Below are 922,746 nucleotides of genomic sequence, written 5' to 3'. Positions count from 1 at the left end.
CCTGGCGCTGGTCGGCGAAAGCGGCTCCGGCAAATCGGTGACCGCGCACTCGATCCTGCGGCTGTTGCCCTACCCGCTCGCCCGGCATCCGTCGGGGACCATCGAGTATTCCGGGCAAGACCTGCTGAGTTTGAAAGAGAAAACCATCCGCCACATCCGCGGCAACCGGATCGCGATGATCTTCCAGGAGCCGATGACCTCGCTCAATCCGCTGCACTCGATCGAGAAGCAGATCAACGAGGTGCTGGGCATTCACAAGGGTCTGGTCGGCAAAGTCGCGACCAAGCGCACCCTGGAATTGCTGGAGATGGTCGGCATTCCTGAGCCGCACAAGCGCCTCAAGGCCCTGCCCCATGAATTGTCCGGTGGCCAGCGTCAGCGGGTGATGATTGCCATGGCTCTGGCCAACGAGCCCGAGCTGCTGATCGCCGACGAACCGACCACCGCGCTGGACGTGACCGTTCAGCTGAAAATCCTCGAATTGCTCAAGGAATTACAGGCCCGATTGGGCATGGCGCTGCTACTGATCAGTCACGATTTGAACCTTGTGCGAAGAATTGCGCATCGCGTATGTGTCATGCAGCGCGGTTGCATCGTCGAACAGGCATCGTGCGAAGAGTTGTTCCGAGCGCCGCAGCATCCGTACACTCGGGAACTGCTGGCAGCGGAGCCCAGCGGGACGCCTGCGACCAACGTGATTGGCCCGCCGCTGCTGCAGGTCGAGGACCTGAAAGTCTGGTTTCCGATCAAGAAAGGCTTTCTGAAAAAGACCGTCGACCACATCAAAGCGGTGGACGGCATCAATTTCAGCCTGCCCCAGGGTCAGACCCTGGGGATTGTGGGAGAAAGCGGTTCGGGCAAGTCGACGCTGGGCCTGGCGATTTTGCGGCTGATCGGCAGCAAAGGCGCCATCCGTTTTGAAGGCAAGCAGCTAGACTGCCTGACGCAGGCCGAGGTTCGACCGCTGCGCCGGGAGATGCAGGTGGTGTTCCAGGATCCGTTCGGCAGCCTGAGCCCGCGGATGTGCGTGAGCCAGATCGTCGGCGAAGGCCTGCGGATCCACAAGATGGGCACCGAGGCGGAACAGGAACAAGCGATTATCGCGGCATTGAAGGAGGTAGGGCTGGACCCGGAAACCCGGAACCGCTACCCCCACGAATTTTCCGGTGGGCAACGGCAGAGAATCGCCATTGCCCGGGCATTAGTGCTAAAACCGGCGTTGATTTTGCTGGACGAGCCGACTTCGGCCCTCGACCGCACCGTGCAACGCCAAGTGGTGGAGCTTTTACGTTCACTGCAAACCAAGTACAACCTGACGTATCTGTTTATCAGCCATGACCTGGCTGTCGTCAAGGCGCTGAGCCACCAGCTGATGGTGGTCAAGCAGGGCCAAGTGGTCGAACAGGGAGACGCGCAAAGTATCTTTGCCGCCCCCCAACATCCGTATACACAGCAGTTGCTGGAAGCCGCTTTCCTGGCTCCAGCCACTGCGCAATAACCTGAAAGAGAGGAGCAACACATGGGTTTTCTCGCCGGTAAGCGCGTACTGATCGTCGGTGTCGCCAGTAAGCTGTCCATCGCATCCGGCATCGCTGCCGCCATGCATCGCGAGGGCGCTGAGCTTGCCTTCACTTATCAGAACGACAAACTCAAGGGTCGTGTCGAAGAGTTCGCACAAAGCTGGGGTTCCAACCCTGACCTGTGCTTCCCGTGCGACGTGGCCAGCGATGAAGAAATCGCCAAGGTCTTCGTTGAGCTGGGCAAGAAGTGGGACGGCCTGGACTGCATCGTGCACTCCGTCGGCTTCGCCCCGGGCGACCAACTGGACGGCGACTTCACCGAAGCCACCACCCGTGAAGGTTTCCGCATCGCTCACGACATCAGCGCCTACAGCTTCGTGGCCCTGGCCAAGGCCGGCCGCGAAATGATGAAAGGCCGCAACGGCAGCCTGCTGACCCTGTCGTACCTGGGCGCCGAGCGCACCATGCCGAACTACAACGTCATGGGCATGGCCAAGGCTTCGCTGGAAGCCGGCGTGCGTTACCTGGCCGGCTCCCTGGGCCCGGACGGCACCCGCGTCAACTGCGTATCGGCTGGCCCGATTCGCACCCTCGCCGCTTCCGGCATCAAGAACTTCCGCAAGATGCTGGCCGCCAACGAAGCGCAAACCCCGCTGCGTCGCAACGTCACCATCGACGAAGTCGGCAACGCCGGCGCCTTTCTATGCTCGGACCTGGCGTCCGGCATCAGCGGCGAAATCATGTACGTAGACGGTGGCTTCAACACCACTGCGATGGGTAGCCTGGAAGAGTGATCTTTCGCTAACCCATAAAAAACCCGCCTCGACAGGCGGGTTTTTTGTGCCTGAGATTTCAGGCGTGATGCAAATCCCCTGTGGGAGCGGGCTTGCTCGCGAATGCAGAGTGCCAGTCGACATTGAAGGTGCCTGACACGCCGCATTCGCGAGCAAGCCCGCTCCCACAGGGGTTTTGTGGTTAGTCTTCGATTTGGGCCAGGCACCGCGCAAACAGCTGCTGAATCGGCTGCACCCGCTGGCTGTAGCGCTGCAACAGCACAATCTCGCGGTAGAACGTCAACTCGCCCAACGGGATAATCCTGACTTTCGCCCCATGCTCAAGCCATAACCCGGCCTCGGGCAGCAGTGAAACGCCGAGCCCGCATTCGACCATCTTCACGATGGCTTCCAGCTCATCCAGTTCCAGTGCCACCTGCACTTCAATCTGCTGTTCTCGCAAAAACCGCGTCACCAGGCGACCGCCAAATGAATTGCGGTCGTAGCGCACGTGCGGGTGGCTCGCGAGGACCTGCAACGGTTCATTGCCTTCAAGGTCCATTGGCACAATCAACACAAACGGTTCACGGCGGATAACCTGCGCCGACAGTTCCTTGGGCAGCTCGAACGGCGGCTTGATCAATATCGCCAAGTCGACCTCCCCGGTGTCTACCTGGCTCAACAGGTTCAATGACACACCCGGCACCAGTTTCGGCTCAAGCAACGGCGCCTGCTGCCTCAACCGCAACAACGCCTGAGGCAACAACCCGGTCTGGACCGTGGCCACCGCGCCAATTTTCAACTCGCCGCGATACTCGCGGACATCGTCACTAACGGCCATCCGGCTGAACGTCTCGAGGATCTCCCGCGCCATCGGCAACGCCCGTTGCCCTGCGGCATTGAGAATCGCCTGACGCCCGGTGCGATCGAACAGGCGGATGCCCAGCACCTGTTCCAGATTGCGTATCTGCGCGCTCACCGCCGACTGCGTCAGGCCGATGTGCATCCCGGCGGCCGCGAACGTGCCGTAGCGTGTCACGGCGATGAAGGTTTTCAGTTCACGCAACATAGGCGTTCTCGATTGATCTAAATAATTTGTGCTCGACGCAAAAACTATCGTCTTTCAATCAAAAAGCATAGCGCTAAACTCAGCCTCATCTCCTGATCATCCGAGGCGAACCTAATGCAACTGCCCCCTTTTCACCTGGCCATCCCGGTTTACGATTTAGCCGCTGCCCGGCGTTTCTATGGCGACGTGTTCGGCCTGGAAGAAGGCCGCTCCAGCGACCACTGGGTCGACTTCAACTTTTTCGGTCATCAACTGGTGATTCACCTGACCCCGAAAAACCCTTCTCAGGAAGCCGCGCACACGAATGCCGTGGACGGTCATAACGTGCCGGTGCCGCATTTCGGTGTGGTATTGGGGATGGAGGAATGGGAGACGCTGGCCGAGCGTTTGAAAGACCTGGGTACACGCTTCGTGATCGAGCCGGGCATCCGCTTTCAGGGATTGGTAGGCGAACAAGCCACGATGTTTCTCTTCGACCCGTGCGGCAACGCTTTGGAGTTCAAGGCGTTCAAAAACATCGATCAGTTGTTCGCCAAATGATCCGCCCTTCCCTTGACGCCACCACCCTCAGTGAAGCGGTGGTCAATGGCGATACGACCGCTGCCGCCATCGCCGAAGCTTTTCTTGAGCGCATCCAGGCGCAGGAGCCGGATATCCAGGCTTTCGTCTCGTTCGACGCCCAACAGGTACGCGCCGATGCTGCGCAGAACAACGGTCGTGGCCTGCTGGCCGGCGTTCCCGTAGGCGTCAAGGACATCTTCGACACTGCGGCCTACCCCACGCAATTCTTCTCGCCCATCTACACCGGCCATCAACCGTCACGGGATGCCCACGTGGTGACGCTGTTGCGCCAGGCCGGCGCGCTGATCATGGGCAAGACCCACACCACCGAGTTTGCCTACATGCACACCGGTCCGACGCGCAATCCCCACGACCTCGCTCGCACGCCAGGCAGCTCCAGCGCGGGTTCGGCGGCCGGGATGGCGGCGGGTTTCTTCGCCTTGGCGCTGGGTACCCAGACCGCTGGCTCATTGCTCAAGCCGGCATCCTACTGCGGCCTCTTCGCTTACAAACCGTCGCTGGGACTGGTGTCGCTGGAAGGTGTAAAACCGCTGGCGCCAAGCTTCGACACCGTGGGTTGGTACGGAAGATCAGTACGCGATCTGCACCTCGTGGCGCGCGTGCTGATTCCCGGTTTTGTGGTACCTGACGTCGAGCGGCGTCCACTGAGACTAGGCTTCTGCCGCACGTCACGCTGGGATCAGGTGGACCCCGAGGTGGCCCACGCTCTGGAGCAGGCAGCCGATCAGTTGAGCCACGCTGGCCATCACGTGAGCGAACTGCAACTGCCCGACGAGTTTGCCGGTGTCTTCGACGACCATCAGCTGATTAACGATTGCGAGGGTGCCCGCTCGCTGGCAAAGGAATTTCAACGACATCGAACCCAATTGAGCCCCTCGACACTGGCCATGTTCGAGCGTGCGGCGGCGACAACCTGGGAACAGGAATCCGCTGCCAAGGTGCGACTGGCCGCGCTTGCCCCTCGCTTGAATGAGCTGTGCCAACCCTTCGACGCTATGCTCGGCGCCTCGTGCGGGATGGTTGCGCCCATGGGTCTGGAAAGTACCGGACCGTCGGATTTCATCAAGCTCTGGGGGGCGTTTGGCTGGCCGCAGGTCAATATCCCGCTGATGCGCGCGGAAGGCAGTCTACCGATCGGATTACAGCTGATTGGCAAGTTCAGGGATGACGGCCGGTTGTTGCGTACTGCCGGGTACATTGCAGCGGTTTTGCACTGCGCCACTCAAGAATGACGAGTGTCGTGCATCGCCTTATCGGCCAGGGCCAACACTACTTCGGCAGTCTGGTTTAGCCGAGCATCAAACTCGATCTGGCCAATGCTGAAGTGAATGGCAAAACTGCGATTTGCCGTGGCATTGCGCTCGGCGAGTATTTCCTCGAGGCGTGCCATGATCGCAGACAGCTCTACAACGCTCGCCCCTGTCAGCAGAGCGACAAACTCGTCGTTACCCAGTCGGCCGATCACATCGCTTTCGCGAAAGGCGATTCGCAGCACGTCAGCAAAGGTTTTCAGGGCGTTATCGCCCTCTGCTCGACCGTACAGGTAATTGATTTGCTTGAAATTATCGAGATCGAAAAACAGTAGCGTGGCCGGTAATGCCAACTGCTGGCAGGCGTCCAGCCCTTGTTGGGCCAGCGCTGTAAACCCGTGACGGTTGGGCAGCAACGTCAACTCGTCCATACTCGCCATCTGCACGCCCATCAGCTCTTGCTCGGCCTTACGAGCCAGATCGCGCAGCAGTTCACGCTCCTTGAGTGGCGAACGCATCGGGTCTGTGCAAGCACCTCGCTTGACCGGTTTGCCTGGGATCAGCATTACTCACTCCATTGGCGGATATGCACTTTAGAGTCGTGCATATCCGGATTGACTCCCTGTTTACGGACCGCCGGTCAACTGCCCTCCACCGGACACGGCCCACCCGCGTCAGCCCACAGCTTGAATTGGCTGACGAAAATGTCGTGGGGCACCGGTACCGGCGCCCTTCCCTCGCCCGGATTCCAGCCCCAGAGCACTAGCTTGTCTTCGCTGACGTGCTTGATCAGCGCTGCAAAATCTCGGTCACCATTACTGGAGCGATCCTTGATCATCACGCATAACTTATCGGCTGGCAGACCGATCCAGGCCATCTTGTGCGCTGCGGGCGGCAAGCTCCAATGCGGCGCTCCCGGTGGTGTATGCGGCCCGTAACTGGCGGGCGGATTGGACTCGGCGTGGCAGGTCGCGCAGGGCAAACCGGCAGCGCCCTTACCGTCCATCCCGCGCACCACGCTCATCGCATGGGGAATCCCGGCGTCGAACTGCAACGGCGAATCGCCCGGGAGATGACAGTTCTGGCAACGCGGGCTCTGGAAAACCTTCTGTACCGTGCCGAATGCCTTTATGGCTTCCTTGTCGTCAGCAAACAGGTGCTCGGCATACCCGGTCAGGCCGATCAGCACCACCGCGCCAAGAATCAGATGTCGTTTCATGTCACACCCCCGACAGTTGCAACGGCAGTTCCCGCAGGCGTTGCCCGGTCAGGGTGAACACCGCATTGGCCACTGCCGGTGCCGTGGGTGGGACACCGGCTTCGCCGATACCGCCGGACCTTTGGGTGCTCGGCACGATATGCACTTCGACCACCGGCATTTCGTTCAACCGCAGCACCTGATAGTCGTGGTAATTGGATTGCACCACCTGGCCGTCCTTGAACGTCAGTTTGCTGTGCAGGGTAAAGCCGAGGCCGAAGGTGATGCAGGATTCCATTTGCGCAGCGATGCTCATCGGGTTGACCGCAATCCCGCAGTCCACCGCGCACACTACCCGGTGCACGCGGATTTTCAGGTTGTCCTGGGACACTTCTGCAACCTGGGCCACGTAACTGCCGAAGGACTCATGCACCGCCACCCCCAACGCGTGGCCGTCTGGCAATGGCGCCTTCCAGTTGGCTTTCTCGACGGCAAGGTTCAGCACACCCAAATGCCGTGGATGCGCCTTGAGCAAGGTTCGTCGGTATTCCACCGGATCCTTTCCGGCCGCTTCCGCCAGTTCGTCGATCAACGACTCCATGACAAACGCCGTGTGGCTGTGCCCCACCGAACGCAGCCACAACACGCTGATGCCCGTTGTCGGTGAGTGCAGTTCCACTTGGTGATTGGCCATGCCTTCAAGGTAAGGGCTGTTGGCAACGCCTTCGACCGACGTCTTGTCGACACCGTCCTTGACCATGGTCGCCTCGAGCATGGTGCCGGCCATGATCGACTGACCGACCATCACATGCTTCCAGGCCATGGGCATGCCGCCAGCGTCCAGGCCGATGCGTGCCTGATGCAGGAATGCCGAGCGGTAATAACCGCCGCGCACGTCGTCCTCCCGGGACCAGACGGTTTTCACCGGCGCGCCTGCTGCCTTGGCGACCTGCACGGCTTCTGCGACAAAATCCGAGGTCGGATTGGCCCGACGACCGAAGCCGCCGCCGAGGAACTCAGTGTGAATTTCAACCTGTTCGGGCTTGAGCCCGGTGATCTTGCCCGCGATCATTTGATCCAGGGTCTGGAACTGCGTGCCGGTCCAGATCTCGCACTTGTCCTTGGAGATCTTCACCGTGCAATTGAGCGGTTCCATCGGTGCGTGGGCCAGGTACGGCACGCTGTATTCGACGTCGATGGTCTTGGCGGCTTTGCCCAGTGCAGCACTGGTATCGCCCGCCTTACTGGCCGAGGTACCGGGGGTGCCCGCGAGTTTGCGGAAACTCTCCAGCAGTTTCTGACTGTCGAGGCCGGCGTTCGGCCCCAGATCCCACTCGACTTTCAGCGCATCGCGCCCAAGCTTCGCCGCCCAGTAATGGTCGGCAATCACCGCCACGCCAGTAGGCACCTGCACCACTTTGTGCACGCCCGGCACAGCCAGCGCCTCGGCGCCTTCGAAGGATTTGACGCTGCCGCCGAACACCGGCGAACGGGCAACCATGGCCGTCATCAAGCCATCGAATTGCACGTCCATGCCGAACTTGGCCCGGCCGGTGATTTTCTCCGGGGTGTCCAGGCGCTTGGTGGGTTTGCCGATGAGTTTCCAGTCCTCGGCCTCCTTGAACTTGATCGAAGCCGGATCCGGAATCGGCAGCTTGCCGGCGTCGTCCGCCAGTTCGCCGTAGGTCGCGCGTTTGTCGCCGGCAATGACCACGCCTGACTCGGTGTGAATCGCCGAGGGCGCGACGTTGAAACGCTTGGCCGCCGCATCGATCAGCATCAAGCGCGCTGCCGCGCCGGCCTGCCGATAGCGATCGAATTCCATCCAGGTCGAGGTCGAGCCGCCGGTGATCTGCATCCCGCCGAACCCTGCCATGCCGTAATCCGCCGCCGACGCGGGTGAATGTTCGACGCGGATTTTCGACCAATCGGCGTCCAGCTCTTCGGCAATCAACATGGTCAGGCCGGTCCAGATGCCCTGGCCCATTTCCGAGTGGCCGAGCAGTACGGTGACGACGTTGTCGTTGCCGATCCGTAAAAACGCATTCGGCGCGAAAATATTGCCTTCATTCTCCGCCCCCAAAGCAAAGCGATGAGCGCCGGGGATGACGAACGCCACCACCAGACCACCGCCCAACAGTGCGCTGCCCTTGAGAAAACCGCGACGTGACACAGGGTTGATGCTGTTCATGGTTCAGACTCCCGTCAACGAGGCATCAGCCGATCTCGGCGGCGCGTTTGACCGCTGCACGGATCCTTGGGTAGGTGCCGCAGCGGCAGATATTGCCGGAGAGCGCCTGATCGATGTCGCTGTCGGTCGGTTTGGGGATCTTCGCCAGTAACGCGGCGGCGGACATGATCTGCCCGGACTGGCAGTAACCGCACTGCACCACGTCGAGTTCGGCCCAGGCTTGCTGCACCGGGTGCGAGCCGTCGGTTGACAGGCCTTCGATGGTGAGGATTTTTTGCCCGTGGGCCACTGCGGTGACGGGCGTGATGCAGGAACGCAGCGGCGCACCGTCGACGTGCACGGTGCAGGCGCCGCACTGGGCCATGCCGCAACCGAATTTGGTGCCCGTCAGGTGCGCGACATCGCGCAGGACCCAGAGCAGCGGCATGTCCGCGGGGACATCCAGCTCCTGATCCTTGCCATTGATGTTCAGGGTCAGCATTGCGAATTCCTCAGACTCACGGTGTTCTGAAGGGGCGTCGCTGTGACAACGGAATGCCTACGCGCGCCTCGGGTGATCCCTTCAGCTAAGCGCAAATTGCCGGTTGAGACGGGTTCATCGACCACCGGTCACATGAAAACGACTGAAACGGCACGCTCTGTAGCAGCTGTCGTTGTGGCGAGGGGATTTATCCCCTCGCCACAACGGCAGATACGGACAGGGTTGAGGTTTAGAAATCGGTGGAGACCGACACTTCACGCCATGTCTGCAACTCATCGGCGACGAAGGCGTTCTTGGCTTCGATCGCCGCGACGCAGTCACTGCCCAGCGGTAAGCGCAGCGGTGCTTTTTTCGCTTCCACCAGGGTGATCATGGTCTGCGCGAGCTTGTCCGGGTCGCACGGCTGATTCAGGGTCACGGCCTTGGCAATTTTGCGTACTTCACCCGCGGTGCTGTCGTAGTCGGCAATCGTTGACGGGGGTTCCACCAGCGAATTGCCTTCGAGGAATTCGGTGCGGAAGTATCCAGGCTCGACAACCGTGACTTTGACCCCCACCGGCGCCAATTCGGCGTGCAGCGCCTCGCTCAGCCCTTCAACGGCAAACTTGGTCGAGCAATAGACGCCGAAGCCCGGCCCCGACGCGTAACCGCCCACCGATGACAGATTGATCACGTGCCCACTGCGAGCGGCGCGCATGTACGGCAGGACGGCGCGAGTGACGTTCAGCAAGCCGAAGACACTGGTTTCGTACACACGTCGCACCTCGTCGGCGCTGGCTTCTTCCACCGCGCCCAGCAAGCCGAAGCCCGCGTTGTTAACCAGCACGTCGATACGCCCGAAGTGATCGATGGCCGCCTTGGCGACGGCAACGCCTTGCGCTTCGTTGGTCACATCGAGGGACACGGCGAGCAACGCGGATTGAGTGCCGAAACGCTGGGTGACGCTGCTGGCATCACGAGCGGTAGCCACCACCGCATCGCCATTGGCCAGTGCAGCGGCGGCGATCTTTGCGCCGATACCGCGGGAAGCGCCAGTGATGAGCCAGACACGTTTGAAGGTGGGGGAAGTGGTCATGATCGAGTTCCTTGTTTGGGTTGGGGTGAGCACAAGGTACGCAGGAAGATTGGTCGGAAAAATACCCTCGTGTTACAAGCACTATGAAACTGTCTTTCATATTGACGCCGACATGAATCACGACCCGTTCGATGGCTTGACCGAGTTTCTGGCGGTGGCCGAGCATAAAAGCTTCACCCTTGCCGCCACCCGGTTGGCGGTGACGCCCACGGCGGTCAGCCACGCGATCAAACTGCTGTAGCGGCGCACCGGCGTATTGCTGTTCCAGCGCACGACTCGCCGAGTGGCGTTGACCGAGGCCGGTGCCAGCCTGTTCGCCCGTCTGCGCCCGGCGGCCAGATCAACCGATGGGCACGCTGCGCATCACCGCGCCGCGCTTGTCCGGCGCGTTGTTGATCGAGCCACTGATGCCGCTGTTCCGCCAGGCTTATCCGCAGGTCAGCCTCGATATCTCCCTGGACGACGCCACGGTCGATCTGATGGAGAGCGGATTCGATGCCGGGATCCGGCTGGGAGAGTCCATCGAGAAAGACATGATCGCCGTGCGCCTGACACCGGACCTGCAATGGTCGGTGGTGGGTTCGCCGGCTTACTTCGCCAAGGCCGGCAAACCGCTCAGCCCGGAAGCGCTGACCCGGCATGAGTGCATCGGCTTCCGCTTCGCCAACTCCGGCAGCGCGCATCGCTGGGAGTTTCGCCGTGACGGGCGAGACTTCACGGTGGGCGTCGAGAGTGGCGTGATTGTCAATGATCGCAAGCTCTGATCTCCGCAGCCCGAAACGGGCTCGGACTCGCTTACGCCTGCAATCTGGAGATCATCGACGAGCTGGCGAACGGTCAACTGGAGCGAGTGCTGCTGCCGTTTGCGCCGTTGAGTTCGGCGTTGTACCTGTATTTCCCGAGCCGCCCCCAGACTCAACCGAAACTGCGCGCCTTCATCGATATGGCCACGCAGTGGATCGCTGAACGCGGTGGTCTGGGGCGTTAAAGCCTCGGCTTGAGCAAGATGCCGGTGTAGTGCATGAGAAACAGGCCGAAAGCACTGCTCCAAAGCAGCGCTGAGAGGCCCAGCCCCAGCCCGAAAAACGGTACAACAAACACCCGGCTCACACCGGCGATCACCAGTAAGGCAAAACCCAGCACCACGGTGTTCGACGGCTGCAACAGTCGCCCGGTATGACCCAGGCTGACCCGCGCAATCATTGCCAGTATCAGCCCGCCGATACCACCGACGGCCAATGAGTGCGTGGCCAGACTTTGTTGCTGCATTAAGCCGGTGTGCCACAACGCCATCGCCAACGGGGCAACCACCAGCCAGGCATAAGCGAGGTACAGCGACCAGAGCAGCGGTACGCGCCAAAGGCCCCGATCATGCCAGCGCAACAAGCGCAGCAGATGCAACGCGCCCATCAGCAGAAACAACGCCCCCAGCCAGGGTCTGGGAGCATCGTTCAACCCACCGGCAAAGGACATGGCCGCGAGCAGGTTGCTCAGCAACAACACTTTGGTTGGCAACGGGTGAGCGGCGGGTGCGGCGGCACGGTTCAAGCCGCGCTGGATAAAGAAGGGAATGACCCGGCCACCAATCACCGTCATAAGCGCCGCCACTAGCCACAAGGCCGCCAACACGCCACGCCGTTGCAGGCCCGCGTCATCCATCGCGATCCCCCACAACGTCATGCCCTGACAACCAGCCATCAGCGCAATCACCAACAGAATCGGGTAGTTGTCGCGCTTGCCGGCGGCCACCAGATCCCGTCCAATCGCCCAGGCCAGAAGCGGTAGAAACGGCACTTGCAACACCAGCAGCACGCTATCGGAAACGGGTAGCAACCAGGCCAGTCGCGCCAGCAGCCATACCAGCACAAGCCCCATCAAGGGCCAGCCGTTGAGGCCAGGGCGTCCGGTCCAGTTGGGCACTGCGGTAAGCAGGAACCCGGCGATAATTGCCGTGGCAAAACCAAACGGCATTTCATGCCGGTGCCAGGCCAGCATCCCGCCAACAGGTTGCGCATCGGGCAGTCGCCCGTACAGCCAAAGCGCCCAGATCGCCACCGCGATCGCAGCAAACCCGGCACCTGCCAAAAAGAACGGTCGAAAGCCGAGACTGAAGACTGGCGCAGCGGCGAGTCGGCGCATCAGGCGACCGCCCCGACCAGGCCTTTACCCAAGCGATGCTGCGCCAGCAGGCGCATAACGTAGCCAATTTTGAGCAAGGTCGGCCCGATAATGGTCATGGCATGCATCGTCACCAGGGCGACAATCGGCAAATGACCGTCGTAGAGGTAAGCGCCGTAGATACCCATCAAAAGCAGCGCCAGGCCAGCGCCAAGTACGCGACTCGACAAGTGCAGAACGTTCTGAGGATTGATGAAGAAATCGAACATTTTTCCGTACTCCTGAAGCAGTTCAGTTGTACGTTTTACTTATCAAGTCTCGTGCCAGTTTTTTTATCCATTTAAATCAGTAACCTGAAGAAAATAGAGTCATATCGACCACTTGCCGAAGTAGTCTGTATGACTCACACAATTGTCATTTTGACTCAGACACATCTATACCTGCGGGCAAATGTCGATCTACGGTCCAGCCAATCGACTACAAGCTGGCTACGCTGATAATCCAGCATGTGTAACTCGTGGAGGAGCACCACCATGCAGCGCGTACAAAAACTGACTCCCTGCCTCTGGTTCGACAATCAGGCCGAAGAAGCGGCGAAGTTTTACTGTTCGATCTTCGATCATTCAAAAATAACCGCCCTCACTCACTACGGCAAGGCCGGCCAAGAGGTTCATGGCATGCCTGAAGGCTCGGTGCTGACGGTCAGTTTCGAACTCGACGGACAGCCGATGACAGGCCTGAATGGCGGTTCGGTTTTCACATTCAGCGAAGCGGTTTCATTTCAGGTCAATTGCCAGACCCAGGATGAAGTCGACCATTTCTGGGGCGCCCTTTCCGCCCATCCAGAGAACGAGCAGTGCGGGTGGGTCAAGGACAAATTCGGTTTGTCCTGGCAGATCGTGCCGGTCGCCATGATGGACATGCTGAAAGACCCCGACACGAAGAAATCACAACGCGCCATGCAAGCCATGATGCAGATGAAAAAACTCGACATCGCCGCACTGCAGCGAGCCTTTAACGGCGAGAGCTAATACACTCCGTTGCTGGCCTGCCGAGGACACTGACGATGAAGCACACCGTTGCCAAAGACGCTGACAAAGCACCCCGCTTCTGGCGCGACGATGCCCTGCCCTTCATCGAAGCTCGATCCATCGCCGACGGCCGGGAGGTTTGCTACACCCGGCATGCCCACGAGCACTTTTCCATCGGTGCGATCACCGCCGGGCGCAGTACCTACCTTCATGAGCAAGCGCAGTTCCAGGTCAGCGCCGGCACCGTGGTGTTGATGAACCCCGATGATGTCCATGCCTGCAATCCGATCGACGACCAGCCGTGGTCGTACCTGATGCTGTACGTCGAGACGACCTGGCTGACCAATTTGCAACATCAGCTCGGCTTCAGCCAGGAGTTGGCGTTTCGGCGGTTTTCCGTTACCCACACCCGCGATGTCAACCTGTTCGCAGGCCTGAACGATTTGAACGAAATACTGGTTGATCCGCTGCAGGACGTGTTGTGCAAACACAGTGCGGCGGTGGAGTTTTTTACCGATGTGCAACAGCGGCTCAACCCGATCGATCAACCGCTGCGCGAGCCCAATTTCAAGCTGGAACGGGCCGCCGACTACATCCGCGACCACTGCACATGCCAGCTCAAGCTCGAGGACATTTGCGAGGCGGCTCAACTGTCGCCGTCCTACCTGATTCGCGCCTTCAAACACCATTACGGCATGACGCCCCACGCCTTTCTGGTCAACCGGCGCATCCAGTTCGCCCGTGATCAATTGCGCAACGGCAAGTTGATTGCCGATGTAGCGCTGGAAGCGGGATTTGCGGATCAGGCGCATTTTCAGCGGGTATTCAAACAGCATCTGGCGGCCACACCGGGGCAATATCGAGCCTGATCAGGGTAACAACAGGTACGCCGCACACACCGCCAACAGAAACGCCATGATCCGGTTGAACAGGCGCATGCCCGCAGGATTGCTCAAGTAACCTTGCAAAAAGGTGCCAGCGTAAGCCCAGCAACCAACGGATACGTAGCAGATTACCAAGTACACCGCCGCGAACTGCCAGACCAACCGCGCCTCGCCATCCGCGACGAAGGCGCCCATCCCCGCTACACACGCCAGCCAGGCTTTCGGGTTGAGCCATTGCATCACCGCGCCGTACAACAGCGACGGTGCCCGGCGCGACTTTTTTGCATCGATTCGACCATCGTCCGCCGCCAGCTTCCAGGCCATGAACAACAGAAACGCCACACCCGCCAGTTGCACCACCCGCGTCAGCGCCGGCCACAGCTGCAACACCTCATGCAAACCCAGGCCCATCAACACCAGCAATAAAACGAACCCCAGCGTGGCCCCGGCCACATGCCGCTGACTGGCGCGAAAACCGAACTGCGCCCCCGAACTCAACGCAACAATGTTCACCGGCCCCGGCGTTATCGACGCCACCAGGGCAAATGTCGCCATGGAAATAATCAGACTCATCGCACACCTTCTTCAATTCAGGGAAATTAGCGCTCAAGGTACTGAGCGCCCTGCCCTGCGTATTGAAGAAAACTGCCCAATGCCCATGGGGATTTGTTGATGTCGCACGCTTCGTGTAATTGAGTGGACTCGCCCAAGCCGAGGCGTCTGTGCGCCACGGTGGCATTCTTATAGAAGCCAACGACAGCGAGGGCGAGTCCATTCAATTACAGGACTCGCGGCGTGCCTTTTGTGATCAATCATCCTCGTGCAACTTGATGCCCCGAGCATGCAGCAGATGAGGCACGATCAGCACCAGCAGCGTCAGCGCGAGGAACGACGCGGCGATGGGTTGCGTCAAAAATATCATCCAGTCCCCTTCGCTGATGGACAGCGCATTGCGCAGCTGCTTTTCAGCCATCGGCCCCAGCAGCATGCCCACGATCACTGGCGCGACAGGGAAATCGAAACGCCGCATCAGCACCCCTCCCCAACCGATTGCCAGCATCAGCAGCAGGTCAAACGAAGAGTGGCGCATGCCGTACACGCCGATGGTGGCAAACACCAGAATCCCGGCATTCAGATACGGTCGGGGAATCTGCAACAGCTTGACCCACAACCCCACCAACGGCAGGTTTAATACCAGCAGGATGACGTTGCCGATGTACAGCGAAGCGACAAGTGTCCAGACCAGATCACCCGATGTCTGGAACAGCATCGGCCCCGGCTGCAGGTTGTAGTTCTGGAACGCCGCCAACAGGATCGCCGCCGTGGCGGACGTCGGGATACCGAGCGTCAGCAGCGGCACCAGAGAACCGGTAGCGCTGGCATTGTTGGCCGCCTCGGGACCGGCCACCCCTTCGATGGCGCCCTCGCCCTTGCTGCCTGCGAACTCTTTCGGAAACTTGCTCAGTTTGCGTTCGGCGGAATAGGACAAGAAGGTCGGAATTTCAGCACCACCCGCCGGAATCGAACCGAACGGGAAACCGATCAGTGTTCCCCGCAACCAGGCGGGAATCGAGCGTTTCCAGTCAGCGCGTGTCATCCACAACGACGTCAACCGGTGCCGACCCGATGCTTCTTCTTTTTGATAAAGCAGGCTGTACAACGCCTCGCCCACCGCAAACAAGCCGACCGCCACGAGCACCACTTCGATGCCATCCACCAACTCCGGCACACCCAAGGTGTAGCGGGCAATGCCCGAGGTCGAGTCCAGGCCGATCAAGCCGATGGTCAGGCCAATCCCGAGCGAGGCGAACCCCCGCAGCATCGAAGCGCCGAGCACTGCCGACACAGTCGTGAAGGACAGCACCAGAATCGCAAAATACTCCGCAGGGCCAAAATTGAGCGCCAGCGTGGCAACGATGGGGGCAAACAGGGTGAGCAGAACCGTCGCGATGGTGCCGGCGACAAACGAACCGATAGCCGCCGTCGCCAAGGCCGGCCCTGCCCGTCCGTTCCGGGCCATGAGGTTGCCTTCCAGGGCCGTGACCATGGACGACGATTCCCCGGGCGTATTAAGCAGGATGGACGTGGTCGAACCGCCAAACTGTGCGCCGTAGTAGATGCCGGCGAACATGATCAGCGCCCCGGTAGGATCGACCTTGGCGGTGATCGGCAACAGCAGCGCAACGGTCAGTGCCGGTCCAATCCCCGGCAAGACACCGATGGCCGTGCCGAGCAAGCAGCCGATAAATCCCCACATCAGATTGATCGGGGTCAGCGCGGCGGCAAAACCGACGGCCAGGCTTGAGAGAATATCCACCGAGTTTATCTCCTTGGGCCGGGGTCAGAGCCAGGCGTTGATCAGGGGCGGCAGGGAAACCCCGAGCCCGGCGTTGAACAGCCAGTAAATCGGCAGCGTCAAGGCAATGCCGATGGCCAGGTCCCGCACCGGGCGGCGACTGCCAAAACCCCGGGCCGAACAGGCAAACAGCAACCCGGCCGACAGGACGAAGCCGATGAGGTTAATCAGCACGGCCACGGCCACGAGACCCGCGGTGACCCAGGCGGCCCCGAGCTTGCCGCCGGGCAGCGCTTTGGCAGACTCGTCATCGTGGTCCGCCAATTCGCGAAAACCACCGGTCACGGACTGATAACACAGCAACAGGCCGACGACGCCAAGGAACACCGCCAACGCGTAGGGGTAGACATGAGCGCCCAGAATGACGAACCCCATCTCCTCAGGAAAGCGGTAGGCGCCAAGCGCCAATACCGCACTGATGACGACCACACCCAAGCCGATCGCCAGTTGTACCGGAATGAATGTGCGAGGTGGGTTCATTTTATCAACCCGACCTCGACCAACATCCCATGCAGGCGCACGTGCTCTGCGTCGACGAATTTGCCGAACTCATCGCCGGTCAGGACGTTGGGTGCCCATTTATTGGTCTCGACATTGGCTTTCCAGCCATTGCTTTCGGCGGCGGCCAAGACGGCGTCGGTCACTTCCTTGCGCTGCTCGGGGGTGAGGCCCGCCGCACCGTAAACACCCCGCCAGTTGCCGATAATCACGTCGTAGCCGCTTTCTTTCAGCGTCGGCGCATCGATACCGGCAATACGCTCGGGCGCGCCGATGGCGAGCACACGGAACTGGCCGTTCCTGATGTATTGGCCCAGTTCGGCGTAACCGCCGGTGATCACCTTGATCTGACCGCCCAATACCTGAGCCACGACTTCACCCCCACCGGCGAACGCCACGTAGTTCACCTTGTTGACGGGGATACCCATTCTGCTGGCCAGATCGGCGATGCCGATGTGATCAATCGAGCCCTTGGAGCCACCGCCCCAAGTGATGCTGGAGGGTTTTTCCTTGAAGGCTTTGAGCAAGTCGTCCAGGGTTTTGAACTCGGACTCCTTGCGCACGGCAATCACGTTGTATTCGGTAAACAGCCGTGCGATCGGCGTCACGTCCTTCAAGGTGATTGGCGGTTTGTTCTGTTCAATACCCGCGACCATGATCGCGCCGACAACCAGCAGTGCATTCGGATCGCCCTTGGTGCTGTTGGCAAATTGCGCCAGCCCCAACGTGCCGCCGGCCCCGCCCTTGTTCTCGAAGGTGACGGATTTGGCCGCTTTGGCCTCGACCAGGGCTTTGCCCAGATCTCGTGCAGTCTGGTCATAGCCGCCACCAACCGAGCCCGGGGCCATGAACTTGACGGTGTCCAGCGCAAAGGCCGGTGTAGTGAGCGCCGCAGCGGTAATCGCAACTGCGATGGAGCGGCTGAATCGACGGAACAAGGCGAGCATATGGAGTCTCCCGATATTATTTTTGTGGGTGCCGATTGAATCTCGCTCAGGAGCAAACCCTGCTCACTGAACATGCGTCTGTGAACAAGCGTAGGTCATGGTTGTGTTTATGGCGTCTTGTTAAGACTCGGGTACTTCGACGGGGGCTGGTGGCGCGGCCTGCGGGCGTTTCGCCAGGCGGATCTTGCGGGCTATGTCCACAAACGGCGTGACGATCAGGCTGTAGACCGTCAGGTAGCGTTCGTGATCCGCTTCATCGGTACCGAAGCGGATGGCTTCCGGCTTCGATGTGGTGACGTAGAGCGTTCCGAACATCCAGTCCCAGAGTGACAGGTTGACTCCGAAGTTCTTGTTGATGTGTCGGGCCGCGTCACTGTGGTGAATCTGGTGCTGGGCCGGACTGTTCAACACATGCTCGAACACTGGCCCGAACGATAGCCAGACATGGGTATGACGCAGGTTTGCGGCAAGACCGTTGAAGATCAGTACCAGCCAGGTCACGCCAAACAAGGTGTAACGGCTGATCTCGCCACCGCAGGCGTACCAGAAGACGCCGGCAAAGGCCGCGATGCAGACGGTATTCGTCAGCTTTTCAACAATTTTTTCCACGAAGTGAACCCGGCTTGCAGTGGCGGGGACCAGAACGGGTGCCGAATGATGGACCTTGTGAAACTCCCACAACCATCGTGAATGAAAGGCCCGGTGTACCGAATAGTTGGCAAAATCCTTGACCAGAAACACCCCCAATCCGAACAGCAGCGAGAGTGAGAGGTGGTCCCCGACTTGCACCCGTGCGCCCCAAAGGTTGGTCATGAAGCGGACGTAGTCCCCGGAACGCAGGATGTACGGGTCCACCAGACCGACGATGGGCAACACCAGCGACACTTTCAGGATGGCGCGGACGAAGTAGTAGCGGTAATCCAGCAACGCCGAGCGGTGCAAATGAACCCGGGTCCCGCCGATGAATTGCCCGAAAGTACGCGCGTCGGTCAGCCCGCGGGATTTCCTGAAGCGAAACAGGCCGTAGGCAACGCCGTAGGAGGACAACAGAAACACCAGGCCGAAGCGGCCGTTCAAATCGAAGATGCCAAGAAACTGGTCGGTGACCGGCGTAATCACCCACAGAAACAGGTAGTCATAGAAAAGCGCAAGAACATCCACAAGCAGTTGGCCTCCGTCAACGAGAAGAAAGTGTATATCAGATCGCTAGAGTGGTGAATGGCCCGCCCCCTGCGCAAGACACAAGCGGGCTTGCGCGCGAAGAACGATAACGCGGTGTACCTGCCAGTCATCCGGCTTTGGTCAGCTATGGCTCCGCTACGTATAAGCCCCCACCACCCGCCTCACTTTCTCCAGCGCCACTGCAAGCGCGTCCATGTCCACCGAGCCCAGGGCCAGGCGAATCGCGTGCGGCACATGGACCGAAGTCGCAAACGGTTCGGCGGTTGATACCGCCACCTGCTCGCGCATCAACGCCATGGCGATCTGGTCCGCCCGTGCGTCTTCCGACAAGGGCAGCCAGATGAAGTAGGACGATGGATGGCGCACGAAATGCAGGCCGGCCAGGTGCTTGTCGGCCAGGGCCTGCCGGGCTTGTGCATCTGCGCGCTTTTGCGCCTCCAGCAGGCTGACAGTTCCGTCATCGATCCACGCGCAGGCAATCGCAGTCATCACCCCGGGCGTATTCCAGGTGGTCGCCCTGATCGTGCGCTCCAGTGCGGCCACCGTTTGCACGGGTGCGGCGACGAATCCGACACGTAACCCGGTGGCGACGCTTTTGGAAAATCCTGAAACGTACACCGTCCTTTCAGGTGCCATTTGCGCTATGGGTGGCAACGAATCTTCCGCCAGAAACGCGTACGCAGCGTCCTCGATGATGTGCAGGTCGTGCTTGCGTGCAATCGCCACGAGGTGCTCACGTTGATCCGCTGCCATCACCCATCCCAACGGATTGTGCAACGTCGGCATGGTGTAGAGGGCACGTACCGAGCGGCTCCGGCAGAGCTTTTCGAGTGCATCGAGATCAGGCCCGGTGTCAGTGCCAGGAATGGGCACGACTTCAAGATGCAGCGTTTCAGCCAGCACCTTGAACCCCGGATAGGTCAAGGCATCAGCCGCGATCACATCACCCGGTTGCAGCAGCGCCATCAGGGCCACCGTCAATCCGTGCTGAGCGCCACTGACAAGCAACACCTGCTCGGCCTGGACCGTCAGTCCGCGCGCCTCCAGATGGCGCGCGACCGATGCCCGCTCGTGCGGACGGCCCGCGTGCGGTTGGTAGCGCAGATGGGATTCCAGGTCGCCGGACAACGCGAGCTGACGCAAGGCTGTGCGCAGCAGATCGGCCTGCCCCGGCACGGACGGATAGTTGAAGTTGAGGTCGATCATCCCCGCCACAACGCTGGGCTGGTGGATGCCCAGACTCGGTGGCAGTGAAGTCTCGCGGACGAAAGTACCGCGCCCCGTTTCGCCACTGACCAGGCCCATGGCCTCCAGCTCCCCATAGACCCTGCTTGCAGTGACCAGGGCCAATCCGTGGGTAGCGGCAAGCAGACGGTGAGTCGGCAAGCGCGTGCCCGGCAACAACCGCCCTGAACGGATATCGGCTGCAAAGGCATCCACCAGCGACTTGTACCGGGAGCGAGGCATAGGGAAATGTATCCATGACAATTTTTTGATTGTATCGATAGTCGGTCATACGATGCGCCTCATGCAACCCGACACATGAGTGGACGCGAAATGGAACGGACATCGAAGCTGCACAACCAGACGTTGGAAAAGAATACGAGCGGGTTAATCAATGGGCTGATCGGCGTAGTGATCTTCAGCGGTTCGCTGCCCGCGACTCGGGTGGCAGTGCTGGAATTCGACCCGGTCTTTCTGACCGTGGCCCGAGCCACCATCGCTGGCGTGCTGGCGCTGTGCATTTTGTGGCTGTTCGAGGAAAAGCGGCCTGCGCGAAACCAATTGTTGCCCTTGGTTATCGTCGCGATGGGCGTGGTGGTCGGGTTTCCGCTGCTGACCGCGCTGGCGCTTCAGTACGTGACGTCCGCGCATTCCATTGTCTTCGTCGGTATGTTGCCGCTTGCGACCGCCGCGTTCGGTGTGTTGCGCGGTGGCGAGCGGCCCCGGCCGGCGTTCTGGTTCTTCTCTGTTTTGGGCAGCCTGCTGGTGGTCGGATTCGCCGTTTCCCAAGGACTGACCGCCTCGCCGACAGGCGACATCCTGATGCTGTTGGCCATCCTTGCCTGCGGCCTCGGCTATGCCGAAGGCGCGAAGCTGTCCAAAACACTGGGCGGCTGGCAGGTGATTTCATGGGCGCTGGTGTTGTCGCTGCCGATTGTCGCCCCGCTGACCTGGTGGCTGACGCCCCCTTCGTTCTCGGGGATCAGTGCGCCGGCGTGGTTGAGCCTGGCGTACGTGTCGCTGTTCAGCATGCTGATCGGTTTTGTATTCTGGTATCGCGGGCTGGCACAGGGAGGGATTGCGGCCGTTGGACAGCTTCAACTGCTTCAGCCTTTCTTTGGGTTGGCGCTGGCGGCCACGTTGCTTCACGAGCAGGTCAGCATCGGCATGCTGGGGGTCACCGTTGCGGTGATCATGTGTGTGGTGGGTGCGAGGAGATTTGCGAAATAACGCCCCGGCACCCGGCAAAGCCCGCAGGTCTTGTGGCTACCAAAAACCCCCAGTGATCGGCAAACCACAGCGGGTTTTCTTCGCGTTTAAAACACCGCGAGCCGCTGCCATGCCATTTCTGACCCTGATTGACGGCCAGATATCAGTTACCCATTACCACAGCAGACCGCACCTACTTGGGCAGATCAATTTTATCCAACACCCGGTTCGCGGTGATCTCCGCCACCATGATGCTGTTGGAAATGCCCAGCAGCGCATAACGCGATTCACCCTCCAGATGATCCACCAATTGATGGACCATCACATCGACCGAGGCCAGGGTCTCGACCAGATAAACCGCCAATGTTTCGGCCGTAGCCTCGGGGTCCACTGAAAACAGAGTACTGCGTGTGCGCGGGGTGGACTTGATGTTCGCATTCGAGGGGAAGCGGAAGTCGAGCGCCCGCTCGGCGGCATCGTTGAGCTTCTTGGAGTCGGTGGATTCGTACGGGGAAACGTCGTCCGTTTCCAGGGGATTGGGTGTGGCTTTGAACATGGTGATGCTCCTTGATTAGCGGAGCCGCCACCGTTCGCGGTCAAACGAACAGAGGTGGCAGCTGTACGCGGGTTGACCGACCGGAAATCAAGGAATCCGGCACACCCGAAGATGTCCCACGCACAGCCACCGCAAAAAAGCCGGAAGCTTTTCCTGGTCACTGGTACGCCTTGATTGAATCGGACGGTCAAGTCCGGACGCTAAATTGGCAGCGACCCGGAAACGATAGAGACCAGGCCCAAGGCGCACAAGCCGGCGGATTCTGGCGCAGCCGTAGGCAACGGCGCAAGGATTTGTAGCTTTCAGGAAGTAAACTTGATGGCGATTAAACGCGCCCCCTCAAATCATGTTGAATGGGCGGTCGCGCACTCATTACGAGCAACGAAATTGTACTGCGGTATGCGCGCGCCGCTTTACGGAAAAAGCCCTCTGCCGTCCATGATAAAAATATCGCTCTCGTTTCTAGAGACCTGTCATGGACCTCGCCACGCTCACGCTGTTTCTCCCCGCCTGGTCAGGGTCGGTCGGCTGCTGGTGTTTGCCGGGATGATCGCCCTCGCATCGACCGGGTTGGCGGTGGTGCTGCAAACGGCCCCCGGATCGGCGCGCCATAATTGCCACGCCAGGTAAAACAGATACGCCGCGGCCACAATTTTGATGGCGTAGAACAGCAACTCGGAATGTGCTGCCATCGATGGCGACCAGATGTTCTCAAGATCGCGGGGTGTTACAGGCCGGCCAGTATCGGCTGGAATGGCACCTTCAAAACCCATATTGACCAGGTCGAGTTCGTCGACAAAGACGTCGACTACGCGCACCGGATTAGTATCGCTGACGTAGTCGTCGAGGCTCTCGGGAAGTAAGGTGCCTTTGCCTCGATGTTCACCTTGGATAAAGCGCTTCATGGGCGATCCCTGCGATGAAATCCTCAGAAATCATACAAGTGTTCGCGAAGGCGTTTTACACACTCCGGGCCGATTGTTGCCTATCATGGAAGGGCTGCGATCGGCCTGCCGAGATGTCTAACTCAGGCGATAACACCGGACCTGAAGCCAGCATTACCGGCACAAAACAGACGCTTTTTACATTTTGATTTCAGATCTGAAAATGGTTCAAAACTGGCTTATGCAGCACTCAAACCAATCCAGCCGTGAACCCCCACGTATAATCCGACCCCGATGATCAACACGCTGGACAAATAAGGTGCGCGACGCGCAACTGCGCCAAGCCAAGGCCAGCGATTGGAAGCTTGCTTAGCGCCAATGGCCGCCGCCGCACCGACGGATACCAATGTAAGCGCCAAACCAAGGCTGAAACACAATACCAGCACGCCTCCCAAGGCGACTTCCTTGACCTGAAGGCAGAGCAGCAGAACGGTAATAGCCGCTGGACAGGGAATCAGCCCCCCGGTCAACCCGAACATAATGATCTGGCCAGTGGTGACCTCACGATTGGTGAAGCGCTTACGGATATCGTTGGCATGGGCACGCTCATGCGCATCCTGATAACCGTCAATCGACAGTTCCAGGCCTTCCAGTTCGGAATGCTCGTGACTGTGTCCGTGCTCCTGATAATCCAGATCGTAATCATGGGAATGGCCCGCATGCCCAAGACTCAAACGAGCACTAAAGTCATGAGGCTCAGGAATATCGGCGGTCGATTCGAGGAAACCTTCGCGCTCGACGAACGAGAACGCTTGAATGCTGCCATTTGAGCGGGTAGTCGTCAGTCGAACCTCTGCCGCTGACCAGGCATGCCCACTCAACGCCTTCATGCGCCAGCGTGGAGGCATTCCCTGTTCGAAAATCGCCAGTTCGATCCGCCCGTGGCCCGTATCAATACGCTGAGTCTCATCGTGATGAGCATGGGTATGTTCGCCGTGATGGTGATCATCACCTTGCTCGAACTTGAACATCTGTTCGCCGCGCCACGTACGCCACAGCATCCAGAGCGCAATTACTATGATCAGAGCGGAGGATGCTAGCTGGAAGTACGGCTCAGTAGTGTGAGCGTCCAGGCCTTTGCCCAGATACATGCCACCAATGGCAACCAACCACACCACTGCGGTGTGCGAGAGCGTTGCGGCCAAGCCCAGCAGTACAGCCTGTTTCACCGATCCACGAATGGCGACGATGAACGCTGCCATCATGGTCTTTGAATGGCCAGGCTCAAGCCCGTGCAACGCACCTAGCAGTATCGCGCTCGGGAAGTAGAGCCACGCGTGGGTGCCCCCCTGCTGAAGCAGTTCTGCAAAATTTGGCATGACAGGGTCTACTTCGAGTAACGACGGATGGCTTCAAGCAACTCTTCGACACCTTTAGCGCGCTCTTCATCGCTCAATTCAGGATTCGCAACGTGAGCGTGCGCATGTGCTTCTATAATTTCATCCATCAGACCGTTCATTGCCCCGCGTGTGGCCGCGACAAGATGCAGCGTTTTGGCACAGTCCGCGTCCGACTCCAGCGCTCGCTCTATAGCCTGAACCTGACCGGCGATACGTCGAACACGCTTCAACAGATCGTCTTTTTGCCCATGAACATGCGCCATACCATACCCACCTACCCTATAATGATGCGCATATTCACTCAAAAACCAGGCATTCGCAAGCCAGCATTCGAGTGGGTCACGGCCAAAGCTACGGGTGAAGCTGACAAAACGGTAATCTTCCGCTCAGCCTTCTGAAAGCTTGCACCCATTACCCTCTTCATCAGTATCTCCTGTTTGCTCTGTCATCCGACTGACTGGGAACAAAGCGCCATGCAACCTGAAACATCAAGACGAACCTTTGTGAAGGGACTCGCCGCCGCCGGGATTCTCGGCGGCCTCGGGCTATGGCGCACACCTGTCTGGGCAATCACCAGCCCCGGCGAGCCGAATGTCCTGGCCGGTACCGATTTCGACCTGTTCATCGGCGAAACCCCGGTCAACATCACTGGCAACCCGCGCACCGCGATGACCATCAATGGCGGCATACCCGGCCCACTGCTGCGCTGGCGCGAAGGCGACACGGTCACGTTGCGGGTGAGGAACAAACTCGACGCCTCCACCTCCATTCACTGGCACGGCATTCTGCTGCCGGCCAACATGGACGGTGTGCCGGGCCTGAGCTTTCATGGCATTGAACCGGGTGGGATGTATGTCTATCAATTCAAGCTCCGGCAGAACGGCACTTACTGGTATCACAGTCATTCTGGGTTTCAGGAGCAGTCCGGCGTTTACGGCCCGTTGGTGATCGATGCGAAGGAGCCGGAGCCGTTCCAGTACGACCGAGATTACGTGGTGATGCTGACCGACTGGACCGACGAAGACGCGGTCGGCCTGATGAAGACGTTGAAAAAACAGTCGGATTACTACAACTACAACAAGCGCACCGTGGGCGACTTCATCCACGACGCCAGTGAAAAAGGTTGGGGCTCCACGGTCGCAGATCGAAAGATGTGGGCTGAAATGAAGATGAATCCCACGGACCTGGCCGACGTCAGCGGCGCGACTTACACCCACTTGATGAACGGCCAGTCGCCTGACATGAACTGGACGGGGGTATTCCGGCCTGGCGAGAAACTGCGTCTGCGCTTTATCAACGGCTCCGCCATGACCTACTTCGACGTACGCATTCCCGGTCTGAAAATGACGGTAGTCGCCGCAGACGGTCTGCATGTCAAACCGGTGAGCGTCGACGAGTTTCGCATCGCAGTGGCCGAGACGTTCGATGTGATCGTCGAGCCGACCCAGGATGCCTACACCTTGTTCGCCCAGTCGATGGATCGTACTGGCTATGCCCGCGGCACGCTGGCGGTGAAGACGGGAGTGTCCGCGCCGGTACCACCACTGGACCCGAGGCCGCTGGTGACCATGGATGACATGGGTATGGGCGGTATGGATCACGGCGGTATGGGCGGCGACATGGCGGGCATGGATCACAGCCAGATGACGGGTATGGACCACAGCTCAATGCAAGGCATGGACAGCATGTCCGGCATGGATCACAGCGGTATGGCTGGCATGGGCGAAATGCAGTCCCACCCCGCGACGGAAAGCAACAATCCGCTGGTGGACATGCAAGCCATGACCACTTCACCCAAACTCGATGACCCTGGCCTCGGCCTGCGTGACAATGGTCGTCGGGTCCTGACCTATTCCGACTTGCGCAGCACCTTCGCAGACCCGGACGGCCGCGAGCCCAGCCGTACTATCGAACTTCACCTCACCGGCCACATGGAAAAATTTGCCTGGTCGTTCAACGGCGTGAAGTTCTCCGATGCCGAACCCCTGCGCCTCAAGTATGGCGAGCGGGTTCGGGTGGTGCTGGTCAACGACACGATGATGACCCATCCGATCCATCTGCACGGCATGTGGAGCGATCTCGAAGACGAGAACGGCCAGTTCATGGTACGCAAACACACCATCGACATGCCGCCAGGCTCACGGCGCAGTTATCGGGTGACCGCCGACGCGCTCGGCCGCTGGGCCTATCACTGCCACCTCCTGTACCACATGGAAATGGGCATGTTCCGTGAAGTTCGCGTGGAAGAATGAGGCGCTACCCATGATCAGGATCACTCCGATTTCTTTGGCGCTCGTGACCGCGAGCCTGACACTGTCTTCGGCAATGGCCGCCACCGACGACATGCAAAACATGGATCATAGCCAGATGCAGGGCATGGACCACAGCCAGATGCAAAGCATGGACGACGGTCAGATGCAGCCTGCCGCGCCTACCGAAAGCCGCACGCCGATCCCGGCGTTGACCGATGCCGACCGCGCCGCCGTGTTTGTCAGTCCGGGTGGGCATAACGTGCACGACTCCGCGCTCAACACGTACTTTCTCGCAGACAAACTAGAATGGCAGGACGCCGATGACGGCAGCACCCTGGCCTGGGATCTCTCAGGCTGGATCGGCGGCGATATCGACCGCCTGTGGCTGCGCTCCGAAGGCGAACGTACCAACGGCAAGACTGAAGATGCGGAAGTCCAGGCACTGTGGGGCCACGCCATCTCCCCGTGGTGGGACGTGGTAACCGGCGTTCGGCAGGATTTCAAACCCGGCGACCCGCAAACGTGGGCGGCGTTCGGCGTGCAAGGCATGGCGCTGTACAACTTCGAAGCCGAAGCCACGGCGTTTATCGGTGAAGGTGGCCAAACCGCCGCTCGACTGGAAGGCGACTACGACATCCTGCTGACCAACCGACTCATTTTGCAGCCAACCGCCGAACTCAATTTTTACAGCAAAAATGACCCGCAACGAGGCATCGGTTCTGGCTTGTCTAACACTGAAGCGGGCCTGCGCCTGCGTTATGAAATCCGCCGGGAGTTTGCGCCTTACATCGGCGTGACCTGGAACCGCACATACGGCAAAACAGCCGATTATGCCGAGGACGATGGCGAGGATCGCAGTGAAGCACGTCTCGTCCTTGGTGTTCGGCTGTGGTTCTAGAACGCGTCAACTTAACAATCAAAAAAATACCGCTTTAAGCGGTGAGAGGCCTTGTATGCGACTGATCAAAACCACCGCTGTTGCCATCGCACTTTCTGGTGGGCTGCTTATGAGCACATTCGCTCAAGCGCACCCGAAATTGCTCTCATCTACCCCGGAGGAAGGCGCGGTCGGTGCGGCCCCCGGCAAGATCGAACTGCACTTTTCCGAAAACCTCATGACCCAGTTCTCTGGCGCGAAACTGGTCATGACCGAAATGTCCGGTATGGCCCACTCCCCGATGCCCATGAAGGCCAAAGTCTCTGGCGGCAGCGACCCGAAAACCATGGTTATCACGCCGCTTTCTCCATTGCCCGCTGGCAGCTATAAAGTCGAATGGCGCGCGGTGTCATCGGACACTCATCCGATCACAGGCAACGTTTCGTTCAAAGTGAAGTAACTGATGAGCGATTGGGCCAGCATTGCCCTGCGCTTCGGCTTGTACCTGGATTTGATGCTGCTCTTTGGCGTGGCGCTTTTCGGGTTGTACAGCTTTAAAGGACGAGAGCGAGTGTCGGGTGCCGTGTTGCCGTTTCGGTCTATCGTGGCGGGTACGACGGCGCTCGGTGTGCTGGTGTCTATCGCCAGCATGGTGATGATGGCGAGCGCCATGAGCGGGGAGTCGGACTTCGCTGAGCTGCGTCCGCATATTGAAATGATGGTATTTGAGACGGACGTAGGGCTGGCCTGGGTCGTGCGAATCATCGCGTTAGTTGTTGGCGGTTTAGCGGTGATGCTCAACCAGCGTGCGCCTGGCTTTAGCTTGGTGGTCGCAGCTATTGCTGGCGGGATCGCCCTCGCCAGTCTGGCATGGAGCGGTCATGGGGCGATGGATGAAGGCAGTCGTCGTTATTGGCATTTTGCAATGGACATATTGCACCTGCTGGCGGCAGGCGCCTGGCTGGGTGCATTAGTCGCTTTTGCCAGGATGGCAATGCTCGACACACTGCAAACCGAAGAGAGCATCAGTTTGCTGACCCGGGCCGTCAACCGATTCGAATCGGTGGGCGCTTTGATCGTGGTCGTCATCACGGTCACAGGTGTCGTGAACTACCTGTTCATCGTGGGCCCAAAACTCGATGCCGTGCTTCTAAGCACCTACGGGACTTTGCTGATCATCAAAGTGGTGTTGTTTGCCGGGATGCTGGTGCTGGCCGCACTGAACCGATTTCACCTTGGCCCGCTTTTGGAGCGGTCGTTGCGGGAGGGGGAATATCGAGTGGCGGCGAATGCGTTAAGGCGCAGCGTGTTGGTCGAGTTATCGACAGCAGTTTTGATTGTGGGGCTAGTGGCTTGGTTGGGAACGTTAAGTCCTGATATGGAGATAACCTCCCAATAGTGTTTCCAATGAGCAGGAAAATGACCTCCTGCTCGATTAATGCCTGCCTCAACAGAGAATTTCGTGCTGTCAGATGTTTGTGTGCGGGCCGCTTTACGGCTTCGTTTGCCTCCACATCTCTACTTGTGTTCCCAGCTCGATCACTCTATTCAACGGTAACTTGAAGTATTTCAAGTTGCTGTTGGCATTTTTCAGCAGGAACGCGAACAGGCTTTCGCGTCAGCGCGCCATACCAATGCGCTTGGTGGGGATCACTGTCTCCCGGCTGAGGAAATAGGTCGTGCGCATCGGACTGAGATCCAGTTCCTTCAGCTGACAAAGACTTAGCGCCATGGGTACGTCGGGCTCCTCCATGAAACCAAAGTGCAGACGGACCCGAAAAAACCCTTCGCAATAAGCTTCAACCTCAAACCGGCGTTCAGCAGTCACCCGAGGGCTGTCTTCGGACACTACCGTCAGCAGCACCACCTGCTCGTGTAGGCGAACAGAAGAAGAAACCGATCATGTTGAACGTCAAAGACAAAGTCATCGCAATCACCGGCGCAAGCAGCGGTATCGGTGAGGCTACCGCGCGGCTGCTGGCAAGCCACGGCGCGAAAGTGGTGCTCGCTGCTCGTCGTACCGACCGACTTGAAATGATTGCTGGCGATATCAACGCCTCCTGCGGCAAGGCGTAATTACGTGCTCTAGACGTCACAGACCGAAAGGATGTCCAAGACTTCATCGACTTCGCCGTTACCCGGTTCGATCAGGTCGATGTGCTGGTGAACAACGCTGGAGTGTCCGGAATGGCGGCAACTGTAGTTCGGACCGCTATCGGACAGAAGTGGATGTTCAGAAACTCAACCGTGCACCAAGTAGGCCCCTGACGGAACCCGTTTTCGCAGTTTCTTGCATTTGCCGGGTGCGGGCTGATGCCCCGGCGGGCGATCAGGAAACCAGATTCGGCATTTACCTGGAGGCGGCAAATGGCCGCGGGGAATCTCAACCTCATCGTACGCAGGCCCTGGCTCGACGGAAGCCATTTGCGATTTTCCTTCGGGCCGAGACCTGCCAACTGTCGATGAATCCAATACCTGGTCTGCCGTTGCGCGAGCGAAGTTGCCAGCGTCGCGCCCAGTGTCCTGAGTGGATTGTTCAGCAACGCCCATTTCTGCTTCGCTGAGCCTTTGGGTCTCCACTTCCAGCCTCTTCTGAACTGCGACCTGGTCCGCTTTGGCGCTGGGCGGGATACCCGAAGACTGGGCCTGCTGCGCCGTCTGGATCAATTGGAAGTTGCGATTGCGTAACTCGACGTTGCGACCAACCCGCATATTCGAGCGCGTCGCCAAGGTTTCAGCCTGCTGATACTGCCCCTGCTGAAGACGCAACACACCGAGGTAATGCAGCGTCGCGGGATTGTTCGGCTGGATATGCAGGGCTCGCTCCAGCGTGGCAGCGGCTTGTTCCAACTGACCATTTCCATACTGCCGCGAGGCGGTTTCGATTAGGGTGGTTGATGCGCTGTTGCTTTGCGCTGCCGCTCTTCGCTCAGCAGCAACCGAACAAAGAGACGCGACGGCGCAGAACACCAGGATGAGACCCGGCAGAAAACTCTTGGTTGGCATCAGGGGGCGGACTCGACTGATCTCGGATGGCACTGCCGTAAAAAAGACCACAGCGCTAATCGGCATTTCCAATACAGGCACCAATTGACCTGGCCGGTACCCTGAAGTTCCCGCTGCAACGGCCACCTCAACCAGCATCTTTTTTTACCACCCCATCATCTAAGCGTGAAGTCAGAGTGGGGAACCCCTCGGTCAAGGGGACGATATGAATGTCTGCAAAGGGGCCAGGCTGTGTGAAAACGCGCTAAATACGTCGAAAACTGAGAGTCGCGAGGATTGCCTCTGGAATAAGCGGGCGGTTGCGGTCGCGATTATTGACGGCTTTGAATTTGCTGCCGTCGATGGCGATGATCGAATGAGAGAAGAGATTGAGGTAGCCGTAGATATAGATCTTCAGCAACACCGCTGGGTGTGCGTCCGAGCCTCACCCTGAGGGTGTAATTAGTTTTGTGTAAACGGTCATTTGGCAGGAGACTGCCTACCCCAAGGAAATCCAATGACCGAGTCAAAACCCAAGCGAGCCAAACGAGTCAAGCCTGATCCTGAGCTGGTTAAACTGGCCGACAGTCTGTTGGCCAATTACAAAAAGCCCGAAGATCTCATCGGCGAAAACGGCCTGCTCAAACAGCTCACCAAGATGCTGGTCGAGCGGGCCCTTGAAGCCGAGATGACCGAACACCTGGGGCACGACAAAAGCGCGACGATCACCAACACCGCCGCCAATGCGCGCAACGGTCACAGCGGTAAAACCCTGAAGGGCGACTTCGGCGAACTGCCGCTCGACATCCCTCGCGACCGGCAGGCGTCCTTCGAGCCGCAGTTGGTGGCCAAGCATCAAACCCGCTGGACGGGCTTCGATGACAAAGTCATCTCGCTGTACGCTCGCGGTTTGAGTGTCAGAGAAATTCAGGCGCACTTGCAGGAAATGTACGGCACCGAGGTCTCTCCCAGCCTGATCTCGGCGATTACCGACGCGGTGAGTGATGAGGTCAAACTCTGGCAGGCGCGGCCGCTGGACGCGCTGTACCCGATCCTCTATCTGGACTGCATTCACGTCAAAGTGCGCGATGCCGGCGCCGTGCGCAACAAGGCGGTTTATCTGGCCATCGGCGTCAACATGGCGGGTCACAAAGAGGTGCTGGGCTTGTGGATCGCTCAAACCGAAGGCGCAAAATTCTGGCTGCAAGTGGTGACCGAACTCAAGAATCGGGGCGTGCAGGACATCTTCATCGCCTGCGTGGACGGCCTCAAAGGCTTCCCTGAGGCGATTGAAACGGTTTACCCAAAAGCCGTCGTTCAGCTGTGCATCGTGCACATGGTGCGCAACAGTTTGAACTTCGTATCGTGGAAACGGCAGAAGGAAGTCGCGGCTGACCTCAAGCTGATTTACACCTCGGCCACCGCCGAGCTGGCTGAGCAACGGCTCTGCGAATTTGAAGCCAAATGGGACGCCGAGTACCAATCGATCAGCCTGTCATGGCGACGAAACTGGGCTCGGGTGATTCCGTTTTTTGACTATCCAGCCGAAATTCGCAAGGTGATCTACACCACCAATGCCATCGAATCGATCAACATGAGTCTGCGTAAAGTGATCAAAACGCGTGCGTCATTTCCGACCGACGAGGCGGTGATGAAGCTGTTTTATCTGGCGCTGAACAACATCAGCAAAAAGTGGACAATGCCGATCCGGGACTGGAAAGCGGCTTTGAATCGCTTCAGTATCCAGTTTGAAGATCGGCTGTTAACGGTTTAATAGAAATCCCGTTTACACAAAATCAGGGACACCCTCCTCACCCTCAATAAATCGCTTCATGATCGTCCCCGATACGATCCAGACAATCAGAAGGTTAGACAATCACTGGTGTTTTCACACAGCCTGGGCCGTTAGCTACCCTTCACCACGGGCAGCTGTTGGCCTGACACTCACATTGTCAAGCTATCAAGCAGTGACGCTACAACCCTTTCTGCTCGATATTTTTTAATCAGCTGCATCCAGTTTGTCCTCCAGCGGGTAGTACAGGCAGTAGCCATAGCTGCTGAACTGATCACCTTTCTGGAGAGATTTGCATGAACGCTAAAAGATTCCTGCGCATTGCCAGTACTACGCTTGCTGCCACCTGCTTGTTGGTCACAGTGCCAGCTGCGTATGCGCAAACAGATCTGCCCGACAGCATCAAGGTCCCGGACGGTCATAAGGTCGCGTTGGAGACCGTGGGCGTGGGCGAAATCACGTATGAGTGTCGCGACAAGGCTAACTCCGCCGGCCAGACTGAATGGACTTTCGTAGGACCCAAAGCGGTACTAAATGATCGCAGCGGCAAACAAGTCGGCACCTACTTCGGCCCCCCGGCTACCTGGCAAGCTAATGACGGTTCTAAAATCACTGGAACGCAACTGGCGGTTGCACCCTCAGGTACTGGTGACCTCCCTTATCAGTTGGTCAAAGCCAACCCTGCGGAAGGCAAAGGCGCGATGAGCAATGTCAGTTATATCCAGCGGGTGGCCGTTAAAGGCGGCGTGGCGCCAATGATCGAATGCTCCGCCGCAAACAAAGGCAAACGTGAGGTAGTGAAATATCAGGCTGACTATATTTTTTGGGCAGCCAATTAAGCCAACGATCCAGGACAGGTTGTTAACGCACAAAGTCGTCTACTCTGCTCCGATGGAACCCCAGCCTTAGGGCTGGGGTAATTACCACCTGCTGGCGGCTGAAAACCTTGTCCCTACCTGAGCCCTGTTTTGACTACGAAGCCTGTTTAGCTGCTTGTGCCCGAGGCGAGCAGCAGGCATTGCAAGACTTGTATGAGCAGGAAAGTGCTCGTCTTTTGGGTGTTGCCAAGCGAATCGCTCGCAGTAACGCCTTGGCCGAAGACATCGTGCACGATGTCTTTATCAAAATATGGACCCGTGCCGCCAGCTTCGATCCGGCACGAGGTTCTGCCCGTGGCTGGATCTTCAGCGTGACGCGGCATTTAGCACTCAACTTCATGCGAGATAACGCCCGGGAGATACAGGTCAGCGAGCAAAGCGAAATGGCATTGCTCGCTTTAGCATCCATGGAGGCATCGTCAGAGTGTGTGGACGCCTTCGATTTTCGAGCCCGTTCAGGACGTATTTATATGTGCCTTGAACAACTGGAGCCGGCGCGTCGCAACTGCATACTCCATGCGTATGTAGACGGCTATTCGCATTCAGAAATATCGCAGAAACTGGGCGCACCTCTGGGGACCGTCAAAGCCTGGATTAAACGCAGTCTGGTGGCATTGCGGGAGTGCATGGGATGACCATAAGCCCAGAGGATGACAGCGCCGACAACATTGACGAACTGGCGAGTGAGTATGTGTTAGGCACGTTGCCGGCCGAGCAACGCATCGAGATACAAAAGCGTCTTGCCCAGGAGACAGATTTGCGAGCTGCTGTTGATGCATGGGAACAGCGTTTGCTTGCGTTGACCGAACTGGCTGAACCGCAACCCCCTACTCCACTTCTCTGGCGGCGAATCGAGCGCAGCTTGAACAGCAATGACCGGCGAGCACCAAGAGTGACGGCCGCTGTGAAGCCAATCTCGTGGTGGAACCTTCTACCGCTATGGCGCGGGCTCGCGGGGACTGGTCTTGTCGCAACGCTGTTGCTTGGAACAGTTGTTCTGACACGAACAGCTCCGTTGAATCCGACCACCTACCTGGTAGTTCTGGTGGCTCCGCAGAACCAGGCACCCGGCTGGGTCATTCAGGCGAGCAACCGAAAGGAAATCCAACTGATTCCTTTAGGGGAAGCGCAAGTCCCAACCGACAAAGCACTTGAGTTCTGGACCAAAGCGGACGGCTGGCAAGGACCGGTGTCCCTTGGATTGGTCAAACCTGGGCAAACGCTTTCTGTCCCTTTGGATAAATTACCGCCGCTGGAATCCAACCAGCTCTTTGAATTGACTCTGGAGAACCCCCATGGATCGCCGACGGGCAAACCCACAGGACCGATTCAGTTCATTGGCCGGGCGGTTAAAGTGATCTGACCTCGGGTGTCTTAGAGGAAAAGGCCGCATAGGCGGCCTTGTTTGTCCGTCACATCTCTACCTGAGTTCCCAGCTCAATCACTCTATTCAGTGGCAGTTTGAAATACTTCAGGTTGCTGTTGGCGTTCTTCAACAAAAACGCGAAAAGACTTTCCCGCCAGCGCGCCATCCCAATGCGCTTGGTGGGGATCACCGTCTCCCTGCTGAGGAAATAGGTCGTGCGCATCGGACTGAAATCCAGTTCAGTCAAGTGACACAGACTTAGCGCCAAGGGTACGTCGGGCTCCTCCATAAAACCAAAGTGAAGACTGACCCGGAAAAACCCTTCGCCATAAGCTTCAACCTCAAACCGCCGTTCAGCACTAACGCGAGGGCTGTCTTCAGACACCACGGTGAGCAACACGATTTGCTCATGCAAGACTTGGTTATGCAGCAAGTTGTGCAGCAACGCATGTGGTACAGCGTCGGCTCTGGCCGTCAGAAACACTGCGGTGCCTTGTACGCGATGGGGTGGCAGTGAACGGATACTACTGATGAACAGCGGCAAAGGCAGCGCGGTTTCATCCAGTCGTTCAACAATGATTTTCCTGCCCCGCTTCCAGGTGGTCATCAAGATGAACAGGCCAATGCCGGCGATCACAGGGAACGCACCGCCTTGGAAAATCTTTGGTGCATTGGCGGCAAAATACAGGCCGTCGACCAGCAGAAAACCAAGCAGCATAGGGATGGCCAGCCAACGTGGCGTTTTCCAAAGGAGCAGGACGACAGCCGAAGACAAGATGGTGGTGATCAACATGGTGCCCGTGACCGCAACCCCATAGGCAGCAGCCAAGGCACTGGACGACTCGAAACCGATCACCAACAGCACGACACCGACCATCAATGCCCAGTTAACGGTACCGATGTAAATCTGCCCTTGTTCCTGGCTCGAGGTGTGCTGGATAAACATGCGCGGGACGTACCCTAGCTGTATTGCCTGGCGTGTCAGGGAGAAAGCACCAGAGATCACGGCTTGAGAAGCAATGATGGTGGCGAGAGTAGAGAGAGCAACCATCGGCAGCAGTGCCCAGCCAGGCGCGAGTAAATAGAATGGATTGCGCACCGCCTCCGGGTTCTCCAGGATCAAGGCACCCTGACCAAAATAATTGAGTACCAGTCCTGGCAACACCAGAATGAACCACGCACGAGAAATGGGTTTGCGGCCAAAGTGGCCCATGTCGGCATACAGTGCTTCAGCACCGGTCAACGCCAACACGACAGCCCCCAAAATCGCCACGCCCATGCCCGGATGAACCACGAAAAACTGCACTGCCCAAGCAGGGTTGAGCGCTTGCAGCACCTCGGGGCGCTGCAAAATCCCGTAGATCCCGAGCGCGCCTAACACCACAAACCACAGCACCATGACCGGGCCGAACAGAATCCCAATGCGAGCAGTGCCGTGTTTCTGTATCAGGAACAGCGCCACCAGCACGATCACGGACAGGGGCACCACCCAGTGCTCGATCCCGTCAAACGCCAGCTGTAACCCCTCCACCGCAGAGAGCACCGAAATCGCCGGGGTGATCATGCTGTCCCCGTAAAAAAGTGCGGCGCCGAACAAGCCGAGCAACACCAATACCTTGCTCATGTGCGGATACGGGGTGGAGGCGCGACGGGCCAAAGCCGTCAGCGCCATGATGCCGCCCTCACCCTGGTTATTGGCACGCAGGATGAACAGCACGTATTTGATCGAGACGACCCAGATCAGCGACCAAAAGATCAACGACAGAATACCCAGCACGCCGTCGTGATTCACCTGGACGCCGTAGTGGCCGGAAAATACTTCTTTCAGCGTGTACAGGGGGCTGGTGCCGATGTCCCCGTAAACCACCCCAACAGCAGCGACGAGCAAGCCCACGCCTGAGGTTTTGGATGGGGAGTCTTCGTTTGCAACGGTCGCTGTCTCACTCAAGGGGCGAATCTCTCAATTAGCGGGAAGTAACTGCACGCCATCCTTGGGCAATACATTTTTCCAGGGCCATCGGAAAAGCGAGGCGCATGGACGATCTAAAAAATCGCGGCCAGTATCGTTGCGGTCAAAAACACTGACCGTAAAGAAAGCGTAAAAATTTTACGGCGATTACGCCCCATTTTCGAATACTCGGGCTTCGAACCGGCTTCGGTTGTACTTCAATGTGCAGGAGCTTGACACCGTGCAGTAGCGAGCGAAAGGAGTCCTCGTTTACCGGAAACTTCAGAGTCGTCGAGAAAAGGTCTAATGCGCCACAAGGGTGTTTGTTCCTATAAAGAACAGCCAGCCGGTGGCGGAATAGACAATGAGGTGTTCATGTGGTGGAAGCAATCGATCTCAGCTTTTGCATCTCACGCTGAGGCAGCCACTGTCGGACGCCCGGGTTTGCGTAGGAGATCGAGTCGCGAGCCGCTGTAGCGGGATTCGCGGAACAAACGCCAGCGCCCGAAGAAGCCATAGACATGCATGACCCGACCCTGCTCGTGGTACCCCATGCGGATGTGCAATTTGAGCGCCGGGACGTTATGCGTCTCACAGACGTCCACTACCTTGTTACACCCTTGCGCTTGCATGGTCTGCCACAATCTGATTTGGGCATCGACTGAAAGGGCCGTACCGAAGTAAGGTCGCGTCATCTCGCCCCCGAACTCGAAGAACTCGCCGTCCTTGACCGGGAACCAGCAGCCGTAGTAGTGGCGATCATGGTAATTGCGTTTGCTGCCCCAAATGAAGGCCACGGCATCGTCGTTTTCGTCCAGGTACATGTGACCTGTATGCCCTTCGGCGGCCAGTTCGCGCATGGTTTCCACGCGGTCGCCAAAGTGCTTGGTGAACGCATCAGCGTTCTGTGTATCGATGTCGACCAGGCGTAACCCCGAATAGGGTCTGAGCGTGCAGGGTGGCACCGGCGTGACCAAGTCACGCTCCATCCACAGCAGCTCCCAGTGGAAAAACACATAGCGCTCCCACAGTGTACGGAAGGTGCGACGCAGGCCTTTTTGTTTGATTCGGTCTTGTAGCTTCTGCAATGCACTCATGATGCTCTCCCGGCGGAACTGGGGCGCCGTTATAAAAGTCAGTGACGATTGAAATCCACAATGGACAATCAGCAACGTTTCAGTTGAGTGGGTATATGAGCAGCTAATGGGCTGCAGTCGATGCGACTCTTGGGATGAAGTGCCAGCCACATCCATACACTTGAAGTGGGTATAGATCAGCGCGGCAGGCACATATCAAAAAGACACCAACAGTTTTGTAACAAACTATTCTGCTTTTCGCTGAATGAAGCTAAGTCTTCGCTGCACATGAATTTTTAGGCCACGCCGTTCTTCGCGACCGAGCGATGCCTGCTGGAACCAACCCTTCAGGGAATCAAAGAAACAGGAGCGAGTCAGCTCGGGGACACATGCCCAGTCAGTTTGTGCGGATGCGAGACGCAGGTCCTCAACACCTGCTGTTTTTCTCATGCCTCTTTAGGCAGTTTTTTTGCCTGACAGTTTTGGCAGCAGTTCTGCCAAGTCAGCTAATTGAGCTTCTGCTTTTGCGAGTGTGGTGGCTGCGCAGCTTTTCCAGACCTTTTCCAACGGGCGCAACTCAGGTTCCTTTGAAACAGCCGACGACGCGTTAACTCATTTATTGGAAGGCACGGCCAACGCCCGCTGGTAATTGTTGATCTGGGTTTGCCTGGACAAATACAGGCCGAGCCTGGGGGCAAGCGGATATTCAACCGCTGCTGTGCGGGGCTGTTGTCGGCGGTGGCTTCGGTGTTGTTGATGGCGCGCCGTGCCTGAAGGTGACGGAGCGGAAAAGGCAGTTGGCAACTCGGGTCGGCATCCGTATATTCGGATATCCATATATACGAGCCTTCAGCGATGAGCCCACTCCCCCACCATCCCATCAGGATTCTCTTCATGTGCACCGCCAACAGCTGCCGCAGCGTGTTGAGCGAAGCGCTGTTCAATCACCTGGCTCCCGCGGGTTTTGAGGCGGTGAGTTCCGGCAGTTTCCCCAGCGGCCGACTCAACCCTCAAGCCGTGCAAACCCTGCACAACCTCGGTATCTCGACCGAAGGCCTCTACAGTAAAGACTCTTCAGCGTTCGCCGATTCCCCACCCGATATCGTCATCACCGTTTGCGACAAAGCCGCCGGGGAAGCGTGCCCGGTGTATTTCGGCCCGGCGATCAAAAGCCATTGGGGGCTGGCCGATCCGTCGGAGGTGCATGGCACCGAGCAAGTGATTCAGGCTGCTTTCGACAGCACCGTCGAAACGATCAAGCAACGGTTTGCAGCCTTCTTCGCGCTGGACCTGAAAAACCTTTCAGACGCTGAACTGAAAGTCGAACTGGACCGCATCGGAGCCCTGTGATGAACGACGACCTGCCCAATCTCGATCTGGAACTGCTGACGTTTTCAACCGAAAGCACCCACAAACCACGCATCCTGCTGCTCTACGGCTCGACTCGCGAGCGCTCCTTCAGTCGGCTGCTGACCGAGGAAGCCGCACGAATTCTGCGTCTGCTGGGAGCCGAAACGGTGATCTTCGATCCCTCCGGCCTGCCCCTTCCCGACGATGCGCCCAGCGACCACCCGAAGGTCCAGCAACTGCGCGAGCTGGTGCTCTGGTCAGAAGGCCAGGTCTGGTGCTCCCCGGAACGCCACGGCTCGATGTCGGCGGTGTTCAAGGCGCAAATCGACTGGATCCCGCTGACGATGGGCGCGGTTCGTCCAACCCAGGGCAAAACCCTGGCGGTGATGCAGGTCTGTGGCGGCTCCCAGTCGTTCAACACGGTCAATCAACTGCGCGTGCTGGGCCGCTGGATGCGCATGTTGACCATCCCCAATCAATCCTCGGTGCCCAAAGCCTTTATGGAGTTTGACGAGGCTGGCCGGATGAAGCCTTCTGCGTACTACGACCGTGTGGTGGATGTGATGGAAGAACTGATGAAGTTCACCGTGCTGGTGCGTGGCCGCGAGGAGTTCCTGGTCGACCGCTATTCGGAGCGCAAAGAGAGCGCTGAAGAACTGTCGAAGCGGGTCAATCAACGCTCGATCTGAGGGAGCGGAATTCTCTGTCGATTTTCCGGTGGAGGCGCCGGCCAACGCGTCTTATGCTCAGCCCATGAACCTACAAAACGCTTTGCTTCCGCCCCACGCCGAGATGGTTCGCGCCATGCTCGAACGAGACACCGCCTACGAGGGGGTGTTCTTTACTGCCGTGAAGACCACCGGGATCTTCTGTCGCCCCAGTTGTACGGCGCGTAAACCGAAACCGGAGAACGTCGAGTTCTTCGCCCATGCCGATGAGTGCATGTCGGCGGGCTACCGCGCGTGTCTGCGCTGCAAGCCGCTGGACGCCGCCGCCATTGCGCCGGACTGGGTGCAGGCATTGCTCAAGTCGGTGGACAGCGATCCCGACCTGCGCTGGACCGATGCCCAGCTCGTGGCCGAGGGCATCGAGCCGCTGAAACTGCGGCGCTGGTTCAAGCAGCATTTCGGCATGACCTTCCACGCCTGGCTGCGCACCCGGCGCCTGGGCATGGCGTTGGGCGGTATCAAACAGGGTGATTCCATCGACAACGCGGCGTTCGACTCGGGTTACGAATCCCTGAGCGGTTTTCGCGATGCGTTTCAAAAATCCTTTCACATCACACCGGGCCGCGCGGCAAACAGTGAACCGCTGCTGTTCACTCGCCTGACCACGCCGCTGGGGCCGATGATCGCCATGGCCGAACGCCGTGGGCTGGTGCTGCTGGAGTTTCTTGATCGTCCGGCGCTGACCCGGGAAGTCGAAGAACTGCAGAACCGTTATGGCTATGCCGTGGCGCCTGGGCACAACGCCCATTTGCAGCAGATTGAAGCCGAATTGACGCAGTATTTCGCCGGAAAACTCACCCGGTTCAACGTTGCGCTGCACTTGCCCGGCAGCGAATTCGCGCGGCAGGTCTGGGCAGAACTGGCGAAGATCCCCTACGGCCAGACCAGCACCTACGGCACCATCGCCGCCACACTGGGCAAGCCCGGCGCCAGTCGTGCAGTGGGCCTGGCCAACGGGCACAACCGTCTTTCGATTGTGTTGCCCTGCCACCGGGTGATCGGTGCAGACGGCTCGTTGACGGGCTATGGTGGAGGACAACCGCGCAAGGCGTTTTTGCTCCGGCTGGAAAAAGCCGCCGTGCAGGTGACCGAACAACTCGCATTCTGACCCCTTGGTTTTCTCTAAAAAGTCATAAGGAAGGAGACTCGATGGACACGCAATTTCATCAACTGCACCACGACGGCTTGTTGATCCTCACCAACGTCGCCGATGCCACCGGGGCGCGCATCGTCGAGCAACTGGGCTGCAAAGCCGTGGCCACCAGCAGCGCGGCGGTGGCCTGGGCGCATGGGTATGCGGACGGCAATGCCCTGCCCCTCGAACGCCTGATATCGACCATCGAATCCATCGCCCGCGTGATTTCGGTGCCGTTGACCATCGACGTCGAGGCCGGTTATTCCGATGACCTGACGCGGGTAGCCGAAGTCATCGATGCGGTGATCGCGGCCGGTGCGGTCGGGATCAATATCGAGGACGGCGCGGCCTCGCCGGAGTTGCTGGTGCGCAAGATCGAAGTCGCCCGGCAGGTTGCCGATCGCCGCAACGTGAAGCTGTTCATCAATGCCCGCACCGACGTGTACCTGAGGGGCCTAGTGCCTGCCGAAGATCGCGTCGCGGAAACGCTCAAGCGCGCCGCGTTGTATCAGGCGGCGGGCGCCGATGGGCTGTTCGCGGCGGGTGTCACTGCAAAATATGAAATTGAGGCGCTGTGCCAGGGCACCTCGTTGCCGGTGAATGTGCTCGGGCTGCCGGGTTTGCCATCGCCTGAAGAGCTGCAAGCGCTCGGCGTGCGGCGTCTGAGTGCCGGCTCGGGCATCGCCGAGTTTCTGTATGGCGCCATGGCCTCCCTGGCCAAAGGCTTTCTGCAGACCGGCAAACTCGACAGCAGCCACCTCAAGGCCTTCACGTACGGGGAAGTCAACGCCCTGCTGAAAACGGCCGGAAACACTTGATTGCCATGCCCGATCCCTATCTGCCCGCAACCAGGTTCCTGTCATCGATCGATGACGACTGGCGACGCCATATCGCCGCCGTCGGCCCGTGCCTGCATCAGCCCCATGCGGCTCGCGATCCGTACGAGTCGCTGGTGCGGGCGATTGCCTATCAGCAACTGCACGCCAAGGCTGGGGATGCGATTGTCGGTCGGTTGCTGGCTTTGTTTCCGTCGACGACGTTTCCAAGGCCCGAGCAGATTCTGGCGACAGGGTTTGATCAACTGCGCAGTTGCGGATTTTCCGCGGGCAAGATCGCGACCATTCAAGGGATTGCGCAGGCGGCTTTGGACGGTGTGGTGCCGGACTATTTGACGGCACTGGCGATGGACGATGAGGCGCTGATCGAGCGCTTGATCACCTTGCGCGGGGTTGGGCGCTGGACGGTTGAGATGTTGCTGATTTACAGCCTGGAGCGCCCGGATATTTTGCCGGCGGATGACTTTGGAGTGCGTGAGGGGTATCGGCGGCTGAAGGGGCTGGAGGTTCAGCCTACGCGCAAGCAGATGGTTGAGATCGGATTGGCGTGGAGTCCGTATCGCACGGTGGCTTCCTGGTATTTGTGGCGGATGACTGGCAAATAGACCGCGTTATCGTTCTTCGCGAGCAAGCCCGCTCCCACATTGGAAATGCGTTCCCTAGTGGGAGCGGGCTTGCTCGCGAAGGCGATTTCACAGTCACCGCAGCACCCAAAACCAATCACAACCCGGATTTCAACCGGCTAAACGCCCGAGTCAATGCCCGGTTGAACGCCTTGCCATTGTCATTCTTGCTATACAACGAAGCCCTCACCTGCGCCGACGGATACGTCCCCGGATCATTGCGAATCGCCGGATCGATCAACCCGTCCGCCGCCGTAATCGCGTTGGCGTAGTGAATGGTGTCAGTGATCGGCGCAATCACTTCGGGCGTCATCAGGTAATCCATCAACGCCAGCCCGGCCTCGGGGTGCGGTGCATCCTTGGGAATGACCATGGCGTCGAACCAGATCAGCGTGCCCTCTTTCGGTATCCGGTAGCTGAGCTTGAACGGCTTGTTCGCCGCTTCGGCCTGCCCGGCCGCAATGGCCACGTTGCCGTTCCACGACATTGCCACGCAGGTGTTGCCGTTGGCCAGGTCGCTAATGTTCAGGTCATTGTCAAAATAGCGAATGTACGGCCGAATCTTCGCCAGCTGTTGCTCGGCCAGTTTCAGGTCATCGAGATTCTGCCTGTTGATGTCCAGGCCCATGTACTTCATGACCGCGGCGAAAACCTCGTTGGGATCATTGAGCAGGCTGACCCCGCAATCGGCAAATTTCGACACCACGGTCGGGTCGAACAGCATCGCCCAACTGTCCCGTGGCGCGTCCGGCAGGCGCTGCTTGATCGCCTCTTCCTGATAGCCGACGCCGGTAGTGCCCCAGGCGTAGATCCCGGCGTAACGATTGCCCGGATCGAACGCCGCCATGTGTTGGCGGAACTCCGCCCCTACGCCGGCGAAGTGCGGCAATTGCTGCGGGTTCAATGTCTGAATTGCCCCGCTCTGGATCGCCCGGGACAGGTGCTGCCCCGCCGTCAGCACCAGGTCATAACCGCTGCGGCCGGTCAGCAGTTTGGTCTCGACGGTTTCCAGGGAGTCGAAGTGATCGACCACCACATGGATGCCGGTTTTCTTCTCGAAATTGGTCAGGGTATCCGGGGCCAGGTACTCGCCCCAGATGTACAGGTTCACTACCGGTTTCGCGGAGTCGGCGGCCTGCACACACAAGGGTGCAAGCACCAGCAATAACGCTTGAGTCAGTTTGTGCAGGCCCATGTTTACACCCCCTTCCCGGCGTATTGCGGCATGGTGATGCAGGCGACATTGCCGCCACCGAGAAGGATTTCCCGAGAGTTTTCGATGCCGACGATTTTGTGTTGCGGGAACAGTTCGGCCAGGGTCGCCTGCGCCGCCTGATCATTGCGATCACCAAACAGCGGCACCACGATCGAGCTGTTACCGGCGTAGTAATTGATGTACGACGCGCAGATTTGGGTCCCGGCCTGACGGGTATGAGTGCTGTCCTGCTGGTCGAGGCCCTCGGCTTCTTCAGCGGTCCACTCCAGCACATCCGGTTGCGGCAGCTTGTGCACGATCAACTCGCGGCCACGGCTGTCGCGGGTGCTGCGCAGAATGTCGTAGGCCTCTTGATAGATCTCCCACTGCGGGTCATCGCGATTGTCGGTCCATTGCAGCACCACTTCGCCGGGGCGCACGAAGCAAGCGAGGTCGTCGACGTGGCCGTCGGTTTCGTCGAACTTGCAACCCCGTGGCAACCAGATGATTTGCTCGGCGCCGAGGTAGTCGGTCAGACGGCGTGTGACTTCTTCCTTGCCCAGATGCTGGTTGCGATTACGGTTGAGCAGGCATTGTTCGGTAGTGAGGATGCTGCCTTGGCCGTCACTCTGGATCCCGCCCAGTTCGGCAATCAACGGCGCGCGATAACGGTCGAAGCGTTCGATTTCTAGGATTTTGCTGGCGATCTGATCGTCCTTGTCCCACGGGTAGTACAAGCCGCCGTCGAGACCGCCATAGGCGTTGAACTCGAAGTCGACGCCGCGCACTTCACCGCTGGCGTCGTTGACCACAAAGCACGGGCCGCTGTCGCGGAACCAGGTGTCGTTGCAGGTCATTTCCACGACTCGCACCTGCGGCGGCAACTGGCGGCGAGCGGTGGCGAATTGCGCGGCCGAAGCACACACGGTCACAGGTTCGCTTTGGGCAATGGCGGCGACGATTTGCACCCAGACCTTCTGCGCAGGCTTGGCACCGTTGCGCCAGACGTCGGTGCGCTCCGGCCAGCCGAGCCAGCAACCGGCCTTGGTTTCGAATTCGCCGGGCAGGCGGAAGCCGTCGAGTTTCGGGGTGGAATCGAGCAAGCGTGCCATGGTCAGACCTCATCAACGGGAATTGGAATGACCACAGGCTAAGGTCGTCGGCACCCTCCTCGCCAACGATGATTATTTCGGAATACTTGAATTCAACTCATCAATCAATCAACTGATCGTTGAACCATTCCAGCATCTGCGCCACAGCCGGACGCTCCAGGCGCACCCGCTCACACACCAGTGCATATTGCCCGAGCGCGGTCATGCTGGCGGTGAAGGGCCGGACCAGACGACCGCTGAGCAAGTCTTCCTGGGCCGTCAAATTGTCGCCCATGGCCACGCCCTGACCTTGCACCGCGGCTTCCAGCGCCAGGCCCGCATGGGCAAAATACAGTTGCCGTTCGGGACGCTGATCGCCGGCATGACTGGTGAGCCATGCGGTCCAGGTCTTGCCGTCCTGATCGTCGTGCAGCAGGCAATGGCGCGCCAGGTCCTTGGGTGTTTTCAGGGTGCCCTGGTTGAACAAGCCGGGGCTGCACACCGGGAAGAATTGCAGCGCCGGCAAGGGTCGGACGAAGTACGCGCTACTGTCGACTGGACCCGTGCCGTAGGTGATCGCCAAGTCAATGTCTTCCCCCGGTGCCGTGGCGTCGATCGGTTGTTCGTAGAGGTGCAGCGTGATGTGCGGATAGCGCGCGTAGAAATCAGTTAGGCGACTCATCAGCCACTTCTGCGCCAACTCGGCGGTGACCGCCAGACGCAACACCGCCAATGATGACGGGTCACGCAATTCATCGCAGGCTTCGCCGATCAGTTCGAAGGCTTGCTGCAAGCTTTGCATCAACCGGCCCGCGGCCATGGTCGGGCGGATTTGCCGGCCTTCGCGGATAAACAGCGAGACGCCCAAGTGCTCTTCGAGCTGACGGATTTGATGGCTGACGGCGCTGTCGGTGACGCACAGCTCGGCGGCTGCCCGGCCGAAATGGGCGTGACGGGCGGCGCATTCGAAGATTCTGAGTGCTGCTAAAGAAGGCAGTCGTCGCATGAATTCAGCCCCATTGTTGATGGCGCCCATGCTGCCTTGGGTATTGGTGGGCGTCCAGTCAGACCGAGTTATCGTTCTTCGCGAGCAAGCCCGCTCCCACAGTTGAAATGCGTTCCCCTGTGGGAGCGGGCTTGCTCGCGAAGGGGCCGGTACATTCACCACAAATCCTGCTGCCCATCACCCACCCTTATCCACCATGACTTCCCCCCAAACCCGGCGCATGTTGGTGCCTCAACCGGAGGGATTCGCCATGCTCAATGCACTCAAACAGATCAACTCAACCTCAGCCTTCAACCGCTGGGCCGGTTTCGAAGTGACCGCTGCCGCGAGCGGCGAAGCCGAGCTGACCCTGGCTTTTCGCGAGGCCGACATGGCGCAATATGCCGGTTTTCTCCACGCCGGCCTGATCGGCGCGTTGCTCGACACGGCCTGCGGATTCGCAGCAGGAACGGTGGCCGGCAACGTGCTCGCTTCGCACTTTTCGGTGAACTGCCTGGCGCCCGCCGTTGGTGAAGTGTTCATCGCTCGGGGTCGGGTGGTGAAGGCCGGCAAGAAACAGGTGTTCGCCCGCGCCGAGCTGTTCGCGCAAACCGGCGACCAGTTGAAACTGGTGGCGACCGGCGATGCGATTCTGGTGCCGGTCGAGGGACGCTGACGGTCTAGGCTGTCTTGGGTAAACCCAACCCTCGTCGGAGGTTCCCATGCAACTCGAAGGTTCGTGCCATTGCGGCGCTGTGTCGTTCAGTTTGACCAGCGCCCACCCCTACCCGTATCAACGTTGCTACTGCTCGATCTGCCGCAAGACCCAAGGCGGTGGCGGTTACTCGATCAATATTGCCGGTGATGCCGCCAGCCTGAAAGTCCACGGTCGCAAGCACGTCGCGGTCTACCATGCGCAACTCAAGAACGAAGGCGACAAGCGCGCCCATCGCAGTAGCCTCGGCCGGCATTTCTGTTCGGTCTGCGGCTCGGGTTTGTGGGTGTATAGCCCCGAATGGCCGGAACTGATTCACCCGTTTGCGTCGGCCATCGACACCCCGCTGCCGATGCCGCCGGAACACACGCACTTGTTGCTCGACTCAAAGGCGCCGTGGGTGGAAGTCGACAGGCGCCCCGGGGACAAGCAGTTCGAGGTCTATCCCGAAGAGTCGATTGCCGACTGGCATGAACGCCTGGGTTTGAGCCGTTAAAGCCGCTTCACAGTCTTTGACAGTTTCCCGACAAAGCTCTCAAAGATTGCGGGCCGGCAGCCGCCTAGCATGGGCGTATCCAATCTCCCTTCGGGTACTCCCATGCTACGTTCGCTGCCTCTGTCGTTGACTTCGCTTGCCCTGCTCTTTCCCGCCGACTCATTGCGCGCTGAAGACTGGCAATACACTTTACGTGCCGGTGCCGCCAGCGTGCCGCGTTACAGCGGCAGTGACGAGCGCGTGGTCGCGCCGCTGCTGGGCGCCAAGGTTGTCAGCCCGTATGGAATCTTTCTGGACACTGAAAAGGGATTGGGCTGGGCGCTCGATGAAGACGACTTCGGCCTGAGCGTGTACATCGGCGCGAGCGATGTGCGCAAGGATCGCAAGACCGGCTTCAAAGGCTCGGATGAGCTGGATGGCATGGGTTCGATCAAGTCGCGACCTGTGTTGGGTCTGGATGGGACTTACCACATGGGCCCGATCATTCTCGGTGCCAGTTTTGAGCATGCGCTGGAAAAGGACGATGATGATCACGACACCGGCGCTGCCTGGAATCGTCTGAAGCTGAGCATCAGCGCGCCGTTTTATGAGGGTGATTACGGCAAGGTCGTGGGCAGCCTGAACAGTCAGTTTGGTGACAGCAATTACGTGCGCACCTGGTATGGCGTGAGTGCCGCCCAGGCTTCGCGCAGTCAGTTCAGGGCGCATGACACTCACGGTGGGCTGGTGAGTCGCGGAGCGGATTTGACCTGGTCGTTGCCGATCAATGAGCAATGGAGTGTTTCGACGGTGCTGGCCGTGCAGTATCTGGCGGGTGATGCGGCGGACAGTCCGATTGTTGAGCGGCGGATGCAGACTTCTGTGGGTGGGCAGGTGGTGTTCACCTTCTGACAATGCTTTGTTGCTGATGGCCTCTTCGCGGGCAAGCCTCGCTCCTACAGTGGTTTATGTCGCTCAAATAATATGTGTACGACTTCGGATCTGTAGGAGCGAGGCTTGCCCGCGAAGGGGCCGGTGAGATCGACACAATTAATCCAGATGCGCCCACGTCATGCGAAACGAAGCCCCGCCCCACGGCGAGTCCGCCACTTCCACTTGCCCGCCATGGGATTGCGACACCCGCCGGACCAACGCCAACCCCAAACCAAATCCGCCCGTGCGGCGGTCGCGGCTGGCGTCCAGGCGCGAGAACGGTTCGAAGATTTTCTCGCGCCCGTCCACCGGCACGCCCGGGCCATCATCGTTGACCAGCACTTCGTAGCGATCACCGGTACGGACCAGCGACACTTCCACCCGCCCATCGGCATAACGAATGGCATTGCGCAGCAGATTGATCACCGCGCGGGCCATGAAGCGCGGTTCAAGGCGCACCTGATCGACCTTACACTCGACAATCAACAACTGCACCCCGGCGGCCTCGGCCTCCAGCGCCACGCTGCCGACCACGCTGTCCAGCCAGCTGTTGGCCTGAATATTTTCCCGAGTGATGACCGTGGCGCCGCGCTCAAGGCTGGCGTAGGTCAACAGCTCGGAAACCATCTCCTCCAGCTCGCCAAGGTCGGCGTACATGTCGGCAATCAGCTCGCGGTTCTGGGCCGGATCGGGTTGTTGCTTGAGCTGATCGAGTTCGAAAGACAACCGGGCAATCGGCGTGCGCAGCTCATGGGACACCGCGTTGGTCAGCTCGCGCTGATTGGCGATCAAGCCTTCGATGCGCGCCGCCATCAGGTTGAAGTGTTCGGACAAATCACGAATGTTCGAGCGCTTGGACAGCTGGATCCGCGACGACAGGTCGTTATCGCCAAAACGCTCAGCCGCCAGGCGCAGCTTCTCCAGGTCTCGCCAATGCGGCCGAACCCAGAACATCAACACGAAACCGATCATCACCGCGATCATCAGATACGCCGCAGCGATGTAGAACGGCATCAGACTGGGCTCGGCCGGCAGCTTGATGCTGAGCAACTGAGAACCTTCGTCGATGCGCGAGATAAACTGCGTGTACTTGTCGCGAATCACCAACAGCCCCAGGGCCAATTCGGCTTTCTCCTGATCGGTCAGGGACAGTCGACCGCTCTCGACCAAGGTCAGGCCCAAGCCATAGTGGGGGCGCACCGCGTCCAGTTGTCGCTCCCGGGCCGAAGCGTCCAGATCGCGTAACTGCTCGACCAGCGACCAGGCCTGGCCTCGCACCGCCTCGCGGTTGTAGCTCTGCATCTGACCGTCGAGCAGCGCGTCGAACGTGCGCTCGACCGTTTGCAGCCCCAGTACCAGGCCAACCGTCATCACCAGAAACAGCCCGAGAAATAACCGCAGCATTTACAGCTCCCACGCAAACGGATTGAACAAGTAACCCTTGCCCCAGATGGTCTTGATGCACACCGGTTCGCGCGGGTTGTCCTTGAGCTTGCCGCGCAACTTGCTGATGTAGACGTCGACACTGCGGTTGAGGCCGTCGAAAGCGATGCCGCGCATGCGGTTAAGGATGTCGTCGCGGGATAGAATCTTGCCGGCGGCACTGGCCAGCAACCACAGCAGCTCGAATTCCATGGTGGTCATTTCAATGACATCGCCCGCCAGCCGCACTTCGCGACAGCTGCGATCGATGCTCAGGTTGCCGAATTCCAGGGCGCTGCACACGCTGCTGTCCGGGGTCTGACGCCGTTGCAACGCACGCAGACGGGCCAGCAGCACCGGCGGTTTGATCGGCTTGATCACGTAGTCGTCGGCGCCGGACTCCAGGCCGAGGATGTGATCGAGGTCATCTTCCTTGGCCGTGAGGATGACGATCGGCGTGTCGGACACGCTGCGGATCTCGCGGCACACGTGCAAGCCGCTCTGACCCGGCAGCATCAGGTCAAGCACGACAACTTTCGGTTTGAACTCGAGAAATGCGGCCAACGCGAGGTCACCGCGATGCACCTGCCGGACCTCAAAGCCATGTTGGGACAGGAAATGCGCGATCAGCCCGGCGAGCTTCTCGTCGTCTTCCACCAGCAATACTTTGCCAAAACCCAGGTTATCCATAGCTGCCGTCTGCTGCCCCTTGTGTGAAGTGGGCGGCATTATGGCGCCAATCGGTGACGGGACGGTGATTACGGGCAGCAAAAACCGGCCTCGGGGGCCGGTTTTGGGTGATGTTTCATGTTTTTAAGAGTTTTTAACAATGTTGAATCAAAGCATGACGTTTTTTGTAGGAGCGAGGCTTGCCCGCGAAGGCGATCTCAAGGACGCCTTCGCCGGCAAGCCGTGCTCCTACAGGGTTATGCGGCGGCTGGCACGCCACTGTGAAAGCGGAACTCCACGTCCGGCGACTCAATCAACTCCTGCTCGGCAGCGCGAACCCGGTCTATCACCTGGGCAATGTCCTTGGCATCACCGTACTGGTAAGCCAGTTTCAGGTAACCCTGAAAATGTCGCGCTTCGCTTTTCAACAAGCCGAAATAGAATTTGCCCAGTTCTTCGTCCAGATGCGGCACCAGCGCCTCGAAACGCTCGCAGCTGCGGGCCTCGATAAAAGCGCCAACCACCAGGGTGTCCACCAGTTTGACCGGCTCGTGGCTGCGCACCACTTTGCGCAGGCCCGAGGCGTAACGCCCGGCGGAAAGCTGACGCAACTCGATTTTGCGTTTTTTCATCAGGCGCATGACCTGCTCGTGGTGCACCAGCTCTTCCCGGGCCAGGCGCGACATCAGGTTGATCAGGTCGACGTGGGAGTGATACTTGGCGATCAGGCTCAACGCCGTGCTGGCCGCCTTGAACTCACAGTTCTTGTGGTCGATCAGCAGGGTTTCCTGATCGGCAAGCGCGGCCTGGACCCAGCCATCGGGGGTGCGGCAGCCGAGGAACTCGTGAATTTCGGGAAAGATCATGGGGCTCACGGAATAAAAAGGTATAAATCGAAGGGCGCCGATTATACCGGCCTGCCGCAAGACCACCAGTCGCGACCGTTGATATGCATCAAGTACCGGGTTGGCGGCGAACAACTATAGTTGTCCAACGCAGTATTCTTTACCTTCCTGGAGATCCCGATCATGCAAGCCATTCGCAGCATCCTGGTGGTCATCGAACCCGAACACTCGGAAAGCCTGGCGCTCAAACGGGCCAAACTGATTGCTGGCGTGACCCAGGCGCATCTGCATCTGCTGGTGTGCGATCGCAAGCATGACCACAGCGGCATGCTGGGCGTGCTCAAGGCGGCCCTGCTCGAGGACGGCTATAGCGTCACCACCGAGCAGGCCTGGAATGAGAGCCTGCACGAAACCATCGTCGATGTGCAGCAGGCTGAAGGCTGCGGGCTGGTGGTCAAACAGCACCACCCCGACAGCCCGTTGAAAAAAGCCCTGCTGACCCCGGCAGACTGGAAATTACTGCGTTATTGCCCGACACCCGTGCTGCTGGTGAAAACATCAAAACCGTGGACGGGCGGGGTCATTCTGGCGGCAATCGACGTCGGCAATACCGATGGCGAACACCGCACCTTGCACGCCTCCATCGTCGATCACGGTTACGACATCGCCAGCCTGGCCAAGGCTCGTTTGCACGTGGTCAGCGCCCATCCGTCACCGATGCTGTCGGCGGCCGACCCGACGTTGCAGCTCAGCGAAACCATCCAGGCGCGCTATCGCGAGCAGTGCAAATCGTTTCAGGCCGAGTTCGATATCGATGATGAACACCTGCACATCGAGGAAGGCCCCGCGGATGTGTTGATTCCGTTCATGGTGCACAAGCTTCAGGCGGCCGTGATCGTCATTGGTACTGTCGCGCGGTCCGGGCTGTCCGGGGCGTTGATCGGGAATACGGCGGAGGTGGTGCTGGATGCGGTGGAGAGCGATGTGCTGGTGCTGAAGCCGGATACGATCATGGATCATCTGGAGGAGATTGTGACTCAGCATTGATACAGGCGGCGCCAATAAGGACGCCTTCGCGGGCAAGCCTCGCTCCTACAGGTTATCGGTGTTGTCATGATCGACGCATGACCTGTAGGAGCGAGCGGTGCGGCGATCCGACTTGCCCGCGAAGCTTTTAAGATTTACCCACCGAAAGCGTCTTTGAGGAAACCGGGCGCTATGTAGCGCTGGTAATGCGCCTCAGACAGCAAAAAGAATTCCCGATCAATGGCATCGCGCAATTCCGGCAAGTTCCAGTCGCGAAACTCCGGCATCAGCACCATCCCGTAGGCTTCCAGATTGTTGATCACCCGCGCACCACGGGCGATCAGCTGATAAGCCCAGCAATATTCGGACTGATGCGGCACAAAGCGGATCTTGCGCTGCTCCAGCTGCAAGCGCAGGCGCTGGGCATCGAAAACCTCCAGCTTGCTGGCCATCACCTGGGACAACAGCTGCTCAAGACGCAGCCACACCGCGCGCTTTTCCTCCTCGTTGTAACCATTCCAGTTGATCACTTCATGGTGGAAACGCTTGCAGCCACGGCACACCAGATCACCGTAAACAGTGGAGCAGAGGCCGACGCAGGGGGTCTTGATGGTCTGATTGGGCATAGGTAGGCAAAACACGGGAAAGCAGAACAGGCCGGCATGTTAGCCCTTTGTCCGGCATTCATCACCCCTCAAAATGCAGGGGCTCAGGGTCTGTGGGACTTCGGTGACGCCCGTAAGGGATGCCCGCGCGTTGCTTCGCACACGTCGGCCCGGCAACGCGGCTCGCCACCAAAGTCCAATAGCCCCTGACTTACCTTTAATTTTTTTTTGCCGTAGAATCAGCCAGCCTTTTAAGGCGCCAATGTCCGTTAGAAGCTGTTTTCAAAGCGTCACGAGCACAGTCGTTCCTTCAGAGCGGTGTTGGCGATGGGTTTTTCCAGCGGGGAAAAGCCAATCGCCAACCCTCATCAGCTCCCGTTCTGCAGGCGTAAAACTTTGAAAGCAGCTTCTGTAAGGAATTGTCGGTAATTCTGGCTAAGTGGCCCACAACGCCACGCAGCGCATGAGTACGGCAATTTCGGGATGAGCGTCCCGGACACCCATTTGGGACCACTGATGAGGGTAATAACTGTGCTTGAAGCCTACCGCAAACATATCGAAGAGCGTGCAGCACTGGGTATCGTTCCCCAGCCGCTAAACGCCGAACAAACTGCAGGCCTGGTTGAGCTGCTGAAGAATCCCCCGGCTGGCGAAGAAGCTTTCCTCGTTGACCTGATCACCAATCGAATTCCGCCTGGTGTGGACGAAGCGGCCTATGTAAAGGCTGGTTTCCTCTCTGCCCTCGCCAAAGGCGAAGCAAAATCCCCTCTGATCGACAAGAAACGCGCTGTTGAACTGCTTGGCACCATGCAAGGCGGCTACAACATCGTGACGCTGGTTGACCTGCTCGACAGCGCCGAACTGGCCCCTGTCGCTGCCGCTCAACTCAAGCACACCCTGCTCATGTTCGATGCGTTCCACGATGTTGCGGAAAAAGCCCGCAACGGCAACGAACATGCCAAAGGCGTGATCCAGTCCTGGGCTGACGGCGAGTGGTTCCGCAACCGCCCAACCCTGGCCGACAAGATCAGCCTGCGCGTGTTCAAGGTCACCGGCGAAACCAACACCGATGACCTGTCCCCTGCTCCGGACGCCTGGTCCCGCCCGGACATCCCGCTGCACGCCCTCGCCATGCTGAAAATGGCTCGTGAAGGCATCGTGCCTGACGCCCAGGGCGTTACCGGCCCGATGAAGCAGATCGAAGAAATGCGCAATTCCGGTTTCCCAATCGCCTACGTCGGTGACGTGGTCGGTACCGGTTCGTCGCGTAAATCGGCCACCAACTCGGTGCTGTGGTTCTTCGGCGACGACGTTCCTAACGTTCCGAACAAACGTGCTGGCGGTTTCTGCTTCGGCAGCAAAATCGCTCCGATCTTCTACAACACCATGGAAGATGCCGGCGCACTGCCGATCGAATTCGACGTCTCCAACATGCACATGGGCGACGTGATCGACCTTTACCCGCATGCTGGCAAAGTCTGCAAACACGGCACCGACGAAGTCCTGACCACCTTCGAAATGAAGACCCCGGTGCTGTTGGACGAAGTTCGTGCTGGCGGCCGTATTCCGCTGATCATCGGCCGCGGTCTGACCGACAAGGCCCGTGCCGAATTGGGCCTGGGCCCTACCGATCTGTTCAAACTGCCTGAAGCACCTGTCGACACCGGCAAAGGCTTCACCCTGGCACAGAAAATGGTCGGCAAGGCTTGCGGTCTGCCAGAAGGCAAAGGCGTTCGTCCAGGTACTTACTGCGAACCGAAAATGACCACCGTCGGCTCTCAGGACACCACCGGTCCTATGACCCGTGACGAACTGAAAGACCTGGCGTGCCTGGGCTTCTCGACCGATCTGGTGATGCAGTCCTTCTGCCACACCGCGGCCTATCCAAAGCCGATCGACGTGACCACCCACCACACCCTGCCAGACTTCATCATGACCCGCGGCGGCGTTTCCCTGCGTCCGGGCGACGGCATCATCCACAGCTGGTTGAACCGCATGCTGCTGCCGGACACCGTCGGTACCGGTGGTGACTCGCACACCCGTTTCCCGATGGGCATTTCGTTCCCGGCCGGTTCCGGCCTGGTAGCGTTCGCCGCAGCCACTGGCGTGATGCCGCTGGACATGCCGGAATCGATCCTGGTGCGCTTCAAAGGCAAAATGCAACCGGGCGTCACCCTGCGCGACCTGGTTCACGCCATTCCTTACTTCGCGATTCAGGCTGGCCTGTTGACCGTTGAGAAGAAAGGCAAGAAGAACGCCTTCTCCGGCCGCATCCTGGAAATCGAAGGCCTGGACAACCTGAGCATCGAGCAAGCGTTCGAGCTGTCCGACGCCTCGGCTGAACGTTCGGCTGCCGGTTGCACCATCAAGCTGTCGAAAGAGTCGATCACCGAGTACCTGAACTCCAACATCACCCTGCTGCGCTGGATGATCGGCGAAGGCTACGGCGATGCTCGTACCCTGGAACGTCGTGCTCAAGCGATGGAAGCCTGGGTTGCCAACCCTGAGTTGATGGTTGCCGATGCTGACGCCGAATACGCTGAAATCATCGAAATCGACCTGGCCGACATCAAAGAGCCTGTGCTCTGCGCGCCAAACGATCCGGACGACGCCCGTCTGCTGTCCAGCGTTGCTGGCGAGAAGATCGACGAAGTGTTCATCGGTTCGTGCATGACCAACATCGGTCACTTCCGCGCTGCCGGTAAATTGCTGGATCAGGTCAAGGGTCAGCTTCCAACCCGTCTGTGGCTGTCGCCGCCGACCAAAATGGACGCTCACCAGCTGACCGAAGAAGGCTACTACGGCATCTACGGCAAGGCCGGCGCACGCATGGAAATGCCAGGCTGCTCGCTGTGCATGGGTAACCAGGCACGTGTAGAGCCGAACTCCACTGTGGTGTCGACGTCGACCCGTAACTTCCCGAACCGCCTGGGTGACGGCGCGAACGTTTACCTGGCTTCGGCTGAGCTGGCGTCTGTTGCTTCCATCCTGGGTCGCCTGCCGACCGTCGAGGAGTACATGGAATACGCTGGCAAGATCGACAGCATGGCAGCCGATGTCTACCGCTACCTGTCCTTCGACCAGATCGCCGAGTTCCGTGAAGCTGCTGCGAACGCCAACATTCCGGTCGTTCAAGCCTAACGCTGCAACGCAATAGAAAACGCCGCCCATCGTGAGATGAGCGGCGTTTTTTTATGCCTGAACAAGTATGGGGTTCACAGCTTGGCTTACTTGAGGATCGAGTCGCCCCAATCGCGAGCAGGCTCGCTCCCACAAGGACCGCGCAAAACCTGTGGGAGCGAGCCTGCTCCGGGCGGCGTTCCGACGATAGCGGACTCTCATCCCCCACAGAATCCATCAGGCAGTCAGCGAATAGATCAACGCCGAAATCGCCACCAAACCAACCGCCGTCACGAACACGTTGGACGCTTGGCCACGGAACCGTGCCATCGCCGGCACCTTACGGATCGCGTACATCGGCATCAGGAACAGGATCGCCGCGATGACCGGGCCGCCGAGGGTTTCGATCATGACGAGGATACTCGGGTTCAGCGTGGCGACAATCCAGCACACCACCAGCATGAACGCGGCAGTCATGCGGTCCAGGGTCTTGGGCGCCGGGCGTTTGCCGCTTTTCATGATCAGGCCTTTGAGGCCTTCACTGGCGCCGATGTAGTGGCCCAGGAACGACTTGGAAATCGCCACAAAAGCAATCAACGGCGCCGCAAACTCGATGGTCGGGTTGCTGAAGTGGTTGGCCAGGTACGACAGGACCGACAGGTTTTGCGCCTTGGCTTCCGCCAGTTGCACCGGCGACAGGGTCAGCACGCAGCTGAAGACGAAGAACAGCACCATCACCACCATCAAGGCGTGGGCCCGGGACAGGATCTGCGAGCTGCGCTCTTCAGCGTGTTCGCCGTAACGACGTTTCTGGTCCACCGCAAACGCCGAGATGATCGGCGAGTGGTTGAACGAGAACACCATCACCGGAATCGCCAGCCACAGCGTGTGCAGCAGCGCCGACGGTTCAGGCAGGGTCGACGCGGTGGCCAGGATGCCGCCGTTCCAGTGGGGAATCAGGAACACCGCCAGGAATAGCAGCGCCACAATGAACGGATAGACCATCAGGCTCATGGCCTTGACGATCATTTGCTCGCCGCAACGCACCACGGCCAACAGGCCGAGGATCAATACCAACGACAGCACGGCGCGTGGTGGCGGCATGATGTGCAGTTGATGCTCGAGGAAACTGCCCACGGTATTGGTCAGGGCCACGCTGTAGATCAGCAGGATCGGGAAGATCGCGAAGAAGTACAGCAAGGTGATCAGCGCACCAGCCTTGATGCCGAAGTGTTCTTCAACCACTTCGGTGATGTCCGCGCCTTCGCGTCCGGACAGCACAAAACGGGTCAGGCCACGGTGCGCATAAAAGGTCATGGGGAACGCCAGCACCGCCAGGATCAGCAACGGCCAGAATCCGCCAAGGCCCGCGTTGATCGGCAAAAACAGGGTACCGGCGCCGATTGCCGTGCCAAACAGGCCCAGCATCCAAGTGGTGTCATGGCGATTCCAGCGGGTGAGAGTCGCTGGTGTCGCCGCTACATAGCGCTCGTCGACGCTATTGGCCTGATCTTTCATCCGGTGGGATCTCCGCATTCCGGTCATTTGCTACCCGGTCAGGACGAGTCGGAAAAATCCGACGGGCAGCGCCCTGGCCGAAACAGGGGCGCGATTGTCCGGGATTAATGAACAGAAGCAAAGACTTAGCTGAGGAGTGGTTGTGCGGATCAGATTTCGGAGTACTTTATCAAATAGATGTTTAAAAAAATCTATTTGATAAAAAATCAGCGTCAGGTACTTTCAACCCTGCCTGCTGACCAGCAGCCTAAGTGCGGAGCCCTCCCATGCCACTCGTTCGCGTCGACATCAAAAAGCATCAAGACCCCAATTTCGCCAAACGTGTCGGGCAGTTGATTTACGCCGCCATGCACAGCTCGATTGGCGTGCCGGAAAACGATAATTTCCAGATTCTTGCCGAGCACGATGAACAGCATTTCATCTTTGATCCCGGCTACCTGGGCATCAGTCGAACCGACAGCCTGGTGGTGATTCAGATCACCCTGAGCGAAGGCCGCACCGTCGAGCAGAAGAAACTCCTCTATAAAACCATCGCCGAAAGCCTTAACGCGGAACTGGCGGTGCAGCTGGAAGACGTCTTCATCAATCTGGTGGAAGTGAAGAAAGAGAACTGGTCGTTTGGCAACGGCATCGCTCAATACGCCCTTTGAGCGGCCTGACACGCGACCCACTGCCCCCAAGATGCAGTCATCCACACACCCTCAACACCTGTGAGCCGCCATGCCTCGAGTCTCCCGTAAACAAGCCGAACTCAACCGCGAGATCATCGTCGAAGCCGCCACGCGGCTGTTTCGCGAGCGCGGCCTGCACGGGATCAGCGTCGTCGATGTGATGGGTGCGGCGGGTCTGACCCATGGCGGGTTCTATGGCCATTTCGAATCCAAGGAAGCGCTGGCGAAAGAAGCCTGCACTCGGGCGTTCACGCAGTCGATGGAGCGCTGGAAACAGAAAATCGATGCCAATGACGACAGCGTCTCGGCGCGCACGAGCATCATCGCGCCCTACCTGTCGTCGGCCAATCGCGACAATCCGGGCGAAAGCTGCCCGGTGACGGCGTTTGCCGGGGACATGTGCCATGAAACCGCCGAAAGCGGTTTGCACCAGACCTACACCCAAGGGCTGGAAGCCTTGTTGCAGATACTCATTCCCTTGATGGGCGCCGGTCAGCCCGAAGCCAATCGCCAACAAGCCTTGGTGGATTATTCCTTGATGGTCGGCGCTTTGACCCTGGCCCGCGCCACACGCGGGGACGGGTTGTCCGATGAAATCCTCGACGCCGCCCGGAATTTTCTGACCTCGCAAGGTTAATCAATCTGACCAACAGCATGTGCGATCCCTGGTAATTGCTAAACTCTTCTGGAATCAGCAATCTGAAGCAACATTCGAGATCCGACATTCAATATCCACAGGAGCCCCGCATGCCTGCAACTGTTCTGGTACTGGTTGAAACCATCAATGACTACTTGCCGATTCTCGAACATCAGGGCTTTCACCTGATTCTGGCCCCGACGCCCGCCGAACGCGTCGCCGCCATCACACGGCATGGCGCCCAGATCGATGCGGTATTGACCCGCGGCCCATTGGGCCTGTACGCCGATGAAATCGCCGCCCTGCCCAACCTCAAGATCATCTGCGTGATCGGCGCCGGTTACGAACACGTCGACCTGCAAGCCGCCGCCGACCGGGACATCACTGTCACCAATGGCGCCGGCGTCAATGCCTCTTCAGTCGCCGACCATGCCATGGCGATGTTGCTGGCGCTGGTGCGCGATATTCACCGATGCGACGCCGCCGTACGCCGCGGCGAGTGGCCGAAGATCATGCGCCCTTCCCTGGCCGGCAAGCGCCTTGGGATTCTCGGCCTCGGTGCAGTCGGCATGGCCATCGCGAAACGCGCCGCCGCAGGCTTCGACATGACCGTGAGCTACCACAACCGCCAACATCGCAGCGACGTCCCTTATACCTTCTGCTCGACGCCGACCGAACTGGCACGCGCCTCGGACTTTTTGATCATCGCCACGCCCGGCGGCCTTGGCACCAAACACTTGATCAACAAACAAGTACTCGACGCCCTGGGCCCCAACGGGTTCATCGTGAACATTGCCCGAGCCTCGGTAATTGCCACCGCAGACCTGGTCAGCGCGCTTGAACAACGACGCATTGCCGGTGCCGCACTGGATGTGTTCGATGCCGAACCTCACGTGCCGGATGCACTCAAGGCGCTGACCAATGTGATCCTGACGCCGCATGTCGCGGGATTGTCCCCGGAAGCGACTCAAGGCACCGTTGAGCTGGTGGGACAAAACCTGACGGCGTTCTTTGCCGGCCTGCCGGTATTGACGCCCATTGCCTTGCCCGCGCCGCTCACGACCGCACACGTTCGCTGAGACTAGAGGACGCCCAACAGCGTCCAGAGGCGCCGGGATTCGGCGTCGGCCGACATCAGTTCGCCCGGCGGCTCGCTCAGGGGCTTGTTGCCCCACTCCACCCCGCACTTGATCAAATACGGGACGGGGCTGTGGGGTTCGGTGCGCGCCAGGTACTCGGCAATCAACGACTTGCACGTAGCCCATTTCGAACCTCCTTCCTGGAAGCACTCTCTCCCGTTGAACCATCGTCCCCCGCGCCTGTTCTTGCGCATCAGGAACACTGATTATCCAGCAACACGCTAACCTATAAGACCGTGCCACGCTTGTGGCGCCCCCGGCGCACCATTAGATTAGCCAATGATGTCTGGCCTCCAAAATAAGCAGAAGGGATAAGCATGGCGCTTACTGACCAGTCCACCCGTATCCGCACCGGCGAAGAACTCGATGCCAGCCTGATCGATCCGTACCTCAAGGCCCACATTCCGGGCTTAAGTGGCGTGCCTGTGATCAGCCAGTTTCCCGGCGGTGCGTCGAACCTGACTTACCTGCTGGAATACCCGGAGCAGGAGTTTGTCCTGCGTCGACCGCCGTTTGGCCACAAGGCCAAGTCCGCACACGATATGGGCCGCGAGTTTCGCATCCTCAATCAGCTGCGCGACGGTTTCCCGTATTGCCCCAAAGCCTATGTGCACTGCACCGATGAAACGGTGATCGGCGCCGAGTTCTATGTGATGGAACGGGTCAACGGGATCATCCTGCGCTCCGAACTGCCGCCGGAACTGGGCCTGGACTCGGCGAAAACCGAAACCCTGTGCAAAAGCTTCATCGACAAGTTCGTTGAACTGCATCGGGTCGACTACAAGGCTTATGGCCTGGGCGACCTCGGCAAGCCCGAAGGCTATGTGGCGCGGCAGATCAAAGGCTGGAGCGATCGCTACGAAAAAGCCCTGACCCCGGACGCGCCGAAGTGGGAAGCGGTCAAGGCCTGGCTCAACGACAAGATGCCGGCCGATCACCCGACTTCCAGCATCGTCCACAACGACTACCGCTTCGACAACGTGATCCTCGACCCGAACAACCCGATGCAAATCATCGGTGTACTCGACTGGGAGCTCACCACCCTCGGCGACCCGCTGATGGACCTCGGCAACACCCTCGCCTACTGGATCGAAGCCGCAGACCCGGCGCCGGTGCAACTGATGCGACGTCAACCGAGCCACGCCCCGGGCATGCTGACCCGCCGCGAATTCGTCGATTACTACGCCGAGCGCTCCGGCATCCAGATCGACAACTTCGACTTCTACTACACCTATGGCCTGTTCCGTCTGGCCGGCATCGTGCAGCAGATCTACTACCGCTTCTTTCACGGTCAGACCCAGGACAAACGCTTCGCGCAGTTCATTCACATGAACAAACTGCTGGAGCAGATGAGCCTGCAAGTCATCTCGAAATCCAGCCTCTGATCGCGCGGCTCTGATTACATTCCCTGGCCTCTATAACAAGGAAAAACCATGTCCAAGACTCAGTTGTTCGACCTCGACGGCAAAATCGCATTCGTCTCCGGCGCCAGCCGCGGCATCGGTGAGGCCATCGCCAAATTGCTGGCCCAGCAAGGCGCCCACGTCATCGTCTCGAGCCGCAAGCTCGACGGCTGCCAACACGTAGCCGACGCGATCATCGCCGCCGGCGGCAAAGCCACCGCCGTCGCTTGCCACATCGGTGAAATGGAACAGATAAGCCAGGTCTTCGCCGGCATCAAGGAACAGTTCGGGCGCCTGGACATCCTGGTCAACAACGCCGCGACCAACCCGCAGTTCTGCAACGTACTGGACACCGACCTCAGCGCCTTCCAGAAAACCGTCGACGTCAACATCCGCGGCTACTTCTTCATGTCGGTCGAAGCCGGCAAACTGATGCGCGAAAACGGCGGCGGCAGCATCATCAACGTTGCGTCGATCAATGGCATCTCGCCGGGTATCTTCCAGGGCATCTACTCGGTGACCAAGGCAGCCGTGATCAACATGACCAAGGTGTTCGCCAAGGAATGCGCGCAGTTCGGCATCCGCTGCAATGCCTTGTTGCCTGGGCTGACTGACACCAAGTTTGCGTCAGCACTGGTAAAGAACGATGCGATCCTGAAGACCGCGTTGCAGCAAATTCCGCTCAAGCGCGTGGCCGATCCGAGTGAGATGGCCGGTGCCGTGCTTTATCTCGCCAGCGATGCGTCGAGCTACACCACCGGGGTTTCGTTGAACGTGGATGGCGGGTTCTTGTCCTGATTCATTTTTCTGGATGAACAAAAGGCCGTCTTGGGGCTAATGCCGATAAGTTAAAGCGTTGAACGCCGCAATCCTTGTGGGAGCGAGCTTGCTCGCGATAGCGGTTTAACATTCAGCAGGTGTGTTGCCTGCCAGTCCGCTATCGCGAGCAAGCTCGCTCCCACAGTTTTATGCTCTGATCGGTATTAGTCTTAGGGCTGCTTTTTTGTTCACGTTGATCGTTCCCACGCTTTGCGAAGGAACGATCAACAAAAGAATATTTATTCCGACGATTGCAATAAGCGAATAGTTATTCCATAAAGTGCCTTCTGAAAATAAATTTCAAAAGGCCTTCCATCATGCGCGAACTCGGAATCGGACTCATCGGCACAGGTTTCATGGGCCGCGCTCACGCCCTGGCCTTTCGCAATGTCAGCGCAGTGTTCGAACTCCCCCTCAAGCTCAAACTGGCCGCCCTCGCCGACGCCGATCCACACCGAGCACGGCACTGCGCCGACGCCTGGGGATTCGAAACCGCACACACCGACTGGCAACAGCTGATCGATGACCCCAAGGTCAATCTGATCGCCATCACCACCCCCAATCATCTTCACTACCCCATGGCCATGGCCGCCCTCGCCGCTGGCAAACCGGTGTATTGCGAGAAGCCTTTGGCGGTGAATCTGCAGCAGGCCAACGCCATGCGTCAGGCGGCGAAAGCAGCGGGCGTGGTGACGCGGGTGGGTTACAACTATCAGCACAATCCGATGATCGGGCTGGCCCGGGAGCTGATCGACAGCGGCAAGCTGGGGCAGATCATCAGTTTCCAGGGTGAGTTCAGCGAAGACTTCATGGCTGACCCCGCTTCGCCGTGGACCTGGCGTTGCGACGCCGAGCACGCGGGCGGCGCGCTGGCGGATCTGGGCAGTCATTTGCTGGCAATGGCGCGCTATCTGGTGGGCGATGTCGAATCCGTATGCGCCGACACACAAACCGTACACCGGCAGCGTCCAGCGACGACGGGCAGCCAGGAACAACGGCACATTGCGGTCGACGATCAGGTCCACGCGTTGCTGCGATTTGCCAACGGCGCGCGCGGTACGTTCAGCAGCAGTTGGCTCAAGCATGGCTACAAGAATCACCTGAGCTTCGAGGTCAGCGGCACCGAAGGCACGCTGGCGTTCGATCAGGAGCGTTTAAACGAGCTGCGGCTTTTTCGCGCCGGTCAGGACGGTTTCCAGCGGTTGCTAGCGGGGCCGAATCTGCCAGGTTACGCGGCGTTCTGTCCGGCGGCGGGGCATCAGTTGGGATACAACGAACTCAAGACGCTGGAAGTGCATGACCTGGTGATGGCGCTGGCCGGCCTTTCCAAGGGTGGCACTGACTTTGAGCAAGCGTGGGAAGTCGAACGCCTGGCGACGGCAATCCGCTTGGCGGCCAACGAGTCACGCTGGGTCAGCATCGAGGACGTCTGAAGCTCAGGCGCCCATGACTTTCGGCAACTGCCAGCCGTAACTCACCGACAGCAATCGCAACGCCAGGCACGCTGCCCCCGCCAGCAACGCGCAGGCCACGGGCGGTACACCGCAACGCCGTCCGATAATCAGCACGGCGGCGCCGACAAAGGCCGAACTCGCATACAGATCGGCCTGCAACACCACCGGCACCCGCGCCAGCACGATGTCGCGCAGCACCCCGCCACCCACGCCGGTAATGGTGCCCATGAGCATCGACACAAACGGCGAGATGCCAAAATTCAGCGCCTTCTGCGCCCCGGCCACGGCGAACAACGCGAGCCCGGCGGCGTCCAGCACGATCAACGTCGAACCGGACCAGCTCAGCACCTGTTCATGCAGGACAAATGCGACCCCACCCATCAAAAAGGCCAGCGCCGGATAACGCTAATCGGCGACGGCATTGGGTGGCGTGGCGCCGATTAACAAGTCCCGGGTGACCCCACCGCCCAGAGCGACGATGAAGGCATCACCATCACCCCAAGCAGGTCGAGGTTGCTGCGCATGGCGCTGATCGCGCCTTCAACGGCAAACACCGCGGTGCCAACCAGGTCGGCCACCAACACGATTTTTTCAACACGGGGCTTCAACGATGCAGTCGCCCTGGCTTACTGCGTGACGCAACGGGTCAGCGTCGTTTCCCGGGTCACTTCCTCGGTCACTCGCGCGTCACCCATCACATCGGTTTGCTCAGTAGTTTCGCAAGTGCGTTCCGGAATAGGCGGTGGTGCCGCAGGCGGCGGAGGTGGCGGACTGGCGCAACCGCTGAGAATCGCTACGCAGAAGGCGAGCGACAGAGGCGAAAAAGCACGTTTCCCAAGACTGTTCATAGGCTGTCCCGCGATAAGTAATCGACACTTTCCGCGACCCGACACACCTACCGCGAAGCCGCGGATTGGTCACAGAAAACAATACCCTCGCATTTCTTATAGCCTAGCCAGCCGCCAATGCCAGCAAACAAGGCACTTTACCCCTTTTCAACCCTGAAAAACGACAGATCCTACGAAGCAGCGTCCGACCGTTGGTGCAAGCTGTTGCTCTCGAGCTCATAACGCAGCTCATCAATCAACGTCGTGACCGCTTCCGGGGTTCTGAGGTGCTCGACACTCAACCCACTGACCACCAGATCCACCTGCCCCGACACCGGGTGATACAGTTTTACCGTCACCGAGTTGTCACCCGACACGCTGCAATCACAAGCCAGCGGGGAAAAGTGCTGTTCCAGTTGCGCACGCAATTGCGTCAGATAAATCATCGCGATTCACCCATGGGCCGGCTGACCCCGTCGACTGAAAACCTGTTGAATTGGCCGAGCATGTGACTGTTCCTTAAGCTGTTTCGTAGAGGACACAACACCGGCAAAAGACCCGTGTCGCACCCTTACAGACTAAGAATTGCCACCGTCCGCCAAAACATCCATTTGCACTGCCCGAGCTAGTGCATTTGCACCTTATCGCTGACCCTTTGGTCTCCACTCGCTGGAGAACAAACCGCGCTCCCGTGCCCACACAATCGCCTCGCTGCGACTGTGCACATCCAGCTTTGAATACACCGTCGACACATGGTTGCGCACCGTGTTGGGCGCCAGTTTCAAGCGTGCGGCGATTTCCTTGTCCGCAAGGCCTTCGCAGATCAGGCCCAGCACATCGCGCTCGCGGGCAGTCAGGTCGGTGAAGGACACGCTGGGCAACTGCGGCGAGTTGATGTTCTTCACGTTGGCGAGTTTTTCGATCAGCGTGCGGGTGAACCAGGAGGCGTCTTTCATCACCTCCTCGATCGCCGCCACCAGCTCCAGCTCGGTGCGTTTGCGTTCGGTGATGTTCATCAACACCAGCAGGTAGCAAGGGTTGTCCTGAATATTCACAGTGTCGGCCGACACCGTGCAGTCAATCAAGGTCGAATCTTTCCTGCGGATCCTGACATCGACCCGATCCAGGCTTCCGGCCTTCTCCAGCGCCGCAAAGAGCCGGGTGCGCGCGCCCTTGTCATCGATAAAGTCGATCTCTGCAACCGTTTTGCCGAGCACTTCTTCACTGGGGTACGCGAGGGTATCCAGGAAGGCTTCGTTGACGTCGATCACCACCTGATCCCGCGCATCGCAGACCATTGTCGGTACCGGCGTCAGGCGAAACGCCTTGGCAAACCGCTCCTCGCTCTGACGCAGGGCGACCTCGGCCTTGTGCCGCGGCTCCATGTCGACGAAGGAAAACAGCATGCAGTCTTCCTCGTTGAACTCCAGCGGCTGCCCGGCGACGATCACCTGCTTGATGCCGCCGTCAGCCATTTTCAGCTCTGCCTGCATCTGCGGAATCGTGGCGTGCTCGCGTAGGCGCTCGATCGCCAGGTCTTTCTTTTCGGCACCTTCAAGGATGTCCAACTCATAAGTCGACACCCCAATTACTTGATCACGGGTATAGCCGGTCATTTCCAGGAAGCCCGCATTGACCTTGATGTAACGCAAGTCACTGAGACGACAGATCACCGCCGGCGCCGGGTTGGCGTTGAAGGTCTTTTCGAACCGCTGCTCGGCGCTCGCCCACTCCGTGACATCGTCCATGATCAACACCAACAACTCCGGCTCGCCAGCGCTGTCGGCCAGCACCAGGCTGCGCACGCTGTGAACCCAAGTGCGCTCTTCGTCATCGGCCGGCGTCACCTCCACCAGCACATCGCTGAACATCTCGCCTTTGGCAACGCGGCTGATCGGGTAATTTTCTGGCGGCAACGGGTGATTATTGCGATAGCGCAAGGCAAAGCGCTTGGCGTATTCCTTGGCATTGACGCCCAACTCGCCGATCCGACTGACGCCGTGCATGGCCAGCGCGGCATCATTGGCCCACAGGATCGTCTGATCCAGCTCCAGCAGAATCACCCCGTCGGACAAACCGGCGATGATCTGCTGCAACTGACGGCGATTGGTTTCGGTGGTCAGGACGTCCTGGCTCATTGGCTCTCCACGGATGCGGCGGCGCAGTGACGCGCCGCCTGTGAAGATTACGACCGCGGGGGGGTGGGATAGTGCGAAGCAGGTGCAGCGACTGGGCACGTGTAGCAGCTGTCGAGCTTGCGAGGCTGCGTTCGGCGACGAAGTCGTCGCTGGATCCGGCACTGCGGTGTATCAGGACGATCCAGCATTCAGGATTTACGACGACTGCGTCGCCGAACGCAGCCTCGCAGGCTCGACAGCTGCTACGAACAGTGTGAAGGATGACGATTGAGGCATCGGGTTTGTGACGTGCGCTGATAGTTTCAGCGCACGTCACGGGTTTCAGGCCGCCAACTGGCCGCTGGCAATCGCTGCCGACGCCGCCAGCATCGCCCGCAACAACACCGCACACCCGCCTGCCAGATCATCCGGCGCGGCGTTTTCGATTTCGTTGTGGCTGATGCCGCCTTCGCAGGGCACGAAGATCATCCCGGCCGGGCCAAGTTCGGCGAGGAAGATCGCGTCGTGCCCTGCGCCGCTGACGATGTCCATGTGCGATAGCCCCAGACCTTGAGCGGCGCCGCGTACCGCTTCGACGCAACCCTTGTCGAAGTAAAGCGGCGGGAAGTCGGCGGTGGGCGTGAGTTCGAAGGTCAGGCCGTGTTCTTCGCAGGTGGTTTCGATGACTTCGCGGACTTCGGCAATCATCGAATCCAGCCGCGCCGGTTCCAGATGCCGAAAGTCGAGGGTCATGCGCACTTCGCCGGGGATGACGTTGCGTGAGCCGGGATAGGCTTGCAGGCAACCCACGGTGCCGCAGGCGTGAGGTTGATGGCCGAGGGCGGCGCGGTTGACGGCACCGACGATCACCGCGGCGCCGACCAGGGCGTCCTTGCGCAGGTGCATCGGCGTCGGGCCGGCGTGGGCTTCGACGCCGCGCAGTTTCAGGTCGAACCATTTCTGGCCGAGGGCGCCCATTACCACGCCGATGGTTTTGTGTTCGTCTTCGAGGATCGGGCCTTGCTCGATGTGCGCCTCGAAATAGGCACCGACGGCGTGGCCGCTGACCTTGCGTGGGCCGGCGTAGCCGATGGCATTGAGGGCTTCGCCAACGGTGACGCCCTCGGCATCGACCTTGGCCAGGGTTTCTTCGAGGGTGAATTTTTCCGCGAACACACCGGAGCCCATCATGCACGGGGCGAAGCGCGAGCCTTCTTCGTTGGTCCAGACCACCACTTCCAACGGTGCTTCGGTTTCCACGCCGAGGTCGTTGAGGGTACGCAGCACTTCGACGCCGGCCAGTACACCGAAGCAGCCGTCGAACTTGCCGCCGGTGGGTTGGGTGTCGATGTGGCTGCCGGTCATTACCGGTGGCAGGTTCGGGTTACGGCCGGGGCGGCGGGCGAAGATGTTGCCGACGGCGTCGATGCTGACGGTGCAACCGGCCTCTTCGCACCAGTTGACGAAGATGTCCCGGGCCTGACGGTCCAGGTCGGTCAGGGCCAGGCGGCAGACGCCTCCCTTGACCGTGGCGCCGAGTTTGGCCAGGTCCATGAGCGACTGCCACAAGCGGTCGCGGTTGATGTGCTGATGGGTGGACTGCAGAACGTCTACAGCAGCGTTCATGATGATCTCCTCAGGCAGTTTTGTTATAGGTTTCTTCAGGCTGATCGTTGTCGTTTTTGAGGCCGCCTTCGCGGGCAAGTCGGATCGCCGCACCGCTCGCTCCTACAGGTTCGCGTACTCCTTGTAGGAGCGAAGCTTGCTCGCGAAGAGGCCAGTGTTTACACCGCAGATTTCGCGATTGATGGATCAGGTCGCACCGAACACAACCCGTAATAAATCAGCCCTCCCAGCGCCGAGCCGGTAAACCAGCCATAGCTGTAAAACCAGCTAAACGCATCGCTGCCCAGCGACAGCACCGTCAGCATCACCGGCACTCCGAAGGCAATAAACCCGAACCAGTTCCACGCCGGGTACACGTCGTCGCGATACAACCCGGCCAGGTCCAGTTGCTGTTTCTTGATCAGGAAATAGTCCACTACCATGATCCCGGCGATCGGGCCCAACAGGCTCGAATAACCCAGTAGCCAGTTGGAATACACCGTCTCCAGGCTTAAATCCGAGACGATCAACCCGAGCTTCTTCAAGAGCTCATGGGCCATCAGCGCCAGACCGACCAGGCCGGTGAGCAACACCGCTGTGGTGCGGTTGATGAGCTTGGGCGCGACGTTCTGGAAGTCGTTGGTCGGCGAAACGATGTTGGCCGCGGTGTTGGTCGACAACGTGGCGATGATGATCAGCGCCATGGCCAATGCAACCCAGACCGGGCTCTGGATATGGCCGATCAGGGTGACCGGATCCGAGACGCTGACGCCCACCAGTTTGACCGATGCAGCCGTCATCACCACGCCCAGCGAGGCGAACAGGAACATGGTCAGGGGCAAGCCGATAATCTGCCCGACGATCTGATCTTTCTGGCTTTTCGCATAGCGGCTGAAGTCCGGAATGTTCAGGGACAACGTGGCCCAGAACCCGACCATGGCGGTCAGCCCGGCGGCGAAGTAACTGACCACGCTGGCCCCTTCCGGACGCTTGGGCGGGATCGCCATCAATTCGGTCATCGATACGTTCGGCATGGCCCACACCAGCAGCCCTACGCCCACCAGCACCAACAACGGCGCCGAGAGGGTTTCGAGCCATTTGATCGAGTCCGCACCGCGAATCACCACCCACAGGTTCAAGGCCCAGAACACCATGAAGCCGATCACTTCACCGGTCCCGCCGAGCGCTTTCCAACCGTCGAACACCGAGCCGAGAAACAGGTGAATGGCCAGTCCGCCGAACATCGTCTGTATGCCGAACCAGCCGCACGCCACCAGCGCTCGGATCAGGCACGGAATGTTGGAACCGAGAATGCCGAAGGACGAACGCAGCAACACCGGAAACGGAATGCCGTACTTGGTGCCGGGAAAGGCGTTCAGGGTCAGCGGGATCAGCACGATGATGTTGGCGAACAGAATCGCCAGCAACGCTTCGCCGACGCTCAGGCCGAAATAGGCGGTGAGCACACCACCGAGGGTGTAGGTCGGCACGCAGATTGCCATGCCAACCCACAAGGCGGTGATGTGCCATTTGTTCCAGGTACGTTCGCGCACCTTGGTCGGTGCCATGTCGTGGTTATAACGGGGACTGTCGAGGACGTCGGTCCCGGCTTCGAGCTCAAACAAGCCGTCGCGCTCGGTCACTTGCGATCTGATCTGTTGCATGGCCGCTCCACTGTTCTTTGAATTATTTTTTGCTCATCAGGGGCTGGCGGCATCAATAAACGTGCCGGGCACCCTGTTTGCGCATCGGGCAGTTCCACAAAAACTTCGCAACCAACTGATGTTTATCAGTTTTTATAAAGAGTCCGGATATGCCGTCGGTTATTTGCTTGTTCACTCAGGCCGAATGCCAGGCAAGTTGTCCGAACAGTCAGGGCTCAATCTGGTGCATGCCTGTTTTTTTCAAAGTTGCGCATCAACCATAGACCATCCTCAAGCAGCTGATTTCACATAAGAAATCTCGTTCATTTTTAGAACCTGTCAAGTGCGTCAAAATGGTTCGAGGCCACACCATTTTGGTGATTTTAAGTTTTAATCGTTATTTATCAACGTTTTAAAACAGTCATAAGCTTATAAAAAATATTCTTGCTCATTCCATAAACTCAGACTAGCTTCTATTCCTGACAGCGTTGACAGGAATACCCCTGTTTGCGTCGGCTTCATATAAAACATTTAGAACCGACATAAGTCGGTCATTGCCTGCGAGGAACTCGGAATGTCTCTGTTGATCCGTGGCGCCACCGTAATTACCCATGATGAAAGTTATCGCGCCGACGTCTATTGCGCCGACGGCGTGATTAAAGCCATCGGCGAAAATCTTGATGTTCCCGCAGGTGCCGAAGTGCTCGACGGCAGCGGCCAATACCTGATGCCCGGCGGCATCGACCCGCACACGCACATGCAATTGCCCTTCATGGGCACCGTGGCCAGTGAGGACTTTTTCAGCGGCACGGCAGCGGGTCTGGCCGGCGGTACGACTTCAATCATCGACTTTGTGATTCCTAATCCCCAGCAATCCTTGATGGAGGCTTTCCATCAATGGCGCGGCTGGGCCGAGAAATCGGCGTCGGATTACGGTTTCCACGTCGCCATCACCTGGTGGAGCGAACAAGTTCGCGAGGACATGGCGGAGCTGGTCAGCCAGCACGGGGTCAACAGCTTCAAGCATTTCATGGCGTACAAGAACGCGATCATGGCGGCCGATGACACCTTGGTGGCGAGTTTCGAGCGCTGCCTGGAACTCGGTGCGGTGCCAACGGTGCACGCGGAAAACGGCGAGCTGGTCTATCACCTGCAACGCAAGTTGATGGCCCAGGGCATGACCGGCCCGGAAGCACATCCGTTGTCCCGCCCTTCGCAGGTTGAAGGTGAAGCGGCCAGTCGGGCGATCCGCATCGCCGAAACGCTAGGCACGCCGTTGTACCTGGTGCATGTCTCGACCAAGGAAGCCCTCGACGAAATCACCTACGCCCGCAGCAAGGGTCAACAAGTCTACGGAGAAGTCCTGGCCGGGCATTTGCTGCTGGACGACAGCGTCTATCAACACCCGGACTGGCAGACCGCCGCCGGTTACGTGATGAGCCCGCCCTTCCGTCCTCGCGGCCATCAAGAGGCGCTTTGGCACGGCCTGCAATCGGGCAACCTGCACACCACCGCCACCGACCATTGCTGCTTCTGCGCCGAACAAAAAGCCGCCGGCCGTGACGATTTCAGCAAGATCCCCAACGGCACCGCCGGTATCGAAGACCGCATGGCCGTGCTCTGGGATGAAGGGGTGAATACCGGGCGTTTGTCGATGCAGCACTTCGTCGCGCTGACCTCAACCAACACCGCGAAGATCTTCAATCTCTACCCGCGTAAAGGGGCGATTCGCGTGGGTGCGGATGCGGACCTGGTGCTGTGGGATCCGGAGGGGACGCGCACGATTTCGGCGAAAACCCATCACCAGCAAGTCGACTTCAACATCTTCGAAGGCAAGACCGTACGCGGCGTGCCGAGCCATACCGTGAGCCAGGGCCGGGTGGTTTGGGCCGATGGTGATCTGCGGGCTGAGCGTGGAGCCGGGCGGTATGTCGAACGGCCGGCGTATCCGGCGGTGTTTGATTTGCTGAGCAAGCGGGCTGAGTTGAACAGGCCGACGGCTGTGAAACGCTAAGATCGAGGCCTTCGGCCTTCGCGGGCAAGCCTCGCTCCTACAGGGGAACGCATTCCAAAAGTAGGAGCGAGGCTTGCCCGCGAAGAGGCCCGCCCAGGCAGAACAAATACCAATGCCCGATAGAGGCATCACCTGAAATAACCGTGAGGCCAACACCGTGATCAAGAGCCTGAACCACCTCCCGCACCCCTACGAAAATGCAGCCGCCCTCGCCGGCCATTTCACCGACCTTGCGCCACCACTCAACGACCGTCAGGCGCATCTGGAAGCCTCGCGCTGCCTGTATTGCTATGACGCGCCGTGCGTTAATGCCTGTCCAAGCGAGATTGACATTCCGTCGTTCATTCGCAATATCCATCAGGAAAACGTCCAGGGCGCTGCGCAGAAAATCCTCTCGGCGAACATCCTCGGCGGCAGCTGCGCCCGGGTGTGCCCGACGGAAATCCTCTGCCAGCAAGCCTGCGTGCGCAACAACGATCACGAATGCGCACCGGTATTGATCGGCCTGTTGCAGCGTTATGCCGTCGACAACGCGCACTTCAGCGAACACCCCTTCCAGCGCGCCGCCGCCACCGGCAAACGCATCGCCGTGGTCGGTGCCGGCCCGGCCGGGTTGTCCTGCGCTCACCGCAGTGCGATGCATGGCCACGACGTGGTGATTTTCGAGGCCCGGGAAAAGGCTGGTGGCCTCAACGAATACGGGATTGCCAAGTACAAACTGGTGGACGACTACGCGCAGAAGGAACTGGACTTTCTTATGGCGATTGGCGGCATCGAAATCCGCCACGGCCAGAAACTCGGCGAAAACCTGACCCTTAGTGAACTGCATCAGCAATTCGACGCGGTGTTCCTCGGTCTCGGCCTGGCCGCCAGTAAACAACTCGGCTTGCCTCACGAGGATGCACCCGGCCTGCTGGCGGCAACCGATTACATCCGCGAACTGCGCCAGGCGGATGACCTGAGCCAACTGCCCCTGGCGGATCATTGCATCGTCCTCGGTGCCGGAAACACGGCCATCGACATGGCCGTGCAAATGGCTCGCCTCGGGGCTCGCGACGTGAACTTGGTGTACCGCCGCGGTGCCGAGGAAATGGGCGCCACCGGCCACGAACAGGACATCGCCAAGGCCAATCAAGTGCGTCTGCTGACCTGGGCACAGCCCGAAGAAGTGCTGCTCGACGACCAAGGTAACGTACGCGGCATGCGCTTCGCCCGCACGCATGTGGTCGAGGGTCGCCTGCAAACCACTGGCGAAACCTTCGAAATGGCCGCCGACGCGATTTTCAAAGCCATCGGCCAGGCCTTCGATGCAAGCGCCCTCGCCGATCCGCTGGCACGCGAACTCAAGCGTCAGGGCGATCGAATCGAGGTCGATGAACAGCTGCGCACCAGCATCCCCGACGTGTATGCCGGCGGCGACTGCACCAGCCTCGATCAGGACCTCACCGTGCAAGCCGTGCAGCATGGCAAACGGGCTGCCGAAGCCATCAACGCTCAACTGATGCTCAACGTGGAGGCTGCGTAAATGGCCGATCTTTCGATTGTCTTCGCTGGCATCAAATCCCCTAACCCGTTCTGGCTGGCCTCCGCGCCGCCGACCGACAAGGCCTACAACGTGGTTCGTGCCTTTGAGGCTGGCTGGGGTGGCGTGGTCTGGAAAACCCTGGGTGAAGACCCGGCGGCGGTCAACGTGTCTTCGCGTTACTCGGCGCTCTTCGGTGCCAACCGAGAAGTGGTGGGTTTCAACAATATCGAGCTGATCACCGACCGTTCGCTGGAGATCAACCTGCGGGAAATCACCCAGATCAAAAAGGACTGGCCGGATCGCGCGCTGATCGTGTCGCTGATGGTGCCCTGCGTCGAAGAGTCCTGGAAATTCATCCTGCCGCTGGTGGAAGCCACCGGCGCCGACGGCATCGAGCTGAACTTCGGCTGCCCGCACGGCATGCCGGAACGGGGCATGGGCGCGGCGGTCGGCCAGGTGCCGGAGTACGTCGAGCAAGTCACCCGCTGGTGCAAGACGTACTGCTCGCTGCCGGTGATCGTCAAGCTCACGCCGAACATTACCGACATCCGCGTCGCCGCCCGTGCGGCCCATCGAGGCGGGGCCGATGCGGTGTCGCTGATCAACACCATCAATTCGATCACCAGCGTCAATCTGGAGCGCATGGTCGCCAATCCCGCCGTCGGCAGCCAAAGCACCCACGGCGGTTATTGTGGTTCGGCGGTGAAGCCGATTGCGCTGAACATGGTCGCCGAAATCGCCCGCGATCCACAGACTCAAGGCCTGCCGATCTCCGGCATTGGCGGCATCGGCAGCTGGCGCGATGCGGCGGAATTCATCGCCCTGGGCAGCGGCTCGGTGCAGGTGTGCACGGCGGCGATGCTGCACGGCTTCCGGATTGTCGAGGAGATGAAGGACGGGTTGTCACGCTGGATGGACAGTCAGGGTTACGCCAGCATCTCGGAATTTTCCGGCCGGGCGGTGGGCAATACCACGGACTGGAAGTACCTGGACATCAACTATCAGGTGATCGCGAAGATTGACCAGCAAGCGTGCATTGGTTGCGGACGCTGCCATATCGCTTGCGAAGATACCTCGCACCAAGCAGTCGCCAGCCTGAAGCAGGCGGACGGGACGCATAAGTATGAAGTGATTGATGATGAGTGCGTGGGCTGCAATCTGTGCCAGATCACCTGCCCGGTGGAGGATTGCATTGAGATGGTGCCGATGGAGAATGGGAAGCCGTTTCTGGATTGGAATCATGATCCGAGGAATCCCTATCATGTTGTCGTTTGAGATCTGCGTCGTCTGAGCTGACGCCTTCGCGGGCAAGCCTCGCTCCTACAGGGGTTGTGTCGATCATTGAACGGTGGTTCGACACAAACCCTGTAGGAGCGAGGCTTGCTCGCGAAGGGGCCGGTAGCCATCCGCAAAATCTCATGGCTCCAACCCAATCCCCCGCAAAATCACACTCGTCACCGTCTGCACCGCCCGCTCGAACTGCATGTCCGACAGCGGCTGATGATCATTCAAAATGTTCACCTGATGATCAAAATCCGCGTAATGCTGGGTCGACGCCCAGATCATGTACAGCAAGCTTGAAGGCTCCACCGGGAGGATGCGTTTGTCGTCCACCCACTGACGAATTTTTGCTTCTTTCATCTTGGCCCAGTCATACAGGCTCGCGTCCAGCGCCACGCCCAGTGTGGGTGCGCCGTGGATGATTTCGTTGGCCCAGACTTTCGAACCATAAGGCCGGCTACGGGAGTGGTTCATCTTGGCGCGGATGTAGCTGCTGAGCACCACGCGCGGGTCGTCGAACATCTCGAAGCACAACGCGTCCTGCTTCCAGACTTCCAGCAGATCGAACAGCACCGCGCTGTACAGCTCGGTCTTGGTGCTGAAGTAGTAATGCAGATTGGAGCGCGGCAGTTGCACTTCAGCGGCAATGTCGGCCATGGCGGTGCCGCCGAAGCCTTTTTCGGCGAAGACCTTTTCGGCCCCCAGCAAAATCTTCTCGACGTTACTGCGACGAATCTCGATCTTGTGATTGCCCATGAAGCCTCCCTGACAACAGCGTTGGCCAAGACTAGCATCCGCTCTACCTCGCGGCGACATGGGAAAACGAAACATCGTTTACCCAGGTTCTCGCAGGTAAACTGGCGCCTCTTCGAACTTGCCTCTGAGGTCTTCACGATGCTGCTCAAGAAAGCCCTGACCACCGCCGCCCTCCTTGGCTCGCTGCTCGCCGCCTCGTCGGTGTTCGCCCATGCCCATCTGAAAAGCCAGACCCCGGCCGCCGACAGCACCGTGGCAGCGCCAACGGAACTGCGCTTGGTGTTTTCCGAAGGCGTTGAAGCGACGTTCACCAAGGTCACGATCAGCAAGGACGGTGCCGATGTGCCGGTGAAAAACCTGGCCACCGAAGGCAGTGACAAGAACACCCTGATCGTCACCCCAGCCGCACCACTGGCGGCCGGCGCATATAAAGTCGAATGGCGTGCGGTGTCGGTCGATACCCACAAAAGTGAAGGTGCGTACAGCTTCAAGGTTGGCCAGTAATTCATGACGAGCGCGATGGTGCTGTGCCGCTTTCTGCATTTCACCGTGGTGCTGATGCTGTTCGGGGCCTGGGTGTTCAGGCCTGTGCTTTCAGGCCGTGACACGGCGCTGGATCAGCCGCTGGCGCGAGTGACTCGCTTGCTTGCGGCGGTGACGCTGGTCAGTGGGGTGTGCTGGTTGCTGCTGATCACTGTCAGCATGGCCGGGGCCTGGGACGCGGCGCTCGATCCATCGACCCTGCGGCTGGTGGTGGGCAACACGTTTTTCGGTCAGGTCTGGCGCTGGCATCTGCTGTTCAATGTTCTGTTGGTGGCGTTGCTGCTGACCCCATTGCGCTCCAGCATGCCCCTGCGCATTGGCCTCGCGAGCCTGCTGTTGGCAACCCTTGCCCCGGTTGGTCACGGTGCCATGCTTGATGGCCTTCAAGGTCAATTGCTGATCCTCAATCAAATCATTCACCTGACCTGCGTCGGCGCCTGGCTCGGCGGGTTGATGCTGTTGGTGATGATCCTGCGGCAACCGACGGGCCATGCAGTCAGCGCAATACTGCTGCGTTTCAGTGGCGTCGGTTACGCCTTGGTCGCCGGTTTGCTGGTGACCGGGTTGATCAACGTACGCGTGCTCACCGGGCAGTTATGGCCGACGCCGTTGCTGTCCGGGTTTGCGTTGATTCTGCTGATCAAGGTGGTGTTGGTGGCCATGATGCTGGGGTTGGCGTTGTTTAATCGGTTGCGGATCAAGGCGTGCGAACAACGCCCGGCGACGCTGAAAACCAGCGTGATCGTGGAATGGTTGTTGGGGATTGGCGCGGTGGCGGCAGTTTCCCTGCTGGGCGCCCTGCCCCCGATGATCGTGAACTGAAACCGATATTTCGGCAAAGACAAACTCAGGCTCTAACCAGCATGTACACCGCGACGATCAGACAAACACTGGCGAACCCAACCTGCAGTGCCCGCGCCGGCACCCTGGCGCAAATCTGTCGGCCGATGATCATGCCAACGATGCTGGCGACAATGAACGCCCCACCCAATGCGTCAATCCTGACCCCGGCATGAAATGCGCCGATCACCCCGACGGCGGAAATCAGACTGATCACCATCAAGGAAGTGGCGACGATGCCGCGCATCTGCACATCGGTCAGTTGCTTGAACGCAGGCACGATCAGAAAGCCACCACCCACCCCGAGTAGCCCGGAAACAACACCGGTCACCGCGCCCAGTGCCGCCAGGGTCGCGGTGCATTTGGCGGTCCAGGAAAAACGCCCGGTCTGCTGATCGAGCATGCAGTTTTTCTGGCCCCAGTTGGCGTGGCCGTGGTCGCTCGGCCCTTCGTCCTGGCGCTCACGACGCAGCATCCGCCAGGCCACCATGACCATCAGCAGACTGAACAGGATCATCAGGATTTTTTCCGGCAACTGATGGGCGAAGTAGATCCCGACCGGTGAAAAAATCGCCCCCAGCAGTGCGATCAGCAACGCCGCGCGATAGCGCACCAGGCCATGGCGCAAACCATCAATGGCTCCGACCGCCGCCGCACTGCCCACCGCGAACAATGCCACCGGCGCGGCCTGGGTCATGGTCAAACCCAGCCCCAGCACCAGGGCCGGCACCGCAAGAATGCCGCCACCGGCCCCGGTCAATCCAAGGACCAGGCCCATCACCACACCAAAAAAACTCGCCAACAACATAAAACGCTCGTGATCCGCGAAAAAAAGCCGGGAACGCCCGGTATCGATGAGTGACAGGATAGAGCCCGTGCGGATTTTTTCCTTCATGAATTAACGCAGGGCTGGTCAGCGCAGGGAAAATGAAACTACCCTCTTGGCTTGTCCTGAAAGAAAACGGCCACCATGCCTGCCTTGATTGAAGCTTTTTTAGACCCTGCCTCGTCGACCTACAGCTACGTGATCTACGAAGGAAATGGCGGTCAATGCGCCATCGTCGACCCGGTCCTCGACTACGACCCCGCCGCCGGGCGCACCGCCACCACCCAAGCCGACAAGATCATCGCCTTCGTTCGCGACCATCAGCTGCACGTGCAATGGCTGCTGGAAACCCACGCCCATGCCGATCACCTGTCTGCCGCTCCGTATCTGCGTCGGGAGCTGGGTGGCAAAATCGCCATTGGCCAGTCGATCAGTAAGGTTCAGGACGTGTTCAAAACCCTGTTCAACCTTGAGCCGGAATTTCGCAGCGACGGTTCGCAATTCGACCATCTGTTCGCCCCGGACGAGTCGTTCATGATCGGCAACCTCAAGGCCACGGCCCTGCATGTGCCCGGCCATACGCCGGCGGACATGGCTTATTTGATCGACGGTGATGTGATCCTGGCGGGCGATACCTTGTTCATACCGGACGTGGGCACTGCCCGTTGCGACTTCCCTGGCGGCAACGCCAACCAGATGTTCGCCTCGATTCACAAACTGCTGGCCTTCCCCGCCAGCGTTCGGCTCTACGTCTGCCACGACTACCCGCCCGAAGGCCGCGAATCCCGGTGCATGACCACGGTGGGCGAGCAGCGAAAAAGCAACATCCATATCCATGACGGCGTGGATGAAGCGGCATTCGTCGCCATGCGCACCCAGCGGGATGCCGGGTTGGGCATGCCGATGCTGTTGCTGCCGGCGATTCAGGTGAATGTGCGGGCGGGGAATTTGCCGCCGGCGGAAGATAATGGCGTGACCTACCTGAAAATCCCGATCAACAAGTTGTAGCTCCGCGAGCTAAGACCGTTACCGGGACATCGCTTGTCATAAACATTCTTTGACGCCAGGAATAGTGAAACTGCCACTGCCTGACTCCGACATCTGCCAAAGTTGTAGTTTGGCGGTTTTACGCGGATCACCCGGTGGCACAACTACAGCGGAGTAACACGGCTTCAAATCCTCTGGATTCAATTGACGCAGAGCCTGAACAGTTGTGATGTGTTTAGCGTCTGCTATTGCCTGGAAGGCTCTGTCATCGACCAGACGCTGGAATGCGCCCGTGTTTACCACGGTGATGGTTTTGTCATTCTGCACAGCGACATCCCAATTCTTTTCCCAGCGATGGGTGTGCCCATAGACAAACAGCCTGAAGTCCCCTAGCTCTTGACGACGCTGGTTTAGGTGATTCTTGAAAATAGTTTTCTTCGGAACCAATAACCCAGCAACCAATGCACCCAATTCGCCGTGACAGAGGTTTGTTTTGCTTACAAGCATCGTATTCTTGCAAAGCATCTCCAGCTCTTCATCTGGCATCTTTTGTACCATTTCATCCAATTCTTTTCGCAGTGCCTGTCCCGAAGCATCGTTGACCTCAATTAACTGCCTGAACTCATCTTTCTCCGGAAGCCCGTTGGTAAACAACCGATACCCTGATTTTTTAGCGGCTTTAATGCTGAAGGGTTTTTCTGGTTTTTCATCTGTTCCCAAGGATGACATTTTTTGCGCTGGGGTCGTTTCGAAAATATTGAAGGCGATGAAACGCCCCACATCGGCCACACTTCCCCACAATCCCCGATCACCCATGCGATACCGGGCACCGGCGGTTTCCGGGTTGAGGTTGTCAATCACCGGGTATTGTCTTTCCTGCTCATTAAACAGTTTCTGAACGAAACGCTCTCCCCAGGGGCGGATCATCAGTTCTTTGCCATTGCCACCCACAGTGGTGACTTTGGGCCATTGGTCAAATGCGTTCACATCCTTGCCGATCTGTTGCCCGTGTTCCGCGACAATACGCTTGTCATCGGATCTCCAGATCCCTTCGGTTACCAAAATGACGCGACCGCTCGGAGCATCCAGACTTGTGGCCAGCGGCGCCCAGACTTCCGGCACCAAAAGGGCTGCGTCATGATTGCCGGGCACAACATGAATTTTATTGCTGCCTAGTTTCGAGAACGCCTTCAACGCTTCGAGGTCGGCGGAATGTGCCAATGTTATGCGTCGCGTCAGGTCAACCAGTTCGGGGACCGAACAACCGGCACCCGCACCACTGCCGTCACAGTGAATATCATCAGGCAACTGCCAAAGCTCCAGGAAGTCGCCGACGATAACCAAATCCACTTCGTCATTCCCTTCTCTGGATATAGCTTTCAGAAACCCCTCAAGTGCATGCGTCCACCTGAAATCCTCATAAGGGTGCCACTTCTGATCGGCATTCTTCCCCAACCCGAAATGTAAGTCGCTGATAAAAACACTATATCGCGCCTGAGCGTCGGTGACCGTCAACAGCAAAAAACTGGAAAAGGCCAGAATGGCAGCTCCGCGTAGATAGCTCATCATTGCACTCCTTGTTGCGAATAGGACGGGCCGGCGCACATGCGCAGTTCATGGTTGCCAATAATTTGAAACTCCAGCGCCATGTCGGCGTAGCCCGACTCCTCACCGTAAGCATCAATAGTTTTCTGTAGCGCGCGATTGAACACATCAACGAAGCGTGCCGGTTCACCAGTGGTTCTTAGGTCTTGAGCGACCGTGACAAAACTAACCGCAAGACGAACCCCAAAATCCGTATTAACCTGGAAGGGAGAAGCCACGATGGCGCTCATTCCGTTATCCACCAGTAGTTTCACAAACTGACGACTTGCCGTAGAGGCCCCTACGGTGGAACAAGCTGCTAAAACGGCCACGCTTCCTGGCATGAATCGACGGTTGACATCCGTATCCAGAACCCGGCTGGGAAGGCCTTTGGAAGAAAAGGTGATATCGCCCTCTCCGTGATGAGCAAGCAGCACCAGTGCGTTACTGGTCGTTTGCGCGGCGCCGCCAGGAGGGCTGATGTATTTCACCAGAGCGGTGTTGTCCTGATACCAGTTGAGATTTGATCCCTGAATGCGCCAATCCTCCTGGCTCAACAGCTTGAGCATTTCCGGGCTAGCACCATCGAGATCGGTTGGAATCGCGAAATCCCAACTGTTCACGCATGCATCAGGTGCTGCTTTTTGAGCATCCTGAAGTGGTTGAACGACAGTGACACGGTGACTGAACAACGCATTTGGGGCATTGGCTCCCAGCATCGCCAGCGGCAGGTATTGAATCCTCCCAACCTTATCAAAATAGCGAACCAGCACGATGGGTGATGACGCCTGGGCGGATAGCTGCTGCATCGCCTTTTTCGCCTTACCGGCCTCTTCTTTGTCCCGATCAGAGCGCCCGATAAACAGCGCATTGGTCATGCGCGTGACAACATCCGCATAAGGTTGAGGCTCACCTATCCTGTCACGTGCCTCGATGATTGAGCCCGGCAGCATGCTTTGCTGCCCCAGGAACAGCGAAAGATTGCCTTTAAGCTCCCATGCATAGACTGGCGGGTTACTTCCGTTTTTTTCAGCGGCCTCAAACTCCTTCCGATCTACATAAACAGCCACCGTCCTTGGGTTCCCGACACTCGAATCAGCCTCAAACAAATGAAGCGCCGAATCCGCTGGCGCGTTCCCCGCATGCGCATCTCCTAATTCAAGCAACCCAGACAACCCGGCGACTAGTTGTCCTCCGAAAACGCCTGCGCCACAGCTTTCCGAACTTGCCTCACCTTTCGCGGTAACAGGAACACTGACAACCAGATAGTCCAGCGGCTTGACACCGGCTACATCCCAGATCGAAACCACAACTCGAGCACACCCAGTGCTGCGTGCCATCAAGGACCATCGAAGAGGTTTACTCACTGAGAGTTTTTCCGCCATCGCACTGAGGGTGATCTGTTTATTCTGAACCTGCTGGCGGTAACCCGTATCGCCGGCATCGGGTACCAGGCGTTTGCGACTGATGATCATCCGGGCGGCGGTAAAATCTGAACCTTCCAACGGTTCGAGTAGCCCTCCCATCAAAACCGGTTTGATCAGCAACTGAATGTCACCTTTGCTGTCATCGATTTTTTCTTGAAGTTGCTTACTGATGGCGTCGGCTAGCGCAGAGGGGTAATCGCCCCGTCCCAAGTCCAGAACGAAATCGTATGGCGTTTCAAGCGCCAGCGTAGAGGCCACATCGCCATCTGATTCAAACCAGGCATTCCAGCTCAAAGAGGCACGTTTCAAGTCCTCAGATGATTGCGCTTTGGCTTTGGCTTCTCTGACAAGTTGCGGACCGATGCTAGAGATGGTCTTTTCCTGCCCCTTATTCAGTGCAATACGCCATTGCGCACGCATGGCCTCATCGATGTTCAACGAAGCGGTATCGCGAGAATACCGTATGACGTTTTTCGCTCTGGTTTCCCGTGCGGTGACATTGGCAGTGACATAACTTTCCGTGTCACTGATGGCCTGAGAAATATTTGTTTGCTCCTGCGGTGTCAACGCTGTGAACTTGTCATCCTTGTAAATCGCGACCAATCCGTCGAAGCGATGATTGCTTTGCGTTACAAAGGGCGGTTTAAGTTTCGATGCCTCGTCCCACGTGACCTCAGCCGCGTCGATTTGGCCTAGTTTCAACTTCGAATCAATCTCACCATCCGCCATCTTTACCGTTTTGGCGCCTACGTTCGAAAGATCTATCGACTTATAACTATTCGTTGAATAAGCGACGGTGCTCCCTTCAAAATCGTTAGGTGAGCGTCTAGGAAGTTGGCTGGCGATCACCCGTGTTCCGCCATACCAAACCCCCCCCAGCGCACTTAATCCTTTCGCGTTGAGTTGGCTGGACAGCTCTGGTTTAAGTTGCCAACCGGTAAAAAATGCGTTGGGTTTTTTATCGGTGAAAGAAAATGGTAAATCGTAAATACCAAATCCCGGGATGAAATCCGCCAAAACAGCGACCGGCACAATGGCCACATCGATTTCGCCCTTCTGAACTCGCTGAATAGCTTCGCTGGCAGAGGCGACATCCAGGGTGTTGATTTGAGCCGAACCTTGAAGTGCATCATTGAGGCGAGGTGTCGCCTGATCAAAAAACTCATCTTTGGGGATGGCGACATCTATCTGAACCCGGTGTTCGTCTGCAGCAAGCAGCGGCGGCCCACTAAAACCCAGAATGAGAAAACTCCCCAGAACACAACTCGTAACCCAGCGGGGCAAAAGCCGCCAGCATTGCGCTGACGCGGGGCGAACACTTCTATTGCTTACGCAGCCAGCCATATGCCCGCCCTCCGTGCCGGTGACCGACACTTGCCTGTGATTCGGCGTTTGCAGAGGAGGACGACTGACTCTCTTTTGCGTCTTATGAATAAAGCACTAAGCCAGCATTATGGCAAAGTGCAGTCAGATGAACGGACTAGCTGCCTAGTGTTAAGCCATTCGCGGGCAACGGCAGCGCCGTCTTGTAGCGCACTTGCTTAAGCGCAAAGCTTGAGCGGATATTTGCCACACCGGGGACCTTGGTAAGGAAGTCCATCATGAAGCGCTCCAGCGACTGAATGGTCGGCACCAGCACCCGGATCAGATAGTCCGGGTCGCCCGCCATCAAGTAGCACTCCATCACCTCCGGGCGATCCGAAATCGCTTCCTCGAAATGCTGCAACGCCTCTTCCACCTGTTTCTCCAGGCTCACGTGAATGAACACATTCACATGCAGCCCCAGCAGGTCGGCATCCAGCAGCGTCACTTGCTCGCGAATCAGCCCCAGTTCCTCCATCGCCTTGACCCGGTTGAAGCATGGCGTCGGCGACAGGTTGACCGAGCGTGCGAGGTCAGCGTTGGTGATGCGCGCGTTCTCCTGAAGGCTGTTCAAAATGCCGATATCGGTACGGTCCAGTTTGCGCATGAGAAAAAACCACCTGTTTTTTATGTTTATGCAGATTTTTTATCCTCAAATGATCTCCAGTGCAATGAAACAGAGATAAATATTCTTCTGCGCCGGGCCTATGATGTTTGTAGGACAAGATTTCCATAACACGTGGAATGACGGTCAGCTCACTACAAGAAATTCACAAGATCGAGCGTAGAAGCCATGAACCAAGCGTACGAACCGCTGCAACTGCACGTTCCCGAACCATCGGGCCGTCCTGGCTGCAAAACCGACTTTTCCTACCTGCGTCTGACCGACGCCGGCACGGTGCGCAAACCCCCAATCGACGTTGAACCGGCCGACACCGCCGACTTGGCCAAAGGCCTGATCCGCGTGCTCGACGACCAGGGCAACGCCCTCGGTCCATGGGCTGAAGGCGTACCGACCGAGATCCTGCGTCAAGGCATGCGCGCCATGCTCAAGACGCGGATCTACGACAACCGCATGGTGGTCGCCCAGCGTCAGAAAAAAATGTCGTTCTACATGCAGAGCCTTGGCGAAGAAGCCATCGGCAGCGGCCAGGCCCTGGCGCTGAACGTCGATGACATGTGCTTCCCGACTTACCGCCAGCAAAGCATTCTGATGGCGCGGGAAGTGCCGCTGGTGGACCTGATCTGCCAACTGCTGTCCAACGAGCGCGATCCGCTCAAGGGCCGTCAGCTGCCGATCATGTACTCGGTCAAAGACTTCGGCTTCTTCACTATTTCCGGCAACCTCGCCACCCAATTCGTACAGGGAGTGGGCTGGGGCATGGCGTCGGCGATCAAGGGCGACAGCAAAATCGCCTCGGCGTGGATCGGCGACGGCGCCACCGCTGAATCCGACTTCCATACCGCCCTCACCTTCGCTCACGTCTACCGTGCGCCAGTGATCCTCAACGTGGTCAACAACCAGTGGGCGATCTCGACGTTCCAGGCGATTGCCGGTGGTGAAGCCACTACGTTCGCCGGTCGTGGCGTCGGTTGCGGCATTGCCTCCCTTCGGGTCGACGGCAACGATTTCGTCGCGGTTTACGCCGCCTCTGCCTGGGCTGCTGAACGCGCCCGCCGCAACCTCGGCCCGACCATGATCGAATGGGTTACCTACCGCGCCGGCCCGCACTCCACTTCCGATGATCCGTCCAAATACCGTCCGGCCGACGACTGGAGCTACTTCCCGTTGGGCGACCCGATTGCGCGCCTGAAGCAGCACCTAATCAAAATCGGTCAGTGGTCCGAAGAAGAACACGTTGCCGTCAGCGCCGAACTGGAAGCCGAAGTGATTGCCGCGCAGAAAGAAGCCGAGCAGTACGGCACCCTCGCCGGTGGCCAGATTCCGAGCGCCGCGACCATGTTCGAAGACGTCTATAAAGAGATGCCGGAGCACTTGAAGCGCCAGCGTCAAGAGTTGGGGATCTGACATGAACGATCACAACAACAATATTCAGCCGGAAACCGCCATGACCACGACCACCATGACCATGATCCAGGCCCTGCGCTCGGCCATGGATGTGATGCTTGAGCGTGACAACAACGTCGTGGTGTTTGGCCAGGACGTCGGCTACTTCGGCGGCGTGTTTCGCTGCACCGAAGGCCTGCAGAACAAGTACGGCACCTCCCGGGTGTTCGATGCGCCGATCTCCGAAAGCGGCATCGTCGGCGTCGCCGTGGGCATGGGTGCCTATGGTCTGCGACCAGTGGCCGAGATTCAGTTCGCCGATTACGTGTACCCGGCGTCGGACCAGATCATTTCCGAAGCCGCGCGCCTGCGTTATCGCTCGGCCGGCGAGTTCACCGCACCGATGACCCTGCGCATGCCTTGCGGCGGCGGCATCTACGGCGGCCAGACCCACAGCCAAAGTATCGAAGCGATGTTCACCCAGGTCTGCGGCTTGCGCACGGTCATGCCGTCCAACCCTTACGACGCCAAAGGCCTGCTGATCGCCTCCATCGAAAACGATGACCCGGTGATCTTCCTTGAGCCAAAACGCCTGTACAACGGCCCGTTCGATGGCCACCACGACCGTCCGGTAACCCCGTGGTCGAAACACCCGGCTGCACAAGTCCCGGATGGCTACTACACCGTGCCGCTGGACGTTGCCGCCATCGCCCGTCCGGGCAAAGAAGTGACCATCCTGACCTACGGCACCACCGTTTACGTCTCGCTAGTTGCCGCGGAAGAAACCGGGATCGACGCTGAAGTCATCGACCTGCGCAGCCTGTGGCCGCTGGACCTGGACACCATCGTCAAGTCGGTGAAGAAAACCGGCCGCTGCGTGATCGTTCACGAAGCGACCCGTACTTGTGGCTTCGGCGCCGAACTGGTCGCCCTGGTGCAAGAGCATTGCTTCCATCACCTGGAAGCGCCGATCGAACGCGTCACCGGTTGGGACACTCCCTACCCGCACGCGCAAGAGTGGGCGTATTTCCCTGGTCCGTCCCGAGTGGGCGCGGCTTTGAAACGGGTCATGGAGGTCTGAATGGGCACGCACATCATTAAGATGCCGGACATTGGTGAAGGCATTGCAGAAGTTGAATTGTCGGTGTGGCACGTCAAGGTCGGCGACATGGTCGTCGAAGATCAAGTGCTGGCCGATGTGATGACCGACAAGGCGATGGTCGACATCCCTTCGCCAGTGCACGGCAAGGTGATTGCGCTGGGCGGTGTGCCGGGCGAGGTCATGGCAGTTGGCAGCATCCTGATCAGCATCGAAGTCGAAGGCGCGGGCAACGTTAAAGAGTCGGCCCAGCCTGCACCTGTTAAAGAAGCGCCGGTTGCAGCGCCGAAAGCTGAAGCCGTGGTGGCAAGCAAACCGGTCGCGGCCGCAGCGCCACGAGCCGCCGTTTGCCAAGGCCCGATGGTCGCTCGCGAAGCCGACGAACGCCCGCTGGCCTCCCCGGCCGTGCGCAAACATGCGCTGGACCTCGGCATCCAGTTGCGTCTGGTCCGTGGCACCGGCCCTGCGGGTCGCGTGCTGCACGAAGACCTCGACGCTTATCTGGCTCAGGGTCAGCAACCGCAATCGACCGTGGCCGCCGCTTACGCCCAGCGTAACGACGAAGAACAAATCCCGGTCATCGGCTTGCGCCGCAAGATCGCTCAGCGCATGCAGGACGCCACGCAGCGCGCCGCTCACTTCAGTTATGTCGAAGAAATCGACGTGACCGCCGTGGAAGAACTGCGCGCGCACCTGAACGAAAAACACGGTGCGACCCGTGGCAAGCTGACTTTGCTGCCATTTCTGGTCCGCGCCCTGGTCGTCGCCCTGCGCGACTTCCCGCAGATCAACGCCCGTTACGACGACGAAGCGCAGGTCATCACTCGCCTAGGTGCTGTCCACGTGGGCATCGCTACGCAAGCCGACGTCGGCTTGATGGTGCCGGTGGTGCGTCACGCCGAAGCCCGCAGCTTGTGGGACAACGCTCAGGAAATCTCCCGTTTGGCCACCGCCGCACGCAATGGCAAGGCCAGCCGCGATGAACTGTCCGGCTCGAGCATCACCCTGACCAGCCTCGGCGCGTTGGGCGGTATCGTCAGCACGCCGGTGCTGAACCTGCCGGAAGTGGCGATCGTCGGCGTCAACAAAATTGTCGAACGCCCGATGGTCGTCAAAGGCCAGATCGTGATTCGCAAGATGATGAACCTCTCCAGCTCCTTCGATCACCGCGTGGTCGATGGCATGGACGCGGCGCAATTCATCCAGGCCGTTCGTGGTCTGCTCGAACAACCCGCCACCCTGTTCGTGGACTGATTTTAGAGGAGCATGCATGCAAACCTTGAACACCACGCTGCTGATCATCGGTGGCGGCCCTGGCGGTTATGTGACGGCGATCCGTGCCGGCCAGCTGGGCATCTCGACCATTCTGGTGGAAGGCGAATCACTGGGCGGTACCTGCCTGAACATCGGCTGCATTCCGTCGAAGGCGTTGATTCACGTCGCTGAACAGTTCCACCAGACGCAGCATCACAGCCAGCATTCGGCGCTGGGCATCAGCGTTTCGGCACCGACCCTCGACATCAGCAAGAGCGTCGAATGGAAGGATGGCATCGTCGATCGCCTGACCACCGGCGTCGCGGCCCTGCTGAAAAAGAACAAAGTCCAGGTCATTCAAGGCTGGGCCAAAGTGATCGACGGCAAAACCGTTGACGTGGGCGACACGCGGATCCAGTGCGAGCACCTGGTGCTGGCGACCGGTTCGAAAAGCGTAAACCTGCCGATGCTGCCGATTGGCGGGCCGATCATCTCCTCCACCGAAGCCTTGGCGCCGACGTCCGTGCCAAAACGGCTGGTCGTGGTCGGTGGCGGTTACATCGGTCTGGAGCTAGGGATTGCCTATCGCAAACTGGGCGCTGACGTGAGCGTGGTCGAGGCGCAGGAGCGCATTCTGCCGGCCTACGATGCCGAACTGACCCAGCCGGTACACGACGAACTGAAAAAACTCGGCGTGAAGCTTTACTTGAAGCATAGCGTCCAAGGCTTTGATTCTGCTAGCAATACACTGCAAGTTCTTGAGCCGGGTGGCGATACCCTGAACCTGGAAACGGATAAGGTATTGGTGGCCGTCGGTCGCAAACCAAACACCCAGGGCTGGAATCTTGAAGCACTGAATCTGGACATGAACGGTTCGGCGATCAAGATCGACAACCGCTGCCAGACCAGCATGCGCAATGTGTACGCCATCGGCGACCTGAGCGGCGAACCGATGCTCGCGCACCGGGCCATGGCTCAGGGCGAGATGGTTGCCGAACTGATCAGCGGCAAGTCCCGCGAGTTCAACCCGACCGCCATTGCAGCCGTGTGCTTTACCGACCCGGAACTGGTGGTCGTCGGCCAGACCCCGGACGACGCCAAGGCTGCGGGCCTGGACTGCATCGTTTCCAGCTTCCCGTTCGCGGCCAATGGCCGGGCGATGACGCTGGAATCCAAAAGCGGCTTCGTGCGTGTCGTGGCACGGCGTGACAATCATGTGATTGTCGGCTGGCAAGCGGTGGGCGTGGGCGTTTCGGAGTTGTCGACGGCGTTTGGTCAAAGCCTGGAAATGGGTGCGCGGCTGGAAGACATCGCTGGCACCATCCATGCGCATCCAACGCTGGGCGAGGCGGTGCAGGAAGCGGCTTTGCGTGCGTTGGGGCATGCGCTGCACCTGTGATTCAGAACAATGGATGGCGGCATAGATGGCCCCATCGCTAGCAGGCTAGCTCCCACATTTGGGATGCGTTCTCCTGTGGGAGCTAGCCTGCTGGCGATTTCTTGAGGTCAACTCGATTTATCTGTCTGTCATCCGATAGTCCGGGCTGCGAATTGGGCCCGGAATGAAGTATTGTTGTCCCCATCCAGAAAAACGTCAGAAGCCTTGAACCGTTTCGGCGGTTGTTAAGTGATAGAGGGTGTCATGGGTAACGAAAGCATCAATTGGGACAAGCTGGGTTTTGATTACATCAAGACAGACAAGCGCTATCTCTCGTACTGGCGTAATGGCGAGTGGGACAAAGGCACCCTGACCGAAGACAACGTGCTGCACATCAGCGAAGGCTCCACTGCCCTTCACTATGGTCAGCAATGCTTCGAAGGCATGAAGGCCTATCGTTGCAAGGACGGTTCGATCAATCTGTTCCGCCCCGATCAGAACGCCCTGCGCATGCAACGCAGCTGCGCACGCCTCCTGATGCCGTTCGTGGAAACCGAGCAGTTCATCGAAGCCTGCAAAGAAGTGGTTCGTGCCAACGAGCGTTTCATCCCGCCTTACGGCACTGGCGGCGCGCTGTACCTGCGTCCGTTCGTGATCGGCGTGGGTGACAACATCGGCGTGCGTACTGCGCCCGAGTTTATCTTCTCGATTTTCTGCATTCCGGTCGGCGCCTACTTCAAGGGTGGCCTGACCCCGCATAACTTTCTGATCTCCAGCTACGACCGCGCCGCCCCACAAGGCACCGGTGCGGCCAAGGTCGGTGGCAACTACGCGGCCAGCCTGATGCCAGGTTCCCAGGCCAAGAAGGCGCATTACGCCGACTGCATCTACCTTGACCCGATGACCCACACCAAAATCGAAGAAGTCGGCTCGGCCAACTTCTTCGGGATCACCCACGACAACAAGTTCATCACGCCGAACTCGCCATCGGTACTGCCGGGCATCACCCGTCTGTCGTTGATTGAACTGGCCAAATCGCGTCTGGGCCTGGAAGTGGTTGAAGGTGATGTGTTCATCGACAAGCTGTCCGACTTCAAGGAAGCCGGCGCTTGCGGTACTGCTGCCGTGATCACTCCGATCGGCGGCATCAGCTACAACGACCACTTGCACGTGTTCCACAGCGAAACCGAAGTCGGCCCGGTCACCCAGAAGCTCTACAAAGAGCTGACCGGTGTACAGACTGGCGACATCGAAGCACCCGCGGGCTGGATCGTTAAGGTTTGATCTGACTCCTGCCACATCGAAGCCCTCCATCGCATTGGCGATGGGGGGCTTTTTTATGAGTGCTGCCCGGCGTCTCCCAGCGCAATGCGTTTACCGCCCCTGCCCTTGATTCCGCTCGCCTGACCATCCTGTTGCTTACCCGTGCGTGACTGGGTGATCAGCCCAGGAATCAGCGCAACTTCAGGCAGGTTTTTCCAGAACCGGGCCGGCAAATGCCCCCGCATGACTTTCGGGTTCAGGCGCGCCGGATTGAAAATGTGGCTGTAGTAGGTCAACCACATGTCGCTGTGCGGGTCGTCGACGTTTTGTGCCAGTTGCTGCCATTCAATCGGGCACTGTCGTTGGTGGATCAACTGCTCACCATCGTAGTAAACCCCGTCCCTGGGCGTCGCAATCAACCAGCGATGCCGGCCCATGCGCCCGACAAAATGCTCACTGGCACTGTGCAGAATGTCGTGGGCCGGTTCGTGCCAGGCGACGTACTGCGGCCCCTCACCTTCAGGCATCGCGACAAAGCGTACAAATGCATGTAAATGATGAGCTTCACGCTGTACCTGTTTGATTCTTCTATGAAATTCACTGCCGAGCTTGTCACCAGCCAGCATCGCCGTGTGGTCACCATGACTGACCCGCCACAGCACCTCGTACAACAGACTCCAGCGTTGATCTCCCCGATAACGGGCCGCGCGCTCAAGGGTGTCCAATAGCGTTCGTGGTATCCGAGCCTGAAACGGCCCTTGGGTTCGGGGTGGCGCATCATTACTGGCGAACAGATCGGGCACACCCTCACTGGCCCAGCTCACCCGGCTTGGGTCCACCTCGTGACTGAGCAGCCAGCGAGCCTGCTGGCGCCAGGTGTCGAACAGGTCATCGCAATCCAGACTGATCATCCCCATAACCCCATTTGTTGCGGCTGCGGCCGGTCGCGCAATTGCTGATACAGCAGATGGCTGGTGACCTCGGCCTGCTGCGGGTGGTAGTCGCTGGTGATGAAGAACGGCTTGGCCTTGGCCAGCACGCAGCGCATTCGGGCCAGGTCTTCGTAGCGAATGCGTCGCTGACGGCGCAGCTCCACCAGCCGTTCGGTGGTGCGCAGGCCGATACCGGGAATGCGCGCGATCAACGCTGCATCGGCGCGATTGAGGTCCAGCGGGAACACCTCGCGGTTCTCCAGCGCCCACGCCAGTTTCGGGTCGATGTCGAGCGCCAGATGCCCAGGGCCCTTGAACAGTTCGCCAGCGGTGAAGCCATAACTGCGCAACAGGAAGTCCGCCTGATACAAGCGGTGTTCGCGCATCAGCGGTGGCGCGGCCAGTGGCACGCTTTTCGGACTGTTGGGGATCGGGCTGAACGCCGAGTAATAGACCCGGCGCAAACTGAAGTTGCCATACAGCGCCTGGGCACTGTGGAGAATGGTGCTGTCATCGGTGTCATCGGCGCCGACGATCATTTGCGTGCTCTGCCCGGCCGGGGCAAATTTCGGCGCGCGCGGTTCGTTGAGTACGGTTTGCACGCCGGTGTAGATGGTTTTCATCGCTTGTTTGATCGAGCCCAGCTGTTTCTCCGGGGCCAGGGTTTGCAGGCTGGCGTCGGTGGGCAGTTCAATATTCACGCTCAAGCGATCGGCATAGCGCCCCGCCTCTTCAATCAGCGCAGGATCAGCTTCGGGAATGGTCTTGAGGTGGATGTAACCGCGGAACTCGTGGTCTTCGCGCAGCAACTTGGCCACGCGGATCAGCTGCTCCATGGTGTAGTCCGCCGAGCGAATGATCCCGGAACTGAGAAACAGACCGCTGACGCAGTTGCGTCGGTAGAAATCCATGGTCAACGTCACCACTTCTTCCGGCGTGAAGCGTGCGCGTGGCACATCGCTGGAGCGTCGGTTGACGCAATACTGGCAGTCGTAAAGACAGAAGTTGGTCAGCAGCACCTTCAGCAAAGAAACGCAGCGCCCGTCGGGCGTGTAGCTGTGACAAATACCCATGCCGTCGGTCGAGCCCAGGCCGCTCTTGCCCTCGGAACTACGCTTCGGCGCTCCACTGCTGGCGCAAGACGCGTCGTATTTGGCGGCGTCGGCGAGAATGCTGAGCTTGTCGATGAGTTCCATGGGGCACGCCTGATACTGTGTGCATATACAGTATAGGGTCGACTTCCAACGCACAAGCCATCAACGAACCCTTGGTCGGGTCAGATCACATCATGCACTGGCAGAGGTTGGCGCTGTGCCCGGACGGGCTGTACGCCTGGCAGCGTCAGGTCGAACCGTACGCGAAACTCCTTGCGCCCCAACCCCGTCAACGCCAGCGCCCGGCTGTCCAGATCCTGGGTCACCCATTTGCGCTTGATCGCCGCTTGCAACAACGCCGCCCCCAGCGAGCCACCCAAATGTGGCCGACGCATGCTCCAGTCCAGGCACGGGCAAGCAAAGCGGCGGCGCAAGGTGTTCAGGTCGTTGACTTCGATGCCCAATCCTTCCATCAACGCCTCACCGCTGTCACTCAGGCGATAAACCTGCTCGTCGGTTTCCAGCAACCAGCCTTTTTCCAGCATCCGGTCATGCAGCAACACCGCCAGCGTACCAGCCATGTGGTCGTAGCAGGTGCGGGCGAATTGCAGGCGATCCGGTGTTCGCGAATTGAAGGTCGGCGCGCTGTTCTGGCCGATCACCATCAGCGCTTCCAGCGCCTGGGCCACGCGCTTGTCCGCGAGGCTGTAATAGCGATGGCGGCCCTGCACATGCAAACGCAGCAGCGCCAGGTCCTTGAGCTTGGCGAGGTGCGCGCTGGTGGTGGAGGCGCTGACTTCGGCAATCGCCGCGAGCTCTGTGCTGGTGCGGGCGTGGCCGTCCATCAACGAACAGAGGATTTTCGTCCGGGCCGGTTCCGCGATGGCCGCGGCCACTTGAGAGACACCGATGTCGTGTTGTTCAACGTTCATATTTCGCTCCCGGACGAATCTAGGCCCTTTCGAACTGGAGATAGTAGCAACACTTTCCCCACCACGAACAAGGCTGCGACCCATGGACCCGATCATCGCTGCTACTCATGCCGATCCCTATCCCTATTACGCTCGGCTGCGCGCCGAAGGTGGGCTGGTGTTTCACCAAGGATTGAAACTGTGGGTGGCAAGTAGCGCCCGATCCGTTGCGGCAGTGCTGGCGCATCCGGATTGTCACGTCCGCCCCGCCGCTGAGCCGGTGCCCAAGGCGATTGCCGACGGCATGGCCGGCAAGGTATTTGGCCAATTGATGCGGATGAATGAGGGCGAACGTCAGCGTTGCCCGAGGTCGGCGATTCAGCCGGGTCTGGCGCTGATTGATGAGAACGAGATCAACGCGTTGGTAAGCGCGCGGCTGATCACGCCGGATGCCGATGGGTTGTACAACGCCATGTTTCGCGGGCCGGTCTGTGTGGTGGCGGCGTTGCTGGGGTTCTCGCCGGCTCAGGGTCGGGCGATCAGCGAGCTGATGGCGGATTTCATCGCGTGCCTGGCGCCGCTGAGTGATCAGGTACAACTGAAGGCTTCCCATGCCGCGGCGGAACAGTTGAGGGGTTATTTCGTTGAGCTACTGGATGATCCGGACAACAGAAGCGCACTGTTCGCCGGAATTCGGACGCGGTTCGCGGGTGAAGCTGAAACGCTGATTGCCAATCTGATTGGACTGTTCTCCCAGACGTATGAAGCCACCGCCGGGTTGATTGGCAACGCGATAGTGGCGTTGATTCAAAACCCGTCGTTACTGCGCGATTCGACGCGCGTTGACCACTTGATCGCTGAAATTCAGCGCTTTGACCCACCGGTGCAGAACACCCGCCGGTTTGTCGCGGCACTGTGCGAAATCGAGGGTGTGAAACTCAATTCAGGCGATGTGATTCTGGTGCTGCTGGCTTCGGCCAATCGGGACCCGCAACTCAATGACAGTCCCGACGCCTTTATTCTGGATCGCCCGCATCGGCGCAGTTTTACGTTTGGTGCGGGGCGGCATCAATGCCCGGGGCAAATGCTGGCGCTGGGGATTGCCAGCGCCACGTTGAAGGAGATTCTGGTGCATCAACCTGCGCTGGATCGATTGGCCTGGAAGTACCGGCCTTCATTGAACGGGCGTATTCCGGTCTTTAGCGATTCGCCGTAAGACCGCGTCATCGTTCATCGTCGGAACGCCGCCTGGAGCAAGCTCGCTCTCACAGGGAATATGCGTCGAATACAAAGGTAATGTACGACTCAGATCCCATGTGGGAGTGAGCCTGCTCGCGATGGCGGCATAACAAACGACGCACCGCTACCCTGTCACCCCCAGTCGATCCGCAATAAAGTCGACCATTTGCCTGAGTTTGCTCATCACCCTGCCTTGCATTCAATACATCAGGTTAAAAGAGTAATAACCGGCGATGCGTTTATCACCCGGGACTTTGTCCCTAGAGTCACTTTAATAAAATGCATAACGAGGCGCCATTGATGCAAACCCTACTGTACAAGTCACTGAGTTCTTTTGCACGGGCAGACCTGCTGCAAGGTCCCACGCCGATTCAGCGGGCCGAACGCCTGGAACAGCTGCTGGGTTTGAAGGCACAAGGCATCGGCCTGTTTCTCAAGCGTGATGATCACATGTTGATTGGCGGTGGCGGCAACAAACTGCGCAAACTCGAATTTCATCTCGGCGCGGCGCTCGCGGCTGGGGTCGACACGGTCATCACCATCGGCGGCCTCCAGTCCAACCATGCGCGCCTTACGGCCGCCGTGTGTGCCCGCCTGGGCATCGCCTGCGAACTGATTTTGACTCGGTCGGTACCAAAAGCCGAAGTGGACTACGAGCTGAACGGCAACGTCCTGCTCGACCAGTTGTTTGGCGCTGACATACGGGTGCTTGCGGGTGGCAGCGACTCACTCGCCGAAGCCGAGAAACGCGCCGCGCAACTTCGAGAAGCCGGACGCAAGGTTGTGGTGATACCGACGGGAGGCTCAACGCCGCTGGGCAGCCTCGGTTATGCGCGCTGTGCAGCGGAGATCGCGCAGCAGGAAACGGAGCTTGGCCTCATCTTCAAGCAAGTTGTCGTGCCCAATGGCAGCGCAGGCACTCACGCCGGGCTGGCTGCAGGCTTTCAATTGCTGGGGCGGGGGACGTCGATCGTCAAGTCGTATTCGGTCTTGTCTGATCGGGACACGTCAGCGAACCGAACCGTGCGATTGACTCAGGATGCGCTGACGTTGTTGGGCAGCAACGCGGTTGTTCAGGCTTCAGAGATTGCCATTGATGGCAGTCAGCTGGGCGACGGTTATGGTCTGCCGACCTCTGCCATGCTGGACGCGGTGCGCTTGATGGCTCGCGCTGAAGGCGTGCTGATTGATCCGGTGTATTCCGGAAAAGCGTTTGCCGGGTTGCTGGGTGATCTCAGGCAAGGACGCTTTCAGCGCGGGGACAATGTGCTGTTTGTGATGACGGGTGGAACGCCGGGATTGTATGCGTATAGGGAGACGTTTCAGGACTGACCGTCAGTCATTGCGGGGGGGGAGCGGTGGCTAAATCACTACATCATTTGTAACTGTCGCAGGAGGCTACATCACCTTGCGCCATTGCCTACAACTGCGCCAGAATCCGCCGGCTTGTGTGCCTTGGGGCTCGTCGGTAACTTGATCCCTGTCACTGCTCATCAGTGATCGGGTCTGCAAGCCCGACGGACCAATCGCATAGCATTGCCAAAAGGACACTTTTTTGTGTCCGCTTTGATGGCGGCTTTGCGCGGGAGACTTTCGGGTCTGCCGGGTTCCTGGTTCCCCGGTCTTGCAGACCCGCGCATAGCTGCCACCCCATCATCTGCAAGTGATGTTGGCAGCTCCTAACGGACCAAGGAGCATCATTATGATTAAAGAAACGCCAAATCCCCCGGGATCAGAAACCGATACAGACCCGGCCTCCCCCTACGAATCCCTCGATTCAAAAAAATTCCACGAAGCCGCCGAGCGCGCCCTCGATCTCTACCTCAATCCCGCCGCCCTCAAAGAAGCCAAAACCCCACGCAAACCCAGCACCATGTTCATGGTCGCCCCCGACATGGACAGCGAAAGCCTGCTGGCCAATGCCTGCGAATCCATGGCCTCCGCGAGCGTCATGCTCAGCGACTTCGCCGACCTGCTGGAAGGCCCGCATCGCAACAAGGCGCTGGGGATTGCGCAGGTCGTCATGCTGGGTGAACTCGCCGTAAACCGGGCGCTGGATAACATCGATCCGAAAGGCTAGCGGGGATCTGTGGTGAGGGGGTTTCTCCCTCACCACAAAAAAACCGGAAAGCCTTTGGCCCGCCCGTTTCAGCGCCACGGACGTAGCGAGCCGTACCTTTTTCAACAACAACTCAACATTCAGAAAATGCCTACATCCATTTAATGCCCGTTGAGATAGCGTCCGCATCGCTTTCAAAAGTTGAAACAAGGACGCTCATGGCTAGCAAAACAAACATACCTCCGATTCAAAACCCATCGTCAGGCGACGGGCACCTCGCCCACAACACTCCGCAGGACTATCCGGGCAAAAATCAGGAGGCCCATTATGTTTTTTGGATCAGTGGATTTTCAAAAGGTGATCAAGAGGGTGACGACTTAAAGTACGAACTGACCGTTCTGCCTGAGTTTGAAGACGCAATGATGCGTGTACTCGGCTGGAAAAATCTTGAAGAAAGCGCCTACGGGGACTGTTTACTGACCGCCACGCAAATCCGACAAATCGCCATGGCGATCGATGTGCAGCTACCGACGGACCTGGATCTCTTCATAGGGGTGCGGGAGTAGTGGGGAAAACTGTTTAATTGCGGCGAGGGGCTTGCTCCCTCGCCGCATGTGCCATTTCAACCCACGCGCCAATCAATCATCCCGCGTCAGCACTTCCAGCAATTCAATCTCAAAAATCAGGTTCGAACACAATTTTCAGAAACGTCCTACATCTATCAAATGCCCACTGATATAGCGTCCGCTTCGCTTTCAAAAGGATGAACAAGGACGCTCATGGCGCGCAAAACAGACATACCTCGGGTTCAAAACCCTCCGTCCGGTGACGGACATCACGTCACAAGCCGCTACCTGACCGCCACCGAATTGGCGGAGCGGGAGGCCAGGCAAAAAACATATGACGACATGTTGGCCCGACAACAGGCGTATGAAGACCGTTTCATCGGGCAAGCTCAACAACCGGATCATCCCGGCTACATGGGTTGTGTGTTCGCCAAAAGTTGCAACCTCCCCGACGGCGTAATCAACCATGACAACCCATCCGGGTTTGTCCCGGTCGAGAAATTGGCCGACTACGGACAATTCTCTTTACTGGGCGGCCGTGAAAGGAATGCAGCGGGAAACATCCCTCTAAAAAAAATCAGTGGTAGCGCGTTCCCCGCTGGAATGGGCAAGCTTCTTTTGGGACAGGTTGGCACTGCTGGCAACGCGACAAGTGCTGCCGGTGGTGTCGGTGCAGTAACGGGTGGTGTTGCTGCCGGCGCATTGGTGGGGATGGTTGCCCTACTCTGGCCGTCCAGTCTGGGGGACAGTTCCCTGTACACAGAAGAACAGCTCAAGTCGCTCAAAGAAGTCCGTACACGTGTCCGACTGCATGTCGAACAGCAGGCCGACGGCACCATAAAAGGATACGGATACAACACCCAGAAGCGCAGCGATTGGGAGTTGATTCCTGTTGTGCATTTCGTTGCGCAAGGCACTCAGCAAGTGGCGGATTTTGGTGATGGTGCAACTCTGATATGGACACCAGCCGTTGAACCGTCCACCACTTCGGGAATCCCGCCGCTAGAAGGTGCCCCACAAGCCCCGCATATCTGGATTTATCCGCCTACTGAACAAGCAGATAGCATCATCGTCAACCCGATTTACCCACCTGAATACAAAGACTTCATTCTGGTTTTCCCGGCTGACTCCGGTGTGCAGCCCCTGTATGTTGTGGTTTCAAGACCAGCTATTGGTGGTGATATCAAGTACCACAGGCCGCCGCTGGCATTACCTGCGTTTCCAGATACCGTTCCTGTTAAATCGAAAAGCAGTGTTCAAGGTGGCGGGGGTAAGCGCAGTCGATGGAAGGACCGCAAGGGACGAATATATGAATGGGACAGTAAGACAGGTGCGATAGAGATTTATGACAAACAAGGTAAGCATCTTGGCGAGTTCAACCACGAAACCGGTGAACAGATAGATCCCGCAAAACCAGGCAGAACCACCCAAAAATAGATTATGAGGCAGATTATGTTTTTATGGATTAGCGGATTTTTCAAAGGTGATAACGAGGATGACTCTTTAAAATACGAGCTTACAGTTCGACCTGAGTTTGAAGCCGCGGTAATGGATGTTCTAGACTGGAAAAGCCTTGATGAAAGCGCTGATGGGGAATGGCTACTAAACGGTGAGCAAGTCCAACAAATCGCTGTAGCTCTCAATGAGCAACTACCGACTGACCTGGACCTTTTTATAGGCGTGCGGGAGTAGGTTTGCCTCAAGTATCTCGTTCGCAGGCTGGGGCTGCTTCGCAATCCCACGGCGGCAATCCAAGCGATTATTCCAGGAATCATGTAGTGAGCCTTCTCTATCAAGATCCATCCATGAGCCATGATGAAGCGACGAAGCTTCTTGCTAGCGGCATCGATACGAATATCACTGCAGCATTGGTTTCCATCGGGCTGAATGAAGCAGACAACATCTGGGCTCTGCACACTTGCCTTAAATACCTCGCAAGTGAGTCCGAATCAGTTGCAGCATCGGCCATCACGGCTCTTGGTCATCTCGCTCGCCGTCATGGCGAACTGGATAAGGAAACGGTTCTGTCGGAACTCGAAAATGTGAAGGAAAAATCCCCAAGCCTTGAAGGAATTGTTGCGGACACGCTTGACGATATTGAAGCGTTCACCTGATCCAGCGGGAGTTCGAACACGCGACTCTTGTGGCGAGGGGCTTACCCTCGCCACGAAGCCAACTTCAACTTACGAATCAATCATCCCGCGTCAGCACTTCCAGCAATTCAATCTCAAAAATCAGGTTCGAATTCGGCGTGATCGCACCCATCGTCCGCTCGCCATACGCCAAATGCGCCGGCACCAACAACTTGCGCTTGCCGCCAACCTGCATCCCCATAATCCCCTGATCCCAGCCCTTGATCACCCTCCCCGTGCCAATCACGCACTGGAAAGGTTTGCCACGACTGTAGGAAGAATCGAATTCGGTGCCGTCTTCCAGCCAGCCGCGATATTGGGTGGTGATCAGCGCGCCTTTGACGGCTGCTTTGCCGTCGCCGACTTCGAGATCGATTACCTGCAATTCATCATTCATCACGTTCACTCTATTGTTCACTCACCCAACAGGGCGTAATGGGCGCCGTTTTCCCAGAAATGTGCGCCATTGGCAACCCATTCGGAACGGTTTTCAGCATTAACCTCAACTAAGATAACCAACACCAAGGCTCACGGATCAAAACGACACGATGGCTATTTTTGAATGAATGACGTCTGGACCAACGCAGCCATCGGCTCAGTGATGCTTGCCCTGATCGTCGCGCTGATTTGCCGCGAGCGCTCGCTGCAAAAGCAGTTGGCCATGCATCGCGCATTGATCGCCAGCCTGTCCGAAGGCCTGCACATTCGCCAGGACGGCGATGCCGAGCGTTTCAAACGCAGCCAATACTTCGCCCGCATCGGCACTTGGGACTGGGATGTCGACACCGACAAGCTCTACTGGTCGGACGCGATCTATGGAATGTTCGGCTTCAAGATCGGCGAGGTGACGCCCTCCTACGCTCTATTTTGCGCCTGCGTGCACCCGGACGATCGGGTCAAAGTCCGGGCCGGAGAACTGCGCTGTCTGGAAACCGGTGAAAACCATGACGAGGAATACCGTGTTATCTGGCCCGACGGCAGCATTCGCTGGCTGCGGGAAACCGGCAACGTGGTCAAGAACGACCATGACGCCACCGTCAAGATGATGGGCGTCGTGCGTGACATCACCGAAGAAAAAGCCTCGGCCAGTTATCTACAACACCTGGCCCATTACGACCCGCTGACCGGTCTGCCCAATCGCTTGGTGCTTGAAGAACGCCTCTGCGAAGCGTTGGAACAGGCTCGCGTCAGCGCCACGCGGGTGGCGTTGGTGTTTGTCGACCTCAACGGGTTCAAGGCGATCAACGATCATTACGGTCATGCGGCCGGCGACCGCGTGCTGGTCACTACCGCTACGCGGTTGAAGAAAATCCTGCGTTCAACCGACACCGTCGCCCGGATCGGCGGCGACGAGTTCGTGGTCATTCTTCAGGGCCTGCCCCAAGGCGTCAGCCTGCAAGACGAGGCGCGTACGCTCTGCCAGAAAATCTTCGTCGAACTATCACCACCAATCACCATCGGCAACGACCAGCGCCACATCGGCACCAGCCTGGGCGTGGCGGTGTTCCCGGACCACGCGCCAAGCATGGACCGGTTGATTCACATTGCGGATCTGGCGATGTATGAGGCGAAACGCAGCGGGAATAATCAGTATCGGTTGGGAGAACAAACGATGAGTCCTAGCAAGGTCGAATGATCCGTTCAGTCCTTGCGTTGCCCGTAAGGAACGCCGTTGAAGCTATGGGTGCAGCAGTGGCAGAAAGTGGCCATGTTCTCGGCAGTCAACTCAGGCGCGACTATTGCGAGCACGCCTTGATCATCGACGAACAAGCCGCTGAAGTAGCTGGCCTCACCTGTCCTGACCAAATCCTGCTGATCACTTTCACACAGAGCAACCATCCAGAAAACCGGCTCAGGTCGATCAAGCCGAGCGACCGCCTCGCTGAAAACCCCATCCCAAAGCTCGCCAACCCTGGAGAGTAAAAACTTGTACAGCGGCGTGTAATCGAACCCATACCGACGGGTTCCATGCATCGAACCGCGCAGCGCATCGCAGTTGATCTCCGCTTTCGTATGGCGTTGATGGTGGTATTCACCCGTGTAATCGTTGTGCCGAACACCCCACGTGCGAGTATTGACCTTACGGTAGAGTGGTTTCTTTCCCAACGGATAACTCCTGACATCCAGTCAACAAAATCGCCGCCGATCTTTACCGGAGCAGCGGACGATTTCAATCAACCTTCCATGGCCAATTGTTACTGGCGGCCTAACGCTCTATCGGCGTGATATCCACAATCGTCCCGTTGGTCACCATCACCATCATGTACTTGTCATTGGTCTGCACCCACTGCGACTGTTCCTTCGGCGCTTTCAAGCCTTTCGCTTTCCAGTTGCCGATCGCTTTTTCGCTGCGCTGGTAAATGTCCGGGGCGCGGTCGCCGACCACCAGTTGGCGGGAGTTGTTAATCCCGGGCTGGACGGTTTTTGCGGGGGGATCATCCGCCTGAACGATGGGGCTGATACCGGCGAGGCCTGCGACGAGGGCAAGGCTGGCGATAAGGGTCTTGTTGTTCATCGATGAACCTCCAGTAAATTCGTGGCACCTGAACTCCGACTGCTCCCGTGTGGAATCATTCCTTACTGTTGCGATGATTCTGCCGCGGAATGTACGGGGAACGGCGCATTCGCCGGGCGTACGCTTGGCAAAAACCAGCAGGATTAGCCATGCACATCGCCATTCTGACCTTCGACGGCTTCAACGAACTCGACTCCCTGATCGCCTTCGGCATGCTCAGCCGTATCTCCTTGCGTGAGCATCGCCTCGCCGACGCCGCGCGTCACGTCGATGAACGGTTTGACCATCGACGCGCACATCGATCTGGCGCAAGCCTGTCAGGCTGACGCGGTGTTGGTGGGCAGTGGCAGGAAGACCCGTGAAGTGGCTGCCGACCCGGCGATCATGGATCAACTGCGCTTCGACTCAACCCGTCAGTTGCTGGCGGCGCAATGTTCCGGCACGGCTCACCGTTGACCAGCGAGCTGGACACAGCAAAACCGCGTTGACGGAAAGGCTCAGGGCGTGATGGCGGTGTATCAGTCAACATCAGTTCATGTTCATGGCTGACGCCTGAAGCCCCACCCTTTATCCTTGGCACTCCGCCGTACCGAGTTCTGGAGTAAGCCATGCCCCATGAAGGCAACCTGTTGCAAGCCGCTGTCGTTTTTCTGTTCGCGGCGGTGCTCACCGTGCCCTTGGCCAAACGTCTGCAGCTGGGGGCGGTGCTGGGTTACCTGTTTGCCGGGGTCATCATCGGTCCGTCTGTGCTGGGCTTGATCGGCAATCCGCAAAGCGTCAGCCATATTTCCGAACTCGGCGTGGTGTTGCTGCTGTTCATCATCGGCCTGGAACTGTCGCCACGACGTTTGTGGGTGATGCGCAAATCGGTCTTCGGCGTCGGTCTGGCGCAGGTGCTGCTGACCGGTTCGGTGATCGGCGTGCTGGCGTTGTTTGTCTTCGGCCAGTCGTTGAACAGCGCCATCGTGCTCGGCCTAGGCCTGGCGCTGTCATCCACCGCGTTTGGCCTGCAAAGCCTGGCCGAGCGCAAGGAGCTGACCAGCCCTCACGGACGCTTGGCGTTTGCGATTCTGCTGTTCCAGGACATCGCCGCGATCCCGTTGATTGCCATGGTGCCGCTGCTGGCGGGCGGCGATCACACCACCACGGCGGCCGAAGATTTGAATCACGGCTTGCGGGTGTTGGGCAGCATTGCGGTGGTGGTGATCGGCGGACGGTATCTGCTGCGCCCGGTGTTTCGCGTGGTCGCCAAGTCCGGTTTGCCCGAGGTGTCCACTGCCACCGCGTTGCTAGTGGTGATTGGCACGGCGTGGCTGATGGACCTGGTCGGTGTGTCGATGGCCCTCGGGGCGTTCCTTGCCGGACTGCTGCTGGCGGACTCTGAATACCGTCACGAACTGGAAGCGCAGATCGAGCCGTTCAAGGGCTTGCTGCTGGGGTTGTTCTTCATCAGCGTCGGCATGGGCGCCAACCTGAGCCTGCTGGTCAGCGCGCCGATCGCGGTGTTGGGGCTGACCCTGCTGCTGATCGCAATCAAACTGCCGCTGTTGTTTGTGGTCGGCCGATTGGCCGGCGGGTTGGGCAAAGTCAGCGCAATTCGCCTCGGCATCGTGCTGGCGGCCGGTGGTGAATTTGCGTTTGTGGTGTTCAAGATTGGTCGCGACCAGGGTTTGTTTGAGCCGCGTTTGTACGACTTGCTGGTGCTGACCATCACCTTGTCCATGGCGGTCACGCCGCTGTTGTTGCTGCTGTGCGCACGCCTGTATTCGCCGAGGGTGCAGCCCGTGGTGGTGCCGGAGAAATTCCGCGAAATCGACACCGACGCACCGCGCGTGGTGATCGCCGGCATGGGCCGGATGGGACAGATCGTGGCGCGGATTCTGCGGGCACAAAACATCAAGTTCGTGGCGCTGGACACCTCCGTGGAAACCATCGAGCTGTCCCGCAGCTTCGGCGGCGTGCCGGTGTTCTACGGCGACCCGATGCGTCCGGAAATCCTCAGCGCGGCCAAGGTCGAGCAGGCGGAATACTTTGTCATCGCCACCGATGACCCGGACACCAACATCAAGACTGCCGAGGTGGTGCACAAGCTTTATCCGCACATCAAAATCATCGCGCGGGCACGTAACCGTCAGCATGTGCACCGGTTGGTGGACCTCGGCGCCGAGGCGATTCGCGAGACCTATTATTCGAGCCTGGAAATGAGCCGTCGTACGCTGGTCGGGTTGGGGCTGACCCAGGCGCAGGCCGATGCGCGGATCAAACGCTTCAAGCATCACGATGAACAGGTGCTGGAGGCTCAGCATGCGGTTTATGACGATGCGGCGAAGGTCTTGCAGACCGCCCAGGAAACCCGGGGGGAACTGGCGCGGTTGTTTGAAGCGGATCAGATGGAGGAGCGCGAAGCCGGTAAGGTTTAAGTCATTTGGTGATAGTGATGCCGCCTTCGCGGGCAAGCCTCGCTCCTACAGGATTAGCGCAGAACCTGTAGATACTCTGTTCACGGTCAAGCTTTCGCGAGATGTTTTTCGCTAAAAAGCTTGGCCGTATTAAATTCTTCTCCAGAACGCATGCATGCCCATAACCCGGTCAGGTATTTACGCATCACTGCTCCGATGGCCTGCATTTTCTTCTTGCCGCGGGCTACCAGCGCCTCGTAAAAGGCTTTCACATTCTCATCACAGCGAATTGCCGTCATTGCCGGCATGAACATCGCTGCCCGTAAATACGCGTTGCCGCATTTGGACATTCGCCCTGGCCGGTTCACGCTGGTGCCTGACTGGGTCAGCCTTACATCGAGTCCTGCATAACGGCTTACCTGCGCCGATTTAAGCGTCACAGGAAGTGTCGTCAACTCAGCCAGTGCTGCGATGGCCGAGGCCTCTCCCACGCCGGGTGCAGCCATCATGCAGCGAAACTGCAAGCTCAGATCCGGGCATTTGGCGATGGCCTCGCGTGCGGCCTTCTTCAAACGATCAATCCGTGTGTCTAGCGCTGCAATCGCATCTTTTTCATCCTCGATCAGCAGCTCAACGCTCGTTTGCGTCGCTTGTAGTGCGTGCAACTCGTTCTTGGCTCGGGTCCGATGGCCAATCAGCCGGTTGATATGGCGCCCAATCGCACGCAGCATCAGTTGATCTGCGGTAGGTGGCACCCAAAGTCTTGGCGCCATACGTTCGCCATACTCGGCCAGCAACTGAGCATCAATCTGGTCAGTTTTGCTGTTTTGCAGCATCAGCTTGGCAAAGTTATGGAAGCTTTTGGGGTTGATCACCGAGACCGGTAAGCCGGCGGCATGCAACTCTATCGCCAGGTCCAGGTAGTAAATGCCGGTGGCCTCCATGACCACGCTCAGCGGTTTGAGGCCCAACATCTTGGTCACGGCAGCCTTACGCCCCTTGGGGGTGTGCTGAATGTCCCACTGGCCTGATGTTTTACCGTTCTGCCGCCATCCCATAGCAGACGTGCGGGCACCAATGTCTATGCCGACATGAGTATTCATGGTTTTCACTTCCCTGATTTTCGGTAAGATTGCTCCTGGTTCCCCCGACCTCGAACTTCATGCCACTGCAACCTTGTAATGCGAAGTCCGACTTGTCGGCTTCTCGATACTCTTCGTGGTGGGCAATGAGGCGGGGGGGCCTCTCTACAGACAAGGTCAGGAGCAAATCCTGCCTTCAGGAGCGATCGGCCTCCCCCAGAAACGCACTTGCTGTTGTATGAATCCTAAAGCGTAACCTCTCTCGTTGGAATCAGGGTCAACATACAAGGAGCGAGGCTTGCCCGCGAAGAACGATAACGCGGTGTAATGTCAGGCCAGCTTTCTCAATTCAACGTCCACCGCAAACCGATCCGCCAAAAACGGTGTGATATCCAGCGGCAACGCCTCTCCATTCACCAGCTTATCCAGCAACACCCCGGTAATCGCCGACGTCAAAATCCCCGTGCGGAAATGCCCACAGGCATTGAGATAACCCTCCACCCCGTTCATTGGCCCGAGAATCGGCAACTCATCCGGCGACCCCGGCCGCAGCCCGGCCCAGGTCCGTTTGAGGTTCACGTCCGCCAACTCAGGAAGACACCGCACCGCACCCTGCACCAACCCGGCAATTTCCGGGTAGGTGGTGGTCACGTCGAAGCCTTTGTCCTCCGTCGTGCTACCAATCAGGATCTCGCCATTGTCCTTCTGCGCCACATAACAATCGCTGGTGGTCAGGCAACCGTTGAGGATTTTCGGCAGGCGCTCGGTCAGCAGAATCTGCCCCTTGACCGGTTTCACCGGTATCCGGATCCCGGTGGCCTGCTCACTCAAATCGGCCGCCCAGGCACCCGCCGCGTTGATCAGCGTGTTGCAGTGAAACACCCCGGCCTCGGCCGTCTGCACGCCGCTGACGCGGGAACCATGGTGCAAAACCCCGGTGACATTGGTGTTGAAGTACATGTCTACGCCGTTCTGCCGCGCGCCCTCGGTGTAGGCATCGGCCAGTCGAAACGGGCTGACCTGATGGTCGCAGAGAAACTCCAGCGCCCCGCTCGCCTCATGGCTGACGCTTGGCTCGGCCTCGCGCAGCGCCGCTTGGTCGAGCCAGCGCACTTGATCCGCCAGGTGTGGAATGCAGGCGACGATATGCTCGGCGTAGAGGCGGTCTTCATCGTCGTAGATCACGAATTTCAGACCGGTCTGTTCGAACTTGAAATCCATCCCGTGGTTGTCTTTCAACTCCTGGTGCAGCGCCGGATACATGGCGTTGGACTGCAAGGCAAAATCGAAGAACGACTGCGGCAGGATGTGCGGCGTGCTGGAATCCACCACCACCGCCGAGCCCTGGGCCTCGCGCTTGCGGTTGACCGACATCATGCGAAAGAAAATCACCCCGCAGCCCAGCCCTACCGACTCGCCGATCGCCCACAGGCCACCGGCTGAAGCACGGGTTGCGTTGCCCGGGCGCTTGCAGTCGATCAACGCGACCTTGAGGTTTTTGCGCTTGGACAACTGATAGGCGCAGGACGCCCCGATCACACCGCCACCGGCGATGACCACGTCATAGAACTTACTCATGATTTGTGGCCTCCATGCCGACGGGGTGGAACGCAGAAAAGGGAATCGGATCGATCGGGAAGCGCGGCCGTAACCAGCCAACGTCTTGCCGCCCCGTGACTTCGCGCAAGCGGTCGGTGCAATAGCCGACGCACATGCGTCCCTGACAATCGCCCATGCTCACGCGGGTGCGCATTTTCAGGCTGGCCAAGTCTTGCACGCCCTGCTCCAGCGCCCGGTCGATATCGGCGCGAGTCGCGTGTTCACAGCGGCAGATCACCGTGTCGGCGGCCGGCAGCGCGGTTTGCCCGGCGCCGCGTTCGGTGTAGCGGTCGACCGCGGCGCGAAAGCGCACGATGGCCTTGAGTTTCGACAAATAGCGGTTGCGCCGTACCAAGGCTAGTTCTGCGTCCAGCACGCCCCGTTGCAACAGGATCGACACGGCCGCGATACGCCCCGCGAGCATCGCCGCTTCGCCACCGCGAATTCCGCCCATGTCGCCGGCCAGGTGAACGTGAGGCTCGCTGCTTAGCTGCCAGATATTGGCACTCGCCCGCAGGTAACCGTCGTTGCTGAAGCCGTGGTTCAGGCCCATTTGCTGACTGAGTTGGGTGCGCGGGATGAAACCGTAGCCGACCGCCAGGGTTTGCGCCGCGATCTGCTCGGCACGGCTCAGGTCCGGCACCCAGGTGCTGGAATACGGTGCCACGGTCACGGAACTCAGTTCACCGTCGCCCTGCGCCGCCACCACGCCCCAGCCGTAATGCATCGGGATGCCATGCAGTTTCAGGAACGCGAGCATGCTCAAGCCATCAAGGAACAGCTGCGGCTTGTTCAGCAGCGACAGGCTTTCCCGAGCGATTTTGCCGAATGCGCACGCCTCATAAACACCCGCGACGGTCACACCGGACGCGTGCAGCTGACAGGCCACCAGCGGCAATAAAGGTCCGGTGCCGGCTATCACCACGGGGCCCTGAGGCTTGACCACTCCGCTCTTGATTTGCAATTGCAGGCCGCCCAGCAGGATCACGCCGGGCAAGGTCCAGCCGGGAAACGGCACGCTGCGTTCATGGCAACCGGCCGCGAGCACCAGTTGCGGATACTCGATTTCCTGCAAATGTTCGTCGGCGTCCAGCACCACCAACGCGCGCGTGCCTTCGGCGCCGATCACGCGGTGGTTCAGGCGCACGTCAATCAGCGCCGAGTGTGCCTCAAACTCGCCATGCAACTTGGCCAACACTTCCGAATATCGAGGTCCCAGATAGTCGAGTTGCACGCCATCGCGCAACGGTCCCCGATAGACCACGCCACCCAGCCGCGAAGCCTCTTCAAGCAACGTGCAACGCACGCCGTGTCGGGCCAGTTCAATGGCCGCAGCCATCCCCGCCGGTCCACCGCCGACGATCACCGGAAGCAGGCTCATACCCCCTCCTGCTCAACGACGCGGTTGACCTGGGTTTCGACCTTCATGCCATCACGCACGACGGTCTGGCAGGCACGACGTTTGTGCCGGCCATTGATTTTCACCAGGCAGCATTGGCACACGCCCATGCCGCAATAGGCGCCGCTGATTTGGTCGTGATCGTTGCGGGCCACCTGGCGCAGGCCAAGGGATTGAATGACCGAGAGGACGGTTTCGCCGATGGCGGCGCTGACCGGCTGATTATTGATGTGCACAGTCATATCCGCCTGCGGCAGCGGCTGGATATCAAACGTTCTGTCTAAGCGTGGCATTACGATGTTCATCCATGATGAGTTCAGGTGAGGTTCCACAGCTCCTTGCTGCACTACACCTTGCGGGCCAACGGCTAAAAGCTCGCACCGGTACTTCGACAGCGCAACAAGTGCACGTCAAAGCAATGTAGTCGAAGCCGCAGAAGGGGCTTGGATCTTTTACGGTAGGAGATATTGCAGAAGATAATATTGATCCAGGCCAGTGAAAGGCACCGAACCCCACCCGTCGATCAGTTGGAGAACACGTACTCGCCCTTGACCTTTTTCGAGCCAACGAAGCCCAGGTTAGGGAACAACAGGTTTTTTACCCACGCGGCAAAAAACACCATGCCCAAGGTGATTGCGACGCCAACCCCGGTCATCACCGGGTCTTCTTCATAGCCCTGGAACATCCGCGAGATCTGACTGACGGTCAGAATCACGTAAATGGTGTAGGCCTGCGCCACGCTCTTGTAGAAACCCCAGGCAAACGCCAGCGGTACCAACGCCGCAAACAGGGTGAAGAACACCACGGCACCGGGGCCGATCATAGAGCCCAGGAAAAACCCTGTGACCGCGCCCAGCAGTGCCTGAACGCACGTCAACGCGATCAGAATGTTGACCTTGAGTGAGTGTTTTTCCAGCAGTGCCGGATCCGCAGTGGCACCGATCCAGTAAGCCAGCACCCGATCCTTCACCGCCCCACCGGAGAAAGCCTTGAACGTCTCGGTTTTGGAGCGCCCGGCGTCGAGCATGGCCACCAGTTGCCGTTTGATTTCCTTTTTGTCCAACGTACTTCTCCCCTTTTTAAGCCAAATGCAAAATAAGTGTGGGAGCGGACTTGTGTGGCGAGGGGATTTATCCCCGTTGGGCTGCGAAGCGGCCCCTGAATCTAAAACCGCAGTGTGTTAGATACACCGCGTGCAATGGATTCACGACTGCTTCGCAGCCGAACGGGGATAAATCCCCTCGCCACACAAGCTCGTTCCCACAAGGGTTCATCTTCGCTTTATTGGACGCCAGAAAGCAAAAAGCCGCTTCCACCAGAGGCGGAAGCGGCAGAGGCATGAGCCTCAGCTAATCAATTCATGAACAGGGCGATCAGGATGATGATCGGGATTGGCACGCCAAGAAAGAACAGCAGTAATGAGCGCATAGTAATTCTCCTGGGTTAGCGAACGGGTGGCAGCGTAGTGGTAGTGGCCACGTAATCGTCGGATTCCAGATACACCACGGCATCCCGGCGACGACCGCCGAAGGTAGCGGCGAGGCTGGCGAAAAACGCACCGATCAGCAGCGCAATGAACATCCAAAGCGCAGTCCAGGCAGCGACTTTGGCGGCGGTGTCAGCGGCTTGCTGCGCAGCCAGCTTGGCGTCGGCCGCGGCTTTTTGGGTGCGGGCGTAGACTTCATCGACACGGCGCTCCGCATCCGCCTGGGTCAGGTTGGTACGTTGAGCAACCATTTGCGCCAAGTAAGTCCGGTCCTCGGCAGCCAGTTGACCGTCGTTGCTCAGGGAGCGGATGAAGATGCGAGTCACGGTGCTACGGGCGGCGTCATCGCTGACGGCAGCCGGACGGTCATCGCGGAACAGAGTGTCGACGAAGTAGCCATATTGGTCGCTGTTGGCATTGCCCGCAGCGGTGCCAGCGGCTTGAGTCGCGGCACTCGCAGCCCCACCGACAACACTCGCCCCGGCTTGAACACCCCCGCTGACAATGCTGCTGACCGAGCCGACGACGAGCGTCGCGGTGACCAGCGTTGCCACGCACCAGGCCAGAAAACCATGGGCCGTGTCACGGAAATAGACTTCATCACCGTGCATGTTTGCCCACTTCACCCGCAGGCGACCGGCGATGTAGCCCCCGAGTCCGGACGCCAAGATTTGCGTAACGGCCAGCCAGACAATCGTTGAAATACCCAGGCCCTTGGCACTCACGCCCTCGTTGGCCCACGGTGAAACAGCCGAGAATCCCAGACCAAAACCCAGCAGCACCAGAATCAGCGACAAGGCCGCCGCCGCAGCGGCACCGGCGAAGATCGCTCCCCAGGACACACCCGAGAGCGTGGTTGATTCTTCTGCGGCAGGATAGAAACCATCAGAGGATCTATTCATTGTTGTATCGCTCCAGGCAGGAAAGATGGTGTCACAACTCTTCAAAGGAGTAAGTGCAGTCACCGTGCCAGTCGCCAACTTTAAATAAATCGTTTCATTTCAAATGATTATAAATTTTGAACTTCCAATTTCCATGCAATTTGCAAGGAACCGGCAATTGCAGCGGGTTTTATGCATTGCGTACGAACTACTTGCGCTTGTAGCTTTTGTTGCCGCTTGGGGTCAGGCAATACACGCCACCCCTAGGGCCGGTGCAGAACGAACCGGTGCCGCAGGTGCAGCCATCGTCACTCTGCAGCAACGTTTGCGGACGGGCCTGGCTTTGGCCGACATAGGTCCCAGAGCAACTTTTCTTCGAAGCGCTGATCGAGCCGTCATTACACAGGAACAGATCGCCGTCGCAGCGATCAATCCCGCCCTTTTTTCCAGAACACGGTGTATTGCCGGCCCAGGCGGATGCGCTGGCGATGCACAGCAACAACAGAACAATCGGCATCCCGCCGCGGCGAATCAAAGAGCGCACAGAGCTACTTCCTGTTTGAATTGTGGCCGGATGATATCAATGCTCCTGACAGGCTCATCAAGCAACATGAAAGTTAATTTATTTAGCCGCCAGAAATTCTTGGCAAAATGCCCCCGCACTCCGCCATGAATTGACTATCAGGCCAGCCCTATGACCCGCATCTTGACCATCGAAGACGACGCCGTGACCGCCCGGGAAATCGTCGCCGAACTCAGTAGCCACGGCCTCGACGTCGATTGGGTCAACAATGGCCGCGAAGGCCTGGAGCGTGCGGTCAGCGGTGGTTACGACCTGATCACCCTCGATCGCATGCTGCCGGAGCTCGATGGCCTGGCCATTGTCACCACGCTGCGGACTATGGGCGTGGCCACGCCGATCCTGATGATCAGCGCCCTCTCCGACGTCGATGAGCGGGTGCGGGGATTGCGGGCTGGTGGTGATGATTACCTGACCAAGCCGTTTGCCACCGATGAAATGGCCGCCCGGGTCGAGGTGCTGTTGCGTCGCCAGAACACCGTGACCGCCCAGGCGACCACGCTGCGGGTCGCCGATCTTGAACTGAACCTGATCAGCCACGAAGCCAGCCGCGACGATCAGTTGCTGACGCTGTTGCCGACCGAGTACAAGTTGCTGGAATTCCTGATGCGCAACACCGGGCAGATTCTGTCGCGGATGATGATTTTCGAAGAGGTCTGGGGTTATCACTTCGACCCCGGCACCAACCTGATCGATGTGCACATCGGCCGGCTGCGCAAAAAGATCGACCCGCCTGGCAAAGTCCCACTGATTCGGACCGTGCGAGGCTCGGGTTATGTCATTGCTGAACCCCTCTAACGGCTGGCGTTCTTCCAGCAGCCGCTTGCTCGCACTCTACAGTTCACTGTTCGTGATCTGGAGCGGGATCCTGATGGGGGTCATGTACTACGAGGTGTCCGCTTACCTGGACAACTTGGCCAAGCACTCGCTGATGCAGCGTCAGCATCTGTTTTCGCACTTTCAGGGCGAACAATTGGCCGATGCCCTCGCCGTCAGCATGACCTTCGACATTCGCGGCATCGACGCCTATGGCCTGTTCGATTCGCAGCACCGCTACCTTAGCGGTGCCCTGCGCCACATGCCCGAAGGCCTGCCACTGGATGGCAAGATTCACATGCTCGGTGACTGCGTCGAGTCTGACGACCCCAGCCTGCCCGCCGACAGCTGCGATGCGGTCGCGACCCAGACAAAGGACGGTCGCTGGCTGGTGCTGGTGCGCGATAACGGTTCGTTGTTTGCCGTGACCCGCATCATTCTGCACGCGTTGTTCTGGGGCGTGACGCTGACCATCCTGCCCGGCATCGCCGGTTGGCATCTGTTGCGGCGACGCCCGTTGAGGCGGATTCGTGCGATTCAGGCCAGCGCCGAGGCTATCGTCGCCGGTGACCTGACCCGGCGTTTGCCGCTGTCCAACCGCCGCGATGAGCTGGACATGCTCGCCGCCATCGTCAACGCCATGCTCGAACGCATCGAACGCCTGATGAACGAGGTCAAGGGTGTGTGCGACAACATCGCCCATGACCTGCGCACACCGCTGACCCGCTTGCGGGCGCAGTTGTACCGGATCCAGCAGCAGGCGGACGACGGTTCGACGTTGGCCGTGCAGCTGGATTCAGTGCTCGGTGAAGCGGATACCTTGATGGCGCGGTTTCGTGGGTTACTGCGGATTTCCGAGCTGGAGGATCGCCAGCGGCGGTCCGGTTTTGTGCAGCTGGATCCGGTGCCGTTGCTGCAGGAGCTGCATGACTTTTACCTGCCGCTGGCTGAGGAAGGTGAATTGGTGTTCAAGCTGCAATTACCGGCCTCGTTGCCGATGTTGAACGGTGATCGGGCGCTGTTGTTTGAAGCCCTGGCGAACCTGTTGAGCAACTCGATCAAATTTACACCGCCGGGTGGCGAGGTGATTTTGCGGGGGGTCAATGACGGTGGGCGCACGCGAATCGAAGTACTCGATTCAGGGCCCGGCATTCCAGAAAGCGAACGCGAAGCGGTGTTCCAACGCTTTTACCGTGCCGAGGGTGGGAATCAGAAAAGCGGGTTTGGGTTGGGGCTTTCGATCGTTGCGGCGATTGTCAGCCTGCATGGGTTTGCGCTTGACGTGGGCACCAGTGAACTGGGCGGTGCACGGTTGGTGCTCGATTGCGGCCAGGATTTGATTCCACAGACCTGACCCGATCGCCCGAACTGACACATCACCCCTGTAGGAGCGAGCCTGCTCGCGATGGCGTCTTCAGCTTCTACATAGATATTGACTGATAGATTGCTATCGCGAGCAGGCTCGCTCCTATAGGGGATCTACGGTGTCTGTCAGGTTGGGTAATTGGCCCGAAGGGCCTCAAGTCCACCCTGATAAATCCCGGAAAACAACTCCTCAACCTCTTTATCACTCACCCCGACCGGCAAAAACCGACCCGACCACGTCACACGAGCCCCGCGCCCCTTGGCCTCAACCTTGATCGTCGCCAGATACTCAGTCGCCGGAAACGGCGCCTGCAAAATCGAGTAACTGTAAGTCTTGCCGGCGTTATCAAACGTCTCCAACCGCTCAACCACCACCGCCCCGTCGGACGTTTGCAGGCTACGCACCCGCCCGCCTTCACTCAGTTCGCTTTTCGGGATAAACGGCAGCCAGTCCGGCAGCGCGTCGAAGCCGCCAATCAATTGCCAAACCTCATCGACCGAAGCCGGAATGTCGATAAACGCTGATGCACTCGCCATGTAATGTTCTCGCTTAATCAAAAAAATTCAGATCGCCATGCTGTCCACGACACCGCCGTCGACCCGCAAGGCCGCGCCCGTCGTGGCTGAGAACAGCGGCGAGGCGATGTAGGCCACCAGGTTGGCGACTTCCTCGACATCTGCCACGCGCTGGATGATCGAGGTCGGCCGCGCGTTGCGCACGAACGCATCGGCTTCTTCCCGGACACTGCGCCCCGATACGGCGGTGGCGTCCTGGAGCATCTGTTCCAGGCCATCGGTTAACGTCGGGCCCGGCAGGATCGCGTTGACCGTCACGCCAGTGCCCGCCAGCCGTTTGGCCAGACCGTGGGACACCGCGAGGTTGGCGCTTTTGGTCACGCCATAATTGAGCATGTCCGCCGGGATCGCGATGCCGGATTCCGAGGACAGGAAAATCACCCGGCCCCAGCGCTGCTTGACCATGTCCGGCACGTAATGCCGGGACAGGCGTACGCCGGAGATCACGTTGACCTCATAGAAGCGCGTCCACTCGCTGTCCGGTGTGTCGAAAAAATCCACCTCGTTGAAGATCCCGAGGTTGTTCACCAGGATGTCCGCTCGCGGTTCGGCGGCGAACAGCTGCTCGGCACCTTCGGCGGTGCCGAGGTCGGCGGTCAGACCACGCAGTTGTGCGCCCGGCACGCTCTGGCGAATGCTCGCCAGCGCCTGTTCGACCTTGGCTGTCTCACGTCCGATTACTACCACCGTGGCGCCGGATTCGGCCAGCGCCTTGCTGATGCCCAGGCCAATGCCGGCGGTGCTGCCGCTGACAATCGCCAGTTTTCCAGTCAGATCGATCTTCATGCTCAAACTCCTCAGATTGGCAGTGGAGCGCGTTCGCTCACCAGTTTCGCGTCACGCATCGCCTGCCAGAAAGCCGCGGGAATGACGGCCGACAGCGCGGCAACATCTTCAGCAATCCGGTCTGGACGGCTGGAGCCTGGAATCACCGCGGCCACCGCCGGATTGGCGAGAGAGAACTGCAACGCAGCGGCCTTGATGTCGACACCGTGGGCGGCAGCGACGCGTTTGATGCTGCGGGAAGTGCCGTGGATTGGCTACACCAGACCGCTGTGGGCGGCGTGGCACCGGATCAATCTGCGGCCGTTGGTGGAAACGTTCAGGAAGGTGCTGACGGAGCCGGGCCCGCATTGATCGTTCCCCGCGTGGGGAACGATCAAACCCTGTGGTGATGACACCTTAATGTGTGAAGTTCACAAAAACCCTGTGGCGAGGGAGCTTGCTCCCGTTCGGCTGCGTAGCAGACGCCAGACAATCCGACGCGGTCTGCCTGACAGTACGTGGTTGCAGGTGTTGGGGCCGCTGCGCGACCCAGCGGGAGCAAGCTCCCTCGCCACAGAGTCTGCTGATGCGGCCCTGATCCCACTCACCTGTTTAAGCGCGAAACAGCACTTGTTTAAACACCTTCAAAGATACTTCCTGAAAGCTACAAATCCTTGCGCCGTTGCCTACGGCTGCGCCAGAATCCGCCGGCTTGTGCGCCTAAGGGCCGCTCGGTAACTTGATTCCCGTCACTGCTCATCAGTGATCGGGTTTAGTCGCCCGCGTTAACTCAGTTGTGCGTGCATCTGTCATGCAGGTCTTTTCGTTCCTGTATTTGATGGTGGCTGTACGCAGGGCGCCCTCGGGCGCGCCGGATTGCTGAGTTTCCCGGTCGACTAACCTGCGTGCAGCTGCCTCCCCTTACGTTTAGTCGCAAGAGGGGTGGCACCCAATATGGAAACTCAGCATATGTTCAAAGTAACGCCAAACCCACCGGACACTGATCAGGTCTCCCCCTACGAACCCGATTCAAAAAAACTCAACGATGCCGCCGAGCGAGCACTCGACTACCACTTCCCATCGAACGCCGACATCAAAGCCACCCCGCGAACACGCAGCACCCTTTTTTCCGTAGACCCCGAGGCCACGGCCGAAACCCTGGCGGTTTATCTGGTCGAAATCCTGGCCTCGGTCGATGTGATGGTCCACCAGTTGGTGGATCATCTGGAGGGTGAATCGCGTTATGCGCTGCTGGGTATTTCCAACAGCATCATGATGGCGGAGATCACGGCCAATCGGGTGTTGGATAAAATCGATCTGCCGAAGTAGGTTTCTCTTGCTGTGGTGAACGGGTAATTGACGTTCGGATGTGCAGCGGTCCCTTTTTTGGGGCCGCTGCGCGGCGCAGCGGACAGATAAATAGATGCGTCCCCTTTCCTGTCCAGAGATTGGACAGGTAAATAAATACGTCCCCTTTTATTCTACGTCCCCTTTTATTCTATCGGAGAAGTGGCTGCGGTCGATTAACGTTTTCTCTTACTAATCCATGGTGCGGATCAAGGTCACTGTCGGGAAATGCAGAGGGAGGTTGCGTCTGAGGGATACAGGTTGACGACGGCGATCTGGAAGTTAGTGATGCCGGCGCCGGGACGATAATGCACGATTCCGAAATAGGCATCGGCGGATGCTTGCATATTGGTGGCGTATGATGTCCTAGTTTCCCTCGGTTCAAATTTGATATTGAGAAGGTCAAGGTGAGCATTGTAATGTTCGGGGGGTATGGGGGATCCGCCGACTTGTATGACCCAGTTAACATATTCGTTATAATTCACGCGCCTGGAACTGTAAAGGTAGGTAACCACATTGGAGGTGGTTACCTGGTACTCCTTGGTTTGATGTTGATCAGATACATAGATGGTGGCGGTACCATTCCCTTCGCTGCGCACCCGACCGTTGCTGTCGACTGAGACGACTAATGGATTCGATGATTGGTACGTATAAGGCGGTGTGCCGCCGGTAGGGACGCGAGTATCGGCGGTGCCGATTGGATCATTTCCGGTGAGAGCCCAATCTAGAACGGTGCCGGTGATCGAAATGTTGAAGCCGTTAAGAACCATCGGTGTCGGGTCCAGCTTCATTTCCGTCACGACCGTCAAAGTCCGCGCGACCGAGGTCTGACCACTGCCATACAACGCTTTGGCAGTGAAACTGTGCGGTTCCACCGACAGTCCGGTCACTGGATGCGTCCAGATGCCGTTGCTTCCCACATCTGCGATGCCTTTGGGAGTCGAGCCATCAAAGATCTCGACTTTCTGACCTGCGCTGGCGGTGCCGATCAGCGTGATGCTGGTTTCGGTCGTCGTATCGCCAATGGGGATTTCCTCCCCGCTAGGTAAACCTGTAACCGAAGTAATCTCGGGCTTCAGATCTACCAGTGCCTCGACGGTGTACACCTGGAACGGAAACCTGACCATCGTGGCCGGATCAGGCTCCTTGCCAAAGTTCACGCCAAACGTGAGGGTCACCTTCCAGCCGTCGCCGAGGGTTTGCAGCCACTCAATGGCCGCGGCCGTGATCAGCCCCGAAGCGGATGCATGTGGCATCCCTTCCCAGACCACCAGGCTAATCGGACTCCCCGTCTTGTCGAACCCGTCATAGCGCAGCCACACGTAGTGCCCGGACACCTGAAGCAACCACGCAGCCACTCTCAACTGTGCGGTGTCCTGCATCTCGGCGACATTCAGGACACCCTCCGCTGTCGCGCCGTCGATCGTCGGCATCGGCAACCGCGTATCGCCATCCGCAATTCGGTTCACATTCAACAACAGCGGCCCGGACTGGCCTACCACCATGCCGCCACGGATCAGCTCCCAGCACAACTGCGGCACCTTGCCATGCCACCTCCCAAGAAACGCAACATCAAGGGTATAAGTCGCTTGATGGTTCGAATCGAGCGTCAACTTCGCAAACGTCGGTGACCCTGGCAACGGGTTGAGCAGCACCAATTGCGCCTGATCCCCAGGCAGCGACCCCGCAAAGGCAACTTGAACCGTCACACCTTGTGGGTAAGCGAGCGGATCGACAGGGTTGGCGGCAGTGACTGGCGGGTCCAGGGTTATCGTCGCCTCCCCGACCACCCGCGCCGTCGCCACTCTAGAGCGGCCCACCAAGTTCGCGCCGTTGAACAGCTCATACGTCACCGTCACCGTGCGCCCGGCCTCGACCTTGTCGTTTGGCACCTCCAGCACACAGATTTTTTTCTGTCCGAACTCGTCCGCCTCGACCGTCCCCGACACCCTCACGATCACATCAGGCCGTCCGCTCAAGGCCGCGATGTAGAGGGCGTTGACGGTGTAACCCACCTGAAAGCGCGCATCGGTGGTCAGGATGATCAGCAGCAACGGATTCCCACGCAGTTTCTCCAGGTCAATAACGCTCAGGTCATCCCCCGGATCGTTCAGTTGCTCGCGTAGCAACGCGGCCGGCAACTGGGTGCCAGCCAGGTCTTCATCCACAGTTTGCGACGCCGACCACACCGCATCGGTGTCTGGCGTGTTGCCGAGCTGGTCGGTGACGGTGTAGGAAAAATCCAGCTTGCCACCCGGTCTGACCGCGCTTTCCAGGTAGGCCCGGGTGACGGTAAAACACACGGTGATCGGGTCCGCCGAACCCGGATTCGGCGGCTGCGGCGCCTCATCCGCGCCGACCTTGTAGGTCATGATTTCGCCGTTGCATTTCAACGTAATCGTGTCGTAGGCCCGGCAGTACGGGTAGGACACGCACACCTGCGCGCTGACAAAATCGGCGCCGACGCCGTTCTTGATCGCGTCGGGCAAGAGCAACGCCAGCTCGGAATGCCCCTCGATCTCGGGGCGGGTGTCTTTCAGGCCGGGGCGGATTTTGTTGTAGAGCAGGATCAGTGGCTCGGAAGTGCCGATGTTCTGACTGCCGCGTTTAATGATGTAAAAAAGCACGTTGAAGCGGTCGGGATGCAGGCGACCCTTTGGGATGCGCAAGGTCGTGATCGCGTTCACATCAATGATGATTTGGTTATCGAGTAACGTGGTCTCGCCCTCCAGCCACAACTCCATGACATCGCCGGGATCGACCGTGCCCGACAGCGCCGGATCCACCTGAACGGTCGCGCCTAAGCCATCGATGACCAGGTCATAAATCACCAGCGAGATGCCGATATCTGCGCCGATAACCGGTTGGGTGGCGCCCTGCACGCGGGGACGATCCAGCACAAGGACGGTGTTCTCGGGGGATTGGGCGGTGGTCATGGCTGAGGCTCCGGCACGTTGGGAGGTGGCTGGAGCTATGAGATAGCGGATTGAGAAAGGCGGCTACTGTCAGATCTGACAGTGGCGACGAGTGGTCATGCGTTTGGACAGTGTTTGAGGCGGATAGAGATTAAGGGTCACGATCGGTGAATAGAGGCGTCCCTTTTCGGCACGGCGAAACGCCCGATGCGATGCACCGGGCGTTGGGGGTGAAACAAATATAAGGATATTTCGGGACTGGACTGACGAACAAATAAATCTGTCCCCTTAACTGATATCTGGTCATTCAGAAGAGACTGGCCGGCTGAGTCTCATCGACTCCGCACCGAACTGCTGAACGGGACCTACCGGTTCACCCTGCTGAGCCGCATTACATCGGCCAATGGCAACGACATCGATCTATGGTCGGCGCGCGATGCCCTGGTGTTGAAGTGTTTGACACTGGTGTTGTCGCAGTATTTACCGCGCTCCCCGCGCTGCTTTCATCTGAAACACAAGGTCTGCAGAGAACCGGTGTCAAGGCCGCTCACGAGACTATCCAGGCCGCGCTCCCCGAGCACCGTTTTGTCTTCAGAACCGACGTTAAGTCTTACTACGCCTCGATGTCGCATCAGCGCCTGATGGCCGATTTGGCTGAGCCGGTGCGCGATCCACACTTGCTCCATTGACTGGCTCAGTTTCTGTCACGTACCACTGAGCGCGGGGGTTTTATGGGAGCATACCCGAGGTATTCCGCTGGCGTGCTCGCTCAGTCCTCTGCTGGGCGGCTTCTACTTGTACCGTTTGGATGTGGCCTTGACCCGGCCGGACGTGTTCTATTTGCGCTATATGGATGATGTACTGGTACTGACGCCGACGCGCCATAAGCTGCGTCAGGTTGTGCGCCTGGTCAATCAGCTGTTTGAGGCGCTTGAGTTGCACCAGCATCCCGACAAAACCTACATCGGGCCCATCGAACGGGGCTTTACCTTCCTGGGTCGGCATTACCCTTCCAATAATCTCGCGTGCTAGGCTCTAATCATCGAAAAAGCGCCTGCTTTAGGAGCAAGCCTCAGCCACTTCCCCTGACGGGAAAGTGGCTGCGGTGGATTAACGTTTTTTCGTACTAACCCATGGCGCGGACCAAGTAGTTAGCTACCTAGGTGATATGCATATACCTTTGTGTTGTGATGCATCTTCGTGCGTGTCGTGCAATTGAAATGGGGGTGGGGCGCCCGGAGCCGTGGATTCCTTGTATGAGGCCAATAAGGCGTTTTTGCGTGGTACTGTCGGGGGGTTGGTCGCGCGATAAAATTGTCTCTCATTAAGGACGGGGCGGAATTTCGATGTCAAAAAGGATACGTGCGCGTTGATATCGGCGAGTGGTATTGGGGATCCGCTGACGGTAGAGATCCAATAGAGGTATTGGGCGTGGTTCATCCTGTTGGGATTGTAAAGATAGGTAACCACATTGGAGGTGACGACCTTGTAGCTTTTGGTTTGATGTTGGTCGGATACGTGGATGATGGCTGTGCCATTCCCTTCACTGCGCACCCGACCATTGCTATCAACTGATGCGATGTTTGGGTGGGAGGACCGATAGGTGAAAGGCGAGGTGCCGCCGGTAGGGACGCGTCTGGCGGCGGTGCCGGCGGGGTCATTTCCGGTGAGTTGCCAATCGAGCCCGGTGCCTGCGATCGAAATGTTGTAGCCGTTGAGGATCATTGGGGTCGGGTCTAGGATCAGTTCCCTCGCAACCGTCAAAGTCCGTGGCGGGGTGGAGACCTGGCCACTGCCATACAACGCTTTGGCGGTGAAGCTATGGGACCCCACCGACAGTCCGGTCACTGGATGCGTCCAGATGCCGTTGCTTCCCACATTCGCGATGCCTTGGGTAGTCGGGCCATCAAAGATCTCGACTTTCTGATCTTTTGTGGCGGTCCCGCTGAGCGTCACGCGGGTGTGAAGGGTGATGTCACCATTGGGAATCTCAACACTTTGCGGGTCTTTAACTGAGGTGATCTCCGGTCTTACCTCCGTCGCAACCGTCAAAGTCCGTGGCGGGATGGAAACCTGGCCACTGCCATATAACGCTTTGGCGGTGAAGCTGTGGGACGCCACCGACAGTCCGGTCAGCGAATGCGTCCAGATGCCGTTGCTTCCCACATCTGCGATGCCTTTGGTAGTCGGGCCATCAAAGATCTCGACTTTCTGACCTTTGCTGGCGGTCCCGCTGAGCGTCACGCGGGTGTGAAAGGTGATGTCACCATTGGGAATCTCAACACTTTGCGGGTCTTTAACTGAGGTGATCTCCGGTCTTACCTCCGTCGCAACCGTCAAAGTCCGTGGCGGGGTGGAGATCTGACCACTGCCATACAACGCTTTGGCAGTGAAACTGTGCGGCGCCACCGACAGTCCGGTCACCGAATGCGTCCAGATGCCGTTGCTTCCCACATTCGCGATGCCTTTGGGAGTCGAGCCATCAAAGATCTCGACTTTCTGACCCGCGCTCGCGGTCCCGCTGAGCGTCACACTGGCGTGAATAGTGGTCTCGCCATTGGGAATCTCAACACTTTGCGGGTCTTTAACTGAGGTGATCTCCGGTCTTACCTCCGTCGCAACCGTCAAAGTCCGTGGCGGGGTGGAAACCAGGCCACTGCCATATAACGCTTTGGCGGTGAAGCTGTGGGACGCCACCGACAGTCCGGTCACCGAATGCGTCCAGATGCCGTTGCTTCCCACATCTGCGATGCCTTTGGTAGTCGGGCCATCAAAGATCTCGACTTTCTGATCTTTCGTGGCGGTCCCGCTGAGCGTCACACTGGTGTGAAGGGTGGTCTCGCCATTGGGAATCTCAACACTTTGCGGGTCTTTAACTGAGGTGATCTCCGGTCTTACCTCCGTCGCAACCGTCAAAGTCCGTGGCGGGGTGGAAACCAGGCCACTGCCATATAACGCTTTGGCGGTGAAGCTGTGGGACGCCACCGACAGTCCGGTCTGCAAATGCGTCCAGATGCCGTTGCTTCCCACATCTGCGATGCCTTTGGGAGTCGGGCCATCAAAGATCTCGACTTTCTGACCCGCGCTGGCGGTCCCACTGAGCGTCACACTGGTGTGAATAGTGGTCTCGCCATTGGGTATCTCAACACTTTGCGGGTCTTTAACCGAGGTGATTTCTGGCCTCACTTCGATCAGGGCCTTGACGGTGTAGGTTCTGATCGGGAATGCCAGCGCCTGCGCTTCGTCCTGACTGCGACCCAGCGCCGCCTTGAACTCGACTGTCAGCGTCGAACCGTCCTTGAGCTCCATCAACTCGGCATAAGGCGCCAGCGCTTCAAAAAAACCGTTATCAATCCACCCCTGATTGGTAAACGCAAAAGGCGCCGCCCAAATCACCTGATGATAAGAATCCCCATTGGCCTTGGTCCCGCTCAATGTCAGCCACACATACTGCCCCAACGCAATAAACGGCCAGTCGCTGAACCACATCAACCCTGCTGCGGTGAGGTCCTTGAGGTGCAACTCCGGACCTTCGCCGTTGTTTGCTGCTTGTTTGAGTTTGGGTCTGTAGGCATCCCCCAGCACCAGCGGCAACACGTTCAGCGTCAACGGTTTGGAAGGTTGCGCTGGCGCATTTCCCCGGGTGATGGTGAAGAACACCGTGATGGGTTTGCCCAGGCTGAACGCAATCAGCGACGTCGGCAAGGCGATAATCAAGCCGATTAGACTGATCGGTTGTGGCACGGTGGTGTGGCTGCCTTCGTCAGGGGTGCCCGGTGCGCCGGTCCAGGTCACGCTGAGCAGATCGGTGGGCAACAAACCCGCTGGGGGGATGATCGCGGTCAGGGCCTGCTGAGCCGCCAGGGGATCGAGGCTGGTGTTGTTCGGCGCCTGTTGAATCGTCGGCCGCTCCAGCTCAATCGTCGCCTCCCCGACCACCCGCGCCGTCGCTGTTCTAGAGCGGCCCACCAAGGTCGTGCCGTCGAACAGCTCATACGTCACCGTCACCGTGCGCCCGGCCTCGACCTTGTCGTTTGGCACCTCCAGCACACAGATTTTTTTCTGTCCGAACTCGTCGGCCTCGACTGTCCCTGACACCCTCACGGTCACATCCGGCCGTCCGCTCAAGGCCGCGATGTAGAGGGCGTTGACGGTGTAACCCACCTGAAAGCGCGCATCGGCGGTCAGGATGATCAGCAGCAACGGATTCCCACGCAGTTTCTCCAGGTCAATGACGCTCAAGTCATCACCGGGATCGTTCAGTTGCTCGCGTAGCAACGCCGCCGGCAACTGGGTGCCAGCCAGGTCTTCATCCACAGTTTCCGACGCCGACCACACCGCATCGGTGTCTGGCGTGTTGCCGAGCTGGTCGGTGACGGTGTAGGAAAAATCCAGCTTGCCGCCCGGTCTGACCGCGCTTTCCAGGTAGGCACGGGTGACGGTAAAACACACGGTGATCGGGTCCGCCGAACCCGGATTCGGCGGCTGCGGCGCCTCATCCGCGCCGACCTTGTAGGTCATGATTTCGCCGTTGCATTTCAACGTGATCGTGTCGTAGGCCCGGCAGTACGGGTAGGACACACACACCTGTGCGCTGACAAAATCGGCGCCGACGCCGTTCTTGATCGCGTCGGGCAGCAGCAACACCAGCTCGGAATGCCCGTCGATATCGGGGCGGGTGTCTTTCAGGCCGGGGCGGATCTTGTTGTAGAGCAGGATCAGTGGCTCGGAAGTGCCGATGTTCTGACTGCCGCGCTTGATGATGTAAAAAAGCACGTTGAAGCGGTCGGGATGCAGGCGGCCCTTGGGGATGCGCAAGGTCGTGATCGCGTTCACATCGGTGATGATTTGGTTATCGAGGAACGTGGTCTCGCCCTCCAGCCACAACTCCATGACATCGCCGGGATCGACCGTGCCCGACAGCGCCGGATCCACCTGAACGGTCGCGCCTAAGCCATCGATGACCAGGTCATAAATCACCAGCGAGATGCCGATATCTGCGCCGATAACCGGTTGGGTGGCGCCCTGCACGCGGGGGCGATCCAGCACAAGGACGGTGTTCTCGGGGGATTGGGCGGTGGTCATGGCTGAGGCTCCGGCACGTTGGGAGGTGGCTGGAGCTATGAGATAGTGGATTGAGAAAGGCGGCTACTGTCAGATCTGACAGTGGCGACGAGTGGTCATGCGTTTGGACAGTGTTTGAGGCGGATAGAGATTAAGGGTCACGATCGGTGAATAGAGGCGTCCCTTTTCGGCACGGCGAAACGCCCGATGCGATGCACCGGGCGTTGGGGGTGAAACAAATATAAGGTTATTTCGGGACTGGACTGACGAACAAATAAATCTGTCCCCTTAACTACGGAAGCAGCCCTGGCCTGACCGAATTCCTGTGGCAGTTGAGAGCATTCCCACGCTGGAGCATGGGAACGAACAAAAAGTGAAGAGTACACAAAACCCTGTGGCGAGGGGGTTCACCCCCGTTGGGTCGCGTAGCGGCCCCAAAACCTGCAACCGCGCACTTTCAGGATGATCGCGTCGGATGGTTTGGCGCCTGCTGCGCCCGGGCGCGGATCGGTCGGCGGGAGCAAGCTCCCTCGCCACAGAATGTTGTGTATGAACACATCCAGCTACCTATCGCGCACGCCTGTTTAACCGTGAAGCAGCGCATGTTTAAACACCCTCAAAGATACTTCCTGAAAGCTACAAAACCTTGCGCCGTTGCCTACGGCTGCGCCAGAATCCGCCGGCTTGTGCGCCTAAGGGTCGCTCGGTAACTTGATCCCCGTCACTGCCCATCAGTGATCGGGTTTAGTCGCCCGTGGTTGTTAGTATGCATAGCGCGTCATTCAGTCAGGCATTTCAGTCCTGTGCTTAATGGTGGTTGTGCGCAGGGCGCCCTCGGGCGCGCCGGTTTTGCTAACTCCCCCGGTCGACTAACCTGCGCACAGCCGCCACCATTCGTTTAGTCGCGATGTGGTTGCGGCTCCATTTCAGGAGTTTGCACCTATGTTCAAAGTTACGCCAAACCCGCCAGACACCGATCCGGCCTCGCCATACGAACCCGATTCAAAAAAACTCAACGAGGCCGCCGAGCGAGCGCTCGACTTCCACTTCCCATCGAACGCCGACATCAAAGCCACCCAACGAACACGCAGCACCCTGTTTTCCGTAGACCCCGAGGCCACGGCCGAAACCCTGGCGGTTTATCTGGTCGAAATCCTGGCCTCGGTCGATGTGATGGTCCACCAGTTGGTGGATCATCTGGACGGAGAATCCCGCTACGCGCTGCTGGGTATTTCCAACAGCATCATGATGGCGGAGATCACGGCCAATCGGGTGTTGGATAAAATCGATCTGCCTAAGTAGGTTTCTCTTGCTGTGGTGAACGGGTAATTGACGTTTGGCGTTCGATGATAAAGCGATCCGCTTTATCTAGGATTGACTGGATAGGATCAGCCTAAAGAACAGCGTGGCATCATCTTTTGCTTCTGACCTGAGCTCCGGATTCAGGACCGTCAACCACTCAGCAGCTGCTTCGACATAAAAAATGACAGCCCCATCTATTCATGACCTCGTGGCCCACGACGTACTGACCGCGGCTTTTGACTGGTTATGTCACAGCCGCCGTCACTACCCGGACGCGGCGGATATCTGGTCCTTCAGAAGAGACTGGCCGGCTGAGTCTCATCGACTCCGAACCGAACTGCTTACCGGGACCTACCGGTTCGCCCTGCTGAGCCGCATTACATCGGCCAATGGCAACGACATCGATCTATGGTCGGCGCGCGATGCCCTGGTGTTGAAGTGTCTGGCGCTGGTCTTGTCCCAACACTTACCTCGCTCCCCACGCTGCTTTCATCTGAAAACACAAGGCCTGCAGAGAACCGGCGTCAAGGCCGCTCACGAGACTATCCAGGCCGCGCTCCCCGAGCACCGTTTTGTCTTCAGAACCGACGTTAAGTCTTACTACGCCTCCATGTCGCATCAGCGCCTTATGGCCAATTTAGCTGAGCCGGTGCGCGATCCACACTTGCTCCATTTACTGGCTCAGTATCTGTCACGTATCACTGAGCGCGGCGGTTTATTTTGGGAGCATACCCGAGGTATTCCGCTGGCGTGCTCGCTCAGTCCTCTGCTGGGCGGCTTCTACTTGTACCGTTTGGATGTGGCCTTGACCCGGCCGGACGTGTTCTATTTGCGCTATATGGATGATGTACTGGTACTGACGCCGACGCGCCATAAGCTGCGTCAGGCTGTGCGCCTGGCCAATCAGTTGTTTGAGGCGCTAGAACTGCACCAGCATCCCGACAAAACCTACATCGGGCCCATCGAACGGGGCTTTACCTTCCTGGGTCGGCATTATCCCGCCCAATAGCCTCGTGTGCTAGGCTCTATGCATCGTCAAAACGCCTGCTTTAGGAGCAAGCCTCAGCCACTTCCCCTGACGGGGAAGTGGCTGAGGTGGATTAACGTTTTTTCGTACTAACCCATGGTACGGGTGTTTTCTGGCTTACCGTTCGAGGAATGCGATGCCCGGGAAGATTTCGTTGGGTCGGGCGTCGAACCGCTGCCACTCAGTGTTTCCCGATCCACGGCAGTATAAGATCCGACTGGATGTTGGTGGATGGTAACTGTTTGGGCGTGAGCATCTGATTGCCCCGTTGGTGTGGGGGCGGTATTTGGCCATGATCAAGTTGCTGTATGTGTTGTCTTTATATCGTGGGATGGTGGCGTTGTTGTCGGTTACCCATTGGGTGTATTGGGTGTGGTTGATGGGGGTGTCTATGTGTATGACGCGGCTTACGTTTGCCGTTGTGACGGGGAATGATTTCGTTTGGGTTTGGTCCGACACATAGATGGTGGCGGTGCCAGTCCCTTCACTGCGCACACGACCGGTGATGCGGTCAACCGAGGCGATTAATGGATTAGATGATTGGAATGAATAAGGCGGTGTGCCGCCGGTAGGGACGCGGGTGGCGGCGGTGTCGGCTGGGTCATTTCCGGTGAGGGTCCAATCGAGCCCGGTACCTGCGATAGAAATGTTGAAGCCGTTGAGAACCATTGGGGTCGGGTCCAGAATCATTTCCGTCGTAACCGTCAAAGTCCGTGGCGGGGTGGAAACCAGGCCACTGCCATATAACGCTTTGGCGGTGAAGCTGTGGGACGCCACCGACAGTCCGGTCACCGAATGCGTCCAGATGCCGTTGCTTCCCACATCTGCGATGCCTTTGGTAGTCGGGCCATCAAAGATCTCGACTTTCTGACCCGCGCTCGCGGTCCCGCTGAGCGTCACACTGGTGTGAATAGTGGTCTCGCCATTGGGTATCTCAACACTTTGCGGGTCTTTAACCGAGGTGATTTCTGGCCTCACTTCGATCAGGGCCTTGACGGTGTAGGTTCTGATCGGGAATGCCAGCGCCTGCGCTTCGTCCTGACTGCGACCCAGCGCCGCCTTGAACTCGACTGTCAGCGTCGAACCGTCCTTGAGCTCCATCAACTCGGCATAAGGCGCCAGCGCTTCAAAAAAACCGTTATCAATCCACCCCTGATTGGTAAACGCAAAAGGCGCCGCCCAAATCACCTGATGATAAGAATCCCCATTGGCCTTGGTCCCGCTCAATGTCAGCCACACATACTGCCCCAACGCAATAAACGGCCAGTCGCTGAACCACATCAACCCTGCTGCGGTGAGGTCCTTGAGGTGCAACTCCGGACCTTCGCCGTTGTTTGCCGCTTGTTTGAGTTTGGGTCTGTAGGCATCCCCCAGCACCAGCGGCAACACGTTCAGCGTCAACGGCTTGGAAGGTTGCGCTGGCGCATTTCCACGGGTGATGGTGAAGAACACCGTGATGGTTTTGCCCAGGCTGAACGCAATCAGCGACGTCGGCAAGGCGATAATCAAGCCGATTAGACTGATCGGTTGTGGCACGGTGGTGTGGCTGCCTTCGTCAGGGGTGCCCGGTGCGCCGGTCCAGGTCACGCTGAGCAGATCGGTGGGCAACAAACCCGCTGGGGGTATGATCGCGGTCAGGGCCTGCTGAGCCGCCAGGGGATCGAGGCTGGTGTTGTTCGGCGCCTGTTGAATCGTCGGCCGCTCCAGCTCAATCGTCGCCTCCCCGACCACCCGCGCCGTCGCTGTTCTAGAGCGGCCCACCAAGGTCGTGCCGTCGAACAGCTCATACGTCACCGTCACCGTGCGCCCGGCCTCGACCTTGTCGTTTGGCACCTCCAGCACACAGATTTTTTTCTGTCCGAACTCGTCGGCCTCGACTGTCCCTGACACCCTCACGGTCACATCCGGCCGTCCGCTCAAGGCCGCGATGTAGAGGGCGTTGACGGTGTAACCCACCTGAAAGCGCGCATCGGTGGTCAGGATGATCAGCAGCAACGGATTCCCACGCAGTTTCTCCAGGTCAATGACGCTCAAGTCATCACCGGGATCGTTCAGTTGCTCGCGTAGCAACGCCGCCGGCAACTGGGTGCCAGCCAGGTCTTCATCCACAGTTTCCGACGCCGACCACACCGCATCGGTGTCTGGCGTGTTGCCGAGCTGGTCGGTGACGGTGTAGGAAAAATCCAGCTTGCCGCCCGGTCTGACCGCGCTTTCCAGGTAGGCACGGGTCACGGTAAAACACACGGTGATCGGGTCCGCCGAACCCGGATTCGGCGGCTGCGGCGCCTCATCCGCGCCGACCTTGTAGGTCATGATTTCGCCGTTGCATTTCAACGTGATCGTGTCGTAGGCCCGGCAGTACGGGTAGGACACGCACACCTGCGCGCTGACAAAATCGGCGCCGACGCCGTTCTTGATCGCGTCGGGCAGCAGCAACACCAGCTCGGAATGCCCGTCGGTCTCGGGGCGGGTGTCTTTCAGGCCGGGGCGGATTTTGTTGTAGAGCGCAGTCAGCACATCGGAGGTGCCGATGTTCTGGCTGCCGCGCCTGATGGTGTAAAAAAGTTTGTTGATCCGGTCTGGATGCAGGCGACCTTTGGGGACGCGCAGCGTCGTGATGGCGTTGACATCGACAATGATTTCATAGTCCAGATACGTGACCTCGCCGTCCAGCCACAACTCCATGACATCGCCGGGATCGACCGTGCCCGACAGCGCCGGATCCACCTGAACGGTGGCGCCCTCGCCATCAATGACCAGGTCATAAATCACCAGCGAGACCCCGATATGTGCACCTTCGATCGACTGGGTCGCGCCCAGCACTCGGGGGGCGAAGAGCACAAGGACGGTGTTCTCGGGGGATTGGGCGGTGGTCATGGCTGGCGGCTCCGGCACAATGGAAGTGGACTGGAGCAATCAGATAGCAGAACGAAAAAGGCGGCTACTGTCAGATCTGACAGTAGCGACGAGTGGTCATCGGCAAAGGGTTGAATAAGAGTGTCCGCTCTCCTCTCCCTTCCTTTTCTCTGGTTCCCGGTAAACCGCGTGCACAGGATTCACGACTGCTGCGCAGCCGAACGTAAACCCCCTCGCCACAGGTGGGGTGGTGAGACCTTGATGTGTGGAACTCGCACCCACCATTCAATGCTGATACCCCCTCATCACCGGTGCCCTCTCACCACAAAGTTTGATGCTTTACTGAAAAGACCCCAAAACCCTGCGAGTATCCGCACATGAACCGCAACGACCTGCGCCGCGTGGACATGAACCTGCTGGTGAGTTTCGAAACGTTGATGTTCGAAAAGAACCTGACCCGGGCTGGGGAGAAGCTGTTCCTCGGTCAGCCCGCTGTCAGTGCCTCGCTGGCCAAATTGCGCGATCTGTTCGACGATCCGTTGCTGGTGCGCAACGGTCGGGTATTGGAGCCGACCCAGCGCGCGTTGGTGATTCTCAAGGAACTGCAGCCGGCGATGGACACCCTCTCTGGCGCGGTCAGCCGGGCCAAGGATTTCGACCCATCGACCAGCCGTGATGTGTTCCGTATCGGACTGTCTGACGATGCCGAGTTCGGCTTGTTTCCGCCGTTGCTCAAGCAGATTCGCGAAGAGGCGCAGAACGTCGTGGTGGTGGTGCGTCGGGTGAATTACTTGCTGATGTCGTCGATGCTCGGCTCCGGGGAGATTTCCGTCGGGATCAGCTACACCACGGAACTGCCGGCCAATGCCAAGCGCAAAAAGCTGCAGGACCTGAGCGTAAAAATCCTGCGTGGCGATGACCGTCCCGGCCCCCTGCCCCTGGATGAATACTGCGCTCGCCCTCACGCGCTGGTGTCGTTTTCCGGGGATTTGACCGTTGCTATCGACAACGATCTGGCGCGCATCGGCCGCTCGCGGCGAGTGGTGCTGGCGGTGCCGCAGTTCTCCGGGCTGCGCGCCTTGCTGGCCGGCACCGATATGCTGGCCACGGTGCCGGATTACGCGGCGTGTGCGCTGATCGAGGGCAGCAGCCAGTTGCGCGCCGACGACCCGCCGTTTGATATCGTGCTGTCCGAGCTGTCCATGGTCTGGAACGGGGTCAACGAAAACGATCCGGCAGAACGTTGGTTGCGCTCGCGAATTGCCCAACACATGTCGGCTGAACTGCCGGTGCTCTGAGCGATTTGAAATCCGGATCGGTCTCGCGCAGGAAGATCGGCATGTCGGTCATCGGTGGCATGGCTGGAATGTCGAAATACATCTGGATCACCCAGCCACGGTGATAACTGGCGTGATTGACCACGTGCATCAGCATCGCGCCGGCGCTCATGGTGCCGCTCTCGCCCGAGACAAACGTGAACTCGACGGGTTTATCCAGCGACGTCTCGCTTTGCCGGGCGCTCCACCGGCAATACCAGTGATCGATCTCTTTTTGCGCCATGCGCAAGTCGGCCAGGTCGGGATGCAGCAGATCGTGTGAGGTTTTGAAGCCGTGCCCTCGGCCCTCGAGGTGAGCCTGCCAGATGCAGTCCACGACGTAGATGTGGTTCAGGGTGCCGATCATGTTTTTGAACACCGACACCCGCTTTTTGTTGACCTCTCCCGGCGGCAACGCGGCCAGGCTGTCAAAGAGGCGCTGATCGGCCCATTGCTTGTAATCGGCAAGGATGCGGGCAGTGCGTACGTTGATCATCAGAGTTCTCCCATTACGATGGGCGCACTGGCAAGCATAGCCCGCACAGAGGGGGGCATCGCAAAGGCTGATAACCGGCACTTCGCCGCTACGCGGTTTTGGGTAGCAGCTGCTACAGGTAATGCGGAGTCAGATGGTTCACCACCCGATCCGCCAGTGCCAGGCAACTGGTGAGGCCCGGTGATTCGATGCCGAACAGGTTCACCAGCCCCGACCACCACGCATTCAATATCGACGCTCACTTGCTTGCGCTCCTTTCAAGCCCAAAAACTCAGAACGTTCCTGGGTAACTGCCCCCGTCCAGCAACAGGTTTTGCCCGGTGAGGAAACCGGCGTGGGCGCTGCAAATGAACGCGCAATACGCACCGAACTCATCAGGCTGCCCGAAGCGCTGGGCCGGTACGTTTCTGCGCCGCTGTTCGCCAATTCTTTCGACGCTGGCACCATTGGCCTCGGCGGCGGCGCTCAGTGTCTTGTAAAAACGCTCGGTCTCGAATGCCAAGGCGCGAGCACAGGCCAGACCCAGCCCTTTGCTGGCCGCGCCTGTTAAGTGAAGTAGTTGACGCAAGTTTCTACGTTACCACTGCGGATGTCAGTGAATCGCGACCGGGTTGATGTTGACCTGGGTCGAGCCCTTGTACAGCGGCTGTCCCAGGACAAACATGAACTCCCACGCCTTGTCTTTCACCAGCGCACGGCTGTCGATCAGTTCAAGGTTGTAGATGCCGTTCTTGGCCAGCATGAATTGGTTGACCGGGAATTCCTGGCCGTCTTTGGCCGGGTAGATTTCCGAAGCCCAAGTGTCGCCGCCGAATGCGACGATCTGCTTGTCCGCCAGCCACTTGGCCGCGGCCATACCGATGCCCGGTTCCACGGCGAGGAATTTCTCGTTGTCCTTGCCCAGCAGTTCCAGCCAACCGGTGTTGAACAACACCACGTCGCCCTTCTGAATGCTGATGCCTTGCAGGTCCAGTGCCTTCTGGATGTCGGCGACGCTGAACTCGTTTTTCTCCGGCACGATGGCGCTGCCGTACACGACGGTCATGTCCAGCACCACGCCACGGGTGACGATGGGCGGGACTTTTTCGATGCCGAGTTTCTTCACCCCTTCCACAGTCACAAAATCGGCTGCGCGGTTACCGTTGTAGTAGACGTTGTCGATGCCGATGTGGCCGATGCGGTTGAGCTGGGTGCCGACGCCGGTCCAGCCGACCACCAGTTCATCGTTGAGGGTGAATTTGTTCGGCCCCATCGTGGAGCCGCCCGCTTCGCCCGGCTGGATGTTGGTCAGGTGAAAGCTGCGATGACGGAAAGCCGGCAGGGTTTTGTCGATGGGCACGGCCAGCGGGTAGGTTTTGCCGGTCTTGATCCGTTTGGAAGTGTTGATCACCGACTCGGCGTTGAGCAGATTCAGCGCGCCGATTTCATCGTTGGCGCCGTATTCCGAGGGGTACCATTTTTCGCTATCCGCAACGTGGGCGGCATTGAGGGTGAACAACAGGGCAAACGGCAGTACCAATCGATTGAGCATGAACGGGTCCTTGTGACGTTGCAGTGGACCCAAGGTACGCAGCCCGTCTGAGGGGAAACAGACAGGTACGGGCAATACAATTGTTCTGGATTGTCACGAGTGACGCCTGTAGGAGTGAGCCTGTGTGGCGAGGGGATTCGTCCCCATTCGGCTGCGAAGCAGTCGTAAAAACCGGTGAATACGGTTTTTCTGAAACACCGTAATCACAGGTTCAGGGCCGCTTCGCAGCCCAACGGGGATGAATCCCCTCGCCACAAACGCTCGCTCCCACAGGGAATGTGGTTAGCTGGCGGCCACTTCGTCGTTTGGAGGTTGAACTCTGCCGGCCGCAATGACATAACCCCCGCAAATCCGGCCGCTTGTATCAGCGTCGCTGAAACACAAGACCATGAACGACATAACCCGAACACCTCATCCCGATCAGCCACGCTCTATCGTGTTCGTCGCGTTCCCGGAGATGGGCCTGCTGGATCTGACCGGGGCGCAAACCGTGTTCTGGGCGGCCTCCAAAGCCTTGGCCGAGCGCAGTTTGCCGGGCTACATCCGGCACACCGCCAGCCTCACCGGCGGGCTGATTCAGACAGCGGAAGGCCTGGCGGTAGACACATTGCGATTGAGCGACATCGACGAGCATTCGATCGATACCCTGATCGTCCCCGGCGCACCGGATGTTCGTCATGCGATGAACAATTCCCAGGCGTTGGTCGCCTGGCTGAAATCTGCATCGGTCAACGTCAAGCGCACAGCCTCCGTGTGCAGCGGTGCCTTCCTGCTGGCGCAAGCCGGTTTGCTCGACGGCCGCCGCGCTGCGACTCACTGGGCGATGTGCGACATGCTCAAGCGGGGCTTCCCGTCGATTGAAGTCGATAGCGATGCGATCTTCATCCAGCAAGGTTCGGTGTGGACGTCGGCGGGTGTCAGCGCCGGCATCGACTTGGCGCTGGCGATGGTGGAAGCCGACTGCGGCCGTGAAGTGGCGCTGGAGGTCGCCCGGGAACTGGTGGTGTTTCTCAAGCGCCCCGGCGGCCAGGCCCAGTACAGCCAATTGCTGCAATCGCGACCGAGGACGGTGCCGCCTTCGACGATTTGCACCTATGGATCGCGCAAAGCCTGAGCAGCGAAAAGCTCACCGTTGAAGCGCTGGCCGAAAAGATGCAGATGAGCCCGCGAAACTTTGCCCGGGTCTACAAACTCAAGACCGGCCGCACCCCGGCCAAATCGGTGGAAGTGCTGCGACTGGAAGCCGCCCGACGCCTGCTGGAAGAGTCCGAGCGCAACATTGATCAAATTGCCCGGCAATGCGGGTTTGGTGATGAAGAACGCATGCGTTTTACCTTTCAGCGCAACCTTGGAATCTCGACGAGGGATTATCGCAATCGATTCTCCCGTTAATCACCGAGGCGTGTCACTAACTGTCATTTAGCTGAACACGTTCTAACTTCAATATTCGAATCCAATGTTTTTTCCATTCAACTCGGCATTTAGCGGACATTGAAGGTTGACTTCACCCACCTCCCTGAGTAAATTGCCCGGGCCTTCGACGAAGGCCTTTTTTCAACTCACAAAAGAATCCAATGGACACAGTATCTAGTCGCTGTCGGGACACTGCGAATTCGCGGAACCTGGCACATAACCCAGTAAATGACGGGACTCGACTTTTCGGTCGGGTGAGCTGCGCTAGAGCTTGATGCTCCACCGTAACTTGCCTCACCGGCGTCCGTCCGGTCCAGAGGCATGTTATGAACTTTAAAACCACCGTAATGCCGGGCGTACGCGCCTTTGCATCGACCATGCGGGTCAAGCTGTGCCGTGAGCGTCTATTGACGACTCGGGTCAGCGCCCCGTTTTCCAGCCCTTCTTCCCCTGCCAAGGCACACCCTCGTGCCAACTGGCGCGTCTGCCCGATGACGGGTCGGCTTCAGCAACGCTGGAGCTTCGACGACAGCCAGGAACCACCGAGTCGGCGCATCGCGCGAATGTTCGGTCTGATCCTCCGGGCCCGCACCTTCAGTTGATCTGAAGGCACTCCAAAGTCTTTCCCTGAACGTTTTCCTTAATAGGGAATTCGGCAGCTTCTTATTGCCTTTTAGAACATAAAATTGTTGGAGTTAGTTATGGACGAAGCCAGTAGACGGTTCGCTGCGTATCAACTTTTCATTGATACGCAGCGAACGTTAAAACACAAGAAAACAACACTTTCGATGTTGATCGCCTGTTTGCGACTCGACATACATTCGCTCGCCTATGAATAGATGAGTGGGCTGTGTGTCGTGCCGCAAGACGGCGGCAGGAGCACACACAATGACGACTGTAAAAACTCCGGATATCCGCGCCAAAGGCGCCAGCAGCGACAACGCCAAACTGTCGATGCGTGCCGCCCGGGAAGCACAAAACGGCCTGGCCGTGACCCTCGCCAATCTCAACGCCACCCCTGAGGGTTTGACTGAACTTGAGGCCGAAGGCCGACTGGCGCACGCAGGCTTCAACGAAGTCGCCCACGACAAGCCGCCTCACGCCATCGTCCAACTGCTCAAAGCCCTGAACAATCCCTTCATCTATGTCCTGCTGACCCTGGCCGGCATCAGTTTCTTCACCGACTACTGGCTGCCAATCAGCCAGGGCGAAGGCGACGATGCGGACCTGACCAAGGTCATCATTATCATGACCATGGTCACCCTGAGCAGCCTGCTGCGGTTCTGGCAGGAATACCGCTCGGCCAAATCCGCTGAAGCCCTCAAAGCCATGGTGCGCACCACGGCGACCGTGCTGCGACGCGGACAAAATGGCAACGGCCCGGTGCTGCGCGAAGTGCCGATGCGCGAACTGGTGGCCGGCGACATCGTCCAGCTCAGCGCGGGCGACATGATCCCGGCGGACATCCGCCTGATCGAATCCCGCGACCTGTTCATCAGCCAGGCGGTGCTGACTGGTGAAGCCTTGCCCGTCGAGAAGTACGACACCCTGGGCGACGTCGCGCAGAAGTCGGCAACCCACGGCGCAGCCGATCAATCCAACCTGCTGGACCTGCCGAACATCTGCTTCATGGGCACTAACGTGGTCAGCGGCACCGCCAAAGCGGTGGTGGTCGCGACCGGCCCGCGCACCTACTTCGGCTCGCTCGCCAAAGCCATTGTCGGCTCGCGGGTGCAAACGGCGTTCGACCGCGGGGTGAACAGCGTCAGCTGGTTGTTGATCCGCTTCATGCTGGTCATGGTGCCGATCGTGTTCCTGCTCAACGGATTCTCGAAAGGCGACTGGAGCGACGCATTCCTGTTTGCCCTGGCGGTTGCGGTCGGACTGACCCCGGAAATGCTGCCGATGATTGTCAGCGCCAACCTGGCCAAAGGCGCGATGGCCATGGCCAAGCGCAAAGTAGTGGTCAAGCGCCTCAACGCGATCCAGAACTTCGGTTCGATGGACGTGCTGTGCACCGACAAGACCGGCACGCTGACGCAGGACAAGATCATTCTTGAGCACCACGTTGACAGCAACGGCCGGCGCGACGACACGATCCTCGAACTGGCGTGGCTCAACAGCCATCACCAGAGCGGTCTGAAAAACCTGATGGACCAGGCCGTGGTGCAGTTCGCCAATAGCAACCCGCTGCTTTTCCAAAAAGTCAGCCGGGTTCCATTTGCCTATAGCAAGGTCGATGAGTTGCCGTTCGATTTCGTCCGTCGGCGCCTGTCGATCATCGTCAAGGACAGCCGCGACGATCACCTGATGGTGTGCAAAGGCGCGGTCGAGGAAATGCTGACCATCGCCAGCCACATTCATGAAAACGGCACGGTCGTGGCACTCGATGAACAGCGCCGCAAAGACCTGCTGGCCTTGGCCAACGAGTACAACGAGGACGGTTTCCGGGTGCTGCTGGTCGCCACCCGCGACATTCCGAAAGCGCAGAGCAAAAACCAGTACAACACCGCAGATGAACGCGAGCTGGTGATTCGCGGCTTCCTGACCTTTCTCGATCCACCGAAGGAAACGGCGGGACCAGCGATTGCCGCGCTGCGAGACATGGGCGTGACGGTCAAGGTGCTGACCGGTGACAACGCCGTGGTGACCTGCAAGATCTGCCGCGAAGTCGGGCTGGAGCCCGGCACGCCGCTGCTCGGGCCAGACATCGAGAACATGGACGACACCACGCTCAAGCTACGGGTTGAAGAACGCACGGTGTTCGCCAAGCTGACGCCGCTGCAAAAGTCCCGGGTACTCAAGGCGCTGCAGGCCAACGGTCACACCGTGGGTTTCCTTGGCGATGGTATCAACGACGCCCCTGCCCTGCGCGATGCCGATGTCGGCATTTCGGTGGACAGCGGCACCGACATCGCCAAGGAATCGGCCGACATCATTCTGCTGGAAAAGAGCCTGATGGTGCTGGAAGAAGGCGTGCTCAAGGGCCGCGAAACCTTTGGCAATATCATGAAGTACCTGAACATGACTGCCAGTTCCAACTTCGGCAACGTGTTCTCGGTGCTGGTGGCCAGTGCGTTCATTCCATTCCTGCCGATGCTGTCGATTCACCTGTTGCTGCAAAACCTCATGTACGACATCTCTCAGCTGTCGCTGCCGTGGGACAAGATGGACAAGGAGTTCCTGCGCAAACCACGCAAGTGGGACGCCAAGAACATTGGCCGTTTCATGCTGTGGATCGGGCCGACCTCGTCCGTCTTCGACATCACCACCTTCGCCCTGATGTGGTACGTGTTTGCCGCCAACAGTGTGGAAATGCAGAGCCTGTTCCAGTCCGGCTGGTTCATCGAAGGGCTGCTGTCGCAGACGTTGGTGGTGCATATGTTGCGCACCCAGAAGATTCCGTTCTTCCAGAGCACGGCGGCGTTGCCGGTGATCCTGATGACTGGATTGGTGATGGCCTTGGGGATCTACATTCCGTTCTCGCCACTGGGCACTTTGGTCGGCCTGCAACCGCTGCCGTGGGCGTACTTCCCTTGGCTGGTGGGCACCCTGCTCAGCTACTGCGTGTTCGCGCAAGTCATGAAGACGATCTACATCCGCCGCTTCAAGCAGTGGTTCTGATGGCCTGAGCCCCCAAGTGAGGGGGCAACCCAAATCACCTGAACACCACAATTCCATTGTAGGAGTGAGCCTGCTCGCGAAAGCGGTGGATCAATCAACATTGATGTTGGCTGACAGTCCGCTTTCGCGAGCAAGCCCGCTCCCACAGGGAAATGTGTTTAACCCTACAGAAGAAGGGAGAGTCCTGATGTCGGGAACTACTCTACTGATCAACCTCGCAGGCTCCATAGCACTCTTGCTGTGGGGCACTCACATGATTTCTTCGGCGTTGTTGCGCGGCTTCGGCACGCCGCTTCGCCAGTGGCTGGGCCACAACTTGAACAACCGCTGGATGGCCTTGTTGTCGGGTATCGGCATCACCGGCATCCTGCAAAGCAGCACTGCCGTCAGCCTGATGGCGACGTCGTTTACAGCCGCCGGCACCTTGGGTCTGGCGCCCGCGCTGGCGGTGATGCTCGGCGCCAATATCGGTTCGACCTTGGTGGTGCAACTGCTCAGCGTCGACGTTTCAATCCTCACCCCTATCGTCTTGCTAGCGGGTTTGATGGTATTCCGTCTGCGCGATGACTCGCGCTACGAAAGCGTTGGCTGTGCGCTGATCGGTCTGGGGCTGATGCTCCTGGCCCTGCGCATGCTCGGTTCAACGCTGGCGGAAGTCGAAGGCGCGCCGCTCTTCCAATTGATCATGCAGAGCCTGGACGGCGATCTGTTGATTGCGTTGCTGGTGGCGCTGATTCTCACGTGGCTGTGCCATTCCAGCGTGGCCGTGGTGGTGCTGATCGTCTCACTGGCCGCCACCGGCCTGCTGTCGGCAACCACGCTCGTCGCGCTGGTACTGGGCGTGAACATTGGCGGTGCGCTGCCTTCGGTCATCAATGCCGGTTCGAGCGTCGGCCGACGTCTGCCGCTGGGCAATCTGCTGGTGCGTGCGGTCGGTGCCCTGGTGGTGTTGCCATTCGCCGGACTGCTTGCCGAGCTGAAGCTTGCGCCCTCGTTGCTGGTGGTGTCCCTGCACAGCGGCTTCAATCTGCTGCTGGCGCTGGTGTTCATCGGCCTGACCGATGTGCTCGCCAAATGGCTCACCCATCTACTGCCGGCGCCTGAGCGGGATGTTGATCCGGGCATGCCGCACTACCTCGACGAAGCGGGTCTGGAAGTGGCCAACATCGGCCTGTCCAACGCTGCCCGCGAAGCGTTGCGCATGGCCGACATGCTCTCGACGATGCTCGACCGACTGGTGCAGTTGTTCCACACCTCGGCGCCCGCCTGTGTCGATGAAGTGCGGCGCATCGATCAATCACTGGACCTGCTGGGCGCGGCCATTCGGGCTTATCTGGCGGACATCGGCAAGGAAGGCATCAGTGACAGCGATGCCGATCGTTCCCAGGAAATCCTGATGTTCGTGATCAACCTGGAACATGCCGCGGACATTCTTTCCAGCAGCCTGTCGCAGTTGGCCATGCGCCGGTTGCGCCGTGGCGAACAATTCTCGGCGTTCGAGCTGGGCAACATCGCCCCGCTGCACGACGCGCTGCTGGAAAGCCTGAGCCTGGCGATCACCGTGTTCCTGCGCGAAGACATTCCCACCGCGCACCATTTGATCCATCGCAAAGAGACCGTAAGAAGGCTCGAAGCGCACGCCAGCCGCGAGCACTTTCGCAAGTTGCAGGAAGACAAAAACACCTGGGCGGAGTCCGGCGACATCTTCCAGCGGGTCCTGCGCGATTACCGCCGCGTGCATCACCACATCGCAGCCCTGGGCTATCCGCTGCTGGAGCGTGCCGGTGAGCAAGCGGTCGAAAGCACCGATCTGGCCAAGGAAAACCCGTCATGCGCCTCTTGATCTGCGCGGGTCGCCATTACGCCGACAGCCGACTGTGCCGGCGAGTCCTCGACGCCTTCCACCGAATGCACCCGGTGCGCGTGCTGATCCATGGCGGCAATCAATACCTGGGCGGCGACATTGAAGAGTGGCCCCGGGAACAAGGCGCCGACATCGTGCACTACCCGCCCAACTGGCAACGCCACGGCAAATCAGCTGAACGCCTGCGCAACCACTTCATGTTGCTCGACAGCCGACCGGACATGGTGATCGCCCTGCCCGGCGGCGAAGACACCGAAGAACTGGTCGCCCAGGCCCGGGCGGCCGGATTGCAAACCTTATCGGTAGAGGGTCGGGGCTGAGCCCCACGTCACAACGCGGTCCTGTAGCAGTTGCCGAGCAGCGCGAGGCTGCGTTCGGCTGCGAAGCAGTCGTGAGTCCATTCGACGCGGTCTGGCTGATGAACCGCAATCTCTGGTTTTACGACTGCTGCGCAGCCGAACGCAGCCTCGCAGGCTCGGCAGCTGCTACATGACCGCATCAAGGCTGACTCGCTGCTCGCCATCAAAAAACTTCGAGGTAAATTACATGCAAAAACCAACTCGCCTGTTTACGTCCTTCGTGCGCAGTCTGCCGCCCTCCCAACGCCGGACTCTGCGGCGAAATCTGTTGTTCGTCAGCCTCACCCTGGGCCTGATCGCGCTGCTCAGCATCATCTCCAGCGCCAACGCTGCCGGCGGTGCGTATGCGGTGGATGACACCGGAATCAACGCACCCGGTGAATGCAACATCGACGCCTGGTACCAAAACGGCCGGCACCATTCATCCAGCACCAGCGTGATGTCACAGGACTGCACATTCAAAGGCCTGCCCAACGTGCAACTCGGCGCCGCCGTGCAGCACAGTCGCGATGAAGGGGATTCGGAAACTCAGCTAAGCCCACAATTCAAGTCGCAAATATTCTCACGGGAAGACCTTGGCCTTGAGATGGCGCTGGCAGGTTCGGCGCACTTTGCCTTCAATCGGACCCACCCCTTCGATGGCGCCGACCTGAACCTGCCATTCACCTACCAACCGCTCGAAACCCTGCGCCTGAACCTCAATGCCGGCTGGACCCACGCCTATGACGATGGCGAGCAAAACCATCGCTGGACCTGGGGAACCGGCGTCGAATACGACCTGGCCCGCTCCCTGACGCTGATCGCTGAACGCTACGGCCAACAAGGCGGCGAACAGGCGTGGCAAGCCGGGCCGAGGCTGCATATCGGTGAGCGCATCGATGTCGATCTGGTGGTGGGGCGCCACCTGACGGGGGAACGTGATCAGTGGCTGACCACTGGGGCAACGCTGCGGTTTTGAACGGTATCGGGGCGCGGGTAACGCGCCAACAGGGAACTTCTGACGTTCGCCGGGCATCCTAAATAATGAGGTACTTCCTTTTTTGCTTCACGCTTCAGAGGACATTGCTATGCGCCGTCTGATTATCATTTCCTCATTCATGTTGTGTTTACCCTTCGGCTCCGCGATGGCCAAAGTGGATGCAGGTGATGTCGCCACCTCTGCCGGGGTTTCCGCATCGCTGTACTCGACGTTCAAGGACAACAAACTGGCGATTCCGGCCCGTGATGACGCCTCCAGCTTCGTGGCCAGTGGCGGTACGATTCGCGGTGTGTACCTGGAGTCGGTATTGAATCAGATTCGCCAGGCAAATCCCGGACTCAAAGCAAGCGACGAAGAGCTGGCCAGAGCGATCCTGATTCACGAAAGCGTAGCTGCCGGCCAATGAAAGTTGAGGTGGGGTTCGCGATATTAGGATAGTTTGCAGCCCTGCCTTGCTTCACCCTGCGGATAAGCGCGCCCACCCGGCCACCAGCTGCGCGCTGATGCTGACTCCGCCACACACCACAATCACCACATCATGGGCCTCGGCAATCGCCGGATGGTCCAGGTACGCCACCGCCAGTGAAACACCACATGCCGGCTCGACAAGTTGACGCAGGTCGTTGGCGTAACGCACCACGCCCATGATCGCCTCGTCATCACTGAGCACCACACATTCATGAGGAAAATCGAGTATGTGCTGCACCGGCCACGCGGCCACTTTGGCAGCGCCCAGCGATGTCGCGACGGTGTCGATGCGCGCCAGCCTGACGGGATGCCCGGCCTCGATGGCGGCCGCGAAGGACGCCGCGCCCCGGGTTTCGCACGTGACGATTCGGCAATCCAGGCGATGGTGCCGCATCAATCCGGTCAGGATGCCCGCCAACAAACCACCACCGCCCACCGACGTCACCAGCACATCGACTTGAGGACATTCCTCGAGGACTTCATCAATCAGGCTGCTGTGCCCTTCCCATAACACGGGATGATCGAAGGCCGGCACATATTCGGTATCCGCACCCTGTGAAAGCTCTTTCGCCCGTAGATTGGCCTCGTCCCATACCTTGCCGTGAACGATCACCTCGGCACCGGTTTTCCTGATCCTGGCGCGGGTGGACTCCGGGGTGGTGTGCGGCACCACAATGCAGGCTTTCAACCCGAGGGCTGCGGCGGCCACGGCGGTGGCAAAACCGGCGTTACCGCCGGAAGGACAGACGACTTTGCGCTTGCCCTGTGCCTTTGCCTGACTGCACAAAAGGCCCATGCCGCGCAGTTTGAACGAGCCGCTGGGTTGCAGGTTTTCCAGCTTGAGCCAGATGCGCCGGGTCGGCGTTGACAAGCCTGGGTGCAGAATCAAAGGCGTCCTGATGTGTAGCATCGCGAGCTCCCTTTGGCAGCACCGGCGTGTCGAGGTATCGACGCGCCGGTGATGAACGATCCTTATCCAAGCTTAGTTCACCCTGCCCCACGGTCACCGTCTTACTGATATCGCGGCGCTGCCGATGAGTGGCCGAACGACCCCGACAATACCTGGCGCTGAGCTTCGTAGGTGTCCCATTTGTCGCCCTCGTGCAGGCCCGGGATGGTCACCACTTCCCCTTTCGCCAGCCCTGTCAGTGCAGCATCGACCATCTCCTCGGCGGACATCACGATCTCTTGCGGCAGGTTCTCAACCGGGTTGCCGGCCTCGCTCCAGAAGTCGGTGGCGGTGGCGCCGGGCAACACTGCCTGGACGCGAATGCCTTTATCGGCCAACTCGTGGTGCATCGATTGGCTCAGGCCCAGAACGAATGCCTTGGTCCCGCCGTAAACGCCGTTGAGGATTTGCGGAGCGATTGCGACGATGGAGGAAATGTTGATCACGGTGCCGGCGCCCCGTGCGACGAAGCCGGGCACCACGGCATAGGACAGTCGCATCAGCGCGGTGACGTTGAGGGTGATCATGTCTTCCATGTTGTCCACCGGGCTGCCGAGCAACGGCATCACACCGCCGACGCCGGCGTTGTTGACCAGCAAGGTGATGCTCGCGTCATTGCGCAGAATGCTTTCAACCCGCAGCAGGCCGGCCTTGTCTTTGAGGTCCGCGGCGACCACTTCCACGGCGCGGCCGGTTTCGTTGCTCAGGTGGTTGGCCAGCGCGTTAAGTTTGCCCTGGCTGCGGGCGACCAGAATCAGGTCGTAACCCTGCCGGGCGAGACGGTCGGCATACACCGCGCCAATGCCCGAAGAGGCACCAGTGATCAGTGCGGTGCCTTTGGATGAGAGAGCCATGTTCAATTTCCTTCACAGTGAGGCGATAAGGTCGCCGGGTGTGAACAGTTATAAATTGACTCACGCTCGTCTCAAATGACGTTTAAAGTACGTTTTCAGGACACGGCTTTTTGAGGACTTGATCATGACTACCGTGGCGTTCGTGGTTTTCGAGGGTTTCCAGTCCATGGCGCTGGCGGCCATGCCGGTGTTCGAGTACGCCAACTTCAGCGCCGGTGAAGCGCTTTATGAGGTCAGCGTGATCTCTGAGGATGGTCGCTCCCTGCGGGCTTCCGGTGGTTTGAGTGTCGGCACTCAGGCGTTCGGTGAGCAGGTGTTCGACACGGTAATCGTGGTCGGCGGCGATTCGATCCTCGAGCAGGCGCCCGAAGGTGTGCTTGCTTACCTGCGCGACAGCGTGAAGACCGCACGGCGCACGGCGTCGATTTGTTCTGGGGCGTTCGTGCTGGCCCAGGCCGGTCTGCTCGACGGGCGGCGGGCCACCACGCATTGGGCGTATGCGCGGGACCTGCAAGCACGGTTTCCATCGATCAAAGTGGAAGAAGACCGTATTTACGTGATCGACGGTTCCATCTGGACCTCCGCCGGCATGACCGCGGGCATCGACCTGGCGCTGGCCATGGTCGAAAAAGACCATGGCGCCGAACTGGCCCGTTCCGTCGCGCAGAAACTGGTGATGTACCAGCGCCGCGCAGGCGGCCAGTCGCAGCATTCGGCATTGCTGGAACTGGAGCCCAAATCCGACCGCATTCAGACCGTCCTCGGCTACGCCCGGGAACACCTGACATCCGCGTTGTCAGTGGAACAACTGGCGGAAGTGGCGCGCCTCAGCCCACGGCAATTCAGCCGGACCTTTCGCGCCGAGACCGGGCAGTCCCCGGCCAAGGCCATCGAAAACCTGCGCCTGGAAGCGGCGCGGCAGATGCTCGAACGCGGGCGCCTGACCCTCGATCAGATCGCTGCCGAGGCTGGCTTTACCGACCGCCGTCGCATGCGCGAAGCCTTCCTTAGGGCGTTCGGCCAGCCACCGCAGGTGATTCGGCGCAATGCCAGGACGCAGATGACGGAGTGAGCGTTAGCGCGCGGGAAGCGCTGCCTTCAGATCGATTGCTTTATACAGTGGCATCAGCCTCAGGGCCACGCCATCGGCCAGGGCCATAGGCATCAAACGTTGCATCGCGATATCGAACTTGTCCATCCACTTGGGCATGGGGTGTAACCCCTTGTCGAGGGGCTCGAAAAAATCATCCCAGTGGATCGGAATCACTAGCCGCGCGCCGGTGACTTGCACCACTTCGTGCCAGTAATCCCTGGCGAATTGCAGGTCTTGTTTGCCGAGGAAACCGATGCCCAGAAATACAACGTCTGCCTTCACGTTCTTGAACATGCCTTGTGTGAAATTGGCGCTGGGGTGGATGAGAATCCGTAATCCATTGGACTGTTCGATCAAGTAAGAGTAGTTGCCGCCTTCCTTGTACTCACTGGCTCTGGCGGGTTGTTTTAGCGGCACGTCGATGGTCCCTGGATATCTTGCGCCAAGAGAGTGTGGCGACGGGAAGACTTGCACCTTGAACTTGCCGAACTCGAAGGATTGTTTGTTTTCGACAGTCTCGATTCGCTCGGGTGGAAGTCCTTCACCTGATCCGATATTGGCGACCGAGGCGGACCCTACCAACACCGCCCCCGTGCGCAAGGCGACCACGGCGGAGTCCAGTGCATGATCGTAATGCGCGTGCGCCACCATCACCGCGGCCAATGTCGGGTTGCCTGCAGCGTGCAATGCCGTATCAATGCGGCTCCTGTCCGGCCCGATCCAGCCCAGCGCCACCCTCAAGAATCCCGGACGGGAAAAGAAGCCATCGGTCATGATCGATGTGTTGCCATCGCTGAGCATCAGGGTCGACACGCCCATGAAGCGCGCTGTCAGAGCGCCGGCGGCTGGCGCTGAAGACCGCAGTTCAAGCGCAGAGTAGGGCTCGATCGAGGGCGTCGAGCAAGCGACGACGCCGCCCCCGATGACGGCCAGGAGCATCACAATCGCCATCAACCGACGACCTCTTCCCAAGGCTTCTCCGCAGGCCAACATCGAATGGTCCATACGCCCCTCCTTTCACCCGACTGAACCGTTCAGTGAGGCTAGCGCAACCCGGCGGATCCGCATGACCGCCTACACTCAAAAAGTCGGTTCAAACCTGGAAAAAACGCTCATGAAAATCTCGGCCAGGCTGGCGTTTTTCGCCATCGTCTCCACCCTCGCCTACCTTGGCCTCGCGGTGTGGGGGGTGGGCGGGTTTGCGGCGTTTTTCGCGCAGGCACCGCTGGTGGTCGTTGCTGTCGCAACGTTGGTAATGGCCGTTGCCTCGCTTTTTACCGAGGTCAACCTGAGTTCCGGGGAACGTGAAGACCGGGCCAACCGTTGGGTGTTGCCGGCGTTCGGCGTCATCGGACTGTTGAGCGGGTATCTGCCAGCCTACACCGACCGCATCGACTACTGGACCTTCGGTGGCGAAGGAGTGCGCTGGCTGGGGGCTTTGCTGTTCATCGTCGGCGGCGCGCTACGGATGTGGCCAGTGTTTGTGCTGGGCAAGCGTTTTAGCGGATTGGTGGCGATTCAGCCGGGCCACAGTCTGGTCACCGACGGGATTTATCGCAGCTTGCGCAACCCCAGTTACCTGGGGATGTTGGTCATCGCCGTGGGCTGGGCACTGGCGTTTCGTTCTGGGGTCGGGCTGTTGCTGGCGGCGTTGACGGTGATTCCGCTGATCGCCAGGATTCACTCGGAAGAGGCGCTGTTGAGGGCGCAGTTCGGGGGTGAGTATGAGGCGTACTGCGCTCGTAGCTGGCGGTTGATTCCCGGTTTGTACTGAGATTATTCATGTGCGACCTGTAGGAGCGAGGCTTGCCCGCGAAGGGGCCATCGCGGTCGATCATGAGACAGTTATTGCTAGTGCCAACGTCTTCGCGGGCAAGTCGGATCGCCGCACCGCTCGCTCCTACAAATCAGGTTTCGATCAGGAGGAGACCGTCAACATCTGCACGACAGACAACCGAGTCGTAACTCGCCAGCGTGGCATGCGCCGTCTGAATCGGATGGTCATGCGTCGAAGTAATTATCACAAGGTCCGCCCCAGCCGCCTCTGCCGCAAGGATCCCTACAGTGGCATCTTCAAAGATCAGGCATTCAGTCACCGCAAAACCTAACAGCTGAGCCGCCAGCCGATAGCCCGCAGGATCAGGTTTGCCGGCACTGACAGCTTCGGCCGTGACCATGACACCCGGCTCGGGAATCCCCGCCGCCGCCATCCTGCGCAACGCCAGCGCCCTCGGCGCGGAGGTAACGATTGCCCATTGATTGGCTGGCAAAGACCTAAGGAAATTCGCCGCGCCGGACACCTCGACAATTCCCTCCACGTCCTCGATTTCCGCCTCGGTAACCCACTGCGCTTGTGCCTCGGCATCCACCCCGGGCAACGCCAGACGGTTGATGGTGTCGATGGCGCGCGCGCCGTGAATGGTCGGCAAAAAAGACTCGACATCTACCCCGTGGCGCAAGGCCCAGGTGGTCCAGATCCGCTCGGCGGCGGCGATGGAGTTGAGGACAGTACCGTCCATGTCGAACAGGAACGCGCGATACGGCGTCTTAAAAACGGAGTCATTGGCAGACAAGGACAGGCTTCCTTCGAGTGTCAGGCAGGTCCGTCAATGTACACGACCTACAGCGACCGTCGCGACTTGAACGCCCCATCGACACAGTCCAGCAGTTGCCCCAACGCCCAGGGTTTCTTGATAAAAGACACGGCATGCCGCACCCCGGAAGATGCGGGGGTTTCAAAACCGGACATGATCATGATCGGTTTGTCTGGCCAGCGATCGCCAAACTCATTGGCCAGGTCAGCGCCGTTACGCTTTCCGGGCATGGTGATGTCCGTGAGCAACAGACCCACTTCGTTCGCGTGCGATTCAAGATACTTCGATGCGGCGTCCGCACTGACATGCGGTTCAACCTTGAAACCTTCCTCCTGAAGAATTTCGCAGAGAAACTCCAGAATCAGCGGGTCATCTTCAACCACAAGAATCAACCCGCCAGGGAGCTGCTCACCCGCCATCGATATTGGACACATGACTTTGCCACTCCCTGATTGCCTAATGATTTCGCGGGCTCAAATCCGCCGCCTACAGGTATGAGCAGCGGACTCGACGGAAATTCATTTTTGATACAAGCGTCTTCAATATTGTGAGTACATGCCGACCATCGCGGCCGTCCACCAACCCACAATTGTGTTTAAAATGCCGCCCCCATCCAATTGCTGGCCCCTGCCCGATGAACGCTGATGCCCTCTCCATCCTTCACGACCATTTGCTGACAGCCCTGGCCGATGCACCCGCCGAAACCCGTCGGTTGTTCCATGGCCGGGGCCGTTGCTGGCCGGGGCTGGAGCAATTGACCGTCGACTGGCTGCAAGGCGTGGTGCTGGTGTCGCTGTTCAAGGAACCTGAAGCGGCGCAGCTGGATGCGTTAAAACAGCGGCTGATGGACATCACCCGGTCACCCGAGTGGACGCAATCTGGCGCACACACCCTGGCGCTGCAGCATCGTTATCTGCTGCAAAGCACTACCGAATGGCTGATCGGGGAAGTGATCGAGGACATGACCATCACCGAGGGCGGCCTGCGCTATCGCGTGGACCTGGGCCGCAAGCAGAACACCGGGTTGTTCCTCGACATGCGCTATGGCCGCGACTGGGTGCGGGCGAATGCCGATGGCAAGCGCGTGTTGAATCTGTTCGCCTACACCTGCGGCTTTTCGGTTGCCGCAATCGAGGGTGGCGCCGAGCACGTGGTCAATCTGGACATGTCCAGCCCGGCCCTGAACCGTGGTCGCGACAACCATCGGCTCAATGGCCATGACATGAGCAAGGTGAGTTTTCTTGGCCACGACCTGTTCAAGTCCTGGGGCAAGGTGATCGGCAAGGGGCCTTACGACTTGGTGATCATCGATCCGCCGTCCTTTCAGAAAGGCAGTTTTCTGCTGACCAAGGATTATCAGCGCGTGTTGCGTCGGCTGCCGGAGTTGCTCAGCCCCGAGGGGACGGTGCTGGCGTGCATGAACGATCCGGCGTTCGGGGCGGACTTCCTCATCGACGGTGTGATGCGTGAAGCGCCGGGTTTGCGGTTTGAGCAACGGCTGGAGAATCCGCCGGAGTTTCCGGATGCCGATGTTGAATGCGGGTTGAAGGCGTTGGTGTTCAAACTCGGAAATTGATCCCTGCTTTATGTGGGAGCGGGCTTGCTCGCGAAGGCGGAGTGTCAGAGCACAACTTTTTTGCCTGAGGCACCGCTTTCGCGAGCAGGCTCGCTCCTACAGGGGGATTGGGGTGAGCCGGTTATCGCGGCTGCAACACCAGCGCAAACAGCTCGCCGTGACCGTTCACGTTGAGCTTGTGATAGAGATTGCGCCGATGCACCTTCACCGTCTCCGGGGAGATGCCCATTTGCTGGGCAATGGCTTTGCTGGAAAAGCCCTGGAGAATCAGTCGCGCCGTTTCGACTTCCCGCACTGACAAGCGCACGTCGAAGCGATCCAAAAGAGTCGCCAAGTCGCCGGCCACAGGTTCCGCGGCCGGACCTTCCGGCGGCATCAATTGCAAGTGTCGGCGCATCGCCGACAGCACCCAATCCCGCACACACAGCAGACTGCCTTGCTCTTCGAGGGTGAACCGCGTCGAGCGCCCAAGCGACAAACCGAGTACGGCGCCGTCGATGTTGACCATGAACTGCAATTCGTCACCGCCCACCACCGAGCGAAAGTAGCTCAGGTAATACTCGCTCTGCTGAAACTGGTCGGGGGCCAGCGAATCGAGGTTGTGCAAGCCATCGGCAATGCCGGCGCAAGCCGCCTGGTAAAACGGATCGAGCAGGTACATGCCGGCGCTGTAGTCCGCCAGTTCTTCATGCTCGGTAGCGCCACCTTTTGAGTCGAAGTCGATCAGCAAGCGTGGCACCCGCCCCGCCCTCATCACCGCGACCAACGCATTGTCCAGCGGCACCAGCAGCCGCAGTGTGTCGACCAGCGCGCGCCAGAAACCGTCCTGACCCAACGCGCCAAATACCCGCGCCAGCCCCTGGTGCACCGGCAACTCTTTCAACAACGCGTCCACGCACTACCCCTTTCGAGTAACCCATGATGGGAATGGGTGAGCACCCCGCCTGCCGATACGCTGCAAGCACCTGTTCATCACCGGCCTGCAGCAGGCCAGGAGTGCCGCATCATGAGTCGTCCCCGTCAACAGATCAATCTTGGACTGAGCGCCTGTTTGTGCGTTTCACTGTCGGCGGTGGCTGCCGAGGGGCCCACGGTTCATGTTTACAACTGGTATGACTACATCGGCCCCACCACCCTGCACGACTTCAAGCGCGACACGGGTATCGAGCCGGTTTACGACACCTTCGACAGCGCCGAAGTGCTGGAAGGCAAACTGCTGACCAGCCGCAGTGGGTACGACGTGGTGGTGGCGAGCAACTTCAGCCTGCCGACGCTGATCAAGGCCGGTGCCTTGGCGCCACTGCCCCGCGCACAGATGCCGGATTTCAAGAACATGGACACCGATCTGCTGGCGAAACTGGCCAACAACGATCCAGGCAACCAGTACGCCGTGCCGTACCTGTGGGGCACCAACGGCATCGGCTACAACATCGACAAGGTGCGTGCCGCGTTGGGTGACAAGGCACCGGTGGATTCCTGGGACCTGGTGTTCAACGCAGAGAACCTGGCCAAGCTCGGCCAGTGCGGCGTGGCGATGCTTGACTCGCCGGCGGAAATGCTGCCGGTCGCCCTGCACTACCTGGGTTTGCCACCGAACAGCACCAATCCCGAGGACTACAAAAAGGCCGAAGCGCTGCTGCTCAAACTGCGCCCGCACATTGCCTACTTCAACTCGTCCAAGTTCATCAGCGACCTGGCCAACGGCAACATCTGCGTGGCAGTGGGTTGGTCCGGCGCGATGCTCGAAGCCAAGAAAAATGCCGAGCAGGCCAACAACGGCGTGAAGATCGCTTACAGCCTGCCGAAGGAAGGTGCGCCGGTCTGGTTCGATACGCTGGTGTTGCTCAAGGACGCACCGCATCCGGAGCAAGGCCTGGCCTTCATCGACTACCTGATGCGCCCCGAAGTTATCGCCCCGGTCAGTGATCATTTGTCCTACCCCAACGGCAACCGCAGCGCGACACCGCTGGTGGCCGAAGCCACCCGCAACAACCCGGCGGTTTATCCGTCGGCCGAAGCGTTGGCTACTTTGTTCACCCTTCAGCCCTTGCCGCCTGCCACTGAGCGGGTGCGCACGCGGATCTGGAGCAAGGTGAAGAACGGTCAATGAACTGAATGCAAAAACCCTGTGGGAGCGGGCTTGCTCGCGAAGGCTGAGTGTCAGTCGACACTACTTTGCCTGACACACAGCCTTCGCGAGCAAGCCCGCTCCCACAGGTATTGCACCTGCCGGAATAGCGCCCCCTTTTTTCTGCCACGAATTGAAGATGAGAGAAACGATGAAACCACGTGCACGCGATTTGAATATCCAGTTCGGCCAATTGCTACCCGGCCCCCTCAACGCCATCACCGATGTGCCCGGCGTGCGCGTCGGCCACAGCAATGTGCGCGGCCGCACCGCCAGTGGCCGCGACATCTTCACCGGCGTGACCCTGATCGAACCGCGTGCCGGGTCTACCAATCAGCAACCGTGTTTTGCCGGTGTCCATGTGCTCAACGGTAACGGCGACGCCACGGGGCTTGAGTGGATTCGTGAAGCCGGCTTGCTGACCAGCCCGATCGCCTTCACCAACACCCACAGCCTGGGCGTGGTGCGCGATGCACTGATTGCTTTGGATCGCGAGTCCCAGCCCGATGACGGGCGACTTTACTGGAACATGCCGGTGGTGCTGGAAACCTTCGACGGCCTGCTCAGCGACATCAACGGTTTTCATGTGAAGCCCGAACATGTGGCCGAGGCCCAGCGCAATGCCGCAGGCGGACCGGTGACGGAAGGCGCGGTGGGCGGCGGCAGCGGGATGATCTGTCACGAATTCAAGGGTGGCATCGGCACGTCCTCGCGCCAATTGAGCAAGGCTCAGGGCGGCTGGACCGTCGGCGCCATCGTCCAGGCCAATCATGGCATTCGCAATGAGCTGCGCGTTGATGGTTACCCGGTCGGGCGCTATATGGAACAGGCTGACTCACCGTTTCTCAGGGCATCGCTGCCTTATCCGGGGATGGGCTCGATCGTCGTTTGCCTGGCCACCGATGCGCCGCTGCTGCCGCATCAATGCACGCGCCTCGCACAGCGTGCCAGCCTCGGACTCGCCCGTACCGGTGGCGGCAACGAAGACCACAGCGGCGACATCTTCATCGCCTTCGCCACCGGCAACCAACACGTGCCACCGGCCGCTTATGAAGGCAAAGGTGCGCCGACCTGCGACAACTTGAGCATGGTCAACAACGACCACATCAGCGAGTTGTTTTTGGCCGCGACTGAAGCGGTGGAGGAAGCAATCATCAACGCTCTGCTGGCCGCTGAAACGACTGAAGGTAACGGCCACACGGTGCCGGGCCTGGACCCAAAAACACTGCTCAAGGCATTGCGCCAGGCCGGTTGGCCAGGGGAAACCGTCGGAATCTGAAGGCGCTGTTTAACGATGACGCCCGATGCACTGCATCGGGCGGCTATCGCTTATTTTTCCAGGATCAACAGCGGCGTGTCTTTTTTCACGAGGTAGGTCGCCAGCTCCGAGGCTTTGCCGTCACCGACGTTCTTCGCGACATGCGCAGTGCCCGCGGGGATGTACAACGAGTCGCCGGCTTTGAGCGTGACCGGCGCCCGCCCTTCGAGCTGATACTCAAATGTGCCCGAGATGACGTAAGCGACTTCTACGCCAGGATGCGAATGCTTGGGAGATACGACGCCCGGGTCGAAATCGACACGAACCTGAATCACCTCACCGTTGGAAATGTCGAGGTCCTGGCGTACCAGGTCGGTGCGGTGAAGGCCTGTCTGCCAGCTTTTTGCCGGAGTGGCTTGCGGGGGAGCTTTTGCTTCTTCAGCCGCGGATGCGTTGAGTGAAACGGCGGCAGCCAGGGCGACGCCGAGCAGGCCTGCGGTGTGACGGGATTTGATACGGGACATCGCAATTCTCCAATGAATGCCGCGGTTGCGGTGGCTTCATTAGGAGGTCGCTGTGTATCGCGCAGGTGTCGAGAAAAGCATGAATTTGTATGCGCAGGTAACTACCAGCATCGGAGATACGTTCGGATACAACCGCGGGCGTACGTCAGTGCGGTACACCCAGTTTGGTCACGATGTCTTCTGGTTTGAGACGTCGTCCGTCCGTTGAAACCAATTGCAGTTTCCGGATCGGCTGACGATCCTTTGCGTCGACCATGACGGCACGAGTGATGGCCGCAGAATTTGCCCCGCGTGGCATTCGCGTCAATCAGATTACTCCCGGGGCTGCACGCACACCGGTCTGGAACCCTCACGCCGCCAAGGTTGGAATGGATGCGCTGGAGGAAAAACTGAAGACCACCATCCCGCTCGGTCGCATCAGTGAAGCTCATGAAGTCGCCACCGTCGCCTTGTTCCTCGCCTCTAGCGACTCTTCAAACGTCGTGGGCGCAGAAATTGACGTCGATGGCGGTGCAACCCGTTCGCCTCTGGGTGCACCGGCTCATAGAGAAAACTGGCAGGCGTAACGGTTTTGTATCGGTGTGTATTTTCACTGGCAATCTTACACTGCGTTACACAACCACCGGATCAGGACACACAGGCACTACATAAAGGTGAAAAAGTGGGGACCTCACCCCTTCGTCCATAAAACCAGCGGCAGAACGGGTGAGGCCCCCAACCTTTAGCAGGAACCCCGTCATGATCAATGAAATCGACACCGTGCTTTATACCGGCAAGACCCATACCACCGGCGGCCGCGAAGGCGCGTCGAAGAGTTCGGACGGACGTCTGGACATCAAGCTTTCCCCGCCTGGCTCCTCAAGCACTGGCACCAATCCCGAACAGCTTCTGGCCGCAGGCTGGTCGGCCTGTTTTATCGGCGCGATCGGTAAAGCGGCCGCCGCGCTAAAGGTGAGTGTGCCCGCCAATGTCGCCGTAGATACCGAAGTGGATCTAGGCAAGACCGAAAACGCATTTTTCCTCCAGGCACGCCTCAATGTCAGCCTTCCGGGTCTGGATCCTGTTGTTGCCCGGGCATTGGTCGATGCCGCACACCAGACCTGCCCGTACTCCAAAGCGACCCGTGGCAACATCGACGTCACGATCAATCTGATCTGATCCGGTCACCTACTGCGGCCCAGGCTGTACCCGATAGCAGTTTTCCATCCTGCCACTTTTCCGGAAGGACGAAATCGGTCTAAAAAGCACGGCTTGCGCTGCGCAGCCTTTGCTATTCTAAATGCTGTAGGTGAAGACGCAGACTGATGCGCAAGCGGATAGCGAGGAAGCGTGGGGCGCGCTCCTAAGGGTACACGGTTAGAAAGATCTCCGAGGTGAGGTCCAGCCCTTATGCCGTGTGAAGCAGGACAGCACAAAACTGTTCTGTCAGAAGCCTGATAAACCTTGTAAGCCAGAGACCAGCGCTGGCCACCTACTCGATTCTGAAGCCCGCCCTGTGCGGGCTTTTTCGTTGCGCAGAATCGGGAGCCAAAGCCACCTCCCCCGTCATTCGACCATTCGTCGCCAAGTCCCCATTCCCCCTTGATGTGGATTGGCGACTGCGAGAATATTATTTACATCGCATGCGATACAAACGCATACAATACATAAACAAGCCCTAATGCACCTTTGAGGATTCACCCCATGAGCAAGATCGAAAAAGTCCCGGCCTCCGGCAAAACCACACCACCATGAGCAGCACTGGGACCACTTCGCGCGGCCATAACGGCAGCCTCGACATCGCCATCTCGTCGCCCGGCAATGCCCAGCCTGCGCACGTGTTCGCTGCCACCCAGCCGCACCCGGCCGCCGAGCAACTGTTTGCCGGGGCATGCGTTTGACCCTGCGCGTGCCCGGCCTGGCAGATGACATTGCGAAGACATAGGCGCGCACCGCCGACCAGATCTGCCCGTACTCGAAGGCAACGCGAAGCAACATCGACGTGGACTTGAACGTCCTCACGGCATGATGCACGGCGCGGTGGGTTCGACACCCAACGTCTAACCCGCCCTTGCCGTTTATCACGCACCGGCTTAGAGCACTTACGACACCATCGCACGCGAGGTATATTTCACGCAGGCGACAAAGCCGTCTTTGACGAACGAGGCGACACATGAAATCCACCGACAAAGCGGTACCCGAAGACCTGAAGCTCTCCGACTTCCTGTGTTTTGCGGTCTATTCAACCAACCTCGCGTTCGGCAAGGCGTACAAGCCGATCCTCGAACACCTGGGGCTGACCTACACGCAATACATCACCATCGTTGCGCTGTGGGAGCAGGATAATCAGACCGTCGGCAGCCTCGGTGAAAAGCTGTTTCTTGAATCGAACACGCTCACGCCGATCCTGAAGAAACTGGAAGCGATGGGCTTCCTGCAACGCCAGCGCGATCCTGAAGACGAGCGCCAGGTGCGCATCAACCTGACGAAACAGGGCAAGGCGTTGCGCGAAGACCAACCGGAAAACGGCCTCGCCGCCGCGACAGGCCTGACGCAAGACGAGTTCACGCTACTGCAGAAGACGATCGTGACCCTGCGCAACAACCTGATCAAATCAATGAACACTGAGGAGTAAGCGCTATGACCACGCAAACCGAAACCGCAATCCTGGCGGGTGGCTGCTTCTGGGGCATGCAGGATCTGATAAGAAAACAAAAAGGCGTGCTGTCGACGCGCGTCGGCTACTCCGGCGGCGATGTGCCCAATGCGACTTACCGCAACCATGGCACTCACGCCGAAGCGATCGAGGTCGTGTTTGATCCGGCCATCACCAGCTACCGTCAGATCCTTGAGTTTTTCTTCCAGATCCACGACCCGTCGACGACCAATCGTCAGGGTAATGACATCGGCCTCAGCTACCGTTCGGCGATTTTCTATCTGAACGAAGAGCAGCAAGCAGTAGCCGAAGACACCGCAGCCGATGTGGATGCCTCCAAACTCTGGCCCGGCCGGGTCGTGACTGAAATCGTACCCGCCGGCCCGTTCTGGGAGGCAGAGCCGGAGCATCAGGATTACCTCGAACGACTGCCGACCGGTTACACCTGTCACTTCATTCGGCCGAACTGGAAACTGCCGAAGCGAGCATGACGCGGTAAAGCCCGGGTTCCAGCCACGGAACCCGGATGCCGTTCCGTCAGGTGTTGGTTTTCAACTTGGTCCACAGACGTGTGCTAAGCCGGGCAATCGCGGCAGGCAGGTCCTCGACGGTGAACAACTTATCCATCACATTTTTCGGCGGGTAAATCGCCAGGTCCTGCTTCACCGCCGGATTGACCAGCGTGTCCGCCGCCAGGTTCGGGTTGGCGTAATGGATGCTGTTGCTGATGTTGGCGATGACGTCAGGCTTCAACAGGTAGTTCATGTAGGCGTAGCCGTCCTTCTCGTGGGGCGCGCTCTTGGGCATGACCACCATGTCGAGCCACAGGGTCGAGCCTTCGTCCGGAATCGAATAGGCAATCTCGATGCCGTTCTTGGCTTCCTTGGCACTGGCCGCCGCTTGCACCACATCACCGTTGAAGCCGATCACCGCGCAAATATTACCGTTGGCCAGGTCGCTGACGTACTTGGAGGCGTGGAAATACTGGATGTAAGGTCTGATCTTGAGCAACGCCTGCTCGGCTTTCTTGTAATCCGCCGGCTCGTGACTGTGGGGCGGCAGCCCCAGGTAATTGAGGGTGATCGGCAGGATTTGCGTCGGGTTGTCGATAATCGCCACGCCGCATTCACTCAACTTCTTGATGTTGTTCTCATCAAAAATCAGGCTCCAGGAGTGGGTGACGTCGGTGGTGCCGAAGATCGCTTTGATTTTCTCGACGTTGTAGCCAATACCGGCCGTGCCCCACATGTACGGATAGCCGTACTGATTGCCCGGGTCATTGACCTCGAGCTTTTTCATCAGCGCCGGATCAAGGTTTTTCCAGTTGGGCAGTTGGCTTTTGTCCAGCTTCTGAATCGCGCCAGCCTTGATCAGTCGCGACAGAAAATGGTTCGAAGGGCTGACCACGTCATAACCGGTGTTGCCGGTCATCAGTTTAGATTCCAGGACTTCGTTGCTGTCGTGGATGTCGTACGTCGCCTTGATTCCGGTTTCCTTGGTGAAGTTGCTCAAGGTGTCGTCGGCGATGTAGCCGTTCCAGTTGGAAATATTGACCTCTTCGGCCGCTTGAGTGGCCGCCGAAAACGCCGTGAGCGCAACCATCAGGGAAATCGTATTGACTTGCATGTTCAATCACCTTTTTGTTCTTTTGTGATAACCGGAATCTAGATTTCTGTCTTGGCCCGGACGGCTTCGACGCGCATCCGAAACATCGCGCCAATGTCGAGCAGGGGTCGCGGCGGGAGCCAGCCGGGTTGGGCTCTGTCCATCACCGAATCGAGCAGCGGCGAGCCAACACCCGATGCCAGTTCAGCGAGCAGTCGCCCCCAAAGAGTGCCGCGCGCCACGCCCGAGCCATTGCAGCCGGCCACGGCATACACGCCCTCTTCCGCCCTGGAAAAAAACGGCTGCCCGGAGCGCGAGGCGCTCAGGTGTCCGGTCCAGGTGTACTGGATATCCTGCTCGGTCAGCCACGGGAAACGCCGCTGCAAACCCACGACATGGTGCTGGCGACGGATCGCCAGTTCATGGCCGGACAAATCCCGCGAGCGGTACTCCGCCGTGTTGCGGATCATCACCCGACGATCGGGCGTCAGCCGCACCGTGGCGCCAAGCGGACGGGTGGACAGCACGCCCCAAGGCTCGACACTGCCGATGTTGCGAAATTCTTCGTCACTCAACGGCCGCGTAAGGCTGGCACTGAGTTCCATGGCAAAGGTGCCGCTGTCCTGAATGCCGGCGCGAGGCACGAAGGCGTTGAGGCAGATCAACACTTGCTTCGCCTCGATGCTGCCATCGATGCCGTTGGCCCGCAGACGCCCTTTACCCAAACGTTCGAGGCCGGTGATGTCGGTGTTTTCGTAGACGGTGACCGCCTCCGGCAGCGCCTCCAGCAAACCCTTCACGTACTTCGCCGGTTGCAGCAACGCGTTGCCCTTGCCGCACCAGATCGCGGCGCGGTAATGCCGGGTGCCAAGTTTTTGATTCAGTTGCTCACCTTCGAAAAACTCCGCGGACGCGCCGAGTGTCCGCAAGGTTTGCAGCTTCTCGTCAATGTGGGTCAACTTGCCGGGATCGCTGACGGCAAAGAAATAGCCCGAGTCCCGGAAGTCGCACTCGATGCCATGACGGGCAATTACCTTGCGCACTTCCGCACTGGCGGCACGTGAAATCGTCGTGTCCACCTCAAAGCCGGCAAACCCGGACTTGCCGATCAATTCATCGTTGGCGGGGTGTTCGTGGGCCACCACAAATCCGGAATTACGCGCCGAAGCGCCCTGCGCCGCGCGCTGCCTGTCGACCACCACGATGCGCGCCTGCGGGTGCATTTGCGCCAGCGCATGGGCGGCACTCAGGCCGGTAATGCCGGCACCGATGATCAGCCAATCGGCCTTTTGCGCGCCGATCAGACGATCACGCGCCGGAGCACTCCCGGCTTGCGCGATCCAGCCACATTCATTATTCATGCGTCACCTGCCTAGACTGTCGTTCTGCTAGCCGGCACATGCGGTAATTGCATAGGCAATGTGTGATGGCGGCTGCTAGCGCTAGAATCTATTAGGTCCTCGGTGTTACAACCAACGTTATAAATTCATTGAGCCATTCATAAAACGCATGGATAAGATTCGTCACGTCCCTTCGCTTCAAGCCATGCAGGCATTGGTGGAAGTTGCTGATTCCGGCAGTTTCACCCAAGCGGCGCATAAGCTCTGCCTGACACAAAGCGCCGTCAGCAGGCAAATACAGCAGCTGGAAGGTCATTTCGGCGTGCCGATGTTCGTCCGCAGCAGCCGCAGCATTCGCCTGACCTCGGAAGGCGAGCAGGTGCTGGCCAGCGCGCGCGATATCCTCGAACAACTGAAAGCCCTTGAGGATCGGCTGTCTCCGCAAAAACGCCCGTTCCGTATTCGCATGCACGTCTCGTTGGCGGTGCGCTGGTTGCTGCCGAAACTGAGCGATTTCTATCGCGCTCACCCGGACGTTTCCTTGTCTATCGAAACCGTGGCGACCGAGATCGTCGAGCCGGCCAGCGACAGCGACGCCTACATTCTCTACCTGCCCGAACCGTCCAGCGACCCCGCTTGCCTGACCCTGTTCGAGGAAGCGCTGGTGCCGGTGTGTGCGCCCGGCCTGGCCAGCGCCACCCAGCCGCTGGCGTCGATGGAGGATCTGGTGCGGTTCCCGCTGCTGCACCGTTCGGCCGACCAACAAGCCTGGATTGAGTGGCTGGCCGCCAATGACGGCAAGCCGCTGGGGGACTATCGGCACATTCCCTTCAACCTCGATGAATTGGCGCTTGATGCTGCGGCGCGCGGGCTTGGGGTGGCGGTGACCGACTTGACCCTGGCGCAAGAATCGATTGATCGCGGTGTGCTGGTCGTTCCGTTCGGGGATCCGTTGAAGACGCGGGGCGTCTATTCGCTGTACCTGCAACCGTCGGCAGCGTCTCATCCGGCGTGCGCGCAGGTTATGCAATGGTTTGCCGGGCAGGCTGAACAGAACACCGACTGACGTCGAAATGAAAACCACTGTGGGAGCGGGCTTGCTCGCGAATGCGGTGGATCATTCAGCATCGATGTCGACTGACACACCGCATTCGCGAGCAAGCCCGCTCCCACGTTCAATTTGTGATGTTCTTGGGATTCAGGCTTCTTGCTGCACCACGCCCCGCTCTTCCAGCAACCTCACAAACATAGTCAGGCTCTGCGACACCGTGCCTCTGCGCCACACCAACCAGGTGCGTAAATACCGGAAGGATTGCGACAACGGCCAGACGCTGACCGTGGTACAGCCCGGCATGCTTTCGAGCATGCTGCGCGGCATCAGCGCCAGGCCGGCACCGGCGCTGACGCAGGCCAGCATGCCGTGATAGGACTCCATTTCGAAGATCTTACCGGGCACCGCCGCGTCCTTGCTGAACCAGCTTTCGAAGTGGTGTCGGTACGAGCAATTGGAGCGGAAGGCATAGATGTTTTCGCCGTTGACGTCCCGCGCGCGGTGGATCGGTGCATGGTTGAGCGGCGCGATCAGCACCATTTCTTCCTCGAACGCCGGCACGCCCTCCAGTGCCGGGTGCAGCACCGGTCCGTCGACAAACGCAGCGGCTAGTCGGCCTGACAGCACGCCGTCGATCATGGTCCCGGAAGGTCCGGTGGACAGGTCGAGCTCGACCTTGGCGTGTTTCTGGTTATAGGCGGCCAACAGCTCGGGGATGCGCACCGCCGCCGTGCTCTCCAGCGACCCCAGCGCAAAAGCACCCTGGGGTTCTTCACCGGCCACCGTCGCCCGGGCTTCCTGCACCAGGTCGAGAATGCGTCGGGCGTAATCCAGAAAACTCCAACCGGCCGGCGACAGGCGCAGGCGGCTTTTCTCGCGGATAAACAGGTCCACGCCGAGGTCCTGTTCCAGCTGCTTGATTCGGGTTGTCAGGTTCGACGGCACCCGATGGATGTGCTGGGCAGCCACGCTGATGCTGCCGTGCTCGGCCACTGCTTTGAAAATTTCCAGCTGAACCAGATCCAAGTCATTCTCCAAACGTGAACGATATGCTCAGCATTATTCAGTTTCCAGAAAACAAACGCCACCGTAACCTGAGCGCATTCCCACCTTGCAGGACGATGCCATGACCAGCGTTTCCAGCATCACCCACGCCATTTCGATCAACCCCGCCACTGGCGAGCAGATCGGCCACTACCCTTTTGAATCCGATTCGGCGCTGCAAGCCGCACTGTCCCGCGTCGCTGCCGGGTTCCGCGTCTGGCGCAGCACAGCGGTTGCACAACGCTCGCAGCTCCTGATCACCCTGGCTCAGGCATTGCGCGACAACGCTACAGCGATGGCGAAGATGATTACCCTGGAGATGGGCAAGCCGATCACTCAAGCACGCGGTGAAATTGAAAAATGTGCGCAGCTCTGCGAGTGGTACGCCGAACACGGCCCCGCCATGCTGACCGCCGAGCCGACCCTGGTTGAAGGCGGTAAAGCGCGCATTGAATATCGCCCGCTCGGCCCGATTCTCGCGGTGATGCCGTGGAACTTCCCGATCTGGCAGGTGCTTCGTGGCGCCGTTCCTGCGCTGATTGCCGGCAACACCTACGTGCTCAAACATGCGCCGAACGTGATGGGCAGCGCTTACTTGCTGCTGGAAGCCTTCAAGCAAGCCGAGTTCCCTGAAGGCGTGTTCGAGGTCATCAACGTCACGCCGGAGGGTGTTTCCACAGCCATCGCTGATCCACGCATCGCCGCAGTGACCCTCACCGGCAGCGTGCGCGCCGGCATGGCCATCGGCGCGCAGGCCGGCGCAGCATTGAAGAAATGCGTATTGGAACTGGGTGGTTCAGACCCTTTCATCGTGCTCAACGACGCCGACCTCGACGAAGCGGTCAAAGCCGCCGTGATTGGCCGTTATCAAAACACCGGGCAAGTCTGCGCAGCCGCGAAACGCTTGATTGTCGAGCAAGGCATTGTCGAAGCATTCACCCGCAAGTTTGTCGAGGCCACACGCAAACTGGTGGTCGGCGATCCACTGGCGACCGAGACGTACATTGGCCCGATGGCTCGCTTTGATCTGCGTGATGAACTGGATCAACAGGTGCGCGACACCCTGGAAGAAGGTGCGACGTTGTTGCTGGGTGGCAAGAAGGCTGAAGGCCCGGGCAACTTCTACGAGCTGACTGTATTCGGTGATGTTACCGACCAGATGACCTCGTTCAAGCAGGAGCTGTTTGGCCCGGTGGCCTCGATCATCACCGCGCGCGATGCAGCCCATGCACTGGAACTGGCGAATGACAGCGAGTTCGGCCTCGCCGCGACCCTCTACACGGGCAACGTGGAACGTGCCCAACAGATGGCCGGCGAACTGGAAACCGGTGGCGTGTTCATCAATGGCTACTGCGCCAGCGACCCCCGTGTCACCTTTGGCGGCGTGAAGAAAAGCGGTTTCGGCCGCGAGCTGTCGCACTTCGGGGTGCGCGAGTTCTGCAATGCGCAGACGGTGTGGCTGGATCGTCGCTGATCGCCTCCAGTGGCCCGGGAGTCTTTTGACTCTCGGGCCACCGAGCTTTACTCGTTCAAAAAATACACCTTGTTAACAATCATCCAGCGTTCGTTGATTTTCAGTAACGACAGATAATCCGTGAACCGCATGCCGACGTAATCATCAATCACTTTTACAGCGGCAGCATCACCCGTTATGTCGACGCTAACGGTTTGCCAATACGGTTCGACCTCTTTGGCCGCAGGGCCTTCGGCCTTGATCGCGCTGATGAAGTCCTCCAGCGATAACCATTCCAGCGCTTGTTGATAGTGACCGATGATGCGACAAGCAGGATGAAAAGCCTGCCGCAGCAACGCTTCGTCCGCGAAAACCATGCCCTCCACGTAATTGCGTACCACAACACCGATGTGCTCTTTGTCCATCGTTTGAGCCGTCATGTCATACCTCCAACAGACTCATCCCACCTGAAAAGTCTAGCACTGCGCCCCGGACATTCTCGGGCGGCGGCTATGCTGTTGAAGGCAACTTTTCAGGAGGAGCTCAAAGATGTCGCTGACGCTTTACTACCATCCGCTGGCCTCGTACTCCTGGCGATTGTGCGGCGACCCCGGCGCTGTTCTATGCCAGCACTCTGCAACCGATCCCCGACGATTACCGCCACTTGAACGCGTATTTCGAGAGGTTGATGACCCGACCGTCTGTCCAGCGGGTCCTCGACGAAGCCAGGCCCTATTTCTCGATGTATCCGTTTGCCGAGGCCATTCCGGAACGGTTTCGCTAGGGCATTAACCGACGATATCGATCAACTGCTCACGCTGTGCGCCGGTCAGCATCGGCCCGAAACCGGCGCCGGCATTGTCCGCCATGTAGCGCGGGTTGCCGGTGCCGGGAATCACGCAGGTCACCGCTGAATGCGACAGCAGGAACTTCAGCGCCATTTGTGCCCAGCTGTTGACCCTCACGTCCGCCGCCCAGCGCGGTAAGGGTTTGTCCTTCAAGCGGGTGAGCAGGTTGCCGCCACCGAACGGCCGATTGCAGATCACCGCCACGCCACGCTCGCGACACAGCGGCAGGATGCGTTTCTCGACGCCGCGATCGTCCAGGGCATAGTTGATCTGCAAGAAATCCAGTGGCTCGGCCTTGAGCACCGCTTCCACTTCTTCATACGCCGAGGCGGTGTAATGGGTGATGCCGATGTAGCGGATACGCCCTTCTTCCTTCCATTTGCGCAAGGTCGGCAGATGAATTTGCCAGTCCAGCAGGTTGTGGATCTGAATCAGGTCGATACGGTCGGTTTGCAGCAGTTTGAAGGACTGCTCCATCTGCGCGATGCCTTCTTCGCGGCCACGGGTCCAGACCTTGGTGGCCAGGAAAGCAGGCGAGCGCGGCTCATGAATCGACAGTAATTCACCGGTCGTCTCTTCGGCCCGGCCGTACATGGGCGAGCTGTCGATCACCGTCCCGCCCTTCTCGAACAATGCCCGCAGAACCGCGGGCAGCTGTTTGTAGGCGGGACTCGAAGGCTCGACATCAAAACCGCGATAGGTACCCAACCCTACGATGGGCAATGGCTCGGAGCTGGAAGGAATGGCGCGGGTCTGCATGTTCTTGCCTCCTGTTTCCTTCGACGGCGTGGTGGCAGCAAAGGCTGGGCCGAAGGTGAAAACCGCCGAAGCACCGGCAGCCAGCGTGAGTATTTGGCGACGCGTGTACCGATCAGTGTGGATCATGAAATTTGCCCTTCCACATTTTTACGGTCAGCCCCTTGTTCCTGGCGCCTGGCCAGCCACAGGCATAACCAGCCCCACAGCCCGGCAAACGGCACGATCAGCAGCGCCACCAGACCAAAACCCGCGCCCAAGGCCGTCAAACCGACCGACAACCAGCCACTGGCGGCATCTCCGCCGCGGTACACCAGGGTTTCGATCACATTCTTGGCCTTGTACTTTTCCTCGCGGCTGACCACGGTCCACAACACCTCGCGCGCCGGGCGCACGATGGCGAACTCGACCGCACGACGCAGCCCCTGCGCCATTGCGACGGTGGCGGGCTCGGGCGCCAGGGCCATGGCGGTAAACGCCACGATGGTCGCCAGGGGTAACGCCGCCAGTGCCCCAACGACGCCGATCAAACGAATCAACGGTGCCGTCAGCAGCAGCTGAAAGATCAAGGTCAGTGCCGACACGATCAAATCGACGACGGCGAAGAACTGCGTCCGACTGGCCACATCAGCATAGCTACCCGCCACAATCCGTCCCTGCTCGAAATACAACAAGGTCGCGGCGCTGGTGTGCAGCAGCATGAACAGCACCAGACCCAGCAAATAGGGCGAGCGCACAATCAGCGTGATCCCGGCCAGCATGCTGCCGCCCATACGCCGATCATCCAGCAAGCGGCTGCCAGACTGTGATTGCGTCCGGGACAGCAGCGCCCGATAGCAGCGCACTGCGACTTCCAGCAGCAGCGCGGCCGCGACGGTCAACGCCACCGGCCCCAGGCGCGTGGCCATGGTCGCCGCCAGCAACGGCCCTATGAACGTGCCCAGGGTGCCACCTGCCGCGATGAAGCCGAACAGCCGCCGCCCCTGTTCACTGGAAAACCGGTCGACCAGCACGCTCCAGAAAATAGTGACGATGAACAGGTTGTAGATGCTGATCCAGACGAAAAACACCCGCCCGACGGCCACTGGCGCAATGCGATTGGCGATCAACACGCCGAACACCAGCATCGACACGGCGATCACGCGGTAGATCAGCGGCACGAAACGCGTGGCCGGCAGCCGCGACACCAGCGCACCGAATACCGGGACCATCAGCAGCATCACCACGAAGGTTGCCGTGAACAGCCACTGCAGTTTGTCGGCACCGCCCTCAAGGCCCAAGGCATCGCGCAGTGGTCGCACCAGGTAATAACTGGCTAACACGCAGAAATGGAACGCGAACCCCAGCATCAGCGCAGTTCTTTCGCCAGGCTGGACGTTGAGCCACTTTGCAGCGATGGGCATGGGCGCCCTCCCCTGTAGCCGGGTTCGGCGTGCCCGGCTACCGATGAACTAAACTCTGGCTCCGATCCAGTGGATTGGGTTCCTCAGCCCAGAGCCGTCAATGTCGCCCACTAAAGTTAGTCGAATGCCACGAACCCTGGTGTTAATCGTCGTCATCCTGGCAGCGTCGTACCTGGCGCTCTGTGCGGCGCTGTTCGTGTTTCAGCGCGCGCTCATCTACTTCCCGCAACCCAGCGCCATCGAGACGCCCGATACGCTGCTCAAGCTGACGGTAGAGGATGCACAGGTACTGGTGTCGGTCAGGCCCCACGACGGACCGAAGGCGTTGATCTATTTCGGCGGTAATGCCGAGGACGTCTCTCGCAACCTGCCCGGGTTCGCGCAGGCCTTCCCGGAGCATGCGATCTACTTGCTGCACTATCGAGGCTTCGGGGGAAGCTCCGGCTCGCCTTCCGAGGAGGCCATCCAGCGCGATGCCATGACCTTGTTCGACAAGGTCTACGACACCCATCCGCACATCGCCGTGGTCGGGCGCAGCCTTGGTTCGGGGGTCGCCGTGCGTCTCGCCAGCCAGCGTCCGGCCTCCCGCCTGATCCTGATCACGCCTTACAACAGCCTGGAAGATCTCGCCGTGCGCCAGTACCCGTGGTTTCCGGTGAAGTGGCTGCTACAGGAACGGTTTGAATCATGGAAATATGCAGCGCACATCACGATACCGACGCTGTTGATCGCGGCGGAGCACGACGAAGTCATACCGCGCTCCAGCACGGAGCAGCTCTACACGCACTTCGCCAAAGGCGTGGCCACGCTGCGAGTCATACCGGGTGTGGGCCACAATTCCATTTCCGAGAGCCCCGAGTATCTAAAATTGCTGGGCGATGCGCTGTGAAAAATACGCGCCACACCGCGACCTGTAGCAGCTGCCGAAGGCTGCGTCCGGCTGCGCAGCAGTCGTAAATCACAACTCGCGGTGTATCAGTCAGACCCAGCAAGCCGGGATTGCGACTGCTGCGCAGCCGAACGCAGCCTCGCAAGCTCGGCAGCTGCACAGTACGATAGCGGTGAGTCATAGAGACCATCGATCACTTGAATCTGTTGGGTTGAAACGTAAGGCTCATCGCTGATAAAAGTGGCGATACCACGTCACAAATTGCTTCACGCCTGCTTCAATTTCTATGTGGGGCGAGAAGCCGACCCAGTCCGCCAGCGCCGACACATCGGCCCACGTCTTGATGACGTCGCCCTTTTGCATCGGCAGATAGTTGCGCTGAGCTTTTATGCCCAGCGCCGTTTCCAGGCATTCGACAAATTCCAGCAACGCAACCGGTTTCCCACGGCCGATGTTGAAAATCCGGTTGACGCCATCAGCCTCCTGGTCCGGGACCGGCGGCTTTGTACGCAAGCGGGCGATGCTTTCGACAATGTCGTCGACATAGGTGAAGTCGCGCGCCATCTGGCCATGGTTGTAAATATCAATCGGCCGGCCATTGAGCATCGCTTCGGTAAACGTGAACAGAGCCATGTCAGGACGTCCCCAAGGCCCGTATACGGTAAAAAAACGCAGGCCGCTGGCGCGAAGACCGTAAAGATGGCAGTAGCTGTGGGCAAGCAATTCATTGGCTCGCTTGCTGGCGGCGTACAGCGAAACCGGTTGATCAACCGGGTCATCGACGCTGAACGGGAGCTTGCTGTTGGCGCCGTACACCGAACTGCTCGACGCATAGATCAGATGCGCAGGCCGATAGTGTCGGCAGGCTTCCAGCACGTTCAGAAATCCCACCAGATTCGATTGGGCATACACATCCGGGTTATCCAGCGAATAACGAACCCCCGCTTGCGCCGCCATATGCACGACCTCGGTGAACTCACCGTCTTTGAACAACGCCATCAAGGCCGGTTTATCGACAATATCCAGCGTCTGAAAACGGAAACCGTGCAACTCGTTCAGCTGTTTGAGCCGAGCGTATTTCAATTCCACGCTGTAATAACCGTTAAGGTTGTCGATACCGACAACTTCTCGCCCCTCCAGGCACAATCGTTTGACGGTGTGATACCCGATGAACCCCGCCGCGCCAGTCACAAGAATGGTCATAATGCAGTCCCGCTTGTCCAATCCCAGGCAATTAGTTATAGCGTTGCAATAGCAGAGGGTCCAGCGGTCATTACCGGACCCACTAGTGGGGAATTCATCTCCACACCCTTTCGCCAGAGCACGACTATGAGTACCAGAAAAAGTTTAAACCGTTCGACGGAAAACAAATTATTGGAAAAAACAACAACTTGCATACAGCTAAAAGCACTATTGGACAAAAGGTATATTTTTTGACAAGGAACGTTTGACAGGTTGTCGAGACTGGTTAATAACTACCCATGGTCTGGTGGTACAGAATACAAGTGCAGTTTTTTCGTTTTCGCTGCCTCGCCAGATAACTTTTGAAATCCTTGTTTTTTATGGCTCCCTGACAGGGACCCTGCGGTAGCTTTGTCTTCGGCAAACTACTCAGACTTTACACCCAAAACACTGTCATATATAACGCACCCTCACTTCTTAACTGTTTCAACAATGCAACATGTCGTGACTCATTATTGATACACCTTCTATAAGAACAGCAACTCTGTCTGACTAAAAACTTTCCGGGCCTTAATAGCCTCTGCCTGCTTAAACTTTCGATACTTACGAGGTTTACCAGCATGTCAGCCATCAGCGCCGAACGTTCAAACTGGTACCTGTTGCAATGCAAGCCTCACCAGGACGAACGCGCCCACATCAACCTGCTTCAACAAAACTATGTCGTGTTCCACCCGCAACTGGTGAGTGAACGCATCATTCGCGGCAAACAGCACCGCGTACGCGAGTCCCTCTTCCCCGGGTACCTGTTTATCCATCTTGGCGGTAACGATAACTGGGCGCCCATACGATCTACGCGTGGCGTCAGTCGTATTGTCGAGTTCAATCACGGACCTGCGACGGTGACCGATCACGTCATCGAGCATCTGCGTGCGCGCTGTTGCGAATCCGCAGAATCGCGCGATGACCCGCCCCTGACGCCCGGCGAACACCTGCAAATCATCCGCGGTCCGCTGTCGACACTTGGAGGTATTTTCATCGCTCCCCATGGGTCTGAGCGCGTCATGATCCTGATGCAGTTTCTTAATCGGGAACAGACTATTTGCTTGCCATTAGGTGACCTTGAACGTCAGCACGCCTCATTCCACACCACTCTCTGACTCTCTGACTTCAGTGTTTTTTTCCAGGAGCCATGACATGGCCTTGAATTCACGTTGCCCTTTTGCACTGATCATGGCCTCCCTCTACCCTGGCATGGCCTGGAGTATTGATCCGGCGCCTATTGATGTTTACGGATTCGGTTTCACACCCACCTTTCTGTTTTCAGAAAGCTATGACGATAACTTCCGGGAGGTGGAAAACAATAAACAATCGTCCATGATCACCAAATTGGCGCCCAACTTCGAACTCAAGGCCGAAGACCGCAACAGCGCCACCCGACTGATCTGGCAGCCCGCCCGCTACATTTATCATGACGAGTCTGATGCCTCGTACACCGCACAACGGGTGCGGGCGGACAGCATCATGGAATTCACCGACCGGCACCGTCTGAAACTCGAAGCCGAATACCGGAAATATGAGCGCACCGAATCGACGGCTGTCGAGGGCGTCAATGACAAGCTCAACAACAAACGGGTGGGTGGTCTCTACACCTATGGCGCCAAGAGCGCTGACAATCAGATCGATTTCGGCGCCAGCTACGCAGAGCTCCGCTACGACAATGCCGACGGCATCAATGACGACAAAGAGCGCAATACCGCCGGCCTGACCACCACGTGGTATCACCGCATCGGCAGCAATACCCGTGGCCTGCTCGAATACGACCACACCCAATTTGACTACCAGCAGCCCGACAGCCCGCGCAGCAGCAAATCCAACGCAGTGCTGGCCGGTGCCGTCTGGGATATCACTGCAAAGACCACCGGCAAAGTCCGCGTCGGGTATGAGAAAAAGGACTTCGACAGCAGCGAATCCAAGGACCTCGACAACCCCACCTGGCAAGTAGATCTGCAATGGAAGCCGCGAACTTATTCAACGTTCACCTTTGTGGCTCGTCAGGCCCTCGCCGAGGGCGACGATGGCGCCGACGCCGTCAAGTCGACCTTCACCCAGGTCGGTTGGCGCCATGGCTGGACCGAACGGATCACCACGGTGGCACAAGCCGGGTTCGGTCGTTATGTCTACGAGGGCCAAAGCCGCACGGACGACTTACAGGACTACCACCTGGCCGTGGTGTATGCGATGCGCCGGTGGCTGGATATCGAACTCGGCTATCGGTTCCGCGATAACGACTCCGATGCCGACAACGAAAGTTTTACCCGCAACGTGGTTCAGATCAGCTTCAACGTAAGCCTCTAAGAGGGTTTCGCCATGAACTCACACACACTGGGCTTGTTGTTCGCACTGGCGGTTCTACCCAATGCGTATGCAGCTGACCCCGGCACTCAGTACAAACTGGCCGCTGGCGATGTCTTGCGCATTATCGTATTTGGCGAACCGGAGTTGAGCCTGAAAAAGATCCGCCTAAGCGACGCCGGCACCTTTTCCTACCCCTTTCTGGGTGAGATTTCCGCGAAAGGACTGACCCCCGGCCAAGTCGAAAAAGTTATCGTCAGCGGGCTTAAACAAGGGTATCTGATCGACCCGAAAGTCAGCTTGAGCCAGATCGAATACCGTCCGTTCTACATCAACGGCGAAGTGAAAAAACCCGGCAATTATCCATTCATACCCGGGCTGACCCTGGAGAAAGCAATCGCCCTGGGCGGTGGCTTGACCGAGCGGGCCTCGATCAAACGCGTGACCATCGTGCGCGGTGATGGCGGCGCCACACTCACCGATGAAGTCACCCGAAGCACCACGATTGCCCCCGGCGATACCATTTCCATTGCACAAGGGTTTTTCTGACCATGGACAACAGCCCTAGCCCCTACGTCGAGCGTCCTCTTCAAACGCATGTGCATCAGCAGCCGTACAGCGAAAACCGGGACACCATTGACCTACTCAAAATCTGGAGAGTGATCTGGCGCGCCAAATGGAGCATCGGATGGCTGGTCCTGCTTTGCTGTGCGGTGGCGGCCATTGCGGTCTCGGCCATTACCCCGCAATACATCGGCAGCACCACCTTGCTGTTCAACGATAAAACACCGCCGCTGATGTCCTTCCAGCAGGTCAAGGATTCAGGCAGCAATGCCACCGAATACTTGCAGACACAACAAGCGCTCCTGCAATCGCGTGACCTTGCCGAACGCGCGGTGAAAAAACTCGGCCTGACGACCCACCCGGTCACCGACCCGCGCCAGCAACCGACGCCTTGGTTCACCCCGCGCAAATGGCTGGCGGACCTTGACCTTGATCTTGACCAATGGCTGCCAGGGCTGGGCACGCTGATGCCGGTGAAAGGCGCGCCCAGCGAGGAAGACGTCTTCAATCAGGTCACGCAGAACCTCATGCTGCACACCAGCGTCAAGTTCGTCGGCAAGAGCCAGCTGCTGGAAATCGAGGTCGAACTACCCGATCCGGTTCTGGCGGCAGCAGCGGCCAACGCGCTGGCCCAAGGTTTTACCGACAGCCAGCTCGACACCAGCGAGAAGGCCTCGCAGACCACCACGGCGTGGATGAACACACGACTGGTCAAGCTGCGTGACAACCTGCGCGCCGCCGAGAAAAAGCTTCAGGGATACCGGGAGGAGCAAGGCCTGGTCGACGTTGGCGGGGTCGCAACCATCAGCGCCAACGAACTGGAAATGACCGGCAATCGTATGGTCGACGCCCGTCGCAACCGCGCTGAAGCTGAGAGCGAATACCGCCAGGCGAAGGCCCTGAGCAGCGGTGACTTGAGCCGACTCTCCAGTGTGCCGGCGGTCTTGAGTAACCCGTTGGTCCAGCAATTCCAGGTGGATCGGGCCAAGGCTCAAGCCAAGGTCGATGAGCTGGCGGGGCGCTATGGGACAAAACACCCGAGCCTGATTTCCGCGAAATCCGAATTGCGCGCCGCGACCACCAGCCTGCAGTTGCAGGTTCAGCAAGTGGTCGCCGGGATCGAACGCCAATTCCAGCTGGCCTCGGCCAGTGAAGCCTCGCTACGCCAATCCTTCAACACTAACAAGGCGCAGATCCAGGACATCGCCCGCAAGGAATTCCAGTTGCGCGAGTTCCAGCGTGAAGTCGACAGCACCCGCGCACTGTATGAAACCTTCGTCACCCGCTTGAAGGAAACCGCCGCCACCGCCGACATGGACTCCACCAAAGTGCGCATCGTCGATCCGGCCATTGTTCCTGTCGACGCGAGCAAGCCCCGTAAAACATTGATTGTGGGGATCGTCGGGTTAATCGCGACAGTGATCGGCATGGCGCTGGCATTGCTCATGGACAAACTGAGCAACACCTTCAAGACTGACGAGTCGATCGAAAGCACGCTGAACATTCCGCTACTCAGCGTTATACCGCTGGTCATGAAGAAAAGCCGTCGGCAACTGGCGAGGTTGTTCGAAGACAATGAAAACCCGCGTTTTTCCGAAACCATTCGCAACCTGCGCACCTGGCTGATGTTGCAAAGCAGTGACATGCCGTCGCAGGTGGTGCTGGTCACGTCGACCGTCGCCGGTGAAGGCAAAAGCACGATTGCCAACAACCTGGCCAGCTCACTCACACCATTGGAGCGTGTGCTGCTGATCGATGCCGACATGCGTCAGCCAACCCTTTCGCTGAACTTCGACTTTCCGCCTGACAGTCCGGGACTGGCCAATGTGATTGCGGGGACTGCCCGGCTCGAAGACTGCATCGTTTCGGTGGGCAATCTGGACATGCTGCCGGCCGGGAGGATGGAGCCGGTATCGCAGGATCTGTTCGCCGCACTGCGCCTGCCGTCCCCTGCGGACACGCTCAGTTCGGCACGCCAGCCGCCGCCACAGGATCTGCTCAGCTCACCGCGCATGGCGCGCATGCTTGAGGTGCTCAAGTCGCGTTACCGCCACATCATCATCGACTCCCCCCCTGCGGAGATGATCAGCGACGCGCTGTTGCTGGCCCGGCATTCGGATGCCGTGATCTATGTGGTCAAGGCCGACAGCACGCCGATCAATCAGGTGCAGAGAGGCATTTCAATGTTGCAAACAAGCCACGTACCGGTATTTGGCGCCGTGCTCAATCAAGTCGATCTGCGCAAGGCGCGCAAGTACGGCTACAACCATTCCCGAACGTTCTACAACTACGACTTCGTGCCCAGATAACACCCTGTCACGTTTTTTCTGCGTCTCTATCTGCCCTCACACCCATTGCTTCACCTCTGCCGAGCTACGGAAAAGCCCTGCGGAAGCCACGTCGTGGCTGCCGTTCAGTGCCGACAGATCACTCATGCCTCGAGGTCAAGCCCATGACTCCGCAATACACCGCTCACATTGCACATCGCCGAGGCCTGACGTTCTGGGGCCAGTGGTTGTGTGCGATGACACTGGCCATCTCGCTGCTGACGCTACTGGTGTTTTGGCGTGTTGGCAGTCTGACCAGCGAGTACCGCATCCTGATGATTCTGACCGTGCTCGGTTCAGTGCCCATCTACAGCATGATGCAGGTTTACCATAAGCGACATGGCCTGGTGGTCGGGCTCGGCCGGTTACTGGCCGGCTGGTTGATCCTGCTGGCGGTACTGGCGACCATTGCTTTCACCACCCAGACCAGTGCGATTTACTCGCGCCAGGTCATCATGGTCTGGGCAGTGCTGGGCTTTTTCGTCCAGGCTGCGACTTTTCTGCCCTTGCATTACTTCGCCCGGCTGCATTCGCGAATGATCTGCAGGGAACGTCGCTCGGTGATCATCGGCACTTGCCCGACCGCCCATGAACTCGCGAAAAAACTCTCCCAGCCGAACCGCGCGCTGGTATTGGGTTTCATCGCCGCCGCCGATAACAGCGGCCCGGCACCGAGCATTCTGCCGCTGCTGGGTCACGTCGATGGGATCCGCGAGATCATCACCCGCCTGGACGTACGCCGCGTCTACATTGTCCTGACGATGGCGCATGCCGCCACCATCGAAGCGCTCTACATCGATCTGCTGGACATGAACGTCGACGTGGTGTGGATTCCGGATTTCGGCAGCATGGTGCTGCTCAACCACTCGATCTCTGAAATCGAGCGAATGCCGGCGATTTACCTCAACGAGAGCCTGATCAGCTCGCACCCCGCCAGCCTGTTTTGCAAGGACCTGTTCGAACGCAGCCTGGCCGCCGTGGCCATTATTGCCCTCAGTCCGTTGCTCTTGATGGTAGCGATCGCCGTCAAGCTGACCTCCGCCGGTCCCGTGCTGTTCAAGCAAAATCGCCACGGCTGCAACGGCGAAGTGATCAAGGTCTGGAAATTTCGTTCGATGCGCCTCCACGACGATCGCGAAGTGCAGCAGGCCACCCGTGACGATGATCGTGTCACACCGCTCGGACGCTTTCTGCGCCGCAGTTCCATCGACGAATTACCGCAGCTGTTCAACGTGTTGTTCGGGCAAATGGCCCTGGTCGGCCCCCGCCCGCATGCCGTCACCCACAACATTTACTACACCGGCAAAGTGCGCGCCTACATGGCCCGTCACCGCCTCAAACCGGGGATTACCGGGTTGGCCCAGATCACCGGGCATCGAGGCGAAACCGAAACGGTGGAAAAGATGCAGCTGCGCGTCGCCCAGGACCTCAACTACATCAACCAATGGTCGCTGTGGCTGGACATCAAGATCCTCATCAAGACGCCCTTCACCTTGTTCTCGAAAAACATCTATTGACCCCTGCCCATCGTTGATCGCTGTCACGACGACCCGAGGTTTGATCATGAATGTGAGCGTATTCGGTATTGGTTACGTGGGACTTGTCCAAGGCGCCGCGCTGGCGGAAGTGGGCCACAACGTCCTCTGTGTGGATGTCGACGTCGACAAGGTAAAGGCGTTGAAGGATGGCACGCTACCGCTCTACGAGCCGGGCCTGAAAAGCCTGGTCCACAACAATTACCAAAGTGGACGACTGCAGTTCGGCACTGACCTTGCCAGCGCTGTCCACCATGGCGATGTGCTGTTGATTGCCGTTGGCACACCGCCAGACGAAGACGGCTCGGCAGACCTCAAACATGTGTTGAGCGTTGCGCAAACCATCGCGCTGAACATGGACCGACATCACATCATCGTCGATAAATCCACCGTCCCCGTCGGGACCGGCGACCGGGTGCGAGCGCACATCGAGCAGGTGCTGGCCGACAACGGTCGCGGCGACCTGACCTTCGACGTGGTCTCCAATCCCGAGTTTCTCAAGGAAGGCTGCGCGGTCGAAGACTGCATGCGCCCGGACCGGATCATCATCGGCACCGACAGCCAGCACGCCGAAGAGGTCATGCGAGAACTGTACGAACCGTTCAGTCGCAACCGCGAAAAGATCATCGTCATGGACCTGCGCAGCGCCGAACTGACCAAGTACGCCGCCAACAGCATGTTGGCGACCAAGATCAGCTTCATGAACGAAATGGCCAGCCTCGCCGAAAAACTGGGTGCCGATATCGAAATGGTCAGGCATGGCATCGGCTCTGATCCGCGCATCGGATATCAATTTATCTATCCGGGTGTGGGCTACGGCGGTTCGTGTTTCCCCAAGGACGTCAAGGCGCTGATACACGCCGCCGCCAGTGTCGACATCGACGCTCGGGTACTCAAGGCCGTCCAGTCGCGCAACGACGAACAGAAAGCCAGCCTGTACACCAGGATTTTCAATCACTTCGACGGCGCACTCCGCGGCAAGACCTTTGCCCTGTGGGGCCTGAGTTTCAAACCCAACACCGACGACATGCGCGAAGCCCCCAGCCGGGTGTTGATGGAAGCCTTGTGGCGCGCCGGCGCCAGCGTCCAGGCGTTCGACCCCAAAGCCATGGAGGAGGCCCAGCGCATATATGGCTCGCGCGATGACTTGACGCTGGCGGGCACCAAGGAAGCGGCGCTTAAAAATGCCGACGCCTTGATCATCGTCACCGAGTGGCAATCGTTTCGCGCGCCTGACTTCGACCTGCTCAGCCGGCAGCTCAAGCAACCGCTGATTTTTGACGGACGCAACTTGTTCGATCCGCAGCGGTTGAGCAAACGCGGCTTTACCTACGTCTCCGTGGGTCGGCAGACCTACCCGGTCATCTGAAGGAAGTCGCGCCATGATCAGGCTGCAAATAGTCAGGCACTACTCACCGAAGTTACTCGACGCCAACCAGGCCTATTCCTTCATTAACTTTGCTTCTATCGGCTGCCTTTTCGAACAGGCCCCAGGCACCGTCGCCTACTTTTGCGACGGCATGCTGATGTCGACGTTCATGTCGCGCGTAACCGGCCGTACGATCGGCCGGGTCAGCTTTGATTTCACGTCGATTGCCGACGCTGTTCTCAGCAGCGCAGAGCAACAGGGCAAGCGCGTGTATTTCGTCGGCGCCCGCCAAGCTGAACTGGATCTGTTTGTCGGCAAGATCAAAATGCTCTATCCGCGGCTGAGCATCGTCGGTTATCACAACGGCTACTTCGATGCGTCCCAGGCCCGGTGCATTCAGGCCGACATCTGCCGCAGCGAAGCAGACATTCTGATCGTCGGCCTGGGTGCCGGGCTGCAGGAGCAGTTCGAACAGGATGCGCTGCGCGCAGGATTTCGGGGTGCTGCCTTCACCTGTGGCGGGTTCATACGCCAGGAAGCCATGGCCACGCGGCATTACTACCCGCCAGTGATCAATCACCTGCATATGCGCGCGTTTTATCGGATGTATCGCGAGCCGCATACGATCAAACGCTACCTCATCGATTACCCCAGCAACTTTTTGCACCTGTTGAGGATGATCGTTCAGCGCAAAGTTGCCATCAGCGTTGGGGAATGACCATGCACATCCTGTTCATTCTCAAGGACTTCAAATCGGGTGGCGGCGTCGAGCGCGTCCAGCAACGGTTGTCCGAGCAGTTTCTCAAGGATGGCCAGCGCGTGAGTTTTTTCGTCATGAACGGTGACACGCCGGACACCGAGGGTGTGCAAACGCTCGCCAGCGGCAGCGGTGCCGGCATCGTCGGCCTGCTCAAGTCCATTGTGCTGTTGCGCCGGCTCATTCACCGAGAGGGCGTTACCCACCTCATTTCCGCCAAGGAGCAGGCCAATCTCTGCACCTGGTTCGCCACCCTGGGCCGTCCTTGCAAAGTCATCTATAGCCGCCACGCAGCACTGGATTGCACTGAACAGAAAACCGGCCCTTCAAGCCTGCGCCTGCTCTATTCGTTGTACCTCTGCGGCAGCGGCAAGGTGGTCACGGTCTCCATAGCCTTGCGCCAGTCCCTCGTCGACTGGATGCCCTGGGGTCGGCAACGGATCCGCTATTGCCCCAACGCCGTCGTCACCGAACAACTGCTTCAAGCCGCCCAAGCGCCGCTGCCCGCGGATTTACCCCGCGACTATTGGTTGAGCGTGGGCCGACTGGTGGAACCTAAAGGGTTTCATCTGTTGCTGGATGCCTACGCCCTGGCGTTGCGCAGCGAAGCATTGCCGGACCTGGCGATCGTCGGTGACGGTCCCTTGCTCGACGCACTGACCACTCAGGCAAGCCGACTGGGCATCACGCACCGGGTGCATTTCACCGGTTTCATGAGCAACCCCTATCCGCTGCTGAAGCACGCACGGCTGTTCATTCTGAGCTCCGTGCAGGAAGGCATGCCGACCGTCCTGATCGAAGCGCTGGCACTGGGTACGCCTGTGCTGGCATGCGACTGCGAGACCGGGCCCAGGGAATTGCTGGACAACGGTCGACTGGGTCAACTGGTCGCCGTCAACGATGTACCGGCGTTGGCGCGGGGAATGCTTCAAAGCCTGGCGGCACAGAGCGGCGTTGCACCCAGCGCAAAAATGCTCAGTGACGCCATCCATCCGTACACCAGCCAGTACGCCGCGCAAGCGTATTACCAGGTATGGAACCAATGAAAAAGTTGCTGATTATCCTGCATGACCTCAGCGCAGGCGGGGCTGAAAAAATGATGACGCGCCTCGCCGGTGCCCTGGTCGACGCAGGCAATGACGTGACATTGCTGATGCTCACCGGCGGCGGCTTCCATGCGGCGAACCTCGACCCGCGCGTCAAGAAAGTCGAATTGCAAAGCCAGCGCACCGCCCGTGCGGTGCCGGCCCTCGCGCAATTTCTGCGCGCCAATCGCTTCGACGCACAACTGGCGGCCCTCACTCACGTCAACGTGGTGGCCATCATCGCCGCCTCACTGTCAGGGACACTGGCAAGGCTGCACGTCAGCGAACGCAACACGTTTTCCCATGACAAGCACGTCAACCAAGGCTTCATGGTGCGGCTGGCGTATCGGGTGGCACCGCTGTTGTATCGGCTCATCCCCAATCCGGTGATCTGCGTCTCGCGAGGCGTCGCCCAGGACCTGGTCGACACCACCCTTGCACGTCTGAAGGACGTGACCATTGCCGACAATCCGGTCCTCGACGACGACTTTCGCGACAAGCCGCCGGGGCGGCCTAGCCACCGCTGGTTGCTGCAAAAGTCCAGCCCGGTGATTGTCGCCGTGGGGCGCCTCGCCCCGCAAAAAGGCTTTGATACCTTGATCAACGCCTTCGCGAGGTTGCCCGACGCCAACGTTCGCCTGGTCATTTTTGGCGAAGGCGCGCTCAGGGCGCAGTTGCTTGAGCAGGCACGCACGCTGGGCGTGGCCGACCGGTTCGACGTGCCAGGCTACACCCGCGATCCAATGGCAGAAGTGGCCGCGGCCGACTGCTTTGTACTGTCGTCACGTTTCGAGGGCAGCCCCAATGCGCTGGTAGAGGCCTTGTCCACTGGCACCCCGGTGGTGTCGACCCGCTGCCCCCATGGCCCGCAAGACATTCTCATCGGTGGCCTCGTCGCGCCGCTGGTGGCCGTCGACGACCCAAGCGCATTGGCGCAGGCCATCGCCCTGCAACTCTCGACACCGCGAGACCTGCAACGCCAGTCCCGCATCGATGCCGCCGCGCGTTTCATGAATGCCAGCGCGGTAGAAACCTACCTCGCCGCGTTGCTCCGGAGGCCATCGCCATGAGCACGCTGGAAATCAGATATTCCACGCTACGCGACGCCTTCACGTTGTTCGGCGTGCTGTTCTACATCCAGGTGATTACGTTTGTCCTCAGTCTGGGTGGCGCCTCCAGCTTCGGCGACATCGATAAAGACCTCGAAGGCAACGTCGCCAACCAGATCTGCGGTCTCATCACACTGCTGGTGCCCTTGTTCTTCTTCATCCGCAACAAGGTGTTCCTCAGCAAAACCTTTTACCGCAGCAACTTCTTTCTGCTGATGTTCATGCTCTGTGTCATCGCATCGATCGGCTGGTCCCACGACCCGATGCTGAGTTTCAAGCGGATTATCGCGATGCTCAGCGTGGTGTTTTTTGCCGGCTTCATTGCCTACAACTACCCCCTTGAAAAAATCACCTTCATGCTCGGCTGTGCCATCGGCGTGGCTGCGTTGATCGGGTTGATGCTCGCCGTGGTCATGCCTGACGTCGCGTTCTTGTCCGGTGGCATTCGCGACGGCGCATTCAAGGGGGTTTTCGCCGAAAAGAACGCTGGGGCAAGGCTCAACGCAATCGCCATCCTGCTGTTGCTGCCGATGATCCGCCAACGCAACCGCTGGGCCCTGTTCTGCTCGTTTTTTTCGCTGATCGCGATCTTGCTCGCCCAGTCGGCGACCGGCGTGGCATTGATCATTTCCGGTACGGTGAGCTACTGGTATTTCCTCACCCTGATCCGCTTGCGTATCAACCGCTCGCAGTGGCTGTTCTTCGGTTGCACGCTGGTGTTTCTGCTGGCTTGCCTGTTGCTGTACAGCCACGTTGCGTGGCTGGTGGAGATCGCCGGTCGCGATCCGTCGCTCACTGACCGCACGTTGATCTGGGAGCTGCTCGCGCCGTTTGTCGATCAACAATGGTTCAAGGGTTACGGCTTCGGTGCCTTCTGGGCCAGCCCCGATGCCACTGCTTTCATCCATCGCTGGGGCTACATCGGCAACGCCCACAGCGGCTACGTGGAGACCCTGCTCAACGGCGGCGCTATCCAGTTGACTGCGCTGGCGTTGCTGCTGGGCGAAGCGCTGCTCAAACAATACCGCGCCGTGACGGCGAACCAGGCGGCACGGTTTCGCGCCAGCGCCCTGGTCATCATCGGCCTGTTCGTCGTCACCAATTATGTGGCGTACGTGATTCCCAACTATCGCTCCGCCGAGTTCCTGGTGTTCTGCACTTTGGCCCTGTCCTTTCGGCATCACCACGCGACATTCCCCGAGTTATCACCGACAGCCCTGCGTCAGCGTCCGTCTGGCGAGGGTTTAGCGCGCGATTCAGCCCAGGCGTGACAAAAGGAGAAACACCCGTGCCCAAACAAGCCTCCCCTTTAGCGCACTCAGTGTGCGTCGTGATCCCGATGTACAACGGAGCCGGCAGCATCGAGCAAACGCTGGCGTCCCTGGTCGGGCAGACCCGACTGCCCGATCACGTCATCGTCATCGACGATGGTTCCACCGATGACGGACCACAACGGGTCAGAGACTTCGTGGCGCCGTTCCGCTTGACGCTGTTGCAACAAGCCAACGAAGGCCAGGCCAGTGCCCGCAACCACGGATTGCGGCACAGTGAAGAGACGTTTGTGGCGCTTCTCGATGCCGATGATCAATTTCGTCCGCAAAAGCTCGAGCAGCAATTGGCGCTGTACGACGAACTCACTCGTCAGGGACGGCCGGTGGGGCTGATCGACTGCTACACGCAGGTCAATTACAGCGACGGCAGGCGGCAGCTGGACAACCACCTCAAGAACGGCAGGCATTTCGACGATTTCATCCACGCCAACGTCCTCAATGGCGTATCCACCGCGCTGGTCAAGCGCGAGGTGATCATGCAGTACGGCGGCTTCGATGCCAGCCTGCGTTACTCCGAAGACCGCTTCATGTGGACCCGGATCGCCGAACACTGGGAGGTCCACACGGTGCCGCAGGTGCTGCTGGAGCGCACAGTCAACGGCGGTAACATGACCGCGCAACCGAAAAAGTACTATGCGAACAAAATCAGGTTCATCGACGTGTACCTCGCCCGCTATGGCGCGCAGCTCAGCAAGCAGCAACGGATCGATTTCGTGCTGGGCAACCACACCGATTTTCTCAACGCCTTTTCCCGACGTGGCGAGCATGCCGAGGTGATCGGCGTGTACCGGCGAATGCTGGAGTATTCCTGGCAAACGCTGATCTTCGCCAACGGCAAACCGACCTTGCGCTACCTCTATGCCTGCGCCCGAACCCTGCGCAAGGCAACGGCATCAACCACCGCTCATTGAACCGGTATCCGCCATGGCCAATCACCGTCTGGTGACATTGATCTGGATCTTCACCGAGAAATTCGGCCTGATCTTCCTGTCGATGATTACCTTTGTCGCGTATGCCAGGCTGCTGTCGCCTGCAGAGTTGGGTGTGGGCACAGTCATCATCGCCATCGTCGAGTTGATCGGCCTGGTGTATTCGTCGGTTTTGGAAGACCCGCTGGTACGACTCGAACGCTTAGAGGACAAACACATCACCACGGCGTTCTGGGCAGCGGTGCTCGTCAGCCTGATGTCCATCGTCCTCATCTCGGGCGCAGCGATGCTGTACACGCCCGATCCGGTGCTGCAATGGATGACGGCGGTGGCCTCAGTGAAAATCCTGTTCACCATGATGGCGCGGGTCTATGTGGCGCAAATGCGCCGCAGCGGTAACTTCAGGATGCTGGCGTCACGCACGTTGCTGGGCAAGGTGTGTGGTGGTGTCGGCGGCATCGCTGTCGCGCTGTGGGGGTTGGGGGCCTGGGCGGTCGTTGCCCAGGCACTGATCATGGAGTTCGTCTCCATCATCGTATTGATGCGCTCAGATCCGCGACGCATTGCCTTTCATATCGACGGCCCGGTCTTGCGCGAACTGTTGAAGTCCGGAGCGCCGGTTGCCGTCAACGCGCTGAGTTCGCAAGCGCTGCAACGCGGGGTCAATGTGGTCCTGGGCATGACGGCCGGCACCAACGCGGTGGGCATGTTCAACATGGCGATGCGCATCATCGATCTGCCGCGTACGGCGATCTACCACGGTCTGATCAGTTATGCGCTGCCGGTGTTTGCCCGGCGTAGCGAAGATCCATCACGGTTGCGCGCGATCATCAGCGATTCGACCGCCGTCAGCGGCTTCCTGCTGACGCCTCTGTTCATCGGCATCGCACTCACGGCGCACGACGTGATCCTGTTGATCTTCGGCGCCAAATGGACCGAGGCCATTCCCCTGCTGCAAGTGCTGGCGTGCACCGCCGCCATCGGCAATACCGCCATGTATGCCACGACCGCGCTGATCGCCGTCAATCGCAGCCACCTGACCATCAAGGCCGAAGTGGCAACCACGGTACTGTCACTGGCGCTGGTTTACAGCTTCGGCAGTCTTTATGGCGGCATGGCGGCCGCCCTCGCTCTGCTGGCGAGGATGCTGATCATCACGCCGCTGCAAATCCGCGGACTCAACACGGCCATCGGTTATGGCTGGCACCGGTCCTTCGACGCCAATTACCGCAGCGTGATTGCCTCGCTCGTCATGGCAGCAACCGTCCTGATGGTCGCTCCCCGAATGGGTTTTCAAGGCTATCTGAACCTGATTTGCACCATCGGTATTGGCGCCCTGAGCTATGCCGTGGCGTACAGCGTATTGCACCCGCGCTGGCCGCAAGAATTCAAAACGGTTTTCACCACCCGCTGAATTCCCCCTGAGACAGGAACACCTCACCATGCCTAAAACCACGCTTATTACTGGCGGGGCCGGCTACATCGGTTCCCATACTGCCCTGGCGCTTATCAATGCCGGGCACTCTGTGCTGGTGCTCGACAACCTGTGCAACAGCTGTCGAGAGTGCATCGCGCGTCTTGAGCTGCTGACCCACACCCGGGTCGATTTCATCAATGGCGACATTGGCGACTCGATCTTGCTCGACAAGATTTTCAGCCGTTACGACGTCGATGCCGTGGTGCATTTTGCGAGCCTCAAATCCGTCGAAGAAAGCATTCGCAAGCCTTTGGACTATTACGCCAACAACGTCGCCGGGACACTCAATCTTTGCCGGGCGATGGTGCGTCATGAAGTGTTCAACCTGGTGTTCAGCTCCTCGGCGACGGTGTACGGCGACCCTGCGCAAATCCCGATCCTGGAAGACATCGGCACCGGCAAACCGGTCAATCCCTATGGCCGCACCAAACTCATGATCGAGGAATTGCTCACCGACCTGTGCCACGCGGATCCACGCTGGAGCATTGCCTTGTTGCGCTACTTCAATCCGATCGGCGCCCACGAAAGCGGAATGATCGGCGAAGACCCCAGCGGCCGCCCCGCCAATTTGCTGCCGTGCCTGACCCAGGTTGCGATCGGACGGATTCCCGAACTCACGGTGTACGGCTGCGACTATCCCACCGTGGACGGAACCTGCGTGCGCGATTACATCCATGTGGTCGACCTTGCCATCGGCCACCTCAAGGCGCTGGAGGTATTGCAGGGCAAAGGGGGCATCAACGCCTGGAACCTGGGCACCGGCATCGGCTACAGCGTGCTGCAGATTATCCAGAGTTTCGAGGACATTACCGGCATCACCATCCCCTACCGCTTCGCCCCGCGACGTGCCGGTGACATCGCCAAATGCTGGGCGGACCCGAGCAAGGCAGGACGTGAGCTGGGCTGGAGCGCGCAACGCGACCTGGAACAGATGATCGTCGATACCTGGCGGTGGCAGTCGCGCAATCCGCAGGGGTATCAGTCGTCCCTCGACATACCGGCCCTGATGACGGCGAAGTAATGCAGATGCTCAGCAATTATCTGCTGGTGCTGCTGTGGTCGGTTTCACTGGCTGGCACGGCGGCGCAAGCACCCTCCCGTCCGCCGGCCAGCGGCCTGGTGCTATGGCTCGACGCGGCCGACGCATCAACCATGACCGTCGATGCACAGGACCGTGTGCAGTACTGGCGCGACAAATCCGGCCAGTCCAACGACGCCACGGCAGACGATGCCGCCTTGGGACCGAAGCAGGTGGCGAACGCCCTGAACGGTCAATCGGTGGTGCGTTTCAGTGGCGTTTCGGGGTTTCTGGGCAAAAACATCCGCAGCGCAAAAGGCCCGGTCACGGTGTTGCTCGTATCCCTTCGGCCAGCAGAAGCCAACGTTGATCCCTGGCAGCGGCTGTTCAGTTCGCGACCGCAAATCGCCAAAAACGATAACGTGTTGCCGAATTTCGCCATCAGCCTGCGACAGACCACCGCGTATGCGCCGACCATTTCCGTGCTGGAGCTTTTCGATGTACCGATCGGTCCGTATGCCGTCGGGCGCAACGTGGTCGGCAAGGCCGAAAACTTCCGCGGCGACATCGCCGAAGTGCTGGTCTACGACCGTCCGTTTGCCTCCCTCGCCGAGCGGCAACAGGCGTTTGAGTACCTGGCGGACAAATGGTCCATTGTCGTTCCCGGACCGGCTCACACCTGGACCCGTGTCGGACCGCTGGGCGCGTTGCCGGTCCATACCAACCCCAACCTGCCGCTGTCCGATCAGGCCAATGCCGGCCAGTGGACACTCGACACCAACCTGTCCGACGACTTCAACGGCACCACCCTCGATCCTGTACGTTGGCACGTCAACAATGCCGAAGGGAACGAATCGCTCGGACGCAAACCGGCGCTGTTCAAGCCGGACAATGCCAGCGTCAAGAATGGCAACTTGAACATCGTCTTCCGCAAGGAAACCTTGCCGCAGAAGTACGTCAAGCTCGGCTTCAAGGACTACTCCTCGGCGATGGTTCGCACCCATTCGCGTGGGCTCTTCGGGTATTACGAGGCGCGCGCCAAACCCATGGACTCGGCAGGCTCCAGCGCATTCTGGCTCGCGTGGACGGGCATGGCTGACAATGCCACCGAAATCGACATCTTCGAGATTGGCGGCAAGACCAAAAACGCTGCCCTCGACCGTTTTTACAACATGAATGCCCACCTGTGGGCCACGCCGCAAAGCACCGAACATATCGCCGATGGCAGCACCTGGGTCAGTCCATGGCGCCTGGCGGACAGCTTCCATATCTACGGCTTCGACTGGCAGCCCGACACCCTGCGCTGGTACGTCGATGGCGTACTGGTCAGGGAATCGAAGAACAGCCATTTCTTCTTCCCGATGCAGATCGTCTTTGACAGTGAGGCCATGTGGCAGTGGTTCGGCGTGGTGGACGATGCTGACTTGCCCTCTACCTTCAGCGTCGACTACGTCAAGGTGTGGCAAGGCAGTCGATAGCCTCTACACCAAATCGACAACCGCCCGGGTCAAATCTCTATCGGCAGATGGTCAGTTTTTCAGTCAGCGCTAACACGTCTGGAGCGCATTAAAATGATCAAACGCCGGCTGAAAGAACTGGATTTGCTGCGCTTCCTGGCGGCTATCGCAGTCGTGTTTTTTCACTATGCCTTTCGCGGGTATGCAAAGGGCGACATGTCGACAATGCCTTACCCGCTATTGGCTGAGCCTGCCAAATACGGTTACTTGGGTGTCGAACTGTTTTTCATGATCAGCGGATTCGTCATTCTGATGACTGCTTCAAGCAATAATCTCAAAGTATTTTTCATCTCCCGCGTTGTTCGTATCTGCCCGGCTTTCTGGGTGTGCTGCACCCTCACTTTTCTAATCACACTTGCCATCGGACAACCACGGTATACAGCAAACCTTTATCAATACATCGCGAACATGACACTCCTTAGCGACGTGATGGGTGTCCCGCCGATAGACGGCGTTTACTGGTCTCTGTTTGCAGAAATAAAATTTTACCTGATGATATCCATTGTATTGGGCTTCAAGAAAATAGAAAAAATAGAGACCTATCTCGTGCTTTGGCTACTGGTATCTGCCATAACAGAAGCACTCATATTAGAAAAGATGCGCTCGATATTAGTTACCGATTACGCTGCCTATTTCATAGCGGGTGCAACGTTCTACATGATATGGGCCAAGGGCATCACGAAAACACGAATTCTCCTGTTGGCAGGTGCATTGGCATTGGCCTGCTACACATCAATCGTATGGGCCGAACTGCTCGAAACGAAATATGCAACTGAATTCAGCCCTCTGATCATATGCAGCAGTATTATTCTGTTTTTCATAACGTTTTTCTTGATCGCAACCAACAAAACGGCAGCCATAGGGGCATTGAACTGGACTGCACTAGGAGCGTTAACCTACCCACTTTACCTATTACATCAAATGATCGGCTTTATGATCTTTAACATTGCTTATCCCGCTGTGAACCCGCACCTGTTGCTTTGGGGCACTATCGCCTTAATGATAGGTGCGTCCTATTTGATCCACAAAAAAATAGAAACACCCATTGCCAGATTCATGAAAAAACTTCTTTCATTATCCTTCAAGCGTGTTGAGGCTGATTAGCCCACCTAGAATCGACTGCGGCAAGGTCCGGCAGGCGGCAGCAGAGCGGTGCCCACTGACGCCTCCCGACACCCTTAAATCATCGGCGAACTGCTCACCACGCGCAGTGCCAACCCTTCATAGGCATCCAGCGTAATGGTGAAGTCGCCCTCAGACGTGAGATCGCCTTCGACGCGCTCGTTGATGATGTCGACCACTGGCCCCGGTGCGATATTGGGCAGGTGCAAGGTCTCGGTGATCGGCGTCGAACCGAAGTTCAGTGCGGTGATTTGCGTGCCTTTGCCGGCCGGCAATTCGTGGACCATGACCAGCAGCCCGGAGTGCTGGACATCTGGGATCAGGATCTGACGACTGGCGGCGATATCGTAGGCGCGGCGCGCGGCGAGGATTTTTTTAAGTTGCGAGACGAACGAATCCGGATCATTCAATTGGCTGGGCAGGCTGCCGTACAAGGTCTTCGGACGCGGCATTTGCCCCGCCGACAGCGGCGCGTCCGGATTGAGATCCACCAGATCGTAGGCCCCGCGATGAATCCAGCGGGTGTCGCCGTCGCCCATCAAGTGCTCAACCTGCTCGGCCGGCAACGGCAGCGCGCCGACCAGGTCCCAGCCGGACAGCGCAAACACCCCCGGTTGCATGGCGTTGTACATCACCAACAGCAAATGGACCTGGCGAATCTGCTGGATATCCGCCGCTGTGATCGCGTCGAGATCACGAATCCCCAACGCCGCCGTGATGATGCTGGCGGTGGTGCAAGACACGCCGTTGGTGACGAATTTCAAGTTGTAAGGCGCGTGCTCGCCCGCCAGACGCTCGTACATCTGCTCGCGAATGTGTTCACGCAAGATGCTGCCCGGAAAGGTCTGCCCTTGATAGAGGTAGGTGTCATGGGCGTGCAGCGTCCAGAAATGCACCAGTTCCAGGGTCAGTTCGTCGTGGTTTTGCAAGGCATGGATCAGCGAACCGGGGTCGATGCCGAGGGTATGCATCTGTCGCAGCATCAAGCGCAGGAACTCGGTATCGCCCATCAGCAACGCGTGCTGATAGGCCGGTCGGGTGATGAAGTCATACGAGAGGTCGGCGCCGCCGTGGGACATGCTGGCGATGTCGTCGACGGTCAGGTTGAGCTCCTGAAAACTGAAACCGCCGGCCTTGCGGATCGCCCCGCCCAGCAACTGGTTACCGGTAATCGATAACGGGTGGCTTTCAGACCAGGCCGTGCCGTCGAGTTTGCGCTCCACGCCGAGGAATCCGTTGGCGTCCAGACGCAGGATTTTCGCACCCATGACGTCAATGGCGTGCAGGGCATCGCCGATGATCATCTGCTGCGCGGCGAAGGTCGGGTCCAGCCAGTTCAGTGACGGCTGCCCTTCCTTGAAGTAATGCAGATAGACCCAGCGCCGCGGCTTGCCATCGACGCCGATCACGATCGGTGTCGCGCTCCAGTCGGTTTCCTTGACCCCCGGCTCGAAGAAGATCACCCGCTGCAACTGGCCGACGATGTAGTGCTTGTCCCGGAGCACGTCGACCTGCAGCGGACTGAGATTTTGCGCATCACGGCCGTCGGCGATGTCCGGCAGCAACGGCCAGTCCTCTTCGCGGATTTCGACCATGTGGTAGAGACCCGGATAGTCTTCATAGGCCATCTCGGCCAAGCGGAAATCCGCGCCTTTGCCGGTATGCGAAGGGATCACGTCATCGATGATCACCGCGTTGTGCGCGGCGGCCATGCGCACCAGTGCCTGAAGATGCGCCTCGGTGCCCAGTTGCGGGTCGATCTCGAAACTGATGCGGTCAAAATTGCCGTCAATGGTCGGCGTACGTTGGGTGCCCGTCAGGCCGCCAGACATTTTCAGCGGGCCGTTATGAATGCCCTGGATGCCGATTCTCGACAGGGCATGCCACAAGGTTTCATCGCCCAACGCCTCGAGCACGCTGCCGTCTTCGCGGGTGACGATGGATGCCGGGTAGGCGGTGAACCACACCGACGCCAGGGCTGAAGCATCACGGGGCCGGGTATGGGCATAAGGCTGTTGCCACAGCCGACCTTGCCCCGAGTAGAGCTTGGCGCGCTGCCTGGCGGCATGCAGCATCGATTGTTCAACCAGCCAGGTCACATGATTTTTGTCAGCCGCAGTCATAAAAACAGTCACCTGTTGTCGTGGGTAAATTTGCGCTCGGCCATCCCATGCGTACCTGCACCGGTGGACCCGTCCTTTGCATATGAGGCCCTGAGGCGGCATTCGTTGCATTGAGGCTTGAGGATCCAGAACGCGCGCCCTGTGTTTTGCTTCGAATTACGCCACCGCGCGCTCACCTTTCAGGGCTGGCAACGCGATGACGAGCGCCAGGCCAATCAACCCTGCCGCTACCGCAAAGGTGATTGCCATGCCATGGGCGATCGCTTCTGGCGCTGCATTGGTGATGTCGGTCGCCGATGAAGCCAGCGCAAACACTGCGCCCATGACCGAGGCACCGGTGATGAGCCCGAGGTTGCGCGACAGGCTGAGCAGGCCGGCAATGACGCCTCGCTGATCCGGGCTGACGCCGGCCATGATCAACGTGTTGTTGGCCGCCTGAAACAGCGCATAACTGGCGGTGATCACAGCGATGGGCACGAGGTAGCCGAGGACACCGACACGCGTCGGAATAATTGACAGAACACAGGCGCCGAATGCCATTGCGACGAGCCCGAAAACGCTCATGCGTTGCGCGCCAAAACGGTCCACCCAGCGGCCGGCGGGTACGCCAGTCAACGCGGCAACCAGCGGGCCGGCTGACAACGTGAGCCCGACCAGCGCTGCATTCAACCCGAGCGCGCCCGAGAGATAGAACGGCCCGACCACCAGCGTCGACATCATCACCGTCGAGACCAGCGTGCTCATGGCCAGGCTCGCGCTCAACCCCCGATCACGCAACAGCGCCAGTTTTATCAGCGGCGATGCAACCGTCGCCTCGATGAACAGGAAAACCCCGGTTCCGGCAACCGCGATCACCAGCAACACGAGGTTGAACGAACCCCAGACACCTTCGCCCAACGTCATTGCCAGCGCATACGCGCCGAGTATCAGCGCCAGAACCAACGTGCCTGCAACGTCAAAACCACTGCGCTGAGCCTTCGGCGTTGGGCGATCGGCGGGCAAATAGAGGTACGCGAGCACACCGTTCAAAACACCCAGCGGCAGGTTAACCAGAAAAATCGCCTGCCAGCCGAAGCCGGAGATCAACACGCCACCGAGCGATGGCCCCAGCGTGGTGCCGATCGCCGACATCGTGCCAAGCAATCCCATGGCGCTGCCGGTCTGCGCTTTCGGCACCGTCTCACCGACAAACGCCACGGTGAGCGCCAACATGATCGCTGCCCCGAAGCCTTGCACCGCCCGAGCGGCGACCAGCCACCCCAGCGACGGCGCCAGGCCACACGCCAGCGAAGCCAAGGTGAAAATGGCGATGCCAAACAGCAGCAAGCGGCGTCGACCGACGATGTCGCCCAAACGTCCAACGCTGACGATCAACGTCGTTATCGCGAGCAGATACGCCAGGACGATCCACTGCACTTCCTGAAAGGACGCGTCGAGTGCCTGGGACAAGGTCGGCAAGCCTGCATTGGCGATGCTGGTGTCGAGGGAAGGCATCAACATCGACAGCGAAAGGCTGGCGAGTGCCCAGCGGACCGAGCCGGATTGCGTGTTGAGTTTCATGGTTTGGCCACTTAGGGAAAGTTGACCTTCAGCGTATGCTCGCGTCTGCCATGGCGGAAGACGCACCACTTGCACTTGATACCTGCACACGACGCCATGTCATCACCCAGCCGTGCTAACGTTGAAGCATGACGACTCCCGACCTGAATCTGCTGATCACCCTCGATGCGCTGCTCGCCGAAGGCAGTGTTGCGCGGGCTGCCCAACGATTGCGGCTGAGCCCGTCGGCGATGAGTCGGGCGCTGGCACGATTGCGTGAAACGACCGGCGATCCACTGCTGGTCCGCGCCGGACGCGGCCTGGTGCCGACACCCCGAGCCCTGGAGTTGCGCGAACACGTCAGCCAATTGGTGCAACAAGCCGAAGCGGTGCTGCGCCCCACCGAGCAACTCGACCTCAAGCAACTCGTGCGAACCTTCACGCTGCGCACCAGCGACGGCTTTGTCGAAAACTTCGGGCCGGCGCTGATTGCTCGCCTCGGCGAAGAAGCCCCCGGCGTGCGGCTGCACTTTTTGCAGAAACTGAACCAGGACAGCACGCTGCTGCGTGACGGGACGGTCGATCTGGAGACCGGCGTTGTCGCGGACACCACCAGCCCGGAAGTGCGCACCCGCGCGTTGTACCAGGACCGTTTCATCGGCGTCGTACGCCCGGGGCATCCGCTGAGCAAGGGCAAGATCACGCCCGCCCGGTATGCGTCCGGCCGGCATGTCCTGGTCTCGCGGCGTGGACGGGATCAAGGACCGATGGATGACGCCTTGAAACCACTTGGGCTGGCGCGGGAGATCGTCACCATCGTCGGCGGCTTCTCCGCCGCCTTGGCGCTGGCCCGGGCCTCGGACCTGATCGCCACGGTGCCCGAACGCCACACCCACAATCTGCGTGCCGGCCTGCACAGTTTCCCCCTTCCGGTCGCCACGCCAGTGATCACCATCTCAATGCTCTGGCACCCACGAATGGACGCCGATGCCGCGCACCAGTGGTTGCGCGGATGTATTCGGGAGGTGTGTGCGGGGCCTCTGAATTAGCGCTTATTGGATGCTTTTGCACTTTGTGGGAGCGGCCAGGTTGGCGAACCGGGACTAGACTCAATCCGTTGCTTCGGGCCACACCGGTCGGGCCAGCGATCTGGATATGAGGGAACGTCATGAGCGACAAAGCCGATTTGCGTAAGTACTCCTCTCAAGTGGTCGATGGCGTGGAGCGCGCGCCCGGCCGTTCCATGCTGCGTGCCGTGGGCTTCACGGATGAAGACTTCAAAAAGCCGCAGATCGGCATCGCCTCGACGTGGGCCATGGTCACGCCATGCAACATGCACATCGACAAGCTCGCCGTTGAAGCGGAAAAAGGCGCAAATGCCGCGGGCGCCAAGGGCGTTATTTTCAACACCATCACCATTTCCGACGGCATCGCCAACGGCACCGAAGGCATGAAGTATTCGCTGGTGTCGCGGGAGGTGATCGCCGATTCCATCGAGGTGGTGGCCGGTTGCGAAGGCTTTGACGGCCTGGTAACCGTGGGCGGTTGTGACAAGAACATGCCCGGCTGCCTGATCGGCATGGCCCGGCTGAATCGCCCGTCGATCTTCGTCTACGGCGGCACCATCCGCCCGGGCGCTGGTCACACCGACATCATTTCCGTGTTCGAGGCCGTGGGTCAGCACGCTCGCGGCGATATCAGCGAGATTCAGGTCAAGCAGATCGAGGAAGTGGCGATTCCCGGTCCCGGCTCCTGCGGCGGCATGTACACGGCCAACACCATGGCCTCGGCCATTGAGGCGTTGGGCATGAGCCTGCCCGGTTCCAGTTCCCAGGACGCCGTCGGCAGCGATAAGGCATCAGACAGCTTCCGCGCCGGTCAGCAGGTGATGGAACTGCTCAAACTGGACCTCAAACCGCGCGACATCATGACTCGCAAAGCCTTCGAGAACGCCATCCGCGTGGTGATCGCCCTCGCCGGCTCGACCAACGCCGTGCTGCACCTTTTAGCCATGGCGCATGCGGTGGATGTCGAGCTGACGCTGGATGATTTCGTCGAGCTGGGCAAAGTGTCCCCGGTGGTCGCCGACCTACGCCCCAGCGGCAAATACATGATGAGCGAGCTGGTCGCCATCGGCGGTATCCAGCCGCTGATGAAACGCATGCTCACCGCCGGCATGCTGCACGGCGATGTGCTGACGGTGACCGGCAAGACCCTGGCAGAAAACCTGGAAAACGTGCCCGACTACCCCGAAGGTCAGGACGTAATTCTGCCGTTCGATCAGCCGGTCAAAAAGGACTCCCATTTAGTGGTGCTGCGCGGCAACCTTTCACCGACGGGCGCGGTGGCCAAGATCACCGGCAAGGAGGGTTTGCGCTTTGAAGGCACGGCGCGCGTTTATCACGGTGAAGAAGGTGCGTTGGCAGGGATTCTCAATGGCGAAGTCAAAGCCGGCGACGTCATCGTCATTCGCTACGAAGGGCCCAAGGGTGGACCCGGCATGCGCGAAATGCTCTCGCCCACCTCGGCGGTCATGGGCAAAGGGCTGGGCAAGGAAGTCGCGCTGATCACCGACGGCCGTTTCTCCGGTGGCTCCCATGGTTTTGTGGTGGGGCATATCACGCCGGAGGCCTTTGAGGGCGGACCGATTGCGCTGATTGAAGATGGCGACAGGATCACCATCGACGCTGAAACCCGGCAGATTACGGTCGATGTCTCCGACGCCGAACTGGCCGAGCGCAAGACCCGCTGGGTGCGCCCGGAATCCAGGTACAAACGCGGGGTGCTGGCCAAGTATGCGAAGACCGTGTCTAGCGCCTCAGAGGGTGCGGTTACGGATAAATACCTTTAGGGGATGGGTGCAGGGCTTGGGATTCTGTGTTGTCTGACCTGACCCATTCGCGAGCAAGCCCGCTCCCACACTTGAACTTCGTCGAACACAAATTCTGTGCTCAATGAAGATCTAAATGTGGGAGCGGGCTTGCTCGCGAAGAGGCCTTCAAAATCACCGAAAATCAATTGATCAGTACGCAAGCCTCAAAGCCGAAACCGATCCACCGACTGCGACAGCTTGCCAGCCAAAGTCGACAGCTCATCAGTCGTCGAAGCCGTCTGGCCAATAACCTTACTGTTGCCTTCCGACATCCCCGCAATCATGTCCACCTGATGGGCGATTTCGTTACTAGCCAGACTCTGTTCACCGATCGTGCGGGTAATGTCATTCACCAGCTCAGTGGTATTGAGCGTGGCTTCGAGAATTTCGCGGATGGCGCGCTCGACGTCGGCGGTCACGGCCATGCCTTTGTCGACCTGCGCAACGCCTGCCTCCATGCTGGTCACCGCCTCGCGGGTGCTTTGCTGGATGCGCGAGACCATGCTGGCAATTTCCTGCGTGGAGGCACTGGTGCGTCCCGCCAGGCTGCGGACTTCGTCGGCCACCACGGCAAAACCACGGCCCTGTTCACCGGCGCGAGCGGCCTCGATGGCGGCGTTGAGTGCCAGCAGGTTGGTTTGATCGGCGATACCCTTGATCACCTGAATGATGCTGAAAATTCCCTCGGACTCCTTGTCCAGCGTGCGGATCACCTGGGCCGATTGCTGCGCCGAACGCGCAATACCGTCCATGTCGTTGACCACCTGATGAATCACGCGACCGCCATCCTTGGCCAGTGCCTCGGCCTGGTTGGCCATGTTCAATGCGCGCTCCGCGTGGCGGGTGATTTCCTCGATACTCGCAGTCATTTCACTCGCGGCGGCGGCCATGGTGCTGGCCGCGACGCTTTGCTGTTGGCTGCTGTCGGCGACCTGATGGCAGCCGCTGCTCAACTGCACGCTCATGCCACTCACGCCATGCGCATTGCTGCGCACCACCTCGATCATGCCGCGCAGGTCACGCTGCATGGTCGCCAGACTGCGGATCAATGCGCTGGCTTCGTCCTTGTGGGTCGGTTCGACGATAGGTTCGCTCAGGTTGCCATGAGCGATGCTTTGGGCAATGCGGCTGGCGGTCTGCAACGGCCCCATGATGCTCGAAATCACCCAGCGTCCCTGGATGAGCAGCAATAACAGGCTGGCGATAAGCACGACACCCAGCGTGAAATTCGCGCTGCTGATAGCCTGCTCGGTGCCTTGGCTGGTCTGCTGGGTGTTGGTTTCGATCAGTTCGCTGAGGGCCGCCATCTGGTCCTCCAGTTGGCTGAACGCGGTATTGAACGTGCCGAGTTCCTTTTGTGCCGAATCCGGATTTTCCAGCGCCAGCTCGACAATGCGCTCGGCCGCACTGATGTAGGTATCGAGGCTCGGCTTGACCTTGTTCAGGCCCGCCTTGATGGTGTCGTTGACCGGCAGCTTGAGGTTTTCACCCAGCACTTCACGAAAATGCGCCGCATGCTCCTCAATGGAACTGCGCACCTCGGCTTTGCTGCTGGTACTTTTGCCCAGCCCGACCACCATCGCGGACAGCACATCGGCGCGCAATGCGTCGTGCATCATGTCGGCTTCGAGGTGATTGCGCAGCGCGGTCATGCTGACCTCGTTGTCATTCACTGCTTCAGCCATCCGGGTGTTTCCCACGTAACTGACCAGGCTCACGATCAATGCAGTGAGCAAGCTCGTACCAATCAGCAGTAGCAAGCGTAATTTTATAGACATGGGGTAGCCCTCTCGGTACGTCACTTTTATGAACACGTTATCGGCTGCGTCGGCCGTTTTTTAAGCCTGGCGCCGGACTTTCGGTGTTTTGCGACATGCGGTAGGTTCTACCTGGGATCTTGATTCCGTGCGGTCTTTTTCTGGGCGCTGCAGTCATGGCCAAACCTTGCGCAAGACCGCTAAAGTAGCGCGACGAAAATCAGGAACTCCATGAACATGGACGAGCTTCACCAAGGCAGCTGCCTATGCGGCGCCGTTAAATATCGTGTATCCACCGAGCTGAAAGCCGTCACCCATTGCCATTGCAAACAATGCCAAAAGAGCCATGGAGCGGCCTTCGCGACGTATGCGAGCGCTCCCCGGTCGGCGGTTTCTGTCACTGCGAGAGCAGCAGCACTCAAGGGTTACGAATCGTCCAAAGGCGTCACGCGCCAGTTCTGTTCCAACTGCGGCTCTTCGCTTTTCTGGTCTGATTCGAAGGGGGCGTTTTCGGAGTGGGTTTCGATAGCGATCGGTACGTTGGATTCGCCTTTCCTGGCGTTGAAGCACAAACACTCTTTTATTGAATCGAAAGCCTGTTGGTACGAGTAGATGCAGTAAAGGATTAGCGCTTGCGTGCCAGACGCTGCTGCCAATTGCCACCATTGGCACGCTGGCATTGCTCTTCAGAATCGAACTGCACATGGGCCGAGACTTGGCTGACGAGCACCTCCGCTTCGCTTAACGCGATAGCCGTCAGCTCGACCATGCGCTCGCCCTGCCCGCTCGCCAACGCCTGATCCTTGCTGGCTTGGGTGTCGAAGACCCAGACAACCCTCAGGCTGGAAGGAAATTCGTCGTAATCGACTTCGTGGGTCAGCCATTCAAATCCGACGATTTGCGCTTTGGCCGTTTCGCACGCCTCGGTCAGGGTGGCAACCAGGCGACGCTCGATGCGTGCCTGATCGCGTTTGCTTAAACCCATGGGGAATCCTTGTGATTGTCTCAATTCTTTGACCGCTCTCAATCGTGCACGCCTTCGGGCACTCGATGTTCCCTGCAAATCAAGTTGATTTCGCCGGATTCCAGGTGTTCCTGAGTCAGTCCACAAAAGGCCCCGCCCGCCACTGTCTGATGGAAGCGGCAGCTTCGGCAAAGCCCGAAGCTCGGTACATTTTCCCCTTGCTGAATATTCCTCAACAGCTCCAGCAGCAGCCCTTCCAGATCCTCTGAACGAGCGCCCAGTCGCTTGGCGGCAGCGACCAGAAAATCCGGAGGCATCACTTCGCCCAGCAGGGCTCTGGCCGGCGCGGTCAGTTCCAGGTGCACGCTGCGTTTGTCCTTGGCGTCCGGGGTTTTGATCAGCAGTCCATTGGTTTCCAGCGCCTTGAGCGATTGCGACACGGTGCCCTTGGTCAGCCCCAAGTACTCGGTCACCGCCAACGGCGTGTTGGAGTAACGATTGCAGCGGCCCAGATACATCAGCGCGCTCAATTGAATTGGCTGCAGATCCGTCAGCTTAGGGTGTTCGCGAAACCAGACGCGCGTCAGGCTCGACAGTCTTTCCAGCAGATCGAACAACACGGGGGAATTTCCAGATAAGAGTGTTGATAATAGTATCGGATAAAAACCATATTGACAAAATCCAGTCTTGCCCTAGGCTTTTCGGTATCGATTCGAAACCAAATTGAAACACGCTCAGAATGGAGGTAATCATGAAATCAGTACTGGCACTGGCCATCAGTACGCTTCTGGTAACGCCGGCATGGGCCCACGATTCGGCAGGGATCAGCAGTGAGAAGAGCAAGACTGACGCCGCGTTCGATCTTGTCCATACCCGTGTCTTCAAGGAAGGCAACAACCTTGTGTTCGAACAATTGGTCGACGGCAAGGCCGGTAGTCGGGTGCCGGTGGCTAAAGGCGCTTTCGCAGGTGCGGACGTTTATAGCTACGTCTGGCCGACCAGTCTGGACAGCGCAGCCGTCGGGTTTGAGGCGAAGTCAGGCATTCTTGCCCTGGCACTGACCTTGCACCCGGACTTCGACGACACCCCGCAACTGGACGAAAACAAGGACGGCAAGAAGGACAACGATGGCGGCCTCTGGCACTCCCACTGGGTAGTTCTGACCAAAGATGAAAGCTGCGGGCCTGGTGGTCTGAAAGTTCGCGACATCCCCAAAGATGCCAAGCCCAAGCTGCCGGCGACCTGGCCTGGCGCGCCAATCTACATCGACTCCCCCGGCTACGACCTGAGCGTCGAGAAAAACGCCGCGAACATTCGCGTGCCGCTGGCAGCCGTGGGCTTCCCGGAAAGCTTCAACTACGACGGCGTCACCGCGGCCCTGAAGGTCAATGCCGATCTGCACAACCCACTGCTTTGCGTGAGCAGCGTCTATGACATTGCCTCGGGCGACCTGTCTCTGCCCGGCACCTGGAAACTGAAGGAGAGCAAATGATGAGCGTTAAAGTGTTTGATACCCATGTGCGTACCAAAGATGGCCGCTACCTGCATTTCGATGTATTGATCGACAGCAACGACCCTGATCTGGCGAAGTCGTACGCCCGCCGTTTCCTTGATGAACAGGGCATTCAGGACGAAGACATTTCCCAGAATGAATGCCGCTTCTGCCATGTTGAACCGACGAATCCGGTCGTCGCTGAGGCGATCAGCAAACAAGGTCACTTCATCCTCAAACTGCAAGGTTGCCAGGAGTAACGAGATGAACGCGTATCAGCCTTTGAACTGCGATCTGCACGACTATCTGGAGATCGCTTGCCTGCGCGGTTATCGACTGGATATCGAGTTGAACGACGGCGCACGCCTGATCGCCAAAGCGCTGACGACGCGAACCTCCAGCGACAAGGAAGAGTTTCTATGCCTTGAAACGGCTGACGGCCCTCAGGAAATCCGTTTGGATCAACTGCTGGCTGTCACGCCACTGGACGCCGGCGCGGAGTTTGGGCGGGTGTTGTTCCAGGGTGCGGTTTGCAGTTTTTGAGCTTCCATATGGGTGTTTCAATACAGCACGGACCCAGCATCGCGCATGAAAATTTCGATGGTCTTGGGCCCTACCCCTTCGAACTCCGCCAAGCGCTTTTCGAACGCTTGGCGGTTTTCACTGGCGCGCTGAATGTTTCCGATCTTCCCGGCGTATTCATCGTGCAGCTTGGCGCTCAGCTTTAGCAATCGCTGGGCCGTCGTCTCGTCATAGCGCACGTAATGGGCTTCGCCCAACATGCCGACCAGTTGACGATGGGTGCAGTGCCCAAGCTTGAGCGCACTGTCTCGAGTATGTTTTCCAACGATAACTCGATACGCCTGCGCGGCGATTTCCGCCTGAATCCGCTTGCCCATCAGAAAACTGGCGATGAACCATTTGAACAGGGCAACTTCATCGTCTTGCTGCAAATCGATGCCCAAGTCCGTGGCGCTGATGGTTTTGTTCATGCTGTTACCCGGTTCAATCAGCCGCTCCCCTTTTCCAGCGCTCGGTGGTAGTCCTCACCCGAAATGGCGCGCAGATACGCTTGATCCGCCTCAACCCTGAGGTCGCGCCACTCTTGCCAACTCACTATGCCCAAGCGATCCATCTCGTCTGACTGACGAATCAGTTCCTCGTGATAGGCGTCGGGACACTCCATGCGCAGCCTCAAGTCATCCAGCACGAGGTGCCAGGTGTTGAGCGCACGCAGTTTGTGCTCTTGCGCCGGAGTCAGCAGATTGGCAAACGAGTGCATGGCAACGCCCCCCGAAAGTTCTTTCAGAATGGATCAATCCATCGTGAATCCGGTTCAGGTACACCGACCAAAGGCAGGGTTTTCAATGCAGCACCGCCGCCGCAACCGATCATTGGAACTTTGTAGCAGCTGTAGAGCAGCGCGAGGCGCAAGGCTCCGCTCCGTAACTAAACGCCCTTGTACGAGGAGTTCTTACCCATTGGGCGGTACGTGATGGTGCCTTTTAGCCTGGAGTAGTTCAGGACGACGTACCGATGAGCATCTATGGCTCCTCGATGACCTTGTCGGGATCTGCGAAGAAAGGGCAACGTCGAGCAGTTGAACTAACAACTGACAACCAAGGCGGGATAATCAGCGACACTTCTCCCATAACAAGGAGTCCACCATGCACAAGTACACACTGCGTTACCTGTTCAAAGGCGAGCCCCGCACACACTTGTTCGAACTGAAGCAGCCGCAGCTATCCGTCCATGAGGCGGCGATGCACTTGCTGCAGCTGCATTTTGGGGATGGAGAGAACAGCCTGATCATGCCCACTGCGGACGCGACGCCGGAGGAAATCTTAAAGCAGGCGGAGCTGATAGGGTTGACGCAGATTGAGGTCGTTGATCAGTCCCGTTGAGCCGACCTCCCCGGCATGCCACGCTCCCAGCGTTTTGGGGGTCGATCACCCATTATGCGAGCGACGCCGATTACCTGTGGGAGCGTGGCCCCGGGCGGCGTTCCGACGAAGAGGCCCGAACAAACAACCCAAATCCCGATGACTCCCCTGTTACGAGCCCGACTTTTTCGACCAGCGGCCAACCCGCCCCACGGTCTTAAGGAATCTCTCTAATCAGGCAGTCTCAGACGCTCAACGCAACTTCGCCCGCCGACATTTGAGCACGCTCATAAATACCTGCTTACAATTTAGCCAATCATATTACCCGGTCGTGTACTACGGAGTGTTACGTTGAGCGCCTTTTCGGGCCATGAGATGCCAACGTAGTCATGCGCATCAAACTTCCCAGTATTCCTGCCTTCTGTGCCTACCTCGCACTGTCCTGCCTTTTTGTGACCGCGTGGGTCATCAATCCAGCCAATACGCACTCGTCCTTTGCCCTGATAAGCCCCGTGATGGCCGTGGCCGGTAAAGTAGCCAAGCCCATTTACACCAGCCGTTTCGCCTCCTCCGGGCTCGTCGATTTCGTGCATTCCTCGGCGGTCACCGCCTTGCCCGACGGCAGCCTGATGACGGTCTGGTTCGCCGGCTCGCGCGAAGGCGCAGCCGATGTGCAGGTGCGCTCCGCCCGGTTCGACTCCAAAACCGGCGAATGGGGTGCGGAACAGGTCTTGGCAACTCGGGATTCGACCCAACAGGGCACTCGAAAATACATTCGCAAGTTGGGCAATCCGGTGGTGGCCCTCGCGCCGGATAATCGCGTGTGGTTGTTCTATGTGTCGGTGTCCATGGGTGGCTGGGCCGGTAGCGCGGTCAATGTGATGGTATCCGACGACTTCGGTGAACATTGGTCCGCACCTCGTCAGTTGATCACGTCGCCCTTTCTGAACATCAGCACCCTGGTCCGCTCGGCACCGGTGTTTCATGCCGACGGCTCGATCGGCTTGCCGGTCTACCACGAGTTTCTGGGCAAGTTTGCCGAGTACCTCTACCTGAGCGCAGATGGCGATGTGATCGACAAATTCCGCATCAGCCACGGCATGAATTCTCTGCAACCCACGGTGGTTCCGCTGGACGGACAGCGCGGTATCGCCTTGCTGCGTTACGCCGGCAACACCCATCACCGTGTTCTGGCGACCCGCACTGAAGATGCCGGGCAAACCTGGAGTGAGCCTTATCCGCTCGATCCTTCGAATCCGAACTCTTCGTTGGCGGCCGTGGCAACACCCGAACACGGGTTGCTGGTGGCGCTCAACGATCTGCAGGAGGGGCGCTTCAAGCTAAGTCTGTATGGGACCGACGCCAAGATGGACGATTGGCGCTCGTTGCGGGACTTGGACAAATCACCCGATCCACTGGGCGCTCCGTTTTCTCCCGAAGCCTACAAGGAGATCATCGGCAAAGAGTTCCGCGGGTCCAGCGGCGCACGTCGCCAATCGCTGGAAGCGGAGTTTCTGGACAACCTCGACAACCGTGTCTGTAAAAGCCAAGGCTGTGAATTCGAATACGAGTACCCGTACTTCATCCGCAGTCCTGACGGCATGTATCACTTGGTTTATTCCTGGAACAACACCTTCATCAAGCACGTTACCTTTAACGATGCGTGGCTCAACGAGCGTCTCAAATGATCAGCCTGTGGCAAGCCCATGTCAGCTTCGCAATGATCCTCTTCCTGGTGCTGCCCTCGTTCGGCTTGCCCAGGCCCCGGCGGATCGCGCTGCTGGCCGCGTTGCTGGCAGCCAGCTTCATATCGCTGCAAGGGTTGACCCTGGCCGCGTACTTGCGCAGCTACATTGATGACCTTGCGATCACCACCCTGGTGTTGATGGCGTGGGGCTGTTTGCGTCGGCTGGACATGCTGCCATCGGCGCGGGGCAAAACCGGCGTATTGATCCTCTTCGCCGCGATGGCCGTGGTGCTGTACCCGGCCACCTTGGGCATGAGTGATCTGGACCCCTATCGGTTCGGCTACAGCCCGCGACCCATGCTGATTGTCGTGGCGGTGCTGACACTGGGCCTGTTTTACCTGCGCAATGACCTCGCCGTGTTGATGCTGGCCAGCGCGACCCTGGCCTTCATCGCCGGGATCAAACCTTCGCAAAACTATTGGGATTACCTGGTCGATCCGCTGCTGGGTCTGTATTGCTGCGGCGCACTGCTGATGCTTGCCGTACGCTGGACGTATCGCCGCTCAAGCAAGCGCCGTGATGCAGTGGGCGACGAATTCAAATCCGCTTGAGATTCAACGACTTTTTAACAGGGGAACAGGGATGGGTTGGCTGCACTCGAGACGTTTACATTACTGGCTAGGCGCTACAGCGATTGCGTTTGTGCTGTTTGCACTGCTGAGGGTGGTGTTCTTCTTCGGCTTTTCCGGGTTCGAACCCAAAGCCCTGATCGACACAAAGGGCGTCTGGGAAACCCTGAACATCGGCTTTCGTTTCGATCTGCGCCTGGCCATCCTGACGATGTTGCCGTTGGCATTGCTGGCCTGGATTCCTCGCTGGAACCTGCTCCGCAGCCGACTGCTTCGGCGGATCGCACGCGTGTATCTGGTCGCCGTCCTGAGCGTAATGCTGCTGATCTACATCATCGACTTTGGCCATTACGCCTACCTGGGCGTGAGGATCAACGCCACCGTGCTGCGCTTCATCGAGGATGCGCAAATTTCCCGCGACATGGTTTGGCAGACTTACCCGGTGATCTGGATTTCACTGGGTTGGCTGGCAACGGTCGCGCTCGTGACTCTGGTCCTGGTGCGTCTGGAACGCGTCACGCTGGATCGCCCCCGCAAAATCATTCACCCGATCTCCGCGACATGGGGTGGCGCGTTGATGGTCGTGTTGGTGCTGCTGGGCATTTTAGGTCGTGTCGAAAACATGAACCTTGAGAACCCGGTCCCTTTGCGCTGGAGCGATGCGTTCTTCTCGGGTAACAACCAGATGGCCGCGCTGGGCCTGAACCCGGTGTTGTTCCTCTACGATACGGTCAAAGTCGGCCAGTCGCGCTACGACGAGTCGCAGGTACGTGAGCATTACGCGGTAATGGCCAACTACCTGGGGGTCGAAAAACCTGATCCGCAGACCCTTGATTTTGTACGTCACCAGGCACCACAACCCTACAAAGTACCTGGCTCGCGTCCCCCTAACGTCATGTTCATCATGCTTGAATCGCTGGGGACCAGCGCCGTCGGCGCCTACGGCAACCCGATCAATCCGACACCCAATCTTGATCGCCTGGCCACGCAGAGCTGGTTCTTTGAGCACTTCTATGTGCCGGTGACCGGGACCGCGAAAACCGTCTGGGCCAGCATTAGCGGGGTGCCTGACGTCACCCGACAGGAAACCGCGACGCGTAACCCGCTGATCACCAAGCAAAACACGCTGATCAATGCCTTCACCGGTTACGAGAAGATCTACACCATCGGCGGCAACTCCGGCTGGGCCAATATGAATGCCCTGATTCGGCAAAGCATCGACGGCGTGCGCTTGTTCGAAGAGCGGGACTGGAAATCCCCGGTGGTGGATGTCTGGGGCATTTCCGATCTCGACCTGTTCAAGGAAACCGATCAGATCCTGCAAGCCCTGCCCAAGGACAAACCGTTCTTTGCCTATGTGCAGACGGCTGGCAATCACCGTCCGTTCACGATCCCAAAGAGCAATGACGGCTTCGAGGTCAAGCACCCTACCCTGGCCGAAGTCCAGGCCGCAGGATCGCGCAGCGTCGAGCAGTACAACGCTGTGCGCTTGCTGGACTTCAACCTCGGACGCTTGATGGAAATCGCCAAGGCCGGCGGCTGGTACGAGAACACCATCTTCGTGATGTTCGGCGACCACAACACCCGAATCGCGCAGATCCCGTTCCTGGCACCGGCCTACGAGCAACTGGGCCTGGAAAGCAACGCGGTGCCGATGATCATCCACGCGCCTGGCTTGATCGGGACGCGCAAGGTCGAGGAAGCGGTCGGCCTGGTGGACTTGCTGCCTACCGTGGCGGGGATGGCCGGCCTTGAGTTTCGCAACAGCGGCATGGGCCGTGATATCCAGCAGCCTGCACCCGAAGGTGAACGCGTGGTACCGCTGGTATTGCGTGAGGGAACGTTCCCGCTGATTGCTGGCGTGACTCAACACTACATGGTGCAGATGGAGCACGACGGCAGCTCGCCGACCCTTCACGACCTGGCTTCGATGACGCCGCTGGACAACGTCGCCGAGAAAAACCCTGAAGAGTTCAAGCGCCTGTCGGAGCTGACCCGCGCCATGCATGAAACCTCGAGGTTGATGCTGTACCAGAACGTGCAAAAGTAAGCTCACAGACCTGAAAACCCGCGTCTAAGCTTCAGATAGACGCGGGTCCTCCCCGCGACACCCGTAAAAGACTCTGCCTATCACCCCCCAATACTCCTCCTATTAGCTGACTTCCCAAGTGGGGTCTAACCTGTATCCAGCGCTGGCGGAACAAGCTGGCCGGTTTAGTGCTGATAGGGAGACAGGAATGAGTCCGAAGCTTGACTAGGCCACCCGTGGGCCACCGCACAGGCAACTCGATTGCCGCTGTTCAGAATTCCCGTGTGGTCCAGACAATCAGTTGATCAAACTGCTGGCCCTGCAGCCTATGTCATTGATTTGGCTCGTTGCTATCTAACGCCCACCCCGGGCTGATAGCCGGATGAACACGACCAAAGGTAGCTCGCACATGGCAAATGAATCGAAATGCCCGTTCAATCACGCCGCTGGCGGTGGCACGACGAACCGCGATTGGTGGCCGAACCAACTGAATCTGAAGATCCTGCACCAGCACTCGTCCCTGTCCGACCCCACGGACGAGGGCTTCAACTATGCCGAAGCATTCAAAACCCTGGACTTTGAGGCAGTCAAGCGTGACCTCACGGCGCTGATGACCGATTCCCAAGACTGGTGGCCGGCGGATTTCGGTCACTATGGGCCGCTCTTCATTCGCATGGCCTGGCACGCCGCAGGCACGTACCGCACGGGTGACGGTCGTGGCGGTGCCGGTTCGGGTCAGCAGCGCTTTGCACCGCTCAACAGTTGGCCGGATAACGTCAGCCTCGACAAGGCGCGCCGGCTGCTCTGGCCGATCAAGCAAAAGTACGGTCGTAAAATCTCCTGGGCGGACCTGATCGTCCTCACCGGCAACGTCGCGCTGGAGTCCATGGGCTTCAAGACCTTTGGGTTTTCGGGCGGTCGGCCCGACGTCTGGGAACCGGATGAAGACGTCTACTGGGGCTCGGAAAACAAATGGCTGGGCGGCGACACCCGCTACGGCAAGGACAACGAACCCATGCAAGAGCCCGGCGAAGGCCCACTCGTCGCTGAGCCGGGAGAAAACGAGGAGAGCCGTACCGAACAAGGACGCAACCTCGAAAACCCGCTCGCCGCCGTGCAAATGGGCTTGATCTATGTGAACCCCGAAGGTCCTGAAGGTAACCCGGACCCCGTCGCTTCGGCCAAAGACATCCGCGAGACGTTCGGGCGCATGGCGATGAATGACGAAGAAACCGTGGCGCTGATCGCCGGCGGCCATGCCTTCGGCAAAACCCACGGCGCCGGGCCTGCCGACAACGTAGGTGCCGAACCCGAAGCAGCGGGCCTCGAAGCCCAGGGCTTTGGCTGGAAGAACAGCTTCGGCACCGGCAAAGGCCCGGACACCATCACCAGCGGCCTGGAAGTGACCTGGACCACCACGCCCACCCGGTGGAGCAACAACTACCTGGAGAACCTGTTCGGCTTCGAGTGGGAACTGAGCAAAAGCCCCGCCGGAGCGAACCAGTGGGTCACCAAAAACGGCGCCGGTGCCGGCACCATTCCAGATGCACACGACCCGTCAAAACGGCGCAATCCCACCATGCTGACCTCGGACCTTGCCCTGCGATTCGACCCGATCTACGAGCCGATCTCGCGGCGCTTCCTGGCCAATCCGGATCAGTTGGCCGACGCGTTCGCCCGTGCCTGGTTCAAACTGCTCCACCGTGACATGGGCCCCCTCTCCCGCTACCTCGGCCCGGAAATGCCCAGCGAAGAATTGCTGTGGCAAGACCCGATCCCAGAGGTCGACCATGCCCTGATCAACGACAGTGACGTCGCCGCGCTCAAGAGCAAACTGCTTGCTTCGGGCCTGAGCGTCTCGCAGCTTGTATCGACGGCTTGGGCAGCGGCTTCTACCTTCCGCGGTTCCGATAAACGTGGCGGCGCCAACGGTGGTCGTCTGCGTCTGGCTCCGCAGAAATTCTGGCAAGCCAACCAGCCTGAGCAACTGGGGAACGTGCTGGCGAAACTCGAAAGCATCCAGAGCGAGTTCAACAACAGCGGCAAGAAAATCTCGCTGGCAGACCTGATCGTGCTGGCCGGTAACGCGGGTGTCGAACAGGCGGCGAAAAATGCCGGTCACAGCGTCACGGTGCCTTTCACACCGGGTCGGGCGGACGCCTCTCAAGAACAGACGGATGTCGAGTCTTTCGGCTTCCTCGAACCCATCGCCGATGGCTTCCGTAACTACCTGAAATCCCGCTACAGCGTGTCGGCCGAGCATCTGTTGATCGACAAGGCACAACAGCTGACGCTCACCGCGCCAGAAATGACCGCGCTCGTGGGTGGCCTGCGCGTGTTGAACACCAACGTAGGGCAGACCAGACATGGCGTGTTCACGAAGCAGCCAGAGGCGTTGACCAATGACTTCTTCAAGAACCTGCTGGACATGGGGGTGGAATGGAAACCGACCTCAGAGGCTAACGAGGAGTTTGAAGGACGCGATCGGAACTCTGGCGAAGTGAAGTGGACCGGGACGCGGGTTGATCTGGTCTTTGGCTCTCATGCGCAGTTGAGGGCGCTGGCTGAGGTTTACGCAAGCAGTGACGCGAAAGAGAAGTTTGTTAAGGACTTCGTGGCGGCGTGGACCAAGGTGATGAACCTGGATCGCTTCGATGTGAAGTGATGCATTCGTTGAAGCTGTAAGGGCATGAATGGGCTACCTCGACCCGGTCGATACGGGTCGGGGGAGTCCCTCTGAACTCACTTGCATTTATAGGGTATTGAGTCTTCGCGATCAGAGTGCGTTTCCAGTATCGCGATGGCCTGCGCAGTAAAGCAGTAGCTTTTATCTTCCCGAAAAACGATGACACCCTCTTCACAGAGGCGCTTGAGCACTTCCCGCACGCTGATAAACGGTAACTCGGTGGAAGAGGATTGCAGATAGGAATGCACTCCACGCACACCGATGGGCGTTCCTTCCCTCGCGGCGACCAGCAAGGCGTCGATCACCTTCAAGCGAATAAGGCTGGTGCGCAATCCGTAAAACCGGAGCAGCTCCCGGATTTGCTCATTGATGCTGCGATCGAATTCGAATCCCCGATGAGCAGTCGTCGATTGGAATTTCAAGGGTGCGAGGAACGTCGACGCTGAGTTGTTTAACATTCGAATACTCCTTTTCAGAAACTTTCAGGCATCAAAAAATGCATACGTGGCTATTCGCCAAGCGTTATCGCCAACGACCCGCCTCCATCAGAAATCGACCGTAGCCGACAGCTGCAGCGTCCGCGGATAACCCGGAGAGAACGCGCCATACGAGGCGACGCCTGACCAGTACTCTCGATCAAACACGTTCTGAACCGCCGCGCGGAACGTCGTAGGTCGACCTTCGATTTTGGTGGTGTAGCGAGCACCCGTATCGAAGCGCGTCCAGGCATCCAGCTCCTGGGTATTGGCCTGATTGACGTATTGGCTGCCGGTATAGATTGCACCGCCAGTGAGGGTAAAACCCTCCAGCCATGGCGTGTCCCATTCAGCCCAAAGGTTGGCTTGTACGTCGGGAACGCCCACCGGCTCGTTGCCCCGGTTAGCAGCCGTGGCCGAATCCGTCAGTTCGCCATCGAGGAAGGTCACTCCGCCCATCAAGCGAGTGCCCGGTGCGATTTCCCCGAACATGCTCAGCTCAACGCCGCGGTTGCGTTGTTCTGCCTGCACCGAGAACACGTTGCCTGCGCCAATTTCGCCGCTGGGCTTTTCAATCTGGAACAACGCCAGGGTGGTCATGAACGTGCCATGTTCATATTTGACGCCGACTTCGTGTTGCTTCGACTCATAAGGGGCGAACGTTTCGCCGGAGTTGGCCGCGGTGCCCGGTGCGATATCACCCTTACTCAAGCCCTCGACATAATTGTAGTAGAGCGAAACGTCCTCCCAGGGTTTGACGACTACGCCCACCAGCGGGGTCGTGGCGCTGTCGTCATATTTGGAGCAGATCGAACCTGTCGCGTTGTAGTTACGCGACTCGATGTCCTGTTTCCGCACGCCCAACGTCAACTGGATGCGGTCGTCCAGCACGGACAGCGTGTCGATCAACGCGACGCCGGACAACTCCGACTCGGAAATACGCAGCACCTTTGGCGCGTTGATGAACTGCTCGGGCACCTCCACCGGGTGGTAGATGTTCGAATTGATGGCCGTCCCGTTGTTGATCCCCCGGGACAGTTCGTCCTGATACCGGGTCGCCATCAGCGTGGTCGTGTGGGTGACAGGCCCGGTGGCGAACACGCCGCGCATCCCCACGTCGGCCGTCGAGCGATCGACGTTGAATTTGTAGTAACCGGGAATGTTGCTGGTATCGCCTGCGTCGTTGAGGATTCTCGGCACCTGGTCCGACTTGCGCTTGACGTCTGCCTTGCCGCCACCGGCATGGGCGAACACGGTGACCGCGTCAGTCAGATCATATTCGCCACCCAGCAACGCCGATTGCTCCTTGGTGTCCCCGCACCCATCTCGCGGTGCTGGACGGCGCTGTGAGGGTCGAATTGACGGAAAGCAATCAGGCCGCCCCGTTGATCATCAACGCCGGACAACGCACCGATTTTTCATCCCGCACGTTTGGCCAGGTGAACCCGACAGACCGCTATATCGGTGCCTGGACCCAAGGCATGCTCATGACCGACAAGATGCGCCTTGCGGATTTCGTCGCCGAGCTGGCGCGTTATCGCAAAGGCTTCGTGCGGTGTGATCCGGCCATTGCCGAGCTGCGCATCTCCGGCGCCTTTCCCATCAGCGAAACCCGGCGCACGCTGAATATGCTGGTGCAAACCTACCCGGTACTCGTCACCGGCCACTTGAGCGGCTACTGGGTGACGCTCTCTCCCGCCTGACCTCACGCAAAAAACAATGCTGCGCCGGTGATACTTTTTTTGATCTCAACTGGCAAAGAGAGGAACAACCTTTTCACCTCGTCCATAGGTCACCCATTCATGCTCGTTGCTCGGCCCTTACGGCCGGACCGTTCGCTCAAGCCAATGATTCGCAGTATGTTGCTCAGCCTTGCTCTGACCGCTGCTGCCTGTCCGCTTGCCTTGGCAGCCGTACCGGCGCAACGGGACTTTTCCGTTCTCCATGCTTACAACATTGCGTCCGGGCCGCTTGGTGCAACCCTGTCGAGCTTTGCCGTGGATGCCGACATTGCCTTGTCGTTCCAGCCATCGATCACCGAAGGCTTGATCAGTCCAGGGTTGTCCGGCACTTACTCCACGCAGGAAGCGATCACACGCTTGCTGGCCGGAAGCGGCCTGGAAATGGTTTTACGCGACGACGGCAGCTACACCTTGGTGGTACGCCAGTTGATCCTGGGGAAACCGCGATCAATGGCACCGACCGACGTACCGACAACTTGCCCCCCGTATATCCGGGGGGCCAGGTCGCCAGCGGCGGACGCCTCGGCATGCTGGGCAATACACTGGTGATGGACGCACCTTTCAGCATCAGCACCTACACCTCGACGTTGATCAAGGATCAGCAGGCGATCACCGTGGGCGATCTGCTGGAGCGTGACTCCTCGGTGCGCTCCACGGGCCAGACCGGCGGTATTGTCGATTCGTTTTTCATCCGTGGATTTCCCGTCGGCGAAGGCAATCTCGGTGAACTGGCGTTCGACGGTGTGTACGGTGTGGCGTCCAACTACCGGGTGTTCACCGAGTACGTCGAACGCATCGAAGTGGTGAAAGGCCCCGGCGCCCTGCTCTATGGAATGTCGCCCAACAGCGCCGTTGGCGGCGTGATCAATGTCGTACCCAAGCGCTCCCTCGGCGAGGACTTGACCTGGTTCACGGCCAGTTACGGCATGAATTCGCAGCTCGGTGGCCACTTCGACATAAGTCGGCGGTTGGGTGAGGAGCGCCGGTTCGGAGTGCGGATCAACGGCAGTATCCAGCAAGGCGATACGGCCATCGACAAGCAATCCCGGGACGTCGACATTGGCGCCATCTCCCTGGACTATGAGGGTGACCGCCTGCGTACCACCCTGGATCTGATCAGCCAGAAAGAACAGTTCGACGCAGCATCCCGACCGTTCCTCATCGCACCGGGCGTACCGATTCCCTCTGCGGCCAACGGCCGTACCAGCGTGAGCCAGGACTGGGGTTGGTCAGAAACCCGTGACAAGTCGGCGTTGCTGGGTGGCGAATACGACGTTGACGATGCCCTGACCGTATTTGCCCACGCTGGTGGCGGCAAATCGGATGTGTCGCGCATGTCCGATCAGACCCCGACCATCATCAACGCTGCGGGCGACACGTCTTCAATCCCCGGCTACTACAAATTCGAAGTCCAGCGTTACACGGTCGACGCTGGTGCCCGCCTGCGCTTCGACACCGGGCCGGTCAGTCACAGCACCGCCCTGCAAGTCACCCGTTATCGCGATGAGTTGTCCCGAGGCATCATTTCCGGCCCGGCGATACTGTCGAACATCTAGCACCCAGTCGACCGTCCGGAACCCTCCATCGCCAAACCGGACACGCCGAAAATCTCCGAGAGCGAACTGTCTGGCGTGGCCCTGGCCGATACCCTTTCGGTGCTCGACGAGCGCTTGCAAGTCACCGTCGGTTTGCGCAAACAGAACATCAAGTCCGACAACTACAATGCGGCCGGGACAGTCACAACCTCCTACGATAAAAGCGATACCACGCCGCTGTTCGGCGTCGTCGCCAAACCCTGGGACCACGTGTCGTTCTACTACAACTACATCGAAGGCCTGAGCAAGGGTGACATCGCGCCGTCCGCCGCCTCGAACGCAGGGGAGATTTTTTCACCTTACATCTCCCGGCAACAGGAGGTCGGCGTCAAGGTCGACTACGGCAGCTTCATGTGCACTCTGGCCCTGTTCCAGATCAAGAAACCCAGCGGCGAGCTGTCGTCCGGCAGGTTCTCGGTGCAGGGCGAGCAGCGCAATCGCGGCATCGAGTTGAGCCTGGTTGGCGAAGTTGCCCAGGGCACGCGCCTGCTCGGTGGCGTGACCCTCCTCGATGGGGAACTGACCAAGTCCGGCGTTGCCGCCAACCGTGGCAATAAACCGGTCGGCGTCCCGAACGTTCAAGCCAACCTCTGGGCCGAATGGGACACCCCGTGTATCGAGGGGCTGACGCTGACCAGTGGCGCGATCTACACCGCCAGCCAGTACGTGAACCAGGCCAACACCCAAGAACTTGATGCCTGGACCCGCTTCGATGTCGGAGCACGCTTTGCTACCCGAGTTGCGGAACACCCGACACATTGCGCGCCACCGTGCAGAACGTGTTCGACCGCGAGTATTGGTCGGGCGTCGCGTCCTACGGGGCGTTCTCCCAAGGATCACCACGCACCCTGCTGCTGTCGGCCACCGTCGATTTCTGAAACGTCCGCCCCGGCGCGGCGGCTTGAGCCGTTGTCCGGTCTGGCTTCTGCAAAGGAATACACCATGGTTACCCTCTTTCGACGATCCCAAACCTTCGCTGCGCTGCTGTTCGCAGGACTGTTGGGCCTATCGCTGTGCTCTCTGACGCCACGCCACGCGCTCGCCGCCGACCCGGATCCCGCGCTCGGCACAGTGACCGATTTGCTGGGGCGCAAGGTCAAGGTGCACCTCCCGGTCAGGCGAGTCATTCTCGGTGAGGGCCGCCAGTTGTACCTCGTCGCGGCACTGGATACGCAAAACCCCATTGAACGCATCGTCGGCTGGCGAAAGGACTTGATCCAGTCTGACCCGGACACCTACGGCGCATACCTGCGAAAGTTTCCCGCCATCGCGAAGATCCCGACATTTGGCGGGTTTGAAGACGGCACCTTCGACATCGAGCAAGCGATCTCCCAGCGACCCGACGTGATCATCCTCAACATCGAGGCGCAGCACGCCACCGAGTTCTACAACAGCCCCTACCAGTTCGCGGCCATCCAGCAACTGGCGAAATGGTTTCACCCGACGCTGTTTGCCGATCTGGATCCGGATGCGTCATTGCGCGAACTGCATGAGCGATTTCTGCCGGTGCCTTACGAGCCCGGTTATTTCGTCAGCCTGGACAAGCCTGAGGTGAAGCAATGAGCTCACTGAACGAAACAATGGTCGTTCAGCGCGACACCTACCGTCGATTGGTGCTACGCAAACGTCTGATCCTTGGCGGGCTCGCCGTGTTACTGATGTTCAGCGTGCTGCTTGATCTGGCCCTTGGGCCGGCAAGCTACAGCCTCACTGAGGTGCTCGGCGCGCTGTTTTCGCCGGACACCGCTTCAGCGCAAGTACGGGTGGTGATGTGGGAAATCCGTCTGCCCGTGGCGCTGATGGCCGTCGCGGTCGGGGCCGCGTTGTCGTTGGCGGGCGCACAGATGCAGACGATCCTCAACAACCCGCTGGCCAGTCCGTTCACGCTGGGCATTTCCGCCGCCGCCAGTTTCGGCGCAGCCATGGGACTGGCCTTTGGTGTGGCGCTGTTCCCGCTGGCGGCGCAGTACATGGTGCCCGTGAATGCATTCATAATGGCCATGCTGTCAGCGCTGCTGATCCACTTCCTGAGCATGCGCCGTGGGGTCACCGCCGAGACCATCGTGCTGCTCGGCATCGCCTTGGTGTTTACCTTTAATGCGCTGTTGGCCCTGGTGCAGTTTTTTGCCACCGAACAAGCCGTGGCAGCGGTCGTGTTCTGGACCATGGGCAGCCTGACCAAAGCCACCTGGCCGAAACTCGGGGTTATTTGCCTGGTCATCCTGATCACCCTGCCGATCTTTGCCAAACGCGCCTGGGCACTGACTGCCCTGCGGTTGGGTGATGACAAGGCCGCGAGTTTCGGGATCAACGTACGCCGTCTGCGTTTTCAGACGCTGATCATGGTCAGCCTGCTCGCCTCGTTCCCGGTGGCCTTTGTCGGCACCATCGGTTTTACCGGACTGGTTGGCCCGCACATCGCACGGATGCTGATTGGTGAGGATCAACGGTTCTTCCTGCCAGCCTCTTTACTGACGGGCTCGCTGATACTTTCCGCCAGTTCGGTCGTAAGCAAAACCCTGATCCCGGGCGCGATTTTCCCCATCGGCGTCGTCACGTCACTGATCGGCGTGCCGTTCTTCATATCACTGATTCTCAGCGGGAAGAAAAACTCATGGTGAAGATCCAGCTCGATAACCTCGGCGCTCGTTACGGGCAGCGCGAGATCATTTCAGGCGTCACCACAGCCTCTTTCACGGGTGGTCAGGTGGTTGCCGTGGTCGGGCCGAACGCAGCGGGTAAATCCACCTTGTTCAAACGCATGGCCGGGCTGATTGACGGGCCGGGCCACATCATTCTGCAGGACTCGAAAAAGGGCCACCAGGGCATTAGCTACATGCCTCAGGGCCTGAATGCCAGTGCCCGCCTGACGGTCTACGAATCAGTGCTGCTGGCGCGTAAACAACTGACACCGGGTTGGGTCGTTCATGACGATGAATTGAAACTGGTCGACGAGATCCTCGGCGCCCTCGGGATTACCGAATTGTCCTTTCGTAACCTCGGTGAACTCAGCGGCGGCCAGCAACAGCTGGTGTCCATCGCACAAACACTGGTGCGCAAACCGGAAATCCTGCTAATGGACGAGCCGACCAGCGCGCTGGACGTGCATCGGCAGGTGCAAGTGCTGAATTTCATGAGGGCACTTGCTCGTAAACGCGAGGTTATCGTCTTCATCGCGATCCACGATCTGAATCAGGCGTTGCGCTTTGCCGACCAGGTATTGGTGATCGCCAATGGGACAAGTCAAGGCAGCGGACCGAGCAACGAAGTGATTACCGAGGTGATGCTGCGCACTGTCTACAAGGTCGAGGCGCGGATAGAAACATGCAGTCGGGGGCAGCACCATATCCTGATTGACGATATCGTTTGATCGCGTGAGCCCTCTAACCGATGGGTAGCCGGAAAAGGGAATCCTCAAGTGAGCGTAAATTGAGTTGATCAACCTGCCTTCAATCGAACCCCTCCCGACTCGAAAGGTCTGCTCTATTATTACTTATGCGGAATTAGCTGCCATGTCTGCGCACAACAGCCTTGTTGTACTCGCTCGGGGAGGTTATGCCGCTCGAGGCGTTCTTTACCTGATCATTGGGATCTTCGCGCTGCTGGCGGCTCAAGACTCGACAAAACCGAAGGACGGTCACAGGAGCCTGGAGGCCTTGTTAAGCCAGCCTTTCGGTTATGTTTTAGTCGGGTTAGTGGTGGCGGGCCTGTTTGCCTTCGCCGGTTGGCGAGTGTTGCAAGCTATACGCGACGTTGATCATCACGGTAATAAAATGAAGGGGCTGGTCATTCGGGCAGGGTTGTTGGCGGGAGGTGTAGTCAACGGCGCGCTGGCGTTTTTTGCGTTGGGCTTACTCATTGGCGGCATCAGAAACTCGGGCAATCCCGGGGGTGGGCAAACCAGGGATTTACTGGCGCATCTGTTGTCCTGGGAACACTCGAATGTATTGGTGTACCTGCTCGCACTTGTCCCTCTCGGCGTAGGCATTGCCCATATCATCAAGGGGTGGAAGTCGTCGTTCGAGAAATATTTTGAAGCTGACGAAGACGTCATGCAGTACATCCGTCCGGTGTCACGGTTCGGTCTTATAGCACGTGGTGTCGTCTTTATTGAGATCGCTCTGCTGCTGATAATCAGTGGCTCCCGCTATAAAGCCATGGATCCGCCCGGCATGAAGGAGGCCCTCGATGCTCTGCAGGACCTGCCGGCCGGAGGCGTGATTTTGATGGTGATGGCCTTGGGGTTGATCGCTTTTTCGGTTTACAGCTTGTCCGAAGCCGTTTGGCGCAAGATAAACATGGATGTGCCTGGGGTGCCGAAAGCATAGAGGCATGCTCCATGACTGATCCACTACCCTTCAGTAAGCCCCTTCCCGCACCATCCGTCTGACCTCAGCCTGTATGGCATAAGCCGGCGCCTCCACCGCATCGAAATCTTGTGTGTACCGCTGGGCGAACCCTTCTACCCCCCATTCCTGGAACTGCTGCACATGCTTCAGTTCGTGCGCCCAGAGCGCGATATTCTGTTCTGCGGTTTGAGCGTCCCGGAAGAGGATGATGTCGATCAGCGTCACGGCACCGACATCGGGGTTTTGCAGCATGGCAGTGGCCGCGCTGAATTGACCGTTGTTGCTGACTTTATAGCGCGCGGTATCGAGGACGCTGGGATCGTACCAGTGCAGCAGTTGCTCCCGTATATGCGGTGGAATGGATTGGATGCCGGCGTTGGCTGCTTCAGCGCGGGCTTGGGTCAGCCACAGCGCCAGAGCAGGTGCTGCGATCTGGTAGAGGCCATCAAGCTGGGGGCCGAGCAGTTGCCCAACGTCTGGCAGGCAGGTGCAGCCGTCCAGGCACACTTGTTTCTCGCCCGCTGGGCAGGTGTTGGTCTGGGCTGGCACTTCCAGAGTCAGGCAAAGAACAAACAAAGCCACCAGGCGCGTGGTGATGCGCGGCATTGAACGCTCCAGAGACGGACGCAGCATGAAAAGAGGGTCACAATTGATCGACGACCCGCATAGCTTTAGCGTAGCCCCGAACCAAGCGCCCCCGGGAGGTACTCCGTACCAGTCTTCGGATGTTTTTTGGAGGACAAAACAAAACCCCTACCTGCATACGCAGATAGGGGTTTCGGAATTTAATCTTGACGATGACCTACTCTCACATGGGGAAACCCCACACTACCATCGGCGATGCATCGTTTCACTGCTGAGTTCGGGATGGGATCAGGTGGTTCCAATGCTCTATGGTCGTCAAGAAATTCGGTAGCCAGGTCGTGGGCCTTTTCAGGTTCACGCTCCAGCGAATGGGTATGCGATAGTTTGGTGTTTTGTGAGTATCTCGAACTTTCGGTTCGTTTCGTCTTCACACACCGCAATCTGGCTTTTACGCTCAAATTGCTTGGGTGTTATATGGTCAAGCCTCACGGGCAATTAGTATTGGTTAGCTCAACGCCTCACAGCGCTTACACACCCAACCTATCAACGTCGTAGTCTTCGACGGCCCTTCAGGGGACTCAAGGTCCCAGTGAGATCTCATCTTGAGGCTAGTTTCCCGCTTAGATGCTTTCAGCGGTTATCTATTCCGAACATAGCTACCCGGCAATGCCACTGGCGTGACAACCGGAACACCAGAGGTTCGTCCACTCCGGTCCTCTCGTACTAGGAGCAGCCCCTCTCAAATCTCAAACGTCCACGGCAGATAGGGACCGAACTGTCTCACGACGTTCTAAACCCAGCTCGCGTACCACTTTAAATGGCGAACAGCCATACCCTTGGGACCGGCTTCAGCCCCAGGATGTGATGAGCCGACATCGAGGTGCCAAACACCGCCGTCGATATGAACTCTTGGGCGGTATCAGCCTGTTATCCCCGGAGTACCTTTTATCCGTTGAGCGATGGCCCTTCCATACAGAACCACCGGATCACTAAGACCTACTTTCGTACCTGCTCGACGTGTCTGTCTCGCAGTCAAGCGCGCTTTTGCCTTTATACTCTACGACCGATTTCCGACCGGTCTGAGCGCACCTTCGTACTCCTCCGTTACTCTTTAGGAGGAGACCGCCCCAGTCAAACTACCCACCATACACTGTCCTCGATCCGGATAACGGACCTGAGTTAGAACCTCAAAGTTGCCAGGGTGGTATTTCAAGGTTGGCTCCACGCGAACTGGCGTCCACGCTTCAAAGCCTCCCACCTATCCTACACAAGCAAATTCAAAGTCCAGTGCAAAGCTATAGTAAAGGTTCACGGGGTCTTTCCGTCTAGCCGCGGATACACTGCATCTTCACAGCGATTTCAATTTCACTGAGTCTCGGGTGGAGACAGCGCCGCCATCGTTACGCCATTCGTGCAGGTCGGAACTTACCCGACAAGGAATTTCGCTACCTTAGGACCGTTATAGTTACGGCCGCCGTTTACCGGGGCTTCGATCAAGAGCTTCGCGTTAGCTAACCCCATCAATTAACCTTCCGGCACCGGGCAGGCGTCACACCCTATACGTCCACTTTCGTGTTTGCAGAGTGCTGTGTTTTTAATAAACAGTCGCAGCGGCCTGGTATCTTCGACCGGCATGGGCTTACGCAGTAAATGCTTCACCCTCACCGGCGCACCTTCTCCCGAAGTTACGGTGCCATTTTGCCTAGTTCCTTCACCCGAGTTCTCTCAAGCGCCTTGGTATTCTCTACCCAACCACCTGTGTCGGTTTGGGGTACGGTTCCTGGTTACCTGAAGCTTAGAAGCTTTTCTTGGAAGCATGGCATCAACCACTTCGTGTTCTAAAAGAACACTCGTCATCAGCTCTCGGCCTTAGAATCCCGGATTTACCTAAGATTCCAGCCTACCACCTTAAACTTGGACAACCAACGCCAAGCTGGCCTAGCCTTCTCCGTCCCTCCATCGCAATAACCAGAAGTACAGGAATATTAACCTGTTTTCCATCGACTACGCTTTTCAGCCTCGCCTTAGGGACCGACTAACCCTGCGTCGATTAACGTTGCGCAGGAAACCTTGGTCTTTCGGCGTGGGTGTTTTTCACACCCATTGTCGTTACTCATGTCAGCATTCGCACTTCTGATACCTCCAGCAAGCTTCTCAACTCACCTTCACAGGCTTACAGAACGCTCCTCTACCGCATCACCTAAGTGATACCCGTAGCTTCGGTGTATGGTTTGAGCCCCGTTACATCTTCCGCGCAGGCCGACTCGACTAGTGAGCTATTACGCTTTCTTTAAAGGGTGGCTGCTTCTAAGCCAACCTCCTAGCTGTCTAAGCCTTCCCACATCGTTTCCCACTTAACCATAACTTTGGGACCTTAGCTGACGGTCTGGGTTGTTTCCCTTTTCACGACGGACGTTAGCACCCGCCGTGTGTCTCCCATGCTCGGCACTTGTAGGTATTCGGAGTTTGCATCGGTTTGGTAAGTCGGGATGACCCCCTAGCCGAAACAGTGCTCTACCCCCTACAGTGATACATGAGGCGCTACCTAAATAGCTTTCGAGGAGAACCAGCTATCTCCGAGCTTGATTAGCCTTTCACTCCGATCCACAGGTCATCCGCTAACTTTTCAACGGTAGTCGGTTCGGTCCTCCAGTTAGTGTTACCCAACCTTCAACCTGCCCATGGATAGATCGCCCGGTTTCGGGTCTATTCCCAGCGACTAGACGCCCTATTAAGACTCGCTTTCGCTACGCCTCCCCTATTCGGTTAAGCTCGCCACTGAAAATAAGTCGCTGACCCATTATACAAAAGGTACGCAGTCACCCAACAAAGTGGGCTCCCACTGCTTGTACGCATACGGTTTCAGGATCTATTTCACTCCCCTCTCCGGGGTTCTTTTCGCCTTTCCCTCACGGTACTAGTTCACTATCGGTCAGTCAGTAGTATTTAGCCTTGGAGGATGGTCCCCCCATATTCAGACAAAGTTTCTCGTGCTCCGTCCTACTCGATTTCATGACTAAGAGATTTTCGCGTACAGGGCTATCACCCACTATGGCCGCACTTTCCAGAGCGTTCCGCTAATCTCAAAGCCACTTAAGGGCTAGTCCCCGTTCGCTCGCCACTACTAAGGGAATCTCGGTTGATTTCTTTTCCTCAGGGTACTTAGATGTTTCAGTTCCCCTGGTTCGCCTCTTAAGCCTATGTATTCAGCTTAAGATAACCATCTTATGATGGCTGGGTTCCCCCATTCAGACATCTCCGGATCAAAGTCTGTTTGCCAACTCCCCGAAGCTTTTCGCAGGCTACCACGTCTTTCATCGCCTCTGACTGCCAAGGCATCCACCGTATGCGCTTCTTCACTTGACCATATAACCCCAAGCAATCTGGTTATACTGTGAAGACGACATTCGCCGAAAATTCGATAATACTCAATTAAGAGCAACTCACAAATTTTACCTTAGCCTGATCCGTTACCAGTGAAAGTAACGTTCAGTCTATCTTTCTATCACATACCCAAATTTTTAAAGAACGATCTAATCAAAGACTAGAAATCAATATTCACTTCAGAATATTCATTTCTAAACTCTAACAGCAGAAGCAGTTAATGGTGGAGCCAAACGGGATCGAACCGTTGACCTCCTGCGTGCAAGGCAGGCGCTCTCCCAGCTGAGCTATGGCCCCATACAAAATTGGTGGGTCTGGGCAGATTCGAACTGCCGACCTCACCCTTATCAGGGGTGCGCTCTAACCAACTGAGCTACAGACCCAATTTCGAGCGCGTAACTGTTAGCTGTGAGCTATCAGCTTGGAGCTTAAAGCTGCTTCTATCGTCTTCTTCAATGAATCAAGCAATTCGTGTGGGAACTTATGGAGCAGCTGATGTCGTCGATTAAGGAGGTGATCCAGCCGCAGGTTCCCCTACGGCTACCTTGTTACGACTTCACCCCAGTCATGAATCACACCGTGGTAACCGTCCTCCCGAAGGTTAGACTAGCTACTTCTGGTGCAACCCACTCCCATGGTGTGACGGGCGGTGTGTACAAGGCCCGGGAACGTATTCACCGCGACATTCTGATTCGCGATTACTAGCGATTCCGACTTCACGCAGTCGAGTTGCAGACTGCGATCCGGACTACGATCGGTTTTCTGGGATTAGCTCCACCTCGCGGCTTGGCAACCCTCTGTACCGACCATTGTAGCACGTGTGTAGCCCAGGCCGTAAGGGCCATGATGACTTGACGTCATCCCCACCTTCCTCCGGTTTGTCACCGGCAGTCTCCTTAGAGTGCCCACCATTACGTGCTGGTAACTAAGGACAAGGGTTGCGCTCGTTACGGGACTTAACCCAACATCTCACGACACGAGCTGACGACAGCCATGCAGCACCTGTCTCAATGTTCCCGAAGGCACCAATCCATCTCTGGAAAGTTCATTGGATGTCAAGGCCTGGTAAGGTTCTTCGCGTTGCTTCGAATTAAACCACATGCTCCACCGCTTGTGCGGGCCCCCGTCAATTCATTTGAGTTTTAACCTTGCGGCCGTACTCCCCAGGCGGTCAACTTAATGCGTTAGCTGCGCCACTAAGAGCTCAAGGCTCCCAACGGCTAGTTGACATCGTTTACGGCGTGGACTACCAGGGTATCTAATCCTGTTTGCTCCCCACGCTTTCGCACCTCAGTGTCAGTATCAGTCCAGGTGGTCGCCTTCGCCACTGGTGTTCCTTCCTATATCTACGCATTTCACCGCTACACAGGAAATTCCACCACCCTCTACCATACTCTAGCTTGTCAGTTTTGAATGCAGTTCCCAGGTTGAGCCCGGGGATTTCACATCCAACTTAACAAACCACCTACGCGCGCTTTACGCCCAGTAATTCCGATTAACGCTTGCACCCTCTGTATTACCGCGGCTGCTGGCACAGAGTTAGCCGGTGCTTATTCTGTCGGTAACGTCAAAACACTAACGTATTAGGTTAATGCCCTTCCTCCCAACTTAAAGTGCTTTACAATCCGAAGACCTTCTTCACACACGCGGCATGGCTGGATCAGGCTTTCGCCCATTGTCCAATATTCCCCACTGCTGCCTCCCGTAGGAGTCTGGACCGTGTCTCAGTTCCAGTGTGACTGATCATCCTCTCAGACCAGTTACGGATCGTCGCCTTGGTGAGCCATTACCTCACCAACTAGCTAATCCGACCTAGGCTCATCTGATAGCGCAAGGCCCGAAGGTCCCCTGCTTTCTCCCGTAGGACGTATGCGGTATTAGCGTCCGTTTCCGAGCGTTATCCCCCACTACCAGGCAGATTCCTAGGCATTACTCACCCGTCCGCCGCTCGCCACCAGGTACAAGTACCCGTGCTGCCGCTCGACTTGCATGTGTTAGGCCTGCCGCCAGCGTTCAATCTGAGCCATGATCAAACTCTTCAGTTCAAACATCTTTGGGTTTTTAAGAAACCCTAAACTTGGCTCAGCAATCGTTGGTTACATCTTTGATTTCTCGCGGAGTAACTTGTGATGCTGATAATCTTGTTGACTATCAGTCTGACTCCACAAGCACCCACACGAATTGCTTGATTCAGTTGTTAAAGAGCGGTTGGTTAAGATCTTTCGTCTCAACCGAGGAGCGCACTCTACAGCACGCTCTCTCAAACTGCAACCCTTAAAAGCTCATGATTTCATTATCAAAATCAATCACTTAAGCTGAAGTCAGCATCAAGCTGCTCGTCAGCGGGAGGCGAATAATACACGATCAAAATACGTGGTCAACCCCCGTCTAAAAATTCTTTTTCTTACCAAAGAACCCAGGTTGCCACTATGAAAACATCCAAGGTCCGTACAAAGCATATAAGGCAGTAGAGAACCCAGACCACATCGTCACTGAAGCACCCCTTGATTCGTGGACGCTGTCTGCCAGTCGCCACCGTCAGCTCTGGCTAGAAAACAGCGTCCCACGAAGAATCGCTAGCCGCCCAGAAACAGACGCTGAAAGGAGTCACATCTATGGAAATCCCCTTTTCTCAAATCAGCGAGCGTTTGAACAACCGCCGATTTACGGTAGCGGACAACGCCCACGGGTTATCCGGCGCAGGCACGGTGTTTCATTACCATGTCGAGGAAGATAGTCGCGTCGTCCCAGTCGGGCCCGGAAACACAGCGGGATGAAACCAGCGTCATGATGCCCATGGTGGCAGCATCCAGTTCGATCAGCAGTGCATGTGAGTGGATTCGACTTCGTCAAAGCGATCAAGGCGACCGGTCGCAAACAGCTGATCATCGCCGGCGTCGTGACCGACGTTTGCGTAACCTTTCCGACGCTGTCGGCCCTGGCCGAGGGGTTTGAGGTGTTCGTGGTCACGGACTCTTCCGGCACTTTCAACACCACGTGCAACAGGTTGCGTGGACCCGCATGACGCAAGCGGGTGCGCAAATGATGAACTGGTTCTCGGTAGCCTGCGAGTTGCAGGGCGACTGGCGCAACGACATTGAAGGCTTGGGCAATCTGCTGTCCCAGCGCATTCCGAACTACCGGAACCTGATGATCAGCTACTCGGCATTTACTGCGCGCCAGGCTTAAAGCCTTACTCGCAAAAACCAAAGCCCGCTTTAGCGGGCTATTGGCATGGCGTAAAGGTGAGCCTCAATCGAATTTTGAATATTTTTAATTAGGCAAGAAACGCAATCGAGTCGGCCCGACTACTATCGAAAAAGTTTTCTTTCAGTGTGAAATAACCATGTCCATTACCGGATAGCGCCACCGCTCCTCAATCCTTGCATCATCGGCGCGATAACCAAGCGCAATAACGAGCGGAATAACAGATCCCCGCGGAAGTCTCAGGAGCCTGGCAACCTGAGAGGCAGAAAAACCTTCCATGGGACAGGAGTCGATGCCTTTCGCTGCCGCCGCAAGCATCAGTGTCTGCGCAGCGAAGATGGCATTGCGCGCGGCCCACTGCCGACCGCCGATATGACCGATGGGAATCAGGGACAAAGTGGGCCGAATCAGTGCCGCAAGGAGAACAAGCGGTGACCACAGTGCGGAAGAACCTACTCCAAGGATTTTTTGAAACATCCCAACTTGTTTTCGGTAATAAGCTTTTGAGTCTTGTTCCAGCGTAAGGGAGCTTTCAACATGCGCGAGTTGCGCTCGGGCTGTACGTAGTCCTAACGCGGGATTGGCCACAACGACAATAAAGTCTGCTGCTGATGCGGCTGCTTTCTGTCCGTTGCAGGCCGTTGCGATACTGGCTTTCAAGGCCGGGGCTCGAATCCAGTGCAGCTCATAAGGCTGCATATTCCCGCTTGAGGGTGCAAAAGCCGCTTCAGCGAGCAGCGCATGAACCTCATCCTCTGGGATGGGAACGGAGTTGAATTTGCGAATCGCTCTGCGAAAACGATTCGCAGCCTGGAAGGCGTCCCAAGGACGTACGAAGTCTTGTGTGTTCATCGTTCAAATATCTCAAGGACAGAAGGCGCGTTGTGTTTTCACCACCCCTCAAATCGTAAGTTAAAGCTTATATTTTAAAAACTCATGTTCTGGGGCCTTCCGTGAGCAAAAGCCGATCGACCGTCAACCCCAGGAAAATCCCCTCCCAAGCGCGTTCTCGTGCCACGGTCGATGCGATTATTCAAGCGGCGACTTACATTTTGACCAAGGTTGGCTGGGAGGGTCTGACAACAAACGCAATTGCCGAGCGTGCCGGCGTCAATATTGGTTCGCTGTACCAGTTCTTCCCGAACAAGGAGGCGGTGATTGCCGAGTTACAGCGGCGTCACGCCGTGGCAACGCGTGCAGATCTGTTAGAGGCGTTAGAGGTCTTGCCGCACCAGCCCTCTCTTCGAGGCGCGCTGACGCTTATTGTCGAGATGATCGTCAATGAACACCGCGTTGCGCCAGCGGTACACAAAGCCATTCACGAAGAGTTGCCGCGCACGGTACGACACCTGCCGGAGGACAATGATCAGCTTCGCAGACAGTTCTCGGATGTACTAAAACCGTTCATGAGTCACGTGCCTGATCCTGATCTGTCGATCTATCTGATGAGCATTGCAGCGCATGCAATCATCCACACCGTGACTGCTGACCAGCCAAAACTGCTTGGGCATCCAGGTTTTGTTACTGAGGTGGTGGTCCTGCTGGAAAACTATCTATGCCGGAGTCAGCTGCAAGATGAAACGCACACACCTGTGAGGTCGCAGACTGACGCCAGTGCACGCCCAACGCTTGCCTCCAGGCCTGAGACATAAACGTTATCGACAAAGCGGTTTCGACTAGAAGCGCGCTACTTTCGCCGGAGCCCACCATTGAATGGCAACGTGCCGATTTTGTCTCGCCCGTGCCTCGCGCATGCACTCTGCGTTACTTGCGAATAACGTTCCGGCTTGTTGAACGAGTTTGCGCCACTCGGTACTGGTAATCAGGCCCTCGCACTCCATGTCGTCAGCAGACCTCAATAGCCTGTCGTACCTGTCCTCGGCATCGATGCGGTTTTCGGACAGTGTAAAGAGCTCTTGCCAGGTTGTAAGGGCCAGCCTTCTTCGCGCCTCTTTCATCATGCTCCCCCCGGTTGCCGTAGGAAGTAGATATCAACAGCGCTCACGCGTTCAATTTAACTTGACTGCATCCAAAGAGCGCCGGCTATGTTCGCCAGCGAACAGACGAACAGCCCTCCAAGTCTCCACACTGAAGCTGAAAAGCTACGTCCACCAGGCGCTGCTCGGGGCTGGCGCACTGCGTTGGCGCACCTATCAAAACGCACGCAAATGCAATGCGTTTTCAGGCTCAAGACCTTATGAACAGCATATGGACACGCATACAGAAGGTATTTTCCCGCTCGTCCGGCTTTTGGCGAAGCCGACAGTTTCCCCGACCCCGATTCGAATACGAGCCCATATTGCGCTCGGAGCTATTCAGCGCCGACCAGATGGCCAGTCACGGCATCGCCCTGGCCGGGCAGCATCGCCTGACCACGCTGTCCGCACGGGATTCGATGCTGCACAGGCTCGATGATAACGAGGAGCTGCTCAAGCGCAGCTGCACGGCGCTGTCCAACGCGCAACTGTCCAGCCGACGCGTGACTCCGGCAGCGGAATGGCTGCTGGACAATTACTATCTGGTCGAGGACCACATCCGCACCGCCAGAACGCACCTGCCCAAAGGCTATAGCCGTGAGTTGCCACGCCTGATCAACGGCCCGTCCGCGGGGCTTCCTCGAGTCTATGACATCGCTCTGGAGACCATCTCCCATGGTGACGGTCGAGTCGATGAGGAAAGTCTGAGCCGCTTCATTCTTTCCTATCAGACAGTGATGCCCCTTGCGCTGGGCGAACTGTGGGCGATACCGATCATGCTGCGTCTGGCGCTGATCGAAAACCTGCGGCGAGTGGCCTCGCGGGTGATGGCCAACGCCGATGATCGCAATCTGGCTGATGACTGGGCCGAGCGCTTGATCGAAACCTCAGAACGAGACATCAAAAACGTGGTGCTGACCGTTGCCGACATGGCCCGCTCCGCACCGCCGATGACCCCCGCCTTTGTCGCCGAATTCACCCGCAGCCTGCAGGGCCAGAACGCAGCCCTGGCTCTGGCGCTGAACTGGATCGAGCAGATGCTGAGTGAGACAGGCTCCAGCATCGAACGTCAGGTGCAGCTCGATGCGCAACAACAGGCGGCGGATCAGGTGTCCATCGGCAACAGCATCGGCAGCTTGCGCCTCTTGTCCGCCACTGACTGGCGCGAGTTCGTCGAGTCGATGAGTCATGTCGAACAGATTCTCAATGAAGACCCGGCGGCGATTTACCGGGCGATGGATTTCAAAACCCGTGACAGCTACCGGCATGTCATTGAACGCCTTGCTCGAAGAAGCCCCCAGCACTCGGAAATCCAGGTCGCCCGCGCCGCGATCAATCTCGCTGCAGCCGGAACCGCCTCAGTCTCTTGCGAGTTGCTGGCCCGCCATGTCGGGTATTACTTGATTAGCGCAGGGTTGCCGACGCTGGAGCGACGGCTCAACGCCCGGGTACCGCTTCATGAGCGCTGGAAACGGTTATTGCAGCAGTCACCATTGATGTTTTATCTGGCGCCTGTGGCTTTTCTGACGCTCATCTTCGCCTGGCCTCTACTGGCCTCTGCGCAGCGCGACGGGCTGCCCGATTCAGCGCTTCTGATGATGGCGATTCCATGCCTGATCATGACCAGCCGACTGGCGATCAGCCTGATCAATTGGCTGGTGACTTTCAGTATGTTGCCGACAACTCTGCCGAAAATGGATTTCGCCAACGGTATTCCCGATGAGGCGCGAAGCCTTGTAGTGATCCCGACGCTTATCGCCAGCCCGACAGATGTGGACGAATTGGTGGAAGGTCTTGAAGTGCGGTTTCTCGCCAACCGCGACAGCAACCTGTATTTCGCGTTGCTCAGCGATTTTCTGGATGCGACTGAAGAGTCACAGCCGCAAGACGCCGAGTTGCTGACACGGGCCCGCCGTGCAATCACCCTGCTCAACCGAAAATACGCGGACGGACTCAGCGACCGATTCTTTCTGTTGCATCGGCCGCGTCGCTGGAACGCGAGCGAACGCGTATGGATGGGTCACGAGCGCAAACGCGGCAAGCTGATTGAACTCAACGCCCTGTTGCGCGGCAATGGACTGGATCGTTTCAACGCCATCGTCGGCGACATCACACCATTGCGCGGGGTGCGTTATGTGATCACGCTGGACACCGACACCCTGCTGCCGCGCGATGTCGCTCGCCAATGCGTGGAGGCCATGATGCACCCGTTGAATCGTCCGTTGTTCGACAGTGCGGGCGAGCAAATCATTTCCGGGTACGCGGTGTTGCAACCGCGAGTGGGCATCAGCCTGACCAGCGCCACGCGGTCGATCTACGCCCGCCTGTTTGGCAGTGATGCCGGCGTCGATCCCTACACTCGGTCGGTATCGGACGTTTACCAGGACCTGTTCCAGCAAGGCTCCTTCATCGGCAAGGGCATCTACGACGTGGACGCGTTCACCTGCGCTCTGGAAGGTTGCTTGCCGGATAACCAGATTCTCAGCCACGACCTGATCGAAGGTTGTTATGCACGATCTGGCCTGCTCAGCGACGTGCAGGTCTACGAGCAATACCCCTCGCGCTATGGTGCCGATGTCAAACGACGGCATCGCTGGGTCCGCGGTGACTGGCAACTGCTGCCGTGGACATTACCTTGGGCGCGCAACGCCGATGGCAAATGGGTGCGCAACAGACTGAGCGTCATGGCACGCTGGAAGATTCTGGACAATCTGCGACGCAGCCTGGAACCGCTAGCGCTGTTGCTGATGTTTGCATGGGGGTGGTTTGCCAGCAGTCAGCCATTGAACTGGACCCTGACAGTCATCGGTTTGATGGTGATTCAACCGTTGCTTCGCGCGGTGACCGATCTGATGCAGCCTCCCGCCGATGTGCCCTACGGACAATACCTCAGGGCGCAGCTGGGTGATCTGGCACAGGACCTGGCCCGGGCGTGTCTGACGCTCGCCTGGCTGCCTTTCGAGATGTTCTACAGCGCCGATGCAATCCTGCGCTCGCTCTGGCGAATCGGCTTCAGCAGGCGCCGGCTTTTGCAATGGCAGCCCTCGCGCGAGGTGGAGCGCACCACCGATAATCAGCTGCTTGGCCTCTATCGCCAGATGGGGATCGCGCCGGTGTCGGCCCTGATCTCACTGGCCCTGCTGGCGAAGGATCCGCAGACGCTGGCCATCGCCAGTCCGCTGCTGTTGTCGTGGCTAGCGGGCCCCTGGATCGCTTGGTGGCTCAGTTCGGCACCCAGGCAGTCGGAGTTCGCACCGTCGACGGCGGATTTGCGCTTCCTGCGAGTGCTGGCGCGCAAGACCTGGGCATTCTTCGATCAATACGTCGGGCCTCAGAATCACTGGCTGCCACCGGACAACGTGCAGGAAGAACCCAGGCCTGCCATTGCCCACCGCACCTCGCCGACCAATATGGGCATGTCCCTGCTCGCCCACCTGGCCGCTCACGATTTCGGCTACTTGAGTACCGAACGGCTGCTGTCCCGGCTTGCGGCGTCGTTGGACAGCATGGACGGACTGGAGCGTTATCGGCAGCACTTCTATAACTGGTACGACACGCAGACCCTCGAGCCGTTGCGTCCGCATTACGTCTCCACCGTCGACAGCGGGAACTTGGCGGGACTGCTGCTGACCTTGAGCACCGGCATTGCGCAACTTGCGGACGCCCCAATGTTCGGCCCTACCGTGATCAAGGGCCTGCGCGATACCCTGGATATCCTTGCAGACTCCCAGCGCGCCGCGGGCGCGGATGAAAACGCCCTGAACCAATTGAGTGAAGGCCTTGAACATGCCTCGCAAGCGGCGACCACCGAGGCGCTGGCAGACCTGCTACAAACGGCTCACATCACGATCACAAGCAAGCTAGCGGACACCGACAAGGAAAGCCTCTACTGGCGAGAAGCGTTTGCCCGTCAATGCATCGACTGGACAGAAGAACTGCAGCGCTATCAACTCCCTGCCCGCCTGGTCACGGCTGAGTCGCCATGCACCTTGCGCCAGTTGGCAGGTCTGAACCCCGCCGACTGGACCGTCGACCATCATCCTCAAATCGAGCGGGTGCGCAGTGACGCCGGGAAGCGTCTGGAGACCCTGGAGCGTCTGGCGCTATTAGCGACGTCGTTGGCGCAGATGGATTTCTCGTTGCTTTACGACAACCAGCGTGACCTGTTTGTCATCGGTTACAACGCCGAGGAGCGCAGGCTCGACACCGGTTACTACGACCTGCTGGCGTCCGAGGTGCGGCTGACCAATTACGTGGCCATCGCTCAAGGACAAATCCCCCAACGTGCCTGGTTCACCTTGGGAAGGCTGCTGAGTGAAAACGCTGGCGTACCAACGTTGCTGTCCTGGTCGGGCTCGATGTTCGAATACCTGATGCCAATGCTGGTGATGCGCAACTTTGAGGGCAGCCTGCTGGACCAGACTTGCCGCGCCGCCGTGTCGGTACAGATCGAACATGGCAACAGACTGGGCATTCCCTGGGGCGTTTCGGAATCGGGTTACTCCACCGTCGACGCGCACTTCAATTATCAATACCGCGCCTTCGGCGTTCAGGCCCTGGGGCTCCAGCGCGGGCTGAGCAATGACGTCGTGATAGCGCCCTACGCCAGCGCCCTGGCGTTGATGGTCGATGCCGATGCGGCCTGCAAAAACCTGCAACGCCTTGCCCAGGGCTCCTCTGGACGTTTCGGTTTGTATGAAGCAGTAGATTACACCGAGGCCCGCTTACCGCGCGGCCAACACTTCACCGTAGTTCGGTCGTTCATGGCTCACCACCAGGGCATGAGCTTGCTGGCCTTGACCAGCCGACTGCTCGATCAACCCATGCAACGGCGATTCGAGGCCGACCCGGCGTTGCGATCAGCCCTGCTGCTGCTACAGGAGCGCGTACCAAAAGCCGCCGCGCCGTACCTGCAAACCACACAGTCGCCCGTACTCGGCGATGTTGGCCAAAGCAAGGACACCGGGCTTCGGGTGTTCACTGATCCAGGACGCAAACGTCCGGCCGTGCAATTACTCTCCAACGGTCGCTACCACGTCATGCTGACCAGCGGCGGCGGTGGATATAGCCGGCACAATGAAATGGCCGTCACCCGTTGGCAGGAGGACACCTCACAAGACAATTGGGGGATGTTCTGCTACCTGCGCGATGTCCAGACCAACACGGTCTGGTCGGCGGCGCATCAACCGACGTTGCATAAACCTGAGAGCCATGAGGCAATCTTCTGCGATTCCCGTGCAGAGTTCCGTGCGCGCAACCTGGATTTCGACACGCATCTGGAGATTGTTGTCTCACCTGAAGACGACATCGAACTGCGCCGCCTGCATGTCACAAACCTAGCCTCATCGGCCAAAACACTGGAGATCACCACCTACGCCGAAGTCGTGCTGACATCCCCAGCCAGCGACGCGATGCACCCGGCATTCAGCAAGCTGTTTGTGCAGACCGAATTACTGCCTGCGCTTCAGGCCATTGTGTGCAGCCGCCGCCCCCGCGCCAGCGATGAACCAACGCCGTGGATGTGCCATTTGCTGGCGGCACACGGGGTGGACATTGATGCGATCTCGTACGAAACCGATCGCGCCCGGTTCATCGGCCGAGGACGCAGCCTTGTGTCACCTGCCGCCCTTGATGCCAATTGTCAGCGCTTATCAGGAAGTGCAGGCCCTGTGCTCGATCCGGTGGTCGCGATTCGCTGCAGGATTACCCTGCAACCCGGCCAGCAGGCCACTATCGACTTGGTCACCGGCGTAGCCGACAACCGTGACGGCTGCCTCTATCTCATCAACAAATACCGCGACCGCCACCTCGCTGACCGGGTGTTCGACCTGTCCTGGACCCATAGCCAGGTGCTTCTGCGTCAGCTCAATGCCTCGTTGTCCGACGCCCGTCTGTTCGAGCAGATGGCCTCGTCGTTGCTGTATGCGAACGCCTCGATGCGCACCGACAATGCGGTGCTGATTACCAATCGCCGCAATCAGCCGGGACTCTGGGGTCAGGCCATTTCCGGCGACCTGCCCATTGTTTTGCTGCAGGTCCAAAGCCTGGACAACATCGCCTTGGTGCAGCAGCTGATTCAGGCCCACGCCTACTGGCGACAAAAAGGCCTGGTGGTCGATTTGCTGATCTGGAACGAAGATCAGGCGGGTTATCGCCAGCAACTGCAAGACGCGATCATGGGCCTTATCACCTCAGGCAGTGAAGCCACTCTGCTGGATCGCCCGGGCGGGATCTTTGTGCGCCCCGCGCAGCAGATGTCGAATGAAGATCGCGTGCTGTTCCTCTCGGTTGCCAGGCTGGTGCTGAGCGAAGATCTGGGCAGCCTTGCCGAACAGATTCACCGCCGCAAAGTATTGCCGGTGCACGCGTCGTTTGTTGCGACCCGCAATTATCAGGCTCGGTCGGCATCGGTACCACCTAGCCCTCCCTCGCTGCTGCTGAGCAACGCATACGGCGGCTTCAGCGACGATGGCAGTGAGTACATCATCGACGGGCTGGCGACCCATCCGACACCCGCGCCCTGGGTTAACGTGATTGCCAATGCACACCTGGGCACGGTGGTCTCGGAAGCCGGCAGTGCCTATACCTGGGCCGAAAACGCCCACGAATTTCGCCTGACTCCCTGGCACAACGACCCGGTCACCGATCGCAGCGGCGAAGCCATTTACCTGCGTGATGAAGAGACCGGGCACTTCTGGTCTGCAGCGCCTCAACCCTGCCCCGGACAAGGCCCGTACCGGACCCGTCACGGTTTCGGTTACAGCGTGTTCGAACATGAAGAAGATGGCATTTACAGCGAGCTGTGGATCTATGTGGCGCTGGATGCGCCGATCAAGTTCTCGCGGCTGTTGCTGAGCAACCGCTCGGGACGCAGCCGATCATTGTCAGTCACTGGGTATGTGGAATGGGTACTGGGCGATCTGCGCAGCAAGTCGGCGATGCATGTGGTCACCCAATCGGATCCCGCCAGCGGAGCCTTCTTCGCCCGCAACGCTTACTCGGTGGAGTTCTCCGAGCGGGTGGCGTTCTTTGACACCGACACCGTCGATCACGGTGTCAGCGGTGACCGTACCGAATTCATTGGCCGCAGTGGCACCCTCGCCTCACCGGCGGCGATGCAGCATGCCGGGTTGTCCGGGCGCATGGGGGGCGGTGTGGACCCTTGTGCCGCCCTGCAAGTGTCGGTTGACCTCAACGATGGCGACAGCAAGGAAGTCATCTTGCGCCTGGGGGCTGCCTCTTCCAGCAACGCCGCTACCCAGCTGGTGCAACGCTATCGGGGCAGACTGGCGGCCGCAGCGGAGCTGCAGAAAGTACGGGAACACTGGCGCTCATTGCTCGGGGCTATTCGTATAGAAACGTGCGCGCCTGCGGTTGATGTCATGATCAACGGTTGGTTGATGTATCAGGTCATCGCCTGCCGTTTCCAGGCCCGAAGCGGCTACTACCAGTCAGGGGGCGCCATCGGTTTTCGCGATCAGTTGCAGGACAGCATGGCGATGATCCATGCCGATCCGGCAGCCATGCGGGCGCATCTGTTGCTGTGCGCCGGCCATCAATATGTGGAAGGCGACGTGCAACACTGGTGGCACCCGCCGATGAATCGAGGGGTTCGCACTGCCTGCTCCGATGACTTTTTATGGCTGGTGGCCGCCACCAACCGCTATGTTGAAATGACCGCAGACGTGGGTGTACTGGAAGAGACCGCCGGGTACCTGGAAGGACGTCAACTCGGGGCCGGCGAAGAGTCCTACTATGACCTCCCCGGGGTGTCGCACCTGCGAGAGTCCCTGTATCGACACTGCGTGCGTGCCATCGAACATAGCCTGCGTCGCGGCGATCACGGACTGCCGCTGATGGGCTCCGGTGACTGGAACGACGGCATGAATCGCGTCGGCCATCTGGGTGCAGGTGAAAGTGTCTGGCTGGGTTTCTTCAGCTACCAGGTGTTGGAGCAATTCGCGGTGACCGCCCGCCTGCACGGTGATCACGAATTTGCCAAGCGTTGCAGCGACGGTGCGGTGACACTGCAACGCAACCTCGAACAAAACGCCTGGGACGGCGCCTGGTATCGCCGTGCCTGGTTCGATGACGGGCAACTGCTCGGCTCGGCGAGCAATGAAGAATGTCGTATCGATTCCATTGCTCAAAGCTGGTCAGTGCTGTCAGGGGCCGGCTCTGCGGTGCGCCAGATCCAGGCCATGCAGTCTTTGGATGAGCATCTGATCAAACGTGACATCCGCGCCGTGTTGCTGCTTGATCCTCCGTTTGACAAGGGCGCCCTGGACCCGGGCTATATCAAGGGCTACGTGCCTGGCGTGCGCGAGAACGGAGGTCAGTACACCCATGCTGCCGTTTGGGCGGGCATGGCGTTTGCGCAGTTGGGTGAAACCGGCAAAGCGTGGGAACTGTTGAACCTGATCAACCCCGCCGACCCTGCCAACAATGCTCAAATCGACACCTATAAGGTCGAGCCCTATGTCATGGCCGCGGATGTCTACGGCGCCGCTCCCCATGCCGGGCGTGGTGGCTGGACCTGGTACACCGGTTCTGCCGGCTGGATGTACCGGCTGATAGTCGAGTCATTGCTGGGCGTACAACGCAGCGGCCGCACGCTTAGAATCGAACCGCTGATACCCGTCGATTGGCCGGGCTTTACCTTGCACTACCGCTTCGGCAAAACCCTCTACCATTTTGATGTGCGTCAGGGCAGTTCGACCTTCACCTCCATGACCCTCGACGGCCAGCCATTGCGTGACGCTACGCTGACACTGGATGACGACGGCCTGGAGCGTTGGGTTCGGGTGGATTGCCGCGCCCGATCACCCAGGCCTCAGGCGCTGGAATACGAGCGTGCCGCCGATGAGTAGACATTGATCACCAACCTTGGCGTGCATGGGAGTAACCTGAGCCGGCACACCCCTGCTCCGACACGGATGCTCTGCCATGCATGCCTCCCACGAACCAAGCGACAATCATCTGCTTGCTGCGCTACCGGCCGTAGACCTCCAGCGCCTTGTTCCGCATCTGGAGCAAGTCAGCCTGACGCTGGGCGATGTGCTGTATGAACCGGGCGACACCTTGCGGCACGTCTACTTTCCGACCGACGCCATCGTGTCCCTGCTTCATGTCACGGAAAACGGCTCGTCAGCCGAAATCGCCGTGGTCGGAAACGAGGGTTTGATCGGCATTGCGCTGTTCATGGGCGGGGAAAGCACCTCCAGTCGGGCGGTGGTGCAGAGTGCAGGTACTGCATTTTGCCTGCCTGGGCAAAAGCTCAAGAAAGAGTTCAACCGTCATGGTGATCTGCTCATGCTGATGCTGCGTTACACCCAGGCGCTGATCACCCAGATGTCACAGACCGCCCTTTGTAATCGCCACCACTCAATCGATCAGCAATTGTGTCGATGGCTGTTGTTGTCGCTGGATCGCCTGCATGGCAATCGCCTGAACATGACCCAGGAGTTGATCGCCAACATGCTGGGCGTGCGCCGCGAAGGCGTCACTGAAGCGGCCGGCAAACTGCAACGTCAAGGCGTCATCGAGTACAGCCGGGGCCAGATCACGGTCCTGGACAGAACGCGCCTTGAACAGCTCAGCTGCGAATGCTACCTGGTGGTCAAGACCGAAACCGATCGGCTGTTGCGTTACACCCGTCGTAAGGAGGAGTGATGCGTTCGAATTGATTGCCGGCGGCAATACCGGCTGTCCCTTAAACCTGTCAGCGAGCGGATATTGGTCCCGCTACATTGGTTCTCCTGCCCCGATTCATTTGAGTCTCGACCCAACACGATAGAGATCGCGTTTTAAAGCGCTGAGACGCGCGTACTTGACGCCTCACGCCGTTAAGTGGGAAAACGTGCGTGGCCCAAATGGAAGCGCTGGCTTACTTCACGCATCAAGGAAGACTCATGAAAACCCTATTGTGTTTGCTGATCGCCACCGGCGTTGGCGCCGCGCTGCAGTACGCCGGAATCCCCCACGGTCTGTTGCTGGGCTCGATACTCGCGAGCGCGTTGATCGCCAGCAACCTGCGATTTTCCCCCACTCTGCCCTTCGGTCTTGGCTACGTGCAAATCGTGTTGGGGATTGCGACCGGTCTGATGTTCACCTCCTGGAACAACCACACAGTGGCGGCCATGTTGCCCAGCCTCGGTTTCATGCTGCTGTGCCTGACGGTCCAGAGCAGCGTGGCCGGTTTCTGGTTGTTCAGAGTCTCGGGATGGAACCTCAAAGATTCCCTGTTATCCGTGTATCCCGGCGCACTCGCCGCCGTCTTCGACTTGATCGAGTCCGAACGCGCGTCCGGCAAGGTGATCGTCGTGCATCTGGTCCGACTGTTGTCGATCACCTTGCTGGTCAGTTTTTGCATTCCCGGGCATGTCGACGTAGCGCTTGTGCAGAGCAGCCCGCTGGACTTGAGCACGGCGCTGACCTTGCTGTCGCTGATCGCCTTGTGCCTGTTGCTCGGCCGCTTGCTGTTGAGCGTCGGCGTGCCGGCACCGTTCATGCTCACCGCGATCGTCCTCACCGGCGCCTATATAAAGCTGGGCTACCTCCAGGCGTTCCACCTGCCGCAGTGGAGTGTCGATTCCGCCTCCGTTGTCATCGGCGTGCTGATTGGCTCGAAATTCAAGGACATCACCTTTGCCGAACTTGCCCGCCATGGCCGCGCCGGGCTGATCGCCGTCGGCCTGATGCTGGTGATCGCAGCGGCGTTTGCCGGCGTGGCCGGGCGGGCGCTGGGCAGCGATCCCTTGTCGTTGTGGCTGGCGTACATGCCGGGCGCTATCGAAACCATCGCCATCGTCGCGTTCAGTGGCGGGCTGAACGTGGTGTTCATCCTGACGCATCACCTGGTGCGGATGGTCGTGCTGCACTTTGCACCGGCGCTGATCGTCCAGGCGCGGCGCTGGCGGGCAGAGTGATTGCTTAGAACGGTAGATCGGCACGGAACGAGTTTCTTGCGCGCAAACTCGCAACGCCTCCCGGTATGGAGGCGTTGTGCTTTTTGCTGACGGGAGGAAGGGACTAAACGGGAGAGATCGTGGCCAGGGCACCAATCAAAATGGTTAACACCAGAAATCCACCCAGGAAAATTGCCATCTTGCCCATAGGGCCTCCTACATAATGAGTTTACGGTGCAGTGACTGTGCGATTGCGGACCGTGCTGTCATTGTGAGCCGCTGACTGGGTGCATTACAGATGCAGATGGCGAAGGAAAATACGGATCAGAACGTTGATCGTGTAGCAGCTGTCGAGCAGCGCTATGTGGCGAGGGGGCTTGCCCCCGTTGGGTTGCGTAGCAGCCCCAAAATCTCGGCACCTAATGAAGATTTTTGGGAGTGCTCCGCACTCCAACGGGGGCAAGCCCCCTCGCCACAGGGTTGGTGATTTACGCTTTCGGCTCGACGTTATCCAACGCCTGATTCACCGCCAGTTCTCCCAGCATCACCACTTGGGTAATCCCCAGCAGGGTCTTGCGGTGTGAGTTGTCCAGCAATGCCGCAAAATTGTTGAGCATGGTGGTGGCCGAGCCCAGTGATTCGCTGGCGTTGGTCAGCAGGGATTCGGTGTCGTACTTGGGGTTGGCGAGGAACATGGGTTCGGGTTCGGGTTCGGGTTCGGGTTCGTGGGTGCTGGCCATGATGTGAGCGCCCGGGTTGAGGTAGTGGTCGAGGGCGCGTTCGGCGGCGTCGTGGAGTTTTTTGGAATCGAGGGATTCGTAGGGGGATGCCGGATCGGTATCCGGTGGATTCGGCGTTGGCTTGAACATAGATGAAACTCCTGGAAGAACTAATGAGGAGCCATCACCCTTCGCTACCAAACGAGGGGTGGCGGCCATACGCGGGTTGGTAGACCGGTCCAGGAACCCGGCGCCCCCGAGGGAGCCCTGCGCATGGCCACCATAAAAACAGAGATTAAAACAACCTCTGCAAAAGGTGGCGCTATGCGCCTGGAATACCGGGCTACCAAACCCGATCACTGTTTTTCAGTGACCCGGCAACGATAAAACCCGTGCCCCAGACGCACAAGCCGGCGGATTCTGTCTTACGTGTAGGGGGTGGCGCAAGGCGTTGTAGCCTTGATGCGGTAACAGCAAGCTTCATTTAAACGTGTCTGAGTTTTCTGTTTAAACAGGCTGTGGGCGATACCAATTGAGAGTGTCATTTCAACAACCACCGCGACATCAAGCGGGTCGTCAACGGCATCAACCAATACACCATATTGAACGACACCAACCCCGCGACCGTAACCTTGAACAACCAGGTCGACAATCGCAGATCAGCCAGTTCAAGCACCACCGCCAACCCCCAAGGCAAAAACACCGTCAACGGCAAAACGATCATCCACGACAGTACCCATTGCTTCCATCGCGCAACAGCTACCCGCCCCTGCACCGGCTCAAACCAGAATTTCGAATCATCTTCAGTTCGGTGGTAATCCTGTCGCAGCCAAGGCAAAGACTCCCGCAACAACGCATGACGTACATGGGATTCCAGCCAGGCCACAACATGCCCCTTGCTGACAAACCGCAAGATGATCGCGTAACGCAGGTGCGAGCCAACAGGCTTGACCACATCCGTCGCCAGGTAACCCGGAAACTGCCGGTGAGCGTCGATGGCCTTGTTCATCCATTGCTCATACGACGCCTGATGCTGTGGATTGACCTCATGCACAATCACGCTGACGCCAATCTCGGCGTCAGCGCTCATGGTTGCTGCCGCCTGAGCATCGCCCGCTGGTAGATACGTTCGCGCGCCAGAATCATCGGGTCGATACTGGGTGCAATGCCGTCGGGCAAGCGCCCAGGATTGAAATCCAGGCGTTGCTGGGCGAGTTGTTGTTCCTCGACCGGGACAAGCGCATCGAGGGTCAGTATCCCCAGCTCGACTTCATCGTGGCTGCGCGACCAAGGGATCGAACCGTCTTCGATGGCATCCTCTTGCGCCGCCAGTTGCACCACCAGACGCAACTTCACAGATCCCCTGCCCAATCGTTCACCGATTTCATCCTGCAAATAATCGGTAGGCATCGCGGCGGCTTGCTGCTCGCTCAATGCAGGCTCTGCCCGCAACGGTTCAATCCGATAGCGACCGATGTGCTCTTCTCCCTGACGGTTGGTGAACACCAGGGCATTGATGCCAAAGTACTCGCTACTGGCGTAACTGCTCGGCGCGGGTTTGGGTGTCTGGAGGAAATGCTCGGCTCTGGGATGGCTGGCCAGAAAGGTTTGCAGCGGCAGTGGATCCGGCGGCGTGGCGACATTGGCTGCGATGCCTTGCAGAAAACTCAGGAAGTCTTCGGGCGTGGCCACCGGAAAGCCGTCGAACGAGTGGGTCACAATATCCGTGGAGACGCCGTCCGGCAGGGTGAAACGAACGGCCATTCCACGAGGACTGGCCATCGGGTCGCCGTCCTCGGTGGCAGGCACGCCGCTGAAGTTGGAGAACCTCAGCAACACCGGCACCGGCTGACCCTGCAAATGGGCCGCCCGACTTAATACCGGGGCTGATGGCGAAGCCATAAAGGTTCCGCTCAGCAACACACCCTTGGCATGGGTCGCGCGAAAGCCCGGGTGATGGCCGAACGTCGCGGAAAGCGCGTCAAGTAACGCGTCGTAAAGTCTGTCCTGGGACATGGAGATACTTCTCACATTATTCTCGTGGGCGGCAAAGGCAGAGGACGCGGTGAGCGTCCCTGCCAACAGCGCGCCGATCACTAATCGGGTTGGCCGCATCGGATTCAGCCTTGGCGCAGGCCGGGATTGAGGGCGATGTGTTTGTACTCGACAAAGTCATCCATGGCCGCCACGCCGTTGAGGCGCCCCTGCCCCGACTGTTTGAAACCACCCTCCTCAAACTCGTCATACACCACGGCCCAGTCATTGACCCACACCGTGCCCGCCTCCAGTTCGCGAGCCACCCGCAACGCGCGGTCGACATCGCGGGTCCAGACACTGGCCGCCAGACCGAACTCGCTGTTGTTGGCCAGTTCGATGCCCTCGGCTTCGCTGTCGAAGACTTGCAGCGTCAGCACCGGGCCGAAGGTCTCGCGCTGGACGATGGCCATCTCGGGGTCGCTGACCCGCAGCAGTGTCGGGCGATAGAACGCGCCCTTGGCCAAAGGCCCCTCGGTCACCGGACCACCGCGAACGATGACTTGGGCTCCGGCGGTAATCGCCTCCTTCACGATTTGATTGACCCGTTGCACGTTAGGCTTATCGATCAACGGCCCCATCTCGCTGACCGGGTCCGCAGCGGGTCCGACGCGCACCGCTTCCAGCCGTGCGGCCAGGCGCTCGGTCAACGCAGTGGCGATATCCCGTTGCACCAGCAGCCGCGAACCGGTCATGCAGAACTGGCCGGCGAATACCGTCAGGGCTTTCACCAGGGTGGGCACAGCGGCCTCCAGATCGGCGTCGTTAAAGACCAGCATCGGCGTTTTCCCACCGAGCTCCAGGCCAAAACGCTTGAGGTGCTGGGCACCCGCCGCTGAAATCGCCCGACCGGTGCTGGTGCTGCCGGTAAAACTGATCACTGGAACCCGGGGCGATTCCACCAGATGGATGGAGCCCGCCGCGCCCTGCTCGCTGAACAGATTGATCACGCCGCGCGGCAACGACAGCGCCTCGCTCATGATCCGCGCCACCAGGCAGTTGGTCTGGGCTGTCTGCCCGGGCATTTTGATAACCGTGGTGCAACCCGCCGCCAGCGCCGGTGCCAGCGAACGAATCATCAGCACCACTGGCGAGTTCCACGGCACGATGATGCCCGCCACGCCTACCGCCTGACGAATCACCAGGGAAATCTTGCCGGGTTTGGGCTCGGCCGCACGCCCATATTCCGCACGCGCGAGGGCTGCGTAATAGCGCAACTTGGAGGGCACCATGCCGACCTCGAACGCGGCTTCGGGCCTGATCTTGCCGTTCTCCAGCGCCAGGGTATCGATCAGCTCTTCGGCGTTGCGTTCGAAGGCATCCGCCAGTTCCAGCAATACCTGTGCGCGCAAGTGGCGGTCATCTTTCCAGGGTGTTTCGGCAAACGCCCGTTGCGCGGCCTCAATGCCTTCTTGCGCTTCGTTCAAGCCGCCTTCGGCGTATCGACCAATCAGCTCGTAGGTCGCTGGGTCGATGGAGTCTTTGTAAACACCGGAGTCCAGCCATTGGCCGTCGATCCAGTTCAATACCGGGGTGCTGTTCATAGCGTCAGATTCCTGAGGGTCAAGCATAGAGACGGGCAATGTGCTCGGCTGTGGCAATCACGGTGATGTTGGTGGCGACCGAGGGCACGTCGGGGAAGATCGACGCGTCCACGACGCGCAGCCCCTGCACACCGATGACCCGCGCTTGCAGGTCGACCACCGCCCGCGCATCCCCCGGTTTGCCCATCGGCGCCGTCGAGGTCGGGTGGTGATAGGTATCGAGACTGGCTTTGACGCTGGCCAGCAAAGCCTCGTCCGAGTCGTTGCCTTGACCGGGGTTGAGCTCGGAATGGATCAACGTGTTCAACGGCCCCGTGGTGCCGATCTTGCGGGCCAGGCGGATGCCATCCAGCAGACGCTGGCGGTCCTTGGGCTCGGCAAGAAAATTCAGGTCGATGTTTGGTGCCACGAAAGGATCACGACTGGCCAGGGTCACCTTGCCCCGGGACAGTGGTCGGGTCAGGGCGACCGCGAGCACGAAGCCGACGCCGGTCGGGCTCTGATCATGAGGAAACAAGTGCGTGGCGGTGATGTGCAGATCCAGCTCGCCATTCTCGGCAGAACGGCTGTGCGTCCAGAGTTTGGCGCCGATGGCGGGCGACTGGCTGCCGATCGCGTCAGGCCTGGCGGCATAGGCGTTGTAGTAGAACGGGTGATCCACCAGGTGCTGCCCGACCGCCAGTTCGGCGACTTGTGGAATCTGCAAGGCATGCAGGTCCTCGCCAGGCCCAACGCCGGAGCGCAGCAGGATCGCGGCACTGCCATAGCTGCCAGCCGAAAGGATCACTTCGCCAGCCAACAACTTCTCACCGTTGGCCAACTGCACGCCGATCGCACGCGTCCCGTCGAACAGCACTTTGTCCACCAGGCTGTCGGTTTGGATATGCAGATTGTCGCGGGCACGCACCTCTTCGGTGAGATACGCCATGCCGGTGTTGACCCGCACGCCGTTGACGATGTTCATCGGGTACGGGCCCACGCCGTGGGCGTCAGCGCCGTCGAAGTCCTCGATTACGCGGTAGCCATTGGCGAAGGTCGCGTAGATGAACGCGCGCTGCATCGGGGTGACATCGGCCTTGCCGAGTTGATGCACCGGCAGCGGCCCTTCGTGGCCGTGCAGCGGGCTCGCACCGCCGCTGTGGGTTTCCAGTTTTTTGAACGACGGCAGCAGCTCTTCATAGCTCCAGCCCGGCAGATCCCACCGCTTGAAATCGGTGGCACGGGCGCGGATGGCCACCGCTCCGTTGATCGCCGAACTGCCTCCCAGCACCTTGCCGCGCAAGGCACCGATGGGGTGGTCGATGTAGCCCGGTCGGGTTTTGTAACCCCATTCGAACTCAGGATTGGCATTGGCACCGACAATGTCGCTGCTGGCAACGATCTCGGGGTAATTTTTCGGGCCGTAGCTATGGCCGGCCTCAAGCAATAACACCTGACGCGTGGTGTTCTCGCTCAATCGACGGGCCAGCACTGCGCCGGCCGAACCACCACCGACAATGATCACATCAGCCGGTGCGCTGTCAGCGGCGCGCTTGCCGGCCATACCGCTTGATTCCAACGCCTGCGCCAAACCACTGCCCGCCGCCAACGTCGCAGCGGCCACAACTCCGCCGGCCAGAACCGCACGGCGAGCAGGATTGTTAAGGGTACTCTTCATCCGTCTTCTTCCCTGTCAGACGCCAGGATGCGTCTGTTGGGGAAAAGCATATGGAAGGAAGCGCCGGCTCATAAGCCGCTGAAAAACGATTCCACGTTTCGTTTTTCTCGAACGAAATCAACTTGGTGCCGGCGTGTGAGCCGAAAGCATTTGCTCCCACACTGGCGGGCTGCCGATCTGCTCGATCAGGAAGCTGGTCAGCGCATGCAGCTTGGGCGACGCGCGCTGGGATCGCCGGTAGACCGCCGAGATATTGCCGCCGCGAGGGGCATAAGGTGCCAGCACTTCTTTGAGTTCACCGGCCACAATCGCCTGCGCCGCGAGGAAGGTCGGCAGTATCGCCAGGCCCATGCCAGCCTTGGCGGCTTCCATGAGTTGATGGCCATTGTTGGTGCGCATCCGGCAGCGCACACGGAACGATTCCAGGGTGTTGTTCACTGGCAGCGTCCACATGCCGTGGGGCTCGCGATTCACATAAAGCATGGCGAAATGCTGGGACAACTCTTGTGGGGTTTGCGGTGTGCCGTGAGCGGCCAAGTAATCTGGACTCGCGCAGATGATGTGACGGTTGGGCGTAATGGTCTTGGCGACCAACGAGGAGTCAGGCAACTCCCCGATGCGGATGGCCGCGTCATAGCGCTCTTCGTGCAGGTTGACGTGGCGGTCATCGAACTCGATGTCCAGCCGCAACTCCGGGTAACGCACCGCGAAGGACGACAGAATCGGCGTCAAGTAGCGAATGCTGAAAGCCATCGGCGCTGCCAGCCGCAAGACGCCGCGCAAGCTCGATTGAAACGCCAGCACCGCGTCTTCTGCATCTTCGACGTCGGCCAGAATTCGCACGCAGTAGCGGTAAAACACATCGCCCGACTCCGTCAGCCGGGCCTGACGACCGCGCTCCAGCAAGATGCTGCCCAGGCGTTTTTCCAGTTGCTGGATCCGCAGGCTGACCATTGATTTTGCGATACCCAAACGCCGAGCGGCTTCGGAAATACTGCCGGTGTCCACCACCATGACGAAAGAATGCATCTCGGACAGCTTGTTCAAGTTTTGGTAATCCAGAGAAAAATCGGGGGCGTGCCCTGATGCCAGTCCGCTAAGCCGTAACGCGATCTGTAGCAGCTGGCAAAGCCTGCGTTCGGCTGCGCAGCAGTCGTGAAATCAGACGATGCGGTGTTTCAGGAAGACCGCGAACTCAGGTTTCACGATTGCTGCGCAGCCGAACGCAGGCTTCGCCAGCTGCTACAGGTCGCGTAACGGCGGGCACCAGTGCATGCCCCCGCAAAGTTTTTGTTATGCGAATCAGCGGGATTTTTTTATGGCGTCGGCCAACTTTTCCGCCGTCATGATGACGGTCGGGTTCAAGTTGATCAGCGGGATCGAGGGGAAAATAGAGGCATCAATTACGCGCAGTCCTTCGATGCCGTAAACGCGCCCTTCCTCATCCACCACAGCGCACGGGTCGTCCGGCAATCCCATCGGAGCCGTCGAACAAGGATGCTGCAAGGTGCCCACGCCTTTTGCCAGCGTCGCACGGATTTGCTCATCGCTGTCGTCAGTCGATGAACCCGGATAGAGCTCTTCCACGATCAGGCTCTTGAGCGGTTCGGTGTTGGCCAGTTTCCTGGCCAGACGGAAGCACTCGATCATCCTGTTCATGTCATCGTCACTGGTCAGGTGATTGAGTTCGATGACAGGTGCTTCTTGGGGATCGCGACTGCTCAAACGCAGGCGACCGTGAGATGTGCAATGCATCAGTTCCAGGCCCAGGGAAAAAGCGACACCGGTTGGACTGGTGGCGGGATCGAGCAGGTGTGAGGGAGAAATGCCGATGTCCAGTTCTTTGTCCGAACTGGCGTAGGAGGAATGAGTCCACAACTGCGCCCCCACCACCGGATGATCTTGCCCCTTCAACGCTTCTACTCCACTGAAGTTCATCCAGAAGAACGCATGATCGAGCAGTCGAACACCGACCGGCGCGTCTTTTACCAAGGGGATATCCAACGCTTCAAGGTCTGCCCTTGGACCGATGCCTGAGCGTAATAGAATGGCAGCAGACCCATAGGCGCCAGCGCTCAGAATGACTTCTTTGCCGTGGACTTTTTCACCTCCTGCCAACAACACCGACTGAACCTTGCCACCTTCAAACATCACCTTGTCTACGAGGCTTTGATCGAGGATCGACAGGTTCTGGCGATCGCGCACTTCACGCGTGAGGTAGGCCATCCCGGTGTTAACGCGTACGCCGTTGATCACGTTCATTGGATTAGGGCCGGCGCCGTTGTTGGCCTCGGGGTCATTGAAGTCGTCGACTCTGTTTGCGCCGCACGCCCATGCCGCCTCGACCATTGCGCGCTGGACCGGGGTGATGTAATCCAGTGACATCTGGTGAATAGGCAGCGGACCGCTGCGGCCGTGCCATTTGTCTTCACCGTGGGCCGTGCGCTCCATTTTTTTGTAATACGGCAGCACCTCGTCAAAGCTCCAGCCTTTCAGGCCTTTGGCAGTGAAGCGCGCAAAGTCAAAAGGCAACGCACGGCAGGCGACGGCGCCATTGATGGCAGAGCTTCCGCCCAGTACTTTTCCACGCGGGGTGTAGACAGATTGCGGTTGCTCGACCGGCGTCGCGAAATAGCCCCACTCGTAACGCTGATCCGTGTTGGCGGCGATGATGTTGCTGTTGTAGATCTCTACCGGGTATTCATCAGGGTCGAAGGCTCGACCCGCCTCAACCAGCAGAACTCTCAGTTTGGGGTCTTCCGACAATCGCGCCGCCAATACGGCACCGGCAGAACCGCCACCCAGAATGACAAAGTCGAATACCTTGCTGTGCACAGTCATGTTCATTTCCCTATTTATCTGGCGACTTTCATTTACATTGCGGGTCAAGTTCAGCGCGTGGTGTTGAGCGCTTCGGTAATGACCCTGGCCACGTCTGCAGGTCGAGACTGATGCGGCACATGACTGGTCGGCAGCGTCGTCGTTGTTGCGTTGATTTTCCGGGCGAGTGCGCGCTGCAGATCAGGTGCAATCATGCGATCGCGCTCACTGACGATGTACCACGAGGGCTTTTGCTTCCAAGCGGCCACGCTAATGCGCTCGTCGAACGCTTTGGAGTTGATCGCGCCTTGCGTGGCAGCCATCACCCGGCCCTGCGCAGCGGGCACGTCCGGGGCAAAATCCTGCTCCATCCCTTGCTGCGAGAGCGACAGATACCCAGCCTTGTCGACCACGAACTCACGCATGCCCGGCGACGGCGGATAATCTTTGCCGACCTCGGCCGTGGTCTGCCCGACGTCAGGGGCGAACGCGGCCACATACACCAGCGCGGCTACCTTATCGTTTGCACCGGCCTCGGTGATTACACTGCCGCCCCATGAATGCCCGACCAACACGACGTTGCCCGGCGCCGCTTCAATAGCGCGGCGGGTTGTGGCCACATCATCGGTCAGCGAATTCAAACCGTTCTGCACGGCCCGTACCTTCACACCGTTGGCCTGTAGCAAAGTGATCACCTTCGCCCAGTCAGAACCATCGGCAAACGCACCGTGCACCAGCACCACGGAAGGATCGCTTGCAGCGTTGGCGCCCAGTGCGGCCAAACCCATAGACATGGCGAGAATCGTCCTGCGAAACATCTGAAGCTCCTTTAGTGAACCAACCGAACGGCGGCAATCTAGGCGCTTTGCTGTCGTGTGAACCAGTCCCGAAAAACGGGTTTGTCTTTCCCATCCATTGGACGATCGTTCTTGTATAGTTGGCCTCTTTTGGCCGAATGGATGCCGTCCGGTGCTCGACCTCAATGACCTTCAATACTTTGTGATGGTGGTGGACCACGGTGGCTTCGCGCCGACTGCACGGGCGCTAGGCATTCCAAAATCCAATCTCAGCCGACGGATTGCGTTGCTCGAAGAACGCTTGGGCGTGCGTCTGATCATCCGTAACACCCGCAGCTTCAAAGTGACGGAATTAGGGCAGACGTATTACGCCCATTGCCGTGCGATGCTCAAAGGGGCAGAAGCCGCTGAAGCGGCTGTGGCCATGACCCGCTCGGAGCCTGGCGGGTTGCTGCGCGTCACTTGCCCAACCGTCTTACTGGAAGAATGCGTCGGCGGCATCATCACGCGATTCATGGCCATGCACCCGCGTGTCGAGGTGCATCTGGAGGCCAGCGATCGGCAGGTCGATGTGGTGGCCGAGGGTGTTGACCTTGCACTCAGAGTACGCCCGCCTCCCCTTCAGGATTCGGACCTTGTGAACCGGGTCATGTCCCAGCGACCACAATGCCTGGTGGCCAGTCCTGCGCTATTGAACCGCCTGGGTGAACCCCGAGAGCCGGAAGATTTGTCACGCTTCCCCAGCGTCCATCACGGCAGTCCGCAACGTGATTACAGCTGGACGTTGTTCCATCAACATGGCGGGGAATTTACGATTCAGCATCGTCCGCAACTGATTACCAAGGGACTGCCCATGCTGCGATGCGCGGCGATAGACAGTGTGGGTATTGCGCAGATGCCGATGTCGTTGGTGCATGACTTTATTGAGCGTGGGCAGCTCGTTGTGGTTTTGCCTGATTGGGCGCCGCGGACTGAGATGATTTATGCGGTGTTTGCGAGCAGGCACGGGATGCTGCCGTCGATGCGGGTGTTGATTGATTTTATGGTGGAGCAGTTCAGGTTGCTGGATGATCCGATGCGGGGGATGCGGGGGAGTCCGCTGGTTTGATGGTTTGTTTGCCCGCGAACTCAAAGTAACCGAATGCCAGACACAAAAAAGCCCACTGACCGTTACCGGTTCAGTGGGCTTTTTACTGCGTGACGCGTTGAAACAACGCCCTCCCGAGCCGCGCAGATGGACGCGCAATGATCAAAAAATCCGTGACCACTACGCGACAAGCTCAACGTAACTCGACTCCCCTCCTCCAGTCGCGCCCGACAACCAACCCCATACGAATGACAGAGTTGTACGCCCTGCCTGATCAACGCCGACCGTGCCACGAGACCAGCCGGCAAGAATCTCACCCTCCGTAGTCAAGCAATGATAAAGAAGCTCAATGGTATCGAGACCGGTCACGCGTCCGACTTGATTACCCGTGCGGATCCGACCACCTTGGTAAGTGCCCGAAATGGCATCTTCCTCAACATAGTAATGAAATACCGTGCCTGCTCCGGATAGCCCATGGGCGTTGCCCGCTACCGTAAATCTGCGATTGTTCAAACGCTCGCTGATTTGAGAAAAAGGAGTTTCCATAAATGTCGCGTCCTTTAGTCGATATGTTCCATTTCATCTTTCGATGGTCCTAACCCTTACCCGTTTGACCAGCTGCCCGTGAGTGTTCCCGAAAAGGTTCTCTCTACCGGCCCAACGAGAAAAACCGGTCCCACGCCATCCCATTGAACGGTGACTGTTCCGCCATCACATTCAACCTCAACGGAGTTGTCTAACAAGCCACGACGAATTCCATTAACAACGGCGCCACAAGAGCAGGAACCTGAACCGAGCGGAATACCGCCCCAGCGCTCCCAAATGCGCAACCGGATGTGTTTTCGGTCAATGATCTGGACGAAATGTACGTTCGTCCTGAGAGGAAACAGAGGGTTGGTTTCAATTGCCGGCCCGATAGTCGCTAAATCAATCGCCCTTAGATCATCCACAAAATAGGTGCAGTGCGGATTTCCCATGCTGCATGCAGCTGGATCACCCGAAAGTGGCAACACTACAGTATCCAGTTCCTGAGCCAGGGGAACGTCCGACCAGCCGAAAAGCGGGTCCCCCATGTTGACTGAAATGGCGCCGGTTGAGGTTCGTTGACAGGTGAGCAGACCACGGTTAGTTCGTAGCGCTATCGAATTGGAATTTGCTTCGCGCATCAGCATATCCGCGACTCCCCGCGTTGCGCTGCCGCAAACATCCAGCGTGGAGCCATCTGCATTCCAAAACATCAAGCGCGCACCTGCATCATCGCAATCGAGCACCACTGCGAGTTGATTGAATCCGACGCCGCGGTTGCGATCACCCATTCGCCGGGCCATGGAGCCTGTCACTGGATTGGCCGAATTTCGCGAGTCCACAACAACGAAGTCATCGCCACTTGCGTGCATCTTATGAAAACTCAGTGGCATAAATAGATCCTGGCGAGGAGACATTGGTGATTTGATGGTTGAAGGCGATCTAGCCCCCAACAATATGACTTTTGCAAGATGCGTGAGGCAGGCCCCTCTACCACAAAACACTCGTCTCCTTTGAGCATTTCGAAACCTGCAAGACCAGACACAAAAAGCCCACTGACTTCACCAGACCTGTGGGCCTTGCGATTACGGCCTTGGGAGCCTTAGCCTTCCAGCAGCCAGACCCACCACATGACCATCGCGGGCAGCGGAGTCAGTTGTACCAATCAGGATGACGCGCTTGCTGTACAGAACATGGCAGGCCAAGTACGGAACCTACATTGGCGATTCACTAATGTAGGCGTGGCCAGGGGGTACCGAAACAACGTCACTGTTTATTCTGAGAATATTTCCACGTAACCGTTTCGATTAGTTCACGAGCGCGGCTTCACCAACTGGACAGAATACTGTTCATTGTCTAGCGTCAACAAATAGCAACCCGATATCGAAAAACCACCTGGAAACTATAGATTTTTAAGCGGTGATAGCGCGCTTCCAAGGAGGGATTCATGTGACAAAAATACAACCATTTACCCTATAAACCCAGTAGAAAAACACACTCATACATAGCCAGCTATCCTTTTACGAAAAACAAAGGGAGCACAGTTAATGCAAGCTTGCGCCGCTCAACTCTTAATCATTTTCACTATTTTTCTCGCGTCCTGTACTACCAATCATGACTTGACCGACTATAAACGCTATCCGGACGGTAAAGAGGATTGGCGAACAACAACTGAAATAGAACAAAATTTTTACAGAACGAGCCGAAGCATTCCTTCCGGAACACCAGACGTTGGCATCGCCCTTTCCGGAGGAGGTCAACGAGCGGCCTCCGTCAGCATTGGTTTTTTAAGCGCCCTTGACGAACAAGGTATTCTTCAGGATGTAGATATAATTTCTTCAGTTTCCGGTGGAAGTTACGCCGCCTACTGGTGGTACACAAAACGGTACTCGGCAAATCTTGAGCGTGAATCAACAGCAATCAAAACGTCCGAACATGCAGATAGCGCACCTCTCTACAACCGATATTATCCACCAGGCCTATGTGCGTACTTTAAGAAAAATTACACCGAAACACCACAACTAGACCGCTGCAAAAACCAAAGAGCATGGAAATATAAATTCCATCGCCACAACCTAAACAGCGGACATCTTCTCACTTACTCTCAGGAATACACACAAGCACCAGAATTATTTGGCAAAACACTATCATGGATAATAACCACACCCGTACACTGGGTTGCCAATGGACTATTCGACATGAAGTTAAATGCCAACCTTTTTCAAAACTACTACCAAAACGGGTTAGAAAGAGAGTACGGCCTCTATCCGGGCTGTAAATACGATGAAACGAATTGTAAATTAAAAGATTACACAAACTCTCGACTGGCGGGACTAAGAGCTATCAATCCAGCGCCAAACTTATTACTAACCAGCATGAAAGAAAAACATGAACCCTATTGGGTTATAAACACTACAGCCGCCTATAACACACGCTCAGCCCCCAAAATGTTTCGCTTCATTCCAGCGTTCGGTTATAGCAAATCTCTTTACGATAGTGTCTACGAATTTTCACCTACCGTTCAAGGCTCACCTCGATTTGGCTATTGCTTCCCTGGTAATAGTAATTGCGTTGAAAACAACATTGAATTATCAAGGCAGGTTGCTCTATCCGGAGCAGCATTTGACTCGCTTCCTGCTGGCGCAAATTCGGCAATTGATATTTTCAACCTCGCACTTGGCCAGTATATATCGAACCCTAAAGTCTCGGACGGAGATAGAACCATTCATAGAGTTATCCCTGCACCATTTGTATGGTTTCACGAAAATCGTCATGACGAAACCGCTCCATTTATTTATCTAAGCGACGGAGGCCACTCGGACAACCTTGGCTTGTACTCATTAGTCAGACGCGGAACAAAAAAAATAATAGTACTGGACGCAGAAAGCGAGAACGGTAAAAAGGGAAACAAATCAGTATTTGAAGCATTGAAGTCAGACCGTTGCAAACTGGGAACTGAGCGAAATATTTTGATAGACATTCCAGAGCTTACGAACTCTACAGATAAAAGCAAAACCCCATGCAGCGGAGAAGCCGGACCTAGCGACATAGATTACAAAGCAGCTAAAAACTCTGTATATCGTGGAAATATCTGCCAGATGAACAAAATTGACTTTAATGCAAAATGCGACCCGGCCAAAAGCATCCAGCTAATTTATGTAAAGTTATCCTATGACTACTCAAAAAATCAAAAATGCCTTAAAGGTACCAGTAACTGCCTAGATCCAAAAAACTATCTGACGCCATCGGATTGCGCCATCCCCAATGCACGTTATTCATGCGACACATTGTGGTTTGCGATAAACAATCAAAATGATAAATTCCCACATGCACCGACCACGGATGTGTTTTATAGCCTAGAGCAATATGCAGGATATACAGCATTAGGATTTGACCTTGGCAGGGAGGCTATAACAAAAATCCAGAATTCCAGCTCGTCTCCTGTCGAAACTAATTAAATTCCATCTGCAGACGCCAGTAAACCTGCAACCCGCGATGAGTACAGCCCTCCCACAACGAAAAGCCCGCTGACCGTTACCGGTTCAGCGGGCTTTTTCTACTGCGGATCAGCTCAGGCAAACGACCCACCGAAACAGCGGGACATCCAAATCACAAAGCCATATCACTAGCAGCATTAGCCTTCAGCGCCTTCGCCTTATCAGCAGCAGCCGGAGCAGCAGCCGGAGCCACCACCTGACCAATCGCCGGCGGCGGAGTCAGCTGCAATACCTTCGCGGTGTAAGCCCACTCCTGCGCAACCTTCTCAGGACTGCCATTCAGCTGAGTGCCATAGCTCGGCACGATCTGATGCAGCTTCTCCTGCCAGGCAGGACTCGCAACCTTGTCCTTGAACACTTTCTGCAGCACGGTCAGCATGATCGGTGCAGCAGTCGATGCGCCCGGCGAAGCGCCCAACAGACCGGCAATCGTGCCGTCAGCGGAAGCCACGATCTCGGTACCCAACTTCAGCACACCGCCAGCCGCTTCATCACGCTTGATGATTTGCACGCGTTGGCCGGCTTGCCACAGGCGCCAGTCTTCGGCTTTGGCGTTCGGGAAGTATTCTTTCAGGGCGTTGAGGCGGTCTTCGTCAGACAGCATCAGTTGGCCGGCAAGGTACTCGACCAGCGGGTATTCCTTGATGCCGACTTTGGTCATTGGCCACACGTTGTGCGTGGTGGTGGTGGTCAGCAGGTCCAGGTACGAGCCTTCTTTGAGGAACTTGGTACTGAAGGTCGCGAATGGGCCAAACAGGATGACGCGCTTGCCGTCCAGGACACGGGTGTCCAGGTGCGGAACCGACATTGGCGGTGCGCCAACGGAGGCTTTGCCGTAGGCCTTGGCCAGGTGTTGCTCGGCGATGGTCGGGTTCTCGGTTACGAGGAACGAGCCGCCCACCGGGAAGCCTGCGTATTCCTGGGCTTCAGGAATGCCGGACTTCTGCAGCAGGTGCAGTGCACCGCCGCCCGCGCCGATGAACACGAACTTGGCGTCGGTTTCGGATTTGCTGCCGTCTTTCAGGTTTTTGTAGCTGACGCGCCAGGTGCCGTCTTCGTTCTTGATGATGTCTTGCACTTCGCTAGACAGTTTCAAGTCGAACTTCGGCGTGGTTTGCAGGTGCGCAACGAACTGGCGGGTGATCTCGCCGAAGTTGACGTCGGTGCCGATCGGGCTCCAGGTGGCCGCGATTTTCTGGTTCGGGTCGCGCCCTTCCATCATCAGCGGAACCCACTTCTTGATCACAGCCGGGTCTTCGGAGTACTGCATGCCGGCGAACAACGGGCTCGCTTGCAGGGCTTCGTAGCGCTTCTTCAGGAACTTGATGTTGTCATCGCCCCACACAAAGCTCATGTGCGGTGTGGAGTTGATGAACGACCGCGGGTTTTTCAGCACGCCTTGCTGAACCTGCCAGGCCCAGAACTGACGGGAGATCTGAAAGGCTTCGTTGATTTCAACGGCTTTCGGGATCTGTACGTTGCCCTTGTCGTCTTCCGGGGTGTAGTTCAACTCGGCCAGGGCGGAGTGACCGGTACCGGCGTTGTTCCAGCCGTTGGAGCTTTCCAGGGCGACGCCGTCGAGGCGCTCGATCATTTCCATCGAAGTGCCAGGTTCCAGCTCGTTGAGCCAGACACCCAGAGTCGCGCTCATGATGCCGCCGCCGATCAGCAGTACATCAACTTTCTTTGCCTCTTCCGCGTGAACGGACGTGATCCCCATCGACAAAGCCAGCCCCAGCAGGGCCGTGTTCATTTTCTTAAACATCTGTAGCACCTATGATAAAACGCCATCCGCCCTTCCATCCTCATTCACGGAGCCCCGGGTTCACGACATTCAGGCAGGACGTCATGGGTGCTCGTACATAAGGATTGGAGGGTGGGCACACAAGGCCGACTGTCTGCATCGACCTCAGTTTATATGTCCCTACTGAACTGACTTTTTATCATTATTGGCTTCAGCTACTTGAGCGACATTGATCCTGTCGGCACGTCTCAAGGACGGGCAAACTGAATAGGTCAAACCAAGTTGGCGCGCAGAATATCACGGCTCGATGACCGCGCGCTTCCGAAAGGACTTATGAGTCTAGTCCAGACGAGGCTCGTTCGCCGCGTTCTGGCCCAAACGATTCAGCACAAACACCTTGGCGTTGTGGGTCATTTGGTCCAGATGCCGGTCGCGCTGCTTTTCAGCATCGACCATTGCGCGCTTTCCGTGTTTTTGCAGCAAGTAGGTATGTATCTGCCGGACCTCTAAAGAACTGTAGATAAATGTGACATCCAACAGTCCCATCAGGCCTTCACTGCTGTGGTCGCGGGTGTTCATCAGCACCTGCGTGCCGCGCACGCCCAGCACCTGAAAATCCATCGACTCGAACCACTGCACCTTGGCAACGGTGCAGGTCAGTTCGGCGTGCGGGTAGCGGCTGATCATGTCTTGTAACATGGCCCGTGCGACACCTCGACGACGATGACCCGCGTCGACGGCCATGTAGGCCACGCCACACGCTTCGGGATCATCCTTGACCGGCAGGTACAGCAGAAAGCCGATGACCTTTTCAGGGTCTTCATCGTCGGTGGCGACGATCAACTCGACCGCAATGCCCTTGGTCCCGCCGAGGGCCTCCAGGTACAGATGCACTTCGTAGCCGACCGCGTACTGATACACGTTGTACAGCGGGTTGCTCGGCGCGATGCCGACCATGCTGATGTCGGTCAGGTTGTCGACGACCATCTGCAGGATCTGGCTGTTGATGTGCTCCGGGCACGGGGTTTGAAAGTGGCTGAGCTGGGGCATTGCGTGACGGACTCCAAGGATCAAGGCGCACCCGTGACGTGAAATGTTGGCATCGGGCGCGCCTATGATAACTGCTGTGGCAGCCTTTCCCTCGACTGACTTACCGAACCTCTTCCACTTCACCCGGACGCCAGGCCTTGGTGAAGAAAGGTTCAAGCGGCCCGTATAACCGCAAAAGCATGAACCAGCCTTTGCCCGGCAGCGTCTGAATCCAGTTGCCACGCTTCACGCCTTCCGGCTGTTGAGGGCCGAAGTAGACGGTGGTCGAGCCATCCGTATCGGCCTCGGCGGCTGGTGACGGGTAGCTCTGACTGCCGGCGCGCGGGTAACGTTGCGGGGTATCCAGCATCGATCGGGTCTGGTTGTCGTACACGGTGAACGACCAGAAGTTGGCTTCAGGAATACCTTTTGGCAGCGTCACCTTGTAGGTCTTGACCCCGTCGAAATACTCCTTCTTCGAGTCCAGCATGGCGAACAAATATTGCGAACCGATGCCTGGCAAACGCATCGCCATTGCCGGCGTGATGCCGGTGACGCCGTAGAAAAACGCCGAGCGCGCATCCAGGGTGCGGTAGCCCGTCGCCGGGAACGGCTTGGCACCTTCGGAGGTAATCATCGGAATGGGAGTTTCAAATTCACTGCCACTGATGAACAGGAAGTTGGACCAGGCAGAACAGCTATACATCACCGGAATAATGGCCGTTCAGCGAAGAGCGGCCTTGTTGAACCGATGTTTATCAGCCAGGAACGGCTTCATCGCCACAGATTGATCGCCATGCCGCTTGCGCCAGCAATTCCCTGTAGTCCTTCGGGCTGCCAGCCACCCTCCCCGACAACCATGCCCGGCAGTAACTGTCGGCCTGACCAATGATCAGCGACGGCAGCAGTTCGGCAGGAAATGCTCGCAGCTCGTCGCGCCGGCCGGGTTCTGCCAGCCATTGTCCGAGCTTTTGATTACGGGTTTTGTTACGGGCGGCAAGTTCGTCCTTGAATGGGCCTTTGGTGACGGCGAACCGCGCGTGGTACTGGAAACGTGCCCACTCGGGTTGGTTGTCCACCCAATCGACGTAGCTGTGGACCAGCGCGTGCACGCCCTCTTCAGTTGTCTGTGCTTCGGCGAGATAGTTGTCGCGAAGCAGTGCCTGATCGTCCAGTGCGGTGAAAAACAGCGCGGCCACCAAGCCTTCCTTGTTGCCGAAATGATGGTAGATCGCGCCCACGCTGGTATCGCATTCGGCGCGGATCATTTCGATGGTCGTGGCTTCGAGCCCTTGTTCGTTGAACAGGGCCAGGGCCTTTCTGAAGATGTCGCGCTTGAGCTCGGCTCTTCTGCCGGGGTAACTGCGCTCGAGTAAATCTGACGTTTCCATGCTGGACACAGGCCAAAAAAATCCATGACAAGGCAAGCGGCTGCCAATGAGAAAGCTGCGCTAGGTTGACAGATTTCACCGCGACAGAATACTGCTCCGTTACAGAACATTATTCTGTTACGGAACATCATTCTGCAAAACAATTCCTCAGCGAGGCTTCAAAATGAGTCAGTTTCTCAGCATGTTTAACAGCGCCGGCCCGGAAGCGTTCAGCAAAATGGCCTGCCAGGTGGCGCCCTACTTCAGCACCATCAACCCGCTGATCTCGGCGTTGCGTCCGGGCCATGCCACGGTGCAGGTGCCCTTCAGCCGGGAGATCACCAACCACTTGGGCTCGGTCCACGCGATTGCGATGTGCAATGCCGCCGAACTGGCCGCCGGGACGATGACCGACGTGTCCATTCCCGCGGGTGCGCGCTGGATTCCAAAAGGGATGACGGTTGAGTATCTGGCCAAGGCCAAAACAGACGTGACGGCGGTGGCCGATGGTGAGGCAGTGGATTGGCTAACGGAAGGCGACAAGATCGTGCCGGTGGATATTCATGACGCCGAAGGCAAGAAGGTGTTCACGGCGCGGATCACCATGAACGTGAAGCTCGCTTAACTCCCCTTAACAAAAAGCCAGCCTGTTAAAAAAGGTACTGTGAACACAAATCCTGTGGCGAGGGGACTTGTCGGAATGCCGCATCACCCCGTTCGGCTGCGAAGCAGTCGTAAAACCTGGCGACACGGTTAGGCTGAAGAATGCAGGGGGCCGCTTCGCGACCCAACGGGGACAAGTCCCCTCGCCACAAGGTTTCACCAGGCTCGAGCTCTATGTGTTAGCAAAGGCCCTCGGTGCTGTACAGGCGCCGAGGGCTTTTATATGGGTTGAGAACGTTACCAGTCGTAAGACATTTCAACCGACGCAACCCGCTCCTGGCCGTAGTAGCAACCGAACGAATAATTGCAGTCCGAGACGCACTCGCGATCAAACACGTTTTGCACATTCAAGCGAGTTTGCAAACCACGCAGGCTTGGGTCGAGTTTGCCCATGTCATAACTGATCGTGGTGTCGTAGACCACATAAAACGGCACGTCGAAGGAGTTGGATGAATCCCCCGGTTTGCGCCCGGTGTATCGTGCGCCCGCACCGAACGTCAGGCCATTGAGCGCCGCTTGGGTGAAGTGATAATCCGCCCACAATGAGGCGGATACCGGCGACTGCGCTTCGTTGCGGTTGGGTTGCATCGGTGGCTGGATGCGGCCAAGGATTGGGCCAAGGACAATCGCCATTTGATCCGACTCGACTAAAGTTGTCCCCCCGCTCGCCGACTCCTTCTGGTGAATTCACCAACGAAGGACCGTGAAATGTATTACCCCCGCGAAGCTGAAAAAGACCACCTGTTCAACCGGGTGATCCTGCTCACCGTGGCCTGCTGCGTCGTGCTGATCCTCGCCGGTATGGCCCGGCACGAGGGCATTGCTTATGCCGCCATCCGCTTGAGCCCTGTCGAGACCACTGGCACGGTGACGCAGCTGGACAACATCCTGATGAACAGCGACGGCAAAGTCATCCATTACCGCTACACCGATCACAACGGCCAAGTGCACGACGATCAATACGTCGACGAGCGCTACGCACAGAAAACCGCCTATGAAACCGGCGGCAGCATTGAGCTGCTTTACTCGCGCTGGATACCGGGACAGAACAGCATTGCCCGCGAGCTGAACGGCAATCGTCCGGGGTTTTACATCATGTCGGGTGGCGTGTTACTGGCGATGTTATTCCTGGGGATATCGGCCCGGACGCTGGGACGGATTTATACGATGAAAGAAGAAGACCGGTTTTATTGAGACGTGCCTGAAGGTGGTTCAACCATGAATCTGCAACGCGCAATACAGCTGTTTAATGGCCAGCCCAACCGGGAAGCTAAAGACCCATTGAGCCATCAAGACTTCACCCTTTACTCCGAAACAGCCACCTGATTCCGTCCACGCGCCTTGGCTCGATACAGCGCTTTATCCGCGTTATTCAGCAAACTCTGCAAATCGTTGTCACTGACCTCCATTTCCGCAACACCCAGACTCGCCGATATGCGGTGAACAGGTCCGGTCATCAATCCACCGATAGACTGGATAAGTTGGTCGGCGATGTTAAGGGCGATTTCAATGGACGTATTGGGAAGCAGAATCGCGAACTCTTCCCCACCCAGCCTGCCGAAGACATCGGTATCGCGGAAGGACCGGTTAATGATCACGCCCATTTGCCGCAAGACCTGATCGCCGACCTGATGACCGTAGGTGTCATTGATGTGCTTGAAGTGATCCATGTCCAGCATCACCGCGCACAGGGGTAACCGGTTGTTTTTGCAGTCATGGAACAATTGCTGGGCGTGCTCGAAAAAAGCGCGGCGGTTTTTCAGGCCGGTGAGTTCGTCGGTTTGTGCGGCATAAGTAGAGATGCGATGAGCGCGTTCCATTTCACGGGTTAACTGGAAGGCGGTTTCCAATGCTTCGGACAGTTTGCGTGTCGCGCTGGCCACGAACGAGGCGAACACAATAACGGCCAACGCCATGCCGACTTGCATCGCTGACGTTTGAAACAGCAGCCAGACGGTACACGGCAACAAGACCAGGCCAATGGACGCCAACGTCATGTATCGATAGGACGAGTAACACGACACGGCGCTGACCGACATGCCGACGGCAAAGAGCATGACCAACGCCTGGGACAACAGGTCGTTTGCCGGCATCACCGCTACAGCGCCCGCCCCCCAGATACTGGCGGACAACACCAGCGTGAACCAGTATCTCTTCTCCCAGCGTTGCGGGGTGCGTTCACTTTCAGGGCAGCGAAACCAGGCAACGAACATCAGGATGCGCAGCATCGAAGATGCTGTCAGCAGCCCCATCCACCAGAAAATGACGGTGTGATCAAAGCGCTCCCAGCACAGACCGCACAGCATGAGCGCGGCTAGAAAACTGCCGAAAATCGCAGGGAATGACTGGTGGAATAGCTGATGCAATCGATCACTGCGCACCTGAGCGGCGATGAAAGTATCCTGGTCGTGCCGAAATCCTGGGCCACCCATTTAATCCGCCTGATCATGATGCTGCGACAAAAAAAACGATTGTGGCACCTTGCCACTCAGGCAAACAAACAATTAAGACTCATGGGCACGCGCTAATTAACGGTTATGCGTCCATGCTTCTACTTGAAAGCCCCAAAAAGTAATAGCACACAAGTGCGCTCTCCATGCCTTGTAGTGATCAAGTCAAATGACATCCCGCCGTCACATGCAACTCGTCCGTCCTGCTACGCTTTTTTAGGCCTCGAATGGATTCTGGCGATCATCACCCAAAACGGTTGTTCCCCTGATTGTTGAGGTTGTGCAATGTGAGAGCCCAATTATTTAGCGCCATCCTCACCCTGGCCGTGATCAGTGTGACGACGTATGGGTTTATTGAATGGAAAGCGGTTGAGAGCGCACGGCAGGATGCAGTGTGCAAGACAGCACATCAGCATATGGAAACCCTGCAAATTCGCGCACGAGCGATGGCTGCCGGGCTGTCCGTCGACGCTTATGCCGATGCCGAGAAAGCGGAAGTCGACAAATTAGTCTCCGCCCTGGATACCGCGAAGAATGATGCCGAGGTTGAAGCCGTCATAGACGCACACGCTGCCGAGTTGCAGGCACAGGACGCCGCGTCCGACGCAGAGTTGAAAAACCAGGGGAGTCAGATATTCCTAGAACAGAAACACAAGGAACAACGCATCACCACTGACATCAAGCAGGAAATTGAACGCGCCGAGAAGGCCGTGGCTGATGCCTGTCGTTAACGCTGCGGCGCAACCATGCGGAACCGGATATTGATGTCGTCAGAAACGAAGCCATTGGCCCACTCACCCTCGCCGACCCTGAAGTCGCTACGTTTGAGCGTTAGCTGGCCATCGAAAATACCGATAGCATTCTCTGCCTTCAGGACGATCGGAACGGCCACCTCTCGGGTGACGCCTCTGAGCGTGAGTTTGCCGGTGATCGTGTAGTGGTTGTCAGCCAGCGCTTTCACTCCTGTCGACTCAAACGTCGCCTCGGGATACTTCTGCGCGTCGAACCAGGCAGGCTTTTGCAGCTCGGTGTTCGCGTCTTCGCTGCCGGCGTTGATGCTGTCGAGCTGAATGGTGAGCGCAGCGTGGCCCGCTGAGGGGTTGGCCGTGTCGAAATCAAGCGTGGCCTTGAACTTGCCGAAAGTGCCATACACCCGCGAGCTGAACTGTTTGTAGGTAAAGGAGATGGTGCTGGCGGTTTCATTCACTTGCGTGTATTCGGCCGCGTCGGCACAGGGGAAAAAGCCGAAGGCAAGCGCAGCAGCCAGTACGGATAACGACGGGAATCGAAAATTCATGGGGGCGCTCCGGTCGTGGCACTCGCTGGCCAGCGATAGGTGGACTAAAGCAAAGAACCACCGTTTATTCCACCTCGCGCCGAGACTTCCGACCACCTGTCGGCAACGCGAACCAGCGCCCGATACCGCCACCCGCGCAGGTGTTTAATGACTGAAGCACTCACCGCATCGGGAGACTGGACATGAAGATCGTCGTCATCGGTGGCACCGGGCTGATCGGCAGCAAGCTCTGCCAGAACCTGCAGGACCTGGGGCATGAAGCCCTGGCGGCGTCGCCGAGCACCGGCGTCAACGTCATCAGCGGTGAAGGGCTGACGGAGGCGTTAAAAGGTGCGGACGTGGTGGTCGACGTGGCGAACTCGCCCTCTTTCGAGGACCACGCGGCGCTGCACTTCTTCGAAACCGCCGGGCATAACCTGATCGCGGCGGAGAAGATCGACGGCGTCAAACACCATATTGCCCTGTCGGTCGTCGGCACCGAGCGGATGCTCGACAGTGGTTACTTCCGGGCGAAAATGGCCCAGGAAAAACTCATCAAGAAGTCAGGTATTCCCTACACCATCCTGCGGGCCACGCCGTTCTTCGAGTTTATCCATGCCATTGCTCACTCCGGGCGCGAGGAAGGCGACACCATTCATTTGACGTCCGCCGCGCTGCAACCGGTGGCCTCGGCTGATGTGGCGGCGGTTCTGACGGACATTGCGTTGAAAGCGCCGATCAATCAAACCGTCGAGTTGGCCGGCCCTGAAAACCGCCCCCTCATCGAGTTCGCGAGCGATTACCTGAAGCACACCAAGGACCCGCGCCAGACCGTCGCGGACGACACGGTTCCTTACTTTGGTGCGCCGATCAATGACCAGTCGCTGACACCGGGCGTCAATCCCATCGTCGGCGCGACGCGGTTTCAGGACTGGCTTGAGACTCATTAGATGACAAAGCCAAGTCAAACTGTGAGGCGTGGCCGTTGCGCTAGACCACCGCCTCAACCAGCTGCATCGGCGTCATCTTCGTGACCATCATCATCACGATCACAAACATCCCCGCAAAACCCGCCACGCCCATCCAGAACCATTTCTTGTAGACCGACCGGTATTGCGCGTCGAGCCCCTCGCCGGTTTCCACCGCGCGCAACGCTATCACGTGCAGGCGCTTCTGCAGCACCAACACCGGAAGCCACAGCGAACCCACGCACAGGAAAATGATCAACGAAGTCAGAATCCACTCCGTGGACATGGGCAGCCCGGAGACTTTCATCAGCAGATAACCCGTGGCGATCTGAATAAAGCCTGCCGGGGTGGTAATCCAGGTGTCGAAGCGCACCACCATCCTGGCCACGTGCGCGATGACTTGCGGGTTGGCCGTGCGACTGGCCGCGATCAAATAGAGGTACGAGCCCATGCCGAACCCGAACAGGAAAATCGCGGCAACAACGTGCAGGTACTTCAGGCACAGATAGAGCATGCTCAGCCCTGCTCGTCAGAAAAGCGCACGGACAAGTGCAGATTGGCCGGGTCGTTGATCGCGGCCATGTACTCGTCGACGCTGATCTCGCCCACACAAGGACGGGCGCCGGGGGCCGGTGCGTAACCCGCGACCAGTTTTGCCGCCAACGCGACGGCCGCGCAGCTGGGGATTTCAGGGCCCTTGTCGTTGTGCGCCGTCAATTGCACGGTCATGGACAGCGGTTGCCCATCAACGCCCTGCCCTTCGACGTCGATGTACATCGCACTCAGGCCATCGCCGAATCGCTCGAACCACGTCCCCCAGCGATGCAGCCGTGCCGCCCAAGCCGCAGAATCACGCACCAGCCCGATTCTCAGCGCCTCGGCGAGCACGTAGTTGGCCACGCCACCGAGTTTCAGTCCCGAACCTGCCTTGAAACTCAAGGTATGCGCGCCGTAGCGGCCGGCGAAAATATCCATGTCCGGCACATCGACATTGGACAGAACTCGGGTCCCCAATTGAGGCATCTTGCGCAAGGTCAGGTCCTGCCAGCCCGACACTTCGTGCACCTGGCCATTCTTGAGCTGCTTGATCGGTTTACCCGCGTAGGCCAACACACCTTCGACCGTCGAAAGGCCCGGCATCTTGGCCGAGGAAGAAATGCCATGCTCGATCGAGTCGATGCGTTTGAAGCGATAGCAGTATTGGTCGATGAGCGCCGACGACAGCGTCGGCACTGAACTGCAACCACTGAGAATGGCCACGCCGGCCTGCTTTGCGTGGGCGTCGAGCACATCAATGCCATTGACGAAGGTGCGGCAGTCCGCCAAATCGCAGTAGCTCACGCCCGCGTCGATGCAGCTTTGCGCGACGGCATAGGATTGCCCCTGAAACGGGCCGCCGGTATGGACCACCCACTGAATGCCCATCGCGTTCAGTGTTGACCCGAATGCGGCGCCCATGGCATCGCCGCACCAGCTCTCACAGACGCCGCCCGACTGGGTTTTCAGCTCATCGACCTTGCGCTGCAATTTTTGTGAGTCGCGCCCCGAGATCACCAGCTCTACGCCCGGCATCGTGACTAAATGCCTGCAAACGATGCTGCCGAAGTTTCCGTAGCCACCGATCACCATCACCCTGAGTGCCATTCAACGCTTTCCTTGACCATTGGATCATGTGGCGAACCGCCCAAGACCGGGCGCGGCAAAGCTTTGCTTAATTCGGATGGGCAGGCAAGCAGCGAAGCACCGTAGACAATCAAATCGCCCTGCCCGCTTACCGTTTTGCGGAGCTGGACTCTCTCAGCCAGGCCCGCTGCAACAGCCTAATGACCTCCGCATCCGACGTCTGGGAAAAATCCATATACCAACGGCCAATCGACATCAGCCATTCGGGGTTCAGCGGGCAAATCAGCTCATCCACTTCACTGCGCAGCGCCTCTGCCGTCTCAATCGGCGCAACCGGCACAGCAACGACAATCCGAGCCGGCGCACGCACCCGCACCGCGTGTACCGCGGCCATCATCGAGGCGCCTGTCGCCAGGCCGTCGTCGATCAGAATCACCACCTGATCCTTGAGTTGCACCGGCGCGCGCGTTCCCCGGTAAGCCTGTTCACGTCGCAACAGCTCCCGGGTTTCCCGGGCAACCACAGCTTCGAACGTGGCCTGATCAATCGGGTGAACCCGCAGCGCGTGTTCATTGAGGATTTGTATGCCGCCACTGGCAATCGCGCCCATCGCGAATTCCTCATGGGACGGAACGCCCAACTTGCGCACTAGCATGAGATCGAGGCGAACCTCCAGCGCAGTGGCCACTTCATAGGCCACCGGCACCCCGCCACGGGGTAAAGCGAGGACGATGACGTCGGGGCGATGAGCGTATTTGAGCAACGGTTCCACCAGGCGCCGACCGGCAGCGGCCCGATCTTGCAGGATGGTGGGCGATGAGGGACTCATTGGAAAACCTCCTCAGGCAATCACGCCTGTCGGTTCACGTCATAGGGTCACTCATGATTGTCGGTCTGACAGCGGCTTGCATCAAGTTCAGCCACGATATATCCGCCCGCAGATCGCATCGCCGGCGTCGGCGCGAACTCATACAGGGCTTTTCACAGAAGTGTTTAATGTCTGAAAGCATCCGGCCTTATGACTCAAAATAAAGCGACCTCCCTGATGCAGGTTTTTATGATCACCTGCACAAAGAAGGTCGCACCTTTCAGACTCAGGACAAGCCCGCAAGTTTTACGCAGTGAACCGGCCTACCGTGCGTTCGCTACTGTCCGCGGAGAAATAACGATGGAGTCCTGTATTTTCAGACGCTGAGTCAATGCCAGCATCGTAACGAAACCCAGTGCAATAAGGAGCGGATACGCCATCAACAGTTCGGAGAGAGAGTATTTCCAGGCCAACGGGCGCCCGACCCCCAGCATGGCCGCATACATCCAGGACACGGCCGACAGCGAGCCGCAGAACAGCGCCATCATCCGTGCGCTGAACCCGAGATTGAGCAGGGAGCCCGCCTTTTGCAGTGCGGGCAATACCAGGCGATGCAACAAGATGCCGTTGTAACTCAGCAACACGACAATAATCACTTTGGCGTGAAGCTTTGGATTCATAAAGTAATTCATACCTTTTTCCAGGTAATCAATACCGATGACGGCGATGCCGGTCACCCACAACGCTATCAATGCAACGATGACAGACTTCTGAAGACTTTCCATGTGAGCATTATCATGTTCAGTCAATGTTTTTCGTTTTAACAGGTCTCTGACCATCGCCATATCACTGGTCAACACCAAGCCAATGGCCACACAACACGCCACTAAATGAACGTAAATAACGCCCAATCGCAACAACTCCATAAACTCTTTATTTTCGAGCAGGCTCATAATTGTATTTATCGCCACGGTACTTTCTCCACCTTATTCGATAGTACAGATCGATAGTTAACAGGGCATCCAACGTTTCAAAAGCCTGTGCGATCTTACTTTTATAAGATATGCCAAATTATAGACTTGGCACTGCTTAGCCCATTGATTTGCCTGGCGAATCAATGACCGGCTATTTATTGCCTCCTGAATTTCAGGTAAAAAAATCCCCATTAGCATTCAATGCCCATGAGGTTTATTTTCCACTTCTTTTCTGCGGCTGCAGGAGCAGGTCTTGGGTGACGTGCTGCAGGATCAGAGGCCAGGGATCCCGGAATGTTCATTTTTTGAGCAGCCCACCGACAAACGGCGGCTATTGTGAACGTCCCAAACGCCGGTACTAACGTATCAACTTCTCTGTCAGCCCCATGACAACTGAGCTGGTGAATTACAGGGACTTCCAATATTGTTTATTGGATCCATTAGTTGTTAGGTAACTTACGAAAAATTCAATAACGAGCGGCTCGCATTTAGGGCCTTCCCCTACTGAAACAGTCATACTTTTACCCTTCCACTCGCCGAGGAAGGTGAAGACCTGATTACTGGCAGAACTTGCGTCGCAGTGCCGGGCATCGATCAGGGACAGATCGCTGGGGCGCTTCCCTACACCAACCGCTCAATCCTCTGATGCTGCCAGACCAGTTTGTAATACGCCGTCTGCAACATCAGCATCCCCAGATACGCCACCGGAAACGCCATCCACACACCCTGCAAGCCGAACCGCGCGTCCAGCATATACGCCACCGGCAACTGCACCCCGACCACGCAAAAAATCGAAATCGCCATCGGCACCATCACAGAACCACTGGCGCGCATGATGCCGCCGACAATCGCCTGGAAGCCAAAGACCAACAGACTCCACAGCATGATGTGCAACAGATGCTCCGCCATCGCCCGGGTGGAATTCTCCGTGAGGAACAACCCCAGCAACCAGTGCGACAACAGATAACCCAACACCACCAGGCCACCGGTCAGGCACACATTGATCAACAGCCCCGTACGCAGAATCGGCGCCATACGCTCAAGCCGCCCTGCCCCAATCGCCTGAGCGCCAAGAATCGATGCGGTGATCGCAATCGACAACGCCGGAAACTGCACGTAATTGACGATCTGCGTCACCGCCCCATACGCCGCCGTCGCCTGCGAACCGTGCTGATTCACCAGCGCCAGAATCACCAATTCCGACACCGACAACACCACCATCTGCAACCCGGTCGGTAACCCGATGCGCAACACCTTGCCGAGAATCACCAGGTCCAGACGCATCGCCGCAAACATCTCCCGATCCGGCGCCAACGGATGTCCCTTGCGAATCAGCCTCCACGCCAACCACCCCATCGCCGACAAGTTACCCGCCAACCCGGCATACGCCGCACTCTGAATCCCCATCATCGGCAACCCGAACCACCCGCGAATCAACGCTGGTGTCAGCGCCAGGCCGATACACGTCGACACCACCAACGCGATCAGCGGCGACACCGTATCGCTCACCCCGCGCAGCAGTTGGGTGAAGAGCACGTAGACCAGCAGCGACGGCATGATCCACATCATGACGTGGGCGTACGAGGACGTCGGCCGGAGTGCCGAGGCCTTGCAGGGCGGGTCTTGCGAAGACGCTGCCCAATATCGCCGCTACCAGACCGATCATTGCGCCCAGCAGCAAGGTAGTGCCAGCGATGGATTTCACCAGATGCGGCTCGCGGGCGCCCCAGGCTTGGCCGATGAGCACACCCGCGCCCGCGCCGAGGCCGATGACCAGCGCAATGAAGAAGAAGACGATGGGGAACATGCCGGAGACGGCCGCCAGGGCTTGGGTGCCGAGCATTTGGCCGATGTAGATGCTGTTGATCGTGCCCGACATGGATTGGAGGAAATTGGAGAGGACCATGGGGGCCAGGAAAAGGAGGTAGGTTTTCCAGAGAGGGTGGTTGGTTGTGTGGGTTTGCATTGAGGGTCCGTCTCGGGGTGGGGCTGGCAATTTGCGAATTCTACGCTAGGGAGCGGACACCAACTCGCTCCGATTTCGAAGATTTGGAGAGTATGGACGATGTCAGCTTTCGGCCAGAAGCCTGTCTCTACGCATCAAAATAATCTGAACCGCTTTTAGACGCGCTCACCTAATGATCAGCGTGTGGATAATCCCACAGGCAATTTGCCAATACCGGCATACTCTGAGAGGTGTTCAACGTGGCTAAAGACGAGAAGAAAAGCAAAGGTGACGCTTCGAAAGCCAGCAAGGATTTGAAAGACAAAAAGTCATCACCGGCAAAGAAATCAGCTGCGGCCTCGGCTCTTTCGAAATCTTCCGAAAAGAAAGACAAGAAAAAAGACGCCGAACCAAAGAAATCTGCAAAAAAAGCTGATAGCAAGCCAGAAAAGGCTAAGAAATCAGAGAAGGCAGAAAAGCCGGCGAAAAAGAAAAAGTGATATCTGCTATCTGCTAGGGCTTTACGCCCTAGCTACTTCAGGCTGTGTTGCCTTCGATAGCTATCAATAGCCGTAAAATTTCAGGCTTGGTTAGTTACGTGTTGGTTGCAACCGCCAACCCGGCGGTGACCTGCGGCCGAAGTAAGTGGTTTTACGCTTCACGGTCACTCACCATCGATTGCACCCCACTGCCCGCTCACATCTCTCCTGCTGCGCTCCCCACACCCTCACACCTGATCCATAGCCTCGACCACTCCCTTATCCTCACCCAGGAACCCTCCGCTTTGATGGTGCCACAGCCGCGCATAGACACCGTTCTTCCCAAGCAATTCGGTGTGAGTGCCCTGTTCGATGATGCGACCGTCATCCATGACAATGAGCCGGTCCATGGCCGCGATCGTGGACAGCCGATGGGCTATCGCGATCACGGTCTTGCCCTGCATCATTTCATCAAGGCTTTCCTGAATGGCCACTTCGACTTCCGAATCCAGCGCGCTGGTGGCCTCGTCAAGAAGCAGGATCGGGGCGTTCTTGAGCATCACACGGGCAATCGCGACGCGTTGGCGCTGGCCGCCCGACAGCTTGATGCCGCGCTCACCCACAAGGGTGTCGTAGCCGGTATGGCCTTGCCGGTCGCTCAGTTGGCTGATGAACCCGTCGGCCTGGGCATTGGCCGCGGCGCTGCGAATTTGCGCGTCGGTCGCATCGGGACGACCGTAGGCGATGTTGTCGCGAATTGAACGGTGCAGCAGGGAAGTATCCTGCGTGACCATGCCGATGGAGCCGCGCAGGCTGTCCTGCGTCACGTGTGCAATGTTTTGGCCATCGATGCGAATCTCCCCGCTGTCGACGTCATAGAAGCGCAGCAGCAAGTTGATCAGCGTGGATTTGCCGGCGCCAGAGCGGCCAACCAAGCCGATTTTTTCGCCCGGACGGATGCTCAGGTTCAGGCCATCAAGCACCTGGCGTTCGCCATTGTAGTTGAAGCTCACCTTATCGAAGGTTACCGCGCCGCCGGAGGTCACCAGCACGCCCGCTCCCGGCGCGTCCTGCACCTTGGCGCCTTGGGTCAGCGTCTCCATGCCATCCTGAACGGTGCCGATGCACTCGAACAGTGAGGTCATTTGCCACATGATCCAGTGCGACATGCCATTGATACGCAACGCCATGGCGGTGATTGCCGCTACGGCACCCGCGCCGACCTCACCCTGGTGCCAAAGCCACAGGGCATAACCACCTGCTGCCATGATCAACGCCACCACCAATGCCTGGTTGACGATCTCGAACTGGCTGACCAGGCGCATCTGGCGAAAGCCGGTTTGCTTGAAATCCTCCATCGCTGCACGCGCGAAGTGCGCTTCACGATTGGAGTGGGAGAACAGTTTCACCGTCGTGATGTTGGTGTAGGCGTCTGAGATACGCCCGGTCATCATCGACCGCGCATTGGCCTGCTCCTGCCCGACTTTTCCCAGGCGGGGTACGAAGTACAGCATGGCCAGACCGAACAACACGATCCAGGCAACGAAAGGCAGCATCAGTTTCAGAGCGAAGCCGCCGGCCAGTGCGATGATCGCAATGAAATACACCCCGATCCCGGGTGCGATCTCGATAAGGGTGAATAGCACGTCGCGCACCGCTAGCGCAGTCTGCATCACCTTGGTAGTGACTCGGCCGGAAAACTCATCGGAAAAAAACGACAGGCTTTGCCGCAGCATCAGGCGATGGAAGTCCCAGCGCAGCCGCAACGGCAAGTTAATCGCCAATATCTGGTGCTGCACCATGGTGCGCAACGCCACCAGCCCGACACTGGCCACCATGACGATGCCCATGCCCCACAACACGCGGCTCTCCTGTTCTGCCGCTTCACCGCCTGCCTGCCAGGTCGAGAGCAGGTCCACGACCTGCCCGAGGAAGGAAAACAGCCAGGCTTCATAAATCGACACACCGGCACTGAGCAGCGCAAGCGCAAGGATGTAACCGCGGGCGCCCCGGGTACAGGCCCACAGGAAGCGAGCCAGGCCGTCGGGTGGCGGTGGTACCTCGTCAGGAGGAAAAGGGTCGAGTCTTCGTTCAAACGCACGAAGCATGGTGGTCTCCAAAACGATCAAGTGTAGGAGATTCTGTCATTGAACGGTTGCTTTGAGGGTTTTGCGAAGTTGAGGTATGGCGCTGAACAGCAGAAGGCCCCTTGACCGGTTACAACGCAACGCATCGGAACGGCTAAGCTTTTTCGAATGAACCTCGTCTTTCAAGGAAGACTCCATGAGCAGCGCCCCGCTGTCTGAACTTGATGCCGCTCTACCCGGTCTGGCGCGCAAGATCCGCGTACTGGACGCCCTGTCGTGGCCGGATGGCGTCGAGGAAGTCTTCTTGGCGAATTGGCGCGCCGGTAAAGCCGCATTGCCTGAAGTCGAGCAGCACCCACGTGAGCACAGCGCCGACATCGCCGCTCTGGAAGCTTTTATCAGGCGTTGCGATCAGGGGCATCCAGCCGGGAACTACCTCGCCATGACAGCGCGTAGCTATGCCACGGCTGGACGTATGCTCGGTGCGATTGGCACGCCCGCCTTCACTCAATATTCATCCGCGTTGTACCGGCGCCCGGATTTCTATTATCCGGGCCAGAAACTCAGCATGCTGGACGCGGCCCATTTCTTTCTCACGACCACCGACGCCCTGCTGGGGGGGGCCCGGATTCCACCGACTCAGGCTGATATCCCGGCCGAGGCCTTCGCTGCCTGGATGCAGCCGGAACTGGACCGTTTCTTTGGCGAGGGCCGGGTCGCGGTCGTGCTTGACCCGACCCTCGCTGCCAAGGCGATCGCCGGGGCAAGCCGCATTCGTCTGCGTAGCGGCGCACTGTTCTCTGAGCTGGATAAAAATCAGCTATTGCAGCATGAGGCCTTCGTGCATGTCGCTACCGCCCAAAATGGCGCGCTCCAGCCCAACCTAAAAAGCCTGGGTTTGGGAGCGCCCCGCACGACTCAAACTCAGGAAGGTATTGCCACCCTGGCAGAACTGTTCACCGGCAGTATGGACATCAGCCGCTTGCGCCGCCTGGCCCTGCGCGTGCTGGCGGTCCAGCAAGCGTTGGACGGCGCCGATTTCATACAGGTCTTCGAGGGTTTTCTTGCTGCCGGCCAGTCGCAAGAGGAGTCCTTCCGCTCAACCCAGCGGGTCTTCCGTGGCGCCGACCTGCGGGGTGGTTCGGCGTTTACCAAGGATGCCGCCTACCTGACGGGTTTGCTGGGTGTCCATACCCTATTGCGCATCGCGATCCGCGACAATCGGCCGGAACTGGTGGGTCATTTGTTTGCGGGACGCCTCAGCCTGGCGGATACCGTACGCCTGGCGCCTCTATTCGAGTCCGGCTGGCTGCAGGGACCCACCTATGTACCGGCCTGGGCCTGCGATCTACGTCTACTCGCCGCCAACCTGGCCTTCTCCGCTTTTATCGCCCAGATAAAACTGGATGTGCTCGATCTGGAAGTGCTCATGGCCTTTGCCGATGACCACGAAAACGATGCCAGCGCGATGTGATCACGGTACCGATACATTCGCACTGTTTCAGGAGGGAAAAATCATGCGAAGGATTATCGCAACGGCAGCGCTCTTGCTGGCTTTGGGCGGGTGCGCAACATCACCTATGCGGGTTTCTGAAGCTCGGTCAGTGCCGGCCGACAAGATGTACGCGTTCAAAAGCCAGGGTACGAAAGATCCGGGACGCCTGACCATCCTCCGTGATGAAGGGTTTGTCGGTGCGGGATGTGACGCCGTGTTCTACATTGATGGTCAGCGCGCAGCCAAGATAGGTCCCGGTCAGAAGGCATCTTTCGTTTTGCCGGCCGGTGAAGTGAATCTCGGTGCCGGGCTCGCCGAATCTGGATTATGTGCGGGTGCAGCGATCAAAACCGTTGCGGCCAAGATCAAGTCAGGGAAAGAAGTGGTTTATCGAATCAACTGGGATACGCAAGGTTTCGACTTGGGCCCCTACGTTGAATATGGACGTTGAGCCCGGACAGCTCCAGCCTGTTTCGCACGCCACCTTCAGTGAGTGATCGGCAACACCACACCACTTGTCTTATTTCAGTTCCGTTCTTATCTCGGTTCCGGGTACGAAAAGTTTACTGGGATCATCGACCTTCTTCAGGTCAACCAAGGCTCGGCAAATGCAATGTGAGAATTGTTTCTGCAACGTTTCGGGGTCTTTCCAAGCCATTTCCGATGCTTGCAAATGTTGCCCCTCGGGCGATTTATAGCAGACACAATTGTCCAGTCGGGTGACGCCATTATCATTTGTGCTCTGACAAGCAGTAGTAAGCAAAGAGATCGCGATGAGCATGACGAAACGTTTCATTGGCTCCCCTCCGAGGCTGTGGTGAAGGGCTGACTCTCAGCAGGATGTTGTAACGGCGTGGTGGCCGCTGAAGGCGGTTATACGCCATGGACGGAAAGCCCAATCTGCTCAATAAGCCCGACAGTAGGTGGAAGCTTAGCTCTCATTTTGCGTCGCTCCATTCACTGGCTAAATTTGGCCGAATACAGTCATTAAAGGATCGTGTTCAACACCCATTTTCTGTCCCTCCCCACTCGGCTGTTTTGCAGAGCGTGGCAGCTTTGGCATAGACAACGGCTCGGCTTGATCTAGCCTTGAATGAGATCACGCGGGAGAAAAATGCCATGCCCCTCGCTCTCAGAAATCTACCCACATTTGCTTTGGGTGCCTTCTTTTGTATAGCCGCGTGGGGTCAAGAGGTAGCAGACACCCATTCCCCACCGGCCATACTCCCATTGGAGTCTGAGACGGGACCAAAACTCATTGCCTATCCGCCGCTCCCCGCGCCGCTCGCCCGCGGAGTTGTCATCATCCAGTATCGAACCGAGCACGCCCGAATGATGGCGGTATTTGGCAAAACGGCCGTTGAAGTATCACCACGGCTCGGTCACCTTCACGTGACCGTCGACGACTGGAAAGGTACATGGGCGCACACCAGTGAAGACCCGATTATTTTGGTTGGGCTGACGCCTGGTTCTCATAAGGTGCTTCTTGAAGTGGCTGATCCGAGTCATAAGATTCTGACCAGTACGGAGGTGAGTTTTGTCGTTCCGGAGAAGAAGCCATGAATCGAAAGGGACCGACTTATTTCGGTCGGGTTAAAGTCACTCGCTTCGCTCGTGCAGGACCGCGTTCTGGGCCCATTAACCAAACGTTGCACATCTTTCCACTTGCATGGAAGCAATCAATATGAGACGCCTAATTAATTCGCTATTCATAGTTGTTGCTTTATCTGCGGGATCCCACGCTTCAGCGATCGAACGACAACGAGCTATGAATTGGTGTTGGGCAGCATCAATCCAAGACGTAATGGCGCAAGTTGGCAGATACCAAACTCAGCAACAAATCTCTGCCCGACTGGATGGCTGGCCACGTGATCGCCCGGCATACATCGGGGAACTTGTTGCACTACTCAATTCATATGGTTTTCGCGCGTGGCAGGCTGGTCGCCCTGGCTCCCCACAAGAGCTCCTCCACACGCTTTCTACTGGTTGGAAGATTATTGCCTTCGTCCGCCCATCGAATGGACCTGTGGGTCATTACATAGTTATTCAAGGAGTTGATCCGAACACAGGGAACGTGATTGTCTCTGATCCATGGACGGGAGCAACATATCTTAATTCACTTCCGCAGCTATACGCTGGCTGGAGGTGGTCTGACTCTGTAGTTGTGGGTGCTCCAATACAATAACAAATGACGTGCAACAAACCACTCCAGCGGACTGCGCTTAGCAATCGCTGAATAAACGTTGGACACTTGATTGTCTAGTCCTGAAATAGGTTTACACCGACTTCAGGGCTAGACAACGCCATCATCTAAATAAATCTAAGAATCATCTGGCCGGCCTCCCCACCTCCCGACTTGAAGGCTATATGGATTCGAGGTGGCACATATCGCGTGTTTAATGGCCATGCCAATCCCCGCCTCAATTCCTACCATAATCTCGGAATCGGCTCCTTGCCCGTCTAACACGATGAAGCTTATAGTCCGTCCCGTCGCCCAAAATGGCGATTCAGGTTTGGCGACCTGACCATAGAGAATGCGAAGGCTGTCCGCTTTATTGCAGGGGTCAACGCACCCGCAAAGCCGCTATTATGGCGGCTGTGCGCGGGAGACCTTCGGGTCTGCCGGTTTCTCTGTGCCGGTTCGCCAACCTGCGCACAGCTGTCACCCAATCGTTTGGCGACGACTGAGTGCCGGCCTTGAGCCAATCAAACAGAGATCTTCAAATGAATAGATATATGCCCCTCACCGGAATCGACCTGATCCCGGCCTCCCTGCTCATCGACACCGAAGCACCACTCGACGTCTTACAAGCCATGGCTGACTACCGCATTCGCACGGTCACCCAGGTGCTGGAAAACATCGCCTTCCGCGCCGAGCTCGGTTGCGACACGGTAGTGTTGACGGACTTTTCCAAACTGTTGGCCATTCCGTTACGCGATGGCTGTGACTTGATGGATGTGATCGGCCGGCGTTTGCGGGCGCAAGCGGCGGAGTAAATAAAAACGGGCGCCTTGTCAGGCGCCCGCTTTGTTTGTGGTTGGTCACTGCCCATTTTTGGTCGCTCCCATAATATTCCCCAAGCGCCAGACCATGCAGCCGATTACGCCAAGCAGCTAAGCTCTATCAGGAGGCCGTTTCGCGATTACTGAAAAATCAGGAGGCGCACCATGAGCAAACAACCCCAACCCCGCAGCCGCTCCAACCCTCAACCCCGATCCCGCCCGGTCGTGCCCAACCTGCCCAGCAAAACCGGCAATAAGTCCGGGGGCTTGCGCGGCAACTACCCGCCTAAGCAGTCGAGTTGAGCGTTGAGCGGTTCTTCCTCCGAGCCGCGCAGCAAGGCCGACCCTCAGGACTTCTCACCTCTTGAAGCGAGGCTTCATGACCACCGGTAACCCTGCCCGAGGACCGGCACACGCTTCGCTATTCTTGATAGAACGCGCTGCGAGCACTGTTGAGTTGAAGGCCGGCGGCACGGGCGTCAGGCGCATAGGCCTGGCTATAGGGTTGCAGGTTGAGCAGAGGATTGAATGATGAAGATGTTACTGATGGTCGAATGCCCTAATGAACCCTTCAACTCCCTTGTCAAAGCCGGGAGGGTGGGCGAAGTGATTGAGCGCATTCTGGCAAGCATCAAACCGGAGGCGGCGTATTTTACCGAGCAAGATGGCATGCGCGGCGGGATCTTTCTGGTCGACGTGAAAGCGCCATCCGACATCCCCGCTTTGGCCGAGCCCTTCTTTCTTAACTTCGATGCCAACTGCAAGTTCCGAATTGTGCTCAGCGCAGAGGATCTGCAAAAGGCCGATTTGGGAAGGCTCGGGCAAACCTGGGCGTAAGGCGCATCCATTGCCGCCATCGATAGTCACCATCGACTCAATGAAGTTCTTATAAAAACTCCGGGGCGTAACATCGGCTCCATACCAAACAACTACACCCCGGAGCACACCATCATGAAACGCCAAATCCTCCTCAGCAGCGCTTTCTCGGTTTTCGCAGTTAACGCTTTCGCCGCTTCTTCTGCTCACCCGGTTGCCGCTGAAGGCGGCTCGGATCGTCTGATTGAAAGTCGTGTGGCTGAGGGTGGTTCGGATCGTCTGATCGAAAACCGCGTTGCTGAAGGTGGTTCCGACCGTCTGATCGAAAACCGCGTTGCTGAAGGTGGTTCCGACCGTCTGATCGAAAACCGCGTCGCTGAAGGTGGCGACGACCGCCTGATCGAAAACCGCGTTGCTGAAGGTGGTTCCGACCGTCTGATCGAAAGCCGCGCCGTATAAATGAATGGCTTCACCGCGGTGCTCAACGAAAAACCCTGCCTGATCAGCCGGGTTTTTTAACGCTCTGATTTTCTGCCGCAAATCGATTCATTACATACCGAAAAACTTCAATAGCCACGGCCCGCCCATACGTAGCATGGGCAAAATCCGAGAATCATCTGGCCGGCCTCCCCTACCTCACGGTATTTACCGACGAACCCGCCCCGCCCCCAGAGGTCAAAGCAGTTGATGGCATCGCCAATGATCAAAGGCTTCTAGCCTATTTCATCCAAGGACGAAGCCAGTCGTTCACACACTGTAGGGTGCGCCGGATTATTTCAGCAGGCTCGGATTCTGCCGGGGGCAGGTGCAGACTGCTGCTCACATCCAATGCTCCCGTATCGGAGTACGAAAATGACTCAGTCAATGCGGTTCTTCCTATCCATAGTCCTCGCGACTGCCTCACTGGCATCGGCGAGTTTCATGAACCCTGCCGGTGCGGCAACCGCCGAGGATCTGAGTACCGACTCTCGGCAAGCGTTGCAAACGCTCTACAAGACTCATCCATTTGCCGAGACCATGTCGCACAACGCCAAAGCGATACTTGTTTTCCCGAAAATCATCAAGGCCGGCCTTGTGTTTGGTGGCAGCTATGGCGAAGGCGTTTTGTTCAAAGGCAAGACAGTTGAGGGTTATTACAACTCCGTCACCGGGTCATGGGGGCTGCAGGCAGGTGCCCAGTCGTATGGCTATGTGGTTTTCCTCATGACCGATAAAGCCGTGAGCTATGTTCGCGAGACCAAGGGGTGGGAAATCGGCGTAGGGCCCACCGTCGTTGTAGTGGATGAAGGGATCTCGAAGAACCTGTCCAGTTCGACGCTGAAGGACGATGCCTACGCGTTCATATTTGACCAGCAAGGGTTAATGGCCGGAGTCAGCATCGAGGGCACGAAGATTTCCCTGATCAAGCGCTGAAAGCCGTCTATCAAGGCGCCTTGCGTTGTCTGCAAGACGCCCCGACAGAGCGTTATCACCGTCCTCGCCAAGAGGTGGCCTGATGAATCTTCTAACCAGATGCAAGGGTGTATGTATTCTTCTGGTGCTGTGCGTGGCGGTGTTCCTGACACTGGTGATTTCCTGCAGTACATTGCCGAGAATAGTGCCCGACATGGCTCGCGCGCCCTCTGCGCCAGTGCAACTCGACGGGGTCCACGGACCTCTGTCAGCCGAGCGCAGCAAAGCCATTCTCGACCGACTCAAGTCCACAGGCGCAGAAACCAACATCTTTGATGTGCACCTCGCTATCGAAGAATCCGTTGTCGGTAGTCCGCTAACGGAAGGAAACAAGGTCGACTTGCTGCAGGACGGCCCCTCCACCTACCAGTCGATGATCAAAGCCGTGGAAGGTGCGCGCGACCACATCAACATGGAGACCTACATCTTCGACGATGATGAAGTCGGCCAGCGCTTCGCCGCCGCACTGATCGCTCAGCAACACAAAGGGGTGCAGGTCAATCTGATCCGTGACAGCGTCGGAACCCTTGGAACACCCTCAGCGTTTTTCGCTCGATTGACCGAAGCGGGCATCAAGGTGCTGGAGTACAACCCGGTCAATCCGGCGACGGCCAAAGCGGGCTGGGACGTGAACCAGCGCGACCACCGAAAGCTGCTGATAGTGGACGGCCGTATTGCCTTTCTTGGCGGGATCAACATCAGCAGCGTCTATTCGGGGGGCTCGTTCAGCTCTCACTCGAAGACTCGCCCCAATGGTGATTTGCCCTGGCGCGATACCGACTTGCGCGTCGAGGGGCCAGTGGTTGCGGATCTTCAAAAGCTGTTCATCGAAACATGGACGACCCAGAAAGGTGAACCGCTCGCCGCTCGCCAATACTTTCCGCCACAGGAGCGCAAAGGCACCGAGGTTGTTCGCGCCATCGGCAGCTCGCCAGATGAGCCGTTCAGCCTGATCTACGCGACCCTGATTTCGGCGCTGCATAGCGCGCAGACCGAGATATGGCTGACGAACGCCTACTTTGTGCCCGATCCGCAGTTGCTGGCGGCACTCAAGGAGGCGGCGGCACGTGGCGTCGACGTCAAACTGGTGCTGCCCAGCAGCACGGATTCGTCGCTGGTGTTTCATGCAGGACGCGCTTACTACAGCGAGCTTCTGAAGGCCAACGTCAAGCTTTACGAACGCCGTGACGCGCTGCTCCACGTCAAGACGGCAGTCATCGATGGCGTGTGGTCGAGTGTCGGCTCCACCAACTTCGACTGGCGCAGCTTTCTGCACAACGATGAAGTCAACGTGGTTGTGCTGGGCACCGGGTTTGGAAAAAAGATGCAGGCGGCATTCATGGCTGATCTGGCCAAGTCGAACGAAATCAAGCTGGAAAAGTGGCAGCGTCGCTCGCTCGCGGTGAAAGCCAAAGAGCAGATGGCGCTACTCTGGGAATACTGGCTCTGAGTCGAGTGGCGCATCGCCGGGATGCGCTCTCCTGCTCCCTGAATGGGTATTTCGTCAACTTACCGAGTCACTGCCGCACTCCGAGTACCCCCAAACGCACTCGTACCCAACCAGCGCCACAAACTTTCCGCATCCTTCACCGCGCCATCCACACGCAACTCTCGCGACTGAAGCACCTCCCGCGGTGTGCGGTCGCCCGTCCACACTTCGGTCAACGCGCGTACGCTGGAGTCCACGACCAGCGTCAGTTCGCGGCCCGGGTCGTCGCGACATAGATCCGCCACACCCTGCTCCACCACCAGCCACCACGCTTGCTCGCCGGGCCGCGCGTCGCGGAACGTGAACTGGATGACCACCGGTCGGGACGGGAACGTTTCGATGCGCACAAACCGGCGCACGTCCCACATCAGCAATCCGGCATCGAGTTCGTCATCGCGCAGGCGGCTGCCGATCCAGCGTGCGCCCCAGTGCCCTAGCGCCATGATGATGGGGCGCAATTCCTCGCCCGCCTCGGTCAGGCTGTACTCCCAGACTTTGCCGGTGGCCGTGCGGTGTATGACGCCGATTTCTTCCAAATGGCGCAGCCGCTGTGTCAGCAGGTTGGTGGACATCCGTGGTACGCCGCGGTGCAGTTCATTGAAGCGTTTACTGCCACACAGCAACTCGCGCACGACTAAAGGTGTCCAGCGCTCGCAAAGGGCTTCAGCACCGCGCGCGACCGTGCAGAACTGACCGTAGCTCTCTTCCATCGCCTGGACTCCGCAACTGTAACGCTTCAGTTTTTGAACTAGCCCCGCTACTTCGTCACGCGCACGCTCAAGCCTTCGAAAGCCAAACTCCAAAGGAGAACGCCATGACAACGGTAGCCATCATTCAGCGCCCGCCCGTGCTGCTCGATCGCAGCGCAACGATCGCCCGGGCCGTGCAATCAGTCGATGAGGCAGCGGCGGCGGGAGCCTCGCTAATCGTTTTGCCCGAACAGTTTATTCCAGGTTACCCGTCATGGATCTGGCGGCTGGCGGCGGGAAGGGACGGGGCTGTCATGGGCCAGTTGCATACGCGGCTGCTGGCCAACGCCGTCGATATCACCAACGGTGACCTGAGCCAATTGTGTGAGGCCGCCAGGATTCACGCCGTGACGATCGTGTGCGGCATCAATGAATGCGACCGGCGCAACGGAGGCGGCACGCTCTATAACAGCGTAGTCGTTATCGGCGCGAACGGCGCAGTGCTCAACCGCCACCGCAAGCTGATGCCAACCAATCCCGAGCGCATGGTGCATGGCTTCGGTGATGCAACCGGGTTGCGCACGGTCGATACACCGGTCGGCCGCGTTGGCACGCTCATCTGCTGGGAAAGCTACATGCCGCTGGCACGCTATTCACTGTATGCCCAAGGGGTGGAGATCTACGTCGCACCCACGTACGACAGTGGCGATGGCTGGATCTGCACGATGCGCCACATTGCACTCGAAGGCCGCTGTTGGGTGCTCGGCAGCGGCACCTTGCTGCGTGGCAGCGACATCCCCGACGACTTCCCGGCGCGTACGCAACTGTTTCCCGATCCGGACGAATGGATCAACGACGGCGACTCGGTGGTGGTCAGTCCTCAAGGCCGGATCGTGGCCGGTCCACTGCACCGGGAGGCCGGCATTTTGTATGCGGACATCGACGTCGCACTCGTGGCACCGGCACGGCGGGCGCTTGACGTCACCGGGCATTACGCGCGCCCGGACATTTTCGAGCTGCAGGTGCGGCGCACGCCGACGACAGCGGTGCGCTATATCGACGAGTGAAGACAGGCAACGGCGGTATCGCCTGGCCCGTGATTAAGGAGTCATGCCATGAGCAATGAACGGTCTTACAAGGGCAGTTGTTTTTGCGGCGCAGTCGAGTTCACCGTCAGCGGCGAGCCGGCTGGGATGGGTTATTGCCATTGCGAGTCGTGTCGGCATTGGTCAGCAGGGCCGGTCAACGCCTTCACGTTGTGGAAACCTGACGCGGTGCAGGTGACACGGGGCGCCGACAACATCGGCACCTACAACAAGACACCGCGCAGTTATCGAAAGTGGTGCAAGACGTGCGGCGGACACCTCTTCACTGAACACCCGGAGATGGGGCTCATCGATGTGTATGCCGCAGTCATTCCGGATCTTGAATACTCGCCGGGTGTTCACGTGCACTATCAGGAGACGGTGCTGCGGATCAAAGATGGATTGCCGAAGTTGAAGGATGTCCCCGGTGAATTAGGCGGATCGGGTATCAGCGTGGAGGAATAGCGCGGGCAAGCTAAGTGTCTGGAATCCCATACCGGTTGCTGTCTGTTCGACGCTCAAGCAGCGGAACAAATAAAAACGGGCACCCTGAAGGCGCCCGTTTTTCCATCATCGCCGCTGAGTTAAACCGATGCGATTTCACCGCCTGGCCAATTCACACACCGATGCTCAATCTCGCGATCAGTGCGATTTTTTTGATCCTGAGGTGGCAGCGTTGTGCAACCCTTTGGTGTTGTGATCGCCTGGGGTCGAGGTCGAAATGGCACCGGCCTTTGTGACGCCGCGGGTATCTCGGGATTGGGCGATGCCTGAAGTCGTAGAGCCATGACCGCGACTTTCTCCGCGATCATTGCCGTAGTGGTTTCCGCTTTCACCACGGCCTCGAACCGCCTTGCCGGCATGATCGCTGGCCAGTCCATTACCACGGCCATTACTGTCAGCGTTGCCGGAGTGACCTGAACCGCTGTGACCGCCACCCGTGCCACCGCCATGGCCGCCGCCATTGCCACCGCCGTTACCGCCTCCGTTGCCACCACCACCACCACCACCACCACCACCCTCTTTCGCATAGGCGGAGTTCATGACGGACAGGTCGGTAGGGAGTAATGGAGCAGCCGCAAGCATCATCGCGCAGGACATGACAGCAAAAAGACTCTTATTCTTTAAAAGCATGATGGCTTCCGTAAGTTGATATCGCGTGCCATAGGACGCAATAACCCCGTTTCAGTTCCAGGTCCTGCGACAGACGGAATGCAATGCATGCAGACTCTGATCAGCATTGTGCTGGAATTGAAAAAAGCGAGCCTTTTGTCAGTGGATTCCAATCGTGTTCGCCACTCAAACGCTAATCAAACGCGCCGTTCAACACTTCATAAATCAGCCCGGTGGCCAGCGCAACCAGGAGCAAATCGGTACCTGCTTGTTGCCATTCGTACCCATCGTAATGAGGCAGCCTGCCGATCAACCGGTCATCCAGTTTTTTGGCAATTCCGGGTGGAAGCGGCTTGCCACGAGCGAGGTTCTTTTGAATGCCGGGTGGCAAAGCAGGACCGGGACTCCAGTAGTCCCGGTAGCCGCCAACAATTTCCAGAACGCTGCCGCGATTGATACTCGGGCCATGCTCCCAATCGGCGCCCCCGGTGTTTTTGCCTTTGCCAGCCTGACCTCCCTGATTGCCATGGGCCTGACTGTTTTGCGTGTTTCCCTTGCCGTTTCCCTGGGATTTACCATTCCCGGGATCGGCCAATGCAGTAGCCGAGCCGCAGACCAGTGCAAGACTTGTCAGTACGGCAATCAACGAACGAGATTTGAACATTGAGTCGTTCCTTCAGTGTGGGGAATATCCCCTCTGAAATGTAGACGCTATTGACACTGTCAGTTCCATGTCCACGCGGCGTTGACGTGAAAACACCTTCCGGGTGCAATCGATTTATACCCTCAATGTTTTCCGTAAATAGCTCGCAGACGCAGGACATAAATGTTTGAACTGGGCTGTTTGGCAGATGGCGGCGGGCGCCTCCTGCCTGTCAAACAGGTCATATCCATTGGCCGCAAAAAATTCAGCAGCACCCTGGGTCAACAAATGCAGTCGGAGCGCCCCCTGGGAGGCTGCACACTGTTCCAATGCACGCAATACGGTTTTGCCCAGCCCCTCTCCCCGGCGTCCCTCGCGCACCACCATTGAACGAAGCAACATGTCGGGGGCCGCCCCCTCCAGCCCTCCAAAAGCCACCCATTGGCCCTGAACTTCGAAACGGTAGAACTGCCGCCCCGGCTCACTGACATCATTGTTGGGTAATGATGCCTGGTTGAGCGTATCCCGGAGCTGATCCAGACCGTTATCGTCTACTTTAATCATCTGCATTGTCACACGCCTTTGAAGGTTCCTACGCACTCAAGCTAGCAGGCCTCGTGGGTCAGACAAGCCCACAAAGTCCTGGGCCGGATCGGCAACGGTGGCCAGGGCCGTCGCGTGGGTTGGTAGCACTAGATGATTGACGACCAGTTGGACTGGTGGCAACACCCTGATGTCCACTGGTCGACACACTATTGATCTGTAGATACAATATATATATTTTTGAGTCTATAGATTAATGGTGAGATTAAACATGGCCGTCCCTCTCAAGGAACAAGCGTTCACCAAAGCCCAATGCGTCACAGGCCTTCGCGCCGCCGTTGGCATCCTCGAAAAATGGAGCGCCTCCAGCGATCAGGCCTGTCGCATCCTGCGCATTTCCCGCAGCACCTACACCCGCGCCCGCCAGCGCGATCCCTCGTGGTCCGTGGCGCTGGACTCAGACCAGATGCAGCGCATCAGTTTTGTCCTCAACATCCACGCCGCTCTGCGCTTGATCTTCGACAACCCGGAAAACGTCTACGGCTTCCCGTCGATGACCAACCACAACGAGTTTTTCAATGGGCGCAGTCCGCTGGAGATCATGGCTCAGGGCGACATGATTTCCTTGTATGAAACCTTCAAGCGCATTGACGTGCTGCGCGGTGCGCAATGGTGAGGGTGAGCGAACTGGCAGAACTTGCCGGCGAGCAGTTGCAGGCTTACCGACTGGTCAATTCGAAGTTTCCACCGATTGCGATGTTTGATGACGTTGCGGATGCAGACGAGTTTGAGGTGCTGTATCAGATTCAGGCGCTGACCAATCCCAGGCTGAAGAATGAAGTGGGTCATCTTGAGTTGATTGCGCGGGATCAGATCCCGTTCGGCATTCCCGGCTGCTCTTACGCGACGGCGCCTTTTACTCACGTCAACCCGGCGGGATCGCGGTTCAGCGATGGCAGTTTTGGGGTGTTGTATCTGGCGGACTCCATGGAAACGGCGTTGGCTGAGGTGCGGCATCACCAGAGTCTGTACTGGTCGAATGTCCCGAGTCTCAACTATGAGCGGTTTGTGTTCCGGGGGTTGTCCTGCTCTTTCGTGGATGCAGCGATGAGGGATGCTGCCGCTATTGCGATGACTGATCCTGTTTACGATCCTGACGATTACACGGAGTCGAGGCGTTTGGGGAGGTCCGTTAAGGAGGTGCGGTGTCCTGGGATTCGTTACCACTCCGTGCGGATGCAGGGCAGTTATTGCTGGGCGCTGATGACGCCGAGACCGGTTTTATCAATCGTTCAAGCAGCGCATTACGAGATGGTCTGGAATGGACAGTTGACGAGTGTCAGCAAGATCAGCGAAGCCTGAAGCTTCTATTCCGGGCCTTTCGCACTCATTACCGGCGTCGATAGTCACCATCGACTCAATGAAGTTCTCATAAAAACTCCGCGGCGTAAGATCGGCTCCATACCAAAACAACTACACCCCGGAGCACACAATCATGAAACGCCAAATCCTTCTCAGCATCGCTTTCTCGGTTTTTGCAGTTAACGCTTTCGCCGCTACCTCTGCTCACCCGGTTGTCGCTGAAGGCGGTTCGGATCGTCTGATCGAAAACCGTGTGGCTGAAGGTGGTTCGGATCGTCTGATCGAGAACCGCGTTGCCGAAGGTGGTTCCGACCGTCTGAACGAAAGCCGCGTTGCATAAATGAATGGCTTTACCGAAGTACTCAAGGATAAGCCCGGCCTGACCAGCCGGGCTTTTTTACGCCCTCCATTTGCGGCATCCACCCTGCCAAGCCACGATGATTTAAAAGTACCCTCCAGACTTTTTCGTCTAACGTGAATTGATGCGTTTGCAAGATCAACTTCCTCGAAAATGCTGGAGGTTGAGCATGAAAACTATCGCTTACTGGTTGACGGCTACGCTGTTGAGTCTGGCGCTGTGCTCCTGTGTTGCGGTCGACGCCGGGAGCGCAGGGGCGGGTGAGATGGAAACTCGCTCGGGGAAAATCGAGCAGATTACCCAGACGCAGATGCAGACCAACCAAGACAGTGGCGTGGGGGCCATATTAGGTGGCATCGGCGGTGTCGGCCTCGGAAGCCACCCATGGCTGGCCCGGTTCGATTCTGGAACAGACCAAAGCCATCGGCCCGTTGACCGACCCGACTGCCTATGGCGGTCGAGCCGAAGATGCCTTTGACGTGATCATTCCCTGGATGCCTGGCTACGGTTTCTCGCAGAGACCCACCGACGGCGGTTGGGGTCCCGACCGTATCGGCGTGGCGTGGCGTGGGATGTGTTGGTGAAGCGTCTGGGCTACAAGCGTTACGTGTTGCAAGGTGGCGACTGGGGCTCGGTGATCGCCGACGCCATGGGACGTCAGGCCCCGCCCGGCTTGCTGGGAATCCACGTGAACATGCCGGCCACCGTGCCTGCCGATGTCGCCAAGGCGATCAACGACGGCACCCCGCCTCGCGCCCGGCCTGTCGGATTCACCCGTCGGCCTGACCGCGTGGATGTTCGACTAGTTCAACCAGTGGACCTACAGCGGCGGCGATACGGAAAAATCCCTGACCAAGGGCGAAATACTCGACGGTATTTCGCTCTATTGGCTGACCAACAGCGCGATCTCGTCCGCTCGTCTGTATTGGGAAAACAACACCAACAACTTCAATGCCGTGGAACAGAAGACCCGGGACATCAAGATCCCTGTCGCCGTGACCGTGTTCCCTGGCGAAATCTACCAGGCGCCGAAAACCTGGACCGAGCGCGCCTATCCCAACCTGATCTACTTCAACGAAGTGGACAAGGGCGGCCATTTCGCTGCCTGGGAACAGCCTGAATTGTTCGCCAAGGAACTGCGCGCAGCCTTCCGTTCGTTGCGCTAAAAGATGATTTGCACGGGCCAGCCCATTGTCCTGATGGGCAGGCCGTACCACCGATTGCTGTCCGCAAGTATCATCCCAGCGTTAATCCACAATGAACAACTTGGCCCCCGTGGTGCTGAATGATCGATGCCCCTCGGCGTTGTTGCCCACCTGATAGCTCATCCCGGCAGTGAGCGTGAACTGGCGTCCATCCTCCAGTTCTGTGCGCAACTCGCCTTCCAGGCACAGCAGGATATGACCTCTCCAGCACCAGTGATCGGCCAGATAGCCGGGGCTGTACTCAACCATCCGCACACGCGTCGAACCAAACTGGCAGGGTCGCCACCAGGCGGTACCGGTCTGTCCAGCGTACTGGACAGGCTCGACAGTCGACCAATCGGTCGTACCAAAGGGAACAGCCATCAGATCCATGGTTGCCTCATCAATGAAAGAGTGCCTGTGGACCGTACCTATCCAGTGATACTTTCGATAGACACAGAGGCCGTTCATTTATGAGATACAGGCGCCCATGCCAGAGGCAGCTTTCCTGCCCATGGGTTGGCCTACAGCAGCACCCGTTTCACATCACTCCGGCCGGCCGTTTCATTTGGAGGAACAGACCGCTAGCTCGCAGCATTGCGCTTTCGTCGCGCCTCTTCATCCTCCGCCAGTGCCTGACGAACCAGCGCTCGAGCGGCCCAGGCGGTGGCGTCGAGTGATTCTTCGATGCTCGCGTGACTGATATCGCGCACGGCGATCAACGCCTCGGTGCCCATCACGATCGACAGAGCCTGCTTCAGTCGCTTGCGCGCCCGGGGTGAGAGGACGTCCTTCAGTGAGTCGACAATCGGCTCGATGTAGCTCATGCGTCGGCCCGGTCGCAGGGGCGTCTCGTGGGACTCGTTTTCGAGCCACACCGTCATGAACGAACGCTCCATCACGTGCAGGCCGATCTCGTCGTCGATCAAGAGTTTGTTCAATGCGTTCGCCGCCAGACCAATGCCCTTTACCGGGTCGTTACCCGGCTGCCAGATGCGCTCCAGCGGCGGCAGGTCACGGTCGGCCGCCGTCTCGCTGATCAACGCCTCCCACAGCGAACGGGGGCTACGCAGGGTTTTACGGCTACCCGGACAAGAAGGCGATCATTTTCGCCCTCCCCTACGAGCCGCCGGCCGAAGCGCCGGACGCCGATTACCCGTTCTGGCTAAGCACCGGCCGCGTTCTCGAACACTGGCATACCGGCACCATGACCCAACGGGTCGAGGAACTGTACAAAGCAGTGCCTGACGCACTTGTCTACATGCACCCCGAAGACGCCAAAGCATTGAAGGCACGCCGAGGCAGTGAAGTGAAGTTGATCAGTCGACGCGGTGAAATCCGTGCGCGCATCGAAACCCGCGGCCGCAACAAACCTCATCAAGGGCTGGTGTTCGTGCCGTTCTTTGATGCCAACAAGCTGATCAACAAGGTCACGCTCGATGCCACCGACCCGATCTCCAAGCAGACCGACTACAAAAAATGCGCGATCCGAATCGAGTTGGTCAGCGTGGCCTGAGGAGAACCGTCATGCCTTTTCGAATCCTGCCATTGCTCTTGCTCTTGCTCTTGCTCGCTGCGATGGGCGTGGTGATCGCCGCCGAGGTCAACTACCCGCTCGATGCACCCGGGCCGGACGGGCGCCGGCCCGGCGACACCCTGACCCAGAGCCTGCCGGCCCCGCCCATCGCCAACGAAGAAAACAGGACCTCAAGCGCGAACGCAACTACCCGGATCAGCCGCCCACCATCCCCCACAGCATTCGCGGTTATCAGATCGATATGAACGGCAACAAGTGTCTGTCCTGTCACAGCCGGGCCAACAGCGCGCGGACGCAGGCGACGATGATCAGCATCACTCACTACATGGACCGTGACGGCCAGCCACTGGCGGCGGTGTCACCGCGCCGATACTTCTGCAACCAATGCCACGTGCCGCAAACAGACGCTGTGCCTCTGGTGGGCACCAGCTTCGAGATCATCGACAAAATACTGCAAGACGACGCCAACGCCGCACAGAAACGCTGAGGAGGCAACATGAAAGCACTGTTCGCCTTGCTCAAGGATTACTGGGGCATTCTGCGTCGTCCGAGCCTCTACTACAGCTTGGGCTTTCTGACGCTGGGGGGCTTTATCGCTGGAATCATTTTCTGGGGCGGTTTCAATACCGCGCTCGAGCTGAGCAATACCGAGAAATTCTGCATTTCCTGCCATGAAATGCGTGACAACGTATTCGTCGAGCTCAAGGATACGATTCATTACACCAACCGTTCCGGCGTACGCGCCAGCTGCCCTGACTGCCACGTGCCCCACGAATGGACGCATAAGATCGCGCGCAAGATGCAGGCTTCAAAGGAGGTTTGGGGCAAGATTTTCGACACCATCGATACCCGCGACAAGTTCCTCACCCTGCGCCGCGAACTGGCCGAACATGAGTGGGCCAGGCTTAAGGCCAACGACTCTCGCGAATGTCGCAACTGCCATAACTTCGAGTTCATGGACTTCACGCGCCAGAGCAAGCGCGCTTCGGCCATGCATTCGACGTCCCTGGCCAACGGTGAGGCCACCTGCATCGACTGTCACAAAGGCATTGCTCACAAGCTGCCCGATATGAGCGGAGTGAAAGGCTGGTAAGAATGAGGCAAATCCGCTGTCGATTCACGACCCGCCGTCAACAAGCCTCACCCTGTGGCAGTCAGACGGTCCAAGCTTTTGACCGCTTGATGAGCGAACATCCATCGGCATCAGAGGCTGGCCGGATTCGTTGTCCAACAGCACAGAACGCGTCTCCTGCACCTCGAACAGAAAACGTTCGCCCCACTGCCTCATGCTGATCACCACCGGAAAGATCTCCCGTCCTTTGTCCGTAAGGACGTACTCCTTGTAGGCGCTTCCGTCTGACGCCGGTCGCACATCGAACACACCGACCTCAACCAGCGCTTTCAGTCGCGAGGCCAGAATATTCTTGGCCACGCCCAAGCTCTTTTGAAATTCGCTGAACCGACGAATGTCGTCAAACGCATCGCGGATGATCATGAGCGACCAACGATCCCCGATCGCATCCAGTGTTCTTGCTACGGGGCATTCGCTGCATTGCGGTGAAGTGCCTTCGACCATCGTATTTACCTTTTGGATAAGGATTGCCTAGTCTGCCGATCAATCTGGTTGCAATTTAAAACTTGATTCAGCAATAATCGAAACAAGTTGTTTATTGAAACCAGTTTAACGCCATGGAGGCGCGCATGACAGCAGACGCCCAACGTTTCTCCCGGCAGCCTTCGCAATTGCCACCTACGGATTCGGGAGAACGCAGCAGGATCGACCGATCTCCGGGGCTTTCTCCGTCGCTCACGTTATTGTTTTCCGTCACCTGCGCACTGGCCGTCGCCAATGTTTACTTCGCCCAACCCTTGCTCGCCTCAATGGCTGAAAGCCTGGGCGTCACCTCAGGATTGATCGGGGTGGTGGTGACGGCCACTCAGGCTGGATACGCGCTGGGATTGCTCTTCATCGTACCGCTGGGCGACAGGGTCAACCGTAAACGGCTGATTTTGACTCAAGTGATGCTGTCTGCAATCGCACTGGCAGCAGTCGGTGCCTCACAGCAATGGCTGGCCCTGCTGGGAGCCATGATCGTGATGGGCTTACTGGCCGTGGTCGTGCAGGTGCTTGTGGCCTATGCCGCCGTGCTGGCCACGCCATCACAACGTGGACAGGCCGTGGGAACCGTCACGAGCGGCGTTGTCCTGGGCATTCTTCTGGCGCGGTTTACCTCTGGGCTGATCGCAGACCTGGCGGGCTGGCGCGCTGTTTACTTCGTTTCCTCAGGATTGATGCTGGTCCTCGCAGCGGTGTTCTGGAAGGTGGTGCCTGCCGCCGTGTCGCCACGCAATCAAGACGCCTACCTGGCGCTCATTCGGTCGCTCTTCAAGCTGTTCCTGACCGAACCGGTTTTGCGGATCAGGGGCCTGCTGGCCTTGCTGATTTTTGCCGCTTTTTCCGTGTTGTGGACGTCCATGGTGCTGCCGTTGAGCGCTCCACCGCTGTCGCTTTCACACACGGCCATCGGCCTGTTTGGCCTGGCCGGCGTCGCCGGTGCCCTGGCTGCCAGAAGAGCCGGTCGCTGGGCCGATCAAGGTTGGGGACAACGAGTGACCGGCCTTTCGCTGGGGCTCCTGACGCTTTCCTGGCTGCCCATCAGTTTTGCCGAGACGTCCCTGATCGCGCTGGTCTTCGGAGTGGTCCTGCTCGACTTCGCGGTGCAAGCCGTACACGTCACCAACCAGAGCCTCATTTTTGCGGCACGACCCGACGCCCAAAGTCGCATGGTCGGCGCCTACATGTGTTTCTACTCGGTCGGCAGCGCGCTGGGGGCGGCAGCCGCGACCCAGGTCTATGCGCTCTGGGGGTGGATGGCAACCAGCCTGCTGGGCGCCTTGATCAGTGCTACCGCTTTGGCGCTGTGGGTTCTTACGAGCCGTGTCTCAACAACCCTTCAAGGAAGATCAACATGAAAGCCAGGCACCTGCTACTCGCCATCTCGATCACTGCCATTTGGGGCTTGAATTTCTCGGTGATCAAACTGGGTCTCACCACCGTTGACCCGCTGATTCTTGCTGGCATTCGCTTCACGCTTTGCGCCCTTCCAGCGATCTTTTTCATTCCGAAACCTGATGTGCAGTGGCGTTACATCATTGGTTACGGTCTGGTCTTCGGTATCGGACTGTGGGGCGTGGTGAACCTTGGCATCAAGTCTGGTCTTTCCGCCGGCATCGCTTCGCTGGTGCTTCAGTTCAGCGCGTTTTTCACCCTTCTGCTGGGCGCTTGGATATTCAAGGAGGCGATCTCCCGCTACCAACTGGCGGGTATCGGTATCGCCTGCTGTGGCTTGTTGAGCATCCTCTCGATTGTTGACGGAACCGTCACCACGGCCGGGCTGATCCTGGTGCTGCTGGGAGCGGTCGCCTGGAGTGCGGCCAACGTGATCAACAAAAAAGCCAGGACCACTCAGGTCTTCGCGTTCCTGGTGTGGTCCAGCGCGTTTTCGCCCCTCCCTCTTTTCGCGCTTGATTACGCAGTCAACGGCTCGACGGGTTACAGCGCCTTGGTGAATCAACTCGACTGTCGCGCCGTCCTGTCGATCCTGTTCCAGGTATACCCCAACACCCTGTTCGGCTATTGGGTGTGGAATTCACTGCTGAAACGATACCCCGTGTCTACCGTCGCGCCATTGTCGTTATTGGTACCGGTATTCGGACTGCTTGGTTCAATGATGATTTTCAATGAGAGCCTGTCACTCAACAAAATCGTCGCCGTCGTTCTCATCGTGTCGGGTCTTGGGGTTGGTTTGTACGGACAGCGTGTACTCGGTGCGGTGCTGAGGCGTTCTGACCGATGTTCATCGTGATGTAAAAGCACGAGTTGGAGACCTTCTGAAAAGAAATCGGCCAACAGCAATTCATGCCCCCTGCCGGTGATGAGTCTCCGGTAATAACTTCCGCACTTAATGGCGGCTGTGTATTATCAGCGCGGGCCGATGCTGCCCGCCGCTCGCTTCCGAAAGGAAAGGTGAAAGCATTTCTTCTCCCCCCAAATCCTGTCGCATCTCTTGAGAGTCGAGGTTTGGCAACGCGAGCACCAGAATGCCTCGGCTACAGGAGGAACGATGTTTTCAATCGAACAAGCCAAGCCGATGGCCAAGAGGCTGCGTGCCTCGCTTGAGGCGCGCAATCAAGAGGCGTCTCACTCAACCGCGCTTGAACTGGTAGCGCACCAACTGGGCTACAAGGACTGGAACACCGCGTCTGCGATGCTTCCCCAGGCACCTGCCCAACCCGCCATTACATTCGACAAAGCCATCCCGATATTGCGGATGTTTGATGAAACCAAGGCACGCGAGTTCTATCTTGATTTTCTAGGGTTCAGCGTCGAATTCGAGCACCGGTTCGAAGCAGACCTGCCGCTGTACCTGGGAATCAGCCGAAACGGTTTGCAGCTTCATCTTTCCGAACATCATGGCGATGCGAGCCCTGGATCGACGATATTTGTCCCGATGCAAAATATCGAACTGCTGCGCGACGAACTACACAGCAAACGCTATGGGTACGGACGGCCAGATATTGTTCAGCAAGGCTGGGGGCAAGTGCTGGAAGTCTATGACCCATTCGGCAATCGAATCCGGTTCTGCCAAAGCTGATCCTGCTTGGCGGACTGGGTGACCCAGTCCGCTTCACGACCTGAAGAAGTCAGTCAATCCTGATACTTGTCCTATCCTTCTAACCAACCCACAACGTTGGACTTTGCCATGCCCGCCCCCGAATCCACCCTCCTCGACAGCTGGCACCACAACGCCCACGCCTGGATCGAAGCCATCCGCAGCGGCGCCATCGAAAGCCGCCTCACGGTGACCGACCAGGCCATCCTGTTGGCGGTGCTCGGTCGCCAGCCGGAGCGCGTGCTCGACCTGGGTTGCGGCGAAGGCTGGCTGTTGCGTGCGCTGGCTAAACGGGGCATCACGGCAGTCGGCGTGGATGGCGATGCGACGCTGGTCGAGGCGGCGCGGGTGGCGGGTTCTTCGCGGGTGCATGTGGCGAGCTATGACGAATTGGTGGAGGCGAAGGTAGACATCGGCCGCGACTACAACCTGATCTGCGCCAACTTCGCGTTGCTGCACCAGGACATCATCCCGCTGCTCGCCGCCATGAACGCCCTGCTCGCCCCTGGCGGTGCGCTGGTGATCCAGACGCTGCATCCGTGGACTGCGGCGGCGGGCGACTACCAGGATGGCTGGAGGGAAGAGACCTTTGTCGGGTTCAAGGGCCAGTGGCAACCCATGCCGTGGTATTTCCGCACCTTGTCCAGTTGGCTGAATGCGCTGGACATGGCTGGTTTCCGGTTGGCCGGCCTGCAGGAACCGCAGCACCCGCAAAGCCAGATGCCGCAGTCGATGCTGTTGGTGGCCGAGCCGCGGCGGTGAGTGTGGGCTAAGCGCTGTTCAGACCGTCGATTGAACAACCGCGGCCCGCCGCCCCTTGAACGCCAGCGCAAAGCAGAAAATATCACCAGGGCGAACCCGGCAGGGAACGACCAGATGCTCTTCCAGTCATGGCTGCCCGTCAGCGCAAAGTGGTCGGTCACCTGCCCTGCGACCCAGAATCCGATCAGCATGCCCAGGCCGTAGGTTGCCAAAGTAATCAGGCCTTGGGCCGAGCTTCTGAAGCGTTCCGGTGCTTTGGCGTCGGTGTAGATCTGGCCGGACACGAAGAAGAAGTCGTAGCAGATGCCGTGCAAGGCGATGCCAGTAAACAGCATGAATGTCAGGTCGCCGTTGTTACCGTAGGCGAACAGCAGGTACCGCACGGTTCGCCGATGGATTGCGACTGGCCGGATTACCCGAGTGACCGCGACCCGATTGCAGCGTTAAAATCCGCCAGGTTTGGTTTACATGTTTGAGGAAGACCCCGTTTTGTCCAGTCTCGACACTTCTCTGCAAGACTCCGCTGCGCCTGAAGGCGTTTGTTATGGCTGCGGCAGCAACAATCCGCACGGGCTCCACATCAAGAGCTTCTGGCATGAGGACGGCGTGCATGTCATGGCCGAGCACGTGCCGGATGCCATGTACTGCGGCTGGCCGGATCTGGTGTACGGCGGGTTGATCGCGATGCTGGTGGACTGTCATTCAAACTGGACGGCGATGGCTTATCACTACCGTATGGAAAATCGCGAAGTCGCCAGCCTCCCCCGCATCAATTGCGTCACCGGCAACCTTGGCATCAAGTTCATCAAACCGACACCGATGGGCGTACCGCTGACCCTGCGTGCCAGAGTGGAAGGCGATGTCGGGCGCAAAACCCGTGTCATCTGCGAGGTCTACGCCGGGGACATGCTCACGGCTGTTGGAGACTCCGTTTTTGTTCGCGTGGATACCGAGCAACTGGCGGCGGTTGCGCATAATCGGTAGGCCCCGCGGCCCTGGCAGTGTCCCAGGCATCAAACCGATAGGCCCTCGAATTGACTGTCAGACCCTGCGCGTGGAGCAATACCCCACAATGAGCTGAGTGACCGCTGCCACCATCGCCTGATCCGCGTCAGGCGAGGTGAACAACCGACATTGCGCATCCGGCAACTCCGGCAACCCCTGTTCTACCCCAAGAACCGTCAGTCCCTGACCCAACTGACTGAACGGCATGGGCGCTACCGCGAAGCCTGCCAGTGCTGCCGCCCGCAACCCGGTCGTGCTGCTGCATAACATCGCCGTGCGTTGGGCGATCCCCGCCTGAGCCAGCCTCGTCAGCGCTGCCTCGCGATAAGGGCACGGCTCGGGGAACAGCGCCAGCGACAACGGCGTCGGTAGCCGGGTGACGGGTTGCACCGACCAGGCCCACACCAGCGGTTCTTGCCACAGCAACAGCCCCGCTTCGCTGGTTTCGCACAGAGAACCGATGACCAACTCCAGATGCCCTTGCTTCATCAGCGCCAGTAACGTACCGGGAATGCTCACCTGTACGTCAATCTCCATCCCTGGGTACTGCGCCGCGAAGTCCTGAAAGGTGCGCAGCAATCGAGGCTCGACAAAATCCTCGGACACCCCGATCCGCAGCCGCCCGTGAAACGGCGTACGCGTCAGTTCTGCCCAGGCATCACGGTTCAGCGCAAGGATTGTTCGCGCATAAGAACCCAGGCGTTCGCCATCGGGAGTCAGTTGCTGGGAACGAGTGGTACGGGTCAACAGGGGTTTACCGACCTGTTCCTCCAATCGCCGCACATGGCCACTGACCGCAGACTGAGTCAGGTGCAGTTTTTGGGCTGCACGGCTGAAGCCTTCTTCATCGACGACCGTGATAAATGTTTTGAGCAGCAGGGTATCGAACATAGTTTTATACGTGATTAATAGCGTAATAATTTACGATTTATATTTCAAATTCAACTATGTTGCAATGCCTCGCACTTGCCCTATCCCCACCGCTCGAGGCGCGCCATGACTACTCTTCTGCATATTGAATGCTCTCCACGCAAGCAACGTTCGGCCTCTCTTGAAGTCGCCCGCAGCTTCATTGCGCGTTATCAGGACAACACTCCAGACACCGAAATCATCACGCTCGACCTTTGGAACATGGCGTTGCCGGAGTTCGATGAGCTGGCCATGGAGGCCAAATACGCCGGGCTCAATGGAACGCCCCTGACCACCGCACAACAAGACGCTTGGGACACGCTGAAAGATCTGGCAAGTCACCTGCACCGCTCGGATGTACTGGTGATGTCGGTACCGCTGTGGAATTTCAGCATCCCGTACAAACTCAAGCACTTCATCGACCTGGTGTCGCAGAAGGACATCCTGTTCAGCTTCGACCCGGAGCGCGGCCTGGAAGGCATGCTGATCAACAAAACCGCTGTGGTGATGTACGCCCGTGGTCTGGATTTTTCGGCGCAGTCGAGCACGCCGGCAACGCGCTTCGACTTTCAGAAGCCCTATATTGAAGCCTGGCTGGCATTTGTCGGCGTGACGGATGTGCATTCGGTGATTGTGGAGAAAACCATCATGGGGGAAGACGTCGATCACAGCGCGCGTGAGACCGCGACGCAGCTGGCCAGGAGATTGGCAGACAGTCTTTGTCGCTGACGCGTCAGGGCGTACGCACCTTTCGTTTATACGCTGGCTCTACTACGGTGATTACAAGACCACTTTCCCACCGAGGAGCGCAGTGCATGTCCAGAATCCTCTTTCTGATGCTTGCCGGCCTGGTTCTGTGTACTACCCAGGCGATGGCGGACACCCTCAGGATCAGCGTGATAGGTGCCGGTAAGGTCGGCGGTACGCTTGGCACGCTATGGGTAAAGGCTGGGCACTCGGTGATGTTTTCGTCACGCCACCCCGAGGAACTGACGGACCTGGTCAAGACTGCCGGCCCCAACGCTCAGGCGGGATCGCTCAGTGATGCCGCGGCATGGGGCGAGGTGATCGTATTGAGTGTTCCCTACGGCGCAATGCCGGTGCTGTCCGAACAGCTGAAGGGCAAGCTAGACGGCAAAGTGGTGTTCAGCACCAGCAACCCCTTCAGTGGCCGTGACGCTGAAGTCGGGCGCAAGGCGCTGGATCTGGGCGTCGCCTTGGCGGACCAGCAATATCTGCCCGGAGTACACCTGGCGCGGGCGTTCAACGCCATTGGCTACGCGTCAATGAAAGACCTGTCTGGCAAAGGCAAGGCGATTCCCGTTTTCGCCGACGATGCCCAAGCCCGAGAGCTCGGTGCCCGGTTGGTGCGCGACGCCGGATTTGTATCGGTACTTTCCCCGCTGGCGCGAGCGAATGAAGGTTTGCCGGGCGGCCCGCTCAGCGGCGTCTGGAGTGAGGCCGAACTCCAGCAAGCTGGGCCCTTAGCGAGCAATCCCGGGTTATCGAGTGCTTCATCTGCGACACTCTTGCGGTTGCATCGACCGGTTGAATCCACAGCCGAAGCCCAACAACGTCTAATCTAATAGGACACGACCGCAATCACGCCTCCAGCCTCTTGATACAGGGGAAATGGGATGACCGTTAAAACAGCGCAACAATGCTCGTCATGGGTCATACCCTCCCTGCTCGCCATCAACCTCGCGCTGATCGCGGGATGTGCAGGCAAAACTGCCACTGCCCGCTATTCGACCTCAAGTGTGGGCTCAAGCTGCTACGCAAAAGCCCTACCCACGGCTGGCGAGGGTGGCCTGGCCTGGGGCTCCACCTTGAGCATGGCTCGCAAAAAATCCCTGGATAATTGCATCCGCTACGCTGGCCGATCCGGTGGCACGCCGAATACCTGCCAAGTGGTGTTGGCGGAGTGCAGGAATTGATAGATCGGCAGCGAGGCGGTTCGCTCGGTTCACGGTAGGCAGCAGGATGCGGACGAAGTCACGTCGTGTGGCGGAGGACGCCCGTTCCACCCGTTAAAGACCGGTAACAAGGCGGACGTCCACATCAGGAAAAAATCGAACAAAAGCGGGGAATAAAATCGGTCTTCGGACTTATGCAAATCCAAGGAACGACAGGATAACCACGACGACCACCACCACGCCGACGATATAGATGATGTTGTTCATGAAACCCACCTCTCAACCAGAATAGGACTGCGGCACGAGTGCTTACAACTACACGGTAGTGCACCTTTGCTTGCAATGCCATTCGGCGACACGCGGTCTCATTTTCTCATCAGCAATCTTCGGCCAGAGCGCCCCATCGAAGTCACAAAACTGCCATGCCCGAAAGTTCAAGAGAACAAAAAACGGCCCCTTCTGCCCGACCCCGTCGCCGATAACTTTAGGCTGAACGCACTTTAATCGATTTACACATGAAGACCCGGGCGAACCCGTTTTCCGTTGCTCGTGCGTTTCCTGGTAACCCAGCTTTTTGTAGATCTCTATGTTTTCAAGCATCAGTTGGTGAGTGTAAAGCTTGATGCCATCGCAACCGGTAACCTGCGCATATTCTTCACAGAAAGCCATCAGTGCTTTTCCGATTCCTTTTCCCTTGTGCCTGGGCAGTACGGCGATGTTGTTCAGAAGCAGTTCTGTGCGTTCCCGGCTCAATACCAGTACACCCTGTATCTCTTCATTCTGTTCCAGCACAAAAACGCAGAAATCAGCGACAACCTGCCTATAGTCATCGAGCATAGGGGCCGGCTTTTTACCGATTCGTGGGATGTAAGGTGAATAGGTCTCGTCAACCAGGGCCGCGATGCGCACCGCATCATCCTGTGTGGCCCTGCGAATGTTCGTCTGTTCTTCTTCGCCAATTTATGCATCAAGTGAAGATACACCACCGACAGCTTGCCACTGACCGGACGCTTTAGTTGCAAACCTGCATACGCCCGTACCTGTTTGAATCCGGTAGTCTGCTCTGCCCCAGGCAAGAGGCTCGGTTTCGGAGTCACAATTTCCAACATCGTCTCTGACCAGCCCTTGGCGATCCACTTGGCTTTTTGCTGCTGGGCGTCACGATAAATTGAAGTCGCTCGAATATCCGTTCCCTCTCGTACCGTAAGGACCTGCATAGGGCTAACCAGTACACACTCCTCCACCTTCTCCCGATAACCTCCACCAACATCCGAATGCACACCTGGAACGGATATTTCTGTATGTGCTGGAATGACCGTGCTTAACGCGAAGTTGGCTCGAATTTCATCCCGCGCGGTCAACTGAACCACATCGGTAAAGTACTTTCGATCAAGGTAAAGTTTGATCCCCGGCGCTACCGGGCTCTGGATGTTACCAATGTTTGTGACCCCCGCGACCGAAGGGACGGTATCGAAGAGACCGATAAACCCCATGATAATTTCACTGTTGTACTGACCACCAAAACTGGAGCTGAAGCCCTTAGGGTTGCTACGCAGCACTTCGCCCAAGGGCCCTTGCTTACAACGCACGATTTCATTGGCGAAGTGTCGGGCAGCGGCAGCACCTTGACTGAATCCAAAGGTGTCGAAGGTGAGCGATGTGATCTCACCGTCGGGGTTGCGATCTGTTGCCTCCTTGATCAGTGTTTTCATGGCTTTTGCACCTTCCCCGCGACACCGGCATCTCCCCGCCCCGTGGCCGCGGCCCCCATGCTGTCTTCAGCGCCTGCATCCGTACCGATCCCATCGACATACAAACTGCTAAGTACGAGTTTGGCTGAGCCATCGCTGCCGGCTACTTCCGATGTCGGATAAAGCTCATAGAGCTTGAAGACATTACTGACATCATTCCCATAACTACCTTCAGGATCTGCCATGTAAGGCTTACAACTCGCATCAACATCCGCTGGCTGGATTGGATGATGCGCGCCGCAAAGCAGCCCCGAAGCCGAGTTGCCGGCATTGTTCAGCGTCCCGTCAAAGAACACCCCAATGCGCAGCGCGACCCTGACTTTTCTTTCGCAGGCGCCGGTGCCTTGCCGTGTTTCTCGTATTCCGCCCAGCGTCGGGCATGGATATCGACGGGTTTGGCTTCGTCGTATCGGTAGTTTTTCGGGGGGTTGGGGACGTATCCACTCATTCCTTGATCACCTGGCTCCTTGGTACAGCGGGCGCTGAGGGTGCCACTGTGGATCCATCCAAGCAACGCGTAGCCAGAGGCCATCACCCAAAGGATTTGAACGTCGTCCATCCATTGCCGACGTCGATAGTCACCAGTCGCTGAAGGTGGTTCGGATCGCCTGATCGAAAACCGTGTGGCTGAAGGTGGTTCCGACCGCCTGCTCGAAAGCCGCGCTGCATAAATGAATGGTTTCACCGCAATACTCAAAGAAAAGCCCGGCCTCATCAGCCTAATGCTGTTCACTTAAGCGCGGGCACTCATTTGTGGCGAGGGGATTCAGCGAAACGTCGCACCGCCCCGTTCGGCTGCGAAGCAGTCGTAAATCCACACAACTCGGTCTGTCTGAACGGGCGCAGGGGGCCGCTTCGCAGCCGAACGGGGCGGTGCGACGTTTCGCTGAATCCCCTCGCCACAGGTTCTCGCTCGACTGATGATTGTCTTAAGTGAACAGCATTAGGCTGATGAGGCCGGGCTTTTTCGTGCATAACCGCAAACCCACTATCCATACACATGGATAGTCATGACAGCTTTAACGGCTATTGCTCCTCTATTCAGTCTATTAGCATCAACCAGAGGTAGAAGCCTCTACCGAGTACCGAACTGAACAGAGGAACACAATGAACAAGCCCGAGTTTTTTGTTACGCCCGGTTATGGCGAAACCCTGCTCAACGCTTTGCATTACTCGCAAGCTTTAAAAATTGGCGATCGAGTGGAGACTTCAGGCCAGGGCGGTTGGGATGACGATCTACAGATTCCCGAATCGATCGAGGACGAGATTGCTCAAGCATTTCAAAACCTGGAACGAACACTAGCGACGGCAGGTGCCAGTTGGGAGCATGTGGTCCACGTCAATTCTTACCATGTCGGAGGTTTCCCTCCGATAGTTAATGAGACGATGGCCAGGCTGTATCGCCATTACATGCCCAACCACGCTCCCATCTGGACGCAGTTCGGGGTCGCGGCGCTTGGTCTTCCGACGATGCGTATTGAAATCCGCGTTACCGCCATTGTTCCTTGAGTTTCAATGAGCGGGCGACTCTTCCCTGAATGTCTGAAACACCCAATCGATAAAAACCTTTAGCCGGGCGTTTTGATGGCGATTGGGTGGATAGAGGACATGAAACTGCATGGCGGGTCGAGACCAGTCTTCCAAAACGGCAACTAACTCGCCAGCGTCCAGATGGGGCTGAACAATGCGCCTGAAGTGCTGCCCGATGCCTAGGCCCGCAAGCATCATTTCTTTAAGGCCGTTACCGTCATTCGTCGAAAATGTGCAGCCACCGATTTCGTATCGATGAGTGCCGTGCTTGAAAACCAAGGGTTCCGGTTTACCCGTCGCGGCAAAGAAGTAGCCTGCCTGAACATGATTTGTCTGGAGATCAATGGGGGAAGCAGGCGTACCCATACGTTCGAGGTCCTTGGAACTGCCAGTTGGTCTGCAGCCCGACTGAAAGAGCCTGTGTCCACAACACGTACAAATGCACGCATTGCTAAAAGTTGGTTCACTGTGGTCTACCCGCCTCATGATGAACATGCAGCCGTACTGTCCATGAGTCTGCACAGTCATGACTGAAATCAGTATGTTTGTTCTGCATTTCAGTCTAACTCAGCGGTCGCTCCAAGCGTTGTATGCTTGGCGTCCATCTGTGATACACAACACCTGAATTTGTAAGTCCTGAGTCTGATGAGGTTTTGCTTATGCCCTGCTTCCCACGCATCCCGCAGCTGCTGACCTGCGCCCTGATCGGTTTACTAGCAGGCGGCGCACAGGCAAGCACGCCTGCCCCGGTGCCCGACAGTTTACAACCGCTGCTGGTAACGATGAACGAGCGCCTGAACATTGGTGATCTCGTGGCGCTGACCAAGTGGGACAGTGGTAAACCGATCCAGGACAGCACCCGTGAAGCGCAAGTCATCGCCAATGCCAGGAAGATGGCCGTTAAACGAAAGTTGGACCCGGAACAGGTCGCCGAGTTGATCGCCGCACAGATCGAAGCCAACAAGCTCGTGCAGTACGGGCTGCTCGCTGTTTGGCGGGCGGCCGGCAAGGCGCCTGACACACCGAGGCCGGACCTTGCCAAGCAGATCCGCCCACAGCTGGACGAGCTGCAAAGCCGTCTGCTTCAGCAATACGCCGACTTCGCGCCCTATCGCAAAGACCCGAACTGCCCGACATGGCTGGGTGAGGCGCGAGCCGGCCTGATCAAGGATCAACTGCACGGTCAGGCGTTGATACGCGCTACCGGGGAGTTGTGTGTCGCTGATCAGTGACAGGGCAACGCCGGTTCTGTGCAGCCTTTGACTGCGTCGATAGTCACCATTAACTCAATGAAGCTCTCTTAAAAACTCCGGGGCGTAACATCGCGTCCATACCAAACAACTACACCCTGGAGCACACCCTCATGAAACGCCAAATCCTTCTCAGCATCGCTTTCTCGGTTTTTGCAGTTAACGCTTTCGCCGCTACTTCTGCTCACCCGGTTGTTGCTGAAGGTGGCTCCGACCGTCTGATCGAAAACCGCGTTGCCTGAATGAATGGCTTTACAGCGGTACCCAAAAAGAAGCCCGGCCTAATCAGCCGGGCTTTTTCGTGAGCTACTTTTAGTTCATCCGTATAGCCGCCGTTCAATCTTGGCGGCACTATTGAAGACTTGCGCCAAGCCATCGGGCAACGCTGCATGCGCAACACTGAAGCATTTTACAGAACAACAAAAATACAGGAGTTGAAAATGTCTGAACTGAAACTGCACCCCAACGCCGCACAATCCTTGAACCAATGGCACGAGATGATCAAAAAGGGTGACTTGAGCGCCCTGCCCGGTTTGTTGGACCCACACGCAGTATTCCGCTCGCCGATGGCCCACACGCCCTACCCGGGAGCGGCCGTGGTATCGATGATTCTCAACACGGTCATCGAAGTGTTTGAGGATTTTGTTTACCACCGGGAATTGTCGACAGCGGACGGCTTGAGCGTCGTGCTGGAGTTCAGCGCCAAAGTCAGCGGTAAAGAGTTAAAGGGCATCGACATGATCCGGTTCAATGAACAAGGAAAAATCGTTGAGTTCGAGGTGATGGTCCGCCCATTCAGCGCCTTGCAAGCGTTGGGCGAGCAGATGGGACAACGCCTTGGCGCGTATCTGGCGGCCAGCAAAGCCTGATTGCGTTGTATCGTTTGGGCGAGGTACTCGGGCAACCCGAGCACCTCGTTCACAAGGCCACCGCTATGACCAGGGATGAGCAGGATGTCTCTAATCTGCTCAGACGCATAGCCCGCCGAATTCAGACCCCCATCAGCTTACCGCCATCACCGAACAACACCTGGCGAACTGATTGTCGGGTTACCCCCCCTTGGTTCCCGGATCCCGGACTATCCTTTCAGGCGGTCGCTGCACCTGCCTTGCTCGCGCTGCGACACCCAAACAGCCAAACAGCCAAACCCCCGTGTCTCTTGATCTGGAGGTATCCCATGAGCGACAGCACCGAAGTCACGTCCTTCATTGGCTGGGCCGCAACGGCGGCCGGCGCGCCACTGGAGCGGCTGCGAGGTCACGGCGTTTACCTCGTCGTTGAACAAGACGGACGAAGCCCGACGCCTGGGCGCGCACAACGTCGTTGCGCCGACCGACAGCGACGCACTGAACGCGATTGCCGGCACCCTGGATTTCCTGCTGGTGACCGCCAACGCCAACCTCGACTGGACGGCCATGCTTGCCACCCTGCGCGGCAAGGGTCGCCTGCATTTTGTCGGCATCGTGCCCGACGCCATTCCAGTGCATGTGTTCAACCTGATTCCCCAACAAAAGACCTTGTCGGCCTCGCCGGTCGGCTCGCCGAGTAATACCGCGACCATGCTGGAATTCTGCGCACGTCATCAGATCCTGCCGCAGGTCGAGCTCTTTCCCATGAGTCGGATCAACGAAGCGATCGAACACCTGCGCAGCGGCAAGGCGCGTTACCGCGTTGTGCTGGATGCGAGCCGAGCGGCAGTGGTTGTGCTTGAACGACCGACATTGCTGCACATGCGACAAGAAGGGTTGTCAGGCAAGCGGTTTTCATAATGTTCGGAACCATGAGAGGCACCTGAAAAAAAATATCCTCTCTAATGTAGTTGTAGCCTCCTGTTGTGATAATGCCGCTGATGCGCATTTCAGTTGATACGCTATGTAATCAATTCACTACGTTAGGCGTTCGTTTCAAACGTCACGGACTGAGGCAAAAAGAACTCGGATTCATTTACGCTTCGAGAAGTAGATACGGGTGGAGTCATGGCCGTGGTCGCAGTAATTTGAAATGCACCGCATTGCTCGACAGAATAGTCGCCCCGATCCGGTCCAAGGTGCGGGACATTCGTGGTGAAAAGGAACTGCAGTTGAACGAACAGACATTGTCCATGCGCCTGGAGCGCGTGGCGGCGCATGTGCCCGCAGGTGCGCGCCTGGCCGACATCGGCTCGGATCACGGCTACCTGCCCGTGGCGTTGATGCGCCGTGGCGCCATCGCGGCGGCGGTCGCCGGCGAAGTGGCATTGACGCCGTTCCGCTCGGCCGAACGCACCGTGCGCGAAAGCGGCCTGGAGCAGCAAGTCACTGTGCGCCTGGCCAATGGCCTGGCGGCGATCGAGCCGGCAGACGGGATCACGGCGATCAGCATCTGCGGCATGGGCGGCGAGACCATCCGCGACATCCTCGACAGCGGCAAAACGCGCCTGAGCGGCAAGGAGCGCCTGATCCTGCAGCCCAACGGCGGCGAGCAGCCACTGCGCCAATGGCTGATGGAAAATGACTACCGCATCCTCTGCGAGGAGCTGCTGCGGGAAAACTGCTTCGACTACGAAATCATCGTCGCCGAACGCGCCGGACCGGTGATGTACACCGCCGAGGAGCTGTACTTCGGCCCGTTGCAGATGCAGGCACGCAGCCCCGCGTTCCTGGTCAAGTGGCAGCGCATACTGCGCCACAAGCAGCAGACCCTGACCCACTTCGCCCGGGCGCGGCAGACCGTGCCCGAGGAGAAGATGCAGGACGTCGCCCGGCAGGCCCGGTGGATCACCGAGTTGCTGGCTTGAAACGGGTTTAGGATTAGTACGAACAGTCGCCGAGCGGCGATCAGGCAAGCATCATTCAAGAATTTTCAAGCTGAGCAAAAAACATGAATCGTCAAAAAAAGATCAAGCAGTTATTAAAGGCTCACGCCAAAAAGGCCAGTGCCAAATTGGCACCGGCAAGCAAGTCCAAATACATCAGTAAAGCGGACCGATTGAAACTCGCGGCTGAATCCAGTGACGACTCAATCATTCCCCTTGAGAGCTGATCTACCTGAACGGCCACTAATCGTAGAACGGCTCAACCGACACGCGACTGCCGACAAAAAAACTATCGGCAACCAGTCGCAGCGGCTGGAGGTCCAGGTCACTGGCCTTGTCGCGAATCAGCTGTTGGAAATGTCGATACACTGCCGCGTACTCGCCCTCCTCCGATACGGCCTGGCGCACGCCGTCGATACTCAGCAGTGCGCCACCGTTGTCCAGTCGCAGGATGCCTTCGGTGCACCGAATCTCAATACTCCAGAGTTCGTCATGACCGTGGTCGAAGTCGAACTCCGCGCGGACATCGAGGTGACGCGCGTCAGACATTTTGATGGAAGCGGCAATTGGCGACTGGCAGTTATTGGGGACTCGCAGTTCGGCAGACTCGACAAACAGCGGTAGCGCCAGCAGATGGGTTGCAATCGACAACGCATTGATACCGGGATCGAACACACCCAGGCCTCCGGGTTGCCAGATCCATGCCTGGCCGGGGTGCCATTTGCACACGTCCTCCTTCCAGTCGATCTGTACGCTTTGCAGGGTGCGGGTGGCCAGCCAGTCAAGGGCGGCTTCGATGCCGGGGGCGTAGCGTGAATGCCAGGCGAACAAACCGCTGACGCCTTGCTCCTCTGCCTGACTCACCAATGCCATCGCTTCACCCAATGTGGCGCACGGCGGCTTTTCTACCAGTACGTGTTTGCCAGCTGCCAACGCTTGTTGCACCAGCGCGAAACGTCCTTGCGGCGGTGTGCAGAACGCAATCGCATCAACGTACGGGCCGTTTTCGAGCAACTCGCTCAAGGACTGAAAGTTCTCTACCCCGGCGCAGGGTTGCCCTTGTGTTGCGACAGACACCAACTGGAACGCGGGGTTGGCGTTGATCGCGGGGACGTGTTGATCCTGGGCAATCTTGCCGTAGCCGAAGGTGACGACCGTCCTGACTCAACAACGCCCCGTACATGTCCGGGCGGCGGTCGCGGTAGATGCCCCAACTCAGGCGTTCTTCGCGAATGACGGCCAGGTCCAGGCTGTGCACCAGCACGCCGCTGCTGTCGCGATCGGCCTCGGCGAGCAACTTGCCCTTGTGGTTGCAGACAAACGACAAGCCGTAGAAGCTCATCTGCAAGTCCGGATCGGTGGTCGCCACTTCCTGGCCGACGCGCTTGGACGCCACCACCGGCAGGATGTTGGCGGCGGCATGGCCGCGCATGGTCATCTGCCAGTGGTCACGGGAGTCCAGCACTGCGCAACCCGGTTCAGAGCCGATGGCGGTGGGAAACAGCAAGACTTCCGCCCCCATCAATGCCAGCCAGCGGGTGGTTTCAGGGAACCACTGATCCCAGCAGATCCCCACACCGATGCGCCCGAACGCCGTGTCCCAGACACGAAAACCGGTGTCGCCGAGGCTGAAGTATTCCTTCTCCTGATAACCGATGGCGTTGGGGATGTGAGTCTTGCGATACACCCCCAGCAAGCGCCCGTCGGCATCGGCCACGCTCAGGGAATTGAAGTAGGCATTGCCGGCCTTTTCGTACCAGCTCAGTGGCAGCACCACGCCCAATTCCTTGGCCAACGCGGCAAAGCGTTTAAGTACGCCGCTGTATCGGTATTCTTCGGCCAACGCCAAATGCTTATGGCTTTGTTCGATGCAGAAATACGGCGTGGCGAACAGCTCTTGCAACAGGATGACCTGGGCGCCCTTCGCCGCCGCTTCACGGACTAATTGCTCGGCCTGATCGAGGTTGTGCGGCAAGTCCCAGGTGCAAGGCATCTGGGTGGTGGCAATCGTCAACAGGGTCATGGCATCACTCCTGCAATGGCCAGGCCGGCTGCTGCTGGGTGATGCAATGCACCCCGCCGCCGCCATGGGCAAGGTGATTGATCCGCACCGGCACCACCTCGCGGCCCGGGAACGCCTGAGCCAACACCTCGACGGCCGCGTTGTCGGCGTCGATGCCGTAGGCCGGCATGATGATCGCGTTGTTGGCGATGTAGAAATTGGTGTACGAGGCGCAGAACACTTCAGCTTCAGTGTCCACGGCATCGGTGGCTTCATAGAGCTCGATCAGCTCGAACTTGCGCCCTTGGGCATCGGTGGCCAGTTCCAGCGCGCGACGGTTTTCCCGTGCAACTTCGGCGTACACAGAGTGCTTGTCGTGGGTGGCGTCCACCAGCAACACGCCGGGACGTGCAAAGGCACAGACGCCATCAACGTGGCCGTCTGTCATGTCGCCCGTCACGTAATCCGGATCACCTGGCAGCCAGATGGTTTTTTTCACGCCCAACAAACGGGTGAAAATCTCCTCGATCTCGGCCTTGGTCATGCCCGGGTTGCGATTGGGGTTGAGCAACACCGACTCGGTGGTGATCAGCGTGCCCTCGCCGTCGACATGAATCGCGCCGCCTTCGTTACTCAGTGGGGTGCCGAAACACGGCACGCCGAGGCGATTGAGTGCGCGACGCGCCAGGCTTTCGTCCAGGTTGTGCAGCGACTTGCCACCCCAGGCATTGAAGCGCCAGCTCACCCCGGCCAGGCCGTGTTGCGGATGACAAACGAAGCTCGGGCCGGAGTCCCGACACCAACTGTCGTTGACCGCCAACGGGATCAGTTCGATGTTGGGTCCACACAGCGCTTTGGCACTCGCGACAGCCGACGGATCGACCACCATTTTCACCGGTTCGAACCGGGCAATGGCGTTGGCCACCCGAGCGAAATCTTCCTGCACCAACGGCAAGGTAACGCCCCAACCCGACTCCCAGAGCGCCTGATTGTGCGGCCAGACCATCCAGGTCGCCGCGTGCTTGACCCACTCTGCCGGCATCCACCAGCCACTGTTTTGAAGTTCGCTCTGCTGCATGATAAAAGCCCTTCAGTTAAGCCATTGTGTTCAATGAAAACTGCCTTGGCGGTCTTGGTATGCATGCTACGGCTGTAAAAAAGGCAAACAAACGATGGATTTTGTAGAAAAGTGATTAGAGGAACTTATCAATATGCTCAAGCACTGGCCTCCGCTCAGCACCCTTCGCGGCTTTGAAGCAGCCGCCCGCCTGGGCAGTTTTCACAAGGCCGCCGACGAGTTGCACCTGACCCAATCGGCCATCAGCCAGCAGATCCGCACGCTTGAGGCGTACCTTGAGCAGCCGTTGTTTTTTCGCAGTGGACGCAGCGTCAGCCTGACCGATGCCGGGCATGATTTGCTCAGCACAACCCAGGCGTTATTGCAGCAACTGGCGGTCGGCATTCGTCGCCTCGGGCAATACCAGAAACCCAACCAACTGGTGCTCAACACCACGCCGACGTTCGCCCGTCACTGGCTGCTGCCACGACTGGGAGATTTTCGCCGTCAGCATCCGGAGGTCGATCTATGGATTTTCAGTACCGATGAAGTCCCGGACATGGCCACTCAGACCATCGACCTCGCGGTACGCGATGACATCAGCTTCCAGGCCGAGTGCAGCTTCAAGGTGCTGCACGCCGACCGCCTCTATCCGGCCTGCCACCCGGACCTGTTGGCGGTGCCCGTCGAGCAGCGCACCACCCTGCACGGCGAGCGGGAAATGGACTGGAGTCATTGGGCTGTGGAGGCTGGCATCGATGTCGGCCAGAAGGATCAGGGGCTGAATTTCTCCGACCCTGGCCTGCTGTTGGACGCGGCGTGCGCGGGGCTCGGTATCGCGCTGGTCAGCCAGTTGCTGAGTCGGCCAGCGCGGGACAGAGGGCTGCTGCAACCCTTGGTGGAGCACACCATTCGCGGCCCGAACTGGGCCTTGCTGACCCATCGTGACAGTGAGAACAATCCACTGGCGCGAAGCTTTGTCGAATGGTTGCTGATTAACCTGGACGCAGCCAGCCAGACGACGTCTACGCTTGCGACATGAATCGGTGCGAGACAATTGGCCAGTATCAGCAGCCAAGTACGTGGGCGAAGTTTAATTTGCACAATAAAACACGCCACCTACTACTATTGCCCGACAGCGCTTTTGCAAGAAACTTTATTAGTTCAAAAAGAATAACCCGTACACTGCGACATTATTCAGGCGTCATTTAAGTGGCTGGCATTCCAGTCCACCACACCTTTAACGCCGCCGATCGCGACTGTTATAACCAATCAATAATTCACACACACTGACGAACGGATGCATAATAATAAAATCTATATAAAACAACTATTTAAGATGCGAATAACAACCAAGAAAAAACCTTTAAAAAATAAAAAACCAGAAAAAGACAGACTTCAATTATAAAAGTTTCAAACTTATTTATTAAATATAAAATCTCATATAACGCTTTAAAACATCTCTCTTCGATGCTAATAATCCGGCCGCTTCCGGGTTTACAGGCGATACACCCTCTCACACGAAGTGAACATCAGCGCCCGCGCTGATCCCCCGGCATTAATCAAATCCAAATAACACCTGCTTGCTCAAGTCTCAATAAAACTTGGGCCTGTAGTGTACTGCGCACTAAAACTGCGCAAGGAAGACATCATCGCTCGCCAGCATTCAACGATTAAGATCCTGTCGATCTTCGGTACCCGTCCAGAAGCCATCAAGATGGCGCCTCTGATCAAAGCCCTCGCTGCGGAACCTGGCATTCATTCGCAGGTATGCATTACCGGTCAACATCAAAGCATGCTTAAACAGGTGCTGGATCTGTTCGACCTCAAGGCCGATTACACCCTTGATGTGATGACGCCGCACCAAACGCTGAACTCGCTGACGGCGGCGCTTTACGGGGCGATTGACCCTGTGCTGGAAATGACCTGTCCGGACCGTGTGCTGGTGCATGGCGACACCACCTCGGCCATGGTCGCCGCGATGGCTGCGTTCCATCGGCGCATCCCGGTCGGCCATGTGGAAGCCGGGCTGCGAACCGGTGATATCTACAGCCCTTGGCCGGAAGAAATGAACCGTCGCTGCATCGACCTGGGTGCGGACATGCTGTTTGCGCCAACCCACGAGTCGCGCCAGAACCTGCTCGACGAACGCCTGCAAGGGCGCACCTTCGTGACCGGCAATACGGTGATTGATGCGTTGCAGATGACCGCGCGGCGCATTGAGCAGGACGCTGACCTGCGTGCAAGCCTGGACCGGCAGTTCTCGTTCCTGCAGGCCGGCCGCAAGGTCCTTTTGGTGACCGGGCATCGGCGGGAAAATTTCGGCGAAGGCTTCCTGGACATCTGCAAGGCCTTGAGCCAACTGGCTCGGCGCACGGATATCCAGATCGTCTACCCGGTGCACTTGAACCCCAATGTCGTGGGCCCGGTCACCGAGCAGTTGGGCGGTCTGCCCAACGTGCACCTGATCCAGCCGCTGAACTACCTGGCATTCGTGCGCCTGATGCAACGGGCCCATGTGATTCTCACCGATTCCGGTGGCGTACAGGAAGAAGCGCCGTCCCTGGGCAAGCCGGTGCTGGTGATGCGTGATGTGACCGAACGCCCGGAAGCTGTCGCGGCGGGCACTGTGCGTCTGGTCGGCACCTCGCCGGACTCGATCATCGCCGGCGTCAACGCGCTGTTCGATGACGACCTGCTATGGCGTCGTTGCTCCCAGGCGGCCAACCCTTACGGCGACGGCAAGGCCAGTGCGCGCATCGTCGATGCCCTGATGGGCCGACCGGTGGATGATTTCATCGTGGCCGGTCAGCCCTTGCCCAAGTTTCTGCACTACCCGTCAGCGCTGCCTGTGCCCGAGAACAATTACCCGGCTTTTACCTCTCGATAAACCAAACGTTCCTCCCCTTATCAGCTCGAGATCTACCTGAATGAAGTCTTCCGTTGCCATCCAAACGGGTGCGCTCAGCGCCCTTGCCTGTGGCGTGAGCCTGCTCGCGCTCATGCCGACCTTCGCCTTGGCCGCGGACAGCCCGCTCACCCAGGCGATCAACCGGCTCAACGCCGACACCCGACAAGAGCGTGAGGTCCGCTTGAGCGATCTGGGGATCGATGCACCGATCATCCTCGGCTCCACCGATGCCCGCCGCGAACTGTATTTGCCGGTGCCGGCGGGCGTGCCACTGACGGATGCCACATTGAATTTCGACGCCAGTTACCTCAATGGCGAAGGTGGCCGCAACACGCTGCTGCTGTCGCTGGACGGTTATCCGGTGCGCGCTCAAGGGCTCAGCGAAGCCCAAGGCGACGCCAGCGCCACGCTGGGCGTGGACAAGAAAGCGCGGGACAGCGGCTCGGTTCGCCTGGGCATTGCCTGGTCGTCGATCGTGTCCCGTGTGTTGTGCGAAGACGAACGCGCCATCGGCAACGTCTTGCGTATCGAACCGGACACCCGCCTCACTTACAGCTACGACGCCAGCCAGTTGCAAGACGTCGGTGCTGCGTGGACAGCATTGCCTGGCAAACCGAGGATCATGGTCGCACCGGGCACCTTATCTGCCGAAAGCTACGATTCGGCGTGGCGTCTGGGTGTGGCACTGGAGCGGATTGGCAAGCACAGCCAGATCCTGCCCTTCCCTGTCGTCCAAGACAGCGTCGACCTGAGTGGCCTGCGCATTCCGGCCGAACTGCAAGGTATTCCCGCGTTCGCCGGCCTCAACGGCAAAGGTCCGCACACCCTGGCGAACCCGGCGGAGATTGGCGCATTGCTGATGTTGGGCCAGACGCCGAATGTCCAGGCGGATCTGGCGGTTAACGATCCGCAACTGCTCAAGGCGGTCAATGAATCCCTCGACGCGCTGCAGAGCCAGATTCAAAGCCTCGACGCAACGGCTGCCAATGCCTTCACGCAATGGCGTGAACGGCATATCAATGAAGGCCTTGCCGCCGACGGCACAGACAATGTGCGCCTGGCCTTGGTGGGCACGCGTCCGGTGCTGATGATCGCGCCGCATGCCACCGGCAAGGCGCTGGCCTTGTTCAGTACCGCCTGGAACAAATTGGCACGCAGTCGCCAATTGACGGTCAGCGAAGCCCAGATGCCCTTGAGCACCGACGGCCGTGTGGCCTTGTCGCGCCTGGGTGGAAAACCCGGCGCCATCGACGTGCTGGCCAAGTCTGACTGGAGCACTTCATTCCCTCTGGGCAGCGTGGCTTACGACGGTCGCTTGCCGGTGACAGCCGTGATCGATGTGTCTGCCGCGCCTGGCGCTTCGGACACCGCGCCGGTGGCCTCGCTGTTTCTCAATGATTATCTGATTGGTGCGCAGCAACTTGTGGCCAACGGTGAAAAGCAACGCATCGAGGCACGCATCCCGCGTTATGCCGTGGGTGCAACGAACGTGCTGCGCGTGTCGTTCCAGCGTCAACCAGTGAGTGATCGTTGCCTGGAAACGCCACAAGCCTTCCCGGTTTCGGTGCTGCCGACCAGCCACATCGTGCTGGAAAAAACCGCGCTGGGCGATGACTTCTCCGGCATGGCCGCGCGCTTTGCCGTAGACACGCAACTCCTGGTGCCGCAGGCCTACCTCGAGCATCCGGCGAGCAGCTTGGCGCAAGTGATTTCGGTCGCTGACGCCGCTGGTGTCTCCCCGCTGCGGGCGCAACTGAAAGTCGTCACAGACCCGAATGCCTCGGTCACGCTGGACAAGGCCTTCCTCGCCTTCGAGCTGCCGATCAAGGACAGCAAGGAATCGGTGCAGGTCGATGAGCAGGGACGCCTGCGCATCAATCACAAGGATCAGGTGTTGCTCGACGTGCATCCCCTCAACCACCTGGCCTCGTTGCAAGTGGTCGATTCCGGCGGCCAGCACGGCCTGGTCTATCGCGCCCTGGGCAGTGATGCACCGCGCTTCGCCAAACAGATTCTGCTGAGCCGCGGCGACGTGGCCATCCTCGGTGACAACGGTGCACTGACCACCTTCGATACCCAGGACCCAAACGGCAGTCATTTGATCGACAACGAAGAACCCAGGGGCCTGGACGCCTGGCGTACGCCGTCGCTGTTGTGGCTGATTCCGGGTGGCATCCTGTTGGTTCTCATCCTGTTGCTGGCTGGCCGTAACGCCCGTCGCAATCGCCAGTAACGGAACCTTTCGATGACGTCGCTTTATTGGCCCTATTGGCTGGCCCACTACTACAGCTTCCTGGAAGTCTCGACCATCGTGGTCGCGGTGCTGATCCTGATCTCCAGCCTCGACGATCTGTTCATTGACCTGTGGTACTGGTCTCGCCGCCTGTTTCGCAAGTTCACCGCGGACCGGAAATACCGGCCGCTGACCGCCGAGCAGCTGATGGCCCGGGATGAACAGCCGCTGGCAATCATGGTCCCGGCCTGGCTGGAATATGACGTCATCGCGCCGATGATCGAAAACATGGTGTCGACCCTCGATTACCAGAACTATGTGGTCTTCGTCGGCACCTACATCAACGACCAGCGCACCATCGATGAAGTGGAGCGCATGCGTCGGCGCTACAAGCAGCTGCATCGCGTGGAAGTCCCGCATGCCGGGCCGACCTGCAAGGCCGACTGCCTGAACTGGGTGATCCAGGCGATTTTCCTGCACGAGAAAACCCACGGCATGACCTTCGCCGGCGTCGTTCTGCACGACAGCGAAGACGTGCTGCACCCGATGGAATTGCGTCTGTTCAACTACTTGCTGCCGCGCAAGGACATGATTCAGTTGCCCGTGGTTTCGCTGGAACGCAACTGGTACGAATGGGTGGCCGGCACCTACATGGATGAATTTGCCGAATGGCACGGCAAGGATCTGGTGGTGCGTGAAAGCATGACCGATACAGTGCCGTCCGCCGGCGTCGGCACCTGTTTTTCCCACCGTGCCCTACGGGTGCTGGCCGGGGAAACCCAGAACCAGCCGTTCAACACGGACAGCCTCACAGAGGACTACGACGTCGGTGCGCGTCTGGCCAAGGTCGGCATGAACGCGATCTTCGTGCGTTTCCCGGTGCAGTTTCGCGTGTTGCGTAAATCATGGTTTCGCAAGCCTTACGAATCGACCCTGCGGATGCCGTTGTGCGTGCGTGAGTTCTTTCCCGATACCTTCCGCACCGCGTTTCGCCAGAAAGCCCGCTGGACACTGGGCATTGGCCTGCAAGGCTGGGAGCAAATGGGCTGGAACGGTTCGCTGGCCAACCGTTATCTACTGTTTCGTGATCGCAAGGGCGTGGTGACGGCGTTCGTCAGCATCATCGCCTACGTGATTCTGGTGCAGCTGCTGGCTTTGATCATCCTGCGCCAGAGCGGCCTGTGGGATGTGAGTTTCCCGACGCCGTTCGAGACCAATGGCTTCATCAAATACCTGTTGCTGGCCAACGGTATCGCGCTGGCCTGGCGCATCGCGCACCGCTGCTATTTCACCACCGTGCTGTACGGCTGGCAGCATGGCTTGCTGTCCATCCCGCGCATGGTCGTGGGCAACTTCGTCAACTTCATGGCCGCGTCACGGGCGTGGCGCATGTTCCTGGTCGGCAAGGTGATGAACCGCAAACTGGTGTGGGACAAGACCATGCATGACTTCCCGTCCACCGACCTGGTCGCTGCCGCGCCACGCAAGCTGGGCAGCGTGTTGTTGTCCTGGCAGGCGATCAACGAAACCGACCTGCAAAGCGCCCTCGCCGAACAAAAAAACCGGCACATGCCCTTGGGGCGGATTTTGCTCAGTAACGGCTGGCTGGACGACGAGACGCTGGCGGAAGCCATCGCTTTCCAGAACGACCTGCCGCGGGTGTTCGATGTGGCCCACAAGGCGCAGGCGTCGACCCTCACCCTGGACGATGAATTCGCTCTGCGCTGGCGTGTGGTGCCGGTGGGCTTGAATGCCGACGGCCGAGTACAACTGGCCGTGGCCAGCCCGTTGCCGGCCGAAGGCCTGCAACAAGTCAGCGAGGTACTGGGCAGCGAACCGGTGCAACTGATTGCCCGGGAAAGCGAGATTGTCGCGCAGTTGCGTCTACTGAACGTGCGCGATGGCCAAGCCGTGCCGGACGCCCGCGCACCACTGCTGGGTGATCTGTTGATTGAAATGGGCCTGCTGGATCGCGACGTGTTCAACCGCACCATGTTGCAGTACCGCCCACAGCGTCACGGACGCATCGGCGACTATCTGGTCGACAGCGGCGTGCTGCCCCGCGCCACCATCGAAAAGGCCGTGGCACGTCAGCACAGCCACTACCCTGCGGAGCTTGCGACATGAATCGCCCCTTGCTGACCCTCCTGGCCACGGGGCTGAGCCTGATACCGGCGCTGGCTCATGCCGAGACGCTGCCATTGCCGTTGACCGGCCCGGCCTATGTCACCGCCAACGAGGCGTACAGCGCTTACGAGCGCAAAGACTACGACCTGGCCATCGCCAAGGCCCGCGAAGCGTTGCGTCAACGGGCCGATATCACCCGTTTGAACACGCTGATTGTGCTGGCTCAGCGCGACAAGGACCTGCGTGATCACCCCAAGCGCTACGCGCCGTCACGTCAGGCGCCGGGCTTCGGCGCCGCCGCCCAGGCCTTCAAGGCTTATGATCGCGATGACTTCAGCGCTGCAGCACAGGCATCACGCAAAGCCATCGCTCAGGCACCCAAGCGCATGGATTATCGACTGCTGCTGATCGAATCTTTACAGCGCCAACAGCATTTGCAGGAAGCAGATCAGGCTACCACCCAGGCATTGGCCGTGTTCCCGGACGACGATACGTTGCTAATGCGTCGCGAAGCGATTCGTCGCCAACTGGCTGCACCGTTGGCGGTCGAGGGTTATCGCGCCCTGGAGCAAGGCAACGTGCCTCAGGCCGTGGACCAAGCCAGGAAAGCGGTCGCCTGGGCACCGGAAATCGGCGCCAATCAGCAACTGCTGATCAGCGCCCTGCTCGCGGCCAAGGATTACCGAGGGGCCGAGCTGGCCGCGTCCGGCGCACTGGCTCAGGACGATGGGGAAATTGCACCATGGATTCTGCGCAGCTACGCCCTTGATCGTCAGGGCAAAACAGCAGCGGCCGAGGCGGACCTGAATCACGCCTTGGCCATCGATGGCCTGCTGGAAGCGGAAACCCGCGACATTCGTTTCTTCGCCGCCGACGCCGCACTGGTCCATGGCGAGCCTCAGCAGGCGCTCGATCATCTGCAACGACTGGCCGACGATGAAGGCGGCGAAGTAGCCCGCCGACTCACCGCAGCCAGAATGGCGCTGCGACAGAAAAACAACGGTCTGAACGCTGTTGCCCAGTTTCCGGCACCGGCGTTGAACTGTCAGGAAACGGCGTTCGGACTGGTCTGTGATATCTGGCCGGGCAACCAGCGCGACGGCGGAACCGACAAGGCCGGCCAAGCCTACGCGGCCCTGGCCGGCAAGGACCCCGCATCGGCGGTCGTCCTGGCAAACGCAGCGATTGCCCGTGCACCGCAAAATCCGGCATACCGGCGCCTGCTGGTCAGCGCACTGAGCGACCAGAAACAGGTGCCCGACGCCATCGCGGCGGCCAGCGAGGGCCTCAAGCTCAGCAGCGATGATGCCCGACTGTTGGCCCAACGCGGCCGTCTGCGCCAGCAAGCGGGTGACGATGCTGGGGCTCGCAAGGACTTTACCCAAGCCCTTGCACTTGGCAGCTTGCCCGCTTACGAAGAGGCCAGCCTGTATAGCGCCATTGGCCAACGCCGAACCGCTCGCGAACGACTGCAACAAGCGCGGGACACGGGCGAACTGGAATCGATGAGCGACCTGCAAATCGCTTACTTGTCGGTCCAGGCCGGCGACGATGACGGTGCCCACGCGTCGTTCCGCAAGGCCGATGCCGACACCCGACTCACGCCGACAGCCACTCAGGATGCGGCCTATAACGCGATGCGGGTCAATGATGACGAGCAAGCCGTCACCTACTTCACGCGCGTCATCGACGCGCAACATTCCGGTGAACTGGACATGCCTGCGCAGCAACTGTTCGACACCCGTCGAGCGGTGGCCGATGTGTCGCGCACCTGGGGTTTGACCAGCACCACCAGTTATCGCGGCAACAGTTCCAGCAGTGGTTTGAGCGCAGCCCCGAGCAGCGGCAGCAACAGCAATGACAGCCTGCAAAACAGCACCGAACTGTCTTGGCGCCCTTTGGGTTATCGCAACGCGCGTTTTGTGGAACTCTACGGGCGCGTCACCGACACCCTGTGGAGCAAGAACAGCGATTCGGATACCGGTTTCGATGCGCTGCAAGGCGCCGTGGGTGTACGGGTCAAACCCTTCACATCGCTGAACGTGATGGCCGCCGTCGAGCGCACATTCCCCTTGGGATCGTCGGACGTCGACGGTGACTGGCTGGTGCGTTTGGGCTACGGCTCAAGCGTAGGGACCGATTTGCGCGTCGATGCCTCCAGTTGGTGGACCTCGCAGTTGTTCGCTGAAGCCGGTCACTACGTCAACGACTCACGCGACTATTTCAACAGCGAATGGCAGGTCGGCCGCAGCTATGCCATCGGTGGCGCAGGCTCGCGCTGGGTGAGCTTCCCCCATGTGGTGGCGGCGTATGACTACGACTCGAAGATGAACAGCGGGACCGACTCCGACGGCAAGTCGGACTCATCGTCCGGCAAGGCCGGAGGTATCGGCGTGGGTAACAACGTCCGGTACTGGTTCCGCGAGGATGCGTACAACGCTCCCCGCTCCTATGTCGACTTCTCCCTGCAGTACCGCGTCAAGGTGCTGGGCGATGACCGCGCTCAAGGTGTCTTCGGTCGCCTGACTTATTCCTATTGAGGACTTGCATGAACATTCGATTCTGTTTGTGGCTGGGACTTGGCCTGATCCCGATGTGGGCAAACGCCGCCCCTGAAATTGCCCAGCTGTACGCGCCAAAACTGCCCGAGGGTTCGGCCTGGGTGCGGGTGGTCAACCCTTCCGACACCGCCATGCAGGTCCAGGTGGGCCAAGGCGCGAGCTTCGCCCTTTCTGCCCAGACCACAGTGGCCAGTCCTTTTCAGGTCGTGGACTCGCGACAGCCGCTTCAAGTGACCGTCAACGGTCGCGAGATCAAGGGCCTGAGCGCGCCGAAAAGTGCGTGGGCCACGCTGATTCTCGACAGCGACCCGGCGCGGGCGCCACGCCTGGTCATCGACCCTCCGCTGCGCGGCAAAGACCTGCGCGCCGAACTCAACGTCTACAACCTGGCCAACGGTTGCGAAAAGGCCGGAGTCAAACTGGCTAACAGCGCTCCTGTGTTCAATCAGGTGCCGTTCAACGGACAAGCCCAGCGAACGATCAACCCGGTGCAGGCGACGCTGGTTGCCAGTTGCGAGCAGAACACCAGCCTGCCGTTCAAGCTGGCGCCCTTCAAGGCCGGCGATCGTTACAGCCTGTTCCTGGTCGGTTCCCGGCAGGCTCCACGCCTGATTGGCCTTGTCGACCAGACCGCGCCATGAGTCTTCAATTGAAAACTCACTTGCCGGTTCCCGCCATGATCGTCGGTTTGCTAATGAGCCTGTCCGGCACCCACGTTCAAGCGGCCTCGGCGGTGATTACCGGCGAAGGTGGCTGGTTATTCCCGGCCTGGGAAAGCCTGAACAGGGTCGACAACACTGGGGTGACGCGCAACATTGCGCTGGTGAAACAACTCCAGCAGCACCTTGCACGGGAACACATCGGACTGGTCGTGTTGGTGGTGCCAATGAAGGCGCCGTTTTATGCCGCGCGCCTCCCCGCCGATCAGCCCTTGAGCCCGGCCGTGATGCAGCGTTACGACCGCTTGCAGAGCGAACTGACTCAAGCAGGCCTGACCACGCTGAACATAAAGCCTGTCCTGCAACGGACCGAACACGGCAAACAAACCGCGTTTTACCGCGCCGACTACCACTGGACAGCCTGGAGCGCAGAAAACACCGCAGACGCCACGGCGCAACTGATTACCGAACGTTACCGCCTGCAAGGCGAACCCGGCGGTGGCGCGGCGCTGGGCCAGTGGTTCGACCGACGCGCGTTCGGTGACCTTGCGAGCAATTTCCTGCCGGCGATCAAGCGCAAGGCGATTGGTCGCGACATCTACACGGTTCGCCATCAGGCAGAGAACGACTTGCTGATCGATGACGCACCGGCACCGGTTCAGGTGATCGGCAACAGTTTTGTCCAGCCTTACCTGGGTTTTACCCAGAAGCTTTCCAATGCCCTGGACCGTCCCGTCGCACTGACCTGGAACCCCGGCGACGTCGGCCCGTGGGCTACGCTGCTGCAATACTTGGAGTCGGCGGATTTTGCCCGACACAAACCGCAAGTGATCGTCTGGCAATTCAATGAGGGTCAATTCCACCTCGGTCCCGATGCGGCAGCCAACTGGAACGCCAAAGGCATCACCTCGCTGAGCCAATGGCATCAGCGCATCAACAAGGCACTTCCGTGAACATTCTTGGTTACACCGCCAGTCGCACGACCGTTGCGGGTCTGTTGTTTGCCGTCATCCTCGGCACAGGGACGGGCACACTTTACGTGACGAACAAAAAGGCCTTGGCTCCGGAAATCGTCGGCATCGTCTGGCAGCCGGACAACAAGACCGTCGGCATCAACGGCCACTGGGAAAAACTGGGGGCTCGTGAGTTGCTGGTGCAATGGACCGTCGTCGACGATCAGGCTTTCATTCCCGGTACCGGCCTGCCCAGCGTACCGGTCCTGCCCGATTGGGCACGCATCGCCAAGGCCCCCTGGGCGCAAGACGTCATCCTCGGACTGGCCGGTTACTTCAGTGAGAACCGCTCACGGGACAACATCGAGCAGCTGGCCGCTGTCTCGGAACGCATCGCCAAATTGCCGACACCCTTGCACGTCACCGGTTGGTATTTCCCCGCCGAAGTCGACCCCAGCTGGACCCGCGCCAAGGAACTGCCCGCCCTGCTGGCCAAGCTACCGCGACCGTTATGGATCAGCGTGTATGACGGCGCCAATATCGGCCCTGTCGCCACGGCTGAATGGCTCAAGCAGTGGCTGCCGAATGACATTGGCGTGTTCTTCCAGGACGGCGTCGGTGTCTACGCCCGCACCGCACCGGTCGCCAAAACCTACGCCGACGCCTTGCGCCAGCGTCTGGGCAAAGACCGTGTGCGCATCATCGTAGAGGCCTTCCGGCCCAACTTCGGTGGCGGATTCCGCTCCGCGACCGCCGCCGAGCTGAAAACGCAATTGGCGGCCTATGACGGTTATCCGCTCTACCTGTTCGACGGACCGCACTACGTAACGCCTGAACTGGTGGAGCAACTGGCGCGGTAACGTCGATCACTAAGCGTCAGACCTCGTTAACCCTTAACAGCCGCTTCGATCGCCGCGACGTCGATTTTCCCCATCTGCATCATGGCGTCGAACGCGCGCTTGGCCGCCGCTTGATCAGGATTGTTGATGGCGTCCGTCAAGACCCGTGGCGTGATCTGCCACGACAGTCCCCATTTGTCCTGGCACCAGCCGCAGACGTTTTCCACACCGCCGTTTCCGATAATCGCGTTCCACAAGCGGTCCGTTTCGGCTTGATCGTCAGTCGCCACCTGGAACGAGAAAGCCTGGTTGTGCTTGACCTCCGACCCCCCATTCAGGCCGAGGCAAGGAATGCCCATCACCGTGAACTCGACCGTCAACACATCGCCCTGTTTGCCCGCCGGATAATCGCCAGGCGCGCGAAGGATGGTTCCCACCGCGCTATCAGGAAACGTCTTGGCGTAGAACGTCGCGGCGTCCAGCGCAGCGCCGTCGTACCAGAGACAAATCGTGTTTTTGCTGACCATGCTGGTTCTCCAACATTGGGGAATGAATGATCATTCTAGCTTGCTGATTACTGGAAGCTTGGCTCGGCACACACCGCAGACGTGGCACGAAGTGTACGCAGCCCTAAAAGCACGATCACCACCATGACCAGCCCCGCGACAATGGCGACACCGAACCCTGCCTGCGCGCCATAGACATCGATGACCAGGCCCGCCAGTACGCCGCCGAGCGCTACGCCGATGCTGATGCCTGTCGTCATCCACGTCAGTCCTTCGGTGATCCTGGACGGTGGGACAATGATCGTACCGAGATTCATGACGACGACCATCGTTGGCGCAAATGACATACCGGCCACAAACAGCATCCCGGAAAGGATGTAGACGTCCGGTGACAAAATGGGCAATACGGCTGTGACTGCCGTTATCAGAACCCCGATAAAGAACTGCTTTTCAATCGGCAAGGAAATCCTTAATGCGCCGAACGTCAGGCCCGCGATCATGGAGCCGAGTGCATAGGCGGCCAGGATGAAACTGGCAGACGCCGGCCAGCCTTGTGCGTTGGCGAAGGCAACAACCGCTACGTCGATTGATCCGCCAATCACACCCATCGCCAAGAGCGCCAGCACGATGGTACGAACGCCGGGGATAAGCAGGGTCGAGCTTGCGCTCCTTTTAATACCCACAACCACTTTCGGTTCTGTCTGCCGCTGCATAAGAAAAGCCGTCACGCCGACAACCAGCAACAAGACGGCGACAAGGGGCCCGGCTTCGGCGAAAAAGCTGACGCTCAAACCAATGGCAAGTGGTGGGCCGATGATAAAGGCGAGTTCAGTTAGAACCGTGTCCAGGGAGAAGGCCGTGTGTAATTGCGGCTTGCCACGGAAAAGCTGCGTCCAGCGTGCTCTTATCATCGCGGGCATGCTCGGCATCGTGCCCGCCAATGCCGCAAGAATAAAAAGCAGTGGGGCCGGAGCCCTCATATAAACGGCAATGATCAGCGCCAGCAACATGCCAATGCTGAAGGCCGTCACAAAGGGCAGAACCCGGCTCTGGCCCCGTTGATCAACGAGTTTTGATACTTGCGGGCCGATAAGCGCATTCGCCAAGGTAAAAGTACCGGCAACCGAGCCCGCCAGCCAATAAAGACCCGTCTGCTGCACCAGCATGGTAATGATGCCGATGCCGATCATTGCCTGTGGCAGACGGGCAATGGAACTCGCGATCACTAACCCCATGACGCCCGGGGTGGTGAGAAGTTCGCGGTAGGGATTTGCCATGATTTCTCCTTTTTATAATTTGACGCTGATAAGTAGCCCACTGCATGCAACGCAAACTAATGGGGGATATCGGCGCCTGAGTGGTTATTTGAGCAAGCATGCAAGTGGGCAGTTTCAAACCCACTTGCATGTCAATGAGCGTAACGCTCAATCATCACCTCTTAAAAAAGCGCTCGATTGATTGCCTCAGCCAAGTGCTTGCGATTACTGACGTCCTCCATCATGGACACATGCCCGCCGGGAATCGAAACAGAACTAATCGCCAAATCAGGCAAGAGTTCTCTCCACCCGCCAACCATATCAACCCGCGGCAGAGGGGTTTTCTCACGATCAGCCGCGTAGAAATGATAGAGATTGACCGGCAATGGAGATGGTATATAGGCGCCGGCAATTTTTGAGAAATGGTAAATGGCTTGCCATTTGACTGTTTCCAGCGAGGGGTCTGCGTTTAAATCATAGCCTCCCAAATTCTGTGCTTTTCGAATGAGCTCAGAAAACTCATCACCCTCATTTAACACATCGAATTTATGACGCTCCGCCTCGCAAGCCACCGCTTTAACATGCTCAATAAAATACTGCTTAATACCCTGGTTTTTATAAAGCAACTTATGCGGCGCGGGCACATCAATAAAGCCTAAAAACTCAACGCTGGCCTCTTTGCACATAAGCCCATGGGCGATGGCGTAAGCGAGAATCCCCCCAGAGGAATACCCCGCAATGCGATAAGGCCCTTCAGACTGGATCGCCTGGATGAGCGGTATCATTCTGTCGGCCATAGCTTCCATTGAGTGAGGTAAAGTGTCGCCAATGGCCGACCACGGCAATACATGGATCGGGCAGCTGACGCGAATTTGTTGGGCCAGAGAAATAGCGTACGAATAATCGGCTAATCCTGAGGGCACGAAAAACACCGGGGCCTCAGTCCCGCCAGCGCGCACCGTGATCGCCCCGATCTGCGGATTGAACACAGGAGACTGTGCGATCCGAGTGGCAAGGTTGGCCAATCTCGGGTGTTCAAAAATGTCGCTCAGCGAACACTCCAAACCATAACCCCTGATTTTTTGCATCATCTGGACAGCCATGAGCGAATGGCCGCCGAGTGAGAAGAAGTTGTCATGGCGACCGACCTGTTCAACCCCGAGCAACCCTGACCAAAGTGCTGTCAGGATCGTCTCGGTCTCACCTTGCGGCGCCTCATACGCCGCATGGGCAAAGGCCTCACCCTCCGGAACAGGCAACGCCCGCCGATCAAGCTTGCCATTCGGGGTCAGCGGCAAGCGTTCAATCAGCACAAAGGCAGACGGCACCATGTAGTCGGGTAGACGTTCACTCAGATAATCACGCAGTCGTCCTGCAAGCGGTAAACCTGCGTCTGAGTCGGCCTTAGGTACCAAGGCATCATTTCCAGGGACCTTTGGATGTGCCACTACATAAGCGACCAGTCGCTTGTCCGGGTCTACGCCTTGCACCTCTACAACCGCCTCGCGGATGGAGGGATGCTCGGTCAATCTGGCTGCAATTTCACCTGGTTCAATCCGCAAGCCGCGGATCTTGACCTGGTCGTCATTGCGCCCCAGGAACACCAGACTCCCGTCCGGCAGATAACGGGCAAGGTCCCCCGTCTTATACATACGCGCGTCAGGCTCGCCGGCAAATGGATCGAGCGAGAAGCGCTCCGCCGTCAGTTCGGCGAGGTTCAGATATCCACGCGCAACACCTATGCCCCCGATGTACATCTCACCCACCGCACCCAGCGGAACAGGCTCGCCATGCGCGTCCAGAAGGTAAATGCGTGTGTTTGAAATCGGACGGCCTATCGGCACCGGATCAACGTCATCAGAGGAACAGCGATGGACAGCCGCCCAGACTGTCGCCTCCGTCGGGCCATATTCATTGAACAATTCCACGTCAGTAAACGCTGAAGTCACTTCGTGAACCAGCTTCGCCGGACAGGTTTCACCCGCCACGATCACCTGGCGCAGTTGTCCATATCCAAGCTGGGCGACTTGCGGCAGAACCAATCTTGCGAGAGACGGCACGAGCAGCACTGAGGTGACGCCGTTTTCAATCAAAAGTCGGCTGATGATCAGTGGATCTACGACGGCTTTGCCGCCTGGCAAACACAAGGCACCACCGGTCGTTAACGTTCCGAAGATGCCAGCCACGGAGCTGTCAAATGCCATTGATGACAGCAGTAAAAATACAGCGTCGGAACCTGGCTTGTAGACCGTGGTCCGTGCCAGCGTCGATGCGATCAATCCATGGTGTTCGATCATGACGCCCTTGGGCTGACCGGTTGAACCCGAGGTATAGATCAGATAAGCGAGATTGCGGGGTGTCAGGCCGGGAACCTGGAAATTGGCATCAGCCTTCATCAAGATTTCATTGGGATCTAGCACGGTGTGGGACTGCAACGCCTCACCCAGCACCTGCCGTCCGGCCGCATCGGCCAGCACCAGGACCGGCGCTGTATCGGCAAGAATGTAAACCAGGCGATCTCCCGGATAGGCCGGATCAAGCGGCACATAGGCGCCGCCTGCCTTCAGGATCGCCATCAGACCCACAACCATCGCCGCCGAGCGCTCGACACAGATCGCCACCCGCTGATCTGGCCCGACGCCTTGCTCGACCAGCCGATGTGCCAGTCGATTCGCCCTGGCATTAAGCTCTCCATAACTGAGCTTCTCTCCCTCGAAGATCAGCGCCGTTGCCTCTGGAGTGCGCGCCACCTGCGCCTCAAACAAATGATGAATGCCCAGATGATCCGGGCAGGATGCTTCCGTCGCGTTCCACGTCTTGAGCAGCAATGTACGTTCAGACGCTGGCAGAATGTTCAGCTGTCGAACCGGGCGCTGCGGCGAGCGTTCCAGGGTCTGCGCCAGACTGTCCAACGCCTGTTCCATGTAGCCACACACCCGATCGGAATCGAACGGCGTGACCACTTGGGTCGTCAACCCCAGTGAGTGAGTGAAATCTTCCACGGACAACGTGAACGGATAATTGGTCCGCTCTTGTTCACTCAAGAACTCGACACCCGGCATTTGCCCCATGGTCTGGACAATGTTGTCCGCACCCGCCAGATCATTGTGCCGATAGTTGAGCAATGCGCTGAACAGCGGCGTGCCTGTAGCGACCCCACTGCACCTTTGTGCCAGCGCCAGCGAGGCATGCTCGTGAGCGAGCAACTCGGCCAGTCGGGCATGGGCCTGCTGGACACTCTCAGCGGTATCAATGCCGCCTGAGTCGAATCGGATCGGCAGCGTGTTGATGAACATGCCCATGGCTCGATCTGACCCGTGACCCGCTTGCATGCGCCCAAACAGCACCGTACCGAACACGACCTTTTCCTGGCCGCTGGTGCGTGCCAGAACCTGGGCAAAGGCAACATGACACAGGCTGGCGAGACTCACATTCAATCGCCTCGCCTGCGCCCGCAGCCGAACATTGAGTTCGGCCGAAACCATGCGGTGGGTCTGCCCTACCTGCGCGCCGTCCAGATGCACTTCCGCCAATCCAAAGGGCAGCGTCGGCTCTTCTATGTCAGCCAGCATCGATTTGAAGAACCGCTCATGTTCCTCCACGCTCTTGCCCAACCGCACCTGACCGATCAGGTTGCGAAACGGCTGGGGCGACCGCAGCTTCTCACCGCGATCGGCGAGGAACGCCTGCACTTCGTTATAAAAAAACTGCAATGAAGACGCGTCGTCAATCAAGTGATGCTGCAGCTGCATCAGAATGAAGCGGCCTGCGACAGGATCATGGGCAACGATAAAGCGCAGCACCGGCGCCTGGGTCAGATCAATTCGGTGCCGACATGAATCAAAGCGCCGGGAAAGCTGTTCGGTAACGGGGCCGTCTGCCGGATCGAGAACAATATCAGTGACGGAGAGTGGAGCCTGTCGCCAGACCACTTGCGCGGCGCGAGACAACCCTTCCCAGAAAAAAGCGGTACGCAAAATGTCGTGACGGTCTACAACCTTCTGAACGGCGCCAAGATACCGCTCCAATGTTCCACGATCAGCAAAGGCCATCTGGGCCACCAGCAAATAGGGGTCACCTTCTTTTGCCAGCATGTGGTGGAACAGGATGCCGTCCTGCATCGGTGAGAGTGCGTAGATGTCCTGGATGTTGGCTGCCCCTCCAGGAACCTGCGACACAATGAGGTCGATGTCCGACTGGCCGAGATCGATCAACGGCAGCAGGTCAGGCGTGATTCTGCACGTCTCGGGCTTGATCAGATTGGGCGGCACCACTACCTCGCGGTGTTGGCCAAGCGTGCCGGCCAGCACCGACAACACAGGCGTCTGAAACAGATCACGCACGGCAAGGCTCAGGCCCTGGCGGCGCAACCGTTCGATCAACCGCACCGCCAAGAGTGAATGGCCGCCGAGGGCGAAGAAGTTGTCATGACGACCGACCTGTTCAACACCAAGCAGCTCTGACCAGATCCCGGCAAGAGTGACCTCGATCTCGCCCAACGGCGCCTCGTAGGCCGCATGGGCAAAGGCATCGCCCTCAGGAACCGGCAGAGCCCGTCGATCAAGCTTGCCATTACCCGTCAGCGGCAAGTTGTCCAGGCGTACAAAGGCAGACGGCACCATGTAGTCGGGTAAACGGCTGCTCAGGTAATCACGGAGCGCTCCCGCCAGTGCCAGGCCAGACTCTGAGTCGATCGACGTGTCCTGAACCTCGGACTGCGCCACCACGTAAGCCACCAGACGCTTGTCGGTCTTCTCGCCTTGCGCCACCACCACCGCCTCGCGGATGGAGGGATACTCGGCCAATCGGGCCGCAATTTCTCCCAGTTCAATCCGGAAGCCGCGGATCTTCACCTGATCGTCATTGCGACCCAGAAACGCCAGATTGCCGTTCGGCAGGTAACGGGCCAGGTCCCCTGTTTTATACATCCGCGCTTCAGGTTTGCCGGCGAAGGGATCGCGCAGGAATCGCTCGGCCGTCAGCTCGGGCCGGTTCAGGTAGCCACGCGCAACACCCGCGCCGCCGACGTACATCTCACCCACGGCCCCCATCGGAACAGGCTGGCCATGCGCGTCGAGAAGATAGAGATTCAAATCCGGCAGACGCCGACCGATCACGCTGTCGTCTTGTCGCGCATCGGATGAAGTCAGGGGGTACCAGGAGACGTGGACTGTGGTTTCGGTGATCCCGTACATGTTGACCAGTTGCGGGACTGATTCGCCACGCACGCCATACCAGTCGCGCAGGATCGACGGCTGCAGCGCTTCGCCGCCAAAGATGACATAGCGCAACCGGTCCGATGACGGTTGTGCATATTCGATCAAGGCTGTGAAGGCGCTTGGGGTCTGGTTCAGGACGGTGACGCCCTGCTCACAAATCAACTGATAGAACGCTTGCGGAGAACGGGTAATGGCATGCGGGACCAACACCAGCGTGCCGCCATAACGAAGGGCGCCCCACAGTTCCCAGACCGAGAAGTCGAAGGCAAAAGAGTGGAACAGGCACCAGACGTCACTGGCCTCAAAACCAAAGTCGGCGTGTGTCGTGCCGAACAGACGCACCACCTGAGCATGCTCGATCATGACGCCTTTAGGCTGTCCGGTTGAGCCCGAGGTGTAGATGATATAAGCGAGGTTATTGGGGGTAAGACCTGGAACTTCAGGGTTGGCGTCCGCCCCGACCAAGGCTTCAGCGTGGGCCTCATTGGGATCGATTACGGTACGAGTCTGCAACGCGTCCCCGAGTGCCTGGCGCCCGGCCGCGTCAGCCAGCACCAAAACCGGAGCCGTATCGCCAAGAATGAACGCCAGTCGCGCCCCCGAGTTCTCCGGATCGAGCGGCACATAGGCGCCACCCGCCTTCAGGATCGCCATCAGGCCAACAACCATTGCCGCAGAACGCTCGACACAGATCGCCACGCGCTGGTCAGGCCTGACGCCCAAAGCAATCAGCCGATGCGCCAGCCGATTGGCCCTGACGTTGAGTTCGCCATAGCTGAGTGTCTCGCCCTCAAAGACCAGTGCGGTTGCCTCAGGATTGCTCGCAACCTGCTCCTCGAATAGCTGATGCATACACAGATGAGCCGGGCAGGATTCATCCACCGAGTTCCACGTCTTGAGCAACAAGGTGCGCTCAGACGCCTCAAGCAGGTCTATTTTGGCGACAGTCTGGCTGGCATCCCGGGTCATCTCGGCAAGGACAGTCTTCAGATAACCCACGTGGCGCTCGATCGTGGCTGCGTCAAACAACGCCATCGCATAGCCAAGAGCCCCGACGATTCGATCGCCCGCCTCGGCCAGGTTCAGCTCTAGATCGAACCGCGCGACCTCATAAGAAGAACCCACGTGGCTGGCTTCAAGGCCGGGCAAGGCCCATTGGCCGGCATCGTAGTTTTGCCAGGCAAATACCACCTGAAACAGTGGTGTATGGCTCAATCGTCTAGGCGGCTGCGTTATCTCCACCACCTGCTCGAACGGCAGATCCTGATGATCCTGAGCCTTGAGTGCCCGCTCGCGTACTCGCGCAATGAGGTCGGTAACGCTCGGGTTGTCGCCAAGATCGATCCGCAGCGCCAGTGTGTTGACGAAGAAGCCGATCAGCGGCTCGATGTCGCAATGGCCCCGGTTGGCACTTGGCGCGCCGATCACAATATCTTCCTGCCCCGACAGGCGTGACAACACTGCTGCCCAGGCCGACAACACGGTCATGAATAGCGTCACACCCTGCTGCTGGCTGAAACGCTTGAGGGCCGTTGTCAGCTCTGCACTGAGTTCGATCGGCACAGAGGCGCCCACAAGGGATTGTTGCTCAGGCCGACGCCGGTCTGTTGGCAGGTCGAGCAGCGTTGGTGCATCGGCCAGCGCCTGCTTCCAGTAAGCCGCCTGCTCATTCAAACGCTCCCCCGACAGCCATTGCCGCTGCCAGGCGGCATAGTCCGGATACTGGATTGCCAGCGGCGACAATGGACTGGCCTGATGGTTGCTGAACGCCGTGTACAGCGCACTCAACTCAGGCAAAAGAATGCCGAGCGACCAGCCATCCGAGACGATGTGATGTTGCGTGAGTAGCAATACATGCTCATCTGCGGATGAGGCGACCGGTACCCGGATCAGGCAAGACCGAATCAGCGGGCCAGTAGCGAGATCAAAGGGCGCCCGAGCCTCTTCGGTGCAAAGCCTTGCCAGCTCGGTTTCTGCGTCCGATCCAGGGAGATCAATCTCGCGCAATGGCAAACCCTGGTCGCTGGCCAGCAGACGCACTTCAACCTCGCCCTCTTGGGTGACAAAGACCGAGCGCAATGCCTCATGGCGCGACCACAGTGCATCGAGGGCCTGCTTCAAGACCGTCACGTTCAACTGGCCGCGCAATCTCAGGGCCAGAGGGATGTGATAGGCGTCGCTGATCCCACTGTCGAGTTGGGCCAGAAACCACAGTCGCTGCTGAGCGAAGGACAGCGGCAAGGATTCATCGCGAGAGAGGGTCCGTATCGATGCACGCGCCACAGCGCCAGCGTTGCGCTGGGCCTCAATCGCCAACGCCACAGCCTTGAGCGTTGGAGAGGCGAACAAGGTGGCAAGCGGTAATTCAGCCCCAAAGGCTGCTATGCGACTGACCAGCCGCACGGCCATGAGTGAGTGGCCGCCAAGGGCGAAGAAGCTGTCATGGCGACCGACCTGTTCAACGCCAAGCAGCTCCGACCAGATCCCGGCAAGGAGGACCTCTATCTCGCCCAGCGGCGCCTCGTAGGCCTCACGGGCAAAAGCATCCTCCTGCGGAACAGGCAAAGCCTTGCGATCAAGTTTGCCATTGGCCGTCAGGGGGAAGCTTTCCATCCGCACAAAGGCAGACGGCACCATGTAGTCGGGTAAACGGCTGCTCAGGTAATCACGGAGCGTTGCCGCCAGCGCCAAGCCAGTTTCAGAATCTACCGATGCGTCATGAACCTCGGACTGCGTCAACACATAAGCCACCAGACGCTTGTCGGTCTCCTCGCCTTGCGCCACCACCACCGCCTCGCGGATGGAGGGATGCTCGGCCAATTTGGCGGCAATCTCACCCAGCTCGATCCGGAAACCGCGGATCTTCACCTGGTCGTCATTGCGACCCATAAACGCCAGATTACCGTTCGGAAGATAACGGGCCAGATCCCCCGATCTGTACATCCGCGCGTCAGCCTTCCCCGCAAAAGGGTCGTGCAGGAAACGCTCTGCCGTCAGTTCGGGTCGGTTCAGATAGCCGCGCGCAACACCGGCGCCACCGACGTACATTTCACCCACTTCCCCCATCGGAACAGGCTGGCCATGCGCGTCGAGTAGATAGAGATTCAAATCCGGCAGACATTGACCGATCACGCTGTCGGCTTGTTGCGCATCCGATGAAGTCAGCGGGTAGTAAGTGACGTGGACCGTGGTTTCGGTGATCCCGTACATGTTGACCAGTTGCGGGAAAGATTCTTCACGCACGCCATACCAGTCGCGCAAGGTCGACGGTCGCAGCGCTTCGCCGCCAAAAATGACGTAACGAAGATGGTCCGATGACGGTTGTAGGTATTCCATCAAGGCTGTGAAGGCGCTCGGGGTCTGGTTCAGGACAGTGACGCCCTGCTCACAAATCAGCTGGTAAAACGCTTGCGGAGAACGGGTGATGGCCTGCGGGACCAACACCAGCGTGCCGCCATAACGAAGGGCGCCCCACAATTCCCAGACCGAGAAGTCGAAAGCAAAAGAGTGGAACAGGCACCAGACGTCACTGGCCTCAAAACCAAAGGATGGATGTGTCGTATCGAACAGACGCACCACCTGAGCATGCTCGACCATGACCCCTTTGGGTTGTCCGGTTGAGCCCGATGTGTAGATGATATAGGCGAGGTTTTTGGGGGTAAGGCCGTTGACTTCAGGGCTGGTGTCCGCTTCGGTCTGGACATCTCGGGGATCAAGGACGGTATGAGCCTGCAAAGCGTCCCCGAGCGCCTGGCGCCCGGCCGCGTCAGCCAGCACCAAAACCGGAGCCGTATCGCCAAGAATGAACGCCAGTCGCGCCCCCGAGTTCTCCGGATCGAGCGGCACATAGGCGCCACCCGCCTTCAGGATCGCCATCAGGCCAACAACCATTGCCGCAGAACGCTCGACACAGATCGCCACGCGCTGGTCAGGCCTGACGCCCAAAGCAATCAGCCGATGCGCCAGCCGATTGGCCCTGGCGTTGAGTTCGCCATAGCTGAGTGTCTCGCCCTCAAAGACCAGTGCGGTTGCCTCAGGATTGCTCGCAACCTGCGCCTCAAATAGCTGATGAATACACAGATGAACAGAATATTCAGACGTAACTTGGTCGTGCATCCTTGCCTCCAGAAGTGAACAAGGTCACTTCTATCGATTGATTGCACCTACATCATGTAAGTGCAAGTCCATGGAATATTATCTATTGACTTCTACCTGCCGCATGTCTCAAGCCAATCCAACGGCAAAGTATCGATCATTAGAACTAATCACTATCTATCATGTAAAACAGGCGTATCAGCCGACATCATCTTGCCAGCGCAATCACACACACCGAAACCGCGCCTGCCGGGCATTCCAGACAGATCACAGCTAAAAAAACGGGTTATTTCCGCCCATGAAAAACAACATCCATGGCCAGACAAGCCACGACGTTTCTTTTCTGCGTTAGAGATAAACAATGATCTTTGAGTGTATTCAGCAAAACGATTTCGATCCGATTTCGGCTACGAGGCCTATCGACGCCAAGAGTCTACCCCTGACACATCGAAGTCAATACCGGTCGAAAACTGACACATCCTAACGAAGTAAACCGCCACACTGACGGTTATCAAGTTCGATTCATGAGTGTGAAATATCCGTTTCGTGAGTTTTTTGTAGGCGCTTTCCCACGTATCGATTGCCATGGTATACGCGGTCGCCTTGACCGTTCTGTCATCCATTGCCTACGTCGATAGTCTCCATCAACTCAATGAAGTTCTCATAAAAAATCCGCGGCGTAACATCGGCTCCATACCAAACAACTACACCCCGGAGCACACCCTCATGAAACGCCGAATCCTCCTCGGCATCGCTTTCTCGGTTTTTGCAGTTAACGCTTTTGCCGCTACCTCTGCTCACCCGTTTGTCGCTGAAGGCGGCTCGGATCGTCTAATTGAAAGTCGTGTAGCAGAGGGTGGCTCCGACCGCTTGATCGAAAGCCACGCTGCATAAATGAATAGCCTCACCGCGGTACTCAATGAAAAGCCCGGCCTGACCAGCCGGGCTTTTTCATGCGCAAAAATAAATCAGTCCCCAATCAAGGAGCGACTGATCCTGTAAACAAAACTCGGCGGCTGCCCCGGTACGTCGTCCAGCACATCGACACGTTGCATGCCGATTTTTTCCAGCACGCCTGTCGAGGCGCTGTGGGCGGGCCTGACCAGCGCTAAAACCTCAGCCACCTTCAGCTCGTCGAATCCATATTCAAGCGACGCCCTGCTCAACTCAGTCGCATACCCCTGGCCCCAGGCGGACACGGCAAATCGATACCCAAGATTCAGCCGCTCGACATCGCCGTACTTGCGCAAACCAATACCGCCGTAACCAATGACGCCATCCGGAGCCGCACGGGTGGCGATAGTCCACAGTCCGTAGCCGTGAATGGCCCAGTGGCGAATCCAGTCATTCAGCAGCGTTTCAGCCTGGTCAATATGGGTCAAAGGCCCGGCCGGGTTGTATTGGTTCGTCGCAGGGTCGCCGTAGATTGCGAACAGGCTGGCCAGGTCTTCGGTTTGCGGTGGCCTAAAAAGCAATCGCGAGGTGGTTCGTTGCATCGCTTTATTGATCCTTGGCGAACGTCGGGAAGCCTATTGCGGCTGAAAGGTCTGAAGGTACGCCAACAGGTTTTCGATCTTTTCCAGATCGCTGAGCCCCCAGAAAATCATGCGGGTGCCCGGAACCACTTCCTTTGGATCTTCAAGGTACGCAGTCAGGGTTTCGCGGGTCCAGACGAGGCCGGCTGATTTCATGGCGTCGGAATATTGGTAATCCGTGGTGCTGCCCGAAGGGCGTCCAAAAATGCCATTGAGTTGCGGGCCGAACGAGCCCCGCGCCGACTCCCCGACCTGATGGCAGCCGCCGCATATGCGTTTGAACAGTGTCGCACCCGCTTCAGCATCGCCGACCGCGTGTGCCTGCGCGCTGAACAACCCGGCATTGAGCACCAAGGCCAAGGTGAGTGCTGCGGTTTTCTTCATGTCCTGCTCCAAATCATCTGTGGCTTATCGCTCGTGAATCAACTCGCACCCGGTTGAAATTTCTTCCGGTAAGCCGCCGGCAGAAACCCCACCCTCTGGCGGAAAAGTCTACGGAATGAATTGCCATCTTCGTAGCCCACTGCGTACGTGATGCTGTCCAGAGTCATTCGCGTGGACTCAAGCAGCTGCTTGGCCTTCTCCAGACGCAGGGTTTGCAGGTAGGTAATCGGCGTGTACCCGGTGGCCTCCTTGAAGCGCCTTTTGAAGTTGCGCACGCCGAACCCGAAGCGCTGGGCGACATCGTCAATCAGCAGCGGCTGATCGAAGTGTGCCTCCAGCCAGTTTTGCGACCGCAGGATGTCGCCATCCCCGTGACTCTTCGGCATAGACCACATGACACACACCGATTGCTCGCTGCGCACCGTGTCGACGAGCAACTATTTGCCACATTTCTGCGCCAGATCCAATGAGGCAAACCGGCGCACGAGGTGCAGCAAAAGGTCCATGGCGGCACTCGCGCCGCCGCTGGTGATCACGCGATTGTCCTCGCAGAGGATCTGCGTCTCCTCCAGACAGACCTCGGCATACCGCCGACGAAACAGGTCTGCAAACGCCCAATGCGTGGTTGCCCGAACGCCATCCAGCAGACCTGCTTCGGCCAGCATGAACGCCGCCGTAGACATTGAAGCCACAACGGCCCCCTGCGCGTGCTGTTGACGCAGCCATGGCCCATAGGCCGAAAACGCCGGCAAGGCGTCCCTCAGGGTGAAGAGAAATCCGGGAATCAGCACCAGATCGGTTCGCGGGACCTCGTTGGTGGACAGGTCCACGCGCAGTGTCTGCACTTCCCCACGCGGCGACATCATTGCCATCAAGGGAGGCAATGACGACTTCAAAAGGTGCGCCCGCCGAGTCTGCGAACAGATTGGCGGCGCTGAGCACTTCCAGGGCCATGGTGGCGCTGGCAGCGGAGCATTGGTCCGCCAGTAAAAGAGTGACGTGCATACATGATCCAATTGCGCTTTTCGCATGAAAAAAGTCATTTGCGCACCTACCTTATCTGATCCCTCCCCCCTAAAGTGCACCGGTCACTCAATCATCGGCGTACTTATGAATCTCTGGTTTCGACTGTTCCTCATGCTGTTTCGTCGCCCGTGGCGCAAACCGGTTGATGCCATGGCCACCACCGTCATCCGCCTGCGCGTCTGGCCGCTCGACCTCGACCTCAACCGCCACGTCACCAATGGCCGCTATTTCACCCTGGCCGACCTGGGACGCATGGACTACGTGCTGCGCAGCGGCGCATTTCGGGTGGCGCTGCGCAACAAGGCGGTGCCGATCGTTGGCGATACCTGGGGTAAATTCCGGCGTGAGCTGAAGCTGTTCGAAGCGTTCGAGATTCACACCCGGATGCTTGGTTGGGACGATAAGTGGAGCTTCATGGAGCACCGTTTCATGAGCAAAGGACGCGTGGTTGGCGTGGTCGTAATGCGCGGTCTCTTTCGCGCCGGCAAAGGCACGGTCGCACCCGGCGAGTTTGCCCGGGAGCTGGGCCTGGTGGAACAATCGCCACCGATGCCACAGTGGCTGACAGACTGGTCGCAAAGCTGCAACGACATGAGCCATGAGCTTCGTGTTGAGGAAGGTCAGCCTGCCCGGCGTCCGCAGACCCTCGAAGAAGTTTGAGGCGCCCGTTATCCGCTGACAGCGGCAAGCGCAGACTCTATCCTGTGCACCCAGCATCCATGCTTGCCGCGATTTAACCGGAGACCTCTGTGCCCCCCCTGACCGCCCGCGAGGTTTACCAACAGTTGCGCGACGCCGCCATGGAAGTTCGGCCTCTAATTCGCCTCGCCGAACAACCCGAGCCCGGCCACATGCACGTCGATATCGAAGGCTGGCGGCTAAGCCTCGACTTCGACGGCCATCGCCTGCTGCATTGCCAACGTTGCCAGAGCCCGGACGGCCGCAAGGGTGAACTCGACCGCTGGCAACGTTACGGCACAGACCCGGTCAGTTTGCTCAGCACCTGGGAGTTGGCGCAGATTGAGCGGTTGCTGACGGAATTCAAAAACGCGGTTTGACCGCCTTCCAGTCAGGTTTGTAACGCTGCATCTGCTTCACGTCATCGCGCTGGCGAATGTTTCGCGACATCGACCTGGGCGGCTCCCCAGCGCCCGATCCACCCGGGCCATGAAAGCGCCGCCACTGGCAACCACCCGACCATTGCGCATACCATGCCACGACTCCAAAAACTTCAGATAGGCCCCCATGATCAAAGCCAGTCTGCGAAGCCACCTGACTCTCTGGTTTGCCGGTTTGTCGCTGCTCACGCTCGTAAGCGTGGGATTCTACGTGGGCCACATCGCCACCGAGCAGATGAAGCAAGCGAGCGGCAATGCGTTGTTGAGCACGGCTAGGTCCGCAGCCGAGCTGTTGGGCGCTCAGTTGCATGAACGTCAGCTCGAAGTGTCCCTGCTCAGTCGGGCCCCGTTTTTCAAACATGGTGACCTGGACGATCCGGATATCTTGACCTCGATGGAGCTGCGTTCGCAGTCCCGCGCCGAGTACGCCTGGATGGGCGTGGCGGACGCCAGCGGACGTGTGCGGCAAGCCGTGAATGGCCTTTTGGTGAGTCAATCTGTAAAGGAGCGCCCCTGGTTTCAGGCCGGGTTAAGAGGTGCCTACACCGGTGATCCTCACGAGGCGGTGTTGCTGGCCAAACTGCTGCCGGGAACCGCCAGAGGTGAACCTTTGCGCTTCATCGATTTCGCCGCGCCGATACGCAATGTCGAGGGCCAGGTGATCGGTGTGCTGGGCGCTCATGCCCACTGGAGTTGGGTGACGCGGATTGTTGACGCGGCGGTGCTGCGCAAGGACATGACGCCTGAAGTGGAGGCGCTGATCGTCGACCACAACGGCAAAGTGCTCTACCCGGAATCGCTCATGGGGCAACTCATGCCGAATATGCCGGTGGCCCGGGAAAACCATTCCGACACTTCTGGCTGGTCAGTGGGCAACGGTTACCTGACCAGCGTTGTCGCGGTGCCCACTCCTTCAAGCACCGACCTGACGTGGTACATCGCGGTACGGCAGCCGCTGGATATTGCGCTTCAACCCGCACGTATCCTGTTGTACAAGTTGCTGGGGCTGGGTGTCATCGCCGCGATCGTGTTCGGTCTGGTGGCCTACTACCTCGCGCTGTACCTCAGTCGCCCGATCGAGCAGTTGGCGAAGTCGGCCAAACAGGTACAGAGCCAACAACCCGGCGTGACCTTCCCCCGTGATCATTCGGTGCGAGAAATTGCCCAACTGGGCCAATCCCTCCAGGGCATGACGCAGTCCTTGCTCGGCAAGGAGCGCGAGTTGCAGGAGGCCAATGCGTCGCTGGAAGCCACGGTCGCGCAACGCACAGCCGCCCTCACCCAGGCCAATGCCGATCTGTTGAAACTGGCCACCCACGACGCGCTGACCGGCGTGTACAACCGGCGGCGATTCGACGAGAAACTGGACGAGTGCAACCTGCTGTTTCAACGCACCGGCCGGCCCTTCGCGCTGCTGTTCATAGACGCTGACCACTTCAAGCAAATCAACGACACCCACGGCCATGCGGTCGGTGATGAAGTGCTGCACCAACTCGCCCGGCTGATTCAGGACACCACCCGCGCCACTGACTTTGTGGCCCGTTACGGTGGCGAGGAGTTTGCGGTGCTGTTGCCGGAAGTCGAGGAACCCGAGAGCCCCGAGGTCGTTGCCGAGAAGATCCGCGCCGCGATTGCCGAGGCCACTTTTGCCACGGTCGGGCACGTCACGGTGAGTATCGGCATCGGGCTTGCCGAGTCATCGGATAGCAATACGACCGAACTGATCAAACGCGCTGATCAGCAGCTCTATCAGGCGAAGTGGTCGGGTAGGAATCGGGTGGCGCAGCAGGCTCGCGTGACGCAACGCCACTGAGCGCCCCAACTCACCCTCCATGTGGCGAGGGGGTTTACCCCTCGCCACAGCCAACAGGCGGTGCTCTGCGCTTACTGAACGTTTTTCAGCTTGACCACATCACCGGAGATCGTGGTGGTGTAGCCGGTCAGGACCCAAGCCCAGAACCAGTTTTCCTGCACTTGGGTGTTGATCATCGCGTCACCGCCCTTGGCTTTGATCGCCGCGTTCTGGGCACGAACAAAACGGTTGTTTTGCTGGATCGGAATCATGCCGAACAGCAACAGGCCAGTGGCCGTCGCTTCGCTGTGGCCGATCACCGTGTATTGGCTGCTTTCATAGTGCTGAGTGTTCATCGGAGTGCCGGTGCAACCCGCCAGAACCAGACCGAACAGAGAAACGGCAACCACTTTACTGAGGTACTTCACTGAGAAACTCCATGAGATGTTGCCCGGGATCCATCTCTCGGGCGGCGCACACTCTAACGGAAGAGGTGGCCAATTGGTATCAGCTAAAGCAGGCGATTGCCGCCCCTTGGTTGGCGGCGGCTTCCGGTTCTGGAGGGTAAAAACGTTGTGGCTCAGCTTTGAGAGCAGGCTCATCGTCCAGTTTGATAAACATCGCCAACACCGGCCCCAGCAGTACCACGGCGATCGAAGCACCGAACGCCACCGCCCAGTTATTCCCCGTGATATCCAGCAACCAACCGATCACCACCGGCGACACGGCACCCGCCAGGGCCATGCCCGTGAAGGTGCAGGCGCTGGAGGTCGCGGAGTGTTCGTGGGACACCTCGGTGCCGATGACCCAAAGCGGCGAGTCCGCCAGTTCCGATCAGAAGAACGAGAAGCTCAGGCCGCAGGTGCAGATCATCAGGTCGTGGGTGAACAACAGCGGAATCAAGCCAATGATCGAGGCCAGGAAGCCGAAGATGATCAAGTCGCACCTGTCCTGGCACAAGATTGCGCCGCGCCTGGCCAAGGATTTCACCGTGGTGTGCACCGACTTGCGCGGATACGGCGACAGCTCCAAACCGGAAAGGGGCGGTGATCATTCGGATCATTCCTTCCGCGCCATGGCCCAGGACTAGGTCGAAGTGCAGTCGCTGGGTTTCGAGCAGTTCTACACCGCCGGTCACGACCGTGGCGCGCGGGTGCTGTAGCATGTGCCTGGACCACGGCGACAAGGTGCTCAAGGCCGGCTTCGTCGACATGCTGCCGCAGCATTATTTGCTGAACAACGTGACGCGCCAGTGGGGGAAATTTTCCTGGCACTGGTTTTTCATGACCCAGGACGCACCGCCCCCGGAACGAATGATGAACGCCGATCCGGAGTTCTTCATCCGCCGCAAGCTGAATAACGTTGCAAGGATAAGCAGAGGTTAATACTGTGCCCCCACGCTAGTGTTGCCCGTGAGACGCACCAAGCCCCAGCCGCAAACTGAGGCTTACAAAAGAACCGACCCGCAAAGGCGGTTTTTTTTCGCCTGTCATTTGGGGCTTGGACATGTGCGTTGCACCGGAGCCAGCGCTGCCACCTCGCCGAGCAGCGGGCCGTCTTCGTCGCTGGCGGTACTCTTTTCAGAATATTGGGTGGCTTCATGTCGGAGTTGTAGGCAAACTCCGAGAGTTGCGTAAGGGGGTACACTTTGTGCTCTTTTTGCCTTGCTACCGCCTTGTTGGTCCTATCTTTGTCGGGATACTCTCCAGACGTCGCTGCACATTCAGCGATCGGGCGTGAGACCCCGGGGACAATCAAGGCGCAAAGCGCCACAGAACCTATTGCGGCGTTTTTTTCGTCAGCGATCAGGTTTTATGGCGGCTGTGCGTGGAAGGCTTTCGGGCCTACCGGTTACCTTGATTGCCGGGTCTCACACCACGCACGGCTGCCACCCACGCTTTTGAGACAGCTAAGTGGCAGTTCCTCCAATCAAGGGAACTGATAATGAACAAACTAAAACCGTCCGAAACACGTCTTCTCACTCACCAGTCTTCTGAGCGGTGCTGCTCGTCACCTATTCACCTTTGCGTCTATGGAGGTGATCAATGACCGAACCAACAGAAGCAAAAACCATTGGCTTCACCCCCTGCATCTATTGCGTAGACCGTCCCCTGTTCCACGTCAGCGCCGGCGTTCCTGTCGATGCAGCACTGGCAATGGCTTCAGATTTACTGTTCCTGGCCAAGGCGCTTACAAAAGACGCCGCCTATGACAGAGAAACGGACCGTTTTTCGTGGGCCGCGCACTATTTGACGGCAATGGGGAAGGCGGTGATTGATGATGTGGTCAAAGCGGTTACGCCACGACCTGATAGAGCGAGTATGAAAGTCGCAAAATAGCGGCCTATCACGCCAGATGTTTGCCCCGACTTTGTCGGGGCTTCTGATCCTCGGCGCAGAGCGGATACAACGGCCCTGCGACAAATGGTGACGGGTTTATTTTAGAGTCATAAATAAACCCACCCCTCTGTTCTATGGATTAATCCAGTAGTGGCCAGGCTCTCTGTCAGGGTTTACCCGGTCCTTTATTTCTTTACTCACGGAGCTGGGCACAAACCTAAGTAGCAGAGAACCTTCATTATCGTTGAGCCCGCCGTCGTTAATGCGCAGTTCAAAAATCTGACCTGCCTTCAAGGAAAAATAATTCTCATAACCTGTGACGGTATTGCCCGACCTCATGACGAGCTGACCCATTCTCCCTGAGGGGAAAGGGCAGCTCGGATCTGCGTTCATGACGTAGTAGAGGCCACTAGAATTGTTACCGTTCGCTCCACACTTTCGACCTCGGTCATCTTTGTTGAAGTTCCAAAGTCCGTCTGCATACAGATTACCATCCTCCCTAACCGTGCCAAAACTCTGCCAGTCTTGATTTGCATAAACATTAAGATCCATTTTGCAGTTCTCCTTTTTTCAAGTGCGGACACCAAAACTCTTGGCTTCCGATGGTTCTTACCTTGTGAATTTTGATTCAACTTCGCGAGCGCTTGAACTATAAGAAACAGACTTAACTATCAAGCAAAAGATTTTTAGCCGCACCTGTAATAAATGACAGCTTTTTATATCAATTACTCATATCAACTCTCCAATGCATCATCAAAACTGGAGAATTGAGAACGAGTTCATTTTAGGATCATGAAAAACCCCGTCCCCTTGCCTAATGCCCGTCGGTTAAGCCGTCACGCGATCCGTAGCAGCTGGCGAAGCCTGCGTTCGGCTGCGCAGCAGTCGTAAGATCAGGCAATGCGGTGTGTCAGGCATACCGTGCACTCTGGGTTTACGACTGCTTCGCAGCCGAACGCAGGCTTCGCCAGCTCTGTAGAAGCACCCAGACGATTCGCAGGTTGCGGTTGGCTAACCTGACCGCAGCCTCCTTACGGCCCAGTCGGCTCATCCAGCGCAACAAGCGGCGGTCATCGGGCTGCTGGGAATCAGGTCGTAGTTGTTGCAGTACCGCATGTGCTCCCTGGATCATCAGGCTACGTAAATAAACATCGCCTCGCTTGGTCATGTCCCCCAGCCTGACCGTCTGACCGTCTAACCGTCTGACCGTCTGCCCGCTGCTGTGCTGGTCAGGCACCATGCCAAAGTACGCGGCAAACTTGCGGGCATTGGGAAATCGCTCAGGCTTGGTTTCCTTGGCCACCAGTGCCGTGGCAGTGACTGGGCCGATGCCGCGCACAGTCATCAGTCGCTTCGCCGTCATGTCGGCGTTGGCGGCCACTTCCAGGCGCCCCGTCAGCACGCTGATGCGTTCGCCCAAATGGCGCCACTCGGCCAACAGTTCGTCGATCAGTTCACGCAACAGGCCCGGCACCGGCTGGGTGGCATCTTCCAGTACCCGCGGACTTTTCTGGCTGATCGCAACATCGCCCTGCGCCAAGGCCACGCTATGCTCGAGCAGCAGGCCGCGCATCTGATTACTCACCGCCGTGCGTCGACGCACATAGCCTTGGCGGGCGCGATGCAACGCCTGCATTGCCAGCGCCGCAACGCTTTTGACCGGCACTGCGTAGATCTTTTCATCGCGACCAGCCCGCAGAATCGCCAGCGCATCGTTGCGATCATTTTTAGGCCCGCTGCGATGTGTGGCCACCAAACCGGCTGGAAGAATCCGGGCCAGATTGCCTTGGTCTTGCAGCTGCCGGGCCCAGGCTTGAGCACCCGGACCGGTCTCCATCAGAACCACGACATGAGGCGGCAACTGGCGTAGAAACTCATAAAACGCCTCGCGCGACTTGATCCGTTGCTCGTAGTGCACCTGGCCGAGGACGTCTTCACCGGCGACCTGAAAGACCTGCTTGGCCAGATCGACCGCCACGGTTGTGCAGGCCGACAAATCGGAAGAAGACAGGGATTGATCAATCGAAGTATGCTTTTTCATGGACTCGCCCTCGCTGTCGTTGGCTGTTTAGACTGCCATCGTGGCGCATTGACGCCTCGGCTTGGGCGAGTCCATCCAATTACAGAAATTGTGTGGTCGCAGAAATTGCTTATCTGATCGGCGTTAGCCCTTGGCTTTCATTTCGCCGGTTTGGCGCGTGCAGTCGTTCGCGAGGTGTTAAGGGCGACGGCAGCAACGATCAACGCCTCCAACGCCATTTCATCAATCTCATCACCTTCATGCACATCAATCGCACGCCGGGTGTTCCCTTCAAGACTCGCATTGAAAAGCCCTGAAGGATCCTCCAGCGAAGCCCCCTTGGCGAAGGTCATCTTCACGGCGTTCTTGTACGTTTCACCGGTGCAGATGATGCCCGCATGCGACCACACCGGAACCCGCCACTTCCATTCTTCGACCACGTCGGGGTCGGCCTGCTGGATGAGCGCTCGGACCCGGGCGAGTGTCTCGCCCCGCCAATCACCCAGTTCCTTGATTCTTGCGTCTATCAGCGAAGAGGCATCTTCTCTCTCTCCTTCCTTTACGCCGATGGTTTCCTTCTTCATGGGTTTGCTGTCTCCGTCAGGGTGGTTTCGCCCGCTTCAGGATAGTTGCCGCTCGCCCGCCGCTTGAGTCTCGCTGACTGACGGTGTGCGCCCAGGTAAAGCCTGGCGCGCAGCATCCAGTCAGTGCCTGGCCATCAACCCATGAAGCACTCCGAGCCTCAACCCCGCTTCAGAAGGAGTCATCTGCGAGATGCCGAACACCTTGAACGCGGCCAGCATGACCACAAGACCGCCCGGCAAGGTACTCAGGCGATGGGTTTGCAAGCCCGCCAATTTGAGATGATTGACATGCCCCGCTTCAAGCAGGCGCAACGACAGGCGCAGCAGGCCGCCGTAGGTGATTCCGCTTTGGCCATCGTCATTCAAGCCGTTGGCCTTGAGGACTTTGGCGAGCATCCGCGCGGTGCCTGAAGAACCGATGGCCTGCTGCCAACCCAGTGCACGGTAACGACGCGCGACCTTTTCAAATTGCACCGTGGCCACACGTTCAGCCTCCAGTAGGGCCAGAGCCGTAATACATCCACCCTGAAAGTAACGCGTGCCAAAAGTGCCGCTGCCAATGGCGATACTTTCGGTCAACAGCGGCTGTGTGCCCTGCCCTAGAATCAACTCGGTGGACCCGCCGCCAATGTCCACGACGAGTCGCATACTCGCGGCACTCGGTATCGTATGGGCAACACCGGCGTACACCAGCCGGGCTTCTTCATGCCCGGAGATCACATCAATCCGAAAACCTAGATGACGCTCGGCACTGGTCAGAAACAGTTGGGCATTGTCGGCTTCGCGCACCGCGCTGGTCGCCACGGCCCGCACCCGTCCGGCCTCAAAGCCGCGCAGTTTTTTGCCGAATCGCGCGAGCGCTTGCCACCCCCGATCCAACGCCAACTCATCCAGCGCGCCGCCCTGGAATCCTTCCGACAAACGGACGGGCTCGCGCAGGGTTTTGACTTCCTGGATCACGATCTGCTGGTTCCGTTTGACCGACTGGCCAATCATGAGGCGAAACGCATTGGAGCCCAGGTCAATGGCCGCAAACAGGGAGGCGTCTCCTTTCATGGTGGGATTCCTGGCAGATTCATCAACCCGCGGGCGGGGGTTGCGCTGGGTGTTCAAGACGGTTTGCGATGATCCTGCCATGCCTTAGGTGACACCAAGATGACACCGCCCCTTATTGGCCCCGCCCCTTCATCGTCACGTCTGCGTCATATCCCCCGGCCTAGCATGGGCACTTCCACCCTCGTCAGGAGTTCCAGCCATGCTTTTAACCAATGACACCCTGGTGCAACGCATCCATCGCGAGCTGTTCGATCACAGTGACGAGGAGCTGGAACTGGAATTACGGGAGGACGGACACGACCTCAACGCGCTGTTTGACGAGCACCTGAGCGACAACGACGAAAAGGAAGAGAGACGACGCTACTTCAGCGAACTGTTTCGTCTGCAAGGCGAACTGGTGAAGTTGCAGAGTTGGGTGGTCAAGACCGGGCACAAAGTGGTGATTCTGTTCGAAGGACGTGATGCGGCGGGTAAAGGTGGCGTTATCAAGCGCATTACCCAGCGGCTCAACCCTCGGGTCTGCCGGGTCGCCGCCCTGCCCGCGCCGAATGACCGCGAACGCACGCAATGGTATTTCCAGCGCTACGTCTCACACCTGCCGGCCGCCGGTGAAATCGTCCTGTTCGACCGTAGCTGGTACAACCGCGCGGGTGTAGAGCAGGTCATGGGGTTTTGCAATGCCGACCAATATGAAGAGTTCTTCCGCACTGTGCCGGAGTTCGAACGGATGCTCGCACGCTCCGGTATTCAGCTGATCAAATACTGGTTTTCCATCTCCGACCAGGAACAGCATCTGCGCTTTCTCAGCCGTATTCATGACCCGCTTAAACAGTGGAAACTCAGTCCCATGGACCTGGAGTCCCGTCGGCGCTGGGAAGCCTACACCAAGGCCAAGGAAATCATGCTCGAACGCACCCACATCGCTGAAGCACCGTGGTGGGTGGTGCAGGCCGACGACAAGAAAAAAGCCCGGCTTAACTGCATCAGTCACCTGCTCGGGCAAATGCCTTATGAAGAGGTGCAACAGGCGATGATTGAACTCCCGGAACGCGAACGCCAGGAAGACTATTCGCGCAATCCGACACCACCGGAAATCATCGTGCCTCAGGTTTATTAAAACCGCTTAAACGGGGGTTCCCGCGCTGACAGCGGCAGTCTCGATAGAGGCTGCCGCTTCCCATAAAGACTTTCGCCCTGGCACGCGGGTATGATCCGGGATACCACTCCCATACGGACCGATGTTTATGCAAGCGTCCAGAATCCGGCCCTCACCCGCGCCATTACTCCAACCCGGCGAGACCGTGGTCTTGTTCGACGGCGTGTGCAAGCTATGCAATGGCTGGGCAAGGTTCCTGATCCGCCACGACCTCCATCGGCGCGTCCGCCTGGCGGCAGTGCAATCGCCCGAGGGGCAAGCGCTGCTGGCGTGGGCCGGTTTGCCTCTGGATCAATTCGATACCATGGCGGTGATCCGCGACCAGCACTACTGGGTGCGCTCGGATGCAGTCTTCGAAGTCATCGCCCAACTGCCCGGTGCCTGGCGCCCGCTGAGGCTGTTGCGCGCCTGCCCGCGCAGGTTGCGAGATTGGGCCTACGATCGCGTTGCGCTGAATCGATATCGGCTATTTGGGAAATACGACACGTGCCTGCTGCCCAATCCCGACCATGAGCGTCGATTCTTGAAAACGCCCACGTGAGCACCTTGAAACGCACCCACTGGATCGCCCGGGGAAGCCTGGCGTTCATGTTTGCCTACCACGGTCTGGTGCCCAAGCTACTGTGGCTGAGTCCTGGCGAGCGGACCATGATTCAAGCCCATGGCATCCATCAGGTGGAGTTGTTTGCCTATGCCGCCGGGGTTGCGGAAATTGCCCTGGCCTTATGGATATTGCTCGCGCCACGCATTGCCTGGCCGCTGATTGTCGCCTCGACCGCACTGGCTGGCCTGCAGCTGGATGTCGCGATTTTCAATCCATCCATGCTCCGTGATGCCTTCAATCCCGTCACCCTCAATGTGGCAGGACTGGCTCTGTGTGCGGTGGCCTGGAATACCAAGGCTTGAGCGAACAAGTGTCTACCAATCCGCACTCGCGACGTATCCCGGCCAAAAAGCCTGGTGCGCTGAGTGGAAAACTCACCGCTCCCAACTTGAGCCCAAGATGACGCTGCAAAGATTCACCCGCTCGAAACCTGGATCCTTGTAGGCAAGGAAATCGTCGTTGAAGGTCCCGAATGTACTCTGGGCCCGATGCCGCAGCCCGTGATAAAACGCGTCGATCATCTGATGGGCAAAGTCGGTGTCGCGGGGCCAGGCGGCGATCACCGCTTCGCGTTGTTCGTCTGTGAACAGCTCAAACCCACGCCCCTCCATGTCCATCCCCGCGCCGGCCTGCACCAGGGCGATCTCTGAATGCATGTGCTCTGGAATGCCCGGTGTCGTATGGAGCGGCACGGCGTTCCAGACTTTCTCGATGTCCCCTTCGGCGATGTGAAGGCCTCGCAAGAAATCTCGCGCGGCATTAGCACTGTCCACTTCAAAGCGAAGCTGTCACAGATCGGCCCGTTGATCTGGAAAAGAGTACGCGTCGGTCGGGTCGCAACACAGCGCCAATATCGCGAATTTTCAATGCGCCACTGTGCATCACAGTGTGTCTGGCTATCCTCTTGATACATCAGTTTTCACCGGTCCCGGGATTCGACACAGGCCAGATACGTCACCGCGTTCAAATGCACTCAAGGTTTCAAGGGGCTCAGCCAGATCCCCTGGCCAACGGCTTGCAACGGAGACATCAGCATGAAGATGGCAATGCAAAACAACATCGGCAACACCCGCCGCCGCTTGGTCAATTCGTCGATGCTGGCGTTTGCCCTGTTCGGCGCGCTCGGCGCGGCCCACGCACAAACGCCCGCCGCCGCACAGCCGACGGCGATCAAGGCCGACGCCACTTATTCAACACCCTCTCCGTTCGGCCCGCTGAAGCACATCAAGGCAGGACTGCTGAACGTGGCTTATGCCGAAACTGGCCCGACCGATGGGCCGGTGGTGATTCTCCTGCACGGCTGGCCGTACGACATTCACAGCTATGACGAAGTCGCGCCGCTGCTTGCGGCGAAGGGTTATCGCGTATTGATGCCGTATGCGCGTGGTTACGGCGATACGCATTTCCTGTCTGATAAAACCCTTCGCAATGGCCAACCGGCCGCGCTGGCCAGTGACGTCATCGACTTCATGGATGCGCTGAAGATCAAACAAGCCGTACTCGGTGGCTACGACTGGGGCGCGCGTTCCGCTGGCATCGTCTCGGCGCTGTGGCCAGAAAGGGTCAAGGCGCTGGTCTCGGTCAGCGGCTATCTGATCGGCAATCAGGCGGCCGGCAAGAACCCGCTGCCACCCAAGGCTGAGTTGCAGTGGTGGTATCAGTTTTACTTCGCCACCGACCGCGGTCGCGCCGGGTACGAGAAAAACACCCACGACTTCGCCAAGTTGATCTGGCAACTGGCTTCACCGAAATGGGCGTTCGACGACGCCACGTTTGACCGCAGCGCCAAGGCGTTGGACAACCCCGATCATGTCGAGATCACCGTCTTCAACTATCGCTGGCGTCTGGGCATGGTCCAGGGCGAGCCTCAATACGAGGCGCTTGAGCAGAAGCTGGCCACCGCGCCGTCGATCAGCGTGCCGACCATCACCCTTGAAGGCGATGCCAACGGCGCACCGCACCCTGCTCCGGAGGATTACGCCAAGCGCTTCACCGGCAAATACGAGTTCCGATTGATCAGCGGCGGCATCGGCCACAACCTGCCGCAGGAAGATCCGCAGGCGTTTGCCAAGGCTGTGATTGATGCGGATCACCTGTGAGGTTGCTCTGATGTCCGGGCAGTTTCCCCGATAAGCAACTGCACAACGACGGCTCGTTTTCTTGAACGAGCCGTTTTTCTTTCGTGAGCAGACCCAGTCCCATTATTGCTTCAGCGCGGTTCGCGAGAATCACTCCAGCAGCGAGACCAGGCGCGGCTCAATGGAGGTGTCGAGCACCTCCAGCAGCGCCAGAGTCACCGGCAGCTTGAAACGCCGCCGTCCCGCGCTGCCCGGATTGAGATAGAGCTGATCGCCGCGCCAATCGATGCGTGGCTTGTGCGAATGGCCGGTGATCACCAGTTTTGTACTCGACTCGAGCTCGGTTGGGACATCGGCGATGTCATGCACCAACAGCGTCTCCCATCCGTTGAGATCGAAACGAAGAAGATCGGGGAGATTTTCTGCCCACGGGGCGTCCAGGTCATTGTTTCCGCGGACGACGTACAAAGGGGCGATAGCCTTTAGTTGTTCAAGAATGTCGGCGTTGCCGATGTCGCCCGCGTGAATGATCCGTTCACAACCCGCCAGGGCAGCAATTGCTTCAGCGCGGAGCAGGCCATGGGTATCGGAAATCACACCAACTTTCATGCACGTCTCCGCAGCAGGATCAGGAATCGGGACAGAGTGTAACCCGGCGAGTGCGGGCAGCCTTGACGTGGTTTTTGTGCCTGCTGTTTCAGGTTGGGCTGGATCGACCGGTTGAATCCGCAGCCATAAGGAGACGTTCAACGATTTGCCCGGCTAGAATCTGCGACTTCTTCTCACTAGCTAAAGAGGCACTGCTCAGTGTTTAAACGCTATGTAGCCTCCCGCGAGAGGATGACCCAGGACTTAGGAAATGCCCGTTTGCTGCTGGGTCAGCGACTTTCCGTGTTATTGCATGACCCGTACTACTTCAACGATGAGAAATGTCCGGAAGACATAGGATCGTTAGTATGGCGGTTTGGCGAACATCAGACCGTATCGATGTACTTGCTAGCTGATGGGGAAAGTGTTGGAGCTGACCAATCAGACCTGCCCCCCCCCGCGCCCTTCGAGCTTGAAGCCGCTAGCACCTGTTCGTGGCGTAGAGAAAATCTGCTTTGCGGCTTATCCGCCCGCTCTCTTGAAGGAAAGATCATCATTGAGGTTGAAGGAGTTGTCGACAAAGGATGGGACCAGGAGACTCGCCTTGTAGCCTTCAAAATCACCTTCGAGACCGGCGACTACCTGATCTATCTGAACCAGGGTGACGATGCAGTCGTGCTGATCAACGAACCGCCGGAGAGTATGGCGGGTATCGAAACCAGCTTGGTGACTTCGCTGGGATGAGAGCTTCGGGTCGATTGCGGCCTTCGTGACGGACAGCAATCGGGCCAAGAGCAGACATTCCCTTACCCTCGAACCCCGTTAGCCTCCCGATTACCCAGACAAATGCCCTTCGAAAAACATGTCTCGTAAATAGTCGGCTATCTTTACGACGATCCGCGCCATGCAGGCGCATGTGACAAAGAACCAGGGAGCAATAAGTATGTCTTGTGTAGGTCATGTTGAGAGTGTCTGCGGGCACATCGTCAGTAGCGAAACCCGTCCTGCAACAGACCTTCACCAGCTCATCGACCAGCGCATTGAAGAATTGGCGGATCAAGTGATCGAATGGCGACATCATTTGCATGCTCACCCCGAGCTTTCCAATCGCGAAGTGAACACCGCGCGCTTTATTGCAGAGCACTTGCACTCACTCGGGCTGGATGAAGTAAGGACCAGCATTGCAGGGCATGGCATCGTCGGGGTGTTGCACGGGGGCAAGCCCGGTGATCAGGTGATCGCATTGCGCGCCGATATTGATGCGCTACCGATCAAAGAATTGGTTGATATCGATTTCGCCTCTACCGTCGTGGACGACGACTATCCGGGTGGGCCATTTCCGGTTGCACATGCCTGTGGCCATGATTGCCATACCGCAATGCTGATGGGGGCTGCCGACGCATTGGTCAGTGTGAGGGAGCATTTGGCCGGCACGATCTTGTTCGTGTTTCAGCCCGCTGAAGAAGGCCCGCCGCTGGGTGAAACCGGTGGCGCGGCAGCGATGGATGATGCCCAGGCATTGGCGAACCCGATGCCGACGATGGTGTTTGGCATGCACGTTGGGCCGCTGCCGAATGGCGTGGTTGCCTATCGGATCGGCAATCAGTATGCGGCGTCGGTGATCGTACGCATCGTCATCACCGGGCAACAGGTTCATGGCTCAACCCCGTGGATGGGCAAAGACCCCTTGCCGGTGGCTGCCGAGATCATCAGCGCCTCCGCGCAAATCTACCGGCAAGTGCCCGCCTACAACCCGGTGACCATCAGTTTTGGGCACATCGAAGATCAGGGCCGATTCAACATAATTGGCGAGACGGTCACTCTGCTGGGCACGGTGCGTTGCTCCGTGGAGTCAGACATGGGTGATATTTGCCAGCGCTTGCAACAACTGGCCTCGCACTTGGCTCAAGCCCAGGGATGCGTGGCCGAGACCGAATTTCTCCAGCACGTGCCGGCCGTTCATAACGAAGCGAAGTGGGTGCATGCTGCGATTCCTACCTTAGAGTCGGTCGTAGGCCCGCAGAACTTGGTGCAGACAGCGCCTACCTTGGGCTACGACGACGTTTCAGTGTTCGTTAACCGGTATGGCGGGTTATATGTCTTGCTCGGGGTGCAGGACGCCGAATTCAAAGACGGTGCCATTGTGCCAATACCGGGCGGGCGCGGCATCAGCTACAACCACAACCCACATTTCTATGCCAATGACGACGCCTTGCAGACAGGCGTCAGGCTGCATGCACACATCGCAATCGACCACCTGATGGGCAACCTGAGAACGGAGTGATCGATGCTGCTTTATCTTCAGGAGATGGTCGGCACGGCGGTCTTCGCCATCACCGGTGTGCTGGCAGTCAGAAAGGTCGATGTCGATATTTTCGGTGCCGTTGTACTGGGTGTAATCACGGCCATCGGCGGAGGAACCGTTCGCGATCTACTGCTTGATGTGCCGATTTTCTGGATCGACGATTTCAACTACGTTTGGGTCGCCCTTGCGGCTGCACTGGTGACATTTTTCCTCGCCTCACGGATGCAAAAACAGTCAGGCTTGCTGTTGTATCTCGATGGCTTGGCCGGAGCGTTGTTCGCCATCGTCGCCACCGAGAAGGTGCTGGGCTTGCATTACACCGAACCTGTGGCGGTGACGATGGGTGTCCTTACCAGCATTGGGGGTGGCATCGTTCGTGACGCCCTGGCCGGCAGGGTCTCGCTGCTGATGTCACGGGAGATCTACGCCACGCCAATCTTGCTCGGCTGCATTCTCTATGTACTGGTGCGCGACTCCATTCCCTCAATCTGGGTCAGCGGTTGGGTAACCCTAGTCTTCATCTGTAGCGTGAGGTTCCTTGCGATTTACAAGCACCTGCAAATGCCAGGCATTTTCTCTACTAAATAACTTAAAAGTCGGGAGCATTACCGTCTGATTACTCCCTATCCGACTGACTGCAATGGGTCGTTTGCAACCCGTCGCGAAAGTAACAATCGGCCAAAAGCTGACTATGAACACGCCGCCTATGATCACGCCGACTCGGGCATGCCCAACAAACCCAGCCGACGTCACATAGTCTCTCGAACAAATGTTCGGGACGGCGCCGCGCACTCATGGTCACCGCTTTGGTTAGCTCGCTGATACGCAGGTTCGTCAACACACATTGCGGTGCCTGACCCACCGACAACGGCGGCGACCAGCAGGCGTTCGCAGAGCCACCCAGTACCAAACGCCTGCTCGCCCCACCGCCGCTATCAGCCTACCCGGCGTGAAGCACGACCTAGGGAATATGCAGGAAAGTCCGTATAACCCACCTCCCCGCATCGGGTGTAATAAGTTGACCGGTCCGCTTCATCCAACGGCCAGCCGTGTTTGAGACGCTCAACCAGATCCGGGTTTGCGATATAGGGGCTGCCGAAGGCGATCAAATCCACCAACCCGGTATCAAGCGCATCCCGAGCGCTTTTTCGATCAGTGAATCCGCCGCACCAGATGATTGCGCCAGGAAACGCTGCCCGAACCTTGGCCAGCAGCGCGTGGTCGAGGTGGTGCGATTTGAACTCGGCAACTTCCATGTTCGCCTCAGGTATCAGCTCGTAGACCAGATGCAGATAGGCAACGCCAAGACGACCTAAACGCTCGGCAACGTACAGCAAGGTTTCCTCGGTGCGAGGGTCCGCCGGAATGCCGTTGAACTTGCCGAACGGCGACAGGCGGACACCTACGCACCCTGGACCCAATTCACGCACCGCCGCCTCAACGACTTCCAGCAGGAACCGTGTGCGGTTTTCTACGCTAGCTCCTCCCTACAAATCGGTGCGCGTGTTGAGCACCGAGTTCATGAACTGCTCGAACAGATAAACGTTGGCGCCGTGGATTTCGACCCCGTCAAATACAGCCTCTGTGCATGGATGCAGGCATACATAACGGTGCCAACCAAAGCCATCACTTCCTCCGGCCTCAGGCGCCGGGGCTTGCCCGCAGGGATATGGGCCAACTTGCCATCCGGGTCGTGAGCGAACACCTACGACTCAGCCCTTTCCTCGGTCACCCCCAAGGCGCCTCGCCATTCGGCATGAGCGAGGGATGGGCCATCCTGCCGACATGCCACAGTTGCACAAATATCGTGCCGCCATTGCGGTGAACCTCATCCGTCACCAGACGCCAGCCCTGCCGCTGGGCTGATGTATAGATGCCGGGGGTCATGGCGTAGCCATTGCTGGACGGCGCAATGTCCGTTGCCTCGGTGATGATCAGGCCGGCACTGGCTCGCTGCCCGTAGTAGGCGGCCATCAATTCATTCGGGACGTCACCCTCGGACGTCCGCGTGCGAGTCATGGGTGCCATGACCATGCGGTTCTTCAGCACAACGGTGCCGCAGATCGCGTTAACTGAACTCGTATTTAGCCTGATGCAGTCCCGTGCCACTTCTGCCTTTAACTAGCCATCCAAAACCTGCACAATCGCCGGCTTTTTTCGCGACAGGATGTCCCCATGCAACGGATTGTAATTCTGGGTAATGCCGGCAGCGGCAAATCCACCCTCGCCCGCGCCCTCGGCAAGCGCTTGAGCCTGCCCGTGGTGCACCTGGACACGTTGTTCTGGGAGCCCGGTTGGGTCGAGCCGGACGCTGAGCAATTCCGCGTGCGGGTCCGCGAAGCGATCGCAGCGGATGCCTGGATGTGAAGGTAACTATGCGCGGAGAACCTTCGACCTTCGCCTGCCCCGTGCCGACCTGATCATCTGGCTCGATACACCGCGGCTCACCTGTTTCACCCGGGTGATCATGCGCAGCGTAATGAACCGCCCTCGCCCAGACCTTGCAGCGGGCTGTACAGAGAAGCTAGACCGGGAGTTCTTGACCTTTCTGAACTTCGTATGGAATTTCGATCGCGGCTACCGCCCAGGTATCGAGGCGGTGCGCCTGGCCGTGGGTCCGCACATTCCTACGCTGCACTTGCGCGGCACTCGGCAGATTGCGGCATTTCTCGATAGCTTGCCCGCAACGCCTGGAACCTCCGCCCGGCCTCCACACCCAGCGGGAACGGGCTGCCTTGGACTGGACGGAGGTCCGGACGCAACAAGCGGTCAGTAGTCCCAGAAGGCCGCAATTCAGCGCAAGGCACCACCGTTGATTGCCACTCGGCCTGCGCTCTACGAACGCCAACCACCACACGCACTAAGCCGCTGTTTCACCGCCTTGCGGTTTACCCACGCCATACCTCGCGCCACCCCGAAGCGCATGACGGAGTTTCAGGGCCGGCCGTTCGATGTAGTAGTACGAAACGCAGCTCAATCCGAACGACAGGATCAGAACGGCGGCAACGATGTGCGCGTCGTAGGCAACGGGCCAGAAAGCGCGCAGGAAGTACATCACCACAAAGTGGTTCAAAAACACGCCGTAGCTGATGTCGCCGAGGAACTCGTCAATCCGATGAAACCTGATTTTCGTCAGCACGTACACGGCCGGGATGCCTAACGCTATGCCCGCAGTCACCTCCGCATTGAACGGCCGGCGCTCAATCAGTCCCGCTTCGATTGCCGCAAATATCAAGGCAGCCACCACGGCGGTGCCGGCGGCGATTGCCAAGCCCTTCGCCTGTGGTTTGTACAGGTAGCTGCCGCACAGGAACATGAACAAGACGCCCGGCAACAAGCGGTAGCCGTACACATCGGTGTTGATGAAACCAAAACAGGCGGTCATGAACACGGCGACAGACAAGGCAAACGCAACGCCCCTCGCCTTGTAAATAATCAGGAAAGGGATCGCCAGGTAGAAACACATCTCAAGCCCCAGTGACCAGGCCGGTGGCAAAACAAGCGACCCCGCGACCCCGAACATGTAGAAACCGAGGGGCACCATGGGCAGGCTCTGCGCGATATTCCTGAGCGTCAGCTCGGCGGCTTGAGGCGTGCCGGGCAGCAAGTAATAAATCACGGCGCAGGATGCGAGGAAGTAGAACAGGAACTGAGGGTAAAGCCGCAAGGCCCTGTCCATGTAGAACAGGCCGATTTTCTCCGGCGCCTTGTAGTTGCGCTCGATGAGCGAGGTCATTACAAAACCACTGATAATCAGAAAGGAAATCACGGCAACCACGCCTGGGTTAAGCCCCGCGACCGTCTTGCCCATATGCGAAACGGCCACCAGAACGGCCAACAACAGACGAAAAGCTCCCACCCACCCCTCCAGACGTCCTTATATTTATGGCGCGTAAACTACGTTGATTTTCATCCTGAGAACAGGTTTTTTGTGGCGCAGGACCCTTCCTTCATCGGTGCGATATGGATAAGGCGATCCCTGTCGTGTGGGGCGATTCAAATGGGCCGACGCAAAAAAAAGCCCCGCAACCGAAACGCGGTGCGGGGCAAAAAATGGGTTGGTTGCGGCCAACCAAAGGAGCGCTTGAAAAACGTTTACGGGCCGGGTCAGATGCAATCCTGTGCGGCGCGTCCAAAACTCGAAGGCAGAAAGTTCGAGGCCAGCAAGTGCCGCTCGTAGATGAACACCTTGCCGCCACTGCCGGCCTTGTAGGCTTCCAGCACGTTGTCCGCGGAGACTTTGCTCGGCACCACGATCCGGTAGCTGCGCTGGGTCTGCGAGACGGTCGGGTTTAGCGCACTGCCCTGCAATTTCGGTACGACGCAGTCAGCGTACTGGGCTGGTGTCTTGTGGGTCTGCAAGGTCAGGGTCGGGTCGTTCGGCGCGGAGGCGCAACCGGCCAGCAACAAAGAGGCAAACGCCATGACAGGCACAAACAAAGGGCGCATGGAGGTCATCCTGAAAAATATAAAGTCCGCTCATCTCGCGACGGGACAGCGTCACGGGCGGTGTTCGATGGGGGCGATTTTCCGGTCATTGCTGACAAAGCAGAACTTGTGTTTCTTGATTGTCACTATTACTTCCAGCAATAGTTGCGTGCCCCGCAGACTGGTACACACTCAATAACAACCGAAAAATATTGATGAGGCCTTTCCTTGAGAACGTTTGACCTGATCCGCGACGCTGTCCTGCCCGATTTCCGTGATCGGGTGGCCGAGTATTTGGTCGAGTACGAAACCGTGCTGGTAAGCGAAATCGCACCCACCCCGGAGGTTGCGCGAGCCACCGCCAATCAGCTGCGCGGTTATTTACGCGGGTTGAACACCACGCGGGTGTTGGGCATGGCGGATTGGGAGGAGCTGGATCGGCGGGTGGTGGATACGTGGCTTTTAGCGCCTGACCCATGACAGGTTCGGCGAGTTGGTCGTTGGCCGGAACTGATCCTCGATTCGCTCGCCTCGAGGCGTACGCACTCGCTTATTAAACAGGCTGGAGATTGCTTGTTTAAACGCCATCAAGTTTACGTCCTGAAAGCTACATAACCTTGCGCCGTTGCCTACGGCTGCGCCAGAATCCGCCGGCTTGTGCGCCTTGGAGCCCATCGGTAACTTGACTCGTGTCACTGCCCATCAGTGATCGGGTTTCGCAGCCCGGGTAATCTCTAGACGCACAACGTCTACGTCTACGTCTAATGAGCAGACGCTTCATCAGGTCTGTCATTCATGTCATGGCGGCTGTGCGTGGGAGACCTTAGGGTCTGCCGGGTTCCTAGAGTCCTGGTCTGCGAACCCGCGTACAGTTGCCACCTATTTTCGTTTCGCAGCGAATGGTGGTAGCTCCATTTCTCTAGGAGTTTTGCCATGTTCAAAGTTACGCCAAACCCACCAGACACCGATCCGGCCTCCCCGTACGAACCCGATTCAAAGAAGCTCAACGAGGCCGCCGAGCGGGCGCTCGACTTCCACTTTCCGTCGAATGCCGACATCAAAGCCGCCCCACGAACACGCAGCAGTCTGTTTTCCGTGGACCCGGAAGCCACGGCCGAAACCCTGGCGGTTTATTTGGTCGAGATCCTGGCCTCGGTCGATGTGATGGTCCATCAGTTGGTGGACCATCTAGAGGGTGAGTCGCGTTATGCCCTGCTGGGTATTTCCAACAGCATCATGGTGGCGGAGATTACAGCGAACCGGGTGTTGGATAGAATTGATCTGCCCAAGTAGGTGCGGTCTGCTGTGTTGAGCGGGTAATTGATGTTGGGCTGTGCAGCGGTCCCTTTTTTGGGGCCGCTGCGCGACCCAACGGGGATAAATCCCCTCGCCACAGTTTTTTGCTCGACTAAAGATTTTCTGAAGTGAACGGCATTAGCCTCATACAAGGCTTAAACAGGATTGAAGCAATAAGCAGCCAGTTTGTTGCCATCCAGATCACGGGCATACGCAGCGTAGGCGTTCGGCGCCCAGCCACGCGGTCCCGGGAGGCCTTCACAGGTACCGCCAGCGGCCAATGCGGCGGCATGGAAAGCGTCGATGGCGGCACGCGTCGGCGCCTCGAAACTCACAGTCACGCCATTGCCGACACTCGCAGGTGCGCCGTTCGCCGGTTTCAGAACGAAGAAAGCCGGTGCGTTCTCGCCCCAGATAGAACCGTTGTCGCCAAGGTCTGCAATACGTTTCTGGCCGAGTTCGCCCAGTACGTTGTCGTAGAAACCGCGGGCCTTGCTCAAGTCATTGGTGCCGACTGTAACGTGAGTGAATACGCTCATTTTTATAGCTCTTCGTCAGGTGAGAAAGACGCACAGTACGGCGTCGGGGTTCGGCAAAGAATGTGCCTCGGTCATTTGAAAGAACAGTGATGAATCGGTATTAATCCGATGCGAGGAGTGCATAGACACAGAAGCGCCCTTCACAACAGCCGATGCCTTGATACTCTGCGTGCCCCACGATCATGGACATCAGCACATGGAAGCAGCACCCCAATTCATCATTCTTGAAACCACCCACTGGCTTCTCAATCATCACCTGTCATCGGCGCTTCCCGGCTATCTGATGCTGGAGGCGAAAACTCACGTCAACTCACTGGCTGAACTTCCCGACCGAGCGCTGGCGGAGTTGGGTGGGCTGCTGGCCAACATCCAGAAAACCCTGGAATTGCAGCTGAAGCCGAAGTGGCTCTACATCAGTCGATTCGGTCATGACCCTGGCTACCCCATCCACTTTCACTTCATCCCCGTGTACGCCTGGGTCGAGGAGCTATTCTGGAAAGATGCCAGGTACAGGCTTTTGCAGACATTCGCCAGCCTCGAAAACGCCCAGTCATTGACTGACGGAGCGGAACTGACGCTGTTCATCTGGCGTGAATTTGGAGAGAGCCCGGAGCCGCCGGCAGTCCAAGGGCGATCAATTGACCAGGTCATTGATGATTTACGCAAAGCATTCAGATAGGGGCAGCGAGTTTGTCTGTTCCGGGGTCGATTTCCACCCTCCGCGACACATATTGATTAGGTCAAAAGCGGTTAATATCGCTGCGCTTCGTCTACCCTCACAAAGCGCCAAGCAGCAATCAGCTTGTGCCCGGCGCATCGATTTCTTTTTGTTTATTCACCGGAGAGCTTTCATGCTCAAGCGTACCCTGGCATTGGCCGTCGGCTTTACCCTGTCTTTTGGCAGCCTGTTGGCGCAGGCCGCCGACACCTTGAAAGTCAGCGCGATTCCCGACGAAGCCCCTACTGAATTGCTGCGCAAGTTCAAACCGCTTGGCACTTATCTGGAGCAAAAACTGGGCATGAAGGTTGAGTTCGTGCCAGTGAGTGACTATCCGGCCGTGGTCGAGGCGCTGGCTACTGACCGCATCGACATGGCTTGGCTGGGCGGTTTCACGTTCGTTCAAGCGCGGCTGAAAACCGGCAATGCGATTCCGCTGGTACAGCGCGAACAGGACGCCCAGTTCACCAGCAAATTCATCACCGCCGACCCGAACGTCAAATCCCTCGCCGACCTCAAGGGCAAGACCTTTGCCTTCGGCTCGGTGTCCTCCACGTCGGGCAGTCTCATGCCGCGTTATTTCATGTTGAAGGACGGCATCAAGCCGGAAACTTACTTCAGCCGCGTGGGCTACTCCGGCGCCCATGACGCCACCGTTGCCTGGGTCCAGGCCGGCAAGGTGGACGCCGGGGTCCTGAACGCCAGCGTGTGGGAAAAACTGGTCGCTGCCGGCAAGGTCGACACCAACAAGGTCAAAGTGTTTGCGACCACCCCGGCCTACTTCGACTACAACTGGACAGTGCGCGGGACCCTCGACCCGGCGCTGGCGGCGAAGATCAAGGCAGCCTTCCTCGCACTCGACCCGGCGAACCCGAAGGACAAGGAAATTCTCGATTTGCAGGCTGCCAGCCGGTTCATCGAAACCAGTCCTGACAATTACAAAGGCATCGAGGAAGCCGCACGCGCCGCCGAACTGCTGAAATGACATTGCGTCTGACCCAGGCCAGCCTGACTCACGTCAACGGCGTCCAGGCGTTGCGTGACGTGGACCTGCACATCGGAGCAGGCGAACAGGTTGCAATCATCGGCCCGTCCGGTGCCGGCAAGTCGAGCCTGCTCAACCTGCTGGCCACCGCTTTGCGACCGGATAACGGCGAGTTGCAGGTGCTCGGCGAGCGCGCGTGGCAGCTGTCTGCCCGTCAGCGACAGCGACTGCGCGCGCACATCGGTCTGATCCATCAATCGCCGCCCCTGCCACCGCGCCAGCGCGTGGTCACCGCGGTGCTGGCCGGCAAACTGGGTCAGTGGGGCCTGGGTAAGTGCCTGCTGAACCTGCTGCATCCGCTGGACATTCCGGGCGCCCGCGCGGCATTGGCCAAGCTGGACCTCGGCGACAAGTTGTTCGCGCAATGCCAGCAACTGTCGGGCGGACAGCTACAACGCGTGGGCATTGCCCGTGTGTTGTATCAGGCGCCCGCGGTGTTGCTGGCCGATGAGCCGGTTTCGGCGATGGATCCGGTGTTGGCCGAGCACACGCTGTCTGTGCTCTGCCGCCATGCCCGGGAGCACAACGTCACCCTGGTCGCCAGCCTGCATGCGGTGGAGTTGGCCCTGGCGCACTTTTCGCGGATCATCGGCTTGCGTGACGGGCAGATCCTGTTTGACCTTGCGCCCAGCGACGTCGACCGCGAGCTGCTCGACACGCTCTACGCCAACGAACAGCTGCAATCCTCGCAGGTGCCTCCCGTTTCCTTGAGTGTGCAGATTCCCCGATGCTGACGTCTGCCACCCGCGATCCCGCCGCCCTGCCCCGTCTGCTGCTCAGCCTGCTGGCGATCGCCCTGCTGTGGCCGGGCATCCGCTACAGCGAGTTGGACCTCAGCGTTTTAGTGGCGAGTGGCAGTCAGAGCGAGATGGTCCGGTTTGTCTCGGCCTTCTGGCCACCGGCCCATGGCGAGGAGTTCATTGAGCTGCTGTTGCAAGCCACCTTGCAGACCCTGGCCATCGCCACGGCCGGCATGGCCCTGGCGTTGCTGTTGGCCGTTCCCGCCAGCCTGCTGGCCAGTCGCGCCCTGTCGCTGTCGGCGGCCTCCCGTGCGGGCCGCCCGAGTTATGGCGGCCAGCTGCTGCGTTGGCCAGTTCGCGGTTTACTGATCTTCCTGCGCAGCGTCCCGGAAATTGTCTGGGCGCTGTTGTTCGTGCGCGCCGTCGGCCTCGGCCCGACGGCCGGGGTGCTGGCCATTGCCATTACTTACAGCGGCATGTTGGGCAAGGTCTACGCGGAAATTTTCGAGTCGGTGGACCAGCGTCCGGCCCACGCGTTACTGCGCTCAGGCAGCGGTCGGCTCGCGGCGTTTTGCTACGGGATCCTGCCCAATGTGGCGGCGGAGCTGATGTCGTACACGGTGTACCGCTGGGAGTGCGCCATCCGCGCCTCGGTGGTGATGGGCTTCGTCGGTGCCGGCGGTCTGGGCCAGCAAATGGATCTGTCGTTGCGCATGTTCGCCGGTGGTGAAGTGGCCAGTCTGTTGCTGACGTTTCTCTTACTGGTGCTGCTCGCCGATCAACTCAGCCGCCTGCTGCGCTGGAGGTTGGCATGAATCGCCTGATCAACCTGGCCCTGATCCTTTTGATCGGCATCGCGGTTGTCGCTTCTTTCAGCTACTTGAACATCGACCTTGGCGAGCTCGGTGCCGCCGGCAACCTGAAGCAGATGGGGGCCTATGCGCAACGTTTTCTCAGCCCGGACCTGAGCGCGGGTCATCTGCAAGCCATCGGCCACGGTGCCCTGGAAACCATTGCCATGTCCGCCCTCGGCACCCTGCTCGCGGCGGTGTTCGGTCTGCTGTTGGCACTGCCCGCAGCCGGGCGTTTCGGCTGGCCTTTTCAGAGTGCGTCGCGTCTGGTGCTCAACGCTTTGCGCGCGGTTCCGGAATTGGTATGGGCCGCGCTGATGGTCCTGGCCGCCGGACTCGGCCCCAACGCCGGCACTCTCGCGTTGGCCCTGCACACCACTGGCGTACTCGGCCGGTTGTTTGCCGAAGCACTGGAAAACACCCCGCCAGAACCGGCCGAAGCCATCCGCCTACAGGGCGGGAATGCCGTTTGGGCGTTCTGTTACGGCACACTGCCCAACCTGTTGCCGCAGCTACTGGCCTACATCCTGTACCGTTGGGAAAACAACATCCGCATGGCCAGTGTGCTGGGCTTCGTCGGCGCCGGTGGCTTGGGGCAAATGCTCTATGTCAGTCTCAGCCTGTTCCAGGAAGCTCAAGCCAGCACGGTGATCCTGGCCATGCTGCTACTGGTCATCGCCGTCGATTCATTGAGCAGCTGGAGCCGCCAACGCTGGGTCAAGGCTTGATGGTTACTCCTCAGAACGCCCCGTGCACTCACGATCGTGCGGGTAGTGTCTGATGAGCGCAAACACCGGCAACCAGGACTCGCGACGCACGATCCAGCTTTCGTAGGTTGGCATCAGTTGATCAGGGGCATCCAGGGATCCCAGGTTCACTTCGATTTCGTCGGCGGTGCGTGCGAAAACGGACGAGCCGCAACGGGGACAAAAATGCCGCCCGGCGTAGTCGCGGGTTTCGCCCTCGATCTTCACCGCCTCCTGAGGGAATATCGCGCTGGCATTGAAAAGAGCCCCGTGATGCTTGCGGCAGTCGAGACAGTGACAAAGGCCGACCCGGTATGGCCGTCCTGACGCCTCGATTCGAACATTGCCGCACAGGCAGCCGCCGGTGAATCGGTCCATGTTGCGTCTCCTCTGAATCAAACGGTCGAAGTGTTTACAAGGAGCGCCGTCGGGCGTCCTTGAAGGATCCATCAGCCTCTGCGGCCGGTCTTGCCGAGTGAGGCGCAGCCTCTCGACCAGCGGGTTGGAAATACCTGCCGACACTGGCGTTGACCGGTTGTGCGACACAGCATTCTGCTGAGCCTGCGTCCTCACCGCTGCGCCAGAATCCCGAGTTCAAACCGGACCAGTACATGATGGACCACTCGACCCTCTTTTTCTGCTCGACAGCCAGGGCCGCTACCTCAAGCATTTCGGTCGCGGGATGGATGAGAAGGACATCGAGAAACAGGTGGTCGCTGCATTGGCAGATGCAGCGGCCGGATGCTAGATGAAACCAGACATTGTTAAGCGCTCCCCGCTGCTGAATTTCAGTGAGACCAGAGATCCACCGGAAAGTACTTCTGCGAAATTTGCGTGTACTTGCCCGAGTCATGCAACTGCGTAAGCGCCACATCGATTCGCTCTTTGAGTGCGGTGTCACTCTTGCGCAGGCGCGCCCCGATACCCAGGCCATAGAGCAATGGGTCCATCTTGACGCTGCCGGTGCCCTTCTCCTCGTACGCCAACCCGTCCTGGGACTTCAGGAAATCGATGTCGCCGAGCTTGTCGAGAAACATGACGTCGATACGACCTGCCAGCAAATCGGCGTTGCAATCGTCCTGCGTGGTGCAGATACGGATGTCCGATGCCTTACCGTAAGCGGTGCGGATGAACTCGGCGTTGGTGGTCGAACCCTGCACACCGATGGATTTACCGGCCAGGCCTTCCGGTGTCAGCGTCAGGTTGACGTCTTTCGCGGCGACGAAAATCCCTGTCGTCTCATAGTAAGGACGCGAGAAAGCGATGACTTTCTGCCGTTCCGGGCTGATGCCCATTGAGTTGAACAGCACGTCAAATTTGTTGGCGAGCAGTGCCGGAATGATGCCGTCCCAGGCCACTTCCTTGATCTCGCACTCGCCTTTCATCTGCTCGCAAAGGGCCCGGATAAGGTCGGGTTCAAAACCGGTGTATTGCCCGGTGGGTGTCTTGACCAGAAACGGCGGATACGGCTCGGCGGCCACACCGAAACGCAGCTTGTCGTCTGCTGCGCTGGCCGGAGCTGTGAAGGAACTCAACGTCATGCCGATTGAGGCCAGTAAAACCAGATTTCGGAATATTCGTTTCATGGTCGATCCTTTTTTTCAGGAGGATGGTTGCGAACAGAACGATTCAACATCAGTACAAAAATGCCTTTCTAAGCCCCGGGTATAGGCAACGGCAGCCATCCCTGGATCGCTTGCCAGTCCGACTCGAGGGCCGCAAAAACGAGAGAGCGAGAACGTGGACAGGTCGGCGAAACTGCACTCACCGTCGACAACCAGATCGCGAATGGCGTGACCGCTCGCCGGCGAGAGCTCGAACCCGACACCGGACATCGTCGCGACGGTGACGTTATCCAGCGCCGCAGGACGATCGATAACGGGACGACCATCCGGGGTGTTTTCGATAAACCCTGCCCAACTGCGAATCACCCGTTTGTGCGCGATTTTGGGGAACAGTTCGGCCAGCCGCTTGGCGATATTGCATTGCAGGGGTGTCGACTGCGGACGTGTGCCGCGCAGATCGGCGAGCTCGACCCATTCGTGCGGGCCACCCCCATACGCCAGGTTGCCGCGCAGGGTTTGCCGGCCATACAGCCCGTTGCCATCAACACCACCCACCTCCAATAACGGCAGCGGCTCGGTCACGATCATCTCGGCTCGAGCGGTGACCAACGGAATCTCTACGCCAAGTTGGGCTTGGCCATTCACCGGTATGCGGGCCGGCGGCAAACCAGGTGATCGCAGGCGATCAAGCCTTGTGCCGTGCGCACGCCCGTCACGTGGTCGCCTTGGCGTTCAATGGCGACGACAGGCGTGTGTTCGAGAACGCGGCCGCCGAGATTTTGCAGCGCCCATGCGTAGGCCTGCAGGGTGCGGTGCGGATTGGCGTGGCCGCCGAAATGATAGTAGTAGCCCGCCAACACGTTATCGCCCGCGAAAGGCACGAGTTCCCGAACCTCCTGAGGGTCCAGGAGGTCAGCGCGCAATCCATAATACTTGGCTTCGTCCACGACTTTTTTGTCGAGTGACAACTGGTGTTCGGTGGGAAGAGGAATTGATTCCGGTGTGCTCGCCGGCATTGCTGGCCGGGACGACCCCGGAAGAGGTGCTCAAGACCGGGCGGCTGGTGGACTCGAGCATGGATCGCCTGGACTGGCGCCGCTGGGAAGAGTACTACCCGGGCTCGACCGGGGCCGATAACGCGCATCTGACGTTCGACACGCTGGAGTCCGCCATCGTCGCCGTGAAATGTGGTCAGGGCATCGCGCTCGTCGACGCCGTGCTCACACGCGATGAATTGCTCACCGGGCAACTGACCCGTGTGCATGCTGGCCGCATCATCACGGGTGGACGTTACACGCTGGTCTATCCAAAGCGGGTGAAGCGCTCAAGCGGCTTCTCCGAGTTCCTCGACTGGCTGGAACAGGAAGTGCCCGGCCACCCCCGAAACAGTGCCTAAACCGTTTCACCGTTTCCTTCTGCGCCCGCCTTAGTGCTAAATAGACGCCCAGGCTACAAGTCCAGACCCTGTCGCGTATTGCCGTGCAACGAGAAACCGATATGAACACCCATTTTGAGACAACAGCATGATCGAAGTCACCGAAGTTTCCATCGCCCAACTGCGTGCGGCGCTGGAGTCTGGCCAGACCACTGCGGTTGAGCTGGTCCAGGCCTATCTTGCCAGGATCGACGCCTACGACGGCCCCGACACGCCGACCGCGCTCAACGCCGTGGTGGTTCGCAACCCCGAGGCGTTCACGGAAGCGCAGGCGTCCGATGCCCGTCGGGCCAAGGGCGAAACGCTCGGTCCGCTGGATGGCATTCCTTACACGGCCAAGGACAGTTATCTGGTGAAGGGCCTCACGGCGGCGTCCGGAAGTCCGGCCTTCAAGAACCTGATTGCCTATCGCGATGCGTTCACCATCGAACGGCTGCGTGCCGCCGGGGCGATCTGCCTGGGCAAGACCAATATGCCGCCGATGGCCAATGGCGGCATGCAGCGCGGGGTCTATGGCCGTGCCGAGAGCCCGTACAACGCTGACTACCTGACAGCCCCTTTTGCCTCGGGTTCCTCGAACGGCGCCGGGACTGCAACTGCTGCCAGTTTCGCCGCATTCGGCCTTGCCGAAGAAACCTGGTCGAGCGGACGCGGCCCGGCCTCGAACAATGGCTTGTGCGCTTATACGCCTTCACGCGGCGTGATCTCGGTGCGCGGCAACTGGCCGCTGACGCCGACGATGGACGTGGTCGTGCCGTACGCCAGAACCATGGCGGACCTGCTCGAAGTGCTCGATGTGGTGGTGGCAAATGATCCCGACACACGGGGTGATCTGTGGCGGATGCAACCCTGGGTGCCGATTCCGAGTGTCGCTTCGGTGCGCCCTGCGTCCTATGCCGAGTTGGCCGTAAAGTCCGATGTGCTTGCTGGAAAACGCTTCGGCGTTCCGCGCATGTACATCAACGCGGACCCCGAAGCGGGCAGCAGCGATGCGCCGGGCATCGGTGGCCCGACGGGGCAGAAAATCAACACCCGCCCTAGCGTGATCAGCCTCTGGGAGGACGCGCGCAAGGCACTTGAAGCTGCGGGCGCCGAAGTGGTCGAAGTTGAATTCCCGCTGGTCTCCAATTGCGAAGGTGATCGTCCTGGCGCGCCGACCGTGTTCACCCGCGGCCTGGTGTCCAAGGAGTTCCTGCACCATGAGTTGTGGGACCTGTCGGCCTGGGCGTTCGATGATTTCCTGCGGGCCAACGGTGATCCGAAACTGAACCGTCTGGCCGACGTCGACGGGCCGCTGATTTTCCCCCACGACCCGGGCACCCTGCCCAATCGCGAAGACGACCTTGCCGCCGGCATGGATGAATACGTGAAGATGGCCGAGCGCGGCATCACGCCGTGGGACCGGATCGTCACGGTGCCTGACGGCTTGCGCGGACTGGAAGAGACCCGTCGAATCGACCTTGAAGACTGGATGGATCGGCTGAACCTTGATGCGGTGCTGTTCCCGACAGTGGCCGACGTCGGGCCGGCGAATGCCGATGTCGATCTGCAGTCGGCGGACATCGCGTGGAGTAACGGGGTGTGGGTCGCCAACGGCAACCTCGCCATTCGTCACCTCGGTGTTCCGACGGTCACGGTCCCGATGGGCGTCATGGCGGATATCGGCATGCCAGTCGGGCTGACATTTGCCGGGCGTGCCTATGACGATTCAGCGCTGCTGCGCTTTGCTTCGGCGTTTGAGTCGGTTGGCTCCAAGCGATTGGTTCCGCCTCGGACCCCGCCGTTGCAGGGCTGAAAAACTGCGAGCGCCACTTCACTGATGCACGGCGCTTGCGACGTTTCCATCAGCAACTGCCCCACCACGTCCGACAGAGCGCTTTGCACATCCTTCCCACCACGCAAGGCTCGCGCATAGGCGCTCCGCTGCCGATCTGCACTGGTCCCATCCCGGAGAATCCGGCGGGCTTGAGCAAACACGTTCTCCACGCCCATCTTCTGCGCGGTATCTCCAAGGATCTGTTGCGCCCTGAACAGCCATTGCCCGGCAGAGAACGGCCGGTCGTAACCTTCAATGATGAAGGCTGCATGGATGCCGGATCGTTTCGCCCGCCACCGATTTTCCTTGAGGATCCATTGCGACGCTTGCGAATAGCTCGATCCCGGACGGGGCTGATCAATGGCATGGGCAACCAGTAATCGAAACAATGAGGCAATGCACAATACGTCATCCAGTCGTGGACAGGCGTCCGTCATCCGCATCTCCAACGTCGGGTACTTCGCGGCCGGGCGTAAACCCCACCAGCAATCGCCCGCCTGCTTGATCGTGCCGGTGCGGATCAGCAAGGCGACGTAGGCGTCATAGGCGTCTTGATCTTCGAAGAACTCCGGAATACCCATCCGCGGCCACTCATCACACGCCGTCTGCCGATAGCTCATAAAGCCGCTGTCGGCGCCGTCCCAAAAGGGTGACGAAGTGCTGAGTGCCAACAACAACGGCATCCACGGCAAGACTTCGTTCATCACCCGAATACGATCCAGATGCCCTGGCACTTCAACATGCACGTGCAGGCCGGACAGCAGGCTGCGCCTTGCTACGCGCTGGTAGTCTTCGAACAGTTGAAGAAAGTGAGGTTGGTCCGTGGCCTGCTGCAGACGCCAATCCGCCAACGGATGACTCCCGGCACTGAGCAGTCCCAAGCCGTACCCTTCGAGCGTTTGCCGCAACCTTGTGCGGGCAGAAAACAGGTATTCCGTTGCTTGCTCGACGCTGGTGAAGATGGGGGAAGCGACTTCGATTTGCCCCCGGAACATCTCGTGCGCGAAGCAATCGCCCAACACCACCTGGCATGCTTCGATGGACGCGTCGGGAGGCTTCTCGGACATGCGCCGGGTGTCCAGGTCCGTGATGAAGTATTCCTCTTCAATGCCAAACTTCAGGTGTCTGTCCATCGATGCTCTTCTCGGCTTGCGCACTGCAGTCTTGTGATACCCGCAAGGGCTGATGCCGCTCAGTTAAGCAATTTCTGCGCTAACGCCGTTTTGTAGCCGCTGGCGAAGCCTGCGTTCGGCTGCGCAGCAGTCGTTAATCCTGGTCGCGCGGGTATCCTGATACACCGCATAGTCTGATTTTACGACTGCTTCGCAGCCGAACGCAGGCTTCGCCAACTGCTACAAAGAATGCGTCGCGGCTGACGGTTGCTAAACGGACCTCGGCAATCGGTAGAAAAGCGGGAAGTGTGTGCCAGACCTCCCGCCTTTCACGCCGCCCTTTATGTACCCAAACCTCGGGACACATCGGCTGGCGTATCGGAGGCTGCGCGGTACTCACCTTCCGGTTTCGTCTCTACGTCCGAGTGATCGGTGGTTTTGGTCACGGTGTCGCGCACGGCATCGAATCCTTCCCTTGCCTGCTGCTTGACCTTGTCGGCAAGGCCTGCGCTGGTTTTGCCCATGTAGCGTTGCTCGGTCGCTGTCGAAGGCAATGCCGCGCCCAACATGGCGCCTAACGCGATGCCCGCTGCGGCGACCATCAGCGGTTGTTCCTTCAACAACTGACTGAACTGATTGCCCAGCAGCTGTGTATTGCGCACCAATCGGTCACTGACGTCATGCACGGCATGGCTGATGTTGTCGGTGGCAGCACCCAGGTTATCGCCCAGGTGTGCAGCCTTGCCTTTGACGTTCTGATAACCGTCCTTGAGCGTGTCAGCCGTTTGGTGCAAATGGTCGCGGGCACTGTCGATGCCGTCAGCCAAGCCATCGGCCCACTCTCCAACGGTGTTCTGATCCGGGCCCACGCGATAGGCTGGACGGGGTGACGGTGGGCGATTCTGGCTCATCATCAACCACAGCAATCCGACGGATGTCAGGACAGCTGGAACCGGATTATTGCGAACGCTGGTGCCCAGGTTGGTCAGGAATGTCGTGCCGTTGCTCTGCATAAGCGACAGCGCCTGATCGAACATCTGGCCAGGGGTGAACTTGCTTTCCAGCGCATCGACAATGTTGCCGATACTCGCCCGCTGGGCATCGATTTCACGCTCGATGGTTTCAGGGCTTTTTGCCGCCTCGGTGTCGAATTCACTGTTCATGAGACTTTCCTCCGCAGCGCTTCCTGGTCTTTGTTCAAAGCATCCAGTGTGCGATCAGGCTTGAAGTTGGACGGCTCGAATTGTTTTTTCCCGGACTGCAGCATGGCGAACCCGACGATCATCACCACCACGCCGACAATCAGCGCTGCCAGCCACGGCGCCATCATGGTGCTGAGGCCGTAGACCGCGGACATCAACAGAATGATGAGCCCCGCCAACAGCACAATTGCACCCCCGGCGACACCGGCAATCCCTGCTTTGAGCGTCGTGAGACTGGCTTGAAGCTCGGCTTTGGCCAACGCCAGTTCCTTGGTGAATAGCGCGGGCACTTCACGGGATAACTGGCGTAACAGCCCGACGACGGAAGCGTCATGATCAGGCGCAGACACGGGTCTTGAGCCCGGAAAATCTGGTTCTTCTCTGTTCATCACAGTGCTCCATTGAAGTTTATCGAACCCGGTGTCGAGGTCGTCGCGAAGTTCGAAGGGTGGTCTTGCTCATTCGGTGAGGCCGGCGTAATGCCAGGGCTTGGATCGTTGCGTGATGCAACGGAGGTTTCATAGGGCCGATGTGCACCAAAACCGCCGGACGGTGGCATGGAGTGACCGGCTGCCGGGTTGTCGGCATCGGGGAATGTTGCTGCTGGGGAACTGCCGGCTTTCAGGAACCGCGACAGGCCGAAGCCCAGCGCAATGCTGCCGGCAATGAACAGCCCCGGATTGCTGCGGGCCAACTCGGCCCCGTCATGGAGCAGCTGTTCGGCGCTTTTTCCGCGCAGATTACCGGCGAGGCCACTCATGGAGTCCGCCATGTCTGCCAAGTAATCGGACATGCCGAGCGTGTCCTTGCTTTCGAGTTCGGAGACGACTGATTTCGCTCCCTTGGCCAAGGCCTCGATCTGATCGGCTGCGGTGTCGCGGTATTGGCCGAATTGTGCGTCTGCCTGTTGTCGCGCGCCCTCAAGTGCTTCTGTCACGTCCTCCTTCAAGTGTTCAAAGCCTGGCTCCGGCTCTGCGGAATTGGGCTTATCTGGCTGACTCCCGGTCGTGCTGTCTGAAGTATTCATGTCATCCCTCGCCTTCTGTCTGTAATCAAGCGTTCCGGGAGTTCGCAGTGAGTGCAGCCTCCCTCATTGCAGATGACGAAGGGGGTGATGGGGAGTTCCAACGAAATGATGAGTGATGCGTTCAGTTCGTCGGCTGGGCTGGGGGCTGCCGACTTCGAGGTGGGGGACATATCCGTTTCTGCGGTAACGGCGGCTATTGGTTCCGCCCTTACGGCGGGTCACTTGTGCGCCCAGCATGGGCGCCATCCTAGAGGTGAAAGTCCTCTCTTGAGCTGGCCACAGCGAATGAAGCGAAGCGCAACTGCATGAGGGCGACCGAGTGTGGGAAGGAAGCGTGGAACGTAAACCGCGAGCCGAGGTACACGAACCGCATCTGAGGCGTCACCGGTCAGGGCGAGCAGCCAAGTGACTGCGAAGCTCTTGTGGCCAAAGTGCCGGGGACGTAAATGCGGCGGTTGTGCGGTGAAGGATGGCGTTCTTACCTGGGGAGATCTCGCCTCATGCCTGAAAGGGCGACGGCGCAAGTCGGAGCGAGAAGTCAGCAGAGGCCGTAGTAGCTGCGTCGCAGCGAAGGGCCGAACGAGAAGGAGTGAGGTTCACCATGGCGATACAACAGGCCTTGCATCAGATGCCCGGGAAATCGGGGCGGGACGGAGCTGCGACGGGTGAAACCCGGCGCGAAGCGTCCAGCGATGAAGCCGGCTGTCCGCGCCATGACCCGAGCCACACGGGGTCAGGGCTTCTGCAAGAAGCCCTGACCAGAGAAAACCTGCAGCTGGCGCTCAAGCGAGTCCGGTCAAATAAAGGTGCTGCGGGCGTTGACGGTCTTGGGATCGATGAGACGGTCGAGCATCTGAAAACGGCTTGGCCCGTCATACGGGCGCAGTTGTTGGCGGGAACGTACCGGCCAAGCCCGGTGCGTAGAGTTCTGATTCCCAAACCAGAGGGAGGCGAGCGCAAGCTGGGCATTCCGACGGTGACGGACAGACTGATCCAGCAGGCGTTGTTGCAGGTTTTGCAGCCTCTGTTGGACCCGGGATTCAGTGATCATAGCTATGGTTTTCGTCCCGGTCGCAGCGCTCACCAAGCGGTACTGGCGGCGCAGCGATACATTCACTTGGGACGGGACATTGTGGTGGACGTCGATCTGGAGCAGTTCTTCGATCGCGTTGACCATGACCTTTTGATCGCTCGACTGAGCAGGAAGGTAACCGACCGAGGGGTTCTGCGTCTGGTCCGGGCCTATCTGAACAGCGGGACGTTGATCGACGGCGTAGTGGTAGCCAGTGAACGAGGGACGCCGCAAGGCGGCCCTCTTTCACCATTGCTGGCCAATGTATTGCTGGACGAGGTGGACAAGGAGTTGGAGCGACGAGGCCACTGCTTCGTCAGGTACGCGGACGATGCGAACGTTTACGTACACAGCCTCAAGGCCGGTCAGCGGGTAATGGCAGTGCTCCGTCGCCTTTATGACCGACTTAGGCTGCAAGTGAACGAGAGCAAGAGCGCGATTGCCAGTGCGTTTGGCCGCAAGTTTCTGGGCTACGGCTTTTGGCTGTCAGCTCAAGGCGAGGTCAAACGCTGGGTGGCAAGCAAAGCGCTGCAGACGTTCAAAAGCCGCATCCGACAGCTGACGTCTCGTAATGGAGGCCGAAGCATGTCGCAAGTGGTGGAAGGTCTGAGACTGTACCTACTGGGTTGGAAAGCGTACTTCGGTTTATCGCAAACCCCTCGCCTCTGGCACCGGTTCGATGAATGGATACGTCGACGACTCAGGGCCATCCAGCTCAAACAATGGAAAACCGGAAGGAGAACGTACCGTGAACTGCGCAAACTTGGAGCAAACCCTGATTTGGCAGCGGCAATAGCCGGCAACAGCCACAGGTTCTGGCACAACAGTGTCGGTCTGATCCATGGAGTGCTTACGGTGGCGTGGTTCGACCGGCTGGGTCTGCCTCGACTCTGCTGACCTCAACTTCTCGAACCGCCCGGTGCGGACCCGCATGCCGGGTGGTGTGGCAGGGGCGCGGCCAGATGGCCGCCTCCTATGCCGATTGGAAAAGCCCCAAAGTAACCAAAGGGCTCTTGCCCCTGACGCTCGGTGCCTCGCTGTGGCTCGGCATGCCCTCGCTCCGGTCCTGCTCCGTGGGCCCGCTGCCATCGGCCATCCATGGCCGGGGGCGGCTAACCCGGCATCCATGCCGGGTTGCCCACTGCGCAGAACCTCCACTCGGCCTCTCGAGGGGCGGTGCGTCAAGATCAAAAGCTGCAGGCGAGCTAACGCTCGGCCTAATGAGTGGTGAAGAGCGAAAGCCGTACGCAGGTCCATTGTAGGAGCGAGCCTGCTCGCGAAGGGGCCCTGTCAGTCGATATCAATGGTGGATGCCAATCCGCTTTCGCGAGCAGGCTCGCTCCTACATTCTGGATATTTGCCGGGCACGGGATTGGTGTAGGCCGACGCCGAAGTGGCGCACTATCTAAGGACAGGCCGGCCGGTAGGCCGCCTCACTTTTGCTTTTGATCTTGATCTACCTCGTCGGGAGGCCGAGCGGAGGTTCTGCGCAGTGGGCAACCCGGCATGGATGCCGCGGTAGCCGCCCCCGGCCATGGATGGCCGATGGCAGCGGGCCCACGGAGCAGGACCGGAGCGAGGGCATGCCGAGCCACAGCGAGGCACCGTACGTCAGGGGCGAAAGCGTTTGGTTACTTGGCGCTCTTCCAAGTGACCCGCCGTAAGGGCGGAACCGATAGAAGCCGTGACCGCAAAAACGGATATGCCCCCAACCTCCCTGGAAAAATTACAACAGCGAAAGCGTGTAGTTAATGATGAACCGACTCTGATCCACATTCCACCCAGCATCAGTGTTCGACTTGCCATTGCGCAAACTGAAACCAAGCCCCTTCAGCGACCCCGATTGCAGCACGTAATCAAGCGTCATATCACGCTCCCACTCAGACTGAACCCCCACGTTCTGCGCCTTGATCCCCGTACCCTTCAGATAAAAGATCGTAGCCTTCAACCCCGGCACACCTAGCGGCGCGAAATCATAGCTGTACTGAACAAAATTGGTCTCCTCCCCCGCCCGGGCAAAGCTCTGAATCATACGGTCCGTAGGCAAGTAAACACTGCCACCACCCGCCCCTTTATCAATCAGGCTGCCTTGGTTCGGCTGAACAAAGTTGCTCCCATCACCCACCCGCTGATGCCCCAGCGAAACCGCATGACCACTGTTGGCATAGGTAACCATCGCCACCCAAGTGTTGTTGTCGATTTCACCGTTATTGTCCTCGGTGTAACCCGACACCCGATAACCTTGCGCCCTGCCCGCAGCCGAACTGTTGGCACCCGTCGACGTTGTGCGGAAGTAACGCAGATCCGTGGTGAAGGAGCTTTTACCGTCGATTGGCAAGACATGCGTGAGGCCGAAGAAGTTCTGGTTGTAGAAATCTTCCATCTGCGCAAAGTAATACTGCGCCTTCAGGTCCTTGGTGACGTTGTAGTCACCCCCGGCGAAGTAGAACTTGTTGCTGTCCCGGGTGCTGCCCGCCACCGACAAGCCGGTACGGTCAGTCGAGGCACGCCCGACCGCGTGGTCAAGCACACCACTGGTCAGCATCAGGCCATCAATGTCGTTCGAAGTGACCTGCGCGCCCATGAACGATTGCGGCAACACCCGGGCATCGTTCGAGATCAGGATCGGCAATTTCGGCAGCAGCGTGCCGTAGCGAAATTCGGTTTTTGAAATGCGCATCTTCGCCGTCGGACCGAAACTGCTCCAGGCGTCCGCCGCGCCGTCGCCATCGGTCGGGATCATGCCGCTGCCATTATGGCGCCCGGTGCCGCTGTCCAGCGTAACGCCGAGCAGCGCCTGGGCATCGATCCCGAAACCTACCGTGCCTTGGGTAAACCCGGACTCGTAGCGCAATACAAAACCCTGCGCAGCCTCCTCGGTTTTCGAGGGTTCGGCGGCGCCGTCGCGGTTGTCGCTGTTGAAATACAAGGTGCGCATCGAGAGGCTGGCTTTGCTGTCTTCGAGAAAACCGTGGGCGGCAGAGTCGGCTGCCTGTGCGCACAGGGAGCCTGCCAACAAGAATGCGGTGGGAATTGCTCGCGTTAACATACGGCGCTCCTGGGTGATTTTTTGTTTTTTTTGAGTGTTTAGCGACCGCTATCCGCCCCTGGCACCCAACAGCGGCGCGCACAATCACGCACTCCATGGGGGACCATGAGCCTTGAGGAAAGCGATCGGGATGTTCGGGTCAGATCAGGTAAGAAAGACCCACGGTCAGCGCGAAAGCGACCACCGAAATGATGGTCTCGAGCACGGTCCAGGTCTTGAAGGTCTGGGCAACGGTCATGTTGAAGTATTCCTTGATCAACCAGAAGCCGCCGTCGTTGACGTGGGAAAAGATAACCGACCCGGCCCCGCCGGACTCGGCCATCATCTTGCCGAGCATCGTGCCCAGCGCCACCACCAGCGCAATGTGCCCCAGGGTTTTCCGACGCCAGTCTCGTACGCGCCGACCACACCGGACGGCGGCATGCCAGCGAGCAGCGCCAAGCCGATGGAGACCAGGGTGATCACAATGAACGGATTGAGTCGGTAACGGGCGATCAGAACGATCAGCGCAATGATGGCGATGGCGGCATACACCAGCAGCCAATAGCCGAAGGACAGGGTCATGCGGTACTCCTCGAAAGGGTCACGTCGAATGGATTGTGAAACTCATAAAACATTTCGAGGCGTGATTTTCAAACGAGGCGAAACTAATTTTCGTAGAAGGATAAGGCTTGTCGCACAGAGGCATGAGCAGTCGTTGTTTTTGAAACTGGGTCAGGCGGATTTTCATCACACCTGACCCGAAACGTCAGGCTTTGGCTGCCATCGCGGTGACTTCCACGCGCATGCCTTCGACCGCCAGCGCGGCCACGCCTACGGCGGCGCGAACCGGCCACGGCTTGGCGAAAAAGCGCTTGTAGACCTCGTTGAACGCGGCGCGGTCGGCCATGTCGGTGAGGTAGATGGTCAGGTGCAGAACCCGATCCATGGAACTGCCGGCGCGCTCCAGCGCGACCTTCAGCGCCTGCAGCGTGCACTCGCTCTGCAGGGTGATGTCGCCCAGCTCCAGGCTGCCGTCGGCATGGGTAGGAATCTGCGTGGAGACCAGCAGGCCGCCGAAACCGGCGACGTCGGATGAGATGGAATCCGCGTCGGGATCGGGGGTGAAGGTGATGTCGTGGTTTGCCATAAGGATCTCTTGCTTGAGGTGGTAATGCCTTTAGTGCGGCCAGTTTACAGCCTGTTGACCATGCCTATTGCAAGATTGCTCGATGTCCTGGCTTGAAGCCATGGGCGCTGGCTAACCAGACCAGGGACAGACCGAGTAGCGCCAATACCAGCAATGTCGGAGGAAAAGAACCAGGCCCCGCATGTTCCAGCAACAAGCCACCCGCAACGCCACCTCCGGCCACTGCCAGGTTGAAAATAGTTACCAGCATCGACTGTGCGACATCGGCACCGTCACCCGCAGTATCGGCGATGGCCGTCTGTAGTAGCGTGGGAGCGCCACCAAACGTCAGCCCCCAGATTGCAACGCTCAGAAGTACAAAATCGGGAGAACGGCCTGCCAGTCCCAACACCAGCGCGGCGATCGCAAAGCCTGCCAGACTCAGCAGCGTCAGTACACGTAAACCCCGATCCACCCACATTCCCGTAACCACGATGCCAAGGATGGAGGTGATGCCGAAGAGCAGAAGCACAAGGTCGATCCGCTGGCCAAGCCCGACGGAAACCAGAAATGGCGCGATGTAGGTGTAAAGGATGTTGTGCGCAAGTATCCAAACGAAAATCACCAACAGAATCGAACACAGACCCGGGGTCATCAGTATTCTGCGGATCGGCTGACGCTGACGTTCAGTTTGTCCCGCGTAGTCGGGCACCCCAAAACGCACCCACACGAACAGCAGTAAAGCGAGAACCGACATGATCCAGAACACGCCACGCCAATCAAACAGAGTACCCAGCCAAGTGCCTAGCGGCACACCGAGGCACAACGCAACGGGTTGACCGATGCCCACCACCGCGAGAGCCCTTCCCTGCAAATCATGAGGCACCATGCGTCGTGCATAACCCGCCAACAGACCCCATATCACGCCCGCCGCCATTCCGGCGATGAACCGCGCGACCAGGGTCAATAGGTAGTGGGAGGACAGCGCCGTCACGGTGTTAAAGACCAGCAGCCCGCCAATCGCCAACAGAAACAACGGCCTCCTGCGCCATTTTCGCGTAGCCGCAACAACCGGGATCGCTGCCAGCACCGAGCCCAAGGCATAGAGTGTGACCAGTTGACCCGCCATGGCCTGCGTGACGCCAAGCCCCTGCGCGATCAAAGGCAACAGGCCGGCGGGCATGGTTTCCGTCATGATGGTGATGAAGCCAGTCATCGTGAATGCCAATAGCCTCCACACAGGCAGCCTTTGCGCAGAAGACGTTTCTTCAAAGCTCGTTGTTATCGATCCATTGTCGCGGTGGGTGGTCATCGTAGTATCCCTGATAAAAAATACAGTCCTGTATTCCTGATGGGCTGGCTGAGATGAATGCGCCTTATGGAATGGTCATTCCAAAACCGGAATCGAGTAGGAGGCGGATTTACATCCGCCGTCCTCTCACACCACCGTACGTACGGTTCCGTATACGGCGGTTCAGGTTATGCGATTAAGCCGTTTATCGTATCCAGTATCGAGACCAAACCGAGTCGATCCCACAGTTTCTTCGGCAGCGCCTGATTCATATGTGACGCTCCCGAGTTCCACCATGGGCCCTGCCCATTGGACGCTGATCTACGAGCACGTCCTTCGTTGATCCCCAAGCCCATCAGGTTACGCGCCCTCGTTGAGGACTGCTTCCATTGGCGCCAGAGGATGCAGCGAAGTTTTCGACGCACCCAGCCGTCCAGTTCCTCGAGGGGCCCCTTGCTCTGACTGAGCTTGAAGTAGCCAGCCCATCCGCGCAGTACGGGGTTTATCCGCTCGATGACGCTCGCCATCTTGCAGCCCCGCGCTCCGCGCAGCAGGTCTCTGAGTCGGTCGCGTAGACGCCCCAGACTCATCCTCGCCACTTTTAGCCTTGGCTGTTGATGCCAGCTCATCCCATAACCCAGATAATCACAGGCCCACGGTCGCGCCACGCGGCTCTTTTCCCGATTCAGCGTCAGTTTCAGACGCTGGCTCAGGAAGCATTCGACGCTGTTCATCACTCGTTCGCCAGCACGACGGCTGCGTACATAAATGTTCGCATCATCGGCATAGCGCACGAAACGATGGCCCCGCCGTTCCAATTCGCGATCGAGTTCGTTGAGCAGGATATTCGACAGCAACGGCGAGAGTGGGCCGCCTTGCGGCGCCCCTTCCTGTCGTCGACTGACAAGACCACCTGACATCGTTCCCGCTTCGAGATAACGACGGATCAGCGCGAGCACCCGCTTATCTTCGACTTGACGCGCCACGTGAGCCATCAGGACATCGTGGTTGACTCGATCAAAGAACTTCTCCAGATCGAGCGCCACACACCAGCGGTGGCCCGCCGCCACATGGGCTCGGGCTGTTTCGATGGCTTGATGAGCGCTTCTATTCGGACGAAAACCGTAGCTGTAGTCCGAGAACAGAGGGTCGAAGATTGGCGTGAGCTGTTGCAGCAAAGCCTGCTGGATCAGGCGATCCACGACGCAGGGAATGCCCAGCTGTCGTGTTCCACCTTGGGGCTTGGGAATGTCGACGGCGCGTACACCTTGCGGATGATACTCGCCGGCCAGCAACCGAGCCTTGAGGATCGGCCAATACTGTTTCACGTAGCCCGCCAAGTCGTCGACCGTCATGCCATCGGCACCCGGTGCGCCCTTGTTGCTGACCACGCGTTGATACGCACGCTTGAGGTTGGCCGGTGCGAGCACCCGCGCCATCAGCGTGTCCGGCTCCGCGTTCGTCCACGTCACAGATGCCGCCGATACCTCTGCGCTGTCAGCCGTCATCCTCGGATTCTGTCCGGGACTCGGAGTGACAGTCTTCTCTGGGAGAAATTTCTGCATTTCGGTATTCAACGAGACTCTGACGCCTACTGGCGGCATAACCTGTTCGGCCCTTGGTGACGGAGTTACTCGTCACTTACTACGGCCTCGGCTGACTTCTGCGCGTTCATCCCGTCGCCTCGCGGCGCTCGGTAGCACTCAGGCAAACGTGCAGATCTCCCAGGGTAATTCGCGCGACCTTCCTGCTTATGCCTGTCGGATCTACGTCACAGCGTTGCGTGCAAGTATTGGGCTTTGGCAATTTTGGCTACCTTACCCCGCTGCACCGCCTAATCCGCTTCCTGTTCGTCAGGCCAGCATTTTGCCTCGGGCTTCCTTCAGATTCGCAGTCACCCGCGACACCCTTGCCTCTGGCTAACACTTCCCCTTGCCGGGTGTGTAGAGGACTTTCACCTCCAAGTCACCAGCGTGGCCACCACAGCCAAGCTGGTTGCGCTTCGCGCAACGCGCCATGCCTGGCGCACCAAAAAAAGCCTGCGTCTCGCAGACTTCCACTTGCGCATTACAACAGCCGTCCTGGATTACAACGCGTCCATCGCTACATCGACCACATCCAGCAAGCGTTGCCGACGGTTCTGGCTGGCGCTGCCTTTACTCAATACGCGAAGGCCCTGGATCGTGTTCACGAAAAAGCGTGCAAGTGCGCGAGGGTTCTTGTGCATGGCGATTTCGTCCTCTGCCTGACCACGGATGAGCGCACGCTCCAGCGCTTTCTCCAGACGCAGAAAGTTGCCGGAGACCAACTCGGCGATGGCTTCATCCTGCCCGGCCAATTCCAGGGAGGCATTGGCAACAAGGCAACCCCGTTGTCCGGCATCGCCAAGTTCATCATTCACGATTCTCATCAGCAGCTGCTGGATCAGTCCTTTGACCGAACCGGACTCTTGGAGCAGTACTACGTTCGCAGCAGTCAGATCGTGATACCGGCGCAGTGCATGTTCGTACAATCCATGCTTGCTCTCAAACGCGTTATACAGGCTGCTTCGAGACAGCTTGGTACCGTCAACCAGATGTTGTATCGAGGTGGCGCAATAGCCGAGTTGCCAAAAAACCTGCATGGCTGCTTCGACTATCTCGTCATGCTCAAACTCCTTGGGGCGCATCGGGCAATCCTTACTGGAATGATCATTCCAGAAAACTACTGACTTCTTTTACACTCGTCAAGGATCGCTTGAAGCGCTGGCTGATCAGGAGCCTGAGTCACCGGGAAAAAATCTCGAACTCAATCCATATCGCTAACGTCCAATGTGTAGGTCAATGGAGGTAAGCACGATGAACAGCGATGACAGTGTCAAGGACACCGAAAGGGATCGGAAGGACAGGAACGCCGAAGAGGTCGATCCAGCAACGCTTCCCGAAGAGGAGGAAGCAGAGGCGCTCCAACGAAAAATAGACGAGATAGAACGCAAAGTGGCAGACGGGAACTAGCGTGAAGGCCACGACCGCTGGTGTCCAGCGGCGTGGCCAATGCTTTGTTCCTAGTTCGGGTCTAACAACCCGCCGCTCCAATTGCGTGAAACACGGCTTCCAGTGAATTTCGCCACGACCATGCCCTGCGACACCAGCCGGTCCCTATAGCGTGTAACCATCCGCCCCGCTTGCTCGGCCACCAGCACCACTTCGGAAGACGGATCACCGGGGCGCCGCAGAATCCGGGCAAAACGCTGCCCTTCTTCCACAAAATCGCCCAGTTCCTTTTCAAAGATCAGCACCCCGGGTTGCGGGGCGAGGAGGGTCTCCATCTGGCCCATTTCCATCACCTCGACGGGCCAGTCACCGGGTGACAACGCATCGTCGATGACCCCGCAACTGCACAGCCAGGCGTACAGCCCCGCGGCATCCTGCTCGGCAAACCGATCGCTGACATCGCCCTGCCCGCGCAACTCCAGGGTCGCGGCCATGCGCTGGTCGGTGACGCCATCGCGCAACCATGGCGCGATGATGGTTTCTTCGAACGAGCCGTCGCCGCCGTCATCCCAGATGATCGCCACATCCATCTTCATCGCTGCCGCGAGTTCACGACCTCGGGGCCAGAAACGGCGGTGCACGTAGAGGTACGGCAAGGCCTCGTCATCGGTGTGCAGATCGAGCATCACATCCGCCGTGGCCGCCAGTTGCACCAGTTTTTTTTGCCATTCCTGGACGTTGGTCGAAGGTCGCTCCATCGCGGCGGACTGGTCGAACGAGCGGTTGAAGTTATGCCCGGTGGCATCGTGAAAACGACCGAGAATCCGCCCTTGGCGAAACTGCCCGATGCCCAGGGGATTGGCTTGCGGCACCACCGTCACACGGCCCTTGAGCCGGCCTTCGGCCTCAACGACTTGAAGCCGCTGCATCAACAGGTGCAGCACCAGCATCCCGGCAATTTCATCGGCATGCACGCCGGCCTGCAAATGCACCTTCGGTCCGCTGCCGTCGCCCTCGAAACGCCACGCGCCGACCGGCACCGCGTCGCCGTTATTGTTGCGAACACTGAACGAAATATCCTGCGCCATCTGCTTGTCCTCCCCCGTCATAAACGTTAAAAACCGGTGCATCGCGGCGGCCGGCACTGGAGATTGAACGCATGTTCAACTAAGCTCGCCAACCAGGCACCGCACCCAAGGATCCCCTTGTGACAACCCCTTCTCCAAAGAACCGTCGCGCAGAACCCGATGAGCGCCGCGAAATGCTGGTTGCCGCCACTGTGCGTTGCCTGGTGCGTGACGGTCATGCGGGCATTTCCGTGCGCCGTATCGCCACCGAAGCCGGCGTGTCCGTCGGCCTGCTCAATCACCATTTCGGCAGCATCGATGCGTTGATCGCCGACACGTACCAGAAGATCGCGAACGAACTGACCACCGCCCTGCTCCACGAGATCCAGCAGGTCGGCACCCCGGCGGAAAAGATGGACGCGTTTCTCAAAGGCTCTTTTTCGCCAAGGGTCATGGACCCGCAATTGCTGAGTGTCTGGGTGGTGTTCTGGAGCCTGATTCGTCACTCCGAACACGTCAGCCTGTCCCACGAAAAAAGCTACCGCGCCTACCTCGACCTGCTGCGCCAACTGCTTGATGACATGGCCACCAGCGAAGGTTTCGTGATCCACGACACGCGCCTGGCCGCCATCGGTTTATCGGCGATGCTCGACGGACTCTGGATCGAGTGGTGCCTCAACCCCGAAACCTTCAGCCCCGCCAACGGCCTCCATATCTGTCGTTGCTGGATAAAGGGGTTGCGTCACGGAGCATTCAGCGCCGACGACGTCTTGTGATGGGTGACGACCGAAGATCATCGCCAGGGTGCCGCTGACCGCGATCAGCCCGGCACCGATCATCAGCGACACATCCATCAACGTGCCCCAGATCAGACTCGACAGCAGGAACGCCCAGATCAGCCCGGTGTATTCGAACGGCGCCAGCAAAGTGGCGGTGGCCCGCCGGAAACTGGCGAACAGCAGGAACTGGCCGATACCGCCCACCAGACCGGCAACCAGCATGCCCAGCCAGGCCGGGGTGGGTGCCGGGGTGTGCGTCCAGGGCAACGCGACCGTCATGCACAGCACAAACACCACGTTGGTGATCAGCATCTGCTCCAGCACTGAGGTCTGGTCATCCACCTGGCGCAATTGAATGTAAGTGAATGCCCAGCACATCGCCGCCAGCAGTGTCAGCACAATCGGCCACGGATCGGCGATGTTGCTCGGGCGGCAGGCGATGATTACCCCGACAAAGCCGATGATCAGGGAAAACCACTGCCAACCGCTGGCCCGCTCCTTGAGAATCACCGCCGCCAGCACCGTGACCATGATCGGCGCGGAAAAATACAGGGTGGTCATTTCCGCTAGCGTCAGGTCCCGGGCGGCCGTGTAGTACAGCAGCCAGGCGACAATCGACAACAAACCGCGTATCACCAGCAAGCGTCGGCTCGGCGAGCGCCAAGCCCGCTGGACCAGGCGCAGGCGCCCCGCCAACAGACAGGCAACGACCACCACCAGGCAGCGCCAGAACAGAATGGTGACCACCGAATAATCGGCCACCAACCACTTGATGACAGCGTCCTGCAACGCCAGGAACGCGTACCCCAACGTGCACAGGCCAATGCCCTGCAGCGACCGGTCGACGCCCCCTGACGTACTCATTACACCGACCTGCGCACGGGCGTCCCGCGCCGTTCGGCAAAGGCAAACAGCGCCTCGATCAGGAACGTCAGGCAGACATAGACCCCGGCCACCAGCAACAGCGGCTCGTAGACTTGCAGGGTTTGCGCCCGCACCACGTTGGCGGCGCCCAGCAGATCGACAATTGCAATCGTCGAGGCCAGGGCTGTGGATTTGAGCAACATCACGGTCTCCCCGGCCAGTGTTGGCAACAGCAACCGCAGCGCTCGAGGCAAGCGTACCCGCAGCAGCGATTGACGCGGTGTCATGCCAAACGCTGAGGCCGCTTCCATCTCACCTTTGGGTACCGCCAATAGACCGCCGCGAATCACTTCGCCGACATACGCGCCTACCGACAACACCAGGGCGAACACGATGTACCAGTATCCGTCGCGCAAATACGGCCAGAGAAAACTGCCGCGTATCACCGGGAATTGCGCAAACAGGCTGCCGAGCCCGTAGTAGAAAATGTAGATCTGGATCAGCAACGGCGTACCGCGCAACACGCTGGTGTAGAACACACTGGCCTTGGCGATCACCTTGTTTTTCGAGATCCGCGCCAGCGCCACCAGCACCGCCAACGCGAAACCGAACACGCTGGAAATCAACAGGATGGTGATGGTCGTTTGCAGCCCCCGGCCCAACAGCGCCCCGTATTCAACTATCCACGCTGGAATCATTTCATTCACTCAGCCAAAGGCATCCAGCGACGAATACGCCGCTCGAGCCGTCCAGACAGGTAGTTGGACACCAACGTCACCGCGTAATACATCGCTGCGGCCGTGAGGTAGAACAACAAGTAATGACGCGTCGAACCCGCCCCTTGCTTGGCGGTGTACAGCAGCTCGTTGGTGCCGACCACGCTGATCAAGGCGCTGTCCTTGATCAGGTTGATCCACAAGTTGGCCATCCCGGCCATCGCATAAGGCGCCATGATCGGCAACGTGACGCGCCGGAACAGGCCGAAACCGCTCAGGCCGAATGCTTTCGCCGCTTCGATCTGGCCGAAGGGAATCGCCTGGATCGCCGCCCGGAAAATCTCCGAGGCGTAGGCGCCCTGCACCAGTCCCAGCACCACGATGGCGGCCAGCGGACCGCTGACATTCATGACGCCGTAGCCCATCTGGGTCATCAGCGAATTGAGGAGCATGGAGCCGACGTAGTACAGCAACAGGATCAGCAGCAACTCCGGAATCGCGCGGAACAAGGTCGTGTAACCGCGCATCAGCGCCGCGATAGGCTTTGGTGCGCCGAGTTTCAGGCAGGCCACCACCAGACCGATGAGCAGCCCGACCACAAAGGCCCCGGCCGATATTTGCAGGGTCATCCAAAGACCCTTCAACAGCGCACCGCCCCAACCTGTTTCGCTGAAGTTGATCAATTCGAACATGGCAGGCATTTCAGTCTCCAATCGGTGGCCTTGGTGCACCACCGCTTTCTTGTAGGAGCGAGCGATGCGGCGACCCGACTTGCCCGCGAAGGGGCCCTCGAAGTCGCTAAAAGCTTCGCGGGCAAGCCTCGCTCCTACAAGGATTGGTGTTTCCACAGGAAAATTTCATTCCATGGAGTTCGTCAGCGCATGGCCGTCAAAAGGCGGGTTTCACGCTGGTACCGAAGTAGTGTTGCGACAGGTCGTCATAGTCTTTGCCGGCCAGCAAGGAGGTGATGGCCTTGTCGAGTCTGGCCTTGAGATCGGCGTCATCCTTGCGTAGACCGGCGCCCACGCCTTTGCCGAAGATCGGGTCATACGGCACGGCGCCAAGGTATTCCAGGTTGCTGGCATCCGGCGTCTGCACAAAGGCCGCCATCGCTGTGCCGTCAGCCATCATCAGGTCGATGCGACCGGCAATCAGGTCGGCGTTGGCCGAGTCCTGGGTGTCGTAATACTTCACGTCGGCGATTTTTTCGTAGTACTGCTTCAGGTAGCTGGCGCTTACCGTCGAGTTCTGCACACCGATGATCTTGCCCTTGAGGTCATCCGGATATTTTTTCACCGAAGTGCCCTTCGGCCCGACAAGGGCGATCACCGAATCGTAATAGGCCTTGCTGAAGGCGATCTGTTTTTCGCGTTCTTCGGTCACCGACATGGAGGAGAAAATCACGTCGATCTTCTTCGACAGCAGCGACGGAATGATCCCGTCCCACGCCACTTCCTTGATCTCGCACTCGGCTTTCATTTCGCTGCACAGCTTGTGGATCAGGTCCACTTCAAAGCCTTTCCACTCACCGTTGGCCTGCTTCTCGGTGTACGGCGGATAAGGTTCGGCCGCGACCGCGAACCTGATCGGCTGCGGCTGAGATTGAGCTTGGGCCGCGCTCATTCCGGCCAGCAACACGCAGGCCACGCCCGTAAACCAGTTTGCCAAACGTCGATTTCCCATGATTTTGCCCCGTCTTTTTATGATGTTATTAGCGAGTCTGATGAGCGTTGACGAATTGTCGGCAACGCTCGCTGCGTGGGTGTACGAATACTTCGTCCGGCGTACCGGCTTCCTCGATCAGCCCTTGGTGCAGATAGGCGACTTTGGAAGAGACATCGCGGGCAAAAGCCATTTCATGAGTCACCAGGATCATGGTCCGGCCTTCTTCCGCGAGGGAGCGGATCACCCGCAGCACTTCGCCGACCAGTTCCGGGTCGAGTGCCGAGGTGGGTTCATCGAACAGCATGACCTTGGGCCGCATGGCCAGGGCCCGGGCGATGGCCACCCGTTGTTGCTGTCCCCCGGAGAGAAACGCCGGGTACTCGTTGCGCTTGGCCGCAAGCCCGACACGTTCAAGCAAGGCTTCGGCCCGTTCAGTGGCCTCCGCACGGCTTTCACGCAGGACCTGGGTCGGCGCTTCGATGAGGTTTTCCAGCACCGTGCGGTGGGGCCAGAGGTTGAAGTTCTGGAACACCATGCCCAGGCTCGAACGGATCCGTACCAGTTGCTTGGCGTCGGACACCAACGGCGCGCCGGGACGATCGAAGTTCAGGTGAATGCTCTCGCCATCCACCAGGATGCGCCCCTGGTCCGGCACTTCGAGCATGTTGATGCAGCGCAGCAAGGTACTTTTGCCGGAGCCGCTGGCACCGATCAGCGAGATCACATCGCCTTCGCGGGCCGTCAGGGAAACGCCTTTGAGGACCTCGATATTGCCAAAGCGTTTGTGCAGGCCATCGACCTCGATCATGGTCTTGGTCGCCACCGGTTCAACCACCGCTTCACAGGTGACACGACAGATCACCGGCCGCGGCGCTTCGCCTTTCAATACCAGGACAAAGTCGCGAATACGCTGGCAGGCCTGGGCCAGTCGCTCTTCACCCAACGTGAACGAGAGCCGCACAAAACCTTGGGCTGGCTCGCCGAAAGCCGCCGCATCCAGCACCGATACACGCGCCTCGCGCAGCAGACGCCAGGCGAATTCCAGAGAGGTCAGGCCGGTTTCGCGCACGTCCATCAATACGAACATGCCGGCATCGGGGTTGAGCACTGCAATCCCCGGGCAATCCGACAGGCTGCTCACCACCAGATCGCGACGCCGACGATAAATATCGCGCATGCCGTGGGTCACGTCCTCATGGGCTTGCACCGCTTTGAGCGCCGCCTCCATGACAAAACCCGGCAAGCCGTAAAGCATGCTCAACACCAGGGTTTCGGCGTGGGCCACGAGGGCTTCATCGGCGACGATCCAGCCAGTGCGCCAGCCGGTCATGGCATGGGATTTCGACAGACTGCCGATCACCACGCAGCGCTCGGCCATGCCCGGCAACGCCGCCAGGCTGAGGTGCTCGCGTTCGAAGGTCAGGCTCTCATAGACCTCGTCCACCACGACCCACAAGTCATGCTGGATGGCGAGGTCGGCGATGGCTTGCAGCTCTTCGCGGTTGAGCACGACGCCGGTGGGGTTATTTGGATTGGAGAAGAACATCGCCCGGGTGCGCGGGGTGATGGCCTTGGCCAGCACGGCGGCATCGAGCCGGAAACCTGAATCCGCCGAGCACGGCACGCGAACCAACGTGGCGCCGGAAGCCTTGAGCGTCGCCTCGTAAGTCACGTACATCGGGTCCAGGGCAATCACTTCGTCGCCGGTATTGAGCAGGCACATCGAGGTGATGAACAGCGCGTTCTGCGCCCCCGCCGAGATGATGACGTTTGGTGCTGTCACCTCACGGTCGAACAGCTGGCTGTACCGAACGGCGATGGCTTCGCGCAAAGCCTGGCGCCCGGCGATCTCGGTGTAGTGAGTGTCTCCCTCACGCAGCGCATGAATCGCAGCATCGGTGATGAAATCGGGGGTGGGGAAATCCGGGTCGCCGACGCTGAGAATGATCACATCCTCACCACGGCGCTGGGCTTCAAATGCCGCATTGTGAATATCCCAGGCAGCAACGCCGTCGCCTGAAATCCGCTCAACAAAGGGTGAAAACCGCATGCCAGTGCCTCGTTCGAAAAGAAGAAACGCAAGCCCGCGCAACCAGCCGGGGAGGTGGAACGAACATAGTCGAAGCTGAACACTCGTTCAACAGAAAAATGACCAGGGTTCGCGTTCAGCGTAAACAGGTCGTTTTTACGACAGTCATGCCGTTTCCAGGTCCTGGATCGGCCGTGAGTTCGGAGAACTTTGCCAGCTGCCCGGCTGCCCACGATTGTCGTGACCGAACAGCTTTGGTTCTTCATTCCAAGTTGATAACTGCAGCGTTCAACAATCCGGCCGTTGTCGAAAAAATATAGACTCGGTAATCGACAGCCCACTCAACTTCAAGAAATCAACCTCCCCTACCACCCATAATTTATTATTTTCACTGTTGGCATTCCGCATTATCTGTTACAAAAATGATTCCAGTGTTTCAAGTTTGGCACACTCATTTGTAACGCAAGTAAGACACTGGAAAACCAGGCACCGAAGAATTTAACAATTCCCACTCTAAATCTGAAAATACGCGCTCTCATAATTGCTTTAAATGCAGATACCCAAGCTCTTTTACTCGGTATAAATCCATCCATATCAGTCGTTTATTTATCCTAACCAAATAACAACAACCGACTCCACTGAAAAATGGCGCCTTCATTCCAATTCATCATAAAAAAAATTCGAACTAATTTAACTCCTCTAATATGCTCAACACGAAAGCACTTAAGCAAACACACTCACTCACCACATCTTTAACAAACCATCCCCCAACAACGCCAGGGACGAGCACTTGTTTCCACACACGGGGCGTTAATAGCCCACCCCGCAGAAACACCCGCCTTGAACCGCCGGCAAGTTCGCTGTCACTGCAAGGGAATTAAAATGAAAATTAAAATTCTGTGCATACATGGCATTGGCCACGAAGAGGCAGACGAGAGTTTTCAGGCGTCCTGGCACCGGGCGATCACCACGGCGGTGTCGCGCGTGGCGCCGAATGCGGACCTCGAGCTGGATTATTTTCAATACGACGAGCGCTTTTCCTCCAGCGGCCTGGGCGCGTCAGAAATCGCCGAGGCTACGCTGCGCCTTCTGACCAGCGCGGTGATCCATTCGGTGGGTGACGTGTTCCGGCGCAACCGCGGCATCGGGCAGTTTCCTGACCGCCTGCGCTGGACGGCCGGCATGGTGGCCCAGTGGTCCGCGGACGAAGCGCTACGGACCACCCTGCGCAAGGATCTCGCCAGCGTTATCAGCGCTTCGCAACCGGACATTGTCTGCGCGCACAGCCTGGGTACGCTGGTCGCCTATGACACGTTCCGTCGGAATCCCTCGCTGATGAGCAATCGGGTGCTGATCACGTTCGGCTCACAGATCGCCAATCCCGCCGTACGCGAGACGTTTGGCGGGCGCATCGAGGGAATCGACGACGCGCGCAAGTGGTACCACCTCTACAACGAGCACGATCAGGTTTTTACGGCGCCGCTGTATCTGCGCGATACCAACTTTACCCAGGTCATGACGCCGTTCGATAAACCCGGCGACGTCCTCAATCATGACGCGACTTACTACCTCGGCCATGCCGAGACCGTAACCAATGTCTGGGGACCCCTTTTGCAGGCGGGCAGAGTGAGAGGTTTCGACAAGCGGCTCGCCGCCGTCGACAAGTCGCTGGGCATTGCGGTCCCCAAGACAGGGACAGTGCGCCGCTCGCGAGACAAGGCATTGCTGATCGGTATCAACAACTACCCCAATATCGAGGATCGACTCGAAGGCTGCGTCAACGACGTTTTCCTGATGAGCTCACTGCTGCAAGAGTCGAAATTTTCGCCGGACGATATCCGCGTCGTCCTCGATGACCGCGCTACCGCTGCCGGCATTCGAGATCGCCTGCATTGGCTGCTCGACGACGCCCAGGCCGGTGATCGTCGGGTGCTCTTCTATTCCGGGCACGGTGCGCAGATTCCCAATACCAATGCCGCGGGCGAAGCCGACCGCATCGACGAATGCCTGTGCCCGTGGGACTTCGACTGGACGCCGGCACGCGCCATCGTCGACAACGATTTTCGCGACCTCTACATCCAGCTTCCGTATGACACGCAGTTCATCACGATCTTCGATTGTTGCCATTCCGGCGGCATGACGCGTGAGGGCGCACGGCGCGCTCGCGGGCTGACGCCGCCGGATGACATCCGCCATCGCGCGCTGCGCTGGGAACCTCAGTTGCAGATGTGGGTCGAGCGTGACTGGGTGAAACGGGCGCGCAATAGTGCCCAGAAGGCCGAGGCCGCCAATACCGTGAGCAATCGCGAGGGTATCCGTCGTGTTGGCCAGGCCATCGCGGTGCGAGGTTACGACGATAAGCTCTACGACAAACGACGCAACGCTTACAAGCACGATGGGCCCTTTCTGCCGATTCTCATGTACGCCTGCGGCGAATCCCAACTGTCTTACGAATACCGTCACGGCGTTATTTCGTACGGAGCGTTCACCTACGCGCTCGCCCAAACGCTGCGCTCATCCAAACAAAGACCGACGTTCAATGCCCTGGTTCGCGCGACGGGCAAGCTCCTGGCCGACCTGGGTTATGACCAGAAACCGGCGATCGTCGGGCCAAAGGGTTTACTCGGCAAAGTCGTTCCCTGAGTCGCCATCGTCCGGAGGTTGATATGAGCAGTGAAACGGTAAGAAGTATTCAGCAGGCACTGATCGCCGATGGCTTTTTTCCAGCTGAAGTGGATGGAATCTGGGGGCGTCGAACCATCGCCGCAGTGAAAGCCTTCCAGGAAAGCGTTGGACTGGAGGTGGATGGCATCGTCGGTCCCAAGACCTCTGCCGCCTTGTTTTCTGATGTTGACCATGTGCCTTCAGGTCCGCTTTTGCCATGGCTGGCGGAAGCAGAGAACTTGATCGGCACCCGGGAAGTCCTTGGCCGCAAAAACAATCCCACCATTCTGGATTGGGCGGACGACCTCGACCTTCACTACGCCGGGGACGAGGTGCCTTGGTGCGGTCTGTTTGTAGCGCATTGCGTGGGTTCAACGATGCCCGAAGAAGTGCTTCCTTCCAATCCTCTGGGTGCGCGGCAATGGGAAAAATTTGGAGAGTCCACGGTGCCACGACTGGGGGCGGTGATGGTGTTCTGGCGTGAATCAAAAAACAGCGGTAAGGGTCATGTCGGGTTCTATACAGGCGAGGATAGCAACGCGTACCGGATTTTGGGCGGTAATCAAACGGACAAAGTGTGCCTGACATGGGTGGGCAAAGATCGATTTCTCAAAGCACGCTGGCCGCGCAAGGCGACCTCTTTGGGTGGAGGCGACGCAATAATCGTTATGAACAGAACCACGGATTTGTCCAGGAACGAAGCTTGAGGGGTTCGCGAAATCAAATCACAGACCGCATAAAACGGGCGCTTTGAACAAGGCGCCTTTTTTTTGTCGGCAGCCGGAAAAGTGCGCAACGCTTCTCTGACCGACGTTTAAAAGCCGGTTGCTAGCTATCTGCCATCAGCCGATAATCCTGCCCCCGTAAACACTCACGCAAGGAAACGCCGTGAAAAAATTCCTACTGTTAGTCCCCCTGTTCGCTCTGTTGCTGCAAGGTTGTGGCGTGACCATGACCCGTTATGAGCCGAGCTTCGAAAACGTCCAACAGCTCAAGCAGACCCCGCCTCTGCAATCGATCAGCAATGCTCAGGTCAAGGCAGATGCCGGTCAGGGTTCGCTGTCCGTACGGGCCAACCCGATCAGTTCGCCGAGCGGCAGCATCACGCAACATATACAGGATGCGATTACCGAAGAGCTGGGCCGGGCGGGCCTGCTGAACCCACAAGCTCAGCGCCATCTGGATGTGCTGGTGGTCAAGAATGAGCTGACCGCAGGCATGGGCACCGGCACGGGCCAGCTGGCCGCGCGCTTTACGTTGCTCAAGGGCAACGAGGTGGTTTACGACGCGACCAAGGATGTCAGCCGCCAGTGGGACAGCAGCTTTTTCGGCGCCATTGCGATCCCCAATGCCGCCAATGCCTACAACCCGATGGTTCGTGATTTGCTGAAGACGTTGTACAGCGACCCGCAGTTCATTCAGGCCCTGAAGTAAGGGATCGAGTAGGAGGCGGATTTACATCCGCCGTCCTCTCACACCACCGTACGTACGGTTCCGTATACGGCGGTTCCTGCCTACTGCCAAACAACGTCAGCGAGCTTGGTTCCGTTGATGTGTCGCCTGCGGTATCTAAGCGCCCAGACCGGCCCTCGGAGCTTCCGGCTCCTACCTCCCGATGGTCTCGACCCCCGCTACGCGGAGTTTCTGCTTTACGCTCCAACAGAGATCACACCCGACTATCCACTCATGGCAGGTTCAGCCCTTCATCGTTCCGGTTTCGAGCGACTACTACGGCCTCTGCTGACTTCTGTCGCCCATCCCGTCATCTCGCGACGCCGGTAGCACATGGCAGGCTAAACAGATCTCCCAGGGTAATTCGCGCGACCTTCCTGCTTATGCCTGTCGGATCTACGTCACAGCGTTGCGTGCAAGTATTGGGCTTTGGCAATTTTGGCTACCTTACCCCGCTGCACCGCCTAATCCGCTTCCTGTTCGTCAGGCCAGCATTTTGCCTCGGGCTTCCTTCAGATTCGCAGTCACCCGCGACACCCTTGCCTCTGGCTAACACTTCCCCTTGCCGGGTGTGTAGAGGACTTTCACCTCCAAGTCACCAGCGTGGCCACCACAGCCAAGCTGGTTGCGCTTCGCGCAACGCGCCATGCCTGGCGCACCAAAAAAAGAGCCGCTCATGCGGCTCTCGTTTTTTGTCAGGCCCGCGGCACGTTTGCATCGAGTGCCGAGTACTTCAGGCTTTTGCTCTCGACCACTTGCTTGAGCAGCGCATTGACCTGGCGGCTGAAGGTATCGCTGATTGCCTCTTTCGGTGTGTTGGCCATCAACGGCACGAACCAGATGCCCATCCAGGTATTGATTCCATCATGGTTGCTCGCGTTAGTCAGCGTCTGCCCTTGCGAATCCAGTGTCTCCAGACTCATGGTGTATTGGTCGGTCGCCATTGTCGGGATGACGGTAAACGTCAGGCCACTGATAAATGCCATAACCAACTGACCACCGCTCGGTGGATGGTTGTAAACCTTCAGACGCAGATTGTAATCACCTGGCTGTTTCTGGAACTCGTCCAGTGTGACGCGACCGAACAGGCCGGAATCGGTCAGTACTTTTTGCAGCTCAGGCTTTAGCATCTCGCGTGCTTGCGGCATTTCAACGGCCGAAGCGCTTTTTGGCTCGCCTTGATAGAAATCGAAGTCTACGTAGACGTTCGGTTTGTTCGAATAACTGGACATCGACGGCAGATTGACCGGAGCGACTTCGTCTTTGGTGAAGCTGGCGCAACCACTTAGCCCGAGCACCAAGGCCAACCCTAGAATTTTCCCAAATTGCATGACAACTCCCTTAAATGATGGCATAGCGCCTCCATCCGGAGGGCTGGCGCGAATTCTAGAGCGTTGCCACCAATAGTAAAAGGCCATCACTTAAAAACGGTATAACTCACGCCCACCCTTCCAGTCGCAGCGTGGCACGAACCAGACGCTGCTCCTCGCTTTCGATTTCCCTGAGGTTCTCGCAGATGCTCTGGATGTGCGCGATGGCGGCCTTGCGCGCCTGCTCCGGCATGCGGCCGGTCACGGCGTTGTAGAGCCGGGCGTGCTGACGGTCGATCTGACGTTTTTGTGGTGCGCGGTGGTAGAGGTTGTTGACCGAGGCGAACACGGTGTTGAGCAGCAAGTCCGTCAGCGAGCGTAAGGTTTGCACCAGCACCGGGTTGTGCGAGGCCTCGCAGATCGCCAGATGAAACGCATGATCGAGCCGGGCGTGTTCGCTCGCTTCCATCGGCCGCGTGTGGGCATCGAGCAATGCTGCATAGCTTCGGGTGATGAGGACAAAATCCGCTTCGGTTCCGCGCAGTGCAGCCAGGCGAGCGGACTCGCCCTCCAGCAGGCTGCGGACCTCGAACAAATCGTAAAGCGTACGGGGTTGTGAGCTGAACAGGTGCATCAGCGGCGACGCGGTACCGTGGCCCGACAGATCCGCGACAAACGATCCCCTTCCCTGCTCCGTGTTAATAATCCCCCGGGCGCGCAACAACTTCAGTCCCTCGCGAAGCGCCGTGCGGGATACACCGAGTTTTTCGGTCAGGCGCCGTTCCGAAGGCAAAAACTGCCCGGTCTTGAGGACTCCGTCCACGATCAGGCGTTCTATGCGTTCACACACCACGTCTGCGACTTGTGGATTACGGGTCACTTGCGCACTGTCCATCGAACCTCCAGCTGGTATGACCAGCCTCGCCGGCAAAACCCTATTCGCTCGAATACAACCCTAACTGCATGTTTAACCGGATATTTTTTGCAGAAATAAAGAAATAGCCCCTGAGAAACTGGTTCGACCAGTCAAACAACACATGGACAGTAGGACGCGTCAGGCCAATGATGCAAGTCAGCTGTCACCGGAAACAGACCTCTAATAAAAACAACTGAGGGTCGTCAACCGCCTATGAACATCCTCTACGATGAACGCGTCGACGGCGTGCTGCCTGATGTCGACAGAGCGGCCCTGCTGCAAGCACTGCACGCTCGCTTGCCAGACCTGGAAGTCCTGGATCAGCAGGAAGAACTCAAACCGTACGAATGCGACGGGCTTTCCGCTTACCGCACCACGCCCATGCTGGTGGTGCTGCCGCGCCATATCGACGAAGTCCAGGGCGTGCTTAAACTCTGCCACGAGTTTCGCGTCCCGGTGGTCGCTCGCGGTGCCGGCACCGGTTTGTCCGGCGGTGCATTGCCGCTCGAGAAAGGCGTGCTGCTGGTGATGGCGCGCTTCAATAACATCCTGCACATCGACCCCGCCGCGCGCACGGCGCGGGTTCAGCCGGGCGTGCGCAATCTGGCGATTTCCCAGGCTGCCGCGCCGTTCGGTTTGTACTACGCGCCGGACCCCTCCTCGCAGATCGCCTGTTCCATCGGCGGCAACGTGGCCGAAAACGCCGGAGGCGTGCATTGCCTGAAATACGGTCTGACGGTGCACAACCTGCTCAAGGTCGACATCCTCACCGTCGATGGCGAACACCTGACCCTGGGTTCCGAAGCGCTCGACTCACCGGGGTTTGATCTGCTGGCGTTGTTCACCGGTTCCGAAGGTATGCTGGGGGTGATCACCGAAGTCACGGTCAAACTGCTGCCCAAACCGCAGACGGCCAAGGTGCTGCTGGCGGCGTTCGATTCCGTTGAAAAGGCAGGTCGCGCGGTGGGCGACATCATTGCCGCCGGCATCATTCCCGGCGGCCTGGAGATGATGGACAACCTGGCCATTCGCGCCGCCGAAGACTTTATCCACGCGGGGTATCCGGTCGACGCCGAAGCCATTCTGCTGTGCGAACTCGATGGCGTTGAAGCCGATGTTCACGATGACTGCGACCGCGTACGCCAGGTGCTGGAACAGGCCGGCGCCACCGAAGTCCGCCAGGCCCGCGATGAGGCCGAACGCGTGCGCTTCTGGGCCGGGCGCAAGAATGCGTTCCCGGCGGTGGGCCGCCTCTCGCCGGATTATTACTGCATGGACGGGACGATCCCGCGCCGCGAACTGCCCGGTGTGTTGCACGCGATTGCTGCACTGTCGGCCGAGTATGACCTGCGCGTGGCCAATGTTTTCCACGCCGGTGACGGCAACATGCATCCGCTGATTCTGTTCGATGCCAACCAACCCGGCGAACTCGATCGCGCCGAAGCCCTGGGCGGCAAGATTCTGGAGTTGTGCGTGAAAGTCGGCGGCAGCATCACCGGGGAACACGGCGTCGGCCGCGAGAAAATCAATCAGATGTGTGCGCAGTTCAACAGTGATGAGCTGACCCTGTTTCATGCCGTCAAAGCCGCGTTCGATCCGGGCGGCCTGCTCAATCCGGGCAAGAACATTCCAACCTTGCACCGCTGCGCCGAGTTCGGCGCGATGCACGTTCACATGGGTCAGTTGCCCTTCCCTGAACTGGAGCGTTTCTGATGCGCAGCGAACACGATATCGATGACAGTGCCAGCCTGCTGGAACAGGTCAACCTGGCCCTGCAAAACGCCATTCCGCTGCGCATCCAGGGCTCCAACAGCAAAGCATTCCTGGGCCGCATCGTGGCGGGTGAAGTACTCGATACGCGCAGCCACCGCGGCATCGTCAGCTACGACCCGACCGAACTGGTGATTACCGCACGCTGCGGCACGCCGTTGGCAGAACTGGCGGAGGTATTGGACGCGTCGCAGCAGATGCTGCCGTGTGAACCGCCCTCCTTCGGTGACGGCGCGACCGTGGGCGGAATGATCGCCAGCGGATTATCGGGACCACGGCGCCCGTGGTCAGGATCGGTCAGGGACTTCGTCCTCGGGACACGGGTCATCACCGGCCACGGCAAGCATTTGCGCTTCGGCGGCGAAGTCATGAAAAATGTCGCCGGCTACGACCTGTCGCGCTTGATGGCCGGCAGTTACGGCTCATTGGGGGTGATCACTGAAGTCTCGCTCAAGGTCCTGCCCAAACCTCGGCAAGCGTTAAGCATCAGCCTGGAAATGGACAGCGATCGCGCCTTGCTGCGCCTCGCGGAATGGGGGCAGCAACCGCTGCCGATCAGCGCCGCGAGCCACGACGGTCAGCGCCTTCACTTGCGGCTTGAAGGTGGCGAAGGCTCGGTGAAGGCAGCGCATGACCGCTTGGGTGGCGAGCTGCTGGAGGGTTCATATTGGGCGGATCTCAACGAACATCGCTTGAGTTTCTTTGATGAAGACCAGCCGCTTTGGCGCCTGTCCGTCCCGCACAACACGCCCCGGCTTTCCCTCCCCGGCCTGCAAATGATCGACTGGGGCGGCGCCCAGCGCTGGCTCAAATCCGACGCGCAGGCAGCGTTCATTCGCAAGGTCGTCGATGAGGTCGGCGGGCATGTGACCTGCTACAGCCACGGTCTGATCGACAGTCCGTTCCAACCGCTGCCCGCGGCACTGATGCGCTACCACCGCAACTTGAAGGACCAACTCGATCCACGGGGCATCTTCAACCCCGGTCGCCTGTACGCGGAGCTTTGACCCATGCAGACCAACCTGAGCGAACAGGCCCGCCAACTGCCCCGCGCCGAAGAAGCCGAAAGCATCCTGCGCACGTGCGTGCATTGCGGTTTCTGCAATGCCACTTGTCCGACCTATCAATTGCTCGGTGATGAACTGGACGGGCCGCGTGGGCGCATCTACCTGATCAAACAAGTGCTGGAAGGCAACGAGGTTACCCAAAAGACCCAGCAGCACCTGGATCGCTGCCTCTCTTGCCGTAATTGCGAAACCACCTGCCCCTCGGGCGTCGACTATCACAACTTGCTCGACATCGGCCGCGCGGTGGTCGATGCGGCCGTGCCGCGCTCACTCGACCAGCGCTTGTTGCGCGAAGGCTTGCGCAGCGTCGTGCCCAATCCGGTGCTGTTCAAGGCGCTGGTCAGCAGCGGTCAGGTGTTCCGTGCGTTGTTGCCGAATACGCTGCAAGCCAAGTTGCCGCGCCACGTGTATCCGGCCAGGCAGCGCCCGACCACCCGCCACGCGCGGCAGGTGCTGATGCTCGAAGGTTGCGTGCAGCCGAGTCTGTCGCCCAATACCAATGCGGCCACCGCGCGCGTCCTCGATCGACTGGGCATCAGCGTCACACCGACACGCGAGGCCGGCTGTTGCGGCGCCGTCGATTATCACCTGGACGCGCAGGCGGCCGGCCTTGATCGCGCCCGCCACAACATCGATGCGTGGTGGCCGGGCATTGAACAAGGGGCCGAAGCCATCGTGCAAACCGCCAGCGGTTGCGGCGCCTTTATCAAAGACTACGGCCACCTGCTCAGCACCGACCCGGCGTATGCCGAGAAGGCCAGGAAGGTCAGTGCGCTGGCCAGGGATCTGGTTGAAGTGCTGCGCGACGAGCCGCTGGAAAAGCTCGGCATCCACAGCGACCAACGCCTGGCCTTCCATTGCCCCTGCACCTTGCAGCACGCACAAAAACTCGGCGGTGCGGTTGAAGCGTTGCTGACAACGCTGGGTTTCAACCTCACGTTCGTTCCCGACGGTCATCTGTGTTGCGGCTCGGCCGGCACCTATTCGTTGACCCAACCAGAGCTGTCCCGACAACTGCGCGACAACAAACTCAATGCGCTGGAAAGCGGTCATCCCGACGTCATTGTCACGGCCAATATCGGCTGTCAGTCCCACCTCGACGGAGCGGGCCGAACCCCTGTCCGGCACTGGATTGAACTGGTCGAAGCCGCGTTGCCCTCATCGAGCCCTGGAGTATCCCCATGAAAAGCAAAGCCGTACTGAGCCAGACCGAAGTCAGCCAGATTCTCAGTGCCGCACGCAGCGAGGCACAGAACAATCAATGGGCCGTGACCATCGTGATTGTCGACGACGGGGGCCATCCTCTGGCCCTGGAACGCCTCGATGGTTGCGCCCCGATCGGCGCCTACATCGCCACCGAAAAGGCCCGCACCTCTGCCCTGGGTCGGCGTGAGTCGAAAGGTTATGAAGAAATGGTCAACGGTGGCCGCCACGCGTTTTTGTCAGCGCCGTTGCTGACCTCACTTGAGGGTGGCGTGCCGATTATTGTCGATGGGCAGGTGATCGGCGCGGTGGGTGTGTCTGGTGTGAAAGCCGAGCAGGATGCGCAAGTGGCCAAGGCTGGGGCGCAGTGTCTGAAGTGAACGTGGCGCAGCATGCCGGGCGTATAAATTGCTTTTCGTAGGAGCCAGGCTTGCCGGCGAAGGCGTACTCAAGATCGCTTTCGCCGGCAAGCCTGGCTCCTACAAGTCCAATTATTGCCTTAGCTTGGCATCAGGCCTCTTTTTTTCACTTACGCGCCAACTTGTACCGCACGCACTCCTCATAAAAACTCTCACGCACATCCGCCGGCTTGAACCGCGACTTGCTGTCGTAGGTCTGCTCGGTGATGCCCATCGCCAGCATGCGCATCCACGCCTTGCTGAATTTGTAAGCCTGTAACTTCTGACGAGCGGCATAAAGGGAGACCCCGGCCAGCTTGAGTTCCTGGGCTCTCGCCGCCGTCCCCGCCCCCCAGCTGCACATATACCGATCATTGGACGCCAATTCCCTGGCCTGGGCAGAGACTGCAACGCTGGCCAGGGCGAACGAGATCATCGTGACAAATACACTTCGCAATTGCATTCCGCCTAACCACCTGAAAGTGAAGTGATTTTGGCGACAACATCTAGGCTCCGGGGCCAGCAAAATGCCTCTTTTGCACCTTATGGATTTATCGGATGCCGCCCGCCACCAGCCTCAACTTCCCGAGACCAGCCTGAGTCCGATCACACCGGCCAGCCGATTCTCAGCGCCGTCGTGGCGTCGCCCAGCACCGCCATTCCCAGAATCGCGGTGCCCGCCGCGCCAGCCCACTGACCGAACAGTTGACCAGCGATCGCGATCCCCAAGGGCGTTTGCACGTCGATGAGAACCTGAAGGTCTTGGGTCAGCAGCATGTCTACGCCGCCGGCGACGTCGCCTATGCCGCGACCGACGACCTTGGCAACTTCGCCGCAATGTGCTGTCAGCATGCGATCTCCCTGGGCCGCCACGCCGGGAATAACGTTGCTGCGGATTTGCTGGGTGTCGAGCCGACCCCTTACCGTCAGCCGAAGCACGTGACCTGCCTCGACCTGGGTGCCTGGGGCGCGGTGTTCACCGAAGGCTGGGATCGCCAGCTCAAACTGGTGAAGGACGAGGCCAAGGAGCTCAAGACGCAGATCAATACCCAGTGGATCTACCCGCCGGCCGCTGATCGTGCCACCGCCCTGGCAGCGGCGGACACGATGATTCCCGTAGCCTGAGACTTGGCTTGAACGTGGCGCCCGCGACAGCATCGCGGGCGTCTTTGGCTTTCGGTCGTAATGCCTGCTCCCAGATATGAATCAGCCAGACACTGGCGGTCATGGTTTAAGATCCGTTTGAAGTGTTCTCCGGACAATAACTTCATGCGCTTAAACCTGAAGGTTCGTATGCCCTCCTCGCTAGCATTCCCGGTTCAATTTTCCCGCCTGCTCGCCCGCCCGTGGTTGCGGTCACTGCTGTTGCTGAGCCTCATCGTTCCAGGCATGGCCTGGGCCGAGCCAAGGCCTGAACACATGGTCTACCTGCGTACGATTGATCCGACCATCGAGCAAGACATTCGCTACGCCAGCGCCCACAACTTCACCGGACACTCACTCGACGGTTACGCCGCTTCCGAGTGTCTGCTGTCGCTGGACACCGCCAAGGCCCTCGCCCGAGTACAACAGGCGCTTCAATCACAAGGCTACGGCTTGAAGGTGTTCGACTGCTATCGACCCAGCCGGGCTGTGGCTGATATGGGCCGCTTCGCGACTGAGCCGGGAGACCCGCGCAAGGCCGAGTTCTATCCGCGCGTGGATAAACAGGACTTCTGGCGGCTGGGGTATGTGGCGCGGGTGTCGAATCACTCCAGAGGTTCAACCGTGGACCTGACGCTGACCGGTCCCAAAGCACTGCCCGCCGACACTTGGACACCCTCGGCCGCGCAAGTCGATTGCACAGCGCCTTATGCCCAGCGCTGGCACGACGGCGCACTCGATATGGGCACCGGGTTTGATTGCTTCGATGAGCGCGCCCATACCGCCAACCCGACGATCAACGCGACCGCCAAAGAAAACCGCCAGCGACTCAGCAGCGCCATGGAAAAAGAGGGATTTGCCGGGTACTCGAAAGAGTGGTGGCACTTCACTTTTAGTGGCGAGGGAGCGCCGAAAAGCGTGATGGATTTCCCCATCACGCCGCTGAGTGCCAGCGAAGTGCTGGACAGCAGTCACCAGCTGATTGTGGTCACTACAAAAAACTGGGATGACACCCAGGGCACTGCCCAGCGTTATGAACGAGACGGGGGTAATTTTCGAAAAATCGGCGATGGGTTTGCGGTGGTGGTTGGCAAGAGCGGGATGGCTTGGGGTAAGGGTTTGGGTAATGTTGAGCCCGGTGAAGGTCCGATCAAACGTGAAGGTGATGGAATGGCGCCGGCCGGGATCTTCAGGCTTGGAACGGCGTTTGGCTACGACACGACGGGCGATACAAAACTGCCTTATCTCTCGCTGACATCGACCACAGAATGCGTGGATGACAGCAAATCCGAACGTTACAACAAGCTGGTCGACGGGGCGGCGATGGCCAAGGACTGGAACAGCTCGGAGCATATGCGCAGCGAGAACCTTTATCGCAAAGGCATCTTTATCGAGCACAACACGCCGGCGACTCCGGGTTCAGGTTCGTGCATCTTTTTCCATATCTGGCGGGGACCCACCTCGTCTACGCAGGGGTGTACGGCGATGGATCAGGGGGATATTTCGCGGTTGTTCGAGTGGCTGGATCCTCGTGAGTCTCCGGTATTGGTGCAGATGCCTGAGGGGCAATATGAGCGATTGCGTGAGCGCTGGAAGTTGCCGCAGCGGTAATGGAACAGGTGAATCGAGTGCTGAATAACAACGTTCCGGCGGGATAATCACGGAGCCCCCGTAGCAGCCGCCCTGTGGCGAGGGGATTTATCCCCTCGCCACAAAGCAGCGGCTACACGAACGTTGGTATTGCTGATAATGGTGTTCGCCAGGCCTTAGTCAGCCCTGCTTCAGATCGAGGCAGTAGGTGTAGTAACCCGCATCGCGCACGTAACCCAATAATTCATACAACCGCTGCGCCGCAAAATTATCCGTAGCCGTTTCCAGCACCATGCCCTTGGCGCCGGTCGACAGTGCAAAGGCTCGGGCAGCGTTCATCAGTGACCTCCCCACGCCCTGCCCCCGGGCCTCGGGGGCGGTGAACAGGTCGCTGAGCAGCCAGGTCCGGTGGGCGTCGATGGAGGAAAACGTCGGGTACAACTGGACGAACCCCAGTGCATTACCGGACAGGTCAGAGGCGAAAAAGATCACGGATTCATCCCCGGCGATGCGTTCAGCGATGAAATCCCGGGACTGCCGCAGGTTCGAAGGCTGGCCGTAGAAGCCTCGATAATCGTCGAAGAGGCTGGCGATTTTGTCGATGTGCGTTGCGTCGACGCGCGAGACTTGGACGGCCATGCATGGGGTCTCCGAATGGGTTATTTCGGTTGCGCCACTGTGCGCAAATAAGGTTTCACCGTTTTGAAACCGTCCGGGTATTTCTTCTTCGCGTCCTCGTCGGACACCGATGTCGGAATGATCACGTCCTCGCCCGGACGCCAGTTAACAGGGGTGGCAACGGTGTGCTTGGCGTTCAATTGCAGCGCATCGAGCAGACGCAGCACTTCATCGAAGTTGCGCCCGGCACTCATCGGGTAGATGAGCATCGCCTTGACCTTTTTGTCCGGCCCGATGACGAACACGGACCGCACCGTGGCGTTGTCCACAGCAGTGCGTGTGCCGCCGCTGGCATTCGGATGGATCATGTCGTAGAGCTTGGCCACTACCAGGTTCTCGTCGCCGATCATGGGGTAGTTGACCGCATGGCCCTGGGTTTCTTCGATGTCTTTGGCCCAGCTCGCATGATTACTGACGGGGTCGACACTGAGCCCGACGACCTTGGTGTTGCGTTTGTCGAACTCTGGCTTGAGCCCTGCCATGTAACCGAGTTCAGTGGTGCACACCGGGGTGAAGTCCTTGGGATGCGAGAACAGGATCGCCCACTTGTCGCCGATCCATTCATGGAACCGCAGCGTGCCTTCGGTGCTTTCAGCGGTAAAGTCCGGTGCTTCGTCGCCAATGCGGATGGTCATGATCGTTCTCCTGGCTGTGAGTTCGTAGGGAAGCCGTCGGAACGCGAGTCGCGGTTCCAACGGCATTCGGGATCTGTGTTGAACCTGTCAACGCGGATCAGTATAGGAGACGCTCCAAGACATGCCGGTGACTGGCGCATTCACTTTGTAAGTCCTTGATTCAGGCCTCTGAACGGTGTTCAGGCAACACCGCCAGCGCTGATGTCCTCGCCAGCACGTAGTAGAGAATGCCCGGCACCACCAGCCCCACAATCCACGAAATATCGACACCGCCGAGCTGCGCGACCATCGGTCCGGAGTAGAAATGCGTGTCGACGAAAGGCAACTGGATCAACACACCCACGACATACACGCTGATCCCGCGCACGTTCCAGCGACCATAACGACCCGCCGGGTCCGACAACGCCGCAATGTCATACCGTTCTTTGTTGATGAAGTAGTAATCCACCAGGTTGATCGCGCTCCAGGGCGTGAAAAAGGTCAGCAGAAACAGGATGAAGTACTTGAACGAGTTGAGGAACGAGTACTGCCCGAGCAGCGCCAAGGTGGTGGATGCCGCGACAATCACCAGCACAAAGACCATGCGCTGCCGGGCGGTGATCTCGAGACGGCTGCGGAAACCACTGATGATCGTGGCCACGCACATGAAGCTGCCATAAGCGTTGAGCGTCGACACCGTGACCTTGCCGAACACCACGCTCAAGTACAGCAGCGAGGCCATCACACCGGTACTGCCCAGGCCGACGATGGTCGCCACCTCATGCCCGCGGAAATTCGCGCCGGCCAACGCCGCGGCGAACACGCCTAGCACCATGGACGCCTGCGCGCCAAGCACGGTACCCAGGCCGACGGCAGCGAAGGTTTTCCAGGACGAAGTTTTGTTCGGCAAATAGCGTGAGTAGTCGGCCACGTAAGGGCCAAAAGCGATTTGCCAGGACGCGGACAGCGACACGGCCAGCAAGAAAGTGCTCCAGTCGAAGTGACGGTTTTCCAGCAACAGGCCGATATCGTTGAGTGTCATCAGCCGGGTAAACAGATAGGCAAAGGCAATGATGCCCAGCACGCTGGCCACCCGTCCGACCAGGTGGATAACCCGATAGCCGAAGATCGTCAGAAACGCGATGCAAGCGGCGAAAATCAGGATGCCGGCGCTGTCGCTGACATGGATCAACTGGGCAATCGCCTGCCCCGACAATACCGCGCCGGTGGCGCTGAAACCGAGGTACATCAGGCACACCAGCACAATCGGGATCGCCGCCCCATAGACCCCGAACTGCACACGGCTGGAGATCATCTGCGGCAACCCGAGCTTGGGCCCTTGGGCCGCGTGCAAGGCAACGACCGCACCGCCGAGCAACTGGCCGATCAGCAAGCCGATGAGCGACCAGAACACGTCACCGCCCAGCACCACGGCCAGCGCACCGGTGACGATTGCCGTGATTTGCAGGTTGGCGCCGAGCCACAGGGTGAACTGGCTGTAGAGGCTGCCATGACGCTCGGCCTCGGGGATGAAATCGATCGAACGGGTTTCGATCAGGGGACTTCGTTGCTGGGTCATAGCGGTGTTCTCTTGTTATTGGTAGACGGCAAAGTCTGGCGGTTAAATGCGGTCCCTGTGGGAGCGGGCTTGCTCGCGAAAGCGGTGGGTCAGCTTGCATCAATGTTGAGTATGCAGCCGCCTTCGCGAGCAAGCCCGCTCCCACAGGGACCGCATTTAACCGACTGGCATTGGGGCTGACTTTGTTTTTATTTTTGTTGTTCAGTATTTAAACCAGCGACTTGAGCCGGCCGCTGTTGAAGACCCACAAACGGTGCCTTCGCCCAAACGACCTTGCCACCCACCATGGTCAGCAGCACCTTATTGCGAGCCAGTTCATCCTCGGGCACCTGCATGAAGTTCTTCTCCAGGACAATCAGGTCGGCGAACTTGCCCACTTCAACCGAGCCGACCACCGCCTCCAGTTTCAACTGCTCGGCGGCGTTGATCGTGATGGTGCGCAGCACCTCCGTGCGCGACAGTGCCGGGTCGGCATTCAACCTGCCGGCGTACTTGGGCCCGTAGCTGTGGGGGTTCAGCGGGTCGCCTGAGCGGGTGACGCCGATCTTCAGCGCGAGGAACTCATCGAGCGGATCGACAGGCCAGTCGCTGCCATACGCCACGCGGCCGCCGACACGGGCGATGCTGCCCGACGGTTCCATGCGCGCAAAACGCTGGGCACCCAGGTGCTCGTTGGTGCCATCGACCGTGGACGGCGCCTGCTGCGCCCACTGGAAGGACATGTTAGCGGTCACGTCGAGCGCCTTGAAGCGTGGATAGTCGGCAGGGTCCACGGACTCGTTGTGCGTAATGGCCGGGCGGAAACCATTGCCAGGCAATTGCTGGCGCACGTATTCGATACCGTTCAACGAGTCGCGCACTGCCCGGTCTCCGGTGGCGTGAAGGTGCGGGTCGAGGCCGGCCTGCACGGCTTGCAACAGCAACGGTTTGAGCACTTGCGGCGGGAAGTACAGCTCGCCGACGTTTTTGCCAGGTGTCCACTTCGGCGCCGTATCGGTTCCGGCATTGCGCAGGTACGGTGTGAGCATTGCGCCGGTATCTGCCGGCGCATTGATGATGCCGTCCATGAACAATTTGACGTGGCGCATGCTCACGCCCGGCGCGGCTTTGGCTTCGCCCTGATCGTAGGTGTTGGCCAAAGCCTTGGCGTCGGCGATGGTTTTTGTCGGGTCTGCCGCGGCGGCGGCCGGGTCCAGTTTGATCGCCAAAAAGGCCCGGGCCGTCAGCTCGCCCGACTGCTGCAGGCTGGTGAACGCTTTGCCGCTCTCCGGCCCCGACAAGGCATCGAAGAAACTGGTGATGCCTTGCTCGCGCATCGCGTCGAGCGCCGCGCGAGTCTGGTTGAGTTTTTCGGCGTCGGTGGCGGGCGGCACCACGGCGGCCATGGCATCGGCAGCGCCGTCTTCGCAGATGCCGGTCGGGTTACCGGCGCTGTCACGCACGTATTTGCCATCGCCCGGATTGGCGGTGTGCTTGTTGATGCCGGCCACCGCCAGGCCACGCGAGTTGGTCAGCACGGTATGAAAGTCGGTGGAACGAACCTGGATCGGACGCTGGGTCTTCAGCGCGTCCAGCGTCGATTTATCCGGGTCGCCGTCGAGTCCGTCCATGCCCATGCGATCCCAGCTGCCCACTTCGAGCCAGACATCAGGCCCCTTGTCCTTGTCGGCATCTAGACACGCTTGAATGGTTTCCTGGAAAACCTTGCGCGTCATCGTCTGGTACTTCAAATCGCACAAGGTCATGGCGCGGCCGCCGTCCCCCGGATGCATGTGCGCATCGATGAAACCCGGCATCAGCATGCGCCCGGCCAGATCGATCAACTGGGTCTGCTTGCCGATGTACGAGGACACCCCTTCGTCGCTGCCAACATAGACGATCTTCCCGCCCGTTACGGCAATCGCTTGCTGCACGGAATTCTGGCCATCGACGGTGTAGACGTAGCCGTTGCGCATCACCCTGTCGGCGGGCGTCGAGCCCTGTGTCTGACACCCCACGAGCGCCATGGAAGAAAGTGCCGTAGTGGTCGCAACCGCGATAAACAGCCTGGAAAATTTCAACCGCCTCACCTCTGTTTTTATAGTTTTGGAAGTGGCCCGGACAGACTGCCGCGCAAGCCCCTGATATGCAGGGCATACCCTATAGAGCGCCGCCGCCTGCGAGACCTCCACAAATGAGGAGGGGCAGGTAAATAGTCCACCAACAAATCCCCCTGTGGGAGCGGGCCCTGTGGCGAGGGGATTTATCCCCGTTCGGCTGCGAAGCAGTCGTAAACGCGGTTTAACATTGAAATGCCGGGGCCGCTTCGCAGCCCAACGGGGATAAATCCCCTCGCCACAGGGCCCGCTCCCACAGGGGGATTGCATTTGAGTGGGTGAAATTTGGGGACTTAATCGCGGCGCGTTGTGTCCCGCAGGACTGAACCCAGTTCAACCTTGCTTTTCACGCCAAGCTGCAAATAGCAGTTGCGCAGATAGGTGCGCACTGTCGCCGGGCTCAGGGTCAGGATCTTGGCAATCTCTTTGTAGGAATGCCCGGCAGCGAACAGCATCGCCGCCGTCCGCTCCCGTGGCGCAAGCACTGCCGCACGTGACCGCGCTTCGAGCGACAGAATCACATGCTCCGCGTTCGGACTCAGGGTCAGCGCACAACGGCCCAGACGCATCACGCATGGGGCCTTTTGCAGTTGCGCGATCACCTCGGCCGGCAGCATCGAACCGCTCCAGCCTGGCAACTCGCGCTGAATGGCGGCGCACAGGCTGGCCCCCACGTACAGCAGACTGCCGTCCATGCGCGCCACGCCGAAGTCGGTCGCGCCGTTGCCCGTGTCGATGCGGATCATGTCTTGCACCTGAAACCGCCACAGCTGCAACAGGTGGTCGCAGAAGGCCGAAAACAAAGCGGCCTCGCTGTCGTTGAACGCCGGAGCATCAATGCCACGGTAGAGACACACGAAGAACATCAGGCCGCTTTCGGGCAATTCGAAAGTGATGCACATCGGGTGGTAGAGATCGTGGCGCCGAGCGAATGCGTCCACGGCTTCATCGGGGTCGGTGAACCCGCTGTCGCGCACGACTTCACCGGGTTGACTCAAGGTGTCATGGGAGAATTTGTCGCGGCCTGCACTTTTGTGCCATTCGGCGGCAAACGATTCGGGCAGATTGATCCGCCCGTGCATCCAGCTTTTAGGCGGCGCGTTGACAGCTGACGCGGACATCTCGCCCCACCACGCCGACGCAAAGGGCACCAGTTCACGGAACGCTTGCAGGCCTTCGGCGATGAACTGCGAGGCGCCGCGCTCCCGGGCAAGCCGCCCCAGGTGGAGCACGCAACGATTGAACGCTTTGAGCGTTGCCATCGACGGCTGCGCGCCGACCTCATCACCCTCCTCCATCGTTTTGATCCTGTTCGCAATACGACGTATTTTTTTCGACGATGCCATAGGCGCAGGCGTAGCGCCATTGGCTTTTTCGAAGGCTGCTATTCATGCGCAATCCGTCAACAGTGTTTGTCCAACGGGCCGCTATTTGAGGAACCGGTAAAGCCCTAGCATCGTCTCTACCCGGTGAGCAAACGACTCACACCGGGTCAACCCAAGACGAATCGGTGAATGACATGAAAGGTTTAAAAATTGCGCTTTTCCTTGCGCTGGGCGGCATAGGCACACACGCCTTTGCTGACGACAGCCGAGTGCGGACCGGTCCCGGCCCGAGTGGTCGCAATCTCGCGTTCACTCTCGATCAACTGGTTGGCGCGTACCAGCAACTCTGGTGTGCCGTGAATAGGCCGGCCTGATTCATCAAGTTTCGATCACCGAAACTTGCGTTTATCGGCCTTAAGCTAAGCTAAGAGCAGCTTATTGCACACGATGCTCACGTCTGCAGGTTTTGGGTTTTTCTGGAGAGCGTCTGCAACAGCTATTTCAGACCGGCCCAACCATTTCACGCAGGACTACGTGATGACCGAGCCCCTCCTCAGCTTTGACCAACTCAAGCGTGCTGCCGCCTCCGGCGAGATCGATACCGTTCTGGTGTGCATGGTCGACATGCAAGGCCGACTCGTCGGCAAGCGATTCCAAGTCGAGTTTTTCATCGACAGCGGACATGAAGAAACCCACTGCTGCAATTACCTGTTGGCCGACGACATCGACATGGAACCCGTGCCGGGTTACGCCGCGGCCAGTTGGAGCAAAGGCTATGGCGACTTTGTCCTCAAGCCCGACATGTCCACATTACGGCGAGTGCCCTGGCTTGAGTGCACGGCGCTGGTGCTGTGTGACGTGCTCGATCATCACCATCGGCGCGATCTGCCGCACAGCCCTCGGGCGATCCTGAAAAAGCAGATCGAGCGACTGCGCGAACGCGGCTACACCGGCATGTTCGCCTCGGAACTTGAGTTCTATCTGTTCGACGAGAGCTACGAGGCGATCCACGAGCGCAACTACCACAAGCCCAAGACCGCCGGCCACTACATCGAGGATTACAACATCCTCCAGACCACACGCGAGGAGCCGGTGCTGCGGGCGATTCGCAAACATCTGCAAGCGTCCGGCATTCCCGTGGAAAACTCCAAGGGTGAATGGGGCCCGGGGCAGGAAGAGATCAACATCCGTTACGCCGACGCGCTGACCATGGCCGACCACCACGTCATCATCAAGCACGCCTGCAAAGAGATCGCGCAGTTGCAGGGCAAGGCGATCACGTTCATGGCCAAGTGGCGTTATGACGCCGCCGGTTCCAGCAGCCATATCCACAATTCGCTGTGGGACAAGAACGCCAAGAAGCCACTGTTCTTCGACGCCAAGGCTGAGTTTGGCATGTCGAAACTGATGCGTGCCTGGGTGGCCGGGCAGCTGAAATATGCCAACGACATCACCTGCTTTCTCGCGCCCTATATCAATTCCTATAAGCGTTTTCAGGCCGGTACGTTTGCGCCGACCCGGGCAGTCTGGAGTCGCGACAATCGCACCGCAGGCTTTCGTCTGTGCGCAGAAAGCAGCAAAGCCATCCGTATCGAATGCCGCATTGGCGGCGCCGACCTCAACCCTTATCTGGCCTTCGCTGCCTTAATCGCCGCGGGGCTGGCCGGTATCGACGAGAAGCTCAACCTCGTGCCGCCCTTTGAAGGCGATGCTTACGTCGACGAACACTTGCCGGAAGTATCGAAAACCCTGCGCGAAGCCACCGCCGCACTCCAGAGCTCAACGATGCTGCGCGAAGCGTTCGGTGATGAAGTGATCGACCACTACGTGCACACCGCCGAATGGGAGCAGAAAGAGTACGACCGACGGATCACCGACTGGGAACTGCAGCGCGGTTTTGAGCGCTATTGAGACCACCATCATGACTGCAACGATTCAACTCATCTCACCGGTCGATGGCCGGGTCTATGTCGAACGTCGCTGTGCCGATGAGACTCAACTCGAACAGGCGCTAAGGGCAGCCGCAACCGCCCAGGCGTCATGGAAACGCCGGCCACTGAGCGAGCGCGCCGCTTTTTGCAACGCCGCAGTGGATGCGATGCTGACCATGAAGGACGAAATTGTCCCGGAACTGGCCTGGCAGATGGGCCGCCCGGTGCGCTTTGGCGCGGGCGAACTGCGCGGTTTCGAAGAGCGTGCCCGGCATATGATCGCCATTGCGCCTGAAGCGTTGGCAGCCGTTGAACCCACGCCTGTCGCCGGTTTTCGAAGGCATATCAAACGTGAACCGCTGGGTACGGTGCTGGTCGTCGCCCCCTGGAATTACCCTTATCTGACGGCAGTGAATACGATCATTCCGGCGTTGATGGCCGGCAACAGCGTCATCCTCAAACACGCCTCACAAACGCTGCTCGTAGGTGAACGGTTCGCCGAAGCGTTTCGCCGCGCGAATCTGCCCGAAAGACTGTTCCAGAACCTGCTGCTCGATCATCGCCAGACCGGCGAGATCATTGCCTCCGGCCGTGTGCACCAAGTGAACTTCACCGGTTCGGTTGACGCCGGCAAGGCCATGGAAACCGCCGCCACGGGCCGCTTCCTCGGCCTGGGCCTGGAACTCGGTGGCAAGGACCCGGCCTACGTCCGCGCAGACGCCAACCTCGAACACGCAGTGGAAAACCTGGTGGACGGCAGTTTCTTCAACTCCGGGCAAAGCTGCTGCGCCATCGAACGGATCTATGTCGATGCGAAAATCTACCCGGCGTTTGTCGAGCGATTCGTCGCACTCACGAATCAATACGTGCTGGGCAACCCACTGGATGAAGCCACCACACTCGGTCCGCTGGTGAACCCGGGCGCTGCTGAGTTCGTGCGGGGTCAGATCTCCGATGCGCTGTCCAAGGGCGCAAAGGCACTGATCGATCCGAAGGCCTTTCCCTTCGACGCACCGGGCAGCGCCTACCTCGCGCCGCAGGTGCTAGTCGACGTCAGCCATCAAATGTCGGTGATGCGCGAGGAAAGCTTCGGCCCGGTGGTCGGCATCATGCCGGTGGCCGGCGACGACGAAGCCATTGCCTTGATGAACGACAGCGAGTTCGGGCTCAGCGCTTCCCTCTGGACCCAGGACCTCACCGCCGCCGAACGCTTGGGCAACGAGATCGACACCGGAACCGTGTTCATGAACCGCTGCGATTACCTCGACCCGGCCCTGGCCTGGACCGGCGTGAAGAACAGCGGGCGCGGCGTGACGCTGTCGCGCCTGGGTTACGAACACCTGACCCGAGCAAAATCCTTCCATTTGCGCCACGAGATCTGAGCCATGAGCCTGACCGGGAACTGGAACTACCCCACGAGCATTCGCTTCGGTGTCGGCCGTATCAGCGAGCTGGCCGAGGTCTGTCGCAGCCAGGGTATCCAGCGACCGTTGCTGGTCACCGACAGCGGCCTGGCGCGCGCCCCGATCACCACGGCAGCGCTGGATTCCTTGCGTGCCGCCGGTCTTGGCGTCGCGCTGTTTTGCGACCTGAAGCCCAATCCGGTCGAAGCCAACCTGGCGGGCGGGCTCGATGCCTGGCGCGCCGGCAAGCACGATGGCGTGGTCGCCTTCGGTGGTGGCAGCGGCCTGGACATGGGCAAGCTCATCGCCTTCATGAGCGGCCAGACCCGGCCGGTCTGGGATTTCGAAGACATCGGCGACTACTGGACACGCGCCGACGAAAGCAAAATCGCCCCGGTCATCGCGGTGCCGACGACCGCAGGCACGGGTTCTGAAGTGGGCCGCGCAGCCGTGATCATCGACGAGCGTACCCACACCAAACGCATCATCTTCCACCCGAAAATGATGCCGCGCGTGGTCATCAGCGACCCGGCCCTGACCGTCGGCATGCCGGCAAAAGTCACCGCCGGCACGGGCATGGATGCGTTGGCGCATTGCCTGGAAGCCTACTGCGCGCCTGGTTTTCACCCACTGGCCGATGGCATCGCCGTGGAAGGCATACGCTTGGTGGCCAACGCTCTGGTGCGGGCCGTTCATATGCCTTCCGATCTCGATGCTCGCGCGCAAATGCTCGCGGCGGCCGCCATGGGCGCTACCGCCTTCCAGAAAGGCCTGGGTGGGATGCACGCCCTCTCACATCCGGTCGGCGCGCTGTACGACACCCATCACGGCATGACCAACGCCACCTTCATGCCCTACGTTTTGCAATTCAATCGCCCGGCCATCGAAGAACGCATCACCCGACTGGCGGCTTACTTACGCCTGCCCTCGCCCGGGTTCGACAGTTTTCTGGCCTTCATTCTCAAACTGCGCAAGGACATCGGCGTACCACATACGCTGTTTGAGTTGGGTGTGGATGATCGCCAGGCCGATCTGATCGCGGACATGGCGATTGTCGACCCTTCTGCCGGCGGCAATCCGCTGCCATTGACGCGGGACGGCGCGGCACACATTTTCGACGCGGCGTATCACGGCCGTCTCTAGAGCAGTTGCCTGTGCATGCGCATGACTAAAAATCGGCGCATGGACAGGGTTGGAAACAGGAGCAGTACGACAAGGGGTTGAAGGCCAGACCATCCGGGACCCGGATGGATGCGTATCAAAACCTGAAGGGGCACACAACATGAATCCAGCAAGTCAGCCCGGCACGAGCGCGCCGCAAGACGATGACGTCAAGGTGCTGCACAGCATGGGCTACGCCCAGCAGCTCTCGCGGCGCATGGGCGTTTTCTCCAACTTTGCCATTTCCTTTTCGATCATCTGCATCCTCTCGGGTGGCATCAACTCACTCGCCCAGGGCACCTCAGGCGCAGGTGGCGCGGCCATCGGCATCGGCTGGCCGATCGGCTGCCTGATCTCCGGGGTCTTCGCCATGGCCATGGCGCAGATCTCCTCCGCCTACCCCACTGCGGGCGGCCTCTATCACTGGGGTTCGATTCTCGGTAACCGCTTCACCGGCTGGCTGACGGCCTGGTTCAACCTGTTGGGGCTGGTGACCGTGCTCGGCGCGATCAACGTCGGCACTTACTACTTCTTTTTCGGCGCCTTCGGACCGGCACTGGGAATGGAAGACACCATCACGACACGGATGATTTTCCTCGCGATTCTGACCGGTATCCAGGCCTTGTGTAACCACCTAGGCATCGGCCTGACCGCGAAGCTCACCGACTTCTCGGGGTACCTGATTTTCGCCACTGCACTCGCGCTGACCATCGTCTGCCTGATCTCGGCGCCCAGCTATGAGTTCGCCCGGTTATGGACCTTCGGCAACTATTCCGGCGAAGCGGGCGGCAGCGTCTGGCCACAGGTCTCGAACGGCTGGATCTTCATGCTCGGCCTGCTCTTGCCGATCTACACCATCACCGGTTATGACGCCTCCGCGCACACCTCGGAAGAGACCCGCAATGCCGCCATGTCGGTGCCACGGGGCATGGTCATGTCGGTGGTCTGGTCGTTGCTGTTCGGTTGGGTCATGCTCTGCTCGTTTGTGCTGATGCTGCCGAGCATGGACGAGGCCGCGAAGCATGGCTGGAGCGTGTTTTTCTGGGCGATGGACACGCAAGTGAACCCGACGGTAAAAACGGCGCTGTACGTGGCCATTTTTATCTCGCAGTTCCTCTGCGGACTGGCGACCGTGACCTCGGTCTCACGCATGATCTTCGCCTTCTCCCGTGACGGCGGCCTGCCCTTCTCCAAAGCACTGGCCTCAGTCTCGCCAACCCTTCGTAGCCCGGTGGCCGCGATCTGGACCGGCGCCACCCTCGCAGTGTTATTCGTGTGGGGATCGTCGGTGATCTCGATCGGCGAAACACCGGTCTACACCATCGTGGTGTCCTGCACGGTGATCTTCCTGTTCTTCTCCTTCGTCATCCCCATCGTGCTCGGCCTGTTTGCCTACGGGACGTCGAAATGGCCGACCATGGGGCCGTGGAATATGGGGCGCTTCTGGTACACCGTGTTCGCCCTGCTCTCGATCCTCTCGATGGTGATCATTTTCATCATCGGCATCCAGCCACCGAACGATTGGGCGCTGTACATCACCATCGGCTTTCTGGTGCTGACGGCCATCGTCTGGTTCGGCTTTGAAGCCCGCCGTTTTCAGGGACCGCCGATGGGTGACCTGATCGTCAAGCGCCAGGCAGAAATCGCTGCGGCGGAAGAGGCGTTGAATAAACGCGCTGGGGGCTAATGCGGCCACCAGTCAGTTAAGCCGTAACGCGGTCTTTGTAGCAGCTGGCGAAGCCTGCGTTCGGCTGCGAAGCAGTCGTAAAACCTGAGCATGCGGTCTTCCTGAAACACCGCATCGCCTGATTTTACGACTGCTACGCAGCCGAACGCAGGCTCCGTCAGCTGCTACAGATCGCGTTCTGAATTAACCCGTCGGCATTAACGCTGAGCGCCCCGTTTTTATGAACATAGATGGATAGAACGATGAATAACCTGTGGCGAGGGAGCTTGCTCCCGCTGGACTGCGCAGCAGGCCCATTTGCTGTGGTCACATCGCCGCAAAGCGAAAGCAAACCCCCTCTCCACAGAACAGCGACTACTTAGGTGGCTCAACTTTATCCAGCACCCGGTTCGCCGTAATCTCCGCCACCATGATGCTGTTCGAAATGCCCAACAAGGCATAGCGCGACTCACCCTCCAGATGATCCACCAACTGATGGACCATCACATCCACCGACGCCAGCGTCTCGACCAAAAAAACCGCCAGGGTTTCGGCCGTGGCTTCTGGGTCCACGGAAAACAGCTTACTGGATGTACGCGGGGTGGCTTTGATATCGGCGTTTGATGGGAAGTGGAAGTCGAGGGCGCGTTCGGCGGCTTCGTGGAGTTTTTTTGAATCGGGTTCGTATGGGGAAACTGGATCGGTGTCGGGTGGGTTGGGCGTAATTTTGAACATAAGCTCGCTTCTCAAATTGAGTGCCAACCTTCTTGCTGCTAAACGAGAGGGAGGCAGCTGTACGCAGGTTAGCAGACCGGGGAAGCTAGCAAAGCCGGCGCGCCCGAAGGCGCCCTGCGCACAACCACCATCAAGTGCAGGCGTGGGAATACCTGACTGACAAGAGCTCGTGCAGCTTGCTTGTAACCCCGGGCTGCTAAACCCGATCACTGAAGGGCAGTGACGGGAATCAAGTTACCGACCGACCCAAAAGCGCACAAGCCGGCGGATTCTGGTGCAGTCGTAGGCAACGGCGCAAGGTTTTGTAGCTTTCAGGACGTAACCTTGAGGGCGTTTAAACACGCGCCCTCAAGAGTTGTTGAATAAGCTGACGCACGCTTCCTACAGGCGGTGAAAGATCAGAAAAAATTCAGGAAGCCACTGCCGTATTTGTAAGGCTGACTGTCACAAATGTGGCAGCAACATGGTGTCTTGAATCAGTCGGCTATTGGCCAAAAGCAGACGGCCAGCCGTGTTCACCTCGTCAACATTCTCCGTAAAACAAGGCCGTGATAGTCAGTTGCTGCCCGCATCAAAGTGCAAACCTGAAGACTGTTCCTACTGATCTACTTGCCCCTTTATAACCAAAACATTGCAGGGCACCTTATACAGCACGTGCTCTGTAGTACTGCCAATTAGCTTGTGCAGCCCTTTTCGATGCATATCTCCCATTATGAGCACATCGGCTCGGCTATGAGCTGCGAAGTCGGACATCACCTTGGTTGGCGACCCTTCAATGAAGTGTTGTCGCTCAGAGGGTACGTGGTAGCTGTCAGCTAACGTAATGAAGGACTTATGCAGTGACCGACGTACTTCGTTGCTGAAGCCTGGCATCGTCACGGCACCGGCGCCGGCGTCAGAGATGTGTGTTTGCGATGGATCGAAGGCGTGCAGTAGGTGCAGCTCGGCATTGCACTGGATTGCCATCCGTTGCGCAGCCAGGATGATGTGATCGTTGATATCAGTGATCTGGTGCTCTGGATGCGACAAATCCACTGCTGCCACCACCACCCGTGGAAGTGGACACCTGACTTCGCTGACAAAATGAACAGCAACCGGACAATCGCGTATCAGGTGCCAATCCAGAGGCGTGACGAATACGCGTTTGAGCGCTGATTCGTGGTGTACGTCTTTGATAACCAGGTCCGGTTGCAAGTTTGTCACATGCTGAAGGATTTCTTGCAGTACGTTCCGAGCCAATGCAACCTCGGTGGTCACCGTAATGCCATTGCCGCGTATCAGTTGGGCTTCATCTTGCAGCCATTTCTGGTTCTCTTGCTGACAGATCTCGCGAAATTTCTTATTCCCGCTCATCAACCCCAAGATGCCGACATCTTCGATAAACACCGCGATATGCAGCACTGCACCAGTGGCTTTGGCAAGTGCGACTGCCCGCTCTAACGCTGGCGTGTGGCGCATGGCCGGACCGACAATCAGAAATAGGCGTTCATATTGGCTCATGTCGCACCTCCAGCATTCTGGGTTATCCGTTAGTTTGCGCCGGCACTCTCTTACGCCACACTATTGGCGACTTTCTACCGCCTCGATTTCCCTGATCGACAATACCAATATACGCCTGCATTCGGTAAACGCGCGCGTAGCGAGTCGACCTGCACACCTATCCACCCCATCACCCTGAATGCGCACATGTCAGCCCTATGCAAGCCAATCCCTGAAGACGATTTTCTGGAGATTCAGGACTGCTTTAGTCTGTCGACGACCTACTGAACCGGCACATTGAGGCGTCAAATACTCTTGGCAAGAACAAGATGATGGTCGGCCCTCCAATGACTTTCGACTTCTGAGAATGACCGGTTTTTGGCCGTTTTCTGCCTGTCGCGACCGGCTAAAAACGACCCATTGCTGCCGCTCATGCAGTCGTATTCCAGTAGAAATGGATGTACTCATCTTCATACTCCGCGAACAGCGAAACGATGAACTCCGTCTTCATTGAGTACATCAATAGCGCTCCAACGAAACCGGTCGACTCATGCAGCGGTTGTTTGAGCGGAGCGATCAAATCGATCGCCTGATCCGCAATCATCTGATTGAAAACCGCTTCTGAGATCTCCTCAAACTTAGCGTCGGAAACGTATCCCGCGAAATAACTTTCTCCTCCAGGCCGCCAATCGATCCATTCCGCGAAAAGCCAGAAATTTAATCCGTTCTCGCCTTGCCCCTTGCGGACTCTGGTTACCCTGATGCGCTCCTCAGATGAGCGGGATCTAAAGGCGCTTTGGGGATAAACCGTGTAGTAGATACCGGGGCAATGGTTGTGCGCTGTCCAAAAAGTCAGTTGCTCAATGGAGAGTTGATCAAAGTCACTTCTGTCGAACATGGAAGACCTAATGTTGGAGTCGTGCCAAAGGTGAGAACGCCCGATAGTAGCAAAATGCAGCGAAGATCTTTTTCGGGGACCGTCTGCTTTTGGCCGATTTCTGCCTTTCACGAAGGGCTGAAACCGGCCAATTGCCGCCCTTCACGATGGGCAGCAATGGGCAAATAGAGGACATACTCCATGGAGCATCTGTTGTCGGTTAATGAATTTCGGCAAGCTGGTACCTATTAAGATTAGGGCCCCTGCTATGCGCGGAAAGCTGAACAAGGCACTAATAACGTTGAGACCTGACTGCAACCTGACCTTTTATTAAAATGTAAAAATGGCCCTTTGAGGGTCTGTTTTATAAGTTAGCGTTCAATAGACTTACTACGTCGGCAACGTTCCGAGCAGTAGCGCACTTCCTCCCAGCAGCGAGCCCATTTCTTGCGCCATGTGAAGAGAAGGCCGCAGCACGCGCAAGTTTTGACTGGTAGCTCACTTTTTTTCACAACGTCTCACCGTTGTCTAATTTGTTGAGCAACAACTGGCCGCGCTGCCAAAGCGCCTGTTGTTTGGATTCAGGCATACGGTCGAGGTTTTTATAAATCATGCTCATGCGTTGATTGCCGCGCAGGCGGTCGCCGTGACGCATTAGGAAGTGCCAATAGAGCGCGTTGAAAGGGCAGGCATCGTCTGTGGTGCTTTCGCTCACTTTGTAGGCGCAGCCACGACAATAGTCGGACATGCGCTTAATGTATTGGCCGCTCGCGCAATAGGGTTTAGAACCTAGGTAGCCGCCATCGGCGTGCATGACCATGCCCAGTGTATTGGGTAGCTCCACCCAGTCGAAGGCGTCCATGTAGATAGCCAGATACCACTCACATATTTCACTCGGTGCGATACCGGCGAGCAGTGCGAAATTGCCGGTCACCATCAGCCGTTGGATGTGGTGAGCGTAGGCGTGCTCAAGGCTCTGGCTGATGGCTTGGCGCATGCAGTTCATCTGCGTTTCACCTGTCCAGTAGAACTCTGGAAGCGACCTCGTATTACCGAAGGCATTGCCATGGGCATAGTCAGGCATCTTCAGCCAGTAGACGCCTCGGACATACTCACGCCAGCCGATCAGTTGTCGAATAAAGCCTTCGGCGGCGTTGAGTGCAATGCTGCCGGACCAGTACGCAGACTCTACATCGCTGCAAAGCTGGCGAAGATCCAGCAAGCCAATATTGAGCGCCGCGCTTATACGGGCATGGAACAGAAAGGGTTCATCGCTAGCCATGGCGTCTTGATAGTCGCCGAAGGCGGCCAAGCCCCAGTCGAGGAAGTAATCCCATAGGGCCTGAGCTTCGGCGTGGGTTACCGGATAGTCGAACGTGTCGAGTACACCATAGTGACTGGAGAAGTTTTTTGCCACTAACGCAAGCACATCCTGGGTGATTGCATCTGGCGTAAAACGGGCTGGCGAAGGAGGCCTGACTCCCTTGGGCAATGCCTTGCGGTTTTCCGCATCGAAGTTCCAGGCGCCTCCGATCGGGCTGCCGTCACCATTGAGTAACAACCTGCTCCTGCGGCGCATCTCTCGATAAAAGAACTCCATGCGTAGCTGTTTTTTACCTTGCGCCCAGTTAGAGAAATCGGCACGTGTGCAAAGAAAGCGACTATCGGAATGCCACTGTATAACCAAGCCACAGTCCCTGAGTGAATGCTCCAGACGCCAGTCACCGCACTCCGTCATGTGGAGTTCATCCGGCTGTAGGTGTGCCTGCCAGCGGTGCAGCTCGCTCGGCACTGATCCAGTATTTTCCGGATCATCGAGCGTCACGTACTGCACCCTGATTCCCCTCTGCTGCAAAGCTTCGGCGAAGTGCCGCATAGCGCTGAAAATCAAAGTGATTTTTTGCGGATGATGGAGGACGTGGCTGGCTTCTTCCATCACCTCGACCAAGAGCACCATATCGCTTTCTTTATCTAGCACCTGCAGAGAGGCGAGGTCGAAGGATAATTGGTCGCCTAAGACGAGGCATAATCGGCGAGTCCTATTCATCAAGTAGGTTCCAGTTGATGGTGAGCGTAAAGGCCCAATGACTTCGTAGATTTAATCCACAGAACGTTTTTTAAGAAGGGAGGGTGCTTATTCTTGTACAAGAATAAGGAAATGTACAATTTTCTTGTGTGGTTTTGGCGGGAAAACGCCAGCAATTTTTTCTGATTGGGTGCGGACGCTGCTCGCAGAGCGACGTATCAGGATCACCGGCGCTGACAGAACAACCCAGGACGCTTTTACGGCCTGTAATGTCCGCTTCTGGCCGAAAGCAGCTATTCGAAACCAACCGCTTCCAACCCAGAGCGCCCCCCCCTGGCCAACCGTTCTGACAGTTTGCGCAGGCGCTGAAACTGCTCCGCCGTTTTTTTTGCTGAGCTACCGCACTTCTCCCACCACGATTCTACAAACGACCTTCTTTGTAGATAGACGACTGAAGAAACTCTGCTATCAGCGATGCAACCTGCTGTTGAATCACCCCACGCGAGCGAGCGCCGTCGCCATCCCGGCAAATAATGCCATCGCCTGGCACGTCTTCTTCGAGCATTGCTTCCGCGCCAGGTTTGCACACCGACAAGAAGCTGAAGTGGCTTGCGTCGCTGATTTCGACGTAACGGCTTGATGCCGCAGGCAAGCGTTTGGCCAGGTTGGCGGACTCCAACTCAGCAGGGAGTTCGCGCGACGGTACGCCGGCGGCGATCACCAGCGCTGGTATCGGCAGCGCGGCCAAGCTTTCATCGGTCATGCCCCGTGAAAGGCCCAAGTCCAATGTAACCACGGCGGTGACGCGTTTATCGCGCAAATCGGCGGTCAACGCGGCCTTTGATTCTGAGGTGCTTGCAGGGTTTATCTTTTCATAGACGGTGCAACTTGCTAACTGCGGGTGGGCTTTGCAGTCATGGGCGAAGCGGTCTGGATCGAAGCGAGCACCGGCGATTTCCAGGGCGGTCCAGCCGCCGAGTGAATGGCCTACCACTGCAATTCGGTCATTGTCGACCAAGCCGAATTTTTCGGGTTGAGTCGTGACGCTATCAATGGCTCGGCGCAAATCAATGGGCCGCTGCCATAACTGCGCCGCAGCTTGAGGGCTACGGTCATGAGTGGTGGTGCCAGGGTGGTTGATTGCGGCGACGATGTAACCCCTTTGAGCCAGAGCACTGGCAAGCCAGATCTGGTTGCTCCAGTTTCCTCTGTACCCGTGGGAGAGCACCAATAATGGATGTTTGCCAGCAGCGGGCGGCGCGTCACGAACAGCAGAAGCCCCGACGAACACCACATCATCGCCAATCATTTGCGTGGCAGCGGTAATTGCGCTGGGGTACCAGACGACCATCTCCAGTGAGCGGTCATTCTGCGAGTCAGGCAGTGTGGAAGATTGGAAGCCGACAGGGTTCTCGTCAGCGAGTGCGAGGGTAGTCAGGCAGCTCAACAACAGGGCGCAGAAAGCTATTTTCAATGTCGTTTCTTCCTTGATTAGACAAGTGCATGGCAACCTGAATCCGCCGTCAGGCGCATCCATCTTCGTACAGAGTCGACGCTAATTTGGCTGCATGTAAGCACGGATATTAAAGCTCACATTCGAACCGCTGCGCATTACTTTCATCGTTAGCGCTATCCGCGGTCTTTAATGAGAAGGCTGAACAGCCGCTTTCGGCTGTTGATTCAACCGGTCGATGCAACAGGCAAAAACAGGTTTTGGCTACCGCTTACTCCCTGATCGCATCCATACAAGCGAGGGGGCCGATTGATCTCCGGGAAAATAAATCCGTCCCGAATGGCACTTACTTAGCAGCTAACCAATTGAGCTGAAAGCAAAAAATGAAGAAGGGCTGGTCTTGGTAGGCAAAACCAAGGCAAATATGAAGGTTTAAACCGCCTTGCTGCTCCGCCAAAAGGCCAGGACAAAAAAATTGGAGAGGGGCTGAGCCTCAAGATTAGAGTTTTGCGCAGCGAGCTCTGCGTCAAGTCGCGAGACAAAAACCCGAACTACAGAGATGCCATTGGATGTCGTTGTACAGCTCACCTCTTGGTACTGACCATCTCTGTTTTTTTGGTCAAGCCATAGAGACGGATTGAAGATTTAAAGGTAGAGGACTGATGCATCCATGCTCCAGAAAATAATAACAAGGCACCAAAAAACGAGAGGGAAAATCTGCAATTGACTCAGTCTATTGAGCTCAATATAAAAGCATTTCTGATATGCCTGTGGGGCATGCCCCCCCTTAGCCTGCTTAGCTCAAGCCCACTCATGCTGATACTGGTCAGATTGTCAGGTAAGGATAAGTTTGTCGATGGTAAGCGTTTGGGCATTCCGTTTTGTGTAACTAATCCGGTTACCACCGATGCGGCAGCAGGCCCCTGACTTTACTTGCCCACTGTGTGGGCGGGCACGCGCATTGATCCGCTTAATCCGCGCCTCGCCAAGGTTAAGAGTCGCCAGCAATAAAAAAAGGGAGGGCATCCATTGCCCTCCCTCCTCTGTACACGCTCCCTGCGCTAATACTGATCAGGACCTCAAGTAGCCAAAATGAAGTCCGTAGCAGTGACTGTTGTCGCGTCGGCCACACCTACCAGGCGGATGGACTCAGCTCCTGCGGAGCTGATCAAGGTATCCGCACCGACATCGGTGATGATGACGGTGGCGGCAAAGGTCGCAGCTGTGACGCCGAACGCGGAAATATCGAGCAGGTCCTGGCCTCCCGCCGCGTTAGCATCGAAGCTGATGATCTGATCGGTTCCGAAGCCCGCTGCGAACAGGAAGACATCGTTGCCACTGCTGGCATCCATGATGTCGTTGCCGGCACCACCCGTGACCGTATCGTTGCCAGCACCACCATCGATAGAGTCATTGCCGATGCCACCCAACAACGTGTCGTTACCGATACCGCCGAGCAGCGTGTCGTTGCCATCGCCACCCTGGAGCAGATCGTTGCCGGTACCGCCATCCAGGCTGTCGTCACCCAGCCCGCCGAGCAGCGTGTCGTTGCCGAGGTCACCATTGAGCGTGTCGTTACCGCCGTTGCCGGTGAGGATGTCGTCGCCGCTGCCACCATTGAGGATGTCATTACCTGCCCCGGCGGTGATGACGTTGTTCGACACGTTGCCGTTGCCAACGAAGTTGCCGATTCCGGTATAGGACAGGTTCTCGACGTTGGCGCTGAGCGTGTAGCTGGCCAGCGAAGTCTGAACGGTATCCGTACCGCCACCTGCCACTTCGACCACCACGTCCGCGGTTGCATCGACGACGTAGGTGTCGTTGCCGCCTCCCCCAACTAGCTGGTCAGCGCCCGCCCCGCCATTGAGGACGTCGTTCCCGACTCCGCCGGTCAGCGTGTTGGCCAGCGCATTACCGGTACCGGTGAAGTTACCGACCCCGGTGAAGGCCAGGTTCTCGACGTTGTCACCCAGCAGGTAGCTAGCCAGACTGGTTTGCACCAGGTCGGTACCACCACCCAGCGCCTCGGTGACGGTGTCACCGACGTTGTCGACCACAAAGGTGTCGTTGCCGACACCGCCGTTCATGACATCCGCGCCGAGCCCACCATTGAGGATGTCGTTGCCGCTATCACCATTGAGGGTGTCATTACCTGCGCCGCCGGTGATGACGTTGTTCAACGCGTTGCCGTTGCCGGCGAAGTTGCCGACGCCGGTAAAGGTCAGGTTTTCGATGTTGGCACCCAGTGTGTAGCTGGCCAGGGTCGTCTGCACGGTATCCGTACCGCCACCCACCGCTTCAACCACCACGTCCGCTGCATCGATGACGTAGGTATCGTTGCCGGCTCCCCCAATCAACTGGTCTGCACCCGCACCGCCATTGAGGACGTCGTTACCGACCCCGCCGGTGAGGGTGTTGTCCAGCGCATTACCGGTGCCGGTGAAGTTGCCGGCCCCGGTGAAGGTCAGGTTCTCGACGTTGGCAGCCAGTACGTAGTTAGCCAGGCTGGTTTGCACGAGATCGGTACCACCCCCCAGCGCCTCGGTGACAGTGTCACCGACGTTGTCGACCACAAAGGTGTCGTTGCCGGCACCGCCGTTCATGGCATCTGCGCCGAGCCCGCCGTTGAGGATGTCGTTGCCGTCCCCGCCACTGAGGGCGTCGTTACCGACCCCGCCGGTGAGGGTGTTGGCGAGCGCATTACCCGTACCGATGAAGTTACCGGCTCCGGTATAGGTCAGGTTTTCGACGTTGGCACCGAGCACGTAGCTAGCCAGGCTGGTTTGCACCAGGTCGGTACCACCGCCCAGCGCCTCGATGACGGTGTCACCGACGTTGTCGACCACAAAGGTGTCGTTGCCGGCACCGCCGTTCATGGCATCTGCGCCGAGCCCGCCGTTGAGGATGTCGTTGCCGTCCCCGCCACTGAGGGCGTCGTTACCGACCCCGCCGGTGAGGGTGTTGGCAAGCGCATTACCCGTACCGATGAAGTTACCGGCACCGGTATAGGTCAGGTTTTCGACGTTGGCACCGAGCACGTAGCTAGCCAGACTGGTTTGCACCAGATCGGTACCACCACCCACCGCCTCGATGACGGTGTCACCGACGTTGTCCACCACAAAGGTGTCGTTGCCGGCACCGCCGTTCATGACATCCGCGCCAAGCCCACCGTTTAGGGTGTCGTTGCCGTCCTCGCCATTGAGGATGTCGTTGTCGTCTCCGCCGTTGAGAATGTCATTGCCAGTGCCGCCCAACAAAAGGTCAGAACCCGCCAGGCCATTGAGCGTATCGTTCCCGCCCAGGCCATTCAGCACATCGTCACCCGTGCCGCCCGTGAGGGTGTTCGCCGCAGCGTCCCCCGTAAGCACCACGCCGGGCGGTACCGCCGCCGTCGCCGCAGAGGTCACCGACTCCAGCGTGCCGAAGCCATCGGTGTAGCTCACGATCACCCGCAGTTGCAGATTGCCCTGCGCCCCACCAGGGGTGAAAGTCGCAGCGGTCGCGCCGTTAATGTCGGTGAAGGAAGCACCGGTACCTTGCTGCCATTGGTAGCTGAAGGTGCCCAGCCCATCCACATCGGCAATCCCGGCCGTCAGCGCGGTCAGCACCTGCCCTTGTTCAGGCGTCGTGTCGCTGATCAGCAACGCGCCTGTCGGTGCATCGTTGACGTTGGCGACCGGGTCCGAGGGGTCGGACGCCACGCTTTCGGCCACACCGAAGTCATCCACGTAACTGACCACCACGCGCACCTGATCGCCGACCTGGTCCTGGCTCAGCGTGAAGGTGCTACCGGTGGCGCCGACGATGTTGACGAAGCTGACCCCATTGGTCGCCTGCCACTGGTAGGTGAACTGCGGATTACTGAGACCATCAAGGTCGATGATGCTCGACGGGTCAGCGGTCAACAGTTGGTTCTGCACCAAAAGTCCGTTTACGCTCGGCCCTGCGGTCGGTGTGCTGTTCCCCGACGAGTCGACGATCTCCAGTGTACCCTTGGTATCCTGATACACCGCCCGGACGCGGATGTTCAGGCCCGCCACATCGTCCGCCACCCGGTAGGTGGTGCCGGTCGCCCGCGAAGCTTCGCCGGCGGCGATAACGGTGATGTCTTCATAGATGCCCGTGCCAGGAATGTTTTCCACCTGCCAGTAGTAAGCCACCGCACCGGTTACCGCGCCGGTCGGATTGACCCCGCTTACGTTGTCCGCATCGTGTACCGCTCGATTACTGACGCGCAGTAACTGGCCGGCCACAGGCGTATCGTCACGCAGACCGGTAGCATCATCGAGGATCGCCAGATGACCCGATGGGCCCTCGTTCAAGGCGGTGCCAACGCCGGACGACTGCGCCAGGTCAGAGAACTGCAGACGCTCGATGCCTGTCAGGCGATCGACACCGTCACGCCCCGCCACCAGGTCGGTCACGATGACAGTATTGCCCTCGACCTCGACGATGTATTCCGTCGAATTTCCGGAGAACACCGCGGTGTCGAAGCGGTCATTGCCGGTCAGAATCTCCCGTTTGATGATCAACTGTCCCGGGTTGTACGTACCGTTCAGCATGAACGGCACCAGCGGCTCCATGCTGTCGAACGTGGCGATTTCCGGGCCAGTGCCATCAGCGTTTGCCCGCACGCTGATGCGTACATTCAGCCACTTGTCACCATCGATGATGTCGTCGCCACCACGACCTTCGATAAGATCGCTGCCGCTGCCACCGAGGATGATGTTGCCGCCATCGAAGAACGTCGCTCCGGCCGGCAGCACATCCGCCAGGCCGTCGATCAGGTTGATGTTGGTCAGCACACTGCCGGTCGCGCCGGCGGTCGGTAGCGACGTCGCGTCTTCGTTATCACCGCGCAGGAAGTCACCGTGCGCCGAACCCGACAGCCCCTCCATGATGTCGAAACGCACGAGCGCCGAGGCACCCGAGCCCGGCACCGGAGGTACATCGAAAAAGCGGTCGGTGAAATCGATGGACACGCCTTGGGCAAGACCCTTGAAGGTTGCCCAGTCATAGCCGGAACCGCCGATATAGCGGTCACCGAGGCCGAGACTGCCGACCATGATGTCGTCGCCGCCCTCGCCGTTGAACTTGTCGTTTTCGCCAGCGCCGATGAACACATCGTGGCCGATTACAGGGTCGTTGCCGAGCGGGTCGAAATTGTCGCCAGGCGCACCGTCCGACGTGCCCTTCTCGATCCAGTCGTCGCCTTCGTTACCCATGTCTTGTTCGTTGGCTTTACTGCCCAGAATGAAGTCGTTGCCGTGGCCACCAATGGCCTCGGAGGCGTCCTCACCGGTGACGATGAAGTCATTGCCAAAGCCGCCAATGATCAGGTTGACGCCGTTGCCACCGTGCAGCACGTCGTTGCCGTCGCCACCCTGGATGTTATCGTCGCCACCGCGGTCGCTGATGATGTCGTCGCCGGCGCCACCGCGCAGTTGGTCATTACCGTCACCACCTTCGATGCGATCGTTGCCGCCGTCGCCCCAGACCGTGTCATCGCCTTCACTTGCGATGAGGATGTCTGCGTTGTTGGTGCCGCCCAGCACGATGTGCTCTTCACCGGTGTATTTGATGTAGTTGGTGTCCGCCCCTGCGGTCAGCGGGTTGTCGCGGAACACCACCTGCTCGCCGTTCTCGCCAAGTGGATCGGCGTTGCCCAGGCCTTCGTTGAACTGCTTGCTCTGGTCCCTTTCCAGATAGAACCCTGGGTCCGAGAACACCAGGCCCGGCAAGTGCGTGGCCGAGGTGTTGGCCATGATCAGCTTGGCGAACGAGTTGCTTTCCAGTTCGGCATTCATCGACAGGCCAGCGGTACGCTCCAGATAGTAGAAGCGGTCGCCGTCCTGCAGTTTTTCCAGCTGGTTCTCGAACACGAAGTTGAAGGTCGAGCCCAACATGCCGCCGAACGGGGTTTTCTCTTCGGCCAGGCCGCCGATCCACAGGTCGATGGCATCGACACCCGTGATCGTCACACCCTTCAGATCATCGGCAGTCCCCAGCACCCCGTCCTTGCCCGCCCGCGTCACGTTGGCCCAAGTGCCAGTGCCGTTGAGGAAGTCCAGCCGATCGGATGGCTCGTTAACACCCCCATCGCCAAATACCAGCAACATCGCCGCGGCGCGTTTAGCTTCCAGCGTGGTCGCCGCCGTGATCGTGCTATGCGTGCCATAGGCCGCGATGAAGTTGATCAACGACTCCGGATGTTTGAGGTGTTGGACCAGGTCGACCCAGCTGGTGTAAGGCTTGAGTTGGGTATCACCGGTCTGGCTGTAGATGTCGCGGCGGACCGCGTTGAGCGAAGGAATCCCCACGTCGCGGCCACGGGCGATATTGATCGCCGGCAGGTCAAGCGGCAGGCCGAGCAGGTTACTGCGCAGCGCCTCGGTGACGAACTCGTCGATTTCGTTACCGGCTTGCCGAGTCATCCCACGCACGATCGCACTGGTCGCATCCTCGGGCGTTACGCCACTGGCGGCGTACGCCAACGGGTTGAGGAACGCCGCGATCAGGCCGAGTTGCTGATCAGGATCAGCACTGTTCGGATCGCCGACCACGTTGAAATCGACATCGAAGCGATCGACGGTCTCGGTCAGCATCGAGTGGCCAAACCGGTACACGGTGTGGGCGAACTCGGCGACGATCGAGGCATCGAGGTCAACGTCATAGACCTGGGTCGGCGCGAAGAACAGGTCGACGTTGGGCTGGATGGTCCGGGCAAACTCCTCGAACACCAGGTGCTGATACTGCATCTCGGTGCCGAACTTGGCAGCCTGGAACAGGCGCTCGCCATTCCACACCAGCGCATCGATCTCGGCCTGGTTGGCGGGCAACCCGCTCACCGGAGTCAGCAGCCACTCGTTGAGGAAGGCCAGGTCTGCCGAATCGAGCACGGTGTCCTTGGTCTGCGCGACCAGCCGATTGTGCTCGGAGTGGAAAATCGCATGCACCGCGGTCAGGCCAATGTTCTCGTTGACCCGGCCGTCGCCAGCGATGTAATGCGCATCGAGCAACTCGTTGTCGTAGGCCAGGTTGGCCCCGGTGTGCGGATTGGCCGGCACTGCGTTGCCAATATCGGAATCCGCGTCAGGCACGAGCACGCCACTGCTGAACACCGGCGCTGCATTGTGAGCAATGTCGGCGAGGAACTGGTGACCGGTGCGCACCGCATTGGTCAGGCTAATGGGGGAAAGCGGATTGCCTTCGACCAGAACGTCATCAGCCGTGCCGCCCAGACCGTCAACCCCCTTCATCACGACCATCGGGAAGCCGTTCGGCCCCTTGATGAAATTGCCATAGGCGTCGGTCGCCAACAGTGGCGAGTTACTGACGTCGGCATCGGTCAGGTGGATACCCAGAATATCGTTGGCCTGCGCCTTGACCACCTTCCAGGTCGCCATGCCTCCGATTTCGCTGTCGTCTGCGGTGCCAAACTTGCCATCCGCCCCCAGGTCACGGTTAGTGATCAGTCTGCCGGTCGCGATCGGGCCGTTGTCGGTCAGCTCATAACCGCGCAGGAACACCTGGTGCGACGGGTGCGAGCTGTAGGTCTGGTTTTGGTCCACGAATGGCGACGTGGTGTTGGTGTGCTCATGGATGTCGTCGGCCGTGCCGAGAACGCCATCCGCACCTGGCAGGTTGGTCGCGCGGGTCAGCACCATGAAGTTGGTGTGGCCACCTGGCACATACAGCGGATCATCCGGTTGCAGCGGGATGAAGATGGTGCCCGAACCGCCTTTGGTCAGCAGGTCCAGACCATGATCGAAGAACTGCCCGAAGAAGGTCATCCAGGCATTGAACGGCGCGGACAACCCTGCATCCGCCGTGGTGTTCTCGAACAGGTACACATCATGGTCGTCGCCCGTACCGAACTGACCATCCATGCCGGGGCTGGCGACGATCCGTACGCCATCCTTGAGCACGTCATCGTTGTCCGGCGCGCCGTAGTTGAGCACACCGTCCGCCCCCGAGTCGTAAGCCGTGGCATACGCCGCCGGGTTGTTCGACGTCTGGTCGACGATCAGATTACTGATGGTGCGCGGCTGCGAGTCAAACACAGCCCCGCTGGTTTGCTGATATGACGATCCCGGGATGGCCGGCGAGCCGGGGCCGAAGAATCCGGCAGGAGCACCTTCGGCCGGATTGAAGACCGGATCGGTCAGCCGCGGAAAGACGTTATCGGCAGCACCATATTGGGTGTTGTTGATGCCATTGAGGTTCATCAGGTTGTTGTTCGATCCATCGACCGCACGCAAGCCCAAGGGTGCGCGGATATTCGGGATCAACGAGAGGATGTCCTGACCGGCCGCGTCAGCCTCGGCAATCTTGATCTGATCAAGAATGAAGTTGAGGTCGGAGCGGACCATGTGAAGGCCCTCGCCGCCCTCGGTGGCATTGACGACGGGTGTCGGGGCCGTCGGCACAACCAACGCGCCGGGAGCCACCACGGCCGTCGGTTGCGAGAACACTACTTCAGTAGTGCCATGCCCATCCTGGTAGATCGCCTTGACCCTCAGTGACAACCCGGCGAGATCAGGCGAGACCTTGAAGGTGGTGCCGTCTGCGCTCTGGAATGCCAGGTCACCGGCAGGCAGCAGAATGATGTCTTCGAAAACGCCGGTGCCCGGGTCGGATTCGAACTGCCAATAGTAGGACACCGACGAGTTGTTGAGACTTCCCCCGCCGGCGTTGTTGGCGTCGGTCACCCCGGCCACGCTGACAACCAGTGTGTCACCCACCGTGATCGCCCCACCGTTTCCATCCGCGATGGCAGGCCGGCCGACGGGTTGCGCATTAAGCCCCGGCACCAGCACTTGCTGGGTATCGGCGAACTGCAGGCGTTCGATATGCAGCAGGGTATCGACGCCGTCGCGCCCCGCCACGGTATCGGCCACTGTCCAGACATCGTCCGCCAAGCTGGCCGTGCCGCGGTCGTCCTGTGTCACCACATACTCGGACTGGACGCCGGAGAAAAACGCGGTATCGAAAGCCGCCCCGCCCGTCGAGGTACCGGGCAGGATTTCCCGCACTGCCTTGAGCTGGCCCGGGTTATAGGTGCCGTCCAACATGAAGGGGATCATGTCGACCATGCTGTCGAAACTGGCGATCTCTGGACCGGTATGATTAACATCGCCGGCGTCATAAACCGCAATCCTGACGTTGAGCCATTTGTCGCCGTCGATCAGGTCATCGCCCCCGCGACCTTCGATCAGGTCACTGCCGTCGCCACCCAGGATGATGTTGCCCGTGGCAAAGCCGGTGGTCGGCAAACCGGCATCAGCCAGAAGCTGCGCCAGTCCCCGGATCAACGCCACATTGGTCAACGCACTGCCGGTGGCACCACCGTGGTCGAGGATAGTGGCCGCATCGATGTTATCGCCTTTGAGCACATCGCCGAATTTCGAACCGGACAAGCCTTCGACCTCGGCAAAACGGTCGAGGATCGAGGCCGGCGAGGCGCCGACCGGATTGAACGGCCCGTTGTTCTGGTTTGGCGCGTTGCCGTGTGGCTGCGCCAGCGCGGCCATGGTCAGGTCAACGGTCACGCCGACCCTGTCATTTTTGTGTGTCACCCAGTCGAAACCGGACATGCCGTCCATATTGTCCTGGGCATCGCTGCCGACAAAGATGTCATCGCCACCCTCGCCGATCATTTCGTCGAAGCCAGCACCCCCTATAAAGATGTCGTTGCCGATCACATCGTCGTTGAGCAAGGGCGAGGCGTTATCGCCAGGTGCACCGTCCTGGGTGCCCTTTTCGATCCAGTCATCGCCTTCGTTGCCGGTGGCTGGCAGGTTGGTCTTGGCACCAAGGATGAAATCGTCACCCTGACCGCCAAACGTGGTGCTGACATCTTCGGTGGTGACGATGAAGTCCTGCCCATCGCCTCCCAGGATCAGATTGCCTCCAGCCAGCATGCTACCGGCCACGATCACATCGTTGCCGGCATTGCCTTCAAGACGGTTGTCGCCGAACGAGTCGGTGATGATGTCATCGCCCGCGCCACCCAGTACCGCATCGTTCCCGGCGCCACCTTCAAGACGGTCGTTGCCGCCGTCACCGTAAAGGGTGTCATCGCCGTCACCGGAGATGATGATGTCATTACCGGCGGTGCCGCCCAGGACAACATGGTCTTCACCGGTGTATTGCAGATAATTACTGTCGGCACCAGGGGTGTTGGGGTTGTCTCGGATCACCAGTGGCACGATTTCCACGCCGTTGATCATGAGGCCGCCCGTCGGGTCGGCGCCGCCATTTGTGCCAAGGCCGGTGAACTGATTGGCCTTATTCACTTCCAGGGTGTACGTAGGCGTCAGGAACACGGTGTTAGACAGGTGGGTAACATCGGTGTTGAGCATGATCAGCTTGGCAAAGGAGTTGTTTTCCAGCTCGGTGCCGAAGTTCAGGCCAGCGGTGCGTGACAGGTAGTAGAAGCGGTCGCCGTCCTGCAACGCCTCCATCTGGGTTTCAAACACGAAGTTGAACGTCGAGCCGAGCATGCCGCCGAACGGCATCTTCTGCTCGGCGAGGCCACCGACCCAGAAGTCGATGTCGTCGACACCCGTGATCGTCACACCCGTCAGATCGTCTGCAGTGCCCAGCACCCCATCCTTGCCGGCCCGCGTTACGTTGGCCCAGGCACCGCTGCCGTTGAGGAAGTCCAGGCGGTCAGCCGGCGAACCTGCACCACCGAATACCAGCGCCAAGGCTGCAGCGCGTTTGTCGGCCAGCGTGGTCGCCGCGGTAATCGTGTCATGCGTGCCGTAGGCAGCGATGAAGTTAACCAACGACTCGGGGTGCTTGAGGTTGTCTGCCAGGTCAGCCCAACTGATGTACGGCTTGAGTTGGCTGTCACCGGTTGATTCGTAGAACTCACGGCGTGCCTCATTCAGCGTGGGGATGCCAGTGTCGCGACCACGCGCCAGGTTCAGGGCGGGCAAATCGAGCGGCAGACCGAGCAGATTGTTGCGCAACGCTTCAGTGACGAACTCGTCGATCTCGTTGCCGAGCTGGCGGGTCACACCGCGGATGATCGCCCCTGCCGCTTCGTCCGCAGTAGCCCCGCTGCCGGCGAACGCCAGCGGGTTGAGGAAGGCCGCGATCAGACCCATTTGCGAGTCCGGGTTGTTCGGGTCAGTGAGCAGCGGATTGAACTCGGGATCGAAACGATCGACGGTCTCGGTCAACATCGAGTGACCGAAGCGATACACCACGTGGGCGAACTCGGCGAGGATGGCCGGGTTGATCGAGGTGTCATACCCGTTGGGTGCAAGGAATGCATCGATCTGCGGCTGAACGGTACGCCCGAACTCCTCGAACACCAAGTGCTGGTACTGCATCTCGGTGCCAAACTTGGCGGCCTGGAACAGGCGTTCGCCGTCCCACACCAATGCTGCGATTTCGGCGAGTGTCGTCGGTATTGCGGCGACGTCGTCCACCAGCCACTCATTGAGGAACGCCAGATCGCCGGCGGCCAGGATGGTTTGCTTGGATTGCTGGACGAGGCGGTTGTGCTCGGAGTGGAACACATGGTGCACGGCGGTCAGGCCAATGTTTTCGTTCGCCCGTCCGTCGCCGGCAATGTAGTGGGCGTCGAGCAGTTCATTGTCATAGGTCAGGTTCTTGCCGCCCGCACCAACGGGCTGCGCATTGCCGACATCGGCGTCGGCATCCGCCTGCAGAACCCCACCGACGACCACTGGCGCGGCATTGTGGGCGATGTCGTCAAGGAAACCATGCCCGGTGCTTACGGCGCTGGCCAGACTGATCGGAGCATCCCGATTGCCTTCGACCAGTTGCGTGACGTCATCAGCCGTCCCGGCAATACCGTCGGTACCGTTGCTGGTGCGCATCACCACCTGCGGCATACCGTTCGGCCCCCGAACGAAGTTGCCATAGGCATCAGTGGCCAGCAGCGGCACGTTGTGCACATCAACGTCGGTCAGGTTGATGCCGAGAATGTCACGGGCCTGAGCTTTTACCACTGCCCAGGTGGCCATGCCGCCGCTTTCGCCGTCGCCATCATCGGCAGTGCCGAACTTTCCATCGGCGCCGAGATCGCGGTTGGTAATCAGGCGCCCCGTTGCAATAGGGTCACCTGCCGCGTTCAGGACGTACTCGCGCAGGAACACCTGATGCGACGGGTGCGAGCTGTAGGTCTGGCTCTGGTCTACGAATGGCGAGGTGGTATTGGGCTGGCCATCATCGGAAGTGCCGATTATTCCGTCCGCGCCGGCAGTACGCACTGCTCGTGACAGCACCATGAAATTGGTCGGGCTGCCCGGGACGAACAACGGATCGTCGGGCTGTAGCGGAATATAAACGATGTCAGTACTGCTCTTGCTCAACAGGTCCAGGCCGTGGTCGAAGAACTGGCCGAAGAAGGTCATCCACGAGTTGAAGCCGGCGGTCAGACCGACGTCCGGCGACTCGTTGGGGATAAAGAACACTTCCTTGTCGTCGTCCGTGCCGAACACGCCGTCCAGGCCGGGGCTGATCACCGGGTCGGCACCGCCGTTCGCCGCAACCGCTGCCGGGTTGTTGGCTGTCTGGTCGTTGATCAGGTTACTGATAATCCTTGGCTGCGGGTCGACCACAGTCCCTGTCCCGGCGTACGCCGCTCGATACGAGGCATCAAGCAGGCGCAGGAAGGAATTGTCCGCAGCGCCAAACTCGCTTTGCCCGGTGACCAGGTTGTTGTAGCTGCCATCGACGGTTCGCAGGCCGAATGGGACCTGACTGTTGGGGAGTAAATCACCAAGGCTGGTGCCGTTGGCATGCGCCTCTGCGATGAAAATTTGCTTGAGGATGAATTCCAGGTCCGACTTGTTGAAATTGGCCATTGCGGTGTCCTCGATCTATTGGGAGAAAAGCACGGGACGATGAAACCCTCCCACGCCCAGTCAGGTGCTGGCTTGCGCAGTTCGTTGGATCGGTTGTTTGGCGAGAGCAGGCGTGGATCAGGCAAAGCCGTCCCCTGCGCCCGGTAATGCGCGCCTGGAATTCGCGGAATGAAATGTCGCTGAGCGATTAGGCAGAGCGATTCCGAGCCACTGGTGGGCCATGGAATCGGGAAGTCGAAGCGAACTTCCTGAACAGCTCCGTCACGGTGCTACAGAACAAAATGATCGACATGTCTTGCTCCTTCAGGAACACCGTGCCTTGCACTTTCGAAGCGACGGCAGGCTTCAGACGGGCGCCCTTGGACATGACTAAAGTTCCATAGCTATGCTCTGTCAATATTACGACGCAAAAAACGACGATTGGCATTTGATATGCCAACTTACTGTTCTTCAAAGAGATATAGAGATTTATAACAACTGCTAGAGCGAAATGTTATTTCAAACTGTATCGCTAGAGAGACAAACGCCACCTACGCTGCTGCGTGTAAACATAAAAATTTATGGAAATTTTCCAAGAGCGCTACAGCTTGTGCCAACGAGACGCGCTCGCAACTACATCTATGGTTTGCCACAACATTTGCTGCTGCTGTTTTGCCGCAAGCACAACCGGTTTTTCGGTGAGGGACTATCAAATGCACAAGCTCTCGAGCACCCGCTCCGAACTGGCCGACGCGATTTTTCGCCTGCGCCGCAGTTTTTATTCGCTGGCGGGGTTCAGTGGTGTCATCAACGTCATGATGTTGACGCCAGCCATATACATGTTGCAGGTCTATGACCGGGCCCTGGTCAGTCGCAACGTCACGACATTGACGATGTTGACCTTACTGGTGATAGGACTGTTCTTGCTGATGTCCACGCTGGAAATGGTCCGCACCCGCGTGTTGATCCGAGTCGGCAACTGCCTCGACATGGACCTCAACCGACGCATCTTCACTGCTGCGTTCGAGCGCAACCTGAGCCGCGCCGGAGGCAATCCGGCCCAGGCCCTGCAAGATCTCGCGCAGGTTCGTCAGTTCCTCACCGGCAATGCCCTGTTCGCTTTTTTCGATGCGCCCTGGACGCCGATGTACCTGCTGGTCGCCTATCTGATCCACCCGCTGCTCGGACTGATCACCCTGATCGGCTCGCTGATTCTGGTGTTCCTGGCTTATCTCACCGAAAAGGCGACGCAGAAGCCGCTGGCCGAAGCCAATCAGGCCGCCCTCTCCTCCGCCTGCTACGCCAACAACAACCTGCGCAACGCCGAGGTCATCGAGGCCATGGGCATGCTGCCGTCGATCGGCAAGCGCTGGTACCAAAGCCATTTGCGCATTCTGGAAATGCAGACCCTGGCCTCCGACCGTGCCGCCCTGATCAGCAGCACCGGGCGCTTCGTGCGTATTACATTGCAGTCGCTGATCCTCGGCGCCGGCGCGCTGCTGGCGATCGAAGGCAAGATCACCCCCGGGATGATGATTGCTTGCTCGATACTCACCGGCCGAGCGCTGGCCCCGGTGGAACAAGTCATTGCGTCGTGGAAGCAACTGCTCGGTTGCCGTTCGGCCTGGGGCCGGCTCAACGAGATGCTTGAAGACTATCCGCGCCGGCCACCCAGCATGTCGCTGCAGCGGCCGCTTGGCATGCTGGCGGTGGAAAATGTGTATGCCGGCGCCCCCGGCACCAGCAACACGATTCTGCGCGGGGTGAGCTTCAACCTTTCACCCGGCGAAAGCCTTGGCATCATCGGTCCATCCGCCTCGGGCAAATCCACCCTCGCCCGCCTGCTGGTTGGCGTCTGGCCGGCGCAGGCCGGCAAGGTGCGCCTGGACGGCGCGGACATATTCACCTGGAACAAGGGCGAACTTGGCCCCTGGCTCGGTTACCTGCCACAGGACGTGGAGCTGTTCGAGGGCACCATCGCCGACAACATTGCGCGCTTTGGCGAAGTGGACAGCGACGCGGTCATCCGCGCCGCCCGGACTACTGGCGTGCACGAGATGATCCTGCGTTTTGCGCAGGGTTACGAGACCCGTCTGGGCACCGATGGCAGCCCGCTTTCCGGTGGCCAGAAGCAACGCATCGCCTTGGCTCGCGCGCTGTATGGAGAGCCCAATCTGATTGTGCTGGATGAGCCGAACGCCAACCTCGACGACGTCGGTGAAAAGGCCCTGGTCGATGCGCTGGCCCAACTCAAGGGCCGTGGCGCCACCGTCATTCTGATTTCCCACCGCCCCAACGTGCTCTGCGCCGTCGATAAGGTGCTGATGCTGCGCGACGGCGGCGTGCAGATGCTTGGCACACGTGACGAAGTATTCGCAGCGCTGCGCAAGACCAATGTGATGCCTGCAGGCGCGTCGACTCCACTGGCCTCCGTCAAAGCACGGGAGTGACCGATCATGCAAATGAACCAACACATCGAGATGATTCGTCCCGATCCCAGAAACGTGGTGGATCTGGACGTCGGCAAACCTATGCGCAGGGGTCTGTGGCTGGTGCTCGCCGGCTTCGGCGGCTTCCTCCTGTGGTCCTGGCTGGCGCCGCTGGATGCGGGCGTGGTAGCGACAGGCACCGTAAAAGTCACCAGCAATCGCAAAGCCGTACAGCATCTGAGCGGCGGCACCGTGGAGGCCATTCTTGTTCGCGAAGGCGATGCAGTGAAAAAAGGCCAGGAGGTGGTCCGTCTCGACTCGCTGCGTGCCGTTGCCGAACAGGGTGCGGTCAGCGCCCAGTACATCGTCAGCAAGACGGTGGAAAACCGCCTGGAAGCGGAACGTGACGGCCGCGATGTGGTGAACTACGATCCCGAATTGCTCAAGCGCTTCGGGAATGACCACCGCCTGGTGGCCGCCATGAATCTGCAACAACGTCTGCTGGACACCCGTCGCGCCGGCCTCGCTGGCGAAATCAGCATCCTGCAGGAAAACCTCGCGGCGTCGGCGGTGCAGCTCAAGGGTCTGCAGCAGGTCTATGGCGCCCGCGCCTCGCAGATCAGCTTCCTCAATCAGGAACTACAAGGCACCCGCGTGCTGGCAGCCGAAGGCTATGTGCCGCGCAACCGCCTGCTTGAGCTGGAACGCAGCAATGCCGACCTCTCCGCAGGCCAGGCCGAAAACCTCAATAACATTGCTCGCATACGGAGCCAGACCACCGAAATCAAGCTGCGCATCCTGCAGCGCCAGCACGATTACCAGAAGGAAGTCGAATCGCAGCTCACCGACACCGCCAAGGAGAACACCACCCTGGCCGACCGCTTGCGTGCGCTGGACTATGAAGTGACCCACACGGTGATTCGCTCGCCCATCGACGGCATGGTCCAGTCACTGAGCATCGCGACCATCGGCGGGATCATTCAGCCCGGCTTCAAGATCATGGAAATCGTTCCGGACAACGAACCGCTGCAGGTCGACGCGATGATCCCCGTACAGGCCATCGACAAGATGGTCCCCGGACTGGCCGTGGACATTGCCTTTCCGGCCTTCAACCATGCCCAGACGCCCAACATCCCTGGCCGCGTGAAGACGATATCCGCCGACCGCCTGCTCGACGAGGAAAGCAAGCAACCGTTCTATCTGGCTCAGGTAGAAGTCACGCCCGACGGCATGAGCCTGCTTGGCAGCAATCACATTCGTCCCGGTATGCCCGCCAGCGTCACCATCAAGACCGGCGAGCGCAACTTGATGAGCTACCTTCTCAAACCAATGCTCGAGCGTGTCGACAGCTCGTTCAAGGAACAATGAAATGGACCGTCATTGCCTGATCTTCTGCCTGCTGGGGTTGTCCCTCCCGGCCAGTGCCATGGACCTCAAACAAGCCTGGGATCTGTTGCAGTACCAGGGCCCCGTCTACCGCGCCGCTGTACATGAAAAAGAGGCCGGCCTGGAAAACCGCGCCATCGGCCAGGCCGGCCTGCTACCGCAGATCAGTGCCTCGGCCTACGACAACAAGGTCAATGGCACCCAGCGCCAGAGCGGCATCGAAAGGGATCTCGACTACGACTCCAAGGGCGCTAACGTGCGCTTGCGCCAGCCGCTGTTCAACAAACAGAAAATGGCCGAGTACCGCCAAGGTAAACAGCGTGCCGACTACAGCGTCGCGGTGTTCGATGCCAAGAGTCAGGACGCCGCGGTGCGCCTCGCCGAAAGTTATTTCGACGTGCTTTTGGCCAGCGAAACCATCGTCCTCGCCAAGTCCAAGCTGAGCGCCTTCGATGAGCAACTCGCCTCGGCGAAACGGCGCATGGAGCTGGGGGCCGGCACCATAACCGACATCGACGAGTCGGTCGCTCGCCGCGACCTCGCCGAAGCCGAGCTGATCGAAGCTCAGGACAACCTGATCAATGCGCGCCGCAGCCTTGAGGAATTCATCGGAGAGACCCCCGAATCGCTGATCACCTTGCGTCCGAGCTTCGATACGCCACCGCTGCAACCGAGCAACCTGCAGGACTGGTTGATCAAGGCTCAGACCGATAGCCCGCTGATCCATGCGCGCCGTCATAGCAGCAACCTCGCTGAAGAAGAAGTGAAGCGCGCCAGGGCTGGCCACTGGCCGACACTGGATTTCGTTGCCGGCTACACCGCGGGCGATAGCCAATCAATCTCCGAGCTCAATCAACGCAACCGCTACGGCTCAATCGGGCTGGAAGTCAATTTCCCGCTGTACAACGGTGGCGGTACCAGCGCACTGACACGCCAAGCCAGCGCCAATAGTTTCAAGGCCCTGGACGAGCTCGACGCCACGCGACAAGAAGTCATCTCCGGAACCACCCGCGAGTATGCCGGCATACACAGTGGCGCCAAACGTATTCATGCGCTGGAGCGGGCCGTGGAATCCAACGAACGCTCACTGACTTCGACACGCAAGGGTTTCAAGGAAGGCGGCACGAGCACCAATTCGGACGTCCTCAATGCCCAAGAGCTGCTCTTCGTTGCGCGCCACGATCTGTTCGAGGCCAAGTTGCGCTATTTGATGTCGCGTCTGCGCCTGGCCTCTTCGGTAGGCAGTCTGGGCGACGATGATATCGACCAGATCAACAACTACCTTGGCCCGGAACTGCTGGTCACCAACTGACATTCGCCTGTCAGCCGGTCGAGCCAAATGATGGCTAACCGGCGTTCCACCTCTGGGTAACTTTGATATTAACCAAATCCCGCCGCCCACCACCGCCCCCTGAACTACTCTCAACTTTTTGGCGCTGATGAAATGGCCTTCGCAGCTGTTGACGGCCTTGAATTTTCACTGTCGAAAACAGGCCACTACCATTCCCATAAGTGGGGAACTACACCCACCAAAACCGGGGGTTCCACCGGATTTGAGGATTATCCCCCACCCTCTTCTTCGATCACTTGACACACTTGGAGCCACCAGCCAATGAAGTTGAACTTCTTCTTCGCTCTGCTGTAGTGGCTTAATTGTTGCTGCACCCCTTGCACCCGCATTAGCTGTCGTCCCGAACATGGAGACGGCGGGGCATCACGCGAGGGGTGAAAAAATGAAACGCGCAAAACCACCATGCAACTCCATCGACTTGCTGCGCTGGTCAAGCCTGCCCTGTGCGATGCTTCTTACCCTCAACACCGCCAATGCCGTGCCGCTCGACGATGTCAGCCAGCCGCCACCGACGGACCCCTCGGCGTATACCAATCCGCCCGCCGACCCTGCGGCAGCGCTGGAAGCCTTGAAAACAATGCCGTCGACCAACCAGGGCGCGATTGCCCTACCCAACGGCGCGTACGGTGACCGCAACACTCCACGCGCTGACAACGCGCTGCCGCCGAGCCTGCAAACCTCGTTCAAAGTCCCCACCAACGGCAAACCCAGCCCGTTGTTCGGGCGCAACCCTTCACCCAGCAACTGCTGCTATTGGAGGAATTCGGCACGGAAAAACTCGACCCGACCCTGCCCGCACCGACACTGACATTCCCTGTGCCCCTTGCCGGCCCGGCGCCACAGCAGGACCCGGACAGCATCGCTCGCAGCGGGCCGTCAAGTTCGGCACTGGAAGCCTTCATGCGCCAGCCCGGGCTTTACCCGTTTCCGTCGCAATACTCCAACGTGCTGGATCGCAACCCCTGGAAATCGCAGATTGAAGCCTTCCTCAACCGCCATCCGGTAGGTTCGCCGGCCGAAGGTCGTCCGCCAGGAAAAGGCTGGTCCCATCAACGCTGGAACGAGTTCTACCCGCAGGTCGCCTTCAAAACCGTGCAAGCGGGCGCCAAACTCAACAGTGGCATGCGCGACCGCCGACAACTGCACAACTACGCCGTCGGTGAGTTCGGGCCTGGCGGGCTCTATTACCAGACCTCGGACGTCCCGACCACAACGGGCACGACCAAAGGCATCGACACCCGTCTTCACCCAAAAATGCCGATTCAGAACCACCAAGCGTTATGGACCTTCGACGGCACCTTTCCTACAAAACTGCTGATGGTGCGCTACGGCCAACCGGTGCTGATGCGTCACTACAACGCCCTGCCGATCGACCCTGCCGCAAACATGGGTTTCGGCCTGCACACCCTCAGCACCCACGAACACAACGGCCACAACCCGGCCGAAAGCGATGGCTATACCAATGCGTTTTTCTTTCCGGGGCAGTACTACGACTATCGCTGGCCAATGCAACTGGCCGGCTACGACACCATCAACACCAAGGCTGAAGATCCTCGCGCGGCGTTCCCTTGCGCCCCGGGCGAAACCCTGTTCGTCAACGACGCCACCCCGGGCCTGAAGACCTGCAACAACGGCACCATCAAGATCCGCGGCGACTGGCGCGAAACCATGAGCACTCACTGGTTCCACGACCACATGCTCGATTTCACCGCGCAGAACGTCTACAAGGGCAACGCGGTGATGATGAACTATTACAGCGCCCTGGATCGTGGCAACGAGGCGGTCGAGGACGGCGTCAACCTGCGCCTGCCCAGCGGTTCGGCGCTGCCCTGGGGCAACCGCGACTATGACGTCAACCTGATGGTGGCCGACAAGGCCTGGGATAAGAACGGCCAACTGTGGTTCAACCCGTTCAACACCGACGGCTTCCTCGGCGATCAGATCCTGGTCAACTGGCAGTACCAGCCGCGCCTGAACGTGCGCGCTCGCAGCTATCGTTTCCGCATACTCAACGGCTCGATATCACGCTACTTCAGGATCGCGCTGGTGCGTGAAATCGCCGGCACCGGCGGCGAATTCCCCGGACCGGCAGGTTCCGGCGTGTCTTTTGCGCGCGTGCCGTTCCACTTGATCGGCAACGACGGCAACCTCATGGAGCACGCCGTGCCGTTCGACGGCAGCATGGACCTGGACGGCGACGGCGACATGCAGGACCACAACGCTATCCTGCCAACCCAAGGCATTGCCGAGCGTTACGACATCATCGTCAACTTCGCGAAAAACGGGATCAAGACCGGCGACAAGCTGTACTTCGTCAACCTGATGGTGCACCAGGGCGGCAGGGGGCCGGAGATAGAACCGGTGAGCCTGGCCGACGTCATGTCCGGGAAGTACAAAGCGGTGCTCAAGCTGGGTAGCAAAGGGCTGGAATGGGACAACGGCGACCCGGTGGTGGGCAAGTTCATGCAATTGGTGGTTCAGCCTTACAGCGGCACGGATGTGAGCATGAACCCTGCCGAGTACGAGCCAGCCAAACCGGGCAAGGCGGCGGGTAAAATCATGATTCCGCTGACCCTCAACCGTGACGATCCGACGGTGCAGGCCAAACTCAAACTGGCGCGGCATCGCGAGTTCATCTTCGGTCGCTCCGATGGCACCGACGAAGAACCCTGGACCATCAAGACCGACGGTGGCTATGGCTACCAGATGGACGCACGGCGAATCAGCGCCGCCCCGCAACTGGCCAACGGTCCGACAGATGCCGGGTTCTCCGGCGACGGCACCCTCGAGGTGTGGAAAATCAAGAACGGCGGCAACGGCTGGACCCACCCGGTGCACGTGCATTTCGAAGAAGGCATCGTCCTCAACCGCGACGGCAAGGCGCCGCCAGAATGGGAAAAATGGGCGCGCAAGGACGTCTATCGCATTGGCGAGGGTATCGACAGTTCGGTGGACGTGGAAATAGCCATCCGCTTCCGCGAGTTCGCCGGCACCTACATGGAGCACTGCCACAACACCCAGCATGAGGACACTTCGATGCTGCTGCGCTGGGACATCGAGAGGCCCGGCCAGTTCCAGTTGATGCCAACGCCCCTGCCCGGCTGGGACGGCGTCACCTATGTGAACTCTGCGGCGCTACCGACCTTCCGCACAGGCGAAGGCGAAAACAAAAAACCGGTCGCCAAACCCGACAGCGCCACCAGCAGAGACGGCAAACCGCTGACCATCAATGTCCTGGCCAACGACACCGACCCTGACGGTAATGTGCCACTTAAAGTGGTGGGTCTGACGCAACCGAGCGCCGGCAAGGGCACGGCCAGCACCGACGGCTTACGCGTGATCTACACACCACCGTCCACGATCGCCGCGTCGTTCGTCGCCAGCTTTACCTATCAAGCCAGCGATACCAAGGGCGCGGTGTCGACACCGGCGACGGTGACCGTGGCCGTCTCGGCACCGGTAAGTCGCTGACATGAGCGCAACGCCGCAGGACTGCTCAGGAATTGCCTGAAGGGCTGCTCGCAGCGTGGCAGGTTGTGTTCTTGAGCGGAAATCTCAATGGGTCGATAGCTGCCTTTCACTCGGCAGCTATCGATTCCAGCCATTAGTGACCAGCATCATTCGGTCCAGAGTGTCTAAAACAGTTAGTACAGGTTTAACGTTCATGACCGGGACGAAAATTGCTCCTGTGCAATTCGGTCCAAGTGGTGAGTCTCGCACTGTCACTCGGGTTTTGTAACAGTTGCCGCATACGGCGCCTAGAGCCTGCACCCACGCGCCTGTCCACTCAGCCTGTTGCTACAAGACTTCGCTAAACCGGCTGTTATCGGCCCAAAGCCTGTAAAAACGCTTAAGCGAACAACACCTCGGAAGCCACCTCTAAAACCAACTTAAAATGCCTCCCCACTTCAGAGGAAACACCCCCATAAACGGGCTTTATTTACCCAAAGTTTATATCGAAAGAAGCCCAAAAATCGGTTACACCGGCAGAACTTATATGCGCTTAAAGTTTGGCATAGAGTTTGCTGAACGTTAACTAGTACATTAATCGAGAAAGGTAAGTGGCACTCCCAAGGCATATGCATTCAATAGGCAATGAAATGCCCACGTCGAAGTTAGCCGCTCATAGTACTTTGCTATTTTATGGAGCTACTGTCATGCCCCATGAGTCGATAACGCTTACGTCTGTACTCATTCTTCTCATTTTTACTATAGGGGTAGGCTGGAATCTTATCGGTTTGTTATTCGATTAAGAATAAACGGTAAATACCACAACCTTCGTACTGCCTTGATGGCCTCTATGGCTGCTTGCCGCCCATCGCGGAAGAGCGAGCGACCGCTTCACTCCTCGACGCATCCATACAACCCCTGCCGCCGATCCCGGTGCAAATCATTACGCGCACTGATGCGCTTGTTCCGTGCCTCGGCGAGGTTAAGTGTCGCCAGCAAAATCTGCTCGCCCCCCTGCTCCGCCGGCCCAGCCAGCGGGTAACCGTCAGCATCGACGATCACCGAACCTTGCACCCAACCAACCCCGCGTTCATGCCCATGCCGGTCGCACGCGGCAATGAACATCCGGTTGACCGACGCATTGGCCTGAACCCGCACCACTTCCGCCGGACGTTCGGTCGGTGGCCGTGGTCCATCGGGTCAGTTGACCGGCGCGCAGAGCAAATTTGCACCGGCCAGCGCCGGCAGGCGCACCCATTCGGGAAATTCCAGATCGTAGCAAATCAGCATGCCGATCCGTCCATGGACCGTTTCGACCACCGGCGGCGCGTCGTTGCCGGGGCTGAAGATTTCTTTCTCCGCGTCCCACAGATGTGCCTTGCGGTAAACGGCGCGAAGGCCTTGGGCATCGATCAACGCCGCGCTGTTGGCCAGTTCATCGCCTACCAGTCGCTCGCAGAATCCGCCCACTACAACGATGTTCAATTCCTTCGCCAACGCCGTCCACAGGCGCAGGGTTGGCCCCTCGGATGTTTCGGACAAGGACAGCGCTTCGCCACGGTCAGCAAACACATAACCGCTCTGCACCAGCTCGGGCAGCACCACCACCTGAGCGCCCTGCAACGCCGCCGAGCGAATCGCACGCTCAGTCAGCATCCGATTGAAAGCGAGGTCACCTATTTTCGGTGCAACCTGGCAACAGGCGACCACGGTATTTTTTACGCTGTTCAACGCCCCTCCTCCACAGGTTGATGGGCCATGGAAACAATGTCGCTTTCGGTGATCGAGTCGATGATCCGGCGTTCGTATTCAAGGTCGATCGAACGGCTAAGGAGGTAATACGTCAGACCTGAAACCACCAGGCCCACCAGCCAGGCGATGTCCACGCCTTCCAGCATGCGCGCCAGCGGCCCGACGAAAACCTCTTTCCCGGCGGCGGCATCGAAGATGTAGAAGAACGGCACCATCGCGGCAAAGCCGATCAGGTACGAGACGATTCCGCGAAATTCCCAGGCGCCATAAATGCCCTTCGGCGTGAAGAAATGCGGGATCGCGTAGCGGCCTTTGCGCACGAAAAAGTAGTCGACCAGATTGACCGCGGTCCAGGGCACGAGGAAGTACAACAGCAGCACGAGGAAGGTGTTCAACAGGGCGATGCCATCGCCCTTGATCGACAGCACGCAGGTCAACAGGATGAGGCTGATCGCGGAGATGGACATCACTCGGGCGCGGGGTGTCGGTGTGATCTTTTTGATCGAGTCGACGCCCGTCAACAACGTCAGCATGGCGCTGTAAGTGTTGAGCGCGATGATCGGCAGGAAACCCGCCACCGAGACGATGACCAACACATTGCCCAGGCCTGGAATCATCGACGATCCGACCTGGTTCAGCGCCACCAGCGCATCCGCCGCTTTCAACTGCTGCGCGAGCCAGGCGCCGAGGCCGATCATCCAGCCGCCCGACAACGAGGCGCCGATGAACACGGCCGCGATCAGCTTCGGCCGGCTGGTGTTTTTCGGCAGGTAACGGGAATAGTCGGAGACATACGGTGCATAGGAAATGTTGTAGCTCGCGCCGATGGCAAACAGCGTGGTAAACGCCACCCAGCTGAACCCCAGATCGGTCGCCGGTGTGACGCCCTCCTGGCCTGCACCGAACATCAAGGCAATGGTGACGAGCGCATACAACGGCAAGGTCGCCAGCAACGCCCACTTGAAGGCTTTGTGCATCAAGTCGTGACCGTAGATCGACAGCAGCGCGCCGATCAGCACCACGGCAATGGCGACGATGGTCGGGTCGACGCCGAAGACATGTTCGAGGCCGTTCATGATCAGCGAGATGTTCACCACATTGAATCCGACGAACACGAACATCGTTGCCATCAAGGCCAGGATCACGCCGCGATACCCAAATTGGGCACGCGACTGGATCATCTGCGGAAGACCCATTTCGGGGCCTTGCGAGCCGTGGAAGGCCATGAAGATGGTCCCGAACATGATCCCGAGTGCACCGGCCACCATCGTCCACAGCGCCGACAATCCGAGACTTGGGCCGACAAAACCGATGGAGATGGTGAAGAAGTGGAAGTTGCCCAAAAACCAGAAAGGCCCCTGGCTGCTGAGTTTGGCGTGACGTTCGTTTTCCGGAATGTAATCGATCGAGTGGCCTTCGATGGCCAACCCGCCACTCGCCTCAAGGGCGTGCGCAGAATGAGGAGACCCTGACATACGATTGTTCCTATGCAGTTGATTGTTGTTTTTATGGGCAAAGCGCCGGTTTCATTGCAATGTAGGGCCTGGATCAGGGCTGTAAAATATCGCTGGCACACTGTTTACATAGATCGGCGTCTATGTGAGTGAACATTGAGGGACACCCATGCTGGGCACTGTATCGGAGCTGGATCTGCGTTTGATCCGGGTCTTTCTGACCGTCGTCGAGGCGGGCGGCATCTCGGCCGCGCAAACCGCGCTCAACACCACGCAGCCCACCATCAGTGCGCAATTGGCGACGCTGGAAGCAAGGGTGGGATTTCGCCTGTGCGAGCGAGGGCGCGGCGGATTTTCGGTGACGCCCAAGGGCGGCCAGTTTGTCGAGGCGGCCCGCCGATTGCTGGCGGCGGCCGAAGGCTTCCGGGTTGAAGTCCAGCACATCAATCGCAAGGTGTCGGGCAACATCAACATCGGTTTGCTCGGCCAGATCGACCCCGTTGCCAACAAGAAAATCGCCCTGGCCATCGCGCGTTTGCGCTCGCGCCATGAAGGCTTGTATTTCCACTTCACGGAACTGTCTTCGTCACTGCTGGAAGAGAAAATCATCAATAGCCATATCGATCTGGCCATCGGTTACTTCTGGCATCGTTTGCCCAACATCGATTACTTCCCCTTGTTCCAGGAAACCCAGATCGCCTACTGCGCCCCTGCTCATCCGCTGTTTGAGCAAGTGGGTGAGCTGACCCGGGATGAGGTCAGCGATTTCGATTGGGTCTGGCCCAGCCACCCCTTGCCGGAAATGCCCGCGCCCACCTCGATCGAACGCCTGACCGTGCTCACCGACAGCATGGACGGCGCGGCGCTGCTCATTCTTTCTGGCCAGCACCTGGGCTTTCTGCCGCAGCACTATGCGGCGAAGCATGAACAACTGGCGCAGTTGCATCCACTGAATCCCGAGCTGCTGCGTTATGAGGTCGGCTTTCATGCGGCGGTTCGGCATTCGGCGCGTCAGCGTGATTTGGTGAGTGCGTTCCTCAACGAGTTGATCGATGTTTTCAGTACTTAGACGCGTATTTCGCTGGTCGGGATGACGTCGATCCGGGCCACCGAACCGGACAGGCGCGCCAAGTCCTTGTTGTGCTCGGCGATGATGTCATCGGCACGCATGTTGCCGTTGTCGACGGTTGAATGGGCGTCGGCAGCGAGCACCACGTCGTAACCCAACGAGTGTGCCTGGCGAACGGTAGCGTTAACGCAATAGTCGGTTTGTAGACCGCATATGATCAGGCGATCAACGTCGCGCTTCAGCAGCAGTTGGCGCAGATCGGTCTGGTAGAAAGAGTCCGGGGTGGTTTTGCGTACGCGCAGGTCCTGGAGTGATGTTTCCAGTCCGTCCGCCAGTTGCCAGCCTTTGGAATCGTGCTTCAGCAGGTCACCCTCTTCGTGCTGGATGAAGATGACTGGTATTTCAGCATCACGGGCCCTGGCACTGAGGCCGTTGATGTTCTTGATGACGCGTTTGATCTCAAAGCATTCGTACTCGCCAGCGCACAAGGCGTGCTGGACGTCGATGATCAGCAGTGCAGTGGTCATGGCTCAGGCCTTAAAGTCGTCCTTCAGATCAAGGGGTACGCCACCTGCTCACTGGAGCCGAGCAAAGAGTGCGTACCGTCGATAATGCCGCAAAACACCCACGATGGAATAGCTTGGCATCGTTGCGTGTCAGCGAATTCATCCAGTCGGGCAAGGCCCGCCTCAACGCCGCTACGCTGAACTGAAAATTCATTACACCACATCAACTATGACGATATTATTTAATCTATTGCAACGAACAGCATTAAACACTTTCGAACAACAATAAGTGCAGTCAGACCTGACCCATTGCTTCAGGGTAACTCTTCGATATCGAGAAGTTTCGCCAGGGACTGCAACCTGTTTAATAACAGGACTGCGGCTTTGCCGCTGGCTCTTAATGGATTTCAGCCAGTGACGTGTGAGTTATACCGAATCGTTCTTTTTGGAACGTTATGGGTGCCGCTTACAATCCTGATTCCCGCTGATGCCGTTACATCCATTGAGAACACATATATGAGTGACAACAAAGTCCTTGTCTTGCGCACTTGCGCCAACGACATGTCGGACCATGCCGGCCAGGTCTGATGGTGTGCAAGCACTGGAGCCCAGCAAAAAACTCGAGAACGGCCTGGTCGGTTTATTGTGGGGAGAAGGCTCCTCTACTCAACTGAGTTTGCGAGCCGAAGCCAAGTGGATCGTGTGCGAAGTTAACATTGATCACGTTATAAAACTTGAAGAAGACGGCATGATCAAGTTTCCGGAGGCGGAAGTTGTTCACACTGGCACTCAGGACAGCTCGATCAATTACATTGCAACGCACATTGAAAACTATCAAGCATCAAACATTAGTTTGATAGACAACTCACTTGTGTCACCCAACAAAACATCCAGCCGTGAATTCGAAAGTCGGCGAACACAGGATTACAATTCTCCCGGCATCGGCGCTAAAACCGACGCCTCGCAAACTTTCGAAACCGCTGTTTACGGCAGTACGCTCACCGGCGGGCATCAAAGTTATCTGCTGGCGGGTTACGGCAGCACGGAAACGGCCGGCAGCCAGAGTTCATGGATTGCCCGCTACGGCAGCACCTTGACCGCCCAACACAACGGCACCCTCACAGCCGGTTACGGCAGCACCGAAACTGCGGGCCAGAACAGTTCTTTGATCGCCGGCTACGGCAGCACGCTGATCAGCGGATTGCGCAGTGTATTGACCGCCGGTTACGGCAGCAGCCTGACATCCGGCATGCACAGCACGCTGACTGCCGGATACGGCAGCAACCAGATCGCCAGTTATCAAAGCTCATTGATCGCCGGCAAGGACAGTTCACAGAATGCGGGTTATCGCAGCACCCTCATCGCGGGCGCCGGCAGCATCCAGACTGCAGGCGATCGCAGCAAATTGATCGCCGGCAAAGACAGCACTTAAATCGCCGGCGACCGCAGCAAACGGCTGGCGGGCAGCAATAGCCACCTCACGGCGGGTGGTCGCAGCAAACTGACGGCGGGCGATGACTGTACGTTGATGGGCGGCGATAAAAGCGTTTTGACGGCGGGCAAGAACAGCATCCTGGTGGGCGGCGCCCGCAGCAAGCTCATTGGCAGCCTGGGTTCGACGCTGACCGGAGGCGAAAATGCGACGCTGATTTTCCGGTGCTGGAACGGCAAGCGCTACAAGAATGTCGTGGCGCATACCGGCAAGGATGGCGTAGAGGCGCATGTGCCGTATCAGGTGGATGAGGCGGATAACATTGTCACCAAGCCCGACGAATAACCTTGTAGCCGGTTGGGCCACCCTCGCAGATTGAGGGTGGCCATGGTGTTACGACTTAGTAGCCGAGCGACAACCCGGTATTCCTGCGCGGGTCATTGGCCCCGTAGAAACGGTTCTTGCCCACCGGCTTGCCTTCCAGCGAAGGTGCACCGACCAGGATTGCCGCCACATGGTTGGCATCCTGCGGCCCGGCAAACTTGTGCCCCCAGCTTTCGAGCATCTTCACCGTGTCAGGACTGGTGGTGAAGGTCTCCAGATTGGTTTCTTCCGGCAGCCATTGCTGGTGGAAACGGGGTGCATCGACCGCTTCCTGGATGTTCATGCCGTAGTCGATCACGTTGAGGATCGTCAACAAGGTGGCGGTGATGATGCGGCTGCCGCCGGGGGTGCCGACGACCATGACCACTTTGCCGTCCTTGGTGACAATGGTCGGGCTCATGGACGACAGCGGTGCCTTGCCGGGAGCGATGGCGTTAGCTTCGCCTTGCACCAGGCCGTACATGTTGGGCACGCCGATTTTCGAGGTGAAGTCGTCCATTTCGTCGTTGAGGATGACCCCAGTTTTGCTGGCCATGACCCCGGCGCCGAACCAGTCGTTGAGGGTGTAGGTCACCGACACCGCGTTACCCCATTTGTCGACGATGGAGTAATGCGTGGTGTTGCTGCCTTCATGGGGCGCTACGCCGGGCTTGAGTTCGCTGGATACGGCGGCCTTTTTCGGATCAATCGCGGCGCGGATTTTAGTCGCGTAGTTTTTGTCCAGCAGGTGGGCGATCGGATTGTTCACGAAGTCCGGGTCGCCGAGGTAGCTGTTGCGGTCCACATACGCGTGGCGCATCGCTTCGATCTGGTAATGCATGCCTTGGGCCGAGCGGTAGCCCAGGTCTTTCATCGGGTAGCCGTCGAGGATGTTCATGATCTCGCAGATCACCACGCCACCGGAGCTTGGCGGCGGTGCCGACACCACGTGATAACCCCGGTAGTCGCACTCGATCGGCGCCAGTTCACGGGTCTTGTATTTGTCGAGGTCGGCCTGGGTGATGATGCCCTTGTTGGCCTGACTGGAGGTGACGATGGCGTCGGCCACCCAGCCTTTGTAGAAACCGTCTTCGCCCTTCTCGGAAATTTCCCGCAGGGTTTTCGCCAGATCCTTCTGTACCAGTTTTTGCCCGACCTGCATCGGCTCGCCGTTGCTCAGGAAGATCGCGCCGGAATCCTTGATGTCCTTCTTGAACACGTCGGTGGCGTATTCCAGCAATTCGACATCGCCCTGCTCCAGCACAAAACCGTCTTCGGCGAGTTTGATAGCCGGGGCGATAACTTCCTTACGGGGTTTGGTCCCGTATTTCTTCAGCGCCAGTTCCATGCCGGACACGGTGCCTGGCACGCCAACGGCCAGGTGGCCTCGGGTACTCAGGTCCGGGACCACATTGCCCTCCTTGTCGAGGTACATGTTTGCAGTGGCAGCCAGGGGGGCTTTTTCGCGGAAATCGAGGAAGGTCTTGCGCCCGTCCGCCAGTTGTACGGTCATGAAACCACCACCACCCAGGTTACCCGCGGCGGGATAGACCACCGCCAGCGCATAACCCACCGCGACGGCGGCATCGACGGCGTTACCACCGTTCTTGAGCACATCGACGCCCACATGGGAGGCCAGATGCTGGGCCGTGACGACCATGCCGTTTTCGGCCGCGACCGGGGCCACGGAGGCCGCGTAAGCACTGAGGCAACTGAGCGCCAAGGAGGTCGCAATCAGCGATTTGGCAAAAGGTTCGAACTTCATGAGTCGGTCTCTTTTTGTTTTTAGGCTCTGTTTAAAAACGGAGAAAACGTTTCAATAGCAGTAGGCAGTATGGCTGGGATTGCGTATTGCGCCTCCCTGTCGAGGCAGTATGCTTGGCCTCTGTTCAGCCCTTCTGCGGAGTTCGCCGGCATGTCTTACACCTTCACCACCATGGCGTCTCCGGTCGGCGAGCTGAAGCTGGTCGCGAAAGATTCAAGACTGGCAGCCATCCTCTGGGAAAACGACAAACCGAACCGCGTTAAGCTCGGGCCGATGAGTGAAGCGGTGGACAACCCGATTCTGGTGCGTGCCGTTAAACAGCTGCAGGAATACTTTGCCGGCACACGAAATCGCTTCGAGCTGGAACTGGATTTTGCCGGGACGGACTTTCAGAAGAAGGTATGGCAGGCGCTGCTGACCATTCCGTTTGGTGAGACTCGCAGTTACAGCGAGATTGCCGAGCAGATTGGCAACCCGAGCGCAGTCCGGGCGGTGGGCGCGGCGAATGGCAAGAACCCGATCTCGATTGTTGCACCGTGCCATCGGGTGATTGGTGCGTCCGGGAAACTCACCGGGTTTGCTGGCGGGCTTGAGGCGAAGGAGCGGTTGCTGACGCTTGAGGGTTGCGAGTGGTCGGGGGGTAGCCGAACAGGCGATTTATTTTAAAACTGATTCATCGGAGCCTCTGTGGCGAGGGGATTTATCCCCGTTCGGCTGCGAAGCAGTCGTGAATTCAGACGACGCTGTGCATCAGATCGACCGTGCATTCAGGTTTTACGACTGCTGCGCAGCCGAACGGGGATAAATCCCCTCGCCACAGGACAGCTGCTACAGGGGGGCAGGAGTCGTTCAGGCAAAGATGTTTTTCATCGCCGCATACTGAAGCAACATGATGGTCTTCGCATCGCAGATTTCCCCGCTATAAAACGCCTCAAGCGCCTCGTCGAATGTCCACTCCAGCACTTCCAGTTCTTCGGTCTCTGCTTCCAGTCCACCGCCCTCGCTGACTTTCGACGCGGCGTCATATTTTGCGATGAAGAAGTGCAGTTTTTCGGTGACCGAGCCTGGGCTCATGTAGGCCTCGAACACCTTTTGCACGTGGTGAACGCGATAGCCGGTTTCCTCTTCGGCTTCGGCGCGGATGCGTTCTTCCGGTGCCGCGCCTTCGAGCAGCCCCGCCGCTACTTCGATCAGCAAACCATCGTGGCCGTTGACGAACACCGGCAGCCGAAACTGACGCGTCAGTACGACAGTTCTTTTATCGCGATTGAACAACAGCATCGCCACGCCATTGCCACGGTCGTACACCTCGCGGGTCTGGCGCTGCCAGTCGCCGTTATTACGCAGATAGTCGAAGGTGATTTTCTTCAGCAGGTACCAGTCGTGGGACAACACTTGGGACTCAATGATGTTGACCCGTTCGGCTGTGTTCGCCATCACAAAGCATCCTTTTTTTCGTCAGAAGGTCCACATGGTAGGCGAAAACGAAAAAGCCCGGCATCTCTGCCGAGCTTTCTTTTTACTGCTGCCTGGCAACGTCAGGTATCGCGTTGCCTTCTTCGTGGGAAGAGAGCCGGCTGCCATGAATCAACGGCCCGTAACGACGGCTGAACTCCCAGTTGTAAGGCACGTGGTCCTTATTGACTCCGTTGTCCCAATTCACCGACCAGGTCATCAGACCCTTGATCGAAAGCCCCTTGGCGTCGAGACGCTTGAAGGCATTCACCACTGCCACCGGGTTGATCACGTAACCGGTGGCCGCCGCGTCGACGTTGGCGGGCAGGCCGATCACGAACTTGTCCGCCGGAATCCTGGTGAACCCGCGAGTGCCGCTCACCAGACTTTCGGTCAGGTAAAACAGGAAGTCCTCTTTCAGCGCGTCGTTGTTCTGGGCAATCCACGCGCCATTGCCGTTATTGGTTTCCGGCACCCAGATTCCGTCACCGCCCTGGTTGTAGTACTGCGGGGCGATGAAGTCGTAATAGCCTTCCAGGGCCTGAATGTAGCCGACGTATTTGCCGGCGGTGGTCAGGTACGGAAACTCCGGCGCCATGCTGATAATGAAGTGTTTGCCTTCAGCGGCGTAATGGTCCTTGACCCGTTTCAGCGCGGCAGGCAGGACGGACTTGTTGTCGGCGAAATCAATCGCACTCTGTTCAAGATCGATGTCCAGCCCATCGAAGCCGTAGGTTTCCACCAGACGGATGATTTCATTGGCCAGTGGCAGCTCGTTGCCTTTGTGCAGCTCGATGTGCGCGTCGGCGCCACCCAGGGAAATCAGCACCGCCCTGCCCTGGCTGTTCAGCACGCCGACCTGGCGACGGAACTCGGCGTCGGACAGGTTGTACGGCTTGAAGGTCGGGATGCCGTTGCCCTTCATGAAGGCCACGGCCACCACGTTGTACTCCTTGGGCACATCCTGCAGCGCGATGTTGGCGAATTGGCCGCGCTGGTAACCGTCGCTCGGTCCGGCGGGCCAGTTGTGCCAGAAACCCATGAGGATCTTTTTTTTACCGGCAATGCTCGGCATCAACGACGCCGCATCGGCGAGTGGCGATTTCAGTAACGTAAAGTCGAAAGTAGACATGTTCTATTCCTTGAACGTGTTGGGTTTAACACCGCGGGCCTATTTGAAGTCCACGTCGAACGCTTGGTAGAAGGCGTTGCCGGTGTTGGCCACGATCCACATCAGCACAATCACGTGATGGCCCTTTTTGTTGCCCGGCAATTTCACTTCGTGATTGACCTTGGCCTTCATCTCGGCGGAATGGCTGTAGTACGGGACCTGGGTGTAGAAGTCGTCATAGAACGATTTTGCCTCCAGTTGCGCACGACTGATGCGCTGTTTCGGGTTCCAGCCATCCTTGGTGATGAACCAGCTGTAGCCACGGGTGACGTGAGGGGCGGTGTATTCCCAAGTGACTTTGAAGGTCTGGCCGGGGTCGACATTCAACAAAGGCCAGGAGAACGGGCGGCCGAGCTTGAGGCTCATTTCCTCGTTGGTGAAGTTGATGCAGTCACGGGCATCAGATTTGCCCCCACTGAGGATCAAGCCGTCGGCAGGTGGCGTGACACTGTCGCTGTCGGTTTGATACGGCGCCGGAAATGGCCCGGCCGTCAGCGATGGGAAGTTCTTGCCACCTTCCATTTCGTTGACTTGCCAGTTACCCAGCAGCCCCTGCTCTACGGCCACCGCACCGCGGCTGGAAGGGGATGTGACACGACCGTGTCGAAGTTGAGGTTGAGTCTGTGGTTGGTTCATTTTTTTCACTCCGTTGATTTAAGAACTCTCCTTCCTGAGGAGAGGCCTTCAACCTAACGGAGCTGTTTTTTTTGTCCATCGACCCATTTTTGGTGCGGATGAGTCTGCTGTGGCAGACCACCCGCAAATACTGGATATACAACCAGTACTCTGATCCAAGTCCTACGTCCTGTGTAGCAAATGGATTACAGCGCAAGGCAGCAATCGGGGGCTTCATGCGGCCTAGGAAAGCTGTGCCTTGTATTCCTTCTCGTACTGCCCGGCCAGGGACTCTTTCTGCTTGTCGTCGAGCAGTTTGCCGGCCATCTGGAAGAACTTCTGTTCTTCCTCTTCCAAGTGGTGATGGACCTTCTCGGAAAGCTTCTTGGCGGTCGCCAGCCAGGCCGGGTTGGACATTTCCGTCTCATCCAGCTCCTCCATCATTTCATCCATTTCGTGGTGCTCGGAGATGGCATGGCGGCTGAGGTCGACGCCGTTGTCGAACTCCATCAGCGGTATGTAGAAATGGCGCTCTTCGGCGGTTTCGTGGGCCTGGAGTTCAGACTTGAGCTGTTTGTAAGCCTCGACCCGTTCCGGCGTGTCACCGCTGGTCCTGATGAGCGCTTTGGCATAGGTGCGTTGGCGGTCGTGACTTTCACGCAGGGCTTCAAAAATATTCACGGGTGATCCTCATTGGCCGCGTTCTGGAATGACGCTGTTTAGGCTAGACATCCGGGCGCGAGCGAGGGTTCCACTCAAGAGACTGGAACAACCGCCGGGGCACACGGTAGGCTTGCGGGTGTTGTCCCCTCATGGCCATAAGGATTTAGCTGATGGAACTGCGAATCGAACAGTCGCAAAACCCCACCGAAGACGAAGAGCAGGCGATTCTGCTGCCGTTGCGCGCCTATAACGCCTCAAAGGCCGGTGTCTCGAAGCAGGAGCCCATTGCCCTGCTGATCCGCGACGAACACGACGAGATTCTCGGCGGCCTGCATGGCCGGGTTTTTTATCAATGGTTGTATATCGAGTTGCTGTCGGTGCCGGAACAGGCTCGAGGGCAGGGCTTAGGCACCCAGCTGATGCGGATGGCCGAAGACCTGGCACGGGAGAAGGAATGCATCGGGGTCTGGCTCGACACCTTCGACTTCCAGGCGCCGGAGTTCTACAAGAAGCTGGGCTACAGCGAGGTAGGCCAGATTGTCGACTATCCGCCGGGACATAAGCGCTTCTTTTTCCAGAAGCGCCTGGTCAACGACGTATAACCTGTGTGGGCAGCCCCATTTATGTGATCAACACCGGATCATTGTGGGAGCGGGCTTGCTCGCGAATGCGGTGCGCCAGGCAACATTGATGTCGTCTGATACACCGCATTCGCGAGCAAGCCCGCTCCCACAGGGGGGTACTGCGTCAGCCTTCAGATCAGAGGCAGGTCGCAAGCGCCGCAAGCCGGCGCTTGGCCACAAAGTCGTCACGCTGCGCGTAGTAACTCAAAACGGTGCCTGACGCATCGGTGGTCACGTCCACGAAGGACTCAGCCGAACGCGTGTAGACGGTGGACCCGCTCTTCTCACCGGGCTGCAGATACGCCCCGGCATCGACACCGAACACCGCCTCGTCCTGCCAGGAAAACTGCACGCACTGGGCGACGACTTTTTCCGGCTTGTCCGATTTCAGGGTTTTGTAAGGGGCTTTGGTGCGGGCATCGTTCATCACCGAGCCGGCGCATCCCGCCAGCAACGTCACGGCCAGCGCCACCATCAGAATTCGCATTGTGTTCGCTCATCAAGAAAAAGCGGACTGTATCACCGTGGCACGGCGTATCGTTCTGCTTTACTTCATTTATACCGCGACACCGAGTGACGATTCGCGCACCCTGTCGCGCCATTAACGTCGCATCGCCCATTTTACCGGGCCAATTTTTCTGGAAAGGTCATGACCCCCAACGCCGAATATTACAAACCGACCGCCGAATACGCTGACAAGCTGATCAGCCAGATCGGTCAGACACCGTCCTGGATCGCCAAGCGAATTGGCGTCACCGACAAACGAATCCGTTACATCCTCGACGGCGAACGCACCGTCAAAGGCGAAACCACGCCGATCCAGATGACCTACCCCGAGCAGTTTGCGCTCGAGTGTCTGGCCGCTGCGGCCAAGGCCAGCAAGAAGCAATCTTCGTAACCCCAGCCTCAAGGAGCGACCATGGCGGCAACCGAACAGCAACACGAGCAGGCGCTGAAGACGTTTCTCGATGAGCGCCCAGAACTGCGCGTCGAACTCGACAACCTCAACCCGCTGTTGGCTCAGGCCAAGGGCGAGACTGCCGAGCAGTATCGCGACGAGCGCTTGCATGAGGCCTTCGAAGCCGAAGCCGAGCGCCTGGGTTTGTTTGCCTGGGAGCTCACGCTGCAACTGACCGCCGCAACGCCTGAAGACTACGAGACTCAGCGCCTGGAAGTGCACAAGGAAGTGGCCGAGATGGCGGGTATGGACTGGCTGGAGTATTGCGAGTTATATGGATTGAGCAAGTGACCGTGACGGTCGCTGCCTGAGGACGACTTCCGCCGATGCTGCCATCCCTCTCGACGTCTCGCGCCAGCCCCGGCCACCTGCATATCCAGAAATGGCGCGGACGCATCGGCATGGCGCTGGTGGCCGCGCTCTCGGTGCTCGCGGGCATGACCGACGCCATTGGCTTCATGGCCAGTGGCGATTTTGTCTCCTTCATGAGCGGCAACACCACCCGCCTCGCCGTGGCCATCAGCGACGGCGATCTCGGGCTGACCTTGCGCCTGTTGATTCTCGTGGCGACCTTCATCGTCGGCAACGCCTTGGGCATTGTCGTCGGCCGCTTGGGTGGCCGCCGGGCGCTACCCTTGCTGCTGTGCATCGCGATGCTGCTCTGCGGCGCCGCAGCCTGGCCTTATGACGAACAATTGCCGGCGCTGCTGGCGGCGATCATCGCCATGGGCATGCTCAACGCGGCGGTGGAAGAAGTGAATGGCCTGCCGGTCGGTCTCACCTACGTCACCGGCGCCCTGTCGCGCTTCGGGCGCGGGCTGGGACGGTGGATGCTCGGTGAGCGGCGCAATGGCTGGCGGGTTCAGTTGATTCCCTGGACGGGGATGTTCGCCGGTGCAGTGATTGGCGCGGTGCTGGAACATCACCTTGGGCTCAAGGCGTTGTTTGTCAGTGGGTTGCTGGCCGGGGCGATCGGGTTGCTGTCGCTGAAAATCCCGCGGCGTTGGCAGTTGGGGTATATGCCGCGTTGAGCGGTGCCTGTCAGGCAGCCATCGCGAGCAGGCTCACTCCCACAGGGGTTTTGTGGTGGATTTCAATGTTGTGTACGACACAAATTCCTTGTAGGAGCGAGCCTGCTCGCGATGGCCGCGACTCGGTCTACGAGTAAACCCCCTTCGCCGCCCCGGCGATAAAGCTTTATCATGGACACAGTTTTGCTGATCGAGTCCGTCATGAAGTTCGCCATCGCGCTGTTTTCCGCCGCCCATGCGCCCTCCTCGCGCCGTGCCTTGCTGTTTGCCCAGGCTGCGCTGGCCGGCGGGCATGAGATTGTCCGGCTGTTTTTCTATCAGGACGGCGTCTACAACGCCTCCGGCAGCGTGGTCACGCCCCAGGATGAGCTGGACGTGCCCAAGCAATGGCGCGCCTTTGTCACCGAGCATCAGCTGGACGGCGTGGTGTGTATCGCCGCCGCCCTGCGCCGTGGCGTGTTGAACGAAGAGGAAGCAGGGCGCTATCAGCGTGACGCTGTTGCGGTGAGTGCGCCGTGGGAATTGTCCGGCCTCGGCCAGTTGCATGACGCGGTGCAAGACGCTGACCGCCTGATCTGTTTCGGAGGCGCCTGAGATGGCTAAATCCTTGTTGATCATCAGCCGTCAGGCCCCGTGGTCCGGGCCGAACGCGCGCGAAGCGCTGGACATCGTGCTGGCCGGCGGCGCGTTCGACCTGCCGATCGGCTTGCTGTTTCTCGATGACGGCGTGTTTCAGCTCGCCGCGAAACAAAACGCCAAGGCCCTGCAACAAAAGGACCTGAGCGCCAACCTGCAAGCGTTGCCAATGTTCGGTGTTGAAGACTTGTTCGTCTGTGGCGACAGCGCTGCCGAACGGGGCCTGGACCTCGACGGTCGGTCGCTGGAAGAAGCCCAGGTGCTGGCCGCCCAGGAAATCTCTGCACTTATTGACCGTTACGACCAGGTGATCACCCTCTGATGTCGACTTTGCATGTGTTGTCTCATTCCCCGTTCGGCGATGACCGCCTGACCAGTTGCCTGCGTGTGATCGGCACGAACGATGCGCTTTTGCTGACCGGCGACGCGGTGTATGCGTTGCAGCCGGGTACCGCGCCGTTCAACGCGCTGAACGCTCTCCGTTTGAATCTGTTCGTACTGGCCGAAGATGCCCAGGCTCGCGCCCTGGAGATTCCTGAAGCGGCCAAGACCATTGATTACCCGGCCTTCGTCGAGCTGTCGATTCACTACGACAAGGTCAACAGTTGGCTATGAATTCCCTGACGCTCGGCGCTCGCGCCATCGAGTTGGACAAGGACGGGTTCCTGGTCGAACTCAGCGATTGGTCCAATGAAGTGGCCACCGCCCTCGCCGCTGCCGAAGACATCGAGTTGAGCCCGGAGCACTGGGAAATCCTCGAATTGTTGCGCAGCTTCTACGCCGAATTCCAACTGTCCCCGGCCACTCGCCCGCTGATCAAGTACACCGCGCTGAAGCTCGGCCCGGAAAAAGGCAACAGCCTGCACCTGAACCGACTGTTCAAAGGCACCCCTGCCAAACTCGCCGCGAAACTGGCGGGTCTGCCCAAACCGACGAATTGCTTATGACCGACTTTCCAGCGCTGACCCTCGAAACGCCCGCCGAACACCCGTTCGCCCAGTTCGTACGGATCCTCGGCAAAGGCAAGCGTGGCGCCCGCGACCTGACCCGGGTCGAAGCACGGGAAGCCATGGGCATGGTGCTCGACGACAAGGTCGAGGACACCCAGCTCGGCGCGTTCCTGATGCTGTTGCGGCACAAGGAAGAAAGCGCCGAGGAAATGGCCGGCTTCACCGAAGCCCTTCGTGAACGATTGAACCCGCCAGCGCTGGCGGTGGATCTGGACTGGCCGACGTATGCCGGCAAGAAGCGTCATTTGCCGTGGTATCTGCTGGCGGCCAAATGCCTGGCGCAGAACGGTGTGCGCATCTTCATGCACGGCGCTGGCGCCCACACGGCCGGCCGGCTGTACAGCGAGCAGTTGCTGGATGGATTGAGCATTCCGCTGTGCCGCGACTGGCAGCAGGTGGGCACGGCACTCGATAACGGTGGCCTGGCGTTCATGCCGCTGGTGGTTTGGGCACCGCAACTTCAGCGCATGATCGACCTGCGCAACACTTTGGGCCTGCGTTCGCCGATCCATTCCCTCACCCGCATCCTCAATCCGTTGGGCGCTCGCTGCGGCCTGCAAAGCATTTTCCACCCCGGCTACCAGGCGGTGCATCGCGATGCCAGTGGTTTGCTCGGCGACACCGCGATTGTGATCAAGGGCGATGGTGGCGAAATCGAGATCAACCCGGACGCCGACAGCCATCTGTACGGCACGACCGGCGGCGAAAGCTGGGACGAGGAATGGCCGCAGTTGTCGACCCAGCGCCACGTCAAACCCGCCTCGCTCGATCCTGAGCATTTGAAAGCGGTATGGCGCGGTGATGTGGTCGACAGTTACCCGCAAATGGCCCTGATTTCGACCATGGCCCTCGCGTTGCGCGGCCTCGGTCAGACTCGCGAACGCGCCTTCGAAACGGCCCAACAGTACTGGGATGCTCGAGACAGATCGATTTAACCGATCATAACGCTCCAACCTTTGCGCTTTTTTATCGAACCTATGCGAATAGACTCCTCTCCAACGCTTATCGGTTGAGGAGTCTTGAACATGGGTTTGTTGGTTGAAGGTCGCTGGCATGACCAGTGGTACGAAAGCAGCAAGGATGGCGCATTTCAGCGTGAACAGGCGCAGCGTCGCAACTGGCTGACCGTCGATGGCAAACCCGGCCCGACGGGTGTTGGTGGTTTTGCGGCCGAGGCCGGGCGCTATCATCTCTATGTGTCCCTCGCCTGTCCGTGGGCTCACCGCACGCTGATCCTGCGCAAACTCAAAGGACTCGAAAGCTTTATCGATGTGTCAGTGGTCAGTTGGCTGATGCTGGAAAACGGCTGGACCTTCGACCAGAACCTCGGATCGACCGGCGACAAACTCGATCACTTCGACTTCATGCACCAGCGTTACACCGCCGACACCGCCGACTACACCGGCCGCGTCACTGTGCCGGTGCTCTGGGACAAACAGCAAAACCGCATCGTCAACAATGAATCGGCGGAGATCATCCGCATGTTCAATGGCGCTTTCGATGATTTGACTGTCAATGACCTGGATTTCTATCCGGCGCCGTTGCGCGGCGAGATCGATGCGTTGAATGAACGGATTTATCCGGCGGTGAACAACGGCGTTTATCGGGCAGGGTTTGCCACGTCGCAGTCGGCTTATGAAGAAGCGTTCGATGGATTGTTCGCGGAACTGGATCGCCTGGAAGAGTTGTTAGGCGCCAATCGTTACCTGGCCGGTGAATACCTGACCGAAGCTGATATCCGCCTGTTCACCACGCTGATTCGCTTTGACGCGGTGTATCACGGCCACTTCAAGTGCAACCTGCGGCGGATTACCGATTATCCGAATCTGTCGAACTGGCTGCGGGAGATTTACCAGTGGCCGGGGATTGCCGAGACGGTGGATTTCCAGCACATCAAGAATCACTACTACGGCAGCCACAAGACCATCAATCCTACCGGGGTTGTGCCGAAAGGGCCGGCGCAGGATTTCACGGCAACCCATGATCGGGCGCGGTTGAGTGGGAAAGGGGTTTGGCGCAGGGCCTGAGGTGTGTGAAGCATTTGAGGGCCCCTTCGCGGGCAAGCCTCGCTCCTACAGGTTATGTGTTCACTCAGCACGCAACCAAGGAGCGAGGCTTGCCCGCAAATGAGGCGACTCGGTCTTCAGACTTGCGCCTGAGCACCCTCGAACCACGCCAGTTTTTCGCGCAATTGCACCACTTCCCCAACGATCACCAGCGTCGGCGCATGCACTTCATGCTCCGCCACCAGCCGTGGCAAATCGGCCAGCGTACCGGTAAACACCCGCTGATTGACCGTGGTGCCCTGCTGAATCAACGCCGCTGGGGTGTCTGCCCCGCGACCATGCTTGATCAACTGCTCGCAAATGATCGGCAAGCCCACCAGCCCCATGTAGAACACCAGGGTTTGCGCTGGTGCGACCAAGTCGGCCCACGGCAAATCGGTGGAACCGTCCTTCAAGTGCCCGGTGACAAAACGTACCGACTGCGCGTAATCGCGGTGAGTCAGCGGAATCCCGGCGTACGCCGCGCAACCGCTGGCGGCCGTGATACCTGGCACCACCTGGAACGGGATGCCATGGGCCGCCAGTTCTTCGATCTCTTCACCGCCGCGACCGAAGATGAACGGATCACCGCCCTTCAATCGCACGACCCGCTTGCCTTGCTTGGCCAGATCCACCAGTTGCTGGTTGATCTGATCCTGAGGCACGGCGTGATCGGCGCGACGCTTGCCGACGTAGACCCGCTCGGCATCGCGACGACACAAATCGAGAATCGCCGGGGCGACCAAACGGTCGTACAACACCACATCGGCTTGCTGCATCAGACGCAATGCACGGAAGGTCAGCAAATCTGGATCACCTGGACCTGCACCCACCAAATACACTTCACCGGTGGCGACCGGCGCTTCGCCATTGATCTTCGCCAGCATCAAGCGCTCGGCTTCAGCGCCCTGCCCGGCCAGTTGCCGATCGGCAATCGGGCCCTGGAATACATCTTCCCAGAACGCCCGACGCTGCTGCACATCCGGGAACAGGCCTTTGACCTGACTGCGAAAACGCGCCGCCAGACCGGCCAGTTGACCGTAGGTGGAAGGAATCCAGGTTTCCAGCTTGGCGCGGATCAACCGCGCCAGTACCGGCGCATCGCCGCCGCTGGACACCGCAATAATCAAGGGAGAGCGGTCGACGATTGCCGGGAAGATCACGCTGCACAAGGCTGGCGCATCCACCACGTTGACCGGCACGCAACGCCGATGGGCATCGGCAGAGACTTGCGCGTTCAGCGGTTCGTCGTCGGTGGCGGCAATGATCAGCCCGCAACCGTCCAGGTCCGCTGCGACGTAGCCCCGTAAAAGGCATTCGCCACCGCTGCCGGCAACCAATTCGCGCAGCTGCGGTTCGATTTCAGGTGCGACCACCCGCAGCAGCGCACCGGCTTCGGCCAGCAGGCGGGATTTGCGCAAGGCAATCTCCCCCCCGCCGACGACCAACACACGACTGCCGCGAAGGTTATGAAACAGCGGCAGATAGTCCATTTAGCCGATGACCTCGAGGCCACCCATGTACGGTTTCAGCACTTCAGGCACACGGATCGAACCGTCGGCCTGCTGGTAGTTTTCCAGCACCGCCACCAGCGTACGACCGACCGCCAGGCCGGAGCCGTTCAGGGTGTGGACCAGTTCAGGCTTGCCGGTTTCCGGGTTGCGGAAACGCGCTTGCATACGACGGGCCTGGAAGTCGCCGCAGTTGGAGCACGACGAAATCTCGCGGTATTTGTCCTGGCTCGGAATCCACACTTCCAGGTCGTAGGTCTTGACCGCGCTGAAACCCATGTCACCGGTGCACAGCGCAATCGTGCGATAAGGCAATTCAAGCAGTTGCAGGACTTTTTCAGCGTTGGCCGTCAGGCCTTCCAACGCCTCCATCGAGGTCGACGGCTCAACGATCTGGACCATCTCGACCTTGTCGAACTGGTGCTGACGGATCATGCCGCGGGTGTCACGGCCCGATGCACCGGCTTCGCTGCGGAAGCACGGGGTGTGGGCGACGAACTTGATCGGCAGCAGTTTGGAATCGACGATCTCGCCGGCCACGATGTTGGTCAGCGATACTTCTGCGGTCGGGATCAGGTACAGATCGGCTTCGCCTTCGCGGCTGATCTTGAACAGGTCTTCTTCGAACTTCGGCAGCTGACCGGTGCCTTGCAGCGCAGGCGCCTGGACCAGATAAGGCGTGTAAGCCTCTTCGTAACCGTGTTCGCTGGTGTGCAGGTTGATCATGAACTGCGCCAAGGCGCGGTGCATACGGGCAATCGGGCCGCGCAACAGGGCGAAACGGGCGCCGGACAGCTTGGCGGCGGTTTCGAAGTCCAGCCAGCCGAACTTCTCGCCCAAGGCCACGTGGTCCTGAACCGGGAAATCGAAAGCGGTCGGGGTGCCCCAGCGGCGCACTTCGACGTTGCCGTCTTCGTCATCACCGATGGGGACGGATTCGTGCGGCAGGTTCGGGATGCCGAGCAGAATCGAGTCCAGATCGGTCTGGATCCCGTCCAGCTCGACTTTACCGGCGCTCAACTCGTTCGCCATGCGCTCGACGTCGGCCATCAGCGGCGCGATGTCTTCGCCGCGCTGCTTGGCCTGGCCGATGGTTTTGGAGCGCGCATTACGTTCAGCCTGCAGTGCTTCGGTGCGGGTCTGGACGGTCTTGCGCTGTTCTTCCAGCGCTTCGATGCGCGCAACATCCAGCGTGTAACCACGGGATGCCAGGCGGTCCGCTACGTCCTGAAGGTTGCTACGTAACAGTTTGGAATCGAGCATGTCGGTCTCTCGTTATCAAAGTTTGGTCAAGGACAGGCCAGCCCAGGTCGCGAGCAGCCCTCCGAATACGCTGATGGCAGCATAGCCCAGGGCCAGCGGCATTTGCCCGGTTTCCAGCAGGCGCACCGTATCCAGTGAAAAGGATGAAAAAGTCGTCAGCCCCCCGAGGAAGCCGACCATCAACCCGGCGCGCACCTCAATCGGCACCTCCGGGCGGATCAAAAACAGACCGTATAGAACGCCGATCAGCAAACAGCCGACGATATTAACGGCCAGCGTCGCGGTATAGAAGTGCCGCGGCCAATTAGCATTGATCCAGTTACCGGTAGCAAAGCGCAACAGTGTCCCGGCGACACCGCCGACGGATACCGCAATGACCAAAGGAATCACTATGTTCTCCGCTGCCGGGGGCTCAGACGGTCAAGTTGTGCGAGGTGATTGAGCTTTTCGCCGATCTTCAGCTCAAGGCCGCGAGGCACTGGCTGATAGAACGGTTGTGGCTCAAGTTCGTCCGGGAAGTAGTCTTCGCCAGCGGCGTAAGCGTCCGGCTCATCGTGCGCGTAACGGTATTCATCGCCGTAACCCAATTGCTTCATCAGTTTGGTCGGAGCGTTACGCAAATGCAGCGGCACTTCCAGCGAACCGTGTTCGGTGGCGCTGCGCATGGCGGCTTTGAAACCCATGTACACCGCGTTGCTTTTCGGCGCGCAAGCCAGATAGGTGATGGCTTGGGCCACCGCCAATTCGCCTTCGGGACTGCCGAGGCGCTCCTGCACTTCCCATGCCGCGAGGCACAGGCTCAGGGCGCGCGGGTCGGCGTTGCCGATGTCTTCGCTGGCCATGCGCACCACGCGCCGGGCCAGGTACAGCGGGTCGCAACCGCCGTCGATCATCCGCGCGAACCAGTACAGCGCGCCGTCGGGATTGGAGCCGCGCACCGATTTATGCAGCGCGGAAATCTGGTCGTAGAACGCTTCGCCGCCCTTGTCGAAACGCCGACGGGTATCGCCGAGCAGGCTTTGCAGCAGATCGACGCCGATCTCGCTGTTGTCTTCTGCCAGGTCCGAGGCGTTTTCCAACAGGTTGAGCAGACGGCGGCCATCGCCATCAGCGGCGGACAACAGCATCTGGAAGCCTTCATCGCTGAGGGTCAGTTGCCGCTTGCCCAGGCCACGCTCTTCGGTCAGCGCGCGATGCACCAGTTTGCGCAGGGCCGCTTCGTCGAGGCTCTTGAGCACGTAGACACGTGCCCGGGAGAGCAAGGCGTTGTTGAGTTCGAACGAGGGGTTTTCCGTGGTCGCGCCGATGAAAATCAGCGTGCCGTCTTCAACGTAGGGCAGGAATGCATCCTGCTGCGACTTGTTGAAGCGATGCACTTCGTCGACGAACAGGATGGTGCGTTTGCCGTATTGGCCGGCCTGCTGCTTGGCGATTTCCACCGCCTGACGGATTTCCTTCACGCCGGCCAATACCGCCGAGACCGTTTCGAAGTGCGCGTCCGAGACTTCCGCCAGCAACCGCGCCAGGGTGGTTTTGCCCACGCCGGGCGGGCCCCAGAAGATCATCGAGTGCAGGGCACCCTGCTCCAGGGCTTCGCGCAAAGGCTTGCCGCGAGCGAGCAGGTGTTCCTGACCGACGTACTCGTCCAGATTGGCTGCGCGCAGGCGTGCGGCCAAAGGCTGAGCTATCGGGGCACTGCGAAACAGGTCCATCACTGCTTATGAAACCTCACTGATTCTTTATCCCTTGTAGGAGCGAAGCTTGCTCGCGAAAGCGGTGTGTCAGTCGCCGTGAATGTCGTCTGGAAAACCGCTTTCGCGAGCAAGCTTCGCTCCTACAGGGACTTGCGGTTTATTCCTGGATCACATCGGCACCCTTGGGGATGTCGAACTTGAACTTGGACGCCGGGATCGGCTCGTTGGCCTTCACGCCGGTGAACAGGATGTTGGTGCGCTGACCGACGCTGTCGATCAGTTGCATGTCATTGACCAGGCCATTGCGGAACGACAGACGCAGGCTGTCGAACAGGGTGTCCTTGGTTTTCGGCTTCAAGGTGAAGTCGATCACGCCACCGGCTTCCTTGGCGCTGATGTCGAAGCTCTGGCTGATCTTGGACACGTCACCGGACAGCAGCAACGCCGGGGTCTGGGTCAGGCGCTGGTCGAGGGTCTTGATGGTGACCTGCTCCAGGTCCGGGTCCCACAGGGACACCTTCTTGCCATCGGAGACCATCAATTGCTCTTGCGGTGCGTCGGTGTGCCAGTAGAACAGGCCGGGACGCTGCAGGGACATTTGCCCGGCGGTTTCCTGCAATTGAGTGCCGCCGCCATCCAGCGTCAGCTGAGAGAAGCGTGCAGTCAGGGTCTGGGATTTTTCCAGCAGTTGGGTCAGACGCGCCACGTCCTTGTCATCGGCGTGGGCCGAGAGCGTGGTCAAAGCCAGTACCGGCAGCAACAGCATGCGGATAAGACGCATGGGAGTCCTCATAACATTCGTGGGAGTTCGGGCGGCGCATCACTGCGCCATCCTTTCAAATCAAATCAGTCGCGTACCGGGCCAGGCGCCAGGACTTCACGCGAACCGTTGGTATTCATGGACGTCACGACCCCGGCCATTTCCATGGCTTCGATCATGCGCGCGGCGCGGTTGTAGCCGATCTTCAGCTTGCGCTGAACCGCAGAGATGGACGCCCGACGGCTTTCCAGGACGAACTGCACCGCTTCGTCGTAGAGCGCATCGGATTCGCTGTCTTCGTCGCCACCGCCACTGCCGCCGTCGAAACCGCTACCGGCCTCTTCGACACCGGCCAGGATCTCGTCGTTGTATTCCGGGGCACCGCGCAGTTTCCAGGCTTCAACCACCCGGTGAACCTCGTCATCGGACACGAACGCACCATGGACCCGGATCGGCAGGCTGGTGCCCGGCGGCATGTAGAGCATGTCACCGTGGCCCAGCAGTTGCTCGGCGCCGCCCTGGTCGATGATCGTCCGGGAGTCGATCTTGCTCGACACCTGGAACGCCATACGCGTCGGAATGTTGGCCTTGATCAGACCGGTGATCACGTCAACCGACGGACGCTGGGTCGCGAGGATCAAGTGGATACCGGCCGCACGGGCCTTCTGGGCGATACGGGCGATCAGTTCTTCAACTTTCTTGCCGACGATCATCATCATGTCGGCGAATTCGTCGACGACCACGACGATGGTCGGCAGCTTGGTCAGCAGCGGTGCTTCGTCGTGAATGCTTTCGCGCTTGTACAACGGGTCAGTCAGCGGCGTACCGGCGTCCTGGGCTTCCTTGACCTTGGCGTTGAAGCCGGACAGGTTTCGTACGCCCATCTTCGCCATCAGTTTGTAGCGACGCTCCATCTCCGCCACACTCCAGCGCAGGGCGTTGGCCGCGTCCTTCATGTCGGTCACGACCGGGCACAGCAGATGCGGAATGCCTTCGTAGATCGACAGCTCGAGCATTTTCGGGTCGATCATGATCAGCTTGGCGTCTTCCGGGCCGGACTTGAACAGGATCGACAGGATCATCGCGTTCACACCCACCGACTTACCGGAACCGGTCGTACCGGCCACCAGCAAGTGAGGCATTTTCGCCAGGTCAGTAATGACCGGCTTGCCGCCGATGTCGTGGCCCAGGGCCAGGGTGACCGGTGACTTGAAGTTGTCGTACTCAGGCGTCGACAGCACTTCGGAGAACCGCACGATCTGGCGGTCCTCGTTGGGAATCTCGATACCGACGGTGGTCTTGCCCGGAATCACTTCCACTACACGAACGCTGGTCACAGCCAGGGAACGCGCCAGGTCTTTCGCCAGGTTGGAGATGCGACTGACTTTGACGCCGGCGGCCGGCTGGATTTCATAACGGGTAATGACCGGGCCTGGGTGGATCGAATCCACCGAGACTTCGACGCCGAATTCCTTGAGTTTGATTTCCAGCAAGTGGCCGACGGCTGCCAGCGACTCCGGGGAGTAGTTGAGTTGTTTCTTTTCGGCCGGGTCGAGAATCGAGATCGGCGGCAAGGTGCCTTCGACAGCGCTGTCGACGAACAACGGCGCCTGTTTCTCTTTCTCCACGCGCTTGCTCGGCGCTGCCGGCTTGGGAGGTGCTGGCGCGATGACGGGCGGCACCTGCTTCTCGCGTTCCGACATGTGCTTGCTCAGGGCCTGCTCACGCTCGATCAGGCGCTCCTTGACCTTGGCTTGCTCGCGCTTGTCCGTCACCGTCGGAGCGACCACGTCATGCACGCGATCGTCGACTTCACGCAACTGCGCAACCAGTTGTTTGCGCTCGACACGGGCGGCCCACCAGCGATTGGCCGCGCCCTGGAACAGTTCGAACAGGTCGAGGGTGATCTTGCCGGTGACGTCCATCACCTTGAACCACGACAGGTCGGTGAACACCGTCAGGCCGAACAGGAACAGTGCGATGAACAACAGCGTGCTGCCCTGGATGTTCAGCGCGTTCCTGGCCAGGTCACCAAGGCTTTCGCCCAGCGCGCCGCCAGCACCGGCCGGCAAACCGGTCGCCGCATGGAAATGGATATGCGCCAGGGCCGCGCCCGACAGCACCAGAAACACCAGGCCGATCAGGCGCCAGGAGAACAGCCAGCCGCTCCACTGCCACTGTTCGTGGCGCTGACGGAAGATCTGATACGCCTTGATCGCCAGCAACAACGGGAAGATGTAGGCGAAGTAACCCAGCACCATGAACAGAATGTCGGCGCTATAGGAGCCGACCGGCCCGCCGAAGTTCTGCACGTCGTCGATCTTGCTGTTATGGCTCCAGCCCGGATCGTCCTTGCCATAGGTCAACAAGGCCATCATCAGGAACAGGCACAAGCCGCCGATGGCGATCAATGCACCTTCCTTGAGCCGGTAGTGCAAGTGCTGGCGCCAGAGCGGAACGACGACTGTTTTGGGTGCTGCGGTGGATTTCTTCAAAACGCTTCTTTTCCTGCGCCCAAGGCGCGTCCATCTGTTGAATGACTATAAAAAACTGCCCAATCCAGGCAGGTAAAAAAGTTAACACGCGCAACTGGGACTACTTTTAACACTGCACCCCGGTTTTTATAAACACGGCACGCACAGCTAATTTTGTTACAACCACTGTTACAGACGGCATTGTACGGGTTTGTTCGCCCGATGCCATGCTTGAAGTCCTTCGGTGTAGCATAGCCAAACGCAGGTTACGCGCGGTTCAATTTGAGCATGCATTCTCTTTTGTGACAAAGGCTTATGAGGTGTTTTTATGAGCGAACCGAAGCATTCCCGCCTGATCATTCTGGGTTCCGGCCCTGCCGGATACAGCTCAGCCGTTTATGCCGCACGCGCCAACCTCAAACCCGTTGTCATCACCGGCATACAGGCAGGTGGCCAGCTGACCACCACCGTCGAAGTCGATAACTGGCCCGGCGACGTCGAAGGCCTCACCGGCCCAGTGCTGATGGAACGCATGCAAAAACACGCCGAGCGCTTTGCCACAGAGATTGTTTACGACCATATCCACACCGCCAAGTTGCAACAGCGCCCGTTCGAGTTGATCGGCGATGGCGACACTTACACCTGCGACGCTCTGATTATCGCCACCGGCGCTTCAGCGCAGTACCTGGGACTGCCTTCGGAAGAAGCCTTTGCCGGCCGAGGGGTTTCGGCCTGCGCCACGTGCGACGGTTTCTTTTATCGCAATCAAGTGGTCGCCGTCGTCGGCGGCGGCAACACCGCGGTTGAAGAAGCGCTGTACCTGTCGAACATCGCCAAGGAAGTCCACCTGATTCACCGGCGCGACAAGTTGCGCTCGGAGAAGATTCTTCAGGACAAACTCTTCGAAAAAGCCGCCAACGGCAATATCCGCCTGCACTGGAATCAGAATCTCGATGAAGTGCTCGGCGATGCCAGCGGCGTGACCGGCGCCCGCCTGCGCGACAGCCTCACGGGCGAAACCAGTGAATTGGCGCTGGCCGGCGTGTTCATCGCCATCGGCCATAAACCCAATACCGACCTGTTCGAGGGCCAGCTGAAAATGCGTGACGGCTACCTGCTGATCAGGGGCGGCAGCGAAGGCGACGCCACGGCCACCGAGATCCCGGGCGTGTTCGCCGCCGGCGACGTGGCCGATCACGTTTACCGCCAGGCCGTGACCTCCGCCGGGGCTGGCTGCATGGCCGCGCTGGACGCCGAGAAATACCTCGACGACATTCCCACCGTTTGACGGCACACTTTACGGCGGCCCCACCAGCCCGCCACCGCCCTCCCCTCCTGCAAGCCCGGATGCCATGCTGACTTGGTTACAACGCAACACCCTGACGTTCCCGCCGCTGGAAAAAGCCATGCGCGACCCCAACGGACTGTTGGCCGCGGGCGGCGATCTGTCCGCCGATCGTCTGATTCAGGCTTACCGCCACGGCTGCTTTCCATGGTTCTCGGAGGGCCAGCCGATCCTTTGGTGGTCGCCGGATCCGCGCACCGTCTTATTTCCCGACGAACTGCATGTCTCACGCAGCCTGAGTAAATTGTTGCGTCAACAACGCTATCAAGTGACCTTCGATCAGGATTTTGCCTCGGTGATCAGCGCCTGCGCCGCACCCCGCGAGTATGCCGACGGGACCTGGATCACCGATGCGATGCAGTCCGCTTACCTCGAACTGCACAAGCGTGGCTACGCGCATTCCGTCGAGGTCTGGGACGATGGCGTGCTGGTGGGCGGACTGTACGGCTTGGCGATGGGTCAGCTGTTTTTCGGCGAGTCGATGTTCAGCCGCGCCGACAACGCCTCGAAATATGGCTTTGCCACCCTGGTGCAACATCTGAAAGACTCAGGTTTTGTGCTGATCGACTGCCAAATGCCGACCGACCACCTGCACAGCCTCGGCGCCCGAGCGATTCCTCGGCGCGACTTCGCCAATTTCCTCGCGCAGCATCTGGATCAACCCAGCCGTGCAACCTGGGTTTGCTGAGCGACTTTTGCGCGCGTGGCTTACACTTAATTCAAAGTTACCCCGAGGGTTGATCATGACCGAGTTGGCGCGTTTGAAGTTTTATGCCACTCAGCCCCACTCTTGCAGTTATCTGCCCGAGGAGCAGGCTACCACGCTGTTCCTCGACCCTAGTCAGCCCATGGATGTGCATGTCTACGCAGACCTGTCTGAAATGGGTTTTCGTCGCAGCGGCGATCATCTCTACCGGCCTCATTGCCAGAATTGCAATGCGTGCGTCCCGGCACGCATCCCCGTGGCGCAATTTACCCCCAACCGCCAGCAGAAACGCATCTTCAAACGTAACGCCGACCTGCAAGTGCGCCCGGCCAGGCCGCAATTCAGCGAAGAGTATTTCGATCTCTATCAGCGCTACATCGAACAACGTCACGCCGATGGCGACATGTACCCGCCGAGTCGCGACCAGTTTGCGACGTTCCTGGTGCGTGACCTGCCGTTCTCGCGGTTTTACGAATTCCGTCTCAAAGGCCAGCTGCTGGCAGTCGCCGTGACCGATTTGCTGCCGAACGGTCTGTCGGCGGTTTACACCTTCTACGAGCCCGATGAAGAACGCCGCAGCCTGGGTCGCTACGCGATCCTCTGGCAAATCGGCGAAGCCCGACGTCTTGGGCTGGGAGCGGTCTACCTCGGCTATTGGATCAAAAACTGCAAAAAGATGAGCTACAAGACGCAATATCGCCCTATCGAACTGCTGATTAATCAGCGCTGGGTCATCCTGAACTAGAACCCCTTGGCTTAAACCCCATTTTTCGGGCACAATGCACGCCGCTTTTGCCTGGCGCAGTTGCACCGGGCCATTCATTGGACACCGAGGGCTTTACTGCATGTCGAAAGAAGACAGCTTCGAAATGGAAGGCACTGTCGTCGACACCCTGCCCAACACCATGTTTCGTGTGGAGTTGGAAAATGGGCACGTCGTAACCGCGCATATCTCCGGCAAGATGCGCAAGAACTACATCCGTATTCTTACCGGTGACAAAGTGCGCGTCGAGCTGACGCCCTATGACTTGAGCAAAGGGCGCATCACTTACCGCGCTCGCTAATCAAGTCAATACAAAACGCCCGGTTTATGCCGGGCGTTTTTGTTTGTCTGGGATTTAATTGGCGCCCCCCCCTGTAGGAGTGAGCCTGCTCGCGATGGCGTCATGTCAGTGACATCAATATTGGCTGACATGACGCTATCGCGAGCAGGCTCACTCCTACAGGGGATCGCGGTGATTTGATAGACAGCAAAAAGGCGCCTTTCGGCGCCTTTTGCTTTGTCGCGGTTAACGTCAGGCCATTTCGGCCGTGGTTTCGAACTCGAAGGTCAGCTCGCCGTCCTTGAGGTCGATGTGCACCACGCCACCATGGTCGGCCAGTTCGCCAAAGAGGATCTCTTCCGCCAGCGGACGCTTGATCTTATCCTGGATCAAGCGCGCCATTGGTCGAGCGCCCATCGCCGAGTCGTAGCCACCCGCCGCCAGCCAGCTGCGCGCAGCGTCGGTCACTTCCAGCTGCACGCGTTTGTCTTCCAACTGCGCCTGAAGCTCGGTAAGGAACTTGTCCACTACGCTTTTGATGACCTCATGACTGAGGCGACCAAACTGGATAATAGTGTCCAGACGGTTGCGGAACTCCGGCGTGAAGCTCTTCTTGATCACTTCCATCGCATCGGACGAGTGGTCCTGATGGGTGAAACCGATCGAAGCACGCGCCGCTGTTTCGGCACCGGCGTTGGTCGTCATGATGACGATCACGTTACGGAAATCCGCCTTGCGCCCGTTGTTATCGGTCAGCGTACCGTGGTCCATGACTTGCAGCAGCAGGTTGAAGACTTCCGGATGCGCCTTCTCGATTTCATCGAGCAACAGCACGCAGTGAGGCTGCTTGGTGATGGCTTCGGTCAGCAGGCCGCCCTGATCGAACCCGACATAGCCAGGAGGCGCACCGATCAGACGCGATACGGTGTGGCGCTCCATGTACTCGGACATGTCGAAACGAACCAGCTCGATGCCCAACGCCTTGGCCAGTTGACGCGCCGCTTCGGTTTTACCGACACCGGTCGGCCCTGCGAACAGGAACGAACCGACAGGCTTGTCAGGCGACTTGAGGCCGGCACGGGACAGTTTGATCGCGGTCGACAGTGAGTCGATGGCGGCATCCTGGCCAAAAACTGTCAGCTTCAGGTCACGCTCAAGGTTACGCAGCAACTCTTTGTCGGAGCTGGTGACGTGCTTAGGCGGAATCCTCGCGATTTTCGCAACGATGTCCTCGACCTGAGGCACTTCGATGCGTTTCACGCGTTTCTCGATTGGCTGCAGACGCTGATAGGCGCCCGCCTCGTCGATGACATCGATGGCTTTGTCCGGCATGTGCCGGTCATTGATGTAGCGCGAAGCCAGTTCGGCAGCCGCACGCAACGCTTCATCGCTGTACTCGATGTTGTGGTGCGCTTCGAAACGCCCTTTCAGGCCGCGCAGGATGCCAATGGTGTCTTCCACCGAAGGCTCCGACACATCGACTTTCTGGAAGCGCCGGGCCAAGGCACGGTCCTTCTCGAAGATCCCGCGGAATTCCTGGAACGTGGTCGAACCGATGCAACGGATATCGCCCGACGAAAGTAGCGGCTTGAGCAGGTTCGAGGCATCCATGACGCCACCGGACGCGGCACCCGCACCAATGATGGTGTGGATCTCGTCGATGAACAGGATCGCCTGCGGACGTTTTTTCAGCTCATTGAGCAGCGCCTTGAAGCGCTTCTCGAAATCGCCGCGGTATTTGGTCCCGGCCAGCAAGGCGCCCAGATCGAGGGAATACACCACGCTGTTGGCCAGCAAGTCCGGCACCTGGTTGTCGACAATGCGTTTGGCCAGGCCTTCGGCAATCGCGGTTTTACCCACGCCCGCCTCGCCCACCAACAGCGGATTGTTTTTGCGACGACGCGCCAGGATCTGCGCAACGCGCTCGACTTCCAGCTCACGGCCTACCAATGGATCGATACGACCCTGGCGCGCGAGCTCATTGAGGTTGCTGGCATAAGCATCCAGAGGATTGCCTGAAGATGAAGACTCACCGCCCTCGTCGTCCTGCATATCTTGCTCACCTTCAGAGTGATCGCCATGCCCCGGCACTTTGGAAATGCCGTGTGCGATGTAGTTGACGACATCGATGCGCGCAACGCTCTGCTGTTTCAGCAGGAACACTGCCTGACTCTCTTGCTCACTGAAGATCGCGACCAGTACGTTGGCGCCAGTCACTTCGCGTTTGCCCGAGCTCTGTACGTGAAAGACAGCACGCTGCAGAACACGCTGGAAGCCCAGGGTTGGCTGGGTTTCACGATCCTCGTCATGCACGGGGATCAATGGCGTGGTGGAGTCGATGAACTCCTGCAGATCGTGCTTGAGTTTGTCGAGGTTTGCGCCGCAGGCACGCAATACGGTGGCGGCAGCCTCATTGTCCAATAGCGCCAGCAGGAGGTGTTCGACGGTCATAAACTCATGACGCTTCGATCGGGCCTCCTTGAAGGCAAGATTGAGGGTGACTTCGAGCTCGCGGTTTAACATAGCTTCACCTCATACCCAAGTGGTCGGCGATTAACCGTCCTTCTCGATTTCACAGAGTAGCGGATGCTGGCTTTCCCTGGCGTACTGGTTGACCTGCATGGCCTTAGTCTCGGCGATGTCGCGGGTAAACACTCCACATACTGCCCGTCCTTCTGTGTGGACGGCCAGCATGACCTTGGTCGCCAGCTCTCGATTCAGGTTAAAAAACACCTCGAGTACTTCGACGACGAAATCCATCGGTGTGTAGTCATCATTGAACAAAACCACCTTGTACATCGGCGGCGCCTGTAAAGCAGGCTTGGCCTCCTGAACAGCAATGCCTGCGGAATCGTCGTCGTGTTCCTCCGGATGATCTTTTTGGAGAGTCGGGCGATCCTGATTGAATGTTAGTCGAATCTGGCTGATTGCATGCATGGAAAGAAAGGTTCGTCAGTTGTGCAAATACAGTGATGGGGGCGACCATTGCCGATTTCAACTCCGACTGCCTGGTCACCTTGACTATCGGCAAAACGGTGTTACAACCAATAGAGCCCACAGTGGGTAAAAAAGGTCCGCGGAGTCAATCTTATTTCTAAAGAACAGACTGCGGATGTACTGGATGATACTCCAGTGATGGAGTCTGTTGCAGAGGGATATGGGTATGTCAGGCGACAAGAACGCAGAGCCAGTCAAAGGCACTGTAAAAGGCAAGGTCAAATGGTTCAACAATGCCAAGGGTTATGGATTCATCAACAAGGATGGCGATAGCGAAGACCTGTTTGCCCATTATTCGGCCATCCAGATGGACGGTTATAGAACCCTGAAAGCCGGCCAAGCGGTCGTCTTTGACATCATCCAGGGACCCAAAGGTTTGCATGCCATCAACATCGGCACACCCGAGGACGCTCAGGCAGTCCCTGCGCCTGCCACTCAGCAGGCCGTTACGGCGTAAACCGGCACACGTCATCCAGTCATAAAAAAACCGCCCGACTCAATCACTGAGTCGAGCGGTTTTTGTCGTGCGTGAACTCGCTTACACGTGCGGTTTACATGTGCGAGATTAGCGCATCACCAAACGCCGAAGAAGACAACAGTTTCGCGCCTTCCATCAAACGGTGGAAGTCATAGGTCACGGTCTTGGCCGAAATCGCGCCGTTGGTGCCCTTGATGATCAGGTCCGCCGCTTCGGTCCAGCCCATGTGACGCAGCATCATCTCGGCGGACAGGATCAGGGAGCCCGGGTTGACCTGGTCCTTGCCAGCGTATTTCGGCGCAGTACCGTGTGTCGCTTCGAACATCGCAATGGTGTCAGACAGGTTGGCACCTGGCGCGATACCGATACCGCCCACTTCCGCCGCCAGGGCGTCGGACAGATAGTCGCCGTTCAGGTTCAAGGTCGCGATCACATCGTATTCGGCCGGGCGCAGCAGGATCTGCTGGAGCATGGCGTCGGCGATGGCGTCTTTGACAATGACGTTCTTGCCGGTTTTCGGGTTCTTGAACTGCATCCACGGACCACCGTCGAGCAGGGTCGCGCCGAATTCTTCAGCGGCCACTTCGTAGGCCCATTCCTTGAAGGCACCTTCGGTGAACTTCATGATGTTGCCTTTGTGCACGATGGTCAGCGAATCGCGGTCGTTGTCGACCACATATTGCAGAGCTTTGCGTGCCAGGCGCTTGGTGCCTTGCAGCGAAACCGGCTTGATGCCGATACCGCAATTTTCGTCGAAACGGATCTTGGTGACGCCCATTTCATCTTTAAGGAACTTGATGACCTTGGTCGCTTCCGGCGAACCGGCTTTCCACTCGATACCGGCGTAGATGTCTTCCGAGTTCTCGCGAAAGATCGTCATGTCGACGTCGCCTGGTTTCTTGACCGGGCTAGGCACGCCTTCGAACCAGCGCACCGGACGCAGGCACACATAAAGGTCGAGTTGCTGGCGCAGGGCCACGTTCAGGGAACGGATGCCGCCACCGACCGGGGTGGTCAGAGGACCCTTGATGGAAACAACGTAGTCCTTGACCGCGTCCAGGGTTTCCTGAGGTAGCCAGGTGTCCTGATCGTAAACCTGAGTCGCTTTCTCCCCGGCATAGACTTCCATCCAGGAAATTTTGCGCTCGCCACCGTAAGCCTTCTTAACAGCAGCATCGACAACCTTGATCATGACCGGGCTGATATCAACGCCAATACCATCGCCTTCGATAAAGGGGATGATCGGGTTGTTAGGAACATTGAGAGAATGGTCCGCGTTGACGGTGATTTTGTCGCCGACTGCTGGAACCTGAATCTTCTTGTATCCCATGCTGAACTCCATTGTTTGGATTGAACATCTGGCTTCGTTCGAGCGTACCCCAGTTAAATCGGCACGCAAACCCTATGTTCCATTCATCTGCCGCAAAGCAGCACAGTTCGCGACGTACAAGCCTGAAAGCAAAGGGAAAAGCGCCAAACTTAAGCACGGTGCAAGACTCTACGCCCCACTCGCCCCTGCGACCTTTAGACCAATGGACGAGAATCGTTACGTATGAACCATCGGCAGATTGCCAGCTACCTATGTATAATGCGCCCGCTGACCATAGAGTCACGACGGCCGACCTCTCTACTACGAGACTCCAGGCCCGAAAAAGCCGGACTGTTACCGCAGTCCACCCGCTTGACGCTCGACTGATGCACCCAACATCACCGCGAAGAAACCTCGACATTCGGCTCATGGATGACTTTGAACGAACGCGCTCACACGGCGCCCCTCGAGTTTCTGCGCACGCTTAGCAAAGAAGAGAGAGTTAATCCGAATATGCCCACCCGCTCGAAGATCATCTATACCTTCACCGACGAAGCTCCCGCCCTCGCCACCTATTCACTGCTGCCTATCGTAGAGGCCTTCACCGCCTCCGCTGATATCGCCGTGGAAACCCGCGATATCTCTCTTGCAGGGCGTATTCTGGCCAGCTTCCCCGAGCAATTGGGTGACAAAGCCGTAGCCGACCACCTCGCCGAACTGGGCGACCTGGCCGTTACGCCTGAAGCCAACATCATCAAGTTGCCGAACATCAGCGCCTCGGTTCCGCAACTGCAAGCCGCAATCAAAGAGCTGCAAGCCCAGGGCTTCGCACTGCCTGACTACCCGGAAACCGTAACCACCGACGCCGACAAGCTCGCCAAGTCGCGTTACGACAAGATCAAGGGCAGCGCCGTGAACCCGGTTCTGCGCGAAGGCAACTCTGATCGTCGTGCACCGCTGTCGGTCAAGAACTACGCGCGCAAGCACCCGCACAAAATGGGCGCCTGGGCTGCGGACTCCAAGTCTCACGTCGCGCACATGAGCACCGGCGATTTCTACGGCAGCGAAAAAGCTGCCCTGATCGACGCCGCTGACGCCGTCAAAATCGAACTGATCGCTCAAGACGGCACCGCCACCGTCCTGAAAGAAAAAACCACCGTGCAAGCCGGTGAGATCCTCGATTGCGCGGTCATGAGCAAAAACGCACTGCGCAGCTTCATCGCTGCCGAGATCGAAGACGCCAAGCAAAAAGGCGTACTGCTGTCGGTTCACCTCAAAGCCACCATGATGAAGGTCTCCGACCCGATCATGTTCGGCCAGATCGTTGCCGAGTTCTATAAAGACGCACTGGCCAAGCACGCTGACGTGCTGGCGCAGATCGGCTTCAACCTGAACAACGGCATCGGCGACCTGTACGCTCGCATCAAGGCCTTGCCGGCCGAGCAACAAGCGCAGATCGAAGCGGACATCCAGGCGGTCTACGCCGTTCGTCCGTCGTTGGCCATGGTCAACTCCGACAAAGGCATCACCAACCTGCACGTGCCGAGCGACGTCATCGTCGACGCCTCGATGCCGGCGATGATCCGTGACTCCGGCAAAATGTGGGGCACTGACGGTCAGTTGCACGACACCAAGGCTGTGATCCCGGATCGCTGCTACGCCACCATCTACCAGGCGGTGATCGAAGACTGCAAGGCTAACGGGGCTTTCGATCCGACTACCATGGGCAGCGTGCCAAACGTTGGCCTGATGGCGAAGAAAGCCGAAGAGTACGGCTCGCACGACAAGACTTTCCAGATCAAGGCCAACGGCGTTGTCCGCGTTACCGACAGCAAAGGCAGCCTGCTGCTGGAGCAATCGGTTGAAGCCGGCGACATCTTCCGCATGTGCCAGACCAAAGACGCGCCGATCCAGGACTGGGTCAAACTGGCCGTCAACCGCGCTCGCGCAAGCGCCACGCCAGCGATTTTCTGGCTGGACCCGATGCGCGCCCACGACGGCGTAGTGATCGAGAAAGTTCAGGCTTACCTGAAGGATCACGACACCTCCGGCCTGGACATCCGCATCATGTCGCCAGTCGACGCGATGGCGTTCACCCTGGGTCGCACCCGCGAAGGCAAGGACACCATCTCGGTGACCGGCAACGTACTGCGCGACTACCTGACCGACCTGTTCCCGATCATGGAACTGGGCACCAGCGCCAAGATGCTGTCGATCGTTCCACTGATGAACGGCGGCGGTCTGTTCGAAACCGGCGCTGGCGGTTCTGCACCGAAGCACGTTCAGCAACTGCTGGAAGAGAACTTCCTGCGCTGGGATTCCCTGGGCGAGTTCCTGGCCCTGGCCGCTTCCCTTGAGCACCTGGGTGTGACGTACAACAACCCTAAAGCTCTGGTTCTGGCCAAGACTCTAGATCAGGCCACCGGCCAGTTCTTGGACAACAACAAGTCGCCATCGCGTAAAGTCGGCAACATCGACAACCGCGGCAGCCACTTCTACCTGGCGCTGTACTGGGCTCAAGCCCTGGCGGCCCAGACCGAAGACACTGCACTGCAAGCGCAGTTTGGCCAACTGGCCAAGACCCTGACCGAGAACGAAGCAACCATCGTTACCGAGCTCAACGCTGTTCAGGGCAAGCCAGTGGACATCGGCGGTTACTACCACGCCAATGCCGAGCTGATCAGCAAGGCCATGCGCCCGAGCAACACCTTCAACGCCGCGATCGCTGCGCTGGTTTAAGGTTGTAAGGATGCAAAGAAGCCCCGGCCCTGTGCCGGGGTTTCTGTTTGTGGGCTTCACACCAATCAAATGTGGGAGCGGGCTTGCTCGCGAATGCGGTTTATCATTCAACATCTTCATTGGCTGACCCACTGCTTTCGCGAGCAAGCCCGCTCCCACATTAAACCGTGCTCCAACCTTCAAAATCGAGGAAGCGTCATGGACTGGAAACCCCACATCACCGTCGCCACCATCGTCGAAGACAACGGCCGCTTCCTGATGGTCGAAGAAACCAAGCACGGACGAACGGTGCTCAACCAGCCCGCCGGCCACCTCGACCCGGATGAAACCCTGATCGAAGCCGCGGTGCGCGAAACCCTGGAAGAAACCGGCTGGGACGTCGAGCCGACGGGCGTGGTGGGCATTTACCTCTACACCGCCCCGAGCAACGGTGTGACTTATCAGCGAGTCTGCTTCACCGCAAAACCCCTCAAGCATCACCGCGATTACCCACTGGACGACGGGATCGTCGGCGCAAAGTGGCTGACGCGTGACGAACTGCTGGCACAGCGCGCAAACTGGCGCAGTGAGTTGATCATCCGCTGTATCGATGATTATCTGGTCGGTCAGCACTTCGGTCTCGAACTGATCCGCCCTTCTCTTTAGCCTTGCGGGCTTGGGCCTGTTAGAATCGCGTCCTTTTTCAAGACACTCATTGAATCCCTATGCGTGATCCAGCCCCTTCTGACACACAAAAGAAGCGCGTCATTGTCGGCATGTCCGGCGGCGTGGACTCTTCCGTTTCCGCTCTTCTGCTGATCGAGCAGGGTTATGAGGTGGAAGGCCTGTTCATGAAGAACTGGGAAGAAGACGATGGAACGGAATACTGCACCGCCATGGATGACTTGGCGGACGCTCAAGCCGTGTGCGACAAGATTGGCATCAAGCTGCACACCGCCAACTTCGCCGCCGAGTACTGGGACAACGTGTTCGAGCACTTCCTGGCCGAATACAAGGCCGGTCGCACGCCGAACCCGGACATCCTCTGCAACCGCGAAATCAAGTTCAAGGCGTTCCTCGACTACGCCATGATGCTCGGCGCCGACCTGATCGCCACCGGTCACTACGTGCGCCGCCGTGATATCGAGGGTCGCACCGAACTGCTCAAGGGCCTGGACCCGAACAAGGACCAGAGCTACTTCCTGCACGCCGTCGGCGGTGAACAGATCGCCAAGACCCTGTTCCCGGTCGGCGAGCTGGAAAAACCCGAAGTGCGCGCGATTGCCGAGAAACACGACCTGGCCACCGCGAAGAAAAAGGATTCCACGGGGATCTGCTTTATTGGCGAGCGCCGTTTCAGCGACTTCCTCAAGCAGTACCTGCCGGCCCAGCCGGGCGAGATCAAGACCACCGAAGGTGAAGTCATCGGCCGTCACCACGGCTTGATGTATCACACCATCGGTCAGCGTCAGGGCCTGGGCATCGGCGGCCTGAAAGACGCCGGCGATGAGCCGTGGTATGTGCTGATCAAGGACCTGGAGCACAACGAGCTGATCGTTGGCCAAGGCAATGACCACCCTTACCTGTTCTCCCGCGCCCTGCTCGCTTCGGACATTTATTGGGTCAACCCGATCGACCTGACCGAGCCACGCAAGCTGACCGCCAAAGTACGTTATCGCCAAAGCGATCAGCCGTGCACGCTGGAAAAAACCGCTACCGGCTACCGCGCAACCTTTGATGACCCGCAGCGCGCGGTCACCCCGGGCCAGTCCGTGGTGTTCTATGACGGCGAAATCTGCCTCGGCGGCGGCGTGATTGAAGTCGCAGAGCCATGGAGCAGCAAGGCATGAGCCCCACTCAGGAGCAACTGACGGCACTGGGCGGCGTGTTTCTCGCCGCCGTCCTCGTCGACAAGATTGCCAAGACCGGCCAGACCACCGAAGCCGGCCTGACCTGCATGCTCGGCAGTTTGCTGATCCGCGACCCCAAGGACACCCTGGAAGTGTACGGCGGCGACGACATCAATCTGCGCGAAGGTTATCGCGCATTGATCGGCGCCCTGGAACGCGATCCGAGCACACTGCAGCGCGAACCGCTGCGCTACGCACTGGCGATGCTCGGTCTGGAACGTCAACTGGCCAAACGCGACGACATGCTCGACGTGATCGGCAAGCGTTTGCCGCAGATTCAATCCCAGGTCGAGCACTTCGGCCCGGCGCACGAAAACGTGATCGCGGCCTGCGGTGCGTTGTACCAGGACACCCTGAGCACCTTGCGCCAACGGATTCAGGTCCACGGCGACATGCGCAACCTGCAGCAACCGAGCAACGCGTCGAAAATCCGCGCCCTGTTGCTGGCCGGGATTCGTTCCGCGCGTCTGTGGCGGCAGTTGGGCGGCCATCGCTGGCAATTGGTGATCAGCCGTCGCAAGTTGCTGAAAGAGCTTTATCCGCTGATGCGCAGCAGCTGAACCGCGCCCGCCACACCGCTTTGTAGTCATTAACGCGTAATACGCTGGTCAGTTGGCAACGGACCGGCGGATTTTTTCATGTATGATACGCGCCCCATTTCGTTGCCCGACTGTCCGAGAACACCCCATGCAGCTTTCTTCGCTCACTGCGGTTTCCCCTGTTGACGGCCGCTACGCCGGCAAAACCCAGGCCCTGCGCCCAATTTTCAGCGAGTACGGCTTGATCCGTGCTCGCGTTCTGGTTGAAGTGCGCTGGCTCCAGCGCCTGGCCGCTCACCCTGGCATCAGCGAAGTGCCGGCGTTCTCCGCCGAAGCCAACGCGGTGCTGAACACCCTGGCGGACAACTTCGCTCTGGAGCACGCCGAGCGTGTCAAAGAGATCGAGCGCACCACCAACCACGACGTAAAAGCCATTGAGTACCTGCTCAAAGAGCAAGCGGCCAAGCTGCCGGAACTGGCCAAGGTCAGCGAGTTCATCCACTTTGCCTGCACCAGCGAGGACATCAACAACCTGTCCCACGCCCTGATGCTGCGCGAAGGCCGTGATGATGTGATGCTGCCGCTGATGCGCCAGACTGCCGAAGCCATCCGCGAACTGGCGATTCGTTTCGCTGACGTGCCGATGCTGTCGCGCACCCACGGTCAACCGGCCTCGCCGACCACCCTGGGCAAAGAGCTGGCGAACGTGGTTTACCGTCTGGAGCGTCAAATCACCCAGGTCGCTGCCGTTCCGCTGCTGGGCAAGATCAACGGCGCTGTCGGCAACTACAACGCTCACCTGTCGGCCTACCCTGAGATCGACTGGGAAGAAAACGCCCGCGCCTTCATCGAAGACGAGCTGGGTCTGGGTTTCAACCCGTACACCACGCAGATCGAACCGCACGACTACATCGCCGAGCTGTTCGACGCGATCGCGCGCTTCAACACCATCCTGATCGACTTCGACCGCGACATCTGGGGCTACATCTCCCTGGGTTATTTCAAGCAGCGCACCATCGCTGGCGAAATCGGTTCGTCGACCATGCCGCACAAGGTCAACCCGATCGACTTCGAAAACTCCGAAGGCAACCTGGGTATCGCCAACGCACTGTTCCAGCATTTGGCGAGCAAGCTGCCGATCTCCCGCTGGCAGCGTGATCTGACCGACTCCACCGTGCTGCGCAACCTCGGTGTCGGCTTCGCCCACAGCGTTATCGCGTACGAAGCGAGCCTCAAAGGCATCAGCAAACTGGAGCTCAATGCTCAGAAGATCGCTGCTGACCTGGACGCGTGCTGGGAAGTATTGGCCGAGCCGATCCAGACCGTGATGCGCCGCTACAACATCGAAAACCCGTACGAAAAACTGAAAGAGTTGACGCGTGGCAAGGGCATCAGCCCTGAAGCACTGCAAACTTTCATCGATGGCCTGGACATGCCAGCCGCCGCCAAGGCCGAGCTGAAATTGCTCACCCCGGCGAACTACATCGGCAATGCCGTGGCACAAGCCAAACGCATCTGATCGACCGCTTTACCCGTTTGAGACGCCCGGCAGCGCCGGGCGTTTTTATTCCCGTCTGAAAAGTGCATTTTTTCAATAGGTTACACATGAATCCTGACATTCCTCTTCAACTTCTGGGCGGCATCACGGCGCGCGAGTTCCTGCGCGACTACTGGCAGAAAAAACCCCTGCTGATCCGTCAGGCGATTCCTGAATTCGAAAGCCCGATCGACGCCGACGAACTGGCCGGCCTGGCGCTGGAAGAAGAAGTTGAGTCGCGCCTGGTGATCGAGAACGGCGAGCGTCCTTGGGAATTGCGCCGCGGCCCGTTCGCCGAAGACGAATTCAGCAAACTGCCGGAGCGTGACTGGACCCTGCTGGTGCAAGCCGTTGACCAGTTCGTACCGGAAGTCTCTGAACTGCTGGAAAACTTCCGCTTCCTGCCTAGCTGGCGCGTCGATGACGTGATGATCAGCTATGCCGCGCCGGGTGGCAGCGTCGGTCCGCACTTCGACAACTACGACGTGTTCCTACTGCAGGGTCACGGTAAGCGCAACTGGAAAATCGGCCAGATGTGCGACTCCGAGAGCGCGCTGCTGCCACATGCCGACCTGCGTATCCTCGCCGATTTCCAGGCCACCGATGAGTGGGTGCTGGAACCGGGCGACATGCTTTACCTGCCGCCGCGCCTGGCCCACTGCGGCGTGGCCGTCGATGACTGCCTGACGTACTCGGTCGGTTTCCGCGCACCGAGCGCCGCTGAAGTGCTGACCCACTTCACCGACTTCCTCAGCCAGTTCCTGACGGACGAAGAGCGTTACACCGACGCCGACGCCCTGCCTGCGGCTGATCCGCATCAGATCCAGCACGACGCCCTTGATCGCTTGAAAAGCCTGCTGGCCGAGCACATGAGCGACGAGCGCCTGCTGCTGACCTGGTTCGGCCAGTACATGACTGAACCGCGTTACCCGGAGCTGGTGGTGGGTCCGGAAGAGATCGAAGAAGACGACTTTCTCGCCAGCCTGGAACAAGGCGCGATACTGATCCGCAACCCGAGCGCACGCTTGGCCTGGTCCGAAGTCGATGATGACCTGCTGCTGTTCGCCAGCGGCCAGAGCCGTTACCTGCCGGGCAAGCTGCGTGAGCTGCTGAAACTGATCTGCGCTGCCGACTCGCTGCACACCGACAACCTGGGCGACTGGTTGAACGATGAAGACGGTCGCGGCCTGCTGTGCGAACTGATCAAGCAAGGCAGCCTGGGGTTTGCCGATGAATAAAATTCACGTACGTGTCGCAGACTGGCAGAAGGACATCGCCGAGATCCGGCGCATTCGTGAGACGGTGTTCATTGCCGAGCAATGCGTTCCACCCGAGCTGGAATGGGACGCCGATGACGCTACGGCGGTGCATTTCCTGGCCTTCGAAGGCGACTTTCCGATTGGCACCGCGCGCCTGCTGCCCGATGGTCACGTCGGTCGGGTGTCGGTACTGAAAGACTGGCGCGGCTTGAAGGTTGGCGATGCGCTGATGCACGCGGTGATCGGTGAAGCCGAGACGCGCGGGCTGAAGCAGCAGATGCTGAGCGCACAGGTGCAGGCCACGGCGTTCTATGAGCGCCTGGGCTTCAGCCTGGTCAGTGAGGAATTCCTGGAAGCCGGGATTCCGCATGTGGACATGGTGCGTCATTCGGCTTGATTTCCTGTGGTGAGGGGATTTATCCCCGTTCGGCTGCGAAGCAGTCGCCGAGACATGCGGTGCACCTGATGCACTGTGATTGATGTTTTGGGGTCGCTTCGCGACCCAACTGGGCGGTGCGACGTTTCGCTATACCCCCTCGCCACAAGGCCCTGAAGAACACCACAAAACGCCCCGCCATCCTTGGATGCCGGGGCGTTTTGCTGTCTGCGATTCAACTTGCCCCACGCCGGGCCGACAAACTGGCAATATCAACACTTCAAGATGTCGGAGATAACGGATATGTCCCTACGCACCCTGCTCACCACGCTGTTGCTGACTTGCAGTTTTTCAGCCATGGCAGCCACCGAGATTGTGCCACTGAACTACCACACCAGCGCCGATATGCTGCCGATGGCACAGGATTTCATCGGCAAGGACGGCCAGGTCAGCGCCTACGGCAACCAACTTATCGTCAATGCCGATCAGCGCAAGATCGACGAACTTAAAGCCCTGATTTCGCAACTCGATACCCAACCCAAACGCCTGCTGATCACCGTCGACACCAACGAAAACAACTTCCAGGGCGACCAGGGTTACTCGGTGAACGGTGCCAAACCGAGCCAGACGCGCATCATCAATCGCAGCACCGACAGCCGCGATGGCGGCATCCAGCAGATTCAGGCCAGCGAAGGCGCACCGGCACTGATTCAGGTCGGCCAAAGCGTGCCGCTCACCAGCAGTCAAACCGACTCCTACGGTGATCTGCGCAGCCAAACTGAATACCGCAACGTTACCCAGGGTTTCTACGTCACTGCCAGCGTCACCGGCGACATCGTTCACCTGTCGATCAGTACCAACCGTGACCGCATCAGCCAGGAACGTCCCGATGTAGTGAATGTGCAAAGCACCGACACAACTGTCACCGGGCGACTGGGTGAGTGGATAACTCTGGCCGGCGTAAACCGCCAGACTCAGGCCGACAAACAGAGTCTGACCCACAGCTACTCGACTCAGGGCCGGGATGACATGACCCTGCGGGTGAAAGTCGATACTTTGGACTAAACCACCGAAAACTGACTGATTAGTCTTATTAGACCAAAGATGTAGTGCCTGAAAAAAAGCACTACAAAACGTTTGACGATCGAAAAAAGCAAAGGCATGATGGCCTCGCTCCCGCTAATCAGGGGCCCTGGCAAGGGCCTTCGAGGCGCTGCTCGCATCTACCCCGCGAGCCGTTTCGTGTCTGTACCGCCCACAAGGTGTGTTTGACGAGGTTGCCGACTGGAACGAAGTTGTCCCGAGGGACGGAAGCGTAATTAGGTAACCCGGCTCCACACTGAAGTTCGTATAAAGGCCCACGACGCCCGAATCCGCTCGCCAGTTCGCCCTTACCTGCTCACTTCCCCTCGAGCCCATCGTTCATCCCGTCGCCATCCCCGCCAAATCCGACTTGACCACCTAAGCTTCTGGTCAGCGAGCAGCCTTTTATGCCCTTTTACGCGTAACTGGCACGCAGGAATTGTCCACCCAGAACCACTTTCGATTAAAGACGCGACGAGGTTTATCTCCATGGCACTGACACGCGAACAGCAAATTGCAGCCCTCGAAAAAGATTGGGCTGAGAACCCACGCTGGAAAGGCGTGACACGCGCTTACTCCGCTGCTGACGTCGTCCGCCTGCGCGGTTCGGTTCAACCTGAGCACACCTTTGCAAAACTGGGCGCCGAGAAGCTGTGGAACCTGGTCACCCAGGGCGCCAAGCCATCCTTCCGCCCTGATAAAGATTTCGTCAACTGCATGGGCGCCCTGACCGGTGGCCAGGCTGTACAACAAGTCAAAGCCGGCATCCAGGCGATCTACCTGTCGGGCTGGCAGGTTGCTGCGGACAACAACTCCGCCGAATCGATGTACCCGGACCAATCGCTGTACCCGGTGGACTCGGTTCCAACCGTGGTCAAGCGCATCAACAACTCGTTCCGTCGTGCTGACCAGATCCAGTGGAAAGCCGGCAAAGGCCCGGGCGACGAAGGTTACATCGACTACTTCGCGCCGATCGTGGCTGACGCTGAAGCCGGTTTCGGCGGCGTTCTGAACGCTTACGAGCTGATGAAGAGCATGATCGAAGCGGGCGCCGCCGGCGTTCACTTCGAAGACCAACTGGCTTCCGTGAAAAAATGCGGCCACATGGGCGGCAAGGTACTGGTTCCTACCCAGGAAGCTGTACAGAAGCTGACCGCTGCTCGTCTGGCAGCTGACGTTGCCGGTACTCCGACCATCATTCTGGCGCGTACCGATGCTAACGCAGCCGACCTGCTGACTTCCGATTGCGACCCGTACGACAAAGAGTTCGTGACTGGCGAACGTACCCAGGAAGGCTTCTACAAAGTGCGCGCTGGTCTCGACCAGGCCATCTCCCGCGGCCTGGCCTACGCGCCGTACGCCGACCTGATCTGGTGCGAAACCGCCAAGCCGGATCTGGACGAGGCTCGTCGCTTCGCTGAAGCGATCAAAAAGGAATACCCGGACCAACTGCTGTCGTACAACTGCTCGCCTTCCTTCAACTGGAAGAAAAACCTGGACGACGCGACCATCGCCAAGTTCCAGCGCGAACTGTCCGCCATGGGTTACAAGCACCAGTTCATCACCCTGGCCGGCATTCACAACATGTGGCACAGCATGTTCAACCTGGCGCACGACTACGCCCGCAACGACATGACTGCCTACGTGAAGCTGCAAGAGCAGGAATTCGCTGACGCCTCCAAGGGTTACACCTTCGTGGCTCACCAGCAGGAAGTGGGCACCGGCTACTTCGACGACATGACCACCGTGATTCAAGGTGGCTCGTCTTCGGTGACCGCGCTGACCGGTTCGACTGAAGAAGAACAGTTCCACTGATCTGCTTCGCCTGAGCTAACGGCCGTTGCGGACCGAATTTAGAAAGCTAACCGCAACGCCGCACATCTGACGCCCCGACTGGTTCGGGGCGTTTTTTTGCCCACGATTTAGTGAACACCACCACCCCGTAGGAGCGAGGCTTGCCCGCGAAGAATGCGCCGCGGTGCCACAGGGATACCGCGTCATCGTTCTTCGCGGGCAAACCTCGCTCCTACGGGGTGGGCTGCGCGCTCAAAAAACATTGATCCAGAGCGGCATCACGATCAGAAAAAAGCGGTAAAACGTGCGTCGCCGCTACTTGCAATAACAGCTATATAAGACAACTTCCCGCTCACCCGCCCGTTAAACAGTTTAAAAACCATCGCAAACAATATTGATTATCATTTAGCCGCAACTATGTTCGTTACATTCCCTACAAAACAATATTGATGAAATCCCGGCTAATGCCCGCAATGCATGGGCTGCGCGGCTTTGGAGGTGCGCTATGTCCTTATTCCTATAAATAATTTCGCTATAGGAATTTTACTTGCACGGTGTTGTGCCATAAAATCAGCGGGATTGATTGCTGCGACATATCGTCACTGCTTTGTTTCTTATCAAGCTCAGAGACCTTTGCTCTCTGTTAAGGATTACCAGCATGCCCGAAGCGACAGGACTCATGGCCCACAACTGGGGCTTTGCTATTTTCCTTTTGGGCGTCGTCGGCCTTTGCGCCTTCATGCTCGGCGTCTCCAGCCTCCTCGGGTCAAAAGCCTGGGGCCGCAGCAAAAACGAACCGTTCGAGTCCGGCATGCTACCTACAGGTGGCGCCCGCTTGCGGCTCTCAGCCAAATTCTATCTGGTCGCGATGCTCTTCGTGATCTTCGATATCGAAGCCCTCTTTCTCTTTGCCTGGTCTGTGTCCGTCCGCGAAAGCGGCTGGACCGGATTCGTCGAAGCTCTCGTTTTCATAGCAATTCTGTTGGCAGGTCTTGTCTACCTGTTCCGAGTGGGCGCCCTTGACTGGGCTCCGGAAGCTCGTCGCAAGCGGCAGGCGAAGCTGAAACAATGAGGCTTTGGCAATGCAATACAATCTCACCAGGATCGACCCCGATGCTCCTAACGAGCAGTATCCGATTGGCGAACGGGAAACCGTTTCCGATCCGTTAGAAGATCAAGTTCACAAAAACATTTTCATGGGCAAGCTCGAAGACGTGCTTAACGGCACGATCAACTGGGGGCGCAAGAACTCCCTGTGGCCGTATAACTTCGGCCTTTCGTGCTGCTACGTGGAAATGACCACCGCCTTCACGGCGCCCCACGACATCGCGCGCTTTGGCGCCGAGGTTATCCGGGCATCGCCGCGTCAGGCTGATTTCATGGTTATCGCCGGTACCTGCTTCATCAAGATGGCGCCGATCATTCAGCGTCTCTACGAGCAAATGCTCGAACCTAAATGGGTTATCTCCATGGGTTCGTGCGCCAACTCCGGTGGCATGTACGACATCTACTCCGTCGTTCAAGGGGTGGACAAGTTCCTGCCCGTGGACGTCTACGTGCCTGGCTGCCCGCCCCGCCCTGAAGCTTTTCTGCAAGGCTTGATGCTCTTGCAAGAGTCGATTGGACAGGAGCGTCGTCCGCTTTCCTGGGTCGTCGGCGATCAAGGCGTGTACCGCGCCGAGATGCCTTCGCAAAAGGAACAGCGCCGCGAACAGCGAATCGCAGTCACCAACCTGCGCAGCCCCGACGAAGTCTGATCCAGATCTGCTTCTTTTATAGAACGAGACACTGGCTTCATTCTTTACGTTGACCGAAAGCGATAAATAACCATGACTACAGGCAGTGCTCTGTACATCCCGCCTTATAAGGCAGACGACCAGGATGTGGTCGTCGAACTGAATAACCGTTTTGGCCCCGAGGCGTTCACCGCCCAGCCTACCCGCACCGGCATGCCGGTGCTTTGGGTTGCCCGTGCCAAACTCGTCGAAGTCCTGACCTTCCTGCGCAACCTGCCCAAGCCGTACGTCATGCTCTATGACCTGCACGGCGTGGACGAGCGTCTGCGCACCAAGCGTCAAGGGCTGCCAAGCGGCGCCGACTTCACAGTGTTCTATCACTTGATGTCGATCGAACGTAATAGTGACGTAATGATCAAGGTCGCCTTGTCCGAGAGCGACCTGAGCGTGCCGACCGTGACCGGTATCTGGCCGAACGCCAACTGGTACGAGCGTGAAGTGTGGGACATGTACGGCATCAACTTTGCCGGTCACCCGCACCTGACCCGCATCATGATGCCGCCGACCTGGGAAGGTCACCCGCTGCGCAAGGACTTCCCGGCCCGTGCCACCGAGTTCGACCCGTTCAGCCTGACGCTGGCAAAGCAACAGCTTGAGGAAGAAGCCGCGCGCTTCAAGCCTGAAGACTGGGGCATGAAGCGGTCCGGTGCGAACGAGGACTACATGTTCCTCAACCTCGGCCCTAACCACCCTTCCGCGCACGGTGCGTTCCGCATCATTCTGCAGCTGGATGGTGAAGAGATCGTCGACTGTGTGCCGGACGTCGGTTACCACCACCGTGGTGCCGAGAAGATGGCCGAGCGTCAGTCCTGGCACAGTTTCATTCCGTACACCGACCGTATCGACTACCTCGGCGGCGTGATGAACAACCTGCCGTACGTGCTCTCGGTCGAGAAGCTGGCCGGCATCAAAGTACCTGAGAAGGTCGACGTCATCCGCATCATGATGGCCGAGTTTTTCCGGATCACCAGCCACCTGCTGTTCCTGGGGACTTACATCCAGGACGTCGGCGCCATGACCCCGGTGTTCTTCACGTTCACCGACCGTCAAAAGGCGTACACGGTGATCGAAGCCATTACCGGTTTCCGTCTGCACCCGGCCTGGTACCGCATCGGTGGCGTCGCCCACGACCTGCCACGTGGCTGGGAAAAACTGGTTAAAGACTTCATCGAGTGGATGCCAAAGCGTCTGGACGAATACCAGAAAGCCGCATTGGACAACAGCATCCTGCGTGGCCGGACCATCGGCGTCGCGGCCTACAACACCAAAGAGGCCCTGGAATGGGGCGTCACCGGTTCTGGCCTGCGTTCGACCGGTTGCGACTTCGACCTGCGTAAAGCTCGCCCGTACTCCGGCTACGAGAACTTCGAATTCGAAGTCCCGCTGGCGGCCAATGGCGATGCCTATGACCGTTGCATCGTACGTGTCGAAGAAATGCGCCAGAGCTTGAAGATCATCGAGCAGTGCATGCGCAACATGCCGGAAGGCCCGTACAAGGCGGATCACCCGCTGACCACGCCGCCGCCGAAAGAGCGCACGCTGCAGCACATCGAGACCCTGATCACGCACTTCCTGCAAGTTTCGTGGGGCCCGGTCATGCCGGCCAACGAATCCTTCCAGATGATCGAAGCGACCAAGGGCATCAACAGTTATTACCTGACGAGCGATGGCGGCACCATGAGCTACCGCACCCGGATTCGCACCCCAAGCTTCCCGCACCTGCAGCAGATCCCTTCGGTGATCAAAGGCAGCATGGTCGCGGACTTGATTGCGTACCTGGGTAGTATCGATTTCGTTATGGCCGACGTGGACCGCTAAGCATGAACAGCACGCTTATCCAGACAGACCGTTTCACCTTGAGTGAAACCGAGCGCTCGGCCATCGAGCACGAGCTGCATCACTACGAAGACCCGCGCGCGGCGTCGATCGAAGCCCTGAAAATCGTCCAGAAGGAACGTGGTTGGGTGCCTGATGGCGCGCTCTACGCCATTGGCGAGATCCTCGGCATTCCGGCCAGCGACGTTGAAGGGGTGGCTACTTTCTATAGCCAGATCTTCCGTCAGCCGGTTGGCCGTCACATCATCCGTGTCTGCGACAGCATGGTTTGCTACATCGGCGGCCACGAATCGGTTGTCAGCGAAATCCAGAGCAATCTGGGCATCGGCCTGGGTCAGACCACCGCAGACGGTCGTTTCACCCTGCTGCCGGTCTGCTGCCTCGGCAACTGCGACAAGGCGCCGGCGTTGATGATCGACGATGACACTTTCGGTGATGTGCAGCCTGCCGGCGTTGCCAAATTGCTCGAGGGCTACGTATGACCCTGACTTCCTTCGGTCCTGCCAACCGCATCAAGCGGTCGGCCGAGACTCACCCGCTGACCTGGCGTTTGCGTGACGACGGCGAAGCCGTGTGGCTCGACGAGTACCAAGCCAAGAACGGCTACGCGGCTGCGCGCAAAGCCTTCGCCGACATGGCCCAGGACGACATCGTCCAGACCGTGAAAGACGCCGGCCTTAAAGGTCGCGGCGGTGCAGGCTTCCCCACGGGCGTTAAGTGGGGCCTGATGCCGAAAGACGAATCCATCAACATCCGCTACTTGCTGTGCAACGCGGACGAGATGGAACCGAACACCTGGAAAGACCGCATGCTGATGGAGCAACTGCCTCATCTGCTGATTGAAGGCATGCTGATCAGTGCTCGCGCGCTGAAAACCTACCGTGGCTACATCTTCCTGCGTGGCGAATACACCACCGCCGCCAAGCACCTGAACCGTGCCGTGGAAGAAGCCAAGGCAGCCGGTCTGCTGGGTAAAAACATCCTGGGTAGCGGCTTCGATTTCGAGCTGTTCGTCCACACCGGCGCCGGGCGTTACATCTGCGGTGAAGAAACCGCACTGATCAACTCCCTCGAAGGCCGCCGCGCCAACCCGCGCTCCAAGCCGCCCTTCCCTGCCGCCGTTGGCGTGTGGGGCAAGCCGACCTGCGTGAACAACGTTGAAACCCTGTGCAACGTGCCGGCGATCATTGCCGACGGCGTGGACTGGTACAAATCGTTGGCGCGCGAAGGCAGTGAAGACATGGGCACCAAGCTCATGGGCTTCTCCGGCAAGGTCAAGAACCCGGGCCTGTGGGAATTGCCGTTCGGCGTCACCGGTCGCGAGTTGTTTGAAGACTACGCCGGCGGCATGCGCGACGGTTACAAACTCAAGTGCTGGCAGCCAGGCGGCGCCGGTACCGGCTTCCTGTTGCCGGAACACCTCGACGCACAAATGTATGCCGGCGGCATCGCCAAGGTGGGCACCCGTATGGGTACCGGCCTGGCCATGGCGGTGGACGACAGCGTCAACATGGTTTCCCTGCTGCGCAACATGGAAGAGTTCTTCTCCCGTGAGTCGTGCGGTTTCTGCACCCCGTGCCGTGACGGTTTGCCGTGGAGCGTCAAGCTGCTACGTGCGATCGAGAACGGTGAAGGGCAAGCCGGCGATATCGAGACCCTGCTGGGTCTGGTCGGTTTCCTCGGCCCGGGCAAGACCTTCTGTGCTCACGCACCGGGCGCCGTGGAGCCGTTGGGCAGCGCAATCAAATACTTCCGTCCAGAGTTCGAAGCCGGCATCGCGCCTACCAGCGCCGTCGTCCCGCCTCTGGCAAGGCCGATCGTAGTCGGCGCTTAACGCTTAAAAAAAAGCGAACGGTCCGTGCCGTTCGCTTTTCGCGCGATGACGCCTTTAACGGCTGTTTTGATTCGCGCGGATAACAAGATTCCATTAGCCACGCCCGCTGACACCGGGCCAACGAAGAACTTTGAACCATGGCCACTATCCACGTAGACGGCAAAGAGCTCGAAGTCGATGGGGCAGACAACCTGTTACAGGCATGTCTGTCGCTAGGCCTCGATATCCCCTATTTCTGCTGGCACCCAGCCCTAGGCAGCATTGGCGCTTGCCGCCAGTGCGCGGTCAAGCAGTACACCGACGAGAACGACAAGCGTGGTCGGATCGTCATGTCGTGCATGACGCCAGCTACCGACGGCAGCTGGATCTCCATCGACGACGAAGAAGCGAAAGTGTTTCGCGCCAGCGTCGTTGAATGGCTGATGACCAACCACCCTCACGACTGCCCGGTCTGTGAAGAAGGCGGTCACTGCCACCTGCAAGACATGACCGTGATGACCGGCCACAACGAGCGCCGTTATCGCTTCACCAAACGCACTCACCAGAACCAGCAACTGGGCCCGTTCATTTCCCACGAAATGAACCGCTGCATCGCTTGCTACCGCTGCGTGCGCTTCTATAAGGACTACGCCGGCGGCACCGACCTCGGCGTATTCGGCGCCCACGACAACGTGTACTTCGGTCGCGTTGAAGACGGCACCCTGGAAAGCGAGTTCTCAGGCAACCTCACCGAGGTCTGCCCGACCGGTGTGTTCACCGACAAGACTCACTCCGAGCGCTACAACCGCAAGTGGGACATGCAGTTCTCGCCGAGCATCTGCCATGGCTGCTCCAGCGGTTGCAACATCTCCCCGGGCGAGCGCTACGGTGAACTGCGTCGTATTGAAAACCGCTTCAACGGCTCGGTAAACCAGTACTTCCTGTGCGACCGTGGCCGTTTCGGCTACGGCTACGTCAACCGCGAAGATCGCCCGCGTCAGCCAAAGCTGGCCAACGGCGCCAAGCTGACGCTCGACGAAGCGCTGGATAAAGCCGCTGACCTGCTGCGTGGTCGCAACATCGTCGGTATCGGTTCGCCCCGTGCCAGCCTCGAAAGCAACTACGCGTTGCGCGAACTGGTCGGCGCCGAGCACTTCTACTCCGGTATCGAAGCTGCTGAGCTGGAACGCGTTCGTCTGGTGATGCAGGTGTTGAAAGACAGCCCGCTGCCGATCCCGAACATGCGCGACATCGAAGATCACGATGCGATCTTCGTTCTTGGCGAAGACCTGACCCAGACCGCTGCCCGTGTGGCGCTGTCCCTGCGTCAATCGGTCAAAGGCAAAGCCGAAGACATGGCCGATGCCATGCGCGTTCAGCCTTGGCTCGACGCTGCCGTGAAGAACATCGGTCAAAACGCGCTGAACCCGCTGTTCATCGCCAGCCTGGCTGAAACCAAGCTCGACGACATCGCTGAAGAATGCGTTCACGCCGCTCCAGACGATCTGGCGCGCATCGGTTTCGCCGTGGCTCACGCCCTCGACGCCAGCGCTCCAGCGGTTGAAGGCCTGGATACCGAAGCACTGGATCTCGCCAAGCGTATTGCCGACGCCCTGCTCGCAGCCAAGCGTCCGCTGATCATTGCCGGTACTTCCCTGGGCTCCAAAGCCCTGATCGAAGCCGCCGCCAACATCGCCAAGGCCCTGAAGCTACGCGAGAAGAACGGTTCCATCAGCCTGATCGTGCCAGAGGCCAACAGCCTCGGCCTGGCCATGCTCGGTGGCAACTCGGTCGACGAAGCGCTGCAAGCGGTGATCTCTGGCCGTGCCGACGCGATCGTCGTGCTGGAAAACGATCTGTACTCCCGTACCGACAAAGCACTTGTCGATGCTGCCCTGAGCGCCGCGAAAGTGGTGATCGTGGCGGACCATCAGAAAACCGCCACCAGCGATCGCGCGCACCTGGTTCTGCCAGCCGCCAGCTTCGCTGAAGGCGACGGTACGTTGGTCAGCCAGGAAGGTCGCGCCCAGCGCTTCTTCCAGGTGTTCGACCCGACTTACCTTGACGCGAGCATCCTGGTTCACGAAGGTTGGCGCTGGCTGCATGCCCTGCGCGCAACCCTGTTGAACCAGCCGATCGACTGGACCCAACTGGACCACGTCACCGCCGCCTGCGCCGCCAGCACGCCACAACTGGCGCGCATCGTCGACGCTGCACCGTCCGCCGCGTTCCGCATCAAAGGCCTGAAACTGGCGCGCGAACCGCTGCGTTACTCCGGTCGCACCGCCATGCGCGCCGACATCAGCGTGCACGAACCGCGTACTTCCCAGGATAACGACACCGCGTTCTCGTTCTCCATGGAAGGTTACTCGGGCTCGGTCGAACCGCGTCAGCAAGTGCCATTCGCCTGGTCTCCGGGTTGGAACTCGCCGCAAGCCTGGAACAAGTTCCAGGACGAAGTCGGTGGTCACATCCGCGCTGGCGACCCGGGCACCCGCCTGATCGAAAGCACTGGTGACTCGCTGAACTGGTTCGCCAGTGTTCCGCGCGCGTTCAACCCGGCTCAAGGCACCTGGCAGGTTGTGCCGTTCTTCCACCTGTTCGGCAGCGAAGAGAACTCTTCCAAAGCCGCACCGGTTCAGGAACGCATCCCGGCCGCTTACGTCGCTTTGGCCAAATCCGAAGCCGACCGCCTGGGTGTCAATGACGGCGCCATGCTCAGCTTGAACGTGGCCGGCCAGACCTTGCGTCTGCCGCTGCGCATCAACGAAGAGCTGGGTGCCGGCCTGGTCGCCTTGCCGGCCGGTATCGCCGGCATTCCGCCAGCGATTTTCGGCAAATCCGTTGACGGTCTGCAGGAGGCAGCTCAATGACCTGGTTCACGCCTGAAGTGATTGACGTGATCATCGCGGTCCTCAAGGCCATCGTGATTCTGCTCGCCGTGGTGGTGTGCGGCGCGCTGCTGAGCTGGGTCGAGCGTCGTCTGCTCGCCCTCTGGCAGGACCGTTACGGTCCTAACCGCGTCGGCCCGTTCGGCGCGTTCCAGATTGCGGCCGACATGATCAAGATGTTCTTCAAGGAAGACTGGACGCCGCCGTTCGCCGACAAAGTGATCTTCACGTTGGCGCCGGTCGTGGCCATGAGCTCGTTGCTGATTGCCTTTGCGATCATCCCGATCACCCCGACCTGGGGTGTGGCGGATATCAACATCGGTATCCTGTTCTTCTTCGCCATGGCCGGTCTGTCGGTTTATGCGGTGTTGTTCGCCGGCTGGTCGAGTAACAACAAGTTCGCCCTGTTGGGCAGCTTGCGGGCCTCGGCGCAAACCGTGTCGTACGAAGTGTTCATGGGCCTGTCGCTGATGGGCATCGTGATCCAGGTCGGCTCGTTCAACATGCGCGACATCGTTGAGTATCAAGCGCAGAACCTGTGGTTCGTGATTCCGCAGATTTTCGGTTTCCTGACCTTCTTCATTGCCGGCGTCGCCGTGACTCACCGTCACCCGTTCGACCAGCCGGAAGCGGAACAGGAACTGGCCGACGGTTACCACATTGAATACGCCGGCATGAAATGGGGCATGTTCTTCGTCGGCGAGTACATCGGCATCGTGTTGATTTCGGCGCTGCTGGTGACCTTGTTCTTCGGTGGCTGGCACGGTCCGTTCGGTATTCTGCCGCAGATCCCGTTCATCTGGTTCGCGCTGAAAACCGCGTTCTTCATCATGTTCTTCATCCTGCTGCGCGCCTCGATCCCGCGCCCACGGTATGACCAAGTGATGGATTTCAGCTGGAAGTTCTGCCTGCCGCTGACCCTCGTCAACATGCTGGTGACCGCTGCGATCGTGTTGCTCAACACGCCCGCCGTCGCGGCTCAGTGAGGATAGAGAATCATGAAGTACATTTTTGACATCGTGCATGGCTTCTTCACCCAGCTTCGCAGCCTGGTGATGATCTTCGGCCATGCCTTCCGCAAGCGCGACACGCTGCAGTACCCGGAAGAAGCCGTGTACCTGCCGCCGCGCTTTCGTGGGCGTATCGTCCTGACCCGCGACCCTGATGGCGAAGAGCGTTGTGTAGCCTGCAACCTGTGCGCCGTGGCGTGCCCGGTCGGCTGCATCTCGCTGCAGAAAGCCGAAACCGAAGACGGTCGCTGGTACCCGGAGTTTTTCCGTATCAACTTCTCGCGCTGCATTTTCTGCGGCCTCTGCGAGGAAGCCTGCCCGACCACCGCGATCCAGCTGACACCGGATTTCGAGATGGCCGAGTTCAAACGTCAGGACCTGGTGTACGAGAAAGAAGATCTGCTGATCTCCGGCCCCGGCAAAAACCCTGATTACAACTTCTATCGCGTTGCAGGTATGGCGATTGCCGGGAAGCCGAAAGGCTCCGCGCAGAATGAAGCCCAGCCGATCAACGTGAAGAGCTTGCTGCCTTAAGGAAGAAAGATGGAATTCGCTTTCTATTTCGCATCGGGTATCGCTGTTGTGTCCACGCTTCGCGTGATCACCAACACCAACCCTGTGCACGCCCTGCTCTACCTGATCATTTCGCTGATTGCCGTGGCGATGACGTTCTTCGCCCTCGGCGCACCGTTTGCCGGTGTTCTGGAAGTGATCGCCTACGCTGGCGCCATCATGGTGCTGTTCGTGTTCGTGGTGATGATGCTGAACCTGGGCCCGGCCTCGGTTCAGCAAGAGCGCGTCTGGCTCAAGCCCGGCATCTGGCTCGGCCCGGTCGCCCTCGGCACCCTGCTGCTGGTTGAACTGCTGTACGTGCTGTTCAGCGACGCCAGCGGTCAGGCCATCGGCCACACCACTGTAGACGCCAAGGCCGTGGGCATCAGCCTGTTCGGTCCTTATCTGCTGGTGGTCGAACTCGCCTCGATGCTGCTGCTTGCCGCAGCCGTCACGGCGTTCCACCTGGGCCGCAACGAAGCCAAGGAGCAATGACGATGCCTGCTATCCCTCTCGAGCATGGACTCGCCGTTGCCGGCATCCTGTTCTGCCTCGGTCTGGTCGGCCTGATGGTCCGCCGCAACATTCTCTTCGTGCTGATGAGCCTGGAGATCATGATGAATGCCTCCGCACTGGCGTTCATCGTTGCCGGTAGCCGCTGGGGTCAGCCGGATGGACAGATCATGTTCATCCTGGTGATCAGCCTGGCAGCCGCCGAGGCCAGTATTGGCCTGGCGATTCTGTTGCAGCTGTATCGCCGCTTCCACACTCTCGATATCGACGCTGCCAGCGAGATGCGCGGATGAATTTTCTCTATCTGACTTTCGTATTCCCTCTCATAGGTTTCCTGCTGCTGTCGTTCTCACGCGGCCGCTTTTCGGAAAACCTGTCGGCGCTGATTGGCGTCGGCTCCATTGGCTTGTCTGCCATCGTCACGGCTTATGTGATCTGGCAATTCAACGTTGCGCCACCTGAAGGCGGTCACTACACCCAGGTGTTGTGGCAGTGGATGGCGGTGGAAGGCTTTACGCCGAACTTCGCGCTGTACCTGGATGGTCTTTCCCTGACCATGCTCGGTGTAGTCGTCGGCGTCGGCTTCCTGATCCACCTGTTCGCGTCCTGGTACATGCGCGGTGAAGCCGGTTACTCGCGCTTCTTCGCCTACACCAACCTGTTTATCGCCAGCATGCTGTTCCTGGTGCTGGGCGATAACCTGTTGTTCCTGTACTTCGGCTGGGAAGGCGTGGGCCTGTGCTCATACCTGTTGATCGGTTTCTACTACAGCAACCGCAACAACGGTAACGCGGCACTGAAAGCCTTCATCGTCACCCGTATCGGCGACGTGTTCATGGCCATCGGCCTGTTCATCCTGTTCGCGCAACTGGGCACGCTGAACATCCAGGAACTGCTGGTGCTGGCACCGCAGAAATTCCAGGCCGGCGACTTCTGGATGGTCATGGCGACCCTGATGCTGCTGGGCGGCGCTGTCGGTAAATCCGCACAACTGCCGCTGCAAACCTGGCTGGCGGATGCGATGGCCGGTCCTACTCCGGTTTCGGCACTGATCCACGCCGCAACCATGGTGACCGCCGGTGTCTACCTGATCGCCCGTACCCACGGCCTGTTTGCGTTGGCGCCGGACATCCTGCACCTCGTTGGCGTTGTGGGTGGTGTGACCCTGGTGCTGGCCGGTTTTGCCGCACTGGTGCAGACCGACATCAAACGTATCCTCGCCTACTCGACCATGAGCCAGATCGGCTACATGTTCCTGGCGCTGGGTGTTGGTGCATGGGATGGCGCGATCTTCCACCTGATGACCCACGCCTTCTTCAAGGCGCTGCTGTTCCTTGCGTCCGGTGCGGTGATCGTTGCCTGCCACCACGAGCAGAACATCTTCAAGATGGGCGGCCTGTGGAAGAAACTGCCATTGGCTTACGCCAGCTTCATCGTCGGCGGCGCGGCGTTGTCTGCCCTTCCTCTGGTGACCGCAGGCTTCTACTCCAAGGACGAAATCCTCTGGGAAGCGTTCGCCAGCGGCAACCACGGTCTGCTTTACGCAGGTCTGGTCGGCGCGTTCATGACGTCGCTGTACACCTTCCGCCTGATCTTCATCGCGTTCCACGGTGAAGCGAAGACCGAAGCACACGCCGGTCACGGCATCGCTCACTGGCTGCCACTGTCGGTGCTGATCGTCCTGTCGACCTTCGTCGGCGCGATGATCGTTCCGCCACTGCACGGTGTGCTGCCACAAAGCGTTGGCCATGCCGGCGGCGAAGCCAAGCACAGTCTGGAAATCGCTTCGGGCGCCATCGCCCTGGCCGGTATCCTGCTGGCCGCGCTGCTGTTCCTCGGCAAGCGTCGTTTCGTCACTGCAATCGCCAACAGCGGCATCGGCCGCTTCCTTTCGGCCTGGTGGTTCGCTGCCTGGGGCTTCGACTGGATCTACGACAAACTGTTCGTCAAGCCCTACCTTGCGATCACCCACGGACTGCGCAAAGACCCGCTCGACCAGACTATCGGTCTGATCCCGCGTATGGCCAAAGGCGGCCACACCGCCCTGAGCCGTACCGAAACCGGTCAACTGCGTTGGTACGCGGCATCCATGGCTGCCGGCTCCGTGCTGGTCATCGGCGCCATCGTGCTGGTAGCGGTCTGATATGAACCTTGCGAACTTGCGAAAGGAATTGAGCCCGTCATGATTCTGCCTTGGCTAATCCTGATCCCCTTCATCGGCGGCCTGCTGTGCTGGATGGGTGAGCGCTTCGGCGCTACCCTCCCCCGCTGGATTGCGCTGTTGACCATGACCCTGGAACTCGCTCTCGGCCTCTGGCTGTGGGCCCACGGTGATTATTCATTTGCACCGGCACCTGGCGCCGATCCGACCTGGGTGCTTGAGTTCAAGCACCTCTGGATCGAGCGCTTCGGCATCAGCGTGCACCTGGCCCTCGACGGCCTGTCGCTGTTGATGATCCTGCTGACCGGTCTGCTGGGTATCCTCTCGGTACTCTGCTCGTGGAAAGAGATCCAGCGTCACGTTGGCTTCTTCCACTTGAACCTGATGTGGATCCTGGGCGGTGTCGTCGGCGTGTTCCTCGCCCTCGACCTGTTCATGTTCTTCTTCTTCTGGGAAATGATGCTGGTGCCGATGTACTTCCTCATCGCGCTCTGGGGTCACAGTTCTTCGGACGGCAAGAAAACCCGGATCTACGCGGCGACCAAGTTCTTCATCTTCACTCAGGCTTCCGGCCTGATCATGTTGGTGGCGATCCTGGGTCTGGTACTGGTCAACTTCAACGACACCGGCGTGATTACGTTCAACTACGCCGATCTGTTGAAAACCAAGATGTCGCTGACCACCGAGTACATCCTGATGCTCGGCTTCTTCATCGCCTTCGCGGTCAAGTTGCCAGTCGTGCCGTTCCACTCCTGGTTGCCTGATGCTCACGCCCAGGCGCCGACGGCGGGTTCGGTCGACCTGGCCGGTATCTTGTTGAAAACGGCGGCTTACGGTCTGCTGCGTTTCGCCCTGCCGCTGTTCCCGAATGCCTCGGCCGAGTTTGCGCCGATCGCCATGACCCTCGGTCTGATCGGGATCTTCTACGGTGCGTTCCTGGCCTTCGCACAAACCGACATCAAGCGTCTGATTGCCTACTCCTCCGTTTCCCACATGGGTTTCGTGTTGATCGGCATTTACTCCGGCAGCCAACTGGCACTGCAGGGTGCGGTGATGCAGATGCTGGCGCACGGTCTGTCGGCCGCGGCACTCTTTATCCTCAGCGGTCAGCTGTACGAGCGCACCCACACCCGCGACATGCGTGAAATGGGTGGCCTGTGGTCGAAGATCGCTTACCTGCCGGCCATCAGCCTGTTCTTTGCAGCCGCGTCCCTGGGCTTGCCGGGTACCGGTAACTTCGTCGGTGAGTTCCTGATCCTGATCGGCACATTCCCTGCCGCCCCATGGATCACGATCATCGCGACGTCCGGCCTGGTGTTCGGGTCGGTCTACTCGCTGATCATGATCCACCGTGCCTACTTCGGCCCGTCCAAATCGGACGCGGTGTTGCATGGCATGGACGGTCGCGAACTGATCATGGTGGTCGGTCTGGCGGCATTGCTGATTTACATCGGCGTGTACCCGCAACCGTTCCTCGATACCTCTGCTGCGACGATGCATGGCGTGCAGCAATGGCTCGGCACCGCCTTCACTCAACTCGCTTCGGCCCGGTAAGAGCGCTATGGAATTCACGACTCAACACTTTATCGCGCTTGCGCCGTTGTTGATCACCAGCGCCACGATCATCGTGGTGATGCTGGCGATTGCCTGGCGCCGCAACCACTCGCAGACCTTCCTGATTTCCGTGGCGGGTTTGAACCTGGCATTGCTGTCGATCCTGCCAGCCCTGAAAGTCGCGCCTCTGGCCGTGACCCCGTTGCTGCAGATCGACACCTTCGCTTGCCTGTACATGGCGCTGATCCTGGTCGCCACCCTCGCTTGTGTGACCCTCGCCCACGCCTACCTCGGCGATGGCGGTTCGGGTTATCCGGGCAACCGTGAAGAACTTTACCTGCTGATCCTGATGGCCGCCGCCGGTGGCCTGGTGCTGGTCAGCGCGCAGCACCTGGCCGGGTTGTTCATCGGTCTGGAACTGCTCTCGGTACCGGTTTACGGTCTGGTGGCTTACGCCTTCTTCAACAAGCGTTCGCTGGAAGCCGGTATCAAGTACATGGTGCTGTCGGCCGCCGGTTCCGCGTTCCTGTTGTTCGGTATGGCCCTGCTCTACGCCGACTCCGGCAGCCTGAGCTTCGTCGGTATCGGCCAAGCGCTGGCGGCGACGGGTCTGCCAAGCTCGCTGGCGCAACTGGGCCTGGGCATGATGCTGATCGGTCTGGCGTTCAAGCTGTCGCTGGTACCGTTCCACCTCTGGACCCCAGACGTTTACGAAGGTGCTCCGGCACCGGTGGCCGCGTTCCTGGCCACCGCGTCGAAAGTGGCCGTGTTTGCAGTGATGGTGCGTCTGTTCCAGATCTCGCCAGCGGCGAGCAGCGGTGTACTGAGCGACGTACTGACCATCATCGCCATCGCGTCGATCCTGTTCGGTAACCTGCTGGCCCTGACCCAGAGCAACCTCAAGCGTCTGCTGGGTTACTCGTCCATCGCGCACTTCGGTTACCTGCTGATCGCCCTGGTGGCGAGCAAGGGTCTGGCCGTGGAAGCCATCGGCGTGTACCTGGTCACCTACGTCATCACCAGCCTCGGCGCGTTCGGCGTAATCACGCTGATGTCCTCGCCGTACAACGGCCGTGATGCGGATGCCTTGTACGAATACCGCGGCCTGTTCTGGCGCCGTCCGTACCTGACCGCCGTACTGACCGTGATGATGCTGTCCCTGGCCGGCATCCCGCTCACCGCAGGCTTCATCGGCAAGTTCTACATCATTGCCACCGGTGTCGAGTCGCACCAATGGTGGCTGGTCGGTTCCCTGGTGCTGGGCAGCGCCATCGGCGTCTTCTACTACCTGCGCGTGATGGTCACCCTGTACCTGATCGAGCCGAACCTGCGCCGCCACGATGCGCAACTGCACTGGGAACAACGTGCAGGCGGCGTGATGCTGCTGGCCATCGCCGCACTGGCGTTCTTCCTCGGGCTGTATCCGCAGCCGTTGCTGAATCTGGTTCAGCAGGCGGGGTTGGCGGGTTGATCGCTTAAGCGATACTCGGCAGAAAACAGAAACGGCACCTTCGGGTGCCGTTTTTGCGTTTGTGGGATTTGTTACTGCTGCCCTGCCCTTCTTCTGCAATCTCCGAAGCTCTCGCCGAATTGTCCGCTTCGTCCTACAGCTTTATTGCCTAACCTGTGGCGCGCGGATAAATCGGATTTCCCCTACGCCTAAAACAGAATCACCCGGCATTCAAACTTGAGGCTGCTCGCCAAAGTCCCCCGTTTTACGGATCGGGACACGAACGTGACCAGACTCATCCCCAAAAGTGAACTCCATGGCCAACGCGACCAAGTACTCGACACCTCCCAAGCCATGGAAGACTTCCGACAGGCACTGAACCGCCCGGACGATCTGCCAGGCTTCGACGAACTGCTAAACGCAGTGGGCCTCAATCGCTCCAACTACATGCAAGGGGCCAACCAGCGAAAACTCATCGATGCCGTCAGTAACGGTGACTGGGCAATGGTGAAGCCGCGCGTCGCTGCGGATAACGGCGGAGCCTCCTGGAACGCCTTCAAACCTAAACCCGAGCCAGCACCGGCAGAGCATCTGGTGGAAGAACACGCCTTCACCCTGCCCAAACCGGCAGAGTCCGGCTTCCACATCGTCGAGACACCCATGACCCTCGAAGCGCTGGAACGCTCGCTGTACGAAATCACACCCAGCGATGTGCTGCGCCGCGAGTTCCGCTCGCTCAATCGCCATCTCGGTGAACGGGTAAAGCCAGGGCAAATGGTTATCTTCAGCGAATCGCGCAACTACATGTGCCGTCGCGAAGAAGCGCAAATGATGGCGGCGGCGGAGAAAGTGAATGAAGCGCTTAAGGATCTGACGGATGAAGAGGCTTCGTTCATGGTTGAGCACCATGAGGTGATTGAGCCGTTTGTCGAAGTATCGGCAGGCTCACTGGGCGTTGCTTCTTATATGGTTGCACAGCATCTGGAAGGTTTGAAAAAAGCCCTGCGAGATATGGAGGAACTGCACCAACAGCAATACCGCCAGCACGGGCATCTTCACTCTCCAGAATTTTTTGCACGGCGCAAACGTATTTTTGCGAAGCTTGATAGCGGTCTTGGATCGCTGATACGCAGAGGAACCGGAATTGCGGATCATCCTAAACTCAAGCGAGCTCTGGGATTGTCGAGTCGCAGAACAATTCACCACTGGGACAAGGCAGGAGCGCCGACACAACTACCCGGGTATGCCTCCAACATCGCAGGTGTCTCACGGGCAGCAAAATTTATGCAGGCCGGAGGTTATGTAGGAATCGGCTTGGCCACAGGCGCCGCAGGCATGCGAATCAACGAAGTGTGCCGAACAGGAACAGACGAACAGTGCCAGAAAGTTAAATTCATTGAGGGGAGCAAACTGGCGGGCAATGTTGGAGTCACTGCAGCAGCAACCACCTACACCGCCCCCATTACCATGGAGTATTGCGCTGGCGTTGCTTTGAGAACACGAGGAATCGGCGGTGCGATTTGTGTATTGATCATAAGTGGCGCGACGGCCTCTATTGCAGGTAATACAGGATCAAACTTGGCGATTCTGTAGGTGAGATTCTTTACGAAGCAAATACCCATGATTGACATGAAACTTTTGTTCGCTGCCATCGCAATTGCTTTAATGACAATGCTCCTGTCCAACTTCGTGATGATGTTGTACGTCATTTTTTTCAAGTTGGCAGAAATTGAGTCCCATCTCAAAAACTGTCACCTCGTTCAAAGTAACCGCCGGAATAGAGGAGACGGCTTTTGGGGGCGTCGGTACAGACTGACTCTGATCACTGCGATCCTGCGCAAGCGGCCCTCTCGACTTTTGCTGGATGATCCTCGCGCGATTGAAGATGTCAGGAAACTCCCAGCACATCTGCGACGGTGGATCGAGATCCCTTACCGGATGAATGCATGCTTCCTGATCGGCATTCTGGCTCTCTATGGATGGGCCGAATTTGCAGGTCTGGTTTAGTTGACTCCTCGGAAACATGTTCTCGGCCTATCTAAAAAAAAATGCGGCACTTCGTAGAGCCGCGTTTTTTGCCTCTTTGCGATCCGTCGTGGCGACTTACCCTGCCGGCTCAACGTTATCCAACGCCTGATTCACCGCCAACTCTCCCAGCATCACCACTTGCGCAATGCCCAGCAGGGTCTTGCGATGGGTGCCCTCCAGTAGCGCGGCGAAGTCACCGAGCATGACCGTAGCCGAGGACAATGACTCGCTGGCATTGGCCAGCAGGGATTCGGTGTCGGTTTTGGAGTTGGCGAAAAACATCTGATTGGGGGTGTAGGGCGTGGCCATGATTTCGGCAGCGGGATTGAGGTAGTCATCGAGCACGCGTTCGGCGGCGTCGGGGCGTTTTTGGGTGTCGATGGAGGCGTCGGGGGACGTTGCGTCGGCTTCTGTTTCGGGAGGGTTGGGTGTTGGTTTTTTCATGGTGAAACTCCACTGAAAAGTTGGAGCTGCCCCATTCGGTTTCCGGACGAAGAGGTGGCAGCTGTACGCAGGTTGGAAACCCGGGCAGCGGCGACCCGGTCGACCCGAAGGTCTCCCACGCACAGCCGCCATAACGGAGTGCACACATTCAAGGTGCGCAAGGATACGTTATGAAAGGCGTGTTGGCGCCACTGTTACTAATCGGGGTTTCCAGTCCCGGTCGCTGAATTGGCAGCGACGTGCACAGGCTAGAGACCGGACGTCCGACGGACAACCTGAAAACATTGTGGGAAGGTTCTGTATTTCCAACTCAACTTTTAAACATTCCGAATTGAAATACGCATTGTGTAGATACCGTTTTGAACCTCCCCGATATCCAGAATCGCCTCGCGGGTGAATCAGCCGCGTCCTACATCCCGATCCTGCCTTCGACTTTAACGTAATGGCTTGACCGAATTGGGCAGGCACAGAAGCCTTGACCTATTCGATTCTTGTGATAGAAATATACGCAGGTAACGTACAGAACATGGACGCTCTTTTTATCGAATTACCCGTATTTCAAAAGCATCGAAGTGACTACCTGGATGATGATCTGTTTCACCGGTTCCAGCAGGAGTTGCTGCAAAACCCGGAAGCGGGAGATGTCGTCGAAGGCACCGGAGGTCTGCGCAAAATTCGAGTGGTGGATGAGCGGCGAAACAAGGGCAAGCGCGGTGGGCTGAGGGTGATTTATTACTGGTGGTCCGGTTTCGACCAATTCTGGCTCTTTACCTTGTATGGCAAGAACGAGCAGGACGATTTGACGCCACAACAGAAAAAACTGCTTAAAGAAATGCTTTATCGAGAAATCAAAGCGAGAACGAGCGATGAAACGTGACATTTTTTCCGAGCTGGTAGAGGGTTTTGAAGCCTTGGCCGATGAGCGCCAAGGTAAAGTCACTCTACGCACGCACAAAGTAAAACTGGCCAAACTGGCTCCGATTACGGCAGAGGAAGTGATTGGCATCCGCCAGCAACTGAATCTCTCCCGGCCGGTGTTTGCGATGTACTTGCGCACCAACACCCGGACGCTGGAGAACTGGGAGCAAGGACGGGCGAAACCTAATGCCCAGGCGACAACGCTTATCCGGCTGGTTGAGCGCTTTCCGGAGACGGTTCAACAACTGGCGGCGTTGACTTAGGTTCAGGTGGTTTTTTCAGAATCAAAAGATCGCAGCCTTCGGCAGCTCCTACATAGATTTCGTATTCCCTGTAGGAGCTGCCGAAGGCTGCGATCTTTTGATCTTCATCTATAGAGACCGGCACAAATAAGAACGGCACCTTTCGGTGCCGTTTGCCTCACACAAACCCGCGATTACTTACGCGCCGCCTCCCACGATTTAAGCAGTTCGGCATAGCTCACGGTTTCGCCTTTAGGCTTCTCGTTCGCCAGTTTTGCTTTCGGCGCACCCGGCTGATCGAACCAGTACTGCGCATCCCGCTCCGGATTCATTTTCGGCCCGCAGGTCGGTTGTACCTTGGAGCGTTCCAGACGGGTCATGATCGCATCCTGATCCTTGGCCAGACCATCCAGTGCCTGTTGTGGCGTTTTCTCTCCACTGGCCGCTTCGGCGATGTGGCTCCACCACAGTTGCGCCAAGCGCGGATAGTCCGGCACGTTGGTCCCGGTCGGGGTCCATTGCACGCGGGCCGGGCTGCGGTAGAACTCCACCAGCCCACCGAGTTTCGGCGCCAGGTCGGTCATGGCTTGCGAGTTGATGTCCGACTCGCGGATCGGGGTCAGGCCGACGATGGTTTTCTTCAGCGACACGGTTTTCGAGGTCACGAACTGCGCGTACAGCCAGGCCGCCAGTTTTTGCTTCTCGGGCGTGGATTTGAGGAAGGTCCAGGAACCGGCGTCCTGATAACCGAGCTTCATCCCCTCTTCCCAGTACGGGCCTTTTGGCGACGGCGCCATCCGCCATTTCGGCGTACCGTCGGTATTCATCACCGGCAAGCCCGGTTTGGTCATGTCGGCGGTAAACGCGGTGTACCAGAAGATCTGCTGGGCGATGTTGCCCTGGGACGGTACCGGGCCAGACTCGGAGAAGGTCATGCCCGCCGCTTCCGGTGGCGCATATTTTTTCATCCAGTCAACGTATTTGGTGGTCGCATACACCGCCGCCGGACCGTTGGTGTCGCCGCCGCGGGTCACGCTGGAACCGACCGGGTGGCAGTCCTCGACGCGGATGCCCCACTCGTCCACCGGCAAACCGTTGGGGATGCCTTTGTCGCCGGCTCCGGCCATGGAGAACCAGGCATCTGTGAAGCGCCAGCCTAGAGACGGGTCTTTCTTGCCGTAGTCCATGTGCCCGTAAACGCGTTTGCCGTCGATTTCCTTGACGTCTTCGCTGAAGAACTTGGCGATGTCTTCATAGGCCGACCAGTTCACCGGTACGCCCAACTCGTAGCCGTACTTTTCCTTGAACTTGGCTTTCAGGTCCGCGCGTTCAAACCAGTCGGCGCGGAACCAGTAGAGGTTGGCGAACTGCTGGTCGGGCAACTGATAGATCTTGCCGTCCGGCGCGGTAGTGAACGAGATGCCAATGAAGTCTTTAATGTCCAGCGTCGGCGAGGTGTAAGCCTTGCCTTCGTTAGCCATCAGGTCGGTGATCGATTCGGTCTTGCCATAACGAAAGTGCGTACCGATCAGGTCCGAGTCGTTGACCCAGCCGTCATAGATGTTTTTGTCCGATTGCATCTGGGTTTGCAGCTTTTCCACCACGTCGCCTTCCTGCAGCAGGTCGTGGGTCAGCTTGATCCCGGTGATTTCGGTGAAGGCCTTGGCCAGCGTTTTGGATTCATATTCGTGGGTCGCGATGGTTTCCGAAACCACCTTGATGCTCATCCCGCGAAACGGCTCGGCGGCCTTGATGAACCACTTCAGCTCCTCGAGCTGCTGCTCTGGCGTGAGGGTGGACGGTTTGAACTCGCTGCCAATCCATTTCTTGGCGGCGTCTTCATAGGCATCGGCCCAGGCCGCAGCGCTCAACCCGCTGAGTGCCAGCATGGCTGCCAATGAAACGCTATGTCGCAGCTTATTGTTTTTGTCGAACATAGAGACCTCCTGTTTGAGTTTCGGAGCAACATTGCCGAGCGATTCGACTAGCCCCAACGCATCACAGCCAACAGCCACACCAAGGACAACGCGAACGCAACCCAGATGCTCCAGTCGGTGACGCCGATTACCAGCAAATGCAGGTAGGCGCTGCCGAGAAGACCGATAAACAGCCGATCGCCACGGGTGGTGGCAATCGGCAGAAAACCACGCCGAGGGACACTCGGCGAACGTAATTCCCAGGTCGTCATGCCCGCCAGAATCAGGCCAATGGCGATGAAAAACGCCGCCGTGGGGACAGTCCAGCTCATCCATTCCATCATCAGCTCCTCAGACCCGGCCCAGGGCAAAGCCCTTGGCCACGTGGTTGCGAACAAACCAGATCACCAGCATGCCTGGCAGGATAGTCAACACCCCCGCTGCCGCCAGCACGCCCCAGTCGATGCCAGACGCCGAGACTGTTCGGGTCATCACCGCCGCGATGGGTTTGGCGTTCACCGATGTCAACGTTCGCGCCAGCAGCAGTTCGACCCAGGAAAACATGAAGCAGAAAAATGCCGTCACACCGATCCCGGAGCCAATCAGCGGAACGAAAATCTTCACGAAGAACTTGGGGAAACTGTAGCCGTCAATGTAGGCGGTTTCGTCGATTTCCTTCGGAACGCCAGACATGAACCCTTCCAGAATCCACACCGCCAACGGCACGTTAAACAGGCAATGAGCCAGCGCCACCGCAATGTGGGTGTCGAACAGACCAATCGAGGAATACAGCTGGAAGAACGGCAGCAAAAACACTGCCGGCGGCGCCATGCGGTTGGTCAGCAGCCAGAAAAACAGGTGCTTGTCACCGAGAAAGCGGTAACGCGAGAACGCATAAGCCGCTGGCAACGCCACGCTCAGGGAAATGATCGTGTTCAGGCTCACGTAATACAGCGAGTTGAGGTAACCGGTGTACCAGGCCGGATCGGTGAAGATCACTTTGTAATTGGCGAAGGTGAAATCCTGCGGAAACAACGTCAGGCCGCTGAGAATTTCGGTGTTGCTTTTGAAGGACATGTTCAGCAGCCAGTAGATCGGCACCAGCAGGAACAGGATGTAGATCAGCAGTGGAATCAGCTTTCTCTTGCTCATGATGGGCCTCAGCGGTTGGCGTCAGAGTGAGTCATGGCGGTGTAGAACAGCCAGGACACCAACAGGATGATCAGGAAGTACACCAGCGAGAAAGCCGCCGCGGGGCCGAGGTCGAACTGCCCGATCGCCATCTGCGTCAGGGTCTGACTGAGGAAGGTCGTGGCATTACCCGGACCGCCACCGGTCAGCACGAACGGCTCGGTGTAGATCATGAAACTGTCCATGAACCGCAACATCACCGCGATCAGCAACACGCTCTTGAGCTTGGGCAACTGGATATGTCGGAAAACCGCCCAGGCCGACGCGCGATCAATCCGTGCCGCCTGGTAATAGACGTCCGGAATCGCCCGCAACCCGGAGAAACACAACAGCGCCACCAACGACGTCCAGTGCCAGACGTCCATCACCAGCACCGTGACCCAGGCATCCATGGTGTTTGCCGCATAGTTATAGCTGATGCCCATCGCGTTGAGGCTCGAACCCAGCAGGCCGATGTCGGCCCGACCGAAGATCTGCCAAATGGTCCCGACCACGTTCCACGGGATCAGCAGCGGAATCGCCAGGATAATCAGCACCAGCGACGACCAGCGGCCCTTGGTCGGCATGGTCAGGGCGATGCCGATGCCCAGCGGGATTTCGATCAGCAAGACGCAGGCGGAATAGATGAATTGCCGCAGCAGCGAGTCGTGCAGGCGGGGATCAAGCAGCACCTGCTTGTACCAGTCGGCGCCGACGAAGTAGCGGCTGGACTGGTCGAAGATGTCCTGCACCGAGTAATTGACCACGGTCATCATCGGGATCACCGCACTGAACGCCACCAGCAGAAACACCGGCAGGACCAGCCACCAGGCCTTGTTGTTCTGCACCTTGTTCATGGCTGCGTCTCCAGCAGGTAATCGTCGGCATAGACCATCAACCACTGTGCCGGGAAGTTGATGTAGGCGATTCCCTCAGGCACTGGCTTGTCTTCGGCCAGGCGCACTTTCAGCGGGGCGCCATCAAGGTTCAGGGTCATGATCTTGTAGGTGCCGAGGTCCTCGACGTGTATGACGTGTGCCTGCATCGCGTCATCGAGCGGCTCGTCCCACACATGCACGAACTCGGGACGGATGCCGACCTTCAGGGTTTTCCATTGCGACTCGGCGATGCGTTTCTGTTGCGCGTCAGACAAAGGCAGAAGCGTCGACGCAAACCCTACGCCGCCCGGTTGTGGCTGCACCTCGATCAGGTTCATCCCCGGACTGCCAATGAAATAGCCGACAAAGGTGTGGGTCGGACGCTCGAACAACTCGCGCGGGGTGCCGAATTGCACGATCTGCCCGCCGTACATCACCGCAATTTTGTCGGCGAAGGTCGAGGCTTCGAGCTGATCGTGGGTGACGTAGACCATGGTGATGTTGAACTGCTCGTGGATCTGCTTGAGCTTGCGCCGCAGTTTCCACTTCAGGTGCGGGTCGATCACGGTCAGCGGTTCATCAAACAGGATCGCCGAGACGTCGTCGCGCACCAGCCCACGGCCCATGGAGACTTTCTGTTTTTCGTCGGCGGTGAGGTTGCGCGCCTTTTTGCTCAGCAGCGCCTGAAGGTCGAGGACCTCGGCGATTTCCTGCACCTTGCTGTGAATTGTCGCCTCGGCCATGCCCTGATTGCGCAGCGGGAAGGCCAGGTTGTCGAACACCGTCATGGTGTCGTAGACCACCGGAAACTGGAAAACCTGAGCGATGTTGCGCTTCTCGGGAGTCAGGTCGTTGACCGCTTTGCCATCGAACAGGACATGGCCCTGGGACGGGCTGAGTAACCCGGAAATGATGTTGAGCAACGTCGACTTACCGCAGCCCGAAGGCCCGAGCAAGGCATAAGCACCGCCCTGCTCCCAGACGTGGTCCATTTCGCGGATCGCGTAATCCTCGGGGCCGGTGGGCGTGCTGGTGTAGCTGTGGGCGAGGTTCTGCAAACGGATTTCGGCCATCAGGCAACCCTCGCGATGCGGCGACCGGGCGCCTGGACCAGCCGCCCCTGCGCATCGAACACAAACAGTTTATGGGTCGGGATATAGATGCGAATCGGCGCATCGACGTCGTATTCGTGGACCCCGGGCAAGTGCAGTACCAACAGGAAATGCTCGTTGCGCACGTGCAGGAAAGTTTCCGAACCGCTGATCTCGGCCACCTCGACAGTCACGGCGAGTTCGAGGTCATCGTCGTTGCTCGGCACCAGGGAGATATGGCTCGGGCGCACGCCGAAGCGGAACTCGCCCTCGCCTACAGGCCGCAGGTCCACATTCAACGGAAAATGCACGAAATTGGCGAAGCTCACTTCGTTGCCGGCGATACGGCCCGGCATCAGGTTGATCGGCGGCTCGGAGAACAGCTCCGCCGCCAGCACCGTTTGCGGCTGGTGATAGACCTCGGAGGACTTGCCGCTCTGGACCACTCGGCCTTCGTGAAGAATGGTGGTGGTGCCGCCCAAGGCCAGCGCTTCATTGGGTTCGGTGGTGGCGTAAATCGCAATCGTGTGCCGGGCCTTGAAAAGCTCGCGCATTTCCTGACGCAGTTCTTCGCGCAACTTGTAGTCGAGGTTCACCAGCGGCTCATCGAACAGGATCAGCTCGGCATCCTTGACCAACGCCCGGGCCATCGCGGTGCGCTGTTGCTGGCCGCCCGAGAGTTCCAGCGGATAGCGCTGGAGGAATTTCTCGATGCGCAGCATCTTGGCGGTTTCCAGCACTTTGCTCTGGATCAGCTCATTGGAGACACCGCCCTGGCGCAAGGGCGAGGCGATGTTCTCGAACACGGTCATGGTCGGGTAATTGATGAACTGCTGATAGACCATCGACACATTGCGCAGACGTACCGGGCGCTGCGTGACGTCGACGCCGTTCATCAGGATGCGGCCGCTGTCGGGCTTGTCCAGGCCGGCCATCAGGCGCATGAGACTGGTTTTGCCGGACAGCGTGCGCCCGAGCAAAACGTTGAAGGATCCGGGTTCAAAACTAAGGCACGCATCGTCGATCCAGGTCTGGCCCTCGACGGTACGGCTGACGTGCTCCAGGGTTAATGACATGGCTCGGCCTTTTTATTATTTGGAGTCAAGCGACCGGAGCAGTAGAGCGAGTTTCATGCCAGAAATTGCAAGCTGTTGATCTGGTTTGAAAATCCTTCAATCAAATGAAAAACCGGGTTCGTTGCTGAACAGAAATGAACAACCGCGACTGAACAATTGAACAATCCAGCCGTTGACAATGAACAATAGTGAACAACACTCTATAAACACTTTTCAGCCGCACATTGCCCCTGTAGGAGCCAGGCTTGCCGGCGAAGGCAATTTCAAGGACGCCTTCGCCGGCAAGCCTGGCTCCTACAGTTATCTGGCGTTTGAACGAGATGCAAAACCCATAAAAACAATAAAAGCTTGCTCAGAGATCGACTGCCATGGCCGTACCCGCCTCGCCGCTCTCCCACGACGCCATCATCCAGGACTCCTGGTCCCGCTGCCGAGCGTTCGGCCTCAATCATCAAAGCGCACCAGCGTTCGATCAGTTGCCGGCCGAGGGCATCGCCCAGTTGCTGGAGAGCCAGCATTCCCTGGTGCAAACCACGCATCAGGAAGTCCTGCCGTATTACGAAAACATCCTGAGCAATTCCAACTGCCTGATCATGCTGGCCGACAATCAGGGCCAGGTGCTGACGTCCTGGGGTACCCAGCGTTTCATCGAACCGAGTCTGACCCGCGGTTTCAGCGCTGGCGCCAGCTGGATGGAGCGTTGCAGCGGCACTAACGCCATTGGCACCGCGCTGGCCTGCGAGCAAGCGGTGCACATCGAGCACGATGAACATTTCCTCAAGGCCAACCGCTTCATGACCGGTTCTGCCGCGCCGATATTCGATGCCGAGCGCAAGGTGATCGCGGTGCTGGACGTGTCCAGCGACAGCTACCTGCCGCCGTCCCACACCCTCGGCATGGTCAAGATGATGAGCCAGACCGTGGAAAACCGGCTGATCCTCAACCTCTTTCACGGCCAGCATTTCCAACTGACCTTCAACACCGGACTGAACAACCTCGACAGCCAATGGGCCGGTTTGCTGATCTTCGATGAAACCGGTCAGGTGCTGTCGGCTAATCGCCGGGCCGATAATTTGTTGGGTATCAGCCTGTCGCGTATCAGTGTCGAGAGCCTGTTCAAGGTCTCGTTGCTGGAACTGCTGAACCAGCCGGATGACCTGCCGTTCGCCCTTCAAGCCTCTGGACGCAACCGCTTTCAATGCCTGTTGAAACGGCCGAAACAGGTGCCGATTCAGGCCCGAGTCTTTGCGGAACCAGCGGTTATCGCCCCCACTGCGATCAGCCTCAACACCCTGCATTTCGGCGACAGTCGCGTGGAAAAAGCCGTACGCCAGGCCGAACGTTTGTTGGAAAAAGACATTCCGCTGTTGATCCACGGGGAAACCGGGGTTGGCAAGGAAGTCTTCGTCAAAGCCTTGCATCAGGCCAGTTCCCGGAGCAAACAGTCATTCATCGCCGTCAACTGTGCAGCGATCCCCGCCGAACTGGTGGAGTCCGAGCTGTTTGGCTACGAGAAAGGCGCGTTCACCGGCGCCAACCAGAAAGGCAGCATCGGGCTGATCCGCAAGGCGGACAAAGGCACCCTGTTCCTTGATGAAATAGGTGATATGCCGTTGCCGACCCAAGCGCGGTTGCTGCGGGTGTTGCAGGAACGTTGCGTGCAACCGGTGGGCAGTAGCGAGTTGTTCCCGGTGGACATTCGCATCATCTCGGCGACCAACCGCTCGTTGCGTGAGCAAGTACAGTTGGGCCGGTTTCGCGAGGATCTTTATTACCGGATCGGTGGCTTGACCCTGGAATTGCCGCCGCTCAGGGAACGCAGCGACAAACAGGCGCTGTTCGAGCGCCTGTGGGAACAGCATCGCGAGCCATCGCAGTGGGCCGGGTTAAGTCGGGAGGTATTGGAGTTGTTCGGCCGCCACCCGTGGCCGGGGAATTTAAGACAGGTCAGCAGCGTGATGCAGGTGGCACTGGCCATGGCCGAGGAACAACCGGTGCGGCCGGAGCACTTGCCGGATGATTTTTTTGTGGACTTGGAGATGGAGCCGGTGGATTCGCCAGAGCCACTGGCGGTAGATTTGAATGATGTGGAGGATTTGAATCGGCAGTTGCAGGCGGCTGGGGGAAATATCTCGCACCTGGCCCGCAGGCTTGGGGTTAGTCGCAATACCCTTTACAAGCGATTGCGCCAGGCTGAGTGACAGGTGAACCGCACCGTCGGTGTTCGGCTTGAGACCATCGCGAGCAGGCTCGCTCCTACAGGGGAATGGTGTCGAGCACAGAACTCAAACCTGGCGAAGACCCAATGTAGGAGCGAGCCTGCTCGCGAGGCGCCAGTCTAGGCGCCACCAGACTTGCAGCTGCCCAAAAACAAAAACCCGCACAAGGCGGGTTTTGTTTTGCAGCAAACACAGCAATCAGTCAGCCAATCGCCAGGTCGTACCACCCTTCCCGTCTTCCAGCACCACGCCCATCGCGGTCAGCTGGTCGCGGATACGGTCGGACTCAGCCCAGTCTTTACCGGCACGAGCCGCCAGACGCGCAGCAATCAGCGCATCAACCTCAGCCGCATCAACCCGCCCTTCAGCGCCGGCCTGCAAGAAGTCATCCGCCTCAAGCTGCAACACGCCCAGCACACTGGCCAGTTCCTTCAAGCGAGCCGCCAGACCCGCCGCCGCATCGAGATCAGTCTCGCGCAGACGGTTGATCTCGCGAACCATCTCGAACAGCACCGCGCAGGCTTCCGGCGTACCGAAGTCGTCGTTCATCACCTGGGTGAAACGCTCGACGAACGCTTCGCCACCGGCCGGCGCCACCTTCGGCAGGCCTTTCAGCGCGTGGTAGAAACGCTCGAGTGCGCCTTTGGCGTCCTTGAGGTTGTCTTCCGAATAGTTGATCGCGCTGCGGTAATGGCTCGACACCAGCAGGTAACGCACGACTTCCGGGTGGTACTTTTCCAGCACGTCGCGAATGGTGAAGAAGTTGTTCAAGGACTTGGACATCTTCTCGCCATTGATGCGAATCATGCCGCAATGCATCCACGCGTTGGCGTAGGTCTTGCCGGTGGCCGCTTCGCTCTGGGCGATTTCGTTTTCATGGTGCGGGAACTCGAGGTCGCTGCCGCCACCATGAATATCGAAGGTCTCGCCCAGGCAGCAGGTGGACATCACCGAGCACTCGATGTGCCAGCCCGGACGACCGTCGCCCCAAGGCGAAGGCCAGCTCGGCTCGCCCGGCTTGGCGCCCTTCCACAGCACGAAGTCCAGCGGATCCTGCTTGGATTCGTCGACTTCGATCCGCGCGCCGATGCGCAGGTCTTCGATCTTCTTGCGCGACAGCTTGCCGTAGCCCATGAACTTGGCGACGCGGTAGTAGACGTCGCCATTGCCCGGGGCGTAGGCGTAACCCTTGTCGATCAGGGTCTGGATCATCGCGTGCATGCCGGGAATATACCCGGTGGCGCGCGGTTCCATGTCCGGCTTCTTGATGTTCAGGCGCGCTTCGTCTTCGTGCATCGCCGCGATCATGCGCTCGGTCAAGGCTTCGAACGACTCGCCGTTCTCGTTGGCCCGATTGATGATCTTGTCGTCGATGTCGGTGATGTTGCGCACGTAAGTCAGGTCGTAGCCGCTGAACCGCAACCAGCGGGTCACCAGGTCGAACGCGACCATGCTGCGGCCATGGCCCAGGTGGCAATAGTCGTACACGGTCATCCCGCAGACGTACATGCGCACCTTGTTGCCATCCAAGGGTTTGAAGACTTCTTTGCTCTTGGTGAGCGTGTTGTAGATAGAAAGCACGTTAGGTTCCTTGAATCACTGGCCCCACGAATCACGCAAGGTCACGGTACGGTTGAATACCGGAACACCTGGTTTCGAGTCCTTGATATCCGCGCAGAAGTAACCTTCGCGCTCGAACTGGAAACGGTCTTCCGGCTGTGCATTGCCCAGCGAGGGTTCAGCACGACAACCGGTGAGCACTTGCAGCGAATCAGGGTTGATATTGTCCAGGAAACTGGCGCTGTCTTCGGCCTTCTCAGGGTTGGCCGAACGGAACAGGCGATCGTACAGACGCACTTCGCACTCGACGCTGGCAGCGGCCGGCACCCAGTGCACGACGCCTTTGACCTTGCGGCCTTCAGGGTTCTTGCCGAGTGTTTCCGGATCGTAGGAGCAACGCAGTTCGACGATGTTGCCATCGGCGTCCTTGATCGCTTCGTCGGCACGGATCACATAACTGCCGCGCAGGCGCACTTCGCCATTCGGCTCCAGGCGTTTGTAGCCTTTTGGCGGCTCTTCCATGAAGTCTTCACGGTCGATGTAGAGCTCACGGGCGAACGGCAGAACGCGCACGCCCATGTCTTCTTTCGGGTGGCATGGCAGTTCGAGGTTCTCGACCTGGCCTTCCGGGTAGTTGGTGATCACAACTTTCAGCGGACGCAGCACGCACATGGCACGCGGGGCGCTGTGGTCGAGGTCGTCACGGATGCTGAATTCGAGCATGCCGAAGTCGACCACGCCGTCGGAACGGTTAGTGCCGATCATGTCGCAGAAGTTGCGGATCGATTTCGGCGTGTAGCCACGGCGGCGGAAGCCGGACAGCGTGGACATGCGCGGATCATCCCAACCGAGAACGTGCTTTTCATCGACCAGTTGCTTGAGCTTGCGCTTGCTGGTGATCGTGTAGTTCAGGTTCAGACGGCTGAACTCGTACTGACGCGGTTGCGCCGGCACGGGCAGGTTCTCGAGGAACCATTCGTACAGCGGACGGTGGCTTTCGAACTCCAGGGTGCAGATCGAGTGGGTGATGCCTTCGATGGCGTCCGACTGACCGTGGGTGAAGTCGTAGTTCGGGTAGATGCACCACTTGTCGCCGGTCTGGTGGTGGTGAGCGTGACGGATGCGATACATGATCGGGTCGCGCAGGTTCATGTTCGGCGAGGCCATGTCGATCTTCGCCCGCAACACGCGTGCGCCATCCTTGAATTCACCGGCCTTCATGCGGGCAAACCAGTCCAGGTTCTCTTCCACGGAGCGATCACGGAACGGGCTGTTCTTGCCCGGCTCGGTCAGGCTGCCACGGTATTCCTTGGCCTGCTCAGGGCTCAGGTCGTCGACGTAGGCCTTACCGGCCTTGATCAATTCAACGGCCCAGTCGTGCAACTGGTCAAAATACTGCGAGGCATAGCGCACTTCGCCGGACCATTCGAAGCCCAGCCATTTGACGTCGCTTTCGATCGCGTCGATGTATTCCTGGTCTTCCTTGGCAGGGTTGGTGTCGTCGAAACGCAGGTGCGTGACGCCGCCAAACTCCTGGGCCAGGCCGAAGTTCACACAGATCGACTTGGCGTGACCGATGTGCAGGTAGCCGTTGGGCTCAGGCGGGAAACGGGTGACGATCTGCGTGTGCTTACCCGAGTCCAGGTCCGCCTGGATGATCGGGCGCAGGAAATTGACCGGCACGGCAGGGCCGGTCTTGGAATTCGAGGTAGGGTCGACAGTGGGCTTGCTCATAGGATCCTTGAACGTACAAGTGCGCGGCCAGTTGGCCAAATCAAAGCGGCTGTTAAAACAAAGGGGCTTATCATAGCCGATGCCGTCAAGTCGCTGACAGAGCAGGCCCGAAAACGGTTGCATTTAATCGGATGCAAATGAAAAACAGCCTCGAAATTCGCGCCCGGCACGCTAAACTGCGCATCTTGGCCAAAATTGGCCGGACCGGTTGAGGGCTGCAAAGCCCCGAAACCCACGAATTCATTGAAAGAGTACCGATCATGACCCAAGTCAAACTGACCACCAACCATGGCGACATCGTCCTGGAACTGAACGCTGAAAAGGCACCGCTGACCGTTGCCAACTTCATCGAGTACGTCAACGCCGGTCACTACGAAAACACTGTTTTCCACCGCGTCATCGGTAACTTCATGATCCAGGGCGGCGGTTTCGAGCCAGGCATGAAAGAAAAGAAAGACAAGCGCCCTAGCATCCAGAACGAAGCCGACAACGGCCTGCCGAACGAGAAGTACACCGTGGCCATGGCTCGCACCATGGAACCGCATTCGGCTTCCGCCCAGTTCTTCATCAACGTGGCTGACAACAGCTTCCTGAACCACAGCGCCAAGACCACTCAGGGCTGGGGCTACGCGGTATTCGCCAAAGTCGTTGCAGGCACCGACGTCGTCGACAAGATCAAAGGTGTTTCCACCACCATGAAGTCCGGCCACCAGGACGTACCAGCAGAAGACGTGATCATCGAGAAAGCCGAGATCATTGAGTGATACTGCTGATTTCAGACTTACATCTGGAAGAGGAGCGCCCGGACATCACCCGGGCGTTTCTGGATTTGCTCGCCGGACGCGCCCGCTCGGCGAGTGCGCTGTACATCCTGGGCGACTTTTTCGAGGCGTGGATTGGCGACGATGCCATGACGCCGTTCCAGCGTTCCATCTGCCAGGCCCTGCGCACCCTCAGCGACAGCGGCACGGCCATTTTTCTGATGCACGGCAATCGCGACTTCATGCTCGGCCAGGCCTTTTGCAAACAGGCCGGCTGCACGTTGCTGAAAGATCCGAGTGTCGTGCAGTTCAACGGCGAGCCGGTGCTATTGATGCACGGCGACAGCCTCTGCACCCGCGACGAGGCTTACATGAAGCTGCGTCGCTATCTGCGTAACCCCATCACCCTGTTCATCCTGCGGCACTTGCCCTTGCGCACTCGCCATAAACTGGCGCGCAAGCTGCGCAGCGAAAGCCGTGCGCAGACGCGGATGAAGGCCAACGACATTGTCGATGTCACGCCGGAAGAAGTGCCGCGGATCATGCAGGCCTATGGCGTGAAAACCTTGATCCATGGGCATACCCATCGCCCGGCCATTCACAAGTTGCAGATTGGCGAGCAGGCGGCCAAGCGGATTGTGCTGGGGGATTGGGATCGTCAGGGGTGGGCGTTGCAGGTGGATGAGCAAGGGTTTGCGCTGGCGCCGTTTGATTTTATGCCGCCGCCGCAACTGGCATTACCCGGCAACTAACTACCGAACACAGAACCCATGTGGGAGCGGGCTTGCTCGCGAATACGGTTTTTCATTCAACATTAATGTCGACTGATCTACCGCCTTCGCGAGCAAGCCCGCTCCCACATTATTGACCGCGTTGTGCTTAGTGCCCTGCCGAAGCAGGCCCCGCCTTCGCCGCAAACGGCGGTTTCGCCAGCCACACCAGCACAATCAAGCCCATGAACGCCCACCCCAGCAACGTGAAGTAATCCACGGTGGAGAGCATGTACGCCTGACTGGTCAGCACATGATCCAATTGCGCATACGCCGGATTGCTCGCCCCGCCCAAGCTGTTCAGGGCCTCACGGGTCGCCGGCTCATAGGTGCTGATGCTTTCGCTCATATAGGCGTGGTGCTGATCGGCCCGGCGAATCCAGATCCACGTCGTCAATGACGCAGCAAAACTACCGCCCAAGGTCCGCAGGAACGTCGCCAGGCCCGCGCCGTCGGCGATCTGGCTCGGCGGCAGGTCCGACATCAGGATACTCAAGGTCGGCATGAAGAACAGCGCCACGCCAATGCCCATGAACAGCTGCACCAGCGCGATGTGCTGGAAGTCCACTTCGTTGGTAAACCCAGCGCGCATGAAGCAACTCAGGCCGATCGCCAGAAACGCCAACCCAGCCAGCAGCCGCAGATCAAACTTGTGCGCGTACTTGCCGACAAACGGCGACATCAGCACCGGCAGAATCCCGATCGGCGCAACCGCCAGCCCCGCCCAGGTCGCCGTGTAACCCATTTGGGTTTGCAGCCATTGCGGCAGGATCAGGTTGATCCCGAAGAACCCGGCGTAACCCAGCACCAACACAATGGTCCCGATGCGGAAGTTGCGGTAAGCGAACAGCCGCAGATTGACCACTGGGTGTTTGTCGGTCATTTCCCAGATCACGAACACCGCCAGTGCAATCACGGAAATGGCCGCGCCAATGAGGATGAAGTTCGACTCGAACCAGTCCAGGTCGTTGCCCTTGTCGAGGATCACCTGCAATGCGCCGACGCCAATGATCAGCGTGATCAAACCGACGTAATCCATCGGCTGGTAGCTGGTTTCCACCGGCCGCGCCTTGAGCTGCGAACGCACCACCATCACTGCAAAGATGCCGATCGGCACGTTGATGAAGAAGATCCACGGCCAGCTGTAACTGTCGGTGATCCAGCCGCCGAGGATGGGACCTGCAATCGGTGCCACCACCGTGACCATCGCCAGCAACGCCAGGGCCATGCCGCGCCTGGCCGGCGGATAGACCGCGATCAGCAGCGTCTGGGTCATCGGGTACAACGGACCGGCCACCAGGCCTTGCAGCACCCGGAAGCCAATCAGCTCGGGCATCGAGGTCGAGATACCGCAGAGAAACGAGGCCAGTACAAACAGAACAGTCGCCCAGAGAAACAGCTTCACTTCACCGAAGCGCCGGCTGAGCCAACCGGTCAGCGGTAGCGCGATGGCGTTGCTCACCGCAAACGAAGTGATCACCCAGGTGCCCTGCTCCGAACTCACGCCCAGGTTGCCGGAAATCGTCGGCAGCGCCACGTTGGCGATGGTGGTGTCGAGCACTTGCATAAAGGTCGCCAGCGACAGGCCGATGGTGGCGAGCAGCAGGCTGGGCGGCGTGAAAGACGCGTTATTGCTCATCGCAAATCCTTTGGAACCTGATTGGCGCAGCGCCTGTTACAGACGCAGCTGACCTTGTAGGAGTGAGCCTTTGTGGTGAGGGGATTTATCCCCGTTGGGTCGCGAAGCGGCCCCAGCACTTCAAAGTCCAATCGCATTAATGAGCTGACGTCTGCTTCGCAGCCGAACGGGGTGGTGCGGCATTCCGATAAATCCCCTCACCACAAAGGCTCGCTCCCACAGGGTCGGTGGTGTCAGCGCTGCACGGTTTTGCTGACCGCAGCGCTGTTGTCGTGGATCAACTGAGTGATCATCGCGTCGGCCTCGGCCAACTGACGGTCGTAGACGTTGGTGCTGAACGACGCCTTTTGCGGCGGCTGTTGCGCCAGCACCGGGCCGCTCTGGTCATGCAGATTCACGTCGACCTGGGTCGACAGCCCCACCCGCAACGGATGCTTGGCCAGTTCTTCGGCGTTGATGTGAATCCGAACCGGCACCCGCTGCACGATCTTGATCCAGTTACCGGTGGCGTTCTGCGCCGGCAGCAGGGCAAATGCGCTGCCGGTACCGGCGCCGAGGCTATCGATGGTGCCGCTGAATTTCACGTCGCTGCCGTAAAGATCGGCCTCGATGTCCACCGGCTGACCGATGCGCATGTCACGCAGCTGGGTTTCCTTGAAGTTGGCGTCGATCCACAGCTGATCCAGCGGAATGACCGCCATCAGCGCCGTACCCGACTGGACGCGCTGGCCCAGTTGCACGGAGCGTTTGGCGACGTAACCGGTGACCGGCGCAATCAAGGTGCTGCGGGAGTTATTCAAGTAGGCCTGACGCAATTGCGCGGCAGCCGACATCACGTCCGGATGCGACGAGACCACGGTGTCATCCACCAGCGCGCTGGTGGTTTTCAGTTGCTGCTTGGCGTTGGCCAGGGCGTTTTGCGCCGAGGTCAGGTCGTCGCGGGCGTGGGACAGCTCTTCCTGGGAAATTGCGCCGCCAGCGGCGAGGTTTTTCCGCCGATTGAAGTTGTCCTGAGCTTTTTGCACTTCAGCCTGCTGGGCGTTGACCTTGGCTTTCATGCCGTCGACGTTGCTGTACAAGCCGCGAACCTGACGCACGGTGCGGGCCAGATTGGCCTGGGCACTTTGCAGACCGACTTGGGCGTCGTTCGGGTCGAAGTTGATCAGCACCTGACCCTCGTGAACCAGGTCGCCATCGTCGGCACCGATGCTGACCACGGTGCCGGTGACCAACGGAGTGATTTCCACCACGTTGCCGTTCACATAGGCGTCGTCGGTGCTTTCGTTCCAGCGCCCGTAAAACTCGTGATAACCCCAGACGCCGATACCGGCGAGGATCACCACAATCGCCAGCACCACCAGCATGATTTTGCGTTTGCGCGGGTTGCTGGTGTCTGGTGCGTTGTCAGGGGTTTGTGTTGTCGTTTCGGCAGTGGCCATGACAAATACCTTGAATTAGTTGTGCTGCGTGGCTGGGAGTGCGTTGGCTGCGGTCAAGGTTTCGCCCTGGAAGCCGCCGCCCAGCGCCTGCATCAGTTGGATCGACAGGTCGATCTGCTCGGCATTCAGGTTGGCCAGCTGACGCTGGGCCTGGAGCAATTGCTGCTCGATGCTGAGCACGTCCAGGTAGTTACCGATGCCGGAACCGTACCGCTGGACCACGGTGTTGTAAGAATCCTGGGCAATGTCGGTGGCGTGTTGCTGCGCCCCGATCTGCCGGCCGATGTCACGCAACTGGTTGATGGTGTCGCTGACATCGCCCAGGGCTTTCACCAGGCTTTTGTTGTACTGCGCCACCGCGAGGTCGTAATCGGCATCGCGCGAATCGAGGTCGGCGCGCAGGCGGCCGCCGTCGAAAATCGGCACGGAAATCGTTGGCGCTACGTTGAAGAAACGGCTCGCCGAACCAAACATCGCATCCCCCAGCAACGACTCGGCACCGGCCGCGGCACTCAGGTTGAGGTTGGGGTAGAACTGGGTTTTGCCGGAGGCGATGTTCTTGCTCGCAGCCTCGACTCGCCAGCGTGCGGCCACCAGGTCTGGTCGACGACCCAGCAACTCGGCCGGCAATACCGATGGCAACGCCACCGCGCTGGCTTGGAGGATCTTCGGCCGGGCGATTTCATTGCCGCGATCCGGGCCTTTGCCGAGCAGCACGGCCAACGCGATTTTCGCGCTTTGCAGGCGTTTTTCGGCGTCGATCAGGCTCGCTTCGGAGCTGGCTTCCAGGCTTTCGGTTTGCTGGAACTGGTACTGGCTGTCGATCCCCGAGCTCAGGCGACGCTGGCTCAGGTCGAGCATCTGCCTGGTGCGTTTGAGGTCTTCGTTGGCCAGGTCGAAGACGATGTGCGCCTGACCCAGGTCGCTGTAGGCGCGAGCAACGTCGGCGGACAAGGTCAACTGTGCGGCTTGCTGATCGACTTCGGCAGCACGGGCCTGGCCCAACGCGGCTTCCCAGGCATCCCGCTGACCGCCCCAGAGGTCGAAGTTGTAATTGAAACTGGCACCGATGTTACGCATGGTGGAATACGTGCCGCCCTGCCCGCTCGGGTCCTGGTCGCGGGCCAGACGCGAACGGCTTACACCGGCGCTGGCATCGAGGGTCGGCATGCGCGCGGCGTCGGCGGCATACGCGGCGGCGCTGGCCTGGTGGGCGCGAGCGTCGGCGATTTGCATGTCGGGGCTGTCGTGCAGGGCTTCGCGGATCAGGCCATCCAGTTGCGGGTCGCCGAGGCTTTTCCACCAATCACTTTTCGGCCAGGCCGCGGGCGACAGGGTCACGCCGCTGAGGGATTGCCCAGCCTTGAGGTTTTTCGCGTCGAGGCTGACGCCTTCGGTGGTCAGGCCGCTGTAACTGGCGCAACCGGCCAGGGTCATGGCCGCCAGCACCAGGCTCAGTCCGGTCCGCAGGGTTTTGCTGCTCATTTGTCACCTACCCGCAGCAACGTGATCGAGTCACCGGCCGCTACCAGGATTTTCTTGAGGATCTGTTCCAGGGTTTTCAATTCTTCCGGGGTGATCGCGCCGGCCAGTTCATTCATGGCGTCGGCGCCGATCTCCGGGAGGCGGTCAGCCAGTTGCTGGCCTAATTCAGTCAGCACCAGTTGAACCTGACGCCGATCCGCCTCGGAGCGTTGGCGGGCGAGGAATCCTTTCTGTTCCAGACGATCGAGCATGCGGGTCATCGAACCGCTGTCCAGCGACAGGTGACGGCACAGCTCGGCCGGGGTATCGACGCCGAACTGGGCCATGATGATCAGCACTTTGAACTGCGCGGCCGTGATGCCGTGGGGTTCCATGTGCGTGTCGATGATCCGGTCCTTGAGCAGCGCAGCGCGCCCGAGCAGGAGGCCGAGATGGCAATTATGGAAATCGTATGAGGTGAAATGTTTCATCTGACCACCGATTAGCTGCCTAGGCAGAGAATGTATGACGAGATGTTACTGCCTAGGCAGCGAATGTCAACGCAATAGTTAGGTTGCTTTCTATTTAGCTGATAAATGGCGCGGATTTTGTGGCGAGCACACTGACGCCTTCGCGGGCAAGCCTCGCTCCTACAGGGGTTACACCAAACCTGTAGGAGCGAGGCTTGCCCGCGAAGGCAGCGACTCGGTTCAGGAAGGAACGGGGATTTAGAAATCCCGCTTGTAGAAGATGTCCAGCGAACTGGCTACGCCGCCGGCGGCTTCGAGGTAGACCTTTTTGCTCAGCTTGTAGCGCAAGGCAATGGTGTTGGCCGGCTCGAACACGCCAACGCCGTAACGCAGGCTGAGTTTTTCCGACAGGTTGCCGCTGGCCACGACGCTGGTGGTGTTGCCGCTGCCCTGGGTGTCGAGCTGGAAATCCTGAATCCCCAGATCGTTGGCCAGTTTGCCGGTCACCCCGGAACTGCCCATCAAGCCCAACCCGAGCGCCGCCTGGGCCAGCATGTTGTTGTCTTCACCGTTGGTGCTCAGCGGACGCCCCAGCACCAGATAAGACAAGGCCTGTTCCTGGCTCATCGCCGGCTCGGAGAAAATCTGCGTGGTCGGCTGTTCGGCGCTGCCGCTGAGGCGAATGCCGGCGATCACGTCGTCGGTCTGGCGAATGGCTTCGATGTCCAGATACGGCTGGTCAATCGGGCCGGCGAACAGCAGCCGCGCACGCCGTACCGTCAGTCGCTGACCGTATGCCCGATAACGCCCATCGTTGAGCCAGAGCTCGCCACGGGTGTCCATGTTGTCGCCGATGTGCACATGCCCTTGCAGGTTGGCGGTCAGGCCAAACCCGGCAAAACTGAGTTTGTCCTCACCCACCACCACGTCGATGTCCATCTTCATGGCCAGCGGCGGCTTGCCCTCTTCGGTCTGCTGGCCGACGATCACCGTGTCATCGGAGACCTTGACCGTCGACGGCGGCAACTCGCGCACGGTGATTTCACCCTTGGGCACCAACACTTTGCCGGTGATCGCCAGTTTGTCGTCCTTCATCGAAATCTTCAGGTCCGGTGCCACTTCGAGCTTGGCATACGGTTCTACGGTGACGGGCAATTGCGTGCCTTTGTGCGTCAGATCCACCACCAGCGCCTGGCCCCAGGCGATGTTGCCGTTGAGACTGCCCTGCCCGCTTTTGCCGCTTTTCCAGCCACCGTTCAATTGCACGGTTTCGCCGGCGATCTGCGCTTGAAGCTGCAAGCCCTGCAACTCCATCGGCAATTCAGGTCCGGACACTTCGCCATCACTGAGCAACAAATTGCCGTTCACCTGCGGCGCCAGCAGATCGCCGGAGAGCGTGCCACTGCCATTCAAGCGGCCGGTGAGTTTCTCGACCATCGGCACAAACGGCCGCGCCACCGACAAATCCAGACCACTGAGACGGAACGACCCCGTGAGCGGTTTATTTTTCGGCAGCGGATTGATTTGCGCCTGCACCATCAGCTCGCCGAGCTTGCCACCGACAAAGTTAAGGTTGGTGTCGATACGTTTGGGTGTGAGTGTGCTGGTGAGTTTCAAGGTCTGGTACGGGAAGTCCAGCCACTGATCCTTTTCCCTCATGCGCAACGTGCCACCGCTGGCATCGACGCTGACCTGACCGTTCGGGCCACTGGCCGGCAGGTCCAGTTGCAGGTCGGCATTGAGCCGGCCCTTCCAGGCGAAATCTTTAGGCAACCACTGCGCGAGACTTTCAATCGGGAATTGCTTGAGGTGATAACGCAGCTTCGGTTCCGGCATCAGACGCTGGTCTTCGCCACACAGGCTGGCTGGGCCGGACATCCAGCAATGGGCGCCGAAGTTGATCTTGCCGTCCGCCAGTCGTTCAAGTTTTGCGGGGCCTTGCAGCTTCCAGTCCTGACCGCCGGCCTGGATATCACCGCTGGCCAGGCGTCCGCGCCAGTTGCCCTTGTCCAGCGAACCGTCAAGGCCGAGCGCCAGTTTCAGCTTCGGCCCTTGCAGATCGAGGGCAAGTTTCTGGTTTTTGATATCGCCCTGACCGCTGGCCGTCAGCGTGCCCAGCGAAGTGTCGCCGGCCCGAATGCCGCTGCCCTTGAGGTCTACTTTCGCCCGTTGCGCGCCGTCGAGGGTCGCGTCCAGGTTCAGGCTTTGCAGGCGATTGTCCTCGAAGGCCAGTTGCGTGCCTTGCAGCCCGAGCTTGCCTTGCGGCGCCTTCAGCGTACCGGCGACATCGACGCGACCGTTAAGCTGTCCGCGCAGTTGCGGCCAGAGTTGAGCCAGCCGTGGCAGCTTGATGTCGATCTGGCCGGTGAGCTTCTGTTGCAGGCTGCCCTTGCCGTTGATGCTGTTGTCACCGAGGCGAATTTGCAGTGCATTGAGGCTCCATTGCTCACCGCCACCATCGGCCTTGGCCTGGATCACCGCCGGTTGACCGCGCAGTTTGCCTTTCAAATCGAGGTCGGCGCTCAGGCTGAGTTTTTCATTCTTCATCTCGCCTTTGCTGCGCAACGGCCCGGCCAGGTTACCCGGAAACTCCGCGACCCAATACGCAGGGTTGATCGCCGACAGGTCAAGCGCGGTGTCCCAGGCAATGCCATCGGCAAATTGCAGGTTCAGATGCCCGACGGCCTTGCCCTGCCCGGCTTCGAGTTGAATCTGTTGCAGATAGATTTTCGTCAGATCGCCGCTGAACGGGCTCTCGAGGCTGAACGCACCTGCCGGGCCATCGAGGGCCGATTTGAAGTGGCCGATGTACTTTCCGTCGGTGTAGGAGACTTCACCGTTGAAACTGCGCAGCGCCACTTCGGGCTCGTCGATCAGCGGGTAGAGACGGTGCCAGGGGAAATCCAGCCAGTCGATCTTCGCGTCGGCGCTCAGGCCTTTGCTCCAGTCGAGGTTGCCGGTGAGCTTGAGGGTTTGCTTGTCGTTGGCAGTCAGATCGAGGGCCGCAATCTGTGCGCCGTTGGCGTCGACTTTGCCTTGCAGCACAAGGGCGACGGGACCTTTTTCAGCAGGCAGCGTGGCTTTGCCGAGCAATTGGTAACCGTTTTTCAGGTCGCCGTCGCCGGTGAGTTCCAGTTGATTGAGTTGCAACGTGTCCGGCAGATCGGCGCTGGGTTTGAAGCCGTCGGCGGTGATCCTTACTTTGGCCGGAAGGTTGTCGACCAGCGGTTGCAGTTCGCCGGTCAGTTGGCCGTTCAAGTAACCGCTGCTGTCGGCGTTCAGGTTCAGGGTTTTCAGCAGGTCGCCGTCCACCTTCAGGGCCAACGCCCAAGGTTCTGGGGCCGGCAAGGTCAACGTGCCTTCGGCCTTCAGCGGCCAATTGCCGCTGGGTTGCAGCAGGCCGGACAGATTCAGGCTGAGCTCATCACGCTGCAACTTCACCGAGTCGATCTGCAACCCTTGCGCCGTCCAGTGCGCGGCCAGTTGCAAGCCTTTGAGTTCTTCGCTGCCATTGAACAGCAGACTGCCGACTTGCACATCGCCCAGTTCGATCGCCAGAGGCAAGTTCAGGTCCGGAAGCGTGATCGGCCCGCTGCTTTCATCTTCAGTGCCCGGCGGGAACTGCAGGCTGACCTGATCGGCCTTCAATTGCTCGATGCACAAGGTCATGCGCGTCAGGCACAGCGGCGACCAGGCGAATATCGGTTTGCTCAGCTCAACCCGGCGGGTGTCCTGCTGCCACAACAGATGATCAGCACTCCACTGCCCGCCCAATCGGCCCTGGAAATTCTCCACGGTCAGACCCGGCACAAAGCCAAGCGCCCAACGGCTGCCCGTCGCCGTGCCCAGCACCGTGGTCACGGCCAGGACGACCAGCATCAGCAGCGCCAGAATCGCCAGAAGCGCTATTTTCAAACCACGATTCACAGCTCAGGCCCCATGGAAAAGTGCAGTCGAATGCCGCCGTCGTCGTCCATCGCGTGGGCCAGGTCAAGGCGAATCGGCCCCACGGGTGAAACCCAGCGCACGCCGATGCCGACGCCGGTCTTGAGGTTCGGCAGTTCGAGTGTATTAAAGGAGTTGCCCTGGTCAACGAAGGTTGCGACCCGCCATTTTTCAGCGACGGAGTACTGATACTCGACGCTGCCGGCGATCATGTAGCGACCACCGATGCGGTCGCCCTCGGAGTTTTCCGGGGACAGGCTCTGATAGTCGTAGCCGCGCACGCTCTGATCGCCACCGGCGAAAAACCGCAACGATGGCGGCACGGACTTGTAGCCGTTGGTGGCGCTGCCGCCGACCTGCACCCGACCGAGGAAACGGTGTTTATCCAAGACCGTGGTCAAGCCTTTTACCAGGGCGGTGCCGTAAACCAGATTGTTGTCCGAACCCAGGCCTTCCTTGGCCACTTTGGTCTCGAACTCCAGGCGATAGCCGTTGTGCGGGTCGATGCGGTTGTCGCTTTTCAGGTAGGAATAACTGACGCCGGGCATCAGCAATGTGCTGAGCCCCGAGTCGTCGCCGAGCCGGTATTCCTCGCGCTGCCACTTGAGCGACACCACGCGCTGCCAGCCGCTGGGCAACTTGCTGTGCCACTCGGGACCGATAGTCAGGAGTTTGCTGAGAGAGTCCTTGTCGGCGATTTCTTCGTTTTGATAACCGCCGGCGAAACGCAGTTTGTCGGTCAGCGGCGGGTCCAGAGGGATGTCGTAGAACACCCCGACGTTCTGCCGTGGTGCCGAGATTTCAGTCTCCCAGCCATAGCTGTGCCCCTGCGGGTTAACCCAGTGTCGCGTCCAGTTGGCCTTGACCCGAGGGCCGACGTCGGTGGAATAGCCAAGCCCCAGGCCCATGGTCCGTGGTTTGCGGGTTTCGAGTTTGACGTCGACCGGGATTACATCGTTCTTGGACGCCGTCGGTGCCGCATCCACCCGCACACTTTCGAAATAGCCGCTCGATTGCATGGCCTGATTGAGTTCGGCGATCAGTTCGGAGTCGTAAGGCGCGCCTTCCTTGAATGGCACCATGCGTCGCAGCAGGTCTTCATCGAACGGCGTGTCGCCCTCGAAACTGACCTTGCCCAGGGCATAACGCGGGCCGCTGTCATAGACGAGGTCGATGTCGGCGACGCCGGCGCGCGGGTCCACCGACAATGTCTGATGAGTGAAGTGACCACTGAAAAAGCCATAGCGCGAGGCCTGATTCTGGATCAGTTTCTTGGCGTCTTCATAACGGCCATGGTTTAGCACCGCGCCGGTTTTCAGCGCAGCGCTTTTGGGCACACGAAAGGATTTGAGCGAGGCTGCCGGGCCGTCGACGCGAATCGTGACATTGCGCAAATGCACCGGCTCGCCGGGATCGATGTTGAGTATCAGGCGCGGCGTCTTGCCGCCCTTCACGTCGCTGTCAATCTGCGGCTGGTAGTAACCCAAGGCCTGGGCGGCCTTGCGCGCCTGTTCCTCGGCGCCACGACTGAAGCGCAGCAAGGCTTCTTCGTCACGATCGCCGAGGCTGCCAATATAGCCCTCTATATTGGCTTTCAGTTCATCGTTGGACGGTTTGATCCGCACATCCAATTCACTTTGCGCCAGTGCCGCGCAGCTGGTTAACAGCATCAGCACGCCACTGGTAATTCTTCCTGGAAACTTCATAGGCGCGGATGCTATCACGAGCGTGGGAGCGTGATAGAGCCTGGCGTGGCTTGAAAGTTCTACCTTTAGGCCGTTGCTGTTTGTAACACCTGGGGATTGGCGTGGAAAAACACGTGTTCGCGAATGGGTCCTACGGCGACCTCGCCAATTTCCTCATAGCCCTGACGCTTATAAAACTCAAGATAACGAGGATTCCCGGTATCAAGGATCACGCCCTGGGAAGTTTCATCCACGGCGCACCAGTTGTGCACCGCTTGCAGCAGTTGCTCGCCGAAGTGTTTGCCCTGGAACTGCGGATGAATCCCCAGCAACGGCAGGACGTGCACCGAGTCGGACGGCACGCAGGCGGCAACGGCGGCGTGGTAATCGAGGTAACGGCGGGTGCAACGAAAGCCGGTGCTGAGCACCATGCGCAGACGCCAGGCCCAACTTTCAGTGATGCCCAGTCGACGTTGCGGCGGGGCAATCAGGGCGATGCCGATCAGGCGATCGTTGACCAGCAGGCCGATGGCCGGCAAGTCCTGAAGAAAGTGTTGTTTGACCAGCTCGCGCACGGTCGCCCGTACACGATGTTCATAGCCGGGACGCTCGGCCTCGAACAAGTAGCCAAAGGTCGGTTCGTGCCGGTAAGCGTGGTAAAGCAGGGAGCGCGCTTCGTGGGCGTAGCCGCTGTCGAGCATGTGAATATCGGCAATGGCGGTCGAGGTTTCGGGCATAACGGCAGATCTCCCCGGGGCGCCGCTCAAAATGGCGGCGCTCTTATTGGTACGAGCCTTTGGGTGGTAATACAGTTCCCCCACAGGTATAGACCAAGGCTGGATCTTCATCGACTGGACTGGCCTCTTTGCGGGCAAGCCACGCTCCCACAGGGTTCACGAGCGAACACAAAATTTGTGGACGCCACAGAAACCTGTGGGAGACCAAGGCTGGATCTTCATCGACTGGTCTGGCCTCTTCGCGGGCAAGCCACGCTCCCACAAGGTTCTCGAGCGAACACAAAATTTGCATACGCCATAGAACCTGTGGGAGCGTGGCTTGCCCGCGAAGAGGCCAGCGAAGACAACACATCTCTGACAGGACAAGGTAACTCCCCCTGCCTCAACACTGGCCCGATTCCTACAGGTCAGCTAGCATCGCCCTTTTGCCAGGACTGCCGACCATGAAGATCGTCTCCTTCAACATCAATGGGCTGCGCGCTCGCCCCCATCAGATGGCGGCGCTGATCGAAAAGCACCAGCCGGACGTGATCGGGCTGCAGGAAACCAAGGTTCACGACGACCAGTTCCCGCTGGGCGAGGTTCAGGCACTGGGTTATCACGTATATTTCCATGGGCAGAAAGGCCATTACGGCGTCGCCCTGCTCTCGCGTCAGGAACCGATTGCGCTGCATAAAGGGTTCGCCACCGACGACGAAGACGCCCAGCGGCGCTTCATCTGGGGCACTTTCGCCGACGCCAATGGCGTGCCGGTGACCATCATGAACGGCTATTTCCCACAGGGTGAAAGCCGCGATCACCCGACCAAGTTCCCGGCCAAGGAACGTTTCTACGGCGACCTGCAGCAATTGCTGGAAAGCCAGTTCAGCAGTGAACAGCCGGTGGTGGTGATGGGCGACGTGAACATTTCCCCGGAAGACTGCGACATCGGCATCGGCCCGGACAACATGAAGCGCTGGCTGAAAACCGGTAAATGCAGCTTCCTGCCGGAAGAACGCGAGTGGATGGCCCGCTTGAAGAACTGGGGCCTGGTGGACAGTTTCCGCCACTTGAACCCGGACGTGGCCGACCGTTTCAGCTGGTTCGACTACCGCAGCCGCGGCTTTGAAGACGAGCCTAAGCGCGGGCTGCGGATTGACCTGATCATGGCGTCCCATGGGTTGTTGCCACGGGTCAAGGATGCGGGTGTGGACTACGAACTGCGCGGGATGGAAAAACCATCGGATCATGCGCCGATCTGGCTTGAGTTGAGCTGATTCCCCAGGCATTACACAGAACAAATTGTGGGAGCGGGCTTGCTCGCGAAGGCGTCGTGTCAGTCGATACTGATGTTGAATGACACACCGCCTTCGCGAGCAAGCCCGCTCCCACAAGGGTAACTGTCATCTTGCGGACATCTTACTGACTTATTCTCCCGACACTTCCTTTGGCCAAATAAGGTGCCGGCATGACGCTGCGCATGTTGTTCCTGTTGATGCTGTGCGCCTGTTTGCCATTGACGGCGTCGGCGGGCGATTTGCCGACACCCGACAACGGCCCGGTGCTGCGCATCCAGGGCTCCAACACCATCGGCGCCGCACTGGGGCCGGCGCTAGTCGAAGGACTGTTGCGCGAACAGGGCCTTCTCAAGGTCCACAGTGAAGTCCCGGATAAAGCCAACGAACAACGCATCGTCGGCGAAACCGCACAGGGACGCCGGGTGGTGGTGGAAGTTGCGGCCCATGGTTCCAGCACCGGGTTCGGCGCCCTGAAAACCGCCTCCGCCGACCTCGCCGCCTCCTCGCGCCCGATCAAGGACAGCGAACGGGCAGACCTCAAAACCCTGGGCGACTTTAAAAGCCCCGGCGCCGAGCAAGTCATCGCCATCGATGGACTGGCGATCATCCTTCATCCACAAAATCCGCTGAATCAACTCAACACCGAACAACTGGCGCACATTTTCAGCGGTGAGGCAAAAACCTGGGAAGAACTCGGTAGCAGTGGTGGGACGATTCACCTGTATGCGCGGGATGATCAATCGGGCACCTACGACACCTTCAAGGAATTGGTCCTTAGTCGTCGTGGGAAAACGCTGCATAGCGCCGCGAAACGCTTCGAATCCAGCGAGCAATTGTCCGACGCTGTCAGCCAGGATCCGCAAGGCATCGGTTTTATCGGTTTGCCTTACGTGCGACAGGCCAAAGCCGTGGCGATTGCCGATGGCCAATCCCAGGCCATGTTGCCGCTCAACAATCTGATTGCGACGGAGGATTATCCGCTGTCCCGACGGCTGTTCTTTTACCTGCCGCCAAACAGTAAAAATCATTGGTCGCAAGCGCTGGTGGCGTTCGCGCAAAGCAGCAAAGGCCAGGCGATTGTCGCGGCCAACGGCTTTATCGCGCAGACCGTGCAGGCCATGAGCGTCACGCCCAACGCTTTGATGCCCGAGGGTTATCAGGCGCTCAGCCGCCATGCGCAGCGGCTGTCGGTTAATTTCCGTTTTGAGGAAGGCAGCGCGACGCTGGACAACAAGGCCCGACAGGATCTGTCGCGAGTGCTCGACTATATAAAGCAGCACGACAAAACCAATCGACAGGTGACGCTGGTGGGGTTCGGTGATGCGAAGAGCGATCCGGTGCGTGCCGACCTGTTGTCGAAGCTGCGGGCGATGGCGGTACGACGGGAACTGGTGAAAAGCGGTGTGGTGTTTCGCGAGATTCGTGGCTTTGGTGCAGAGATGCCGGTGGCGGCGAACAGCGCGGATGAGGGGCGGATCAAGAATCGGCGGGTTGAGGTTTGGGTGTATTGAACCTGATGTTGCTGTGTTGAATGGGCGGATGCCTTCGCGAGCAAGTCGGATCGCCGCACCGCTCGCTCCTTGTATGTTGACCCTTGTATGTTGACCCTGATTCCAACGAGAGAGGTTACGCTTAAGGATTCATACAACAGCAAGTGCGTTTCTGGGGGAGGCCGATCGCTCCTGAAGGCAGGATTTGCTCCTGACCTTGTCTGTAGAGAGGCCCCCCCGCCTCATTGCCCACCACGAAGAGTATCGAGAAGCCGACAAGTCGGACTTCGCATTACAAGGTTGCAGTGGCATGAAGTTCGAGGTCGGGGGAACCAGGAGCAATCTTACCGAAAATCAGGGAAGTGAAAACCATGAATACTCATGTCGGCATAGACATTGGTGCCCGCACGTCTGCTATGGGATGGCGGCAGAACGGTAAAACATCAGGCCAGTGGGACATTCAGCACACCCCCAAGGGGCGTAAGGCTGCCGTGACCAAGATGTTGGGCCTCAAACCGCTGAGCGTGGTCATGGAGGCCACCGGCATTTACTACCTGGACCTGGCGATAGAGTTGCATGCCGCCGGCTTACCGGTCTCGGTGATCAACCCCAAAAGCTTCCATAACTTTGCCAAGCTGATGCTGCAAAACAGCAAAACTGACCAGATTGATGCTCAGTTGCTGGCCGAGTATGGCGAACGCATGGCGCCAAGACTGTGGGTGCCACCTACCGCAGATCAACTGATGCTGCGTGCGATTGGGCGCCATATCAACCGGCTGATTGGCCATCGGACCCGAGCCAAGAACGAGTTGCACGCACTACAAGCGACGCAAACGAGCGTTGAGCTGCTGATCGAGGATGAAAAAGATGCGATTGCAGCGCTAGACACACGGATTGATCGTTTGAAGAAGGCTGCACGCGAGGCCATCGCCAAATGCCCGGATCTGAGTTTGCAGTTTCGCTGCATGATGGCTGCACCCGGCGTGGGAGAGGCCTCGGCCATCGCAGCACTGGCTGAGTTGACGACACTTCCTGTGACGCTTAAATCGGCGCAGGTAAGCCGTTATGCAGGACTCGATGTAAGGCTGACCCAGTCAGGCACCAGCGTGAACCGGCCAGGGCGAATGTCCAAATGCGGCAACGCGTATTTACGGGCAGCGATGTTCATGCCGGCAATGACGGCAATTCGCTGTGATGAGAATGTGAAAGCCTTTTACGAGGCGCTGGTAGCCCGCGGCAAGAAGAAAATGCAGGCCATCGGAGCAGTGATGCGTAAATACCTGACCGGGTTATGGGCATGCATGCGTTCTGGAGAAGAATTTAATACGGCCAAGCTTTTTAGCGAAAAACATCTCGCGAAAGCTTGACCGTGAACAGAGTATCTACAGGGTTCGGTGATCTGTAGGAGCGAGGCTTGCCCGCGAAGAACGATAACGCGGTCTTACTGCCCGCTACGCATCATCTCTTTCGGCAGGTACTTGCCAATCTCGAACTTGCCGATCGCCGCCCGGTGTACTTCGTCCGGGCCGTCGGCCAGGCGCAGGGTGCGCTGCATCGCATACATGTAGGCCAACGGGAAATCGTTGGAAACCCCTGCCCCGCCATGGATCTGGATCGCCCGGTCGATCACCCGCAAGGCCACGTTCGGCGCGACGACCTTGATCTGCGCGATCTCGCTCTTCGCCACCTTGTTACCGGCAGTGTCCATCATGTACGCCGCTTTCAAGGTCAGAAGGCGTGCCATGTCGATTTCCATCCGCGAGTCGGCGATCTTGTCGATGTTGCCACCCAGACGTGCCAGTGGTTTACCGAACGCGGTGCGGCTGACCGCACGTTTGCACATCAACTCCAGCGCACGCTCGGCCATGCCGATCGAACGCATGCAGTGGTGAATCCGGCCAGGGCCAAGGCGTCCTTGAGCGATTTCGAAGCCGCGTCCTTCGCCCAACAGGACGTTTTCGTACGGCACGCGGACGTTTTCAAACAGCACTTCGGCGTGGCCGTGAGGCGCGTCGTCGTAGCCAAACACCGGCAGCGGACGAACAATCTTCACGCCTGGGGCATCCACCGGCACCAGAATCATCGAGTGCTGGGCATGACGCGGCGCGTCCGGATTGCTCAGGCCCATGAAGATCAGAATCTTGCAACGCGGGTCGCAGGCGCCTGAGGTCCACCACTTCTTGCCGTTAATCACCCACTCGTCGCCGTCACGCACGGCGCGGGCGGCCATGTTGGTGGCGTCGGACGAAGCCACGTCCGGTTCGGTCATGGCGAACGCCGAGCGGATCTCGCCGCGCAACAGCGGTTCGAGCCAGCGTTGCTTCTGTTCTTCGTTGGCGTAACGCACCAGCACTTCCATGTTGCCGGTGTCCGGTGCGGAGCAGTTGAAGGGCTCAGGGCCGAGCAGCGAGCGGCCCATGATTTCCGCCAGTGGCGCGTATTCGAGGTTGGTCAGCCCGGCGCCGAGTTCGGACTCAGGCAGAAACAAATTCCACAACCCTTCAGCCTTGGCCTTGAGTTTGAGCTCTTCCATGATTGCGGTCGGCTGCCAGCGATCGCCTTCGGCGACCTGACGCTCGAACACCGCTTCGGCGGGGTAAACGTAGGTGTCCATGAACGCGGTCACGCGCTCACGCAGTTCTTGCACCTTGGGCGAATAAGCGAAATCCATGGGCAGCTCTACCTTTTTGACTGGGTTCAGAGGAGTTGTTCAGGTCATGCAATCGATGCTAGAACAGCTACGAAAATTTACCTAGCCTATTCTCGGCGTGTATTAACATTCATCACCGATATATGATCGGGTGATCATCAAGGCCAAAAACGCCCTTACAACAAGAGAGCCGCGTAATGAATCTGAGCAAGGTCGACCTCAACCTTTTCATCGTCTTCGACGCGATCTACACCGAAGCCAACCTGACCCGCGCCGGGCAGATTGTCGGCATTACCCAGCCTGCCGTCTCGAACGCTCTGGCCCGCCTGCGCGAGACCTTCAATGACCCGTTGTTCGTGCGCACGGCGCAGGGCATGGTGCCGACGCCGATGGCGCAGAACATCATCGGGCCGGTGCGTAATGCCCTCTCCCTGCTGCGGGTGTCGGTGCAGGAAAGCCGGATTTTCAACCCGTTGCAGGCGGTCAAAACGTATCGCATCAGCATGACCGACCTGACCGAAGCGGTGATTCTGCCGCCGCTGTTCCAGCGCCTGCGCCGCCTCGCGCCGACGGTGATCATCGAAAGCTTTCTGTCCAAGCGCCGCGAGACCACCAAGGAGTTGGCGGCCGGGCGTCTCGACTTCGCGGTGGATGCGCCGCTCAACACTGACCCGCAAGTGCGTCACGTCAAGTTGATGGAAGACCGTTACGTGTGTGCGATGCGCAAGGGCCATCCGCTGGCGGGCAAAGAGAAACTCACCCTCGATGATTATCTGTCGCTGACGCACATCCATATTTCCAGCCGCCGCAGCGGCCTGGGTCATGTCGACCTGGCTCTCGGAAAAATGGGCATCCAGCGCAAAATTGCCCTGCGTTCCCAGCATTACCTGATGGCGTCCCAGGTGTTGCAGCAGACCGACATGGTCATGACCGTGCCGGAACGCTTTGCACGCCGCCATGACTTGTACTCGGTGAACCTCCCGGTCAACGACGTGCCGCCGGTGGAAACTCACCTCTACTGGCACGAAAGCACCGACCAGGACCCGGCCAACCGCTGGATGCGCGAACAGATGATCGAGTTGTGCCAGCAAGTGACGGCGCATGAGAAGAAGCTCGATAAGGTGTAGGGCTTTGGACCGAGTAATCGTTCTTCGCGGGCAAGCCTCGCTCCTACATCAGATTTTCTGTGAACACAAAATTTGTACATTGCAGAGATCCCCCCTGTAGGAGCGAGGCTTGCCCGCGAAGAGGCCAGTGATATCAATGAAGATCCATGCCCCTTGACGTAAACGTCAACCTGCCATTAGCTTAGCGCAATGACCTTTTTCGAGCGCTTCCATGAGCAGCCAGACCTATAGCATTTCCGACCTCGCCCGCGAGCTCGACATCACCACGCGGGCCATTCGCTTTTATGAAGAGCAAGGCCTGCTCAGCCCTGAGCGTCGTGGCCAGGAACGCGTCTATACACCCCGTGACAAGGTCAGCCTGAAGCTGATCCTGCGGGGCAAGCGCATTGGCTTCTCCCTGGCCGAGTGCCGCGAGCTGATCGAACTCTACGACCCCACCGGCGGCAATCAAAAACAGCTGCAAACCATGCTGAGCAAGATCGCCGAGCGCCGCGAACAGCTTGAGCAGCAGATGCTCGACATCGAGCAGATGAAGCTGGAACTGGACACGGCGCAAGAGCGCTGTACCCAGGCGCTGGAGCAGACGATCAAGAGCCAGCAGCTCGTTCAATAATCACCCCAGATACCTGTAGGAGCGAACTGTGGCGAGGGGATTTATCCCCGTTGGGTCGCGAAGCGGCCCCTAAAACCTGAGACCACGTGTCTCAGATAAACCGAATTCACCGGTTTAGCGACTGCTTCGCAGCCGAACGGGGCGGTGCGACGTTTCGATAAATCCCCTCGCCACAGTTCGCTCCTACAGGGTTCTGTGAACATTCATATCATTTCAACAGGTCGATTCCCATGTCCCTACCCACTCACGTACGCCTGGTCGAAGTCGGTCCTCGCGACGGTCTGCAAAACGAAGCCCAACCCATCAGCGTTGCGGACAAGGTGCAACTGGTCGACGCGCTGACTGCGGCGGGCCTTGGCTATATAGAAGTCGGCAGTTTCGTTTCGCCCAAGTGGGTGCCGCAAATGGCCGGTTCCGCCGAAGTCTTTGCGCAGATCCAGCGCAAACCGGGCGTGACCTATGGCGCACTCGCCCCCAACTTGCGCGGGTTTGAGGATGCAATGGCGGCCGGGGTCAAGGAAGTCGCGGTGTTCGCGGCGGCCTCCGAAGCATTTTCCCAGCGCAACATCAATTGCTCGATCAGCGAAAGCCTGGAGCGCTTCGTGCCGATCATGGACGCCGCCAAGCAACACGGCGTCAGCGTGCGCGGTTACGTGTCCTGCGTGTTGGGTTGCCCTTACGAAGGTAACGTTGAGCCTGCACAAGTTGCCCGGGTCGCTCGCGAGCTCTACGCCATGGGCTGCTATGAAGTCTCCCTGGGCGACACCATCGGCACCGGTACCGCCGGCGCGACCCGCAAGATGTTCGACGTGGTCTCGGCCGATGTGCCGCGTGAAAAACTGGCCGGGCACTTCCACGACACTTATGGCCAGGCCATGGCCAACATCTACGCCAGCCTGCTGGAAGGCATCTCGGTGTTCGACAGCTCCATCGCCGGCCTCGGCGGCTGCCCGTACGCCAAGGGCGCCAGCGGTAACGTCGCCACCGAAGACGTGGTTTACCTGCTCAACGGCCTCGGCATCGAGACCGGCATTGATCTGGACGCTTTGATTTTGGCCGGTCAGCAGATTTGCACCGTGCTGGGGCGACCAACCGGTTCGCGCGTGGCCAAGGCTCGCAGCGCACAGTGAGGCGTGCGGGTGTTACCGCTGCGTCTGGAACGTGGGGCACAAGCGAGTAACACGGAAACAAATTGTCTGGTTTTGTCCGAACGAAAAATCCGACAAAACCTTAAATAGTTGATTTATAACGATTTTTTAAAGTTGGCACGGCTTCTGCTATCTCTACTGCATAACAAGAACAAAAAAAGCGGCAAACCTAATAAAAATAAGACGTAACGACTCTGACATAACAAAAACAACACGGCAGAGACGCAGCTAACAGATTTTTTTGGAGAGGATGTGCTTTTCAGGGTGCTTTTCGGAGTAACCCGCAACCGGGCAGAGAACAATAAAACTACCTTCAGGTAGCTCCCGAACTGGTTGGATCGCTCAGCGAAAAAGCAGGTCAGCGCTCAAAAAAATACGTTTGCTCTTGATCCCGGATGGGGATCGACAAAAACAGCAGTAAAGGGCCACGGTCACTAAAAACAACAACAGACCGCCCCTCAATAATAAAAAAAGAGCACGCGCAACGACAAAATTAAAGGGGAGCTTCGGCTCCCCTTTGTGCTTTCCGGCGTTCAAGTATTCCACCATTCCTTGTGGGAGCGGGCTTGCTCGCGAAGGCGGTGTATCAGCCGACGACATCGCTGACTGACCCTCCGCCTTCGCGAGCAAGCCCGCTCCCACAGGGGATTGCGTCAGGCTTTGTTGATTTGCAATTCCTCGATACTGATCTCGCGCATCCGAAACTTCTGAATTTTCCCCGTCACGGTCATTGGAAATTCTTCCACGAACTTGAAGTAACGTGGCGTCTTGAAGTGCGCGATGCGTTCCTTGCACCAGGTTTGCAGTTCCTGTTCGGTAGCACTGTGGCCCGGGTGGAATTTGATCCAGGCGACAATCTCTTCGCCATAGCGCGAGCACGGAATCCCGATCACCTGCACGTCCGCCACCGCGGGATGAGTAAAGAAAAACTCTTCCAGCTCACGCGGGTAAATGTTCTCACCGCCGCGGATGATCATGTCCTTGTTACGCCCGGCAATGCACACGTAGCCTTCGTCGTTCATGCTCGCCAGATCACCGGTGTGCATCCAGCCTGCCTGGTCGATAGCTTCCGCGGTGCCTTGCGGGTTGTTCCAGTAACCGAGCATCACGCTGTAACCGCGGGTGCAGAGTTCGCCAATGGTGCCGCGCGGCACCAGATTGCCGGCCTCATCGATGATCTTGCTTTCCAGCTGCGGCTGGGTCCGGCCAACGGTGGTGACGCGCAGTTCCAGTTCGTCTGACGGACCGGTCTGCAATGACACGGGGCTCGTTTCCGTCATGCCGTAGGCAATCTGCACCTCGCTCATGTGCATATCACTGATGACCCGGCGCATCACTTCGATCGGGCAGGTCGCCCCGGCCATGATCCCGGTGCGCAGGCTCGACAGATCGAATTCGGCGCGTGCGGGCTGATCGAGCATGGCGATGAACATGGTCGGCACGCCGTAAAGTGCGGTGGCCTTTTCTTCGGCGACTGTGGTCAAGGTCAAGAGCGGATCGAACGCATCGTTGGGATAAATCATGGTGCTGCCGTGGGTGATGCAGCCGAGGTTGCCCATAACCATGCCGAAGCAGTGATACAGCGGCACCGGGATCACCAGGCGATCATCGGCTGTCAGCCCGAGGCTTTCGCCGACCATGTATCCGTTGTTGAGAATGTTGTAGTGACTGAGGGTCGCGCCTTTCGGGAACCCGGTGGTGCCGGAGGTGTACTGGATGTTCACCGCCTGATCGAAATGAAGGCTGTCCTGGCGTTCGCGCAACTGTTCGGCGGACACGCTGGCGGCGAGATCGGCCAGCTGCGACCACGGCAGGAAACCCGACGGTGGTTGTGCATCCAGACTGATGACGCCGCGCAATTGCGGCAGGCGCTCGCAGTGCAACTTTCCGATGGATTGCTCCGCCAGTTCGGGCATCAGGCCTTGCAGCATCCCGTGATAGTCGGAGGTCTTGAAAGCACCAGCGCAGACCAGCCATTGGCAGCCGGATTGCTTCAACACGTATTCGAGTTCGGAACTGCGATACGCCGGGTTGATGTTGACCAGGATCACACCGATTTTCGCGCTGGCGAACTGGCTGATGCACCACTGCGCGCAATTCGGCGCCCAGATACCGAGGCGGTCCCCGGTCTGCAGGCCCAGCGCCAACAGGGCTCTGGCGTGCAGGTCGACGGCGTCGGCCAGTTGCTGCCAGGTGTAGCGCACGTTTTGATGGCGCACGACCAGCGCCTCTCCGGCCGGGTACTGCGCGACCGTTTTGTCAAATGCCTGACCGATGGTCATCGCCAGTAACGCTTTATCCTGGGAACCACGGGTGTAGCTGCGCTGCGGGCTTGCACTGGGTTGATCCATGACGACCCCTATTGTCTTTATTGTAGGAGCGAGGCTTGCCCGCGAAGGGAGCACTGCGGTGTAACTATACGACCGCGTTATCGTTCTTCGCGAGCAAGCTTTGCTCCTACAGAGTCGCTCAAGTTGACGTTAACGTAAAGGGTGATTGACAGCCATTCGTCACAGGCTTACGTTAACGTAAAGGTGAGAGCCGATTGACGGTCTCACCAACCGATAAAAAAGCCAAAAGGTGACCCATGAGCTACCCATCCCTGAACTTTGCCCTCGGTGAAACCATCGACATGCTGCGCGATCAGGTTCAGTCCTTCGTCGCCAAAGAGATCGCCCCGCGCGCCGCTCAGATCGACATCGACAACCTGTTCCCGGCCGACCTGTGGCGCAAATTCGGCGACATGGGCCTGCTGGGCGTTACCGTGCCGGAAGAGTATGGCGGCGCTGGGCTGGGTTATCTGGCGCATGTGGTGATCATGGAAGAAATCAGCCGCGGTTCGGCGTCGGTCGCCCTGTCCTACGGCGCGCACTCCAACCTTTGCGTCAACCAGATCAACCGCAACGGCAATCACGAACAGAAAACCAAATACCTGCCGAAGCTGATCAGCGGCGAGCACATCGGCGCCCTGGCGATGAGCGAACCGAATGCCGGTTCCGACGTGGTGTCGATGAAACTGCGTGCCGACAAACGCGGTGATCACTACGTGCTCAACGGCAGCAAAACCTGGATCACCAACGGTCCCGACGCTAACACCTACGTGATCTACGCCAAGACCGACCTGGAAAAAGGCCCGCACGGCATCACCGCCTTCATCGTCGAACGTGATTCAAAAGGCTTCAGCCGCAGCAACAAATTCGACAAGCTCGGCATGCGCGGCTCCAACACCTGCGAGCTGTTCTTCGATGACGTCGAAGTCCCTGAAGAAAACATCCTCGGCATCCTCAACGGCGGCGTGAAAGTGCTGATGAGCGGCCTCGACTACGAACGCGTTGTCCTGTCCGGTGGCCCGACCGGGATCATGCAGGCCTGCATGGACCTGATCGTTCCCTACATCCACGACCGCAAGCAGTTCGGCCAAAGCATCGGCGAGTTCCAGCTGATCCAAGGCAAAGTCGCCGACATGTACACCCAACTCAACGCCAGCCGCGCCTATCTTTATGCGGTGGCCCAGGCCTGCGAGCGCGGCGAAACCACCCGCAAGGACGCCGCCGGCGTGATCCTCTACAGCGCCGAACGCGCCACACAAATGGCCCTCGACGCGATCCAGATTCTCGGCGGCAACGGCTACATCAACGAATTCCCGGCGGGTCGTCTGCTGCGTGACGCCAAGCTGTACGAAATCGGCGCCGGCACCAGTGAGATCCGTCGCATGCTGATCGGTCGCGAACTGTTCAACGAAACCCGCTAAACGGAGCTGTCCATGGCTATCCTGCATACCCAGCTCAACCCCCGTTCGGCGGAGTTCGCGGCCAACAGCGCGGCGATGCTCAAACAGGTCGACGCCCTGCACACCCTGCTCGCCCAAGTGCAGCAAGGTGGCGGCCCGAAGGCGCAAGAACGCCATACCTCGCGGGGCAAGTTGCTGCCTCGTGAGCGAATCAATCGTTTGCTCGATCCGGGCTCACCGTTTCTCGAGATCAGCCAACTGGCGGCTTATGCGGTCTACGGCGAAGACGTTCCGGCGGCTGGCGTGATTGCCGGGATTGGCCGTGTGGAAGGCGTCGAATGCATGATCGTCGCCAACGACGCCACGGTGAAAGGGGGTTCGTACTACCCGCTGACCGTGAAAAAACACCTGCGTGCCCAGACCATCGCCCAGCAAAATCGCTTGCCGTGCATCTATCTGGTGGACTCCGGCGGCGCCAACTTGCCGCGTCAGGATGAAGTGTTCCCGGACCGCGAGCACTTTGGACGGATCTTCTTCAACCAGGCCAACATGAGCGCCATGGGCATTCCGCAGATCGCGGTGGTCATGGGTTCCTGCACCGCTGGTGGCGCCTATGTGCCAGCGATGGCCGACGAAGCGATTATGGTGCGCCAGCAGGCCACCATTTTCCTCGCCGGCCCGCCGTTGGTGAAAGCGGCGACGGGTGAAGTGGTCAGCGCTGAGGACCTCGGCGGGGCCGATGTGCACTGCAAGATTTCCGGTGTCGCCGACCATTACGCCGAAAGCGATGAACACGCCTTGGCCATTGCGCGACGCAGCGTCGCCAACCTCAACTGGCGCAAACTCGGCGAACTGCAACAGCGCACACCGATCGCCCCGCTCTACGCCAGCGATGAGCTGTACGGCGTGGTCTCGGCTGATGCCAAGCAACCGTTCGATGTGCGCGAAGTGATCTCGCGGCTGGTCGACGGTTCGGTGTTCGACGAATTCAAAGCGCTGTTCGGAACCACCCTCGTGTGCGGCTTCGCCTATTTGCACGGTTACCCGATCGCGATCCTCGCCAACAACGGCATCCTGTTCGCCGAAGCCGCGCAGAAAGGCGCGCACTTTATCGAACTGGCCTGCCAGCGCGGCATACCGTTGCTGTTCCTGCAAAACATCACCGGTTTCATGGTCGGCCAGAAATACGAGGCCGGCGGCATCGCCAAGCACGGCGCGAAACTGGTGACCGCCGTGGCGTGTGCCAAGGTGCCGAAATTTACCGTGATCATTGGCGGCAGTTTTGGTGCCGGTAACTACGGCATGTGCGGGCGGGCTTACGACCCACGCTTCCTGTGGATGTGGCCGAACGCGCGCATCGGCGTGATGGGCGCCGAACAAGCGGCGGGCGTGCTGGTGCAAGTCAAGCGCGAGCAAGCCGAGCGCAGTGGCCAGGGTTTCAGCGCCGAGCAGGAAGCCGAGATCAAGCAGCCGATCCTCGATCAATACGAAGAACAGGGCCACCCTTACTACTCCAGCGCACGGCTGTGGGACGACGGCGTCATCGACCCGGCGCAGACCCGCGATGTGTTGGCCCTGGCCTTGTCCGCGTCGCTGAACGCGCCAATCGAACCGAGCCGCTTCGGCGTGTTCCGGATGTGATTTTTTGTGGGAGCGGGCTTGTGTGGCGAGGGAGCTTGCTCCCGTTCGATTGCGAAGCAATCGTAAAACCGATATCGCATTCGCGGGCAAGCCTCGCTCCTACGAAATAGAGTTGTGGAGACGGACGAATATGAGCGACTTCAACACCCTCCAACTGCTGACCGACCCACGAGGTTTCGCGACCCTGTGGCTCAGCCGTGAAGAAAAGAACAACGCCTTCAACGCCGAGATGATCCGCGAACTGATACTCGCCCTGGACAAGGTCTCGACCGATGCCAGCCTGCGGTTTCTGCTGGTGCGCGCTCGCGGCAAGCATTTCAGCGCCGGTGCCGACCTGGCCTGGATGCAGCAATCGGCCGAACTCGATTACCACACCAACCTCGACGACGCCCGGGAACTGGCAGAGTTGATGTACAACCTCGCCAAACTGAAAATCCCGACGCTGGCCGTGGTGCAAGGCGCAGCCTATGGCGGCGCGCTGGGCCTGATCAGTTGCTGCGACATGGCGATTGGCGCCGATGACGCGCAGTTCTGCCTGTCGGAAGTACGCATCGGCTTGGCGCCGGCGGTGATCAGCCCATTCGTGGTGCAAGCCATCGGCGAGCGGGCGGCACGCCGTTATGCGCTGACGGCCGAACGTTTCGGCGGGCAACGGGCGCGGGAAATCGGCCTGCTGTCGGAGAGTTATCCGGCCGCGGAACTGGAACAGAACGTCGAACAGTGGATCGATAACCTGCTGCTCAACAGCCCGGCGGCCATGCGTGTCAGCAAGGACTTGCTGCGTGAAGTCGGCAACGGCGCGCTGACCCCGGCACTGCGCCGTTACACCGAGAATGCCATCGCCCGCATCCGCGTCAGCCCCGAAGGCCAGGAGGGCCTGCGCGCCTTTCTGCAAAAGCGTCCGCCGAGCTGGCAAGCCCCGACCACCACCAAGGAGCCGCGTTGATGAGCGCACCTGTTCTCACCACCCTGCTGGTGGCCAACCGTGGCGAAATCGCCTGCCGGGTCATGCGCACCGCCAAGGCGTTGGGCCTGACCACCGTGGCCGTGCACAGCGCCACGGACCGTGAAGCCCGGCACAGCCGTGAAGCGGATATCCGCGTCGACCTCGGCGGCAGCAAAGCCGCTGACAGCTATCTGCAAATCGATAAATTGATCGCGGCGGCCAAGGCCAGCGGCGCTCAGGCGATTCACCCCGGTTATGGCTTTTTGTCCGAGAACGCCGGGTTCGCCCGTGCCATTGAAGACGCCGGCCTGATCTTCCTCGGCCCGCCCGCCTCGGCCATTGACGCGATGGGCAGCAAGTCCGCCGCCAAAGCCCTGATGGAAACCGCCGGCGTGCCCTTGGTCCCCGGCTATCACGGCGAAGCTCAGGACTTCGACACCTTTCGCGACGCCTGCGAACGCATCGGTTATCCGGTGCTGCTCAAAGCCACGGCGGGCGGCGGCGGTAAAGGCATGAAAGTGGTTGAGGACGTCAGCCAATTGGCCGAAGCCCTGGCCTCGGCGCAACGCGAGGCGAAATCCTCGTTTGGCGATTCGCGGATGCTGGTGGAGAAATACCTGCTCAAACCGCGTCACGTGGAAATCCAGGTGTTCGCCGATCAGCACGGTAACTGCCTGTACCTCAACGAACGTGACTGCTCGATTCAGCGTCGCCATCAGAAAGTCGTCGAAGAAGCGCCCGCTCCAGGCTTGAGCCCGGAACTGCGTCGCGCTATGGGTGAAGCCGCCGTGCGTTCGGCACAGGCCATCGGCTATGTCGGTGCCGGTACCGTGGAGTTTTTGCTGGATTCGCGTGGTGAGTTTTTCTTCATGGAGATGAACACACGCCTGCAGGTCGAGCACCCGGTCACCGAAGCGATCACCGGCCTTGACCTCGTGGCCTGGCAGATTCGCGTGGCTCGCGGTGAAGCGCTGCCGATGACCCAGGCCGAAGTGCCGTTGATCGGCCATGCGATTGAAGTGCGACTGTATGCCGAGGACCCGAGCCATGACTTCCTGCCGGCCACCGGGCGTCTGGCGTTGTATCGCGAATCGGCCGAAGGCCCGGGACGTCGGGTCGACAGCGGTGTGGAAGAAGGCGATGAGATCTCGCCGTTCTACGACCCGATGCTCGGTAAGCTGATTGCCTGGGGCGAGGACCGTGAACAAGCGCGGCTGCGGTTGTTAAGCATGCTCGACGAGTTTGCGATCGGCGGGCTCAAGACCAACATTTACTTCTTGCGCCGTATCATCGGCCATCCGGCGTTTGCGGCGGCAGAACTGGATACCGGTTTTATTCCGCGTTATCAGGAGCAATTGCTGCCAGAGCCTGCGGACCTCAGTGACGAATTCTGGCTAGCCGCCGCTCAGGCGTTTGCCCAGAGCCAGTCGGGTTCTCCGCGTGCTGATGACCTGAGTTCGCCTTGGGGTGTGGGCAATGGTTTCCGCGCCGGGCTGCCGAGGGAAATCACCCTACACTTGAGTTGCGAAGGACAAGACCGTGCGCTGACATTGGGTAACGTTGATGCCCACACCGCACAACTCAAGGGCGAGCAGCTGCTGACCGAGCACAACGGCGTGCGTCGCCAGCACCGGGCAATCCGTCGTGGCGACGTTGTGTATCTGCAATGGGAAGGTGAATTGCGCCGCATCGAGTCCTACGACCCGATCAGCGCCATCGAAGCCAGTCACAGTCATCAGGGGGGGCTCACCGCGCCCATGAACGGCAGCATCGTGCGTGTGCTGGTCGAGGCCGGGCAAACGGTCGAAGCCGGGGCGCAACTGGTGGTGCTGGAAGCGATGAAGATGGAGCACAGCATTCGCGCACCCCACGCCGGTGTGATCAAGGCGTTGTATTGCCAGGAAGGCGAGATGGTCAGCGAAGGCAGTGCGTTGGTCGAACTGGAAGAAGCGTGAAAATGAAGATCGGTCCTACGCATTGCGCGGACCGATCTGATTAGAACTTGGCCGTTGCCTGAACCACTACGCCGAGAATTCGGCACTCCTCGGTGAAAAGGGCTTTCGGATACGTCGGATTGAGCGGGACCAGGTAACGCTGCCCGCCCTCTTCGATCAGCTTGCGAAAGATCGCTTCAACACTGTCTGCCCATTGTACGATCACCAGCTTTCCGGGGTCCGGCACAATGGCCGGGTCCACCAGGATCATCATGCCCTCGGCAATGCTGATACCGCTGGGTGCGGTCATCGCGTCGCCGACCACCTCGAGCCAGAATGCCGCGCCCTGAGCGTGGTAATCGGTCAGTTCGAAACGCGGCTTGCCGTAGACCGATAGCTCACCGTCACGCACCTCGGCAGGCACGCGCCAGTCACTGACCGGATAACGAAAGTACGGGTTGTACTTTTGAGTCAGAGACATTTCGTCGTCCTGCAGCACTAAAGGCTCCCGAATCACCATCGCCACTTCCAGAAAATCCATCCCGAGCGCCCGCAAGACACGATTCATGTCCTCGATGCTCGGCTGACGGCGTTTATTCAGCCAGTGACCCACGCCGCCCTGGGACATCCCGAGGCGATCGGCGAGTACTTCCTGAGTGACTTTGAGCTCACTCATCTTGGTTTTGACCAACTCAATCCATTTATCCATGGGCGGCACGATACGTGGCGTACTCCGAGCAACAAAACACAAATTGTAGTATTTAAATTCTCGTCACAAATACAGTTCGTACTAGGATTGGTTCACGGATCTGAATCTATCACGGAGCTTGCCCTCGCCATGACGTTACCCAGCAATGACCTGTCGGATATGCAAATGGACACCACCCTCACCTCGCCCAAAGGCAATGCCGCCGCGCAAAAAGCCTTGGACTATTACTTGAAACCAACTGTGTCAGAAGCGGTGGTCGGGGAGCGATTTTTTGATGTGAACCCTGCCGTCAGCGGTGAAGAGGCGCTGGTGCATGCGTCGGACCTGTTGCGTTGTGCTGCGGCGACCGCCTACGAGTCGGCCAGCAACCTGCACGGTGCGAGTCGGGACCTGGCCTTTTCGACGGTGCATATGATCGACATGGCCAAGGCGATGATTGATCGTTCTTTACAGGGACAGAGCGTCTGAGTCAGACGCACGTTTTGAAGAAGACAGGAAAGAATTTTCCAATCGCGCAGATAAAATCATTTGACTTGCAAACGAGAATGATTATTATTGCATGCAGCTGGTCGCGAGATCAGTCGATGGACCAAGAGACCTTAGGTCGGTCTCCTGGACTATCTCCTCATCAGGCTAATCACGGTATTTGACCCGGCTTTTTGCCGGGTCTTTTTTTTGCCAGTTATTCTGGCTTTGGCTTCAGGCTAATGAAGTCTTCAGGTGTTGCGAATTCGATTGGCGCGGATGATATCAAAAGAATATCGAATGGCAAGAGAAGCCCGACATCATTGGCCCAAACTAATGAAAAACAGCACTTGAGAATCAATCGCACAGTCTCTAAGCTGCGTCTGCGTCAAGGAGGACGCCCCCACTTTCACCCCGCAATTTCCCCCGGTTTTTCCCTTCCCAGCGTGTAAAGTAGCAGCCATAAAATCATAATCAGGAATCGACTATGACCGTGGCTAAATCCTCTTTCGATATCAGCGCAAATTTCGACAGCGGCAACATTGAAGTACTGGACATCAGCAATCCACTTCAAGCGCTGCTGGCCATCAAACCAGACACCCGCAGCCAGCATTTCCAGTGGTTCCATTTCAAGGCCAGCGGTCTGCACGTCGGTCAGGAGCACTGGTTTCGTCTGAACAATGCCAGCAAGTCTTCATACAACAAGGCTTGGGACGGTTATCAAGCCGTAGCGTCCTACGACCACGTCAACTGGTTCCGCGTACCGACCATTTTCGAAGGCGACTGCCTGCGCTTCAGCCTTGAAGCCACCGCCACCCACGCCTGGTTTGCCTACTTCGAACCCTACAGCCGTGGCCGTCACGACTGGCTGATCGAGCAGGCGCTGACCAAGGCCGGCACTCAATTGCTGGCCACCGGCAAAAGCGCGGAAGGCCGTGACATCCAGTTATTGCGCAAAGGCACCGGCGCCGAGGGTCAGCGCAAGGTCTGGATCATCGCCCAGCAACACCCCGGCGAACACATGGCCGAGTGGTTCATGGAAGGCGTGATCGAACGCCTGGAAAAGCACGACGACCCGGTACTGAACAGACTACTGGCCAGCGCCGACCTGTACCTGGTGCCGAACATGAACCCGGACGGTGCCTTCCACGGTCACCTGCGCACCAACGCCATGGGCCAGGACCTGAACCGCGCCTGGCAGAGCGCCAGCCAGGAAATCAGCCCGGAAGTGCTGTTCGTTCAGCAGCAAATGGAAGCCTACGGTGTCGACTTGTTCCTCGACATCCACGGCGATGAAGAAATCCCCTACGTGTTCACCGCCGGTTGCGAAGGCAACCCGGGCTATACGCCGCGGATCGAAAAACTCGAAGAGCATTTCCGCAACCATCTGAAACACCTGACCAAGGACTTCCAGACCAAGCACGGCTACACCCGCGACGAACCGGGCAAAGCCAACATGACGCTGGCCTGTAACAGTGTCGGTCAGAAGTACGATTGCCTGTCGCTGACCCTGGAGATGCCCTTCAAGGACAACAACGACGCGCCCAACGCACTGACCGGTTGGTCGGGAAAGCGCTCCAGGCAATTGGGCAAGGACGTGCTGACGACTGTTGCCGATATGATCGATACCCTGCGCTGATCATCCTCGATGGCTGCATGCCCGGCATGCAGCCATGGCTCACTCAGCCGCGATCCTTCCCTCGCAACATGCTATCCAGCACATCATCGCGTCGCACCCAACCGTGAAACAGCGCTGCCGCCAGATGCAGCAGCACGGTCAGAAACAGCAAATACGCCAGATACCCATGAGCCTTGCGCAAAAACGCGAACATCTGCGCATTGGCTGGCAGGATCGAAGGCAACTGAATCGAATTGCTGAGCATCACCGGGTCCCCCGCCGCCGAGATCATCGCCCAGCCCAGCAGCGGCAAAATCAACATCAAGGCGTACAGCAAGATGTGCGAAGCCTTGGCTGCCAACGCCTGCCAACCGGGCAAGTCCGCCGGCAGTGGCGGCTGTTGCGTGGAAAAACGCACCACCAGACGCACAATCACCAGCAACAAAATCGCAACGCCCAAGGGTTTGTGCAGATGGATCAGCCACTCATGACGTTCGGACACCGAGGCCACCATCCCGGCGCCGATAAACAGCATCGCGATGACCATCAGCGCCATCAGCCAATGCAGCAGCCGCGCCAACGGCGCGAAATGGTTCGGTTGAGCGCTCATTGATGAGCCTCCTGTTTAGCGTTGGCGGCAGGCAACTGGCTGACTTCACTGGTGCGGCGCAGGTAGGAACTGGCGTACCCCGCTGAGCGAGCGGCGAGCAATGGGTCGTCGGAGCCTTCGATACCGGCCGGCAATACGAGCGGGTTGTAATTGATATCGCGGCACTCGCCACCGAGTTGCGGTTGAGTGCGTTCAAGCACCAGGGTGCCGGCGTTCACTACTTTGCGGCCGTCAGGCCAGGCCTTGCTGGCGTCGTTGACCGGATCACCGGGGTTCGCCAGGGTGATGTTCAACTGCCAACGCAACGGCCCGGCCGACAAACGCTGAACCAGGTCATTTTCAAGGAAGTCAGCCCCTTCAGGCGCCGTGGCACCGGCAGCATCCTGTGCAATCGGCGTCATGCTCCAGCGCACCGCTTGCCGTTGACCGGACGCATTGACCAAGTAAAACGCGTTGACGCTGTTGTAAGTCTCCGTCGCGTAACTGGCGGAAGGCTTGGCAGTCTTGATCCAGGCCAGAAACGGCGCGGCTTCCGGATGAGCACCAAAAAACGCCGGAACCGCCGCTGGATTGGGTTTACCCGTGGCCGGATCCGGCGACTGAGCCTGCTGCAATTTATAAAACGCTTCCGGCGTGCCCACCGGGAACACCGGCATGCTATTCATCCCGGTGCGCCATTGCTGGCCGTTAGCCTGAGTGAAACGCAACGCCATGCTGCGGATCGGCACGCTGCTGTCAGCAGCATAAGGATTGCCCGCAGGCAACGCGAAACGCCCGACCACCGGGGTTTTCGCCTCATTGAACACCTGCGCACTGGAGTAAGTGCGCGCCTCGCCGCTGCTCTCGAAATGCCCGATCACGCACACCCCTTTGGAGTGATTACGCCGGAACCCCGGGTGCACGCCATTGTTGGTTTCCAGCACGTTGATCAGTTTTTTCGGCGTCAGACGCTGTGGGTCAAAGGTGCCGTTGACGTAGGCAAAAGCCCCGGCCAACGCAGCAACCACCACAGCAATGCCGGTAAGGCGCAACGTCAGGCTTGCGGTACTCAGCGGTGGCCGGGTGGGCGGTGATGAACGATCTACCATGAATGACTCCAGGGCCATCGGCCACAAGTGAGAAGGATCAAGCAGACGTACGCCACAACACTTTATTCCATCGCCCGGTATTTATTTCTACAGGCGTGGAATAACCTCAAGTGCCGGGCGTCTTCCTAGTCCCAAGCGTAGTGACTAGTCAGAACTTCATGAACGATATCGACGAACAACTCAGAGAAATCATTCCCAGATTGCGGCGGTTTGGCGTGTCGTTGACACGCAATCCCAGCAGCGCGGACGATCTGGTGCAGTCGAGCCTGGAGCGCGCCCTCTCCAGTTGGGGCGACAAACGCCCCGAAGGCGACTTGCGCGCCTGGTTGTTTTCGATACTTTATCGACAGTTTCTCGACGCCCACCGACGCTCCCGGCGTTATGCGCGGATGCTCGAATTCTTTACCGGCCGCGACGATGCCCAACCGTCAGTAGAACGCACCGTGATCGCCCAATCGACGCTGCAAGCCTTCGACCGGCTCACCACTGAACAGCGCGCGCTGCTGCTCTGGGTGTCGGTGGAAGGTTTGAGTTATAAAGAGGTCGCCGAGATTCTCGACGTCCCCACTGGCACCGTGATGTCCCGCCTGTCCCGCGCCCGTCAGGCCCTGCGCCAACTCAGCGACGGCGAAATCACCAGCCCTTCTCTGCGGATACTCAAATGATCAGCATGCCCCCTAGCGAACGCGACCTGCACGCCTACGTCGATCATCAACTCAACGACGCCGACCGGCGCCTGGTCGAGACTTACCTGGCCAGCAATCCTGAAACCGCCGCACAAGTGCGCGCCTGGCAGCAGGACGCCCAACAACTGCGCGCGGCGATGAGCGGCGCGTTGCACTACACAGCCAACCTGGACCTCGACCCGGCGCTGATTCGCCAACGCCTAAAACGCCAGTCCCGCCGTCATCTGGCCAGCGCTGCGGTGCTCTTGATCGCGGTCAGTGTCGGCGGATTGAGTGGCTGGCAGGCGCGGGAAATGACGCTAACCAGCGCGTCACTGCCGATGACCGATGCCATGCAGGCTTACCGCTTGATCGCCCAGCAAGGCATCCTGCCAGCCGACTACAAGGTCAGCGATGACGGCGACATGCAGGGCTGGCTCGACCGTTATTTCACCCACGCCAACCGTCTGCCGGACCTGGCGAGTTCAGGTTACAAACCGGTCAGCGGCCGTTTGCTCAGCACCGAGCAAGGGCCGGCGGCGATGGTGGTTTACGAGGACCAGGGCGGGCACAAGATCAGCTTCTACGTGCGACCACCAGGACCGAAAAACAACCTGCTGCCCCGTGGCAGTCGAAGCGATGGCGAGTTGCAGGCCGAGTACTGGTCCGGCGCTGGCTACAACTATGCGATGGTCAGCCCGAGCGATACGCCAGCGGCGCAGATGCTCAAGCAGACCACCCAGTTCTGACCACACCACAATCCCTTGTGGGAGCGGGCTTGCTCGCGAAGGCGGTTTGTAATTCAACATTGATGTCGACTGATCCGGCGCTTTCGCGAGCAAGCCCGCTCCCACAAAGGGAATGGTGGTTATTTGGAGAGTGTGGTCAGCCCTGCCCAAACACCTGCGATGGCCGGCGCAACAACGGATCAAACGGATTGATCCGCGGCCCGATCAGCGCCGCTTCGCGCTTAAGCATGTCCACTACCGTCGGCAAACGGTCCGGCCCCAGCCGATCACTCACCGTGGCCACGCTCAACGCCGCCACGGCCCGTCCTTCGCGATCCAGAATCGGCACCGCCACACCGGCCATGCCTTGCAGCACGCCAGTGTTGCGCCCGGCATACCCCAGCGCGCACATTCTCGACTTCCGAGCGCAGGAACACCTCGCCGTACAGGTGAAAATCCTTGAGCCGCGGCAGGTTGTAATGGATCACCGTATCGCGCTCATCTTCCGGCAGAAACGCCAGGCTGCCCTGCCCCACACCCAGCGCCACCCGCCCGCCGATATCGCCGGTAAAGGTGCGAATCGGAAACGGCCCTTCACTGCGGTCCAGGCAGATCGCATCAAAACCGCTGCGTGCCAGTAAAAACAACGAATCCCCCAGTGAGGCCGACAGCCGCAACAACGACGGCCGCACCAGTTCGCGCAGATTTCCGGTGTTGCCAGCCCGTGCCGCCAGCGCAAAAAATCCAGGCTCAGGCGATAGCGTTTACTGCGAGCGTCCTGCTCGACCATGCCTTCGTCCATCAGGCTGCGCAGCTAGCGATGCGTGGTCGGTTGCGACAGACCGATGCGCTGCGCCAGTTGTGTCACACGCTCCCCGCCTTCAACCGTGTCGCCCAGGCTGCGCAACACCGCAAACAATCTGGAGACAGCCCCGACACCGACTTCATTGTTGTTTTCATTCCGCTCAATGGAATCAGGCATGTGATTTCTCGACGATAAATTTATTCACTGAATGAAACTGAAAATAGTCAGCGCTTCAGTGAAATAGGCCATTGATGTCTTCGTCCTACTTTGCGTCCAGACAGGGGCGATTCGAACAACAGCGGCAGCCGACTGAAGTCGAGCGCCAACGCACCCAGCAACATCTTTCGTATCTGCCCATACAAAAAAGCGCGCCTTCGGGCGACGCATAACAATCTCAGGTGGAGCGCAGTTATGGCTTTTGTGCAACTAGAAGGACTCGGCAGCGAGAAAGGCGAGTTCGTGTTTGACTGGGATCAGGTCAACGAACAGCGCCCGAAATGGAATGCGCGGTGGAATCGCAGTATCGAGCGGTAGCCGATCCCCACCCATAACGTTTGGAACGCTCCCCCTGTAGCAGCTGCCGAGCAGCGCGAGGCTGCGTTCGGCTGCGCAGCAGTCGTAAACTCAGGCAACCGGTTCTTTCAGGAAAACCGCGTAAACCGGGTTTACGACTGCTGCGCAGCCGAACGCAGCCTCGGCAGCTGCTACAGAGTCGGTGGTGTTTTCGACATCAAAACCCGACATCAAGGATCACGCTGTCCAGATAAGTCCCAGCCGGCGGTGTGGTCTGGTCGGTGTAGATTTTTGCGTTGTAGTTAAACACCTGGCTGCCCGTCCCCAAGCCATTGCCAGGGTTCACCTCCGCGTCGGAACTGGCCCGACGCGCACCGCCGACACTGCCCCAGCGGGTGGTGCCGGCACTTTTGAAGATGTCGTAGGCCAGGTAATTTGCACCCGAGATCATCCGTCGGCGCCCGCCGATACCGGCCGCATGCTGGCCGTCGTCCAGCCCCACGGTGTAGGCGCTGCCCTTGGTGCAGGCCAGGTTGATGGTCTGGCCGGTGACTGCAGTGAAGCCGCTGACCACCGGCGCACTGCCGAAACTGATGTTCGGTGCGGTGATGGTGCAGTCGTTGGCCACGGTCATATTGACGGTTACCGTCGCAGTGCCACTGCCGATGTCGCGCCCCAGGCAGATGCTGCCGGCACCGATGACCGCACAATAATTCCAGCTCCAGAAAATACTCAGGGTCTCGCTGTAGACGCCCGCCGCCACGTTGCTGCCAATGGTCGTTCGCAAATAAACGGGCGCGGTTTTCGGTATCACACTGCCCAGCAGGCCGAGCGCATCGATGATGCCATTGCGGGCGAAATCGAATGCCACGCCACGGGTGATCGGGTAGCTGGTGCTGTTGTCGGCATACAACGTATAGCCGATAACGTCCCCGGTCGGCCCGAGCAAGCCGGATTGAGTCGACGAGACGGTGGCGTAGAAGTGGTCATTGTCAGTCAGCAATGACAGCAGTGAGCCGGTGCAACTCAACCCCGCATTGGGGGTGGAACTGGCTTGAGCCGTGGTGCGCACCGCAATCGAACTCTGTGAACCGAACGCCGCCGCTGTGGTGCTGACCACGGAGCACAGCGCCCAGGCGCACCCCGGCAGCCATAGCGCCAACAACACCAGCCATTTCATTGGCACACCAACGGCCCGATCAGCGGGACCTGATCCTGATTCGAGTCCACGGCGAACTGCACCTGGCAGCTCTTTCCATCCGCCAGTGTCACCCGCAAGCTGTTGTGCTTTTGAAGGTTTTCCAGGTACACCAGACCGTCCCAGCCGACCACGGTTTGTGCGCCGCTCTGCTCGTGCACAACGTTGCTGCCCAAGGGCAATTCCCGTTGCTGTGCATCCACCAGCACGATGCTCGCAGCGATCACCTTGGTTAACGGAAACTCCAGCAGATAACCGCTGCCCCGGCGTACCGCGATCCGCTGCTCGACATTGTGGCTGCGCACGTTAGCCGGCAGATTCAGCGGATCGATTTCGTATTTGCCACGGTAATAGGCGCTGCTCCAGGGCACCAGCAAGTGGCCGTTGCGATCCGTCTGACCCACCTGCTGGTTTTCGTAGCGCACGGGAATGTCCGCGTAACCCTCGGTGCTGACCACCACAAAAGCATCGTCGATCCGGTTGGCCGCGAATACCTGACGGTCCATCCAGACCAACGAGCCACTGGCATCGGCCCAACGGGTTTCGGCGTCGCTGTTGCCATAGACACCCGCCTGCAACTGCACCGATTGCAGGCGCCAGGTCAGGTCAGCCTGACGATAATCCGGGCCATCGCCATGGGCGTAACCGAGGTTGAAGCCCACCCCGCCTTCGGTGGGCACCGCGCGGCTGTAGTTGACCCGCTGCTGGTTTTGCCCGGTCTTGCTGCGTTCGCTGCTGATGGCCAGACTGCCGCGCAGATCGAACGGGATCACCAGTTGCGCCTGCACCGCCCAGTTGCTGTCACCGATTTCGCGGTTGGCCGATAAGTAGAAACTGGTGTTGCGCCACAAGGGTTTGCTCCAGGTCAGGTTGAGCAACCGGGTGCGCGAATCATCCGCCGCACGCACGTCGAAATAACCGACGCCGAGGCTGCCCCACGTGTCGAGGTTGAGGCTCAGGGTCGCCTGTTCGCTGCGTGTGCTCAGGGTGGTGTAAGGGCTGTCGACCACGGTCAGGTCGGCGTACTGATCGCGACGTTGCAGGCGTTGCCAGGAAAAGCTGTAGCGCTGGCTGCTGTACTGATAGCCGAGGCTCAATTGCTGACCGTTTTCGCCTTCGAAACGGCTTTGGCTGAGCGCGGTGTTGAGCACCCCGAAATTGCCCAGTCGCAGGTTGCCGCCCATGCCGCCGAGGCTCAGGGAATCCGACGCTTCGGCATGGCTTTCCAGAGTGAAGTTATCACTCAAACCGTAACGCAGGCTGCCGGACGTGACACCGGGGCCGTAGCTGAAATCGCGGAGGCCGTAGTCTCGGCGCAAGGTGCCGGCGGCGACAGAAAAATCACTCAAGCCTTTTTGCAGCAAGCTGCTGGTGACGTAGAACGGCACCGTGGTCGAGACCTGGCGGCCCAGCGCATCCGTCGTGACCACAACCGCCTCTCCGGCGCCGTTGATGAACGGGATGTTGGTCAGTGTGTAAGGACCGGGTTGCAGCTCGGCGCTGCTGGATTTGTAGCCGTTGATGAACAGGTCCACCGAGGACGGCACGGCCGCTTCGCCGGCAAACTGCGGCAAGGGATAGGTCACCAGATCCGGGCGCACGCCGAAGTCACGGGACACTTGCGCCCCGCCCAGGCGCACCGAACTGCTCCACGATAGCGCGCCGCTGACCAGGTCGCCGGCCTCATAAGTCAGCAATCGCTCGTCATCGGAATAACGCCAGGTGGTGTCGTAGCGCAGGTAACCATTACTCAGCGTACTCACCGCCTCCCCCGACAATGTGCGGCGGTATTGCCCGGTGTTGGACAGCGTGCCCCAGCTGTCGAACAGCCGCACTTCGTTCCATGCCGCGAGGTAAGTGCCGGCGTCATCGGTGTCGTTGAGGTACAGGTCGTAGTTGAGCAAGGCCCCGAAACTGCTCAGGGCCGGGGTTCGCGGATAAGCTTGGCGGTTGCCGACGAACTGCTCCGGCAGCCAGTCCGGTGGCACCTCCAGCAGCAACCGTTGAGCGCCACTGTCGTACTCGCGGTGCAGGCCCGGGACGCTGTCGAGGTCGACTTCGGTGCCGGTGTTTTCGGGCAGTTTGATACCGGTGTCGCGCAATGCGCTGGCCGGTAGAAAGAACCGCCCGGCCCGTTGCTCAACCGCCACGACTCGTCCGGTATTCATTTGATTGACCACCAATTCCAGAAACAACTGTGCATCGGCCACAGCCTCCATGCCGCTGGGCGGTGGCGGCAGATCACCGGCCCCTGTTTGAGGGGCGAACACCAGCCAGTACGCGCAGCTCACTGCCCACAACGGCCGCTGGAAACTGCGAGCCAGGCCTTGGCTCATTCGCGCATTTGGTCCGTCTATGGACAGATTCCTCTTTGTCACAACTCACACAATCCCTGTAGCCGCTGGCGAAGCCTGCGTTCGGCTGCGAAGCAGTCGCAAAACGGTCTCTACGATTTACCTGAATGACTGCGGTGCCTGATTTGGCGACTGCTCCGCAGCCGAACGCAGCCTTCGGCAGCTGCTACAAGGGATGTGATTAACGTGCCGGGGTAATGCTCTGAACCTGCGGCGCGCCATTGACCCGTACCTGCAACGCCGGATTGGCGGCCATCGGTCCCGGTGCCGGCCAGCGCATGATTGCGCCGGGCAGCACGTAACCCAACAGGCCTTCCACCAGCGGTTGGGTCTGGTTGCCTTGCTTGAGCGCCACATCGGTCAGCCGCGCATGCACCGCGCCCTGATTGCGCACTTCGACATAGGAGCGACCCTCCACTGCCACCGTGCGCCAGCTCAGATCCGGCATGCCGACGCCCTTGGGATCACGTTGGCGGGTGGTGTCTTCCTTGCTCCAAAGCCCGGCGCCATAAGCGAACAACGGCACCGAATAACGCATCTGAAAACGAATCGCCGCAGCGGTCTTGTCGCCTTCGGAAGCGGGGGTTTTAGCCGAGGGAATTTCATCGATGATGATGCGGTAAGCCAGTTCCTGCCCCGGTGGAATCTCCCGGGTGCGGGTCAGGCGCACAAGTTGTTTCTGACCGGGTTCAATCTTCGCCACGGGCGGACTGCCGATCACATCGCGCTGATTCTGATACTGATCGTTGAAGCCACTCTGGCTCCAGGCGAACACCCGGATCTGCAGGTTGGCGGTCTCACTGCCACGGTTTTCCAGCCACAGGGCACTGGCCTGTTGATCGGCCTCCAGCACCGGGTCGATCGGCCAGATCAGCACCGAGCTGGCGGCCTGCACCTTGTTCGCCCCCAGTAACACCATCGCCAACACCGCACAACGCATGATCGAATGCCGCAGCGAAGGTGAACTCATAAGCCTGCTCCCTATTCAAAACGACGCATTACCACGACAGCTGCACTTGCAGCACATCGCTGTACGTCCCCCCAGGCTGATCGCCCGGTAATTGCACCCGTCCATAAATTGGCAGGCTGATGTTATTGGCATCGGTGTAGGCCACGGCGACACTCTGGCCGATCCCCAGGCTCTGGCTGAACGCCGCATCACGAAACAGCTGGTACGCCACGCGGTTACTGCCGGTCGTGAGCTGCATATGCCGCCCGCTGCTGTTGTACTGGCCGCCATCGACACTCATGTTCATCGTCACCCCCGGTGTGCATTGCAACTGCACACCGGCGCTCAACGCCACTTGCACCGTACTGGTGGCCAAGGCTGACTGGCTGCCGAAGTTGAGGCTGCCGTAATTCGATACACCGCCCACCACCAGGCACCCGGCGGTGACCGTGGCGCTGACCTGAAAACTCTGGCTGGTCACCGCCGCCAGCGGCAACGGCACGCACCCCGCACACAGCAGGAACAGCGCCGCATAGCCGTGCTTTTGTGTCATCGTTCTAGAACGTCAGTTCGACGGCAACGGTGTCGGTGTAGGTGCCGGCCGGTAGCCCGGCCTTGCCCACGGCTTTACCGTAGAGGTTCACGGTTTGCGCCACACCGGTGCTGGTTGTGAGGTTGATCACCCCGTCGATGGCCAGAATCTGCGAATGCCCGACGTCGGTGTACAGGTCATACGGCACATAGTTGCCGCTGCCATCTGCCAGGGCTCGGGTGCCGCCGGAAGACAAGCCGTCATGGGCACCCGCCCGGACCTTCACGGCCGGCGTGGTGCCGCTGGAACACAGAATCGCCAACGCCCCGCCACCACCACCCAGCACTTGCGCATTGGCGGTGGTGAACAGGCTGTTTTCGGTGCCGAAATTCAACGCACCGAAGTTCAGGCCGCTGGAACCGCCGGCTCCGTTGACTTGACAGCTGCTGATCAGAATCAGACTGGACGTTATCTGGCCGGTGACCGTGGTGGCGGCATGGGCACTGGACGCCAGCGTCAGGCCAAGCAGTGACAAACCTATCCTTGATGCAAGCATGTGCATGGTGTCCGTCCTCTACGGGTTACCAATCCAGCGTCACCGTCAGGGTGTCGGTATAGACACCGCGCGGTAACGCACGGGTATTCGCCACCACCGAGCCAAATACCGGGATCGGTATCTGGGCCCCGCTGGTGACAGCGAAATTGTGTTGTTGACCGATGCTGTAGCGCTGATTTGCGGAAGCGTCGAGGAACAATTGATAAGGGATGGTCTGGCTGCCGTTGCTCAGGCGTCGGGTCGTGCCGTCGCCATGGGCACCGCCATCGATGGTGACGGTGAACCCGGTGACCGAAGGGTTGCAGACGACGTTCAGCCTGCCGTTACCGCCGTCGCCGAGGCTGGCGTTGATCGGGCGATTCCAGGTCGGGCCTTGCTGGCCGAAATCAAGCGTGCCGAAATCGCTGGCCAGAGTGTCAGGGGCGGCATCATTGGTGACTTCACAACCGGAGGTAATGGTCAGCCGCGCTTGTATCTGCCCGCTGACCGCGGCTTGCGCGTCGTCGGCCAGCAGAACCAGTGTGCTCACGGCGATAACCCTCCAGTGCCTGCTTGTCATGGCGCCAACCCCCACTCCTCGCTACCAGGTGACCGTCACTTTCAGCACATCTGAATAGCGGCTGACACGGGGAATCTCCGCCAGCCGTTCGATACGCGCATACAGGGGCAAATCCACTGAACCGGAATCCGGTACACGGCCACTCACCGGCACATTCACCGCCAGCGGGATCAGCCGCGCCGGGTCCTGGTAAAGCCGATAAGGGATGGGCTTGCTGCCGGCGGAACCCGCCATGTAACGCACTTCACCGACGCCACCGTGTTGGCCGCCGTCAACGCGTAATTGATAAGGGGTGTCGGGGTTGCATTCGAGCCTTGGCAGTCGCTCATTCATCAGCGCCGCGCCCAGCGGTCCGGCCGGGTCATCCAGCCGCGCGGTACTGCCGAAGTCGAGCACGCCCAGTTGCTCGATCCCTGCCTGACGTTGTTGCCCGACCAACTGACAGCCGCGCTGTACGTCGACGCGTACGTCAACCTGAAGTTCTGCTGCCAATACCTGCGCGCTGAGCGTCACACCTGTGACTGCCAATACCATCATTCCATTCACGGCCCCATTCCTTGCGTGTGGTGGCGACTAGGCATCAGGGTAGCTACGCACCGGAATTTCGCCAGCCGCTCATCGTCGATGCATCCCTGCAACGGGTTTTTTTTACCGGGATTTGGCTAAAAAAAACTGATAACGGCCTAAAAATCTCTACAAACTGCAGAGTCCTGTCGAGATAGGGTCGACATCACTGGAAGGTAAACCCTTTGGTTACACTACGCCGCCGCAGCTCGGGGAAGCCTGCCTGACGATTACGGGGCTGTTCAAGGCGTTGTTCCAACGGGGCATTCTGCTGCTGGTGACGTCCAATTATCCGCCGGAAGGTCTATTGCCCAACCCGCTCTATCATGCGCGATTCAAACCGGTGATCGACTTGATCCATGCGCGCATGCAGGTCCATGGAGGTCGGCGGACCCCATGACTACCGCAGCCAGATGAGGACGCACGCGCAGCAGGTGTTTACCCATGGCCGCTACGTCTGGCCGGGCACCGTGGCGCAACGTCAGGCGCTGGACCTGCCCGAACGCGGCGCACCGCCCCTGCAACTGCCGGTCGGCGCACGTCACCTTCAAGCGCGACGCTGTGAAGAACGCACCATCGGTTTTACCTTTGGCGATCTGTGCGAACACCCCACGGCGGTCATGGATTACCTGGAGCTGTGCCGGCGATTCGATCACTGGATCATCGACGAGCTGCCTGACCTTGCCGATTGCTCGACGGCGGCGCAGCAGCGCTTCATCAATTTGATCGACGTTTTGTACGATCAGGACAAGCAACTGACGTTGCTCGGTGAGCAGTCGTTGCGAGAAAGCCTGGGTGGCGATGCGATTGACCTTGCGCGCACGCGTAGTCGGCTGGGGCAGTTGGTGGAAGTCAGGGATCCGTAGTTTTTGTGTTGCAGCGCCGGCCTCATCGCGATCAGGCTCGCTCCCACATTAGTTCGCGTCCACCCAGGCAACTCGGTCAACTGTAGGAGCGAGCCTGCTCGCGATGGCGGCCTCACAGGCGACACACCTTTGCCGTTATCATGTCGTCCATTTCCAGGCCCCCGCGCCCTCCTCTCGATCAATAGCGAACCCGTCCATGGATACCCTCGCCCAACTGCGCGCCGGTCAACTGACAGGCATCACCCGACTGGACCTGGCCTGCGGCCTGACCGAATTTCCGCGAGAAATCTTCGACCTGGCGGACTCGCTGGAAGTGCTCAACCTCAGCGGCAACGCCTTGAGCAGCCTGCCGGATGACCTGCATCGCCTGACCCGCTTGCGCGTGCTTTTTTGCTCGGACAACCTGTTTACCGAACTGCCCGCGTGCCTCGGCCAATGCGCCGCGCTGACAATGATCGGCTTCAAGGCCAATGCCATTGAAACGGTCCCCGCCGCTGCGCTGCCTCCGCTGTTGCGCTGGCTGATCCTGACCGATAACAGCCTCAGTGAATTGCCCGCTGAGTTGGGTCGATGCTCACACCTGCAAAAACTCATGCTCTCGGGCAATCGCTTGCAGCGCCTGCCCGAGAGCCTGAGCCATTGCCATCGACTCGAACTGATCCGCATCGCAGCCAATCAACTGACCGAACTGCCCGAGTGGCTGCTGACCCTGCCTAGCCTGACCTGGCTGGCTTACGCCGGTAACCCGCTGGAAACCGAAGCCGATGCGGCGGCCCTCGAAGCGACGACGAGTATTGTGTGGTCCGAACTGCGCCTGGAGCAACAACTGGGCGAAGGTGCTTCGGGGGTGATTCATCGGGCGCTGTGGGAACGACTGGCCACACAGGTCGCGGTCAAACTCTACAAAGGCGAAATGACCAGCGACGGTTCACCGCTGCACGAGATGAACGCCTGCATCTCCGCCGGCATTCACTCCCATCTGATCCGGGTAGAAGGCCGGATCGTCGGGCATCCCGAACAGCAGGCCGGGCTGGTGATGCAACTGATCGACCCGAGTTACCGCAATCTGGCCGGACTGCCGAGCCTGGCGTCCTGTACCCGTGACGTCTATGCCGATGACACCCGTTTCAGTGCCGATGTGGCGCTGCGCATAGTTCGCGGCATCGCCTCGGTGGCCGAGCATTTGCACCGCCAAGGCATCACCCACGGTGATCTCTATGGCCACAATATTTTGTGGAACGAGCACGGTGATTGCCTGTTGGGGGACTTTGGCGCGGCGTCTTTTCATGCGACATGCGACAGCCTGGAAAGCCGAGCGCTGCAACGGATCGAAGTGCGGGCGTTTGGGGTTTTGCTGGGGGAATTGCTGGAGCGGATCGACTCGGGGTTGAGCGATGAAAGGCGCTTGCAGCTGGAGGAACTGGAACAGCGTTGCTGTCAGCCGGATGTCCTGGCGCGGCCGGGGTTCAGTGAGATTGTGGGATTACTTGATATCCAGTGACCGCTTCGCGGTCATTCGCGAGCAGGCTCGCTCCTACAGGGGTTTTGTGTCGTACACATGATTTTGTGATCAACACAGACCTACTGTGGGAGCGAGCCTGCTCGCGATGGCGGTATCACTGAAGAAGCAAATTACCCGGCCAAACCAACAAACATATCCTGCACATCATCATGGTTATCGAGGCCTTCCAGGAACGCCTCGACTTCAGCCATCTGCTCATCGCTCAAACCCGTCACCGGGTTTTTCGGCTGATAGCCCAACTTGGCCGACAACACGGTAAAACCTTGCTCAGGCAGTGCTTTCTGAACGGCGTCCAGGTCACCTGGCTCGGTCAGGAACAGGGTCGTGCCCTCTTCTTCACCTGGCTCAAAATCCTGGGCACCGGCTTCAATCGCGGCCATTTCCGGATCGGCGTCAGGGCTGTCCGGGGACGCTTCGATCATGCCCACATGGTTGAAGTCCCACGCCACCGAACCGGAAGCGCCCAATTGGCCCTTGCGAAATGCCACGCGGATTTCAGCGACGGTGCGGTTGATGTTGTCGGTGACGCATTCAACGATCAGCGGCACCTGATGCGGGGCGAAGCCTTCATAGGTCACGCGATGGTATTGCACTGTTTCGCCGAGCTGGCCGGAGCCTTTCTTGATCGCGCGTTCGAGGGTTTCGCGGGGCATCGACGCTTTTTTAGCCTGTTCAACCACCAGACGCAGGTGTGCGTTGGTCGTGACATCGGCACCGTTGCGCGCAGCAATGGTGATTTCTTTTACCAGTTTGCCGAAGATCTTGCCCTTGGCGTTAGATGCCGCTTCTTTGTGTTTAACCTTCCACTGTGCGCCCATTACTCACTCTCATCTCTGTGGCGCCGAGACATCTATTGGCCGACGCTTTGCGCAAGTTTATACGGCCTAAAGTTGGCAATCGACCAAAAATTCCACCCGGCTCACCGGCATGACGAATCGACATCTTCACCAGCGCTTGTAGGGCGATTCTGAAAAGTCGATTTGCGGTGACTATAAAGGGCCGTGGTTTCGTACCCTCTGCGCCCATATTCCATGGCAGAAGCGCGTTCGATGCACAACGACAAGGAAAGTCCCTACACCCTGACCCTCCTGGACAGCGGTTTGATTCTGCAGGTGCTGCAGTTCAGTGGCCGAGAAAGTCTCAACCAGCCCTATCGTTTCGAGATCGAAGTGATCGGGCTGGCACCGGCCATGAACCTCGAGCAGTTGCTCCAGCAATCGGCGTTCCTGAGCCTGGGGGATGAAACCGGCATTCATGGCCTCTTGCACACCGCCAGTCGCGAGTATCGTGGGCCGCACCGGGTCGGCTACCACTTGGTGCTGGTGCCCTGGCTTCTACAGCTGGACCGGCAACCTTGTCGTCGGGTCTTTCATCAACTCGGCGTGCCCGCCATCCTGCGCCAGTTGCTCGCAGAAAATGCGATCCCCGAAGACAGCGTCCGCTTTGAACTGCCGAACGGGCGCTACCCAGTCCGTCCGTTTTGCATTCAGTTTGAAGAGACCGACCTGGCGTTCCTCCAACGGCTCTGCGAAGAAGAAGGCATCCACTACCACTTCGAACATCAGCGCGACAGCCACATGCTGGTGCTGGCGGATGACAGCCTGAGCTTCCCCCAGGAACCGCTTTTGATGCCCTTTTACGACGAGTCCCCCCATCGCACCAGCGCGCCGGTAATCAGTGAATTGTTCCAGCGTCACGCCTCGCCCCCACTGACCGCATCGCCTGCGCCGCAACAGCTCGAGCGTGAGCAATCGAGTCGTCGCTCACTTGAACGCCTGCGCTGCCGGCATCGGCAGATTCAAGGGCAAAGCAATCACTGTGATGTGCGCAGTGGAAGCATCGTGCAAGTGTCAGAACATCCCATCCCGAACTTCAACGATCAGTGGCTGCTGACCGAGATCCGGCATCAGGGCCAACAGCCGTCGATTCTCGCCGAGGACACATTCGACATGACCCGGCATTACAGCAATCAGTTCAGCGCCATTCCGTGGTCCACGGTGTTCCGGCCTGCGCTCACGCAGGCCAGACCGAGTATTCCGGGTTATCAGACGGCGCGAGTGCTGGGCCCGGTCGGGCAGCCGGCGGTGCTGGATGAACAAGGACGGATTGAGGTGCGGTTGTGGCCCACCGCGCCGGCCGATGACGATCAATCCACCGGCCTCTGGCTACCCGTGGCCCTCGCCGCGCCGGACGGTCGGATCGACCCGTCCAGGCTGCCACTCGCCGGCACCGAAGTGCTCATCAGTTTTCTCGACAGCGACCCGGATCGCCCTGTGCTGTGTGCCACTGCGAGCAACCCGCCAGCGCCTCGACTCGCTCGACCGCCACGCGGCGATGGCCGCTTGCTGCTCGATTGGCTGGTCAACCGTCAGGACTGATCAGCCCTTGTCAGCCTTGCCTGCCGCCGCCGCGAACTTGGCCAGACGCACATCCAGATGCCGCGGCCGACGGCCGTGGTCCTCGGCGCGCTCCTTGCGGCGGATGGCGTTGCGCACCATTAATGAGCCGAGGTAACGAATCGGTTCCGGCGGAAAGAAGCCCAACGGGCCATTCACCAAGGGCGAACGGGTCCAGGCGTTGTCCAGCCCCTGAACCATTGAGGCGAGGATCTGCCCGCCCATATGGCACGGACCGACGCCGCTGCCAGAATAACCGAAACCGTAAAACACGTTACCGCTGGCACTCATCTGGCCGAAGAACGGCAAACCGGTTACTGAACGGTCCGACGGGCCGTTCCATGTCGCCTCGACCTTGACCTCGGCAAACGCCGGAAAGAACTCGCTCAGGCTGTGTGTAGGCAGGTCTGGCCACTTCGCGAGCAAGCCCGCTCCCACAGGTTTGCGTCGTACACAACATTTTCGGCCAACATAAATCCCTGTGGGAGCGTGGCTTGCCCGCGAAGGTCGCACCTCGGTTTACCTGACTGGCGTCAACTCGAAAAACGCCCGAATCAAACGCAAATCCCGCCGCCGTTCCATGCACCCGATCATGTGCCGGTTAACCAACCCTTCACCCAGAATCGGCACCGCCGCCACCCTCGGGTCATGACTGACTTCCACAGACGACACCACCCCAACGCCCAACTCCGCCGCCACGGCCTCGGTCACCGCCTCGCGACTGTCCAGCTCCAGCAACACCCTGGGATTGACCGACGCCATCGCGCAAGCCTCATCGAACGTCCGTCGGGTAATCGAACTCGGTTCACGCAATACCATAATCACCTGATCCAGCTCCTTGAGCTTCACGCCCTTGGACGCCTTGGCCCAAGGATGACTTTCAGGCACCAGCGCGCAAATCCGTGATTCGTTCAACGCTTGCAGGTGCAGGCCTTTGCGCGGCTCGACTTCAGTCAACACGGCCACGTCGGCATGCTCGGACAACAACGCCGCCAGCGTTTCCTGAGCATTGCCCAACCGCAGATTCACGGTGATCCCCGGATACCGCGCCCGTAGACTTGCCAGCATCGGCATCACCATGTGCGGCCCGTCCGCCGCCACTTCCAAACGACCGGTCAGCAACTGTCGATTCGCTTCCAGCAGCACTTGCGCTTCCTCGGCCAGGCCGAACATCGCCCGGGTGATCGCCGCCAGCTTGGTGCCCTCCTCCGTCAGCTCCACTCGTCGCGCGGTGCGGCGCAGCAAGGTGATCTGGTAATGCTCCTCCAGGGCCTTGATGTGCCCGGTGACCGCCGGTTGGCTGATGAACAGCCGCTCGGCAGCGCGGGTGAAGCTGCCTTCGCGGGCCACGGCGTCAAAGGCTCGAAGCTGGAACAGGTTCATGAATAACTCTCACTGATGGCTGGCATAACAACAAACAATTTGATTGATAGCACCCGAAATTGCAATTTATGTCCCGTAGCTTCATCCCACAGAGAGCTTTTGCGAGGACACAAGAATGAGCACTGCTGAGCCAATCCTGCTCACCCCCGGCCCACTGACCACATCGGCCCGCACCCGTCAGGCGATGATGGTCGACTGGGGTTCATGGGATGACCGCTTCAATCAACTGACCGCCAGCCTGTGCGAGCAATTGCTGACGATCATCAACGGCGGCGACAGCCACCACTGCGTACCCCTGCAAGGCAGCGGCACCTTCGCCGTCGAAGCAGCAATCGGCACGCTGGTGCCCCGCGACGGCAAAGTGCTGGTGCTGATCAATGGCGCCTACGGCAAACGCCTGGCGAAAATCTGCGAAGTGCTCGGCCGCCCCTTCAGTACCTTCGAAACCGCCGAAGACGAACCGACCACCGCCGCCGACGTCGACCGTCTGCTGCGGGCCGATGCGAGCATCACCCACGTCGCGCTGATTCACTGCGAGACCAGCACCGGTATCCTCAACCCGCTGCCGGAAATCGCCCGCGTCATCGCGCAACACGGCAAACGCCTGATCATCGACGCCATGAGTTCCTTCGGCGCGTTGCCGATCGACGCACAACAGGTGCCCTTCGACGCGCTGATCGCCGCCTCGGGCAAATGCCTGGAAGGTGTGCCGGGCATGGGTTTTGTCTTCGCTCGCAAAGACGCGCTGGCCAACGCGGCCGGCAACTCGCACTCCTTGGCGATGGATTTGTTCGACCAGCACGCCTACATGGCCAAGACCGGCCAGTGGCGCTTCACGCCGCCGACCCACGTGGTCGCCGCGTTGCACGAAGCCCTCCTGCAGTACAACGAAGAAGGCGGTTTGCCGGCGCGGCATCAACGCTATGCCAACAACTGCCAGGTGCTGCTCGATGACATGGCCAAACTCGGCTTGCACAGCTTTCTGCCCGCCGCGATCCAGGCACCGATCATCGTCACCTTCCACGCGCCGAAAGATCCGCGATACCAGTTCAAGGAATTCTACGAACGGGTCAAGGCCAAGGGTTTCATCCTCTACCCCGGCAAATTGACCCAGGTCGACACCTTCCGCGTCGGCTGCATCGGACACGTCAACCAGGCCGAGATGCACGCGGCCGTGGCGGCGATTGCCGAAGTGCTGCGCGAGATGGAAGTGTTAGAGATCTAAACAACACCGCATTCCCCCTGTGGGAGCGGGCTTGCTCGCGAAAGCGGACTGACATTCAACTTGATGTCGACTGATACACCGCCTTCGCGAGCAAGCCCGCTCCCACAAAAAGCGGCTCCCAAACAGTCAGTTATTACAGGAATTTGATCACCATGAATTACAACAACCCAACCAAACTCCAGGCCGCCATCCTCGACTGGGCCGGCACCGTGGTCGACTTCGGCTCCTTCGCGCCGACGCAGATTTTTGTCGAAGCCTTCGCCGAGTTCGACGTCCAGGTGTCCATCGAAGAGGCCCGCGGGCCGATGGGCATGGGCAAGTGGGACCACATTCGTACCCTGTGCGACCAGCCGGAAGTTGCCGAGCGTTATCGCGCCGTGTTCGGCCGCACACCGACCGACGATGACGTCACCGCCATCTACAAACGTTTCATGCCACTGCAAATCGAAAAAATCGCCGAGCACTCGGCACTGATTCCGGGCGCACTCGACACCATCGCCACCCTGCGTCAGCAAGGGATCAAGATCGGTTCCTGCTCCGGTTACCCGAAACAGGTCATGGACAAAGTGGTCGAACTGGCCGCCACCAACGGTTACGTTGCCGACCACGTAGTCGCCACTGACGAAGTACCTAACGGCCGCCCATGGCCAGCTCAGGCACTGGCCAACGTGATTGCGTTGGGCATCGACGATGTCGCGGCTTGCGTGAAGATCGACGACACCGTGCCGGGCATTCTCGAAGGTCGTCGTGCCGGTATGTGGACCGTGGCGCTGATCTGCTCCGGTAACGCGCTGGGTCTCGACTACGAAGGCTTCCGCGCCCTTGGCAGCGACGAACTCGACAGTGAACGCAAACGCATCCACGCACTGTTCGAAGGCTCACGACCGCACTACATGATCGACACCATCACCGACTTGCCGCAAGTGATCGCCGACATCAACAAGCGTCTGGCCAAGGGTGAGATGCCGCAAAGCAGTTGATCCACCCAAAAGCACCGCTGCCCCCTGTAGGAGCGAGGCTTACCCGCGAAGGCGTCTGAACATCCAACAGGGATGTCGGCTGGTAGAACGCCTTCGCGGGCAAGTCTCGCTCCTACAAGGGACAGCGGTGCTTTTTTCTGTCTGTTACCTGAACCAGAGCATTGAACCTTGACCAGGATCAGGCAGACCCCTCGAATCAGGCTTACAGTTAAGGAACACCGTCGACCAAGAACGGTGGCCGACCTGTGAGGAACACCGTATGCCGTGGAAAAATTCCGACTCACGCTACAGCACTGTGTCGATCGCGCTGCATTGGTTGATGCTGGTTCTGCTGGCGCTGGTTTACGCCTGTATCGAGTTTCGCGGGATCTTTCCCAAGGGCAGCGGTGGCCGGACGTTGATCGTTGAATCGCACTTCATGCTCGGCTTGACGGTATTCGTGTTGGTCTGGTTGCGGTTGATCGCTCGCAGCCTGGGCCCGGCACCACAGATCTTCCCGGCCTCGCCGCACTGGCAGACCGTGCTGGCCAGACTGATGCACTGGGCGTTGTACATTTTCATGATTGCGATGCCGATTCTTGGATGGCTGGTAACCAGCGCCAAGGGTCATCAGGTGATGTTTTATGGCTTTGACCTGCCGTTGCTGGTCTCGGAGGACAAGGCGCTGGCCAAGCAAATCGAGGGCTGGCATGTGCTGGGCGGCACCATCGGGTATTGGCTGATCGGCCTGCACGCGGTGGCGGGGATTTATCACCACTATGTGGTGGGCGATAACACCTTGTTGCGGATGATGCCCAAGCGGGTTAGCCGAAATACCTGAACCAACGAAATCCTGTGGGAGCGGGCTTGCTCGCGAAGGGGCCGTGTCAGTGACATAAATGTTGCCTGACACTCCGTCTTCGCGAGCAAGCCCGCTCCCACAAGGAATTTGCGTTGTCTTTCAGAGCTCTGATGTGAACCCGCGGCGGCCCTGCAGACCGCCAGTGTGGATGAAGATCAGGCGCGTACCCTGTAATCGTCCGGCTTCGACGTGCTGCTTGAGCGCCAGCAACGCTTTGCCGGTGTACAACGGCTCCAGGGGTATGCCGCTGGCCTGTTCGGTCTGTGCGATGAACTCCAGTAACAGCGGATCGACTTTGGCGAAGCCACCTCGGCTGGCGTCGAACAGTTCGTAAACCGGCGTGCGCAAACCTGCCTCTTGCACAATCGATGCGACTTGCTGCGCCACGCCATGATCGTCGGGCACCGCCAACGCGCCGTAAACCGGATGCTCCCCCGCTTCCGCCAGCACCAGACCGGCCAGCGTGGTGCCGGTTCCGCAGGCCAGCCACCAACCGTCGTAACCGCTCCAGCCCAGACCGTTCAGTTGCTCGCTGACCATTGTTTTCAACGGCATGCAGCCCTTTGCGCCCGGTAATCCGCCGCCACCTTCAGGTACCGGAAGCAGATCGGGGTATTGCACCCGCCAGGGTTCCCAAAAACCCGCATCATGCCGCGCGCGATAGCCGCCATAACCCAGCCAGTGCAACTGCATGCCGAATGCTTGCAAGTCGTTCACTGTCGGAGTGTCTTGCGGGTGACCGCGCAGCAATCCAACCGTTCTAAACCCGAAGCGTTTGCCGGCAGCCGCCAGTGCATGCAGATGGTTGGAGTGAGCACCGCCCAGACTGATGATGCCTTCGGCACCGGCGAGGTCGGCTGCTTTGAGGTGTTCGATGAGCTTGAACCATTTGTTGCCGCTGATCAGTGGGTCGATTTGGTCGAGGCGCAGGATGGCGACTTCGATGCCGGATCGGGTTAGCCAATCAAGTTGCAGAAGGTCGAGTGGGGCTTGGGGTAGCCAGTCACTGGAAGGGAGAAGCATCGATGCCGGCTCTGGGTAAAGAGCCGGCATCTTAACAGCCAATTTGTGGCGAGGGAGCTTGCTCCCGTTCGGTTGCGCAGCAGCCGCAAAACCGGCGACAGTGATTAATCTGAAACAACACGATCGCTGATAGAGGGAGTCCTACGGCGAGCAAGCTCCCTCGCCACAGAGGTTGTGTTGATTACAACTCAGCAGCCAACCGCGAACCCTGATTGATCGCGCGCTTGGCATCCAGCTCCGCCGCCACGTCCGCGCCACCGATCAAATGCACGTTCTGCCCCGCTGCCACCAAACCGTCCTGCAATTCACGCAGCGGATCCTGCCCGGCGCAGATCACGATGTTGTCCACCGGCAGCACCTGCGGCTCGCCGGTTTCGCCGATGCGGATGTGCAGGCCTTCGTCGTCGATTTTCAGGTACTCAACGCTGTTGAGCATCTGCACCTGCTTGTTCTTCAGACCGGTGCGATGAATCCAGCCCGTAGTCTTGCCCAGGCCGTCACCGACCTTGGACTTCTTGCGTTGCAGCAGGAACACTTCCCGCGCCGGTGCATGCGGTTCAGCCTTGATACCGGCGACACCGCCGCGCGCTTCCAGATGCGTGTCGATGCCCCACTCTTTCCAGAACGCTTCGCGGTCCTGACTGGTGGCCACGCCTTGGTGAACGAGGAATTCCGACACGTCGAAACCGATACCGCCCGCGCCAATCACCGCCACGCGCTTGCCCACCGGTTTCCGCTCCAGGATCACGTCCAGGTAGCTCAGCACCTTGGCGTTTTCAACGCCAGGAATCGCCGGAGTTCTTGGGGCAATGCCGGTGGCCAGGATGATTTCGTCGTAACCGCCCTCAACCAGTTTTGCCACGTCGACACGGGTGTTCAGGCACACCTCGACGTTGGTGGTCTGCAGCTTGCGGTTGAAGTAACGCAGGGTTTCGAAGAACTCTTCCTTGCCCGGTACACGCTTGGCAATGTTGAACTGACCGCCAATCTCGCTGGCCGAATCAAACAGCGTCACCGCGTGACCCCGCTCGGCCGCCACCGTGGCCGCGGACAGGCCCGCAGGACCGGCACCGACCACGGCGATTTTCTTGATGTGCTGCACCGGCAGGTAGTTGAGCTCGGTTTCATGGCACGCGCGTGGGTTCACCAGGCAGCTGGTCAACTTGCCGCCGAAAGTGTGATCCAGGCACGCCTGGTTGCAACCGATGCAGGTGTTGATTTCATCGCCACGGCCAGCGGCCGCCTTGTTGACGAAATCCGGGTCAGCGAGGAACGGCCGCGCCATGGAGACCATGTCGGCATCGCCTTCGGCCAGAATCTGCTCGGCCACTTCCGGGGTGTTGATGCGGTTGGTGGTGATCAGCGGAATGTTCACCGAACCGCGCAGCTTGGCGGTGACTTTGCTGAACGCCGCACGCGGCACTTTGGTGGCGATGGTCGGAATCCGCGCTTCGTGCCAGCCAATGCCGGTGTTGATGATGGTCGCACCGGCCTGCTCGATGGCTTTGGCCAGGGTCACGATCTCTTCCCAAGTGCTGCCGCCTTCCACCAGGTCGAGCATCGACAGGCGGAAGATAATGATGAAGTTCGGGCCTGTGGCTTCACGTACGCGTCGGACGATTTCCACCGGCAGGCGCATACGGTTTTCGTAGCTGCCGCCCCAACGGTCGGTGCGGTGGTTGGTGTGGGCGGCGAGGAACTGGTTAATGAAATACCCTTCCGAGCCCATGATCTCGACGCCGTCGTACTCGGCTTTTTGTGCCAGGGTCGAGCAGGTGACGAAATCGCTGATCTGCTTCTCGATGCCTTCCTCGTCCAGCTCTTTAGGCTTGAACGGGTTGATCGGTGCCTGAATGGCGCTCGGTGCGACCTGTTTCGGGCTGTAGGCATAACGACCGGCGTGGAGGATCTGCATGCAGATCTTGCCGCCCGCCTCATGCACCGCACGAGTCACGATCTGGTGCTTGAGTGCTTCTTCCTCGGTGGTCAGTTTGGCCGCGCCGGAATACACCCCGCCCTCATCGTTCGGGCCAATGCCGCCGGTGACCATCAGGCCAACACCGCCGCGAGCACGCTCGGCGAAGTACGCCGCCATGCGTTCGAAACCGCCGGGCTTCTCCTCAAGACCGGTGTGCATCGAACCCATCAAGGTGCGGTTGCGCAGCGTGGTAAAACCCAGGTCCAGCGGGGCCAACAGGTGCGGGTAATGAGCGGCGGCCATTTGTAACTCCACATCGAGCGATCACGGAAAAAATGCAGGAGCTCTTCGGCTCCCGTCAGTCATGTTGGACAGACTAAGAGTCGCGCCCCTGTCACTCAATGACCGAAACTGACAACTTATTGATCCAAATGTGCAGCGCCCCTTGGCAAGCGCCGGCATGCGCCCTACCCTAGGCGCGAACCCTGCACACGACTGTCGACTGTTTCCCCATGCGCAAACTTCTGTACCTGACTTTCTCCATGGCATTGATTGCCGCCCTGACGACCTACGCCATGTGGGCCGCGGACCGTCCGGTGGGTCATTACCTGTCGGACCTGCGGATCAATCTCGCGGTCGATCAAGGCACACCCGCTGATCGTGGCAATCTGCTGGGCATCCAGCCCGAGCTGTTCCCCACCGACTATCAAAGCCCCGAACGCCTGCACCGCAAGCTTGCCGCCTATCTGCAGAAGGCTCAGGACCAAGGCTTGCTGAACGAGAAAACCATCGTCGTGTTGCCCGAACACATCGGCACCTGGCTGATGGTCAGCGGCGAGAAAGATGAGCTGTACCAGGCGACCACGCTGAAGGAAGCGATGAACTGGCTGGCGGTGAGCAATCCCGTGCAGTTCGTCCGCGCGCTGATCAGTGCCAAGGGCGAAAGCCGTCTCGACGACGCTCACTTGCGGATGAAGGCCAAAGGCATGGCCAAGGACTATCAGGCACTGTTCGGGGGGCTGGCGAAGGAGTTCCACGTCACCCTGGTGGCCGGCACGATTGTGTTGCCTGAGCCGAGCATCATCGACGGTACGCTGAAAGTCGGCCACGGCGCGTTGTACAACAGCAGCGTGGTGTTCGGTCGCGATGGACTGCCGGTCGGCCAGCCGCAACGCCAGATGCATCCGGTGTTTGCTGAACAAGACGTTATCGAAGCCAATGGCGAGCATACGCTCAACGTCGTCGACACCCCGGCAGGACGCCTGGGCGTGTTGATCGGCAGCGACAGCTGGTACCCGGACAACTACCGCAAACTTGACGCCCAAGGCGCCCACCTGGTCGCGGTTCCCGCGTATGTCGTCGGTCGTGACACTTGGGACAAACCGTGGCGTGGTTACAAGGGTTTGTCGACGCCTGGCTCGGTCAGTCTCAAGGCTGGTGAACTCAGTGAAGGCCAGGCCTGGCATCGTCTGACACTGACCGGCCAACCGCCCAGCAGCCAAACGATTGCCGGCATGAGCGTGTTTCTGCGCGGTCAGTTCTGGGACAAGGGCAGCGCGGGTCAAAGTTTTCTCAGCAACAATGGGCAACAGTTCGCCGACGGCAATGCCCGTGGTGCGCGGTTGCTGAATCTCTGGTTGTAAGCCATGAAACCGCTGCCGATGCGCCTTGGGGATTTGTCGGTGGGCTTCGTTCATAGCCTGACCGACGCCGTGCGCAGCCATGGTATGGACCCGCAACCGTTGCTTGAACAATACGGCCTCGATGCAGCGCGCTTGGCCGAAGCGGGGGCGCGGCTGTCGATCCCGCGCTACATGCGCCTGGGCCACAGTGCCATTCAACTGACCGAAGACCCGGCGCTGGGTTTGCGCATGGGCCAGCTCAGTCGTCTGAGTCAGGCCGGTCTGGCGGGAGTCACCGCCGCTCAGGCACCGACGGTTCGAGAAGCGGCGCGCTGCCTGATTCGCTTCGAAGCCTTGTATGGCTCCAACTATCGCGGCCAGTCGAGTTTCCACGAAGACGCTCAGGGCGCATGGCTGCGGTTCTACTCCATCAGCCCTTACAACGCCTACAACCGCTTCGTGGTGGATTCGATCATCGCCGGGTGGCTGCATCAATTGTCCAGCGTGAGCCCTGCCCCGCTTCGCGCCGAGCGAATCGAAATCGAGTTCTGCGAGCCGGATTACCGTGAGGCGTATGCGGTGCTGGGCGACTGTCCGATTCAGTTCGGCGCCGAACACAACCAACTGCGCCTGAGTCTGGCCAGCCTCGCCCAGCGCAATCCGGAGCACTGCCCGAGCACCTGGCGACACTTGCTGCAACTCTGTGAACGGGAACTGGAGCAACTGACACGCACCCGCAGCCTGCGTGAACGCATCACTCAGTTGCTGGGGCCGTTACTCAATGGTGGCCGAGAACCCGACCTGGAAGAAGTGGCGGCACGCCTGAAGCTGCCAACCTGGACCTTGCGTCGCAAACTCGCCGAGGAAGGCACGCAATTTCGCGCCATTCTCAACGACACTCGCCGCGACCTGGCCATGACCTACATTCGCGACACTGAACTGGCGTTCGGTGAAATCGCTTACCTACTGGGTTTTGCATCGGCCGAAGCCTTCCAGCGAGCTTTCAAACGCTGGAACGGCCAGACACCCGGCGAGTTTCGCCGCAGCCATCGCCAATCCGCGTGATACTTACAGCTCTGTAGCGTCTTCCGCTGGTTCCAAGGGATCCAGTTCAAACGCCTGATACTCAAGCAACTCTTCTTGATAATCGTCCATTGTGAAATCCCCCTACCGCTCGTTTAAAAATGCCTGAATTAATGACCAACGCCTTGAGCATAAAGTGCGCGCATGAAAGAAAAATGACGCGGGCGCACCGCTCAGCGGCTACTTATAAAACGTAGCAGGCGGTCAGGAATTTATCACAGGATTTTTTCGATAGAGGCTGTAGGACTACAGCCCGGGTTGACGCGGATCAATTTAAAAGCCATTTCGGGAACGGTGTCATCTGACACGGTCCCGAATGCATACCGATTACTGGCTGGTGGTCGGCATGGCCGAAATAGGCTCGCTCGGTGGCGGCAGGCTGGATTGCGGCGGTGGCGTAACGGTTTCCGACGACGGAGCTGGTTCCGGGCTTTCAACCGGGGTGATCGGCGCTGTTTCAGGCGGTGGTGCGACTGGTTCCGAGGCAGCAGGTGCTGGAGCAGGTTCAGCCGCAGACGCTGGTGCGGGTGCCGTCGCAGGTGCCGGCGTCGGCGTCGGCGTCGGGGCCAAAGGCGCCGGAGCAGCCTTGGCCTCAGGCACGCCCAGGTCGGTTTTCGGCTTCTCGGTGATGTGCGCGGCCTTCTTCGCTTCCGGCGGCAGGAACAGTTCCACCAGTGCAAAGAAACGCTCGTAGAACTTGGCCGACGAGACGGTTTCGCTGGCGACCTTGACCATCGAATCGTCGGACGAGCCGATCGGCATCGACACCGAACCCAACACGCCCACACCAACGCTGGCGGAGTTGTTGGTCTTCTTCAGTGCATAGCGATCCTGCAGGGCGTTGGCGAACATGGTCGCATGATGACCCTCACTGCCGTCATCGGCACAGACCACACTGAAGCTGATCTCCATGTGCGTTTCGCCGGTCTGCTGGAAGCTTTTGTGTCCGCTGACCAGTTTCGGGTCGGCGCTGGTGATGATGTAGCCCTGGCTGAGCAACGCCCGACGGGCGGCTTCGCACGTCTGCGCATCAGTCACCGGGTAATTGCGCGAAAACGTCCCGGAGTCATCGAAGTTCTCATGCTCATAGATGGGGGTTTTCTTCGACGAGCAGCCGGCAACAGCGGCCAGCAACAGCGCCAGCCCGGCAACACGCATGGGAATTGATTTAAACATTGAACATCCTGAGGAAAACAGTCCGGGGCGTATTGTGCAACAGATCGATGCTTAGCGGAGCATCGATTAGGGTCTTAAAACATTTACATGTTTACTGACTGTCGTTTATGGGAAAAAGTCCTTTTCGAGGGAAGATCAAAGGATTCCGCTGACATTCGAAATAGATGTCGACTGACACAATGCTTTCGCGAGCAGGCTCGCTCCTACCGGGGATTGCATCCAGCCTCGAAAATCGCATGCATAAAAAAACCCCGGCCTTTCGGCCGGGGTTTTTGTGTAGCAGGCAACTCAGTCGAGCATCAGAAACGCTTGATCTCGGCCTGGCTTTCCAGCTGTTTGCGGTAGGCCGCAAAGTCCTGCTGGCCAATGCGCGAGGCGAGGAAGCGACGGTACTGAGCCTTCTCTTCGTCGGTCGGCGCTGTGGCTTCGTTCACGCCGTTCAGACGCACGATCACCAGGCTACCATCGGCCAGGGTCACGCTGCTGAAGGTCGGCTTGTCCTTGGCGGCAGGTTTAGGCATGCGGAACAGCGCTTGCAGCACAGTCGGGTCAATCCCTTCCTGAGCGCGAGTAGCGGCTTCAGTCACTTTCCAGTTCTGACCGTCGATCGCCTTGTTCAGCGGGGTCTTGCCATCGCGCAGGCTGGCGATCAACTCATCAGCCTTGGTCTTGGCGGCAGCACTGGCGTGCTCCTTGGCCAACTGCGCACGAATGCTGGCATTCACGCTTTCAAGCGGCAGTTGCGCAGGCTTCAAGTGCTCCTTGGCACGCAGCACGATCACGGTTTCCGGGTCCAGCTCGATGGCGGTGCTATTGGCACCTTCATCCAGCACTTCAGGACTGAACGCAGCGGTGATCACGGCACGGTTGGCCGAAACACCCTCGCCACCCTCACGGCCAAACGGCTTGGAGGTGTGAACAGTCAGCTTCAGGTCTTGCGCCGGCTGGGCCAGATCGGAAGATTCGAACGAGGAGTCTTCCAGTTGCTTGGTCGCCTCGACGAAACGCTGCTCGACCTGCTGGGTTTTCAGCTCGCGGGTCAGCTTGTCTTTCAGGCTGGCCAGCGTTGGAACTTCCGGTGCTTCAACGCCCAACAGCTTGATCAGGTGAAAACCGAAGTCGGTGCGAACCGGTACCGATACCTGATCCTTGGCCAACGCATAAAGCGCTGTTTCGAACGCTGGATCGTAGACGCCAGGGCCTGCGAAGCCCAAGTCACCGCCATTGTTCGCCGAACCTGGATCCTGGGAGAATTCCTTGGCCAGTGCCTCGAACTTCTCGCCTTTGGCCAGACGTGCCTGGATGTCTTCGATCTTGGCCTTGGCTTGCGCCTCGGTCACCTTATCGTTCACTTCGATCAGAATGTGCGCAGCCCGGCGTTGCTCGGACAAGTTCGCGATTTCTTTCTGATACGCCGCTTGCAGGTCTTCGTCCTTGACGGCGACCTGATCAAAGAAGGAAGACTTTTTCAATTCGAGGTAATCGATGATTACCTGATCCGGCGTCATGAATTCCTTGGCGTGCTCGTCGTAGTAGGCCTTGACCTCATCGTCCGTCAGCTTCACCGCTGCCGGGTCAACCTTGACGTTCAGGGAAGCGAAATCGCGGGTCTGTTTTTCCAGACGGGCGAAGGCCAGAACCTGTGCGTCGGTGACGAAGCCGCTACCCGCCAGGCCAGCGCGCAGCTGACCGATCAGCATTTCCTGAGCCAGCATCTGGCGGAATTGCATGCGGCTGTAGCCGAGTTGACGAATCACCTGGTCGAAACGCTCTGGACTGAACTTGCCATCCACCTGGAATTCAGGCGTTTGCAGGATCACTTGGTCCAAAGCCGCTTCGGAGAAAGCGAATTTCGAGTTTTCTGCGCCTTGCAGCAGCAGCTTGCGGTCGATCAAGCCTTTGAGGGCCGATTCGCGCAGCATTTTTTCGTCGAGCAAGGAAGCATCGAAATCCTTGCCCAGCTGTTGCATGAGCTGACGGCGTTGCATATCGACCGCCTGGCTCAGCTCGTTCTGGCTGATTTCTTCGCCGTTCACCTTGGCCGCGTCATTACGACTGGTCGTGGCCTGAAAAATGGCGTCGAAACCAGTCAAAGCCATCAGTGCAACGATGACCCCGATAATGGTCTTGGCAATCCAGCCTTGTGAATTGTCCCTGATATTCTGCAGCATGCGTCCCCCAGAAACGGTTGAACTTCAAAATTAGGCAACCGTGGAGCGTGGGTAGAATCCGGATAGAAGAAAGGCGCATCCGAGGATGCGCCTTCTCGTAACTGGCGGAGCGGACCAAGGGTTCGAACTTGCGACCCTCGGTGTCTCGGACCGGCAACTTGCCGACTGGACTACCGCTCCGCTGCCAGGTCAGGCATGACCCCGACCCGGATAGGCAAAAACCTGAAGTGAACTTAGTTGACAGCTTCTTTCAGTGCTTTACCGGCTTTGAAACCTGGTTTTTTGGCTGCTGCGATTTCCAGCGTCTTACCGGTCTGTGGGTTACGACCAATGCGAGCTGGACGATCGGTGACGGAGAAAGTACCGAAACCAACCAGAACAACAGAGTCGCCAGCCTTGAGAGCGCCAGTGACGGATTCGATTACAGCGTCCAGCGCACGGCCAGCAGCAGCTTTCGGGATATCAGCGGATGCAGCGATAGCATCAATCAGTTCCGACTTGTTCACTCTAAGTCCCCTTATATCTATTTGAGTATGATTCTAAGTTTTTTGGTGAAAGCAAAAACGAGTGCTGAATGGCCTACAGACACTTAAGAGCCGCTTTATAACAAGGGCTCTAAAAAGCTGTCAACAAGCCACCCAGGCAAATGCGTACTAATGCGTGCTAATTCTTTCCTTAGAGTCAGACTCGCGTTTTTCATCCTTTGCAACTATCTCTGGAACCACATCAGGCAGCGGCTCCGGCGCGTATTGCAGCGCAATTTGCAGGACCTCGTCAATCCATTTAACCGGTTTAATCTGCAGATCTTGCTTGATATTGTCAGGAATTTCCTTCAGATCGCGTACGTTCTCTTCAGGAATGATCACTGTCTTTATTCCGCCACGGTGAGCAGCCAGCAGTTTTTCCTTGAGACCGCCGATCGCCAATACCTGACCACGCAGGGTGATTTCGCCTGTCATGGCGACATCCGCACGTACCGGAATCCCGGTCAATGCCGACACCAGGGCCGTGCACATGCCTACACCGGCGCTAGGGCCATCTTTCGGGGTCGCCCCTTCCGGCATGTGGATGTGCGTGTCGCGCTTCTCGTGGAAGTCCAGGGGAATCCCCAGGCTCTTCGCGCGGCTGCGGACAACGGTCAGCGCGGCGGTGATCGATTCGACCATCACATCGCCCAACGAACCGGTCTTGATCAACTGGCCTTTACCCGGCACGACAGCGGCTTCGATGGTCAGCAATTCGCCACCCACCTGAGTCCAGGCCAGCCCGGTCACCTGACCGATCTGATCCTGCGATTCAGCCAGACCGTAGCGGAATTTGCGCACGCCCAGGAAGTGTTCCAGCATCTCGGCAGTGACCTTCACCGAGAAGCGTTTTTCCATTGCATGCTCTTTGACCGCCTTGCGGCAAACCTTGGCAATCTGGCGTTCCAGCCCACGCACACCGGCTTCGCGAGTGTAGTAGCGGATAATGTCGCGAATCGCTTCGGCGTCGAATTCCAGCTCGCCTTTCTTCAAGCCGTTGGCCGTAATCTGCTTTGGCGAAAGGTATTTGACGGCGATGTTGATCTTCTCGTCTTCGGTGTAACCCGGCAGACGAATCACTTCCATCCGGTCGAGAAGCGCCGGCGGAATGTTCATGGAGTTCGAAGTGCAAAGGAACATCACATCGGACAAGTCGTAGTCGACTTCCAGATAGTGATCGTTGAAGTTGTGGTTCTGCTCAGGGTCGAGCACTTCCAGCAACGCCGACGCCGGATCGCCGCGCATGTCGCTGCCCATTTTGTCGATTTCGTCGAGCAAGAACAGCGGGTTGCGGACGCCCACTTTTGTCATCTTTTGAATCAATCTTCCTGGCATCGAACCGATGTAAGTCCGGCGATGACCACGGATTTCCGCTTCATCACGTACGCCACCGAGGGCCATACGGACGAATTTGCGGTTGGTGGCGTGAGCGATGGACTCTGCCAGAGAGGTTTTACCCACACCTGGAGGACCGACCAGGCACAACACAGGCCCGCGAATTTTCTTCACGCGCTTTTGCACGGCGAGGTATTCGAGGATCCGCTCTTTGACTTCTTCCAGACCGTAGTGGTCTGCATCGAGAATATCTTCTGCGCGCGCAAGGTCCAGACGCACTTTGCTCTGAGCCTTCCACGGCACTTGTACCAGCCAGTCGATGTACGAACGCACCACCGTCGCTTCCGCGGACATTGGTGACATTTGTTTCAGCTTGTTCAGCTCACCCTGGGCTTTGGCCAAGGCATCTTTCGGCAGGCCGGCGGCATCGATGCGCTTTTTCAGCTCTTCGATTTCGTTGTGGCCTTCGTCGCTGTCGCCGAGTTCTTTCTGAATGGCCTTCATCTGCTCATTCAGGTAGTACTCGCGCTGGCTGCGCTCCATTTGTTTTTTGACACGACCGCGAATGCGTTTTTCGACTTGCAGCAGATCGATCTCGGCATCCAGCAACGCCAGGACGTGCTCGACCCGGGCCGACAAATCGATGATTTCGAGGATTTCCTGCTTCTGCTCGATCTTCAGGGCCATGTGGGCGGCCATGGTGTCGACCAGGCGACCCGGCTCGTCGATGCTGTTGAGCGACGACAGGACTTCAGCCGGGACTTTCTTGCCCAGCTGCACATATTGTTCAAACTGAGCCAGCAGGCTGCGTACAAACACTTCCGACTCGCGCTCAGGCGCGTCGACTTCGTCGATCAGCGAGACTTCGGCACGGCAGTGGCCGTCCACTTCGCTGAAGCGCTCCACGGCGCCCCGCTGCTCGCCTTCGACCAGAACCTTGACGGTGCCGTCAGGCAGCTTGAGCAGCTGCAGAACGGTCGCAATTGTACCTACGCGATAAAGTGCATCTTCACCGGGATCGTCGTCAGCAGGGTTTCTCTGAGCCAGCAGAAGGATCTGCTTGTCGCCCGTCATCGCGGCCTCGAGGGCTTCGATGGATTTCTCGCGCCCCACGAACAGCGGGATAACCATGTGCGGATAAACCACAACATCACGCAATGGCAGGAGAGGCAATTCGATGGTTGTCTTCATGATTTCGCCTCTACGGCGGCCATAAGGCCGTAAACAGATGGAAGTAAGCTTGAAACCAAGATGGGGGCTAGTTTCGAAAAAAACAAGCGGATAAAAGAACCACTTAAAAGATTGTCCAATTGCGGCCCGCAACCTGTGGCAGCTTCAGAAAATAGTCGGCTGCAAGGCCGTCTTCGCGGGCAAGCCTCGCTCCCACAAAAGAAAAGGGGCCCGAAGGCCCCTTCTTTGTTCCAGCTGCCTGACGCTTAAGCGTCTGGCGCAGCCTTGGCAGCAGGCTCACTGTTTTCGTAGATATACAGTGGCTTGGACTTGCCTTCTATAACGCTTTCGTCGATCACTACTTTACTCACCTCGGACTGCGAGGGGATTTCATACATAGTGTCGAGCAATACACCTTCGAGAATCGAACGCAGTCCACGGGCACCGGTCTTGCGTTCCAGGGCACGTTTGGCGACCGATTTCAGCGCGTCGGCCCGGAATTCCAGGTCCACGCCTTCCATCTCGAACAGCTTGGCATACTGCTTGGTCAGAGCGTTTTTCGGCTCGGTGAGAATCTGCATCAACGCAGCTTCATCAAGCTCGTCCAGCGTGGCAAGGACCGGCAGACGACCGACGAATTCCGGGATCAGACCGAACTTGACCAAATCGTCAGGCTCGACTTCACGCAGGGATTCACCGACTTTCTTGCCTTCTTCCTTGCTGCGAACTTCCGCGTTGAAGCCAATGCCGCCCTTGGTGGAACGGTTTTGAATAACCTTTTCCAGACCGGAGAACGCACCGCCGCAGATGAACAGGATGTTACGGGTGTCGACCTGAAGGAATTCCTGCTGCGGATGCTTGCGACCACCTTGAGGTGGAACGGAAGCGACCGTGCCTTCGATCAACTTGAGCAGGGCCTGCTGCACGCCCTCACCGGAAACGTCTCGGGTGATCGACGGGTTGTCAGACTTGCGCGAGATCTTGTCGATCTCATCGATGTAAACAATGCCCATCTGGGCTTTTTCTACATCGTAATCGCACTTCTGCAGCAGCTTCTGAATGATGTTCTCGACATCTTCACCCACGTAACCCGCCTCGGTGAGGGTGGTTGCGTCGGCAATGGTGAACGGAACGTTCAGCAAGCGAGCCAGTGTTTCGGCAAGCAGGGTTTTACCCGAGCCTGTCGGGCCGATCAGCAAGATGTTGCTTTTGCCGAGTTCGACGTCGTCATTCTTTTTGTCACGCTGGTTCAGACGCTTGTAGTGGTTGTACACCGCTACGGCCAGAACCTTTTTCGCACGCTCCTGACCAATCACGTACTGATCAAGGATGCCGCTGATTTCTTTAGGCGAAGGCAATTTATGCGCGCTGCTTTCGGCCTGAGCTTCCTGCACCTCCTCACGGATGATGTCATTGCACAGGTCAACGCACTCGTCGCAGATAAAGACCGAGGGGCCGGCAATCAATTTGCGCACTTCATGCTGGCTTTTGCCACAGAAGGAGCAATAGAGCAGCTTGCCGTTGTCCTCGCCGTTGCGGGTGTCAGTCATTCGTTCGATCCAAATCCGATAGGCTTGCAACACAAGATGAAGGCTATTGCGGGCTTTTTCAAGCCCGCAGGTGATCGGACCAGCCGACCAACCCTATTTTGAGCTGCTTATTTTAAGCGGGGCGCTGGCTGATCACTTCATCGATCAACCCGTACTCACGCGCGGCTTCTGCACTCATGAAGTTATCGCGGTTGGTATCACGCTCGATCTCTTCAAGAGTGTGCCCGCTGTGCTTGGCCATCAGCGTGTTGAGACGCTCACGAATGAAGAGGATTTCCTTGGCATGGATTTCGATATCCGACGCCTGCCCCTGGAAGCCGCCCAGTGGCTGGTGAATCATCACGCGTGAGTTCGGCAGGCAGAAGCGCTTGCCCGGAGCACCGGCCGTCAGTAGAAACGCGCCCATGCTGCACGCCTGACCGATACAGGTGGTCGATACGTTGGGTTTGATGAACTGCATGGTGTCGTAGATCGACATGCCCGCTGTCACCGAACCGCCCGGGGAGTTGATATAGAGATGGATGTCCTTGTCCGGGTTTTCCGCTTCAAGGAACAGCAATTGCGCACAAATCAGGTTAGCCATGTAGTCCTCTACCGGGCCAACCAGAAAGATCACTCGCTCCTTGAGAAGACGCGAGTAAATGTCGTAGGCGCGCTCGCCACGAGCGGACTGCTCGACAACCATCGGGACCAGGCCGCCTGCGGCCTGGATATCAGAGTTCTGCTGAATATACGAATTACGGAACATGCTCTGCAGTCACTCCCAAATAGTTATGTCTTGAATACGCATAAGCCAGCACGAAGGCTGGCTTATGGTGTGTGCTTCTTACCGCAAAAACGATCAGTCGGCTTGTGGAGCTTCTACCGGCTTGACTGCTTCTTCGTAAGAGACCGATTTATCGGTCACGCTAGCTTTCTGCAGAACAGTATCCACAACTTGTTCTTCCAGCACAACCGAACGGACTTCGTTCAGTTGCTGGTCGTTCTTGTAGTACCAGGACACAACCTGCTCAGGCTCTTGGTAGGCCGAAGCCATTTCCTGAATCATTTCGCGAACGCGGGCGTCGTCAGGCTTGAGGTCGAATTGCTTGACCACTTCAGCCACGATCAGACCCAGCACAACGCGGCGCTTGGCTTGTTCTTCGAACAGCTCGGCCGGCAGTTGGTCAGGCTTGATGTTGCCGCCGAATTGCTGAACAGCCTGCACGCGCAGACGGTCAACTTCGTTGGACAGCAGAGCCTTAGGCACTTCGATCGGGTTGGTGGCCAGCAGACCGTCCATTACCTGATTCTTGACCTTGGATTTGATCGCCTGACGCAGCTCGCGCTCCATGTTCTTGCGAACTTCGGTGCGGAAGCCTTCCAGGCCAGTTTCCTTGATGCCGAATTGAGCGAAGAATTCTTCGTTCAGCTCTGGCAGTTTTGGCTCGGAAACAGTGTTCACGGTAACGGTGAACTCAGCGGTCTTGCCGGCCAGGTCGAGGTTCTGATAGTCCTCTGGGAAGGTCAGGCTCAGAACGCGCTCTTCGCCGGCTTTAGCACCAACCAGACCGTCTTCGAAACCAGGGATCATGCGGCCGGAACCCAGAACCAGCTGAGTACCTTTGGCGGAACCGCCAGCGAACACTTCACCGTCAACCTTGCCGACGAAATCGATGTTCAGTTGGTCGTCGTTCTGGGCAGCGCGATCGGCCACTTCGAAACGGGTGTTCTGCTTGCGCAGGACGTCCAGCATTTTGTCCAGATCGGCATCAGCCACGTCAGCGCTCAGGCGCTCTACGGTGATACCGTCGAAGCCAGCAACGGTGAACTCAGGGAACACTTCGAAGATAGCGACGTATTCCAGATCTTTGCCGGCTTCCATCGATTTAGGTTCGATCGAAGGAGCGCCAGCCGGGTTCAGCTTCTGCTCGACAACAGCTTCGTAGAAGGAAGACTGGATCACATCGCCTACGGCTTCCTGACGCGCATCAGCACCGAAACGGCGCTTGATTTCGCTCATTGGCACTTTGCCTGGACGAAAGCCAGCAATCTTGGCCTTTTGGGCAGTCTGCTGCAGACGCTTGTTGACCTGAGTCTCGATGCGCTCAGCCGGCACGATGATGCTCATGCGGCGCTCAAGAGCAGAAGTATTTTCAACAGAAACTTGCATGGATATTCCTCGTTGCACAGACGTTAGCCGGCCGTTTCCGACCCCAGAATCAAGGGCATGCATTCTAGTGGGTCAAACTCAAGAAGTCACCCTACTGAAAACGGGTAAAAAAGCAGCAGGCAATTTATAGGCGAGGGACAAACGGTTGCGCCTCGCCCTGTTAGCAAATACAGCCAGTCATGCCAGGGCTCTGCGCCAATCCTTCTATATATAGAAGAACTGCCAATCATCTCCCTGACAGCCGATCTTGCGAGCAAGGTCGGCGAGTGGCGCGGCATCATCGAGAAACATAAATACGACGAAACACCCCGCCCCTGCGACCCAGGACATGCAGCCGCTTAACACTCGAACCGCTAAAACAAAAAAGGCGCCAGACTGTTAAATCTGGCGCCTCTCGAAATATGGGGTGGACGAAGGGGATCGAACCCTCGACAACGGGAGTCACAATCCCGTGCTCTACCAACTGAGCTACGCCCACCATATTGCCTTGCAAAGAAGCCAAACACTTCCTTGCTGCGCCCCAACCAAGCCAGCCGGCTTGTTTGAAGCTTTATTTGGTGCGGATGAAGAGACTCGAACTCTTACACCTTGCGGCGCTGGAACCTAAATCCAGTGTGTCTACCAATTCCACCACATCCGCGTTTGAAGCTGTTAAAGCAAAGGCGCCAGACTGTTAATCTGGCGCCTTTTGAAATATGGGGTGGACGAAGGGGATCGAACCCTCGACAACGGGAGTCACAATCCCGTGCTCTACCAACTGAGCTACGCCCACCATATTGCGCTACTTGTGCCAAAGCTGCCTAATGGCGCACCCGGCAGGACTCGAACCTGCGACCATCCGCTTAGAAGGCGGATGCTCTATCCAGCTGAGCTACGGGCGCCTTATTAATCTGTACTCTTGGAGGACTACAAACTAAGAGCTTTCCAGCCTCACAGAACCGTAATTCCGCTTGACCTTCTCATCCAGTGCTAGGCTGTGCCCGACAAGTGCGACGAATAGTATAGAGCGCCCCGAAGGCCGTCAAATCCTTTTTATAAAAAATTCATTTAATTAAAGGGCTTAGAGGAATTTGCAGACCAAGCGCCTTTGCCCTCACCTCATGACATGCGAGAATGCGTTCTCTTTTTTTCCCCTCTCGATGGTTAATCACGCGCAATGACTGCACAACTAATCGACGGCAAATCGATCGCCGCCAGCCTGCGCCAGCAGATCGCCAAACGAGTCACCGAGCGTCGCGAGCAAGGCCTGCGCACACCGGGCCTCGCGGTGATCCTGGTCGGCAGCGATCCTGCCTCTCAGGTTTATGTCTCGCACAAGCGTAAAGACTGTGAAGAGGTCGGGTTCATTTCCCAAGCCTACGACCTGCCTTCCGAAACCACTCAAAAAGCACTGACCGATCTGATCGATCGCCTGAACGACGACCCGGCAATTGACGGCGTTCTGCTTCAGCTTCCTTTACCTGAACACCTGGATGCCTCCAAATTGCTGGAACGTATTCGTCCGGACAAAGACGTCGACGGTTTCCACCCCTATAACGTCGGTCGCCTGGCCCAACGCATTCCACTGCTGCGTCCATGCACCCCTAAAGGCATCATGACCCTGCTGGAAAGCACCGGTGCCGATCTTTACGGGATGGACGCCGTCGTGGTCGGAGCGTCCAACATTGTTGGTCGCCCGATGGCGATGGAATTGCTGCTCGCCGGTTGCACCGTGACCGTCACTCACCGCTTCACCAAGGATTTGGCCGGCCATGTCGGCCGTGCCGATCTGGTCGTCGTAGCCGCCGGCAAGCCGGGTCTGGTCAAAGGTGAGTGGATCAAGGAAGGCGCGATCGTGATCGACGTCGGCATCAATCGCCAGGAAGACGGCAAACTGGTCGGTGACGTGATCTACGAAACCGCCCTGCCCCGCGCCGGCTGGATCACTCCAGTCCCGGGTGGTGTCGGCCCGATGACGCGTGCTTGCCTGCTGGAAAATACGCTGTACGCGGCGGAAACACTGCACAGCTGAGTGCCCGCTTCGACATAAGCGACGAACAAAAGAACCCCGCCAATGGCGGGGTTCTTTTTGTCTGAAGTGAAATATCGACCATCCGCCGGAAAATGACTTTTTTTTCACATTCCCAAGGACTTTCACCTCCTCCTTGACCAACCATCGACAGTTATTCAGCCATACTCCAGAATGTCGCGCTTTTACGAAATAGCCCGTTACATAACGGCTTATCAACACCTTATGAGTCTGCCAGCGTGAAAATTCGTCTTTCCATCCTGAGCCTATTGTTTGCATTTACAGGGACGTTCATCACGCCAACCGTTAATGCCGCGGAGACCACCGCGCCCCCCCGAGATACGAAACAACTCAAGCTCGCTTCCGGCAGTTCTTTGCTGCTGGATATGCAGACCAACAAAGTCATCTATGCAAGCAATCCCGACGTGGTTGTCCCTATCGCCTCTGTCAGCAAATTGATGACCGGCCTGGTCGTGGTTGAGGCCAGGCAGAACATGGACGAATACATCAACATCAACATCAGCGACACACCAGAAATGAAAGGCGTGTTTTCCCGAGTCAAACTCAAAAGCGAATTGTCGCGCAGGGAAATGCTGCTGATCGCCCTGATGTCTTCGGAAAATCGTGCAGCCGCGAGCCTGGCCCATCACTATCCGGGCGGCTATGTCGCATTCATTGCCGCGATGAACGCCAAGGCCAAGGCGCTGGGCATGACCAGCACCCACTTCGTCGAACCGACCGGACTCTCCCCTCGTAACGTCTCCACTGCCCGCGACCTGAGCAAATTGCTGATCGCCGCACATAAATATCCGTTATTGACCGAGCTGAGCACCACCAAGGAAAAAACCGTCACGTTCCGCAAACCCAAGTACAGCTTGGGTTTCCGTAACACCGACCATTTGGTCCGCAAGCCAAACTGGGACATCAAGCTCACCAAGACCGGGTTCACCAATGAAGCCGGTCACTGCCTGGTGTTGGTGACCAGCATGGGCAATCGCCAGGTGGCGCTGGTGATCCTCGACGCCTTTGGCAAGTACACGCATTTTGCCGATGCCGCCCGCATCCGCAGTTGGGTGGAAACCGGCAAAGGCGCAGACGTGCCATCGGTAGCCTTGCAGTACAAATCGGACAAGAACCTCAAGCATCGTCAGAGCGGCGTGGTTGAAGCTTCGAAATAAGTCAGCGACAGCAAACAAAACAAAGCCCCGATCATTCGGGGCTTTTTTTCGTCTGGCGTTAATCGTTGGGTAAAGGCATCTGATCGTCATCCGGAATGCCATCCCCGGCGCTTGGATCTTTCATGCCATGGGGATGCTCCGTCGGGACCACCATCGGACGCGCCAAAGGATCCCTTAACGGATCGTTCGGATCCATCACCGGATCAACTCCCTTTTCGGGCGTTGTGGGAACACTGTCCGGACGTTTGTCGTTGAAACTCGAATCAGTAGACATACGCACCTCACCAGGGGTTAGGGTTTCAGATCAGCGAGTGGGTCGTAAGGCTTCGCCGGCGACCTGGGATTGTCGCCCGGCTTCACATCCCTGGGCGCCTTGGCGGGCCCGATGGGATCGACCTGAGGGTCGGCGAGGTCCGGCGAATCGGGGTCGAAACCCAACTCGTCGCCCGAAGAATGCTCAGACGAATGCGGGCCGTCGGGGGTATTGGAATGTGCCATGGGGCGCCTCCTGGGATCTGGCCCGGAGAAACCGGGCCTTGTCCTTTAGAGGCCAGACATGCTCGGCGGTGCCGGGCACGTGACGAACGGCCTACTGCGCGGTCAGCGCCTTCTTCGCACGTGCAGCGGCCTGTTCCTGACCGGCCCGACCAAGATCGCTCGCTGCCTTCAGCCAGCGCTGCTGATCGACGTTGGCCGGGATCTGATTGGGCTTTTGAATCAATATGGCCCAGCCGCCGGCGTCCTTGAAAGATGACTCAAAAGAACTGAAGCTCATCAAATTGCGGCGATTCATGCCAGCACGCAGCAACACCGTCTGCTTCTGGCGATTGTAGCCGGCGAGAATGGCGTAACGCGGTTCAGCCCACAGCGTCGAGCCTTCAGTGAAGCGCACCATCACCGGATAGCCGGCCGCGACCTGGGTCAACAGCGCAGGCAGATTGCTGTCGAGGGGATAAACCACCATCCCGTACTCACGAGCAAGGTTCTGCATGTTCTGCTGCAACTGTGCTTCGGCGCCCGGCACATGCAGGGGTTTTTCGAGTAACCCGGGCGTAATCACGACGCCCTGCTGCGACAGCATGCTGGCCAGCACCTGAGGCCCGCTTTGATAGTCCTGGCCCCGGTAGAACGTGCCGCTGAGTTCGACACGTTCCGGCAGACGCTTGATCTCCGGCGCCACACTCCCCGCGCAGCCTGCCAATCCTGCAACGCAGCCGACAATCAGCGCCGCCGTTCGAATTCGAGAAAATACCCGCACGATCATCACTCTCTTGTTCAGACGCCAGGCAACACGCTCCCGGCTTGGCCGTCGATCATAGGACGCCACGCGACGGCGGTATAGCCTTAACCTGCAGTCGAGCGCATTCGATAGAGCGAACTGGTTGATGACGCCGACCTTTGGTCAATAGCCTGAAACACAGCAACGACTAGACTGTCATTTGCAGAGAGTGTGTGCCCACGGCAGGGCAAAGAGGAGGCACTGATGAGCCTGACAATGACAATCGTGATGTTGATTTCCGGCTGGCTGGCGGTGGCCGCCGCCATGTTGTGGGGCGTTTTGCGGATTACCCGGCGGCACCATCACCACCCCGCTCAATCGGCGCCTGTGGCGCAAACCGATAAACCGCCAGCACGTCACGTGACCGCGCACTGACCTATTTCGAATTCATAAACAAAAACGGCCGCCTGGGCTCTTTCGAGCGCAGGCGGCCGTTTCGTTTATCGCCGGTTAAGCTTCAGCCGCTATTTTCTTCTGCTTGGCCCGACGCGACATCATGTTCAACCCCTCGATCGTCGCCGAGAAGGCCATGGCGGCGTAGACGTAGCCCTTAGGCACATGGGCACCGAAACCTTCAGCGATCAGCGTCATGCCGATCATGATCAGGAAGCCCAGCGCCAGCATCACCACCGTCGGGTTGTCGTTGATGAACTTGGCCAGAGGGTCAGCCGCCAGCAACATCACCAGCACCGACACCACCACGGCGATGATCATGATCGGCAAGTGCTCGGTCATGCCCACTGCGGTAATGATGCTGTCGATGGAGAACACCATGTCCAGCATCAGGATCTGACCGATCGCAGCAGCAAAGCCCAGGGTCACAGTCGAGGTCGCCGACTTCGGATCATCCGGTGCCGGGTCCATGCTGTGATGGATCTCGGTCGTCGCCTTCCACAACAGGAACAGGCCACCAGCGATCAGGATCATGTCCTTCCAGGAGAACGCGTGGCCGAGAATATCGATCACCGGCTCCGTCAACTGAACGATGAACGCAATGGTGCTCAGCAGGCCCAGTCGCAGAATCAACGCCATGCCGATCCCGATGCGGCGTGCTTTCTGCCGATGCTGCTCGGGCAGCTTGTTGGTCAGGATCGAGATGAAGATCAGGTTATCGATGCCGAGCACGATTTCCATGACGATCAGCGTGGCCAGGGCGACCCAGGCAGTGGGGCTTGCAGCAAGTTCTAAAAGGTATTCCATGGGTCAGTCCTGACTCGTTAAACGGTTTAGATTTCCTGGGACGAAGATTCGGTTTTCTGCTTGTCTTCGCTCGATGATTCTTTCTTGCTGATCAGTCCGCCGGTGGCATCGCTGATCGCTTGTTCGGCGGCTTTGTGGGTGTCGTCGATCGCCTGCTTGGCGGTCTCGGCAGCCTTGCCCATCAATTGCTGAGCGCTTTTCTCGGCCTGGTCGCAACCGGCCAGTACCAGTAAAGACGTAATCAACAGCGCCGTGGTTTTAAGCTTCATGATGCTTTCCTCGATAGAACAAAACGGGCCGAAACGATGGCCCGTTGATAGCGAGGCATTCTAGGGAGGCAAACACTTCAGGAAAATTCGTATTTTCAGCGGTTATACTTCGGTTTTTACGAATCCAGAATTAATTGTAGGAGCGAGGCTTGCCCGCGAAGAACGTTGACGCAGTCTTCCTGAAGGACCGCGTTATCGTTCTTCGCCGGCAAGTCGGAGCGCCGAACCGCTCGTTCCTACAGGGGATGTGTACCGCGGGGATATAAACAACATGTTGAATTATCGGCAATTGCATTACTTCTGGGTGGTGGCCAAGACCGGCAGCATCGTGCGCGCCTGTGAGCAGCTGAACCTGACGCCGCAGACCATCAGCGGGCAGATTTCCTTGCTCGAACAAACCTATGGCATCGAGCTGTTCCGACGCGTCGGCCGGCAGCTTGAGCTGACGGAGGCCGGGCGTCAAACCCTGCCCTACGCCGAGCAAATGTTTCAGCTAGGTGGCGAACTGGAGTTGATGCTGCGGGCGCAACCCAACGAACAGCAGATCCTGTTTCGGGTGGGCGTCGCGGATGTGGTACCCAAATCCATCGTCTATCGCCTGATTGCGCCGACCATGGAATTGAGCGAACCGCTGCGCATCACTTGTCGTGAAGACAAACTCGAACGTTTGCTCGCCGACCTGGCGATCCAGCGCCTCGACCTGGTGATTTCCGACAGCCCGATGCCATCGCACCTGGACATCAAGGGTTACAGCCAGAAACTCGGTGAATGCGGGATCAGTTTCTTTGCCACCGCTGAACTGGCGGCGCAGTACGGTCAGGATTTCCCGCGCAGCCTGCACGGCGCACCGCTGCTGATTCCTGGGCCGGAAACCGTGGTACGCAGCCGTTTGCAACGCTGGTTTGCCGAACAGCAGATCCAGCCGCGCATCGTCGGCGAATTCGACGACAGCGCGCTGATGCAGGCTTTCGGTCAATCCGGCAGCGGAATTTTCATCGGCCCGAGTGTGATTGCCGACGAAGTGAAACGCCAATACGGCGTGGAGTTGATTGGCCAGACCGACGCAGTGACTGAGTCGTTCTACGCCATTTCGGTCGAACGCAAGGTCAAGCACCCCGGCATTGTGGCGATTACCGAAGGTGCCCGACGCGAGCTGTTCACCGAGCTGTGAAGGGTCAGGCGCAGACTTCGCGCGGTTTCATGGTCATCAGCGCCATGGCCAGGAGAATCGAAACCAGGATAAATGCCGCCGCCGCAAAACCCAGCCCGCCCAGGCCAACGCTGTCAATCACGCGTCCGCCGACCATCGCGCCCAGACCGATGCCGAGGTTGGCCCCGGCAATGTTCAGCGACGCGGCAAAGGCTGGAGCCTCGGGCGCGGCCTTCATCAATCGCACATGGCTGACCAGGAACAACGCAGCCTGGGTCACACCCCAAATCCCCATCGCCGCCGCCAGACCGAGGGGCGAATGAATGTTCGGCACCAACGCCACCATGCCGGCGATCATGAACGCGCAGAACATCATCGAAGCCATCAGCGGATGACGATCCACTGCGCGACCGCCCAGTGAGTTGCCGATCAAGCCGACCGCGCCAAAGCCCATCAGGCACCAGCCGACCAACGTGCCGTTGAAACCGGCGAGGCGTTCAAGGATATCCGCGAGGTAGGTGTAAGCGGTGAACATGCCGCTGAACACCAGGACCGACAGCAAGACATGGCCCAGCATCAACGGGCTGCGCAGGATCTTGAACTGCGAACGGAAGCTCACCTGATGCTGATGCAGGTTGGTTTTCGGCAGGTAGATAAACAGCAGCAACGCCTTGGCAAACGCGATCACCGCCAAAATGCCAAAGGCACTGCGCCAGCCGAACGCATCGGAAATCAGTGTGCCGACAGGAATGCCGAACACCGTGGCGCAGACGATGCCAAAACCGATCTTGGCGATGGCCCGACCGGCGTAGTCCGGCCCGACGATGTCCACGGCGGTTTCACTGGCCAGCGCCCAGAACACCGGCAGCCCCAGCGCGGGGATCAGCCGGGCGACGGACATCACCCAGATGTTCGGCGCAAACGCCGCAAGGGTGTTGGCCAGACCGAACATGATCAGCACCGAGATGAACAGCTTGCGCCGCTCGAACCTGGCGAAGTACGCGGTCAGGAACGGCCCGAACGCCGCAACGGTGAAGGCGAACAAGGTCACCAGCAAACCCGCCTGGGGAATACTGACGCCCAGGTCTCGGGCGATCGCCGGCAACAGACCGACGATGATGAACTCCGTGGTCAGCACCGTAAAACCGGCGGCCGACAACAGAAGGATGGGCAACAGCATGCAGAACTCCAGAAAACGACGACACCAGCGATAGCCCGAAGGCCCACTGGCATGACTTGAAAATGAGGATGCGCAATGTTAACAGAGTGTTTCCAATCAGGGTTGCACGAACCTGCCGATCTCGTTGATCACGCGGGCGACAGATCGTCACAGGTCTGAAGGATGAAGACCACGCTGTGATAAAGTCCGCGCCCTGCGATTCGTACACCCTGTTCATCCGCCCTTTAATGGCCGCGATGTCGCGACACCCCCGCACCTAATAATCAGAGATGCCGTTTTATGACTGCTTCATCCCCTTCGCTATTGCAACGCTTGAAACGCTTGAGCCTGGTCTCGCAAATCATCATCGGCCTGATCGCCGGGATTGCCCTGGCACTGTTCGCGCCGGACGTGGCGAAGTCCACGGCGTTCATCGGCAAGGTCTTCGTTTCGGCGCTGAAAGCCGTCGCGCCGATTCTGGTGTTCGTGCTGGTCATGGCCTCGATCGCCAACCATAAGCACGGCCAGGAAACCCACATCCGGCCGATTCTGTTCTTGTACCTGCTGGGCACGTTTGCCGCCGCGGTCGTGGCGGTGGTTGCCAGTACGTTGTTTCCCTCCAGCCTGGTATTGGCCACACAGGACGTCGCGGTGACCGCGCCGGGCGGCATCAGCGAAGTGCTACAAAGTTTGCTGCTCAGCGTGGTCGACAATCCGGTCAGCGCGCTGATGAACGCCAATTTCATCGGCATTCTGGCCTGGGCGATCGGCATGGGCGTTGCGATTCGCCATGCCGGTGACACCACTCGTGAGGTGCTCGGCGACTTGTCCAATGGTGTGACCCTGATCGTGCGCCTGGTGATTCGGTTCGCGCCGCTGGGGATCTTCGGCCTCGTCGCGTCGACCCTCGCCACGTCCGGCTTCGGCGCGTTGCTCGGTTACATGCATCTGCTGGCCGTGCTACTGGGCTGCATGCTGTTCGTGGCGCTGGTGATGAACCCGGTGATCGTGTTCTGGAAACTGCGTCGCAATCCGTATCCGCTGGTGCTGACCTGCCTGCGGGAAAGCGGCATCACCGCGTTCTTCACCCGCAGCTCGGCGGCTAACATTCCGGTCAACCTGGAATTGAGCAAGCGCCTGGGCCTGCACGAAGACACTTACTCGGTGTCGATTCCGCTCGGCGCCACCATCAACATGGCCGGCGCGGCGATCACCATTACCGTGCTGACGCTGGCGGCCGTGCATACCCTGGGCATCGCCGTGGATATTCCGACCGCCATTCTGCTCAGTGTGGTGGCGGCGATCTGTGCGTGTGGCGCTTCGGGTGTAGCCGGCGGTTCGTTGTTGCTGATTCCGCTGGCGTGCAGCCTGTTTGGCATTCCGAGTGAAATCGCCATGCAGGTGGTGGCGGTCGGTTTCATTATTGGTGTGTTGCAGGATTCGGCGGAGACCGCGCTGAACTCGTCCACCGATGTGCTGTTCACTGCTGCTGCGTGCCTGGGTGAAGACGCGAAAGCCGAACGCCTGGCGTAACACCGCCCCTTGTAGGAGCCAGGCTTGCCGGCGAAGGCGTCCTCATAATCGCCTTCGCCGGCAAGCCTGGCTCCTACAGAGGGCAAAAACAAAAAGCCCGGCAAGGCTTGCACCTTGGCGGGCTTTTTAGTGCGCGGGGCGGGCTAGAACGCGCCCATGTAATCGCGCTTGCCCACTTCAACACCGTTGTGACGCAGCAATGCGTAAGCGGTGGTGACGTGGAAGAAGAACTGCGGCAGGCCGTAGGTCAACAAGTAAGCCTGGCCACTGAAGCGCTTCTCTTTCGGCGTGCCTGGACGGGTAACGATCTCAATGCCTTCCTTGCCGTCGATCTGCTCAGGATTGATCTCGCCGATGTAAGCCAGAACCTTGGCAATCAATGCTTGCAGTTCAGCGAAGGTGGTTTCGGTATCGTCATATTTCGGCACTTCGATCTCGGCCAGACGCGAGGAAACGCCTTTGGCGAAATCAACGGCGATCTGCACCTGACGCACCAGCGGGAACATGTCCGGGTACAGGCGGGCTTGCAGGAACGCGTTCGGGTCAATGTTCTTGGCGGTAGCGTGGGCTTCAGCCTTGTTCAGAACGTCGCTCAGGGCGCTGAGCATTTGTTTGAAAACCGGAACGGAAGCGGCATACAGGGAAATAGTCATGACAGTCTCGTGTGGTGACAGGAGGGAAACGTGGGCCGATTATAGCCATGCCCGCCCCTCCTGCGGCTTGTCTTTTATCCAGCAAGGATTAGGCTAGGCGGCTTCGACTGCATGCTTCGACTGCATAGGGAAAAGCGCGATGAGCACTGAGCAAGAAACGACCTTCGACGAGCCGCGGCTCAACAGCGCGGAAATCCGCATTCTGGGCTCGTTGATCGAGAAGCAAGCCACCAGCCCGGAAACCTATCCGCTGACTCTTAATGCGCTGGTGATTGCCTGCAACCAGAAAACCAGTCGCGAACCGGTGATGAACCTCACCCAGGGTCAGGTCGGCCAGAGCCTGCGCGCCCTTGAAGGTCGCGGCTTTACCAAACTGGTGATGGGCAGCCGTGCCGATCGCTGGGAACATAAGGTCGACAAGGCGCTGGAACTGGTGCCGGCACAGGTGATTCTGGCGGGGCTTCTATTTCTGCGCGGTCCGCAGACGGTCAATGAACTGCTGACCCGCAGTGGCCGCATGCATGATTTTGAAGACGCCGAACAGGTTGTGCATCAACTGGAGCGCTTGATTGCTCGTGGTCTGGCGTTGTTGATTCCACGTCAGGCCGGGCAGCGAGAAGACCGCTATATGCATGCGTTGGGTGATCCGGCGGATATCGAGGTCATCCTTGCGGCCCGGCAAAACCCGGCTGAACGCGGTGCCGGCAGCGGCGTGTCGGTTGAGCGGATCGAAGAGCTTGAAGCGCGGATTGCAGCGCTGGAAGAACGCCTGACCCGCCTCGAATAACCAACGCGATCCCCTGTAGCAGCTGTCGAGCCTGCGAGGCTGCGTCCGGCTGCGCAGCAGTCGTAAACCCGGTAAGCAAGATTTACCTGACACTCCGCAGCGCATGATTTAACGACTGCTGCGCAGCCGGACGCAGCCTCGCAAGCTCGGCAACGGCTACAGGGATCCGCGCCATGCCTGGAAGGTTATTCGCCATCCCAGTAATCCACGCCGTCACCCGGTCGGGCGATGGCGACGAAGCCTGAGGCATTGCCTTCGGCGTCGACCATGAAGTCGTCCATCACAGCGTATTTGCCGGAATCCGGGTACTCGCAAATCTCCGGCGATTGCTGGGTGCTGACCGCCAGGTAGCGCAGTTCGCCATTGCTGTTGTTGATGATCTGGTGCGCGGCTTCAGGACCGCCCGGCGGGCACGCGATCACGTCACCGGCGCGGATCGGAAAACGTTCTGCACCGAGGCGAACCTCCCCTTCCCCGGCCACGACGTAAAACATCTCCTCGTTGACCCGATGACTGTGAAACGGGCTGCCACGCATGCCGGGTTCCAGCACATATAGGCGATATCCCAGTTTCTGAGCCCCCAGCTGCTGACCGACGCGGGCCATTCTCTGCTGATAGCGGTTGGCGGTTTCACCGGTGGGCGCCAGGGCTTCGGGCAACGGTTCGAGTTCGACCTGATTCAGGTTGAGAATGGGGGGATGCATGGAAACCTCGGTCACGGTTTGTTTGTTGGGGGGGCAAGTCTTTGCTTGCTGGCGAGGAGTATAGGCGGGGAATGTTGCGGCAACCGAATGGGCTAGCCCGGAGACCGAGTTGCGGCATTCGCGAGCAAGCCCGCTCCCACAGGGGTTCTCCGCCAATCACAAAGTTTGTTTACGGCGCCGATCTACTGTGGAAGCGGGCTTGCTCGCGAAGGGGCCGGTACAGTCAACAGACAACCTGACTGATCAGCTACGGGCAAACTCCACCGCTTTATGAAACTGCTCATCCGTCGGCCGTACGCCGGTGTACAGGACAAACTGCTCAAGCGCCTGGATTGCGATCACTTCCAGTCCGGTAATAACGCGTTTCCCCTCGGCACGACCACGCACGATCAGCGGTGTTTCCGAGGGAATCGCCACCACATCGAAGACCGTCTCCGCAGCAGCAATGGTTTCAGCGTCGAACGCCAGTTGATCGGCCTCAGGTCCGCCACTCATGCCAATCGGCGTAACGTTGATCAACATCTGTGGGCGCTGCGTGCCCAGTTCCGCTTGCCACTGATAACCCAGCGATTCAGCCAACGCACGTCCGGCGCGCTCGTTACGGGCCACGATCAGGCCATTTTTATAGCCGCCATCGCGCAGGGCACTGGCCACGGCCTTGGCCATGCCGCCGCTGCCGCGCAGGGCAAAGGTCGATTCCTTCGGCACCTGATGGGTTTCAAGCAGCTGGGCGATGGCGATGTAATCGGTGTTGTAGGCCTTGAGGTGGCCATCGGTGTTGACGATGGTATTGATCGATTGAATGGCCGCAGCGGACGCGTCCAGTTCATCAACCAGCGTAATGCAGGCTTCCTTGAACGGCATCGACACGCCACAGCCACGAATGCCCAGTGCACGAATGCCGCCAACAGCACCTGGCAAGTCCTGACTGTTGAACGCCTTGTAGTAGAAATTCAGGCCCAGTTGTTCATACAGATGATTGTGAAACCGCAGGCCGAAATTGCCGGGACGCCCGGAAAGCGACATGCACAGCTGGGTGTCTCTGTTGGGGTTCATCTGCATGAAACATCTCCTTCTATAACCACTTTCAGATGGACGGGATTAGCCATTCCATCGCGTTCTGATCGATCATGACAGCGTGCCTGCGCAGGTTCGCAAGAGCCGTAAAGAAGCCGGTACGGACCTTACACAAAATTTACCCAACGGCCGTGCTGATTTTCAAAAAACCGCTGTCTTAGATGTATCCCTGCGGCAATCCTTGGGTCTATTGCAGACGCAAGCGCCGGGTCGAAGAACCGAGGAATTATCATGATCCGGAAAATCCCCACAGTTGCCTTGCTGCTCGGTGTTCTTGCTATTACAGGGCAGGCAGAGGCTGGCGGCGGTCACGGCTGGCAGGGTCCAGCGGTATTTGGCGCGATCGTTGGTTCGGCAATCGTCGGCTCGGCCATCATCAACAGCAACCGGCCTGTCTATGTACAGCAACCGGTATACGCCCAGCCACAGCCGGTTTACATACAACAGCCGCCACCGGTTTATTACCAGCCTGCACCGGTCTACGTGCAGCAACCGGTCTACTACGCGCCGCCACCGGTTTACTACGGCCCGCCACGTGGTTATTACGGTCCACCGCGTGGTTACTATGGCCCTCCCCACGGTTATGGCCGCTGGTAACAGACTTATCAGGCCCCGCCTTGTCAGCGTAATGCTGTTCACTTATGACAATCATCAGTAGAGCGAGAACCTGCGACGTTTCGCTAAATTCCCTCGCCACAAATGAGTGCCCGCGCTTAAGTGAGCATTACGCCTTGTCAGCGGGGCTTTTTTGTGACCGTTCGTCGGCGAAGGTCTGGAAAAATCGCGTCAAGGTCGCTGTCGGGACAGTGTTGGCAGTGCAAGTCGGCAAGATTGACTCGACCACCCTTCCCCCGTATCGGGAAAAACGGTCATATTTATGTCATGGCAGGTCCGCAAGCTTGGACCGGTCCGTAAATAACAGGTTGATAAAAACAAGGACGACCTCATGCCCACGCAAAACCCCCACCGCATTGTCGGCTTGTGCACTTCCAGCAAGGTGTACAACGCTTTGACCGAACTCAAGCACCTGGAAGGCCATCGCAGCGCCAAGTTTCTTTCGCTGCTGGCAGAAAATCTGGTGCGCAAAGGCCTGCTCAACGAGCAGGAAGTGGTCCATATGCTTGATCTGGTGGTCGACTGAGCCCAAGACTCACTGGCGTCAATGACGACTATCGAAAGCGTTGATTGTCCGTTCGAGTGGCAGGTCCGTAAGTTAGCTCCATAGATTGATGGAGGTACTTATGTCCCAGGTTCAAATCATGTCCGTAATCGGCAGCGCCGTTCCCGCACCGCTCAGAGAACTAGGATTGCTCGCCTGTTGGTATCTGGTGCAGGACGGCGAACCGATCAGCGGACCGCTCACTTCGCTGCCGGCCGCCAAGGCACTGTCGCAACGGATCGGCCAGGGTCAGCTCAGCGCCTAAGGCAGCTGAATCCTCGGCTTGGTCTCGAGGAAGATGTCCCAGCTCGACATGAACAACGCCGCGATCAGCGGCCCGATGACAAAGCCGTTCAGGCCGAAAATCGCCAGGCCGCCCAGGGTCGAGATGAGGATCAGATAGTCCGGCATCTTCGTATCCTTGCCCACCAGGATCGGTCGCAGCACGTTATCCACCAGTCCGATCACAAAAATCCCGAACAACCCCAGCACCACTCCCTGCCAGATCGCCCCGGTGAACAGGAAAAACGCCGCCACCGGCGCCCAGACAATCCCCGCCCCCACCGCCGGCAACAGCGATAGAAATGCCATCAATACCGCCCAGAGCAATGCGCTCGGGATGTCCAGAAACCAGAAAATCAAACCGCCCAACGCGCCTTGTGTGATCGCCACCAGCAGGTTGCCCTTTACGGTCGCCCGAACCACGCGGTTGAACTTGAGCTGCAAGCGGCGCTTCTGGTGCTCCTGCAGTGGTATGGCGGAACGAACTTTACGGGCCAGTTCAGCGCCGTCCCGCAGAAAAAAGAACAGCAGGTAGAGCATGATTAAAAAGCCCACCACAAAATCGAACGTGCCCTGACCGACACTGAAGACTTGCGTGGCGAAAAACTCATTGCCCGTCACCGCACTCTTGATGATTTTCTCCCGCAGCCCATCCAACTCGCCGACCCCTGCCCGATCAAGCAAATGCTGGAAGTACGACGGCAAGCTGTGTTTGAAGTTCGTCACGTACCCCGCGATATCCAGTTCGCCGCTTTCGATACTCTTGTAAAGCGAAGCCCCTTCCTGGACCAGCAAGATACTGAGGATGATCACCGGCAGAATCGCGATCACCAGGCAGACGCTCAGGGTGAGCAGTGACGTCAGGTTGCGCTGCCAGCCGAACTTCAGTTGTATCCGCCGTTGCAGGGGCGCGAAAAGAATCCCGAGGATCACCGCCCAGAACACCGCGCCATAAAACGGCAGCAAAATCCAGATAAAGGCGACAGTGACCACACCGAGCAGGATCACCAGCGATTTGTTGTGTACCGTCTCTTCGTTCATGTTCGATCCATGTCAGCGCGCAGGGGCAATACTCTTTTATTGAAGAGCCATCCTGATGCTTAGTCCGCCACGGTTCGCGCGAGTGCCATCCGTTTGTTCATCAAGCATAGATCCAGATCAATGAACCCCGCGGGCAAGCCGACTACCCTCCCGGTCTTTTGCGACCGACACAGCCATGACTCTCCTTGCTCCAGAACTGCTCGCTCCCGCCGGCACGTTGAAAAACATGCGCTACGCCTTCGCCTACGGTGCCGATGCGGTCTACGCCGGTCAGCCACGTTACAGCCTGCGGGTGCGCAACAATGAATTCGATCACGCCAACCTCGCACTCGGCATTCACGAGGCGCAGGCCCAAGGCAAACGCTTCTATGTGGTGGTGAACATTGCGCCGCACAACGCCAAGCTCAAGACCTTCCTCAACGACCTGGCACCGGTGATTGCGATGGCCCCGGACGCGCTCATCATGTCCGATCCCGGCCTGATCATGCTGGTACGCCGGCACTTCCCGCAGATGCCGATCCACCTGTCGGTGCAGGCCAATACGGTGAACTGGGCCAGTGTCGAGTTCTGGCAGCAACAGGGCTTGAGCCGGATCATCCTTTCTCGGGAACTGTCACTGGAAGAGATCGCCGAGATCCGCCAGCAAGTCCCGGCGATGGAGCTGGAGGTCTTTGTCCATGGTGCGCTGTGCATGGCCTATTCCGGCCGCTGCCTGTTATCGGGTTACATGAACAAGCGCGACGCCAATCAGGGCAGTTGCACCAACGCCTGTCGCTGGAAGTATTCGGCGACGCAAGCCACGGAAAACCAGCTCGGTGAAATCGTTCAGCAGTTCCGGCCTGAACCGACCCTGGGCATCGGCGCGCCGACCGACCAGGTGTTCCTGTTGCAGGAAGCCAATCGCCCGGATGAATTGATGCCGGCCTTCGAGGACGAGCACGGCACCTACATCATGAACGCCAAGGACCTGCGCGCCGTGCAGCATGTCGCACGCCTGACGCAGATGGGCGTGCACTCGCTGAAGATCGAAGGCCGGACCAAATCGCACTTCTATTGCGCACGCACCACGCAGGTCTATCGCCGCGCCATAGATGATGCGGTTGCCGGTCGCGAGTTCGATCGCAGCTTGATGACGGACCTGGAGTCCCTGGCCCAGCGCGGCTACACGGAAGGTTTCCTGCGTCGGCATGTGCATGACGAATACCAGAACTATCAGCACGGCAGCTCGGTTTCAGAGCGCCAGCAGTTTGTAGGCGAGTTGACCGGTGAACGTCGTGATCGCTGGGCGCAAGTGAAGGTAAAGAACCGGTTTAGCCTGGGCGATCACCTGGAACTGATGACACCCCAGGGTAACTTCCACTTCGATCTGCATCAGTTGCAGAACATCAAAGGCGAGCCTATCGACGTAGCGCCAGGGGATGGGCATACGGTGTACGTGCCGATTCCGGATGCGGTGGATTCGCAGTTCGGGTTGTTGATGCGAGATGTGGGCGTTACGCAATAACCAGGAATTCTGTGGGAGCGAGCCTGCTCGCGATGACAGACTTTCAGCCAACATCATTGTTCAGTTTTGAGCGGCTTTCGCGAGCAGGCTTGCTCCCACAGGTAATCGGTTAAGCGAACTCCTCACGCAACATCGCCACAAACGCTTCCCGCGCCGGGTGAACCCCGGCGTTTTCATGCCAGTAAAACAAGTTGTCGATGGCCGTCAGCTCAGGAAATTCAAACCCCGCGCACCCCGCCCCTTTCGCGTACTGGTCAAACACTCCCTTGGGCACCAGCGCGACCCCGGCCCCGGCGCTGACGCACCCGACAATTGCCCCATAACTCGCCAGGCTGACAATCGGCAGCGCCTGCCCCTGCCGCAACAACCAATGCTCCAGCGCCGCCCGGTAAGGACAGCCTTGCGGCCACATGAACACGGTCTTGTCCTGCAAATCGGCGATATCGCGCACGGGCCCCAGGGATGTCGAGGCAATCAACAGCAGCTCTTCGCGGTACATCGGCGTGCGTTTAAGCTGCGAGCGTTCGACATCCACCGCCACGATCGCGCCGTCGAGCCGGTGATTGAGGGTGTCATCGAGCAGTTGGCTCCACGTGCCGGTAGTCAGTTCCAGTGCAACGCCGGGATAACGCTTGTGAAACTTGGCCAGCAGACGCGGCAGACGACCGGTGGCCGAGGACTCGATGGCTCCAATACGCAGCGGCCCGGACGGTTCGGCCGAAGGGTCCACCGCGCGCTGGGCTTCAACGGTCAGCGCCAGTATCTTCGAGGCGTATGACAGAAACGTCTGCCCCGCCGGGCTGATGCGCAAGCCTCGGCCCTCGCGTAGAAACAACGCAACACCCAACTCCGCTTCCAGTGACTTGATGCGCGCGGTGATGTTCGACGGCACGCAATGCAACAGCTCCGCCGCCCGGGCGATGCTGCCGACCTCGGCAACGGTTTTGAACATGCGAATCTGCGCCAATTCCATACATCACCAAAAGTGAATAGTTGACGCAGTATAAGTCAGTTGTGGCGAATGATCAGGCTTCCGATACTCGGTGCATCAACCCACCGGTGATCGACCATGAAGCCTTCTACGCCCGCCCTCAAAATTCTCCTGGCCATGGCGTTTGTCGTCGCCTGCTGGGGATACTCACCAACCGGCATTCACATCGGATTGCAGGCCTATGACCCCGGTCACTTGGCGCTGCTGCGTTTTCTGATCGCGTCCGTGTTCATGGCAATCGTCGCCGCGGTCAAAGGCATCAGCTTGCCGAAGCTTCGAGATCTGCCGCTGCTGTTCGTCCTCGGTTTCTTTGCCGTGAGCCTGCACCACGTCGCTCTGAACATCGGCCAGCAAAGTGTCAGTGCCGGCGCGTCCAGTGTGTTGGCGCAATCGACGCCGTTGTTCAGCACCTTATTGGCGCGGTTCGTGTTCAGGGACCGGGTCAGCGTCTGGCGCTGGGCCTGTGTTCTATTGGGATTGATCGGCGTGGTGATTGTGGTGGCCGGTGATCGCGGCCTGGGCAGCATTGATGCGCACGGCTTGCTGATCTTGCTGGCGGCGGTGTCGTGGAGTTTTTACTTCGCACTACAGAAGCATCATTCCAGGCGCTACGACGGGTTGACGCTGGTCTGTTACACGGTCTGGTCGGGCACGGCGCTGCTGCTGGTTTATCTGCCAGGGTTGGCCGACAAGGTCCTCAACGCACCGATGCCTGTGCAATGGGCGGTGTTGGCATTGGGCGTGTTTCCCAGCGCCCTCGCCTACCTGGCTTGGGCATTTGTGCTGGCCCACGTTGACCTGAGTCGGGCGACGATGACGCTGTACCTGATTCCGCCGACCGCCATGGCCATTGCGGCTTTTGCCCTGAGTGAGCAGCCGACGTTGATGGTCGGGGTCGGTGCACTGGTGGTGCTGATCAGCGTGCTGGCGTTGAATCTGGAGCGGCGTCCTGCGGTCATCGCGGCACAGCCCGCACGGCCATGACTGCACGCAATGCCAACTAAAGAATTGCCGGGTGATGCCGACCACCTCAGTTCACATGTATGTGGCGCGTATCGCCTGGAATGCCTATGACCCGCTTCGCTGTTGTCGGTTTGTTAACGTTGCTTTCAGGTTGCGCCAGTGCGCCTGCACCCGTAGCCAAAGCACCTTCAATGACGGTGGAGGAAGTGCTCAAGGAGCCGCTGCTGCCCAACTCGATAATACGCGATGGGGAGATGCTCGGCTTTCAGGTGAGCATTCCCGCGCGAGACCTGAAAACCACGCAATCGACGTTGCAGATACAAGCAAGCTGCGACGCCACCCACGCAAGCCTGATGTTCATGCAGACAACATTTGTCTCCAGCACACGACCACTATTTCGCAAGTTGGCAATGAACAACCCGTTGTCCCCGGCACTGGCGGCAATTCTGGCGCAGAACCCGAGCTTCACCACCGCCTGCGCTCAGACCTCCCCATCGGACTGGCGGATTGTTTCGGCAAGCGGCGCGGAACGCCGACTGGTGATCGACCGCAACAGCATCAAGGTCGAAGGACCTTCCCGACTGTTCTGGGGCGCGATTGATGAGCCAGCCCTTCTGACCGATGCCGATTACAAAGTGCTGTTTGGTCAAACCCGCAACCGTTATCAGGTCGATTGCACGCGCCAGACCTACCGAGTGTTGAGCGTTTTTAAACTGGACGAAAAAGACCAGATCGCCCGGGGAACGTTGCTCTCCGACAGCGCGGAAAAAACCTTCGGGCAAAGTGCTGACGTCCGCGATTTGCTGAATGCTGCCTGCACGCCGACACAGCAACTCTCGACGCTGGCCCTCTACTCGCCCCGCAGCAAAGTCGCGCTGTCTTATGAGTCCGGCCCCGTTAAAGCCGACGTGCTCAAGTCGATTGCCGATCTGAATCTGCCACCGCCGCAGAAGGCGATCAAACATCTCGTCTTCAAATCACACAATGCTGGCTACCTGGGCAGCGCGCCCTCGCAGAGCGAGCAACGCTATGAAACCGATCCACAGAGCGGGCAACTGCAATTGCAGTGGCCAGGCAAGGTGTCGGATACCCGTTCGGTCAACTTCAGAGGATTGCTGACCCTGCGCCTCGACAGCCATCACACCGACCGTCAATTACCGGTGTCGTATGCAGTCGATACTGAAAAACTGACGTTCACCGGCGACTGGCGAGCGATGGTTGTCGGTTCATCGTTGGGGTATCAGATTACCCAACAACGTCGCAGTACGCTTAAAGGCAACTCGGTTGATGTCGAGAGCGTTAACTGCGTGGTCGAGCGTCAGATCGAGGCTTCGCAGCTCAACTCATCGTTGCAGGGCAGCGCCAAGGAGTTGGGGTGCAAGCTTGAAGGTGGCGAGCTGAAAGCAACCGCCACGATGTACTACCTTCAGGATTATGGTTACTTCTTCCGGACTCGCTATCAAGTCGGGTGGATAACGGATGTGCGAACGAACCTGGTCAGCGTCGAGTGAAACACACGTCATAAAAAACCCGGCACATTGGCCGTAATGCTGTTCACTTAAGCGCGGGCACTCATTTGTGGCGAGGGGATTCAGCGAAACGTCGCACCGCCCCGTTCGGCTGCGAAGCAGTCGTAGATCCACACAACTCGGTCTGTCTGAACGGGCGCAGGGGGCCGCTTCGCAGCCGAACGGGGCGGTGCGACGTTTCGATGAATCCCCTCGCCACAGGTTCTCGCTCGACTGATGATTGTCTTAAGTGAACAGCATTAGGCACATTGGCCGGGTCCTTTTTATCGTCTGTCATCGGATAAAGGGGTTGGCTCATCCGCTGGCGGTACATCCTCATCAGCGGCCGGATCCTTCCAGTCTTCAGGTCGATCAGTGTCTGCGGCAGCCGGGTCCAGTGAAGGGTCCCTGCCGGGCGGAGCATCCTGATCCAGCGTCGGCTCGTCGGTGCCGGGCATGGGTCTGGTAGGGTCGGTATTGGGTGTTCCACCCTGGAACATCGAGTCGTTAGCCATGACGCACCTCACTGATGAGGTCCAGCAAATCTGGGCCGTACTCGTTGGAAGCGAGCGCTCGAATGGCGTGCTATCGACTAGACAAACGGTCGTCAGGCACCGGCCGAAAACCGGTCTCGGCTGTTGGTCAGGTGCAGCCACATGGCGGCGCGCGCGGCGTCCGGGCCTTGCCTTTTGATCGCGTTGAGAATCGCCTCATGTTCCGCGTGTTCCGCAGCTTGAAAACTGAATGGATACCGACCACGGGCTACAAAACTGCTCAAGAAGCCCAACGCGATATCAGCCATTTCTTGATGCATCGGTACAACTGGATTCGGCCCCATCAATTCAACGGTGGGCTGGCGCAAGCTCGGGCCGAAGAAAAACTTAACGTCGTGTCCGGGATTAGTTGACCACTACAAAAGGAGCAAAGCGAATACCGGCCGAAAGCCGGTTGAGGGCTTCCCCTCAACCATAGAATCTCCCACAGAGGTGGGATTCGTCAGTTCATCTCGGTCGCTTGCAGCAGCCAATCCTTGAACATCGTCATTGCCGATGTCTCGGGGCGCGACTGCAAGCGGGTCAGCCAATAGCTGCCGGTGGTGATGCCAATGTCGAACGGTTGCTCGATCGCACCCGCCGCCAGTTGCCGGGCGAACATCAGCGGCGGCGCCAAGGCAATTCCGGCGCCCTGTAACGCGGCCTCCATCATGGCGAGCGAGGAGTCGAAGACGATGCTCTTGGGCGGCGGTGTATTGGCCGGCAACCCGGCGGCCAGAAACCACTCGGGCCACTCGTCCGTGCGGTAGGAGCGCAACAGCGTCTGCTTGAGCAAGTCGGCGGGCTCTTGCAACTGAGCGGCTATTAGAGGAACGCAGAGCACCGACAACGGCGCTTCAATCAGCTTTAAAGCCTCGATCCCGTGCCAGGCGCCGGCGCCAAATCGGATGGCGTAATCCAGCCCTTCGGCGGCCACGTCCACCCGGTTGTTGTTGGTCGACAGGCGCAAATCTATGTACGGATGTTTCGACTGGAAGTCCGCCAGTCGCGGCAACAGCCAACCCACCGCAAACGTCCCCACGGCACCCACGGTGACCACTTCACGAAAATGCCCGCCCTCGAATCGCTCAAGGGTTTCGGCAATCCGGTCGAATGACTCGCGCAATACCGGCAGCAAGGTTTCGCCTTCACTGGTCAGCATCAAGCCGCGGGGCAAGCGTTTGAACAGCGTCACGTTAAGCTGGGCTTCTAGGCTTTTGACTTGATGACTGACCGCCGCCGGCGTAACGAACAACTCCACCGCCGCCCGCGTGAAGCTCAAATGACGTGCGGAAGCCTCGAAGGCGCGCAATGCATTCAGCGGCAGATGAGGACGAATCATGCCTACTCCCAAATTTTTCTAATGGCTAACCCGAAATATCGTCGTTTGTCGATTGTCGCCCGACTGCCTAGATTTGGCGCGCCCGTCAGCCGTCCGGTTCTGAATCCGTTCGGAGTGTAGCGGGTAAAGTAGTGACAACTCATGGAGAGTGGTTCCAACCATGTACAAATTTCATCTGCCAAGACTTGCGTCCTTTAGCGCTTTCGCTCTGTTGCTCGGTGCAAGTCACTGTATGGCCGCAACAAAATCCGACGATCAACTCGATGCCTTGGTGAAAGCCGCCATCGGGCCGGTCATGCAGGAACAAAATATCCCTGGCATCGCGGTCGCGATCACCCTGAATGGCCAGCAGCATTACTTTAACTACGGCGTGGCCTCGAAAGAGGACGGCAAAGCGGTCACCAAGGACACGCTGTTCGAAATCGGTTCGGTGAGTAAAACCTTCGCCACTACGCTGACTGCCTACGCCCAGGCCAGCGGCAAACTGTCTTTGTCTGACCGGGCCAGCCAGGTTTGGCCAGCGTTGCGAGGCAGTGCGTTCGACACCATCAGCGTGTTGCAACTGGGCACTTACACCGCTGGAGGGCTGCCGCTGCAATTTCCCAATGAGGCCGATCATCCAGACAAAATGCTCGCCTACTTCAAACACTGGAAACCTGTATATGCAGCGGGCACCCACCGACAGTATTCAAACCCCAGCCTTGGGCTGTCCGGTTATCTGGCGGCCAAAAGCATGGGCCAGCCGTTCGATGAGTTGATGGAAAAAACCCTGCTGCCGAAACTTGGGCTCAAGCACACCTACCTCACCGTACCGCAGGATCAAATGGGGCTTTACGCCCAGGGTTACGGCAAGGATGGCAAACCGGTACGTGTGAGCCCGGGTGCGCTGGATTCAGAGGCGTATGGCGTGAAAACCAGCGCCGCGGATTTGCTTCGTTATGTTGAAGCCAACCTGAAACCGGCGACGCTGGAAAAGCCATTGCAGCAAGCGATTGCCCTCACCCACACCGGTTACTACACCGTGGGCGAGATGACGCAGGGGTTGGGTTGGGAGCTCTATAACTATCCGGTCAGCCTCGATACCTTGCTAAGTGGCAACTCGACGGAAATGGCGATGGAAGCTCATAAAGTCCAGTGGCTGAACCCGCCGCAACCTGCGAAAGACACGGCATGGTTCAACAAGACCGGGTCGACGGGTGGTTTCGGCGCTTATGTCGCGTTCGTGCCTTCGAAAGACATCGGCGTCGTGATTCTGGCGAACAAGAATTACCCGAACTCCGAGCGAATCAAGATTGCTCACAACATATTGAGTGCCTTGACCGAATAACTAAAAGCGACCCAAGTCTCTGTAGCAGCTGACGAGCCTGGGAGGTGTGGCGAGGGGATTTATCCCCGTTCGGCGGCGAAGCCGTCGTAATCCATTGGACGCGATGTGGCTGGAAAAACAGGGGCCGCTTCGCAGCCCAACGGGGATAAATCCCCTCGCCACACCTCGCAGGCTCGGCAGCTGCTGCAAAATACGCAGTGACACATAAAATGGGCGACCCCTTTGAGGTCGCCCATTTTCGTTATTACATCAGCTCAATGCCGAGTCGGCGGCTGACCGTCAGGCGCATCGTTCCTCGGATCAAGATTGTCCCGAGCCTGATTCACCAACAACTCCGCAATTCCCGCCAACTGCTGAATCGCCCCCAGCACAATCCGGTTCGAGCCATCCAGCTTGCCGGCAAAAGTCACAATCACGGCATTCAGGGAAGCCAGGGTTTCGCTGGCCTGATGCAACAGGGTGATGGTGTCGACGCCGGGGGCGACGGTCAAGATCTGGCTGATCGGGACGGAACGCCTGGGCTTGCGCACACGAATGCTGGTGTCGCGCCCGGTCGTTTCGCCAAGGCGAACGAGCTTCAGGTGACTGGCATCGGTTGGGCGTTGCGCATCATTTTTGCCAAACTTCTTCATAGACGAGGCTCCTTTCTGGCCATTGGTATTGTTCGTCCCTGGATCCCTCAGTGTTGCGGACTCCCACGTCCTACCGCGAGTTTTGCGGTGGCTGACGAAGGCTAACGGTGCGCTCTGACAGAAACCAGTTCATGAAGTCCGACAGGACTTGCAGGATATTTCCGAGACCAATGAAACCAATGCATTCCCCTGCGGATCACCCGGTTTTTTTTGTAGCAGCCGCCGAGCAGCGCGAGGCTGCGTTCGGCTGCAAAGCAGTCGCATATCCTGCGCACGCGGTTTACCTGATAGACCGCAGTGCCTGATTTCACGACTGCTTCGCAGCCGAACGCAGCCTCGCGCTGCTCGACAACTGCTACAGGTATCTGCGCAGATCGAGTAGGAGGCGGATTTACATCCGCTGTCCTCTCACACCACCGTACGTACGGTTCCGTATACGGCGGTTCAGGTTATGCGATTAAGCCGTTTATCGTATCCAGTATCGAGACCAAACCGAGTCGATCCCACAGTTTCTTCGGCAGCGCCTGATTCATATGTGACGCTCCCGAGTTCCACCATGGGCCCTGCCCATTGGACGCTGATCTACGAGCACGTCCTTCGTTGATCCCCAAGCCCATCAGGTTACGCGCCCTCGTTGAGGACTGCTTCCATTGGCGCCAGAGGATGCAGCGAAGTTTTCGACGCACCCAGCCGTCCAGTTCCTCGAGGGGCCCCTTGCTCTGACTGAGCTTGAAGTAGCCAGCCCATCCGCGCAGTACGGGGTTTATCCGCTCGATGACGCTCGCCATCTTGCAGCCCCGCGCTCCGCGCAGCAGGTCTCTGAGTCGGTCGCGTAGACGCCCCAGACTCATCCTCGCCACTTTTAGTCTTGGCTGTTGATGCCAGCTCATCCCATAACCCAGATAATCACAGGCCCACGGTCGCGCCACGCGGCTCTTTTCCCGATTCAGCGTCAGTTTCAGACGCTGGCTCAGGAAGCATTCGACGCTGTTCATCACTCGTTCGCCAGCACGACGGCTGCGTACATAAATGTTCGCATCATCGGCATAGCGCACGAAACGATGGCCCCGCCGTTCCAATTCGCGATCGAGTTCGTTGAGCAGGATATTCGACAGCAACGGCGAGAGTGGGCCGCCTTGCGGCGCCCCTTCCTGTCGTCGACTGACAAGACCACCTGACATCGTTCCCGCTTCGAGATAACGACGGATCAGCGCGAGCACCCGCTTATCTTCGACTTGACGCGCCACGTGAGCCATCAGGACATCGTGGTTGACTCGATCAAAGAACTTCTCCAGATCGAGCGCCACACACCAGCGGTGGCCCGCCGCCACATGGGCTCGGGCTGTTTCGATGGCTTGATGAGCGCTTCTATTCGGACGAAAACCGTAGCTGTAGTCCGAGAACAGAGGGTCGAAGATTGGCGTGAGCTGTTGCAGCAAAGCCTGCTGGATCAGGCGATCCACGACGCAGGGAATGCCCAGCTGTCGTGTTCCACCTTGGGGCTTGGGAATGTCGACGGCGCGTACACCTTGCGGATGATACTCGCCGGCCAGCAACCGAGCCTTGAGGATCGGCCAATACTGTTTCACGTAGCCCGCCAAGTTGTCGACCGTCATGCCATCGGCACCCGGTGCGCCCTTGTTGCTGACCACGCGTTGATACGCACGCTTGAGGTTGGCCGGTGCGAGCACCCGCGCCATCAGCGTGTCCGGCTCCGCGTTCGTCCACGTCACAGATGCCGCCGATACCTCTGCGCTGTCAGCCGTCATCCTCGGATTCTGTCCGGGACTCGGAGTGACAGTCTTCTCTGGGAGAAATTTCTGCATTTCGGTATTCAACGAGACTCTGACGCCTACTGGCGGCATAACCTGTTCGGCCCTTGGTGACGGAGTTACTCGTCACTTACTACGGCCTCGGCTGACTTCTGCGCGTTCATCCCGTCGCCTCGCGGCGCTCGGTAGCACTCAGGCAAACGTGCAGATCTCCCAGGGTAATTCGCGCGACCTTCCTGCTTATGCCTGTCGGATCTACGTCACAGCGTTGCGTGCAAGTATTGGGCTTTGGCAATTTTGGCTACCTTACCCCGCTGCACCGCCTAATCCGCTTCCTGTTCGTCAGGCCAGCATTTTGCCTCGGGCTTCCTTCAGATTCGCAGTCACCCGCGACACCCTTGCCTCTGGCTAACACTTCCCCTTGCCGGGTGTGTAGAGGACTTTCACCTCCAAGTCACCAGCGTGGCCACCACAGCCAAGCTGGTTGCGCTTCGCGCAACGCGCCATGCCTGGCGCACCAAAAGAAAAGGGAGACCCCATGAGGTCGCCCGTTGTCGTCAACGTGCCTGCAAGCGTCGTCCGATCACATCCATCAAATCACAACCGTCACGCAGCGGAATCGCCAACACCCGCGCGAAGTCTTGCAACAGCAATGCATCACGGCCGACACCCTCACCGACGGATAGGGTTTCCAGCAGTTGAGTCACGCTTCGAATGCGATACGCCGCGGTGTCATGCAAGACATCCACCGGTGCATCCGTATCAATCAGCAATGACGGGATGGAGCAATCGATACCCGTAATCGGCATGTACCTGGCCATAGCTGAACACCCTCGCTCAATGCCGAACCGGTGGCTGAACGACAGGCGCACCTTCAGGCGGATCAACATTGTCCAGCGCCTGATTCACCAACAACTCGGCGATGACAGCCAACTGTTGAATCGACAGCGCCACGTTACGGTTCGAGCCTTCCTGTTTGCAGGCCAGATCTGTAATCAGGACGTTCAGGGAAGCGAGGGTTTCGCAGGCGTGGCTCAGGAGGGTTGGTGTGTCGACGCCGGAAGTCACAGCAAAGATGTGGCTGATAGGATCGGCGTGTCTAGGGTTTCGCAAGCGGGCGCTTACGATGCGTTCGGTGATTTCGGAAAGTGGAACGGAATCGATGGAATCGGAATCGGCTGGGGATTCAGGGGGATTGGGACTTAATTTTTTCATCAGTGAAAAGCCTGGGTGAGTTATAAAAACTGCCGATCTCACTTCCACGTGAGGGTGGCAGCTGTACGCAGGTGTGGAAGACCAGGGAAGCTCACCAAAACCCGGCGCACTCGAAAGTGCCCCTGCGCACAGCCGCCATAACGCGGCAATGTTGACATAAAAAATGTCGATATGCGCTTCATGGGCGTTGGTGAACGCTCTGACAACCGGACTTCCACATCCGACCGCTGATTTTGCAGCGGCCCGACGAAGGTTATCGGCATGCCCGACGCCGCACCAGTTCATGAGGTTCGACACGTCTTGCAGGAAATCTCCGACGCCAACGAAGGCATGCGCATCTCGTCCTAGGACGCCCAATTTCTGTAGCAGCTGCCGAGCAGCGCGAGGCTGCGTTCGAGCGCGAAGCGGTCGCAATCCAATGGATGCGTGTTACCTGAACGCATGCAGTTGCAGGTTCACGACTGCTACGCAGCCTCGCAGACTTGGCAGCTACAGGTATCGTTTGCTATTGCCCAATCAACGGTTGGATATCTGCAATCCGGCAGCGTCGTCTCTTGCCGAATTAATTTTTAGTCCAGAACTAAGCCTACTCATAGAGGTTGATAGCGCGTCAGAGGCCCTGTTTAGGTTCCTTTGAACGTTCAAAGATGTCGTATTGGTATTAACAGTAAGCGCCTTTGCACTCAGTTGAGGTGGGGGTAATGTCAAGTTTTGAGGGTGTAATTAGTTTTGTGTAAACGGTCATTTGGCAGGAGACTGCCTACCCCAAGGAAATCCAATGACCGAGTCAAAACCCAAGCGAGCCAAACGAGTCAAGCCTGATCCTGAGCTGGTTAAACTGGCCGACAGTCTGTTGGCCAATTACAAAAAGCCCGAAGATCTCATCGGCGAAAACGGCCTGCTCAAACAGCTCACCAAGATGCTGGTCGAGCGGGCCCTTGAAGCCGAGATGACCGAACACCTGGGGCACGACAAAAGCGCGACGATCACCAACACCGCCGCCAATGCGCGCAACGGTCACAGCGGTAAAACCCTGAAGGGCGACTTCGGCGAACTGCCGCTCGACATCCCTCGCGACCGGCAGGCGTCCTTCGAGCCGCAGTTGGTGGCCAAGCATCAAACCCGCTGGACGGGCTTCGATGACAAAGTCATCTCGCTGTACGCTCGCGGTTTGAGTGTCAGAGAAATTCAGGCGCACTTGCAGGAAATGTACGGCACCGAGGTCTCTCCCAGCCTGATCTCGGCGATTACCGACGCGGTGAGTGATGAGGTCAAACTCTGGCAGGCGCGGCCGCTGGACGCGCTGTACCCGATCCTCTATCTGGACTGCATTCACGTCAAAGTGCGCGATGCCGGCGCCGTGCGCAACAAGGCGGTTTATCTGGCCATCGGCGTCAACATGGCGGGTCACAAAGAGGTGCTGGGCTTGTGGATCGCTCAAACCGAAGGCGCAAAATTCTGGCTGCAAGTGGTGACCGAACTCAAGAATCGGGGCGTGCAGGACATCTTCATCGCCTGCGTGGACGGCCTCAAAGGCTTCCCTGAGGCGATTGAAACGGTTTACCCAAAAGCCGTCGTTCAGCTGTGCATCGTGCACATGGTGCGCAACAGTTTGAACTTCGTATCGTGGAAACGGCAGAAGGAAGTCGCGGCTGACCTCAAGCTGATTTACACCTCGGCCACCGCCGAGCTGGCTGAGCAACGGCTCTGCGAATTTGAAGCCAAATGGGACGCCGAGTACCAATCGATCAGCCTGTCATGGCGACGAAACTGGGCTCGGGTGATTCCGTTTTTTGACTATCCAGCCGAAATTCGCAAGGTGATCTACACCACCAATGCCATCGAATCGATCAACATGAGTCTGCGTAAAGTGATCAAAACGCGTGCGTCATTTCCGACCGACGAGGCGGTGATGAAGCTGTTTTATCTGGCGCTGAACAACATCAGCAAAAAGTGGACAATGCCGATCCGGGACTGGAAAGCGGCTTTGAATCGCTTCAGTATCCAGTTTGAAGATCGGCTGTTAACGGTTTAATAGAAATCCCGTTTACACAAAATCAGGGACACCCTCCAAGTTTTCAATCCTAACAAGCACTTTTTCATTTCCGTCAGAAACTCCAAATTTCACCAGCTGTTCTTCGCCATCAAAACTTTCGTATATCAAGTCAAATGTTTTAGATATTCCATTCGCAGTTTCGCTGACCGTGTATCGCGCACCTGCAACTAATTTACTCAGTTCATTCTGATTCATCGCCTTGCTCTCCATAGATGACACTCAAAAGATTAAATGCCCCCATCGCGAGTCGCCACTGTCATAAATGACAGTTTTTTAGCACTTTTGGTTATTGCTCTCATAAGCAAACCGTCCGGTCCACCACTCAATACGCAACCGCAGCCCCCCATTGCATCCCCACCCAAACCAAGTACGATCGCGCCCTCTTTTTATCCCGCCCCACCACGCATCAGCCCCTCCACGCCGCGTTCCAGCGCCGGGACTATGCTGAATCAGGGCATGAGGGCTGACCTATGAAAGTGTTATTGGTCGATGATCACGCTGTGGTGCGCATGGCGGTCGGGATGATTCTGGCCCGTGAGGGCCATGAGATTGTCGGTGAGTGCGACAACGGCTTGGACGCCCTCAGCAAGGCGTTCGAGCTCAAACCGGACGCCATTGTGCTCGACCTCGACATCCCGCAACTCGACGGCATGGCGGTCATTGACCGGTTGCGCATCGGTGGCAGCCCGGCCCATGTGCTGGTGCACACCGGGTTGAAAAGCCAGGCTTATTCCGCGCAATGCCGGCGTGCCGGTGCGTCGGTTTTTGTGATCATCTGAGTGCTGCCGGGCGTGTTGATGCTCCCATCATTCCACGCGTCCGCAGAACCGCTTTCGCTGCTCAGCCGCGCCGCGGATAGCAGCGGTCGCGCTCACGCTCACGTCTGCACAGCGCCATCGCGAGTAGGCTCGCTCCTACAAGGGGTTCGGCGGAACTCACAAAAACCGGCCGCTGCGCAGATCAAGATGTGCGAGTGAGCCTGCTCGCGATGACGGACTCACAGGCAACATTGATGTTGACTGACCCACCGCTATCGCGAGCAAGCTCGCTCCCACAGGGATAGGGATGTATCAGTCATCCGGCATTTCCGGGGGCTTGGTGGGTTTCGCCGGTTTAACCGGTTTTGCGCCCTTGGCGCCTTTGGCGGCCGGTTCGGCGACAACGGGCGTCGCGACCGTCGGTGGTGCGGCTTCTTTCTCGGTCGCTGGGAGGGCATCAATGGTGTCGAAGATTTTCTTCAAATCGACCGACTTTGATTCATCCCCCGAACTCTCGAACTTCTTCTCGCCGTCCTTGCCCACCAGGATGACTTTGGGCAACGCCCCCGCGCCGAGTTTCAGCGAGCGAATCAATGCCATGGTGTCCTGTGGGCCGAGGTCCTTGCCGTCGAGCTGACCGGACATGTTCAGCACCGTGTACACCCTGATATTGCGCTGGGCGATACCTTCCTTGTTGGCCGGATCGTTCAACGCATTTTTCAGGCCCACCCAGACGGGGTTAACGGTGTTCGGAGCAATCACAATCAGTGGCCGGGCCCTGCCCTTGTCTATGTCCAGAGGTGAGCCGTCTTCGGCGGCGAGCAAGGAGCCGGCGATAGCCAGCAAGGTAGTCAGGGTCAAAGACCTGATGAGCATGCGCATCTCCTTTTGATATCCACGCTCTAATGATTGCGCATCGCGGCGATCGTTCCGGGTGACGCACCGCGATTGTGTTCCGCCTTGACCCAAGCTTAGGTCAGGGCGGTCATTGCGCAACAGGTTGAGCTAATCTCATCGCTCATAACGAGCCGTCTGATCCGCCGTGAGGACCCGCCATGAGCGCTCAGTTGAACCACACCATCGTCTGGTGCCGAGACAAGCAGATCTCGGCCCATTACCTCGCCGAGATCCTTGGCCTGCCCGGTCCCGAGCCGTTCGGGCCGATGCTGATCGTCAGGCTCGACAATGGCGTGTCGCTGGATTTCTACGACAACGACCCGCCGATCGCCTCCCAGCACTATGCGTTTCTGATCGGCGAGGATGATTTCGATGCGGCCTTCGCTCGCCTGCAAGCGCGCAAGCAGCCCTGGTGGGCTGACCCCGGCAAGCAACGGCCTAACGAAATCAACGATTACGGCGGTGGCCGGCGGGTTTATTTCGATGACCCGGACGGGCATCTGCTGGAGATTCTCACGCGTCCCTGAGGCAGGAAGCCGTGCCGGTTCAGAACGCCAGTTTGTAGCCGATCAGCACCAGCATCGTCGCCAGGCACGGGCGCAGCACTTCGTCGGAGATGCGACCGGTCAAGTGACTGCCCAAGTAAATCCCCGGCAGCGAACCGATCAGCAAGTAACCCAGCACATGCCAATCCATGTTGCCCATGCTCGCGTGGCCCAGGCCGGCGACCAGGGTCAGGGGGACGGCGTGGGCGATTTCGGTGCCGACGAGGCGCCGCGTCGGCAGCAGCGGATAGAGGATGAACAACGCCACGGTGCCGAGGGCGCCGGCACCAATGGAGGTCAGCGCGACCATGGTGCCCAGGACCAGGCCGGTGATGACCGTCAGGACATTCAGGCGCGAACCGCTGGGGTTGTACTGGCCGCCCGCACGTTTGTGGGCGAAATCGAGCAGGCGTTTCTTGAAGAAAATTGCCAGTGCCGTGGCAAACAATACGAAGCCCAGCGCCTGTTTGATGACGGCGTTCATCGCATCGGGTGAGGCCTGCAAACTGCTCAGAAACCACAGCGTCAGCGCTACCGCCGGCACACTGCCGAGGGTCAGCCAGCCGGTAATTGCCCAGTTGATGTTGTTGTTCTTGCGATGAACCAGCACACCGCTGGATTTGGTAATGGCCGCGTACAGCAAGTCGGTGCCCACCGCCGTGGCCGGGTTGATACCAAACCAGAGCAGAATCGGCGTCATCAACGAACCACCACCCACGCCGGTCATGCCGACGATGAAGCCCACGACCAATCCTGCAACCACCAACCCGAAGTTAACGAAATCCATTAACACGCCCGCACAAAACACATGAAAAAACTGGCCCGCAGCATAGCGATTTTTCTTATAACCACTTATATCGATGCGGACTATCGTTATTCCACAACACATCATTCACCCCTGTGTACCCAATTCCCCTGTGGGAGCGGGCTTGCTCGCGAAAGCGGACTTTCAGCCAACAGTTTTATTGAATGTTCGACCGCATTCGCGAGCAAGCCCGCTCCCACAGGGGATTTGCTGCGTCAGTGAGAGCGGTGGCCAAGTTTGGAGATGCGGGTCTACTGCACCGGCAAGAAATTCAGAAACAGCAAACTCTGCGCATAGTTCAAGCCGATCCGCCGATAACGCTCGTCCAGCATCTGCGTCAGCAGGTCCAGCCGCGCGACGATTTTTCCGAACTCCACGGCAAAACTCAGGTTGCTGCCCTCCTCCGAAATTTCGTTGGAGAACAGCAAGGGCTCGCCGTTTTTATTTTGCCGCTGGCTCAGGATCCAGGTGGCTTTCTCGATGTTGCGGGCGGCGTTACTGACGAAGGTCGGGTTGATCGCATCGGTCATGTAGAACTCAAGGCGATTGCCGTGCGCGGTGACCAGCATGCTGCCGATGGCATAGATGAAGGCACCGACCCGGTCGCCGAGAAACTCCGGGCTCATGGCATAGCTCAGTGCCGCGAGGTCTTTCTTGCCGCCGAGGGTGGGCAGCGGCTGTTGTTGTTCGATGGCCAGGCGCACTTGCTTTCCGGCGGTGCGGGCGTCGAGGAAGCCGGACTTTTTCAACTCCTCCGGATTGCGCAGGTAGAGCTTGCTCATCAGCAAGTAGAGGCTGTCGAGGTTGTCGCGCATCGCCAGGGTCGCCATGCGGTCGACGCTGGTCTGGAGGAATTCCTGGGGCGTGCCTTCGCGGAACTGGCTGACGATGTCGCGGCCCTGTTGCTGGCTGCAACCGCTGGCGAAGAGCATCGACAGACTGGCCAGCAGCAGGCATTGACGACGTATTGATGACATGAAAAAGGGTAGAACTCGAGCCATGGGTGCTTGAACTTGGGCATTGGCCGACGGTGGGGATCGCCGCAGGCTGGCCAAGGATAGAGCCGCCAAAGCTGAAAAAGTGCAGTGCCGACTGATCACCGGCCCCATTTTGTTGCAGCTGCGTTGTGGCGAGGGGATTTATCCCCGTTCGGCTGCGTCGCAGTCGTAAACCGATGAAAGCGGTTCACCTGAAAAACCACAGCGCCTGATTTCACGACTGCTTCGCAGCCGGACGGGGATAAATCCCCTCACCACAGCGTGCTGCTCGGCAGCTGCTACAAACCGGGTTATTTAGTCATACTTTTAATGGATTTTATTGAGCAACAAGCTATAAATCTTCTCCAGTCGAATATTTAGTATGACTACTAGATATTTTACTGCCCTATGAAAACAACAATAAGGAAGGTTTACCATGCTGCAATCCCGACACCTGCTCTCCGGCCTTGGACTGTCCCTGATGATCGCCACCCTCCCCACCCAAGCGGCTGGCCTGTCCAGCGAACACAAAGCGTTCGGCAAGACCAACGACGGCACACCCGTCGAGCAATACGTCTTGCGTAACAGCCATGGCCTGCAAGCCACGATCATTACTTACGGCGGCATTTTGCAGTCGCTGAAGGTGCCGGACAAAAACGGCAAGCTCGACGATGTGGTCCTGGGCTTTGACGATGTTCAGGGCTATCAGAGCGGCACGGCGTACTTTGGCGCGACCATCGGACGTTTCGGCAATCGCCTGGCCAACGGCGCGTTCGAGCTGGACGGAAAACGCTATCAGGTGCCGCTCAATGACGGTTCCAACTCGCTGCACGGCGGCCCGCAGGGGTTTGACAAGCACGTGTGGAAAGCCCAGCCGAGCAAAAGCAAGGACTCGGTGGGCGTGACCCTGACGTACCTATCGGTGGACGGTGAAATGGGGTTCCCCGGCAACCTCAAAACCGAGGTCACCTACAGCCTTACCGAGAACAATGAACTGCGCATCGAGTACAAGGCCAGCACCGATAAACCGACCGTGCTGAACCTGACCAACCACAGCTATTTCAACCTCGCCGGCGCGGGTAACGGTGATGTGTTGAAACAGCTCGTCACCCTGCATTCGACCCACTACACACCGGTCACCGCCAAGCTGATTCCAACCGGCGAACTGGCCCCGGTCGCCGGTACGCCGATGGACTTCACTCAACCCACCGCCATCGGCAAGCACATCAAGGCCGGTCACCCGCAACTGAAATTCGCCGAGCCAAAACAGGGTGGCTTCGATTTCAACTGGGCACTGGACGCCAAGGGCGACGTGGGCAAACTGGCCGCCGATGTCAGCGATCCACTCTCTGGGCGCCGCTTGCAGCTCTACACCACCGAACCCGGCGTGCAGTTCTACACCAGCAACTTCCTCGACGGCACGGTCAAGGGCAAGGGCGGCAAGGTCTATCCACATTGGGGCGCGTTCACGCTGGAGACTCAGCACTACCCTGACTCGCCGAACCAGCCGAACTTCCCGTCCACCCGACTCGACCCGGGCAAGACCTATACCCAGAACACAGTGCTGAAGTTTTCGGCCGACTAAACATCCGGCCACGACACAATCCGTGTAGCTGGCCTGTGGCGAGGGGATTTATCCCCGTTCGGCTGCGAAGCAGTCGTCAATCCTTCAAGCGCTGTACGTCTGAAGGAATGTAGGGGGCCGCTTCGCAGCCCAACGGGGATAAATCCCCTCGCCACAGGGCCGCTGCTACTCGCTACGGAACCACCGGGGTATTCTGCTGCCAACTAATGAACACTTATCGATTCGAACCAAGGAGGTTTTCATGCGGACCCTCGAATTGGCCGGCATCAACGTACCGGTCATCGGCCAAGGCACCTGGCGCATGGGCGAAGATCCCTCGCAACACTGTCAGGAAGTCGCCGCGCTGCGCCTGGGCATCGAGTTGGGCATGACCCTGATCGACACCGCCGAGATGTACGCCGAAGGCGGCACGGAGGAAGTGGTCGGCGAAGCCATCGCTGGTCTGCGCGACAAGGTCTTTCTGGTCAGCAAGGTCTACCCGCATAACGCCAGCCGCAAAGGCATCCCCCAGGCCTGCGAACGCAGCCTGCGGCGTCTGAATACCGATTACATCGATTTATACCTGCTGCATTGGCGAGGCCAGTATCCGCTTGAAGAAACCGTCGAAGCCTTCGAACGCCTGCGTGAAGATGGCAAGATCGGCCGTTGGGGCGTGTCCAACCTCGACGTCGAGGATCTGCAGGAATTGAACTCACCGGCCTGCGCCACCAATCAAGTGCTGTACAACCTGGAAGAGCGCGGCATCGAATTTGATCTGCTGCCATGGTGCCAACAGCATCAGCAGCCGTTGATGGCATACTGTCCCATCGGTCAGGGAGGAACGATGCTGGCCCATCCGGCGCTCAAACAGATTGCCGCCCGTCACGCGGTGACGCCAGCTCAGGTAGCACTGGCATGGATTCTGCGACAGACGGGCGTGATCGCCATCCCCAAAGCGGTCAAACCTGAACATGTGCAACTGAATGCGCAGGCCGCACAATTGCGGCTCGAAGACGAGGACCTGAAGGCGCTGGACCACGCGTTTCACGCGCCACAACGCAAGCACCGGTTGGCCATGGTCTGAGCCATCGCGGTTCTGTCAGAGGGCTTCTGCATGAGAAGCACTGATCAGCTCGACGCCTTTAATTTGCCGCGTTTTATCCAGGCTCAAGACCCGGTATTCGACCGGGTTCAAGAAGAGCTGCACGCTGGCCACAAACGCAGCCACTGGATGTGGTTCATCTTCCCGCAGTTCGCCGGGTTGGGTGGGAGCGAGATGTCCCGACACTTTGCCATTCGCTCCATCGAGGAGGCCGTGGCTTATCTGAATCATCCTCTGCTCGGTTCACGATTGCGCACCTGCACGCAACTGGTGCTGAACATCGAAAAGAGCTCGATTGCAGGCATATTCGGCCATCCCGACGATCTCAAGTTTCACTCATCCATGACCTTGTTCGCCCAAGTGGCCCCCGAAGACAACCTCTTCAATCAGGCACTGGATCAGTACTTCCACGGCATTCTGGATGACTGGACGCTGCAGCTGCTGGACTCAAAACAGGCCCAGTTGCCCACCAATCAAGGTTGAGAAGTCGTCGTCCACGAAGGGCAGAATCGCATCCGCCACCGGCTGCAGTTGTCGGGTGACGTAATGGTCGTAATCGATGGGCGCGCTGCGAATCTCCAGCGGCTCGGGCCCGACGACGCTGATCACGTAGCTGATCCAGCCGCCGTTCTGGTATTGCCGCGGGCGGCCCTGCTGATCGTTGTAGTCATCGGCGATCCGCGCCGCACGGACGTGGGGCGGCACGTTACGCTCATAGTCATCCAGGGTACGGCGCAGGCGCTTGCGGTAGATCAGGCGGTCATCGAACTCACCGGCCAGGGTTTTGCGCACGTAGTCGCGCACGTAGTCCTGATAGGGCTTGCGATAAAAAATACGCGAGTACAGCTCCTGCTGGAACTGCCGGGCCAGCGGCGACCAGTCGGTGCGCACGGTTTCCAGTCCCTTGTAGACCATTTCGTCGGTGCCATCGGCGCGGGTGACCAGCCCGGCGTAACGCTTCTTGCTGCCCTCCTCGGCACCGCGAATGGTCGGCATCAGAAAGCGTTTGTAGTGAGTCTCGAACTGCAACTCCAGGGCACTTTCCAGCCCGTATTCCTGCTGCACATGCTCGCGCCACCACTGGTTGACGTGGTCCACCAGCGCGCGGCCGATCTGCGCGGCTTCTTCCTGGCCGTGGGCGCGACGGAGCCAGACGAAGGTCGAGTCGGTGTCGCCGTAAATCACCGTGTGACCTTGGGCTTCGATCAACTGCCGGGTGCGCAGCATGATCTCGTGGCCGCGCAAGGTGATGGACGAGGCCAGGCGCGTATCGAAGAAGCGACAGCCGCTGGAACCCAGCACGCCATAGAAGGCGTTCATGATGATCTTCAGCGCTTGCGACAGCGGCGCGTTGTGTTCGCGCTTGGCGGTTTCGCGGCCTTCGGCAACCCGGGCGACGATCGCCGGCAGGCAATGCCGGGTTCTTGAAAAACGCGCGCCACGGAAACCCGGCACGGACTCGCTGTCGTCGGGATGCTGCAAGCCTTCGATCAGCCCGACCGGGTCGATCAGGAAGGTGCGGATAATCGACGGATAGAGGCTTTTGTAGTCGAGCACCAGCACCGACTCGTACAACCCCGGTTGCGAGTCCATGACAAAACCGCCGGGGCTGGCCTGCGCAGGCTTGTTCCCAAGATTCGGCGCCACGAAGCCCTGGCGGTGCATCAGCGGCATGTAAAGGTGGGTGAATGCCGCCACCGAACCGCCGCTGCGGTCTGCCGGCAAACCGGTGACGCTGGCGCGCTCCAGCAGGAAGGTCAGCAGTTCGGTCTTGGCGAAAATCCGCGTCACCAGTTCACAGTCCTTGAGGTTGTACTTGGCAAGCGCCGGTTTGTCCTCGGCGAACATGCGGTTGATTTCGTCCATGCGCTGGTACGGCGTGCTGATCGCCTTACCCTCGCCAAGCAGGGTTTGCGCGACGTTTTCCAGGCTGAACGAGGGGAAGCTCCAGGTCGCCGAGCGCAGCGATTCGATGCCATCGATGATCAACCGGCCGGCGGCCGAGGCGAAGTAATGGTTGCGGCTGCCGTGTTCGCGCCATTGCATTTCTTCGCCGCCACGCCCCAGTTTCAGCGGTACGCCCAGCTGCCGGGCGTGTTGATGCAACACGCGCAGGTCGAACTGCACGACGTTCCAGCCGATGATCGCGTCGGGGTCATGGCGGGCGAACCATTCGTTGAGCTTTTTCAGCAGCAGGGTTCTGGAGTCGCAGTATTCGAGCTGGAAATCCACCTCGCTGTCGTCGCCATTCGGCTGGCCAAGCATATAGACCTGGCGCTCGCCGCAACCTTCCAGGGCGATGGAGTACAACTCGCCCTGAGCGGTGGTTTCGATGTCCAGGGAGACCAGTCTGAGTTTAGGCCGATAGTCAGGGGCCGGTTTCATTTGTGCGTCGAGCAACAGCCCTTCGGCGCCTGGCGTGCCACCGAACAGGACGGGCGCGGTGATGAAGCGCTCCATCATGTAGCGATCCGGCGGGCGCACGTCGGCTTCGAACATCTCGACGCCGGATTTGCGTAGCGCAGTTTCCAGGCGCATCAACTGACCGTGTTGCTGGCAATACAGGCCGAGCACCGGGCGGTGCTCGAAATCCTGAAGGGCCAATGGCTTTAGCTCGACATTTTTTTCGCCGCGCAAGACAACCTCGGCCTGCTCGCGCTGGACTGCCGGGATGAAGGCTACCGACGGTTGATGAGGCAGGCGGATATGCTGGGGACCGGTGTCGGTCGCCAGCCAGAACTCGACTTGGGTACCGGCCGGGGTGTCGCGCCAATGCCGGGTCAGGACGAAACCCTGCTGTAAATCCACCACTGCAACCTCAAGATTTGATTCAGGCGGCAATTCTACGCGTCATTGCGGGGGATAGCCCCATCGAGAGGTGGATGCACTCCCTGTGGGAGCGAGCCTGCTCGCGATAGCGGACTTTCAGCCAACATCATTCTGAATGTGAAAACGCTATCGCGAGCAGGCTCGCTCCTACAGGGATTGAGTTGAGCCTCTGGATCAGTGGATAACTGGGGAATGTTCCGGGTTTTCGGAAGAAAAACCGCCCAATGACGTTTTTTGAGCGTTATCTGCCGCTTTGCGCCTTGCCCTCAGCGCCCGGGTCTACGATTCTTCAATAACAACGACAACACCTGAGAAATCGCCATGAAAACCGTCGCCCAATTGCTGAAGTTAAAGGCTGAACAGAATCATGAAGTCCACATCATTGCGCCCCATCAAATGGTGCTGGAAGCGCTGATGGTCATGGCCGCGAAAAACGTCGGCGCCTTGCCGGTTGTGAAGAATGGCGAAGTCGTCGGCATCATCAGCGAACGTGATTACGCACGCAAACTCGTGCTCAAGGGCCGCTCCTCCGTCGGTACGCCGGTCGAAGACATCATGGTGTCGCCGGTCATCACCGTGGACACCCATCAAACCGTCGAAACCTGCATGGGCATCATGTCCGACAAACGCTTGCGGCACTTGCCGGTGGTGGAAAACGGGCAGTTGATCGGTTTGCTGTCGATCGGCGACCTGGTCAAGGAAGCCATCGCCGAACAGGCTGAATTGATTCGCCAGTTGGAGCAGTACATTCGCGGGGAGTGATTCCGACGCAACACATATCCCTGTGGGAGTGACTGTGGCGAGGGGATTTATCCCCGTTGGGTCGCGAAGCGGCCCCAAAACCTGCAACCGCGGTCATTCAGATAAACCACGTGCATAGGTTTTGCGACTGCTTCGCAGCCGAACGGGGATAAATCCCCTCGCCACAGTTCGCTCCCACATTGGCTCGGTGGTGTTCTTTAAGATGGCCAATGCCGGGCGAAGACCGGGGCCAACGTGGGGTGGTGGTCGATTCGCGTCAACCATGCGTAAAAACCCGGTCGGGCATTGCGCAGATGCTCGCGACTGCCCGCCCACCGCGTCACCACCGCTGCCAGCACATCCAGTGCGCCGGGCGTCTCGTCGTCCAGATACAACTCGCCCGAGAATTGATCGGCAAACACCTCCCAATTCCAGTGCAACCGTCGGCGGGCGCCGGCCATGAGGTTTTCCATGGACGCCGCATCCGCGTCGATCAACCAGCGCTCGGGGTAATCGATGATGCCGATGGCCGTGTAGCAATTGCTGACGATGTACACCAGGCCGCGAATGGCCTGATCACGCTCGGCGGGCGTGCTCGACAGCAAGTTCGACTCAGGAAACGCAAGCCCCAGATGAATCAGGATCGCCGCGCTCTCGGTCAGAATGCTGCCGTCGGGCAGTTGCAGCGTGGGAATCTGCTTGAGCGGGTTGAGCTTCTCCAGCGCTGTGGCGGCCTCGGGAGACGATTCAACGTCGATGAAGCGGTAAGGGATTTCACAGAGTTCGAGTGCGGCCTCTATCGCGGCGGCGCCGGAGTTCTGGTGTCCATAAAGCTGGTACATGATGCGGCCCCCTGGCGAGACAAGAATATAGTCAGTAGAGGCGCCGCCTGCCGGCCTCGTACCGTGCCACTGCAAATATCGCGATGTTGAGCGCCCTAACCCAGTGCTGCGATCAGCTCTGCCGTCGTGACAATCGAGTGGGCATAGGTCGGCCCGTTGATCTCATGCGCAGCGTGCATCGCCTCTACACTGAAAGCCGCCGTGGCGTCGCGCACCAGCGTGACGTGATAACCCAGTTCGGCGGCGAACCTGGAGGTGCTTTCGATGCAGGTATTGGCGAGCATCCCCACCACCACGACCTTGTCGATCCCGTGTTGTTTGAGCAGGTAGTCCAGATCGGTGTTGGCGAAACCGCTGCCACCCCAGTGTTCCTTGACGATCACGTCACCGGCCTCGGGCTGGAAGTCCGGGTGCCATTCCCCGCCCCAGGTTCCAGCAGCAAACACCTGCGCATGGCTGGCGCCTTGTTGATAGGGGCTGGGGTGTTTCCAGCGTGCCAGCTCATCGGGTTCGGCGCGGTGATGCGGAAGGTAGAAAACCTGGATGCCGGCCTTGCGAATGGCCGCCACCACGGTCTTCAGGTTGGCCAGCGTGCCGACGCTGTCAGCCACCGGTTGAGCGTGGCCGTGGAGTTTGCCGCCCTCGCTGAGGAAGTCGTTGTAAGGATCCACCAACAGCAGGCCGGTGTGGGCGGGAACATAGGAACTGGCATTCATGATCGACTCCTCAAGGGCAAAGGCACGCGCCAGCTAACCAGTGTAGAAGCGCCGCTCAACCCTATCTTGGCCATCCGACGACTGAACCATCACGCCCACGTGGGGTGCATCGTTCTACCTATCATTGCCGTCGATGTTCACCATCACCTCAATGAAGTTCTCATAAAAAATCCGCGGCGTAAGATCGCCTCCATACCAAACAACTACACCCCGGAGCACACCATCATGAAACGCCAAATCTTCCTCAGCATTGCTTTCTCGGTCTTTGCAGTTAACGCTTTCGCCGCTTCCTCTGCTCACCCGGTTGTCGCTGAAGGCGGCTCGGATCGACTGATTGAAAGTCGTGTAGCTGAGGGTGGTTCGGATCGTCTGATCGAAAATCGTGTGGCTGAAGGTGGTTCGGATCGTCTGATCGAAAACCGCGTTGCTGAAGGTGGCTCGGATCGTCTGATCGAAAACCGCGTTGCTGAAGGGGGTTCGGATCGTCTGATCGAGAATCGCGTTGCCGAAGGTGGTTCGGATCGTCTGATCGAAAACCGCGTTGCTGAAGGTGGCTCGGATCGTCTGATCGAAAACCGCGTCGCTGAAGGTGGCTCTGACCGTCTGATTGAAAGTCGCGCTGTATAAATGAATGATTTTACCGCGGTACTCAATGAAAAACCCGGCCTCATCAGCCTAATGCTGTTCACTTAAGACAATCATCAGTCGAGCGAGAACCTGTGGCGAGGGGATTCAGCGAAACGTCGCACCGCCCCGTTCGGCTGCGAAGCGGCCACCTGCGCCCGTTCAGACAGACCGAGTTGTGTGGATTTACGACTGCTTCGCAGCCGAACGGGGCGGTGCGACGTTTCGCTGAATCCCCTCGCCACAAATGAGTGCCCGCGCTTAAGTGAACAGCATTAGCCTCATCAGCCGGGTTTTTTTACGCCTGTATTTGCGGTCGGTCACTTGCCTGCCCGCGTCATGCATCGCTGATAACGCTCATCGACCCGCTTGGCGAACCACGCTGTCGTGAGTTTACGGGTGATTTTCGGGCTTTGCAGCACGATCCCCGGCAACACCGCCCGAGGCAACCGACGACCTTCCGCCTGGTCGGCCAGGTCAAACACCCGCGAATAGAGCTGGGTGTCCTCGAACTGGAGGTTTTTGCCCTCCTCCAGTTGATCCCGAATGGTCGTGTTGCGCATGCCCAGTTGCTTGCCAAGGGTGCGCACCGCCAACTCCGTGGTGCCCGGCATGATCGCGTCGTAGCGGACCAGATCACCGTCCAGCGCCAATGGGACGCCTGACACACGACTCACCGCGTTCTGAAACGCCGCATTGCGGCTGGCGTACCAACCAGCGTTGAAATCGGCGAAGCGATACAGCGGCTGTTTGTAGCTCACCGGGTACCCGAGCAAGTGGGCAATGCCGAAGTACATGCCACCGCGACGGCTGAACACCTCACGACGGATCGAGCCGTCCACCGGATACGGATAATCCCGCGCCTGTTGCACGGCGAAGTCGATGCTGACCTGCATCGGCCCACCAGTGTGCACGGGGTTGAGCCCTCCAAACAAGGTCCGCCCCATGGGCACAATGCCGATGAAGTCATCGAAAATCGCGCTGAGTTCTTTCTCGCTACGCGCCGCATTCAACCGGTCGCTGTAGCTTTTACCGTTGGATGAACTGACCTGCAGGGCACCGCTGACCAGCAGGCCGGGGATATGCACTTTGGCAGCACGACGGTCGATCTCTTCACGGGCGATCTTGCCCAGTCCCGGCACGGGTGGGTCGACCTGGAAGGTCGACTCTTGCTCGGTAACCGCGAGTACCGAACACAGGTTTTGCGTGGAGGGATAGATGTTCTGCGCGGCAAATGCGGCGTAAATGTCCGTCGCCCAGCCTTGGCGGTCAACGGTTTTGGCCGGCAGCAGGCGCACGATCTCAGCCTTGACCTCGGCGGGTTTGCGGGCCGGCAACTCCTGAGTGCGCTGGGAGCCGCAACCGGCCAGCACCACTAGCGCCGCGACACTCATGATCAATCGATTGGCTTGCATGGTGCTCCATCAAATCTGCTGAACCGGGTTAACCATACGATCAATGGCATGGCGCAGGCTATGACTCCTGCTGCCACTCACTGTTCCGTAGCAGCTGTCGTGGCGAGGGGATTTATCCCCGTTCGGCTGCGAAGCAGTCGTAAACCTGACAACTCGATGTGGCAGAGAGAATGCAGGGGGCCGCTTCGCCGCCCAACGGGGCGGTGCGACGTTTCGCCCGACGATTATCGCCCTGTTTTGCTCCCTGTCCGTGACTGCCTATGCCGCAACGCCGGCCACCTCTGCGGAAGATGACGGCAAGTCGCTGGTGCTGGACGAAGTCAACATCAACGCCCCGGCCCCTTCACCGTCTGCCCTGCCCCCGATATTTGCCGGCGGACAGGTGGCACGCGGCGGGCAATTGGGCGTGTTGGCAATCAGGACATCATGGACGTACCGTTCAGCGTGTCGTCCTACACCGAGCAGTTGATCCAGGACCAGCAAGCCGAAACCGTCGGCGACGTGCTGCTCAACGATTCGTCGGTGCGCCAGGCCACCGGTTTTGCCAACCAGGCGCAGGTGTTCGTGATTCGCGGCCTCCCGCTCAATGGCGACGATATTTCCTATAACGGCCTGTACGGCGTACTGCCGCGTCAGATTATTTCCACCGATGTGCTGGAACGCGTCGAAGTGTTCAAAGGCCCGAACGCGTTCATCAACGGCGTGACCCCGACCGGTTCCGGCATTGGTGGCGGTGTGAACTTGCAACCCAAGCGCGCCGGGGACGTGCCGTTGCGCCGCTTCACCACCGACATCAGCAATGACGGCCGGGTTGGCGAGCATCTCGTGACGAATCCATCACCACGCCGGTCTACGGCATCGTGTTCAAACCGTGGGAACACGTGTCGTTCTACGCCAACCGCATCGAAGGCCTGGCGAAAGGCCCGACGGCCCCCACGTCAGCGGGTGGCCGTGTGGTCATCAATGGCAATGAAGCCTTTGCTCCGGCGCGTTCGAAACAAATCGAAGCGGGTGTGAAAGTCGACATGGGCACCTACGGCGCCAGCCTCGGTGTGTACCGGATCGAGCAACCGGCCGACGGTTTTACCCAAGTCGTCGATGCCAATACAGCGGTCTTTGTGCGTGAGGGCGAGCAGGTCAACAAAGGCGTCGAGCTGAACGTCTTCGGCGAGCCGATCGAAGGCCTGCGCCTGATCAGCGGCCTGACCGTGATGGACACCGAACTGAAGAGAACCGCAGGCGGTCTGAACGACGGCAATCGCGCCATCGGCGTGCCGACCTTCCAGTTCAACGCCGACGTGGATTGGGATGTACCGGGCCTGCAAGGTGTCGCGCTGGACGCACGGATGCTGCGCACCGGCGGTCAATACGCCGATGCGGCCAACAACCTCAGCCTGCCGACCTGAAACCGCTTCGATGCCGGGGCCCGTTATGCCTTCAAAGTCTCGCAGAAGGATGTGACCGTGCGTCTCGGCGTCGACAACCTGACCAACGAGAAATACTGGGAATCGGCACTGGGCGGCTACCTGACCCAGGGCAAACCACGGGTGGCGAAGTTGTCCGGCACCATCGACTTCTGATCACTGGCGCATAACGAAAAGGCCCCGCAGCTTCACGGCTGCGGGGCCTTTTTCCGTTGGGCGGCCAGCCTTTTCATATCCCCGGGCTGGACCATACTTGAGCCACACACCGAGGAGCAAAGGCCCATGAACCGTAGCGACGTACTGATCGTCGGTGCTGGCCCGACCGGGCTGGTACTGGCGCTGTGGCTGAGCAAACTGGGGATTCGGGTACGGATTATCGACAAGACGTCGGCCCCCGGCACCACGTCGCGGGCGCTCGCCGTTCAGGCGCGGACGCTGGAGCTTTACCGTCAGCTCGACCTCAGCGATGCGGTGGTGAAGAAAGGTCATCAGGTGGCCGCGGCGAATTTCTGGGTCAAGGGCGAGCCCGTGGCGCGCTTGCCATTGACCCGCATCGGCGAGGGGCTGACGCCTTACGCGTTTCTCGAGATGTTTCCTCAAGACGAACACGAACAGCTGCTGATAGAACGCCTCGAAGGCTTCGGTATCAAGGTCGAGCGCAACACCGAGCTGGAGGGTTTTGAGGAAACCGGCGACGGCATCAGCGCAAGGCTGCGGCGGCCCGATGGCCACCAGGAAATCTGCCAGGCGTGTTATCTGGCGGGCTGCGACGGCGCTCGGTCAGTCGTGCGCAAAACCTTGGACACCGGTTTTCCCGGCGGCACCTACCAGCAGGTTTTCTACGTGGCCGACGTGCAGGCTCGCGGGCCGACGTTCAATGGTGAACTGCACCTGGACCTGGATGAAGCGGACTTTCTCGCCGTGTTTCCGTTAGCCGGTGAAGGCCGCGCCCGCTTGATCGGCACCGTGCGCGACGAGCGCGCCGACCGTGCTGAAACCCTCGGGTTTGCCGACGTCAGCAGCCAGGCCATCGAGCATCTGAAGGTGCAGATAGATCAAGTGAACTGGTTCTCGACGTATCGGGTGCATCACCGCGTGGCGGATCACTTTCGCAGCGGTCGCGCGTTTCTATTGGGCGACGCGGCCCACGTCCACAGCCCGGCGGGTGGCCAGGGCATGAACACCGGGATCGGCGACGCCATCAACCTGGCCTGGAAACTGGCGGCAGTCTTGAGCGGCGGCGCCACGCCCACGCTGCTCGACACTTACGAAACCGAACGCATCGCCTTTGCCCGCAAACTGGTGGGCACTACCGACCGGGTGTTCAGCTTCGTCACCACCGAAGGCCGCATGGCCGACTTGCTGCGCACCCGTCTGGCGCCGCTCCTGATCCCCAAAATGGCATCGTTCGAGGCGTCCCGCGATTTTCTGTTCCGTACCGTGTCGCAGATCACCCTCAACTACCGTGGGACACCGTTGAGCACGGGGGTCGCCGGGCACGTTCATGGCGGCGACCGCCTGCCCTGGGCTCACGACGGTGAGGGGGACAATTTCGAATCGCTGAAATGCCTGACCTGGCAGGTGCATGTGTATGGCGACACCAGCGACGAAATGATCGCCTGGTGCATTGAGCATCATCTGCCGTTGCATGTGTTCGACTGGCGGCCGGCGTTTGAAGCGGCGGGATTGGGGCGTAGCGGCTTTTATCTGTTGCGGCCGGATACCTATGTGGCGATTGCCAACAACTCGGCTGATCCCAAGGTGATTGAACGGTACTTCAAGGAGCATGGGATTCGGCCGTTTTTTGGCAGCCCCTGAGAACACCCTAAATCTAATGTGGGAGCGGGCTTGCTCGCGAAGGCGGTGTGTCAGCGAACAAATATGTCTACTGACACACCGCCTTCGCGAGCAAGCCCGCTCCCACAGGGGGTATGTGGTGGGTTTAGATCCCCGCGAGGGCCAGGTCCATCGCAAAGTAAGTGAAGATCAAATCCGCCCCCGCCCGCTTGATTGCCCCCAGGCTTTCGCGCACCACGCGATCCTCATCAATCGCCCCGGCCTGCGCGGCAAATTTGATCATCGCGTACTCGCCGCTGACCTGATACGCCGACAGCGGCAAACGCGAAACCTCGCGGATGTCGCGGATGATGTCCAGGTACGCGCCGGCCGGTTTGACCATCAGCGCGTCGGCGCCTTCCTGCTCGTCCATCAGTGATTCACGCACCGCTTCGCGGCGGTTCATCGGGTTCATCTGGTAGCTTTTGCGGTCGCCTTTAAGCGCGCTGCCGCCGGCTTCGCGGAACGGGCCATAGAGCGCGGAAGCGAATTTGGTCGAATAGGCCATGATTGCGGTCTGGGTGAAACCGGCTTCGTCGAGCGCCCGGCGAATGGCCTGGACCTGGCCGTCCATGGCGGCTGACGGGGCGATCACATCAGCACCCGCCCGCGCCGCCGCCACGGCTTGTTTGCCGAGGTTGATCAGGGTCTGGTCGTTGTCGACTTCGTGGTTGTGCATCACGCCACAGTGGCCGTGATCGGTGTATTCGCAGAAGCAGGTGTCGGACATCACTATCATCTCCGGCACCGCATCCTTGGCGATGCGCGACATGCGCGACACCAGGCCGTTGTCGCTCCAGGTGTCGCTGCCGCTGCTGTCCAAATGATGGGACACACCGAACGTCATCACCGACTTGATCCCGGCCCGGGCGTAGCGCTCGATTTCACCGGCCAGTTTCGACTCCGGAATGCGCATCACGCCCGGCATGCTCTTGATCGGCACGAAGTCGTCGATTTCTTCCTCGACGAAGATCGGCAGCACCAGGTCGTTCAAGCTGAACTCGGTTTCCTGGAACAGGCTGCGCAGGCTCGCATTGCGGCGCAGACGGCGTGGACGTGCTTCGGGGAACTGACTGGACATGAGGGATTCCTGAAAAACAGAGGACGAGACGAAAGTCTTAGGGGGCGAAGCTTATGCCCTGAAAGGCGCGGGGTACAAACCTCGATCGCTCAAGACTGCGTTACCGAGGCCGCAATAATCGCGCGCATCTAACGCGGTCCCCCTGTGGGAGCGGGCTTGCTCGCGAAGGCGTCGACACATCCAACATTAATGTGGCAGACACACCGCCTTCGCGAGCAAGTCGGATCGCCGCACCGCCGCTCCCACAGGATTAGATTTCCAGCACGCCAGAAATACAGGTCACCACCGCACCGCCAATCCAGATTTCATCCCCCACCTGCTCCACCTGAATGCGCCCGGCGCGGCCCATGGTCAGGCCCTGGCTGACCACGTAAGACGCCGGCGCCAGACCTTCGGCGAGCAACCACTGCGCAATCCCGGCATTCAGGCTACCGGTGGCCGGGTCTTCCGGCATGCCGTCGCCGGAGATGAACGCACGCACTTCAAACTGCGCGTCATCGCCATCACGCTCAGGGTGCCACGGCGCGATCACGCCGACGGCCAGGCCAAGCATTTGTGAATGATCCGGTAGCACATCCAGCACCTGCCGGCGGTCCTCGACCATTACCGCCAGCCAGCCGGCACCATTGTCGACCCACTGGGCTCGGACAATCGTGCCTGGCTCCAGCCGCAGCCCGCGGCGTACGCGCTCGACCACCTCGGCCTCCACCGGTCCTGTCTTGATCAGTGGCGGCGCGAGAAAGGCGAGCTCCGCACCCTGCCTGCGGACCCGCACCAGACCGACGCCGCACTCCTGAATGATCTCCTCGCCCTTGGGCACACCTCCGGCTTCAAGCCATGCGTGGCAGGTGCCCAGGGTCGGATGACCGGCGAACGGCAACTCGTTCAGGGTCGTGAAGATTCGTACGCGATAGTCGGCGCGAGGGTCGCGCGGCTCGAGGATGAACGTGGTTTCGCTGAGGTTGGTCCAGGTCGCGAACGCCGCCATGCGTTCATCGCTGAGCCTGTCTGCGCCGAACACCACCGCCAACGGATTGCCCTTGAGCGCAACGCGGCTGAAGACATCTACTTGTTTGAAATCGAATGAGCTCATTGCCTGCCTTGGTCTTGAGAAAGTCGAAGAGGTTTACTTGGGAATTTCCAGCCCGCGGATCACCGCCGGCCGCGCCAGAAAGCGCTCCAGCACACGAGTGACGTTGGGGAAATCCTTGATGCCCACCAGATCGCCAGCCTCATAGAAGCCGATCAGGTTGCGCACCCACGGGAACGTCGCAATGTCGGCGATGGTGTAGCGTTCGCCCATGATCCAGTCGCGCCCTTCCAGACGTCCATTCAGCACGTTCAGCAGGCGTTTGCTTTCGTCGACGTAACGATCACGCGGACGCTTGTCCTCGTAGTCCTTCCCGGCGAACTTGTTGAAGAAACCGAGCTGGCCAAACATCGGCCCGATGCCGCCCATCTGGAACATCAGCCACTGGATCGTCTCGTAACGCGCCGCCGATTCCTGCGCCAGTAACTGGCCGCTCTTGTCGGCGAGGTAAATCAGGATCGCCCCGGATTCGAACAACGGCAGCGGTTTGTCATCGGGACCGTGGGGGTCGAGGATCGCCGGGATCTTGTTGTTGGGGTTCAGCGACAGAAACTCGGGGGACATCTGATCGTTGGTGTCGAAGCCCACGCGATGGGGCTCGTAGGGCAGCCCGGTCTCTTCAAGCATGATCGAGACCTTGACGCCGTTGGGGGTCGGCATGGAGTACAGCTGGATCCACTCAGGGTATTGGGCTGGCCATTTTTGGGTGATCGGGAACGCAGACAGATCGGTCATCGCAAGCATCCATGGACAAGGAAGGGGGTTGAGCATAATCCAGGATGGCCGACCAAAGGTTGCGATCTTTTGGCGGTATCAATATTGCTGATGAGCAAGATCAAACGATTCCAGTCTATTGCCGGCGCCTCCCCGTGTACCGTGTCCATAAATCCGCAACATGCTGTCGATAACCTCTGCTCCAACCCATGCAAGGTTACCGGTACATTGCTGCGCACTCGCCGGGATCGAACCAAATGGGCTTCAGAGGACTCTGAGCTTTGCCCTTTCGGAAACGGACTGGCCCAACGACATGGAAAACACCCGATGCTGGGAGCTCGTGGTGTAAAGGTTTGTCAGCCTTAACCGAATGCGCTGAAGATCACCTATTCAAATGATGAACCTTTTGAAACTCGTCAATCACTTCAAGCAACGTGCGTATGTCGTCCTGCCCTCCCTGCTGGCGGCAAGCGCGTTGTTTTTGTCGCTTGAGTCCAGCGAAAGCCGCGCCCAACCGGCCGACGGCACCCAGACCCTGGTATTCCTGCGTCACGCGGAAAAACCCGAAGGCGGCCTGGGTCAGCTCAACTGCCAGGGCCTGAACCGCGCCATCGATCTGGCCACCTTGCTGCCGGAAAAATTCGGCAAGGCCAATTACGTATTTGCCGCCAACCCGACACGTAATGTCGAGGAAGGCGAACTGGACAATTCCTACAGTTACATCCGCCCCCTGATGACCATCAGCCCCAGCGCCATCAAGCTTGGTTTGCCGGTGAACATCAACTTTTCGGCCAACGACACCAGCGACCTGGCCGACGAATTGCTCCACGACAAGTATCACAACTCGGTCATCTACACGGCCTGGTCCCACGGTTACCTGCCCGAGCTGATCAACAAGGTCGCGGGAGACGCTGTCGGCAAGAAACAGAAGATTACTGAAGACTGGGAATCGAGCGACTACGACTCACTGTTTGTGCTCACGCTGACCTGGCATAACGGCAAGGCGAGTCTGGTGAGCCACAGTTACAAGCAAGGTTTGGATAATGGGCGGGAGACTTGTCCGACGTAAGCTGAGGTCGTGTAGGGGCTTCGCGTCTATAGCGCTTTTGAGGGCCTCTTCGCGAGCAAGCCCGCTCCCACATTGGATCTGTGTCGCACTGAAGATCTAATGTGGGAGCGGGCTTGCTCGCGAAGGGGTCGGCAAAACCAACACATTACTGTCGGTCGATCTGCCGCTCGCGCAGGTACTCAAGAACCGCACCCTTCTCGCCGGCAAACTCAATCCGAGCCCCCTTCTTCTCCCTCTGAAACGCATACATCGGATCGTAATACTCACGCAGCAACCCTTCGATCCAACCCCGGTGCACATCCACCGCCCCGCTGCTCGCCTGCTCCGCCAGCGCGTCCTCCATCAGGATCAACATTCGCCGGTGCCGTTCACCGCCCAGACGCTTCTGCACGTTGTTCAGGCTCTCCAGCAAACGCTCGGAAAACAGCGCAAAGCCCTCATCGCCGTGCACGCCGATGAATTCGGCACACAGGTCCACGACGTAATCACGCAAGATCCGTTCGACCCGCCCTTCCAGGCTGTCTTCCAACCAGACCATCGGAAACTGCTGCATGCCCTGAAACAGCGGCAACGGCAACGCGCAACTGCCGATCGCGCGGCTCTCGTCTTCCAGCACAAACTGCTCGATGCCGTGGGCGCGTTTCTTCAGCACGTCCACCGCCAAACGGTTTTCAAAGTCGATATTGGAAGGTTGGCCAGTGGCGCGTTTGCCGAAGCTGGAACCGCGGTGATTGGCGTGACCTTCGAGGTCCAGCCCGTTGCGCAGCTGCGTGAGCACCTCGGTCTTGCCGGTGCCGGTCATGCCGCCCAGCAACACGAAATCGCACTGGGCAACGGCCTGATCGACCGTGTCCAGCAAGAAGCTGCGCATGGCCTTGTAGCCGCCACCGACGCGTGGGTAGTCAATGCCGGCATCGTCCTTGAGCCACTGCTGGACGATCTGCGAACGCAAGCCACCGCGAAAACAATACAAATAACCCTCGGGATGCGCCCGGGCAAAATCGGCCCAGGCCTGGATGCGTTCGGCCTTGATCTGGCCGGAGACCAATTGATGCCCCAGCGTAATTGCCGCTTGCTGGCCGTGTTGCTTGTAGCAGGTGCCGATCCGTTGCCGCTCGTGGTCATTCATCAGCGGCAGATTGACCACACCGGGGAAAGCCCCTTTGTGGAATTCGACCGGCGCGCGGGCATCCATCAGCGGCCGGTCGTTGAGAAAGATGTCGCGGTAATCGGCGAAGTCGATTGACATCAAAACACCTCGACCGCGTTGGTCTGTCGCTCGACCAGTTCGCCGATTGGCTCAAGGGCCAGGCCCAGTTCGGCGGCCACCTTGAGGAACTGCTCGTTGCCTTCGGGCGTGACCGCAACCAGCAGGCCACCACTGGTTTGCGGATCACACAGCACCCGTTTATGCAGTTCCTGCACGCGCCCGACCTTGCTGGCGTAGCTGTCGAAATTGCGCAAGGTGCCACCCGGCACGCAGCCCTGATCGAGGTAGTACTCGACGCCCGGCAGACGCGGCACACGGTTGTATTCGATCCGCGCGGTCACGTTGCTGCCATCGGCCATTTCCACCAGGTGCCCCAAAAGGCCGAAGCCGGTGACGTCGGTCATCGCCGTCACGCCGTCGAGCTTGCCGAAACGGCTGCCGGGTTTGTTCAGGGTGCACATCCAGTCGCGGGCCAGGCCGATATCGGCCGTGCGCAACTTGCCCTTCTTCTCGGCGGTGGTGAGGATGCCGATGCCCAGCGGTTTGGTGAGGTAAAGCAGGCAACCAGCGGTGGCGGTGTCGTTGCGCTTCATGTGGCGTTTTTCCACCAGCCCGGTCACCGCCAGGCCGAAGATTGGCTCCGGCGCGTCGATAGAATGCCCACCGGCCAACGGAATGCCCGCCTCGTCACACACCGAGCGGCCGCCGCGAATCACTTCCCGGGCGATCTCCGGCGCCAGCACATTCACCGGCCAGCCGAGGATCGCAATCGCCATCAACGGATCGCCGCCCATGGCATAGATATCGCTGATCGCATTGGTGGCGGCGATGCGACCGAAATCGAACGGGTCGTCGACGATTGGCATAAAGAAGTCGGTGGTCGAGACCACCCCGCGTTCTTCGTCGATCGCGTACACCGCCGCGTCATCGCGCGAGGCATTGCCGACCCAGAGTTTGGGGTCGAGGTTCTGCGCACCGCTGCCGGCCAGAATCACTTCCAGCACCTGGGGCGAAATCTTGCAGCCGCATCCGGCGCCGTGGCTGTATTGGGTCAGACGAATCGGCTCACTCATGGGGGAATAACCTCGTGAAGACAATGGGGGCGAGTCTAGCATTGGCGACCATGGTAAGGCGCAACGCACACCCTGTAGCAGCTGCCGAGCAGCGCGTTGTGGCGAGGGGATTTATCCCCGTTCGGCTGCGAAGCAGTCGCGAAATCAAGCAACGCGGCGTATCAGATAGACCGTGCATTCAGGTTTTACGACTGCTTCGCAGCCGAACGGAGATAAATCCCCTCGCACAAGGCAGCTACAGAAAGCGTCAGCCGCTTACCTGGCCGAAACGACAATAAAAACCCGGATTTTGTCGATTTTTCATGGAATTGAAATAATTGGTACGCGATGTGCAAACGTTTGCGAGTCGCCAATACCGACGTTTTCGCGACATAACCGCGCAAGCCCGAAGAACCGGGCTTTTGATCCGCACGAAAAGGGACTTTTAATGCACCGCACGTCCAGCCGCGTGACTTGCTCGCGCACTGTTGCTGTTTCCTTGCTGCTGGCCAGCGTTACAGGACTACTCAGCAGCACCGTTTTGGCGCAATCCACCCCCGCCGAAGAATCCGCCCAAGGCGAAACCCTCAGCCCCGAAGCCAGCCCGCCGAAAAAAGGTGCGTACCTGTCGGACTGGTTCAACCAGGACCTCACCGTCATCGGCAGCAAAGACATCAGTTTCGGCCCGCAACCGGCCGACGATATTTACCTGGAGTACGAGTACTTCGGGCGCAAGGGGCCGTTCGAGTTGTATGGCTACATCGACATTCCGAAGATCTTCGACATCGGCAACAGTCATGACAAAGGCGTGTGGGACCACGGCTCGCCGGTGTTCATGGAGCACGAACCACGGATCTCCATCGACTACCTGACCGGCCGCAGCCTGGCCATCGGACCGTTCAAAGAATGGTACGTGGCGTTCGACTGGATCTACGACCACGGCAGCAACAGCGCCAACCGCGCCAATACGCTGTACAGCGGCCTGGGCACCGACATCGACACCCACTCGCGAGTCAACTTGTCGGCGAACTTCTACGGGCGTTATCAGTGGGAAAACTATGGCGCCAGCAATGAGTATTCGTGGGACGGCTACCGCACCCAACTCAAATACATCGTACCCATCAGCAGCTTCAGCAACGGTGCGTCACTGACGTACATCGGCTTCACCAACTTCGATTTCGGCTCGGACCTGCACAAGGACAATCCGGCCCGCACCGCCAACGCCACCGTCGCCACCAACGTCTTGCTGTACTCGTTCACCCATTTGCGCTTCACCCTGGTCGGCCGTTACTTCCACAACGGCGGCAACTGGGACGATGGCAGCGAGTTGAATTTCGGCGACGGCGACTTCCGTGCTCGCTCCAATGGCTGGGGTTACTACGCCGGCATCGGTTATCAGTTCTGAGGCTTGATTGAACCTGGAGGTTTTATGAATGCAATGACGCGTATTTCCCTGACCTGTTTCGCCCTGCTCTCTTCCACTGCCTGGGCGAGTGAAGCGCCGATCCAGCCGAAAGTGATGCTGATCACCATGTTTGCCCCCGAGGCGCAAAACTGGATCGATCGCCTGGAACTCAAGCAGGAAGTTCGAGTGCCGGGCCTGTCCGCCGAGTACCCGGCCATTCGCTGCAACACGGCGCAGGTGTGCCTGATGGTCACTGGCATGGGCCAGACCAACGCCGCTGCTTCGACACTGGCCCTGGCCCTGTCGCCAAAATTCGACCTGCGTAAAAGCTATTTCCTGATCGCCGGGATCGCCGGCATCAGTCCGAAACACGGGACCATCGGCACCGCCGCGTGGGCGCATTACCTGGTGGAGTTCGGCACCCAGTGGGAACTGGATTCGCGAGACGCGCCGAAAGACTGGCCGACCGGGTACATCGGCATCAACACCAAAGGCCCGAACGAAAAACCGCCGCTGGACTACAAAACTGAAGTCTTCGAGCTCAATCCGAAGTTGCAGGCCAAGGCTTTTGCCCTGACTCGCAACGTCGAGTTGAGCGAAAGCAACGAATCTGCGGCGTGGCGCATGAAGTACCCATCCGCCCCGGCCAATCAGCCCCCGGTGGTGACCCAGTGCGATACGCTGGCGGGCAACACCTGGTTTTCCGGGACGCGATTAAGTGAGCGTGCGGAGGTCTGGACCAAACTCCTGACCGACAACAAAGGCGAGTACTGCACGACGCAACAGGAAGACAACTCCACCTACGAAGCGCTGCTGCGGGCGAGTCGTGAGGGGTTGGTGGATGTGCAGCGTCTGGCGGTGGTGCGCGCGGGCTCCGATTTTGATCGACCGGCACCGGGCCAGAGCGAAGTGGATAACCTGCTCAAATATGCGGATCAGGGCGGGTTTGTGCCGGCGCTGGAGAACCTGTACCGGACGGGGAATCCGTTGGTGCAGGAGATTTTGATGAACTGGTCGACGTGGGAGAACGGTGTTCCCGAGGCTTGAGTCCGGCATGAAAACGCCTTCGCGGGCAAGCCTCGCTCCTACAGGGCTTGCGTGATCCCGTAGGAGCGAGGCTGCGTTCCGACTTGCCCGCGAAGAGGCCAGAACATCCACCATCAATGCCGGTTACGGCAACAAAATCACCTTGTCGCCCGCCCCCTGATTCACCTCGGCATACCGCTCCAACCCCTCCTCCAACGGCGATTCAAACAACCCTTCCGGCAACGGCAACAACCCTTGATCAAAGAACTTGCCAAACTGATCAAGCATCGCCGCACACGCTTGTACGCCGTACAACAACGAATTGATCCCCACCACCGAGCCACCCTTGCGATACAACGCCAGTGCCGGCAATTGCACCATGCCGTCTACCGGTGCAGCGATGATCGCGATGCGACCAAACGTTGCCAGCGCCGGGACAGAGGCCGGCAGCCAGAAGCCGGTGGTGTCGAAGATCACGTCGGCGCCGCCGGCATACACGGCATTCACCTGCGCACTCAGGTCTTCCGGTTTATCCAGTTGCAGCGTCTGATAACCCTGCGCCTGCAAATCCTTGACCTGCTCGGGCCGTCGCGCCGCCGCCAGTACTTGAGCGCCACGCACATTGGCCAACGCCAACGCGGCACTGCCCACCGCCCCGCCGCCGATCACTAACAGCCGCGTTCCGACCGTCACAAGGCTGCGCTCCAACGCATCCCATGCCGTGGTGTATGGCACGCCGAGGCTGGCGGCCTGGGCGAAGCTCAGATGGGTGGGTTTGAGCGCCACGCCATTGGCCGGCAGTTTGACGAATTGCGCATGGGAGCCATCGGCAAAGAAACCCAATTCACGACCGGTGCCCCAGACCTCCTCACCGATCAGCGCCTGCGGCCCTTCAACGACCACACCGGCAAAATCCCGACCGGGAATCCGCGGCAAGGTGGTGTAGGGAAAACGCCCCAGCACGTTCTTCACATCGCTGGGATTGAGTCCGGCCGCCTTGATCTGGACCAGCACTTCATCGGCGCCGGGAACGGGGGTCGGAACATCGACATAGCGCAAGGCCGAAAGGTCGCCGGTCTTGTCGAATTGTAGTGCTTTCATGGGAGTGTCCATTGCATAAAGGAAAGGGTTTCAGGAGGCCCAGCCAGCCACCAGTTGCCGGCCCATGGGCCACAACTTTTCGCCGACGAGCATGCCCAGCAAGCCCACCAGGGCAATGGCCGGTGGGGCGGGAGAACGAAAATCCTAGAGCAGGCCGACGCCCAGACCGATGACCAGCGAGATGAGGTAGCTCATGGCAGACTCCGTGGGCAAATAAGGTATGCCCGAAGTCTAAAGCGAGGTAACGGCGGGCATCGGCCAAGTGCTTCTGAAATTCGGCCAAAGCGCGGCGGGTCCACAGTTGGCAGAGCTCTGTAGGAGTGAGCCTGCTCGCGATAGCGGTGTATCAGGCAATACAAATGTCGACTGACACTCCGCTATCGCGAGCAGGCTCACTCCTACAGGGATTCGCCAGCGGCTACAGGTTTGCGTTATGGCTGGACGTGACGTTGGCTTGTCGAAAACTGCGAAGGCGCGACACCCAGTTCCCGGCGGAACATGTCGCTGAAGCTGCTCGGCGAATAGCCCAGTTCCCGGGCAATCGTGCTGACCGGCACACCCTGAATCAACTCTGCCGCCGCGGTTGCCAGTTGCACCTGCCGCCGCCATTCGGCGAAGCCCATGCCCAAGCCGTCCTTGAACAGCCGCGCCAGGGTGCGCACGCTGGCACCGGCGTTTTCCGCGTGTTGCTCGAAGGGAATGTCCAGCGAGGGCGCGGCCATGACCGCCTGACACAGGTTCATCAGGCGCCGGTCGGAATTATCCGGTAACGGGATTTTCAACAGCGAACGCCGGGCGCGCCTAAGCTCCAACAACGCCAGGCCGACCAGCGCGTCGTAGTACTCGGGCGCGCCATCGTCGCCCTGCTTCACCAGCCCGACGATCAGCTCACGAAGCAGCCCGCCGACTTCGATCACCTGAACATTGTCATCCAGCGTGGCCGCCAACGAGGGCCGCAGGTAGATGTTGCGCATCTGCAGGTCCGAGACCACACGAATGCCGTGCGGCACACCCGGCGGTAGCCACACCGCCCGTTGCGGCGGCACCACCAGCGCCTCATGGGGCGTTTCGACCCACATGACCCCGCTCATTGCGTACAGCAGTTGGCCCCAGACATGTTCGTGCGGCTCGACGTACATGCCGCGCGGGTACGTGCGCGCCAGTGGTTGCACGGGCACATCGGTGTCACTGAGGTCTGGAGGCGCTGCAAGGGCCATGGGCAATGATCATTGGGGTTTTCAAGTATTGCATGGTAACGGCGCACCGGCCTTGTCGCCACTGGCGGCAGCCGTCTGACAATCCGAATGAATTTTCCGTAACCGCGACGATCCTTGTATTACCACAGGGAGGAATACGGGCTTTATGAACAACGCAAAACTTTTCGTCATTGAATACACCCTTCATGGCGCGCCAAAGTCTTTCATTATCCGCCTGGACAAAATGGACAACGCGGAGGCTTGGCACTGGGCCAGTTGTGACGCGGGGGTCGGACGAATCCCCCGCTTTGGCCGAGAGAAGGTGCAAAAAACCAGCAAGCCGCTGGCGGAGAAATTCGGCATCGAAAACGTGACCTGGCGGCCGGCGGGATAAGGATCTACGGGGCGAAAAACCAGACATTAAAAGTGGAGCCCGAGTGGCTCCACTTTATGTTGATGAGCTATTTGGTATGGGCGCACTTGCAGCCCTTGGTCGCACACTCTTCGCCATGTTCGTGGTGCTTGGCGCACGCTTCGCAGCAATAGTGCTTGCTGTGACGCGCTATCGGATGTTCGCCCAGTTTGCAGGAGCATTTGGGGCAGTCGCATTTACTTTCACTGTCGATCATGAGCCTGACTCCATTGGTGTGGTCGTCGCGTGCGACAAAATTCGCACCTCACTCACCAGTGTAGGAGCCCTTGTAGCAGCTGTTACAGGGACTCGTCAGTCGCTTCGGGTGCTGCTGCGATACATGAACAGCAACGCCAGCGCCAGGCACACCATCGCCAGCATCCGGCTGCTCGACAACTCGATGGCCGGGTTACCCAGCCAGCCGAAGTTGTCGATCAACATCCCCATCCCCAACTGCCCGACGATCACTGCCACGGTCGCCACCGCCGTGCCGACCCGCGGCACCGCGCCGACCATGACCATCATGTAGACCACGCCAAACAAGGCGCCGCTGAGCTGCCATTTCGGCACATCCAGCAGGCTCACGGCATAGGCCGGTTCGAAAAACAGGATCAACAACCCGGTGACCACCGCGCCCACCGCAAAGGTCAGCAAACTGCTGCGCAACACGCCGACGGTTTCCCCCAGACGCCCATTGATCGCCGCCTGGACACTCAACACCGCGCCGGCAGCCACCACCGCGGCCAACAAAATAATCAGATTCATCATCAACCCCGAGCGATCAGAACAAGTGCCGCGACAATCAGCAGCAACGCCAGCCAACGCTCTCCGTTGACCTTTTTGCGAGTAGCGCCGAACCAGCCGAAGTGGTCGATCAACACGCTTTTGCCGACCTGCCCGGAGAGGATCGCGATCATCGTCATCGCGATCCCGATGTGCGGCGTGGCCAGGGTCAGCACCACCACGTAGATCGGCCCGAGGAAACCGCCGATCAATTGCCAGCGCGGCAGCGTGTTCAACGCCGGACCTTGTTGCCTGCCGCTGAACAACAGCAGCAAAAACAGAATCGCCGAGCCGACGCCGAAGATGCTCAACGTCGCCCACAAATGCCCGACCTGAACCCCGAGCGGCCCGAGCAAACCGGCCTCCACCGAAAGGCCCATGCCGGCGAGAATCACCAGTGGCAGCAGCAACAGCCGCAGCCCCGGTTTGGTCGCTGGCGCTGCAGCGATGTCGATTGAAGAAGATTGCATAAGGAAAACCTGCCAGTCATCTGATGAGAATCACGCCCTCCTGTAGGAGCGAAGCTTGCTCGCGAAGGCGTCGTATCAGGCGACATCTTCAGCGCCTGATACGACGCCTTCGCGAGCAAGCTTCGCTCCTACAGGGGACGGTGGTGGCGCGCATTATCGGCTGGCGATCCTTTGCGATAAATGGGAGCATCCGGACAACACTTTTGCGCAACTCGCACAGCAGGATGGATCATGCACGGCCTCAACGAACTGGGATTCAAGGCACTTCGGCTGTTTGTCGCGGTGCTCGACCATGGCAGTTTTTCCGAAGTCGCCCGCCGCGAAGGCTTGGCGCCCTCTTCGATTTCCCGGCAAATCCAGTTGATGGAACAGGCCCTGAACCAGCAATTGCTCTACCGCCACACCCGCGCCGTCACGCCCACCGAAGCGGGACGCATGCTCGGCCATCACGCGCGGCGGGTGCTGGTGCAACTGGAGGAAGCCGAACAGGCCTTGCAGGAACAGCAAAGCGAACCCAGCGGGCTGGTGCGGATCAACGCGCCGGTGGTCTTCGGGCAACGTCATCTGACGCCGTGGCTTGGGCAGTTGTGCGAGCGCTATCCGAAACTGCAACTGGATATCCAGCAAACCGACAGCTACGTCGACCCGTTGCAGGAAGGCGCCGACTTGCTGTTTCGCATCGGCCCGCTGCACGATTCGAGCATGCAGGCGCGGATCCTGGCGCCGCACCGGTTTCAAGTCGCCGCCAGCCCGGACTACCTCGAACGCCATGGCACACCGCAACATCCCAAAGAGTTGGCGGCGCATCAATGCCTGGCCTACAAAGGCGTGGCCGGGCAGCAGCGCTGGTTTTTCCGCAAGGACCAGCAAGACTGGACGCCCTGTTCAGTTAAAGGGCCGATCACCGGCAACCACGCAGACACACTCACTCAAGCGGCCGAACAAGGCCTGGGGCTGGTGATGTTTCCGTCGTGGCTGATTGGTGAGGCGGTGCGCAACGGCACGCTGGTGCCGGTGCTTGGCGACTATCAGGTGTCCAACAGCCTTGAGCCGCAACAGATTGCGGTGCTGTGGCCGGGTAGCCGACGGTTGTCGGTGAAGGTGCGGACGGTGATTGATTTCTTCGTCGAATGCTTTGGCACGGTGCCTTACTGGGACAGACCCTGACAACACATACCCCTGTGGGAGCGAACCTGCTCGCGAAAGCGATGGTCAGACCGCGAAGTTGTATACGAATTGCTTCCTGTAGGAGCCAGGCTTGCCGGCGAAGGCGGCCTCAAGAACGCCTTCGCCGGCAAGCCTGGCTCCTACAGTTAGTCGATGACCATCAGATACGGAACTGTCCGACCAGTTTGCCCAGGCGCTGACCGAGGTCGGCGAGGCTGCGTGAGGTTTGGGCGCCGAGTTGGGTTTCGTCGGCGACGTTGTCCACCGCCACGGCAATCTGATGCACGCTGCGGTTGATCTCTTCGGCCACGGCAGTCTGCTCTTCCGCCGCGCTGGCGATTTGCGCGTTCATCGAGTTGATGGTGCCGATCAACTGGGCCATGGTGTCCAGCGATGCACCGGCCTCATTGGCCTGGGCCGACGTGCCATCGCCCGCCTCGCTGGAACGACGCATCGCTTCCACCGCCGATTGGGTCCCGGCCTGCAAGCGGTCGATCATGCCCTGGATTTCCTGAGTACTGATCTGCGTGCGACTGGCCAGCGCCCGCACCTCGTCAGCCACCACCGCAAAACCGCGACCCGCTTCACCGGCGCGCGCGGCTTCAATGGCGGCGTTCAGCGCCAACAGGTTCGTCTGTTCGGCAATCGAACGGATCACCCCCAGCACGCTGACAATCGACGACACGTCTTTTTGCAGGCTGTCGAGGGACACGCCGCTGCTGCGAATGTCGTCCACCAACGCATGAATCTTCACGATGCTGCCGGCCACCACACGCTTGGCGGCCTGGCCTTCTTCGTCGGTTTGCTGGGCAGCCACCGCCGCGTTTTGTGCGCTTTTCGCCACTTCCTGGGCCGCCGCCGACATTTCGTTGATCGCCGTGGCGACCTGATCGGTCTCGTGACGCTGACGCTCCATGGCCTGATCCGAGCGCTGGGCCTGATCGGAAACCTGATTCACCAGGCCGGTCAGTTGCGAGGTCATTTCAGTGATTTGACCCACCAGGCTGTGGATCTTGTCGACGAAGCGGTTGAACGAGCCGGCCAGTTCGCCGAGTTCGTCCTGGCTGGTGATGGTCAGACGACGGGTCAGGTCGCCCTCGCCCGCCGCGATGTCATCGAGGTTGGCTTTCATCAGATTCAGCGGACGCAGAATGGTATTGGCCAGCAACTGCCCGACCGCCGCGATCACCAGCAACATGACCACCGCGAGGCCGGCGATGGTCAGCACCACGCCTTCCATCCGCTCCTGCACCTTGGCCTCGACCAGCGCGACTTGCGCTTCGATACCGTCGAGGTTCACCGACGTACCGACCGCCATGTCCCACTTCGACAAGTATTCGGTGTAGCCCAGTTTTGGCACCAGCACTTGGGTGTTGCCGGGCAGTGGCGAGCTGTATTGCAGGTAGTGAGTGCCGTCTTTGGCGACTTTGACCAGGTCGCGGTTGACGTAGACGCCGTTCGGGTCACGGTTGTCCTTGAAGCTTTGGCCCACGCCTTCCGGGCTGTTGGCCTTGAACAGGCGCACGGTGTTGGAGTCGTAGCCGAAGAAGTAGCCGTCCTTGCCGTAGGTGATGCTCGACAGCAGCTTGATCACCTGCGCCCGCGCCGCGTCATCGCCAGGGGCGGCCGCTTCGTAGAGCGGTTTGATCGTGGTCATAGCCACGGCGACGTAACTTTGCAGGGTGGCCTTGGCATCACTGAGCAGGCGCTGGCGGGTTTCCTCGACTTCCTTGCGGGCCTGCTCCTGCAGAATGAACAGCGTGGTCAGGCTGATGACCAGCGCAAAGAGCAACACCGGGAGGACGGCAAGGGACAGGACTTTAGCCTTCAGGCTCATGCGCATGACGGTTCACTCTTTTGATTTTGTTGGCGTGGTTAATGGCTTTAACGGCACGCCGGATCAAAAGTTGAATCCTGGGGCACTACAATCCCCCTGTGGGAGCGGGCCTTTGTGGTGAGGGGATTTATCCCCGTTGGGCTGCGAAGCAGTCCCCATTTTTGGGGCCGCTTCGCGACCCAACGGGGATAAATCCCCTCGCCACAGGTCGCTCCCACAGGGGATAGGGGGTTACAGGACCATCGCCGCGACCCAGCCGAACGCCAGCAGCGGCAGGTTGTAGTGCAGGAAGGTCGGGACCACGGTGTCCCAGATGTGGTGATGCTGGCCGTCGATGTTCAGGCCGGAGGTCGGCCCCAGCGTCGAATCCGAGGCCGGCGAACCGGCGTCACCCAGGGCGCCAGCCGTGCCGACGATGCACACGATTGCGATCGGGCTGAAACCCAGCTGAACGCACAACGGCACGAAAATCGCCGCCAGGATCGGCACGGTGGAAAACGACGAGCCGATGCCCATGGTCACCAGCAGGCCGACCAGCAACATCAACAGCGCGCCGATACCTTTGCTGTGGCCGATCCACGACGCCGACGCTTCCACCAGCGTTTGCACCTGACCGGTGGCTTTCATCACTTCGGCGAAACCCGAGGCGGCGATCATGATGAAGCCGATCATCGCCATCATCTTCATGCCTTCGGTGAACAGGTCGTCGGTGTCGCGCCACTTCACAATGCCCGACACCGAGAAGATCAGGAAACCCGCCAGCGCGCCAATGATCATCGAGTCCAGCAACAGCTGAATGATGAACGCCGCCGCGATGGCCACACCGGCGACCATCAGGCTCAGCGGGTTGTACTCCACCGCGACTTGCTCGACTTTTTCGATTTTGTCCAGGTCGTAGACGCGTTTCTTGCGGTAGCTGATAAATGCTGCCGCGAGGCCGACGACCATGCCCAGTGCCGGAATGCCCATGGCATGGGTGACGTTGATGCCACTGATATCCACGCCGCTGCGGGCAACGTTGGCCAGCAGGATTTCATTTAGGAATATGTTGCCGAAGCCCACCGGCAGGAACATGTACGGCGTGATCAGACCGAACGTCATGACGCAGGCGATCAAGCGGCGATCCAGTTGCAGTTTGGTCAGCACATATAAAAGCGGCGGCACCAACAGCGGAATAAAGGCGATATGTATCGGCAGGAGGTTCTGCGAAGCGATGGCCACCACCCAGAGCAAACCGATCAGCAGCCACTTGACCTGACGGCCACCGCTGGCGTGTTGGCGATCAACCATCAGCAGGGCTTTGTCCGCCAGGGCATGGGCCAGGCCGGACTTGGCAATCGCCACGGCGAACGCGCCGAGCAAGGCGTAAGACAATGCGACCGTCGCACCGCCACCGAGGCCGCTGTTGAAGGCTTTAAGGGTGGCGTCGATGCCCAGGCCACCGGTCAAACCGCCGACCAGGGCGCCGACAATCAGCGCGATCACTACGTGCACGCGGGACAGGCTGAGGACCAGCATGACGCCGACCGCGGCAATTACAGCATTAATCATCGTTACCTCAAGGCAAGCGAAATGAGCTCAGCCGGCAGTCTGCGAAGAGCCGCCAGCGGAGTGGAGATTGGGTTTTATTAGAGGGCGCGCACTGTGCCGCAGAGTTGGCCCGGTGTCAAAGCGCATGGGCCAACCGATTCTTGACGGACCATCAGATCCCTGTGGCGAGGGGATTTAGCGAAACGTCGCACCGCCCCGTTGGGTCGCGAAGCGGCCCCCTGCATTCCGTCAGCCACACCGAGTTGTCAGGTTTGGCGACTGCTTCGCAGCCGAACGGGGATAAATCCCCTCGCCACAAAGGCAGCCGATCAACGGAGTTCATAATTCAGGAACCGCCATAAAGAAAGCCAATTCGCAGCCGTTACAGTGCAAAGTCTCAGATAAATATCGAATAAGGACGTCTCTCCATGTCGCTCAGACAACTTTCCATCCAATGGAAAATTACCCTGCTGGCCGGGCTGTGCCTGGCGGGCATTGTGACCCTGCTGGTGGGTCTTTCGCTGTATCGCATGGAGCACAGCTCCGAGATGGTGAAAGCCTCGAGCATGGAGATGCTGACCGAAGCCGCTCAGGCCCGGATCGAATCCCAGGGTGAAAACCAGGCGCTGGTGATTCGCCAGCAGTTCATGGACGCCTATCAATATGGCCACGGCTTTTCGCGTCAGGTGCTGTTCCTGCGCGAGCAGGCGGAAAAGCGCTTTCTGGATGCCTTCGACCTGCGCGAAGACCTGACCCGTCAGGTCAAGTCGGTGCTGCAAGCCAACCCGGAATTGCTCGGCCTGTCGCTGGTGTTCGAAGCCAACGCGCTGGACGGCAAGGACGATCTGTTCGCCGGTCAGGCCGAGCTGGGCAGCAACGACAAGGGCCGTTTTGCCCTGTACTGGTCGCAACCTGTGCCTGGTAAAGTGACCTCCATGGCGCTGCCGGAAAGCGACATGGCCGACACCAACGCCGGCCCCAGCGGCGAGCCGGCCAACGCCTGGTTCACCTGCCCGCGCACCACACTCAAGCCGTGCGTGATCGAACCGTACTTCTATGTGATCGATGGCCAGAACGTGCTGATGACCAGCATCGTGTTCCCGCTGATGGTCAACGGCAAAGTCATCGCCTCGCTGTCGGTAGACATCAACCTCAACAGCCTGCAGGCCATGAGTCAGGGGGCGAGCAAAAAGCTCTATGACGGCCAGACCAGCGTCAGCATCATCAGCCCGGTCGGCTTGCTGGCCGGTTACAGCCGGGATGCCAACAAACTCAGCCAGCGCCTGGACGCCGTGGACAAGACCAACGGTGCCGAGCTGATTCGCATGCTCGCGGCCAGCAGCAAAACCGAAAGCCTGCACAGCAATCAGCAACTGAAAGTGCTGTCACCGTTCCAGCCGATTCCTGGGGGAAAATCCTGGGGCGTGTTGCTCGACGTGCCGGAAAAAGTCCTGGTCGGCCCTGCCGAAGCCCTGAAAAACCAACTCGATGACAGCAACCGGTCCGGCACCCTGGTTGAACTCGGCCTCGGCGTGTTGGCGGCATTGATCGGCTTGCTGCTGGTGTGGCTGATGGCGCGCAGCGTGACCAAACCGATCCTCGGCGTGGCGCACATGCTCGAAGACATCGCCAGCGGCGAAGGCGACTTGACCCGGCGCCTGGCTTACGACAAGCAGGACGAACTGGGCCAGTTGGCCGGCTGGTTCAACCGTTTCCTCGACAAGCTGCAACCGATCATCGCCGAAGTGAAACGCTCAGTGCAGGACGCCCGCAGCACGGCGGACCAATCCTCCGCCATTGCCACGCAGACCAGCGCCGGCATGGAGCAGCAATACCGTCAGGTCGATCAGGTCGCCACCGCGTCCCACGAAATGAGCGCCACCGCTCAGGACGTCGCCCGCAGTGCGGCGCAAGCCGCCCAGGCCGCGAAGGATGCCGATCAAGCGACTCGCCGGGGCCTGACCGTCATCGACCAGACCACCACCAGCATCGACAACCTCGCCGCCGACATGAGCGCAGCCATGGTGCAAGTGGAAGGCCTGGCGGCCAACAGCGAGAAAATCGGTTCGGTGCTGGAAGTGATTCGCGCCATCGCCGAGCAGACCAACCTGCTGGCACTCAACGCCGCCATCGAAGCGGCCCGCGCCGGTGAGGCCGGACGTGGCTTTGCGGTGGTCGCCGATGAGGTGCGCAATCTGGCGCGACGCACGCAGGAATCGGTGGAAGAAACCCGTCGGGTAATCGAGCAGTTGCAGAGCGGGACACAGGAGGTGGTCGGTTCGATGAACAACAGCCATCGCCAGGCTCAAGGTAGTGTCGAGCAGGTTGGCCAGGCGGTGACGGCGCTGCGCCAGATTGGCGAGGCGGTGACGGTGATCAGCGACATGAACCTGCAGATTGCGTCTGCTGCCGAAGAGCAGAGTGCGGTGGCCGAGGAGATCAACAGCAACGTGGCGACGATTCGGGATGTGACGGAGTCGCTGTCAGGGCAGGCGAATGAGTCGGCGCGGGTGAGTCAGTCGCTCAATAGCCTGGCGAATCAGCAGCAGAGCTTGATGGATCAGTTCCGTGTTTGACCCGGGATTGAACATCCACTGAAGATCCAAATGTGGGAGCGGGCTTGCTCGCGAAAGCGGTGTGTCAGTCTACATCTCTGTTACCTGACCCGCCGTATTCGCGAGCAAGCCCGCTCCCACAGGGTACTCAGCGTTTGGGTAACTGAATGACAACCTTCAGGCCGCCCCACTCGCTCTCTTCCAACCTCATCACCCCGCCCCACGTGTCGACGATGTCGCGCACAATCCCCAGCCCCAACCCATGCCCATCCGTCTGTTCATCCAGCCGTGTTCCCCGGTCAAGCACTTGATCGCGCTGCGCCTCCGGAATACCCGGCCCATCATCTTCCACGCTCAACTCAAACCCTTCAGCCGTCTCGACCACGCTCAAACGAACCTCGGCATCCGCCCATTTGCAGGCGTTATCCAGGAGATTGCCCAACAGTTCGAGCAAGTCCTCGCGATCCCACGGCAGCTGCAAACCGGTCGGTGCGCGGTAGCTCAGGTTCAGGTGTTCGCCGTGAATCATGTTCAACGTCGCCAGCAGCCCCGGCAATTCGGCATCGCAATCAAACAACGCCCCCGGCAGCGCATCGCCGGACAATCGGGCGCGATTGAGTTCGCGATTGAGTCGCTGCTGGACCTGTTCCAGTTGCGCCTTGAGGAGCTTGCGCAGTTCGGGATGAGCGTCGAGCTTCTCGCTTGAAGCCACGCTCAACAACACCGCCAACGGCGTTTTCAGCGCATGCCCGAGGTTGCCCAAGGCATTGCGCGAACGCTTTAGGCTGTCTTCGGTGTGCGCGAGTAAATGGTTGATCTGCGCCACCAGCGGCTCCAGCTCCACCGGCACCTGGTCATCGAGTTGCGAGCGCTGGCCCTGCTGCAACTGAGCGATTTGCTCACGGGCCTTTTCCAGTGGACGCAAGGCGCGGCGCACGGTGATGCGTTGCAGCAGCAGAATCAGCAGCAGCCCCGCCAGCCCGAGGCCCAGACCGAGCTGTTGCATGCGCCGGAAGCTTTCGCGCACCGGCGTGTAGTCCTGCGCCACGCTGATCGAAATCGACTGCCCGAGCCGCCGATAATCCGAACGCAGCACCAGCAATTGCTGGCCTTCCGGACCGAGTTGCAGGTTGCTGTGCAAGCCGGGATGGTCGAGTGGCGGCAGTTCCTGATCCCACAACGAGCGGGAGCGCCAATGTTTATCGGCAAAATCAATACGGAAATAATGCCCGGAAAACGGCCGTTGATAGGCCGGTGACAGGTGCCGTTCATCCAGTTGCAGCCCCTGCGGCCCGCGCACCAATGCCACCAGCAGGTTTTCGCTGTCGTTGCGCAAACCGTCTTCGAGGTAGCGTTGCAGCCCCATTTCGAACAACCACAGGCTGGTTTGCGCCAGCACCAGGCCGACGACCACCATTACGCTGATCAGCCCCAGGCTCAAGCGGCGCTGAATCGACCTCACTGCGCTTGCCCGCCGAACAGGTAACCCTGGCCGCGACGGGTTTCGATCACTGTGCGCCCAAGTTTGCGCCGCAGGTGGTTGACGTGAACTTCGAGCACGTTGGAGTCGCGCTCGGTTTCACCGTCGTAGAGGTGTTCGGCGAGGTGGCTTTTGGAAAGGATCTGCTCGGGGTGCAGCATGAAATAGCGCAGCAGGCGGAATTCAGCGGCGGTCAGCTGGATATCGGCGCCGTCGCGGGTCACGCACTGACGACCCTCATCCAGGTGCAGCCCCGCCGCCTTGAGCGTCGGCTGGTTGGCCTGACCGTGGGAGCGACGCAACAACGCCTGAACCCGCAGGTGCAGCTCTTCGGGGTGGAACGGTTTGGTCAGGTAATCGTCGGCGCCGGCCTTGAGGCCTTCGATGCGCTCGGCCCAGGAACCACGTGCCGTGAGGATCAGCACAGGTGTCGCCAAACCACCGGCCCGCCATTGCGTCAGCACCTCAAGCCCCGGCAAACCCGGCAGGCCGAGGTCGAGGATGATCAGGTCATACGGCTCGCTGCTGCCCTGATACACCGCGTCGCGGCCATCGGCCAGCCAGTCTACGGCATATCCTTGCCGGTTGAGGCCGGCCATCAATTCGTCGGCCAGCGGCACGTGGTCTTCCACCAGAAGCAAACGCATCGATCAATCTTCCTTGTCTTTCAGTAACTGGCCAGTGGCGGCGTCGAGGTCCAGTTCACGGACCACGCCTTCGCTGGTCAGCAACTCGACTTCATAAATGTAGACGTCATGTTTTTCTTCAAGCTCGGCCTCCAGCAATTTGGACCCGGGATACAGGTCCAGCGCCTTTTGCAGGAGCTGCTCCAGCGGCAGAATCACGCCCTGCTGACGCAAGCGCAGGGCTTCATCCTGATCGAGGTCGCGGGCCATGACGACCGAGCAGAACGCCAGAAGCAGCAGCGCCATGCATGAAAATGAAAACACCTTCATTACGTATCCTGATGATCCTTGAGAACCTGCCCGCTGACAGCGTCTAATTCCAGATCCCACTCGATGCCTTGTGGGTCGCGCAGCTCAACCTGGTAGATGTACTTGCCGTACTCTTCTTCCAGCTCGGTCCCGCTGATAGTAGAACCGGGGTGTTTGGCCAGAGCGGTGGCGTTGAGCTTCTCGAAAGACACAATGGTACCAGCGTCGCGCAGCCGCAGGGCTTCATCTGGGCCCAGGTCACGGGCGTAGGCCAGGCTGGCGGTCATGGCGATGATGGACGCGGTGAACAGGGCAGTCAGGGTTTTCATGGGGTGTCTCCGTATTTTTTTATGTGTTGCCTACGGAGGGCACCTTAGCGAGCTGAACTTAACTGAAACTGAATCGCCATCATTGATGATAACAGCGTGACATCATCGACCTGCGCAAAACCCTGTAGGAGCCAGGCTTGCCGGCGAAGGCATCCTTGAAATTGCCTTCGCCGGCAAGCCTGGCTCCTACAGGTTTTGCATTCAGCAAAAAGGTTTTGCATCACCCACACCTGTTTATAATCCGCCCGCTTGCCAGACATCGAGACCGGTATGACCGCCATCCACATCAAGTTCCCTTCCCTGACCCTCAAGGCGGGCCCTCGTGCCTTGGCGCGCATCCGTGCAAACGGTTTGAACGCCGCCGATGTCGGCACGCTGCCGGGTGCCGCCGGAGGGCCAAAAGCCCTGGGGATTCAAGGTCTGGACCTGGCGTTGTTTGGCGAGTGGCTGCCGGCCGCGCCTCGCGAGCGCTCGCTGATCGGAGCCTCGGTGGGCTCCTGGCGCTTCGCCAGCGCCTGTCTGCCGGATGCTGCCGAAGGCATCCGTCGCCTGGGTCGTCTGTACACCGAGCAGAATTTCGCCAAGGGCGTGACCATGGCGCAGATTAGCCAGAGCTCCCGGCGCATGCTCGATGAGCTGCTGGACGGTCACGATGCGTCGATTCTGGACAACGCCCATTACCGCCTGAACATCATGGTGGTCAAAAGCCACGGCCTGCTCGCGGACGATCATCGCGGCCGCCTCGGGCTGGGCCTGTCGTCGGTGATCGCCGACAACCTGCGCGGCCGGGCGCGACTGTCGCGGCACTTCGAACGGCTGATCATCCACGACCCGCGCCAGGCCCCGCCGGTCAACACACTCAACGATTTCCCGTCGCGCTTCGTCGCGCTGAATGCCGGCAACCTGCGTCAGGCCCTGCTCGCCTCGGGCTCGATCCCGATGGTGATGGAAGGCGTGCGGGATCTGCCGGGCGCAGGCGCGGGGACGTTCCGCGATGGCGGCCTGCTCGACTATCACCTCGACCTGCCCTACAGCGGCAACGACATCGTGCTGTATCCGCACTTCACCGACCGGGTGATTCCCGGCTGGTTCGACAAGACCCTGCCGTGGCGCCGCGCCTGCCCTGCGCGGTTGCAGGACGTTCTGCTGTTGGCGCCGTCGAAGGACTACTTGGCGCGCCTGCCCTACGGCAAGCTGCCGGACCGCAATGACTTCAAGCGGTTCATGGGCGATGCCCCGAGCCGGCAGAAATACTGGCGTGCGACGATGGACGAAAGCCGTCGCCTCGGTGACGAGTTCCTCGAACTGACCGCCAATGGTCGCCTCGGCGAGCGCTTGCTGACCCTTTAGTCAGTGTTTTGCCCGGCGCTCTGGTAAACTCGCCGCCTGCCCACATCGCCGCGGCGATCGCCACCTGACAGAGCTGAAAATCACTGTGGAAATCTTCAAAGAGTTTACGTTCGAATCCGCCCACCGCCTGCCTCACGTACCGGAAGGCCACAAGTGCGGCCGCCTGCACGGTCACTCGTTCAAAGTAGCGATTCACTTGAGCGGCGACCTCGACCCGCACACCGGCTGGATCCGCGACTTCTCGGAAATCAAGGCGATCTTCAAGCCGCTCTACGAGCGCCTGGACCACAACTACCTGAACGACATTCCTGGCCTGGAAAACCCGACCAGCGAAGTGCTGGCCAAGTTTATCTGGAAGGAATTGAAGCCCCTGCTGCCGGAGCTGAGCGCGATCCGTATCCACGAGACGTGCACCAGCGGCTGCATCTATCACGGCGAATAAGCCGCTCTAAAAGACAACACAGATCCCTTTGTGGGAGCGGGCTTTTTGTGGTGAGGGGATTTTGTGGCGAGGGGATTTATCCCCGTTGGGTCGCGCAGCGGCCCCAAAATTTCTGGGACTGCTGCGCAGTCCGACGGGGATAAATCCCCTCGCCACAAAGGCTCGCTCCCACTGGGAGGATGCGTTTCGTCAGTGATACAGAAAACAGCCTTCATTGGCTGTTTTTTTATGCCTATGCTTTTTGGCTCGAACACGCCAGGAGGACATCCCCATGAACGCTGACTGGCCGCTGGCTCAGACCTATCGCTTCAACGGACACTCCGTTCGCTACGCCGTACGGGGCGACGGCCCGCCGTTGGTGTTTGTGCACGGCACGCCATTTTCCTCTTACGTGTGGCACCGCATCGCTGCGCACTTCATCACCACACACCGGGTGCATTACTTCGACCTGCTGGGGTATGGGCAATCCGATAAAATCGCCGGCGACGTATCGCTGGGCGTGCAGAACGACCTGTTGGCGAACTTGCTCGATCACTGGGGCCTGGAGCGGCCGGACGTGGTGGCTCACGACTTCGGCGGCGCCACCGCACTGCGCGCGCACCTGCTGAACGGCAAGGATTACCGCAGCCTGACGCTGATTGATCCGGTGGCGCTGACGCCATGGGGTTCGCCGTTCGTGCAGCATGTGCGCCAGCACGAAGCGGCGTTCAGCGGACTGCCCGATTACATTCAGCGGGCGATCGTGCCGGCCTATATTCGCGGGGCGATCAAGCGTGACATCCCCGATGAAGAACTCGACCCGTATGTGCAACCGTGGCTGGGCGATCCCGGGCAAGCGGCGTTCTATCGGCAGATTGCGCAAATGGATGAGCGTTATACCCGTGAGGCCGAAGGGCTGTACCCGACGGTACGTTGCCCGGTGCAGATTCTGTGGGGCGAGGACGATCAGTGGATTCCCATTGAGCGTGGACGGGCGCTGCATCAGATGATTGCGGGGTCGCAGTTTCACCCCATTCCCAATGCCGGACATCTGGTTCAGGAGGATGCGCCGGAGGCTATCGTCGCTGCGTTGCTGAAGTTTTTGCCGTTAATCCAATCCCCCTGAAGAAACCAAATCCCCTGTGGGAGCGACCTGTGGCGAGGGGATTTATCCCCGTTGGACTGCGCAGCAGTCCTAGCGATTTTGGGGCCGCTGCGCGACCCAACGGGGATAAATCCCCTCGCCACAGGTCGCTCCTACATGGATTCCATGTTCCTGCAGATGCACTGCTTTCGTGCCGACCACCCTCCTAACGCCCGTGCTCGTCTATACATAACTAAGCCATCCCCGCTTGGCACGACCACTGCAACCCCTCCCGCGTCCCCCACTCAGCAAGGAACGCCACATGACGCAAAACGATCCGGGCAACGATTACCCCCTAAGCGAAGTGCCGATGCATGCCCGCAAGGGCCTCGCCTCCACGGCCATGGTGCTGCTGGGTTTCACCTTCTTCACGGCCACGATGTTCGCCGGCGGCAAGCTCGGCGTGGCGTTCAGTTTTGGCGAGATGATGGCGGTGATTATCGTCGGCAATCTGCTGCTGGGGATCTATGCCGCAGGACTGGGTTACATCGCTTTCAAAAGCGGCCTGAATTCGGTATTGATGGGGCGTTTTTGCTTCGGTGAGGTCGGCAGCAAGCTCAGCGACTTGATCCTCGGCTTCACCCAGATCGGCTGGTACGCCTGGGGCACGGCCACGGCCGCCGTGGTGCTGGGCAAGTATTTCGAACTGAGTGAGGGTGCCGTTCTGGGCCTGATGGTGTTGTTCGGCCTGGCCTTTTGCGCTACCGCGTATGTCGGTTATCGCGGGCTGGAAATCCTCTCGTACATCGCGGTGCCGGCGATGATGTTGCTGCTGATGCTGTCGATGTGGGTCGCCACGGTAAAGGTCGGCGGGCTCGATGGGTTGCTGGCGGTGGTCCCGACGGGAACGCTGGATTGGTCGACCGCGATTACCTTGGTGTTCGGCACCTTCGTCAGCGGCGCCACCCAGGCGACCAACTGGACGCGCTTCTCCCGCTCCGCCCGAGTCGCAGTGCTGGCGAGCCTGATCGGCTTTTTTATCGGCAACGGCTTGATGGTGTTGATCGGTGCCTACGGGGCCATCGTCTACCAGCAACCGGACGTGGTCGAAGTACTGCTGTTGCAAGGTTTCGCCATGGCCGCGATGGCCATGTTGCTGCTCAACATCTGGAGCACCCAGGACAACACCATCTACAACTTCGCCGTCGCCGGCTGCAACCTGCTGCGCACCGGTCGTCGCAAAACCGTGACCCTGGCCGGCGCGGTGATCGGCACATTGCTCGCACTGCTGGGCATGTACGACATGCTGGTGCCTTATCTGATCCTGTTGGGCACGGTCATACCGCCGATAGGTGGGGTCATCATGGCGGATTTTTTCTTCCGCTATCGTGGTCAATATCCTCGTCTGGCCGATGCTCGATTGCCGGCGTTCAACTGGCCCGGTTTGACCGCCTATGCCGTCGGCACCGTCGCCGCGTTCAGCTCGCCCTGGATCGCGCCACTGGTAGGGATTGCCGCTGCCGCGCTAACGTATGTGCTACTGACCTGCGTACTGGGTGCCCGTGCCGCTGAAGCTCCATTACAAGATCTATAAAAGGATTCGCCTGATGCACATCATCAACGCCCGCCTGCGCAACCAAGAAGGCCTGCATGAGTTGCACCTGGAAAACGGCCTGATTCGCACCATCGCCCGTCAGACCGAAGCCCCGACCCTGGGCCCCGATGACCTCGACGCCGGCGGTAATCTGGTGGTGCCGCCCTTCGTCGAACCACACATTCACCTCGACGCCACCCTCACCGCCGGCGAGCCGCGCTGGAACATGAGCGGCACGCTGTTCGAAGGGATCGAGTGCTGGGGCGAACGCAAGGTGACCATCACCGAGGAAGACACCAAGACCCGCGCCAAGAAAACCATCCAGACCCTCGCCGCCCACGGCATCCAGCATGTGCGCACCCACGTCGACGTCACCGACCCGCAACTGACCGCGCTCAAGGCGATGCTCGAAGTGCGCGAGGAAAGCCGCCACCTGATCGACATGCAAATCGTCGCGTTCCCGCAGGAAGGCATCGAGTCCTATCGCAACGGACGGGAACTGATGGAAGAAGCGATCAGCATGGGCGCCGATGTGGTCGGCGGTATTCCACACTTCGAATACACCCGCGATCAGGGCGTCAGCTCGGTGAAGTTTCTGATGGACCTGGCCGAGCGCACTGGCTGCCTGGTGGACGTGCATTGCGACGAAACCGACGACCCGCATTCACGCTTTCTGGAAGTGCTGGCCGAAGAAGCCCGCAGCCGCGACATGGGTTCACGGGTGACCGCCAGCCACACCACGGCCATGGGTTCTTATGACAACGCCTACTGCGCCAAACTCTTCCGCCTGCTCGGGCATTCAGGCATCAGTTTTGTCTCCTGCCCCACCGAAAGCATTCACCTGCAAGGGCGCTTCGACAACTTCCCGAAACGCCGGGGCGTGACCCGGGTGAATGAGTTGCTGGAAGCAGGCATGAACGTGTGTTTCGGCCAGGACTCGATCGTTGACCCGTGGTATCCGCTGGGCAATGGCAACATTTTGCGGGTGCTGGAAGCCGGTCTGCACATCTGCCACATGCTCGGTTACCGCAACCTGCAAAGTGCGCTGGACCTGGTCACCGACAACAGCGCCAAGGCCATGAACCTTGGGGACCGTTATGGGCTGGAGGCCGGACGGCCGGCAAATTTACTGATCCTGTCGGCGGACAGTGACTACGAGGTGATCCGCAGTCAGGGGTTGCCGTTGTATTCGGTTCGCGATGGCAAGGTACTGATGAAGCGGACGATGCCGGTGGTGGAGTTCAGTGGTGGTTTGAGCTGAGATTTTCGTGAATCCGATGGCCTCTTCGCGGGCAAGCCTCGCTCCTACAGGTTCGGTGATCCTCTGTGGGAGCGAGGCTTGCCCGCGAAGGCAATCTTCAATTCACCCCATCAACCGAGCCGTACCGAATAACCTGACCCGACTCAATTCCCCCTCCGACTCCTCCAAAAAAATCGGCGCCGTGCCGCCCGGCATAACCACCTTCACCTCTCCCGCCGCGATCCAACCCACCCGCCAGGCCGCACACGCCACCGCACTGGCGCTGGTGCCCGACGACGCCGTCGGCCCTTCTCCACGCTCAAACACCCGCGCCACCACTCGCCCCTCGGACTCAAGCATCGCCCATTGCAAATTCACCCCCGCCGCACACGGTTGCCCTGCCCCGGCCGGTGCGGCGTAGGCAATGCGCATCAAGCCATGGGCCAATGGCGGTTCACGCATCTGCTCATTACTTGGCAACGCGTTGGCATTTGCCAGCAACGTCACGCAATGCGGATTACCGATGCGCACAAACTGGCTGCGGTTCCAGGCAGGATCAAGCGCCGACAACGGCTGCACATGGCTGACTTCGCGCCCATTCAGCGTCACGCCTTCAACCTCGCGCGCGCCCACCGCTTGCGGCCCGAACGAAGGTTTGCCCAAATCCAGCCAGAACCCTCGCACGTTGTCGACCTCGGCGGGTTTCACCGAAGTTTCCACCGGAGAAACCGCATCGCCTTTGTCGTGATAAACCCGCAGCAGGCACGCCTCCTCCTGAGGCATCAATCCTTGCTCGCTGAGCGCCTGGGAAAAAATCGTCAGCCCATTGCCACTGCGCTCGGCCAAGGTCCCGTCGGTATTGACGATCAACAGATCAAACGGCGGCAGCGATTGAAACGGCCCCACCAACAGCCCGTCGCAACGATGGTCTTTGCTGCCCGGCGGTTGTGTGCCGGGCGCCCAACGGCAGTACGCCTCGATGGCCGCCAACGCCCAGCGCTCGCGGACTTGCGCAGCGTCGCTGGCCCGGTCAGGCAAATCGATACCGCTATCGCGCACGGCGTCGGGCGCCACCACCGCGTAGATATTGCCTCGTGCATCGTAGAACGGCGTCATGGAGCGTTCCTGGAGTCAGTCTGAAAAGTGCCTGTACTGTAGGCGTCAAACTCCAGCGATGAAATACCGCCCCGGCGTCACGCAGATCGATCCGCAAACGCCCGAGCATCAACGTACGGCCGCGCCTCGGGACATTCTCCAGGCGTTGCCCGCGCTACGAGCCTTGGGCTTGTTCGAACTGATGCAGGTGCGAGACCCGGTACTTAGGGCGTTGTGCGATCACGAGCAAGGCGGTCCCCCAGGCACTCCGTTATAGATCGGTCACATCTTATTGCGAATAAGTCTACAACCCCTGTCATTTATGACAGCAGACAATCCTTCGAACCGGCTCCAGAGTGAAGCTGTTTATTCACAGCCCTGAGGCACGTTTGGATTGGCCATGAAGGCCGACGTGTTGCAGGTCTGAAAAGAGGACGCGGCATGAGCAGCAAACAACCACTAAATCCCATGGAAACGCTGTACCACGAGGGCCGGGAAACCTTTATCGACCTGGTGCCTGACGGCGGCGCCCGACTGGACGCACTGTTTAGAACGGTTCCGGCCCTGGGCGAACTGGCGGTCGGTGTCGTTTACGGTTACTTGCATGGTCGTGCGGACCTGGACCCTCGTCTGCGCGAAGCGGTGTCGCTCGCCGCGATTGTCGCGGCCGGCATGGTCGGGCCACCGTTGAGCGTGCATTTCAAGACGGGGTTAGCCTCGGGGCTCGCGCCGGGAGAGATCACCGGGATAGTACTGCAGGCTTCAGCCTTCGTCGGTTTCCCGAGGGCCGTGGTCACGGCCGATCAGTTCAATCGACTGTTTGACGAAGCCGCAATTGTCTCACCTCCCGCACCTCCACCGCGTGAGGTGGCGCTCGCGTTTTGCGAGCAAGTCCGCAAGGGCAAACCTCCCACGTCCCTGAGTGCCGTGATCAAACGCCTGCTGCGCCATGCACATCGCTTGTCGGTTCAGGCGACAGCGGCCAACACCGTCATTGTTGAATGTTTCGACGGGGAGCATGCCCGTCCGGCGGCGCTTTTGCACATCTTGGTGGAAGGGACGCAGGTCATCGCAGTGACACGCTTTACTGCCCGTTGATTGCCGTCTGAATCGCACAATGAAAATAGCGCAGGGCCGGCTCATTTCTGCCGAATGTCAGGTAGCGTTGCGCGCTGGAGGCATAACCTTTCTGTAGATGTCTGGCCATTTGAAAGTCCTCGCCATCGACGGTCTTCATAAGAAGGGTCATGTTCTTGTCCCAATGATCTTTCTCTTTTGACGACGTTGGTGCTGTTGGAACATGCAGCGACACTTCGATAAAGCATTGATCGACGCATCCCGGGCCTGCGGGAAATATCCGCCACACCTCCAGATGATCGCCCTGCCAAACCAGAAGCGTATTGGGGAACAGCAGGTAGATAATTGCCGAATACCGGAGCAGGTCCCATTGCTCTTCGGGTTGACCGACAAACTCGACAATGGAGCGACGCGGCATGATCAGCCGTAAATTCGCTCCGAGTCCTTCGAAATGACTGGTATTGGGTATAAAAATCGGCAGCACCGTTTGCCGATGCAGGGTTGAAAAATGCCAGTTCTCCAGAAACGTATCGATCACTACTTTCCAGTTAAAGTGCCTGCGTAAACGCCTCGTTTCGTAGTGCGAGTAATGCTGGAAGCCGAAATCCCTAACCTCATTGGCCAACGGTTCGAGTACTTCGGCTTCATTGATCTGCCCGCCCGGCATCGGGTGTACCCAGATCAACCCATGCTGTTCCAGAACACTCAGGCGAGTCAGATTGCGTTCGGCGCAACTCAACCCCTCAAAACTGCCGGGTGGATTCAGCCGTTGCAACCGCCCATCCAGACCATAGGCCCAGCCGTGATACGGACAGGTCATCGCACCCGCGATGTTTCCCGATCCGATCAGCAGCCTCGCACCACGATGTCGGCAAACATTGATGAAAGCGTTCAATGATCCCTCGTTGTCGCGCACGACCAGAACCGGCACACCGCTTAAATCGTCGGTCAGGTAGTCACCCGGGCAAACCAGTTGCGAGCCAAGCCCGATCATCAAGGGTCGCAAGTCAAACAGATGCCGTTGTTCCCGTTGCAGCTGAACGAGGCTGGTATATGACTCGACAGGGTTCAAGTAAATGGCATCGGCCATGCTGGTCTGTCGCTGCTCAATCATTGTGAGCAGAGATTTCAAGAGTAAAACCTGAGTGGGATGATCCATATCGCCTCCAGTCTGTCCTGATCACCAAGTCATTGATGTATCGCGAACAGCTGGCTTCGTTCTAGGCGCAAAAAAAGGTGCTGTAAACTGTCAGAATTTACAGGTTCCTCCGTAAACCGACCGATCAATGGAAGCACTTGCACTCGCGACACAGGCGCCGGCTGTGCAACGATGTCGCCCTGCCTGACCGCAAACCTGCGCGGACGCTGACCGAACCCCATGGGTCAGTCACTGTCCCTTGGGTACGCGACGTTTTTTGCCAAGGATCGATATGACCAACCTCAATACCCAAGCCACATTTGTTCCCGGACGCCTGGAACAGATGTCCACCCGCATCGCCTTTTTCATCGCTGGTCTGGGCATCGCCGCGTGGGCGCCGCTGGTGCCGTATGCCAAGGCGCGGGCCGGGCTCGACGAAGGAACGCTCGGGCTGTTGCTGCTGTGCCTGGGGGTGGGCTCGATTCTGGCGATGCCGATGGCTGGCCACTTGGCGACCCGTTTCGGGTGCCGTCGAGTGGCAACCGGAGGAACGTTATTGATTTGCGCGGCGTTGCCGTTATTGGCAACGGTGTCGTCGATACCGGCATTGATCGCCACGCTGTTCATGTTCGGCGCAGGCCTGGGCACGGTGGATTCGACGGTGAACCTGCAAGCGGTGATCGTCGAACGCGCCAGCGGCAAGAACATGATGTCGGGGTTTCACGGGATGTTCAGCCTCGGCGGGATTGTCGGCGCGGCGGGTGTCAGCGCCCTGCTCGGCCTGGGTCTTTCGCCGCTCGGGGCGATGGCGGTGGTGATTGTCGTGCTGGTGCTGGCCTTGCTCAAAGCGGCGCCGCACCTGTTGCCTTACGGCAGCGAAAGCTCGGGACCTGCGTTTGCGGTGCCCCATGGCATCGTGCTGTTTATCGGCGGCATGTGTTTCATCTTATTCCTCGCCGAAGGCGCGGCGCTCGACTGGAGCGCGGTGTTCCTGGTGCAGGAACGCGGGATCGACACAGCGTACGCGGGCCTGGGTTACGCGGCGTTTGCGCTGACCATGACCGCCGGGCGGCTGACTGGAGACAGGATTGTCCGGCGTCTGGGGGCGACTCGAGTGATGGTGTTCGGCGGCCTGACGGCGGCGGCGGGTCTGGCGTTGGCGACGTTTGCGCCGGCCTGGGAGGCTGCGCTGGTCGGGTATGCGTTACTGGGTGCGGGTTGCTCGAATATTGTGCCGGTGCTGTATACCGCGGTCGGTAAACAGACGGTCATGCCTGAGCACATTGCGGTGCCGGCCATTACCACTTTGGGCTACGCGGGGATACTCGCGGGCCCGGCAGTGATCGGGTTTATCGCCCATGCCAGCAGTTTGAGTTTTGCGTTTGGGTTGATGGCAGTGCTGCTGGTGGCGGTGGCCATTGGCGGGAAAGTGTTGAGGGTTTAAAAGCTTCGCGGGCAAGTCGGATTGCGAAGCGGTGTGTCACACAACAGCTTTGTCGACTGTGAAGCCGCCTTCGCGAGCAAGCCCGCTCCCACAGTGTCCGTGTCGAACACAAAATCCATGAACGCCACTGAACCTGTGGGAGCGGGCTTGCTCGCGAATGAAGTCACCTCGGTCTATCAGAACCCGACGCTGGCCTGGACAAAGAACGTGCGCGGCGCGCCGACGTACATCCCCGAGTTGTTGTCGCTGGAGCGGGTGAAGTACTGCTTGTCAAAGATGTTTTTCACCCCGGCGCCGACTTTCAGGTTCGAAAGCGTCGCGCCGAAGTCGTAACCACCACGCACGTTCCAGGTCACGTAACCCGGAATGTCGCCGTACTGACCATCGGCGCTGCCTTCGGTGATGTAGTTGTTGGTGAAGCTGCCGTCGGCGTTCACTGCAACGCCTGGTGAGTGCTGCTTGGACTGGGCGAAGGCGTCGAGGTTGTAGGTCCAGCGGTTGATGTCGTAACGCAGGCCGGCGGTCGCTACCTGGCGCGAGTAGAACGGCAGGTCACGGCCCTTGAAGCCTGGAATTTCACCTTCATACACGGCGCGGGTGTAAGTGAACCCGGCGTTGGCGGTCAGGCCGTCGAGTCGTGGGTCCAGCGCCGCCATGTTGTAGTGCACCGATGCCTCGATGCCCTGATGCGTGGTCGCGCCGAGGTTGGTCCAGCCTGCGTCGTTGCTGATGTATTGCAACTCTTTATCGAAGTCGATGTAGAACGCCGTCAACTCGCCGCCCCACACCTCATTGTTGTAGCGCGTGCCGACTTCATAGGTCTTGGCCTTTTCCGGCTCCAGGCCATTGGCCGGTTCGTCCCCCGCGCCCCCCTGGCCGAGCTGGAAATACTGCAGGCTGCCAAACGATGTTTCGTAGTTGGCGAACAGCTTCCACTCTTCCGACAGGTGATACATCACGCTCAGGGCCGGCAGCGGCTCGTTGCTTTCGATGCTGCGGTTCTTCTCCGGTACGCGTCTGCCGGCGGTGTCGAGCACGGCGCGGTCGTGCCAGTCGGTGCTGATGTGTTCGAAGCGGATGCCAGGGGTGATGGTCCAGTTACCGACATCGATTTTGTTATCGACGTAGACCGAGTTGGCTTCAGTGCCGCCGGTACGGTCCTGGTACACATGCCCGTCCGAACCCGGACGCACCACCGGTTCGTTGTTGACCAGCGCCAGGCGGCTCGCCTGTTCGTGCATAGCTTCCTTGAGGTAGCGATAACCGACACTGACTTCCTGGGTGGTCGGGCCGACGTCGAACACACGGGACACCCGCGGCTCGATGCCGACGGTGTAGTAAGTGCGCGGGAACGAACCCAGGGTTTTCTGATCGCGAGCGGCGATGTTGCTGCCACGGAAGCTGTCGGTGTAGTAAGTCAGCACTTCGGCCTGGGTGCGGTCGTCGAGCTGCCGCGTCCACTTGAACGAGACATCCTTGCGGCGCCCGCTGAAGTTGTCGTTGTTGCGGTCGGACTGAAACGGGTCGGCGTCGTACTGCTTCTGGGTCAGGCCGCCAGGCATGTCCGCGCTGGCGTCGTAGTAGTGAAAGTTGAGGCTGAAATCGTCGACATCGGTGGGCGCCCAGTGAGTCTTGAGAATCACGTCGTCGATGTCATTGCCGTTGTTGCGCTCGCGGTAACCGTTGCCGTTCACGCCCGAGTACAACAGCGCCACGCCGATGCCGTTGTCTGCGGTGCCGCCGAGGAATGCGGTGTCGATGTGCTTCCAGCCGCCGTGCTGGGAAGTTTCCAGGGTGGTGCCGATCTCACCGGTAGCTTTTTCCGGGATCGCGCGCGTCACGAAGTTGATCACGCCACCGACGTTCTGCGGCCCATAACGTACGGAACCGGCGCCGCGCACCACGTCGATGCTGTCGAGGTTGCCGGAGGAAATCGGCGCCATGGACAATTGTGGCTGGCCGTACGGCGCGAAGGCTGCCGGCACGCCGTCGATCAGCACCGTAGAGCGGGGCGACAGGCGCGATGTCAGGCCGCGCACGCCGACGTTCAGGGAAATGTCGCTGCCGCCGGTGCCGTTGGCGTCCTGGACTTGCACGCCAGGTACGCGCTTCAACACGTCGCCGACGTTCATGGCGCCCTGCTCGACCATGGCTTCGCGGCGGATCACCGTACGGGCGCCGGGATGGTTCTGCACCACCGCCGCGTCGGCATCGCCAAGCCAGTCGCCGACCACTTTGATGTCGGTCACGCCCAGTTCGATCGGGCCGGCCGCTGCGGAAGTCGGCGCGGGCGTCAGGGTCACCGAGCCTTCATCGATCTGATATTGCAGGCCGCTGCCTTGCAGCAATTGGCGCAACGCCTGCTCCGGCGAGAGGTCGCCGTCGACGGCTGGCGCCTGTTTGCCGGCCACCAGTTCAGGGCTGAAGAAAACCTGCAGCGACGTCTGCTGCCCCAACTCACTCAAGGCCTGACCCAACGGCTGCGCGGGAATATGGATGCCGTCGGCGGCGAATGCCTGCGGTAACGCAGCACTGACGGCCAGGGCGAGCGCGAGTCGCAGCCAAGGGGAATTGTTGTTTTTAGCGGTGGTTTTCTTCACGTCGAACATTGTCCTGTAGATCGCAAGAGTGTGCGGCTGTTAATGCAAACCAGTTGCAGTTGGACAAGAAGACGAAGAACTCAAAAAAAACCTGAATCTATTTTGAAATTATTTGTTGGCTGCCGTCATCGAGGGTCCGCACGACCACCGGCAGAATGCTCGGCAAGGCCTTGAGCAGTGCGTCGGTGTTGTCGGATCTGAACACGCTGGTCAGGCGCAGATTGCCCACTTTGTCGTTGCCGACCGTGAGTGGCTTCTCGCGGTAGCGCGAGACTTCTGCGGCGACCTCGCTGAGGCTGGCGTTGTTGAACACCAGTTTACCGCTGCGCCACGCGGTCAGTTCTGCCGGATTGACCGCGTAAGCAGCAGCAACCACGCCTTTGGCATCGACGCGAGTGCCGAGGCCGGCGGTGAGGCTGATGACATCAGGCCCCTGGCCCTGAACCTTCACCGTGCCCTGCTCCACCGCCACCCGGGTTTCTGTCAGGTCGCGGCGCACATCGAAACGCGTGCCGGTGACCGTCACCTTGCCGCTGCCCGCCTCGACCACGAACGGTCGGCTGGCATCGTGCTCGACGCTGAACATGGCTTCGCCTTCAGTCAGCTCGATGCCGCGACGGTCCTTTTCATAATGCACCTGAACGCGGCTGCGGCTGTTCAGGTCGATCACCGAACCGTCGGGCAACGCCACATGGCGACGCTCGCCCAATGCCGTGGAATATTCGGCGGTGTACGTCGCCGGATGATTCAAACCGCTGAACAGCCCCAACCCGAGCGCCACGGCCAACACACTGGCCGCCACCGCGTAACGCACCAGCGGCTGACGTTTGCGACGGGCCGGCAGGATTTCGCAGAGGGCTTGCAGACGCTTGGCGGGCAGCAGATCGGCCGCCGACCACAGGCCCTGAAGCAGTTGAAATTCGTCGCGATGCTGAGGATGTTCAGCCAGCCAGGCTTCGAAACGCCGGTACTCTTCGACGTCCACGGCCGGTTCCTGCAACCGCACAAACCACCGCGCCGCGTCGTCGCGAACCGTTGTTTGCCCGCACGCACAATCACGAGTATCCATCATGGAAGTTCCTGTTTGGCTGGGGGTGAGAAGGCGCGGCCGATCATGGGTGCAGTCCGTCGAGGCGGTCGCGCAGATGCCGCAAGGTGCGGATCATATACTTTTCCACCATGTTCTTGGACAGTCCCAGGCGTTCGGCGATTTCCGCCTGGGTCAGGCCTTCGATCTTCTGCCAGACGAACACCTTGCGGCAGTTGACCGGCAGTTCGGTGAGCGCCCGTTCGATGGAATCAGCCAACTGGATCGCATGCATGAAATGCTCCGGGTCGCCGGACGACGACACACTGTGATCAACCGCCTCCGACTCCATGGCGCCCCGCCGGTCCTCCCGCCGATAACCATCCACCGCGATGTTGCGCGCGGTCTGGTGCAAATACGCCCGAGGTTGCTCCACCGCCGACGAATCGGACTCAAGCACCCGCACGAAGGTGTCGTGGGCCAGATCCTCGGCCTGCTGACGATTTCTCAGGCGACGGGTCCAGGTGCCAACCAACTCTTCGTAATGCTCGAAAAAGCCGTGTCTGCGGGGCAACTTGGGGGTCATTGCGGTGTGCTGTGGAGACGGGGCGTGAATAGTAATGCTTCCTATTAAGGGGAAGCAATGGATTCCCGTCGGCACGTGAGTGCATTCAAGAGGAACCGGAAACAGCATCAAGCCGGGTATGACGTTGAGGGCGATAAAGCGGATGGGGAAGACGATGACCGGTCTCGAGCGAGACGGCCGAAGGCCCGCGAAAATCATCGCGGGCCGTGTCACCGGACTACTGCGTGGTGATTACCTCCAATTGGCTGCCAATACCGGTTGCAACGCCTGTTGCTCGGCAGCGCCGAAGGTCATGGTCGCCGGTGCCGCCGGCGCAAACGCCGCCATCGCCTGAACCAGGTTCTCGACATCACGGTCCATCAACCGATGACTGTCGCCGGCCATGATGTCCCGTGGACGTTCAGGGGCATCGGCATACCAGTTGTGCAGCGTGACCTCTTGCTTGCTGCCGATGACCGATATCTGCAGATCCTGCCCTTTGTGCTGGAACCACAGATGATCGGGGCTGATGTCCTTGCCGAATACCAACTCGCCCATCCCGCCGCGGAACTCGAGGTCGTTGACCCCGTGCCCGACTTCCACCGTCGGCATGTTGCCGCTGACCAGCACCTTGTTATTGCCATCCCCCAGTTTCACCTTGGCGAAAGACCCGGAGTCGGTAATGGTGTTGTTGCCATGGCCGACGGTGAGCTTGTCGACGTCACCGGTCACAACGTTATTGCCATTGCCCAGGGTGATATTGCCCCTGCGGCCCGTCACGTTCACCTTGTTGTCACCGTTGCCGGCAAGCACTTTGGCATTCGAGGCTTCGACGTTGATGGTCTTGCTCTCGTCGCCCAGCGTGACATCGGCGAAGAAGCCTTTGACCGTCATGACGTTGGGGTCGGTGGCCGCCGGCAGAGGGTCCGCTGTCGAAGGTGTTGAACCGCCGCGGATTCTGTCCCGGATTGACGCAAACGTAGTGTCCACCGTTTGCCCGGCGCCCCAGATGTCATCGATCTTCAGGCGCGGATCTTGCGCACTCACGACGTCTGGAACGGTGACCGGTCGGCGAGTCGGGATATTAAGGTCACGATGAGCGATATCGACCGTAGGGATATCCGTGAAGACAAACGGCCGTGGTCTCGGAATATCAATCGGCGTACGGTCCCCCACATCACGACCGACCGGGCCGATATCCGGTACTTTCGATGGTTCCAGGGAACCGACGCCGCGTTCGGCCAGAATCTGCTCGATGGTTTTGCGCTCGGGCAGCGTCGTCGCACCCCGGTTCGCGTCACGCTCGGCCATGATCTGTTCAAAGGTTTTGTGCTCCGACACTTTCGGATTCAGGTCGACACCGCGTTCCGCCAGGATCTGCTCAATCGTCTTGGTCTCCGGCAGCGTAAAGTCCGGAATCGTGACCGAAGGTCGCAGCACCGGATCAATCGTCGGGACGCTGATGGTCGGGTGCAGGTCAAAGGGAGGCAGCGGCGTGACCACCGAAGGTTTGTCGACGCCAGGGCGCTCGACAATCGGCGTCAGCGTTCCCGGCACCGTGACCGTCGGCTGCCCGGTCACCGGCGGCACCGGTCCGACCGTTGGCACCACCGCCGGTGCCGGGTCGGCGTAGAGGAAATCCGTCGCACTGATCTGCGCCACATCCAGCGCATCCAGATACAGCAGGTTGGTATTCGCATCGCTGCCCTGGGCACCGATGCGCGTCACGTACACCCCGTGAATCTGCGTCAGGCCATTGAAGGTCGCGCGGTTCTTGTGCTCAATGATCAACTGACTGAAGTCGGTGACGCCGGTCTGGCGCAAGTCGATCTTGTCGATGCCGTGACGGAACCCGCGCAAGGCGTTGTTGTAATCCTTGACGCCGGACTGGGCCGCCACCACGAACACGTCCGCGGTCGCGCTGTCATGGCTGTAGATCGTGCCGTTGAGCGAAGCCAGCGGTTTGCCCTGGGCATCGCTGCTGTACATCACGCCTTTGCTGCCACCGTTAAGTACCACGGTGCCCAGCCCCTCCTGCGGCTTGACCGCTGACGCGTCGCTGTTGACGTAAGGCGTCGGCGCGACAAAGGTGTCCTGGAACTTGAAGTTCGCCGCACTGAGACCGGCAAGCACTTGGTTCTTCAGGATAAGGCTCTGGCCCTTGCCCAGGTCGACCTTGACGTCCGCGCCCTGCTGCGTCAGCACCAGATCAGCGAATGCCTTCCTGGCAAAGCCCACCAGATCGACGATTTCGCCACGACCGGCCTCGAAGTTGCTAAGGGTATCGCTGCCCGCTTCACGGCGATGGACCACAAAGAAGTCCTTGCCCGCGCCGCCCACCAGCGAGTTGTTGCCACGCCCGCCATCAAGCAAGGCATCGGCCATGCCGGCGACCAGTGTGTCGTTGCCATCGCCGGTGACGATGTTCTGAATGCCCGACGGATTTTTAACCGTCAACGCCGCGCCGCCGATGCTGGCGACACCGGTCAGCAAGTTGACCGAGGTATCCCCCGAAACAGCCGCCGCATTGAGGGTATTGCGCCCGCCCGCCCCACCATTGACCGCGTCATCCAGCACCGCGCGATTAGCCTGCCCGACCACTGACTTGAGGTATTCATCGGTGTAGAAATAGGTGTCGTCCGCCGTGGTTTTGCTGCCGTACAAACGCAACGACCAAGTAGTGAGTGTGACCGGCAGACCGGAAGCCGAATCGGTCACTTGCAAGGTCCAGTTACCCGCCGAACGCTCACCGAAGTCGTGGGTCGACATGAAGGTGTACTTGAACGACCCGGACTGCGTGCTGCCGACGTCGGTGGCACTGGCGCCCGGCATGCCATCCGGGACTTTGCCCTGACGGTTGAGCAACACGCTTTGCGTGCCATCGGGGGAAATCAGCGTGAGCGTCAGATCGCCAAGACGCCCGACCTGGGCATCAAAGTCGATTTCGACGTGCTCGACATTCAAACCGGCCTGCATCGCGATGGACGATGTCAGCGTCGCGCCCGCTGCCAATGGCTTGCCGAGCGCACCGCTGGAGGCGCTGTAGACGTACTCGTTGGCGCCGGTGCTCTGGGTCATCCAGGCTTCGGACAAGCGCACGGCGGCCCGTGCATCGACCTCACCAAAACCGTAGTCATTGCTGGTGTGCATGCCACCGCCGTTCCAGCCGTGGGCAGCGTTATCGCTCCATTGGGTGGACGGGTCGTTGATCTTGCGCGCCGACAACGCGAGGATCTGCTGCACATCTCGATAACCCAGGTTCGGGTTGGCTTCGAGCATCAACGCTACGATGCCGGAGACAATCGGCGCGGCAAAACTGGTGCCTTGCATGCTGGAGTAATCGTTGCCGAACGTGGAGCCGCGGTCAGTTTCCAGCATGTGGCTGGTGGACACGACATTGCTGCCCGGTGCCGAAACCAGAAGGCTCGCACCCGGATTGGAAAATGGCGAAGAGCCAATCTGCAAGGTCGACAAATCGCCCTGTGCGTTGATCGCTCCCACTTCCACCGAGAAGCGATTGTTGTTGGTCAGCGAACCCTGGGCATTGCCACCTGTAGCACGGCTATTGCCGCCCGCTGCAACGATGATCGTACCCAGGCCGCCGCGACCGTTACTCGCCGCGTACTGCGCATTCATGCTCAGCGCCGTGGCCGTGGTGAAGTGGCCGTCCTGATAACTGCTGAGGGCGAAGTCATTGGTGAAGCCCCAGCTGTTGTTGGCAATGTCGAAGCTGACCATATGCCCCAGTCCCGCCAAGTCATCACCCTTGCCGGCCAGGTAGTAGCCTCCGAGTTTCGCGTCGTAGGCCACGCCCACGCCGCCGATGCCGTTCTTCGCGCCGACCATCACACCCGCCACCATCGTCGCGTGGTTGGACACCAGCCCCGGCAAGGTGCCGTTGGTCTTTTGCGTTTGCAGCCAGGCCTGATCGATATTCGGTGCCAGGTCAGGGTGCGCGACATCAAAGATTTCCGGCGCGGTGGCGAACTGGCCTCCCGGCTCGAACTGACCGATGCGCACGCCTTTGCCGGTGTAGTCCTTCCAGACCGGCAGCACGTTAGTGTCACTCAGATACCATTCCTGAGCCGCCAAAGGATCAAGTGGCACCTCTGGAGTCAGCAGGGTCACACCGGCACGCATTGGCGCAGTCTGGCCGCTACCGAGGTCCACCACCGACGCCGACAGATTGCCCGCGGCATCCGCCACGCCGTACTTGAAGCTGATCAGACCGGTGTAATGCGCGTCCGGGGTAAACAGCACATCACCCTGGGCGGTGAGGCTGACCGTGCCGCCGACCGCGTCACCGATGTTGGCAATATGCAGCACGCCCTGACTGTTGAGGCGCTGATCGTTGGCCAACAGGCTTTCGGCACTGATCAGATGCACCTGGGTGCGATCAAAGGCCTTGCCGGCCTTGTCGAGCGTGAGCACATCCGCCGCCGGCATCGCGTTGGGGGTGAGCAGGTCAACGGCGGAAATGTCCGAGAAGTTGAGCTTCTGGATATTGGTCAGCGTCACCGTGCCGTCACGCCCGGCAACCTTGTCGGCCACTTCATAACCGTTCGCGGTGCGGGTGATGCGGTAGTCGCCATGGGTGCCGTGCAGCGTGACCAGGTTGATCCCGCCGTCACCGTCGATGGTCGCGTTGCCGTGGCCGACTTCGATGATGTCGTTACCGGCACCGCCGAAGATTTTATCGGCGCCGCCACCGGCATGGATGATGCTGCCGGCTTCGGAGGCATAAATGGTGTCGCCCTGGGGCCCGGCATAAATCACCGCTTTGCCGCTGCCGCCAATGATGGTGTTGTGGCCGGTGCCGCCGACCAGAACGTCGTTGCCCGAGCCGCCCACCAGCGTCGAGTTGCCCGAACCGCCCTTGATGAACGCGCTGCCGGTGCCGCCGCTCATAATGACGTCGTTGCCGCCGCCACCTTCGGCGATGGTAAGCCCCGCGCCGGCCATGTTCAGGAAGACGTCTTTGGTGCCGACGATAATGGCTGTATCACGGCCGCCATTGCCACGAATGTTTCTTGTATCGTCCGAAGCGCTGATGACAAAAACGTCATCGCCCTGACCGCCGATGTAGGCGTTGCTGCCAGCACCGCCGACAAGCCAGCTACCATCCGGCGCAGCAATCAATGTGTCATCGCCGCTACCGCCGTACAGATTGTTCACGCCCAGTTTGGCCGCATCCAGCGTTTCACCCATTGTGCTCTGGCTGGCGTAAGCGCTGGTGGTGCGAGTGTTGGCGCCGCTGGTAGTCGAGGTCACCCTCGTGCCAGTGCCTTGGCTGGTCACGATATTGCTGACCGGATCCCCCAGAAAATCCACCGCCAATGCTTCCTGGCTCTTGCCATTCATCGTGAACGAACCGGTGGCGAGCACCTTGTTACCGTCACGCATCTCGGTTTGAGGGGACGCCGCCGCACGGACATTGATCTGGGTGATGCCCAGTTCGGCCAGCGTCTTGAGTTCACCGCCATCGACTTTGGCGTCATGCGTGCCGTCAACCCAGACGCGCAATTTGCTCCAGATCGGATCGTGCTGATCGATCACGCCATCCTTGTTCGCGTCTTCACTGGCCAACGCCGCGAAACCGTCCTTGAACTTCGCCTCGCCCGCCGCGCCGTTGACACCGACGTTGCCACCGTAATACTCGGAGAACATCTGGCTGACGTCTTTGACCTGGGCAGTGCCATCGTCAATCACCAGCATGCCTGTGGTGCGATCCGCCCAGCCGCTGCGTTTGAGCGTGCCACTGTGGTCGGTATCAAATAGCACGCCGTCGCGAATGTCGGTCATGTGCACGCCATTGCCGGTCAGGTCCAGCAACAGCGGGTCGACGTAGGTATTGAACGTCGACATTGCCGACAAACCGTTCAGGGTAACCGCACTGCGCAGGCTGAAATCCGGCTTGGTCGCGCTCGGGGTCGGGTAGAACTGCGACAGGTAAGTGTTGGGGCGAGCGTTGGGGTCGAGCTGCATTTCACCCGGCCGAATACCGCCCGAGGCCAAGCTGGCCATTTGGGTGGAGGTGAAATCGGTTTTGTTGAGAATCCCGTCGAGGGTGAAGATTTTGTGTGTCGCAGCATTATCGATGTAGCCGTTAGCGGCGTCCCGTGTTCGCTGGTTCTCGAGCTGTACCTGATGGCTCGCCTGCGGATCGGGGTTGATTTCGATATTCAGCAGGTTTGCTGGCGGGGTCCACGCCGGTCCGCCCTGATCAATGAGCGGTTGCCCGTCACGATCCGGATGAATAATCGACATCCCGGTTTTTATTGAAATGACATTGGGCTCGTTGTTCCACCACTCGCCTTCAGTCTTGATATTTTGACCACCGGCGCGGAAGGACTTGTATAGGTTATAGAGACCGCCTCCACCAATAATTTCCGTTTCGGTCAGCCCCAACACGGTTGAAATCAATCCGAAGTTGAAAGAGGCGGCATTTGTGAAGCTGGGAACGAAGCCGGCACCTGTCGTGTGCGAAGCACCGTTATAAGAGCGTTGAAGATCCCCCACGCCACTTTGCCTGAAGGTCTCATAAATATCGCTGTAGAGGCTGTTCCGAAAGCTGAGAGAGGACGCATCATAGTCCTCCCTGACTTTCTTGAAGTGTTCGATCGAGGCTTTCATATCATAATCCGCCGGCACCATGAACGGCTGATCGGTCTGGGGATCCATAACATAACTGCCAAGCCCGTCATTCAGCCATTTTGCTGCAACGAGTGTTCCATCTTTGGTTTGTACAGAAAAACTGTCCTTGCCAAATTGCCCCTGCATCAACGTCAGTTTAGCCACTTGCTTTCCTTACTTTAAAAATCCTCTTGTACGTTCAAGAGGAAACTTGAAAATTCCATTTCTAGCGATAGGCAGAAAACCTGACCTGTATCTTTCCAGAGGCGTCCGAGGCGCGCAGCTTGACGTCTCGGCTCACGATCCGGGTTGCACCAATTGCAAAATCGATTTGAAGAACACTGTCTGAATCCCACTTCACTGTCGGTGAGGCTTCGTGGTCAAAAAAAACATCACACTCAGCTGAATAAACCTGGTACTCAGGGTGAGCAATAACTTCATCAGTAGTCTGCAGGCTGTTAAAAACAAAAACCGTGTCCGAGCAAAACGGCGCTATCGCGCCCCCCCCTGCACGCGTGACATGAACAGCGGTGTACTTTCCGTTTGGAGACAGATAAGCCATCTTCGTCACATCATCATCGGAATCAGGACTAAGCGATAACAGGGTTATGGCGCCATATTTCAGAATCGTCAGAGCACCCACCACCACCAGTATCAATTTCAACCCACGAGCAATGCTCAAATGACCCACCTTGAATTTCATAATATTTCCGACTTCATAGACATTGATGGATTTATCGTTTCAATCCTGACTCTTTCTCACCCGAATCCGTACAACCCTCAACGCTCGCGCAAACTTTCATCCATATGCTGTTGCAACGGACTCAAGAAGTACTCAATCACCCGTCGCTGATCAGTCTTCACTTCCGCCGTCACCGACATCCCCGGCGACAGCGCCACGCGTTGGCCGTTGATCATCAAATGGTCGGTTTTCAGGCGGATGCGGCTGCTGTAGATCGGCCCGCGTTTTTCATCGTCGATGGCGTCGTTGGAGACGCTGAGCACTTCACCGGCGACGGTGCCGTACTTGGTGAAGGTGAACGTTTCGACCTTGACCGTGACCGGTTGGCCGGCACGGACGAAGCCGACGTCTTTGTTTTCCAGCATGGCTTCCACTTCCACCGGCTGGTCGGCGGGCACGATGACCATCAACGGTTGGGCCGGGGTGACCACGCCGCCGACGGTGTGGATCGCCAGTTGCTGGACGGTGCCGTCCACTGGCGCAGTGAGGCTGGTAAGGGTTTCCTGGTAGCGGGCCTTGGCCAGTTCCTCGACCAGGCTCGCGGCTTTTTGATTGGCTTGCTGTTGCAGGTCGAGCATGGCGCGGCGATTTTGCGCGACCACGCCTTCGCGCCGACGCCGCGCTTCGCCTTGCGCGGCGGTGGATTGCAGAACGCTGGCCTGCTGCACGCTCAATTGGCGTTGCAGGTCGAGGCGCGCCTGTTCTTTTTCCAGGTATTCGTGGCGGGCGACGTATTGTTGCGCGAGCAGGCGCTGGTAGTCCTCGGCCAGTTGCGTGGCAATCGGCACGGTCTGTCGCAGGCTCGCCACCTGGGCCTGGGCGGACTGGATTTCGGCGTCGCGCTGGAGGATTTCCGCGTCGACCAATTCCAGGCTGCTGCGGTATTCCTGATACTGCCCTTGCAGCCAGCGCTGGGCGCTGTGCACCTGTTGCGGATCGGCGTCGGTGATTGCGCCGATCAGCGATGCCGGTGGTTTCTGCTGATTGATCGCATCGAGCATTGCCGCACTGCGGGCGCCGTCGATTCTGGCGGCGAGCAGGTCGCTTTGAATCCGTCTGACGTCGGCGTCGGCGGCTGTCGGGTCGAGTTCGACCAGCAACTCGCCGACTTTCACTGCCTGACCGTCGCTGACATGAATGGCCCTGACCACCGCCGTTTCGCTGGATTGAATCAGCTTGGTCTTGCCGCTGGGAACGATCTTACCCGAAGCCACGGCGACCACTTCGATCTTGCCGACACAGGCCCAAAGCAGCGCCAACACCGCAAAAGCCATGATGCTCCAGACGAAGATCCTTGGCGCCGGGTGCACGGGGGTGTCCTGCAACTCCAGCGCGGCAGGGAGAAACTGCGCCTCATGGGGCAGGCGCTGCACGCTGTCCATCTGTTTGCGCTGGCGCCAGGACTCGCGCCAGGCGTGGCGGTAACGCTGCATTAATGAAGGCGTTGCGCTCATGGGAAATCGATCCTTGAATCCGGAATACGGTGACTGCCGTCGCGCCTGACATGAGGCGCGGTGGACAGATCAATAACGAACTATCTGAAAGGCTGCTCAGCCCTGTTGCATACGGTGCAGTCGCGAATAGTGGCCGGCTTGATGGGCGAGCAATTCGGCATGACTGCCCTGCTCGACGATTTGCCCGCGATCGACCACCAGAATGCGATTCGCATCGCGCACCGCCGACAACCGGTGCGCGATGATGATCACCGTGCGACCCGCGCAAATGCTCTGCATGTTTTGCTGAATGATCCGCTCGGACTCGTAGTCCAGGGCGCTGGTGGCCTCGTCGAAAATCAGAATTCGCGGGTTGCCGATCAAGGCACGGGCGATGGCCACCCGCTGACGTTGACCGCCAGAAAGTGAGGTGCCGTGCTCGCCGACCATGGTGTCGTAGCCTTCGGGCAGTTCCAGAATGAACTCATGTGCGCCGGCCATGGTGGCCGCGTGCATCACCGCTTCGAGCGGCGCGCCCGGATCGCTCAGGGCGATGTTTTCGCGGATGCTGCGGTTGAACAGCATGTTGTCCTGCAATACCACGCCGATCTGTCGGCGCAGGGAGGAAACGTCAGCCAGGGCCAGGTCCATGCCATCGACCAGCACCCGGCCGCGCTCGGGCACGTACAAGCGCTGAAGCAGTCGCGTCAGGGTGCTTTTACCGGAGCCGGAACGCCCCACGACACCAATGACCTCACCGGCCGCGATCTGCAGGCTGACCCCACGCAGGACTTCCGAGCCATCGGCGCGATAACGGAAATGCACCTGGTCGAATTCGATCTGCCCCCGCAGCGGCGGCAACGCACTGCGCGTGGCCTGGGACAGTTCGGTGCGGGTGTTGAGGATGTCGCCCAGACGCTGCACCGAAACGCCGGTTTGCTGGAAGCTGGTCCACAACTGGGCCAGGCGCATGATCGGGCCGCTGACACGACCGGCGAGCATGTTGAAGGCAATCAGTTCGCCCACCGACAGTTGGCCGTCGATGACCAATCGAGCGCCCAGCCACAGGGTCGCGACCGTGACCAGTTTGCCGATCAACGACACGCTTTCATTGGCGATGGTCGACAAGGTCTGGGTCTTGAAACCGGCGGCGACATAGGCCGCCATCTGGTTGTCCCACTTGCGGATGGCCTGAGGCTCGACGGCCATGGATTTCACGGTATCGATGCCGTTCACGGTCTCCACCAGAAACGCCTGATTCTCCGCGCCCCGGGTGAAGCTGTCCTGCAACCGGGCACGCAACAGAGGGGTGACGAATAGCGAGACCAGCACGTACAAGGGCAACGACAGCAGCACGATCAGGGTCAGCCAACCGCTGTAGTAAAACATCACCAAAACGAACACCACGGAGAACAGCACGTCCAGCAACAAGGTGATTGCATTGCCGGTGAGGAAGCTGCGAATGTTCTCCAGCTCACGCACCCGGGCCACCGAATCACCGACGCGCCGCGCCTGGAAATAAGCCAATGGCAGGTTGATCAGATGCCGGAACAAGCGCGAGCCCAGTTCCACGTCGATACGGCTCGCGGTATGGGCAAACACGTAGCTGCGCAACCCGCTGAGCGCGGACTCGAACAGCATGATGCCCAACAACCCGGCGGCGATCACGTCGAGGGTGGTCAGGCCGTGATGCACCAGGACCTTGTCCATCACCACCTGGAAAAACAACGGCGTGACCAACGCAAACAGCTGCAAGGCAAAGGACACCAGCAACACTTCGCCGAGCAACTTGCGGTATTTGACGATGGCCGGAATGAACCAGGTGAAGTCAAATCGCGAGGTTTCACCCGGCAGGCCAGACTCAGAACGCACCAGCAAAAGTTCGCCGGTCCAGCGCGCCGCCAGGTCTTCGAAGGTGATGACTTCAGGGCGCTCCGCACGCGGATCCTGAATCAGTGCCTTGCCTTGATCCAGCTTGGCAATGATGAAAAAGGTGCCGTCGCTATTTGTCGCAATCGCCGGTAGCGGCGTGCGGTCCAGACGGGCGATGGTGGTGTTGACCGATTTGGCCTTGAGCCCCAGCTTACGTGCGGCGAGCAGCAGTTCACGTGACGTGAACGGCTGTTGCGCGGGGGCGAACTCGTGGGCCAATTGCTCGGCAGAGGCTGCCACCGAATGAAACCGGGCCAGCATCACCAGACACACGAGACCTGTGTCTGCCATGGGCGACTCAGCGCCCCTTCCTTCATTGCTCATAAGCGTCCATGCATGCCGAATGACGGCAAAAAATTCATCAATCTTTCAACAGGTTATATCAATCTTGAAACAATTAGTATCAATGTGACATCACTGCATGAGATTTCTTTCTCTCACCTGTATGAATCAGCAATCAAAGTGCTCTGCGCTCATCGGGCGGCAGGAAATCGCGATCGGCGTCGTAGTCTTTGGTCAGGTACATCGCCAGATCAGTCAGGTCGGTGGGGCTCAATGTCCCCGCCGCCTGTTTAAGTTTGAGCGTGTCGATGATGTAGTCGTAGCGCGCGTTGTTGTATTCACGCACCGCGCTGTACAACTGGCGCTGGGCGTTGAGCACATCAGCGGTGTTCCGCGAGCCCAGGTCACGGCCTACCTGGTTGGCCTTCACCGAGGCTTGGCCGGAGCGAATGGTCTGTCGGCGGGCCATCACCTGTTCGATATCGGAGTTGACCGCGCGGTAGAAGTTGCGGGTGTTCTGCACCACTTCGCGGCGCCGGTCTTCGCGCTCGTCTTCACTTTGTGCCAGGCGCTCGGTCGCTTCGCGCACTTGCGAACGGGTCATGCCACCGCTGTACAACGGAATGTTCAACTCCACGCCGATGCTGCCCTGGGCCACATTGCCCCGGTAGCCATCCCGGCCGAAGTCCGTCGGGTTGCTGTAGCCAAAGCTGTCGTTGTCGCCCTTGCGCCACGACGCCACCGCGTCGACGGTCGGTGCATAACCCGCCTTGCGCTGCCGATGGGTTTGCTCGGCGGCGATCACCGCGTAATTGCTGGCTTGCAAGGCAAGGTTCTGCCGTACCGCATGGCTCACCCACTCATTGGCATCGTTGGGGGCCGGAAGCTCCACCGGTAACTGGTGCGCAATGCCTTCGATTGACGAGTACGCCTGGCGCGTCAGACGGGACAACCCTTCATACGCATCATCAACCTTGCGCTCGGCAAGTTTTCGATTGGCACCAGCGTTGTCAAAAGCGGCCTGCGCGTCGAGCACATCGGTGATGCTCGAGGCGCCATTCTGCAGACGCGCCTGAGCCTGTTGCTGCTGGCGCTTGAGCGCCGCTTCCTCGGCTTTGGACGCCGCCAGCAAATCCAGCGCACGCAAGGTTTCGAAATAGGCCTGGGCGGTTGTCAGCACCAGCCCTTGTTCCTTGGCGCCCAATTCCAGCTCGGCTTGTGCGGTACTGGCGTGAGCCGCTTCGAGTTGAAACCAGCGATCGGCACGAAACAGCGGCTGGTTGAGACTGGCTTGAAATACCGCGGTACTGCGCGAGCGTGTGAGGCCTGGCTCATCACGTTGCAGACGCACCGACTCCACCGTGCTGCCCGCGTTGAGCGTTGGCAATAAACCGGCCCGGGCTTGCGGAACACTTTCGCGCCGGGCCAGGTAATCATGCCGCGCCGCCGACAGCTGCGCGTCGTGCTCAACCGCCTGACGGTAAACCCCAAGCAAATCGGCACGATCGGAACTGGCGTCGGCCAGCACAGGGAGCGTCATTAGCGAGAGGGAGAACAGCGGAGCAAAAAAACGGGAGGGGGCAGTCATAACAATCCATGTCGAGTTGCGGTAAAACGATTCAGCCATGCTGATCAGGGCGCGCATCCTACGCTTGGCCTCGCGTCGTAACAAGGCAGAAATGTAGCTACTGGCCACCATCGGTAAAAAAGACTGCTATGTCAGTGCATTGTTCTACGCAGGATCGCCCGTATTTCCAGATCGAGGTGTTCGCGAGGACAGCCGAACCTGGCCGGCACCTTGGTGATCTCTACCGGCAAATAAAGCGAGCACTGGGTGCATCACGTCCATCCGTTGGAGTTCCATGGGATTCAAGGGCCATCCGCAGTCTGAGCCGGTCAATCAAAGTGCAAACCTGTGGGAGATTCTATGTTGCCCGGCAACCCTGAATTCTTAGCCTGACAGAATTCGATGCAGGGCCAGGCGCGATAAACGCCTGACCCTGCTGTCACGCGAGCCCCCCTCAAGTCTGAACATGGAAGCAGGTTTGCTCGGGAATAACGATGGCGCGATTTTGCTGCGGCTACTTGGGTATTTCGACGTTATCCAGCATCCGATTCGCTGCCAGCTCTGCGAGCATGATGATCTGCTGAATGGCCATCGCCGTATGCCGATGCGGGCCTTGCAGATACCCCGCGAATTCACTCGCCATCACACTCGCCGAGGCTAACGACTCACAGGTGTGAGCCAACAGGTCTTCATCTTTGATATCGGGGGCGACCATGAACATGGTGCTCGGTTTGCGGGCGACCGGGATTTTGAGAGCGGCCGGGTTGAGGTAGTGATCGAGGGCGCGTTCGGCGGCTTCGTGGAGCTTTTTGGAATCGAGTGATTCGTAGGGGGATGCCGGATCAGTGTCTGGCGGGTTTGGAGTAACTTTGCACATATTGATTCGTTCCTTGTGGGCAGCCACGCCTCGCTACTAATACGAAGGGTGGCGGCTGTACGCAGGTTAGTAGACCGGGGAACGAAGACAAAGCCGGCGCGCCCGAGGGCGCCCTACGCACAGCCACCATCAGGTACAGGCATGGAAATACCTGTCTGACAGACGCCTGTGCATGCTTCGTACCTCGGGCTACTAAACCCGATCACTGGGAATCAGTGACGGGGATCAAGTTACCGAGGGGGGCCGAAGCGCACAAGCCGGCGGATTCTGGCGTAGTCGTAGGCAACGGCGCAAGGCGCTGTAGCTTTCAGGAAGTAACGCTAAACACTTTTAAACACGAGCGCTTTTTTGTGGGAGCGAGCCTGCTCGCGATATAGGTAGTCCGTTCCTTTCTCTTCCATACTGATATCGCTGGAAGTCAGTTGTCGGCGAGGAAGGAACATGCACCTGTGGGCTACGAATATGCTCGCGCAGCACTCGATGATTACGCCTTCACCTTCGAGTCCACAGGTGCGCTTGCGCCCTCTAACGAATTCTCAGGGAAAGCCCGACACGGCTCTCTATATCGCCTTCGCTGGACGCAGGCATGCATGTCCCTGCATGTACTTTAGCGCCTGTTGAGGTGTTCCATGCAAACGCTCCTGTCTCAGAGTTTCACTGCTTATATCGGAATTGATTGGGCAGACGCCAAGCACGACATCTGTTTGCAGATAGCTGGAGAGGCTCAGCGGAGTTTCGAGGTCATCGACCACAAGCCCGAGTCGATTGATCGCTGGGCCAAGTCGCTGCATCAACGTTACGGTGGCCCGATCGCGATCGCTGTGGAGTTGAACAAAGGCCCACTGATAGCGGCTCTGCAAAAATATGAGTTTTTTTGTATCTTTCCGATCAATCCGAGCACCTTGGCCCGGCACCGTAAAACCTTTGTCCCCAGTGGCGCCAAGGATGATCCAACGGATGCTCAATGGGCGCTTGAGCTGTTGCTGAATCACCCCGAACGGTTTCCTCAACTGGTCCAGCAAAGCTCCGCCATGCGTTCGCTCGCCAGCCTGACCGAACATCGGCGCGGGCTGGTCGATGACCGGGTCAAGCTCAGCAACCGTCTGGTCTGCATGCTCAAACAGTATTATCCGTTGGCTCTTGAGCTGTTTCATGACCATGACACGCTGGTTTTCTGTGATTTTTTGGCGCGCTGGTCGACCTTTGAAGTGCTTAAGCACGCTCGGCCGGCCAGCGTTTTGAAGTTCCTTCACGCGCACAATGTTCGCCATTCTGAGCTCAATCAGCAGCGTTTGGCGTTGATCGCCAAAGCCATGCCGTTGACTGAAGATCCAGGCGTGGTCAGTCCTTCAGCGCTGTATGTGGTGGCCCTGGTCTCGCAACTGAAAGGGGTTATCACGGCGATCAAAGACTTTGATCGGGAGATCGAAAAAACTGCCAACACCCTGGCCGACTACCGACTCTTCAAGGCCTTGCCCGGCGCGGGACAGCAGCTTGCCCCACGGTTGATGGTCGCCTTTGGTGAGCAGCGTGATCGCTTCAAGGATGCCAGTGCGGTGCAGCGATATGCCGGAATTGCCCCGGTCACCGAACGCAGTGGCAAGAAAAAAGTCGTCCACTGGCGCTATCAATGCGCAACTTTTTTGCGCCAGACCTTTGTTGAGTGGGCTGCCCACAGCATCAATCAATCGGTGTGGGCAGAGGCGTATTATCGCCAGCAAAGGGCCAAAGGCAGCTCTTACCAAGCGGCCCTCAGGGCCTTGGCGTTCAAGTGGATCCGGATCGTTTATCGGTGCTGGAAGACCAGTACCGTGTACGACGAAAAGGTTTATTTACAGGCCTTGCTCCGGCACGGCTCACCGTTGACCAGCGAGCTGGACACAGCAAAACCGCGTTGACGGAAAGGCTCAGGGCGTGAAGGCGTTGTGTCAGCCCACTTAAATACTGAATGACACTCCGCTTTCGCGAGCAGGCTCACTCCTACATTTTGATTTGCGTCGTGCACAAAATTTGTGTTCGCTGAGGATCCTGTGGGAGTGAGCCTGCTCGCGATAGCATCACCTCGGTTCCTGAGTGATACCGAGTTGCCTGCATCGCGAGCAGGCTCGCTCCCACAGGGTTTTTGGAGGGTTGGAAATTGCTGATTAGTGCTTGCGCAACCACTCGATAAACAGCGCAAACAACTCCGACTGTGAACCGATATTCAACTTCAGATAAAGATTCTTACGGTGCATGCGCACCGTCTCTGGCGAGATGCTCATCAGGCTGGCCGTGGACTTCACGGAGTGACCCCGGAGCACCATGTGCGCCACTTCCCGCTCGCGCTCGGTCAGCAAGTCGCAGCCGAACTGCTCGAAGGCGGACTGCACGCGTTGCTTGAGATCATCGCGCACGCCTTGATTGACAGCGCTGTGCTGTAAACCCCGGCGTCCAAACTCGCAGATGAATTCCCGCACCAGCGGCTCAACCGCCCGCAGCAGATTCAGCTGTTCCACCCGCAGACCTTCCCCGCCAAAGCCTTGAAACAGGCTCACCGACACCTGGGTGTCATTGCCGGTATCGACAATATAAAAACTGTCTTCCGAACTCCCGGCCTTCAAGTAGTAAGTCTTGTAGTACTCACTGTCGAAGAAGTTGTCCGGGGCAATGTCCTCCAGGTGATAGAACCCTTCGGCCAGCCCCTGCTCCACCGCCAGGCAAAACGGGTCGAGCAAGTAGCCGCCGGAAAAATAGCGGTCGATGATCGACTCCCGGTACTTTTCCGGTATGCCACGCTGATACAACAGCTGTGGCGGGCGGTCCTTGTGCTCCAGGCTGATCATCACCGACTCGATGGACACCAGATGCCCGAAGGCCGACGCCAGAAAGTGCAGCGCGTCGGGCTCATCGATGTGGGCGAATGCCTGGCGCATCTCGCCGTGCCACTTATGCAAGGCGCCGAAGGGCAAGGCGATCAAGGTGTCGTCGTTTGGTTTGCTCATGCCCCGCAGTCTAGCCGGTGAGCCGGCACCTGGTAACCGCGGACTCGACGAACTCATTGGCCGAAGTACTGGCCGTTTTGCTCAAGTTCGCCCGCCACTTCGAGAATGCACACCCGCAGGATCTCGACGATTTCATCCACCTGCGCACACGACAGGATCAGCGGCGGTGACATGACATTGAGGTGCATGATCGGCCGCACCAGCAACCCTCGGGCCTGCGCCCGGGAATGAATCATTTCGCCAATGTTGATCTCGTCGGCGAACAACGCCTTGGTACGTTTATCGGCGACGAATTCCACGCAGGCCATGAACTTCTGGCAGCGCACATCGCCCACTAACGGCAAGTCGCTGAGTGTCGCCAAACGCTGTTCCAGATAAGCGCCGACGACATCGACATGCTCCAGCAGGTTTTCCCGCTCGATGATTTCAATGTTCTTCAACGCCGCCGTGCAGCAGACCGGGTGGCCGCTGTAGGTGAAGCCGTGGGTAAAGCAGCGGCCCTTGCCGGGCTCGGCGATGACTTTCCAGATGCGGTCGGAAAAGATGCAGGCGCCCAATGGCAAGTAAGCCGATGTCAGTCCCTTGGCCGTGGTAATGATGTCCGGCTGAACGTCGAACACTTCATACGAAGCGAAGAATTTGCCCAAGCGCCCGAACGACGTCACCACTTCATCAGCGACAAACAGAATGTCGTAGCGCTGGCAGACTTCCCACATGCGTTTCAGATAACCCTTGGGCGGAATAATCACCCCGCCGGAGCCCATGATCGGCTCGGCAAAAAAGCCCGCCACTTTGTCCGCGCCAATGGACAGAATCTTGTCTTCGAACTCCTTGATCAGAAACTCGAGAAACTGCGCCTCGTCCATGCCATCCGGCGCCCGGTAAGGGTTGGGGTTGGAGACGTGGTGAATCTTGTCGTTGGCGTAATCGAACTCCGGCACACGGTCGGCGGCCTTGTTGCCGATCGACATCGTCAGCGTGGTGGAGCCGTGATACGCGTTGAAACGGGCGATGACGTGTTTCTTTTCCGGTTTGCCACGGCAGTTTTGATAGTACTGAATCAAGCGGTACGCGGTGTCCACGGCAGTGGAGCCGCCGGTCGTCAGGAACACATGATCGAGATCGCCGGGAGCCAGGCTGGCGAGTTTCTCGCACAACTGGATGGCGACGTTGTTGGACATGTCGGAAAACGGGTTCGAGTACGCCAGTTGACGGACCTGGTCGGCAATCGCCAGTGCCATTTCCTCTCGGCCCAAACCGATGTTCGTGCACCACATGCCGCCGACAGCATCCAGAAAACGATTGCCCTGGGTGTCGTAAATATAGGCGCCGTCACCGGCAACAATGTTCAGGGAGCCCTGTTCGGCGTGTTCGTCGAACATGTGATAGCCGTGCATGTAGTGCGCTTTGTCGGCTTTGACCAATTGGGCATTATCAACGTCGGACACTGTTTTCTTAGTTGGAGTTGCCATACAAAGAACCTCAAACCGAAAAATTAAACGATCAAATTCCGCTCTTCACCGTGCTCCAGACGCGGGTCATGGCGCGCATGTCTTTTGCATCCTGGGTTTTCTGCGGAAACAGCCGCTGGCGAGTTTCGTCATCGGGATAAATCGCCGGGTTGTTGCGCACATCGGCGTGCACCAACGGCGTGGCCGCCGCATTGCTGTTGGCGTAATGAATGTAGTCAGTCACGTCCGCCATCACTTGTGGCTGCATCAAGTAATCCAGGAACTTGTGTGCGTTGGCCACGTGCGGCGCATCGGCGGGGATGTACAAGTTGTCGAACCAGATCAGCGAACCTTCCTTGGGAATGAAATAGGCCAGTTTGATTTTCAACTTGGCCTCTTCGGCGCGGGCCATGGCGGTCGCGTAATCGCCCGACCAGGTCATGGCCATGCACACATCGCCATTGGGCAGGCTGGTCAGGTAGTTGACCGAGTCGAACTTGCGGATGTAGGGCCGGACCGACAAGAGCAAATCCTGAGCGGCTTTAAGATCTTCGGGCGCTGCGCTTCTGGGGTCTCGTCCCAGGTACTTCAGGGCCAGTGGAATGACTTCAGTGGGCGCATCGACCAGGGTCACGCCGCAATCGGCGAAGCGCGAGACGATTTTCGGATCGAAGATCATCGCCAACGAGCCAATCGGCGCATCCGGCATGCGTTCCAGGATTTTGTCGACGTTGTAAGTAATGCCGTTGCTGCCCCAGGTATAGGGTGCCGAGTACAGTGTGCCGGCATCAAACCCCTGCAAGTCGTGCAAGACTTTCGGGTCAAGGTTGGTCCAGCCTGGCAGCAACTTTTTATCGAGTGGCTGGAACACTTTGGCTTTGATCAGCGGGGGCGCGAGGGAGGCGTTCAACACCACCAGGTCATACCCGGAGTGGCCGGTGAGCAACTTGGCCTGAACCGTTTCATAGGCATCAAAGGTGTCGTAAATAACCTTGATGCCCGTGGCTTTCTGAAAGTCGGCAATGGTTTTTTCGCCGATGTAATCCGCCCAGTTATACAGCCGCAGCGTGTTGTTATCGTCCACTTCGGCGCCGTGGACGCCTACCGACAGCGGTAAAACTAACGCACCAAGCATCACCAAGAAGGCCTTGCGCATAGCAAATTCACCTTATCAAGCGAGTTCCGATCTGGATGAGCGGATGAATCCACTATTGAGCGATTCAGCCAACGGCACCATACCCCGAATGGGTGTGTGAGCCGGTTTGCGGCGCTCGCGACTGCCCGACATGGCAAAAAGCAGCAGTTTCGTTGACTTGTTTTGTCATAGATCCAGCGCCGGTCCCGCGCTTAGAGTGCCCCACATACAGATCACCCAGGGCACGCACATGAACGACCTGATCAAACAAGAACGAAATGAAGGCGTCCTGACGCTCACCTTTGACCGCCCCGACAAACTCAACGCGCTGAACAACAGCATGTACACGCAGCTGGCCGACCAGTTGCTGGCCGCTGATGAAGACGCTGAAACCGGCGTGATCATTCTCACGGGCGGAGCCTCGTGCTTTACCAGCGGTAACGACCTGGCGGATTTTCTCCAGCATCCGCCGACCGATCTGGACAGCCCGGCGTTTCGCCTGATGCGCGTGGTCATCCACCTGCAAAAACCGTTGATCGCGGCCGTATGCGGAGCGGCCATCGGAATTGGCACCACCCTGCTTCTGCATTGCGATCAGGTGCTGGTCACCCGCAATGCCCGGTTGCGCACGCCGTTCGTGAACCTGGGCCTGTGCCCGGAGTTTGGCGCCAGTCTGCTGCTGCCGCGCCTGCTCGGCCATGCCCGGGCAGCGCGCTTGCTGCTTTGGGGCGACAGCCTGGACGGTGCCGCTGCCGTCGCGTGCGGGTTGGCCAACGAACTATTCGACGACGGACCACAGTGCCTGGCGGCCGCCGAGCACATGGCGCGTCGACTGCTGGCGCTCCCCCAGGAAGCCCTGCGTCAATCCCGGCAATTGCTCAAACAGACGTCGATGCCGGAACTGCAAGCCACCCTTCGCCAAGAAAATTTGCTGTTCATCAAGCGCCTGAAAACCCCTGAAGCGCAGGCGGCGTTGAACGCACTCCTTAATCGCAGCACCGAAAAGAACCCCTCTACAGGAACGCCTTCATGAACACCCCAGACGTATTTGTTGTCAGCGCCGCACGCACCGCCATCGGCTCCTTTGGGGGCTCGCTCAAAGATGTCCCGCTGGCCGATCTGGCGACCACGGCCGTCAAGGCAGCCCTGGAGCGCTCCGGCGTGGACCCGGCGCAAATCGGCCATCTGGTGATGGGCAATGTGATCCCGACCGAAACCCGCGATGCGTACATTTCCCGGGTCGCCGCGATGAACGCCGGCATCCCGAAAGAAACACCCGCCTACAACGTCAACCGCCTCTGCGGTTCCGGCCTGCAAGCCATTATCAGCGCGGCCCAGACCTTGATGCTCGGCGACGCCGAGATCGCGATCGGCGCTGGTGCCGAATCCATGAGCCGCGGCCCGTACCTGATGCCGTCCGCCCGTTGGGGCGCGCGCATGGGCAACGTCCAGGCCATCGACTACATGCTGGGCATCCTGCATGACCCGTTCCACGGTATCCACATGGGCATCACCGCCGAGAACGTCGCCCTGCGCAACGGCATCACCCGCGACATGCAGGACGCCCTCGCCCTGGAAGATCAAAAACGCGCGGCGTTCGCGATCGCCAATGGCTACTTCAGTGAGCAGATTGCTGCGGTCGAAATCCGCGATCGCAAGGAAACAACGCTGTTCAGCATCGACGAACATCCTCGTTCCACCTCGATTGAACAACTCGCGCAGATGAAGCCGGCGTTCAAGAAGGACGGTTCGGTCACTGCCGGAAATGCCTCGGGCCTGAACGACGGTGCCGCGGCACTGGTCATGGCCACCGGCAAGGCAGTTCAGGCCAACAACCTGCGCCCTCTCGCCCGCCTGGTCAGCTACGCCCACGCCGGTGTAGAACCAGAACTGATGGGCCTGGGCCCGATTCCCGCCACCCGCCTGGCACTCAAACGCGCAGGCCTGACGACCGCTGATATGGACGTGATCGAAGCCAACATCGCCTTCGCCGCCCAGGCCTGCGCGGTCAGCCAGGAACTGGATCTCGACCCGGCCAAGGTCAACCCGAACGGCTCGGGCATTTCCCTCGGTCACCCAGTGGGCGCGACAGGGGCAATGATTGCCACCAAAGCTATCCACGAATTGCACCGCGTCAACGGCCGATATGCGCTGGTGACCATGTGCATTGGTGGTGGGCAGGGGATTGCGGCGATTTTTGAGCGGGTTTGAGGTTAGAGCGACAGTAATCAAATGTGGGAGCTTGCTCGCGATTTCAGTATGTCAGTCAAGAATTTTCTCGACTGTACGGCCGCTATCGCGAGCAAGCTCACTCCCACAGGGTCTTGCGGTTTAGATGTTTTTTTCGTCGATCCCGGCCTGCAGCGATTGGCTGTCGTAATGACCGCCAAGGGTTACAGGACCGAGTTTGACGCTGTGCTCATCCGGGGTTGAAACAACCGGTTTGCCGCCTTCACCTTTTGCCTTTTCAGGCAAATCCAGACCGGCGTTGACCCCGTAATCACGGTTGCTCACGCTCGCAGTGCTGACCTCGGAACCACCCAGGTCAACACGGCCTTCAGTGGCCGCAATCCGCGCGCCGGTCAGTTGTGTTGCGCCGCCAACCTTCAGGTTCACACCCTGGGTGCCACTGATGCCGGAAGCCTGGCCGACGCTGTCTTTGTGCGCGTAATCGCCTTCCAGTTTCAGCGTCGGTTTGTAGTCGGTTCCGCCCAGCTTGCTGTTCTCGGCCCCGTTGTCCTTATCGGCCGGTGCAGCCTTCTTGCCCGTCAGGCCGAGGTCCACATCAAGCTTGGCGCTGGTCTGGCTGTACTGGCGACTTTCCACGTTCAAGTCACCGCCCACCTTGCCGCTGACGGTCGCCGCATCAATCCGCGCCCCCGCCAGATACGTATCCCCCGCGCTGTTCAACACCACGCTGTCAGCCTTGATCTGGCTGTTCTGCTGGCTCGTGCCGCGCACAACATCAACTCCGACCTTGGCCCCGGCATTGAAGCCGTGATCACTGGCGACGACGTTCTTTTCATCCGTGACAACCGGTGTGCTGTTGCTCAGGTTACCGCCGGCATTCAGTGCCACATTCCAGTTAGTCCGGGTCTGAGTGGACTGGGCCGATTCCTGATAGATGCCGCCGCGATGCGCATCGAGGCTGACGCTCGGGGCGTTGACTTGGGTGCCTTGCAGGTGGATCGCATCGCCGCTGAGGGCGATTTTGTCCTGGCTATTGAGCTGGCCACCGGTGAAGGTCCGGGTCGTTTCATTGACCCGACCGATGTTGAAATTGCCGCTCAGATTTCCGCCCTGATCAGCGCTTTTCTCTGTGCTGGTTTTGCTGCCGCCCACCTTGAGGCCACCCCCTAGGTTGCTGCCGGTGGTGTTGTGGGTGTCGGTCGCCGCTTGCAGATCGAGTTTGCCGCCAGCCTTGAGATCGATGCCGCCCAGCGTGTCGACCTTCGTTCCTTGCAGGGTCTGATCGCCACCGCTGCTCAGCAGCACTGGACCTTTGCCCTGAATACTCGACACTTGAGCCTGACTGTCCCGGGTCTGTTTGCCGGTGTGATCGAGCTGGAAACCGGCGCCCAGATCCACATTGGTGCCGTTGGTGCCCGGCGCAGTGCCGACGTTCAACGAGCCGTTCCCGCGCAGGCTGGAGGTGTCGCTGCTCTGGCGATCATTGGCCTGGTTCAGCGCCAGTTCACCACCGGTCTTGATCGCAACACCGCCCTGCCCGCCGTCAAAATGGCTGCCTTCGAACTGACCATCGCCACGCAGGTTGATGTTCACTCCTTCACTGCCGGCATAGCTGCCGACCACGGCGCTGGAGCTGTCCTTGTGCGTCCGACTGCTTCCGCCCGCACCACTGCCGGCGACGTTCACGTCCTCACCGGTTTTGGTGTAGACCCGCACATCTGCCTTGGCGTCCAGTGCCTGATCGGTGCTGCTGCGGGTATTGCTCGCAGCGCTCGCCACCAACGTATCGGCGGTGATGTTTACCTTGCCCGCGCTCGCCTGGTACTGAGTGCCCTGGTCCTGCAACGTCCCGGCGACTTTCACGTCCACGGTGCCGCCCTTGAACTGGCTGACCACGGCGTTGCCGGTTTGCTCGGTGTGGCGGGTGTTCTGATGACCGATAGCGAGGTCGATGCCGACATTCGGCTGGCCGAGATTGGCCAGTGCATCCTTGTCCGGCACTTTACCGGCCAGCACGTCCTTGACCGCACCGGCGATCGGCCGGGCGATGTCCTTGTACTCGACGTTGGCGCCGATGTCCGCCGACCAGCTGCTGTCTTTATGGGTGCTGCTGTCAGTGTTATTTGTGGCGCGATTGTCGACATCGACCGCCGCGACATTCAGACCTTTGCCGGCATCAAGACGCGCGCCTTCGGTGGTGAGTTTGCCGGTGTTGATGTTCAGGATACCGCTGCTCTGCACGCCCGTGGTTTGCGCAGTGGTTTTGCCGGTGGTGTCTTGCGAGGTGGTGTGCGCGAAGTCGACGCCGCTGCCGGCACGGTCGAGGCCGCCGGTGTAGTAGAAGCCGCCGCTGGTGCTGGTTTTGTCCGTTGTGGTGCTGTGGCTGTCCTGCTCGGCCAGCAGCGAGACGTTTTTGCCGGTCAGCGTCGTATCGCCGTGGGTCGCATTGACCTCGGCGCCTTTAAGCGTCAGGTCGCCTCCCGCCGTCAGTTGCACAGTGCCGGCGCTGAGGCTTGAGCCCTGCTGTTTGACGTCGTTGCTGGTCATGTTTTGTTGCTTGTCTTCGTAGTGCACACCGGCACGATACTGGCCGGCGTCTGGGGCGTTTTCCTTGGCGTAGGCATCGAAGCCGCGCGTCTCGGTGGTCGTGCTGCTGTCGCGGGTGTTTTGTGCGGAATGCACCTGCACATCCCCCGCCGCTTCCGCGTTCAGAGTGCCGCCGGCCTTGACCGTGGAACCGGCCACTTCGATGTCCTTGGCGCTCTTGAGCGTGAGGTTGCTGTCCGACGTCAGCTCACTGCGCACCGTGCTGCTGCCCTTGGCGTTCTGCCGGGTTTCGTCCTTGGTGATGCCGAAGAACTTGCTGTCCTTGTCGTGGTTGTTGGCGTGGGAAGTGTCTTGCACGCCATCGATCACCAGCGAACCCTTGTCGCTGATGACGCTGGATTCAGAACCGCCGCGCACCTGGCTGCCGCTGATGCGTACGTCATCGGCCTTGACGATCAGCTTGCCGGACGCGTTGATTTTACTGCCCTGATTCTGGGTCTTGCCCTGATCGGCGTCGCCGGTCTTGCCGAAGAAACCGCCGCCCACCAGATCGCCCGAGTAACGGTTGTCGCTGTTGCGCTGAGTGCGGCTGGCGCTGGTGATTTCCACCTGCTTGCCCGCGAGGTGGATGTCGCCGGCGCTGTTCAGCTCAGCACCTTCGGAACGCAGCAACGAGGCGGTCTGCAGGGCGATGTTGCCGCCCTTCAGTTGGCTGGTGATGCTGCGCTGCTCTTCGCTGCGGGTGTCCCAATCGGCTTTCCACAGGTGTTTGCGGTGGTTGCCCTGATCGGTCTGGGTGTGGCTTTCGGTGGCGGCGTTCAGGTGTAAATCGCCGCTGCTTTGCACGCTGAGATGCTTCGCCGCTTCGATCTTGGCCGCCTTCAGCTCGGTGTCACCCGCGGACGACAGTTGCGCGTCCCGGCTGGCGAGAATCTGGCTGCCGTGTTGGCGTAAATCGCTGTCGGTCTGCGTGCGGTCGTAGGTTTCCCAGGTGATGCCGATGGTGCTGTTGTTCCAGTTTTCGCGTTTCTCCTGGAGATGGCGGCTTTCGACGGTGGTCAGGGTCAGGTTGCGTCCGGCGGCGAGTTTGACGTCGCGACCGCTGACGTCGGCGGCGGCCAGGGTCAGGTCCTTGCCGCTGTGCAAACCAACGTCGCCCTGACTACTGCGCACACCGGCCCGGACCACATCGAGGCTGTTCGGAACCGCTTGGCCGCTGATGCTCAAATCCCCTGCCGAGCGAATCTGCACGCCCTCGCGGCCCGCGACCTGTACCGGCCCGACCCGCACGCCCGCGCCTTCAGCGGTGCTGAGAATATTGATGCGCCCGGCCTGCATGGCGCCAAACAGACTGGCGTCGATGCGTTGATCGCTGGAGCTGCCGGCCGGGTCCACGGTTTTCACCTGGCCCGAGGCGTAATCCACCTGATGGCGGCCGACGGTGAGGCTCAGCTGATCCCGAGCGTTGAGGCTGCCCTGGCTGTCGATGCGCGGGGCGATCAGGTTGATCGAGCCCTCACGGTTTTGCAGGCCCGCGCCCTGAATCTGCAACGTGCCGGAGGCATCACGGGTGCTCAGGGCTTGCAGCTTGCCGTCGTTCAATTCGGGGCGGCCGACCACCAGATTGGCGTTCGGCGTGTTGATGAAACTGCCGCCGTTCACCGAGATACCGTTGGGGTTGGCCAACACGTAATCGGCGGCGCGGCCGAAGATTTCCTGGGCACCGTTGATGGCCGAAGCGTTGCGGCTGACCACTTCGTTGAGGATCACGCTCGCGGCCTGGCCCTGGAGCTGCGGGTTGGCAGCCAGTTGCCCGGCGAGCTGGGACTGCCCGGCCTGCAAGGCGTTGTTCAACACCAGGCCTTGGCGATCCACGTTGTAATCGAGGAACTGGTTATGCGACAGGCCCGCGCCATTGGGCGCAACGATATTGACGATAGGCACGCCGCCCTGGGTTTGCAGTTGCGCGGTGCCGCCGGGGCCCGGCGCGACCACCACGCCACCCGCGAGAGCGTTTGGCAGATGGGCAATCAGGAACAGGCTGGCAATCGCCCAGCGCAGTTTTCCCCGAGGGGAAAGATGAAACGCAAATGTTTGTTCAGGCATAGGAACCTCTCAATAAAAGTGCGGCATCACGTTGCGCGTTGGGATGATTGCCGAGGCTGTCGCGCACAGGTCCGACGGCTAAATTTGTGTTGGGTGAGGCGCTGGTCATATCTGCAACCCCACGCGCATTAGCCAGGTCTCTGGCTCATGCCTTAAACCGCTGGGGGTGTTGAGGCTGCGTTGATAATCGACGTCTACTTGCAGGTTTTTCCAGCTCAGGTTGACCCCGGCGCTGGCACCGCTCAGGCGTTGCCCCTGGGTGCCGTGGTCGGCCTTGATCCAGCCGTTGTCCAGGCCCACGCGCGGGGTGACCAGCACCGGCAAATCGCTGCGCAACGGCAGACGCAAGGTGTTGCGCCAGATCGCACCGCTGGCCCCGGACGCACTGTTGACCCGGTAACCGCGCACCGCGGAATCGTCGGTGCCGAGCAGTTGTTCGATGGCGGGCAGCGGATCGGGGCTGTACTGCACGCTCAACTGACTTTGCCACTGCCATGTCTGCTCGCCGAACTGGCCGTTGCGCCACTGGCTGAGGCCGGCGCGGTACTTGCGAAACTGCGCCTTGGGCAGGTTGTTGACCTGGCGCGGTGCATCGTCATCAGCACCGAGCCAGCGCAGGCCCTGGGCGTAATTGACGTCCAGATTCCACACGGCGCTGTTGAGCCAGAACAGATTCAAACCGGCTTCGGCCACGGTCAGGGTCGGGCTCTGGATACCGAGACGAACGTTCTCCAGATAACTGTCGACGTCTTTGTGGGCCAGTTGCAGGTTGGCGCTGAGCTGACGACTTTGATCGCGCCACAACACCCGGTCGGCGCGCACGCTGAGCTGGTCGGTGATGCCGGTGCTGTGGAATTCCAGGGTGCTGAGTTTGAACGGCGCGCGGTATTCGGCATGGCTGGCGAATACGCTGTAGGTCCAGTAACCGTAAGGAATGGCGTAGTAAACGCTGGCGTTGCGGCTGTAACGATCGCCGTGATTGAGGGTGTCGCTGACGCTCAGGTTGAGTGCGTCGTTGAGTTCCAGTGGGCTGTCGAGGCTCAGGCTCAAGGTGTCGCGATCACGCCCGGTGCTGGCGCTGCCGAGGTTGTCGATGCCCATTCCCAACGCCCAGCGTGACTGACCGCTGGTGCGCGAGCGCAGGATGATTCGTGAGGCGCCGGGCTGGGTGCCGGGGGCGATGTCGGCGGTCAGGTCAAGCGAACGCAGGCGATTCAACTGATCCAGGCCTTGCTCAAGATCACGCAGGTACAGCGGCTTGCCGAGCATTCCGGGGAACGCCCCGCCGAGGGACACCGGCAGGCTCTGGTCGGCCAGTTCGATGGACTCGACGTAACCTTCATCGACCACAATATCCAGCGATTGCCCGGCTGCCGGCGCGCTGCGCAAATACGGCCGACTGGCGATGTAGCCCGCTTCCACATACAGGCCGGTGATGGTCGCCAGCAGATGGTTGATCTGGCCGACGCCCATGCAGGACGACAGTTGCGGCTTGATCCGTTCGTTGAGCGTTTGGCTGCTGATCAGGGTGACGCCGCCCACGCGCGTGCCGCTTAGGGGCCAGCAGCGTTCATCGGCGGGCACACTGGAGGAAACGGCCGGCGCCACCGGCGCCGGACCAAAGCTGCCGCGTTCCAGTTGCCGACGGCGCTGGTCCAGTTGCAGTTGTTGCAGATCGCGCTGTTGCTGTTGTTGCTGGCGCAGCACTTCCTGACCTGGGGCGGAAGGCTCTGCCGCCTGGAGTGCAGAAGCACTCAGGCTCAACAACGAAGCCAACAACAGCGTGCAAGGCGAGGATCTACGACGAGGTACAACGCGAAACGAATCCGGCACTCAACATCCTTGTCATCATCAAATGGCTTAATGCCATCCCATCAATGCGAGTGATAGTCAGATCGTTCCTACACAAATGCAAGACGCGTCCTACAGCGCTTACATTTTTTAAACAATTGGTTTGCTTGCTGTTATCACCAACAACAAGGCGAACGCGCCACACAACACCAACGTTATGCCCAGCGCCTGGCCCCAGGCTGCAAGCATCAGCCCACCGCCGATCAACAGGTAATACAGCAAACCAAACAGCGCACCGGCCGTGCCCAGTCGATCGCCATAGTTGGCCAAAGCGGAGCCGAGGATGTTCGGGATCGCCATGCCGAATGCCAGCACCACCAGCAGCATCGCCAGCACAAACAGACCACTGTCCTGCATCAGCCAGACGCCCGCTCCACCCGACAATGCCAACGCTGCCGCGAGCCGAATCAGCTGCGGGCCCTTGAACCCGCGAGCCAGCAATCGTTTGTTGAGCCAGGCGCCGAGGCCGGAACCCAGGGCGAGAATCACGCCGCTGTAACCGAACCATTGCGCACTCAAGCCCAGTCGTTGAAACATGAACGGGCCGAGGCTGTAGTAGCTGAACAAGGCAATGTTGAACAGCGCCACCAACAGCGTCGAGCGCCAGATATCGCGGTCTTGCAGCATTCGCCACAGCGTCTCGAACAGCGCGGGTGTCTTTACGTTTTGCGGTCGGGTTTCCGGCAGGGTGCGCAGGCACCACAGCCATAACGCCGAGGACAACAGCAGCAGGCATCCCAGCACGCCTCGATAGCCGAACGCTTGCACCAGGCTCGCTCCGGTGAACAGGCCTATCGCGGGGCTGGCCGCCAGCGCGATGCCCATCACTGAAAACACCTGCGCCAGCTCTGCGCCTTTGAAGCGGTCGCGCAGCAGGGTTTGCGTGACGACCGAGCCCACCGCCGCACCGAATGCGGCCAGCGCCTGGGCCATCAGCAGCGCCTCGAACGTGCCGGCGTTCAGCGCCAGCACCGAGGCACCGGCATACAACGCCAAGCCGGCGAGCATCGAGGGGCGACGGCCGATGCGATCGCACATCCGACCCCACACCACCACGCCGAAGGCGAACGCCAGGAAATACACCGACAGGGTTTGCGCGGCTTGTTGCGGGGCGACGGCAAAGGCCTGGCCGATCACCGCGTGTTGCAGTTGTTCGGTGGCGTCGAGGTTGGCGAGCAACGCTTCTTCTGCAGCTACCGCAATGCTGCCAGCATGGCGACGGCGACCAAAGTCTTCGCCTTCGCCACCATGTGCATCGGCATGTTCATAGCGCTGCTGGACATCCAGATCGTCTCCGCCTCGTTGCGAGACATCGGCGGCGGGCTCTCCGCTGGCACCGACGAAACGGCATGGGTGCAAACCAGCTACCTGATCGCCGAGATCATCGTGATTCCGTTGTCTGGCTGGCTGTCGCGGGTGTTCTCGACGCGGTGGCTGTTTTGCGCTTCAGCGGTGGGTTTCACCCTGGCCAGCCTGCTCTGCTGCGCGGCCTGGAACATCCAGAGCATGATCGCCTTCCGTACCCTGCAAGGCTTTCTCGGTGGTTCGATGATCCCGCTGGTGTTCACCACCGCGTTCTTTTTCTTCACCGGCAAACAACGGGTGATCGCGGCCGCGACCATCGGCGCGGTGGCTTCGCTGGCTCCGACCCTGGGGCCGGTGATCGGTGGCTGGATCACCGACATTTCGTCCTGGCACTGGCTGTTCTACATCAACCTGGTGCCGGGTATCTTCGTCGCGGTAGCGGTGCCGATGCTGGTGAAAACCGACCAGCCGGAACTGTCGCTGATCAAGGGCGCCGACTATTTGAGCATGGTTTTCATGGCGCTGTTTCTCGGCTGCCTGGAATACACCCTCGAAGAAGGCCCGCGCTGGAACTGGTTCAGTGACAACACGATTCTGACCACCGCGTGGATCAGCGGGCTGGCAGGCCTGGCCTTCATCGGCCGAACCTTACACGTAGCCAACCCGATCGTCGATTTGCGCGCCTTGAAAGACCGCAACTTCGCCCTCGGCTGTTTCTTTTCATTCGTCACCGGGATCGGCCTGTTCGCGACCATTTACCTGACGCCGTTGTTTCTTGGCCGGGTGCGTGGCTACGGTGCGCTGGACATTGGTCTGGCGGTTTTCTCCACCGGGGTGTTCCAGATCATGGCGATTCCGCTGTACGCCTTTCTGGCCAATCGCATTAACCTGCGCTGGATCATGATGACCGGCCTTGGGCTGTTCGCGCTGTCGATGTGGGATTTCAGCCCGATCACCCATGACTGGGGGGCTAAAGAATTGATGCTGCCGCAAGCACTGCGCGGAATTGCCCAGCAACTGGCGGTGCCGCCAGCGGTGACATTGACCCTCGGCGGACTTGCGCCGGCTCGGCTCAAACATGCTTCGGGACTATTCAACCTGATGCGAAACCTTGGGGGCGCCATCGGCATCGCCGCGTGTGCGACCATTCTCAACGACCGTACCAACCTGCACTTCACCCGGTTGGCGGAGCACCTGAACAGCACCAACGAATCACTGAATCAATGGCTGTCCCAGGTGGGCAACAACTTCGCCGCCCTCGGCCAGGGCGGCGACGCCGGGGTCACCGCCAGCCTGCATCAACTCTGGCTGCTGACCTATCGCGAAGCCCAGACCCAGACCTACGGCGACGCGTTTCTGATGATCATGGTCTGCTTCATCATTGCCACGGCGATGGTGCCCTTGATGCGCAAGGTGCAACCACCGGCCGCGCCGTCAGCAGACGCGCATTGAGAAAGCCTTGGGGCGTATACGTTCGATTCATATCACTGGAGGCTGCACAGCCTCCAATCAACTATTAACTTCGACGCGCTCTCTTCTCTCGGCACTTTTCGACAATTCGAACGTAGGCAGTTGCTTAAGGGATAGATGAAATGATGTCAGCCTATCCGTTGTCGCTTTCCAGTCTGCAAGCCTTGGGTAGACATTGACAAACCAACTCAAATTTTCGTAGAGATTTCCAAAAGCGGAATTGATTTGCATCAGGTCACCAAAGGAGATACTTCCAGAAAAAAAGCGTGGCGCCGCCAGTAAACTACTAAAAACCAGTGAAAGCTGGCTATAACACTCAGTAAACAAAGAGAGGCGAACCTTGACACTAATTATCTCTCGCATGTTCGCCAGGCTCACATCAAGTTTACCGCTGATGCGATCTTTTTCCAGGCCACCCCCAGGGCACAGTGGCACGACGCTCGACCGATCACGAAACCGGACCAGAAAATAACGGAAGTCGGCTTCTGAACATTGTTGCTTGTTACTCAGAGAAGCCAATTTCGCACCTATTTTTTGAATCGCGTAGGTGCCTCCCAGCGCGTAGAAAACAGCGGCCCAAAACATATAAAACGGAATGACCACTCCAAAAATCGTCAAATCCCCGGATATATTAATCAAGACAACACCAAATGAAACGATGCTCGTCACCGCGTAGATCAGGCCGCTGCCAAGATCAAGCGTTTCATAGGTGAATTTATTAATATCTTCGGCAATACGCTGATCCGGATTATCCACGCCGCCCTCAAGCTTCCCACAACGGGCATAGTTCACCATCCACGCGCTCAGATAGTAATCGGTTAACCACTTCCGCCAGCGCACCGCCATAATATCAATGAGATAGGTCACGAGCACAGAGCGCAGAACGGAAAACATCATCACGCCAAAAAAAATCAATATTAGTGAGTAAAACCTCTTCATATCCAGTTCCTGGATTGAATTGTAAAAGTGGTTATACCATTCATTGATTATCAGTGCCGTTACCACGCCCAACAACGATATGACCACCAGGGCAATAACAGAAATCAATGCAAACATCCGTTCTTCACTTTTCCAGTACAAAAACAAGACTGAAAAAATCTCTTTCACCGAGTTACCGCTTTTTTGGGGCGGCATCCCTCCTGAACACTTACAATCCATCGCCAGCCTCAATACCCAAATGGTTAATTTCATTCCACGACAGCACAGCTATAAGAGTGCACGCGGTTACTTAAAGCCTGTCTGCCACAGTCAAACCTCAGTTCAAACTGCATGCACTTCAGGTTTCACTCCAGTTAGGTTTAACGCCGTTATTTAACAGCCCAAAATCCCAAACGGCCAAGACTTGCGGCCAATTTCAATCGTGATAACTGCCAGGCGTTCAAAGACTGAGTATGCTGATCCTCTGCGGCTGCATAAGCCGTCAGCGCATTAAGCAGTTCCAACATACTGCCCACGCCCGCTCGATAACGCCCCTGCACCACTTCCAGTGACTGACGAGACTGCCTGACCAACTCGCCAATTTGCTCCAGACTTTTAGTTTCGACATTCAAGGATTGATAGCTGCCCCAAACTTCAAGGGAAATGTGCTCTTCAGTACTAGCGAGCTCTGCTTGCTCGGCTTCTGCGCGAGCCCGCGCATTACGTACCTGATAGTTTCGCTCGAAGCCTTCAAACAGAGGAATTTTCAGTTCAAGTCCAATGCTACGGCCATGCTCACGGGTATCACCATAGAGTCCCTCTGACTGATCAATACGAGCACGCGAAAGGTTTGCAGTTAAAGCAATCGTCGGCCTGCCCGCCGCACGGCGCTCATCAACAAGCGCCTCTGCGGCAATGACGCGTGATTGAGCGGCGAGTAACGCCGGATGTTCTCTACGAGCAAGCTGCAGCAATTCGTCCACTGACTTTACGAAGTGAACGTCGGGCAACTGAGTAAGATCCCCATTCAATCGTAACGACGTTTCCGGTGCTAACCCCATATACAACGCGATCAGCCCCATGGTCTTTCGAAGGTGACCGGCATCTCTTAATTGACGCAGTCGCGCTTGAGAAGCAGCAGTCTGAGCCTGGAGCCGATCGGAGAGCGCGGCCGCACCGGATTTATATTTGGCATCGGCCGCCTTCAGATTTTCTGCCGCCAAGTCTGCGACCGACGTAGAGATATTTAAACTTTGTTGTGCAGCCAGCGCCTCATAATAGACCTGGGCAGCAAGTACAAACGTCCTCTGGAGCGTTGCATTCTGATCAGCATTAGCCGCCTGCAAGAGTTCCTGAGCGTTACGCAACGCAGCACCTCGACGACCAAAGTCGAACAGAACCCAATTCAATCCAAGTCGGTTGGTGCTGTTAAGCGTATCGCCGTCACTGGAGAGATCAGGAAAATCGTCATACCTTGTTTTATTGTTGCCTCGATAGCGGCTGACACTTCCGTCCAATCTAGGCAAGAACGCCGACTTGCTTATGCCTACTCTGGCGGCTTGTGCTTTGGCTTCTGCCCAGGCAAGACGCGTTTGCGGGTCATGGCATAGAATCCGTTCAATTGTTTCTTCCAGCGAAAGCTCCTCCGGCAGTGGAGCAAACAGGCATGGAACACTTACCCCATCAAGATCCTGAACACGCTGGCTAGAGATACTCTGAGTTGTGGCAAAGATATCGTGTTCAAAAGCGTACGAGTACGACGAGCCGAACAACAACGTTGCACTTAATACAACACGAGACATCCGGTTCATGGAGCCTCCACCGCCACATCATTCGACTGCGCAACGGATGACCGTCCTCTAATAATGGTAACCGGCTCATCCCACGCAATCTTTCCGGCATCCAGCATTACCACGCGATCGGCAGAAGCGATGGTGTCGGGACGGTGCGCGATAATAATCCGTGTCATCTGGAGAGAACGAATTGCCTGGTTCACTCGCTCCTCACACGCGACATCCAGATGACTGGTTGCTTCATCCAGGAGAAGAATTCGGGGCTTTTTATAAAGCGCCCTCGCCAGCAATACTCGCTGCTTTTGTCCGCCGGATAAAATGGTCCCCATATCCCCCACCAAGGTGTTGTACGCCATTGGCATCGCCTGAATATCGTCATGGATGGCCGCCATTTGCGCACACTCGATGACGCTGTCCATATTCGCTTGAGAATCGAAGAAGCTGATATTTTCCGCGAGCGACCCAGCAAACAACACGTCATCCTGCATGACCGTTCCGACAAGCTCACGGAGTCCATTCGTCCCCAGTTGGGAAAGAGGCAAACCCGCCACGCTAATTTCTCCATCACTGGGCGGGAAAACACCTAGCAACAGACTGATCAAAGTACTTTTACCGCTCCCTGACGCACCAGTGATCGCAACTGACTCACCTTCTTTAATGTGCAAATCCACGCCATTCAAAACAAAAGTCTCTTGATCTGAATAGCGGTATTTCAACCCCCTTATATCGATATGTGCTTCTCGTTTTTGTAGTGCCTCACTGTCAACATTCGCGGCATTTTCCTCAGGTGGATGCATGACGATGTCGGCCAGCCGCTCCCCCTGCAGTTGCAACATGTGCAGTTCAAACAGATTATCAATGAGGCTGCCTACACGGCTGACAAATTGTGTTTTATAGGCGACAAATGCCATTAGTACTCCCACGGTAAACTGACCACCCATTACCATCTGAGCACCGATCCAGAGGGTCAGCAAGTTCTCCATGCCGAACAGTAAACCATTGAGTTGAACGTACAGCAGTTGCAACTTCTGAGCCCGAAGCCCGGCATTTATTTGCTCAATCAGAAGACCAAGCCACGTCTGTTGGCGTACGTGCAGACGCTGGAATAACTTGAGCGGTCGAATACCGCGAACAGTCTCAAGGAAATGGCTCTCCTGCCTCGCCGTGTGGATAATCTGCTCCGCGGTTGCGTTACGCAGTGGGTGATACCAGACCCAACGACCCAAGCTATATAAAAGCATGGCGACCACAGTAATACTCGCCAGCGCAGGACTGTACAGAAACATCATGGCTAACGTGGCGATGGTCATCAAACCATCGACAACAGTCGAAAAAAAGGAGGCGGTCAGCGTATGCTGAATAGTGTCGACCGCGCCGAATCGCGATACGACATCGCCTAGATGGCGCTTTTCAAAGTACTGCGTCGGTAAACGCAGCAGATGGCTGAATACGTTGGATCGCCATTGAACACTAAGCAGTGTACTCATGTGCATCATGACCCATGCACGGACCGCCCCGACCAACTGCTGCATCAGCATCAGGACACCGAAGCCAATGGTGAGTGTTGTCAGTAAATCCCTGTCCTCGCTAACAAGGACGTTATCGATAGTCCATTGAAGAAGAAATGGACTGACCAACGAAAACACTTCAAGTGCCAACGTCAACAACAGGACCTGAGCAAGGGATTGGTACAGTCCACTAACGCGCCCTAACATCCCCATCAGTTTGACGCGAGGAGGCACTGATTGAACGGCAAAATTATGTTCAGGCCAAAGTTCCAGTGCGACGCCGGTAAATGAACGAGAGATATCATCCATACACAAAACACGTGTGCCATGCGCGGGATCGAATAACGTGGCACGTTGTCCACTCACCGACTCCAACACCACGAAATGGTTGAAATCCCAATGCAAAATACACGGTAGTTTTAGTTTACCCAATTCCTCCAGATCCACTCTTACCGCTCGAGATCCCAACTCAAGTTGTTGAGCAATTTGGACAATCTGCTGCAGCGTTGTGCCCTTGAGTGAAATCGTGAATCGCTGCCGCAACTCCATCAAGCTCGAATGATAACCGTGATAAGCAGCAATCATGGCAAGGCATGCAAGCCCACACTCGGTCGCCTCGGTCTGGAGAACCAAGGGCAAGCGCTTTCCAAACCTCAGGTTTATTGAATCAAAAACCATCATCAATAGTCCTATAACTTGCCGGTGAGACTATAGAGTGGTTCGAGTACCCACTCATAAAGGTGGCGAGTTTCCTGAAGGACATCCGCCTCAAGTAACATCCCATTCTGCAGCGCCCGTAACTCCCCATACGCTAAAACGCCCTGTTCCTTCAGACTGACTTGAATGCGATAAAATTGTTCGCCATCTTTACCAAGCCCTGGAATGCTGCTGCTCATATTTGCCAGCTCGGCAGACGAAATAGTTACCCGTGAAATTGACCGTATTTGCCCATGGTGTTGCCCAAATTTTTGATATGGATAAGCTTGATAACGAACAAGGACCGGATCCCCAACCTTGATAAAGCCAATTGATTTGCTCGGTGCATAGAGCTCTGCAATCAATTTGCTGTTGGCCGGAACAATGCTCATAACGGCACGTGAACCATCCAGTGTCTGGCCCACCTCCGCCATGACCGCCGTGACAATCCCCGACTCGGGAGCGGTGATAAGCAACAGGCGTTTGGCTTCGCTCTCCGCCACTTCCTGATCAATAAGAGACAAGGAGCGCTCCAGATTGGACAACTCATTGGCATGCCGGGAATCCAGGCTCGATAGCTCATTGCGACGCTCTACCAACTGCTGCTGCAACGCAGTCCGCTCCCGCTCTAAAGACTGGAGGGATTGTCGCTGCCCCAGCAGCTCACTCTGGCGCTGCTGAAGCTGATCCATGGAAATGTAACCTTTTTCCATTAAACCGCTATAACGACTTGCAGCGTCGGTAGCCAGAGCCACCAATTCTTGCTGGCTTGCGGTTTGCCTGACTAAAATCGAAAGTTCTCCCTGCAAACTGACAACCTTGCTGGCTAAACTTTTACGCTCGTCGAACTGGAGAAGTTTTTGCTTTCCAAGTGCCTCAAGCACTGAATGCCGTCGCAAGCGCAGTTGGACACTGACTTCCGCTTGCACAGGCTGAGCATCTGAACCATATCGTTCGCTGGAAATACTAAGCAAGCGCGCCCCCTTCTCGACGAACTGCCCCTCTTGCACAAACTTTTCCAATACAACACCGTATTGAGGAACTCGTACTTTCACTTGCCCGGAAGAAGGTAGTAATTGCCCAATAATCGTGCTGCGCTTTGTATAACTTCCCCAAACAAAAAACATGATCACCGATAAGGCCAGAACAACGGCAACGGCAGTGAGATAAGTAAATGACAACGGAGGAACCAACACCACCTCTCCCATCCACTTTACCTTCCGCGACTCAAGTGCCTCTGCACGGAAAAGTGAGGATTGACGATTCAAAAACTCACCCCTTGAAAACAATACACACCTAAAATCCCAACCATGCCATGCAACGTCAAATCAAAAAAACACATTCCCATTAAAGTAATTCCGGGCACAGCGATTAACGTCTAAAACGCTCAGATACAAAAGCACCACTATCAACGTCGTACCGACATAGTTTTTTGACACTGTAACTCGAATCCCTGCGAACCCAGGATAATCGCCCAACGTAAGATGATCGTATCTCTTCAAGAAAATAACGCGCCGCTTCCTTCACATTCCCCGTCGGCATACAAAAGTCAATCACCCATAAATTACCGCCCTCATTCCATTCCGAAAAATGCAACAAGAAGTTTTCATCACCCTGCAACCTGCTTTCTACATCTTCTGCAAGGTACGCCCATGTAATGTAACCAATCGGAGTACCATCCCAGTCAAAGAAGAATTTTATCTGGCCCAGTGCAATGGCCTGTTCAATCCAATACCGAATAGTCAGCACTTGAAACAGCGAGTATTTCTTTGACTGCAAAAGCACCATTACGGCATAACCTATCAAGGTCGCTCGCTCTTTAGTGTTTGCGTTTGTGCACTCAGTCGCAATGTCATACTTCACGTAAAGCCTCCTGCACCGGGCCATAGAAATCAACAACATTTTTTGCCATCGGAAGTTCTTTTGACAGCGCAACGAGTTGCGCCCAGGCTGCCAACTTTTGAGTGCCCTCATGCCTCACACGAAACACATCAAGAACTCCGTCATACTCAATAAAATCGCCTCCACTTTTCCACATTAACGCAGCTAACTTCGTATCTGTCTTCAGGCATATGTCCGCTGCATCCTTTGATTCAGACGCCAACGCATTTATCTGCTCTTTAAAATCCCAATCACTATTCGCGTTGCGAATTGATCCCTTTATAAAATCATACAATTTAACGTTTTGTAGAAGCACAGGCGTTACAGAGAACCTGGTTAAATTTATGCTCAAAATACGTATCAAACTACTCATGGAAACATTTGCTTTCCGCAGAGTCGCCGCTACAAATAATTCAAACGTCTGGTCCAGTTGATCACTCAAGTGACGATCGGAAACGCGCCAGTCGATGCTGATGATTGATACAGCTTTATCGACGCAAACATTTCTAACACAAGGACGCTCTGGCACTGAAAAAAAACGCAACCCGCCGAAAACCTTTTCAAGGCCCAGCTCATACGTTTGTTGTTTCATCAACATTATGAGCACGTCAGAGAAGTGCTTGAACTCTTCCGTCCCTGCCATTGCTTCGACTACGAAATGTGGAAACCCAGCACGTATCAGCGAGTTTTTCCTCATCTCTAACTCGTAGCACTTCTGAAACTCATCCAATGCGCTATTAAAAACTCCACTTGTGTACTGGTCAGACAACATCAAGTATTTTTTTGCGTAATAGCAAATATTTTCAATGCTTTTGATCGCTGAAAGATGCTCAGCCTCGAAGCGTTTGAAAAGCCGTTTCTCTCTAACCGATATCGGCGACACAACCGTCACACTATTCAGGTCCAGCCAACCACCGGTTATCGTCAAATTTGAAGATGACATCATCATATGCATGATGTTTTTACATCGTGCAACTGCAAACTGGCTTGCATAACGTCTTGCCAGTTCGGCTATTCCGCATCTAAATGAATCGATTGATGTCCAGTTGGATGCATTCGTAAAATCGGAATCACGCGATTGAGGCAGGAACTCATGAATACGCTGCATGGCTCGCTGCACGCGCCGTGCATCATTGCTTAATGACGCCCCCAAGGGTACGTCTTCTTTAAACAGAGTTGCACGCTCGAAATGAGCAGGCCTTACAACCGCCTCTCTAACAAGCAAAGCCCTGGCATGAGTTCTACCGTCAAGTACAAAGCTTTCGTTAAGCCTTATCACAGCCACTGTTCGGGCTGCACCATAAGGTAAGGCTATCTGGATGACCTCCCCCCAAATGGCCTCATGGATTGCTGATTCCAAATCGAGCATTCCATTGGAATGAACGGCATCATTATGCGCACCTACCAGCGGCGTTCTTCCAATTCCCTTTAGTTGAAATAAACCATCAAACCCACAACGACCACCGCCGCCGTTTCTCGAGATGAACTCACCACCATAACGCTCAGCAAAAAAAAGCTTACTGTCAACACTGCCATTTTCTAAATTTTCCGCAGCCGAACTGACACGATAGCTGTATTCACGCAGTATTTGGCACTCATCGCCCCCCATTGCGAGTTCTTTATTAAACAGCACCACCCGGGTATCGCTCACTTCAAAAGCAGAAAACTCCACCATTACTTCCGGCAAGTTAGACAAACTATCTTTCTGCACGACTTATGCCTCTCTCAAACAGCATTTTCAATTTAGCGAACTCACGCAGAACAAATAGAGTATTTTTCATACCCGAACGATCGGATCTTCGCCGCACTCACAGCTCGCCTGATTCCACCATCCGCCCAGCCCCAAAACAAGACAACTAATGCAGATAGAGTTAAATGCTAGCAACGAGAAAAGTACAAGGCCCGGGACGTTACAAGCACGCCCGGGCTTTGCACTCAAGCTACTTAATTAAGTAAATTTTGATGAGCGGCAACATAACTGCCATCATCACTGTAAAGGTCACTGCAGTGCCCATAGGTAATTTTATATACCGTTTGTAAGCCAGATAAATTGACAGCAGCCCGCACACAATGACATAAACGTACGAGAATACGAATCATGGAGAAGTCAAGTCTGCCGCACCAGGAAGCGTCATGAAATACATTTGAGAGAATATCGCTTCATCATCAAGCCCCCTCTAAATAGACAGTAAGCCACGGACCAACCATTATGACCACAATAACTATAATAGGCAGGACAACAAGATGAGTGTATGCTTCAGAAACAGCGACACCGAATTTTACTCGCAGCAGCCATACTGCAGACTTATAAAAAAACGCCATCGCCAGACTTAACACACACGACACTAATATCAACATACTCCACCTCAATAGACCTAGCACACAAAAAAGCGTGAAAATAATAAAAATCTTAATTTAAGCAAAGCTAATTATTATTCAAACGCCTTTTTGACTTTATGGTTTAGTGTGCATCAAGTCGACCCGCATTCCCAGTAACTACCCCCCCTGTAAACGCAACTCCAGATGCGGCGAAAGCTCTAGCTATACCAGCTGGCCCCATCACCGCTCCCCCCAGGGCTCCCGCACCTGTAGCCGCTGCAAAATCTCTACCCGAGAACTTCCCCCCACCTAACATTGAACCCGCGTATCCAGCCGCACCAGCCGCAGCACCTGCTACAGCTCCCGGAACTCCATAGGCACCATTCACAGCTTCGATTTCCGCCGATGAAAGCTCACGCATTAGCACTCTCCTTTTTTAGTATTTAATTTTCTAGCAACATCAAACAATCTTCTGAGCCGGCATTTTCAAGCTTGTAAAAATACATAGCCAATAAATTGTTTCCCGCAGGGCGCATCGCCCTGACAAACAACAACTCCATCATAAATATAAATTATGAATACACCGCCTTATTAGCCCGACCATTTTAAAATACAAAAGGCATCAACAGTCAACGACATACGAAACAAATAATTGTCTTATACACATGTAAAAAACGCAGAAAAACGAATACAACTCTTGATTATTTAAACCAAAAAGAAATTAAAGATTCTGCCTTTTTTCTTATCCCGCTATTGAGTTTGAACCACAATCTGTGATTTCAAATCACTTACCATTGAGCCAATAACCGAACTCATGCCTTTGAAATCATCGGAACTGCACAGTGCGCTGGGGTTGTTAAACTTCATGTGGCGACGGACGACCACCGCCCCAGGCTCTTTCGAGTATGTTGAGCTGTATTCAATTTTTTCATGGCGCAAAGTTATCGACTTAGGCACCGCGACAATACTGACCTCTTTTGCAAACTCAAAGCGCGCCTGCTCTTCTGTCACTCCCGAGATGCAGGTAAAGGCCTGAACACGATCGCTCTCGGCTGCGAAAGCAAAAACGTTTTGTGCAATGCCACCCGCGAAACTACTCATCGTGGAAACGCCCGTGGGTCCTGGAAAGCCAACCAGGTTCTCCGAACGACCGACCATTTTTATTGAAAGCTCGTTATCGCTCGCCTCAAGCTCGGTCGCGCTGAACGCTCCTTTACCTGTCTGCCCGTAGCTCGCCAGAACGTTTTGCACCAACTGGTTTCGATCAACAGGGCTCATGGAGTTAATGGCGTAACGATTGAACTCTGCCGCCCAGCCTGTGATTCGAGATGAGTGAGTAAAGTCGGCATCACCGTTGACGCTAACCTTGTACACCGTGTTGCTCTCAACCTTTCCTTCCTGGGTAGCAGGTGTACGTCCCAGTGTTCCTGGCTTGCTGAAAACGACGGGTTTATCCAGGTCAAAAATAGGCAGGTAACCGCCCGCAATTCCCTCTGCGGTTGAGTCCAGATAAAGGTCCAGGCTCGGGATATGGGTGATGACATGATTAAGTACACCAAGGGTCGGAACCTTGGGCAAGGTATAGGCATTACCAGAGTTGATAAGCGCAGGCGTGCTTTCTATAGCCACCGCGTCGAGCAACGACTGCAATAACACTACGTGATCCTTACAGTCCCCATAGCGATTGGCCAGAATGGTGTCGACAGGGTTTGGAACAACGCCACCCGCCCCAACATAGACTGCGACATATCGGATGTTTTTTCGCACCCAGTCGCTCAAGGCAATGGCCTTGTCCCGAGGGTTATCGAGATTGGCTGTGATCGTTTTTGCCAGCTCACCGATTTCTGCCGTCACACGACTCTTCGCCCGAGCGTCGTAGGCCTCGGCAAAGACTTTGAAGTCAGCGAACGTCGAAACTGTCAGATATTGACCATAATCCTGATAGGCGACGGAGCCACTTTCAATACGATCTTTTTTGCCGGGAATGTAGTCCCAGCGATATATTTTGCGTCCCGCCGCAACCACAGGATCGTGGGCCTTGAAGCCTCGGGCATCGGCATGCAATGGCATGCTTTGCGGCAAGTCATAAACAAGGGTGTATTGCTCGGTAGGGTGAAATGCAGGGTAGGACAGCGCCTCGAACTGCTTGGGGAACAAGGCAGTGGTGCGATGTGTCTTGAATTGAATGATTAGGCGATCGCCGACAGCGACTTCAGGAAAGATGACGACTTTGACCAGTGTGTCCTGGAACATCGGCGCATCGGAGGAGCCACGCTCTTGTTGTTCCTTGATCTGATCAGCCTTGACCGATACTTTCCGGCCATCCGGCTTCTGGGTGTAAGCCTCAACGACATCCAGGCTTTCCAGTGTTCGGTTGTAGGTCAACGGACGTTGCGAATAGGCCTTGATGGCTCGCTCTTCGTTGATCAGCACCACGATGTCATTGGTGGCGACAAAGCTGCCATCTGCGTTGATGACATGGGTTCGAACATCTTTCTCGATCGTGATCGAGGAATCGGTACCATCATCCTTGGCAACTGCAGTGTTCAGCGCAAAAACCAATACCGCTATTGAACCAACCAACCGTACAGGAAAAAAAACAGCGAACCGCATAAAGATCCATCTTTATAAATGATATTCGTTCGCAGTATAAGGCAATCAGCTGTCATTTGTAACAGCTTTGAAACAATCGGCAACAGCTTGATCGACCGCCGCTTTGATGTTGAATCTGCTTTCGCACCGCCACGGCGATGGTGCCCTTGATGCGCAAGGTGCAACCACCGGCCGCGCCGTCAGCAGACGCTCACTGATCAGGCTTGAGGCATTTTGCGGAAACCGACTGCCAAACGGTTCCAGGCGTTGATGGTGGTAATTGCCACGGTCAAGTCGACCAGTTCCTTCGGACTGAACTCGGACGCCGCCAGTTCGTAGTCCTCATCCGGTGCGTGAGTCTGGCTCAGCAGTGTCAGGGATTCGGTCCACGCCAGGGCCGCACGTTCACGCGGAGTGAAGAACGGCGTTTCACGCCAGGCCGACAGTGTGTACAGACGGCGCTCGTCTTCACCGCCCTTGCGGGCATCAGCGCTGTGCATATCCAGGCAAAAGGCACAGCCGTTGATTTGCGAGGTGCGCAGCTTGACCAGCTCGATCAGGGTTTTTTCCAGCGGCAGTTTCGACACTGCGGTTTCCAGCGCGATCATGGCTTTGAGTGCGTCTGGGGATGCGGTGTAGAAATCGATGCGAGGCTTCATGGTGGACTCCAATAGCAAGTGGGGGTGGAGCTACGTTAGTCCTGACGGCGTCGATGACAAATAGCCAATATCTCAGAAGTCGAGGAGGCCATTGAAGGATTTGGCGACCGTGGATTGCTGATTCGCAACTTCTGCGGCGGGCCTGTTGCCGTCTTCGCGGGCAAGTCGGATCGCCGCCCGCTCGCTCCTACAGGAGTCCGCGATCTCATGTAGGAGCGAGCGGGCGGCGATCCGAATTGCCCGCGAACCGCGTAGCGGCCATCCACCAAAAAAACTAAGCCCGGTTACGCAACCACTGCAAAAACCCTTTCTTCGCTACCACCTTCGGCACTTCCTGGGTCAGGGACTGCGCCTTGTGCAAGCGGAAATCCAGCAACGCCTTCATCGCTTCGCTGATGTCATGACGCGCATCCAGGCACGGTTTGAGGTAGTCCTTCTCGATCCGGTACAAGCTGCACGCGGTCTTGGCGCTGAACTCTGCCGGCAGCGCGGTATCGGACAACACCCCGCCCTCGCCGATCACCTCGCCCGGCCCCATGCGCCCGGATTCAAACTTGATCCCGCCACGGCTCAATTGCACCGAGACCACGCCGGATTCGATGATGAACAGGTGATCGCTGACCTCCCCCGCCGGCAAGATCATTTCACCGGCGCGGAAGGTTTGCAGCTTCATGTTCTGGCTGAAGGTGTCTTTCTCTTCCTGACGCAGGGTCGAGAAAATGTTCGAGCTGTCCAGCAGCGCCCGTGGCCGTGACAGCTCGGCAGGCGCGTTGGATTCGACGCTCGACAACAGGCTGACACCGGACGCTTGCAAGTGTCGGTACGCCAGGTCGAACAGCAGGTTGCGGACCATGCGCTTCTGATCCATGGAGACCACGAACCCGCTGATTTCGTACTCCACGCCACTGGCGCTGGAACCTTTCAACGATACGTTCGGCGCCGGTTTGTTCAACAGAAAACGGCAACCCTGCATCGCCCGCTCCAGCGCGTCGAGCACCGTTTGCGGGCGCGCGTGCGGGCTCAGTTGCAGGCTGATCGAGACGCCGAACATATCGCTCGGTCGGCTGAAATTGATGATCTTGGCCTTGGCCGCCAGCGAGTTGGGAATCACCGCCATGCTGCCCTGGGAGGTTTGCAGGCGTGTGGCGCGCCAGTCGATGTCGGTGACCCGACCTTCGGTGCCGTCGATGGAGATCCAGTCATCCAGTTGATAGGGTTTGGTGGTGTTGAGGACGATCCCCGAAAACACGTCGCTCAGGGTGCTTTGCAAGGCGAGGCCGACGATGATCGCCAACGCACCGGAGGTGGCGAGCACGCCCTTGACCGGCAGTTCAAGCACATAGGCCAGGGCGGCGATGACGGCGATCAAAAAGATCACCGCACCGAGCAAATCCTGCAGCAACCGCCCGGTGTGCCCGACCCGTTGCATCATCACCGCACCGATCAGCACGGTCAAAGTACGCGCGCCGAACAGCCACCAGCCGATCTGCAAACCCGTGGCCGCCAGGTGCAGCGGCACGTTATCGGCCCACGGTGCCGGCTCCAGCGGGTTCAAGCCTTCGTTGAACAGTAAGACGCTGAACAGCGCGAAAATCACCAGCCGTACGACCAGTTTCCAGTTGCTGCCATTGGCACTGAGCAGGCGCCATAGCCCAAGATCGATAAGGATCAAAATCATCGCGCAGATCAATGGGTGATCGGTAAGCAGTGACAGCATCAAGCAACTCCAGCCATGTACGGATGGGCACAGTGTAGGAGCAATTGCGGATTTGATAACACCACAAAAAACTGTGGGAGCGGGCTTGCTCGCGATAGCGGTGTAACAGTCAACTTAGTCGTTGAATGTTACTCCGCCTTCGCGAGCAAGCCCGCTCCCACAGGGGATGAGTGTTGTCAGGGTTATTTGCTGTCGGTCAGGGCGTTGTAGCTGGTAAACAGGTTGCGGTAGTCCGGGATGTGGTTGGAGAACAAGGTGCCCAAGCCTTCCACGTCGTTGCGCCAGTCGCGATGCAGCTCACAGGCCAGGCCGAACCAGGTCATCAATTGCGCGCCGGAGGACGACATACGGTCCCAGGCCGATTGACGGGTCAGTTCGTTGAAGGTGCCGGAAGCGTCGGTCACCACGAACACATCGAAGCCTTCAGCCAGGGCCGACAGTGCCGGGAAAGCCACGCAAACCTCGGTCACCACGCCGGCGATGATCAACTGTTTCTTGCCGGTCGCTTTGATTGCCTTGACGAAGTCTTCGTTGTCCCAGGCATTGATCTGGCCGGGACGGGCAATGTAAGGCGCGTCCGGGAACAGCGCCTTGATTTCAGGCACCAGTGGGCCGTTCGGACCGGTTTCGAAACTGGTGGTGAGGATGGTCGGCAGCTTGAAGTACTTGGCCAGGTCGGCCAGGGCCAGCACGTTGTTCTTGAAACGGTCCGGCTCGATGTCGCGCACCAGAGAAAGCAGACCCGCCTGGTGATCGACCAACAGAACGGCGGCGTTATCCTTGTCGAGACGTCTGTAAGAAGTAGTCATGGGAGTAATCCTCGCTTTTTATCGATGCCGAACGGGCCGGCTTGAATGAATCCTGATGTGGGTTAAACGCGGCCAGGCAAGGGTAGTCCCCAAGTCCGGCACGCCAGCGCAGTACAACAAAGTGTTCAATCGCTCATCCGACCGAACCGGCCTGACTGGAAGTCAGCAAAGGCCTGATGAATTTCTTGCTCGCTGTTCATCACGAACGGGCCGTGGCCGACAATCGGTTCGTCGATCGGCTCGCCGCTGAGCAGCAACACCACAGCGTCGTTATTGGCTTCCAGGCTGAGCTGATGGCCATCGCGTTCGAACAACGCCAACTGCCCTTCGCGCACCAGTTCCTGGCCGTTGACCTGAACCGTGCCGCGCAGCACCACCAGCGCGGTGTTGCGACCGTCGTGCAGATCCAGGGTCAACAGCTTGCCGCCGTTGAGGCGCAGATCCCAGACGTCGATCGGCGTAAACGTGCGCGCCGGGCCGGTGTGCCCCTCGAACTCGCCAGCGATCAAGCGCAGGCTGCCGGCCTTGTCCTTGAGCGGGATGCTCGGGATGTCGCCATCGAGAATCGTCTGATAACCGGCATCGGCCATTTTGTCCCGGGCCGGCAGGTTGACCCACAGCTGAACCATTTCCAGGGTGCCGCCGCTCTTGGCGAACCCTTCGGAGTGGAATTCTTCATGGAGAATCCCCGACGCCGCGGTCATCCATTGCACATCGCCAGGGCCAATCTTGCCGCCGCTGCCGGTAGAGTCGCGGTGCTCCAGTTCGCCCTTGTAAACGATAGTTACGGTTTCGAACCCGCGGTGTGGATGCTGACCAACGCCACGACGCTCGGTGGTCGGGGTGAACTCAGCAGGGCCCGCATGATCGAGTAGCAAAAACGGACTGATGTGTTTGCCCAGGTTGTCGTAGGAAAACAGCGTGCGAACCGGGAAACCGTCGCCGACCCAGTGGGTCCGTGGGCTGGTGTAGATACCGATGATGTTTTTCATCCTGCCTCCAAATTCGTTGTTTGACGCGATGGATTAAGCTTAAAACCGCAGCCTTTGATGCACTAGACTGCAAAAATAAGCCTTGGCGTTCTACCTGGAGAACGATGGTGGAAGACCTCAACACCCTGTACTACTTCACCCAAGTGGTGGAACACGGCGGTTTCGCCCCGGCCGGGCGGGCGCTGGACATGCCCAAATCCAAGCTCAGCCGACGCATTGCCGAGCTTGAAGAGCGCCTCGGTGTACGCCTGCTGCACCGCACCAGTCGGCACTGTTCGCTGACCGAAATCGGCCAGGCGTATTACCAGCGCTGCCTGGCCATGCGCGTGGAGGCGGAAAGCGCCGCCGAACTCATCGAACGCAATCGCTCCGAACCTCAAGGGCTGGTGCGCATCAGTTGCCCGACGGCGCTGCTCAACTCCTGGGTCGGGCCGATGCTGACCCGCTACATGCTCAAGTACCCGTTAGTGGAGTTGTTCATCGAGAGCACCAACCGCCGGGTCGATCTGATCCACGAGGGATTCGACATTGCCCTGCGGGTGCGCTTTCCACCGCTGGAAAACACCGACATGGTGATGAAGGTGCTGGGCAACAGCACGCAGTGCCTGGTGGGCAGCCCGGCCTTTGGCGAACACCTGTCGTCGCCCGCCTCCCCGGCCGACCTCAGCGGTTTGCCGAGCCTGCACTGGGGAGCGGCGCAGCGTGAATATCAGTGGGAATTGTTCGGCGCGGACGGCGCCAGCGCGATGATTCGACACGCACCGCGCATGGTCACCGATGACCTGTTGGCCTTGCGCCACGCCGTGCTCGCCGGGATCGGCATTGCGCACCTGCCGAGCGTGGTGGTGCGCGATGACATCGCGGCCGGGCGATTGGTTGAACTGGTGTCGGGTTGGGCGCCGAAGTGCGGAATCGTGCACGCGATCTTTCCGTCACGTCGCGGATTGCTGCCCTCGGTCAGAGCGTTGATCGACTTTTTAGGCGAGGAATTCAACCTCAGCGATATCGCTTGATAACGCGACACACGGGGCTGGCGGAGTTTTTACTTCGGACATAATATCGATGCGGATTACAACCATAATATCCGCTCCCGCCTGAGGACATCCTCATGCAAAGCCCCAACCGCGACGCCACCCTCGCCCAATGGATCGCCCAGGAACAGGCCATGCGCTCGCGTCTGGCTGGCCCTGGCAGTTTGTCCATGGCCGAGGTCAGCGCGCTGTCGCCCGCCGAGTTTTTCGAGGGTATCGGCGACGGTGTACTGCCTTCACCACCCATCGGCGCCTTGATGGACTTCATCCCGATTGAATGGTCGGCCGGGCTGTTCATTTTCCAGGGCGCGCCGGACTCGCGGCATTACAACCCGCTGGGCAGCGTGCATGGCGGCTACGCGGCGACCTTGCTGGATTCGTGCATGGGCTGCGTGATTCACACTCAGTTGAAGAAGGGCCAGGGGTACACGACGCTGGACTTGCGCATCAGCTACGTCCGCGCGTTGACCGGTTCGGGCCGAAGGCAAAATTGTGCATTTGGGCCGTTCTACCGCGCTGGCCGAGGGGCGGATTTATGATGTGGATGGGCGGTTGTATGCGACCGGGTCGACCACTTGCATGATTCTTGAAGCTCGGGGGTAAGCTTCAGGACCGAGGCGCTCCCTTCGCGGGCAAGCCTCGCTCCTACAAAATCTAGCAAATTCCTGTAGGAGCGAGGCTTGCCCGCGAAGGCGCCCGACCAGACACCAACAATCCCCCAGGCTGCCAACGATTCATGACTTGCGGTAAACATTGCTTTGCCCATCCAGCTGTTTTTCCCAGGGAGGCAGCCGGGGATACTCCTGTCCATTGCCACTGCAACCCCTGGAGTCATTGATGTCTATTCCCGCATTCGGTCTCGGTACCTTTCGCTTGCAAGGCCAGGTGGTCATCGATTCGGTGAGCACCGGCCTCGCGCTGGGTTACCGGGTGATCGACACCGCGCAAATCTACGAAAACGAAGCCGAGGTCGGCGAGGCCATTGCCGCCAGTGGTATCGCCCGTGAAGAGCTGTTCATCACCAGCAAAATCTGGGTCGCCAACTTCGCCAAAGACCGGTTGATTGACAGCCTCAAAGAGAGCCTGCGCAAACTGCAGACCGATTACCTGGACCTGACGCTGATCCACTGGCCGTCCCCGGAAGATCAAGTGCCGGTCGAGGAGTTCATGGGCGCCTTGCTCGAAGCCAAACGACTGGGCCTGACCCGGCAGATCGGCATCTCCAACTTCACGGTCGACCTGATGCAGCAGGCGATTGCAGCGGTCGGTGCCGAGAACATCGCCACCAACCAGATCGAACTGCACCCGTACCTGCAAAACCGCAAGGTCGTCGAGTTTGCCCAGCACCAAGGCATCCAGATCACCTCCTACATGACCTTGGCCTACGGCGAAGTGTTGAAAGACCCGGTCATCCAGCAAATCGCCGATCGTCTTCAGGCAACCCCGGCCCAAGTCACACTGGCCTGGGCCATGCAGCTGGGTAACGCGGTCATCCCCTCCTCTACCAAACGCGCCAACCTGCAAAGCAATTTGCAAGCTTGTGCCCTGCAATTGAGCGAGGCCGACATGGCGTTGATTGCAAGCCTGGATCGTGGCCAGCGCTTGACCAGCCCGAAAGGCATCGCACCGCATTGGGATTAAGCGTCAGCTCTGCTCAAGGCTCTGATCGAGACTTCGCATTGCGTCCTGCAATTGATCGACGGCCTCGTCGATCAATGCCGCGCGACCCTCGCCGCAGGCACGTTCCAGCGCTTCACAACACTCGATCAGCCGTTGGGCCCGGACCATGCGCGCACCGCCCTTGATGCGGTGCACCAGGTCTTGCAGAACGGGGAGATTGTTGCCAGCGTGGGCTTGAAGCAGATGTTCACGGTCCTCCCGATTGGTCACTGCCAGTTCGCGCAGCAATTGATTGATCAACGTCCGGTCTTCACCGACGTACTGCTCCAACTCACTCAGGTCGATTTCTGACGATGAGGGTTGTTTGCTCGTCGTCTCTGCAAACCGGCCAGCCAACCACCCACTCAGGTCCGCCAGCCGAATGGGTTTGAACAGGCAGTCGTCCATACCCGCTTCAAGGCACAGGACCTTTTCTTCAGGCTGCGCATTGGCGGTAAAACCCAGAATCAGCGTCGGCGGCAGGCCTTGCGCGCGCTCTTCATCGCGTATCGCGCCAGTCAATTCATAACCGCTGAGTTTTGGCATATTGCAGTCAGTGATGACCACATCAAACTCGTGTGCCCGCCACAGTTCCAGCCCTTGCCCGCCATCCTCGGCCTCCATCACGCGATGCCCCAGGTAGCTCAGTTGACTTGAGAGCAACAAGCGGTTGGCCGGGTAATCATCAACCACCAGAACCGTCAGCGGCCGCGTGGGGACCTGCACCACCGTCCTGTTCACCGATTCATCGGCAGGCAGCGGTTTCAATGCGATCAGCGACAGGCTGATCTCGACCTGCGAACCCCGTCCGAGGACGCTGCGCAGCACCAGCCGGCCGCCCATCATTTCGCACAACGTGCGGCTGATCACCAACCCCAGCCCGGATCCCTTGCGGGCGGATTGCTGGCTGTTGCCGGCCTGAACGAACGGACTGAACAACCGCTGCTGGTCGGTCGCACTGATGCCAATGCCACTGTCTTCAATGCGCACATTCACCGCCAGGTACCCCAACGTACCGGGTATGACCCAAAGCGTCAGGCTCACTTCGCCTTCGCAGGTAAACTTGATCGCATTGCTCAAAAGATTGGACAGCACTTGCTTGAAGCGTGTGGGGTCGATCAACACTGCGCGATCACTGCGCGGGTCCAGATCGACGCGCCACGCCAGGTGCTTTTCCCGGGCAAGTCCTTCAAAGACCCGGCACACCGACGCCACCAGATCACGCAGATTGACGCGTTCGGGGGTCAGCGATAAATGCCCGGACTCAATACGCGCGATGTCCAGAATGTCGCCGATCAACGCCAGCAACTGCTGCGCAGCCGTGGAGGCGACTTCGAGGGAGACGCGATCAGCGACGCCCACTTCTGCACGCTTCCAGGCCATTTCCAGAAAGCCGATCAGGGCATTGATCGGCGTGCGGATTTCATGGCTCATGGTCGCCAGAAACGTGGTTTTGGCACGGTTGGCATCGTCCGCCGCATCCTTGGCCACCTGTAACTGCTGCATCCACTGCTGGCGCTGGCGAATCTGCCGACGCTGCCAGGCGATCCATCCAAGGGCCAGCATCAACAACGCCGCGGCCGCGGTAAACGCCTGCAAAATATCTTGGCGATGACGCAGCCAATAACTGTCATCCACCACCACATCATTGCTCCAGCGAGCGACCAGATCGTCCATTTCCTCGGGCGAAATGCTCAGCAGCGCCTTGTTCAATATCGAGTGCAACTCCGGTTCATCACGGCCGGTTGCCATGGCGATGCGCGCAGGTTCATCGCCCACGGTGCTGCTGATCCGTAAACGTCCCTGGTAATACCGGGTAATCAGGTAACGGGTCATGAACAATGAACTGAGCGCGGCATCCGCGTGTCCTTTCGCCACCAACTCCAGACCTTCGGCCGGGTTTTGAACATCCACCATCTGCACCTGCGGCGCCCGCGCCTGAATGAACGCACGCATCGGATGACGGGGATAAATCGCCAGGCGTTTACCGGCCAGATCGTCCAGCGTCGTCGGGCTACCGGGGGTTGTTGCATTGACCAGCGTATACGGATGGGCCATATAGGACCGGGTAAAGTGCAATCCGGTGACGTCTTTGGTCATGGGGATGATGGTGGGCAAGAGCTTGATCTCGCCGGCTCTGAGTCGCTGGATCTGCTGGTCCAGGGTTTGCCCTCGTAACACATTAAAGTTCAAACCACTGCGCTGGCTGATCAGCGTCAGCAATTGCGCCGTCAACCCACTGAATCGCCCCTCGGCATCGTAGAACGTCAACGGCGCAAAGTCCCCGACGACGCCCACGTTCACCGTCGCATGCTGATCCAGCCAACGCTGTTCACTCTCACTCAGACTCACGCGCTGCTGTCCGGCCACTTTCGCCCTGCCAGCGCTCCAGCGCTGCTCGATGACCGAGCGCTGCTCCAAGGGGATCGCCGCCAGCGCCTTGTCGATAAGGTCCTTCAGCGGCAGGTTGTCCCGAGCCAGTGCAAAGCCGAACGGGTTAGCGTCGAGGCCCGACGGCCCCATCAGTTGAACGTCATTGAGGTAGTTGTTGTTGATCAGGTAATTGGCGCTGATGAGGTCCCCGAGGTACACGTCATCCTGCCCGTACGCTACCGCCCCGAGCGCATCGAGCGCTGACGGATAACGTTGCAGGCTGGCCTCGGGATAGAACGATTCAACCGTCTGCGCCGGCAGGTAGTCATCGGCCATGGCAATACGTTTGCCCGCCAGATCCAAGGGCATGCGCTCGTCCAGGCGGGTGACCAGCATCGGCTGATCTTCAGCATAAGCACTGGACAGGGTCAGCTCAGGGTCGGCCAGTTCGAAGTTGTTCGAGGTCGCGAGCACATCCAGTCCGCCGTACTTCAGCGCCTCCATGGCCGCTTCACGCGTGACATAACGCAGCACCTCGATCTGCACGTTCAGCAGTTGCGCGACCAGCGCGGTGTAATCGGCGGTGATGCCTTCCAGCTCATCGTGATTGCGCGTCACCTCGAACGGCGGGTAGTCCGGCCCGCTCACCCCGACGCGCAACACACGCTTGTTGCGCAGCCATTGGCGGTCCTGTTTCTCCAGAGGGACCTCGTACCCTTCCACTGTGGAACGCCCCAGCAGCTGCAAGCGCTCAGGCTCGCCGGCGATCGAGGCCAACGCCGGGGGCACCAGGCACACCATCAGGATCAGAAGCAAGATATGCACGATCGGGCGCACTCAGATCAGGTGATTGCGTATGGCGAAATCGCGCAGATGCACCGCCGCCACGACCCTTAGTTTTATGATCAAACGCGTTTTGTAGGTGCTGACGGTTTTGTGGCTCAGGTTCATGGCTTTGGCGATCGCCTTGTTGGAGAGGCCTCGGGCAAGGTGCTGCAAGATGTTCATCTCTCGGTTGGAAAGCGAGTCGATCATCTTTTTTTCACTGTGTTGCAGCGGGTTCATCGGGCTGGAAACCAGCTGCGCGAAATAGGTGTAGCCCGCCATCAACGCGTGCAGCGCCTTGTGCAATTGATCCAGGCTGTTGGTTTTCGAGACATACGCCAAGGCGCCACCGCGCATGCAACGCTCCTGGAAAAACAGCGGATCGAGCGAGGTGAAAACCAGCACCACACATTTCCAGGCGCTGGACCTGATTCGCTCCAGCAGATCCAGCCCACTGCCGTCAGGCATCACCAGATCCAGGATTAGCACATCGACCGGATGCTGACGCAGTATCGTCAACGCTTCCCCAACACTTGCCGCCTCATGAATCCGTTTGAAACCTTCCCGTTCAAGTACAAGCTTGAGTGCGGCGCGAATCACCGGATGATCGTCGACAATCAGCACTGACTTCATGGCCACTCCCTGTGCAAAGACTCAGCGAATGCCCACGGGATAACGTCGGGGTAGACGCAACGGCTGCGCCATGACTGTTGCATGGAGGAAAGGCAGAATCTACCTGTAAGAAATGACAGTCCCGACGAACGGTAAACCGCCATCACCCGGCATACCGCTGATCGCGCTCCTGCGGCGATGGATCAATGATCGTCATCAGCCGCTGAATGCACGGCAGATCAGGCAGCGCTGCGTGGCTCACCTGAATCTTCTGTTGCTCACAGGCCGGGATCGGCGGCAAGTGCGCCCGTTGGCCGTCGAAAATCAGTGCATGGCGAACCTGCCGGTTATTGAGGAAGTACCCGAGCACATCCAGTTCGCCTGCCGCCAGCGCGGCATTGACGACCACCAGGTCGAACGGCTCGCAACCGTATTCGATCAGGGTCAGCATTGGCGCAAGCCCCTGCACCGGCGCCACCCGGTAATAGCCGAGTTGATTGAACAGCCGTTCGATGTTCATCCGGTGAAAGTGCTGCTGGTCGGCGATCAGGATGCGTAAGGCTTTATTCGGCATCAGAGCCTCTTGTGTGATGGCTGGTTTTTGATGCGGCGAGGCTACGGGAGGCGCGCACAGGTTTCTGTAGGACTTTTCCTAAATGACTGCAGATTCCGGCAATTACTGCCGTCCAAACCGCCGAATGTAGAATCCCTTCACCGCTTGAGTCAGCCCCATGTACGCCAGCAGAATCACCGGCAAGAACACGAAATACAGCGACGGCAGCGCCTCTGATTTGAAGTAGTGCGCCAACGGCCCCATTGGCAGGAAGATCCCGACTGCCATGATGATCCCGGTCATGACCATCAACGGCATCGCCGCGCGGCTTTGCAGGAACGGGATTTTCGGTGTGCGGATCATGTGCACGATCAACGTCTGCGTCAGCAACCCGACCACGAACCAGCCGGACTGGAACCGGGTTTGATGGTCCGGTGTGTTGGCGTCGAACACGTACCACATCAGGGCAAACGTGGTGATGTCGAAGATCGAACTGATCGGGCCGAAAAACAGCATGAAGCGCCCGACATCCGCTGGCTGCCAACGCTGCGGCTTGCCGAGCATTTCTTCATCGACGTTATCGAACGGGATGGCGATCTGCGAAATGTCGTAGAGCAGGTTTTGCACCAGCAGGTGCATCGGCAGGAACGGGATGAACGCGCTGGCCACCAGCACCGAGAACACGTTGCCGTAGTTCGAGCTGGCGGTCATCTTGATGTACTTGAGCATGTTGGCGAAGGTCCGGCGCCCTTCCAGCACGCCCTCCTCCAGCACCATCAGGCTCTTCTCCAGCAGAATGATGTCGGCCGCTTCCTTGGCGATGTCCACGGCGCTGCCAGGCTGCGCGTTATCTTGCCGGGAAGGTGCCGGTTATCGAATCCGGCCGACTACTGTCACTCGAACAAGTACCCACTGAGGGTCTCCGCTATTGATGAAAACGCGCGAAGCTTACGCCCCGATTTCTGGAGAGTAAACGAAGGAACGGTGGGTGGTGGGAGAATTGCGGGGTTCTTCAGGAAGGGTTCAGCTTTCAAGATTTGTGGTGCTTTTCAGGGCCTCTTCGCGAGCAGGCTCGCTCCTACATTTTGTCCTGTGAATACAGGTCCATTGTGGGAGCGAGCCTGCTCGCGATGGCGGCCTGACAGGCGCCGAAGATTTAGCTGGCAGTCGCTAGCAACAAATCCACCACCGACCGGCTATGCCCACGGTTCTTTCCATGGTCATACAAGGAACCGGCAATCTCATCCGCCCGAATCGGCAGGATCGACAACAAGGTGTCGCTCAAACCATGGCTCGCCTGGCAGAAGCCCTGCATATAGATGCCGGCCTTGCAGCGTTCGTCGGTGATCAGCTTGTAGTTGCGATCCACCTCGAAATCACCCAGGTACTGCTCCAGCGGCGCCAGCAGCTTGCGGTGCATCTGGCGTTCGTAACCGGTGGCCAGGACCACGGCGTCGTAAAGGCGAACCGTGACTTCACCAGTGGCATTGTTGCGCACCGCCAGTTCGATGCCGCGCTCGGTGGCGGTGGCTTTTTCGATCGTGGTCAGAGTACGGAACGCATGGCGCGCGACGCCCGAGACTTTCTGGCGATAGAAGATGCCGTAGATGCGTTCGATCAGGTCGATGTCCACCACCGAATAGTTGGTGTTGTGGTACTCGTTGACCAGACGCTCGCGCTCGCTGCTCGCCTGCTGGAACACCAGGTCGGTGAACTCCGGCGAGAACACTTCGTTGACGAACGGGCTGTCATCCGCCGGCTTCAGTGCCGAGCCACGCAGGATCATGTCCACCTGCACCGACGGGAAGCTGTCGTTCAAATCGATGAAGGCTTCCGCCGCACTTTGACCGCCACCGATGATCGCGATGCTCATCGGCTGATTGTTCACGCAAGGCTGCTTGGCCATCTGCGCCAGGTACTGGGAGTGGTGGAACACGCGGCCGTCACCTTTGAGCGCCTTGAACGCTTCGGGAATGCGCGGCGTACCGCCGGTACTGACCACCACCGAACGGGTGGTGCGTACATGTTGATGCCCCGTGGCGTCGCGAGAGATCACCCGCAGCGCCTCGACCTGCTGGTTGTGCAGCACCGGCTCGATGGTCAGCACTTCTTCGCCGTAGCGGCTCTGGGCTTCAAACTGGCCGGCGACCCAGCGCAGGTAATCGTTGTACTCCATGCGGCACGGATAGAACGTGCCGAGGTTGATGAAGTCCACCAGACGGCCGTGATGCTTGAGGTAGTTGACGAACGAATACGGGCTGGTCGGATTGCGCAGGGTCACCAGGTCTTTGAGGAAGGAAATCTGCAGTTCGCTCTGGGTCGACAGGGTATTGCCGTGCCAGCTGTAGTTGGGCTGCTTGTCGAGAAACAGTACATCCAGCTCGCCCTGGTTCGGCCCGCGCTCTTGCAGAGCGATGGCCAGCGCCAGGTTCGAAGGGCCGAAACCGACGCCGATCAGGTCGTGAACGATGGGCGATGCAATTGCCTGTGTCATTTCCAGTGTCCTCTGGATGAACCCCTCAACAAGGGGAATAAGCCTAAGTGACCTGATGCAGGACAGCAGGTCGTCTGTTGAGTAGGAACGAGGACAATGAAAAAAAATTTAGAGAGAAGGGATCAATGGGCGTCCCACTGGCGCATCCGCACGCGGCAATGTTTCATGGCATTGACGATGTGCTTCTCCACCAGCGCGCGCGAGATGCCCAGTTGTTCAGCGATTTCCGGGTGCGACAGGCCATCGATTTTGCGCAGCAGAAAACTTTCGCGACACAGCCGTGGCAATTCCGCCAAGGCACGCTGGAGCATCTCCAGGCGCTGGCCGTGATCGAGGCAGTTGTGCGGCGATGGTGTGAAGTAGCGCTCTTCGTTGTCGAGCACGTCCAGCGACTCGACCTGGCGCAAGGCATTGCGCCGATGATCGTCAATCACCAGGTTCAGCGCGGTGCGATAAAGGAATGCCCGGGGCTGCTCGATCGGCGTGTCGCTGGAACGCTCCAGCACCCGCAAATAAGCGTCATGCACCACATCTTCGGCAACCTGACGGTTGCCTAGCTTGGCGTTCAGGAAACACACCAGCTCGCGATAGTAGTTTTCCAACATGACTCCCGGCCGCACAGGGTGCGGTTTCTGTCCTTGAGCCACCTCGGCGACCGCCGAAATAGGCAGTGGCAAGATGGTGGCAGTTCGAGCCGCGTAATTTATAGTAATTCTCATATAGATTTAAAGTGTTGGTTTGACTTACCCGATAAATAGTCATGTGCTACACCTTGTGGCGAGGGGATTTAGCGAAACGTCGCACCGCCCCGTTAGGCTGCGAAGCAGTCGTTAATGCGCTTTAACTTTGAAATGCCGGGGCCGCTCCGCAGCCTAACGGGGCGGTGCGACGTTTCGCTAAATCCCCTCGCCACACAAGCGCCCGCAGTCTGTTTGTATCGACCTGTGTCCGCACCTAAATTCCCCGCTACTTTCCTCGTTTACAGGACAGCTCCCCGTGTCTGTCGGCTCCCCGACAGCGTTCGGCTGTCGCCGGTTTATGTGCGCAGGTTGAACGACGGGCCGATACCCATTGGCCGGAACCCTGCATGAAACGTCCCCGACAGACCCGACGCGCCCTGCTTGTAGCACTTTGTCTGATCCCCGTTATCGCCATCGCCGCCTGGCAAGTGATCCCGCCTGGGCGGGACAAATTCGCCACCGTGCAAGTCAGCCGTGGCGACATTGAAAGCAGCGTCACCGCGTTGGGCACCCTGCAACCCCGGCGCTATGTCGACGTCGGCGCCCAGGCGTCCGGGCAGATCCAGAAGATCCACGTGGAAGTCGGCGACGTGGTCAAGGAAGGCCAATTGCTGGTGGAGATCGATCCGTCCACCCAGCAAGCCAAACTCGACGCCGGCCGGTTCTCCATCGAGAACCTCAAGGCGCAGCTTCAGGAACAACAGGCACTGCACGAACTGGCCCGGCAGAAATACCAGCGCCAACAGAACCTCAAGGCTGGCGGCGCAACCCGCGAAGAAGACGTGCAAACTGCCCAGGCCGAGCTGCGCGCCACCCAGGCCCGCATCGACATGTTCCAGGCGCAGATCCGTCAGGGCCAGGCCAGCCTGCGCAGCGATCAGGCCGAACTCGGTTACACGCGGATTTACGCACCGATGGCCGGCACCGTGGTTGCACTCGACGCCCGGGTCGGCCAGACCCTCAACGCCCAGCAGCAAACACCGCTGATTCTGCGCATCGCCAAGTTGTCGCCGATGACGGTATGGGCCGAGGTTTCGGAAGCCGACATCGGCCACGTCAAACCCGGCATGACCGCCTGGTTCACCACCCTCAGCGGTGGCAACCGACGCTGGAGCAGCACCGTGCGGCAAATTCTGCCAGTGCCGCCCAAGCCGCTGGATCAGACCAGCCAGGGTGGCGGCAGCCCGGCCAGTTCGAGCAAAAGTGGCAGCGCGCGTGTGGTGCTGTATACGGTGTTGCTGGACGTCGATAACGCCGACAACGCGTTGATGGCGGAAATGACCACCCAAGTGTTCTTCGTTTCGGATCAGGCGAAAAACACCCTCACTGCGCCTGTCGCGGCGTTGCAGGCCGGCACTGAGGCCAACATGCAAATCGCCCAGGTCGTCGCCAAAAACGGCAGCATTCAGCAACGCGACGTGCGCACCGGTATCAGCGATCGTCTGCGGGTGCAGATCCTCGACGGTTTGCAGGAAGGCGATCACCTGCTGATCGGCCCGGCCGACGGGAGTGGCGGCTGAATGCAGACGCCTCTGATCGACCTGCAGGACATTCGCAAAGCCTACGGCGGCGGCGATTCACCTGAAGTTCACGTGTTGCGCGGCATCGACCTGTCGATCCATGCCGGGGAGTTCGTGGCGATCGTCGGTGCTTCCGGCTCCGGCAAGTCGACGCTGATGAACATCCTCGGTTGCCTCGACCGCCCCACGTCGGGCGAATACCGATTCGCCGGGCAAAACGTCGCCGCCCTCGACAGCGACGAGCTTGCCTGGCTGCGCCGCGAAGCCTTTGGTTTTGTGTTCCAGGGTTATCACCTGATCCCGTCCGGCTCGGCCCAGGAAAACGTCGAGATGCCGGCCATCTATGCAGGCTTGCCGGCGGCCGAACGCCACGCCCGCGCCGCCGCCCTGCTCGACCGTCTCGGCCTGGCCTCGCGCACCGGTAACCGCCCGCATCAGCTCTCCGGTGGCCAGCAGCAACGGGTGTCGATTGCCCGCGCCTTGATGAACGGCGGCCACATCATCCTCGCCGACGAACCCACCGGCGCCCTCGACAGCCACAGCGGCGCCGAGGTGATGACCCTGCTCGACGAACTGGCGAGCCAGGGCCACGTGGTGATCCTCATCACCCACGACCGCGAAGTCGCGGCCCGGGCCAAACGCATCATCGAAATCCGTGACGGGCTGATCATCAGCGACAGCGCTCGTGACAACCCTGAAGCGCAAACCTCGGCCAACCCCGGCGCGCTGCAAGCGGTGCATCTGCGCAAGCGTCTGACGGAAGGAGCGCAAGCCACCGGCGCGTGGAAAGGCGAACTGATCGACGCCGTACAAGCGGCGTGGCGGGTGATGTGGATCAACCGCTTTCGCACGGCACTGACACTGCTCGGGATTATCATCGGTGTGGCGTCGGTGGTGGTGATGCTCGCCGTCGGCGAAGGCAGCAAACGCCAGGTGATGGCGCAAATGGGTGCTTTCGGCTCCAACATCATTTACCTCAGCGGCTCATCACCCAATCCGCGTACGCCGTTGGGCATCGTCACCCTGGATGACGTCGCGGCGGTGGGAAGCCTGCCGCAAGTGACGCGGATCATGCCGGTCAACGGTCAGGAAGCCGGGGTGCGCTTCGGCAACCTCGACCACTTGAGCTACGTTGGCGGTAACGACACCAATTTCCCGGCGATTTTCAACTGGCCGGTTGTGCAAGGCAACTATTTCACCCAGGACGATGAGCGCAACGCCGCGGCGGTTGCGGTGATTGGCCACAAAGTGCGGACCAGGTTGCTCAAGGACGTAGCCAACCCGATCGGCCAGTACATCCTGATCGAGAACGTGCCGTTCCAGGTAGTCGGCGTACTCGCGGAAAAAGGCGCCAGCTCGGGCGATTCCGACAGCGACGACCGCATCGCCATCCCGTATTCCGCCGCGAGCGTGCGCCTGTTTGGCACCCACAATCCCGAGTACGTGGCCATCGCCGCCGCCGACGCACGCAAGGTCAAGGAGACTGAGATTGCCATCGAGCAATTGATGCTGCGCCTGCACAACGGCAAGAAGGATTTCGAACTGACCAACAACGCCGCGATGATCCAGGCCGAAGCGCGCACGCAAAACACCCTGTCGTTGATGCTGGGCTCGATTGCCGCCATTTCGCTGCTGGTGGGCGGGATCGGCGTGATGAACATCATGCTGATGACCGTGCGCGAGCGAACCCGGGAGATCGGCATCCGCATGGCCACCGGCGCCCGCCAGCGCGACATCCTCCGTCAGTTTCTGACGGAAGCGGTGATGCTGTCGGTGGTCGGTGGGCTCGCCGGGATCGCCCTGGCGCTGATCGTCGGCGGCGTGCTGATCCTCAGCGAAGTCGCCGTCGCGTTCTCTTTGATAGCGGTGCTCGGCGCCTTCGGCTGCGCCCTGGTCACCGGTGTTGTCTTCGGCTTCATGCCGGCCCGCAAAGCTGCCCGACTCGACCCGGTCACGGCCCTTACCAGTGAATGATCTCCCCATGAAGCCGCAACTGAGTTTACTGACCCTCTGCCTGTTGCTCGGTGCCTGCGGCACGCCCGCCCAGCGCCCGGACAGCGGCATTGCTCCGCCCTCTTCCTGGCAATCGCCGCACACGCAAAGCGCCACCCGCAGCAACCTGCAATGGTGGACGCAGTTCGGCAGCCCGCAGCTGGATCAACTGATCGAGCAGGCGCGGGTCGGCAGTTACGACCTGGCCGCCGCCATCGCACGGGTGCGCCAGGCGCAGGCCGAGACGGTGGTTGCCGGCGGTTCTCAGCTACCCGAAGTCAAGGGTGCCCTGAACGCCAATCGACAAAAACTGCTGCGCGGCAACGGTTACAGCCAGCTCGATGCCGACAGCGATAACAAGGCCGTCGATTACTTCAACGCCAGCCTCAGTGCCAGTTACGAAATCGATTTCTGGGGCGGTCAACGGGCCTCCCGTGACAGCGCGCAATTCGGGTTGCAGGCGAGCGAGTTCGATCAGGCCACCGTGGAATTGACGCTGCTCAGCGGTGTTGCGAATACCTACGCGCAGACCTTGTCGCTGCGCGAGCAAAGTCGCATCGCCGAGTTGAACCTGGCGAACGCTCAGAACGTGTTGAAACTGGTGCAGACGCGTTTTGATTCGGGCTCTGCGACAGCGCTGGAACTGGCGCAGCAGAAGAGCCTGGTGGCGGCGCAACAACGGCAATTGCCGCTGGTGCAGCAACAGGCGCAGGACGCGTTGATCGGTCTGGCCGCCCTGCTCGGCCGGCCGGTTCAGGAACTGGCGCTGGGTCAGGAGCGCTTCGATCAGCTGTCATGGCCGACCATCGCGGCCGGCGCGCCCAGCGAACTGCTCACCCGCCGCCCGGACATCGCCCGCGCCGAAGCGCAACTGGCCGCCGCACAAGCCGACGTCACCGTCGCCCGCGCGGCGATGTTGCCGAAGGTGACCTTGAGCGCCGAACTGGGATCGGGAGCCGATCAGGCGGCAGACATTCTGCGCAGTCCTTTCTACAACCTCACCGCCGGATTGCTTGCGCCGGTCTTCAACAATGGTCGCTTGAGCGCCGAGCGCGATAAAGCCACGGCCCGCCAGGAAGAACGGCTGGAGACGTATCGCGGGGCGATCATCAATGGCTTCGCCGACGTGGAAAAAGCCCTCAACAGCATTCGCGGACTGGATGCACAGCGCCAGTGGCAAAGCGAAGAACTGAACCAGGCGCAGACCGCATTCAATATTGCGCAAAGCCGTTATCAGGCCGGGGCCGAGGATTTGCTGACGGTGCTGGAGAGCCAGCGCACGCTGTATGCGGCGCAGGACTTGAGTGTGCAACTGCGGTTGTCGCGGTTACAGGCGAGTATTGCGCTGTACAAGGCGCTGGGGGGTGGGTGGCAGGTTTGGTGATTTGCTCTGTTATTGAGGGCCTCTTCGCGGGCAAGCCTCGCTCCTACAGGGATAAATGACGCCCTTGTAGGAGCGAGGCTTGCCCGCGAAGAACGATAACGCGGTATCACCCGCTTAAGTGGTAACCGGCTTGGCCTTCAAATGCCGCGCATACCAAGGCCGCTGTGGCACTTTGCGGAACAGGTCCGCCAGTTTCTTCTCGTCTTCGCCAAAGGTAATGCGCAGCGCCAGTTTCATTGTTTCCGGGTCCATCTCAACCGACTTGCCCGTCTGCAATCCTGGCGTCGTGCTGCACCCATGGGTGCTCGGCCCAAGCCACGGATCATCTACCTCAACCCAACGCCCCGGCGCAAACCACGCCACACCGTTGACCTCCAGCCGACTCACCTCCCCTGGATGAAAGCGCTCGTGCGCACGGAACCAGTCTTCCAGACGATCATCGATCCAGCCGTGAAAATGCCAGAACACCGGATTCACATGGGAGGAAAACGGGTCGCCGAGGAAGTCGTTTTCCGGCGCATACCAGCGCGCGGAGAAGTCTGCCGGATCCCGGGCGAACGGCACCGGCTGGCCATTGGACGGATCACGCGGCACCGAGGCCCAGCGCATGTGCAGCCAGTCATGCAGCCCCAACTCGACCTCTGAACCGAACTGCCCCAGGGTGAGTTGGGACAGATAACGCGGATCACGGTAGCGCGACTCCCAGACCTGGAAGTTGCTGTGGTAAGTCTCGGCAGTCTTGATGTCGCTGACCCATTGCGAGTACTCGGCATCGTCGTCGGCCTGCCAGGTCGGCGGCAGCGCGGTGCCGTCGTGGTTGTCGCAGTAATTGGCAAAGCCGATGCGATCGCGGGCCAGTTCTGGCTGCGGCAACGGAAAGTGCTGCCAGGACGGCAAATCCTGCATCGAACGCGCCGTGCCCAGCATGTGCCGGTGCATGAAGAAAAAGTCCACGCCCGAACCATTGCGATCTTTGCGCGCGCCACGGGCATCACGCTCGTTGTCCCGCGGACCGGGCTGCCAGCCAATGCCACGCAGGGCGTTGCGCTTGTCCTCGGACAGGGTGTGCCACTTGTCCCGCGAGGCATGCCAGAGCTGGTGAAACAGCCGATGCTCGGCGGAAACCAGCCAGGCCAGCAGCGGTGCATTCAGACCGGTTCGCTCGCGAGCTTCGGGAAAAACACGCTTCACGGCGATGAAGCGATTATCCTGCGCGGTCATCATCAGCGGGCGATCGAGGTTCAACACCCGGCCGCTGAGTGTACCGCTGCCGGCATTGCCGAAACCGGCCCAGACTTCATCCAGGGCCATGCTGAATTCATAATCCGGCGTGCCGTTGGCAGCGTCGGCACTGACCAGCCGCCAGCTCAGTTCAGCCGGTTTGGCTTCCGCCAGATCGCCCAGCACCCGGTAGCGCGGTTCATCGCTGGAGCGCAAACGCTGGGCGGTGTCGAGGAACCCGATCAAGCCGCGACCTTTGTGGCCGACGTCGAGAAGCAGTTCCAGCCCGTCCCGTGGCAAGCCTTCGATACCGGCGTCTCGACCTTCGAAACGAATCTGCCAGACGCCCCGCAAGGTGTTCGCCAAATGCTGGCCTGCGACATCCGCCACATCGAATGAAGCTTCGCCGGGAGTGATCGCCGGATCCGGTTTCGTCCATTCGCGATGCCCATAAAAAGCCGCAGGCACGGCGGCGCCGGTCAGCGCCAGGCCTGCCATGAACCATCGTCGAGAAATCGTCATTGCCCTACCTGTGTCAGCCATGAAGCAGGCTTTATCCAAGCTAGAACGTTTGTTGCCTCCAAAAATTTATGGTGCCCCCGAAAGATCGTTCCCACGCTCTGCGTGGGAATGCCTCAACGGACGCTCCGCGTTCGGCTTTGGAAGGGACGCGGAGCGTCCCGGGCTGCATTCCCACGCGGAGCGTGGGAACGATCACTAACGCGGGTGAATCCGCCTAAATTTTCTGACCAGCCACTCGTTCTTCCCAGATAGCAAAGGCCCCTGCGCCCGCACCGGGGTGGCGAACCTGACTGAGATTGCAATGACAAAACCACGTTCGAAAAAGGCTCTTTACATCGGCCTGCCGCTGGCCCTGGCGATCACTGCCGGGGCAGGCTTTGCGGCCTGGGATTACGGGTTCAAAGACAATCCCGGCTACCCGATCAAGGTGATGAAACAGGCCGATGAGCTGCAAGAGCGCCTCCTCTCCTTCGACAGCCACGTCACCGTCCCGCTGGACTTCGGCACCGCCGGCAATGAAGCGGACAAGGATGGCACCGGGCAATTCGACCTGGTCAAGACTGGCCGCGGACGCTTGTCCGGCGCGGCCTTGACGATTTTCGGCTGGCCGGAAATCTGGAACGGCGCCAACGCCCCGCATCGCCCGACCGCCGGTTTCGTCGACGAAGCCCGGTTCGAGCAGGAAACCCGCTACAAAATCATCAGCACGATGGTTCGCGACTTTCCCAACCAGGTCGCCATCGCCTACACCCCGGACGATTTCCGCCGCCTGCACGGCGAAGGCAAATTCGCGATCTTCATGAGCATGCTCAACGCCTATCCGCTGGGCAACGACCTGAACGCCCTGGACACGTGGGCCGCTCGCGGCATGCGCATGTTCGGTTTCAGTTACGTGGGCAACAACGCCTGGGCTGATTCGTCTCGACCGCTGCCGTTCTTCAATGATTCGCGGGATGCCCTCGGTGGCCTGTCGGAGATCGGCAAGCAGGCCGTGCACCGCCTGAACGACCTCGGCGTGATCATCGATGTGTCGCAGATGTCGACCAAGGCCCTGGAGCAAGTCGCACGACTGAGCCGCACCCCGATGGTCGCCTCGCATTCGGCACCGCGTGCACTGGTGGACATCCCGCGCAACCTCAGCGATCAGGAAATGCAACTGATCAAAAACAGCGGCGGCGTGGTGCAGATTGTCGGCTTTCCCACCTATATCCGCCCGCTGAGCCAGGCCACTCAGGACAAACTCAACGCCCTGCGCGCACGCTTCGACCTGCAACCGTTGCAAGGCCTGGAAATGGCTTTGATGCCGGGTGACCCGATCATCACCGTCTGGTCCGAACAGCGTTTCGGCGAGTACGCCAGCCAGCTCTACGCCATCGTCGACGAAGAACCGAAAGCCACGCTCAAGGACTACGGCGACGCAATCGACTACGCGGTGAAGAAAATCGGTATCGACCACGTCGGCATCAGTTCCGACTTCAACGACGGCGGCGGTCTGGATGGCTGGAAGGATGTCAGCGAAGCGCGCAACGTGACGGCCGAGCTGATCAGTCGCGGCTACAGCGAGGCCGATATCGCCAAGCTCTGGGGCGGGAATTTCCTGCGGGTCTGGGACCAGGTGCAGAAGTCGTCCAAACCGGTTGCGAAAAACTGATTCCCCCTTTGCATAAGCGAACCGAGTTCATGACTAACCGCCGTTCATTCCTCAAGCAGGCCGGTATTCTCGCCGCTGGCCTGCCACTGAGTTCTGCCGTGAATCTGCAGGCGCTGGCTGCCAATCCAACGCCACAGCCCAAGGACAAATGGGCGCAATTGCGCTCGTTGTTCGACCAGGATCCGGACTACCTGCACTTCGCCAATTTTCTGGTGACGTCCCACCCGCGTCCGGTGCGTGAGGCGATTGAACGCCACCGCGCCAACCTCGACCGCAACCCGGGCCTGGCGATGGACTGGGACCTGGGCGAAACCGAAAAACGCGAGCAAGAGGTTCGCGTCTGGGCCGGCCGCTACCTCAAGGCCAAGCCTGAGCAAATCGCGCTGACCGGCAGCACCACCGAAGGCCTGTCGCTGATCTATGGCGGCATCCATGTGCGCGCGGATCAGGAAATTCTCACCAGCGAGCACGAACACTACGCCACCAATTACGCCTTGGGTTACCGCCAGCAAAAGGACGGGGTCAAGGTGCGCAAGCTCAAACTGTTCGAGAACAGTCACAAGGTCTCGGTGGATGAGGTGCTGGGCGCGATCGCCAAAGGTATCCGTCCCGAAACCCGCGTACTGGGCATGACCTGGGTGCAGTCCGGCAGCGGCGTGAAACTGCCGATCGGAGAGATCGGCAAACTGGTGGAGGAGCAGAATCGCAATCGCGAGGAAAAGGACCGCATCCTGTATGTGGTCGATGGCGTGCACGGTTTCGGCGTCGACGACCTCGACTTCCCCGACATGCATTGCGACTTCTTCATCACCGGCACCCACAAATGGATGTTCGGCCCGCGCGGCACCGGGATCATCTGCGCCCGTTCCGCTGAGCTCAAGGACGTCACGCCGACGATTCCGACCTTCTCCGAAGCCACCACCTTCTCGACCATCATGACGCCGGGCGGCTACCACAGCTTCGAACACCGCTGGGCCCTGGACGAAGCGTTCAAGCTGCACCTGGAATTGGGCAAGGCCGAGGTGCAGGCGCGCATTCACGCGCTTAACACTTATGCGAAAAACCGGCTGCTGGAACACCCGCAGATCGAACTGGTCACGCCAAAGAGCCCGGACCTGTCGGCCGGTTTCACCTTCTTCCGGATCAAGGACCGCGACTGCGAAGAAGTCGCCGTGCAGTTGATGGAAAACCGCGTGGTCTGCGACTCGGTGGACCGCGACGTCGGCCCGGTGATCCGCATCGCGCCCGGCCTGCTCAACACCGAAAACCACATCGACCGCTTTATGGTCTTGCTGAGCAAGATCGCCTGAGCAGACCGCTTTCTGTGTAGGAACGAGGCTTGCCCGCGAAGGCGGCCTCAAGATTGCCTTCGCCGGCAAGCCTGGCTCCTACAGGTTTCGTTATCGCCACGCTTTTTTCTTTGAACGAGACACCTCATGAACAGTAATCCACTAACCCTGCCGCTCAAGGCCCTCGCCTTATCCGCCCTCATCGCCGGCCTGCTGCCAACCGCCGCCCAAGCCGCCACCGCCCCGCAACCCGGCAAGGTGTTCAAGGACTGCCGCGATTGCCCGGAAATGGTCGTATTGCCGGCCGGCACTTTCACCATGGGCACGCCGGACGATGAAGTCGGTCGCGAGCCCGACGAAAGTCCGATGCACGAAGTGACCTTCGCCAAACCATTCGCCATGAGCCGTTTCCAGGTCACTGCCGGTGAATGGGACAGTTACGTGCGCGAGAGTGGCGTGACCATCGCCAATGGCGACACCCGGCCGGGTCGCGAGTGCGTCGCCAGCAAACCGCGTTATCCGCAAGGCTCGCGCCAGCCGGCGGTGTGCATGAACTTCGATGACGTGAAAAATTACGTCGCCTGGCTCTCGAAAAAGACCGGGCAGAAGTACCACATGGTCAGCGAAGCCCAACGCGAATACGCCGCGCGCGGCGGCACCAAAGGTCCTTTCCCCTTCCCGTTCGATGAAGGCAAGGAATACAGCATCAGCAAACACGCCAACACCTACGGCCCGGCGGACGGTTACAGCTACAGCTCGCCGGTCGGCAGCTATCCACCCAACGCGTTCGGCATGTACGACATGCACGGCAATGTCTACGAGTGGGTCGAAGACTGCGAACACCCGGACTACGTCGGCGCACCCACCGATGGCAGCGCGTGGGTACAAGCCAACTGCGAAGCGGTGCGCATTCGTGGCAACGACTGGGGCGAAGCGCCGGTGTTCTCCCGCTCCGGCAATCGCAACAGCCAGTACCCGCAAGAGCGTGGCGACTGGATGGGGTTCCGTATCGTGCGTGACCTGTAAGCGCGTGAATTGCTTTTTGTAGGAGCGAGGCTTGCCCGCGAAGGGGCCCTCAAGATCGCCTTCGCGGGCAAGCCTCGCTCCTACAAAATCAGATGTGTGCCTAATCGACTGGAGTTACCGTCCCCACCGCCAGTCGGCGACCTTGTAAATTAACCCTTCGATCAGACGTTCTACTGGGTATCTGCCTTTACACCCAAGGAACTGTCTTCCATGACCCAGCCTCCCCGTGGCGCCATCGGCGAGTTGTTCGCCCTGTTGAAACCGTTTCGACTCATCGTCGCCACGTCCATCTTCCTGGGCATGGTCGGCGGCTTGAGCGTCACGGTATTGCTGGCGACCATCAACAACGCCCTGCATTCGGACACCGGCCTGACCCAGGGCGTCGTCGCCTTGTTCGCCGGCCTGTGCCTGCTGGCGCTGTTGACTTCGATCTGCTCGGACATCGGCACCAACTATGTCGGCCAGCACATCATCGCCAGGCTGCGTAAACAGCTCGGTGAAAAAGTCCTCTCGGCACCGATCGAACAAATCGAACGCTACCGCAGCCATCGCTTGATTCCCGTGCTGACCCACGACGTCGACACCATCAGCGACTTCGCCTTCGCCTTCGCCCCGCTGGCAATTTCCCTCACCGTGACCCTGGGTTGCATGGGTTACCTGGCCATCCTGTCGTGGCCGATGTTTTTGATCATGGTCGCCGCGATCCTGATCGGCACCGCGATCCAGGCTTACGCCCAGAGCAAAGGTGTGCAGGGTTTCATGGCCGCCCGTGACGCTGAGGACGAGCTGCAAAAGCACTACAACGCGATTGCCGATGGCGCCAAGGAACTACGTATCCACCGTCCGCGTCGCCAGCGCATGTTCGTTTCAGGCATCAAGGCGACGGCCGACTTTATCTGCAAGACCCAGGTGCGCTCGGTCAACACCTTCGTCATCGCCAAGACCTTCGGCTCGATGCTGTTCTTCGTGGTCATCGGCCTGGTGCTGGCGCTGCAATCTTTCTGGCCAAGCGCCGACAAAACCGTGATGAGCGGCTTCGTGCTGGTGCTGCTTTATATGAAGGGCCCGCTGGAGCATTTGATCAGCACATTGCCGATTGTCAGCCGCGCGCAGATTGCCTTCCGCCGGATCGCCGAGTTGTCCGAGCAGTTTTCCACCCCCGAACCGCACTTGCTGCTCAGCGATCAGGGCAACGTCAAGCAAGCTGTGCATGAACTGAAACTGGCCGATGTGCGTTTCGCCTTCCCGGCTGCCGAAGGTGCCGCACCGTTCCAGCTCGGGCCGGTCAACCTGACGATCAGGCAAGGCGACATCACCTTTATTGTCGGCGAGAACGGTTGCGGCAAGACCACGCTGATCAAGTTGCTGCTGGGCTTGTACACGCCGCAACAGGGCGAGATCCGCGTCAACGGCGAGGCGATCGATGCGCAGAACCGTGATGACTATCGCCAGTTGTTCACTACGATCTTCGCTGACTATTACCTGTTCGATGACGTGGTCCAGGGCGATCAGCACATCCCCGAAGACGCCAACAAATACCTGCAACGCCTGGAAATCGCGCACAAGGTCAGCGTCAAGGACGGCAATTTCACCACCACCGACCTCTCCACCGGCCAACGCAAGCGCCTGGCGCTGGTCAATGCCTGGCTCGAAGAACGCCCGGTGCTGGTGTTCGATGAATGGGCGGCCGACCAGGACCCGACCTTCCGCCGGATTTTCTACACCGAGCTACTGCCGGACCTCAAGCGCCTGGGCAAAACCATCATCGTGATCTCCCACGATGACCGTTACTTCGATGTGGCCGACCAGTTGGTGCGCATGGAAAGCGGCCGGGTTGTCACCGAGCTTGCCCCTGCCTGATACGTCTGCCCTGTAGGAACCAGCGGTGCGGCAAGCCTGGCTCCTACAAAAAGCGACCATGCCCCTTCATTTCATCTTTCTGAAATTTATTTGACGGGTTTCTTTCCGGTTTTCCGTTCGTGCCGCGTCTAATAATCATTCTTATTAACAAAAACTCTGCACAACACTTTTCAGGAGCTCAGGTAAGTAATGCGACCTCAACCACGCCGCACACCTCTCGCGCTGGCCGTACAGCGCCCGACATTGCATCGCACCCTGTTCACCAGCGTACTGCTGACCGCCACCTTGCTGGGGAGCGCGATGGCCAATGCTGCACCTGTAAAAGTGAATATTGCCGTGCAGCCGCTCTCCAACGCGCTGACCGAGCTGGGCATGCAGACCAACCTGCAGATCCTCTACAGCCCTGACCAGGTCGCTGGTATCAAGTCCCGTGCAGTGTCCGGTTCGCTGGAGCCGTCCGAGGCCCTGAGCGCCTTGCTCAAAGGCACGGGCATTTCGTTCCAGATCAATGGCAACAGCGTCACCCTGGTATCCGGCGGCGGTTCAGGCCTGCAACTGGGCGCGACGACGATTTCCGGCCAGGCCCTGGGCCTGACCACTGAAGACACCGGTTCCTACACAACTGGCGCCACCACCACCGCGACCAAGCTGCCGCTGACCCTTCGCGAAACGCCGCAATCGGTGACCGTGGTGACCCGTCAGCAAATGGACGATCGCGGCGTCACCAGCGTCGCCGACGCGTTGCGTAACACGCCCGGCGTTACCACACAGAAGTACGACAGTGACCGTACCGAGTTTTCCGCCCGTGGCTTTGCGATCACCAACTTTCAATACGATGGTGTCAACCAGCCCTACGACGGTGTTTACGGTGAAAACCCGAACAACAGCGACGACGCGGCCAGCCTCGATCACATCGAAGTCATCAAAGGCGCTACCGGCCTGATGACCGGCGCTGGCGACCCGTCCGCCACCGTCAACCTGATCCGCAAGAAACCGACCAAGGACTTCAAGGCCTCGGTCAGTGCAACCGCCGGTTCCTGGGACAACTACCGCACCGAAGGCGATATCTCCGGTTCGCTGACCGATTCGGGCAACGTGCGCGGTCGCTTCGTGGGTGCCTATCAGGACAAAGGTTCGTACATCGACCACTACACCCAGAAAAAAGACATCTACTACGGCATCCTTGAAGCCGACCTGACGGACGACACCCTGCTGACCTTTGGCGTCGACAAGTCCAGTGCAACGCCGCGCGGCAGTTCGTGGACCGGTAACGCGCCGTACTTCACCGATGGCAGCCGCACCGATTTCTCCCGCAGCTTTAACCCGGGTGCCAACTGGAGCCGTCGTGATTTCGACAGCGTCACCTACTTCTCGTCGCTGGAACAAGCGCTGGCCAATGACTGGAAACTCAAGGCCAGCTTCGACCAGAAAACCACCGATCACGATACCCAACTGGCCTCGGCCAGCGGTGGTTCCGCAGACCCCGTCACTGGCGAAGGCAATTTCCTTTACTGGGGTCGTTGGGAAGGCCATCGCGTACAGAATTCGGCAGACGTAAGCGTCTCCGGCCCCTTCTCCCTGGGCGGTCGAGAGCATGAGCTGGTGGCGGGTTTCATGGCTTCCCACTCGCGCCAGACCGGTGCGACCTACGACTCCAGCGCTTCCGGACTTGTGCCGGGCAGCATCTTTGACTGGAACGGTCACCTGCCGAAACAGGAATTTCCGAAAAACGGTAAATACGAACGCACCCAGAGCCAGAACGGTCTCTACTTGGCCACGCGCCTGCGTCCGACCGACGACCTGTCATTCATCCTCGGCAGCCGTCTGAGCACCTTCAAGTACAACGAAGATTACTCCTACTATCCGGGTTCGACCCAGACCGACACCCACGCCAGCTACAAGGAACACGGCGTCGTTACACCCTACGCCGGCGTGGTCTACGACCTGAACGATGTGTACTCGGTCTACGCCAGCTACACCAAGATCTACCAGCCACAAATCTACAAGGACGTGACCGGTTCGACCCTCAAGCCTGTTGAAGGCGACAGCTACGAAACCGGCATCAAGGCGGCTTATTTCGAAGGCAAACTGAACGCCAGCTTTGCCTTGTTTCAAATCGAGCAGGACAACGTCGCGCAATACGTCACCACCGACGTAGGCACCGGCCAGGACGTCTATAAAGCCATCTCCGGCGCCACCACCAAAGGTGTGGAAATGGAACTGGCTGGCGAACTGGCGGATGGCTGGAACGTGACTGCCGGCTACACCTACGCGCGTACCCGAGATGAAGACGAACAACGTATCTTCGGTTTCCCGCTGGCCTCCAGCAAACCGGAACACGTGGTGCGTACGTTCACCACTTACCGTCTGCCGGGCGCACTGGACCAGGTCACCATCGGTGGCGGTGTCAGCTGGCAGAGCGCGTTCTACGGCCAGAGCTACAGCCCGAACGTGGGTAACGGCCAGGGCGGCAGCACCCTGCTCAAACAAGGTGGCTACACCCTCGTGGACCTGATGACCCGTTATCAGTACGACGAACACCTGAGCTTCACCGCCAATGCTTACAACGTCTTCGACAAGAAATACATGTCGGGCCTGGGCAACTTCGGCACCACGTTCTACGGCGAGCCGCGTAACCTGCAGATCACCGCGAAGTATGACTTCTGAGTCATGAGCTGAAATGAAAAATGCCCGTGTCGTGAGATGTGGGCATTTTTTTGGGCCAGGGATTTGTGTTGAATGTGAGTCCGCCTTCGCGGGCAAGCCTCGCTCCTACAGGTTGGCGTCGTGTCACAAATCGACACCAACCTGTAGGAGCGAGGCTTGCCCGCGAAGGCAATTGTCGCCCCACCAGAAATCCCCCATACCGGACACAAAAAAACCGCCACCCCTGACCCAGGAATGGCGGTTTTTTTATGTCAACTCAAACCCGCGAACGCACCCACCCCGCCACTTCCGAGTGAATCCCTTCCACTTCCCCCAGCAATCCCGCCATGCGCATAAAGTCATGGGTCATTCCCGGCTGCTCCAGCAACGTCACCTCATTCCCCGCCGCGCGCAACAGCTCGGCATACGCCGCCCCTTCGTCATACAACGGATCATGCCCGGCCAGGTACACCAGCGTCGGTGCCACGCCCGACAGGTCCGCCGCCAGCAACGGCGAGCAACGCCAATCCGACAGGTCCGCTGGCGTGCGCCCGTAATGCGCGTAGAACCAGTCCAGCGTCGGTGTCTCCAGCAAATAGCCCTCGGCGAAATCACGATGGGAGGCACGCTGGGTCGTCGCGTCCGTCACCGGGTACAGCAACACCTGCGCCTTGGGTTTCAACGCCAATTCCTCTGGCTCACGCACGGCCATGATCGACAACACCGTGGCCAACGTTGCGCCCACGCTGTCGCCGATCAGCGCCACCCGATTCGCGTCCAGCCCCCGCGCTGCGCCCTCGCGCACCAGCCAGTTGCCAGCATCGCAGGCGTCCTGTACCGGTGTCGGAAAACGCCACTCCGGCGCCAGTCGGTAATCCACGGTCAGTAACGCAAACCCGCCCTGGGAGGCCAGTCGCCGGCACAGCGCATCATGGGAATCCAGGCTGCCGACCACATAGCCGCCACCATGAAAATACAACACCACCGGCTGCAACCCGTCGACCGCTTGCCCATCGCGATACAGCCGCGCCGACAAGCTGTGGCCGTCCCGCGCAGCAAGGGTGAAGTCCTCGCAGGCAACGCTGTCCAGCGGCACATCGAGAAACCCGGAGGAGGCTTCAAAATCGATCCGCGCCTGTTGTGGCGACTGTTCATGCATCGCGCGACTTTTGCCGGTCATCCGGCCGAACTCGGCGAGTTCGAGAAATGCTTCAAGTTCTGGCAACACAGCCATGGGATGAATCCTTCACAAAAATAGGTCAATAAATCGGGCATTGGAAAATCTTGAAAGGAACGAGGATCTTGTGGGAGCGGGCTTGCTCGCGAATGCGGTGTGTCAGCGACATGAATATCGACTGACACTCCCTTTTCGCGAGCAAGCCCGCTCCCACAGGGGCTATGCGATAGCTGGCCTGCGTTCCAACAGGTCTTCAAGCTCATCAAGCAACTCATCACCGCGCAACAGCTCGTAATGCCCGCCAGCCAACAGCCGATCCACACCATGACTGCCGACCTGCGCCTCAAACACCCGACGTTCATCCTCGCGTTCAGCCACCCACCAGCGATGGGCCGAGGCCTGGATCGCCGGCAGTTGCCGATGCGCCAGCGCCAGTTGCTTGAGGCGTGAGCCGGTGGCGAAGATCTGCGTAAGCTCCCCAGCGCCCAACGCGGCTTGTTCATTGGAACCGTGCAAGGCGGCTTCGATGACGGCGGTGGAGCCCTCGCGTTCACTCATGCCAGCGGCTTTCAGCGCGATCAGCGCCTGAGCCTCATCGGCTGGCAAACCCAGCACAAACTTCAGGAAATCACCGAGGTCCTCGCGCCAGTCCCCCGCTTCTGCGGTGCCGGCCACATAGCTGTCGACCAACCCGGCAAACGCAACGGTTTCACCCTGCGTTTCCAGTTCGTGAGCAACCAATTGCGTCAGCGCACCACCCAACGACCAGCCCAGCAAGTAATACGGCCCCTTCGCCTGCTGACTGCGAATCCGCTGCGCATAGGCTTGCGCCATGGCCAGCAGTGACTCGTCCTGCCAGTGCGGGTCAAGCAGCATGCGGCATTGCACGCCGTACACCGTGCGCCGTCCTTCCAGACGACGGGCCAGCGGTTCGTAGTCGAATACCGTGCCGAAACCGGCGTGCAGGCAGAACAGCGCCGGCACATTCGGAATCCGCGCATTCAGCGCCAGCAATGGGTCCGGCGCCGCTGCAACCGGCTCGGCAGCCTGATAACCACTGAGTTCGGCGATGCACGGTTTCTGCATCAGATCCCGCAGCTTCAATTCAAAGCCCAGTTGCGGTTGACTGCGCACCCGCGAGATGACCTTCAGCACCTGCAACGAGTCGCCACCCAGTTCGAAGAAGTTGTCGTTGATGCCCACTTGCGGCACGCCGAGCACCTCTTGCCAGATCGCGGCCAGCGCCGTTTCCAGATCGTTGCGTGGCGCGCGATAACCGCCGAGCGCCCATTCAGGCGTAGGCAGAGCGCGACGGTCGAGCTTGCCGTTGGCCGACAGCGGGAAACGCTCCAGCACCAGAATGCGCGCCGGCACCATGTAGTCCGGCAGTTGCGCTTGCAGTTCAGACTTCAAGCGACGATCCAGCCCAACAACACCGGCCGCCACCACATAACCGACCAATTGCTTGCCGGTCGGCGTGTCGTGCACCACCACGGCGGCATCCTGCACACCGGAGCAATCACGCAGACGCGCTTCGATTTCGCCCAGCTCGATGCGGAAACCACGGATCTTCACCTGCTGGTCAAGCCGCCCCAGGTAGTCGATCAACCCGCATTCGCGCTGGCGAACCAGGTCGCCGGTACGGTACATGCGGCCACCGGCCTCGAACGGGTCCGGGATGAAACGTTCGGCACTCATGCCGGGACGCTGGTGATACCCACGCGCCAGGCATTCGCCGCCCAAATACAACTCGCCGCTGACACCGACCGGCAACGGATTGAGGTCGGCATCCAGCACGTACAACCCACGCCCGGCCACGCCACGACCGATCGGCGCATAGGCCGCGTCGCAGGTTTCGCTGACTTCGGCACGCCACAGCAGCGGCGTGACCACGGTTTCGGTCGGGCCATAACCGTTGACCAGACGCTGCGGACGCAAGGCACGTTTGACCTGCTCAAAGCTGGCCTCCGGCACCGCATCACCGCCAAAGCAATACACCTCAACCGCTGGAGGATTGCCCAGGCGCTCGGCCACTTCGGCCATCTGTTGCAGGTACGCCGGCGGGAAGCAGGCCACGGTGACGCCGTGACGCTGCATCACTTCCAGGGTTTGCTCCGGGGTCCACAGACTGTCATCGCGGATCACCAGACTGCCACCGGCCAGCATCACGCTCAGCCAACGCTCCTGAGCACCGTCGAAGGCAAACGACATGAAGTGCAACTCGCGGCTGCGCGGTGCCAGTTCGTAGAGCTCGATGATGCCGCGGCAATGCTGGGCAATCGGTCCACGCGCTACCGCCACGCCTTTGGGCTGGCCGGTGGAACCGGAGGTGTAAATCAGATACGCCAAGTGCCCCGGCAACGGTCGGGAAACCGGGCACTCGGTGCTGCCGGCAACGGATAGCTGATCGAGCAACAAGCGCGGCGGGCTATCAGCCAGCGTCAACCGTTCACCCAGATCGCTGTCGCAGAGCAACAGGCTGGCGGCCGAATCGCTGAGCATGTAGGCCAGTCGCTCGGCAGGGTACGCGAGGTCCAGCGGCAGATAAGCCGCCCCGGCCTTGAGCACCGCGAGGAATGCGACGATGGTGCGCTCGGAACGCGGCAGCGCCACAGCCACCAGACTTTCCGGACCAATACCGCGACCGATCAATTGCTGCGCCAACCCATTGGCCTGCGCCTCAAGCTCGGCATAACTGACGTCCCGATCTTCACAGATCAAAGCAATTTTCTGCGGCTGAATACGCACATGTTGATTGAAGGCGTGGAGCAAATCGGCGTTGTCGTCGGACACCTGCGGCAAACTCAAACGCGCTTCAGGTAAGCCAATGTTGCCGAGCAGACAAGCAGCATCCTCAGGCAACGCACGCAGCAATCCCTCGAGCTGCGCACGAATCCGCTCGACTTCCACGTCACTGAAGCGATCACGCAGGAACAGGTATTCGACTTCCAGGCCTTCTTCGTTGGCACTGACCATCAAGTCCATCGGGAAGTTGGTGACCCCGCCACTGCCGACTTCTGCAAAGCGCAGCTCACCTTCTTCGCCCCCTTTCAAGGCACGGTCCACCGGATGGTTTTCGAACACGATGATGCTGTCGAACAGGCCCTGGCCACCCTGCCCGGCCCAGCGCTGAATGTCCGACAACGGCGTGTGCTCGTAGTCGCGGACCATCAGGTTGTAATCCTGCAAGTCGCGCAGCCACTCGCCCAGCGGCTGTTGCGGATCCAGCGTCTGAATCACCGGCAAGGTGTTGATGAACAGGCCAAGCATGTCCTGCGCGCCGGCCAAACCGGTCGGACGCCCCGCCACCGTGGCACCGAACGCGACGCTGCGTTGGCCGCTGTGGCGTTGCAACAGCAACAACCAGGCGCCTTGCACCAGCGTGTTGAGGGTCACGCGCTGACGCTTGGCGAAGGTGTGCAGTTTGCGCGTGGCTTCGGCGTCGAGGTTGCTGTACATCACGCCATGGCCTACACCTGCGGCACCCGATGCCTTGGCCAGAATGGTCGGTGCTTCGAGCAACGCCAGTCGCTCGCGCCAGAAACCTTCTGCCTGTGCACCGTCCTGACGTTGCAGCCAGGCGATGTAGTCGGCGTAACGCCCGGTCAGGGTCGGCAGGCTGTCGTTGTGGTACAGGCGCAACATGTCGCCCAGCAGACGCGAGGCGCTCCAGCCGTCGAGCAACAGGTGATGGTAAATCCAGATCATCTGGTAACGGTCATCGCCCAGACGCACCAGGATAAAGCGCATCAACGGCGGGCAGCTCAGGTCGAAGCCCTTGGCCTGTTCCGCCGCGGCCAGTTCGCTCAGCGCCTGTTCGGTATTGGTATGCTCGCGCCAGTCGAGTTCTTCGATCGGCAACTCGACGTCGGCGAACACCGCTTGCAGCGGATCCGCCAAGCCATCGCGCCAGCGGAACGCCGCGCGTAGCACTTCATGACGCGCAACCAATGTCTGCCAGGCCGCGCGGAAACGCGGCACCTGCAAGCCGTCCACCGCCACGCTCAACTGGTTGACGTAGGGGTTGAGCTCCGGTGAATCGAGGCAATGGAACAACATGCCTTGCTGCATCGGCGACAACGGATACAAGTCTTGCAGACCTTCGCGGGCGGCGATGTCGATATGCGGCACCAGCGCAAAAGCAGGGACTTTCGGCGCTTCAACCAACGCGGCTTCACGGCTGGTCGCCACCGCAGCGAGTGCCCGAATGGTCTGCTGCTCGAACAGTTGCTTCGGACTGAACACCAACCCGCGCTGCCCGGCACGGCTTACCGCTTGCAGCGAGATGATCGAATCACCGCCCAGTTCGAAGAAGTTCTCGGTGACACCGACCGAGTCCAGCCCCAACAGCTCTTGCCAGATCTCCACCAGCAACGCTTCGGCTGGCGACGCGGCGGCCACGTGATCGTGGTTCTGCCGAGTGGCTTGCGGCGCCGGCAAGCCCTGACGGTCGAGCTTGCCGTTCGGCGTCAACGGCAACGCGGCCAGACACATCAAATGCGCCGGCAGCATGTGCGCCGGCAGACGGCTGCGCAGGTGCAGAGTCAGCGCTTCACGCAAATCGTGCTCATCGGCGAGCGGATCGCGCGGCACCACATAACCCACCAACTGCCGGCTCACCGGGCCTTCGCGATCGATCACGAACGCTTCACGCACGCCTTCGTGTTCCAGCAGGCAGGCTTCGACTTCACCGAGTTCGATACGGAAACCACGAATCTTTACTTGCTGGTCGATACGGCCGAGGTACTCGACGACACCGTCAGCGCGGAACCGCGCGAGGTCGCCACTGCGATACAAACGCGCGCCCGGCACAAACGGATCCGGCACGAAACGTTCGGCGGTCAGGTCCGGACGTTGATGGTAACCCCGGGCGACGCCCTCGCCGCCCAGGTACAACTCACCCGCGACGCCAACCGGCAACGGCTGCAAACCGCCGTCCAGAATGTAGGCGCTACGGTTGCCCACCGGCCGGCCAATCGGCATGAATGCCGAGTCGAACTCGGTATCCGGATACGCCAGCCAGATTAGCGGCGTAATCACCGTTTCGGTCGGGCCATAGCCGTTGATCAGGCGCTTCGGCTGCAGCACCTGCTGGACCTCGTCGAACGCGTGCTTGGCCATGCCTTCACCGCACGGGGTGTAGGAACGGATCGGCAGATTGCGCCCCGCTTCGCCCATGAAATCGGCGATCTGCGACAGATAGGTCGGGGTGAAGCAGGCGATGGTGATGCCGTGCTTTTCGATCTCCGCGCACGTGCGCTCCACGCTCCACAACTCGTCGTCGCGCGGCATCACCGCCGAACCGAACACCAGCGGCGTCAGCCAGCGTTCGTGGGCACCGTCGAAGCTGATCGAGGCAAATTGCAGCTCCCGATCGTCAGGCGTCATGCCGTACAACTCGCCGATCGACAGGCAATGCATGGCCAACGGACCGTGGGCCACGCTGACGCCTTTCGGCCGCCCGGTGGAGCCCGAGGTGTAGATCAGGTACGCGAGGTTTTCGCCGCAGGTCAGATTGACCGGGTTGGTTTCCGACATCTGCTCCAGCGGCTCGCGGTCGATTTCCAGCACCGGCAGGCCTTCGGGCAATGGCAGTTTTTCACGTAGCCACGATTGGCTGATCATCAGCGAAATACCGCTGTCTTCCATCAGGTAGCGCAGGCGTTCCGTCGGGTAAGCCGGGTCCAGCGGCACGTATGCGCCGCCGGCCTTGAGGATCGCCAGCAGGCCAATGATCATTTCCGGCGAACGCTGCATCGCCAGACCAACCCGCACTTCCGGGCCGATGCCCAGTGCGCGCAAGCGATGGGCCAACTGGTTGGCGCGACGGTTGAGTTGGTCGAAGCTCAATTCCAGGTCGTTGAAGATCAGCGCCGTGGCGTCCGGGCGGATGACCGCTTGGGCCTCGATCAACTGATGCACACACAACGGGTTTTCCGTCGCAGTAAACGCCGGGTTCCACTCCACCAACTGTTGTGTGCGTTCCGGCGCGGTCAGCAGGTCCAGATCACTCAATGCAGCATTTGGCGCGGCGACCATCGCCGCCAGCAGCGCGGCCAGATGCTCGCTCATGCGAACAATCGCCTCGCTGCTGAAATGCGCGCACTGGTAGCTCCAGTTCAGGCTCAACTGACTCTCGGCGGTGGCCGCCAGGGTCAGCGGGAAGTTGGTGCGTTCGTGGTTCTGCGCAATCGAGAAGCTCAACCCGGCCGGCGCACCCTGTTGCAGCGCTTCGGCTACCGGGAAGTTTTCGAACACCAGCAGGCTGTCGAACAGCGGCTCACCGGCACGTCCGGCCCAGCGCTGAATGTCACCCAATGCGGTGAACTCATGCTCACGCAGTTCCAGGTTCTGCGCCTGCAAGCGGGTCAGCCATTGACCGACGCTTTCCACTGCGTCCGGGCTGCTGATCACCGGCAAGGTGTTGATGAACAGGCCGAGCTGGCTTTCGGCCCCCGGCAAGTCCACCGGCCGCCCCGCCACGGTCGCGCCGAACGCGACGCTGCGTTGACCGCTATAGCGTTGCAGCAACAGCGCCCAAGCCCCTTGCACCAGGGTGTTGAGCGTGACTTTTTGCTGACGGGCAAACTCGCTGAAGCGGCGGCTGGTGGCGACATCGAAGGTCTGGCAATGGTCGGAAAATTCCGCCGTAGACAGATTTTTACTGTCGCCATGGGCCAGGCTCTGCGCCAGCAGGGTCGGGTTGTCGAGGGTCGCCAGTTGCTCGCGCCAGAAGATCTCGTCGGCGTGGGCATCCTGACGTTGCAACCAGCCGATGTAATCGGCAAAACGCCCGATCGGCGCCTGCACTTCCTGCCCGGCATAACGCTGCAGGACTTCGCTCAACAACAGCGAATTACTCCAGCCATCGAGCAACAGGTGATGGTGGGTGTAGATCAGTTGCTGACGCTCATCGTCGAGGCGCACCAGGGTCAAGCGCATCAACGGTGCCCGAGTCGAATCGAGTTGCAGCCGTTCGTTGTCGATCAACTGCGCCAGCGCGTCGGTCTGATCATTGCGGGCGCGCCAGTCGAGGCAGGTCAGCGGCAATTGCAGATGACGATGCACCAATTGCACCGGCGCTTCGAAGCCATCCGGGAAGTGGAAACTGCTGCGCAGGATCGGATGGGTGTCGATCACCGCTTGCCACGCGCGGCCCAAACGCTCGCCGTCGAGACCACGGGCTTCGACGCTGAGCTGGTTCACGTACACGCCGGACTCCGACTCGTAAAGGCTGTGGAACAACAGACCGGCCTGCATCGGCGACAACGGATACACATCTTCGATCTGCGCCGGCGGCACCGGCAGGCCGTCGAGCTGCGCCTGGGTCAGACGCGCCAATGGAAAGTCCGCTGGGGTCACGCCGCCCGCGCCATCGCTCAGGCAATGGGCGATCAGCGCCAGCAACTCGCTGCGAAAATCCGCCGCCAGCGTTTCGATCTCGCGCAGGTCAAAGCATTCGCGGCTGAAGGTCCAGTCGAGTTTCAGTTCACCGCCATACACCTGGCCGTCCACCGACAGCCAGTTCGGCAACGGAGCGTCGGCCGATTGCGCGGCGCCACTGGATTCCGTGGCCGGGGTGAACAGTGCGTCCTCGGCGAAGCTCTGGTCGAACTGCCCAAGGTAGTTGAAGGTCACCCGCGCTTGCGGCAACGCGGCCAACGCCGCTTGGGCCGAGGCATCGCCCATGTAACGCAGCAGACCGTAACCCATGCCTTTGCCGGGGATCTCGCGCAGCTGCTGCTTGATGGCCTTGATCGAACCGGCAAGGTCGGCGGTCGGCGTCAGGCGCACCGGGAACAGGCTGGAGAACCAGCCGACGGTGCGGGTCAGGTCGATGTCGTCGAACAGTTCTTCGCGGCCGTGACCTTCGAGCTGAATCAGCGCCGACTCGTCGCCGGTCCAGCGGCTGAGGGTGCGGGCCAGTGCAGTCAGCAGCAGATCGTTGACCTGTGTGCGGTAGATCGCCGGCGCCTGTTGCAGCAACTGGCGGGTCTGCTCGCGGTCCAGACCGATGCTGACACCCTGGCGCAAATGCCCGGCCTGACTGGCCTGGGCATTGGCCGCTGGCAGCGAATCATTGGCGACGCTCAACTGCGCCTGCCACCAGTCCAGCTCGCCGGCAGCGGCTTCCGAACGTGCATACGCGTCGAGTTTGTCGGCCCAGGCCTGGAAGGCGCTGGTCTTCGGCGGCAGCTCTTGCCCTTGGTAAGCGGCTTGCAAATCTTCCAGCAACACCCGCCACGACACACCGTCCACCGCCAAGTGGTGGATCACCAGCAGCAAACGTTGCGAGCCATCGGCCTGGGCGATCAGCGCGACTCGCAGTAATGGCCCGTCTTGCAGACTCAGGCTGCGCTGCGCTTCATCGCACACCGATTCCAGCGACTCATTACTGGCGACGCGAGCGGTCCAGAGCATATCGATCACGTCGGCACTGTCGGAACCGACATAGCGCGCCGACCATTGGCCATCGACCTGACTGAAGCGCAAACGCAGCGCATCGTGCTGCTTGAGCAGGCGTTGCAGCGCGGCTTGCAGGCGTGGCAATTCGAGGGTTTCGCGGGTTGTCAGCAGCACCGCCTGGTTCCAGTGCGCACGTTGCGGGATCGGTTCGTCGAAGAACCAGCGCTGGATCGGCGTGAGTTTTTGCAGGCCTTCTACCGGCTCTTGCTGCGCCAACGGAGCGGCCTGCTCTTTCACCACGGCGGCTAACGCTTGCAAGGTTTGCTGCTGGAACAGGTCACGGGGTTGCAGGTTCAGACCGGCACGGCGCGCACGGCTGACCACCTGAATCGAAATGATCGAGTCGCCGCCCAGTTCAAAGAAGTTGTCCTGACGCCCGACCTGTTCCACGCCCAACACGTCCTGCCAGATCTGCGCCAGCACCTGTTCATGTTCGCTGCGTGGCGCTTCGAAGGCGCGTTGGCTGACTTGCGCAGTCGGCGCCGGCAGACGTTTACGGTCGAGTTTGCCGTTCGGACTCAGCGGCATTTGCTCGATCAGCACGGTCTGCGCCGGCACCATGTAATCCGGCAGGCTGGCGAGCAAATGGCTTTTCAGGGTTTCGCGCCACGCGCCTTGCTGCTCGGCATCGGCGCGGACCAATGCTCGGTCCTGCGGCACGATGTACGCGACCAGTTGCTTACCGCTCGGGCCGTCGAGGGCCAGCACCACGGCTTCCTGTACGTCGGCATGCTCTTGCAGACGTGCTTCGATTTCGCCCAGTTCGATGCGCAAACCGCGAATCTTCACTTGATGGTCGATGCGCCCACAGTAGTCGATGGCGCCATCAGCGCGATAACGCGCCAGGTCACCCGTGCGGTACAGACGCTCGCCGCTGCCGAATGGGTCGACTACAAAACGCTCGGCGGTCAGCGCGCCACGACGGTGGTAACCACGCGCCAAGCCAACGCCGCCCAAATACAACTCGCCCACCGCACCGAGTGGCAACGGCTGCAGTTCGCTGTCGAGGATGCAGGTGCGCAGGTTGGCGATCGGACGACCGATCGGCACGCTGTCGCGGCCCTCTTCCACGCAGGTCCAGTGAGTCACGTCGATGGCCGCTTCGGTCGGGCCATAGAGGTTGTAGAGAGTGGCTTGGGGCAGGTTGCGCAGGGTCTGGCGTTGCAGTTCCATCGGCAGCGCTTCGCCACTGCAAATGATCCGCTGCAACGAAGTGCAGGCCAGCGCCTCGTCGGCACCGATAAACGCCGAGAGCATCGATGGCACGAAGTGCAGCGTGGTGATCGCCTGCTCGACGATCAGCGCGGCCAAACGCTGCGGATCGCGGTGCTCGCCCGGCGCGGCGATGACCAGGGTGGCGCCCTTCATCAGCGGCCAGAAAAACTCCCACACCGACACGTCGAAACTGAACGGCGTCTTTTGCAGCACGCGGTCCGCAGGCTGCAAGTTGTAGGCTTCCTGCATCCACTCCAGACGGTTATGCAGTGCCACATGGCGATTGCCGGCGCCTTTCGGTTTGCCGGTGGAACCGGAGGTGTAAATCACATAAGCGAGGTTTTCCGCGACCGCAAGGTTTTGCAGATCGGAACCTGGCAAGTCGCTCAGCCAATCGGCCTCGGCGTACAGGCACAAGGTGCGCACGTTGTCGAGCGTCGGCAATTGCGCCAGCAGATGCTCCTGAGTCAGCAACAGCGAAATGCCGCTGTCTTCGATCATGTAGCTAAGGCGATCAACCGGGTATTCCGGGTCCAGCGGCACATACGCGCCGCCAGCCTTGAGAATCGCCAGCAGGCCGACGACCATTTCGAAAGAACGGTCGCAGGCAATCCCCACCAGCACTTCCGGACCGACACCCTGGGCGCGCAAGTGATGGGCCAGGCGGTTGGCGCGCAGGTTCAGCTCGGCGTAACTCAAGGACTGGCCCTGGAACACCAGCGCCGTCGCCTCAGCGTTTTCGACCACGCGTTCTTCGAAATGGCGCTGCACGCAGATTTCACCCGGATAGGTTTGAGCGGTGTCGTTGAGGTCGTCCAGAATGCGCAGGCGCTCATCCGCATCCAGCAATAGCAACTCGGCGAGCGGGCATTGCGGGTTCGCCAGTACACCGGCCAACAGATTGCGCCAGTGACGAGCCAGGTGCTCGATGCGTTCAGCGTCGAACAAATCGGTGGCATAGGTCAGGCTGGCGAACAGCTTGTCGCCCTCTTCCTGTGTGTCCAGTTGCAGGTCGAATTGCGTGGTGTGCGCCGTGGCATTCAGCGCCTCGACGCGCAGGCCGGCGAGCAAGCCGCTGACCGCCGCCGGTTTGGCTTGCTGGTGGTTGAACATCACCTGGAACAACGGGCTGTGGCTCAGGCTGCGTTCACCTTGCAGCGCCTGCACCAGTCGCTCGAACGGCAAGTCCTGATAGTCCTGAGCATCCAGCGAAGCGGCGCGGGTCTGGTCGAGCAATTGGCTGAATGGCAGACGTCCGTCCAGTTCAGCACGCATCACCTGGGTATTGACGAAGAAGCCGATCAGGCCACGGGTTTCCGCGCGTTTACGGTTGGCAATCGGCACGCCGACGCGCAGGTCGGACTGGCCGCTGTAGCGATAGAGCAACGCCTGGAAGCTCGCCAGCAACAGCATGAACGGTGTGACGCCGCGCTGTTTGGCCAGGCTCATCAGGCCGCTGGCCAAGGTCGCGTCGAGGGCGAAATCCAGACGCGCACCGCGCTGGCTCGGTTGCGCCGGGCGTGGACGGTCGGTGGGCAATTCGAGCAGCGGTTGTTCGCTGCCCAGCGTTTCGCGCCACCAGTTGAGTTGACGCTCCAACTCGCCCGCTTCCATCCAGCGGCGTTGCCACAGGGCGTAGTCGGAATACTGGATCGGCAGTGCTTCCAGCGCTGCCCGTTGGCCTTGGCAATGCGCGGCGTAGAGTCGGGAAAACTCTTCGACCAGTACGCCCATCGACCAGCCATCGGTGACGATGTGGTGCAGGGTCAGCAGCAGCACGTGGTCTTCGGTGTTGAGTTGCAACAGGCTGACCCGCAACAGCGGACCGTGCTGCAGATCGAACGGCCGGGCAATTTCCTGCTCGACGCTGTTCATCGCCTGATCGAGGCGCTGTGCCTGAGGTTCGCCGCGCAGGTCGATCTGTTCAATCGGCAGCGAGGTGAACCCGGCCAGCGTCTGCACCACCTGTCCGTCATCCTCGACGAACCGGCTGCGCAGGCTTTGATGCCGCTCCAGCAGCACATCGAAACTTTGCTGCAACGCCGCAACATTCAGCGGCCCGTGCAAACGCAACGCAGCCGGAATGTTGTACGCCGAACTGTGCGGATCAAGTTGCCAGAGGAACCATTGGCGCTGCTGCGCGTACGACAGTTCGAAGGTCGTTTGCGGCTCGGCGGCAGGCGGAATCGGCAGTTGCCCGAAGCTCACGCCCTGCTCTTGCATGCGGATCAGAAACTCGCGGCGCTTGTCGGCAGGCAGGCCGGCGAAGCGGCTGGCGATACGCTGTGCAGTGGTGTGTTCCATCAGTTGATCTCCATCTCGTCGAGAAGCGACTCAAGCGCATCAAGACGTGCATCGTTGTCAGCCGGGGCGTGTTGCCCGGCCATGGCGGCATAAGCCTGCAGGTCGGTGGATTCGAACAGCGCGCGCAGCGGCAGCTCGATGCCCAGTTCCAGTTCCACACGGGCACTGGCCTGGGCGGCGAGCAACGAATGCCCGCCCAATTCAAAGAAGTTGTCGCGCCGACCGATCTGCGCCACGCCCAGCACCTCGGCCCAGATCGCGGCCAGTTGCTGTTCAAGCTCGCCCTCGGGGGTTTCGAACGGTCGCTGCCATTCCTGCGCATCGGGCACCGGCAAGGCCTTGCGGTCGAGCTTGCCGTTGCTGGTCAATGGCAAGGCCTCGAGCAGCAGCCAGTGGCTCGGCACCATGTAATCCGGCAGATCGACCTTGAGCGCGGCGCGCAGGTTGTCGCGCCAGGCAATCGGGTCAGTCGGTGTCTGCTCGGCCACGACGTAGGCGCAGAGCTGTGGGCCGCCGTCGCCGGCATGCACGCTCAACACGGCTTGGCGCACGCCCGGTTGGGCCAGCAACGCAGCCTCGATTTCCCCCAGTTCAATGCGGAAACCACGGATCTTCACTTGCTGGTCGATGCGCCCGAGGTAATCGATGCTGCCGTCGGCCCGCTGACGCGCCAGGTCGCCGCTGCGATAGAGGCGCTGCGAGGCCTCGAACGGGCTCGGCACAAAACGCTCGGCGGTCAGGCCGAAACGCCCCTGATAACCGCGCGCCAGACCGGCGCCGGCGATGTACAACTCACCCGCCACACCCACCGGCACCGGTTGCAACTGGCTGTCGAGCAGGTACCAGCGCAGGTCGCGGATCGGCAGGCCAATCGGGCTTTGGGCCTTGCCATCGAGGTCGGCCAGGCGGATAGCGCGGTAGGTCACGTGCACCGTGGTTTCGGTGATGCCGTACATGTTGACCAAGGTTGGCTGTTGGTCACCGAAGCGTTCGAACCAGGGGCGCAGGCTCGCGATTTCCAGCGCTTCACCACCGAAAATCACCTGACGCAGCGCCATGCTTCGTTCGCTGGCGCAGGCAATCGGCAACAACTGGCGGAACGCGGTCGGGGTCTGGTTCAACACCGTCACGCCTTCGTCGCACAGCAAGCGGTGGAATTCCTGCGGCTCGCGGCTGATGTAATACGGCACAATCACCAGACGCCCGCCGGTGCACAGCGAACCAAACAGCTCCCATACCGAGAAATCAAAGGCGTAGGAATGGAACAGCGTCCAGACATCGTCCGGGCCGAAGTTGAACTCGCCAGCGGTGGCTGTGAGCAGGCGTCCGACGTTGCCATGGCTGAGCAAAGCGCCTTTTGGCCGGCCGGTGGAACCGGAGGTGTAGATCACGTAGGCGAGGTTATCCGGGGTCGCCAGCGCCGGCAGGTTGTCGTCGCTGAACGCATCCAGTTGCAACGATTCCAGGCTCTGCACCTGCACGCCGTCCCGGGCCGGCAGGCCGTCGATCAGGTGTTGTTGAGTCAGCAGCAACGTGATGCCGCTGTCTTCGATCATGTAGCTCAGGCGTTCGGACGGGTATTGCGGATCGAGCGGCACATAGGCGCCGCCAGCCTTGAGAATCGCCAGCAAGCCAACCACCAGCGGCATCGCCCGCTCGGTGGCGATGCCCACGCGCACTTCAGGCCCGACGCCCTGCTCGCGCAGTTTGCGCGCCAGTCGGTTGGCCTGGGCGTTGAGTGCGGCGTAAGTCAGTTGCTCGCCTTCGTAGACCAGAGCGATGGCGTCCGGCCGTTGTGCAGCTTGAGCTTCGATCAACTGGTGCAGGGTCGGCGACGTCGGTTGTGCCTGGAAGGCTGGATTCCAGTGCTGCACCAGGGCATCGCACTGCGACCCGTCAATCAGTGGCAGCTCGGCGACCCGTTGCTGCGGATCGCTGACCACCGCCCGCAGCAGGTTCAGCCACTGCTCGGCGAGGCGCTGCATCGAAGCCTCGTCGTACAGATCCGTGGCGTAGGTCAGGCTGGCGTCGAGTGCTTCGCCTTGCTCCTGAGTATCAAGAACCAGGTCGAATTGTGTGGTGTGTTGCTGCCAGTTCAGACGTTCGACGTTCAAGTCTGCAACCGTGCGCTCGACGCTGGCGCCCAACTGCTGCTGGTGGTTGTAGAGCACCTGGAACAATGGGCTGTGATTCAGGCTGCGGTCCGGTTGCAAGGTGTCGACCAACTGCTCGAACGGCAAGTCCTGATTCGCCTGGGCACCCAATGCAACCTGCTTGACCTGTTGCAGCAACGCACTGAACGGCTGCTGCCCATCGATATCGGCACGCAGTACCTGGGTGTTGATGAAGAAGCCGATCAGGCCTTCGGTTTCGAGACGCGAACGACCGGCGCTCGGCACGCCGACGCTGATACTCGACTGCCCGCTCTGGCGATGCAGCAAGGTCTGGAAACTCGCCAGCAATAGCATGAACAAGGTCACTTGCTGTTCATGGGCGCGTTTGCGCAAACCGGCGAGCAAGTTGTGATCCACATTGAGCATCAGGCTGGCACCCCGCTCGGTGCGACGGGCCGGACGGGTCAGTTCGCTCGGCAACTCCAGCGACGCCTGGCTGCCGGCCAGTTGCTCGCTCCACCATGTCAGTTGGCGTGCGCCCTCGCCCGCTTCCAGCCAGTCGCGCTGCCAACGGGCGTAGTCGCTGTAGTTCACTGGCAAGCTATTCAGATCGGCAGCCCGACCTTCTACGGCCGCCTGATACAACGCGCTGAACTCATCGACCATGACCTGCATCGACCAGCCATCGGCGGCGATGTGGTGCACGGTCAGCACCAGCACGTGTTCCTCGGTGTTCACTTGCAGCAGCAACACCCGCCACAGCGGACCGTTGCGCAGGTCGAACGGACGGGCGATTTCTTCGGCCACCGCCGTGTCGACCGAGGCTTGATCGAGGGCGCGTTGTTCCAGTTGCAGTGCCAATGTGTCGTGCAGCACCGGGCGTGCCTGCTGGCCATCCTGTTCAAAGGTGGTGCGCAAGGTCTGGTGACGGGCCTGCAATTGGACGAAAGCTTCGCGAAGGGCTTCGCGGTTCAGCGGGCCTTTGAGGCGCAGCGCGGCGGGAATGTTGTAGGCCGGGCTCTGCGGGTCCAGCTGCCAGAGGATCCATTGGCGCTGCTGGGCGTACGACAGAATTTGCGGTTGATCGACCGGCGCAGGTTGCAGGGCCGGTTGGCCGCTGGCATTCGCTTGCGCTGCACGCTGGGCGAATTCCGCCAGATTCGCAGCGGAAAACAGACTGCTCACCGACAATTCGAGCTGCAACTGCTGACGCACTCGCGAAATCACCTGAAGCACCAGCAACGAGTGCCCGCCCAGCTCGAAGAAGTTGTCCTCACGACCCACGCGTTCGACCTGCAACACTTCCTGCCAGATCAGCGCCAGTTGCGTTTCCAGCCCTTCGGCCGGGGCCACGAATTCGCGTTGCGCATCGCCCGCTTCAGCACGCGGCAGAGCTTTGCGGTCGAGTTTGCCGTTGTTGTTGAGCGGCAGTTTCGGCAGCAGGACCAGGTGATTCGGCACCATGTATTCCGGCAACGACTGACGCAGAACGGCTTTGAGTCCTTCCAAATATTTGGCCTGAGAAACCACCGCGCCGTTGGCCACGACATACGCCACCAGTTGCGTGCCGTCCTGAGCGATGACCGCCGCTTCGCGCACGTCTTCACGGGCTTGCAGGCAGGCTTCGATCTCGCCCATTTCGATGCGGAAACCGCGGATCTTCACTTGATGGTCGATACGGCCGACGTATTCCAGATTCCCTTCGGCGTTGTAGCGCGCCAAATCGCCGCTGCGGTACAAGCGCGCGCCCGGCTCACGGGCAAACGGGTCCGGCAGGAAACGTTCGGCGGTCAGCGCCGGACGGTCGAAATAGCTTTGGGCGAGGCAAGCCGGGGCGCCAATGCACAGTTCGCCAACGCTGCCGGACGGCAACAATTGAACCGCCGCGTCCAGCACGTACAGCGCACGTCCGGCGATGGCGCGACCGATCGGAATGCCGAACGCATCGCTGGCATCGTCGAGACGGCACTCATGCACGCTGGACACCACAGTCGCCTCGGTCGGGCCGTAGGTGTTGAGCAGTCGCACATGGCTCAAACCAGCCTGATGCCACAAGCGCAGGCCTTCAACCGACATCGCTTCGCCGCCGACGTGGACCTGGCGCAAAGCACCGAGATTGCTTACCACGCCGCTCGCGCATTCGCGGGCCAGCAAATACCAGTAAGCGGCCGGCAAGTCCGCCACAGTCACGCCGTGCTGGACGATTTCGGCGGCGAGACGACCGGCGTCCCACACGTCATCGCCGCGCATGATCAACGCCGCGCCGACGCACAACGCCGGGAAGCATTGTTCGACGAAGCCATCGAAGCTGAAGGTCGCGAACTGCAACACGCGGTCCGACGCCGACAGCACCGAATAGTCGGCGGCGGTCTGGCAGAACTCGCGCAACGCGGCATGGGCGATGGCCACGCCTTTGGGCTGGCCGGTGGAGCCGGAGGTGTAGATGATGTAGGCCAGGTCTTCGGCGACTGCGTGGTTTTGCGGGTCCCTGTCCGGGTAGCCGGCGTTGTCGTCGAGGCTGAGGCGTAGCACGCCGGGCACATCCTCCAGCAGACCGGACTCGCACAGCAGCACGTCGAGGCGGCTGTCGTCGATCATGTACGCCAAGCGTTCGGCCGGGTATTTCGGGTCCAAAGGCACATAAGCCGCGCCGGTTTTGAGCACCGCCAGCAGGCTGACGATCAGTTGCGGACCACGGTTCAGCGCCAGACCGACACGCGAGCCTGGACCGGCGCCGTTGTCGATCAGGCGATGGGCCAGGCGGTTGGCCTGAGCGTTCAATTGGCCGTAGCTCAAGGTCTGACCATCGACCTGCAATGCCAATGCTTGCGGAGTGGCGGCAGCCTGAGCCGTGATTTGTTCGTGGACGAAAAATGTTGTGGATAACTCAACCCTCACCGGCTGACTGATCGCGAGCACCGCATTTTTGCCATCGACATCGAGCAGTTCCAGCGCGCCCAATGCTGCGTCCGGCTGCGCAACCAATTGCGTCAGCAGATGCTGCAGATTGGCCGACAACTCAGCGACCTGAGCGGCACTGAACCGCGCCGCGTCGTAGCTGAAGTCCAGGCTCAGGCCTTCGCCCAGTTCGATGCCCAAGGTCAGCGGATAATGGGTGCGTTCGTGGTTGTGCAGGTTGCCGAACGACAGCCCGGCCGGCGCGCCCTGTTTCAACGCTTCGGCCACCGGGAAGTTTTCGAACACCAGCAGGCTGTCGAACAACGCCGAACCCTGCTGCCCCGCCCAGCCCTGAATGTCGTAAAGCGGCACGTGCTCGAACTCGCGCATGGCCAGGTTCAGCCCTTGCAACTCGCCGAGCCATTGGCTGACGGTTTGATTCGGCTTCATCGCGCACACCAGCGGCAGCGTGTTGATGAACAACCCGAGTTGCTCTTCGATCCCCGGCAACGGTGCCGAACGCCCGGCGACCGTCGCCCCGAACACCACGCAATCCTGACCGGTGTAGCGATGCAGCAACAGGCTCCACGCTGCTTGCAGCAACGTGTTGAGGGTGACTTTCTGTTGCCGGGCGAACTCGGCCAAGCGTTGGGTCGCGCGGCTGTCGAGGGCGACGCGCAACGCCTCGCTGCCCTCGGCGCCAACCGGTGGTCGCAGCGCTTCGGCCAGCAAGGTCGGCGCTTCCAGCGGTGCCAGTGCCGCTTTCCAGAATAGCTCGCCAGCGGCGGCGGACTGCTGCTGCAACCAACCCAGATAATCACGGTACTGCCCGGTCGGTGCCGGCAACGACTGGCCCGCGGCGTAGTGCTGGATCACTTCGGCGAGCAACTGCGCGTTGCTCCAGCCGTCCATCAAAATGTGGTGGCTGGTGTAGATCAGGTGCCAGTCATGGGTGCCCGTGCGCACGAGTTTCAAGCGGAACAGCGGCGCGCTGCCCAATTCAAAACCTTGAGCACGCTCGGCGTCGGCCAGCGCATCGGTGTCGGTGGCGTCCAGCACCTCAAGCGGCAACGCGACCTGACGGACAATCGCCTGATGCGCGGTGTCGAGGCCTTGCCAGTGGAAGCTGCTGCGCAGGATGTCGTGACGCTCCTGCGCGGTTTGCCATGCTTGGGCAAAACGCTGCGGGTCGAGGCCTTGAATGTCCAGACGCAACTGGCTGATGTAGGCGCCGACTTCCGGTTCGTACAGGGTGTGGAACAGCATGCCCTGCTGCATCGGCGACAACGGATACAGGTCTTCAAGGGTCGCGACCGGCAATCCGTCGAGTTGCGCCTGACTGATGCGCGCCAGCGGGAAATCCGACGGCGTGACCTGCGGCACTTCAACGCCGCAGCAGTGCTCGATCAGCGCGTTGAGCTCAAGTGCGTAATCGTCCGCCAGACGCTGAATGGTCGCCGCGTCGAACATCTCGCGGCTGAAACCCCAGCTCAGCGCCAACTCGCCGCCGTAGACTTGGCCTTCGACCGTCAGCCAGTTGCTCGACGGGGCCGATGGATCCTGGGCCACACCGTTGCCTTCGGTGGACGGCACGAACATCGCGGCGTCGTCGAACTGGCGGTCGAACTGCCCCAGGTAGTTGAAGGTGATGCGCGGTTGCGGCAACGCAGCGAGTTCGGCGCGAATCGCCGGGGTGCCGAGGTAGCGCAACGCGCCATAGCCGAGGCCTTTGTCCGGCACGGCGCGCAGTTGTTCCTTGATGGTTTTGATCGACGCGCCGAGGTCTCCCGACGGCATCAGGTTGATCGGGAACAGGCTGGTGAACCAGCCGACAGTGCGGGTCAGGTCGATGTCGTCGAACAGGTCTTCGCGGCCATGGCCTTCGAGCTGAATCAGCGCGCTGCCCTGCCCGCTCCAGCGGCAAAACGCGCGTGCCAGCGCGGTCAGCAGCAGGTCGTTGACCTGGGTGCGATACGCCGCCGGGGCGTGTTGCAGCAGTTTGCGGGTTTGCTCGGCGTCGAGTTTGATCTCGAGTTTGTGCTCGAAGCGGTTTTGCAGCGCGCCGTTCGGACGGTCGCAGGGCAAATCGTTCGGAGCGTCGCGCAGTTGGGTTTGCCAGTGAACGAGGCTGTTTTCAAAGGCTGGAACGTGCGCTTGCAGGCGAGCAACCCAGCGCTGATAGGTGCTGGTTTTCGCCAATTTCACGGTGCTGCCGCTGTAGAACTGTTGAAGATCTTCCAGCAGCACGCGCCAGGAAACACCGTCCACCACCAAGTGATGAATGACCAGCAACAAACGCTGCGAGCCGTCGGCCATCGCCACCAACAGCGCGCGCAGCAACGGGCCATTTTGCAGATCGAGACTGCGTTGGGCTTCATCGCACAGAGCGTTGAGCGCTTCGACCGATTGCGCCTGACGTTGCCACAACACCGACTCCGTGGTCGGAGCGGCGTAGGCTTGCTGCCAACCTTCGGCGGTCTGTTCATAACGCAAGCGCAAGCTGTCGTGATGGGTCAGCAATTGCTCGAATGCGCGGTCCAGCGCCTCGACGTTCAACGCCTCGCGCGGCACCAGCAGCAGCGACTGGTTCCAGTGCTGACGCTCGGGGATGGCTTGTTCGAAGAACCACTGTTGCACCGGCGCCAACGCCACCGCGCCCACCGCCGGGCCTTGATCGATCAACGATTGCTCACCGCATCGAGCCGCTTGGGCCAGGCTGCGGATGGTCTGGTGCTGAAACAGGTCTTTGGGGCTAAACACGATCCCGGCCTGACGCGCGCGGCTGACCACTTGCATGGAAACGATGGAGTCGCCACCCAGTTCGAAGAAGTTGTCTTCAAGACCGACGTTGTCGATGGCCAGCACGTCCTGCCAGATCGCGGCGAGGGCTTTTTCCATCACGGTGCGCGGTGCGACGTGTTCGCGCTGTTGCTGCGAACCATCGATTGCCGGCAAGGCCTTGCGGTCGAGTTTGCCGTTGGGGGTCAGCGGCAGTTGCTCAAGGAACAGCAGGAACGCCGGGACCATGTAGTCCGGCAGATGCAGACGCAGTGCTGCTTTCAGGGTTTCACGCAGGGTCGCCTGCGCATCGATGTCATCCACCAACGCCGGATCGGTCGGCACGATGCAGGCGACCAGTTGCTGCCCGTTGACGCCGTCCTGCGCCAACACCGCCAACTCGCGGACGGCCTCTTGCTGCAACAACCGCGCTTCGATTTCACCCAGCTCGATACGGAAACCACGGACCTTGACCTGATGGTCGATACGCCCGACGTATTGCAGCGAGCCGTCGGCCTGATAGCGGGTCAGGTCGCCAGTTCGGTACAGGCGTTCGCCGTTGCTGGCGAACGGGTTTGGCACATACTTTTCGGCGGTCATGCCAGGGCGTGCGAGGTAACCGCGGGTGATGCCCGCGCCCGACAGGTACAGTTCGGCGGACACGCCTTGCGGCACCGGTTGCAGGTCGGCATCGAGCAAATAGCTGGCGGTGTGCTTGAGCGGTCGGCCGATGTTCGCGCGACCGCTTGCTTCACGGCGGGTCCAGGTGGAATAGGTGGTGTCTTCCGACGGCCCGTACAGATCGTAGACGTGCTCGACGGTCGGCTGCTGATACAACGCGTCCACCAGGCTTTGCTTCAGCGGCTCGCCGGCGAGGTTGATGATGCGCACGCTCGGCGGGACCTGCCCGTCGCGCTGCAACGCATTGATCGCCGACGGCACGGTGTTGATCAGGCGCACCTGATCACGGGCCGGCAGTTGCGGTAATTCCAGGGCGTTGCGGGCGATGATCACCGAGCCGCCGTTGGCCAGAGTTACAAACAGTTCCCACACCGACAGGTCGAAACACACCGAGGTCGAGGCCAACACACCCTGGATGTCTTCGCGGCTGTAGACCGATTTCGACCAGTCAATCAGCGCCAGCACGTTGCGATGGGCGATGGCCACGCCTTTGGGCTTGCCGGTGGAGCCGGAGGTGTAGATGACGTAGGCGAGGTTATCCGGCGTGACGCGGGTGACCGGCGCGCTGGTTGGGTAAGCAGCCCACGTCATGTCGTCCATGAGCAGCACTTGCGTATCAGCTGCCACGGTCAACGTCGCGGCGACCGATTGCTCGGTCAGCAGCACCAGCGCGCGGCTGTCTTCAAGCATGTAGGCGACGCGTTCGGCCGGGTAATCCGGGTCGAGCGGCACGTAAGCGCCACCGGCCTTGAGCACGGCGAGCAGTGCAACCAGCAAGTTATCGGAACGCTGCATGGCCACACCGACCCGGACTTCCGGCCCCACGCCCAGCTCGATCAGCTTGTGGGCCAGACGATTGGCCTGAGCGTCGAGTTCGGCGTAGGTCAGTTGCTTAGTGGCAAAGGTCACCGCCAGCGCATCCGGGCTCTCCGCGACTTGCCGGCTGATCAGTTCATGAATGCACAAATCTTGGTTGAAGCTTTCATCAGCGCGATTCCAGTCATGCACGATGCGCTGGTATTCGGCACGTTCAAGCAACGGCAAATCGCTGATGCGCTGCTGCGAATCGCTGACCATCCCTTGCAGCAAATGCTTCCAGTGCTGCGCCATGCGCGCGATGGTTGCGGCGTCGAACAGGTCGTTAGCGTAGGTCAGCGCGGCGTGCAGCTTGCCGCCCTTTTCGTAGGTATCGAGGGTCAGGTCGAACTGCGTGGTGCGCCCCTCCCACTCGATCACGCCCAGGGCCAGACCAGAGGCGGTGCTGACGGTGGAAATGTCCGCGACTTGCGGCTGGTGGTTGTACATCACCTGGAACAGCGGCGTGTGGCTGAGGCTGCGCTCCAGTTTCAGCGCCTCGACCAGGCGCTCGAACGGCAAGTCCTGATGGGCCTGGGCGCCGAGGGCGGTTTCCTTGATGGCGCGCAGCAACTCGTCGACGCAGGTCTGGCCGTCGAGCTGAGTGCGCAGCACCTGGGTGTTGACGAAGAAACCGATCAGGCCTTCGATTTCGGCGCGGTTACGGTTAGCAATCGGCACACCGACGCGGATGTCGGTCTGACCGGTGTAGCGATGCAGCAGCGCATTGAAGGCGCCGAGCAACAGCATGAACAGGGTGATGTTGTGTTTCTGCGCCGTGGCCCGCAGTTGCTCGGCCAGTTGCGCGTCGACCGCGAACTCGTAACGGGTGCCGCGATAGCTCGGCATCGCCGGGCGCGGGTGATCGGTGGGCAGTTCCAGCACCGGGTGTTCGTCACCCAGTTGCGCTTGCCAGTAATCGAGTTGACGCGCCTGTTCGCCCGCCTCCAGCCAGCGGCGCTGCCACAAGGCGTAGTCGCTGTACTGGATCGGCAACGCCGCGAGTTGCGGTTGCGTGCCGGCCTCGAAGGCGTCGTAGCAACGGATGAATTCGTCGATCAGCACGTTCATCGACCAACCGTCGGAAACGATGTGGTGCAGGGTCAGCAGCAGCACGTGTTCTTCATCGGCGAGTTTGAGCAAGGTGATACGCAGCAGCGGGCCGACTGACAGATCAAACGGCAGCACCGATTGCTGCTCCGCCGCTTGGGCGACTGCCACTTCGCGCTCCGTGGCCGGTATCGCACTTAAATCCACATGATCGATGACCAACGGCGCGCTGGCCGGTACTTGCAGCAAGGTGTCGTCGGCCTGGCGCTGGAACACTGTGCGCAGGGTTTCGTGACGTTCGACGAGACTGGCGAAGGCTTGCTCCAGCGCCGGCAGGCTCAGACGCCCGGTCAGACGCACCGCGCCGGGCAGGTTGTACGCACCGCTTTGCGGGTCCAGCTGCCAGAGAAACCACATGCGTTGCTGGGCGTACGACAGCGCCTGGCGATCTTCGGCTTCTACACCGGCAGGAATGGGGAACCGGGCGAAATCAACGCCTTCCTTTTGCAAGGCCGCAAGGAACATCTGGCGCTTTTCCAGGGGCAACCCGATAAACCGGCGAGCAAGTTTCAAGGAGTCTTCAGCATTCATTTCTAAGCATCCGGATCAGTGGCGGGAAGCACAAAGGCACGTCGTCCCTATAAAACGAATGCAGACCGGAAAAATTAGCGAGTGAGAACAAGTACCAGAAGGGTGGTGGAACGCGGAGCCTGAGGATGTCAAAAATCCATTGAGGGAGCGGGCTTGCTTGCGAAGGCGGTGGGTCAAACAACATCTACGTTGACTGACCCACCGCCTTCGCGAGCAAGTCGAATCGTCGCACCGCCGCTCCCACAGGGGGATTGAGTTGTGTGGGGGATGGGGTCAGGCGCTGGCGACCATGGTGTGCCGGCGATGGTGAACGTCGAGTTGATCCTTGATCACCCGCAGCACCTTGGCCTCGTGCTCATGGATAAAGAAGTGACCGCCGGCCAGCATGTCCACGGAAAAACTGCCGTGTGTTTCCTTGCTCCAGCCGATCAACTGCTCGGTGGTGGCGCGGTCGGCCTTGCCGCCGAGCACGTGCACCGGGCACTTGAGCAAGGGACGCTGCTGCGGTTCGAAGCGCCCGCACAGCAGGAAGTCCGCACGCAGGACCGGCAGCGTCAGGCTCATAAGCTCTTCGTTGGCCAGCACTTCTTCACTGGTGCCATTGAGGGTGCGCAGTTGATCGATCAACTCGGCATCGGTCCTGGGCTCAGCGAAACCGCGATCGTAGTCAGCCCGCATCGTCGGCGCGGCCGTGCCCGAGGCGAACAGCGCCACCGGCTCCGGGCAGCCGAGCGAGCGAAACGCATGGGCCATTTCACAGGCCAGCAAGGCGCCAAGGCTATGACCGAACAATGCGTACGGTGCCTTGAGCGTGGCTCTTTGTTCCTGCGCGAGTTGCAGCGCCAGGCGCCGCATGTCGGTGTGCAACGGCTCGCCATACCGCGCGCCACGGCCCGGCAGTTCCACCGGTTGCAGCTTGAGCCACTCCGGCAGCTTGCGCCGCCAGCGGCTGTAGACCATGGCGCTCGCGCCTGAATAGGGCAGGCACAGCAATGTCAGCTGGGTCACCGGGCTTACCTCGAAAAGTTGTCTGTTTAGAGAACGGATGAGCGCCGCAGGGAATTAGTCGTGCCGATACCCCTGTAGGAGTGAGACCGGCTTGCCGGCGATAGCGGTGTGTCAGTCAACTTGATGGTGACTGTTACACCGCTATCGCCGGCAAGCCGGTCTCACTCCTACAGGGGTTCTTTATTTCAAGTGGCGATAGCTTTGGACTGCGGAACCGAGGACCACGGCGCCAGCCGCAATCGCCACCCAAAACCCGCTGCGCGCGCCAAATGCATCGATCAGCCAACCCGAACTCGCCGCACCAATCGCCACGCCAATGCTCAACCCGGTCACCAGCCACGTCAGGCCTTCAGTCAGTTTGGCCGGCGGCACGATGCGTTCCACCAACGCCATCGCCACAATCAGCGTCGGCGCAAAAAACAGCCCGGCGACAAACACCGCCAGCGACAGCCCCAGAATGTTCGTCGCCAGCAGCAACGGCAGCGTGGTCACCGCCGTCGCCACCCCGCCATACAGGAACAATCGAGGCAGCGGCACTTTTGAGCGCAACGCCCCGAACGCCAATCCCGCCATGCATGAACCGATGGCATACACCGACAACACAATGCTCGCCGCCGCCGGCTGGCCCTGCTGCTGGGCGAACGCAACGCTGACCACGTCCACCACGCCAACGATGGTGCCCATGGCGACCATCAACAGCATCAGCAATTGAATGTCGAGCGAACGAATGATCGAGCCTTGATGGTGTTCTTCATGAGGATGAATCGCCGGCTCGGTGTCGCGCTGCAACACAAACGCCGTCACCCCGATCGCCAGCATCAGCAAGGCCGCCAATGGCCCGGCTTCGGGGAACGCCACCACGCACAGTCCCACCGACAGCGGCGGCCCGACAATAAAGCAGACTTCGTCCAGCACCGACTCCAGCGCGTAAGCGGTTTGCAGTTCCGGCTGGCCTCGATACACCTCGGTCCAACGCGCCCGGACCATCGCCGACATGCTCGGCATGCAACCGGCCAGCGCGGCGAACACAAATAACGTCCACTGCGGCGCCTGCAAGCGGGTGCAAAGCAACACCAGCAACAACGCCCCGCCGCCGACCAACGCCGAGATCGGTAGAACCCGGCCCTGGCCATAGCGATCCACCAGCCGCGAGACTTGCGGTGCGCAAAACGCCGTGGCCAAGGCAAACGTCGCCGCCACCGCACCGGCCAGACCGTAGCCGCCTTGCAGTTGCGAGAGCATGGTGATCAGGCCGATGCCCGTCATGGAAATCGGCATGCGCGCGATCATGCCGGCCAGCACAAAAGCGCTGCTGCCTGGGGCTTTGAATAGGTCGCGGTAGGGGTTGGCCATGGGTTGCGGGTCTCGATCAGGGCAAGCAAGTTGCCATAAGGCAGACCGAGGGGAAAGCGGCTAATTGTTGGTTGAATGTGAAGCCCCCTTCGCGAGCAGGTCGAATCGTCCCCGCACAAAACACGGAAACGGACAGGTGACGAAACTTTCATGGTTTGCCCTGAACTCTCGCCAGCCCCCGCCAGTCAGCTGATTAAGCCCTCAACTCAAGGCGCCAGCGCTGATGCAGATTTCCCTCGACCAACAAGTCGCCCTCATCACCGGTGCCAGTTCCGGCATCGGCGCAGGCGCCGCCAAGGCTTTGGCCGCCGCCGGTGCCGCAGTGGTGATCAACTACAATTCCCAGCCCGCTCCCGCCGAGGCACTGGCCCGGCAGATCAATGCGGAAGGTGGTCGGGCCATCGCCATCGGGGCCGACGTCTCTCAGGAAGCGGACGTCGACCGGCTATTCGCACAAACTGTAGAGGCTTTTGGTTCGCTGGACATTCTGGTCGCCAACTCAGGCATGCAGAAAGACGCCAATGCGGTGGACATGAGCCTCGCCGACTGGAACCAGGTGATCGGCGTCAACCTCACCGGCCAGTTCCTCTGCGCCCGTGCCGCCCTGCGGATTTTTAATCAGCAAGGTGTTCGTGAGGGCGTGTCCCGGGCCGCCGGCAAAATCATCCACATGAGTTCGGTGCACCAGCGGATTCCCTGGGCCGGTCACGGCAATTACGCCGCGTCCAAGGGCGGCGTGGACATGCTGATGCAAACCCTCGCCCAGGAAGTCAGCCACCAGCGCATCCGCATCAACGGCATCGCGCCGGGGGCGATTCGTACGGCGATCAACCGCGATGCCACCTCGGGCGACCACCTGCAGGACCTGCTCAAGCTCATTCCCTATGGCCGGGTCGGTGAAGTCGAGGACGTCGCCAACGCGGTGGTCTTCCTCGCCTCCGATGCCTCCGACTACATCGTCGGCACTACCCTGTTCGTCGACGGCGGCATGAGCCTCTATCCGGAGTTTCGCGGCAATGGCTGATCATCATCACGAACGACAAAGCGCCATCGATGCCCATGGCATCATCGGCGACATGCGCAGCGCGGCACTGGTCAACGACAAGGGCAGCGTGGACTTTTTCTGCTGGCCGGAATTCGACAGCCCGTCGATCTTCTGTTCGCTGCTGGACACGCCCGAGGCCGGTATTTTTCAACTGTCGCCGGACTTGCCTGATGCGCGTCGTGAACAGATTTACCTGCCCGGCACCAACGTGCTGCAAACCCGCTGGCTCAGCGACCGCGCCGTGGTTGAAGTCACCGACCTGCTGCCCATCGGCGACAGCGAAGATGATCTGCCGGTGCTGATGCGCCGGGTTCGGGTGGTCAGCGGCCAGGCAACGTTTCACATGCGTTGTGCCGTGCGGCATGACTACGCTCGCGCCAAAACCCGCGCGCGCATGGATGAAAAAGACGTGGCTTTCGAGGCCCACGACCAGCCTTCTCTGCGCCTGTCTTCTGACCAGGTTTTGAGCCTTGACGGCAGCGCGGCAGTGGCCGAATTCACCCTTAAACAAGGTGAGAGCGCCGAATTCCTCCTCGGCGGCATCGATGACCCGCGTTTCAAGGAAGGCGCCGCCGGGCTGTGCCTGGAACGCACGTTGAAGTTCTGGCGCGACTGGAGCGGCCAATCCAATTACCGTGGTCGCTGGCGGGAAATGGTCAATCGTTCGGCCCTGGCCCTGAAGCTGCTGACCTCGCGCAAACATGGCGCGATCCTCGCCGCGGCCACGTTCGGCCTCCCGGAAACACCTGGCGGCGAACGCAACTGGGACTACCGCTACACCTGGATCCGCGACGCCTCGTTCACCGTCTACGCCTTCATGCGCCTGGGTTTCGTGCAGGAGGCCAACGATTACATGGGCTGGCTGCGCGGGCGGGTCAGCGATTGTCACGGCAAACCGATGAAACTCAACATTCTTTATGCCATCGACGGCCGCCAGGAACTGCCCGAAACCGAACTCTCGCACCTGTCCGGCCACGGCGGCGCGACGCCGGTACGCATCGGCAATCAGGCGTACGATCAGGTCCAGCTCGACATCTTCGGCGAGCTGATGGACGCGGTGTACCTGGTCAACAAGTACGGCGACGCCATCTCTCATGAGGGCTGGAAACACGCGGTGGAAGTCGTGGATCAAGTCTGTGAAACCTGGCAGCAAAAGGACGTGGGCATCTGGGAAATGCGCGGCGAACAGCATCACTTCCTGCACTCGCGACTGATGTGCTGGGTCGCGCTGGATCGGGCTATTCGCCTCGCTTCCAAACGCTCCCTGCCCGCCCCGTTCGCTCGTTGGGACCAGACCCGTCAAGCGATCTACGCCGACATCTGGGAGAACTTCTGGAACGAAGAACGCGGGCACTTCGTCCAGCACATCGGCGGCACGGCGCTGGATGGTTCGATGCTGCTGATGCCGCTGGTACGCTTCGTCAGCGCCAAAGACCCGCGCTGGCTCTCGACCCTCGAAGCCATCCAGAAAACCCTGGTGCGCGACGGCATGGTCTACCGCTACCGCAACGAAGACAGCCAGATCGACGGCCTTGACGGCACCGAAGGCGCCTTTGCCGCGTGTTCATTCTGGTACGTCGAATGCCTGGCCCGGGCGGGTCAGGTGGAAAAGGCCCATCTGGAGTTCGAACAGTTGCTGAGGTACGCCAACCCGCTGGGGTTGTACGCCGAAGAATTCGACAGCCATGCACGGCATCTGGGCAACACGCCGCAAGCGCTGACGCACCTGGCGCTGATCAGTGCGGCGAGTTTTCTGGATCGGAAATTGAGCGGGGAGAAGAGTTACTGGCAGCCTTGAGACCGCGTCGCCCCCTTCGCGGGCAAGCCACGCTCCCACAGGGTTTGTGTCGTTCGCAAATAATGTGTACGACACAAAACTGTAGGAGCGAGGCTTGCCCGCGAAGAGGCCATGAGCCTTCACACAAAACCAACCGAATGCCACTGTCCGCCAAAACGTGTCAGAAACGTCGCTTTTCACGACGCAGCTTGTAGGAACAATGCTAATCCGCGAAGAACTTAAACATCGCCTATCTGACAAAACACACCTCGCCACAAGCGTGAATAGGCCTAACGCCGACAAATCTAAACAGAACCTGCTGTTTACCCAAGCAACACCGGGTTCCTACACCCGGAAATACCTTGTTGCCAGCCGTTACATCCACCCCTAACATCCACGCTCAACGGGTGCAGCGGAGCTGCCCAATAAAACCCGATTTCAAGGAACCAGAATGAGCCAGCGTATCCACCGCCACATCGACTCACCACTGCGTTCAGGCCTGAACCGTAATGAATTGTGGGAAGCCCAGGACAAGGGCCTGATCAAATGCTGGGAAATCGGCCGCCAACGCGCCGCCCGCTTCCCCGAACTCGCCCGACGCAGCCTTGCCGGCGAACTCCCCGTATTGGGCTGGAAAGGTGGTGTCAGCCGCAGCCTGAAGAAACTCGAAAAATACGGATCCCTCAAATACCTCGCCCAATGGCAGGGCTTGCGTGGAGAGGATCTGGATGTTGATCTGGGTGAAGAGCGGGAATTGACGTGTTCGCGGACCAGGATGGTGGTGACGTTTACGCCGGATCGGTCGAAGTATTTCAATCAGGTGGCGGAAGTGGAAGCCTGAGACCGCCGATTTGCATCCGTTTCAAAAACACACCGCTGGGAGTGTCCGATGAACAATGAAACGTTGATCCAATACACCAAGACCCCAGGCTTGACGGTCGCCTACGAAGAACACGGTCCAACCTCCGGCGACCCGGTCATCCTCCTCCACGGCTTCCCCTACTCCCCACGTGCCTACGACGAAATCGCTCCGGCCCTCGCCTCTCAGGGCTACCGCGTTATCGTCCCGTACCTGCGCGGCTACGGTGCGACCCGTTTCAACAGCCCCGATACCCTGCGCTCCGGCCAGCAAGCCGCCCTAGCCCAGGATCTGCTGGATTTGATTGACGCGCTCGCCATCCCGCAAGCCGCCCTCTGCGGCTACGATTGGGGTGGTCGGGCGGCGTGTATCGTGGCGGCGCTTTGGCCGGAGCGGGTTCGTTGCCTGGTGACTGGCGACGGCTACAACCTTCAGGACATTCCCCACTCCACTCGGCCGCGGGACCCGGAAACCGAGCATCGCCTCTGGTATCAGTATTACTTTCACACCCCGCGTGGGGTCGAAGGGCTGACGAAAAATCGCCGGGCATTGTGCGAGTTACTCTGGAAGTTATGGTCACCGACCTGGGCCGAAGGTCCTGAGCGCTACCCGCTGAGTTCGCCGGCCTTCGACAACCCGGATTTCGTCGATGTGGTGATTCACTCCTACCGTCACCGATTCATGTATACGCCCGGCGATCCCGCGCTGGAGTGGATGGAAGAAGCGCTGACCCGACAGCCACCGATCAGCGTGCCGACGATTTCCCTATGTGGGGCCGACGATGGTGTCGGACCGGCAGAGGAGATAGACGAGGACATCGAGCATTTCACCGGAGTTTATGAGCGCCGAGTGCTGGCAGGCGTCGGTCATAACATTCCCGAAGAAGCGCCCGAAGCCACACTCAAGGCGTTACTGGATCTGCTTCAGCGCTGACAGAAAATCGCTCGCGATACGCTTGTGGCGTCACGCCCATGGCCCGCAGAAAATTGCGTCGAAGCGTCTCTTCACTGCCGAACCCGCACTGCACCGCCACCCGTTTGATCGGCAGCCCGGTATCACTGAGCAAGCGTCGCGCCGTCTCGACCCGGATCAGTTCAATGGCCCGGGCCGGGGTCTGGCCGGTGTCGGCGCGGTAATGGCGAACGAAGCTGCGCTCGCTCATGCCGGCCTGCAAGGCGAGGGTCGGAATGCCAAGGTCCATGGTGAGATGTTCGCTGATCCAGGCGTGAAGGTCATCGAACCGGCTGCCTTCCTTTTGCAAAGACAAGGTCACGCTGAACTGCGACTGACCGCCCGGGCGTTTGAGGAACACCACCAGTTGCCGGGCGACTTCCAGGGCCATCTTGCGCCCGAGGTCCTCTTCGACCATCGCCAGCGAAAGGTCGATGCCGGCCGTGACGCCGGCCGAGGTCCAGACCGGACCGTCGTTGATAAAGATCGGATTGGGCTCGACCCGCAATCGGGGATGTTGCTGCGCCAATTGCTCGCAACGGGTCCAGTGAGTCACCACCCGCCGACCATCGAGCCAACCACTGGCCGCCAGTAAAAATGCCCCGGTGCACACCGATGCCACCCGCCGACATGCCGTCGCATGCTCACGCACCCAGGCCACCAGCGGCTGGTCTTGCGCCGCCGCGTAAACACCCCAGCCACCGGCAATGATCAAGGTGTCGCTGCCTTGTTCCGGCAACGGTTCGGCCAACAGCGCCAGCCCCGCCGACGACATCACCGCCCCGCCACCGCCGGCAATCACCGTCGGCGCATAGGGCAGCGGTAAACCTTGTTGGCGGGCGATGTCGTTGGCCGAGGCGAACACCTGCAACGGCCCGGTGACGTCGAGCAATTGCACGTTGGCGAACGCGAGCACATGGATGGTTTTAGACATTTGGCGTAATTCGTGGGGTGATTGGCGTATACGCCAGATCCTACGAGCCTAAAGTGAAGTCGTCCACCCACTTCATGAGAAAAAAACCATGACGTTGCAGATCGGTTTTCTGTTGTTTCCACAGGTTCAACAACTGGACCTCACCGGCCCTTACGACGTGCTGGCCTCGTTGCCGGACGTGAAGGTGCATTTGATCTGGAAGGACCTGGTGCCGGTCACCTCAAGCACCGGGCTGGTGCTGAAGCCGACCACCACCTTCGACGATTGCCCGGCACTGGACGTGATCTGCATTCCCGGTGGCAGCGGTGTCGGGCCGTTGATGGAGGATGAAGAAACATTAGCTTTCATCAAGGCTCAGGCTGCCGACGCGCGTTATGTCACGTCGGTGTGCACCGGGGCGCTGGTGCTCGGCGCGGCCGGTCTGCTGAAGGGCAAACGCGCGACCACTCACTGGGCTTATCACGAATTGTTGGCGCCGCTGGGGGCAATCCCGGTGAAGGATCGGGTGGTGCGCGATGGCAATCTGCTGACCGGTGGCGGGATTACTGCGGGGATCGATTTTGCCCTGACCTTGGCCGCTGAGTTATTCGATAAGGACACGGCTCAGCTGGTGCAGTTGCAACTGGAATACGCCCCGGCGCCGCCGTTCGAGGCAGGCAGCCCTGAAACAGTACCGCAGAACGTATTGGCAGAAGCTCATCGGCGTGCGGCGCCATCGCTGCAACAACGCACGCAGATCACTGAACGGGCGGCGGCCAGGCTGTAGCTGCACTTTTCGACAGGCGAAAAAAAACCCGCCTAAGCGGGTTTTTCAAGACCATTTTCGACATCCTGTCGACAGCCGTCCTGGCCAATGGCCGATCATCCTTGACCCTGAGCACTCCCTGCGCTTCAGTTGATGGATCCAGAATAAGCGAATCGGTGAAGCATCAAAAGACGACATACCCGTTAAGCGGTGTAAGCCTTTGACCATAAGAACCAAAAACGTACACGGACAGCGTAGGAGCGAGGCTTGCCCGCGAACCAGGCGCTGCGGTCTAAGAGGAAGACCGCGTCATCGTTCTTCGCGGGCAAGCCTGTTGGGGTCCAGTTTTTTTGGACCACTCCGTAGGAGTTTTAGGCCGCCTGCTGCTCAAAGAGCGCAGGCGGCAGGTTATTCGATGCGGTGTGGCAACGGCGATGGTTGTAGTGCGACACAAAGTCGATCACATCCTTTTCCGCCTCAAAGTGACTTTGGTAACCATTTTCTGGCATCCAGTCGTGCTTCAGCGTTCTGAAGTAACGCTCTACTACCGCGTTGTCCCAACAGTTGCCACGACGACTCACGCTGTGGACGATTCGGCTTTCGGCCAGACACGCTGAAAACCTCTCGGCGGTGTACTGGCAGCCCTGATCTGAATGAAATAACAGCTCAGGCATTGGGCTGCGCAGCGCTACCGCCAATTTCAGCGCTTTGATCGACAAGTCTGTGTCAGCAGTTCTTGAACAGGCCCACCCCACAATTCGGCGGGAAAATAGATCCATCACTACGGCCAGATATAACCAGCTATCCCTCACTTTGATGTAGGTGATATCGCCTGCCCAGAGCGTGTCTGGCTGGACCGGATTAAAGCGACGATCAAGTATGTTCGGCGCCGTGATACTTGGTTTGGTGGCGCGACGATAGTGAGCGTAACGTGGCCGGCGCCTAGCTAAATCAAGGGTCTTGATCAAGGAGCGCATTCGGTGGCGTCCGATAAAAATGCCTTCCGCTCTCAACTCCTTGGATAAGCCGCGGGCCCCTAAAGCTTCGCGATGCTCTATATGCAGCGCACGAATCTTCATCTCCAAGCCACTCTCGATAACACGAGGCGGCTTGAGTTTACGTTTCGCGTAATAGCTACTGCGGGCCAAGCCTAAGACCAGACACATGCGTCTAATCGACACTTCCCCTCTAGCGCCGTCAATCACTTGGTTCGACTGAACAGAACCTTCAGATGAGAGGGCAATTGCTTTTTTAATACTTGGTTCTCGGCTTCGACCAGCGCCAATTTTGCCTGTAGCGACTCGATCAGTTCCTGGTCCTGTGGCCGAGAGGGTTGTGAAATCCCCGCATGCTCCCGACGCCAGAGCAGAACCCATCGGCGTAGAGCTGTAGGTCCAACTCCCGTTAGCTTGCAGGCTTCAGGTATGGAGCAATTCATCTCCACAACCAAGCGAATGGCCTCCGCTTTTTCCCCGATATTTACAATGCGATATCCCATGATGCTTCCTTAGATCGATGCTCCTACATCATGGTCCAAAAACATTGAGCCACAACAGCCTCGCTCCTACAGAAGTTTGCGATCCCTTGTAGGAGCGAGGCTTGCCCGCGAAGGCGTCAGTGGCGACACCACAATTACAAAGTGATCGGCTTACGCCCCGCAAACGAATGCGCCAATGTCCCGCCATCCACCAGTTCCAGCTCACCCCCCAACGGCACCCCGTGGGCGATACGCGAAGCAACCAGGCCTTTATTGCTCAGCAACTGGGCGATGTAATGCGCCGTCGCCTCACCTTCCACGGTCGGGTTGGTGGCCAGGATGACTTCAGTAAATGTGCCTGCCTCTTCGATCCGCGCCAGGAGCTGCGGAATACCGATGGCCTCCGGCCCCAGCCCGTCGAGCGGCGAGAGATGTCCCTTGAGCACAAAGTAGCGACCCCGGAAACCGGTCTGCTCCACGGCGTACACATCCATCGGACCTTCCACCACGCAGAGCAAGGTGTCATCACGACGAGTATCGGAACATTGCGGGCAGAGGTCGTCTTCGGTCAGCGTGCGGCATAACCGGCAGTGGCCCACCCCTTCCATCGCCTGGCTCAGTGCCGAAGCCAGTCGCGAACCACCGCTGCGATCACGCTCAAGCAGTTGCAGCGCCATGCGCTGGGCAGTTTTCTGACCGACACCCGGCAAAATTCTCAGGGCATCGATCAGTTGGCGAATCAAAGGGCTGAAGCTCATGGGGAAACGTCCGACAAAACAACGAGACGCGGTTTATACCCGCGCCTCGGATTAGCGTCAATTATTCAGTCCTGAGCGACCCGAACCACCAGTTTGCCAAAGTTGCGTCCTTCCAGCAGACCGATGAAGGCCTCGGGTGCATTTTCAAGGCCATCGACCACGTCTTCGCGGAACTTGACCTTGCCGTCTCGCACCCACGGCGCCATGGCGCTGACGAACTCCGGCTGACGATCACCGTAGTCGTCGAACACGATAAAGCCCTGGATTCGTACGCGCTTGGTCAGCAACGTGCGCTGCAATTGCGGCAGGCGATCCGGGCCGGTCGGGGCTTCGTGGGCGTTGTAGGAAGCGATGAGGCCGCACAGTGGAATCCGCGCCTTGGCATTGAGCAGCGGCACCACCGCGTCGAACACCTTGCCGCCGACGTTTTCGTAGTAAATATCGATGCCCTCGGAGCACGCCTGCGCCAGTTCATCGGCGAAGCTCGGGCTCTTGTGGTCGACGCAGGCATCGAATCCCAATTCCTCCACCACGTAGCGGCATTTTTCCGCGCCGCCCGCCACGCCAACCACGCGCAGGCCTTTGATCTTCGCCACCTGGCCGACCACCGAGCCCACTGCGCCCGAGGCGGCCGCGACCACCAGGGTTTCGCCAGCGTTGGGCTGGCCGATATCCATCAGGCCCATGTACGCGGTCATGCCCGGCATGCCCAGCACACCCAGGGCCATTGATGGGGTCGGCAAACCGCTCGGTACTGGAATGATGTTGCGGCCATCGCTGATGCTGTGGCTCTGCCAACCGGTGGCGCCCACCACTACGTCGCCTTCGTGGAACTTCGGATTCAGCGAGCGCTCGACGCGGCTGACAGCGCCACCGGTCATCACCTCGCCGATTTCTACCGGCGCGGCGTAGGACGGCGCGTCACTCATGCGACCGCGCATGTAGGGGTCCAGCGACAGGTATTGAGTCTTGAGCAGGACCTGGCCGTCGGCCAGGTCTGGCAACGCGACCCGCTCCAGGCGGAAATTCTCCGGCGTCGGCGCACCTGTAGGGCGGGACGCCAGGACGATACGTTGGTTGAGGGTCAATGCGTCTGGCATGTGAGCGTCTCCTTTGATCGATGAATTCGGCGGTATAGGGGAGCAGACCTTTGTGGTGGCAGGGCGTTCGATGTTTCGTCAGTTGTGCCGAGGTGAATTCTTCGCGGGCAAGCCTCGCGCCTACAGGAGTTCGCGATCCCATGTAGGAGCGAGGCTTGCCCTAATGCCAGTCAGTTAAGAAATTGACTTGCCCGCCCAGCAGTAATAGAAACGGGCTTATGTTTTTATGAGCCCGCTTCATGTCCCTACAAAACGCCCTTCAAGAAGTTACCAAACTCAATCCGATCTCTTTCGAACGCTTTGCGCAACTGATCGATCCCCTGTGGATCGAGCAAGCGCTGGCCTCGACCGGAACGGTTTCTCTGCGCCGTAGACGCCTGCCGGCCGAGCGTATTGTCTGGTTGGTGGTGGGGTTGGCCTTGTTCAAGAACGAGCCGATTTGGCTCATCGTGCAGCAGCTGGGACTGGCTTTGGGCGAAGCAAAGGTGCCTGTGCCCAGCGCAGCAGTCCAGGCCCGGCAACGGCTGGGAGCAGAGCCCCTTGCCGCACTGTTTAAGCAATTGGCAGAGTCATGGGGCGGTGCTGAGCAGCCAGCTTCGGCTGGCTTTTTAGGGTTACGCAGCTTTGCGGTAGACGGCGTGGTTTGGTCCACCCCTGACACACCAGAAAACCGCCAAGCCTTTGGTGGCGGGCGGACTCACTCGGGAGACGGAGCCTGGCCACAAGTGCGCGGTGTTTGCCTGATGGATACCTATAGTCACTTGATTCGGGCTGCCTGTTTTGGCGAGTTTGCTGTCGGCGAACTTCGCTATGCCAAAGGTCTGGAGAAAGCGGTAAGCGATCATTCGGTGACGATTTTTGACCGCGCCTATTACTCGGCGGCCCTCTTGCTCGACTGGCAGCACAGTGGAACCGAACGGCACTGGCTCATGCGGGCACGCAAACCGCTCAAGTACGAGGTGATCGAAGAGTTGGGCGCCGGTGATTGGCTTGTGCGACTGACGGTTTCCAGAGATGCGCTCAAGCAACGTCCAGACCTTCCTAGCCATTGGCAGGCAAGACTGATTGAGTACTCGATAGACGACAAACCCCGCCGCTATCTCACCTCGTTGATCGATGCCGAACGTTACCCTGCCAATCAGGTGGCGGGGCACTACAACGAACGCTGGGAAATCGAGTTGGGTTACCGCGAGATCAAGCAAAACCTGCTCAAAGGAGAGCAATTACGCAGTAAACAACCTGATCTGGTGCGTCAAGAACTGTGGGGAACTCTGCTGGCCTACAACCTGATCCGTCAGGAAATGCGCTTGATGGCTGAAGAAATAAAGGTGGTACCGCAACGCTTGAGTTTTCTCTGGTTGTCTCAAGCGGTCAGCAATGCGCTGCGCTTCTGTCCGCTGGAAACGCCAGGCACGATCCCTAAACGACTGGCAGAACTGAGAATCCAGGCTCAGCACTTCATACTGCCAGCCAGACGAGAGCGAAGTTACCCAAGAGTGGTCAAGCCTAGACCAGTCAAATACCCCAAAAAGAGGGCTGGAGGGCTTAACTGACTGGCATTAAGGCTTGCCCGCGAAGGCTGCCTAACGGGCACCGTGTTTCCAACTGGCAGAAACAAAAATGCCAGGCGCGATGCCTGGCATTTTTTTGTAGCTCATTCGATGCGCTTTGGCGAATCAGAACGGCAGTTTCATACCCGGCGGCAGTTGCATGCCAGCGGTCATGTTGCCCATCTTGTCCTGGCTGTTGGCTTCGATCTTGCGCACGGCATCGTTGACGGCGGCAGCGAACACCGCTTCCAGCATCTCTTTGTCGTCTTCGCTCAGGCCTTCAACCAGGCTTGGGTCGATGGTCACGCGCTTGACGTCGTGACGACCGGTCATCACCACGGTGACCATATCGCCGCCGGCTTTACCGGTGACTTCGGCGTTGGCCAGTTCTTCCTGCATCTTGGCCATTTTTTCCTGCATCTGCTGCGCCTGCTTCATCAGGCCGGCCATGCCACCTTTCATCATGGGAATCACCTCAAAAGTACTTGGATTTAAACAGCGCCCGGCCCTTGAGGCCGAACGCCTTCAGTTATTAGCCCTGACTGACCAGGGCTTCGACAGGTTCAATAGTATCGTTACGGACCACCGCACCGAACTGCTGCATCATTTGCTGGATGAACGGATCACCGTGGATTGACTCCTCGGCCTCGCGCTGACGGTTGACGCGGCGCCGAGACGCGGCCTGGGCCGGGGTTTCCTGCTCAGGCTTGATCAGCTCCATGGTCAGGGTCAGCGTACGCCCGTGAAACTGGTTCAAAGCATCGTTGAGACGACGTTGCTGGGTCGCATTGAACAAGGCGCTGTGGGCCGGGTCCAGGTGCAACAGCCAGTTGTCGCCATCGACAGCGATCAGGGTGCAGTTGGCGGCGATGCTGCCGGTCATGCCCGAGATCGGCAATTTCGGGAACAGCTCCAGCCATTGCAGGGCCAGACCGGTGGCGGGCATGGCGGCCGGCTCAGGTTCGGGTTCCGGCGCGGGTTCGGCGGCGTGTTCGCTGGCCAGTTCATCGAGGTAGCTGTAAGCCGAATCCATGTCCGGCTCGATGTAATCTTCGTCCAGCGGCGGCTCGTCATCCAGGTCCACGCCCGGCGTGGCGGCGTCGACGTCGGCCACCGACGGCTCCGGGATCGGCGCCGCGGCCCACTCCGGCGCGTCCGGCACCACGCTGTCAGGTGTCGGCAACGGCATGGGCGGCAGATCGGGTTGTTCGCTGGCGGTTTCCAGAACCGGCTCGACGGCGGGTTGCTGGACGGGCTCCGGCTCGACCGGGTCATTCCACGGCAAGTCGACCACCGCTTCGACCGCGACAGGCTCAACCACAGGCTCGGCCATGACAACGGGCGCAACCGGTTCAGGCTCTGGAGCAGGAACCGCCGCAGCGACGGGTTCAGGCACAGGCGCAGGGGCAACGGGGGCAACTGCCGCAGCGACTACCGGCGCCACAACCGGTGCGGCAGCCACTGAATTTGCGGAATCAACTGTGGCCTGGCTGATCCCCACTGGCTTTAGCGGTTGCCTCGGGGCGTCCGCGGTGTCCGCCGGTCGGAACGCGAGCATTCGCAGCAAGACCATTTCGAAGCCACCACGGGGGTCCGGCGCCAGCGGCAAGTCGCGGCGGCCGATCAGGCCCATCTGGTAATAGAACTGCACATCTTCGGCCGGCAGTGCCTGGGCCAGTGCCAGCACCCGATCGCGGTCGCCGTGACCGTTGTCGACGCCTTCAGGCAACGCCTGGGCGATGGCGACACGGTGCAGCACGTTGAGAATTTCCGAGAGCACGCCGTTCCAGTCCGGGCCTTGTTCGGCCAGATGGCGGACGGCTTCGAGCAAGGCCTTGGCGTCGCCTTCGATCAACGAGTGCAGAACGTCGTAGACCTGACCATGGTCGAGTGTGCCGAGCATCGCCCGCACGTCGGCGGCCATGACCTTGCCTTCACCGAAGGCGATGGCCTGGTCGGTCAGGCTCATGGCGTCACGCATCGAGCCGTCGGCGGCGCGGCCCAGCAGCCACAGTGCATCGTCTTCGAACGGCACGTTCTCGACGCCCAGCACGTGGGTCAAATGCTCGACCACGCGTTCCGGGGTCATGTTCTTCAGGGAGAACTGCAAGCAACGCGAAAGAATGGTTGCAGGAAGTTTCTGCGGGTCGGTCGTCGCCAGGATGAACTTGACGTAGGGCGGCGGTTCTTCAAGGGTTTTCAACAGCGCATTGAAGGAATGGCTGGAGAGCATGTGCACTTCGTCGATCAGGTAGACCTTGAAGCGCCCGCGGCTCGGCGCGTATTGCACGTTATCGAGCAGCTCACGGGTGTCTTCGACCTTGGTCCGGCTCGCGGCGTCGATCTCGATCAGGTCGACAAAGCGGCCTTCATCGATCTCGCGGCACACCGAACACTCGCCGCAGGGCGTCGAAGTGATACCTGTTTCACAGTTCAGGCATTTGGCGATGATGCGCGCGATGGTGGTCTTGCCGACCCCGCGCGTACCGGTGAACAGGTACGCGTGGTGCAGCCGCTGGCTGTCCAAGGCATTGATCAGAGCCTTGAGCACATGGGTCTGGCCGACCATTTCGCGGAACGAGCGCGGACGCCATTTACGTGCAAGAACCTGATAACTCATCGAAAACCGTCGCAACGAAGGAACAGAAGCGGCTAATGCTAGCGGAGCAAGGCCAAAATTGCATCCGGCGCGCTCGTCTAATCTGGCTGAGATGCACTTTGCGGGGCTTTTAATCGGCTCAGGTTTGCGATGTACCGGAGCGTTTATGCGTTTTGCCTCGGGGGCACTGCTGTGGATAAGCCTGGACGTCGCCGCCGCCGAAGCGCCGCTGCGTTTCGTGGTGCCCGACAGTTGGGCGATGCCGATGGTGCAGCTGGAGCGCGGGCAAGTGACCCAGGGCATCCTGTTCGACGTGATGCTGAGCCTCGCGACCCAGGTCGGCGTGCCGGCCGAATTCCATGTACTGCCGCGGGCCCGGGTGCAAAACGCCATGGAACACGGCGAGGTCGATGTCCGCTGCTATGCCGCGCAGTCCTGGTTGCCGAATCAGTCCGGAGACTACATCTGGAGCATTCCGCTGTGGTTTCAGCGCGACATGCTGATCAGCCGGCAAGATCCGCAGCCCTCGGTGGTGCCTGCGAGCTTGTCGCGACAACCCATCGGTACCGTGCTCGGTTACTCCTACCAACGCTGCAACCGCTGTTCGATGCCGACCGACTGCACCGCGAAGACGCGCGCAACCAGGAACAGGTGCTGGAAAAACTCCACGCGGGGCGCTATCGCTATGCCGTGAGTAACCAATGGACACTGGACTGGTTCAATCAACGCCTGTTGCCCGGCCAGCAACTCAAAGGCGTGGCGGTGTTGCAGGAACAAATTGTGGGGTGCTACGTGCGCAACGACCCCAAGGTGCCGGTGCAACGTATATTGCGCACGTTGCTGCGGATGAAAATGTCGGGGGAGATTGATGACATTATCCGGCTCTATATTGGAAACGAACCCGAAGCCAACCCATAACCTGTGGTGATCACAAGACTTCAGCCAACCCGATCCAGCACCCGCCATTGCAGTGGTGCGACAAATCCCGCAACCCACCCCGGCACATCGGCAGGAGGCATCGGCCGGGCGATGAAATAGCCTTGGGCAACTTCACACCCCAGTCGCAACAGCAACTCACCATGCTCGATACTTTGCAGCCCTTCGGCAATCACCTGCCGGCCAAACGCTCGGGCCAGTCCGATCACCGCCGTGGTCAGCGCCAAGTCATCGTGATCATCAAGAATGTCGCGCACAAACGATTTATCGATCTTGATGGTTTGGGTGCGCAAACGCTTGAGGTAGCTCAGCGACGAATAGCCGGTGCCGAAGTCACCCAATGAAAACTGCACCCCGAGTGCCTGACAGGCCTGCAAACAGGCGCTGACGTGCTGGATATTCTCGATCGCCACTGACTCGACGATTTCCAGGTCGAGCATCTGCGGAGCAACGTCGGTATGCCGGGCCAGGACGTGCCTGAGGCGGTCGACGAAATCCGCGCGCTGAAAATGCCGTGCCGCGATATTAATGCTGATCGGCCAGCCCTGCCCCGCCTGCTGCCAGTGGTGCAACTGCGTCAACACCTGATCCATCACCCATTCACCGATGTCGACGATCAGGTCCGTCTCTTCCACCAGCGGCAAAAACTCCCGGGCCGGGACCAGGCCATTTTGCGGATGCTCCCAGCGCAACAGCGCCTCGAAGCCGACCACCACGCCAAGGCGCATATTGACCTTGGGTTGAAAATGCAGACGCAACTCATCGGCGGCCAGCGCCTGACGCACTCGCTCGACCGTCTGGTGAGTGGCCTTGACCTCCTGATCCCTCGACACGTCGAACAGATGGAATCGGTTGCGACCGCGCTGCTTGGCCACGTACATGGCCTGATCGGCGTGACGCAACAGGGTTTCGGCATCTTCATTATCGAGGGGAAACAGCGTGACGCCGATACTGGCGAACACATTGATGTCCTTGCCATGCAAGGTGTACGGCGCCGAGACTGCCCCCAGCACCCGATTCAGCGCCGCGCGCAATTCCGGCAGATCCCGCACGTAACGCAACACCAGCACGAACTCGTCGCCAGCCAACCGCGCTACCACATCTTCGCCACGCACGATGTGGCGCAAACGCTTCGCCACTTCCACCAGCAATTGATCGCCACTGGCGTGGCCGTAGCCGTCGTTGACCGCTTTGAACCCGTCAAGGTCGAGCATACAGACGGCGAGCGGAATGTTTTCCTGCCGGGAGAACTCCAGCGCCTGGTCCAGCAGATCCGAGAGGAACGCCCGATTGGGCAACCCGGTCAGCACATCATGCCCGACCCGCCATTGCAGGGAATGTAATAACTGGCGTTTTTCACTGATGTCGAAACGAATCGACAGGTATCGATCAACCCGTCCGGTGGCGTCATTGAGTACCGGCACCATGGTGCTTTCGACCCAGTACAGGCTGCCGTTCTTGGCGCGATTACAAATGTCGCCCTTCCAGACGTTGCCCAGCGCAATGGTGCGCCACATGCCGGCGAAGAAATCAGCGCTGTGCACACCGGAATTGAGGAGACGATGGTTCTGCCCGAGCAACTCATCACGGCTATAGCCGGACACGGCGCAGAACTGATCGTTGACGTGGGTGATCCGACCGCTCAGGTCAGTCTCGGAAAAAATGGCGGCGGCATCCACGGCCCTGCGGTATTTCTCATCCATGAATCAGGCTCGCTGTCGCTAGCGGTGGGACTGCGCAAACACGTTTTCACTCCATGACCCGCATTTGATGACTTCGCAGAACCGAAGATCGGCTAGTCTCAAAAACCTCGTGCAAGGCTGGCAAGGGAGCGCAATGCTGACGGTTTCGCATTGCCCATTTTCTCGAAACAGGTCACTAAACACCCCTTATTGGCGGCGATTCTACGAAATGCATCACATTTTGCAAAGCAAGGTGATGGATCATGCAGTTGTCTAATGCAAAAATCTATCGTTAAGTTCTTGATTCTAAATGGGAATTGAGCGATGCAAATTTCAAGTTTGGGTCCAGCCATCCGACGCTACCGCAAGGTCGCGGGGCTTACTCAGGCTGAACTCGGCGAAAAAACCGGTTTTGACCCCAAAACCATCAGCCGCTTTGAAACCGGAACGTATACCCCCAGCGTTGAAGCCTTGTTCCTGCTTGCCAAGGTGCTGGACGTAAAGCTGAAAGCCTTTTTCGCAGATTTAGTCGATGAAGATGAACAGCGGGCGTATCTGTTCGGCGTCATTCACAAAGCCACCCCGAAGGATCTGGGAAAGCTGATTGCAGCGGTTGACCAGGCCTTGTCCAAGCCTTGATGTAGATGTGAAAAAAGAGGAGCCCGATCTGTCGATGTGCAGCAGATCGAGCTCCTCTTCTGAACAGTGCCGCACTAATTATGCCAATTAAGGAGCCAAATAAGTTGCTCCTCTTTTGTTATATGCGAGCGACTGAAATAGGCATACCCCTACCAAGTTAAAACACTCCAACCACTCGTCGGAACTGTCAGAAATGACAGTAGACGAGAGATTTCGCAATAACCTAATTTTAGTGCCGCAGAAAGCCGCAAGCTTTATGCAAAAAGACCAACTCAACTATACTTTGCGCAGGAAGCCAAAATGAAAAATGAATCTGTGGTCGCCTCAAACAAGATCCTCTTGTCAGTAAACGCCTCTCAGACTCTTTCGCTATCGCCACACCTATTCACGTGGACTAGAATTACAAATCCGGAATGGAAGTTAATCGACACATGGTACGGTGACCGCCTTGGCCTACCATCAACAACTGAAATCCGTGAAAATAATCACGGCTTAACAGTCGCCTATATCTCAGAGTCGACTGACTTAAAGATGACCAACTCCGAAACAGAATGTGTATTTAAAATAGAGAAAAATGGAGACCAGATTACTTATACCTCAATGAATTCACAGGGATCGGTTGAGACCTATTCGTCTTGGGGCATCCTCAGCGGGGTAGGTCTTATAGTCGGTGAGCAAGCACCCCATGAAAATCGAACAGAACTCCATGAAGAGCATGGCATCCAATACTTGATAGCAGGAGGGGAGGTGAACAACATTACCTCTGGCGTGGGGAAAAAGTCCGTTGTAATTTCAGACAGCACTTATTTTCGTTTCACAACCAATACCAGCATGTACTATTCAACACCAGCTAATCAGACAGGGGTCATTCATCAAAAGATTTCTGATGAGTTGGTTAAGGTTGAAAACAGAATACTGCAGGGCAGCGCATCTTCGGGTGGAAACTACGCTCTCACCGACAACCAAAACAACCTTTATCCTGACGGCAAATCAACACTGTATATAAATGACGGATTTTCGGAAAGCGTGGCCGAAATAGAGTTCGATCATAACACCACCGATAAAAGCGTTAAGATATCGGTGATATCACACACAGTAAGAGTCTGTGAATTCAGAGAATCAGATATTGTATTTGCGCTATAACTCAGCCGGTGGAATACCCCGCCAAACCAGGTGGGGTTTCACTAGCAAAAAATATGCTGCCCAGGGCAAGATTTGAGCAGTAAAAACACCGCGCGACGCTAAATCAGAGAAATAATTTGAATTTGGCAAACCTTTCGAACGAAGGCTTGGGCGTTATGGAGGCAACCCCACCAGCCACACCCCGGCACACAATGTTCCCGCTGTGGCTGCTTCCTTCCGGATCTGACCAGGTTCACGGGTAATCGTTGCGGGGGGACCGATGGGGTCACCATAACGACGCTCACCTGACGGCGAGCCGCGCCATTGTACCTATCTGAGACGAAGTTACAACCGTTCGATCCAGATTAAAAATATGAATCAGGTCAAGGACATGCACAGGACGCGAAACTCCACTGTTCGTAGCAGCTGTCGAGCCTGCGAGGCTGCGTCCGGCTGCGCAGCAGTCGTAAAATCAGGCAGCGCGGTTTTGCAGGTAAACCGCGAGCACCGGATTTACGACTGCTTTGCAGCCGGACGCAGCCTCGCAGGCTCGACAGCTGCTACAAGCGGACGCGCTGTGTGCAGGATTACAGGTCTTGCAACACCTCATCCGCCCTGCCGCCCTCTTGCTGGATCACCAAGTGGATGAAGTGCAGCTTGGCAATCACCGCTGGTGGCAGGACGAACGGATAAAAATCCGGCTGGCCCATGCTGCGCGACAGTTCATTGAGCATGCCGGCCAGTTCGATCCACGCGTTGACGAATGACAGGAACGCCGCGCCGCCGGGATGCTGCGGATCGTAGAGCGTGTCGGACGGAAATGGCTGGTAGTCAAAATCCATTTCCCGCGCGCTCATGCCAAACCCCAGCGCCGTGTCCACCGCATCCATCATGTGCAGGTAATGCGCCCAGGTTTCCGCCCAGTCTTCCCACGGATGCATGGTGGCGTAGGCGCTGACGCACTGTTGCTGCCAGTCGAGTGGTGCGCCTTGCTGGTAATGCCGCTCCAGAGCGTCGGCGTAGCTGACACGCTCATCGCCGAACAGGCTGCGGAACGACTCCAACCAAGGGCTATTGGCGATCAAGCGGTCCCAGTAGTAATGCCCGACTTCATGCCGAAAATGCCCGAGCAGCGTGCGATAAGGCTCGTGCATTTGCACCCGGACCTTTTCGCGGTGGGCGTCGTCGGCTTCCTTGATATCGAGGGTGATCAGACCGTTGGCGTGACCCGTGGTCGGCGGCTTGCCTTCAAGGTCGACACCGATGAAGTCGAAGGCCAGGCCGGTCTGTTCGTCGATGCCTTTGGGAATCACCTGCAAACCCAGGCTGATCAACTGTGCGACCAGACGACGCTTGGCGGTTTCGACCTTGCGCCAGCGTTCGTGGTTTTCGGCAATCGACAGGTCTGGAATGGTGCGATTCAGGCTACAGGCGATGCACAACGCATCGTGGTCATTGGCCGGCAGCAACCAATTACACGCAGCGGGAGAGTCGAGGTTGGCGCAGCGCCGGAACAGACCGGCTTCGGGATCGGCGTCGAGCCGCCAGGTGTCCGCCTGCACGCCTGGCTGCAGCGAGGACAGGCGACTCTGCTCCGGCTGATAACCCAGCGCTGCCGAACAGGCCAGGCACTGGCTGTTGCGAAAGAACAGCGACTGCCCGCAGCGACAATGCCAGACCTTGCTGTTGCGCGAACTTTCGCCCATGAAGGGCGCGGCGATGCGTGAGCTGAGCTGTTCGAAAAAGCGGTACATGGCGATCTCTCCCTGGGGCTTGCCAAGACTAGATCATTGCCGCGCGAAGATCGTTCAAGTTCAACGCAATCAATGTGGGAGCGAGCTTGCTCGCGATAGCGGCGGATCAGGCAACATTAATTTTGACTGTGATGGCCTCATCGCGAGCAAGCTCGCTCCCACAGGTTGAATCGTCAGGCCCTTAATCTGCCTTGCCATACTTGCGCAACTCTTTAAGGAGCCTCTCTTCATCATAAACAGTCAACCCCAACTCATTAGCCTTCGCCAACTTGGAACCCGCGCCCGGTCCTGCCACAACAAAATGAGTTTTAGAGGACACGGAACCTGAGACCTTGGCACCGAGGCTTTCGAGCTTGCCCTTGGCGATATCACGGCTCATCAACTCCAGCGAACCGGTCAGCACCCAAGTCTGGCCAGCCAGCGGCAAGCCTTCGACGACTTTCTTCTCGCTCTGCCAGTGCATGCCGAAGTCAGCCAATTGCGCCTCAGCAGTAATCGAACGCTGACGATTTTCTTCAACCGCGAAAAACTCGCGAACCGAATTAGCCTGCTTCTCCGGCAATGCCTGACGCATGTCCAGCCAATCAGCGCTCATCACCGATTCCAGCGAACCAAACTTGTCCGCCAGCTTCTGCGCCCCACCCGGCCCGACCGAAGGAATGTGCAGCTTGTCGAGGAAACCGCCCAGCGTGGTACTGGCGGCGAACTCGGCTCCCAGCTCGCCCTGATCCTGAATCTGCATGCCGTGCTTGAGCAGGTCCGCAATCACCTGCTGGTTATGCGCATCTTCAAAGAAGCTGTGAATCTCGTGAGCCACTTCCAGGCCGACATCCGGCAAGTACGTCAGCACTTGCGGCAACGCCTGTTGAACCCGCTCCAGCGAGCCAAGGGAGCGCGCCAGCACCTTGGCCGTCTCTTCGCCGACATCCGGTATCCCGAGGGCGTAGATGAACCGTGCAAGGCTCGGTTGCTTGCTGTCTCCAATGGCACTGAGCAGGTTCTTGCTCGACAGCTCGGCGAAGCCTTCCAGATCGACGATTTGCTCGAACGTCAGGGCGTACAGATCGGCCGGCGAGTTCACCAGCCCTTCGTCCACCAACTGCTCGACGCTCTTCTCGCCCAGGCCTTCAATGTCCATCGCGCGACGGGAGACGAAGTGAATGATCGCCTGCTTGAGTTGCGCACCGCAGGCCAGTCGACCGACGCAGCGATACACCGCGCCTTCGCTGACGGTCTCGCGCCCCTTGCTGCGCTTGACCAATTGCGTACGCTCGACATGGGAGCCGCAGACCGGGCACTTCTCAGGAATATGCACTGGACGCGCGTCATCCGGACGGCGCTCCATGACCACCTGCACCACTTGCGGAATCACGTCACCCGCGCGGCGGATGATCACCGTGTCGCCGATCATCAAGCCCAGACGCGCCACTTCGTCCATGTTGTGCAACGTCGCATTGGCCACGGTGACACCCGCGACCTTGACCGGTTTCAACCGAGCCACGGGCGTCACGGCGCCGGTGCGGCCGACCTGGAATTCCACGTCGAGCAGCTCGGTGAGTTCTTCCATGGCCGGGAATTTGTGGGCAATCGCCCAACGCGGTTCGCGCGCACGGAAACCCAACTCACGCTGGGACGCGATGCTGTTGACCTTGAACACCACGCCATCGATTTCATAGGCCAGACCGTTGCGGCGCTCACCGATGTCGCGGTAGTAATCCAGGCATTCATCAATGCCGTGCGCCAGTTTCAGCTCGCGACTGATCGGCATGCCCCACGCTTGGAGCTGCTTGAGATTGCCGATGTGCGTGTCGGCAATATCCGCCGAAATCTGGCCGATGCCGTAGCAGCAGAATTCCAGCGGACGGTTGGCGGTGATCTTCGAATCCAGTTGCCGCAAGCTGCCCGCCGCCGCGTTGCGCGGGTTGGCGAAGGTCTTGCCGCCGACTTCCAGCTGCGTGGCGTTCAGGCGCTCGAAACCGGCCTTGGACATGAACACTTCGCCGCGCACTTCCAGGGTCGCCGGCCAGCCGCTGCCCTGCAGCTTGAGCGGGATATTGCGCACGGTGCGCACGTTGACGCTGATGTCTTCGCCAGTGGTGCCGTCGCCCCGCGTTGCGCCGCGTACTAACACGCCGTCCTGATAAAGCAGGCTGACCGCCAGGCCATCGAGCTTCGGTTCGCAGCTGTATTCCACCGCCGCGCCGCCGCCAAACAAATCGCCGGCCGGCAGGTCGAGCCCTTCAGTCACCCGGCGATCGAACTCGCGCATGTCGGTTTCTTCGAAGGCGTTGCCGAGGCTGAGCATCGGCACTTCGTGGCGCACCTGAGTGAACGCCGACAACGCCGCGCTGCCAACTCGCTGGGTCGGCGAATCGCTGGTGATCAGGTCGGGATTGGCCGCTTCGAGGGCCTTGAGCTCGTGGAACAACCGGTCGTACTCGACGTCCGGGATGCTCGGTTCGTCCAGCACGTGATAACGGTAGTTGTGCTGATCCAGCTCAGCGCGCAGTTCTAGAATGCGGTTTTTGGCGGCGGTCATGGGTGTTCTCTCATAAAGCAAAAGAGCAGCCGAGGCTGCTCAATCTGTGCTGCTGTACAAATCATTGTAGGAGCCAGCGGTACGGCGACCCGACTTGCCGGCGAAGGCGTATGTGTGATCGCCTTCGCCGGCAAGCCTGGCTCCTACAGATCAACGCTTCTGGGTCAGGGCGCGACGTTCGAATTCAACGATGCGCTGACGGTAGTGCTCGATGGTCTGGGCGGTCAGTACGCTGCGCTGGTCGTCTTTCAGTTCGCCATTCAGCTCCTGGGACAGTTTGCGCGCTGCGGCCACCATCACGTCGAACGCTTGCTTCGGATGACGCGGGCCTGGCAGGCCGAGGAAGAAGCTCACCGCCGGCGTGCTGAAATGGTCGATATCATCCAGATCGAAGATGCCCGGCTTGACCGCATTGGCCATGGAGAACAGGACTTCACCGTTGCCGGCCATGCTTTCGTGGCGGTGGAAAATATCCATCTCGCCGAAACGCAGACCGCTTTCCAGAATGTTCTGTAACAACGCCGGGCCTTTGAAGCCGGCCGTGTCGCGGCAGATCACGCTGATCACCAGCACTTCTTCGGCTTGCGGTTGTTCCTTGTCGCTGACCGAAGGCGAGGCCTTGGTGTCATCCGGGAAGTCGTCGTCACGGCTGCTGAAGCTCGGGCCGCCGTCCAGATCCAGGCTGAGGTTCATGTCACCCTGGGAAGGCTCGCCGTGGCCACGCTTGCCGCGCTTGGAACCCGATTCACGCGGCTCACGGGCAGGCATGCTCACCGACGGCAGATCGTGCTCGTCCAGTTGCGGTTCTTTATGATTATCCAGCACGCGGGGCGGGCCCAACAGCTCGGCGCTGGTGTCCTCGTCCGGCAGGTTGGACAAACTTCGGTCAAGACGGAATTTCAGTTTTCCCTTGCCGCCGCGCATGCGACGCCAGCCATCGAAAAGAATACCGGCAATGACAATAATGCCGATGACGATCAGCCACTCGCGCAGACCGATTTCCATGTAATCCCGTGCCTCTATAAAAAATGCTGAAAAATAAGGGGTTTACAACTCGCAAACCGCTTTAAAACGTGGCGCCAACTCTATGTTCTGACAGGCGTTTTGCCCACGTATACGAAAAATTGACATTAAACTAGCACGACCAAAGGCAACTTTACACCGTCTGTCACAATGGCTTGCGCGAATATGTCGATTGGCCAGCAAGTCGAGACAGGTAAAAAAGTCCTACAGACTAAAAATACTTGCCCTACAAGCGCCGACTCAGGCCTCCACCATCGCCATCGCCTCCTCGACATCCACTGCCACCAGACGCGAGCAACCCGGTTCGTGCATCGTCACACCCATCAGTTGATCGGCCATTTCCATGGCGATCTTGTTGTGGGTGATATAGATGAACTGCACCGTCTGCGACATCTCTTTGACCAGCCGTGCGTAGCGTCCAACGTTAGCGTCATCCAAGGGCGCATCAACTTCATCGAGCATGCAGAACGGCGCCGGATTCAACTTGAAGATGGCAAACACCAGGGCCAATGCGGTCAGGGCTTTTTCGCCACCGGAGAGCAAATGGATGGTGCTGTTCTTCTTTCCTGGCGGCTGCGCCATGATCGTTACCCCTGTATCGAGTAGATCTTCGCCCGTCAGTTCCAAATACGCGCGTCCTCCACCGAAAACTTTTGGGAATAACGCCTGCAAACCGCCATTGATCTGATCAAAGGTATCTTTGAAGCGGTTTCGGGTTTCCTTGTCGATCTTGCGAATCACGTTTTCAAGCGTGTCCAGTGCTTCCACCAGATCGTCGTTCTGCGCATCCAGATAACGTTTACGCTCGGATTGTTGCGTGTATTCGTCGATGGCCGCCAAGTTGATCGCACCGAGGCGCTGAATACGCGCGGCAATGCGTTCGAGCTCTTCTTCGGCATCCTTCTCGCTGGCCTCGGCTGTCAGCGTGGCGAGCACGCCGTGCAGGTCGTAGCCGTCTTCCAGCAGTTGATCTTCAAGTGTCTTGCGGCGCACGGTCAGGGCTTGCCATTCCATGCGCTGGGTTTCCATCTGCCCGCGAATCAACTGCGATTGCTGCTCAGCCTGATTGCGACGTTTTTCCGCATCCCGCAATTCACGGTCAGAGTCTTCCAGAGCGATCTGCGCCGTCTTGAGTTCTTCGTCGACGGTCATGCGCTTGTCGAGCAACTCTTCGAGTTTCAGGCGCAATTCTTCCAGCGGCGCTTCGCCCTCCTCCAGATTGAGGCTCAGCTGTTCGCGTTTCTCGGTCAGGCGCTCGGACTGCATCTCCAGTCGTTCCAGCGCCTGACGCGTGGAGTCGTGTTGCGCTTTGAGCGAGCCGAGGCGCACCGCCAGTTGATGCGCGTGATCCTTGTGTTGCCGGGCTTCCTGACGCACCCGGTCAAGTCGCTCGCGCAGGCTGTCGCGCTGGGCCAGCAGCAACTCGCGCTGCTCGGTGTCCAGCGCCATGCTGTCGAGGGCTTCCTGCAATTGCAGGCGCGCTTCGCCGATGTTTTCGTGCTCAAGTGCGCGCTGCTCGCCCAGCTCGGTCAGCTCTTCGTCGAGACGGGTACGGCGCAAGGTCAGCTGTTCGGCCTTGGCTTTACCGGCGGACAACTGGGCTTTCAACTCACCTTGCTGACGCGCTTCGTCTTGCAGCAGACGACGCAAATGTTCGCGACCGTTTTCCTGCTGACGCTGTTGCGCCCTGAGATTTTGAAGTTGGGTTTCCAGGGTTTCGACCGTGGCTTCGCGCTCATCGCGCTCAAGGCCCAGGCGCTGGATTTCCTGACCACGAGCCAGCACACCGCTTTCTGCTTCGCTGGCCCGGCGCACACGCAAAAAGTGCCGACCGACCCAGTAACCATCGCGGCTGATCAGGCTCTCGCCTGCGGTCAATTGACTGCGCAGGGCCAACGCCTGCTCAAGGCTGTCGACCGGTTTAACCTGCCCCAACCATGGTGACAGATCGATCTGCGCTTCCACTTTATCGAGCAAGCTGCCGGGCACGCGCACGCCATCACTGGCCGGGCTGAGCAAGCGCAGATCGCCCTGGGCAAAACCGGCCAGATCGAAATCGACGAAGTCATCCACCAGCACCGCTTGCAGGTCGGCGCCGAGCACGGTTTCCACCGCCAGCTCCCAACCGGCTTCGACTTTCAGACCTTCGGCCAGACGCGGACGGTCCGCCAAATGCTGTTCGCGCAGCCATTCAGCGGTGCCGGTGCCCGGGTCGAGTGCGGCTTGCTGCAAAGCTTCAAGGGAGGCGAGGCGACCGTTCAGACGCTGCAAATCGCCCTGCGCCTGTTGCTGATTCTGCAGCGCCAATTGCAATTCCTGACGCAGTTGTTCAAGGCGTTCGACCTGGGCTTCTTCGCTGGCCTGCAAATCTTCGAGCGTCGCTTCACTCGCGGCCAGTTGCTCACTGAGTTCCATGATCGCCGCGTCTTCCGGGTCCGCCGACAGCAACGCGCGTTCCTCGCCAAGACGCTTCTGACGATCGGCCAGTCGCTCCATGCTGGTTTCCAGCTGCTGGATGCGCGACTGCTGAACCTCGGATTGACGACGCGGTTCGGCGGCGGTCAGGTTGAACGTGTCCCACTGCTCCTGCCAGCCGTGCATGGTGGTTTCGGATTCTTCCAGGGCGGCAGCGGCTTCTTCGGCAGCGGCGCTGGTGACTTCCTGCTCCGGCGTGAGCATGTCCAGCTCTTCGCCGAGGGTCAGCAGCAACGTGCGGTCGTGGCCCAGGTGTGATTCGGTTTCCAGACGCGCACGCTCGGCTTCTTTCAGATCGTCCTGCAATTGGCGCAAGCGCTGCTGACCGTGCTGTATGCTCTGCTCGACCCGGGCGATGTCGCCACCGACCGAATAGAAGCGTCCCTGCACCAGATTGAAGCGCTCGGACAGGTCATGGTGCCCGTCACGGAAGCGTTCGATGCTCGCGTCGGCGTTACGTTGCTCGGCGACCAAGGCTTCGAAGGTGACTTCCTGATTACCAATGACCGCTTCGCGCTGCCCGACCTGTTCGTTCAACGCCTGCCAGCGCAGGGCCGACAGCTGGGCCTTGAGCTGACGCTCTTCGCCTTTGTATTCCTGATACTTCTTGGCGGCCTCGGCCTGGCGGTGCAAACGCTCCAGCTGACGCTCGAGCTCATCGCGCAGGTCGGTCAGGCGGGCCAGGTTTTCGTGGGTGCGGCGAATGCGGTTTTCAGTCTCGCGCCGACGCTCCTTGTACTTGGAGATGCCGGCCGCTTCTTCGATGAAGTTGCGCAGGTCTTCGGGCTTGGACTCGATCAGCTTGGAGATCATCCCCTGCTCGATGATCGAGTAGCTGCGCGGGCCCAGGCCTGTACCCAAAAAGATGTCGGTGATATCGCGACGGCGGCATTTGGTGCCGTTGAGGTAGTAAGTGGTCTGGCTGTCTCGGGTCACTTTGCGGCGAATGGAAATTTCCGCATAGGCGGCGTACTCACCGAGCAGGGTGCCGTCGGAGTTATCGAACACCAGCTCGATACTCGCCTGGCTCACCGGCTTACGGCTGGTGGAGCCGTTGAAGATGACGTCGGTCATCGATTCGCCGCGCAGGTTCTTGGCCGAACTTTCGCCCATCACCCAGCGGACGGCGTCGATGATGTTCGACTTGCCGCAGCCATTCGGCCCGACCACCGCCGCCATGTTGCTGGGGAAGTTAACCGTGGTCGGGTCGACGAAGGATTTGAACCCTGCCAGCTTGATGCACTTGAGCCGCACGCTTAAGCGTCCGTCAGGGCAGAAACCACCAGATCGCAGCTGCGCTGGGCATAGGCCGTCAGCACTTCGCGGATCTGCGGAAAGTCACGGGCCAGCACTTCGGCGAGCAAACGTTCGAACAGTTCGAGGAACTCGCTCATCGACGCCTTGCGCTGGTCCAGCGCGAGGAAATACGCACGACTCATGGCCGGCTGCAGGTTCTCGACGGTTTCCTGCAAGTACGGATTGTTGGCGAATGGGTACGCGGCGCGCATCACGTTGAAGCTGTCGTCGACGAAGGTGCGGATGTCCTGACGCTCGTAGCTGGCAGCCAGGCGCTGCTGGATCTGCACGAACGGCGCCATGTCGGCCTGGACCTGCCAGCCTTTGGCCACGGCATTGCCGAGCAGGATGTACAGCTCGCTCATCAAGGTGCACAGGCTCTGCACCTTGTGGGCGGTGAGCTCGGTCACGTGGGCACCGCGTCGCGGCAGGATCGCGATCAGGTGGCGGCGCTCGAGAATCAGCAAGGCCTCACGGACCGAACCGCGACTGACATTGAGGGCCAGCGTGACCTTCTGTTCCTGGATGCGCTCCCCGGGCTTCATTTCGCCACGAATGATGCGTTCGGCGAGGTGGTGAGCGATTTGCTCGGCGAGGCTGTCCGGCGCCTTGAACGTCATGATTGTCCTTCAAACTCTTCGATCTGCACAGGCGGCGCAGTGTAGCGCACATGAAGGGTCATGGCGGAGTGCCCACTCAGCGGTTTTTGGCACGAATCAAGCAAAAAGCAGGCTAACCCGCGAGGGTCAATAATGAAGGAACGAGTCGTTGATCGACAAAATGCTGTTTCCTGACCTTTAAGTCAGAAAATCATTGACCGCAAAGTCAGACCTGATAAATTCGGTTCAAGTCGGTTAACAACAATAATGAGTCTGCGAGGCCTTCCGTGATCCAGTTTTTACTTAACCAGGAACTCCGTAGCGAGCACGCCCTGGACCCAAACCTGACCGTGCTCAATTATCTGCGCGACCATGTGGGCAAACCCGGCACCAAAGAAGGCTGCGCCAGCGGTGACTGTGGCGCCTGCACCGTGGTGGTCGGCGAGCTGCAAACGGATGACGATGGCCGCGAACACATTCGCTATCGCAGCCTCAACTCGTGCCTGACGTTCGTTTCGTCATTGCACGGCAAACAACTGATCAGCGTCGAAGACCTCAAGCACAAAGGCCAACTGCACAGCGTGCAGAAAGCCATGGTCGAGTGCCACGGCTCGCAATGCGGCTTCTGCACTCCGGGCTTCGTGATGTCGCTGTTCGCATTGCAAAAAAACAGCGATGAGCCCGATTCTCACAAGGCTCACGAAGCGCTGGCCGGCAACCTCTGCCGCTGCACCGGTTATCGGCCGATACTGGCTGCCGCCGAACAGTCCTGCTGCGGCAAGCAAACGGATCAGTTCGATGCTCGCGAAGCCGACACCATCGCTCGCCTGAAAGCCATCGCCCCTACCGACATCGGCGAACTCAACAGTGGCGACAAGCGCTGCCTGGTGCCGCTGACCGTGGCCGATCTGGCCGACCTCTACGACGCTTACCCACAGGCCCGGCTGCTGGCCGGCGGTACGGATCTGGCGCTGGAAGTCACCCAGTTCCACCGCACCCTGCCGGTGATGATTTATGTTGGCAACGTCGCCGAGATGAAGCGCATCGAACGCTTCGACGATCGCCTGGAAATCGGCGCCGCGACCGCCCTCTCCGACTGCTACGAAGCCTTGAAAGCTGATTACCCGGACTTCGGCGAATTGCTGCAACGCTTCGCGTCCTTGCAGATTCGGAACCAGGGCACCCTCGGCGGCAACATCGGTAACGCTTCGCCGATCGGCGACTCGCCACCGCTGCTGATTGCCCTGGGCGCGCAGATCGTTTTGTGCAAAGGCGAAACCCGCCGCACCCTTGCCCTGGAAGATTACTTCATCGATTACCGGGTCACCGCGCGCCAGGAAAGCGAGTTCATCGAGAAGATCATTGTGCCCCGCGCCAGCGCCGAACAACTGTTCCGTGCGTACAAGGTTTCCAAGCGTCTGGACGATGACATTTCCGCCGTCTGCGCCGCGTTCAACCTGCGCATCGACAACGGTGTCATCGCGGATGCCCGCGTGGCGTTCGGCGGCATGGCCGCGATTCCGAAACGCGCGAACAACTGCGAAACCGTGTTGCTCGGCGCGCCGTTCAACAACGCCACCGTCGAACGCGCCTGCGCTGCGCTGGCCGAAGATTTCACGCCACTTTCGGACTTCCGCGCCAGCAAGGAATATCGCCTGCTCAGCGCGCAGAACCTGCTGCGCAAATACTTCATCGAACTGCAAACGCCGCACATCGAGACTCGGGTGACCGCATATGTCTAACCATCACGCCGTAGAGAAGACCCAGGCCGAACTGGCTGAGTTGTTCGCCAAGGACCTGACCACCGGTGTCGGCCGCAGCGTCAAGCACGACAGCGCCACCAAGCATGTGTCCGGTGAAGCGCAGTACATCGATGACCGACTGGAATTCCCCAATCAGCTGCACGTTTACGCACGGCTCTCGGACCGTGCCCACGCGAAAATCATCAGCATCGACACCAAGCCTTGCTACGCCTTCGAAGGCGTACGTATCGCCATCACTCATAAAGACGTGCCGGGGCTGAAAGACATCGGCCCGTTGCTGCCGGGCGATCCGTTGCTAGCCATTGATGATGTGCAATTCGTCGGTCAACCGGTGCTCGCCGTTGCGGCGAAAGACCTGGAAACCGCACGCAAAGCCGCGATGGCCGCCATCATCGAATACGAAGATCTGGAACCTGTTCTGGACGTGGTCGAAGCCCTGCGCAAACGCCATTTCGTACTCGACAGCCACACTCATCAGCGCGGCGATTCGACCAATGCTTTGGCCACCGCCGAGCATCGCATCCAGGGCACGCTGCACATCGGTGGCCAGGAACACTTTTACCTCGAAACCCAGATCTCTTCGGTGATGCCGACTGAAGATGGCGGGATGATCGTTTATTGCTCGACGCAGAACCCCACCGAAGTGCAGAAGCTGGTGGCCGAGGTTTTGGACGTATCAATGAACAAAATCGTCGTCGACATGCGTCGCATGGGCGGCGGTTTCGGCGGCAAGGAAACCCAGGCCGCCAGCCCGGCGTGCCTGTGCGCGGTTATCGCGCACCTCACCGGACAACCGACCAAAATGCGCCTGCCCCGCGTCGAAGACATGCTGATGACCGGCAAGCGCCACCCGTTCTATGTCGAATACGACGTAGGCTTCGACAGCACGGGTCGCCTGCATGGCATCGCCCTTGAACTGGCCGGGAACTGCGGTTGCTCGCCGGACTTGTCGGCCTCGATTGTCGACCGTGCGATGTTCCACGCCGACAACTCGTACTACCTGGGCGATGCGACCATCAACGGTCATCGCTGCAAGACCAACACCGCGTCGAACACCGCTTACCGGGGTTTCGGCGGCCCGCAGGGGATGGTTGCCATCGAAGAAGTGATGGACGCGATTGCCCGCCATCTGGCCCTTGATCCGCTGGCGGTGCGCAAGGCCAACTACTATGGCAAGACCGAGCGCAACGTCACCCATTACTACCAGACCGTCGAGCACAACATGCTCGAGGAAATGACCGCCGAACTCGAAGAAAGCAGCCAGTACGCCGAACGCCGCGAAGCGATCCGTCGCTACAACGCCAACAGCCCGATCCTGAAAAAAGGCCTGGCGCTGACCCCGGTGAAATTCGGTATTTCCTTCACTGCCAGCTTCCTCAACCAGGCCGGTGCGCTGGTCCACGTCTACACCGACGGCAGCATCCACCTGAATCATGGCGGCACGGAAATGGGCCAGGGTTTGAACACCAAGGTCGCGCAGGTTGTGGCCGAAGTGTTCCAGGTGGAAATGGACCGCGTGCAGATCACCGCCACCAATACCGACAAGGTCCCGAACACCTCGCCGACCGCCGCTTCCAGCGGTGCCGACTTGAACGGTAAAGCCGCGCAGAACGCCGCTGAAATCATCAAGAAACGCCTGGTTGAATTTGCCGCGCGGCACTACAAGGTCAGCGAAGAAGACGTGGAGTTTCATAACGGCCACGTGCGGGTTCGCGATCACATCCTGACCTTCGAAGCGCTGATCCAGCAGGCATATTTCGCCCAGGTGTCGCTGTCGAGCACCGGCTTCTACAAGACCCCGAAAATCTTCTACGACCGCAGTCAGGCCCGTGGCCGGCCGTTCTACTACTACGCCTTCGGTGCAGCCTGTTGCGAGGTGATCATCGACACCCTGACCGGCGAGTACAAAATGCTGCGTACCGACATCCTCCACGACGTCGGCGACTCGCTGAACCCGGCCATCGACATCGGCCAGGTCGAGGGCGGTTTCATCCAGGGCATGGGGTGGCTGACCATGGAAGAACTGGTGTGGAACAACAAAGGCAAACTGATGACCAACGGCCCGGCCAGCTACAAGATTCCGGCGGTGGCGGACATGCCGCTGGACCTGCGCGTGAAGCTGGTGGAAAACCGTAAAAACCCGGAAGACACGGTGTTCCATTCCAAGGCCGTGGGTGAGCCGCCATTCATGCTTGGCATCGCGGCGTGGTGTGCGATCAAGGACGCTGTGGCGAGCCTTGGCGACTACAAGCATCAACCGAAAATCGACGCGCCGGCGACGCCGGAGCGGGTGTTGTGGGGGTGTGAGCAGATGCGGCAGTTGAAGGCGGCGAAAGCCGTGGAAGCCGAGGTTGAGTTGGCTTCGCTCTAGACCGAGGTGCGCCCTTCGCGGGCAAGCCTCGCTCCTACAGGTGGTGGTGGATCACAATGATGTGAACGACACAAAACCTGTAGGAGCGCTTGCCCGCGAAGAGGCCCGAACAGACAACAGAGATGTCGAGGTGAAACATGTACAACTGGATCGACGCCCTCGCCGACCTGCAATCCCAGGGAGAACCCTGCGTGCTGGTAACCATCATCGAAGAGCTCGGCTCGACGCCGCGCAATGCCGGTTCGAAAATGGTCATCAGCGCTACCCAGGCCTTCGACACCATCGGTGGCGGGCACCTGGAATACAAGGCCATGCAGATCGGCCGCGAGATGCTGGCCAGCGGCAAGCAGGACACGCACCTGGAGCGCTTCAGCCTCGGCGCCAGCCTGGGTCAGTGCTGCGGCGGCGTGACCGTGTTGCTGTTCGAACCGATGGGCCAGGTCCAGGCGCAGATCGCCGTGTTCGGCGCCGGCCATGTCGGTCGGGCGCTGGTGCCGCTGCTCGCCAATCTGCCCTGCCGGGTGCGCTGGATCGATTCGCGGGAAGCGGAATTCCCCGAACAGATCCCCCACGGCGTCCGTAAAATCGTCGCCGAAGAACCGGTGGATGAAATCGACAATATGCCCGCCGGCAGCTACTGCATCGTCATGACCCATAACCACCAGCTCGACCTCGAACTCACCGCCGCGATCCTCAAGCGCAACGATTTCACCTACTTCGGCCTGATCGGTTCGAAGACCAAACGGGTGAAATTCGAACACCGCTTGCGTGATCGTGGTTTCGACAGCGCCGTGCTGCAACGCATGCGCTGCCCGATGGGCATTGGCGAAGTCAAAGGCAAGTTGCCTGTGGAAATCGCCATCTCCATCGCTGGCGAAATCATCGCCACCTATAACGCCAGTTTCGGCCAGCAAACTACCAACGCCGGATCATCGATCGCCAAACTGCTGCCTGCTTCACGCCGCAGCCAAGCCACAAACTGAGAACGCTCATGCCTCTGACTCGCAAAGCCTACCGCGCCGCCATCCTGCACAGCATCGCCGACCCCGCTGAAGTGGGTATCGAAGCCTCGTATGAGTATTTCGAAGACGGCCTGCTGGTGGTCGATAACGGCCAGATCAGCGCCGTTGGCCACGCCAGCGAATTGCTGCCGACTCTGCCGGCCGACATCGAAATCACCCATTATCAGGATGCGTTGATCACCCCAGGCTTCATCGACACCCACATTCACTTGCCGCAAACCGGCATGGTCGGTGCCTACGGCGAGCAACTGCTGGACTGGCTCAACACCTACACCTTCCCTTGCGAAAGCCAGTTTTCCGACAAGGCTCACGCCGATGAAGTCGCGGACATTTTCATCAAGGAACTGCTGCGTAACGGCACCACAACTGCCCTGGTGTTCGGCAGCGTGCACCCGCAATCGGTGAACTCGTTCTTCGAAGCCGCCGAGCAGCTGGACCTGCGGATGATCGCCGGTAAGGTGATGATGGACCGCAACGCGCCGGACTACCTGACCGACACTGCCGAATCCAGCTATGTCGAAAGCAAGGCGCTGATCGAACGCTGGCACGGCAAGGGTCGACTGCACTACGCGGTCACCCCGCGCTTCGCCCCTACCAGCACCCCGGAACAACTGACCCTCGCCGGCCAGTTGCTCAGCGAATTCCCCGACCTGTACATGCAGACCCACATCAGCGAAAACCTCAAGGAAGTCGAGTGGGTCAAGGAGCTGTTTCCGGAGCGCAAGGGCTACCTGGACGTCTACGACCACTACAAACTGCTCGGCGAACGCTCGGTGTTCGCCCACGGCGTGCACCTGTGCGACGACGAATGCGCACGACTGGCGGAAACCGGCTCGGCCATCGCTTTCTGCCCGACCTCAAACTTCTTCCTCGGCAGCGGCCTGTTCAACCTGCCGATGGCTGAAAAGCACAAATTGAATGTTGGTTTGGGCACAGACGTCGGTGGCGGCACCAGTTTCTCGCTGTTGCAAACCCTGAACGAAGCCTACAAAGTCATGCAACTGCAAGGTGCGCGCCTGAGCCCGTTCAAATCGCTGTACCTGGCGACCCTCGGCGGTGCGCGTGCGCTGCGTCTGGAAGACAAGATCGGTACCCTGAAGCCCGGCACCGACGCGGACTTCCTGGTGCTCGATTACAACGCCACGCCGTTGCTGAGCTATCGCTTGAAGCAGGCCAATAACATTGCCGAGACGTTGTTCGTGTTGATGACGCTGGGGGATGACCGGACTGTTCTGCAGACTTATGCAGCGGGGAATCAGGTGCATCAGCGCTGAGTTTTCTTCAGGCATAAAAAATCCCCCGCAATTGTTGGTTGCGGGGGATTTTTTTATTGCCCTTGAAGCCGCCTTCGCGGGCAAGCCTCGCTCCTACAGGATTTAGGTAATTTCGAGATCACCTCCATCCCTGTAGGAGCGAGGCTTGCCCGCGAAGGGCGCGACGCGGTGTCAGAGCTTTACCGCTGCCCGCCCCGGCTTCTTGGTCTGCAACAAATGCGAAAACACCGCATGCAAATCATCCGACGCGCTTTCTTCGTCGAGGTTGAGTTTGCTGTCGATGTGATCCATGTGGTGCATCATCAGATTCACCGCCAACTCACCGTTACGCGCTTCGATGGCGTCGATCAGCTGGGTGTGTTCATCGTAGGAACAGTGGGAACGGTTGCCGCTTTCGTACTGGGCGATGATCAGCGAAGTCTGGGACACCAGGCTGCGCTGGAAGCTGATCAGCGGCGCATTCTTCGCCGCTTCGGCCAGTTTCAGGTGGAATTCGCCCGACAGACGGATACCGGCGCCGCGATCGCCACGGGAGAAGCTGTCGCGTTCGTCGTTGACCATCTGCCGCAACTCGGCAATCTGCTCGGCGGTGGCGTGCTGAACCGCCAGTTCAGTGATCGCGCGTTCTACCAGACGCCGCGCCAGGAACACCTGACGCGCCTCTTCGACACTCGGGCTGGCGACGACGGCGCCGCGGTTCGGACGCAGCAGCACGACGCCTTCATGGGCCAGGCGCGACAGCGCACGGCGAATGATGGTGCGACTGACCCCGAAAATTTCCCCCAGCGCTTCTTCGCTCAACTTGGTGCCAGGCGCCAGACGCTGTTCGAGGATGGCCTCGAAGATATGCGCGTAGACAATATCGTCCTGGGTACCGCTGCGGCCGGCTTTGCCTGCTCGCGGTTGTTTCTTAAGGGGCTGCAACTGTTCGTTCATGGGCACTCGAGTCGGGAGAACTGCGGCGAATTGACCGTGACTGTAATACGGCACAGTGGGTCGCTGGCAAGTATCGCGTAAAAAACACCGCGATTGTACACAATGGATGGTGGCAACACGACTGTACGGCTGTTTGTCGCTTCTGCTGTATCGCAACGGTTGGTTACTTTTGAGTTTAGGCTTGATCGCAGAATCCGCCGCCTGAACGCGATTTCCTTGTAGGAGCGAAGCTTGCTCGCGAAGGCGTCGTGTCAGTCAACATTGATATCGACTGACACGACGCCTTCGCGAGCAAGCTTCGCTCCTACAGGGATCACGGACATCTTTATTAGTACAAGGAACACCGCTGTCATGAACGACGCCACGCACACGCAGCTCCGCCCCTTGGCCGATACGTCACCGTCAGCGATCGTCGCCGGCTTTATCGCAATGATGACCGGCTACACCAGCTCCCTTGTCCTGATGTTTCAGGCCGGACAAGCGGCGGGCCTGACCAGCGGGCAGATTTCGTCGTGGATCTGGGCAATCTCGATTGGCATGGCGGTGTGCTCGATCGGCCTGTCCCTGCGGTATCGCACGCCGATCACCATTGCCTGGTCGACGCCTGGCGCGGCGTTGCTGATCACCAGCCTCGGCGGCGTGAGCTACGGCGAGGCCATCGGTGCCTACATTACCTGCGCGGTGCTGGTGACGATTTGTGGTTTGACCGGCAGCTTCGAACGCCTGGTGAAAAAGATTCCGGCGTCATTGGCCGCGGCGTTGCTGGCGGGGATTCTGTTCAAGATCGGCAGCGAAATCTTCGTCGCCGCGCAGCATCGTACCGGGCTGGTGCTGGGGATGTTCTTCACTTATCTGCTGGTCAAGCGCCTGTCGCCGCGTTACGCGGTGCTCGCGGCATTGCTGATCGGCACGGCGCTGTCGGGGGTCATGGGACTGCTCGACTTCAGCGGTTTTCATCTGGAAGTGGCGACGCCGGTCTGGACCACACCGCACTTCTCCCTGGCCGCGACCATCAGCATCGGTATTCCATTGTTTGTGGTGGCGATGACTTCGCAAAACATGCCCGGCATCGCCGTATTGCGCGCTGACGGCTACACCGTGCCGGCCTCGCCGCTGATCACCACCACCGGCATCGCCTCGCTGCTGCTGGCGCCGTTCGGCTCCCACGGGATCAACCTCGCGGCCATCAGCGCGGCGATCTGCACCGGGCCGCATGCCCATGAGGATCGCAACAAGCGTTACACGGCGGCGGTCTGGTGCGGGATTTTCTACGGGATTGCCGGGGTGTTCGGCGCGACGCTGGCGGCGTTGTTTGCCGCGCTGCCTAAAGAGTTGGTGCTGTCGATTGCGGCGCTGGCGTTGTTCGGCTCGATCATCAATGGCCTGAGCATAGCCATGACCGAAGTGAAGGAACGTGAGGCGGCGCTGATTACCTTTATGGTCACGGCGTCAGGGCTGACGCTGTTTTCCATTGGTTCGGCGTTCTGGGGGATTGTCGCGGGGGTGTTGACGTTGGTGATCTTGAACTGGCGCAAGGCCTGAGGGCCCCTTCGCGGGCAAGCCTCGCTCCTACAGGTTCCGCGCAAAGCTTTTGTAGGAGCGAGCGGTGCGGCGATCCGACTTGCCCGCGAAGGCATCCCCGAGATCAATATCGCAAGCCAAGCCATACGCCTACAAAAAGCAGGCATAAAAAAACGGCGACCCTTGGGTCGCCGCTTCTTTTATGACAGCAAGCTATGACATCAAGCTACCGGATTGATCGGCTTTTCCGGGTACCAGACGTCGATCAGCGGGCTGACGGTTGCTTCGGTCAGTTCGCTGCGGCCTTTGAGCCAGGCTTCAACAGCAGCACGCTGCTCTTCGGACACCGAGCCACGCTTCTGCAGGCAAACCAGACCGAAGTCGTCGCCGCCAACATAGCCCAGACCGTTGGCTTCCATGGCTTCTTTCAGGAACGCGTCGAGGAAAGCATCAATGGCTTCATCAGCCAAATCTTCTTTGAAATCCAGGTTCAGCTCGAAACCCAGCTCTTGAAATTCATCGACGCACAGTTTTTTGCGCAGACGCTGGGAACGGTTAGTCGCCATTGGAACAATCCTCATAAGTAATAACGGGCGGCACTTTAGCAGTTTAAGGCGCTGATTGCCCGTCTCTCGGCAGCGCTAAGCCTACCGCCGGTAAAAAAATTGCGGATTAGAGGCGCACGGTAAGGCACAAGCCGTTACACCTTGGGGCATAATGCCGACACTTTCATGACCACTGAGGGAATTTATCTTCATGCCCTCGTCTTTTTTCCCCTCGAATGTAGGGTTTTATTTCACATGATCAAATCTTTGCGTCCATTGCTGCTGGCCGGTTTTCTTCTACCCCTGGCCTTCTCCGTTTCCGCCGCCTCCATCAACACCGGTCTGTCACCCAACGTCGAAAAAGCCCTCAAGGCCAGCAAACTTCCGGGCAACGCCCTGTCGCTGGTGATGATCCCGCTGAACGGCCCGGGCACCCCGACCATTTACAACGCTGACGTTTCGGTCAACCCGGCCTCGACCATGAAGCTGGTGACCACCTACGCCGCGCTGGAAATGCTCGGCCCGAACCACCAGTGGAAAACCGAGTTCTACACCGACGGCACCCTCAGCGGCGGCATCCTCAACGGCAACCTCTACCTCAAGGGTGGCGGCGATCCGAAACTGAACATGGAAAAGCTCTGGCTGCTGATGCGTGACTTGCGCGCCAACGGCGTGACGCAAATCACCGGTGACTTGGTGCTGGACCGCAATTTCTTCGTGCAACCGCAACTGCCGGAGTTCAACGACGACGGCAATGACGACAACAAACCGTTCCTGGTCAAGCCCGATTCGCTGATGGTCAACCTCAAGGCCCTGCGCTTCGTGGCGCGCAACGACAACGGCCGGGTCCTGGTGTCGGTGGAACCGCCGATCGCCAGCATCAATATTGAAAACCAGGTCAAAGCGGTCAACTCCAAGCAATGCTCCGGTGGCGTGCGTTACAACCCGGTGACCCAAGCCGATGGCAGTGTGACCGTGACGGTTGGCGGTCAGTTGGGCGATGGCTGCAGTTCACAGACTTATCTGTCGCTGCTCGACCACGCGACCTACACCGCCGGTGCCGTGCGCGCGATCTGGAAGGAACTGGGCGGCAGCATCCAGGGCAGGGATCGTCTGGCGCCGACGCCGAGCAACGCCAAGGTACTGGCCCGGGCCTATTCGCCGGATCTGGCGGAAATCATTCGCGACATCAATAAATACAGTAACAACACCATGGCTCAGCAGTTGTTCCTGAGCCTGGGCCAGAAATTCCGCACCGATGCCGACGGTGACGACGCCAAGGCCGCCCAGCGCGTGGTGCGTCAGTGGCTGGCGAAAAAAGGCATCACCGCGCCGCACCTGGTGATGGAAAACGGTTCCGGCCTGTCCCGTGCAGAACGTGTGAGCGCCCGTGAAATGGCGGCGATGCTGCAAGCCGCGTGGCGCAGCCCATACTCCGCCGAGTTCATCAGTTCGATGCCGATTGCCGGCACCGACGGCACCATGCGCAAACGCCTGAAGACCACCGCGATGCGCGGTGAAGCCCACGTCAAGACCGGCACCCTGAACACCGTGCGCGCGATCTCCGGTTACAGCCGTGACGTCAACGGCAACACCTGGGCGGTGGTGGCCATCCTCAACGACAAGGCCCCGTTTGGCGCATCTTCGGTGCTGGATCAGGTGCTGCTGGATCTGTATCGCCAGCCGAAAGTGCCGGAAACGGCTTCGGTGCTTTAACCCGGTCTAGAAAACACCACAGACCCAATGTGGGAGTGAGCCTTTGTGGCGAGGGGATTTATCCCCGTTGGGCTGCGAAGCGGCCCAGAATCAGACACTGCGGTGTATCAAATACACCGCAAGCAATGGTTTTACGACTGCTTCGCAGCCGAACGGGGATAAATCCCCTCGCCACACAGCTCGCTCCCACAAGGCTCTGCATTTGGTTTTAGCTGGTTTTTGCTACGACCCGATCCCGTCCCGCCTGCTTCGCCGCGTACACGCCCGAATCCGCCCGCAGCAACAGCGCGTCCGCGCCCTCTCCGACTCGCCAACTGGCAATCCCGAAACTCGCGGTCACTGTCCCCACGCCTTCGATCGGTGAACTGCGCAGTCCTTGCCACAGCTGCAAGGCCAGCACGTGGGCCTGTTCGCCGTCGATGTCCGGGCACAGCACCATGAATTCCTCGCCCCCCAGGCGACAGAACACGTCGGTACGTCGCAGGCGAAGACTGATGCGCTCGCACACGGCCTGCAACACCCGATCGCCCACGGCGTGGCCATGCAGGTCGTTGATGCGTTTGAAGTGGTCGATGTCGAGCATGATCACCGACAACTCGCCACCACCGCGCTCGACCCGGGCCATTTCGGTGGTCAGGCGCTCTTGGAAGTAGCGGCGGTTGTGGATCCCGGTCAGAGAATCGGTGATCGACAGCGCCCGCAGCTCTTCTTCCACCCGTTTCAGGTCGGAGATATCGGAAATGTAACCATGCCAGAGCACGCCGCCTCCCGGCAGTTCCTCCGGAGTCGCCTCGCCGCGAACCCAGCGCAGGCCGCGTTGAGGCAGTTGCACGCGGTATTCCTCGCGCCACGGGCTGAGCGTATCCGCCGACGCGCGGATCGAGGCGCGCACGCGAGTCGTGTCCTGTGTATGAATCCGCGTGAAAATTGCTTCGGCATTGAATAACAGAACGTCCGGATCGAGTTCGTAGATCTCGCGAATCCCGTCGCTGGCGTAGATCACGCTGAAGCGACCGTCGAATTCCATCTTGAATTGATAAATGCCACCGGGCACATGGGCGCTGAGTTTTTTCAGCAACAAGTCGCGCGCAGCCAGGGCTTCGTGAACGCGTTTGCGTTCGGTGATGTCGATGCAAATTGCCAGATGCCCGACCCACAGGCCTTGCTCGTCAAGTACCGGAGTCGCGAGCATGTTCACCGTCAGATGGCTGCCATCCTGACGGACCAGCGTCCACTCCCGCGCTTCGTGACCACCCTCTTCTCCCCCTTCGACCAACATCGCCTGACAGGTCGGAATCGGCTTGCCATAGCGCGCACTCAATTCCGCCGAGCGTGCGACCAACTCCCTGGGAAAGTGCAGGTTTTCCAGGGTCATGCGCCCCACCACTTCAGCGCTGGAGTAACCCAGCATTTGCTCGGCCCCGGCGTTGAAGGTGCTGATGACACCCCGCAGGTCGGTGGCAATGATCGCCACTTGAGTCGCGGCATTCAGCACGCCGCGCAACTGGCCGTGAGTGCCGCGCAATTCCTGCTCGCGGTCGTGCAATTCCTGGGTGCGCTGCTCGACCATTCTCAGCGCACGCTGGCGTTGGCTGACCAGCACGTACAGCAACGCACTGAGTAGTACGCTGAGCAAGCCACCGAGCACCACCAGGCTGGTCACCGAGGAATGGTTGGCTTTCAGGAAGGCTTCGCTGGGCAAGATATCGACTTGATAGTCGTGGTCAGCCATACGCAGCAGGCGTGTGGCGGACAATTCGCTGGCGGCAGGCGAGTTGTAGGACTCGTAAAGCACCTCGTGCTGATCGTCGGTGGACAGGTCGAGGATGCGCACCGAAAGATAGTCATAACTGGCCTCCGGCAACCCGTCCGCCAGCAACTGGCGCATGCTGATCACCGCCATGACATAACCGTAGGGTTTCGTGGTCGGCACCGCGGCGTCACTCTGACGCTTCACCGGCGCCACCAGCAGCACACCCCGTGCATAAGCCGGCTCGATGCCGACCAGATGCATCGGTTGCGAGACGGCCATGCAGCCCAGCTTGTCTGCCCGTTCCAAGGTGGCGCGGCGCAACGGCTGGGCGAACAAGTCGTACCCGAGCGGCGAGCCGAGCCGGCTTCGGGTCTGGCTGTAGAGCACTGCCACGTACTCATCCCGTTCGGCGGCCAATTGCAATTGGCCGTCGGCGTTGAGCTCACGAAGGGTGAAGTCGCTGAATCCCTCTTCGCGCACCTTGCGCTCAAACGCCGCCCGCTCATCACGGGTCACCCGCGCAGCGAATGAATACGCCTCGGTGCGGTGCAGCAACGGTTGGGTGTAGCCGTCGAACTCCTCGCGGGAGACCGACTGGGAATTGGCGAAGAATCGGCGCAGGCCGTCGAGGCGCTGTTCCTGATCTTCGAAACGTTCTTCGATACGGCTGTAACGTTCACTGGCGAGCAGCTGGAAACGCTGCCGCAATTGATGGTGAAACAGATTCAGTGTCGACCAGGCCAGCAATCCGGTAAGAATCCCGCCGACGAGCAATACCAGCAGCGCGACCAGCCAGGCCGAGACATCTTCACTGATAAAACCCAGGATCTTCGGGCGCACGGCGTGCAACGACATAAACGCAACTCAAAACGCCAGGTGCGGGAAAGCCCATTGGCCATGCGTTGAGTTATAGCTATTAGCCACTAATTTGACCAGCACAGAAAGAACCAAAGAGCCTTTTAAAATCAAGGCTCTGTGGATCCAATCATTTATCTGTCAACGGGCCGTGATTTTCCAGGCACGGTGGATCTTGCCATTACGGGCGAAATCCGGATCGATGGTCTGGGCAGTGATTTCTTCAACGGCGTAACGCTCGGCGAGGTTTTCCTCGAGCGTGAACTTGCGGAAGTTGTTGGAGAAGTACAACACGCCTCCCGGCGCCAGACGCGCCATGGCCAGGTCGATCAACTGCACCTGGTCGCGCTGCACGTCGAAGATCCCTTCCATGCGCTTGGAGTTGGAAAACGTCGGCGGGTCGATGAAGATCAGGTCGTACTCGTCACGGCAGGCATCGAGCCACGCCATCACGTCACCCTGCTCCAGACGGTTCTTGTCAGAGAAACCGTTCAGCGACAGGTTGCGACGCGCCCAGTCCAGGTATGTTTTCGACAAATCGACGCTGGTCGTGCTGCGCGCGCCGCCCTTGGCCGCGTGAACACTGGCCGTCGCGGTGTAGCTATACAGGTTGAGGAAGCGCTTGCCGGCCGCCTCTTTCTGGATGCGCATACGCATTGGACGGTGGTCGAGGAACAGCCCGGTGTCGAGGTAGTCAGTGAGGTTGACCAGCAGCTTCACGCCACCTTCGTTGACCTCGACGAACTTGCCCTGCGCCGCTTGGCGTTCGTACTGCTTGGTGCCGCTCTGACGCTCGCGGCGCTTGACCACCACGCGGCTCTTGTCGATGTTCAACGCCTGCGGAATGGCCGCCAGGGCGTCAAACATGCGCGCCGAGGCTTTTTCCGGGTCGATGGATTTCGGCGCGGCGTATTCCTGGACGTGGACCCAATCCTGATACAGATCGATGGCCATGGAATATTCCGGCATGTCGGCATCGTAGACGCGGTAGCAGTCGATGCCTTCGCGCTTGATCCACTTGCCCAGGGCCTTGAGGTTCTTTTGTAGACGGTTGGCAAACATCTGCCCGCCTTCGCTCAAGCGCGGTTGCTCGATCACCACCGGGGCCGGTTTGATCGGGTTGCCGTTCTTGTTGTACTTCTCGTACTTGCCCGGCGCTACATCGTTGTCGGCGACTTCGACTTCAGCTTGAACTTGTTCACGCTCGACCTGACGCTGTTCCGGGGTGCGACGCTCGCCGGTGACGAACTGGTCCGGCGTGACCTTGATCAGCAGCAATTTGCACGGCAAGGCGCCGTTCCAGAACGAATACTGTTTGTGGCTGCGGATGCCCATGCGCTTGCCCAGGTCCGGGGCGCCGGTGAATACCGCCGCTTCCCAGTTCAGGCACGCCTGACGCAGACGCTCGCCGAGATTCTGGTAGAGATAGAGCAAGCTCGCTTCGTCACCCAGACGCTCGCCGTACGGCGGGTTGCAGATCACCAGACCTTTCTGGTTCTGGTCCGGACGCGGCTCGAACGTGCCGACTTCGCCCTGGTAGATCTTGATCCACTCGCTCAGGCCCGCACGCTCGACGTTGTTGCGGCCCGGTTGAATCAGGCGCGGGTCGGCTTCGTAACCGCGAATCCACAGTGGTGGCTTGGCCAGACCGGCCGCGGCGCGTTCGGTGGCTTCTTCGTGCAGCTTTTTCCACAGCGCCGGGACGTGACCGAGCCAGGCGGTGAAGCCCCACTGCTCACGACGCAGGTTCGGCGCCATGTCGGCGGCGATCATTGCAGCTTCGACGAGGAACGTACCGACACCGCACATCGGGTCAGCCAGTGCGCCGCCATCGGCCGCAATGCGTGGCCAACCGGAACGGATCAGGATCGCTGCCGCAAGGTTTTCCTTCAGCGGTGCCGCGCCCTGCTGCAAGCGATAACCGCGCTGGTGCAGGCTGTGGCCGGAGAGGTCGAGGGACAGAATGGCTTCGCCACGGTCCAGGCGCAGGTGAATGCGCAGGTCCGGGTTGAGCTTGTCGATGGACGGACGGTCGCCTTGCGGGGTGCGCAGTTTGTCGACGATGGCGTCTTTGACTTTCAGGGCGCCGAAGTGAGTGTTGTCGATGCCCGAGCCATGACCGCTGAATTCGACGGCCAGGGTGCCGTCATTGAGCATGTGGTCTTGCCACTCGATATCGAGCACGCCGTGGTACAGGTCTTCGGCGTCCTTCATCGGGAAACGCTTGAGCACCAGCAGCACCCGGTTCGCCAGACGCGACCACAGGCACAGGCGATAAGCGGTTTCCATGGTGGCCATGCCGCGCACGGCAGAGGTGTGCTCACGCGCTTCTTCAAGGCCAAGCCCGACGGCTTCCTCGATGAGCAGGCCTTCAAGGCCTTTTGGGCAAGTGAGGAAGATTTCGAATTGATCGGACATTGGAATTTCAGAGCCTTTCTAAGTGAACCGGCAACGCATTGCCGGCCCGGTTTTCAATCAGGCGCTTTTCTAAAAGAGCGCCCGCGTGGCACGAAGGTGTGCCGTCCCACCCGTGCTGCTCAGGTTAGAAGAGCTTAGATGCACAGGCAGATAAAAAAGTTGATGCAACAAAATGTCATAAGCCGACCCTTCGTCGAATAGTGCTCCTGTTCAACAGGAGCCATTCTCACTAAAGGATTAACCCCGTCATCCTGCGGGGGGCCGATCATACAGGGCTTTGGCCAATAAACATGGGACAAACATCGCGTTACTTATGGCCTTAGCATCTTTCTGGTTACGTTCTTATGACAAAACGATCATTCCCTCGATGTGACGCATTGGTTAGAACTCAACACAGGTTGACGTCGCAACGGCGTCAACACCTTGGCTCGCGACGCCGGCAGCGAGCCCCAACGGCAGAAGTTTTTCTGCCAGACCTCAATTGAGGTCGACGCGATAAATACAGTCAACAAGTGAGGGCAACACCCTATGAGAAGACTTAAGCGTGATCCGTTGGAAAGAGCATTTTTGCGCGGATATCAATATGGCGTTGGTGGCAAATCCCGTGAGCTTTGCCCATTTACTCTACCGTCGGTACGCCAAGCCTGGATTAACGGCTGGCGAGAAGGACGCGGCGACAACTGGGACGGTATGACCGGCACTGCGGGAATCCATAGACTCAACGAACTTCACGCCGTCGGCTAATTACAGGGCTTAACACACTCCGACACGACAATCTGATGACTGAATGACTTAACCACGCACGCCCCATCCGGGCGGCGGGCTTCGGCCCAGGGGCACCTTCGAGGTGCCCTTTTTTATGCCTGAAAAAACTCACCTCGAGCTGCAAACACATTCCCTGTGGGAGCGGGCTTGCTCGCGAAAGCGTTGTTTCAGTCAGCATCATCTTTGAAGGTTAAATCGCTTTCGCGAGCAAGCCCGCTCCCACAGGGGTTAGCGCAATGCTGCGATGGCGTCTACGGATTCACGAATCAATGCAGGGCCTTTATAGATGAAGCCGGAATAGAGCTGCACCAGGCTCGCCCCCGCAGCGATTTTCTCGGCCGCGTGTTTGCCTTCGGTGATGCCGCCCACGGCGATGATCGGCAAGCGGCCGGCCAACTCTGCCGCCAGCACTTTCACGGTGTGGGTGCTCTTGTCGCGAACCGGTGCGCCGGACAGACCGCCCGCCTCGTCACCGTGCTCCATGCCTTCGACGCCCACGCGGCTCAGGGTGGTGTTGGTGGCGATCACCGCGTCCATCCCGGTTTCGATCAACGCCTGCGCGACCTGCGCGGTTTCTTCATCGGTCATGTCCGGCGCGATCTTGATCGCCAGCGGTACGTGTTTGCCGTGGCGCAACGCCAGTTCGGCGCGACGGGTCGCCAGATCGGCGAGCAATTGCTTGAGCGAATCGCCGAATTGCAGGCTGCGCAGACCCGGGGTGTTCGGCGAGCTGACGTTGACCGTCACGTAGCTGGCGTGGGCGTAGACCTTGTCCAGGCAGATCAGGTAATCGTCGACCGCCCGCTCAACCGGTGTATCGAAGTTCTTGCCGATATTGATACCCAGCACGCCCTTGTACTTGGCCGCCGCCACGCGGGCCAGCAGGTGATCGACCCCGAGGTTGTTGAAACCCATGCGGTTGATGATCGCCTCGGCATCCGGCAGACGGAAAATTCGTGGCTTCGGGTTGCCCGGCTGTGGACGCGGGGTGATGGTGCCGATTTCGACAAAACCAAAACCCAGCTGGGCAAAACCGTCGATGGCCGCGCCGTTCTTGTCCAGACCGGCCGCCAAACCCACCGGGTTCGGAAATTCCAGCCCCATGACGTTCACCGGCATTTTCGCCGGCGCCTTGCACAGCAAGCCGTTGAGGCCCAAACGTCCGCCCGCGCCGATCAGGTCCAGGGACAGATCGTGGGAGGTTTCCGGGGAAAGTTTGAACAACAGCTGACGGGCCAGGGTGTACATGGGTGATTTTGACTCGAATGGCGGCGAAATGAGGCGGCGATTATAGCCGGGCATCGCGGTCGCAAGCGAGTTGCGCAACAAAATCGGCTGGCGATGGCATATGCCTTGCACCAGCATAGGCATCAGCACTCATGCCAACGGCGGGATGAGTCGAAAGACAAAGGCGTCGTCACTCGGCCTTGCCCTGGCAAGCAGCCCGGAAAACGGCGCTTTTTTTTGGAAGGTGTTTAGCCATGAATGAAACCACAGCGGGCCCGTTGGCCTGGGTCAATGGCAGCGATGCCCCGGAAAAGACCGAAATCAATCTTGGCTTCATGGCCCTGAGTGACTGTGCCTCGGTAGTGGTCGCGGCCACGCAGGGTTTCGCGCAGCCTTACGGCCTGACCCTGAACCTCAAGCGCCAGTCATCCTGGGCCAACCTGCGGGACAAACTGGTCAGCGGCGAACTCGACGCCGCCCACAGCCTGTACGGTCTGATTTACGCCGTGCACCTGGGCATCGGCGGCGTCGCGTCCACCGACATGGCGGTGCTCATGGGTCTGAACCAGAACGGCCAGAGCATCAACCTTTCTCACGGCTTGCAAGCGTTGGGGGTGACCAGTCCTGAAGCACTGGACCGGCACGTGCACCAAAGTCGCCCAAAACTGACCTTCGCCCAGACATTTCCCACCGGCACTCATGCCATGTGGCTGTATTACTGGCTCGCGAGCCAGGGCATTCATCCGTTGCAGGACGTCGACAGTGTGGTGGTGCCGCCGCCACAGATGGTCGAGCACCTGCAAGCCGGGCGCATCAATGGCTTCTGCGTCGGCGAGCCGTGGTCCGCCAGCGCGGTGAAGCAGAATCTGGGCTTCACGATGGCGACGAGCCAGACCATCTGGCCCGATCACCCGGAAAAAGTCCTCGGTTGCACCCGCGCCTTTGTCGAGCAATACCCCAACACCGCCCGGGCGCTGGTGATGGCGATCCTCGAAGCCAGTCGCTTCATCGAGGACAGCAGCGAAAACCGTCGCAGCACCGCGAAGCTGTTGAGCGCGCCCGAATACCTCGATGCGCCGCTCGATTGCATCGAACCGCGCTTGCTCGGCGACTACGCCGACGGCCTCGGCAATCGCTGGCAAGACCAGCACGCGCTACGTTTCCATGCGGGCGGCGAGGTCAACCTGCCGTACTTGTCCGACGGCATATGGTTCATGACCCAGTTCCGCCGTTGGGGCTTGTTGCGCGACGACCCGGATTACCTCGGCGTGGCCCGTCAGGTCCAGCAACTAGACATGTACCGTGAGGCCGCCAGCGCAGTCGGTGTTGCCGCCGGGAGCCAGGAGATGCGCAGCAGCCAGTTGATCGACGGCATAATCTGGGACGGCTCGGACCCGACCGGTTATGCCCGCAGTTTCAAGCTGCACGCCATGAGCGAAAGCTCCCCCATTCTCGCCAGCCGCTGACAGGAGACTGCGAATATGTTGCGTATCCTGCTGATCAACGACACCGCGAAGAAAGTCGGTCGCCTGAAAGCGGCCCTGACCGAAGCCGGGTTTGAAGTGATCGACGAATCCGGTCTGACCATCGACCTGCCCGCGCGCGTCGAAACGGTGCGTCCGGACGTGATCCTGATCGATACCGAGTCACCGAGCCGCGATGTGATGGAGCAAGTGGTGCTGGTGTCCCGCGACCAGCCGCGGCCGATTGTGATGTTTACCGACGAACATGACCCCGATGTGATGCGCCAGGCAATCAAGTCCGGGGTCAGCGCCTACATCGTCGAAGGCATTCACGCACAACGCTTGCAGCCGATTCTCGACGTGGCCATGGCACGCTTTGAAAGCGATCAGGCCCTGCGCGCCCAGCTGAACGCCCGCGACCAGCAACTGGCCGAGCGCAAGCGCATCGAGCTGGCCAAGGGGCTGCTGATGAAAATGAAGGACTGCAACGAGGAAGAGGCCTACACCCTGATGCGCCGCCAGGCCATGAGCCGGCAGCAGAAGCTGATTCAGGTGGCGGAGCAGATTATTGCCATGAGTGAGTTGCTTGGCTGAGGTTTTGTGGTGCCTTTGAAGGCCCCTTCGCGAGCAAGCCCGCTCCCACATTTTGATCGCGGTCTTATGTGGGAGCGGGCTTGCTCGCGAAGGGCGCGACTCGGTCTCGGGCTGTTGGCACAGATCTGGCTAAGTAATCCACACAGGTAACCAACGGCGGTTGCCCCACCTACGACAAAGACGTCGCTCACCTCATTTGCTCATGGCGAACCGGGTGGCGGCGTTTTTTCGTTTTGGCCCCAGAGATCGGGGCCGGTGGTGCGGCCGAAGCGGCGCCCCACCTGCAAGCTCCTGACTCCTTCTCGAGACTCCCTACAGCTGAGGTGCGCGATGAATTCAAGCTTCTGGAAATCCGGTCACAAGCCCACGTTGTTCGCAGCGTTCCTCTATTTCGACCTGAGTTTCATGGTCTGGTACCTGCTCGGCCCCTTGGCGGTGCAAATCGCCGCCGACCTGCACCTGACGACCCAACAGCGCGGGCTGGTGGTGGCCACGCCAATTCTGGCCGGTGCCGTGCTGCGCTTTGTCATGGGCTTGCTGGCTGATCGCCTGTCGCCGAAAACCGCCGGGCTGATCGGCCAGGTGATCGTTATCTGTGCGCTGTTCGGTGCCTGGAAACTCGGCATCCACAGCTACGAGCAAGCGCTGGTACTGGGCCTGTTCCTCGGCATGGCCGGTGCGTCGTTCGCCGTCGCGCTGCCGCTGGCCTCGCAGTGGTATCCGCCGCAGCATCAAGGCAAGGCCCTGGGCATCGCCGGTGCCGGTAACTCGGGGACAGTGCTCGCCGCATTGATCGCCCCGGTACTGGCGGCCGCAGTTGGCTGGAGCAACGTGTTCGGTTTCGCCCTGATCCCGCTGATCCTGACCATTATCGTTTTCGCCTGGCTGGCCAAAAACGCCCCTGAGCGGCCGAAAGCCAAGTCCATGTCCGACTACTTAAAGGCATTGGGCGACCGCGACAGTTGGTGGTTCATGTTTTTCTACAGCGTGACCTTCGGCGGCTTCATCGGCCTTGCCAGCGCCCTGCCCGGCTACTTCAACGACCAATACGGCCTGAGCCCGGTGACCGCCGGCTACTACACCGCGGCTTGCGTGTTCGGTGGCAGCCTGATGCGTCCATTGGGCGGCGCGCTGGCGGACCGTTTCGGCGGTATCCGCACGTTGCTGGGCATGTACACGGTCGCAGCGGTCTGCATCGCGGCGGTGGGTTTCAATCTGCCGAGTTCCTACGCGGCACTGGCGCTTTTCGTCTGCACCATGCTCGGTCTGGGTGCGGGTAACGGTGCGGTTTTCCAACTGGTCCCGCAGCGTTTTCGTCGGGAGATCGGCGTGATGACCGGTTTGATCGGCATGGCCGGCGGCATCGGCGGCTTCGCACTCGCGGCGGGCATGGGCGCGATCAAGCAAAGCACCGGCAGCTATCAACTGGCCTTGTGGTTGTTCGCCAGCCTCGGCGTGCTCGCCTGGTTCGGCCTGCACGGGGTGAAACGTCGCTGGAGAACCACGTGGGGTTCGGCCGCTGTGACTGCTGCCCGGGTCTGAGGCCTTAATGAGCCTGCAACTGAGCTTTGCCGAAGCAAGCGCCATCGGCCCTCGCGAGGAAAACCAGGACGCCCTGCGCCTGGTCACACCGGCCCCGGCGCTGGCGGCGAGCAAGGGTTACCTGTTCGCCATCGCCGACGGGGTCAGCCAGTGCGCCGACGGCGGTCTTGCCGCCCGTTCGACCTTGCAGGCCCTGGCGCTGGACTATTACGCCACCCCGGAAACCTGGGGTGTCGCGCAAGCGCTGGATCGCCTGCTGTTGGCGCAAAATCGCTGGCTGCAGGCCAATGGCGGTGGGCAACCGCTGCTCACCACGGTCAGTGCCTTGGTCATGCGCGGTAGGCGTTTTACCTTGGCCCATGTGGGCGATTGCCGGGTTTATCGCTGGCACGCCGACACCTTGCAACGGGTCAGTGAGGATCACGTCTGGGATCAACCGGGCATGCAGCATGTGCTCAAACGCGCGCTGGGGCTCGATCAGCATTTGGTCCTGGATTTTCTCGATGGCGAGTTGCGGTTAAACGAAAGCTTCGTGCTGCTCAGCGACGGTATCTGGGCTGTGCTGGGTGACACGGCCATTGCGGCAATTCTGCGCGATCAACCGGACCTGCACAGCGCTGCGCAAACCCTGGTCAGCGCAGCGCATCTGGCCGGCAGTCAGGACAATGCCAGCGCCCTGCTGGTGCGGGTCGATGCCCTCGGTGAAACGAGCATCGGCGATGCGCTGATCCATTTGCAGCAATGGCCGCTGCCACACGCATTGAAACCGGGGCAGGTGTTCGAGGGTTGGCAGGTCGAAGGGATTCTTGGCCAGAGCCAGCAGTCACTGCTCTATCGGGTTCGCGACAGCCAACAACAACCCTGGCTGCTGAAAACCTTGCCCGCTGCGCTGCGCGACGATCACCTCGCCGGGCAGGCATTGCTGTCGGAGGAGTGGTTTCTCAAGCGCGTGGCCGGACGGCATTTCCCTGAAGTCCATGCCGCCAGTCAGCGTCAGCATTTGTACTATGTGATGCGCGAACATTCCGGTTCTACCCTGGCGGAGCTGCACGAACGGGTTGCAGCGATGCCGCTGGCGCAATGGCAGGATTTGGCCGAGCGCCTGCTGAAAGCCGTCGGGATGCTGCATCGCCGGCAGATTCTTCATCGCGACATCAAACCGGAAAACCTGTTGTTGGGCGACGACGGCGAGTTGCGCCTGCTGGATTTCGGCCTCGCCTACTGCCCCGGTCTGTCTGAAGACCAGCCCACGACCCTGCCCGGAACACCGAGCTATATCGCGCCGGAAGCCTTTCGCGGTGACGCTCCGACTCCGCAGCAGGACTTGTATGCCGTCGGCGTGACCCTGTATTTCCTGCTGACCGGGCATTATCCCTACGGCGAAATCGAAGCCTTCCAGCGTCCACGGTTTGGTGTGCCCGTCAGCGCCAGTCGTTATCGCCCCGACCTGCCGGACTGGATCGCCCAAAGCCTGGAGCGCGCGGTGGCGGCGGATCCGGTTCAGCGCTTTGAAACGGCGGAAGAATGGTTGCTGCTATTGGAACAGGGAGAGCGGCGCAGTTTGAGTGTGCGGCCTAGGCCGTTGCTAGAGCGCGAGCCGTTGAAGGTATGGCGGACGTTGGCGCTGGTGATGTTGGTGGTGAATCTGGTGCTGCTGGTTTTGCTGTTTCATAGCTGACAGCGAGTCGCGCTCATCGCGAGCAGGCTCACTCCCACAAGGGAGCTCCAGTGTCAGGGAGTCCAATGTAGGAGCGAGCCTGCTCGCGATGGCGGACTTACAGTCACTCCAAATTTATTGGCAACCCGCTCCATTAGCGGGCAACACGCTTCGATTCGGTGCATCAGCCGCAATAACAGCCTGCATAAACCGCCTCTGTCCTAACAAATCCGCCACCTTGGCGACTTGGCACAACCACTGCATTACCTCTCCCAACAGACATAAAGCCCAGCCTTCAACGACGAAGGATGCGCTTCCCGAGAGAACGGGACCAGGACAAAGGCGTCCTCGCTAGGCAACTAGCGGGACGCCTTTTTTTGTTTGCGCAAAATTTGTCGAGCATGACCTGAAAGCCCTGATGAGGCGGGTCCGAGCTCCCCGGAGAACCTGATGAAAAAACTAAAACTGGTGATGATCGGCAACGGCATGGCCGGGGTCCGTACCCTGGAAGAACTGCTCAAGCTGAGCAATGAGCTGTACGACATCACCGTCTTCGGCGCCGAACCCCATACCAACTACAACCGCATCCTGCTGTCGCCGGTCCTGGCCGGTGAGCAAACTTTCGAAGAGATCGTGCTCAACGATCTCGACTGGTACCTGGACAACAACATCAAGCTGCTGCTCAACCGCAAAGTGGTGGAGATCGACCGGATCAAACGCCGCGTGATCGCCGAAGACGGCACCGAAGCCGAATACGATCGCCTGCTGATCGCGACCGGCTCGACCCCGTTCATCCTGCCGATTCCCGGCAACACCTTGCAGGGCGTGATTGGCTATCGCGACATTGCCGACACCCAGGCCATGATCAACACCGCGAAAACCCACAAGCACGCCGTGGTGATCGGTGGCGGCCTGCTCGGCCTCGAAGCCGCAAACGGCCTGATGCTGCGCGGCATGCACGTCACCGTGGTGCACATCGGCGAGTGGTTGCTGGAGCGGCAACTGGATAAAACCAGTGGTCAACTTCTGCAAACCGCGCTTGAAGGCCGCGGCCTGCACTTTCGCCTGCACGAACAGACTCAGGCCCTGCACGACGCTGGCAATGGCCGGGTCGGCTCGGTTGAATTCAAGAACGGCGACATCATCCCCGCCGACCTGGTGATCATGGCCGCCGGCATTCGCCCAAGTACTGAACTGGCAGAAAAAACCGGCATCCCCTGCAATCGCGGAATTCTGGTCAACGACACGATGCAAACCTACGACCCTCGGGTCTATGCCATCGGCGAATGCGCCAACCACCGCGGAACCGCCTATGGCCTGGTCGCGCCGCTGTTCGAGCAAGCCAAGGTCTGCGCCAACCACCTCGCGCAGCTGGGCTTCGCCACCTACAAGGGTTCGGTGACGTCGACCAAACTGAAAGTCACCGGCATCGACCTGTTTTCCGCTGGCGATTTCATGGGCGGTGAAGGCACCGAAACCATCACCCTCTCCGACCCGATCGGCGGGGTCTACAAAAAACTGGTGATCAAGGATGACGTGCTGGTCGGCGCCTGTCTGTACGGCGATACGGCAGATGGCGGTTGGTATTTCCGGCAGATTCGTGAGAATCACGACATCGGCGAGATCCGCGATCACCTGATGTTCGGCGGCTCTTCGTTTATGGAGCAGGCCCTTGGCGACGCAGGACACCCAGGCAGGGAAGCAAGCTGATGAACCAGATCACCGCTTCCACCTGCTGCTACTGCGGGGTCGGCTGCGGCGTGCTGATCGAGCATGACGGCAAGCGCATCCTCGGCGTCAGCGGCGATCCGAGTCACCCGGCCAACTTCGGCAAGTTGTGCAGCAAGGGCTCGACCTTGCACCTGACGGGCGACTTGACTGCGCGAGCGTTGTATCCCGAATTGCGCCTCGGAAAAGGCCTGGCCCGCAGCCGCACCGACTGGGACACCGCCCTCGACCACGCGACCCATGTCTTTGCCCAAACCATCGCCGAACACGGCCCGGACAGCGTGGCGTTCTACATTTCCGGGCAGTTGCTGACCGAGGACTACTACGCCTTCAACAAACTGTCGCGGGCGCTGGTGGGCACCAACAACATCGACAGCAATTCGCGGCTGTGCATGTCGTCTGCGGTGGTCGGTTACAAGCGCAGCCTAGGGGCCGATGCGCCGCCGTGCAGTTACGAAGACCTGGAGTTGACCGACTGCGTGATGATCGTCGGCAGTAACATGGCCTACGCCCACCCGGTACTGTTTCGTCGCCTGGAAGAAGCCAGATCCCGCCGCCCGCAGATGAAAGTCATCGTCATTGACCCACGTCGTACCGACACGTGCGATTTGGCTGACCTGCACCTGGCGATTCTTCCCGGGACCGATGTCGCCTTGTTCCATGGGATTCTGCACCTGCTGCTGTGGGAAGACTGGATTGACCGCGATTTCATCCAGGCTCACACCGAAGGCTTGGCCGAGCTGAAGAACCTGGTGCGCGATTACACGCCGCAGAGGGTGTCGCAGCTGAGCGGGATCAGCATCGAGCAATTGCAGGAGTGCACTGAATGGGTCGGCACCTCCAAGAGTTTTCTGTCGCTGTGGTGCATGGGACTGAACCAGTCCACTGCCGGCAGCGCGAAAAACAGCTCGCTGATCAATCTGCACCTGGCCACCGGGCAAATCGGCCGTCCCGGTGCAGGACCTTTCTCCCTGACCGGTCAGCCAAATGCCATGGGCGGACGGGAAACCGGCAGTCTGTCGAACCTGCTGCCGGGCCATCGCGAAGCGGCCAATGCCGAGCATCGCGCGGAAGTGGCGGCCTATTGGGGCGTTGATCAACTGCCCGAACACACCGGGCTCACCGCGATCGAGTTGTTTGAGCAGGTTCGTAGCGGCAAAATCAAAGCCCTGTGGATCGCCTGCACCAACCCGGCCCAATCGCTGCCGGACCAGACCGCCGTGCGCGCCGCACTGGAGGCTTGCCCGTTCGTGGTGTTGCAGGAAGCCTTTCGCACCACCGAAACCGCCGCGTTTGCCGACCTGCTATTGCCCGCCGCCAGTTGGGGCGAAAAGGACGGCACGGTGACCAACTCCGAACGGCGCATTTCTCACGTTCGCCGGGCCATCATCGCACCGGGTGAAGCGCGCGCCGACTGGGCGATCACGGTAGATTTCGCACAACGCCTGGAAAAACATCTGCGCCCTGGGCAAAACAGCCTGTTTAACTTTGAAACGCCGGCGCAAGTCTTCGACGAATACAAACACCTGACCCGTGGGCGTGATCTGGACCTGTCCGGTATCAGTCATGAGCTGATCGACCGCCTCGGTCCTCAGCAATGGCCCTTTCCTATGGGCGCTAGCAAAGGCACCGCCCGCCTGTATCTGGACGGTATGTTCCCGACCGCCAGCGGACGCGCTCAGTTTGTGGCTGATCCGTATCGCGCGGCCAAGGAACAACGCGACGCACGCTTTCCTCTGACCTTGATCACCGGGCGTCTGCGCGATCAATGGCACGGCATGAGCCGCACCGGCACCGCCGCGCAGCTGTTCGGTCACGTCAGTGAAGCCGTGTTGAGCCTGCACCCGGACGAACTGCGCCGGCATCGCTTGCAACCCGGCAATTTGATCAGCCTGAAAAGTCGTCGTGGCGCGGTGATCGTGCCGGTCGCCAGCGACGACAGCGTACGGCCCGGCCAAGCCTTTCTGCCGATGCATTTTGGCGACCGCTTTCTCAAGGGCGGCGTGAATACCCTCACCCTGCCCGCCTTCGATCCGCTGTCGAAACAACCGGAACTCAAACACAGCGGCGTACGACTGGAGCCTGTGCAACTGCCTTGGCAGCTATTCGTCCTGATCGAGGGCAATGTTCAACAGCATTTTGAGACGCTACGCCCGCACTGTGAGGCGTTTTCCTACGCCAGCCTGAGCTTGGTCGGTCGCGAGCGGCCCGCGCTGCTGATACGCGCTGCCAGCGCCGTTGCGCCAGATCCGCAACTGCTGCGTGACATCGATCAATGCCTGGAGCTCAACGACGGCCCGGTACTGGCCTACGACGACCCACGGCGTTCCATCGGCAAACGCGTGCGCATTGAAAACGGCCGGATCACCGCGATTCGTCTGGCCGGCGAAACCCTCGCCCAACACTGGCTGCAAAACCTTTGGCTTGAGGGCCGCGCCGACGAACAACTGCGGCGCTGGCTGCTGGCACCGCTAAGCGCGCCACCGGGCAACGCTGGAACAGCGGCAACGGGCACAAAAACCCTGTGCAACTGCAAGAACGTCAGCCAAAGCGCGGTCTGTGCCGGCATTAGCCGTGGCCTGGACTTGCAGGGTCTGAAACAAGAATTGGGCTGTGGCACGCAATGCGGCTCCTGCGTACCGGAAATCAAGCGTCTGCTGGCTGCCGCCGCGCAGCCGATCGCCGTCATCTCGTGAGGAAAACACTATGAGCGCAAAAGTCTGGCTGGTGGGTGCGGGTCCCGGGGACCCTGAATTACTGACCCTCAAGGCGGTCCGGGCGTTGAGAGAAGCGGATGTGGTGCTGATCGACGATCTGGTCAATGACGCGGTGCTGGAGCATTGCCCGGGCGCGCGGATTATTCCCGTGGGCAAACGCGGCGGCTGTCGCTCCACGCCTCAAGCCTTCATTCATCGCCTGATGCTGCGTTATGCCCGCCACGGAAAATGCGTGGTGCGGCTCAAGGGCGGCGATCCGTGCATCTTCGGCCGCGGTGGTGAAGAAGCGCACTGGTTGCGCGAGCGCGGTGTTGAAGTCGAACTGGTCAACGGCATCACCGCCGGGCTGGCGGGTGCGACCCAATGCGATATTCCGTTGACACTCAGAGGCGTTGCCCGCGGCGTTACGCTTGTCACCGCCCACACTCAGGATGGCAGCAGCCTGAACTGGCAGGCCCTGGCCCAAGGCGGCACGACGCTGGTGGTTTACATGGGCGTGGCGAAGCTGAGCGAGATTCGCGAGCAACTGCTGGCTGGGGGGATGGCGGCGGATACGCCGGTGGCGATGATTGAAAACGCTTCCCTGCCGCACCAACGGGAATGTCGGAGCGATCTGACGGCAATGGAAGAAGACGCCTCAGTGTTCGAATTGAAAAGCCCGGCGATCCTGGTGATTGGCGCAGTTGCAGCATGCGGCACTCAATCTCTGTGGGCGCGCGACTTGCCCGCGATGACGGCCGATCGAACAGCCTGAATCTCCCTGACTCAACCTCCCTCACCAAATTGCAGACAAAGAAAAGCCCGGCCTAAGCCGGGCTTTTCTCAGAGCTGCGACTAATTACTTAGCGTTAGCTTCAACCTGCGCTTCTACGCGACGGTTTACAGCGCGACCAGCGTCAGTTTTGTTGTCAGCAACTGGGCGGGATTCGCCGTAGCCAACAGACTGAACGCGGGACGATTCAACACCGTACTGGTTGGTCAGAACTTGCTTAACGGCGTTTGCACGACGCTCGGACAGTTTCTGGTTGTAAGCGTCAGGACCGACGGAGTCAGTGTGACCTTCAACAGTGGTGCTGGTGGATGGGTACTGTTTCATGAAATCAGCGAGGTTTTTGATGTCGCCGTAGCTGTTAGGCTTGACTACCGACTTGTCGAAGTCGAATTTCACGTCCAGCTCAACACGAACAACTTCAGCAACTGCTGGGCAGCCATCAGCGTCAACAGTTACGTTGGCTGGGGTGTCCGGGCACTTGTCAACGTTGTCGCACACGCCATCGTTGTCGCTGTCGGAGCAGACTTCAGCTGGTGCTGGAACTGGAGCAGCAGCAGGCTTGGAGCCGCCACCGAAGTTCACACCGATACCGACGCTTGGAGCCCACTCGGTGTCGCCCTGGTCGATGTTGTATTGCGCTTCAACGCCGGCACGAGCGTAGAAGTTGTCGGTGAAGTACAGTTTTGCACCGCCGCCAACGTTGGCGAAGGTGGAACGGTTACGACCGTTCGAACCGTTCTGACCGATGCTCTGATCGGAGAAGCCAGCCGATACGTACGGACGCAGCATGTCGCCCGGGTTGTTGAAGTGGTACAGAGCGTCCAGAGCGGTGTTAGCACCCTTGATGTTACGACCGTCGTCGGAACGCACGTTGTGCACTTCGTCGTAAGCCAGACGCAGTTCAACGTCGTCGGTCAGGAAGTAACCGATCGAACCGCCGAACAGGTTGCCGTTGTTCTTGAAGTTACGAGCGCTGTCGAATTGTTCTTTCTTAGCGAAGCCTTCGATTTCAACTGCGCCTTGGCCTTGTGCCAGAGCGCCGAACGAAGTGGCGGCAATCAAAGAACCAATGGCCAAGCCCAAGGTGTTTTTCAGTTTCATCCGTTAAATCCCCATCTGGTGATTGTGAAGCAGTCCCGCAAACCGGGGGACAACTCGGCGGCAAGTCTATCAGAACTTGCCTACACGTAAGAGATATTTGCGCCGAACTAAGTTTCAGCAATGCCTGCAAATTTCTCACGCAATTTATCTAGAGCACGTTTGTACCGCATTTTTGTCGCACTCAAACCCATGTGCATGATGTCTGCGATCTCCTGAAATTCCAGCTCTGCGACAAATCGTAGCACCAGAATTTCACGGTCGATCGGGTTCACATACACCAGCCAGCGATCGAGTCCACCCTTATCCTCGGGTTTCGGCATCTTTTCTTCAGATGCTTCCTCGAGGGGGTCCAGACTCAAAGCATCCATCAAGCGACGCTTTCGCCGTTCCTTCCGATACTGTGTGATGCATTCGTTGTACGTGATGCTGTAGAGCCACGTCTTGAACTTCGATTTGCCCTCGAAGTTCTTCAGGCCATACAGCACCTTCAACATCACTTCCTGACAGACATCGTCTGCGTCGCGATCGTTCCCCAGATATCGTGCACAGACGTTAAATAATGTTCGTTGGTAACGCCGCATCAGTTCTTCATAGGCGCGTGTTACGTGAAACAGCTCGGTATGCGAGCGCGCGACCAACTCCTCATCAGAGAGCTCGCGGGGGTCGTAGCGCGTGGAGAGCGATTGAGCTTTATTCAAAACAAGTCGGGCCGACAGTCAGGTCAATGTCCGCCGCAACCCTTACAGGGCACTTTGCGGCGGCATACATTAGCAGGGTTTGCCGGGTTAGCGGCTACTCACATGCTGCTCCAGGAGAATCCGATTGGAGAGAGAGACTAGCTCACCCTCATCGGTCAGCAATGTGGTTTTAACCGTGCCGATCTCTTCGATCTGACCTTCGACCTCGCCAACACGCACTTGTTGCCCAACCTGATACAACTCACGCACATAGATTCCCGCAAGAATCTGACCGGCAATTTCCCGGCTTCCCAATCCCATTGCCAGCGCAACCGCCAGACCAACGGTAATCAATACGATCACAATCACATGGTTGAGCAGGTCAGTCTTGACCTCCAACTGGCTGATTGCGACCGAAATACTGATGATAATCACCAGGCCCTGAGCAATTCGCCCCAGGCCCGCAGCATAATCCAGCCCTACACCCTCTGCGGCGCCACGCACCAGCCCATTGGCCAGTTGCGCCAGCAAAACACCCACCAGCAGCACCAGCGCGGCGCCAAATACTTTCGGCAAATACAGCGCAAGCATGTCCAGCGTAGCCGAAACTCTCTCAAGTCCAAGGGATTCTGCGGCAGAAACCAGAAAAATCAGCAAAACGAACCAATAGACAATCTTGCCAATCAAGGTCGAGATCGGCACTTGAAGGCCGGCCCGGGACAGCAATTTGGTCAGTCCGGTGCCGCCCATCAGGCGATCGAGCCCAAGCTTGGCGAGCAACTTGGACAGCAAAGTGTCCAAAAGTTTCGCAACGACAAAACCCAACAGCAGCACGACCAGTGCGCCGAACAGGTTCGGAATGAAATTTGCCACCTTGGTCCATAACGCAGTCATTGCAGTGACGAGGCTCTGAGTCCAGAGATCAAGTTCCATATTCAATCAGCCTTATCAGCGGTGCGAACGGTAGGTTTACGGTGACGGGATACCGGCGAGACGTGGGCCGAGCCGTTATTGAGGGCAATCATCAGCGCGGGCAACCAGCGGCCCAGCAGGCTGAACAGATCACCGGCGCCGACCTGGCGGTTGGCGGTTTTCAGGACACGCCCAAGGCACGCATCGTCGTCACGGGTGGACGGCGAAGCGTTTAGCATGTCGCGCAAAGACTGTTCAAACGGATCGTGCATACGCACCTCTCGTGATGTCTGTGAAAGACGCGGTCAAATTTGCCCGGGTCACATGAGTCATCGTCACACCCAGCGCAAGCGGCGGAATAACCACCACTGACCGAGCGCCACCGAGACCATCATCAGGCACGCGATCAGGAAGCCATAAGGGCTTGCCGAGAACGGAATGCCACCGACATTTATGCCCAACAGACCGGCCAGAAAACTCATCGGCAAGAAGATCCCGGTGATGATCCCGAAGCGGTACATCGTGCGGTTCATGCGCACGCTCAAACGTCTGTCCTCGGCCTCGAGGACCAGCCCCACCCGCTCCCGGGCCAATTCCAGCTCCTCGAGATAACGGGTCAGGCTGTTGTTCAATTCGTTCCAGTAATCACCATCGTCTTCGACGAACCAGGGCAGTTTTATCCGCGTGAGCTGTCCGAAAATATCCCGTTGCGGAGCCAGGAAACGTTTCAGCGCAGCAGCCCTTCGACGGATCTGCAAAATGGCGCCGTGCTCGGGTGTATACCGCTCGTCGGCATCCAGCTTTTCTTCTTCCTCATCGACCACTTCCGAGAGGCAACTGACCAGATCCTGCACCTTATTGGTGAGGTACTGAGCCATATAAAGGATGAGTTCTGACGCGCTTTTCGGCCCTTTGCCATCGGCCAGTTGCACCAGCAACTCATCAGTGGCTCGCAATGGACGCAAACGCAGGGAAATGACGCGCTGGGCGGAGGCGAAGATCCGCACCGAGACCATGTCTTCCGGCTCCGCGCCCGGGTTCAGGTTGACCCCACGCAGAAACAGCAGCAGTTCGGAGTCCGGCAGCGGCAAAAGACGAGGCCGGGTGTTCTCTTCGAGCAGCAGGTCGCAGCTGAATTCACTCAAACCACTGGATGTGCGCAGCCAGGTGCGGGTTTGCGGGTGACTGCGATCCCAGTGCAGCCACAGGCTTTCATGGGCCTGCAGCTGCAAGTCATCGAGTTCAGTCCGGGCTATCGAACGCGCGCCGCCTTTACCATCCAGCACCAGGGCATGCACCAGCCCCCACTGCGCGTTGTCTTCCTCGAACATCCTCACCCCTTTGTTGATTCGCGGCTTTATTCAGGCATCTTCAGCGGGCTTGGCGAGATGATCACGCCGTTGTTGTCCGCATAAATGTAATGGCCTGGGTGGAACGTCACGCCCGCAAAGGTCACCGCCACGTTGAGATCGCCGATGCCGCGCTTGTCGGTCTTCATCGGATGGCTGGCCAGCGCCTGAACGCCCAGGTCGGTTTGCGCGATGACGTCGACGTCACGGATGCAGCCGTAGATCACCAGCCCTTCCCAACCGTTTTTCGCGGCTTTCTCGGCGATCATGTCGCCCAGCAGCGCACGACGCAGGGAACCGCCTCCATCGACCACCAACACCTTGCCATTACCCTTGAGCTCGGCTTGTTCCTTGACCAGCGAGTTGTCTTCGAAGCACTTGATGGTCACGATTTCGCCGCCGAACGAATCACGGCCACCGAAATTGCTGAACATCGGTTCCAGCACCTGCACCAGCTCCGGGTAGGCGTCGCACAGGTCAGGCGTAAGGTAATGGTTCATCGAGAAACTCCTGTAAAGAGGAAGACAATCGAGGATGTCGTAAAGTGACCGGAACAGCACAATGCGTCATATCTTAGCCGCAAGCCGAACAGAGCGAAATGCCCTTGTTAGAGCATCAGGCTCAGACCGCCGCGGCCAAATCCGGCTTTTCTCCCAACAAAGGCGTTTGCTGATCGGCCAGCCAGCGCGCCACCAACGGCCAGACTTCGGCCTGAGCGGCTTTGCTGACGAGCATTTCCACGTGACCGAAATTATCGCCAAAGCCCTGCTCGCGGCCAAGGTTGATGAATTGCTTGTGCTCGGAATCCACCTGATCGAACAGCTTGCGGCACGCCCACGCCGGATCCTGATGATCGCCGGCAGCGCTTACGGCCAGTACTGGCAATTGAACCTCGGCCAATCCCGCCCACCAGTCCTTGTCCGCATCGCCGAAGCGTCCGAACAGGCCATACCAGCGCATGCTTTCCAGGGCCAGGCCAATCGGCTCATCCTCCGGGCCGCGCTTGAGCCGTGAACCGGACAGCTGGGCGAAACGCTTGAGAATGAAGCGCCCGCTCCACTCCACCGGTGGAATTTTCAACGGCCAGTAAGTGCGACTGACCTGCGTACCGAAGAACGCCGCAGATGCGACCACAGGTTCGCCGATGTATTCGCCACCCAACGCCGCCGCCAGCGTGATGCCGCCCAGCGAGTGACCGATCCAGTGCGGGACCTGGCCGCTCTGCTCGCGCACAAAGGCGCCAATGGCCGGCAGATCGTAACGGGCGTAGTCGGCAACGCGGTTCTTGCGGTAGTTCTGATTGCGCTGGGACAGGCCGTGACCGCGCATTTCGGGAATCCAGACATCGAATCCCAGACGCGTCAGGTAGGCGCCCAGGCCAAGCCCTTTCGGCGAGAACCAGAACCGGCGATTGGAAAAGCTGCCGTGCAACAGAATCACCGGCACGCCACCGTGCGCGGGCTCGTCCGCCATGCCCAAACGGGTCACAGCCAACTCCACAGTGCCATCAGGACTGTTGCCGGGTTTCAGACGATAGACATCTTCGCTCAGATCGCCGCGCCGCTCGGCGCTGATCAGGGCGACAGGAAATAGGTTGCTGCTGCTTTGCATAATGCTCTTGCACAAAAAAGGGCGGCATACAGAGGAGCCCGCCCTACTTGAATCTCTAAAAAGGCCAGCCCGTGTAGGAGCGAGCCTGCTCGCGAAAGCGGTATATCAGCCGACACCCATGCTGGATGTCAGTCCGTCTTCGCGAGCAGGTTCGCTCCTACAGGAAGCGGCCCTTTCACTCACACCATCAAGCCGGCGCTTGACCTTCAGCCAGGAAGAACCAGGTTTCCAGTACGGAATCGGGGTTCAACGAAACGCTTTCGATGCCCTGTTCCATCAGCCATTTGGCCAGATCAGGGTGGTCCGAAGGGCCCTGACCGCAAATGCCGATGTACTTGCCAGCCTTGTTGCACGCCTGAATCGCGTTGGCCAACAGCTTCTTGACCGCTGGATTACGCTCGTCGAACAGGTGAGCGATGATCCCGGAGTCACGGTCCAGGCCCAGTGTCAGTTGAGTCAGGTCGTTGGAGCCGATGGAGAAACCGTCGAAGAACTCGAGGAACTCTTCAGCCAGAATCGCGTTGGATGGCAGTTCGCACATCATGATGATGCGCAGGCCGTTTTCGCCGCGTTTCAGACCGTTCTCCGCTAGCAGGTCGATGACCTGGCTGGCTTCGCCCAAGGTGCGGACGAATGGCACCATGATTTCGACGTTGGTCAGGCCCATCTCGTTGCGCACGCGCTTGATGGCACGGCACTCGAGCTCGAAGCAGTCACGGAACGCTTCGCTGATGTAACGCGAGGCGCCACGGAAGCCCAGCATCGGGTTTTCTTCTTCCGGCTCGTAGAGCTTGCCGCCGATCAGGTTCGCGTATTCGTTGGACTTGAAGTCCGACAGACGCACGATGACCTTTTTCGGGGTGAACGCAGCGGCCAGGGTGCTGATGCCTTCAACCAGCTTCTCGACGTAGAAGCCGACCGGATCGTCGTAACCGGCAATGCGTTTGTCGACGCTGTCCTTGATTTCCTGTGGCAGACCGTCGTAGTTCAACAGCGCTTTGGGGTGGACACCGATCATGCGGTTGATGATGAACTCCAGACGGGCCAGGCCCACACCGGCGTTCGGCAGTTGCGCGAAGTCGAAGGCACGATCCGGGTTGCCGACGTTCATCATGATCTTGAATGGCAGATCAGGCATGGCGTCCACGGAGTTTTTCTTGATGTCGAAGCCCAGTTCACCTTCGAAGATGTAACCGGTGTCGCCTTCAGCGCAGGACACGGTCACGCCCTGGCCGTCTTTCAACAGCTGGGTCGCGTTGCCGCAACCGACCACGGCCGGGATGCCCAGCTCGCGAGCGATGATCGCCGCGTGGCAGGTACGACCGCCACGGTTGGTGACGATGGCGCTGGCGCGTTTCATGACCGGTTCCCAGTCCGGGTCGGTCATGTCGGAGACCAGAACGTCGCCTGGCTGGACTTTGTCCATCTCGGACACGTCCTTGATGATCCGCACCTTGCCGGCGCCGATGCGTTGGCCGATGGCGCGACCTTCAACCAGCACGGTGCCGGTTTCTTTCAACAGGTAGCGTTCCATGACGTTGGCCGAGGTACGGCTCTTCACGGTTTCAGGACGGGCCTGAACGATGTAGAGCTTGCCGTCGTCGCCGTCTTTGGCCCACTCGATGTCCATCGGGCACTTGTAGTGCTTCTCGATGATCATCGCTTGTTTGGCCAGTTCGCTGACTTCGGCATCGCTCAGGCAGAAACGTGCGCGATCAGCCTTGTCCACGTCGATGGTCTTGACCGATTTACCGGCCGTGGCGACTTCGCCGTAGATCATCTTGATGGCTTTGCTGCCCAGGTTGCGACGCAGGATCGCCGGACGACCGGCTGCCAGCGTGCCTTTGTGAACGTAGAACTCATCCGGGTTCACCGCGCCTTGTACGACGGTTTCACCCAGGCCGTAGGCGCCGGTGATGAACACCACGTCACGGAAGCCCGACTCGGTATCGAGGGTGAACATCACGCCGGCGGTGCCGGTTTCGGAGCGGACCATGCGCTGCACGCCAGCCGACAGGGCCACCAGCTTGTGGTCGAAGCCCTGGTGCACACGATAGGAAATGGCGCGGTCGTTAAACAGCGAAGCGAACACCTCTTTGGCGGCGCGAATAACGTTTTCGACACCACGGATGTTCAGGAAGGTTTCCTGCTGACCGGCGAAGGAAGCGTCCGGCAGGTCTTCGGCGGTAGCGGAAGAGCGCACGGCCACGGCCATGTCAGGGTTGCCGGCCGACAGCGTAGCGAACGCAGTACGGATCTCGGCGTTGAGCTTCTCGGGAAACTCGGCTTCCATGATCCATTGGCGGATCTGGGCACCGGTCTTGGCGAGGGCGTTGACATCATCGACGTCCAGGGCGTCGAGGGCGGCATGGATCTGATCGTTCAGGCCGCTCAGTTCCAGAAAATCACGATAAGCCTGAGCTGTCGTGGCGAAGCCACCGGGCACCGATACACCGGCACCTGCAAGGTTACTGATCATCTCGCCGAGGGATGCGTTCTTGCCCCCCACGTGCTCTACATCATGGACGCCGAGCTTATCGAGGGAAACTACGTACTCTACCAAGGTGATCTCTCCACTAACTGTGTTGGAAAAGCTCAGAAGCCGGCTGCTACAGGGAGCGTTTGCCGGCTGTATGGCCTGGACCTGGAAAATAAGTGAGAATGCGGGCCACTGGCGGCCGGCAAATCGCGCCTACTATATCCAAGATTCGTCACTAGCTTAAGGCCCAAGGTGCAAATGAAACGATCTGCTTTCTTTATTTCCGACGGCACTGGCATCACAGCCGAGACCCTCGGCCAAAGCCTCCTGGCGCAGTTCGAAAACATTACCTTCAGCAAATTCACGCGGCCCTACATCGACAACGTGGATAAAGCGCGGGCCATGGTACAACAAATCAACAAAGCCGCCGAAAACGACGGCTTTCGGCCGATCATCTTCGACACCATTGTCAATCAGGACATCCGTGAGATCCTCGCAACGTCCAATGGTTTCATGATCGACATTTTCTCGACCTTTCTGGCGCCGCTTGAACAGGAACTGACCGAGCATTCTTCCTACACCGTCGGCAAGTCCCACTCGATTGGCAGCAACTCCAATTACATGGAGCGGATCGAGGCGGTGAACTTCGCCCTCGACAACGACGACGGTGCGCGCACGCATTATTACGACAAGGCGGACCTGATCCTAGTGGGCGTGTCGCGTTGTGGTAAGACGCCGACGTGCCTGTACATGGCCATGCAATTTGGCATCCGTGCGGCCAACTATCCGCTGACCGAAGACGACATGGAGCGCCTGCAACTGCCAGGCACCCTGCGTGCCCACCAGCACAAACTGTTCGGCCTGACTATCGACCCGGACCGCCTCACCGCGATCCGCAATGAGCGCAAGCCCAACAGCCGCTATTCGAGCTACGCCCAGTGCGAGTTCGAAGTGCGCGAGGTGGAGAACCTGTTCCGCCGCGAGAACATTCCGCACATCAATTCCACGCATTTTTCGGTGGAAGAGATTTCGGCGAAGATCCTGGTGGAGAAAGGCGTGGAGCGGCGATTCAAGTAGTTCTTTAGCGCCTGCCAGACCAGCTTCGCGGGCAAGCCTCGCTCCTACACTTGAATTCTGAAGCCATGCAGAACCGTGTAGGAGCGAGGCTTGCCCGCGAAGAACGATTACACGGTTTCAGTTAATGCCCCCACCAACGCCTCAAACCCGTTCAGCAAAAACCGATCATCCCCCGCCGAATTACAAACACTTGCCCGAACAAACTGCGGCACCGCCCCATGCCCGACCGCAAACGCCTCGGCGGTGGAGATCAGATAATTATTCTCCTTGAGCTCGGCCGCAATCTGCGACGCCCGCCAAGGCTCAGGCACTTCAATCCAGAAGTGCGGACTATGGGGATGGGTTTTGTACGCCAAACCCTCCAGCAGCCCACTGACCAACGCCTTGCGTCGACTGATCTCAACAATCTGCTGGCCCAGCAACTGCTTGGCAATCTCGTTTTCTATCCACAGACTAGCCACTTCCAGCGACAGCGGGCTGGCCATCCAGCACGTCCCGCGCACCGCTGCGCTCAAACGTCCAATCAACGGTTGCGGCGCATGCAAGTATCCGACCCGCAAACCTGCCGATACTGCCTTGCTCAAACTGCCGATCAGCACCGAGCGCTCCGGGGCAAAATAGCTGAGCGGTAACGGACGCTGTTGCGCCAGCACGGCATGGGCTTCGTCTTCGAAGATCAGCAAATTGTGCTGACGACACAGCTCTGCAATCGCCTCGCGTCGTGCGACGGACATCACTGCAGCCGTAGGATTCTGGATCGTCGGCGTGCAATACAGTGCTGAGACACGATGGTTGCGGCAAACCTCCTCCAGGGCATCGGGCATCAGCCCTTCATCATCCATCCCGGCACCGATGAGTTTTATCCCGAGTTGGCGTGCGACGCTGATCAGCCCCGGGTAGGTCAGGTGCTCCGTCACCAACGTATCGCCCGCCTTGAGCAACCCCATCAAGGCACACAACAGACCGTGCTGGCCGCCGTTCACGCAAACGATCTGCTCGGCGCTCGGGACAAATTCTTGATGGCTGAGCCATTTCGCGCCCGCCGCACGATAGCGTTGCAAACCGACATCGGCGGTGTAGCCGCTGATGTGTTGCAACGCCTCAGGATCTAGAGACAACGCTTGCAGGCTCTGACTCAAAAACAGCGCTTCCTGCCCCGGAATCGGTTGATTGCGGCTCATGTCGAAAAACGCCTGCGGTTCATCGCTGACATTGCGAAAGCCACGGTCCCGCGGTCGTTCCATCCCGCGCTGACGCACATACGTGCCATCTCCTACGCGAGCGACTACCAAACCCACACGTTCGAGTTCCCCGTAAGCACGGCTGATGGTGCCGATGGTCACTTGGAGGCTGTCGGCCAACAGTCGGTGAGGCGGTAATTTGCAGCCGGGCTCGATCAGCCCCTCGGCAATGCCTTTTCCGACAGCCTCAGCAAGGCGTTTGTATTTCACACCCAGACCGTTGACGAGGCCGTCGCGCAGGATTGACACCATGGCAATACTTGTTTTGACAGTCATTACAGTCCCGAATAGCGTGCTTAAAACAGGTTCAATCAGGGATAGACCTTTTGCGGATGAAGGTCAATTCCGACAACAACAGGAGCTCGATCATGTCCATTGCCGTCAGCGCGCCTTCAAGTACCGCAAAACCCTGGCTGGCCGCCCTGGTCACCAGCGTGTTGTTCCTGATCGTTTGCCTGAGCTGGGGCACGACGTGGCTCGGGATCAAGATTGCAGTTGAAAGTGTGCCGCCACTCACTGCCGCGGGGTTGAGGTTCCTGATCGCCTTTCCGTTGTTCCTCAGCTTTGCCCTGCTGCGCCGCGAACCGCTGCTGTTTCCGAAGGAAAGCCGCGGGTTCTTTGTCTTCGTCACGCTCTCGTACTTCAGCCTGCCGTACTACTTGCTCAACTACGGCGAGATGCACGTTTCGTCGGGTCTGACGGCGCTGCTGTTCAGCTGCATGCCGGTGTTCATCCTGATGTTTTCCGCGCTGTTTCTGCGGGAGAAAATCTACCCCTCACAACTGCTCGGCATCGCCATCGGGTTCGGCGCCCTGTTCATGATTATCCGCAGTCAGGGGCTGCATCTGGACCATGTCGAGTTCTTCGGGGTGCTGGCGATTCTGACCGCGGCGGTGATGCATGCGCTGTGCTACGTGGTCACCAAGAAGCAAGGCAGTGCGATCAGCGTGATTACTTACAACACGCTGCCCATCGGCCTGGCCGGTTTGATGCTGTTTGCGGCGGGGCTGCGCTTTGAAGCTCCGGTGTTCGATAACATCACCGCACGTTCGTGGGGCGCCCTGCTCTATCTGGGGCTAGTGGCGTCGGTGGGCGGGTTTATCGTTTACTTTTTGCTGCTCAAGCGACTGAGCCCGATCATTCTGTCGTTCGTGTTTATTATTTTTCCGGTGTTTGCGGTGGTTATTGGGGCCTGGTATGAAGGGCAAAGTCTGACACGGGAGTTGATGGGGTATTCGGCGGTGTTGCTTACTGGGTTCGCCATCACCAAGTTGCCGGTCGATAAATGGCTCAACGGCTGAACACGATCCTGTAGGAGCCAGGCTTGCCGGCGAAGGCGCCCTCAAGTACGCCTTCGCCGGCAAGCCTCGCTCCTACAGGGTTTTGTTTAGATCACGAACAGGTCGACAAATCGGTTCACCGGAGTGGCTTCAAGCTTCGCTTGGTCCTCACACAACGCAAAAATCTCGGCGCTGCGCTGCGCGGTAAAGCGCGTCGCCAAGTTCGCCTTGAACTTGTCTTCCAGCAACGGAATGCCGTCGCTGCGGCGACGGCGATGGCCGATCGGATACTCCACCAACACGTTCTCGGTGCTGGAGCCGTCCTTGAAGAACACCTGCACCGCGTTGGCAATCGAGCGTTTGTCGGGTTCCAGGTATTCGCGGGTATAACGCGGGTCTTCAACGATGACCATTTTCTCGCGCAGCACGTCGATGATCGGATGCGCGGCGTGGAAGTCATCTTCGTATTGCTCGGCCGCCAGATTGCCAAACGCCAGCGGCACGGCGGTCATGTACTGAATGCAGTGATCGCGGTCGGCAGCATTGGCCAACGGGCCGACCTTGGAGATGATGCGGATCGCCGATTCGTGGGTGGTGATGACGATTTTGTCGATTTCGTGCAGGCGATTTCTGACTTGCGGATGCAGGGTGACAGCGGCTTCGCAAGCGGTTTGTGCGTGGAACTCGGCCGGAAAGCTGATCTTGAACAGCACGTTCTCCATCACGTAGCTGCCGTACTTTCGGGAGAAGCTGAACACGCGTTTGTCTTCAAGCTTGAGCGCCAGATCGTTGTTGGTGTGGCTGAACAATACGTCGTAAAAGCCCCACTGTTTGGCGGTCAGCACGCCGGGAATGCCCATCTCACCGCGCATCGCAATGTCCGCCAGACGCACACCGCGACTGGACGCATCACCGGCCGCCCAGGATTTACGCGACCCGGCATTCGGCGCATGCCGGTAAGTGCGCAGCGCCTGACCGTCGGCGAAGGCATGGGACAACGCGGACAACATCTGCTCGCGATTGGCGCCCATCAGCTTGGCGGTGACAGCGGTCGAGGCGACTTTCACCAGGATGACGTGATCGAGGCCTACACGATTGAAGGAGTTTTCCAGCGCGATCACGCCCTGGATCTCGTGGGCCATGATCATGGCTTCGAGTACCGCGCGAACGGTCAGCGGTGCGTCGCCATTTGCCAGGCGTTTTTGCGACAGGTGATCGGCCACCGCGAGAATGCCGCCGAGGTTATCGGACGGATGCCCCCACTCGGCCGCAAGCCAAGTGTCGTTGTAGTCGAGCCAGCGGACGATGCAACCGATGTCCCACGCCGCTTTGACTGGATCGAGACGGTAAGGGGTGCCGGGGACGCGAGCGCCGAACGGAACGACGGTGCCTTCGACGATCGGGCCAAGGTGTTTGGTGCATTCGGGGAAACGCAGGGCCAGGAGACCGCAGCCGAGGGTGTCCATCAGGCAGTTGCGGGCGGTGTCCAATGCTTCTTGGGATTCAATTTTGAAGGTCAGGACGTAATCGGCGATGTCCTGCAGGACCGTGTCGTAGTCGGGTCGGTTGTTCAGGTCGACGTTGGCGCTCATGTTCGATTCACTCTTGAAGTGGTTCGTTGATGGGACCTCGGTTCAGGTTAAATCTCAGTCGATTACTACTTTCTTATTTTGAAAATGGAGATCAAATGTGGGAGCGGGCTTGCTCGCGAAGGCTGACTGACATCCAATATTGACGTCGACTGACCCACCGCTTTCGCGAGCAAGCCCGCTCCCACCGGGTGTTGTATTTATCTCGGGATCCGGGTTAGAAAGAATCACCCGGCACACGAACAAACCCTTCCATCAACACCCGCGCACTGCGGCTCATGATGGCCTTGTTCACGGTCCATTCACCGTTCACCTGGCTGGCTTCAGCACCCACACGCAAGGTGCCGGACGGATGCCCAAAGCGCACAGCATTGCGTTCGATACCGCCCGCCGCAAGATTCACCAACGTGCCGGAAATCGCCGCCGCCGTACCGATCGCCACCGCCGCCGTGCCCATCATTGCGTGATGCAACTTACCCATCGACAACGCGCGCACCAGCAGGTCGACATCACCCGCCGCAATCGCTTTGCCACTCGAAGCAACGTAGTCCGCAGGCTTGGCCACGAAGGCAACCTTAGGCGTGTGCTGACGCTTGGCCGCTTCGTCCAGATCCTTGATCAAGCCCATGCGCAACGCGCCGTAAGCCCGAATGGTTTCGAACATCACCAACGCTTTCGGATCGCTATTGATCGCGCCCTGCAACTCGGTACCGGTGTAACCAATGTCTTCGGCGTTGACGAAAATCGTCGGGATGCCGGCATTGATCATGGTCGCCTTGAAGGTCCCGACACCCGGCACCTCCAAGTCATCCACCAGATTCCCGGTGGGGAACATCGAACCGCCGCCGCCCTCTTCTTCCGCTGACGGGTCCATGAATTCGACCTGCACTTCGGCGGCGGGAAAGGTCACGCCGTCGAGTTCGAAATCACCGGTTTCCTGCACTTCACCGTTGGTGATCGGCACGTGGGCAATGATGGTCTTGCCGATGTTGGCCTGCCACACGCGAACCACCGCCACACCGTTGTGCGGAATGCGGCTGGGGTCCACCAGACCATTGCTGATGGCGAACGAACCGACAGCGGCTGACAGGTTGCCGCAGTTGCCGCTCCAGTCGACGAAAGGCTTGTCGATGGAGACCTGACCGAACAGGTAATCGACGTCGTGATCAGCCTTGATGCTTTTCGACAGGATCACGGTTTTGCTGGTGCTGGACGTCGCGCCGCCCATGCCGTCGATTTGCTTGTCGTACGGGTCGGGGCTGCCGATCACGCGCAGCAGTAATGCATCGCGAGCCGAACCGGGAATCTGTGCAACTTCGGGCAAGTCTTTCAGGCTGAAAAACACGCCTTTGCTGGTGCCGCCGCGCATGTAGGTGGCGGGGATTTTGATTTGAGGTACGTGAGCCATTGGTGCTCCTTCATAGCGGGCAAGGGACTTGAAATCCCCTGCCCGCAAAGCGTGTTTTAGACGGCGACCGCCGACTCTTCGAGGAAGTCCTGCGCGAAGCGCTGCAACACGCCACCCGCCTCGTAGATCGACACTTCTTCGGCGGTGTCGAGGCGGCAAGTCACCGGCACTTCAACGCGCTCGCCGTTCTTGCGGTTGATCACCAGTGTCAGGTCGGCGCGCGGTGTGCGCTCACCGATCACATCGTAGGTTTCGCTGCCGTCGATGGCCAAGGTGTGACGGTCGGTGCCCGGTTTGAACTCCAGCGGCAACACACCCATGCCCACCAGGTTGGTGCGGTGAATGCGCTCGAAACCTTCGGCCGCAATCGCTTCCACACCCGCCAGACGCACACCTTTGGCCGCCCAGTCGCGGGACGAACCCTGACCGTAGTCGGCGCCGGCGATGATGATCAGCGGCTGCTTACGCTCCATGTAGGTTTCGATGGCTTCCCACATGCGCATGACCTGGCCTTCCGGCTCGACGCGAGCCAAAGAACCCTGTTTGACCTTGCCGTTTTCCTGAACCATTTCGTTGAACAGTTTCGGGTTGGCGAAGGTTGCGCGCTGCGCGGTCAAATGATCGCCCCTATGAGTTGCGTAAGAGTTGAAGTCCTCTTCCGGCAGGCCCATTTTCGCCAGGTACTCGCCGGCGGCGCTGTCGAGCATGATCGCGTTCGACGGCGACAGGTGATCGGTCGTGATGTTGTCCGGCAGCACCGCCAGCGGGCGCATGCCCTTGAGCGGACGAGCGCCAGCCAACGCGCCTTCCCAGTACGGCGGCCGGCGAATGTAGGTGCTCATCTCGCGCCAGTCGTACAGCGGCGTCACTTTCGGGCCGGTGTCTTCGTGGATGGCGAACATCGGGATGTAGACCTGACGGAACTGCTCCGGCTTGACCGATGCCTTGACCACGGCGTCGATTTCTTCATCGCTTGGCCAGATATCTTTCAGGCGGATTTCCTTGCCCTCAGCGTCCAGGCCCAGCACATCTTTTTCGATGTCGAAACGGATGGTCCCGGCGATGGCGTAAGCGACCACCAACGGCGGCGAAGCCAGGAACGCGTTCTTGGCGTACGGGTGAATCCGGCCGTCAAAGTTGCGGTTGCCGGACAATACCGCCGTGGCGTACAGGTCGCGGTCGATGATCTCTTGCTGGATCACCGGGTCCAGGGCGCCGGACATGCCGTTGCACGTGGTGCAGGCGAAGGCGACGATGCCGAAACCGAGTTGCTCCAGCTCGCTGGTCAGGCCGGCTTCGTCGAGGTACAGCGCCACGGTTTTCGAACCCGGCGCCAGGGAAGATTTCACCCACGGTTTGCGGGTCAGCCCGAGCTTGTTGGCATTGCGCGCCAGCAAGCCGGCGGCGATGACGTTGCGCGGGTTGCTGGTGTTGGTGCAACTGGTGATGGCGGCGATGATCACCGCACCGTCCGGCATCTGGCCGGGCACTTCGGTCCACTGGCCGGAGATGCCTTGGGCGGCGAGATCCGAGGTGGCGACACGGGCGTGCGGGTTACTCGGGCCAGCCATGTTGCGCACCACCGAGGACAGGTCGAAGCTCAACCCACGCTCGTATTGCGCATTCTTCAAGCTGTCAGCCCACAGACCTGTGGTCTTGGCATATTGCTCCACAAGCTGCACCTGTTCGTCTTCGCGGCCGGTGAGTTTCAGGTAGTCGATGGTTTGCTGGTCGATGTAAAACATCGCCGCCGTGGCGCCGTATTCCGGAGCCATGTTGGAAATGGTCGCGCGATCGCCGAGGGTCAGCGCAGAGGCGCCTTCGCCGAAGAACTCCAGCCACGCACCGACCACTTTTTGCTGACGCAGGAACTCGGTCAGCGCCAACACCATGTCGGTGGCGGTGATGCCCGGTTGCAGCTTGCCAGTCAGCTCGACGCCGACGCTTTCCGGCAGACGCATCCACGACGCGCGGCCGAGCATCACACTTTCCGCTTCCAGACCGCCGACACCGATGGCGATCACGCCCAGTGCATCGACGTGCGGGGTGTGGCTGTCGGTGCCGACGCAGGTGTCGGGGAACGCCACGCCGTCGCGCACCTGGATCACCGGAGACATTTTCTCCAGGTTGATCTGGTGCATGATCCCGTTGCCCGGCGGGATCACGTCGACGTTTTTGAAGGCCTTTTTGGTCCAGTTGATGAAGTGGAAACGGTCTTCGTTGCGACGGTCTTCGATGGCGCGGTTCTTCTCGAACGCCTCCGGATCGAAGCCACCGCGCTCGACGGCCAGGGAGTGGTCGACGATCAATTGCGTCGGCACCACCGGGTTCACTTGCGCCGGGTCGCCACCTTGCAAGGCGATGGCGTCACGCAGGCCGGCGAGGTCGACCAACGCGGTCTGGCCGAGAATGTCGTGGCACACCACGCGGGCCGGGAACCAAGGGAAATCGAGGTCGCGTTTGCGCTCGATGAATTGCTTCAGGGATTCGGTGAGCGTGGCCGGGTCGCAGCGACGCACCAGGTTTTCCGCCAGCACGCGGGAGGTGTACGGCAGAGTGTCGTAGGCGCCGGGCTGGATGGCTTCGACCGCCGCGCGGACGTCGAAGTAATCCAGATGGCTGCCGGGCAGCGGTTTGCGGAATTCAGTGTTCATCGTCAGGACTCGGTCACGGTGGTTACAAAAGGTGGGGCCTGGCACAGTCCTGAATTGAAACCGTCCCCTGTAGGAGCGAAGCTTGCTCGCGAAAGCGGTGTATCAGTCGACATCAATCTTGAATGTCAGTCCGTCTTCGCGAGCAAGCTTCGCTCCTACAAGGGCTTTCGGTTCCTTCAGTTGCCAGCGTCAGCCCACACCATTCAGCGTCGTTCGATTGGCACGAACTTGCGCTGTTCGACGCCGACGTACTCGGCGCTCGGGCGGATGATGCGGTTGTTGGCACGTTGTTCGAACACGTGCGCCGCCCAGCCGGTCAGGCGCGAGCAGACGAAAATCGGTGTGAACAACTTGGTCGGAATGCCCATGAAGTGGTACGTCGACGCATGGTAGAAGTCGGCGTTCGGGAACAGTTTTTTCTGCTCCCACATGGTCTTGTCGATGGCCTCGGAGACCGGGAACAGCACCGTGTCGCCCACTTCGTCAGCGAGTTTTTTCGACCAGCCCTTGATCACCTCGTTGCGCGGATCGTTGTCCTTATAGATCGCGTGGCCGAAGCCCATGATCTTGTCCTTGCGCTCAAGCATGCCGAGGGTGCCTTTGATCGCCTCTTCCGGCGAGCTGAAGCGCTCGATCATTTCCATCGCCGCTTCGTTGGCACCGCCGTGCAGCGGGCCACGCAGCGAGCCAATGGCTGCCGTGACGCACGAATACATATCCGACAGGGTCGAGGCGCACACCCGTGCGGTAAACGTCGATGCGTTGAACTCGTGTTCCGCGTAGAGGATCAGCGAAACGTTCATCACTTTGACGTGCAACTCGCTCGGCTTCTTGTCGTGCAGCAGGTGCAGGAAGTGACCGCCGATGGATTGCTCGTCGCTCACGCAGCTGATGCGTTTGCCGTCGTGGCTGAAGCGATACCAGTAGCACATGATCGCCGGGAACGCGGCCAGCAGGCGGTCGGTAATGTCGTGTTGTTCGGAGAAGTCTTTCTCCGGCTCGATGTTGCCCAGGAACGAGCAACCGGTGCGCATCACGTCCATCGGATGGGCGTCGGCGGGAATACGTTCCAGCACTTCTTTCAGCGCTTGCGGCAGGTCACGCAGCTTGCCCAGTTTGCTCACGTAAGCGGCGAGTTGTGTTTGGGTCGGCAGTTCGCCGTAAAGCAGCAGGTACGCCACTTCTTCGAATTGTGCGTCAGCCGCCAGGTCGCGAACGTCGTAGCCGCGGTAGGTCAGGCCTGCGCCCGACTGGCCCACGGTGGACAGTGCGGTTTGCCCGGCAACCTGGCCACGGAGCCCGGCGCCACTGAGTACTTTTGCTTCGGCCATTGCTGTCTCCAGTTTTCTTGAATTTGTTAGGGAAACTTGTAGGAGCGAAGCTTGCTCGCGAAGACGGACTGCCATTCAATATTAATGTCGTCTGATACACCGCTTTCGCGAGCAAGCTTCGCTCCTACAGGGGCTTTCATTACTTCTTCGCGGCGAACAACGCATCGAGCTTCTGCTCGAAGGTGTGGTAGTCGATGCGATCGTAAAGTTCCATGCGCGTTTGCATGGTGTCGATGACGTTCTGTTGCGTGCCGTCGCGGCGGATCGCGGTGTAGACGTTTTCCGCCGCCTTGTTCATCGCGCGGAACGCGGACAATGGGTACAGCACCAGCGACACGTCGGCAGCGGCGAGTTGCTCGGTGGTGTACAGCGGCGTCGCGCCGAATTCGGTGATGTTGGCCAGGATCGGCGCTTTCACGCGGTTGGCGAACAGCTTGTACATGTCCAGTTCGGTGATGGCTTCCGGGAAGATCATGTCGGCGCCCGCCTCGATGCACGCCGCAGCGCGATCCAGGGCGGATTCCAGGCCTTCCACCGCCAGGGCGTCGGTGCGAGCCATGATCACGAAGCTGTCATCGGTGCGCGCGTCCACCGCTGCCTTGATCCGGTCGACCATTTCCTGCAGCGACACGATCTCTTTATTCGGACGGTGACCGCAGCGCTTGGCGCCGACCTGGTCTTCGATGTGAATCGCCGCTGCGCCGAACTTGATCATCGACTTGACGGTGCGCGCGACGTTGAACGCCGAGGAGCCGAAACCGGTGTCCACGTCCACCAGCAGCGGCAGGTCGCACACGTCGGTAATGCGACGAACGTCGGTCAGCACGTCATCCAGGCCGGTAATGCCCAGGTCCGGCACGCCGAGGGAGCCGGCAGCCACCCCGCCACCCGACAGGTAAATAGCCTTGAAACCGGCGCGCTTGGCCAGCAGCGCGTGGTTGGCGTTGATCGCGCCGACCACTTGCAGCGGAAGTTCGCTGGCGACCGCATCGCGGAAACGCTGGCCTGGAGTGCTCTTGTTGGAACTCATGACTCACCTCGTTCAGTGGCTGTCGGGTTAGCGCCGTCCTGGTAGTGACGGGCGATATTGCGTTTGGAGGCGCCGATGTGGCGGCGCATCAACAACTCGGCTAGCTCACCGTCACGGTCGGCGATGGCGTCGAGAATTCGGTGGTGCTCGGCAAAGGCCTGGTGCGGACGATTGGGCGTGGTGGAAAACTGGATGCGGTACATGCGCACCAGTTGATAAAGCTCGCCGCAAAGCATCTGCGTCAGGGTGCGGTTGCCGCTGCCCTGGATAATTCGGTAGTGGAAGTCGAAATCGCCTTCCTGCTGGTAATAGCCTCTGCCCGCCTGGAACTCCTCATCGCGCTCGTGGGTTTCGAGGACCCGGCGCAGCTCATCGACTTCTTCGACGGTCATGCGCTCGGCCGCCAGACGGCAGGCCATGCCTTCGAGGGATTCGCGAATCTCGTAGAGCTCCAGCAGCTCGGCATGGCTCAGCGAAACCACCCGCGCCCCGACGTGCGGTACACGAACCAGCAGGCGCTGGCCTTCCAGACGGTGTATCGCCTCGCGCAGCGGCCCGCGGCTGATGCCATAGGTGCGCGCCAGCTCCGGCTCGGAGATCTTGCTGCCTGGGGCGATCTCGCCCTTGACGATGGCCGCCTGAATGCGGCGGAAGACGTTTTCGGACAGCGTCTCCGAATCGTCTTGCGTAACCACCGGGGGATCGAGTTGATCCAGCATATTGTCGACACCTTGAAAGCCAATGCCGCAAAAACTAGCGAAAGCAGGCGCAACAGTCAAAGAATAAATAGAGAGTGTCGACAATCGTCTAATAACCACATACGACTGTAGGAGCGAGCGGTGCGGCGATCCGACTTGCCCGCGAAAACGGACAACGCAGTGATTCAGGCTGAACGCGCTATCGTTCTTCGCGAGCAAGCTTCGCTCCTACGGACTCAAAGGCTTATAGCCCCCCGCCAGCGCTGGCGCCATAAACCCACCGTGCTAGAATGCCGCCCGCATTTGTTTGTGACATCTGCACTGCTTGTCATAAATAGTTGATAGGCATACGAGGGAGCTTGTGCAGCGATGCCAGGGCCTTGAATCGAAGTACGGACCGCTGCGCACCAGGATTTATGAGACTCAAGCCCTTCCCCACATTCCTTTACCTTCTTTGCCTGCCCGGTTTCGCCGCGGCGGGGGAAAAGACCGTGTACGGCCTCAACGAGTACGCTTCCCTGGACGGCATCAACCTGGAAGTCGCCGCCAAACTCGACACCGGGGCGAAAACCGCGTCCTTGAGTGCCCGCGACATCAAACGCTTCAAACGCAATGGCGAGTCCTGGGTGCGCTTCTATCTGGCCATCGACACCGCGCATTCGCACCCCATCGAACGGCCACTGGCCCGCGTCAGCAAGATCAAGCGTCGTGCCGGCGACTACGACCCGGATGAAGGCAAGAAGTACACCGCCCGTCCGGTGATCGAGTTGGATATCTGCATGGGTTCGGCTTTACGCAGCATCGAAGTGAACCTAACTGACCGAAGTGCCTTCCAATACCCGCTCCTGATCGGCTCCGAAGCATTGAAACGCTTCGACGCGCTGGTCGACCCCAGTCTTAAATACGCTGCTGGCAAACCCGCCTGCGCCACCGACGCACATACCGCAGAGTAATTCCCATGCGCTCTCTTACCCTTCACCTGAAATTCCTGATCGCTATCCTGGTGGTGCTGGGCATTTCAGTTACGGCCTATCAGATTTTCGTGCTCGGCATTCCTGTGACCGAAGACGCCACCGACGACTTGTGGAACATCGACGCCAAGGTCGAGTTCGTCGCCAGTGCCAAAGACCCGGTCAAGATCCAGATGTTCGTGCCGCCGCTGAGCCGCGATTACGTGAGCCTCAACGAGAGTTTCATTTCCAATAACTACGGCGTGGCCGTGAACCGTGTCGACGGCAACCGCAAAGTCACCTGGTCGGCGCGCCGGGCCAAGGGCAATCAGACCCTTTATTACCGCCTGGTGCTGACCAAGCGCTACACCGGTGAAAAATCCAAGGTCAAGGGCCCGACCTTCCGCGACAGCATCGCCGTCGAAGGCGCAGAAAAAGTCGCTGCCGAAGCGCTGCTCGCGCCGATCCGTCAACACTCGGCCGACGTCGAAACCTTCATCGGCGAAGCCATCAAACGTGTCAACAATCTCAACGACGAAAACGTGAAGCTGTTGCTGGGCGGCGATCCGTCCCCCGGCCACAAGGCGAAAATCGTCGAGCTGGTGCTGTCCATCGCCCACGTGCCGGTAGAAAAGGTCCACACCATCCGTCTGGTGACCGACCAGCCGCAACTGCCGGAACTCTGGCTGCGCAGCTTCAACGGCACCGACTGGCTGTACTTCAACCCGGAAACCGGTGAACAGGGCCTGCCGACCGACCGCCTGCTGTGGTGGACCGGTGACGAAAACCTGATCACCGTCGATGGCGGCAAGAAAGCCAACGTGACGTTCAGCTTGAACAACAGCGAAATGAACGCCATTCGCCTGGCCAAGCTGACCGACGAAAACACCGACGCCAACTTCCTCGAATACTCGCTGTACGGTTTGCCGCTGCAAACCCAGCAGACCTTCATGATCATGGTGATGATCCCGATTGGCGTGCTGGTGATCCTGATCCTGCGTAACCTGATCGGCTTGCAGACCCTCGGCACCTTTACCCCGGTGCTGATCGCCCTCGCCTTCCGCGAAACCCAGCTCGGCTTCGGGATCGTGCTGTTTACGGTCATTACGGCGCTGGGGCTATCACTGCGTTCCTACCTTGAGCATTTGAAACTGCAAATGCTGCCGAGGCTGTCGGTGGTGCTGACCTTTGTGGTGGTGCTGATCGCGGCGATCAGCCTGTTCAGCCACAAACTCGGGCTGGAGCGCGGGTTGTCGGTGGCGCTGTTCCCGATGGTGATTCTGACCATGACCATCGAACGCCTGTCGATTACCTGGGAAGAACGCGGTTCCGGGCATGCGATGAAAGTGGCCATCGGTACGCTGTTCGCCGCCTCCCTGGCGCACCTGATCATGAGCGTTCCGGAGCTGGTGTACTTCGTGTTCACCTTCCCGGCAATCCTGTTGATCCTGGTGGGCTTCATGCTGGCGATGGGTCGTTATCGCGGTTACCGCCTGACCGAACTGGTGCGCTTCAAGGCTTTCCTGAAGAAGGCTGACGCCTGATGTTCGGCTTCTGGAAGACCTGGAAGGCCCTGGAAGCCCGGGGCATCATGGGGATCAATCGGCGTAACGCGGACTACGTGCTCAAGTACAACAAGCGCAGTCTGTACCCGATCGTCGATGACAAGATCATCACCAAGGAGCGCGCGATCAAGGCCGGCATTCATGTGCCGGAACTGTACGGCGTGATCTCCACCGAGAAGGAAATCGATAACCTCGACAAGATCATCGGTGAGCGCAACGACTTCGTGATCAAACCGGCCCAGGGCGCGGGCGGCGACGGCATCATTGTGGTGGCCGACCGTTTCGAGGGCCGCTATCGCACGGTGTCCGGCAAGATCATCGGCCATGAGGAACTCGAGCACCATATCTCCAGCATTCTCACCGGCCTGTATTCCCTGGGCGGTCACCGCGACCGCGCACTGATCGAATACCGGGTGATCCCGGACCAGATCTTCAAAAGCATCAGCTACGAAGGCGTGCCGGACATCCGCATCATCGTGCTCATGGGCTATCCGGTGATGGCCATGCTGCGCTTGCCGACGCGCCAGTCCGGTGGCAAGGCCAACCTGCACCAGGGCGCCATCGGCGTCGGCGTCGACCTCGCGACCGGGCAGACGCTGCGCGGCACCTGGCTAAACAACATCATCACCAAACACCCGGACACCACCAACGCCGTGGACGGCGTGCAACTGCCCTACTGGGACGGTTTCATGAATCTCGCTGCCGGCTGTTATGAGCTGTGCGGGTTGGGTTACATCGGTGTCGACATGGTGCTCGACCAGGAAAAGGGCCCGCTGATTCTTGAGCTTAATGCCCGGCCCGGGTTGAACATTCAGATTGCCAATGATTGCGGGCTGACGCTGCGCACGCATGCGGTTGAAGCGCGGTTGGAAGAATTGAAAGCACGCGGGATTACCGAGACGGTGCGCGAGCGGGTGGAGTTTGTTCAGGAGATGTTTGGGCATATTCCAGCCGTCGAGGGTTGATCCAAAACCTAGTCGCGGCCTTCGCGGGCAAGCCTCGCTCCTACAGGTTTTGCGCGAATCTGTAGGAGCGAGGCTTGCCCGCGAAGACTGACTAACATTCACCACCACTTCTAACCCAGCTCCCAATCTACCAATCCCCGACATCCCCTCTAGGAGCAAATCCTGCAGAGGACTACAATCGCCCCCCCGCCTCGATGGCTGATCTGCCCCGCCCATGCTGACCTGTTCCGTACACCCGCTGCCCTATCGCGCCAACCCCGCCGAGTACTTCGCGGCGATTCGTCATGCCCCCGGCGCCGTGCTGCTCGACAGTGGCCGGCCAACCGCTGATCGCGGGCGATATGACCTGCTCAGCGCCTGGCCGCTGGAGCAACTGGCGGTGCTGCCGGACGAAAGCGGCCTGCATTTCCTGCAACGCCTTCGCGACAATCTGACGCGACTCGGCGAAGCGGCCGTTCCCTATGAATTGCCGTTCGCCGGTGGCCTGATCGGTTACCTGAGTTATGACTTCGGCCGCCATCTGGAACACCTGCCGAGCCAGGCGCAGGACGACCTGCAACTGCCGGATGCGCGTTTCGGGTTGTACGACTGGGCACTGATCAGCGATCACCACTTGGCAACCAGCCAGTTGGTGTTCCACCCGACGCTGATCGACAGTGAGCGCCTGCGCCTGATCGCCTTGTTCAGTCAGCCTACGGTTGAACCGATCGAGCCGTTCACGCTGAAAGCGCCGATGAAAGCCGACCTGAGCGCCGATGAATATCGCTACGCCCTGGAACGCATTCAGCACTACATCCAGGCCGGCGATTGCTATCAGGTGAATTTCGCCCAGCGCTTCCGGGCTGAGTGCCAAGGTGATCCTTGGGCCGCGTATGTCGCGCTGCGGGCCGCGTGCCCGACACCGTTTTCCGGTTTCCAGAGCCTGCCTGGCGGCGGCGCGGTTTTGAGCCTGTCTCCTGAGCGCTTCGTCAAAGTCAGCGAACGCCATGTGGAAACCCGCCCGATCAAAGGCACCCGCCCGCGGGGCCTGACCGCTGCCGAAGATGCCGCATACGCCGCTGAACTGCTGGCCAGCCCCAAGGACCGCGCGGAAAACCTGATGATCGTCGACCTGCTGCGCAACGACCTTGGCCGCACGTGCCGCATCGGTTCGGTGCGGGTTCCGGAATTGTTCAGTCTGGAAAGCTATCCGAATGTGCATCACCTGGTGAGCAGCGTGACCGGCGAACTGGCGGATGACCGGGACGCCCTGGACCTGATCGCCGGCAGTTTTCCGGGCGGATCGATTACCGGTGCACCGAAGATTCGTGCCATGCAGATTATTGATGAGCTAGAGCCGACCCGGCGCGGCTTGTACTGCGGTTCGTTGCTGTACCTGGACGTGCGAGGCGAGATGGACAGCTCCATCGCGATCCGCAGTTTGCTGGTCAAGGATGGGCAGGTGTGCTGCTGGGGCGGTGGCGGGATTGTCGCGGACTCGGAGTGGCAGGCGGAGTATCAGGAATCGATTACCAAGGTGAAGGTCCTGCTCGACACCCTGCAAAACCTCTAAAAGCTTCGCGGGCAAGCCTCGCTCCTACGGGTTTGGGAGCGTTCGCCGTGAATATGAACGACAAAAAAACCTGTAGGAGCGAGGCTTGCCCGCGAAGGCGTCCTCAAGAACGGCTACAAACTCAAAGCCCGATTCGAAGCCTTGATGAACTCCTGCTTCAAATCCTCAAACGTATGCACCGCCGGAAATTGCGGAAACTCGCGAATCACGTTATCCGGTGCATGAAACAGAATCCCCGCATCCGCCTCACCCAGCATCGTGGTGTCGTTGTAGGAATCCCCCGCCGCAATCACTCGGTAGTAAAGGCTCTTGAACGCCAGAACCGACTGACGCTTCGGATCTTTCTGACGCAACTGATAGCTCGTCACCCGCCCCGAATCGTCGGTTATCAGGCGATGGCAAAGCAACGTAGGGAACCCCAGTTGACGCATCAGCGGCTGGGAAAACTCATAGAACGTGTCCGAAAGAATCACCACCTGAAACCGCTCACGCAGCCAGTTGACGAATTCAATGGCGCCGTCCAGCGGCTTCAGCGTGGCGATCACTTCCTGAATGTCGGTGAGTTTCAAGCCGTGCTCGTCGAGAATCCGCAGGCGCTGCTTCATCAGCACGTCGTAGTCGGGAATGTCCCGGGTGGTCGCCCTCAGGGATTCAATACCGGTTTTTTCAGCGAACGCGATCCAGATTTCCGGGACCAGCACACCTTCGAGATCCAGACAGGCAATTTCCACAAGACACTCCCATTTGTGTTGATTATTGAGTCGAGCGAGTAAAAGGACTGCCGAACTCTAGCGACTCAGGCTGCCCCGCGCAACGCAGAGGGCGCGCCCGCCGCTGCAGGATTTTGTTACCATCAGCCCTATATAGAGCGCCCAGCGCCACCGACCTGTAGGAAGCCGCCCTGATGAGCCCATCGTTCGATGTCGTGGAACTCGCCACGACCTATGCCAACAAATCCGCCCAGGACATCCTGAAACTCGCGTTCGCCGAGTTTGGCGATGACCTGTGGATATCTTTCAGCGGCGCCGAAGACGTGGTGCTGGTGGACATGGCCTGGAAACTGAACAAGAACGTCAAAGTGTTCAGCCTCGACACCGGCCGCTTGCACCCGGAGACCTACCGATTCATCGATCAAGTGCGCGAGCACTACAAGATCGACATCGAACTGGTGTCACCGGACTACACGAAACTTGAACCGTTCGTGAAGGAAAAAGGCCTGTTCAGTTTCTACAAGGACGGTCATGGCGAGTGCTGCGGCATTCGCAAGATCGAGCCGCTGCGACGCAAGCTGTCGAGCGTGACCGCCTGGGCCACCGGCCAGCGTCGGGACCAGAGCCCGGGCACCCGCAGTGCCGTGGCGGTGATGGAAATCGACACCGCGTTTTCCACCCCGGAACGCACCCTCTACAAGTTCAACCCGCTGGCGCAGATGACCAGCGAAGAGATCTGGGGTTACATCCGCATGCTCGAGCTGCCGTATAACAGCCTGCATGAACGCGGCTTCATCAGCATTGGCTGCGAACCGTGCACCCGCCCAGTGCTGCCGAACCAGCATGAGCGTGAAGGCCGTTGGTGGTGGGAAGAAGCGACGCAGAAAGAATGCGGGTTGCATGCGGGGAATATCATCAGTAAATCCAAGGCATAACCCCTGCCCTATGAACTTCCCCCTGTGGGAGCGAGCCTGCTCGCGATGACGGACTGACATTCAACATTGATGTCGACTGCTGCACCGCTATCGCGAGCAGGCTCACTCCCACAGGTTCTGTGACCGGAATTAGAAATGTGTACACACGAATGTCACCATAGGTGCCATTTATGTGTGCACTTTTAGTTTCTGCGCCCCAAAAAGTTACATCCTCCTTTCTTGACTTCCTCAGTCGCGCTTTCTCACAACCTCGGCCGAAAAATAAATACCTGTTCAATCGGTCAATTTATATCGCCTTTTTTTCAGTCACTTATCTCACACCGATAACAAAACAAAATTAGCCCTGACTTTCACAGGCCCGTAACTGGCATGGATCTGGCTTAAGTGCATACATGTTTTGTATACAATCACCTCAAAACATACACACACTTTAGATCCGCAAGCCTGAAGCGCCCTATCCCGTACAGGCTGCAGATGCCCCGCAACCAATGATGCTTTTTGCCCGCGACGAAGATTTGTCGAGCCGACGCTCATGCACAGTCATCGCGACGCCAAGCTCGGAGCCTGCCGGAATGCGTACTAGCCTCTCCAATAACAACAACGCGCTGGATCTGCCCTCCTTATCACCCACCTCCATCCCTCACGACCAAACGTTTGAAGAACCCGTGGTGCTCAGCCCTCGCCTGCACAACAAAGACCTGGCGCCGACCAAAGCCGAAGGCCGACGCTGGGGCCGCTACAGCATCTTCGCCCTGTGGACCAATGACGTTCACAACATTGCCAACTATTCCTTCGCCATCGGGCTGTACGCGTTGGGTCTGGGCGGCTGGCAGATTCTGTTGTCCCTGGGGATCGGCGCGGCGCTGGTGTATTGCTTCATGAACCTCTCCGGCTACATGGGGCAAAAGACCGGCGTGCCGTTTCCTGTCATCAGCCGGATCAGTTTCGGCATTCACGGGGCGCAGATTCCTGCATTGATCCGCGCCGTTATCGCCATCGCCTGGTTCGGCATTCAGACGTACCTGGCGTCGGTTGTGTTTCGCGTGTTGCTGACGGCGGTGCACCCCGGGTTCGCCGAGTACGACCACAATTCGATTCTTGGCCTGTCGAGCCTGGGCTGGGTGTGTTTCGTGGCGATCTGGCTGGTGCAACTGGGCATCCTCGCCTATGGCATGGAAATGGTGCGGCGCTATGAAGCCTTCGCCGGTCCCGTGATTCTGCTGACTGTCGCCGCCCTCGCCGGATGGATGTACACCCAGGCCAACGCGACCATCGCCTGGTCGATTCGCGAACCGCTGACGGGTGGTGAGATGTGGCGCAACATCTTTGCCGGCGGTGCGTTGTGGCTGGCGATCTACGGCACGTTGATCCTCAACTTCTGCGACTTCGCCCGTTCTTCGCCGTGCCGCAAAACCATCAAGGTCGGAAATTTCTGGGGCCTGCCGGTGAATATTCTGGTGTTCGCGGCCATTACGGTCCTGCTCTGCGGTGCGCAGTTCCAGATCAATGGCCGGATCATCGAAAGCCCGACAGAAATCATCGCGTCGATCCCCAACACCTTCTTCTTGGTGCTTGGCTGCCTGGCCTTCCTGATCGTCACCGTGGCGGTGAACATCATGGCCAACTTCGTCGCCCCGGCTTTCGTGCTCAGCAACCTGGCGCCCAAGTACCTGACCTTCCGCCGCGCCGGGCTGATCAGCGCGACCATCGCGGTGCTGATCCTGCCGTGGAACCTCTACAACAGCCCGTTGGTAATCGTGTATTTCCTGTCCGGCCTCGGCGCCCTGCTCGGGCCGTTGTACGGCGTGATCATGGTCGACTACTGGCTTCTACGAAAAGGCCAGGTCAACGTGCCGCAGTTGTACAGCGAAGATCCCAACGGCGCTTATTACTACAGCCGCGGCGTCAATTTACGCGCCGTAGCGGCGTTCATTCCTGCAGCGTTGATCGCCATCGTCCTGGCGCTGGTGCCGGGTTTCGACAGCGTGTCGCCCTTCTCCTGGCTGATTGGTGCCGGGATTGCCGGGATGCTCTACCTGATCATCGCCAAGCGGCAGCCCCATTACGCCGACGTCAGCGGTGAAAGCATCGCGGTCGACAACGTCAGCCACTAATCCACTGGCGGCCCGGCAGCCTCGGGCCGCAGAACCACCCTGCATTAAGGACTTTTCATGCGAATTCTCGTGGTCAACGTCAACACCACCGAATCCATCACCCAAGCCATCGCCCGTTCCGCCCAGGCGGTGGCCGCGCCGGGTACGGAAATCATTGGCCTGACGCCACATTTCGGCGCCGACTCCATCGAAGGCAATTTCGAAAGCTACCTGGCCGCCATCGCGGTGATGGACCGGGTGATGTCTTACGACCAACCCTTCGATGCCGTGATCCAGGCCGGTTATGGCGAGCACGGTCGCGAAGGCCTGCAGGAATTGCTCAACGTACCGGTGGTGGACATCACCGATGCGGCGGCGAGCACGGCGATGTTCCTTGGCCATGCCTACTCGGTGGTCACCACGCTGGACCGAACCGTGCCGCTGATCGAAGATCGGCTGAAACTGTCCGGATTGTGGGACCGCTGCGCGTCGGTGCGGGCCAGTGGCCTGGCGGTGCTGGAGCTGGAATCCGATCCGCAACGGGCGCTGGAAGCGATTGTTCGCCAGGCGGAAATGGCGGTGCGGGAGGACAAGGCGGAAGTGATTTGCCTGGGTTGCGGCGGGATGGCCGGGCTGGATGAACAGATTCGCCAGCGCACCGGGGTTCCGGTGGTGGATGGCGTGATGGCAGCGGTGACGATTGCCGAATCGCTGGTCAGGTTGGGCTTGTCGACTTCCAAGGTGCGCACTTATGCGACGCCGCGGCCCAAGAACATCATTGGCTGGCCGGGGCGGTTTGGCAGGTAGACCGCGTCATCGTTCTTCGCGGGCAAGCCTCGCTCCTACAGGGATCTGTGGCGTCCACAAAAACCTGTAGGAGCGAGGCTTGCCCGCGAAGGCCGCGACTCGGTTTTGAGGCTGGCTCAAACCGCACTAAACCTGCGCCCCAACCCCTGCTCCGCAAACTGCTCAATAATGAAATCCACAAACGCCCGGGTCTTGCCCGGCAGCAGTTTGTGCTCCGCGTAATAGATAGAAATGTTGCCGTCATCGACATACCAGTCCGGCAACACCCGTTGCAACGTCCCAGCCTCCAGATAGCCCACGGCGAACGGCATGCTCACCAATGCAATGCCCAACCCCTGGGCCGCCGTCGCACACGCCGCCTCCGAATCGCTCATGGTCATTCGCGCCTTGAGCGCCAGCGGGTTGTGTTGCTGAGTGCGACTGGTCAATTGCCAGGAGCGCACTCGGCCGGTTTGTGGGGAGCGGATCAGAATGCCATCGTGGTCCGTGAGTTGATCGGGCTCGACGATCACAGCCCGCGCCGCCAGATACTCGGCTGACGCCACCAACACCCGATGCGCCGGTGTCAGCTTGCGCGCCACCACGCCTTGCGGCAGCTCGAATCCCCCACCAATCGCCGCATCGAAACCCTGGGCAATCAGATCGACCTGTCGGTTATCGAAATGCCAGTCCGGGTTGATCGCCGGAAAACGCCGGAGAAATTCGCCAAGCAACGGCACGACATATAAACGCCCGAACACCGTGCCCATGCTGACCTTCAGGGTGCCCGCCGGTCTGCCCTCGGCGCTGGCGAGGTTGGCCACCGCATTTTGAATCGTGTGCAGGCTGGAACTGACTTCGCCGAGAAACAGATGACCGGCCTCAGTCAGCGTCAGGCTGCGCGTGCTGCGCGTGCTGCGCTGGAACAGCCGCACACCGAGCCGGGCCTCAAGCTTTGCAACACTTTTACCGACCGCCGCCGGGGTCAAGCTCAAGCGTCGTGCGGCTTCGGCAAAGCTGCCAACCTCGGCGCTGCGCACGAAGCATTCGATACTGCTGAAGGTTTCCATAGGCGCCACTATAAACTTCTGGTTTACACAGACTATCGCAATTGCGGGCTACACAGCGTGCAATCCAAAATTGATACTAGGCTCCATCAACCGAGACATTCGCCTCGGGACTTCGGAGATCGATATGACTACTCAGGACCTCAGCGGTAAAGTGGCTTTGATTCAAGGCGGGTCCCGCGGCATCGGCGCAGCCATTGTCAAACGCCTGGCCGCTGAAGGCGCGACAGTCGCCTTCACCTACGTGAGCTCCACGGCCAAAGCCGAAGAATTGCAGAACAGCGTCACCGGTAATGGCGGCAAAGCCCTCGCCATCAAGGCTGACAGCGCCGACGCCGAGGCCATCCGCAGCGCCGTGACCGCCACCGTAGAGGCCTTTGGTCGCCTGGATATCCTGGTCAACAACGCCGGCGTACTGGCTGTTGCACCGCTGGAGGATTTTAAACTCGAAGATTTCGACCAGACCCTGGCCATCAACGTGCGCAGCGTCTTCATCGCCACCCAGGCCGCCGCCAAGCACATGACTGAAGGTGGTCGCATCATCAACATCGGCAGCACCAACGCCGACCGCATGCCCTTCGCCGATGGCGGCCCGTACGCCATGAGCAAAGCGGCACTCGTCGGCCTGACCAAAGGCCTGGCCCGCGACCTCGGTCCACGCGGCATCACCATCAACAACGTGCAACCAGGCCCGGTCGACACCGACATGAACCCGGCCAGTGGTGACTTCGCCGAAAGCCTGATCCCGCTGATGGCGGTGGGCCGTTACGGCAAAGCCGAAGAAATCGCCAGCTTCGTTGCGTACCTGGTAGGGCCGGAAGCGGGTTACATCACAGGTGCAAGCCTGACCATCGACGGTGGTTTTGGCGCCTGATGCGGTCAGTCAACGCAAAATAAAATGTGGGAGCGAGCTTGCTCGCGAAGGCGGAGTGTCAGGCAACATTGATGCTGTCTGACACTCTCTTTCGCGAGCAGGCTCGCTCCTACAATTTCTATATCAAGCCCACTCGAGGGCTGGCAAACCACAAGCACTCGGTTGGAACGCCTTCAGCGTACGAAGAATCCCATCGGCGTGTGCATACTTTTCGTCAGCCATCGCCGCGTCGGGAATCGCAATCGCCGTCATCCCCGCCGCTTTCGCCGCGGTCACGCCGAACGGCGAGTCTTCAAACACCAGACAATCTTCAGGCGCAACGCCCAGGCGCCGCGCTGCCGTCAGGAAGATGTCCGGTGCCGGTTTGGCCGCGCCCACTTCAGGGTCATCGGCCGTCACAACAAAATCGAACAGCGCAAACCAGTCGCGGTGCAAGGTGGTTTTCTGGCCGAACGACTGCCGCGAAGAACTGGTGCCGACCGCAATCGGGATGTTATTGGCTTTCAAGTGCCGGACCAGTTCCTCGGCGCCGGGCATCGCCAACGCTTGCGGAAAACGCTCGCGCATCAGCGGTTCGCGGATCACCAGAAACTCTTCGGCGGTGATGGGCAGCTCCAGCGCCTCGACCACGTACCGCGCCAGATCACCCGCGCCACGGCCGATGATGTTCTGTTTGATGCTCCAGTCGAAGACTCGACCGTAGCGCGCAGCAATCATGGACGTCACCTCGGTATAAATGCCCTCGGTGTCCAGCAGCAAGCCATCCATATCGAAAATCACGGCCTTGATCGGGCCGAACTCATTCAGCGGTGCATTCATCGCATCTGATCCGTTTTCTAATGACATCCCAGAGGCGGCTCAGGTGCGGCCGGGTCCGTGATCGATTAAAGGATTCAGCAGCATAGCGAGCGCGGCTGCCATCGAGCAACGGGCAATCCCTGTCGAATACAAAAAGTGTTCGTCGTCATTTAGCGATTTGCCCTACATAAAACGCCTCCTTTCCCGACTTCTTTACCCGTTGATCCCAAGCAAAGTCTCGCGCTCAACTTGATCTGCGCGAGGGACTGCGAATGTTCGTACCTGACAAGGTACTGGCCTTGAATAACGCCATCGGCCTGCTGGTGGTCGCCGCCATGGACCCCGAGCAGCCGAATGTCGAAGCGCTGCTCGATGACTTTCGGCTTTGCCTCAATGAGTACGACGCTTGGGCTGAAAGTTTCTGGACCGGCAAGGCGCTGGATATCGAGCAGGTGTTCAAGGTCGGTAATGAAGTTCGCCTGGTCGCGCCGAAGAATTCCACCACGCCTGTCAGTTCTACCGTCGCCGCGTGCCCGGCAGCGGGTCCCCTGACGCTGGTGCACATGTTCGATGCGGCGCGGTTCGTACCGATCGGCAATACCCCGGTGATGCTTGAGCCGATGATCTCCAAGGGCGTGTTTGGCGAGCCGGTCTACCACGAGATCGGCCCCAGCGGCATCCTGGAAATCCCCGAGTGCGAGCGCAGCCTGCGTTATCGCATCACCTTCTTTCCGAACGTTTCCACTGAGCACGTCAAAGCGCTTTACGCCTCTTATCAAGGCGTGATCAGCGATCTGGAAAGCTGGCTGCGTAATGAGTGGAGCACCGAATTCGAACCCTTGTGGACTGAGTTCGCCGAGGCCGGTTTCACCAAACGCTACGGCCTGCTGCAACAGGCCGACTGGCGCGGTTTCGAGAACTCGCTGAACGGGCTGTGGGATGACGTGAAGCAGATCTACGAGCTGATCGCAGACCTGCAAGCCAACAGTGAAAAGCTTCTTGAGTACCTGACCGAGACCGAACTTGAAACGCTGCTGAAGGCTTCGGCTGAATCCGTCGCCAATCTGTTGCTGGTGTTGAGTGATGAGCCGTTGATGTTCATTCATCTGGCGGCGATCACCAGTTGGCTGAGGATGTCGCCACCACAGTACATCGCCGAAGTCGTGGCGGAGATTCGTACGGGAATATTGATCAGCCTCCTACTTGCGCGCTTCACAGGACCTGCCGGGTTGAAGCTCGGCGTCAGCGCCAAGGTGCTGGAAAAGGTCAAATCCGACCGCGCGCGCAACTGGCTGGCCGCCGCAAGCCTGAGGCTGGCCGGGCTTGGCGCAAGGTCCGACCTGACGACCCACGCGGGCGTACTCAAGCCCCTCGCGGTCAATGTCCGAAATGCTCCGCTGAAACCCGCGCCCGCCGTGCCGTTGCAGATCAGCGCGGGCACTGCGCCGGTTTTGTTGGTGCAGAATCCGGTCGCCATTGCTCGCGACAAATCCGCAGCCATGACCCGATTGGGCCGGCAGGAACACCGTGACGACGTTCCCGATCAAGCGAAAAACCCCAACGGCGACAGCACCGATTGCGGGCCGCTGACCTGCACCAACGGTTGCCCGGTGTCGATGGTCACCGGCGAAGAATTGCTGACACTCGACGATGGTTCGCTCAACGGCCTGCTGCCTTTTGCATTCACACGGTTGTACCGAACCAGCGCCGTAGAAACAGATTGCGGGCTGGGTTTGGGCTGGAGTCATTCGCTGGCGCATCGGCTGGAGCTGGACGCGGAACGCGTCGTCTGGACCGACCATGAAAACCGTCGCACGACGTTTCCCCTGCCCAGTCTTTCGCGCCCGGCGATTCATAACAGCCTGTCCCGCGCAGCCATTTATCTCGGACATAAACCGGAGGAGCTGATTCTTGCGCTCGCCGGTGAAACGGCGCGGTTTTATCACTTTGTGAATGGTCGGCTGACGACCATCAGTGATGTCTACGACAACCGGCTGCACATCACCCGCGACCGCCAGGATCGCATTCAACGCATCGACAACGGTGCAGGACGTTCACTGCTGTTGCGTTACGAGCGCAGGCACATCGTGACGGTCGAGTATCAGTCGTTTCATCCCGCCGAGGGATTGGTGGACGCCTGGCGTACAGAGCAAACGCTGATTGCCTACCGCTACGACGCCCGTCATCGCCTGATCGAAGCGACCAATGCTGCCGGCGAAAGCGAGCGGTACGACTACGACGATCAACACGTGATTCTCCAGCGGCAACTGGCCGGTGGGGCCAGTTTCTTTTGGGAGTGGGAAAGGTCCGGCAAAGCCGCCAGATGCGTCAGGCACTGGGCGACTTTTTCACAGATGAACACGCGCTATGTCTGGGATGACGACGGTGGAGTGTTGGTCAAGCACGTCGATGGCAGCGAAGAAGTTTATGTCCATGACGACAAGGCGCGATTGGTGCGTCGGGTTGGGCCGGAGGGCGGCGAGCATCTCAAGGCGTACGACCAAAACGGTCAGTTAATTGCCGAGCAAGGGCCGCTGGGGGCGATTACTCAATACCGCTATGACGAGATGGGGCGGCTGATTGCGCTGATTCCTCCTGAAGAAGAGCCAACGTCCTACGAATACCGTAACGGTTTCTTGCACGCGCGGTATCACGGCAAAGCGGTGTGGAAGTATCAGCGGAACGCGCAGGGTGATGTCACGGAGGCCATCGATCCCGACGGCCACATCACTCACTACCACTACGATGCTCAAGGACGGCTGCTGTCTATCCGTTACCCGGACACCAGCCGTCATGTGCTCGTATGGGATGCAATCGGGCAACTGGTCGAAGAGACCTTGCCGGACGGCAGTCAGCGGCGTTTTTCCTACGATGTATTGGGCCGGCGGATTGCCCGTCAGGACAAACATGGAGCCGTCACTCACTACCAATGGGACGCCGTTGGCCGACTGACTCAGACGATTCTTCCTACAGGCACCAGCCGCGCATTCAGCTACAACGCCTACGGCAAGATCACTGCCGAACGCGATGAACTGGGGCGCGTCACCCGTTTTGAATACGACAATGACCTGCACCTGGTCAGTCACCGGATCAATCCCGACGGCACGCAGCTGCGATATCGCTACGACAACGCACGGCTGCTACTGACGGAAATTGAAAACGAATCCGGCGAACGCTATCGACTGGACTACACGCCCAGCGGATTGATCCGACAGGAAACCGGCTTCGATGGCCGGCGCACAGCGTATGCCTACGACCTCAACGGCCATCTACTGGAAAAAACAGAATTCGGCGATGACGGCTCGCAGCTGTTCACGAGTTACCAACGGGATACGGCCGGACGACTGCTGGTCAAAAACCTGCCCGACGGCGTCAACGTCGAGTATCGCTATGACAGCCTTGGCCGATTGGCCAGCGTCGATGACGGCCACGACCATCCGCTGGAGTTCGAGTACGACCAGCAGAATCGCCTGATCACCGAGCATCAGGGTTGGGGCACGTTGCGCTATGCCTACGACGCCTGCGGCAAGCTCAACCATCTGCGTCTGCCGGACAACAGCAAACTCGACTATCACCACGCCAAGGGCGGTGTGCTGACAGCCATCGATCTCAACGGCACACGCCTTACAAGCCACACGTACAAGTCCGGCCGAGAGTTTCAACGCCAGCAAGGCCTGTTGCTCAACCACTATGACTACGACGAACAAGGCCGCCTGAAAGCCCACGCCATCAGCCAGCACCATCAGCCACTGTATCGCCGCGACTATGCCTACAGCGCCAACGGCAATCTCGAACACATCGCCGACACCCGTCATGGTCAACGCAGCTATCAATACGATCCGCTCGACCGACTGATCCGCGTCCGCCACTCCCGCGACCAGCAGCCCGAAAGCTTTGCCCATGACCCCGCCGGCAACCTGTTGATGCAGGATCGGCCCGGCCCGACCACCGTCAAAGGCAATCGCCTGCTGATGCAAGGCGATCGTCACTTCGACTACGACGCCTTTGGCAACCTGATCCGCGAGCGCCGCGGCACCGCACAAAAACTCGTCACCGAATACCGCTACGACTGCCAGCATCGTTTAGTCGGCGTCACTCTCCCGAACGGCAACACTGCCAGCTACCACTACGACGCCTTCGGCCGCCGTATCAGCAAAACCGTTGATGGCAAAACCACCGAATTCTTCTGGCAAGGTGAGCACCTCGTCGCCGAACACAGCCAGGACCACCACCGCAGCTACCTCTACGAACCCGGCACCTTCCGTCCGCTGGCCATGCTCGACGGCAAAGGCCCGCGCCAGGCGTGCCCGTTCTACTACCAACTCGACCACCTCGGGACACCACAAGAACTTACTGACTACAGCGGCGACATTATTTGGGCCGCCCAGTACACGGCGTATGGCCGCCTGACCCGACTCAACCGCGACACGCATCAGGTTCTGGATCAGCCGTTGAGGTTTCAGGGGCAGTATTACGATGCGGAGACGGGGCTGCATTACAACCGGCATCGGTATTACAACCCGGATGTGGGACGGTATCTGACGCCGGATCCGAGTAAGTTGGCGGGTGGTATCAACGGGTATCAGTACACGCGCAATCCCACGGGGTGGGTTGATCCGTTGGGGTTGAGTGATTGTCCGGGGGCGGATGGGTGTAAGAGGCCTTCGTTTGGGGATGTGGATCCGGCGGGGAAGGCTAAGGTTGATGAGGGGGAAGCTACATCTCCAATACCTGGCGTCAAGACCGAATATCTCTATCGCGGTGACTCGAAGCACCCCGAGGAAATATTCAGAACGGGATTTAGGAGCAAAGGAGAAAGCCGCGACCTATTGCTTCATGCTATTGACAGTGATGATCCGCCAAGCAATTTCATTAGCACATCGCCATCCCGGCGTACCGCCATACAATTTGGTACAAAATTTGAAACAAGGAAAGGTTTCTTGTACACATTGAGAAAAATTAACGGAAGGGATGTCAACAAAGAACTGAAAAACCTTGTTCCGTTTGCTGATGAAACCGAAATTGCGATCCCAGGTAGAATTGATACGGCCGATATATTAGGTGTAACACCGTTAAAGAAGGACGGGAGCTATGCCGGGTACTCCACGCCAAACCCAAGCAGGAGATAAAATGGAAAACACTAGAATATCCATAGTCGTTGATAATCATAAAGAGCAGGCACAGCTGCAATATGATGCTGCAAAAATATTTATAATCTTCACAATGAAAAATGGTTTCCGTAAAAAATATGAAAGCGAAGACCTTTACTTATGCCTGGCAAAAATCAGGCATGATCTTCCACATGTAAAATTCCTATGCAAAGGATCAAAACTTAATGTAACCCCATCCAGAATGTGCTCTCAAATGAGTGGTGGATTCGTAGCATACGAACTAACAATGGGAAAATCCGCAACATTCAATGACATAGTTCACATATTCGATTACGAGGAATACAACATTGCAAAAACATTGGAAGAACAGAAAGAATTTTATAAATCTTGGCTAGAATCGCTAAACACGAAGTAATCAAAAAAGTCAAAGCAGAAGTCAAAGGGACGGATCTCCCGGTGCATCGTTACCCGGAGTACCGAGCAAAGGCCGCCATTGAACTGACCGACAACATGCCGCTCACCGTCAGGACTATCAATGTTGACCTGATCATGGTGCATTTCCTTTAAAAAGGGTGCGTACCTGATTTTGGGCGGCGTTCGCTTTTTAAAGGTGCCGCTCAATCGACGAATGGTTCTCAGCTCGGCTCACCGGACGCGTCGTTACCCGCAATGTCCGGATCTTCGGGTGTAGCCTCGACATCTCCACGCTTCACATCATCAGCCGGCAGTTGCTCAACCGCAGTGTCGTCGTCAGGCGGACGTTGATCGCGACTCAAGGAATCGGTGGGCGAAGGCAGCGGATATTCAGGGGTATCGTCGACATCGTCGACTTTCGGATCAGCGTTCATAAGCACCTCTCGAAGGACCTGAAAATCAGGCCCTGAAATTTCGAGGGCTGGGCAATACTAGCGTTCGATCAGAGAGACGATCGGTCGACTACGCCAAAACGCCAGTCATTCTTCGTCTTCGTCCTCTTCTTCATACTCGAGGTTTCCCACATCGCCTGCGTCATCGGAATCGTTGAGCGGCACCGTGGCGTCATCCATCAACGAGCCCGGATCTTCGTTACCAGGGTCATTAATGAACGGAAGCCCGCTCGGGCCTTTTTCTTCCTTGCCTTCGGTTTCAGGAGTCATGGCAGCTCTCACAACGTTTGGGGTGTATGACGTTCGAGGCGACCGGTGACCAAACGTTCCGGAGTCCTGCAGGCAGAAACGAAAAACCCGGCCTGGGCCGGGTTTCTGATCTCACTGATGTGGAATTAGTGATGTTTATTCTTGTGCTTGTTTTTGTGCTTATGCTTGTGACCGCCACCGGAATGAGAGTTACCGCTGTCGGTGCCCAGGTTGTTGCCTATCGCACCACCCGCTGCGCCGCCCAGGCCTGCGCCAATGGTCGAGCCGGTAGAACCGCCGAGGCTATTGCCTATCACCGAGCCGCCCGCCGAGCCTAATCCACCGCCGATGGCCGCTTCCGTCCGGCTACCCTTATTAGCGCCAACTGCGCTACCGGCGGCGCCGCCCACACCAGCGCCGATCGCTGCGCCGGTGCTTCCGCCCATTTGCTGACCCACTACGTTACCCAGTGCTCCGCCAATACCACCGCCAACTGCCGCAGTGCCGTCACCGGCAGCCATTGCACCTTGAGCGACCAAAAGTCCCAGAACCAACGTGGACAATGTCAAACGCATGATATGAACCTCAAATTCCGCATCGGGGGTAAGATTACTCGCTGCGGATGGGCGTGAGTCTAGCACCTGCACTCACTGAATCCGGCCAACGATGAAGGTTGGACAGCAGCAAATTCAGAAGTAGATGAAAAAGAAACATCCAGATACGAAAAGCCCGGCATCTAGCCGGGCCTTTCGATCCGATCGATCAGGATCAGTGACGCTTGTGACCTTTGGCCAGATTGCTGCCCACGCCGCCGCCCAATGCGCCGCCCAGGCCTGCGCCGATGGTCGAACCGGTCTTGCCGCCCAGGCTGTTGCCGATCACTGAACCACCGGCCGCGCCGACACCGCCACCAATGGCCGCTTTGGTGCGGCTGCCTTTACGTGCTGCCACCGCACTGCCGGCTGCGCCCGCAACGCCAGCGCCGATTGCCGCGCCAGTGCTGCCGCCCATGCTCTGACCGACCACGTTACCCAGCGCACCACCCAGACCACCACCGATCGCAGCAGTGCCATCACCCGCAGCCATTGCACCTTGAGTCACCAGAAGTCCCAGAACCAGAGCAGGCAGTGTTAAACGCATGACGAAAAACCTCAAAAATAGGGGAAACCGAAAAGCCGGGGATTGAATGCTTTCGAGGAGGAAACGTCCACAAAAAATCCGCCCCACCTCGCAATTGGCGACGGTTGGACAGCTTTTATGGAAAAGGTTTTATGACAGGCAAAAAAAAGCCCGCTGGGGAACGGGCCAGGTACTGCTTTCTAACGGATGAGCTGAGCCTACGTAGGCGGGTGTGAAAAGTTTGTGAAAAACAACCAACAGAAAAAATGTCGTGAATCTGTAGTCTGTTTCCGAAGACGTCGAGACGCTAAAAACAAAAAACCCCACTCATTGGCGGGGCTTGTCCGGTTGATCATTACTTCGTGGGCGGCACCACTTTGGGCCTGAATTTCGACTTGAACACTTTGGTCGCTGCGGATTTCACTTTGCTGGTCTCGAGCGGATCTTCGCCGAAGCCTGCCACATACTCCGTCTGGCCGCACTGCACGCAATTGTTGATTGGAAATTCTGCCCCGTCGTCTTCGATATACGGATCAGCCATAGCCCTTCCCCTCTCAAAGCGGGATCGATACCGGCAAGCCCTATTGCCTGAAAAATATCGACCACCAAGGCTTTTGAGACTAGCCGGTCATTACCGGACTTGTAATTCAGATTTCCGCATGCCCGACGAATGGACCACGCCGCGCCCTACAAAACCAGCTGGCGATAAACAGGCTCACTGCCTCACTCACCGCAGCTTGACCGCCGTCCCGGTCACAAACACCACCACCATCCCGCCCTTGCCGGCCGGCATGCTGATCTCAAAATCGAGCCCGACCACCGCATCCGCCTGAAGCGCCCGCGCGCGTTCCTTGATCTCGTCGGTCGCCTGAATCCTCGCCTCCTTCAACGCCCGCTCCAGCGTCTGAGAACGCCCACCAAAAAAATCTCGCATACCGGCGAACAGGTCGCGAATGACGTTGACACCCTGCACCGATTCAGCGCTGATGATGTCCAGGTACGCGGTGATTTGGCGGCCTTCTATGGCGTGGGTGGTGGTGGTTATCATGGGGATTCCTTCTTGATTTAGGCGCGCATTATTCCTCGGCGGCCAATCGTTGAAAACAAAAAGCCCAGCAACGGCTGGGCTTCGAAACTCGGGTATCGCTTCCTCAGGCATGATTAAAAACCAGAACGCCTTTATTTGAGCCGGAACCTTAAAGAAGCTTGATCAACACCGTCGTAATAGTTGCCACCGTGCCAATCAGTCCAGTCGCAACAGCCACCGGATACCAAAAAGTCTCACGGGTCATCTTGCCGGCCTCGGCGTTCAGTTTGCGCTGCTCAGCCATCAACTTGACGATTTCCACATGAACCTTTTCCAGCCCTGCCTGCTTCATGGTCATTTCCTGCATAACTTACGTATGTCCATTCCGGATTATGGGGACGCCATATGCGCTGCCCTTTGATTCATTTTGTACCCTGGAGGCACAAAACGAATACCCCTCCCCGAGATGGTTCATGTGAGGTGCTTGGACCTATGGAAGCACCTAAACACCTAGCGTTCCTGCATGACTTCCCACACGCCTCTCACTATTCCTACATCATTTTCAGAAGCAACTTCGCTAATTCGCCTGAGCCAACAACGGTGCCATGACTGAAATCCTGACCCCATAAACCACAAAACCCCTGATTTCTCTAGAAATCAGGGGTTCTGGTTACATCGAATTTGGCGGTGAAGGAGAGATTCGAACTCTCGATACAATTTCTTGTATACACACTTTCCAGGCGTGCTCCTTAAGCCACTCGGACACTTCACCGTATCTCGTCAAACATGTTCTGTCTGTCGAGGCGCGCTAATGTAGTCGAAAGCTTTTCTGATGGCAAACTTTTTTTGCAGAATTTTCATGCGCTTAGCGTTTTAGTCGTTCCGGTGGGTTCCCGGCGATGGCAAACCTGCCAATCTCCGGCTTCGCACCTTCTTCTATAGAGAGGGGAATGCACGGCGGTTGTGGCGGGCTACGCTTGCCCGGCGGGGAAAGGGTGACTGGCGGGTCAGTCACGGCGCTTTACCTGGCCTGCGGCGGTGGGTAACGTCTGCCCCAACTTTCATACAAGGAATAGCGTCATGAGTGAGTTGATTTCCTACCATCTCGAAGACGGTATCGCGACCCTGACCTTGAGCAACGGCAAGGTCAATGCCATCTCCCCGGACGTGATTGCTGCGTTTAATGCTGCGCTGGATCAGGCGGTGACTGATCGTGCGGTGGTGATCATTACCGGTACGCCGGGGATTCTGTCCGGCGGTTATGACTTGAAGGTCATGACGTCCGGCCCTAAAGAAGCGGTCGCGCTGGTGACTGCCGGCTCGACGCTGGCCCGTCGCCTGTTGTCGCATCCGTTCCCGGTGATCGTGGCGTGCCCTGGGCATGCCGTGGCCAAGGGCGCCTTCCTGTTGTTGTCGGCGGATTACCGCATTGGCGTCGACGGTCCGTTCAGCATTGGCCTGAACGAAGTGCAGATCGGCATGACCATGCACCACGCCGGTATCGAGATTGCGCGTGATCGTCTGCGCAAGTCGGCGTTCCACCGCTCCGTCATCAACGGAGAAATGTTTAATCCACAGAGCGCCGTGGATGCCGGTTTCCTCGACGTGGTGGTGTCGGCCGAGGAGCTGCAAGGTGCAGCGCTGGCGGCGGCGCGTCAGTTGAAGAAGATCAACATGACCGCGCACAAGAACACCAAGCTGAAAGTGCGCAAGGCGCTGCTCGATACGCTGGACAACGCGATCATCCTGGATCAGGAACACATGGGTTAAACCCCAACAGGCTGCAGCGAAAAGCCCGACCGTCGTGTCGGGCTTTTTCATACACACACTGTTGAAAATCCAACAACCGCTCTAGAACGCGTCTGATCCACAAGTCGGAAACATGCGCACAAACATCGCCTATCTCCTACCTCTATAGCGGCAATTGCCGAAAACAGTGCACATCCGTACACTGCGCCACCTTTTGTCCCGGTGGGGCCTGTAAATGCTGTTTGTGTTTCGTATGTTATTGATGGGCCTGCACTTTATTCTGGCCGGTGTGCTTGGGGTGATTCTGGGCCTGTGCCGTCCGTTCAACCCTGACAACAGCCGTTTGTGCGCGCGCCTGTATGCGTGGCCGGCGATGTGTATTTTGCGTTTACGGGTGAAGGCCGATGTCGGGCCGTTGATGGATAAACCCGACAGCTGCGTGATCATCGCCAACCACCAGTCCAACTACGATCTGTTTGTGTTCGGCAACGTGGTGCCCCGCCGCACCGTGTGCATCGGCAAGAAGAGCCTGAAGTGGGTGCCGCTGTTCGGGCAGTTGTTCTGGCTGGCCGGCAATGTGTTGATCGATCGCGGCAATGCGCACAAGGCGCGCCAGTCGATGTTGACCACCACGCACACCTTGCAGCATGAGGACACCTCGATCTGGGTCTTCCCCGAAGGCACGCGCAACCTCGGTGAAGAGTTGCTGCCGTTCAAGAAAGGCGCGTTTCAGATGGCGATCGCCGCGGGCGTGCCGATCGTGCCGGTGTGTGTCAGCAGTTACGTCAAACACATGCGATTGAACCGCTGGCGCAGTGGGAAAATTCTGATCCGTTCGCTGCCGGCGATTCCTACGGTGGGATTGAGCCTGGATGACATGCCTCTACTGATCGCCCAGTGTCGCGAGCAGATGCGCGAGTGCATCGAGTCGATGGATCGGCAACTGCAAGCCGCTTAAAAACAAACCCGCCGAGTGCGGGTTTTTTTCGCCTCCAAACTTTTGCCGGCGAACTCAACAGATTTCACTGACTCTCAAGCAGCAGACAAGGCTAAGCTGAACGCTGCCTGCCACTGCCACCTGCAAATAAGAAGTGAACCTGAATCATGGGTAGAGTTGTCGCTGCTGCGGTTTATAGCGCCGGTAAAAAAGTTTCCAACATTACTCTCGACGAAGGCGCTGCCTGGGCTGCCAAGCCTGACCACTTTGTCTGGATCGGCCTTGAAGAGCCGAACGCCCTGGAACTGACCAACCTGCAACGCCAGTTCAACCTGCACGAACTGGCCATCGAAGACGCATTGGAAAAACACAGCCGACCGAAGCTCGAAACCTTCGGCGACGCCCTGTTTATCGTCACGTATTCGCCGATCCGGCACGAAGGCAAACTGGAGTTCATCGAGACTCATATCTTTGCCGGCAACGGCTACATCATCACCGCCCGCAACGGTCACTCGGCGTCCTACGCCCTGGTCCGCCAGCGCTGTGAGGCGCGTCCGATCTTGCTGGAGCACGGGGAAGATTTCGTACTCTATGCCATCCTCGATTTTGTGATTGAAAACTACCAGCCGATGGGCGAAGCGATCCATGCGGAGATCGATGAACTGGAGCGCAACGTGCTGTGCAGCGCGCTGAATGAACATGACATCCAGAAGCTGCACGGCCTGCGCCGGGACGTATTACGCCTGCGCCGTTATGCGGCGCCGATGGTGGAGATTGGTGAGGAACTGCAGAAGCTGAACTTTCCGTTTATCGACAAAAACATGCGCCCGTATTTCCGCGATGTGCAAATTCACGTCACGCGGCAGATGGAGGACCTGACGACCCTGGCGGATATTGCCAGCCAGACCATTGAGGTTGGGGTCTTGCTGGAGGCATCGCGGCAGAGCGTGGTGCAGCGCAAGTTTGCGGCATGGGCCGCGATCCTGGCGTTCCCGACGGCGGTAGCGGGGATTTACGGGATGAACTTCCAGAACATGCCGGAGTTGACGTGGCATTACGGGTATTTCGCGGTGTTGGGGTTTATTGCGGTGGGGTGTGTGAGTTTGTGGGTGAGTTTCAAGAGGTCGGGGTGGTTGTAGCCATTACCGCGGCGTCTTTGAAATTCGCGGGCAAGTCGGACCGCCGCACCGCTCGCTCCTACAGGGATTCGGTGATCTGTAGGAGCGAGGCTTGCCCGCGAAGCTTTTAAGGTTCAAACAGCGTCTGGCTTGTGCGCCACAAACCGCATCATCCACTCCGCAACCGTCGCACCGTGGTGCTCTTGCTCAAGGCTCGCTACGCCTTGCGTATAAACCTGCTCGCCCAACGCTTGCTGACGGATCTCCAGCAGCGCACGGGAGTAATCGTGAATGAATTCCGGGTGCCCCTGGAAGCACAGCACCTGATCGTTGATGTGGTATGCGGCAAACGGACAGAAATCGCTCGAGGCGATGACCGTGGCGTTTTCCGGTAGCGACGTCACCTGGTCCTGGTGGCTGATCAACAACGTCAGCTCTTCACGCACCGGACTCATCCAGGGCGCCTTCGCCGCCAGTTTGTAGCTGTGGGTGCCGACACCCCAGCCTTGGGTCGCACGTTCACTCTTGCCGCCCAACAGCAGCGCCAGCAGCTGGTGGCCGAAGCACACGCCCAGCAGTTTGTCGCCACGCTTGTAGCGGGCCAGCAGGTACGTTCTAAGGGTTTCAATCCATGGGTCAGTGCCGAAGGAATCGGCCTTGCTGCCGGTGACGAGGTAGGCGTCGAAAGTCAGATCATCACTCGGATACTCGCCCTGCATCACGTTGTAAACGGTGAACTCGGCAGCGATGGGTTGCTGCGAAAACAGGTTCTGGAACATCTGCCCGTAACCCTGATACTGATCGACCAGTTCCGGACGCAGGATGTCGGTTTCCAGAATGCAGATGCGTAACGACATAAAAAATACCTGACACGTGATGGGAATAATGCACACCCCAGAGACTGCCTCGAAACACCGTGACAAGGCAAGCCCCGGAAGGCGTCATACGTCCCTTAGAAGGTCTCCCCTTTGGCGGCTTTCTCCAGCAGCAACGCCGGCGGCGCAAAACGCTCGCCATACTGTTGGGCCAGGTACTGGGCACGGGCGACGAAGTCTTTCACGCCGTACTGGTTGATGAACTGCAGGGCACCGCCGGTCCAGGCCGCGAAGCCGATACCGAAGACTGAGCCAATGTTGGCGTCCGCCGTCGAGGTCAGCACGCCCTCCTCCACGCAACGCACGGTTTCGATGGCTTGCACAAACAGCAGGCGATCGCACACATCCTTCGGCGAAATCTGCCCGTCGGCTTTCTCGAAACGGGTTTTGAGCTCCGGCCACAGATGTTTCTGGCCACCGACCGGATACTCGTAGAAACCGCCTCCTGCGGCTTTACCGGGCCGCTTGTATTCGTTGAGCAGCAAGTCAATCACGGCGAACGCCGGATGCTCAATCAGCGGTTTCCCTTCTGCTTGCAGGTCTTTGGCGGTTTGCTGGCGGATATGGCTCATCAGGCTGAGGGAAACTTCGTCGGAGATCGCCAGAGGCCCGATCGGCATGCCGGCCTTGCGCGCTTCTGTCTCAATCATCGGTGCGCTCACACCTTCGCCGAGCATGGCGATGCCTTCATTGGTGAACGTACCGAACACCCGCGAGGTGAAGAAGCCGCGACTGTCGTTGACCACAATCGGCGTTTTCTTGATTTGCAGAACGAAATCGAACCCGCGCGCCAGGGTTTCGTCACTGGTGTTGGCACCTTTAATGATTTCTACCAGCGGCATTTTCTCCACCGGGCTGAAGAAATGCAGACCGATGAACTTCGTTTGATCCGGCACGGCGGTGGCCAGGCCGCTGATCGGCAAGGTCGAGGTGTTGGAAGCGATCACTGCAGCTGGGCCGACGACTTTCTGCGCCGCCGAGGAGACTTTGGCTTTTAGCTCGCGATCTTCGAAGACCGCTTCAATGATCAGGTCGCATCCGGCCAGGTCCGCATCGCTTTCGGTGGTGTGGATCCGCGCCAGAATCGCCTCTCGCTGTTGCGGGAGCATCTGGCCGTGAGCGACTTTCTTGTCCAGCAGCGCCGCCGAGTGGGCCTTGCCCTTCTCCGCTGCCGCGAGGTTGATGTCCTTGAGCACCACTTCAATGCCGGCCGAGGCGCTGACAAAAGCGATGCCGGCTCCCATCATCCCGGCGCCAAGCACGCCGACTTTTTGCGTTACATAAGGTGCAAAACCATTGGGCCGCGATCCGCCGGCATTGATCTCATTGAGCTGGAACCAGAACGTGCCGATCAGGTTTTTCGAGATTTGGCCGGTGGTCAGTTCCGTGAAGTAGCGGGTTTCGATCAGGTGTGCGGTGTCGAAATCCACCTGGGCGCCTTCAACCGCCGCGCACAGAATTTTCTCCGGCGCGGGCATGCAGCCCTGGGTTTTGCTGCGCAGGATCGACGGTGCGATGGCAAGCATCTGCGCGACTTTCGGGTTCGTCGGCGTGCCGCCGGGGATCTGGTAACCCTTCACATCCCAACGCTGTACGGCCGTCGGATGGGCAATAATCCAGGCCCGCGCCTTGCTCAGCAGTTCATCGCGATCCGCCGCCAGTTCATCGATCAAACCCGCTTGTAACGCCTGTTGTGGCCGCACTTTTTTGCCTTCGAGCAGGTATGGCAAGGCTTTTTCAATGCCCAGCATCCGCACCATGCGCACCACCCCGCCGCCGCCCGGCAACAGGCCGAGGGTGACTTCCGGCAGGCCGAGTTGCACGGATGGGTTGTCCAGCGCGATGCGGTGATGGCAGGCGAGGCAGATTTCCCAGCCGCCACCCAACGCCGCGCCATTGATCGCGGCCACCACCGGTTTGCCGAGGGTTTCCAGGGTACGCAATTGGCCCTTGAGCGTCAGGACCATGTCGTAAAAGGCCTTGGCTTCGGGTTTGCCGACCTTGATCAGTTCATTGAGATCGCCGCCGGCAAAGAAGGTTTTCTTGCCCGAGGTGATGACCACGCCGGAAATGTTGTCCTTTTCGGCCACCAGTCGGGCGACGCAGGTGGCCATCGCCTCGCGATAGACCGCGTTCATGGTGTTGGCGCTCTGGCCCGGCATGTCGATGGTCAGGACGACGATCTGGTCCTGACCTTTTTCGTAACGAATGGCTTCGGTCATGTCACTTGTTCCTTAAGGTCGGGGCTCAGAGGCGTTCGATGATGGTGGCAATGCCCATGCCGCCGCCGACACACAGGGTCGCGAGGCCATAGCGCAGGCGCCGGGTTTCCAGTTCATCGAGCAGCGTGCCGAGAATCGCGCAGCCGGTGGCGCCCAGCGGGTGGCCCATGGCGATGGAGCCGCCGTTGACGTTGACCTTGTCCGGGTCGATGGCCATGTCCTTGATGAATTTCAGCACCACCGAAGCGAAGGCTTCGTTGACTTCAAACAGGTCGATGTCTTCGACCCGCAGCCCGGCCTTGGCCAGTGCTTTGCGGGTGGCCGGCGCCGGGCCGGTGAGCATGATGGTCGGATCGGTGCTGGTAACGGCGGTGGCGACAATTCGCGCCCGTGGCTGCAAACCCAACGCCCGGCCTTTGGCCTCGGAGCCAATCAGCATCAGGGCGGCGCCATCGACGATGCCGGAGCTGTTGCCCGGGGTGTGAACGTGATTGATCCGCTCCACCTGGCTGTAAACGCGCAACGCGGTGGCGTCAAAACCCATCAGCCCCATCATCTCGAAACTTGGCTTGAGTTTGCCGAGGCCTTCCAGAGTCGATTCGGCGCGGATGAACTCATCGTGATCGAGCAGGATAATGCCGTTCTGATCCTGCACCGGCACCAGCGACTTGTTGAACGAGCCGTTCGCCCGCGCCCGCGCTGCCTTTTGCTGGGAATGCAATGCGTAGGCATCGACGTCTTGGCGGCTGAAGCCTTCAATCGTGGCGATCAGGTCGGCGCCGACGCCTTGCGGGGTGAAATGACTGTGCAGATTGGTTTCCGGGTCCAGCGCCCAAGCGCCGCCATCGCTGCCCATGGGCACGCGGGACATGGACTCGACGCCGCCGACCACCACCAGGTCTTCGAAGCCGGAGCGGACTTTCATCGCACCGAGGTTCACGGCTTCAAGCCCCGAGGCGCAGAATCGATTGATCTGCACGCCGGACACGCTGACGTCCCAATCGGCGACTTGTGCCGCGGTCTTGGCGATATCGGAGCCCTGATCACCGATCGGCGTGACACAGCCGAGCACCACGTCATCGACCTGACTGGTATCCAGCGACGTGCGCTGCTGCAACGCCGTGAACAACCCGGCCACCAGATTCACCGGTTTGACGCTGTGCAGGGCGCCATCGGCCTTGCCTTTGCCACGGGGCGTGCGTAACGCGTCGAAAATCAAAGCTTGGGTCATGACGTCCTCGAACCTGAGCGAAATACTGAGCTTCCACCTTAGGCCGAGCCGCCGTGGATTCAATGACCGCAGTGCTCACTGGCGTTGACGGACACGCTCAGACGGACGGTCGTTCGCGCCCGGATTAACCGTTTCACGTCACCAAGCTGTCTAGCCAACGGGCGCCCAAGAAGCTGGCAATAAGCCTCATGCGTTTTTAAAAGCTTTAAGTAAGCGAACCATACGAAATGGATCTAAACCAAGCGTGACGCGGGCTCTAAGGTGAAGATGTACGAAGTTGTCGTCGGGTTTTGCCGAGGCACTCGTCTTACAGGAAGTTCAACGCTCTGTCGTCATGGAGATATGCAGGCAGGCATCAGGAAATAACAAAAAAGGCGGTCAAGCCATGTTCAAGCATTCGAAAGTACGTCAAGCCGGGCTCATTCTTTTCGCCACTACGCTGTTGTTGATTTTGCCGAACCTGACCAAGGTGATCGGCTAGTCGGTCTTCAAATAAAACGGCGCCAGGTTTTTATATTGCCCTCTTAAAAATGTGACTGGCTCGCTACCCGGGCCAGCGTGGGTGTGCCAACCTTTGCGGCACTTCCACGACATGGACGGCGATCATTTGAAAACGCTCATTCTGTTCGGGGCCTTGCTGCTCAGCACGCCCCTGTATGCCGCACAGCTGAACCTCGAGTTGGGCGCGGGCAGTCGCACCTGGCAGACCGAGGAGTTGCTCAAGCACCCTCAGGTCCAGACCATCACCATCAGCGAGGACGTTTCCTACAAGCGGAGCATGAGTTATCGCGCAGTTCCGTTGGCGGCGTTGTTGACCGACATCAAGCCTGAAGATCATCTGCAAGCCGTGGCTTTGGACGGGTTTGCCGCGGAATTGTCGGCGGCGCCGTTGCTGAACGCCAAGGGCGCGCGCGCGTGGTTGGCGATTGAAGACCCGGCCAAACCGTGGCCTGCGTTATCGGAAGGCAAACCAGGTGCCGGGCCGTTTTATCTGGTGTGGGTCGATCCGCAAGCCGGCAACATCAGCCCTGAGCAATGGCCGTTTCAAGTGGCGAGTATCAAGCGCATGGCGCCAGTCGCCGAGCGCTTCCCTGCACTGCTGCCCGATCCTGCCTTGAAGGCCGACGATCCGGTTAATAAAGGCTTTGCCTTGTTTCAGAAGAATTGCCTGGCCTGTCACCGACTCAATGGTGCCGGAGATGCGCAGTTCGGGCCGGATTTGAACATTCCATTTAATCCGACCGAGTACTTTGGGGCGGATTTCCTGAAGCGCTACATTCGAGATCCGCAGAGTTTGCGGCAATGGCCTCAGGCGAAGATGCCGGGGTTTACGGCGACGGTGTTGCCGGATGGGGAACTGGAAATGCTGGTGGGGTATTTGAAGCATATGGCGGGGCGCAAGGTTAAGCCCTGACCCCATTCCCCCTTGTAGGAGCGAGGCTTGCCCGCGAAGAAGGCGATGCGGTCTAACTGAAGGACCGCGTTATCGTTCTTCGCGGGCAAGCCTCGCTCCTACAGGGGGGATGTGGTGTTGCGGATTATTGTTGCTGGACGGAGATGACCGGTGCCGGCATCGGCGTTGGCGACACAAACACTTTCGCATGCATCTGCTCACACCCGCCGCCCCGACGCATCCCGCGAACCGGGCAGGCATCCAGGTAATCCAGGCCCACCGCCAATTTCAAATGTCGCTCCGGCCGGGCCAGTTCATTGGTCACATCGAAGCTGTACCACGCGTCATCGAGCCAGGCTTCGGCCCAGGCGTGACTGGCCAGGTGTTCGCTGTTCTCGCTGTACAAATAACCCGAAACATACCGCGACGGAATGCCCAGGCTGCGGGCACAGGCGAGAAACGCGTGGGTGTGATCCTGACAGACGCCGGAACGCCCGGCGAAGGCCTGGGCAGCGCTGGTATCCACCTCGGTGGAGCCCGGCGTGTAGGTCATGTGCGAATTCAGGCCATGCATCAAGTCGATCAACGCCGTGCGATCCCGGCGTTTTTTGCATGCCTTCTCGGCGAATGCACGCAAAGCCTCGTCGGCTTCGGTCAGGCGCGTGAAGCGCAGGAACGGCAGCGCCGACTGGCTCTCATGCTCGGCTTCGCGCAGTTCGTCGATGTCCACCTGGCCACGGGCGCCGATGATGATCGCCTCGTGCGGTTCGTCCATGGTCAGCACGTGCAGGATGTTGCCGAACGGATCGAGTTGCGCGCGCACCGGACGCGGCAGGTCGAGTTGCCAGCTGAGCACATGCTGGCGCTCGCTGTCGTGGGGTGTCAGTCGCAAGTACTGGATGCTCGCCCGCACCTGATCTTCGTAGTGATAGGTGGTTTCGTGGCTAATGGAAAGTCTCATGCAGCCTCCAGGTAGGAACTGTGAATGGCGTTGCCCAACTGGCGCACCAGCGGGATGAATTCGGTCAGCCAGGCGTGCAGGCCTTCGTCGAGAATTTCGTTGATGCCCGTGTAGCGCAGGCGCGCGTCCATCTCCGCCGCCAGACGTTGCGCAGGACGGCCATTGGCCCCTGGCAGTTGGGCAAGGATCTGGTCGATTTCTTCGGTGCAGGCACGCAGGGAACGTGGCACATCGGCGCGCAGCAACAGCAACTCGGCCACATGCCGGGCGCCGGGTGCGTCGCGGTAGATCTCGGTGTAGGCCTCGAAAGAGGACAACGCCCGAAGCAGAGCACTCCACTGGTAATACGCGTGAGCCGTGCCATCGCTGACCGCTTCGGCCTGATCGCCGGCCATTTCGTAGCGGGCGTCGAGCAGGCGCAACGTGTTGTCGGCCCGCTCGATAAACGTCCCCAGACGAATGAAGCGGAACGCATCGTTACGCATGATCGTGCCGTAGGACGCGCCACGAAACAGGTGGGAACGTTCCTTGATCCACTCGCAAAAACGGCTCATGCCGTAGCGACTCAAGCCCTGTTCGGCGATACCGCGAATTTCCAGCCACGTGGCGTTGATGTTTTCCCACATGTCGGCGGTGATTCGACCACGCACCGCATGAGCACTGGCCCGCGCCGAGCCAAGGCAGCTGTAGATGCTCGCCGGGTTGGCCGCGTCCAGGGCAAAGAAATGCAGCAGCCGTTCGGCGTGCAAATCACCGTGGCGCTCCAGGTAATCCTCCAGGGTGCCGGTGATCAGCAGCGGCATCGCCAGTTCGTGCAGGCCGTCACCGCGACCATCCTGCGGCATCAGCGACAGCGAATAACTGATGTCGAGCATCCGTGCGAGGTTTTCCGCCCGCTCCAGGTAACGCGACATCCAATACAAATCCGAGGCAGTTCTACTTAACATGGCAAGCTTCCTTCAATCCTCGACCACCCAGGTGTCCTTGGTTCCGCCGCCCTGGGAGGAATTCACCACCAGGGAGCCTTCACGCAGGGCGACACGGGTCAAACCGCCGGGCACAACCCGGGTTTCGCGGCCAGACAATACAAACGGACGCAGGTCGATATGGCGTGGCGCGATGCCGTTTTCGACAAAGGTCGGACAGGTCGACAGGGACAACGTCGGTTGCGCGATGTACGCGTGAGGCTTGGCCTTGATCCGCGCGCGGAAAGACTCGATTTCCGCCGCCGTCGCCGCAGGCCCCACCAGCATTCCGTAACCTCCGGAACCTTGGGTTTCCTTGACCACCAGGTCTGGAAGATTGGCCAGCACATGGGACAGTTCAGAAGGATTGCGACACTGGAACGTCGGCACATTCTTCAGGATCGGTTCTTCGTCCAGGTAGAAACGGATCATGTCCGTGACAAACGGATACACCGATTTGTCGTCCGCGACCCCGGTGCCGATGGCATTGGCCAGCACCACGTTGCCGGAGCGATAAGACGACAGCAGCCCTGGAACGCCAAGCATCGAGTCCGGGTTGAACGCCAGCGGATCGAGAAACGCATCGTCGAGGCGACGGTAGATCACGTCGACCGCTTTCGGCCCGTCCGTGGTGCGCATGAACACCTTGTCGTCACGCACGAACAGGTCCGCGCCCTCCACCAGCTCAACGCCCATCTCCCGCGCCAGAAAGGCATGCTCGAAAAACGCGCTGTTGAAGCGACCCGGCGTCAGCACCACCACGCTCGGGTTATCGATCGGGCTGGAGCTTTTCAGGGTGTCGAGCAGCAGGTTCGGATAGTGATCAATCGGTGCGATGCGCTGGGCCGAGAACAACTCGGGAAACAACCGCATCATCATCTTGCGGTCTTCGAGCATGTAGCTCACGCCGCTGGGTGTACGCAGGTTGTCTTCGAGCACGTAGTACGTGCCGTCGCCATCGCGCACCAGATCGACGCCGGAGATGTGCGAGTAGATATCGCGGTGCAGATCGAGCCCTTGCATCGCCAATTGGTATTGCTCGTTGGCCAGCACTTGCTCGGCCGGGATGATGCCGGCCTTGATGATGCGCTGCTCGTGGTAGAGGTCGGCGAGGAACATGTTCAACGCCTTGACCCGCTGGATACAGCCACGCTCGACGATCCGCCATTCACTGGCGGGGATGCTGCGCGGGATGGTGTCGAAGGGAATCAGGCGCTCTGTCCCCTGCTCATCACCGTAGAGCGTGAAGGTAATCCCGGCGCGATGAAATAACAGATCGGCCTCGCGTCGCCGTTGTGCCAATAGCTCGTCAGGCGTCTCGGCCAGCCAACGGGCAAACTCCCGATAATGCGGGCGGACCTGGCCGCCGGCATCGTACATTTCATCAAAATAGGTGCGGATCATGCCGTACTCCTTGTCACCCGGACATCTAGGCTTCGCAAGGCCCGTGCCATCGGCAGAAACGCTTTGTTATCAATCAGTTGGATAATGAAGCCGTTTGCACCGCACCAATCCTGTGCAGCAAACGCCCCACGCTGATCGCCCCCGCTTCATTGCAAGGCGACGTTGTCGCCTATCACCAGCATAGTCAGAGTTGATTTCACTGCCCGGGGGTCGATGCGGATAATCCGCGCATCCGCTGCAAAACCTGACCGAACTTCCCTTTAGCCGCCTGCTCAGGCGGTTTTTTTTTGCGCCGGATTCTTGTTTCAGGGTTTTGCCGAGGGGGCTTTTCTGATCGCCACAAACGAAAACGGCCAACCCTAAGGTCAGCCGTTGCTGAGTGTTGTCACTGTTCATATGTTTATGCGAGTAGCCCTCGTACCTCCTGCTTGACGCCCCATCCTTCGATGATGCCGCCCAGAGGCTCGACCACCGCCTCGAAGTCTTGCTCGAAATCGCCGATATCATCATAGGTGGCGTACATGACTTTGCTCAGTTCAAGCGCCCATGCGCCGTCATCGCGCACACTGATTTGCGCGTTCAACGATTCACCTTTGTATTGCCCCGCAGCCCTGCGTGCCCGCTCCTCGTCCGGGAAAATGGCGTAGAACTCGATGGGATGGAATCGTGAAAAGTCGAAACCGCCTTCTTTCATGCGGCGCAGCACGCTGCTGCTGATGTCTTCTTGATAGGCTGTGCTCATGAAACGTCCCCCTCAAATTGATGGATAGACTTTCCGTATTCCCGGCGCTCGCAACCGATTGGTGCGAGCGATGCGGCAACAACATTGCCGGTGGGAAGCAAGCATGTAGCTGACAAGACCAGACCTTAGCGATCCGTTCGCTGATCTCGATTGCAGAGTAGCCCCAAGACAGAGGCGCTGCCAAGGCCTGGATAGGATTGAGACAGGAGATATTCAGATTGGCGTGATGCCGAGGATTTGTATGCTGTTCTGGGTCTTGAGACTTTTGACGGTCGCATCAGTGGTTCGCCCTTCCAGATCATTCAGATCCAGTTCGGCGGCGACAGGAAGGAGCCGGGCCTTGATGAGTTTTGCGGCCTGCTCGTTGTCCGGGCATTCATCGCTTTCGAACACCTCGTCAACTTGTTCACCGTGATCATCCACGAAAGTGATTTTCCACTTTTGCATCAGTGCCTCCTCGAACAAACCCGCAAATGGGCTTACAACCATCTGGACTTTTGGCCTGACTGATCGTTCCCACGGATTACGCCACACAAGCATGAAAAAAACACCGAAACCTGTAGGAGCGAAGCTTGCTCGCGAAAGCGGTGTATCTGTCGACATATGTATAGCCTGACACACCGCTTTCGTCGGAACGCCGCCCGGAGCAAGCTTCGCTCCTACAAGGGGGTTATGCGTACATCATTAGTTTAGTCGTTGCTTGGCTTGTTCACCGCTTGCAGCACGTATTGCGGCAAGGCGAAGGCGCCGATGTGGATTTCCGGGTTGTAGTAGCGGGTGATGATGCCGCTGCCGGCGAAGCGTTGCTGCAAGGTTTCACGGGACAACTTGCGATAGGCGGTGTTGGTCGCGCCCCAGGCAAAGGTCATCGAGCCACCGATGTAGGTTGGCACGGCGGCCTGATAGAAGTGCCAATCCGGGAACAGGCTGCGCAGGCGCCCGGCGGTGGTTTTGACTTCTTCGATCTGCATGAACGGGGTGCCATTCTGGGTCACCAGGATGCCGCCTTCGTTCAGGCAGCGACGGCAGGCCTGATAGAAGTTTTCCGAGAACAGCACTTCACCCGGACCGATCGGGTCGGTGGAGTCGGAAATGATCACGTCGAATTTTTCGGTGGTCGTGGCGACGAAACGCATGCCGTCGTCGATCACCAGGTTCAGGCGTGGATCATCGAACGCACCCTTGGAGTGGTTCGGCAGGAATTCCTTGCACATCTCGACCACGGTGCCGTCGATCTCGACCATGGTGATGTGCTCGATGCTGCGGTGCTTGGCCACTTCACGCAGCATGCCGCCGTCGCCGCCACCGATGATCAGCACGCGCTTTGCTGTGCCGTGCGCCAGGATCGGCACGTGGGTGAGCATCTCGTGGTAGATGAATTCGTCCGCTTCGGTGGTCTGGATCACGCCGTCCAGTGCCATGACCCGGCCCATGCGCGGGTTTTCAAAAATCACCAGATGCTGGTGTTCGGTGCGCACTTCGTGCAGCAGTTTTTCCATGCGAAAACGCTGGCCGTAGCCTTCGTAGAGGGTTTCCAGGTAGTCGCTGGTGGTGATGTTGCTCATGGGAAGTGCTCCGATAAATGCGGTGGCAACGGACGGTTACCCGCCCATGATGGCCAATCGAGCGGCTCGATTAACCGGGAAAGGCGCGCATTCTACGTTGCGGAAGATGACAGGTCGAACCTCACTTGATGAGTCGACACAATCCCTTGTAGGAGCGAGGCTTGCCCGCGAAGAACGATAACTCGATCTTTCTGTTAAACCGTGTAATCGTTCTTCGCGGGCAAGCCTCGCTCCTACAGAGGGCCGGTGTTGGTATCAGATTCGGACATTACCCCGTGGCCCGGCGATGGCCCAGATGATCAGGCCCAGGACCGGCAGCAGCAGGATCAGCAGCACCCAGATGATTTTCATCCCTGTACTGGCGCCACTTTTCAGCACGTTGATGATTGCCCAGATATCCAAGGCAAGAATAATCAGGCCAATCAGACCGTTGAACGTGGAACCCATGGTGTCGCTCCCTAAGAGTGGTGTGCACTCTTAGGATAGCCGGGCCTTGCGAGGGTTCCGCTTTTTAAACGTGGACTGCAATTTTGAGGGCTTCGAGCGATGGCGCGGCGGTGATACCCACCTCGGCGCACAACTCCAGCACGCGCGGTACGTCGTTGCCGTAGACCAGCACCACTTGCAGTTCGTCGTCGAGCAACTGGCTAAAGTTTATCAGCGTGTAACCGCCGTTTTCCTTGTTCATGCTGCCCATCTGCACCTGAATCCGATTGAGCGCAGTCAGGGCTTCGGTTTTGGCCAGTTGCTTGGGTTTGATGTTGAAATCAACGCCGGGGCCGAACGAGGCGACGATCTGGGCGAACAGGTCTACGTAAGTGTCGGCCTGGAACAGCACGGTTTCCGGCAGACTGCCGACCACGACCCACTCGCCCAGTGGAATCGGGAAGGAGTCGTCGTAGTTGATATCCGGATTGGCTGTCAGAAAAGCCTCGGGATCGGCGTAGGCCGCTGCCGCTTCATCAGCGACTTTCAGGATCTCGTCATCGCTCATGCACCCGGAGCTGATTTTACTGATGAGTTCGACGAGTGCGGCTTTCATGGGACGGATCCTGTAGCGAGTGAATTTTGAGGGCGCGAAGGATAGCGTAATTTGCCAAAAAAATTCTTTTTGTAGGAGCGAGGCTTGCCCGCGAAGGCGTAGTGTCAGTCAACATCAACGTGAATGACACTACGCCTTCGCGGGCAAGTCGGATCGCCGCACCGCTCGCTCCTACAGGGTTACGCCAGCAATTTCTCTAATTGCGCAGTGGTATCGACAGCGCCCAAGGTCTTCGCAGCATCCAGCGCGGTAACGCCATTGGCATCCTTGGCTTTCGGATCGGCGCCCTTGCTGATCAGGTAATCAACGATTTCAACGCGGTTGAACATCGCCGCCATCATCAGCGCCGTACGACCATCGAAGGACGAACCTTCCACTTGCGCCCCACCTTCGACCAACGCCTGGACCACCGCCAGGTCGCCCTTGAACGCGGCGCCGGCAATCGGACTCTGGCCGTTGTCGTTGCGGATTTCCGGGTCGGCCTTGTGTTCCAGCAGCACTTTTACCGTCTCCACATGGCCGTGGTAGGCAGCGAGCATCAGCAAGGTGTCGCCCTTGTGGTTACGCAGGTTCGGCGGCAGGCCTTTGGTCAGCAACGCAGCCATCATGGCCGCATCGCCCTCGCGCGCTTTGTTGAATACCTGTTCGGCAAATTCAGCGGCTTCTTCGGGGGTCATCTGGCGGCTTTGGTCTGACATCGGGAACTCCACTTTCTGTCATTCGGGAAAGCCGACAGTTTCCCGAGCAGCCCCGAGGCTGTCACTTCTTTTTTCTCAAGAGCCGCCATAGCCACATTCAATAGCGGTACTTGCCGCCGTGAATATCCGCCAAGACCTGATCGGTGACTTGCACGTAAGTCTGGGTGCCGGGCAGCCAGGCGTAGATCGGGTCGTCGCCAGTTTTGCCGGGGTCGAAGGCTTCGTCCTTGAGCCGGGTCTTCTGGTATTTGAAGGTCCCGGTGGTTTCCATTTTCACTTTTACCCGCAGGAAAAGCGGCACCGCATACGCGGGCATTTGCTGGCGAGCAAAGGCCAGTAACTCGCTGAAGTCCAGCGTCGCCAAGGATTCCGCCGGCGTGATCGCGGCCATGCCGGCACGCCCGTTGGTGTTCTGGATTTCGACGCCGTACGCCACGGCTTCAGAAATATTCGGGTGTTGCAGCAGAATGTTCTCTACCTCGGTGGTCGAGACGTTTTCACCCTTCCAGCGGTAGGTGTCACCCAATCGATCAACAAACTGGGCATGACCAAAACCAATGTTGCGCAGCAGATCGCCCGTATTGAAGTAACGGTCGCCCTTGGTGAACACGTCGTGGACCACGACTTTTTCGGTCTTCTGCGGATCGGTGTAACCGTCCAGTGGCGCCTTGTCGTCGATTCTCGCCAACAACAGGCCCTGCTCGCCCTTGGCGACTTTGCGCATGAAACCTTTGGCATCACGCATCGGCAGGCCGCTGTCGTGGTCGTAGGCCACCAGCTCCCAGGCCATCAGGGAAAAACCGATGGTGTTGTCGAAGTTGAGGATGTTGGTGAACCCGATGTTGCCGTCGCTGGCGGCGTACAGCTCGCAGATGTGATCAACCGCAAAGCGCGTCTTGAACTCGCTCCAGGCGCCGGGACGCAGGCCATTGCCGATCATCTTGGTCACGCGGTGATTACTGTCGTCGGCCGTGGGCGGTTGATCCACCAGGTAGCGGCATAACTCGCCGACGTAGCCGAGGGTAGTCGCCTGGTATTTGCGCACGTCATTCCAGAACTGGCTGGCGCTGAACTTGCGGCGGATGGCGAATCCTGCGGCGCCGCTGATCGCCGAGCCCCAACAAACGCAGAGCCCAGTGGCGTGGTAGAGCGGCAAGGTGCAATAGACGACATCCTGCGGCTGCATATTCAGGGCGATCTGGCCGAAACTCGCCGAGCTGCGCATCCAGCGACCGTGTTTGAAGACACCCGCCTTGGGCAATCCGGTGGTGCCTGAGGTGTAGATATAGAAACAAGGATCGTCGAAAAAAATCTGCTGGCTGCTGGCCGGATTCTCACTGGACGCTTGGGCGCTGGCGCTCATCAGGTTGATAAAACCGTCGGGCGCGTTGCCGGGACGAAGGTAAGTGTCTTGATCGGCAACGTACCAGGTGCGTGCCGGCTCGATCGACACCCGTTCGCGGACCGCGCTGAACGCCGGGACCAGTTCTTCGCCAACAATGATCCCCGCAGGCGCCACCAGGTTCAGGCTGTGGGCCAGGGTCTCGCGGGTTTGCGAGGTATTGAGCAAGGCGCTGATCGCGCCGACCTTGGCCACGGCCAATATCGTTACCAGCAGTTCCGGACGGTTCTCAAGAAAAACCGCCACCACATCACCCTTGCGGATGCCTTCGGCGATCAGGTGATGGGCAAGGCGATTGGCCCACTGGTTCACCTGTGAATAACTCAGCGCCACATCACCCTGCAGCAACGCCGGGCCATCGGGATTGCGCAAAGTCGCTTGTTCGAAGGTCCAGCCGAGGCCACACGCTTGAGTCGGATCCTTGACGTTGGCGACTTTCATGCCCTTCACCACGCGAGGAATGGCTTTGGCAATGGAAGGCAGTTTACGGAGCATCATGCCCCAGGTGATTGTGTCGCTCATGCTTGCTCCCGTTCGATCTTTTTATTGTCGGGCGGCGGTCTATGGGTCCGAAAATACGTCAGCGGTTCTTGAGCTGTACACGCGGTTTTTGAAATGTTTTGTATCCGCGCCCCGAGCGCTCGAGATCGCGATCCTCAGCGGGTGTGATTGGTTCCATCGAATCGTGGCCGACCACGCAAAATGCAGGATGCACGATGGCCATTCATGCAGATTGCACGAAAACGAAAAATCACCGTTAATATAACCTGCTGATTTATAACGACTTTAAAAAAACAAGGTACTGGCACAATCACTGCAACTACCTCTCCATGCTTGCCAATCAAGTGCTAACGGAGCTGATAGACATGAGCCTGATCCAAGAAAAATTTACCTCCCTGTTCTCCAACTTCGAAGTGAACACCCAATCGCGTCCTGACGGTGGCATTCTGCTGACCCTGCGCAGCACCGAAGGCAAAGTGTTCAAGCGTTCGATTTCCTACCAGCAATTGCATGCCGGCGATCAACTGTCGTGGGTCATCAGTGCGATTCGCCGTGACCTGGCCGAACAGGCCAGCGAACTGCCGCAGATCTCCATGCTGCAAAGCCAGCAACGGTTTGCCCTGCCGACCTATCATTCGGCGTGAACCTTGCGGTTGTGTAAATAAATACGCTGCAAACCAAACAGGCCGTGAGAGCTTTCGCTCCACGGCCTGTTTTGTTTATGAGCCTTCACCGAGTCTTTGTAGGAGCGAAGCTTGCTCGCGAAGGCGGCGTGTCAATCAACATTTCTATCGTCTGACACGCCGCCTTCGCGAGCAAGCTTCGCTCCTACAGGGTATGGGCGTAGTAGCTTAGAAAGTGGAGGGATCAATCCGCGCAAAACTGTCGACAGTCACATGCCCCGCCAACTCCCCGCCCTCTCGGGCCAGGCCGCACGTTGCCATGCCGGCCGCGCGCGCCGCGTCCAGTTCTTCGACGATGTCGGACAGAAACACAATCTGCGCAGCCTCCACCCCGATGGCCTGTGCGATGCGCTCGTAAGACTGCGCTTCACGCTTGGGCCCCGACGTGGTGTCGAAGTAGCCGCTGAACAGCGGCGACAAATCCCCCGCCTCCGAACAGCCGAAGATCAGTTTTTGTGCCTGGATCGAACCCGAGGAATAAACAAACAGTTTGAAACCGTCCTGGTGCCAGCGCTTGAGCGCTTCAACGGCATCCGGGTAAACGTGGCCTTTCAACTGCCCGGCGTGATAGCCCTGCTCCCAGACCATGCCTTGTAACGCTTTCAACGGCGTGGCCTTGCGGTCTTCGGCGATCCAGCCCAGCAGGATCTCGATCACCCGCTCAACGTCAGCACCCGGCTCGTTGCTGTCGCGGTGCACGGCGGCCAGTTGCTCGGCCACATCCGCGCGCTCGGCGTGCTGGCGAACAAAGTCCGGCAGGTGTTTGGCGGCGTACGGGAACAGCACGTCGAACACAAAACTCACCGCGCTGGTGGTGCCTTCGATGTCGGTGAGAATCGCTTTGATTGGCATCGGGTCAGTCCTCAAGACGCGGGAAGCGGTTGGCGATGTCTTCGCCGGTGAACTTGGCCACCCAGCCTTCAGGGTTGTTGAACAGACGGATCGCGACGAAATGCGGATGCTCGCCCATGTCGAACCAATGCGGCGTGCCGGCCGGCACCGAGATCAGATCGTTCTTCTCGCACAGCACGGCGTAGACGTAATCGTCGATGTGAAGGGTGAACAGCCCACGGCCGGCGACGAAAAATCGTACTTCGTCTTCGCCATGACGGTGTTCGTCGAGGAACTTGGCGCGCAGTTCGGCCTTTTGCGGGTGGTCGCTGTTGAGGCTGATGACGTCGACGGTGATGTAGCCGCGTTCGGTCATCAGCTTGTCGATCTGCGCCTGGTACGCGGCGATCACTTCTTCCTGGCTGGCGCCGGGCTGAATTTTCGCCGTGGCTTGCCAGCGGTCGAAACGCACGCCCTGCTCGGCCAGGGTCGAGGCGATGTCTTCGAAATGGGTCAGCACCTTGTTCGGAATGTCAGGGCTTGAGACGTGGTAAACGGACAGGCTGCTCATCAGGGCAACTCCTTAACGGTTCATGCTTTATGGTTCAAGAGTGAGCGCATCTTCAACTCGCACTCGAACAAAAATTCAAACGCCTCGATCTGCCGTAGCGCGTCGCTCATCCGCGCGCCCCAAGTGTAGAGGCCGTGGCCGCGAATCAGGTAGCCGACGCAATCGGGATGGGCTTCAAGCCAAGGCTGCACCTTGGCGGCGAGACGCGCAATGTCCTGATCGTTGTCGAAAATCGGCACGCGCACCCGGGATTCGTGGGTCGAGACGCCAGTGAAGGCCTTTTGCAGTTCGTAGTCTTCGAACTCGATGAAATCTTCGGGCGTCAGGCGCGACAGCACCGTGGCGTTCACCGAATGCGTGTGCAGCACTGCGCCTATCTCCGGACGCCAACTGTAGAGCTGGGTGTGCAGCAGGGTTTCGGCGGACGGTTTTTTGCCCGGTTCCAGGCTGTTGCCCGACAAGTCGGTAGCCAGCACATCATCAAGACCCAACTGGCCTTTGTGCTTGCCGGACACGGTCAGCAGCGCTTCGGTCGGCGACAGGCGGGTCGAGTAATTGCTGCTGGTGGCCGGCGACCAGCCACGGCCATACAAAAAACGCCCGGCGTCGATGATTTCCTGGGCGAGGTGTTCGCGGGTGAGGCTCATGGCCTGTCCTCTTGCATACGTGTGGCAATGATAACGGCAGCCGCCAGGGCTGCGAGGCTTGCGATACTAAAGGTGAACGTGGCCCCGAGGGCGTTCCAGCTGTAGCCGGAATACAACGCGCCCAATGCGCCGCCGGTGCCGGCCAGTGCGGCGTAAAGCGCCTGGCCCTGCCCTTGCTGACGCGCACCGAAGCTACGTTGCACGAATTGGATGGCAGCGGCGTGAAAGCTGCCAAATGTTGCGGCGTGCAGCACCTGGGCAAACAGCAGCACCCAGAGGAACTCGGCCAACGAACCCAGCAGCAACCAGCGCACGGCTGCCAGCAGGAAACTCGCCAGCAGCACCCGACGCACCGAGAAGCGTGCGAGGATTTTGCTCATGGCCAGGAACATCAGGACTTCGGCGACCACGCCGACCGCCCAGAGCATGCCGATCACGCCTCGACTGTAACCGAGCCGCTCAAGGTGCAGCGTCAAGAAGGTGTAATAAGGCCCGTGGCTCACTTGCATCAGCGCCACGCAGCCGTAAAACGCCAACACCCCGGGATTGCGTAACTGCCTGAGAAATCCGTCTCCGGCAATTCGCTCACCCTGAACCGGTTGAGCGTTCGGCACCCACAGGCTGCTGACGACAATGCCGGCCATGATCAGTACAAGCGCCACCGGATAAATGTCGAGGCTCAGCCATTCGAACATCCGGCCGAGCGCGACCACCGTGATGATGAAACCGATGGAACCCCAGAGGCGGATCTGACTGTAGCGCGACGTCTGCCCTTTCAAGTGCGCCAGGGTAATGACTTCGAACTGCGGCAATACCGCATGCCAGAAGAACGCATGCAAGGCCATGACCATCGCCAGCCAGGCGTAGGTCTTGCTGACGAAAATCAGCGAAAACGTCAGCAACGTGCAGACGGCACCGAAGCGCACGATGGCCAGGCGTCGGCCGGTGTAGTCGCCGAGCCAGCCCCAGATGTTCGGCGCCACGCAACGCATCAGCATCGGGATCGCCACCAACTCGCCGATGCGCGCGCTGGAAAAGCCCAGGTGATCGAAGTACAGCGCCAGAAACGGCGCTGTCGAGCCGAGCAAGGCGAAATAGAACAGATAGAAACTGGAAAGCCGCCAGTACGGGAGCGCCGCCACGTGGTCAGACCGCAGCGGCATTAAGGTCAGCCATTAAAGCTGACCCAGCACCGGCGTGCTCACGCGCACGTCGGCATTCTGCCCGCGATGACGCAACAGGTGATCCATCAGCACAATGGCCATCATCGCTTCGGCGATCGGCGTGGCGCGGATGCCGACACACGGGTCATGACGACCCTTGGTGACCACCTCCACCGGGTTGCCATGAATGTCGATGGAGCGCCCTGGCGTGGTAATGCTCGACGTCGGCTTGAGGGCCAGGTGCGCAACGATCGGCTGACCGGACGAGATGCCGCCCAAAATGCCGCCCGCATTGTTGCTGAGGAAGCCTTCCGGGGTCATTTCGTCGCGGTGTTCGGTGCCGCGCTGGGCGACACTGGCGAAACCGGCGCCGATTTCCACGCCTTTGACCGCGTTGATGCTCATCAGCGCATGGGCCAGTTCGGCGTCGAGGCGGTCGAAGATCGGCTCACCGAGGCCTGGCATCACGCCTTCGGCGACGACGGTGATCTTCGCGCCGACCGAATCCTGATCACGGCGCAACTGGTCCATATAGGCTTCCAGCTCCGGCACCTTGTCCGGGTCAGGGCTGAAGAATGCATTCTCTTCCACCGAATCCCAGGTCTTGAACGGGATTTCGATCGGGCCGAGCTGGCTCATGTAGCCGCGAATGACGATGCCCTGGGTGGCCAGGTATTTCTTGGCAATCGCGCCGGCGGCCACGCGCATGGCGGTTTCACGGGCGGAACTGCGTCCGCCACCGCGGTAATCGCGCTCGCCGTATTTGTGGTGATAGGTGTAATCGGCGTGGGCCGGGCGGAACAGATCCTTGATCGCCGAGTAGTCCTTGGACTTCTGGTCGGTGTTGCGAATCAACAGGCCGATGGAGCAACCGGTGGTGCGACCTTCGAACACGCCGGAGAGGATTTCGACCTCGTCGGCTTCCTGGCGTTGCGTGGTGTGGCGGCTGGTACCGGGCTTGCGGCGGTCCAGATCGCGCTGCAGATCCTCCAGGGAAATCTCCAGCCCCGGCGGGCAGCCGTCGACAATGGCGACCAACGCCGGACCATGGCTTTCGCCCGCGGTGGTGACAGTGAACAGCTTGCCGTAGGTATTGCCGGACATGCAGGACGCTCCGTGAAATGAACCTGAATACGTAATGCGCGCCAGTATACGCAGGCTACCCAAGTAGTTCATCCTCGAACCTTATGGGTGCCTGCGAGTCCAACCGGCATTTTTGTGAATGATGGCGTGATGATGCTGCGAGTTCTAGCCTTGAGCCTTACCCTGTTTACCGGCTTTGCCCAGGCCACTGTCCTGCAACGCCCGATCACGTTGGATACCGGCACCGGAGAGCTTTTCGGCTCTTTACTGCTGCCAAAATCCGACAAACCCGTGCCGGTTGTCCTGATCATTTCCGGCTCCGGTCCTACGGATCGTGACGGAAACAACCCCGACGGCGGACGCAACGACAGCCTCAAGCGACTGGCGTGGGTGCTGGCCAAACACAACATCGCCAGCGTGCGTTATGACAAACGCGGTGTGGCGGCGAGCCTCGCGGCGACGCCGGACGAACGCAATCTGTCGGTGGAGGCCTATGTGTCCGACGTCGAGGCCTGGGGCCGCAAGCTCAAAAGCGATCCGCGTTTTGGCCCGCTGATCCTTTTGGGCCACAGCGAAGGCGCCTTGATCGCCAGCCTCGCGGCGCCCAGCGTCGATGCCGCAGCGGTCATCTCCATGTCCGGCAGCGCCCGGCCGATCGATGAGGTGTTGCGTCAACAATTGAGCAATCGCCTGCCACCGCCACTGATGCTGCGCAGCAATGAACTGCTCGACAGCCTCAAGGCCGGTCACACCGACGACAACGTGCCGCCACAGTTGCAGGTGATTTTCCGCCCGAGCGTGCAGCCTTACCTGATCTCGCTGTTCCGCCAGGACCCGGCGGCGGCGTTCGCCAAATTGAAGATGCCTGCGCTGATTATTCAGGGCAGCAACGATATCCAGGTCGGCGTCGGTGATGCCAGGATGCTCAAGGCGGCCAAACCGGACGCCGAACTGGCGCTGATCGAAGGCATGAACCACGTCCTGCGCATCGTGCCCAACGACGTGAAACGGCAAATGGCCTCTTATAAGGATCCGCAATTGCCACTTGCCGCCGAACTTGGCGCGCGAATCCTCGGATTTATTGACGGACTTCGCACCAGTTAAGAGGGGTTCCCCTCCAGTCTTGAAAAAAACGGCCGATAAGCCTTTGTCGCCAGCGCTATAGCTGGCGACGAGCAGAGCTTGGACAGGATCTCGCCGTTATGACTGATAACCAGACTTCACCCGACACGACCGCTGAAAAAGACGCACCGCCAGCGGTCGAGCTGCCGTGGGCGGACGTCCACGTCGAGCACCACAAAATGCTCCGTCTGGCGCCGCTGCAAACCGACCGCAATACCGGTGGGCGGCCACTGCGCTTTGTCGAATTCGGTTACGCCGACCGCAACAGCAAGGAACACAGCCTGATGCGCATGAGCATCAAGCTGCCCGGCCAGCGCGTGCGCAAAGAGCAGAATCATCTGGACGTGTGGGTCAATCACACCACCAAACGTGTGCATTTCGAGCCCGAAAGCGGCTTGCAGATTGAGCCGATGAACCGTGGCATCGGCCGGTTCATGGCCACCCAAGGGATCACCTGGGCGAAAAAGCGCTGGCCCGGCTACACCGTCGACGGCACCGATCTGAATAATAAAGATGCGTTGAACGAAGACACGCGCCTGCGTCGCGATCACTTTCTGAAGGCGCACGGTTTTGAGGTGGTCTACGCCGACGCCCAGCATTTGAAAGGCAGCGTCAAAGAAGTACGGGTCGAAGACCTGCTAGGTGACTGGAACACTGAAAAGCTGCAACTGGTGGAGATCCTCGAAGCGGCGCAGATGCTTCAGCAGGCCGAGCAGAATCTGGCCGAGCAGGAAGTGAAGCTGAAGAAGCACGAAGAGAAGGTCAGCAAGTACAAGCGTGAAGACGCCGGGCTGCGCTTTACCATTACGTGTCTGGTGGCGTTTGCGATGTTTCAGGCAGGGTTGTTGATCTGGATTGCTACGAACCGCTAATGGCTGATCGTTCCCACGCTCTGCGTGGGAATGCAGCCCGGGACGCTCCGCGTCCCCAAGAGCGGACGCAGAGCGTCCATTGAGGCATTCCCACGCAGAGCGTGGGAACGATCATTGCGGGTTAAACGCGAGAGGCGAACAGCGCCTGATGATCGCGGCACTGCTCCGCGGTCAGCATGAACACACCATGCCCGCCGCGCTCGAAATCGAGCCAGGCGAAGTCGACCTCCAGGTACAACGCCTCGACGTGGACCTGGCTGTTGCCCACCTCAACAATCAGCAAGCCCTTCTCGGTCAAATGATCCGCCGCTTCGGCGAGCATCCGTCGCACCAGATTCAAACCATCATCACCGCAAGCCAGACCCAGCTCGGGTTCGTGCTGATATTCATCCGGCATGTCGGCGAAATCTTCCGCATCGACGTAAGGCGGGTTCGACACGATCAGGTCGAAACGCTGCCCCGGCAGACCATCAAACCCATCCCCCTGAACGGTGTAGACCCGCTCATCAACGCCATGGCGCTCAATGTTCTGGTTGGCCACTTCCAGCGCTTCGAACGACAGATCCGCCAGCACCACTTCGGCGTTCTGGAATTCATAGGCGCAGGCAATACCAATGCAGCCGGAACCGGTGCACAGGTCGAGAATCCGCGCAGGCTCGGAACCCAACCATGGCTCAAAACGTTTTTCGATCAACTCACCAATCGGTGAACGCGGGATCAGCACACGCTCGTCGACGATGAACGACATACCACAAAACCACGCTTCGCCCAGCAGGTAAGCAGTCGGAATGCGTTCTTCGATGCGGCGCTTGAGCATGCGTTGCAATTTGACCAACTCGTCGTCTTCAAGATTGCAGTCGAGGTAGCTGTCGGCGATTTCCCACGGCAAGTGCAAGGCACCCAACACCAGTTGACGGGCTTCGTCCCAGGCGTTGTCGGTCCCATGGCCGAAAAACAGATCCTCCCCATGGAAGCGGCTGACGGCCCAACGGATATGGTCACGCAGGGTACGAAGGCGGGAAGTGATCACGGGGGTAAACTCCAGAAAAAACGACTGGCGATTCTAACAGCCAAAACGCGCCACGACGACGCAGGAAAACAGCGGATCAGATGTAGGACATATCCATTTTTGCTGTTGGCTATTGAACAAAACCTGCACCTTGACAAGGCTGCACGCCAACAACGACGGCGTCTACGATAGTAGCGATTCACAGAACCGCTCAGCCAGAGGACAATGTCGCAAAAGCCCCACTCCAAGGAGCCCCAGAATGTCCGTTCCAAAAACGATGTTTCAACTCAGCGGCCGCGGTTATGCAGCAGCCAATCTGGGTCATGCGACCCTTGTCATCATCGATGCCCAGAAAGAATACCTCAGCGGCCCGCTGGCCCTGAGCGGCATGGATGCTGCCGTCGCGAACATCAAGCAACTGGTGGCCGCTGCCCGTGCAGCCGGTCGTCCGATCGTGCATGTGCGTCATCTCGGCACCGTCGGCGGGCTGTTCGATCCACAGGGCGAACGCGGTGAGTTCATCACGGGCCTGGAGCCACAGGCGGACGAAACCATCATCGGCAAACTGCTGCCGAGTGCGTTTCATGGCACCCAATTGTACGATCGGCTGCAAGAGCTCGGCTCCCTGGATCTGATCGTCTGCGGTTTCATGAGCCACTCCAGTGTCAGCACTACCGTGCGTGCGGCAAAGAACCTGGGCTTTCGCTGCACCCTGGTCGAAGACGCCTGCGCGACTCGCGATTTGCCCTACAAAGGTGGCGTACTCACTGCCGAGCACGTTCAACAGACCGAAATGGCGATCATGGCGGACAACTTCGCCACCCTCGCGCTCACTCATGAACTGATCTGATAGGCCTCGAGAGCGGCCAATACCGCCGCTCATCCGCTAAAGCCTCTCATTTGCTGCAATTGACTTAGCCTCAGGAACATCCCGGACAACTCCCGGTCGAAGGGCCGATACCCATTGAGGAAGGTCGGAATGAAGTTATCCGATGGTTTTGACGCTCGCCGCTTGCGGCCCAAGGGCCAACGCAATTGGCGTTTTCGATTCGGCGCAGCCTTTGCTGCCTTGCTGGCGACGTGCGGTGTGTTGCTGGCAATGGCCGGTGCCGCCAGCCTGCTGGGCCGTCCCCCGGCCTTGGGCGAGTTGAATGCCAGCCCGCTGGGCTCGGCGATCATTCTGGCGGTTGGCCTGTTCGTGCTCTACATCGGTGTGTGGTTGTGGCGTCGCTGCCGTCGCCGCTCGCGCCAGTCGCGAGAGCTGAACATGTCTCCGCACCTGATGAAAAAACACGATTGAATAAAGGCCCGGCATTTTGGCGGGCCTCAATTGTTATGGATAGCGCCTCGACTTGGGTAAACTGGCCGCCCTTCGCGGAGGCTGACATGCAAGACGACGATTTTTCCCTGTTCAAAAGTGCGATCCAAGGCGTCAAGCCGATCAAGCACGATCGCGCCGAAACCGGCAAACCCAAGGCCGACCGCGCGCAAATCGCCAAGCTGCGCCAAGCCGCGACCGTTCGCACCGATGCCACCACCGTTGATGGTCTGTCCGATCAGTTCGTCATCGACGTCGGCCCGGAAGACGAGTTGATGTGGGCACGTGACGGGGTTCAGGAAAGCCAGATGCGCAAGCTCAAGATCGGACAGATTCCGTTCGAAGGCAGCCTCGACCTGCATGGCATGACGGTGGAAAAAGCCCGGGAAACCCTCTGGGCGTTTCTGGCCGAAGCGACCAAATTCGAAATCCGCTGCGTGCGCGTCACCCACGGCAAAGCCGTGCGTCTGGACGGCAAGCGACCGATGATCAAAAGCCACGTCAACACGTGGTTGCGTCAGCACTCACAGGTACTCGGCTTCACTTCGTGCCAACCGAAACACGGCGGGGCTGGCGCGGTTTATGTGATGCTCAAACGGACCATGATGGAAGGCCGAGACGAGTAAACCTGTCGCATCACGCTTGCAGCGCCGTGTTTGCCACCGTACCCTTGCCCTTTGCGAAAATCCCCACAGGTAGTTTCATGTCCCTGGAACAGAATTACACGGCCATCCTTGGTCAACTTGGCGAGGACGTCTCCCGCGAGGGCCTGCTCGACACGCCAAAGCGTGCCGCCAAAGCCATGCAGTACCTTTGCCGCGGCTATGAACAGACACTGGAAGAAGTCACCAACGGTGCCTTGTTCAGCTCCGACAACAGCGAAATGGTGCTGGTCAAGGACATCGAGCTCTACTCGTTGTGCGAACACCACCTGCTGCCGTTTATCGGCAAGGCGCACGTCGCTTACATTCCGAGCGGCAAAGTGTTGGGCCTGTCGAAAGTCGCGCGAATCGTCGATATGTACGCTCGCCGCCTGCAGATCCAGGAAAACCTCAGCCGCCAGATCGCCGATGCGGTCCAGCAAGTTACCGGCGCCCTGGGCGTTGCGGTGGTGATCGAAGCCAAGCACATGTGCATGATGATGCGCGGTGTGGAGAAACAGAATTCGTCGATGATCACGTCGGTGATGCTGGGTGAGTTCCGCGAAAACGCCGCCACCCGGAGCGAGTTTCTCAGCCTGATCAAGTAATTTGCAGCACGAAGAAAACCGGCGTTCATCGCCGGTTTTTTTTCGCCTGTGAAAAATCAGGTAAGCTGCGCGCCTTCCGTTCGCCCTGTGAGGCTTATTCCGTGTTCGTAAAAGCGCTTCGTGTCGGCCTTGGCCAACTGATCATCTTCATCGATTTCCTTACCCGCCCCGGCAAAAAGCAGCGCCCTGCCGAGGTCCAGGCTCAGGTCAACACGGCTGCCAAGGACCTGACCCTGTATCAGTTCCACGCCTGCCCGTTCTGCGTGAAAACCCGCCGCACCCTGCGCCGCTTGAACGTACCGGTGGCGCTGCGCGATGCGAAGAACAACGAACAGGACCGCCAGGCCCTGCTGGAGCAAGGCGGCAAGATCAAGGTTCCGTGCCTGCGCATTGAAGAGAACGGGCAGACCACCTGGATGTATGAATCCAAGGTGATTATTGATTATCTGGATAAGCGGTTTGCGGCGGCCTGATACATTTGGGTTGTTTGAGCTGACGCCATCGCGAGCAAGCTCGCTCCCACATTTGGAATGCAATCAACTGTGGGAGCGAGCTTGCTCGCGATGAGGCCAGCGTCAACATTGCAAATCCCGAACAGAAAAAACCGGCCGTTCGCCGGTTTTTTTTTCGCCCGCACACCGGCGATAGACTGCTCGCGAAGGCATCCCTCCCGGCGATATATCCCTATTGCCAATCTTTTCGTCTACAAAACCAAAAACATTATTTGCTTTATTTGTATACAAAAGCATAATCCACTTCGTGCGAGTTCCTGACCAGCTGGTCAACAAACTCGCAAGTGCCTCAAAGGGCCGCTGCCACCCTCATGGGTCCGGCCCTGGAAATAACAATAAAACTCTTGAGGAGTATTCGCTGTGGAAAGCCGCAAATCCGAAGCCCCGACGCTGGAACTCTCGCCGCCGTTACGCAATGGCTTGCTTGAGCGCATTTTCAAACTCAGCTTGCATGGCACCACGGTGAAGACCGAGCTGATTGCCGGTCTGACAACCTTCATCACCATGGCCTACATCATCTTCGTCAACCCCAACATCATGGCCGATGCCGGGATCGATCATGGTGCCGCGTTCGTCGCGACCTGCATCGCTGCTGCGCTGGGTTGCCTGTTGATGGGCCTTTACGCGAACTGGCCGGTTGGCCTGGCGCCGGGCATGGGTTTGAACGCGTTCTTCACCTACACCGTGGTCGGCACCATGGGCTATAACTGGGAAACCGCCCTTGGCGCGGTGTTTGTTTCCGGTGTGTTGTTCATGTTCCTGACCTTTTCGCGGATTCGCGAATGGTTGCTCAACAGCATCCCAGTGAGTTTGCGTTATGCCATGGGCGCCGGAGTGGGTCTGTTTCTAGGGTTGATCGGCCTGAAAACCGCCGGCATCGTCGTCGATAGCCCGGCCACCCTGATCAAGCTCGGCTCCCTGCGCGAGCCCGGTCCACTGCTGGCCGCCATCTGCTTTTTGATGATCGCCGTGCTCAGCTACCACAAAGTGTTCGGTGCGATTCTCATCAGCATCATCACAGTGACTCTCGCGGGCTGGGGTCTGGGCCTTGTCCACTACGAAGGCATCATGTCTGCCCCGCCAAGTTTGGCGCCCACCTGGATGGCCATGAACGTTGCCGGCGTGTTCAACGTCAGCATGATCAGCGTAGTGCTGGCCTTCCTCTTTGTGCACATGTTCGACACCGCCGGCACCCTGATGGGCGTCGCCCAACGCGCCAACCTGGTGAACGCTGACGGCCGGATCGAAAACCTCTCTCGCGCCATGAAAGCCGACAGTGCTTCCAGTGTATTTGGTGCGGTGGTCGGCGTGCCTCCTGTAACGAGTTACGTGGAAAGTGCCGCTGGCGTAGCTGCGGGTGGTCGGACTGGTCTTACCGCCGTGACCGTAGGTGTGCTATTTATTGCCGCCATGTTCTTCGCCCCGCTGGCCGGCATGATTCCCGCTTACGCCACCGCCGGTGCACTGATTTACGTGGCAATGCTGATGATGGGCGGCATGGCGCACATCGAATGGGACGAAGCGACCGACAGCATTCCGGCGATCGTTACCGCGATCATGATGCCGCTGACCTTCTCGGTCGCCGATGGCATCGCGCTGGGTTTTATCACTTATGTGGTGCTGAAGGCCTTCACCGGTAAGCACAAGGAAATTTCCGTCAGTCTGTGGGTGCTGTGCGCGATCTTCATCGCCAAGTTTATTTTCTTGTAAGCCGTCTACGTTTCAAAAACAGTGTTTCAAAACAGCCTCACCCCGTCGGGTGGGGCTTTTGCATAAATGGAGGAAAGTGATGAGTCTGGAAACCTGGCTGCTGTTCAGCGGCGCTGCGCTGGTGGTGATCCTGATCCCGGGCCCCCTGTCTTTGCTGATGATCAGCAACAGTCTGAATTACGGTTTGCGCCGTTCTTACCCGGCGTTCCTGGGTGGCGTGATTGCCTCGATTTGCTTGCTCAGTGCCTCGGCGCTGGGTCTGGGCGCCCTGCTGCTGGCATCGGAACAGCTGTTCAGCGCACTGAAAATCGTCGGCGCGCTGTACCTGTTCTACCTCGCCTGGCAGAGCTGGCAGCAATCGCGTCAGCCATCGGTGGGCGCTGAAGTGCCCCAAGCGGCGCCGGTGCCGCGTTTTCGTGCACTGTTCGGGCGGGCATTCGTACTAGGCGCGAGCAATCCGAAAGACATTTTGTTTTTTGCTGCTTTCCTGCCGCAGTTTTTGAGTGCCGAGCAACCGTTTCTGCCGCAGTTGCTGGTGATGATTGCGACCTGGACCGTGCTGGATCTACTGTGCAAGTTGGCTTATGGGCTGGGTGCTCATGGTGCGGCCAAGTATTGGCGCAGTGGCAAGGGACAAAGTTGGTTTAACCGGGTGAGCGCAGGACTCTTCAGTGGAGCAGGTGCTGCCTCCCTATTAAGCAATCACTAGTCGGATAACATCTAACCCCCAAGCCTCATCTCAATTAGGTTCTATTGACACCGCCACACTAAGAATTGTTTGCCAAGGACGGCAACAATTCAACCCTGCCTCGTAACAACCCGCAACACGCGATATAAATATATATATTTGCCGCTTCAGAACTCCCCCTAACATGGCGATGCGACTTCGCACACAACGCCTGGACAAGGAAGTTCTTATGGCAATCGTTTTCCAATCACCCAACACCGATCAATATAACGCCGTCGAAGTTACGGACATTGACCTGCACGCCAATGAATATACACCGTCCACCATCGATTTCGAAAAGGAAAGCGTCACCTCGGCCCCTAAAGATTCAAATGCCAATAAAAGTCAGCTCCGTGTTGTAGATGAGCTTTTCGGTCCTATCAAGATTGGCTCCCATTCGATTACCCGATGTGCACTGGATGCACTGGGTGCAACATCAAACGGTCAACGGCTGAACGGTAAAAATACGTTCTTCCGACATCCCAGGCGGTCTTTTGTCAATTCCTTGCAGTTTGATCCTTCGTCTATTGAAGCCCGTATGCGCTCTACCGGCACAAAAGACGATTACACACTGCCTTCATTACTTTTTGAGATGGCGACCCAGCGTCCGCTAACGGCTCCCGCCCTGATAAGCGCCAATACTGACACGCACGCCGATCCAGAACAGCATCGACATAAACTGGGCAAACTTCTGAAATCGGCACAGAAGCTTGATATACGCCACGCGCACTTGTCCAAAAGCACACCTCACTGGGTGAACCGGATCAAGAGTAGCAGCATGGTCAGTATGGGAGCCGGACTTCAAGCCTTTGGCATATATAGCGGCCTGCGTGGATTGCAAGACGCCATTGCACGGAAAGATCAAGGTGAGATCGTATTCAATAGCCTCAGCATTTCAGCAGAAGTTACTTCGCTAGCCGTCGAAGTCGCTGTCACGAAACAAGCAAAATACATGATTGAGGCAGGGCAAAAAGCCTACAAGGATTTTGCCAAAACCAGCTTCGGCGTTCGTCTAGGCCGGGGTGCGGGTCTGATCACCAGCGCACTGACATTGCCCTTCGATGTCATCTCCGCGGTTAAATCCTTTAATAACGCAGCGGCAGCGACAGGCAAAGAATCCATGGATCACTACGTCAGCGCAGGCTTGAGCGTGACCAGCGCGGCAATGACATTAATTTTGGGGGCCGCTGCGTTGGCTGGCTTCTCCTTTATCGGGCCAGTGGGGTTGGCAGCCGGACTTCTTCTGGTCGCAGGTTCCCAGGTCTATGCGGCGGTACGCGTCGTCGACGATATCGATGATTACATCGAACTCACTACCCATGAACGCCTGCGTACAGGCTGGTTCGCCTTCTGGGGAATAAGTCCCGACGAAGACATTCAAACTCGCCACGCGATTGCCAAATCAACCGTTGAACATTCGAGGTTATTACAAGCGACTGCGCGAAAATTACTGGAAGGTAAGTTAAAGGACACCACGGAGATCATTGTAAATGGCAAGTTTCAGGTAGAGCTCAAGCCGACCCAAGTAACCAGCTTCGATTGGGATGCTCAGCAATACACTTATAAAACCGTCCCGAAACCGTATGTTATTGACAGTAACGACACTATTGATGCGCGCGACGGAGTGACCGCGGACATGCCAGGCGCGGAATTCGGAACGCCAGGAGAGAACAAAGGCGCGGTATGGTTTATTGGTGGCGGAAACGACACCATTAATGGCATTGAAAAAAAGCCCAACAGATTCTATTACGCCGCAGGCATCAAGCATCTGACCGGGGGTGAAAAAGATGATGAATTCATCTTCGAGGGCGCCGCAGACCTCCTCAAAAACGGCCCAAAGGACCCACTACCCACTACATTGAAAGGCGGCCTTGGCAACGACACGTTGACAATCACCGGTAACTACCCTGAGCGTAACAAGCAACGATTCGGATATGTCATCGATTTGAACGATGGGCGGCTGTCTATCATCACCCACGACCAGACCAACGACAGCCGCTTTAATTATCGACACACGCTTTTAGAGGGCATTGAAAACGCAGAAACCTTGGCCGGCGCGGAAAACAAGGTCATAGGTACAGACGGACCGAACATAATCAAGTCTCGGGGTCGCGATACCATTGAGGCGGGCGCCGGGGATGATCAAATCTACCTTCTGAACAATCATGGTTCCGCATCCGGCGGCCCCGGAAAGGATCACTATGCTGTTGCGCATAAACCCGGCAACGTATTTATTACTGAGGATGGTGTAGACGAGAGTGTCATTGCGCTTGACTGGAGAATGGACCTGATAAAAAGCTGGAAGATAGAAAAACAGTCGCTGGTCATCACCTCAGGATTTGATCTCAACGACCTCAGCGAACGGGATGTCTACATCAAGGGTGTCTACAAAATTGTCAACAACCAACGGCAACTACAGAATGGAAAACTGACTTTCATTACAAAGGACGGATTTCATTTGATGCCTGAATTCCCTGAAACCATTAACACCGATGACCCGCGTGACATTGCAGCCGTGGTCACTCAACAAGGCATCATTCAAAATCCGATCATTCTCTACAATGGTGAATCCACGATCGCGCACGACAAAGACAAGAACTACTGTATTTCGCGAATCAATGAACATACCACGCTTAGAGTAAAGCAACGAAGCACAAACACGTTGACCACCGTTTATATTGATTACGCCAATCATGAACTGACACGAATCGAGGCATACTACAACGTAGACCTGATGCGTCAACGTGATTTCGACCGCATCCTGTATAAGGAATGCGGCCTGACTTTTCACTTTGACCGTAAGCGGTTGACTATCAAGAACCTGGCCAGTTCTATCTGGAGTGGAGACCAAAGAATCACGAGCCGACTAACGCGCCCCGACAAGACGTTGAACCAACATTTCATTCTGATCATGAACGATGGCGTTTCTTATCGGGTCAACCAACCCTCCTTACCCGATACAGCATTTTCAAACGATCAGTTTGAGATAAACGGCCCGATGGAGCGAACCAGGGAGGTGCCATTGCCGTTAGAGGCCAGAGATGGAAAGCATGTCTACCATCAACCCTTCGATAATGACGCTCATCAGCTGGGCAACCAAGAGAAATGCGTCAAACTTATCTCTTACCCCGAGCAAACAGCTATCGAGAACCTGGTCGGAGACGGCTCGACGTACCTTGTTCACCTCGGTTCCGAAATGACGTTACGCATTTCAACGCCAGGTGCACGCGCGAACGCAACCATCAAATCACAGTCGGCGTCTACCTGGGAATTCGACGCAACGGGCCTCGCCTACACCAGGATCAAACTGGTGGACAACCACTTGCTGATTGGACACACCGTAATTCATGTACCGCAATACAACGACCCTCAAGATCTGACAGATCAAATACGTGTGATCACTCCAAACGGCGCTATTTACAAAGTCGATCTTGATTTTGACGAGGTGTACATTGACTCACTCGACGGCAGGTACTTTAAAAACCACCTTCCGAACGAAGCAGCAATAGCGGCAGAAATGACATCACTAAAAATGGAAGACATCGCTGTTCGACATATAGCAATGAAAGACAGCACGGTCGGCACGCTGTCTTACAATCTGTCGAAACGTCACTGGATACTTGATTCAGACAAATCCCGTACTGTCCATTACGCCGACCTGGTGCCTCTGAACCGGTGCGCGCACCAACTGCAACATTGCTACGAATTGATGGAGTCCGGCACCACTTCCTCCCCTCCTGTAAGCGCCGCCAACCTGCGAATTCTTTTAGACGCCTGCAAAACCTTTTAGAACATACCCAAAAAATCATCACCATTAGTCCAACTTTTGAGCAGAAGTCTTTTGTTGCAAATACCGTTTCAACCCATACATATTTATTGCACTTCAAAATCCAAATTCACCAAAACTTGAGACTGTGATGTCTGGGGCCGTACACGTTCACGCGCCCTACTGACAGCCAACAACTTCCTCGTCATCTTCAGGTGCACTTCCTGACTAGGACATTCAGCAGAATATTTATCGGAACCATTGTCATGGCCAGACCACCAAAAAGGACCTCAACCTCCAATACACCTGACACTTCAGCGACACCTCCAAGATCTTCGTCAGGAGATAATCGGGTACGAGGTGGCAGGCCTCTGGGCGACGGAGGGCCTGTTTCCGACACGAATGTATCAAGTACGTCACCCGATATCGTCTCTCGTCAGCCTATCGTCATCACCGACATGCCGGTTAACGCTGCAAGCGCCGCCGAGACCGCTACCAACATGATTTCCTGGCCTCGAAACCAGGTTGATCAACTATTCAGGATCGACGAAACCGGGCTTTTCATGAGTAGCCGGCAACAGCTTTACGCTGATATTGGACCGGAAGGCATTTTTCTGATCAGAGCAAACGCAAAAGGTGATTACCAAGTCCCCTTCCCTTTTGCGCCTGGCCAGGCAGGGCCGATTCTCAGGAAAATTCCTGGCCAGCCACAGTGGAGAATAGTCCGAGAGGGCCGGGTTCCGATGGCAATTGCACCGACGAGGCCAGAGACGCTGGAGATCATTCCCCGGCATTTAGCCGACAAGCTGTCAAAACCAGATACAGACGGGATCCGCTACGACAAGTTGAATAGAACCTATGTTGACCTTGCGGACGGAGGCACCGTCATGATCCGCAAAAATGCCGGCGGGGATTATCAGGCGACCTCAGCGATCGAATTGATTCCTTCTGGCCCGGTACTCGAAAGCATTGAAGGGATGACACTTTGGCAACGTAAAGCCCCCATCACCGCAGCTTTAGGCGAAAGCCCCCAAATGGCCGGCCATCAGCTGCTACCAGACGCCGAAGATGCCGGTCCGGGCCCGAGCAAGCGCCCTCGCCAGGATGAAAATGTCGATGCGTACCATGCGGAAGCAGGCGCCAACCATAATGCTTCAACCTTGAATAGAAACCCGTACTTGTGGGCATCCTGGGGAAAAACAACCAAACCTGAATCGGTGGAATCCGTACAGATTGGTCAGCTCCATTACCACATCGTACCAAAGGGGCCACTGGCCGATCGGCTACCCATCGTTTTCCTTCAACACCCGGAATTTGCGCCATCCCGCTTCGAGGTATTCGAACGCATGTTGCACGAAGCACCCTCATTGCAGCCTGTAGCCACTAGCCACCACGCAGGCACAAATACTCGAAAAGTTGACGGCGCTGTTCGTCTCTTCGAGAAAACACTCACACACCATGTCGCGGATGCATTCAAGGGTTTCACCGAACCCACATCGCGCGCCGTTGCAAAGCGATTATTTGAGCTTTCCAGTGGATCGGAGGAAATCAACGGCGGCGGGTTGGCCTCCATGATGCAAACATTCCGCTACTGGGAGGGGAAATCGACCATCGGCGTCAAAGGACTCGGCGATCCGCTGGATATATTGCCTGTCGCTTCCGGCAGTGACGGCCCGCGGAGGATAGTCCCTTTGCACTCTCCGGAATCCGTGGTGCACTTGCAGCAGTTGAACTTCAAACCCGAGAGCGCCCCTGCCTGGAGGGATTACACAGAGCGGCCCACCGAACCGGGCCAACTGCCGTTATTGCTCGCCTCGATACTGGGCCGCAGCAATTACAAGGTCTTCCTTCCTGCAAACGTGGACAACGTCAAGCTCCCCCCGCCAACGCTGGTATTTAACAGACCCAATCACAACAAGGTCTATTTTTTGAAACTGGGACGTGTGGAGACTAACGCGATTGAAATCACACCGCCGCGCGCGCCAGAGCTTGCAGACCCTATGCTGAGCGCGCGAATTGGCGTCGAAGCCCACCAGTTGCTGCTTGCCGCTGATGCGCGTGGTGATGTGGTATGGCTAATAGGCGGCGTCCAGCACCTACCCGCTGGAAGTCCTTCAGTTTTCATCATCAAGGAACGCTGATTGAGAAACGCGTGCACCTCGCAGTCGGCTCACGAGGTGCAACCCAATGTACTTGCTCAAACAACAAACAAAAAAAAGCCCGCAGTGTGGGCGGGCGAAAGACCAAAGAAGCTATATGCGCAGTCGCTTCCAGGTTGAGGCAGCTGCTTGGGGGATCAGCTGCCGCGGTACGTGGAATAGCTGTACGGCGAAATCAGCAACGGCACGTGATAGTGATCCTGTTCCGCAGAGATGCCAAAGCGCAGCACCACCACATCCAGGAACGCAGGCGTAGGCAGCTGAACGCCACGGGCGCGGTAGTAATCGCCCGCATGAAACTGAACCTGATAGACCCCGGAACGGTAGCCATCGCCTTGCAGCAGCGGTGCATCGACACGGCCGTCGCTGTTGGTGATCGCGCTGGCGACCAATTCCAGCTGCGAGCCTTCAACGCGGTACAACTCGACCTTGATCGAGCTGCCCGGGCAACCGTGTGCAGCGTCCAAAACGTGTGTAGTCAAACGTCCCATTGATTCTGCGCGTCTGCCTGCGTGGAGCAGTCAGACCTCGCGCCTCCCGAAGTCAGTTGAAAAGGAGACCGCACCGATTCGGAGCACGAAACGCTGCGGCGAGCGACTGATTAAGACACTTTTCAAAAAAATTGTACACAATAAAAACGACATTTTTCCAGTAAGCACTGCCATTCAAGGATTCCCGGCGAACCTGACGCCAAACCATACTATCAGAGGACCTTCCATCCATTAGCTGACCAATTGGGCAGGTTTCTTGCAATAACATGTGAAGATGACAGTTCATCAAAAATGCAAAAATTCAGGCTTACAAAGTGGATATAAAGTTGTATACAATCAGCCCATCGCTGTGACGCCAGCCTGTCTTCCCACTTCCAGGCACGCCACACAATCTGTCAACGAATAAGAAGGAAGACTGCAGTGAGCGCTGACTACCCACGCGACCTGATCGGTTACGGCAGTAACCCTCCTCACCCACACTGGCCGGGCAATGCCCGCATCGCCTTGTCCTTCGTGCTCAATTACGAAGAAGGCGGCGAGCGCAACATCCTGCACGGCGATAAAGAATCCGAAGCCTTCCTTTCGGAGATGGTCTCGGCGCAGCCGCTGCAAGGCGCGCGTAACATGAGCATGGAATCCCTTTACGAGTATGGCAGCCGTGTCGGCGTCTGGCGGATTCTGAAACTGTTCAAGGAATTCGACATTCCGCTGACTATCTTCGCCGTGGCCATGGCCGCCCAGCGTCACCCGGACGTGATCCGCGCGATGGTCGAGGCCGGCCACGAGATCTGCAGCCACGGTTATCGCTGGATCGACTACCAGTACATGGACGAAGCGCAGGAACGCGAGCATATGCTCGAAGCGATCCGCGTGCTGACCGAAATCACCGGTGAACGCCCGCTGGGCTGGTACACCGGCCGCACCGGCCCAAATACCCGCCGGCTGGTGATGGAAGAAGGCGGTTTCCTCTACGACTGCGACACCTACGACGACGACCTGCCCTACTGGGAACCGAACAACCCGACCGGCAAGCCGCACCTGGTGATCCCGTACACGCTGGACACCAACGACATGCGCTTCACCCAGGTCCAGGGTTTCAACAAGGGCGACGATTTCTTTGAATACCTCAAAGACGCATTCGACGTGCTTTACGCTGAAGGCGCCGAAGCACCGAAGATGCTGTCGATCGGCCTGCACTGCCGCCTGATCGGCCGTCCGGCGCGTCTGGCCTCACTCAAGCGCTTTATCGAATACGCTAAAAGTCATGAACAGGTGTGGTTCAGCCGTCGCGTCGACATCGCTCGCCACTGGCACGAAACCCATCCGTACCAAGGGGCCGCAAAATGAGCCGCTTTCAAACCCTGCAACCGTCGACCCTGAGCCGCGACGCTTTCGTCAAAGCCTTCGCCGACATCTACGAACATTCGCCATGGGTGGCCGAGAAGGCCTTCGACCTGGGCCAGGACGCGTTGATCGACGAGATCGAAACCCTGCACCAGCGCATGAGCGATATCCTGTTGAGCGCCGATCACGAAAGCCAACTGGCCCTGATCAACGCTCACCCGGACCTGGCCGGCAAAGCCGCCGTCCAGGGCCAACTGACCGAAGCCAGCACCCATGAACAGGCTGGCGCCGGTATTCACCAATGCACGGCCGAAGAGTTTTCTCGCTTCACCGAGCTGAACGACGCCTACAAGGCCAAGTTCAAGTTTCCCTTCATCATGGCGGTAAAAGGCAGCAACCGGCATCAGATCCTCGCGGCGTTCGAAACGCGCATTCACAATTCGGCGGACATCGAATTCAAATGCGCGCTGGCGCAGATCAACAAGATCGCCCTGTTCCGATTACTGACCCTATAGCGAGCCTTGCCCGAGTGTTCTTAAACGCGAAAAGCACCCAGGGCACTGCAAGCATCCCAAGCCAACTAATTAAAGGCAGACAAGAAGAATGAAAGCTTACGCCGTACCTTTCGAGAAGTTCGTCAACCTGGCCGACGCCCGTCTGGGCACCAAAATCATCTCGGTCACCGATGACTGGTTCGCTGATGCCAACCGCCTGTTCCAGCCGACCCCGGCTGTGTGGAAGGAGGGCGTGTTCGATGACAACGGCAAGTGGATGGACGGCTGGGAGTCGCGCCGCAAGCGCTTCGAAGGTTACGACAGCGCCGTGATCCGCCTGGGCGTACCGGGTTCGATCAAAGGCGTGGACATCGACACTTCATTCTTCACCGGCAACTTCCCGCCATCGGCCTCCCTGGAAGCGTGCTTCCTGGCCTCGGGCGAGCCGGACGAAAGCACCCAGTGGACTGAAGTGCTGTCGGCCGTCGAGCTGCAAGGCAACAGCCACCACTTCCACGAAATCAACAACGACCAGGCGTTCAGTCACCTGCGCTTCAACATCTACCCGGATGGTGGCGTGGCCCGTCTGCGTGTTTACGGTATTCCGTTCCGCGACTGGTCCGCGGTTGGCGACAACGAACAGGTTGACCTGGCTGCAGCGCTGAACGGCGGCCGCGCCCTCGCCTGCTCCGACGAACACTTCGGGCGCATGAGCAACATCCTCAACCCCGGCCGTGGCATCAACATGGGCGACGGCTGGGAAACTGCACGTCGTCGCACGCCGGGCAATGACTGGGTGATCGTGGCGCTGGGTCATGCCGGCGAGATCGAAAAAGTCATCGTCGACACCCTGCACTTCAAGGGCAACTACCCGGACACTTGCTCGATCCAGGGCGCGTTCGTGAAGGGCGGCACCGACAGCCAGATCGAAACCCAATCGCTGTTCTGGCGCGAATTGCTGCCGGCGCAGAAACTGGAAATGCACGCCGAACACACCTTCGCCGAGCAGATCAAGGCCCTGGGGCCGATCACCCACATCCGCCTCAATGTGTTCCCGGATGGTGGTGTGAGCCGCCTGCGCGTACTGGGCAAGGTCGCTAAATAAGCGCCGAACCCTTCGCGGGCAAGCCTCGCTCCTACAAGGATTACGCTAACCCTGTAGGAGCGAGGCTTGCCCGCGAAGGCGTCAGAACAAACAACATAGAATTCGGAAAAGAAGACCAGCATGCGCACATTGACGATTGAACCGCTGACCAAAGAAGCCTTCGCCCCTTTCGGTGACGTGATCGAAACCGACGGTAGCGATCACTTCATGATCAACAACGGTTCGACCATGCGCTTTCACAAACTGGCGACGGTTGAAACCGCCACGCCAGAGGACAACGCGATCATCAGCATATTCCGCGCCGACGCGCAGGACATGCCGCTGACCGTTTGTATGCTGGAGCGTCACCCGCTGGGCAGCCAGGCTTTCATCCCGCTGCTCGGCAACTCCTTTCTGATCGTGGTCGCGCCACTTGGCGATGAACCTGTATCAGGCTTGGTCCGCGCCTTCGTCACCAACGGCAGGCAGGGCATTAATTACCATCGCGGCGTTTGGCACCATCCGGTGCTGACGATCGAAAAGCGGGATGACTTCCTGGTGGTTGATCGCAGTGGCACAGGCAACAACTGCGATGAGCATTTTTTCAAAGAGGATGAGCGTTTGATCCTTGCCCCCCACCAATAAGAGAAGGTCTGATCACTCGACGACAGAGTGACAGGCGAGAGGTAAAGACTGTGGAAGCACATCTGTTGGAATGGCTGAACCTGAGCGTGCGCTGGGTTCACATGATTACTGGCGTGGCCTGGATCGGCGCGTCGTTCTATTTCGTCTGGCTGGAAAACAACCTCAATCGGGTCAACCCGAAAAGTGGCTTGGCGGGCGATTTGTGGGCGATCCACGGCGGCGGTATCTATCACCTGGAAAAATACAAACTGGCCCCACCGACCATGCCGGACAACCTGCACTGGTTCAAATGGGAAGCCTATTTCACCTGGCTGTCGGGGATTGCGCTGCTGTGCGTGGTGTTCTACTCCAACCCGACGCTGTACCTGCTGGCACCGGGCAGCAGCCTGACCGGCCCTGAAGGGGTCGCACTGGGCATTGCCTCGTTGTTCGTCGGCTGGTTCGTCTACTCCTTCCTTTGCGACTCGGCCCTGGGCAAACGCCCTGCCCTGCTAGGCGGAATCCTGTTCGTGCTGATCATTGGCGCCGCTTACGGCTTCAGCAAAGTGTTCAGCGGGCGGGGTGCGTACCTGCACGTCGGCGCGATCATCGGCACCATCATGGTCGGCAACGTGTTCCGCATCATCATGCCGGCCCAGCGTGCGCTGGTGGCGGCGATTGCCGAGAACCGCACGCCGGATCCGGCGCTGCCGGCCAAAGGCTTGCTGCGTTCGCGTCACAACAACTACTTCACCTTGCCGGTGCTGTTCATCATGATCAGCAACCACTTCCCGAGCACTTACGGCAGCCAATACAACTGGCTGATCCTGGCCGGGATCGCGGTATTGGCGGTGTTGGTGCGTCATTACTTCAACACCCGTCATGACAGCCACAAGTTCGCCTGGACCATGCCCGTCGCAGCAGTGGGCATGATCTGCCTGGCGTACGTAACTGGCCCGGCGCAGATGTCCAGTGCACCTGAAGTAGCCAAGGCACCTGGCACCATCGAGTACCAGCCGCTGCCGGAAACCGCCCTCGGTGGAGGTGCCAAACCTGCCGCCGCGAAGCCTGCTGAAGCGCCGGTTCAGGCTGCGAACGCCGGGCCGAGTTACGACAAGGTGCACAGCGTGATTCAGGAACGTTGCTCGGTTTGCCATTCCGCCAAACCGACCAGCCCGCTGTTCAGCGCTGCACCGGGCGGTGTGATGTTCGACACCCCCGAGCAGATCCGCCAGAACGCGGCGCGGATCCAGGCGCAAGCCGTCACCAGCCAGATCATGCCACTGGGCAACATCACCCAGATGACCCAGCAGGAACGTGACCTGATCGGCGCGTGGATTGTTCAGGGAGCTCCCACCAACTAACCGCTAAAAGCTTCGCGGGCAAGCCTCGCTCCTACAGATTCGAGTCGTTCACAAATGATGCAATCGACCCTAAACCTGTAGGAGCGAGGCTTGCCCGCGAATGGCCGCGACGCGGTCCCCCTGATGCACAAAATCACAAGAATAAAAAAGATCCGAGGTGTTGCATGTCCGAGCTATCCGAAGCGCGCATCCCCGACGCACCCGCAATTCAGCGTTTGCCCCTTTTGCAACTGATCCTGGTGGGATTGCAACACGTTCTGCTGATGTACGGCGGAGCCATCGCGGTGCCGCTGATCATCGGGCAGGCCGCCGGCCTGAGTCGTGAAGAAATCGCCTTCCTGATCAACGCCGACCTGCTGGTGGCCGGGATCGCCACCATCGTGCAATCGCTCGGTATCGGTCCGATGGGCATCCGTATGCCGGTGATGATGGGCGCCAGTTTCGCCGCCGTCGGCAGCATGGTCGCCATGGCGGGCATGCCGGGCATCGGTCTGCAAGGGATCTTCGGCGCAACCATCGCTGCCGGTTTCTTCGGCATGATCATCGCCCCGTTCATGTCCAAAGTCGTACGCTTCTTCCCGCCTCTGGTGACCGGCACAGTCATCACCTCAATCGGTTTGTCGCTGTTCCCCGTGGCCGTGAATTGGGCCGGCGGCGGTGCGGGTGCCACGCAATTCGGCTCACCGATTTACCTGGCCATCGCCGCGCTGGTGCTGGCAACCATCCTGTTGGTCCATCGCTTCATGCGCGGTTTCTGGGTCAACATTTCCGTGCTGATCGGCATGTGCCTCGGCTACGTGATCTGCGGGCTGATCGGCATGGTCGACCTCAGCGGCATGGCTCAGGCGCCCTGGGTGCAGATCGTCACCCCGCTGCATTTCGGCATGCCCAAATTTGAACTCGCACCGATCCTTTCCATGTGCCTGGTGGTCGTGATTATCTTTGTCGAGTCCACCGGAATGTTCCTCGCGCTCGGCAAAATCACCGGCCAGGAAGTCTGCCCGCGCATGCTGCGCCGCGGTTTGCTGTGTGATGCCGGCGCCTCGTTCTTCGCCGGTTTCTTCAACACCTTCACCCACTCTTCGTTCGCGCAGAACATCGGCCTGGTGCAGATGACCGGCGTGCGTTGTCGCTCGGTGACCATCGTCGCTGGCGGTTTGCTGGTGATGCTGAGCCTGTTGCCGAAAGCGGCATTCCTGGTGGCATCGATTCCGCCAGCGGTACTGGGCGGCGCGGCGATTGCGATGTTCGGCATGGTGGCCGCGACCGGGATCAAGATTCTTCAAGAAGCCGACATCGGTGACCGTCGCAATCAGCTGCTGGTGGCGGTGAGCATCGGCATGGGGCTGATTCCGGTGGTACGTCCGGAGTTCTTCGCGCACTTGCCGTTGTGGATGAGTCCGATCACCCACAGCGGCATTGCGATGGCGACGTTGAGTGCGCTGTCGCTGAATTTGCTGTTCAACATTCTTGGCGGCCGCGAACGCGCGGCGATCAACGACTGCCACGCTCACCCGCACTAATCAAACCTCTGTGGCGAGGGGATTTATCCCCGTTGGGGCGCGAAGCGGCCCCAGCATTCTCTCAAGCAAACCGCATTCGCCTGTTTTACGACTGCTGCGCAGCCGAACGGGGATAAATCCCCTCGCCACGAACAATAAAAACAAGAGGGAGCAACAGATGATCCGGACACAGACAAACATGCTGTTGGGCGGTGGCCTGTTGGCCGCGAGCCAAGCCATGGCCGGCGATTTATTGCTGTGGCAGACCAACAGCCTGAGCTATTTGTACGGCAAGGATTTCGCGGTCAATCCGTCGATCCAGCAGACAATAACCTTTGAGCATGCCGACCGCTGGAAGTACGGCGACAATTTTCTGTTCGTCGACAGCACTTACTACAACGGCGAGAAGGACCGGAACAAAGGCGTTCACGCCTATTACGGCGAGTTCAGTTCGCGTCTCTCCTTCGGCAAAATTCTCGACCGCCGTTTCGAATTCGGCCCGATCAAGGACGTGTTGCTGGCCATGACCTACGAGAATGGCGAAGACGACACCGAGGCCTATCTGATTGGCCCCGGTTTCGACCTCAAGGTTGCGGGCTTCAACTTTTTCACCTTGAACTTCTACTATCGCCAGACCGAAGGCTCGCGCCCCGGCGATGATGTCTGGCAGATCACGCCGGCTTGGTCCTATACCCTGCCATTGGGCAACTCGAGCCTGTTGATCGACGGCTACATCGACTGGGTCGTGGATAACGACCAGAACTCACACGGCACCTACCACGCCAACCTGCATATCAACCCGCAGATAAAGTACGACCTGGGCAAGGCCCTGGGCTGGCGGGAGAAACAGGTGTACGTCGGCGTCGAGTACAGCTACTGGAAAGACAAGTACGGCATTGAAAACAACGGCAACTTCGACACCAATGAAAACACCACCAGCCTGCTGGTAAAGGTGCACTTTTAAGATGGCCCGCAACCGTGCTCTACACCTGTCGTCGGTGCGCTGTTGGGGGGCACTTGAGACCTGGCCAAGGAGTCAGTATTCTCCGCGGCCGCCTGAATCCGCTTTAAAAAAAAGCCCGGATTTAATTCCTGACCAGAAAGCCAACTTATCCCGGCTCTGCACGGTACCAAGGCACTCCAAAACCCCTCTCAATCGACTGTTCTTGAGCAGCCGAGCGGGAGTTTTTGGCTTTTCGAAAGCCTTGGCTCAGCTCTTGCTAACAGCACTAAAGCTGACCGGATGGATGATTTTTTACAGCTACAGAAAAAGGCGCCACACCAGAGCGTCGACCTTAGAAAAATAACGTGGAACACCTACTTTTTGGGAGCAACCGAATGAAACGTACGTGCACTAGCCTGATGCTGGCGGGATCGTTACTGGCCGGGGGCCAGGCAATGGCCGGCGACTTGCTGCAATGGCAGAACAACAGCCTGACCTACTTGTATGGCAAGGACTTCCAGGTCAACCCGCGCATTCAGCAGACAGTGACCTTCGAACACGCCGATGGCTGGAAATACGGCGACAACTTCTTCTTCATCGACAAGATCTTCTACAACGGCAAGGAAGACGCCTTCGCCGGTGAGAACACCTACTACGGCGAATTCAGTCCGCGCCTGTCGTTCGGCAAGATCTTCGACCAGAAACTCGAATTCGGCCCGATCAAAGACGTGCTGCTGGCCATGACGTATGAGTTCGGTGAAGACGATACCGAGTCCTACCTGATCGGTCCTGGTTTCGACCTGGCAATTCCAGGTTTCGACTACTTCCAGCTGAACTTCTACAACCGTCACACCGAAGGCGACCGTCCGGGTGATGATATCTGGCAGATCACCCCGGTATGGTCCTACACCATTCCCGTTGGCGATTCGAACATCCTGATCGACGGTTTCATGGACTGGGTGGTCGACAACGACGTCAACAAAAAAGGCGAATATCACGCCAACCTGCACTTCAATCCGCAGGTCAAATACGACCTGGGCAAGGCGCTGAATTTGGGCGAAAAGCAGTTGTACGTCGGCGTCGAGTATGACTACTGGAAAAACAAGTACGGCATCGAAGACAGCCAGGGTTTCAAGACTGATCAGAGCGTGACCAGCTTCCTGGTCAAGGTTCACTTCTGATCCGGCGGCGTCTGTAAGGGCGCCTTCGCGGGCAAGCCTCGCTCCTAAAGTTGATCTTTGTTGTGCTGAAGATCCCCTGTAGGAGCGAGGCTTGCCCGCGAAGGCCGCACCGCCGATCTCAAGCTGGGACGACAGGCTCCTCCAACCCAAGAAACCGACACAACTCCTCGCGCTTGGCCAACGCATCACGCCGCCCCAGATCAATCAATTCACTGCAATACCCCGCCTCGAACAGCAGGTAACTCAACACCCCCGCACCACTTGTCTTGGTCGCCCCCGGCCCGCGCAGAAACAGGCGCAACGCCGCCGGCAATTCCTGCCGATGCCGCGCCGCAATCTCATCGATCGGCTGACTCGGCGAAATCACCAACACTTCCACCGGTGCCACACCCAACGCGCGCGCCGGCGTGCCATCGGGCAGCAAGTGACTGAACTGATTCAGACGCTGCAACAACTCGATGTCACTTTCCAGGCTGTCAATGAACGTGCTGTTGAGCATGTGCCCGCCGATCTGCGCCAGGGTTGGCTGCTGACCGGTGTAGGCCCGTTGCAGCGGCTGCTCCGGGTCGACCCCGCGCGGGTTGCCGCTGACGCCCACCACCAGCACTCGGCTCGCGCCCAGGTGCAGGGCCGGGCTGATCGGTGCTGATTGGCGCACCGCGCCGTCGCCGAAATACTCCTCGCCGATTTTCACCGGCGCGAACAACAGCGGAATCGCTGAACTGGCCAGCAAGTGATCGACGGTCAATTGCGTCGGGACGCCGATCCGCCGATGGCGCAACCAGGCATCGATGGTGCCGCCGCCCTGGTAGAACGTGACAGCCTGCCCGGACTCGTAACCGAACGCCGTGACCGCCACCGCCTGCAATTGCTTCTGGGCGATGGCTTCGGCGATGCCGGTCATGTGCAATTTGTCGTTGAGCAATCCGCGAAGGGGCGAACTGTTGAGCAAGGCCACCGGAACCTGCGCACCGATGCCCAGCAAACTGTGGCTGACAAAGCGGCTGGCCTGGCTGATCACGCCAGGCCAATCGCTGCGTAACACCAGATGACTGCGAAAGCCCTGCCAGAACGCGGTCAGGCGCTCGATCGCGCCACGAAAGTCCATCGCCCCACTGGCGAGGCTGACCGCGTTGATCGCCCCGGCCGAGGTGCCGACAATCACCGGAAACGGATTCGCCGCGCCCACCGGCAGCAACTCGGCAATCGCCGCCAGCACGCCCACCTGATACGCCGCCCGAGCCCCGCCGCCGGAAAGAATCAACCCTGTAACCGGTTCAGCAGGACTCATCGCAACACTCCATGGTGCTTTAAAGGGATCAGGGGCTCAGCCGCGTTTCTTGTACAACTTCGGCTCGCCCGGTGGACGGCTTTTGAAGCGTCGATGTGCCCAGAGGTATTGCTCCGGACACTCGCGCAGGGCGCCTTCGACCCACTGATTGATCCGCAGGCAATCTGCTTCTTCGGTTTCGCCGGGGAAACCTTCAAGCGGCGGGTGGATCATCAACCGATAGCCGCTGCCGTCAGCCAGGCGCTCCTGGGTGAACGGCACCACCAGCGCCTTGCCCAGCCGGGCAAACTTGCTGGTGGCCGTGACCGTTGCAGCCTGAATCCCGAACAGCGGCACAAAAATACTTTGCTTGGCGCCATAGTCCTGATCCGGTGCGTACCAGATCGCGCGGCCTGCCCGCAGCAGTTTGAGCATGCCACGCACGTCGTCGCGTTCCACGGCCAGCGAATCGAGGTTGTGCCGCTCGCGACCCCGACGCTGGATGTAATCGAACAGCGGGTTTTTGTGTTCGCGGTACATGCCGTCGATGGTGTGCTGCTGCCCCAACAGCGCCGCGCCGATTTCCAGCGTGGTGAAATGCACCGCCATCAGGATCACGCCCTTGCCTTCGCGCTGGGCCTTTTTCAAATGCTCCAGACCTTCGACATGGGCCAGCTTCGCCAGACGCTGACGCGACCACCACCAGCTCATGGCCATTTCAAAGAAAGCGATACCGGTAGAGGCGAAGTTTTCCTTGAGCAGGCGCTTGCGCTCGGCAGCGGTTTTTTCAGGGAAACACAGTTCCAGATTGCGCTTGGCAATGCGCCGTCGGTCGCCGGCCAGCCGATACATCAGTGAACCGAGCAGGCGACCGATATACAGCAACACCGGATACGGCAACTGAACAATCAGCCACAACAGCCCCAAGCCACACCACAGCGGCCAGAAACGCGGCATAAGAAATGTTTTTCGAAAACGCGGGCGATCCATTAAAGGTTCCGGAAAGACAATGGCCGCGCATTCTACATCGTTCGACCCGGCTTGCGGCTTGCGGGCGTTCTCGTTATAAGTCTCGGCACTTTTAGTGACAAGCCGTTGTATGCCGACCATGAGCCAAACCGAATCGCAAGACCAGGATCCCGTGTTCCAGTTGAAGGGCAGCATGCTCGCCATTACGGTGCTGGAACTGGCCCGCAACGACCTCGAGAACCTTGATCGGCAACTGGCCGCCAAGGTCGCCCAGGCGCCTAATTTCTTCAGCAACGCGCCGCTGGTGCTGGCCCTGGACAAACTCCCGGCCAGTGAAGGCGCCGTCGATCTGCCGGGCCTGATGCGTGTGTGCCGCCAGCATGGCCTGCGCACCCTGGCGATCCGTGCCAGCCGCATCGAAGACATCGCGGCCGCCATCGCGGTCGATTTGCCGGTGCTGCCGCCGTCCGGCGCCCGCGAGCGTCCTCTGGACCCGCTCGAAGGCGTCGTCAAGAAAAAGCCGGAAAAACCGCCCGAGCCGACCATCAAACCGACAAAAATCATCACGTCGCCAGTACGGGGTGGCCAGCAGATTTATGCCCAGGGCTGCGATCTGGTGGTGATCTCATCGGTCAGCCCGGGTGCGGAACTTCTCGCCGATGGGAACATCCATGTATACGGCCCGATGCGCGGTCGCGTGTTGGCCGGGGTCAAAGGCGACACGAAAGCCAGGATTTTCTGTCAGCAAATGAGCGCTGAACTGGTTTCCATCGCCGGTCACTACAAGGTTTCCGAGGATTTGCGTCGCGACCCTTTGTGGGGTGCAGGCGTGCAAGTCAGCCTGTCAGGCGACGTGTTGAACATCATTCGGCTTTAACGGATACTGCCGCATTTTCCAAGCATCTCTAAAACGTAGCGAAAACGGCTCAAACGAAGTAGGAAAAAGGCCAAACGCAGTGTTTACCGCTGTTCTGGACCGGATTCCAGCCAAGGCTGTCCGACTGCAGTAGTTTTTCAAGAGATGTTTTTCAGGGGCTAAATGTCCTTTTTCCTTAGGGGTGAAACACCTTGGCCAAGATTCTAGTGGTTACATCCGGCAAGGGTGGTGTGGGTAAGACCACCACCAGCGCCGCTATCGGTACCGGCCTCGCACTGCGTGGCCACAAAACAGTTATCGTCGACTTCGACGTCGGTTTGCGTAACCTCGACCTGATCATGGGTTGCGAGCGTCGCGTGGTGTATGACTTCGTCAACGTGGTCAACGGCGAAGCCAACCTGCAACAAGCCCTGATCAAAGACAAACGCCTGGAAAACCTCTACGTCCTGGCCGCCAGTCAGACCCGCGATAAAGACGCGCTGACCGTGGAAGGCGTTGAAAAAGTCCTGATGGCTTTGAAAGAAGACTTCGAATACGTGGTCTGCGACTCCCCGGCCGGCATCGAGAAAGGCGCCCACCTGGCCATGTACTTCGCTGATGAAGCGATTATCGTGACCAACCCGGAAGTGTCCTCGGTACGTGACTCGGACCGCATGCTGGGCTTGCTGGCCAGCAAATCGCGCCGCGCTGAAAAAGGCGAAGAAGCGATCAAGGAACACCTGCTGCTGACCCGCTACAACCCGCAACGTGTCAGTGATGGCGAGATGCTGGGCGTCGAAGACGTCAAGGAAATCCTGGCTGTCGCCCTGTTGGGTGTCATTCCGGAATCCCAAGCGGTACTCAAGGCTTCCAACTCGGGCGTGCCCGTGATTCTCGATGACCAGAGCGACGCCGGTCAGGCGTACAGCGATGCGGTCGATCGTCTGTTGGGCAAAACCGTGGAACATCGTTTTCTCGATGTGACGAAGAAAGGCTTCTTCGAGCGCCTGTTTGGAGGTAGATAATGAATCTTTTTGACTTCTTTCGTGCCAGCAAAAAGGTCAGCACCGCGTCGGTAGCGAAAGAGCGTCTACAGATCATCGTGGCGCATGAACGCGGCCAGCGCAGTACGCCGGACTACTTGCCAGCCTTGCAGAAGGAACTGGTGGAAGTGATCCGCAAGTACGTCAATATCGGGTCCGACGATGTGCACGTCGCGCTGGAAAACCAGGGCAGTTGCTCGATTCTGGAACTCAATATCACCCTGCCGGATCGCTAGTCGATCCAGCGGGAGCCACGGCGGCTCAGGCTCTTACGCTTCTGTAGGAGCGAAGCTTGCTCGCGAAGCAGGCAACCCGGTTTATCTCATAGACCGGAGTAATGCGTTCGCGAGCAAGCTTCGCTCCTACGGGCGCAGGGGCCTGAGCCGCCGTTGGCGTTTGTTACGAGGCTGTTTTAATGCCGTTGTCCAACATCCGCATCATCCATCAGGACGCCGCCGTACTGGTGGTGGATAAACCGACCCTGCTGCTCTCTGTCCCTGGCCGGGCCGATGACAACAAGGATTGCCTGATCACCCGCCTGCAGGAAAACGGCTACCCGGAAGCGCGAATCGTCCATCGCCTGGATTGGGAAACGTCCGGCATCATTCTGTTGGCCCGTGACCCGGACACTCATCGCGAGTTGTCTCGGCAATTTCACGACCGCGAAACCGAAAAAGCCTACACCGCCCTGTGCTGGGGACAACCGGAACTGGACAGCGGCAGCATCGACCTGCCCTTGCGCTACGATCCGCCGACCAAGCCACGTCATGTGGTGGACCACGAGTTCGGCAAACACGCCCTGACCTTCTGGCGAGTGCTGGAACGTTGTGGCAACTGGTGCCGCGTCGAACTGACGCCGATCACCGGCCGCTCCCACCAGTTGCGCGTGCACATGCTTTCCATCGGCCACCCACTATTGGGTGATGGGCTCTACGCCCATGAGCAAGCCCTGGCCGCCTGGCCACGACTGTGCCTGCACGCCAGCATGCTCAGCTTCACCCACCCGCAAACCGGTGAACGCTTGCGCTTCGAATGCCCCGCACCGTTTTAAGCACTGCCTTACACGCAGTCGCCTGCTTTAGCAAAAGGATACCCATCCCGATGAGTAGTACCGAATTCCTGGCAACACCCGTCAAGAAAACCCGACACCAATTGCTTTACCTGATCTATGGCAACCAGGACGTTTACCGGCGCGAAGCCAAATTCAGTATTTTGACCGCGCTGTCCCATGCGAAGAATGGCAAGCTCCCGAGCATCAGAATCCTCACGGATCGTCCTCAGGACTACGCCGGCTGGCCGGTCGAGACGGTCACGCTGACCCAGGAAACCCTGACCCTGTGGCAAGGCGAAAATGGCTATCACCATCGCCGCAAAGCCTGCGCGATTGCCGCCGGTCTCACGCTCGCTGAAAAAACCCTGTTCGTCGATACCGACACGCTGTTTACCAGCGACCCGAACCTGATCTTCAAACAGATTCAGCCGCAGCACTACTTGATGGACCGCTTCGAGTACGACTGGCAGGACGTGTGTGAACGTTCCGAGTATGTGAAGCTCGGCGGTTGCCTGCACGCTCACGGCGTCACTGCGCAGAATGGTTTCAAGCTGTACAACAGCGGACTGTGTGGCGTGACCGACCGCGACACCGCGCTGTTCGAAGAGTCGATCAAATTCATCGACGAATGGACCCGGGACGGCTTCGATATCCACACCATCGAGCAGATCGCCCTGTCGTTCGCGATGCGCGACAAACCGGTTTATGAAGCCAAAAAATTCATCTATCACTACTTCGCGGAAAAACGCTTTTTCCATGCGATGCAGGCGTATTTCTTCTCTCAGCATGGTGAGCAGTTCAGCCAAGAGTTAGTCGAACTGTGCCGGGACGTGCCCCGCGTCAAACCCTTACCTTCGGCCTGGCAGCGGCTGAAAATCAAATGGAAGCTGCGCAACCAGAGTGGCGCCCTGCGAAAGGTCGGCCGCGATCTGCTTTACGGCAGCGCAGCGCCTGATCACCCGTACTACAAGGCCTGCCGACACGAATGGTGGGAATGTGCCTCGCGGGAGATTCTTCGTTGGGACCAGTCTCGTCAGAAAAAGCTGCTGGAGACTCATCAGAACGCCTGGCCCCGGCAACTGCCCAAGCCTGAAAAGCCTGAAGATGAGCAGATCATCATGAAGTACCTGAAAAAGCGGGTAGCGGCTGCCAGCTGACGTGACCGGTTCACGTCATGCCCAAAGGCTCCAGCCAATACGTTAAACTTCCGCCCATTGCTGTCTGGAGCTTCTTATGCGCGAAGAGTTGAACCAAGGCCTGATCGACTTCCTCAAGGCCTCCCCTACCCCGTTCCATGCCACTGCCAGCCTTGTTCAGCGTCTGGAAGCGGCGGGTTTTGTGCGCCTCGACGAGCGCGAGCCCTGGACCACCGAAGCCAACGGTCGTTACTACGTCACCCGTAACGACTCGTCCATTGTCGCGGTCAAGATGGGGCGCCATTCGCCGCTGCATGGCGGTATTCGCCTGGTCGGCGCCCATACCGACAGCCCGTGCCTGCGGGTCAAACCCCAGCCGGAACTGCAACGCCAGGGTTTCTGGCAACTGGGCGTCGAAGTCTACGGCGGTGCGCTGCTGGCGCCGTGGTTCGACCGCGACTTGTCCCTGGCCGGCCGCGTGACATTCCGCCGCGACGGCAAGGTCGAGAGCCAGTTGATCGATTTCAAGGCGCCGATCGCCACCATCCCGAACCTGGCGATCCACCTCAATCGTGAAGCCAATATGGGCTGGGCCATCAACGCGCAGACCGAACTGCCGCCGATCCTGGCGCAATTTGCCGGTGACGAGCGCGTGGACTTCCGCGCCGTGCTCACCAATCAGCTTGCGCTCGAGCATGGTTTGAATGCCGACGTGGTGCTCGATTACGAGCTGAGCTTCTACGACACCCAAAGCGCTGCCGTTATCGGCCTGCATGGCGACTTCATCGCTGGCGCGCGCCTGGACAACTTGCTGTCCTGCTATGCCGGCCTGCAAGCCTTGCTGACCGCTGAAACCGACGAAACCTGCGTGTTGGTCTGCAACGACCACGAAGAAGTCGGTTCCTGCTCGGCCTGCGGCGCCGATGGCCCGATGCTTGAGCAAACCTTGCGTCGCCTGCTGCCTGAAGGTGACGAGTTCGTGCGCACCATTCAGAAGTCCTTGCTGGTCTCCGCCGACAACGCCCACGGCGTGCACCCCAACTATGCGGAAAAGCACGACGCCAACCACGGCCCGAAACTCAATGCCGGCCCGGTGATCAAGGTCAACAGCAACCAGCGCTACGCCACCAACAGCGAAACCGCCGGGTTCTTCCGCCATCTGTGCATGGCCGAAGAAGTGCCGGTGCAAAGCTTCGTGGTGCGCAGCGACATGGGCTGCGGCTCGACCATCGGTCCGATCACCGCCAGCCACCTGGGCGTGCGCACCGTGGACATCGGCCTGCCGACGTTCGCCATGCACTCGATCCGCGAGCTGTGCGGCAGTCATGACTTGGCACACCTGGTCAAAGTGCTGAGCGCGTTCTACGCCTGCCAGGAATTGCCGTAGTCCCTGACCCAACGACCAACCTGTGGCGAGGGGATTTATCCCCGTTCGACCGCGCAGCGGTCGCAAAGCCAGCGAATGCGGTCTGTCTGAAAGATCGCGGTGCTGGTTTTGGGGCCGCTGCGCAGCCCAACGGGGATAAATCCCCTCGCCACAAAAAGCTTTCTCGCCACACATCCTGCGTTTTATGTGTGGTTCATCTCTGACCCACATCACCACCGGTCGCCCAAAAGCCGCCTAGACTTAATCTATCCCCTTCGACAAGGCAGTCGCCCATGATCTCGATGTCTGCATTCCACGCCATGCTGATCCCCATTCTTGCCGGGATGATCCTGCTGGCAATCGGCTTCAATTTTCGCGACAAAAACGCCGGCGTGTTCGCCATGTGGATCGGCATGTTGACGATCCTCGCCACCGTGGTGTTCAAGATCCTCGCCAAACTCAACGAATAAATCCTCCCCCTGGCTCGCATTGATTTTGACGGGCTCGTACACTCGGCCGATCTGTTCATCCCAAGGTTGACCGCCTAGTGTTCGCTCGTCTTTTCGCCCTGCCGTGTTTTTTCCTTGTCTGCCTGATGGCGCTGCTGCCGATGGCGCCAGCCCAGGCGGTCGGTTTGCCGGGCTTGCTCAACAGCTCGGCAAAACAGCCCGAGGCGCAAGAACCGCTGGGGCAGTCGCTGGACGAAGTCATCAAGTCGCTGGAGAACGATCAGCAGCGCAGCAAACTGCTGGCGGACCTGAAGAAGCTGCGCGACGTCACCAAAAAGGCCCAGCCGGCCACCGAACAAGGTGTACTCGGCTTGATCGGCGGTACGCTGGCCAACTTCGAAAAACAATTCTCCGGAGCCGGCAGTCCGCTTACGCGCTGGTCGGAGGAGTTTGAACTGGCCCAGGACGAACTCGTGGCGCTGATGCTGCCGGCCAACGAGTGGCTGCCGATCATCTTTGCCTTCGCCATGATTCTGATGGTCTGGAGCCTGTTGGCCGCTGCGCTGATCTGGGTCGGTCACCGGGTGCGCATGCGTTTCGGCCTGACCGAAGAACTGCCGCAACACCCCAAGGCCCTCGACATGCTGCGCTTCGCCCTGCGCAAACTCGGGCCGTGGCTGATTGCTTTGGTCATTACGGTCTACATGAGCTACGCCCTGCCCTCGTCACTGGGCAAAAGCCTGGCCATGGTGCTGGCCTATGCGTTGATGGTCGGCACCTGTTTCTCGGCGATCTGCGTGATCGCGTTTTCCCTGCTCGACGGCCCGCATCGCCACCGCGCCTTGTACATCCTGCGGCATCAAGCCTTTCGGCCGTTGTGGCTGATCGGTAGTTTCGCCGCGTTCGGTGAAGCGCTGAGCGATCCGCGTCTGGTCGCCAGCCTTGGCAGTCATCTGGCTCACACCGCCGCCACCGTCGCCAACGTGCTGGCCGCGCTGTCCACCGGGTTGTTCATCCTGCGCTTCCGTCGGCCGATCGCTCACCTGATCCGCAACCAGCCGTTGTCCCGACGCCTGACGCGCCGCGCGCTCAGCGACACCCTCTCGATTCTCGGCACCTTCTGGTACGTGCCGGCCTTGGTGTTGGTGGCCATCTCGCTGTTCGCCACGTTTGTCTCAGCCGGCGACACCAGCACCGCACTGCGCCAGGCGCTGATTTGCACCGTGTTGCTGGTGTTGTGCATGGTCATCAACGGCCTGGTTCACCGTCATTCGCTGAAACCGCAACGCGGTGTTAAGCGTCATGCGCTGTATTCGGAGCGCCTGAAAAGCTTCTTCTATACCCTCGCTCACCTCGTGGTGTGGCTGATCTTCATCGAGCTGGGCCTGCGCGTCTGGGGTATGTCGCTGATCGCGTTCACCGAAGGCGAAGGCCACGAAGTCAGCGTCAAACTGTTCAGCCTCGCCGGCACGCTGATTTTTGCCTGGCTGATCTGGATCCTCAGCGACACGGCGGTGCACCACGCCCTCACCCGCTCGCGCAAAGGCCTGGCCAACGCCCGTGCGCAGACCATGATGCCGCTGATCCGTAACGTGCTATTCGTAGCGATTTTCATCATTGCGCTGATCGTCGCGCTGGCGAACATGGGCATGAACGTCACGCCACTGCTGGCCGGTGCCGGTGTGATCGGCCTGGCCATCGGTTTCGGTGCGCAGTCGCTGGTCGCGGACTTGATCACCGGCCTGTTCATCATCATCGAAGACTCCCTGGCCATCGACGACTACGTGGACGTCGGCGGCCATCTGGGCACGGTTGAAGGCCTGACCATCCGCACCGTTCGCCTGCGGGACATCGACGGTATCGTGCATACCATTCCGTTCAGCGAAATCAAAAGCATCAAGAACTACTCCCGGGAATTTGGCTACGCGATCTTTCGGGTGGCGGTGCCCGCCAGCATGGACATCGACGAGGCGATCAAACTGATGCGCGAAGTCGGCCAGAAGATGCGCACCGACCCGCTGCAACGGCGCAACATCTGGTCGCCGCTGGAGATCCAGGGCGTCGAAAGCTTCGAGTCTGGCAATGCGATTCTGCGTGCCCGGTTCAAGACCGCGCCGATCAAGCAATGGGAAGTTTCACGGGCATTCAATTTGTCGCTGAAGCGGCATCTGGATGAGGCCGGGATGGACCTGGCGACGCCGCGGATGAGTGTGCAGGTGATTACGGCCGACGGTGGGCCACAGAAGGAAGTGTCCGCCACTTGATTGATAGGGTGGCTGTCAGGGCCCCTTCGCGAGCAAGCCCGCTCCCACATTGGTTTTGTGAACGACACAGATCCAATGTGGGAGCGGGCTTGCTCGCGAAGGGGTCGACGCGGTCGCCCAGATAAACCGAGCGGGTTAAACCACATCAACGCCCACATGAATCGCATCATGCCGCCAAAACTCAAGATCACAATCGATCAGCCGCTCATGCTGGTCGTAATTGACCCGGGCAATCCGCAACCCCGGGCTCCCCACCGACACCCGTAACGCCGCTGCTGCGTCCACCGACAAGGCCGTCGGCACGATCTCGAAACGCACCCGACCGTAGTGCAAGTCGTAATGCCGCGCATAGAGCTCGGTGATCGACTGATTCAGATCGAACTCCAGAATCCCCGGGAAATACTGCGGATTCAGGTAGTGCTCCACGTACAACACCAGCCGTTCATCAATGCGCCGCGCCCGGCAAATCTGGATCACGCTGGACAACGCCGGCAACTGCAACCATGCGCACACCGCTGCCGACGCCGGCTGCAACCGCGCCGAAATCACCTCGGTAGACGGCACCCGCCCCTGAGCACTGACCATCGCGTGAAAGTGACTGCGCTGCATCAGGTTGTAAGCCAGGCGCGGTGGCGAGACGAACCAGCCACGGCGCTCCTCGCGATAAATCTGCCCTTGAGCCTCCAGTTGCAACAATGCTTCACGCACGGTGATCCGCGTGGTACCGAACAACTCACTGAGCTTGCGCTCGGCCGGCAGTTTGCTCCCGGGCGCTAACAGGCCATGGTCGAGCTGTTCTTGCAGAACCTGCCCGATGGCTGTCACCGCTTTGGTGGTCTCGATGCGCATCAACGTTACCTATCTGGACTAGACCAGCACTGTTTCGGGGCAGAACCGTGATTCAAACCGGCTCCTTCAACTTCCTGCAAGCCTAGGCACTGCGTGTGACTGGCAGATGACAAAGCCGCTGAACGGTTGCGCCAGACGCCTGCAAATTCACGGCCAAGTCCTTTCGTATCAGCCCTTTAGCCATGGTCTACGCTTACTCGCAAGCCTGAGCGTTACCGTGTAAGAAATGTAGGCCGACCGATCGTCGACATCAAAATGTCATCAGCGGCGCCTAAATTGGCTCAGGTATTGCTGACCTAGACCAACACAACCGCAATCGCAGCGTTGAAAACGCCCAAAGGAGCTTCGGATGAAAAAGCTTTTCCTGGCATCACTGTTAGGCTCGACCATTGCCATGTGCACCGCCGCCATGGCCGCTGATGATTTGAAAACCCTGGAAGCCGCTGCGAAAGCGGAAGGCGCGGTCAATAGCGTCGGCATGCCCGATGACTGGGCCAACTGGAAAGGCACCTGGGAAGACCTGGCCAAGACGTACGGCCTGAAACACATCGACACCGACATGAGTTCGGCGCAGGAAATCGCCAAGTTCGCCGCCGAGAAAGACAACGCCAGCGCCGACATCGGCGACGTCGGCGCAGCCTTCGGCCCGATCGCGGTCAAGCAAGGCGTGGTGCAACCCTACAAGCCAAGCACCTGGGAGCAAATCCCGGACTGGGCGAAAGACAAGGACGGCAACTGGGCGCTGGCGTACACCGGCACCATCGCGTTCATCGTCAACAAAAAGCTGCTGCACGGTTCCGAAGCCCCGACCAAATGGGCTGATCTGAAAACCGGTAAATACAAAGTCTCGATCGGTGACGTGAGCACCGCCGCCCAGGCCGCCAACGGTGTACTGGCCGCGGCACTGGCCAACGGTGGCGACGAGAAAAACCTGCAGCCAGCGCTGTTGCTGTTCGCCGATATCGCCAAGCAGGGCCGCCTGTCCATGGCCAACCCGACCATCGCCACGATGGAAAAGGGTGAAATCGAAGTCGGCGTGGTCTGGGACTTCAACGGCCTGAGCTACAAGGCCAAGATGGCAAACCCGGATGACTACGTGGTGCTGATCCCCTCCGATGGCTCGGTGATTTCCGGCTACACCACCATCATCAATAAATACGCGAAGAACCCGAACGCCGCCAAGCTGACCCGCGAATACATCTTCAGCGACGCCGGTCAGATCAACCTGGCGAAAGGCAACGCCCGTCCGATCCGCGCCGAGCACATCACGCTGCCGGCTGACGTCCAGGCCAAGCTGCTGCCGAACGAGCAGTACAAAAAGGTCACGCCGATCAAAGACGCGGATGCGTGGGAAAAGACTTCCAAGGCTTTGCCGCAGAAGTGGAACGAAGAAGTCCTCGTCGAAATGAAATAACCCTGTAGCCCGCCATTTGGCGGGCTGATGGAGATCCCTGTAGGAGCGAGCCTGCTCGCGAAAGCGGACTTACATTCAACACATTTGTTGACTGACATGCCGCCTTCGCGAGCAGGCTCGCTCCTACAGTGGACCGAGTGAATTCCGGCTATCTGTTTTACGGAGTCATCGCCCCTATGAAGCACAACGTCATCCTTGTCGTGCTCGACGGCCTCAACTTTGAGGTCGCGTGCCACGCCATGGGGCACCTGCAGGCTTACGTTGGCGCAGGACGCGCGGCGCTCTACAAACTGGAGTGCGAACTGCCGGCCCTGTCCCGACCGCTTTACGAATGCATCCTCACCGGCGTTCCGCCCATCGAGAGCGGCATCGTCCACAACAACGTCTCGCGCCTGTCCAACCAGCGCAGCATTTATCACTACGCCACCGATGCCGGTCTGACGACTGCCGCCGCGGCTTATCACTGGGTCAGCGAGTTGTATAACCGCTCGCCGTTCGTAGCCGCACGGGATCGTCACACCGACAACCCCGACCTGCCAATACAGCACGGTCACTTCTACTGGAACGATCACTACCCGGACTCGCACCTGTTCGCCGACGCCGAAAACCTGCGCCTGCGCCACACGCCAAACTTCTTGTTGATCCACCCCATGAACATCGACGACGCCGGGCACAAGCACGGCCTCGACACCCCGCAATACCGCAACAGCGCCCGCTCGGCAGACATTATCCTGGCCGACTATCTGCAAACCTGGCTCGACGCCGGTTATCAGGTGCTGGTGACCGCCGACCACGGCATGAACAACGACCGCTCCCACAACGGCCTGCTGCCGGAAGAACGCGAAGTGCCGCTGTTTGTCCTCGGTGATGCTTTCAGCCTCAACCCCGGCGCGGCGCCAAAACAGACGGAAATCTGCGGCACCGTTTGCGAACTGCTGGGCGTGACCCACGACAAACCTGTCTGCCTGGAGCTGCTCAAGTGAACGCCATGACCCGTGGTAAATGGCTGGCAGCGTTGTGCCTGGTGCCTTTCGCCCTGTTCTTTATCGTGTTCGAGATCGCCCCACTGGTGTGGGTGATGATCAACAGCCTGCAATCGGAAGAGTTTGGCTGGGGCGTGGCCAACTTCACCAAGATCTTCAATTCGAAGTTCTATTTGCAGGCGATCCAGTACAGCCTTGAGATCAGTTTCTGGTCCAGCGTGTTCGGGATCATCATCGCGGTGCTCGGCGCCTATTCCCTGCGCCGGGTCGACTCGAAACTGCGTAACTTCGTGAATGCCTTCGCCAACATGACCAGCAACTTCGCCGGTGTGCCCCTGGCCTTCGCGTTCATCATTCTGCTGGGGTTCAACGGCAGCTTCACCATCATGCTCAAGCAGGCCGGGATCATTCAGGACTTCAACCTGTACTCGAAAACCGGGCTGATCATTCTGTACACCTACTTCCAGATTCCATTGGGCGTGCTGCTGCTCTACCCGGCTTTCGACGCCTTGCGCGAAGACTGGCGTGAGTCTGCCCAATTGCTCGGCGCCAACGGCTGGCAGTTCTGGCGCCACATCGGTTTGCCGGTGCTGACACCTGCGCTGCTCGGCACCTTCGTGATCTTGCTGGCCAACGCCCTCGGCGCCTACGCCACGGTCTACGCGTTGACCACCGGCAACTTCAACGTGCTGCCGATTCGCATCGCGGCGATGGTTTCCGGCGACATATCCCTTGATCCGAACCTCGCCAGCGCCCTGGCCGTGGTGCTGGTGGCGTTGATGACCCTGGTGACCATCGTGCATCAGCTGCTGCTGAAGAGGAGCTACCATGTCTCGCGCTGAACTGGGCCCCGTCGGTGTCTATCACCGGGTGGTGGTGTACTTGCTGTTTGCCATTCTGTTATTGCCGCTGGCCGGGACATTGATCTACTCGATCTCCAGCAGTTGGTCGGCGACCATTCTGCCCAGCGGCTTTACCTTCAAGTGGTACATCCAGCTGTGGAGCGATCCGCGCTTTCTGCATGCCTTCGGGCAGTCGTTGCTGGTGTGCGTCGGCGCGTTGATTCTGTCGGTGGTGCTGATTCTGCCGCTGCTGTTCGTGGTGCATTACCACTTCCCCAAACTTGATGCGCTGATGAACATCCTGATCCTGCTGCCCTTCGCGGTGCCGCCGGTGGTGTCCTCGGTGGGGCTGTTGCAGCTCTATGGTTCCGGGCCGTTTGCGATGGTCGGGACGCCGTGGATTCTGATCGGCTGCTACTTCACCATCGCGCTGCCGTTCATGTACCGGGCGATCACCAACAACCTGCAAGCGATCAACCTGCGCGACCTGATGGACTCCGCTCAGTTGCTGGGCGCCAGCACCTGGCAGGCCGCATTCCTGGTGGTGCTGCCGAACCTGCGCAAGGGTTTGATGGTGGCGTTGCTGCTGTCGTTCTCGTTCCTGTTCGGTGAATTCGTGTTCGCCAACATCCTGGTCGGCACCCGTTACGAAACCCTGCAGGTCTACCTCAACAACATGCGTAACAGCAGCGGCCACTTCACCAGTGCGCTGGTGATTTCCTACTTCTTCTTTGTGCTGGTTCTGACCTGGGCGGCCAATATCTTGAACAAGGACAAAAGCGAATGAGCTATGTCAGCGTCCAACACCTGCAGAAAAACTACGCAGGCACCACGGTATTCAGCGACATCAACTGCGAAATCCAGAAAGGCGAGTTCGTCACCCTCCTCGGCCCGTCAGGTTGCGGCAAGTCCACGCTGTTGCGTTGCATCGCCGGCCTGACCTCGGTGGATGGCGGCAAGATTCTGCTCGATGGCGTCGACATCGTGCCGTTGAGCCCGCAGAAACGCGGGATCGGCATGGTCTTCCAGAGCTACGCGCTGTTCCCGAACATGACCGTGGAACAGAACATCGCCTTCGGTTTGCGCATGCAGAAGGTCAACGCCGACGACAGCCGCAAGCGTGTCGCCGAAGTGCTGGGACTGGTGGAGCTGAAGGACTTCGCCGCGCGTTACCCGCATCAACTGTCGGGTGGCCAGTGCCAGCGCGTGGCTCTCGCCCGCTCATTGGTCACGCGGCCACGGCTGCTATTGCTGGATGAGCCGCTGTCGGCCCTCGATGCGCGAATTCGCAAGCACCTGCGCGAACAAATCCGTCAGATCCAACGCGAACTCGGCTTGACCACGATCTTCGTCACACACGATCAGGAGGAAGCGCTGACCATGTCTGACCGGATTTTCCTGATGAATCAGGGAAAAATCGTACAGAGCGGCGACGCCGAAACCCTTTACACCGCGCCCGTGGATGTTTTCGCCGCGGGCTTTATCGGCAACTACAACCTGTTGGACGCCGACAGCGCCTCGAAACTGCTGCAGCGGCCGGTCAACCACCGCATTGCGATTCGCCCGGAAGCCATCGAACTGAGCCTCAATGGCGAGCTCGACGCGCAAGTCCGCAGCCACAGCTTGCTGGGCAACGTGATTCGATATCGGGTCGAAGCCCGGGGCGTGGAATTGGTGGTGGATGTGCTGAACCGCTCGGCGGCCGATCTGCATCCCGATGGTCAGCGCCTGGCACTTTCCATCGATCCGACCGCCCTGTGTGAGGTAGCCTGATGCCTTTGTTGATGTCGAAGAGAGAACTGCACTGATGGCCCTGGCAATTTTTGATCTGGACGAAACCCTGATCCACGGCGACTGCGCCACCCTCTGGAGCGAGCAAATGGGCCGCCTGGGCTGGGTCGATCCCGAGTCGTTCATGCGTCAGAACAACGAACTTATGGACGCCTACAGCCACGGCAAACTAAGGATGGAGGACTACATGACCTTCAGCCTCGAGCCGATGATCGGGCGCACACCGCAAGAGGTCGACCATTTGGTAGGGCCTTGGGTGGAAGACTATATCGAGCCGATCATTTTCAGTGACGCGACCAAAGCCGTCGCGGCCCATCGCAAGGCCGGCGACCGGATTCTGGTGATCTCGGCGTCGGGCACGCACCTGGTCAGGCCGATTGCCGAGCGCCTGGGCATCGACGAGATACTTGGCATCGAGCTGGAAGTGGCGCACGGGGTTTATAGCGGCCACACCGTCGGCACCCTGACCTACCGCGAAGGCAAGATCGTTCGGTTGCTGGAATGGCTGGATGCGGAAGAGGAAAACCTTGAAGGTGCGAGTTTCTATTCCGACTCACGGAACGATTTGCCGCTGCTATTGAAGGTGGATTTCCCACATGCGGTGAACCCGGATCCGGTACTGCTTGAGCATGCCGAAAAGGCCGGCTGGCCGATCCATCTCTGGAAATAACCCAAACCCCTGTAGGAGCGAGACTTGCCCGCGAAGAACGATGACGCCGATGTATCAGTTAAACCGCGTCATCGTTCTTCGCGGGCAAGTCGGATCGCCGCACCGCTCGCTCCTACAAGGATCGGTGTTTTCAGGTCAGGCTTGGGTCGATCACCAAGACCAACTTCCCCGCCACCTTATTACTCGCCAGCTCGGCAAACGCCGCTTCGGCGTCCTTGATCGGGAATGTCTTCGCCAACTGAGGGCTCAACCGCCCCTCCGCAAACAACGGCCACACATGCTGGCTCAAATCACTGAACAAATCCGCCTTGAACTGCTCATCGCGACTGCGCAAGGTCGAACCCAGCAGTTGCACGCGTTTGGCCAGGACTTGCGCCAGGTCCAGCTTCGCTTCACGGCCGCCCATCAAACCGATCAGCACCCACCGACCATCCAGAGCCAGCATCTTCAGGTTCAGCGCGGCGTAATTACCACCAACCGGGTCGAGAATCACATCGAACGGTCCCAGATCACGCAAGCTGTCCAGGTCACCCGTGCGCACAACACCACCCTGCGCACCCAGTGCTTCGCAATAAGCCAGACGCTCGGCAGAACCGACGCTGACCCAGCACGGGTTGCCAAAGGCCTTGCACAGCTGAATGGCAGCTGAACCGATTCCACTTGCTCCGGCGTGCAGAAGAACTTTCTCACCCGGTTTGAGCGCAGCCAGTTGAAACAAATTCAGCCAAACGGTCGCATACACTTCCGGCAACGCCGCGGCCTCGGCCAGGGACAAACCTTCGGGGACCGGGAGCACGTGCCGTCCGTCGACAACTACCTCCTCGGCCATCCCGCCCCCGGCCAGCAAGGCGCAGACCCGATCGCCAACCTGCCAGGACGAGCCTGGGCCGACCTCGCTGATCACCCCCGAACACTCAAGACCCAGTACCTGACTGGCTCCCGGCGGTGGCGGATAAAGCCCTGCTTTCTGTAACAAATCGGCGCGATTGAGGCCCGCTGCCGCCACTCGAATCCGAACTTGTCCTACATCGCATGTAGGACTGGGCTCTTCAACCCACTCCACTTGACCTTCCACGCCTTGCAATGCCTTCACAGTGCCTCCATAGTGAGTCTGGACTGAGCCCGTAGCTGTAGCGCCGGGCTTTCTTGCATTATGCGACCGGCCCCTGTGGAACCGGCGACTTCAAAGACGGCCTAATATGCGTGATCAATTGTCCCCGCGTCGAATCAGCATGAAGCATTTTTTACCCAGCACCGCCCTAGCCCTATTCATTGGTATCGGCCTGTTGCCGATGTCGAGCAATACATTCGCAGCCAATAGCTGGGACAAGCTTCAGCCTGATCGTGACGAAGTGATCGCCAGCTTGAACGTCGTCGAATTGCTCAAGCGCCATCACTACAGCAAGCCGCCGCTCGATGACGCGCGCTCGGTGATCATCTATGACAGCTACCTCAAGCTGCTGGATCCGTCGCGCAGCTACTTCATGGCCAGCGACATTGCCGAATTCGACAAGTGGAAAACCCAGTTCGACGACTTCCTCAAAAGCGGCGACCTGAACGCCGGGTTCACCATCTACAAGCGCTACCTGGACCGCGTCAAAGCGCGTCTGGACTTTGCCCTTGCCGAGCTGAACAAGGGCGTCGACAAAATCGACTTCACCACCAAGGAAACCTTGCTGATCGATCGCAAGGACGCCCCTTGGCTCAAGTCCACCGCCGAACTCGACGACCTGTGGCGCAAACGCGTCAAGGACGAGGTCTTGCGGCAGAAGATCGCGGGCAAGGATTCCAAGCAGATTCAGGAAACCCTGACCAAGCGTTACAAGAACCAATTGGCGCGCCTGGACCAGACCCGTGCGGAAGACATCTTCCAGGCGTACATCAACACCTTCGCCATGTCCTACGACCCGCACACCAACTATCTGTCGCCGGATAACGCGGAGAACTTCGACATCAACATGAGCCTGTCCCTCGAGGGCATCGGCGCCGTGTTGCAGAGCGATAACGACCAGGTGAAAGTCGTGCGTCTGGTACCTGCCGGCCCGGCCGACAAGACCAAACTGGTTGCACCGGCCGACAAGATCATCGGCGTTGCCCAAGGCAACAAAGAGATGGTCGACGTGGTCGGCTGGCGTCTGGACGAAGTGGTCAAGCTGATCCGTGGGCCGAAAGGCACCGTGGTGCGCCTGGAAGTGATTCCGGCCAGCAATGCGCCGAACGACCAGACCTCCAAGATCGTGCCGATCACCCGGGAAGCAGTGAAACTCGAAGACCAGGCTGTGAAGAAGTCGGTCCTCAACCTGAAACAGGATGGCAAGGACTACAAACTGGGCGTCATCGAGATCCCGGCCTTCTACCTCGACTTCAAGGCTTTCCGTGCTGGCGATCCGGACTACAAGAGCACCACTCGCGACGTCAAGAAACTGCTGACCGAGTTGCAGAAAGAGAAAGTCGACGGCGTGGTCATCGACTTGCGCAACAACGGCGGCGGCTCCTTGCAGGAAGCCACCGAGCTGACCAGCCTGTTCATCGACAAAGGTCCGACCGTGCTGGTGCGTAACGCCGATGGCCGGGTCGATGTGCTGGAAGATGAAAACCCGGGCGCGTTCTATAAAGGCCCGATGGCGTTGCTGGTCAACCGCTTGTCCGCCTCGGCTTCGGAGATTTTTGCCGGCGCCATGCAGGACTACCACCGCGCGCTGATCATCGGCGGCCAGACCTTCGGCAAAGGCACCGTGCAGACCATTCAGCCGCTGAACCATGGCGAACTGAAACTGACCCTGGCCAAGTTCTACCGGGTTTCCGGCCAGAGCACCCAGCATCAGGGCGTACTGCCGGACATCGATTACCCGTCGATCATCGACACCAAGGAAATCGGCGAAAGCGCCCTGCCGGAAGCCATGCCGTGGGACACCATCCGCGCGGCCATCAAGCCGGCGGTCGACCCGTTCAAACCGTACATCGCGCAGCTCAAGTCCGAGCATGATTTGCGCTCGACCAAAGACGCAGAGTTCGTGTTCATCCGCGACAAGCTGGCCCTGGCTCAGAAACTGATGGCGGAAAAAACCGTCAGCCTCAATGAAGCTGATCGTCGTGCGCAACACGCCGATATTGAATCCAAGCAACTGGTCATGGAAAACCTCCGTCGCAAGGCCAAGGGCGAAGAGCCGCTCAAAGAGCTGAAGAAAGAAGACGAAGACGCGATCGCGGCCGAGCCGGACAAGACCAAGCCAGAAGACGATGCCTATTTGAGCGAGA

The 922,746-nt window shown here is 59.0% G+C and carries 754 protein-coding genes, 8 tRNA genes, 3 rRNA genes, 1 other RNA gene and 64 pseudogenes (2 of these 830 only partly in view); 417 read left to right on the top strand and 413 right to left on the bottom strand.

The window, feature by feature from the left end:
• Together ACYZTM_RS28450 and fabI are read left to right on the top strand one after the other, a co-directional pair.
• On the top strand, nucleotides 1–1,498 hold the 3' portion of the coding sequence (locus ACYZTM_RS28450; protein ID WP_010459782.1) for an ABC transporter ATP-binding protein. 113 nt of this gene lie to the left of the window's left edge; only the last 1,498 of its 1,611 coding nucleotides appear in the window; its start codon lies beyond the left edge, outside the window; the stop codon is at nucleotides 1,496–1,498.
• A gap of 21 nt (nucleotides 1,499–1,519) precedes the next feature.
• Nucleotides 1,520–2,314 carry an enoyl-ACP reductase FabI gene (fabI, locus tag ACYZTM_RS28445; protein WP_008152082.1) on the top strand — a complete coding sequence of 265 codons (795 nt, stop codon included), beginning with the start codon at nucleotides 1,520–1,522 and terminating at the stop codon, nucleotides 2,312–2,314.
• A 181-nt stretch (nucleotides 2,315–2,495) separates the two neighbouring features.
• Here fabI and ACYZTM_RS28440 read toward each other — a convergent pair whose 3' ends face one another.
• Nucleotides 2,496–3,362: a LysR family transcriptional regulator gene (locus ACYZTM_RS28440; protein WP_461985938.1), complete on the bottom strand. Its 867-nt coding sequence runs from the start codon at nucleotides 3,360–3,362 to the stop codon at nucleotides 2,496–2,498.
• A 114-nt stretch (nucleotides 3,363–3,476) separates the two neighbouring features.
• Here ACYZTM_RS28440 and ACYZTM_RS28435 point away from each other — a divergent pair, with 114 nt between their 5' ends.
• Nucleotides 3,477–3,902, top strand: a complete 426-nt coding sequence (locus tag ACYZTM_RS28435) for a VOC family protein (RefSeq protein WP_461985936.1) — start codon at nucleotides 3,477–3,479, stop codon at nucleotides 3,900–3,902.
• Entirely contained in the window at nucleotides 3,899–5,176 is a 1,278-nt protein-coding gene (locus tag ACYZTM_RS28430; RefSeq protein WP_461985934.1) for an amidase, read from the top strand. Before ACYZTM_RS28435 ends, ACYZTM_RS28430 begins: the two co-directional genes overlap by 4 nt.
• Here the strand turns inward: ACYZTM_RS28430 and ACYZTM_RS28425 are convergent.
• The 5 genes from ACYZTM_RS28425 to ACYZTM_RS28405 all read right to left on the bottom strand — a co-directional run bounded on the left by ACYZTM_RS28425 (nucleotide 5,167) and on the right by ACYZTM_RS28405 (nucleotide 10,139).
• Nucleotides 5,167–5,760 carry a GGDEF domain-containing protein gene (locus ACYZTM_RS28425; protein WP_461985932.1) on the bottom strand — a complete coding sequence of 198 codons (594 nt, stop codon included), beginning with the start codon at nucleotides 5,758–5,760 and terminating at the stop codon, nucleotides 5,167–5,169. The genes ACYZTM_RS28430 and ACYZTM_RS28425 overlap by 10 nt on opposite strands.
• A gap of 74 nt (nucleotides 5,761–5,834) precedes the next feature.
• Nucleotides 5,835–6,413, bottom strand: coding sequence for a hypothetical protein (locus tag ACYZTM_RS28420; RefSeq protein ID WP_461985930.1), 579 nt, complete (start codon nucleotides 6,411–6,413; stop codon nucleotides 5,835–5,837).
• A 1-nt stretch (nucleotide 6,414) separates the two neighbouring features.
• Nucleotides 6,415–8,583 (bottom strand): xanthine dehydrogenase family protein molybdopterin-binding subunit, encoded by a 2,169-nt coding sequence (locus ACYZTM_RS28415; RefSeq protein ID WP_461985928.1) that lies wholly within the window; start codon nucleotides 8,581–8,583, stop codon nucleotides 6,415–6,417.
• A gap of 25 nt (nucleotides 8,584–8,608) precedes the next feature.
• Entirely contained in the window at nucleotides 8,609–9,064 is a 456-nt protein-coding gene (locus tag ACYZTM_RS28410) for a (2Fe-2S)-binding protein (protein WP_131062924.1), read from the bottom strand.
• A gap of 229 nt (nucleotides 9,065–9,293) precedes the next feature.
• Nucleotides 9,294–10,139 (bottom strand): oxidoreductase, encoded by an 846-nt coding sequence (locus ACYZTM_RS28405; RefSeq protein WP_461985926.1) that lies wholly within the window; start codon nucleotides 10,137–10,139, stop codon nucleotides 9,294–9,296.
• Between the two features lie 112 nt (nucleotides 10,140–10,251).
• On the opposite strand from ACYZTM_RS28405, the pseudogene ACYZTM_RS28400 reads away from it, so the two are divergent.
• Nucleotides 10,252–11,127: pseudogene (locus ACYZTM_RS28400) on the top strand (LysR family transcriptional regulator).
• On the opposite strand, the gene ACYZTM_RS28395 reads toward ACYZTM_RS28400, so the two are convergent.
• Nucleotides 11,124–12,278, bottom strand: a complete 1,155-nt coding sequence (locus tag ACYZTM_RS28395) for an NnrS family protein (protein ID WP_461985924.1) — start codon at nucleotides 12,276–12,278, stop codon at nucleotides 11,124–11,126. The pseudogene ACYZTM_RS28400 and the gene ACYZTM_RS28395 overlap by 4 nt on opposite strands.
• A complete protein-coding gene (locus ACYZTM_RS28390; RefSeq protein WP_131062927.1) occupies nucleotides 12,278–12,526 on the bottom strand; it encodes a transmembrane sensor/regulator PpyR in 249 nt (82 codons plus the stop codon). The genes ACYZTM_RS28395 and ACYZTM_RS28390 overlap by 1 nt, the downstream gene beginning before the upstream one ends.
• A gap of 264 nt (nucleotides 12,527–12,790) precedes the next feature.
• Between ACYZTM_RS28390 and ACYZTM_RS28385 the strand changes: the two genes are divergently transcribed.
• Nucleotides 12,791–13,288, top strand: coding sequence for a VOC family protein (locus tag ACYZTM_RS28385; RefSeq protein WP_131062928.1), 498 nt, complete (start codon nucleotides 12,791–12,793; stop codon nucleotides 13,286–13,288).
• 35 nt (nucleotides 13,289–13,323) lie between these two features.
• Nucleotides 13,324–14,157, top strand: coding sequence for an AraC family transcriptional regulator (locus ACYZTM_RS28380; protein ID WP_461985921.1), 834 nt, complete (start codon nucleotides 13,324–13,326; stop codon nucleotides 14,155–14,157).
• Here ACYZTM_RS28380 and ACYZTM_RS28375 read toward each other — a convergent pair whose 3' ends face one another.
• The 6 genes from ACYZTM_RS28375 to ACYZTM_RS28350 form a co-directional block, all read right to left on the bottom strand.
• The gene (locus ACYZTM_RS28375; RefSeq protein ID WP_131062930.1) at nucleotides 14,158–14,745 is read right to left on the bottom strand and encodes a LysE family translocator; all 588 of its coding nucleotides are present in this window, start codon (nucleotides 14,743–14,745) and stop codon (nucleotides 14,158–14,160) included. It lies immediately after the preceding gene.
• A gap of 235 nt (nucleotides 14,746–14,980) precedes the next feature.
• Nucleotides 14,981–16,489 (bottom strand): tripartite tricarboxylate transporter permease, encoded by a 1,509-nt coding sequence (locus ACYZTM_RS28370; protein ID WP_131062931.1) that lies wholly within the window; start codon nucleotides 16,487–16,489, stop codon nucleotides 14,981–14,983.
• A gap of 24 nt (nucleotides 16,490–16,513) precedes the next feature.
• Nucleotides 16,514–17,008, bottom strand: a complete 495-nt coding sequence (locus ACYZTM_RS28365; protein WP_461985918.1) for a tripartite tricarboxylate transporter TctB family protein — start codon at nucleotides 17,006–17,008, stop codon at nucleotides 16,514–16,516.
• Nucleotides 17,005–17,973, bottom strand: coding sequence for a Bug family tripartite tricarboxylate transporter substrate binding protein (locus ACYZTM_RS28360; protein ID WP_131062933.1), 969 nt, complete (start codon nucleotides 17,971–17,973; stop codon nucleotides 17,005–17,007). Before ACYZTM_RS28360 ends, ACYZTM_RS28365 begins: the two co-directional genes overlap by 4 nt.
• A 120-nt stretch (nucleotides 17,974–18,093) precedes the next feature.
• Complete coding sequence (locus ACYZTM_RS28355; protein WP_131062934.1) at nucleotides 18,094–19,134, bottom strand: sterol desaturase family protein; 1,041 nt, start codon at nucleotides 19,132–19,134, stop codon at nucleotides 18,094–18,096.
• 156 nt (nucleotides 19,135–19,290) lie between these two features.
• Nucleotides 19,291–20,622, bottom strand: coding sequence for an aminotransferase-like domain-containing protein (locus ACYZTM_RS28350; RefSeq protein ID WP_131062935.1), 1,332 nt, complete (start codon nucleotides 20,620–20,622; stop codon nucleotides 19,291–19,293).
• Nucleotides 20,623–20,712: 90 nt separating this feature from the next.
• Here ACYZTM_RS28350 and ACYZTM_RS28345 point away from each other — a divergent pair, with 90 nt between their 5' ends.
• Nucleotides 20,713–21,609: a DMT family transporter gene (locus ACYZTM_RS28345; protein ID WP_131062936.1), complete on the top strand. Its 897-nt coding sequence runs from the start codon at nucleotides 20,713–20,715 to the stop codon at nucleotides 21,607–21,609.
• A 172-nt stretch (nucleotides 21,610–21,781) separates the two neighbouring features.
• Here the strand turns inward: ACYZTM_RS28345 and ACYZTM_RS28340 are convergent, their stop codons facing one another.
• Nucleotides 21,782–22,144: a DUF6124 family protein gene (locus ACYZTM_RS28340; protein WP_461985914.1), complete on the bottom strand. Its 363-nt coding sequence runs from the start codon at nucleotides 22,142–22,144 to the stop codon at nucleotides 21,782–21,784.
• 510 nt (nucleotides 22,145–22,654) lie between these two features.
• On the opposite strand from ACYZTM_RS28340, the pseudogene ACYZTM_RS28335 reads away from it, so the two are divergent.
• A pseudogene (locus ACYZTM_RS28335) lies at nucleotides 22,655–22,738 on the top strand (LysE family translocator); the annotation flags it as partial.
• On the opposite strand, the pseudogene ACYZTM_RS28330 reads toward ACYZTM_RS28335, so the two are convergent.
• From ACYZTM_RS28330 to ACYZTM_RS28315, 4 genes and pseudogenes are all read right to left on the bottom strand, one after another.
• Nucleotides 22,737–22,824, bottom strand: a pseudogene (locus tag ACYZTM_RS28330) (LysE family translocator); the annotation flags it as partial. The pseudogenes ACYZTM_RS28335 and ACYZTM_RS28330 sit on opposite strands and share 2 nt — an antisense overlap.
• Before the next feature lie 32 nt (nucleotides 22,825–22,856).
• Nucleotides 22,857–23,049, bottom strand: a pseudogene (locus tag ACYZTM_RS28325) (transposase); the annotation flags it as partial.
• A 218-nt stretch (nucleotides 23,050–23,267) separates the two neighbouring features.
• Nucleotides 23,268–24,407 (bottom strand): nickel/cobalt efflux protein RcnA, encoded by a 1,140-nt coding sequence (locus ACYZTM_RS28320; protein ID WP_461985912.1) that lies wholly within the window; start codon nucleotides 24,405–24,407, stop codon nucleotides 23,268–23,270.
• A gap of 8 nt (nucleotides 24,408–24,415) precedes the next feature.
• The gene (locus tag ACYZTM_RS28315; protein WP_131062939.1) at nucleotides 24,416–24,691 is read right to left on the bottom strand and encodes a metal/formaldehyde-sensitive transcriptional repressor; all 276 of its coding nucleotides are present in this window, start codon (nucleotides 24,689–24,691) and stop codon (nucleotides 24,416–24,418) included.
• Nucleotides 24,692–24,901: 210 nt separating this feature from the next.
• Here ACYZTM_RS28315 and ACYZTM_RS28310 point away from each other — a divergent pair, with 210 nt between their 5' ends.
• Genes ACYZTM_RS28310 through copD (ACYZTM_RS28295) form a run of 4 tightly spaced genes read left to right on the top strand, consistent with a single transcriptional unit; the run spans nucleotide 24,902 to nucleotide 28,956 of the window.
• Entirely contained in the window at nucleotides 24,902–26,680 is a 1,779-nt protein-coding gene (locus tag ACYZTM_RS28310) for a copper resistance system multicopper oxidase (protein ID WP_461985910.1), read from the top strand.
• A gap of 10 nt (nucleotides 26,681–26,690) precedes the next feature.
• Entirely contained in the window at nucleotides 26,691–27,578 is an 888-nt protein-coding gene (locus ACYZTM_RS28305) for a copper resistance protein B (protein WP_131062941.1), read from the top strand.
• Between the two features lie 55 nt (nucleotides 27,579–27,633).
• The gene (gene copC / locus ACYZTM_RS28300) at nucleotides 27,634–28,017 is read left to right on the top strand and encodes a copper homeostasis periplasmic binding protein CopC (RefSeq protein ID WP_131062942.1); all 384 of its coding nucleotides are present in this window, start codon (nucleotides 27,634–27,636) and stop codon (nucleotides 28,015–28,017) included.
• 3 nt (nucleotides 28,018–28,020) lie between these two features.
• On the top strand, nucleotides 28,021–28,956 hold the full coding sequence (copD, locus tag ACYZTM_RS28295; RefSeq protein ID WP_461985907.1) for a copper homeostasis membrane protein CopD: 936 nt from the start codon (nucleotides 28,021–28,023) through the stop codon (nucleotides 28,954–28,956).
• Between the two features lie 93 nt (nucleotides 28,957–29,049).
• Here the strand turns inward: copD (ACYZTM_RS28295) and ACYZTM_RS28290 are convergent.
• Nucleotides 29,050–29,436: pseudogene (locus ACYZTM_RS28290) on the bottom strand (KUP/HAK/KT family potassium transporter); the annotation flags it as partial.
• 23 nt (nucleotides 29,437–29,459) lie between these two features.
• Here ACYZTM_RS28290 and ACYZTM_RS28285 point away from each other — a divergent pair.
• Nucleotides 29,460–29,825, top strand: a pseudogene (locus tag ACYZTM_RS28285) (SDR family oxidoreductase).
• On the opposite strand, the gene ACYZTM_RS28280 reads toward ACYZTM_RS28285, so the two are convergent.
• Both ACYZTM_RS28280 and ACYZTM_RS28275 read right to left on the bottom strand, forming a co-directional pair.
• Complete coding sequence (locus ACYZTM_RS28280) at nucleotides 29,799–30,563, bottom strand: tetratricopeptide repeat protein (protein WP_461989249.1); 765 nt, start codon at nucleotides 30,561–30,563, stop codon at nucleotides 29,799–29,801. The pseudogene ACYZTM_RS28285 and the gene ACYZTM_RS28280 overlap by 27 nt on opposite strands.
• 298 nt (nucleotides 30,564–30,861) lie before the next feature.
• Nucleotides 30,862–30,975, bottom strand: a pseudogene (locus ACYZTM_RS28275) (hypothetical protein); the annotation flags it as partial.
• An 84-nt stretch (nucleotides 30,976–31,059) separates the two neighbouring features.
• Here ACYZTM_RS28275 and ACYZTM_RS28270 point away from each other — a divergent pair.
• From ACYZTM_RS28270 to ACYZTM_RS28255, 4 genes are all read left to right on the top strand, one after another.
• Entirely contained in the window at nucleotides 31,060–32,316 is a 1,257-nt protein-coding gene (locus ACYZTM_RS28270) for an IS256 family transposase (protein ID WP_461964636.1), read from the top strand.
• 314 nt (nucleotides 32,317–32,630) lie between these two features.
• Nucleotides 32,631–33,173: a DUF3455 domain-containing protein gene (locus ACYZTM_RS28265; protein ID WP_131062806.1), complete on the top strand. Its 543-nt coding sequence runs from the start codon at nucleotides 32,631–32,633 to the stop codon at nucleotides 33,171–33,173.
• 107 nt (nucleotides 33,174–33,280) lie between these two features.
• Complete coding sequence (locus tag ACYZTM_RS28260) at nucleotides 33,281–33,847, top strand: sigma-70 family RNA polymerase sigma factor (RefSeq protein WP_131062805.1); 567 nt, start codon at nucleotides 33,281–33,283, stop codon at nucleotides 33,845–33,847.
• Nucleotides 33,844–34,575, top strand: coding sequence for an anti-sigma factor (locus ACYZTM_RS28255; protein WP_461985904.1), 732 nt, complete (start codon nucleotides 33,844–33,846; stop codon nucleotides 34,573–34,575). Before ACYZTM_RS28260 ends, ACYZTM_RS28255 begins: the two co-directional genes overlap by 4 nt.
• 49 nt (nucleotides 34,576–34,624) lie before the next feature.
• Here ACYZTM_RS28255 and ACYZTM_RS28250 read toward each other — a convergent pair whose 3' ends face one another.
• Together ACYZTM_RS28250 and ACYZTM_RS28245 are read right to left on the bottom strand one after the other, a co-directional pair.
• Complete coding sequence (locus ACYZTM_RS28250) at nucleotides 34,625–36,526, bottom strand: potassium transporter Kup (RefSeq protein ID WP_131062803.1); 1,902 nt, start codon at nucleotides 36,524–36,526, stop codon at nucleotides 34,625–34,627.
• A 410-nt stretch (nucleotides 36,527–36,936) separates the two neighbouring features.
• On the bottom strand, nucleotides 36,937–37,623 hold the full coding sequence (locus ACYZTM_RS28245) for a GNAT family N-acetyltransferase (RefSeq protein ID WP_131062802.1): 687 nt from the start codon (nucleotides 37,621–37,623) through the stop codon (nucleotides 36,937–36,939).
• A 660-nt stretch (nucleotides 37,624–38,283) separates the two neighbouring features.
• On the opposite strand from ACYZTM_RS28245, the pseudogene ACYZTM_RS28240 reads away from it, so the two are divergent.
• From ACYZTM_RS28240 to ACYZTM_RS28215, 6 genes and pseudogenes are all read left to right on the top strand, one after another.
• Nucleotides 38,284–38,376: pseudogene (locus ACYZTM_RS28240) on the top strand (LysE family translocator); the annotation flags it as partial.
• Between the two features lie 105 nt (nucleotides 38,377–38,481).
• Nucleotides 38,482–38,952 carry an arsenate reductase ArsC gene (locus tag ACYZTM_RS28235; RefSeq protein ID WP_461989247.1) on the top strand — a complete coding sequence of 157 codons (471 nt, stop codon included), beginning with the start codon at nucleotides 38,482–38,484 and terminating at the stop codon, nucleotides 38,950–38,952.
• Entirely contained in the window at nucleotides 38,952–39,641 is a 690-nt protein-coding gene (gene arsH, locus ACYZTM_RS28230; protein ID WP_461985901.1) for an arsenical resistance protein ArsH, read from the top strand. The genes ACYZTM_RS28235 and arsH overlap by 1 nt, the downstream gene beginning before the upstream one ends.
• A gap of 64 nt (nucleotides 39,642–39,705) precedes the next feature.
• Nucleotides 39,706–40,788, top strand: a complete 1,083-nt coding sequence (locus ACYZTM_RS28225; protein ID WP_461985899.1) for a bifunctional transcriptional activator/DNA repair enzyme AdaA — start codon at nucleotides 39,706–39,708, stop codon at nucleotides 40,786–40,788.
• A 41-nt stretch (nucleotides 40,789–40,829) separates the two neighbouring features.
• Nucleotides 40,830–41,633: an isocitrate lyase/PEP mutase family protein gene (locus tag ACYZTM_RS28220; RefSeq protein ID WP_461985897.1), complete on the top strand. Its 804-nt coding sequence runs from the start codon at nucleotides 40,830–40,832 to the stop codon at nucleotides 41,631–41,633.
• A gap of 5 nt (nucleotides 41,634–41,638) precedes the next feature.
• Entirely contained in the window at nucleotides 41,639–42,256 is a 618-nt protein-coding gene (locus ACYZTM_RS28215) for a DNA-3-methyladenine glycosylase family protein (protein WP_461985895.1), read from the top strand.
• Nucleotides 42,257–42,371: 115 nt separating this feature from the next.
• On the opposite strand, the gene ACYZTM_RS28210 is transcribed toward ACYZTM_RS28215, so the two are convergent.
• From ACYZTM_RS28210 to ACYZTM_RS28200, 3 genes are all read right to left on the bottom strand, one after another.
• The gene (locus ACYZTM_RS28210) at nucleotides 42,372–43,469 is read right to left on the bottom strand and encodes an extracellular solute-binding protein (RefSeq protein WP_461985893.1); all 1,098 of its coding nucleotides are present in this window, start codon (nucleotides 43,467–43,469) and stop codon (nucleotides 42,372–42,374) included.
• Nucleotides 43,470–43,471: 2 nt separating this feature from the next.
• Entirely contained in the window at nucleotides 43,472–44,581 is a 1,110-nt protein-coding gene (gene aguA, locus ACYZTM_RS28205; RefSeq protein ID WP_131062796.1) for an agmatine deiminase, read from the bottom strand.
• A 100-nt stretch (nucleotides 44,582–44,681) separates the two neighbouring features.
• On the bottom strand, nucleotides 44,682–45,566 hold the full coding sequence (locus ACYZTM_RS28200; protein WP_461985891.1) for a LysR substrate-binding domain-containing protein: 885 nt from the start codon (nucleotides 45,564–45,566) through the stop codon (nucleotides 44,682–44,684).
• 250 nt (nucleotides 45,567–45,816) lie between these two features.
• On the opposite strand from ACYZTM_RS28200, the gene ACYZTM_RS28195 reads away from it, so the two are divergent.
• The 3 genes from ACYZTM_RS28195 (at nucleotide 45,817) to ACYZTM_RS28185 (ending at nucleotide 47,647) form a co-directional block, all read left to right on the top strand.
• The gene (locus ACYZTM_RS28195) at nucleotides 45,817–46,221 is read left to right on the top strand and encodes a PaaI family thioesterase (protein WP_131062794.1); all 405 of its coding nucleotides are present in this window, start codon (nucleotides 45,817–45,819) and stop codon (nucleotides 46,219–46,221) included.
• A gap of 46 nt (nucleotides 46,222–46,267) precedes the next feature.
• The gene (locus ACYZTM_RS28190; protein ID WP_461985888.1) at nucleotides 46,268–46,756 is read left to right on the top strand and encodes a GFA family protein; all 489 of its coding nucleotides are present in this window, start codon (nucleotides 46,268–46,270) and stop codon (nucleotides 46,754–46,756) included.
• A 102-nt stretch (nucleotides 46,757–46,858) separates the two neighbouring features.
• Nucleotides 46,859–47,647 (top strand): MipA/OmpV family protein, encoded by a 789-nt coding sequence (locus ACYZTM_RS28185; RefSeq protein ID WP_461985886.1) that lies wholly within the window; start codon nucleotides 46,859–46,861, stop codon nucleotides 47,645–47,647.
• Nucleotides 47,648–47,785: 138 nt separating this feature from the next.
• Here the strand turns inward: ACYZTM_RS28185 and ACYZTM_RS28180 are convergent, their stop codons facing one another.
• From ACYZTM_RS28180 to ACYZTM_RS28170, 3 genes are all read right to left on the bottom strand, one after another.
• Nucleotides 47,786–49,072 (bottom strand): ATP-binding protein, encoded by a 1,287-nt coding sequence (locus ACYZTM_RS28180; protein WP_461985884.1) that lies wholly within the window; start codon nucleotides 49,070–49,072, stop codon nucleotides 47,786–47,788.
• Complete coding sequence (locus ACYZTM_RS28175) at nucleotides 49,073–49,780, bottom strand: response regulator (RefSeq protein ID WP_461989245.1); 708 nt, start codon at nucleotides 49,778–49,780, stop codon at nucleotides 49,073–49,075. It lies immediately after the preceding gene.
• Nucleotides 49,781–50,016: 236 nt separating this feature from the next.
• The gene (locus tag ACYZTM_RS28170; protein ID WP_461985882.1) at nucleotides 50,017–50,625 is read right to left on the bottom strand and encodes a MiaE family protein; all 609 of its coding nucleotides are present in this window, start codon (nucleotides 50,623–50,625) and stop codon (nucleotides 50,017–50,019) included.
• 162 nt (nucleotides 50,626–50,787) lie between these two features.
• Between ACYZTM_RS28170 and ACYZTM_RS28165 the strand changes: the two genes are divergently transcribed.
• Nucleotides 50,788–51,651, top strand: a complete 864-nt coding sequence (locus tag ACYZTM_RS28165; protein WP_461985880.1) for a universal stress protein — start codon at nucleotides 50,788–50,790, stop codon at nucleotides 51,649–51,651.
• A 134-nt stretch (nucleotides 51,652–51,785) separates the two neighbouring features.
• Here ACYZTM_RS28165 and ACYZTM_RS28160 read toward each other — a convergent pair whose 3' ends face one another.
• The gene (locus ACYZTM_RS28160) at nucleotides 51,786–52,256 is read right to left on the bottom strand and encodes a DUF1289 domain-containing protein (protein WP_131062789.1); all 471 of its coding nucleotides are present in this window, start codon (nucleotides 52,254–52,256) and stop codon (nucleotides 51,786–51,788) included.
• Nucleotides 52,257–52,766: 510 nt separating this feature from the next.
• Here ACYZTM_RS28160 and acnB point away from each other — a divergent pair.
• Nucleotides 52,767–55,376 carry a bifunctional aconitate hydratase 2/2-methylisocitrate dehydratase gene (gene acnB / locus ACYZTM_RS28155; RefSeq protein ID WP_131062810.1) on the top strand — a complete coding sequence of 870 codons (2,610 nt, stop codon included), beginning with the start codon at nucleotides 52,767–52,769 and terminating at the stop codon, nucleotides 55,374–55,376.
• Nucleotides 55,377–55,592: 216 nt separating this feature from the next.
• Here acnB and ACYZTM_RS28150 read toward each other — a convergent pair whose 3' ends face one another.
• A complete protein-coding gene (locus ACYZTM_RS28150; protein ID WP_131062788.1) occupies nucleotides 55,593–56,873 on the bottom strand; it encodes a serine/threonine transporter in 1,281 nt (426 codons plus the stop codon).
• Nucleotides 56,874–57,139: 266 nt separating this feature from the next.
• Between ACYZTM_RS28150 and ACYZTM_RS28145 the strand changes: the two genes are divergently transcribed.
• From ACYZTM_RS28145 to ACYZTM_RS28135, 3 genes are all read left to right on the top strand, one after another.
• Nucleotides 57,140–57,523: a tautomerase family protein gene (locus tag ACYZTM_RS28145; RefSeq protein WP_461985877.1), complete on the top strand. Its 384-nt coding sequence runs from the start codon at nucleotides 57,140–57,142 to the stop codon at nucleotides 57,521–57,523.
• Between the two features lie 70 nt (nucleotides 57,524–57,593).
• Nucleotides 57,594–58,181, top strand: a complete 588-nt coding sequence (locus tag ACYZTM_RS28140) for a TetR/AcrR family transcriptional regulator (RefSeq protein ID WP_461985875.1) — start codon at nucleotides 57,594–57,596, stop codon at nucleotides 58,179–58,181.
• 110 nt (nucleotides 58,182–58,291) lie between these two features.
• Nucleotides 58,292–59,260, top strand: a complete 969-nt coding sequence (locus tag ACYZTM_RS28135) for a 2-hydroxyacid dehydrogenase (protein ID WP_461985873.1) — start codon at nucleotides 58,292–58,294, stop codon at nucleotides 59,258–59,260.
• Nucleotides 59,261–59,262: 2 nt separating this feature from the next.
• Here the strand turns inward: ACYZTM_RS28135 and ACYZTM_RS28130 are convergent.
• Nucleotides 59,263–59,427, bottom strand: a pseudogene (locus ACYZTM_RS28130) (type VI secretion system protein TssA); the annotation flags it as partial.
• A 210-nt stretch (nucleotides 59,428–59,637) separates the two neighbouring features.
• On the opposite strand from ACYZTM_RS28130, the gene ACYZTM_RS28125 reads away from it, so the two are divergent.
• From ACYZTM_RS28125 to ACYZTM_RS28115, 3 genes are all read left to right on the top strand, one after another.
• On the top strand, nucleotides 59,638–60,705 hold the full coding sequence (locus ACYZTM_RS28125) for a phosphotransferase family protein (RefSeq protein WP_461985871.1): 1,068 nt from the start codon (nucleotides 59,638–59,640) through the stop codon (nucleotides 60,703–60,705).
• 48 nt (nucleotides 60,706–60,753) lie between these two features.
• Complete coding sequence (locus ACYZTM_RS28120; RefSeq protein WP_219093920.1) at nucleotides 60,754–61,521, top strand: SDR family oxidoreductase; 768 nt, start codon at nucleotides 60,754–60,756, stop codon at nucleotides 61,519–61,521.
• 338 nt (nucleotides 61,522–61,859) lie between these two features.
• The gene (locus tag ACYZTM_RS28115; protein WP_461985869.1) at nucleotides 61,860–62,975 is read left to right on the top strand and encodes a Gfo/Idh/MocA family protein; all 1,116 of its coding nucleotides are present in this window, start codon (nucleotides 61,860–61,862) and stop codon (nucleotides 62,973–62,975) included.
• Between the two features lie 3 nt (nucleotides 62,976–62,978).
• On the opposite strand, the gene ACYZTM_RS28110 is transcribed toward ACYZTM_RS28115, so the two are convergent.
• The 6 genes and pseudogenes from ACYZTM_RS28110 to ACYZTM_RS28085 all read right to left on the bottom strand — a co-directional run bounded on the left by ACYZTM_RS28110 (nucleotide 62,979) and on the right by ACYZTM_RS28085 (nucleotide 69,209).
• Nucleotides 62,979–63,377 carry a trimeric intracellular cation channel family protein gene (locus ACYZTM_RS28110; RefSeq protein WP_461985867.1) on the bottom strand — a complete coding sequence of 133 codons (399 nt, stop codon included), beginning with the start codon at nucleotides 63,375–63,377 and terminating at the stop codon, nucleotides 62,979–62,981.
• 24 nt (nucleotides 63,378–63,401) lie between these two features.
• Nucleotides 63,402–63,520 (bottom strand): annotated as a pseudogene (locus tag ACYZTM_RS28105) (TRIC cation channel family protein).
• A gap of 494 nt (nucleotides 63,521–64,014) precedes the next feature.
• The gene (locus tag ACYZTM_RS28100) at nucleotides 64,015–64,269 is read right to left on the bottom strand and encodes a DUF1652 domain-containing protein (protein WP_131062780.1); all 255 of its coding nucleotides are present in this window, start codon (nucleotides 64,267–64,269) and stop codon (nucleotides 64,015–64,017) included.
• A gap of 195 nt (nucleotides 64,270–64,464) precedes the next feature.
• A complete protein-coding gene (locus tag ACYZTM_RS28095; RefSeq protein WP_131062779.1) occupies nucleotides 64,465–65,961 on the bottom strand; it encodes a helix-turn-helix transcriptional regulator in 1,497 nt (498 codons plus the stop codon).
• A gap of 321 nt (nucleotides 65,962–66,282) precedes the next feature.
• Entirely contained in the window at nucleotides 66,283–67,566 is a 1,284-nt protein-coding gene (locus ACYZTM_RS28090; protein WP_131062778.1) for a Zn-dependent hydrolase, read from the bottom strand.
• A 158-nt stretch (nucleotides 67,567–67,724) separates the two neighbouring features.
• Nucleotides 67,725–69,209 carry an NCS1 family nucleobase:cation symporter-1 gene (locus tag ACYZTM_RS28085; protein WP_461985863.1) on the bottom strand — a complete coding sequence of 495 codons (1,485 nt, stop codon included), beginning with the start codon at nucleotides 69,207–69,209 and terminating at the stop codon, nucleotides 67,725–67,727.
• On the opposite strand from ACYZTM_RS28085, the gene ACYZTM_RS28080 reads away from it, so the two are divergent.
• From ACYZTM_RS28080 to preA, 4 genes are all read left to right on the top strand, one after another.
• The gene (locus tag ACYZTM_RS28080) at nucleotides 69,208–69,501 is read left to right on the top strand and encodes a hypothetical protein (RefSeq protein WP_461985861.1); all 294 of its coding nucleotides are present in this window, start codon (nucleotides 69,208–69,210) and stop codon (nucleotides 69,499–69,501) included. The genes ACYZTM_RS28085 and ACYZTM_RS28080 overlap by 2 nt on opposite strands.
• A 261-nt stretch (nucleotides 69,502–69,762) precedes the next feature.
• Nucleotides 69,763–71,202 carry a dihydropyrimidinase gene (gene hydA, locus ACYZTM_RS28075; RefSeq protein WP_438662133.1) on the top strand — a complete coding sequence of 480 codons (1,440 nt, stop codon included), beginning with the start codon at nucleotides 69,763–69,765 and terminating at the stop codon, nucleotides 71,200–71,202.
• A gap of 157 nt (nucleotides 71,203–71,359) precedes the next feature.
• Complete coding sequence (locus ACYZTM_RS28070) at nucleotides 71,360–72,727, top strand: NAD(P)-dependent oxidoreductase (RefSeq protein WP_461985859.1); 1,368 nt, start codon at nucleotides 71,360–71,362, stop codon at nucleotides 72,725–72,727.
• Complete coding sequence (gene preA, locus ACYZTM_RS28065) at nucleotides 72,728–74,002, top strand: NAD-dependent dihydropyrimidine dehydrogenase subunit PreA (RefSeq protein WP_461985857.1); 1,275 nt, start codon at nucleotides 72,728–72,730, stop codon at nucleotides 74,000–74,002. It abuts the gene before it with no gap.
• A 141-nt stretch (nucleotides 74,003–74,143) separates the two neighbouring features.
• Here preA and ACYZTM_RS28060 read toward each other — a convergent pair whose 3' ends face one another.
• A complete protein-coding gene (locus ACYZTM_RS28060) occupies nucleotides 74,144–74,764 on the bottom strand; it encodes a TetR/AcrR family transcriptional regulator (protein ID WP_084320882.1) in 621 nt (206 codons plus the stop codon).
• A gap of 138 nt (nucleotides 74,765–74,902) precedes the next feature.
• Between ACYZTM_RS28060 and copC (ACYZTM_RS28055) the strand changes: the two genes are divergently transcribed.
• Together copC (ACYZTM_RS28055) and copD (ACYZTM_RS28050) are read left to right on the top strand one after the other, a co-directional pair.
• Nucleotides 74,903–75,268 (top strand): copper homeostasis periplasmic binding protein CopC, encoded by a 366-nt coding sequence (gene copC / locus ACYZTM_RS28055; protein ID WP_131062777.1) that lies wholly within the window; start codon nucleotides 74,903–74,905, stop codon nucleotides 75,266–75,268.
• Nucleotides 75,269–75,271: 3 nt separating this feature from the next.
• Nucleotides 75,272–76,129: a copper homeostasis membrane protein CopD gene (gene copD / locus ACYZTM_RS28050; protein WP_461985854.1), complete on the top strand. Its 858-nt coding sequence runs from the start codon at nucleotides 75,272–75,274 to the stop codon at nucleotides 76,127–76,129.
• 25 nt (nucleotides 76,130–76,154) lie between these two features.
• Here copD (ACYZTM_RS28050) and ACYZTM_RS28045 read toward each other — a convergent pair whose 3' ends face one another.
• Complete coding sequence (locus ACYZTM_RS28045; RefSeq protein ID WP_461985852.1) at nucleotides 76,155–76,955, bottom strand: sulfite exporter TauE/SafE family protein; 801 nt, start codon at nucleotides 76,953–76,955, stop codon at nucleotides 76,155–76,157.
• A 162-nt stretch (nucleotides 76,956–77,117) separates the two neighbouring features.
• Here ACYZTM_RS28045 and ACYZTM_RS28040 point away from each other — a divergent pair, with 162 nt between their 5' ends.
• On the top strand, nucleotides 77,118–77,981 hold the full coding sequence (locus tag ACYZTM_RS28040) for an MBL fold metallo-hydrolase (protein WP_461985849.1): 864 nt from the start codon (nucleotides 77,118–77,120) through the stop codon (nucleotides 77,979–77,981).
• Between the two features lie 36 nt (nucleotides 77,982–78,017).
• Here the strand turns inward: ACYZTM_RS28040 and ACYZTM_RS28035 are convergent, their stop codons facing one another.
• The 3 genes from ACYZTM_RS28035 to bkdR form a co-directional block, all read right to left on the bottom strand.
• Nucleotides 78,018–79,526 (bottom strand): metallophosphoesterase, encoded by a 1,509-nt coding sequence (locus ACYZTM_RS28035; protein ID WP_461985847.1) that lies wholly within the window; start codon nucleotides 79,524–79,526, stop codon nucleotides 78,018–78,020.
• Nucleotides 79,526–82,315, bottom strand: coding sequence for a TRAP transporter substrate-binding protein (locus ACYZTM_RS28030; protein ID WP_461985845.1), 2,790 nt, complete (start codon nucleotides 82,313–82,315; stop codon nucleotides 79,526–79,528). Before ACYZTM_RS28030 ends, ACYZTM_RS28035 begins: the two co-directional genes overlap by 1 nt.
• Before the next feature lie 136 nt (nucleotides 82,316–82,451).
• The gene (gene bkdR / locus ACYZTM_RS28025) at nucleotides 82,452–82,940 is read right to left on the bottom strand and encodes a Bkd operon transcriptional regulator BkdR (RefSeq protein ID WP_016985245.1); all 489 of its coding nucleotides are present in this window, start codon (nucleotides 82,938–82,940) and stop codon (nucleotides 82,452–82,454) included.
• A 186-nt stretch (nucleotides 82,941–83,126) separates the two neighbouring features.
• Here bkdR and ACYZTM_RS28020 point away from each other — a divergent pair, with 186 nt between their 5' ends.
• The 5 genes from ACYZTM_RS28020 to ACYZTM_RS28000 all read left to right on the top strand — a co-directional run bounded on the left by ACYZTM_RS28020 (nucleotide 83,127) and on the right by ACYZTM_RS28000 (nucleotide 89,356).
• Entirely contained in the window at nucleotides 83,127–84,362 is a 1,236-nt protein-coding gene (locus ACYZTM_RS28020) for a thiamine pyrophosphate-dependent enzyme (RefSeq protein WP_461985843.1), read from the top strand.
• Nucleotide 84,363: 1 nt separating this feature from the next.
• Complete coding sequence (locus ACYZTM_RS28015; protein ID WP_131062768.1) at nucleotides 84,364–85,422, top strand: alpha-ketoacid dehydrogenase subunit beta; 1,059 nt, start codon at nucleotides 84,364–84,366, stop codon at nucleotides 85,420–85,422.
• Nucleotides 85,423–86,694, top strand: a complete 1,272-nt coding sequence (locus tag ACYZTM_RS28010; protein WP_131062767.1) for a dihydrolipoamide acetyltransferase family protein — start codon at nucleotides 85,423–85,425, stop codon at nucleotides 86,692–86,694.
• Nucleotides 86,695–86,710: 16 nt separating this feature from the next.
• The gene (gene lpdA, locus ACYZTM_RS28005; RefSeq protein WP_131062766.1) at nucleotides 86,711–88,093 is read left to right on the top strand and encodes a dihydrolipoyl dehydrogenase; all 1,383 of its coding nucleotides are present in this window, start codon (nucleotides 86,711–86,713) and stop codon (nucleotides 88,091–88,093) included.
• Nucleotides 88,094–88,336: 243 nt separating this feature from the next.
• A complete protein-coding gene (locus ACYZTM_RS28000) occupies nucleotides 88,337–89,356 on the top strand; it encodes a branched-chain amino acid aminotransferase (protein WP_131062765.1) in 1,020 nt (339 codons plus the stop codon).
• Nucleotides 89,357–89,409: 53 nt separating this feature from the next.
• Here ACYZTM_RS28000 and ACYZTM_RS27995 read toward each other — a convergent pair whose 3' ends face one another.
• The 3 genes from ACYZTM_RS27995 to ACYZTM_RS27985 all read right to left on the bottom strand — a co-directional run bounded on the left by ACYZTM_RS27995 (nucleotide 89,410) and on the right by ACYZTM_RS27985 (nucleotide 92,293).
• The gene (locus tag ACYZTM_RS27995) at nucleotides 89,410–90,246 is read right to left on the bottom strand and encodes a TIGR03915 family putative DNA repair protein (RefSeq protein WP_461985839.1); all 837 of its coding nucleotides are present in this window, start codon (nucleotides 90,244–90,246) and stop codon (nucleotides 89,410–89,412) included.
• Nucleotides 90,243–91,463 carry a putative DNA modification/repair radical SAM protein gene (locus ACYZTM_RS27990; protein WP_131062763.1) on the bottom strand — a complete coding sequence of 407 codons (1,221 nt, stop codon included), beginning with the start codon at nucleotides 91,461–91,463 and terminating at the stop codon, nucleotides 90,243–90,245. The genes ACYZTM_RS27995 and ACYZTM_RS27990 overlap by 4 nt, the downstream gene beginning before the upstream one ends.
• Before the next feature lie 80 nt (nucleotides 91,464–91,543).
• Nucleotides 91,544–92,293, bottom strand: a complete 750-nt coding sequence (locus ACYZTM_RS27985; protein ID WP_461985837.1) for an ArsR/SmtB family transcription factor — start codon at nucleotides 92,291–92,293, stop codon at nucleotides 91,544–91,546.
• 82 nt (nucleotides 92,294–92,375) lie between these two features.
• On the opposite strand from ACYZTM_RS27985, the gene ACYZTM_RS27980 reads away from it, so the two are divergent.
• The 7 genes from ACYZTM_RS27980 to ACYZTM_RS27950 all read left to right on the top strand — a co-directional run bounded on the left by ACYZTM_RS27980 (nucleotide 92,376) and on the right by ACYZTM_RS27950 (nucleotide 98,250).
• The gene (locus ACYZTM_RS27980; protein ID WP_461985835.1) at nucleotides 92,376–93,488 is read left to right on the top strand and encodes a cytochrome P450; all 1,113 of its coding nucleotides are present in this window, start codon (nucleotides 92,376–92,378) and stop codon (nucleotides 93,486–93,488) included.
• Between the two features lie 323 nt (nucleotides 93,489–93,811).
• Complete coding sequence (locus ACYZTM_RS27975) at nucleotides 93,812–94,843, top strand: D-cysteine desulfhydrase family protein (RefSeq protein WP_131061647.1); 1,032 nt, start codon at nucleotides 93,812–93,814, stop codon at nucleotides 94,841–94,843.
• Between the two features lie 370 nt (nucleotides 94,844–95,213).
• Nucleotides 95,214–95,591, top strand: a complete 378-nt coding sequence (locus tag ACYZTM_RS27970; protein ID WP_461985832.1) for a DUF6124 family protein — start codon at nucleotides 95,214–95,216, stop codon at nucleotides 95,589–95,591.
• Nucleotides 95,592–95,788: 197 nt separating this feature from the next.
• Nucleotides 95,789–96,136 carry a pyocin S6 family toxin immunity protein gene (locus tag ACYZTM_RS27965; RefSeq protein WP_305955869.1) on the top strand — a complete coding sequence of 116 codons (348 nt, stop codon included), beginning with the start codon at nucleotides 95,789–95,791 and terminating at the stop codon, nucleotides 96,134–96,136.
• Nucleotides 96,137–96,349: 213 nt separating this feature from the next.
• Complete coding sequence (locus ACYZTM_RS27960) at nucleotides 96,350–97,573, top strand: S-type pyocin domain-containing protein (protein WP_461985829.1); 1,224 nt, start codon at nucleotides 96,350–96,352, stop codon at nucleotides 97,571–97,573.
• A gap of 15 nt (nucleotides 97,574–97,588) precedes the next feature.
• Nucleotides 97,589–97,828, top strand: coding sequence for a pyocin S6 family toxin immunity protein (locus ACYZTM_RS27955; RefSeq protein WP_131061650.1), 240 nt, complete (start codon nucleotides 97,589–97,591; stop codon nucleotides 97,826–97,828).
• 86 nt (nucleotides 97,829–97,914) lie between these two features.
• Nucleotides 97,915–98,250, top strand: coding sequence for a hypothetical protein (locus tag ACYZTM_RS27950; protein ID WP_461985827.1), 336 nt, complete (start codon nucleotides 97,915–97,917; stop codon nucleotides 98,248–98,250).
• A gap of 76 nt (nucleotides 98,251–98,326) precedes the next feature.
• Here ACYZTM_RS27950 and ACYZTM_RS27945 read toward each other — a convergent pair whose 3' ends face one another.
• The gene (locus ACYZTM_RS27945) at nucleotides 98,327–98,665 is read right to left on the bottom strand and encodes an FKBP-type peptidyl-prolyl cis-trans isomerase (RefSeq protein ID WP_007895103.1); all 339 of its coding nucleotides are present in this window, start codon (nucleotides 98,663–98,665) and stop codon (nucleotides 98,327–98,329) included.
• 165 nt (nucleotides 98,666–98,830) lie between these two features.
• On the opposite strand from ACYZTM_RS27945, the gene ACYZTM_RS27940 reads away from it, so the two are divergent.
• Nucleotides 98,831–99,904, top strand: a complete 1,074-nt coding sequence (locus ACYZTM_RS27940; protein ID WP_461985824.1) for a diguanylate cyclase domain-containing protein — start codon at nucleotides 98,831–98,833, stop codon at nucleotides 99,902–99,904.
• A gap of 5 nt (nucleotides 99,905–99,909) precedes the next feature.
• Here the strand turns inward: ACYZTM_RS27940 and ACYZTM_RS27935 are convergent, their stop codons facing one another.
• Both ACYZTM_RS27935 and ACYZTM_RS27930 read right to left on the bottom strand, forming a co-directional pair.
• A complete protein-coding gene (locus ACYZTM_RS27935) occupies nucleotides 99,910–100,374 on the bottom strand; it encodes a hypothetical protein (protein ID WP_461985822.1) in 465 nt (154 codons plus the stop codon).
• 100 nt (nucleotides 100,375–100,474) lie between these two features.
• On the bottom strand, nucleotides 100,475–100,783 hold the full coding sequence (locus ACYZTM_RS27930; RefSeq protein ID WP_461985820.1) for an RcnB family protein: 309 nt from the start codon (nucleotides 100,781–100,783) through the stop codon (nucleotides 100,475–100,477).
• A gap of 149 nt (nucleotides 100,784–100,932) precedes the next feature.
• On the opposite strand from ACYZTM_RS27930, the pseudogene ACYZTM_RS27925 reads away from it, so the two are divergent.
• Nucleotides 100,933–101,227: pseudogene (locus ACYZTM_RS27925) on the top strand (type 1 glutamine amidotransferase family protein); the annotation flags it as partial.
• Nucleotides 101,228–101,391: 164 nt separating this feature from the next.
• Nucleotides 101,392–103,203 (top strand): monovalent cation:proton antiporter-2 (CPA2) family protein, encoded by a 1,812-nt coding sequence (locus tag ACYZTM_RS27920; RefSeq protein WP_461985818.1) that lies wholly within the window; start codon nucleotides 101,392–101,394, stop codon nucleotides 103,201–103,203.
• Between the two features lie 86 nt (nucleotides 103,204–103,289).
• Here ACYZTM_RS27920 and ACYZTM_RS27915 read toward each other — a convergent pair whose 3' ends face one another.
• From ACYZTM_RS27915 to ACYZTM_RS27885, 7 genes are all read right to left on the bottom strand, one after another.
• Nucleotides 103,290–104,285 (bottom strand): IS110 family RNA-guided transposase, encoded by a 996-nt coding sequence (locus ACYZTM_RS27915; RefSeq protein WP_131063537.1) that lies wholly within the window; start codon nucleotides 104,283–104,285, stop codon nucleotides 103,290–103,292.
• A gap of 309 nt (nucleotides 104,286–104,594) precedes the next feature.
• The gene (hcnC, locus tag ACYZTM_RS27910) at nucleotides 104,595–105,842 is read right to left on the bottom strand and encodes a cyanide-forming glycine dehydrogenase subunit HcnC (protein WP_131061656.1); all 1,248 of its coding nucleotides are present in this window, start codon (nucleotides 105,840–105,842) and stop codon (nucleotides 104,595–104,597) included.
• On the bottom strand, nucleotides 105,835–107,244 hold the full coding sequence (gene hcnB, locus ACYZTM_RS27905) for a cyanide-forming glycine dehydrogenase subunit HcnB (protein WP_461985816.1): 1,410 nt from the start codon (nucleotides 107,242–107,244) through the stop codon (nucleotides 105,835–105,837). Before hcnB ends, hcnC begins: the two co-directional genes overlap by 8 nt.
• Entirely contained in the window at nucleotides 107,241–107,555 is a 315-nt protein-coding gene (gene hcnA, locus ACYZTM_RS27900) for a cyanide-forming glycine dehydrogenase subunit HcnA (RefSeq protein WP_131061658.1), read from the bottom strand. Before hcnA ends, hcnB begins: the two co-directional genes overlap by 4 nt.
• Nucleotides 107,556–107,785: 230 nt before the next feature.
• Nucleotides 107,786–108,325, bottom strand: a complete 540-nt coding sequence (locus ACYZTM_RS27895; RefSeq protein WP_461985813.1) for a hypothetical protein — start codon at nucleotides 108,323–108,325, stop codon at nucleotides 107,786–107,788.
• Between the two features lie 380 nt (nucleotides 108,326–108,705).
• A complete protein-coding gene (locus ACYZTM_RS27890; RefSeq protein ID WP_461985811.1) occupies nucleotides 108,706–109,650 on the bottom strand; it encodes a hypothetical protein in 945 nt (314 codons plus the stop codon).
• A gap of 187 nt (nucleotides 109,651–109,837) precedes the next feature.
• Nucleotides 109,838–110,146 (bottom strand): YdcA family protein, encoded by a 309-nt coding sequence (locus tag ACYZTM_RS27885; protein WP_178083843.1) that lies wholly within the window; start codon nucleotides 110,144–110,146, stop codon nucleotides 109,838–109,840.
• Nucleotides 110,147–110,323: 177 nt separating this feature from the next.
• Between ACYZTM_RS27885 and ACYZTM_RS27880 the strand changes: the two genes are divergently transcribed.
• Together ACYZTM_RS27880 and ACYZTM_RS27875 are read left to right on the top strand one after the other, a co-directional pair.
• Nucleotides 110,324–111,007 (top strand): response regulator transcription factor, encoded by a 684-nt coding sequence (locus tag ACYZTM_RS27880; protein ID WP_131061662.1) that lies wholly within the window; start codon nucleotides 110,324–110,326, stop codon nucleotides 111,005–111,007.
• The gene (locus tag ACYZTM_RS27875) at nucleotides 110,985–112,379 is read left to right on the top strand and encodes a sensor histidine kinase (protein ID WP_131061663.1); all 1,395 of its coding nucleotides are present in this window, start codon (nucleotides 110,985–110,987) and stop codon (nucleotides 112,377–112,379) included. The genes ACYZTM_RS27880 and ACYZTM_RS27875 overlap by 23 nt, the downstream gene beginning before the upstream one ends.
• Nucleotides 112,380–112,516: 137 nt before the next feature.
• On the opposite strand, the gene ACYZTM_RS27870 is transcribed toward ACYZTM_RS27875, so the two are convergent.
• The 3 genes and pseudogenes from ACYZTM_RS27870 to ACYZTM_RS27860 all read right to left on the bottom strand — a co-directional run.
• On the bottom strand, nucleotides 112,517–112,927 hold the full coding sequence (locus ACYZTM_RS27870) for an SRPBCC family protein (protein WP_461985808.1): 411 nt from the start codon (nucleotides 112,925–112,927) through the stop codon (nucleotides 112,517–112,519).
• 27 nt (nucleotides 112,928–112,954) lie between these two features.
• Nucleotides 112,955–113,752, bottom strand: a complete 798-nt coding sequence (locus ACYZTM_RS27865) for an SDR family NAD(P)-dependent oxidoreductase (protein ID WP_461985806.1) — start codon at nucleotides 113,750–113,752, stop codon at nucleotides 112,955–112,957.
• 11 nt (nucleotides 113,753–113,763) lie between these two features.
• A pseudogene (locus ACYZTM_RS27860) lies at nucleotides 113,764–113,982 on the bottom strand (aldo/keto reductase); the annotation flags it as partial.
• On the opposite strand from ACYZTM_RS27860, the pseudogene ACYZTM_RS27855 reads away from it, so the two are divergent.
• Nucleotides 113,981–114,103: pseudogene (locus tag ACYZTM_RS27855) on the top strand (LysR family transcriptional regulator); the annotation flags it as partial. The pseudogenes ACYZTM_RS27860 and ACYZTM_RS27855 sit on opposite strands and share 2 nt — an antisense overlap.
• A 597-nt stretch (nucleotides 114,104–114,700) precedes the next feature.
• Complete coding sequence (locus ACYZTM_RS27850) at nucleotides 114,701–115,060, top strand: DUF6124 family protein (protein WP_461985804.1); 360 nt, start codon at nucleotides 114,701–114,703, stop codon at nucleotides 115,058–115,060.
• Nucleotides 115,061–115,293: 233 nt separating this feature from the next.
• Here ACYZTM_RS27850 and ACYZTM_RS27845 read toward each other — a convergent pair whose 3' ends face one another.
• Nucleotides 115,294–118,014, bottom strand: a complete 2,721-nt coding sequence (locus ACYZTM_RS27845; protein WP_461985802.1) for a hypothetical protein — start codon at nucleotides 118,012–118,014, stop codon at nucleotides 115,294–115,296.
• A 431-nt stretch (nucleotides 118,015–118,445) separates the two neighbouring features.
• Between ACYZTM_RS27845 and ACYZTM_RS27840 the strand changes: the two genes are divergently transcribed.
• Both ACYZTM_RS27840 and ACYZTM_RS27835 read left to right on the top strand, forming a co-directional pair.
• Nucleotides 118,446–118,682 (top strand): hypothetical protein, encoded by a 237-nt coding sequence (locus ACYZTM_RS27840; protein WP_461985800.1) that lies wholly within the window; start codon nucleotides 118,446–118,448, stop codon nucleotides 118,680–118,682.
• On the top strand, nucleotides 118,642–119,025 hold the full coding sequence (locus tag ACYZTM_RS27835) for a reverse transcriptase domain-containing protein (RefSeq protein ID WP_461989243.1): 384 nt from the start codon (nucleotides 118,642–118,644) through the stop codon (nucleotides 119,023–119,025). The genes ACYZTM_RS27840 and ACYZTM_RS27835 overlap by 41 nt, the downstream gene beginning before the upstream one ends.
• Before the next feature lie 123 nt (nucleotides 119,026–119,148).
• On the opposite strand, the gene ACYZTM_RS27830 is transcribed toward ACYZTM_RS27835, so the two are convergent.
• Nucleotides 119,149–123,078: a hypothetical protein gene (locus ACYZTM_RS27830; protein WP_461985798.1), complete on the bottom strand. Its 3,930-nt coding sequence runs from the start codon at nucleotides 123,076–123,078 to the stop codon at nucleotides 119,149–119,151.
• A 921-nt stretch (nucleotides 123,079–123,999) separates the two neighbouring features.
• Between ACYZTM_RS27830 and ACYZTM_RS27825 the strand changes: the two genes are divergently transcribed.
• Nucleotides 124,000–124,359: a DUF6124 family protein gene (locus tag ACYZTM_RS27825; protein ID WP_131061665.1), complete on the top strand. Its 360-nt coding sequence runs from the start codon at nucleotides 124,000–124,002 to the stop codon at nucleotides 124,357–124,359.
• 181 nt (nucleotides 124,360–124,540) lie between these two features.
• Entirely contained in the window at nucleotides 124,541–125,368 is an 828-nt protein-coding gene (locus ACYZTM_RS27820) for a reverse transcriptase domain-containing protein (RefSeq protein ID WP_461985796.1), read from the top strand.
• 135 nt (nucleotides 125,369–125,503) lie between these two features.
• On the opposite strand, the gene ACYZTM_RS27815 is transcribed toward ACYZTM_RS27820, so the two are convergent.
• Nucleotides 125,504–128,263 (bottom strand): hypothetical protein, encoded by a 2,760-nt coding sequence (locus ACYZTM_RS27815; protein WP_461985793.1) that lies wholly within the window; start codon nucleotides 128,261–128,263, stop codon nucleotides 125,504–125,506.
• Between the two features lie 356 nt (nucleotides 128,264–128,619).
• Here ACYZTM_RS27815 and ACYZTM_RS27810 point away from each other — a divergent pair, with 356 nt between their 5' ends.
• Entirely contained in the window at nucleotides 128,620–129,540 is a 921-nt protein-coding gene (locus ACYZTM_RS27810; RefSeq protein ID WP_461985791.1) for a LysR substrate-binding domain-containing protein, read from the top strand.
• Here the strand turns inward: ACYZTM_RS27810 and ACYZTM_RS27805 are convergent.
• From ACYZTM_RS27805 to ACYZTM_RS27790, 4 genes and pseudogenes are all read right to left on the bottom strand, one after another.
• Complete coding sequence (locus ACYZTM_RS27805) at nucleotides 129,461–130,054, bottom strand: DinB family protein (RefSeq protein WP_461985789.1); 594 nt, start codon at nucleotides 130,052–130,054, stop codon at nucleotides 129,461–129,463. The two genes, ACYZTM_RS27810 and ACYZTM_RS27805, sit on opposite strands and share 80 nt — an antisense overlap.
• A gap of 112 nt (nucleotides 130,055–130,166) precedes the next feature.
• Nucleotides 130,167–130,265 (bottom strand): annotated as a pseudogene (locus tag ACYZTM_RS27800) (hypothetical protein); the annotation flags it as partial.
• A 60-nt stretch (nucleotides 130,266–130,325) separates the two neighbouring features.
• Nucleotides 130,326–130,553 (bottom strand): annotated as a pseudogene (locus tag ACYZTM_RS27795) (SDR family oxidoreductase); the annotation flags it as partial.
• A gap of 93 nt (nucleotides 130,554–130,646) precedes the next feature.
• Complete coding sequence (locus ACYZTM_RS27790) at nucleotides 130,647–131,585, bottom strand: cyclase family protein (RefSeq protein ID WP_461985787.1); 939 nt, start codon at nucleotides 131,583–131,585, stop codon at nucleotides 130,647–130,649.
• Between the two features lie 388 nt (nucleotides 131,586–131,973).
• On the opposite strand from ACYZTM_RS27790, the pseudogene ACYZTM_RS27785 reads away from it, so the two are divergent.
• The 7 genes and pseudogenes from ACYZTM_RS27785 to ACYZTM_RS27755 all read left to right on the top strand — a co-directional run bounded on the left by ACYZTM_RS27785 (nucleotide 131,974) and on the right by ACYZTM_RS27755 (nucleotide 140,230).
• Nucleotides 131,974–132,977, top strand: a pseudogene (locus tag ACYZTM_RS27785) (GlxA family transcriptional regulator).
• A gap of 347 nt (nucleotides 132,978–133,324) precedes the next feature.
• On the top strand, nucleotides 133,325–133,600 hold the full coding sequence (locus ACYZTM_RS27780) for a hypothetical protein (RefSeq protein WP_461985785.1): 276 nt from the start codon (nucleotides 133,325–133,327) through the stop codon (nucleotides 133,598–133,600).
• 286 nt (nucleotides 133,601–133,886) lie between these two features.
• Nucleotides 133,887–136,622: a magnesium-translocating P-type ATPase gene (gene mgtA, locus ACYZTM_RS27775; RefSeq protein WP_131061667.1), complete on the top strand. Its 2,736-nt coding sequence runs from the start codon at nucleotides 133,887–133,889 to the stop codon at nucleotides 136,620–136,622.
• 187 nt (nucleotides 136,623–136,809) lie between these two features.
• A complete protein-coding gene (locus ACYZTM_RS27770) occupies nucleotides 136,810–138,465 on the top strand; it encodes a Na/Pi cotransporter family protein (RefSeq protein WP_461985783.1) in 1,656 nt (551 codons plus the stop codon).
• Nucleotides 138,453–138,806 (top strand): DUF2493 domain-containing protein, encoded by a 354-nt coding sequence (locus ACYZTM_RS27765; RefSeq protein WP_461985781.1) that lies wholly within the window; start codon nucleotides 138,453–138,455, stop codon nucleotides 138,804–138,806. The genes ACYZTM_RS27770 and ACYZTM_RS27765 overlap by 13 nt, the downstream gene beginning before the upstream one ends.
• 226 nt (nucleotides 138,807–139,032) lie before the next feature.
• The gene (locus ACYZTM_RS27760) at nucleotides 139,033–139,803 is read left to right on the top strand and encodes a hypothetical protein (RefSeq protein ID WP_461985779.1); all 771 of its coding nucleotides are present in this window, start codon (nucleotides 139,033–139,035) and stop codon (nucleotides 139,801–139,803) included.
• Between the two features lie 109 nt (nucleotides 139,804–139,912).
• Nucleotides 139,913–140,230, top strand: coding sequence for a DUF2388 domain-containing protein (locus ACYZTM_RS27755; protein WP_461985777.1), 318 nt, complete (start codon nucleotides 139,913–139,915; stop codon nucleotides 140,228–140,230).
• 51 nt (nucleotides 140,231–140,281) lie between these two features.
• Here the strand turns inward: ACYZTM_RS27755 and ACYZTM_RS27750 are convergent, their stop codons facing one another.
• Both ACYZTM_RS27750 and ACYZTM_RS27745 read right to left on the bottom strand, forming a co-directional pair.
• A complete protein-coding gene (locus ACYZTM_RS27750) occupies nucleotides 140,282–141,202 on the bottom strand; it encodes a pyridoxal-phosphate dependent enzyme (protein WP_461985775.1) in 921 nt (306 codons plus the stop codon).
• A 101-nt stretch (nucleotides 141,203–141,303) separates the two neighbouring features.
• A complete protein-coding gene (locus ACYZTM_RS27745; protein WP_461985773.1) occupies nucleotides 141,304–142,095 on the bottom strand; it encodes an SDR family NAD(P)-dependent oxidoreductase in 792 nt (263 codons plus the stop codon).
• A 124-nt stretch (nucleotides 142,096–142,219) separates the two neighbouring features.
• Here ACYZTM_RS27745 and ACYZTM_RS27740 point away from each other — a divergent pair, with 124 nt between their 5' ends.
• Nucleotides 142,220–143,167, top strand: a complete 948-nt coding sequence (locus ACYZTM_RS27740; RefSeq protein WP_461985771.1) for a GlxA family transcriptional regulator — start codon at nucleotides 142,220–142,222, stop codon at nucleotides 143,165–143,167.
• A 3-nt stretch (nucleotides 143,168–143,170) separates the two neighbouring features.
• Here the strand turns inward: ACYZTM_RS27740 and ACYZTM_RS27735 are convergent, their stop codons facing one another.
• The gene (locus ACYZTM_RS27735; RefSeq protein ID WP_131061674.1) at nucleotides 143,171–144,193 is read right to left on the bottom strand and encodes an MBL fold metallo-hydrolase; all 1,023 of its coding nucleotides are present in this window, start codon (nucleotides 144,191–144,193) and stop codon (nucleotides 143,171–143,173) included.
• A gap of 109 nt (nucleotides 144,194–144,302) precedes the next feature.
• Between ACYZTM_RS27735 and ACYZTM_RS27730 the strand changes: the two genes are divergently transcribed.
• Entirely contained in the window at nucleotides 144,303–144,962 is a 660-nt protein-coding gene (locus tag ACYZTM_RS27730; RefSeq protein WP_461989241.1) for a methyltransferase family protein, read from the top strand.
• A 133-nt stretch (nucleotides 144,963–145,095) separates the two neighbouring features.
• Here ACYZTM_RS27730 and ACYZTM_RS27725 read toward each other — a convergent pair whose 3' ends face one another.
• Nucleotides 145,096–145,761: an HAD-IA family hydrolase gene (locus ACYZTM_RS27725; RefSeq protein WP_461985768.1), complete on the bottom strand. Its 666-nt coding sequence runs from the start codon at nucleotides 145,759–145,761 to the stop codon at nucleotides 145,096–145,098.
• A gap of 47 nt (nucleotides 145,762–145,808) precedes the next feature.
• On the bottom strand, nucleotides 145,809–146,216 hold the full coding sequence (locus ACYZTM_RS27720) for a response regulator (protein ID WP_461985766.1): 408 nt from the start codon (nucleotides 146,214–146,216) through the stop codon (nucleotides 145,809–145,811).
• Nucleotides 146,217–146,416: 200 nt separating this feature from the next.
• Between ACYZTM_RS27720 and ACYZTM_RS27715 the strand changes: the two genes are divergently transcribed.
• Nucleotides 146,417–147,358: a class I SAM-dependent methyltransferase gene (locus ACYZTM_RS27715; protein ID WP_461985764.1), complete on the top strand. Its 942-nt coding sequence runs from the start codon at nucleotides 146,417–146,419 to the stop codon at nucleotides 147,356–147,358.
• Between the two features lie 121 nt (nucleotides 147,359–147,479).
• Here ACYZTM_RS27715 and ACYZTM_RS27710 read toward each other — a convergent pair whose 3' ends face one another.
• Entirely contained in the window at nucleotides 147,480–148,253 is a 774-nt protein-coding gene (locus ACYZTM_RS27710) for a helix-turn-helix transcriptional regulator (protein ID WP_131061679.1), read from the bottom strand.
• A gap of 111 nt (nucleotides 148,254–148,364) precedes the next feature.
• On the opposite strand from ACYZTM_RS27710, the gene ACYZTM_RS27705 reads away from it, so the two are divergent.
• Together ACYZTM_RS27705 and ACYZTM_RS27700 are read left to right on the top strand one after the other, a co-directional pair.
• On the top strand, nucleotides 148,365–149,468 hold the full coding sequence (locus ACYZTM_RS27705) for a polyamine ABC transporter substrate-binding protein (RefSeq protein ID WP_461985761.1): 1,104 nt from the start codon (nucleotides 148,365–148,367) through the stop codon (nucleotides 149,466–149,468).
• A gap of 169 nt (nucleotides 149,469–149,637) precedes the next feature.
• Nucleotides 149,638–150,765, top strand: coding sequence for a DmpA family aminopeptidase (locus ACYZTM_RS27700; RefSeq protein ID WP_131061682.1), 1,128 nt, complete (start codon nucleotides 149,638–149,640; stop codon nucleotides 150,763–150,765).
• Between the two features lie 50 nt (nucleotides 150,766–150,815).
• Here the strand turns inward: ACYZTM_RS27700 and ACYZTM_RS27695 are convergent, their stop codons facing one another.
• The gene (locus ACYZTM_RS27695; RefSeq protein ID WP_461985758.1) at nucleotides 150,816–151,268 is read right to left on the bottom strand and encodes a cupin domain-containing protein; all 453 of its coding nucleotides are present in this window, start codon (nucleotides 151,266–151,268) and stop codon (nucleotides 150,816–150,818) included.
• Nucleotides 151,269–151,537: 269 nt separating this feature from the next.
• Here ACYZTM_RS27695 and ACYZTM_RS27690 point away from each other — a divergent pair, with 269 nt between their 5' ends.
• The 5 genes and pseudogenes from ACYZTM_RS27690 to msrA all read left to right on the top strand — a co-directional run bounded on the left by ACYZTM_RS27690 (nucleotide 151,538) and on the right by msrA (nucleotide 154,394).
• Complete coding sequence (locus ACYZTM_RS27690) at nucleotides 151,538–151,834, top strand: SDR family oxidoreductase (protein ID WP_256656970.1); 297 nt, start codon at nucleotides 151,538–151,540, stop codon at nucleotides 151,832–151,834.
• Nucleotides 151,835–152,006: 172 nt separating this feature from the next.
• Nucleotides 152,007–152,426 carry an organic hydroperoxide resistance protein gene (locus ACYZTM_RS27685; protein WP_131061684.1) on the top strand — a complete coding sequence of 140 codons (420 nt, stop codon included), beginning with the start codon at nucleotides 152,007–152,009 and terminating at the stop codon, nucleotides 152,424–152,426.
• Nucleotides 152,427–152,951: 525 nt separating this feature from the next.
• Nucleotides 152,952–153,276 (top strand): annotated as a pseudogene (locus tag ACYZTM_RS27680) (peroxiredoxin).
• Between the two features lie 144 nt (nucleotides 153,277–153,420).
• Nucleotides 153,421–153,882, top strand: coding sequence for a MarR family winged helix-turn-helix transcriptional regulator (locus tag ACYZTM_RS27675; RefSeq protein WP_131061685.1), 462 nt, complete (start codon nucleotides 153,421–153,423; stop codon nucleotides 153,880–153,882).
• 5 nt (nucleotides 153,883–153,887) lie between these two features.
• Nucleotides 153,888–154,394, top strand: coding sequence for a peptide-methionine (S)-S-oxide reductase MsrA (gene msrA, locus ACYZTM_RS27670; protein ID WP_131061686.1), 507 nt, complete (start codon nucleotides 153,888–153,890; stop codon nucleotides 154,392–154,394).
• 46 nt (nucleotides 154,395–154,440) lie between these two features.
• Here msrA and ACYZTM_RS27665 read toward each other — a convergent pair whose 3' ends face one another.
• Nucleotides 154,441–155,529 (bottom strand): polyamine ABC transporter substrate-binding protein, encoded by a 1,089-nt coding sequence (locus tag ACYZTM_RS27665; RefSeq protein ID WP_461985755.1) that lies wholly within the window; start codon nucleotides 155,527–155,529, stop codon nucleotides 154,441–154,443.
• 38 nt (nucleotides 155,530–155,567) lie between these two features.
• On the bottom strand, nucleotides 155,568–156,869 hold the full coding sequence (locus ACYZTM_RS27660; protein ID WP_461985753.1) for an NAD(P)/FAD-dependent oxidoreductase: 1,302 nt from the start codon (nucleotides 156,867–156,869) through the stop codon (nucleotides 155,568–155,570).
• A 148-nt stretch (nucleotides 156,870–157,017) separates the two neighbouring features.
• Here ACYZTM_RS27660 and ACYZTM_RS27655 point away from each other — a divergent pair, with 148 nt between their 5' ends.
• The gene (locus tag ACYZTM_RS27655; RefSeq protein WP_461985751.1) at nucleotides 157,018–157,914 is read left to right on the top strand and encodes a LysR substrate-binding domain-containing protein; all 897 of its coding nucleotides are present in this window, start codon (nucleotides 157,018–157,020) and stop codon (nucleotides 157,912–157,914) included.
• A gap of 132 nt (nucleotides 157,915–158,046) precedes the next feature.
• On the opposite strand, the gene ptrR is transcribed toward ACYZTM_RS27655, so the two are convergent.
• Nucleotides 158,047–158,925, bottom strand: coding sequence for a putrescine utilization regulator PtrR (gene ptrR / locus ACYZTM_RS27650; protein ID WP_461985749.1), 879 nt, complete (start codon nucleotides 158,923–158,925; stop codon nucleotides 158,047–158,049).
• A gap of 100 nt (nucleotides 158,926–159,025) precedes the next feature.
• Here ptrR and ACYZTM_RS27645 point away from each other — a divergent pair, with 100 nt between their 5' ends.
• On the top strand, nucleotides 159,026–160,417 hold the full coding sequence (locus ACYZTM_RS27645; RefSeq protein ID WP_461985747.1) for an aldehyde dehydrogenase family protein: 1,392 nt from the start codon (nucleotides 159,026–159,028) through the stop codon (nucleotides 160,415–160,417).
• A gap of 47 nt (nucleotides 160,418–160,464) precedes the next feature.
• Here ACYZTM_RS27645 and ACYZTM_RS27640 read toward each other — a convergent pair whose 3' ends face one another.
• Nucleotides 160,465–160,836, bottom strand: coding sequence for a nuclear transport factor 2 family protein (locus tag ACYZTM_RS27640; RefSeq protein ID WP_131061692.1), 372 nt, complete (start codon nucleotides 160,834–160,836; stop codon nucleotides 160,465–160,467).
• A 152-nt stretch (nucleotides 160,837–160,988) separates the two neighbouring features.
• Between ACYZTM_RS27640 and ACYZTM_RS27635 the strand changes: the two are divergent.
• Nucleotides 160,989–161,180: pseudogene (locus ACYZTM_RS27635) on the top strand (glutathione binding-like protein); the annotation flags it as partial.
• A gap of 4 nt (nucleotides 161,181–161,184) precedes the next feature.
• Here ACYZTM_RS27635 and ACYZTM_RS27630 read toward each other — a convergent pair.
• Nucleotides 161,185–162,129 carry an aldo/keto reductase gene (locus ACYZTM_RS27630; protein WP_461985745.1) on the bottom strand — a complete coding sequence of 315 codons (945 nt, stop codon included), beginning with the start codon at nucleotides 162,127–162,129 and terminating at the stop codon, nucleotides 161,185–161,187.
• The gene (locus ACYZTM_RS27625; RefSeq protein WP_461985743.1) at nucleotides 162,126–163,403 is read right to left on the bottom strand and encodes an NTP/NDP exchange transporter; all 1,278 of its coding nucleotides are present in this window, start codon (nucleotides 163,401–163,403) and stop codon (nucleotides 162,126–162,128) included. The genes ACYZTM_RS27630 and ACYZTM_RS27625 overlap by 4 nt, the downstream gene beginning before the upstream one ends.
• Nucleotides 163,404–163,527: 124 nt before the next feature.
• Between ACYZTM_RS27625 and ACYZTM_RS27620 the strand changes: the two genes are divergently transcribed.
• Nucleotides 163,528–164,292 (top strand): alpha/beta hydrolase, encoded by a 765-nt coding sequence (locus ACYZTM_RS27620; protein WP_461985741.1) that lies wholly within the window; start codon nucleotides 163,528–163,530, stop codon nucleotides 164,290–164,292.
• 225 nt (nucleotides 164,293–164,517) lie between these two features.
• Here the strand turns inward: ACYZTM_RS27620 and ACYZTM_RS27615 are convergent, their stop codons facing one another.
• The gene (locus ACYZTM_RS27615) at nucleotides 164,518–165,495 is read right to left on the bottom strand and encodes an NAD-dependent epimerase (protein WP_461985739.1); all 978 of its coding nucleotides are present in this window, start codon (nucleotides 165,493–165,495) and stop codon (nucleotides 164,518–164,520) included.
• A 599-nt stretch (nucleotides 165,496–166,094) separates the two neighbouring features.
• Between ACYZTM_RS27615 and rfaH the strand changes: the two genes are divergently transcribed.
• The 15 genes from rfaH (at nucleotide 166,095) to ACYZTM_RS27540 (ending at nucleotide 183,948) form a co-directional block, all read left to right on the top strand.
• Entirely contained in the window at nucleotides 166,095–166,631 is a 537-nt protein-coding gene (gene rfaH / locus ACYZTM_RS27610; RefSeq protein WP_461985737.1) for a transcription/translation regulatory transformer protein RfaH, read from the top strand.
• 37 nt (nucleotides 166,632–166,668) lie between these two features.
• On the top strand, nucleotides 166,669–167,829 hold the full coding sequence (locus ACYZTM_RS27605; RefSeq protein WP_131061698.1) for an outer membrane beta-barrel protein: 1,161 nt from the start codon (nucleotides 166,669–166,671) through the stop codon (nucleotides 167,827–167,829).
• A gap of 12 nt (nucleotides 167,830–167,841) precedes the next feature.
• Nucleotides 167,842–168,375, top strand: coding sequence for a polysaccharide biosynthesis/export family protein (locus ACYZTM_RS27600; RefSeq protein WP_131061699.1), 534 nt, complete (start codon nucleotides 167,842–167,844; stop codon nucleotides 168,373–168,375).
• Nucleotides 168,376–168,377: 2 nt separating this feature from the next.
• Entirely contained in the window at nucleotides 168,378–170,699 is a 2,322-nt protein-coding gene (locus ACYZTM_RS27595) for a GumC family protein (protein ID WP_461985734.1), read from the top strand.
• A 143-nt stretch (nucleotides 170,700–170,842) separates the two neighbouring features.
• Nucleotides 170,843–172,234 carry an undecaprenyl-phosphate glucose phosphotransferase gene (locus ACYZTM_RS27590; RefSeq protein ID WP_131061701.1) on the top strand — a complete coding sequence of 464 codons (1,392 nt, stop codon included), beginning with the start codon at nucleotides 170,843–170,845 and terminating at the stop codon, nucleotides 172,232–172,234.
• Nucleotides 172,235–172,280: 46 nt separating this feature from the next.
• Nucleotides 172,281–173,621 carry a UDP-glucose dehydrogenase family protein gene (locus ACYZTM_RS27585; RefSeq protein WP_131061702.1) on the top strand — a complete coding sequence of 447 codons (1,341 nt, stop codon included), beginning with the start codon at nucleotides 172,281–172,283 and terminating at the stop codon, nucleotides 173,619–173,621.
• A gap of 13 nt (nucleotides 173,622–173,634) precedes the next feature.
• Nucleotides 173,635–174,339 carry a WecB/TagA/CpsF family glycosyltransferase gene (locus tag ACYZTM_RS27580; RefSeq protein ID WP_131061703.1) on the top strand — a complete coding sequence of 235 codons (705 nt, stop codon included), beginning with the start codon at nucleotides 173,635–173,637 and terminating at the stop codon, nucleotides 174,337–174,339.
• Nucleotides 174,340–174,341: 2 nt separating this feature from the next.
• Complete coding sequence (locus tag ACYZTM_RS27575) at nucleotides 174,342–175,424, top strand: glycosyltransferase (RefSeq protein ID WP_131061704.1); 1,083 nt, start codon at nucleotides 174,342–174,344, stop codon at nucleotides 175,422–175,424.
• Complete coding sequence (locus ACYZTM_RS27570) at nucleotides 175,421–176,533, top strand: glycosyltransferase (protein WP_461985732.1); 1,113 nt, start codon at nucleotides 175,421–175,423, stop codon at nucleotides 176,531–176,533. Before ACYZTM_RS27575 ends, ACYZTM_RS27570 begins: the two co-directional genes overlap by 4 nt.
• On the top strand, nucleotides 176,530–177,843 hold the full coding sequence (locus ACYZTM_RS27565) for an O-antigen ligase family protein (protein WP_461985731.1): 1,314 nt from the start codon (nucleotides 176,530–176,532) through the stop codon (nucleotides 177,841–177,843). Before ACYZTM_RS27570 ends, ACYZTM_RS27565 begins: the two co-directional genes overlap by 4 nt.
• 17 nt (nucleotides 177,844–177,860) lie before the next feature.
• Nucleotides 177,861–178,814 (top strand): glycosyltransferase family 2 protein, encoded by a 954-nt coding sequence (locus ACYZTM_RS27560; RefSeq protein WP_461985730.1) that lies wholly within the window; start codon nucleotides 177,861–177,863, stop codon nucleotides 178,812–178,814.
• A gap of 13 nt (nucleotides 178,815–178,827) precedes the next feature.
• Complete coding sequence (locus tag ACYZTM_RS27555) at nucleotides 178,828–180,246, top strand: oligosaccharide flippase family protein (protein WP_461985727.1); 1,419 nt, start codon at nucleotides 178,828–178,830, stop codon at nucleotides 180,244–180,246.
• A gap of 28 nt (nucleotides 180,247–180,274) precedes the next feature.
• Nucleotides 180,275–181,330, top strand: coding sequence for a UDP-glucose 4-epimerase GalE (gene galE, locus ACYZTM_RS27550; RefSeq protein WP_131061709.1), 1,056 nt, complete (start codon nucleotides 180,275–180,277; stop codon nucleotides 181,328–181,330).
• Complete coding sequence (locus ACYZTM_RS27545; RefSeq protein ID WP_461985725.1) at nucleotides 181,330–182,805, top strand: family 16 glycosylhydrolase; 1,476 nt, start codon at nucleotides 181,330–181,332, stop codon at nucleotides 182,803–182,805. The genes galE and ACYZTM_RS27545 overlap by 1 nt, the downstream gene beginning before the upstream one ends.
• Before the next feature lie 93 nt (nucleotides 182,806–182,898).
• Nucleotides 182,899–183,948, top strand: coding sequence for an acyltransferase family protein (locus ACYZTM_RS27540; RefSeq protein WP_131061711.1), 1,050 nt, complete (start codon nucleotides 182,899–182,901; stop codon nucleotides 183,946–183,948).
• A gap of 74 nt (nucleotides 183,949–184,022) precedes the next feature.
• Here ACYZTM_RS27540 and treS read toward each other — a convergent pair whose 3' ends face one another.
• Nucleotides 184,023–186,089 carry a maltose alpha-D-glucosyltransferase gene (gene treS / locus ACYZTM_RS27535; protein ID WP_461985722.1) on the bottom strand — a complete coding sequence of 689 codons (2,067 nt, stop codon included), beginning with the start codon at nucleotides 186,087–186,089 and terminating at the stop codon, nucleotides 184,023–184,025.
• A 156-nt stretch (nucleotides 186,090–186,245) separates the two neighbouring features.
• A complete protein-coding gene (locus tag ACYZTM_RS27530) occupies nucleotides 186,246–187,649 on the bottom strand; it encodes an MFS transporter (protein ID WP_461985720.1) in 1,404 nt (467 codons plus the stop codon).
• A 128-nt stretch (nucleotides 187,650–187,777) separates the two neighbouring features.
• On the opposite strand from ACYZTM_RS27530, the gene ACYZTM_RS27525 reads away from it, so the two are divergent.
• Nucleotides 187,778–188,677 carry a LysR family transcriptional regulator gene (locus ACYZTM_RS27525; protein ID WP_131061714.1) on the top strand — a complete coding sequence of 300 codons (900 nt, stop codon included), beginning with the start codon at nucleotides 187,778–187,780 and terminating at the stop codon, nucleotides 188,675–188,677.
• Nucleotides 188,678–188,796: 119 nt separating this feature from the next.
• Complete coding sequence (gene ilvD, locus ACYZTM_RS27520) at nucleotides 188,797–190,479, top strand: dihydroxy-acid dehydratase (protein WP_131061715.1); 1,683 nt, start codon at nucleotides 188,797–188,799, stop codon at nucleotides 190,477–190,479.
• A gap of 185 nt (nucleotides 190,480–190,664) precedes the next feature.
• Here the strand turns inward: ilvD and ACYZTM_RS27515 are convergent, their stop codons facing one another.
• Nucleotides 190,665–191,390, bottom strand: coding sequence for a methyl-accepting chemotaxis protein (locus tag ACYZTM_RS27515; RefSeq protein ID WP_461989239.1), 726 nt, complete (start codon nucleotides 191,388–191,390; stop codon nucleotides 190,665–190,667).
• A gap of 132 nt (nucleotides 191,391–191,522) precedes the next feature.
• Nucleotides 191,523–192,278, bottom strand: a pseudogene (locus ACYZTM_RS27510) (MCP four helix bundle domain-containing protein); the annotation flags it as partial.
• A gap of 216 nt (nucleotides 192,279–192,494) precedes the next feature.
• On the opposite strand from ACYZTM_RS27510, the gene ACYZTM_RS27505 reads away from it, so the two are divergent.
• Nucleotides 192,495–192,869, top strand: a complete 375-nt coding sequence (locus ACYZTM_RS27505; protein ID WP_131061730.1) for a GFA family protein — start codon at nucleotides 192,495–192,497, stop codon at nucleotides 192,867–192,869.
• Nucleotides 192,870–192,882: 13 nt separating this feature from the next.
• On the opposite strand, the gene ACYZTM_RS27500 is transcribed toward ACYZTM_RS27505, so the two are convergent.
• Together ACYZTM_RS27500 and ACYZTM_RS27495 are read right to left on the bottom strand one after the other, a co-directional pair.
• Nucleotides 192,883–193,242, bottom strand: a complete 360-nt coding sequence (locus ACYZTM_RS27500) for a hypothetical protein (protein WP_131061717.1) — start codon at nucleotides 193,240–193,242, stop codon at nucleotides 192,883–192,885.
• Nucleotides 193,243–193,280: 38 nt separating this feature from the next.
• A complete protein-coding gene (locus ACYZTM_RS27495) occupies nucleotides 193,281–193,841 on the bottom strand; it encodes a MarR family winged helix-turn-helix transcriptional regulator (protein WP_461985718.1) in 561 nt (186 codons plus the stop codon).
• A gap of 131 nt (nucleotides 193,842–193,972) precedes the next feature.
• Between ACYZTM_RS27495 and ACYZTM_RS27490 the strand changes: the two genes are divergently transcribed.
• Genes ACYZTM_RS27490 through ACYZTM_RS27480 form a run of 3 tightly spaced genes read left to right on the top strand, consistent with a single transcriptional unit; the run spans nucleotide 193,973 to nucleotide 195,256 of the window.
• Nucleotides 193,973–194,713, top strand: a complete 741-nt coding sequence (locus tag ACYZTM_RS27490; RefSeq protein ID WP_461985716.1) for a hypothetical protein — start codon at nucleotides 193,973–193,975, stop codon at nucleotides 194,711–194,713.
• Nucleotides 194,713–194,973 (top strand): DUF2024 family protein, encoded by a 261-nt coding sequence (locus ACYZTM_RS27485; RefSeq protein WP_461989237.1) that lies wholly within the window; start codon nucleotides 194,713–194,715, stop codon nucleotides 194,971–194,973. The genes ACYZTM_RS27490 and ACYZTM_RS27485 overlap by 1 nt, the downstream gene beginning before the upstream one ends.
• Before the next feature lie 4 nt (nucleotides 194,974–194,977).
• A complete protein-coding gene (locus tag ACYZTM_RS27480) occupies nucleotides 194,978–195,256 on the top strand; it encodes a Rho-binding antiterminator (protein ID WP_461985714.1) in 279 nt (92 codons plus the stop codon).
• A gap of 17 nt (nucleotides 195,257–195,273) precedes the next feature.
• On the opposite strand, the gene ACYZTM_RS27475 is transcribed toward ACYZTM_RS27480, so the two are convergent.
• Together ACYZTM_RS27475 and ACYZTM_RS27470 are read right to left on the bottom strand one after the other, a co-directional pair.
• Nucleotides 195,274–195,705 carry a DNA methylase gene (locus ACYZTM_RS27475; RefSeq protein ID WP_461985712.1) on the bottom strand — a complete coding sequence of 144 codons (432 nt, stop codon included), beginning with the start codon at nucleotides 195,703–195,705 and terminating at the stop codon, nucleotides 195,274–195,276.
• A gap of 17 nt (nucleotides 195,706–195,722) precedes the next feature.
• A complete protein-coding gene (locus tag ACYZTM_RS27470; protein WP_131061722.1) occupies nucleotides 195,723–195,995 on the bottom strand; it encodes a hypothetical protein in 273 nt (90 codons plus the stop codon).
• 385 nt (nucleotides 195,996–196,380) lie between these two features.
• Between ACYZTM_RS27470 and ACYZTM_RS27465 the strand changes: the two genes are divergently transcribed.
• The 5 genes from ACYZTM_RS27465 to katG all read left to right on the top strand — a co-directional run bounded on the left by ACYZTM_RS27465 (nucleotide 196,381) and on the right by katG (nucleotide 203,607).
• Nucleotides 196,381–196,617: a hypothetical protein gene (locus ACYZTM_RS27465; protein ID WP_461985709.1), complete on the top strand. Its 237-nt coding sequence runs from the start codon at nucleotides 196,381–196,383 to the stop codon at nucleotides 196,615–196,617.
• A 368-nt stretch (nucleotides 196,618–196,985) separates the two neighbouring features.
• Nucleotides 196,986–198,284 (top strand): sialidase family protein, encoded by a 1,299-nt coding sequence (locus ACYZTM_RS27460; RefSeq protein WP_131061724.1) that lies wholly within the window; start codon nucleotides 196,986–196,988, stop codon nucleotides 198,282–198,284.
• Complete coding sequence (locus ACYZTM_RS27455) at nucleotides 198,281–198,895, top strand: hypothetical protein (RefSeq protein WP_461985707.1); 615 nt, start codon at nucleotides 198,281–198,283, stop codon at nucleotides 198,893–198,895. The genes ACYZTM_RS27460 and ACYZTM_RS27455 overlap by 4 nt, the downstream gene beginning before the upstream one ends.
• Nucleotides 198,896–198,926: 31 nt before the next feature.
• Complete coding sequence (locus ACYZTM_RS27450) at nucleotides 198,927–200,963, top strand: LTA synthase family protein (RefSeq protein ID WP_131061726.1); 2,037 nt, start codon at nucleotides 198,927–198,929, stop codon at nucleotides 200,961–200,963.
• Between the two features lie 388 nt (nucleotides 200,964–201,351).
• Nucleotides 201,352–203,607 (top strand): catalase/peroxidase HPI, encoded by a 2,256-nt coding sequence (gene katG, locus ACYZTM_RS27445; RefSeq protein ID WP_461985704.1) that lies wholly within the window; start codon nucleotides 201,352–201,354, stop codon nucleotides 203,605–203,607.
• A 77-nt stretch (nucleotides 203,608–203,684) separates the two neighbouring features.
• On the opposite strand, the gene ACYZTM_RS27440 is transcribed toward katG, so the two are convergent.
• Nucleotides 203,685–204,086, bottom strand: a complete 402-nt coding sequence (locus ACYZTM_RS27440) for a fe2+ zn2+ uptake regulation protein (RefSeq protein ID WP_461985702.1) — start codon at nucleotides 204,084–204,086, stop codon at nucleotides 203,685–203,687.
• Between the two features lie 87 nt (nucleotides 204,087–204,173).
• Nucleotides 204,174–205,427: pseudogene (locus ACYZTM_RS27435) on the bottom strand (TonB-dependent receptor); the annotation flags it as partial.
• Between ACYZTM_RS27435 and ACYZTM_RS27430 the strand changes: the two are divergent.
• From ACYZTM_RS27430 to ACYZTM_RS27405, 6 genes and pseudogenes are all read left to right on the top strand, one after another.
• Nucleotides 205,418–205,807 (top strand): annotated as a pseudogene (locus ACYZTM_RS27430) (FecR family protein); the annotation flags it as partial. The pseudogenes ACYZTM_RS27435 and ACYZTM_RS27430 sit on opposite strands and share 10 nt — an antisense overlap.
• Nucleotides 205,808–205,906: 99 nt before the next feature.
• Nucleotides 205,907–208,319 (top strand): annotated as a pseudogene (locus tag ACYZTM_RS27425) (TonB-dependent siderophore receptor).
• A 64-nt stretch (nucleotides 208,320–208,383) separates the two neighbouring features.
• Nucleotides 208,384–209,004, top strand: coding sequence for a TroA family protein (locus ACYZTM_RS27420; RefSeq protein ID WP_131063492.1), 621 nt, complete (start codon nucleotides 208,384–208,386; stop codon nucleotides 209,002–209,004).
• Nucleotides 209,001–210,062 carry a FecCD family ABC transporter permease gene (locus tag ACYZTM_RS27415; RefSeq protein ID WP_461985700.1) on the top strand — a complete coding sequence of 354 codons (1,062 nt, stop codon included), beginning with the start codon at nucleotides 209,001–209,003 and terminating at the stop codon, nucleotides 210,060–210,062. The genes ACYZTM_RS27420 and ACYZTM_RS27415 overlap by 4 nt, the downstream gene beginning before the upstream one ends.
• Nucleotides 210,056–210,811 (top strand): ABC transporter ATP-binding protein, encoded by a 756-nt coding sequence (locus ACYZTM_RS27410; RefSeq protein ID WP_461985698.1) that lies wholly within the window; start codon nucleotides 210,056–210,058, stop codon nucleotides 210,809–210,811. The genes ACYZTM_RS27415 and ACYZTM_RS27410 overlap by 7 nt, the downstream gene beginning before the upstream one ends.
• 142 nt (nucleotides 210,812–210,953) lie before the next feature.
• Entirely contained in the window at nucleotides 210,954–211,769 is an 816-nt protein-coding gene (locus tag ACYZTM_RS27405) for a DUF1206 domain-containing protein (RefSeq protein WP_461985696.1), read from the top strand.
• Between the two features lie 30 nt (nucleotides 211,770–211,799).
• Here the strand turns inward: ACYZTM_RS27405 and ACYZTM_RS27400 are convergent, their stop codons facing one another.
• The 6 genes from ACYZTM_RS27400 to ACYZTM_RS27375 form a co-directional block, all read right to left on the bottom strand.
• The gene (locus ACYZTM_RS27400) at nucleotides 211,800–212,396 is read right to left on the bottom strand and encodes an eCIS core domain-containing protein (protein ID WP_131063488.1); all 597 of its coding nucleotides are present in this window, start codon (nucleotides 212,394–212,396) and stop codon (nucleotides 211,800–211,802) included.
• A 183-nt stretch (nucleotides 212,397–212,579) separates the two neighbouring features.
• A 5S ribosomal RNA gene (gene rrf / locus ACYZTM_RS27395) occupies nucleotides 212,580–212,695 on the bottom strand.
• 154 nt (nucleotides 212,696–212,849) lie between these two features.
• A 23S ribosomal RNA gene (locus ACYZTM_RS27390) occupies nucleotides 212,850–215,741 on the bottom strand.
• 239 nt (nucleotides 215,742–215,980) lie between these two features.
• A tRNA-Ala gene (locus ACYZTM_RS27385) sits at nucleotides 215,981–216,056 on the bottom strand.
• Between the two features lie 9 nt (nucleotides 216,057–216,065).
• A tRNA-Ile gene (locus tag ACYZTM_RS27380) sits at nucleotides 216,066–216,142 on the bottom strand.
• A 123-nt stretch (nucleotides 216,143–216,265) separates the two neighbouring features.
• Nucleotides 216,266–217,804, bottom strand: a 16S ribosomal RNA gene (locus ACYZTM_RS27375).
• Together the 16S, 23S and 5S rRNA genes with 2 tRNA genes alongside form the textbook arrangement of a ribosomal RNA operon.
• Nucleotides 217,805–218,601: 797 nt before the next feature.
• Here ACYZTM_RS27375 and ACYZTM_RS27370 point away from each other — a divergent pair.
• Nucleotides 218,602–218,948, top strand: a pseudogene (locus ACYZTM_RS27370) (isochorismatase family protein); the annotation flags it as partial.
• Nucleotides 218,949–219,089: 141 nt separating this feature from the next.
• On the opposite strand, the gene ACYZTM_RS27365 reads toward ACYZTM_RS27370, so the two are convergent.
• Nucleotides 219,090–219,818 (bottom strand): nitroreductase family protein, encoded by a 729-nt coding sequence (locus tag ACYZTM_RS27365; protein ID WP_461985693.1) that lies wholly within the window; start codon nucleotides 219,816–219,818, stop codon nucleotides 219,090–219,092.
• 101 nt (nucleotides 219,819–219,919) lie between these two features.
• Here ACYZTM_RS27365 and ACYZTM_RS27360 point away from each other — a divergent pair, with 101 nt between their 5' ends.
• The 4 genes from ACYZTM_RS27360 to ACYZTM_RS27345 all read left to right on the top strand — a co-directional run bounded on the left by ACYZTM_RS27360 (nucleotide 219,920) and on the right by ACYZTM_RS27345 (nucleotide 231,870).
• The gene (locus tag ACYZTM_RS27360) at nucleotides 219,920–220,618 is read left to right on the top strand and encodes a TetR/AcrR family transcriptional regulator (protein ID WP_461985691.1); all 699 of its coding nucleotides are present in this window, start codon (nucleotides 219,920–219,922) and stop codon (nucleotides 220,616–220,618) included.
• Between the two features lie 545 nt (nucleotides 220,619–221,163).
• Nucleotides 221,164–229,812, top strand: a complete 8,649-nt coding sequence (locus tag ACYZTM_RS27355) for a GH36-type glycosyl hydrolase domain-containing protein (RefSeq protein WP_461985689.1) — start codon at nucleotides 221,164–221,166, stop codon at nucleotides 229,810–229,812.
• 76 nt (nucleotides 229,813–229,888) lie between these two features.
• On the top strand, nucleotides 229,889–230,614 hold the full coding sequence (locus ACYZTM_RS27350; RefSeq protein ID WP_461985687.1) for a Crp/Fnr family transcriptional regulator: 726 nt from the start codon (nucleotides 229,889–229,891) through the stop codon (nucleotides 230,612–230,614).
• A gap of 239 nt (nucleotides 230,615–230,853) precedes the next feature.
• The gene (locus tag ACYZTM_RS27345; protein WP_461985685.1) at nucleotides 230,854–231,870 is read left to right on the top strand and encodes an AbrB family transcriptional regulator; all 1,017 of its coding nucleotides are present in this window, start codon (nucleotides 230,854–230,856) and stop codon (nucleotides 231,868–231,870) included.
• 467 nt (nucleotides 231,871–232,337) lie between these two features.
• Here ACYZTM_RS27345 and ACYZTM_RS27340 read toward each other — a convergent pair whose 3' ends face one another.
• The 8 genes from ACYZTM_RS27340 to ACYZTM_RS27305 all read right to left on the bottom strand — a co-directional run bounded on the left by ACYZTM_RS27340 (nucleotide 232,338) and on the right by ACYZTM_RS27305 (nucleotide 241,441).
• Entirely contained in the window at nucleotides 232,338–232,718 is a 381-nt protein-coding gene (locus tag ACYZTM_RS27340) for a DUF6124 family protein (protein ID WP_461985683.1), read from the bottom strand.
• A gap of 391 nt (nucleotides 232,719–233,109) precedes the next feature.
• Complete coding sequence (locus ACYZTM_RS27335) at nucleotides 233,110–233,658, bottom strand: hypothetical protein (RefSeq protein ID WP_461985682.1); 549 nt, start codon at nucleotides 233,656–233,658, stop codon at nucleotides 233,110–233,112.
• Nucleotides 233,655–234,584: a catalase family peroxidase gene (locus ACYZTM_RS27330; protein ID WP_131062695.1), complete on the bottom strand. Its 930-nt coding sequence runs from the start codon at nucleotides 234,582–234,584 to the stop codon at nucleotides 233,655–233,657. Before ACYZTM_RS27330 ends, ACYZTM_RS27335 begins: the two co-directional genes overlap by 4 nt.
• Nucleotides 234,585–234,688: 104 nt before the next feature.
• Nucleotides 234,689–236,146, bottom strand: coding sequence for an aldehyde dehydrogenase family protein (locus ACYZTM_RS27325; protein ID WP_131062694.1), 1,458 nt, complete (start codon nucleotides 236,144–236,146; stop codon nucleotides 234,689–234,691).
• A gap of 19 nt (nucleotides 236,147–236,165) precedes the next feature.
• Entirely contained in the window at nucleotides 236,166–237,803 is a 1,638-nt protein-coding gene (locus ACYZTM_RS27320) for a GMC family oxidoreductase (protein WP_461985679.1), read from the bottom strand.
• Between the two features lie 117 nt (nucleotides 237,804–237,920).
• Nucleotides 237,921–238,850: a LysR family transcriptional regulator gene (locus ACYZTM_RS27315; protein ID WP_131062692.1), complete on the bottom strand. Its 930-nt coding sequence runs from the start codon at nucleotides 238,848–238,850 to the stop codon at nucleotides 237,921–237,923.
• A 255-nt stretch (nucleotides 238,851–239,105) separates the two neighbouring features.
• On the bottom strand, nucleotides 239,106–240,644 hold the full coding sequence (locus ACYZTM_RS27310; protein ID WP_461985676.1) for a GMC family oxidoreductase: 1,539 nt from the start codon (nucleotides 240,642–240,644) through the stop codon (nucleotides 239,106–239,108).
• 50 nt (nucleotides 240,645–240,694) lie between these two features.
• A complete protein-coding gene (locus ACYZTM_RS27305) occupies nucleotides 240,695–241,441 on the bottom strand; it encodes an alpha/beta fold hydrolase (RefSeq protein WP_461985674.1) in 747 nt (248 codons plus the stop codon).
• A gap of 151 nt (nucleotides 241,442–241,592) precedes the next feature.
• On the opposite strand from ACYZTM_RS27305, the gene ACYZTM_RS27300 reads away from it, so the two are divergent.
• Nucleotides 241,593–242,528, top strand: a complete 936-nt coding sequence (locus tag ACYZTM_RS27300; protein WP_461985672.1) for a LysR substrate-binding domain-containing protein — start codon at nucleotides 241,593–241,595, stop codon at nucleotides 242,526–242,528.
• 159 nt (nucleotides 242,529–242,687) lie between these two features.
• Here ACYZTM_RS27300 and ACYZTM_RS27295 read toward each other — a convergent pair whose 3' ends face one another.
• Together ACYZTM_RS27295 and dapF are read right to left on the bottom strand one after the other, a co-directional pair.
• Nucleotides 242,688–243,053 carry a hypothetical protein gene (locus tag ACYZTM_RS27295; RefSeq protein WP_461985670.1) on the bottom strand — a complete coding sequence of 122 codons (366 nt, stop codon included), beginning with the start codon at nucleotides 243,051–243,053 and terminating at the stop codon, nucleotides 242,688–242,690.
• Nucleotides 243,054–243,109: 56 nt separating this feature from the next.
• A complete protein-coding gene (gene dapF / locus ACYZTM_RS27290) occupies nucleotides 243,110–243,925 on the bottom strand; it encodes a diaminopimelate epimerase (protein ID WP_461985668.1) in 816 nt (271 codons plus the stop codon).
• 654 nt (nucleotides 243,926–244,579) lie between these two features.
• Here dapF and ACYZTM_RS27285 point away from each other — a divergent pair.
• On the top strand, nucleotides 244,580–246,490 hold the full coding sequence (locus ACYZTM_RS27285; protein ID WP_461985666.1) for a patatin-like phospholipase family protein: 1,911 nt from the start codon (nucleotides 244,580–244,582) through the stop codon (nucleotides 246,488–246,490).
• A gap of 151 nt (nucleotides 246,491–246,641) precedes the next feature.
• Here ACYZTM_RS27285 and mqo read toward each other — a convergent pair whose 3' ends face one another.
• The 4 genes from mqo to ACYZTM_RS27265 form a co-directional block, all read right to left on the bottom strand.
• The gene (gene mqo / locus ACYZTM_RS27280) at nucleotides 246,642–248,294 is read right to left on the bottom strand and encodes a malate dehydrogenase (quinone) (protein WP_461985664.1); all 1,653 of its coding nucleotides are present in this window, start codon (nucleotides 248,292–248,294) and stop codon (nucleotides 246,642–246,644) included.
• 318 nt (nucleotides 248,295–248,612) lie between these two features.
• Entirely contained in the window at nucleotides 248,613–249,323 is a 711-nt protein-coding gene (locus ACYZTM_RS27275; RefSeq protein WP_461985662.1) for a GNAT family N-acetyltransferase, read from the bottom strand.
• Between the two features lie 100 nt (nucleotides 249,324–249,423).
• Entirely contained in the window at nucleotides 249,424–249,939 is a 516-nt protein-coding gene (locus ACYZTM_RS27270; RefSeq protein WP_461985660.1) for a DUF1214 domain-containing protein, read from the bottom strand.
• A 121-nt stretch (nucleotides 249,940–250,060) separates the two neighbouring features.
• Entirely contained in the window at nucleotides 250,061–250,693 is a 633-nt protein-coding gene (locus ACYZTM_RS27265) for a TetR/AcrR family transcriptional regulator (protein ID WP_131062683.1), read from the bottom strand.
• Nucleotides 250,694–250,856: 163 nt separating this feature from the next.
• Between ACYZTM_RS27265 and ACYZTM_RS27260 the strand changes: the two genes are divergently transcribed.
• Nucleotides 250,857–251,297: a hotdog fold domain-containing protein gene (locus ACYZTM_RS27260; RefSeq protein WP_131062682.1), complete on the top strand. Its 441-nt coding sequence runs from the start codon at nucleotides 250,857–250,859 to the stop codon at nucleotides 251,295–251,297.
• A 275-nt stretch (nucleotides 251,298–251,572) separates the two neighbouring features.
• Here the strand turns inward: ACYZTM_RS27260 and ACYZTM_RS27255 are convergent.
• Nucleotides 251,573–251,920, bottom strand: a pseudogene (locus ACYZTM_RS27255) (TonB-dependent receptor domain-containing protein); the annotation flags it as partial.
• 123 nt (nucleotides 251,921–252,043) lie between these two features.
• Between ACYZTM_RS27255 and ACYZTM_RS27250 the strand changes: the two are divergent.
• The gene (locus ACYZTM_RS27250) at nucleotides 252,044–252,529 is read left to right on the top strand and encodes a hypothetical protein (protein ID WP_461985658.1); all 486 of its coding nucleotides are present in this window, start codon (nucleotides 252,044–252,046) and stop codon (nucleotides 252,527–252,529) included.
• Between the two features lie 110 nt (nucleotides 252,530–252,639).
• Here ACYZTM_RS27250 and ACYZTM_RS27245 read toward each other — a convergent pair whose 3' ends face one another.
• On the bottom strand, nucleotides 252,640–253,767 hold the full coding sequence (locus ACYZTM_RS27245) for a GGDEF domain-containing protein (RefSeq protein WP_131062680.1): 1,128 nt from the start codon (nucleotides 253,765–253,767) through the stop codon (nucleotides 252,640–252,642).
• 305 nt (nucleotides 253,768–254,072) lie between these two features.
• On the opposite strand from ACYZTM_RS27245, the gene ACYZTM_RS27240 reads away from it, so the two are divergent.
• The gene (locus ACYZTM_RS27240; RefSeq protein WP_305955877.1) at nucleotides 254,073–254,516 is read left to right on the top strand and encodes a hypothetical protein; all 444 of its coding nucleotides are present in this window, start codon (nucleotides 254,073–254,075) and stop codon (nucleotides 254,514–254,516) included.
• Here ACYZTM_RS27240 and ACYZTM_RS27235 read toward each other — a convergent pair.
• Nucleotides 254,513–255,082 (bottom strand): YceI family protein, encoded by a 570-nt coding sequence (locus ACYZTM_RS27235; protein ID WP_131062679.1) that lies wholly within the window; start codon nucleotides 255,080–255,082, stop codon nucleotides 254,513–254,515. The genes ACYZTM_RS27240 and ACYZTM_RS27235 overlap by 4 nt on opposite strands.
• Before the next feature lie 182 nt (nucleotides 255,083–255,264).
• Here ACYZTM_RS27235 and ACYZTM_RS27230 point away from each other — a divergent pair, with 182 nt between their 5' ends.
• Complete coding sequence (locus tag ACYZTM_RS27230; protein ID WP_131062678.1) at nucleotides 255,265–256,011, top strand: SDR family oxidoreductase; 747 nt, start codon at nucleotides 255,265–255,267, stop codon at nucleotides 256,009–256,011.
• A 40-nt stretch (nucleotides 256,012–256,051) separates the two neighbouring features.
• On the opposite strand, the gene ACYZTM_RS27225 is transcribed toward ACYZTM_RS27230, so the two are convergent.
• The 5 genes and pseudogenes from ACYZTM_RS27225 to ACYZTM_RS27205 all read right to left on the bottom strand — a co-directional run bounded on the left by ACYZTM_RS27225 (nucleotide 256,052) and on the right by ACYZTM_RS27205 (nucleotide 261,400).
• Nucleotides 256,052–256,543 carry a DUF2269 family protein gene (locus ACYZTM_RS27225; RefSeq protein WP_461985654.1) on the bottom strand — a complete coding sequence of 164 codons (492 nt, stop codon included), beginning with the start codon at nucleotides 256,541–256,543 and terminating at the stop codon, nucleotides 256,052–256,054.
• 2 nt (nucleotides 256,544–256,545) lie between these two features.
• Complete coding sequence (locus tag ACYZTM_RS27220) at nucleotides 256,546–257,673, bottom strand: saccharopine dehydrogenase NADP-binding domain-containing protein (protein ID WP_461985652.1); 1,128 nt, start codon at nucleotides 257,671–257,673, stop codon at nucleotides 256,546–256,548.
• A gap of 127 nt (nucleotides 257,674–257,800) precedes the next feature.
• A complete protein-coding gene (locus tag ACYZTM_RS27215; protein WP_461985650.1) occupies nucleotides 257,801–258,481 on the bottom strand; it encodes a phosphoribosyltransferase in 681 nt (226 codons plus the stop codon).
• Between the two features lie 302 nt (nucleotides 258,482–258,783).
• Nucleotides 258,784–259,431 (bottom strand): hypothetical protein, encoded by a 648-nt coding sequence (locus tag ACYZTM_RS27210; protein WP_131062671.1) that lies wholly within the window; start codon nucleotides 259,429–259,431, stop codon nucleotides 258,784–258,786.
• 624 nt (nucleotides 259,432–260,055) lie between these two features.
• Nucleotides 260,056–261,400 (bottom strand): annotated as a pseudogene (locus ACYZTM_RS27205) (MATE family efflux transporter).
• Nucleotides 261,401–261,639: 239 nt separating this feature from the next.
• Between ACYZTM_RS27205 and ACYZTM_RS27200 the strand changes: the two are divergent.
• Complete coding sequence (locus ACYZTM_RS27200; RefSeq protein ID WP_131062669.1) at nucleotides 261,640–261,879, top strand: hypothetical protein; 240 nt, start codon at nucleotides 261,640–261,642, stop codon at nucleotides 261,877–261,879.
• Nucleotides 261,880–262,106: 227 nt separating this feature from the next.
• On the opposite strand, the gene ACYZTM_RS27195 is transcribed toward ACYZTM_RS27200, so the two are convergent.
• A complete protein-coding gene (locus ACYZTM_RS27195; RefSeq protein ID WP_461985647.1) occupies nucleotides 262,107–263,966 on the bottom strand; it encodes an ABC transporter ATP-binding protein in 1,860 nt (619 codons plus the stop codon).
• Between the two features lie 175 nt (nucleotides 263,967–264,141).
• On the opposite strand from ACYZTM_RS27195, the gene ACYZTM_RS27190 reads away from it, so the two are divergent.
• Nucleotides 264,142–265,419: a flavohemoglobin expression-modulating QEGLA motif protein gene (locus ACYZTM_RS27190; RefSeq protein ID WP_461985645.1), complete on the top strand. Its 1,278-nt coding sequence runs from the start codon at nucleotides 264,142–264,144 to the stop codon at nucleotides 265,417–265,419.
• Complete coding sequence (locus tag ACYZTM_RS27185) at nucleotides 265,388–265,891, top strand: hypothetical protein (protein WP_461985643.1); 504 nt, start codon at nucleotides 265,388–265,390, stop codon at nucleotides 265,889–265,891. Before ACYZTM_RS27190 ends, ACYZTM_RS27185 begins: the two co-directional genes overlap by 32 nt.
• Nucleotides 265,892–265,960: 69 nt before the next feature.
• Here ACYZTM_RS27185 and ACYZTM_RS27180 read toward each other — a convergent pair whose 3' ends face one another.
• A complete protein-coding gene (locus tag ACYZTM_RS27180; RefSeq protein WP_131062666.1) occupies nucleotides 265,961–266,236 on the bottom strand; it encodes an META domain-containing protein in 276 nt (91 codons plus the stop codon).
• Nucleotides 266,237–266,559: 323 nt separating this feature from the next.
• Here ACYZTM_RS27180 and ACYZTM_RS27175 point away from each other — a divergent pair, with 323 nt between their 5' ends.
• From ACYZTM_RS27175 to cls, 8 genes are all read left to right on the top strand, one after another.
• Nucleotides 266,560–267,003: a DUF6130 family protein gene (locus tag ACYZTM_RS27175; protein ID WP_461989235.1), complete on the top strand. Its 444-nt coding sequence runs from the start codon at nucleotides 266,560–266,562 to the stop codon at nucleotides 267,001–267,003.
• A gap of 106 nt (nucleotides 267,004–267,109) precedes the next feature.
• Nucleotides 267,110–267,625, top strand: a complete 516-nt coding sequence (locus ACYZTM_RS27170) for a papain-like cysteine protease family protein (RefSeq protein WP_461985641.1) — start codon at nucleotides 267,110–267,112, stop codon at nucleotides 267,623–267,625.
• Between the two features lie 539 nt (nucleotides 267,626–268,164).
• Nucleotides 268,165–268,437 carry a hypothetical protein gene (locus ACYZTM_RS27165; RefSeq protein ID WP_461985639.1) on the top strand — a complete coding sequence of 91 codons (273 nt, stop codon included), beginning with the start codon at nucleotides 268,165–268,167 and terminating at the stop codon, nucleotides 268,435–268,437.
• A gap of 171 nt (nucleotides 268,438–268,608) precedes the next feature.
• Nucleotides 268,609–268,746 (top strand): hypothetical protein, encoded by a 138-nt coding sequence (locus tag ACYZTM_RS27160; protein WP_461985637.1) that lies wholly within the window; start codon nucleotides 268,609–268,611, stop codon nucleotides 268,744–268,746.
• Between the two features lie 228 nt (nucleotides 268,747–268,974).
• Nucleotides 268,975–269,280: a panthothenate synthetase gene (locus ACYZTM_RS27155; RefSeq protein ID WP_461985635.1), complete on the top strand. Its 306-nt coding sequence runs from the start codon at nucleotides 268,975–268,977 to the stop codon at nucleotides 269,278–269,280.
• A gap of 114 nt (nucleotides 269,281–269,394) precedes the next feature.
• Complete coding sequence (locus tag ACYZTM_RS27150; protein ID WP_461985633.1) at nucleotides 269,395–269,718, top strand: hypothetical protein; 324 nt, start codon at nucleotides 269,395–269,397, stop codon at nucleotides 269,716–269,718.
• Nucleotides 269,719–270,111: 393 nt separating this feature from the next.
• Nucleotides 270,112–270,672: a lipid-binding SYLF domain-containing protein gene (locus tag ACYZTM_RS27145; protein WP_461985631.1), complete on the top strand. Its 561-nt coding sequence runs from the start codon at nucleotides 270,112–270,114 to the stop codon at nucleotides 270,670–270,672.
• An 82-nt stretch (nucleotides 270,673–270,754) separates the two neighbouring features.
• Complete coding sequence (cls, locus tag ACYZTM_RS27140; protein ID WP_461985629.1) at nucleotides 270,755–272,161, top strand: cardiolipin synthase; 1,407 nt, start codon at nucleotides 270,755–270,757, stop codon at nucleotides 272,159–272,161.
• 59 nt (nucleotides 272,162–272,220) lie between these two features.
• On the opposite strand, the gene ACYZTM_RS27135 is transcribed toward cls, so the two are convergent.
• Nucleotides 272,221–272,910, bottom strand: coding sequence for a winged helix-turn-helix transcriptional regulator (locus ACYZTM_RS27135; RefSeq protein ID WP_131062662.1), 690 nt, complete (start codon nucleotides 272,908–272,910; stop codon nucleotides 272,221–272,223).
• Nucleotides 272,911–273,014: 104 nt separating this feature from the next.
• On the opposite strand from ACYZTM_RS27135, the gene ACYZTM_RS27130 reads away from it, so the two are divergent.
• Both ACYZTM_RS27130 and ACYZTM_RS27125 read left to right on the top strand, forming a co-directional pair.
• Nucleotides 273,015–273,956 (top strand): carbon-nitrogen hydrolase family protein, encoded by a 942-nt coding sequence (locus tag ACYZTM_RS27130; RefSeq protein ID WP_461985626.1) that lies wholly within the window; start codon nucleotides 273,015–273,017, stop codon nucleotides 273,954–273,956.
• A gap of 48 nt (nucleotides 273,957–274,004) precedes the next feature.
• Nucleotides 274,005–274,439 carry a GFA family protein gene (locus ACYZTM_RS27125; protein WP_461985624.1) on the top strand — a complete coding sequence of 145 codons (435 nt, stop codon included), beginning with the start codon at nucleotides 274,005–274,007 and terminating at the stop codon, nucleotides 274,437–274,439.
• 177 nt (nucleotides 274,440–274,616) lie between these two features.
• Here ACYZTM_RS27125 and ACYZTM_RS27120 read toward each other — a convergent pair whose 3' ends face one another.
• The 3 genes from ACYZTM_RS27120 to arsN2 form a co-directional block, all read right to left on the bottom strand.
• Nucleotides 274,617–275,108 carry a hypothetical protein gene (locus tag ACYZTM_RS27120; RefSeq protein WP_461985622.1) on the bottom strand — a complete coding sequence of 164 codons (492 nt, stop codon included), beginning with the start codon at nucleotides 275,106–275,108 and terminating at the stop codon, nucleotides 274,617–274,619.
• Between the two features lie 172 nt (nucleotides 275,109–275,280).
• The gene (locus ACYZTM_RS27115) at nucleotides 275,281–275,751 is read right to left on the bottom strand and encodes an anti-virulence regulator CigR family protein (RefSeq protein ID WP_461985620.1); all 471 of its coding nucleotides are present in this window, start codon (nucleotides 275,749–275,751) and stop codon (nucleotides 275,281–275,283) included.
• Nucleotides 275,752–275,865: 114 nt separating this feature from the next.
• Nucleotides 275,866–276,300 (bottom strand): arsenic resistance N-acetyltransferase ArsN2, encoded by a 435-nt coding sequence (gene arsN2 / locus ACYZTM_RS27110; protein ID WP_461954592.1) that lies wholly within the window; start codon nucleotides 276,298–276,300, stop codon nucleotides 275,866–275,868.
• 244 nt (nucleotides 276,301–276,544) lie between these two features.
• Between arsN2 and ACYZTM_RS27105 the strand changes: the two genes are divergently transcribed.
• The 5 genes and pseudogenes from ACYZTM_RS27105 to ACYZTM_RS27085 form a co-directional block, all read left to right on the top strand.
• A complete protein-coding gene (locus tag ACYZTM_RS27105) occupies nucleotides 276,545–276,949 on the top strand; it encodes an antitoxin Xre-like helix-turn-helix domain-containing protein (RefSeq protein WP_461985618.1) in 405 nt (134 codons plus the stop codon).
• Nucleotides 276,943–277,635: an RES family NAD+ phosphorylase gene (locus tag ACYZTM_RS27100; protein WP_461985616.1), complete on the top strand. Its 693-nt coding sequence runs from the start codon at nucleotides 276,943–276,945 to the stop codon at nucleotides 277,633–277,635. Before ACYZTM_RS27105 ends, ACYZTM_RS27100 begins: the two co-directional genes overlap by 7 nt.
• Before the next feature lie 133 nt (nucleotides 277,636–277,768).
• Nucleotides 277,769–277,972, top strand: a pseudogene (locus tag ACYZTM_RS27095) (phage infection protein); the annotation flags it as partial.
• A gap of 190 nt (nucleotides 277,973–278,162) precedes the next feature.
• Nucleotides 278,163–278,372: pseudogene (locus ACYZTM_RS27090) on the top strand (glycine zipper 2TM domain-containing protein); the annotation flags it as partial.
• 1 nt (nucleotide 278,373) lies between these two features.
• Nucleotides 278,374–279,159 (top strand): annotated as a pseudogene (locus ACYZTM_RS27085) (alpha/beta fold hydrolase); the annotation flags it as partial.
• 81 nt (nucleotides 279,160–279,240) lie between these two features.
• On the opposite strand, the gene ACYZTM_RS27080 reads toward ACYZTM_RS27085, so the two are convergent.
• Together ACYZTM_RS27080 and ACYZTM_RS27075 are read right to left on the bottom strand one after the other, a co-directional pair.
• Nucleotides 279,241–279,570, bottom strand: a complete 330-nt coding sequence (locus ACYZTM_RS27080) for a DHCW motif cupin fold protein (RefSeq protein WP_131063463.1) — start codon at nucleotides 279,568–279,570, stop codon at nucleotides 279,241–279,243.
• A gap of 191 nt (nucleotides 279,571–279,761) precedes the next feature.
• Nucleotides 279,762–280,226 (bottom strand): annotated as a pseudogene (locus ACYZTM_RS27075) (TetR/AcrR family transcriptional regulator); the annotation flags it as partial.
• Between the two features lie 20 nt (nucleotides 280,227–280,246).
• Between ACYZTM_RS27075 and ACYZTM_RS27070 the strand changes: the two are divergent.
• From ACYZTM_RS27070 to ACYZTM_RS27060, 3 genes and pseudogenes are all read left to right on the top strand, one after another.
• Nucleotides 280,247–280,693 (top strand): annotated as a pseudogene (locus tag ACYZTM_RS27070) (molybdopterin dinucleotide binding domain-containing protein); the annotation flags it as partial.
• Nucleotides 280,694–280,704: 11 nt separating this feature from the next.
• A pseudogene (locus ACYZTM_RS27065) lies at nucleotides 280,705–281,201 on the top strand (nitrate reductase cytochrome c-type subunit).
• Between the two features lie 9 nt (nucleotides 281,202–281,210).
• Nucleotides 281,211–281,807, top strand: a complete 597-nt coding sequence (locus ACYZTM_RS27060) for a cytochrome c3 family protein (protein WP_131063462.1) — start codon at nucleotides 281,211–281,213, stop codon at nucleotides 281,805–281,807.
• A gap of 24 nt (nucleotides 281,808–281,831) precedes the next feature.
• Here the strand turns inward: ACYZTM_RS27060 and ACYZTM_RS27055 are convergent, their stop codons facing one another.
• A complete protein-coding gene (locus ACYZTM_RS27055) occupies nucleotides 281,832–282,290 on the bottom strand; it encodes a winged helix-turn-helix transcriptional regulator (RefSeq protein WP_131063461.1) in 459 nt (152 codons plus the stop codon).
• 125 nt (nucleotides 282,291–282,415) lie between these two features.
• Between ACYZTM_RS27055 and ACYZTM_RS27050 the strand changes: the two genes are divergently transcribed.
• The 4 genes from ACYZTM_RS27050 to ACYZTM_RS27035 all read left to right on the top strand — a co-directional run bounded on the left by ACYZTM_RS27050 (nucleotide 282,416) and on the right by ACYZTM_RS27035 (nucleotide 286,149).
• Nucleotides 282,416–283,687, top strand: coding sequence for an MFS transporter (locus ACYZTM_RS27050; protein ID WP_461985613.1), 1,272 nt, complete (start codon nucleotides 282,416–282,418; stop codon nucleotides 283,685–283,687).
• Entirely contained in the window at nucleotides 283,684–284,580 is an 897-nt protein-coding gene (locus ACYZTM_RS27045; protein ID WP_461985611.1) for an EamA family transporter, read from the top strand. The genes ACYZTM_RS27050 and ACYZTM_RS27045 overlap by 4 nt, the downstream gene beginning before the upstream one ends.
• Before the next feature lie 258 nt (nucleotides 284,581–284,838).
• Entirely contained in the window at nucleotides 284,839–285,369 is a 531-nt protein-coding gene (locus ACYZTM_RS27040; RefSeq protein WP_461985609.1) for a glyoxalase superfamily protein, read from the top strand.
• A gap of 108 nt (nucleotides 285,370–285,477) precedes the next feature.
• The gene (locus ACYZTM_RS27035; RefSeq protein WP_461989233.1) at nucleotides 285,478–286,149 is read left to right on the top strand and encodes a class I SAM-dependent methyltransferase; all 672 of its coding nucleotides are present in this window, start codon (nucleotides 285,478–285,480) and stop codon (nucleotides 286,147–286,149) included.
• A gap of 18 nt (nucleotides 286,150–286,167) precedes the next feature.
• Here the strand turns inward: ACYZTM_RS27035 and ACYZTM_RS27030 are convergent.
• Nucleotides 286,168–286,532, bottom strand: a pseudogene (locus ACYZTM_RS27030) (MFS transporter); the annotation flags it as partial.
• 106 nt (nucleotides 286,533–286,638) lie between these two features.
• Here ACYZTM_RS27030 and ACYZTM_RS27025 point away from each other — a divergent pair.
• Nucleotides 286,639–287,133, top strand: a complete 495-nt coding sequence (locus ACYZTM_RS27025; RefSeq protein ID WP_461989231.1) for a PaaI family thioesterase — start codon at nucleotides 286,639–286,641, stop codon at nucleotides 287,131–287,133.
• 57 nt (nucleotides 287,134–287,190) lie between these two features.
• On the opposite strand, the gene ACYZTM_RS27020 is transcribed toward ACYZTM_RS27025, so the two are convergent.
• Nucleotides 287,191–288,045, bottom strand: a complete 855-nt coding sequence (locus tag ACYZTM_RS27020) for a LysR family transcriptional regulator (RefSeq protein ID WP_461985607.1) — start codon at nucleotides 288,043–288,045, stop codon at nucleotides 287,191–287,193.
• Nucleotides 288,046–288,150: 105 nt separating this feature from the next.
• On the opposite strand from ACYZTM_RS27020, the gene ACYZTM_RS27015 reads away from it, so the two are divergent.
• The 3 genes from ACYZTM_RS27015 to ACYZTM_RS27005 all read left to right on the top strand — a co-directional run bounded on the left by ACYZTM_RS27015 (nucleotide 288,151) and on the right by ACYZTM_RS27005 (nucleotide 290,000).
• Nucleotides 288,151–288,792: an FMN-dependent NADH-azoreductase gene (locus ACYZTM_RS27015; protein WP_461985605.1), complete on the top strand. Its 642-nt coding sequence runs from the start codon at nucleotides 288,151–288,153 to the stop codon at nucleotides 288,790–288,792.
• 86 nt (nucleotides 288,793–288,878) lie between these two features.
• Nucleotides 288,879–289,649: an NADPH-dependent F420 reductase gene (locus tag ACYZTM_RS27010; protein WP_131063453.1), complete on the top strand. Its 771-nt coding sequence runs from the start codon at nucleotides 288,879–288,881 to the stop codon at nucleotides 289,647–289,649.
• A 51-nt stretch (nucleotides 289,650–289,700) separates the two neighbouring features.
• Nucleotides 289,701–290,000: a hypothetical protein gene (locus ACYZTM_RS27005; RefSeq protein ID WP_131063452.1), complete on the top strand. Its 300-nt coding sequence runs from the start codon at nucleotides 289,701–289,703 to the stop codon at nucleotides 289,998–290,000.
• Nucleotides 290,001–290,294: 294 nt separating this feature from the next.
• On the opposite strand, the gene ACYZTM_RS27000 is transcribed toward ACYZTM_RS27005, so the two are convergent.
• From ACYZTM_RS27000 to ACYZTM_RS26990, 3 genes are read right to left on the bottom strand one after another with little or no spacing between them, the layout of a single operon-like run.
• Nucleotides 290,295–290,816: a GNAT family N-acetyltransferase gene (locus tag ACYZTM_RS27000; protein ID WP_305955883.1), complete on the bottom strand. Its 522-nt coding sequence runs from the start codon at nucleotides 290,814–290,816 to the stop codon at nucleotides 290,295–290,297.
• Nucleotides 290,729–291,691 (bottom strand): DUF2235 domain-containing protein, encoded by a 963-nt coding sequence (locus tag ACYZTM_RS26995; protein ID WP_371928447.1) that lies wholly within the window; start codon nucleotides 291,689–291,691, stop codon nucleotides 290,729–290,731. The genes ACYZTM_RS27000 and ACYZTM_RS26995 overlap by 88 nt, the downstream gene beginning before the upstream one ends.
• Nucleotides 291,688–292,026 (bottom strand): hypothetical protein, encoded by a 339-nt coding sequence (locus ACYZTM_RS26990; protein WP_371928446.1) that lies wholly within the window; start codon nucleotides 292,024–292,026, stop codon nucleotides 291,688–291,690. Before ACYZTM_RS26990 ends, ACYZTM_RS26995 begins: the two co-directional genes overlap by 4 nt.
• A 288-nt stretch (nucleotides 292,027–292,314) precedes the next feature.
• On the opposite strand from ACYZTM_RS26990, the pseudogene ACYZTM_RS26985 reads away from it, so the two are divergent.
• Together ACYZTM_RS26985 and ACYZTM_RS26980 are read left to right on the top strand one after the other, a co-directional pair.
• Nucleotides 292,315–292,401 (top strand): annotated as a pseudogene (locus tag ACYZTM_RS26985) (phage infection protein); the annotation flags it as partial.
• Between the two features lie 436 nt (nucleotides 292,402–292,837).
• Nucleotides 292,838–293,239 (top strand): RidA family protein, encoded by a 402-nt coding sequence (locus ACYZTM_RS26980; RefSeq protein WP_461985601.1) that lies wholly within the window; start codon nucleotides 292,838–292,840, stop codon nucleotides 293,237–293,239.
• Nucleotides 293,240–293,242: 3 nt separating this feature from the next.
• On the opposite strand, the gene ACYZTM_RS26975 is transcribed toward ACYZTM_RS26980, so the two are convergent.
• Nucleotides 293,243–293,626, bottom strand: a complete 384-nt coding sequence (locus ACYZTM_RS26975; protein WP_461985599.1) for a LysR substrate-binding domain-containing protein — start codon at nucleotides 293,624–293,626, stop codon at nucleotides 293,243–293,245.
• Between the two features lie 293 nt (nucleotides 293,627–293,919).
• Between ACYZTM_RS26975 and ACYZTM_RS26970 the strand changes: the two genes are divergently transcribed.
• From ACYZTM_RS26970 to ACYZTM_RS26945, 6 genes and pseudogenes are all read left to right on the top strand, one after another.
• Nucleotides 293,920–294,492, top strand: coding sequence for a chorismate mutase (locus ACYZTM_RS26970; protein WP_461985597.1), 573 nt, complete (start codon nucleotides 293,920–293,922; stop codon nucleotides 294,490–294,492).
• A gap of 131 nt (nucleotides 294,493–294,623) precedes the next feature.
• Nucleotides 294,624–294,749 (top strand): annotated as a pseudogene (locus tag ACYZTM_RS26965) (phage infection protein); the annotation flags it as partial.
• 201 nt (nucleotides 294,750–294,950) lie between these two features.
• Entirely contained in the window at nucleotides 294,951–295,379 is a 429-nt protein-coding gene (locus ACYZTM_RS26960) for a nuclear transport factor 2 family protein (RefSeq protein ID WP_131063299.1), read from the top strand.
• 378 nt (nucleotides 295,380–295,757) lie between these two features.
• Nucleotides 295,758–296,201: pseudogene (locus tag ACYZTM_RS26955) on the top strand (zinc-binding dehydrogenase); the annotation flags it as partial.
• A 389-nt stretch (nucleotides 296,202–296,590) separates the two neighbouring features.
• A complete protein-coding gene (locus ACYZTM_RS26950) occupies nucleotides 296,591–297,286 on the top strand; it encodes a tRNA (adenine(22)-N(1))-methyltransferase (protein WP_256657013.1) in 696 nt (231 codons plus the stop codon).
• Nucleotides 297,287–297,369: 83 nt separating this feature from the next.
• Entirely contained in the window at nucleotides 297,370–297,531 is a 162-nt protein-coding gene (locus tag ACYZTM_RS26945; RefSeq protein WP_461985594.1) for a DUF2986 domain-containing protein, read from the top strand.
• 16 nt (nucleotides 297,532–297,547) lie between these two features.
• On the opposite strand, the gene ACYZTM_RS26940 is transcribed toward ACYZTM_RS26945, so the two are convergent.
• The 3 genes and pseudogenes from ACYZTM_RS26940 to ACYZTM_RS26930 all read right to left on the bottom strand — a co-directional run bounded on the left by ACYZTM_RS26940 (nucleotide 297,548) and on the right by ACYZTM_RS26930 (nucleotide 300,384).
• Entirely contained in the window at nucleotides 297,548–298,435 is an 888-nt protein-coding gene (locus tag ACYZTM_RS26940; RefSeq protein WP_131063301.1) for a Gfo/Idh/MocA family protein, read from the bottom strand.
• A 4-nt stretch (nucleotides 298,436–298,439) separates the two neighbouring features.
• A pseudogene (gene aguB / locus ACYZTM_RS26935) lies at nucleotides 298,440–299,327 on the bottom strand (N-carbamoylputrescine amidase); the annotation flags it as partial.
• Between the two features lie 4 nt (nucleotides 299,328–299,331).
• The gene (locus ACYZTM_RS26930) at nucleotides 299,332–300,384 is read right to left on the bottom strand and encodes an agmatine deiminase family protein (RefSeq protein ID WP_461985592.1); all 1,053 of its coding nucleotides are present in this window, start codon (nucleotides 300,382–300,384) and stop codon (nucleotides 299,332–299,334) included.
• A 133-nt stretch (nucleotides 300,385–300,517) separates the two neighbouring features.
• On the opposite strand from ACYZTM_RS26930, the gene ACYZTM_RS26925 reads away from it, so the two are divergent.
• From ACYZTM_RS26925 to ACYZTM_RS26890, 8 genes are all read left to right on the top strand, one after another.
• Entirely contained in the window at nucleotides 300,518–301,405 is an 888-nt protein-coding gene (locus tag ACYZTM_RS26925) for a LysR substrate-binding domain-containing protein (RefSeq protein ID WP_461985590.1), read from the top strand.
• Between the two features lie 609 nt (nucleotides 301,406–302,014).
• Nucleotides 302,015–303,253, top strand: a complete 1,239-nt coding sequence (gene wecB, locus ACYZTM_RS26920) for a non-hydrolyzing UDP-N-acetylglucosamine 2-epimerase (protein WP_461989229.1) — start codon at nucleotides 302,015–302,017, stop codon at nucleotides 303,251–303,253.
• Nucleotides 303,254–303,293: 40 nt separating this feature from the next.
• Nucleotides 303,294–305,507 (top strand): hypothetical protein, encoded by a 2,214-nt coding sequence (locus ACYZTM_RS26915; protein ID WP_461985588.1) that lies wholly within the window; start codon nucleotides 303,294–303,296, stop codon nucleotides 305,505–305,507.
• A 12-nt stretch (nucleotides 305,508–305,519) separates the two neighbouring features.
• On the top strand, nucleotides 305,520–307,634 hold the full coding sequence (locus ACYZTM_RS26910; protein ID WP_461985586.1) for a glycosyl transferase family protein: 2,115 nt from the start codon (nucleotides 305,520–305,522) through the stop codon (nucleotides 307,632–307,634).
• Nucleotides 307,631–310,174, top strand: a complete 2,544-nt coding sequence (locus tag ACYZTM_RS26905; protein WP_461985584.1) for an NfrA family protein — start codon at nucleotides 307,631–307,633, stop codon at nucleotides 310,172–310,174. Before ACYZTM_RS26910 ends, ACYZTM_RS26905 begins: the two co-directional genes overlap by 4 nt.
• Before the next feature lie 8 nt (nucleotides 310,175–310,182).
• Nucleotides 310,183–310,836 carry an alginate O-acetyltransferase AlgF gene (locus ACYZTM_RS26900; RefSeq protein WP_131063307.1) on the top strand — a complete coding sequence of 218 codons (654 nt, stop codon included), beginning with the start codon at nucleotides 310,183–310,185 and terminating at the stop codon, nucleotides 310,834–310,836.
• A complete protein-coding gene (locus tag ACYZTM_RS26895) occupies nucleotides 310,833–311,807 on the top strand; it encodes an alginate O-acetyltransferase AlgX-related protein (RefSeq protein WP_131063308.1) in 975 nt (324 codons plus the stop codon). Before ACYZTM_RS26900 ends, ACYZTM_RS26895 begins: the two co-directional genes overlap by 4 nt.
• The gene (locus tag ACYZTM_RS26890) at nucleotides 311,804–312,667 is read left to right on the top strand and encodes an alpha-amylase family protein (protein ID WP_131063309.1); all 864 of its coding nucleotides are present in this window, start codon (nucleotides 311,804–311,806) and stop codon (nucleotides 312,665–312,667) included. Before ACYZTM_RS26895 ends, ACYZTM_RS26890 begins: the two co-directional genes overlap by 4 nt.
• A 26-nt stretch (nucleotides 312,668–312,693) precedes the next feature.
• Here the strand turns inward: ACYZTM_RS26890 and ACYZTM_RS26885 are convergent, their stop codons facing one another.
• The 3 genes and pseudogenes from ACYZTM_RS26885 to ACYZTM_RS26875 form a co-directional block, all read right to left on the bottom strand.
• On the bottom strand, nucleotides 312,694–313,173 hold the full coding sequence (locus ACYZTM_RS26885; RefSeq protein WP_461985581.1) for a VOC family protein: 480 nt from the start codon (nucleotides 313,171–313,173) through the stop codon (nucleotides 312,694–312,696).
• A 47-nt stretch (nucleotides 313,174–313,220) separates the two neighbouring features.
• Entirely contained in the window at nucleotides 313,221–314,429 is a 1,209-nt protein-coding gene (locus ACYZTM_RS26880; protein WP_131063311.1) for an MFS transporter, read from the bottom strand.
• A gap of 161 nt (nucleotides 314,430–314,590) precedes the next feature.
• Nucleotides 314,591–323,701 (bottom strand): annotated as a pseudogene (locus ACYZTM_RS26875) (non-ribosomal peptide synthetase); the annotation flags it as partial.
• A gap of 747 nt (nucleotides 323,702–324,448) precedes the next feature.
• Between ACYZTM_RS26875 and ACYZTM_RS26870 the strand changes: the two are divergent.
• Nucleotides 324,449–324,613: pseudogene (locus ACYZTM_RS26870) on the top strand (phage infection protein); the annotation flags it as partial.
• Between the two features lie 77 nt (nucleotides 324,614–324,690).
• Here ACYZTM_RS26870 and ACYZTM_RS26865 read toward each other — a convergent pair.
• The 3 genes and pseudogenes from ACYZTM_RS26865 to ACYZTM_RS26855 all read right to left on the bottom strand — a co-directional run bounded on the left by ACYZTM_RS26865 (nucleotide 324,691) and on the right by ACYZTM_RS26855 (nucleotide 326,646).
• Nucleotides 324,691–325,218: a GNAT family N-acetyltransferase gene (locus ACYZTM_RS26865; protein WP_131063036.1), complete on the bottom strand. Its 528-nt coding sequence runs from the start codon at nucleotides 325,216–325,218 to the stop codon at nucleotides 324,691–324,693.
• 33 nt (nucleotides 325,219–325,251) lie between these two features.
• Entirely contained in the window at nucleotides 325,252–325,641 is a 390-nt protein-coding gene (locus ACYZTM_RS26860; protein ID WP_461985578.1) for a c-type cytochrome, read from the bottom strand.
• Between the two features lie 38 nt (nucleotides 325,642–325,679).
• Nucleotides 325,680–326,646: pseudogene (locus ACYZTM_RS26855) on the bottom strand (GlxA family transcriptional regulator).
• 105 nt (nucleotides 326,647–326,751) lie between these two features.
• Between ACYZTM_RS26855 and ACYZTM_RS26850 the strand changes: the two are divergent.
• The 3 genes from ACYZTM_RS26850 to ACYZTM_RS26840 all read left to right on the top strand — a co-directional run bounded on the left by ACYZTM_RS26850 (nucleotide 326,752) and on the right by ACYZTM_RS26840 (nucleotide 329,598).
• Entirely contained in the window at nucleotides 326,752–327,327 is a 576-nt protein-coding gene (locus tag ACYZTM_RS26850; protein WP_461985576.1) for a thioesterase family protein, read from the top strand.
• 89 nt (nucleotides 327,328–327,416) lie between these two features.
• Nucleotides 327,417–327,725, top strand: a complete 309-nt coding sequence (locus ACYZTM_RS26845; RefSeq protein WP_461985574.1) for a DUF7693 family protein — start codon at nucleotides 327,417–327,419, stop codon at nucleotides 327,723–327,725.
• A gap of 187 nt (nucleotides 327,726–327,912) precedes the next feature.
• On the top strand, nucleotides 327,913–329,598 hold the full coding sequence (locus ACYZTM_RS26840; protein ID WP_461985572.1) for a sensor domain-containing diguanylate cyclase: 1,686 nt from the start codon (nucleotides 327,913–327,915) through the stop codon (nucleotides 329,596–329,598).
• A 71-nt stretch (nucleotides 329,599–329,669) separates the two neighbouring features.
• Here ACYZTM_RS26840 and ACYZTM_RS26835 read toward each other — a convergent pair whose 3' ends face one another.
• Both ACYZTM_RS26835 and ACYZTM_RS26830 read right to left on the bottom strand, forming a co-directional pair.
• Nucleotides 329,670–330,005: a hypothetical protein gene (locus ACYZTM_RS26835; protein ID WP_461985570.1), complete on the bottom strand. Its 336-nt coding sequence runs from the start codon at nucleotides 330,003–330,005 to the stop codon at nucleotides 329,670–329,672.
• Between the two features lie 79 nt (nucleotides 330,006–330,084).
• Nucleotides 330,085–330,369, bottom strand: coding sequence for a hypothetical protein (locus ACYZTM_RS26830; RefSeq protein ID WP_256657006.1), 285 nt, complete (start codon nucleotides 330,367–330,369; stop codon nucleotides 330,085–330,087).
• Nucleotides 330,370–330,508: 139 nt separating this feature from the next.
• Between ACYZTM_RS26830 and ACYZTM_RS26825 the strand changes: the two genes are divergently transcribed.
• From ACYZTM_RS26825 to ACYZTM_RS26815, 3 genes are all read left to right on the top strand, one after another.
• Nucleotides 330,509–330,667 (top strand): alpha/beta fold hydrolase, encoded by a 159-nt coding sequence (locus ACYZTM_RS26825; protein ID WP_461985568.1) that lies wholly within the window; start codon nucleotides 330,509–330,511, stop codon nucleotides 330,665–330,667.
• A 73-nt stretch (nucleotides 330,668–330,740) separates the two neighbouring features.
• The gene (locus ACYZTM_RS26820) at nucleotides 330,741–330,962 is read left to right on the top strand and encodes a hypothetical protein (protein WP_461985566.1); all 222 of its coding nucleotides are present in this window, start codon (nucleotides 330,741–330,743) and stop codon (nucleotides 330,960–330,962) included.
• A gap of 660 nt (nucleotides 330,963–331,622) precedes the next feature.
• Nucleotides 331,623–331,916, top strand: coding sequence for a DUF3077 domain-containing protein (locus ACYZTM_RS26815; RefSeq protein WP_131063042.1), 294 nt, complete (start codon nucleotides 331,623–331,625; stop codon nucleotides 331,914–331,916).
• A gap of 132 nt (nucleotides 331,917–332,048) precedes the next feature.
• Here the strand turns inward: ACYZTM_RS26815 and ACYZTM_RS26810 are convergent, their stop codons facing one another.
• The 4 genes from ACYZTM_RS26810 to ACYZTM_RS26795 all read right to left on the bottom strand — a co-directional run bounded on the left by ACYZTM_RS26810 (nucleotide 332,049) and on the right by ACYZTM_RS26795 (nucleotide 335,576).
• On the bottom strand, nucleotides 332,049–332,468 hold the full coding sequence (locus tag ACYZTM_RS26810; protein ID WP_461985564.1) for a hypothetical protein: 420 nt from the start codon (nucleotides 332,466–332,468) through the stop codon (nucleotides 332,049–332,051).
• Nucleotides 332,469–332,850: 382 nt separating this feature from the next.
• The gene (locus ACYZTM_RS26805) at nucleotides 332,851–333,912 is read right to left on the bottom strand and encodes an IS110 family RNA-guided transposase (protein WP_461989227.1); all 1,062 of its coding nucleotides are present in this window, start codon (nucleotides 333,910–333,912) and stop codon (nucleotides 332,851–332,853) included.
• A 182-nt stretch (nucleotides 333,913–334,094) separates the two neighbouring features.
• Entirely contained in the window at nucleotides 334,095–334,520 is a 426-nt protein-coding gene (locus ACYZTM_RS26800; RefSeq protein WP_461985560.1) for a DUF1801 domain-containing protein, read from the bottom strand.
• A 120-nt stretch (nucleotides 334,521–334,640) separates the two neighbouring features.
• A complete protein-coding gene (locus ACYZTM_RS26795; protein WP_131063044.1) occupies nucleotides 334,641–335,576 on the bottom strand; it encodes a Ppx/GppA family phosphatase in 936 nt (311 codons plus the stop codon).
• A gap of 199 nt (nucleotides 335,577–335,775) precedes the next feature.
• On the opposite strand from ACYZTM_RS26795, the gene ppk2 reads away from it, so the two are divergent.
• The 3 genes from ppk2 to ACYZTM_RS26780 all read left to right on the top strand — a co-directional run bounded on the left by ppk2 (nucleotide 335,776) and on the right by ACYZTM_RS26780 (nucleotide 337,638).
• Entirely contained in the window at nucleotides 335,776–336,693 is a 918-nt protein-coding gene (ppk2, locus tag ACYZTM_RS26790; RefSeq protein ID WP_461985558.1) for a polyphosphate kinase 2, read from the top strand.
• Between the two features lie 127 nt (nucleotides 336,694–336,820).
• Entirely contained in the window at nucleotides 336,821–337,273 is a 453-nt protein-coding gene (locus tag ACYZTM_RS26785; protein ID WP_131063046.1) for a thiol-disulfide oxidoreductase DCC family protein, read from the top strand.
• 47 nt (nucleotides 337,274–337,320) lie between these two features.
• Complete coding sequence (locus ACYZTM_RS26780; RefSeq protein ID WP_461989226.1) at nucleotides 337,321–337,638, top strand: DoxX-like family protein; 318 nt, start codon at nucleotides 337,321–337,323, stop codon at nucleotides 337,636–337,638.
• Between the two features lie 72 nt (nucleotides 337,639–337,710).
• On the opposite strand, the gene ACYZTM_RS26775 is transcribed toward ACYZTM_RS26780, so the two are convergent.
• The gene (locus tag ACYZTM_RS26775; protein WP_461985556.1) at nucleotides 337,711–338,079 is read right to left on the bottom strand and encodes a hypothetical protein; all 369 of its coding nucleotides are present in this window, start codon (nucleotides 338,077–338,079) and stop codon (nucleotides 337,711–337,713) included.
• 291 nt (nucleotides 338,080–338,370) lie between these two features.
• Between ACYZTM_RS26775 and ACYZTM_RS26770 the strand changes: the two genes are divergently transcribed.
• A complete protein-coding gene (locus ACYZTM_RS26770; protein ID WP_461985554.1) occupies nucleotides 338,371–339,435 on the top strand; it encodes an alpha/beta fold hydrolase in 1,065 nt (354 codons plus the stop codon).
• A 129-nt stretch (nucleotides 339,436–339,564) separates the two neighbouring features.
• Here the strand turns inward: ACYZTM_RS26770 and ACYZTM_RS26765 are convergent, their stop codons facing one another.
• Complete coding sequence (locus ACYZTM_RS26765; protein WP_131063049.1) at nucleotides 339,565–340,023, bottom strand: metallophosphoesterase family protein; 459 nt, start codon at nucleotides 340,021–340,023, stop codon at nucleotides 339,565–339,567.
• Nucleotides 340,024–340,221: 198 nt separating this feature from the next.
• On the opposite strand from ACYZTM_RS26765, the gene ACYZTM_RS26760 reads away from it, so the two are divergent.
• The 3 genes from ACYZTM_RS26760 to ACYZTM_RS26750 all read left to right on the top strand — a co-directional run bounded on the left by ACYZTM_RS26760 (nucleotide 340,222) and on the right by ACYZTM_RS26750 (nucleotide 342,895).
• A complete protein-coding gene (locus ACYZTM_RS26760; RefSeq protein ID WP_461985551.1) occupies nucleotides 340,222–340,746 on the top strand; it encodes a hypothetical protein in 525 nt (174 codons plus the stop codon).
• A 199-nt stretch (nucleotides 340,747–340,945) separates the two neighbouring features.
• Nucleotides 340,946–342,286 (top strand): M20 metallopeptidase family protein, encoded by a 1,341-nt coding sequence (locus ACYZTM_RS26755; protein WP_461985549.1) that lies wholly within the window; start codon nucleotides 340,946–340,948, stop codon nucleotides 342,284–342,286.
• Nucleotides 342,287–342,289: 3 nt separating this feature from the next.
• The gene (locus ACYZTM_RS26750) at nucleotides 342,290–342,895 is read left to right on the top strand and encodes a trimeric intracellular cation channel family protein (RefSeq protein ID WP_256657008.1); all 606 of its coding nucleotides are present in this window, start codon (nucleotides 342,290–342,292) and stop codon (nucleotides 342,893–342,895) included.
• 347 nt (nucleotides 342,896–343,242) lie between these two features.
• Here ACYZTM_RS26750 and ACYZTM_RS26745 read toward each other — a convergent pair.
• Nucleotides 343,243–343,845 (bottom strand): annotated as a pseudogene (locus ACYZTM_RS26745) (oxidoreductase).
• Nucleotides 343,846–344,035: 190 nt separating this feature from the next.
• Nucleotides 344,036–344,335: an oxidoreductase gene (locus ACYZTM_RS26740; RefSeq protein ID WP_305955878.1), complete on the bottom strand. Its 300-nt coding sequence runs from the start codon at nucleotides 344,333–344,335 to the stop codon at nucleotides 344,036–344,038.
• Between the two features lie 147 nt (nucleotides 344,336–344,482).
• Between ACYZTM_RS26740 and ACYZTM_RS26735 the strand changes: the two are divergent.
• Nucleotides 344,483–345,083 (top strand): annotated as a pseudogene (locus ACYZTM_RS26735) (P-loop NTPase family protein).
• Nucleotides 345,084–345,167: 84 nt separating this feature from the next.
• Here the strand turns inward: ACYZTM_RS26735 and ACYZTM_RS26730 are convergent.
• Nucleotides 345,168–346,166 carry an acyltransferase family protein gene (locus tag ACYZTM_RS26730; protein ID WP_131063051.1) on the bottom strand — a complete coding sequence of 333 codons (999 nt, stop codon included), beginning with the start codon at nucleotides 346,164–346,166 and terminating at the stop codon, nucleotides 345,168–345,170.
• 248 nt (nucleotides 346,167–346,414) lie between these two features.
• The gene (locus tag ACYZTM_RS26725) at nucleotides 346,415–346,756 is read right to left on the bottom strand and encodes a YajG family lipoprotein (protein WP_131063052.1); all 342 of its coding nucleotides are present in this window, start codon (nucleotides 346,754–346,756) and stop codon (nucleotides 346,415–346,417) included.
• A 207-nt stretch (nucleotides 346,757–346,963) separates the two neighbouring features.
• Here ACYZTM_RS26725 and ACYZTM_RS26720 point away from each other — a divergent pair, with 207 nt between their 5' ends.
• Together ACYZTM_RS26720 and ACYZTM_RS26715 are read left to right on the top strand one after the other, a co-directional pair.
• A complete protein-coding gene (locus ACYZTM_RS26720) occupies nucleotides 346,964–347,215 on the top strand; it encodes a hypothetical protein (RefSeq protein ID WP_131063053.1) in 252 nt (83 codons plus the stop codon).
• A gap of 453 nt (nucleotides 347,216–347,668) precedes the next feature.
• Nucleotides 347,669–348,028 carry a DUF6124 family protein gene (locus ACYZTM_RS26715; protein ID WP_461985544.1) on the top strand — a complete coding sequence of 120 codons (360 nt, stop codon included), beginning with the start codon at nucleotides 347,669–347,671 and terminating at the stop codon, nucleotides 348,026–348,028.
• A gap of 158 nt (nucleotides 348,029–348,186) precedes the next feature.
• Here the strand turns inward: ACYZTM_RS26715 and ACYZTM_RS26710 are convergent, their stop codons facing one another.
• Entirely contained in the window at nucleotides 348,187–348,570 is a 384-nt protein-coding gene (locus ACYZTM_RS26710; protein ID WP_131063055.1) for a VOC family protein, read from the bottom strand.
• A 196-nt stretch (nucleotides 348,571–348,766) separates the two neighbouring features.
• Between ACYZTM_RS26710 and ACYZTM_RS26705 the strand changes: the two genes are divergently transcribed.
• The 5 genes from ACYZTM_RS26705 to phnE all read left to right on the top strand — a co-directional run bounded on the left by ACYZTM_RS26705 (nucleotide 348,767) and on the right by phnE (nucleotide 352,652).
• Nucleotides 348,767–349,249: an HIT family protein gene (locus ACYZTM_RS26705; RefSeq protein ID WP_461985541.1), complete on the top strand. Its 483-nt coding sequence runs from the start codon at nucleotides 348,767–348,769 to the stop codon at nucleotides 349,247–349,249.
• Nucleotides 349,250–349,421: 172 nt separating this feature from the next.
• The gene (locus ACYZTM_RS26700; RefSeq protein ID WP_131063057.1) at nucleotides 349,422–350,273 is read left to right on the top strand and encodes a putative selenate ABC transporter substrate-binding protein; all 852 of its coding nucleotides are present in this window, start codon (nucleotides 349,422–349,424) and stop codon (nucleotides 350,271–350,273) included.
• Complete coding sequence (locus ACYZTM_RS26695) at nucleotides 350,270–351,067, top strand: phosphonate ABC transporter ATP-binding protein (protein ID WP_461985539.1); 798 nt, start codon at nucleotides 350,270–350,272, stop codon at nucleotides 351,065–351,067. Before ACYZTM_RS26700 ends, ACYZTM_RS26695 begins: the two co-directional genes overlap by 4 nt.
• Nucleotides 351,061–351,888, top strand: coding sequence for a PhnE/PtxC family ABC transporter permease (locus tag ACYZTM_RS26690; protein ID WP_131063059.1), 828 nt, complete (start codon nucleotides 351,061–351,063; stop codon nucleotides 351,886–351,888). Before ACYZTM_RS26695 ends, ACYZTM_RS26690 begins: the two co-directional genes overlap by 7 nt.
• Nucleotides 351,885–352,652: a phosphonate ABC transporter, permease protein PhnE gene (gene phnE, locus ACYZTM_RS26685; protein ID WP_461985536.1), complete on the top strand. Its 768-nt coding sequence runs from the start codon at nucleotides 351,885–351,887 to the stop codon at nucleotides 352,650–352,652. The genes ACYZTM_RS26690 and phnE overlap by 4 nt, the downstream gene beginning before the upstream one ends.
• A 3-nt stretch (nucleotides 352,653–352,655) precedes the next feature.
• Here the strand turns inward: phnE and ACYZTM_RS26680 are convergent, their stop codons facing one another.
• The 4 genes from ACYZTM_RS26680 to ACYZTM_RS26665 all read right to left on the bottom strand — a co-directional run bounded on the left by ACYZTM_RS26680 (nucleotide 352,656) and on the right by ACYZTM_RS26665 (nucleotide 355,203).
• Nucleotides 352,656–353,048: a GFA family protein gene (locus ACYZTM_RS26680; RefSeq protein ID WP_131063061.1), complete on the bottom strand. Its 393-nt coding sequence runs from the start codon at nucleotides 353,046–353,048 to the stop codon at nucleotides 352,656–352,658.
• Nucleotides 353,049–353,458: 410 nt separating this feature from the next.
• Entirely contained in the window at nucleotides 353,459–354,256 is a 798-nt protein-coding gene (locus ACYZTM_RS26675) for a transporter substrate-binding domain-containing protein (RefSeq protein WP_461985534.1), read from the bottom strand.
• A gap of 15 nt (nucleotides 354,257–354,271) precedes the next feature.
• Entirely contained in the window at nucleotides 354,272–354,823 is a 552-nt protein-coding gene (locus ACYZTM_RS26670) for an NAD(P)/FAD-dependent oxidoreductase (protein ID WP_461985532.1), read from the bottom strand.
• A 53-nt stretch (nucleotides 354,824–354,876) separates the two neighbouring features.
• Nucleotides 354,877–355,203 (bottom strand): NAD(P)/FAD-dependent oxidoreductase, encoded by a 327-nt coding sequence (locus tag ACYZTM_RS26665; protein ID WP_218568860.1) that lies wholly within the window; start codon nucleotides 355,201–355,203, stop codon nucleotides 354,877–354,879.
• Between ACYZTM_RS26665 and ACYZTM_RS26660 the strand changes: the two genes are divergently transcribed.
• Nucleotides 355,197–355,631 (top strand): LysR substrate-binding domain-containing protein, encoded by a 435-nt coding sequence (locus ACYZTM_RS26660; RefSeq protein WP_461985529.1) that lies wholly within the window; start codon nucleotides 355,197–355,199, stop codon nucleotides 355,629–355,631. The genes ACYZTM_RS26665 and ACYZTM_RS26660 overlap by 7 nt on opposite strands.
• Nucleotides 355,632–355,758: 127 nt before the next feature.
• Complete coding sequence (locus ACYZTM_RS26655; RefSeq protein WP_461985527.1) at nucleotides 355,759–357,465, top strand: amidase; 1,707 nt, start codon at nucleotides 355,759–355,761, stop codon at nucleotides 357,463–357,465.
• On the opposite strand, the gene ACYZTM_RS26650 is transcribed toward ACYZTM_RS26655, so the two are convergent.
• From ACYZTM_RS26650 to ACYZTM_RS26635, 4 genes are all read right to left on the bottom strand, one after another.
• A complete protein-coding gene (locus ACYZTM_RS26650; RefSeq protein ID WP_461985525.1) occupies nucleotides 357,369–358,619 on the bottom strand; it encodes a carboxylate-amine ligase in 1,251 nt (416 codons plus the stop codon). The two genes, ACYZTM_RS26655 and ACYZTM_RS26650, sit on opposite strands and share 97 nt — an antisense overlap.
• 320 nt (nucleotides 358,620–358,939) lie before the next feature.
• Nucleotides 358,940–359,761, bottom strand: a complete 822-nt coding sequence (locus tag ACYZTM_RS26645) for a DUF3618 domain-containing protein (RefSeq protein WP_461985523.1) — start codon at nucleotides 359,759–359,761, stop codon at nucleotides 358,940–358,942.
• Nucleotides 359,758–360,189, bottom strand: a complete 432-nt coding sequence (locus ACYZTM_RS26640; RefSeq protein WP_131063066.1) for a phage holin family protein — start codon at nucleotides 360,187–360,189, stop codon at nucleotides 359,758–359,760. Before ACYZTM_RS26640 ends, ACYZTM_RS26645 begins: the two co-directional genes overlap by 4 nt.
• Nucleotides 360,189–360,827 (bottom strand): hypothetical protein, encoded by a 639-nt coding sequence (locus ACYZTM_RS26635; RefSeq protein ID WP_461985520.1) that lies wholly within the window; start codon nucleotides 360,825–360,827, stop codon nucleotides 360,189–360,191. Before ACYZTM_RS26635 ends, ACYZTM_RS26640 begins: the two co-directional genes overlap by 1 nt.
• Before the next feature lie 601 nt (nucleotides 360,828–361,428).
• Between ACYZTM_RS26635 and ltrA (ACYZTM_RS26630) the strand changes: the two genes are divergently transcribed.
• Nucleotides 361,429–362,796, top strand: coding sequence for a group II intron reverse transcriptase/maturase (gene ltrA / locus ACYZTM_RS26630; RefSeq protein WP_131063531.1), 1,368 nt, complete (start codon nucleotides 361,429–361,431; stop codon nucleotides 362,794–362,796).
• An 829-nt stretch (nucleotides 362,797–363,625) separates the two neighbouring features.
• Here ltrA (ACYZTM_RS26630) and ACYZTM_RS26625 read toward each other — a convergent pair.
• The 7 genes and pseudogenes from ACYZTM_RS26625 to ACYZTM_RS26595 form a co-directional block, all read right to left on the bottom strand.
• Nucleotides 363,626–364,948, bottom strand: coding sequence for an OprD family porin (locus ACYZTM_RS26625; RefSeq protein WP_461985518.1), 1,323 nt, complete (start codon nucleotides 364,946–364,948; stop codon nucleotides 363,626–363,628).
• Nucleotides 364,949–365,087: 139 nt separating this feature from the next.
• On the bottom strand, nucleotides 365,088–365,207 hold the full coding sequence (locus tag ACYZTM_RS26620; RefSeq protein ID WP_461989224.1) for a GntT/GntP/DsdX family permease: 120 nt from the start codon (nucleotides 365,205–365,207) through the stop codon (nucleotides 365,088–365,090).
• Nucleotides 365,208–365,240: 33 nt separating this feature from the next.
• Nucleotides 365,241–365,512: pseudogene (locus ACYZTM_RS26615) on the bottom strand (GntT/GntP/DsdX family permease); the annotation flags it as partial.
• Nucleotides 365,513–365,696: 184 nt separating this feature from the next.
• Nucleotides 365,697–366,077, bottom strand: coding sequence for a RidA family protein (locus ACYZTM_RS26610; RefSeq protein ID WP_461985516.1), 381 nt, complete (start codon nucleotides 366,075–366,077; stop codon nucleotides 365,697–365,699).
• 64 nt (nucleotides 366,078–366,141) lie between these two features.
• Entirely contained in the window at nucleotides 366,142–367,368 is a 1,227-nt protein-coding gene (locus tag ACYZTM_RS26605) for an MFS transporter (RefSeq protein ID WP_461985514.1), read from the bottom strand.
• A gap of 167 nt (nucleotides 367,369–367,535) precedes the next feature.
• Complete coding sequence (gene ltrA / locus ACYZTM_RS26600) at nucleotides 367,536–368,951, bottom strand: group II intron reverse transcriptase/maturase (RefSeq protein WP_461985512.1); 1,416 nt, start codon at nucleotides 368,949–368,951, stop codon at nucleotides 367,536–367,538.
• Between the two features lie 482 nt (nucleotides 368,952–369,433).
• Nucleotides 369,434–370,015 carry a TetR/AcrR family transcriptional regulator gene (locus ACYZTM_RS26595; protein WP_461985510.1) on the bottom strand — a complete coding sequence of 194 codons (582 nt, stop codon included), beginning with the start codon at nucleotides 370,013–370,015 and terminating at the stop codon, nucleotides 369,434–369,436.
• Between the two features lie 169 nt (nucleotides 370,016–370,184).
• Here ACYZTM_RS26595 and ACYZTM_RS26590 point away from each other — a divergent pair, with 169 nt between their 5' ends.
• Entirely contained in the window at nucleotides 370,185–370,340 is a 156-nt protein-coding gene (locus tag ACYZTM_RS26590) for a hypothetical protein (protein ID WP_461985508.1), read from the top strand.
• Nucleotides 370,341–370,390: 50 nt separating this feature from the next.
• Here ACYZTM_RS26590 and ACYZTM_RS26585 read toward each other — a convergent pair whose 3' ends face one another.
• Nucleotides 370,391–371,407 (bottom strand): M14 family metallopeptidase, encoded by a 1,017-nt coding sequence (locus ACYZTM_RS26585; RefSeq protein ID WP_461985506.1) that lies wholly within the window; start codon nucleotides 371,405–371,407, stop codon nucleotides 370,391–370,393.
• A 173-nt stretch (nucleotides 371,408–371,580) separates the two neighbouring features.
• Here ACYZTM_RS26585 and ACYZTM_RS26580 point away from each other — a divergent pair.
• A pseudogene (locus ACYZTM_RS26580) lies at nucleotides 371,581–372,066 on the top strand (TetR/AcrR family transcriptional regulator); the annotation flags it as partial.
• Here the strand turns inward: ACYZTM_RS26580 and ACYZTM_RS26575 are convergent.
• The 5 genes from ACYZTM_RS26575 to ACYZTM_RS26555 form a co-directional block, all read right to left on the bottom strand.
• The gene (locus tag ACYZTM_RS26575) at nucleotides 372,022–373,029 is read right to left on the bottom strand and encodes a DMT family transporter (RefSeq protein WP_461985504.1); all 1,008 of its coding nucleotides are present in this window, start codon (nucleotides 373,027–373,029) and stop codon (nucleotides 372,022–372,024) included. The pseudogene ACYZTM_RS26580 and the gene ACYZTM_RS26575 overlap by 45 nt on opposite strands.
• Nucleotides 373,029–373,727 (bottom strand): ABC transporter permease, encoded by a 699-nt coding sequence (locus ACYZTM_RS26570; RefSeq protein WP_461989222.1) that lies wholly within the window; start codon nucleotides 373,725–373,727, stop codon nucleotides 373,029–373,031. The genes ACYZTM_RS26575 and ACYZTM_RS26570 overlap by 1 nt, the downstream gene beginning before the upstream one ends.
• 5 nt (nucleotides 373,728–373,732) lie before the next feature.
• Nucleotides 373,733–374,446 (bottom strand): ABC transporter permease, encoded by a 714-nt coding sequence (locus ACYZTM_RS26565; RefSeq protein ID WP_461985502.1) that lies wholly within the window; start codon nucleotides 374,444–374,446, stop codon nucleotides 373,733–373,735.
• A gap of 187 nt (nucleotides 374,447–374,633) precedes the next feature.
• Nucleotides 374,634–375,428, bottom strand: coding sequence for a transporter substrate-binding domain-containing protein (locus ACYZTM_RS26560; RefSeq protein ID WP_131063410.1), 795 nt, complete (start codon nucleotides 375,426–375,428; stop codon nucleotides 374,634–374,636).
• A 28-nt stretch (nucleotides 375,429–375,456) separates the two neighbouring features.
• A complete protein-coding gene (locus ACYZTM_RS26555) occupies nucleotides 375,457–377,460 on the bottom strand; it encodes an aminotransferase class I/II-fold pyridoxal phosphate-dependent enzyme (protein ID WP_461985500.1) in 2,004 nt (667 codons plus the stop codon).
• An 861-nt stretch (nucleotides 377,461–378,321) separates the two neighbouring features.
• Between ACYZTM_RS26555 and ACYZTM_RS26550 the strand changes: the two genes are divergently transcribed.
• The 3 genes from ACYZTM_RS26550 to ACYZTM_RS26540 all read left to right on the top strand — a co-directional run bounded on the left by ACYZTM_RS26550 (nucleotide 378,322) and on the right by ACYZTM_RS26540 (nucleotide 381,537).
• Nucleotides 378,322–380,082 (top strand): caspase family protein, encoded by a 1,761-nt coding sequence (locus ACYZTM_RS26550; protein ID WP_461985498.1) that lies wholly within the window; start codon nucleotides 378,322–378,324, stop codon nucleotides 380,080–380,082.
• Nucleotides 380,083–380,105: 23 nt separating this feature from the next.
• Nucleotides 380,106–380,810 (top strand): NlpC/P60 family protein, encoded by a 705-nt coding sequence (locus ACYZTM_RS26545; RefSeq protein WP_461985496.1) that lies wholly within the window; start codon nucleotides 380,106–380,108, stop codon nucleotides 380,808–380,810.
• A 181-nt stretch (nucleotides 380,811–380,991) separates the two neighbouring features.
• Nucleotides 380,992–381,537, top strand: a complete 546-nt coding sequence (locus tag ACYZTM_RS26540; RefSeq protein WP_131063406.1) for a hypothetical protein — start codon at nucleotides 380,992–380,994, stop codon at nucleotides 381,535–381,537.
• 713 nt (nucleotides 381,538–382,250) lie between these two features.
• On the opposite strand, the gene ACYZTM_RS26535 is transcribed toward ACYZTM_RS26540, so the two are convergent.
• Both ACYZTM_RS26535 and glcC read right to left on the bottom strand, forming a co-directional pair.
• Nucleotides 382,251–382,886 carry a hypothetical protein gene (locus tag ACYZTM_RS26535; RefSeq protein ID WP_461985494.1) on the bottom strand — a complete coding sequence of 212 codons (636 nt, stop codon included), beginning with the start codon at nucleotides 382,884–382,886 and terminating at the stop codon, nucleotides 382,251–382,253.
• A gap of 106 nt (nucleotides 382,887–382,992) precedes the next feature.
• Nucleotides 382,993–383,760 (bottom strand): transcriptional regulator GlcC, encoded by a 768-nt coding sequence (gene glcC / locus ACYZTM_RS26530; RefSeq protein ID WP_461985492.1) that lies wholly within the window; start codon nucleotides 383,758–383,760, stop codon nucleotides 382,993–382,995.
• A 234-nt stretch (nucleotides 383,761–383,994) separates the two neighbouring features.
• Here glcC and glcD point away from each other — a divergent pair, with 234 nt between their 5' ends.
• The 4 genes from glcD to ACYZTM_RS26510 are packed head-to-tail and all read left to right on the top strand — an operon-like array spanning nucleotide 383,995 to nucleotide 388,201.
• The gene (gene glcD, locus ACYZTM_RS26525) at nucleotides 383,995–385,494 is read left to right on the top strand and encodes a glycolate oxidase subunit GlcD (protein WP_461985490.1); all 1,500 of its coding nucleotides are present in this window, start codon (nucleotides 383,995–383,997) and stop codon (nucleotides 385,492–385,494) included.
• Nucleotides 385,494–386,558 carry a glycolate oxidase subunit GlcE gene (gene glcE, locus ACYZTM_RS26520; RefSeq protein ID WP_461985488.1) on the top strand — a complete coding sequence of 355 codons (1,065 nt, stop codon included), beginning with the start codon at nucleotides 385,494–385,496 and terminating at the stop codon, nucleotides 386,556–386,558. The genes glcD and glcE overlap by 1 nt, the downstream gene beginning before the upstream one ends.
• Before the next feature lie 3 nt (nucleotides 386,559–386,561).
• Complete coding sequence (gene glcF, locus ACYZTM_RS26515) at nucleotides 386,562–387,803, top strand: glycolate oxidase subunit GlcF (RefSeq protein WP_461985486.1); 1,242 nt, start codon at nucleotides 386,562–386,564, stop codon at nucleotides 387,801–387,803.
• Nucleotides 387,800–388,201 (top strand): heme-binding protein, encoded by a 402-nt coding sequence (locus tag ACYZTM_RS26510; protein WP_131063445.1) that lies wholly within the window; start codon nucleotides 387,800–387,802, stop codon nucleotides 388,199–388,201. Before glcF ends, ACYZTM_RS26510 begins: the two co-directional genes overlap by 4 nt.
• Before the next feature lie 145 nt (nucleotides 388,202–388,346).
• Here ACYZTM_RS26510 and ACYZTM_RS26505 read toward each other — a convergent pair whose 3' ends face one another.
• Nucleotides 388,347–388,682: a hypothetical protein gene (locus ACYZTM_RS26505; protein ID WP_461985484.1), complete on the bottom strand. Its 336-nt coding sequence runs from the start codon at nucleotides 388,680–388,682 to the stop codon at nucleotides 388,347–388,349.
• 218 nt (nucleotides 388,683–388,900) lie between these two features.
• On the opposite strand from ACYZTM_RS26505, the pseudogene ACYZTM_RS26500 reads away from it, so the two are divergent.
• Together ACYZTM_RS26500 and ACYZTM_RS26495 are read left to right on the top strand one after the other, a co-directional pair.
• Nucleotides 388,901–389,344: pseudogene (locus ACYZTM_RS26500) on the top strand (NAD(P)/FAD-dependent oxidoreductase); the annotation flags it as partial.
• 168 nt (nucleotides 389,345–389,512) lie between these two features.
• Complete coding sequence (locus tag ACYZTM_RS26495; RefSeq protein WP_461985482.1) at nucleotides 389,513–390,973, top strand: M15 family metallopeptidase; 1,461 nt, start codon at nucleotides 389,513–389,515, stop codon at nucleotides 390,971–390,973.
• A 159-nt stretch (nucleotides 390,974–391,132) separates the two neighbouring features.
• Here the strand turns inward: ACYZTM_RS26495 and ACYZTM_RS26490 are convergent, their stop codons facing one another.
• The 6 genes from ACYZTM_RS26490 to ACYZTM_RS26465 form a co-directional block, all read right to left on the bottom strand.
• Nucleotides 391,133–391,591 (bottom strand): GNAT family N-acetyltransferase, encoded by a 459-nt coding sequence (locus tag ACYZTM_RS26490; RefSeq protein WP_461985480.1) that lies wholly within the window; start codon nucleotides 391,589–391,591, stop codon nucleotides 391,133–391,135.
• Nucleotides 391,592–391,611: 20 nt separating this feature from the next.
• Complete coding sequence (locus ACYZTM_RS26485) at nucleotides 391,612–392,265, bottom strand: peroxiredoxin (protein ID WP_131063442.1); 654 nt, start codon at nucleotides 392,263–392,265, stop codon at nucleotides 391,612–391,614.
• A 160-nt stretch (nucleotides 392,266–392,425) separates the two neighbouring features.
• Nucleotides 392,426–393,823: a purine-cytosine permease family protein gene (locus ACYZTM_RS26480; protein ID WP_461985477.1), complete on the bottom strand. Its 1,398-nt coding sequence runs from the start codon at nucleotides 393,821–393,823 to the stop codon at nucleotides 392,426–392,428.
• Nucleotides 393,824–394,011: 188 nt separating this feature from the next.
• Nucleotides 394,012–395,883 (bottom strand): amidohydrolase, encoded by a 1,872-nt coding sequence (locus ACYZTM_RS26475; RefSeq protein WP_461985475.1) that lies wholly within the window; start codon nucleotides 395,881–395,883, stop codon nucleotides 394,012–394,014.
• Between the two features lie 329 nt (nucleotides 395,884–396,212).
• Nucleotides 396,213–397,217 (bottom strand): helix-turn-helix transcriptional regulator, encoded by a 1,005-nt coding sequence (locus ACYZTM_RS26470; protein WP_461985473.1) that lies wholly within the window; start codon nucleotides 397,215–397,217, stop codon nucleotides 396,213–396,215.
• Nucleotides 397,218–397,447: 230 nt separating this feature from the next.
• Nucleotides 397,448–397,588 (bottom strand): hypothetical protein, encoded by a 141-nt coding sequence (locus ACYZTM_RS26465; protein ID WP_165557497.1) that lies wholly within the window; start codon nucleotides 397,586–397,588, stop codon nucleotides 397,448–397,450.
• Nucleotides 397,589–397,781: 193 nt separating this feature from the next.
• Between ACYZTM_RS26465 and ACYZTM_RS26460 the strand changes: the two genes are divergently transcribed.
• The 4 genes from ACYZTM_RS26460 (at nucleotide 397,782) to ACYZTM_RS26445 (ending at nucleotide 403,426) form a co-directional block, all read left to right on the top strand.
• Nucleotides 397,782–399,155, top strand: a complete 1,374-nt coding sequence (locus tag ACYZTM_RS26460; protein WP_131062375.1) for a glutamine synthetase family protein — start codon at nucleotides 397,782–397,784, stop codon at nucleotides 399,153–399,155.
• Between the two features lie 10 nt (nucleotides 399,156–399,165).
• Nucleotides 399,166–400,557, top strand: coding sequence for an aldehyde dehydrogenase family protein (locus ACYZTM_RS26455; protein WP_461985470.1), 1,392 nt, complete (start codon nucleotides 399,166–399,168; stop codon nucleotides 400,555–400,557).
• A 3-nt stretch (nucleotides 400,558–400,560) separates the two neighbouring features.
• The gene (locus tag ACYZTM_RS26450; protein ID WP_131062377.1) at nucleotides 400,561–401,721 is read left to right on the top strand and encodes an iron-containing alcohol dehydrogenase; all 1,161 of its coding nucleotides are present in this window, start codon (nucleotides 400,561–400,563) and stop codon (nucleotides 401,719–401,721) included.
• Between the two features lie 139 nt (nucleotides 401,722–401,860).
• Nucleotides 401,861–403,426, top strand: a complete 1,566-nt coding sequence (locus tag ACYZTM_RS26445; RefSeq protein ID WP_461985468.1) for an amino acid permease — start codon at nucleotides 401,861–401,863, stop codon at nucleotides 403,424–403,426.
• 354 nt (nucleotides 403,427–403,780) lie between these two features.
• On the opposite strand, the gene ACYZTM_RS26440 is transcribed toward ACYZTM_RS26445, so the two are convergent.
• The 7 genes from ACYZTM_RS26440 to ACYZTM_RS26410 form a co-directional block, all read right to left on the bottom strand.
• Nucleotides 403,781–404,140, bottom strand: a complete 360-nt coding sequence (locus ACYZTM_RS26440; protein WP_461985466.1) for a DUF6124 family protein — start codon at nucleotides 404,138–404,140, stop codon at nucleotides 403,781–403,783.
• A gap of 597 nt (nucleotides 404,141–404,737) precedes the next feature.
• Complete coding sequence (locus tag ACYZTM_RS26435; protein WP_461985464.1) at nucleotides 404,738–405,640, bottom strand: universal stress protein; 903 nt, start codon at nucleotides 405,638–405,640, stop codon at nucleotides 404,738–404,740.
• Between the two features lie 409 nt (nucleotides 405,641–406,049).
• Complete coding sequence (locus ACYZTM_RS26430) at nucleotides 406,050–406,517, bottom strand: hypothetical protein (RefSeq protein WP_461985462.1); 468 nt, start codon at nucleotides 406,515–406,517, stop codon at nucleotides 406,050–406,052.
• Nucleotides 406,518–406,867: 350 nt separating this feature from the next.
• A complete protein-coding gene (locus ACYZTM_RS26425) occupies nucleotides 406,868–407,008 on the bottom strand; it encodes a DUF2256 domain-containing protein (protein ID WP_461974804.1) in 141 nt (46 codons plus the stop codon).
• The gene (locus ACYZTM_RS26420; RefSeq protein WP_461985460.1) at nucleotides 407,005–408,543 is read right to left on the bottom strand and encodes a cryptochrome/photolyase family protein; all 1,539 of its coding nucleotides are present in this window, start codon (nucleotides 408,541–408,543) and stop codon (nucleotides 407,005–407,007) included. The genes ACYZTM_RS26425 and ACYZTM_RS26420 overlap by 4 nt, the downstream gene beginning before the upstream one ends.
• Nucleotides 408,544–408,943: 400 nt before the next feature.
• Entirely contained in the window at nucleotides 408,944–409,996 is a 1,053-nt protein-coding gene (locus tag ACYZTM_RS26415; protein WP_461989220.1) for an alpha/beta hydrolase family protein, read from the bottom strand.
• 1,058 nt (nucleotides 409,997–411,054) lie between these two features.
• The gene (locus ACYZTM_RS26410; protein WP_461985458.1) at nucleotides 411,055–422,823 is read right to left on the bottom strand and encodes a peroxidase family protein; all 11,769 of its coding nucleotides are present in this window, start codon (nucleotides 422,821–422,823) and stop codon (nucleotides 411,055–411,057) included.
• A 692-nt stretch (nucleotides 422,824–423,515) separates the two neighbouring features.
• Here ACYZTM_RS26410 and ACYZTM_RS26405 point away from each other — a divergent pair.
• From ACYZTM_RS26405 to ACYZTM_RS26390, 4 genes and pseudogenes are all read left to right on the top strand, one after another.
• Nucleotides 423,516–425,252: a type I secretion system permease/ATPase gene (locus ACYZTM_RS26405; protein WP_131062385.1), complete on the top strand. Its 1,737-nt coding sequence runs from the start codon at nucleotides 423,516–423,518 to the stop codon at nucleotides 425,250–425,252.
• Nucleotides 425,253–425,258: 6 nt separating this feature from the next.
• Nucleotides 425,259–426,599 carry an HlyD family type I secretion periplasmic adaptor subunit gene (locus ACYZTM_RS26400; protein ID WP_461985456.1) on the top strand — a complete coding sequence of 447 codons (1,341 nt, stop codon included), beginning with the start codon at nucleotides 425,259–425,261 and terminating at the stop codon, nucleotides 426,597–426,599.
• Nucleotide 426,600: 1 nt separating this feature from the next.
• The gene (locus ACYZTM_RS26395) at nucleotides 426,601–427,929 is read left to right on the top strand and encodes a TolC family outer membrane protein (protein WP_461985454.1); all 1,329 of its coding nucleotides are present in this window, start codon (nucleotides 426,601–426,603) and stop codon (nucleotides 427,927–427,929) included.
• Nucleotides 427,930–428,416: 487 nt separating this feature from the next.
• A pseudogene (locus ACYZTM_RS26390) lies at nucleotides 428,417–431,430 on the top strand (Ig-like domain-containing protein); the annotation flags it as partial.
• An 879-nt stretch (nucleotides 431,431–432,309) separates the two neighbouring features.
• Here ACYZTM_RS26390 and ACYZTM_RS26385 read toward each other — a convergent pair.
• Nucleotides 432,310–433,149 (bottom strand): annotated as a pseudogene (locus tag ACYZTM_RS26385) (nitrilase family protein).
• Nucleotides 433,146–434,645, bottom strand: a complete 1,500-nt coding sequence (locus tag ACYZTM_RS26380; protein ID WP_461985452.1) for a purine-cytosine permease family protein — start codon at nucleotides 434,643–434,645, stop codon at nucleotides 433,146–433,148. The pseudogene ACYZTM_RS26385 and the gene ACYZTM_RS26380 overlap by 4 nt, the downstream one beginning before the upstream one ends.
• Nucleotides 434,646–434,793: 148 nt before the next feature.
• On the opposite strand from ACYZTM_RS26380, the gene ACYZTM_RS26375 reads away from it, so the two are divergent.
• Entirely contained in the window at nucleotides 434,794–435,693 is a 900-nt protein-coding gene (locus ACYZTM_RS26375; protein ID WP_461985450.1) for a LysR family transcriptional regulator, read from the top strand.
• Here the strand turns inward: ACYZTM_RS26375 and ACYZTM_RS26370 are convergent.
• Complete coding sequence (locus ACYZTM_RS26370; RefSeq protein WP_131062391.1) at nucleotides 435,690–436,220, bottom strand: cysteine hydrolase family protein; 531 nt, start codon at nucleotides 436,218–436,220, stop codon at nucleotides 435,690–435,692. The two genes, ACYZTM_RS26375 and ACYZTM_RS26370, sit on opposite strands and share 4 nt — an antisense overlap.
• A 550-nt stretch (nucleotides 436,221–436,770) precedes the next feature.
• Between ACYZTM_RS26370 and ACYZTM_RS26365 the strand changes: the two genes are divergently transcribed.
• Nucleotides 436,771–437,631, top strand: a complete 861-nt coding sequence (locus ACYZTM_RS26365; protein ID WP_461985447.1) for a hypothetical protein — start codon at nucleotides 436,771–436,773, stop codon at nucleotides 437,629–437,631.
• A gap of 96 nt (nucleotides 437,632–437,727) precedes the next feature.
• On the top strand, nucleotides 437,728–437,976 hold the full coding sequence (locus ACYZTM_RS26360; RefSeq protein WP_305955875.1) for a hypothetical protein: 249 nt from the start codon (nucleotides 437,728–437,730) through the stop codon (nucleotides 437,974–437,976).
• Nucleotides 437,977–438,031: 55 nt separating this feature from the next.
• Here the strand turns inward: ACYZTM_RS26360 and ggt are convergent, their stop codons facing one another.
• Complete coding sequence (gene ggt / locus ACYZTM_RS26355) at nucleotides 438,032–439,759, bottom strand: gamma-glutamyltransferase (RefSeq protein ID WP_131062393.1); 1,728 nt, start codon at nucleotides 439,757–439,759, stop codon at nucleotides 438,032–438,034.
• Between the two features lie 150 nt (nucleotides 439,760–439,909).
• On the opposite strand from ggt, the gene ACYZTM_RS26350 reads away from it, so the two are divergent.
• A complete protein-coding gene (locus tag ACYZTM_RS26350; RefSeq protein ID WP_461985444.1) occupies nucleotides 439,910–440,425 on the top strand; it encodes a methylated-DNA--[protein]-cysteine S-methyltransferase in 516 nt (171 codons plus the stop codon).
• Between the two features lie 183 nt (nucleotides 440,426–440,608).
• On the opposite strand, the gene ACYZTM_RS26345 is transcribed toward ACYZTM_RS26350, so the two are convergent.
• From ACYZTM_RS26345 to ACYZTM_RS26330, 4 genes and pseudogenes are all read right to left on the bottom strand, one after another.
• On the bottom strand, nucleotides 440,609–441,196 hold the full coding sequence (locus ACYZTM_RS26345; RefSeq protein WP_461985442.1) for an NUDIX domain-containing protein: 588 nt from the start codon (nucleotides 441,194–441,196) through the stop codon (nucleotides 440,609–440,611).
• A gap of 145 nt (nucleotides 441,197–441,341) precedes the next feature.
• A pseudogene (locus ACYZTM_RS26340) lies at nucleotides 441,342–442,346 on the bottom strand (chitinase); the annotation flags it as partial.
• Between the two features lie 39 nt (nucleotides 442,347–442,385).
• Nucleotides 442,386–443,021 carry a lytic polysaccharide monooxygenase auxiliary activity family 9 protein gene (locus ACYZTM_RS26335; RefSeq protein ID WP_131062397.1) on the bottom strand — a complete coding sequence of 212 codons (636 nt, stop codon included), beginning with the start codon at nucleotides 443,019–443,021 and terminating at the stop codon, nucleotides 442,386–442,388.
• Nucleotides 443,022–443,243: 222 nt separating this feature from the next.
• Nucleotides 443,244–443,681, bottom strand: coding sequence for a hemerythrin domain-containing protein (locus ACYZTM_RS26330; RefSeq protein ID WP_131062398.1), 438 nt, complete (start codon nucleotides 443,679–443,681; stop codon nucleotides 443,244–443,246).
• 152 nt (nucleotides 443,682–443,833) lie between these two features.
• Between ACYZTM_RS26330 and ACYZTM_RS26325 the strand changes: the two genes are divergently transcribed.
• Nucleotides 443,834–444,265, top strand: coding sequence for a GNAT family N-acetyltransferase (locus ACYZTM_RS26325; RefSeq protein WP_461985439.1), 432 nt, complete (start codon nucleotides 443,834–443,836; stop codon nucleotides 444,263–444,265).
• Nucleotides 444,266–444,422: 157 nt separating this feature from the next.
• Here the strand turns inward: ACYZTM_RS26325 and ACYZTM_RS26320 are convergent, their stop codons facing one another.
• The gene (locus ACYZTM_RS26320) at nucleotides 444,423–444,773 is read right to left on the bottom strand and encodes a hypothetical protein (RefSeq protein ID WP_131062400.1); all 351 of its coding nucleotides are present in this window, start codon (nucleotides 444,771–444,773) and stop codon (nucleotides 444,423–444,425) included.
• Between the two features lie 162 nt (nucleotides 444,774–444,935).
• On the opposite strand from ACYZTM_RS26320, the gene ACYZTM_RS26315 reads away from it, so the two are divergent.
• From ACYZTM_RS26315 to ACYZTM_RS26275, 9 genes are all read left to right on the top strand, one after another.
• A complete protein-coding gene (locus ACYZTM_RS26315; RefSeq protein ID WP_008154823.1) occupies nucleotides 444,936–445,184 on the top strand; it encodes a hypothetical protein in 249 nt (82 codons plus the stop codon).
• 21 nt (nucleotides 445,185–445,205) lie between these two features.
• Nucleotides 445,206–445,535: a DUF6388 family protein gene (locus tag ACYZTM_RS26310; RefSeq protein WP_131062402.1), complete on the top strand. Its 330-nt coding sequence runs from the start codon at nucleotides 445,206–445,208 to the stop codon at nucleotides 445,533–445,535.
• 35 nt (nucleotides 445,536–445,570) lie between these two features.
• Nucleotides 445,571–446,275, top strand: coding sequence for a YoaK family protein (locus ACYZTM_RS26305; protein ID WP_461985436.1), 705 nt, complete (start codon nucleotides 445,571–445,573; stop codon nucleotides 446,273–446,275).
• Nucleotides 446,276–446,476: 201 nt separating this feature from the next.
• Nucleotides 446,477–446,869 (top strand): sulfurtransferase complex subunit TusD, encoded by a 393-nt coding sequence (gene tusD, locus ACYZTM_RS26300; RefSeq protein WP_461989218.1) that lies wholly within the window; start codon nucleotides 446,477–446,479, stop codon nucleotides 446,867–446,869.
• Between the two features lies 1 nt (nucleotide 446,870).
• Nucleotides 446,871–447,233, top strand: a complete 363-nt coding sequence (gene tusC / locus ACYZTM_RS26295; protein ID WP_461985434.1) for a sulfurtransferase complex subunit TusC — start codon at nucleotides 446,871–446,873, stop codon at nucleotides 447,231–447,233.
• Complete coding sequence (gene tusB, locus ACYZTM_RS26290) at nucleotides 447,233–447,526, top strand: sulfurtransferase complex subunit TusB (protein ID WP_131062406.1); 294 nt, start codon at nucleotides 447,233–447,235, stop codon at nucleotides 447,524–447,526. Before tusC ends, tusB begins: the two co-directional genes overlap by 1 nt.
• Nucleotides 447,523–447,858: a TusE/DsrC/DsvC family sulfur relay protein gene (locus ACYZTM_RS26285; RefSeq protein WP_131062407.1), complete on the top strand. Its 336-nt coding sequence runs from the start codon at nucleotides 447,523–447,525 to the stop codon at nucleotides 447,856–447,858. Before tusB ends, ACYZTM_RS26285 begins: the two co-directional genes overlap by 4 nt.
• The gene (locus tag ACYZTM_RS26280) at nucleotides 447,855–448,856 is read left to right on the top strand and encodes a glycosyl transferase family protein (protein ID WP_461985432.1); all 1,002 of its coding nucleotides are present in this window, start codon (nucleotides 447,855–447,857) and stop codon (nucleotides 448,854–448,856) included. Before ACYZTM_RS26285 ends, ACYZTM_RS26280 begins: the two co-directional genes overlap by 4 nt.
• Nucleotides 448,857–448,946: 90 nt before the next feature.
• Nucleotides 448,947–449,948 (top strand): glutathione S-transferase family protein, encoded by a 1,002-nt coding sequence (locus tag ACYZTM_RS26275; RefSeq protein ID WP_461985430.1) that lies wholly within the window; start codon nucleotides 448,947–448,949, stop codon nucleotides 449,946–449,948.
• 116 nt (nucleotides 449,949–450,064) lie between these two features.
• Here ACYZTM_RS26275 and cysG read toward each other — a convergent pair whose 3' ends face one another.
• The 6 genes from cysG to ACYZTM_RS26245 all read right to left on the bottom strand — a co-directional run bounded on the left by cysG (nucleotide 450,065) and on the right by ACYZTM_RS26245 (nucleotide 457,689).
• On the bottom strand, nucleotides 450,065–451,459 hold the full coding sequence (cysG, locus tag ACYZTM_RS26270) for a siroheme synthase CysG (protein WP_131062410.1): 1,395 nt from the start codon (nucleotides 451,457–451,459) through the stop codon (nucleotides 450,065–450,067).
• The gene (gene serS / locus ACYZTM_RS26265; protein ID WP_131062411.1) at nucleotides 451,460–452,740 is read right to left on the bottom strand and encodes a serine--tRNA ligase; all 1,281 of its coding nucleotides are present in this window, start codon (nucleotides 452,738–452,740) and stop codon (nucleotides 451,460–451,462) included.
• 15 nt (nucleotides 452,741–452,755) lie between these two features.
• Nucleotides 452,756–453,130 (bottom strand): fluoride efflux transporter CrcB, encoded by a 375-nt coding sequence (crcB, locus tag ACYZTM_RS26260; RefSeq protein ID WP_131062412.1) that lies wholly within the window; start codon nucleotides 453,128–453,130, stop codon nucleotides 452,756–452,758.
• On the bottom strand, nucleotides 453,130–454,452 hold the full coding sequence (locus tag ACYZTM_RS26255) for a replication-associated recombination protein A (RefSeq protein ID WP_131062413.1): 1,323 nt from the start codon (nucleotides 454,450–454,452) through the stop codon (nucleotides 453,130–453,132). Before ACYZTM_RS26255 ends, crcB begins: the two co-directional genes overlap by 1 nt.
• A 139-nt stretch (nucleotides 454,453–454,591) precedes the next feature.
• Nucleotides 454,592–455,215 (bottom strand): outer membrane lipoprotein periplasmic chaperone LolA, encoded by a 624-nt coding sequence (gene lolA / locus ACYZTM_RS26250; RefSeq protein WP_131062414.1) that lies wholly within the window; start codon nucleotides 455,213–455,215, stop codon nucleotides 454,592–454,594.
• Nucleotides 455,216–455,280: 65 nt separating this feature from the next.
• Complete coding sequence (locus ACYZTM_RS26245) at nucleotides 455,281–457,689, bottom strand: DNA translocase FtsK (protein ID WP_131062415.1); 2,409 nt, start codon at nucleotides 457,687–457,689, stop codon at nucleotides 455,281–455,283.
• A gap of 307 nt (nucleotides 457,690–457,996) precedes the next feature.
• Here ACYZTM_RS26245 and trxB point away from each other — a divergent pair, with 307 nt between their 5' ends.
• From trxB to infA, 4 genes are all read left to right on the top strand, one after another.
• Entirely contained in the window at nucleotides 457,997–458,956 is a 960-nt protein-coding gene (gene trxB, locus ACYZTM_RS26240) for a thioredoxin-disulfide reductase (protein ID WP_131062416.1), read from the top strand.
• Between the two features lie 64 nt (nucleotides 458,957–459,020).
• Nucleotides 459,021–459,701: a leucyl/phenylalanyl-tRNA--protein transferase gene (gene aat, locus ACYZTM_RS26235; protein WP_461985426.1), complete on the top strand. Its 681-nt coding sequence runs from the start codon at nucleotides 459,021–459,023 to the stop codon at nucleotides 459,699–459,701.
• 55 nt (nucleotides 459,702–459,756) lie between these two features.
• Nucleotides 459,757–460,464 (top strand): arginyltransferase, encoded by a 708-nt coding sequence (locus tag ACYZTM_RS26230; RefSeq protein WP_131062418.1) that lies wholly within the window; start codon nucleotides 459,757–459,759, stop codon nucleotides 460,462–460,464.
• Between the two features lie 100 nt (nucleotides 460,465–460,564).
• On the top strand, nucleotides 460,565–460,783 hold the full coding sequence (infA, locus tag ACYZTM_RS26225) for a translation initiation factor IF-1 (protein ID WP_002553999.1): 219 nt from the start codon (nucleotides 460,565–460,567) through the stop codon (nucleotides 460,781–460,783).
• Nucleotides 460,784–461,014: 231 nt separating this feature from the next.
• On the opposite strand, the gene clpA is transcribed toward infA, so the two are convergent.
• Nucleotides 461,015–463,285: an ATP-dependent Clp protease ATP-binding subunit ClpA gene (clpA, locus tag ACYZTM_RS26220; protein ID WP_007946437.1), complete on the bottom strand. Its 2,271-nt coding sequence runs from the start codon at nucleotides 463,283–463,285 to the stop codon at nucleotides 461,015–461,017.
• Between the two features lie 30 nt (nucleotides 463,286–463,315).
• Entirely contained in the window at nucleotides 463,316–463,699 is a 384-nt protein-coding gene (gene clpS / locus ACYZTM_RS26215) for an ATP-dependent Clp protease adapter ClpS (protein ID WP_034146919.1), read from the bottom strand.
• 220 nt (nucleotides 463,700–463,919) lie between these two features.
• Between clpS and cspD the strand changes: the two genes are divergently transcribed.
• On the top strand, nucleotides 463,920–464,216 hold the full coding sequence (cspD, locus tag ACYZTM_RS26210; protein ID WP_461985423.1) for a cold shock domain-containing protein CspD: 297 nt from the start codon (nucleotides 463,920–463,922) through the stop codon (nucleotides 464,214–464,216).
• A 94-nt stretch (nucleotides 464,217–464,310) separates the two neighbouring features.
• Here the strand turns inward: cspD and icd are convergent, their stop codons facing one another.
• Nucleotides 464,311–465,567 (bottom strand): NADP-dependent isocitrate dehydrogenase, encoded by a 1,257-nt coding sequence (gene icd / locus ACYZTM_RS26205; protein WP_010458895.1) that lies wholly within the window; start codon nucleotides 465,565–465,567, stop codon nucleotides 464,311–464,313.
• Nucleotides 465,568–466,059: 492 nt separating this feature from the next.
• Between icd and ACYZTM_RS26200 the strand changes: the two genes are divergently transcribed.
• From ACYZTM_RS26200 to ACYZTM_RS26085, 24 genes are all read left to right on the top strand, one after another.
• A complete protein-coding gene (locus tag ACYZTM_RS26200) occupies nucleotides 466,060–468,285 on the top strand; it encodes an NADP-dependent isocitrate dehydrogenase (RefSeq protein WP_131062370.1) in 2,226 nt (741 codons plus the stop codon).
• A 198-nt stretch (nucleotides 468,286–468,483) separates the two neighbouring features.
• Complete coding sequence (locus tag ACYZTM_RS26195; RefSeq protein WP_461985420.1) at nucleotides 468,484–468,930, top strand: NUDIX hydrolase; 447 nt, start codon at nucleotides 468,484–468,486, stop codon at nucleotides 468,928–468,930.
• 59 nt (nucleotides 468,931–468,989) lie between these two features.
• Nucleotides 468,990–470,114, top strand: coding sequence for a tRNA 2-thiouridine(34) synthase MnmA (gene mnmA, locus ACYZTM_RS26190; RefSeq protein WP_131062368.1), 1,125 nt, complete (start codon nucleotides 468,990–468,992; stop codon nucleotides 470,112–470,114).
• Nucleotides 470,111–470,734 carry a high frequency lysogenization protein HflD gene (hflD, locus tag ACYZTM_RS26185; RefSeq protein WP_131062367.1) on the top strand — a complete coding sequence of 208 codons (624 nt, stop codon included), beginning with the start codon at nucleotides 470,111–470,113 and terminating at the stop codon, nucleotides 470,732–470,734. The genes mnmA and hflD overlap by 4 nt, the downstream gene beginning before the upstream one ends.
• A gap of 127 nt (nucleotides 470,735–470,861) precedes the next feature.
• Entirely contained in the window at nucleotides 470,862–472,232 is a 1,371-nt protein-coding gene (purB, locus tag ACYZTM_RS26180; RefSeq protein WP_461985417.1) for an adenylosuccinate lyase, read from the top strand.
• Between the two features lie 86 nt (nucleotides 472,233–472,318).
• Nucleotides 472,319–473,488 (top strand): ribosomal protein uL16 3-hydroxylase, encoded by a 1,170-nt coding sequence (locus tag ACYZTM_RS26175; RefSeq protein ID WP_461985415.1) that lies wholly within the window; start codon nucleotides 472,319–472,321, stop codon nucleotides 473,486–473,488.
• On the top strand, nucleotides 473,481–473,906 hold the full coding sequence (locus ACYZTM_RS26170) for a GNAT family N-acetyltransferase (protein WP_131062365.1): 426 nt from the start codon (nucleotides 473,481–473,483) through the stop codon (nucleotides 473,904–473,906). The genes ACYZTM_RS26175 and ACYZTM_RS26170 overlap by 8 nt, the downstream gene beginning before the upstream one ends.
• A gap of 282 nt (nucleotides 473,907–474,188) precedes the next feature.
• Nucleotides 474,189–474,950: a secretin N-terminal domain-containing protein gene (locus ACYZTM_RS26165; protein WP_131062364.1), complete on the top strand. Its 762-nt coding sequence runs from the start codon at nucleotides 474,189–474,191 to the stop codon at nucleotides 474,948–474,950.
• A 507-nt stretch (nucleotides 474,951–475,457) separates the two neighbouring features.
• Nucleotides 475,458–476,783, top strand: coding sequence for an isocitrate lyase (gene aceA / locus ACYZTM_RS26160; protein ID WP_461954783.1), 1,326 nt, complete (start codon nucleotides 475,458–475,460; stop codon nucleotides 476,781–476,783).
• Between the two features lie 637 nt (nucleotides 476,784–477,420).
• A complete protein-coding gene (locus ACYZTM_RS26155) occupies nucleotides 477,421–477,834 on the top strand; it encodes an NADH-quinone oxidoreductase subunit A (protein ID WP_003223812.1) in 414 nt (137 codons plus the stop codon).
• 10 nt (nucleotides 477,835–477,844) lie between these two features.
• Complete coding sequence (locus ACYZTM_RS26150) at nucleotides 477,845–478,519, top strand: NuoB/complex I 20 kDa subunit family protein (RefSeq protein WP_008146035.1); 675 nt, start codon at nucleotides 477,845–477,847, stop codon at nucleotides 478,517–478,519.
• Nucleotides 478,520–478,591: 72 nt separating this feature from the next.
• Nucleotides 478,592–480,376 (top strand): NADH-quinone oxidoreductase subunit C/D, encoded by a 1,785-nt coding sequence (gene nuoC, locus ACYZTM_RS26145; RefSeq protein WP_008146037.1) that lies wholly within the window; start codon nucleotides 478,592–478,594, stop codon nucleotides 480,374–480,376.
• A 2-nt stretch (nucleotides 480,377–480,378) separates the two neighbouring features.
• A complete protein-coding gene (gene nuoE / locus ACYZTM_RS26140; protein ID WP_007946422.1) occupies nucleotides 480,379–480,876 on the top strand; it encodes an NADH-quinone oxidoreductase subunit NuoE in 498 nt (165 codons plus the stop codon).
• Nucleotides 480,873–482,228 carry an NADH-quinone oxidoreductase subunit NuoF gene (nuoF, locus tag ACYZTM_RS26135; protein ID WP_461985411.1) on the top strand — a complete coding sequence of 452 codons (1,356 nt, stop codon included), beginning with the start codon at nucleotides 480,873–480,875 and terminating at the stop codon, nucleotides 482,226–482,228. Before nuoE ends, nuoF begins: the two co-directional genes overlap by 4 nt.
• A 137-nt stretch (nucleotides 482,229–482,365) precedes the next feature.
• Nucleotides 482,366–485,080: an NADH-quinone oxidoreductase subunit NuoG gene (gene nuoG, locus ACYZTM_RS26130; protein ID WP_461985409.1), complete on the top strand. Its 2,715-nt coding sequence runs from the start codon at nucleotides 482,366–482,368 to the stop codon at nucleotides 485,078–485,080.
• A complete protein-coding gene (nuoH, locus tag ACYZTM_RS26125) occupies nucleotides 485,077–486,084 on the top strand; it encodes an NADH-quinone oxidoreductase subunit NuoH (RefSeq protein WP_131062359.1) in 1,008 nt (335 codons plus the stop codon). The genes nuoG and nuoH overlap by 4 nt, the downstream gene beginning before the upstream one ends.
• A gap of 12 nt (nucleotides 486,085–486,096) precedes the next feature.
• A complete protein-coding gene (gene nuoI / locus ACYZTM_RS26120) occupies nucleotides 486,097–486,642 on the top strand; it encodes an NADH-quinone oxidoreductase subunit NuoI (RefSeq protein ID WP_218244332.1) in 546 nt (181 codons plus the stop codon).
• Nucleotides 486,643–486,651: 9 nt separating this feature from the next.
• Nucleotides 486,652–487,155 (top strand): NADH-quinone oxidoreductase subunit J, encoded by a 504-nt coding sequence (gene nuoJ, locus ACYZTM_RS26115; RefSeq protein ID WP_007905076.1) that lies wholly within the window; start codon nucleotides 486,652–486,654, stop codon nucleotides 487,153–487,155.
• A 2-nt stretch (nucleotides 487,156–487,157) separates the two neighbouring features.
• Nucleotides 487,158–487,466: an NADH-quinone oxidoreductase subunit NuoK gene (gene nuoK / locus ACYZTM_RS26110; protein WP_010458852.1), complete on the top strand. Its 309-nt coding sequence runs from the start codon at nucleotides 487,158–487,160 to the stop codon at nucleotides 487,464–487,466.
• Entirely contained in the window at nucleotides 487,463–489,316 is a 1,854-nt protein-coding gene (nuoL, locus tag ACYZTM_RS26105) for an NADH-quinone oxidoreductase subunit L (protein ID WP_461985406.1), read from the top strand. The genes nuoK and nuoL overlap by 4 nt, the downstream gene beginning before the upstream one ends.
• A gap of 39 nt (nucleotides 489,317–489,355) precedes the next feature.
• Nucleotides 489,356–490,888 (top strand): NADH-quinone oxidoreductase subunit M, encoded by a 1,533-nt coding sequence (gene nuoM / locus ACYZTM_RS26100; RefSeq protein WP_461985404.1) that lies wholly within the window; start codon nucleotides 489,356–489,358, stop codon nucleotides 490,886–490,888.
• A 7-nt stretch (nucleotides 490,889–490,895) separates the two neighbouring features.
• Entirely contained in the window at nucleotides 490,896–492,359 is a 1,464-nt protein-coding gene (gene nuoN / locus ACYZTM_RS26095) for an NADH-quinone oxidoreductase subunit NuoN (RefSeq protein WP_461985402.1), read from the top strand.
• Nucleotides 492,360–492,623: 264 nt separating this feature from the next.
• Nucleotides 492,624–493,931 (top strand): hypothetical protein, encoded by a 1,308-nt coding sequence (locus ACYZTM_RS26090; protein ID WP_461985400.1) that lies wholly within the window; start codon nucleotides 492,624–492,626, stop codon nucleotides 493,929–493,931.
• A 27-nt stretch (nucleotides 493,932–493,958) separates the two neighbouring features.
• Complete coding sequence (locus ACYZTM_RS26085) at nucleotides 493,959–494,345, top strand: hypothetical protein (protein WP_461985398.1); 387 nt, start codon at nucleotides 493,959–493,961, stop codon at nucleotides 494,343–494,345.
• A gap of 96 nt (nucleotides 494,346–494,441) precedes the next feature.
• Here ACYZTM_RS26085 and ACYZTM_RS26080 read toward each other — a convergent pair whose 3' ends face one another.
• Nucleotides 494,442–494,810 (bottom strand): DUF6124 family protein, encoded by a 369-nt coding sequence (locus tag ACYZTM_RS26080; RefSeq protein WP_131062352.1) that lies wholly within the window; start codon nucleotides 494,808–494,810, stop codon nucleotides 494,442–494,444.
• 526 nt (nucleotides 494,811–495,336) lie between these two features.
• On the opposite strand from ACYZTM_RS26080, the gene ACYZTM_RS26075 reads away from it, so the two are divergent.
• Nucleotides 495,337–495,687, top strand: a complete 351-nt coding sequence (locus ACYZTM_RS26075; protein ID WP_052967031.1) for a type II toxin-antitoxin system RelE/ParE family toxin — start codon at nucleotides 495,337–495,339, stop codon at nucleotides 495,685–495,687.
• Entirely contained in the window at nucleotides 495,677–495,991 is a 315-nt protein-coding gene (locus ACYZTM_RS26070) for a helix-turn-helix domain-containing protein (RefSeq protein ID WP_131062349.1), read from the top strand. Before ACYZTM_RS26075 ends, ACYZTM_RS26070 begins: the two co-directional genes overlap by 11 nt.
• A gap of 173 nt (nucleotides 495,992–496,164) precedes the next feature.
• On the opposite strand, the gene ACYZTM_RS26065 is transcribed toward ACYZTM_RS26070, so the two are convergent.
• The 6 genes from ACYZTM_RS26065 to ACYZTM_RS26040 are packed head-to-tail and all read right to left on the bottom strand — an operon-like array spanning nucleotide 496,165 to nucleotide 502,101.
• On the bottom strand, nucleotides 496,165–497,907 hold the full coding sequence (locus ACYZTM_RS26065; protein ID WP_131062348.1) for an ABC transporter substrate-binding protein: 1,743 nt from the start codon (nucleotides 497,905–497,907) through the stop codon (nucleotides 496,165–496,167).
• Between the two features lie 47 nt (nucleotides 497,908–497,954).
• Nucleotides 497,955–498,227, bottom strand: coding sequence for a DUF2160 domain-containing protein (locus ACYZTM_RS26060; RefSeq protein ID WP_109629387.1), 273 nt, complete (start codon nucleotides 498,225–498,227; stop codon nucleotides 497,955–497,957).
• 10 nt (nucleotides 498,228–498,237) lie between these two features.
• Nucleotides 498,238–499,038 carry a carbohydrate ABC transporter permease gene (locus ACYZTM_RS26055; protein WP_131062347.1) on the bottom strand — a complete coding sequence of 267 codons (801 nt, stop codon included), beginning with the start codon at nucleotides 499,036–499,038 and terminating at the stop codon, nucleotides 498,238–498,240.
• Nucleotides 499,039–499,046: 8 nt separating this feature from the next.
• Nucleotides 499,047–499,913 carry a carbohydrate ABC transporter permease gene (locus ACYZTM_RS26050; protein ID WP_131062346.1) on the bottom strand — a complete coding sequence of 289 codons (867 nt, stop codon included), beginning with the start codon at nucleotides 499,911–499,913 and terminating at the stop codon, nucleotides 499,047–499,049.
• On the bottom strand, nucleotides 499,910–501,007 hold the full coding sequence (locus ACYZTM_RS26045) for an ABC transporter ATP-binding protein (RefSeq protein ID WP_131062345.1): 1,098 nt from the start codon (nucleotides 501,005–501,007) through the stop codon (nucleotides 499,910–499,912). The genes ACYZTM_RS26050 and ACYZTM_RS26045 overlap by 4 nt, the downstream gene beginning before the upstream one ends.
• Entirely contained in the window at nucleotides 501,007–502,101 is a 1,095-nt protein-coding gene (locus tag ACYZTM_RS26040) for an ABC transporter ATP-binding protein (protein WP_461974922.1), read from the bottom strand. Before ACYZTM_RS26040 ends, ACYZTM_RS26045 begins: the two co-directional genes overlap by 1 nt.
• A gap of 368 nt (nucleotides 502,102–502,469) precedes the next feature.
• On the opposite strand from ACYZTM_RS26040, the gene ACYZTM_RS26035 reads away from it, so the two are divergent.
• On the top strand, nucleotides 502,470–504,302 hold the full coding sequence (locus ACYZTM_RS26035; protein WP_131062343.1) for a sigma-54-dependent Fis family transcriptional regulator: 1,833 nt from the start codon (nucleotides 502,470–502,472) through the stop codon (nucleotides 504,300–504,302).
• Between the two features lie 216 nt (nucleotides 504,303–504,518).
• Here the strand turns inward: ACYZTM_RS26035 and cysS are convergent, their stop codons facing one another.
• Nucleotides 504,519–505,901, bottom strand: a complete 1,383-nt coding sequence (cysS, locus tag ACYZTM_RS26030; protein WP_131062342.1) for a cysteine--tRNA ligase — start codon at nucleotides 505,899–505,901, stop codon at nucleotides 504,519–504,521.
• 15 nt (nucleotides 505,902–505,916) lie between these two features.
• Entirely contained in the window at nucleotides 505,917–507,614 is a 1,698-nt protein-coding gene (locus ACYZTM_RS26025) for a glutamine--tRNA ligase/YqeY domain fusion protein (RefSeq protein ID WP_461985394.1), read from the bottom strand.
• Nucleotides 507,615–507,874: 260 nt separating this feature from the next.
• Between ACYZTM_RS26025 and ACYZTM_RS26020 the strand changes: the two genes are divergently transcribed.
• Together ACYZTM_RS26020 and lpxH are read left to right on the top strand one after the other, a co-directional pair.
• Entirely contained in the window at nucleotides 507,875–508,378 is a 504-nt protein-coding gene (locus ACYZTM_RS26020; RefSeq protein WP_131062340.1) for a peptidylprolyl isomerase, read from the top strand.
• Entirely contained in the window at nucleotides 508,375–509,127 is a 753-nt protein-coding gene (gene lpxH / locus ACYZTM_RS26015) for a UDP-2,3-diacylglucosamine diphosphatase (protein WP_461985391.1), read from the top strand. The genes ACYZTM_RS26020 and lpxH overlap by 4 nt, the downstream gene beginning before the upstream one ends.
• Nucleotides 509,128–509,254: 127 nt before the next feature.
• Here the strand turns inward: lpxH and ACYZTM_RS26010 are convergent, their stop codons facing one another.
• The 7 genes from ACYZTM_RS26010 to ACYZTM_RS25980 form a co-directional block, all read right to left on the bottom strand.
• Complete coding sequence (locus ACYZTM_RS26010) at nucleotides 509,255–510,784, bottom strand: DHA2 family efflux MFS transporter permease subunit (protein WP_461985389.1); 1,530 nt, start codon at nucleotides 510,782–510,784, stop codon at nucleotides 509,255–509,257.
• Nucleotides 510,785–511,017: 233 nt separating this feature from the next.
• Nucleotides 511,018–512,223, bottom strand: a complete 1,206-nt coding sequence (locus ACYZTM_RS26005; RefSeq protein ID WP_461985387.1) for an HlyD family secretion protein — start codon at nucleotides 512,221–512,223, stop codon at nucleotides 511,018–511,020.
• Between the two features lie 15 nt (nucleotides 512,224–512,238).
• Nucleotides 512,239–513,708, bottom strand: a complete 1,470-nt coding sequence (locus tag ACYZTM_RS26000; protein ID WP_461985385.1) for an efflux transporter outer membrane subunit — start codon at nucleotides 513,706–513,708, stop codon at nucleotides 512,239–512,241.
• Nucleotides 513,705–514,178 carry a MarR family winged helix-turn-helix transcriptional regulator gene (locus ACYZTM_RS25995; RefSeq protein WP_461985383.1) on the bottom strand — a complete coding sequence of 158 codons (474 nt, stop codon included), beginning with the start codon at nucleotides 514,176–514,178 and terminating at the stop codon, nucleotides 513,705–513,707. Before ACYZTM_RS25995 ends, ACYZTM_RS26000 begins: the two co-directional genes overlap by 4 nt.
• 237 nt (nucleotides 514,179–514,415) lie before the next feature.
• Nucleotides 514,416–518,084, bottom strand: a complete 3,669-nt coding sequence (locus ACYZTM_RS25990; RefSeq protein ID WP_461985381.1) for a translocation/assembly module TamB domain-containing protein — start codon at nucleotides 518,082–518,084, stop codon at nucleotides 514,416–514,418.
• Nucleotides 518,081–519,808 carry an autotransporter assembly complex protein TamA gene (locus ACYZTM_RS25985; RefSeq protein ID WP_131062333.1) on the bottom strand — a complete coding sequence of 576 codons (1,728 nt, stop codon included), beginning with the start codon at nucleotides 519,806–519,808 and terminating at the stop codon, nucleotides 518,081–518,083. Before ACYZTM_RS25985 ends, ACYZTM_RS25990 begins: the two co-directional genes overlap by 4 nt.
• 65 nt (nucleotides 519,809–519,873) lie before the next feature.
• Nucleotides 519,874–520,524 (bottom strand): GNAT family N-acetyltransferase, encoded by a 651-nt coding sequence (locus ACYZTM_RS25980; protein WP_027925074.1) that lies wholly within the window; start codon nucleotides 520,522–520,524, stop codon nucleotides 519,874–519,876.
• Between the two features lie 443 nt (nucleotides 520,525–520,967).
• Here ACYZTM_RS25980 and xthA point away from each other — a divergent pair, with 443 nt between their 5' ends.
• From xthA to ACYZTM_RS25965, 3 genes are all read left to right on the top strand, one after another.
• Nucleotides 520,968–521,780 carry an exodeoxyribonuclease III gene (gene xthA, locus ACYZTM_RS25975; RefSeq protein ID WP_461985378.1) on the top strand — a complete coding sequence of 271 codons (813 nt, stop codon included), beginning with the start codon at nucleotides 520,968–520,970 and terminating at the stop codon, nucleotides 521,778–521,780.
• 191 nt (nucleotides 521,781–521,971) lie between these two features.
• Nucleotides 521,972–523,312, top strand: coding sequence for a substrate-binding domain-containing protein (locus ACYZTM_RS25970; RefSeq protein WP_461985376.1), 1,341 nt, complete (start codon nucleotides 521,972–521,974; stop codon nucleotides 523,310–523,312).
• 350 nt (nucleotides 523,313–523,662) lie between these two features.
• Entirely contained in the window at nucleotides 523,663–524,658 is a 996-nt protein-coding gene (locus ACYZTM_RS25965) for an IS110 family RNA-guided transposase (RefSeq protein WP_131063537.1), read from the top strand.
• Between the two features lie 74 nt (nucleotides 524,659–524,732).
• Here ACYZTM_RS25965 and ACYZTM_RS25960 read toward each other — a convergent pair whose 3' ends face one another.
• A complete protein-coding gene (locus ACYZTM_RS25960; RefSeq protein WP_131061998.1) occupies nucleotides 524,733–525,962 on the bottom strand; it encodes an acyl-CoA dehydrogenase in 1,230 nt (409 codons plus the stop codon).
• Nucleotides 525,963–526,138: 176 nt separating this feature from the next.
• Between ACYZTM_RS25960 and ACYZTM_RS25955 the strand changes: the two genes are divergently transcribed.
• The 3 genes from ACYZTM_RS25955 (at nucleotide 526,139) to ACYZTM_RS25945 (ending at nucleotide 528,811) form a co-directional block, all read left to right on the top strand.
• A complete protein-coding gene (locus tag ACYZTM_RS25955) occupies nucleotides 526,139–527,068 on the top strand; it encodes a LysR family transcriptional regulator (RefSeq protein WP_046056408.1) in 930 nt (309 codons plus the stop codon).
• A 211-nt stretch (nucleotides 527,069–527,279) separates the two neighbouring features.
• Nucleotides 527,280–527,681 carry a MerR family transcriptional regulator gene (locus ACYZTM_RS25950; protein ID WP_131061997.1) on the top strand — a complete coding sequence of 134 codons (402 nt, stop codon included), beginning with the start codon at nucleotides 527,280–527,282 and terminating at the stop codon, nucleotides 527,679–527,681.
• A gap of 230 nt (nucleotides 527,682–527,911) precedes the next feature.
• Complete coding sequence (locus ACYZTM_RS25945) at nucleotides 527,912–528,811, top strand: hydroxymethylglutaryl-CoA lyase (protein ID WP_131061996.1); 900 nt, start codon at nucleotides 527,912–527,914, stop codon at nucleotides 528,809–528,811.
• Nucleotides 528,812–529,482: 671 nt separating this feature from the next.
• Here the strand turns inward: ACYZTM_RS25945 and ACYZTM_RS25940 are convergent.
• Nucleotides 529,483–531,180 carry an AMP-binding protein gene (locus tag ACYZTM_RS25940; protein WP_461985372.1) on the bottom strand — a complete coding sequence of 566 codons (1,698 nt, stop codon included), beginning with the start codon at nucleotides 531,178–531,180 and terminating at the stop codon, nucleotides 529,483–529,485.
• A gap of 236 nt (nucleotides 531,181–531,416) precedes the next feature.
• On the opposite strand from ACYZTM_RS25940, the gene ACYZTM_RS25935 reads away from it, so the two are divergent.
• The 4 genes from ACYZTM_RS25935 to ACYZTM_RS25920 all read left to right on the top strand — a co-directional run bounded on the left by ACYZTM_RS25935 (nucleotide 531,417) and on the right by ACYZTM_RS25920 (nucleotide 537,101).
• Nucleotides 531,417–532,580: an isovaleryl-CoA dehydrogenase gene (locus ACYZTM_RS25935; protein ID WP_131061994.1), complete on the top strand. Its 1,164-nt coding sequence runs from the start codon at nucleotides 531,417–531,419 to the stop codon at nucleotides 532,578–532,580.
• Between the two features lie 12 nt (nucleotides 532,581–532,592).
• Nucleotides 532,593–534,200 (top strand): carboxyl transferase domain-containing protein, encoded by a 1,608-nt coding sequence (locus tag ACYZTM_RS25930; protein ID WP_131061993.1) that lies wholly within the window; start codon nucleotides 532,593–532,595, stop codon nucleotides 534,198–534,200.
• Between the two features lie 130 nt (nucleotides 534,201–534,330).
• The gene (locus tag ACYZTM_RS25925; protein WP_131061992.1) at nucleotides 534,331–535,146 is read left to right on the top strand and encodes a gamma-carboxygeranoyl-CoA hydratase; all 816 of its coding nucleotides are present in this window, start codon (nucleotides 534,331–534,333) and stop codon (nucleotides 535,144–535,146) included.
• The gene (locus ACYZTM_RS25920) at nucleotides 535,146–537,101 is read left to right on the top strand and encodes an acetyl/propionyl/methylcrotonyl-CoA carboxylase subunit alpha (RefSeq protein WP_461985369.1); all 1,956 of its coding nucleotides are present in this window, start codon (nucleotides 535,146–535,148) and stop codon (nucleotides 537,099–537,101) included. Before ACYZTM_RS25925 ends, ACYZTM_RS25920 begins: the two co-directional genes overlap by 1 nt.
• Nucleotides 537,102–537,141: 40 nt before the next feature.
• Here the strand turns inward: ACYZTM_RS25920 and ACYZTM_RS25915 are convergent, their stop codons facing one another.
• Nucleotides 537,142–537,789, bottom strand: a complete 648-nt coding sequence (locus ACYZTM_RS25915) for a LexA family protein (RefSeq protein WP_461985367.1) — start codon at nucleotides 537,787–537,789, stop codon at nucleotides 537,142–537,144.
• Nucleotides 537,790–537,918: 129 nt separating this feature from the next.
• On the opposite strand from ACYZTM_RS25915, the gene ACYZTM_RS25910 reads away from it, so the two are divergent.
• Nucleotides 537,919–538,257 (top strand): DUF6124 family protein, encoded by a 339-nt coding sequence (locus ACYZTM_RS25910; protein ID WP_131061989.1) that lies wholly within the window; start codon nucleotides 537,919–537,921, stop codon nucleotides 538,255–538,257.
• Nucleotides 538,258–538,741: 484 nt separating this feature from the next.
• The gene (locus ACYZTM_RS25905; protein WP_131061988.1) at nucleotides 538,742–539,893 is read left to right on the top strand and encodes a M14 family metallopeptidase; all 1,152 of its coding nucleotides are present in this window, start codon (nucleotides 538,742–538,744) and stop codon (nucleotides 539,891–539,893) included.
• Nucleotides 539,894–539,936: 43 nt separating this feature from the next.
• On the opposite strand, the gene ACYZTM_RS25900 is transcribed toward ACYZTM_RS25905, so the two are convergent.
• The gene (locus ACYZTM_RS25900; protein WP_131061987.1) at nucleotides 539,937–540,482 is read right to left on the bottom strand and encodes a cytochrome b; all 546 of its coding nucleotides are present in this window, start codon (nucleotides 540,480–540,482) and stop codon (nucleotides 539,937–539,939) included.
• A complete protein-coding gene (locus tag ACYZTM_RS25895; protein ID WP_461985364.1) occupies nucleotides 540,479–541,570 on the bottom strand; it encodes a catalase family peroxidase in 1,092 nt (363 codons plus the stop codon). The genes ACYZTM_RS25900 and ACYZTM_RS25895 overlap by 4 nt, the downstream gene beginning before the upstream one ends.
• Nucleotides 541,571–541,728: 158 nt before the next feature.
• Between ACYZTM_RS25895 and ACYZTM_RS25890 the strand changes: the two genes are divergently transcribed.
• Both ACYZTM_RS25890 and ACYZTM_RS25885 read left to right on the top strand, forming a co-directional pair.
• Complete coding sequence (locus tag ACYZTM_RS25890; protein WP_131061985.1) at nucleotides 541,729–542,235, top strand: RNA polymerase sigma factor; 507 nt, start codon at nucleotides 541,729–541,731, stop codon at nucleotides 542,233–542,235.
• Nucleotides 542,232–542,984: an anti-sigma factor family protein gene (locus ACYZTM_RS25885; protein WP_131061984.1), complete on the top strand. Its 753-nt coding sequence runs from the start codon at nucleotides 542,232–542,234 to the stop codon at nucleotides 542,982–542,984. The genes ACYZTM_RS25890 and ACYZTM_RS25885 overlap by 4 nt, the downstream gene beginning before the upstream one ends.
• A 136-nt stretch (nucleotides 542,985–543,120) precedes the next feature.
• Here the strand turns inward: ACYZTM_RS25885 and ACYZTM_RS25880 are convergent.
• A pseudogene (locus ACYZTM_RS25880) lies at nucleotides 543,121–543,945 on the bottom strand (IclR family transcriptional regulator).
• 234 nt (nucleotides 543,946–544,179) lie between these two features.
• Here ACYZTM_RS25880 and ACYZTM_RS25875 point away from each other — a divergent pair.
• Entirely contained in the window at nucleotides 544,180–544,302 is a 123-nt protein-coding gene (locus ACYZTM_RS25875; protein ID WP_461989288.1) for a hypothetical protein, read from the top strand.
• A gap of 196 nt (nucleotides 544,303–544,498) precedes the next feature.
• On the opposite strand, the gene ACYZTM_RS25870 is transcribed toward ACYZTM_RS25875, so the two are convergent.
• From ACYZTM_RS25870 to ACYZTM_RS25840, 7 genes are all read right to left on the bottom strand, one after another.
• Nucleotides 544,499–545,461 carry a Csu type fimbrial protein gene (locus ACYZTM_RS25870; protein WP_131061983.1) on the bottom strand — a complete coding sequence of 321 codons (963 nt, stop codon included), beginning with the start codon at nucleotides 545,459–545,461 and terminating at the stop codon, nucleotides 544,499–544,501.
• Entirely contained in the window at nucleotides 545,458–547,815 is a 2,358-nt protein-coding gene (locus ACYZTM_RS25865; protein ID WP_461985361.1) for a fimbria/pilus outer membrane usher protein, read from the bottom strand. Before ACYZTM_RS25865 ends, ACYZTM_RS25870 begins: the two co-directional genes overlap by 4 nt.
• Nucleotides 547,816–548,014: 199 nt before the next feature.
• Complete coding sequence (locus ACYZTM_RS25860; protein WP_461985359.1) at nucleotides 548,015–548,803, bottom strand: fimbrial biogenesis chaperone; 789 nt, start codon at nucleotides 548,801–548,803, stop codon at nucleotides 548,015–548,017.
• Between the two features lie 28 nt (nucleotides 548,804–548,831).
• Nucleotides 548,832–549,335, bottom strand: a complete 504-nt coding sequence (locus ACYZTM_RS25855; RefSeq protein ID WP_131061980.1) for a Csu type fimbrial protein — start codon at nucleotides 549,333–549,335, stop codon at nucleotides 548,832–548,834.
• A gap of 4 nt (nucleotides 549,336–549,339) precedes the next feature.
• Nucleotides 549,340–549,876, bottom strand: a complete 537-nt coding sequence (locus ACYZTM_RS25850; protein ID WP_461985357.1) for a Csu type fimbrial protein — start codon at nucleotides 549,874–549,876, stop codon at nucleotides 549,340–549,342.
• Nucleotides 549,877–549,895: 19 nt separating this feature from the next.
• Entirely contained in the window at nucleotides 549,896–550,429 is a 534-nt protein-coding gene (locus ACYZTM_RS25845; protein WP_131061978.1) for a Csu type fimbrial protein, read from the bottom strand.
• A 21-nt stretch (nucleotides 550,430–550,450) separates the two neighbouring features.
• Nucleotides 550,451–550,966 (bottom strand): Csu type fimbrial protein, encoded by a 516-nt coding sequence (locus tag ACYZTM_RS25840; RefSeq protein ID WP_371928429.1) that lies wholly within the window; start codon nucleotides 550,964–550,966, stop codon nucleotides 550,451–550,453.
• 235 nt (nucleotides 550,967–551,201) lie between these two features.
• Here ACYZTM_RS25840 and zapE point away from each other — a divergent pair.
• Nucleotides 551,202–551,859 (top strand): annotated as a pseudogene (gene zapE / locus ACYZTM_RS25835) (cell division protein ZapE); the annotation flags it as partial.
• Between the two features lie 196 nt (nucleotides 551,860–552,055).
• The gene (locus tag ACYZTM_RS25830; protein WP_461985354.1) at nucleotides 552,056–553,360 is read left to right on the top strand and encodes a leucine-rich repeat-containing protein kinase family protein; all 1,305 of its coding nucleotides are present in this window, start codon (nucleotides 552,056–552,058) and stop codon (nucleotides 553,358–553,360) included.
• A 131-nt stretch (nucleotides 553,361–553,491) separates the two neighbouring features.
• Here ACYZTM_RS25830 and ACYZTM_RS25825 read toward each other — a convergent pair whose 3' ends face one another.
• A complete protein-coding gene (locus tag ACYZTM_RS25825; RefSeq protein ID WP_131061975.1) occupies nucleotides 553,492–554,199 on the bottom strand; it encodes a YebC/PmpR family DNA-binding transcriptional regulator in 708 nt (235 codons plus the stop codon).
• 231 nt (nucleotides 554,200–554,430) lie between these two features.
• Here ACYZTM_RS25825 and ACYZTM_RS25820 point away from each other — a divergent pair, with 231 nt between their 5' ends.
• A complete protein-coding gene (locus ACYZTM_RS25820; RefSeq protein ID WP_461985351.1) occupies nucleotides 554,431–555,759 on the top strand; it encodes a type VI secretion system Vgr family protein in 1,329 nt (442 codons plus the stop codon).
• Here the strand turns inward: ACYZTM_RS25820 and ACYZTM_RS25815 are convergent.
• Nucleotides 555,760–556,170 (bottom strand): annotated as a pseudogene (locus ACYZTM_RS25815) (FAD-dependent oxidoreductase); the annotation flags it as partial. It abuts the gene before it with no gap.
• 126 nt (nucleotides 556,171–556,296) lie between these two features.
• On the bottom strand, nucleotides 556,297–557,160 hold the full coding sequence (locus ACYZTM_RS25810; protein WP_131061973.1) for a LysR substrate-binding domain-containing protein: 864 nt from the start codon (nucleotides 557,158–557,160) through the stop codon (nucleotides 556,297–556,299).
• Nucleotides 557,161–557,275: 115 nt separating this feature from the next.
• Here ACYZTM_RS25810 and ACYZTM_RS25805 point away from each other — a divergent pair, with 115 nt between their 5' ends.
• From ACYZTM_RS25805 to ACYZTM_RS25795, 3 genes are all read left to right on the top strand, one after another.
• A complete protein-coding gene (locus tag ACYZTM_RS25805) occupies nucleotides 557,276–558,385 on the top strand; it encodes a 2-aminoethylphosphonate--pyruvate transaminase (RefSeq protein WP_461985349.1) in 1,110 nt (369 codons plus the stop codon).
• A 152-nt stretch (nucleotides 558,386–558,537) separates the two neighbouring features.
• Nucleotides 558,538–559,365 (top strand): phosphonoacetaldehyde hydrolase, encoded by an 828-nt coding sequence (phnX, locus tag ACYZTM_RS25800; RefSeq protein WP_131061971.1) that lies wholly within the window; start codon nucleotides 558,538–558,540, stop codon nucleotides 559,363–559,365.
• A 259-nt stretch (nucleotides 559,366–559,624) separates the two neighbouring features.
• Entirely contained in the window at nucleotides 559,625–560,185 is a 561-nt protein-coding gene (locus tag ACYZTM_RS25795; RefSeq protein WP_461985347.1) for a cytochrome b, read from the top strand.
• 120 nt (nucleotides 560,186–560,305) lie between these two features.
• Here ACYZTM_RS25795 and ACYZTM_RS25790 read toward each other — a convergent pair whose 3' ends face one another.
• Both ACYZTM_RS25790 and ACYZTM_RS25785 read right to left on the bottom strand, forming a co-directional pair.
• Nucleotides 560,306–561,229, bottom strand: coding sequence for a 1-aminocyclopropane-1-carboxylate deaminase/D-cysteine desulfhydrase (locus ACYZTM_RS25790; protein ID WP_461985345.1), 924 nt, complete (start codon nucleotides 561,227–561,229; stop codon nucleotides 560,306–560,308).
• 181 nt (nucleotides 561,230–561,410) lie between these two features.
• Nucleotides 561,411–563,450 (bottom strand): oxidoreductase, encoded by a 2,040-nt coding sequence (locus ACYZTM_RS25785; RefSeq protein ID WP_461985343.1) that lies wholly within the window; start codon nucleotides 563,448–563,450, stop codon nucleotides 561,411–561,413.
• Between the two features lie 209 nt (nucleotides 563,451–563,659).
• Between ACYZTM_RS25785 and ACYZTM_RS25780 the strand changes: the two genes are divergently transcribed.
• Nucleotides 563,660–564,790, top strand: a complete 1,131-nt coding sequence (locus ACYZTM_RS25780; RefSeq protein ID WP_131061967.1) for a carbon-nitrogen hydrolase family protein — start codon at nucleotides 563,660–563,662, stop codon at nucleotides 564,788–564,790.
• Between the two features lie 3 nt (nucleotides 564,791–564,793).
• Nucleotides 564,794–565,834: an AraC family transcriptional regulator gene (locus ACYZTM_RS25775; protein WP_131061966.1), complete on the top strand. Its 1,041-nt coding sequence runs from the start codon at nucleotides 564,794–564,796 to the stop codon at nucleotides 565,832–565,834.
• Between the two features lie 345 nt (nucleotides 565,835–566,179).
• On the opposite strand, the gene ACYZTM_RS25770 is transcribed toward ACYZTM_RS25775, so the two are convergent.
• The 12 genes from ACYZTM_RS25770 to ACYZTM_RS25715 all read right to left on the bottom strand — a co-directional run bounded on the left by ACYZTM_RS25770 (nucleotide 566,180) and on the right by ACYZTM_RS25715 (nucleotide 576,811).
• Nucleotides 566,180–567,028: a DUF2242 domain-containing protein gene (locus ACYZTM_RS25770; RefSeq protein WP_461985339.1), complete on the bottom strand. Its 849-nt coding sequence runs from the start codon at nucleotides 567,026–567,028 to the stop codon at nucleotides 566,180–566,182.
• A gap of 299 nt (nucleotides 567,029–567,327) precedes the next feature.
• Nucleotides 567,328–569,199: a SurA N-terminal domain-containing protein gene (locus tag ACYZTM_RS25765; RefSeq protein WP_131061964.1), complete on the bottom strand. Its 1,872-nt coding sequence runs from the start codon at nucleotides 569,197–569,199 to the stop codon at nucleotides 567,328–567,330.
• Nucleotides 569,200–569,301: 102 nt separating this feature from the next.
• Nucleotides 569,302–569,379, bottom strand: a tRNA-Leu gene (locus ACYZTM_RS25760).
• Between the two features lie 53 nt (nucleotides 569,380–569,432).
• Entirely contained in the window at nucleotides 569,433–569,705 is a 273-nt protein-coding gene (locus ACYZTM_RS25755; RefSeq protein WP_002552737.1) for an HU family DNA-binding protein, read from the bottom strand.
• Nucleotides 569,706–569,852: 147 nt separating this feature from the next.
• Nucleotides 569,853–572,249 (bottom strand): endopeptidase La, encoded by a 2,397-nt coding sequence (gene lon, locus ACYZTM_RS25750; RefSeq protein WP_007946894.1) that lies wholly within the window; start codon nucleotides 572,247–572,249, stop codon nucleotides 569,853–569,855.
• Nucleotides 572,250–572,494: 245 nt separating this feature from the next.
• Nucleotides 572,495–573,778 (bottom strand): ATP-dependent Clp protease ATP-binding subunit ClpX, encoded by a 1,284-nt coding sequence (gene clpX / locus ACYZTM_RS25745; protein ID WP_007946893.1) that lies wholly within the window; start codon nucleotides 573,776–573,778, stop codon nucleotides 572,495–572,497.
• A 112-nt stretch (nucleotides 573,779–573,890) separates the two neighbouring features.
• Nucleotides 573,891–574,526, bottom strand: a complete 636-nt coding sequence (gene clpP / locus ACYZTM_RS25740; protein ID WP_054053844.1) for an ATP-dependent Clp endopeptidase proteolytic subunit ClpP — start codon at nucleotides 574,524–574,526, stop codon at nucleotides 573,891–573,893.
• Between the two features lie 93 nt (nucleotides 574,527–574,619).
• A complete protein-coding gene (tig, locus tag ACYZTM_RS25735; protein ID WP_461985335.1) occupies nucleotides 574,620–575,930 on the bottom strand; it encodes a trigger factor in 1,311 nt (436 codons plus the stop codon).
• 402 nt (nucleotides 575,931–576,332) lie between these two features.
• Nucleotides 576,333–576,408, bottom strand: a tRNA-His gene (locus ACYZTM_RS25730).
• 77 nt (nucleotides 576,409–576,485) lie between these two features.
• Nucleotides 576,486–576,570: transfer RNA gene (locus ACYZTM_RS25725), tRNA-Leu, on the bottom strand.
• Between the two features lie 56 nt (nucleotides 576,571–576,626).
• Nucleotides 576,627–576,702 (bottom strand) — tRNA-His (locus ACYZTM_RS25720).
• A 32-nt stretch (nucleotides 576,703–576,734) separates the two neighbouring features.
• Nucleotides 576,735–576,811, bottom strand: a tRNA-Arg gene (locus tag ACYZTM_RS25715).
• A gap of 275 nt (nucleotides 576,812–577,086) precedes the next feature.
• Between ACYZTM_RS25715 and folD the strand changes: the two genes are divergently transcribed.
• Both folD and pbpG read left to right on the top strand, forming a co-directional pair.
• Entirely contained in the window at nucleotides 577,087–577,941 is an 855-nt protein-coding gene (gene folD, locus ACYZTM_RS25710) for a bifunctional methylenetetrahydrofolate dehydrogenase/methenyltetrahydrofolate cyclohydrolase FolD (protein ID WP_131061962.1), read from the top strand.
• A gap of 236 nt (nucleotides 577,942–578,177) precedes the next feature.
• On the top strand, nucleotides 578,178–579,116 hold the full coding sequence (pbpG, locus tag ACYZTM_RS25705) for a D-alanyl-D-alanine endopeptidase (protein WP_131061961.1): 939 nt from the start codon (nucleotides 578,178–578,180) through the stop codon (nucleotides 579,114–579,116).
• 58 nt (nucleotides 579,117–579,174) lie between these two features.
• Here the strand turns inward: pbpG and ACYZTM_RS25700 are convergent, their stop codons facing one another.
• From ACYZTM_RS25700 to ACYZTM_RS25690, 3 genes and pseudogenes are all read right to left on the bottom strand, one after another.
• Nucleotides 579,175–579,390 (bottom strand): hypothetical protein, encoded by a 216-nt coding sequence (locus tag ACYZTM_RS25700; protein ID WP_461985332.1) that lies wholly within the window; start codon nucleotides 579,388–579,390, stop codon nucleotides 579,175–579,177.
• Between the two features lie 17 nt (nucleotides 579,391–579,407).
• Nucleotides 579,408–579,614, bottom strand: a complete 207-nt coding sequence (locus ACYZTM_RS25695) for a DUF6021 family protein (protein ID WP_131061959.1) — start codon at nucleotides 579,612–579,614, stop codon at nucleotides 579,408–579,410.
• A gap of 91 nt (nucleotides 579,615–579,705) precedes the next feature.
• Nucleotides 579,706–580,433 (bottom strand): annotated as a pseudogene (locus ACYZTM_RS25690) (cysteine peptidase family C39 domain-containing protein).
• 166 nt (nucleotides 580,434–580,599) lie between these two features.
• Between ACYZTM_RS25690 and ACYZTM_RS25685 the strand changes: the two are divergent.
• Complete coding sequence (locus tag ACYZTM_RS25685; RefSeq protein WP_165557481.1) at nucleotides 580,600–580,770, top strand: hypothetical protein; 171 nt, start codon at nucleotides 580,600–580,602, stop codon at nucleotides 580,768–580,770.
• A gap of 75 nt (nucleotides 580,771–580,845) precedes the next feature.
• Here the strand turns inward: ACYZTM_RS25685 and ACYZTM_RS25680 are convergent, their stop codons facing one another.
• On the bottom strand, nucleotides 580,846–581,595 hold the full coding sequence (locus tag ACYZTM_RS25680) for a TerC family protein (RefSeq protein WP_131061957.1): 750 nt from the start codon (nucleotides 581,593–581,595) through the stop codon (nucleotides 580,846–580,848).
• Nucleotides 581,596–581,621: 26 nt separating this feature from the next.
• Nucleotides 581,622–581,864: a hypothetical protein gene (locus tag ACYZTM_RS25675; RefSeq protein WP_461985329.1), complete on the bottom strand. Its 243-nt coding sequence runs from the start codon at nucleotides 581,862–581,864 to the stop codon at nucleotides 581,622–581,624.
• Nucleotides 581,865–582,135: 271 nt separating this feature from the next.
• Here ACYZTM_RS25675 and nhaR point away from each other — a divergent pair, with 271 nt between their 5' ends.
• Nucleotides 582,136–583,035, top strand: a complete 900-nt coding sequence (nhaR, locus tag ACYZTM_RS25670; RefSeq protein ID WP_010458685.1) for a transcriptional activator NhaR — start codon at nucleotides 582,136–582,138, stop codon at nucleotides 583,033–583,035.
• A 4-nt stretch (nucleotides 583,036–583,039) separates the two neighbouring features.
• On the opposite strand, the gene ACYZTM_RS25665 is transcribed toward nhaR, so the two are convergent.
• Nucleotides 583,040–584,194, bottom strand: coding sequence for an MFS transporter (locus ACYZTM_RS25665; protein ID WP_461985327.1), 1,155 nt, complete (start codon nucleotides 584,192–584,194; stop codon nucleotides 583,040–583,042).
• Between the two features lie 279 nt (nucleotides 584,195–584,473).
• Between ACYZTM_RS25665 and sstT the strand changes: the two genes are divergently transcribed.
• Nucleotides 584,474–585,706: a serine/threonine transporter SstT gene (sstT, locus tag ACYZTM_RS25660; RefSeq protein ID WP_131061954.1), complete on the top strand. Its 1,233-nt coding sequence runs from the start codon at nucleotides 584,474–584,476 to the stop codon at nucleotides 585,704–585,706.
• Between the two features lie 143 nt (nucleotides 585,707–585,849).
• Here sstT and ACYZTM_RS25655 read toward each other — a convergent pair whose 3' ends face one another.
• Nucleotides 585,850–586,359 carry a DUF1993 domain-containing protein gene (locus tag ACYZTM_RS25655; RefSeq protein ID WP_461985325.1) on the bottom strand — a complete coding sequence of 170 codons (510 nt, stop codon included), beginning with the start codon at nucleotides 586,357–586,359 and terminating at the stop codon, nucleotides 585,850–585,852.
• 139 nt (nucleotides 586,360–586,498) lie between these two features.
• Between ACYZTM_RS25655 and ACYZTM_RS25650 the strand changes: the two genes are divergently transcribed.
• Nucleotides 586,499–587,146, top strand: coding sequence for a YceH family protein (locus ACYZTM_RS25650; protein ID WP_461985323.1), 648 nt, complete (start codon nucleotides 586,499–586,501; stop codon nucleotides 587,144–587,146).
• A gap of 185 nt (nucleotides 587,147–587,331) precedes the next feature.
• Here ACYZTM_RS25650 and ACYZTM_RS25645 read toward each other — a convergent pair whose 3' ends face one another.
• Together ACYZTM_RS25645 and ACYZTM_RS25640 are read right to left on the bottom strand one after the other, a co-directional pair.
• A complete protein-coding gene (locus ACYZTM_RS25645; protein ID WP_131061951.1) occupies nucleotides 587,332–587,850 on the bottom strand; it encodes a cupin domain-containing protein in 519 nt (172 codons plus the stop codon).
• Nucleotides 587,851–588,093: 243 nt separating this feature from the next.
• Nucleotides 588,094–588,912: a shikimate 5-dehydrogenase gene (locus tag ACYZTM_RS25640; protein ID WP_131061949.1), complete on the bottom strand. Its 819-nt coding sequence runs from the start codon at nucleotides 588,910–588,912 to the stop codon at nucleotides 588,094–588,096.
• A 246-nt stretch (nucleotides 588,913–589,158) separates the two neighbouring features.
• Between ACYZTM_RS25640 and ACYZTM_RS25635 the strand changes: the two genes are divergently transcribed.
• From ACYZTM_RS25635 to ACYZTM_RS25625, 3 genes are all read left to right on the top strand, one after another.
• Complete coding sequence (locus ACYZTM_RS25635; protein ID WP_131061948.1) at nucleotides 589,159–589,524, top strand: hypothetical protein; 366 nt, start codon at nucleotides 589,159–589,161, stop codon at nucleotides 589,522–589,524.
• Nucleotides 589,525–589,873: 349 nt separating this feature from the next.
• Nucleotides 589,874–590,068 carry a hypothetical protein gene (locus ACYZTM_RS25630; protein ID WP_003179723.1) on the top strand — a complete coding sequence of 65 codons (195 nt, stop codon included), beginning with the start codon at nucleotides 589,874–589,876 and terminating at the stop codon, nucleotides 590,066–590,068.
• Nucleotides 590,069–590,168: 100 nt separating this feature from the next.
• Complete coding sequence (locus ACYZTM_RS25625; protein WP_131061947.1) at nucleotides 590,169–590,351, top strand: hypothetical protein; 183 nt, start codon at nucleotides 590,169–590,171, stop codon at nucleotides 590,349–590,351.
• On the opposite strand, the gene ACYZTM_RS25620 is transcribed toward ACYZTM_RS25625, so the two are convergent.
• Nucleotides 590,348–591,409: an AI-2E family transporter gene (locus ACYZTM_RS25620; protein ID WP_131061946.1), complete on the bottom strand. Its 1,062-nt coding sequence runs from the start codon at nucleotides 591,407–591,409 to the stop codon at nucleotides 590,348–590,350. The genes ACYZTM_RS25625 and ACYZTM_RS25620 overlap by 4 nt on opposite strands.
• A 175-nt stretch (nucleotides 591,410–591,584) precedes the next feature.
• Here ACYZTM_RS25620 and trhP point away from each other — a divergent pair, with 175 nt between their 5' ends.
• Nucleotides 591,585–592,913: a prephenate-dependent tRNA uridine(34) hydroxylase TrhP gene (gene trhP / locus ACYZTM_RS25615; protein ID WP_131061945.1), complete on the top strand. Its 1,329-nt coding sequence runs from the start codon at nucleotides 591,585–591,587 to the stop codon at nucleotides 592,911–592,913.
• Between the two features lie 109 nt (nucleotides 592,914–593,022).
• Here trhP and ACYZTM_RS25610 read toward each other — a convergent pair whose 3' ends face one another.
• Nucleotides 593,023–593,886, bottom strand: a complete 864-nt coding sequence (locus ACYZTM_RS25610; protein WP_461985318.1) for a LysR substrate-binding domain-containing protein — start codon at nucleotides 593,884–593,886, stop codon at nucleotides 593,023–593,025.
• Between the two features lie 96 nt (nucleotides 593,887–593,982).
• Between ACYZTM_RS25610 and ACYZTM_RS25605 the strand changes: the two genes are divergently transcribed.
• Together ACYZTM_RS25605 and ACYZTM_RS25600 are read left to right on the top strand one after the other, a co-directional pair.
• Nucleotides 593,983–594,888 (top strand): DMT family transporter, encoded by a 906-nt coding sequence (locus ACYZTM_RS25605; protein ID WP_461985316.1) that lies wholly within the window; start codon nucleotides 593,983–593,985, stop codon nucleotides 594,886–594,888.
• A gap of 86 nt (nucleotides 594,889–594,974) precedes the next feature.
• Nucleotides 594,975–596,378, top strand: a complete 1,404-nt coding sequence (locus ACYZTM_RS25600) for a surface-adhesin E family protein (protein WP_461985314.1) — start codon at nucleotides 594,975–594,977, stop codon at nucleotides 596,376–596,378.
• Between the two features lie 281 nt (nucleotides 596,379–596,659).
• Here the strand turns inward: ACYZTM_RS25600 and ACYZTM_RS25595 are convergent, their stop codons facing one another.
• Together ACYZTM_RS25595 and ACYZTM_RS25590 are read right to left on the bottom strand one after the other, a co-directional pair.
• Nucleotides 596,660–596,890: a hypothetical protein gene (locus tag ACYZTM_RS25595; protein WP_131061941.1), complete on the bottom strand. Its 231-nt coding sequence runs from the start codon at nucleotides 596,888–596,890 to the stop codon at nucleotides 596,660–596,662.
• Nucleotides 596,891–596,982: 92 nt separating this feature from the next.
• Nucleotides 596,983–597,093 (bottom strand): annotated as a pseudogene (locus ACYZTM_RS25590) (FCD domain-containing protein); the annotation flags it as partial.
• Between ACYZTM_RS25590 and ACYZTM_RS25585 the strand changes: the two are divergent.
• Nucleotides 597,076–597,282: pseudogene (locus tag ACYZTM_RS25585) on the top strand (IS3 family transposase); the annotation flags it as partial. The pseudogenes ACYZTM_RS25590 and ACYZTM_RS25585 overlap by 18 nt on opposite strands.
• A gap of 89 nt (nucleotides 597,283–597,371) precedes the next feature.
• Here the strand turns inward: ACYZTM_RS25585 and ACYZTM_RS25580 are convergent.
• Nucleotides 597,372–598,250, bottom strand: a complete 879-nt coding sequence (locus ACYZTM_RS25580) for a LysR family transcriptional regulator (protein WP_461985312.1) — start codon at nucleotides 598,248–598,250, stop codon at nucleotides 597,372–597,374.
• A 160-nt stretch (nucleotides 598,251–598,410) separates the two neighbouring features.
• Between ACYZTM_RS25580 and ampC the strand changes: the two genes are divergently transcribed.
• A complete protein-coding gene (gene ampC, locus ACYZTM_RS25575) occupies nucleotides 598,411–599,577 on the top strand; it encodes a class C beta-lactamase (protein WP_461985310.1) in 1,167 nt (388 codons plus the stop codon).
• A 254-nt stretch (nucleotides 599,578–599,831) separates the two neighbouring features.
• Here the strand turns inward: ampC and ACYZTM_RS25570 are convergent, their stop codons facing one another.
• The 5 genes and pseudogenes from ACYZTM_RS25570 to ACYZTM_RS25550 all read right to left on the bottom strand — a co-directional run.
• Nucleotides 599,832–600,209 (bottom strand): DUF6124 family protein, encoded by a 378-nt coding sequence (locus ACYZTM_RS25570; RefSeq protein ID WP_461985308.1) that lies wholly within the window; start codon nucleotides 600,207–600,209, stop codon nucleotides 599,832–599,834.
• A 449-nt stretch (nucleotides 600,210–600,658) separates the two neighbouring features.
• Entirely contained in the window at nucleotides 600,659–602,074 is a 1,416-nt protein-coding gene (ltrA, locus tag ACYZTM_RS25565) for a group II intron reverse transcriptase/maturase (RefSeq protein ID WP_461985306.1), read from the bottom strand.
• 464 nt (nucleotides 602,075–602,538) lie between these two features.
• Nucleotides 602,539–602,802 carry a hypothetical protein gene (locus tag ACYZTM_RS25560; RefSeq protein ID WP_461985304.1) on the bottom strand — a complete coding sequence of 88 codons (264 nt, stop codon included), beginning with the start codon at nucleotides 602,800–602,802 and terminating at the stop codon, nucleotides 602,539–602,541.
• Between the two features lie 16 nt (nucleotides 602,803–602,818).
• Nucleotides 602,819–603,196 carry a DUF6124 family protein gene (locus ACYZTM_RS25555; RefSeq protein ID WP_461989216.1) on the bottom strand — a complete coding sequence of 126 codons (378 nt, stop codon included), beginning with the start codon at nucleotides 603,194–603,196 and terminating at the stop codon, nucleotides 602,819–602,821.
• Between the two features lie 519 nt (nucleotides 603,197–603,715).
• Nucleotides 603,716–603,883: pseudogene (locus ACYZTM_RS25550) on the bottom strand (flagellin N-terminal helical domain-containing protein); the annotation flags it as partial.
• A gap of 91 nt (nucleotides 603,884–603,974) precedes the next feature.
• On the opposite strand from ACYZTM_RS25550, the gene ACYZTM_RS25545 reads away from it, so the two are divergent.
• Nucleotides 603,975–605,231 (top strand): IS256 family transposase, encoded by a 1,257-nt coding sequence (locus ACYZTM_RS25545; protein WP_461964636.1) that lies wholly within the window; start codon nucleotides 603,975–603,977, stop codon nucleotides 605,229–605,231.
• Between the two features lie 12 nt (nucleotides 605,232–605,243).
• Here the strand turns inward: ACYZTM_RS25545 and ACYZTM_RS25540 are convergent, their stop codons facing one another.
• Nucleotides 605,244–605,447, bottom strand: a complete 204-nt coding sequence (locus ACYZTM_RS25540; protein ID WP_461985302.1) for a hypothetical protein — start codon at nucleotides 605,445–605,447, stop codon at nucleotides 605,244–605,246.
• Nucleotides 605,448–605,722: 275 nt separating this feature from the next.
• On the opposite strand from ACYZTM_RS25540, the gene ACYZTM_RS25535 reads away from it, so the two are divergent.
• Nucleotides 605,723–606,031 carry a response regulator gene (locus tag ACYZTM_RS25535; protein ID WP_461985300.1) on the top strand — a complete coding sequence of 103 codons (309 nt, stop codon included), beginning with the start codon at nucleotides 605,723–605,725 and terminating at the stop codon, nucleotides 606,029–606,031.
• A gap of 291 nt (nucleotides 606,032–606,322) precedes the next feature.
• Here the strand turns inward: ACYZTM_RS25535 and ACYZTM_RS25530 are convergent, their stop codons facing one another.
• On the bottom strand, nucleotides 606,323–606,886 hold the full coding sequence (locus ACYZTM_RS25530) for a DUF4174 domain-containing protein (RefSeq protein ID WP_131061937.1): 564 nt from the start codon (nucleotides 606,884–606,886) through the stop codon (nucleotides 606,323–606,325).
• Nucleotides 606,887–607,065: 179 nt separating this feature from the next.
• Here ACYZTM_RS25530 and ACYZTM_RS25525 point away from each other — a divergent pair, with 179 nt between their 5' ends.
• The gene (locus ACYZTM_RS25525) at nucleotides 607,066–607,434 is read left to right on the top strand and encodes a VOC family protein (RefSeq protein WP_131061936.1); all 369 of its coding nucleotides are present in this window, start codon (nucleotides 607,066–607,068) and stop codon (nucleotides 607,432–607,434) included.
• 19 nt (nucleotides 607,435–607,453) lie between these two features.
• Here ACYZTM_RS25525 and ACYZTM_RS25520 read toward each other — a convergent pair whose 3' ends face one another.
• Entirely contained in the window at nucleotides 607,454–608,239 is a 786-nt protein-coding gene (locus ACYZTM_RS25520) for a sulfite exporter TauE/SafE family protein (protein ID WP_131061935.1), read from the bottom strand.
• Nucleotides 608,240–608,508: 269 nt separating this feature from the next.
• Nucleotides 608,509–609,258 (bottom strand): hypothetical protein, encoded by a 750-nt coding sequence (locus tag ACYZTM_RS25515; protein ID WP_131061934.1) that lies wholly within the window; start codon nucleotides 609,256–609,258, stop codon nucleotides 608,509–608,511.
• 412 nt (nucleotides 609,259–609,670) lie between these two features.
• Between ACYZTM_RS25515 and ACYZTM_RS25510 the strand changes: the two genes are divergently transcribed.
• From ACYZTM_RS25510 to ACYZTM_RS25500, 3 genes are all read left to right on the top strand, one after another.
• The gene (locus ACYZTM_RS25510; protein ID WP_131061933.1) at nucleotides 609,671–610,819 is read left to right on the top strand and encodes an aldose epimerase family protein; all 1,149 of its coding nucleotides are present in this window, start codon (nucleotides 609,671–609,673) and stop codon (nucleotides 610,817–610,819) included.
• Between the two features lie 241 nt (nucleotides 610,820–611,060).
• Complete coding sequence (locus ACYZTM_RS25505) at nucleotides 611,061–611,882, top strand: aldo/keto reductase (protein ID WP_131061932.1); 822 nt, start codon at nucleotides 611,061–611,063, stop codon at nucleotides 611,880–611,882.
• Nucleotides 611,883–611,912: 30 nt separating this feature from the next.
• Nucleotides 611,913–612,383, top strand: coding sequence for a DUF1810 domain-containing protein (locus tag ACYZTM_RS25500; protein ID WP_461985296.1), 471 nt, complete (start codon nucleotides 611,913–611,915; stop codon nucleotides 612,381–612,383).
• Here ACYZTM_RS25500 and ACYZTM_RS25495 read toward each other — a convergent pair.
• Nucleotides 612,348–614,708 carry a DNA polymerase II gene (locus ACYZTM_RS25495; RefSeq protein WP_461989214.1) on the bottom strand — a complete coding sequence of 787 codons (2,361 nt, stop codon included), beginning with the start codon at nucleotides 614,706–614,708 and terminating at the stop codon, nucleotides 612,348–612,350. The genes ACYZTM_RS25500 and ACYZTM_RS25495 overlap by 36 nt on opposite strands.
• Before the next feature lie 342 nt (nucleotides 614,709–615,050).
• Between ACYZTM_RS25495 and ACYZTM_RS25490 the strand changes: the two genes are divergently transcribed.
• Complete coding sequence (locus ACYZTM_RS25490) at nucleotides 615,051–615,491, top strand: CBS domain-containing protein (protein ID WP_131059904.1); 441 nt, start codon at nucleotides 615,051–615,053, stop codon at nucleotides 615,489–615,491.
• A gap of 197 nt (nucleotides 615,492–615,688) precedes the next feature.
• Here the strand turns inward: ACYZTM_RS25490 and ACYZTM_RS25485 are convergent, their stop codons facing one another.
• Complete coding sequence (locus tag ACYZTM_RS25485) at nucleotides 615,689–616,312, bottom strand: glutathione S-transferase N-terminal domain-containing protein (protein ID WP_461985294.1); 624 nt, start codon at nucleotides 616,310–616,312, stop codon at nucleotides 615,689–615,691.
• Between the two features lie 95 nt (nucleotides 616,313–616,407).
• Entirely contained in the window at nucleotides 616,408–617,028 is a 621-nt protein-coding gene (locus ACYZTM_RS25480; RefSeq protein WP_461985292.1) for a cysteine hydrolase family protein, read from the bottom strand.
• A gap of 225 nt (nucleotides 617,029–617,253) precedes the next feature.
• Between ACYZTM_RS25480 and ACYZTM_RS25475 the strand changes: the two genes are divergently transcribed.
• Nucleotides 617,254–617,655 (top strand): hypothetical protein, encoded by a 402-nt coding sequence (locus ACYZTM_RS25475; RefSeq protein WP_131059901.1) that lies wholly within the window; start codon nucleotides 617,254–617,256, stop codon nucleotides 617,653–617,655.
• 317 nt (nucleotides 617,656–617,972) lie between these two features.
• Here ACYZTM_RS25475 and ACYZTM_RS25470 read toward each other — a convergent pair whose 3' ends face one another.
• A complete protein-coding gene (locus ACYZTM_RS25470; RefSeq protein WP_461985289.1) occupies nucleotides 617,973–619,067 on the bottom strand; it encodes a DUF1615 domain-containing protein in 1,095 nt (364 codons plus the stop codon).
• A 304-nt stretch (nucleotides 619,068–619,371) separates the two neighbouring features.
• Here ACYZTM_RS25470 and ACYZTM_RS25465 point away from each other — a divergent pair.
• Both ACYZTM_RS25465 and ACYZTM_RS25460 read left to right on the top strand, forming a co-directional pair.
• Nucleotides 619,372–620,647, top strand: a pseudogene (locus ACYZTM_RS25465) (TonB-dependent receptor).
• 126 nt (nucleotides 620,648–620,773) lie between these two features.
• Nucleotides 620,774–622,309: an FAD-dependent oxidoreductase gene (locus ACYZTM_RS25460; RefSeq protein WP_461985287.1), complete on the top strand. Its 1,536-nt coding sequence runs from the start codon at nucleotides 620,774–620,776 to the stop codon at nucleotides 622,307–622,309.
• Between the two features lie 124 nt (nucleotides 622,310–622,433).
• On the opposite strand, the gene hemB is transcribed toward ACYZTM_RS25460, so the two are convergent.
• From hemB to ACYZTM_RS25445, 3 genes are all read right to left on the bottom strand, one after another.
• Nucleotides 622,434–623,408, bottom strand: coding sequence for a porphobilinogen synthase (gene hemB / locus ACYZTM_RS25455; RefSeq protein WP_461975118.1), 975 nt, complete (start codon nucleotides 623,406–623,408; stop codon nucleotides 622,434–622,436).
• Nucleotides 623,409–623,658: 250 nt separating this feature from the next.
• Nucleotides 623,659–624,501, bottom strand: coding sequence for a PhzF family phenazine biosynthesis protein (locus ACYZTM_RS25450; RefSeq protein WP_461985285.1), 843 nt, complete (start codon nucleotides 624,499–624,501; stop codon nucleotides 623,659–623,661).
• 33 nt (nucleotides 624,502–624,534) lie between these two features.
• Nucleotides 624,535–625,233 carry a glutathione binding-like protein gene (locus tag ACYZTM_RS25445; RefSeq protein WP_131059896.1) on the bottom strand — a complete coding sequence of 233 codons (699 nt, stop codon included), beginning with the start codon at nucleotides 625,231–625,233 and terminating at the stop codon, nucleotides 624,535–624,537.
• Between the two features lie 373 nt (nucleotides 625,234–625,606).
• Between ACYZTM_RS25445 and ACYZTM_RS25440 the strand changes: the two genes are divergently transcribed.
• Nucleotides 625,607–626,281 (top strand): histidine phosphatase family protein, encoded by a 675-nt coding sequence (locus ACYZTM_RS25440; protein ID WP_131059895.1) that lies wholly within the window; start codon nucleotides 625,607–625,609, stop codon nucleotides 626,279–626,281.
• A gap of 145 nt (nucleotides 626,282–626,426) precedes the next feature.
• On the opposite strand, the gene mnmH is transcribed toward ACYZTM_RS25440, so the two are convergent.
• Together mnmH and selD are read right to left on the bottom strand one after the other, a co-directional pair.
• Nucleotides 626,427–627,530 carry a tRNA 2-selenouridine(34) synthase MnmH gene (gene mnmH, locus ACYZTM_RS25435; protein WP_461985283.1) on the bottom strand — a complete coding sequence of 368 codons (1,104 nt, stop codon included), beginning with the start codon at nucleotides 627,528–627,530 and terminating at the stop codon, nucleotides 626,427–626,429.
• Nucleotides 627,530–628,564: a selenide, water dikinase SelD gene (selD, locus tag ACYZTM_RS25430; protein ID WP_131059893.1), complete on the bottom strand. Its 1,035-nt coding sequence runs from the start codon at nucleotides 628,562–628,564 to the stop codon at nucleotides 627,530–627,532. Before selD ends, mnmH begins: the two co-directional genes overlap by 1 nt.
• 427 nt (nucleotides 628,565–628,991) lie before the next feature.
• On the opposite strand from selD, the gene ACYZTM_RS25425 reads away from it, so the two are divergent.
• Entirely contained in the window at nucleotides 628,992–629,948 is a 957-nt protein-coding gene (locus ACYZTM_RS25425) for a nucleoside-specific channel-forming protein Tsx (protein WP_461985281.1), read from the top strand.
• Nucleotides 629,949–629,972: 24 nt separating this feature from the next.
• Nucleotides 629,973–630,995 carry a purine-nucleoside phosphorylase gene (locus ACYZTM_RS25420; protein ID WP_461985279.1) on the top strand — a complete coding sequence of 341 codons (1,023 nt, stop codon included), beginning with the start codon at nucleotides 629,973–629,975 and terminating at the stop codon, nucleotides 630,993–630,995.
• A 123-nt stretch (nucleotides 630,996–631,118) separates the two neighbouring features.
• Here ACYZTM_RS25420 and ACYZTM_RS25415 read toward each other — a convergent pair whose 3' ends face one another.
• The 3 genes and pseudogenes from ACYZTM_RS25415 to ACYZTM_RS25405 all read right to left on the bottom strand — a co-directional run bounded on the left by ACYZTM_RS25415 (nucleotide 631,119) and on the right by ACYZTM_RS25405 (nucleotide 633,292).
• Nucleotides 631,119–632,075 (bottom strand): quinone oxidoreductase family protein, encoded by a 957-nt coding sequence (locus ACYZTM_RS25415; RefSeq protein ID WP_461985277.1) that lies wholly within the window; start codon nucleotides 632,073–632,075, stop codon nucleotides 631,119–631,121.
• A 30-nt stretch (nucleotides 632,076–632,105) separates the two neighbouring features.
• Nucleotides 632,106–632,270, bottom strand: a pseudogene (locus ACYZTM_RS25410) (DUF1427 family protein).
• A 236-nt stretch (nucleotides 632,271–632,506) separates the two neighbouring features.
• Entirely contained in the window at nucleotides 632,507–633,292 is a 786-nt protein-coding gene (locus ACYZTM_RS25405; protein ID WP_461985275.1) for an AraC family transcriptional regulator, read from the bottom strand.
• A 145-nt stretch (nucleotides 633,293–633,437) separates the two neighbouring features.
• Here ACYZTM_RS25405 and ACYZTM_RS25400 point away from each other — a divergent pair, with 145 nt between their 5' ends.
• A complete protein-coding gene (locus ACYZTM_RS25400; RefSeq protein WP_010458578.1) occupies nucleotides 633,438–633,665 on the top strand; it encodes a DUF6555 family protein in 228 nt (75 codons plus the stop codon).
• Between the two features lie 67 nt (nucleotides 633,666–633,732).
• Here the strand turns inward: ACYZTM_RS25400 and ACYZTM_RS25395 are convergent, their stop codons facing one another.
• The 3 genes from ACYZTM_RS25395 to ACYZTM_RS25385 form a co-directional block, all read right to left on the bottom strand.
• Nucleotides 633,733–633,900 carry a metallothionein gene (locus ACYZTM_RS25395; RefSeq protein ID WP_131059889.1) on the bottom strand — a complete coding sequence of 56 codons (168 nt, stop codon included), beginning with the start codon at nucleotides 633,898–633,900 and terminating at the stop codon, nucleotides 633,733–633,735.
• Between the two features lie 95 nt (nucleotides 633,901–633,995).
• Entirely contained in the window at nucleotides 633,996–634,451 is a 456-nt protein-coding gene (locus ACYZTM_RS25390) for a DMT family transporter (RefSeq protein ID WP_131059888.1), read from the bottom strand.
• Entirely contained in the window at nucleotides 634,451–634,936 is a 486-nt protein-coding gene (locus ACYZTM_RS25385) for a DMT family transporter (RefSeq protein ID WP_131059887.1), read from the bottom strand. The genes ACYZTM_RS25390 and ACYZTM_RS25385 overlap by 1 nt, the downstream gene beginning before the upstream one ends.
• Nucleotides 634,937–635,167: 231 nt before the next feature.
• On the opposite strand from ACYZTM_RS25385, the gene ACYZTM_RS25380 reads away from it, so the two are divergent.
• Nucleotides 635,168–636,103, top strand: a complete 936-nt coding sequence (locus ACYZTM_RS25380; protein WP_461985272.1) for a LysR family transcriptional regulator — start codon at nucleotides 635,168–635,170, stop codon at nucleotides 636,101–636,103.
• 160 nt (nucleotides 636,104–636,263) lie between these two features.
• On the opposite strand, the gene ACYZTM_RS25375 is transcribed toward ACYZTM_RS25380, so the two are convergent.
• Both ACYZTM_RS25375 and ACYZTM_RS25370 read right to left on the bottom strand, forming a co-directional pair.
• On the bottom strand, nucleotides 636,264–637,946 hold the full coding sequence (locus ACYZTM_RS25375; protein WP_461985270.1) for a methyl-accepting chemotaxis protein: 1,683 nt from the start codon (nucleotides 637,944–637,946) through the stop codon (nucleotides 636,264–636,266).
• A gap of 225 nt (nucleotides 637,947–638,171) precedes the next feature.
• Nucleotides 638,172–639,488 (bottom strand): Na+/H+ antiporter family protein, encoded by a 1,317-nt coding sequence (locus ACYZTM_RS25370; protein ID WP_461989212.1) that lies wholly within the window; start codon nucleotides 639,486–639,488, stop codon nucleotides 638,172–638,174.
• A gap of 410 nt (nucleotides 639,489–639,898) precedes the next feature.
• On the opposite strand from ACYZTM_RS25370, the pseudogene ACYZTM_RS25365 reads away from it, so the two are divergent.
• A pseudogene (locus ACYZTM_RS25365) lies at nucleotides 639,899–641,188 on the top strand (methyl-accepting chemotaxis protein); the annotation flags it as partial.
• A 102-nt stretch (nucleotides 641,189–641,290) separates the two neighbouring features.
• Nucleotides 641,291–642,046 carry a methyl-accepting chemotaxis protein gene (locus tag ACYZTM_RS25360; protein WP_461989210.1) on the top strand — a complete coding sequence of 252 codons (756 nt, stop codon included), beginning with the start codon at nucleotides 641,291–641,293 and terminating at the stop codon, nucleotides 642,044–642,046.
• Between the two features lie 127 nt (nucleotides 642,047–642,173).
• On the opposite strand, the gene ACYZTM_RS25355 is transcribed toward ACYZTM_RS25360, so the two are convergent.
• Genes ACYZTM_RS25355 through ACYZTM_RS25340 form a run of 4 tightly spaced genes read right to left on the bottom strand, consistent with a single transcriptional unit; the run spans nucleotide 642,174 to nucleotide 644,769 of the window.
• The gene (locus ACYZTM_RS25355; RefSeq protein WP_131059882.1) at nucleotides 642,174–643,487 is read right to left on the bottom strand and encodes a sensor histidine kinase; all 1,314 of its coding nucleotides are present in this window, start codon (nucleotides 643,485–643,487) and stop codon (nucleotides 642,174–642,176) included.
• On the bottom strand, nucleotides 643,484–644,152 hold the full coding sequence (locus ACYZTM_RS25350) for a response regulator transcription factor (protein ID WP_461985268.1): 669 nt from the start codon (nucleotides 644,150–644,152) through the stop codon (nucleotides 643,484–643,486). Before ACYZTM_RS25350 ends, ACYZTM_RS25355 begins: the two co-directional genes overlap by 4 nt.
• 3 nt (nucleotides 644,153–644,155) lie before the next feature.
• Nucleotides 644,156–644,461: a PepSY domain-containing protein gene (locus tag ACYZTM_RS25345; protein ID WP_461985266.1), complete on the bottom strand. Its 306-nt coding sequence runs from the start codon at nucleotides 644,459–644,461 to the stop codon at nucleotides 644,156–644,158.
• Complete coding sequence (locus tag ACYZTM_RS25340; RefSeq protein WP_461985264.1) at nucleotides 644,461–644,769, bottom strand: PepSY domain-containing protein; 309 nt, start codon at nucleotides 644,767–644,769, stop codon at nucleotides 644,461–644,463. Before ACYZTM_RS25340 ends, ACYZTM_RS25345 begins: the two co-directional genes overlap by 1 nt.
• Nucleotides 644,770–645,039: 270 nt before the next feature.
• On the opposite strand from ACYZTM_RS25340, the gene ACYZTM_RS25335 reads away from it, so the two are divergent.
• From ACYZTM_RS25335 to codA, 5 genes are all read left to right on the top strand, one after another.
• Nucleotides 645,040–646,119 (top strand): patatin-like phospholipase domain-containing protein, encoded by a 1,080-nt coding sequence (locus tag ACYZTM_RS25335; protein WP_461985262.1) that lies wholly within the window; start codon nucleotides 645,040–645,042, stop codon nucleotides 646,117–646,119.
• An 85-nt stretch (nucleotides 646,120–646,204) separates the two neighbouring features.
• Nucleotides 646,205–646,561, top strand: coding sequence for a 6-carboxytetrahydropterin synthase QueD (gene queD / locus ACYZTM_RS25330; RefSeq protein WP_008152165.1), 357 nt, complete (start codon nucleotides 646,205–646,207; stop codon nucleotides 646,559–646,561).
• Nucleotides 646,562–646,832: 271 nt separating this feature from the next.
• Nucleotides 646,833–647,666 carry an alpha/beta fold hydrolase gene (locus ACYZTM_RS25325; RefSeq protein ID WP_461985260.1) on the top strand — a complete coding sequence of 278 codons (834 nt, stop codon included), beginning with the start codon at nucleotides 646,833–646,835 and terminating at the stop codon, nucleotides 647,664–647,666.
• Nucleotides 647,667–647,946: 280 nt separating this feature from the next.
• On the top strand, nucleotides 647,947–649,218 hold the full coding sequence (gene codB, locus ACYZTM_RS25320; RefSeq protein WP_461985258.1) for a cytosine permease: 1,272 nt from the start codon (nucleotides 647,947–647,949) through the stop codon (nucleotides 649,216–649,218).
• Nucleotides 649,219–649,231: 13 nt separating this feature from the next.
• Nucleotides 649,232–650,479 (top strand): cytosine deaminase, encoded by a 1,248-nt coding sequence (gene codA / locus ACYZTM_RS25315; RefSeq protein ID WP_461985256.1) that lies wholly within the window; start codon nucleotides 649,232–649,234, stop codon nucleotides 650,477–650,479.
• 102 nt (nucleotides 650,480–650,581) lie between these two features.
• Here the strand turns inward: codA and ACYZTM_RS25310 are convergent, their stop codons facing one another.
• Complete coding sequence (locus ACYZTM_RS25310; protein ID WP_461985254.1) at nucleotides 650,582–651,574, bottom strand: diaminopimelate epimerase; 993 nt, start codon at nucleotides 651,572–651,574, stop codon at nucleotides 650,582–650,584.
• Nucleotides 651,575–651,994: 420 nt separating this feature from the next.
• Here ACYZTM_RS25310 and ACYZTM_RS25305 point away from each other — a divergent pair, with 420 nt between their 5' ends.
• Nucleotides 651,995–652,651 (top strand): carboxymuconolactone decarboxylase family protein, encoded by a 657-nt coding sequence (locus ACYZTM_RS25305; protein WP_461985252.1) that lies wholly within the window; start codon nucleotides 651,995–651,997, stop codon nucleotides 652,649–652,651.
• On the opposite strand, the gene ACYZTM_RS25300 is transcribed toward ACYZTM_RS25305, so the two are convergent.
• Nucleotides 652,638–653,789, bottom strand: a complete 1,152-nt coding sequence (locus ACYZTM_RS25300; protein WP_461985250.1) for an aromatic ring-hydroxylating oxygenase subunit alpha — start codon at nucleotides 653,787–653,789, stop codon at nucleotides 652,638–652,640. The two genes, ACYZTM_RS25305 and ACYZTM_RS25300, sit on opposite strands and share 14 nt — an antisense overlap.
• Before the next feature lie 271 nt (nucleotides 653,790–654,060).
• Between ACYZTM_RS25300 and ACYZTM_RS25295 the strand changes: the two genes are divergently transcribed.
• A complete protein-coding gene (locus ACYZTM_RS25295) occupies nucleotides 654,061–655,212 on the top strand; it encodes an MFS transporter (protein ID WP_461985248.1) in 1,152 nt (383 codons plus the stop codon).
• A gap of 176 nt (nucleotides 655,213–655,388) precedes the next feature.
• Here ACYZTM_RS25295 and ACYZTM_RS25290 read toward each other — a convergent pair whose 3' ends face one another.
• The 9 genes from ACYZTM_RS25290 to ACYZTM_RS25250 all read right to left on the bottom strand — a co-directional run bounded on the left by ACYZTM_RS25290 (nucleotide 655,389) and on the right by ACYZTM_RS25250 (nucleotide 672,870).
• Nucleotides 655,389–657,812 carry a TonB-dependent siderophore receptor gene (locus tag ACYZTM_RS25290; protein WP_461985246.1) on the bottom strand — a complete coding sequence of 808 codons (2,424 nt, stop codon included), beginning with the start codon at nucleotides 657,810–657,812 and terminating at the stop codon, nucleotides 655,389–655,391.
• A 97-nt stretch (nucleotides 657,813–657,909) separates the two neighbouring features.
• On the bottom strand, nucleotides 657,910–658,884 hold the full coding sequence (locus tag ACYZTM_RS25285) for a FecR family protein (RefSeq protein ID WP_461985244.1): 975 nt from the start codon (nucleotides 658,882–658,884) through the stop codon (nucleotides 657,910–657,912).
• 40 nt (nucleotides 658,885–658,924) lie between these two features.
• Nucleotides 658,925–659,425: a sigma-70 family RNA polymerase sigma factor gene (locus tag ACYZTM_RS25280; RefSeq protein WP_131059869.1), complete on the bottom strand. Its 501-nt coding sequence runs from the start codon at nucleotides 659,423–659,425 to the stop codon at nucleotides 658,925–658,927.
• A 231-nt stretch (nucleotides 659,426–659,656) separates the two neighbouring features.
• Nucleotides 659,657–665,428, bottom strand: coding sequence for a S8 family serine peptidase (locus ACYZTM_RS25275; protein ID WP_461989209.1), 5,772 nt, complete (start codon nucleotides 665,426–665,428; stop codon nucleotides 659,657–659,659).
• A gap of 835 nt (nucleotides 665,429–666,263) precedes the next feature.
• Complete coding sequence (locus ACYZTM_RS25270; protein ID WP_131059868.1) at nucleotides 666,264–666,740, bottom strand: hypothetical protein; 477 nt, start codon at nucleotides 666,738–666,740, stop codon at nucleotides 666,264–666,266.
• Between the two features lie 77 nt (nucleotides 666,741–666,817).
• Entirely contained in the window at nucleotides 666,818–668,233 is a 1,416-nt protein-coding gene (locus ACYZTM_RS25265) for an HlyD family type I secretion periplasmic adaptor subunit (protein WP_461985241.1), read from the bottom strand.
• Between the two features lie 96 nt (nucleotides 668,234–668,329).
• Nucleotides 668,330–670,468, bottom strand: coding sequence for a type I secretion system permease/ATPase (locus ACYZTM_RS25260; RefSeq protein WP_131059866.1), 2,139 nt, complete (start codon nucleotides 670,466–670,468; stop codon nucleotides 668,330–668,332).
• A 133-nt stretch (nucleotides 670,469–670,601) separates the two neighbouring features.
• Nucleotides 670,602–672,014 carry a TolC family outer membrane protein gene (locus ACYZTM_RS25255; protein ID WP_461985239.1) on the bottom strand — a complete coding sequence of 471 codons (1,413 nt, stop codon included), beginning with the start codon at nucleotides 672,012–672,014 and terminating at the stop codon, nucleotides 670,602–670,604.
• A 493-nt stretch (nucleotides 672,015–672,507) separates the two neighbouring features.
• Nucleotides 672,508–672,870, bottom strand: a complete 363-nt coding sequence (locus tag ACYZTM_RS25250; RefSeq protein ID WP_131059864.1) for a DUF6124 family protein — start codon at nucleotides 672,868–672,870, stop codon at nucleotides 672,508–672,510.
• Between the two features lie 629 nt (nucleotides 672,871–673,499).
• Between ACYZTM_RS25250 and ACYZTM_RS25245 the strand changes: the two genes are divergently transcribed.
• On the top strand, nucleotides 673,500–674,768 hold the full coding sequence (locus ACYZTM_RS25245) for an IS110 family RNA-guided transposase (protein WP_461985236.1): 1,269 nt from the start codon (nucleotides 673,500–673,502) through the stop codon (nucleotides 674,766–674,768).
• A gap of 246 nt (nucleotides 674,769–675,014) precedes the next feature.
• Here the strand turns inward: ACYZTM_RS25245 and ACYZTM_RS25240 are convergent, their stop codons facing one another.
• The 3 genes from ACYZTM_RS25240 to ACYZTM_RS25230 are packed head-to-tail and all read right to left on the bottom strand — an operon-like array spanning nucleotide 675,015 to nucleotide 678,458.
• Nucleotides 675,015–675,851, bottom strand: coding sequence for a helix-turn-helix transcriptional regulator (locus ACYZTM_RS25240; protein WP_371928409.1), 837 nt, complete (start codon nucleotides 675,849–675,851; stop codon nucleotides 675,015–675,017).
• A gap of 53 nt (nucleotides 675,852–675,904) precedes the next feature.
• Complete coding sequence (locus tag ACYZTM_RS25235) at nucleotides 675,905–677,323, bottom strand: aminotransferase (protein WP_461985234.1); 1,419 nt, start codon at nucleotides 677,321–677,323, stop codon at nucleotides 675,905–675,907.
• A 31-nt stretch (nucleotides 677,324–677,354) separates the two neighbouring features.
• Nucleotides 677,355–678,458, bottom strand: coding sequence for a polyamine ABC transporter substrate-binding protein (locus ACYZTM_RS25230; RefSeq protein WP_461985232.1), 1,104 nt, complete (start codon nucleotides 678,456–678,458; stop codon nucleotides 677,355–677,357).
• 229 nt (nucleotides 678,459–678,687) lie between these two features.
• On the opposite strand from ACYZTM_RS25230, the gene ACYZTM_RS25225 reads away from it, so the two are divergent.
• A complete protein-coding gene (locus tag ACYZTM_RS25225) occupies nucleotides 678,688–679,470 on the top strand; it encodes an enoyl-CoA hydratase (RefSeq protein ID WP_131059860.1) in 783 nt (260 codons plus the stop codon).
• The gene (locus tag ACYZTM_RS25220; protein WP_131059859.1) at nucleotides 679,467–680,648 is read left to right on the top strand and encodes an acetyl-CoA C-acyltransferase family protein; all 1,182 of its coding nucleotides are present in this window, start codon (nucleotides 679,467–679,469) and stop codon (nucleotides 680,646–680,648) included. The genes ACYZTM_RS25225 and ACYZTM_RS25220 overlap by 4 nt, the downstream gene beginning before the upstream one ends.
• Before the next feature lie 120 nt (nucleotides 680,649–680,768).
• Here the strand turns inward: ACYZTM_RS25220 and ACYZTM_RS25215 are convergent, their stop codons facing one another.
• The 3 genes from ACYZTM_RS25215 to ACYZTM_RS25205 form a co-directional block, all read right to left on the bottom strand.
• The gene (locus ACYZTM_RS25215) at nucleotides 680,769–685,280 is read right to left on the bottom strand and encodes a hemagglutinin repeat-containing protein (protein WP_461985230.1); all 4,512 of its coding nucleotides are present in this window, start codon (nucleotides 685,278–685,280) and stop codon (nucleotides 680,769–680,771) included.
• Nucleotides 685,281–685,385: 105 nt separating this feature from the next.
• Nucleotides 685,386–687,113 carry a ShlB/FhaC/HecB family hemolysin secretion/activation protein gene (locus tag ACYZTM_RS25210; protein ID WP_461985228.1) on the bottom strand — a complete coding sequence of 576 codons (1,728 nt, stop codon included), beginning with the start codon at nucleotides 687,111–687,113 and terminating at the stop codon, nucleotides 685,386–685,388.
• A 108-nt stretch (nucleotides 687,114–687,221) separates the two neighbouring features.
• Nucleotides 687,222–688,310 (bottom strand): MFS transporter, encoded by a 1,089-nt coding sequence (locus ACYZTM_RS25205; RefSeq protein ID WP_461985226.1) that lies wholly within the window; start codon nucleotides 688,308–688,310, stop codon nucleotides 687,222–687,224.
• A 33-nt stretch (nucleotides 688,311–688,343) separates the two neighbouring features.
• Between ACYZTM_RS25205 and ACYZTM_RS25200 the strand changes: the two genes are divergently transcribed.
• Complete coding sequence (locus tag ACYZTM_RS25200) at nucleotides 688,344–689,888, top strand: DHA2 family efflux MFS transporter permease subunit (RefSeq protein ID WP_461989207.1); 1,545 nt, start codon at nucleotides 688,344–688,346, stop codon at nucleotides 689,886–689,888.
• Nucleotides 689,889–689,945: 57 nt separating this feature from the next.
• Here ACYZTM_RS25200 and ACYZTM_RS25195 read toward each other — a convergent pair whose 3' ends face one another.
• From ACYZTM_RS25195 to ACYZTM_RS25145, 11 genes are all read right to left on the bottom strand, one after another.
• Nucleotides 689,946–691,097, bottom strand: a complete 1,152-nt coding sequence (locus ACYZTM_RS25195) for an ABC transporter ATP-binding protein/permease (protein ID WP_461985224.1) — start codon at nucleotides 691,095–691,097, stop codon at nucleotides 689,946–689,948.
• Nucleotides 691,098–691,213: 116 nt separating this feature from the next.
• Entirely contained in the window at nucleotides 691,214–692,626 is a 1,413-nt protein-coding gene (locus ACYZTM_RS25190) for a TolC family protein (protein ID WP_461989206.1), read from the bottom strand.
• 5 nt (nucleotides 692,627–692,631) lie between these two features.
• A complete protein-coding gene (locus ACYZTM_RS25185) occupies nucleotides 692,632–694,806 on the bottom strand; it encodes a peptidase domain-containing ABC transporter (protein WP_461985222.1) in 2,175 nt (724 codons plus the stop codon).
• 8 nt (nucleotides 694,807–694,814) lie between these two features.
• A complete protein-coding gene (locus ACYZTM_RS25180; protein ID WP_461989205.1) occupies nucleotides 694,815–696,029 on the bottom strand; it encodes an HlyD family secretion protein in 1,215 nt (404 codons plus the stop codon).
• Between the two features lie 163 nt (nucleotides 696,030–696,192).
• Complete coding sequence (locus ACYZTM_RS25175) at nucleotides 696,193–696,684, bottom strand: toxin-activating lysine-acyltransferase (protein ID WP_461985220.1); 492 nt, start codon at nucleotides 696,682–696,684, stop codon at nucleotides 696,193–696,195.
• Entirely contained in the window at nucleotides 696,674–698,413 is a 1,740-nt protein-coding gene (locus ACYZTM_RS25170; RefSeq protein ID WP_461985218.1) for a hypothetical protein, read from the bottom strand. Before ACYZTM_RS25170 ends, ACYZTM_RS25175 begins: the two co-directional genes overlap by 11 nt.
• A gap of 1,358 nt (nucleotides 698,414–699,771) precedes the next feature.
• Entirely contained in the window at nucleotides 699,772–701,634 is a 1,863-nt protein-coding gene (locus tag ACYZTM_RS25165) for a DUF3857 domain-containing transglutaminase family protein (protein ID WP_461985216.1), read from the bottom strand.
• Nucleotides 701,635–701,831: 197 nt separating this feature from the next.
• A complete protein-coding gene (locus ACYZTM_RS25160; RefSeq protein ID WP_461954933.1) occupies nucleotides 701,832–702,272 on the bottom strand; it encodes a carboxymuconolactone decarboxylase family protein in 441 nt (146 codons plus the stop codon).
• Between the two features lie 274 nt (nucleotides 702,273–702,546).
• Nucleotides 702,547–703,989, bottom strand: a complete 1,443-nt coding sequence (locus tag ACYZTM_RS25155; protein ID WP_461985214.1) for a mechanosensitive ion channel domain-containing protein — start codon at nucleotides 703,987–703,989, stop codon at nucleotides 702,547–702,549.
• Nucleotides 703,990–704,171: 182 nt separating this feature from the next.
• Nucleotides 704,172–704,798 (bottom strand): isochorismate family cysteine hydrolase YcaC, encoded by a 627-nt coding sequence (gene ycaC, locus ACYZTM_RS25150; RefSeq protein WP_461985212.1) that lies wholly within the window; start codon nucleotides 704,796–704,798, stop codon nucleotides 704,172–704,174.
• A gap of 125 nt (nucleotides 704,799–704,923) precedes the next feature.
• Nucleotides 704,924–705,790 carry a pirin family protein gene (locus ACYZTM_RS25145; protein ID WP_131059852.1) on the bottom strand — a complete coding sequence of 289 codons (867 nt, stop codon included), beginning with the start codon at nucleotides 705,788–705,790 and terminating at the stop codon, nucleotides 704,924–704,926.
• A gap of 104 nt (nucleotides 705,791–705,894) precedes the next feature.
• Between ACYZTM_RS25145 and ACYZTM_RS25140 the strand changes: the two genes are divergently transcribed.
• From ACYZTM_RS25140 to dkgB, 3 genes and pseudogenes are all read left to right on the top strand, one after another.
• On the top strand, nucleotides 705,895–706,803 hold the full coding sequence (locus tag ACYZTM_RS25140; protein ID WP_131059851.1) for a LysR substrate-binding domain-containing protein: 909 nt from the start codon (nucleotides 705,895–705,897) through the stop codon (nucleotides 706,801–706,803).
• Between the two features lie 95 nt (nucleotides 706,804–706,898).
• Nucleotides 706,899–707,424: pseudogene (locus ACYZTM_RS25135) on the top strand (PaaI family thioesterase).
• Nucleotides 707,425–707,658: 234 nt separating this feature from the next.
• Nucleotides 707,659–708,462 carry a 2,5-didehydrogluconate reductase DkgB gene (dkgB, locus tag ACYZTM_RS25130; RefSeq protein ID WP_131059848.1) on the top strand — a complete coding sequence of 268 codons (804 nt, stop codon included), beginning with the start codon at nucleotides 707,659–707,661 and terminating at the stop codon, nucleotides 708,460–708,462.
• A gap of 3 nt (nucleotides 708,463–708,465) precedes the next feature.
• Here dkgB and ACYZTM_RS25125 read toward each other — a convergent pair whose 3' ends face one another.
• From ACYZTM_RS25125 to ACYZTM_RS25100, 6 genes and pseudogenes are all read right to left on the bottom strand, one after another.
• Nucleotides 708,466–711,654 (bottom strand): ATP-binding protein, encoded by a 3,189-nt coding sequence (locus tag ACYZTM_RS25125; protein ID WP_461989203.1) that lies wholly within the window; start codon nucleotides 711,652–711,654, stop codon nucleotides 708,466–708,468.
• Between the two features lie 36 nt (nucleotides 711,655–711,690).
• Nucleotides 711,691–712,311, bottom strand: coding sequence for a response regulator (locus ACYZTM_RS25120; RefSeq protein ID WP_461985209.1), 621 nt, complete (start codon nucleotides 712,309–712,311; stop codon nucleotides 711,691–711,693).
• Nucleotides 712,312–712,453: 142 nt separating this feature from the next.
• Nucleotides 712,454–712,864 (bottom strand): response regulator, encoded by a 411-nt coding sequence (locus ACYZTM_RS25115; RefSeq protein ID WP_131059846.1) that lies wholly within the window; start codon nucleotides 712,862–712,864, stop codon nucleotides 712,454–712,456.
• Between the two features lie 102 nt (nucleotides 712,865–712,966).
• Nucleotides 712,967–713,677 (bottom strand): annotated as a pseudogene (locus ACYZTM_RS25110) (cation transporting ATPase C-terminal domain-containing protein); the annotation flags it as partial.
• A 322-nt stretch (nucleotides 713,678–713,999) separates the two neighbouring features.
• Complete coding sequence (locus ACYZTM_RS25105) at nucleotides 714,000–715,337, bottom strand: lysine N(6)-hydroxylase/L-ornithine N(5)-oxygenase family protein (protein ID WP_131059845.1); 1,338 nt, start codon at nucleotides 715,335–715,337, stop codon at nucleotides 714,000–714,002.
• A 122-nt stretch (nucleotides 715,338–715,459) separates the two neighbouring features.
• Nucleotides 715,460–715,942, bottom strand: coding sequence for a sigma-70 family RNA polymerase sigma factor (locus tag ACYZTM_RS25100; RefSeq protein WP_131059844.1), 483 nt, complete (start codon nucleotides 715,940–715,942; stop codon nucleotides 715,460–715,462).
• 482 nt (nucleotides 715,943–716,424) lie between these two features.
• Between ACYZTM_RS25100 and ACYZTM_RS25095 the strand changes: the two genes are divergently transcribed.
• From ACYZTM_RS25095 to ACYZTM_RS25085, 3 genes are read left to right on the top strand one after another with little or no spacing between them, the layout of a single operon-like run.
• On the top strand, nucleotides 716,425–717,597 hold the full coding sequence (locus tag ACYZTM_RS25095; RefSeq protein WP_131059843.1) for an efflux RND transporter periplasmic adaptor subunit: 1,173 nt from the start codon (nucleotides 716,425–716,427) through the stop codon (nucleotides 717,595–717,597).
• Nucleotides 717,598–719,571: a MacB family efflux pump subunit gene (locus tag ACYZTM_RS25090; RefSeq protein WP_461985206.1), complete on the top strand. Its 1,974-nt coding sequence runs from the start codon at nucleotides 717,598–717,600 to the stop codon at nucleotides 719,569–719,571. It abuts the gene before it with no gap.
• 7 nt (nucleotides 719,572–719,578) lie between these two features.
• Nucleotides 719,579–720,973, top strand: coding sequence for an efflux transporter outer membrane subunit (locus ACYZTM_RS25085; protein ID WP_461985204.1), 1,395 nt, complete (start codon nucleotides 719,579–719,581; stop codon nucleotides 720,971–720,973).
• A 114-nt stretch (nucleotides 720,974–721,087) separates the two neighbouring features.
• On the opposite strand, the gene pvdP is transcribed toward ACYZTM_RS25085, so the two are convergent.
• Nucleotides 721,088–722,716, bottom strand: a complete 1,629-nt coding sequence (gene pvdP, locus ACYZTM_RS25080; RefSeq protein WP_461985202.1) for a pyoverdine maturation tyrosinase PvdP — start codon at nucleotides 722,714–722,716, stop codon at nucleotides 721,088–721,090.
• A gap of 301 nt (nucleotides 722,717–723,017) precedes the next feature.
• On the opposite strand from pvdP, the gene pvdM reads away from it, so the two are divergent.
• The 5 genes from pvdM to ACYZTM_RS25055 all read left to right on the top strand — a co-directional run bounded on the left by pvdM (nucleotide 723,018) and on the right by ACYZTM_RS25055 (nucleotide 731,209).
• Entirely contained in the window at nucleotides 723,018–724,367 is a 1,350-nt protein-coding gene (gene pvdM / locus ACYZTM_RS25075) for a pyoverdine-tailoring dipeptidase-like protein PvdM (RefSeq protein WP_461985200.1), read from the top strand.
• Between the two features lie 29 nt (nucleotides 724,368–724,396).
• A complete protein-coding gene (gene pvdN / locus ACYZTM_RS25070; protein WP_461985198.1) occupies nucleotides 724,397–725,677 on the top strand; it encodes a pyoverdine-tailoring periplasmic protein PvdN in 1,281 nt (426 codons plus the stop codon).
• 126 nt (nucleotides 725,678–725,803) lie between these two features.
• A complete protein-coding gene (gene pvdO / locus ACYZTM_RS25065; protein WP_131059837.1) occupies nucleotides 725,804–726,682 on the top strand; it encodes a dihydropyoverdine dehydrogenase in 879 nt (292 codons plus the stop codon).
• A gap of 210 nt (nucleotides 726,683–726,892) precedes the next feature.
• On the top strand, nucleotides 726,893–728,542 hold the full coding sequence (locus ACYZTM_RS25060; protein WP_461985195.1) for a cyclic peptide export ABC transporter: 1,650 nt from the start codon (nucleotides 726,893–726,895) through the stop codon (nucleotides 728,540–728,542).
• Nucleotides 728,543–728,731: 189 nt separating this feature from the next.
• Nucleotides 728,732–731,209, top strand: a complete 2,478-nt coding sequence (locus ACYZTM_RS25055) for a TonB-dependent siderophore receptor (RefSeq protein ID WP_131059835.1) — start codon at nucleotides 728,732–728,734, stop codon at nucleotides 731,207–731,209.
• Between the two features lie 256 nt (nucleotides 731,210–731,465).
• On the opposite strand, the gene ACYZTM_RS25050 is transcribed toward ACYZTM_RS25055, so the two are convergent.
• From ACYZTM_RS25050 to ACYZTM_RS25020, 7 genes and pseudogenes are all read right to left on the bottom strand, one after another.
• Nucleotides 731,466–732,422, bottom strand: coding sequence for an alpha/beta hydrolase (locus ACYZTM_RS25050; RefSeq protein ID WP_461985192.1), 957 nt, complete (start codon nucleotides 732,420–732,422; stop codon nucleotides 731,466–731,468).
• A gap of 162 nt (nucleotides 732,423–732,584) precedes the next feature.
• Nucleotides 732,585–744,350, bottom strand: coding sequence for an amino acid adenylation domain-containing protein (locus tag ACYZTM_RS25045; RefSeq protein ID WP_461985190.1), 11,766 nt, complete (start codon nucleotides 744,348–744,350; stop codon nucleotides 732,585–732,587).
• Nucleotides 744,350–744,562 (bottom strand): annotated as a pseudogene (locus ACYZTM_RS25040) (phosphopantetheine-binding protein); the annotation flags it as partial. The pseudogene ACYZTM_RS25040 and the gene ACYZTM_RS25045, both read right to left, overlap by 1 nt.
• A 180-nt stretch (nucleotides 744,563–744,742) precedes the next feature.
• Nucleotides 744,743–746,110: pseudogene (locus ACYZTM_RS25035) on the bottom strand (amino acid adenylation domain-containing protein); the annotation flags it as partial.
• 186 nt (nucleotides 746,111–746,296) lie between these two features.
• Nucleotides 746,297–755,143 (bottom strand): annotated as a pseudogene (locus ACYZTM_RS25030) (amino acid adenylation domain-containing protein); the annotation flags it as partial.
• Nucleotides 755,144–755,590: 447 nt separating this feature from the next.
• Nucleotides 755,591–756,325, bottom strand: coding sequence for a thioesterase II family protein (locus ACYZTM_RS25025; RefSeq protein WP_131059830.1), 735 nt, complete (start codon nucleotides 756,323–756,325; stop codon nucleotides 755,591–755,593).
• A 180-nt stretch (nucleotides 756,326–756,505) separates the two neighbouring features.
• Nucleotides 756,506–757,678, bottom strand: a complete 1,173-nt coding sequence (locus tag ACYZTM_RS25020; protein ID WP_131059829.1) for an MFS transporter — start codon at nucleotides 757,676–757,678, stop codon at nucleotides 756,506–756,508.
• A gap of 223 nt (nucleotides 757,679–757,901) precedes the next feature.
• On the opposite strand from ACYZTM_RS25020, the gene ACYZTM_RS25015 reads away from it, so the two are divergent.
• The 4 genes from ACYZTM_RS25015 to ACYZTM_RS25000 all read left to right on the top strand — a co-directional run bounded on the left by ACYZTM_RS25015 (nucleotide 757,902) and on the right by ACYZTM_RS25000 (nucleotide 762,292).
• Entirely contained in the window at nucleotides 757,902–758,702 is an 801-nt protein-coding gene (locus ACYZTM_RS25015) for a glucose 1-dehydrogenase (RefSeq protein ID WP_461985187.1), read from the top strand.
• Complete coding sequence (locus tag ACYZTM_RS25010) at nucleotides 758,695–760,521, top strand: glycoside hydrolase family 15 protein (RefSeq protein ID WP_131059827.1); 1,827 nt, start codon at nucleotides 758,695–758,697, stop codon at nucleotides 760,519–760,521. Before ACYZTM_RS25015 ends, ACYZTM_RS25010 begins: the two co-directional genes overlap by 8 nt.
• A 430-nt stretch (nucleotides 760,522–760,951) precedes the next feature.
• Nucleotides 760,952–761,341 (top strand): hypothetical protein, encoded by a 390-nt coding sequence (locus tag ACYZTM_RS25005; RefSeq protein ID WP_461985185.1) that lies wholly within the window; start codon nucleotides 760,952–760,954, stop codon nucleotides 761,339–761,341.
• 48 nt (nucleotides 761,342–761,389) lie between these two features.
• Nucleotides 761,390–762,292, top strand: a complete 903-nt coding sequence (locus ACYZTM_RS25000) for an alpha/beta fold hydrolase (protein WP_461985183.1) — start codon at nucleotides 761,390–761,392, stop codon at nucleotides 762,290–762,292.
• On the opposite strand, the gene ACYZTM_RS24995 is transcribed toward ACYZTM_RS25000, so the two are convergent.
• A complete protein-coding gene (locus tag ACYZTM_RS24995) occupies nucleotides 762,261–763,244 on the bottom strand; it encodes a GlxA family transcriptional regulator (RefSeq protein ID WP_461985181.1) in 984 nt (327 codons plus the stop codon). The genes ACYZTM_RS25000 and ACYZTM_RS24995 overlap by 32 nt on opposite strands.
• A gap of 88 nt (nucleotides 763,245–763,332) precedes the next feature.
• Between ACYZTM_RS24995 and inhA the strand changes: the two genes are divergently transcribed.
• Nucleotides 763,333–764,010, top strand: a complete 678-nt coding sequence (gene inhA / locus ACYZTM_RS24990) for an isonitrile hydratase (RefSeq protein WP_461985179.1) — start codon at nucleotides 763,333–763,335, stop codon at nucleotides 764,008–764,010.
• Nucleotides 764,011–764,360: 350 nt separating this feature from the next.
• Here inhA and ACYZTM_RS24985 read toward each other — a convergent pair whose 3' ends face one another.
• The 4 genes from ACYZTM_RS24985 to ACYZTM_RS24970 all read right to left on the bottom strand — a co-directional run bounded on the left by ACYZTM_RS24985 (nucleotide 764,361) and on the right by ACYZTM_RS24970 (nucleotide 767,324).
• A complete protein-coding gene (locus ACYZTM_RS24985; RefSeq protein ID WP_461985177.1) occupies nucleotides 764,361–765,155 on the bottom strand; it encodes an IS3 family transposase in 795 nt (264 codons plus the stop codon).
• A gap of 35 nt (nucleotides 765,156–765,190) precedes the next feature.
• The gene (locus ACYZTM_RS24980) at nucleotides 765,191–765,487 is read right to left on the bottom strand and encodes a transposase (protein WP_461981154.1); all 297 of its coding nucleotides are present in this window, start codon (nucleotides 765,485–765,487) and stop codon (nucleotides 765,191–765,193) included.
• A 134-nt stretch (nucleotides 765,488–765,621) separates the two neighbouring features.
• Entirely contained in the window at nucleotides 765,622–766,224 is a 603-nt protein-coding gene (gene recR, locus ACYZTM_RS24975) for a recombination mediator RecR (protein WP_461985175.1), read from the bottom strand.
• 65 nt (nucleotides 766,225–766,289) lie between these two features.
• Entirely contained in the window at nucleotides 766,290–767,324 is a 1,035-nt protein-coding gene (locus ACYZTM_RS24970) for an NADP-dependent oxidoreductase (protein ID WP_461985173.1), read from the bottom strand.
• Between the two features lie 239 nt (nucleotides 767,325–767,563).
• Here ACYZTM_RS24970 and ACYZTM_RS24965 point away from each other — a divergent pair, with 239 nt between their 5' ends.
• Complete coding sequence (locus ACYZTM_RS24965) at nucleotides 767,564–768,877, top strand: IS4 family transposase (protein WP_131063535.1); 1,314 nt, start codon at nucleotides 767,564–767,566, stop codon at nucleotides 768,875–768,877.
• A 123-nt stretch (nucleotides 768,878–769,000) separates the two neighbouring features.
• Here ACYZTM_RS24965 and ACYZTM_RS24960 read toward each other — a convergent pair whose 3' ends face one another.
• Nucleotides 769,001–769,339, bottom strand: coding sequence for a YbaB/EbfC family nucleoid-associated protein (locus ACYZTM_RS24960; protein ID WP_109628912.1), 339 nt, complete (start codon nucleotides 769,337–769,339; stop codon nucleotides 769,001–769,003).
• Between the two features lie 67 nt (nucleotides 769,340–769,406).
• Entirely contained in the window at nucleotides 769,407–771,494 is a 2,088-nt protein-coding gene (gene dnaX, locus ACYZTM_RS24955; protein ID WP_131059983.1) for a DNA polymerase III subunit gamma/tau, read from the bottom strand.
• A gap of 145 nt (nucleotides 771,495–771,639) precedes the next feature.
• Here dnaX and ACYZTM_RS24950 point away from each other — a divergent pair.
• A pseudogene (locus tag ACYZTM_RS24950) lies at nucleotides 771,640–772,391 on the top strand (substrate-binding periplasmic protein).
• 20 nt (nucleotides 772,392–772,411) lie between these two features.
• Here the strand turns inward: ACYZTM_RS24950 and ACYZTM_RS24945 are convergent.
• Nucleotides 772,412–774,112: a putative bifunctional diguanylate cyclase/phosphodiesterase gene (locus ACYZTM_RS24945; RefSeq protein WP_461985171.1), complete on the bottom strand. Its 1,701-nt coding sequence runs from the start codon at nucleotides 774,110–774,112 to the stop codon at nucleotides 772,412–772,414.
• A 303-nt stretch (nucleotides 774,113–774,415) separates the two neighbouring features.
• Here ACYZTM_RS24945 and ACYZTM_RS24940 point away from each other — a divergent pair, with 303 nt between their 5' ends.
• Both ACYZTM_RS24940 and ACYZTM_RS24935 read left to right on the top strand, forming a co-directional pair.
• Nucleotides 774,416–774,730 (top strand): helix-turn-helix domain-containing protein, encoded by a 315-nt coding sequence (locus tag ACYZTM_RS24940; RefSeq protein WP_131059985.1) that lies wholly within the window; start codon nucleotides 774,416–774,418, stop codon nucleotides 774,728–774,730.
• Between the two features lie 300 nt (nucleotides 774,731–775,030).
• Nucleotides 775,031–775,873: a hypothetical protein gene (locus ACYZTM_RS24935; RefSeq protein WP_461985168.1), complete on the top strand. Its 843-nt coding sequence runs from the start codon at nucleotides 775,031–775,033 to the stop codon at nucleotides 775,871–775,873.
• A gap of 165 nt (nucleotides 775,874–776,038) precedes the next feature.
• Here ACYZTM_RS24935 and ffs read toward each other — a convergent pair.
• The 6 genes from ffs to ACYZTM_RS24905 form a co-directional block, all read right to left on the bottom strand.
• Nucleotides 776,039–776,135: signal recognition particle sRNA small type (gene ffs, locus ACYZTM_RS24930), an RNA gene on the bottom strand.
• A gap of 304 nt (nucleotides 776,136–776,439) precedes the next feature.
• On the bottom strand, nucleotides 776,440–777,606 hold the full coding sequence (locus ACYZTM_RS24925) for a zinc-binding metallopeptidase family protein (RefSeq protein ID WP_461985166.1): 1,167 nt from the start codon (nucleotides 777,604–777,606) through the stop codon (nucleotides 776,440–776,442).
• 181 nt (nucleotides 777,607–777,787) lie between these two features.
• Nucleotides 777,788–780,145: an NAD-dependent DNA ligase LigA gene (gene ligA / locus ACYZTM_RS24920; RefSeq protein WP_461985164.1), complete on the bottom strand. Its 2,358-nt coding sequence runs from the start codon at nucleotides 780,143–780,145 to the stop codon at nucleotides 777,788–777,790.
• A gap of 150 nt (nucleotides 780,146–780,295) precedes the next feature.
• The gene (gene zipA, locus ACYZTM_RS24915; protein ID WP_131059988.1) at nucleotides 780,296–781,150 is read right to left on the bottom strand and encodes a cell division protein ZipA; all 855 of its coding nucleotides are present in this window, start codon (nucleotides 781,148–781,150) and stop codon (nucleotides 780,296–780,298) included.
• Between the two features lie 258 nt (nucleotides 781,151–781,408).
• Nucleotides 781,409–784,897, bottom strand: coding sequence for a chromosome segregation protein SMC (gene smc, locus ACYZTM_RS24910; protein ID WP_461985162.1), 3,489 nt, complete (start codon nucleotides 784,895–784,897; stop codon nucleotides 781,409–781,411).
• 2 nt (nucleotides 784,898–784,899) lie between these two features.
• Nucleotides 784,900–785,559, bottom strand: coding sequence for a GntR family transcriptional regulator (locus tag ACYZTM_RS24905; protein WP_461985160.1), 660 nt, complete (start codon nucleotides 785,557–785,559; stop codon nucleotides 784,900–784,902).
• A gap of 266 nt (nucleotides 785,560–785,825) precedes the next feature.
• Here ACYZTM_RS24905 and xdhA point away from each other — a divergent pair, with 266 nt between their 5' ends.
• The 4 genes from xdhA (at nucleotide 785,826) to guaD (ending at nucleotide 791,968) form a co-directional block, all read left to right on the top strand.
• Complete coding sequence (xdhA, locus tag ACYZTM_RS24900; protein WP_461985158.1) at nucleotides 785,826–787,280, top strand: xanthine dehydrogenase small subunit; 1,455 nt, start codon at nucleotides 785,826–785,828, stop codon at nucleotides 787,278–787,280.
• The gene (gene xdhB / locus ACYZTM_RS24895) at nucleotides 787,273–789,672 is read left to right on the top strand and encodes a xanthine dehydrogenase molybdopterin binding subunit (protein WP_461985156.1); all 2,400 of its coding nucleotides are present in this window, start codon (nucleotides 787,273–787,275) and stop codon (nucleotides 789,670–789,672) included. The genes xdhA and xdhB overlap by 8 nt, the downstream gene beginning before the upstream one ends.
• Before the next feature lie 137 nt (nucleotides 789,673–789,809).
• Nucleotides 789,810–790,655, top strand: coding sequence for a xanthine dehydrogenase accessory protein XdhC (gene xdhC / locus ACYZTM_RS24890; protein WP_131059993.1), 846 nt, complete (start codon nucleotides 789,810–789,812; stop codon nucleotides 790,653–790,655).
• Between the two features lie 8 nt (nucleotides 790,656–790,663).
• Nucleotides 790,664–791,968 (top strand): guanine deaminase, encoded by a 1,305-nt coding sequence (gene guaD / locus ACYZTM_RS24885; protein ID WP_461985154.1) that lies wholly within the window; start codon nucleotides 790,664–790,666, stop codon nucleotides 791,966–791,968.
• Between the two features lie 171 nt (nucleotides 791,969–792,139).
• On the opposite strand, the gene ACYZTM_RS24880 is transcribed toward guaD, so the two are convergent.
• On the bottom strand, nucleotides 792,140–792,904 hold the full coding sequence (locus ACYZTM_RS24880; protein WP_131059995.1) for a GntR family transcriptional regulator: 765 nt from the start codon (nucleotides 792,902–792,904) through the stop codon (nucleotides 792,140–792,142).
• A gap of 351 nt (nucleotides 792,905–793,255) precedes the next feature.
• On the opposite strand from ACYZTM_RS24880, the gene ACYZTM_RS24875 reads away from it, so the two are divergent.
• Nucleotides 793,256–794,446 (top strand): benzoate/H(+) symporter BenE family transporter, encoded by a 1,191-nt coding sequence (locus tag ACYZTM_RS24875; RefSeq protein WP_131059996.1) that lies wholly within the window; start codon nucleotides 793,256–793,258, stop codon nucleotides 794,444–794,446.
• A gap of 200 nt (nucleotides 794,447–794,646) precedes the next feature.
• Here the strand turns inward: ACYZTM_RS24875 and ACYZTM_RS24870 are convergent, their stop codons facing one another.
• A complete protein-coding gene (locus ACYZTM_RS24870; protein WP_007896965.1) occupies nucleotides 794,647–794,991 on the bottom strand; it encodes a YggL family protein in 345 nt (114 codons plus the stop codon).
• 234 nt (nucleotides 794,992–795,225) lie between these two features.
• Here ACYZTM_RS24870 and dacB point away from each other — a divergent pair, with 234 nt between their 5' ends.
• Nucleotides 795,226–796,686: a D-alanyl-D-alanine carboxypeptidase/D-alanyl-D-alanine endopeptidase gene (gene dacB, locus ACYZTM_RS24865; RefSeq protein WP_131059997.1), complete on the top strand. Its 1,461-nt coding sequence runs from the start codon at nucleotides 795,226–795,228 to the stop codon at nucleotides 796,684–796,686.
• A gap of 208 nt (nucleotides 796,687–796,894) precedes the next feature.
• Here the strand turns inward: dacB and ACYZTM_RS24860 are convergent, their stop codons facing one another.
• Both ACYZTM_RS24860 and rlmKL read right to left on the bottom strand, forming a co-directional pair.
• Nucleotides 796,895–799,294, bottom strand: coding sequence for a sensor domain-containing diguanylate cyclase (locus ACYZTM_RS24860; RefSeq protein WP_131059998.1), 2,400 nt, complete (start codon nucleotides 799,292–799,294; stop codon nucleotides 796,895–796,897).
• A gap of 141 nt (nucleotides 799,295–799,435) precedes the next feature.
• The gene (rlmKL, locus tag ACYZTM_RS24855; RefSeq protein WP_461985150.1) at nucleotides 799,436–801,712 is read right to left on the bottom strand and encodes a bifunctional 23S rRNA (guanine(2069)-N(7))-methyltransferase RlmK/23S rRNA (guanine(2445)-N(2))-methyltransferase RlmL; all 2,277 of its coding nucleotides are present in this window, start codon (nucleotides 801,710–801,712) and stop codon (nucleotides 799,436–799,438) included.
• Between the two features lie 528 nt (nucleotides 801,713–802,240).
• Between rlmKL and rmf the strand changes: the two genes are divergently transcribed.
• A complete protein-coding gene (gene rmf, locus ACYZTM_RS24850; RefSeq protein ID WP_003223300.1) occupies nucleotides 802,241–802,456 on the top strand; it encodes a ribosome modulation factor in 216 nt (71 codons plus the stop codon).
• 249 nt (nucleotides 802,457–802,705) lie between these two features.
• Here the strand turns inward: rmf and ACYZTM_RS24845 are convergent, their stop codons facing one another.
• Nucleotides 802,706–803,725 carry a quinone-dependent dihydroorotate dehydrogenase gene (locus ACYZTM_RS24845; protein WP_131060000.1) on the bottom strand — a complete coding sequence of 340 codons (1,020 nt, stop codon included), beginning with the start codon at nucleotides 803,723–803,725 and terminating at the stop codon, nucleotides 802,706–802,708.
• Between the two features lie 233 nt (nucleotides 803,726–803,958).
• Here ACYZTM_RS24845 and ACYZTM_RS24840 point away from each other — a divergent pair, with 233 nt between their 5' ends.
• The 7 genes and pseudogenes from ACYZTM_RS24840 to cobA all read left to right on the top strand — a co-directional run bounded on the left by ACYZTM_RS24840 (nucleotide 803,959) and on the right by cobA (nucleotide 814,159).
• Nucleotides 803,959–805,170: a CmpA/NrtA family ABC transporter substrate-binding protein gene (locus ACYZTM_RS24840; protein ID WP_461985148.1), complete on the top strand. Its 1,212-nt coding sequence runs from the start codon at nucleotides 803,959–803,961 to the stop codon at nucleotides 805,168–805,170.
• A gap of 15 nt (nucleotides 805,171–805,185) precedes the next feature.
• Nucleotides 805,186–805,761 carry an ANTAR domain-containing response regulator gene (locus ACYZTM_RS24835; protein ID WP_008146285.1) on the top strand — a complete coding sequence of 192 codons (576 nt, stop codon included), beginning with the start codon at nucleotides 805,186–805,188 and terminating at the stop codon, nucleotides 805,759–805,761.
• Between the two features lie 330 nt (nucleotides 805,762–806,091).
• Nucleotides 806,092–807,303 carry a nitrate/nitrite transporter gene (locus ACYZTM_RS24830; RefSeq protein WP_131060002.1) on the top strand — a complete coding sequence of 404 codons (1,212 nt, stop codon included), beginning with the start codon at nucleotides 806,092–806,094 and terminating at the stop codon, nucleotides 807,301–807,303.
• A gap of 7 nt (nucleotides 807,304–807,310) precedes the next feature.
• Nucleotides 807,311–808,981: a protein kinase domain-containing protein gene (locus tag ACYZTM_RS24825; protein ID WP_461985146.1), complete on the top strand. Its 1,671-nt coding sequence runs from the start codon at nucleotides 807,311–807,313 to the stop codon at nucleotides 808,979–808,981.
• A 429-nt stretch (nucleotides 808,982–809,410) separates the two neighbouring features.
• Nucleotides 809,411–810,667, top strand: a pseudogene (locus ACYZTM_RS24820) (NAD(P)/FAD-dependent oxidoreductase); the annotation flags it as partial.
• Nucleotides 810,668–810,669: 2 nt separating this feature from the next.
• The gene (locus ACYZTM_RS24815; RefSeq protein WP_461985144.1) at nucleotides 810,670–813,384 is read left to right on the top strand and encodes a nitrate reductase; all 2,715 of its coding nucleotides are present in this window, start codon (nucleotides 810,670–810,672) and stop codon (nucleotides 813,382–813,384) included.
• A gap of 10 nt (nucleotides 813,385–813,394) precedes the next feature.
• Entirely contained in the window at nucleotides 813,395–814,159 is a 765-nt protein-coding gene (gene cobA, locus ACYZTM_RS24810) for a uroporphyrinogen-III C-methyltransferase (RefSeq protein WP_131063000.1), read from the top strand.
• An 84-nt stretch (nucleotides 814,160–814,243) separates the two neighbouring features.
• On the opposite strand, the gene ACYZTM_RS24805 is transcribed toward cobA, so the two are convergent.
• From ACYZTM_RS24805 to ppsA, 8 genes are all read right to left on the bottom strand, one after another.
• Nucleotides 814,244–815,278 carry an OmpA family protein gene (locus ACYZTM_RS24805; RefSeq protein ID WP_131062999.1) on the bottom strand — a complete coding sequence of 345 codons (1,035 nt, stop codon included), beginning with the start codon at nucleotides 815,276–815,278 and terminating at the stop codon, nucleotides 814,244–814,246.
• Nucleotides 815,279–815,385: 107 nt separating this feature from the next.
• Nucleotides 815,386–815,976 carry an RNA polymerase sigma factor SigX gene (sigX, locus tag ACYZTM_RS24800; protein WP_131062998.1) on the bottom strand — a complete coding sequence of 197 codons (591 nt, stop codon included), beginning with the start codon at nucleotides 815,974–815,976 and terminating at the stop codon, nucleotides 815,386–815,388.
• An 87-nt stretch (nucleotides 815,977–816,063) separates the two neighbouring features.
• Nucleotides 816,064–816,888 carry a mechanosensitive ion channel family protein gene (locus ACYZTM_RS24795; RefSeq protein WP_008027407.1) on the bottom strand — a complete coding sequence of 275 codons (825 nt, stop codon included), beginning with the start codon at nucleotides 816,886–816,888 and terminating at the stop codon, nucleotides 816,064–816,066.
• A gap of 2 nt (nucleotides 816,889–816,890) precedes the next feature.
• Nucleotides 816,891–817,139, bottom strand: coding sequence for a hypothetical protein (locus ACYZTM_RS24790; RefSeq protein WP_007944521.1), 249 nt, complete (start codon nucleotides 817,137–817,139; stop codon nucleotides 816,891–816,893).
• Nucleotides 817,140–817,202: 63 nt separating this feature from the next.
• Nucleotides 817,203–818,198, bottom strand: coding sequence for a zinc transporter ZntB (locus ACYZTM_RS24785; protein ID WP_131062997.1), 996 nt, complete (start codon nucleotides 818,196–818,198; stop codon nucleotides 817,203–817,205).
• 26 nt (nucleotides 818,199–818,224) lie between these two features.
• A complete protein-coding gene (rraA, locus tag ACYZTM_RS24780; protein ID WP_027922555.1) occupies nucleotides 818,225–818,716 on the bottom strand; it encodes a ribonuclease E activity regulator RraA in 492 nt (163 codons plus the stop codon).
• 121 nt (nucleotides 818,717–818,837) lie between these two features.
• Nucleotides 818,838–819,827 carry an alpha/beta fold hydrolase gene (locus tag ACYZTM_RS24775; protein ID WP_131062996.1) on the bottom strand — a complete coding sequence of 330 codons (990 nt, stop codon included), beginning with the start codon at nucleotides 819,825–819,827 and terminating at the stop codon, nucleotides 818,838–818,840.
• Nucleotides 819,828–820,014: 187 nt separating this feature from the next.
• Nucleotides 820,015–822,390, bottom strand: coding sequence for a phosphoenolpyruvate synthase (gene ppsA / locus ACYZTM_RS24770; protein WP_461985141.1), 2,376 nt, complete (start codon nucleotides 822,388–822,390; stop codon nucleotides 820,015–820,017).
• 174 nt (nucleotides 822,391–822,564) lie between these two features.
• On the opposite strand from ppsA, the gene ppsR reads away from it, so the two are divergent.
• The gene (ppsR, locus tag ACYZTM_RS24765) at nucleotides 822,565–823,383 is read left to right on the top strand and encodes a posphoenolpyruvate synthetase regulatory kinase/phosphorylase PpsR (RefSeq protein ID WP_131062994.1); all 819 of its coding nucleotides are present in this window, start codon (nucleotides 822,565–822,567) and stop codon (nucleotides 823,381–823,383) included.
• Nucleotides 823,384–823,490: 107 nt separating this feature from the next.
• Here ppsR and ACYZTM_RS24760 read toward each other — a convergent pair whose 3' ends face one another.
• Nucleotides 823,491–824,900, bottom strand: a complete 1,410-nt coding sequence (locus tag ACYZTM_RS24760; protein ID WP_461985138.1) for an aminotransferase-like domain-containing protein — start codon at nucleotides 824,898–824,900, stop codon at nucleotides 823,491–823,493.
• Between the two features lie 137 nt (nucleotides 824,901–825,037).
• On the opposite strand from ACYZTM_RS24760, the gene ACYZTM_RS24755 reads away from it, so the two are divergent.
• Complete coding sequence (locus tag ACYZTM_RS24755; RefSeq protein ID WP_461989201.1) at nucleotides 825,038–825,925, top strand: DMT family transporter; 888 nt, start codon at nucleotides 825,038–825,040, stop codon at nucleotides 825,923–825,925.
• A gap of 86 nt (nucleotides 825,926–826,011) precedes the next feature.
• On the opposite strand, the gene prpD is transcribed toward ACYZTM_RS24755, so the two are convergent.
• The 6 genes from prpD to ACYZTM_RS24725 all read right to left on the bottom strand — a co-directional run bounded on the left by prpD (nucleotide 826,012) and on the right by ACYZTM_RS24725 (nucleotide 834,635).
• Nucleotides 826,012–827,496: a 2-methylcitrate dehydratase gene (gene prpD, locus ACYZTM_RS24750; RefSeq protein WP_461985136.1), complete on the bottom strand. Its 1,485-nt coding sequence runs from the start codon at nucleotides 827,494–827,496 to the stop codon at nucleotides 826,012–826,014.
• Between the two features lie 214 nt (nucleotides 827,497–827,710).
• On the bottom strand, nucleotides 827,711–828,901 hold the full coding sequence (prpF, locus tag ACYZTM_RS24745) for a 2-methylaconitate cis-trans isomerase PrpF (RefSeq protein WP_461985134.1): 1,191 nt from the start codon (nucleotides 828,899–828,901) through the stop codon (nucleotides 827,711–827,713).
• A gap of 56 nt (nucleotides 828,902–828,957) precedes the next feature.
• Complete coding sequence (acnD, locus tag ACYZTM_RS24740; RefSeq protein WP_461985132.1) at nucleotides 828,958–831,555, bottom strand: Fe/S-dependent 2-methylisocitrate dehydratase AcnD; 2,598 nt, start codon at nucleotides 831,553–831,555, stop codon at nucleotides 828,958–828,960.
• A gap of 203 nt (nucleotides 831,556–831,758) precedes the next feature.
• The gene (gene prpC, locus ACYZTM_RS24735; protein WP_461985130.1) at nucleotides 831,759–832,886 is read right to left on the bottom strand and encodes a bifunctional 2-methylcitrate synthase/citrate synthase; all 1,128 of its coding nucleotides are present in this window, start codon (nucleotides 832,884–832,886) and stop codon (nucleotides 831,759–831,761) included.
• A 139-nt stretch (nucleotides 832,887–833,025) separates the two neighbouring features.
• Entirely contained in the window at nucleotides 833,026–833,916 is an 891-nt protein-coding gene (gene prpB, locus ACYZTM_RS24730; protein ID WP_461985128.1) for a methylisocitrate lyase, read from the bottom strand.
• Nucleotides 833,913–834,635: a GntR family transcriptional regulator gene (locus ACYZTM_RS24725; RefSeq protein ID WP_461985126.1), complete on the bottom strand. Its 723-nt coding sequence runs from the start codon at nucleotides 834,633–834,635 to the stop codon at nucleotides 833,913–833,915. Before ACYZTM_RS24725 ends, prpB begins: the two co-directional genes overlap by 4 nt.
• Nucleotides 834,636–835,030: 395 nt before the next feature.
• On the opposite strand from ACYZTM_RS24725, the gene rloA reads away from it, so the two are divergent.
• The 4 genes from rloA to pabB all read left to right on the top strand — a co-directional run bounded on the left by rloA (nucleotide 835,031) and on the right by pabB (nucleotide 839,646).
• Entirely contained in the window at nucleotides 835,031–835,567 is a 537-nt protein-coding gene (gene rloA, locus ACYZTM_RS24720) for a retropepsin-like aspartic peptidase RloA (protein ID WP_461985124.1), read from the top strand.
• Between the two features lie 5 nt (nucleotides 835,568–835,572).
• Nucleotides 835,573–837,108 (top strand): osmotic stress tolerance membrane protein RloB, encoded by a 1,536-nt coding sequence (rloB, locus tag ACYZTM_RS24715; protein ID WP_131062985.1) that lies wholly within the window; start codon nucleotides 835,573–835,575, stop codon nucleotides 837,106–837,108.
• Nucleotides 837,108–838,094: an alpha-L-glutamate ligase-like protein gene (locus ACYZTM_RS24710; protein ID WP_131062984.1), complete on the top strand. Its 987-nt coding sequence runs from the start codon at nucleotides 837,108–837,110 to the stop codon at nucleotides 838,092–838,094. The genes rloB and ACYZTM_RS24710 overlap by 1 nt, the downstream gene beginning before the upstream one ends.
• Before the next feature lie 214 nt (nucleotides 838,095–838,308).
• On the top strand, nucleotides 838,309–839,646 hold the full coding sequence (gene pabB, locus ACYZTM_RS24705) for an aminodeoxychorismate synthase component I (protein WP_461985121.1): 1,338 nt from the start codon (nucleotides 838,309–838,311) through the stop codon (nucleotides 839,644–839,646).
• 113 nt (nucleotides 839,647–839,759) lie between these two features.
• Here the strand turns inward: pabB and thrH are convergent, their stop codons facing one another.
• Nucleotides 839,760–840,377, bottom strand: a complete 618-nt coding sequence (gene thrH, locus ACYZTM_RS24700) for a bifunctional phosphoserine phosphatase/homoserine phosphotransferase ThrH (RefSeq protein WP_033055708.1) — start codon at nucleotides 840,375–840,377, stop codon at nucleotides 839,760–839,762.
• Between the two features lie 173 nt (nucleotides 840,378–840,550).
• Between thrH and ACYZTM_RS24695 the strand changes: the two genes are divergently transcribed.
• From ACYZTM_RS24695 to ACYZTM_RS24685, 3 genes are all read left to right on the top strand, one after another.
• A complete protein-coding gene (locus ACYZTM_RS24695; RefSeq protein WP_131062981.1) occupies nucleotides 840,551–841,291 on the top strand; it encodes a phosphoadenylyl-sulfate reductase in 741 nt (246 codons plus the stop codon).
• Nucleotides 841,292–841,863: 572 nt separating this feature from the next.
• Nucleotides 841,864–843,405 (top strand): NCS1 family nucleobase:cation symporter-1, encoded by a 1,542-nt coding sequence (locus ACYZTM_RS24690; RefSeq protein ID WP_461985118.1) that lies wholly within the window; start codon nucleotides 841,864–841,866, stop codon nucleotides 843,403–843,405.
• Between the two features lie 57 nt (nucleotides 843,406–843,462).
• Complete coding sequence (locus tag ACYZTM_RS24685) at nucleotides 843,463–844,191, top strand: aspartate/glutamate racemase family protein (protein ID WP_461985116.1); 729 nt, start codon at nucleotides 843,463–843,465, stop codon at nucleotides 844,189–844,191.
• A gap of 116 nt (nucleotides 844,192–844,307) precedes the next feature.
• Here ACYZTM_RS24685 and ACYZTM_RS24680 read toward each other — a convergent pair whose 3' ends face one another.
• Nucleotides 844,308–845,240 carry a LysR family transcriptional regulator gene (locus ACYZTM_RS24680; protein ID WP_461985114.1) on the bottom strand — a complete coding sequence of 311 codons (933 nt, stop codon included), beginning with the start codon at nucleotides 845,238–845,240 and terminating at the stop codon, nucleotides 844,308–844,310.
• A gap of 124 nt (nucleotides 845,241–845,364) precedes the next feature.
• Between ACYZTM_RS24680 and ACYZTM_RS24675 the strand changes: the two genes are divergently transcribed.
• Nucleotides 845,365–846,111 carry a 3-oxoacyl-ACP reductase family protein gene (locus tag ACYZTM_RS24675; RefSeq protein ID WP_461985112.1) on the top strand — a complete coding sequence of 249 codons (747 nt, stop codon included), beginning with the start codon at nucleotides 845,365–845,367 and terminating at the stop codon, nucleotides 846,109–846,111.
• 123 nt (nucleotides 846,112–846,234) lie between these two features.
• Here ACYZTM_RS24675 and ACYZTM_RS24670 read toward each other — a convergent pair whose 3' ends face one another.
• The gene (locus ACYZTM_RS24670) at nucleotides 846,235–846,930 is read right to left on the bottom strand and encodes an HAD-IA family hydrolase (RefSeq protein ID WP_131062977.1); all 696 of its coding nucleotides are present in this window, start codon (nucleotides 846,928–846,930) and stop codon (nucleotides 846,235–846,237) included.
• A gap of 251 nt (nucleotides 846,931–847,181) precedes the next feature.
• Between ACYZTM_RS24670 and ACYZTM_RS24665 the strand changes: the two genes are divergently transcribed.
• Nucleotides 847,182–852,038 (top strand): RHS repeat-associated core domain-containing protein, encoded by a 4,857-nt coding sequence (locus tag ACYZTM_RS24665; protein WP_461985110.1) that lies wholly within the window; start codon nucleotides 847,182–847,184, stop codon nucleotides 852,036–852,038.
• Between the two features lies 1 nt (nucleotide 852,039).
• Nucleotides 852,040–852,435 carry a hypothetical protein gene (locus tag ACYZTM_RS24660; RefSeq protein WP_461957946.1) on the top strand — a complete coding sequence of 132 codons (396 nt, stop codon included), beginning with the start codon at nucleotides 852,040–852,042 and terminating at the stop codon, nucleotides 852,433–852,435.
• A gap of 220 nt (nucleotides 852,436–852,655) precedes the next feature.
• Here the strand turns inward: ACYZTM_RS24660 and ACYZTM_RS24655 are convergent, their stop codons facing one another.
• From ACYZTM_RS24655 to ACYZTM_RS24620, 8 genes are all read right to left on the bottom strand, one after another.
• Entirely contained in the window at nucleotides 852,656–852,868 is a 213-nt protein-coding gene (locus ACYZTM_RS24655) for a hypothetical protein (RefSeq protein WP_461957945.1), read from the bottom strand.
• 105 nt (nucleotides 852,869–852,973) lie between these two features.
• Nucleotides 852,974–853,156 (bottom strand): hypothetical protein, encoded by a 183-nt coding sequence (locus ACYZTM_RS24650; protein WP_461985108.1) that lies wholly within the window; start codon nucleotides 853,154–853,156, stop codon nucleotides 852,974–852,976.
• A gap of 125 nt (nucleotides 853,157–853,281) precedes the next feature.
• Nucleotides 853,282–853,710, bottom strand: a complete 429-nt coding sequence (locus ACYZTM_RS24645) for a glycine zipper domain-containing protein (protein WP_461957943.1) — start codon at nucleotides 853,708–853,710, stop codon at nucleotides 853,282–853,284.
• 193 nt (nucleotides 853,711–853,903) lie between these two features.
• Entirely contained in the window at nucleotides 853,904–854,275 is a 372-nt protein-coding gene (locus ACYZTM_RS24640; protein WP_010456583.1) for a hypothetical protein, read from the bottom strand.
• A gap of 334 nt (nucleotides 854,276–854,609) precedes the next feature.
• Nucleotides 854,610–854,795, bottom strand: coding sequence for a hypothetical protein (locus tag ACYZTM_RS24635; RefSeq protein WP_131062468.1), 186 nt, complete (start codon nucleotides 854,793–854,795; stop codon nucleotides 854,610–854,612).
• A gap of 186 nt (nucleotides 854,796–854,981) precedes the next feature.
• Nucleotides 854,982–855,302, bottom strand: coding sequence for a YbjQ family protein (locus tag ACYZTM_RS24630; RefSeq protein WP_461985106.1), 321 nt, complete (start codon nucleotides 855,300–855,302; stop codon nucleotides 854,982–854,984).
• Between the two features lie 148 nt (nucleotides 855,303–855,450).
• Nucleotides 855,451–855,633, bottom strand: coding sequence for a hypothetical protein (locus tag ACYZTM_RS24625; RefSeq protein ID WP_131062466.1), 183 nt, complete (start codon nucleotides 855,631–855,633; stop codon nucleotides 855,451–855,453).
• 330 nt (nucleotides 855,634–855,963) lie between these two features.
• Nucleotides 855,964–856,053: transfer RNA gene (locus ACYZTM_RS24620), tRNA-Ser, on the bottom strand.
• A gap of 308 nt (nucleotides 856,054–856,361) precedes the next feature.
• Between ACYZTM_RS24620 and ACYZTM_RS24615 the strand changes: the two genes are divergently transcribed.
• The 3 genes from ACYZTM_RS24615 to ACYZTM_RS24605 all read left to right on the top strand — a co-directional run bounded on the left by ACYZTM_RS24615 (nucleotide 856,362) and on the right by ACYZTM_RS24605 (nucleotide 859,106).
• Nucleotides 856,362–857,051 carry a crotonase/enoyl-CoA hydratase family protein gene (locus ACYZTM_RS24615; protein WP_131062465.1) on the top strand — a complete coding sequence of 230 codons (690 nt, stop codon included), beginning with the start codon at nucleotides 856,362–856,364 and terminating at the stop codon, nucleotides 857,049–857,051.
• 214 nt (nucleotides 857,052–857,265) lie between these two features.
• Nucleotides 857,266–857,988 (top strand): 1-acylglycerol-3-phosphate O-acyltransferase, encoded by a 723-nt coding sequence (locus ACYZTM_RS24610; protein ID WP_131062464.1) that lies wholly within the window; start codon nucleotides 857,266–857,268, stop codon nucleotides 857,986–857,988.
• 146 nt (nucleotides 857,989–858,134) lie between these two features.
• Nucleotides 858,135–859,106: a magnesium and cobalt transport protein CorA gene (locus tag ACYZTM_RS24605; RefSeq protein WP_131062463.1), complete on the top strand. Its 972-nt coding sequence runs from the start codon at nucleotides 858,135–858,137 to the stop codon at nucleotides 859,104–859,106.
• A 113-nt stretch (nucleotides 859,107–859,219) separates the two neighbouring features.
• Here ACYZTM_RS24605 and ACYZTM_RS24600 read toward each other — a convergent pair whose 3' ends face one another.
• From ACYZTM_RS24600 to ACYZTM_RS24590, 3 genes are all read right to left on the bottom strand, one after another.
• Nucleotides 859,220–859,942, bottom strand: a complete 723-nt coding sequence (locus tag ACYZTM_RS24600) for an amidotransferase (RefSeq protein WP_461985104.1) — start codon at nucleotides 859,940–859,942, stop codon at nucleotides 859,220–859,222.
• A 95-nt stretch (nucleotides 859,943–860,037) separates the two neighbouring features.
• On the bottom strand, nucleotides 860,038–862,182 hold the full coding sequence (locus tag ACYZTM_RS24595; RefSeq protein WP_461985102.1) for a 3-hydroxyacyl-CoA dehydrogenase NAD-binding domain-containing protein: 2,145 nt from the start codon (nucleotides 862,180–862,182) through the stop codon (nucleotides 860,038–860,040).
• Between the two features lie 25 nt (nucleotides 862,183–862,207).
• On the bottom strand, nucleotides 862,208–863,413 hold the full coding sequence (locus ACYZTM_RS24590) for an acetyl-CoA C-acetyltransferase (protein ID WP_461985100.1): 1,206 nt from the start codon (nucleotides 863,411–863,413) through the stop codon (nucleotides 862,208–862,210).
• A gap of 592 nt (nucleotides 863,414–864,005) precedes the next feature.
• Here ACYZTM_RS24590 and ACYZTM_RS24585 point away from each other — a divergent pair.
• The gene (locus ACYZTM_RS24585; protein WP_461989200.1) at nucleotides 864,006–864,827 is read left to right on the top strand and encodes a c-type cytochrome; all 822 of its coding nucleotides are present in this window, start codon (nucleotides 864,006–864,008) and stop codon (nucleotides 864,825–864,827) included.
• 124 nt (nucleotides 864,828–864,951) lie between these two features.
• Here the strand turns inward: ACYZTM_RS24585 and ACYZTM_RS24580 are convergent, their stop codons facing one another.
• The 10 genes from ACYZTM_RS24580 to ACYZTM_RS24535 form a co-directional block, all read right to left on the bottom strand.
• Complete coding sequence (locus tag ACYZTM_RS24580; RefSeq protein WP_461985098.1) at nucleotides 864,952–865,767, bottom strand: transglutaminase family protein; 816 nt, start codon at nucleotides 865,765–865,767, stop codon at nucleotides 864,952–864,954.
• Complete coding sequence (locus ACYZTM_RS24575; protein ID WP_461985096.1) at nucleotides 865,764–866,714, bottom strand: alpha-E domain-containing protein; 951 nt, start codon at nucleotides 866,712–866,714, stop codon at nucleotides 865,764–865,766. The genes ACYZTM_RS24580 and ACYZTM_RS24575 overlap by 4 nt, the downstream gene beginning before the upstream one ends.
• Nucleotides 866,715–866,726: 12 nt before the next feature.
• A complete protein-coding gene (locus ACYZTM_RS24570) occupies nucleotides 866,727–868,136 on the bottom strand; it encodes a circularly permuted type 2 ATP-grasp protein (RefSeq protein WP_017337349.1) in 1,410 nt (469 codons plus the stop codon).
• A 400-nt stretch (nucleotides 868,137–868,536) separates the two neighbouring features.
• Nucleotides 868,537–868,878 carry a ribonuclease E inhibitor RraB gene (locus tag ACYZTM_RS24565; protein ID WP_131062456.1) on the bottom strand — a complete coding sequence of 114 codons (342 nt, stop codon included), beginning with the start codon at nucleotides 868,876–868,878 and terminating at the stop codon, nucleotides 868,537–868,539.
• A 213-nt stretch (nucleotides 868,879–869,091) separates the two neighbouring features.
• The gene (locus ACYZTM_RS24560) at nucleotides 869,092–869,325 is read right to left on the bottom strand and encodes a hypothetical protein (RefSeq protein WP_131062455.1); all 234 of its coding nucleotides are present in this window, start codon (nucleotides 869,323–869,325) and stop codon (nucleotides 869,092–869,094) included.
• Between the two features lie 242 nt (nucleotides 869,326–869,567).
• Complete coding sequence (gene speE, locus ACYZTM_RS24555; RefSeq protein ID WP_131062454.1) at nucleotides 869,568–870,443, bottom strand: polyamine aminopropyltransferase; 876 nt, start codon at nucleotides 870,441–870,443, stop codon at nucleotides 869,568–869,570.
• A gap of 255 nt (nucleotides 870,444–870,698) precedes the next feature.
• Nucleotides 870,699–870,890, bottom strand: a complete 192-nt coding sequence (locus tag ACYZTM_RS24550; protein ID WP_131062453.1) for a PLDc N-terminal domain-containing protein — start codon at nucleotides 870,888–870,890, stop codon at nucleotides 870,699–870,701.
• Nucleotides 870,891–870,954: 64 nt separating this feature from the next.
• Nucleotides 870,955–871,485, bottom strand: coding sequence for a hypothetical protein (locus ACYZTM_RS24545; protein WP_131062452.1), 531 nt, complete (start codon nucleotides 871,483–871,485; stop codon nucleotides 870,955–870,957).
• A gap of 179 nt (nucleotides 871,486–871,664) precedes the next feature.
• On the bottom strand, nucleotides 871,665–872,183 hold the full coding sequence (locus tag ACYZTM_RS24540) for an ankyrin repeat domain-containing protein (protein WP_131062451.1): 519 nt from the start codon (nucleotides 872,181–872,183) through the stop codon (nucleotides 871,665–871,667).
• A gap of 97 nt (nucleotides 872,184–872,280) precedes the next feature.
• The gene (locus ACYZTM_RS24535; protein ID WP_461985093.1) at nucleotides 872,281–874,107 is read right to left on the bottom strand and encodes a long-chain-acyl-CoA synthetase; all 1,827 of its coding nucleotides are present in this window, start codon (nucleotides 874,105–874,107) and stop codon (nucleotides 872,281–872,283) included.
• A gap of 344 nt (nucleotides 874,108–874,451) precedes the next feature.
• On the opposite strand from ACYZTM_RS24535, the gene ACYZTM_RS24530 reads away from it, so the two are divergent.
• Nucleotides 874,452–874,730: a DUF3509 domain-containing protein gene (locus tag ACYZTM_RS24530; protein ID WP_131062449.1), complete on the top strand. Its 279-nt coding sequence runs from the start codon at nucleotides 874,452–874,454 to the stop codon at nucleotides 874,728–874,730.
• Between the two features lie 207 nt (nucleotides 874,731–874,937).
• On the opposite strand, the gene mtnC is transcribed toward ACYZTM_RS24530, so the two are convergent.
• Genes mtnC through aroC form a run of 5 tightly spaced genes read right to left on the bottom strand, consistent with a single transcriptional unit; the run spans nucleotide 874,938 to nucleotide 879,085 of the window.
• Complete coding sequence (gene mtnC / locus ACYZTM_RS24525; protein WP_461985091.1) at nucleotides 874,938–875,621, bottom strand: acireductone synthase; 684 nt, start codon at nucleotides 875,619–875,621, stop codon at nucleotides 874,938–874,940.
• Between the two features lie 4 nt (nucleotides 875,622–875,625).
• Nucleotides 875,626–876,171, bottom strand: a complete 546-nt coding sequence (locus ACYZTM_RS24520) for a 1,2-dihydroxy-3-keto-5-methylthiopentene dioxygenase (RefSeq protein WP_131062447.1) — start codon at nucleotides 876,169–876,171, stop codon at nucleotides 875,626–875,628.
• A 20-nt stretch (nucleotides 876,172–876,191) separates the two neighbouring features.
• Nucleotides 876,192–876,818: a methylthioribulose 1-phosphate dehydratase gene (locus ACYZTM_RS24515; protein WP_131062446.1), complete on the bottom strand. Its 627-nt coding sequence runs from the start codon at nucleotides 876,816–876,818 to the stop codon at nucleotides 876,192–876,194.
• Nucleotides 876,815–877,981 (bottom strand): MFS transporter, encoded by a 1,167-nt coding sequence (locus tag ACYZTM_RS24510; protein ID WP_165557499.1) that lies wholly within the window; start codon nucleotides 877,979–877,981, stop codon nucleotides 876,815–876,817. The genes ACYZTM_RS24515 and ACYZTM_RS24510 overlap by 4 nt, the downstream gene beginning before the upstream one ends.
• 12 nt (nucleotides 877,982–877,993) lie before the next feature.
• Nucleotides 877,994–879,085 (bottom strand): chorismate synthase, encoded by a 1,092-nt coding sequence (gene aroC, locus ACYZTM_RS24505; protein ID WP_131062445.1) that lies wholly within the window; start codon nucleotides 879,083–879,085, stop codon nucleotides 877,994–877,996.
• A 129-nt stretch (nucleotides 879,086–879,214) separates the two neighbouring features.
• Here aroC and ACYZTM_RS24500 point away from each other — a divergent pair, with 129 nt between their 5' ends.
• Both ACYZTM_RS24500 and ACYZTM_RS24495 read left to right on the top strand, forming a co-directional pair.
• On the top strand, nucleotides 879,215–880,168 hold the full coding sequence (locus tag ACYZTM_RS24500) for an alpha/beta hydrolase (protein WP_461985088.1): 954 nt from the start codon (nucleotides 879,215–879,217) through the stop codon (nucleotides 880,166–880,168).
• A gap of 98 nt (nucleotides 880,169–880,266) precedes the next feature.
• Nucleotides 880,267–881,058: a hypothetical protein gene (locus ACYZTM_RS24495; protein WP_131062443.1), complete on the top strand. Its 792-nt coding sequence runs from the start codon at nucleotides 880,267–880,269 to the stop codon at nucleotides 881,056–881,058.
• A gap of 121 nt (nucleotides 881,059–881,179) precedes the next feature.
• Here ACYZTM_RS24495 and prmB read toward each other — a convergent pair whose 3' ends face one another.
• Nucleotides 881,180–882,088 carry a 50S ribosomal protein L3 N(5)-glutamine methyltransferase gene (gene prmB, locus ACYZTM_RS24490; protein ID WP_461985085.1) on the bottom strand — a complete coding sequence of 303 codons (909 nt, stop codon included), beginning with the start codon at nucleotides 882,086–882,088 and terminating at the stop codon, nucleotides 881,180–881,182.
• Between the two features lie 238 nt (nucleotides 882,089–882,326).
• Between prmB and ACYZTM_RS24485 the strand changes: the two genes are divergently transcribed.
• The 9 genes from ACYZTM_RS24485 to ACYZTM_RS24445 all read left to right on the top strand — a co-directional run bounded on the left by ACYZTM_RS24485 (nucleotide 882,327) and on the right by ACYZTM_RS24445 (nucleotide 893,490).
• Entirely contained in the window at nucleotides 882,327–882,917 is a 591-nt protein-coding gene (locus ACYZTM_RS24485) for a cysteine hydrolase family protein (RefSeq protein WP_131062441.1), read from the top strand.
• A 129-nt stretch (nucleotides 882,918–883,046) separates the two neighbouring features.
• Complete coding sequence (locus tag ACYZTM_RS24480) at nucleotides 883,047–883,367, top strand: hypothetical protein (protein WP_010456650.1); 321 nt, start codon at nucleotides 883,047–883,049, stop codon at nucleotides 883,365–883,367.
• Between the two features lie 86 nt (nucleotides 883,368–883,453).
• Entirely contained in the window at nucleotides 883,454–884,011 is a 558-nt protein-coding gene (locus ACYZTM_RS24475) for a Smr/MutS family protein (protein WP_131062440.1), read from the top strand.
• 77 nt (nucleotides 884,012–884,088) lie between these two features.
• A complete protein-coding gene (gene folE / locus ACYZTM_RS24470; RefSeq protein ID WP_003204506.1) occupies nucleotides 884,089–884,634 on the top strand; it encodes a GTP cyclohydrolase I FolE in 546 nt (181 codons plus the stop codon).
• A gap of 101 nt (nucleotides 884,635–884,735) precedes the next feature.
• Nucleotides 884,736–885,107, top strand: coding sequence for a glutathione S-transferase N-terminal domain-containing protein (locus ACYZTM_RS24465; protein WP_131062439.1), 372 nt, complete (start codon nucleotides 884,736–884,738; stop codon nucleotides 885,105–885,107).
• A gap of 399 nt (nucleotides 885,108–885,506) precedes the next feature.
• Entirely contained in the window at nucleotides 885,507–886,856 is a 1,350-nt protein-coding gene (locus ACYZTM_RS24460) for an NCS2 family permease (protein WP_042932677.1), read from the top strand.
• A gap of 79 nt (nucleotides 886,857–886,935) precedes the next feature.
• Entirely contained in the window at nucleotides 886,936–887,565 is a 630-nt protein-coding gene (locus ACYZTM_RS24455) for a LysE family translocator (protein WP_131062437.1), read from the top strand.
• A 208-nt stretch (nucleotides 887,566–887,773) separates the two neighbouring features.
• The gene (locus tag ACYZTM_RS24450) at nucleotides 887,774–891,373 is read left to right on the top strand and encodes a calcium-binding protein (RefSeq protein WP_461985081.1); all 3,600 of its coding nucleotides are present in this window, start codon (nucleotides 887,774–887,776) and stop codon (nucleotides 891,371–891,373) included.
• Nucleotides 891,374–891,615: 242 nt separating this feature from the next.
• Nucleotides 891,616–893,490: a hypothetical protein gene (locus ACYZTM_RS24445; protein ID WP_461985079.1), complete on the top strand. Its 1,875-nt coding sequence runs from the start codon at nucleotides 891,616–891,618 to the stop codon at nucleotides 893,488–893,490.
• A 155-nt stretch (nucleotides 893,491–893,645) separates the two neighbouring features.
• Here the strand turns inward: ACYZTM_RS24445 and uraH are convergent, their stop codons facing one another.
• Complete coding sequence (gene uraH, locus ACYZTM_RS24440; protein ID WP_461985077.1) at nucleotides 893,646–893,999, bottom strand: hydroxyisourate hydrolase; 354 nt, start codon at nucleotides 893,997–893,999, stop codon at nucleotides 893,646–893,648.
• A 420-nt stretch (nucleotides 894,000–894,419) separates the two neighbouring features.
• Here uraH and puuE point away from each other — a divergent pair, with 420 nt between their 5' ends.
• The 8 genes from puuE to ACYZTM_RS24400 all read left to right on the top strand — a co-directional run bounded on the left by puuE (nucleotide 894,420) and on the right by ACYZTM_RS24400 (nucleotide 902,535).
• Entirely contained in the window at nucleotides 894,420–895,346 is a 927-nt protein-coding gene (gene puuE, locus ACYZTM_RS24435) for an allantoinase PuuE (protein ID WP_131062434.1), read from the top strand.
• A complete protein-coding gene (gene uraD / locus ACYZTM_RS24430) occupies nucleotides 895,343–895,858 on the top strand; it encodes a 2-oxo-4-hydroxy-4-carboxy-5-ureidoimidazoline decarboxylase (RefSeq protein WP_461985075.1) in 516 nt (171 codons plus the stop codon). Before puuE ends, uraD begins: the two co-directional genes overlap by 4 nt.
• A gap of 88 nt (nucleotides 895,859–895,946) precedes the next feature.
• Nucleotides 895,947–896,942, top strand: coding sequence for an allantoicase (gene alc / locus ACYZTM_RS24425; protein ID WP_131062432.1), 996 nt, complete (start codon nucleotides 895,947–895,949; stop codon nucleotides 896,940–896,942).
• A 120-nt stretch (nucleotides 896,943–897,062) separates the two neighbouring features.
• Nucleotides 897,063–897,566, top strand: a complete 504-nt coding sequence (locus ACYZTM_RS24420; protein ID WP_461985073.1) for an ureidoglycolate lyase — start codon at nucleotides 897,063–897,065, stop codon at nucleotides 897,564–897,566.
• 50 nt (nucleotides 897,567–897,616) lie between these two features.
• Entirely contained in the window at nucleotides 897,617–898,909 is a 1,293-nt protein-coding gene (locus ACYZTM_RS24415) for a urate hydroxylase PuuD (RefSeq protein ID WP_131062430.1), read from the top strand.
• 164 nt (nucleotides 898,910–899,073) lie between these two features.
• Complete coding sequence (locus ACYZTM_RS24410; RefSeq protein WP_131062429.1) at nucleotides 899,074–900,432, top strand: nucleobase:cation symporter-2 family protein; 1,359 nt, start codon at nucleotides 899,074–899,076, stop codon at nucleotides 900,430–900,432.
• Between the two features lie 157 nt (nucleotides 900,433–900,589).
• Nucleotides 900,590–901,375, top strand: a complete 786-nt coding sequence (locus ACYZTM_RS24405; RefSeq protein ID WP_131062428.1) for a DUF5020 family protein — start codon at nucleotides 900,590–900,592, stop codon at nucleotides 901,373–901,375.
• Nucleotides 901,376–901,749: 374 nt separating this feature from the next.
• Entirely contained in the window at nucleotides 901,750–902,535 is a 786-nt protein-coding gene (locus ACYZTM_RS24400; RefSeq protein WP_131062427.1) for an outer membrane protein OmpK, read from the top strand.
• A 118-nt stretch (nucleotides 902,536–902,653) separates the two neighbouring features.
• Here the strand turns inward: ACYZTM_RS24400 and ACYZTM_RS24395 are convergent, their stop codons facing one another.
• Together ACYZTM_RS24395 and ACYZTM_RS24390 are read right to left on the bottom strand one after the other, a co-directional pair.
• Entirely contained in the window at nucleotides 902,654–903,826 is a 1,173-nt protein-coding gene (locus ACYZTM_RS24395) for a patatin-like phospholipase family protein (RefSeq protein WP_461985070.1), read from the bottom strand.
• A gap of 36 nt (nucleotides 903,827–903,862) precedes the next feature.
• Nucleotides 903,863–904,795, bottom strand: coding sequence for a lipid A biosynthesis lauroyl acyltransferase (locus ACYZTM_RS24390; RefSeq protein ID WP_131062425.1), 933 nt, complete (start codon nucleotides 904,793–904,795; stop codon nucleotides 903,863–903,865).
• A 118-nt stretch (nucleotides 904,796–904,913) separates the two neighbouring features.
• On the opposite strand from ACYZTM_RS24390, the gene minC reads away from it, so the two are divergent.
• The 8 genes from minC to ACYZTM_RS24350 all read left to right on the top strand — a co-directional run bounded on the left by minC (nucleotide 904,914) and on the right by ACYZTM_RS24350 (nucleotide 912,939).
• Nucleotides 904,914–905,651, top strand: a complete 738-nt coding sequence (gene minC, locus ACYZTM_RS24385) for a septum site-determining protein MinC (RefSeq protein WP_461985068.1) — start codon at nucleotides 904,914–904,916, stop codon at nucleotides 905,649–905,651.
• 191 nt (nucleotides 905,652–905,842) lie between these two features.
• Nucleotides 905,843–906,655, top strand: coding sequence for a septum site-determining protein MinD (minD, locus tag ACYZTM_RS24380; RefSeq protein ID WP_131062423.1), 813 nt, complete (start codon nucleotides 905,843–905,845; stop codon nucleotides 906,653–906,655).
• Nucleotides 906,655–906,909, top strand: a complete 255-nt coding sequence (gene minE / locus ACYZTM_RS24375) for a cell division topological specificity factor MinE (protein ID WP_007898843.1) — start codon at nucleotides 906,655–906,657, stop codon at nucleotides 906,907–906,909. The genes minD and minE overlap by 1 nt, the downstream gene beginning before the upstream one ends.
• Nucleotides 906,910–907,088: 179 nt before the next feature.
• A complete protein-coding gene (locus ACYZTM_RS24370) occupies nucleotides 907,089–907,724 on the top strand; it encodes an RluA family pseudouridine synthase (protein WP_010456705.1) in 636 nt (211 codons plus the stop codon).
• A 50-nt stretch (nucleotides 907,725–907,774) separates the two neighbouring features.
• Complete coding sequence (locus tag ACYZTM_RS24365) at nucleotides 907,775–908,881, top strand: hypothetical protein (RefSeq protein ID WP_461985065.1); 1,107 nt, start codon at nucleotides 907,775–907,777, stop codon at nucleotides 908,879–908,881.
• Between the two features lie 76 nt (nucleotides 908,882–908,957).
• On the top strand, nucleotides 908,958–910,247 hold the full coding sequence (locus ACYZTM_RS24360; protein WP_131062421.1) for a M18 family aminopeptidase: 1,290 nt from the start codon (nucleotides 908,958–908,960) through the stop codon (nucleotides 910,245–910,247).
• 272 nt (nucleotides 910,248–910,519) lie between these two features.
• Nucleotides 910,520–910,696, top strand: coding sequence for a hypothetical protein (locus ACYZTM_RS24355; protein WP_165557498.1), 177 nt, complete (start codon nucleotides 910,520–910,522; stop codon nucleotides 910,694–910,696).
• A gap of 77 nt (nucleotides 910,697–910,773) precedes the next feature.
• Entirely contained in the window at nucleotides 910,774–912,939 is a 2,166-nt protein-coding gene (locus ACYZTM_RS24350; protein WP_461985063.1) for a mechanosensitive ion channel family protein, read from the top strand.
• Between the two features lie 135 nt (nucleotides 912,940–913,074).
• Here the strand turns inward: ACYZTM_RS24350 and ACYZTM_RS24345 are convergent, their stop codons facing one another.
• The gene (locus tag ACYZTM_RS24345; RefSeq protein ID WP_008030372.1) at nucleotides 913,075–913,788 is read right to left on the bottom strand and encodes a UTRA domain-containing protein; all 714 of its coding nucleotides are present in this window, start codon (nucleotides 913,786–913,788) and stop codon (nucleotides 913,075–913,077) included.
• A gap of 349 nt (nucleotides 913,789–914,137) precedes the next feature.
• Here ACYZTM_RS24345 and ACYZTM_RS24340 point away from each other — a divergent pair, with 349 nt between their 5' ends.
• From ACYZTM_RS24340 to ACYZTM_RS24315, 6 genes are all read left to right on the top strand, one after another.
• Nucleotides 914,138–915,202 (top strand): ABC transporter substrate-binding protein, encoded by a 1,065-nt coding sequence (locus tag ACYZTM_RS24340; RefSeq protein ID WP_131063439.1) that lies wholly within the window; start codon nucleotides 914,138–914,140, stop codon nucleotides 915,200–915,202.
• A 176-nt stretch (nucleotides 915,203–915,378) separates the two neighbouring features.
• Nucleotides 915,379–916,185, top strand: a complete 807-nt coding sequence (locus ACYZTM_RS24335; RefSeq protein WP_461985061.1) for an alkaline phosphatase family protein — start codon at nucleotides 915,379–915,381, stop codon at nucleotides 916,183–916,185.
• 5 nt (nucleotides 916,186–916,190) lie between these two features.
• The gene (locus ACYZTM_RS24330; RefSeq protein WP_165557531.1) at nucleotides 916,191–917,027 is read left to right on the top strand and encodes an ABC transporter permease; all 837 of its coding nucleotides are present in this window, start codon (nucleotides 916,191–916,193) and stop codon (nucleotides 917,025–917,027) included.
• On the top strand, nucleotides 917,014–917,814 hold the full coding sequence (locus ACYZTM_RS24325) for an ABC transporter permease (protein WP_131063436.1): 801 nt from the start codon (nucleotides 917,014–917,016) through the stop codon (nucleotides 917,812–917,814). The genes ACYZTM_RS24330 and ACYZTM_RS24325 overlap by 14 nt, the downstream gene beginning before the upstream one ends.
• A complete protein-coding gene (locus ACYZTM_RS24320) occupies nucleotides 917,811–918,800 on the top strand; it encodes an ABC transporter ATP-binding protein (protein WP_461985059.1) in 990 nt (329 codons plus the stop codon). The genes ACYZTM_RS24325 and ACYZTM_RS24320 overlap by 4 nt, the downstream gene beginning before the upstream one ends.
• A 34-nt stretch (nucleotides 918,801–918,834) precedes the next feature.
• Nucleotides 918,835–919,488 carry an HAD family hydrolase gene (locus tag ACYZTM_RS24315; RefSeq protein ID WP_131063434.1) on the top strand — a complete coding sequence of 218 codons (654 nt, stop codon included), beginning with the start codon at nucleotides 918,835–918,837 and terminating at the stop codon, nucleotides 919,486–919,488.
• Between the two features lie 130 nt (nucleotides 919,489–919,618).
• On the opposite strand, the gene ACYZTM_RS24310 is transcribed toward ACYZTM_RS24315, so the two are convergent.
• On the bottom strand, nucleotides 919,619–920,581 hold the full coding sequence (locus ACYZTM_RS24310; RefSeq protein WP_461985056.1) for a zinc-binding dehydrogenase: 963 nt from the start codon (nucleotides 920,579–920,581) through the stop codon (nucleotides 919,619–919,621).
• A gap of 139 nt (nucleotides 920,582–920,720) precedes the next feature.
• Between ACYZTM_RS24310 and ACYZTM_RS24305 the strand changes: the two genes are divergently transcribed.
• Nucleotides 920,721–922,746, top strand: partial view of a carboxy terminal-processing peptidase gene (locus tag ACYZTM_RS24305; RefSeq protein ID WP_461985054.1) — the 5' portion only. 56 nt of this gene lie beyond the right edge of the window; 2,026 of the gene's 2,082 nt are visible here — the first part of the coding sequence; its start codon is at nucleotides 920,721–920,723; the stop codon falls past the right edge of the window.

The sequence above is a fragment of the Pseudomonas sp. MDT2-39-1 genome, from assembly GCF_054898085.1.
The sequence above is the reverse complement of the archived record's forward strand: the minus strand, read 5'-3'. Positions and strand labels throughout refer to the sequence as shown.

What these genes read in the sequence shown, in the direction of transcription:
- ACYZTM_RS27700 (WP_131061682.1), top strand. Translation starts at nt 149,638, where the DNA reads ATGAAACCACGTGCACGCGATTTGAATATCCAGTTCGGCCAATTGCTA.
- ACYZTM_RS27640 (WP_131061692.1), bottom strand. Translation starts at nt 160,836, where the DNA reads ATGACGGCTCAAACGATGGACAAAGAGCACATCGGTGTTGTGGTACGC.
- ACYZTM_RS28215 (WP_461985895.1), top strand. Translation starts at nt 41,639, where the DNA reads ATGCCCGATCCCTATCTGCCCGCAACCAGGTTCCTGTCATCGATCGAT.
- ACYZTM_RS25520 (WP_131061935.1), bottom strand. Translation starts at nt 608,239, where the DNA reads ATGGATTTCGTTAACTTCGGGTTGGTGGTTGCAGGATTGGTCGTGGGC.
- ACYZTM_RS25620 (WP_131061946.1), bottom strand. Translation starts at nt 591,409, where the DNA reads ATGAACGAAGAGACGGTACACAACAAATCGCTGGTGATCCTGCTCGGT.
- ACYZTM_RS28310 (WP_461985910.1), top strand. Translation starts at nt 24,902, where the DNA reads ATGCAACCTGAAACATCAAGACGAACCTTTGTGAAGGGACTCGCCGCC.
- ACYZTM_RS27620 (WP_461985741.1), top strand. Translation starts at nt 163,528, where the DNA reads ATGCCACGAACCCTGGTGTTAATCGTCGTCATCCTGGCAGCGTCGTAC.
- ACYZTM_RS25285 (WP_461985244.1), bottom strand. Translation starts at nt 658,884, where the DNA reads ATGATGGATACTCGTGATTGTGCGTGCGGGCAAACAACGGTTCGCGAC.
- ACYZTM_RS25790 (WP_461985345.1), bottom strand. Translation starts at nt 561,229, where the DNA reads ATGCTTCTCCCTTCCAGTGACTGGCTACCCCAAGCCCCACTCGACCTT.
- ACYZTM_RS27250 (WP_461985658.1), top strand. Translation starts at nt 252,044, where the DNA reads ATGTATTACCCCCGCGAAGCTGAAAAAGACCACCTGTTCAACCGGGTG.
- treS (WP_461985722.1), bottom strand. Translation starts at nt 186,089, where the DNA reads ATGACTGCGGCTGACAAAAATCATGTGACCTGGCTGGTTGAACAATCG.
- ACYZTM_RS24390 (WP_131062425.1), bottom strand. Translation starts at nt 904,795, where the DNA reads ATGGATCGCCCGCGTTTTCGAAAAACATTTCTTATGCCGCGTTTCTGG.
- ACYZTM_RS25510 (WP_131061933.1), top strand. Translation starts at nt 609,671, where the DNA reads ATGCTGCAATCCCGACACCTGCTCTCCGGCCTTGGACTGTCCCTGATG.
- ACYZTM_RS24335 (WP_461985061.1), top strand. Translation starts at nt 915,379, where the DNA reads ATGAAGCACAACGTCATCCTTGTCGTGCTCGACGGCCTCAACTTTGAG.
- ACYZTM_RS24410 (WP_131062429.1), top strand. Translation starts at nt 899,074, where the DNA reads ATGTCCGAGCTATCCGAAGCGCGCATCCCCGACGCACCCGCAATTCAG.
- ACYZTM_RS25930 (WP_131061993.1), top strand. Translation starts at nt 532,593, where the DNA reads ATGGCTATCCTGCATACCCAGCTCAACCCCCGTTCGGCGGAGTTCGCG.
- ACYZTM_RS24760 (WP_461985138.1), bottom strand. Translation starts at nt 824,900, where the DNA reads ATGACTGTCAAAACAAGTATTGCCATGGTGTCAATCCTGCGCGACGGC.
- ACYZTM_RS25540 (WP_461985302.1), bottom strand. Translation starts at nt 605,447, where the DNA reads ATGAATCAGAATGAACTGAGTAAATTAGTTGCAGGTGCGCGATACACG.
- ACYZTM_RS26995 (WP_371928447.1), bottom strand. Translation starts at nt 291,691, where the DNA reads ATGAAAACACTGATCAAGGAGGCAACAGATCGCAACCCCGACGGTGAG.
- ACYZTM_RS28415 (WP_461985928.1), bottom strand. Translation starts at nt 8,583, where the DNA reads ATGAACAGCATCAACCCTGTGTCACGTCGCGGTTTTCTCAAGGGCAGC.
- ACYZTM_RS25140 (WP_131059851.1), top strand. Translation starts at nt 705,895, where the DNA reads ATGGTGGAAGACCTCAACACCCTGTACTACTTCACCCAAGTGGTGGAA.
- ACYZTM_RS24835 (WP_008146285.1), top strand. Translation starts at nt 805,186, where the DNA reads ATGTTGCGTATCCTGCTGATCAACGACACCGCGAAGAAAGTCGGTCGC.
- ACYZTM_RS25675 (WP_461985329.1), bottom strand. Translation starts at nt 581,864, where the DNA reads ATGAAGCTTAAAACCACGGCGCTGTTGATTACGTCTTTACTGGTACTG.
- ACYZTM_RS26590 (WP_461985508.1), top strand. Translation starts at nt 370,185, where the DNA reads ATGAACAGCGATGACAGTGTCAAGGACACCGAAAGGGATCGGAAGGAC.
- ACYZTM_RS27920 (WP_461985818.1), top strand. Translation starts at nt 101,392, where the DNA reads ATGCCCCATGAAGGCAACCTGTTGCAAGCCGCTGTCGTTTTTCTGTTC.
- ltrA (WP_131063531.1), top strand. Translation starts at nt 361,429, where the DNA reads ATGGCGATACAACAGGCCTTGCATCAGATGCCCGGGAAATCGGGGCGG.
- ACYZTM_RS28140 (WP_461985875.1), top strand. Translation starts at nt 57,594, where the DNA reads ATGCCTCGAGTCTCCCGTAAACAAGCCGAACTCAACCGCGAGATCATC.
- ACYZTM_RS24625 (WP_131062466.1), bottom strand. Translation starts at nt 855,633, where the DNA reads ATGAAGCAGGCAGGGCTGGAAAAGGTTCATGTGGAAATCGTCAAGTTG.
- ACYZTM_RS25685 (WP_165557481.1), top strand. Translation starts at nt 580,600, where the DNA reads ATGAGCCTGACAATGACAATCGTGATGTTGATTTCCGGCTGGCTGGCG.
- trxB (WP_131062416.1), top strand. Translation starts at nt 457,997, where the DNA reads ATGAGCGAACCGAAGCATTCCCGCCTGATCATTCTGGGTTCCGGCCCT.
- ACYZTM_RS27195 (WP_461985647.1), bottom strand. Translation starts at nt 263,966, where the DNA reads ATGCTTCGTGCGTTTGAACGAAGACTCGACCCTTTTCCTCCTGACGAG.
- ACYZTM_RS25645 (WP_131061951.1), bottom strand. Translation starts at nt 587,850, where the DNA reads ATGCATCCCCCCATTCTCAACCTGAATCAGGTCGAACTCGAACCGTTG.
- ACYZTM_RS27225 (WP_461985654.1), bottom strand. Translation starts at nt 256,543, where the DNA reads ATGCTCTATCTGTGCCTGAAGTACCTGCACGTTGTTGCCGCGATTTTC.
- ACYZTM_RS25270 (WP_131059868.1), bottom strand. Translation starts at nt 666,740, where the DNA reads ATGAAATTCAAGGTGGGTCATTTGAGCATTGCTCGTGGGTTGAAATTG.
- ACYZTM_RS25860 (WP_461985359.1), bottom strand. Translation starts at nt 548,803, where the DNA reads ATGAGTTCACCTTCGCTGCGGCATTCGATCATGCGTTGTGCGGTGTTG.
- ACYZTM_RS24945 (WP_461985171.1), bottom strand. Translation starts at nt 774,112, where the DNA reads ATGGATGAGAAATACCGCAGGGCCGTGGATGCCGCCGCCATTTTTTCC.
- codA (WP_461985256.1), top strand. Translation starts at nt 649,232, where the DNA reads ATGCACATCATCAACGCCCGCCTGCGCAACCAAGAAGGCCTGCATGAG.
- ACYZTM_RS26470 (WP_461985473.1), bottom strand. Translation starts at nt 397,217, where the DNA reads ATGGAGGAGGGTGATGAGGTCGGCGCGCAGCCGTCGATGGCAACGCTC.
- ACYZTM_RS25500 (WP_461985296.1), top strand. Translation starts at nt 611,913, where the DNA reads ATGAGAAGCACTGATCAGCTCGACGCCTTTAATTTGCCGCGTTTTATC.
- ACYZTM_RS28035 (WP_461985847.1), bottom strand. Translation starts at nt 79,526, where the DNA reads ATGAGCTATCTACGCGGAGCTGCCATTCTGGCCTTTTCCAGTTTTTTG.
- cysG (WP_131062410.1), bottom strand. Translation starts at nt 451,459, where the DNA reads ATGGACTATCTGCCGCTGTTTCATAACCTTCGCGGCAGTCGTGTGTTG.
- ACYZTM_RS24635 (WP_131062468.1), bottom strand. Translation starts at nt 854,795, where the DNA reads ATGGCTGATCCGTATATCGAAGACGACGGGGCAGAATTTCCAATCAAC.
- rloB (WP_131062985.1), top strand. Translation starts at nt 835,573, where the DNA reads ATGCGCTCTCTTACCCTTCACCTGAAATTCCTGATCGCTATCCTGGTG.
- ACYZTM_RS28390 (WP_131062927.1), bottom strand. Translation starts at nt 12,526, where the DNA reads ATGTTCGATTTCTTCATCAATCCTCAGAACGTTCTGCACTTGTCGAGT.
- ACYZTM_RS27720 (WP_461985766.1), bottom strand. Translation starts at nt 146,216, where the DNA reads ATGTGTCCAATATCGATGGCGGGTGAGCAGCTCCCTGGCGGGTTGATT.
- ilvD (WP_131061715.1), top strand. Translation starts at nt 188,797, where the DNA reads ATGAGCGACAAAGCCGATTTGCGTAAGTACTCCTCTCAAGTGGTCGAT.
- ACYZTM_RS28440 (WP_461985938.1), bottom strand. Translation starts at nt 3,362, where the DNA reads ATGTTGCGTGAACTGAAAACCTTCATCGCCGTGACACGCTACGGCACG.
- ACYZTM_RS27555 (WP_461985727.1), top strand. Translation starts at nt 178,828, where the DNA reads ATGGCCAATCACCGTCTGGTGACATTGATCTGGATCTTCACCGAGAAA.
- ACYZTM_RS24790 (WP_007944521.1), bottom strand. Translation starts at nt 817,139, where the DNA reads ATGCACGATCCGTTTGAACAGTCTTTGCGCGACATGCTAAACGCTTCG.
- ppsR (WP_131062994.1), top strand. Translation starts at nt 822,565, where the DNA reads ATGAAACGATCTGCTTTCTTTATTTCCGACGGCACTGGCATCACAGCC.
- ACYZTM_RS27955 (WP_131061650.1), top strand. Translation starts at nt 97,589, where the DNA reads ATGTTTTTATGGATTAGCGGATTTTTCAAAGGTGATAACGAGGATGAC.
- ACYZTM_RS27750 (WP_461985775.1), bottom strand. Translation starts at nt 141,202, where the DNA reads ATGCTACACATCAGGACGCCTTTGATTCTGCACCCAGGCTTGTCAACG.
- ACYZTM_RS27525 (WP_131061714.1), top strand. Translation starts at nt 187,778, where the DNA reads ATGACGACTCCCGACCTGAATCTGCTGATCACCCTCGATGCGCTGCTC.
- ACYZTM_RS28220 (WP_461985897.1), top strand. Translation starts at nt 40,830, where the DNA reads ATGGACACGCAATTTCATCAACTGCACCACGACGGCTTGTTGATCCTC.
- ACYZTM_RS24455 (WP_131062437.1), top strand. Translation starts at nt 886,936, where the DNA reads ATGAGTCTGGAAACCTGGCTGCTGTTCAGCGGCGCTGCGCTGGTGGTG.
- ACYZTM_RS28350 (WP_131062935.1), bottom strand. Translation starts at nt 20,622, where the DNA reads ATGCCTCGCTCCCGGTACAAGTCGCTGGTGGATGCCTTTGCAGCCGAT.
- ACYZTM_RS27105 (WP_461985618.1), top strand. Translation starts at nt 276,545, where the DNA reads ATGGCCGTCCCTCTCAAGGAACAAGCGTTCACCAAAGCCCAATGCGTC.
- ACYZTM_RS25980 (WP_027925074.1), bottom strand. Translation starts at nt 520,524, where the DNA reads ATGCCCGAAACCTCGACCGCCATTGCCGATATTCACATGCTCGACAGC.
- ACYZTM_RS24355 (WP_165557498.1), top strand. Translation starts at nt 910,520, where the DNA reads ATGATCTCGATGTCTGCATTCCACGCCATGCTGATCCCCATTCTTGCC.
- ACYZTM_RS25820 (WP_461985351.1), top strand. Translation starts at nt 554,431, where the DNA reads ATGCACAACGACAAGGAAAGTCCCTACACCCTGACCCTCCTGGACAGC.
- ACYZTM_RS26040 (WP_461974922.1), bottom strand. Translation starts at nt 502,101, where the DNA reads ATGTCATTAACCCTGGAGCACGTCAGCCGTACCGTCGAGGGCCAGACC.
- ACYZTM_RS26555 (WP_461985500.1), bottom strand. Translation starts at nt 377,460, where the DNA reads ATGCGGTTTTCACCCTTTGTTGAGCGGATTTCAGGCGACGGCGTTGCT.
- ACYZTM_RS27230 (WP_131062678.1), top strand. Translation starts at nt 255,265, where the DNA reads ATGAAGATCGTCGTCATCGGTGGCACCGGGCTGATCGGCAGCAAGCTC.
- ACYZTM_RS26550 (WP_461985498.1), top strand. Translation starts at nt 378,322, where the DNA reads ATGAAAATTAAAATTCTGTGCATACATGGCATTGGCCACGAAGAGGCA.
- ACYZTM_RS28270 (WP_461964636.1), top strand. Translation starts at nt 31,060, where the DNA reads ATGACCGAGTCAAAACCCAAGCGAGCCAAACGAGTCAAGCCTGATCCT.
- ACYZTM_RS26035 (WP_131062343.1), top strand. Translation starts at nt 502,470, where the DNA reads ATGGCCGTACCCGCCTCGCCGCTCTCCCACGACGCCATCATCCAGGAC.
- ACYZTM_RS26545 (WP_461985496.1), top strand. Translation starts at nt 380,106, where the DNA reads ATGAGCAGTGAAACGGTAAGAAGTATTCAGCAGGCACTGATCGCCGAT.
- ACYZTM_RS28245 (WP_131062802.1), bottom strand. Translation starts at nt 37,623, where the DNA reads ATGAGTGCATTGCAGAAGCTACAAGACCGAATCAAACAAAAAGGCCTG.
- ACYZTM_RS28170 (WP_461985882.1), bottom strand. Translation starts at nt 50,625, where the DNA reads ATGATCTTTCCCGAAATTCACGAGTTCCTCGGCTGCCGCACCCCCGAT.
- ACYZTM_RS25185 (WP_461985222.1), bottom strand. Translation starts at nt 694,806, where the DNA reads ATGATGGTTTTTGATTCAATAAACCTGAGGTTTGGAAAGCGCTTGCCC.
- ACYZTM_RS25665 (WP_461985327.1), bottom strand. Translation starts at nt 584,194, where the DNA reads ATGCTGTTGCCCATCCTTCTGTTGTCGGCCGCCGGTTTTACGGTGCTG.
- ACYZTM_RS25310 (WP_461985254.1), bottom strand. Translation starts at nt 651,574, where the DNA reads ATGACGCCGTTCTACGATGCACGAGGCAATATCTACGCGGTGGTGGCG.
- ACYZTM_RS26675 (WP_461985534.1), bottom strand. Translation starts at nt 354,256, where the DNA reads ATGAAACGAATATTCCGAAATCTGGTTTTACTGGCCTCAATCGGCATG.
- ACYZTM_RS27220 (WP_461985652.1), bottom strand. Translation starts at nt 257,673, where the DNA reads ATGGCACTCAGGGTGATGGTGATCGGTGGCTACGGAAACTTCGGCAGC.
- nuoF (WP_461985411.1), top strand. Translation starts at nt 480,873, where the DNA reads ATGACCCTGACTTCCTTCGGTCCTGCCAACCGCATCAAGCGGTCGGCC.
- ACYZTM_RS24785 (WP_131062997.1), bottom strand. Translation starts at nt 818,198, where the DNA reads ATGTTCGAGGAAGACAACGCGCAGTGGGGGCTGGTGCATGCCCTGGTG.
- ACYZTM_RS24485 (WP_131062441.1), top strand. Translation starts at nt 882,327, where the DNA reads ATGTCCGTTCCAAAAACGATGTTTCAACTCAGCGGCCGCGGTTATGCA.
- ACYZTM_RS26910 (WP_461985586.1), top strand. Translation starts at nt 305,520, where the DNA reads ATGACGTCGCTTTATTGGCCCTATTGGCTGGCCCACTACTACAGCTTC.
- ACYZTM_RS27485 (WP_461989237.1), top strand. Translation starts at nt 194,713, where the DNA reads ATGAGCGTTAAAGTGTTTGATACCCATGTGCGTACCAAAGATGGCCGC.
- ACYZTM_RS26005 (WP_461985387.1), bottom strand. Translation starts at nt 512,223, where the DNA reads ATGGCCACTGCCGAAACGACAACACAAACCCCTGACAACGCACCAGAC.
- ACYZTM_RS27570 (WP_461985732.1), top strand. Translation starts at nt 175,421, where the DNA reads ATGAAAAAGTTGCTGATTATCCTGCATGACCTCAGCGCAGGCGGGGCT.
- ACYZTM_RS25515 (WP_131061934.1), bottom strand. Translation starts at nt 609,258, where the DNA reads ATGGCTCGAGTTCTACCCTTTTTCATGTCATCAATACGTCGTCAATGC.
- ltrA (WP_461985306.1), bottom strand. Translation starts at nt 602,074, where the DNA reads ATGCCGCCAGTAGGCGTCAGAGTCTCGTTGAATACCGAAATGCAGAAA.
- ACYZTM_RS25180 (WP_461989205.1), bottom strand. Translation starts at nt 696,029, where the DNA reads ATGGGAGAGGTGGTGTTGGTTCCTCCGTTGTCATTTACTTATCTCACT.
- ACYZTM_RS25775 (WP_131061966.1), top strand. Translation starts at nt 564,794, where the DNA reads ATGAAACCGCTGCCGATGCGCCTTGGGGATTTGTCGGTGGGCTTCGTT.
- infA (WP_002553999.1), top strand. Translation starts at nt 460,565, where the DNA reads ATGTCGAAAGAAGACAGCTTCGAAATGGAAGGCACTGTCGTCGACACC.
- ACYZTM_RS28425 (WP_461985932.1), bottom strand. Translation starts at nt 5,760, where the DNA reads ATGCTGATCCCAGGCAAACCGGTCAAGCGAGGTGCTTGCACAGACCCG.
- ACYZTM_RS27940 (WP_461985824.1), top strand. Translation starts at nt 98,831, where the DNA reads ATGAATGACGTCTGGACCAACGCAGCCATCGGCTCAGTGATGCTTGCC.
- ACYZTM_RS27545 (WP_461985725.1), top strand. Translation starts at nt 181,330, where the DNA reads ATGCAGATGCTCAGCAATTATCTGCTGGTGCTGCTGTGGTCGGTTTCA.
- ACYZTM_RS25255 (WP_461985239.1), bottom strand. Translation starts at nt 672,014, where the DNA reads ATGACTGCCCCCTCCCGTTTTTTTGCTCCGCTGTTCTCCCTCTCGCTA.
- ACYZTM_RS24870 (WP_007896965.1), bottom strand. Translation starts at nt 794,991, where the DNA reads ATGGCGACTAACCGTTCCCAGCGTCTGCGCAAAAAACTGTGCGTCGAT.
- ACYZTM_RS25795 (WP_461985347.1), top strand. Translation starts at nt 559,625, where the DNA reads ATGCCGTGGAAAAATTCCGACTCACGCTACAGCACTGTGTCGATCGCG.
- ACYZTM_RS26480 (WP_461985477.1), bottom strand. Translation starts at nt 393,823, where the DNA reads ATGACCCAGCAACGAAGTCCCCTGATCGAAACCCGTTCGATCGATTTC.
- ACYZTM_RS27000 (WP_305955883.1), bottom strand. Translation starts at nt 290,816, where the DNA reads ATGCTCGATGACTATAGGCAGGTTGTCGCTGATTTCTGCGTTTTTGTG.
- ACYZTM_RS25145 (WP_131059852.1), bottom strand. Translation starts at nt 705,790, where the DNA reads ATGAAAAACATCATCGGTATCTACACCAGCCCACGGACCCACTGGGTC.
- lolA (WP_131062414.1), bottom strand. Translation starts at nt 455,215, where the DNA reads ATGCGTCTTATCCGCATGCTGTTGCTGCCGGTACTGGCTTTGACCACG.
- ACYZTM_RS26345 (WP_461985442.1), bottom strand. Translation starts at nt 441,196, where the DNA reads ATGGCGAACACAGCCGAACGGGTCAACATCATTGAGTCCCAAGTGTTG.
- minC (WP_461985068.1), top strand. Translation starts at nt 904,914, where the DNA reads ATGAGCCAAACCGAATCGCAAGACCAGGATCCCGTGTTCCAGTTGAAG.
- ACYZTM_RS27275 (WP_461985662.1), bottom strand. Translation starts at nt 249,323, where the DNA reads ATGCCCCAGCTCAGCCACTTTCAAACCCCGTGCCCGGAGCACATCAAC.
- ACYZTM_RS27330 (WP_131062695.1), bottom strand. Translation starts at nt 234,584, where the DNA reads ATGTCCCAGGACAGACTTTACGACGCGTTACTTGACGCGCTTTCCGCG.
- ACYZTM_RS25360 (WP_461989210.1), top strand. Translation starts at nt 641,291, where the DNA reads ATGGAGCAGCAATACCGTCAGGTCGATCAGGTCGCCACCGCGTCCCAC.
- ACYZTM_RS26495 (WP_461985482.1), top strand. Translation starts at nt 389,513, where the DNA reads ATGCCCTCCTCGCTAGCATTCCCGGTTCAATTTTCCCGCCTGCTCGCC.
- ACYZTM_RS26640 (WP_131063066.1), bottom strand. Translation starts at nt 360,189, where the DNA reads ATGAACAGAGAAGAACCAGATTTTCCGGGCTCAAGACCCGTGTCTGCG.
- ACYZTM_RS24880 (WP_131059995.1), bottom strand. Translation starts at nt 792,904, where the DNA reads ATGAACGAACAGTTGCAGCCCCTTAAGAAACAACCGCGAGCAGGCAAA.
- copC (WP_131062777.1), top strand. Translation starts at nt 74,903, where the DNA reads ATGCTGCTCAAGAAAGCCCTGACCACCGCCGCCCTCCTTGGCTCGCTG.
- ACYZTM_RS25090 (WP_461985206.1), top strand. Translation starts at nt 717,598, where the DNA reads ATGCAGACGCCTCTGATCGACCTGCAGGACATTCGCAAAGCCTACGGC.
- ACYZTM_RS26380 (WP_461985452.1), bottom strand. Translation starts at nt 434,645, where the DNA reads ATGTCAGGGTCTCCTCATTCTGCGCACGCCCTTGAGGCGAGTGGCGGG.
- ACYZTM_RS28060 (WP_084320882.1), bottom strand. Translation starts at nt 74,764, where the DNA reads ATGGGCAATCACAAGATCGAGATTCGTCGCAGTAACGTCGAGAAGATT.
- ACYZTM_RS27665 (WP_461985755.1), bottom strand. Translation starts at nt 155,529, where the DNA reads ATGCAAGTCAATACGATTTCCCTGATGGTTGCGCTCACGGCGTTTTCG.
- ACYZTM_RS25295 (WP_461985248.1), top strand. Translation starts at nt 654,061, where the DNA reads ATGACCAACCTCAATACCCAAGCCACATTTGTTCCCGGACGCCTGGAA.
- ACYZTM_RS26755 (WP_461985549.1), top strand. Translation starts at nt 340,946, where the DNA reads ATGTCTTGTGTAGGTCATGTTGAGAGTGTCTGCGGGCACATCGTCAGT.
- ACYZTM_RS25865 (WP_461985361.1), bottom strand. Translation starts at nt 547,815, where the DNA reads ATGAGCCAAGGCCTGGCTCGCAGTTTCCAGCGGCCGTTGTGGGCAGTG.
- nuoL (WP_461985406.1), top strand. Translation starts at nt 487,463, where the DNA reads ATGAATTTTCTCTATCTGACTTTCGTATTCCCTCTCATAGGTTTCCTG.
- ACYZTM_RS27790 (WP_461985787.1), bottom strand. Translation starts at nt 131,585, where the DNA reads ATGCTCAATCGATTGGTACTGCCGTTTGCCCTGTTGTTCACCCTCAAT.
- ACYZTM_RS24860 (WP_131059998.1), bottom strand. Translation starts at nt 799,294, where the DNA reads ATGTCGTTGCACGCCGTGCGCCCGAAGATCCTGGGTTTTATCAGTGAA.
- ACYZTM_RS24905 (WP_461985160.1), bottom strand. Translation starts at nt 785,559, where the DNA reads ATGACGTTCAAGGCGCCGGACAGCCTCGCCGAGCAAATCGCTCACCAC.
- ACYZTM_RS27135 (WP_131062662.1), bottom strand. Translation starts at nt 272,910, where the DNA reads ATGGAAGAGAGCTACGGTCAGTTCTGCACGGTCGCGCGCGGTGCTGAA.
- ACYZTM_RS27730 (WP_461989241.1), top strand. Translation starts at nt 144,303, where the DNA reads ATGAAAATCTCGGCCAGGCTGGCGTTTTTCGCCATCGTCTCCACCCTC.
- ACYZTM_RS26610 (WP_461985516.1), bottom strand. Translation starts at nt 366,077, where the DNA reads ATGGCAAACCACGACATCACCTTCACCCCCGATCCCGACGCGGATTCC.
- ACYZTM_RS27490 (WP_461985716.1), top strand. Translation starts at nt 193,973, where the DNA reads ATGAAATCAGTACTGGCACTGGCCATCAGTACGCTTCTGGTAACGCCG.
- ACYZTM_RS28160 (WP_131062789.1), bottom strand. Translation starts at nt 52,256, where the DNA reads ATGCCCAATCAGACCATCAAGACCCCCTGCGTCGGCCTCTGCTCCACT.
- ACYZTM_RS27980 (WP_461985835.1), top strand. Translation starts at nt 92,376, where the DNA reads ATGGACCCGATCATCGCTGCTACTCATGCCGATCCCTATCCCTATTAC.
- ACYZTM_RS25115 (WP_131059846.1), bottom strand. Translation starts at nt 712,864, where the DNA reads ATGCCGAATAAAGCCTTACGCATCCTGATCGCCGACCAGCAGCACTTT.
- ACYZTM_RS24815 (WP_461985144.1), top strand. Translation starts at nt 810,670, where the DNA reads ATGAACCAGATCACCGCTTCCACCTGCTGCTACTGCGGGGTCGGCTGC.
- ACYZTM_RS26445 (WP_461985468.1), top strand. Translation starts at nt 401,861, where the DNA reads ATGAATCCAGCAAGTCAGCCCGGCACGAGCGCGCCGCAAGACGATGAC.
- ACYZTM_RS26405 (WP_131062385.1), top strand. Translation starts at nt 423,516, where the DNA reads ATGCACAAGCTCTCGAGCACCCGCTCCGAACTGGCCGACGCGATTTTT.
- ACYZTM_RS24660 (WP_461957946.1), top strand. Translation starts at nt 852,040, where the DNA reads ATGGAAAACACTAGAATATCCATAGTCGTTGATAATCATAAAGAGCAG.
- ACYZTM_RS27470 (WP_131061722.1), bottom strand. Translation starts at nt 195,995, where the DNA reads ATGCACTCGTTTGCCAATCTGCTGACTCCGGCGCAAGAGCACAAACTG.
- ACYZTM_RS24580 (WP_461985098.1), bottom strand. Translation starts at nt 865,767, where the DNA reads ATGAGACTTTCCATTAGCCACGAAACCACCTATCACTACGAAGATCAG.
- ampC (WP_461985310.1), top strand. Translation starts at nt 598,411, where the DNA reads ATGTACAAATTTCATCTGCCAAGACTTGCGTCCTTTAGCGCTTTCGCT.
- zipA (WP_131059988.1), bottom strand. Translation starts at nt 781,150, where the DNA reads ATGGAAATCGGTCTGCGCGAGTGGCTGATCGTCATCGGCATTATTGTC.
- ACYZTM_RS28120 (WP_219093920.1), top strand. Translation starts at nt 60,754, where the DNA reads ATGTCCAAGACTCAGTTGTTCGACCTCGACGGCAAAATCGCATTCGTC.
- ACYZTM_RS26710 (WP_131063055.1), bottom strand. Translation starts at nt 348,570, where the DNA reads ATGAGCGTATTCACTCACGTTACAGTCGGCACCAATGACTTGAGCAAG.
- ACYZTM_RS27410 (WP_461985698.1), top strand. Translation starts at nt 210,056, where the DNA reads ATGGTGAAGATCCAGCTCGATAACCTCGGCGCTCGTTACGGGCAGCGC.
- ACYZTM_RS25000 (WP_461985183.1), top strand. Translation starts at nt 761,390, where the DNA reads ATGAACAATGAAACGTTGATCCAATACACCAAGACCCCAGGCTTGACG.
- ACYZTM_RS26360 (WP_305955875.1), top strand. Translation starts at nt 437,728, where the DNA reads ATGGGCGGCGATAAAAGCGTTTTGACGGCGGGCAAGAACAGCATCCTG.
- ACYZTM_RS24795 (WP_008027407.1), bottom strand. Translation starts at nt 816,888, where the DNA reads ATGGAACTTGATCTCTGGACTCAGAGCCTCGTCACTGCAATGACTGCG.
- ACYZTM_RS27810 (WP_461985791.1), top strand. Translation starts at nt 128,620, where the DNA reads ATGAACCGCAACGACCTGCGCCGCGTGGACATGAACCTGCTGGTGAGT.
- ACYZTM_RS25280 (WP_131059869.1), bottom strand. Translation starts at nt 659,425, where the DNA reads ATGACCCCCAAGTTGCCCCGCAGACACGGCTTTTTCGAGCATTACGAA.
- ACYZTM_RS28100 (WP_131062780.1), bottom strand. Translation starts at nt 64,269, where the DNA reads ATGATTTATCTGACGCAATTGCGTGCGCAACTGGAACAGCACTTTTCC.
- preA (WP_461985857.1), top strand. Translation starts at nt 72,728, where the DNA reads ATGGCCGATCTTTCGATTGTCTTCGCTGGCATCAAATCCCCTAACCCG.
- ACYZTM_RS24540 (WP_131062451.1), bottom strand. Translation starts at nt 872,183, where the DNA reads ATGTCAGACCAAAGCCGCCAGATGACCCCCGAAGAAGCCGCTGAATTT.
- ACYZTM_RS24325 (WP_131063436.1), top strand. Translation starts at nt 917,014, where the DNA reads ATGTCTCGCGCTGAACTGGGCCCCGTCGGTGTCTATCACCGGGTGGTG.
- ACYZTM_RS27045 (WP_461985611.1), top strand. Translation starts at nt 283,684, where the DNA reads ATGAAAGCCAGGCACCTGCTACTCGCCATCTCGATCACTGCCATTTGG.
- phnE (WP_461985536.1), top strand. Translation starts at nt 351,885, where the DNA reads ATGAATCGCCTGATCAACCTGGCCCTGATCCTTTTGATCGGCATCGCG.
- ACYZTM_RS27865 (WP_461985806.1), bottom strand. Translation starts at nt 113,752, where the DNA reads ATGAAGATCGATCTGACTGGAAAACTGGCGATTGTCAGCGGCAGCACC.
- ACYZTM_RS26400 (WP_461985456.1), top strand. Translation starts at nt 425,259, where the DNA reads ATGCAAATGAACCAACACATCGAGATGATTCGTCCCGATCCCAGAAAC.
- ACYZTM_RS24605 (WP_131062463.1), top strand. Translation starts at nt 858,135, where the DNA reads ATGGGTAGAGTTGTCGCTGCTGCGGTTTATAGCGCCGGTAAAAAAGTT.
- serS (WP_131062411.1), bottom strand. Translation starts at nt 452,740, where the DNA reads ATGCTCGATTCCAAACTGTTACGTAGCAACCTTCAGGACGTAGCGGAC.
- ACYZTM_RS25640 (WP_131061949.1), bottom strand. Translation starts at nt 588,912, where the DNA reads ATGCAGATGAACCCCAACAGAGACACCCAGCTGTGCATGTCGCTTTCC.
- ACYZTM_RS28360 (WP_131062933.1), bottom strand. Translation starts at nt 17,973, where the DNA reads ATGCTCGCCTTGTTCCGTCGATTCAGCCGCTCCATCGCAGTTGCGATT.
- ACYZTM_RS25220 (WP_131059859.1), top strand. Translation starts at nt 679,467, where the DNA reads ATGAACACCCCAGACGTATTTGTTGTCAGCGCCGCACGCACCGCCATC.
- ACYZTM_RS25845 (WP_131061978.1), bottom strand. Translation starts at nt 550,429, where the DNA reads ATGACAAGCAGGCACTGGAGGGTTATCGCCGTGAGCACACTGGTTCTG.
- ACYZTM_RS24495 (WP_131062443.1), top strand. Translation starts at nt 880,267, where the DNA reads ATGACTGATAACCAGACTTCACCCGACACGACCGCTGAAAAAGACGCA.
- ACYZTM_RS24550 (WP_131062453.1), bottom strand. Translation starts at nt 870,890, where the DNA reads ATGGGTTCCACGTTCAACGGTCTGATTGGCCTGATTATTCTTGCCTTG.
- ACYZTM_RS27880 (WP_131061662.1), top strand. Translation starts at nt 110,324, where the DNA reads ATGACCCGCATCTTGACCATCGAAGACGACGCCGTGACCGCCCGGGAA.
- mgtA (WP_131061667.1), top strand. Translation starts at nt 133,887, where the DNA reads ATGACGACTGTAAAAACTCCGGATATCCGCGCCAAAGGCGCCAGCAGC.
- dkgB (WP_131059848.1), top strand. Translation starts at nt 707,659, where the DNA reads ATGTCTATTCCCGCATTCGGTCTCGGTACCTTTCGCTTGCAAGGCCAG.
- ACYZTM_RS26570 (WP_461989222.1), bottom strand. Translation starts at nt 373,727, where the DNA reads ATGATTCCAGCGTGGATAGTTGAATACGGGGCGCTGTTGGGCCGGGGG.
- ACYZTM_RS27145 (WP_461985631.1), top strand. Translation starts at nt 270,112, where the DNA reads ATGACTCAGTCAATGCGGTTCTTCCTATCCATAGTCCTCGCGACTGCC.
- ACYZTM_RS25570 (WP_461985308.1), bottom strand. Translation starts at nt 600,209, where the DNA reads ATGAAGAAGTTTGGCAAAAATGATGCGCAACGCCCAACCGATGCCAGT.
- ACYZTM_RS25155 (WP_461985214.1), bottom strand. Translation starts at nt 703,989, where the DNA reads ATGCTGTCACTGCTTACCGATCACCCATTGATCTGCGCGATGATTTTG.
- ACYZTM_RS24935 (WP_461985168.1), top strand. Translation starts at nt 775,031, where the DNA reads ATGAAAAATGAATCTGTGGTCGCCTCAAACAAGATCCTCTTGTCAGTA.
- ACYZTM_RS25890 (WP_131061985.1), top strand. Translation starts at nt 541,729, where the DNA reads ATGAACGATATCGACGAACAACTCAGAGAAATCATTCCCAGATTGCGG.
- ACYZTM_RS27765 (WP_461985781.1), top strand. Translation starts at nt 138,453, where the DNA reads ATGCGCCTCTTGATCTGCGCGGGTCGCCATTACGCCGACAGCCGACTG.
- ACYZTM_RS26850 (WP_461985576.1), top strand. Translation starts at nt 326,752, where the DNA reads ATGAATCTCTGGTTTCGACTGTTCCTCATGCTGTTTCGTCGCCCGTGG.
- cls (WP_461985629.1), top strand. Translation starts at nt 270,755, where the DNA reads ATGAATCTTCTAACCAGATGCAAGGGTGTATGTATTCTTCTGGTGCTG.
- uraH (WP_461985077.1), bottom strand. Translation starts at nt 893,999, where the DNA reads ATGGGACGTTTGACTACACACGTTTTGGACGCTGCACACGGTTGCCCG.
- katG (WP_461985704.1), top strand. Translation starts at nt 201,352, where the DNA reads ATGGCAAATGAATCGAAATGCCCGTTCAATCACGCCGCTGGCGGTGGC.
- hcnC (WP_131061656.1), bottom strand. Translation starts at nt 105,842, where the DNA reads ATGAGTAAGTTCTATGACGTGGTCATCGCCGGTGGCGGTGTGATCGGG.
- ACYZTM_RS24320 (WP_461985059.1), top strand. Translation starts at nt 917,811, where the DNA reads ATGAGCTATGTCAGCGTCCAACACCTGCAGAAAAACTACGCAGGCACC.
- ACYZTM_RS25840 (WP_371928429.1), bottom strand. Translation starts at nt 550,966, where the DNA reads ATGATGGTATTGGCAGTCACAGGTGTGACGCTCAGCGCGCAGGTATTG.
- ACYZTM_RS25415 (WP_461985277.1), bottom strand. Translation starts at nt 632,075, where the DNA reads ATGAAAGCACTACAATTCGACAAGACCGGCGACCTTTCGGCCTTGCGC.
- copD (WP_461985907.1), top strand. Translation starts at nt 28,021, where the DNA reads ATGAGCGATTGGGCCAGCATTGCCCTGCGCTTCGGCTTGTACCTGGAT.
- ACYZTM_RS27060 (WP_131063462.1), top strand. Translation starts at nt 281,211, where the DNA reads ATGAAAGCACTGTTCGCCTTGCTCAAGGATTACTGGGGCATTCTGCGT.
- ACYZTM_RS24330 (WP_165557531.1), top strand. Translation starts at nt 916,191, where the DNA reads ATGACCCGTGGTAAATGGCTGGCAGCGTTGTGCCTGGTGCCTTTCGCC.
- ACYZTM_RS26510 (WP_131063445.1), top strand. Translation starts at nt 387,800, where the DNA reads ATGAAAAGCAAAGCCGTACTGAGCCAGACCGAAGTCAGCCAGATTCTC.
- ACYZTM_RS25850 (WP_461985357.1), bottom strand. Translation starts at nt 549,876, where the DNA reads ATGCACATGCTTGCATCAAGGATAGGTTTGTCACTGCTTGGCCTGACG.
- ACYZTM_RS25240 (WP_371928409.1), bottom strand. Translation starts at nt 675,851, where the DNA reads ATGAGCAAACCAAACGACGACACCTTGATCGCCTTGCCCTTCGGCGCC.
- ACYZTM_RS25965 (WP_131063537.1), top strand. Translation starts at nt 523,663, where the DNA reads ATGAATACTCATGTCGGCATAGACATTGGTGCCCGCACGTCTGCTATG.
- ACYZTM_RS26365 (WP_461985447.1), top strand. Translation starts at nt 436,771, where the DNA reads ATGCCGGCCAGGTCTGATGGTGTGCAAGCACTGGAGCCCAGCAAAAAA.
- ACYZTM_RS25905 (WP_131061988.1), top strand. Translation starts at nt 538,742, where the DNA reads ATGACCGTGGCTAAATCCTCTTTCGATATCAGCGCAAATTTCGACAGC.
- ACYZTM_RS27660 (WP_461985753.1), bottom strand. Translation starts at nt 156,869, where the DNA reads ATGAATAATGAATGTGGCTGGATCGCGCAAGCCGGGAGTGCTCCGGCG.
- ACYZTM_RS28040 (WP_461985849.1), top strand. Translation starts at nt 77,118, where the DNA reads ATGCCTGCCTTGATTGAAGCTTTTTTAGACCCTGCCTCGTCGACCTAC.
- ACYZTM_RS27355 (WP_461985689.1), top strand. Translation starts at nt 221,164, where the DNA reads ATGAACAGCATATGGACACGCATACAGAAGGTATTTTCCCGCTCGTCC.
- ACYZTM_RS26880 (WP_131063311.1), bottom strand. Translation starts at nt 314,429, where the DNA reads ATGGCAAATCCCTACCGCGAACTTCTCACCACCCCGGGCGTCATGGGG.
- ACYZTM_RS27585 (WP_131061702.1), top strand. Translation starts at nt 172,281, where the DNA reads ATGAATGTGAGCGTATTCGGTATTGGTTACGTGGGACTTGTCCAAGGC.
- ACYZTM_RS25425 (WP_461985281.1), top strand. Translation starts at nt 628,992, where the DNA reads ATGCACCGCACGTCCAGCCGCGTGACTTGCTCGCGCACTGTTGCTGTT.
- ACYZTM_RS25875 (WP_461989288.1), top strand. Translation starts at nt 544,180, where the DNA reads ATGGCTTTTGTGCAACTAGAAGGACTCGGCAGCGAGAAAGGCGAGTTC.
- pvdM (WP_461985200.1), top strand. Translation starts at nt 723,018, where the DNA reads ATGACAAAACCACGTTCGAAAAAGGCTCTTTACATCGGCCTGCCGCTG.
- glcD (WP_461985490.1), top strand. Translation starts at nt 383,995, where the DNA reads ATGAACATCCTCTACGATGAACGCGTCGACGGCGTGCTGCCTGATGTC.
- ACYZTM_RS26320 (WP_131062400.1), bottom strand. Translation starts at nt 444,773, where the DNA reads ATGCGAATTCTGATGGTGGCGCTGGCCGTGACGTTGCTGGCGGGATGC.
- lpdA (WP_131062766.1), top strand. Translation starts at nt 86,711, where the DNA reads ATGCAAACCTTGAACACCACGCTGCTGATCATCGGTGGCGGCCCTGGC.
- ACYZTM_RS24845 (WP_131060000.1), bottom strand. Translation starts at nt 803,725, where the DNA reads ATGTACACCCTGGCCCGTCAGCTGTTGTTCAAACTTTCCCCGGAAACC.
- xthA (WP_461985378.1), top strand. Translation starts at nt 520,968, where the DNA reads ATGAAGATCGTCTCCTTCAACATCAATGGGCTGCGCGCTCGCCCCCAT.
- hemB (WP_461975118.1), bottom strand. Translation starts at nt 623,408, where the DNA reads ATGTCCAGTCAGTTCCCCGAAGCACGTCCACGCCGTCTGCGCCGCAAT.
- ACYZTM_RS26605 (WP_461985514.1), bottom strand. Translation starts at nt 367,368, where the DNA reads ATGACCACCCACCGCGACAATGGATCGATAACAACGAGCTTTGAAGAA.
- ACYZTM_RS27885 (WP_178083843.1), bottom strand. Translation starts at nt 110,146, where the DNA reads ATGCCGATTGTTCTGTTGTTGCTGTGCATCGCCAGCGCATCCGCCTGG.
- ACYZTM_RS24370 (WP_010456705.1), top strand. Translation starts at nt 907,089, where the DNA reads ATGCCGTTGTCCAACATCCGCATCATCCATCAGGACGCCGCCGTACTG.
- ACYZTM_RS26025 (WP_461985394.1), bottom strand. Translation starts at nt 507,614, where the DNA reads ATGAGCAAGCCCACTGTCGACCCTACCTCGAATTCCAAGACCGGCCCT.
- ACYZTM_RS26715 (WP_461985544.1), top strand. Translation starts at nt 347,669, where the DNA reads ATGTTCAAAGTTACGCCAAACCCACCAGACACCGATCCGGCCTCCCCG.
- phnX (WP_131061971.1), top strand. Translation starts at nt 558,538, where the DNA reads ATGAATTACAACAACCCAACCAAACTCCAGGCCGCCATCCTCGACTGG.
- minE (WP_007898843.1), top strand. Translation starts at nt 906,655, where the DNA reads ATGAATCTTTTTGACTTCTTTCGTGCCAGCAAAAAGGTCAGCACCGCG.
- ACYZTM_RS26800 (WP_461985560.1), bottom strand. Translation starts at nt 334,520, where the DNA reads ATGAAGAAGGAAACCATCGGCGTAAAGGAAGGAGAGAGAGAAGATGCC.
- rfaH (WP_461985737.1), top strand. Translation starts at nt 166,095, where the DNA reads ATGTCAGCCATCAGCGCCGAACGTTCAAACTGGTACCTGTTGCAATGC.
- ACYZTM_RS25470 (WP_461985289.1), bottom strand. Translation starts at nt 619,067, where the DNA reads ATGCAAGCCAATCGATTGATCATGAGTGTCGCGGCGCTAGTGGTGCTG.
- ACYZTM_RS25215 (WP_461985230.1), bottom strand. Translation starts at nt 685,280, where the DNA reads ATGCCTGAACAAACATTTGCGTTTCATCTTTCCCCTCGGGGAAAACTG.
- ACYZTM_RS24960 (WP_109628912.1), bottom strand. Translation starts at nt 769,339, where the DNA reads ATGATGAAAGGTGGCATGGCCGGCCTGATGAAGCAGGCGCAGCAGATG.
- ACYZTM_RS26780 (WP_461989226.1), top strand. Translation starts at nt 337,321, where the DNA reads ATGTTTGCCTACCACGGTCTGGTGCCCAAGCTACTGTGGCTGAGTCCT.
- ACYZTM_RS28110 (WP_461985867.1), bottom strand. Translation starts at nt 63,377, where the DNA reads ATGGGTGGGGTCGCATTTGTCCTGCATGAACAGGTGCTGAGCTGGTCC.
- ACYZTM_RS27890 (WP_461985811.1), bottom strand. Translation starts at nt 109,650, where the DNA reads ATGAATAGATCCTCTGATGGTTTCTATCCTGCCGCAGAAGAATCAACC.
- ACYZTM_RS24710 (WP_131062984.1), top strand. Translation starts at nt 837,108, where the DNA reads ATGTTCGGCTTCTGGAAGACCTGGAAGGCCCTGGAAGCCCGGGGCATC.
- ACYZTM_RS27260 (WP_131062682.1), top strand. Translation starts at nt 250,857, where the DNA reads ATGAGTCAGTTTCTCAGCATGTTTAACAGCGCCGGCCCGGAAGCGTTC.
- ACYZTM_RS25390 (WP_131059888.1), bottom strand. Translation starts at nt 634,451, where the DNA reads ATGATGAATCTGATTATTTTGTTGGCCGCGGTGGTGGCTGCCGGCGCG.
- ACYZTM_RS28410 (WP_131062924.1), bottom strand. Translation starts at nt 9,064, where the DNA reads ATGCTGACCCTGAACATCAATGGCAAGGATCAGGAGCTGGATGTCCCC.
- ACYZTM_RS25300 (WP_461985250.1), bottom strand. Translation starts at nt 653,789, where the DNA reads ATGGATCATCCCACTCAGGTTTTACTCTTGAAATCTCTGCTCACAATG.
- fabI (WP_008152082.1), top strand. Translation starts at nt 1,520, where the DNA reads ATGGGTTTTCTCGCCGGTAAGCGCGTACTGATCGTCGGTGTCGCCAGT.
- ACYZTM_RS24685 (WP_461985116.1), top strand. Translation starts at nt 843,463, where the DNA reads ATGCGAATTCTCGTGGTCAACGTCAACACCACCGAATCCATCACCCAA.
- ACYZTM_RS26725 (WP_131063052.1), bottom strand. Translation starts at nt 346,756, where the DNA reads ATGCGCCCTTTGTTTGTGCCTGTCATGGCGTTTGCCTCTTTGTTGCTG.
- ACYZTM_RS26045 (WP_131062345.1), bottom strand. Translation starts at nt 501,007, where the DNA reads ATGGCCGAAATCCGTTTGCAGAACCTCGCCCACAGCTACACCAGCACG.
- ACYZTM_RS25535 (WP_461985300.1), top strand. Translation starts at nt 605,723, where the DNA reads ATGAAAGTGTTATTGGTCGATGATCACGCTGTGGTGCGCATGGCGGTC.
- ACYZTM_RS27125 (WP_461985624.1), top strand. Translation starts at nt 274,005, where the DNA reads ATGAGCAATGAACGGTCTTACAAGGGCAGTTGTTTTTGCGGCGCAGTC.
- ACYZTM_RS24805 (WP_131062999.1), bottom strand. Translation starts at nt 815,278, where the DNA reads ATGAAACTGAAAAACACCTTGGGCTTGGCCATTGGTTCTTTGATTGCC.
- ACYZTM_RS27310 (WP_461985676.1), bottom strand. Translation starts at nt 240,644, where the DNA reads ATGACTGTGCACAGCAAGGTATTCGACTTTGTCATTCTGGGTGGCGGT.
- ACYZTM_RS27055 (WP_131063461.1), bottom strand. Translation starts at nt 282,290, where the DNA reads ATGGTCGAAGGCACTTCACCGCAATGCAGCGAATGCCCCGTAGCAAGA.
- ACYZTM_RS24365 (WP_461985065.1), top strand. Translation starts at nt 907,775, where the DNA reads ATGAGTAGTACCGAATTCCTGGCAACACCCGTCAAGAAAACCCGACAC.
- ACYZTM_RS27405 (WP_461985696.1), top strand. Translation starts at nt 210,954, where the DNA reads ATGTCTGCGCACAACAGCCTTGTTGTACTCGCTCGGGGAGGTTATGCC.
- ACYZTM_RS27945 (WP_007895103.1), bottom strand. Translation starts at nt 98,665, where the DNA reads ATGAATGATGAATTGCAGGTAATCGATCTCGAAGTCGGCGACGGCAAA.
- ACYZTM_RS27245 (WP_131062680.1), bottom strand. Translation starts at nt 253,767, where the DNA reads ATGGGTGGCCCAGGATTTCGGCACGACCAGGATACTTTCATCGCCGCT.
- galE (WP_131061709.1), top strand. Translation starts at nt 180,275, where the DNA reads ATGCCTAAAACCACGCTTATTACTGGCGGGGCCGGCTACATCGGTTCC.
- ACYZTM_RS25245 (WP_461985236.1), top strand. Translation starts at nt 673,500, where the DNA reads ATGCAAACGCTCCTGTCTCAGAGTTTCACTGCTTATATCGGAATTGAT.
- ACYZTM_RS24480 (WP_010456650.1), top strand. Translation starts at nt 883,047, where the DNA reads ATGAAGTTATCCGATGGTTTTGACGCTCGCCGCTTGCGGCCCAAGGGC.
- clpA (WP_007946437.1), bottom strand. Translation starts at nt 463,285, where the DNA reads ATGTTAAACCGCGAGCTCGAAGTCACCCTCAATCTTGCCTTCAAGGAG.
- ACYZTM_RS26200 (WP_131062370.1), top strand. Translation starts at nt 466,060, where the DNA reads ATGCCCACCCGCTCGAAGATCATCTATACCTTCACCGACGAAGCTCCC.
- ACYZTM_RS26000 (WP_461985385.1), bottom strand. Translation starts at nt 513,708, where the DNA reads ATGAGCAGCAAAACCCTGCGGACCGGACTGAGCCTGGTGCTGGCGGCC.
- ACYZTM_RS27715 (WP_461985764.1), top strand. Translation starts at nt 146,417, where the DNA reads ATGAACGCTGATGCCCTCTCCATCCTTCACGACCATTTGCTGACAGCC.
- ACYZTM_RS26440 (WP_461985466.1), bottom strand. Translation starts at nt 404,140, where the DNA reads ATGTTCAAAATTACGCCCAACCCACCCGACACCGATCCAGTTTCCCCA.
- ACYZTM_RS25010 (WP_131059827.1), top strand. Translation starts at nt 758,695, where the DNA reads ATGGCTGATCATCATCACGAACGACAAAGCGCCATCGATGCCCATGGC.
- ACYZTM_RS25490 (WP_131059904.1), top strand. Translation starts at nt 615,051, where the DNA reads ATGAAAACCGTCGCCCAATTGCTGAAGTTAAAGGCTGAACAGAATCAT.
- ACYZTM_RS27975 (WP_131061647.1), top strand. Translation starts at nt 93,812, where the DNA reads ATGCAAACCCTACTGTACAAGTCACTGAGTTCTTTTGCACGGGCAGAC.
- ACYZTM_RS24825 (WP_461985146.1), top strand. Translation starts at nt 807,311, where the DNA reads ATGAGCCTGCAACTGAGCTTTGCCGAAGCAAGCGCCATCGGCCCTCGC.
- ACYZTM_RS26335 (WP_131062397.1), bottom strand. Translation starts at nt 443,021, where the DNA reads ATGAACCAACCACAGACTCAACCTCAACTTCGACACGGTCGTGTCACA.
- ACYZTM_RS25020 (WP_131059829.1), bottom strand. Translation starts at nt 757,678, where the DNA reads ATGGCCAACCCCTACCGCGACCTATTCAAAGCCCCAGGCAGCAGCGCT.
- ACYZTM_RS28125 (WP_461985871.1), top strand. Translation starts at nt 59,638, where the DNA reads ATGGCGCTTACTGACCAGTCCACCCGTATCCGCACCGGCGAAGAACTC.
- ACYZTM_RS25015 (WP_461985187.1), top strand. Translation starts at nt 757,902, where the DNA reads ATGCAGATTTCCCTCGACCAACAAGTCGCCCTCATCACCGGTGCCAGT.
- ACYZTM_RS24535 (WP_461985093.1), bottom strand. Translation starts at nt 874,107, where the DNA reads ATGAGCGACACAATCACCTGGGGCATGATGCTCCGTAAACTGCCTTCC.
- ACYZTM_RS26690 (WP_131063059.1), top strand. Translation starts at nt 351,061, where the DNA reads ATGCTGACGTCTGCCACCCGCGATCCCGCCGCCCTGCCCCGTCTGCTG.
- ACYZTM_RS27455 (WP_461985707.1), top strand. Translation starts at nt 198,281, where the DNA reads ATGATCAGCCTGTGGCAAGCCCATGTCAGCTTCGCAATGATCCTCTTC.
- ACYZTM_RS25655 (WP_461985325.1), bottom strand. Translation starts at nt 586,359, where the DNA reads ATGACTATTTCCCTGTATGCCGCTTCCGTTCCGGTTTTCAAACAAATG.
- ACYZTM_RS26565 (WP_461985502.1), bottom strand. Translation starts at nt 374,446, where the DNA reads ATGCCTGCCATGTTCGAATTGATCAACTTCAGCGAAACAGGTTGGGGC.
- ACYZTM_RS26785 (WP_131063046.1), top strand. Translation starts at nt 336,821, where the DNA reads ATGCAAGCGTCCAGAATCCGGCCCTCACCCGCGCCATTACTCCAACCC.
- recR (WP_461985175.1), bottom strand. Translation starts at nt 766,224, where the DNA reads ATGAGCTTCAGCCCTTTGATTCGCCAACTGATCGATGCCCTGAGAATT.
- ACYZTM_RS25635 (WP_131061948.1), top strand. Translation starts at nt 589,159, where the DNA reads ATGATCCGGAAAATCCCCACAGTTGCCTTGCTGCTCGGTGTTCTTGCT.
- ACYZTM_RS25855 (WP_131061980.1), bottom strand. Translation starts at nt 549,335, where the DNA reads ATGACACAAAAGCACGGCTATGCGGCGCTGTTCCTGCTGTGTGCGGGG.
- ACYZTM_RS26650 (WP_461985525.1), bottom strand. Translation starts at nt 358,619, where the DNA reads ATGGACAGACACCTGAAGTTTGGCATTGAAGAGGAATACTTCATCACG.
- ACYZTM_RS24650 (WP_461985108.1), bottom strand. Translation starts at nt 853,156, where the DNA reads ATGACTCCTGAAACCGAAGGCAAGGAAGAAAAAGGCCCGAGCGGGCTT.
- ACYZTM_RS24655 (WP_461957945.1), bottom strand. Translation starts at nt 852,868, where the DNA reads ATGAACGCTGATCCGAAAGTCGACGATGTCGACGATACCCCTGAATAT.
- ACYZTM_RS26395 (WP_461985454.1), top strand. Translation starts at nt 426,601, where the DNA reads ATGGACCGTCATTGCCTGATCTTCTGCCTGCTGGGGTTGTCCCTCCCG.
- ACYZTM_RS25100 (WP_131059844.1), bottom strand. Translation starts at nt 715,942, where the DNA reads ATGTTGGAAAACTACTATCGCGAGCTGGTGTGTTTCCTGAACGCCAAG.
- ACYZTM_RS28345 (WP_131062936.1), top strand. Translation starts at nt 20,713, where the DNA reads ATGGAACGGACATCGAAGCTGCACAACCAGACGTTGGAAAAGAATACG.
- ACYZTM_RS26645 (WP_461985523.1), bottom strand. Translation starts at nt 359,761, where the DNA reads ATGAACAGTGAATTCGACACCGAGGCGGCAAAAAGCCCTGAAACCATC.
- ACYZTM_RS25870 (WP_131061983.1), bottom strand. Translation starts at nt 545,461, where the DNA reads ATGAAATGGCTGGTGTTGTTGGCGCTATGGCTGCCGGGGTGCGCCTGG.
- nuoE (WP_007946422.1), top strand. Translation starts at nt 480,379, where the DNA reads ATGAACAGCACGCTTATCCAGACAGACCGTTTCACCTTGAGTGAAACC.
- ACYZTM_RS28185 (WP_461985886.1), top strand. Translation starts at nt 46,859, where the DNA reads ATGCTACGTTCGCTGCCTCTGTCGTTGACTTCGCTTGCCCTGCTCTTT.
- ACYZTM_RS27020 (WP_461985607.1), bottom strand. Translation starts at nt 288,045, where the DNA reads ATGTTCGATACCCTGCTGCTCAAAACATTTATCACGGTCGTCGATGAA.
- folD (WP_131061962.1), top strand. Translation starts at nt 577,087, where the DNA reads ATGACTGCACAACTAATCGACGGCAAATCGATCGCCGCCAGCCTGCGC.
- ACYZTM_RS28340 (WP_461985914.1), bottom strand. Translation starts at nt 22,144, where the DNA reads ATGTTCAAAGCCACACCCAATCCCCTGGAAACGGACGACGTTTCCCCG.
- ACYZTM_RS24600 (WP_461985104.1), bottom strand. Translation starts at nt 859,942, where the DNA reads ATGTCGTTACGCATCTGCATTCTGGAAACCGACATCCTGCGTCCGGAA.
- ACYZTM_RS25770 (WP_461985339.1), bottom strand. Translation starts at nt 567,028, where the DNA reads ATGTTTAAATCAATTCCCATGCGTGTTGCCGGGCTGGCGCTGTTGCTG.
- ACYZTM_RS24595 (WP_461985102.1), bottom strand. Translation starts at nt 862,182, where the DNA reads ATGACCGAAGCCATTCGTTACGAAAAAGGTCAGGACCAGATCGTCGTC.
- ACYZTM_RS28385 (WP_131062928.1), top strand. Translation starts at nt 12,791, where the DNA reads ATGCAGCGCGTACAAAAACTGACTCCCTGCCTCTGGTTCGACAATCAG.
- ACYZTM_RS27780 (WP_461985785.1), top strand. Translation starts at nt 133,325, where the DNA reads ATGAACTTTAAAACCACCGTAATGCCGGGCGTACGCGCCTTTGCATCG.
- ACYZTM_RS28405 (WP_461985926.1), bottom strand. Translation starts at nt 10,139, where the DNA reads ATGACCACTTCCCCCACCTTCAAACGTGTCTGGCTCATCACTGGCGCT.
- ACYZTM_RS25915 (WP_461985367.1), bottom strand. Translation starts at nt 537,789, where the DNA reads ATGGATAAATGGATTGAGTTGGTCAAAACCAAGATGAGTGAGCTCAAA.
- ACYZTM_RS27595 (WP_461985734.1), top strand. Translation starts at nt 168,378, where the DNA reads ATGGACAACAGCCCTAGCCCCTACGTCGAGCGTCCTCTTCAAACGCAT.
- tusD (WP_461989218.1), top strand. Translation starts at nt 446,477, where the DNA reads ATGAAGTTCGCCATCGCGCTGTTTTCCGCCGCCCATGCGCCCTCCTCG.
- folE (WP_003204506.1), top strand. Translation starts at nt 884,089, where the DNA reads ATGTCCCTGGAACAGAATTACACGGCCATCCTTGGTCAACTTGGCGAG.
- ACYZTM_RS28435 (WP_461985936.1), top strand. Translation starts at nt 3,477, where the DNA reads ATGCAACTGCCCCCTTTTCACCTGGCCATCCCGGTTTACGATTTAGCC.
- ACYZTM_RS25940 (WP_461985372.1), bottom strand. Translation starts at nt 531,180, where the DNA reads ATGGATCAACCCAGTGCAAGCCCGCAGCGCAGCTACACCCGTGGTTCC.
- ACYZTM_RS25595 (WP_131061941.1), bottom strand. Translation starts at nt 596,890, where the DNA reads ATGGCTAACGACTCGATGTTCCAGGGTGGAACACCCAATACCGACCCT.
- ACYZTM_RS24610 (WP_131062464.1), top strand. Translation starts at nt 857,266, where the DNA reads ATGCTGTTTGTGTTTCGTATGTTATTGATGGGCCTGCACTTTATTCTG.
- ltrA (WP_461985512.1), bottom strand. Translation starts at nt 368,951, where the DNA reads ATGCCGCCAGTAGGCGTCAGAGTCTCGTTGAATACCGAAATGCAGAAA.
- ACYZTM_RS28080 (WP_461985861.1), top strand. Translation starts at nt 69,208, where the DNA reads ATGGCCGCTCCACTGTTCTTTGAATTATTTTTTGCTCATCAGGGGCTG.
- ACYZTM_RS25825 (WP_131061975.1), bottom strand. Translation starts at nt 554,199, where the DNA reads ATGGGCGCACAGTGGAAGGTTAAACACAAAGAAGCGGCATCTAACGCC.
- aceA (WP_461954783.1), top strand. Translation starts at nt 475,458, where the DNA reads ATGGCACTGACACGCGAACAGCAAATTGCAGCCCTCGAAAAAGATTGG.
- arsH (WP_461985901.1), top strand. Translation starts at nt 38,952, where the DNA reads ATGAACGACGACCTGCCCAATCTCGATCTGGAACTGCTGACGTTTTCA.
- ACYZTM_RS28020 (WP_461985843.1), top strand. Translation starts at nt 83,127, where the DNA reads ATGAACCAAGCGTACGAACCGCTGCAACTGCACGTTCCCGAACCATCG.
- clpP (WP_054053844.1), bottom strand. Translation starts at nt 574,526, where the DNA reads ATGTTCCGTAATTCGTATATTCAGCAGAACTCTGATATCCAGGCCGCA.
- ACYZTM_RS27530 (WP_461985720.1), bottom strand. Translation starts at nt 187,649, where the DNA reads ATGAAACTCAACACGCAATCCGGCTCGGTCCGCTGGGCACTCGCCAGC.
- ACYZTM_RS26825 (WP_461985568.1), top strand. Translation starts at nt 330,509, where the DNA reads ATGATCAAGTCGCACCTGTCCTGGCACAAGATTGCGCCGCGCCTGGCC.
- ycaC (WP_461985212.1), bottom strand. Translation starts at nt 704,798, where the DNA reads ATGACTACTTCTTACAGACGTCTCGACAAGGATAACGCCGCCGTTCTG.
- ACYZTM_RS28430 (WP_461985934.1), top strand. Translation starts at nt 3,899, where the DNA reads ATGATCCGCCCTTCCCTTGACGCCACCACCCTCAGTGAAGCGGTGGTC.
- prpF (WP_461985134.1), bottom strand. Translation starts at nt 828,901, where the DNA reads ATGGCTCACGTACCTCAAATCAAAATCCCCGCCACCTACATGCGCGGC.
- ACYZTM_RS25450 (WP_461985285.1), bottom strand. Translation starts at nt 624,501, where the DNA reads ATGAGCTCATTCGATTTCAAACAAGTAGATGTCTTCAGCCGCGTTGCG.
- ACYZTM_RS24510 (WP_165557499.1), bottom strand. Translation starts at nt 877,981, where the DNA reads ATGCCGCTGCGGTCTGACCACGTGGCGGCGCTCCCGTACTGGCGGCTT.
- ACYZTM_RS26490 (WP_461985480.1), bottom strand. Translation starts at nt 391,591, where the DNA reads ATGGCCGTCCAAGTCTCGCGCGTCGACGCAACGCACATCGACAAAATC.
- ACYZTM_RS26700 (WP_131063057.1), top strand. Translation starts at nt 349,422, where the DNA reads ATGCTCAAGCGTACCCTGGCATTGGCCGTCGGCTTTACCCTGTCTTTT.
- glcF (WP_461985486.1), top strand. Translation starts at nt 386,562, where the DNA reads ATGCAGACCAACCTGAGCGAACAGGCCCGCCAACTGCCCCGCGCCGAA.
- ACYZTM_RS26930 (WP_461985592.1), bottom strand. Translation starts at nt 300,384, where the DNA reads ATGCAGCAGAGCGAACTTCAAAACAGTGGCTGGTGGATGCCGGCAGAG.
- aroC (WP_131062445.1), bottom strand. Translation starts at nt 879,085, where the DNA reads ATGTCCGGCAATACCTACGGCAAGCTGTTCACTGTCACCACCGCGGGC.
- acnD (WP_461985132.1), bottom strand. Translation starts at nt 831,555, where the DNA reads ATGAACACTGAATTCCGCAAACCGCTGCCCGGCAGCCATCTGGATTAC.
- ACYZTM_RS27175 (WP_461989235.1), top strand. Translation starts at nt 266,560, where the DNA reads ATGCCCCTCGCTCTCAGAAATCTACCCACATTTGCTTTGGGTGCCTTC.
- ACYZTM_RS28045 (WP_461985852.1), bottom strand. Translation starts at nt 76,955, where the DNA reads ATGTTGTTGGCGAGTTTTTTTGGTGTGGTGATGGGCCTGGTCCTTGGA.
- ACYZTM_RS27600 (WP_131061699.1), top strand. Translation starts at nt 167,842, where the DNA reads ATGAACTCACACACACTGGGCTTGTTGTTCGCACTGGCGGTTCTACCC.
- ACYZTM_RS27675 (WP_131061685.1), top strand. Translation starts at nt 153,421, where the DNA reads ATGAAATCCACCGACAAAGCGGTACCCGAAGACCTGAAGCTCTCCGAC.
- ACYZTM_RS25200 (WP_461989207.1), top strand. Translation starts at nt 688,344, where the DNA reads ATGGCGACGGCGACCAAAGTCTTCGCCTTCGCCACCATGTGCATCGGC.
- ACYZTM_RS27295 (WP_461985670.1), bottom strand. Translation starts at nt 243,053, where the DNA reads ATGGAAACTCCTTTTTCTCAAATCAGCGAGCGTTTGAACAATCGCAGA.
- ACYZTM_RS27605 (WP_131061698.1), top strand. Translation starts at nt 166,669, where the DNA reads ATGGCCTTGAATTCACGTTGCCCTTTTGCACTGATCATGGCCTCCCTC.
- ACYZTM_RS27995 (WP_461985839.1), bottom strand. Translation starts at nt 90,246, where the DNA reads ATGATCAGTCTGGATTGCGATGACCTGTTCGACACCTGGCGCCAGCAG.
- ACYZTM_RS25630 (WP_003179723.1), top strand. Translation starts at nt 589,874, where the DNA reads ATGCCCACGCAAAACCCCCACCGCATTGTCGGCTTGTGCACTTCCAGC.
- ACYZTM_RS27970 (WP_461985832.1), top strand. Translation starts at nt 95,214, where the DNA reads ATGATTAAAGAAACGCCAAATCCCCCGGGATCAGAAACCGATACAGAC.
- nuoH (WP_131062359.1), top strand. Translation starts at nt 485,077, where the DNA reads ATGACCTGGTTCACGCCTGAAGTGATTGACGTGATCATCGCGGTCCTC.
- ACYZTM_RS25445 (WP_131059896.1), bottom strand. Translation starts at nt 625,233, where the DNA reads ATGACCGATCTGTCTGCGTTCCCGATCACCCAAAAATGGCCAGCCCAA.
- ACYZTM_RS26305 (WP_461985436.1), top strand. Translation starts at nt 445,571, where the DNA reads ATGCTGCCATCCCTCTCGACGTCTCGCGCCAGCCCCGGCCACCTGCAT.
- ACYZTM_RS25950 (WP_131061997.1), top strand. Translation starts at nt 527,280, where the DNA reads ATGAGCAGCCAGACCTATAGCATTTCCGACCTCGCCCGCGAGCTCGAC.
- ACYZTM_RS25265 (WP_461985241.1), bottom strand. Translation starts at nt 668,233, where the DNA reads ATGAGCGCAACGCCTTCATTAATGCAGCGTTACCGCCACGCCTGGCGC.
- ACYZTM_RS28150 (WP_131062788.1), bottom strand. Translation starts at nt 56,873, where the DNA reads ATGAAAGATCAGGCCAATAGCGTCGACGAGCGCTATGTAGCGGCGACA.
- ACYZTM_RS26900 (WP_131063307.1), top strand. Translation starts at nt 310,183, where the DNA reads ATGAACATTCGATTCTGTTTGTGGCTGGGACTTGGCCTGATCCCGATG.
- ACYZTM_RS28195 (WP_131062794.1), top strand. Translation starts at nt 45,817, where the DNA reads ATGCTCAATGCACTCAAACAGATCAACTCAACCTCAGCCTTCAACCGC.
- codB (WP_461985258.1), top strand. Translation starts at nt 647,947, where the DNA reads ATGACGCAAAACGATCCGGGCAACGATTACCCCCTAAGCGAAGTGCCG.
- ACYZTM_RS25580 (WP_461985312.1), bottom strand. Translation starts at nt 598,250, where the DNA reads ATGATTCGTCCTCATCTGCCGCTGAATGCATTGCGCGCCTTCGAGGCT.
- ACYZTM_RS24515 (WP_131062446.1), bottom strand. Translation starts at nt 876,818, where the DNA reads ATGAGCCTCACCCGCGAACACCTCGCCCAGGAAATCATCGACGCCGGG.
- ACYZTM_RS27960 (WP_461985829.1), top strand. Translation starts at nt 96,350, where the DNA reads ATGGCGCGCAAAACAGACATACCTCGGGTTCAAAACCCTCCGTCCGGT.
- ggt (WP_131062393.1), bottom strand. Translation starts at nt 439,759, where the DNA reads ATGAAGTTCGAACCTTTTGCCAAATCGCTGATTGCGACCTCCTTGGCG.
- ACYZTM_RS26310 (WP_131062402.1), top strand. Translation starts at nt 445,206, where the DNA reads ATGGCGGCAACCGAACAGCAACACGAGCAGGCGCTGAAGACGTTTCTC.
- ACYZTM_RS25055 (WP_131059835.1), top strand. Translation starts at nt 728,732, where the DNA reads ATGCGACCTCAACCACGCCGCACACCTCTCGCGCTGGCCGTACAGCGC.
- ACYZTM_RS27590 (WP_131061701.1), top strand. Translation starts at nt 170,843, where the DNA reads ATGACTCCGCAATACACCGCTCACATTGCACATCGCCGAGGCCTGACG.
- ACYZTM_RS26960 (WP_131063299.1), top strand. Translation starts at nt 294,951, where the DNA reads ATGTCTGAACTGAAACTGCACCCCAACGCCGCACAATCCTTGAACCAA.
- copD (WP_461985854.1), top strand. Translation starts at nt 75,272, where the DNA reads ATGACGAGCGCGATGGTGCTGTGCCGCTTTCTGCATTTCACCGTGGTG.
- ACYZTM_RS25350 (WP_461985268.1), bottom strand. Translation starts at nt 644,152, where the DNA reads ATGCGTTTGCTTCTGGTGGAAGACCACGTGCCGCTGGCCGACGAATTG.
- ACYZTM_RS25505 (WP_131061932.1), top strand. Translation starts at nt 611,061, where the DNA reads ATGCGGACCCTCGAATTGGCCGGCATCAACGTACCGGTCATCGGCCAA.
- ACYZTM_RS25305 (WP_461985252.1), top strand. Translation starts at nt 651,995, where the DNA reads ATGAGCAGCAAACAACCACTAAATCCCATGGAAACGCTGTACCACGAG.
- ACYZTM_RS26770 (WP_461985554.1), top strand. Translation starts at nt 338,371, where the DNA reads ATGAAGATGGCAATGCAAAACAACATCGGCAACACCCGCCGCCGCTTG.
- ACYZTM_RS25260 (WP_131059866.1), bottom strand. Translation starts at nt 670,468, where the DNA reads ATGAGCAATGAAGGAAGGGGCGCTGAGTCGCCCATGGCAGACACAGGT.
- ACYZTM_RS25995 (WP_461985383.1), bottom strand. Translation starts at nt 514,178, where the DNA reads ATGAAACATTTCACCTCATACGATTTCCATAATTGCCATCTCGGCCTC.
- ACYZTM_RS26485 (WP_131063442.1), bottom strand. Translation starts at nt 392,265, where the DNA reads ATGACCATCCGCATTGGCGACGAAGCACCGGACTTTACCGCTGAAAGC.
- pabB (WP_461985121.1), top strand. Translation starts at nt 838,309, where the DNA reads ATGCTGACCTGTTCCGTACACCCGCTGCCCTATCGCGCCAACCCCGCC.
- copC (WP_131062942.1), top strand. Translation starts at nt 27,634, where the DNA reads ATGCGACTGATCAAAACCACCGCTGTTGCCATCGCACTTTCTGGTGGG.
- ACYZTM_RS27460 (WP_131061724.1), top strand. Translation starts at nt 196,986, where the DNA reads ATGCGCATCAAACTTCCCAGTATTCCTGCCTTCTGTGCCTACCTCGCA.
- ACYZTM_RS26065 (WP_131062348.1), bottom strand. Translation starts at nt 497,907, where the DNA reads ATGTTCGACAAAAACAATAAGCTGCGACATAGCGTTTCATTGGCAGCC.
- ACYZTM_RS24995 (WP_461985181.1), bottom strand. Translation starts at nt 763,244, where the DNA reads ATGTCTAAAACCATCCATGTGCTCGCGTTCGCCAACGTGCAATTGCTC.
- ACYZTM_RS24520 (WP_131062447.1), bottom strand. Translation starts at nt 876,171, where the DNA reads ATGAGCAGCCTGTCCGTTTACCACGTCTCAAGCCCTGACATTCCGAAC.
- ACYZTM_RS25530 (WP_131061937.1), bottom strand. Translation starts at nt 606,886, where the DNA reads ATGCTCATCAGGTCTTTGACCCTGACTACCTTGCTGGCTATCGCCGGC.
- mtnC (WP_461985091.1), bottom strand. Translation starts at nt 875,621, where the DNA reads ATGCCAATCAAAGCGATTCTCACCGACATCGAAGGCACCACCAGCGCG.
- ACYZTM_RS26060 (WP_109629387.1), bottom strand. Translation starts at nt 498,227, where the DNA reads ATGGAATGGATGAGCTGGACTGTCCCCACGGCGGCGTTTTTCATCGCC.
- ACYZTM_RS24675 (WP_461985112.1), top strand. Translation starts at nt 845,365, where the DNA reads ATGACTACTCAGGACCTCAGCGGTAAAGTGGCTTTGATTCAAGGCGGG.
- ACYZTM_RS25405 (WP_461985275.1), bottom strand. Translation starts at nt 633,292, where the DNA reads ATGGCCCTTGCAGCGCCTCCAGACCTCAGTGACACCGATGTGCCCGTG.
- ACYZTM_RS25895 (WP_461985364.1), bottom strand. Translation starts at nt 541,570, where the DNA reads ATGGTAGATCGTTCATCACCGCCCACCCGGCCACCGCTGAGTACCGCA.
- ACYZTM_RS24775 (WP_131062996.1), bottom strand. Translation starts at nt 819,827, where the DNA reads ATGCAAAGCAGCAGCAACCTATTTCCTGTCGCCCTGATCAGCGCCGAG.
- ACYZTM_RS27335 (WP_461985682.1), bottom strand. Translation starts at nt 233,658, where the DNA reads ATGAGCGCTGACGCCGAGATTGGCGTCAGCGTGATTGTGCATGAGGTC.
- ACYZTM_RS27215 (WP_461985650.1), bottom strand. Translation starts at nt 258,481, where the DNA reads ATGAGTCCCTCATCGCCCACCATCCTGCAAGATCGGGCCGCTGCCGGT.
- ACYZTM_RS25190 (WP_461989206.1), bottom strand. Translation starts at nt 692,626, where the DNA reads ATGTCTCGTGTTGTATTAAGTGCAACGTTGTTGTTCGGCTCGTCGTAC.
- ACYZTM_RS26585 (WP_461985506.1), bottom strand. Translation starts at nt 371,407, where the DNA reads ATGGCGCAGGATATTTCGTTCAGTGTTCGCAACAATAACGGCGACGCG.
- ACYZTM_RS27100 (WP_461985616.1), top strand. Translation starts at nt 276,943, where the DNA reads ATGGTGAGGGTGAGCGAACTGGCAGAACTTGCCGGCGAGCAGTTGCAG.
- ACYZTM_RS26155 (WP_003223812.1), top strand. Translation starts at nt 477,421, where the DNA reads ATGCCCGAAGCGACAGGACTCATGGCCCACAACTGGGGCTTTGCTATT.
- ACYZTM_RS26810 (WP_461985564.1), bottom strand. Translation starts at nt 332,468, where the DNA reads ATGGATCTTAATGTTTATGCAAATCAAGACTGGCAGAGTTTTGGCACG.
- ACYZTM_RS27630 (WP_461985745.1), bottom strand. Translation starts at nt 162,129, where the DNA reads ATGATCCACACTGATCGGTACACGCGTCGCCAAATACTCACGCTGGCT.
- ACYZTM_RS25105 (WP_131059845.1), bottom strand. Translation starts at nt 715,337, where the DNA reads ATGACACAGGCAATTGCATCGCCCATCGTTCACGACCTGATCGGCGTC.
- ACYZTM_RS25225 (WP_131059860.1), top strand. Translation starts at nt 678,688, where the DNA reads ATGAACGACCTGATCAAACAAGAACGAAATGAAGGCGTCCTGACGCTC.
- ACYZTM_RS24345 (WP_008030372.1), bottom strand. Translation starts at nt 913,788, where the DNA reads ATGCGCATCGAGACCACCAAAGCGGTGACAGCCATCGGGCAGGTTCTG.
- ACYZTM_RS24530 (WP_131062449.1), top strand. Translation starts at nt 874,452, where the DNA reads ATGAGCCTGATCCAAGAAAAATTTACCTCCCTGTTCTCCAACTTCGAA.
- ACYZTM_RS27165 (WP_461985639.1), top strand. Translation starts at nt 268,165, where the DNA reads ATGAATAGATATATGCCCCTCACCGGAATCGACCTGATCCCGGCCTCC.
- ACYZTM_RS26680 (WP_131063061.1), bottom strand. Translation starts at nt 353,048, where the DNA reads ATGGACCGATTCACCGGCGGCTGCCTGTGCGGCAATGTTCGAATCGAG.
- mqo (WP_461985664.1), bottom strand. Translation starts at nt 248,294, where the DNA reads ATGTTTAAGAAAATGAACACGGCCCTGCTGGGGCTGGCTTTGTCGATG.
- alc (WP_131062432.1), top strand. Translation starts at nt 895,947, where the DNA reads ATGAAAGCTTACGCCGTACCTTTCGAGAAGTTCGTCAACCTGGCCGAC.
- ACYZTM_RS27350 (WP_461985687.1), top strand. Translation starts at nt 229,889, where the DNA reads ATGCATGCCTCCCACGAACCAAGCGACAATCATCTGCTTGCTGCGCTA.
- xdhC (WP_131059993.1), top strand. Translation starts at nt 789,810, where the DNA reads ATGTACAACTGGATCGACGCCCTCGCCGACCTGCAATCCCAGGGAGAA.
- ACYZTM_RS28305 (WP_131062941.1), top strand. Translation starts at nt 26,691, where the DNA reads ATGATCAGGATCACTCCGATTTCTTTGGCGCTCGTGACCGCGAGCCTG.
- ACYZTM_RS25625 (WP_131061947.1), top strand. Translation starts at nt 590,169, where the DNA reads ATGTCCCAGGTTCAAATCATGTCCGTAATCGGCAGCGCCGTTCCCGCA.
- dapF (WP_461985668.1), bottom strand. Translation starts at nt 243,925, where the DNA reads ATGCCACTGAGTTTTCATAAGATGCACGCAAGTGGCGATGACTTCGTT.
- ACYZTM_RS26085 (WP_461985398.1), top strand. Translation starts at nt 493,959, where the DNA reads ATGATTGACATGAAACTTTTGTTCGCTGCCATCGCAATTGCTTTAATG.
- ACYZTM_RS27740 (WP_461985771.1), top strand. Translation starts at nt 142,220, where the DNA reads ATGACTACCGTGGCGTTCGTGGTTTTCGAGGGTTTCCAGTCCATGGCG.
- ACYZTM_RS24315 (WP_131063434.1), top strand. Translation starts at nt 918,835, where the DNA reads ATGGCCCTGGCAATTTTTGATCTGGACGAAACCCTGATCCACGGCGAC.
- ACYZTM_RS27050 (WP_461985613.1), top strand. Translation starts at nt 282,416, where the DNA reads ATGACAGCAGACGCCCAACGTTTCTCCCGGCAGCCTTCGCAATTGCCA.
- ACYZTM_RS26075 (WP_052967031.1), top strand. Translation starts at nt 495,337, where the DNA reads ATGGACGCTCTTTTTATCGAATTACCCGTATTTCAAAAGCATCGAAGT.
- ACYZTM_RS25400 (WP_010458578.1), top strand. Translation starts at nt 633,438, where the DNA reads ATGAACAACGCAAAACTTTTCGTCATTGAATACACCCTTCATGGCGCG.
- ACYZTM_RS24560 (WP_131062455.1), bottom strand. Translation starts at nt 869,325, where the DNA reads ATGCAAAAGTGGAAAATCACTTTCGTGGATGATCACGGTGAACAAGTT.
- ACYZTM_RS26625 (WP_461985518.1), bottom strand. Translation starts at nt 364,948, where the DNA reads ATGTTAACGCGAGCAATTCCCACCGCATTCTTGTTGGCAGGCTCCCTG.
- dnaX (WP_131059983.1), bottom strand. Translation starts at nt 771,494, where the DNA reads ATGAGTTATCAGGTTCTTGCACGTAAATGGCGTCCGCGCTCGTTCCGC.
- ligA (WP_461985164.1), bottom strand. Translation starts at nt 780,145, where the DNA reads ATGACCGCCGCCAAAAACCGCATTCTAGAACTGCGCGCTGAGCTGGAT.
- ACYZTM_RS25395 (WP_131059889.1), bottom strand. Translation starts at nt 633,900, where the DNA reads ATGATCGACAGTGAAAGTAAATGCGACTGCCCCAAATGCTCCTGCAAA.
- ACYZTM_RS27400 (WP_131063488.1), bottom strand. Translation starts at nt 212,396, where the DNA reads ATGCCGCGCATCACCACGCGCCTGGTGGCTTTGTTTGTTCTTTGCCTG.
- ACYZTM_RS27465 (WP_461985709.1), top strand. Translation starts at nt 196,381, where the DNA reads ATGCACAAGTACACACTGCGTTACCTGTTCAAAGGCGAGCCCCGCACA.
- ACYZTM_RS27735 (WP_131061674.1), bottom strand. Translation starts at nt 144,193, where the DNA reads ATGGACCATTCGATGTTGGCCTGCGGAGAAGCCTTGGGAAGAGGTCGT.
- dacB (WP_131059997.1), top strand. Translation starts at nt 795,226, where the DNA reads ATGATCAAATCTTTGCGTCCATTGCTGCTGGCCGGTTTTCTTCTACCC.
- ACYZTM_RS28145 (WP_461985877.1), top strand. Translation starts at nt 57,140, where the DNA reads ATGCCACTCGTTCGCGTCGACATCAAAAAGCATCAAGACCCCAATTTC.
- ACYZTM_RS27420 (WP_131063492.1), top strand. Translation starts at nt 208,384, where the DNA reads ATGGTTACCCTCTTTCGACGATCCCAAACCTTCGCTGCGCTGCTGTTC.
- ACYZTM_RS28200 (WP_461985891.1), bottom strand. Translation starts at nt 45,566, where the DNA reads ATGCGACGACTGCCTTCTTTAGCAGCACTCAGAATCTTCGAATGCGCC.
- ACYZTM_RS28165 (WP_461985880.1), top strand. Translation starts at nt 50,788, where the DNA reads ATGCAAGCCATTCGCAGCATCCTGGTGGTCATCGAACCCGAACACTCG.
- ACYZTM_RS24985 (WP_461985177.1), bottom strand. Translation starts at nt 765,155, where the DNA reads ATGTGTCTGGTCTTAGGCTTGGCCCGCAGTAGCTATTACGCGAAACGT.
- ACYZTM_RS26420 (WP_461985460.1), bottom strand. Translation starts at nt 408,543, where the DNA reads ATGAATAGGACTCGCCGATTATGCCTCGTCTTAGGCGACCAATTATCC.
- tusC (WP_461985434.1), top strand. Translation starts at nt 446,871, where the DNA reads ATGGCTAAATCCTTGTTGATCATCAGCCGTCAGGCCCCGTGGTCCGGG.
- ACYZTM_RS27575 (WP_131061704.1), top strand. Translation starts at nt 174,342, where the DNA reads ATGCACATCCTGTTCATTCTCAAGGACTTCAAATCGGGTGGCGGCGTC.
- ACYZTM_RS24840 (WP_461985148.1), top strand. Translation starts at nt 803,959, where the DNA reads ATGAATGAAACCACAGCGGGCCCGTTGGCCTGGGTCAATGGCAGCGAT.
- ACYZTM_RS26840 (WP_461985572.1), top strand. Translation starts at nt 327,913, where the DNA reads ATGATCAAAGCCAGTCTGCGAAGCCACCTGACTCTCTGGTTTGCCGGT.
- ACYZTM_RS25250 (WP_131059864.1), bottom strand. Translation starts at nt 672,870, where the DNA reads ATGTGCAAAGTTACTCCAAACCCGCCAGACACTGATCCGGCATCCCCC.
- ACYZTM_RS28420 (WP_461985930.1), bottom strand. Translation starts at nt 6,413, where the DNA reads ATGAAACGACATCTGATTCTTGGCGCGGTGGTGCTGATCGGCCTGACC.
- ACYZTM_RS26430 (WP_461985462.1), bottom strand. Translation starts at nt 406,517, where the DNA reads ATGTTCGACAGAAGTGACTTTGATCAACTCTCCATTGAGCAACTGACT.
- nuoM (WP_461985404.1), top strand. Translation starts at nt 489,356, where the DNA reads ATGATTCTGCCTTGGCTAATCCTGATCCCCTTCATCGGCGGCCTGCTG.
- ACYZTM_RS25485 (WP_461985294.1), bottom strand. Translation starts at nt 616,312, where the DNA reads ATGTACCAGCTTTATGGACACCAGAACTCCGGCGCCGCCGCGATAGAG.
- arsN2 (WP_461954592.1), bottom strand. Translation starts at nt 276,300, where the DNA reads ATGCAGATGATTAAAGTAGACGATAACGGTCTGGATCAGCTCCGGGAT.
- ACYZTM_RS27320 (WP_461985679.1), bottom strand. Translation starts at nt 237,803, where the DNA reads ATGAAGAGTACCCTTAACAATCCTGCTCGCCGTGCGGTTCTGGCCGGC.
- msrA (WP_131061686.1), top strand. Translation starts at nt 153,888, where the DNA reads ATGACCACGCAAACCGAAACCGCAATCCTGGCGGGTGGCTGCTTCTGG.
- ACYZTM_RS26575 (WP_461985504.1), bottom strand. Translation starts at nt 373,029, where the DNA reads ATGAGTACGTCAGGGGGCGTCGACCGGTCGCTGCAGGGCATTGGCCTG.
- ACYZTM_RS26970 (WP_461985597.1), top strand. Translation starts at nt 293,920, where the DNA reads ATGCCCTGCTTCCCACGCATCCCGCAGCTGCTGACCTGCGCCCTGATC.
- prpB (WP_461985128.1), bottom strand. Translation starts at nt 833,916, where the DNA reads ATGAGTTCCAACAAGAGCACTCCAGGCCAGCGTTTCCGCGATGCGGTC.
- ACYZTM_RS25045 (WP_461985190.1), bottom strand. Translation starts at nt 744,350, where the DNA reads ATGGAACACACCACTGCACAGCGTATCGCCAGCCGCTTCGCCGGCCTG.
- ACYZTM_RS26905 (WP_461985584.1), top strand. Translation starts at nt 307,631, where the DNA reads ATGAATCGCCCCTTGCTGACCCTCCTGGCCACGGGGCTGAGCCTGATA.
- nuoN (WP_461985402.1), top strand. Translation starts at nt 490,896, where the DNA reads ATGGAATTCACGACTCAACACTTTATCGCGCTTGCGCCGTTGTTGATC.
- ACYZTM_RS24360 (WP_131062421.1), top strand. Translation starts at nt 908,958, where the DNA reads ATGCGCGAAGAGTTGAACCAAGGCCTGATCGACTTCCTCAAGGCCTCC.
- ACYZTM_RS27745 (WP_461985773.1), bottom strand. Translation starts at nt 142,095, where the DNA reads ATGGCTCTCTCATCCAAAGGCACCGCACTGATCACTGGTGCCTCTTCG.
- ACYZTM_RS25780 (WP_131061967.1), top strand. Translation starts at nt 563,660, where the DNA reads ATGCGCAAACTTCTGTACCTGACTTTCTCCATGGCATTGATTGCCGCC.
- ACYZTM_RS27820 (WP_461985796.1), top strand. Translation starts at nt 124,541, where the DNA reads ATGACAGCCCCATCTATTCATGACCTCGTGGCCCACGACGTACTGACC.
- ACYZTM_RS27010 (WP_131063453.1), top strand. Translation starts at nt 288,879, where the DNA reads ATGTCCAGAATCCTCTTTCTGATGCTTGCCGGCCTGGTTCTGTGTACT.
- ACYZTM_RS24680 (WP_461985114.1), bottom strand. Translation starts at nt 845,240, where the DNA reads ATGGAAACCTTCAGCAGTATCGAATGCTTCGTGCGCAGCGCCGAGGTT.
- ACYZTM_RS25600 (WP_461985314.1), top strand. Translation starts at nt 594,975, where the DNA reads ATGACCCGCTTCGCTGTTGTCGGTTTGTTAACGTTGCTTTCAGGTTGC.
- ACYZTM_RS25810 (WP_131061973.1), bottom strand. Translation starts at nt 557,160, where the DNA reads ATGAACCTGTTCCAGCTTCGAGCCTTTGACGCCGTGGCCCGCGAAGGC.
- ACYZTM_RS26865 (WP_131063036.1), bottom strand. Translation starts at nt 325,218, where the DNA reads ATGCAACGAACCACCTCGCGATTGCTTTTTAGGCCACCGCAAACCGAA.
- trhP (WP_131061945.1), top strand. Translation starts at nt 591,585, where the DNA reads ATGACTCTCCTTGCTCCAGAACTGCTCGCTCCCGCCGGCACGTTGAAA.
- ACYZTM_RS25830 (WP_461985354.1), top strand. Translation starts at nt 552,056, where the DNA reads ATGGATACCCTCGCCCAACTGCGCGCCGGTCAACTGACAGGCATCACC.
- ACYZTM_RS27755 (WP_461985777.1), top strand. Translation starts at nt 139,913, where the DNA reads ATGCGCCGTCTGATTATCATTTCCTCATTCATGTTGTGTTTACCCTTC.
- bkdR (WP_016985245.1), bottom strand. Translation starts at nt 82,940, where the DNA reads ATGCGCAAACTGGACCGTACCGATATCGGCATTTTGAACAGCCTTCAG.
- ACYZTM_RS24875 (WP_131059996.1), top strand. Translation starts at nt 793,256, where the DNA reads ATGAACGACGCCACGCACACGCAGCTCCGCCCCTTGGCCGATACGTCA.
- ACYZTM_RS26655 (WP_461985527.1), top strand. Translation starts at nt 355,759, where the DNA reads ATGATCGAAGTCACCGAAGTTTCCATCGCCCAACTGCGTGCGGCGCTG.
- ACYZTM_RS28380 (WP_461985921.1), top strand. Translation starts at nt 13,324, where the DNA reads ATGAAGCACACCGTTGCCAAAGACGCTGACAAAGCACCCCGCTTCTGG.
- ACYZTM_RS26460 (WP_131062375.1), top strand. Translation starts at nt 397,782, where the DNA reads ATGACCGAGCCCCTCCTCAGCTTTGACCAACTCAAGCGTGCTGCCGCC.
- ACYZTM_RS26410 (WP_461985458.1), bottom strand. Translation starts at nt 422,823, where the DNA reads ATGGCCAATTTCAACAAGTCGGACCTGGAATTCATCCTCAAGCAAATT.
- ACYZTM_RS24980 (WP_461981154.1), bottom strand. Translation starts at nt 765,487, where the DNA reads ATGGGATATCGCATTGTAAATATCGGGGAAAAAGCGGAGGCCATTCGC.
- ACYZTM_RS26750 (WP_256657008.1), top strand. Translation starts at nt 342,290, where the DNA reads ATGCTGCTTTATCTTCAGGAGATGGTCGGCACGGCGGTCTTCGCCATC.
- ACYZTM_RS25910 (WP_131061989.1), top strand. Translation starts at nt 537,919, where the DNA reads ATGACGTTACCCAGCAATGACCTGTCGGATATGCAAATGGACACCACC.
- ACYZTM_RS24450 (WP_461985081.1), top strand. Translation starts at nt 887,774, where the DNA reads ATGGCAATCGTTTTCCAATCACCCAACACCGATCAATATAACGCCGTC.
- ppk2 (WP_461985558.1), top strand. Translation starts at nt 335,776, where the DNA reads ATGCTTTTAACCAATGACACCCTGGTGCAACGCATCCATCGCGAGCTG.
- ACYZTM_RS26165 (WP_131062364.1), top strand. Translation starts at nt 474,189, where the DNA reads ATGTCCCTACGCACCCTGCTCACCACGCTGTTGCTGACTTGCAGTTTT.
- prpD (WP_461985136.1), bottom strand. Translation starts at nt 827,496, where the DNA reads ATGAGCGCCAACGTCGACCTGAACAACCGACCCGACTACGACACGGTC.
- ACYZTM_RS25160 (WP_461954933.1), bottom strand. Translation starts at nt 702,272, where the DNA reads ATGAAGCCTCGCATCGATTTCTACACCGCATCCCCAGACGCACTCAAA.
- ACYZTM_RS26670 (WP_461985532.1), bottom strand. Translation starts at nt 354,823, where the DNA reads ATGATCGTGACCGAGCCGCTGCCGTTATTGGAGGTGGGTGGTGTTGAT.
- ACYZTM_RS27915 (WP_131063537.1), bottom strand. Translation starts at nt 104,285, where the DNA reads ATGAATACTCATGTCGGCATAGACATTGGTGCCCGCACGTCTGCTATG.
- ACYZTM_RS25650 (WP_461985323.1), top strand. Translation starts at nt 586,499, where the DNA reads ATGAGCACTGAGCAAGAAACGACCTTCGACGAGCCGCGGCTCAACAGC.
- nuoJ (WP_007905076.1), top strand. Translation starts at nt 486,652, where the DNA reads ATGGAATTCGCTTTCTATTTCGCATCGGGTATCGCTGTTGTGTCCACG.
- selD (WP_131059893.1), bottom strand. Translation starts at nt 628,564, where the DNA reads ATGAGTGAGCCGATTCGTCTGACCCAATACAGCCACGGCGCCGGATGC.
- ACYZTM_RS25380 (WP_461985272.1), top strand. Translation starts at nt 635,168, where the DNA reads ATGCACGGCCTCAACGAACTGGGATTCAAGGCACTTCGGCTGTTTGTC.
- xdhB (WP_461985156.1), top strand. Translation starts at nt 787,273, where the DNA reads ATGTCTAACCATCACGCCGTAGAGAAGACCCAGGCCGAACTGGCTGAG.
- ACYZTM_RS27540 (WP_131061711.1), top strand. Translation starts at nt 182,899, where the DNA reads ATGATCAAACGCCGGCTGAAAGAACTGGATTTGCTGCGCTTCCTGGCG.
- ACYZTM_RS27615 (WP_461985739.1), bottom strand. Translation starts at nt 165,495, where the DNA reads ATGACCATTCTTGTGACTGGCGCGGCGGGGTTCATCGGGTATCACACC.
- ACYZTM_RS27695 (WP_461985758.1), bottom strand. Translation starts at nt 151,268, where the DNA reads ATGTCCCGTATCAAATCCCGTCACACCGCAGGCCTGCTCGGCGTCGCC.
- ACYZTM_RS27185 (WP_461985643.1), top strand. Translation starts at nt 265,388, where the DNA reads ATGACCACGAAAACGATGCCAGCGCGATGTGATCACGGTACCGATACA.
- ACYZTM_RS25385 (WP_131059887.1), bottom strand. Translation starts at nt 634,936, where the DNA reads ATGCAATCTTCTTCAATCGACATCGCTGCAGCGCCAGCGACCAAACCG.
- clpS (WP_034146919.1), bottom strand. Translation starts at nt 463,699, where the DNA reads ATGCATGCAATCAGCCAGATTCGACTAACATTCAATCAGGATCGCCCG.
- ACYZTM_RS26705 (WP_461985541.1), top strand. Translation starts at nt 348,767, where the DNA reads ATGGAAGCAGCACCCCAATTCATCATTCTTGAAACCACCCACTGGCTT.
- ACYZTM_RS26195 (WP_461985420.1), top strand. Translation starts at nt 468,484, where the DNA reads ATGGACTGGAAACCCCACATCACCGTCGCCACCATCGTCGAAGACAAC.
- ACYZTM_RS26895 (WP_131063308.1), top strand. Translation starts at nt 310,833, where the DNA reads ATGAGTCTTCAATTGAAAACTCACTTGCCGGTTCCCGCCATGATCGTC.
- ACYZTM_RS28090 (WP_131062778.1), bottom strand. Translation starts at nt 67,566, where the DNA reads ATGAACGCTGCTGTAGACGTTCTGCAGTCCACCCATCAGCACATCAAC.
- ACYZTM_RS25985 (WP_131062333.1), bottom strand. Translation starts at nt 519,808, where the DNA reads ATGAAGTTTCCAGGAAGAATTACCAGTGGCGTGCTGATGCTGTTAACC.
- rraA (WP_027922555.1), bottom strand. Translation starts at nt 818,716, where the DNA reads ATGAACCATTACCTTACGCCTGACCTGTGCGACGCCTACCCGGAGCTG.
- mnmA (WP_131062368.1), top strand. Translation starts at nt 468,990, where the DNA reads ATGCGTGATCCAGCCCCTTCTGACACACAAAAGAAGCGCGTCATTGTC.
- ACYZTM_RS26695 (WP_461985539.1), top strand. Translation starts at nt 350,270, where the DNA reads ATGACATTGCGTCTGACCCAGGCCAGCCTGACTCACGTCAACGGCGTC.
- ACYZTM_RS25680 (WP_131061957.1), bottom strand. Translation starts at nt 581,595, where the DNA reads ATGGAATACCTTTTAGAACTTGCTGCAAGCCCCACTGCCTGGGTCGCC.
- ACYZTM_RS28395 (WP_461985924.1), bottom strand. Translation starts at nt 12,278, where the DNA reads ATGCGCCGACTCGCCGCTGCGCCAGTCTTCAGTCTCGGCTTTCGACCG.
- ACYZTM_RS28095 (WP_131062779.1), bottom strand. Translation starts at nt 65,961, where the DNA reads ATGAGCCAGGACGTCCTGACCACCGAAACCAATCGCCGTCAGTTGCAG.
- ACYZTM_RS26375 (WP_461985450.1), top strand. Translation starts at nt 434,794, where the DNA reads ATGCTGGGCACTGTATCGGAGCTGGATCTGCGTTTGATCCGGGTCTTT.
- ACYZTM_RS28280 (WP_461989249.1), bottom strand. Translation starts at nt 30,563, where the DNA reads ATGCCAACCAAGAGTTTTCTGCCGGGTCTCATCCTGGTGTTCTGCGCC.
- ACYZTM_RS27170 (WP_461985641.1), top strand. Translation starts at nt 267,110, where the DNA reads ATGGAAGCAATCAATATGAGACGCCTAATTAATTCGCTATTCATAGTT.
- ACYZTM_RS24575 (WP_461985096.1), bottom strand. Translation starts at nt 866,714, where the DNA reads ATGTTAAGTAGAACTGCCTCGGATTTGTATTGGATGTCGCGTTACCTG.
- ACYZTM_RS26915 (WP_461985588.1), top strand. Translation starts at nt 303,294, where the DNA reads ATGAAGTCTTCCGTTGCCATCCAAACGGGTGCGCTCAGCGCCCTTGCC.
- ACYZTM_RS25440 (WP_131059895.1), top strand. Translation starts at nt 625,607, where the DNA reads ATGATGAACCTTTTGAAACTCGTCAATCACTTCAAGCAACGTGCGTAT.
- uraD (WP_461985075.1), top strand. Translation starts at nt 895,343, where the DNA reads ATGAGCCGCTTTCAAACCCTGCAACCGTCGACCCTGAGCCGCGACGCT.
- ACYZTM_RS26150 (WP_008146035.1), top strand. Translation starts at nt 477,845, where the DNA reads ATGCAATACAATCTCACCAGGATCGACCCCGATGCTCCTAACGAGCAG.
- ACYZTM_RS24670 (WP_131062977.1), bottom strand. Translation starts at nt 846,930, where the DNA reads ATGAATGCACCGCTGAATGAGTTCGGCCCGATCAAGGCCGTGATTTTC.
- ACYZTM_RS24570 (WP_017337349.1), bottom strand. Translation starts at nt 868,136, where the DNA reads ATGATCCGCACCTATTTTGATGAAATGTACGATGCCGGCGGCCAGGTC.
- ACYZTM_RS27340 (WP_461985683.1), bottom strand. Translation starts at nt 232,718, where the DNA reads ATGTTCAAGCCAACGCCGAATCCACCGGATACCGATCCGGCATCCCCC.
- ACYZTM_RS26275 (WP_461985430.1), top strand. Translation starts at nt 448,947, where the DNA reads ATGGGTTTGTTGGTTGAAGGTCGCTGGCATGACCAGTGGTACGAAAGC.
- ACYZTM_RS24445 (WP_461985079.1), top strand. Translation starts at nt 891,616, where the DNA reads ATGGCCAGACCACCAAAAAGGACCTCAACCTCCAATACACCTGACACT.
- ACYZTM_RS24590 (WP_461985100.1), bottom strand. Translation starts at nt 863,413, where the DNA reads ATGACCCAAGCTTTGATTTTCGACGCGTTACGCACGCCCCGTGGCAAA.
- ACYZTM_RS27155 (WP_461985635.1), top strand. Translation starts at nt 268,975, where the DNA reads ATGAAGATGTTACTGATGGTCGAATGCCCTAATGAACCCTTCAACTCC.
- ACYZTM_RS27500 (WP_131061717.1), bottom strand. Translation starts at nt 193,242, where the DNA reads ATGGGTTTAAGCAAACGCGATCAGGCACGCATCGAGCGTCGCCTGGTT.
- ACYZTM_RS27270 (WP_461985660.1), bottom strand. Translation starts at nt 249,939, where the DNA reads ATGATTACCTCCGAAGGTGCCAAGCCGTTCCCGGCGACGGGCTACCGC.
- ACYZTM_RS26815 (WP_131063042.1), top strand. Translation starts at nt 331,623, where the DNA reads ATGACCGAACCAACAGAAGCAAAAACCATTGGCTTCACCCCCTGCATC.
- ACYZTM_RS27825 (WP_131061665.1), top strand. Translation starts at nt 124,000, where the DNA reads ATGTTCAAAGTTACGCCAAACCCGCCAGACACCGATCCGGCCTCGCCA.
- ACYZTM_RS24645 (WP_461957943.1), bottom strand. Translation starts at nt 853,710, where the DNA reads ATGCGTTTGACATTGTCCACGTTGGTTCTGGGACTTTTGGTCGCTCAA.
- ACYZTM_RS25605 (WP_461985316.1), top strand. Translation starts at nt 593,983, where the DNA reads ATGAAGCCTTCTACGCCCGCCCTCAAAATTCTCCTGGCCATGGCGTTT.
- ACYZTM_RS28030 (WP_461985845.1), bottom strand. Translation starts at nt 82,315, where the DNA reads ATGGCTGGCTGCGTAAGCAATAGAAGTGTTCGCCCCGCGTCAGCGCAA.
- ACYZTM_RS26010 (WP_461985389.1), bottom strand. Translation starts at nt 510,784, where the DNA reads ATGAGCAATAACGCGTCTTTCACGCCGCCCAGCCTGCTGCTCGCCACC.
- aguA (WP_131062796.1), bottom strand. Translation starts at nt 44,581, where the DNA reads ATGGCACGCTTGCTCGATTCCACCCCGAAACTCGACGGCTTCCGCCTG.
- purB (WP_461985417.1), top strand. Translation starts at nt 470,862, where the DNA reads ATGCAGCTTTCTTCGCTCACTGCGGTTTCCCCTGTTGACGGCCGCTAC.
- ACYZTM_RS25955 (WP_046056408.1), top strand. Translation starts at nt 526,139, where the DNA reads ATGAATCTGAGCAAGGTCGACCTCAACCTTTTCATCGTCTTCGACGCG.
- ACYZTM_RS26255 (WP_131062413.1), bottom strand. Translation starts at nt 454,452, where the DNA reads ATGGACCTGTTTCGCAGTGCCCCGATAGCTCAGCCTTTGGCCGCACGC.
- ACYZTM_RS25960 (WP_131061998.1), bottom strand. Translation starts at nt 525,962, where the DNA reads ATGGATTTCGCTTATTCGCCCAAGGTGCAAGAACTGCGTGAGCGCGTG.
- ACYZTM_RS27015 (WP_461985605.1), top strand. Translation starts at nt 288,151, where the DNA reads ATGACTACTCTTCTGCATATTGAATGCTCTCCACGCAAGCAACGTTCG.
- ACYZTM_RS27115 (WP_461985620.1), bottom strand. Translation starts at nt 275,751, where the DNA reads ATGTTCAAATCTCGTTCGTTGATTGCCGTACTGACAAGTCTTGCACTG.
- ACYZTM_RS27830 (WP_461985798.1), bottom strand. Translation starts at nt 123,078, where the DNA reads ATGACCACCGCCCAATCCCCCGAGAACACCGTCCTTGTGCTGGATCGC.
- ACYZTM_RS26435 (WP_461985464.1), bottom strand. Translation starts at nt 405,640, where the DNA reads ATGAGCCAATATGAACGCCTATTTCTGATTGTCGGTCCGGCCATGCGC.
- ACYZTM_RS27990 (WP_131062763.1), bottom strand. Translation starts at nt 91,463, where the DNA reads ATGGAACTCATCGACAAGCTCAGCATTCTCGCCGACGCCGCCAAATAC.
- ACYZTM_RS25275 (WP_461989209.1), bottom strand. Translation starts at nt 665,428, where the DNA reads ATGGCCAGCTTGGCCTCGGGCGGTATTCGGCCGGGTGAAATGCAGCTC.
- ACYZTM_RS25125 (WP_461989203.1), bottom strand. Translation starts at nt 711,654, where the DNA reads ATGGTGTGCCTGGTGCCCCCGGCGTTGGCCTCGATCGCCGGCGAGCCT.
- icd (WP_010458895.1), bottom strand. Translation starts at nt 465,567, where the DNA reads ATGGGATACAAGAAGATTCAGGTTCCAGCAGTCGGCGACAAAATCACC.
- ACYZTM_RS25420 (WP_461985279.1), top strand. Translation starts at nt 629,973, where the DNA reads ATGAATGCAATGACGCGTATTTCCCTGACCTGTTTCGCCCTGCTCTCT.
- ACYZTM_RS24615 (WP_131062465.1), top strand. Translation starts at nt 856,362, where the DNA reads ATGAGTGAGTTGATTTCCTACCATCTCGAAGACGGTATCGCGACCCTG.
- ACYZTM_RS26450 (WP_131062377.1), top strand. Translation starts at nt 400,561, where the DNA reads ATGAGCCTGACCGGGAACTGGAACTACCCCACGAGCATTCGCTTCGGT.
- ACYZTM_RS25945 (WP_131061996.1), top strand. Translation starts at nt 527,912, where the DNA reads ATGTCCCTACCCACTCACGTACGCCTGGTCGAAGTCGGTCCTCGCGAC.
- ACYZTM_RS27805 (WP_461985789.1), bottom strand. Translation starts at nt 130,054, where the DNA reads ATGATCAACGTACGCACTGCCCGCATCCTTGCCGATTACAAGCAATGG.
- ACYZTM_RS25885 (WP_131061984.1), top strand. Translation starts at nt 542,232, where the DNA reads ATGATCAGCATGCCCCCTAGCGAACGCGACCTGCACGCCTACGTCGAT.
- ACYZTM_RS28115 (WP_461985869.1), top strand. Translation starts at nt 61,860, where the DNA reads ATGCGCGAACTCGGAATCGGACTCATCGGCACAGGTTTCATGGGCCGC.
- hcnA (WP_131061658.1), bottom strand. Translation starts at nt 107,555, where the DNA reads ATGCCACGCTTAGACAGAACGTTTGATATCCAGCCGCTGCCGCAGGCG.
- ACYZTM_RS27480 (WP_461985714.1), top strand. Translation starts at nt 194,978, where the DNA reads ATGAACGCGTATCAGCCTTTGAACTGCGATCTGCACGACTATCTGGAG.
- ACYZTM_RS25900 (WP_131061987.1), bottom strand. Translation starts at nt 540,482, where the DNA reads ATGAGCGCTCAACCGAACCATTTCGCGCCGTTGGCGCGGCTGCTGCAT.
- ACYZTM_RS27440 (WP_461985702.1), bottom strand. Translation starts at nt 204,086, where the DNA reads ATGTTAAACAACTCAGCGTCGACGTTCCTCGCACCCTTGAAATTCCAA.
- ACYZTM_RS25165 (WP_461985216.1), bottom strand. Translation starts at nt 701,634, where the DNA reads ATGCGGTTCGCTGTTTTTTTTCCTGTACGGTTGGTTGGTTCAATAGCG.
- ACYZTM_RS25340 (WP_461985264.1), bottom strand. Translation starts at nt 644,769, where the DNA reads ATGAAAACCCTGACTGCCCTGTTCACCGCGTCCATCATCGCCATGACC.
- ACYZTM_RS24725 (WP_461985126.1), bottom strand. Translation starts at nt 834,635, where the DNA reads ATGCTGGATCAACTCGATCCCCCGGTGGTTACGCAAGACGATTCGGAG.
- ACYZTM_RS25095 (WP_131059843.1), top strand. Translation starts at nt 716,425, where the DNA reads ATGAAACGTCCCCGACAGACCCGACGCGCCCTGCTTGTAGCACTTTGT.
- ACYZTM_RS27815 (WP_461985793.1), bottom strand. Translation starts at nt 128,263, where the DNA reads ATGACCACCGCCCAATCCCCCGAGAACACCGTCCTTGTGCTCTTCGCC.
- ACYZTM_RS24405 (WP_131062428.1), top strand. Translation starts at nt 900,590, where the DNA reads ATGATCCGGACACAGACAAACATGCTGTTGGGCGGTGGCCTGTTGGCC.
- ACYZTM_RS27985 (WP_461985837.1), bottom strand. Translation starts at nt 92,293, where the DNA reads ATGAACGTTGAACAACACGACATCGGTGTCTCTCAAGTGGCCGCGGCC.
- ACYZTM_RS24830 (WP_131060002.1), top strand. Translation starts at nt 806,092, where the DNA reads ATGAATTCAAGCTTCTGGAAATCCGGTCACAAGCCCACGTTGTTCGCA.
- cspD (WP_461985423.1), top strand. Translation starts at nt 463,920, where the DNA reads ATGGGTATGTCAGGCGACAAGAACGCAGAGCCAGTCAAAGGCACTGTA.
- rmf (WP_003223300.1), top strand. Translation starts at nt 802,241, where the DNA reads ATGAGAAGACTTAAGCGTGATCCGTTGGAAAGAGCATTTTTGCGCGGA.
- ACYZTM_RS25805 (WP_461985349.1), top strand. Translation starts at nt 557,276, where the DNA reads ATGAGCACTGCTGAGCCAATCCTGCTCACCCCCGGCCCACTGACCACA.
- ACYZTM_RS25935 (WP_131061994.1), top strand. Translation starts at nt 531,417, where the DNA reads ATGAGCTACCCATCCCTGAACTTTGCCCTCGGTGAAACCATCGACATG.
- ACYZTM_RS26795 (WP_131063044.1), bottom strand. Translation starts at nt 335,576, where the DNA reads ATGAAAGGAGACGCCTCCCTGTTTGCGGCCATTGACCTGGGCTCCAAT.
- ACYZTM_RS25700 (WP_461985332.1), bottom strand. Translation starts at nt 579,390, where the DNA reads ATGTCTACTGATTCGAGTTTCAACGACAAACGTCCGGACAGTGTTCCC.
- ACYZTM_RS27685 (WP_131061684.1), top strand. Translation starts at nt 152,007, where the DNA reads ATGATCAATGAAATCGACACCGTGCTTTATACCGGCAAGACCCATACC.
- rlmKL (WP_461985150.1), bottom strand. Translation starts at nt 801,712, where the DNA reads ATGTCCGATCAATTCGAAATCTTCCTCACTTGCCCAAAAGGCCTTGAA.
- ACYZTM_RS27850 (WP_461985804.1), top strand. Translation starts at nt 114,701, where the DNA reads ATGTTCAAAGTAACGCCAAACCCACCGGACACTGATCAGGTCTCCCCC.
- ACYZTM_RS26560 (WP_131063410.1), bottom strand. Translation starts at nt 375,428, where the DNA reads ATGGGAAATCGACGTTTGGCAAACTGGTTTACGGGCGTGGCCTGCGTG.
- ACYZTM_RS26595 (WP_461985510.1), bottom strand. Translation starts at nt 370,015, where the DNA reads ATGCGCCCCAAGGAGTTTGAGCATGACGAGATAGTCGAAGCAGCCATG.
- ACYZTM_RS26635 (WP_461985520.1), bottom strand. Translation starts at nt 360,827, where the DNA reads ATGAATACTTCAGACAGCACGACCGGGAGTCAGCCAGATAAGCCCAAT.
- guaD (WP_461985154.1), top strand. Translation starts at nt 790,664, where the DNA reads ATGCCTCTGACTCGCAAAGCCTACCGCGCCGCCATCCTGCACAGCATC.
- ACYZTM_RS26325 (WP_461985439.1), top strand. Translation starts at nt 443,834, where the DNA reads ATGGAACTGCGAATCGAACAGTCGCAAAACCCCACCGAAGACGAAGAG.
- ACYZTM_RS28315 (WP_131062939.1), bottom strand. Translation starts at nt 24,691, where the DNA reads ATGGCGCATGTTCATGGGCAAAAAGACGATCTGTTGAAGCGTGTTCGA.
- ACYZTM_RS25525 (WP_131061936.1), top strand. Translation starts at nt 607,066, where the DNA reads ATGAGCGCTCAGTTGAACCACACCATCGTCTGGTGCCGAGACAAGCAG.
- ACYZTM_RS27265 (WP_131062683.1), bottom strand. Translation starts at nt 250,693, where the DNA reads ATGGAAACGTCAGATTTACTCGAGCGCAGTTACCCCGGCAGAAGAGCC.
- ACYZTM_RS26285 (WP_131062407.1), top strand. Translation starts at nt 447,523, where the DNA reads ATGAATTCCCTGACGCTCGGCGCTCGCGCCATCGAGTTGGACAAGGAC.
- ACYZTM_RS28190 (WP_461985888.1), top strand. Translation starts at nt 46,268, where the DNA reads ATGCAACTCGAAGGTTCGTGCCATTGCGGCGCTGTGTCGTTCAGTTTG.
- ACYZTM_RS25475 (WP_131059901.1), top strand. Translation starts at nt 617,254, where the DNA reads ATGAAACGCCAAATCTTCCTCAGCATTGCTTTCTCGGTCTTTGCAGTT.
- ACYZTM_RS25555 (WP_461989216.1), bottom strand. Translation starts at nt 603,196, where the DNA reads ATGAAAAAATTAAGTCCCAATCCCCCTGAATCCCCAGCCGATTCCGAT.
- ACYZTM_RS28255 (WP_461985904.1), top strand. Translation starts at nt 33,844, where the DNA reads ATGACCATAAGCCCAGAGGATGACAGCGCCGACAACATTGACGAACTG.
- ACYZTM_RS25925 (WP_131061992.1), top strand. Translation starts at nt 534,331, where the DNA reads ATGAGCGACTTCAACACCCTCCAACTGCTGACCGACCCACGAGGTTTC.
- ACYZTM_RS24500 (WP_461985088.1), top strand. Translation starts at nt 879,215, where the DNA reads ATGATGCTGCGAGTTCTAGCCTTGAGCCTTACCCTGTTTACCGGCTTT.
- ACYZTM_RS28000 (WP_131062765.1), top strand. Translation starts at nt 88,337, where the DNA reads ATGGGTAACGAAAGCATCAATTGGGACAAGCTGGGTTTTGATTACATC.
- ACYZTM_RS27515 (WP_461989239.1), bottom strand. Translation starts at nt 191,390, where the DNA reads ATGGCCGCCGCCGCGAGTGAAATGACTGCGAGTATCGAGGAAATCACC.
- nhaR (WP_010458685.1), top strand. Translation starts at nt 582,136, where the DNA reads ATGTTGAATTATCGGCAATTGCATTACTTCTGGGTGGTGGCCAAGACC.
- ACYZTM_RS24970 (WP_461985173.1), bottom strand. Translation starts at nt 767,324, where the DNA reads ATGCCAGACGCATTGACCCTCAACCAACGTATCGTCCTGGCGTCCCGC.
- ACYZTM_RS27365 (WP_461985693.1), bottom strand. Translation starts at nt 219,818, where the DNA reads ATGAACACACAAGACTTCGTACGTCCTTGGGACGCCTTCCAGGCTGCG.
- ACYZTM_RS27845 (WP_461985802.1), bottom strand. Translation starts at nt 118,014, where the DNA reads ATGACCACCGCCCAATCCCCCGAGAACACCGTCCTTGTGCTGGATCGT.
- nuoC (WP_008146037.1), top strand. Translation starts at nt 478,592, where the DNA reads ATGACTACAGGCAGTGCTCTGTACATCCCGCCTTATAAGGCAGACGAC.
- ACYZTM_RS25560 (WP_461985304.1), bottom strand. Translation starts at nt 602,802, where the DNA reads ATGGCCAGGTACATGCCGATTACGGGTATCGATTGCTCCATCCCGTCA.
- rloA (WP_461985124.1), top strand. Translation starts at nt 835,031, where the DNA reads ATGAGACTCAAGCCCTTCCCCACATTCCTTTACCTTCTTTGCCTGCCC.
- ACYZTM_RS27705 (WP_461985761.1), top strand. Translation starts at nt 148,365, where the DNA reads ATGAGTCGTCCCCGTCAACAGATCAATCTTGGACTGAGCGCCTGTTTG.
- ACYZTM_RS26280 (WP_461985432.1), top strand. Translation starts at nt 447,855, where the DNA reads ATGACCGACTTTCCAGCGCTGACCCTCGAAACGCCCGCCGAACACCCG.
- ACYZTM_RS26885 (WP_461985581.1), bottom strand. Translation starts at nt 313,173, where the DNA reads ATGGTCAGCAAAAACACGATTTGTCTCTGGTACGACGGCGCTGCGCTG.
- ACYZTM_RS27235 (WP_131062679.1), bottom strand. Translation starts at nt 255,082, where the DNA reads ATGAATTTTCGATTCCCGTCGTTATCCGTACTGGCTGCTGCGCTTGCC.
- ACYZTM_RS25695 (WP_131061959.1), bottom strand. Translation starts at nt 579,614, where the DNA reads ATGGCACATTCCAATACCCCCGACGGCCCGCATTCGTCTGAGCATTCT.
- ACYZTM_RS27965 (WP_305955869.1), top strand. Translation starts at nt 95,789, where the DNA reads ATGGCTAGCAAAACAAACATACCTCCGATTCAAAACCCATCGTCAGGC.
- ACYZTM_RS28210 (WP_461985893.1), bottom strand. Translation starts at nt 43,469, where the DNA reads ATGGGCCTGCACAAACTGACTCAAGCGTTATTGCTGGTGCTTGCACCC.
- ACYZTM_RS26975 (WP_461985599.1), bottom strand. Translation starts at nt 293,626, where the DNA reads ATGGGTACGCCTGCTTCCCCCATTGATCTCCAGACAAATCATGTTCAG.
- ACYZTM_RS25460 (WP_461985287.1), top strand. Translation starts at nt 620,774, where the DNA reads ATGAACCGTAGCGACGTACTGATCGTCGGTGCTGGCCCGACCGGGCTG.
- ACYZTM_RS25325 (WP_461985260.1), top strand. Translation starts at nt 646,833, where the DNA reads ATGAACGCTGACTGGCCGCTGGCTCAGACCTATCGCTTCAACGGACAC.
- ACYZTM_RS24340 (WP_131063439.1), top strand. Translation starts at nt 914,138, where the DNA reads ATGAAAAAGCTTTTCCTGGCATCACTGTTAGGCTCGACCATTGCCATG.
- ACYZTM_RS27190 (WP_461985645.1), top strand. Translation starts at nt 264,142, where the DNA reads ATGAGCAGCGCCCCGCTGTCTGAACTTGATGCCGCTCTACCCGGTCTG.
- tig (WP_461985335.1), bottom strand. Translation starts at nt 575,930, where the DNA reads ATGCAAGTTTCTGTTGAAAATACTTCTGCTCTTGAGCGCCGCATGAGC.
- ACYZTM_RS27565 (WP_461985731.1), top strand. Translation starts at nt 176,530, where the DNA reads ATGAGCACGCTGGAAATCAGATATTCCACGCTACGCGACGCCTTCACG.
- nuoG (WP_461985409.1), top strand. Translation starts at nt 482,366, where the DNA reads ATGGCCACTATCCACGTAGACGGCAAAGAGCTCGAAGTCGATGGGGCA.
- ACYZTM_RS24665 (WP_461985110.1), top strand. Translation starts at nt 847,182, where the DNA reads ATGTTCGTACCTGACAAGGTACTGGCCTTGAATAACGCCATCGGCCTG.
- mnmH (WP_461985283.1), bottom strand. Translation starts at nt 627,530, where the DNA reads ATGTCAATCGACTTCGCCGATTACCGCGACATCTTTCTCAACGACCGG.
- ACYZTM_RS27415 (WP_461985700.1), top strand. Translation starts at nt 209,001, where the DNA reads ATGAGCTCACTGAACGAAACAATGGTCGTTCAGCGCGACACCTACCGT.
- ACYZTM_RS28085 (WP_461985863.1), bottom strand. Translation starts at nt 69,209, where the DNA reads ATGCAACAGATCAGATCGCAAGTGACCGAGCGCGACGGCTTGTTTGAG.
- ACYZTM_RS26535 (WP_461985494.1), bottom strand. Translation starts at nt 382,886, where the DNA reads ATGCAATTTGGGAAAATTCTAGGGTTGGCCTTGGTGCTCGGGCTAAGT.
- ACYZTM_RS25230 (WP_461985232.1), bottom strand. Translation starts at nt 678,458, where the DNA reads ATGCGCAAGGCCTTCTTGGTGATGCTTGGTGCGTTAGTTTTACCGCTG.
- ACYZTM_RS28265 (WP_131062806.1), top strand. Translation starts at nt 32,631, where the DNA reads ATGAACGCTAAAAGATTCCTGCGCATTGCCAGTACTACGCTTGCTGCC.
- ACYZTM_RS26020 (WP_131062340.1), top strand. Translation starts at nt 507,875, where the DNA reads ATGACCCAAGTCAAACTGACCACCAACCATGGCGACATCGTCCTGGAA.
- ACYZTM_RS28135 (WP_461985873.1), top strand. Translation starts at nt 58,292, where the DNA reads ATGCCTGCAACTGTTCTGGTACTGGTTGAAACCATCAATGACTACTTG.
- ACYZTM_RS25920 (WP_461985369.1), top strand. Translation starts at nt 535,146, where the DNA reads ATGAGCGCACCTGTTCTCACCACCCTGCTGGTGGCCAACCGTGGCGAA.
- ACYZTM_RS24640 (WP_010456583.1), bottom strand. Translation starts at nt 854,275, where the DNA reads ATGCGTTTAACACTGCCTGCTCTGGTTCTGGGACTTCTGGTGACTCAA.
- ACYZTM_RS27150 (WP_461985633.1), top strand. Translation starts at nt 269,395, where the DNA reads ATGAAACGCCAAATCCTCCTCAGCAGCGCTTTCTCGGTTTTCGCAGTT.
- ACYZTM_RS26455 (WP_461985470.1), top strand. Translation starts at nt 399,166, where the DNA reads ATGACTGCAACGATTCAACTCATCTCACCGGTCGATGGCCGGGTCTAT.
- ACYZTM_RS24565 (WP_131062456.1), bottom strand. Translation starts at nt 868,878, where the DNA reads ATGAGCACAGCCTATCAAGAAGACATCAGCAGCAGCGTGCTGCGCCGC.
- clpX (WP_007946893.1), bottom strand. Translation starts at nt 573,778, where the DNA reads ATGACTGACACCCGCAACGGCGAGGACAACGGCAAGCTGCTCTATTGC.
- ACYZTM_RS28180 (WP_461985884.1), bottom strand. Translation starts at nt 49,072, where the DNA reads ATGCTGCGGTTATTTCTCGGGCTGTTTCTGGTGATGACGGTTGGCCTG.
- ACYZTM_RS27325 (WP_131062694.1), bottom strand. Translation starts at nt 236,146, where the DNA reads ATGAACAGCACCCCGGTATTGAACTGGATCGACGGCCAATGGCTGGAC.
- prpC (WP_461985130.1), bottom strand. Translation starts at nt 832,886, where the DNA reads ATGGCCGAAGCAAAAGTACTCAGTGGCGCCGGGCTCCGTGGCCAGGTT.
- hcnB (WP_461985816.1), bottom strand. Translation starts at nt 107,244, where the DNA reads ATGAGCCTGCTTCCGGTGATCGTCGGCGGTGGACCGGCGGGGATGGCT.
- ACYZTM_RS26505 (WP_461985484.1), bottom strand. Translation starts at nt 388,682, where the DNA reads ATGCAATTGCGAAGTGTATTTGTCACGATGATCTCGTTCGCCCTGGCC.
- ACYZTM_RS25375 (WP_461985270.1), bottom strand. Translation starts at nt 637,946, where the DNA reads ATGCGCATGAGCCTGAAGGCTAAAGTCCTGTCCCTTGCCGTCCTCCCG.
- aat (WP_461985426.1), top strand. Translation starts at nt 459,021, where the DNA reads ATGCTGACTTGGTTACAACGCAACACCCTGACGTTCCCGCCGCTGGAA.
- ACYZTM_RS26170 (WP_131062365.1), top strand. Translation starts at nt 473,481, where the DNA reads ATGAATAAAATTCACGTACGTGTCGCAGACTGGCAGAAGGACATCGCC.
- ACYZTM_RS25060 (WP_461985195.1), top strand. Translation starts at nt 726,893, where the DNA reads ATGACCCAGCCTCCCCGTGGCGCCATCGGCGAGTTGTTCGCCCTGTTG.
- ACYZTM_RS27345 (WP_461985685.1), top strand. Translation starts at nt 230,854, where the DNA reads ATGAAAACCCTATTGTGTTTGCTGATCGCCACCGGCGTTGGCGCCGCG.
- ACYZTM_RS24695 (WP_131062981.1), top strand. Translation starts at nt 840,551, where the DNA reads ATGAGCCCATCGTTCGATGTCGTGGAACTCGCCACGACCTATGCCAAC.
- ACYZTM_RS26765 (WP_131063049.1), bottom strand. Translation starts at nt 340,023, where the DNA reads ATGAAAGTTGGTGTGATTTCCGATACCCATGGCCTGCTCCGCGCTGAA.
- ACYZTM_RS27505 (WP_131061730.1), top strand. Translation starts at nt 192,495, where the DNA reads ATGGACGAGCTTCACCAAGGCAGCTGCCTATGCGGCGCCGTTAAATAT.
- ACYZTM_RS26945 (WP_461985594.1), top strand. Translation starts at nt 297,370, where the DNA reads ATGAATCGTCAAAAAAAGATCAAGCAGTTATTAAAGGCTCACGCCAAA.
- ACYZTM_RS28015 (WP_131062768.1), top strand. Translation starts at nt 84,364, where the DNA reads ATGAACGATCACAACAACAATATTCAGCCGGAAACCGCCATGACCACG.
- ACYZTM_RS27040 (WP_461985609.1), top strand. Translation starts at nt 284,839, where the DNA reads ATGTTTTCAATCGAACAAGCCAAGCCGATGGCCAAGAGGCTGCGTGCC.
- ACYZTM_RS26860 (WP_461985578.1), bottom strand. Translation starts at nt 325,641, where the DNA reads ATGAAGAAAACCGCAGCACTCACCTTGGCCTTGGTGCTCAATGCCGGG.
- ACYZTM_RS25085 (WP_461985204.1), top strand. Translation starts at nt 719,579, where the DNA reads ATGAAGCCGCAACTGAGTTTACTGACCCTCTGCCTGTTGCTCGGTGCC.
- ACYZTM_RS25610 (WP_461985318.1), bottom strand. Translation starts at nt 593,886, where the DNA reads ATGGAATTGGCGCAGATTCGCATGTTCAAAACCGTTGCCGAGGTCGGC.
- sstT (WP_131061954.1), top strand. Translation starts at nt 584,474, where the DNA reads ATGACTGCTTCATCCCCTTCGCTATTGCAACGCTTGAAACGCTTGAGC.
- ACYZTM_RS27760 (WP_461985779.1), top strand. Translation starts at nt 139,033, where the DNA reads ATGCAAAAACCAACTCGCCTGTTTACGTCCTTCGTGCGCAGTCTGCCG.
- ACYZTM_RS28365 (WP_461985918.1), bottom strand. Translation starts at nt 17,008, where the DNA reads ATGAACCCACCTCGCACATTCATTCCGGTACAACTGGCGATCGGCTTG.
- ACYZTM_RS27285 (WP_461985666.1), top strand. Translation starts at nt 244,580, where the DNA reads ATGCAAGCTTGCGCCGCTCAACTCTTAATCATTTTCACTATTTTTCTC.
- ACYZTM_RS27580 (WP_131061703.1), top strand. Translation starts at nt 173,635, where the DNA reads ATGATCAGGCTGCAAATAGTCAGGCACTACTCACCGAAGTTACTCGAC.
- ACYZTM_RS26350 (WP_461985444.1), top strand. Translation starts at nt 439,910, where the DNA reads ATGTCTTACACCTTCACCACCATGGCGTCTCCGGTCGGCGAGCTGAAG.
- ACYZTM_RS24585 (WP_461989200.1), top strand. Translation starts at nt 864,006, where the DNA reads ATGGACGGCGATCATTTGAAAACGCTCATTCTGTTCGGGGCCTTGCTG.
- ACYZTM_RS24400 (WP_131062427.1), top strand. Translation starts at nt 901,750, where the DNA reads ATGAAACGTACGTGCACTAGCCTGATGCTGGCGGGATCGTTACTGGCC.
- ACYZTM_RS25050 (WP_461985192.1), bottom strand. Translation starts at nt 732,422, where the DNA reads ATGGCTGTGTTGCCAGAACTTGAAGCATTTCTCGAACTCGCCGAGTTC.
- ACYZTM_RS24420 (WP_461985073.1), top strand. Translation starts at nt 897,063, where the DNA reads ATGCGCACATTGACGATTGAACCGCTGACCAAAGAAGCCTTCGCCCCT.
- pvdP (WP_461985202.1), bottom strand. Translation starts at nt 722,716, where the DNA reads ATGACGATTTCTCGACGATGGTTCATGGCAGGCCTGGCGCTGACCGGC.
- hflD (WP_131062367.1), top strand. Translation starts at nt 470,111, where the DNA reads ATGAGCCCCACTCAGGAGCAACTGACGGCACTGGGCGGCGTGTTTCTC.
- ACYZTM_RS28175 (WP_461989245.1), bottom strand. Translation starts at nt 49,780, where the DNA reads ATGGATAACCTGGGTTTTGGCAAAGTATTGCTGGTGGAAGACGACGAG.
- ACYZTM_RS27655 (WP_461985751.1), top strand. Translation starts at nt 157,018, where the DNA reads ATGGATAAGATTCGTCACGTCCCTTCGCTTCAAGCCATGCAGGCATTG.
- ACYZTM_RS24925 (WP_461985166.1), bottom strand. Translation starts at nt 777,606, where the DNA reads ATGTACCGCTTTTTCGAACAGCTCAGCTCACGCATCGCCGCGCCCTTC.
- ACYZTM_RS26230 (WP_131062418.1), top strand. Translation starts at nt 459,757, where the DNA reads ATGACCGAGTTGGCGCGTTTGAAGTTTTATGCCACTCAGCCCCACTCT.
- ACYZTM_RS25235 (WP_461985234.1), bottom strand. Translation starts at nt 677,323, where the DNA reads ATGGCAACTCCAACTAAGAAAACAGTGTCCGACGTTGATAATGCCCAA.
- ACYZTM_RS27080 (WP_131063463.1), bottom strand. Translation starts at nt 279,570, where the DNA reads ATGGATCTGATGGCTGTTCCCTTTGGTACGACCGATTGGTCGACTGTC.
- ACYZTM_RS24395 (WP_461985070.1), bottom strand. Translation starts at nt 903,826, where the DNA reads ATGAGTCCTGCTGAACCGGTTACAGGGTTGATTCTTTCCGGCGGCGGG.
- ACYZTM_RS25970 (WP_461985376.1), top strand. Translation starts at nt 521,972, where the DNA reads ATGACGCTGCGCATGTTGTTCCTGTTGATGCTGTGCGCCTGTTTGCCA.
- ACYZTM_RS25195 (WP_461985224.1), bottom strand. Translation starts at nt 691,097, where the DNA reads ATGAAATTAACCATTTGGGTATTGAGGCTGGCGATGGATTGTAAGTGT.
- ACYZTM_RS27875 (WP_131061663.1), top strand. Translation starts at nt 110,985, where the DNA reads ATGTCATTGCTGAACCCCTCTAACGGCTGGCGTTCTTCCAGCAGCCGC.
- ACYZTM_RS27180 (WP_131062666.1), bottom strand. Translation starts at nt 266,236, where the DNA reads ATGAAACGTTTCGTCATGCTCATCGCGATCTCTTTGCTTACTACTGCT.
- tusB (WP_131062406.1), top strand. Translation starts at nt 447,233, where the DNA reads ATGTCGACTTTGCATGTGTTGTCTCATTCCCCGTTCGGCGATGACCGC.
- ACYZTM_RS26055 (WP_131062347.1), bottom strand. Translation starts at nt 499,038, where the DNA reads ATGAGCAAGAGAAAGCTGATTCCACTGCTGATCTACATCCTGTTCCTG.
- ACYZTM_RS27160 (WP_461985637.1), top strand. Translation starts at nt 268,609, where the DNA reads ATGAGCAAACAACCCCAACCCCGCAGCCGCTCCAACCCTCAACCCCGA.
- ACYZTM_RS25120 (WP_461985209.1), bottom strand. Translation starts at nt 712,311, where the DNA reads ATGAAGTCAGTGCTGATTGTCGACGATCATCCGGTGATTCGCGCCGCA.
- ACYZTM_RS26820 (WP_461985566.1), top strand. Translation starts at nt 330,741, where the DNA reads ATGTGCCTGGACCACGGCGACAAGGTGCTCAAGGCCGGCTTCGTCGAC.
- ACYZTM_RS27625 (WP_461985743.1), bottom strand. Translation starts at nt 163,403, where the DNA reads ATGCCCATCGCTGCAAAGTGGCTCAACGTCCAGCCTGGCGAAAGAACT.
- ACYZTM_RS26175 (WP_461985415.1), top strand. Translation starts at nt 472,319, where the DNA reads ATGAATCCTGACATTCCTCTTCAACTTCTGGGCGGCATCACGGCGCGC.
- ACYZTM_RS26080 (WP_131062352.1), bottom strand. Translation starts at nt 494,810, where the DNA reads ATGAAAAAACCAACACCCAACCCTCCCGAAACAGAAGCCGACGCAACG.
- ACYZTM_RS25345 (WP_461985266.1), bottom strand. Translation starts at nt 644,461, where the DNA reads ATGAAGGTGTTTTCATTTTCATGCATGGCGCTGCTGCTTCTGGCGTTC.
- ACYZTM_RS27645 (WP_461985747.1), top strand. Translation starts at nt 159,026, where the DNA reads ATGACCAGCGTTTCCAGCATCACCCACGCCATTTCGATCAACCCCGCC.
- ACYZTM_RS27120 (WP_461985622.1), bottom strand. Translation starts at nt 275,108, where the DNA reads ATGCTTTTAAAGAATAAGAGTCTTTTTGCTGTCATGTCCTGCGCGATG.
- ACYZTM_RS27475 (WP_461985712.1), bottom strand. Translation starts at nt 195,705, where the DNA reads ATGAACAAAACCATCAGCGCCACGGACTTGGGCATCGATTTGCAGCAA.
- ACYZTM_RS27690 (WP_256656970.1), top strand. Translation starts at nt 151,538, where the DNA reads ATGGCCGCAGAATTTGCCCCGCGTGGCATTCGCGTCAATCAGATTACT.
- ACYZTM_RS26980 (WP_461985601.1), top strand. Translation starts at nt 292,838, where the DNA reads ATGAACAAGCCCGAGTTTTTTGTTACGCCCGGTTATGGCGAAACCCTG.
- ACYZTM_RS27130 (WP_461985626.1), top strand. Translation starts at nt 273,015, where the DNA reads ATGACAACGGTAGCCATCATTCAGCGCCCGCCCGTGCTGCTCGATCGC.
- ACYZTM_RS25480 (WP_461985292.1), bottom strand. Translation starts at nt 617,028, where the DNA reads ATGAATGCCAGTTCCTATGTTCCCGCCCACACCGGCCTGCTGTTGGTG.
- ACYZTM_RS25005 (WP_461985185.1), top strand. Translation starts at nt 760,952, where the DNA reads ATGAGCCAGCGTATCCACCGCCACATCGACTCACCACTGCGTTCAGGC.
- nuoK (WP_010458852.1), top strand. Translation starts at nt 487,158, where the DNA reads ATGCCTGCTATCCCTCTCGAGCATGGACTCGCCGTTGCCGGCATCCTG.
- nuoI (WP_218244332.1), top strand. Translation starts at nt 486,097, where the DNA reads ATGAAGTACATTTTTGACATCGTGCATGGCTTCTTCACCCAGCTTCGC.
- ACYZTM_RS27930 (WP_461985820.1), bottom strand. Translation starts at nt 100,783, where the DNA reads ATGAACAACAAGACCCTTATCGCCAGCCTTGCCCTCGTCGCAGGCCTC.
- ACYZTM_RS24690 (WP_461985118.1), top strand. Translation starts at nt 841,864, where the DNA reads ATGCGTACTAGCCTCTCCAATAACAACAACGCGCTGGATCTGCCCTCC.
- speE (WP_131062454.1), bottom strand. Translation starts at nt 870,443, where the DNA reads ATGAGCAACATCACCACCAGCGACTACCTGGAAACCCTCTACGAAGGC.
- ACYZTM_RS27305 (WP_461985674.1), bottom strand. Translation starts at nt 241,441, where the DNA reads ATGTTTCGCAGGACGATTCTCGCCATGTCTATGGGTTTGGCCGCACTG.
- ACYZTM_RS25765 (WP_131061964.1), bottom strand. Translation starts at nt 569,199, where the DNA reads ATGCTGCAGAATATCAGGGACAATTCACAAGGCTGGATTGCCAAGACC.
- ACYZTM_RS28320 (WP_461985912.1), bottom strand. Translation starts at nt 24,407, where the DNA reads ATGCCAAATTTTGCAGAACTGCTTCAGCAGGGGGGCACCCACGCGTGG.
- lon (WP_007946894.1), bottom strand. Translation starts at nt 572,249, where the DNA reads ATGAAGACAACCATCGAATTGCCTCTCCTGCCATTGCGTGATGTTGTG.
- ACYZTM_RS27005 (WP_131063452.1), top strand. Translation starts at nt 289,701, where the DNA reads ATGACCGTTAAAACAGCGCAACAATGCTCGTCATGGGTCATACCCTCC.
- ACYZTM_RS25785 (WP_461985343.1), bottom strand. Translation starts at nt 563,450, where the DNA reads ATGGCCGCCGCTCATTACCCGCACCTGTTGGCCCCGCTGGACCTGGGT.
- ACYZTM_RS28010 (WP_131062767.1), top strand. Translation starts at nt 85,423, where the DNA reads ATGGGCACGCACATCATTAAGATGCCGGACATTGGTGAAGGCATTGCA.
- ACYZTM_RS26070 (WP_131062349.1), top strand. Translation starts at nt 495,677, where the DNA reads ATGAAACGTGACATTTTTTCCGAGCTGGTAGAGGGTTTTGAAGCCTTG.
- ACYZTM_RS24940 (WP_131059985.1), top strand. Translation starts at nt 774,416, where the DNA reads ATGCAAATTTCAAGTTTGGGTCCAGCCATCCGACGCTACCGCAAGGTC.
- ACYZTM_RS25335 (WP_461985262.1), top strand. Translation starts at nt 645,040, where the DNA reads ATGACCGCCATCCACATCAAGTTCCCTTCCCTGACCCTCAAGGCGGGC.
- ACYZTM_RS24965 (WP_131063535.1), top strand. Translation starts at nt 767,564, where the DNA reads ATGTCCCTACAAAACGCCCTTCAAGAAGTTACCAAACTCAATCCGATC.
- ACYZTM_RS26050 (WP_131062346.1), bottom strand. Translation starts at nt 499,913, where the DNA reads ATGAACAAGGTGCAGAACAACAAGGCCTGGTGGCTGGTCCTGCCGGTG.
- ACYZTM_RS27035 (WP_461989233.1), top strand. Translation starts at nt 285,478, where the DNA reads ATGCCCGCCCCCGAATCCACCCTCCTCGACAGCTGGCACCACAACGCC.
- ACYZTM_RS24475 (WP_131062440.1), top strand. Translation starts at nt 883,454, where the DNA reads ATGCAAGACGACGATTTTTCCCTGTTCAAAAGTGCGATCCAAGGCGTC.
- ACYZTM_RS27870 (WP_461985808.1), bottom strand. Translation starts at nt 112,927, where the DNA reads ATGGCGAGTGCATCAGCGTTTATCGACATTCCGGCTTCGGTCGATGAG.
- ACYZTM_RS28225 (WP_461985899.1), top strand. Translation starts at nt 39,706, where the DNA reads ATGAACCTACAAAACGCTTTGCTTCCGCCCCACGCCGAGATGGTTCGC.
- hydA (WP_438662133.1), top strand. Translation starts at nt 69,763, where the DNA reads ATGTCTCTGTTGATCCGTGGCGCCACCGTAATTACCCATGATGAAAGT.
- glcC (WP_461985492.1), bottom strand. Translation starts at nt 383,760, where the DNA reads ATGGACAGTGCGCAAGTGACCCGTAATCCACAAGTCGCAGACGTGGTG.
- ACYZTM_RS28375 (WP_131062930.1), bottom strand. Translation starts at nt 14,745, where the DNA reads ATGAGTCTGATTATTTCCATGGCGACATTTGCCCTGGTGGCGTCGATA.
- ACYZTM_RS26315 (WP_008154823.1), top strand. Translation starts at nt 444,936, where the DNA reads ATGACCCCCAACGCCGAATATTACAAACCGACCGCCGAATACGCTGAC.
- ACYZTM_RS24545 (WP_131062452.1), bottom strand. Translation starts at nt 871,485, where the DNA reads ATGAAAGCCGCACTCGTCGAACTCATCAGTAAAATCAGCTCCGGGTGC.
- ACYZTM_RS27450 (WP_131061726.1), top strand. Translation starts at nt 198,927, where the DNA reads ATGGGTTGGCTGCACTCGAGACGTTTACATTACTGGCTAGGCGCTACA.
- cobA (WP_131063000.1), top strand. Translation starts at nt 813,395, where the DNA reads ATGAGCGCAAAAGTCTGGCTGGTGGGTGCGGGTCCCGGGGACCCTGAA.
- inhA (WP_461985179.1), top strand. Translation starts at nt 763,333, where the DNA reads ATGACGTTGCAGATCGGTTTTCTGTTGTTTCCACAGGTTCAACAACTG.
- ACYZTM_RS25545 (WP_461964636.1), top strand. Translation starts at nt 603,975, where the DNA reads ATGACCGAGTCAAAACCCAAGCGAGCCAAACGAGTCAAGCCTGATCCT.
- pvdO (WP_131059837.1), top strand. Translation starts at nt 725,804, where the DNA reads ATGAACAGTAATCCACTAACCCTGCCGCTCAAGGCCCTCGCCTTATCC.
- ACYZTM_RS26925 (WP_461985590.1), top strand. Translation starts at nt 300,518, where the DNA reads ATGCTCAAGCACTGGCCTCCGCTCAGCACCCTTCGCGGCTTTGAAGCA.
- pvdN (WP_461985198.1), top strand. Translation starts at nt 724,397, where the DNA reads ATGACTAACCGCCGTTCATTCCTCAAGCAGGCCGGTATTCTCGCCGCT.
- ACYZTM_RS24630 (WP_461985106.1), bottom strand. Translation starts at nt 855,302, where the DNA reads ATGATAACCACCACCACCCACGCCATAGAAGGCCGCCAAATCACCGCG.
- glcE (WP_461985488.1), top strand. Translation starts at nt 385,494, where the DNA reads ATGCGCAGCGAACACGATATCGATGACAGTGCCAGCCTGCTGGAACAG.
- ACYZTM_RS26370 (WP_131062391.1), bottom strand. Translation starts at nt 436,220, where the DNA reads ATGACCACTGCACTGCTGATCATCGACGTCCAGCACGCCTTGTGCGCT.
- ACYZTM_RS27770 (WP_461985783.1), top strand. Translation starts at nt 136,810, where the DNA reads ATGTCGGGAACTACTCTACTGATCAACCTCGCAGGCTCCATAGCACTC.
- ACYZTM_RS26740 (WP_305955878.1), bottom strand. Translation starts at nt 344,335, where the DNA reads ATGGCACCCATGACTCGCACGCGGACGTCCGAGGGTGACGTCCCGAAT.